Source organism: Arthrobacter sp. StoSoilB5 (genome assembly GCF_019977235.1).
Lineage (GTDB): Bacteria > Actinomycetota > Actinomycetes > Actinomycetales > Micrococcaceae > Arthrobacter.
The window spans coordinates 4,536,042-5,299,525 of sequence record NZ_AP024646.1 but is presented as its reverse complement, the minus strand read 5'-3'; the positions used below and the strand labels follow the sequence as shown (position 1 = coordinate 5,299,525).

Below are 763,484 nucleotides of genomic sequence, written 5' to 3'. Positions count from 1 at the left end.
CAATCAGTTCCTAAATACTTGCTTGCCGGCGTTGCTGGCAGCCGAAGAGTCTCCGACTGGCGATGTTTCCGGGGTTAATCCACAGAGTTATGCACAGCGGGTGGACAATGGGCTACTGAGCCACTCTAGGGGATGGAATCGCCAGAAGATAGCTGGGAAGTTGCTTGTGGATAATTACACCGTTGTGGTTCTGATTTGGGCCCTGTGAGCCACTTCATCCACAGGCTTCACCACACCCTTGGGCACAGCTGTGGATAGCTGTTGGGATGGCTCCCGGTTTGACTGAGGGTGCCTTTTTGCCCTAACGTTGTGAAGTCCTTTGTGTCCGCTTTTGAGATCAGCTGCATCACCGTACGTTTGACGTTCGGGAGGCAGCGGCGGCAGGCACATACAAAACTTAGCGTCGGCCAGTTCTTCCCCTTTTGATCGGGTGGGCGCACCTTTGATCCACTGGAGTAACTAACGTGAGCAAGCGGACTTTTCAGCCGAATAACCGCCGTCGGGCCAAGAAGCACGGCTTCCGCCTTCGTATGCGCACCCGTGCCGGCCGCGCCATCCTGGCTGCACGTCGCGGCAAGGGCCGCGTCGAACTGTCGGCGTAAATAACTGACTTGTCGGTCAGGGTCTTTTTGCGGGTTCGACGGTGCTAGCCACCCCTAACCGTCTGCGGACGTCTACCGACTTTTCAACAACTGTACGTTCCGGCGTCCGCAATGGACGCCGGAACTTAGTGTTATATACGGCCCCTATTGGGGCCGCGGAGCCGAGTCGAATCGGCTTCATTGTCTCCAAAGCCGTCGGGAACGCCGTGACCAGGAACCTCGTTAAGAGGAGACTGAGAGAAGCAGGCGCACTGTCCTTGCACACGCATGGAACGGGCCTGGCGGTAGTGGTCCGGGCATTGCCCGCAGCTGCATCTGCCAGCTGGGAGCAACTGCTCTCGGACTACAACGCCGCATTGGCAGTGACGACGAAGCGACTGGGTGGCTCAGCTCCACGCAGCGCTTCGCTGGACCACAACGGCACCACAAGGGAAGGGACACCGCGTGCATGACATAAGCACCGCCGTCGTTCCTTCCTCAGGTGACCCCTCCGGCATGGTTCCATCAAGGAATCTGCCGGCGGTGGTTGGCACATTCCTCTGGGAACTGCCCCGCAACATCCTTATTCTTTTGCTCAAGACGTACCGCAAGGTCATCTCGCCCCTGTACGGCCAGGTCTGCCGTTTCTTTCCTTCCTGCTCCGCGTACGCGCTGGAAGCAATAACGGTGCACGGCGCCGTGAAGGGTAGCTGGCTCGCAGCCAAAAGGCTCGCCAAATGCCATCCCTGGAACGCTGGTGGAGTGGACCATGTCCCCGCCGGTCACCGTCATTGGCCCGAAGGCCAGACGCCCACAATTGTTGTACTGAACAATCCGGACCAGTTCCTGGCTGCTCAGGCTGATGAAGAAGGCCGCACTGCGGCCTAACGAATAGGGATATCGTATGGACTTCTTTGGAACGATCATGTTTCCGTTCAAGTGGTTGGTGTCAATCATCATGGTTGGCTTCCACGACGGACTGAGCTTCATCGGCCTGCCAGCCGCCAATGGCTGGACGTGGACGCTGTCGATCATCGGCCTCGTGTTGGTGATCCGTGCCGCCCTGATCCCCGTGTTCGTGAAGCAGATCAAGGCCCAGCGCGGAATGCAACTGCTGCAGCCTGACTTGAAGAAGCTGCAGACCAAGTACAAGGGCAAGACCGATCAGCTCTCCCGCCAGGCCATGGCACAGGAGCAGATGGCCCTGTACAAGAAGCACGGCACCAACCCGTTCTCCGCATGTTTGCCCATGCTCATCCAGATGCCGTTCTTCTTCGCGCTGTTCCAGGTGCTCTCTGGTATTTCGACTGCCAAGAACGCTGGTGAAGGCATTGGTGCGCTGAGCCACGATCAGGTTGTTCAGTTCGATCAGTCGAGCATCTTCGGTGCGCCGTTGTCAGCATCTTTGCTTCACGGCGGTGCAGCTGGCAGCGAGGTTGCTGTCTGGACCCTCTCCATCGTCATGATCCTTGCCATGACAGCTTCGCAGTTCATCACGCAGAAGCAGATCATGGCCAAGAACATGTCCGAGGAAGCCTTGGCCAGCCCGTTCATGCGCCAGCAGAAGATGATGCTCTACATCCTGCCGCTCGTGTTCGGTATCGGTGGTATCAACTTCCCCATCGGTGTCCTCATCTACTGGACCACCACCAACCTCTGGACCATGGGCCAGCAATTCTTCGTTATCCGCCGCATGCCTACCCCGGGTTCCCCGGCAGCCAAGGCCTTGGAGGAGCGCCGCGCCGCGAAGGGCCTGCCGCCGTTGCTGGGTGGCAAGAAGAAGGACGACGACGCCGAGGCTGCGGCCGCTGCTGCTGCGGCTGAGATCAGGGCCCAGCGCGTCCAGCCACAACGTAAGAACAGGAAGAAGAAGTAATGTCTGCTGAGAGCACTGAAGATGTAACTGCCGCCGTGACTGAGGAACAGGACGACGTGCAGGAAGAGTCACTGTCCAAGACGGCCAGTCGTCTGGAAGAGGAAGGCGACATCGCTGCCGACTACCTCGAGGAACTCCTTGACATCGCTGATATCGATGGTGACATCGACATTGAGGTCCGGAACGGCCGCACGTACATCTCTATCGTCGCCGATGAAGAATCTGCGGCCCTGGACAGCCTGGTAGGTCGCGACGGTGAGGTCCTCGAAGCTCTGCAGGAGCTGACCCGGTTATCCGTTCTTTCGGCTACTGAAAGCCGTTCCCGCTTGGTGTTGGACATCAACGGTTACCGGAAGGAACGCGCCGGGGTTCTTCAGCAGATCGCCGAAGACGCCGTTGCCAAGGTCAAGGAAACCGGTGGAACTGTTGCCCTCGAGCCGATGAGCGCCTACGAGCGCAAGATCGTTCACGACGCCGTCGCTGACCTCGGATTCGTTTCCGAGTCCGAGGGCGAAGGCGCAGGTCGTCACATCGTAGTTTCGGCTGACTAGCGGCTCATGGTTGAAATCACCGCAACTGAACTGCAGGCGGCAGAGAAGATTTTTGGTGAGCGCTTGGATCTTGCCAAGCGCTATGTAGAGCATCTGGCTACGTCCGGAACCGAACGTGGCCTGATCGGTCCTCGTGAGATCCCGCGCTTGTGGAGCCGCCATGTCCTGAACTGTGCGGTCATCGAGTCGGCCATCCCCATGGACAGCCATGTGGCGGACGTTGGGTCCGGCGCAGGCCTTCCAGGGCTATGCCTTGCGATTGCCCGTCCCGACCTCGAATTGACTTTGATTGAACCTCTGGAGCGTCGCGTCATCTGGCTCCAGGAAGTCGTGGACGATCTTGGGCTGGACAACGTTACCGTCATGCGAACCCGCGCTGAACTGGCCGTGGGATTGGTGGACGCGGACGTAGTTACGGCACGCGCAGTTTCCGCTCTGTCCAACTTGGCTGGCCTGACCATCCCCCTGCTGAATGGCAAGGGCGAGGTTGTTGCCATCAAGGGACGAAGCGCAGCTGAAGAAATTGAGAAGGCCAAGAAAGTCATCCGCAAACTCGGTGGCGTGGAAACGTCCGTTGTGGTTTGTGGACAGGATCTTTTGGAGGAACCCACCACCGTGGTGAGGATCATCGTCAACAAGCCCGGAAAGACGGGCTAGTCACCGCTCGGTTTCCCGCGTGTCGGCGGCTGAGCAGTTAGGCTAGAGAACGGCAGCAAGCGCCGAATGAGAGTGAGAGTGTGACCAGTGGGCAGTAGCGAAACCTCCACGCAACGCATCCCCCCCTTTATGTCTTTGGGGTCCGCGCGGGCCATGGCCACACCCTCGGCGTCACTCCAGTCTGCGATTGTGCGCACTAATTCAGTTGATAATGCTGCCGTTTCACGTGAAACGCTGACGGATGAGGTTCACAACGTGATGGACTCCATCGATGATTCGAGCCCCATCGCCCGCCAACTGGCCAATGAGACGCGTCGACGTGAGCGTTTGATAGGACGCGAACTGCCTAAGCCTGATCGGACACGGATTTTTACTGTGTCCAACCAGAAGGGTGGCGTCGGCAAGACCACCACCACCGTCAACATTGCCGCCGCTTTGGCTTCCGCAGGACTGAATGTCCTGGTCATTGACATCGACCCCCAAGGCAATGCCTCTACAGCTCTGGGCATCGAGCACCACGCAGACGTGGACAGCATCTACGACGTCCTTATCAACGACCTTCCCTTGAAGGACGTCGTGGCTCCCTGCCCCGACATTCCCAACCTGATCTGCGCACCAGCCACCATCCACTTGGCCGGCGCCGAAATAGAGTTGGTTTCATTGGTGGCCCGCGAGCAGAGACTTCGCCGCGCCATTGACGTTTACTGCAAAGAGCGTGAGAAGAATGGTGAGGGACGTCTGGACTTCATCTTCATCGACTGCCCACCCAGCCTCGGCCTGTTGACTGTCAATGCGTTCTGCGCCGCCAGCGAGGTCCTCATTCCCATCCAGTGCGAGTACTACGCTCTGGAGGGGTTGAGCCAGCTCCTGAAGAACATCGAGATGATCCAGAAGCACCTCAATGCTGATCTGGTGGTTTCGACGATTCTCCTGACGATGTACGACGGCCGGACCAACCTCGCAGCACAGGTCGCCTCCGAGGTCCGCCAACACTTCCCACAGCAGGTTCTGAGCGCTGTGGTTCCCCGCTCGGTACGTATCTCTGAAGCCCCGAGCTACCAGCAGACCGTCATGACCTATGATCCTTCATCAAGCGGCGCGCTGTCCTACATGGAAGCCGCTGCCGAAATCGCTGAACGCTAGAATTCTTGAAACACTGCAACAGCCTGGGCCGGTCCGCGCTCGGCTATTCCATCGGAGGGATGAATCAATGAGCGAAAAGCGAAGGGGCCTCGGCAGGGGTCTTGGGGCTCTCATTCCTAGCTCGGCCGCGAGTTCCCAGGGAAACGGCGTCGCGCCCTCCCGACCAGTGGATCTGTTCTTTCCGGAAGCCCGTAAGACAGCAGAGCCAGTAGAGGCATCCATCGAGGATGCGGCTCCTGTTGGAACTGATGTCGATGCCGAGACCACGAGCATACCCAGTGGTTCTGACTCTGGCTCTGCGAAGGCACCCTCGAAATCTGCTGCTGCAAGCAAGTCCGTGGCAGCCAAGCCAGCCACCAAGCGTTCTTCATCTGCTCCCGCCAAGAATGCCGATCCAGATGAGACAGGTTCGACGCCGGTTGCCGCTCGTGCTGCTCGCACGTCGGCTACTCCGTCCGAGGTGGAATTGGTTGAGGTTCCGGGCGCCAGATTCGCCGAAATTCCCGTCACGGACATTCATCCCAACCGTAAACAGCCTCGATCTGTCTTCGATGAAGACGACATGGCCGAGCTCGTGCACTCCGTCAAGGAAATCGGCGTCCTCCAGCCAATTGTTGTACGTACTTCAACCGAAAAGGGTGGAGAACCGTATGAACTGGTAATGGGTGAGCGTCGATGGCGTGCCGTCCAAGCCGCTGGGCTGGAAACGATCCCGGCGATCGTGCGTGACACGACTGATGATGACCTACTTCGAGACGCTTTGCTGGAGAATCTGCACCGCAGCCAGCTGAATCCGTTGGAAGAGGCAGCTGCCTACCAGCAGCTTCTGGAGGACTTCGGAACAACCCATGAGCAGCTGGCCGACCGCATTGGTCGCTCCCGTCCCCAGGTGTCCAACACGCTGCGTCTGTTGAAGCTACCTCCGTTGGTGCAGCGCCGCGTCGCAGCCAGCGTCTTGTCAGCAGGCCATGCGCGTGCCCTCTTGGCGCTTCCTGATGCGGCAGCCATGGAGCGCCTTGCTCAGAAGATCGTCGCGGAAGGTATGTCGGTACGCGCCACCGAAGAGGCGGTGGCCTTGTACCAGGACCCCGCAGTGCCGGCCAAGAGCGCTATTCCGAAGCCTAATGCCAGGCACGAGCGTTTGGACTACTTGGCTTCCTCTCTTTCTGATCGTTTGGATACGAACGTGAAGATCACGCTGGGTGCCCGTAAGGGTCGCGTCAGCATCGAATTTGCCAGCGTGGAGGATCTCAACCGAATCATGGATGTTTTGGGGCCCGGCTCCGAAGACTAAATATTGTCCAAGCTAATGAATGGGGTTTGCCTGCGGGCAAGCCCCATTTTGTTGTGCTACTAGGTCTTGGATTTCGATGTTGCCGGCTCCTTTTTTGGCGCCAGGGTCGCAGGTGCCGCACTCCTGTGTCGACTAGTCCTGCGTGGTTTCACGTGAAACGTAGCGTCGTGCCGCCGAGAGAACCTGAGAACGCGTTGTTTCTCGTGATAGTCCCTAGGCAGCGTCCTATTCACATCTCTACCAGCTTTGCCGCCGTTTGGCCCCATGCAATAGGGTTCGTGGCTGCCGTAGTGTTGCAACTGCTGCCTCCATGTTGTCGCTTTCTGGCCAGTTTGCCCCTAACGCCATCCATGCACTGGGTCCACCGAGCTGGGAAGGGCTATCTTTAGGCCCTGAAGCCCTGGACGTGGCCTCCGTGTGCCGATCCGTCAACATGCCGGCTAGGGCCCCCGCCGATGCGCGTTAGTGGCATCTGGGGACTACTCGCACCTTTCGAGAGTGTGTCTCAGAAATATTATGGACGGTGCTTCCAACGCGTTCTCAGGGTTAGCGATTTCGACAATTCGAATGAGGGCACTGAGAACCCACCTGAGTTCAAGAGGGCTTTCATGCTGCGGCTCCCAAGGGATGCGTGCTTTCTGTTGCAGCCCATGCTTCCGTGCTCGATTGCTTCTTTGAACTCCAGATGTTTCACGTGAAACGGCAAGACTATCTGCGTCCTCTTCTCGTTTGACGCTCTATCACGCATTCTCCGCCTAATCTAAAGTGGCACTTTCCCTCTGCTTCGTTCCGAGGTCTGAAAGGTACTTCAAAGACGATGCTTCTTTGAGCAGGTGACCTAACCCCAGGAGATGAAATAGCGCTCCGGAAGCTAAGGACGTATTTTTCCTAGTTGCCGGCGACAAAAGCGATTGCCTGCCGGCTTCAACCATCGTTCAGATGCAGGCCGCTGGTGCTTGGCCCCAGGAGGGCGGAAGACCCCAGTCTTGCATCCTCGACCTGGGCTTCCGCTGATCCTCAGCAGTTCTTGTTCTGCGCCTTGGCTCATTAGATTCGGCTCACCATCGCTGTAGTGTGGCTAGCTCCTCTGATTCCGCGCACGCGACCTTGAAGTTTGGCGCTTGTTTCACGTGAAACATGTCGGACCCATTAGGAATTACATACCTGTTATTTGCTGGGCGTTCGAGACCGAGGCTGATGCCTGCCGCCAGGACTTGCGCGACCATCCCGTTCGAAGAATTGGCCTGATACGTTGGGCTGGAAGTAGAAGAGTCGGCCGACTGGCATGGTGGGCCAGTCAAGTCTGGAGCACTGCACTGGTTCGGCCGCTTCATGCGAGCCTCGGATGCCAGCTGCTCCGATACTGGCTGTACCTGTCGGAAGTGTATCCGTGGGCGATGCGTGGAATCGCCACGGAGGAGAGGTTCGACGTTTACCAATGGCCATTCGCCTCCGAATTGTACTGTGCGGACTGTTGGAGCGTCGCAAGGAGAGATCGTTCCTTCGGGAAACGCTGATGGTGAAGGTGCCAAGTCGGACGCTTCGCCCATCCCCCGTGGCGCCCCACAAATGGGCAGGACCTACAAGTTGCCTCTTCCAGGACGACGTCCTCCTTCGATAACAGCAACGGTGCAGTTCTCGCTGAACCTGATAGCCACTCCAGTAGGGACCCGTGGAGTATGACGTCCCGTATTGTCAGGATGTAGTAGGAGCGGATGTTGCCGTCTGGTTCGCGAGGGAAGGCTGACGCCGGGGCCCATTTCAAGCCTCCATTGTTGGACCTTCCCCGCGGACTGGTCTCCAAAGCGGATGGCGCCTCGAGCTTAGGCAGGTGACCGTCCCAGGTTCGTCGACCCCCGGCAATAGCCCTTCGCTCCGCTCTGGTTGAGTGGGAACATACCCCGCATCTTCAAGCTTCTATAGGGACAGCAATGACCTTTCGCGGCAGCGCGTCGCCATCGGATGGATGAGGAGGCTCCAGAGGATCGATTAGTTCAAGCTATGCATGGCGCCCAATACTGCTGATCGTCCTAGCCGCTTGTCTCTGGCCGGCAGTGTAGACGTAGCCGTCCGGGCAAAGCCCCGGGGGCTTGGTTCGACTCTGATGATACGCAGCAAGGACATCAGATGGGATTCGCTGCTCGATAGATCTGATGTTGTACGTCTCACTGCCATGCGTATTTCGGGTCTTCTACTTCGACTGCGGTCCCGCTCCGTTGAGGCGGACGTGGCAGCGTCCCGGGGTCAAGGGCTTTGCGCACGCTCACGGCCATCGTTCAGCCTCTTAGGAAAGCGTGTTCGTGTTTCACGTGAAACGTACAGTGGCGGCTAGGCGCTATTCACCAGGAGTGAAAGGCGAAAAAGTTTGGCTGTGAGTTTACACACTCGGCAGTGGATAACGCTGTGGATAACCTTGGGGATAAGTTTGTGGATATCGTAGGCGCTGAAGCTTCCCCTGAGTCGCGGATCTGACGTGTCCATCCATTTACACAGGGCGGCTGCGCCATGCTGGCATGATGCCCGTTTCACGTGAAACTTAGCCTCGTCAGAATTCGTGGATCTCTTGGCAAATGACCATGAAAGCCTTTGTTTTTTGGGATTTTTGGCCTTCGAAGGAGTGACCTTTCGCATGAGCCAAAGCGCCGTCCAGGTGTCCTCAGAACCCGTTCGAACCTGAGTGGCGGCGGACAGTCGAACAAGCCAGCAAGCCCCTCTGGTGTGTGCAAGAAATCGGCGGTGGAAAAGCCTGTGGATAACCATGTGCATAACGAGCTGGCTTGCCGTATCCATCATGACGTATCTGCTCTTGTCACAACGCCGTCGTGCTATCGACTCGCGCACCTATAGATGATTTTCCTGGATGTAATTGAGCCTGTGGGATCGGAAGTGAATCGCCGCGGCTGTCGTCGGTGGCCTTGGCTGGGCGTCCGTATCGGGCGCTCACCATGACGGGATTGCTGACGTCCGTCGAATACCGGGCCCAAGCGCAGCCAGAGTTAAGCAGTAACCCGAGGGACGTCTTCGTTTGATCGGATGTCTGCAGGTGTCCGGTAACAGGAAATTGGAGTTCGACAGAGGCAGGACTTCCCGGAACGACTTGTCCGCGGAGCTTTCATGGATCCGGATCAAAGAAGCCCTGAAGTAGATTCGGCCGCCTTGCGCAGTCTCTTGGTTCACGGCACTCTCCTTATGGTAGCCAGCATGGTTGAGCATCATCACCATGCTTAGGGAAGGTGTCTGCACCGCGGTTCGTCCGTGGAGTTGCAGGCTGGCAGGCCCTGAAACTTCCTGGGAATATTGATGACTGTTCCTATGCCGGGTTGGCCGCTTACAGCGGGTGCGGGTTCGTGGGAGAGAAACACAGGGCTCTTCAGGTTCAACAGTGCGCAGATGGAACCATGTGTGCGTTCCAGCATCGCATACAGCCGACGAGTGTTTCACGTGAAACATGTGCATCGCCGCGTTCTGGCACACTGCTATTGAACTTGAACGGAGCTCCCTCATTGAATGGCACGGGTGCAGAGGGTGCGCTTGCAATTTTGCCCCTTTGTTAGCGACGGAAGTGTGTCGCCTTCGGGAGGATGAAATTGTTGAGCGGGTCCCTCTCTCGTGCTCGAGTTGGGAATGGAGGTGTGTGGGAGGAATGTAGTTCAGAGTCGGCGACCGACTGTCGGCTGTTTCTCGACGCTGGACCGAATCGCCGTCCCCTCGGTATTCGTAAGTATGTGGCGCCCTAGAGGGCTGATCCGACGATTCGTTGAAAAGGCCACCGTTGCCCAAGGCAGCTGCCGTGGAGCAGAGATTCCCCGAGGAGTTCCCCGAGCGTATGTGGGCGCGTTTGGGCAGTAGCGGAGATTCCCGTCCTGGGCGCCATATCTGGGCTTCGGGGACCGGGGATGTCTCGCTGGTTAGCGGCTTGGCGAAAAGGGGTTCATGCCCAAATCCACAACCGGCTTCCCAAGCTCCTAGTGAGGCAAGGGCTTTCAGGAGGTGGGTTGTTCGAGGCGGGAAACGTGCGCTCAGTCCCGTGTTTCACGTGAAACGGACGGGACGGGATGGATGGTTGTCGAACAACGGATGCAACTGGATGTTGGGCTACAGGGGTGGTGCATTGAACGGGTGTATCGGCAGCGTCCCGAGCACGTACCTTGCGGAACCTCGTGAAGTACGAAGAGGCCTCCCGCCCTTGATGCTGACTGTTGTTAGAGCACGCCGTTGCAGAGCTGGTGTTCGCTGTCCCACACAAGACCCGGATGTGAGCGGCGTGAAGCTCCGAGCGCCACGTACAAGGGCTTTGAAGGCGCTAGGCGTTCTCGAGTAAGTGGAGGACTACCGGACACATGGTCGCACGGGTGGGGCTGTGCTGCCCTTTAGGAAGGCGCCATGGAGCGTGCTGGGTATTCCAGGACGGAAACGAATCACGCAGTCGGAGCAGCTCTCTATGAGACAGATTCGATGTTGGGTAACTCGTTCGAGGGACACGCACTCACACATGGAATCGTGTCAGGCGAACATCCCAGGATTGAACGTTCGCATCATCAACACTATTTTTCGAGGGCTGGTGCCGGTTGGATGTCAGATCCGGAGGCGGTTTTCCGTCAGCTTTGCAGATCCACGTAGTTGAGGTTGCTTGCTTGACCAGCAAGAACCACGGGAGGAATGTCACTGTAGAAATGCTACGAAGAATCTCGACAAAAGAGCCTCGAACGAGCTTTGCCGCGGAAGGGATACCTGTGGCCACTGCACTGAATTCGTAGAGCTATGCAGTTCTACGTGCCTTGGACCCGAGGACTCAGAATCTTCCGATCAAATATTCAGCCTCATGGCGGGCAGACTGTCCCCTGTTTCACGTGAAACAGGTACGAGGCGCTTCGGGCGTGACTTGGACGAGAAAGACTCTCGTCGAGCCTCAGACTTGAAGATCGTGAGGCGACCACGATTCTAACGACAGCCGGGCGATGTTTCACGTGAAACACGACTTGGTCCGCATCGGGCAGACGTAGACTACCCCTCGATGGTGTCGAGTCTTTCTCAATGCAGGGTGTCGACGCTGGAGCGTTGTTCAGGGTAAGCAGGGCCGACTGCAACCTTATCCCTGTTTGTGGGTTGATGTTTGCCAAGTCAATCGCCACATAGCCACCAGCATCGGGCAGCCGCATTCAGGGTAGAGCATAGGCGCGACGGCACGAGGACCCATTCGGCCGCGAATCCTAGAGCCAGCTGATGCCAGTGGCTACGAAGACTAACTGCGTGTGATTAGCGTACTTAGACCAGCAGAACACCTGGCAGACATGGCCGGATTGTACCTAGTGGGGAACGGGCGACTCGGCACCCAGAAAAACCGTCGTGAGAAGAGGGCGGCTTATAGGCCCAACTCTGCGCGCTGTAAAGCCAGCCGGTGGGATGCGAGAGAGGATCGGTGGAACGGGTCAGGATGTGAGTGAGGGTTTGGTGGAGCGGGTCAGGATGTGAGTGAGGGTTTGGTGGAACGGGTCAGGATGTGAGTGAGGGTTTGGTGGAACGGGTCAGGATGTGAGAGTGCCCCTATGTTTTTCGTCAAGCTGTTGATGGGTGTTTTGGTTGGTAGAGGGTGCTGTCGCGGAGCATGGCGTAGAGGGTGTCGCAGCGTCGTCGTGCGAGGGCGATGATGGCTTGGTTGTGGCGTTTGCCTTCGGCGCGTTTGCGTTCGTAGTAGGCGCGGGAGGGTGGGTCGTGGAGGGCGGCGAAGGCGGAGAGGAACAGGGTGCGTTTGAGGACTTTGTTGCCTTTTCTGGAAGCGTGCTCGCCCCGGATGGAGGACCCCGAGCGCCAGGTCACCGGTGCCAGACCTGGGTATGAGGCCAGGTGCGCGGCGGTAGGGAAATCTTTCCCGGCGACTTCGGTGAGGATTCGTGCAGCGGTCCTGATGCCCACGGCCGGCAGAGACATCAGGACCCGGTGAAGAGGGTGGGCCTCCACAAGGGCTTCAACCTGGGCGTAGACGGTCATCCGGGATTCATGAAGCCCGGAGAGCATCGCCGCGAGCTGCGGCAGGACGATGGTCGCAGCGTTCGTGCCCACGACAACAACTGATTGCTGGCCCAGGGCATCGATGATCTCATCAGCCAGGCGTTCGCCCAGCCGTGGGGCGAGTTTGGTCAGCCGGTTCCCGATCCGGCGCCGGCCGGCGTGACGGAGCGCTTCAGGGGTCGGCCAGGTCCGCAGCAGGTCCAGCACCGCAGGATGGCCCATGTAAGGTCCCAACACCCGTTCCAGAGCTGGGTGGATCTGGTTCAACAACCCGCGGATCCGGTTCGAAGTAGCCGTGGCCTGCTTGGCCAGATCATCATCGAAGCCGCAGAGCATGCTCAATTCCGCGAGTTGTTCATCGGCCAACCGGACCGAGCGCAGGGCATGAGGCATGGTCCTGGCGGCCTCGGCGATGATGAACGCGTCCCGGGCGTCGGTCTTCGCTTCTCCGGGATGCAGGTCCGCGATCCGGCGCATTGCCAGCCCCGGCAGATACCCGATCAGGACACCGGCAGCCTGGGCAACCGCTACCGGCAGCGCCCCGATCGTCGCGGGCTGGTCCACCACCAACAGGACCCGTCCCTTGCCCTCCAACCCGGCAAGGATTTCCCGGATCTTTGCTTCGTCGTTGGGCAGGGCCTTATCCAGCAGTTTCTTGCCGGCCTGGTCCAAGGCAACGGCGTGATGGACGCCTTTGCCAACATCCAGCCCGACGAATACGTCAGCGGTTTCATGATTCTCGATCACCCTTGGCACCTCCGGTCGTAGTCAGCTGCCTGTGCTGGCCTGTCCGCGGTGTCAGGGCCCGGCATCCACGTTACGCACGACGTTCCCGAACTGTCCTGCCCCTATTAGCGGTCTCCCCGGCACCTGCCAATCCCGGTGACAACACTCTCAAGATCATCGATCGACAGAGGGTTGAAATCATGCCGGGACCAGCAGGCCAGCACACCCACATCCTGCACCAGGAAACGGGCTACGAAAAACGTAACGAGGGTTTGGTGGAACGGGTCAGGATGTGGGAGAGGGGTTGGTGGAGCGGGTCAGGATGTGAGTGAGGGTTTGGTGGAGCGGGTCAGGATGTGAGCGAGGGATCGTTTTTGCCTACCCCAGGTAAGGTCAACACAGTTCGCTGGCTTCAGCGAACATTCAAGGCGTCTGGCACAATCAAACATCGAATAACAAACGCTATGGGGTGCAATTCGGCCAAACGCCAAAAAACCGGCGGCTGCCACTCCCTCAGGAATGGCAGCCGCCGACTTTTATTGACTAGCTAAGGAATTGAGCCTAGGACAAGACGTCCGCAAATTCCTTTTCGAAGAACTGCTTTGGCTTGGCGCCAATGACGGTGCTCTTCACTTCGCCCCCGCTGAACAGGTATACAGCCGGGATGGACGTGATGCCGTATTCGGCAGCGATGGCAGGATTGTCGTCGACGTTGAGTTTCACGACGTCAACCTTCTCGCCGTATTCCACGGAGATCTCGTCGAGGATGGGGCCGAGCTTGCGGCAGGGACCGCACCACTCCGCCCAGAAATCCACGATGACAGGCTTCTCGGAAGCCAGGACATCCGTGCTGAAGCTTGCGTCAGTTACGTCTTTAGCGTTGCTCATAACTTTTCCCTTCGTATGGTTGCTGGTCTGGTGAAGCTCAGGAGTGCAGGTCTGCGAGGTAGTGTTCGACGTCGAGGGCCGCCACGCAACCGGAGCCCGAAGCCGTAATGGCCTGGCGGTAGGTGGGATCGATGACGTCACCTGCGGCAAACACACCGCTGATGTTGGTCCGGGAAGTCCGGCCCTCAACGGCGATGGTTCCCTCGGGGGTCAGATCAACTTTGCCCTTCACGAGTTCCGTGCGGGGATCGTTGCCAATGGCTACGAAGACGCCGGTGACGTCGAGTTCGGATTCGGTACCGTCCACCAGGTTTTTGAGCTTGAGGCCCGTGACCTTGTCTCCGCCGAGGACGTCCTCCACAGCAGTGTTCCAAATGAAGTTGATCTTCTCGTGCGCCTGGGCACGGTCGCCCATAATCTTGGAAGCCTTCAGGGTGTCGCGCCGGTGGACCACTGTGACTGACTTTGCGAACTTGGTCAGGAAGAGAGCTTCTTCCATGGCGGAGTCGCCACCGCCGATAACGGCGATGTCCTGGTCCTTGAAGAAGAAACCGTCGCAGGTTGCACACCAGCTAACGCCGTGACCCGACAAGCGCTTCTCGTTCTCAAGTCCAAGTTCACGGTAGGCCGAACCGGTGGACAGGATGATGGCCTTCGCCTGGAAAGTCTCCCCCGTGCCGATGGTGACCGACTTGACGTCGCCGTCGAGGTCCAACTGGGTGACATCCTCGAAGAGAATCTCGGTGCCGAAGCGGGCTGCCTGCTTTTCGAAGTTTTCCATGAGGTCGGGACCCATGATGCCCTCGGGGAAACCCGGGTAGTTTTCCACGTCCGTGGTGTTCATCAATTCGCCACCAGCAGTGACGGAACCGGCAATGAGCAGAGGCTTCATGTTGGCGCGGGCGGTGTAAACGGCGGCTGTATAACCGGCAGGGCCTGAACCTACGATGATGACATCACGCACCTGCGATGCGCTGTTTTCTGCAATGCTCACGTGGCGTGAACCTCTTCCTTAGTCGATGCTGCGGCTTTCGGGGCAGCCACCTGACTCAACCCCTGTAACGGTCCAAATATTCCGTTGGATTTGGAGAGCCTAAAACCCACCATCATTCAGGGTACCGTCTGGAGGCTCGGCCAATCGAAGCGGGGACGCCGGATGACTGGGAGCCACATCAATCACAATGCCGGGTGCACATGCAAAAAAGTAGGTAGCCAATGTTGTGGGGCATATTGGCTACCTACTAAGCGGGCGGAGAACGAAACTACTGGACCGTGACCTCGGCCAAACGCAGGCCAAATCCGAACTGCGTCTTGGGAGCTGCAAGTTTAGGCAGTGTCTTGATGACCACAATGACGTACTGGGTTTGGGTAGGCGCAGCCAGCGGCATGGTCAGCTCCGGTGAGGTGAAGCTGTTGGTGCCGACGAGCTTGGCGCCGTCCATCGCAGGACGATCGTTGGTGTAAACGCTGATGCTTCCGCCCGAGCCACCCAGCTGGTTGAGCACCACAGACTTGACCTCTGCCGGCTGCTTGAGCTTCACCACCAAGGGCATCTCACCCGAGAGTCCACCCCAGTTGGCCGTAGCGAACTCCATGTCGGACCAGTAACTCGCCGGGTTGCCATCAAATGCTTTGGGAAGGTCTTTGTCGAACGATGCGGCGAAGGGGAAATCACCGAGGCGCGTAATCCCATCGATGGCCGGAGGCGTTGCTGGGGCTGCGGTCTCGCTGGGCGTCGGTTTTTCGGATTCGGAGCCCGTTGACGGCGTGGACGCGGCCGTTTTGTCCGAAGCTTTTGGCGCGCCGCTCGGCAGGAGGCTGCCCAGGTTGGTGACTGCCAGGACGAGTCCCACGATCAACACAGCCGCAAGCAGGCCGCCCACGAGCCAGCGCAGGGAACGCGGCTCGCGTTCAGGGGTTTCGTCCTCGTAGACCTCTTCGTCTTCGTAGTCTTCAGTAGCAGCGGCCGACGCCGGGAAGCTGGTGGGAGCACGATCGTAACCGGAGTCTGAGGTACCTCCACCGGTGGCTTGGGCGCCGCCCCCGGCGGCGAGGCCATAGTCCTCTTCGGACCACAGGGACACCTTTGGTTCTCCGGCAGGCTCGCGGCTCGGTGTGGGCTGCGAGGTCACCGGCTGCGAAGCCACGGGCTGCGAAGAGACGGCTTGGGTAGGCGGCTGAACCGGGGCAACAGGCGGCGTTTCAGCAGGTGACGCCCCGGACGACGGCGATGGTACAGCTTGTGTCCGCGGCTGGGTTCCCGTGGAAGCCCCACTCGCGGCAGCCCCGGCGTCGTGGTTCTTGGATCCGGCGTTCTTCAGCGCGGCAGCGGCGGCAACGCCGGCTGCCCCGGCACCAGCCGCAGCGGCAGCAAGTTTTCCAGCGAGGCCACTCTTGGCCGACGACGGGCTGGATGACGGCATAGGCGGAACGCTGCCGGCCGGCGCAGCTGGTGCCTCGTGGGCAGCATCCGAGTCCGATCGAACCGGATAGCCACTTTCGTCGTACTGGATGTACTCGGCCTCGTGCTCATCATCTTCGTAGAGGCCGTCATAAGTTTCTGGCTCATAAGTGCGCGGCTGGCCGAAGATCTCGCTGCCGAGGGTTTCCGTAAAGAACGGTTCCACATAGGGCGGATTCGTGGCGACCACGAGGTCCAGGAGGTCCGGTGCGGTGCTGTGGTTGGTGATCAGGTAAGTGGTGTTGTCGCTGACTCCGAGGTCCAGGATCTGGACATGTCCGGGGCGCTCCCCCGTGGCAACTTCGCGGGCGCTCTGTGCTACCTGCTCGGCATTTCCGGGACCGGCAACGAGGATGCTGACGGGGCGGTTGAGGACCTGGTCCACGCCGTCGAGCACCAGATCTTGGTCATGCGAGGTCAATACGGTGGCCGTGACCTTATAGCGGCCGCCAAGCACTGATCCGACGTCGATCGGGTGGGACACGTGTTCCTCCTAGGCTGTCCGGGAGCTGCGGGTCCTGCACGCGGTCAGCCCGGCGAGCCGGTTGTACCGCTTTTGCAACTACCTGTATTCATTTCTAGCCTAGCCGATTGCCGCCCGACGCCCACGTTGACGGCACCGGTTCACTTTCTCCGCTTCCGCCTTGTGTGCTGTGCAGCGTCCCGGGTGGCTGGAAAATACGGATTGTGCCCAGGGTCGCCTTGGTAGGTGCGCCGGCCTGGCAACGGGACCTGTGGCCGGAACTTCCCGCCTTGGGCCGTGCTGGGCACGTCCTCGTCGGGCAGGTAGGTCTTGGGAGCATCCTGCGCGTCCGGGGTGGGCGAAGGAGCACGCGTAGGCTCCACAGCCGGGCCGGCCCTGAACGAGGCAGCATCGAACTCGCCCGAGATGCGCGGAATCAAGCCTGTATCGTCCGAGACCGTGGCGCGTGCCGCCGTCGTGGGTTCGGCAGCGGCCCCCGCGACGGCAGGTGCGCCGCGGCCAAAGCGGCCCATCAGCGGACGCATGAGGTCGCGGAGCTCGGTGACGTGGAAGACGCGAAGCAGTAGCAGATAGGCCACCAGCATGACGGGTCCGACGACGACCACGGTCACCAGGGCGGCGGGCCGGCTGCTCCACGCAAAACCGTCGGCACGGTAGCTCCCCAGGAGCCAAAGCGCCAGGGCGCCCGCAATCGCCGAGCCGAGGCCCGCGTAGCCCATGCGGATGTACGAGTTGGCGATGCGTGGGCCGTCCAGATGTCCCAGCATCCTGCGGAGGAACCACACGCTGATGACTACGGAAAGTATGTTGCCCAAGGTATAGAGGACGGCGATCGCATAGATGATCTGGCCCACCGGCAGGAACTGGATGATGAACGCACCCACGACGTAAACCACGGCGAGCAGCAGCTGCACATAAAGGGGTGTGCGCGCGTCCTCGTTGGCGTAAAACACTCGGGACATCATGAAGTTCGCGCTCATGAAGGGAGTACTCAGAGCCAGGATCGTGAGCGTCTGGGCGAGCATAACGCCGTCCTGTGGCTTTCCACCGGAGAAGAACATGCCCAACGGACCGGCCAGCGCGAACAATGCCAGGGCGCCAAAAACTGTTGCGACAGCCATGGTGCGCAGGCCATGGGAGAGGGCGTCGCGCAGCTCGGCCTTGTTGCCGTCCTGCGACGCGCGCGTCATGCGGTTAAAGAGGACGGTAGCCAGCGACAGCGCGATGATCGAATGCGGCAGCAAGTACAGCTGGCTTGCGACTTCGAGCACTGCGTTACCGGGCAGCGTGGATGCCGCAGTGGTTTGCCCGGAGTTGTCCAGGCGGAGCCGCTCGGCGCCGGGAATGGTGGCGATCTTCATGACGTACAGGAATGCCAATTGCCCGACGGCGGCAGTCAGCAGCGTCCACACGCTCAACTTGGCTGCCTGGCCAAGTCCAACACCGCGCCAACCGAAGCGCGGCCGCAGGCCCAGCCGCAGCCTCATGACGGGGATCAGCAGGATGGCCGTTTGGGCAATCACACCGAACGTGGAGAACCCGGCAATCAGGAAGGTCTGTGTTGGTCCCCAATTATCCAGCGTGTGCGGGTTGGTGTAGTTGGCACCCAGGATCCAGATGAACATGCCCAGGCCGGCGATGGCCACCACGTTGTTGAGGATGGGAGCCCACATGGCGGGGCCAAAGGCACCGTGCGCATTCAGGACCTGTGTAAGAAGTGCGTAAAGGCCGTAGAAGAAGATCTGCGGGAGGCACCAGAATGCGAAAGTTACCGCCAGGGCCTTCTGCTGTTCCGAGTAGCCCTGGGTGGTGAGGTCGATAACTATGGGCGCGGCGAGTGTCACCAAGGCCGTCAACGCCAGTAGAACCAACACGGCCAAGGTCAGGAGTCGACTTATGTAATCGGCGCCGCTGTCCGCCCCCTTACTGGCCTTAATGATTTGCGGGACCAGGACGGCGTTAAACACGCCACCGGCCACCAACAGGAAGATCAGGTTGGGCAGGTTGTTCGCGTTGATGAACGTGTCATTGACCGTGGAACCAAGCCCGAGCGCGGCGCCGAGCATCCACGTTTTGGCGAAGCCAAGGAACCGGGAAACGAGCGTCCCTGCGGCCATGATGGCGCTGGAACGTGCTTCTCCGGATTGAACGGACTGAGTAGTTTTGGCTTCAGACATCGCCTTTATCGTCCCATGCACCCGGGTCAGAGGTGCTCGGGAAGCACCTCCCGCGCCAAATCGGCGATGCGGCGTTCATTCGGGAAAGACAATTTGCGGGCTAATTCCTGGATGGGAACCCATGCGGCGTCCACGGCCTCCTGGTCCGGATCATTCTCGATTGTGAGCTCGCCGCCGGTGGCCTGAAGCAGGAAATGGTGCACAGTCTTGTGGACCCGGTGGCCGCTCACAGTGAACCAGTAATCGATGCTCCCCAAAGGTGCAAGGATGCTTCCCTCGATGCCGGTTTCCTCGGCGATCTCACGGACGGCGGCTTCCTCGTTGTTCTCCCGGCCTTCCGGATGGCCTTTGGGCAGGCACCATTCAAGCCGGCCACCCCTATTAAGGCGGGCGATAATCGCAACCCGGAGTTCGCCGTCGGACGTGTCCACCACGACGCCGCCCGCCGAGACTTCCTCCACAGTGGGAAGCGAGGCCTGGACCGGGTGCTGCGGGGCAGGCGCGACGTGGGCGCCGATTGCCGACGGCAACGGTGCGTTCGTCCTCCTGCCAGGAGCGCTCGGGATCGGATTGGCCATGAAGTCCACTCTAACGACTCTTGCCCTCCAGTGATGACCGGGACATGGCCACAAGATGGACGGCAGGAGACACGCGTGACGGGTCCGCTGGTTTTCGGATGCAACTGTGGCCCAATGCTGCACAAAAATCTGCCAAGCTTAAGGAACTATGGCGCACGTATTGGACAGCTCTTCAGTTAACTTCACCATCGATCCGGTGGTGCTCGACCTCGGGCAGCGCTTTGTCGATGCCGGCTTCGAGCTGTCCTTGGTTGGTGGACCTGTGCGCGACCTTTTCCTGGGGAGGAACTCCCCGGACCTGGACTTCACCACCGACGCGACACCCGACCAGACGATCTCCGTCATCAAGAAATGGGCGGACAACTTCTGGGAAATTGGACGCGCCTTCGGCACAATCGGGATGAAGAAGAACGGCTTCCAGATCGAGGTCACCACCTACCGTGCCGAAGCATACGATCCCGATTCGCGTAAGCCCGTAGTCGCCTTTGGCAATTCATTGACCGAGGACCTGCTCCGCCGCGACTTCACCATCAACGCCATGGCCTTGCGCCTGCCGAGCCTGGAGCTGGTGGACCCGTTCGGTGGCGTCCGTGACCTCCACGCCTCCGAACTCGCCACACCCGGTGCGCCTGAGGCGTCCTTCTCTGATGACCCCCTGCGCATGATGCGTGCAGCGCGTTTCGCGTCCCAGCTTGGCGTGTCGGTTCACGACGACGTCCGGCTCGCCATGTCCCAGATGGCCGATCGCATCAAAATCATCTCAGCCGAGCGGGTCCGCGATGAACTGGTCAAGCTGATCAACGGTGCGCACCCGCGCGTGGGGATCGATCTCCTGGTGGACACAGGGCTGGCCGAATTTGTCCTTCCCGAGGTCTCCGCGCTTCGCCTCGAAGCCGATGAACACCACCGCCACAAGGACGTGTACCAGCACTCCCTGCAGGTCCTCGAACAGGCGGCCGCGCTGGAAACCGGCCCGGACGGTGCGGTTCCAGGCCCCGACTTTGTGCTTCGTTTCGCCGCTTTAATGCACGACGTCGGCAAGCCGGCTACGCGCCGGTTCGAACCGGGCGGCGCGGTGAGCTTCAGGCATCACGACGTTGTGGGTGCGAAGCTGACAGCCAAGCGAATGAAGGCCCTGAGGTTCGACAATGAGTCCATCAAGGCAGTGGCGCGACTCGTGGAGTTGCACATGCGGTTCTACGGTTACGGAGACGCCGGCTGGACCGATTCTGCCGTCCGCCGATACGTGACCGACGCCGGTCCGCTGCTGGAACGCCTGCACCGCCTGACACGATCCGACGTCACCACGCGTAACCAGCGCAAGGCCGACCGATTGTCCTTCGCCTACGATGACCTTGAGCATCGAATCTCTGCCCTCTTGGAACAGGAATCGTTGGCAGCTGTCCGGCCTGACCTTGACGGAGCGCAGATTATGGCGCTTCTGGGGCTAAAGCCGGGTCCCGTTGTCGGCCGGGCCTACAAGTTTCTTCTCGAGGAACGGATGGAACACGGACCGCTGTCTCCCGAGGAAGCCGAGAAGAAGCTCTTGGCGTGGTGGGAAGCGCAACCCGAGTCCGCCGTCGTCGATCCTTCAACCGAAACTGCCGCAGAAACCAAGGAGTCCTAATTGAACGCCGCGATCTCCCCGCGTCCGCAACTCTGGATCCTTCGCCACGGCGAGACGGAATGGTCCAAGAGCGGTCAGTACACAGGCTTGACCGACCTTCCCTTGACCGTTGAGGGCGAACAGCAGGCCGTTGAAGCACGCAAAGTCCTTGAAGGCATCGATTTTGACCTCGTTCTGACCTCTCCACTGCGTCGCGCCCGCCGCACGGCAGAACTGGCCGGCTTTCCCGACGCCGTACACGAGCCGCTGGCAGTCGAATGGAACTATGGCGATTATGAGGGCATCAGCTCCGACCTCATCCGCAAGGACAACCCGGACTACCTGATCTGGTTCGACGGCGTGCCCAACGGCGAAACGTTGGACGAAGTAGCTGCCCGCGCCGACAAGATCATTGGACGTGTCCTGGAGTCAGGAATGGACAATGTGTTGGTAGTGGCACATGGCCATTTCTCACGTATTCTCACGGCCCGTTGGTTGGAAATGGATGCAAAGGAAGGCCGCCACTTCATTCTTGGAACAGCCAAGGTGTGCACGCTTGGCTGGGATAAGCGGACGCCGGCGATTGTCCGCTGGGGTCTCTGAGAACGCGAATTTAGAAAAACTTTGGCTAAATAGCGAATTGTGCTGGCCAAACTCCAAGTTCATGCGGTAGCTTATATCTTGTTCCCAGAGCGACCCGCCGGGAACGAGGCGCGCATTACCCCGGTTAATCAGTCGGACATAATGCCACAGCAAAGAAGGAGGTTGGGAGAAATGATTACTTTGACTAGCGGATGGAATGTGACCGTTACCGCTACCCCGGCCTCCTGCGCTGATCGACGCCATTTTTCGAAGCACTGACCACTCCCTGAACCATCGGACCGGCTCCAACGCCGGCGATCTTCATGGCCACCCGTCCGGGGTGGCGTTCTGAGTAGCCAGTTGTAGGCGCAGACCCACGCAACAAGCCGCGGGTGCGCAGTTTCCCCAAAGTTCGGAACCAGCTTCTTGTTGGGGACGGCTGCAGGAAGCACACGCAATTGTGCACGATCATTCGTGCTTCGGCATCGGTCTGCTTACTCCCCCTATTAGCGTCGGCTATTTGTGTGCTCTTTTATGCCTTGATTTCTCCTGAATTCAATTGGCTTTATTTGCTGTGCCCAATTCCGGCAATTTTCTGCAATGAAAGGAGGTGAACCACATGCCAAAGCGCCCCAAGGACCTGCGCTTCTACAAGAGCAGCGATGCTCCCAAAGAACGCACGCTGTTCAACGACCAGCTGCTCAAGCAAGGTCGTGAAGACGTCTTCGTCGTCCTGCACCAGATGGGACTCATCCGTTGATGACCTTCAGCCCTTCCGAAGGAGTTTCCGGTGCCGCACATGCATGCTGAACCGTAGGAAGCCCACGCGGCTGCGCGTGGGCTTCCCCCCTTTTAAACTGGCTGGTCAGCGCCCTTGCTGCTTCGTCACCGCCACTTTGGTGGCGATACTCAAGCTGGCTGACTGTAAGCTCAATTCATGCAGGAGACGAAGCCGCACAGGCAGCGAAAACGTGCCCGCTTTGTGGTTCCAAGCCGCAGCGACTCCTTGCTTCGCAACTTCACGGAGATTGTGGGCGGACCCTTGGGCCGCCACTCGTCTCCAGGAAAGGTCTCCCCCGCGCCGTTCACTGTTGAACGGGTACTGGTTATCCTCACCGTGATAGCGGCCCTCCTGGCCGTGCTGGCAAAGGACTATTGCCGCGTCAACGGCTGGGAGACCCCAACACAGTTTTACGCCACGTGCTACTCCGACTTCCCCGAACTCTTCCGGAACCGCGGACTGGGCGATGGAGTCTTCCCCTTCTTCACGCAAGGAAGCTTGTTTGAGTACCCGGTCCTCATGGGGATCATCGCAGGCCTGACGGCTCTGCTCGTACCCGGCCAGGGCGTAAGCAACGAACGTATTCTGGGTTACTTCGACGTCAACGCGACGCTGATTGTGGCGGTATGGATTATTACCGTCCTCCTCACCGCCCGGATGAACAAGCGGCGCCCCTGGGATGCGGCGATGGTGGCCCTTGCCCCGGGAATCGTTCTTGCCGGGTTCATCAATTGGGACATGTGGGCGGTGGCACTGCTTGCGTTGGCCATGTACTTCTTCTCCCGCGACAAATTGGTCCTGGCGGGAGTCTGCATCGGACTGGGCACGGCCACCAAGCTCTATCCAGTCCTGATTCTCGGCGCTATTTTGGTGCTGGCACTGCGCAGCGGTCGTCTACGGGTGTTCTTCACGACTGCCGCCGCTGCCGCTGCCTCGTGGCTGGCGGTCAACCTCCCCATCGCCGCAATGAACCTTTCCGGCTGGCGCTACTTCTTCGAATTCACGCAGGACCGGCCCGCCGGATACAGCTCGCCCTGGTTCGCGTTCAACCTCGTGGCCGATCGGCTTCAATGGACCCAACTCAACGCTGCCACTATCAACTCGCTAGCGCTGAATCTGTTCGTCATTGCTTGTGTATTGATCGGCGCCCTGGCTTTGGTGGCTCCGCGGCGTCCGCGCATGGCCCAGCTGGCGTTCCTGATTGTGGCCGCATTCATCCTTACGAACAAGGTCTACTCCCCCCAGTTCGTTATCTGGCTCATCCCGCTCCTTGCCCTTGCACGGCCGCGCTGGAGGGACTTCCTGGTATGGCAGGCCGCCGAAGGACTGCACTGGGCTGCCATCTGGATGTACCTGGGGCAGGCGACCAGCGGTGGGCCCGTACAGCACAACATAGACATGTCCTACTACGTCCTGGCTGTGGGTCTGCACATGGTTGCAACGGCCTACCTGATGGCGAGGGTGGTGGCTGACATCTGGGACCCGTCGCAGGATCCCTTGCGTGCACTGGGTGAGGATGATCCCCATGGCGGGCCCTTCGAGGGCACCAAGGATTGGCTCAGGATCGATGTCCTCCATCCGTCCGCGTCAGTTCTCCCCTGGCGTTCAAAGGTTGAGCCTGCCGCGCCTACAGCACCCCGACACATGGAGGTTGGTAGCGATGGCTGATGTCGCCGTCGTCGGTTCTGGTCCCAACGGCCTTGCCGCCGCAGTGATCATGGCGCGCGCAGGCTTGGACGTGCACGTGTACGAGGCCGCCGAGGCCATTGGAGGCGGGACACGGACCAGCGAGCTGATCGAGCCGGGATATCTGCACGATGTATGCTCCGCGGTGCATCCAATGGCACTGGCGTCTCCCTTCTTCAAGGAATTCGACCTCGCGAGGCGCATTGAGCTGCGCCTGCCTGAAGTCCAGCACGGCACCCCCTTGGACGTGGGTGGAGCGGCTCTCGCATACCAGTCCTTGGAACGGACATCCATGGAACTCGGGGTGGACGGCCCTGCGTACCGTCGCCTGATGTCGCCCCTCCTTGCGCGCCTCAACGGGGTGGTGGACTTTACGTCGAACCAGTTGCTCCGCATGCCCAAGGATCCTCTGGCGGCTCTGCTATTTGGCCTCGCGACCCTTGATCAGGGAACACCGATCTGGGGTCGGCGCTTCCGGGAAGAGGCTGCTCCTGCACTGCTGACCGGCGTGATGTCGCACGCTTTGGGCTCACAGCCATCGCTCAGTTCGACAGGCGCCGGACTCTTGCTGGCGGTCCTGGCTCACGCGGGCGGATGGGTGGTGCCCGTTGGCGGATCGGCAGCTATCGCGCGTGCCATGGCAGACGACATCACAGCCCACGGCGGAACGATCCACACCGGTGTGCGTGTGGATTCCTTGGACCAGGTCAGGCCGGCAAAGGCTATCCTGCTGGACGTTGCGCCTCCGACGCTCGCCCGCCTGGGCGGTGCTGAGATTCCTGAAAACTATCGTCGGGCGCTGGATACATTCCGCTTTGGGAATGCGGCCTGCAAAGTGGACTACATCCTGTCCGAACCTGTTCCTTGGCTCGTACCCGGGCTGAAAAGGGCTGGGACGGTTCATGTGGGCGGTTCGCGTTTGGCGATGGCTGAGGCAGAGAATCTCGTAGCGCTTGGCAAGCATCCCTCGGAGCCCTATGTCCTGGTCTCCCAGCCCTCGCTGGTGGATGCTTCCCGTGCACCGGCTGGCAAGCACATTCTCTGGAGCTACTGCCATGTGCCCGCTGGATCAGACGTAGATATGGCCGAAGCCGTGACGGCACGGATTGAGCGGTACGCGCCCGGCTTCCGGGATGTTGTGGTGGCCTCAAAGACCACGACGGCGGCAGAACTGGCCGCGTACAACGAGAATTACGTGGGCGGTGACTTCAGCGCGGGCCTCTTGGATCTGCGGGGCTTGGTGCAGCGGCCAGTAGTGTCCAACGTGCCGTGGCGTACGCCCATGCCCGGGGTGTATTTGTGTTCTTCATCCACCCCGCCCGGCCCTGGTGTGACGGGGATGCCCGGGTACCATGCGGCGAAGCATGCCCTCAAGGACATATTCCATGTGCCGGTACCCGGGCTAGGCCTGACTGTCGGTTAGCTAGTTCGCAGCAGTGAAGCGCGCGCGGCGGTGAGCCGGGTTTTCGATCTCATCCAGCATGGCAACGGCGTAGTCCTGCGAGGAGATGCTGCTGCCGGCAGGCGAATCCTTGGCCACGATGTATTCGCCGGTACGCTCACCCGGCTGAATCACAGGGGCGGGCGCAAGTACAGTCCAGTCGACGTCCTCGGAGGTCTGCTTGACTGCTTCCAGTGCTTTCGCGGCGGTGGTGGCTTCCGCCTTGTATGCCTCGGGGAAGTCCGGCGAGTCGAGGAGCCGGACGCCGTCTACCTCGAGGGTGCCTGCACCGCCAACGATCATCAGGCGGGTTCCTTCGGCGTTGCTGTAAGCCGTGGCCATGGCATCGAGCCACTCTGCATGGTCGCCGCCGGTGCGGCTGGGACCCGTAGCCAGCACAACGACGTCGTGTTCCTTTGCAACGGAGGCGAAGGCCTGGGCATCCGCCAAATCGGCTGCTTGGGCGGTTGTACCGGCGATCTCGGCACCCTTGCGGGAGATTGCCGTGACTTCGTGGCCGCGGGTGATGGATTCGTTGACGATCTGGCTGCCGACCATGCCCGTTGCGCCGTAGACTGCGATTTTCATTGCTCTCCTATGGGTTGCTATCCTTGCAATGACCCAACGGTATCCATTGGATACTGATAGCTTCAAAGGAACTGAGTTACCTCGTGGATACCAATGCCTTACCAGGCAACATCCTGGACCCCAATTGCCCCTCCCGCGTCATCTTCCAAAGGATTGGCGACAAGTGGGCGTCGCTGGTCATTCAAGTGCTCGGTGACGGGCCGGTCCGCTTCTCGGAGCTGCGAAAGATGGTTCACGTTGTCACCCCGAAGGTCCTCACCCAGACGCTGCGTGCCTTGGAGCGCGATGGGCTCATCACCCGGACCGTCCACGCCCAGGTTCCACCGCGTGTGGACTACGGACTCACGCCGATGGGTGAATCCCTGTTGCAGCCGTTATCGCTGCTGCGCGAATGGGCCGAGAGTCACGTCCCCACCATCCTGGAAGCCCGCGACGCCTACGACGACGCGCAGGACGAAGCGCTCCTCAGCTCCCCCTAGTGGGGCTGGGCGGACGGGACTTGGGCGCGGCTGATTCGTCCGTCGCGCATGGTCGCCACGGAGTCTGTGAGGGGAAGGAATTCGGCATCGTGCGTGACCATGACCGTTGCAGTCCCGAACTCGTCTGTCACCCTCCGCAACAGCCGGACGATCGATTCGCTCCGTTCGTGGTCCAGGGCTGCGGTGGGCTCATCCACCAGGAGCACGGTGGGGCTGCCCATGAGCGCCCGAGCGATATTCACGCGCTGGCGCTGCCCGCCGGATAATTGGTGTGGCCGTTTGTGCGCAGATCCCGCCAGGCCGACGACGTCGAGTAACGCTTCGGCTTTCGGGCGGGCACTGCGGGCCGTTTGGCGGCGCAAATGCTCCCGGATGAGCAACTGCTCGACGGCGGTCAGTGCCGGCAGCAGGTTGGGTTGCTGGAAGATGATGCCCACCTTGTCCCGGCGCAGGGCTGTGCGCTCGGCCTCCTTCAGGGCGGAGACGTCCTGCCCGTCGATGATGACGATTCCGGCGGTGGGTTTCACGAGCGTGGCCGCCACGGCGAGCAAAGAGGATTTGCCGGAGCCGGACGGGCCCACGAGGGAGAGGAACTCACCCTTGGTGACTGCGAGATCCACGGAGTCCAGGGCTTTGAGGGTGGAACCGCCGTCTGGGTATTCGAGGGAGATGTTGACCAGGTTCAGTGCTTTACTCACGGTGTATGCCTTTCAAGGAATGTTATTAGTTGCCGCCGAGGGCCAGCAGGGGATCCACTGTGGTGACTTTGCGGACAGCCAGGACGGCGCCGCCCAGGCCAAGGATGACGATTCCCGCCACCGGCAGCAGCGTGGTCAGGGGAGTGATCAGGAAAGGCGCCGCTTGGGCAGCGAAGACTCCCCCGGCCAGGCCAATGGCACCACCCACGGCTGTGCCGGCCAGCAACACCAAGGCAGCTTGGGCCAATGCATCCCGCAGGACGTAGCCCGAGGAGGCACCCAGCGCTTTGAGCACGGCGATGTCGCGGGTGCGCTGCACGGTCCACACGGTCAGGAAGGCCACGATGACCAACGCCGAGATGCCGTAAAGAAATGCCTGCATGAGCATGAGCGAACCGTTCTCGCTCTTGTAAGAGCCCAATGCTTGGAATGAACCCACGGGATCCGTGCTGACCGTGCCAGCCGCGGCGTTGGCGACGTCGAGATCCACGGAAGTTCCGGCGTCGTGCGTTAAAGCGATGACGGTGGCGGTGCCGGGCGAGGCGTGGGCGATGGATCGCCAGGTATCCAGGGTTGTCCAGACCACGCCGGTGTGTGAGTACCACTGGTCCTCCACGATGGCCGAGACAGTCAGATCTGTCCCGCCCACACGGACGCTGCTGCCAGCCTCCAACGCCAGTTCCTTTGCCAGGGATTGCCCTACGACCACGGTCCCCCCATCCACAGCGGACGGAGCTAGCTTGCCGCCAAAGACTGCGACATTCGCCGTGCCGCTCGGAGTGCCACCGTCACCCAAGGACTGGAAACGGGTTTGGCTGATTCCGAGCGCCTGGGCGGAGGTGACGCCCGGCTGTTCCCGCCACGACTCAACCTGGGTTGTGGACACCTCTGACTCCGTGTACGACGCCTTGGGCTCACCGCCGGCAGGTGCGCCGAAGACAATCTGCTGGGCGGGCAGGGCTGCGATGGCCGACGTCGACTGGTTGCCCAGTCCCGCTGTTAGCCCGGACAGCATGACCAGCAGCAGCGTGATCAGGGCGACGACGCTGCCCATGAGCGCAAAGCGTCCCTTGGCGAAACGGATGTCGCGGATGGCAAGAAACATCACAATCCTTTGTTTGTAGGCGGGCTTGGTCCCGGTCCCATCAACTCTTCCGGCGATGGCCCGGCGGGACATCAGGAGCCGGATGGATTGGCAGGCGCCGTGCGGTTGATCGAGCGATCATCCGAATGGTTGATTCAGGCCTCAGTACGCCGATTCCGGGCGGTTCGGGAGATTGTCGCGGCTACGCTGGAAGGCATGCAGTCCCCCACCGGCGCCGCCACAATCCTTCGCGTGCTGCGCGTCTGCCTGCACGTGGGCTTCGCGGTGTTGCTGTTGGTGGCGATCGTGCGTTTGCTGACCGGTGTTGGATCCGCCGGGACGCCCTCTCCCGTGGCTGTGGTGGCTGGACTGGGATTGTCCGCTCTGTTGGCCCTCATCTATCTCTCCGGAACCATCCTGGAGAAACGCCACGCCGGTAATGCCTCCAGCTTCGATCCCACACCGTACTCAGGCTGGTGGCTCGGGACAGTGATGCTGCTGTGGCTGCTGCTCCTGCTGGTCAGCGGTGACTTTGCATGGGTGGCCTTCCCGCTGTTCTTTCTGCAATTGCACCTGCTCCCCCGGCGGCTGGCATTGCCCGCGATCGCAGCGAGCACTGCCCTGCTGGTGGGCGCCTTGTGGTTCCACGGCAGGGGACTATCCGACGGCGGCCTGCAGCTCGCCATGGTGCTGGGACCGGTGTTCGGGGCCGGTTTCGCCGTGGTGACGGGGCTGGCGTACCGGGCTTTGTTCGTCGAGGCGGAGAACCAGCGACTCGTGGCTGATGACCTGCGCCGAACCCGCGCCGAGCTCGCGCAAACCCAGCACGATGCCGGGGTCCTGGCTGAGCGCGAACGGTTGGCCCGGGAAATACACGACACCTTGGCACAGGGGTTCTCCAGCATTGTCCTCATGGGCAGGTCGGCGGAGAAAGCGCTGGAGGGCGGCGACGTGGCGGCCGTTAAGGAGCGGCTGAGGATTGTCCAGGACACGGCATCGGCCAACCTGGCGGAGGCCCGGAGTTTTGTACGGGGACTGCGTTCACCGGATCTTGAGCAGTCTGGACTGGTGGACACTCTGCGGCGGCTCTGCGAAAAGACCGAGACCGAGGCCGCTGCCCGGGGTACGGCCTTGCGTTGCCGCTTCGAGCTGGTGGGCACGCCTGTGGAGCTACCCAACACGTACCAGACCACCCTGCTCCGGGCCGCCCAGGCTTCCCTTGCGAACGTATGGGCGCACGCCCACGGGCGGTCCGCCGTCGTGACCTTGTCCTTCCTCGGCTCGGAGGTGACGTTGGACGTTTTCGACGACGGCATCGGTTTTGAGCCGTCGACGGCGGCCGATGCAGCGCGCGGCGACGGCACCGGCGTCGGACTTCAGAGCCTCCGTGAAAGGTTGGCCGCGCTGGACGGCAGCCTGGACGTTGAGTCAGCGCCTGGCGAAGGAACTGTGGTGGCCATTCGGGTGCCCCTGCCGGGTGGGTCGGAGTGAGCGACATCCGCGTCCTACTGGTGGACGACCATCCTGTGGTTAGGGCGGGGCTTCGCGCCATGCTCGCCGACTTCCCAGGTATCAGCGTCGTAGCCGAAGCCGCGGACGGCGATGCCGCGCTGTCCGAACTGCGAAAATTGCACGCACTGGGTGAACCCGTGGACTTGGTGCTCATGGACCTGCAAATGGGCAGCGGCATGGACGGCGTCACGGCCACGGAAAAGATCAAGGCCGGCGAGGCCGGAACTCCCCCGCCGCCTGTGCTCATCCTCACCACCTACGACACCGACGCCGATATTCTCGCCGCCGTTGAAGCCGGCGCGAGTGGCTACATGCTGAAGGACGCTCCACCGGAGCAGATTCGGCAGGCGGTGGTCTCCGCTGCTGCGGGCCAAACCGCGTTGGCGCCGGAGGTCGCGGCGCGTCTTATGGGCCGGATCCGGAACCCCTCGCCGGCTTTGAGCCCGCGGGAGATTGAGCTGCTGGAACTCCTGGCGACCGGACTCGGTAACCGGGCCATTGCACGGCAACTCTTCATCTCAGAGGCCACGGTGAAGACGCACTTGGTCCACATTTACTCGAAGCTTGGCGTGGATAACCGCACGGCAGCCATCGCCGTCGCGACGCAGCGAAGGATCATCCGCGGGCAGTAGTTGGGTGCCAATTTTGGTGAAACGGTTGACCTTTCGCCCGCGAGCAGTGACGATTGGTGCACGTTTCGTTATGAGTTAGATCACAAACTGTCACTCGTCGAAAGTTGGCCCCACATGTCCTCACCCTCCATGGGTCTATCCGGCGCTGCCCTGAACAGCTCCGGACGCACCAGAAAAGGCTCGCTAGCCAGGAAAGCCGCGTCCCTCGGCCTCGCCTCGCTGCTTCTCGCAGGCGGCATCCCCGCCCTGACCTTCGCAACGGCAGCAAATGCCGCTCCCGGAGATCCCGCCACCATCAAGACAGTCACCCCGGAAGTGCCTGTCGACGCAGCCGGAGTACCCCTCGGAGCGGTGACCGGATTCACCCAGTCCGGAAACGTCGTCGACCTCTCCACCGAGCAGGGCGCCATCCGCGTCACGTTCCTGGACGACGGCAACTTCCGGCTCGAAGCCGACCCCAGCGGCAAGTTCGCGGACCCCGCCAACACCGACCAAGGAGACCCGGCAAGAACCGCCAACATCGTGGTGGGCAAGGACAAGTTCGCCGGCTCCACCCCGAACATCACCGACGGTGACTGGCTGGTCCTGAAGACCGCCAGGATCACAGTCGAGATCAACAAGGCCACCACCCAACTTCGCGTGCTGAGGGCAGACGGTTCCCTGGTCCTGGAGGAGTCTGCCCCCATCACTTTCGGGTCGAATTCCGCCACGCAGCACCTTGCCCAGCAGGACGGCGAGCAGTTCATCGGCGGCGGCATGCAGAATGGCCGGTCCGTCCACACCGGCGCCCTGATCAACATCGCCCGGAACTTTGACTGGGATGACGATGGCTATCCCAACGCCGTTCCGTACTACATGTCCTCCAAGGGGTACGGCGTCCTTCGGGACACTTTCGCCCGCGGCTCCTACAACTTCGGCGGCCAGCCGACCACCACGCATGAGGAGAAGCGGTTCGACGCCTACTACTTCGTGGGCGACTACAAACAGTCCCTGAACGCTTACACCACGCTGACCGGCAAGCCGATAATGCCGCCGGTCTATGCCTTGGAATACGGCGACGCCGATTGCTACAACCGCTCCAACCCCGGCTATTCGTCGTCCGGCTTTGGCGATCCCGACGGCGCCAAGCAGCGTACGCCCGACGCCATCAAGACGGCACGGAAGTTCGTTGAGAACGATATGCCTGCCGGCTGGATGTTGGTCAATGACGGCTACGGCTGCGAATACCAGCAACTCCCGGAAACAGTGAACAACATCGAGGAAGAAACTGACCTCAAAGTTGGCCTCTGGACACAGCGTTCCCTCACCAACCAGGAGTACGAAGTTGGCGAGGCCGGAGTACGGCTGCGCAAGCTTGACGTCGCTTGGGTGGGCCAGGGTTACCGCCAGGCGCTTACCGGTTGCGAGGCCGCGCACGGTGGCATCGAACAGTATTCGAACGCCCGCGGCACTTCACTCATGGTTGAAGGCTGGGCCGGCTCCCAGCGTTGCGGCATGCAGTGGACGGGCGACCATTCAGGAAACCTCGACGCCGTTCGCTGGCAGGTCTCGGCCCTCACCGGTGCTGGAAACTCGGGATTGGCATTCACCACCGGCGATGTGGACGGCATCTTCGGCGGCTCGCCCGAGTCCTACGTCCGCGACCTTCAGTGGAAGGCCTTCGCTCCGGCGCTCTACTCAATGTCCGGCTGGGCGGCCACGGACAAGCGTCCGTGGCTCTACGGCGACCAGGCCACGGCTATCAACCGCCAGTACCTGCAACTCCGTCAGCAGCTTATGCCGTTCATCTACACACTCGCCCACAACGCCTCTGACACAGGCGTCTCTATGATGCGCTCCATGGCTCTGGAGTTCCCCGACCAGCAATGGTCCTACGGTGCCGAGGCGAACAACCAGTTCATGTTGGGCTCCGATTTCCTTGTGGCTCCGGTTTTCACCCAGACGGACGTCCGCAACGGGATCTTCCTCCCCGCTGGCGAGCAATGGGTGGATTACTGGACCGGCAAGCTCTACCAGGGCGGCCAGATCCTCAACGGCTACAACGCGCCACTGGACAAGCTGCCGGTCTTCGTCCGTGCCGGAGCAGTGGTGCCGCAGGGCATCGTGGCACGCAACGCCTCTTTGGTCCCGGAAGACTCCATGATCACCTTGGACGTCTTCGCACAGGGCAAGAGCGCCTTCACGCTCTACGAGGACGACAAAGTAACCCGCGAGTACAAGGACGGCAAGGCCTCCAGCCAGCTGTTCGAAGTGAATGCTCCGGGCAAGGGTGACAGCAGCGTCAAGGTGACCATCAATGAGCGGAAGGGCGACTACAACGGCAAGGCCACAGCTCGCCCCTACCAGCTCAAGGTCCACGCCGGGGCAGCGCCCAAGGATGTCATGATCGGCGGCACCAAGCTCGCTCAGCACAGCAACAAGGATGCCTATGATGCAGCATCAACCGGCTGGTACTTCGACGAGGCCAACAACGGCACCGTCTTCGTGAAGACCGGCTCCATCGCCTCCAACGCGTCTGCCACGATCCAGCTTCAGCAGGCCGGCGCGCTCGGTGGCAAGAGCCAGGAAGACACCGCTGCTGAAGTTCGCGTCACAACGGGACAGCAGGTATTCCAGGACCAGGAAACCACTGTTACGGCGGCGTTCGTCAACACCGGTAGCAAGGCCAAGACCAATGTCGTGATGTCAACGGTGCTGCCGGAGGGCTGGACCGTCGTTTCTTCCTCCGGAACCACTGCAGCCAAGGTCGAAGCAGGTGCGTCAGCCACCGCCACGTTCGTCATCTCACCCGGCTCCAGCGCTAAGGCGGGACAACAGACCGTGCGGGTCTCGGCGTCGTACGCTGCCTCTGACTCAAGCGAGCAGTCGGTGACGGGCGCTAACCAGATCTACGTCGCATACGGCTCGCTGGCGGCGGCATACAACACCGTTTCCGTCACTACTTTGGCCGGTAAGGCGCTCGGAAACTTCGACGGCGGAGGGGCCACCTTCGCTGCCGAGCAGCTGGCTGCCGCTCCCATTCCCGCAGGCGGCGTACGGCCTGGCAGTACTGTGACGGTGGAAGCGGGCACGCCCAAGCAGGTGGAGTACACCTGGCCAGCGGTGGGCCCGGATGTCCCCAACTCTGTAGCGCTCTCCGCACAGACGATCGCCGTCAAGGGCAAGGGAACGCACTTGGCCGTCCTCGGATCGGCCGCTGTGGGCAACGGGACCAGCCCGACCCTGACGCTGACATATACCGATGGAAGCATGGAAAAGCAGTCCATCTTCTTCCCCAACTGGTTGCAGCCATCGGTGCTCAACGGGGCCGTGGTGGCGGTGTCCGAACTAGGCCGCAACAACGCGAACGGTCCGTCCCCGGAATATACGCAGTACAAGTACCAGGCGTTCTCCAACACGGTCCGGCTCAACCCCACCAAGGAACTGGCGTCCGTCACGCTGCCCACGGACACTCGGGTGAAGTTCTTCGACTGGAAGGTGACATCGCAGCCGCTGCCTGACGTGCCGCACGGCACGGTGTACGCCTCCGAAACCCCGTGGGTCCAGGCCCTCAATGGCTACGGCGTGATAGGTAAGAATGTGGCTAACAAGGACTCGGCGTCGTCGCCTGACAAGCCTTTGGCCATCAACTACACCGACCCTGCCACAGGCAAACAGCCGGTCTTCGCCAAGGGCCTGGGTGTTCATGCCGCATCCAGGATCACGTACTACCTGGGCGGCAAATGCACGGCGTTCACCTCGCAGGTCGGTCTTGAGAGCGGCTTTGGCGGCAACATCATCTTCAAGGTCAATGCCGATGGAGTGAACAAGTACCAGTCGCGCACGTACACTCCGGGGTTCGCTCCGGAGTCGGTGTCCGTGGATCTGACTGGTGCGGCATATGTGGAGCTCGTTGTGGATCCGTCCGGTTCCATCAACGGCGCGCATGGCGTCTGGGGTGATGCCAAGTTCACCTGTGCCCCGTAATCGGACTCTCCAGAGCCCGCCCCGCCCCGCTCCATTGGGCGGGGCGGGTCCGGGTTGTGGTCGCGACGAGAAACTGTCGGGGGAACGGGGCATAATGTCGCAAATGGGGAAAATGAGAACACGGAATCTTGTCCTTGGCTTGGTAGCGCTGGTGATGACTGGTTCGCTGACGGCTTGCGATGACGGCCGCGCCGGTGCGGAAACTGCAGCGAAGCAGCTCGCCTCCTCCCTGGGCGCGCTCGACGTCGGTTCACTCACCGTCGAGGGCAAGGATGCCGCTGCGGCCAACGATGAACTCAAAGCGGTGTTTGAGGGACTCAACGCGAAGCCCTCGGTCCAGTCGGGTGAGGTGAAGCTCGACGGCGGGACAGCGACCTTCCCGTTGAACTACAGCTGGAACATCGGCTCGGCCAAATGGGAGTACAGCTCCCAGGCCACGTTGAAAAAGTCCGGTGACAAGTGGGCCGTTCGATGGAATCCCCAGCTCCTCGCGCCGGAGCTCTCGGATGGCGAGACCCTCTCCGTTAAGACGGTCCCTGCCCAGCGCGGACAGATCCTCGGCGCCGGGGATGCTCCGATTGTGGAAGACCGCCCTGTATTCCGCGTTGGAATCGACAAGACCAAGCTTCCCGCCGATCAGGCGGATACCTCCGCACGGGCAATGGCTGCTTTGCTCGGCCTTGATCCTGAAGAGTACGCCAAGCAGGTGGCAGCCTCGGGCCCGCAGGCTTTTGTTGAAGGCATCGTCCTCCGCGCATATACCCCTGAAATTACCGAAGCAAAGATTAATGCCATTCCGGGTGGGGTGAGCATCCTGGACTCCATGGCTTTGGCGCCGACACGCACGTTCGCCCGGGCCCTGTTGGGAAGTGTGGGTCAGGCAAGTGCCGAGCAGATCGAAAAGTCCAATGGCGCCTTGCGGGCCGGTGACACCACGGGAACCGGTGGCCTTCAGCAGAAATACGATTCGCTGTTGCGTGGCAAGGATGGTGTGGAGATAGTCGCTAAGCAGGAGGCGAAGTCCCAAGGCGAGACCCCTGCTACCAAAGTATTCTTCTCGTCGCTCCCCGCGCCCGGAACAACGCTCAAGACCACCCTTGACCTGAAGCTGCAGCAACTGGCCGAAGAAACGCTTGCCGGGGTAGAGCCGGCGTCAGCCATTGTTGCTCTCAAGCCCTCCACTGGAGCTGTCCTCGCGGCCGCATCCGGCCCTGGCAGCAACGGTTACAACACGGCGATGCTGGGGCAATACGCTCCGGGCTCGACGTTCAAGATCGTCGATTCCCTGGCGCTGTTCCGCAACGGCGCCACGCCTGATTCCAAGGTCGAATGCACCCCGACCCTGACTGTTGATGGCAGGACCTTCAAGAACGCCGAAGGCTACCCGGAGAGCTCCTTGGGCTCGGTGGCCCTGCGGGATGCTTTTGCACACTCCTGCAACACCGCGTTCATCAATGCCCGTGACACTGTTAGCCAGGACCAGCTTGAATCCGCGGCCATGGCACTGGGCATTGCCGTGGAAGCGCCCAAACTCGGGGCCGACGCCTTCCTCGGTTCCGTCCCCGGTGCAGCCGAAGGCACCGAACATGCAGCATCGATGATCGGCCAAGGGAAGGTGCTCTTCTCGCCATTATCTGCGGCCATCATGGCGGCCTCCGTCGCCAACGGCGCTCCGGTCTCGCCTCAACTGGTTTTGAACGCTGATGCGCAGAACTCCAGTGCTGGAGCGATGCCTACGGAAAGTGGCAGCGCACCGCCGTCGTCAGCTTCCGCCAGCACCGCGCCAGCCTCGCCGGCGTCTACCAAGCCAATTACCAAGGAGGAGGCCGCCGCGCTCTCCGACATGATGCGGGCAGTGGTGACCTCCGGACACGCAGGATTCCTCGCCCAGGTACCCGGTGCACCGGTCGGGGCAAAAACGGGAACCGCAGAGTTCGGCAATGACGATCCGCCCAAGACGCACGCATGGATCGTTGCGGTCCACGGAGACCTGGCGGTTGCGGTGTTCGTGGAAGACGGCGGCCTGGGTGCGACCACCAGCGGGCCGTTGTTGAAGTCGTTCCTCACCGCCGCCGGCTAACTCGGGAGAAGCTATGGACAGCAGCAAGCAGTGCGTTGTGGTTGGCGGAGGGCCGGCCGGGATTGTGCTTGGCTTGCTGCTGGCCCGTGCCGGCGTCGAAGTCACAGTGCTGGAGAAACACGCCGACTTCCTGCGGGATTTCCGCGGCGACACTGTGCACGCCTCCACCATTCGCCTCCTCGACGAACTGGGGTTGGGTGAAGGGTTCCGCCAGCTCCCCCAGAGCAAGCTCGGAAATTTCCGGCTGCCCGCACGGACCGGGGACTCTGTGGTCCTTGCCGATTTCGGGCTACTCAGGGCGCCCTACAACTACGTGGCCATGGTTCCCCAGTGGGACTTGCTGAACTTCCTTGTGGAAGCAGCCAGGCAGGAACCCACCTTCACGCTCCGGATGAACACCGAGGCCACAGAGCTTCTGCGTGAGGAGTCCGGGGTTGTTTCGGGCGTGGCGTACAGAACCCGGGATCCTTTGACTGGCGAGATTGTGGGGACGGGCGAACTGAAGGCTGCCTTGACGGTGGGATGTGACGGCCGTGGTTCCGTGCTTCGTGCGCGGGCCGGTCTGGTCCCGCGCGAGTTTCCGGTGCCGTTCGATACGTGGTGGTTCCGGCTTCCGAGGAACGCCGATGAGAGGGAACCCGTGGCGTCGATTTCGCCCAGTTTCGGGACTTCGGACGTTCTGTTGAGTTTGACGCGGAAGGATTTCCATCAGATCGCCTACCTTGCGGCGAAGGGCCTCGACCCCAAGCTGCGGGCGGAAGGCGTTGAGGCGTTCCGCACACGCGTTGCCAGGTTGCGGCCAGATCTTGCCGACCGCGTGGACAACATCCGATCCATGGATGATCTCCACCTGCTGGACGTGAAACTCAACCGTTTACCCCGATGGCATAAGCCGGGACTCCTACTGATTGGGGATGCGGCCCATGCGATGTCACCCGCCGGTGGTGTGGGGATCAACCTGGCGGTGCAGGATGCCGTCGCAGCGGCCCGGATCATTGCGTCACCGCTGCTGAGCAAAACACTCGACGACCATCACCTCGCCGCCGTCCAGAAGCGGCGGTGGCCGCCAACCCTGATCGTGCAGACATTTCAACGGGTGCTGCATCGCGTTGTCTTCGCACAGGTCATGGCGGGTAAGGAGCCCAAGCCGCCGAAGCTACTGCTCTTTGTAGTCCGTAAATTCCCAGCTTTCCGGAAGTTGCCTGCGCGGATGATTGCCTTCGGCCCACGCCCCGAGCACGCCCCGCAGTTTGCCCGGCGAAAGCCGGACGCTTAGCCCGCTTAGGCACCCGCGCCACGTTCCGCCGTCGAGCCTTAATACCTGGCCGTGGGAAGATTGGGCGGTGGCCCATATTGACGTTTCCGGCATCGACTACTTCCTCTCCGACGGCACCCAGCTGCTCAACGGCGTGACCTTCAAGGTGCCTGACGGCACCAAGACTGCGCTGATTGGACCCAACGGAACCGGCAAAACGACGCTGTTCAAGATCATTTCCGGCGATCTCACACCGGACGAGGGCGTTGTTGGCCGATCCGGGAACATGGGCATCATGCGGCAGTTCGTGGGCCAGGTCCGGGACGAATCAACCGTCCGGGATCTGCTGGTTTCCACGGCCCAAGCCGGCCTCGCGGCAGCTGCCAAGGCGGTTGAAGAGGCGGAACTCGCCATGATGGAGCACGACGACGAACCCACCCAAATGAAGTACGCCCAGGCGATCGTGGACTGGGGAGACGCCGGCGGTTACGACGTCGAGACCGTTTGGGACGAAGTCTGCATGGCGGCTTTGGGAATATCCTTCGACAAAGCACAGTTCCGCCGCGCCTCGACGCTGTCCGGTGGCGAGCAGAAACGCCTCGTGTTGGAAGCCCTGTTTGCGGGTCCGGATGAACTGCTGCTTCTGGACGAACCAGACAACTACCTTGACGTCCCCGGTAAGCGCTGGCTCGAATCCAAGCTCAACGAATCCAAGAAGACCGTGCTGTTCATCAGCCACGACCGCGAGCTGCTCAACAACGCCGCCGGACGAATCGTGACGCTTGAACCCGGCATCAATGGTGCCGGTGCGTGGATCCACGGTGGCGGTTTCGGCTCGTATGTAGAGGCGCGCGCCGACAGGAACGCCCGGTTCGAGGAACTCCGCAAGCGCTGGGACGAGGAGCATGTGAAGCTCAAAGAACTCGTCAACATGTACAAGAACAAGGCCGCGTTCCGGTCTGACATGGCCAACAGGTACCAGGCAGCGCAAACCCGTCTTGCAAAGTTCCTGGAGGCCGGACCACCCGAGGCCCTGCCCATTGAGCAGAATGTGAAAATGCGCCTCAAAGGTGGGCGAACCGCCAAGCGCGCAGTCGTGGCGGAGAAGCTTGAACTGACAGGCCTCATGAAGCCGTTCTCCACGGAGATCTGGTTCGGTGATCGTGTAGGCGTGTTGGGCTCCAACGGTTCCGGCAAGAGCCATTTCCTTCGCTTGCTCGCTACGGGTGGCACCGATCCCGAGCGGGAGCACTTGCCGGTATCGGACGTTGTCATAGCTGAAGTTCCGCATGAAGGAACTGTGAAATTGGGTGCCCGTATCCGGCCCGGCTTCTTCGCGCAGACACACGTTCGCCCTGATTTGCTGGGCCGGACCTTGTTGGAGATCCTGCACCGGGGAGACGAACACCGATCGGGCCTGCCGCGCGAAGCCGCCGCTGGCGCCTTGGACTCGTACGGATTGGCTGGGCAGTCGGAACAGAAGTACGAGTCATTGTCCGGTGGCCAGCAGGCGCGTTTTCAGATCCTGCTGCTGCAGCTTTCCGGAGCCACGTTGTTGCTCCTTGACGAGCCAACCGACAACCTGGATCTGCACTCCGGCGAGGCTTTGGAGCGGGCAATCGATGCTTTTGAGGGAACCGTCCTGGCTGTCACCCACGACCGTTGGTTCGCCAAGTCCTTTGACCGCTTCCTGATCTTCGGCTCCGACGGCAAGGTCTACGAGTCCGAGGAACCCGTATGGGATGAGAAACGAGTGGAGCGCGCCCGCTAATCCGCACGCTCTCTCACATCATGGCCCTTTACGCCCGATGCTCTCTCAGTTGATGAGAGAGCATTCGGGTTTAAGGGTTGGGATGTGAGAGAGCATTCGGGTTTAAGGGTTGGGATGTGAGAGAGCATTCGGGTTTAAGGGTTGGGATGTGAGAGAGCATCTGTGATCAAATGATCAGATTGAATGATCATCTGGGCATACGGTTGATACCTTTGAAGCATGGGAACTGCTGACCGCCACCGGCTCATTGGCGAGCTGCTGCGTAAACGCGAAGAAGCATCGGTGGACGAGCTGGTCGCCGCAACGGGAGCATCGGGCGCCACGATCCGTCGAGACCTTGAGATCCTCGCTGCCAATGGAGTGCTGAAGCGGGTGCACGGCGGCGCCCGCAGCCTGGTAGCGCGCGGCGACAACCCCGGCTATGGGCAGCGCGAACTGGAAGAACACGATGCGAAGCTCAAAATAGCAGCGGCTGTTGATGCGCTGCTGAAGGACCGCGAGCATGTGTGGCTGGACAGCGGATCCACCGCCACCGAGATCGCGCGTCGGCTGGGCCAGCGGGAACTTACAGTGATGCCGATGTCATTGCACGGCGTTGAGGCGCTAATGCACACCAAGGAAGGCCGCAGGCCGGAGCTCATTCTCCCCGGAGGCAGCCTCATTCCCGGCGAGAGGTCCTTCCGCGGACCCATGACCGAAGCGAACATCCGCTCGCTGCGGTTCGACACCGCCGTCGTCACGCCATGCGCGCTGAATCTTAAGGACGGACTGCTGGCCCACGACCTGGACGACGCCGCGGTGAAGCGCGCCGGCCTGGAATCGGCGTCGCGGGTGATAGTGGCCTGCTCCGGCAGCAAGTGGAATGCCAGCGCGGTGGCCTTGGTTGCCGACATGGAGGCTGTGGACGTCATCGTGACAGACCTGAAGCCATCCGTTGAAGATCTTGTCCGGCTCGACAAACTCTCCGTGGAAGTTGTGATTGCATGACCACCAGCACCAGAAGCACCACCAACGTCAACGCAGCGGCCATGGCGACGTTCTTGATCTTCGCCATGAACGGTTTGGTATTTGCCAGCTGGGCGGCACGCATTCCAGCCGTTACGGAGGCCCTCAGCCTGACCTCCGGTCAAATGGGCACGCTTTTGCTTTGCACCGCCGTCGGTTCATTGGTGGCTTTGCCGTCCGCTGGCTGGGTGGTGGGCAGGATCGGCACCGCGAATACGGTCCGTGTGGCCGGTATTGTGGCGGGCGCTGCCGGTGCGGCCATCGCGTTCTCCCTGATGGCCGCGTCCGTTCCAGCTACGGCCATGGCGCTCTTCCTCTTTGGCATCGGCATCGGCCTGTGGGACGTGGCCCAGAACATCGAAGGGGCCGACGTCGAACACCGGCTCCAGCGCACCATCATGCCGCAGTTCCATGCTGCGTTCAGCGGCGGTGCGTTTGTGGGCGCCTTGATTGGCGCAGGACTCTCGCAACTTGGTGTCGGCCTGCCGGAGCATTTGCTCGTGATCGCCGCCCTTGCTGTTGTCCTCGTGCTGACCGTACCGCGGTACTTCCTGCCGCACGAGGCTGCAGTGGTTGAAACGCTCGACGACGGTGCGCCGGCTCCCAAGGGACCCACCGCTTGGCGGGACGGCCGGACCATACTCATCGGTGTGGTGGTTTTGGGTGCGACGCTCACGGAAGGGGCCGGAAACGACTGGATTGCAAAGGCCGCCGTTGACGGCCTGGGTGCCTCCGAAGCGACCGGTGCACTGCTCTTTGCGCTCTTCGTTGCGGCTATGACCGGGATGCGGTTCCTCGGCGGCAAAGTCATTGACAGGTTCGGCCGAGTGGCAGTACTACGTGCCAGCATGGCCGCCGCAGCGCTGGGCCTGGGGTTGTTCGTCTTTGCCGGAAACGTGGTGCTGGCCGGCGTTGGTGCTGCACTCTGGGGCGTTGGTGCCGCGCTTGCGTTCCCCATGGGCATGTCCGCTGCAGCCGATGATCCGAAGCACGCGGCCGCCCGGGTTTCCGTGGTCTCCACCATTGGCTACGTCGCGTTCTTGGCCGGCCCGCCGCTTCTGGGTTACCTTGGCGACCTCACCGGGATCCACATGGCGCTGCTGGCCATCATTGCGCCTATTTTGGTTGCCTTGCTGCTTGCTGGCGTCGCAAAACCCTTGCGCGCCAAATAGTCTCCCCGCCAGCGGTTTCATTCTCTTGGATACATATATTGCGCATAGGCCACCACAAGAGGAGAACCACGCCGGCGGCAAGGCAAGCACCGCCCAGGACATCGCTTAACCAGTGGGCAGACAAGTATGTCCTGCTGACCATCATGGCGAGTATCCCAAGAACAGCCAGCACTTTCGCCCAGTGCCGGCCGATCAGCAAAGCCATGACAACGAGGAAGGCAGTGGTCGCAGAAACATGCCCCGACGGATATGAACCGGTATCTGTGAGCACCTTGGCGCCTTGGGGCCGATTCCGCCCAACAACGGCCTTAGCCAGTTGCGTGAGTGCAAGGGCAGAAAGACCGGCAAGTGCGGAGAAGGCGGCAGCCCTGGGGCGTCGCCAGATAAGTAGCGTGACCGCCAGAACTACGTGAAACACCAGCATGCCCACATAGCCAGCCCAGTTGAGCACCACGTTTACTGCATCCCAGAAAGGGGCGTGCAGTGTGAATGAATAGGCCTGCCACGTTGTATCAATTCTGTCGAAGGCGGGTTCCCCTTGACCGGCCACGAGGAAGGCGCCCGGAACTGCGAACCCGCATAGCAAAAGCAAGGCAGGCGTGATGATCTGCCAACTTGGCCGTTGGCGCGGGCGCAGGACGCGGATCATGCACTCATCGTAGCCATGGGCGGTCGCATGGGGTGTTTGTACGTCTCGGTACGCCGCCCGGGTCCTGCCGATGGGCGCGCGCTACTGTGGTGGAATGCGAGGTTTCCTGGGCAAGGGCCCCAAACACGTGGCAAGATTCGATCAGTTCCTGCTCAGGGCGGTTTCGCGCCAGCCGCAAGGCGAACATGATGATTTCTTCCGACGGCTCTCAGCAGCGGCCACCAAGGGAAAGCTGTGGTTCGGCATCGCGGGATTCATGGCCACGGTTCCAGGAAAACCGAGGAGAGCAGCCCTGCATGGACTGCTTGCGTTGGGCGTGGCTTCCGGGGTTACTAACCTCATTTTCAAAACGGCGCTCCCGCGGAGGCGGCCTTTGCCGGAACACCTGCCCATTTTCAGGTTCGTACACCCACAGCCGGTCAGTTCCTCCATGCCGTCCGGACACTCAGCTTCGGCCGTGGCTTTTGCGGTGGGAGCAGGGATGGTTTCGCCCGCCTTGGGCGCCGTCCTCGCGCCCATCGCAGCGGGCGTTGCCTACTCGCGTGTGCACACAGGGGCCCACTGGCCATCGGACGTTGTGTTTGGTTCTGCCCTTGGCGCGGGTGCTGCCCTGCTGACGCGCAAGTGGTGGCCGGCCAAGCCTGAAGAGCCCAAGCCCCGACGAACGCCGGCGGAAGCTCCAGCGATTTCCGACGGCGAGGGGCTGAGTATTGCGGTCAACGTCTTGGGCGGTTCCTACTCCCCCGAAACCAGCGAGCTTCTGAAAGCTGTATTCCCTAAGGCGCATATTCATGAAATTGCTGAGGGAGAGGAGGTAGCCGCTGAACTTGAAGCAGCAGCTACCCGGCCGGGCACCGTTGCGCTTGGCGTGTGGGGTGGTGACGGGACGGTTGGCTCAGCGGCGGCAACCGCCGTCGAGCATTCCCTGCCTTTGCTGGTTTTGCCCGGCGGCACCCTCAACCACTTTGCCCGTGACCTCGGAACGGGTTCGATTGACGACGCAATCGAGGCTGTCACCCAAGGACAGGCCGCCTTTGTGGATTTCGGGCATGTTGCCGTCCAGCGCGGCCTGCCTGACAACCCCGAGACCAGCGAGATTGCCATGCTGAATACGGCCAGCGTTGGAGTGTATCCGAACCTTGTGCGCCGCCGTGAGCGCCTGCAGCCCGCCATGGGTAAACCGTTGGCCAGCGTGGTGGCATCGCTACGAACGTTCGGCGTGAACTCACCCACCACGCTCTTGGTGAACGGCGTGAAACATAAGCTATGGATCCTGTATTTGGGGCGCGGAAGGTACTACCCAAGCGACCACGCTCCGCTTCGACGCCCTGTGTTGGACGATGGCCTCTTCGATCTCCGCATGATCACGGCGGACGAACCGTTTGCCCGCGCCCGCCTGCTCTGGGCGGTGGTCACAGGCACAGTTGCTGCTTCAAAAGTCACTCATTTGACCGAGGCAACCACCGTCACCGTTGAGGCGATTGGCCAACCTTTGGTCCTCGCCGTGGACGGTGAACCGAAGCCGGGCGTCCGGAGCGCCGTGTTCACTGTCAAGAGGCGTGAGCTCCGCGTGTACTCGCCACTGCCCGCGGACTAGGGACGCCAGGTTCACGGCGTCATCCGCGAGGACTACCCTGACTGAACCCTGAATCATCCCTGAGACAGGCGATTTCCGCTCCCTCCCTGACTAGCGTTGTCAGTACAGTCAAAAACTCATCTGCACTCACATGTGCTCCGAGGAGGGAACGCTTCCATGATCGAAGCAAAAGGCCTGACGAAGGTCTACGGCGAGAAGACCGCCGTGGGCGGTGTCAGTTTCACTGTCCAAGCCGGACGGGTGACGGGCTTCCTGGGCCCGAACGGAGCCGGCAAGTCCACCACGATGCGCATGATCATGGGGCTCGATACTCCCACTGCGGGGTCCGTGACCGTGAACGGAGAGCCGTTCGCCAAGCACGTTGCGCCATTGCGTGAAATCGGTGCCCTGTTGGACGCCAAGGCCGTCCATACGAGTCGAACGGCGTACAACCACCTGCTGGCGATGGCCGCGACGCACAGCATCCCCAAGAGCCGGGTGCGGGAGGTCATTGAGATGACCGGGCTGGGCGAGGTCGCCAAGAAGAAGGTCAAGGGTTTCTCGCTCGGAATGGGTCAGCGCCTCGGCATTGCCGCAGCGCTGCTGGGCGATCCGCAGACCATCATCCTGGACGAACCCGTCAACGGACTGGATCCGGAAGGCGTGGTCTGGGTTCGCAACCTGGTCAAGTACCTTGCTTCCGAGGGCCGCACTGTGTTCCTGTCCAGCCACCTCATGAGTGAGATGGCGTTGACGGCTGATCATTTGATCGTGATCGGACGCGGCAAGATTATCGCGGATGCACCCATCGCAGAGATCATCACCGGCAAAGGCCAGGCCCGCACCCGGGTCCGAACGGACCAGCCGGAGCGCCTCATGCAACTGCTCGCCGGAACGGGCGTCTCCGTGGAAGTCCACGAGCGGGAGTTGCTGGAAGTTTCGGGTTTGGATCCGCGCGGCATCGCCCGAACGGCCCTGGACAACCAGATCATGGTCTACGAGTTGACCCCGCTCCAGGCAAGCCTCGAAGAGGCATACATGGAGTTGACCAAGGATGAGGTCGAATACCACTCGCATATCACCGCCGGGGCCTCGGTTCCCGTTCAGGCCGGAGGGAAGTAGACATGAGCACCACCACTTTGGACCGCAGGTCCATGCGTAACTCCGTCGGTCCGGGACCGGCGTTCCACCGCGTACTGAACTCCGAGTTCATCAAGTTCCGCACGCTGTTGTCCACGCTGATTCTCCTGGCTTCCACCGGGCTGGTCATGGTTGGCTTCGCAGCACTTTCGGCCTGGGGAACGGGACAGTTCGCCGAACAGGCAGCGCGGGATCCTGAAGCGGCCGCAGCCATTGCTGCCCAGGGCGGAGACATCGCAGTTACTATTCCCACCTCCGGCATCGCATTCGCCCAGCTCATCCTCGGTTCATTGGGCGTCCTGCTGATGAGTTCCGAATTCACCACTGGAATGGCGCGCTCCACCTTCGCTGCCGTCCCGAAGCGACTCTCGCCGTTCCTGGCCAAGTTGATTGTGGTGATGGTCAGCGCCTTCCTTTTGACTGCGGTATCCACCTTCATTGCGGGCCTCGTGTCACTCCCGATCGTGGACAACTACGATCTCAAGCTGGATCTGGGTAGCTCGCAGTCCATCAAGCTTTTGCTGGTCAACAGCATCTACGTGGCAGCCGTGGCCGCAATTGGTATGGCGCTCGGAACCATTGTCCGCAACTCGGCCGGAGGCATCATGAGCCTGGTGGGCCTGTTCTTTGTGGCACCGATTGCCTTCCAGCTCATTCCTGGCGACTTCTTCGTGGAGGCGCGTAAGTACCTTCCGGGTAACACCATCAACCCGATGACCGCCGTCGAGCATGTTCCGGACACGCTGGAAGTCTGGCAGGCGGCCCTGGTTCTCGGCGCATGGGTGGTAGTGCCCGTGGCCTTGGCGATGGTCCTTTTGAACAAGCGGGATGTGTGAGCCGTCTAGGCTCAATCCATGAGTGAAGTTCCACAAGTGAAGGACGCGCCGGCTGCCACAGCGGACGCGTCCTTCGCTGAAATTGCCCAGCGCCGCCGGGGCCGTATCCGGCGGTACTTTTTTGAGCGTCCGCGTGCGATGGATGCTGTGGTGGTCCTCTGCTACGTGTTGTTGGCGTTGCCCACCATCATTGCCTCGATCATCGAGGGCAAGTGGCTCGTTGTCGGGCTCCTGCTTCTGATTGCGACTGTGCTGATATTCCGCCGTCGCTATCCGCTTCAGGTTGTTGCCGCCGTCGCGATTCTGGAAGTCCTGGCCACCGTCCTGAATCCGTGGGGCTCGAACGTTTCCGCGGGCTTGTGGTTTGCTCTTTACGCGGTCGCGACAACCCGGAAGCGGCCAATTTCGCTGGTGGTGTTTGGCGCTGCGAGCCTGCCGCTGAGCCTGTTGTACCTCTTCATGTGGACAAGTCCCAGCACGATGAACACTCTGCAGGACGTCCCGGAGAACTTCCACCTCATCAACAACATCGCCACAGCGGTGACCATCATGTTGTCCAACCTGCTGGCCACGGGCATAGGTATCTCGGTCAGGCAACGGCGTGAGCATGAGGCCGAGATCGCGGCATGGGCTGCCCGGACAACGCAATTGGGCAAAGTCACCGAGCGCAACAGGATTGCACGCGAAATGCACGACGTCGTGGCTCACTCGTTGACGGTGATGATCAGTTTGTCGGACGGTGCGGCAGTGGTGGTCAAGAAGGATCCCGACCGCGCCGGCGACGTACTGGGTGAGCTTTCCCGAACGGGCAGGGCTGCGCTTGCGGACATGCGCCGGGTCCTTGGAGTCCTCCGCGACGATTCCGGCCGACCGGCGCCCCTGACGCCGCTTGAGTCCGGGCTTAATCTGGCCAAGCTCCTGGACGGATTCCGCACGGCCGGCCTGCCGCTGCACTACGCGCACACGGGGCCCGCGCTCCCGGCAGACCCGGCATTCGAGCTCACCGTTTACAGGATCGTGCAGGAATCGCTCACCAATGTACTCCGTTATGGCCGCTCCCTCAGCCGAGTGGATGTGCAGGTGGCCCGCGAGGGTGATTTCGTCACCATTGACGTGCTCGACGACGGCCGGGGAACCCGGGAGGGTGGCGAGTCAGTGGACAGCCTGGGCACGCGGCAGGGCATAGCCGGAATGCGTGAACGGGCAGGAATCTATGCTGGAATCGTTAGTGCCGGTCCAAGCAAAAGGGGAGGCTGGGCGGTCCACGCCGAGCTGCACTGGAACGGCGAAAAGGGGGAATAGTGGTAGAGAACGGCGTCATCAAGATTCTGCTGGTGGATGACCAGCCACTGCTGAGGATGGGCTTTCGGCTGATCCTTGAAGGTGAAGAGAACTTCCGTGTGGTGGGCGAGGCATCGGACGGGAACGAAGCCGTCCGGCAGGTTCAGGAGCTGCAGCCGGATGTGGTGCTTATGGACGTCCGTATGCCCACCATGGATGGTATTGAAGCCACGCGCCGCATTTCGGACTCCGGCTCCGAAACGCGGGTCATCATCCTCACCACGTTTGACCTGGACGAATACGCCTTCTCGGGGCTGCAAGCGGGCGCTTCCGCTTTCCTGCTCAAGGATGTTGCCCCGGTGGAACTGGTGCACGCTGTTCGGCTCGTGGCCAGCGGGGATGCCGTTGTGGCTCCCCGGGTGACGCAGAGGCTGTTGGAGACGTATGTGCGCGGCACCGCCGTACCTGGCCAGTCTCCCGGCCCACACCGCGATCCGTTGTTGGACGATCTCACTCCACGCGAGACCGAGATCCTCACCACCATCGCCGAAGGGCTCTCCAACGCGGAGATAGCCCACAAGTTCTTCCTTTCCGAGGCCACTGTGAAGACCCATGTCCGCCGGATCCTCAGCAAGCTGCAACTGAGGGATCGTGTGCAGGTTGTGGTGTACGCGTACGAGACCGGACTTGTTGTGCCGAGCAACCCAGATTACTGAGGGACCTGTTTCTTCCATCGGGTCGCCATTGGTTCCGGCGAATACATAACGTGCAACATATGCATTAACAAATGTTTTTAATGACCATGCGCGGTGATTCTGTGTTACCTTCGTCACTACAGACGCCCTCCTTGGCACCCTCAGCTCGGATGTCCTCAGGCGTACCGTTCGCATCTGTCATTAACCGGAGACACCACATGGAACCCTCAGCACCTCTGCAACTGGACCATCTACCTGACGCCCCCACCTCTCCTGCCGAAACCGGGCTGCGCCGTACGATGGGTCCGCGGCACCTCATCATGATCGCGATGGGAGGTGTTATCGGATCGGGCTTATTCCTAAGTTCGGGCTACACGATTTCCCAGGCAGGCCCTCTCGGCGCCGTCATTGCCTACCTGGTGGGCGCATTCGTGGTCTATCTGGTGATGGCCTGCCTTGGAGAACTCGCGATCGCCTACCCGGTGTCAGGCGCATTCCACATTTATGCCGCACGATCCATCGGTCCGGCCACGGGGTTCACCACGGCTTGGCTCTATTGGCTTTGCTGGGCCGTCGCGATCGGCTCTGAGTTCACAGCGTCAGGCCTGCTCATGCAGCGATGGTTCCCTGATGTCGAAGTTTGGGTGTGGTGCGTCGTATTCGCAGCAGTCCTTTTCGGATTCAATGCCATATCCTCCCGGTTCTTCGGAGAATCTGAATTCTGGTTCTCCATCGTTAAGGTGGGGGCGATCATTGCGCTGATCGTCCTTGGCGGCGCTGCACTCTTTGGATTCCAGCCGCTCGCGGAATCCGGTAACCATCCGTTCCTCTTTGAGAACTTCAACACCTCAGGCGGGCTCTTTCCCAACGGCTTCTCCGGAGTCCTGGTTACAGCCCTGGCAGTCTTCTATGCCTTCTCCGGATCCGAACTCATCGGCGTTGCTGCCGGTGAAACCACCGATCCTGCGCGGAACATCCCCAAGGCCATGCGTAGCACCGTCGTCCGCCTCCTGATCTTCTTCGTCGGTGCCATTGCCGTCATCGCAGCGACTGTTCCCTACGATCAGGTGGGACTGGATGAGAGTCCGTTCGTCACGGTGTTCTCCTCAGTGGGCATCCCCTATGCGGCTGACATCATGAACTTCGTCATCATCACGGCACTGTTGTCCGCCGGAAACAGCGGGCTTTTCTCCTGTGCACGCATGCTTTACTCGCTGTCCGATGAGGGACACGCGCCAAAAGCCCTCAAGCGATTGACGCGGCGCGGGATTCCCCTTGTTGCTCTTTCCGTCAGCATGATTGGCGGGCTGGCCTCGCTGGTCAGCAGCGTGGTTGCCCCGGAAACGGTGTACCTGGCCCTCGTTTCCGTGGCCGGATTCGCGGTGGTAGGTGTATGGATGTCAATCACGGCATCACACTTCTTCCACCGCCGGGCCTTCGTCCGAAATGGCGGGCAGGTGGCCGACCTTGCTTACAAGGCCCCGTTCTTCCCGCTGGTTCCCATCCTGGCATTCACTCTTTGCCTGATCTCACTGGTTGGAATCGCGTTCGATCCAAATCAGGTTGCTGCTCTCTACTTCGGTATTCCGTTCGTGGCCGCCTGCTACATCTACTTCCACTTCAGGCACGGACGCCCGGCGGTTAGGCAACTCCCCTGATTAATCAGGCAAAGGGCTTCACGGGCCGGACTTTCAGAGAGTCCAGCCCGTGAAGCCTTCAGGGTCTCGACCAAGGGACCTGATTCTTACCGCTGACATGGGCGTGTGAGAATGGCGTGAGCGCTTGGTGGAAGGAGCGGGTTTCGTGGAATTGTCACCGGAGGCGTCGTCTTTGGCGCAGGGGCTTCGTCTCGTTCGGTTGGTTACTGACCGCGAAAAACAAGGCCGTCAGCTACTTGGCGTATCCCAGCTCGCGGCTGAGTTGGACATGGAGCAGAGCCGGGTTTCCCGATTGGCCCAGGAATTGTGCGATTTGGGGCTCCTTGAGCGGCTGGAGCGTGGACCATTCCGTGCGGGACCGCGGTTCTTCAGCCTGGCTGCCTCCCTCAATGTTGGCTGGGTCCATGATTCGCGGGCAGAACTGGAAGAGCTGGTCTCATCTTTGGGGCTAAGGTCCCGGCTGTCAGTGCGCGACGGCGTCCGGGTTCTGTTATTGCGCTCGTCCACTAACAACTCGGTCCTGGGCGGGTTCGCGAAGCCCGGAATGGTCACACCGGTTTGGTGTACGGGCTCCGGGAGGGCGCTGCTGTGGGACCATTCCCAGCGTGAACTGGAAGCCCTGCTCAGGGATGTCAACTTCATTGGTGTTGGCGGGCCCGCTGCAGCCCATTCCGAAGCGGAAGTCGCCGCCCTCATGGAGCGCGACAGGCCCCAGGGTTTTGTATTAGCGGCCGAGGAGTTCGAGCACGGTGTGTGGGAACTGGCCGTACCTGTTCGGGATCCCGCGGGCGGCATCCTTGCGGCGCTCAGTGTTTTGGGCACCCGCTCCGATCTTGAGAAGGCGGCGCCCCAGCTGGCCCCAGTTCTCCATTCGGCAGCGCACCGGCTCGGTTCCGCATCCGGTACTTAGGTTCAGGGCCTATTCAGGGGTTATGAAAGCCGTCCACCCACCATGGACTCAAGCCATGCCTGCCAGGAGTGGAGCGCAGTTGCGTATGTTTCGCGGTGGGGCTCGATCCGTGATTTGGGTCCAACAACCTGAAGGGCTGCGGCAACCTCCCCCTTGAAGTCGCGTATGGGGGCGGCCAGTGAGTAAAGTCCCGGCTCGGCTTCTTCATCCACGATCGAGTATCCCCGTGCGCGGGCATCATTGAGCCGCGCCAGGAAATCCTCCACGGAGGATGGCGTATTGGGTCCGTGTTTCACGAACTCAACAGACTCGAAGATCCTGCGGATTTCTCCGTCCGGGGCATCCCACAGAAGTGCTTGGCCGGCGTCGCTGCAATATGCGGGATAAGGACGTCCGAGCCACGATCCAACAAGGTTGGCACTGGCAGGCACTTGTTCGCCAATGGTGACAGTACTGTTTCCGCTGAGCACGCCAAGAAAGCATGCTTCATTGGTTTCGGATGCAAGGCCCTCCAGGGCGGTTAGACCGTCAGTCTTCAGCCGTTGTTCAGTGACCAGCTGCGCGTCCGTCAGGATGGTCCAACCCAGGCTGTATTTCCTGTGATCCCTGCGGGCCAGGAAACCCTCCTGCAAGGCGCCCTTGAGGCTTCGCGAGACTTGGCTGCGGTCCTTGTCCATGTCGGCCGCGACGTCGGCGACCGTCCCGCCGTCGTATCCTTGCGCGTGACGGGCCCCGACCGCAAGGATGGCCATCATGCCGCGGCCCATGCTTGAGGTCTTTGACATGGATTGATTCTAGCTATTGGCCGAAGGCCCCGGGACCCGCCCTGACGGCGGGCCCGGATGGGGGGTCCTAGTGGATGGCGAAAACCCTGGCCGGAAAACCGCTGCCTTCCAAGGGCTTGGCCCATGTAGCCACCAGGACGCCGCCTGCCTCGGGCACGTTGTCCAGGTTGGCAAGAAGTTCAATCTGCCATTTGTCGTGGGCCAGGACATAAGTTTCCAGGCTGAAGTCCTGTTGGGAAGTGGCGACGCCGGGATCAGTGTCCGTTTGTTCGTGGCCCACGGCAGCCACGGCTCGGTTCTCGATCAGATACTCCAGAACTTCCTGCGACCAGCCGGGGGTGTGGCTGACGCCGGCTTTGTCCCTGTTTGCCATTGCTTGGGCATCGGGCCAACGGTGGCTCCAGCCAGTGCGGAGCGCCACGAATGAACCTTCCGGGATGAAGCCGTTCCGCTCCTCCCACGCGAGAATGTCGGCGAGTGGGGGTGGCGTCTTCATCGAGGCGTACACGGTCACTGATATTCAGAACAACCAAGGGCAAGAGCATTTCTTCCACGGGTATCTGGTCGAGCGTTCGGCCACCCCGGACAAAATGCGACGGCGGATCCACATGGGTCCCCCATTGCCCGACTATCGAGTACCTGTGGGCAGTAAAGCCGTCCCCCTTTTCCATGTCGAAGAGGGCTTCACGGGACTCATCCGGAAAGGCCGCGAAGCGCGGTTGACCCGGGTGGAACGCATGCGTGAGATCGGTGTACGTCCTGCCTTTGAGCAGGGGCGCGAGCTGTTGCCATAACTGCGAATTCATCAAGCAACCCGGCTTTCCACTGCAGGAGCGTGGGCGCTGCTGGAGACACTCAGTGGTCCGGAGACTTCAATGACGGGCACTTCCCACGGGTGGATATCCACGATCTGCTGGACCAGCTGGTGAACCGCCTGGTCGGAGAGCGAATCATCGAAGTATGTGGTGAAGACGAATGTTGGCGAGATGGTTCTCTGCCCCACGCTGCCTAGTGTCGGGTTGGCGCCTTCGGCGACGGTGAAGCCCTCGAACCCTGCTGAGGACTCGAAGACGTGGTGGTAGTTTCCGAAGCCGCCCAGTTCCGGGGTTGCGGTAAGTGCTTGGAGTAGCGATGCGATGCCTGCGTCGGACTCCAAGGCGTCCAGGTCGCCGCTGGCCAGCTGGGTCATGGTCTCAAGCGGGATGGGCCAGTGGATGCGCAGCTTTCGGACGGCTTTCAGTTCAATGTTCATGGGGCAATGCCTTCCTGGGGTGTGCTTACTGGGAGCAATGGTGGCACAACGTGACGAGCATTACAAGCATATGAAAATGTTTATATTGCACACTTGAGGCTATGGACCGAGGAGCCACACTTTCATAGGCGCGCCACAGATTCAGCATGTACAAGGCACAGTGGGCGCGCGTTTGATGGATGCATGACTTCCCCTCAACAGCACCGGCCGACACCTGTTGGTTCAGAACAGCCGCACCCAAACCACGATCGCGGCCTCGAATTCGACCTCTCCACGCTCCTGAACCGCCGACGCACGTTGGGCGTCCTGTTCGGTGCCGGGACGGCAGCAGCACTGGCTGCCTGTATGCCGGGTGCGGGAGGCGGCCCTGCCCCGGCGTCGTCGTCTTCCAGTGCCACGGCCACCGCAACGGAAAGTACGACGGCGGCCGGAGCGCCTTCCCCCACAAGTACCGTGACGCGCGCACTCGCCGAATGCGGAGTCGAGATCCCGGAGGAAACGCTAGGCCCCTATCCCGGCGACGGTTCCAATGGACCGAATGTGCTCGAGGCATCAGGAGTGGTTCGAAAGGACATCACGTCCAGTTTCGGAAGCTCCACAACAAAGGCGACAGGCGTCCCGCTGACTTTCACCCTCACTCTCCTGGACAACGCCAACGGTTGCTCGCCGCTGGCAGGCGCGGCGGTCTATGCCTGGCACTGCGATCAGAACGGAAAGTATTCCCTATACGACTCGGGGCTGAAGAACGAGAACTATTTGCGCGGCGTCCAGGAGGCCGACAGCAACGGCCAAGTCTCGTTCAGCACCATTTACCCCGGTGCTTACAGCGGTCGATGGCCTCATATTCACTTTGAGGTATTTGAATCCATGAGCAACACTTCTGCCGCTGGCCAGGTGTTGGCAGTTTCCCAGATCGCCCTGGCTGAGGCCGCGTGCAAGGACGTCTACGGCTCGTCGGGATATGAGTCGAGTGCCCGCAACTTCGCGAAAAGCACCCTGGCAGGGGACAACGTCTTTGGTGACGATGGAGGCATATATCAGCTGGCCACGATGTCTGGCTCGGTCCAGGGAGGCTACACAGCCGCGCTGAACGTCACCGTCTGACACAAAGCGATCGAAGAGCGCAGCTAGACTCGGGGGCATGCCTTCGAATGCCCCCGCAGCAGTTGACCACATCCAGGACCTCGGCGCGTACGTTTCGGCTTCGCCGTCCAGCTTCCATGCAGTGCACGAGGCTGGCAGGCGGCTTGATGGCGCCGGCTTCACCGCACTGGATGAACTGCAGCCGTGGGAAGGTGGCGCGGGTAAGTTCTATGTCATCCGCGATGGCGCCCTGATCGCGTGGGTCATTCCCGAAAGTGCCGGACCAACCACGGGCTTCAACATCCTGGGTGCCCACACGGACTCCCCTTCTTTCAAACTGAAGCCAAAGCCCACCACAGGCAGGTTCGGGTGGCTGCAGGCCGGCGTCGAGGTGTACGGCGGGCCGCTCCTCAACTCCTGGTTGGACCGCGAGCTGCAACTGGCGGGGCGCTTGGTGTTACGCGACGGAACCCAGCACCTGACAGCCACAGGCCCGCTCCTGCGCTTCCCGCAATTGGCCATCCACTTGGATCGCGGGGTCAATGACAACGGCCTCCTCCTGTCCAAGCAGCAGCACATGAATCCTGTTTTCGGGCTCGGTGATCCCGCCAACGACGACCTTTTGGGCCTGCTTGCCGAGCGACTCGAGGGCATCACCGTTGATCCTGCAGACATCGGGGGTTACGACGTCGTGGTGGCGGACACGCAGGCACCTGCGGTTTTCGGCGCCAAGGGTGAGTTCTTCGCCTCCGGCCGCTTGGACAACCTTTCCTCCACGCACGCTGGCCTGATGGCGTTGATCGAGCATGCGAAAGCAGGGCCGAAAGATGGCCCCATCGCTGTCCTCGCCGCCTTCGACCATGAAGAGATCGGTTCCAACTCGCGCTCCGGTGCTTGCGGGCCCATCCTTGAGGACGTTCTGACTCGTATCTCCGATGGTCTTGGCGCCTCGGTGAGCCAACGGCGGCAGTCCCTGGCGGCGTCGTTCTGTGTTTCTGCGGATGCCGGCCACGCCGTCCACCCGAACTACGCCGAGAGGCATGATCCCGTAAATCGTCCCGTACTCAACGGTGGGCCGCTATTGAAGATCAACGCCAACCAGCGCTACGCCACCGACGCGACGGGAGCTGCGCTGTGGGCGCGGCTGTGCGGGGAAGTAAATGTGCCGTACCAGGAATATGTCTCCAACAATGACCTTCCGTGCGGTTCCACCATCGGTCCACTGACCGCGACGCGGCTGGGGATAAGGACAGTCGATGTCGGCATCCCCCTGCTGTCCATGCATTCGGCACGGGAGTTGTGTGGTGTCGAGGACCCGCTCCGTTTGGCTTCTGTGGCGGAGCTGTTCTACCGAACCGACGCCTGATTTTCCGAGGCACGCCGACAAGGCCTCAAAGAGTCATTTCAGGGGCGTTTCCAAAGTTTTCTATAGGAAACTTTGGATGCTTATAATCATACTTTTTGTGCATGCTTCCTTTTTTGAGCACGGCAAAATGTACTTCCGCACAAGATTTTGCCCTGCGCGGATGGCTAGTGTGGGAAAGCCATGTGGCCCGCTGCACATCAACCCGGGCCCTCTCCAAAGACACTAAGGACGGCGCCGACCCATGCACGCTGACCAACAACTTTCAAAGTCCCTGAAGCCACGACACCTCTCCATGATCGCTATCGCCGGCGTGATTGGTGCTGGGCTGTTTGTGGGCTCCGGCGCCGCTATCCAACAGGCTGGCCCGGGCATCCTCGTCGCCTACTTGGCCGCTGGACTGGTGGTTATCCTCGTCATGAGGATGCTTGGCGAGATGGCTGCGGCCAACCCGGAGACGGGCTCCTTCTCCACGTATGCAGACAAGGCCCTTGGCCGGTGGGCAGGCTTCAGCATCGGCTGGCTGTATGCCTGGTTCTGGATCATCGTCCTCGGCATCGAAGCCACAGCAGGCGCTGCCATCATGCACCGCTGGGTTCCGGGCGTCGATCAGTGGGTTTGGGCGCTGGTGCTCATGGTGCTCCTGACATTGACGAACCTAGGCTCTGTGAAGTCCTACGGTGAGTTCGAATTCTGGTTCGCGTCCATTAAGGTCGCTGCGATCGTCATCTTCCTGCTCGCCGGCATTGCCGCGATCCTTGGCTTGATCCCAGGCGTTTCCGCGCCTGGCGTCGCCAACCTCCTGGATCAGGGTGGCTTCATGCCCAACGGTCCGGGCGCGGTCCTGGCTGGCATCCTCGTGGTGGTCTTCTCGTTCTTTGGGGCAGAGATTGCCACCATCGCCGCGGGCGAGTCCGAAAACCCCGTGGACGCCGTCAAGAAGGCCGTGAAGTCCACTGTTTGGCGCATCTTGATCTTCTACATCGGCTCCATTGCCATTGTGGTCACGCTCCTGCCGTGGAACAGCGCTTCAGTTGCCAAGAGCCCGTACGTCGCCGTGATCGAGCTCTACGGAATCCCGGGCGCCGGCACCATCATGGACATCGTGGTCCTCACCTCGGTGCTGTCATGCCTGAACTCCGGTCTTTACACCGCCAGCCGCATGTTGTTCTCGCTCTCGCAGCGCGGCGACGCCCCCAAATCCTGGACCAAGATCTCCAAGCGTGGCGTTCCCGCCGCAGCGGTTCTTGCTTCCACCGTGGTCGGGTTCATCACCGTTGGCCTGAACTACGTGGCACCGGACACCGTGTTCCTGTTCCTCGTCAACACCTCTGGCGCCATCGCTTTGTTCGTGTGGCTGGTCATCGCCAGCTCACAGCTCATCCTCCGCCGCCGAATGGGCACCGCCGCCAAGGACCTCGACCTCAAGATGTGGTTCTTCCCGTACCTCACGTGGATCGCGATTGGAAGCATCGTCGCGCTCATCATCGGCATGGTGATACTTGAATCCACGCGCGAATCGCTTTTCCTCTCGCTGGCCCTGGCTGCGGTTGTCGTCGCCATCGGTGTGTTCCGGTATCGCAAGCGCGGCACCCCGTCCGCTCCGGTGGGTGACACGGATGCCGAGCCTGTGACGTTGGGTTCCGGTCCGGCGTCGTAAGCGTCCTTTTCGTTCGGGGCAGCCGCCGTCAGCGTTCGACGGCGGCTGCCCCTTTTCGTGATTAAGGCACCTCAACGGGGAGGTACTGGATGGGTCCGGGGCATTCTGCGCCAGTAGTGTTCGGAACACCCGGAATCGCAGGGATGTCGAAGACGGCGTCCCGCTGGCGTTTGCCTGACTCCTTGACCACAACGCGAACCTTGGCCAGCACGCTGGGCGGGGAGGTTGTCTGCTCGGCAGCGAGGTATGGAGGCTCCTGAGGAACGAGCCAGCGGCCATCCGTCTGCTGCTGGAGGGGCCGGGGCGTGCAGTTTTCTCCGAAACACGCCTGGACGCGGCTTGGCGCGGAGACTATCTTCAGCTCGATCGGTGTGGCGCTCCCAATGGCAGGGCACACGCGCGACTTGTCCACTGCGAACCACACCACGCCGCCGATCGCGGCCACCAGAATGATCGCGGCAACCCAAATCAGCCGGGGCTTCATGGCAAGTAGCCTACGCCTGGCACGCCACCGGGAACTGGGCTTCTTGGGCGGCGGTGTGGGCTACTGGGCCAAGCCAATAACGAGGTTGATGGTGACGGCCAGGATGACTGTGCCGAACAGGTACGAAAGAAGGCTGTGCTTTAGGGCCTCAAGCCGGATCTTGTGGTTGCCCAGATTGGTGTCTGAGACCTGGTACGTCATGCCCAGGCTGGTGGCGAGGTAGGCGAAGTCCGTGTACTGCGGTGGGCGATCCTGGTTAAAACTGATGCCGCCCACTTCACCACCGGCATCGGCTTCAGGGCTGTAGTAGAGCTCGGCATAGCGCAGGGTGAAGAGCGTTTGGACCAGCATCCAGGACAGGGCTACGCACGCCAGGGAGAGCGCGGCCGAGTAGAAGCGCGTGTCCGCTCCTTCAGTGTGCGAGTTGACGATCACCGCGGCAGCGGCGGCGATGCTGGCCAGGTTTGCGACGAGGATCAGCACGTCAGTGACCCCACGGGACGGGTCCTCGGACGTCGCGTGTTGCTGGGTCTCGGCTGGATCCATCCGCGCTATCACCAGCCACACCCATCCAACATAGATCAGTGCGGCCGTGGCCCAGCCGACGGCCGTTGCATCGACCCAGCTGCCTGCGATGCCCGTGGCCACGAAGGCTGCGGCGCCGGCTGCCACCATGACAACGAAACGCAAACGGCTGCGTCTGACTCTGACGTTGTTCATGGCCCCACCCTAGCCCGAGTTTCTCCTTTGATCCGGGGGATTGGGACGCAGGAATCCACGGAATGGGCATCCTCGTGTTAGTGTCTTTGTCGCTGTTACGGAGAAAAACGAAACACTCTTTCTCCGATCACCCTGCGCGGGTGGCGGAATGGCAGACGCGCTAGCTTGAGGTGCTAGTCCTCGAAAGGGGGTGGGGGTTCAAGTCCCCCTCCGCGCACAGGTGTGATGTAGCGGGACATCCTTTACGGATGTGTCGGGACATCATTGACACCCCCGGTCTTCGGACCGGGGGTGTTTTGTTTTTTCTGGTAGCCGCGGTCTGGGTTGATTGTGAACTCCGCGAGGACTTCACCGGTTCCGTGTTCGATGGTCAGGACGTGTTCTTCGTGGCCGAGCAGGATCACTCGTTTGTGCTTGTGGAGTCGACCGATGCCCAGGTGGCGGAGGCGTCCGGCGTAGCGGAGTGAGACTTTCCCATCGGCATCGACTCGGTCGGTGCGGGTCCGCCAGTGGTCGCCTTGGATGGCGAGCTTCGGGGCGGCTTTGGGGGCGGCGTTGTAGGCGGTGGCCGGTGTGCGCCGGTTCAGGGCACGGTGCGGGCGTTCGTGGTTGTAGATCTGCCTGAACTTCGCGAGCTGGTCGTTCAGGCCGTCGAGGGTGTGGGCGCGAGGCTGCCCGGCAAGCCATTTTTTCAGGGTCTGGTGGAATCGCTCGATTTTGCCTTGGGTTTGGGGATGGCCTGGGTGGCCGTTCTTCTGCGTGATGCCGAGCGAAGCTATGAGGGTTTCGAAGGCGTTCCGGCCGCCCTTCCCGCCAGCCAGGCGGGTGGTGTAGACCATGCCGTTATCGGTCAGGGTTGAGGCCGGGAGCCCGTGTTCGCTGCCTGCGTCGAGGAACGCGTTGACCACGATGGGGCCGGTAACCCGGCGGTGGGCGGTGCAGTGCAGCAGGTAGCGGGAGTGGTCATCGAGGAAGTTCAGGATCTCGGTGTCGGTTCCGTCGGCCAGGGCCCAGTGGGTGAAGTCGGATTGCCAGGTCTCGTTGGGCTGGTGCGCTTCGAAGCGCCGCAGCGAGGAGCGGGGGCGCTTGTGGGGTTCCGGGGTGACGGTTCCGGCCTGGCGCAGGATTCTATGAATGGTGCTCGAGGCCGGCGGCCTGCACCCTTCCAGTTCAAGATGGCTGGCGATGGTTTCCGCGCCTGCGTCAAGGCCCTCGGCGGCGAGGCGCTGCCGCAGGGCAAGTACGCGGTCCCGGATGGCAGGGCTGGTCGCCTGTGGGCTGCGGCGGGGGCGCCTGGACCGGGGCGAGAGGCCCGCTTCGCCGGCCTCGGCGTGGCGGCGAAGGAGTTCGTGCACCCATTGCCGGCTGACGCCGTAGCGGCGGGCGGTTTCGGTTTTGGACATTCCGCCCTCAAGGACGGCCAGGACGATGACCTTGTTCTTCGACATGGCCCAGCCCATCAGGGCATGTGTCGTCTATGTCCCGCGACATGCCGGCAGTGTCGACGATGTCCCGCCACAGGCACTGTCAAGGATGTCCCGCCACATGTGTAAACGATGTCCTGAAATCACACACCCCTCCGCGCACAGGAAACCCCTGGAAGGTCAATGATCTTCCAGGGGTTTTGTCGTTTGCGGCTCTCGGTGGGAGCAGGCACGTTCGCTCCCCGGCTCAGTTATCCACATACGGCGACTGGCAGGTTTCGGTCCAACACACCACCGAATAGCTTTGAGTGCAGGAGATGCACTAAGATATTGAAGTCTGTGTTGCGCCCTCCTTCCGAGTCTTCGGCGGGGGAGTGAGCCACAGCATCGCAAATGAACCTCCTGTTACGGAAATACCGTAACCGCTTAGCCCAAAGGAGGTGGGTTCACATATGCGTCCTTACGAATTGATGGTAATCATCGACCCCGAGGTCGAAGAGCGTACCGTAGAGCCGTCGCTTCAGAAGTTCCTCAATGTCATCACCACCGATGGTGGAACCATCGAAAAGGTTGACATCTGGGGCCGTCGCCGTCTGGCATACGACATCAAGAAGAAGTCCGAAGGTATCTACGCAGTGGTGAACTTCACCGCTGAGCCGGCTACCGCCAAGGAACTTGACCGCCAGCTGTCTCTTAACGAGACGATCATGCGCACCAAGATCATCCGCCCCGAAGACCAGAAGGTCGTTGCTGAGTAATCAGCCCCTTCCAGATCTTTACACCGCAGGAACGAACAAGGAGGCAGTAGATGGCAGGCGAAACCACTATTACGGTCATCGGTAATCTCACCAATGACCCGGAGCTGCGGTTCACCCCGTCTGGCTCAGCAGTAGCGAACTTCACCATCGCTTCTACTCCCCGGACCTTTGACCGTCAGTCGAATGAGTGGAAGGACGGGGAAACCCTGTTCCTCCGCGCTTCCGTCTGGCGCGAAGCTGCCGAGAACGTGGCCGAGTCCCTCACAAAGGGCATGCGCGTCATTGTTTCCGGCCGTTTGAAGAGCCGTTCCTACGAAACCAAGGAAGGCGAGAAGCGCACCGTTATCGAGCTCGAGGTCGATGAAATCGGTCCGAGCCTGCGTTACGCGAACGCCAAAGTCAACCGTACCCAGCGCTCCGGTGGCCAGTTCGGCGCCGGAAACGGTGGCCAGGGTGGCTTCGGTGGCGGTAACGCCGGTGGCTTTGGAGGAGGCGCTGCAGCTGGTGCAAGCCAGGGCGGCAACTCCGGTGGAAACTGGGGCGGCAACCAGCCCGCACAGCAGGATGACCCTTGGGCTACGCCCGGTGTCAGTAATGCAGGCGGCTGGGGCAACGGCCCGGATTCCGAACCTCCCTTCTAAACACAAAGAAAAAGTCCGACGCCGGAACCCGCCGGGACTGCCGCGAGGCACCCGGGCGACTACCGCCGTCGAACACCACCATCCCGTGGATCAATATCCACGGGCTCCATAGAAAAGGAGCTCCACGATGGCTAAGGCTGAACTCCGTAAGCCCAAACCAAAGTCCAACCCCTTGAAGGCCGCTGACATCACTGTCATCGACTACAAGGACGTAGCACTGCTGCGCAAGTTCATCTCCGACCGCGGAAAGATCCGCGCTCGTCGCGTTACTGGCGTTACCGTTCAGGAACAGCGCAAGATCGCCCAGGCAATCAAGAACGCCCGCGAAGTTGCTCTGCTGCCTTACTCCGGCGCTGGCCGCGGCTAAGGGAAGGGATTAACTAACATGGCAAAGCTCATTCTGACCCACGAAGTAACCGGTCTCGGTGCTGCTGGCGACGTTGTCGAGGTCAAGGACGGTTACGCACGTAACTTCCTGCTGCCCCGCGGCTTCGCTCTGACCTGGACCAAGGGTGGCGAGAAGCAGGTTGAGTCCATCAAGGCTGCCCGCGCTGCTCGTGCCCACGCTTCTGTTGAAGCTGCACAGGCACAGGCTCAGGCTCTGTCCTCCAAGAAGGTCAAGCTCGAGGTGAAGGCCGGCGAGTCTGGTCGTCTCTTCGGCACCGTCAAGCCTGCTGATGTCGCTGCTGCCGTTGAGGCCGCTGGCCTCGGTGCCATCGACAAGCGCAACGTTGAACTGCCGAACCACATCAAGTCTGTCGGTTCGTACCAGGCCAACGTTCGCCTGCACGAGGATGTTTCCGCTGTTATCGACCTCGAGGTCGTTGCAGGGAAGTAGTCTCTGACTGCTTAGAAGGACCCCCGTCACCGGTTTCCGGTGGTGGGGGTCCTTTGCTTAGGGGGACGGTGTGTGGAGCTCCGACATGACGTGTTGGTAGCCCGCCCGGATCATCTCTGCGAGAACCTCACGGTCCACGTCGTCCAGCCGGTTGATGTACAAACATGCGGCTCCGGTCTTGTGCTTGCCCAACTCGGGAAGCAGCCGATCGGCATCGGGGCCGTAGGTGAGGCCATAAAGTGCCAGGTTAGCCTTGCGCGGTGAGAAACCGACGGCGGCGGAGTCACCTTCGCGTCCACTCTCGTATTTGTAGTGGTAGCTGCCGAAACCCACGATCGTCGGCCCCCACATGACCCCTTCCTTACCAGTGATCTCCTGCATCATCCTCCGCAGCTCCAACCCATCGGCGCGCCGGCCAGGGGGCTCCACAGCGGACAGGAATTCATCCACGGACATGCCCGTGGGCTGGGTCTTGTTCTCTGCCATGCTCGTAGTTTCGCAGACACGCGGTTGGCCGACCACCCAGTGATAGCCTGCAGCGGTGACTTCAGAATCCTTGCGTATCCGACCGTTCCACCAGGTTGACGTCTTCTCTGCCCAGCCGTATGGCGGTAATCCCCTCGCAGTTGTGGTTGACGCAGAGGGCCTAAGCAGCGAGGCGATGCAGCACTTCGCCAACTGGACCAACCTCTCCGAGACCACTTTCCTTCTTCCTCCCACGGATCCGCGTGCCGATTACCGCGTGCGTATCTTCACGGGCAGCGAGGAGTTCCCGTTCGCTGGGCACCCAACCCTTGGTTCCGCTCACACCTGGCTGCAGGCCGGGGGAGAACCAAAGACGGACGGCGTGCTGGTGCAGGAATGCGGCGCAGGTTTGGTCCGGGTGAAGAACGACGCCGGCAGGCTGGCTTTTGCTGCACCACCACTGACCCGCTTCGAGGCCGTGGACGCTGCCGTTCGTTCCCAGCTGGCAGCCGGTCTTAGGCTTCCGGAGGACTCCTTGCTGGACGCATCATGGCTGGTAAATGGCCCGGAGTGGGTTGGTGTCCTACTCGAGTCTGCAGAACAGGTCCTGGCGATTGAACCGGATCTGGTGGCGATGGGTGACCTCAAGGTCGGGGTGATCGGCCCACACGAGCCAGGTTCCGACGTCGACTTTGAGGTGCGGACCTTCATTCCCGGCGACGCCATGGTGGAAGATCCCGTGACTGGCAGTTTCAACGCCGGTGCAGCGCAGTGGCTGATCGGCAGCGGCCGGGCGCCTGAACAATATATGGCGGCGCAGGGCACGGCCCTGGGCAGGGCGGGTCGGATCCATGTGAAGGCTGAGGACGGGGACATCTGGATCGGCGGGGCATCGGCTACTTGCATCCAGGGCACCGTGCTGCTGTAGCTCTAAACGGCCCGGGGATTGGCGTCACCTCCGGCGAGCGTTTAGCGTGAGACTTATGTCAGCATCCGATGCTTCCGCGAAGGCCAACGGCAACCCTCTGCTTGTCCTTGGCAAGATCACGTCCATCCTGGATGCTTTTTCCCTATCGAAACCGGTGCTGCAGCTGAGCGACATTCGCGAATACACGGGTATGCCCACATCCACCGTGCAACGTCTGGTCACCAACCTGACGTCGCAAGGATTCCTGGACCGGGAGGGCGATGCTTACCGCATCGGTATGCGGATGGCCTATTGGGCCGCTCCTGCCACGCGTGGCATGGAAGTGGTGGACATCCTGAGCCCGCTACTCAAGACGTTGCGGGACAACACCGGGGAAACGGCGTGCTTCTTCAAGGCAGAACAGCACTACCGGGTCTGTGTTGCCATGGCCGACACACGTCACGCGCTCCGTCGTGAGATGCACCTTGGCAAGATCATCCCGCTCCACGCAGGTTCGGCGGGCAGGGTCCTGCTCGCGTGGTCTCCTGAATTGATGGAGGCCGTCCTCCGCGACCCGTTGGAGCCCATTACCGACTACACGATTACCAGTTCGGAGGACTTGGAGATCGCAGTCAAGAAGACGCGGGCTGATGGCTTTGCTATCACCGTGGGGGAGCGGGAAGACGGAGCCTCCGGGCTCTCGGCGCCGGTGTTCGATTCAGCTGCTGCCCTGGTGGGCGCAGTCACCATCAGTGGCCCTACGCTGCGGATGCCACTGGAGACGTGCCAGGCGTGGGTGGAACCTTTGCTCGCGACAGCGGAACATATGACCAGACTCATTGGCGGGCGGTTCCCGGGGGAGTCGTAGGGGCTGGCAACGGTGAATGGGCAGTAACCAAAACGGGTGTACACACGAGGAGCACATTATGGATTCTGCACGGACTTTTGAAGCGATCACCATTATTTTCAATCCCAACAGCACGGGAAATGCGCCCGAGCTTGCTGAGAAATTGCAGGTAAAGCTGAAGGACACCCTCACTTACGCACCTGAGATTACGCTCCAGCCCACTGAACATGCTGGACATGCCGTGGAGTTGGCCCGGAAGGCTGCGGCAAGGGGAGGTGACGTTCTGGTTGTCTCTGTGAGCGGTGACGGCGGCTACAACGAGGTTGTCAACGGCGTTATGCAGGCGGGAAACCCGCAGGCGGTATGTGCAGTCATGGCTGCGGGCAACGCCAATGACCACCGACGGATCACGGGAACCAAGCCACTGGAAGAGGCTATTGTTGAGGGCCACGTCCGGAAGATTGACCTCCTGAGCATTCACACAGGTCAAAAGGAAGGCCAGCCGTTGGAGTACGCGCATTCCTATATCGGATTCGGCCTCACACCTGTTGTGGCCACCGAGCTAGAAAAAGGGAGCAAGGGAGCCCTGACTGAAATGGTCTCCGTCATCAAAACCTTCTCAAAATTCGAGCCATTCGCCATCCGCACATCCGATGGCAAACGCCGAAAATTCGACAGCCTGGTTTTCGCCAACATCCCCGAAATGGCCAAATACGCCACACTCAGTGAGGCCGACGATCACCCCTCTGACGGAAAATTCGAAGTTATCGTCTTTCCGCACATGCCCAAATGGCGCGTGCTGCTGACAGCCCTCCGCGCAACTACCCAGGGCCTGGGCGATCAGCCGAGCGTGAGCAGCTACGACTTCACTACGCTCAAACCCTTGCCGTACCAGATGGACGGTGAAGTGAAGACGGTGGAAGCCAATGTGAAAGTCAGGGTGGAATGCGCTCCGGCCGCTCTGGCTACAGTCGGCTAAGGAGCAGTTCTTCTCGGGGGTGCCGGAATCGGAGTTGCCAGCGCTACATCCCAGCCGACGCCCAAGCCCCAAGTAGCTGCGCATGCGCCCGCTGTCGTGTTAGGTGACGCCGCCTTCGAGAAGAATTCCGCTGGCCAAACGTATGGCCTTCCAACTGAGGTCGATGGGGTTTCCGTTGAACCGGACCTGATTCGGGCGTATGCAACCAACGATCGAATCGGGTATGTCAAGAACAACGAACGAAAAGTAGCAACTGGCGATCCATCGCTGTTCAAGTCGCCAGAAGAGGCATTGCATTGGCAGGCAAACCGGGCCAAGGGTCCGGTGAGTATCCCGGTTTTACGACCTCGACGGCGTCACCGTCATAGGTGAGTTCGTCTTCTCGGAGGGGACCGTCACGTCGAGTACTGAAAAATTGGAATACCCTAATGAGCGGCTCCGCCACAGGCCGCCGTCACGAAGTCGTAGATACGCCCACGCAACTCATTCGATGCTGCAACTTTCAGTACGCCTTCCCGTGCCCCCACCGAAATCCTTAATGGCAACAGTGTTCCCACTTTGTCCTCGGCCACCGCATGCGGGTCGCAACGCGCCGGACGGATCGTCAAGGGCACCTCTTTCGGGGCGGTGCCGGACGATATCGCGATGTCCCGCGGCCAGGGGTCCGATGGCGATTCGGCCAGCAGGGTGGTTCCGTCGATGGAGTTAATCGTTAGCTTTTGCGGTGACTCACCATGAGTGCCCGCAGGGGTAATGACAAGACGCACGACGGCGGTTCGACCATCTGGGGCCACCTCAAGATCGGGATCCAGGACGATGGCTGCTACGGCCGCAGCATCGGCTGCCAAGCACAGCTCGTCGGCGTTCCGGGGCAGGACGTTGAACGGGTCCCGTGACCCAACCGAGGTTTCTGCGGGTCCCTTAGCTGGCTCCGAGTAATAAACGATGGCCTTGAGGGGTTCAGTGGGCGACTGACTGCAACGTGGAGCGGGTAAGTCGGCGGGAAGGCTCTTGGGCTGTCGGGGCGGTAGTTCCAGGACACCGGTTGTTGGCTCCCAGACGATGTCCTTTTCAAACAACGGGGAATTCAGCCGCGCACCACTCACGGTAAGGGGAGTGTCTGTGTCGTTGGTGAGCTGTATGAGGATGGCTTGCTTGCCGTATTGGTCGCGCGACTGGTTAACCTCCACGGCGATGGGCTGTGCCTCAGAGGTGGTCGGCCGTCCTTGGCGGGGGAAGCCGTTACATGAGGCCAGTGGCAGGGTGGACAACAGGGCTACGCATGCCGCCCAATGACGCCACTCCCTGATGACCATGCCAACAGTGTAGGCGGCCTATGGCGGACAATTTATAAGCATGCTTAGCTTAGTCTCACCATAGATGCCGAAGGCACACAGAAGGGAACTCCATGTCCACCGTTACCCAGCTGTTCAAGTCGTCTGCCGCGGACGTCTGGAACGTCATCGCCGACGGTTGGCTGTACTCCGGGTGGGTTGTTGGCGCCTCAAGGATTCGCGCGGTGGATGACCAGTGGCCACAGGTCGGTTCCAAACTCCATCACTCCGTGGGAGCCTGGCCGCTTCTCCTCAACGACAGCACCAGCGTCACCGCCGTAGAACCTGGCCGGAGCCTGGAGCTCTTAGCCCGTGGCTGGCCCGTAGGTGAGGCAAAGGTCCGCATCACTTTGGAGGACCTGGGTGGCAATCAGTGCCGCGTCTCTATGGCCGAAGACGCGATCCGGGGCCCCGGAAAGGTGGTGCCAAAGGCACTCAGGGATCCTATGATCACCGTCCGCAACCGCGAGACTCTGCGGCGGCTGGAACTAATGGCGGCTGGCGGAGCGGGGAAGCCCAGCTAGAGCCCTGCAAGAGCGCGGTAGCCGGGCGCCGAGCCGCCGCCGTCGTGAATTCCTAATGCGATGGCAGACGCAACCTCAGCTGCCGTATACGTGCCCTTGAAACTGTCCGGGGCGACCAGAATGCTCATGCTCTGGCGAGCGGGCTGACCGGATGTGGCGGTAATCGATCCTCCGCGATAGCGATCGCGTTGAGGGCGCTGAGCCTGGCCATTTCGGCGCGGACGGGCACTGTTGCGCTGCCGACGTGCGGCAGGAGAACAGTGTTGGGGAGTTCAGCGAGGCCGGGGGACAGCGGTGGTTCGTCCTCGAACACATCCAGGCCCGCTCCGGCGATAATGCCGTTGCGCAGTGCGGATACCAGGGCAGCCTCATCCACCACGGGACCGCGGGCGGTGTTAATGAGGATGGCTTCGGGCTTCATACGTACCAGCACATCGGCGCTCACCAGATGCCTGGTCTGCTCGTTGAGCGGTACGTGTAAGGAGAGAAAGTCGCTGCGCTCTACCAGCTCGTCCCAAGGCGCTTGCCGGACCTTGCCCGCGAATTCCCCGAGCTCCTCGCCGCCGACCGGCCGGTCACTGGGTGGCCGCGGCGCGAAAAGCACCTCCATGCCAAAGCCCAAGGCTCGCCGAGCCACAGCGCGGGCGATCCTGCCGAATCCGGCAAGGCCAAGTACAGCGCCGGAAACGTCCCGGCCCAGCATGAACTCCGGCTCCCACCCGAGGAACTTTCCCTCCCGCACCAGCTTGTCCGCCTCCACAACCCGTCGGGCGGTTCCGAGAATGAGCAGCATGGCAATGTCCGCCGTCGCATCCGTGAGGACGCCCGGCGTATTTCCGACGAGGATGCCGTGCCGGGTGGCGGCATCGATGTCGATGTTGTTGTATCCGACCGCGAAATTGGAAACGCCCTTTACCCGCGCCTTGGCCAGCAGTGGCTCGTCGATGACGTCGCGTAACTGGGTGAGAACCACGTCGTAGTCTCCCGAAGCGCACAGGCTTGAAAGCGTCCCGTAATCCGGCGGCTCGGGAAGGACAGTGACCTGGCCGGCGTCGGAAAGCAATTGCAGCCCCGGGTCAGGGATGGCGGTAGTGACAAGGAAATGGTTCCCCACAGTTAGTTGCCCCCTGTGGAGGAAGGGATGACCCAGTCAAAGGCTGCCGCCCTGGAGCGCGCGCCCTGAGCAGCCTTTGAACGGTTGGGTTCGCCAAGCTCTGCCAGCAGCTTTTCGGACAGGACCACAAGTTCGCCAAAGACGTGCGGCGTGAGCCATTCGGGACGCGTGGCAAACAGGATGTCCTCGCTGGAGGTGTTGCCGCTGGCGCCGGGCGCGAACGGGCAACCACCCAGGCCGCCCAAAGCACCGTCCACCATTGCGGCCCCTGCTTGAATTGCAGCGAGCGTGTTGGCCACGCCCAGGCCCCAAGTGTCGTGACCGTGATAAACGATCCGCCGGGCAGGGGATTCATCCCGTACCCGCGTGATCAGGCTGGACACCTGGGCAGGAACGGCCTGCCCAAGGGTGTCGCAGATGACGATGTCCGTGGTGCCCTCGGCCCGGGGATCGTTGGCGATCAAAAGGATCCGCTCCTCTGGAACGTAGCCCTCGAACGGGCAAGTGAAGGATGTCGCAATGCACAACTGAATCTGGCCGTTCACTGTACGTGCATACTCAACGGCTTCAGGCAGAGCAGCAAGGCTCTCGTCCGTGGTCCGGCCGATGTTCGCCTTATTATGTGAATCCGACGCAGACAGGCAGTACTGGAAATTCCGCGCGCCTGCAGCTGCTGCCTTGGCAACATGGCCGGGTGTCGCTACCCAGATCCAGCACTTTTCGAGTTCCTCGGGAGTGAGGGCCTGGACAACTTCGAGAGTGTTGGCCATGGTGGGGACGAGGTCCGCGCGCGCCATGGATCCGAGCTCGATCGCCGGGACGCCCAGGCGCAGTAATTCGCGGACGGTTTCGATCTTTTGCTCTGTTGGCAGGAGTTTTCCGGTGAGCTGCAGCCCGTCCCGCAAGGTAACGTCCCTCAAGATGACACTGCCCAAGGGTGTGGCGTGCGTGCTTTCAAAACGGTTCATGGTCGGACAGCCTCCTCGCGGCCGGAAGCCGCATCGATTTGCGCAGCATCCAAGTGGAGGAGCCCGCCAAGGATTTCTTCAGTGTTTTCGCCAAGGTCCGGGCCAAGGTTCCGGATGGGCAGGGACTGGTCCCCGATCACGGGAACGATGCCCGGGAAACCGACTCCCGGCAGGATCTCTTCGCCCGTCGAAACGTCGAACTTTTGGATCATGTTGCGGGCCGCGTACTGGCTGTCCGTGCTGATGTCCGCGGCTGTGTAGATGGGACCAGCCGGAACCCCAGCTGCGTCCAGGGCTGCCAAAGCTTCGGGTGCTGTCAGTTGCGCGGACCACTCGCCGATGGCTTGGTCCAGTTCTTCGCGGCGTGCCCAGCGTCCGGCGTTGCTCTGCAGCTCCGGGTCCTCGGCGAGGTCCGCTCGGCCGATGGTCTCCATGTACCGCTGGTAAATGGAGTCCCCGTTTCCGGCCACCACAATGCTGGCACCGTCCTTACACACGTACGCGTTCGAGGGCGCAATGCCTTCCATACGGCCGCCAACGCGCTGACGGTCCACGCCATAGGCCTGGTAGTCCGGAATGAGCGATTCCATCATGGAGAACATCGCCTCATTCAGCGCGACGTCGATGATGCGCTCGGTGAGCGGCACAGCGCCAGCCGAGTCCCGGCGTCGTGCTTCACGCTGGTAGAGGCTCATCATGGAGCCGAAGGCGGCGTAAAGGCCCGCGATCGAGTCTCCGATGGAGACGCCCACGCGGACCGGCGCGCGGTCTGGATCGCCCACCAGGTTGCGGAACCCGCTATACGCCTCGGCGACGGCGGCAAATCCGGGCCGCTCAGACAGTGGCCCTGTCTGTCCAAAGGCAGAGATGCGGGTGACGATGAGGTCCGGGTTGGCCTGGTTGAGGACTTCGGGCCCGAGACCCCATTTCTCCAGCGTGCCCGGGCGGAAGTTTTCGAGCAGGATGTCCGACTTGGCAACCAAGGCCAGGACAGCCTGCTTGCCAGCCTCAGTGCGGAGATCCAGGACCACGGACTTCTTGTTGCGGTTCAGAGTGCGGTAGAGCATGGAAGTGTTGCCCTTGTGGAGGCGCCAGTTGCGGAGCTCGTCGCCGGTGCCTGGACGCTCGACCTTGATGACTTCGGCGCCGAAATCGGCAAGCAGCCTGCCAGCCGTGGGAGCGGCGATGTAATTGCCGAGTTCGAGGACTCGGACGCCGTCCAGCGGGGCGATTGTTTGGTGTGTCATGGTCTTCTCTCGTGCGTGCTTTTGTGATGGGACGGTCGGCGGGCGTTTAGAACAGCAGGCTCATGGGCAGGATCAGCAGGATCGCGACCACGGAGGCTACTGAAACTCCCACCATGACCGATTTCAATGCACCCCTCACACTCTGGCCCAAAAGGGACTGCAGGAGCCAGAACGTGTTGCTGGTGACGTGAACCATGAAGAGCGAGCCAGCGCCGGCGGCGAGGGCCAGCAGCACGGGATCAAGTCCAATGGCAGGTGCGATGGGTGCCAACAGCCCGGCGGCCGTAATGGCGGACAGGGTGACGGACCCGACGGCGATGTGCAGCACTGCGGCGATGGCCCAGACCACCAGCAAAGGGGCGACGGTGCTCGCCGAGAAAAAGCCACCAAGGATGTCACCGAGGCCCGCGGCCTTTACCGTGGCCGCGAGGGATCCGCCCACACCGGTGAGGATCAGGATCTGTCCGCTTTCCTTGAAGCCGACAGTGATGGCCTCCTCAACCTTCTTCTGCCCGATGGATGCGCGGGTGACCAGGCACGTACCAATGAGTCCGATGAGAAGGGCGATGACAGGTTCGCCAAGCAGCTGTAGCCAGGGGAGATCAATCTTGAAAATCTGCAGGATGGCTCCCGCGCCGATGAGGATCAGGGAAGTCAGGAGCGGTGCAAAGAGCATGATCAGCGGCTTCTCTTTGCTCTCGCGTTCGGCAACAGCCACTGCTGCGCCGATTGGCTTCGTGTTGGAGCCGGCTGGGGACTCGCTGGCGGTACTTGTTGCGGGGAGGGCACCGCTGGTCGGCTCCTCGCCCTCGCTGTCTTCCTCCGCCACGAAGGTGTGGTCCTCGTCCTTGGCTTCATTCCAGAATCCGCGGCGGAAGAGGAACGTCATGATGGCAATCGAAATGATGATGGTGGGAATAACCAGCAACAGGCCGAAGAGCAGCATCTTGCCGAGTGGAACGTTGAGGAGGCCAGCCAGGGCCAGCGACGCAACGCCCGGAACCGTAAAGACAATGCCGCATTCCAGGGCGATGGCCATGGCGGTTGCCATGCGGGCTGTGCCCAATTTTCCGATTTTCGGGGCGAGTTTGCGGGCCAGCGGGGCTGAGATGACGAGCAGGACGTCCAGGAAGATCGACTGAAGGAGCGTGCCTATTGCCAGGCCCATCGTGTAAGGCAGGCGTTTCGGGCCAAAGGTCTTGAGCAGATGCTCCACAAGGCGCCGGATGGCGCCGCTCTGATTGAGGATGGAGCCCATTAAGACGCCGAAGGCGATGAGTAGGCCGACGTCCACCATGATCTCGCCGAAGCCGGACGTAATGGTCTTCACGGTCTCTTCGACGCCGAGGCCGACGGCCAAACCCAGGTACACGGAGGCGATGACCAGGGAAATGACGGGGTTGACTCTGAAGCGGACGATCAGCACGACGGCGGCCAGGACCGCTACAGCTGTGTTGATCAGAACAGCAATGTCTGACATGGGGAATCCGATCGTTGGGCCTTCCACTCTGAAGGCTTGGAATTGATGCGCGCCGTGAGACAGGCCACATCACTGATCCCATATTATGAGTTTGAACTCATAATGCAAGCCTTCTCGGCAAAATGGACTGACCCAATGGCTTTCCCCAAGTGCAACCGGCAGTTCGAATCAGCGATCCGTGCCGCGATCAACGACGCTCGACTGCTGGTCTTGGTGGCTTCCATGACTACGGCGCCGGGACGCGGGCGATTTCAGTGCATGCCCTTCGCTATGTAGCTCCAGCGACCTAGCATGGTCCACAGGTACACCAACTGGGGGAGTGTGTAATGGGGCCATTGGAATCGTCTCAAGCCAACGTGACTAACAAGGCAACAGTCCGGACGGGTGCTGGAGGCGATTCCCCTATAGGTCCCGGCTCCCGTGCAGCTTTGCGGACCAGGCGCAGGCGGCCTTCGCGACTGAGGAAACTCGACCTGGCCATCATCCTCGTTCTGATCATCCTTCTCGCCCTTTCCGCTACTCCCTGGCCCTCCGCCATGTTGATTCGTAGCGTTTTTGAGCGCGGAGCGCAGTCCACCATTGACGAGATGGAGCCATACGTCCCCGACACTCCATTGCAGGAGCGCGCCGGTGTCGTTTACAAGCCCGGCTCTGCCTTTGACGTTTTCAGCCCTGCGGGCACGACTGCTCCACTCCCCACGATCGTGTGGATCCACGGCGGTGCCTGGATCTCCGGGGCTCAAGGCGATGTGGAACCCTATCTTCGGATTCTTGCCGCTGAGGGATACACGACCATTGGGATGAGCTACCCGATCGCGCCGGAGGCCGTCTATCCCACGGCCGTACGGGACATCAACGATGCCCTTGGCTATATCAAGGCCCACGCCACCGAATTGAATGTGGACACCACCCGGATTGTCCTGGCCGGTGATTCTGCAGGAGCGCAGTTGGCCAGCCAAATGACCACTCTCACTATTAACCCGGAGTATGCCAACCTGATGGGGATCGAACCCGCGCTCCAGAAATCGGACCTTGCCGCTACCATCCTGCATTGCGGTGTATATGATCTCCGGGCCATGGCTGACCTCAATGGCCTGGTTGCCTGGGGCTTCAAAACCTCCCTGTGGGCATACACGGGAACGAAGGATTGGTCCTCCACATATGCGGGCAGCACCATGTCCACCATTGATTTTGTGACCAAGGATTTCCCGCCGACCTTCATCAGTGGCGGCAACGGCGATGGTCTCACGTGGCTTCAGTCGGTTCCGTACGGCAATCGCCTGAAAGAAGCTGGCGTGCCCGTAACGGAGCTCTTTTGGGCTGCGGACCACAACCCCGAGCTTCCCCACGAGTACCAGTTCCACCTGAATTACACGGAGGCACGCGATGCCAGGGACAAGACTTTCGACTTCCTGTCCACGCACGCCGCCAGGGCGAAGTGAACTAAATGCGGGGAAGAGTGGAGTACGGGCGGCTCGGGAGGTGTCCGGCTGACCACGGCCGAACGGGAGGTTCCAGTGGAATCTCCCCGCGGCCGTCGCGGATCACCAACGCCACCGTGCCTATCGCCGCGGCAAGGGAAGCCGCACCCAACAGGACCAGGACCACAACCAAAGCCACAGACATCGCCATGCACCTCTAGCCCTAATTTTACCGTCGTTCGTCGGTCATCACTCGGATGCGCCGTGGCTCTTTCCGCGGTGCGTATGAATAGTCGCGGTCCGTGGGAATAATACTGTCCATGACCAGCAGGGAGAGCGGTAAGCGGGAAGCCTTGGACCCAGCAAGTGGCACCGCGGAACACACCGCTGCCGCCTTCCCGCTGCCCGAATCCATGACCGGCAGGGCCAGTCCCGCGAAAGCGGCGGTGGGCGACAAGCCCGTCTTCGCCTACATCGCCAGCCTTCCGCAGCCGCAGAGAGGCATCGCTGAAACGATCGATGACTTGGCGGCCAGGACGCTGCCGGAACTTCAGCGCTCCGTGAAGTGGGGCATGGCCTACTACGGTGTGGGCGATGGATGGTGCTTCAGCTCCGGAGGCTTTGCCGGCCACGTCAAGCTCATGTTCATCAACGGCGCCACCCTCGAGCCGGTACCACCGGTGACACCGGTCGGCATGGGCAAATCGACGCGGGGCGTGGAGCTCGAATCCGTGGCCGACATCGACGAAGACCAAATCGCAGCGTGGATGAAGCAAGTGACTGCAAAGCCCGGCGTTGGCGGCCCGAAGCACTGACCGTACCTTCGGGAATAGTTCGTGATGCTCCCTCGTTCACTCATTTAGATGCATATGCATGTAAGCTGGGAATGAACGAGCAACAGGAGAATGCCATGGAAACCCGCCGCATCACCGTCCTTTCCGCCGGACTCGGCGTCCCGTCATCGAGCCGACTGCTGGCCGACCAACTGGCCGCCTCTGCCGAGCGGCAGTTGCGCGCGGCAGGCTATGAGGTGAGGGTCGACGTCGTCGAGTTGCGAGACCTGGCAGTGGACATCGCGAATAACTTCGTGACCGGCTATGCCGCGCCGCGCCTCGCAGAGGTGATTGCCGGCGTCGAGGATTCAGACGGAATCATCGCCGTCAGCCCCGTTTTCAGCGCGTCCTATAGCGGCCTCTTCAAGTCCTTCATCGACGTCCTGGACCCCAAGTCCCTCGATGGCAAGGCCGTACTGCTTGGCGCCACAGGCGGCACCGACCGCCACCAGATGGTCCTGGACTACGCCATGCGGCCGCTGTTCAGCTACCTGAGGACCCGTACGGCTGCCACCGGCGTGTTCGCCGGACCCCAGGACTGGGGAAACGACGACGGCGGCTCGCCCCTTTCGGTGCGAGTGGACCGGGCGGCCGGTGAACTCGTGCAACTGCTCAGCGGCGCCCAGCCGGGGCGCAAGACCCCAGCCCTGGAGTCACTGCCATTCGAACAGCTGCTGGCCGGCATTTCAGCTGGCCGGTAGTCCGAACTTTTCATCGGGTCCGGTCGTTGGGCCAAGCATGAAGTGTCCTGTGGATTCCATTGACCTGGTGATGAGCGAACGAAGCGGCGTGGAGATTGACTACTGCCCGCAGTGCCGGGGTGTATGGCTGGACCGCGGTGAGCTGGACAAGATCATTGATCGCGTCGCCGCCGAAACCATGCCGGCCCCTGCGAGGCAGGCCCCCGCCCCGCCGCAGCCTCCGATCGCACCGCCGCCCGTCTACAACCCCTTTGAATCGCGGCCGAAACAACCCCGCTACGATGACCGCGGCGATCGCCGCGACTATGACCGCCGGGATTATGAGCGCAGGGGTGACTATGACCGCCGCGACGAGTATGGCCGTAAACGCAAGAAGAAGGAAGGCTTCCTGGGGGACCTGTTCGATTTCTAAACGAGGTTAGTCTTCCAGGAGTTCGATGAATTCACGCGCCTGTTTGATGGTGATGTCCGAGTGGCGTGTCAGTGCCAGTGCTGCGCCCTCCACATCACCGCTTTTTGCCAAGGTCCGGATTCGTCCATAGATCTCGTCGTTGAGCATGTTGCTGCTCACCTCGCGCGTCACATCGCCCTTGCTGACGATCGCCCGGTACCGGTACGGGAAGCGCTCGGGCCCGTCGTCGTCGTCCGACAAAAGATCCTTGGGCTGCGCCTCCGGCTTGAAGGGCTGGGGGTGCGCGGCCAGAGCGCCGACGGCGTCACGTGACGCCCGTAGGCCCTCACCAGTGGCCTGCAGATACAGCTTGATCGCTGCCATGCCCTGGCCCTGGGCAATAAGCGAGTAGAGCCGCCTGTGCTGTTCCTCGTTCAGCTTCGCCGCCGATTCTTTCGCCAGCTGGACAGGATCCTTGGGGGAGCTTGCCGCTGCTACACCGGCCTTTGTCTCCGCCGAACGCTTGCGGAAGGAACGCATAAGCAGCAATACGCCCGCAATGACCGCGATCAAAATTACGAGCGGGATAAACAAGGAATCCATGGCGTTGTCAGAGCCGATCTACATAGTTCTTAGCGGTGAGTAAGTCTGAATGGGTGGCCTGGCGGAAGACTTTGATGGCCTCGATCTTGCGCCCGCTGCGGACCAGGTTCTGCAAGTCGAAGGCGAGCTGGGGATTGAGTTGGCCATTGGGAAGCACCGCTGGCTGGTGCCCGGTTTGAGCGCCGGCCGTCCTGGCAGCTTGAGCCTGATGAGCAGCCCGGCTTTGTTCCGTCTGCTGGGTGTGCTGGGCCTCGTTCTGGCTTGGCTTGGTGGAAGCCTCGATTTTGGCGCGGGCAGCAAGGGCCGCCTGGACTTGGGAAGCTTGGTGCGCTGCGGAGCGAGCCGCAAGCTCGTGTTGATAGCGCTCGGCATCCGAAAGGCCTGTGTCGCGCGGTTTGAAGGCCGCTGAAAGCGCCCACAGCAGGCCCAGGAGGACAATTAGCGGAAGGGCAATCATCAGCACGTCACCAAAGTTCATCCCCATGCTTAGAGCTTATGCCAGAACTTGGTTATCCACAGCACATTCCATTCCCGGCATAGACTTCTGAGAGGACAGTGTCAAATTAAGGCCCTCTTTGTAAGATGCATCACATTTACGGCATGTTTAGCATGGATTTTGAGCTCGGACGACCATCCGGACCAGCTGGTTCTGTGGATGATTTTTCCCCAAAACTTTCTTTGCTCCACAGGCTGTGATGAACGTTTCCGCAGGTCAGAGCCTAGTTGCCGCAAAAAGAAATTCTCTATCCACAGGGTAACGCACAGACTGTGCACAACGTGGGGGCGGTATTCCACAGGTTATCCACATGTGCGCTTGACAGTGGACTTTGCACCCGGACCGCGCACCGCTAACGTGGCTCGGGTACCTGTTTCAGTATGGAAATTGCCCTCTCAGTGACCTCTAAGCAGCCGCGCGCAAACATGCTTGGGGAGACTTCTGTGGATAAGTTGTGGAAATTGGGGAAAGCCGAAAATTGTCGGACCTCTATGGATATAACAGGAGCACTCGGCTGGTCCGGAGGCTCGGGCAATCCATCCCAGGTACACCTGCGCTTTACGCACCACTGAGGGACTAACTCTCTGCAGCGGTACACAAATGGAGGACGGCTTTGTCAGTTACGCACTTGGACTCAATCGAGGGCGCACGCTCTTCGGACTCGAGCCGGAAACCTCCGCAGGACATCCCCGCCGAGCAGTCAGTCCTTGGCGGCATGATGTTGTCCAAGGACGCAATCGCCGACGTCGTCGAAATCGTCCGTGGCCACGACTTCTACCGTCCCGCCCACGAGACCATTTACGAGTCGATCATTGACCTCTACGGTCGCGGCGAACCTGCCGACGCCGTTACGGTCTCCGATGAGCTGACCAAGCGCGGAGAGATCAACAGGATCGGCGGACCGGCCTACCTGCACGAGCTCATCCAAACCGTTCCCACGGCCGCCAACGCAGGCTATTACGCCGAGATCGTCGCAGAGCGCGCAGTCTTGCGCCGACTCGTGAACGCCGGCACCAAGATTGTCCAGATGGGCTACGGCCAGGATGGCGAAGTGGAAGACCTCGTCAACCAGGCACAGGCCGAGGTCTACGCGGTTGCTGAAAAGCGCACTGCCGAAGACTACGTGGCGTTGAAGGACGTCATGGAGTCCACTGTGGACGAGATCGAGGCTTCCGGCCATCGCGGCGAAGGCATGGTTGGCGTTCCCACCGGTTTCTACGAGCTAGACGAACTGACCCACGGCCTCCACCCGGGGCAGATGATCGTTATCGCCGCCCGTCCTGCGGTCGGTAAGTCCACGTTCGCGTTGGACTTCGCCCGCTCCGCCGCAATCAAGAACAACCTGGCCACAGTCATGTTCTCCCTCGAAATGGGCCGGAACGAGATCGCGATGCGTCTGCTCTCAGCCGAAGCCACCATCGGGCTGCAGGACCTTCGCAAGGGCACTATCAAGGACGAGCAGTGGTCCAAGATCGCCACCACCATGGGCCGCATGAACGACGCCCCGCTCTTCATTGACGACAGCCCCAATATGTCGCTCATGGAAATCAGGGCAAAGTGCCGCCGACTGAAGCAGCAGCATGACCTCAAGCTCGTGATCCTCGACTACCTCCAGCTGATGAGCTCGGGCAAGAAAGTGGAGTCCCGCCAGCAGGAAGTCTCCGAGTTCTCGCGTGCCCTCAAGCTGCTCGCCAAGGAACTTCAGGTTCCCGTCATTGCGCTGTCGCAGCTGAACCGTGGTTCCGAACAGCGTCAGGACAAACGACCCATGGTGTCCGACCTCCGTGAATCCGGTTCCATCGAGCAGGATGCCGACATGGTCATCCTGCTCCACCGAGAAGACGTCTACGACAAAGAATCGCCACGTGCTGGCGAGGCCGACATCCTCATCGCCAAGCACCGTAACGGCCCCACCAAAGACATCGTCGTGGCGTTCCAAGGCCACTACTCGCGTTTCGCCAACATGGCTGGCGATGCCGGCGGTGGGGGCGGGTTCTAGATTCAGCCGCGGGGCCCGGCCTGCGGGAATGGGGGAGGGCCCACGATTTCGATGCCGCCATTCACACGTCCTGATTCCCTGATGCGGTCAAAATCCACCGCCTGAGCCTCGCCGTTGGTGCCGAGAGGTTCGCTTGCGCCGTCGTAAAAGGCCTGCGTGCTGCCTGGCGTGTGGAGGCATAAAACGCGGGTTCCGTCCTGAAGAACTTTGAAGGCGTGGGGGACGCCGCGCGGTGCGATGGTCACTCCGCCCGCGGCGACGCGATGCTCCTCACCGTCCATGTTCATCAGGATCTCTCCGGCCAATATGTACATGGTCTCGTCGGAATCGGGATGGGTATGCATGGGTGTGACTTTGTTGAGGGACATCTCGTCTTCAAACAGGAGGAACGCGCCTGCCGTCTCGTCTCCCGTCGCCTTCCATGTGTGCACCCCGCCGCCGAAGAACCAGCGCCTCGCGCCTTCGCCTGGCTGCCGGATGATTGCTGATGCCGCTTTCGTCGTCTCCATGATGCTCGCCTCGATGCGTGGTAGGAAGACTTATGAGACGTATGTCTCATAACAAGACTCATGTACCATGAGTGGTATGTCAAGAGCCTACGTTGACGTTGGTCGGACCGGTCAAAAGCGCCGTACGCTGGATACCCTCCTTGGGGCAGCACGTTCCCTGATCGCGTCCGGCGTCTCTCCCACAGTGGATGAAGCCGCCCAAGCGGCAGGGATCCCGCGGAGTACTGCCTACAGGTATTTCTCCGGGCAGAGGGAGCTACTGGCCGCCGCCCATCCTGAGACCGCGCGAACATCCCTCCTTCCGGAATCGCCGCCAGAGGGCGTGGCGGAGCGGCTGGACGCCGTAGTGGTCGAGTTCCTCAAGATCATTATTGAGACGGAAGCACAGCAACGAACCATGCTTCGGCTTTCCCTTGAAGAGACAATCGGTGAAGGCCGTAGCCTTCCGCTCCGGCAGGGCAGGGCCATAGCTTGGATCACCGAAGCGCTTGCCCCAATGCAAAAGACAATGACAGATCAGGACCTTCATCAGCTGGTACTGGCCATCCGAAGTGCCATAGGCATCGAGTCCCTGGTCTGGCTGACCGATGTTGGGGGCCTTAGCCGTGAGGACGCAGTGGCCTCGATGCGGTGGACAGCGAGGGCCTTGTTGTCCCATGCGGTCGCTAGCGGACTCCCAGGCGGCTCATAAACCGATCCCGCCGGGCCGTGCTATGAGCAGGGCACGGCGACCGGTTAGCGCCGGGGAAGCACCATCAGGTACCCGGTGGGGAGCGCGCTGCTCCAGCGTCGCGGCTCCCGGACCACGAATTGTGTCGCCAGCTGATCCGGGGTCAGCAGGCTGTTGGGGGCAGGTGATGGCCCCCATTGCCCACTCCCATAGGGGTACAGCGGATCCAGGACGCGTACTCCGGTAACCGGGATTTCCGGGAATTGGGCAGGATCGCCGAGTGACTCGAATCCGCTCATTACCCAGGCGTGGCGGCCACTCCACATGACCAGCCCAACGGGGCGGCCCGTACTGGCCATGGCGCGCGCCGCAGCCTGCAGGGCATCCTCGTAGTCGGCGATGCTGACAACTTCGTAGGGACCCATCCCAACGGCGGTCAGCACCGCTGCCCAACCGAAGGGGTTGGCGCCGTTGAATGAATCGGAGGACCTCATTCGCGCCATTTCCCACAGTTCGCTCTGCTGGGCGCGGCCGGCCCAGGTACCGCCGCCCGTGTCATCGATGAGGTTGTGCGTCATCTGTATGCTCGCCGCGACGCACCAGTCGAACGTGTACTGCGGTACGAAGTCGCCCTCTTGGTAGAGGTTAAGGGAGTACGGCTGAGGCGTTCCCACCGGTGCCGGGACTGGTACCGGCACCGAAGTTGGGCTGGGGGCAGCCTGCGGGGGTGCTTGAGTGGCGAGGGCGACTTCCCCGGCCACTGGATGCGCGGACTCGACTGGTTGCGGCTGGTTGGAGGCGGCCTCGTCCACGCCGGTCGCGGACGAACAGCCTGAAAGGAGGACGGCCAGGGCGAAGGACCAAGCCAGCAGACGGGCACGGGCACCGGTCATGGTCCAGTTTATCGCGAGGCAGGAGCGCCCCGAAGGCCTAGCAGCCCTCGAAGTCGCTGAGCACCTTGACCTTCGCGGCCGAGCCGGATTCGGGGTCGAACGCGTAGCCGATCCATTCCTTGGCTAGCCGGCGGGCCAGCTCCACGCCCACAACGCGCTGGCCCATGGTGAGGACCTGGCAGTCGTTGGACAGAATGGATCGCTCCACGGAGAAGGAATCGTGTGCAGCTGTAGCCCGGATGCCCGGAACCTTGTTTGCCGCGATGGCCACGCCGATCCCAGTCCCGCAGAACAGGATGGCCCGATCGGCTTTGCCCTCGCGGATCATTTCACCGGCTGCAATTCCCACATACGGGTAGGGCTTGGTGAAGTCCTCGTCCGCGCGGTTCACGCCGATGTCAATCACTTCGGTGATCCGCGAGTCCGCTGAGAGGTCGGCCAGGATCTGGTCTTTGTAATCAACGCCTGCTTCGTCGGCGCCCACAATGATACGCATGTGATCCTCCTAGTTGCTCGTTGCGAAGTTGCTTGCCGTGACAGGAACTGCGGCGAAATGCGGCCCGACGGCGGCAAACACCATGGCGAGCGACGTCGCCCCGGGATCCGGCGTACCGATGCTCTTCTCGGCCAGCGGCCTCGCTCGGCCCTTGAGGGGACGAAGTTCCGCGGTGGCTGCAGCGGCCTTGGCAGCGTCGGCCGCGGCAGCGGACCAAGCATCCTCGGGCGCAGTGCCAGCAGAGATAAGGGCCTCAAGCGAGGAAGCGAACGGCAGCAGCGCGTCCACCATTGTCTTGTCACCGATCTCGGCCTTGCCAAGGCTGGTGATGCGGTCCGCGAAGGCGCGAATAGACTCGGCGAGGACCACCGGCGTCGGGGTTTCTGCGTCTCCCAGCCGCTCGCCAAAGGCGCGCAGTCCGGCGCCCCACAGGACGCCCGACGTACCGCCGGCCTTATCGGCCCAGGCGTCACCGGCGGCGATCAACACGGAGCCGGCTCCGGCGCCGCGTTCGGACGCAACAGATGCCGCGGCGAGGGCTGCCGCGGATCCGCGGACCATGCCGCGGCCGTGGTCGCCGTCGCCGGCGATTGCGTCCATGTCGCCCAGTTTTGCTTCGGAGTCCCGCAACAGGTCGGCAGTAGCGTCCAGGGCGGAGAGGCATTGCGCAGCATATTCGCGCGATTCGCTTGTGGCGGAGTAGTCAACAGCGGCAGCGGCAGAAGCGTCGACCCCAGAGTCTTTGGCCGAAGCAACCTCGAAGCCAACAGCCCCACGACGGTACGCCGGCGTCAGCGCGGGAGCGGTCCAGTACTGCTCAAGCTCGTCATCCAGCCATGTGAGCGTCAGCGAAACGCCGGCCATGTCCAGGCTGGTCACCAGCTCGCCAACCTCCGGCATGACAAGCGTGTAGCCGGCCTCGCGGAGGAGGGGAGCCACCGTGCGCCACAGGACAAAGAGTTCTTCGTGCTTGGTGGAACCCAAACCGTTGAGGATCACGGCCAGCCGCGTTGAACCGGACTCCGGCGTCTCAGCCAGCACGCGTCGGACGAGTTCCTGGCCAAGCTCGACGGCGGACGGCAGCTCGGTATCGAACAGTCCAGGCTCGCCGTGGATACCCAGGCCCAGGCCCATCTGCCCCTCGGGAAGACGGAACAACGGCTGATCGGCCCCCGGGAAGGTACAACCACTGAATGCCGTGCCGATGGTCTTGGTAAGGCTGTTGGCCTTGCGTCCCACACGGACCACCGAGGCGAGGTCGAGCCCGGCCTCGGCCGCTGCACCCATGACTTTGAAGACCACGAAGTCCCCGGCAATCCCGCGACGCTTCTCGGCCTCGTGCGGGGCTGCGCTGGCGATGTCGTCCGTGACCAGCACGTTTTCTGCCGGGATACCCTCGGCGTTCAAGCGTTCGGTGGCCATGCCGAAGTTCATGACGTCGCCGGCGTAGTTGCCGTACGTGAGGACGACGCCGGCGCCGGAGTCGGCAGCCTTGGCCACGGAGTAGGCCTGCTGGGTGGAGGGCGAAGTGAAGATGTTGCCCACCACGGCACCGTCAGCGAAGCCCGGTCCGATGATGCCTGCGAAGGCCGGGTAGTGTCCGGAGCCGCCGCCGGTGATGACGGCGACCTTCGGAGTTGCCGGGCGGCTGCGGCGGACTGCGCCGCCTTCTACCTGGCGGACAAGGTCCGAGTGGGCGTCACAGAAACCGGCGAGGGCTTCGTCAGCGAAGTCGGCGGGATCGTTGAAGATTCTGGTCATAGTGGGTCCTGGGTTTCCTTCGAGCAGCTCGAATTAGTGGATGTGGCTGCCGCCGTTGATGTCGATGGTGGTGCCGGTCAGGTATGCGGAGTCCTCGGAGGAGAGGAACGTGATGACGGCGGCAACTTCCTCGGTGGTGGCGTTGCGGCCCAAGGGGATGCCTGCGTTGATGGCGGCTTCCTGTTCTTCGGTGCTGCCGACGCGGATGTTGGTGTCCACGGCGCCGGGGGTGATGGCATTGACGGTCACGCCGGTATCGCCGATTTCCCGGGCGAGTGCCTTGGTGAAGCCGAGGATGGCGGCCTTTGCTGCGGAGTAGGGGACCTTGCCGAACACGCCGCCGCCGCGCTGTGCGGAGACCGAGGACATGTTGACGATGCGGCCCCAGCCGTTGGCGATCATGTCCGGAAGGAAGGCCTTGGTGACCAGGTAAGTGCCGGTCGCGTTGACGTCCATGACCTTGTGCCACAGCTCAAGGGTGGTTTCCAGGAAAGGAACGGGGGACGTAATGCCGGCGATGTTGGCCAGGGCGCCGACGGGCGGGAGGTTTCCGGCGGCAACTTCCGCGGCCACGGCGGCCTGGGCTGCGGTGACGGAAGCTTCGTTGGCAACGTCGATTTCGTAGCCGAATGCAGGGACGTTGAACTCGTTGGCAATTTCGGCAGCAACCTTGGCGGACTTCTCGCCGTCGAGGTCCAGAATGGCAATGCCCCAGCCCTGGTTGGCATAGCGGCGGGCGGTGGTCAGGCCGATGCCGCGATCGGAGGTAGCTCCGGTGAGGACGGCGGTGCGCTGGATGTTGGTCATGGTGCTCCTTGAATGGTGGTTGTTGGAAAAGTTCAGATGAGGTCTGTGATGTAACTGGCCGCCTTGGCTGCGCCTGCCGGGCGTTCATCGTGGGTGACGTCCCGGGTTTCGAGCTCCAGGGAGAAGTGACCGGTGTAGCCAACTTCCCGCAGGGCTGCGAGTCCGGCAGCGAAGTCGGCCTTGCCATTGCCGATGCTGAGGTTGATGTTCCCCGGCTCGTTTTCTGTGGCCGAAACGGCGTCGCGTAGGTGGACGTGTTTGATGCTGGCGGAGAAGCGATCAACGAAGTCCACGGGGTCGCCTCCAGAGGCCACAATGTGGCTGAAGTCCATGACGATTCCGACGTCCGAACCGGCCAGGCGGTCTGCGAGCAGTTGCGCGCGTTCCGTGTTCCAGCACAGCCGGTAGTAGTGCAGGGATTCGGTCCACAGCTCGACGCCGACCTCTTTGGCGCGAGCAGACGCCTGGATCAATTGAGCTGCCACAGCGTCGATGTCCTCTTCCAAGCTCTTCACGGGGTCATGGTCGATCGCGCCGCACGGCAGGACCAGAGCGTTCGCACCCGTCTTGGCCGCCAAGGCGAGCAGCATCTCAAGGTGCCGATCGCGCGCTTCCTGCGCACCGGCGTCGAGCGTTGCGTTCAGGTCCCCAACATCGCCGTTTACCGAGCGGACGCGCAGGCCCGAGTAATTTACGACGGCGGCAACCGCCCCCACTGCCTCGGCGTCCAGTACGTAGGGCACATGGTCGCAAACGCCGGGCAACGCGCCAAGGTCGATTTCTTCGAAGCCGAGGCCACCCATTGTTTTCAGGGCCGTCTCCAAATCGTGGTGGCGGAAGCTGATGGAAGAACAGCCCAGTCGGTGATGGAACATCGTCGTTGATCCTCAAGTTGGGGCCCTCGCCAGAGAAGGCCTTAGTGATGGAGACCACGTTAGCCGGGTTGACTGTTGACAGTCAACCTTTGAAGTTGACTGTTGACATTGCTGGTGTCCTCGGTCACAGTTGACGTATTATGTTGACTGTCGACAGTGGGGTTGCCGAAGAAGCGCCTCACTCTTCGAAAGGGAAATACACAAATGAGCAATGAAGCTCTGACCATGCGTGGTCCGGTTCATGGAACCAAGGAAGCAAAGCGCGTCGCCGTCGGTTCGGGCGTTGGCGCAGTCATCGAAACCTACGATTTCATCGGTTTCGGCACAGCCGCTGCACTGTACTTCGGTACAGCGTTCTTCCCGGGCGCCGACCCGGTGACTGGCACCCTGGCCTCCTTCGCGACCCTCGGCGTCGGCTTCGCTGCCCGTCCGTTGGGCGGAATCATAGGTGGCCACCTCGGCGACAAGCTCGGCCGCAAGCCGGTCCTGGTGGCTTCGCTCATCCTGATGGGCCTGGCAACCTTCGCTATCGGCCTGCTGCCCACGTACCAGCAGGTGGGCCTCCTGGCTCCCGCGCTCCTGGTGATCGTACGAGTCATCCAAGGCCTGGCCTTCGGTGCCGAGTGGGGCGGCGCCATTCTCATGAGTTACGAGCACGCGCCATGGCGGAAGAAGGGCCAGTTCACGGGAATCGTGCAGGCCGGCTTCCCGGTTGGTCTGTTGCTTGCAAACCTCGTCTTCCTCAGCAGCGTCGGACTCGGCAGTGAATGGGCCTGGCGCGTACCGTTCCTCGCGAGCATCGTGCTGGTTGCCGTGGGCCTCATCATCCGCTCCAAGGTTCCCGAGTCGCCGGTCTTCGAGGACGTCAAATCCAAGGGCGACATCGTGAAGTCTCCCATTGTGGATGTCATCAAGACCGACTGGCGCAACATCGTCCGTGGCATCGGCCTCCGTATTGCTGAAACCGCCGGTTACGCAGTGTCCGTGACCTACATGATTTCCTACCTGCACACCAACAAGCTGGCGGACAAGACTGAAACCCTGGTGGCGCTCTGCGTTGCAGCCGGCATCGGTATCTTCGCCACATACTTCTGGGGAAAGCTCACAGACAAAGTTGGTCGCCGTCCCGTCTACATCTGGTCCACCGCCTTCGCCGTCGTCTTCGGCATCCCGATGTTCATGCTGGTCAACACTGGCTTGTTCCTGCTGATCATCGCGACCATCGTCGTCGCCTATGCCGTGTGCCAGAACTCCCTCGCCGGCGCCCAGGGCGCCTGGTTCCCGGAGTTGTTCCAAGCCAAGACCCGTTCATCCGGAGCTTCGCTGTCCTACCAGATCTCTGCCATGGTCTCCGGCTTCACCCCCTTCATCACCACCCTGCTGTTCGTCAGCATGGGCTGGATCGGACCGGCGCTGCTGTTCAGCTTCTACGCAGCCATCGGCCTGTGGGCAGCGCTGATCACCCGGGAAACCTGGGGCAAGCGTGAGCGTACGCTCGCCGAAGAAGCCGCCAGCAAAACTCCCCAGACGGTAAACGCCTAAGCAGCCATCGACGTCGGGCGCGTACTCCCCATCGGCACGCGCCCGACTCCGGAAGGAAACCAGTGACTCTCTCATCAGTTGAAACGGCTCCGGCCGCTCCCGCGGCCGAGCGGGTAGAGCGCATCAGTGCCGCCGCCTACCGCATCCGCCACCACGCCCTGACCATGGGCGAGGTCCAAGGCCAGGGTTACGTTGGCCAAGCCCTCGGCGCCGCTGACATGCTGGCTGCCGTCTACGCCGACCAGCTGACGTACCGTGCCGAAGACCCGCACTGGGAGGGACGCGACCGCTTCCTTCTCTCTACGGGCCACTACGCGATCGGCCATTACGCGGCGTTGGCCGAAGCCGGAATCGTGCCTGTAGCTGAGCTCGAAACGTACGGCTCCGACGATTCCCGCCTCCCGATGTCCGGCATGTCCACCTACACCCCGGGCATGGAGATCTCCGGCGGTTCGCTGGGCCACGGCCTGACGATCGCCGTCGGAATGGCTTTGGGCCTGCGTCTCCAAAGCTCCGCGTCCCGCGTGATTAACTTCCTCTCCGATGGTGAGCTGGATGAGGGATCCACGTGGGAGGCCGCCATGGGTGCGCACCACCACCAGCTCGGGAACCTCACTGCAATGGTGGACATCAACGCCCTCCAGGCCGACGGCGCCACGGATACCGTGCTGCGCACCGAACCGGTCACCGAGAAGTGGGAAGCGTTCGGTTGGTACACCCAGCGCGTGGACGGGAACGACGTCGGTGCGCTGCTGGCAGCGTTCGACAACATTGGTTCTCAGTCAGCGGCTACCGGGCGGCCATCCGTGATCCTCTGCGACACCAAAGTTGGACGCGGCGTGCCGCTCTTGGAAACCCGCGAAAAGGCGCACTTCATGCGCATCGAAGAACACGAATGGCAGATCTGCCGCGATCAGCTGACCGCAGGATACGAAGGGACGGCTTCAGCATGAGCACAGTTACGACGGCGGCGGGTTCGGCAGGTTCGGCGGCCAAGCCGAAGCTGAAAACCTCCGCCATGATCGCGTCCTTTGCGGACCCCGGCCAAAAGACGACTTCGGCGCCGTTTGGGCACGCGCTGGTCAAGGCTGCCGAGGCCGATTCGCGGATTGTTGGACTCACGGCGGACCTTGGCAAGTACACGGACATGCACATTTTCGCCAAGGCCTTCCCGGACCGGTACTTCCAGATGGGTATGGCCGAGCAGCTCCTCTTCGGAGCCGCAGCGGGCATGGCCGAGACGGGACTCATTCCGTTCGCGTCCACCTATTCGGTGTTCGCCGCTCGCCGTGCGTACGACTTCCTGTGCCTGGATATCGCCGAGCCGAACCTCAACGTCAACATTGTTGGCGGGCTTCCCGGCCTGACCACCGGCTACGGACCGAGCCACCAGGCCACCGAGGACATGGCGATCTTCCGCGGCATGCCCAACCTGACCATCGTGGATCCCTGCGACTCCGTGGACATCGAGCAGGCTGTTCCGCAGCTCGCGGCCTCGGATGGACCAACGTACCTGAGACTCCTGCGCGGCAACGTACCCACTGTCCTGGACGCGTACGACTACAAGTTCGAGCTCGGCAAGGCCAAGGTCCTGCGAGGCGGCAACGACGTCGTGTTCGTATCCTCAGGTCTGATGACCATGCGTGCCTTGCAGGCTGCAGATGCACTTGCCAAGCACAACGTGGATGTCGCCGTAGTGCACACGCCAACCATCAAGCCGTTCGACTCCGCAACCGTGCTGGCCGAAATCAACACTGACCGCTTGGCCGTCACGCTGGAAAACCACACGGTTGTTGGCGGTCTGTTCGAAACTGTAGCGTCCGCCGTCGTAACCGCCGGCCTGGGCAAGCGCGTGGTTCCCATCGCGCTTCCGGACCAGTTCCTCGACGCCGGCGCGTTGCCAACGCTGCACGAGCGATACGGCCTGTCAGTGGACCGGATCGTAGCCAAGGTGCTGGCTGAACTGGGCTGAATTATTGTTCCGACAGTGGTGCGGGACTGGCAGTTGCTGCCGGTCCCGCACCACTGCCCGTAGTATCAACAGTTAACACCAGACTGTTAGCAGTCGCCCATAGAATTTGAGGACACACCATGGCCGCCACCGCATCCCTGCTGGGACTGGAGAAGAAGAGCCTGCGCGAACAGGCACTCGCCGCTCTGCGTAGTGCGATCACCAGCGGTGAGCTGGAGCCTGGGCGGCACCTCGTGGAAACCGAACTGTCTGAAATGCTGCAGATCAGCCGAGGCACACTCCGGGAAGCCCTGCGCCAACTGGAGCAAGAAGGCCTGGTCTCCGCCGGTGCCCGGGGTCGGCTCTCCGTGCGGCACCTCGACGTCAAGGAGATCCGGGACATCTTCGCTGTCCGTGGAGTCCTTGAATCCCTGGCCGCCCGGACCCTTAGCGAGATGCCGGATAAGGAGACCGCGCTCGCGCAGTTGCGTGCCGCCGTCGACAATATGGACAAGGCCGCGAAGTCATCCTTGGAGGAACGGATCGAATCCGACCTCGAATTCCACCGCACCCTCTGCCGCCTCTCCGGGAATGAGACGCTGCTGCACTCGTGGGAATCCCTGGAGGGTTCCATCCGGATGTCCATCATGTTCGCCGGGCTGGAGCGCGCCACCCGGAACATGAGCGTGGGCCGGCATCACGACATTGTTGCTGCGATCGAAACCGGAAATGCCGCCAAGGCCCGCGAGACCATCATCTCGCACATGAATGGTGCGGCGGAGAACTTGGTGGGGTAGTACTGCCAGCCGTTCTTGTCAGGGCTGTCGCCTAGTGTGCGAGGCATGACTGAATCACGCGAGTTGGACCTTCCTGCCAGCTACACGGAGCTCTTGGACCGAGCTAGTTGCCCGCCGCCTTCAGCAGATGATCAGGCAGCCGGTTTCCCGGCGCCCGGCCGCGGATTTCCAGGAGCTCGCGCGCGTGAGCGTGCAGCTTCTTATCCTCGTCGGACACGGGAACCCACTCGGGAATGGGTACCGCCGTTCCCGTTTCATCCCGGGCCACCATGACGGTGAGGCAGTACGTGGTCAGGTTCATCTCGCGGGTTTTGGGATCACCGGAGCGGACGTGGACGGCAATGTGCATGCCCTTTGCACCGGTGTAAACGAGGCGCGCCTCTACTTCCACGACGTGTCCGATTAGCAGTGGCCGGTAGAAGCGAACGCCGCCCGAGAACACTGCCACGGTGTCCTTGCCGCAGTAGCGCGACGCACACACGTATGCCGCCTCGTCGATCCATTTCATGACGATGCCGCCGTGGACCTTTCCGCCCCAGTTCACGTCAGTGGGGGACGCCATGAACCGCAGGACGACGCGCTCGGCCGTACCGGCGTCGGTATATTCCTGGGCGTTCATCGCATTGACGATCTGTTCACGGACTTCAATGCGCGCAAGTGCGTGATCACGTTGTTCGATCTCCTCCGGAGTGGAGGGCTCGAACTGTGGCACAGGAATCGGCTTTCCGTCAGGCCCGACGGCCACGAAAATCACCATGCACTGGCTGTGCATCGTCTCCGGTCCCCCCTTGGGATCGCGGGAGCTGACCACCGTGTGGATGTGCATGGAGGAGCGGCCGGTGTAAACGATGGTGGACGTTACCTCCACCATGTCGCCGCTGTTCACCGGATCCGTGAAGTGGATATTGCCCACGTACGCCGTGACGCAATACGACTTCGCCCAGCCCACAGCCGCCGCATAAGCAGCCTTGTCCACCCACTCGAGGACTGTGCCGGCATCGACCGAACCACTGTGTCCGACGTCGGTAGGGGCCGCCAGGAAGCGGAGGGTCACAGAATTGGTGGCAGTCTCGCTCATGCTCGAAGTTTACTGTCGACGGGTTTCTGTTACGTGTCTTAAGAAGTGAAGCGCTGTCCGGGTGGCCGGACCGTCTGCCCCGCCGATTCGATGGTTCGCTGCGCACAGTGCCGGGCGAACCATCGAATGCGCAGCAAACCACCGAAATGGACAGACCGGCGGCGACGCATGCGGGTATCGACTTGATACATAAATGAGAATCAATATCATTTAACCCATGCCTCATCATTCCACCCATATTTCCCCCGCCCCAACCACCCCGAGACGTCGGTTCCCCGCAAAGCCGCTTGCCGCCGTCGGGCTTTCCGCCCTTCTGTTGACCGCTTGCGGAACTCCTGGTGGTCCAGCCGGTGCCGCCGAGCCGTCCGCTTCAAGCAGCGAAAAGTCCAGTCCGAAGGAGGCTGGCGCGCCGACTCCGCGGCTCGTGTACACGCACGACGCCGGCATTGGAGTTCTGGATGTAACAACCCTCAAGGCCGTTGGCGGCGCGGAATTGTCCGGGTTCAATCGACTGAATCCGGCTGGCGACGGGCGCCTCGTGCTGGTGTCCACGGGAGACTCGTTCCGCCTGTTCGACGCAGGTGCCTGGACTGAGCCGCACGGCGACCACAGCCATCACTACGTCGCCGAACCCAAGCTGACCGAGCTGGCGTTTGAAGCGGACAAGGCTGGGCATGTGGTTCGTCACGCAGGCAGGACCGTCCTGTTCTCTGACGGATCGGGCAAGGTTGAGAGCTTCAAGTCATCCTCGTTGGACGCCTCGATCGAGGATGGTGCCCTGCCCGCAACCGACGTCTATACGACGCCGGAAGCGCACCACGGTGTCGCCGTCGAACTCGAAGACGGCAAGCTGTTGGTGACCCTCGGCAACGAGGAAAGTCGTTCCGGAATTGCAGTGCTCTCAGCTGGTAAGGGGCAGGAGCGCAAGGAAATCCTCCGCAACGAGGACTGCCCCGGCGTCCATGGCGAGGCCGTTGCTGCTGGTGAAGCTGTGGTGGTCGGATGCGAGAACGGAATGCTGATCTACAAGGATGGCGTGATTACGAAGGTCGCCAGTCCGGATGCTTACGGACGTATGGGCAACCAGGCGGGTTCCGAGAAGTCGCCGGTGATCCTGGGGGATTACAAGGTGGACGAGGCGGTCGAACTCGAACGGCCAACCCGCATCTCGTTGGTTAACACCGAGACCGCAACCCTTCAGCTTGTGGATATTGGAACCAGCTACTCGTTCCGCTCGCTGGGCCGCGGCCCGGAGGGCGAAGCGCTGGTGCTCGGAACCGATGGTTCCTTGCGTGTTATCGACCCGGTTTCCGGTTCAGTGACCTCGACGATCCCGGTAGTCGCCGCCTGGGAAGAGTCCACCACCTGGCAGGACCCGCGCCCCACGCTGTTTGTCCAAGGCTCGACGGCGTTCGTCACCGAACCTGCGACGCGCACTATTCACGCCGTGGACTTGAAAACCGGCAAAGTGAAGAAGTCCGCGCAGCTTGAGCACGTCCCGAACGAGCTGACCGGCGTCGAAGGCTAGACGCTCGCTCACATCGTGACCTTTAAACGCCGACGCTCTCTCACATCGTGACCTTTAAACGCCGACGCTCGCTCACTTTCTTCGCGAGAGTGAGCGAGCGATCCGCTATTCGGGCTCGGATGTGAGAGAACGTCGGGGGTTGGGGCGTGCCTACGCGAGGACGCGGAGCTTGCTGCCGGAGCGGCCGGAGAGGGCGTTGTCGGCGGAGATCTTGCCTGCTCCAGCCAGGGCGAGGGCCAAGGCGGCGCCGGCGAAGAGGAGGACCAGCTCGTATCCTCCGTTGGCGACGAAGACGCCAGCCGGAGCGTGAACCAGGAACAGTGCACCCAGCATATCGACGGCGAGGAGGGCTGCGAACACCCGGGTCAGGAGCCCGAGGATCAAAGCGATGCCGCCCACAAGCTCAAGGGTTGCAACAACCGGGGCTACCGCGGAAGCGCCCGGCACGCCCATCTGCGCGAAGGACGCCTGGGTGCCGGCGATGGTGAATTCGTTGAACTTCTGCCAACCGTGCGCGGCGAAGAGAAAACCTGCAATAACGCGCAGGACGGTCAGGGCTGTGGTGCTCAAGCTGGACTTGTTCATGTCTTCAACCTTCCCGGAGATAAGTTGAAGAGTCAACTAATTAAGAAGTTCCGTGACTCATCCCACGTGGTTTTCGTTGCAGCCATGGCTGGAGGAGGCGAGTCGTGATCGGCAAGAAGATGTACGTCATCAGCGGCGTCAGGATGACGATGTTGAGCAGCACTTGGAACACCAGTGGCCAGCCCAGCGTCAAAGGGTGCAGCAGGAAATTGGCCAACAGACTAAGAGGGAAGAACGGTAGGAAGATGCTGATTGCCTGCTTCCAACGCGGTGGCACAACAGTTTCGGGAACAACCACGGAGGCATCGCCAGGCTGTGAAAACCAGCCCTCGATGCCAGTACGCCGTTCAACTCGCGTGGTCTCCATCATTTCCCGCGCGCTGTCGATCCACCAACGCCGCTCCTCAGATTGCTCCCATCCATGCAAAGTTTCAGCATCCGCGAAGCGGTACAGCATGTGCCATTCGTTCGAGTCGGCCCCGCTCCGGACCCATCCCGATCCGAGATATCCGGGCCACTCGCGCGCCAATTCCTGGCCGGCGTGTGCCCAGGCATTTGCTTGCCGGATGTACCCCGGAAGGATGGTGCGGGCTACGGAAACGGTAACGGGATGCTTGTGTGACACGGCCCCAAATTTACCCGCCCCCACGCGGACTAGGCTTGTTTAGTGCCTCAAACCACAACCATCACCCCTCGTTCCAATGCCCGCGAGATCCTGCGCCTGGCAGTACCCGCGTTCGGCGCGCTCATAGCGGAGCCACTGTTCCTGCTCGCTGACTCCGCCATCGTGGGTCACCTTGGCGTGGATCAGCTCGCCGGCGTTGGGCTGGCATCCACGCTTATGCACACCGCTGTGGGACTCATGGTCTTCCTGGCATATTCGACCACGCCGGCCGTCGCCCGGGCGATCGGCGACGGCAAGCTCGGCAAGGCTTTGGCAGCAGGGCGCGACGGCGTTTGGCTGGCTCTGATCCTCGGTGCGCTTCTCGCCGTCGTCGGTTTTATCGCTGCCGAACCCCTGGTGGGCCTGATGGGCGCGACTGGCGAGGTTCGCGGGTTCGCGGTGGATTACCTGCGCTGGTCAATGCCCGGGCTGGCCGCGATGTTGCTCATCTTCGCAGGGACGGGCGTGCTCCGCGGCCTTCAGGACACGCGGACACCCTTGGTGGTTGCCACGGCCGGATTTGCGCTGAACATCGCGTTGAACTGGTTCCTCGTCTACGGATTGGATCTGTCCGTTACTGGTTCGGCCATCGGTACGAGCATTGCCCAATGGGCCATGGCCGCCGTGTATCTGGTGATGGTTGGCCGGAACGCCCGGCAGCACGGAGTTTCCCTCCAGCCCGACTGGCATGGCATTCGGGCCATGACCAAGGTTGGGTCGTGGCTGATGCTGCGTACCCTTAGCCTCCGCCTCGCCATCCTCGCCACAGTCCTGGTAGTCACCGCCCAAGGCGCCGTGAACCTCGCAGCCCACCAGTTGGCCATGACCATTTTCTCGTTCCTCGCCTTCGCTTTGGATGCCCTGGCCATCGCGGCGCAGGCCTTGATCGGCAAGGAACTGGGCGCCAGAAATGCTGGCCGCGTCCGGGAACTGACCCGAACCATGATTCGCTGGGGCCTCGGGTTCGGAGTGATCACCGGCGTTCTGCTTGCCGTTGCCGCTCCATGGGCCGGCTACCTCTTCACGTCCGACGCCGGTGTCCGCGAGGCCTTGACCGTCGCCCTGTGGGTCCTCGCAGTCGGACAGCCTTTGGCTGGCTACGTCTTCGTCCTGGACGGCGTCCTCATTGGCGCCGGTGACGCGCGCTATCTGGCGATTGCCGGCGTCGTAAATCTGGCGGTCTACTTGCCACTGTTGGCGGCCGTCCACCTGACCAGGCCCGACGGCGCGGCGGGACTGGTATGGCTGTGGGTCGTTTTTGCGCTGGGCTACATGCTGGCCCGCGGTGTCACTTTGGGGCTGCGGGCGCGCACGGATAAATGGGTGGTGCTTGGTTCGCACTAAACTGGATGGGTGACTCTCCCCACGACTCCTTCCCAGACACCCCCCGCCATGGCCGAGCTCTGGAAACCAGTGCTGCTCCGGGCAGCCGTTGCGCTGGTGTTTGGCCTGGTCACGATCTTCTGGGGATCGCCTTCGGTGCAGGTGCTGGCTTGGGCTGTTGGCTTGTATCTGCTGGCAACAGCGGGTTCGTTGTGGGTCTCGCGCGTTTTGCCTGCGGCAGTTCCGGTGGTTGTCGCGATCGCCGGTGTGGGGGCATTGGTCACTCAGTCCGATGCCGGCGTCGCGCTTTCTGCGGCCGCAGCATTGCTGGTACTTGGCGTTCTTGAGGTGGTGCACGGCCTCCGGACGCGTGACTCATTGACCCGCGATTGGCTCATTTCCGGTGTAATCGCAGTGGGTACTGCTGCGGCGTTGCCGCTCTTCATTTCGCTCGGGGCGCACGCACTTCTGGGTGTTGCCGGTGGCGGAGCGATCCTTTCCGGAGTGCTGTGGATTCTCTCCGGGCTGACGCTCCGGCACGATGCTCACACGGGCAACCAGGCCATTGCGCCGGGCGCTTCCCCGGAGGCCGTAAACTAGTAGCTGGACGTTCTACTCGTTGTAGAACTATTGCAGACCGGCGGGGAGCCGAACAGGCCCGCCATCATTGGAGGAATGACCGTGGCAGACCAGACACCAGGAGAGCCGCGCAAGATGCGGACCTCGGTCAAGGGACCCCTCATGTTCTCCGCGTTCTTCGCAGTGCTGGCATTTGTTGCCGTGCTCATCTTCGCCTCGGGCGGCAGCGCACGCGCTCCACGGTTCGACCTCGCCTTCACCGGCGCTGGTATCGCGTTCATCGTGAGCCTTGTGGTGGCTGCGATGCTCTCCATGAGCCACAAGGAAAACGCCGAGCACCTAGGCAAGGGCTCCGGTGTAAACCTCAGTTCAAAGCGTCCCGGGCATGGTGGTTCCGCCGCTCCCGGTTCCGCTCCTGACGAGACAGAAACGCCCGACGGCGGCCACTAACCTTCCGGCGCTTCCTCACCACGGCGGGGGAGCGCTTTTTTGTGGAGCGGGGCAGCAGCGGCGCGGAGCAGCAGCGCCACCTTACATTTCCGGGGGGAGAGATTTACTCGCCCTCGGCCGCCTTCCGCGCCCGATACGCTGCGACGTGTGCGCGGTTGGCGCAGTTGCCTGTGTCGCAATAGAGCTTGGACCGGTTCCGGCTGAGGTCAAGGACCACGGCGTCGCAATCGTCTGCGGCACAAACGCGCATGCGATCCATTTCCTGGCTGCGGATGACGTCAATGATTGCCATGGCAGCTTCTGTGCCCATGCGGTCGGCCAGGGGTGCTTCGGGTGTAGTGGCGTGGAGATGCCAGTCCCAGTGGTCGTGCCTGACGAGTTGGGGGAGTGCCTTGGCGTCGATAAGGAGTTTGTTCACGGTCTTTGCGGCGGTGTCCTCATCGGCGGACCAGAGTGATGCCAGTTCGCTGCGCAGCCGCTTGATGCTCCGCAATTCAGCTTCGTCATGGGTTCTCGAGCCGGAGAATTCTTCGGCCTCCAGAAAGGCGTCGAGGTCCTGAACTGAAGCCAGGGAATCCTCGCCGTTGGCTGCCGTGTTGATGAGATTGACGACGCTGCGAAGTGCAATCTCGGTGTCAGGCGCAAAATGCACTTTGACTCCTTACATGTTTCGGGAGTACTGTCATGACCATAAGCCCACTTTACTCCTGACAGGAGGCTGCTGTGTCAGCTACAAAGGCGAAGGCTGATGCAAAAGGTTTCCTGGCCTCAGGACTCGGCATCGCTTTGTTTTCCTCCGCGGTTTTCGGTACCTCCGGCTCATTCGCCAAGTCCATGCTGGAAACAGGCTGGTCACCCGGCGCTGCTGTTGCCGTGCGACTCACCGGTGCTGCGCTGATCCTGGCGATTCCCGGCGTCGTGGTTCTTCGAGGCCGCTGGCACCAGCTCAAGGACAACTGGCTGACTATCCTGCTGTTTGGGCTCATCGGAGTCGCAGGTTGTCAGCTGTTCTACTTCAACGCTGTAGCCCGATTGTCCGTGGGTGTCGCGCTGCTGCTCGAATACCTTGCTCCGGTCATGATCGTGCTGTGGCTTTGGATCGCCAGCCGACGCCGCCCCCGGGCCCTCACAGCTGCCGGCGCACTGCTTTCGTTGGGCGGACTAGTCCTTGTCCTGGACCTGACCGGCGCTGTGAAGGTGGACTTCATCGGGGTTCTGTGGGGCATGGCTGCCGCCGTTTGCCTGGTGATCTACTTCTTCATCACAGCCAAGGAGAACGACACTCTTCCTCCTCTCGTCCTTGCCTCGGGCGGACTCCTGGTGGGCGCGCTGGTCATGTGGCTGGTGGGTGCCGTGGGATTGATCCCCATGACTTTCAGCACCGCTGATACGGCCCTGGGCCCCTGGACCATTCCTTGGTGGGTGTCAGCCGTGGGGCTCGTTATTCTCGCGACCGTCCTCGCCTACGTCTCCGGCATCATGGCGGCGCGCAGCCTGGGGTCCAAAGTGGCGTCTTTTGTGTCCCTGACAGAGGTGCTGTTCGCCGTGGTCTGGGCGTGGCTGCTGTTGGGAGAATTGCCGAGCACCATCCAGTTGCTGGGTGGGCTTCTGATTGTGGGCGGTGTGGTCCTGGTCCGCGTGGACGAATTGCGCGGTGACCGGAAGGCCGCCCGGACCGCTGAGGAGGCTGCCCGGGCCCGCGTCCTGGATCACGCGAACGACGTCGAGCCCGTCCCGTCGGGGCGCGTCGCCAAGGTCCCGCGGGACTAACGGTCAGCTACACGTTTCGGTCTTAAGAAGCGAAAACCCCGGACGCCGTTGCGTCCGGGGTTTTCCCAACTGTCTTAGTTGGAAGCCTGCTGCTGCTGCTCAGCGTTCTTCTGAGCGCGGTCGCCGGCTTCGCGAAGGGCGTCGGCAACCTTCTTCAGGTTGGAAGCGTGCTGGCTGTCCCACTCGCCGCGGAACTTGTCAGCGTCCGGGCCCTTCCAGTCGGTGCCGTCAAGGGCGCCCTTCAGCTGTGAACGCTGCTGCTCGATGTTCTCGGCACCAGCCTTCAGCTTGTTACCGAGCTGACGAAGCTGATCAACATCTGCACCCCAAATAGCCATGAGATTCTCCTTCATTTGTTCGGACCCGAGCTCTTCGGCATCCCCAGCGGCCTCCGGCTCATCCGGAAGATCCAATAGCTAAAACCTATCGCGGGATTCCAAAAGGCGTCGATGGGCACCCCTCCCCATGCAGCGCTGCCCATAGTTAGCATGGGGATATGTGCCGGAATATCAGGACTCTCCATAACTTTGAACCACACGCTACGTCGGCAGAAGTGGAGGCTGCCGCGCTGCAATACGTGCGCAAGATCAGCGGTTCCACCAAACCGTCCAAGGCCAACGAGGAAGCTTTCGCTGAGGCCGTGCACGAGATCGCCCACATCACTCAGCATTTGCTGGATTCGCTGGTGAGCCATGCCCCGGCGAAGAACCGTGATGAGGAAGCCGCGAAGGCAAAGGCCCGGGCTGCTGTCCGGTTCGGAACGGCCTAGCACGGCCCAAGTCCGCAAAGTACGTAGCAGCACATGACGTTATGAGAGCCTGGAACGTCATGTGCTGCTACGTGGCTGGCGTTACTTCCCGAACGAGCGGAGCCGCAGGGAGTTCGCCACAACGAGCACGGAACTCGCCGCCATCGCTGCGCCCGCGATCATTGGATTGAGTAGTCCGAGAGCTGCCACTGGGATGCCGATCGCGTTGTAGAAGAAGGCCCAGAACAGGTTGGTCTTGATGGTGGAGAGCGTCTTGCGGGAGAGCTCAATAGCCTGAACGAGCTGGCCCAGGTCGCTGCCCATCACAGTGAGGTCAGACGCTTCGATAGCAACGTCCGTGCCGGATCCCATCGCGATTCCCAGATCAGACTGGGCCAGGGCAGCGGCGTCATTCACTCCATCGCCGGCCATTGCCACCGTTGCGCCGGAAGCCTGGAGCTTCCGGACAGCGTCGACTTTGCCTTCCGGCAGGACCCCAGCGAACACGTCGTCATGGGAAATCCCGACGGCGGCAGCTACTTGGGCGGCCACGGCGGCGTTATCACCCGTCAAGAGCATCGGACGGATACCGAGATCCTTCAGTCGCTGGATCGCAGCGGCGGAGCCGGGCTTGATGGTATCGCTCAGGCTGATGATTCCCGCAGCTTGACCGTCCACAGCCACCCAAATTGCAGTTGCACCGCTGTTCTCCTGGGCTGCGAGTTCGTCCCGCTGGCTGGAATCGAGGGCAATGCCGTTCTTCTCAAGCCAGCCCGAGCGCCCAACGACAACCGTCTTTGTGGTGCCATTCAACGCCACGGTTCCGCGGACTCCCCCGCCAGGAGCGGAACTGAAGCCATCCACACCAGGGAGAGCACCGGCGTCGGGCATTGCTTCCTTGGCTGCTTCGGCAATCGCATGGGCGATGGGGTGTTCCGAAGCTGACTCGACCGCACCGGCAAGAGTCAGGACTGCTGCCCGAGAGTGTCCGTTGAGGGCGACCGTATGGTCCACGGCCAGCTTCCCGCTGGTCACGGTGCCGGTCTTGTCCAGCAGGATGGTGTCCACGTGGCGGGTGTCCTCAAGCACCTGCGGGCCCTTGATGAGAATGCCCAACTGAGCGCCTCGGCCCGTTCCGGTCAGCAGTCCGACGGGGGTTGCGAGCCCCAAGGCGCAGGGGCAAGCGATCACCAGGACGGCAACTGCAGCGGTGAACGCCGCGTTGAGGTCGCCCGAGAAGAATAGCCACAGAATGAAGGTCACCAATGCAAGCACCAGCACGATCGGCACGAACACTGCGCTTATCCTGTCCGCCAGCCGTGCGATCGGCGCCTTTCCAGTCTGCGCCTGACTGACTAAACGCCCCATCTGCGCGAGGGTGGTGTCAGAACCCACCCTCGTGGCACGGACCAGAAGGCGGCCCGACGTGTTGAGGGTCGCGCCAGTGACAGGGCTCCCCGGACCGACCTCGACCGGTACCGATTCGCCCGTAACAAGTGAGGCGTCGACGGCGGAGGCACCGTCAATCACCACACCATCCGTCGCGATCTTCTCACCAGGGCGGACCACGATGACGTCATCTACCAGGAGTTCTTCAGCAGGTATTTTCTGCTCCCGGCCGTCCACCAAAATCGTGGCATCCTTGGCGCCAAGATTCAGCAGGGCCTTCAAAGCGTCGCCAGCCTTGGCCTTCGCATTCGCTTCCAAGTACCGGCCCAAAAGCAGGAACGTGGTGACAACAGCGGCGACCTCGAAATACAGCCCACCACCGGACATGCTTTCCATGCCGGGATGCTCTGTCATCCGTGGATCCGCGAACAACTGCCACGCGGAGTAAAGGTAGGCCGCGATCACCCCGATGGAAACGAGGGTGTCCATGGTGGATGCGAGATGCCGGGCGTTGATAGCGGCAGCCCTGTGGAACGGCCACGCAGCCCAACTGACCACAGGCAGTGCCAGTGCACCCACAATCCAGCCCCAGTTGGTGAACTGCAGGGCAGGAACCATCGAAATCGCGAAGACGGGCACGGTCAATACCGCCGCCGTGATCAGCCGTGGGCGGAGTGCTGAGGCGGCGGGGCCGTGATCCATGTGGCTGTGTTCGCCATGCTCTGCGTGCTCGGCTGGCGCGGAACCGCCGGCGCCATGCTCTGCATGCTCGCTCGTGCCTCGCTTAGACGCATGCTGCCGCATGCCTCCGGCGGTTCCGCTGTGGTCATGCCCGGTTTCGGTATGCACAGCCAGCGTTGCCTGATCCGGCGCCATCCCGCCGTAATGGCTGGACGTATTCTGGTGGCCCTCGTGGGCCGAGTGGTTGGTGTGGTCCCCGGTGTCACTCTGCCGGGGGCGGGCGTGGGGGGCCGGAGCTTGGCGGACTGTGGCTTTGTAGCCTGTGGCGTTGACCGTGTCTACGATTTGCTGGTCAGTCACCGTAGCCGGAACCGTCACGTGGGCTGATTCCAAGGGGAGATTGACGCTGGCTTCAACACCTTCAAGCTTGCCGAGCTTCCGTTCAACTCGGTTGACGCATGAGGCGCAGGTCATGCCCTCAATGTCCAGTTCGATGACCCGGGTTTCGGGTTGATTGAAGGTCTCCTGGTTACTCAAGAGGACTCCTAGGCTTCGTTGGCTACCACCAAGTAGCCGGCTTCTGCGACTGCCTCACCTATTTCTGACGGCGAGAGCTCGCTGGTGGATGTGATGGTTACGGTGGAAAGCCCGCCAGGGTTGAGGTCCACGGAGACGTCTTCCACGCCGTTAAGAGCTTCGAGTTCCTCGCTCACGCTTGAAACACAGTGGCCGCAGGTCATGCCGGAAACGTTGACGTTTGTCTGGATGGTCTGGCTCATGATGCGCTCCTTGGTGGTGAGTTGAATGGTGTGATGTGTGCTGGCGGAGTTACCGCAGCAGGCGCCCGATGGCATCGGTGGCCTCCTTCACTTTGGCGTCGATCTGTTCGGCGCGGGCTTCTGGATTGGGCTCGGAAGCGGCGCCAACCACGCAGTGGCCGATGTGCTCTTCAACGAGTCCCAGGCTGACGGCGTGCAGGGCCTTGGTGGCAGCGGCGACCTGGGTGAGGATGTCGATGCAGTACTTGTCCTCTTCCACCATCCGCGCGATACCGCGGACCTGCCCCTCGATGCGTTTCAGGCGGCGCAGGTATGCATCCTTGTTGCTGGTGTACCCGTGTGGCGCGGCGTGCTCGAGGTCGACTTCGATGGTGGGGAAGTCACCGCCCGGTTGACTAATATGCAGGTCTGCATTGCTCATGCTTCGAATGTATACCCCATGGGGGTATCAAATCAAGTACCCCCCAGGGGTATATCCTTGGTTGTCGTCAGGAAAAAGGAAACCCCGCCAGGCGTGGCGTAGTGTTTGCCTTGGCGGAAGGAGAATGTCCGCTGAACCGCTTTATCAACGAAGGACCCCCGTGAAACCCTCACAGGCCGCTATAAAACTCGATCCCGCCGCCTATTTTCGCGCCAACCTGCAGTGCGAAATCGACGTCATGGAAGTGGCTGAGTCGGAGCCGGGACACTTGGTTGTGGTGGACACGCGCCGGCAGTCCTCATGGGACCACGGACATATTCCCGATGCGGTACATATTCCGACCGCTGACATTCCGGCCTTGGCTACTGGTCTGATCCCGGCAGGCTCGCAAGTCGTGGTCTACTCCTGGGGTCCCGGTTTCAACGGCAGCACCTTCGCGGCGCTCGCTTTCGCCGAACTGGGATACTCGGTGAAGGAAATGATTGGTGGCATCGAGTACTGGATCAGGAATGGCCTCCCAGTGGAGACGGCTTCCGGCATCAACACAGAGAAGCCCGATCCGCTGGTGACAGCGCACGCATGATGTCTCTGGAAACCGGGGTGGGGGCATGGCCGTTTTCGTGCTGATTCACGGTGGCGGTTCCACGGCGTGGGACTGGCATCTGGTTAGTCCCCTGCTTGAGGCATCGGGGCATGGCGTGGTGGCCGTGGACCTGCCCATCGAAGACGACGCTGCCGGGCTTGAGGATTACACGCAGGCAGTGACTGCAGCTGTCGGCGACGCTCAGGACACCATCGTCGTTGCCCACTCCTTGGGCGGCTTCACGGCACCATTGGTCTGCGAGGCCCTCCAGTCCGACGGACTGGTGTACCTCTCGGCAATGATTCCGATGCCGGGCGAGACGTTCGGCGACTGGTGGACCAATACAGGGCATGATCGCGAGACCATCCCGGAAGAAGCATTCTTCAACCTGGTCCCTGAGGATTTGGCACAGCAGGCCATCGACAAAGAGCGGGACCAGCAAGGTGCGTGGATGTCCGCGCCTTGGCCCGGCCAGCACCCAGGCGTGCCCACCTGGCGATTTTGTGCCGCGACGATCAGTTCTTTCCTCCGTCATTCATGAGGCGCCAAGTACGCGATCGGCTTGGAACCGAACCGTTGGAGATCCCGGGCGGTCACTACGCCAGCTTGAGCCATCCGGAAGCTGTAGCGGCCGCTCTCAACGACTTCGCCCATGAGATCAGTGAAAGCCGCTAAATATGGTTCCTCAGTCCTTCTTCAATTCCTGAGCAAGCATGACGAGGATTCCGCTGGGTCCGCGCAGATACGTGAGCTTATAGACGTCGCCGTAGGTGGCCACTCCACGTAGCGGAGTGCACCCGTGCTTCGCCGCTATCTCAAGGGCTTGATCGATATCGTCAACGGAGAAGGCCACCCGGTGCATTCCGATGTCGTTCGGACGGGTGGGGTGCGTCTCGATCGCATCAGGGTGGATGTACTCGAAGAGTTCGAGTTGACCCTGACCATCGGGGGTCTGCAGCACCGCAATCTTCGCGTGGTTGCCATCAAGCCCGACGGCGGTATCAGCCCACTCGCCGCTGACGGTGTCACGGCCAACCACCGTCAGACCGAGGTCGGTAAAAAAGGCGATGGTTTCTTCGATGTCCCGTACCGCAATGCCGACATTCTCAAGTTTGATGGCCATGCGTCGAAGCTACCAAGGTGGAGCGATTGGCTCCAGTGGCGAGGCGGCAGGAAACCAGAACCCGACGTCGGCACTCACCCGGGCGCCGTGGGCCCAGTTTCCTTAGATTCCGGGACGGACAGTCTTGGCCAGCAACTCCTCAAGCCTTTGAAGGTCGTCCTCTGAGAGTGATCGAAGCGGCGATTTCGCCTCAAAGCGATCGATCATTGTCTTTCGGGTCTTCAAGCCTGATTCGGTGAGGCGGAGAATCTTGGCCCTTCTGTCTGAAGGGTGCTGCTCCCTCGTGACAAGACCAGCTTTCTCAAGTTTGTCCACCACATAAGTGATGTTGGACGGATCACATTGCAAGGAATTGGCGATTTCACGCTGTGTGTGCGGAGTTGCGAGCTGCCTCAGGACCGCCGCTTGGGTGGTAGTCAAGTCGAGTTCGGCCACGGCGGAACGCACTTGGTCCGACAGTCCCTGGGAGAGCTCGGTGAGAAGCTCCCGTACGCGCCTTGTTCGATCATTGGCTGTTGACTGAGGGTCCTCGGGCATGTCCATAGTCTAGTCGAGTACGTACAAGCTTAAATTAATGAATGCTCCAATTGTTGCAGTTAACCTCTAGCTTGAAGTATCTTGGGCGCGGGGAAGCCTTTACAGCATTGGGGAAAAATCATGGACACATCTGTACGTAACGTCATCGACGACGTTCTCGGCCCGGCCGATGAGAGGTACTTCGGAAGCGGTTTCCGAAGGGTCGCTCACTGTATTGAGGACCTAAAACTAGAGATGGCCAGCCAGACTTCTCTAGGCGTTACGGGGGTTGCGGCGCTGTCATATCCGCGCGATTGGTCGCGAAAGGACCACCATCGCGGGTTGCGACCGCATCTCTCAACCGTGGATGCATTCGTCATAGCCGTTGAACTCGCAGAGGTGCTCCTTATTCGGGTGTTCTCCCTAGGGTCAAGGGAACGCACATCCGCGTGGATCCGCTCCGTCGAATTCCGTTCTGGAGCAGTGCCTCAGGAGAAACTGGAGGCCATAGACGTCAAGGCAGCGTTGGTGGCGACCAAGCCGAGTAGCCGATGTTTGAGTGCTCCATTTGAATCGCTCTTGGAGTGTTCCGTTGGGAGCATCAAGGTCCAGCTGCGGCTTGAGCACGAAATATGTTCCTTCAACCCGAAGATGGGTCCGATGCCCTCCCTGTCATCGGTGCTGGGCGAAGCAGAGGGGCGCTTCTATGGCGAAGGATTCAGGCACCGCTTCCACAAGATTGGGAACGTTCGGTTTACCGCCGACAACCAGCGCGTGGACGCGAGCGTTGCCATAAGTTCTGCCTCCGAGTCTGCGTTTCGAAATGACATCGGAGGCGATTATCGGCCGTCCGTCTCCATCCTGGACTGTGTCATCGCGCAGTCCCAAATGACGCAGGCACTGCTCTACCAGGTGGACGGGATCTCTCGTCATGAATCCAACACGCTTTGGATGAGGCGCGTCGTTATTGCGGCCGACACGCCCTATCGTCCGCTCAGTCACGCATTTGACGCTTCCTCCACCGTGGAGAAGTCCAGGCTCCTTAACGTAAACGGCCGCTTTTACCGGTCGACGGATTTCAGCGGAACATTCCTCGGTCTCGTCAACCGCTACTCACTGGCACACGAGCTTCCTGATCGTGTCCTGACCCAAATGGGTGATCCCGAATTGCAGACAACACACGAAGGAACCCTATGAGAATCGCCATCTCTGGCACCTACTCGTCCGGCAAGACCACCACGTCCATGGCCTTGGCGCATATGACAGGAATCCCTAGGACTCATGCAAAGACAATGCGAGAGATTCTCCCCGACGTATTGCCAGGAAAACGGCTTGAAGACTGCACGGCCCCTGAACTATTCCAGTTGGGCATGATCCGCTATGGCGAACGTGCCGTGCACGAGAGCCATCTTCCAGGGGGATTCATTTCCGACGGGTCCTCACTGCACGAATGGGTGTATGGCAAAATTCGTACCCACGTCGGAATCCACCCCGACAACCACGCGGCATCCATGGTTGAAACCTCAGCGGAAATGAAGTACTTCAGCGAGGTCATCGAGGCCATCGGCGCAGTCACGAAGCGGCATGCAAAGACGACCTACGACGTCTTCGTTCACCTGCCGATCGAATTCGACCTTGTCACTGACGGGCACCGGCCCGTCTCAGAGCGATTTCGACAGCTCTCAGACGATCTCCTCCTCTCCAGCCTCGAAGAACTTGCCATCCCTCACCACGTCATTGGCGGAACGCTAGCCGAGCGGCTAACTGGAATCGCAAAAGCTTTGAACCTTCCCCAATTGATGGACGTAGAGCGCGCGATCGCCCTCGCGTATGACGAGGCTGCTGGCATGAACACCACCGATGAGCTAAACCGCTGACCGAGAGAATCCCAAACATGACACGCATTCAACACTCAAGACCTCGACCTACGCTGATGGCTCCATTCGCCTACGGTTCCTTGTCGTTGCCCAACAGATTTGTCATGGCGCCGATGACGCGGAACTTCGCCCAGAACGGTGTTCCATCCCCTGGAACGGCGGAGTATTACGGACGCCGTGCTGCTGGCGGCGTCGGGCTGATCATTACTGAGGGAACCGTCGTTGGTCATCCTGCTTCGTCTCCGTCGCCTACCGTGCCCCGGTTTCATGGCGGGGACGCCCTCAGAGCGTGGCAGATGGTTGTCGAGGCCGTCCATGATGCCGGGGGAAAGATTGTCCCCCAACTTTGGCACGTGGGCCTTGACCGAAAGCCAAATGATTCCCCCCAACGGGATGTGGGGAATGTGGGCCCCTCCGACATTTTCGGCGAGATAAAGCACCCAGGCGCCACAATGACACGAAGGGACATCGACTCTGTTGTAGACGCTTTCGCTGCAGCGGCTGCCCATGCTCAGGCATGCGGATTTGATGGAGTCGAAATTCATGGGGGGCATGGTTACCTTGTTGACCAGTTCCTATGGTCTGCAACGAATAATCGGCTGGACTGTTACGGCGGCACGACCAGAAACAGATCTCGTTTCGCTGAAGAGATTGTCCAGGAGATTCGCCATCGAGTTGGACTTGATTTCCCCATAATCTTTCGGTTGTCCCAATGGAAGACCATTGATTTTGAGGCCCGCGCTTTTCCTGACCCACTGGCCTTGGAGTCTGCTCTCGCGCCGCTCGTCGATGCCGGCGTCGACATCTTCCATGCGTCCACCAGGCGCTTCTGGCTACCCGAGTTTGAAGGCTCGGACCTCAATCTCGCGGGTTGGGTAAAGAAGACCACGGGGCAGCCGACAATCACGGTGGGATCAGTCGGACTCGAGGACAGCGAGTTTGTAAGCGCGCTCCTGCATGGACAGGGTGCCGGGACTGCAGGATTCGAGCAGCTCGAGCAAATGCTTGCCCGTGGCGACTTCGACCTCGTAGCAATGGGGCGAGCCCTTATCTCCGACCCCGACCTCGTCAATCGCATGCGAGAAGGGCGGGCCGACACTCGCCTTCCCTTCGACGCGTCCGACCTAAACCACCTCAACTAGTCAAGGGATCCTGATGAAAGCTACAACCGCCATCCTCAGTGCGGCCTGCCTCGGGTACAGCATGGTTATCCTCGATACCACTGTGCTCAACGTCGCGCTGCCATCCATTGCGGCGGAGACCGGGGCTATCCCAGCCCAGCAGCAATGGATCGTGGATTCTTACGTCCTTGTCATGACCGCCCTCTTACTTGCAGGTGGCGGGCTCATCGACCGCTTCGGTGCCGCCAAGGTCTTCCGCGCTGGCGTCGTGCTCTTCACGGTTGCGTCCGTCCTCTGCGCCATGACGAACGTAGCTTCCGTGCTCATCGCAGCCCGGGTGTTGCAAGGCGTAGGCGGTGCCATGCTTATCCCAGCCACCCTGACCGTTGTGATGATGTCTTTTCCCGAAGTCTTGGAGCGCGGCCGGGCTATTGCCATCATTGCTACGGTGGCAGCTAGCCCACAGGCCTTCGGTCCGAGCCTGGGAGGGATACTTGTAGACACGCTCGGGTGGCGGAGCATCTTTTTGCTGAACGTCCCGATCGGTATCGCCACATTGTTGTTTGCCCGGCGCCTTCCTGTTGGTCAAGGAAACAAACGGCCTTTGGACATCACGGGAGTCGTCCTCATCGTGATCGCCTTGGGAGGGCTTACTTACGGCATCATTGAGTACGCCAATTCACAAGCGGGCGTTAAAGTCATTGGATCCCTCGCAGTGGCCGTTTTGGCAGGTGTCGCCTTCATTATGGTTGAAAAGCGAACGAGCACGCCCCTACTTCCAGGTCCTATCCTGAATGCCCGCGGCCTGCACCTGTATGTGCTGGCCGGACTCTTCATGTTCGTGCTGTTCTATGCAGCTCTTTTCGCAGCAAACCTCTATTTCCAGAAGGTTCTAGGCCTCTCTGCCCTGGACAGTGGTTTGCTGCTCTTGCCCGCAGGAGTGCCGGTCTTCGCCCTTCCGATCATGGTGAGCAAGCTGGCAGGGAAGAAGTGGAGTCCTGTAGCCCTCACCACTACCGGTACAGTCATCGCGACTACAGGTGCTGCCATGGGTCTGCTTTCTGGCGTCTCGCAATCACCGTTTGTCGTTTCAGCTTCCCTCCTCGTTCTTGGGATTGGGTTCGGTATCGCCTCTCCGCCACATTTGGCGCTCGCTACTTCCGTCGCCCCTCAAGGAACAGGTGGCGTCACCAGCGCCCTTGCCAACGCCGGGCGCCAGGCGGGTTACCTTTTCGGCGTAGCACTAGTCGGTATGGCAGGCCAGAGCACGTTCGGGTATCAGCAGGCCGTCTGGATAGCGATTGCGGGGGGTGTTCTCGCTTTGGTGGTGCTCGTAGTCGCGGCCACATACTCCCGGAGCCGGTCCGCGGAGGGAATATCGATAGAACCACTGACCACCAAAGCAGGGTAGGCAGGAAACCAGAACCCGACGTCGGCACTCACCCGGGTGCCGACGTCGGGCTCTCTATTCGGTCTCCGCTTCCTTCAGAACCAGAGCCGTCCCTTGGAACGCCCGGAGTTCGAGGAAGAAGCTGCCAAGATCATCCACTTGCCCCACGTTTTCGCCGCTGAAGAGATCGTGGACGCTGGCGCCGGGGACTAGATGCGAGGACTGGATGCTGCCTGCAATGTCCTGGTCGGAGAAGTTCAGGACCGTGACCTCAAGGTCGCCGCTGCCGAGTTGGTTGACCAGGACGAGCAGCCCGCGGTTGGAAACGTCGGGTACGTCCAGCAGGGTGCTCGTTGCGATCCCTGACTGTTCCCTTACTTTCAGGATCTGTTGGAGGCGCCGGGCGTAGGAGCTTGGGTCCTTGAGCTGTTCAGGTAGCGGCCCATAAAGGCTGGTGGCGCGTGGCATTCCGGCCAAGGACGTCTTGGCATCCGGACTTGTGCCCATCAGATCGTGCGCCCCGCGGTTGATCCAGCGGGTGTCGCCCTGCGAGGTGAGCTCCTGGACGGCGGCTCGGTCCAAGGCTGTGACACCGGTGAGGTCCCAGCCGGACAGGGCGAAGACCCCGGGCTGCAGCGCGTTGTACATGGACAAGAGCACATGGGCGTCAAGGACCTGGGCCTCTTGCTCCTTGGTGATGGAGGCGGGATCCTTGACGCCCAGGGCCGCCATGATGAAACTGACCGTGGTGCAGGCAATGCCATTGGTTGTGAAGACGGCGTTGTACGGCCCGTTCTCTCCAGTGAGCCGTTCCCGGAGGGTGTTCTGAACCTTTTCGGCAACCTCAGCGCCTGTCAGTTCCTCGCCGGCAAGCTCAAAGACGTCGTCCCTGTGGCCAGCGGCAAAGTGCAGCAGCTCGTAGGTCAGTTCATCATGGTTCTGCAGGGCATGCACAAGGGAGGCCTGGTCCACGCCGATGTCCATGGCAAGCCGAAGGGTCAGGCGCAGGAACTCGGTGTCACCCGTGACCAGCGCGTAGTGGTAGGCCGGCCTGGTGATGAAGTCGTAGGACAGATCCGGGCCAGACTCGGACTGCGCCTTGATGTCATCAATGGTGAGGTTGAGTTCCTGGAAGGAGAACCCGCCCACTTTGCGGATCATGGAGCCAATGAGCTGGTTGGCTGCCTCGGACAAGGGGTGGCCTTCTGACCAGCCCGGCTGTTCCTCCGCACTTTTCTCCACGCCGAGGAAGCCGTTGGCATCGAGCCGCAGGGCGCCGGTACCCAGGTCCAGGAGGGAATGCAGCGCATCGCCCACTACCAAGCGCATTCCAGCGAAGGTGGGGTCCAGCCAGTTAATGGACGGCTGTCCGGCCTTGAAGTAGTGCAGGTATACCCAGCGACGGGTTTTGCCTGTGGTATCCACGATCGGCCTCGTGGCGCTCCAGTTGGTTTCCTTGACCCCCGGCTCATAGAAGATCACCCGTTGGAGCCTGCCGATGATGTATCCGGCTTTTTGCAGGGCTTGTTCGGCGTCGGGACTGATGTTCACTGAATCTTCGCCCTCGGGAACATCAGGCAGCAGGTGCCAGTCTTCCTCGGGGATATCCACCATGTGATAGATGCCCGGGTAGTCGCGGAAGTTCATCTCGGCAAGACGGAAGTCGGCGCCTTTCCCGGTGTGCCCTGGGACGATGTCATCAATGACTGTCCCGTCATGATCGGCGGCGACTTCGCACATCCGGCGGAATTCTTCCTCCGTGCCGAAGGCCGGATCGATCGCCATGCTGATGCGGTCAAAATGACCATCGACGCTGGGTGTCTGCGACCAGCCGCTGATACCTCCGGCCAGCTTGACGGGGCCGGTGTGGAGTCCACGGATGCCGATCTCCCGGAACGCCTTCCAGAGGCCGGGATCTCCCAAGGCGGACAGGAATGACTGACCCTCGCGGGTGATGAAGGAGAGTGGATAAGCCGTGAACCAAACAGGTGCCCGCTCCACTGCCGCCCTGGGGTTGGGCCGGGCGTAGGCGTTCTGCCACATACTCGCCTGGCCCGAGAGTTGCCGTGCCATGGTGTTGGCGTCGCCGAGCATTGACTGGTTGCGGAGCCAGTCCACATAAGTTGGGTTGCGCCCGTCGAATTCCAAGGAGGGCCGGGCAGCAAAGAATTGCCGGCGTCGGGCGATCGGCCGTAGGGCTTTCGGGCGCGCTGGATAGAACTGTTCGTCAAATGTGATTTCCGCTGGCTCGGATGCTGCGCCGTCCGTGGGTTCCGCACCATTTGTGGGTTCCGCACCATTGGAGGGTTTCACGCCATTGGCCGGCGTATCCTGCCCCCCGGAATCTCCTGCGAGGCTCTGGTTCTCTGACAAGTTCCCGCTGGCTATTGGCTCCTGCACAGTTTTCTCCTTTACGCGGTCGCCGCTTTCGCGCCGACCTTCCGAGGGGTCGTTCAAGAGGTCACGTACTCCGGCTTGCCGGAGCCTTCATGCTAAGCACCGGAGCACACCATTTGTCGACCTATGACTGACAGGTGGCATGCGGAACCACGGTAAAAGGCTCGACGCCGGCCCTCAGGTGAGTGCCGTCGTCGAGCCTTAGCGGTTGCTTCGGTCAGCCCTGCTGCAGTGCTTCCTGCCGGCGCTGCTCCAGCGCATTGCGGACACGGTCCACATCCCGCGGGTAGCAGAAGTAGAGGGCAGTGAGGACCGCCGCGTTGACCAACATGAGGATCACCAAGGTCCAGAGAAACACTGCCTGGATTCCGAGGCTTGAGGCCAAGGCGCCCGCTCCAAGGGAGAAAACGGCCCAGCCGATGGTCTCGAAAACTGTCAGGAAGATGGCGAAGGCCTGGCCACGGAGTTCCGGCAGGACAACGGCTGCGACGATCGGACGGTTGGCGGGCGGATTGGCTCCTTGGGCGAAGCCGATCAGGGCCCAGAAGGCGCTGTAGATGCCGATGTTGTCGTAGTCGAATTGGGTGGCAAAGAATGCGACGGCCGCGAAGAGAACCTGCGCGCCCTGCAGGTAGGCCACCCGGCCCCGGTCAGGGAGGACCCGGTCCAGGAGTGCGACGAGCCAGCCGCCACCTGCCGTTCCAGCAAAGTAGCCGAGCCCAAAGGGAACAAGGACGATGGCCGCGACTGCGTTGGTGAAGCCCCGCTCCACCACGAGGAACTGGATACCGAAGATCGTGATGAGGAGGTGCCCGGAGAGCAGCCTTGAGAGCATCATGATGGAGAAGCTCGGAATCCGGAACAGCGAGGCCACTGAGCGGACGGTGACTTTCGGGGCGAGGCGCTCGCGGCCGCTGAGGTCTGCGAGCTGCTTCTCGGACGCTCCCACTCCGGGATCTTTCAGGAGCAATGCCACCAGCAGGCCGGCCAGGATGCAAATGCCACCGATGGTCCACATGCCGAAGCGCCAGCCGTCGGTAATGCCCGTGAACAAGGCGATGAGAGGGGCAATGAAGGAACTGATGAGGCTCATGAATCCGTAGAAGTAGCCCGCAGCCTTCCCGCGCTGGCTGTCATCGAAGGAGTCCGCGATGATGGCGTTGGCGATCGGGCTTCCACCGATGATAGACGCCGACATCAGCGTGTTGAGGATCAACAGTTGAACGAAGTCCTGGGAAAAACCTGCGGCTATGCCGAAGACACCACCGGCCAGGGTAGTGGCGATCAGCGCTTTCCGTCGGCCGATCTTCCCAGCAAGCCAGGCCCACGCCGGACCGGCCGGAACAGCGATGATTTTGCCGAGTGCGGCCAGCAAGCCGAGGTGGCTGCTTTGCAGTTTCAGGGCCGCCGCAATTGTCGGGAACAGGGTGGCACTGAGGCCGGCTTCCGTATTGTCCACGACCGTAACGCCGGTGAGGACAGCGAGGTTTCGCCAGCGGTGGGGAACTTTGCTGGCTTGGGCTGCTCCTTCTGCTGGAGCTTCCTTGGCGAGGGCAGGGCTGGGTTGGGTGGTCATGGGCTGAAAGTCCTGTCTACATTGTCAGGCCGGGTTGGGGATGTGTCACTGGCTTGGAGTTACGCCGTGGGGACGGCAGCCAGTTCCTCGGCAATGGACCCGAGGGCGCTCGAGGGAACCGGGATGACGGCTGCGAGCTGGTAGAGGCTGAGCTGGGCGGGGATGTTAACCAGTTCAGTGCTGATGAGATCGGGGAGGTGCTTCTCCACGGCTTCGCGGCCGCGGACGTCCTGGAGCAGTTCCAGTAGGGGCAGCGTTAGGGCCGTTCCGCCGTCGGCGAAGCTGTCGATCGGAGGCAGGGGTTCCAAAGCGAGCCGCGCCCTGTCCGCTTGCTGGGCGGCGAGCAGGTGCTGGGTTGTGGGTTCGGAATCGAAAGGAATCCCAAGCCGCTGGAACTGGCTTTCCGGTGCATCGTTTGCGTGCATGAGTTTGGCCAGCGTTCTCAGGAGGCGGAGTTCCAGCTCGTCGTCGATGATTGGACTCGTTTGGTTGGGGTCTTTTTCCAGGTCAAAAAGAAGGGTTCTGTGGCCCCAGGAGTTCATCATGGAGGTGGTCTGGAGTTGCATTGTCCGCAGTCCCTTGGTGAAGCTGAACGCTTCCGCAGGTTCCCATTGCGCGAGTTCGGCGGTGGAGAACCGCGACCGCATGTGGGTGGGCATCAGCGTGTAATCCTCCAGCGGAGCGTTGGAAGGTTCGACGGCGGCACGCATGTAGACGTAGCGGCCGTCAGTGACGTTGACGTGGCCACCGTGAATACCGAACAGGGCCGCCTCACGTACTTCGCTGTCGTCCTGCAGGACGGTGGCGAGGTCCTGGCCCTGCATGTCCTGCGTAGGTTCGACGCCGAAGAAACGCAGCATGGTGGGTGCGATGTCGATGGTCTGCGCGAGGGCTCCACGCCGGGTGTCCTTGCCGCCGGTGCGCGGGTCCCACAGGAACATGGGCAGGTGCACGAGCTCGTTGAACCACGGTTGAACAGACTTGGCCCACCAGCCGTGTTCGCCCAACAGGAAGCCGTGGTCCGTGTTCACCAAGAGGAGGGTGTCTTCCCACATGTTGTATTGGTCCATGGCATCCAGGACCCGTCCGAGCGACTTGTCGCACATCGAGACCAGCGCGGCATATTCGTAACGGGCATGCTCCACTTGGTCCTGTGGCTCGGTGACCTTCTGGTATCCCGGCCAGTCGAATTCGGGGCCGTCGTATTCATGCTCGTACAAAGCCTTGTATTTGCTGTGGGTGAAGAAGGGCTCATGCGGATCGAAAAGCTCGATCTGGAGCATCCACTTGTCCGCTTCATGGTTCGTATCGATGAAGTGCAGGCCGGCGTCCACGGTTTTGGTCTGGGAGTGATCTGCCTCGGTTGGCATGTAGCTGCGGTTGATGAGGTCCTGCCGCTTCATCCCCGCACGCCAGTCCTGGCTCCGGCCCGAAGGATTTACTACACCCTTCCACGGGTCGCCCTCCTGGCCACGGAAGAACTCCCAGGTTGTGTACCGCGGGTGGTACGTGGCGCCGCCGTCCTCCCAATAGTGCGGGTGGTCTGATACCAGATGCGTGTGCACTCCTGCTTTTCCCAGCATCTCCGGCATGGAATCGTCGAACGGTTCCAGCGGTCCCCAACTACGGTGCAGGAAATTGTGGCGGCCAGTGTGCATCTCCCGGCGTGCTGGCATGCAAGGCATCGAACCGGCATAGAAATTGTCGAACGTGGCCGTCTTTGCTGCGAGGCGGGCAAAGTTGGGGGCATCCACGAAGGTATCTGCCGCGTAGGGGGAGAGCATGTGCCTGTTGAGGCTATCGAACATGAGAATGATGGCCTTCATGGTCGCAGCTCCGCCGGTACAGCGGTGAGCGAGCGGGAAGTCAACTGCCCATCCAGGAGTTCCTTGCGCAGGCTGATCAGCCCAGCAACGTGGGCGTCGATGGCGCTCGCGCCCATGAGGTGCAAGCGTTCTCCCACAGATTCGGCCAGCTCGGTGTCGAAGGCGATGGTGGGAGCCCACTGTTCCCTGCGGTCGCGGTTGCGGTACCTGGCGATTTCGTCCTGGCGGGTCTGGATTTCGACGTCGAGAATCCGGAGGAGCTGCTCGGCGCTCATGAAGCCGGCAAAGGCCAATCGCGCACCAAGTTCGGGGTCCTGGAAACGGCTGGCCGGGTGGTACGGGCCTGTCAGCCAATCGAGGAAGACGGTGGCTCCTTCATCAGTGACGCGGTAAGTCTTTGCGTCCTGGGCACCGGGCCGGGGGTCCACGCTGTGGGTCACCCAGCCCTGGTTCTCCATGCTCCCCAGCGAGCGGTAAACCTGGCTCATCTGCGTATTGGAGCGTAGGAACCGGCCGTGGGTGTCGAGGAATTTCTTGATGTCGTAGCCCGTGCTCGGATGCTCCAGCAGGACTCCAAGAAGGATGTGTTCGAGCTTCATTGTTCTCTCCGTTGGCGGGTCTTTGCGTGACGCGGGTCACGCCTTCTGAGAAAACAATGACACAAGTGGAATGCTGAGTCAATGACACAAGTGGAATGCTTTTGGAACTCGACGGCTGCGCCTGGGCGGGTGCCGGCGTCGAACCTTAATGCCCAAGCCTGTGTACACATGGAGGCCGGGAGGCGAAGCTTAAGGAGCACGTGCACCCAGGGGGAATTCCGAAATGTACAAAGCGCCAAGCATGGGAGTGACTGACAGCCGACTCGACCACGCATTCTTCGTCCTGGGTGGAGCAGCTGCGGTGTGGCTGGCATTCCTGCTTGTGGGGGAGAGCTTTCACCTCGGGTGGGGCCAAGTGTGGTTCTCCGTGGTGTTCTGGGCTTTCCTTGCCTACCTGCTGTTGCCTCGCCTCCACCGGATCCTTACCACCATTTACGTTCCTGGCTACTTCATCGGCCGGGCCCGGACCAGTGATGGACTGCTGGGTGATCCGGTGAACGTGGCCCTCATGGGCACCGAGGCGCAGATCCACGCGATCATGCGTGCCGCCGGGTGGACCATCGCGGACGACGTGACCTTCGCCAGCAGCCGACGCATCGTGAGCTCTACTCTTTTGAGGCAGAGCTACACCCAAGCTCCCGTCAGCCCCCTTTACCTCTTTGACCGGCAACAGGACTTCGCCTACCAGCAGGAGGTGGACAGCAACCCCGGCAAACGCCACCATGTGCGCTTTTGGCGATGCCCCGAGGGCTGGATGCTGCCCGGTGGGCACAAGGTAGATTGGCTTGCCGCCGGCACTTACGATCGCAGCGTTGGCTTCTCACTGTTCACCCTCCAGATCACGCACAAGATCGAGCAGAATACCGACGTGGAGCGGGACCACATCGTGCGGACGGTGTCCGAGGCTGAGCCTGCCGTGACCGTCCGTGTCATCAAGGACTTTTCCACTGGGTATCACTCGCGAAATGGCGGCGGGGATTCGATCTCCACAGACGGCGATCTGCCCATCATCGACGCGTGCAGCGTACTCGTCCCCACTGACCAACCCGCCAGTCAGACGGACAGCCGCGATCGCCGGCCCGCGCCCACCATGACGGGTGCATTCCTCGTGGTCATCCGGGCCCTTGCTGCACTTGCTTTGGCCATCACTTTGCTGACCTCGGGCGGCACCGTCACCTTGGAGGACGCCAACCCTGACCCGCAAACCACGACGGCGGCAATCGTCACCGTGGCCGCGATCGTCCTGGTCTTCGGGCTCGGCGAAGTGTTCCTTGCCTGGCGGATATTTCTGGGCAGCAACGGCGCGCGCGTGATTGCGATGGGACTCAGCTCCATCTCGATCGTGGCCCAAGCCATCGACGCCTCCACTGGAACCACCAACCTCACGCTTGAGGCCGGCCTGTCCGGGCTGGCCACCGACATCCTTGTGCTCCTGGCTCTGTCCAGCCAACGAGCCCGGATCTATGCCAAGCGCCAGCGGGTTCCGGCCGTCCCGCCGTCGGTTGTGCGGCGCGTGGCTTCCTGACCTTCTTTGACGCGGTGAGCGCTGACGCCGCGCACATTCACTGGGGACGCAGAAACGGGCTGGCGACGCCTGAATATAGGTGTCGCCAGCCCGCAACTGTGGCGCAAACGAAAATGGGCGTCGCGGCCAGGCAGTGCTACGCAGTAACGGCCAGGGCGTCGATCTCCACCAGCATGACCTCGTGCGGGAGGTCAACAAACACGGTGGTGCGGCTCGGCAGCAAACCGCTGGGCACGTTCTCGCGGATGAACTCACCGTAGACCTCGTTCATGGCGGCGAAATCGTCGCGGGTGGTGAGGTAGACGCGGAACATCAGGACGTCTTCAACGGAGGAGCCGCCGGCTTCGAGGATGGCTTTGACGTTCTCCAGCGTGCGACGGGTCTGGACGCGGACGTCGCCCTCGCCGATGTACTGGTTGGTGGCGGGGTCCATGGGGCCCTGGCCGGAAACCTGGAACATGCCGCCCTTCTTGATGCCCTGGGAGAATACGTGCGCCGGGGCGGGGGCGTTTTCGGTCAGTACTACGGTCTTTTCACTCATGCTGAGTTCCTTTCGTGGCTGATCCAGCCAAGGTCTTTCGAGATGGCCTCGGTACTGGCTTTGAGGTCGGGCAGCAGCTCAAGCAAGCCTTCATAGCTGAGCATCACTACCGGTACCGAACAAGAGGCTGCGGCAACAACGGCACCTGAGGCGTCGCGGATGGGGGCCGCAATGCAGTGCACGAACGCTTCGTGCTCGGCGTTGTCGTGGGCCCAGCCCTGTTCCTTGACCTGCTCGAGTTCGGCCAGCAAGGCCTCCGGCGAGGTCAGGGTATTCTCGGTAACTTTCACGTAGTCCAGCCCCGCCGCGATCTTTTCCTGCCGGCTGCGCGGCATGTCGGCGAGGAGGACTTTCGACACAGCGGCCGAGTGCAGCGAAGCTGTCAGGCCGATGCGCGAGTACATGCGGACGGGGTGGTGCGACTCAAACTTGTCGATATACACCACCTCATTTCCTTCGAACGCAGCGAGGTGCACGGTGTGCCCGGTGCGGCCGTTCAGTTCGGCCAGGTGCGGGTGGGCGACCTTGCGAATGTCCCGTTGTTCGAGGGCGAGGGAGGACAGTTCGAACAGCTTGGAGCCGAGCATGAACCGCTGATCTTCGTCGCGCACCACAAGCCGCTTCTCCTCCATGGCGTGCAGGAGCCGCATCACGGTGGTTTTGTGTACGGATGCTTTGGACGAGAGCTCGTCAAGGGTGGCGGGCTTCGCTGCGAGTTCGGCGAGCAGGTCGATGGCCCGCATGAGGCTCTGGCTCAAGATGTCACGCTCCGGTTCTGGTGTTGAAATGTCCCTCTTCAACATGGATAGCAGCCCAGTCCTCATCCGAAGAATCGAGGATGACCGCGAGCTGCCCGGCGTCGGGCAGCGGGCCGCGATCGCCGTGGACGGTCAGCGTGCACGCAGCAGCAACATGGCCCCGCCGGAGGCTCGCCTTCTGGCCGAGCCCGAACAGCATGCCGCTGAGGTAGCCGGCGGCGAAAGAGTCACCCGCGCCAACAGGCTCGACGACGGCGACGGACAGTGCGGGGACCTCTTCCCGTGTGCCACTTGAGTCAGCCGTGCCACGCGTCAGGGAAATCGCGCTGATCGCCTCGTTCTTGATGACCAGCACCTCTGGGTCCGGCATCAAACGGCGGAGTTCGGCTTCATCGGTGGTGCCGAAGGCGTGCGCGGCTTCGTCTTTTCCAACAAGCACGACGTCGGCCAGGTTCGCCAAGCGCTGCAGGACAGAACGGTCTTGGCCTGCCCAAAGAGCGGCACGCCAGTTCACGTCGAAGCTGATGGTCCTGCCGTTCCGCGGCGCTGTGAGGATGGCTTCCAACAGATCGAGGCACCCGGGGGACAGGGCAGCGGTGATACCACTCAGGTGGATCAGCGCTGCGTTCTCCAGCAGCGAGGAAACAGCGGGATTGGAGAGCGTGCCGCGTCCCATGGCCGAGGCCGCAGAACCTTGCCGATAGTACAAAACTGAACTGCCGCCGTCGGGGTCTGTTTCCTGGGCGGGGACCTTCACGTAGAGGCCGGTTGGTCTGGACTCGTCCACCTCGACCCCGGAGACTCCCACTCCGTGCGCTCGAAGGTCCTCAAGAATGCGCCTGCCGAAGCCATCGTGGCCCACCCGGCTGACCCAGTGGGTGTCCAGGCCCATGGCCGCCAAGCCCATGGCAACGTTCGACTCTGCACCGCCGATCCCGCAGTGGAGCTCGGTGGCTTGGTGCAGGGGAACAGCTTGGGCAGGGGTAAGCATGGCCATCGTCTCGCCAACGCATACAGCTGACAGCATCGTTCTCCCACTTGTTGTGCGCTTCTCAGCGGTCTTGACTCTCAATCCGCCACCATGTTAGACATATCACCAACAGGTTTGCAACCAGCGTTGCAAAATACGCAACGCAGCTAGAACACTACCCAGAACAGCCCCACACCGCAGCTTCAAAAACGCAGCCCCGCGAAGGGAATGAACCCGTGAACACTTCCGAAGCCATTTCGGCACACGCCGTGGCCGGCCTCGCAGACCGTCAGCTCGATTGGCGGCACAAGGCCATTCCGGCAACCGCCAACGGGATCACGCACGCCGAATTCCTCGCCGCCAAGCACACCTTGGCCGACCTCCAGACGCCACTGCTGACACTCGATGCCTCTGCGCTCCAGGCAAACGCCGATCGCCTGGCCGAGTGGTGCGCGGAACACGGTGTGCTGCTGGCCCCGCATGGCAAAACCACCATGGCTCCGCAGCTCTGGACTGAGCAGCTCAACCGAGGCGCCTGGGGCATCACCCTGGCCAACTTCGCGCAGCTCCGGGTGGCACGCGAGTTCGGCGTGCGGAACCTGCAACTCGCCAACAGCCTCACGGATCCGCACGCCATCGAATGGGTGGCCGCCAACGCCACTGCCCAAGCGCCCATCCTTTCCTGGGTGGACTCCGTGGGAACCGTGGAACTGATCAACAACACCTTGTCCGGAGCGGACGCCGTGCTCGATGTCCTGGTGGAGCTCGGCGCTCACGGCGGGCGGACCGGCGCCCGGGGCGTCGACGCTGCCATGGACGTTGCCCGCGCGATCTCCGCCTCACCGAACCTGCGTTTGGTGGGCGTCAGCGGATATGAAGGCTCGCTCGCGCACACTGCGGACGACGCCGGATTGGGCGCTGTGCGGGGCTACCTCGGCCAGATGCGGCTGCTTCACGAGGAACTGCTCGCCGGAGACCTCTACGGCACCGGCTTTGTCATCATCACCGCGGGCGGCAGCGCCTACTTCGACGACGTAGTCACGGTCCTGTCTCCCTGCATCAGCACCGGTGCCGAAACTGGTGGCCCCAGTGTGGACCTCATGATCCGCAGTGGCGCGTACATCATCCACGACGACGGTTTCTACCGCGGAATCTCGCCGTTTTCCCGCGAAGGCAACCAGCCGTTCCGTGCCGCAATGCACGGCTGGGCACGCGTTGTTTCGCAGACAGAACCGGGCTTGGCCATCCTCGACGCCGGCAAGCGGGACCTCCCGTTCGATGAAGGGCTGCCGGAGCCGCAGCTCATCGGCCCTGTGCTGGGCGGAGCCATGGAACCGCTGGTCGGAGCCGAAATCACCTCCGTCAACGACCAGCACAGCTTCATGACCTTCGACGCCAACACCACCTCCGTTCGTCCTGGCGACGTCGTCCGGCTGGGCCTGTCCCATCCGTGCACCGCGTTCGACAAATGGACCATCATCCCGGTCCTGGCCGATACCGAGGCCAACGGTGACCAGACCGTCGTCGACCTCATCCATACCTTCTTCTAGGACGCACACCATGAAGACCCTCATCAGCAACGCCACCCTGGTGGACGGAACCGGAGCGGACCGCCGCCTCGCGGACGTCCTGCTGGACGGCGCGGTGATTGCCGCCGTCGTCGACGCCGGAACCCTCACCGCGGCCGAAACCGTGGCCGACCGCATCATCGATGCCACTGGACTGGTCCTGAGTCCTGGCTTCATCGATATGCACGCCCACTCTGACCTGCAGCTGCTTGTTAATAGGAAGCACTACGCCAAGCTCAGCCAAGGCGTCACCACGGAACTGCTGGGACAGGACGGCCTTTCCTATGCGCCCGTAGATGATGCCACGCTGGCCGGCGTCCGCGAGAAGATCGCCGGCTGGAACGACAACCCGGCAGGCTTCGACTGGAACTGGCGGACCGTGCGCGAGTACCTGGACCGGTTGGATTCCGAGGTCATCGATGAGGATGGCACTACAGGCCGGATCGCAACCAACGCCGCCTACCTTGTACCGCAGGGAACCGTCCGGGCCATGGTGATGGGCTTCGCCGAAGGCGACCCCACGCCGGAGCAACAGCAGCAGATGCAGGACGTCATTCGAACAGCAATGGATGAAGGCGCCGTGGGAATGTCCTCGGGCCTCACCTACACGCCGGGGATGTACGCGCAGACCGAGGAACTGGCCGGACTCTGCCGGACCGTGGGCGAACTGGGCGGTTTCTACGCACCGCACCACCGCTCCTACGGCAAAGGCGCGCTGGGTGCTTACGCTGAGATGATCGGGCTGAGCCGCGATACCGGCTGCGCCCTGCACCTCTCCCACGCCACGATGAATTTCGCGGAGAACAAGGGCCGTGCGGGCGAACTCCTGGACCTGATCGACGAAGCCCTGGATCAAGGCGTGGACATCACCCTGGACACTTACCCCTACCTCCCCGGGGCCACCACGCTCTCGGCGATCCTTCCCAGCTGGGCCTCTTCGGGCGGGACAGAGGCCACGCTCGCGCGGCTGGCAGACCCGGAAACCCGCGCACGGATCCGGGAAGCCGTGGAGATCTACGGATCCGACGGCTGCCATGGCGTAGTGGCCGAGTGGGACACGCTGGAAATCAGCGGCGTCCAGAACGTGGCGCTCGCCGGCTACGTCGGGAAAACCATCAAGGACATCGCCGCTGAGGGCAGCCAAGAGCCTTTCGATGTCTTCGTGCAGATCCTCACGGACGATCGCCTCGGCACCGGCATCCTGCAACATGTGGGTCACGAAGAAAACGTCCAGGCCATCATGAAACACCGCACGCACACCGGCGGCAGTGACGGACTCCTGGTCGGCGCCAAGCCACACCCGCGCGCTTGGGGCACGTTCCCGCGCTACCTCGGCCACTACTCCCGCGACCTTGGACTGCTGAGCCTTGAGGAGACCGTCCAGCACCTGACGGGCCGTCCCGCCGCACGACTCAAACTCCACAATAGGGGCCTGATCCGCGAAGGCTACGCGGCCGACGTCGTGCTGTTCGATCCGGAAACCATCCGGGACGAAGCCACTTTCGAGAATCCCCGCCAAGCCGCCACCGGCATCCACCACGTATTCGTCAACGGGACGGCAGCAATCGACGGCGGCCAGCCCACCGGCGCCCGCGCCGGCCGGGCCCTGCGCCGACACAGTGACGGACTCACCCGAGAAGGAAAAGGAAGCAGTACCACCCCATGACCCCTGAACAATTCCTCCAGCAGCTTGAAGCCGACCGCGCCTTGGCCGTGGTCCGCGCTCCGTCCATCACGGACGCCGCGGATCTCTGCAAGGCACTGTCCGACGGCGGCATCCGCAGCGTCGAACTGACGTTCACCACCCCGGATGCGCTCAAGCATGTCAAGCGGGCCGCCGAGACCGCGGCGGACCATGGTGCCGCCGTCGGAATTGGCACGGTCATGACCGCAGACCAAGCCCGCGCCGCGATCGACGCCGGTGCGCAGTTCCTGGTGACGCCCGGCCTCCGACCCGAAGTTGCCGCAGTGGCCGTGGCCGCTGGAATTCCCTTCAGCCTCGGAGCCATGACGCCCACCGAAGTAGCGCAAGCCCTGGACCTGGGGTCCGGCGTCGTCAAGATTTTCCCTGCCCGGCAGCTCGGCCCGGCATACCTAAAGGACCTGCAGGGCCCCTACCCGGGCATCCGCTTGTTGCCTTCGGGAGGCATCGACGCCTCCAACGCCAAGAGCTACCTCGACGCCGGTGCTGCCGCAGTCTGCTGTGGCACCAGCGTGGTCCCGCCCGCAGCTGTCGCTGCAGGCAACTGGGCAGACATCGCGGCCCGTGCCGCCGCATTTACCGGCACCCTCAAGTAGGACTTACCCAGAAAGAAACGCCCATGAATGAATTCCTCGAATGGCTGCGGCACGACACCGCCGGCCTGCTCCTCCTGGCAGGCGCGGGCATCGCCCTCCTGCTGTTCCTGATCATCAAGGTCAAGCTCGAACCGTTCATCGCCCTCGTGGGAACCGGCGTGATCGTGGCTTTGGTGGGTGGGGTCTCAGTGGAGGCGCTGGTCGGCTCGGCCACCAAGAGCAGTGACGCCCTGATTGAGAAGGGCTTCGCCGGCATCCTTGGCCACATCACAGTGATCATCGGCCTTGGTACGGTGCTCGGTGCCATCCTCGAACGCTCTGGTGGCGCGGAAGTGCTGCTCGGCAGGCTCGTGAAGATCTTCGGCGAAAAGGGCACTCCACTCGCCATGGGTATCACCGGCTTTGTGCTGGGTATCCCGGTGTTCTTCGATATCGGCATCTTCGTCCTGGCGCCGTTGGTTTACGTCGCTGCTGTTCGCGGCGGTAAGTCGCTGGCACTGTATGCACTTCCGTTGCTGGCTGGCCTGTCCGTGACGCACGCCTTCCTGCCTCCGCACCCCGGACCCGTTGCTGCCGCCGGCCTGTTCCATGTTGACCTTGGTTGGATCATCCTCATGGGCCTCATCTGCGGCATCCCGGCCTGGTTCGCTTCCGGTATTTTGTGGGGCACGTGGATCGGCAGGCGTGTCATGGTTACCGTGCCCGAGGACCGCATCGTTCCCGAGGCCGAGGAAGCCCGCGGCCACGAGCCGTCCATCGGACTGGTGCTGTTGGCCATCGGCCTGCCCATGATCCTCATCCTCGGTGGTACCTTCGGCAACATCTGTGCTCCTCCCGGTGTTTTCCGGGACATCCTCCAGTTCTTCGGTAACCCGGCCATTGCGCTGACCGTTGCCGTGCTGCTGGCCATGTGGCTCCTGGGTATCCGACGCGGCATGAGCTCCGCCGAACTCAGCGAAATCACTGGCTCCTCACTGCGTCCCGTGGGCATGATCCTGCTGGTTGTTGGCGCCGGTGCTTTCTTCGGCGCGGTGCTCTCGGCGACGGGTGTTGGCAAGGCTGTGGCGGACTCGCTGGCCCAGGCCGGCCTGCCGATCATCCTTTCCGCGTTCGTCATCAGTGCAGGCATGCGCATTGCGCAGGGCTCGGCAACAGTGGCGATCGTAACGACCGGCGGCATCCTGGCCCCGAGCCTGGCGTCCGGTTACTCCCAGCCGCAGCTCGCGTTGATCGTGGTGGCCATCTCCTCCGGCTCCATCATCGCCAGCCACGTGAACGACGGCGGCTTCTGGATCATCTCCAAGTACTTCAACATGTCCGTCAAGGACACCCTGAAGACCTGGACCGTGCTGGAAACGGTGCTGTCCATTGTGGGATTCGGTATGGCGGCGCTGCTCTACACGTTCGTGAGGTAGCGGGGGCAGCGGGTTAAACAAAGAGCTCCGGAGTGCGTTATTGGGGGATACGCACTCCGGAGCGGTCTTTAAGCAGGTGCTTTCGCCGTCCTGCAGTAATCACTCTACGTTGGGCGGGACGGCATTGCCACCACCTCGAATAAGTACTTTCGCTTTAGTTTTTACGGGCAGCTTCCTGCGGCTTTTTCTGCGGCACGATCAGCACGGGCCGCCGCTGGTGGTGGCTCAGCCATGCCGCAACCGATCCGTTCAAAGCCTCGGAAATACGGTGTCCCAGGCCAGGCTCCGGCGTACCGACAATGATCATCGAGGCATGGATGTCCTCGGCGAGCCGGCCCAAGGCGCGGGCGGGATCTCCAGCCAGCAAACGCAGAGTCCAATCCGTTGAGCCGCCGTCCATGGCCTCGCCGATGACTTTGCCCAGATCGCTTCGGACCGCCGCGAAATCCTCGTCGTCCTTCTCCGGATGCAGGGACATCCGGTGGGTCTCCCGGGCCGGATCCCATTCAACGAGGTAGCTTGCCTCGTCAACATACGCACAAACCAGCGGCACGCCGAGTTGTTCAGCCAGGGTCCGCGCCGTTTGCAGCACCTCCACATGCTGGTCGGGCAGGACGCCGACAACCAAAGGAATCCGTCCGCTGAAATTCTCCGCAGCCATACCTTATTGTTGCGCCGCGAGGTGTCCTTGAACAGGCTGTCTGCCCACCCGGGCTAGTTGGGATCGGCCGGCTTGTTCCACGTCAGCCGCACTTTGAAGTTCGACGCCGTGCTCGCCGACGCGATAAACGCCCCTGCCTCGGCGTGGAGATCTATGCCGAACTCCACGCTGACCTCGTCCGGCCGGTTCTCCAGGCTCAGCAGCTCGTCTATCACGCCCTGGACAGCGGGTCGAACATGTTCCAAGGCTCGCTGGAACGTCTGCTGGGCCCTCGCGAAGACGCCGGAATGATCCCCCGCATGATCGCCACCCCGGGTCACGATGCTCCCGGCGGTGCTCGCGACCTCCACAACTACCGTGCCGCCGTCGTCGGTGGCGAACTCAACCAAGTGGCTCATGATGATGTCCTTTCCGGCGAGGGCGTGCGCAGGCGGCGGGCCGCCACCAGCATCCCCGTCCCCGCGGCGCCCAGCACCAGAAGCTGGACCAGTGCGAAGTACGCCTGCGTCCGATACCAGGACTCCATGAAGGTTCCCTTGTCCTGGATCCAGACGAGGGGCACGGAGACAGTGGCGAGCAACAACAGCCATCCAAGGTTCCTGCCCGGCTGGGACCTAAGCGCCAGGACCCCCGCCCACAGGCCCACCCCGGCTACGGCGAAGCTTCCTGCCACCGCTGTTGCTTCCACTGCGTAATTCAGACCCGACAGGCCGAACACTGCATGGGAAACTACCAGCCCGGCCATGACCGTGCGGCCCAGGACGGTCCGCTCGGGCAATCCCGCCACAGCGAGCATGAGGTATCCGAACGGAGCGATCAGACCGTAGACGATCCGGAGGGAGCCATCTCCGCCGCTCTCGTACCAGTAGTTGTCGTCGATCCAGATGAAGTAGACCGCGAAGCATGCTCCGATCAGGCCCGCCAGGGTCAGCGCCGCCGCGCCCCACGTCAAGGGAACCCAGGCCGGTGGCCCGGCTGGAGACTTAGTGCCGTTTTTGGCGTTCGACGGCGGCCTTTCGGTCCGCGGGTTTGTGGCCTTGGGCGCGGCGTACGACGGCGACGGGCTGCTTGGTGCCGTGGGCTGGCCCGGGCCGGTGGCTTGGATCGCAGACATTCCGGGCTGGCGCGCGGGCTCCGGCGGAGGCTCGAAGGCAGTGTAGGACCCGTGGTGCTCCGTCGGCTGCTCTTCCGATGGTGGTTCTGCAGCGGGTGGTGGTTCCGGCGGGGTCGCCTTGGTTAGCTGGGCCCTGGCTGCCGTGGCGAGTCCGTCGGGGTCGGCGGCGCCGGGGTCCAGGGTGGCCAGCTCATTCGAGACGTCCACCACGGTTTCCCATGAGCCCAACGACGAGTGATAGCGGAGCTCGCCCTGCAGGTCCGCCACGCGTTGCCTGCGCTCGCAGTCCTTTCGACGGGCCGCGGCATCGGGGTAGGCGGGGTCGTCCTGGACGCGGGCGAAGCCATCTGCTGCGGCCAGCCAATCGCCGGCTTCTTCAGCGGCCAAAGCATCACGGTACGCTCCGGACAATTCCAAGCGTTCCTGGGCGTTGTCACGGAGTGCGGTGGCATCACGGTATTCGGGTTCCAGCATCAGGAGGTCGCTGAACAACTCAACAGCTTGCTCGTACCTTCGCGCCCTCAATTCGGCGGAGGCCTGCACATACAGGGCTCGCAATTGGGCGCGCTTCATGGCGTGTTCGGCGTTGGCCTGGGCTGCCCGGGCTGCGCCGGCGTCAACCTCGACCGGTCCCACGTTAACGCCTGGATCCCCTGCGGTGCCGGCGGCGCCCGAGGTGCGTCCCGGCGTCGTACTTTCGAGCGGCACGGAAGCGCGTGGCGTGCCTTTGAGCGTGAACAGTTGCGTGGTGCCGCCGCGAACGTAGAGGGCCGGGGTGACCCACTCCAAGGTGCCATCGGGACTCGCCATCACGGAGATCCGGCCGACGCGGGCGGCCTCGTCCACTGTCCGGCCGTTGGCGATCGCGGCGTAGAAGCCATGAGCGAAGGCGATTGCGGCGGAGTCGCTGATGGCGAACTGCATGGCCGCGACAGCGCCGATACCGCTCCTGACCAGCGCCGAAGCGGTGCCCGAGAAGAGATCCGATTGACCCATCTCCCCGGACGAGCACGAGTTCAGCACAACGAGGCGGGGGCGTGGTGCTGCGACACTCAGCAGGGCCATGAGCCGAACGGCGCGGACCATCGCTGCCCTGCCGTCGGGGCCAACCAGGGCGATCCTTCCCTCGTCGGTGCGGGAATCGTAATCGCCATGGCCCACAAAGTGGACCACGTGCCACGGGCCGGCGAGCAACATTGACTGGATGTCGTCCCAGGTTCCGCTCCTGGACCAGACAAGTTCCACCCGGCCTTCCGCGACGGGACCGGCCAGTGCCCTGCCCAAGTGTTCTTTCTCAGCTTGCACGTCCAGCGTCGGGAGGTCCCGTGGTGAGGCGACAATGCCCAGGATTCTCAAGGGAGGGGCGACGTCCAGGGGATTCTGGTTGTAATCGGGGGCAGGGATGTGCCTCAACAGGGGTTCTGTTTGGCACAAGTACGTTTCGGTTTCGGGGTCGAAGAGGGTTTCCCATGGCATGGTGGCAAGCTCTGGAGCCGCGAGCCTTAGGACTACCCTGAGTTGCTGGCCTGCATGCTGCGCGGCGCCGAGGCTGGCTCTGTACGTGCCGTAGACCTCGCGGGTAAAGAGAGCCTGGAACAATTGCTGGCCAACTTCGCGGACCGCTGCTTCGGCGACGGGCAGGGTTCTTCGGGCTGCGACAGCGGACGCAAGGACCGTGGCTTCGAGTTGGGGGAGCCGGTCCTGGATGTCGTCAACGTCCAAGGTGAACATTCCGGAAGCGTGGCCTCCCGCCGGTGCACGGACCACGTGCACCGTATATTCGCCGCGTGCAGAGCCGGTAGTGATTTCCAGCTCGATGTCACAGTCCATCGCGGATCCTTCTGTGGTTCCTGGCATAGCCGGGCCCTACGTACAGATTGGCCCTGCTCCGGCCCTCGCCACAAGGGTTGTTGGACGCGGACTCTTGTAGCAGCACCAGCCCGGGCCTACGGTTAATCCGAAGGAAGGTGGTCTGCGATGGAAATTTTCATGTGGTGGCTGGACCTGCACTTGGACAGCAAGGAATGGCTGCGTGAAAACCTGCGCGCAGAGGAACTTCCCTTGCAGGTGCTCCAGCATATTGCCGAGGCTGGCGGGCCCCATCCGGAAAAGGTCAGCGGCGTGCTGACGCCGGCCGACTGGGACTTCATCGAGACCCAGTCGGAGTTTGTGGACTAAGGCACGGCCCGAGGCGTCGCAGAAGGCCCGTTTACTTCTGCCCCGGTTATTTTCTGCTGTAGAGGTTCTTCGTGGAGAGCATTCTGGAATTGGCTGACCATTTCCTGGCGGAAGGCATCAAAGTCTCCTGCCAGAGCAAGCTCAGCTAATTTCTCGTGCTCAACAGCGATGTCGTGTAGGTCGCTATAAGTACGGTGATCGACCGCCAGATAGAGACGCAGCTTGTTCTCCCACCCGGTCCACATGTTTCGCAGCGCGGTGTTCCCCGAAAATTCGTAGAAGAGCCTGTGGAAACGAAGGTGGGCGTCAATGCTGGCGGGGATGTCGTTGGTGTCGGTGGCCCGGTACAGTTCCTCGATGGTTTGCTTGAGCCGGAGCCGCTCGGGACCCCGCAGGGTGGGCGCCGAGAGCTCGGCAGCATAGGGCTCGACGAGTACTCGGATCGACGCGATTTCTGCGACGTCGCGAGCACTGACTTCCACGACGAAGGACCCCCGGAAGGGGATCTTGACCACCAGCCCTTCCTCCTCAAGTTTGGTCAGCGCTTCACGCAGCGGGGACCGACTGATACCGAGGTCTGCGGCGATGTGCGTCTCGCGAAGTTGTTCCCCTGGAGGCACTGTTCCGTTCAGGATGGCGGTGCGGAGTACGCGGTAGACACCGTCCGGCGTCGTCATCCGCTGTTCCTGCCACGTGAACTTGCGGTCCATATTCCGCCTCCTTTGTCGATTGTCGATTATACCGGCGCTAGCTCGTCCTGAACCGTTCCGGGCGTACGAATTCCAGGCCGTCGAGCGAGTGTTTGCCGAGCGACTCGTACGCGGCGATGTGGCCGAAGCCCGTGGCGTTTTTGAATCCGCCTCCGGAGAAGCCTGTGGCGCAGTAGATCCTGCTTGACCCGCCGAGCCAGCCCAACAGCGGGTTCCGGTCCTCGGTGTAGAGGTCAGGGAAGGCGTCGGAGCGGACGATGCTGGGAACCAGGCCGGGGAGGAATTCGCTGACGGTTTCCAAAGTGTCGGCAATTTCGGCTGTTGTGAGCTCCCTGGGGAAAGCATCGGGGTCAGTTGTCACCGTGCCCCGGCCGTCCAGGGTGGCTTTGACTGTAACGCCGTCGACTGCGGGTGCCCCATACATGGAGCGGTCGTCGTACATCCGGCTGAAAGTGGGGAACTTTTCCGGTGTGAACTGGGCTGCGTCGCGGGCAACAAACCAGCTCAGGAAAACTCTGCGGGTTTCGGTGTGCGCCTTCAGGTAGTCAGGCATGAGCCGCTGGGACCAACCCCCTGAGGCGACGATGACGTTCTCGAAAGTCCAGGAGGTGTCCCCGGAGGTGACCACAACGCCGTCGCTGGTTTCCCGGATGCTGGTAACAGGAGTGTTACTAAGGACCGTTGCGTCGTTGGCCTGTGCAGCGGCAATTGCTGCAGTTACTGCCCGGTCGGTCCGTAGGACCCCGGCGTTGGGGTCGAACACCGCGGCGTCATCAGCCCGGAGGTTGTGCTGCGGGTAGCGTTCGGCCATTTCCTCTCGGCCCAGGATCTGGTGGGCAGCGCCGTTGATCCGGGCAGTCTCCAGAACGCTGTGCAGGTATGTCCCATCGGTGGTGCCGATGGAGAGACCGCCACAGCGGGTGAGGATGTCCTGTCCTGTTTCCGCTTCCAGCTCCGCCCAAAGATCGCGTGAGCGCTCCAGGATGGGGTAGTGCGCGGGGCTGCCTCGATAGATCATGCGGAACAGCCGGGTGTCCCCGCCTACGGCGCTGCGTCCATGGGCCGGGGTGTGTGCTTCGAAACCGACTACGGCATCGGAAAGCCGGGAGGCCTGCCAGAGTGCCATGCTTCCGATGCTGCCCAGGCCGATGACGGCGAGTTTTCCGTCGAAGCCCTTGCTTCTGTGACTGATGGTTTGCATGAGGGGAGTACGTCTCCTAGTTGAGCTTGGCATCGGTGATGGCACCGGATTCGAGGCCCCAATTCGAGAGGGACTTCTTGTACTCCGGGCTGTTCAGGACGGATTGGACGGCGGCCTGGAGGGCGGGGGTCAGGGAAGAGCCCTTCTTCAGTCCGATAGCCGTCAGGTCGCTGGAGCCGACGTTGATCTGGGGGGTCAGGATGGTAAACGATTTGGGCTGCTGCTTCTCGGCCCAAGCGAGGGAGGTTGTGTCGTAGAGGATGCCGTCGATGCGCTTGGACGCCAGCTGGGTCAGGGCGTCCTGGACGTTGGGCAGCGTCACGGCGTTGATCGCTGGCTGTCCCTTGGAGGTGCAGGTCTGCTCCGAGAGGGCGGGGAGGCGTTTGAGTTGGCCTGTGGAGCCGGCCGTAACGGCAATGTTCTTGCCGCACAGGGTTTCGTTGGTGAGTTTCAACGGATTTCCCGCGCTCACTGCCACGGAGTTGCCTGCCTTGAAGTAGTCGATCATGTCCAGGACCTTCAGGCGCTCCGGTGTTGGTGCCATGGTGGTGACGGTGAAGTCGTAGCGGCCACCGTCAATGCCCGGAATGATCGTGTCGAAGACGGTGTTCTCGAACTTCAGCTTCAGGCCGAGCTTCTTTGCTATCAGGCGGGCAATGTCCGGATTCAGGCCGATCGGCGTCGAGTTGTCTTCGGCGAGGAACGTCGTCGGCGGGTAGTGCAGGTCCATGGCGACCGTCAGTTCGCCCTTGTCCTTATAGGACGCCGGCAACAGGCTCACTGCCTTTTCGTCAGGCTGGACGCCCTCGGAGATGTCGGCCGTTTTCGGATCTGTTGGGGAGGTGCTTGTTGCCCCGCCACAGCCGGTGAGGGCCACCAGCATTGCAAACCCTGCGGCTGCAGCCTGGATCCTGCTTATGGTCTTCATGGTGTACCTCCGGGGCGTTTCAAATGAAGGTTTTGGATGGTGCATTATTCGTGAAGTCCGGCGAGCCTGCTGCCGAATCTGGCCAGGAGGGACGTCTTGCTGGAATCCTTGCGCTCTTCCCACTGATCAGCAAGACCAAAAAGCCTGTACATGCCGTGAACCCCCAGCCAGCGAATGGGTTCCGGTTCCCATTTCCGTGCGCGGTAGCCAACCCAGGGGAGTGCGGTTCGTTCCGTTTCCCGTTCGAAAGCCAATTCCGCGAGTGTTCGTCCGCCCACGTAGGCGGCTGTTATACCGTGTCCGGCGTAGCCGGTGGACGATCCGATTCCAGAGGCCTGGTCCCAGCGCACGCCACCGTTCCAGTCGCGGGTAACGCCCAGGACTCCGGACCAGGCATGGTCAACTTCGAACTGGACGCCAGGGAAGAAGGAGCGAAGCTTGGTGGAGATCAGGTCAACAGTGGACTGCGCTGTGGCACCGGCGCCGCCTGTGCCGGAGCCGTAGCGGTAGGGCCTTCCGCGGCCGCCAATGGCTATGCGGCCGTCCGCTGTCCGCTGCGAATAGATGAACGTGTGTGCGGAATCGCTAAGGCATTGAAGCCCGTTCCAGCCGATCTGCTGCCAGGCCTCCTCGGACAGCGGCTTGGTCACGATCATCGAGGAGTTGATCGGTATCAAGGACCTGCTGCCCAGCAGCTGTCCGGAGTAGCCCTCGGTGCATATGAATGTTTTGGCCGCCGTGACCTGTCCCTTGGCCAAGGTCAGGGTCTTGCCCTCGATACTGTTTATCCGGCTGTTTTCGTAGATCCCCACCCCCATGGACGTCAGGGTGTCCGCGAGGCCATAGACAAGTTTCGCCGGGTGAATGCGGGCGCAGGGCTTGTAGAAGAGCCCGCCGTGGACGGTGGATATGTTGATCTTGCTCTGGAACTCGGCACGGTCGAGCAAGTGGACATCGTCTTCAGTCAACCCATATTTCCAGTCGGCGTCACGCCTGGCTACCAGCCGGTCTAGCCCCGCCTTTGTATGGGCAGCGACTAGCGCGCCGCCCTTGTGCTGATCCGCGTCGATGCCCTCGGCTTGAAGGATGTTAAGGACGGAGTCGACGCCGGTCACGAACTCCTGCTGCAATGCCCGGCTTGCGTCCAGCCCTTCTCCGGATGCGCGGGCGAAGGTGGCCCGGTTTCCTGGGGGCATCGCCGAAAGCCAGCCGCCGTTTCGCCCGGAGGCTCCGTAGCCGATTTGTTCTGCCTCAAAAACCGCCACCGAGAGTGAGGGCTCGAGCTTCTTGGCGAAGTACGCAGCCCAAAGGCCTGTGTAGCCACCGCCTATGATTGCCAGATCCACGTACCCCTGGCCTGCGAAACGCGGGAACGTTGACCGGTTTTCCGCGAGTCCGGCCATCCAGAAGCCGAGGTCTCCGTTTCGGGGTGTTGCTGTGAGGGCTTTCATCTTTGTCCTACTTTGTGGGGGAGTCGGTGAGCCAGTGGAAGGCGTTGTGGTGCTAGAAAGCGGTGTAGCCGCCGTCGACGGGCAGTACAGCGCCGGTGATATAGGACGATTCCGGGGACGCCATGAAAAGTATGGCGTCGGCGATTTCTTCGGGAGTGGCCAGGCGCCGGAGCGGAATCTGGCCCGCGCGTTCTGCCCGGTAGGCCTGGGGATCGGGCCTGCGCTGGAACGAGGCCTCGATGACCGGAGTGACGGTCAGCCCCGGCGCGACCACGTTGACGCGGATATTGCGTTCGGCCCATTCGATCGCGGCGCCCTTCGCGAGCATGATGAGGCCGCCCTTGGCTGCGGAGTAAAGGACTTCATCAGGCTTGCCAACCATGCCCAGCCGTGAACTGACCAGGACGAACGAGCCTCCCGTGGCAGGCATCAATGGTGCAAAATGCTTCATCATCAGGAAGGCGCTGAGGAGGTTGCTGTGCAGCACGTTCTTGGCGTCCTCATACGCCATCTCCGTCAGCGGGCCGCTTACCTGCAGGCCATGGTTAAGGACGACGACGTCCACGGTGCCGAACGCTTCGGCGGCCTGGCGGGCGAGGCCTTCGACGAAAGCCTCGTCATTGAGATCTCCGGGGACGTACACGTCATCAGGTTCGACGCTGTCGAGGTGGTCCCTGCGGCCGGTGAGCAGCAGTCGAGCGCCTTCGCGCCGGAAGTGGGAGCTCACTGCTTCCCCGATTCCGCTGGTGGCACCGGTTATGACGGCAGTGGTCTTATCAAGTCTCATGGGGGTCAGTCCTTGTACGGTATGTTTCTTGGGTTTCGGGCTGGGGGCCGGACATGCCGTCCCCCACGAATCAGCTGAGGAATCCGCGGGCATCCACCCGCCACCGTTCCAGCGATGTGCCCGTGCTGTCAGTGACGATGTACTCCTCGAAATTGACCACAACCGGGCAAACGTGGTTCGGCACGATCGGGAGCACCGTGCCAACGCCCGGGTGGAAATCGCCGGCCGGCAGGGGGAGGAACCCGTGGTACTCGTTGAGCTTGGAGAGAACGGCCGACGTGCCGGGGACGGCGCCATAGCCGATCTGCGGGCTGCCTTCCCGGCTTAGAGCTTTGGTGCCTACATCGAGAATGACCTGATCCGGAACCCAGTCGCTGACCACGGTGCCAGCGACGAACAGGGCAATCTGATCTTCCGTGCAGGCCCCGAGTCGGGTGTTGTTCAAGTCATTGAACACGTATTCGCCTGGCCTGATCTCGGTGATCACTTTGCTCGTGGAGTACTCAATGGTGGGTGTTGAACCCGCGCTGACGACGTCTGCGCTGATGCCCACCGCGCTGAAGCTCCGCACCGCTGTGGTGAGCGCGGCTTCCTGGTCCATCGCAGCGCGCTGGCGGGCGTCCGGGCTGGAGCTTCCATGCCCTGGATAGGTGAAGACGCCCACCGGCACCAGTCCGCGCCTGCGGGCGGCGGCGGCGAGGTCCCCGGCAAACTCGGGTGGTGCACCGGAACGACGTGCTCCGCAGTCCACCTCAATCACAACCTGGAGCCGTTCGGCTTCAGATCCCATCGCATCAGCAAGGGCATCGATCGCCGCGAAATTGTCGACGCCGACCCGCAGCCGGGTGGTTACGGCAAGTTTGCGGATACGCAGGCCTTTCGTTCCCGAAGGCCAGATTGGGTAGGCGATGAAGATATCGTCGAAGCCCGCTGCGGCGAAGACTTCGGCCTCACCAACGTTGCCTGCGGTGATTCCCACAGCTCCGGCCTTGACCTGGCGACGACCGATTTCGACGCATTTATGCGTTTTTACATGCGGCCTAACGTCGAAGTCCTGCCGGGCGGCAAAGCCTTGCATGCGATCGATGTTGTCCTGCATAACGTCGACCAGCACGATCGGTGCCGGGGTGTCGAGCCGCTCGATCAGGGCGTTGAGTGCTCCTTGAATACGGTTCACGCTGTTCTCCTCATGAATTTGCCGCCAACATGTCCGCGACTAAACGGCTGTGCAGATCATCTGGATCTCTACAGGAGTGTTGGCCGGCAGCCCGGCGACGCCGATTGCGGTCCGGGCGTGCCGTCCGTTCTCACCCAACACTTCGATCAGCAGTTCGCTGGCAGCGTTGGCGACCCGGGATTGCAGGCCGAAGTCCGGCGTACTGGCCACGAACACCAGCATCTGCACGATCCGGACCCGGTCCAGGTCTCCAACCGCCTGCACAGCCGCCGCGAGGCAATTGAGCGCGGCATGGCGGGCGAGCTCCCGCGCTGTCTCCAGCCCCACGTCCCGGCCCACGATGCCTTGGCCCAGCAGCACACCGTCCTTGTAAGGCAGTTGGCCGGCGATGTAGATACTGGAACCCACGGCGCGGTGGTCCACGTAATAAGGGCTGTCAGCGAGGGTTGGAAGCTCCAGGCCAAGGGCCCGAAGCCGATCCAAAGCCGAGCCCGCCGTAGTGACGCTCATCTGTCATCAGGTCTTTCTTACGAAGCAGCAGGACGTGGCAGGCCGAAGAGGACGGGGAGCTCGGCGATGTCGGTGATCCGCTCGTAGCCGAGCCAGTGCTCGTCATGCTCGAAGCCACGGTCCACGTACACCTTGTTCTTGATGCCCATGGTGGCAGCGGACCGGTGGTCGTACATCGGGCTCGCAGAGACGTGCACAATTTCGTCGGGCGTGACGCCAAGCTTGTCGAACATGTACTCAAACGCTCCGAGCCGGGGCTTGTACATGCCCATCTGCTCGGCGCTGATGACGGTTGCGAACGGAGCTTGGAGGTTTTCCGACAGTCGCTCAGCATGGACGGTGTCGCTGTTGGTAATGATGACCAGGGGGACGGCCTCGGCCAGGCGGTTCAGTGCTTCGGTCACACCTGGGTACGGGCCCCACGTGGGGACGATTTCGTAAACCGCCCTTGCGTCGGCCTCGCGGTACTCAAGGCCGAGCCTGCGTGAGGCGCGTTCCATGGAGTTGGCGATGATTTGGTGGAAGGGCTTGTAATCGCCCATGCACTCATCGATCCGGTATGCCTTGGTGGCCTGCACGTATTCATCGGCGAGCTCTGCCGGCAGGCGCTCGCCCAGGACCGCACGGGTCGCATCGGCGATAGCGAACTTGATCAGTGTTCCGTTCATGTCGAACGTTACGAACTTCGGCTTGATGTCGAATGCCATTTTTTTCCTCCAGTTTGGATTGTCATCTTCGTCGATTGTCGACGAGACCTGCTCGAGAAGTATCCGTCGATTGTCGACAATACTCGGGTTGGTTGTAGATTGTCAACGATCTTTTTCAAGACCGCCAGGTTCAATCCATGGTTGCTACTGGGCTTCGAGCATGGATTCCCGCAGCTGGGAGTGGACCAAAGCCAGCCCCGCATGCGCCGCTCCTTGAGCCACCGAGAGTCCGACGACTTGCGGCACCACCGTGGTCCCAGGGACTACGGGAAGGCTTTGCGCCAGCCGCCGGCGTGCCTCAGGAAGGACTTCGTCCACGAGCGGACTCAGGCGCCCCACGAAATATACCGACTCGGGGTCAAGCGTCACGGCAACAGCGCCGACGGCGGCGACGACCGCCGTCGTAAATGCCTCCATCACTTCCGCGCGGGATGCCGCATCCTTCGGTTGTGACCAGAGCGCTTGGATGTCGTCCAGGTCCAGTCCCCGCCCACTGGCGAATTGGAGGAGTCCCTCTGTGCTTAACAGTCCCTCCAGTGTCTCGTTGCCGACACCGGAGAACAGAACCTCACCCAGGTGGCCGAAAGCCGAAGTCCGGCCCTTGGCGATTTCATGATCAGTGCAACTGGCGAAGCTCAGCTCCGTACTCAGCATGAAGAGAACAGCATTTCCAATGCTCGCGTCATCCTTCAGGATCCCCCGAAGGGACGCACTGGCATCGCTCTCCAGCACCACGGGAGCATTCAATCGATCTTCAAAGGTCTTCTGAAGAATTGCCGTACCCGTGCGGACACGGCCAGGAAGGGCGGCGACGATCTGGCGCAGTGGCCCCTCGGCGGAATCGCTGGCTTCCACAACCAGGTCCAGCAACCACTCGGCAGTGGCTTCCACATCGCCGCCTTCCAGGCTGGGAACAATCACGTGCCTGACCTCGCGGCCCCGCAGGTCCGTCACCAGGACGCATGTGGTCCGTGCTCCGAAAGAGATGCCCACAACATGCCCCGCCGTGCCCGGCACATCCAGATACGTGGAGGGCCGGCCACGGCGCGCGACGGCATTGATTCCCTGTTCGACGACGAAGCCGTCAAAACGAAGCTCATCCACCTTCCGGGACACCGTGGCCTGGCTCAATCGCGTCAATTCGATCAGCCTGGTCCGCGTCAAAGGTGCCTCTGAAAGGACAGCATCAAGAACCGAAGCTTTGGTGTAGTCCCTTGCGGTGGGGTTGGTACGCATAGCACAACCTTAATGAGATCTCAGGGCGAAGCCGGGACGTTACAGCGCAAGTGCTAGCGGATCTTGGCTTCAGTAATAGCTGATTCTCCCAGGCCCCAGTAGTCCAGGGACTTCTTGTATTCCGGGGATTCCAGAACGGACTGGATTGCTTTCTGGAGTGCCGGGGTCAGGGCTGATCCCTTTTTCAGGCCCATGGCGACATTCGTGTCCGTGCGGGTATCCATTCGCGGCTGCAAGGTGGTGAAGTGGTCGGGCTGCTGATCGTTGGCCCACGCCAGGGCACTGGCATCGTAAAAGACAGCGTCGATCCGCTTGGAGTCCAGTTGTGTCAGGGCTTCCTGGACGTTGGGCAGGGTGATGGCGTTGATGGCGGGCTTGCCCTGGGAAGTGCAGGTCCACTCCGAGACGTTGGGCAGATGCTTCAGTTGCTGTGTTGAGCCCTTGGTCACGCCCACGTTCTTGCCGCAGAGGGTTTCATTGGTCAGATTGAGTGGGTTGCCCTTCGCTACGGCTACGGCCGAGCCTCCCTTGAGGTAGTTGATCATGTCCAGCACCTTCAGCCGCTCGGCGGTAGCGGACATGGTCGTGGCGGTGAAGTCGTAGCGGCCGCCGTCGATGCCGGGAATGATCGTGTCGAACGCTGTGTTCTCGAACTTCAGCTTCAGGCCCAGCTTCTTTGCCACCAAGCGGGCAAGGTCCGGGTTTACGCCAATGGGGGTTTTGTTGTCCTCGGCGAGGAACGTCATCGGCGGGGAGCTCAGGTCCATCGCGACCGTCAGCTCGCCCTTGTCCTTGATGGCCTTCGGCAGCAACGCCACCGCGGCGGCCTCGGGTTGGACACCCTCTGAGATGTCACGGGTGTTCTGTGTCTTCGGAATCTCGGTCGCTTCAGTCCCTGCTGCGGCGCCACCACATGCAGTCAGGGCCAACAGGACGGCGAGCCCCGCGGCGGCTGTTTGGATCATATGTGTCGTCTTCATGGTGCAACCCTTCAAGTGATTTCGGTTGGTGTAATACACAGAGTGCTTTCACAGTGGAAGGCACAATCCCCAAGCATTTGGTGTCGGCACTAGGCCGGCCTGTTTGTTGTTGCGCCTTAGCGCAGTGCCTTGAAGGCACGGCCAATTCCTTCCAGCAGGCGATCGGCGTCGTCATTGGAAAAGGGCATTGGCGGACGGAGTTTCAGGACGTTGCCCTGGGCGCCGCAAGCCGAGATCAGGATCCGGTCCCGCCGGAGGGCATTGACGATGCTGGCGGCGGCGTCCCCGTTGGGTGTGAGGGTGGATCGATCGGTCACGAGGTCGACGCCGATGAAGAAGCCGCTTCCGCGTACTTCTGCCACCTGGTCCAGATTCTGGGTGAGGTCCTTCAGGCCTGTGAGGATCTTTCCGCCAACCTTCAAAGCGTTCTCTATGAGTGATTCCTCCCGGATGACGTCAAGGACGGCCTGGGCTGCCGCTATGGCTACTGAATTTCCGCCGAAGGTGTTGAAGTAGCGGATGTTCTTCCCGAACTCCTGCAGCAATTCGGGCTTGAAGATTGCTGCCGCGACGGGAATGCCGTTACCCATGGGTTTGCCGATGGTCACGATGTCGGGGACGATTCCGTGGCGCTGGAAGCCCCACCATTCCTCACCCGTACGGCCGAATCCTGGCTGTACCTCGTCGGCGATGTACAGGCCGCCTGCGGCATGGATCTCTTCGATGATGGGGCGAAGGAAGCCTGCGGGACCAGCGAAGACACCGTCGGAGGAGAAGATGCTGTCGGCTATGAAAGCCGCCACTCCGATACCGTGCCGGTGCAGGTCAGAGATGGCTGCACGCACCTGGTCCCGCAGGTGATCCTCAAACGAGCCTTGATCTGATGAATAGCGCAGGGCGTCCGGGGCGTCGATAACCCTGACATTCGCGCCCAGGGGCACGCCCTTGCCCAAGGACGGCGAGAAGGAAGAGACCTCGGCAGTCAACCCGTGATACGCGCCGGCCGTGACGATGATGCCCTGCTGTCCGGTCACATATTTTGCGACGCGCATAGCGAGGTCATTGGCTTCTGAACCAGTGCAAGTGAACATGACATGGCCAAGCTCGGCGGGGAACGTTGAAAGAAGCTGCTCTGAGTAGTCCAGGATGGACTCCTGGACGTAGCGGGTGTTGGTGTTCAGCGTCTGCATCTGCTGGTGGACAGCCTCAATCACGCGCGGGTGGCCGTGACCAACAGAGGGAACGTTGTTGTAAACGTCGAGGTATTCATTGCCGTCCCGGTCAAACAATGTGACGCCCTTGCCACGAACGATTTCCAGGGGCTCGTCGTAGAAGAGCCTGTAGCTGGGCCCCAGGCTCTTGTCCCGGCGTCGAATGCTCTTCTGCATCTGGTCCGGGAGCTCATCCAGGCGGCTGGGATCGAAGCCGTTAACCATGGCCTTGGACGGCTTGCGGATTGGGGAAGTACCCATGTTTTCTCCTCGAAGCTAAGGGGGTCGGGTTCATGCTGTGAAAGAAAGTTCTGGTGCCGGGGCTGCGGCAGTGGACGCGAGCCGGTCCCAGTCGGGCTTTGAGTGGGAGAGGAGATAATCTCGCCTTAGCGGTAACTGGCTTGCCCGCCACTGCGTTATCAAGGCCCGCAGGAGCAGGCGCGCCTGGGCTGAGACGATCAGAGCCTCCAACTCCTGCCCGACCACGGGGCGGATGCTTCGATAGCCGTTCATGACGTGCAGTGCGTGCTCCCAGGGGCTGGCCGGGTCTGTTCCCAGAAGGTTGGCCATGGTGACACTGATGTCGAAGATCACGGGGGTTCGTACGACGTCCCCGAAATCGATAATCCCGGTTACATAATCGGGCCTGCTGGGGTTGACGAGGACATTGAACGGACTGAAATCCCCATGGACAACCTGGGAGGTCAGCGTGTCGAGGAGCGGAACCACTTTGTGGTCGAACTGATCGAAAATATCTTCTGCGAGGGACCGTTTTTCCTTCTCATCCACATAGTCAAGAAGCGGGCGCATCCGGTGAAAATGCTTGAGGTCCCAGAGGAGCAAACGATCGGCGCGAGGATGATCGAAGTCCTTCAAAGCAATCCCCAGGCGGGCCAGGCTTGAGCCCACCAATCGAAGCTGGCCAGCCGACGCGTCGTGATTGGCCAGCAAATCGCCTGGCAGGAAGCGCATCACCCGCAGTACCCGATCAAAGGCTCCTGCAGGCTCCGGAATGAGGACTTGCGGCTCTCCGTCAAGGCTCCTGACAAGACGCTGGACTGGAAGTTCAGGGGCAGTCCGTTCCAAATGCTCCATGCAAGCCGTTTGAAGGTGGACGATCACTGGATCCTCATCCGAGGGTGAAATCTTCACCAGATACGTTTCGTCCCCGTCCCGGAGCCGGAAAGTCTCGTCCTTCTCGGTGGGAATCCGGACCAGCGTTCCCGCCAGGCCGTAGAACCGTTCGAGCAGCCCCCGGACGGCGGGGTCAGCGAGCTGCGGAGGCTCCGCCAGGAGTCCACTCTCTGATGCCACTGCTTGGATAAAGGCAGAATCGCTCATTTCACCCTTTCATCGACGCAGAGCCAGCAGCCGGTTTAGAGACCGAGGTGCTTGTTGATCTCGTCCAGCGACTTAACGCTGTTGTAGTCGTAGCCGCCGGTGATGGGGTCGTAGCCGCGGTCCAGAACCCAGAGGTTGCGGAAGCCCATGTCGTGCATCGGGTGCATGTCGTACCGGGTGTGCGAGGCGATGTGCAGGAAGTCTTCCGGCTTGGCGTTCAGGGTATCGAGCATGTACTCGAAGGCCTGGTAGCGGGGCTTGTAGGCCTGGGCCTGTTCTGCGGTCAGCACGGCGTGGAAGTCAGCGCCGAGCTTGGGAATGCTGATCTCCAGGAAGCTGTCGTCGGCGTTGGACAGAGCCACAAGCTTGTAGTTGTCGCCCATGAGCTTCAGCGGCGCCGGCACGTCATCGTGGGCGTCAAAGCCGCGAACAGCGTCAGCGAACTCTACCCCGGCACCCGGGGTTGGCCCAATGCCGAAAAACTTGCATACCCGGTCAAAGGAATTCTGAAGGATCTGCTCGTAGGGCTTGTAGTCGCCCAAGACTTCGTCGAAGCGGTAGCCGCGGAACACCTTCTTGAACGCAGGCCACTGCTCTTCAGGCAAACGGCCCGCGAGCAGGCGGCGGGTAGTGGAGTCAGTATCCCAGTTGATCAAGGTGCCGTAGATGTCAAAGGAGATGTACTTCGGGCGGGAGTCAGTTGTAGCCATGATGGGTCCCTTCAGTGGAGGTGTTAGGAGAGGGGCCTCGCTCGTCATAGGCGATGTGCCTTCCGATACGAGCGGGCGGAGGTTTTTGATTCACTATGAATCTAAATCGCCCACTGTAAATTGTCAACAATTTCCTTCGAGATTTGTTGAGGCTCCATCAGCGAACCGTTCGCCACCGAGCGTCACACAACCAGCCACATCCAAATCCAAAACCCGGCCAGCGCCGTCCGTCCGAACATTCTGCAGCTGAATGGCTTCTTCCGTCGTCCCCGACGGATCTGATGAGATCTGGTTCGTCGGCCGGTGTCCGCGCCTCCATTGCGGACCCGTAGGTCTCACCACGCGCGTTCTTGGGGAAGTCCACCTTGTCTCCTTGTTCAAATTGGATAGTAGGTGCCCAGCGTTTGCCGTCGTGATGGCAAACCCGACACCGCCGGTTGCAACACACCTTCACGAATATGTAGTGCGCGGAGTGCCAAAACGTCACGCGGGTCTCGTCTGTGGTCGGCTGCAAACCAGCACGCTTATCCACAAGCTCCAAGGAACCCGTTGCCACCCGTGCGCCCTGATGGTTCGATGGGACTCATGGCAACCGCAGATACCGCAGAAAGTTATGTCCTAGCGATCGGGACCAAGAAAGGTTTGTGGCTTGCAACCAGCCCGGACCGCAAAGAATGGTCCATCTCTGGCCCGCACTTCCTGATGAGCGAGATCCCCAGCATCGGGATAGACACCCGGGACGGCAAAACCAGAATCATGGTGGGGGTGCGTTCGGAGCACTGGGGACCCACGGTTGCCCATTCCGATGACGTCGGTGCAACGTGGACCGAGCCCGAGCAGGGCGCCATCAAATTCCCGGACGGCACGGACGCTGCGCTGGAACGCATCTGGCAGATCTACCCCGACACCGAGTCCCGCCCTGGCGTGGTTTGGGCCGGGTGCGAACCGATTTCAGTGTGGAAATCCACCGACGGCGGCGAGCACTTCGAGCTGAACCGCGGACTGTGGGACCACCCCCACCGCAGCGAGTGGGGTGCTGGCTACGGGGGAGCGGCCGCGCACTCCATCGTGGTGGATCCGTCCGGCGAGAAGGTCCACGTCGCCATGAGCACGGGCGGCGTTTACAGATCGCTCGACGCCGGTGCCTCCTGGGAGCCCCGCAACAAGGGAATCTCGGCCTACTTCATGCCCGATCCCAACCCCGAGTTCGGCCAGTGCGTCCACAAGATCGCCGCGGATGCCGCCGTCGAGGGCCGTTTGTACGCACAGAACCACCACGGCGTGTACCGCACGGACGATGACGGCGAGAACTGGAACTCCATCGCGGACGGGCTGCCCGCGGACTTTGGTTTCGTGATGCTGACCCATCCCCGGCGCGAGGGGACAGCTTGGGTCATCCCGCTGAAGGCCGACGGCGAACGCATCCCGCCGGACGGCAAGCTCAGCGTGCACCGCACTGAGGATGCCGGTGGAACGTGGAGAGAGCTTCACACTGGTTTGCCGGACCACGAATACAATGCTGTGCTTCGCGATGCTGCATCCGTGGACACCGCCGAACCGACTGGCGTGTACTTCGGAACCCGCGGCGGATCGGTGTACGCCAGCGCCGACGAGGGCGAGACCTTTACTGAAGTGGCCTCGCACTTGCCGGACGTGCTGTGCGTGCGTGCCGCCGTCGTGCTTGGCGTCCCGGCAGTCAGTGAAGCGGCAGCCAGCGCCCCGGTGCCTGGGTAGGCCCGTTGTGGCTGACTTTACGGTGGTGTTGCCGGGTGTCCTGCAGCCGCTCGTCGGCGGACAGTCCTATCTGACTGCGTCCGCCGACGGCGCTGTAACCGTTGGACAGTTGCTGGACTCGGTCACCGGCGAATATCCGGTGCTGGCCAGGCGTTTGCGTGATGAAACCGGTGCCCTCCGCCGTTTCGTGAATGTTTACGTGAACGGTGATGAGGTCCGGCGTCTGAAGGGTCTTGATACGGAGGTTGCGGCCGGTCAGGAGGTCTTGATTATCCAGTCCGTGGCCGGCGGCTGAGCGGGTGTTTGGGGTCAAGCCGGGGTTCAGGCGACGCGCCAAACGCTGCATTCATCGGTATTGATGGCTTTCCTCATCCCGGAGACGTGGTCCATGATCCAGACGACGCCGATTCCCGGCGCTGTTTCCTGGACCCGTCCGCGGCGGATGACCACGTCATCGTAGGCGGGGCCAACGGACATACGGGCCTCGATCTCGTCTCCGCGGTGGAGCTGGCTGATCGCGCGTATTCGTGTTGTGTGAGTGGTGACTTCCTTCAGCATGGTGTCCTCCTGAACTGGAGCTGGTGCCTGCACTTGCCGGCTATTCCAGTGTGGCGGGGCATTGTTGCCGGAGTATTTCGGCGTGGTTAGGGTCCGGTTAGCATTCCGGGATGCTTGCGTTTCGGCTAGTACCCGACGCCGGTACGCACCAGTTGCGGCAGGACTCGCCTTCGCTTTGTGGCTGCTTCCGCGGACCAGCGCGGGGGCGACGGTAACCTGAACTCGGTTCTTGAGACTCACAGGAACCACAGACTCCGTCCCCGGGAGAATCAATGGGTTTGTTGCGGCGTTCAATCGCGGTGTCCACGGGCCTGGTGGTATTTGCCACCGGCCTGTTTTTCGTCCAGGCGCCGGCATCGGCGGTGCCTGAACCAAAACCCGATAATCCGAACGTACGGTTCATCGAGGGAACGCCGCACTCGGAACATGTGTTCGAGACGCCGCCCGGACAGGCTCCCGCCCGCGGCGAGATCGCCGGCGTCGAGTCCCTCCCCGGCGACGGCGCAGCAGCAACCGGTCCGAACGGCGATATCCGCGTCCGTTTGGTCACGGCAAAGCTGGCGGACAACATGAACACCGTCTCCATGACTGGCGCCGAGCAGACAGTGGCGGCCACTAGCAGCTATTGGAAAGCGATGACGGACAACAAGTTGTCCATGACGGTCGCCAGCAAGGTCTCCGGGTTCCAATCCAAGGCCAAATCCACGGACAGCTACGGCACCATCATTTCCACCATTACCGCTGAGCTGAACTGGACGGCCAGCCCGTACACGGCGCTGGTGATCTTCATTCCCACGTCGACTCTCTCGGGAAACGCACTGGGCGCGGGTTACAGCAGCGGTAGCTACAGCGGGCGTGTGCTCATGCCGCAGCTCAGTAACTTCTCCAACAATGTGATGAGCCACGAATTCGGACACGTCATTGGCCTTATGCACGCGGACGCGCTGCAGTGCGGTAGCGGAGCTTCCGACGTCGGCGTGGACAGCACCGGGCGGTTCACGGACACCTCTTGCTATATCCGTGAATACGGCGACACCACGGACCTCATGGGCGCTGCGCAGTACGCCCAGCCGGTGGTGAGCTCCAGCTTCTGGGACTACGCAGGGCTGGGCCGCGGAGACGAAATCCGCGATGTCGGCGTGGCCACGGGCGTCAAGAGCTACACCCTCAAGCCATGGGGCGGCACGGAGGCACAACGCGCCATCAAGTTCACGGACCCAATCAGCAAAGAGGTCTACTACCTGGAACTCAGGCAGCCGGTAGGGTACGACAGCTACCTTGGGGAAGATGGCAGGCCCCCCGGCAATAGAGGAGTCAAGATCGTCCAGCGCGGCGGCGCCACCATCGCCTCGTCGCTGATCCTCATGCCATCCACCATCCCCTTCACTGAGCCTTGGTACGCCAAGAATCACGCGTGGCAGGCCGGCAGCACCTTCACCACCTACACGGGCACCCAGGTGACGATCAACTCCGTCTCCACAACCTCGGCCACCGTCACTATCAATGCAGATCCCAAACTCAAGGCACGCATGCGTTTCTCCGCGGGCGACTTCGACGGCGACAAACTGGCCGACGTCATTTCCCGCGAAGCCGATGGTACCCTGCTCCTCTTCAGCGGCCTCCCGGGAAACCGCCTGGATGATCCGGTGCAGATCGGCTCTGGCTGGGGCATTTTCAACGCCGTCCTGGGAACGTCGGACTTCAACGGTGACGGCTTTGCGGACATCCTTGCACGGACCAGCGATGGCGCACTGTGGCTCTATCCCGGCAATGGGAAAGGCGGCTTCCTTTCCCGGAGCCAGATCGGTTTTGGCTGGCAGGGCTTCACCCAGTTGGTCGCGGCGGGGGACTTCAACGCCGATGGCAGGAGCGACCTCATTGCCGCCGGCGCGGATGGCCGCTTGTGGCTGTATCCAGGCAACGGGACTGGTGGTTTCCTCGCCCAGACGCAGATCGGCCAAGGCTGGGATTCCTTCAACAGCCTGGCGGCCTCCGGTCCGTTCGGCGGCGGGGCTCCGGGTCTGCTGGCGCGGGCCGGCGATGGCACGCTCTATGTCTACCCGGGCGATGGCAAGGGAGGCTTCCTGCCGCGTGCCGCCGTCGGAACTGGTTGGAATGGAGTAGGTGACATTGTCGGCGGCCGGGACTTCACGGGTGACAAGCGCGTGGACGTCCTGACGGCAGCAGCCGGCGGATCCATGACCCTCTATCCGGGAGAAGGCACAGGCTTCGCGGATCGGCTGGCGATCGGGACCGGCTGGAACCAGTTCCGCCAGGTCTGGGAAGCCGGCGATTTCGACGGCGATGCTGTCGCCGACATCCTGGCACGCGGCACCGACGGCGCTTTGTGGCTTTACCCGGGTAACGGATCGGGCAGCTTCCTCCCGCGCGTTCAGGTCGGGTGGGGTTGGGGCCAGTTCACGTCGGTGTTGAGTGCCGGAGATTTCGACGGCGATTCGCATCCCGACCTTGTGGCCCGGGCTTCCGATGGGACGCTGTGGCTCTACCCGACAGATGGAACGGGACAGTTCCTGACACGCAAGCAGATTGGCACCGGATGGCAAGGCTTCGAACAGCTGCTGGCCCCGGGCGATTTCACGGGTGACGGAAAACCGGACATTGTGGCCGGGTCCGGCGATGGCGTGCTGTGGGTCTACCCTGGCAATGGCTCCGGGGGCTTCCTTGCCCGCAAGCAGATCGGCACCGGTTGGGATATGTTCAACCTGGTCCTGCAGGCCGGTGATTTCAATGGCGACGGCAGGGAAGACCTCCTTGGCCGAGCTGGCGATGGCGGGCTCTGGCTCTACCCGGGCAACGGCTCTGGCGGCTTCCTTGCGCGCTCCTACCTTGGGTCGGGATGGAACATGTTCTCCAGCATGGCTTCCCTCGGCAATGGGTTCACGGGTACTGGCGGCCCCTCTGTGGTGGGAGTCGCCGGGGACGGAACGCTGCTGCTGTACTCCGGGACGGGTGCGGGGAAGTTCATGCCAGTGGTGCTGAACCCGCGGTAGGTACTTCAGCGGAAAGCCCGGAATGTCAGAGGACATTCCGGGCTTTCCATTGCCTGGGCTGGCAGCTGCGGCGACTTACTTGTGCAGTCCGAGCTTCGCGGTGGGAACCTTGGCGGATTCGCGGGCCGTAAGGGCTGATACCGCTGCGATCGCACAGATGACTGCCGTGAAGATGGAGATCTGGACCCAGCCGCCAGGCTTGGTGCCACCGAGGGCGGTGACGATGGTCGGAGCAAAGCCTGCCATGAGGAAGCCGAGCTGCGTACCGATGGCCAGGCCGGAGAAGCGGACCTTGGTGCTGAACATTTCACCGTAGAAGGACGGCCACACGGCGTTGGCCGCAGCGTACCCGAAGGAGAAGAACACTACGGAGACCAGGAACATCAGCGGTACATTGCCGGATTCGAGGGTCAGCAGGAACACCGGAGTCATGATGGCGCTGGCCACAGCACCGTAGATGAAGACGGGCTTCCGGCCGATCTTGTCGGCGAGCATGCCAAAGAGCGGCTGGGTACCGAGGGCAACGATGTTGGCAACCACAACGAGCCACAAGGTGATGGTGCCGCTGACGTGGGCAACGTCCTGGGCGTACTTGATGGCCAAGGTTCCGAATACCGTGCTCACTGCGGCGATGAATGCACAGCACACCACGCGGAGGACGTCGCGCCAGTGAAGCTTCAAGAGGTCGGCAATGGGCAGTTTGGCGATTTGGTTGTTCTTCTTGGCCTCTGCAAATGCCGGAGGCTCATGCAGGGTACGGCGGATGAAGTAGGCCACGACCACCACTACTGCGCTGAGCCAGAACGGGATGCGCCAGCCGATGCCGTACTTGATCTCGTCAGGGAGCGCGAGAACTGGAATGAAGACAAGCGCCGCCAGGATCTGGCCGCCCTGGGTGCCGGTCAGCGTCCACGAGGTGAAGAACGAGCGGCGGTTGTCCGGAGCGTGCTCCAGCGTCATCGACGAGGCGCCGGCCTGCTCGCCGGCGGCCGAAAGACCTTGGGCAAGACGGGCAAGCACCAGCAGGACCGGAGCCCACCAGCCAATGGTCTTGAAGTCCGGGAGGCAGCCGATCACGAAGGTCGCGGCCCCCATCAGGACCAGTGTGAACATGAGTACCTTTTGCCGGCCGATCCTGTCGCCGAAGTGCCCGAGGATGACGGCGCCTACTGGGCGGGCAACGTAGGCGAAGCCGAAGGTTGCGAAGGACATGATGGCTGCGTTGGTGTCCGCGTCCGGGAAGAACACGTGGGGGAAGATCAAGGCGGCGGCGGAGCCGAAGATGAAGAAGTCGTAGTACTCCACTGCGCTTCCCAGGAAGCTGGCGAGGGCTGCTTTCTTGGGAGTTCCTGCGGGGGTGACTGTGCCTGGCGTCGCTGACGGCATTGTGTGGCTCATGGGTGTTCCTTCTGTGACGACGATGTCGCGGATCTAGCTTCTACGGGAAGACCAGAGCGAGGTGCGGCCTGACCATCCCCAAAGTAACCACATGGTGAGAGCTACTTGTGCAATACAGCAATAATGACTGTGAGTGGGGTCACTTGTCAAGAGAACTAGCCACCATCTAGAAATAGCTCTCACGATATGAGAGCATTTCACTATGAGTGTGAAAGAGGACACAAAAACAGACATGGTCGGAAAGGCCTTGAGCCTTCTGGTGCTGCTCGGCAATGAACCGAAGGGTGCCAGTGCTGCCGACCTGGCCCGGAGCGCCGGCCTGCCATTCAGTACGACGTATCGGCTCCTGGGCTCGCTGACGCGGGACGGCTTTGTCGACTACGAGCCGGATGGCCGCAGGTACCACCTGGGCCTGCGCGTGTTCCAGCTGGGGCAGCGCGTTTCCAACCACCACGGCTTTGCCGCCACTGCCTTGCCGGTCCTCCAGCGGGTTACGGAGCGGACCCATGAGGCCACTATCCTCTCAGTGCGGGACGGCAATCATCATTTGACGGTGAACAAGGTGGACGGCCCCAAGACCTTCCGCGTTACCAGCGATCCCGGCCACCTGGGAGCCCTGCACACGACATCTGTGGGCAAGGCCATTGTGGCTTTCGAAGAAGAGGTCGAGCGGAAACGGCTCCTCGAAGAACTGCCGTTGGACCCGCTCACGGAACACTCCATCACCGATCGCGACAAGTTCCGCGAGGAGATTGATCAGGTTCGCCGTCAGGGTTACGCCGTGATGGACGAAGAAAATGAGATCGGCATGCGTGCGGTAGCCGTGCCGGTGCTCAACTCGCAGGGTCACGCCTTCGCCTCGATCGCAACGGCAGTGCCGGTGTTCCGACTCACCATGGAGGAACTCATCGCGCACGTGCCAACACTTCAGGAAGCCGCGGCTGAACTCGCGGCCCGGCTGCCCCAGCGCTGACCCAACTGGGGGACAGCACCTGTCGGTATGAGCCCTCATTGGGACGTTATCTGTCCCCTAGTTGGGTTAGCTCTTCGCAAATGTTCGCGATAAGAACAAGCGTGCGGAATATGAACACTTGTAGTAATCTGAATATCACCCGGCCGGCGACGCCCCAGAAAAGCGCCAAACGCCGCGGTGCTGAAGTCAAAGGAGCTTTAGGATGAGCAACCGAGCCGAGTCCGTTCTGGTGGGCCTGATTGGCGAAGGCGTCATGCCGTCGCTGACTCCGCCCATGCACGAACGCGAAGCCGATGTGCAGGGCCTTCGCTTGCTGTACCGCCCCATCGACCTGCTGGAACTCGCGTTGCCGGCCACCGCCGTCGGGGAGCTCCTGGCCGCAGCCCAGCGCATGGGCTTCAACGGACTGAACATCACGCACCCGTGCAAACAGCTGGTCCTTGAGCACCTTGACGAAATTTCCGACGACGCCCGTCGCCTGGGCGCCGTCAACACAGTCCTCATTCAGGACGGCCGGTTCATCGGCCACAACACCGATTTCTCCGGCTTCGGCGCGGCACTCACCAACGGGCTGCCGGAGGCAAAGCTGGACCGCGTGGTCCAGTTGGGCGCGGGCGGCGCCGGTTCAGCCGTCGCATACGCCCTGCTCACCGCCGGCGTCACCACGCTGGACCTGGTGGACATGGACCCGGCCCGGGCCGCAGAGCGCGCCGCCGAACTTGGCGAACTCTTCCCGGCCGCCACGGTCACGCCGCGGAGCACGGACGAACTCCCGCAGATCATGCCCCTCGCCGATGGCTTGGTTCACTGCACCCCTATCGGCATGGCCGCCCACCCCGGGCTGCCGCTGGACATCGACCTCCTGGAACCGCGGCACTGGGTTGCGGACATCGTCTACCGCCCCATCGAGACGCAGTTGATCCGCGAAGCGCGCGCCAAGGGCTGCAAGGTTCTCGACGGCGGACGCATGGCGGTCGGTCAGGCCGCCGACGCCTTCCGGCTCTTCACGGGCCACGACGCCGATCGCGACCGCATGCGGGCCCACTTCCTGGAGCTGATCGCCGTCGAGGATGCGCTCGCCGCTACCGAATTGCCGGCTCTGGCAAAGGCGGCCCACTGATGCGCACCGGAATCGCCACGGTCTGCCTGTCCGGCACGCTGAAAGAGAAGATGCAGGCCTGCGCAATCGCGGGCTTCGACGGCATTGAGATCTTCGAGCAGGACCTCGTCACCTCGCCCTTGAGCCCCGAGGACGTGCGGAAAATGGCCGCTGATCTGGGTTTGGGCCTGGATCTCTACCAGCCGTTCCGGGATTTCGACGGCGTCACTCCGGACCTGCTGAAGGCCAACCTCAAACGTGCCGAGGCAAAGTTCAACCTGATGGAACGCCTGGGCATGGACACCATCTTGGTCTGCACCAACGTGGCCACGGCAACAATCGACGACGACGAACTTCGTGCCTCCCAGTTGGCAGAGCTTGCTGAGCTGGCCGGGGACCATGGAGTCAAGGTCGCCTACGAAGCCTTGGCCTGGGGAAAGTACGTCAACGACTACGAGCACGCGTATCGCCTGGTCGAGATGGTGGACCACCCCAACCTCGGAACCTGCCTGGACTCGTTCCACATCCTTTCACGCGACTGGGACACGGCGCCGATCGAGGACATCAACGCTGAGAAGATCTTCTTCGTCCAGGTTGCCGACGCCCCCAAGCTATCCATGGACGTGCTGTCCTGGAGCCGGCACTACCGTGTGTTCCCGGGTGAGGGCCAGTTCGAGCTCGCCAAGTTCATGGGCCACGTGGTCCGGGCTGGCTACACGGGCCCGGTTTCGCTCGAAGTCTTCAACGACGTCTTCCGCCAGTCAGACGTTGAGCGCACGGCCATCGATGCCATGCGTTCCCTGATCTGGCTGGAGGAGCAGAGCGCCAAGTGGCTGGCGAGCACCTCTGCGGAAGCCGGAACCGAAGCAGCAGCCGCCTCCCGCCGTCGTTATCCCATGGAACTGGCCACGCTGCCCAAGGTAAACGAACCGGCCGGCTTCAACTTCGCCGAGGTCAAGGCCGACGACACCGCCCAACTTGAGAAGCTCCTTGGCCAGCTTGGCTTCGAATTCGAGGGCCGGCACCGCACCAAGGATGTCCAGCTGTGGACCATGGGCCAGGCCCGCGTGATCATCAACGAGCAAGCCGCGCTGCACACGGAACCGGCTATCGCCGCTTTGGGGTTCGACGTCGACTCTCCAGTGATTGCCTCCGCTCGCGCCCAGCAACTCAAGGCGCCCGTGGTTGCCCGCAAGGTCCAAGCCGATGAGGAAGTGTTCCAAGGCATCTCCGCACCGGACTCCACCGAAATCTTCCTGTGCCAGGGCAGCCCGGACGGCACTGCGGCGTGGACGCACGAGTTCGGCGAGGGGCTTGAGCACGCTTCCAGCACTCAGAACGCTGTGATTGACCACGTGAACCTCGCCCAGCCGTGGCAGCACTTCGACGAAGCCGTCCTGTTCTACACCAGCGCCTTGGCCCTTGAACCGCAGCCGTTCGCCGAGGTTCCGAGCCCCAGCGGCCTGGTGCGCTCGCAGGTCATGGAGACCTCCGACGGCTCAGTCAGGCTGGTGCTGAATCTGGCACCGGCAAAGCAGGCGCAGACTGCACGCAAAACGTACCAGGAACACATCGCGTTCGCCGTGGACGACCTCGTGGGTGCAGCCCGCTCGGCCCGCGATCGTGGCCTGGAGTTCCTGCGGATCCCCGCCAACTATTACGAAGACCTGGACGCGCGGTTCGATCTTGAACCGGATTTCCTGGCCACCCTCAAGGAGCTCAATCTCCTGTATGACCGGGACGCCAATGGAGAATTCCTCCACTTCTACACCGCCACGGTTGGCAGCGTGTTCTTCGAAATGGTGGAACGCCGAGGCGACTACGACGGCTACGGAGCGCCCAATGCGCCGGTGCGCCACGCCGTCCAATACGACTCGCTGCACCGGGCATAAACCCTGAACCAACAATCCAACCCATCGAAAGGAGCCGGCTGTGCCACAAGAACAGACCGCGCAGGTCAACGCTGCACAAGTCAACTCTGCACAAGCGCTCGAATCCGAGGAACTTGTGCCTCCCGCTGAGCCGCACGCCGCGCATGATTCCAAGAAAGTGGAAACCCAAGCGGATCTCAGCGCTGAGATGAAGGGCATCGGGGATCGCTATGCGGAGGCTCTGAAGAACGGAAAGGCGCCAGAGACCATGCCGCGCCTGGACTACGCGCCGTACCGCAGCAGCATCCTGCGCCACCCCACCAAGAGCCTGCACCACGCGGACCCGGAGACGATCGAGCTCTACTCGCCCGCGTTCGGCAACCAGGATGTGCACGCGCTGGAATCGGACCTGACCATCCAGCACAACGGTGAGCCGCAGGGTGAACGCATTATTGTTGCCGGCCGCGTTCTCGATGGCGACGGCCGCCCGGTTGCCGGTCAGCTCGTGGAAATCTGGCAAGCCAACGCCGCCGGCCGCTACATTCACAAGCGCGACCAGCACCCAGCGCCGCTGGACCCGAACTTCACCGGCGTCGGCCGTTGCATCACTGGCGATGACGGCTCGTACAGCTTCACCACCATCAAGCCGGGCGCGTATCCGTGGAAGAACCACCTGAACGCCTGGCGCCCGGCCCACATCCACTTCTCCATGTTCGGTTCGGAATTCACGCAGCGCATCGTCACGCAGATGTACTTCCCGGGCGATCAGCTCTTCCCGCTGGACCCCATCTACCAGTCGATCGTGGACCAGGACGCCCGCGACCGCCTCGTGGCCCAGTACGACCACGAACTCACCAGCCCCGAATGGGCGCTCGGCTACAAGTGGGACATCATCCTGACCGGCTCAAAGCGGACCTGGACGGAAAACGAAGCATACGGCGACGCCGGGGACGAGGAGTAAGCACATGACCAAGCTGGCACCCACGCCGGGCCAAACCGTAGGCCCCTTCTATGGCTACGCCCTTCCCTTTAATAAGGACAACGAATTGCTCGCTCCGGGCAGCCCCGGCAGTATCCGCCTCCAAGGCACGGTCTACGACGGCGCCGGCAACACCATCCCCGACGCCATCCTTGAGATCTGGCAACCGGACTCCGAAGGCAACATCGTCCAGCGGACCGGCTCCTTGGTCCGTGACGGCTACACGTTCACCGGTTGGGGCCGCGGTTCTGTCGGCAACTCCGGCGTCTACACCTTCACCACGGTTAACCCCGGCCCAACCAAGCCCGGTGCTGCGGCGTTCATCTCCGTAGCCGTCTTCGCCCGTGGCCTCATGAACCGGCTGTTCACCCGCGTCTACCTGCCGGAAAACGAGGAAGCACTGGCCAATGACCCGCTGCTGAGCTCCTTGGACCCGGAGCGCCGCAAGACGCTGATCGCGCGCCGCGACCCCGATGGCGGCCTTACCTGGGACATCCGGCTGCAGGGTGGCGACGAGACCGTGTTCCTGGACTTCCAGCAGGACGGTTCGCTCGATCTGGTAACGGAAAACCAGCCATGATCGACGGCGACTTCGGCCTCCTCAGCCCTGTCTCGGCGTCGCCCGCTGTGGCGGCGCTGACGGGCGACCGTGCCGTGATCGCGGCAATCCTCGACGTCGAAGCCGCCTGGGCGGTTGTCCTTGAGGAGGCGGGACTCGTTCCCGCAGGATCCGGCGCAGTTGTGGCCGAAGCCGCCGAAGCCGGCTCCTACGACGTCGCTTCCGTGGCGGAGCGCGCCCAGGGCGGAGGCAACCCTGTGATCCCCTTGCTCGGCGACCTCCGGGCACGAGTGAAGTCCTTGGACCCGGGCGCGGCGTCGGCTGTTCACACCTCCCTCACCAGCCAGGACGTCCTCGACTCCGCCCTCATGCTGCTCGCCAGCCGCACTGTTTCTGTGTTGCTCACCGAGGTAAAACGCACGACGACGGCGCTCGCCACCTTGGCCGGGGCGCATGCGGAAACGCTGTGCGTGGGCAGGAGCCTGACGCAGCACGCGCTGCCGTATACGTTCGGGCTCAAGGCCGCGCAATGGTTCCAAGGCATGGCCGCTGCAGCTGCCCGGTTGGAAGGGCTCGAACTACCCATCCAGTTTGGCGGGGCTGGCGGGACCTTGGCCTCTGCAACCAAGCTGACTGCTTCCTCGCAGAGCACGCCTTTTGATTTGGCGGATTCTTTGGCCTCGCAGCTTGGCCTCGCAACGGCTCCTGCTCCTTGGCACACCAACCGCCTGGCCGTCACCTCCCTGGGTGATGGACTTGCTGCCCTGATTGACTCGTTCGGCAAGATCGCCGCGGACCTGCTGTTCCTGAGCCGTCCCGAAGTGGGCGAACTCGGCGAACCGCTCGCCGCCGGACGTGGTGTTTCCTCGGCCATGCCGCAGAAACAAAACCCGGTGCTGTCCGTGCTCGTCCGCAGCGCCGCGCTGCAGGCACCGGGCCTCGCATCGCAGCTGCACCTCGCGGCGGCCACATTCAACGATGAGCGCCCGGACGGCGCCTGGCACAGCGAATGGCCGGCCCTGCGCCAGCTCCTTGCCTTGGCTTTGGGATCCGCAGGTCACGTCCGCGAACTCGTGGAAGGTCTTCGTGTCTTTCCGGAAGCGATGCGCCGGAACCTCGAAATCTCCGGACCGCTGCTCCTCAGCGAAGGTGTGGTGGCCGCCGTCGCGCCTCTCCTGGGTACCGATGGAAAGCAGACGCTGCAGGCAGTCGTCGACGAAACGCTGAAGGCGCCGGCCGCCGAGCAGTCCCGTATCTACACCAAGCTGCTTCGCGAAACGGTCCCCGCGGACAAGCTCTCCGACGCCGAACTCGAAGCACTCATGGATCCCGCAAGCTACCTCGGCGAAGCCGCCGAAATCAGCCGCCGGATCCTCGCCGCCTACCCGGACTTCACTGGATCTTCATCGAAAGGAGCCACTCGTGGCTAAGCCAACTGTCAAGGCCGTGCTGCTCTCCCCGCAGCGCGGACTGGGAGCGAAGCCGCTCTTGGTTGTCGGCCCGTCGCTGGGCACGTCCACCGTGCTCTGGACCGAAACCGCTGCCCTCCTGGGCGACGAGTACGACGTCATCGCTTGGGACCTCCCCGGCCACGGCATCTCGCCAGCCGCCACGGAAGGTTTCGATATGGCGGAACTGGCTGACGCCGTCGTCGATCTTGTTGACTCTGTCAGCCCGGGCGCGAACTTCCACTACGCGGGCGTCTCGCTGGGCGGCGCCACCGGCCTGCAGCTCGGTATCAAGCACGGCGACCGACTCCGCAGCCTGTCCGTCCAGTGCACCGGCGCCAAGATCGGCACTCCCGAAGGCTGGCTGGAGCGGGCCGAAACCGTACGCGCGCAGGGAACACCGGTGATGATCCAGGGTTCGGCGCAGCGCTGGTTCGCTGCCGGATTCATGGATCGCCAACCCGAGGTCAGCAGCCGCCTCCTGCACGCCCTCCGCGACTCCGACCGCTTCAGCTACTCGTTCTGCTGCGAAGCCCTCGCCGGGTTCGACGTCCGCGAGCAGCTCGGCAGCATCACCGTTCCCACCCAGGCGATCGCCGGCGTCGAGGATTCGGTTGCGCCGCCGTCGTTCGCGGAGGAGGTCGCTGCCGGTGTTCGGTCCGGCGGTGGTTTCGCTGTGGTGGAAGCGCTCGACGGCGTCGCCCACCTTGCGCCCGCAGAGGCACCGGCCGTTGTGGCCGATTTGATGCGGACTTTCATGAAGGAGAACGGACGATGAGCTCTTTGTCTGCCGAACGGAATGGTGCCGTTCAGCCGGAAGCGACCGCGCAGGACATTTACGACGCCGGCATGGTGGTTCGACGCGAAGTGCTCGGCAATGAGCATGTGGACCGGGCGAACGCCAACAAGGATTCCTTTACCGAGGACTATCAGGACATGATCACCAGGATCGCCTGGGGTGGTATTTGGACTCGGCCCGGTCTTAGCCGGCAAATGCGCTCCGCTGTCACTCTCACGGCGCTGGTGGCACACGGTCACTGGGAGGAGCTCGCCATGCACGTCCGGGCGGCCCTCAACAACGGCCTGAGCAGGGACGAAATCAAGGAAATCCTGCTGCAGACCGCCATCTATTGCAGCGTGCCGTCGGCCAATTCGGCCTTCAAGACGGCCCAGAAAGTATTCGCCGAAATCGACGCCAACGAACCCAACTAGGTCGCATTTAAGCGCGTTTAGAAGGTCCAAAACGCGCACTATTGCGACCTAGTTGGGCAGTAGAAAAGAGAAACCCCATGAACCAGGCTTTTGTGTACGACGCCGTACGCACACCCTTTGGTAAGTTCGGCTCCGGCCTTGCCGCAGTCCGTCCCGATGATCTCGCAGCGCACGTGGTCCGCGAATCTGTTCGCAGGGCCCCGGAATTGGATGTTGAGCGGATCGACGAGGTGGTGTTCGGCAACGCCAACGGTGCCGGTGAGGAAAACCGCAACGTCGCCCGGATGGCTACCCTGCTGGCAGGCCTGCCCGTCTCCATCCCGGGCACAACTGTCAACCGTCTCTGTGGTTCGTCGTTGGACGCGGCAATCATCGCGTCCCGCCAGATCAACGCCGGGGATGCGGATGTGATCCTGGTGGGCGGCGCCGAGTCCATGAGCCGTGCGCCTTGGGTGCTTCCCAAGACCTCCAAGCCCTACCCCGCCGGTGACATGACCCTGGCCTCCACCACGCTGGGTTGGCGACTGGTGAACCCGTCCATGAACAAGGACTGGACCATCTCCCTGGGCGAGGCCACGGAACGGTTGCGCGAGAAATACGGCATCACGCGAGAGCGCCAGGACCAGTTCGCTGCAGACTCCCACAATCTGGCCGACGCCGCGTGGAACGAAGGCTTCTACGATTCGCTGGTTTCTGCGGTGCCGGGCACCGATCTGGTGCGGGATGAAGGCATCCGTGCGGGTTCTTCCGCGGAGAAGCTTGCTGGTTTGAAGACAGTCTTCCGTCCTGAAGCTGACGGGCCCGACGGCGGTACGGTCACCGCCGGGAATGCGTCGCCCTTGTCCGATGGTGCTTCGGCGGCGTGGATTGGCTCTGAGGCTGCTGCTGGGATTCTTGGCCTTGAGCCGTTGGCGCGGATCGCGGGCCGGGGTGCGCATGGCAACGATCCCCAGTTCTTCGGGTTCGCCCCGGTGGAGGCCGCGAACAAGGCCCTCGCGAAGGCAGGCATCGGCTGGGACCAGGTTGGCGCCGTCGAACTTAATGAAGCGTTCGCCGCGCAGTCGCTGGCGTGCGTTGACGCGTGGGGGATTGACCCGTCCATCGTGAACCGTCACGGCGGCGCGATCGCGATGGGCCACCCGCTCGGTGCCTCCGGTACCCGCATCCTCGGCACGCTGGCCCGGTCGCTGCAGGCTTCCGGCCAGCGGTGGGGTGTCGCGGCGATCTGCATCGGTGTTGGGCAGGGCCTGGCCGTGGTGCTCGAAAATGTAACCGCTTCGGTGAAGGGCTAAAGCTCATGTTGAATTTCATTGACACTGTTGGCGAAGCTGTCGCTGGCATCCAGGACGGTTCCACGGTGATGATCGGAGGGTTCGGCAACGCCGGGCAGCCGTTCGAACTGATCGATGCGCTGATGGATTGCGGCGCGAAGGACCTGACCGTGGTCAACAACAACGCCGGCCAAGGCGACCAAGGCCTCGCGTTGCTGATCAAGGAAGGCCGCGTCCGCAAAATGATCTGTTCCTTCCCGAGACAGTCCGATTCCTGGCACTTCGACGCCAAATACCACGCGGGCGAGATCGAGCTGGAACTCGTCCCGCAGGGCAACCTGGCCGAGCGCATCCGCGCCGCCGGTGCCGGAATCGGCGGGTTCTTCACGCCCACCGGCTACGGCACCACCTTGGCCGAAGGTAAAGAAACCCGTTTCCTGGACGGGAAGTGGCAGGTGTTCGAGACGCCCATCCATGCCGACGTCGCCCTCATCAAGGCACTCAAGGCGGACGGCAAGGGAAACCTCGTGTACCGCAAGACTGCCCGGAACTTCGGCCCCATCATGGCCGCCGCTGCCAAGCACACGATCGTCCAGGTCTCCGAGATCGTCCCTACGGGTTCTCTGGACCCGGAGAACGTGGTGACGCCGGGGATTTACGTCAACAGTGTGGTCCGCGTCGGCGGTTCCAGCGCAGAACAGGTGGCCTGATCATGAGCACCCAGACAAGCATCCAGACGTCCGAGAAGCCGCTTGGCCGCGACGAACTCGCCCAGTTGGTGGCCCGCGACATCGCCCCCGGTTCGTTCGTGAACCTGGGCATCGGCCAGCCCACTCTTGTGTCCAACTACCTCACCGAGGAACAGAACATCACGCTCCACACGGAGAACGGGATGCTCGGCATGGGCCCCGCCGCTGAGGGCGACCAGATCGACGGCGACCTGATCAACGCAGGCAAGATCCCTGTCACCGAACTGCCAGGGGCCTCCTACTTCCACCACGCTGACTCGTTCGCGATCATGCGCGGCGGGCACTTGGATATCTGCGTCCTCGGCGCGTTCCAGGTATCCGCCACCGGCGACCTCGCCAACTGGCACACCGGAGCCCCGGACGCCATCCCCGCCGTCGGTGGTGCGATGGACCTCGCCACCGGCGCCAAGGACGTGTTCGTGATGATGACCCTGTTGACGCGCGAGGGCGTGTCCAAGCTCGTGGACCAGTGCACCTACCCGCTCACCGGCGTCGGATGCGTGACCCGCGTGTACACCGACAAAGCCGTTTTCCTCACAGGACCCGACGGCGTCACAGTCCGCGAGACGTTCGGCTGCACCTTCGAGGAAATCCAGGAACTCGTACCCCTGCCCCTGAAGCCCGGCGCCTAACCCTCCTCCCGTTGTGGGGCCCGCTCTGCGTGGTTATTGCCCTAGCAGGGCCCACATCGCCCGGGTTCCCTGGCCGAGCTTGCGAGGTTAGGGAGGCGGTGGGGATGCAGAGTGGGCCCCGCAACGCACCCTAGGATTGGTAACCATGACCGATTCTGCAGTTACCCCGCAGGCCAGCGACCAGTACGTGCAGTCGTTGGCCAGGGGTCTGGCCGTGATCCGGGCGTTCGACGCGAACAACCCGGTCATGACCCTCAGCGAAGTCGCTGCCCGCACTGACCTGACCCGCGCCACGGCCCGGAGGTTCCTGCACACCCTTGTTGAGCTCGGCTACGTCCGCACGGATGGCAAGACCTTCGCGCTAACAGCCAAGGTTTTGCAGCTCGGGTACTCCTACCTTTCGGCGCTCTCCTTGCCGCAATTGGCCCAGCCGCATCTGGAGCAACTGAGCTTGAAATTGGGGGAGTCCACGTCCGCCGCGGTCCTGGACGGTCCGGACATCTTCTACGTGGCCCGCGTCGCCACCCGCAGGATCATGAACGTCGGGATCACCGTCGGCACCCGCTTCCCTGCGTACGCCACGTCCATGGGTCGCGTGCTGCTCGCCGGATTGCCGCAGGCCAAGCTTGAGGCATACCTGGCCAGCGTCGAACTCAAGCCCATCACGCCACGAACCGTAGCCAGCGCGTCAGACTTGAGGTCCGCCGTCGAGCGCGTCCGTGCGCAAGGCTGGTGCCTGCTGGACCAGGAACTGGAAATCGGGCTCATGTCCATCGCGGCGCCGGTGTGGAACCACAACAACGGCGACAACGTCGCCGCCATCAACGTGTCCCTGCAGGCCCAAGCGGTAGCGGCGCAACCAGACCCGGACAAGTATCTCGAGTCGGTCCGCGAAGCTGTAGTAACCACGGCCAACGCCATCTCCCAAGACGTCTCCGCCAAGCATTAACCCAAGTAAGTCGCAGATGAGGTCGTTTTGAGCGCTCAAAACGACCTCATCTGCGACCCAGTTGGGTAAGCGGGGCACCTACTTCCGGATCGCTGCCAGCCGCGTCTCAAGAATCCGCCGAACCATGGAGTCCGGAACAGGGTTGTCCGCCGAAAACCGCAATGTCCCGGGCGACCACGAATAGCCGCCCAGCTCCTCCGACATCTCCGGCAGGATCTGCCCGCTAAACGGGTACAGCGCAAGGTGGTTCTTGGTTTCGAGTACGCTCACGAAGCCCTTGCCGTCCACAAGCAAAGCAGGCATGCCGTAGCTGGTGCCTTCCTCGGCGTCCGGGGCAAGTTCACGCGCGATCGCTACAACCCGCTCCAGGATTTCGCGGTTGCCCTGGCTGACGTTCTCCAAGTATTCGGTGACGGTTCCCATAGGGACATCGTGCCCCAAAATCCGGCTATTTAGCGCTCCGGAATGACCGCGATGCCCTGGATTTCGATCATGGCTTCTTTCTGCCACAGCCGGGTGACACCGATTCCAGCCATCGCCGGGTACTGTGAACCAGCCATTTCGCGCCAGATCCGTCCGATCTCGCGGCCGTTCGCCATGTAATCGTCCACGTCCGTGAGGTAGATGGTCACGTTGACCAGGTCCTCGGGCTGTCCCCCGGCCTCGCGCAAGGTGGTGAGGACGTTGGAGAACGCCTGCGTGAACTGCTCCACGATGCCGCCCGGCACGATGTTCATGTTCTTGTCCAAGGCCGTCTGTCCACCCAGGAACACCGTGTTGCCGGCAAGCCTGCCGTGGGCAAAACCGGACGGCTTGGGGAGCGACTCAGGGTTGATTGTCTTGTGGCTCATGCTGTTCCTCCTTGTTGTGGCAACTGCAAAAACTTTTGAAATGCCTCTGTGCAGATCATTTCTGCCGTGCTACGTTGAGCATATGTGACGATCGTAAAAAAGTCGACACATTAGAACTCGAAGGAGCACAACCCATGAAACTTGCCACCCTGCGAACCTCCGGCGGAAGTACGACGGCGGCACTCGCCACGGGCGCGGACACGTACCTTGCGCTGCCGGCCACTGACGTCGGCGCGCTCCTGGCCCTGCCGGAGTGGCGGACGATCGTGCAGGAAGCGCAAGCATCCGAGGGCTCGGTCATCACCGGCGCTGACTTCGCACCGCTCCTGCCCCGCGCAGGCAAGGTCATTTGCTGCGGACTGAACTATGGGGACCACATCCAGGAAATGGGCCGAGAACTTCCTGAGTACCCCACCCTTTTCGCCAAGTACGCGGACACCCTGGTGGGCGCTACCGACCCCGTAGAAGTCCACGGCAGCGGCCGCGTCGACTGGGAAGCCGAGCTCGCCGTCGTCGTGGGTTCTGAACTGTCCCGCGCCGACGAAAACCAAGCCCGCGCGGCAATCGCCGGCTACACGGTTGCCAACGACGTCTCCATGCGCGACTGGCAGAACCGGACGCTGCAGTGGTTCCAGGGCAAGGCTTTTGACCGCACGACGCCGGTAGGCCCGGTGATGCTGACTGCGGACGAAGCAGGCCAGAGCTTTGAGGTCCGCGGCTACGTCAACGGCGAACTCGTCCAGCGCGGCAACACGAGCACCCTGGTGTTCGGCCCCGCGAAGCTCCTTTCCTACATTTCCCAGTTCACCACCCTGCGCCCCGGCGACCTCGTCCTCACGGGAACGCCCGGGGGAGTCGGGATGGGCATGACCCCACCGCGTTTCCTGATCGACGGAGACGTCCTCACCACCGAAATCGATGGCATCGGCCAGCTGGCAAACAAGTTCCGGATCCACGCCCCGGTCGCGCCGGTCCACGCCAACGCCTAAAACCCACCGCCAAAAGGAGAACCCCATGAGCCAGACCACCACCGAATACCGCCTCGAAGGCGACAACTCCATCTACGCCGGCGCTGACGGCAAGGTTGTCCCCGTGGTGACCCGCGCCGGTGCGGAAGACACCAACACCGCACAGTCGGGCGACTGCATCCGCGTCTCCGGCGTGAGCATCCAGCACACTCCGGCGACCAAGATCTGGTTCGGCCAGGTTTCCAACACCCCCGGATACCGTTCCCTCCCGCACCACCATGGCGAGGCCGAGACCGGCGGCTACGTGCTCCGCGGCCACGGCCGGATCTACTTCGGCGAGAACTACCAGGAGTTCATCGACATGAAGGCCGGCGACTGGGTATTCGTGCCACCGTTCATGCCGCACGTGGAAGCCAACATGTCCGTGACAGAAGAACTCGTCTGGCTCACGGCCCGCACGCCCGAGAACCTCGTGGTCAACCTCGAGGATGTCGCCGACGAGACCCTCGCCGACTACCGCAGGGCATAACCCCATGATCACTGGAACCTTGACCTCGGAGACCTTCCTCAGGGCTGTGGAGATGACAGCCGTTGAAGCCCAGGTTTTCGACGAAGCCTACGAAGCCACCACCCAATACGTGCCGTGGCCCAAGGCTTATGGCGGAGACATGGTGGCCCAGGCGGCAGCTGCGATGATGCTTTCGGTGGAGGCCGACAGGAACCTCCACTCGATGCACAGCTACTTCATGCGGCCCGTGGACATCGGCGCCCATGTTCGCTATGAAGTGGAGCGTTTGCGCGATGGCCGCGGCTACTCCACACGCACGGTTCGTGGCTTCCAGAATGGCAAGCCCGTATATGCCGCAATGGGGTCCTTCCAAGTTCCCGAAGATGGACCGGATTTCCAGCCTGAGGCTCCTGCCGCCGTCGAGCCGGAATCGCTTCGCTCCGCAGCGGAAGCACTGGAAGGCACAGAAAGCCCAGCCGCAGACTATTGGTCTACGGGCCGTAGTTTCGACATGCGGCATATTCCGGGGCCGGTATACATTGAGCTCGAGGGCGGGTCCACGCCGCAGCAGGCAATCTGGGTCAAGGCCTTCGATAGCCTCCCCGACGACGCCAACCTCCACCGCACTGCCCTCGCCTACGTTTGCGACTACACCATCTTGGAGCCGCTACTCCGGGTCAACGGACTCAACTGGTCCAGTCCAGGGCTAGCTACCGCCAGCCTTGACCACTCCATGTGGTTCCACCGCGATGGCCGCGCCGACGACTGGGTCCTCTATTCACAAGAGGCCATATCAGGCCAAAGCAACAGGGGCCTGGCCATGGGCCGCTTCTTCGACCGGCAAGGAAGGCTCCTCGCCACGGTCGCCCAAGAAGGCATGATCCGCGCCTGAACAGCTTTACCCCTCAACATCATCCCCAGCTTCACTAACGCACCACTGAAAGGAACGGCCATGAGCATGACGCCATCGGCCCATGTGGACACGTTCACTCGCGACCATTTGCCGCCTGCCGATAGCTGGCCGGCGCTTGAATTTACCCTGCCCGAACTTCACTACCCGGAGCGGCTGAATGCCGCGGCGGTGCTGATCGACGACGCTGTCGAGACTTATGGCCCGGACCGACCCGCCCTTCGCACGCCGGATGGCACGGTTTGGACCTACGGTGAGCTCCAGCAGCGGGCCAACCAAGTAGCCCAAGTCCTCACCGAAGACCTCGGAGTCGTGCCCGGCAACCGCGTCATGCTGCGCGGCCCCAACAACCCGTGGATTGTGGCCGCCTGGCTAGGCGTTCTAAAGGCTGGCGCGGTAGTGGTCACCACCATGCCCATGCTGCGGTCCGCCGAAGTCTCCACGCTGATCCAGCTCACCAAGCCGGTGGTTGCCATCTCGGACCACCGCTTCGTGGACGAGCTTGCCGTCGCGGCAGGCGACGAGGTCACTGTCCTCTCGTATGGTGGGTCCGACGACGGCGACCTGACCGCCCGCTGCGCCGCGAAGAGCGGCGAATTCACGGCTGTGGATACCTCGGCGGACGACGTCGCGCTGCTGGGTCCGACGTCGGGCACCACGGGTGTGCCGAAGGTGACCATGCATTTCCACCGGGACCTCCTGGCCAACGCAGATACGTTCGCCCGTTACATTCTGCAGCCCACTGCGGATGACGTGTTCGCCGGTTCGCCGCCCCTCGCATTCACCTTTGGGCTCGGTGGCCTGGTGGTCTTCCCGCTGCGGTTTGGAGCGTCATCGCTGCTGACCGAAAAGGCAGCGCCGGTGGACCTGGCCGAGAACGCAGCCACAGCCGGAGCGACGATCCTGTTCACTGCTCCTACTGCCTACCGCGCGATCCTCAAGGAGCAGCGCGGGGACCTGCTCCGGGGCCTTCGCGTGGCCGTTTCTGCCGGCGAGCACCTGTCCAAGGAAACGTGGCAGGCCGTCCAAGACGCCACGGGACTGCGCTTGGTCAATGGCATCGGCGCCACGGAGTTGCTGCATGTGTTCATTTCCGCCGCGGGCGATGACATCCGGCCCGGCACAACAGGCCGCGCCGTGCCCGGCTACCGTGCGACCATCCTGGACGACGCCGGCAAGGAACTCGGTCCCGGGCAGGCTGGCCGGTTGGCCGTCATCGGACCAACAGGATGCCGCTACCTGGACGACGCCCGCCAAACGAACTACGTCGTCAACGGCTGGAACGTCACCGGAGATACGTTCACCAAGGATGAGGACGGGTACTTCACGTACCAGGCCCGTTCGGACAACATGATCGTTTCCTCCGGATACAACATCGGCGCACCCGAGGTGGAGGCGGCCATCGACCAGCACCCGGATGTGGTAGAGAACGCCGTGATCGGCCGTCCTGACCCGGAGCGCGGCAGTGTTGTCTGCGCGTTCATCGTGCTGCGTGAAGGCGTCATAGGCGACGCCGCGAAGCGCAAGGAAATCCAGGACTTCGTGAAGCAGACCATCGCCCCGTACAAGTACCCGCGGGACGTCCGGTTCGTCACTGAATTGCCACGCAATCCCAGCGGCAAACTGCAGCACTTCAAGCTCCGCGACGGCCTCCTCCATGAAGGCACCTCCGCCAACGAGGGCAACCCGGGCGAAGCACAAACCGACCAACTTACCCCTGCCGGCCAGAGCCAGGCTTGAGAAGGAGCACAACCATGAAGATTGCAATTGTTGGAGGCGGCCCGGGCGGCCTGTACTTCGCAGCATTGATGAAGCAGCTGGACCCCTCCCACGACATCACCCTCTGGGAACGTAACGCTGCAAGCGATACCTTTGGCTTCGGCGTCGTGTTTTCCGATGAGACCCTCGGCGGGATCGGCAACGCCGATCCGGTGGTCGCGGAGTACATGAGCCGCCGCTTCGCGCGCTGGTCCGATATCGACATCCACTTCCGTGACCAGATGATCACCGTGGGCGGGCAGGGCTTCGCGGCGATGAGCCGGAAGGAACTGTTGGAGCTGCTGCAGCGCCGCTGCATCGAACTCGGCGTCGACGTTCGGTTCTCCACCATGGCCCCGCCTGTTGAGGAACTCGAAGCCGGTTACGATCTCGTGCTGGCCGCGGACGGCGTGAACTCCCAGATCCGCGCCAAGTATGCCGACGCGTTTGGCCCGGACCTGGACCCGCGGACCAACAAGTTCATGTGGCTCGGTACGGACCAGGTATTCGAGGCCTTCAAGTTCTTCGTCAAGGAGACCGAGTTCGGCGTCATGCAGATCCATGGCTACCCGTACTCCGACGAGGGCTCGACGTTCATCGTGGAAATGCACCAGGACGTCTGGCACGCGGCAGGGTTCGACGAAACCGCCAACGAGGTCTTCCCTCCCGGGGTCTCGGACGAGAAAGCGATCGCGAAGATCCGTGAGATTTTCGCCGAGGAACTGGACGGCTACGAGGTCCTGTCCAACAACTCCAAGTGGATCAACTTCACCACGGTGCGGAACCAGAGCTGGCGCAAGGGCAACGTTGTCCTGCTCGGCGACGCCGCCCACACCGCGCACTTCTCCATCGGCTCCGGCACGAAACTGGCCATGGAAGACTCCCTCGCGCTGGCCGCGTGCCTGCACGAACACCCGGACGTTGACTCCGCCCTTGCCGCGTACGAGGCCGAGCGCCGGCCCGTGGTCGCCTCCACCCAGCGCGCCGCGCAGGCCTCGCTGGAATGGTTCGAACGGATCGGCCAGTACAAGGACCAGGACCCCACCCAGTTCGCGTTCAACCTTCTCACCCGCAGCCGCCGCATCACCCAGGAAAACCTGCGCCTTCGCGACCCCGAATTCGCCGACGCCGTGGACCGCAACTTCGCCGCCTCCCAGGGCCTGGACCAGGTAGCCCCGGCAATGTTCCAGCCCTTCCGCATCGGTGAACTGGAGCTGAAGAACCGCATCATCGTCTCGCCGATGGACATGTACTCCGCCACCGACGGCATCCCGGGCGACTTCCACAAGGTCCACCTCGGCTCCAAGGCCCTGGGCGGCGCCGGCCTGGTCATGACCGAAATGGTCTGCGTTTCCGAAACCGGCCGCATCACCCCCGGCTGCAGCGGCCTCTACACCGACGAACAGCGCGATAGCTGGAAGGAAATCGTGGACTTCGTCCACGGCCGCTCCACCGCCAAGATCGGCGCCCAGCTAGGCCACTCCGGCCGCAAGGGCTCCACCAAACTCATGTGGGAAGGCATCGACCAGCCCCTCAACACCGGCAACTGGGGCACCGTTGGCCCGTCCGCGCTGCCGTACGGCCCGGAGAACCAGACCCCGGCCGAACTGGACCGCGCCGGCATGGACGCCATCAGGGACGAGTTCGTCGCCGCGACCCTCCGGGCCGAGCAGGCAGGCTTTGACCTCCTGGAGATCCACGCCGCCCACGGCTACCTGCTCTCCTCCTTCCTCTCGCCCGTTTCCAACCAACGCACCGACGAATACGGTGGCAGCCTGGAAAACCGGCTGCGGTTCCCGCTGGAAGTGTTCGACGCCGTTCGCGCGGCGTGGCCTGCCCACAAGCCCGTGACGGTACGCATCTCCGCGACCGACTGGATCGAAGGCGGCAACACCTCCGACGACTCGATCGAGATCGCCAAGGCGTTTGTGGAGCACGGTGCCGCGGGACTGGATGTTTCCACCGGCCAGGTAGCCAAGGAAGAGAAGCCCGCGTTCGGCCGCAGCTACCAGACTCCGTTCGCGGACCGCATCCGCCAGGAAGTCGCCGCCCCGGCAGGGGTGGCCGTGATCGCCGTCGGCGCCATCTCCAGCTACGACGACGTGAACTCCATTCTGCTCGCAGGCCGCGCCGACCTGATCGCCCTGGGCCGTACCCACCTCTACGACCCCCAGTGGACACTCCACGCCGCAGCGGAGCAGGAATACCACGGCCCCGGTGCCCAGTGGATCCCGCAGTTCCGCGCCGGCCGCCGCAAGCCGCCGAGCTCGCGTACCGACGCAGTCCGTCCCCGCCTGTCCCTGCTCAAGGAACCAGACACCGAGGAACTCAACACCCACCTGCGCTGGACCCCCGCATCCGCAGCAGCGTCGGTACTGGTGAAGTAGACGTGGCCACCTCAACCGTGAACGACTGGAAAGTGCCCACCCGGACTACCGGCTTGGTGTTGATTTGTTGCTGGCTCGCAATCCTCGCTGAGGGTTACGACGTCGGCGTCCTGGGAGCCGTGCTTCCTGCCCTTGCCGAGTACAAGGAATGGAGCCTGAGCCCGCTGGCCCTTGGTGGTCTGGGATCATATGCCTTGATCGGCATGCTTATTGGAGCCCTGTTCATCGGAACGCTCAGCGACCTTGTGGGCCGCAAGAAGATGCTGCTGGCGTCCATGGTGATCTTCACCCTCACCCAGGCCGGTGCAGCGTGGGCTCCTACACCTGAGCTGTTCGGACTCTTCCGGCTCATCGGCGGACTGGGCATGGGTGGCGTCATCCCTGTTGCCGCGGCCTTGACCATCGAGTACTCAGCTCCAAACAAGCGTTCCTACAACTATGGCCTCATGTATTCCGGCTACTCGCTGGGCATCGTTGCGGCCGCGCTTGCTGCGATGTTTGTGCTGCCGGTTGGCGGGTGGCGTGCCGTGATCGCTATTGGTGCCGCGCCCATTGTCCTGCTGCCGATCATTTGGAAGTTCCTCCCGGAATCGTTGGAGTACCTCGAGTCCAAGGGGCGTAAAGAGGAAGCCACTACCCTGGCTGCAAAGTTGGAGATCGCCGATTACCAGCCGGTTGCGGTGGTGGCACAGGCCGGTTCGCACAGCGCCGATCCGTGGTGGAAGACCATCACCACGATGTTCTCCCTGAAGTACCTCCGCTCCACCGTCTTCTTCTGGATCTCGCTGTTCTGCGGCCTGGTGCTCGTTTATGGGCTCAACACCTGGCTGCCGAGCATCATGAAGAAGGCCGGCTACGATCTCGGCTCTTCCCTGACGTTCCTGTTGGTCTTCAGCCTGGCTTCGGCTATCGGCGGCCTGCTCCTGGGCCGTGCGGCGGACAAGTACGGCAAGAAGCTCATCCTGGTGGTGTTCTACATTCTGGGTGGCTTAGGCATCATGCTGCTCGTCTTCCCCAACACCATGGTGGTCAACCTGCTGTTCGTGGCCTTTGCGGGGGTTGGGTCCATCTCCACTTCCCTGGTCCTCACCGGCTACATCGCTGACTACTACCCGGCGAAGGTTCGCGGTACCGCCACGGGTTGGGCTCTCAGCTTCGCCCGCTTGGGTGCCATCTCCGGACCTTTGATCGGCGGCTGGATTGCAGGTTCCAAGCTGCCCTTTGAGGCCAACTTCGCGATCTTCGCCGGCATCGCATTGGTGGCCGCAGCCGCCGTCGCAATGATTCCGAAGCCGCAATCAGAGGCGACGGTTATTCCGTCCAAGGCTGCAGCTGGAAGCACGGACCCGGACGACGAGACCGCCGCAGTCGGCACCCGCTAGGAGAATCATGGACGCGTTTCCTGAAGCGAGCGTTGAGCGGACGGTCGAGTGGGTGGACACCGATGCCTCCGGCCACCAACACAATTCGGCCATCCTCCGATGGGTGGAAGCCGCCGAGGCAGAACTCTTCCGCTCCCTGGAGCTGCCCGACTACTTCCCCAACGCTCCGCGCGTCCAGCAGGTGATCAATTACAAGGCGAAGCTGTGGTTCGGCCAGCGCGTCACCGCTACGGTGAAAATCCACGCACTCGGCCGAACCTCGCTGACCATGGCCTTCGAGGTCAGGGGCCACCCGCTTGAAGATGCTGTCCATGGAACGTCCGACGGCGTCACCCACCAAGGTGCCCCGTCGGACGGCAGCGATGTGGCCGCCTTCGGGACGGTCACCACGGTCCACGTCCCCAATGGCACCACCGCCGCGCAGCCCTGGCCGGAGCATTTCGTCCGGGCTGTGCGGTTTGCTGGCTAGCCCCCGCGAGATGGCATTTAAGGCCCATGTTGCAGCTCAACATGGGCCTTAAATGTCATCTCGGTGATCCATGGCGCACCTATGATGAACATGACTGGCGCCTCACCCAGGCGCGGAAATGAGGATCCTTCAATGTTCGCCGTCCCGGCACCCCCGGTGCGCCATCAGCAACTCCTGGTTACCATCTTCGGTCTCTACGGCAGGAACGCTGGGGATGCGTTGCCGGTCTCCGCGCTGGTTTCGATGCTCGGTACCCTCGGCTATGACGCGCCAGGTGTGAGGTCGTCGGTTTCCAGGCTTAAGGCCAAGGGTGTCCTGAAGAGCGTCCGCGAAGGCGGCATTGCCAAGTACAAGATCTCTGAATCGGTGAGCGACGTCTTCCGGGAAGGTGATCGGAGGATCTTCGCCCCGGAGCAGCCAGCGCCCGTGGATACGTGGGTGCTCGCCGTGTTCTCCGTCCCAGAGTCGATGCGGAACCGCCGTCACCAGCTGAGGTCCGCTTTATCCAGCCTGGGATTTGGATCGGTGGCGTCCGGTGTGTGGATCGCGCCGGCCCACAAACTGGAGCAAGCCCGGGAACGCCTCACAGCGGGCGGGCTCATCGAATTCGTAGATCTCTTCCGCAGCGACTACGTTTTCGATGGCCCCATGCGGCCCAAGATCTCCGAGTGGTGGGATCTCAAGGAACTCGATGAACAATTCACGGAGTTCCTTGAGATCTACCGGGGCGCCGAGCAGCAGTGGATTGGCCTGGTGGGCGATGACCCTGAGGCTGCCTTGGCTGATTCCACTGCAGAGGTGCGCCGCGATGCTTTCCGTTACTACATCCCGATGCTCACCTTGTGGCGAAAGTTTCCCTACCGCGACCCAAACCTGCCGGCGGACTACCTTCCGCCCGAATGGCACGGACCGGCAGTCCGCCGGACTTTCCAGGCAGTGCACCGCCTCGCGGCGCCCCTCGCTGCGGCGCACGCCCATGAGGTCATCAGCGAAGCCTTGGACCCTGTCCTTACCTAGTTGTTGGTTCCGGCTCAGTCCTTGGTCCGGGGCGTGCCGATGATGCCGAAGATTTCCCCCTGCGGTGCCTGCAGGATTGCCATCCTTCCCATCGGGCTGTCCGTGAGAGGCATCAACGCCGAAGAGCCGAGTTCCAAGGCCGTTGCGGCAGTTCGATCTACGTTGTCGCTGGCAAACCAGGCCAACCAGTGGTTCGGGACGCCCTCGGCAATTTCGGTGTCGTGATGAATGCCGCCCACTTCGCGGCCATCGGAAGGCCGCTTGAGGGTTGAGTAAATGAACCCATCCTGATCGACGTCGTGGTAGCTGAAGCCAAAGACATCCGCATAGAAGGACCGGGCCACCTCGTAATCGCGGGTGTGGAGTTCGTTCCAGCACAATGCACCGTGTTCATTGACGCGCTCCGCTCCGATATGGCTTCCCGCCTCCCAGATGCCAAAGACCGCGCCGACACTGTCCGCAGCAATTGCCATTCGCCCGGAATCCATCACATCAAAGGGGGGAGCAATGAGTTGGCCGCCAGCCGCTGCTACCTCTTTGGCCGTGGTGTCTACGTTGTCCGAGGCAAGATAGGTGGTCCAGACGGTCGGCATGTTGGGATCCTGTTTGGGGCCAAGTCCCGCAACTGCATGTCCGTCGAGTTGGGCCAGCAGGTAGCCCCCGGCCTCCTCGTCGCCGGAGAGGTAGTTCCAGCCAAACAGCTCCGTGTAGAAGGACTTCGCGGCAGGGAGATCATCGACGCCCAGATCCACCCATGTGGGTGTTCCTGCAGGCCATTTCTCTTTGTGGGTAGACATAGCAACTCCTCGGTTTTGGGGCTGATTAGGCGTGGCCGCCTCCTCGGATGCCCTATGCGCCGGGCTTCCGGGGAGGCAGCCACTCATAATGTGCGTGCAGCCTCCAATTCGTGCTGCGATTCGCGTCCCCAAATCTTGCTTGCCCTTCGTGGTGTGGAAGCGCCATAGCAGCACACATAAAGGAGGCGGCAGGCGTAAGCCGCCTGCCGCCGTCGTGCGTATTGCTTTAGATGGTGCGCGTCGCCTTGGCAAGGTTGTCACGGAGTTCGATGGCGGTCTGCCGGATAACGTAGGCGGGACGGTCGCGCTCAACCCGCCAGCTGTCCTCAAGTGGCCCGATGTTGACGGTATCGAAACCGAACTCGTCGTACAGCCTGGTCACGAGCTCAGCGGCCTCCGGGAAGTCGCTGGCTGTTGCCAGTGCGCGGCGGTTGGGCGTGCCGGCCGGTGTGCCATCGGTAGTGATGTCTTTTGCGAAGATGTGGTTGAAGCCCTTGGCTACCTTGGATGTGGGCAGGTGTTTCTGGAGCAGGCCCGAGGTGGTGGCCTCGCCGTTATCGAGCGCGGGAATGCGACCATCGCGCTCCCAGTAATAGTTGTTGGTGTCGATGACGATCTTGCCTTCGAGCGGCTCTGCCGGGATGTCCTGGTAGTTCTTCAGGGGAACGGTCACGACGGCGAAATCACCCGCCGCTGCTGCCTCGGCTGCCGTCGCGGCCCGGGCCCGCGGCCCGAGTTCTGTGACCAGTTCCGCGAGGGTCTCCGGCCCCCGTGAATTGCTGATCACGACGTCGTAGCCAAGTTCCACTGCCTTACGTGCCACTTGGCTGCCAATGTGTCCTGCACCGATGATTCCGATTGTTGTCATATTCAGGCCAACAAGATGTTGCAGACGCGTATTTCCGGCGTTACGGAATATGTCGGAGCCATGAGCCGGTTTCCGCGCAGGAGAACGGTAAGTAGACTTACTAAATGTCTACTCCGGCGAACCCCAGCTCCAAGAAACATGGTGTCCTCTTTGACGTCGATGGGACGTTGATCGACTCCAGCTACTTCCATGCCTTCGCCTGGTGGCAGGCGTTCAGGAGGGAGGGCTTGGATATCCAGATATCCGACATTCATCGCTGCGTAGGAATGGGTGGCGACAAGCTGGTTCAACATCTGGTTCCGGACTGCCCGGAAGACATGCAAGAGGAACTGAAATCCGCTCACGGGGCTGTGTTTTCGACGTTCTGGCCGTCACTGCGCGCCTTCGATTCCGCGCGCGACCTACTTGCGGCTTGCTCCGACTCCGGACTGGCGGTTGGGCTGGCATCGTCAGCCCAAGAGCGCGACCTTGATGTCAGCAGGCGGCTCCTCGACGCCGGAGGGTCCATCGACGCGTGGACCAGCTCGAATGACGCGAACGAAAGCAAGCCCGCCCCGGATATCCTCCTGGCGTGCTTGAAGAAGCTGGAACTCGAGCCAGCGGACGTCGTGTTTGTTGGCGATGCGGTCTGGGACGTAAAGGCTGCTGGAGCAATTGGCGTTCCCGCTATAGCCCTGACCTGCGGTGGCATCAGCGAGGCAGAACTCCGCGACGCAGGCGCCGCAGAGGTCTACGACAATCCGCGGCACCTGCTGGAGAATCTGGAAAGCAGCGCCATTGGACGGCTGACGGCGGGGACACTCCGCGCTTAGGAGGCACCACCGCCCGCCCCACAGTGTTGAGTAGCATTGCCCCCAATTGACCAGCAACGGAAGGAAGTCGCGTCATGCAGCAGTACGTCGTCCTGCAAGTGATCCTCAAGGAGAAACTGTTGGGAACCGGTTCGGGCAATCTGACCTCTCTGGAGAAGGCCATCAACGATCAGGCCGCGAAGGGCTACCGGCTCCACACCATAACCACGTCGAGCAGCGGGAGCAAGGGGCTCGGCGGCGGGGACCGGATCCAGGCAACGATGGTGTTCGAGCGCCTCGGATAAGTGGACTTTGAGAAACGAGCTGCCGCGTCTCGATGGCGGGGCGTCCGGTTCCAAGAAGTGGGACAACGAGCAAACGGTTGGTTGCGCCCGGTGTTTTTGAGGGTCTGCGGCAGGTAGGTGCGGGTCTCCGTGCGGGCTCAGGTGGGTGATGCCGTCATGGTGCGCTCAAGACTGAGGCCACGGCTTTGCCCAACTGTTCGGTGCTGGCATTACCGCCCATGTCGGGGGTGAGAGCGTCTGTTCCGCTGGCGAGGATGGTTTCCATGGCGGTGGTGATGGCGGCCGCGGCGTCTGGTTCTCCCAGGTGGTCGAGCATCATCGCGGCGCACCAGATCTGCCCGATGGGATTGGCGATGCCCTTGCCCGCGATGTCCGGGGCGGAGCCGTGGACGGGTTCGAACAGGCTGGGGAATTTGCGCTCGGGATTGATGTTGCCGCTGGGGGCGATGCCGATGGTCCCAGTGCAGGCAGGTCCGAGGTCGGAGAGGATGTCGCCGAACAGGTTGCTGGCAACGACGACGTCGAACCAGTCCGGGTGCATGACGAAGTTAGCGGCCAGAATGTCGATGTGGTACTTATCGACCTTCACGTCGCTGAACATCGCGGCCATTTCCTGGACGCGTTCATCCCAGTAGGGCATGGTGATGGAGATGCCGTTGCTCTTAGTAGCAGAAGTCAGGTGCTTTTTGGGCCGGCTCTGGGCCAGATCAAAGGCGTACTTCAGGATCCGGTCCACGCCGGTGCGGGTCATGACGGTTTCCTGGATGACCGTTTCGCGGTCTGTTCCCTCGAACATCTTCCCGCCGATGCTGGAATATTCACCCTCGGTGTTTTCGCGCACCACATAGAAGTCGACGTCACCGGGGACCCTGCCGGCCAAGGGGCTGGGCACGCCGGGCAGAAGCCTGACCGGGCGCAGGCTGACGTACTGGTCAAAGTGTCGCCGGAACTGCAGGAGGCTGCCCCAGAGCGAAACATGGTCAGGGACAACGTCGGGCCAGCCGACGGCACCGAAGAAGATGGAATCGAACTGGTTCAGGTCTTCAAACCATCCCTCTGGCAGCATTTTCCCGTGGCGGGTGTAGTAGTCAGCTGAGGCGTAGTCGAAGTGCTCGTATGTCAGGTTCAGATCGAAAGCTGAGGCTGCAGCGTCCAGGACGCGGAGCCCTTCGGGCACGACTTCGGTGCCGATTCCGTCGCCGGGAATGACTGCGATGCGGTGGGATTTCGACATCAGGATCCTTCTTCGTCGTTAGTGTGTGGTTAGCGGTCGACCGGGTGAGCCGGTTCACGGTTTTCGAGGACGTCGATCACGGCGTGAGCTGCGGCAAGACCCGCCCGCGTCCGGGCCTGGACTGTTTGTCCGGCGAGGTGGGAGGTGATGTACACGTTCTCCAGGCGGTGGAGGGGGCTGTCGGCCGGGAGGGGTTCATTGTCGAGAACGTCCAAGGCGGCGCCGGCTATGCTGCCATTGCAGACTGCCTTGGCCAGGGCCTCTTCGTCCACGAGTGAGCCGCGGGAGGTGTTGATCAGGACGGCGGTGGGTTTCATCGCTTGCAGCCGGGGTGCGTCGATGAGTTGACCTGTGCTGTGGCCTGCCCGGGTGTGAAGGGAGAGGTAGTCGGCGCTGCCGATGACGGTGTCGAGGTCGGTGAACCGGACGGCGGTGTTGTCGGGATCGGGGTGGCTGGTGCTGACCAGGACGGTCATGCCCAGGGCGATGCCGAGGTTTGCCGTGGCGCGTCCGCTGGGGCCGTAGCCGATGATGCCCAGGGTTGAGCCGCGCAGCTCGCGGCCTGCATCGCGTGGCCAGCGGCCTTCACGGACTGCGGTGGTGACTTCCAGGAGACGGCGGGCGGCCGTGATGATCAGCCCGATGGTTAGTTCAGCGACTGAATGGTGGTTTGTTCCGGGCGCGTTGCAGACCCTGATGCCGAGGGCGGAGGCGGCCTTGACGTCGATGGAGTCATACCCCACGCCACTGCGGGCAATGACTTGCAGGCAGTCCGCGCCGGCGAGCATGTCTGAGGTGACGGGTTCGCTGGCGAGGATGGCTCCGGAGATGCCCTCGAACAACGAGTTGCGTTCCATAACGGACCTGGGTCCTTGGGCTGGTGCGTAGACCGGGTCGAGTCCGTGCTCGCGCAGGAGATGGTCGACGGCGTCTCCCGGGCGGAGGTAGTCAGTGGTGATCAAGATGCGGACGGCCATGGCGCGGTATTTCCTATGGTGGTTGTTATGGATGCGCTGTGCCCAGCGGCAGGGAGGGCTTGGGGGTTCACGCGGCCAGGGCCGCCGCGGCGCGCGGCGGCCCTGGGATGTGCGGGTTAGTGGACGTCGATTTTGTCGGCTTCCACCGGTTCCAGTGTTTTTGATTCGAGCTTGTTCTTCTTCTGGCCTGAGGCGTGCAGGGCCTTGCGGGCCTGGACAGGGTCGAAGTCCTTTTCCCATTTGCCGACGACGACGGCTGCCATCGCGTTGCCGAGGACGTTGATGAAAACGCGGCCTTCGTTCAGGAGCCGGTCGATGCCGACGATCAGGGCGAGGGCGGCCAGCGGAATGCCGCCGACCGAGCTGAGGGTGCTGGCCAGGACGATGAATGCGCCGCCTGCGATGCCGGCTGTGCCCTTGCTGGTCAGCATCATGACACCGACCATGACCAGCTGCTGTTCCCAGGAAAGGTCCATGCCGACAGCCTGGGCCAGGAACACTGAAGCCATGGTCAGGTAGACGGCGGAACCGTCGAGGTTGAAGGAGAACCCGGAGGGAATGACGATGCCCACGGTCGACTTGCCTACGCCCATGGCTTCGAGCTTCTTAATCAGTTGCGGGAGGACAGCTTCGCTGGAGCAGGTGCTCAAGGCGATGAGCAGTTCAGCCTTGAAGTAGCGCATGACTGTGAAAATGTTCATCCCGCACGCTTTGGCGATGGCGCCCAGGACGACTACGACGTAGACGATGCAGGTGGCGGTGAACAACAGGACCAGGATGCCCAACTGCTGCAGGCTTTGGGTCCCGTAGTTGGCTGTCACCGCGGCGAGGGCGCCGAACGTGCCGATCGGGGCCAGTCGCATGACCCAGTTGACGATCTTGAAGATCACGGTGGAAAGGGCCTCGATGCCCTTGGTCAGGAACTGGCCGGATTCTCCGGAGACGTTCATGGCAGCTCCGAAGACGATGGAGACCATCAGCGCTGCAATGATGGTGTGCCCGGTCAGGGCACCGAGGAGTGACTCAGGGATGATGTTGTTGACGAATTCAAGACCGTCGAAGCCCTTGGACGCGGCGGCCGGAACCTTGCTCGAATCCAGCTTGGCGGGGTCGATGTTCATTCCGGCACCGGGCCGGAAGACGTTGGCCACGACCAAACCGATCAGCATGGATACCAGGGACAGTGCGATGAAATAGCCCAGCGCCTTGACCCCGATGCGACCGGCTTTCCGGAGACTGTCCATCGAAGCGATGCCCAGGGAGACGACGCAGAACACCACGGGGATGACGATCATCTTTACCAGGGCGATGAACCAGTCGCTCAGTGGTGTCAGTTGCTTGCCGACCGAGGGCAGCAGCAGCCCGACGGCGATGCCCAGGACGGCCCCCAGGACGACTTGGAACCAAAGTTCACGCATCAACCGGCCGAACCGGGAACGCTGCTTGGGTGCTGGGGACTGGGTGTTCTTAAGGGAGTGAGACGACATCTTGGGTGCTCCTTTGCACGTCAGACTGGGGGGAAGATGAGAGGTGCGGTCCCGGGCAGTTCCTGCCCGGGACCGGGCACGGTCAAGTGGTCTAGTCGTGCAGTGCGCGCAGAACCTTGTAGAACTCGGCCTTGCCTTCCAGGCCGATACCGGGCAGGTCGCCGGGGGCTACGCGGCTGTTGACGATCACAGCGTCGTCGGTGAAGCCGCCGGTGGGCTGGAACTCGCCCGGGTAAGACTCGTTGCCGCCAAGCTTCAGCGCAGCCGCGATGTGCAGGGAGAACTGGTGCCCGCCGTGGGGGATGCAGCGGCGGGAGGACCAGCCGTGCTGGGCCAGCATGTCCTGGATGCGGCGGTATTCGGTCAGGCCGTAGCTTAGCGCCGGGTCGACCTGGATGAAGTCGCGGTCCGGGCGCATGCCGCCATAGCGGATGAGGTTGCGGGCATCCTGGAGGGAGAAAAGGTTCTCGCCTGTCGCGATCGGGTTCTTGTAGTGCTCAGAGAGCGCAGCGTTGAGGGCGTAGTCCAGCGGGTCGCCGACTTCCTCGTACCAGAACAGTCCGTACTTATCGATGGCCTTGCCATATTCCAGTGCGGTGTCCAGGTCGAATTTGCCGTTCACATCCACCATCAACCGGGACGCGTCGCCGTCGAGGACCTCGATCACAGCGTCGATGCGGCGGAGGTCTTCGGCCAGATCGGCGCCGCCGATCTTCATCTTGACGATGTTGTAGCCCTGGGCCAGGAATCCACGCATTTCGTTCTGGAGGTCTTGCAGGGTCTTCCCGGGGGCGTAGTAGCCACCTGCGGCGTAAACGAAGACATCCTTGTCGGGGTTGCCATCGCCGTAGTGGTCCGAGATCCAGCGGTAGAGCGGGACGCCGGCGATCTTCGCGGCCAAGTCGTGCAGCGCCATGTCGGCGACACCGACGGCGACGGAGCGTTCGCCGTGGCCGCCTGGCTTTTCGTTGGACATCATGATGTCCCAGGCCTTCTGCGGCGAGAGCTGGCCGTCTTCATCCAGAAGGTCCTCTGCCGGGGCGTCGAGCAGGCGCGGAAGGATGCGGTCTTCCAAGATGCCGGTCGCGTTGTAACGGCCGTTGGAGTTGAATCCGTACCCCACCAAGGGCTTACCGTCGACGAACACGTCGCTGACAAGGGCGATGATGGTGCAGTCCATCTTGGTGAAGTCAATAAAGGCGTTCCGGATCGAGGAACTGATGGGGATGGTGCCTACGTGGGCGGAAACGATTTTCATCTTTGAACCTCTCCTGAGCTGGATTTTCTTATTTCTTATAAGACTCGATCCAAGGCCAGGCCGATGGCGGTCCGAAACAGAAGAACTTGGAACAAATATCTTATAAGAACTTGGGTCCAAGGCTAGCCCCGCGGTGACGGGGAGCACAAGTCCTGGAGGAAAATTCTTATAAGATGTTCACAACGGCCTATACTGTGCATGAGGGGCCCAGTACCCCGATGAGGGATTCGGAGCTTCAGATGAACACCACCAACGTCTTTTCCAGCAAGGGCAGCCTGGCGTACAACGAACTCCGTCAGTTGATCCTCTCCGGCGGTCTTGCCCCTGGCTCGCGGATCTCCCAGTACGAGCTGGCCGACAACATGCAAATGAGCATCACCCCTTTGCGTGAAGCGATCCGCCGGCTTTCAAGCGAGGGCCTGATCATCATGGACACCCACCGCGATTCCAAGGTGGCCACAATGAGCGCCTCCGAGGCGCGTGAACTCCTTGAAGTCCGCCTCTCACTTGAACCATCGGCAACGGAACTGGCAGCCTCACGCCGGACTGACGCTGATATTGCCGCGATGCGCTCGGCGGCCGAAAAGCTCCTGCCTGTTACCCGGGTCTGGGGCGAGGATGCGATCACCGTGCACAGGGAATTCCATCGGGCCGTCTACGCCGCCTCGCACAACGACGTCATGATCAAGCTCCTGGATGACCTGTGGGACAAGTCCGACCGCTATCGCCGCATCGGCCTCGAACTCCCCTCCGGGGACGAGCCCCGCACGATCGACTTGAACCAGCACCACCAGATCCTCGAGCTCATCATCGCCGGCGACGGCGCAGGCGCCGCCGAGCTCGCACGCACCCACATTGCCAACAGCCTCACAGCCTCGGTAACCGGAGCCCTGGAGGAACGCGAAAACGTCCAGTCGCCGTCCATGGAGAAAACCTCCTAGTATCCGCCGACTTCATTCTCGTTCCTGGGGCTCCGGTTCGTCTTAGAGTTGCTCGTCCCGCACTTCCTCGTTCCGGCCACGTCCACGAACCGCCCAGATGATCAGCGCAATGACGATGATCGCAGCAACAGCGGCCAGGATCCACGGCGTGACGTCGGTCCGGGTTTGTTCCTGGGGCTCGGACTCTCCGGTCCCCGGGTTGGCGGGTCCGCTGCTTGCCGGATTGGACGTGGTTTGCCCGCCGGATGAAGGAGCTGGGTTTGTGGGTGTTGCCGTTGACGGGCCGGAAGGGTTGCTGGGCGAGGCCGACGGCGTGGGAGTGGTGGCAGCTACGTGGCCTTGTAAGGCGGCCGGGTTTGCTGCGTTTGCTGCTGCCGCGGCGGATAGCAGGGACCCGGTGAAGAGGGCCAGGGCCAGGGTGGTCAGGGCTAGTCTACGAAGCATCGTTTCTCCTACGGGATAGGGCGTGTTCGCGAATCCTCATAGTAGTAAGCATACTGACCAATGAGAGGCTAGCGCGTGAGCTTGGCCGAATCAGGTTCCTTATCGCCGATATGGCCCGGAGCGTTGGCAGCGAGGACACGTTGCACGAACGCGCTGTATTCCGCCATATAGTGGCGCAGCAACCCGGCGGTTCCTTCGTCCTTAACCGAGCCGTCGTCGTCGTACGCGTCCGCGACGAAGCGGATGTAAGCCTCCGGTGCATTCAGCTGCGGCGCGTCGAGGAAGCTGAGGACGCTGCGCATCGAGGACTGCATCACCGCGGTTCCGATGCCTCCCGGCGATGCGCCGATGATGCCGGTGGGCTTCCGGGCGAAGGAGTTGGTGCCCCACGGCCGGGATCCCCAGTCGATGGCGTTCTTCAAAGCGCCTGGAATGGAGCGGTTGTACTCGGGGGAGACGAACAAGATGCCGTCCGATGCGGCGATCGCATCCTTCAATTCCCTGCCGGCAGGCGGAAAGTCGGAGTCGTAGTCGGAGCTGTACAACGGGAGGTCCCGAATGGCGATCTCATGGAATTCCAGTTCCGGAGGCGCCACGCTGATGAGCGCCTTGGAGAGGACCCGGTTGATGGAGGTACTTGAGAGGCTTCCGACGAAATAGCCGATCTTGAATGTGTCCATAGCGGCGTTCCTTCCCGACGGCACGGCCGGAACCGGCTCGTCGACGGTGTGGTGGCTGGTTGACCCAGCTTCCACCGACCCTAATGGACTTGTCCACATAGCGCACCCCCTACTCCCGTCCGGACCCTTGCGGCCATAGACTCGTGCCAACTGGTTTCTGGAGAGTTCCGGAAGAGGGGTGGCGGGTGAAAGCAGGCATAGCGCGCGAGGTGCTCGACGGTGAGCGCCGGGTCGCAGCCACGCCCGAAACTGTCAAGCAATTGACGGGTTTGGGCCTTGAAGTGGAGATCGAATCCGGTGCGGGGCTTGCCTCAGGGCACAGCGACGACGATTACCGGCAGGCCGGCGCTTCTGTTGTGCAGTCCTTGGATCTCGGATTGTTGGACGTTTACTGCCATGTGCGTCCCATGGAACCGTCGACGGCGGGAGCCCTCCGCCGGGGTTCAGTCACTGTTGGATTGGGGTCGCCGTCGTCGGAGTTGCCAACGGTCCGGGCGCTCGCCGCGGGTGGCATCACATCGTTTGCCCTGGAACTGGTTCCCCGGATCTCCCGGGCCCAGTCCATGGACGCCCTCACCTCACAGGCTCTCGTAGCCGGATACCGCTGTGTCCTTGAGGCCGCGACGCGACTGCCACGGTTCTTCCCCTTGTACATGACTGCGGCCGGGACCATTCCGCCGGCCCGTGTCCTGGTGCTGGGCGCAGGTGTGGCCGGGCTTCAGGCCATCGGGACCGCCAAGAGGCTTGGCGCGCGGGTTTCAGCCAACGACATCCGCCCGGCGTCGGCAGACGAAGTGGCTTCCATGGGCGGAACTTTCATTAAGCTGGACCTCGAAACAGCTGAGGCTTCAGGCGGGTATGCTCGCGAGCTCAGCGCAGACAGGGGCGCCCTGCAGCGCGCTCTCCTGACCCCCCACGTAGCGCAGGCAGATGTCCTCATTACGACGGCCGCCGTTCCCGGAAGGCGCGCACCGCTTCTTGTGAGCCGTGAAATGGTCCAAGGGATGCGCCCCGGATCCGTAGTGGTGGATCTGGCTGCCGAGTCGGGGGGAAACGTGGAAGGCAGCATCCCCGGGCAGGACATCCATATCCCCACCGCTGATGGGCAAGGTGAGGTGACCTTGGTAGGGCTCAAGGACCCGGCGTCTGCGATGCCGGCGGATGCCTCGCGCTTGTTTGCCAAGAATGTGGCCAACCTGATCGCACTAATGACCCGGGAGGGAGTGGTGGCCCCGGACTTTGAGGACGAGGTGGTGGCGGGTACCTGCCTCACCCACGACGGCGAGGTGCGGCACGCACCAACAGCTGAAGCACTCACGGCGCTGGCCGGCGAGACTGGCCCCTTTGGCAGTGCCCATTCAGCGGCCAACCTTGGCAGTGAAGGAGCGCATTGATGGATGGCATGAGCCTGCTGACGATCACCGTGCTGGCGGTTTTCGTGGGCTTCGAGGTGGTCTCCAAGGTGTCCAGTACCCTCCACACGCCCCTGATGTCCGGGGCAAACGCGATCCACGGAATCATCCTGGTGGGTGCCATCATCGTCGCTGGACAAGCCTCTGATCCGTGGGTATTGGCCGTCGCCCTGCTGGCCGTCGTCCTTGCCACGGCCAACCTCGTGGGCGGATTCGTGGTGACCGACCGCATGCTGGAGATGTTCCGTGGGAGGCAACGGCCGCCGTCGTCAGTTATCGCATCTGATGATGCGGCTAAGGAGCGCCGCCCGTGACTCTTCTGGATCCCACGTGGACGGCTCTCCTTTACCTTGCAGCGGCCGCATGTTTCATCCTTGCTTTGAAGGGACTCAATTCCCCGCGGACTGCACGGCGCGGAAACCTCATTGGGGCATTCGGTGCTTTGTTGGCCGTGGTTACTGTGTTCGTCTCGGTGAAGCTGGACAACGTTCCTTGGATTCTTGGGGCAATCGCCGTGGGCTCGGTGGTGGCCGCACCCGTGGCCCGGCGTGTTCAGATGACACAGATGCCCCAACTCGTGGCCCTGTTCAACGGTGTGGGTGGCGGTGCCGCCGCCCTGGTGGCCTTGCTGGAACTCTCGCATACAGGTGACGCGTGGGTTCGCTTGGCTATTGTGTTCACGCTGCTGGTCGGGGCGGTTTCCTTTGCGGGTTCTGGAGTCACCTTTGCCAAACTGCAAGGGCTGATGACCACCAGGCCGGTGACATTCCCGGGCCTGCCGGTGCTGATGGCCGTGGTGCTGCTGGCCGCAGTGGGCGCTGGGGTAGTGGTGATACTGAATGGTGCATTGTTGCTGGCGCTGGTGCTGCTGATCCTTGGTCTTGTGGCCGGTGTCCTGCTGGTGCTCCCGGTCGGCGGCGCCGACGTCCCCATTGTCATCTCGCTGCTCAACGCCTTCACTGGATTAGCCGTGGCGGCGTCCGGGTTGGTGCTTGGCAACGTACTCCTGGTGGTGGCCGGAACGCTTGTGGGAGCGTCAGGCACCATTCTCACCCGGGCCATGGCCGCCGCCATGGGCCGCAGCGTTGCGGGCATCATGTTCGGTGCCTTCAAGGGTGGCTCCACGGCTGGGTCCACCGCCGTGAGTGAGCGCCCGGTCAGATCCTCCAGCCCGGAAGATGTCGCGGTGCTGCTCGGCTACGCCCAGCGGGTGATTATCGTTCCCGGATATGGCTTGGCTGTGGCGCAAGGCCAGCACACAGCCGCTGAGTTGGCCTTGGCTTTGGAGGCCCGCGGGACCGAGGTGGACTTCGCCATCCATCCTGTGGCTGGACGCATGCCCGGGCACATGAACGTCCTCTTGGCCGAGGCCAACGTGCCCTATGAATCGCTGAAGGAAATGAGCGACATCAACCCGGAATTCAAGACTGCCGACGTCGCCTTGGTGGTGGGCGCCAACGACGTCGTGAACCCTGCAGCCAAGACCACATCAGGGTCTCCGATCTACGGAATGCCCATCCTGGAAGTAGCCGACGCCCGGCAGGTGGTATTCCTCAAGCGTTCCATGCGGCCTGGATTCGCGGGCATCGAAAACGAACTTCTCTATGAGCCTCAGACCACTTTGCTGTTCGGCGACGCAAAGGATTCGTTGACCAAGGTGTTGGGAGCAGTGAAGGGCCTGTAGGAGGCGCACCCCCAATTTCGGCGTGCATTTTCGCGTCATATCCGGGCTCGCAGAGCCACATCTTTTGTACAGAAGTCTGCCCAGACGGCGACTGCGGAAAGATGCATGGCGAGGAGTCAGCGATTGCACGACGATATGAAGTATTCGACCCCCGATTCCCGCTTCGACAAACCACAAAGCAAGAGGGTGACGGATTGGAGGCCACTCGTTGGCCAGGATGTGCAAATCTGGCGTGGCAACAAGATCGTGGACCAAGGCCGGGTGGAGGCCGTGACTGCCGACGGCAAAGTTCTATGGCTCAAACAACAGGGAGCAATAGAACGACGGCTGGTGATGAAGGAACCCGGAAGTGGGCTTCGGATACGGCTCATCCCCTGAATGCAATCCTTGGAGGGCGCCGGGCACTGGCTCTTCCCGGTCATCCGCCGCCGTCCTAAGCTGAACCGTACGAGTTACCCAACCCATGCCGAACCGCCACATCGAAGCGAGGTTGCGCCATGACCGTGAAACTCAACAAGAAAGCCTTCGACAACGCGAAGCACCTGATCCGTGACGGCAAGGTGGTCAAGGACGTCCGGGATGACTGGAGTGAGCACGCCCCGTCCACCAAGGACGAGAATGAGTTCCTGGAGAAGGATGGCCAGGCCGAGTACTCCAAGTGGTATCTCGGCGTGGACGACGACCATCCGGCCGATCAAAAGGGCCACTACAAATTCCCTATCGGCGACTTCAAGAAGATCCACAGATGCGCGGTCATCTCTGCCGAAAGTCGGGCAGCCCAGAACGACTACGACGATATCCGCGATGCCCTCGGCAAGCTGCTCGAACGCATCGATGAGGACAACAAAGACTAGGCCACGGCGTCAGCCAACAAGCGGCCCCATTTGGCGTCGAGCAGCGGTGCGCCAGCGAGTTTGAGCGCATGCCAGAGCGTCACCGCCACCGAGTCGAGCACGGGAACGCCGGTCCGGGCCTCCACCTCGGCCGTGATGTTGGCTCCGTAAAGATTCGTGCACAGGTAGACCAATGCATCCGGGTGGGCGGCGGCCAGTTCAAGGGAACCCGGCAGCATCTCCTCATCGGTGACTCGACCAAAGGATTCGTTATCCGTCAGGTCTAGGTGCCGGTGATCGATCGTCTTGATGCCTTCCCTGGCGTAGGACCCGATTACGGCCTCATTCACGTCTGCCGTATAGGGCGTGAACAATCCGATTCGCTCGGTGCCAAAGGTGGAAAACGCGTCCAAGTAGGCGAGCGTGGACGTGGTGGCCGGTATGCCGGTGGCGTCGGTGATCTCACTGACCAAGGCATGATCGTGGGCAGCGCCAAGCCAGGATCCGGAGGTGCCGTTCCAGGCAATGACGTCCACATTCGCTGTGGCCAGCAACTCGGCGGCGGCACGCATTACCGATGAATCAAATTGCTTGTCCGAGGAGTCGTCCAGGGCGATCCGCGTGACCGGTATGCGGGTTGAATGGATGGTTACATCCTGGCGATCGCCCAGGATCCGGTACGTCTGCGGCTCAAGGCAAGTGTTGGAGGACGGCACGATCATGCCGATGCGGATGGGGCGGTTGTTTGAAGGCATGGTTGCTCCTAGGCGCTGAGGGATTCGGCAGAGGGAATGATAGGAACAGAGAGTGCGTCGCGGTGTTCCGTGAAGCCATTGCGGGACACGAAGCGACCCACCGCACCGGGATCGTGGAAACCTGCTTCGTCAAGGACCACTCGTCCAGCGGAGATCACTGCTGCGGGCCAGCCATTGAGCGTCTTCCCCTCAAAAGGCGAGAAATCAGTCCCCATGTGCAGCGCACCGCCGTCGACGGTTTGCTGGAAGGCGGGATCAAAGATCACGAGGTCGGCGTCGAAGCCTTCCACGATCGCGCCCTTGCGCGGCACTGCGTTGATCCTGGCAGGGCCGGCGGAGAAGACCTCGACGAACTCCTCCACAGAACCGCCCGACTCGGTGACCAATGCAGTGAACGTCACGGGCATGCGCGTCTCGACGCCGGGGAGGCCGTGGGGCATGTAGCGGACGTCGTCCGTGCGCTCGCGTTTTTGCGAGAGGTCGTAGCAGGAGTGGTCCGAGGAAACGGCGTGGATGGCCCCGGCGGCGAGGCGTTCCTTGAGGGCGGCCACCGTCTCGGCGCTCCGCATCGGCGGGCAGCAGGCGTACCACTCGGGGAACGTGGAAGCGTAGACGGTGTCATCCAGGGTCAGGTAATGCGGGCATGTCTCGGAGTACGCTTCCTGACCGCGCTCGCGGGCCTCGGTGACCAGGTCCACCGCACCCGGAGTGGACTGATGGACGAAATAGACGGGCGCTCCGGTGTACTCAGCCATCGCCAGGGTTTCCTTGACCGAGATCTCCTCGGCAAGCTCAGGCCGCGTACGGTGCAGGTGCTCGATGCCGATGCGGCCATCCGCGACGTGCTGCTCTGTGCAGTCGGTGATGATGGGATCATGCTCTGCGTGGATGTAGGTGAGGCCATCCAAGCGCACCATTTCGCGCATCACCTTCAGGACGGTGTCGCCATCGGCCATGGTTGAACCGCGGTTGGTGGTGTACATCTTCACGGACCGGACACCCTCGGCCATGAGCTGCTCAAGCTGCCACGGGACCGTCTCATCCCACGTGACAACCGAGCCGTGCAAGGCAACATCGCAGCGGGACTCGGTGGCGAGCCGCTTCTTGTTCAGCACAGCTTCCAGCGGTGTCTCCTGGGCATCGCGGGGGATGCCGAAATCGATGATGGTGGTGGTACCGCCCCACAGCGCAGCCGTTGATGTGGTCCGGTAGTCATCCAGAGTGCGGAATCGGCCCGTCACTTGGGCAACATGGCAGTGGCCATCGATGCCACCGGGAATGACCAACTGGCCGTACGCTTCAATGGTCCGTGCTGCCGCGGGAATGGGTTCAGTAGCGTCAATGAGCTGGACGATGCGTCCGCTGTCCACTACTACGTGTGCCGCTTGCCGGCCGAAACTGTTGACCACGGTGCCGTTGGCAATGACGAGATCGGGGAATTGGGACATCGTTGTCCTCCTTGTTCTTGGAAGTTTTAGCGGGCGGGCTGGCCGGACGTTGCCGGAACCGTCGCCGTGGAGAGGTGCGCCGACTGCGCTACGGTCAGGGCGGCGTCGAGGTTTTCCGAGAGACCGTGCCGGCGCTTGACCGGCGGCGCCGCGAACGAACCGCCGCGGTGAACACCGGACTTCAACGCGACCACGGCTTCAGTCATCCGGATTCCTGCGGAAATTCCGTCGACCACGGGCACCGGGATCTGTCCCTCAAGCTCGCGGGCGAGTCCGGCGAGCGGCGCACCTGCAAGGATCACGACGTCGGCGCCGTCCTCTGCGACGGCCTGCCGGCTAAGTGCCAGAAGGGTTTCCTTGAAGTCGGCCTGCACGGAGCCAATGGAGTTCAGGCTCTGGTTGATGGATCGGATGGAGGCGAGGCGGCCGGCAAAACCGAAGCGTTCCACGCAGTCGAGGTACCAGGCCTGGATACGGTCCGAGATGGCGATGATGGAGAAACGCTGGCCTTGGAGTGCTGCCGCGCAAAGTGCGGCCTCCGTGATGCCGATGACCGGTACATCCACGAGTTCCTTCAGCGCAGGCATGCCGGGATCCCCGAAAGCAGCCACAACGACGCCGTCCACAGCGGCACCGCCGCGTTCCCGCCCAAGGCTGGCTCCGCCGTCGTGCGCGTATTCGGCGATCAGCTCGGCCACGGCGCCAGCGGCGATGAGCGACTCGAAGCGGGTTTCAATGTATTCCACGCCGTGCCCGGCGGTGCGCACGATCAGTTCGGTGTCCGGTCCTGCCGAACGCAGGGCCTCGGCCTCGATCAGTGCCGTGACGTCGTCACTGATGTTGGGGTTGATGACCAGGAGTTTCATGATTTTTTCCGTTGCAGCTTGGGCTCAGCGTCGCTGGACTCCGGGAACTGCTCGCGATACTTGCCGATGTGCGACGCCGATTGGGTAGCGGCGCGATCAGCGTCGCCGCTGGCGATTGCAGCGTAAAGGTCGCGGTGTTCCTGGATGAGTTCCGGGAGGTCGCTGACATGGCGGAACAGCCAGTGCATGCGTCCCTGGAGTGGTTCCAGCGCGGAGCGGAGAAAGTCGTTGTTGGCGATGGCCGTGATGGCATCGTGGAAATCGCTGTTGGCGCGGTGGGCTTCCAGGATGGAGCCCTTGGCCAGGCAGCGGTCGGCCTCGTCGAGCAGGCCAGCGAGGTGATGGAGGTCCTCGGTGGTGGCCCGCTTGGCTGCCAGCCGGCAGGCCAGGACTTCCAGGGATTGACGGACGTCGAAGAGGTCTTCAACGTCCTTGGGGCTTAGGCCACTGACCTCGGAACCGCGGCCAGAGCGATCGCGGATGAGTCCTTCCTGCCTCAGCATCCGGAGTGCTTCGCGGATGGGCAGGCGGGAAACGTTGAATTCGGCGGCGAGGTCCCGCTCCACCAGCCTGGTACCGGGCGCATAGTGCCCCTCAAAAATCCTGGAACGGAGCGTGTCACGCACTGACTCCCGGAGGGGGCGGTCAGTGATGTTCGTGTCTTCTGCGGCTAGCATTTCCAGCTCCATTTCTTGATGTGTGAGGCAGTGCGCCCGGCGACCAGGCGGGCTTCCGGCCGTCCGGCGGTTCAGGACCGTCCGGCCGGCCCGGTCAGGCGAGTTAGACCGGGAGTCGCTTGTTGTAATCCAAGGCCAGGACAGAGATGCCCATGATGACCGCGGATCCAACAAAGTAAAGCAGCGCCCAGGTGTAGGAGCCCGTGGCCCCGACAATCAGGCCTACCACAATCGGGGTGACGAATCCGGCAATGTTGCCGCTGAAGTTCATGGCGCCACCGAGCACACCGGCATTGGTTCGGCCGCCCAAGATAGACGGGATGGACCAGAACAGGCCAACCCAGCGCAGGAAGAACAGGACTACCGAGAGAAGAACGACGGCGGTGATCGGGTCAGCGACCACGGTGACGCCTACGAGGCCGCCCACCACTACGACGCTGGAGAAGCCCAGCAGGGTACGCATGACCCGGTTCGCCGAGGCGCCGGATGCCCGCCACTTGTCCGCGATGATCCCGCCGAGAATTTCGCCGACGAACCCGGCGCCGAAGATCACGAAAGTGGACCAGCCGATGGTCTTCAAATCGAAGCCCTTGGCTTGTGCCAGGTAAAGCGGGCCCCAGGTGAGAAGGCCGTAGAACACGCCATTGAAACCAAGCCAGCCAAAGCACATGGCCCAGAAGGAACGGAACTTGAGGTAGGGGAGCAGGGCGCGCTTGCCCTGGGCGCCTTCCTTGGCGGCCTCGGCGTCATCTTCGGCGTGTGAAGCCTCGATGTAGTCGGCTTCGGCGTCGTTGACGCCCTTGTGCTGGCGGGGATTGTCCCGGATGTACCACCAGACGGCCAAGCCCATGAGGACGGTGGCGGCGCCGGCGATGATGAAGGACATCCGCCAGCTGCCGGTGGAGGCAATCAGCCAGGTGATGAGGATACCGCCCAGGCCGGCACCCAAGGGAGCTCCGGCGTCGAGGATAGTGGCGCCGCGGCCACGTTCCTTCTTGTGCATCCAGATGGCGTTGAGCTTGCCACCGGCAGGCATGACGCCGGCCTCTGTAACACCGATGCCAAGGCGGGCGATGAACATGCTGAGGAATCCACCTGCGAAACCTGAGGCGGCAGTAGCGGCACCCCAACCAATGCAGGAAGCGGTAACGACTTTGCGTGGGCCAAACTTGTCGATCAGCAAACCAACCGGGATTTGCATGAGGGCATAGGTCCAGAAGAACGCCGACAACAGAAGCCCCACAAGCTCGGGCGGGAGGTTGAATTCTTTCTGGATGATGGGGAGGGCTACGGAGATTGAACCGCGATCGATGTAATTGACGGCGACCAGGACCAGGAGCAGGATGAAGAGCTTCCAGCGGACGTTCGTGCGTCGCTGCACACCGTCCTTGCCGGTTTTGGGCTCGTTATCTTGGTTTTCCTGGGTTGCCAGTTGGGTGTTTTGGGGAGACACAGCTTCTCCTTCAGAGGAGTCAACAGGGGTGGAATGTCTTCGGGGGGATGAGCCGGGCGTGATATCGCTGCAGCCGGACCCGTGCCGGCGGCAACTGTTGCGGTCCCTGCCCTTTTGGTGGCGGGGGCCGCAGCCGGTAGCGGGTCTGTTTGGGATCCCGTTTTGGGATCCCAAAATCTAAGTTAGATGTGACGGGCGGCACTGTCAAGAGTTTTGGTATACCCAATCTAAAAACGGAATGTGACCGTGTGGATGCGTGGGTGCGCACTTCCTCGCATTTACGCGTTGTTCTGGCGGGATAAGCCAGGCATTCTCTAGGCACACGCCGCGTTCGGGCGCTCGAGGGGAGGCTGCGGCGGTTAGGTTTGGTATGCCGAGTTTGGGGTTTGGCTAGGACTGTATGCCAGAATCTCGGCCAGCTCAGCCAACCTGTGTGCACGAGCGGACTCGGCTGGGGTAAACGGCTCGCCCGGACGGGAGAAAATCAAGGGGCCCTGCCACGCCGTCGGAATCTTGAGGATCTCAGCTGAAGGTCCGACGCCGGCACTCGTCTCCGGTGCCAGGTTCTCCGGATCGTTGGGGACTACTTTGGCTGAAAGCAGCTCGGCGACCGCGTGCGGAAGCTCCTGGGGGTTCCCGGCAATGCGGGTGGCAAGGCTCAACGCCTTGGTTTGGCCATCAGCCATGGCAAGCGCGGTGGTAGGCCAAACATGGGACTCACGCCCGCCGCCGTCGTCGAATGCTTTCAGCAGCTCATGCTCGGTGACCTCGCCCGGGGCGGAGAGGACGAACTCATCCATCACTACTTGTGCTGCGCCTTCCCGCCCCGGGCCGTCCATCGGGTGAACGTGGATACTGAGGATATTCGTCTGCAGCTTGGCCAAGGACTGGGTGACCTTTTGCAGCGAACCGGGCTGGTCCCGCAGCATGACCCGAGCACGCCACAAGGCCGGAGCAGCGTGCAGCTTGCGTCGCTGACGGAGGGCAGGGGCGTGCAACCATCGCCGGAGGACCTTCGCGGCCGACGGTTCGGCCACCCAGATAACCAGGACTGTGGCAGTCACGGTCAGCAGGAGGACCTTGGCCACGTAGGGGAGATGGGTTTCCACAACTGCGGCATGAACCAGCAGTTCAATGGGAAGCATCACCGCGATGTTGGCCAGGGTGAGCCGGGCCTTGGGCGGTTCGGGCAACTGGCCGCAGACATCGCAGCGGAGGTCCGCGGTGATGGGAGTGCTCGCTTTGGGCTTCATGGTTTCATGCTGCCCCGCGCCTGTTTCGAATCGGTTGCCTGCGCGTCACGTTCTGAGTACATGCGAAAGCCCGGCGTTCTCGGATGGGGAATGCCGGGCTCAGCTGTGTAACCGGGAAAAGCGCCTCGGTAATTTGTCCTAGCGGACGGAATCCGAATCGAGGTCAGAATCCCGCTCGATACCGCGCTGGGCGGCAGCTTCCTTAAGAAGGTCGCGGATTTCTGCCAGGAGGGCGGTGTCAGCCGGCAGCGGCTCTTCCTCGGGTTCCTCGGTGGAGAGGCGGTCCTTGACCAGGGAATTGATCTTGTTCATGGGCGCCACGAAGATGAAGTACACAACACCGGCAGTGATCACGAACGTCACAAGGGCCGTTAGCACGGCGCCGAAGTTGATGAACGTGGCGGGATTGTCCTGCCAGATCCGGAAGCCCAGGCCGTCGGCGTTCACTCCACCTGCAGCAGCGATGACCGGATTGATGATGTTCGTGGTGAAGGCCGCGACGAGTGCCGTGAAAGCACTGCCGATGACGACGGCAATAGCCAGTTCGATCACGTTGCCGCGAAGTATGAAGTCCTTGAAACCCTTAAGCATGGAAATGTCCTCCGGTTGGGTGTGGGTGTCTGGCTCAAGCAGAGATCAAACTACCACTCCGAGGTTTCAAGAGGGTGTCAAAGGATGTGAGCGAGGGATGCCGACAGGGGGTGTGGATGTGAGAGAGCATCGGTGGGAGGGGGGTGGGATGTGAGAGAGCATCGGGTTTCGCGGATGCTCACTCACATCCTCCCCGATCAGGCCAGGAGGGCCCGGGTGTGGTCGTTGAGGAACATGCCTCTGGGATCGAACTCGCGGCGGACCTGGATGAAGGTGTCAAGCTCCGGATATAGACGTTCCAGCCGGCTCCGGGTCATGAAGTGGATCTTCCCCCAATGCGCACGCGGCTCAAATTCCTGCAGCACGGCATCGGCATCCCGGAAGAACTGCCAGTAGTCGGTTCCGGGTTTGGTGGTCAGGGTGATGACGGTGCTGTCGCGGCCTTGGAACTGGGACATGTAGGCGTCGTCGGCCTTCACCCAGCGGACCTCTACCGGGTACTTCTGGTCCGGGTGCCGGCTACGGATGAGGTCCTGGATTGCCTCGACGGCGGCCAGGCCATCTTCGCTGCGAACGAAGTACTCAAGCTCGTGGAACTGCGTGGTGAAGCCGCCAGGGTAGATCCGGTACGAGCGGTCCAGCCGGGCACCTTCGACGTCCGAGATGTAGCTTTCGTCCGGGATCTGCGCCACGTTGTACCGCTTGGTGTAGCTGCGGCCACCCATGGCGTGCTCAGGAGATCCGGGCAAATCCAGGAGTTCGCACGAGTCATCCTCGGGGCACCACAGGAATGAGTAGTGCCTGTTGCTGTCGATGTCGGCCTGCCAGGTGGACGTGGTTTCCGCCCACGTGGGATAGGTGATCTGCTCCTGCAGGTAGTAGCTGTCCTCCACTGCCAGTTCCACTTCCAGGAAGATCCCGAGAGTGCCCAAAGCGACCTGGGCGGCGCGGAGTTCGCGGAGCTGGCCCTCTCCGATTTCCACGATCTCGCCGTAGCCATTGATCAGCTTCACCCAGCGAAGGTTGGAGGAGAAGCTGCCCAGGTTCTTGCCCGAGCCGTGCGTGCTGGTGGCGAGGGCGCCGGCGATCTGCTGCTTGTCGATGTCCCCCTGGTTCCCCAAAGCCAACCCTTGCTCCCACAAGGCATCGCCGAAAGCATTGATGGTGGTTCCCGCCAACGCCCTGGCCCGGCGCCCAACGGTGTCCGTGCCGGTGATCGCCGTGAGGCCGGACATATCCATCAGCACGCCGCCGGTCTGAACCAGAGGAGAGGACGAATGCCCTGAACCGACCGCCCGCACTGGCAACCCTTCGCGGATGGCGAAACGGACGGCGTCGAGCGCTTCCTGTTCGTTCCTGGGCCGAACCGTAAAGGCGGGCGTCGCGCTCTGGTTTCCGCCCCAGTTGGTCCAGGTGACGTCCGTTCCGAACGGGGCGGAAGGAGTGGCTGCCCCTGGCAAAGAGGCAGGCCGGGAAACATTGGTGGTCATCGTGAAAGCTCCGTTGCTTGTCTGGATGCTCATGCGCCGTGGTTGATCATCACGTGCTTGGTGCGGGAGTAATCGTCCAACGCGTAGAGCGAGAGGTCGCGGCCGTAGCCGGATCCCTTGAACCCGCCCCACGGTACCTCGCAGGCCAGGACAAGGTGCGCATTGACCCAGACGGTGCCGAAGTCGAGTTGCTTGGGAATTCGGAGAGACAGACTGGAGTCCTTGGTCCACACCGACGCGGACAACCCGTAGGGGCTCTCGTTGGCACGCGTCACGGCCTCTTCAGTGGAAGAGAAAGTCTCCACGGTGACCACTGGGCCGAAGATTTCGTGGGTGGCAATGTGGGCTCCGGCTGGAACGTTGGAGATGACTGTTGGTTCGATGAAGTAGCCGGGACCCTCCAGCGCCGAACCGCCAATGGCCACATGAAGTCCGGCGTCGCGGGCTTCGGCCAGGGATTCCTTGACGCGTTCAAAGTGTGGCCGGGAAATCATGGGGCCGATTTCCACGTCCTCGCCTGCTTCCGGAGCGCCGACTATCAGGGTGCCCACCTCACGCACCAAGTGCTGCGTGAATTCCTCGGCCACGGACTCGTGCACCAGCACGCGGCAGGCAGCGCCGCAGTCCTGGCCGGCATTCCAGAATCCTGCGTTGCGGACTCCAGCAGCGGCAGCACGGAGGTCGGCGTCAGGGAAGACAACAACAGGTGCCTTGCCGCCGAGTTCCAGGTGGACGCGCTTAACAGTCCTGGCGGCCGTTTCAGCCACGGCCTGCCCGCTGACCACGCTGCCGGTCAACGCCACGAGTGCGATGTCCGGGTGCTCCGAGAGCCGTTGTCCCACCGTTCGGCCTTGGCCGGTAACCACGTTGAGAATCCCATCCGGGATCCGTCCGGCGAGCAGTTCTGCCAACTTCAAGGTGGACAGTGGTGTTTGCTCGGACGGCTTGAGGACGATGCTGTTGCCAGCGGCAAGGATGGGCGCGATCTTCCAGGCGGCCATGAGCAGCGGGTAGTTCCACGGCGTGATGACACCCACCACGCCCACGGGTTCCCGGAGGATCACGGAGGTGTGGTCCGTGGCGTAGTCACCGCCGGCCATCGACGTCAGCGTGCGGGAGGCCCCGGCCATGAAGCGGAACGTATCGATGGTGCTGGTGACGTCGTCCTCGGCCACCGCCTGCGGTTTGCCGGTATTGGCGGACTCGATGAGCTCGAACGCCTGCCGGTTCTCTTCAATGATGTTGGCGATCAGGTTCAGGACATCCGCGCGCTCCTTGGGGGTGGTGGCACCCCAGGATTTTTGCGCGACGACGGCGGCCTGTACAGCGGCGTCGACATCATCCGCCGTGCCCGCCTGCACTGAGGCGATGACCTGCTCGGTGGTGGGGTCCACGACGTCGATCAGCTCACCGGTGGAACCCTGGACGAACGATCCGTTGATGAAGTGCCTGGCGGGAGGCAGAGGCAGCTGCAGGCTGCCAGCGTGGTCAGAGGTGGCGCGTCGAACGGTGAATTGGACGGTTTCCAGGTGGGACATGTCTGTGAGGGTCATGACGATTCGCTTTCAGATGAGGTCAGTTTGCGAGTGCAGGGGCTGGAAAGGGGGCGGCGTCCGTCTTTTTCCGGAACACGCGGGCCGCGAAGTAGTAGAGGGGAGCAACCACCACCAGGCCCACGATCCAGGAGATGTCGACGCCGCCCAACGCGGCGGCCAGCGGGCCTGTGTAGATTGCCGTTGCCGAGAAAGGAACCTGGATCAGGGCGCCTGCCACGTAGGAGCCGATGGCGACCCAATTGAACCGCCCGTACACGCCGCCGTCGCGCTTGAAGAAGTCTTCAACCCGGTAGTCGCCGTGCCGAAGAAGGTAGTAGTCCACCAGGTTGATGGCCGTCCAGGGAACCAGGACGTACATCAGGAAGGAGAGGAAGTTGGTGTAGAAGAGGATGAAGTTGTCGCGGGCGAACAAAGCGATGGAGACTGCGACGACGAACAGGATGACCGCCGCGATGCTGCGGGTCTTGGCGCGGGGCAACCAGGAGGGCCTGAACGTTTGGCCGATGGTCAAGGTGCACAGGACGCCGCAGTAGAGGTTCATGGCGTTCGATGCCGCGACACCCAGGCAGAAGATGCCCACGATGATCAGGGTCCACGGCTGCAGTAACGCACCCAGGCTGCCCACGATTTCGACGTTCTCGGCGCTCATGGTCATGGCAAGCGTACCCACCAAGGCGCCCAGGATCATGGGGAACAACGTTCCCAGGACGCAGCCGGAGTAGGAGGCCCAGAACGCCGGTGCTGAGCCCGTGCCCTGCGGCATGTAGCGGGAGTAATCGGAAACGTAGGGTGCGTAGGCAAGTTGCCACAGGGCGGAGACGGAGATGGTTCCCATGAAGCCAACCCAGTTGAAGTTGCCCTGCTCAAGGAAGCTGCCGGGCAGGCCGTGGACCATCAGGATCCAGCCAAAGGCCAGCAACAACGCAAGCCCCGCCGCAACGCTGAGGATGCGGGCATAGGCGTGAATGAGCCGGTAGCCGAAGATCGTGGCTATAACGCTGACCACGCCGATGATGATGATGCCGCCATCTACACTGATGCCGGGGCTGACGGCGGCCATCGCTTCTCCGCCAAAGACGAGGTTTGCGGCGAAGAAGCCGACGTACATGATGACAACGATCACCACGATCAACAGGGCGCCGAAGGAGCCGAACTGGCCGCGTGTCTGGATCATCTGGGCCACACCCAGTTGCGGGCCTTGGGCCGAGTGCAGCGCCATGAAGATGCCGCCCACCAGGTTGCCGATGATGATGCCCACAAGCGCCGGCACGAAACCGAGTCCGAACACCGTTGTGGCGAGTCCGCCGGTCACGATGGTCATGATCATGATGTTGGAGCCGAACCAGATGGTGAAGAGGTCCCTGGCCTTGCCGTGTCGCTCGTTCAACGGGATCGGCTGGATGGTTTTGTCCTCGAGGCGGGGGACCTCAGTCGAGGGCGCGTTCATGATGCGCTCCGGGAAGCCGAAGCCAATTCGCGGTCAGCGGTGGCCTTGCTGCGGTTCACCATCAAGCCAAGAAGGTCGAAAACAAGGGTGGCGGCAGCGACTGTTGTGATGTCCGCATGGTCGTAGGCCGGAGCGACTTCCACGACGTCGGCACCCACAATGTTGATGCCGTTCAGTCCGCGGAGCAGGGCTAGGAGTTCGCGGGAATGGAGCCCGCCCATCTCCGGCGTGCCGGTTCCGGGTGCGAAGGCCGGGTCCAGGACGTCGATGTCGATGGAAACGTAGACAGGGGTGTCGCCGAGCCTGTCCTTCACCTGCTGGATTGCAGCCGGGACACCGATGACGTCCAGGTCCGAGCAGCGGATGATCTGGAACCCGAACTCGTGGTCCCGCAGGAAGTCGTTGCGGTCATATACAGGGCCGCGGATGCCGACGTGCATTGACTTGTCCTCCACAAGGAGGCCTTCCTCGAACGCCCGGCGGAAGATGGTTCCGTGCGTGATCGGCTGGTCGAAGTAGGTGTCCCACGTATCCAAGTGGGCATCGAAGTGCAGCAAAGCCACGGGACCGTGGACCTTGTTCAGGGCCCTGAGCATCGGCAGGGCGATAGTGTGGTCGCCGCCGATCGAGATAAGCCGCTTATCCTCGCTGATCAGGGGGAGTGCCTGCTCTTCGATTTCACGGACAGCGCGGGTGATGTCGTACGGTGTGCAGGCGATGTCGCCTGCGTCCACTACCTGGACCTCGTCGACCGGCTCGACGTCGAGCTCCGGGTGGTAGCCCGGGCGCAGGAGACGCGAGGCCTCGCGGACCGCGGCAGGGCCGAAACGTGCGCCAGGCCGGAAGGAAGTTCCGCCGTCGAACGGAACGCCTACGATCGCGATGTCGTAGTCCGGGACGCGGTCAATTTGGGGGAGACGGGCGAAGGTGCCGAGGCCTGCATACCGGGGGACTTTGGTTGCGTCGACAGGGCCGATGGGCTTATGGATTGTCATTCCGGATCCTTGGGTTGAGGGGTTGCTCGCCGTTGAGCTGGAAGTGCGTACTTCAATTCTTGGTGACGCCGGTCACTGCGAATAGCGGTACATTGACTACAAATGGCCGAGCCACTTAGACATATGTCTAAACGCCCCGAAAAGCCGCCATCCTAGAGGAACAGGGGAGCCCAACCCATGGCAATTACCGTCGCCGAACTTGTGGCTGAACCGCAGCTGGGCCTGACGCTCCTGGCGGGGGCGGCAGGCCGCGATAACCGGATCATCTGGGCCCACACCTCAGACCTGCCGCGGCTCTGGGAATGGGTGACGGGCGGTGAGCTGATGATGACCAACGGGCTCTCCATTCCCGCGGACGCGGCAGGCCAGGTGGCGCTCGCCGAGGCGCTGATGGACTCCGGTGCCAGCGCCCTGGCCATCGGCGAGAAGATGCATGCACCGGAGCTGTTGCCGGAGTTCCTGGAAGCCTGCGACCGCCTGCCGTTGCCTCTCATCAACATCCCATACCCCTTGCCGTTCATCGCCATCGCCCGCTCGGTTGCCGAGGCATCACTGTTGGAGGAATCGCGTCGCCTGCGCCAAACCGCGCGGGTCTACGACCTTCTCCGGACGGCTGGGGCGTCCGAGGACCATTGGCAGAGCCTGGTCCAGCGGTTGGCCACCGAACTCGATTCGGAGCTCTTCGTGGTGGACCGGCGCTGCCTCCATCCCTGGCATCCTGAGGGCCGGCCGCTTCCGGTGTTCCTGGCAGACGAATGGGCGCCGCTGTCCGGACAGGTGTCCCTTGCTGGAAAGAACTTCCAGTGGCACAGGGTTCGGGGCAGGCATGTGCTGACCATGGACATTCCGACCCACGCCAACGCGCTCTTGGTGGTGTTGCCCAACAGCGAACCGCACCCGGACGCCGTCGTGCTTCTCCACGCCGCAACCGTGCTGGGACTGCAGCTTTCGCGCATCGTCCTGTCCCTTGAAGGGCGGCATCGGCTTGCGGGCGAGTTCCTGTTGCAGGCGATCGATGGCCGTTTGGGGACAGCGGAAATGGAAAGCAGGCTGGCGGCTTTCGATGTCCCAACACAGGATTTCCTGGTGGCCTCGGTTTCAGCGGACGACGGCGACCGGCTGGCGGGCGTCCACATCGAACTTTGGCGTCACGGAGTTTCGGCCGCCTCTCTGAGGCGCAACAACAGGCTTCACGTCGTGGTCCCCGCGGATGTGCCGGAGAATGTCCTGGTGCATTGTGCCGGTCCCGGCGCCGCGATCGGGGTCAGTGCTCCGGCCGCGGTTGCGGGTATTCAACGGGCCCTGCAGGAGTCCCTCTGGGCGCTCGGTTCCGCCCGGGCGAACAAGCTTGGCCTGTCCCGCTACGCTCAGGGACCTTCGTGGCTCGGACTGACGGGTTTCGAGGAAGGAACGGCGCTGGTCCGGCGCCTTCTCGGCCCGATTTTTGACTACGAGCAGAGCCAGGAAGGCGATCTCATCGTCACGCTGAGGACCTATTTGGACACGCAAAGGTCCTGGCAGAAGACAGCTGCGGCGCTCTTCGCGCACCGGCAGACCATCATCTACCGCATGCGGAAAATCGGTGAATTGACGGGGCTGGACATGGGCGAAACGTCCACGGTGGCGCAGCTCTGGTTCGCCCTGCAGATCCACGAGGCCATGAAAAAGTAGAGGCCGTGGTTGCGCGTTTCACGGGGAACCAGCTATGGTGTGAACCGTGTCACCCACGGGTGACGCAATGCTTTTGATCTGTGGCGGGAGAGTCCTGCCGGTACATCCAGTCAGGCGCCGTAGGAGCAAATCCTCCCCAGGAATCTCTCAGGCCCACGTACCGCCACGGCGAGGCAACTCTGGAAAGCAGTCCGGGTAACCGGGCTCACCGACGGTGCAAGCAGGCAACCATTCCTGCGGAATCTCTCAGGTCCAATACAGAGCGGGGAGGAACCCACATCATCGTGGCGCTCACTGGGCGCCTGAATCATGGAGTTCCTCTTGACTGTTCAATCAACCCCCACCGCCTTCGCGGACCGGCACATCGGCGCACGTCGCCAAGCCCACGTTGACACCATGCTCAAGGCCATCGGCTACGACTCGGTCGACGGCCTGGTAGACGTTGCTGTCCCCGATTCCATTCGCCAGGACACGGCGCTCAAGCTGCAGGATGCCCTCACCGAGGTGCAGGTCCTGGCCGAGCTTCGCAAGCTCGCGTCCAAGAACAAGACGGCCGTTCAGATGATCGGCCAGGGCTACTACGACACCGTGACGCCGCCGGTCATCCGCCGCAACATCCTCGAAGCCCCGGCCTGGTACACGGCCTACACGCCCTATCAGCCGGAAATTTCCCAGGGCCGCCTTGAAGCGCTCCTGAACTTCCAGACCATGGTGCAGGACCTCACGGGGCTTCCCGTGGCCAACGCTTCGCTGCTGGATGAAGCAACCGCTGTGGCCGAGGCGGTGCTGCTCATGCGTCGCGCCAACAAGTCCAAGACCGCCAAGGACGGCAAGACGGTCCTGGACGCCGACCTCCTCCCGCAGACCATCGCGATCGTGAAAGGCCGCGCCGAAGCGCTCGGCTTCGAGGTTGAGGTCGCTGACCTTTCTCTCGGACTGCCCGACGGCGACATCAACGGCGTCGTCCTGCAGCAACCCGGCGTTTCCGGCCGCGTCTTCGACCACTCCTCTGTGATCGCCGAGGCCAAGGAACGCGGTGCCCTGGTCACTGTGGCAGCAGACCTGCTGGCGCTCACCCTCATCACGCCCCCAGGCGAACAGGGTGCCGATATCGCCGTCGGAACTGCGCAGCGCTTTGGCGTTCCGCTGTTCTTCGGCGGCCCCCACGCAGCCTACATGGCCGTCCGCGAAGGCATGGAGCGCACGCTTCCGGGCCGCATCGTGGGAGTCTCCAAGGACAACGCCGGCGTACCCGCGTACCGCCTCGCCCTGCAGACTCGTGAGCAGCACATCCGCCGCGAGAAGGCCACGTCCAACATCTGCACGGCCCAGGCACTGCTCGCGATCGTGGCTTCGATGTACGCGGTTTACCACGGTCCGGAAGGCCTGAAGGCGATTGCTGAAACCGTCCACGGCCACGCCCGTGTTTTGGCTGCGACCCTGCAGAAGGCCGGCCGCGAACTCGTATCCGCATCCTTCTTCGACACCCTTACCGTTCGCGTCCCCGGCAAGGCAGACAAGGTCATCGCCGCCGCCGAAGCCCGCGGCATCAACCTGCGGCTCATCGACGCTGACACCGTGGGCGTCTCGGTTGATGAAACCACGACGCCGGAGGTCCTCTCCGCGGTGGCTGTTGCCTTTGGCGCCGGTCCGGTAGGGGACGCTTCCGGGTTCGAACTGCCCTCAGATGTGGTCCGAACCAGCGATTTCCTGCAGCACCCGGTGTTCAACACGCACCGTTCCGAAACGCAGCTGTTGCGCTACATCCGCAAGCTGTCCGACCGGGACCTCGCACTGGATCGCACCATGATCCCGCTGGGTTCGTGCACCATGAAGCTGAACGCCACGGCCGAGATGGAAGCCATTTCCTGGCCCGAGTTCGCCTCCATCCACCCGTTCGCTCCGGACTCCCAGACCGCGGGTTGGCGCGAACTGATTGAGGGTTTGGAAGCTGACCTCACCGAGATCACCGGCTACGACCAAGTTTCCATCCAGCCGAACGCCGGTTCCCAGGGCGAGCTCGCGGGCCTGCTCGCGATCCGCGGCTACCACCTGTCCCGTGGCGATGAGCAGCGCACTGTCTGCCTGATCCCGGCCTCGGCCCACGGCACCAACGCGGCCTCGGCTGTGCTGGCCGGAATGAAGGTTGTTGTGGTGGCAACGGCTGCCGACGGCACCATCGACCACGCGGACCTGACCGCCAAAATCGAAGCCAACAAGGACGTCCTGTCCTGCATCATGATCACCTACCCGTCAACCCACGGTGTCTACGACGCTGACGTGCGCGAGGTCTGCGACGCGATCCACGCAGCCGGCGGCCAGGTGTACGTGGACGGTGCCAACCTCAACGCGCTGGTTGGTTTGGCCCAGCCGGGCAAGTTCGGCGGCGACGTGTCCCACCTGAACCTGCACAAGACCTTCTGCATCCCGCACGGCGGCGGAGGACCCGGCGTTGGTCCGGTTGCTGCCAAGGCACACCTGGCGCCGTTCATGCCGGGGGATGCGAACAATGTTTCGTCCGAAGGAGGCGTGGCCATCTCGGCCTCGCGCTACGGTTCCGCTGGGGTACTGCCGATTTCCTGGGCGTACGTGAAGCTGATGGGTGGCCAGGGGCTGACGGAAGCCACCAAGTCTGCGCTGCTTGCCGCAAACTACGTTGCCTCCCGCTTGGATGAGCACTTCCCGGTTCTCTACACGGGTGAAGGTGGACTCGTTGCTCACGAGTGCATCCTGGACCTGCGCGAACTGACTGCCCGCACAGGCGTCACCGCTGAAGACGTGGCCAAGCGGCTGATCGACTTCGGTTTCCACGCTCCCACCCTGGCGTTCCCCGTTGCTGGCACTTTGATGGTGGAGCCCACGGAGTCCGAAGACCTGGCTGAGATCGACCGCTTCATCGAGGCCATGATCACCATCCGTGCCGAAATCGAGCAGGTCGCCGCCGGCGATTTCACTGTTGAGAACTCGCCGCTGCGCAACGCGCCTCACACGGCTGCCGCCGTCGTAAATTCCGACTGGGACCGCGACTACACACGTGAGCAGGCAGCGTTCCCGGTCCAAAGCCTGAAGCAGGACAAGTACTTCCCGCCGGTGGGTCGCATCGACGGCGCTGCGGGCGACCGGAACCTGGTTTGCTCCTGCCCGCCCCTCGAAGCGTTCGAAAACTAAAGGACCCCGACATGACTGAGAACTACACCGCTCTTTATGAGCAGCACAAAAAGGCCGGCGCGTCCTTCACGGATTTCGGCGGCTGGCAGATGCCCCTTAAATACGAGTCCGAACTCGCGGAGCACCACGCAGTCCGCAACGCAGCCGGCCTGTTCGATCTCTCCCACATGGGTGAAGTTTGGGTCAGCGGCCCGGACGCGGCCGCCTTCCTGGATTTCGCGCTCGTGGGCAAGTTGTCCGCGATCGCAGTGGGCAAGGCCAAGTACTCGCTGATCTGCAACGCCGACGGCGGCATCATCGACGACCTCATTTCTTACCGTCGCGCTGAAGACAAGTACCTCGTGGTCCCGAACGCGGGCAACGCCAAGGTAGTTGCGGCGGCTCTGCTGGAGCGGGCCGCGGGCTTCGACGTCGTCGTCCAGGACGCCTCTGCCGAGACTTCGCTTATCGCCGTACAGGGTCCGAACGCGGAGGCCATTCTGCTGACTTTGGTTCCCGCCGAGCAGCATGCCCTCGTGACCGAACTGAAGTACTACGCCGCTGTTGAGGTTGAGATTAACGGGCAGGACTTGTTGCTGGCCCGCACTGGTTACACCGGCGAAGACGGCTTCGAGATCTACATTCCGAACGTTGACGCAGCTGGCCTGTGGGAAGCCCTCCTCGAAGTCGGCGAAGGCCACGGCCTCATCCCCGCAGGGCTCGCAGCACGTGACTCCCTGCGCCTCGAAGCGGGTATGCCGCTCTACGGCAACGAACTGTCCCGCTACGTCAACGCCTACGCGGCCGGACTGGGACCGGTGGTCTCTCTGGCCAAGGAAAGCGACTTCATTGGCAAGGAAGCCCTGACTGCTATCAAGGCCGCGGGCGTCGGTTCCACCATCGGACAGAAGCTCGTCGGCCTCAAGGGAACCGGGCGACGTGCGGCCCGCGCCCACTACTCGGTCCTCAAGGACGGCTCACTCATCGGCGAAGTCACCTCCGGCCAGCCAAGCCCGACCCTCGGTTACCCGGTGGCGTTGGCGTATGTCGACGTCGAGCATTCAGAACCCGGCACGATCGTGGACGTCGACCTCCGCGGAAAAGCTGAGCCGTTCGAAGTGGTCGCGCTGCCGTTCTATAAGCGCGTCAAGTAGGTTAGCCGGGGTTTTCGTGCCCGACATCCTCCGCGTGCTCGGTCGCGAATACGCCCGCTGGGCGGACGTGACGCTCACTTAGACGCACGCTTCCGGATGTCGGGCACGAAGAACAGTACCGGGCATGAAGAGATCAAATACGACGATAGGAATTGGAATGAGCAAAGTAGTTGCCGAGCTGAAGTACTCGGCTGAGCACGAATGGGTTGCTTCGGATGGGTCCGGGCCTGTGGGGATTGGGATCTCTGCGGTGGCTGCGGATGCCTTGGGCGACATTGTCTACGTTGACCTTCCGGAGGTGGGCTCCACTGTGACCGCGGGTGAGACGTGTGGCGAAGTTGAGTCCACGAAGTCCGTGTCCGATCTGTACTCGCCTGTGACGGGTGAGGTGACCGAGATCAACGACGCCGTTGTCAGCGATCCCGCCCTCATCAACAACGATCCCTATGGTGCCGGCTGGCTGTTCAAGGTGGCCGCCACTGAAGAAGGGCCACTCATGTCTGCTGAGGAATACGCTGCAACGAACGGAGGAGAACTGTGAACCCGGCAGCCGTGACCGAATTCGAGCAGGTTATGTCGGCGTCGTTGGACGCCCAGCTGTCCGAGCTGGATCCTGAGATTGCCGCAAAGATCGACGACGAACTGGGTCGCCAGCGCGACGGCCTGGAAATGATCGCCTCAGAGAACCACACAGCGGTTGCTGTCATGCAGGCCCAGGGCTCCGTACTGACCAACAAGTACGCCGAGGGCTACCCGGGCAAGCGCTATTACGGTGGCTGCGAGCACGTGGACGTGATCGAGCAGCTCGCAATCGACCGGATCAAGTCCCTCTTCGGTGCCGAGTTCGCGAACGTCCAGCCGCACTCCGGTGCGCAGGCGAACGCGTCAGTGATGCACGCGCTGATCAAGCCGGGCGACACCATCATGGGCCTGAACCTGGCCCACGGCGGCCACCTGACGCACGGCATGCGGATCAACTTCTCCGGCAAGCTCTACAACGTGATCCCCTACGGCGTCCGCGAGGACACCCACACGGTGGACATGGCCGAGGTGGAGCGCCTGGCCCAGGAGCACAAACCGGCTCTTATCGTTGCCGGCTGGTCCGCTTACGCGCGGCAGCTGGATTTCGCTGAGTTCCGCCGGATTGCCGACTCCGTCGGTGCCTACCTCATGGTGGATATGGCACACTTCGCGGGCCTGGTTGCTGCGGGGCTGCACCCGTCGCCGGTGCCGCACGCCCACGTCACCACATCCACCACGCACAAGACCCTCGCCGGTCCGCGTGGCGGCATCATCCTCACCAACGACGCCGACATCGCCAAGAAGATCAACTCGGCTGTGTTCCCAGGCCAGCAAGGTGGGCCGCTGGAGCACGTCATCGCCGGGAAGGCCGTCGCCTTCAAGATCGCCGCTTCCGAAGAGTTCCGCGAGCGTCAGGAACGTGTTCTTGCCGGCGCCCGGATTCTTGCCGAACGCTTGGTCCAGCCCGACGTTGCAGCCAAGGGCATCTCCGTTGTGTCCGGCGGCACCGACGTGCACTTGGTGCTCGTCGACCTGCGCAACTGCGAACTCGACGGCCAGCAGGCCGAGGACCGCCTCGCCGCGATCGACATCACCGTCAACCGCAACGCCGTCCCGTTCGACCCGCGCCCGCCAATGGTCACCTCTGGCCTGCGGATCGGCACCCCGGCCCTCGCTACGCGGGGCTTCGGGGAAGCTGCCTTCCGCGAGGTTGCGGATATCATCGCCGAGGCGTTGACGGCCGACGCCGGTACGGACCTTTCGGGGTTGCGGCACCGCGTTGAGGCACTTGCCGCCGCGCACCCGCTCTACCCGGGTGTTGCGAACCTCGCCTGAGAACCCGTTGGGGCCGACATCCTCCGCGGGCTCGGTCGCTTGAGCGCCCGCTGAGCGGACGCGAAGCTCCCTTGGACGCCCGCTTCCGGATGCCGGCCCCAAAAGGGCAGCAGGGGGTTGGCGTTCCGGGGTCCGGGCTTGCGGTTCGTTTGTTTGAGAAATGGGTCTGGCTGCCGAGGGTGGGCATGTTTTGATCTCCCGGGTGTGGCATTTGCTGGGAACGAATGCCGCACACAAAAACCGGGTCTGGAGGTTCGCACTGGGACCTCCACGGGGGCCGGCGCCGCCTTGGCTCGGGATTGGGCACGGCCCCCACACTAAGTTTTGCTCGTTCTTTCTCCCCCGAAAGGGATTCAGCCATGGCTGTTGGTGTTTTCGATTTGTTCACTGTGGGTATTGGCCCGTCGAGTTCGCATACTGTGGGGCCGATGCGTGCTGCTGCGGTGTTCGCTGGCGAGCTCAAGGACGCCGGTGTCCTGGGCTCGGTCGCGTCGTTGCGGGTTGATTTGTATGGCTCTTTGGCTGCGACGGGCCGTGGGCACGGGACCATGACTGCGACCCTGTTGGGCCTTGAGGGTTACCACCCGGAGTTGATCCTGCCTGATGAGGTGGACGAGCGGCTCGCGACGATCGCTGAGACAGGTGTCCTGAACCTGGCTGGTGCCTCAGGAGAAGGCGTGGAGCTGCCGTATGCGGTGGAGGATATGGTGTTGCATCCGTTGACGGTGTTGCCGCGGCATACGAACGGGCTGAAGTTCGCTGTCTCTGATGCTGAGGGGAACACCTTGCGGGAGGCGACGTTCTTCTCTGTCGGTGGTGGGTTCATTGTCCGTGAGGGTGAGGAGGACGCGGCGCGGGCGGAGTTGGAGGAGACGAAGGCGGAGTTGCCGTTGCCGTTCCGTACGGCTGCTGAGTTGCTGGGCCGGTGTGCGTCGAAGGGTTTGGGGATCAGCGACATCATGTTCATCAATGAGCGGGCGTCCCGGTCGGAGGAGGAGATCCGGGAGGGTTTGTTGCATATCTGGCATGTGATGGAGGCTTGTGTTGAGGCGAGCCTGAAGCGTGAGGGTGTGTTGCCCGGGGGTCTACGGGTCCGTCGTCGTGCTCCTGACTGGCTGGAGCGGTTGTTGAAGGAGGACAAGGACCGCAACGATCCGAAGTATTGGCAGGAGTGGGTGAACCTGATCGCGTTGGCGGTCAATGAGGAGAACGCCACTGGTGGGCGGGTGGTCACGGCGCCGACGAATGGTGCGGCGGGGATTATCCCGGCGGTGTTGTATTACGCGTTGCATTATGCCCCGGGCATGGACAAGGCTACCCAGGCTGATAAGGACGATGTGGTGGTGAAGTTCCTGCTGGCTGCCGGTGCGGTGGGTGTGTTGTACAAGGAGCAGGCGTCGATTTCCGGTGCGGAGGTCGGGTGCCAGGGCGAGGTGGGTTCGGCGTCGTCGATGGCTGCTGCGGGGTTGGCCGAGGTGATGGGTGGTACGCCGGGGCAGGTGGAGAACGCGGCGGAGATCGCGATGGAACACAACCTGGGGTTGACGTGTGATCCGATTGGTGGGTTGGTGCAGATTCCGTGTATTGAGCGGAACGCGATCGCGGCGGCGAAGGCGATCAACGCGGCGAAGATGGCGCTCTGGGGGGATGGGACGCACCGGGTGTCGCTGGATGAGGTGATCGTGACCATGCGTGAGACGGGCAAGGACATGTCCTCCAAGTACAAGGAAACCGCGATGGGTGGCCTGGCCGTGAACGTCGTCGAATGCTGACACTTACCTGCGTTGTGGGCCTACTTTGCGCGATTGAACGTACTTGAAGGGCACAAATTGGGCCTGGCAACGGACAAATGAGACAACAAACAAGGAAGTAAACCCATGACCCTGGCACCTGAAGGCCGTAAGTTGCTGCGCGTTGAGCAGCGCAACTCGGCTGTCCCGGTTGAACGCAAGCCCGAGTGGATCAAGGCCAAGGTCCAGATGGGGCCGGAGTTCGTCGGGCTGAAGAACCTGGTGAAGAAGGAAGGCCTGCACACCGTGTGTGAGGAGGCCGGCTGCCCGAACATTTTCGAGTGCTGGGAAGACAAGGAAGCGACGTTCCTGATCGGCGGGTCCGAATGCACGCGGCGCTGTGATTTCTGCCAGATCGATACCGGCAAACCGTCCCCTGTGGACATGTTCGAACCCACCAAGGTGGCCCGGAGTGTCCAGGCCATGCAGCTGCGCTACGCCACGGTGACCGGGGTGGCCCGTGATGACCTCGCCGACGAGGGCGTGCGGCTGTACGCCGAAACGGTCCGCAAGATCCACGAACTGAACCCCGGCACCGGGGTGGAGCTGCTGATCCCGGACTTCTCCGGCAAACCCGAACACATCAAGGCGATCTGCGATTCCAAGCCCGAGGTGTTCGCGCACAACGTGGAGACCGTGCCGCGGATCTTCAAGCGGATCCGCCCGGCGTTCCGGTACGAACGTTCCCTGGATGTCATCACCCAGGGCCGGGACCTGGGCATGGTGACCAAGTCGAACCTGATCCTGGGCATGGGCGAAACCCGCGAGGAAATCTCCGAAGCGCTGCGGGACCTGCACGCCGCAGGGTGTGACCTGATCACGATCACCCAGTACCTGCGCCCGTCCGAACGGCACCTGCCCGTGGACCGGTGGGTCAAGCCGCAGGAGTTCGTGGACCTCCAGCACGAGGCCGAGGAGATCGGCTTCCTCGGCGTGATGTCCGGGCCTCTGGTCCGCTCCTCGTACCGTGCCGGGCGTTTGTGGGCCACCGCGATGCGCAAGAAGGGCTGGGAAATCCCCGCCGCCCTGGCCCACATCGAGTCCTCCGGCACCACCCGCCAGGAAGCCTCCACCATCCTCGCCGCACACGCCTAAGCCCACAGCAAAAGGACACCTCATGCTTCCCCTTCGTGTTGAGATCATCCCGTCCGAGGGAATCGTGGACGTTGTCAGCAAGACGTTGCCTACATCCACCGCGATCAGCGTTACCTGCCTGCCGAAGCATGGTGTGGGTGCCACACTTCGTGCTGCGGTCCAGCTGAGGGAACTCGGCTATACCGTGGTTCCCCATCTTGCTGCCAAGGCTCTTGAAAGCCGCGGCGAGTTGTCAGCCATACTGGGTGACTGCTCGGCGTCGGGCATCACCGAAGTCTTCGCCATCGGTGGCGACGGGCAGCCCTCGGGTTCGTATTCCACAGGTGGGGAATTGCTGCGCGATATTGCCCAGATAACCTCCGGTGCGATGGGTGTTGGAGTGGCTGGGTACCCCGAGGGGCATCCGGACATTACAAGCCTGCACTTGGTTGACGCTTTGCTGGAGAAGCAGGAGTACGCCACGAAAATCGTCACGCAGATGTGTTTCTCGGCGGACAAGATCCAGGATTACGTGGCCATGCTCCGGCGCGAGGGTCTGCACTTGCCAGTCTGGGCAGGCGTGGCGGGGGCTGTACCCAAGCAGCTTTACAGCTTCAATTCTTTGGGCGCACTCCCAACCCCGCAACCCATCGTTTAGGGCGCCGCCAAACCGGAGTTTGAGGTGCGGAATCCCCTGATTTTTCCGGGAAAAGTAGTAGCACACTTCATGGTTGGCAAGGTGGGGCGGAGGCTGTACGTTTGCCGTAAGAAGGTCACTTAGCAACTGCATCGCAGCGCAGGATAAATGGGGGGGTAAGTCGGCGCAGCGCGCTTAGACGCAAGAGGTGTAGGGCCGTGAGGGCAGGCGGGGAAGCTTTCGTTGATCCAGCAGGCGGCGGGGACATACTCAACGGCCGCTACCGGATTCTGGAGCTACTCGGGCACGGGGCGATGTCCACTGTCTGCAAGGCCCGGGATGAAGTCCTGCAGCGCGATGTTGCACTTAAGATCTTTTCCCCGGGCTCAGGCGACGAGGGCTTTGAAGAGCGCCAGCAGGCAGAGATGCGGTTGCTGGCAGGATTTGACCACCCTGGCTTGGTGCACATCTACGACGCCGGCGTGGACACCGGCACATCCGGTCCGCCGCAAGCCTTCCTCGTCATGGAACTGGTTTCCGGCCATAATCTGCGTTCGGTGCTTGCTGAGGGCCCACTCAGCCTCGCGGAAACAACGCACATTGGCCACGCCCTTGCGGGTGCCCTGGTGCAGGTTCACGGCCGGGGAGTGATTCATCGGGACATCAAGCCGGCCAACATCCTGGTTTCAGAGACTCCGGGACCCGATCGCATCGTCAAACTCGCCGACTTTGGCGTGGCCCGGATCTTGGAAGGCAGCCGCCTGACCGCCACCGGAATGACCGTGGGAACGGCCCAGTACCTCAGCCCGGAACAAGCGCTCGGCCGGCCCTTGACTCCTGCCAGCGATATCTACTCCCTCGGCCTGGTGCTTTTGGAATGCCTCACGGGCAGGGCGGAATATCCTGGGACGCCCATTGAATCGGCCGCAGCCCGTCTTCACCGTGCACCGGTCATCCCGGAGCAAATCCATCACCCCATAGCTGAGTTGCTGAAGTCCATGACGGACCTTGAGCCAGCCAACAGGTCCACCGCTGAGGAGATCGAAGAATTCCTCGGCCGCCCCTGGCAAGACGCTTACGCTCACGCACCTACCGCGCTGTTGCCACCTCTGCCTGCCAGGTCGCCCGCCGTGCCGGCAACCAGCCCAATGTCCATCCAGCATCACAAAGTTGGGGGAAGGGGCCAGCTCGGGGCATTGTTGATGGTGCTTCTTGCGACAGCGATAGCAATCCCCCTCGCGGTGGCGCTGTCCGGCCAGGACCGCCTGCCAGCAGACGTCACATCGCCCTCTCCGGTTACCCAGCAATCCGACCTCCCCTCCCCGGTTGGGACTCCAGCGCCGGTGGTGACAATTACCACCCCGGGGCCGGTGGAAACAGTTCTCATTCCGGGGCCGGTGCAAACCGTTCTGCTGCCCCCGGCCAACTCCGGCAACGGGCCAGGAGGCGCTCCATCGTCAGAGGTGAGCCAACAGGCCAGCCCAACCGAGGTTGCGCAGGAAACCGAATCACCGGCGGTCGTTGAGCCAGGGCACAGCACATCAGCGGGTGCGGGCCAAGGGGGCGGCCAATACGACGAAAAGGGCCGAGGAGACGAAAAGAAGGGCAAGGGCAAGGGCGGGAACTGAAAGGTCTCGGCGAGGCACTCTTTATTTGATGCACCCTTCATCCCCGAACACAGTCGAACACCAGCGCAGTTTTTGCTCAAGATGGGCACAATGTTGGCTCAGTGGGCGCTGAATTTCCTGAATGCCCGGCCGCAGCGACCTCCTCGGGTCAGGTACCGGGCCGCCTAAAACTGAGTACTCCTGATCCAACCGCTGCCAGCATACTCACAAACGCCGGAAGCCAAGTGCTGGCGGGACGAAGCGCGCCATCAAATCGGCACCCGAGCCCGTTCTACGCCGTAATGACGCAACGTCCAACCAAGTAGTCCCTCTCGGCTGACTGAGTACTCGCCGCCCGTTCAGCGTATTCCTGACCCCTTGGTCGGGCGGAAAAGAGGCGTACACCCAAGAGTAGCCGCGGGGCTTCGCTGGCCTGAACTATTGGGACATCGCTTCATCCGCCGGAAACGGTCGGATGCTGGGGGTTGCGATGCGGCTCCCCGGAAAAAGATCAACCAAGGAGTCATACCATGCGCAAGCTTTCCAAGAAGAGCCGGATCACCGCCACCGTCGCAGGCGTGGCATTGGTAGCCGTAGGTGGCGGAGCTGCCTACGCCTACTGGACCACTACCGGATCAGGCAGCGGCTCGGCCGCCAACTCAGCAGGTGGAGGAACCGTCACGCTGCACGCCACGTTCAATGCCGGCCTGGCGCCAGGCAACCAAACCGCAGTGGCCTACACCGCCGACAACTCGACCACATCCGGGACCGTAGTTGGCGCACTCACTGCGAACGTAACTACGAGCGACGCCGCCTGTCTCCCTTCCTGGTTTGAGGTCACCGCAGATACGAGCAACTCCCTCGTCGCCGCCAACTCGACTGGAACTTCGGTGGGCAGCGGAACCCTGAAGTTCAACGACAGCGCCACGGCCAACCAGGACGCCTGCAAGTCCGCGACTGTCACGGTCAACGTCTCCAGCCAGTAGCGTCAGGCTGCCGGGGACCACCTTGCGAGTGGTGGTCCCCGGCCTACGCATTCCTCCCGCTTGAAACGCTTCCGTCCGAAAAGAGCTTCCATGGACCACCGGCCAGAGCGCCCCGCGCCTTTCCGTCGAGCTGCCGTACCACTTCGGACGCTTTTTCTTGCGCTCGTCGTGGCCCTTGTTCCGGTGGCGGCTGTCGCTGCAAGCAGTGGGCAAAGCGCTACGCAAGGCAACCCGGCCAAGGTAGCCAAGGGGATTACGGTGGCGTTGTCGCCCTCGAACCGCAGTTTGGACCAAGGGCAGTCCACCACCTTTACGGTGTCAGCCACCTCCACGGGCGGCTTCACTGGACCCGTGACGTTCGCCGTTACGGGCCTTCCGGCTGGAGCGGCAACCGCGTGGTCGCCGTCGCCGGTGGTTCTGGGAGCCGGCAGCACCGAGCAGGTAACTTTAACGGTCGCAACCGCCACCACGACGACGGCAGGCAAGTTCGACTTCACCGTGAAGGGAGCCAGCGGCACAGGCCAGTCGAACGCGGTCCAGTCGAACGCAGCACCCGGGCAGTTGCAGGTCCAGGAAGTCAAACGGACCTTCGGCGTCACGGGCTCATTAAGTGGGCTGCTGGCGCCAGGGGTGTCCCAGGCAGTGGAGCTGCAGATTTCCAACCCCGAGAACAAGAGCATAGCCATCACCAACCTGACGGTTGCGATTGCGCAGGTGGTGCGCACGCCGGCAGCGGTGGCGGCCAACCTCCCCTGCAGCAGTGCTGACTACCAGGTCACCCAATACACCGGGAGCTACCCGCTAACAGCTCCCTCCGGGCCCAGCTCGCTGACCTCGCTGCACGTGCTCGAAAGCAAATGGCCCCGAGTGAGGATGCTGGACACGTTGCAGCTCCAGGATGGTTGCAAGGGCGCGACCCTCCAACTCACGTACTCCGGGACGGGACAGGCGAACTGACATGAAGACGCTCAACCGCAAGCCCCGTAGCGGACGGATCGCCCGCACCACTGCTGCCACTGTGGCCCTCTGCATCCTGGGCGGCGCAGGGACCGCCTATGCATATTGGGCCACCACTGGCGTCGGCAGTGGTTCGGCGACCAACGGAACCATGCAAACCGTGACTGTGGATGCGCTTGTCGCGGGGGATACCCTGCAGACAAGCCTGGTTCCCGGTGGAACAGCCGACGTCATTCTCCGGGCAACCAACCCCAATAGCCATGCCGTTACCGTCTATGGAATTGCGGCCAACGGTGCCGTGACCGCCGATGCCGGGCATTCCGGCTGCACCACCACCGGCGTGACGTTCACGCCCCCGCCGTCGCCGTTGGCCCAGCCCGTAACCATTCAGGCGAATACGTCTATCCTGCTGACTCTCCCGGGTGCGGCCAGTATGAGCGCGGCCTCACTTTCCGCCTGCCAAGGCGCCCAATTCAAAGTCCCTGTCACGCTGGAGGTACGGAAGTGAGCCCGCTGCGTCAGTCCGCTGCTTCAACGCCCCCAACGCGGGTGACCATGGGCGCATGGAACCGCGTCCTTGTGATCGTTCTTGGCATCTTCCTCGTCTCTTGGGGTGGCCCAGCCGCCAGTGCCTTCTGGAGTTCCGTCAGTAGCAACTTCGGCGCAGCCAAGGCTGACGCCGTCGCCCAGGGCGCCAAGCCCACTACCGCCGTTTCCGGAAGTAGCGTGACGGTCACTTGGGCTGCGAGCACGACGGCGGCAGGCAGGTCCGTGACCGGGTACAGCATCGTCCGCTACGCCTCGGCGACTGGCGGCACGGCGGTGGCGGCCACGGGAACCTGTGGAGGAACAGTGGTGGGGCTGAGCTGCGTGGACAGTGGGGTTGCCACCGGAAACTGGTATTACACAGTGACGCCGACACTCTCCCAGTGGCAGGGTGCTGAAAGCGCGCGAAGCACAGTTACCGCAGTGGATGCAACGCCGCCCCTCGCCCCGACCGTGACCGCACCAACGTATGTCCACAGCGGCAACGTGGCGAACGTTTCCGTCAGCGGAACGGCAGAGGCTTTGTCTTCGGTGGCCCTGACCGTGACGGGTTCAGGAGCTCAGCCCCTGAACCAGACCATCAACGCAAACAGCTCCGGCAACTGGGCTGCCGCCCCGATGAACCTGAGTGCTTTCAGCCCAGGAACCATCACCTACTCCGCACGGGCAACCGATGCGGCAGGTAACACCGGCCCGGCCGGGACCGCTACATCCACAAAGGACGTAAGCTCCCCAACGGTGACGGGTGTCCAGCTGAACAACGTTTCGGGCGGCACTCCCGGCAAGATCGAGAAGGGTGATTCGGTGACGATCACGTTCTCGGAACCCATCAACCCGGCAACCGTTTGTAGCATCTGGGCCAACAATTCCACCAGCGTCCAGACTCAAGCCGGCAACAATGCGGACCAGGTGATAGTCAACGTAAGCTCCACCAACACACTGACTGTCACCGGGGCTGGGTGCCCAACCCTGAGAGTCGGCAGTGTTGCACTTGGCGGCAACTACACGGGCTCTGCGCTCACCTATAGCGGGAATGGCGGGAACGCCTCCAGCCTGAGCTGGAATCCGACGGCCCGAACGCTGACCATCACCCTGGGCGCTGGAACCGCTGGCGGCAACACGGTTTCCACATCCCCCGCACCCATCCCCAGTTACACCCCGGCGTCCGGCGTGACGGATGTAGCCAGCAACCCGCTGGCGACCAACACAGTGGCAGGGGCGACCTCCCGCTTCTGACGCACAACCAAAGTAGCCCTTACGACGGCGGCCGGTCACCTAAGTGACCGGCCGCCGTCGAGTTTATGGGGCGAAAAAGGGTCGCCAAAATCAGTGATTGACATCACGGCACACATGCGCGACTCTTTAAGTGTTCCATAAAAAACAACAATGTTCCAGTATTAGCAACGAGGCAAATGATGGCAGATCCCCGGACACTCTCCACGGTGCAGCGCACCCTTGAGGTCTTGAAGTCCTTCTCGGCTGATCGTCCGGAGTGGGGAGTTACCGAACTGGCGGACAAGCTTGGCGTTCACAAATCCCAGGTCCACCGCGCACTGGCAACCCTTAGTGCAGAGGGATTCCTGGTTCCCAACCCAGTCAGCCGAAAATACCGTCTCGGCCCTGCCTTGGTTCGACTCGGTATGATTGCCGGCGAATCCGGCGGAGTTCCGCAACTCGTGCAGCCTGTGCTGGAACGACTCGCGATGCAGATGGGCGAAACCGTCGTCTTCAACCTCGCGGCCGAGGCGGAGTACGTGATGCGTGCGGCCGCTGACGGGCCAGGCGCAATCCGCTTTGCCCTGACTTTGAACCGCAGGTTCCCTTGGTACGGCGGCGCTTGCGGGCACGCCATCTTTGCTCATCGAAGCGAGGATGAAATCAACTCGCTTCTCAACGGTGGGTTCACCCACTCAACCCAGAGTGGTCCCCATACACGCGAGGACATATTGCGGAGGCACGCTGCTGTGCGTGAGCACGGGTTTGCCGTCTCCATTGGCGAGTACGACGAGAAGATCATGTCCGTTGCCGTCCCGGTACGGCTCGATTCCGATGTCATCGGATCAGTCGGAGTGGTAGGAGTGCCGGCACTTCTGGCGGGCAGGGAAACCCAGCTTGCGGAGGAGCTCATGGCTGCAACCGACATGCTGGCGGAGCAGCTCTCCTCAGGAACTCCGCTGCCCGTCGCATAACCTTCGCCCGCAGTCACTGGGCTGCCTCAGCTCGCGCAATACATCGCCTCAATGGTGAGGCCCCGCTCCTCGATTCTCCGCGCCCCGGCGCGTTTCCGTTCACATTCCCTCATAGAAATCAGCAGGAAATGGCACATCCCCTCAACGTCAAAGAAGACACCCAAGCACGCCATCCACGGGCCTTCGAGCCCTTGACCCTCGTAGTCACCGTAGTCCTGAGCGTTCTAGGCGCCGTGATCGGGCTTCACCTGATCACCACACTTGGTATTTCAGCAAACACATCGGTCATTGGCGCACTTATGGCAATGATCATCGGCCGCATTTCGTTCTTCGGCCTCAGCAAGATGCGCGATATCAACCGCCAGAATCTGGCCCAGAGCGCCATTTCCGGGGCAACCTTCGCAGCCGGTAACTCCCTGCTCACGCCCATCGCCGTTCCGTTCGCCTTTGGCCGTACCGATTTGGTTGGTCCCATGCTGATCGGCGCGTCCATGGGCCTGCTGATCGATGCCTGGATCCTCTACAAGAGCTTCGGTTCCAAGTTCCTGCCCGCTGACGCCGCCTGGCCTCCAGGCGTGGCCGCCGCTGAAACGATCATCGCGGGCGACAAAGGTGGAAAGCGGGCTCTACTCTTGGCCGCCGGTGGAGTGGTGGGATTTGGTGCGTCCTTCTTCGGGCTTCCAATGTCCGCAGCCGGCGTTGCACTGATCGGCAACGTTTGGGCACTTGGCATGTTTGGCATTGGACTGCTTTTGAGCCAGTACGCTCCGGCCATTCTGGGATTCACGCTCTCATCAATCTATGTTCCGCACGGTGTCATGATTGGTGCGGGGATCGTGGCGTTGATCCAGGCTGTTCGGATCCTGCTGGACAAGAAATCCAAAAAGGACATGGAGAAGGAACGCCTTCAGATTCAGGCGCGGGCTGCCGCGCCGGTTGATCCGTCCCTTGCGCCCACTGTCACGGCCTCTCGGCTACGCCGGACTTTCGCTTCGGGTTATGTCTTGTACGTGATCGGAGCCCTCGTCCTGGCAGTCCTGGGAGGGTTGTGGACCGAAATGTCCTGGCCAGCAGTCATTGGATGGATCCTCTTTGCGGCCGTGGCTGCGATTGTCCACGAAATCATTGTGGGCCTGGCGGCCATGCACGCCGGATGGTTCCCGGCCTTCGCTGTAACGCTGATCTTCCTCATTGCAGGGCTGCTGATGAACATGCCTGCTGTCCCGCTCGCGTTGCTGGTTGGCTACTGCGCCGCGACTGGTCCGGCTTTCGCAGACATGGGTTACGACCTGAAAGCCGGGTGGATACTGCGCCGGGACCGCAGGCCTTATACCGTGTACGAAATTGAAGGTCGCCGTCAGCAACTTCTCTCGGCGATGGTCGGCTTCACGGTGGCCATCGGGCTGGTAGCCCTCCTATGGAACAGCTATTTCACGGCCGGCAACCTGCCGCCTGCGGCAGTGGTGTATGCGGACACCATCAAGTCCGGCCTGGCCAACCCCGACGTTATCCGGAACCTCATCATCTGGGCAATCCCCGGAGCCCTTATCCAGCTGCTCGGTGGCTCCAAGCGCCAGATGGGCGTCCTGCTGGCCACCGGTCTGCTGATTGGCACGCCTAACGCCGGTTGGTTGGTTCTGGCAGCGCTTGTGTTCCGCTTCCTGTGGACCAAGTACCGGTCGAAGGATGGGGAATCCGAAGTTTCACTCATCGGTGCGGGCCTCATCGCCGGCGATTCCATCTACTCCGTAGGCCGGATCTTCAAGGGCTAAGCCCTACTCGTCACAAACTCTCAACACCAAGACCCAAAGGATTGAACCATGGAAGTTATCAGCAGAATCGAAGCCCGCAGCGAGTACCTGTCCTTCGAAGCGTCGCTCGGCGCCCGCAAGCTGATCGAAGAAGTAATGCTTGTGCGCAAGGGCGAGAGCGTGGTCATCACAGCGGACACGTCATCGGACCAGCGCGTAGTTGAGCTGACGGCGGCAGCTGCCTACGCCGTCGGGGCGTTCCCAACCATCGTCAGGTACGAGACCCGAACGATGTCCGCACTGGAGCCCTCACCACCAGTGGCAGCAGCAGTAGCCGCAGCGGACGTGTGGATTGAGTACCAGCTTGGCTACATCATGCACTCGGATGCGTTCCGGACCGCGCTGGCCAACGGCGCCCGCTACATCAACCTCACTGGCATGGATGTACAGATGCTGGTGGACACTGTGGCACGCGTGGATTACCAGGGTGTTACGGAGCTTGGCCACGTTTTGGTGGGTCTCCTCGAACAGGCGCAGGACATCAGAATCACGTCCACCGGTGGCACGGATATCAGGGGACGCCGCGGTGACCGGCCCATCAACCTCCGTGGACTTCCGGCCACCCAGCCGGGTCAATCCGTCATGCTTTCCGGCCAGATTTCATTCAACCCCCTGGAGGACACCCAGAACGGCGTCATTGTGTTCGACGGCGGCGCGTGGCCGCCTAATGAAATTGGCATCCTGAGGTCGCCGGTTAGGTTCGAGATCAAGAATGGCGTTGTTGTGGACATCAGCGGTGACGGTGCTGATGCCCGAACATACGCGGACTGGATGGCTTCGCTGAACGATCCCAACATGTATCGCGTGGCCCACTGGTCGCTGGGATTCAACCCTGGCGTCCGTAAAGTCACGGGACGCATTGTTGAGGACGAACGCGTGTTTGGCTGCGTGGAGTTCGGGTTCGGAACCAAGGGGTCTTGGATTGGTGGCGAGCACTGGGTGGCCGCGGCTCACACTGACGCAAGCTTGATTGCTCCATCCATTTACGCTGACGGAGAGGCGATCGAGGAAAACGGGCGATATGTCCACCCCAAGGTGGTCGAGATTTGCCGGCAGATGAACATCGAAGGCTACTGAGCGCGATGGTGGAAACGTCAAATCGCACTCATCGCGTGGCTCGGGACGGACTCATTTTCCTGGAGCACACATTTACCCTTCCGCTGGACCACCGTGCAACTTCCTCCAAAGGAACGATCGAGGTTTTCGCCCGGGAAGTAGTCGAGGCGGACGCCGAGCACGACGACCGTCCTTACCTGCTCTGGTTTCAAGGCGGTCCAGGCAATGCCGCCGACCGGCCGGGTCTTCCGGGAGGCTGGCTGAAGCGAGCGTTGGAGGAGTTCCGGGTGGTCCTGCTGGACCAGCGTGGAACGGGCAGGTCCTCAGCTATCACTTACCGGACTCTTCCTGGGGACACCGTGGAAGAACAGTCGGACTACCTCACCCATTTCCGTGCCGACTCGATCGTCATGGACGCGGAAGTCATCAGGCGCCAGTTGATTGGTGACAGGAAGTGGTCAGTTCTCGGTCAAAGCTTTGGTGGATTCTGCGCGCTCACCTACTTGTCAGTTGCTCCACACGGGCTGGAAAGTGTCATGATTACTGGCGGCGTTCCTGATATCGAAGGAGACATCCGGGATATCTACCGTGCCAACTATCGTCAGACCGCCCGCAGGAATGCGGAGTTCTTCACGACATATCCGATGGATCGGGATCGCGTCCTGGCCATCAAGAACCATTTGCTGGACCATGCAGAGTACCTGCCTACCGGTGAGCGACTGACGGCCGAGCGGTTCCTCAGCCTGGGCATACTGCTTGGCACGAAGAACGGTTTCGACCAACTGCACTATCTCCTGGAAAGCTCGTTTGCGCAGGTTGCGGCTCCGAAGCTGAGCGATGCCTTCCTCGCCGATGCGGGAGCGGCACTCTCCTTTGGCAAAAGACCGCTGTATGCAGTTCTCCACGAGGCCATATACGCGGACCATGCGAGCACCAATTGGGCCGCCCACTCGGTCCGGCAGGAGTTCCCTGACTTTGCCGACCACGCTGTCCATGCAAAGCAGGAGTCTCTCCTCACGGGAGAAATGATCTTCCCTTGGCAGTTCGAACAGGATCCGGCGCTGCGTCCGTTGAAGGACGTTGCATACCACCTGGCGCAGCGAAACGACTGGTCCAGCCTGTACAACCTGGAAGCGCTGGCCGCGAACCAGGTCCCAACGGCTGCCGTGATGTACACAGAGGACATGTTTGTCCCATTCGATTCGTCCAAGAGGACCGCTGCAAAGATCGGCAACTTCTTCCCGATACACACGGACAAGTACCAACACGACGGAATCCGCCAGGACGGCGCCGTTCTCGTGGATCAATTGCTGGAGAGAGTGAGGAACTGACATGAGTTGGAGTCATGTTGTTGCGGCGTTTGACGCGCTCGACACGCCGCATGCCAGCGGCGACGGTGTTGCAGCCTTGCTCGCCGGATACGGAACAGCCGATGTGACCATTACGCCCGTGCGGGGCGACGACGGCGAAACAGACTTCGTCAAAGTGCTGATTGCTGGAACACACGGAAAGACTGTGGGCGGCGATGCTCCCACGCTGGGCGTAGTTGGCCGACTTGGCGGTCTGGGTGCGCGGCCCGCCCGGACAGGTTTCGTGTCCGACGGTGACGGGGCGCTTACGGTGGTGGCTGCGGCAGCCAAGCTCATTGATATGGCGAGCCGCGGGGACCGGTTGAGGGGCGATGTCCTTATCACTACCCAGATTGATCCGGACGCTCCCACTGCACCTCACGAACCAGTGCCCTTCATGGGCTCGTCAGTGGCCATGTCTGTGGCCAATGAACATGAAGTCCTGGAGGCCATGGATGCGGTGCTTTCCGTGGACACCACCAAGGGCAACAGAATCTGCAACCACAGTGGGTTCGCCATCACACCCACCATCAAGAACGGTTGGATCCTGCGCGTTTCGGAAGACCTCCTGGACATTGTGGAGCGCACCAGCGGCCTGCTCCCTGTAGTTATGCCGATCACCATGCAGGACATCACGCCCTACGGGAACGGCATCTATCACGTGAACTCGCTGGTTCAGCCAGCCATCGCCACAAGTGCTCCAGTGGTTGGGGTTGCGATCACCACAGTGTCCGCTGTGGCTGGCTCCGCAACCGGCGCCACCAACCTGCACAGCGTGGAGTCCGCGGTTCGCTTCGTTATAGAGGCAGCGAAGGACTTCACGGCCGGACGCATCAGCTTTCTGGATGACGAGGAGTACCAGCGCATCGTCGGCCTCTACGGCTCGATGAGCATCCTGGTGCGTGATAAAGCGCACGATCTCTACGCAATAGCGGAGTAGTCCAGCGCCCGGAGCGTAGCCTTGAAGCGGACGCCAGCGCCGCCGTCGTACGTTTTGATCCTGCGACGAAAGGCGAGCCGCCCATTGAAGGCTGTAGCGGAAATGTTCACCATGGGTCCGGGAAACAAGGACCATCATCCGGCTCTCCGCTGCGCTGTTGGGGTATTTGTTCCGCTGATTACGCTGACCCTGATGGGGCGGTTGGACCTGGCCGTGTTTGCCTCGTTCGGTGCATTTACTGGCATCTATGGCCGCAACGAACCCCACAGCGTGCGCTTACGAAGCCAATTGCGTGCCGGCGGTTTCATGCTGCTGATCATCTTGTTGGCCACGCTCATGTCCCGTGCAGCGCAAGCATGGGGCATTGAAGGTGCCACGTATTCGTGGCTCCTTACTGCTGCAACCACCCTTGTTGCGGGCGGGTGCTCGGTGGTGGTCGCCGCTTGGAGGCTGCGGCCAGGCGGCTCCCTCTTTCACATCTTCGCCTTCGCTGCAATCGCATCCATCCCTGCGCAGCCGCCGCTGTGGGAGGCCATGCTGGTCGCAGTAGGGACCACTCTCTTCTGCCTGCTGATCGGCATGTCGTCCCGGGTGTTCAAGGGCCACAGGACCCCATGGAAGCGGCCGCCCCGCATCCGTCACACCGCGCTCGAACGCCGGGCAGCTTGGTTGGAGGGCGGCGGATACCTGATTGCCGCAGGCCTTGCGGGGACCATCGCGACGGTGGTGGGGGAGCGGCTCGGCTTCGGGCACACGTATTGGGCCATGGTTGCGGCAGTGGTTCCGTTGGTGGGGCATTCGACGCGCCACCGTGTAAGCCGTGGCGTCCAAAGAATCGCCGGAACGGTGATCGGATTGGTGCTGCTTGCCGGCATCCTGTGGCTCAATCCGGCGCCGTGGGCCATGGTCCTGGTGATCGCAGCTTGCCAGTTCGGCGCCGAGATGTTCATCGCCCGGCAGTATCTGGTGGCGCAAATCTTCGTGACGCCGCTTGCCCTGATTGCCACTTTGCTGGCCGCCCCTGTTGATCCCGGCCTGCTGCTGAGGGACCGCATCATCGAAACCGTAATCGGTGCCGCCGTCGGCGTTGCCGTGGTGATGGCTCCGGCCCTATGGCGGCGGGCGAGGGCAACTGCCCCGGCTGGTTGGACTTAAATCATCAGTACACATATAACTAGATAGCCAAGATAGTTACTAGGGAATGTGTGGAGAAGACGATGACAGTCGCGCTGAGTGAACCAAGGTCCACACCAGTGGCTGAGAACACCGTGGATGTTGCCGCGGAACCGCTACTCCCCATGGGGCCCGTACATTGCGGTTCACACATGGCGATCTCCGCAGGACCCGCCTACGACTCAATGCAGTGGATCACCGTTGAGCCGGTCTGGCCGGAATGGTCTTGCAGTTGCGGATTCAGAATGGACATCGACGCCATGGATCCCGTCAGCGGCGTCTGGTTGGCTGCTCTTCGCCGCCAAAGCCTTCAACATGAGCTGGCTATCTCCCAGAACACCCTCGCCTTGGCCTTCAAGAAGGCAGTTGACGCCGGAGTCGACCCCCGCGCCCTTGCCGAAGCAGCGGGGCTGCCGGCTGGAGAGATCGAATCCTTTCTGCAGTGACAGGGGGCTTAGGCCGCAGTGCTACCTACCCAGGCGCCTGACAGGGAGGCGGTCGGGATTGGCGCAGAGCACCGCAAGGTTGCTGATTGCCCGCGCCCTATCGCCGTGGTCAAGAACCTTCCAGGATTCATGGCTGGGGTCGGCGAGGGCGCGATTGAGTCCAAGGATCCGCGAGCGATCGCTCCCTCCCATATCAGCCGCAAGCTCCAAGGGGCCCGTTATGGTTGCCAACAGTGTGGCTGCGTCATCGAGATGGCGGCCTTTGTCCCGTGAATCCTCCTGATAAGCAGCGCCTTTGAGCACTAATGCCCCAAGCCTATTCGGGATGCTGATTGACACCGCATCCCCATGGTTCACGACGATTCTGCAGTTTACGGTTCGCCGGAGGGCTTGGGTCCCACCCGTGACCTGAAAGACTTTGCGCCCGCCAATACGCGGAACCAGCCTGGGCACAAGATGGTCAGCAACCATGACGTCGAGCTGCTCATTACCGCGAAGGAAGCGATGCGCGGGGCTATCGCCATTTATGGATTGCATGAGCACGTAGCCGAGCGAACGTAAGACTGAAGCGACGCGAGGCATAGTTGCGGCACCGGTTTCCATGTGGAGGACGATGTCGACGTCGGTCGTCGGCCGGGAAACGGTCAATCCTGCCACGGCTGAATGCAGCTGGACCATAAGTCCCCCGACCAGCGTCCACTGATCAGTAGGCAAGGCGCGGGCTAGTTCAGCGCACTGGGGCCACGGCCGGCCCCAGCCGCCCGGGGGCGAGGACGCCTCCCACAGCACTCGTGCCGTCACGCCGTGGTCATCGTCCACGGAAAAGCTCCCCAAGTACATGCTGTCCAGCGGTGCGCTCGCGGGTCGCCGGGGACTCCAACAGGTCCAAAGCAATTGCCGCCAGCGGAACTCCGTCTGTAAAGGCTTGGCTGGTGGCGACTTCCCGGATCATTACGTTGCCCTCCCGGTCCTCGATTAGTCCGTACGCTTCCTTAAGTGCATCGGCCTCGCCGGATATGACGTAACCATCCACGGTTCCCGCGCCGCCAGTGAGGCCAAAGCGCTCGGCAATGTTGTCCTCTGCCATGGCAGTGGCGCCGGTGGCAAGCACATGGTCCCTTAGCTGTCGGACGACATCCGCCGTTCCTCTGTGCCGATGCACGATCGCGCGTTGGCGCGCCAGGATCGGCAACTCCGATGGTTCCATCGTGCTCAGTTTGCGTCGGAGCCGGGACAGTTGGTGGGAATCGACCCAATCGACGCTTGTGGCGCCAGACAGCAGGAGGAGAGCTGCCCAGGCGTTCTCTTCGGACCATGGTCGGCCATGGCGGGTGCCGACTCGGGCCAATTGTTCTACAGAAGCGGCGTCCAACAAGATGGTCCGGCCGACGACGCCGACACTGACCAGTTGACCGGTCCGGATCAACTTACGGATGGCCACCTGCGTCACGCCTAGCCGCGCGGCGGCCTGTGCAGTGGTTACGTGACTCACACTCTAACGTTCCCTCGAGGAAACGTTAGAGTCAAGGGACCCACTCCGCCCGGTCCTCATCGGTCACAAATCCCCCGCAGCAACCGGAATGGGGCCAGCGTGGACAGCTCGGTTACGCTGCTCCGAGTTACACCACATCGCACGCTAAGGGTTATCAACGATGCTCACCTCAGCTGTCGACGACGCGCCCCGACGTCGGCCGGATCCCGCTGCCCGGAAGGCCGCACCTGAACGCGGGGCCTTCGGAACTGCTCTGGGCGCGTTCGCCGTCGTCACCATCGCAGGAATGCTCGCACTTGTCTTGCACGCGCTCGGTCAGCATTCGCCGCGGTTCGGCCCTGCGTTTGAAGGCTGGGCTGCCTCGACCGCCGACTCGCCCTTGGCGGCGGCCAGATGGTTCCTGGGCGACATGACCGAGCCCCAATTCTACAAATCAGAGCTGGCGGCATGCGGCTTGCTGGCAGGGGCCCTGTTGGCTTGGTGGGCTGTCTGGCGAGGCAAACACTGGGCCGGCCAGCTGACGTATGGCACCGGCCTGTGGCCGTGGGTGCTGACCTCGGGATCCCTTAGCCTGCTGCTGTCCAACGTGGTCTTCGGGCGGATGCTCGACGACGGATGGCAGCCCACGTTTGTGCCTTTCGTATGCGTGGCTCCCGCCGTGGTCCTGATGTATGGACCTGGTTGGCGGACCTGTGTGACCGGCGCCGTACTCGGGGCATTCACCATCACGCCGTTGGCGTTGCTGCTGATCCCAACGGTCGCCGTGCCGCTGGGACTTCCGACTGTAGTGGCGAACGTCCTTGCCATGTCCCTCGGATCAGGACTGGCTTTCCTCGTTGCCCGGAAATTGCCATGGCTTGAACTTCGCAAGCGGGCTCCACAGGCGCAACCCAGCCAGCCGCCGTCGGGCGGTAACCCTGTCCTTAAAGACGCCCTGTGGACAGCCAGAAGGGTCCTCTCCGACTTCACCGAGACCCAATTCTTCGCCAACGAGCTCGCCAGCGCTGGCGTGATCCTTGGCGTCGCAATGGCGTTCGTGCTGAATCCAGCGCTGCCGTCATATGGCTCCGCCCTGGTTCCGCATATCCTGTTCGCCCAGGCCCTCACTTCGGCGATCGGCGTGGTCCTTTGGCGGCGTTGGTACCGCAACGGTGGGTGGGCGGCCACTTACGCATCGCTCGTCTCGGTGGCACCAGCCGCCGTGCTCGCCTACGACGGCTCGTGGCAGGGCATCATCGGCGGCGCATTGCTCGGAGCCGTGCTTGCCCCTCCCATTGCCAGGGCGATTTCCGCCCGGCTGCCGGAGGGCTTCCATCCGGTCATCGGCAACACAGCGGCCATGGCAATTTCGACGGCGGCTACCCTCCCACTGCTGGGTCTACTGCCCCACTAGTTCAGTCTGCGACGAGCAGCGCCTGCGGCGCCGCCTGCTTCATCCGGGTTTGCAACCAGCTCAGCTGGATCCCGGTTTCTTTGTGACACTGTTCGACGACGGCGAGGAGCCCGGCGTCGCGGAGCGCGGATCCGGCTTGATTCACCACAGTCCACGTGACGTCCACCAAGCTTGCCAAGAGGTACAGGTCCTGCAGGTCGCGAAGGAGGCCGACAGGCCCGCTCCGGGTTTCTGACAAGCCGTCGGCGTGGAGCCTCTCGGGCTCGTTGTCGGATGTGTCCTTGCCGTATCGCTCCACTACGGGGAGGAGGAGTTCCCCGTGCTGCTCGCATTGCTTGGCCAAGGTCTGGCAGAGGAAATGTATGTCGGGTTCCGAGCCATGGCCATCGGAGACCTGCCGGAAGGACTCAGCCAGGGTGGCTTCGCCCTGATGCAGCAATCCCAGGTAGATGTTGAGGTTCATTGTTGTTGTCCTGCCTGCCGTGAGGCCGTGGTGTTGGGTGCCGGAGCGGGTCCGTCGCCGTCCCGGATTTTCTCCACTTTCACCGCGGCATTCTTGAAAAGCGGCTGCTTTGATACAGGATCCCACTCCGTGATGGTCAGCTCGTTGGCTGCAGTCCTCGGCGAATCCTGGCCGGGACCAGCAGGGCCGGATGGGCCTGCCGAGTCCCAGTATCCGTAGTGGAAGGGCGCAAAAACCGTTCCGGGCCGGACGCCACTGACTCGAGCAGGTGCTTCAATAAGGCCTCGCCGGGACGACACGCGGACGATGTCGCCCTCCCTGATCCCTAGGGCGGAAGCGTCTTCGACGGAGAGCTCCACCCACATCCGTGGCGCGGCCGCGTTGAGTGCCCGGGCACGTCCTGTCTTGGTCCTTGTGTGGAAGTGGTAGGCCGTTCGCCCAGTGGTGTACCGGAGCGGGTAGTCATCATCCGGTTCTTCGTGTGGAGGGTGGTACTTGGTTGTTTTGAGCCATGCGCGGCCCTCGGGCATCTTGGCTCGGTAGGGCTCCGGCTCCACCTCGGCGCCGGTCAGAAGATCGTGACCGTAGTTCTCGCAGTAGTCGGGGTCGCTGGGAAAAACCCCATCCGTATAGAGGCGCGTGGTGCCATCCGGGTTTTGCTCATTGCAGGGCCACGGGATCCCGCTGCCACCACGGAGTTTCCCGTAGCTCAGCCCGGTGTAGTCGCAGGGCCGTCCGCGCGAGCATTCCTTCCAGGCTTCGAAGGCGTCTTCCGGACTCTCCCATGCCAACAAGGGGCTTCCGTCCAGCTTGGTGAAGCCCATCCGTTTGGAGTAGTCCAGGAAAATATCCAGATCGCTGCGGGCGTCTCCTGGTGGGTCCACGGCTTTGTCAGAAAGATGGACGACGCGGGAAGCGTTGGTGAACGTCCCGGTTTTTTCGCCCCACGCTGCGGCGGGGAGAACAACGTCCGCCATCCGGGCCGTTTCGGTGAGATACAGATCCTGCACCACCAGGAAGAGTTCCGGCTTGGCCAGAATCTGCCGGATCCTGGGCAGCTCCGGCAGGGAAACCGCTGGGTTGGTGGCCGAGACCCACAGGAACTTGATGGATCCTTGCTCGGCATAGCGGAAGATCTGCATGGCGTGGGTTGGCGGTGCCCAGTGGGGGATGATCGCGGGATCCACGTTCCACAGTGACGCCAGTTCTTCGATGTGTTTCGGGTTGTGCCAGTTACGGAAGCCCGGAAGGTCGCCGTCGGCGCCACATTCCCTGTTGTTTTGTGCCGTCGGCTGCCCGTTCATCTGCAGGACGCCGGCTCCGGGCCGCCCGAGCATGCCGCGCAACAGGTGGAGATTATTGACTTGGCAGGAGGACGCTGTGGCCTGGGATGACTGGTAGAACCCCTGCAAAACGGTGGAAAGAACCCGCTCCGAGGTGCCGAAGATGTGTGCGGCCTTCCTGATGTCCTGGGCACTGACGCCGCAGACCTCGGCCGCGGCCTCGGGCGTCCATTCCTCCACAGTGGACTTCAGCTCTTCGTAGCCGATCGTGTGGTCCTGAATGTAGGCGGGGTCCTCACAGCCGTTCTGCAGCACTTCACGGATCAAGGCGTGCATGAGCGCGAGGTTGGTGCCTGGCCGCACTGCCAGATGGACGTCGGCATAGCGCGCGGCCTCAGTATTCCTCGGGTCGACACACACCAGTTTGGGCGGTGTGGATCCTGAAAGGCGGTCCAGGATGCGGGCCCAGAGGACGGTCTGCGTTTCGGGCATGTTGTGGCCGTAAAGAAAAATGGCATCGCAATTATCGATGTCCTCGTAGGCGCCTGGCTGTCCGTCTGCTCCGAAGGTTTCTTTGAGCGCGGACGCTGCTGTCGCGGTGCACAGGCGGGTGTTTCCGTCCATGTGGGGCGTCCCGATACCGGCCTTTCCGATCACGCCCAGGGCGTAGTACTCCTCAAGGAACAGTTGGCCGCTGGTGTAGAAACCATGGCTGAGCGGACCCTTCTCCTTCAAGAGTTCAGTGCTGCGTTCCACGATCCGATTCATGGCCGTGTCCCAGTCAGTCGCCACTAGTCCGCCGCCTTCACGGATCAACGGTTGCGTGAGCCGGTCCTCGTTCGAGACGCCTTGCCAGCTCGCGAAAAGTCCTTTTGGCCCGAGGCGTCCTTTGTTGATGCGGTCTTCCGCGCGGCCGCGAATGCCCACCATGACGCCGTCCTTCACGGCAATGTCGCAGCCGCAGCCATTGCTGCACAGCACGCAAGCGGACTGGACCCAGTGGTCAACATCGCCCTCTGTGAGGCCTTCCATGAGGGCGTAATCCACGCGGGAAGGCCACTCATCTTCCCGCTGGAACGGGGTCCTTGTGCCCCATATATCGGTAATGCGATCCGCCATGATGCCACCCCTTCGTTCCTGACCGGCCCTTCGTAACAGGATTATCAGGATGCTTATGATCAGTCCAGAGTGCCTGTGCCGTGGGGATAAGCAACAGGAATTCTTGATCTTTTCCTGAGCAAGTGTTGATGGATTGCAGGATTGGTTCTTGATCCGGGCCCGGCAAAGTATTTCTTGTCAGCCACTCAGGGCCGGCAAACGAAACGGCCGGCCGGTAGCGGTGGCCTCCCGAAAGGATATTGATTCCCATGGCCATCAGCCTCAAGACCACCTCCGGCAAAGTCCTCGCTTCCGTCGCATTGATCGGCACCGCAGCCGCCGTCGCCGGCATGGGAACCTACGGCGCGTTCACCTCCTCCACCTCAGCCAGCCAGCAAACCACCGCCGGCACCGTCACCATCGCGCTGGGCACCGGAGCGAACAACACCCTCAACGTCCCGGTGGCAGGACTCCTGCCCGGAGACAAGGTCGAAAAGCTCGTCACCCTGGCCAACACCGGCAACTCGGACCTGAACAACGTCACCCTCACCACCTCCGCCGGCGCCACCGCCTCACTGCTCACCACCGACACAACCAACGGCCTGCAGCTGACCATCGAGAACTGCTCGGTTGCCTGGACCGGCGCCGCAGCCCCCTACACCTGCTCCGGCACGAAGACCACCGTCATGGCCGCCGCCCCGGTAATCACCGCGAACAAAGTCCTGAACAACCTGACCGCCCTGACCGCAGCCAAGACCGACTACCTCAAAGTCACCACCGCATTCCCCACCACGGCGAATGACACCTTCCAGGGCGCCACCAGCACCATCGCCTTCGCCTTCACCGGCACCCAACGCACCGAAACCACCAGGTAACACCAGCCCCACAAAAGCCTCACCACCTAGCTTCAACTCACCCAGCTTCAAAACAGAGCCCCGCCGGGCCTGGTCGGGCGCCCCCCCCTGCCCGATCAGGTCCGCCGGTATTTCCTGAGCCAGACTTGAGGCTTTCCCGCAAGAAGCCTGAGCCAGATAGCCCAGACTCTCAATCAGAAGATTCCAACATCGGAAGGAACGCCAGGACCATGAGCGCATCGACCAGCATCAGCGGACCCGCACTCACTGGCCGGCGTTCAGCGGAGGCACTCAGGACGACAGCCGTCGAGACCCCCGAGGAAGCCGCCGCGACTCCAAGCGCGTTCCGTAGGCTTGCCGGCAAGACAATGAAATTCCTCGGTTTCGCCATGTTGGCTGTCGCAGCCTTGGTTTTCCTGTTCCTGGCGATCGGGCCGCGGGTACTGGGCTATCAGACCTCTACGATGCTGACCGGGTCGATGGCGCCCTTGATCAACCCGGGAGACGTCGTCGTCACCGTTCCGACGCCGATCACGGACGTCAAGGTGGGCGACATCATCACCTACCACATCCCGGTGGAAGACCAGCGGGTGGAGACCCATCGCATCACGGAGATGACCACCACCGCCGATGGTGGCGTGGCTGTGCAGACCAAGGGCGATGCGAATAATGGCATCGATCCCTGGATCGCCACCCTGCAGGGGAAAACGGTAGACAAGCAGATCGCCACAATCCCTTACGTCGGGAATGCAATCCGCGCCCTGCGCGAACCCCTCGTGATGAACATCCTGATGTACGGGGCGCCCGGGATTCTGGTCCTGGGGATGCTCGCCTCCATCTGGAGCAAGGACCCCAACAAGTCGACGCCGGAAGACGCCGGGCAGACACAAGCAGCCAGTGATGAGTGAAGAAGCAGAGCGTCAGATTCCGGCCCTCGAACCCTGCAGGCTGCAGGCTCTGGCCGATGAACTGGGAGACTCTACTCCGGCGTTGCGCTTCCTCTCCACCTACCTTTCGATGTTGCCGGGCAGGCTCCTGAGGATCTCCAACGGCCTCTGCGAACACGACGCAGACGCCAGCATGGATGCTGTGCTTAGCCTCAAGATCTCCTCGGCAATGGTGGGAGCGCTTGAAACCGAGGACCAATGCAGGGCGATCGAGTCCATGATCCGCGAGGACCACTTCGACTACGCTGTCCAGGCCCTTCCGGCGCTCCGGCAGTACACGGACCGTTGCTATGCGGCAGGGCCGCAGCTGTTGGGCAAGGCCCGCGAGTCGCTTCACCCGCAGCCCGGGAAGCTGGGCCCGCGCAACAGTTAGCGTCGTGCCGGGCGGTTATCGATCCAACGCCCGCACCCCTTCAGGACTTTTGACCTGATGCGGCACCAGGAACAGCGCCGCGACGGCCAGCACTCCCGCTGCGGCGAACACGTAGAAGCCGGCAGGGTAGGCAATGTTTGCAGCCACCAGGGTTCCCGTAACCGCCGGACCAACGATCGCGCCAAGGCGGCCCACGCCGGCAGCGAACCCAAGCGCCGTTCCGCGGAGCCTTGCTGGGAACAGCTGACTCACCCAGGCGTAAACCAGCACCTGCGAGCTGAAGACAAAGATACCCGTGACGAACACCGCGGCGTTGAGCAGGAACTCATTCTGGATCTTCACACTGAGGACGGCCAGGAAGACTGCCGAAAGCCCGAACCACAGCAGCACGATCTTCTTGGTCCCATGCCGGTCGGCAAGAATTCCGGCCAGAACCAGCCCGGCCACGGCGCCCAGGTTGAGGACCAGCAACAGCGTCAGGCCGGTGCTCACGGTGTAACCGGCAGCCGCCATCAACTGCGGCAGCCACGTGTTCAGGCCGTAAACCAGCAACAACCCCATGAACGACGCGATGCCGATTCCCGCGGCCACCAGCGGATACGGCTTCTGAATGAGGTCACGGAACCCGGTCTTTTGCTTACCGTCTGTGGAATGCACGACGCCGGGACCCGCCTTTGCCGGTTGGTCCGCCTGTGTCGGGACTGCTTCGGGAAGGGACTCCGGCAGTTTCGCCCACAGGAACGGCAGGAGCGCCAGCCCGGCAACGCCGCCAATGATGAACATGAGCCGCCAGTTGGGGACCACAAGGATTGCCAGGAACGCAGTCGCCACAGCGCCGACGTGGTAGCCAGTCATGGTCCGTGTGGTCGACTTTCCGGCTGATCCCGCCGGTGCGTAATCGTTCATGTACGCGAGTGCGGCGGGAAGGCAGGCGCCCAGCCCAAGGCCGGCCAGCAGGCGAAGCATCGAGAAAACCGCGACGTTGGGGGCGAAAGCCACTCCAATCGTGAACAGCGAGAAGCCGGCCACGCAGGCAATCAAGAGCTTCCGTCGGCCGAACTTATCGGACAGCGGGGCGATAAAGAGTGCCCCAAGCCCCACTCCTACCAAGGAGATAGTGGCAGCGAAGGTGGCTCCGACGGCGTCAAAGCCTATATCACCGGTCTTGATGAGCGTTGGGATGACGGTCCCCAGGACTACGAGGTCGAAGCCGTCCAAGACCATGGCTAGCCAACACAGCCAGACTGGCCATTGTGAGCGGCGGGCGGATGGCGTCGTTGGCATAGCGTCCTCGGGATTTCTTCTTTGAGAGTGGATGCGGCCAGCAGAACGGCCGGTCGGTTATGAGAGTTGTATCACCGTCAGGAGTAACCTGCAGCACGTTCTACCATTGAATGGAAGGCGTCGCCTTGGCGTCAGGTTGCAGACAGGTATCTAAGGAACACATCGTGGCCAACTCAGCATCGGGTGACTCAGTGGTAGATCGCGTAGTTCGGGTTATTGAGGCCTTTCCTGAAGGCGCGACCTCACTGCAACTGACCGAACTCGCCGACAGGTCCGGCCTCCCGTTGTCTTCCGCCCACCGGCTGGTCCGGCAACTCTCCGGGCACGGCCTACTGGAACTTGGTGCTGGCGGGACGGTTCGTCTTGGGCTGCGGCTGTGGGAGCTCGTCAATCGGAACTCGCCCACCTTGGCGCTCCGCCAGGCGGCCATGCCCTTTATGGAAGACATCCAGCAAGTCCTCAACCAGAACGTGAACCTCGCCGTGCTTGATGGATGGGAAGCCTTGTTCGTGGAGAGGCTTTCGCGCCGGGGCTCGGTTGCCAACCGCGCACGCATCGCCGGGCGCATGCCAGTCCACATTTCCTCCGCCGGGCTGGCGCTGATGGCACACCAGTCGCGCGAGTTGCAGGGGCAGTACCTCGAACAGTTCCAAGACCCGGCAGGAAAGGTGACTTCCGACGTCGTTCGGCACCTACTGGCGGAGGCCGCGCAGTTGGGCTATGCCCAGCTGGCGGGCGTCGTTGATCCTGACACCTGGGGCATTGCCGTGCCTGTGATGAACGGCAAGCGGCGCACAGTCGCGGCCCTCGGTGTGGTGGTGCCGTTGGCCGAGATGCGTCTGCAGGCCCTGGTTCCCGCGCTACAAACTGCTGCGCGGGGAATAGGCAGGCAACTGGGAGACTGAAGTCAGGATTCCGTTCAACGGAATTCATGTAACACCGGTCACGCAGCGCAGGCCACACTGATTTCAGACTCATCCTGTCCCCAGCGGGACCGCAACGAAGCGAGGAACACCATGGCACGCAATATCGTCACCACACAGGTCGCCATCATGGGTGCAGGACCCGCCGGCCTCATGCTCTCCCACCTGCTGGCAAAGCAAGGCATCGACTCAGTGGTGGTGGAGATTCGCAGCCGCGAGCAAATCCACCAAACTGTTCGCGCCGGCATCCTGGAGCACGGCACTGTAAACCTGCTGGTGGACTCCGGTGTCTCGGACCGGGTGCTGCGCGAAGGTGACCGGCACGATGGCATCGAGCTACGGTTTAACGGCGAAAGCCACCGCATCAACTTCAAAGAGCTGGTGGGCGAGTCTGTGTGGCTCTACCCGCAGACGGACGTTTTCGCCGACCTCGCCGCGCGTCGGGAGGCCGACGGCGGCGACGTCCGGTACAGCGTCACGGACACCACCGTTCACGATCTCGAGGGCAAGCCCAAAGTCTGGTTCACTGACTCCGACGGCCAGGAGTTCGAGATCCAGGCCGACTTCCTCGTTGGCGCCGATGGCTCACGCAGCCACTGCCGCTTCCAGATCCCCGAAGCCAACCGGAAGTGGTTTTTCCATGAGTACCCGTTCGCCTGGTTCGGCATCCTGGCCCAGGCACCGCGCAGCTCCGACGAGCTGATTTATGCCAACTCCGAGCACGGTTTCGCCCTGATCAGCCAGCGGACCGAGGCGGTGCAGCGCATGTACTTCCAGTGCGACCCCAAGGAAAACGTGGCCGATTGGGACGACGAACGCATCTGGTCCGAGTTCCGCAAACGCGTCAACGGCAACGGTTTCGAGCTCAACGAAGGCCCGGTCCTGGAAAAGATGGTCCTGCCGTTCCGGAGCTTCGTCCACACTCCCATGCGCTACGGCAACCTCTTCCTTGCTGGCGATGCCGCGCACACCGTCCCGCCTACCGGCGCGAAGGGCCTGAACCTGGCCATCCACGACGTCAAGGTGCTCTTCGAAGGCCTCGATTCTTTCTACTCCAACGGCTCAACCACATTGCTGGATTCCTACAGTGATCGCGCCTTGGACCGTGTGTGGAAGGCGCAGCACTTCTCCTACTGGATGACATCCATGCTGCACACCGTTCCAGGCGCCGACGATTTCGACCGGGCCCGCCAGCTCGGTGAGCTGCACTCCGTGGTTTCGTCCGAGCATGCCAAGGCGTACTTGGCTGAGTCGTACACGGGCTGGTCGACGTCGCGGTAGACCTGTTTGCTCTACTTCCTTTGACGGGTCTCCACTTCTTTGTGGGGTCTTTATGTTCTGAGGGGTGTGTGGTGGTGGTTGCGGCGTGGTGTTTGGTGGGGGTCGATGTGTGGTGGTGGGGTGAACCAGGGCACGCCGGTGTTGGTGGTGATGGTCCAGTGTTCTTTGTGGATGAGGTGGTGGTGGTGGCTGCAGAGCAGGGTGCCGTTTTCGGTTCCTGTGGTGCCGCCGTGTGACCAGTAGGTGATGTGGTGTGCTTCGCACCAGGGTGCTGGCATGGTGCAGTCGGGGAAGGCGCAGCCTTGGTCCCGGGCGGTGATGGCTTTGCGGATGTGGGGTGGGAAGATCCGGGTGGTGCGGCCGATGTCCAGGACCCTCGATTCGGTGCCGAGCAGGACCGGGATGATGTCGGCGTCGCAGGCGATTTTTCGGATGGTGTTGGGGTGGATCGGGCCGCTGAACGTGGCGGCGCCGGAGCTGGGCCGGGTTCGGGGCGGGCCGGGTTGATTCGTGGCGGCGCCGGAGCTGGGCCGGGTTCGGGTGTTGGCCGGGCGGGTCGGGGTGTTGGCCGTGTTCGTGAGTTCCTGGAGGACCGGGGTGTTGGCCGTGTTCGTGAGTTCCTGGCGGACCGGGGTGTTGGCCGTGTTCGTGAGTTCCTGGAGGAGGTCGTGGTGGTTGATGGTGACCATGACCTGAGGCCGGAGTCCGCCGTTGGCTGGCAGCTTGCCGGTGGTCAGGGCGACACCGCAGGCTCCGACGAGGCCGTCGAGGAGTTTCTGGGCGCGGGAGCGGCGGTCCAGGTCCGGGCTGGCTGATCCGTTCCGGCCATGACGCTGACCGGCAGGCTCACCAGCTTGGCCGCCACTGTTCGTGCCCGGCCCGCCCATGGTGTCGCCGTTGCCGGTGGTGAGGCGGGGGTTGGTGGCGGTGTTCATGGCGGTGGTGAGTGTTTCGTATTGTTCGGTGGTGGCGAAGATTTCCAGGTGGTGCAGTCCGTGGCGGGGTTTGCGGATGAGGGTGCCTTGGAGTTGGCGGAGGATTTCTTCGCTGGGTTCGGGCCCGTCCTGGTCGATCGAGTCGGTCCAGCGTTTGGCTATTTTGAGGACGAAGTCGGGATCGGATTCACGGGCGGTGGTGGTCAGGGCTTGTTCCATTCCGGCGAGGGTGTCCTCGTCGGTGAGGAGCTGTACTTTGTCCAGGGCGGCGCTGATGATGGTCGCTGAGCGGGTGGGTATCTGCGTGGATTCGAGGGCTTTGGCAAGGATTTCGCGGCGGGGCGGGATGTGTTGTCCGGCGATGCCGGCGCGGGGGAGCGCTTGGGCTGCGAGGGCGAGCCGGCGCCTGGCTTCGCCGATGCCGATCCTCAGGCGGGCGCGCAGGAATTCCGCGGCGTTGCGGTACCCATCATCCACCACCGCGGCAGCATCCGCCGACCCAACAGCAGCGGACCCAACAGCAGCAGGCCCAACAACGGCGGGCCGAACGGCGGCGGAGTCCGGGCCCGAGGTTGCGGTCCCGGCCCCGGGTTCGCGTTCAAGTTCGGTTGTGGTTTCCGTCCCGGGTTCGGTTGCGGTTCCGGGTTCGGTTGCGGTTTCGGTCCAGCCTGTCCGCCATCTGGTGCCCGCGGCGGAGGAGTGTGCCTGCTGGGCTTCCTGCCGGGTCCGTTCCACCGCCTGGGCCGCGACCACCTGAAGGTACTCCACGGTCCGGGCGATCTCCTCCACCCGCCCGGCGAAGTGTGATGCCTCAACAAACCCGAACAGCCGGGCTTCAGTGGCGGCCATCCCGCGTGGGCCATCCAAAGCAGAGACCAGGGTTTCCATGGCGCCGGCTAGTGAAGGCGGGGTGGGCTCGGAGTGCACGTGTCCATGGCCGGTGCCTGGTTGGGCCGGACTGGCGGTGGCATCCAGGGTTTCATCCGGGCCGGGTGGGGAATGCGGTGCACTCCTTATCGAATCGAGCCCGCGAAGCAGCTCAGCGCGCCTGGGATTATCCGCAGGCGTCAGTATCGACGTCGAACTCTTGTATGCCATGGCAAGCCGGGTAGGTGCTCCCATGCTCCGCATCCTGGCCCGGGAGAGGGCAGCACCGTCACCGGAGGCTACCGCCCCACGTGCCGCGAACTGCCCAACCCTTTCCATGAATCAACCCTCCCACCAGGGTCTGACAGTAATGATGGAATTGGCTTGTGTTGCGGTGTGACTCTGCCTCCGACTGACGCCCTTGTGGTTTGTCTTCAAAATGATCTGTCCGCCGTGACGCAGGCTGTAATAAGCGCGGCGGCCAGGTGGACATGACCTCATAGGAGCCTGCTCAAAGAATCCCATTACTGTCTTGTCTGACCACCCGGCCGGCGTGCCCTTCATGTTCCATTGCACGCAACAGAAGGTCAGGGCAGTTTCATCATGGCAAAACAACATCCGAAAGTCATCGCTGGGATCGACACGCATGCCGATACCCACCACGTCGCCGTCATCAGTGAAACAGGGCGGCATCTAGGGGACAAGGAGTTCCTTGCCGTCGGTTCCGGCTACCGGCAGATCGTGGAGTTCATCACCGGATTTGGCCCGGTCTCGTCCATCGGCGTGGAGGGCACAGGCAGTTACGGAGCGGAGCTCGCACGCGTCCTGAGTCGGGAGCACTTCTGGGTCCTGGAAGTGATGCGTCCAAACCGGCAAGAACGCCGGCTACGGGGCAAGTCTGATCCGTTGGATGCCTATCAGGCTGCGGAAGCTGCACTTGCCGGCAGCAGGGTTGCGACGCCAAAAGCCAGGGACGGGGCTGTGGAATCACTACGTGTTCTGCGCGCTGAACGAAACTCTGCCATGCGGGCAAGGGTCGCGGTCATGGCTCAGATCAAGAGCATCCTGGTCTCTGCTCCTGAGCCCATCCGGGCGAAGTACCGCGGCTTAAGCCGCGTTGCAATGATGAGCGCACTGGAGAAAAGCCGACCGATCGGTGACCCTGCCGAGCCTCCAAACGCCACCGCCATCGTTCTCAAGCGCTTGGCTGTCCGCTACCGGCACCTGAACACGGAAGTGGCCCTGATCGATACTGAACTCGACGCAATCCTCACCATTCACGCCCCTACGCTCAGGGACATTCAGGGTGTTGGCACTGACGTTGCAAGTCAGTTGCTGGTAACCGTAGGCGACAACTCCGAAAGGGTCACCTCGGAGGCAAGGTTCGCAGCCCTGGTCGGCGTTGCCCCCATCCCGGCCGCCTCAGGGAAAACCACCCGGCATCGACTTAGCCGTGGCGGAGACCGGCAAGCCAATAAAGCCATCCATCGCGTAGTGCTCGTACGGATGATGAGTGATAGCCGGACCAAAACCTACGTGGCCAGGCGCCGACAAGAAGGCAAAACCACCAAGGAAATCATGCGCTGCCTCAAACGCTACGTTGCACGTGAAATCTATGACCAGATCATGCACCCCCACCCAGCACCCTTCGCCGGGCAGCTCCGGGCCCTGCGGAAAGCCAAGAACATCACCCTCCAGGCCGCCGCTGATGACCTCCGCGTCTGGCCTACCGCACTATCCCGTCTCGAACGCGGACTCACCCGCGACGACAACTTCCACAAACGCTACGAAAGCTGGCTCAACGACCATTGACAGCAATAGGAGCATCATTTTTAGCGTCGTCGGACTTCGCGTGGCCGGTTCCGCCTGCAGGAATAGGTTTCGTTCGTCGACCAAGAGCCAGGCGGCTGCCTTCAGCTTCTACCGTCCTCCATATAATGCCGCCTCGAGTAGCCTGTCAAAGCTGGCAGTTCCACTGCTTACCGGGGCAACGGTAATAACCGCCAGCAGTTTTTCGGGGGCGTCGTCCTTGACACTTGCGACCCGTTTCACGTGCAGCTGCAAACCGGGCACCCCGTTGACCAACAGTGGAAGCGGCTCGCCGCTCTTGATCAATTTCCGAAGCTGCTTTGGGGAGATCTTGTCCGTGGAGGCGTCTGTCATCTCCGTGATGGTGTCGTTGATCCGTTTGGCCAGCCCGCGCAGCTGGCTCCTCTGCGCGGTTACGGTGGGAACGGTGAGAATCGTTGCGAAGACTGCCGTGAATATCGTGGCGAGGCCGAAGCTTCTCAGGCCAGGCATGAAGATCATCAGGATCAGCCACAGGATCACACCAAGGATGCTGAAGGTGGCGAATCTGACGATGGGGTTGTCGCCGGGTTTCCTCGCCCAGCGCACCACTTCAACTGTGTCCCCAGACGGGTGGCTGTGCGACGTGGTCCCCATGGTCAGGATCCCTTCACTTCGAGGAGTGCTTCGGCCAGAACAACTGCCTCGCGGGCTTCCTTAAGATCGTTTCGCAATCCAAGGTCGGGGATCTCGGCGGTGGCGCCACCGGTGCCAGCGAGTTCATAGAGGGCTTTGCTCAGGTTCTCGCGGTCCTGCGACAACTTCCGTGAGGTATCCAGTTTGGCTCTGCTGACTTCAAGCTCCAGTAGCGACCGCCCGATAGCGTCGCGGCGTCCTTGGATGTTTGCCAGCTTTTCCGTGATCCGAAGGATCTGCGCACTGTACATTGACTCCATTTGAACGGCGGTTCGGTGAAGCTCGTGGAGGGCTGCCGAGGTCTGAGGTTCCCCAGAGTGCCGGGCTAGTTCCTCGTTGACGCGGGCCAGTCGCCGTTCCCATGCCCGAAGGGCCCGCTGGTACCGTCCCAAAAGCAACGAGATGGCCGCCAGTGCCTTGTTCAGAGCCCGCGCCCGTGTGCTGAGGCTTGCCGTCGCCGCATCCAACCTCGCGATGAAACCGGCGTAGTTGTCTGGGGAAGGAACATTGCTGAGGGGATCCATGCGTCACCCGCGTCCGATGCTGTTCTGACCGGGTTTGGTGCGGCAAAACGCTCCCCAAACGTCCATGTCAAGAGAATAGAGGGTCCCTGCCCGTTGGCATAGGGCCGTAGTCATGGCCTGCGGTCAGTACTCGCCCTTGATCACGAAGTACGAGCCCCGGATGACGCCTGCCAGTTTGGATTTCTGGCGGGCGAACTTGAAGCGTGACGCCAGTTCTTCCGGCACGTCCATGCCTTCAGCGAGTTTGAATCCCACCGCCCGCTTCCCGCCGTCCTCGATGCTGTACATGACATTGATGGACAGTCCGGACTCGTAGAACACGTAATCCATCCGCAAACCCTCAACCTCGAAGGTGGTCGCCTCAAGGGGGCGGGAATCTATGACGATGTCGCGCTCTTCCTTCAGGATCCGGCTCACCCGATCCACGACTTCCGGGACCTCGCTTGCAGGGCTGACGGTGAAGGCATGGTCGTACTTGTTCTTGTAGTAGCGGGCCTCGTTGGCGCGCAACCCAGCAAGCGCTTCAGCGACCGGAGAGGACTCCAGGCCTTCAACAGAAACGTTCTTGAAGTCAACGATGTACGGCAATGGGCTCTCCTCGTCAGATGTGTTGGGACCAACCCTAGCGTTCCATCCCGAGGCCCGCGGTGCTTTGGCGGGGAAGCGGTGCTTTGGTGGGGGAAACGCACGACGGCGGGAGGTCGCCGTCGTGCGTTTATCCACTCGCGTGCGGCTACCGCAGAAGCCCTGGCGATGGGACGATTTCCTTATGGGCGAAGAAGAGAAGAAGGGCCCTGGCGTGCCCTCGGGCGCAGGGTCAGAGGAACGCGATCCGTGGCAGGAGACCGACGCTGGATCTCCGACCACGCAGCAGATGAGGACCATCGGCCAGCGTCGGCGGGAGGCCGAGCGGAAGCTTGATCAACATCTGGAAGAAGCCAAGCACAAAGCTGAACCCGCGGATCCGGACGATCAAAAAACGGAATCGTAACTGTGGTCTTTCACCGACTGGTCTCGCGGCGCTTTCGTGGCGCCGGATGAAGCGTGCCCGGTCCGCCTTCGGAGATGGCCTGTTGTGGGAGCTGGTCAGTTCCTTGTTCCGGGTGTTTCGGGCTACGCAGGGGCGTGTCACTGCTGTGGGCTTCGCCGTGATGGAGCTGAAGGGCGCAGTGGATCAGCGGAAAGTGGCTGAACGCTTGCGGGGTATTGCCCAGCTGTCGTTGGGTTTCGGGATCCCATTCCTCGCTGAGCAGCCCAACATCGTTTCGGAGCGTCAATAATCGCTCGAACAGTGCCGTAGCCTGCCCGGCATGGCCGATGCCCAGTAGCGCATCCACCAGCCAGAACGAGCACGCAAGGAAGACTCCCTCATGGCCGGGCAAGCCGTCGTGGCCGGACTCGGTTCGGTAGCGCAACACCAGGCCATCATCGGTGAGGCCTTCCTGGATGGCTTTAACCGTTCCCGCCACGCGGGGGTGCCGACGTCCCAGAAAGCCGACGCGGGGGATGAGGAGCAGGCTGGCGTCCAGCTCCTTGCTGTCGTAGGACTGTACAAAGCTGTTGAGTTTTTCATCGAACCCGTGCGTCATGACCTCTGAATGGATCTCGTTGCGCAGGGCCTCCCAACGGTCGTCGGGGCCGGGCAGTCCGGAAGTTCTTACGCCCTTGACCATGCGATCTGCAGCTACCCATGCCATCACCTTGGAATGCGTGAAATGCCGGCGGGGGCCGCGCATCTCCCACAGCCCATTGTCTGGCTGGTCCCAAGCCCCCTCCAGGAATTCCATCAAGGCCACTTGAATGTCCCAGGAGGTGTCCACGGTGCCGGCCGGGGATGCCGCCCGGGTCAGCGAGAGTCCGTCCAGTACCTCGCCCCAAACGTCCAGTTGCAACTGGGGGGCCGCAGCGTTTCCGATGCGGACCGGCAGGGAATTTTCGTAGCCCGAAAGCCACGGGATATCGGCTTCCGGTAGCCTGCGGGCACCGTCCAAGCCGTAAACGATCTGGAGTTCGGAAGGATCGCCGGCTATAGCGCGGAGTAGCCATTCCCTCCAAGCCCCTGCTTCTTCCGTGTATCCGGCGGCAAGCAAGGACTGCAGCGTCAGTGTTGCATCGCGCAGCCAGCAATAGCGGTAGTCCCAGTTGCGGGAGCCGCCCAGTTGCTCGGGAAGGGACGTTGTAGCAGCAGCAACGATGCCTCCCGTGGGGGCATAGGTCAAAGCCTTGAGGGTTATCAGGGATCGCTCCACCGGATCCTTGTACTTGCCCTCCATCTCGCTGCGGCCAATCCACTCGCGCCAGAACGATTCCGTGGCTTGAAATGCCTTGGCGGAGTCGATGCGTCGGGGCTCCGGCTCATGGCTTGGTGCCCAGCGAAGCACAAAGGGGACGCGTTCCCCGGCGCGGACGGTGAACTCGCTGATTGTGCGCCTGTCCTGGCCTTTCAGCGGAGCGGGCGTGGTGATATAGGCAGAATCGGGGCCGGCTACGGCACTGATTCCGTGCTTGCCGTGACGTACCCACGGCACGACGCGGCCGTAGTCGAAGCGGAGAATCAACTCCCCACGCATGGCGACTTCGCCGGATAGGCCTTCCACAATACGCACCAGATCCACGGCATCATCACGGACGGGCATGAAGTCGGTGACCCGGACTGCGCCGCCGTCTACTTCCCATTCCGTTTCCAGGATCAAGGTGTCCGGACGGTACCGGCGACGCGTGCAGTTCCCGCCGTTCCGGGCCGCTGCATTTGCGGGCGCCATGAGCCACCGCCCAGCTTCAGGGTTATGCAACAAGGCGGCGAAACATGCCGGCGAGTCGAAACGCGGCAGGCACATCCAGTCGATGGACCCATCCCGGGCCACCAAAGCCGCCGTGTTCAAGTCCCCGATGATTGCGTAGTCCTCAATTCTGGCCATGGCATCAGATCCTCAAATCAGACGGCGTCGAGTATGCCCTGACCGTACCCTTTTGCCTCAAGCACCTCAACGGATGCTGCGGCTATTCGGCTGCTGTACCTGCATCGCCCATCAGTCGGCTGAGGCCGTCAAGAATCAGGTTCAGTCCGAAGTCGAATTCGTCGCCGAAGTCGTAACCGGGTTTGAGGACGTGTTCGACGGCGATTTCCACCATGTGCGGGTACTCTCCGGTTGAGAATCGCTCCATAATGGGCGTGGTGATTTCGGCCGCAGTATCACGGCCTTCGAACGGCAGGGCTGCCTCCTGGAGGGCAAAACCGTAAATGTAGCTGTCCAGCGCTGCGTACGCGTGGGCGGTTAGTTGGACCGAAAATCCTGCTGATCTCAAGGTGGCCAGCGTCGCCTCATGGTGTCGGAGTGTTGCGGGGCCAGGGGAGGAGCGACTTTCCAACAGCCCTACTGCCCACGGATGCCGAGCGAGGGCGGCGCGCATGGCGTTGGCCCGGTTGTGCATTTCCTCCCGCCAGTTCCCGGAAGGCGCAGGCAGTTCAACTTCGCCGAAGACCATGTCCACAATGCCGTCCAGGATCTGGTCCTTGTTGGCCACGTAGTAGTACAGCGACATCGGCTTGGTGCCCATGCGTTGCGCGAGGGAGCGGATGGTCAGCGCGGATATTCCCGACTCGTCGGCCAGTTCGACGGCGCATGTGAGAACCCTTTCGCGACTGAGCGGAAGGCGGTCCGGGCTTGCAGAGGACACTGGATCTCCTTGGGTATTCCGTTTTGGTACATTGTACGATACGGTTTTTAGTACAGCGTACGAAAAAGTAGCTGAATCCCTGAAAGGAACGGCCATGACCGCTGGTCAGCAAGCCAAGGAAACGTCTGCTTCCAACGCCACGCCTACGTCGGGAGGCATCATGAAGGCGGTGGTACAGCATGCTTATGGCTCCGCCGACGTCCTTCGCTTGGCCCGGATCCCCAAGCCGGAGGTGGCGGGCAATGAGGTGCTGGTACGCGTCCACGCTGCGGGCCTGGACCGTGGGACCTGGCACCTCATGACCGGGAAGCCCTACGCGCTGCGTCTAGCTTTTGGATTCCGCAGGCCCAGGAATCCTGTTCCCGGGCTCGACCTCGCCGGGACCGTTGAAGCCGTGGGGCCTGGCGTAACCCGTTTCGCCGTTGGGGACTACGTCTTCGGCGTGGGGAAGGGCTCCTTCGCTGAGTATGCCGTTGCGGGGGAGGACCACCTCGCCCTCAAGCCCGCGAGCGTCAGCTTCGAACAAGCCGCAGTGGTTCCCGTTTCAGCCTGTACCGCCCTCCAGGCTCTTCGTGCAGGCGGGATAAACGCTGAACAAGCGAAGACGGACAAGAAGGTGCTGATCCTCGGCGCCTCGGGTGGAGTTGGCGGCTACGCCATGCAGTTCGCCAAGGCCGCGGGCGCTGAAGTTACCGGCGCATGCAGTGGCGGCAAGGTGGACCATGTGCGGTCCCTCGGTGCCGATCACGTGATCGACTACGCCCAGCGGGACTTCGCTGATGGCTCCGAACGGTATGACGTGATCATCGATCTCGCGGGAAATCCAAGCTTGAAGCGACTTCGCCGTGCGCTCACCCAACGAGGCGCGGCAGTCATCACTGGCGGCGAAGAGGGCGGGCCGTTGACTGGTGGCATGGACAGGCAGTTCCGGGCACTGGCACTTTCCCCCTTCATCAGCCAAAAGCTGACCATGATCGTCGGTACTGAGCGTTGGGAAGACCTTGAGCACCTCGCCGGCCTCCTCCAAGCCGGAATCATCGTCTCGGCTATCGATCGAAGCTATCCTCTTGACGAGGTTCCGGAAGCCATGCGCTATTTCGACGCCGGCAAAACGCGCGGGAAGATCGCCATCACCATGTAGCTCGCTGGTCACCGGCCGAGTCCGCCGGTGAGGTGGCCACAACGCACGACGGCGGAAGGTCGCCGTCGTGCGTTTGCGTGAAGGCTGGAATCAGCCCCGCGAGGCATGCTACGACTGTTCCTGGGAGCGAACCCGGTGAGTCCAAGGAGCAAACCATGGCTGAAGAAAAGCCTGTCCTCGTGGTCGGTGCCACCGGCTACCTTGGTAGTCAGGTGGTTGATGCACTTCTCAAGCGCGGCAAGAGCGTCCGCGCGCTTGTTCGGGCAAAATCCGACGCCGGCAAGCTCGAAGCCAAAGGTGTTGAGATAGCCCGTGGCGACATGCTTGACGTGGCGTCCTTGATCCATGCAATGACAGGTGTAGCCGGAGTTATTTCCACGGCTGCCGGGTATACGCGGAACGACAAGAACGCCAACGCAATCGATACCTTTGGCCAGAGCAACCTTGCGGTGGCGGCCAAGCAAACAGGCGTCCCGAGGTTTGTTCTCATCAGCATCCTCACCTGTGATCTGACACCCCAGGTGCCGCACTTCTGGCACAAGAAGCAAGCCGAGGATACTTTCGAACAGCTGGGCGTCCCTTTCGTCGCGCTTCGTCCGGGTGCATTCTTTGACCAGACTGCTGGGATGGGCGGCGACCCCCTGGCGAAGGGCCGTGTCATGTGGATCGGTTCCAAGGACACCCCACTGACCTTCGTCCTCACCAGCGACCTCGCGGGATACCTTGCGGATGCCGTTGATGCGGAGATAACTGATGGCGAACGCATCGATATCGGATGGACCCGCCCCGTCAGCATGTCCGAGGCGATGGATCTCCTGTCCAAGCACGGCGAGCCGGACGGCAAGGGCATCAAAATCATGGCCGTTCCAACGCCTGTGCTCAAGGGCCTGGGCAAAGTCACTGAACGCTTTGTACCGCTCGTAAGCGACATGGCCAGCATGTCTGCCTGGTTCGAGACGGGACGATACGTCGCCAATACGAGCCGGCAGGCCGAAGTTTTTGGTCCGCCGCCCACTCCGGAGGACGCAATTGCCCGATTCGCGGCGGGTTTCGGGCACTGATCCGCAGCCCACGTCTGCGCGACTGGCAGGGAACAATGGCGGGCACAATCTATCGCGCGTCGCAAATTGCGAAGTATGCTTACGATATCGACGCAGTTCCGTGATCACCCGTTCGCGGGCCGGTCGGAAGTGAGAGGAGCACGACATGAGAATAGGTTCTTCCATAGCACTGATCGCCATTGGAGCGATTCTGGCCTTTGCACTTGCCCCCGGACTCATCCCCTTCGTGGACCAAGTCCTGATCGGCTACATTCTGATGGCTGTGGGTGTCCTGGGCCTGATCATTTCCATCATCATGGCAAGCCGCACACGGCGTACGGACCATGTCGTGGAGCGTCGCGATGCTCCAGAGACCATCATTGACCGGCGTCCGCGTCCCGAAGTTTAGCTCTCTCCAACGCAGGCAGAAACGCACGACGGCGGGAGGCCGCCGTCGTGCGTTTTCTTGCGTGCGCCCCGCCTGGCCGGCGCACCGCTACCAGCGATGGTTAGTCGTGCCCCTCAGCCCAGCGGCGCTTCCCATACGAATCCATCCGGGTCGGTGAAGGTCCCTGCATCGCCGCTGATGAGGAGGCGATGCGAGCCGGTTCCGTCAGCTGATACGCCGGCGGTCTTGGCCAGGGCGGCGCGTTTGTTGAGCGTCAGCTTGATGGGGCCGGTATCGAACTCGACGTACCGGCTTCCAAAGCTCTTGGCCAGGGTGAGGCCTCGGTCGAGATAGAACTGCTTGCTGGCAGCCACATCCGCGACTCCCAGTTGGAGCACCATCGCATCAATTTGCAGATTGGCCGGACCGGTGTCTTTCTTTGACGAGGAGGCGACTGTCCAGATGGTGCCGTCTGGAGCCTGGAGGACTCCGCCGTACCCCCACAGGGATTTGGCGGCCTGCTTGATGACTGTCGCGCCGGCGTCGCGGGCGTTGTCCATAAGACTGTTTACGGTGGCCGGCTGGGAGACGACCAGCGACATCGTAAATCCCCGAAAGCCCGTGGCCGGCGCCTCGGATGGACGTACCTGAACTCTGTTGCCCATGCTGAAAACGTCAGTGTAGAAGGCCTCCGCCACCTGAGCGGTGGGGGCGACCTCGATAATTACAGATTCGATGGCTGCCAGGTCACTCATCCTAGTGAAGAACCACTGGCCGCGGCTGAATGGCACGTAGGCTGCTGCCATGGAGAAGTCATTCGATGTGGAACTCGTAAATCAGGATGAATACTTGGTGCGCTGGGCATCCGAAGGGCAGACCGGGGAATCCGTTATCCGGATAACCCCTGAATTCCTGGCCGAGGCTGGGTTGGACGGTCAGGATGGGCAGTTCGTTACTGAAGAGACGGCCAACTTTCTGGCCGAGCACCAGCCCGTGATCGACTTTCCCCAGACAATGGATCTGGAGGAGATTGCCGCAGCCTACCCCGACTTCACAGAGCAGCTGCGTTCCAGGCTTGAGTCCCGCTGACCCAAGCCGGTATTGGCTTGCTCAGCATTGGAACTGGACGTCAAAGTCTTCCGGCTTCCGCCCGCTGGAGGCGGTTGCGGCGTCGAGCACGGCCTGGGCCGCCTCTTCCAGCCGGGAAACGTGGAGCACGAGTCCAGGGTATTGACTGACGTGAAGTTCAAACCAGCCGTAAGTGGCCAGCGAAACTCTCGCGGTCAGTGTGATTGCGTTGGCGCGGCAGGCTTCGGTGGTCACCAGTCGGGAGCCAACAAGTGTGAGAGCCAAGCTGACCTCCAGGGCACCGGAGCGAATGGCGCCAACTGCTTGACTCTCTTGAGCATACAGAAACTGGCATGCCCAATGTCAATAAGATTCGCTGAGTTTCGCGGTTGTGTCAGCTGTCCACGTCGGCCGTCAGAAGCTCACCGTTGAAGTACTCCAACGTCCAGCCATCGGAGGCGTGGTGATGGGCGAGGTTCAGCACGGCATTGTGGACGCTGTCCAGCGTGCGCCCAATCGCGCGGCTAAGTGACAGCCGGATCAACGTTCCGTGGGTTACCGCCAGGACCCGCTGTCCTGAAAATTCCTGTGCCAGCTGTTCCAAGGCATCCATGCCCCGACGGGCTGCGTCATCATCGCTCTCGCCGCCGCGGAAACCGCCAGGGATGCGAAGTGCTTCGAGTTCCGGGCCGGCTTGCAGGCCTTCTGCAGGTCCGAAGCTTCGTTCAATAAGCTCGGGAACGCGCCGGGCGACGGCTAGGCCCAGGCCCTCTGCGATCAAGTCCGCGGTTTCTGCCGCGCGGCTCAACGGCGAGGAAACAATGGCGTCCCACTGGTAATTGGCCAAAGTGGCAACGGCTTCGCGCGCCTGTTCGCGGCCGACGTCGTTCAGTGGAATGTCGGTGGCCCCCTGCAGCCGGCGCTCCGCATTCCAGTCGGTCTGGCCATGGCGGACGAGGGCGAAGGTGGTAAGGGTCATGGCTTCCATTGTGCCTTCCCTGCCTCCGGACCGCAGTTCCGTGCGTCACGTAAGGAAAACGTCCGACGGCGGGAGGTCGCCGTCGGGCGCTTGTTGCGGTTGGTGTCAGGCTCGCTCGAGCGGGATGGGCTGGTTTCCCGAGCGGAGCAGTAGCCTGACTTGATGCGGCACGTTTCCCTTGGCGCGCAATACTAAGTATCCTGATGACTTGTCTGGTAAATCCGGATGATGCTGTTTGACGCAGGACTGCTCAAGCCGCAGCGGCTTCGCTGAACAGGGCGACCGCGTGGCTCTCGTGAAAGTTTGATCGGCGGCGTTACCAGGTAGCGGCGGACAGTGGTTGGGTCCGTAGCAGCCAGGTGGGCCTGAAGGGCGTGACAATTCGTGGGCAACAACGACGAGGCCGTGGAGTTCCACGCGACCGACTCCAGTGGAGATGCCATCGATGGCCGCTACCAGCTGGGACCCATCTTAGGTCGAGGAGCTATGTCTACCGTGTACCGGGCCACGGACCTGCTCCTTGGCCGGGACGTAGCTATCAAGATCTTCCTGCCCGGCTCTGGCGACGACTCGTTCAGGGCCCGTCAGGAAACCGAGATGCGGCTCCTCGCTGCCTTTGACCATCCAGGGCTGGTGGCCGCTTTCGATGCGGGCGTGGATACCCGCAATGACGAAGAACGCGCCTATCTCGTGATGGAACTCGCAGAGGGCCGTGATCTGAAAGCCGTGTTGTCCGACGGGCCTCTGTCACATCAGGAAACTACGCGGATCGGCGTGCGGCTGGCCGGAGCGCTGGCCCAGGTGCACGCTCAGGGCGTCATTCACCGCGACATCAAGCCAGCGAATATCCTGGTTTCCGAGGGTACCGAATCTGTGAAATTGGCGGATTTCGGAGTCGCCCTGGTCATGGACGACAACCGACTCACCGCAACGGGCTTCACCGTGGGCACAGCGCAGTACCTCAGCCCCGAGCAGGCACAAGGCCTGCACCTGACGCCGGCCAGCGACGTTTACTCGTTGGGTTTGGTGCTCCTGGAGTGCCTCACCGGCAAGCCCGAATACCCAGGAACCCCGGTAGAGACGGCGTCGGCGCGCCTTCACCGGGCACCCGGGATTCCAGAAGACCTCCCTAATGGGCTTCGCGGACTCCTCCAAGCGATGACGGACATGGATCCGGAACGACGCCCGACAGCGAGGGATGTTGAAGAAGTCCTGGCGGGCCGACGTCGAAAGCTGCCGCCCACGGCGACGGCAATCCTGCCGACAGTGCCAGTGGCGCCGGCTTTGCCGTCACGGCCGCCGCATACGGGGGCTTCCCGTCCGGGTGCGGTTGGGTCCACCCCGGCAAGGCGTGCTTCCACGACGGGCCCAAGAGCCCCTGGCAAGAAACGCCCAAAGCTTCTCGCCGGGCTGGCGGCGGCTGCCCTCGCAATCCCGGTGGGGCTGGCGTTGCTCGGCAACGGCGTCTTTTCGGCGGAGCCCTCAGCCGATCCAACGCGGCACGCGGACCCTGGGGTCTCCGTCATCGAACCCCAGCCGAGCGGACCGGCCGCTCCGATGAGGACGGAACCAGCGGTAAGCCCTGCGGTCGACGTTGTGGATGTGCAGGATCAGCCGGTTCCGTTGCCCGCCGGTCAAGCAACCGAGCCTGCCCAAGTTACTGAAAACACTGCGCCTCAAGGCCTCGCCGACCCCAAGAGCGGTGGAAAGAGCGATGCCAAGCCCGAAAAAGGCAAGGGGAACGGCCGAGGTTAACGCCTAAGACGGGAAATTCACGACGGCGGCGGGTTGCCTCCAGCAGTACACTGGAACGCATGACCGAGCAGGAACCGGCTGGGGTAACTGAAGTTATCGACCTCTCCCTGCGCACTCCGGCACAGCGATCCCGTACCTTCATGGGGATCCTGGTGAACACTGCCCTGGCAAATATCACCACAAGCTATCTCTGGTTCGCCCTGACGTTCTGGGTTTATCTCGAAACCCGCAACGTTATTGCCACAGGGGTCGTGGGGGGTGCCTACATGCTGCTGATTGCACTCTCCAGCATCAGCTTCGGCACGTTCGTGGACAGGTATCGCAAGCTTGCCATAATGCGCTTCGCTGCTGGGTTCACCCTGGTGATGTTCGTGCTGTCAGGAGTGTTGTTCCTCCTCACCCCTACGAGCCTTCTGCTGGACCTGACGCAGCCATGGTTCTGGATTTTCACCCTGATCATCCTTGTGGGTGCCGTCGTCGAGAATTTGCGCAACATTGCCCTCTCCACCACCGTCACCATCCTCATAGAGCCTGATCGCCGGGCCAATGCAAATGGAATGGTGGGGATGGTGCAGGGACTCATGTTTATTGTCACCTCGGTCCTCTCCGGACTATCAGTAGGCCTGCTCGGCATGGGCTGGACCATAGTGGCTTCACTGGTTTTCACCGCGCTGGCGTTCGCACACCTACTCACGTTGCGAATGCCCGAAGAGGTGCAGGCGGCCGCCACTGACGCGCATGGCGGATTCGATTTCCGTGGCTCGCTTGCGGCAGTGCTGGCTATTTCCGGGCTGTTCGCGCTGATTCTGTTTTCCACCTTTAACAACTTCATTGGCGGTGTGTACATGGCGTTGATGGATCCTTACGGACTGGAGATGTTCTCCGTGGAAATGTGGGGAACGTTCTTCGCCGTAGGCTCCACCGGATTCCTGGTTGGCGGTGCCCTGGTGGGAAAGTTTGGGCTCGGCTCCAATCCCTTGCGGACCATGCTCATCGTTGTCGCCATCATGGGGTTCCTGGGCGCAGTGTTCACCTTGCGTGAATGGGCATGGTTGTATGTAGTGGGGATCTGGCTGTATCTGACCTTGGTTCCCATCGTGGAAGCTGCCGAGCAGACGGTCATCCAACAGGTGGTTCCCCTGAACCGGCAGGGTAGGGTATTCGGATTCGCCATGGCCTTCGAGTCCGCCGCAGCGCCCATCACCGCGTTCCTCATCGCCCCGATCGCCCAGTTCTGGATCATCCCGTACGCCCGCTCCGCCGAGGGCGCCGCACAACTGGAGCCGCTGCTGGGCCGGGGCACGTCCCGCGGGATCGCCCTCGTGTTCCTGATTGCCGGCATCATTCTCATTGTCGCGGCACTCATCGCGTTCTTGACTCCTGTTTACCGCAGGGTCTCGGCGTCGTACGCGGAGAAGGCTGTGGCTGGAAACTCAGGAAGCGCATCTGCGTCTCCCGGGTGAGTGACGTACTAAGTGAGCCGGCTACATCATCCCCGCCAAGCCCTGAGTCTCGGCCACCACCCCGGAACGTTGCGCCGGTACTCAAGGTACTGCTCGCCGTATGTACCGGTGAGGGTCGGCTCCTCGTAACCCTTGACGAACGCCACCACCATCGCGAGCACCAGCCCGGCGTAGAGCACCAGCCACCAACTGCCGAAGAGCAGCGCTTGGCCGAGGATGATTGTGAGCACCGCAAGGTACATGGGATTGCGCACGAATCGATAAACCCCGGTCACGACGAGGGCCTGGGTCGGCGCAACGGGCGCAGGCGTTCCGCGGTGAAGAGCGAACAGTGCGAAGGCATGGAGCAGAAAAGCCACCCCCACGATGACGGCGATCCAGGCGATGGGCACCACTGCCCACGCCGCGCCGTCCCAGTCGTAAAGCCGCCAGCCCGAGATGAGCAAGGGGATGAGACCAGCAACGATGCCGGGCGCCAGGAACAGGAAGGCGACTGTCCCGATCCAATCACGTACGGGTGATCCTGCCTGATCCACGTTCGTCAGCCCGGTCCTCGGTCCAGCCGGCCGCCCGGTTCGCCCGGCTCAGGCAGCCAGGCCGGCCCCAGCCATCTCCGGCGCGGAGCGGGGCGGCAGCTCAACTATCCCAGGATCAGCCGGAACAGCATCAACTCGCACGGGCAGCTCATGGAGCATCGCGTAGCCCTGCAACTGCTCAAGCGCATCAGGTTCGATCAGCGCTCCGGTGAGATCCATCTCGACGTCGCGGCCGTCGGCCAGGCTGTTGGTGCGTTGAACGATTGGATACAGCGCGTGGAGGTTGGAGGTGGTCACGTGACCGGTTGCTGCGATCTGGATCTGCGTTCCCTCAAGGTCGACTCGAACAATTACAGAGAGCTTCTCGCTGGTCAATATGCTGCCTTTCATCCGTTCGCTGCCACGCTGCAGCCACCCCAGCGTAGGCATCAGATGTGATCTGCGCAACATTACGACGCGACCTCCTTGCGCTCGCAGCAGCGTGAAGCCGTTATGCCATGAACGCCAGATCCTCCGCCCTCACTGGAAACTGCAGCGGCTCACCTCTGGATAGCCGCAAAGCTTCGCCCACTGCACTTGCCGCCATCCGCTCCAATTCGTTACCCAGCGAGCCCGCAACGTGAGGAGTGAGCAACACATTGGGATGCGTGTAGAAGAGGGAACCAGAAGGCAGCACCCACGGTGTCGTCACGTCCAACACAGCGTACAAATCACCGCACTCAAGCCGTGCCAACAGGGCGTCCTGATCTACCAGCTCGCCGCGTGAGGTGTTGATGAAGGTGGCCCCAGGGCGCATCCGCTGGATGCGACCGGCGTCGATGAGGTTCTTTGTGGACGGTAACGACGGCGCGTGGAGGCTGACGATGTCGCTGCCCGCCACCAGCTCGTCCAGGCTTACAAGCTCGACGCCGAGAGCGCTCGCCTCAGCGGCCGAGAGGTACGGGTCGGCAACCACGATGTCCAGCTCGTACGGAGCAAGCAGCCGGATGACGTGCCTGCCGATCTTTGACGCCCCGATAATCCCGACGCGCTTGCGGTAGTTGCCCATGTCCGGAAACAGCTGTTCCGGCAGGACCTCCGTTCGGGTGCTGTGAAGGGCGCGCGCTATCTGCAGGATGCGTTTGTTGGCCAGGACGATCATGGCCACGGTGTATTCGGCCACGGGAATGGCGTTGGCGTCTGCGGCGGAACTCACCAACAAGCCCCGATCCCAACAGGTCTCACCGATGTGGTGTTTGACGCTCCCGGCGGCGTGCAGGACGTAACGTAGCCGTGGGGCAGCATCCAGGACGTCGTCGTCGATCATTGGGCAACCCCAACCCGTGATGAGGATGTCCGCTTCCGCCAGGAGTGCCCGGCCGGATGCTGAACCGAAGTCCTCGATCGGCTCCCGGCTGAGCAGCTTCAGAGCCGGCTCCAGCGGATCCAGGCTTCGGGAGGGAAACACGGCCCGGGCAGTGTTGAGAGGCATGGCCAAAGCAACGTTCAGGTTCACTTGACACTCCCCGCGGTCAGGCCGGACTTCCAGAATCGCTGGAGCATGATGAATGCGAGCAGCAACGGAATGATGGACAACAGCGATCCCGTGATAACCATCGGAGTGAACTCAGGCTGGGGGAGTGAGTATCCCTGCCAGATCGAAATGCCGACGCTGACTGGCAGCAGCTGCTGGTCCTGGAGCATTACCAACGGGAGCATGAAGTTGTTCCACACGCCAACAAACTGGAACAACGCAATGGTGATGTACCCCGGCATCATCATGGGCAGCCCCAACGAGAAGAAGGAGCGGATCGGTCCGGCCCCGTCCACGCGGGCCGCTTCCAGGGTTTCGGCCGGGACGTACGCCGCCGAATACACCCGGGCCAAATACACGCCGAATGGGTTGCAGAGGACGGGGATGAGGATGGCCCAGATGGTGTTGGTGATGCCAAACACCGAGGCCAGTAGATACATCGGCAGGACTGTGGCTGTGTTGGGAATCAGCACACCCACAAGGACCAGGCCGAAGAATGAGTCCTTGCCGCGGAACTGGAATTTATCGAACGCGTAGCCGGCCATGACGGAGATCAGTCCACCAAAAATGGCCCCAAACGTCGCGTAAAACATGGAGTTGGCCATCCAGCGGAAGAACACGCCACCATCCTGCCCAAGGACCGCGCCAACGTTCTCGAAAAAGGAAGGCTGCCCCAACGCATAAGCACCAGTGGAATAAAGGTCAGCGGCGTTCTTGGTGGAGGCAAAGAACAACCACAGGACAGGCAGCACCATGTAGGCACAACCCAGTACCAGCAGTGCGTTCACAGTGAACGCGCCCGCGAAGCCGCTGCGGGAGCGAGCCCGGCGCCGCTTCCCAAACGGCGCAACCGGACCGGTAACCCGCGGACGGGACAATGTTGAGGTGCTCATGCTTTGTTCATCCTTGAGCTAAAGCGGGTGACGGCCCAGGACAGCGCTGCGGCCATGAGCGCGATGATGATGGAGGCAGCAGCCGCCTGGTTGAGGTTGTGCCGGTTGAAGGCGGCATCGTAGGCCCACATGTTGGGAACCCAGGTGCTGGTGACGGACGCCGTGGCCTTGGAGATGATCGATGGCTCTGTGAACAACTGGAGGGTTCCGATCACCGTAAACAGCATGATGACGCTGAGTGCTGGCAGGATCAGGGGCAGCTTGATGCTGATGGCAGCACGGATTTCGCCGGCACCGTCCACGCGGGCGGCTTCCAGGGTCTCCCGCGGAACCGCCTGCAAAGCCGTGAACAGCACTATGACGTTATAGCCCGTCCACTCCCATACCGCGATGTTCACGATCGACGGCAGGATCATGTGGTTGTCCAGGAAGTTCAGCGAGATCCCGCCGGTTTCCAGGACCGAGACGATCGGGCTGACACCGGGCGTGTAGAGGTAAGCCCAGATCAGTGCGGCGATGACGCCGGGCACCGCGTGGGGGAGGAAGACGAGGAGCTGGAACAGTTTCCGGGCACGGGCTGCGGCAGCATCAAGCAGGAGTGCGAACGCCAACGCGCCTCCCACCATGCACGGGATGTAGAGCAGGCAGTACATGGCGAGGCGGCCTATGCCACCCACAAAACTCTCCGATTGCAGGACCTGCAAGTAGTTCTCAAGACCAACGAACGAGGTCTTGGCTTGGCCGAAGCCGAGCCCGGACTTCTGCTGGGCAAAGAAGCTGAGCACGATCGAGTAGATGACGGGTGCCACCATCGCCAGGGCGAACACCGCAAAGAACGGGGTCAGGAAGAGGGCGGCTGTACGGCCTCCGGTTCCGGACATCGTGCGCGGTTTGCCTTGGGAGGTGGCTGGTGCCTGGTTGGCCATGATTATTCTCCTCGCTGGTGGGGGCGGCTCCTCGAAAGGGCCACCCCCAACCGTGCGGGCCTACTCCTTGACGGAGAGACCGTTCTGCTTGAGTCCGGCTACGGTTGCGGCCTGGGCCGTATCAACGGCTTCCGCGACCTTGCCGCCGGTGGTCAACTTTCCGTACGCGTCCTTAAGGGCGGTGTTGGTGATGTCCCAGTTGGGGCCCCATTGCCATCCCGGGGTGATGGTGGAGTACGCGTTGTCGAAGACCTCATAGATGTCGTTACCGAAGTAGCTGGCATCGAATGCCTGCTGCGCAACGGGCGTCAGTCCCGGGAAGGCGAGGAAAGCCGAACCCGTGTTGCCACGGGCCTTGATCGCGTCCGGGCTGGTTGCGAGGAACTCGATGAACTTGGCCGCAGCGGCCGGATTCTTGCTGCCCTTGGTGATGTTGAAGCTGGAGCCGCCATAGAAAGCGTCTGCCGGAGTTCCCCAGTTAGGCACCTCCGCAGCGATCCATTGTCCCTTCTGGCCGCTGGCTTCCGTACGCTTCTGGATACCTGTGGCACTCCAGTTGGCGCCAAGAACACCCACGACGGCGCCGCTCGCCAAATCTGCGCTCCACTCGTCACTGAAGGACTGCTGGACCTTGACGATCTTTTCATCGATCAGCTTCTGCCAAAACGTTGCGACTTTTTGGGTGGGCTCATCGTTCACGCCCACCTTCCAGCTGTCGCCTTCGGTGCCGAACCATTTTGCTCCCGCCTGCCAGGACAGCGCGGCGGTCAGTGCGGCCTCGTTGGGGTTGAAGCTGGCCAGGTGTGCTTCCGGGGCTACTGCCTTGAGCTTCTTGCCGGCGTCCTCGAATTCGTCCCAGGTTTTGGGGACGCCGACGCCGGCCTTGTCCAGCATGTCCTTCCGGTACCACATGATCATCGGCGCGGCATCGTAGGGCAGCGCGTACGTCTCGCCGCCAAACTGCACCAGGGCTTTTGTCTCATCCGAGAGCTTGTCCACTGTTTCGGCCTTGTTGATCAACCCGTCCAGAGGCTGGAGCTGTCCGTTGCTGACAAATTGCGGAAGCTGGGGGTACTCGATCGTGGCAACATCGGGGCCGTTGCCTGCAGTGATCGCCGTGGACAACTTGGCGTAACCGCCGCTCGCTCCGTTGGGGACGGTTTCGAAGGTGACCTTGATTTTGTTCTGGCTCGCGTTGAAGGCGGCGGCTACCTTGTCCATCCCCGCCATCGAGGACCAGAACGTGATGGTCCCGGAGGGGTCCTCAGTGGGCATTGGCGTGGCTGCAGGGGTGCTGCCACAACCGGTGACGAGGGCAGCACTGGCAATGATGCTGGCTGCTCCGAGCAGAAGCTGGCGACGCTTCATTCTGTTCTCCTTTGAAGTTCACGATGCGAAGTCGTGGTGGGCGCTGGGGCACCTTGGACTAGGCACAATAAAAGCCACAAAAGTGAACATGGGCAATGAAATGAACAGAAGTAAACAGATGCCGGCTGGCTGAAGGAGTGCTTTCCTACACCTGCGTGGAGTCCCGCACCACCAGCGCTGGCGAGAGGTTCACGCGCTGCAGAGCGGACGTGCTCCCGCGTCGGGCCCCAATCCGGTTCAGGCACATCACCAATGCCTGGTGCCCGACGTCGTACTTCGGAGGTGCCACAGCGGTTAGGGGAACCGCCCCGAGGGCGGCGATTTCGTCGTCGTACGCAATGATCGCGAAGTCCTCCGGGATGCGCAGCTGCCGCTCCTGGCAGGCACTGGCGAACTGCAGCGCATCCTCATCGGTGTGGACAATCGCGGCCGTGACGTGGGTTTCGGCGCACCACGCGAGGATGCCGTCCACCACCAGGCGATGGGCCTGCGGATCGTTTTGTGCCCGGGACATCGTTCGGACCATCGAGTCCTCATGGGGGTGCCCGGCACGCTGCATGGCCCGGTGGTAGCCATCGATCAGCTGCGGCGCAGTGGGGCTGTTCTCGCGGAGGCACATGGCGATTTTGCGGTGCCCGAGGCCCAGAAGATGGTTCACGGCGATTTCCGCACCGCGCACGTGGTCACTCCGCACAGCTTCGAGCCTGCCGTGGTCCAGGGCGTCGTCAATGGAACGCTCGACCACCACCACCGGCACCTCCGCTTCGGCCAAGAGGTCCAGCGTTTCCGTGCCCGCCAACGACTGCTCACTCGGCGTGACCAGAATTCCGTCCACGCCATGTTCGTAAAGGCGGCGAAGCTGGCGCCGCTCCTCCTCGGCCGAGTAATTGGACACGCCCAGCACTAATCGCACGCCCGCTTCGTGGGCGGCGGCTTCAGCGCCGCGTATCACTCCCGGGAAGTAGTACGACGCCGACGGGACGATCATCCCGATCGTCGCCAAGGGTCGCCTCCCGCCCGGTCGCCAGGATGTTGCTTGCTGTACCGCAGTGCTGCTTCCAGCGCTGCGGCCGGTGGTGGGAACAGCGCCGCCGTGGACCCGCTCGAGCAAGCCCTGCCCGGCAAGTATTGCGAGGTCCCGCCGCACGGTCATGCCGGAAGTTCCAAGTTTGGCCGCGAACTCGGCGGCATTCAGGGAACCGTGAAGGGCCAATTCCCTCAGGATGAGCTGTTGACGATCCTCGGACAGCATGCAGGTCTCCGCCTATCAAGTTCACTTGTGTTCAGTTTGTTCAGTATGAACTATCCCGCACCCGGTCAAACATCCAAGAGATCGGTCCAACATCCGAGAGGTGCGTTCACTTTTGTTCAACTGGCCCCATCGGAGCGCCCAACGGCCTACGGTTAGGGCTCACAGAGTCAGCACGCCTGCAGGAGACCCATGGCCACCGGCTTCACCATGCCCGCCCCGGATTACGAGCTCAGCCCCATCACGGGTTGGACCCGGGAGCACTGGGTCGCGCTCGCGGACCAGCAGCTGCTCGCTGTGCGCCCCTACTTTTCCCCACGGAAGGCCCTGATCCGGCTGAACGGCCGCCCGTCGTCGTCGGGTGATTTATCCGACGCCATGGAGGGCTTCGCCAGGACGTTCATGCTGGCAGCGTTCCGGGTGGCGGGGGAGCAGGGCGACGATCCCCACGGCCACCTTGACCTTTATCGTGCGGGCCTCCTGGAGGGCACGCGGCCGGGTAGTCCTGAAGCGTGGCTACCCATTCGTGACCGCTCCCAGCCAATAGTGGAGGCTGCGTCCATTGTGCTGGGCCTGCAGCTGACCAAACCTTGGCTATGGGACACGCTGTCCGGGAAAGAGCAGGCCCAAGTGGCTGATTGGCTGCAGGGTTCCTCGAGGAGCGCCTGCGTAGACAACAATTGGGTGCTTTTCCAAGTGCTGATCGCCGAGTTCCTGGCTGGTGCCGGCCTGGAGCACAACGCGGCACAGATCGATCATGGCCTGAAGCGCCTTGAAGACTGGTACGTCGGCGATGGGTGGTACCGGGACGGTGATAACGATGGCACGGGCGATTTCTTCGACTATTACTGCGGCTGGGCCCTCCATCTCTATCCGGTTTTGTGGTCCGAGTTTGCAGCCCACCGGCACCCGGAAGCCGAGGCCAGGTCCGAGATCTACAGGGCCCGGCTCGCCGAGTTCCTGGACCACCATCCGAGCTTTTTCGGCGGGAACGGCGCTCCGGTTTTCCAGGGCCGCTCACTGATCTACCGCTACGCCGCCGTGGCTCCCGTTTTCCTCGGGGAGGCCATCTGCGCGACGCCCCTTAACCCCGGCCAGAGTCGCCGGATTGCCAGCGGTGCCGCAAAGTTCTTCCTCGACGGCGGAGCTTACGACGGCGGGCTTCCGTCACTTGGGTGGCTCGGCGCCTTTGACCCGATGACCCAGGAATACTCCGGCCCAGCGTCGCCGTACTGGACCTCCAAGGCGTTCGTGGGACTCCTCCTTCCGGCCGATCACCCGGTGTGGACGGCCGTCGAAGAGCCCTCGCCCTTGGAATCCATGGATGCCGTGCGGCACGCGGTTGGCCCCAATTACTTGCTCCACTCAACGGCTGCGGACGGCATCGCGCGCGTGCTCAACCACGGGAGCGACAAATACTACGCGCCCGGCCCAGACGACCCCCACTACCGTCGTCTCGCCTATTCGAGCCACACCGCGCCGCTCTTCACTGAGGACCCCGTGGACAACCACTTCGCAGTCCTCGATGCCACCGGGACGCCCAGCCGCCGCGCCAGGATCCACCGCCTCAAGGCCGGGCAAGGCCAGGCAGCCAGCTGGCACGCGCCGGTGTGGAACGACGCGGACGATCCCGCCGGTTCGCCGTGGCGTGTTGCAACCGGGACAGCTGCTGCCGCCGGATATGAGTTGAGGATTCACGTGGTTGAGGCGCCAGGCGCGCTCGGGCTGCGTGTACGCGACGGCGGCTATGCGCTCGCGGGGGCGCTGCCGCCCGGGCTTCATGATGGAGTGCTCAGCGTCGACGATCTCTTTGCCCGCATGTGGCCGCTGTACGGATACTCGGGCAGCGGGACTTACCGCGCCGAGGATGTGTCGCCGCTGGGCCGGCATGCCGCTTGTGGATATGTGGAGGGGCAGCTGACAGGCCGTCGCAGCATTTTCGCCTCCCTCGCGTACGTGGGAGGCAAGGCACCCGGGGCGGTTCCTGCCGCCGTCGTGATTGACGACGACGGAGGTCGCGTTAGCGGGCATGTCACGCTCTCGAGCGGGCAACAACTCCAAGTCACGTTCGCCTTCTGAACGCGGTTTTCCCACCCCCCTATTCCTGGGCCCGGGGGAATCTTGACTGAATCTTGAGATGACCCGGCGTCCTTCTTGAGGGCCCCGTCCCATGGTTGAACTATCAGCCAATGGAGCTGATGGGAACTTTCAGGAAGGACCACCGAAATGCCTGACCAGATCGCAGCCACGCCCCTGAATACCGGTGCTGCACATGTGAAGTCCGATCCCCTCGGCGGCTCCGCGGAGGCTGGCGCCCATGGAAGCGAAGTCCTCGGCCAGAACCGTGCGGTCACTACCGTACGCGAGCAGTTCAACCCTTTGGGTGTGGGGCTTCGGAGCATCTGGCCGCAGTCGGTGTGTGGTTTTTAGCAGCGTTCGAGTGGCACCATGGTGACAGGTCACAAAATAATAAGGAGGCTTGTCATCAAAGAGGAGATGAAGAAGGCCGCTGATGTGGCCGAGGATGCCTCGAACTCACGTGCCTTGGAACTGGTAGCCAGGGCCGGCTACGCCGTCAGTGGACTGCTGCACATACTCATCGGAGTCATTGCCTTTCAGCTTGCCTTAGGGCGGGGCGGCGAGGCCGACGTCAGTGGGGCCGTCGCCCAACTGGCGGCTCAACCCGTGGGGCCTATCCTGCTTTGGGCGTGCTTCTGCGCCTGTGCCGCCTTGGCTCTGTGGCAACTGGGCAACGCGATCCTGGGCTACCGCAAGGAATCGGACAACAAGCTTTCCAAACGGCTGTCAGCTGTGGCCCAGGCAATCGTATTTGCCGGCCTGGCGGCCACCATCCTGTCCTTCATCCAGGGCAAGGGGCAAAATAGTCGGGAATCTGCGAGCGATGTAACTGTCGCACTCTTGAAAGCGCCATTCGGGATAGTCCTGCTTATCGCAATTGGTGCGGGCATCATGATCACCGGCGTGGTGTTCGCCGTGCGCGGCTTTATGAGGACCTTCGAAAAGGACCTCGCGCTGTCCTTCAAGGAGCCGGTCCGCAAGTTCCAGTCCGGTGTCGGCATCGTGGGCTACATTGCCAAGGGCATCGCCCTGTTGCTCGTGGGCCTTTTGGTCATCATCGCCGCCGTTAGCGCCCAACCAGCGCAATCCACTGGCCTTGATGGGAGCTTGCGGGCCTTGAGCGAGCAGCCCTATGGGCTGTACCTTTTGGCAGCGGTTGCCGTGGGCCTGATCGCCTACGGACTGTTCCTCATGGTGAAGGCCAAAACCCTCCGGACCTAGCCTCCACTGCGCGTTTAGGGTCGGTAGTGCTTGGGTACAGCCAACGGTAGCGTCGAAAGCCGGAAATCAGACATCTGAGAAAGGCCAGAACCATGACTCAAACCGGTCCAAACCACAGCGAACAGCAAGCCAACGGGGAGCAGGGGGACCATCGCCTCACCTCCGCACCCAAGGATCCCCGCAGCGGATACCACTCCGATGAATTTCCCCAGCAGGAACAGGAACAGCCTGGCCTGACCAAGCCTTTGAATCCCCAGCCCGATCATGGCGAGTCCAGCTATGTAGGGCACGGCCGCCTCCAGGGCAAAAAGGCCCTGATCACGGGCGGTGATTCAGGCATCGGTGCTGCTGTAGCCATTGCGTATGCCCGCGAGGGAGCCGACGTCGCCATCAGCTACCTGCCGGAGGAAGAGGAAGACGCGAAGTCGACGGCGGAATGGATCCGTGAGTGCGGAGCGCAGGCAGTGTTGATGCCAGGCGATGCGCGCGACGAAAAGTTCGCGGCGGAGATCGTGGAGCGCACGGTGCAGGAGTTGGGCGGCCTTAACGTCGTCGTCCTGAACGCCGCGTACCAAAAGAACCGTGAGGGGTTGGAGACCATCCCCACCGAGGAATTCGACCGCGTCTTCAAAACCAACCTGTACTCGCTGATCTGGACAGCACAGGCCGCGATTCCGCATCTCCGCCCCGGAGCGTCGATCATTGTCACGGCGTCCATCCAGGCCTTTAATCCTTCTGCCCAACTTGTGGACTATGCCATGACGAAGGCTGCCCAAGTAGCCTTTACCAAAGCCATGGCCGAGGAACTCGGCCCGAAGGGAATCCGTGTTAACGCGGTGGCCCCAGGCCCGATTTGGACACCGTTGATCCCCGCCACGGAATGGCCCGACAAGCTTCCAACGTTCGGCCAGGACACGCCGCTGGGCCGTGCCGGGCAACCTGCGGAGCTGGCGCCCGCTTATGTGCTCCTCGCTTCTGATGAAGGCTCATACATTTCAGGCGCTGTGCTTCCCGTGACCGGCGGCAAGGGCCTCTGATCCAAGACAAGGGAGGGGTATGCGCATGATTGCCGTGCTGGTCATCGACATGCAGAACGCCTTTTTCGAAGAACCTGCCCTGAAACGTCGACAGGAAGAAGTAGTCGCGGCTTGCAACTCACTGACCAGCGCAGCGCGGGAGGCAGGGGCAAACGTCCTCTTGGTAGGTACCCAGCATGAGCGGGACAAGTCCACGTGGAGCCTGAACATGCTGGACGATGACCAGGGCTTCATCTTCAGGGAGAGTGAGCAGGCCGCGTTCGTTCCGGGCCTCGTTACGGCCGACTTTCCACAGATGGTGAAAACGCGGGACAGCGCCTTCATGGGCACCGACTTGGGGATGCGCCTCCGGAACTGGGGCGTGGACACCGTCATTCTGGCCGGAGTCTCTGCCCACAACTGCATTGCGCAGACAGCCGCTGATGCTTTCGCACATAACATCCGGGTGATTTACGCGGCCGATGCCATTGCAACAGAGAACCCGGAGGCTGCCGAAGCAGTCCTCCGGGTTCTTACCCGTGAATATCGTCAGCGGGTCTTGCCGCTTGACGAGGCGCTGAAGCTTCTCAAGGACCCCTAAGGATGGCCCGATCCGGAAGCTTCGTCATCCGGTTCGGACGAGAACGGCCTGTCTTCGGGGGTGTCTTCCGTGTTGCTTTCATCGAGCTCCGCGTCCGCGGACGGCACGGTCTTCTCGGCGTAGTCACCTGCGGTGTAGTCCCCGCCAGCATCTTTCTTCAGGGCATCAGGCGATGCGCCGGCGGCGCCATAGTCACCTTCTGAGTATTGGCCCTCGAGATCGTCCTGGTTGGTGTTGGGCGTGGTTTCGTCAGCCATGGTGGGTCCGGCGTCCTCCTGTGGCCAGGCCGTAAATCAGCAGGACGACAATGGATCCGCCGATGGCCAGGAGCCATGTCCGAATGGCGAAGAATTCTGTCAGTCCCTCGCCGAAGATCAGGCCGCCGATCCAGCCGCCCAAGAGGGCGCCAACGACGCCCAGCAGCAAGGTAACCAACCAGCCGCCTCCCTGGCGGCCCGGAAGAATAAGCTTTGCGATAGCACCAGCCAAAAGGCCGAGCAAAAGAAAACCAAAGAAACCCATTTTTGCTCCTACTTTCTTGTTGATGGAAATTCCATGAACTCGTGAAGCGGTTCAGTTCATCGGTTGTCAGTTCCAGCGGATAAGCGCTGCAACAGAACCACGTGAGGCCCAGCGGAATATGGGGCGGGACGTTTTTTGCAAACGTCGATTAAATTGTTAAATGCAGCCAAAAGCACTCCTGTCCGCACGCCTGTCCACCGGGCCGGACCGTGGTCCTACAACAGCAACGCTAGCGGGTCCCGGGAACAACAGCAAGTAACCTGACTATTTTGCCGGTTGTGGCCCTTGCCCCGCGAACTGAGGTGGTATGACGTTGAAATCCGCTACTTGTAGCTACTTGTCGTCGAAGGCGTCCTTCGCGGCGTCCTTAACTTTCTCGCCAGCCTGCTTCACGTTGGCCGACGCTTGCTCGCCCGCGCCCTCGGCCTGGAGGTCCCTGTCGCCGGTCGCTTCGCCGGTCTTTTCCTTGACCTTGCCGGCCGCTTCTTCCGCAGCATTCTTGATCTTGTCATCCAGTCCCATGGTTTTCACTCCTCGGGTTGCGATGTGGTTGCCGCCTGCGGGTTTTCCGCTGGTTGGCATTAAAGTTTAGTCCTCTTTTTCAATTCAGCAAATGATCGTTAACCGACCATCCCTGAATGTGCGCGTGACAGCGGGTGGTGGCCGGACTAGTGTCGTAGGAATAGCACCTCGAAAGGAGTTGATCCTGTGAAAGGGAAAGCATTGTTCGCCGCCGGCGTCGCTGTCGGCTATGTGTGGGGGTCCAAGTCCTGGCCGGAGGTGTACCGGCGCGTTCGCGGAGGCGCCCAAAAGGTCTGGAAGAACCCGGAAGTTCAAGAGAACGTCCATCAGGCCACCGAGGCCGTCCAGGAAACAGTCCCTGACATCCTGGATAACCTCTACGCTGCGGGCAGAAAGTTCCTGGAGAGGGCCGAAGCGATGTTTCCGGGCATTTTGGAGTCCAAGTCCGGGCCACATGGCGGCTCCAGCACCGGCTCCACTGCCTCTTCTTCTACCACTGGTTCCACCTCAACTGGTTCCACCTCAACGCCGCCAGTCAGGCCGGATGTAGTCTCCGATCCTGCGCTCGATGACACCACGGGAAGCGATTGGACGGACGAGGGCGGTGCCGCGCCAGAAGGGCCAGCGACCAACACGCCGCCCAAGCCCTGACCTCCGCAAGGTTCCTGCCCAACGGCAGGGCCGTCCGACGTCGAGCGTTAAGTGGCGCGCTCGACGACTGACAGGATGGCTTCGCCCAACTCATGTGGCTTGGTGAACTGCGGCCAATGTCCCGTGGGCAGGTCAACGTAATCGACGTCCCGGATGCGTGCGAGTTCCGCCGTGAACGGGTGCCCGGCGTCCATCCATTCCTGAAGCAGCGACGACGGGAACTGGCAGGTGATGATGGTGGCCGGGACGTCATAGCGCCGTACGTCGTGAAGATGTTGTTGGTCGAAGGCGACGCCTTTGGGTTCCGGGATGGCCCGTGCGCGGAAGGCTTCCTTGAGGTCATCGGTCAGGTCGATGAGGTCGGCGTCCTCGAAGCCTTCCCATGGGGGTAGCGGGATTTCGTCGCCGTCATCGGGCAGTTCATCATTGATCACGCCGCCCTCACCGAGTGGGCCGCTGTCCACATAGATGGCGCGGTCCACGCGGTCCGGCCGGGCGTCAACGACGCCGTGGATGATAGCGCCGCCGCCTGAGTGGCCTACCAGAACCACCTTGCCGGAGAGGGAATCCACCTTCTCCACCACGGCGTCGATGTGCGTGCGAAGGCCAATTCCGGCGCGTGGAGCGTCAACAGCCTCCAGGCCGGGAAGCGTGAGGGGGTGAACGGAGTGCCCAGCCGCCACAAGAGGCGGCGTCACCTCGTCCCACGATGAAGCGTCCAACCAGAAACCGGGTACCAGGATGATGTCCATGCGGGTACCCTACGGGAGTCCACGCGAAGGATGCACTCATTTTGAAACTTATTCCCGGCCCGTCAGTTTCTCCAGGGGGCGTGCCAGTGCCATGGCGCGCGATTCCGGCGGGCTGCATGTTGGCAAACCTGCACGCCCCTTCTGATTAACCCAACTAACTGTTGCGAGTCAGTTGGGTTGAAAAAGGGGGTTGACGTCTTTCTGATCGAAGGTCATAGTTATCGTATACGATTTCGTACTCGATAAATGTTCGATCAGGAGGAGGCGCCGTGACACTGGAGTTCCGGACCCAGGAAGTCAGCCAGGACATGCTGGCCCGCACCCGCAAAGTCATTGCCGTCCACATCAATTACCCCAGCCGCGCGGCCCAGCGCGGACGCACCCCGGAGCAGCCTTCGTACTTCCTGAAGCCTCCGTCTTCACTGGCACTTGGTTCCGCGGAGGCTCCCGGAACCGTTGAGCGCCCGGCTGGTTGCGAACTGCTCGGCTACGAAGGCGAGATCGCCCTGATCATCGGCAAGTCCGCCCGTCGCGTGGGTCTCGAAGACGCATGGAGCCACGTCGAATGGGTTACCGCGAGTAACGACCTCGGCGTCTACGATCTCCGCTACGCGGACAAGGGCTCCAACGTTCGGTCAAAGGGCGGCGACGGCTTCACGCCCGTTGGCCCCGCTTTGATCCCCGCTGACGCGGTTGATCCCGCAGCCCTGCGGATCCGCACGTGGCACAACAGCGACCTCGTCCAGGACGACACCACCGAGGACCTGCTCTTCCCCTTCGCGCAGCTTGTCGCGGACCTCTCCCAGCTGCTAACGCTCGAAGAGGGCGACATCATCCTCACCGGCACCCCGGCGGGCGCTTCCGTTGCCAAGCCGGGTGACGTCGTCGAAATTGAGGTCACCGGAGGCGACTTCAGCAGCGGCCGTCTGGCCACCAAAGTAACGGAAGGTACGACGCCGTTCGCGGACTTTGGTGCCCAGCCCAAGACTGATGACACCCAGCGGGAGGAGGCCTACGGATCGCGGGAAGCTGCTGGTTTGGCGCCTGCTGCGAGTGTGCTTTCGCCCGCGTTGAAAGCGAAGCTGGAAAGTGTCGCGACCGCTACCCTTTCTTCCCAGATGCGCAAGCGTGGACTGAACAACGTGAGCATCGACGGCCTGCAGGCCACCCGCCCGGACCGCAAAGTGGTGGGCCTCGCCCGCACCCTGCGTTACGTGCCTAATCGCGAGGATCTGTTCAAGACCCACGGTGGCGGGTTCAATGCACAGAAGCGCGCCATCGATTCCGTGAACGAGGGCGAAATCCTTGTCATGGAAGCCCGCGGCGAAAAGGGCACCGGCACGGTAGGCGACATCCTCGCGCTGCGTGCCCAGGTGCGCGGCGCTGCCGCCATCATCACCGACGGCGGCGTGCGCGACTACTCGGCCGTGGCCGACCTGGAGATGCCGACCTACTTCGCGAATCCACACCCGGCAGTGCTGGGCCGCCGGCACATTCCTTGGGACACGGACATCACTATCGCGTGCGGCGGCGCCACGGTTCAACCGGGGGACATCATCGTGGCCGACTCGGACGGCATCCTGGTGATCCCGCCAGCCATCGCCGAGGAACTCGTGGAGGACTGCATCCAGCAGGAAAAAGAAGAGACGTTCATCTTCCAGATGGTCCAGGAAGGCAACAGCGTCGACGGACTTTACCCGATGAACAAGGAATGGCAGGCCAAGTTTGCCGAGTGGCAGAGCCGGCAAGGAGCCCAAGGTGACTGAAACCGCCGTCGAAAGCGCCGCCGCCCAAAGCAAGTCCCAGCAGGCGTATGCCGCCGTGAAGGCGAGGATCGTGGAGGGCACGTACACGCCGGGTTACCGGCTGGTGCTTGCCAAAATCGCAGAGGACCTGGGCTTCAGCGTCGTTCCCGTGCGGGAAGCGATCCGCCGACTGGAAGCCGAAGGGCTGGTGAAGTTCGAGCGAAACGTGGGAGCCACGGTCTCCGGCATCGACCCCACCGAGTACCTCTACACGATGCAGACGCTGAGCATCGTGGAGGGTGCCGCCACGGCGCTGTCCGCTCCGCTGATCGATTCCGTGTCCATTGCCCGGGCCCGTGCGGTGAACGAGGAGATGCGCGAGTGCCTGGAGCACTTCGATCCCGTCCGCTTCACGGCGCTCAATCAGGACTTCCACAGCGTCCTGTTTGAACACTGCCCCAATCCGCACATTCTGGACCTCGTTCACCGGGGATGGAACCGGCTGGCGTCCCTGAGGTCCTCCACGTTCCGGTTCGTTCCCGGCCGCGCCCAGGAATCGGTGCGCGAACACGAGGCGCTGCTTCAGCTCATCGAGTCTGGAGCAGACGCCGACACGATCGAACACGCCGCCCGCCGGCACCGCGCTGCCACCCTCGACGCATACCTGGCACAAGCAAATCAGTAAGACAACACAGTTAGGACTTCAACGATGACGACCCCTGTAGAAACAACAGCAAAGCATTACGTACCTGAGAACCTGCCTACGCACATCCAGCACTTCATCAACGGTGAGTTCGTTGACTCGGTGTCGGGCAAGACCTTCGATGTCCTGGACCCCGTGTCCAACCAGAATTACGCCACTGCTGCGGCTGGCCAGAAGGAAGACATCGACCTCGCCGTCGCCGCCGCCCGCGAAGCGTTCGTCAACGGCCCGTGGCCGAAGATGAAGCCGCGCGAACGCGCCCGCGTGCTGAACAGAATCGCCGACGCCGTGGAGACGCAGGAGGAGCGCCTCGCGGAGCTGGAGACCTTTGATACGGGCCTGCCGATCACCCAGGCCAAGGGGCAGGCGTTGCGTTCAGCTGAGAACTTCCGCTTCTTCGCGGACCTGATCGTGGCACAGTTCGACGACGCCATGAAGGTCCCGGGGTCGCAGATCAATTACGTGAACCGCAAGCCGATCGGCGTCGCCGGCCTGATCACTCCGTGGAACACCCCGTTCATGCTCGAGTCCTGGAAGCTCGCCCCGGCCCTCGCCACCGGCAACACCGTGGTGCTCAAGCCTGCCGAGTTCACGCCGCTCTCTGCCTCGCTGTGGGCGACCATCTTCAAGGATGCCGGCCTGCCGGACGGTGTGTTCAACCTGGTCAACGGCCTGGGCGAGGAAGCCGGCGACGCACTTGTGAAGCACCCGGACGTGCCACTGATCTCCTTCACTGGCGAGACCACCACGGGCCAGACGATCTTCCGCAACGCCGCAGCCAACCTCAAGGGTCTGTCCATGGAACTCGGTGGTAAGTCCCCGTGTGTCGTGTTCGCTGACGCCGACCTGGATGCAGCGATCGACTCCGCCCTGTTCGGTGTGTTCTCGCTCAACGGCGAGCGCTGCACGGCTGGCTCCCGTATCCTCGTCGAGCGCGCTATCTACGACGAATTCTGCGAAAAGTACGCCGCCCGGGCCAAGAACATCGTGGTAGGTGACCCACACGATCCCAAAACCCAGGTCGGCGCGTTGGTCCACCCGGAGCACTACGAAAAGGTGGCATCGTACGTGGAGATCGGCAAGTCCGAAGGCCGGCTGCTGGCCGGTGGCGGCCGCCCGGAGCACCTCCCCGAAGGCAACTACATCGCACCCACGGTGTTTGCCGACGTCGCGCCTGACGCGCGCATCTTCCAGGAGGAAATCTTCGGTCCCGTCGTGGCCATCACCCCGTTCGAGAACGACGACGAAGCGCTCGCCTTGGCGAACAACACCAAGTACGGCCTGGCGGCCTACATCTGGACGCAGAACCTGACGCGGGCCCACAACTTCTCGCAGAACGTCGAGGCCGGCATGGTGTGGCTCAACAGCCACAACGTCCGCGACCTGCGTACGCCGTTCGGCGGCGTCAAGGCTTCTGGCCTTGGCCACGAGGGTGGCTACCGCTCGATCGACTTCTACACCGACCAGCAGGCCGTGCACATCACGCTCGGTTCAGTCCACACGCCCAAGTTCGGCGCCTAGTCCTACCCTTTCAACGAAGAGAGATCATCATGAGCAACCCATTCACCGGCCCCATCCCCACCCCAACAGTTCCCGCTCCGGACATCGTTCGCTGCGCCTACCTGGAACTGGTGGTCACGGACCTGGCCAAGTCCCGCGCGTTCTACGTAGACCTGCTCGGCCTGCATGTCACCGAAGAGGACGAGAACACCATCTACTTGCGCTCCTTCGAGGAGTTCATCCACCACAACCTCGTCCTGCGCAAGGGCCCGGTTGCCGCTGCTGCCGCCTTCGCGTACCGCGTGAAGTCCCCGGCAGAAGTGGACGCCGCCGAGGCGTACTACCGCGAACTGGGCTGCCGGGTTGAGCGCCGGAAGGAAGGCTTCACCAAGGGCGTGGGCGATTCCGTCCGCGTGGAGGATCCGCTGGGCTTCCCGTATGAGTTCTTCTACGAGGTGGATCACGTTGAGCGCCTGACTCAGCGCTATGACCTCTACTCCGCCGGAGAGCTGGTCCGCCTGGACCACTTCAACCAGGTCACCCCGGACGTCCCGCGTGGCCGCAAGTACCTGGAGGACCTCGGCTTCCGCGTCTCGGAGGACATCAAGGATTCCGACGGCGTCACCTACGCCGCGTGGATGCACCGGAAGCAGACCGTGCACGATACCGCCCTGACCGGCGGCAACGGCCCGCGCCTGCACCACATCGCCTTCTCCACGCACGAGAAGCACAACATCATCCAGATTTGCGACAAGATGGGTGCCCTGCGCATCTCCGACAGGATCGAACGTGGACCCGGGCGCCACGGCGTGTCCAACGCGTTCTACCTTTACATCCTGGATCCGGATGGCCACCGCGTGGAGATCTACACCCAGGACTACTACACCGGCGATCCCGACAACCCCACGGTCACCTGGGACGTCCACGACAACCAGCGCCGCGACTGGTGGGGCAACCCCGTGGTTCCCTCCTGGTACACGGAGGCCTCCCTGGTCCTGGACCTGGACGGCAACCCGCAGCCCGTGATCGAGCGGGAAGAGAAGTCCGAAATGGCCGTCACCGTGGGCGCCGACGGGTTCTCCTACACCCGCCCCGAAGGCGCCGCAGGCGTGGCCGCTGAAGGCTTCAAGTTGGGAGCCCAGGTCTAAACCATGTTGGACGCGAAGACGATCGAAGCCATTGCCGACGAACTGCTCGAGGCCGGCCGGAACCGCAAACCGGTGCCGCGGCTCACCGCCCGCTACCCCGATATGACGGTGGAGGATTCCTACGCCGTGCAGCAGTTGTGGCGGCGCCGGAACGAGGAAGCCGGGCGCACGTTGGTGGGGCGCAAGATCGGCCTCACGTCCAAAGCCATGCAGGCCGCCACGGGCATCACCGAGCCGGACTACGGTGCGATTTTCGACGACATGGTCCTCGAAACCGGGTGCTCAGTGCAGTGGGACAAGTACACGCACCCCCGGGTGGAGGTGGAGTTGGCCTTCGTGCTGAAGGACGGGCTCAAGGGTCCGGGCTGCACGATCTTCGATGTCCTCAACGCCACCGACTACGTGGTTCCGGCCCTCGAAATCCTGGACTCCAGGATCGAAATGGAGGGCCGGACCATCGTGGACACCATCTCGGACAACGCCGCGATGGGCGCCATGGTGGTGGGCGGCCGCCCGGTGCGGCCCGACGCCGTCGACCTCCGCTGGGTGTCCGCGATCCTGTACAAAAACCAGACCGTGGAAGAGACCGGAGTGGCCGCCGGAGTGCTGGATCACCCGGCCAACGGGGTGCACTGGCTGGCCAACAAAATCGCCGCGCACGGGGACTCGATGAAGGCTGGAGATATCATCCTGGCGGGCTCGTTTACCAGGCCCCTGTGGGTGTACAAAGGTGATACCGTACACGCGGACTACGGACCCTTGGGAGTCGTGACATGCAATTTCGACTGAGCCCCACCTTCTATTCGGCCTTATCGGAGGCTGGCCGTCCGTTAGCTGGCATGTGGGTTTGTTCCGGTAGTCCGCTGGTGGCTGAAGTCTGCGCGGGTTCCGGGCTGGACTGGCTATTGATCGACGCCGAGCACAGCCCCAATGGCCTCGAATCGATCCTTGCGCAGCTCCACGCCGTGAGTGGTTACCCCATTCAGGCCATGGTCCGGCCGCCGGTCAACGACACCGTGGTCATCAAGCAATACCTGGACCTTGGGGTGCAGAACCTCCTGATTCCCATGGTGAATTCCGCTTTCGAGGCCGCGTCCGCAGTGGCAGCCGTCCGCTATCCGCCGCTGGGCGTTCGTGGTGTGGGTTCCGCTCTGGCCAGGGCTTCGCGCTGGAACCGGGTTCCGGACTACCTGGCTGCCGCTTCGGAATCGATCAGCCTCACAGTGCAAATCGAATCCGAGGCAGCGGCTTCGGCAGTGGAGGAAATCCTGGCCGTCGACGGCGTGGACGGCATCTTCCTGGGCCCCTCGGACCTCGCAGCTTCCATGGGTTTGCTGGGACAGCAGGAAAATCCCTTGGTGAGGGCCGTCGTCGAGCATTGCCTCGAAGCCGCCAAAGCGGCGGGCAAGCCAGCCGGCGTCAACGCCTTCAACCCGGACACTGCCCGCGCCTATCTCGACGCCGGTGCCTCCTTTGTGCTGGTGGGCGCCGATGTCGCGGTTCTGGCCCGTGCGTCGGAAGGGTTCGCTTCGACGTTCATTCCCGTGTCCGAAACGGCGGAGCGCGACAGCTACTGACCCACCCAGCTGAGTCGCACTTAAGCGCGTTTACAGGCCTCAAAACGCGCTTAACTGCGACTTAGTTGGGTGCGGCGGGGGTGTCTTTCCGCTCCATGTACCACTCCGTGAATTCGCGGGCCCGGCCGTCCTCTGCGAAACGGATGACCCAGAGGTTGTCATAGGTGGGCTCGTCGTTGAGGTAGGTGGTCACGGCTTGGACGAAAGCCGTGTCCCCATCTTGGCCAAGGAGCGTCCACTCGAACGTCCAATCATCGGGTCTATCACCAGCGTCCGTCCATGCCTTCACGATTTCTTGGTGGCCGTTCCACGGTGATTCGCTGTTCGGCCGATCATGGTAGATGGCGTCCTCGGTGAACAATGCCCGGATGTCATCGGGATCGTTCGAGGTCCACGCGCGTATATATTGGCTCATCCAGGAGTTCACGTCGCTCATTCCTCCGTTCTACCCTCCACCACCCGTGGGTTCAACGATGTCCTGCGGGGTAAGTGGGAAGCCTTCTACGCTGACCGGGCGAGGCCACGGCTGGACCGGCGGATGTGGTCCTGTGTCAGTCCAGTCAGCGAGGCAAGTTCAAGGTCGTCGCAGGCCTGGGTTTGCAAAGCCATGACAATCAAAGCTTCGCGGCGTTCCGTGATCTGGTCGCGGTGCCTTTCTGCCGCCTTCAACTCCTCGCTCTTGGCCTTCAATGCGTCGAGTTGTGCGTTGCGGGGGAGCCCGCTCGCATGGAGGTCGTCATAAGCCAAGCCGATGGTCCGTACAGCCCGAACATTTTCACCTGTCACCGCCGAGACGGTTGCCAACGTGAGCCCATCCTCCAAGGCCTGGGCGATCATCTCGTTCCGGGCCGCGGTCAGTGTGCGGATCGCGCTGGACGCATGGGAGAGGAGTTGCCGGTGGGCGGCGAGGGCGCGCGTGATCCTGGCGTGCTCCCCCTTAACCGCAGCCTGTGGCCCCGCGGGTGTTCTGGCGCGATACGTGTACCGCCCGGTGCCTGACCGGCCTGAAACGGATACGGTTGTTGCTCGCATTGGCTCCCTTTCCGACGATTGGCGAACACTTCTGAGCTATGAATCTAGGCTGCGTTCACTGAGCCACGGAAATACCAAAACCGAGTGAACCCATAAGCAAAGTGCATGGAAGCAGGTCATAAGGGTCCCTTATTGATCCACGCACATTAGGTCTTATCCACAGCGCCCGCGGATCCCTAGTCTCGAAAAAGGGGATACGCGAATCCGCGCGTCCTGAGTTCCACATTCCTGGAGGAGACATGTCCGACTACATGCCGGCGTCGAGGGTCACCCGCATCAAGTCCTCAGCCAGCGTTGCGGCTGCTGCCCGCGTCCGCGAACTGAAAGCTGAAGGCATCCCGATCATCGACCTGACCGTCGGCGAGCCGGACTTCGACACCCCGGACCACATCAAGGCCGCAGCCATCGAGGCGATCAACGCCGGAGAGACCAAGTACACCTCGGTGACCGGTACGCCCGAGTTGCAGACCGCCATGCTGCGCAAGGTCGAAAGCCACAGTGGCCACCATTACGAGCGAAACCAGCTGACCATCGGCGGCGGCGCCAAGCAGGTCCTCTACGTTGCGCTCATGGCCTCGCTCAACGAAGGCGACGAAGTGATCGTTCCCGCGCCGTACTGGGTTTCCTACCCAGACATGGTCCTGGCCAACGATGGCACCCCGGTGATCGTTCCTTGCGGCGAAGATACAGGCTTCAAGCTGACCCCCGCTGCCCTGGATAAAGCCATCACGCCCAAGACCAAGTGGCTTATCCTCAACGCGCCGTCCAACCCGACAGGCGCCGTTTACTCCCGCGAGGAACTGCAGGCACTCGGAGCGGTCCTCGAGGAGCACCCGCACGTCTTCATCCTCACCGACGAGATCTACGACGAAATCCACTTCGGCGATGGCCGCGTCACCAGCCTGGTCACGGCAGCCCCGGCGCTCAAGGACCGCATCCTGCTGGTCAACGGTGTGTCCAAGGCGTACGCCATGACTGGCTGGCGCCTTGGCTACGGCGTCGGACCCGCGCCGCTTATCGCGGCCATGAACAAACTGCAGTCCCAGACGTCGTCGTGCCCCTCGTCGATTAGCCAGGCTGCAGCAACAGCGGCGCTGAATGGCGATCAGTCATTCGTCCGCGACAGTGTGGAGGTTTACCGCAAACGCCGGGACGCCGCCGTCGAAGGTCTCAACGCCATCAACGGACTGTCCGTCGCTCCAGCGGACGGTGCCTTCTACGCGTACGTGAACTGCTCGGGCGTCATCGGTAAGACCACGCCAAGCGGCAACGTCATCGAGAACGACCAGGACTTCACGCTCTACCTGCTGGACGCCGCTCGCGTGGCCGTCATCCAGGGCTCGGCCTACGGCCTGGGGCCCTACTTCCGGATCTCCTTCGCCACTTCGCTGGAGACCATCAACGCCGGCGTGGACTCGATCCGCGACGCCGTCAACGCACTGTCCTAAGCCCCACAGAAAGATCCCTCAAATGATCCACGTTAAGACCAAGTTCGAGCGGCCTGATGCAGACGTCGTCAGCCGCCTCGCTGCCTTTTCCTCAGCGACCATCCACGAAGCACAGGGCCGCCGCGGTGCCTTGAGCTCCAGGATCAAACCGATCGACCGCTCCATGTCCTTCTGCGGCCCGGCTGTTACGGTCTCTTGTGCCCCGCAGGACAACCTGATGCTCCAGGTTGCCATCCACTATGCACAGGCCGGCGACGTCGTCCTGGTCGGGGCGCAGGAAATGACCGAGGCCGGCACGTTCGGCGACGTCCTGGGCAACGCCATGAAGGCCAAGGGCATCGCCGCGATGGTCACCGATTCCGGCGTGCGCGATACCCAGGACCTGATCGAACTCGGCCTGCCTGTGTTCTCCGGCAGCGTCAGCATCAAAGGCACGGTCAAGGAAACCCTCGGCCCGATCAACCACCCCATCGTCTTCGGCGACGAAATCATCTACCCGGGCGATATCCTCCGCGGTGACGCCGACGGCGTGGTGGTTGTCCGTCGCGAGGAGGCCGAGGAAGTCATCGCACTGTCCCAGGCCCGTGACGACCACGAGCGAGAACTCATCAAGCTGTACCACGATGGCGGCAACACCATCGAGCTCTGCGGCCTGACGGAGAAGCTCAAGGAGAAGGGCCTCCTGGTCGAAGACTAACCATCCGCGAAGGGCCGGTCGCGCGCCTGAAAGGCGTTGCGGCCGGCCCTTTCCTGACTCCGCGCCCCGGGTTCTTGACTCCGCAATCGGACGGGCTCGGGCTGCGCTCGGGCGGCGCTCGGGCATGGGAAAGGCGCCTTGCCAGTGGCAGGGCGCCTTAGGGTGCTGCAGCTTTTGTTGGTGTACGACGGCGGCTGGCCGGGTTTCCCCGGCCTGACGCTCTAGTCGAGTCCGGAGTGTCCGGGACGGGTGTCCACCAGGTGCCATTCGATGCTGCTGCCGGCGTGGGCGGGCATCAGGCTTCCTTCGAAGACGAACAATGGTTCACCAATGCCACCGATCGGACGCCAAAAACCATTCCGTGGGCAGTGAAATCCGGTTCGTGCGCTGATCGTTCCGCGGGTTGGATTCGAAACCCATCCGGCTGTGCTGATCTTTTTCACCGTTTTTTCCTTTGAACTTGCCCGCGGAATCCGTGAGCTGCTTTCGAATTTCTTGCTAATTCGATATTAGGAAATTAAAGCGGCGTTGAATAAGACCAAAGTTGTCTGTCCAGATAAGGCTTTGTTATGGATGGGCTGGCAGCCGTACGGGGTCGGTTCCGTACTTGTTGATCAGTTGTTGGTGCAGCATCTCCTTGACCACCAGGAGCACGGCCGAGGCAGCTTCGGAGAGCGGCTCGTGGTCTGGAGTGCAGAGGGCGATCTTGCTCTGCAGGCCAGGCTCGATGATCCTCAACACCTTGAAATCCTGGTCCGGGAAGAGAGCATCGGCAGCAGATTTGGGCAGGACAGTGCCGCCCAGGTTCGCGCGGATAAGCCGGATCAGCGACGGCACAGACTCCACTTCCCCCACCAGGCGGAGCGGCAGGTCCTGGTCGGCCAAGCCCTTCTCAATGAGCTGGCGCAGAGTGTGGTTCTTCTCGGGAAGGAACAAGCCCACTGTGCTGGCTTCTGCCAGGGTGACGGTGTCCTTGCCGTGGTTGACGTCCACGTCCGGGTGCACCACCAGATGCAGGTCTTCAACGATCATGGTGGTGAACTGTACGCCGCGGATTTTGCCGGGCTCGTAGATGAGCGCCATGTCGAGGCGGCCGTTCTTGATGGCCTCGCTCAGCACGCCGCCGAAAATCTCCGTCAGGTGGACCACGACATCCGGGTAGCGTCGTCCGACTTCCCTGATGATCTGGGGCGTCAGGCTGGAGGCCATGCTGTATGGCGCGATCGCGATGGAAACCCTGCCGGAGGGTGCAGCTCCAGACGTGGCGACGTCCTGCCGGGCCTGTTCAACCAGGCGGAGGATGGACTGGGCATGGCGGTACAGCGTGTGCCCGGCTGCGGTGGGCTCAACACCTTGTTTGCTGCGGATCAGGAGCCGCTGTTTGAGGTCGTTCTCCAGCGCGGATACCTGCTGGCTGAGCGCAGGCTGGGCAACGTGCAAGGCGGCGGCGGCCTTGGTGATGCTTCCCGAATCCACGATCTGCACGAAGTATGAAAGCTTTCGTGTGTCCATGATTCTGCCTTCCTAGAGAGCCACGTCCCCGGGTGGCATGCCATAAGGAAATTCTATCCGGGCAGCACTGGGACCCATGCCACAGTACAGGGTGGTGCAGGTCATAACGGAGAGCTATCACGGGATAGCTATTAGGTCTTTGTGCAACGTGGTTGACCGGTGCGAGACTTCTAGAAAGAACTTCAGGCAACGCTTTGGAATCCACAAGCGTCCGACATTTACCGGGAATTCAACTAATCCTCGAGCGGATTATTCATGTCCTTCCCGGACCTGAATGCAAAACCACGGAAAGAGAACCACGTGAACCCGACAATTGATCTTGTAGCGGATCTTGGAGAGGGATTTGGCGCCTACACCATTGGCGACGATTCCGAGCTCCTGGAGATCGTAACAAGCGCCAATATCGCATGCGGGTTCCACGCCGGTGACCCGGACATCATGGCCTCCACGGTTGCTGAGTGCGTTCGCCGCGGCGTAGGCATCGGGGCCCACCCAAGCTTCCCGGACTTGCGTGGTTTCGGCCGGCGCGACATGGGCCTTACTGCCAGTGAAGTACAGAACGATGTGCTCTACCAGCTCGGCGCCTTAAACGGCTTTGCCGCCTTCCACGGCACCAAGATCACCCACATCGCTCCCCACGGCCGCCTGGGCAACCTCGTGGCTGTTCGCACCGACTACGCCCAAGCTGTTGCGGAGGCTGCAGCGCGGGTGGACAACGAGCTCATCGTGGTGGCGCAGGAAGGCGAACTGGCCAAGGCAGCGCGCAACGCGGGACTGGACGTGGCAATCGTGGGCATCGTGGACCGTGGTTATCAGGAAGACGGCACGCTGGTTCCCCGCAGCTGGCCCGGTGCCGTTTTGCACGATCCCGCAGAGATCGTGGAGCGGACCCTGCGCATGGTTGTCGAAGGCAAGATCCGCTGCGCCAACGGCGTGGACATGGATATCGACGTCGACACCGTCCTCCTGCACGGGGACAACCCCGGCGCCGTGGAACTGGCCCGCTTGATCCGCTCCGAGCTCGTGTCCGCAGGCGTCCACATCGCCCCGCTGGCCGAGGTAATGGACGCCAAGAGGAAGGCGGCCTGACATGTCCGTGCTCACAGCGGCCCCCACCGAAATCTACGAATCCGGAGACTCCGCACTGCGCGTCGTGGCGATCTCGGAGGCCAGCGAAGACAACTGGCTGACCGTCCACCGCCTGGCCGATTGGTTGGAAAGCTGCGGCGCCGAGGGCCTTCATGGTGCGGTTCCTACGTACGACTCCGTGCTGGTTGAGTTCGATCCCATTCTGGTTTCCGCCCGCCAAGTGCGCGCGTTCGTCAAGCTCGGCCTCATGGAGATCACTCATGCGGGCGGTTCGCTGAGGGCGCCCCGGGAGTTCAATGTTCCCGTGGTGTACGGCGGCGAATACGGCCCGGACCTGGGCCGTGTCGCCGAGTTTCAGGGAGTCGATCCCGAGGAAATCATCCGCCTCCACACTGAAAAGACGTACACCGTCCGCTGCTTGGGTGCACCTGCGGGCTCGCCCATGATGGACGGGCCCGCGTTCCCCAAGCCCGTTCCGCGTTTGAAGGATCCCCGGCTCAGCGTGCCGGCCGGCGCTGTGGCGGTGGCAGGTCGCCAGGCAGTCATCGCGCCTGCTGTTGCTCCCGGCGGCTGGTGTGTCATCGGCCAGACTCCGTTGTCCGTACTGAACATCCGCCGTGAACCGCTGGTCCCGTACAAGCCAGGCGACGTCCTCAGGTTCCGCCAGATCCACGCGGAGGACTTCCACACCTTCGCTGGCATGGAATTGGAGCCACTGGCGTTGGAGGTGCGGCGATGAGTGGGGAAATCCTGATCCTGCAGCCGGGCAACTCCGTGGTCACCGACCTCGGCAGGACCCGCGGACCGCGTTTCGGGCTTCCAGTCAACGGCGCCCTGGACCAGCACTCGGCCCGTGCCGCCAACATCCTGGCCGGCAACCTGGACAACGATCCCCTGGTGGAGATCACGGCCCTCGATTTTCGGGTGAAGGCCAACGCCGACATCCTTATCGCCGTCACCGGTGCCCCGCTCACGCTCACCATCGGTGGACGCCCGTGCCGCCAGTGGGAACCGGTGTCCGTCCGGGCAGGAGAAACAGTGTCCATCCGCGGAATCCACCGTGGGCTCCGCGCCTACCTGGCAATTCACGGCTCGCTGGAAGCCGAAACGCTGCTGGGCAGCTGCGCACCGGACACCGTGGTGGGCTTCGGACTTCAGCTTCGGGAAGGAACCACGCTCCCCACCCGTAGGAGCGTGGGCCCAGTACGCCAGCCGTACTTTGACCTTCCACTCTTCAGGCTGGGCCCTGAACGGCCCAGCATGGGAACAGATCTGTTGGTCGACGTGACCGACGGGCCGGACGTCGCCGAGTTTGGCGAATCCGGCGAGCTGCTCTTCACCTCGGAGTACGCCGTGAGCGGCCGCAGCAACCACATCGGCCTGCGGCTGGGCGGACAACTGCCGGAAAGAACCTCCAGCGGTGAGGTGCTTTCACGCGGAGTGCCAGTGGGCGCCGTCGAGGTTCCCTCGAGGGAAGAGCTGCTGGTACTGCATCGGGGACGAGGCGTCACGGCCGGGTATCCCGTTCTTGCAGTAGTAGCCAGCACCGGACTGGATGTCCTGGCCCAAGCAAGGCCAGGGGACAAAGTCCGTTTTCGGAAAACCACAGTGGCAGAAGCAACTGCCGCGCATCGACGCTCGCGGGCCCAACTGGAAACCCTCCGCGAATCCGTCAACACCGTCTTCGGACTCCTCGGCATCGGATGCCGTCCCCAATGGCAGGACCTACCAGTTGCGGCATGCAGCTAAAAACCCTGTCGTCATACCAGTAGGCGTTGCTACGCTCATCTCAGTAAGGAAAAGTCATGACCGCAAGCACCAACGCTGCGCCAGCGCAGCATGAGCGGCTCACGGGCCGCCAAACCCGCAAGGTTGTCACCGCAGGTTGTGTTGGCATCTTCGTGGAACTCTACGACAACGGCATTTTCGCCTTCATGGCGGGAACGCTGGCCCTGGTCTTCCTGGCCCCCGGCAACCCGGACAATGCACTGCTCTTCGTGTTCGCCGGTTACGCAGTCTCGTTCTTCGTTCGGCCCCTGGGCGCTGTTGTTTGTGGCTACCTCGGAGACCGGATCGGCAGGCAAAAGCTACTGGTCTTCGTGATCCTCCTGATCAGTGTTGCCACGGCCGGCATCGGGCTCTTGCCGCCATATGCGGCCATTGGCATTGCCGCGCCGATCCTCCTGGTGCTATTGCGTATGCTGCAGGGCTTCTCCGTTGGCGGCGAAGCTGCCGGCGCCATGACCTTCCTTGCCGAGCACGCCCCTGAAGGCAAGCGCGGTGTCATCACTTCCTACGCCCAGATTGCCTCCTTCGCAGCACTGCTCACCGGTACGCTTGTGGCGTTCTCCATGTCCCCGTGGCTCACCCAGGCAGCCATTGACGGCGGCGGCTTCGGTTCCTTCGCCTGGCGCATCCCGTTCCTCGTCGCCATCCCCATGGGCATCATCGGCTGGTACATCCGCAAGGCCATCGCCGATACCCCCAACTTCGTAAAGCTGAAGGAAGAGGGCGGACTTTCCAAGAATCCGCTCAAGGAAGCCTTCAAGTCCGCCGAGCACCGCCGTGCCATGCTCCTGGCCCTGTTCATCCCGCTCATGAACGGCTCCGGCTACTACGTGCTGTTCTCCTACATGCCCACGTTCCTCAAGGGCAAGCAGCTTAACTTCACTATCGGCCAAGCCCTTCTGGTCACTGCCTGCAGCCTGGTTGTCATCTGCATCGCCATCCCCTTCATGGGTGCCCTCTCGGACCGTGTTGGACGCAAGAAGGTCATCGCCGGCTCGGCGATTGCCATGGCTGTCCTCGGCATCCCTTCCTACGCCCTCATTGCAACCGGTGAAATGGGCCTGGCAATCCTCGGTGCCTGCATCATGGCAGTCGTCTTCGCCGGCCACACCGCCGTCATCCACATCCTGATCGTTGAACTGTTCCCCACCCGGGTCCGCTACTCCGCTTACGGCCTTGGCTACAACATCTCCTCCGCCCTGTTCGGCGGCACGGCTCCGTTGCTCATGACCTGGCTGATTTCGTCCACGGGGAACATCTACATGCCGGCCTTCTACGCAGTGATCACGGCCTTGGGCACGCTGATCGCCGTCAGCACGGTCAAGGACCGCGCCCACGAACCGCTGCGCGACGCCTAGCCACCAGAGCCCTACCGATTCCCCACCTTTTGGAGGACCAATGTCTTTTTCCGACTACACCACCGCCCTTGTCACCGGAGCTTCGACCGGTATGGGTGCAGCCATCGCTGAACGCCTCGCCAAGCGCGGCCTGACCGTCCACGCCGTGGCCCGCAACGAGGAACGCCTCGCCGAACTGGCCGACCGCACCGGGGCAGTCCCACACGTGGTGGACCTGACCGACACAGCCGCGCTGGCCGCCGTCGTGAGCGAACTCAAGGTGGACGTCCTGGTGAACTGCGCCGGAGTTTCCCGGCCGGGCAACATCCTGGACTCGTCCGAAGAGGACATCGACGAGCTCGTGGATGTGAATCTTCGCGGCCTGCTTCAGCTGACCCGTCTGGTGCTGCCGGGCATGGTGGAGCGGGACCTTGGCCACGTCATCAACATCAGCTCGATTGCCGGCGTCTACAACTTCTACGGCCACACCGTCTATCACGCCACCAAGGCGGCTGTGCACCAGATCTCCCGCCAGCTCCGAAACGACACCGTGGGTAAGCGCATCCGCGTCACCGAGATCTGCCCGGGACGGGTGGAAACCGAGATCTTCGGGCGCAACATGGGCGGCACACCCGAGGCCATGGAAGAAGCCTGGAAGACCTACTACGAGGGCTATGAGTCGCTGACCACCGACGACATCGTTAATGCCCTGGATTACGCGATCGAAACGCCGCGCCACGTCAACGTGGGCATGCTTGAGCTCATGCCGACGTTCCAGGTGCCCGGCGGCCTGACGTTCGACCGGCGCTAGCTTTTCGGCCAGGCGCCCCATAGGTTCCGGTGGCACTCACTCCCGTCGCCGGAAAACATAAGCTGGCGGCCGCGCTCTCGCGGCCGCCAGCACCCGTTTAACCGTGCGTTCTTTCCCGGATACCCCGGGCCATCCGCGGGATTCCGGGGCCTGCTTGGCGGGCATCTGGCGTGCCGGGCGCACTAACCGGGAAGGAGCGCCGCGACGGCTCTGTATAGCGCACGACGCCGGGTGGCTCAGTCCTCGTGCAGGGTCTCCGTGAGGTGGTGCGTGGGGATGCGGTCGCGATCGTAGGTGATTTCCGTGTAGCCGTGCGGCTGCGGGCGCCCATCCGCGCCGAGGTTCACGAACACGATCTCCTCGATGGTCAGGATGCTCTGCCGGGTGATCATGTTCCGGACCTCGGCGCGCATGGTCAACGACGTGCGGCCGAAGCGTTTCGCCGTCAGCCCCATCTCGATGAGGTCGCCCTGCACCGCTGAGCTCACGAAGTTGATCTCGGAGATGTACTTGGTGACGGCGCGTCCATTGCCCAACTGGAGGATGGCGTAGATCGCGGCCTCTTCATCGATCCACTTCAGCAGGCTGCCACCAAAGAGTGTGCCGTTGGCGTTGAGGTCCTCGGGCCGCACCCATTTGCGGGTGCGGAAGGTGATGTCTGCTTTTTCCATTTTCCGAGATTATCGAACTGCCGCCTCCGGTGCCGGATGTTGCGTGACAGTTGGCTGCTGCTGCGTGCCTGTGTTTTACGCCATCGCCGTGTGGGACGCGCTGTGGGAGTCGATCCGCTTGGAGTAGCAATACGATCCATTGATGCCGATGTAGGGTCCAAAGTTGGGGACTTCGGCGAACCCGGCGCTTACGTAGAAGCTCCGTCCGTCGGACTGGGCCGATCCTGCCTCAGCTGCGATCACGCTGAAGCCGTGGGAGTGGGCCTGGGCTTCGAGCGCCGCAAGGATGGAGCTCGCGACTCCTGATCCCCGTGCATAGGGAACCACGTACAGGCGCTTGATCTCGGCTGTCTTCTCGTCCAGCATTCGCAGGCCGCCACATCCGAGTGGTTGTCCCGAGCATTTCTCGTAAGCAACAACGAATACTGCTGTGTCAGCTTCGGAGGGTGGGGGACCGGCTTCGTGATCCGTGGTCCCGAACCGGGCATCCAGTTCTGCCTGTTGCGCGGCACGGAGGTCGGCGCCCACAGGGTTTGCCCAGGTGACCTGCCGGATGTTGAGCCGGGGATTGGTCTGCATCGATGCCTCATTTCGCTTGGTTTCGCTGAGGTGTTTATGCGTCTTAAGCCTAGGAAGCTGTGGTTACCGCGGTGTTTCCTGCGCGTAAGCTTCGGGAGAATTGCTCACTATTTGCCGTGGCACTTGCGTTGCGGGGCCCGCTTTGCGCCCTCTCGCGAGGTTTTTTCACGCAAAGCAGGCCCCACACCATGCTTAGAACGCCTCGCCCGTGGGGTCCTCGGCAGTTTGGTCTGCCAATGCCAGGCCCCCCACTGGAATCTGGTCCCAATGCAGCACCCGCCAGCCAGTTTCGGGATCCCCTTCGAGGGCCACGATTCCCGTGTTGGGCAACTGGTGCGTCTCGGCGAAGAGTGTGTCGATGTCTTCCGCCCTGCGCCCTGCCCAGCAGCGGATAGCGGCCCCGTGGCTGACGATTGCCGCCGTCGAGTGTCCTGCTGCCGCAACCTTTTCCACAGAGGCATCGAAGCGGGCAAAGAAGTCGTGTCCGTTGAAGGCGCCCGGCATCCGAACCTCGAGGTCGCCGTCGGACCAGGCGAAGACCGTGCTCATATAGCGCATATGCGACTCATGATCCGTCTTCTTCTCCAGCGAACCCGCCTCGATCTCGTGTACGCCGTCCAGGATTTCCGGTTCCAGCCCAGTTGCCGTGGCCAGTGGTATCGCCGTCCGCTGGGTCCGGAGCAACGTGGAGGTGTAGAGGGCCTGAATGGACTCATCTGCAAGAGCTTCGGGCAGGGCGGCCGCTTGCCGCTCGCCGAGTTCCGTGAGCCCTGGACCAGGAAAGGCCGTATCCAGTTGGCCCGCAACGTTGCCGGGGGTCTGTCCGTGCCTGATCAGTAGGAGCTTCATGGGTGCTCCGCTCCTCACGTCGTTGCCTTATCTGTTTTGCCCGCGCGTTCCTGCCCAGTTACTTCCAGCCAATCAGCGGTCAACGCAAGTGAACGCCCCGACACGCCGTGTCTCCGCACCTGGAAGGGCTTGCCCGCTGACGAAGTGGGCAGGAATGCGCCAGGTGTCCACTAGTTTAAACGCCGACGGCGGGCCGAGGGATCCAGCCCCGGCCCGCCGTCGGCGAGCGTTTGTTGCTACTTCAGGTGGTCCACCAATTTGTCGGCGATGCCGGTGTACTTGCCCGGGGTGAGGGCGAGCAGGCGCGCCTCGGCGTCGGCGGACAGGCCGAGCCCCTGGACGAACTCCTGCATCCGGGCGCCATCTACGCGCTGGCCCCGGGTGAGGTCCTTCAAGCGCTCGTACGGGTTTTCCATGCCTTCCACACCGGCAATGGCTTCAGCCCGCATGACCATCTGGATGGCTTCGCCCAGGACTTCCCAGTTGGTGTCGAGATCGCCCGCGAGGACTTCCTCGGCGACGTCGAGGGCCTTCAGGCCCTTGGCGACGTTGGAGATTGCCAGCAGGGAGTGACCAAAGGCGACGCCAATGTTGCGCTGCGAAGAGGAGTCCGTGAGGTCGCGCTGCCAGCGGGAAGTAACCAGCGTCGCGCCCAGGGTGTCCAGCAGGCCGTTGGAGATTTCCAGGTTGGCCTCGGCGTTTTCGAAGCGGATCGGGTTGACCTTGTGCGGCATGGTGGACGAGCCAGTGGCACCGGCAACGGGAATTTGGCGGAAGTAGCCGATGGAGATGTAGCTCCAGATGTCCGTGCACACGTTGTGCAGGATGCGGTTGAAGCGGGCGATGTCGGCGTAGAGCTCGGCCTGCCAATCGTGGCTTTCGATCTGCGTGGTGAGCGGGTTCCAGGTGAGGCCCAGTCCTTCGACGAAGGTCTTGGCGACGGCTTCCCAATCGGCAGTCGGAACCGAAGCAACATGGGCAGCGTACGTTCCGGTGGCGCCGTTGATCTTGCCCAGGTACTCGGTCTTGGCGATGCGTGCCAGCTGTCGGTTCAGGCGGTGCGCGATGACAGCCAGTTCCTTGCCGAGCGTGGTGGGGGTGGCGGGCTGGCCGTGCGTGCGGGACAGCATGGGCACAGAGCGGTTTGCCTCGGCCATGGCCTCGATCTGCTGCACCAGCGCGGTGGCGTTGGGGAGCCACACGTCCTCTACCGCGCCCTTGATGCCAACGGCGTAAGAGAGGTTGTTGATGTCCTCGGACGTGCAGCCGAAGTGAACCATGGCTGTCAGGTTTTCGATGCCAATGGCGGGCAGGCGGCGGCCGATGTAGTACTCAACTGCCTTGACGTCGTGGACCGTGACGGCCTCGATCTCGGCGAGTTCGTTGACCGACGCGGCATTGAACTCGCTGACGATGGCACGGAGCTGGGACACCTGCTCTTCGCTCAGGGGGCCGGCGCCAGGCAGCACGGACTGGCTGGTCAGGTGGATCAGCCACTCAACCTCAACGTGAACGCGATCGCGGTTCAATGCCGCCTCGGACAAGTAGTCAACAAGGGGCGCGACGGCGGCACGGTAGCGGCCGTCGAGGGCGCCAAGAGCGAGGGGTTCGGAAGCGAGGGACACGCGAGGGGATTCAGCCATGGGGCCTATTCTTTCATGTTCCGAGGAGGCACCCGAGTTGATGACTGCGCTATGTGGACAGCCGCCAGCGTTATCCACATAGCCGACAGCTGCGCTTCCGCCCGGTTCCCCCGCTCCGTAGCGTCATACCTACCGATCAGCAGAACAATCAATGGAGTACACGGACATGAGCGTCAGCTTGATGCCTGCAGCCAACCCACCTATTTTCGATCCCCTGGAGTGTGCCTCGCGCAGCCATGAAGTCCAGAGGCTCGCCTGGCGAATCAAGTCCTGTGTGGATCAAACGGACGTTGTCCTGGCAACTTTGCGGCGGACCCAGTTGGAAGAGTGGCAGTCTCCCGCCGGAAGTGCTTACAGGACAACCATCGCCCTTCATGCGTCTGCGTTAATGCGGGCACGCGAATCACTGGAAGACGCAGCCGCCTCGGTCCTCCGTCATTCCCAGAACGTCTCGGTCTCCGGTGGGAGGGGGCACTGATGGCTGATGTTGCTCCAATCGGCGCGGGTTCGGCCCCTCAACCCACAGCGCCAGCCCCGGATGGGATCCTCAGCATCCGTGGGGGAGTGGGAGGAGTGTCCTGCCAGTTGGAAGAGCTCCTGCGTGGAGCGGCACTGCTTGACGATTTGGTCCAGCAACTCATCGGGGTGGAATCAGAAGCCCGTGCCGTGCAGGCTGATCTGGGGCCTTACCTTTACGACTCGTACGCCTCAGGTTGTGCCGCTATCGACGCCGTTGCTGAAAGCAGGGGGGAGGTAGGCAGGGTGCGTCAGGAATTGGTCGGGATCAGTGCGAGCGTGCGTTCCAGTCATCACGATTACGTCCAAACAGAGGTCAAGAACCTTTTCCCGCGGATGTTGGCGCTTGATGAGATGAAGATGTCAGGTGCACCCTGGGTACCTGGCCGGGACATCACGCACAACGTGGTCACAAGCATCATTCCACCGGGGATGGGGGCGCGGGGCATCATGCGTGGACTGCTGCAGTCACCCCTTGTCCCCAGACTGAGGCCGCGCCCGGTAACCATCGAGAAGATCGACGAGTCGATCGAGCAAGTGGATCCATCCATGGCGCAGAGCATCCGGCGACTCGAAAGCCTCCATGCCCGGGGCGATGGCGAAATTGAGATCATCCAGCTGGACCGCGATGGCTCAGCCTCCTGGATGGTGTTGATTCCGGGAACACAACCCGATGCGCCGGATTCCAATCCTTTCGACATACCGGGAGTTGGCGAAGCGCTCGGCTACGACTCTGAAGAAGTGGTCCCGGCCATTGGCCAGGCGTTGAGGGAAGCCGGCGCTGAAGCCGGCGACCAAGTGGTGGCAGTCGGGCACAGTCAAGGAGGTGCACATGCCATGAACCTCAGTCAGAACAAGGCATTCCTGAGCGAATTCGACCTCAAGTACGTCCTGACGGCTGGGGCGCCCGTTGGCGGTATCAGCCCGGAACCCGGAATCAGTACGTTGCACTTGGAGCATATCCAGGACTTCGTCCCGGGAACCGATGGCCGGGTGAATCCTGATACGAAGGACAGGGTTACGGTAACGCTGAACAACGAAGTCAAAACGCCGGAAGGGGAAGACCCTGGCCTGGGGCCGGGTCACCGCTTGGAGAACTACGCCGCAGGCGCCGAACTGGTCACAGCGAGCCAGGATCCGTCACTTGCAGCTTCCAGTGCAGCCTTCGCGGGTGTTGTGGGTGTGGGAGGCACGGCCCGGGTGACGCACTTCAAGCTGGAACGGTCACCCTTGCCGGACAAAAGGCAGATCCTGCAGAATCCCCATCTTCCGGAGAGTAGATCTACGGCCGGCGCGCGGTGAGAGCAACTCTAGCGCTTGCGGGCACCTGGGATAAGGCCGGCCACCATGCTGATGATGCTGATGATGATCGAGGCGAGGATCGCTGTCCAGAAGAACGAGTCAATGGTGAGGTGCACCGGGGTGAAGCTGCTCAGCCAAGCGGTCAGGTACAGCATTGCCGCATTGATGATGATGGTGAACAGCCCCAGGGTCAGGATGGTTACGGGGAGGGACAGAATCTTGACCAGTGGCCGCACGAACGCGTTGACCACCCCAAAAATCAGGCCAATGAAGAGATAGGCCACGACGATGCCCGCTGCGTCGGCGCCTTGGGTGATCCCAGCGTTGGCTGCCGCTTTTTCTGTGGCAGACGAGGAGATCTCCAGACCCTCCAACAGCCAACTGGCGATCCACAGAGCTAGACCATTGATGAGGACGCGAACGATGAATGAACCCATGCGCCCATGGTTTCACACTCGTCTGTGGCCCAGCTGAGGCATCACTGGAGACAGGTAGCTCGATGAGGAGGAATGATGGATCTTGGTTGGCTCCCGAACACCCCAAACGCCGTAGGGGTGCAAGTAGGCTTGAAGTCATGACTACTACTGACAACGCACCGGAGGGGGTACTCCCTCGACCGGTCGTGGACAGGCTCCCCAAGTACGCGGCTGGTAAACCCCCCGCTGCGATTGAGGGCCTCACCAGCTACAAATTGTCGTCCAATGAAAACCCGCTGCCTCCGATCCCTGCAGTGTTGCAGGCCATCGCAGACCAGTCTGATATCAACCGCTACCCCGATCCCCTTGCAACCAAGCTGCGCAATGCCTTGGCCGATTTCCTGGATGTACCGGCTGACGACGTCGTCACGGGTGCAGGCAGCCTGGGTGCACTGAACCAAATTCTTGCCACCTTTGCTGGCCAGAACGATGACGGCAAGTCGGATGAAGTGATCTATGCCTGGCGCTCGTTCGAGGCTTACCCCATCTGTGTGGGCCTTGCAGGGGCCGCCAGCGTGCAAATCCCGTTGCTTCCGGACGGCCGTCACGACCTCGAAACGATGGCCGCGGCAGTCACGGTGCGCACCAAGGTGATCTTGCTCTGCACTCCGAACAACCCCACGGGGCCCATCCTTACCGCCGAGGAAACAGAGCGCTTCATTCAGTCGGTGCCGCCCAACGTGGTGGTGGTTATTGATGAGGCATACCAGGAGTTCGTCCGCGACCAAGCTGCCGTAGACGGAATCAAGCTCTACCGGAAATACCCCAATGTTGTGGTGCTGAGGACCTTCTCCAAAGCCCATGGCTTGGCCGGGCTGCGTGTTGGCTACAGTGTTTCCGGCCCCCAGCTCACCCAGCACCTTCGCGTCACAGCAACACCGTTCGCGGTATCGCAAATTGCAGAACGCGCCGCCATCACATCCATCGAGAATTTCGATCAGGTTGTGGAAAGGGTACAAAGCCTGGTGGATGAGAGGGACCGCGTCACTTCAGGTCTCCGTGATCTTGGGTGGTTCGTACCGGAAGCCCAGGGAAACTTCGTTTGGTTGAACCTGGGTGAAAACAGTGCCGAATTTGCGGCGTTGGCCGCCGAGCAAGCCTTGTCTGTCCGTGCCTTCGGAAATGAGGGGGTTCGGGTCAGTATCGGCGAAGTGGAAGCCAATACGCGCTTCCTCAAACTCTGTGCAGGTTATACAAAGGCTCCGCACGGTTCCTAGCGGTTAACAAATGCGCCTACGCTACTTACTGCCGATAAAGTAAGGACGAAAGCCAAAATATATGCCCATTCCGGAATGCATTCCGGAATGGGCATATATCCCAGCGACAGACATTGCCCAGGCACAAGCCGCGGCAAGCAAGGAGACGGAATGGGCTCGACACAACTGCCCCCCGGGACCGATGAAACTCTGGCGGCAACCTCAGCAGCAGTAGCTGCCTCAGGTGAACCCGTAGAGATGGTCCAGTTGCTCGGCCCTGACGGAAAGCTAGGCACCGATCCCGTCTTCTCTGACTATGCCAAGCGGATCGACCCCGAAAAGCTCCGCGTCTTCTATGCGGATATGGCCAGGATCCGGCGCTTTGACCAGGAAGCCACCGCCCTGCAGCGCCAAGGCGAACTCGCTTTGTGGGTGCCGCTGACCGGTCAAGAGGCGGCCCAGATCGGCTCGGCTCACGCCAGCCAGCCCCAGGATTACATTTTCCCCACGTACCGTGAGCACGGCGTCGCGCTGGTGCGCAACGTCGACCTTGCGGAATTGCTGAAGCAGTTCCGCGGAGTCTCCAACGGAGGGTGGGACCCGCGCGAGAACAACTTCCACCTCTACACGCTGGTCCTCGCCGCACAGACGCTGCACGCAGTGGGCTACGCCATGGGTATCCAGCGGGACCAGAAGCTGGCGCTCGCCAGCGATTCCAATGACCCCAAGGCTGCAGTCGTTGCCTACTTCGGTGACGGCGCCAGTTCCGAAGGCGACGTCCACGAATCAATGGTTTTCGCGGCCTCGTATGACGCTCCGGTCGTCTTCTTCTGCCAGAACAACCACTGGGCCATCTCCGTTCCCACCGAAGTCCAGACCAAGGTCCCGTTGGCCAACCGCGCCAAGGGCTACGGATTCCCGGGAATCCGTGTGGATGGCAACGACGTTATTGCCGTGCATGCCGTCACTGAATGGGCCCTTGAGCATGCCCGCGAGGGTCGGGGCCCTGTGCTTATTGAGGCTTACACCTATCGGGTTGGTGCACACACGACTGCTGACGACCCCACCAAGTACCGCGAACTGGCCGAAGAGGCCGCATGGCGGGAGAAGGACCCCCTGGACCGGCTGGAGAAGTACCTGAGGACGGAAGGGCTCGCCGATGAAGCCTTCTTCGAGCAGGTGCAGGCTGACGGCGACGAACTGGCAAAGTACGTCCGCAGCACCACGCACGGCCTCGAGGTGCCGGACATCCGCGATTCCTTCGCCAACGTTTACGCCGAAGCACACCCGCTGATTGCGGAGGAACAGGCGTGGTTCGAGGAATACTCGGCAGGCTTCGAAACGGACCAGGAGGCAGCCAACTGATGGCAACCATGACCATTGCAAAGGCCATCAACGAGGGTCTCCGCGCATCGCTGAAGAGTAACCCCAAGTCCCTCCTGATGGGCGAGGACATCGGGCACCTTGGCGGCGTTTATCGGGTGACGGATGGACTTATCAAGGAATTCGGGGCCGACCGCGTAGTCGACAGCCCGTTGGCAGAGTCCGGCATTGTTGGAACGGCAATTGGGCTGGCCTTGCGCGGCTATGCGCCGGTGTGCGAAATCCAGTTCGATGGGTTCGTATATCCGGCCTTCAACCAGATCACCACCCAGTTGGCCAAGATCCATGCCCGCAGCCACGGCCGCCTGACTGTGCCTGTGGTTATTCGGATCCCGTACGGCGGCGGCATCGGTTCCATCGAGCACCACTCCGAGTCGCCGGAGGCGTTATTCGCCCACACAGCCGGCCTGCGTATCATCTCGCCCTCCAACGCCCACGACGCTTACTGGATGATCCAGAAAGCCATTGAGTGCCAGGACCCCGTGATCTTCTTCGAGCCCAAGCGCCGTTACTGGCTCAAGGGCGAGGTGGATGTCGAGAACGCGGGTCTATCCGAGGGCCCATTCAAGGCTCATGTGGTCCGCGAAGGTACTGACGCCACGATTGTGGCTTACGGGCCGCTGGTTCCGGTTGCACTCGCTGCTGCAGACGCCGCCATCGAGGATGGACGTAGCATTGAGGTCATCGACCTCCGCTCGATCTCGCCTTTGGACTTTGACACGGTTGAGGCATCGGTCAAGAAGACCGGCCGTCTGATCGTCGCCCACGAAGCCCCCACCTTCGGCGGTATCGGTGGAGAGATTGCCGCCCGCATCAGCGAGCGGGCTTTCCTTCACCTTGAAGCCCCGGTGATCCGCGTTGGCGGTTTCCACATGCCGTATCCCGTGGCCAAGGTTGAAGAGGACTACTTGCCGGACATCGACAAGATCCTCGAAGCGCTCGACCGCTCCCTGGCTTACTAAACCGCCCTGATCCAGTCCAGCTTCACAGCCGGGCAGACGGAAATCGAGGACCACTGTGACTGTAAAGAAATTCAACTTGCCGGACGTCGGCGAAGGCCTGACCGAGGCCGAGGTAGTGGCTTGGAAGGTCAAGCCCGGCGACACCGTTGCCATCAACGATGTCCTGTGCGAGATCGAGACAGCCAAATCGCTCGTTGAGCTTCCTTCGCCCTTCGCCGGCACGGTAACCGAGTTGTTGGTCGAAGAAGGCATCACGGTGGAGGTCGGCACTGCCATTATTGCCGTTTCGGACAATCAGCCCGGGGATGCATCGCCCGCGTCCCAGGCTCCGACGGCTGCTCCCGCGGTCGAAGCTCCCCTCTACGGCAAGCTTCCTGTTGATACGGACAGCGGTGAGAATGGGCCGGCAGGCGGACCGCTCGTGGGCTCCGGCCCCAAGGCCGACGCCGTGAAGCGCCGCGCGCGTAAGCGTCCGACCGGCGCGGCGGTCGAGGCAGTTACGGTCGCCGAAAGTGCCGAAGGGACAGTTCAGGACCACCAAGCGGTTCTGGCCGCCCAGGCAGCCCAGACGCCGGGGCCTCACCGCCCGACGCCGGCACGCGCCGCCGTCGCGCCCGTCACCCAAACGCCGGTCACTGAAACGCCGGTCACCCAAACGCCGGAAGCAACAGCGCCGGGAGTTTCTGCGCCACAGAGCGCAGCATCGCGCGGTGCCGCGATCAGCGGTACCATCAGCGGCCTCGTCAACAAAGTCCTGGCGAAGCCGCCAGTGCGCAAGTTCGCCCGGGATCTCGGCATTGACCTTGCCGACGTCGTGGCCACGGGACAGCGCGGCGAGGTAACCCGCGAGGACCTGGTCAGCTACCAGGCGCAGCGGGATGCTGAACTTGACCAGGCGGAGTCTTTCTGGGGTGCTTCAAAGAAGCCGCAGGATCAGAGGATCGAGCGCGTTCCTGTGAAGGGAGTGCGTAAAGCAACTGCCAAGGCCATGGTGGAATCCGCGTTCACGGCACCGCACGTCAGCATCTTTGTTGATGTGGATGCGAGCCGGACCATGGAGTTCGTCAAGCGGCTGAAGGTTTCGCGGGACTTCGAGGGGATCAAGGTGTCCCCGCTGCTTATTTTGGCCAAGGCTGTCATCTGGGCTGCGGCGCGGAACCCCAGTGTCAACGCCACATGGGTGGACAACGCTGATGGCAATGGCGGTGCAGAGATCCAGATCAAGCACTTCATGAACCTGGGCATTGCGGCTGCGACACCGCGTGGCTTGATGGTGCCCAACATCAAGGACGCCCAGGACCTCTCCCTCAAGGAGTTGGCCCTTGCCCTGAACGATCTCGCCACCAAGGCCCGGGCGGGCAAGACGCAGCCGGCCGAGATGCAGGGCGGTAGCCTGACCATCACCAACGTCGGCGCCCTCGGCATTGACACGGGTACGCCCATCATTAATCCGGGCGAGGTTGCCATTATTGCGTTCGGAACCATCAAGCAGAAGCCCTGGGTCCTGGACGGGGAAGTGATTCCGCGGTGGATCACCACCTTGGGTGGTTCGTTTGACCACCGCGTCGTCGACGGCGACCTCTCGGCACGCTTCATGGCTGATGTCGCCGCCATTCTTGAAGAACCGGCATTGTTGCTTGACTGATCGGACGTCGACTGCCCGCCTGGCCGCAAGGCCGAACACCGACGTGGCGGCCGACAAACCCGGTCACGTGCCTGCCCGGATGTTGTCAGGACCTTGGCGCACGGTTGCCAGGGTTCTGACGGAGGCCTTCCAGCCGCCCATCGTAGTGACGGCACTGCTGTTAATCAGCCCGGCTATCGAACCCGGCTTTCCCGGGTCCATGGGCTTCGGGCTGCTGGGGGCACTGTTCGTCTGCATCCTGCCGTTGGCGTACGTGCTGGTGATGATAAAGCTGGGCAGGATCACGGATCATCATGTCAGCGACCGCCGGCAGCGGCCCGCGCTGCTGCTGCTTGCATTGATTTCTGTGCTGGCAGGCCTCGCGGTGCTGCAGCTGATCAAGGGTCCGGTGAGCGTTTCACTGATGATCATCGCCCTGATCGGAGGCATTGCCGTCCTGGCGGTGGTGAGCGCTTTTTGGAAAATGAGTGGTCACGCGTCGGCCATCGCCGCAGCTGCGGTCATTGTGGCGTTGATGTTCGGGCCGGCCTGGCTGCCTTTGCTGGTCATAGTGCCGGCGGTGGGATGGTCGCGGGTCGTGCTGCGCGCCCACACGCTCGGGCAGGTTGTTGCAGGTTCCTTGTTCGGCGGCATCTTCATCGCAGGCTTCTGGTGGCTGCTGCGGGAATGGATGCTCTGAGGGGCCGCTGTTTGGTGCCCTGCCTGGAACGGTTTGGTGCCCTGCCTGGAACGGTTTGGTGCCGGCCTGGAACGGTTTGCTGCCTTGCCTAGAACGCGGGGTAGTTAACCAGCAATGCCTGAAGTTCCGTGGTGGACATGTGGTTTGCCATCTCCACGCTGATGCCCATGGCCATGGCCGCGAAGGTGATCATTGCGACGCAGGCAAGGGAGAGGAAGCGCCAGTCCTTACGCATGATGCTTCCGAAAGTCTCCGGCATGTTCAGGCTCGGGGAAATCATATTGGGGGCGCTGTCCCAGGAGCCGTCGTCGAGCATCGCGATGATGCGGTCGTTGGCGCGGTCAAAACGCATCGTGCTGATGCTGTTGCCGTGGCGGGCAAGCAGGATGTCGTGTCCGACGCGCTGGCGCGGCTGCAAAGTAAGCAAGAGAAAGTCCCCTGAAGTCAGTTGATGGAGGATGGCTCACGCCATTGGGGGCATCTCAATTTTATAACGATGACTTCAGAGGGCAGGGCGAAATCACGCCAAATGCCGGGTGAGGCTCCCCACCCGGCGGCGTGATTCAGATCGCTTACGGTTGGTCGGTCTTGGCGATGTAGACATCGCAAGGAGCATTGTGGGCCACCGTGTTGGCAACGCTTCCGAGGACCCGGCCAAGGCCTTGCATCCGCCTGTTGCCCACCACGATCAGCCGGGCATCGAGCATTTCTGCTTCCTTGACCAAGGCTTCGCCGGGCTTGCCACGGGCGGCTGAGTACGTTACCTCCAGACGCTCGTCAGTCAGGCGCTCCGCCACGGTGCGGGCCACAGCCTCGGCTTCGGCGGCGTCGGACACGATCCATTTGTCCGTCCCGATCTCAACTACCTCGGTCTTGTTGCTATCGAAAGCGCTCACCACGCGAAGACTGGCGCCAATCCCGATGGCCAGTTGCTGGGCGGCCTTGGCCGCCCTCATCGCCGTCTCGCTGCCGTCTACTCCTACAATGACAACCCCGGTCATAGTGCTGCTCCTTCAGTGGTGGCTTTGATGGCCTCTGCCAGAACAGGGGCCAGACGGCGTACGCCTTCGGCAATCGTATCCGGCGGTACAGCGCTGAAGGCCAGGCGGAGCTTGTTGGAGGGTCCGTCTGCCGGCGAGAATGCGGCGCCGGGGATGAAGACAACCCCTGCGTCGATGGCCATTTTCAACAAGGGGTAGGTGTCCACGCCTTGGGGAAGCGTGACCCAGACGAAGAACCCACCCTCGGGGCGCGTCCACGAGAGCCCGGCTGGCATGTATTCGTCCAAGGCGGAGAGCAGGGCCTTGCAGCGTTCTTCGTAGAGGCCGCGATAGGTTTCAATTTGCCCCCGCCAGTCGTAGTCACGCAGATATGCGGATACAAGCATTTGGTTCAGAGGGGGTGGGCATAGCGTGACGGCTTCGGAGGCCAGGTAGAAACGACGCTGCAGATGGGCGGGCACCAGGGCCCAGCCGATGCGAAGACCCGGCGCGAAGATCTTGGAGAAGGACCCCAGGTAGATAACGTCGTCTGCATTCGCGGCCCGCATCGGCGCGATCGGATGGCCGTCAAACCGCAGTAGGCCGTAGGGATTGTCCTCAAGGACGATAATATTCGCATTGCGGCATATATCAACGATTCGTTGCCGGCGCGCTTCTGCCAGGGTGATGCCCGAGGGGTTGTTGAAGTTGGGGATCGTGTAGAGGAACTTGATGCTTTTGCCCTCTGCCTGAAGTGCGGCGATCCTGGCTTCGAGCAGCTCAGGTACCAGGCCGTCGTCGTCCATTTCAATGGGCTCCACCTGCACTTGGTAAGCCTCGAAAGTATTCAGGGCCCCAACGTAGGTGGGGTTTTCAACGAGGACCACATCGCCGGGATTGCAGAAGACTTTGGTGGCCACATCCTGTGCCGACTGGGAACCTGCCGTGATCACGATGTTCTCTGGCTGTGCGTCCGTGATGCCTTCGGCCGCCATGATCGTGCAGATCTGTTGGCGGAGTTCCGCGGTCCCCTGGCCTCCGCCGTATTGGAGTGCGGTCATGCCCTCCTCGGAAATGATCCTGGCCGCGGTCTGGCCAAGCTTTTCCAGTGGCAGCGACTGCAGGTAGGGGTTGCCGCCGGCGAGCGAGACAAGGCCGGGCCGCATCGAGATATCGAAGACGTCGCGTACAGCGGACTGTTTGATATTGGCGGCCCGCGCGGAGAACAATTCCTCGTGCGGGTGGGCGGCGGCCGTGGCGGCCCGCTCAATGGCGTCGATGGCTTCAGCGGGCAGCTTGGTGCCGGCATCCAATGTTTCGTGGGTCACAGAGACAGGATACTCCTGAAGGTTGCTAATGAGGCAACATATGTTTCCAAGAATGCCCGCGTTTGTCGGGTTTCCTTTACGCCGGGAACGCTAGGGGCTGGAATGTAGCTATGACACTGCACAGGGGATCCGTGACCAAAGCCGAACTCTTCCACAAGCTTCACGACGCCGGGCCCACACCGCTCGTCCTGGTGAACGTCTGGGATGCTGCTTCTGCCCGCGTTGTTCAAGAGGCTGGCGCAACGGCGATTGCCACCTCCAGTTCGGCGGTTTCCTGGAGCCTGGGCTTCCGGGACGGCGATCATGTGCCGTGGGGGCTGGCGATGGCGGCATTGGGGCGCGTGGCAGGGGCAACCACCCTGCCGGTGACCGCAGACATCGAAACGGGCTACGGGCGCACGGACGATGAACTCAGGGCAACCGTGCACGGAGTGCTGGATACAGGCGCGGTAGGAATCAATATCGAGGACTCGGCTGCTGAGCCACTGACGGAGATCAATGAACAGTCGCGGCGCATCGCCTTGATCCGCGCAGTGGCGGACGAGCGCGGGATCCCGTTGTTCATCAATGCCCGCACGGACACTTACCTGTCGGGACAGTATCCGGACGACGCCTACGACGAAACCCTGCGCCGTGCCGAGTCCTACCTCACGGCAGGCGCGGACGGCATCTTCGTTCCCGGAGTCCTGGACCTTCACGTCCTGCATGAACTCTCCAGCAAGATCCCTGCGCCCCTTAATGCACTAGCCGGGGTAGGCGCACCGTCCCCGCTCGAACTTCACGACGCCGGGATACGGCGGATCAGCATCGGTGGCAACACGGCGAAAGCTGCCTACGCGAAGGTGGCACGGGTGGCGAAGGAGATCCTGGGCGACGGCAACTGGGCAGGATTGGCGGGCACGCGCAGCCACGATGAGATGGACGCGCTCTTCGCGCAGGGACCCAAATACAGGCCGTGATGCCGCCCGGTTTGCGGACAGAATAAAGCGCACGACGGCGGAACCCGGCATTAATGTCTGACCTCGCCATTAGCTTGGAATCAGTAGCAAAGGGCCGCAAGTAGGGGAGGGCGGATGGCAAGACGCAGCGTGCAGTTCTGGCGCATTGAGCAACTTAATGGCGATGATCTGCGGCGCCCGTTTCCGGCGCGCCGGGTAGCCGAGGTACTCAAGAAGGCACAAGAGGCTGGGACCGACCGGCACTTCGTCAGCGTGGATGGCACGGTGTTGGTTGCTCAAAGTGCATCACTTTCGCCGCATCCGGTTATCCTCCTGGATCGGGTTCGCGATACCAACCTGCCCAGCGTGGGGGATGCGCTTGGACGCCGCAAGCCGCTGCCCTTGGCGCCGGGTGACCATCTTCTGGAAACCACCTACTTTGCCTTCCTGAAACGGAACGTCATCGCCGTGTTGACCAGCGGCAATGGCCCACGGGCTTCCAGGATGGCGGAGTACCTGGAGGGCATGTTGGGGCTTGGGCTGGGATTGGTTCCGGTGGTCCGCGAGGATATCGAGGAGATCCTTAATAGGCTTGAGGTGACTCGCTTCGAGTTCGCGCTTCCTGCTGAACGCCTCTCGGGGAAGCTGATGGAAGGCGAGTGGGCTGACGTCCTGGACAGCGCCTCGCGCCTCATGAACCAGGGAACGTTCCGGATTTCCCTCAGCGTGGGCCGTTCGGGAAGGGCCGAGGACAAGCAACGGATCCGGGACCGAATCCAGCAACTCATTGATCTGTTCCGCAGGGCGGGATCCGTTGAGCACTTCGACTACGTCGTGGCCGAGGGCAAAGATTCCCTGACCGGCGACCGCGAGGTTGTCGATCTCCTGAAGGAGCGTTTCATCTCGCACATCGAAGTAGACCCTGATGTGTTCAACGATCCCCGGAAGTCCACGGCTGAGGCCATCTCCATCCTCGGCAAACAGGCCAGGGATAACGAGGCCTTCTTCGCCCTGACACTCCCGGAAATCAAGGGCTCCGCGGACTCCGGCTCGGTGCCGGACATCGTCGCGGGAGGGGTGGCCGCGGTGCGGCAGGCCCTGGCGGCCGCAATAAAAGAGGAGCGTGGGGGCGGCAAGCCGACGGAGGAATCAGAAGGCAGCGCGGAACATGAGCTTGTACGAGGTTGACGTAGGGCGCACCGGTCGCCGCAGGCCGGTTTGGCGGTGGTTTCTGCTGCACCCGCCCGCAGATTACGCGTGGGCAGTTGTTGCCGTCTTGTTGTGGCTTGGCCTGGCATTGCTCTCAAGGCAGCCATTGATGCTGGAGGGCGTCGATTCAGGTGCCCGCCGAACACTGTTCCAGACCCTCGCCACGTTGGCTGGCGCTACAGCCGGCCTTACACTCACCAGCGTCTCCATGCTTATCAACGTGCTCGGCAAAAAGGCCGCGCCGGGGCAGCGCGAGCTTCCCTTGGAGAAGCTGACCGCCTCGCATCGTCGCCAAATTGGAGAGGTGTTCCTGTTCGCTATCCCGGGGCTTGCCCTGCTGGTGGTGGCTGCCCTCGTCACTGTTGTGCTGGAGGGCGATGGTCCCAGGGGGCTCTGGATCCCTGAGGCTGTTGTCCTCGTTCTCACCTTCGCGTCGGTGCTGGCGCTGCTCCGCGTGGCCTGGGCACTGCGGCGCGTACTGGCGATAGCGACGGCTTGAGTCCAAAACTGAGGCATCAGTCCCAAACGGGCTATCGCTGGCTCAGCGCCTCAGCCAGCGTCTTGCCATTGACGTAGATCTCGGCCCGGGATGCCCCGCTGGCGGAGACTATTGTGTGCGTCAGCTGCGCCTCGATGCGCGGGATATCGCACACTCCGCCGGGCCGCAGCGTCCCCTCCAGATTCACCACCACTGTTGCTCCGCTGACATAGCCGGATACGAAGCGCAGCGAGGAATTAGCCAGTGAATCGTAGAGGCCGGCGCTCGTGTCCAAAGGCATGCCAGCTTCCAGCAGGCGGCTCAGCGCTACCGTCAAAGGGTCACCGGGGGCCAAGGCGCCGCGGACAGGCACCAGGCTGTCGTTGCATCCGAATCGAACACCTCTGGCGCCGCCATCATCAACTGCCACGTAGTACACGGCCGGCCCCAGGTTCAGGGCCTCCTGGGGTACGGTCGCAGCCCGGGCCACGGGAGCAACGGGTGTGGGTGAAGGGTTTGGAGTTGCGCTGGGTAAAGGCTCGACGGCGTTACGTGGCTTAGGCGGTTCGGCCGACCCAATGCCAGGGGTACCCGTGGTAGAACTGCCAGAGCTACCAGCGCCCGAACCGGTGGAGGGCTGGGCTGGAGAATCTGGACGAGTCGCAGTGCTGCCCTCGGTTGACGGCGCAGCCGGAGAACCGGAAGATTCGTCCTCCGCAGCATTGTCTTCATTCACCGAACCTGATGGTCCCGCTGCAGGAACAGACGAAGCAGCCCCGGGCGATGGCAAAGGACCCGGGCCGGAAGTGCAGCCGGCCAGCAACAGGCTCAAAACGAGGCAGGCAGCCGGGATCGCCGTCGTACTTTCTGGTCTCCGCCCGGCACGCATGACAGCCCCACGCTCCTGTCCGTCCACCTGTAGTTCAACGGTAAGCCGGTGCGACCTACGGCAAAATGCCGCTACGGTGACGGTTCGGACAAGAGTTGATCACGCTGCGCCCCAGTACGCAGCGTTAACGCGGAGGCCCCCACCCCGCGCGGCGAATTCGCAGGCGCGGAGCGGGGGCAGGAATAGCGAAAAACTAGGCTGCTGCTTCTTCTTCCTGAACGGCAGTCAGGGGCTCGAAGATGGCCTTGATCTGCTCAACAACCTCGGCGTCATCCTTCGGGTGCAGTTCGGCGAAGCGGATCATGGAACCCGGGACAGCCAGCTTGACCTCGTCAAGGACCTTGGCGCCGGCGATGCCAACAGCCTTACGGGCCTCGTCCTGGGCCCAGACTCCGCCGAACTGGCCGAAAGCGGTTCCGACGACGGCGGTCGGCTTGCCGCTGAGGGCGCCTGCGCCGTACGGGCGGGACAGCCAGTCAATGGCGTTCTTCAGCGATGCGGGCATGGTGCCGTTGTGCTCGGGGGTGACGAGGAGAAGGGTGTCGGCGTTGGATGCAGCAGCGCGCAGGGCTGCAGCTTCGGCGGGAACCTGGCCTTCGACGTCGATGTCCTCGTTGTAGAACGGGATGGTGCCCAAGGAATCGTGGATCTGGACGTCTACGTTCTCCGGCGCGTTCAGCTGGATGGCTTCGGCGAGCTTCTTGTTGTGGGAATCAGCGCGGAGGCTGCCGACGAGGGCAAGAACGGTGCTCTTTGACATGGTGTCTCCTTTGTAAGCGTTTGGACCTTCACTGATACTAAACGGACCACGGTCCGCTTTCTATTCCCGGGTCTAGAATGTTTTTTGTGAGCTCGATCCCAATCCAGCCGGACGTGCCCTTCGGTCCGCCGCATGAGCGCAGCGACGCCGCCCGGAATCGCGAGCGGTTGATCTGCGCTGCCCGCGAGCTGGTTGACGAGTTCGGAGTGGAAGCACTCACTATGGACGCGCTTGCCTGCAAAGCCCACGTTGGCAAGGGAACCGTGTTCCGTCGCTTCGGGAGCAGGGCCGGCCTCATGATGACCCTCCTGAGCGACTCTGAATCTGAATTTCAGCGCGGCTTCATGTTTGGTCCGCCACCCCTGGGCCCGGGCGCGACACCGAGCGAACGCCTGAGGGCCTTCGGCGAGGGCCGCATTTACTTCGTCCTGGAAAACGGCGAGCTCCTGAAAGCGGCCGCTACCAATGCCCGCAATCGCTTTGACGTGCCGGCCACTGTCCTTGCACACCGACATATCGAGGTCCTGCTGCGTGAGGCAGGCATCGCAGATCCGTGGGTCATGGCGATGTCGTTGCTTTCCGCACTGGACCCGGAACGAATCGTCAACGACGTACGCGTCCACGGCATCTCACCGAAGAGGCTCACCGAATCCTGGGGCGAACTCGTCTCGCGCCTCATGCGATCTTCCTAGATCAAGTCCGTCCTCGTTAGGCCTTTGTAAGCGCCACAGTGCCTCCGACGTCGAAATCGTGACGCAGTCTACACATAACAATCTGGCTGCAGGCGTGAAACTGGACCAAACGGAGCGAAACGTGAAGCAGTTATTGTGGTAGTTTCCTCTTGAATGTGACCCAAGCCATACAAGGGCGGTGATCACTGGAGGGGTCTTGGGGGGCCATCACCCCTCATGCCAATTCGTAGCTGGCGCCGGCCACAGCCGGGAACCGCGGAAGGACGAGCATTGAGTTTTGCCACGATCCAGGGCAGCCGCCCGACATGCTGAAATATCTGACCAAGCGGTCGGGCATCTACCTGATCATGATCTTCCTGACCACGAGCGCGGGCTATTTCCTGGCAGTATCAACGCTCAAACCCGCCGTTCTGGAACAGGAGAAGATTCCGCGGCCATCCCCGGAACAGGTGGCAGCCTCGTTCCGCGGCCTTGGCCTGGACCCTGACGCCAGTCCTTGGGAACGCTACATCGGCTGGCTCGGCGGCATCATTACCCGCTGGGACTGGGGTCGCAGCCCGAACGGGGCTTTCGTCAACGCAGAATTTGCTGACCGGGTGCTTGTTTCCACCCGGCTGTTTATCGCCTCCATCATCCTTACGCTGATCATCGGCGTCGCGCTCGGCGTGTACTCAGCCGCCCGGCAATACAAGTACCAGGACCGCGTCATCACGTCCTACAGCTACCTGGTGCACATCCTTCCTGCCCCGATCGCTTACTTCCTGGTCCAGCTGGGCGCCATCAGCGTCAACGAGACCGTGGGCCAGCGCATCTTTTTCGTCACCGGAATCTCGACGCCGGGGATCGACCCGGGTTGGCCGGCTTTCGTTGACCTCGTAGCCCACTACGCCGTGCCCACGTTCGCGATGACCATCTTCGGTTGGGCCGGTTACCAGATCGCGCAGCGGCAGTATCTCCTGGACAACGTGAACGCAGACTTCGTCCGCACAGCCAGGGCAAAAGGGCTCACCCGTAACCAAGCCATCCGCCGGCACGCCCTGCGGGTGTCCTTCATTCCGGTGGCGCAGAGCATCGCCTTCACCATCCCCGCGATTTTTACCGGCGGCTTCTTTGCCGAAGCTATCTTCGCGTGGCCCGGAATCGGCCTGTGGAGTATCCAGGCAATCGGGCTTCAGGACGTCAACGTTGCCACGGCCACGCTGGCCTACGGCTCGGTAATCTTCGCGATCGGCGCCATCCTTGCCGATTTCGCCACGACGCTCGTCGATCCACGAGTGAGGGTCCAGTAATGACGAACATCATCGATCCCATTGCGGAACTGGACGAGGCCCGCGTTGCCGACCAGGACGTGGTCATCGGCAAGTCCCGCATAATCTTCCGCCGCTTCATGCGGAACCGTACCGCCGTCGCCGGTCTGTTCATCTTCCTGGCGCTGTTCCTCTTCTCCCTGTTCGGCGGGTTCCTGACGCCATGGGACAAGGACACCATCGATCCCCTTAATATCGGCATGGGACCATCGCCCGATCACTTCCTTGGGACGTCGCAAGCCGGCATCGACCTCATGGCCCTCATCGTTGAGGGCACCCGGATCTCGATCTTCATCGGCCTGATTGTAGGCGGCGTATCTGTCCTGTTTTCCGCTGTCTATGGCTGCACCATGGCGTTCTTCGGCGGCAAAGTGGATGCCGTCATGTTGTTCATCCTTGAAGCCCTCATCATGATGCCGGCCATCCTCGTGGTCGCAGTGGCCACCAGTGGAGGCGGCGGACTCAAGGACCTTCCCAGCTGGCTCCTGCTGATCATCGTTCTGCTGTTCTTCAGCTGGATGGGCACCGCCCGCCTGGTGCGCTCATTGTCGATGTCCCTCATGCAGCGGGACTACGTCAAAGCCGCCAAATACATGGGTGTTCCGTCCCGCAAGATTGTGTGGCGTCACCTCGTCCCGAACATCGGCTCGCTGTTGGTCCTCGATTTCACCCGCGGTATCACCGGTGCCGTGCTGGCCGAAGTGGCGTTCTCCTTTATCGGCATCGGCATCAAGCTCCCCGATGTCAGCCTGGGTGTGCTCATCGGCCAGGCCACCGGCCAGGTGTCCTCGTTCCCGTGGATGTTCTGGGTTCCGCTAACTGTCATGTTCCTCCTGACCGGTTCACTGGCCATGATGAACGACGGCCTCCGTGACGCGTTCGACCCCAGTTCCAGCTCCATCGGCCGGGCGAAGACCAAGACCGCAAAGAAGACCAACAAATGAGCACCAACATCTCCCACACACCCGCCGAGCGCCTCCGCGATGCCGGACTATATGCCCCCGGCGACGCCGTCCTCAGCGTCCGGGACCTGAACGTCCGCTTCAATTCTGAAAACGGCGTTGTCCACGCAGTGCGAGGTGTGGACTTCGACCTCATGCCCGGCAAGACCCTTGGCATCGTGGGTGAATCGGGCTCCGGAAAGTCCGTGACGTCCATGGCCATCATGGGACTCCTCCCCGAGACCGCGGACATCTCCGGTTCGGTGCGATACAAGGGCAAGGAACTCCTCGGCCTGAGCGACAAAGCCATGTGCAAGTACCGTGGCAGCGACATCGCCATGGTGTTCCAAGATCCGCTCTCCTCGCTGACCCCTGTTTACACCGTGGGAAACCAGATCATCGAGGCCCTGACCGTCCACAACCCCACCATGAGCAAGCAGGCCAAAGAAGCCCGCGCCGTCGAACTTTTGCGGATGGTAGGCATCCCCAGTCCCAAGGACCGGCTGAAAGCCTTCCCGCACGAATTTTCCGGCGGGATGCGCCAGCGCGTGATGATCGCCATCGCGATCGCCAATGATCCGCGGGTACTCATCGCGGATGAACCGACGACGGCGTTGGACGTCACCATCCAGGCGCAGGTGCTCGAAGTCCTGCACACAGCGCAAGAGGAGACCGGCGCCGCCGTCGTCATGATTACGCACGACCTCGGCGTCGTAGCGGGCATGGCCGACGACATCATGGTGATGTATGCAGGAAAGCCGGTGGAAACCGGGACTGTGGAGGACATCTACTACAACCCGCGGATGCCGTACACCATGGGTCTCCTCGGCGCCGTCCCGCGCGTTGACAGTGCCAACAAGCAGTCACTGGTTCCCATCGAAGGCACGCCGCCCAACCTCACCCTGCCTGTAACTGGCTGCTCGTTCGCGCCGCGCTGCCCCCTGGCCAGCGATGCCTGCCTACACGGTGAGCCCGGGCTTTTTTCGGTGCCGGGTTCCGAAGGCCACAGGGCCGCCTGCATCAAAACGGACCAACTATCGGGCGAAGCGGACGCGCACGAGATTTTCCAAGCACCACCCAAGCCCGTTTCAAAGTTCGACGGCGTCGCTCGCCTTGAGCGGGACGTGGTCCTTGAGCTCAAGGATGTGAAGAAACACTTCCCGCTCCTCAAGGGCGCGTTGATCAAGCGCCGCATAGGCACCGTCAAGGCCGTGGATGGGCTGAGCTTCGACATCCGCGAAGGCGAGTGCCTCTCGATCGTGGGCGAGTCCGGCTGCGGCAAGACCACCACGCTCCTGGAGATCATGGAATTCCACCCGGACCAAGTGGGTGAAGTGGTCATCAGCGGCGTGAGCAATAAGGTGGCCACCGACTCCAGAACCAAGATGGCCATGCGCAAGCAAATGCAGATGGTGTTCCAGGACCCCACGGGTGCACTGGATCCGCGCTTCACGGTGTACGAGGTCCTGGCAGAACCGCTGGAAAACCTGGGCATGCCCAAGGCCGCCGTCAGGAAGCGGATCATGGAGCTCATGCGGCTCGTAGGCCTGCAACCGGACCACGTCAACCGCTTCCCCAACCAGTTCTCCGGAGGCCAGCGCCAGCGCATCGGCATAGCCCGGGCGCTCGCCGTGAATCCGAAACTCGTGGTGCTGGACGAACCGGTCTCTGCGTTGGATGTCTCCATCCAAGCTGGTGTTATCAACCTCCTGGACCAGCTCCGCGCGGAATTGGGCCTGAGTTACCTGATGGTTGCCCACGATCTCTCTGTGGTCCGGCACATCTCGGATCGCGTGGCAGTGATGTACCTGGGCAAGATCGTGGAAACGGGCGATGTGGACGAGGTGTTCGACAACCCCCGCCACCCCTACACCAGGGCCCTGCTGTCAGCGATTCCTGTGCCCGACCCCAATCTTGAACGCACGCGTGAACGCATCATCCTGCAGGGCGACCTTCCCAGCCCGCTTGATGCGCCAAAGGGTTGCAATTTCGCAACGCGTTGTCCGGTATTCGCCGCACTACCTGCCGCCAAGCAGGAGAAGTGCCTTACTCTGGAGCCGCCACTTGCTTCAGAAGGTCAACAGGAGTTTGCATGCTTCTTCCCGGATGGGGAAATAGATGCCGACATGCTGGTGGTGCATGCCTGACGACAAATGACTCATTGATTGAACCCTGTATTCAATTCGTAACGATTTCCAGTCGTAAACATGAAGGGCAAACCATGAAGAAGTACACGACGATCGGCGGCGTAGCAGTTGCAGCAGCACTGATGCTCACCGCTTGCGGCGGGGGAACGCCGTCGGGTCCGGCCTCCCAAAAGGCCGAAGAAGCTGGCGGGGACATCAGCAAGCTGATCAGCGTCAACGCCAAGGAAGCGAAAGACCTTGAGCAGGGGGGCACTGTCACCCTTGCTGTAGGCAGTATTGGCCCCGACTTTAACGGCTTCTCCAATGTGGGCAACAGCGCGGACAACTCCGCGTTGATGACTCCGGTCAATACGGCCTCCATCAACAGCGGCGGCATCGGCGGCTGCTGGAAGCTGGACTTCAACGGCAAGGCAGAGCCAAACAAGGACTTCTGCGAAGAGGTCAAGAGTGAAGTCAAGGATGGCAAGCAGACCATCACCATCAAGGTGAACGACAAAGCGACCTGGAACGATGGAACGCCGATTGACGTCAAGACGTTCGAGAATACGTGGAAGATGCTGAAGGGCGAAGATAAGTCCATCGACATCGTTTCCGCCGGCGCTTACGCTTTCGTGGACTCGGTCAAGGCCGGCGCCAACGACAAAGAAGTCATTGTCACCACTACCCAGCCGGTCTTCCCGCTGGAGGGTCTCTTCTTCGGCCTGATCCACCCTGCAATCAACACTCCGGAAATCTTCAACACGGGCTTCGCCGGCAACATGCACCCCGAATGGATGGCTGGCCCGTTCAAGGTTGAAAACTACGACACCACTGCAAAAACGGTCACGATGGTTCCCAATGACAAGTGGTGGGGACAGAAGCCGGTCCTTGACAAGGTCGTATGGCGCCAAATGGAGCCGAGCGCTACGATCGCCGCTTTCAAGAATGGCGAAATCGATGCCGCCAATGGCCGTACGCTCGGCCGCTACAAGCAGCTTGAAGGTACCAAGGACGCCGATGTCCGCCGCGGCCAGCGCCTGTTCGCAGGTGGCCTCAACCTGAACGCCAAGCGACCGGCGCTCACCGACGTCGCCGTCCGCAAAGCGATCTTCACCGCAGTGGACCGCAAGGCCATCCGCGATGTCCGCTTCAACGGCCTGAACTGGTCGGAGGAAAGCTCGGGCTCCATGATGCTCATGCCGTTCTCCGAGTACTACCAGGACAACTACCCCGTGAAGGACACCGGCGCTGACGCAGCCAAGAAGGTCCTCACCGATGCTGGCTACGCCCCGAATGACAAGGGCATCATGGCGAAGGATGGCGTGCCCATTTCCTTCAAGATCACCAACTTCGGTGACGATCCCACGACTGCGGCAACGTCGCAGACCCTGCAGAACCAGCTGAAGGCAGCCGGCATGGATGTTGGAATCGACCAGCGCGGTGACGCCGACTTCGGCAAGGTCATCGGTGGCCGCGAGTTCGATGTCACCATTTCCGGTTACACCGTTGGCGCGGATGCCACCGACGCCGTGAAGCAGTTCTACGACTCCGAGACCAACGAGAACGGTCTGGGCGATGCGGAACTCGACGCCGAAATCAAGCGCCTGGCAACCATCGCAGATGACACCGAGCGCAACAAGGCGGCCATGGACGTTGAAAAGAAGCACATGGAGAAGTACTTCTCCATGGGAACTGTCCTCAACGGCCCGGAGATCCAGTTTGTCCGTAAGGGCCTGGCCAATTACGGTCCGTCCCTGTTCAAGAGCCTGTCCAACGTTCCGGACTGGACCACTCTCGGCTGGGAAAAGGGCGCCAAGAAGTAGCTCTCCCCAGGGATAAACACAAGAAGGCCGGCAACTTCCCCGAACCTATAAAGGGTCGAACCTATAAAGGGTTTGGGGAAGTTCCCGGCCTTTTCCCGATCTTCTCTCACATCCTGCGGCCTTTTCCCGATCCCTCTCTCACATCCTGATCTTCCGCAGCGCGCACCGTCGGGACGTTTACTGAATTAGCCTAGGGGCATGACTTCCAGGCCGATACGTACCGCCATCGCAGGTTTTGGTTTATCGGGCAGCGTGTTCCATGCGCCCTTCATTGCAAGCAACAATTCGTACGAGCTTGCCGTCATTGCCACATCCGACGCCCAAAGACAGGCAAAAGCGGCCGAACGATACCCGCAGGCAAAAGTAGTCAACACGCCGCAGGACATTCTGGCACTAGCTGACCAACTGGATCTCGTCGTCCTTGGCACACCGCCTGCGACCCACTATCCGCTGGCGAAAGCCGCGCTGGAAGCCGGGCTCGACGTCGTCGTCGATAAGCCGTTTGTTGTCCACAGCCCGCAAGGTGAGGAACTGATCCAACTCGCCGCGCAAGCGGGCCGTGTCCTCACGGTTTACCAAAACCGCCGCTGGGACGGCGACGCGCTCACGCTGAAGAAGCTGCTCGACGCCGGGACGCTGGGTACGGTGACCAGGTTTGAAGCGGGGATGGAGCGCTGGGCGCCGGAGATCGCCAAAGCCTGGAAGGCAAGCGCTACTGCCGAGGACGGCGGCGGCGTCCTGTTCGACCTCGGTGCACACGTGCTGGACTTGGCCGTCCAGTTCTTCGGGCCCGCGCGCGTCACCTATGCCGAGATCACTGCCCGACGTCCTCAGGAGAACGCCGATGACGACGTTTTCATGGCGCTCCAGCACCAATCCGGCGTCGTCAGCCACGTGACCTTGAACCTCAACAGCCATCTCCACGGACCGCGATTCCGCGTGCTGGGCACCAACGGCGGTTTCGTAAAATTCGGAACCGATCCGCAGGAGCCCTATATCCAGGGCGGTGGACTGCCTACGGACGCTGCGTACGGCGTCGAACCTGCCGAGAATTACGGGACTCTTGAATCGGCCGGCCAGCGCAGAACAATCGCTACCGAGCGCGGCGCCTACCCGGAGTTCTATCGCCTCCTCGCTGAGAAGATCGACGACGGCGGCAAGGCGTCCGCGCGTCCTGCACCTGTGGATCCGGCCGACTCAGTGGCGGTGCTGAAGCTGATCGAACAGGCCAGGGCACTGGCTTCCTGAAACGACTGGCTTCCTGAATCAGACGGCTAGTTCAGCCCTGCAGAGTTGACATCCGCACTCGCAACCAGCGAATAGATCGCCTTCAGGTCCTCGTTGCCTTCAAGGGGCTGGCAGCTGCCCGTCAACTGTACGACGTCGGTGGCGGACTCGTGGTGGAACACCGTCACGGCGGTGAACTGGGCCAGGGAACCGGCTTGAGGGTGCGTGTAGCGGGCCTCCCGCACATGCCAGTCCCGTCCGTTGATGACAACCGGTTCGGTGCCCAGGAGAACGGCGTCTGGCAGTCCGGCCATGAAAGCGTCCACGGAAGCAGCTATGTCCTGCAACTTGTAGCCCGGCAAGCGACGCGACACGGAGATCACCACATTGGGTGTGTAACCACCCTCGGAGGCCGGCCCCGTCAGCGCGCCGAGGGCGTCCGGGACCACTTGCTCCGTCCAATTGGCCGGCGTCGTGACGCTGATGGTGGGGTATGCGGGGAAGGCCTTGGACGGGAAAACCTGCTGGGATGTCATGGGGAGCCCTTTCGGCGCTGTTTGAGGAAAGCTCAGGGATTGAGGGGTTTACTTATTGAGGAAGTCGACGAATCCGGTGACGGATTCCACAAACCCGGAGGGGCTGAGGGTCACCTGGGCTCCGGCGCCGAGGCCCAGCTCTGCGGTGATCTTGGCCCCAACGCCGAGTGTGAGGCCGTCCTCATCAAGGGAGGCGTTGAAGAAGTGCCCCTCTCCGGCGCCCGCGGCAACGGTTGCTGATGTGGACAGTCTTTGACCGAGTACTTCAACGTATTGGGACGCAGTCAACTCGCCACCGACGCCTGCGCTGGCTGCGGCGCCTGTGACGTTTCCTGCCTTGTTAACGTTGATTTCGCCTTCTCCGGCGCTTGCCCAGGCGCCGCCGCGAACTTCGGTGCCCTGGCCAAAGCCGAACAGGCCGCCAGCCACCTCGGTCTCGTTGCCGAGGGTCACCTTTTGGCCCGCAAATACCTCGCCGCCGGGCGAGAAGAGGAACGGGCTTTCTCCTGTGACATGGGCGCTGGCTTCCGCGCCGGTCATGAATCTTGCCGTGCTGGTGGTGTTGGCCCAGCCATCGAAGAATTCGCTCTTTACCGTGGTGGTGTTCTCCACACCGACGAAAGCTTCACCGTCGGCTGAAAAGCGCGGGAGGCCCAGGCCAAAGGGAACGTTCGCTTCAAGCTTGCCATCCGCGCGCGCCCCAGCGAAGGTCTCGTTGGTAATAGTGGACTTGACCGGACCGCGTTCGCCCTCTGCGGTGAAAGTTACGGTGCCGCCCGCCGAGGCCTTACCAGAAGCGTCAAAGGAGATTCCGCCGGGACCCACGGAACCATGTGCCTCGCCAGTAGCTTCAGCGCCAACATTTCCAGAGCCCTCTACCGTTACCGGCCCATACGTGCGGGGACCGAGGGTGAATCCGGGCAGTCCGGTCGGCTCCTTGCCAACGCTTCCGGAAAGTCCCTGGGACGCCTGTTCCTGCTGCTCCGCGTTGAGGCGAAGTGCGCGGGCGTTGGTCTTCAAGCAAAGGGCTGCTGCTGCGAGCCTTCCATTGAGGTCAGTGTTCCATTGGTTGCGGAACTGTTCAGCATCGTTGCCCCGCCAATAGTGGCCGTTCTGAATCATCGTGCCAAGTTGCCGCTGCAGATTGGTGATCTTCTCTGCCTCGGAGTCCATCACGGCCGATAGCCGCCGGAGATCTCCGACGTCGGCGCCGACCAATCCTTGTCCCATAACGTTCCCCCTGTACGCCGTGGCGTGTTGATCGCCGACGGACATAAAGTGGTGCGCCGGGCGTCTCATGAGCATAATCGCCCGCCGCGGGAAGTGGCGATGGGGAGAACTATCGGCAGTGGAAATCCCATAGCCGTCTTGCTGCCCGGAAAACAATTTCGAGGAAGACGTAACCTCAGCGGCGCCCGGAACGATGTAAAGGGAGTGCGGGCCACGTCCGCACGCTGATCATCCGGCAGCGACCCAAACGCTGCCGGGGCAATCCCCACATCGTTTGTCGGAGGCTTTTATGTCCTTGTTCACTGTCCTTGCCACCAGCAAAGTCGCCGCGGGCGTCCTGGCTGCCGGAGCTGTAGCTGCCGGCGGAACCGGTGTCGCTGCCTTCAATGGCGCTCTTCCCACCGAAATCCAGCAGAGCGCCCACGACCTCGTCGGCGCACCTGCTCCCCTCGCCACGAAGGCGGCAGACGCGGCCGAAGCCGGCCAGGCCAAGGCGGCTGACGCCGTCGAGACCGCCCAGGCAAAGGCAACTGACGCTGCCGAGGCTGGCGAAGACAAGGCAACTGACGCTGTCGACGCTGCGAAGTCAAAGGCTGAAAAGGCAGTCGCCGCAACGCCTGAAGCATTCGGTCTTTGCACCGCTTTCATCAACGGTGGACTCAAGGCTGACACCAAGGTGCCGGGTTTCAAGTCCCTGGTTGTAGCCGCAGGCGGCGAAGCCAACGTCGAATCGCACTGCAAGGCCGTAGTCGAGGCCGGCAAGGCTGCCGGCCTGAAGGCTGACGGTTCGGTAAACGCCGACGTCGACGCTTCCGTTGAATCCAAGGTTCCTGCTGTTCCGGCCGTTCCTGCTGTTCCGGGAACCGACGGCGCGCCGGCTGTCCCTGCCGTACCTGCAACGCCCGCCGCCCCCGCGCTGCCGACGCAGGTCCCCACTGATGTTCCTGCCGCTCCCGGTGCAGGCCTCGATTCGGTCCGCTAAGCACCCAGCGGTTACGGTTTAAGGGTGGGGCTCCTTGGTTTAGAACAAGGAGCCCCGCCACTTTACCGACGGTGGCGTACGTAACAGACGGCAGTGGCCATGGATGCCCGGAGCCCGGAAAACAACCCGGGACGGTGGTCCGGAAAGGTCGCTGCGCTGCGCGGGATGGAGGCATCCACGGGTGCTAAACCCATTAGCTGATGAATATGTGCAGACGGACAAAGACGATCCCGCTCTGCTCTTCACCGATGCCTACAACCAGTTCTCGGGGCCGGTTTTCGGCTACCTCCGCGCCAGGGGCGTGGACGATCCCGAAGCCGTCACGCAGGACGTCTTCCTCGCCCTGTATCCGAAGCTGCCGGACCTGCAGGGCGGCCTCCAAGGTGCCAGGACTCTGCTGTTCTCGATCGCCCATGCGCGGATGGTTGACCATTACCGCAAGCGGGAACGGTCCCCGGATTCGTCACCCTATGAGGCAGAGTTGGATGCACGCCGCGCACCATCGGCAGAAGACCAGGCATTTGGCCGCGGGAGCCTGGGCGTTACGGAACTTCTGGAGGACCTCGCAACAGATCATCGCGAAGTCCTGGCACTGAGGGTGGTCGCGGACCTTTCCGTGGAAGAAACAGCGGCCATCATGGGCAAATCCCAAGGGGCCATAAAACAACTGCAGCGCAGGGCATTGAGTGCACTGAGGAAAAGTGCACTACGAAAGAATGGCACACCATGAGTGAACACATCACCCCGCCGGGACGACCAGGCGGTCACGTCGGCGAGAGCGCTGGCGAGCAGGCCATTGACCGCCTGTTGGCCGACGCCGGACTCGACGACGCCCGCGACATCCGTGCCGAACTTCTCGAGCTTCGATCCCTCGCCAGCACAGCTCCGCCGCCCTCTGCCGCCGTCCGGGCGTTGATGGTCAGCGACCCGGTTGTCAGCGCCGCCGTTGTCAGCAGCGGAAGCGACTCAACCCCCGGCTACCCAACGTCCACTGATGAACTCGCGGGCCGCCGTCGTCGTAAGCGCCGCGCTGCCATCGCGGGATTCGCCGTGGCTGTGTCATTGGCGGGCGGCGCTACGGCTGCGGCCGCTTCCGAGGGCGGCATCCCGGGAGCTTTCCAACACCTGGGCTCCACAATCGGCTCGGTAGTTTCGCAGCTTACGCCGGGATCAGGCAATGGAACGCGGCCGAATCCTGGCTCCCCCTCGGACCAGCAGCGTGGCCGTAATGTGACTCCGGCGACCCCGTACCCTTCCGGCCGCAACCCAGCCGGCAACGCCACATCGGGAAATGGCGCCAACCCAAGCCAGGAGCCACAAGGCGGCACCAACGGCGCGTCAGGGCACTCCGGCTCGTCCAAGGTTCCCAACGGTGGAACGCCCCAAGCACCCAAGCTCCCCGGGAACGGTCAGCCGGGCAACATCAACGTCCCGACGCCAACGACACCCATCACCCCGCCGGGCATCGAGGCGCCCACCGTGGGACCGTCGGACGTTCCGGTGCCCGTTCCTACGCACCTGATCCCCGAGGTCCCAAACAACCCCGCGAAATGACAATTGATCCCAATGTTCACGTAGAACATTGGGTGTGGAGTCTCATGACTTAATGGACACTTCTGTCTCAGGACATCGTGGACAGTGTGTCTCGGGACATCGTGGGCACTTGTGCGGGTTTTGCTCGTTCCATGAGCGAACTCAAACCCGATATGAAGGTCCGGTATCTTGTCGCCTCGTGGCCTGAGGAGAGTCCTCGAGGTGCCGTGGCAGCCTTCTGCCGCGAGCACAACGTCTCACGGTCTTGGTTCTATAAGGTCAGGGCCGCTGCGGTGTCGGGTGGGCCGGCACAAGCGATGGCTATGCGTTCGACCAAGCCACGTACCAGCCCTAACGCTACTCCCGCAGGGGTCACCGCGTTGGCTTTGCATGTGAGGGAAGCGTTGGAGGCCCAAGGCCATGACCATGGGCCTTTGAGCGTTCAGGCAAGGATGCGCCGGGACGGTGTGGAACCGCCGTCCCGGGCAACGCTTGCCCGGCTCTTTACCAAGGCCGGCATGGTGGTTCCGGAGCCGCGGAAGAAGCCTCGAAGCGCTTACCGCCGGTTCGTATATCCCGCACCGAACTGTTGCTGGCAGATCGACGCCACGGAATGGCAGCTGGAAAACGGGCGGAAGGTTGTGATTTTCCAGCTCATTGATGATCATTCACGCTTGGCCTTGGCGTCACTGGTTGCGGCCGGAGAAACGAGCGAAGCGGCCCTGCGGGTGGTCAAACATGCCATCAGTAAACACGGGGTTCCCCGGAAGTTTCTCTCCGACAACGGCATGGCCCTGAACCCCACACGCAGGGGACGAAGCGGGGCATTGGTGGACTACCTGAGATCTCTCGGAGTCGAACCGATCACGGGCAAGCCCTACAAGCCCACCACCCAGGGCAAGAACGAACGATTCCACCGCACACTGCACCGGTTTCTGCACAAGCAAAAACCGGCTTCAACGATCAAGGATCTTCAAGCCCAGGTCGACACCTTCGACCACTACTACAACACCGAGCGTGAACATCAGGCACTGCCGGCCCGAATGACTCCCCAACAGGCTTGGGAAGCCACCGAGAAAGTGCCCGCCCCCTCGGTCCCCGTGATCTCTGAGATCAAAACCCAGATCCGGCGAACCGTACGAAGAACCGTCAGCCGCCTGGGCGTCGTCACGGTCGTGGGCACGCACTTCCAAGTAGGCAGAGACCGCGCCGGAGAAACAATCCACATCCTCTACGACGCACAACGCATCATGTTCTTCGACGGGCACGGAACCGAAATCATTTCCCATCCGCGCCCGCCAAGAGGAACCAAATACATAGGCAACAACAAACCCCGCGGCTTCATGGCGAACCAAGTGTCCACGACGTCATGAGACATACAGTGTCCACGAAGTCCTGAGACTCGAAGTGTCCTCAATGTCCTGAGACATGACAACGTAGAACATTGGGATCAACTGTCATCTCGGCGGGGTCTTGCGCCGCTCTTCCTGGGTTAGGCGGTGACCAGGCTGTGCCAGTCGGCGACGAGGGGCAGGTTGTGCGCCTCCGAAACCGAGTGGTGTGCCACGTGGCCTGCAGCGATGTTGAGGCCGGCGGCCAGGGCGGGGTCGCGGTCGAATGCGGCCTTGACGCCCAGGTTGGCCAGTGCCACGGCGTAGCGCAGCGTGACGTTGGTCAGTGCGTACGTGGAGGTGTTCGGAACAGCGCCAGGCATGTTGGCAACGCAGTAGAAGATCGAGTTGTGGACCTTGTACGTCGGTTCCTGGTGGGTGGTGGGGTGCGTGTCCTCGAAGCAACCGCCCTGGTCCACGGCGATGTCCACCAGCACCGAGCCCGGCTTCATCCGGGACACGAGTTCGTTGGTGACCAGCTTGGGAGCCTTGGCCCCCGGGATCAGGACGGAGCCGATCACGAGATCTGCGTCGACTACTGACTTCTCGATCTCGTAGGCGTTGGAGGCGACGGTCTTCAGGCGGCCCTGGTAAAGGGCATCCAATTCGCGCAGCCGGTTGATGTTGATGTCCATGATGGTGACATCAGCACCGAGGCCCAGCGCCATGGCGGCGGCGTTGGTTCCGGCAACACCGGCACCGAGGACAACAACCTTGGCCGGGCGGACGCCCGGTACGCCGCCCAGGAGGATTCCCTTGCCGCCGGCTGGAGCCATGAGCGATGAAGCACCGACCACCACGGACAGGCGGCCTGCCACCTCGGACATCGGGGCGAGCAGCGGAAGGGTGCGGCCTTCCTGGACCGTTTCGTAGGCGATTGCCGTGACGCCGGAGTTGATGAGCTCGGCGGTGAGTTCGGGCTCTGCGGCGAGGTGCAGGTAGGTGAAGAGGATCAGGCCCTTGCGGAAGCGGTGGTATTCGGCCTTGATGGGTTCCTTGACCTTCATGACCATGTCGGCCCGGCCCCAGACGTCGTCCGCGTCTGCAACGATTTCTGCGCCCCCGATCGAGTATTCCTCATCCGTGATGCCCGAGCCGAGGCCTGCGCCGCGCTCAACCAGAACGGTGTGTCCGTGGGTGCGGAACTCGTGTACTCCCGCGGCCGTGATGGCAACGCGGAACTCGTTGTTCTTGATTTCTTTGGGGACGCCGATGATCATTTGCTGGCTCCATCGTTAGCGGCTTTTCGGCCGAATATTTGCTGCGGGCTGTGGTTCCAGAATAAATCCGGCTGTGAGGCAGGCGACATGGATCCTGGAGCGCGCTTGAATGGGAACCCCGGAAATTCAAGGAATTTCTGCCGCAATGATCGACATTTGTCGAGTGCTGTAGCGTCAGGTGTCGCCTGATGTTGGTACGCTTTCTGGATGCAGCAGGACGTGGAGCAAATCGTTGAACGCGTGGCGCTCAAGCTTGGGAGGGGGCTGTCCCTGGAGGACCTCGACGGCGTCCTCCTCGCCTACAGTTCCAACCAGTCGCACGCCGACCGCGTCCGCGTGAACTTCCTCCTCAGCAAACGCGTGCCCAGCGATGTCAGTGCCTGGCAGCTCTCGCACGGCATCGCGACGGCGGTGCGCCCGGTGGTTGTCCCCGCGAACGACGAACTGGGCATGCTGGGCCGCGTTTGCGTCCCGCTGCTGGTGCGCGGTTTCCGGGTGGGCTACTTGTGGGTGCAGCAGGATCTTGAGGAGCAGACCGCGACGGCGATACTCGCCGAGCTGCCCGGCGTGCGTGACGAACTGGACCTGTTGGCGGGCTTGTTGCTCGACTCAAACACCGCGGAATCGGAGTTCAGGCGGCGGCGGGAGCAGGAATTCCTGGCTGCATGCAGTGGCGAATCGAACGCAGTGGCAGCGGTGGCTGGTTGGAAGGAGATCCAAGGCCGGGGCCCATGGCAACTGGTAACCATCCTGGACGCGGATGGCGGCGGAACCGACGTCGACCCCATAGCGGCAACGCTAACGCACAGAACAGCAGCGCTGCAGTCCACCATTGGTGTGAACGCTGCGTTGTTCAGTGCCGGGACGGAGACACATTCCGTCGTCCTGTTCCGGGAATCCACTGGCCGGGCGGATCACGCCCAAGTTCTGGTGCACTATCAATTGGAGCTGGCCAAGCGGGCGGGCCGCGCGGTGGACCGGGTGATCCTGGGCATCAGTGAGCCGTTTCAGGTCATCCGCCAATTGGCTGGCGCGTACCGGCAATCGAAAGTTGCTGCACAGGCGGCAGCCGTCGATGCGCCCCTGGGGGAACTCGTGGACAGCCGTGCCGTGGGCGTCTACCAGCTCTTCGACCGTCTGCAGGCCCCCGGAGGTTGGGACGATGCCGGCTCAGTGCACTACCGGACCCTGGAGGACCACGACCGCAACGGCGAACTCCTGCCGGTGTTGGAACTGCTCTATGACAACGACGGCTCCGTCCAGGACGTCGCCACCAAACTCCATCTCCACAGGAGCAGCATCTACAACCGCCTCGGCCGGATCCGCCAACTCATCGGAGCTGATCCGTTGAGCGGCGCGATCCGGCTCGAGTTGCACGCCGCACTGAAGGCCCGGAGGTGGGCCTCTCGGCCCCGGATTTAGCGCGTTCCGGGCGGCTGGGTCGCCGAGTGCCGCACTCGGGGTCGACGCCCCTCTGGCACTCTTGTCACATGCAAGTGACACGCGGAACGAAAGAAGCAGGCACCGGGTAGGTGCCTGCCTCTCTTGTTGCAGTGATTCTTGTTGCCCTGATTCCTTAGGCGCGCCGCAACCGCTGGCAACTCCAGCGGCCCAACCGGCGGCGGAACGTGGCCGTCCGGCTGCTGCTGCAGTACCGGCCGTGCCACCCGACGTGCGTGCTGGTCCTGGGAAGTCGCGTGCTCACTTCAAAATCCCTGTGGCGCCGTCAAGTACGGCGTCCAGGTCCAGGGCTGAACCATTGGACGGCGTGGTGCTGGGACTGCCGGTCGGCTTTGGCTTTGGCGCCGGAGCCTGTGTTGGAGTAGGCGCCGGAGTGACAGTGGGGGTCGGCGTCGTCGTGGCAGGTGGGGTGGTAACCGTGTCCGACGGAACCGGGCTCGGGGCTGGCTGGGTTGGGACAGGAGTTGTCACGCCCGGCACAGGAACAACAGCCGACGGGACTGCCGAAGGAACCCAAACAGGATCCGCGAGTGAAACTTGCGGAGTCGGAAGGGACGACGGCGATCCCTGAGCGGGTGCCTCTTCTGACGACTGCGTTGCAACAGTTGCCGGCTGTCCGGCCTCGCTGGTGGCCGCCGAAGCAGCAGTGGAGTTGGACGAGCTGGGTGCGGGGGTGGCCGAGGTTGACTGCCTGCTGTCGCCACCGGTCTTTGCGTCACTGGCTTCCTGGGCCGGTGTTTCCTGCCCGAAGAAGGGAAGCTCGAAGGCCTGGCTCACGGTGCCAACGGTCAATACCAAGCCCAAAGCTCCGGCGACGACTGCCATGCGCTGGCCCATTGTCTTGACCGAGGCCGCCTTTGTGAGGACGGCGTGTGGTTCGTGGCTGAAGGACGATCCACCCACTGATGACCCGCCCAAGGATGAAGCTCCGAACGTAGGGGCACCGCCTGCCGAGGGCTGGGCTGCTCGCGTGCGGAGGGCCTTCCGGCTTGCGAGGCCAGCCGCAGCGGTGGCGGCTGCCGCCAGCTGGGCGGGGCTCTTCGCCTGTGCCGGGGATGCAGAGGGCATCGGTGAAGCAGCGGCCACCGTCGGTATGGCGGCAGTGGCGGGCTCCGGAGTGGATGAAGCGGCATCCACCGTCGGTATGGCGGCAGTGGTGGGCTCCGGAGTGGAAGCCGGTTCGGGGGCGATCGGTGCGGGAGCTTGAACAGTTGGAATCGCAGCCGTTGCCGGTTCCAACGGAGCAGAGTCCGCGGGCGTTGTTTCAGCAAGAGCGATGACCGCCTGGGCTGCCCGCTCACGCTCTGCGGCGCGAGCGGCCGCGCGCGTAGTGGGTGCCGCGGTGGTGGGATTAGAAGCAGCGGTGGGTTCCGGCGTCGTGCTTGTTGACGCTGCTTCTGCTGCTGGCGCACTGGTGGAGGATCCGCTGGGTTGGGCCCGACGGCGTCCGGTTGGCTGGGTACGCTCGCGCGCTATTTGGGCGCGGCGCGGCTGATCCATGGTTGGGGACATGGTGGTTGCCTCTCAACGCCTGCGAGGTTAGCTGTCGGGTTCGGACGAGGCCGTCCGGCCGCACATGGCGGCTTCACCCCAAGGGCCCATGGAGAATCAGGCCCGGGAACTCTGGGTCCCCCGTCTCTGCCGCGAGTCTGGCGGATTCCGGTTTGCGGCAGAGCTCGGCGTCAACCCGGAAGCGGCCCAGCGGAGATACGGGTCGCTCTTCGACGGTACATGAGCAGCAAACTAAAGTCACATTAATGTAACGGGCGGGACGTCTTCCAGAGCGAAGGTCGGTTAGGACTTAGGCTCCGGGGCCGGAGCCGGGGCGGGCAGCTCGTGCTGGATCCTTTGGACTTGGTGTGCGTAATGGGTCTCGGGTCGGAAAATTTCGTCCGCCACACCCAGCATCCCACCCGTGGCGCCGCGCCGGACTTTCCCCTTGCTGTTCTGGCGCGAGACCCAGAACCAAAGGGCCGCAATGAGGGCAGGTGCTGCCAGTACGGCCACAAGAACGGCCAAGATATCCATCGCCCAAGACTAGCTTTCGGCATGTACTGGCCGGTAGACATAGTCCTATGGACCTGCCTGTGATGCCGCCCGTTTCGCCCATGCTCGCCAAGTCCGTGCCCAACATTCCGGATGTGGGGCATTACGAGCCCAAGTGGGACGGGTTCAGGACCATTGTTTTCAAAGATGGTGACGAGATCATCCTGGGCAGCCGCAACGAACGCCCCATGACACGGTATTTCCCGGAACTGGTGGAAGCCCTCAAGAAGAACCTTCCGGACAAGTGCGTCATCGACGGCGAGATCGTCCTCATAGCGGACAACAGGCTCGACTTCGAAGGCCTTCAGCAGCGCATCCACCCCGCCGACAGTCGTGTGCGGATGCTGGCTGAAAAGACGCCGTCCTCCTTCATTGGATTCGACACCCTGGCGCTAGGAGATGAGGACCTCATGGACAAGCCGTTTTCCGAGCGTCGCGCTGCCCTGGAGAAGGCCCTGGCCAAGGCTGAGGCGCCCGTGTACGTAACGCCGGCGGTGACGGAACTGGACCAAGCGCAGGAGTGGTTCGTGCAGCTGGAAGGTGCTGGGCTGGACGGCATACTTTCCAAACCGCTCGGCGGGACATACCAGCCGAATAAGCGGGTCATGTTCAAAACCAAGCATGAACGCACCGCGGACTGCGTAGTGGCTGGATTTCGCTGGCATAAGACAGGAAAGGTTGTGGGGTCGATGCTGCTCGGGCTCTATAACGACGCCGGCCAGCTGCAGCACGTCGGGGTGGTGGCTTCATTTCCCATGGCCAAGCGCGAAAGCCTGGTGGCCGAACTCGAGCCATACCAGACCGAGTTCAGCGAACATCCTTGGGGCCAGTGGGCTGATCAAGGAGATGCAGCAACCACTGGCTCCCGCATGCCTGGCGCACAGAGCCGGTGGAGCGCTGGCAAGGACTTCTCCTTTGTTCCCCTCCGGCCAGAGCTCGTCATCGAGGTCGCCTACGACTACATGGAGGGCGAGCGGTTCCGGCACACCACCCAGTTTCGCCGGTGGCGGCCGGACCGGACTCCGGAGAGTTGCACCTATTCCCAGCTGGAGGAGCCGGCTGATTACGACCTCGGGGAGATCCTGAGGCTGCCGTAACCGGAGTCGGCCGCCGCTATTACGTCGTTGGGCCGCTGTTACGTTGTTGGGCCGCGACGAAACAGCGGCTGGGAGACGACCTACTCTTCGTGGCCTTGGTCGCCGCTCATGCTGCCCTCGCCCGGCGGGGTTTCTCCCGGGGGCACCCCGCCACCGGGCTCCAGTCCCGTGATGTTCCCGTCCGCAGGATCGGGGTTGGACGATGCCGCGGGGTCCTTGTCCTCTTCCTGGCGCATATCCGGATCGGCGTGGACATCGCCCGGGTCGCCCGCAGTGTCGCCGGCGGTGTCAACCGGCTCGGTTGCGCCCGAGGCCCCGAAGGTCCGCGGATCGTCTTCCGGGTCATAGCTGGTCATGGTGAAACCCCTTCCTAAGCAAACTTACTATTGAGCCTGCCCGGCCAGCCTAACCTCCCGGTCGCAAGCCCAACAAGGGGCACCCGGGCCCGGCTCCGCCGTCGTGCGTTAGTGCCTAACTCTGGCGCGAGGTGGCAGCGACAAAGCTCCTGATAGCGTCCGCAACAGCTTTCGGACGCATGTGCTGAGCCACGTGGCCCACTCCTGGAATCTCCACAAGCCGCCCTTGGGGGATTGCCCGCGAGAGGCGAAGCGCCCAGTCCGGTCCGGCCACGTGATCGCGGCTCCCGCGGAGCACCAGCACGGGAATTCGGAGTTTGGCCAGCTGCTTCTCGGTTGGGTACTTCATCATCACCCGCAGCTCCGTGAGGTACCAGCGCGGCCCGCATTGCAGGTAGTCGGTGATCACAATCCAGTTGGACGATGGGCTTTCGCGGAGAAGCCCGTCAAGGAATAGGGCCAGCGATTGCTGTGCCACGTTCTTGTGCCGGGAGTCCACCACGGGGCCCATGAGGACCAGGTTCCGGGCCCGTTCGGGCTCGTAAAGGGCCGCTTCGATGGCGAACTGCACGCCCATGGAGTGCCCTACCAGGATGTACGACTCGATGCCGCACACTTTCAGCGCCTCGGCAATGAACGCCCCATGCTCCTCAACGGACAGTTGCCCGCCCGGTTTCGGTGTGCCGGCAAAGCCCGGAAGATCCAGTGAATAGGTAGGCGCGCCCGCGGCGAGAATGGCGTGAAGGCGGGCAAGGTAGCGGTGCGAAACGCCGATGCCATGGATAAGGACGTAAGCGGGCTCCGCCTGGTCCCCGGTTTCGGCGGGCCCAGGTTTTGCATGGCTCCCCAGCTGCGGCGGTGCCGTTCCTTCCGTCCACAGAATCCGGCCAGTCAGCCCGCGGGCCTCGACGTCGGCAGATAGGAGCGTTGCCGGCTTTCCTGAAGTCAATGGCATACCGCTATTGAAACAGTCCCGGCGTGGGTTTGCCGGTGTCCGACCCGCCCCGGGGCCTAGTCGCGGGTGGCGTCATCGGACTCGGCGGGGTCGCCTGTTGGCTGCGAAGCATCAGGTGCGGCGGCAGCTTCAGCCGCTTCCCGGCGTCGGGCAATCTTGGATTCTGTCCACATGGCAACCGCCACGAACACTACGCAGGCAAACATGAAGGTGGCTACGAAGTTCAATCCCATGGCCGATCCCAAGGGTGCGGCAAGGGCCATTGCGGCCACCCCGGCCACGATATGCCACCCTTTGAAATTGCCCACCAAACAAGCGTAACCCCGGGCTAAACAGGTGCTGGCCCGTTGGCTGGGATCGTTGCTTGATCCTTATCACTCCGACGCTTTTAGTCGCCGTGCGCGTCATCTCCGGCGTCATTTGCCGCTTCATCTGCAATGGAGGCCTCGGCCTGCTTCCGCTTCTGCGTTTCAAGCCACGCGATGATGGCGGCCTGGCGGATCCGGCGGTGCGTTCCGCGGTATTCAACGGGGATCTCGCCGCGGTCGGTCATATTGCGCAGATACGTGTGCGAGATACCGGCGAGTTCCGCTGCCTGGGACGTGGTGAGCATTTCCTCCACGCTGCTGACCGTCACAGTTTCGCCGCGGCTGAGCCGGGCGAGGAGATCGACGACGGCGTCCCTCGCCTGATCGGGCAGGCGGTGGACAGTGCCGTCCACGAACACGGTGATGTCGTTGCTCTCGTGGAGGGAGCGTGCGAGATTCCGGGCGTCGTCGGCGGGGAGGCCGGCCGTGACGCGGGGAGCTATCAATGCCATGGCAGAAGCCTAACCTGCGCCCACTCCGGCCTGGGGGTGATCGCCCGTTTCGATGGTTCGCTGCGTACTCGCTGGTTCGTACGGCATAGTGCGCAGCGAGCCATCGAAATGGCGCAAAAGAAGCTGTTGACAGCAAACAGGTAACGCGCGTAACCTAAGTCACACGTTCCAAGTAACGCGCGTTACCAATCCACCGAGCAAAACCTCGACCCACCGAACAAAGACGCGGAGCATTCAATGGCGAAAAGCACCTCCCCCAACAAGGCCGCAGCTGTGCGGCAGCGGGGTGTCACCATGAATGACGTCGCCAAGCACGCCGGTGTATCAAGGACCGCAGTCTCGTTCGTGCTGAGCAACCGCGAAAACGCCAGCATCTCCGAGGAAACCCGCACCCGTATCAACGATGCCGTGCAGGCACTGGGCTACCGCCCGAACGCCGGAGCACGGGCCCTGGCATCCCAGCGCAGTGATTGGTACGGGCTTGTCACCGAGATCGTGACGGCACCGTTCGCCGTCGACATCATCAAAGGAGCCCAGGACCAAGCCTGGCTTGATCGTCGGTTCCTGCTCATCGCGCCCTCCGACCAGGCCGATGCCGTAGGACCCAACAAGGGCTTGGAAGATGCCGCCATTGAAAAGCTGCTGGAACAACGAGTGGAAGGACTTCTCTACGCAGCAACCTTTCACCGGGGCGTGCACGTTCCGCAGAGTGCCAACGAAGTACCAACCGTCTTGATCAACTGCTTCGACGCGGACGGAAACCTGCCCTCGATCGTCCCTGACGAGCGTGCGGGTGGCAGGGTCGCGGTCGAGCGCTTGCTTCAAGCCGGCCACACCCGGATCGGAATCATCAACCTTGACCCGGTCATTCCGGCAGCAGTCGGGCGATTGGACGGTGCCCGCGAAGCACTGGCCGTCGCAGGACTGGAGCTGGACCCGGAACTCGTGGTGTCCGGATACGCAACGGCCGACGGCGGCTACGAAGCCGCGTGCCGGATCCTGGACCACAAGAACAGGCCAACCGCACTGTTCTGCCTCAATGACCGCATGGCGATGGGTGCTTATGACGCCATCAAGGAACGGGGCCTGACCATCCCCGGAGACATCGCAGTGATCGGCTTCGATAACCAGGAGCTGATTGCGGCCTACCTGAGGCCAAAGCTGACCACCGTTGCCTTGCCGTTCCAAAAAATGGGAGCCCTGGGAGTCCAGACGCTCGCCGCTCTTACAGCAGGACAGCCGATCATTGCCGACCAGCAATTGGTCGACTGTCCGCTGCTAGAACGCTCTTCGGTCTGACCGCGAAATCAACTTCGAAGAGCAAACCCCTTACCCACCCCTTCACCTTGGACGATGAAGATAGGAAAGAGATAACCATCATGACACAACCCCGATTCCTGAGGTCTGCCCGCATCACGGCGGCCGGACTGGCGGTGGGCGCGATGCTGCTGACCGGCTGTGCCGCCACCGTCAATAAGACCGCCGGCACCGACGCCGCAGCAAACGCGAGTGCGTTCCTCACCATCCCGCGTGAGGACATGGGCACGTTCGTGCAGAACTTCAACCCGTTCGCGCCCACCGTCAACCCGATGGTCCAGCAGTCCATTTACGAGTCCTTGCTGATCTTCAACCCGGCAAAGGGAGACACTGTGCCGTGGCTCGCAACTGAGTGGAAGGCAGCCGACGACGGCAAATCGATCACCTTCACGTTGCGTGACGGAGTGAAGTGGTCCGACGGCAAGCCGCTGGTCGCTGACGACGTTGCTTACACGTTCGAGCTTCAGAAGAAGATCAAGGGTGGCTACGACTACCTGGACACGGTGACCGCCGAGGGAACCAACAAAGTCACGTTCAACTTCAATAAGCCATGGTCGCCGGCCCTTTACGACGTCGGACAGCTCAGCATCCTGCCCAAGCACATCTGGTCCGCGCTGGCGGACCCGGAGAAGGACGCCAACGCCAAGCCCGTGGGCACCGGCCCCTACACAGAAGTGGACAGCTTCCAGGCCCAGTCCTTCGTACTGAAGAAGAACCCCAACTACTGGCAGCCGGAAAAGCAGAAGATCGCCGGCATCAAGATGCTCGCTTTTGCAGGCAACGACGGCGCCAACCTCGCCGCTGCGAACGGGGACGTGGACTGGGCTCCACAGTACATCCCGAACATTGAAAAGACGTTCGTTTCCAAGGACAAGGAACACCGCCAGTACTGGTTCCCGGCAACCGGCGCCATGATCAACTGGCAGCTCAACACCACCAAAGCACCGTTCAACGATGTGGATGTCCGCAAGGCGCTGAGCATGGCCGTTGACCGCGACCAAGTCACCAAGATCGGCATGAGCGGCTACGCCAAGCCTGCCGACTGCACCGGCCTTTCCGGGAACTACGAGAAGTGGAAGAACTCCGAGGTCAAGGACAACTGCACCTGGACCAAGCTGGATGTGCAGAAGGCCAACGAGCTGCTGGACAAGGCCGGCTACGCCAAGGGTGCTGATGGCAAGCGCAAGCTGAAGGACGGCTCGCCGTTTGAATTCAAGATCTCCGTTGGCGCCTCGTCCTCCGACTGGCTTTCAGTAGCCAACGTGATCTCGCAGAACCTCGCCGAGGTCGGCGTCACGGCAAAGGTTGACTCCCCGGACTGGGCAGCCGTGGTTGCAGGTTACGAGACGGGCGACTTCGACTCCGGCATCGTGTGGAGCGCCAACGACCCCAGCCCGTACAAGTACTTCAACACCTCCATGGGGACTGCCACGGTGAAGCCGGTGGGTACCAAGACGTTCGACAACTACCACCGCTTCGGCGACGCCAAGGCCGACGCGCTGCTGGCCGACTTCGCCGCAGAGGCCGACGAGTCCAAGCAGAAGGACATCGCCAACAAGCTGCAGGAAGAGTACAACGACGTTGCGCCGCTGGTGCCGCTGTTCTCCGGCCCGGAATGGGGTGCCTTCAACGACACCCGCTTCACCGGCTGGCCCACCGAGGGCAACCCGTACGCAACCCTCTCGGTACGGTCACCCACCACGGTGCTGGTGCTGACCACGCTCGAACCGCGCAAGTAGCGTAGCCGGCCGCAACCGGCGGCCAGCCCGCACACTGCACGCCCGGCGGCGAACCGCCACCCGGTCAACCCCGCCGGGCGTGCCCCCAAACTTTCCGTAATTCCCGAATGGAGGGAAACCGTGCGCTTCATCCTGCGCCGCCTGGGTTTCTACCTGATCGCCTTCTGGGCATCCATCACCCTGAATTTCCTGCTCCCGCGCTTCATGCCCGGCGACCCCGTCTCCCGCATGTTTGCCCGCTCCCAGGACAGAATGCAGCCCGAACAGATCGAGGCCCTGCGCAAGCTTCTTGGCGTGGACGATCGGCCCATTTGGGAGCAATACGTCGACTACATGCACAACATCTTCACGGGCCAGATGGGCGTCTCCATCTCCCGTTTCCCAACACCGGTCACAGAGGTTATCTCCTCCCAGATCGGTTGGACCCTCCTGCTGGGCGGAACCGCGCTGGTGATTGCCGCCGTCGTGGGTAACCTGCTGGGCATCCTGGCCGCTTGGCGGCGGGGCGGCGCTATCGACTCGGCACTGCCTCCGGTGCTGGTGTTCATCGGCTCGTTCCCGTACTTCTGGCTCGCGATGGGTGCGCTGTACCTGTTCGGCGTAGTGCTGGGTTGGTTCCCGATCCGCCACGCGTTCACGGATGGTTTGGAACCCGGGTTTACGTGGGAGTTCATCGGCGACGTCGGTGCGCACCTCGCGCTGCCGGCACTGACGATCGTGCTGGTTTCCATTGGCGGCTGGATGCTGGGCATGCGCAACACCATGATCGCCACGAACTCGGAGGACTACATCACCATGGCCGAGGCCAAGGGGCTCCGTCCAGGCCGCATCATGCTCCGGTACGCAGCCCGGAATGCCATGCTGCCGTCCGTCACGAGCTTCGGCATGGGGCTGGGTTTCGTGGTAGGAGGTGCGCTGCTCACCGAGGTGGTGTTCGCGTATCCCGGCGTGGGCTACCAACTCCTCAACGCCGTCCAAGGCCTGGACTACCCCCTCATGCAGGGTCTGTTCCTGACTATCACCGCCGCCGTGCTGCTGGCGAATTTCCTGGTGGACATCCTCTACGTCCGCCTCGACCCGCGCGTGCGCAGCAACTAGAGGACTGATCATGACAACCGCACTTCTGAAGCAGCCAACTCCAACCCCGGCTGTCCGCAAGCCCAACCGCAGCTTCGTCCACGGACTCCTCACCAATAAGAAGGCCATGCTGGGCCTGACCGTGATGCTCGTGTTCATCGCACTTGCGTTGCTGGCGCCCGTGCTCTTCCCTGGCGACCCGTCGCGGATCACCGGGATGGCCTCGCTGGAACCCTCCGCCGAGCACTGGCTGGGCACCACCGCCAAGGGACAGGACGTGCTCGCGCTGACCGTCCACGGCTCACGGAGTTCCCTGTTCGTCGGGCTGACCGTAGGCTTCGCGTCCACGTTCGTCGGCATCCTGGTGGGCCTTGCTTCTGCCTACTTCGGCAAGTTCATCGACGAAGCACTCTCCTTGGTGACCAACGTCTTCCTGCTCCTTCCCGGCCTGCCGTTGCTGGTTATCCTGGCCGCGTTCCTGCCGCCGGGCCTGGGCACCGTAATCCTGGTACTCGTGGTCACAGGTTGGGCCGGTTCGGCCCGCGTGCTGCGCTCGCAGGCCTTGTCCATCCGTTCCAAGGACTTCGTGGCCGCCGCCGTGGTGTCGGGCGAACGGGCTGGCCGGATCATGTTCCGCGAGATCCTGCCGAACATGGCCTCGATCGTCATGGGCACCCTGCTGGCTTGCGTCATCTACGGCATCGGCGCGCAAGCAGGCCTGGAGTTCCTGGGCTTGGGCGATGTCAGCACGGTCTCGTGGGGCAACAACCTCTTCTGGGCTGGCAACGAGGGTGCCCTGCTCACCGGAAGTTGGTGGGTCTTTGTGCCCTCAGGCGTGTGCATAGCACTGGTCGCGTTCGCCCTTGCCCTCATCAACTACGCCGTGGACGAGGTTACTAATCCGCGGCTGCGAAAGATCAAGACCCCGAAAGACATCGAAACGAGCGCCGCAAAATGACCATCTCCCAAGTCTCCTTCGGCTCCCACGAACCCGTCCTGGACGTCAAGAACCTCACCGTGAAGTACGTGGGCGATACCCGCTCCACCACCGCCGTCGATCGCGTTTCCTTCAGCATCGGCACCGGCGAAGTGTTCGGCCTCGCGGGCGAGTCCGGCTGCGGCAAGTCCACTATCGCCAACTCGATCATGCGCCTGCTGAAGGATCCCGCCAAGATCTCCGGGGGCAGCATCTCCTTTGGCGGCAAGGACGTGATGGCCATGAGCCCGGAGGAACTGCGGCGCTTCCGTTGGCAAGACGTGGCCATGGTGTTCCAGTCGGCCATGAACTCGCTCAATCCGGTCCTGACCATCGGCGAGCAGATCGTGGACATCTTCACCACCCACGCCGGCTACTCCCGCAAGGAATCGCTCCGCCGGGCGGGCGAGTTGCTGGAACTCGTGAGGATCGATCCCGCGCGCCTGAAGTCCTACCCGCATCAGCTCTCGGGCGGCATGCGGCAGCGGGCGGTCATCGCCATGGCCGTCGCCCTCAAGCCGTCGCTGTTGATCCTGGACGAGCCCACCACCGCACTGGACGTGGTGGTGCAGCAGGAAATCATGGCGCAGATCAAGGAACTCCAGCGCGAACTGGGCTTCTCCGTCCTCTTCATAACGCACGACATGTCCCTCATGGTGGAGCTCTCGCACCGCATGGCCGTCATGTACGGCGGACGGATCGTGGAAACGGCCAAGGCCCAGGACATCTACGCCAACCCGCGCCACCCCTACACGCAGGCGCTCATGGGCGCCTTCCCGCCGCTCACCGGTCCGCGGGTTCCGCTGACGGGACTGCCCGACGGCGTGAAGTTCCAGAACATCCCAGACCTCGCCGAAGTGGCGCCCGGCCACCTCGTGGCACCGTTTGGTGCCGACGCTTTGGCGGTTGCCGGCACCACGGCCGTTGATCCCGCGATCCTGGAAGGAGTCGCACGATGAGCCACTCAGTACTTTCCCCCAATCCCGAAAGTGCCGCACGTCCTGCCGTTGCCAGCGACACGCCCGCCCTCGAAGTCCGCGGTCTGGGTAAGTCGTTTCCCATCGGCGGCCTCTTCTCCCGTCAGTCTGTCCGGGCCCTGCACGGCGTTGACCTGACCATTGGCCGCGGCGAAATCGTGGCACTCGTGGGGGAGTCCGGCTCCGGCAAGAGCACGCTGGCCCGCTGTGTTGCCCGGCTCGAAAAGCCGAGCACCGGCGCGATCCTGGTTGACGGCGTCGACGTCCTCAAGCGTGACCGGTTCCAAGCGTCCCGTGCTTTCCGGTCACAGCTGCAGATGGTCTTCCAAGACCCCTTCGGCTCGCTCAATCCAGCCCACAGGATCGAACACTTCCTGCGCCGGTCGCTGGCGATCCACGGGAAAGGCGGTTCGGAGTCCGACACCCAGCGGCGGCTCGAGGAACTCATGACCACCGTTGGCCTGCAGGCCGACATGCTGAACTCCTACCCCCACGAGCTCTCAGGCGGCCAGCGTCAGCGCGTCGCGATCGCCCGTGCGCTCGCTGTGGAGCCGCAGGTCATCCTGGCTGACGAGCCCACATCCATGCTGGATGTTTCAGTGCGGATCGGCGTGCTGAACCTGATGCGCAAGCTCCGCGACGAGCAGGGCATCTCCATGCTGTACATCACGCACGACCTCGCCTCGGCCCGCTATTTGGCAGACCGGACAGCGGTCATGTTCGCCGGTGAACTCGTGGAGGAGGGCGAGTCCCTTGACCTGCTGGCCAACCCGGCCCACCCGTACACCCAGCTGCTTGTGTCCGCTGTACCGGACCCGGCCCGCGCTGGCTCCTACGATCCCGTTCGCCGGGCCGAACTGCGCCAAGCCGTGATGGCTTCCCCGCACTGCGCATTCGACGGCGACCCTGACCAGGCCTGCTCGGACACCGAACCCGTACGCCACCAGGTTGGCGATCCCGCGAACCGCCACTGGGTCCGCTGCCACCTCTACCGGCCGCGGGCTGGAGCGGGCGGACATGCGCTGGCTAATGAACCCCTGGCGACCGAGAAGACAGACAAGAAGGCTTCCGCATGACTGAACTGACCCACCCGCTCGCCACCGTTCCGCGTGACGAGCTGGTTTCCCGCGCCGAGGCCGATCCCCTCCGGCCGCGATTCCACTTTGTTTCCCCGGCGGGCTGGCTCAACGATCCCAACGGCGTGAGCCAGTGGAACGGCGTGTACCACCTCTTCTATCAGTACAACCCGGAGGGCGCGTTCCACCACCGGATCCAGTGGGGCCATGCCACCAGCACCGACCTCGTCACCTGGACGGACCAGCCGGTGGCCTTGGAGCCGTCGGGGGGTCCGGACGCCGACGGTTGCTGGTCCGGTGTGTTGGTGAACGACGGCGGTACGCCCACCTTGGTGTACTCGGGACGACTCGACGAGCGTGAGCTGCCCTGCGTTGCCGTGGGATCTGCGGACCTCATGACCTGGACCAAAGTGCCCGAAAACCCGGTCATCGCAGCCCCTCCGGCGGGTGTGGACATCACCGCGTACAGGGACCACTGCGTGTGGCGCGAGGGCACCAAGTGGCGGCAGCTGGTGGGCTCGGGCATTCGTGGGCGCGGCGGCACGGCGTTCCTCTACGAGTCGGAGGACCTGCGCTCGTGGGACTACATCGGTCCATTGTTCATCGGCGACGCCTCGCAGGGAGATCCGGCAGACACCGACTGGACCGGCACCATGTGGGAGTGCGTGGACATGTTCCGCGCGGGCGGCGGTTCCCTGGGTTTGACCACCGAACTTTCTGCCGACGCCGATCCTGATGTGCTGGTTTTCTCCGCCTGGGACAACGGCGACACCCGCCACCCGCTGTACTGGACCGGTCGCTACGCGGGGGACACCTTCGAGCCTGCAGCCCTGCACCGGCTCGACTACGGCGGTCGGTTCTTCTACGCACCGCAGTCGTTCGAGGACGAGTCCGGGCGGCGTATCATGTTCGGCTGGATGCAGGAAGGACGCAGCGACGCCGCGATGGTGGAGGCCGGATGGTCGGGCGTGATGAGCCTGCCGCGCGTCACCACTCTGGCCGACGACGGAACCCTGGCTTTTGCGCCTGTCCCTGAAGTGGAGAAGCTCCGCCGGGATCACGTCAGCGTTCCGGGACAAGTCCTGGTGGGCTCCGGCAAGCCCCTGGATACGGGAGTGTCCGGTAACCAGTTGGACCTTGAGCTGGACGTGCAATTGGCACCGGGAGCTGTGCTGCAACTGGGCATCCTGGGGTCGGAGGATGGTGCTGAGGAGACGGTCATCGAACTCAGCCGCTTCCTTGAGGGCGAAAACGGCACCCTCCGACTCGACCGCACCCGGAGCAGCCTTGACCCTGACGTGGATGTGGAGGACAAGTCCGGCCCGCTCCCAATGCCTGACGGACGGGTGCGCCTGCGCGTCCTGGTGGACCGGTCCGCCGTCGAGATTTTCGCGAATGGCAAGCCGCTCACGGCCCGTGTGTACCCGACGCTGGGCGGGGAGCGCGTGACCCTCGCGGCAGCGGAGGGAACCGTCACCCTGGCGAGCTTCGACGCCTGGACCATGGCCGACTCCTGGAAAGGCCCGCGTCCCCTCTTCCCCTAACACCGATCCTCTCTCACATCCCAAGCGTTTTTCGCCGATCCTCTCTCAGATCATGGGAGGTTTTGGCGAACGCTCTCTCACCCCTGAGATCAAAGGCGATCTGAATGCACAAGAGAATAGTTGCCGGCCTCGCGGCCGCAGTCCTGGGTGTTGGTTTCGCGGGAACGGGGGTCACTGCTCCGGCGGTGGCCCTGGACCCCGCGCCAGTCACACTCAACAGCACCACCAGCCCCATTCCAGATGTCGTCGGAGTCAGTGGTTCCTGGACCCGGTCAGCGGAAGGCGGGTACACCGCCGTCGCGCCTTCCGGACAGAACATCGCTGCGGTCAGTGAACAGCGTGTGGCGGGCACCGCCCGCTACACGGTCGAAGTAAAGGTCGACGCCGGGAGTCCCTACGCTGTGGGCGCGCTCGTCTTCCGCGCGACTCCCGACGCCGGCGCCGGATACGCGGCGACGATCGACCCCAACCTGGACCGCGTGAGGCTGTTCGACCTCGCGACGGGCGAGGACATCGTAACCCCCGCAACCGTAGCCCTCACCGCGGGACAGTCCTACAGCGTGGACGTCCACGTGGACGGGCCCCGGATCTTCGTGGCAGTGGACGGGGTTGCCAGGATTGACGCCACGGACCGCCGTTACGAATCGGGCCGAGTGGGCCTGCACGCCTACAACGGAACCGTGGTCTTCGGCACGCCCGGTGTGCGGACCATCGACGCGAATGTCAGCGGCTGGGCAGTCACCGGTGCGGGCTGGTCAGCGACCGCCACAGGCTTCCGCGGCGCGGCCCCAGCCGGCACGAACATCCGCGCCATCGCTACCGGGGAGTCGCCCGCCGACGTCGATTTCTCCACTGACGTCCAGGTCACGGCTCAATACGGCGTGGGCACAGCCCTGTTTCGAACCAATGCATCGGGAACGTCCGGCTACGCCGCGGAGGTCGACCCCAACGCTGGCCGCTTGCGCCTGTACCGGGTCTCGGACAACGCCACGCTCGGCACGTTCACCACAGCCATCACGCTCAACAAGGTCTACCGCCTTCGGGTCACGGCGCTCGGAAACCAGTTGGCTGTCTACTGGCAGACCGATTTCCTTGACCCGAACGGCACCATGCCCGCCATCACTGCCACGGATGCCTCGCAAGCGTCCGGCCATGTGGGCCTCGGTTCCTACAACGGCACCGCCGCGTTCCAGAGCATGACGCTGCGCGGACTGGAGACGTCCCTGCAGGGTTGGCGGAGCTCCGCAGGTTCGTGGGAGCCCGACTCCAAGGGTCTCCGGGCTTCGGTGACTAGCGGCACCGCAGTGAGGTACATCCCGGCGGTGGCGTCCGACGTCGTAGCCTCCTTGGACCTGACCGTCACCTCACCGGCCACTGCCTCAGTGGTGGCCCGCAGCGGGGCGGACGGCACCGGCGGTACCGAACTCCGGATCGATCCCGGAGCGGGCACCGCGAAGCTGTACGACCGGGCCACTTCAGCGTTGCTGCACTCCGGAACCTTGCCTGCCACGAGCTTCAAGGCCGGGCAACTCAACCGCGTTCAGCTCACAGTTCGGGGGACCGAGGCCTCCGTGCTGATTAATGGCACGCCTGTGCTAAATGGCGCTGTGTCCGTGGCGACCGGCACGGGCTTCGCCCTGCTGGCCACAGGATCAGCCTGGTTCCAGAACGTTCGCGCGGACAGCGTGGACCAGTACATGAATGGGCTCTACCAGCCGGGCTACCACTACAGCCAGAACTCGGGCAGCAGTTCGGACCCCAACGGGCTGGTGTACTTCCAGGGGGAGTACCACCTGTTCCACCAGGACCGCGGACGCTGGGCGCACGCCGTCAGCTCCGACCTGCTGCACTGGAAGCAGCAACCCATCGCCCTGCCGCACATGGCAGCAGGGGAGTCGTGGTCCGGTTCGGCAGTGGTGGACGCCTCGGATGCGAGTGGATTGTTCGACGGCGGCTCCGGCCTGATCGCCTACTACACGAGCTTCAACCATGATGCCTGGAACGGAAACCAGTCCGTTCGCGCCGCCTACAGCAAGGACCAAGGCCGCACCTGGCAGATAGTCCAAGCCGCTCCTGTGGTGGAAAACCCGGGCGGTCCCGACGGCGGCTGGGACTTCCGCGACCCTAAGGTCACTTGGGACGCCGGGTCCAGCAAGTGGGTCATGGTGGTGGCAGCCGGCGACCATATCCGCTTCTACTCCTCCACAGACCTCATCCACTGGACCTTTCAAGGCAGCTTCGGCTACGGCGACTGGATCCGCGGCGGCGTCTGGGAGTGCCCGGACCTCTTCGAAATGCCCGTGGAAGGCCAGCCCGGCGTGAAGCGCTGGGTGCTGTGGTGGAGCACGGGAGCTGTCCGAGCCACGAACGGTTCAGCGGCACAGTATGTGACGGGCACGTGGAACGGCACGGTGTTTGCGCCGGACACTCCTGCCTCCCAGGTGCTTCAAGCGGATCACGGCAGGGACTACTACGCGGCCATGAGCTTCTTCGGTGCCCCGGACGGCCGACGGATCATGATCGGCTGGATGAGCAATTGGGACTACGCTTTCAGCCCTCCAACGGGCCGATGGAATGGCCAATTGTCCATCCCACGTGAGCTCAAGCTTGTTGACGTTCCCGGCGCCGGGCTCCGGCTGACGCAGGCTCCCGTTGTGGAGGAAGAGTCCCTGCGGACATCAACCTGGCAGGCCTCCGATGTGACTGTGACGCCGAGCTCCGCGAATGCGCTTGCGGGTGTTTCCGGTCGCTCCTTCGAGCTTGAGGCGGAGGTCGGGATTCCTTCTTCCGGAGGTGCCACGTCCTTCGCGTTCGGGCTAAGGAAAGGGACCGGATCAACGGGCGCTCAAGAAACAACAGTGAAGTACGACGCCGGTGCTGCCGCACTCACCGTGGACCGCGGCACGGCCGGTCGGGAGGACTTCACCCGGTACTTCGCGGGGTCTGAGGCGGACAATTCCTCGGCGCCATGGAGTTCCACCCTGGTAGGTTCCGAGCGCCGCGTGAAGCTCCGAATCCTGGTGGACGCATCCTCCGTGGAAGTCTTCGGCGGTGACGGCACGGCTGCCATCACTTCGCTGATCTTCCCGGACCCGTCCTCCACAGGTTTGTCCTTTTCGGCGGGCGGGGGGAATGCCCGGCTGGTGTCCGTCAAAGTACACCAGCTCAGCGACACTGCGCGCCTGACTACCGCGCCGCCGTCGGACGTTCTGCCGGCTTCGGGCGGGACGGCTCGACACAACCTCGGCACTTATTCAGTGGTCCCGGGCGGCAAATGGGAGAGCACGGGCGCAGGCCTGGCAGGTACGTTCGACAAAGACTCGACGGCCATGAGTCCGGCTGCCTTCACTGACGTCCGCGTGCAGGCAACCGTTCGTTTCGGTGGGGATCCCTTCGCTGGCGAGATGCTCAACCGGGACCTGGCTCCGGAGAAAGGGTACGGGGGCGCGGGCTCGGTGTTGCTCAGATCCTCCGCCGATGGATCCAGTGCCTATTACGTGAATCTGGACCCGAATCTCCGCGTGGTGCGGGTTTTCTCGCTGAACAACGGTGTCTTTACGGTGCTCGCGAGCGTTCCGGCGGCCTTGAGTCACGGGGTGAGCTATGCGCTGGACACTTCGGTTGTTGGCAACAGGATCACAGTGTCCGTGGATGGAACGCAACTGATCGACGTCACGGATTCTGCCCTTGTTTCCGGGAAGGTTGGCGTCAACGTGTTCGACGGCAGGGCGGCCTACCAGGATGTGGTGGTGACGGCACTGCCGTAGGCCTGGCATCCAAGCGGGTGAGCCCGATTCGATGACTCGCTGCATACCAGACGACTCCTACCGTCTAGTGCGCAGGGAACGGTCTAATCGGCGGGTTGCTGGATCCTGAGGTTCGTGGGCGCCCCGGGCGCGGAGGCCGGGGAGCCCGCGGAATTCGTCGGTTGGAAGCCCTGCCAGCCCGGCGTGATCGAACCAAGGATGCTGGCATGGCGTGCCCCCGTGCAGCTGGCTACCGTACCGGGGAAGTTGTTTACCGTCAGGTACCCCAGAATGGCGAATGCCGCGGCCTCCTTGGCGGAGGAAGGCAGGCCGAGCTCGTCGGACGTCAAAAGCTCGACGCCGGCTGCTCCGGAACGGCCGAGTTCCCCGCGCAGAGTGCCCATGAGCGTGGGATTCCGCGTTCCGCCGCCGGAGGCAATGACAGACGTTCCTCCTGCGACGGCCACGGCGTCCGCGACAGTGCGGGCGGTGAGCGCTACCAGCGTTGCCACGACATCCTCGATAGGCAGGCTCTTGGTTCCGGTAGCGTCCATGGCCCTTTCCAGGTAGGGCAAGTGGAACAGTTCCTTGCCGGTCGATTTGGGGGCCGGCAGGCGGTAGTACGGTTCGGCAAGCAACTCGTCGAGCAAAGCGGAGCTGACGCTGCCGCGGGCGCCGAGTTCGCCGTCGTGGTCGTATTGCTGCTGTCCTGCGGTCATGGACGTGACGGCAGCATCGATCAACGCGTTGGCCGGACCCGTGTCAAACGCCGTTGGCTCGCCGGAAGCCACCGTGATGTTGGCGATGCCTCCCAGATTCAGCGCCACGGGCGTTCCCGGCAGTCCCCGAAGCCACAGTGTGTCGAAGAGGCTGACCAAGGGTGCGCCTTGGCCGCCGGCGGCTACATCCCGCGTACGGAAGTTGGACACCACGGTGCAGCCCGTCGCTTCTGCGATCCAGGCCGGTTCGCCGAGCTGGAGTGTTCCCTTGACCCCGCCGGACTCCACCCAGTGGAACATGGTTTGGCCATGGGAGGCGATCAGTTCTGCCCGCCCCTTGCAGAGTTCGTCGTTGGCCCGGACAGCGAGCCTGGCGAAAGCCTGCCCAATCCGCGTATCGAGTTTGCAGACCTGTTCCATGGAGCTGGTTGCGGGCGGCAATTGTGCCGCCACTTCCGCCCGCAACTCGACCGGGTAGGACTCGCTGACAGTACCCAGGAGGGTCAGCACCAAGGCATCGCCGTCCCTGTCGACGTCGACGGCTACGGCGTCGATCGCATCGTAGGACGTTCCGGACATCATGCCGATGATACGCATGGCACTGCTCCCTTATCTGATTCTCTGTGTGGTCGGCTGGCGGCTGGAGGGCTTAGTCCCGCAGCGCCTTCTTGTGGGCGGAACCGCGCAGGGTGGCCAGCGCGAAGACACTGACAACGCAGGTGGCCATGACGTAGTAGGCCGGAATGTCCTTGTTGCCGGTGGAAGCGATGAGGCCGGTGATGATGAGCCCGGCGGATCCTGAGAACACGGCGTTGGACAGCGAGTATGCCAAGCCCAGACCGGTGTAACGGACGGTGGTGGGGAACATTTCCGAAAGCATGGCGGGTCCGGGACCGGCCAGCATGCCAACGATCGCTCCGGCAAGGAAAACTCCTGCGCCCATGAGCCATGGCGAACTCGTGGGGTCCTGCAGGACCTTCAGGAGCGGCAGCGCCAGCACGGCAATGAGGACTGCACCGGCGAGCATCACGGGCCGGCGTCCCCAACGGTCGCTGAGCATGCCGCTGGGAATGATGGAGGCGGCGAAACCGGCATTGGCCAGGACGGTGGCGATCAGCGCGGCTTGGAACGTGGCGTTCAGGCTGGTCTGCAGGTAGGACGGAAGGACCACCAGGAAGGTATAGCCGGCGGCCGACCAACCCATGAGACGACCGATTCCGAGCAGGATTGCCTTCGCGGTTTCAGCCTTGCTGGGGTGCACAACAACGACGGCGGAACCCGGGTTCCGCTCGGCGGCTACGGTCCGCTGGAAGTTGGGGGTCTCTTCGAGTTTCAGCCGCAGGTACAGTGCCACGAGGCCGAGGGGAAGTGCAAAGAGGAAGGGGAGGCGCCAGCCCCAGTCAGAGAGGTCCTTTGCGCTCATCGCCGAGGACAGGAGGGCAGCAACACCGGCACCGGCCAAGAGGCCCAATGCGACAGTGAATGACTGCCATGCTCCATAGATGCCGCGCTTGCCCGTGGGGGCGAACTCGGTCATGAGCGATACCGCCCCGCCGAACTCCCCGCCAGCCGAGAGCCCCTGGAGAATGCGCACCAAGGTCAGCAAGATGGGGGCCATGATGCCCAACGTTGCGTAATTGGGGAGGACGCCGATGAGCGTTGTGGCTCCGGTCATAAGCAACAGGACGATGATCAGGGTGGGACGCCTGCCGATCCTGTCTCCAATCCGGCCGAAGATCCAGGCGCCCACGGGACGGAAGAAGAACGCAATCGCAAAGGAAGCGTAGGTCTTGATGAGGGCCTCGAAGTCGGTGGCCCCTGCAGTGGTGAAGAAGTTAGCGGAAATAATGGTGGCGAACGATCCGTAGATACCGAACTCGTACCATTCGATGAAGTTGCCCACCGAACCGGCCACCAGGGCGCGCCGGGCTTGCTTGGCAGGTGGTTGCTTGACGAGCGTGGAATTACTCATGAGGGTCCTCTTTGGTGTGGTGGGGATTGTGGGAAGGCTGTCTTGGGGGGTTCTGGGTCCTGAAGTGCTTCGTCCAGGAGTTCCAGGATGTGCCGGTATTGATGGCCAGTAGCTTGGGTCATGCCTAGCTCGCAGGTCCGGTTGGTTGAGGCGTACGCGGTGTGTGGGCGTTGGTTTACTTCTCCGGCTTGAACGTTTGTTGCGGATGCCGTGAGTTCCGGATGCAGCAGTCCGCGGTCCCCGGCATAGGCGCAGCAGCCCCAGCTGGGAGGAACGAAGACGTCCTCCGCCAACGCAGCGGCAACTGCGGTGAGGGAATCGTTGATGCCGAGCCGAGTGGACGAACATGTCGGGTGCAGCGCAAGGGAGTCCATGCGCCGCGGTGTCCCGAGATGTGGCAGGAAGTGCTCCTGGACGAACTCGACGGCGTCGATGAACCGAAGCCGCGAGTACTCCCGGCGTGTGTCGCCCGATGCGGCCGCGTACCGGAAGGTCTCCAGCCCTTCCGTGCAGGACGAGGCATCGCAGACGATCGGCAGGCGCCCGTGATCGCTCGCTTCCCAGAGTGCCGGAAGGACCGTGTCCCGCATGGAGTTGTAACCGGAGGTGAACCCCTTGGACTTCCAAGGCGTTCCGCAGCAGAAGTCGCCGATTCCCTCCGGAATGACCACTTCGACGCCGGCCCGTCCTGCGAGGTTCATGAATGCCTTGGTGACGCCTTCCCCGGTGCCGCGTCCGCCGTCGTTGGCTGGACCAAACCCTGCCGGACCAAACCCTGCCGGACCAAACATCGCCCCGATGCAGGCGGGGAAGTAGACAGCCTCCGCCGTGGTCTTTCCTTGTGCGGACGGCTCATGGCTGGTTCGTTTGTGTCCGCCCTTGGGAAGTGCGCCGTTGTAGAGCGGCACGTTCTCCGCGCCCAAGACCAGTCGTCCGGCCTGGGTGACGGCTTTGACCAAGGGCTCTGGGAGTACCTGGGCGGCGCTGAGGCCCAGCGAACCGGCGGCGGAAACGCCGCCCCAATGCTTCGCGGCTACCGCCCACCCCTTGTCTGCGAGCCTGTTGCTGTTTTCAGCCCGGAGACGCCGCACGAGGTCTCCGGTATTGATGAGCACAGGGCAGGCACTTTGACACATACCGTCTGCCGCGCAGGTCTGGACGCCGTCGTACTCGTAGTCCTTGGTGAGCTTGCCTGCAAGCTCGTGGTCGCCACGCGCTTCCGCCGCAGCGATCTCCCGCCGGATCACGATGCGCTGCCGCGGGGTCATGGTCAGGTCCTTGCTGGGACAAACCGGCTCACAATAGCCGCACTCGACGCAGCGGTCCACCTCTTCCTCCACCACGGGCGCCGTCTTCAAATGATCCAGGTAGGAACGGTGGTCCTCGGACAGGACCACGCCAGGATTCAGCAGGCCGACGGGATCGGCCAGGCGCTTGACCGACTCCATGACCTCATACAGTTCGCGGCCGTATTGCCGCTCGACGAACGCCGCCATGATCCGGCCGGTCCCGTGTTCCGCCTTGAGTGTGCCCTGTCTGCGAAGGACCAGATCCACCATGTCTTCGGTGAAAGCTTCGTAGCGGGACAACTGGGACGCGTCGTCGAATCGCTCCGTGAGCATGAAGTGGATGTTGCCGTCCTTGGCATGGCCAAAGATCACGCTGTCCGGATAGCCGTGGACATCGAAAAGGCCCAGGAGTTCCTCGCAGGTATCGGCAAGTGCGGGGACAGGAACGGCGATGTCCTCCAGTAGCGCGTTAGTGCCGGCTGGGCGGCTGCCCGCGACGGCGGTATAGAGGCCCTTGCGGATGTGCCAGAGGGCCGAGCGCTCGGTGGGATTGCTGGACAGATTGAAGGGCGTGGCCAGGTCCAGGGAGTCGAAGAGCCCTTGGCTTTCGGCGCTCTTGCGGTCGAGTTCCGCGGCTGTGGCGGCTTGGTGCTCCACCAGCAGCGCCGCGTGGCGATGGACCTTCAGTGCGGCCAGGGATGCGGGCGTGCCGGCTTGGAGCTGGGCCACCCGCAACGACGCGGCGTCCAGCAGCTCCACTGTGGAAAGTCCCGAGGCAACGAGCTCCGGCAGTGCGGAGGCGGCAGCGTTCAGCGAAGGGAACATCATCAGGCCAGTGGCAGCGTGCTGCAGGGATGGGATGGTGCGGAACGTGGCTTGGGCGATGAAGCCCAGCGTCCCCTCGGAGCCGATCATGAGGTGCTCAAGGATCTTCACCGGCTCCTCGAAATCGAGGAAAGCATTGAGTCCGTAGCCCATGGTGTTTTTCATGGAGAACTGGTGCTCGATGATGCGGACCGAATCCGGGTTGGCCAGGATACGGCGCCGGAGACGAACGAGGCCTTCATGAAGCTCGGGTTCCTTGTCACGCAAGAGCTGATCTGCCGTGGTGTCCGCGGTGTCGATCAAAGTTCCCGAGGGCAGGACGAACACCAGGGATTCGAGCGTCTGGTACGTGTTGAACTCAGTGCCGCAGGACATGCCAGAGGAGTTGTTGGCAACCACCCCGCCGATCGTGCAGGCGCTCTCGCTCGCCGGATCAGGGCCGAGCTTGCGGCCATAAGCGGCCAATCGCGCATTCACGCTCCGCACTGTGGCGCCGGGTCCGACGCGAACCCGGGCACCGTCGTCGAGCACTTCCACTTTACGGAAGTGCCTGCGCACGTCCATCAGAAGGCCGTCTGTGATGCCCTGTCCACTCAACGACGTCCCACCGGACCTGAAAACCATAGGCATCCCGGACGCAGCGGCCGCGGCCATGATCCGTCCCACCTCGGACGGATCCATCGGCGCCACAATGGCCTGTGGCTCCAACAGGTAGTGGGAAGCGTCGTGCGCCAATGCCAGGCGATCCAACTCACGCGTGGAGTAGCCGCTGAATTCGCTCAGGGCCGGGTGCGTACTCTGCCCAAGGTGCTTTGTCCGTATTGACATTCTTGCTCAACGCGCTCGCTTGATGAGGGCAGCGGTGGCGCTGCGGACATTGCCGAAAGTAGCTTCCAAGGCATCGCGGGCCTCTGTTGTGACCGCACCAGAGAGCATGGCTGTGAGAGCAACCTTCAGCTCGCCGTCGGCTGATTGAAGAGCCTCGCGGCAGCGTTCTTCATTCTCGCCGGTGGCCTCCATGAGGATCCTGACCGTGCGGGAGCGTAACTTCTGGTTGGTGGCTACCATGGACACCATGAGGTTGGACCACGTGCGGCCGAGTTTGATCATGAGCGCAGTGGAGAATCCGTTGAGCATGAGCTTCTGGGCAGTCCCAGCCTTGAGCCGGGTGGAGCCGGCCAAAGCTTCGGGGCCAGTATCGGCGGCCAGCACGAAATCGGCGAGAGGACCGAGTTGGGGATCCGTGGCACAGGCGATCAGGGCAGTCACAGCCCCGCGCTCGCGGCCCGCCGTCAGTGCTCCGCCAACATAAGGCGTCCTTCCGGAGGCTGCGATGCCTACAACGATGTCCCCGCTTTGGACATCCGATGCCGCTTCGGCCCCGGCTTCCCACGAGTCTTCAACATTCTCGACGGCGCGGACCAGGGCGTCGGCGCCGCCTGCATGGTGGGCGATGACGATGTTGTCGGGCAGGTTGAATGTGGGTTTCAGTTCCGCTGCGTCCAGGACGCCCAGCCGCCCAGACGTTCCCGCGCCGAAGTAGTGGACGCGGCCGCCGTTCTGCACGGAATCGGCCGCCGCATCAACGAGCCCGGCCATGGTCTGCAGGATCCCGCGAACGGCTTCCGGCGCCAACCGGTCTTCATCGTTGAGGGCGGTGAGGATCTCCAACGTGGTGCGCTTGTCCAGGTCAAGGGTCCGTTCATTGCGTGCCTCGGTGCTGATTTCCAGCCAGGCAGAGTTCTCCTTGTGGCGCAGTTCCGTGCCCATCGTTGTCCTAACTGTCGTTCGGTGGTGCTGACTGTTCTGACTACGACGGTAGGACCCGGATCACATGTATGTCAATGATTTACACGAAGTCATCAACTTAGGTAAGATTTGTACATCCGGCGGGGGCCCGCCACCGGGTAGCGTGTTCCATGACGGTCCGCAGAAGGCGGGGCGCCAGAAGGAGGTCGTGTGGAAGGGCTCATGAACGAGGAATCGTCGCGGACCGTCCTGGTCAGGATCCGCGCGATCTTGCCCGCGTTGCGGCCCTCCGAGCGTGCCATCGCTGAAGTGGTGCTCGCAGAGCCATCGAAAGTTGCCACTATGTCCATTGGGGACCTGGCAGAACAGTGCGGGACGTCTACCACTTCCGTGGTGCGCTTCTATAAGAAGGTGGGCTACGCCGGATACTCGGAATTCCGCCTTGATTTGGCGCGGGAAGCAACGCGCGAGAGCGTGGTCAACAATGTTCCTGCTGACGTCTACGAGGACATCGACAAGTCGGATTCCCTGCAGGATGTGGTGTCCAAGATCGCCTTCAATGAGAGCATGTCCATCGCGGACACCGCACAACTTCTGGACGTCGGGAAGCTGGAAGAGGCGGTGGCCGCAATTTCCGGTGCGCGAAGGACCGAGGTGTTCGGTGTCGGCGCAGGCGCCCTCGTGGGCCAGGACCTGCAGCAGAAACTGCACAGGATCGGCAAAGTGGCCTTCAGTTGGTCCGAAGCGCATGCAGCCTGGACATCGGCGTCACTGCTCGATTCCACGTGTGTGGTGGTGGCTATCTCGCATTCCGGGACCACCATGGACACGGTTGAATTTCTGCGGATCGCCAAATCGGCCGGCGCAACCGCAATCGTCATCAGCAACCATGCTGATTCGCCATTGGGGCGGGAAGCTGACATCCTGCTCAGCACTGCCGCGCGGGAGACGCCCTTCCGACCCGGTGCGCTGGGCAGCCGCATCGCGCAGATGATGGTGATCGACGTCCTCTTCGTCGGCGTGGCGCAGCGTTCTTATGACGCATCCATCAGCGCACTCCGCAAGACGCACGCAGCCATTCAGTCCCGACGGCTGCCCCAAACGCCCCGGAAGTAGCGCTGAGTCACCCGATTCGATGACTCGCTGCAGACCAGACGGCTCCTACCGTCTAGTGTGCAGCGCATCATCGAGGCGGCCAGATCGGCCAGATCGGGCATCCAAGCCAGCCAAGCCAAGCCCGCCAGCAAGGACTACTCCGCGTCCAGATCCGTCTCCAGCAACGCCACCAGCGCGTCCAAGGCTGCATCCGCGCCGTCGCCCTCAGCCCTCAGCACGACGACGTCTCCCTTAGCGGCACCGAGTGTCATAAGCGAAAGGATGCTGGCGGCGTCGAGCGCGTCATCGGCGGGTTGGCCCTGCATGGCGATGGTGACCTCCACCGGCTGTTCTCCCGCGGCCTCTGCGAAGAGGGCGGCCGGACGGGCGTGCAGGCCGGAGCGGCTGGCGATGGTGGCGGTGCGTTCGGGCATGGGTTTCTCCTTATGAGTAGACGCAGTAAAAGGGGTTAGAGGCCGAGCTCTTCGAGCACGGGGAGTTTTGCCCGGACCCACTCGCGGGCCTCCGTTGCGCTCGGCGCGGTGAGCGCCAGCCGGGCGAGTTCCTGGGCCTGCTCCAGAGTGACGGTTTTCAGCACAGTCCCCACTGCGGCCAGCGAGCGGGCGGTCATGGACAGCGTGCTAACGCCGAGTCCGGTAAGTACGACGGCGAGGGCCGGGTCAGCGGCCGCCTCACCACACACGCCCACGGGTTTGGTGCTGCCCTCCCGGCCCGATCCTTCCAGAACGGAGCCTTCCACAGTGAGTTGCACGAGCCGCAGGACGGCGGGCTGCCACGGTGTATTGAGTTCAGCGAGGGGTCCGAGCTGACGGTCGGCGGCCATGGCGTACTGCGTGAGATCGTTGGTACCGAGAGAAGCGAAGCTAACTTCACGGAGCACTGAGGCGGCGGTCAAAGCAGCCGAGGGAACTTCCACCATGACGCCGGGCGTTTGGATGCCGGCAGCAGCACACATTGAGGCGAACCTGCCTGCCTCCGCAGCCGTGGAGATCATCGGGGCCATGACCCAGACGTCGGCCTCGGACTCGGAAGCAGCCCGGGCAATGGCCTCCAGTTGACGCTCCAAAACACCGGGCGTGGTGAAGTCCGTCCGGTAGCCGCGAACACCCAAAGCAGGGTTGGGTTCGGTGGCGTCCGTGAGGAAGGGGAGGGGCTTGTCGGCGCCGGCATCGAGCGTTCGCAGCACAACTTTCTTACCTGGGAACGCATCAAACACGGCCTTGTACGCGGCGGCCTGTTCGTCCACCGAGGGCTCGGTGTCGCGTTCCAGGAAGCAGAACTCTGTGCGGAAGAGGCCAACACCCTGTGCGCCCAGACCGGCAGCTGCCACGGCATCCTTGGCACCTCCGACGTTGGCGAGCAGCGGGACCAGGTGGCCATCCGCCGTCGTGCCGTTTCCGTCGAACTCAGCAAGCGTTGCCGAGGTTTCAGCCCAAGCGGTGGCAGCAGCGCGCTGCTCCTCCGACGGCGGGGAAGCCACGAATCCGGCAGCGCCGTCTACGTAAACCTCTGTGCCATCAGCAATGGAATCAACGCCGTGGGCGGCAACCACGGCGGGCAGTCCGAGCGAGCGCGCGATGATCGCGGTGTGTGACTGCGGCCCGCCACCAGAGGTCACAAGTGCCAGGACTTTGGAAGGATCCAGTGTTGCCGTGTCCGCAGGGGCGAGGTCCTCGGCCACCAGGATGAAGGGTGTGTCTGAGGAAGGGATGCCTGGGGCGGGAACGCCCCGCAGCTCAGCCACGATGCGGGCGCGGACGTCCAGCACGTCTGTAGCGCGCTCGGCCATGTAGCCGCCCAGGTTGTGCAGCATTTCGGAAACGGAGGCGCCGGCTTCCCAGATTGCGCGTTCCGCGGACGAGCCCGCGTTGATGAGTTTGGCCGCCGACTTCAGGAGCATGGTGTCTTTGGCCATGAGCGCGGTGGCCTCGAGGACGGCTTTGCCGTCGCCGGAGGCACTATCCGCGCGCCCCTTGAGCTCGTCGTGGACGGCTTGCGCTGCGGCTTTCAAGCCCGCGACGGCGTCCTCCGGACTGACGTCTGCGGCCAACCGCTCGCCCGACGGCGGTTCACTCACCGGTTTGGGCATCTGGCGGACGGAACCAATGATGCGGCCAGGGCTTACCCCTACTCCTTGGAAATTCTGCACTGAATCCTCTGTTCCTGCTGGTTGTTCAGACCCTGCGGCAACGGCACCCCAAGCCTGCGGAATGTAGCCTACAAAATTCTGCTGTGAGCCACTTCATATAGCAACGCTATAGGTGCTAGGGTAGCGGCTATGAGTTTCGATGACCAGCTTCCGCCAAAAATTCGGTTGCTCCGCGCAGCTGCTGAGTTGCTGGCAAATTCGGAGGGGTCAGCGGTCTCAACGCGCCAGATCACAGCGTTGGCCGGCGTTACGGCGCCAACGCTCTACCACCACTTTGGCGACAAAGAAGGACTGTTCGACGCCGTCGTTTCTGCCGGTTTTGAAGAGTACGTGGCGGGGGAGCGGGATTTTGCACCGTCCGGGGAACCGTTGGAAGACGTCCGGCGGATGTGGGACAACCACGTCCAGTTCGGGTTGACCCAGCCCCACCTTTATCTGGTGATGTTCGGCAATATCAGGCCGGAAAGCCGCCCAGCAATCGTGTCCGATGCTGAAGCGCTTCTGGAGGAAATGCTGAACAAGGCCGCTATCGCCGGTCAGATCAATGTGCCGCCCCGCGAAGCGGCACGAAGCATCCTCGCGGCCAACGTGGGTGTCACGCTCATGCTCATCGCCGAACCGGTGGAAGAACGGAACCTCGAGCTCTCAACGATGACCCGGGATTCCATGATTTTCGCCGTCTCCACGGATACCGCCCGTGGCGCCGCAGCGGAGGACTCCGGTAAGTCCTCCGTGGTTGTTGCGGCAATCGCCCTGAATGCGGCACTGCAGGCCTCGCATTCGGACCAACTTTCCAGCTCTGAATTGAAGCTCTTCCTTGAGTGGCTTCACCGTATTTCCAGCAGCTCCTAAGGCTGTTCTCTCTCGATCTATATCGACTGACCCCGCGCCGCCGCGGGACACACGTTAGGAATTCACATGGCAACAGAGACCGTTGCGAAGCCCCGCACCAGCCTGCGCGTTGGCGTCCAAAAGTTCGGAACATTCCTGTCCGGCATGATCATGCCCAACATTGGCGCCTTCATCGCCTGGGGCCTCATAACGGCCCTGTTCATCAAGGAAGGGTGGATTCCAGTCGCGGAACTTGGCGGTTTCGGGACCAACGCCGAGGGCGTTACCAACCCGGGCCTCGTTGGCCCCATGGTCAAGTACCTGCTGCCCCTGCTGATTGCCTATACCGGCGGCCGGATGGTCTACGACGTCCGTGGCGGCGTTGTGGGTGCCATTGCCACCATGGGTGTCATTGCGGGTACAACATCTCCGATGTTCATCGGCGCAATGATCATGGGTCCGCTGGGTGGCTGGACCATCAAGCAGCTTGATCGCCTCTGGGATGGCAAGATCCGTCCCGGCTTCGAGATGCTGGTGAACAACTTCTCCGCTGGCATCTGGGGTGCGGCATTGGCCTTGGGCGGCTTTTACGGCCTCTCATTCATTGTCAAAATCTTCACCGACGGCGCCGGAGCCGTGGTCCAGTTCCTCGTCAACAATGGCCTGCTTCCGCTGACCAGCATCTTCATTGAGCCTGCCAAGGTCCTGTTCCTCAACAACGCCATCAACCACGGTGTGCTTACCCCGCTTGGCATCCAGCAGTCCTTGGACCACGGCAAGTCCATCCTGTTCCTGCTCGAAGCCAACCCCGGCCCGGGCATGGGCATCCTGCTGGCATACATGTTCTTCGGCCGTGGCGCAGCAAAGGCTTCAGCGCCGGGCGCAGCGATCATCCACTTCTTCGGTGGAATCCACGAGATCTACTTCCCGTACGTCCTGATGAAGCCGATCCTGATCCTCGCTGCCATCGGTGGCGGCATGACGGGCATCGCGACCCTGGCCATCACCAACTCCGGCCTCGTGGCTCCTGCAGCCCCGGGTTCCATCCTTGCGGTCATAGCCCAGACGTCCCGTGACAGCTACGTCGGCGTGATTCTGGCCGTGGTCCTGGCAACCACCGTTTCCTTCCTCATTGCTTCTTTGATCCTTCGCACCTCCAAGAACAAGGGCGAGGACGATCTCACCGAAGCCACATCCCGCATGGAAGCCATGAAGGGCAAGAAGAGTTCCGTCTCCTCGGCCCTTGTGGGCGACCGGGCAGGCGAGCGCGGCGGCACCGTCCTCACCCGCCCTGTCCAGAACATCGTGTTCGCCTGCGACGCCGGCATGGGCTCCAGCGCCATGGGTGCCTCGGTGCTGCGCAACAAGATCAAGGCTGCCGGTTTCCCTGACGTCAAGGTCACCAACTCGGCAATCGCCAACCTGAGCGATTCCTACGATGTCGTGATCACCCATGAAGACCTCACCGAACGCGCCCAGCCGAGGACTGCCAGCGCGATGCACTTCTCGGTGGACAACTTCATGAACAGCCCCAGATACGACGAAATCGTGGAGCTGGTCAAGGCGAGCAACACCGAAAGCCCTGCCGGCGACACAGCCGCCCCCACAGCAGCCGCCACCCACGGTGCGCATGCCGCTGAGCCGGCGGCCGCCGTCGTGGGCAAGGGAGTCCTGCTCCCCGAAAGCGTTGTGCTGAACGGTACGGCCCAGGACCGCGATACTGCGATCGACGAAGCCGGGCAGCTCCTGCTGGACCGCGGTGCCGTGGATGTCAGCTACGTGCACGCCATGCACGAACGCGAGGAATCCGTGTCCACGTACATGGGCAGCTTCCTGGCGATCCCGCACGGCACCAACGATGCCAAGGAGCACATCCGGCACTCGGCAGTTTCCATCATTAGGTACCCCGAGGGCATCGACTGGGGTGGCAAGAAAGTTAAGTTCGTGGTCGGCGTGGCTGGCCTCAACAATGAGCACCTCCACATCCTGTCCTCGATCGCCAAGATCTTCACCGACAAGGCCCAGGTGGCCCAATTGGAGGAAGCGACCACGGTTGAGGAAGTGCTGGAACTGTTCGGAAAGGTCAACGCATAGTGAAGGCAGTCCATTTTGGGGCAGGCAACATCGGACGCGGCTTTGTGGGGCTGTTGCTCCATGAGGCCGGGTATGAGGTGGTGTTCGCGGATGTTGCGGACGCGCTGATCAGCCAACTCGCTTCTGCGGGCAGCTACAACGTCCATGAGGTGGGCGAGAACCCCGCGGTGAAAACCGTGGACGGGTTCCGTGCGCTGAACTCAAGCACGCAGGAAGCTGCCGTTGTTGAGGAAATCTCGACGGCGGATGTGGTCACCACTGCTGTAGGGCCGCATATCCTGAAATTCGTGGCACCCGTGATCGCTCGTGGGCTTGCAGCACGGGAGCCATCACTGCCGCCGCTGCAGGTTATGGCCTGCGAGAACGCCATCAACGCGACGCACCTACTGCAAGCAGAGGTCCGGGCAGCCTGGGATGACTCCGCCGCTGACTTGGACTCAGTGGCTGTCTTTGCCAACACCGCGGTGGATCGAATTGTCCCGAATCAGGAGCCCGGCCAAGGCCTGGATGTCACGGTGGAGACATTCTACGAGTGGGTCATCGACCGCACACCGTTTGGTGACCACGTCCCCGCTATTCCTGGAGCGACGTTCGTGGACGAACTTGGCCCGTACATCGAGCGCAAGCTGTTCACGGTGAACACCGGGCATGCTTCTGCTGCATACTTCGGCTATGCAGCGGGCTTCGAGAAGATCTCCGACGCCATGGCCGATCCGTCCGTGGCGGCAAAGGTCCGTGCTGTGCTGGAAGAGACCAAGGAATTGCTGGTGGCCAAGCACGGATTCGTGGAGGCCGAGCAGGAAGCGTACGTGCAGAAGATCCTGTCCCGCTTCACCAACCCGTACCTGCCCGATACTGTGGCCCGCGTCGGCCGGGCACCACTGCGGAAACTGGGCCGGCACGAGCGGTTCGTCGGCCCAGCGGCCGAACTCGCCGAGCGTGGCGTCACTCCCGTCGCGCTGCTGGAGGCCATGTCCGCCGCCCTTCGGTTCGACGACGGATCCGACGACGAAGCCGTGGAACTCGCAAACATGCTGTCCGAGCTGGACGCAGCTGCCGCCGTCGAGCGCATCACCGAACTTCCGCCGTCGCACCCGCTGTTCCCTGCGCTGCAGAAGCTCATAGAGGACCGCAAAGCCGAAGCTTAGTTCCTCTCTCACATCCTGCCGCTTTTTCGGCGATGTTCTCTCACATCCTGAGGCTTTCTATCGGATGTTCTCTCACATAACAAACGCCCGACGTCGGCACCCAGCCTTGGGTGCCGACGTCGAAGGCTTTCCGGGCAATCGGCCCAGCTGCGATGAACTCACCCAAACCCGTGGGGAGGTGAGAGAACATCGGCCAAAACCCCGCAGGAGGTGAGAGAACATCGGCCAAAACCCCGCAGGAGGTGAGAGAACATCGCCCCTAATCCCGTGGGATGTGAGAGAGGATGGGGAGGGGGTTAGCGCGCTGCCGCCGTTTCGGCTTCCGCCATCGCCTTCCACTCGGCCACGCGGGCCTGGTGCAGCGGCGACTTGCGAACAACCGCATAGGCGATGCCAAGGATCGCGAACCAGATAGGCGTCACCAGCAGTGCTGTGAGCGTGTCCGGCTGCGTGGTCAGCGCCCACACCAGGAACGCGAAGAACGCGAAGACCACCCACACCATCGGGATGCCACCAGGCATCTTGAACGGCGACGCCGCGTGCTGCTCCGGGCGGCGCTTCCGGAAGACGAGGTAGCTGGCCAGGATGATGGACCAGACGAACATGAAGCAGACGGCGGACACGGTGGTCACCATGTCGAACGCGGCGCCAACGTCCTTGCCCGCGTACAGAAGCACGACGCCGGCCAGCAGCAGAACGCAGGACAGGAACAGTGCGTTCTGGGGTACTTTGCGGCTGGAGAGCCGGCCGAAGACCTTGGGAGCGTCGCCGTCGTTGGCCAGGCCGAACACCATGCGGGACGTCGAGTAGATGCCCGAGTTGGCCGAAGACATGGCCGATGTGAGCACCACGAGGTTAACCACGGTTGCCGCCATGCCGAGGCCTGCCAGCGAGAACATGGCGATGAAGGGGCTGTGGCCTGCTTTGAATTCGGTCCACGGGGTGACGGACATGAGGATGATGAGTGCGCCTACGTAGAACAGCATGACGCGCAGGGGGATCGCGTTGATGGCGCGGGGCAGGTTGTGCTCAGGGTTTTTGGTTTCGGCTGCCGCCGTGCCCACGAGTTCGATGCCCACGAACGCGAAGACTGCGATCTGGAAGCCGGCGACGAAGCCCATGAATTCCTTGGGGAAGAATCCGCCATGGCTCCAGAGGTTGGTGAAGCTTGCGGTTCCGGCGTTGGACTGGAACCCGGTGAAAATCATCACCAGGCCCACCACGATCAGCGCCACGATGGCCACGATCTTGATAAGGGCGAACCAGAACTCCGTCTCGCCGAACGCCTTGACGGTGGGGAGGTTCAGAAGGAGCAGAATCACGATGGTTGCCAGGCCCGGGATCCACAGTTGGATTCCCGGCCACAGTTCATTGGCGTAGCCGGCGATCGCAATCACGTCGGCAACACCTGTGACCACCCAACAGAACCAGTAGGTCCAGCCGGTGAAGAAGCCGGCCCAGGGGCCCAGGAGGTCGCCCGCAAAATCGCTGAAGGACTTGTAGTTGAGGTTGGAGAGCAGGAGCTGGCCCATGGCCCGCATCACGAAGAACAGCATGAAGCCGATGATCATGTACACGAAGATCACGGAGGGTCCGGCCACGGAGATGGTCTTGCCGGAACCCATGAAGAGGCCCGTTCCGATGGCGCCGCCGATTGCCAGGAGCTGGATGTGGCGGTTGCTGAGCGAGCGTGACAGGTGGGGCTCGCTGTCCCTGCTGGAGGCGCGGAGCTGCCCCGTTGTTGTCTGATCGGACATTAGTTTCAAGAACCCTTCGGAAGACCCGTCACAATGGTGACGGCCGTTACAAATCTGTTCGATAAAGCTATAGCTAATGTCTGACCAATGGCCAATCGGTCTGCATGGCGAAAGCTCCCCGTCTTGGAGAGAGGGGAGCTTAGGCCGGTGTGCTCTTAGGCGATCTTCCGCCGGTACGCGGCCATGGCGAAGGCGTAGGCGAGAGCCAGGATGCCAAGGCACCATGCGAGGGCAACCCAGATGTCGCTGCCCACCGGCTGTTGTGCGAACAACGCGCGAATGGAGTTCACGATCGAGGTCACTGGCTGGTTCTCGGCGAACCAGGCCACCGGGCCCGGCATCGTCGCGGTCGGCACGAACGCTGAACTGATGAACGGCAGGAAGATCAGCGGGTAGCTGAACGCGCTGGCGCCGTCGACGGTTTTCGCGGAGAGCCCGGCGATCACGGCCAACCAGGTCAGGGCGAGCGTGAACAGGACCAGGATCCCGGCGATTGCAAGCCAGGCGCCCACGGATGCTCCGGTGCGGAACCCCATAAGAAGGGCCACGCCGACGACGATCGCGACCGAGACGAGGTTGGCCACCAGTGAGGTCAGCACGTGCGCCCAGAGCACGCTCGACCGCGCGATCGGCATGGACTGGAAGCGCTCGAAGATGCCGCCCTGCATGTCGAGGAACAGGCGATAGGCGGTGTAGGCGATGCCGGAGGCAATCGTGATCAGCAGGATGCCGGGGAGCATGTAGTTGATGTACGACTCGTCGGATCCGGTATTGATCGCGCCGCCAAGCACGTACACGAACAGCAGCATTAGCGCGATCGGCGTGACCGCGGTGGTGATGATCGTGTCGGGGCTGCGCAGGATGTGGCGCAGCGAGCGGCCGGTGAGGACGCGGGTATCGCTGAGGACGTGGGTGCTCATCGGGATGCCTCCTGTTCTTTCTGCTCTTCAGCCGTCTCGCCGACGAGCGCCAGGAAGACGTCTTCGAGTGAGGGCTGCTTCTCGACGTACTCGATCTCGGCCGGCGGCAGCAGCCGCTTGAGTTCGTCGAGCGTGCCGTTCTGGATAATCGTGCCCTTGTGGAGGATCGCGATGCGGTCGGCCAGATGTTCGGCCTCGTCGAGGTATTGGGTGGTGAGCAGCACTGTTGTGCCGTTCCGGGCGAGATCCTTCACGGTCTGCCACACTTCGACGCGCGCCTGCGGATCGAGCCCTGTGGTCGGCTCATCCAGGAAGATCACCTTCGGCTGCCCGATCAGGCTCATGGCGATGTCCAAGCGGCGGCGCATGCCTCCTGAGTAGGCCGCCACTTTCCGTGAGCCGGCGTCGGTGAGGCTGAACTGTGCCAGCAGCTCATCCGCGATCTTGCCAGGGTTCTTTAGGTGACGTAGTTTCGCCACCAGGATCAAGTTCTCCCTGCCGGTCAGCACCTCGTCCACTGCCGCGAACTGCCCGGTCAGGCTGATGGACTCCCGGACCTGCAGCGGTTCGGCTGCGATATCAAAACCCTCGACGGCGGCAGTGCCGGCATCCGCTTTGAGCAGGGTGGACAGGATCTTCACCATGGTGGTCTTGCCTGCCCCGTTGGAGCCGAGGAGGGCGAAGATGCTGCCCGACGCCACCTCGAAGTCCACGCCGCGCAGAACATGGAGATCCTTGTACGACTTCTCGATGCCCTCTACCCGGATTGCCGTTGCAGTCATGATTCAGCCTCCTTCGCTTTATCGACAGCCTTCGTGAGGCGCTCGCGTTCCTTATCAATCCAGCGCTTTCCGCCGTATGCCTGGGCAAACGCCTCGGCGAACTCGATGGGGTCCTCGCCGACGATCTCGCTCACGGGCGTACCGTCGATGGCGGCGCGTTCCCAAAGGTCGGCCAGGTCGGTGAACATCTGCACGATCGTGTCCCCCTCGGTGACCCCGCCGTAGTACATGAAGTACCGGTTGAAGGCGTTTGCCACGGAGGAGTAAGGCTCAGGCAGGGCATCCAGCCGCGCCTTGGCCTGCTTGTACTGCTTCTTTTGCTCGAGCGATCCAGTTACCAGTTCGATCCACTTCGCTGCCATGTTAATTTCCTCCCTTGCGGAGCTGTTCAAGCCGTTCGGACAAGAAGCTCCATGTGTTCCAAAATTCGTCCAGTTCTTTTTCGCCCTGTGGGTTGAGCGTGTACACCTTGCGGGGTGGCCCCTTTTCGGATGGCCGCTTTTCGACGTTCACCAGCCCCTTTTGTTCGATCCTGACCAGCAGTGCGTACACGGTGCCCTCAGCGATCTCGGTAAAGCCCTGCGCCCGGAGCAGCGTCGTGATTTCGTATCCATACGCCGCCTTTCCGGTGAGGAGGGCCAGAACAATGCCCTCCAATGTGCCTTTGAGCATCTCCGTCATTTGCTTGCCCATCGGACACCTCCCTCGCTACTCAGTACTACTAGCTACCACTACATAGTAGAACTAAGTACCGGTACCTAGCAATAATGAGTTCTGATCAAAAATGACATGCTGAGGTAATGACCCCAGACTCTGCCGCCGCGTCCGCCCTGCTGACTGTCGACGTCGGCTCCGGAACCTTCAGTCTTCGTCGCGCCACTAAAGCCGACCTGCCGCGCATCCTTGCCTTGCTGATTGATGACCAATTAGGCGCGACCCGCGAGAATCTGGATGACCTTGCGCCGTACGAGCGGGCTTTCGACGCGATCGACGGCGACCCGGCCCACCTCCTGGTGGTGGGCGAGCTCAACGGCGAGGTGGTGGCCACGTTCCAGCTCAGCTTCCTCCCGGGCCTGTCCCGCAAGGGATCCTGGCGGGCGCAGATCGAGGCCGTGCGGGTTTCCGAGGTGCTCCGCGGCCAAGGCGTGGGCGCGGTCATGATCCAGTGGGCCATCGACCAAGCGCGCGAGCGTGGCTGCTCGCTGGTGCAGCTCACCACGGACAAGTCGCGCGTCGCGGCGCACCGCTTCTACGAGCGGCTGGGCTTCGTTGCGAGCCATGAGGGCATGAAACTGAAGCTCTAATCCCGTCCGATACTCACTAAAGCTTGACTCTTAGGCGACCTAACTATTAGGCTACCTAAATATGACGAGCGCTTCGCCCTTCGACCCCCGACTACTGGACCTCGCCCAGGAATTCCGCGAGTCATTGCGCCTGGGCGTGTACATGTTCCGCCGCCTGGATCCGGAGGGCGAACTCACCGCTGCGCAGCTGAGCCTGCTGTCCATGATTTCCGACGGCGGCCTCCGCGTGGGCGATATCGCCAAGAACCTGGGGATCAAGGTCCCCAGCGCGACGGAGCAGATCATCAAGCTCGAACGTGCCGGCCTCGTCAGCCGGCAGCCTGATGTCAACGATTCCCGCGCCGTCCAGGTGGTCATCACCAAAGCCGGCAGTGCCGCCGTCGAGTCTGCCAACCAGCGGCGGAACGCGATGGTGGCCGAGCTGCTCCAAGAGCTGAGCAGCGACGAAGTCGAGCAACTCGCTGCGGCGCTCCCGATCATCAGCAAACTCAACAGCTCATTCCAGAACTAACCAGAACTAAACGCACCGACAAGGAGCCATTGAATGTCACGCCAGCTGGCTGACGCTTCAGAAAGCGCCGAGACAACTACCGAATCCACACTCGAAGCTGAAAAAGCTTCATTCCTCAAACAGCCGAAGGCCGTGTGGGCCACCGCGCTTGCTGCCGTATTCGCGTTCATGGGCATCGGGCTCGTAGACCCGATTCTTCCGGCGATTGCCAAGAACCTTGAGGCCTCCACCAGTGAAGTTTCCTTGCTTTTCACGAGCTACTTCCTGGTGACGGCGATTGCGATGTTGATCAGCGGCTTCGTGTCCTCGCGCATCGGCGGGAAGAAGACGCTACTGATCGGGCTGGCCGTGATCGTAGTGTTCGCATCGTTGTCCGGTTTGTCCGGCAGTGTTGAGCAGTTGGTGGGTTTCCGTGCTGGTTGGGGATTGGGTAACGCCCTCTTTGTCGCGACCGCCCTCGCCGTGATCGTTGGTGTGGCCAGTGGTGGGACCGGAGCGGCCATCATTCTCTACGAAGCAGCGCTCGGCCTGGGCATCTCACTCGGCCCGCTGCTCGGGGCATTGTTGGGCGGATGGCAGTGGCGCGCACCGTTCTTTGGAACTGCGGTTCTTATGGCCGCTGCTTTCATCGCGCTACTGGCGTTGCTCCCCAAAACACCAGCCCCCGCGAAGAAGTCACGCTTGCGGGATCCGCTCCTGGCGCTGGGACACAAAGGCCTCAGCACAACCGCGGCGAGCGCTCTCTTCTACAACTACGGCTTCTTCACCATCCTTGCTTTCACGCCTTTCATCCTCGGCATGGACGCATATGGCATCGGGGGAGTGTTCTTCGGTTGGGGCGTCGCGGTAGCCGTGTTCTCGGTGTTCGTGGCACCCGTGCTCCAGAAGCGCTTGGGCGCTGTAAAGGTCCTGACCGGCACGTTGTTCGCGCTCATGCTCGACCTCATTGGACTGGGACTTGCTGCGGGGCACTCGGTGACTGCCGTCGTCGTGCTTGTCATCGCGGCGGGCGCCCTGCTGGGAATCAACAATACGATCTACACGGAACTGGCCATGGGCGTCTCCGATTCGCCGCGACCCATCGCCTCGGCCGGCTACAACTTTGTGCGCTGGATGGGTGGTGCGCTGGCCCCGTTCGCGGCAGCCCAACTGGGTGAGCACTTTGGACCCCAGGTGCCCTTCTTCGCCGGTGCTGTTGCCATGGTGATCGCGATCATCATTGCCTTCGGCGGCCGCGGATATCTGAAGTCGCACGAACCGCACCTGGTGTAGATGCTCGTTATCTGGGCCCGTTGGACGTGACCGGTAATGGCGCCACCGGTGCGCCCTTGGGGATGAAAAGCGTCTCGGCCTGCTCCAGCGACATGCCGTTGGTCTCGGGAACCTTGAACATCACAAAGAAGAACGACGCCGAAGCGAACGCTGCGTACAAGGCGTACGTCAGTGGCAGCGAACCTGCCGCCATGATGGGGAAGCTGAGGGTGATGGCGAAGTTGGCGATCCATTGCGCGGCGGCGGCCAGTCCCAGCGCGCGGGCCCGGATACGGGACGGGAAGATCTCGCCCAGCAACACCCAGACGAGCGGACCCCATGAAGCACCAAAGCTGATCACGAAGACGTTGGCCGCAACAAGGGCAACGGGACCCCAAGCCCCGGGGAGGCTGATCTCGGAGCCGGTACCAACAGCCGAGGAGAACGCCAACGCCATGACGCCCAGGGATACGGCCATGCCGATTGAACCGGTGAGCAGGATGGGTCGGCGACCAATGCGGTCCACCAGTGCGATGGCTACGAGTGTCACCAGAATGTTGGTAACGGACGTGGCGACGGAGATGGTCAGGGAGTCCTTCTCCTGGAATCCAACCGCCTTCCACAGCGTGGTGGAGTAGTAGAAGATCACGTTGATGCCAACAAATTGCTGCAGCACGGACAGGATGATGCCAATCCACACCACTGCTTGCAGGCCGAATGAGTTGCCGCGCAGCGAGCCCTTCTTGGTGGACAGCTGGTCCTGCTGGATGGACTCGCGGATATCGCGAATGTGCCGTTCGGTGTCGTCGCCCGGGATGAGGGTGTCGAAGATCTTGCGGGCGGCATCTTCCTTGCCGTTGAGCACCAGGAAGTGCGGCGACTCAGGCAAACGGAATGCGATCCAGCCATACACAGCAGCGGGCACGGCACAAGCGATGAACATCCAGCGCCAGGCTTCCATGCCGAGCCACAAGGTGCTGCCGGCGCTGCCGGCTGAGTTGGCCAGGACGGCGTCGGACAACAGTGCCGCAAAGATACCCGTAGTGATGGCTAGCTGCTGAAGGGACGCCAAGCGACCACGCACGTGTCGGGGAGAAATCTCGGAAATGTAGGCAGGGGCGATGACCGAAGCAAGGCCGATGCCCAAGCCCCCTACCAAACGCCAGAAGATCAGGTCCCACACGCCAAAGGCCAGTCCTGTTCCGATGGAGCTCACTAGAAACAGGAGCGCGCCGATCTTCATGGCCGGGATGCGGCCGTAGCGGTCGGCCACCTTGCCCGCCAGGTAGGCTCCCAGTGCGCACCCCAGCAAGGCGACGGCGACAGCAAAGCCAGTGACGGCTTCGCTCATAAGGAACTCGTCCTTCATGGCATCCACGGCACCGTTGACCACGGAAGAATCGAAGCCGAACAGGAAGCCGCCCACCGCTCCAGCGACGGCCAAGCCGATCACTTTCCTGGATACTGGGGGCACGCCTTCGGTGCTGGGATTGGACATGGGTCTCCCTTGGGAATGGTGGTGTGGGATTCACGGTGCAGGACGTCGTCGGCTGTTCCGACGGGGACGCCGGTGCACACGCGCTACACAGTGTTGCACGCCATATCCGCCAACTTCCAGTCAAGGTGAGTCAGATGACGTGCATTCACTAAATTAACGCAGCGGTCCTGATTGGTGGCTGGGAGTGAGCTGTGGGCTGCTGATGCGCCCTGGGCGGGTCAAAGAAGGCGGCTTTGAACCAACTACTTGAACGCAAAGAACGACGGCGGCAGGTGCGTTGGGAGCGGAACGCACGTGCCGCCGTCGTTAGCTTTCATGCCCCAAGTGCGGGCGCTAGCTGCGGTACTCGATCGTCTTGCCGCTCCATTGGGGAATGAGGTGATTATGTTGACCAAGCTGAGGAGCGGGCCGTGGCGGCACGGACCCTGTTAGACGCAGTGGGGATGCCAGGGTAGCGAACCCGTCTTCTTCCATAGCAACCAGACCTCGTTCCCGTGCGTGCTCATTGGTCAAAGCATCGGTGACGGAACGGACCTCGGCGACGGGGACCTGATGGTGCTCCAGCAGGGCCACGGCTTGCTCGTTTGTCATGGCACTAAGCGCCTCCTCCAATTCAATGCGGAACTCCGATGAATGCTTGTTTCTCGTGGTCTGCAGGCGGAATCTAGGGTCGGACAGCCACCTGTCCCGGTCCAGAGCCGCTGATAGCCTGGGAAACAGTCGGTCGCCCGCAATAGCTATGGCGATTGATCCGTCCATCGTTTTATAGGTGCTGAATGGCGTGGACATGGCATGGTCATTTCCGCAGGCCGTGGGTTCTTCTCCGTGCAGGGCCCGCATACCCACGGACTCCAAAATGGACACCAGACTGTCCAACATCGCTAAGTCGATGTGTTGGCCTTTTCCGGTGGTGTGGCGCTCCTGAAGAGCGGCTAAGGCGGCAGTAGCCCCGTAGATTCCAGGGATGATGTCACCGAGGCTGACTCCTGCTCGGGTCGGTTCCCCGTTAGGCCAGCCGGTGACCGACATGAGACCGCTCATGGCTTGGGCGATCAGGTCGTAGGCCGGAGCGCCGCGAAGCTTGCTGGTTTGCCCGAATCCACTGATGCTCACCACGATGAGGCGCGGATTGATCTGCCGTAGTTTTCCTGCACTGATGCCGAGGCGTTCCATGACTCCCGGACGGAAGTTCTCAACGATGATGTCCGCTGTTTTTGCAAGATCGAGGAGCGTGCCACGATCGTCATCCTCTTTCAAGTTAAGCGTGATGCCATATTTGCTCCGGTTGAACAGCCGGTAATAGCCTGACTGGCCGTTGACAGTAGGGCCGAAGTGGCGGGAGTCGTCACCCTCAGGACTCTCAACTTTAATGACTTCGGCGCCAAGGTCGGCCAGAATCATTGCACAGAAGGGGCCAGCGAGCACACGGGAAAGATCCAGGACCCGGATGCCGTGGAGTGCGCCTTGAACCGGCGAAGCTGTGGCGTCATCGGGCTGGCCATCGAGCACGTGTTGAAGGCCGGAAGGGACTGTTTGGTTGGTGGTCATTTGCGTTCCTTAGGTTGACGGCTTTTCCTGTTTCCATCTCAACAGCACGCTGTTTTGGAATGAAGGGAAGGGCCCCCAAGTTGTCCGAGATACCGGACGATGCGAGGAGTATGCTTCGGAGATGAACGGAGCTTTGCCGAGGTCGAAAGCGCCCGCTGCGGCGCAGGTCCTTGCCGTGCTGAGATATGTTGCGGGTCAAGCAGGACCAGTGAGCGCTTCAGCGATTGCCAGGGATGTAGGGCTGCCTCGGTCCACCACCTATCAACTGATCTCTGCGTTAATTGATGATGGATTCCTGCTGCATCTTCCCGAGGAACGAAAATATGCGCTCGGAGTTACGGCCCACGAGTTGGGGACCGGCTATTCGCGGCAGGCCCCACTTCAGCGCATCGCACGCTTCCCGTTGGAGCGTCTGGTGGCCCGTACGAGGCGGACCGCCCACCTTGCGGTCATGCATGGAAGGGACGTCGTCTATGTCATTGAGGAGCGTGCTCCCCGGCAGCGCCCCCTTGTGACAGATACAGGGGTGAGGCTGCCGGCTCATTTGACCGCGAGCGGAAGGGCAATGATGTCACAGATGGACCGTGCCCAAGTGTCTGCACTCTTCCCCGGCCCGGAAGCCTTTTCGGTGCGGAACAGCAATGGTCCTCAATCGGTGCCTGCACTGGAGGACCTCTTGGCAAGAGCGCGTACCCTGGGCTATGCCTGGGAACAGGACGAGATTACGGAGGGTTTTTCCTCCGTGGCGGTTGCTGTCCTCGATAGGCAGCGATATCCGGTGGCAAGTGTGACGTTGACTGTTTCGAACCGGGCATTCCTACCAACTGAGAGGCGCCTTAGAAACGATGAGGAGTCGGCTGAGGAGAGGGCTTTAAGAATCGAAGATGTGGCCCGGACCTGGATCCCCGAGGTCAATCGATGTGCCCGGGAGATCTCACGGAGGCTTGGAACCCACAACTAACTAAAACGAGCAGTTGACCCCTTATGAAGGGGTCAACTGCTCGTTTGATGTATCTTCGCCGCGCTTTGTAGCGCGGGCTGCCGGCCTAGTGGTTTAAGGTTGTGCCCACGCCAGCCGGGATTGCGTCGACGGGATAGATCATTTCGGTCGGGGCGGTCGAATTCCGCTTAGCCAAGGGGAAATACAGGGCTGCTGTTACAACCAGTCCGACCAGCCAGGAGATGTCGGCTCCGCCCAGCAGTTCAGTCATCGGACCGGTGTAGAGGGTCTGGGCCAGGAACGGTATCTGGACGAGAATACCCGCAGCGTAGGAGACCAAAGCAGTCTTATTCCAACGGCCGTATCGTCCGTTGAGATCGTAGAGCGCCGGGATATCCACCTTTTCCTTGGACACCAGGTAGTAATCAACAAGATTGATCGAGCTCCACGGGATGAAGACCATCAGCAAGAGCAACACAAAGTTCTTGAAGTTTGCTATGAAGTCCGGTGAGGCTACGACTGCAATGACTACGGACAGTCCGATGAAGCCCACCACATACGCGAAACGGGTCCATGTGGCCACTTTGGTCTTTCGGGTGAACGCTGTGACGGACGTGAGCATCGTCATGTACCCGCCGTAGGCGTTGAGTGTGTTGACGGTTAGTTTGCCGATGACGATGACCAAGTAAATAACCAGTGCAATGGCACCTCCACCGCTGAGGCCTCCAAGGAATGCAACTTGTCCATCCAGGAACCTCGAGCCTTTCGGCAGGGCAAGGGAAGCGAAGAGCGCACCGAGAGTCATGGACCACTGCGAGCCGATAACCGTGCCCAAGTAGCAGGCCCAGAAAGTCTGGCGCACCGGCGTTTTTGATGGCAGGTAACGGGAGTAATCTGCCACGTAGGGACCGTATGTCAACTGCCAGCCAGCGCTGAGTGACACAGCTAAGAGGAATGTGGGGAATTGGAACTCAGCGGATCCGAGGAGCGCACCCACATCATGGCTGGTAAACAAGCGGATGCCCAGGTAGCCAAAGCCGAGGATACCGGCAACAGTCGCGATGCGGCCCATGAGGTGGATATACCGGTAGCCCAGCGTTGCTACGAGGACTGTTAGAGCACCAAAAATCACCATACCCACCGCGGGCGTGCCCGTCTGCAGGATCTGGTCTACCGCCTGTCCGGCAAGGACGGTACCGGTGGCGGCGAAGCCCAGATACATGATCACTACCAATATCAGGGGAATAACTGCGCCGAGGATGCCGAACTGTGCTCGGCTGGAAATCATCTGGGGCAGTCCCAGACGCGGTCCCTGGGCAGCGTGCAGCGCCATTACCGCAGCGCCCAGGAGATTGCCGATCAGGAGGCCGATGATGGCCCATAGAGCGTCTGCTCCGAAAAGTACCGCCAAGGCGCCGTCCACGATCGCGGTGATCTGCATGTTGGCCCCAAACCACAAAGTAAATTGCTGGGCCGGTGAACCATGGCGTTCGTTTTCGGGAACGAAGTCGATGGAACGGCGCTCCACCCGCGTCCCGCCTGCCCCTGTATTTGTTGCTGTCTGCATGGTGTTCCTTTGACTAAATGAACGGAGAGTCCAGGTCCCCCTACCTGCGATCCATCTGAGCATGATCCGTGTTTTGCATCACGAAAAGTAACTCACGTTCCGTCCGGTATTTCGGACGATGTCTGAAAAGCTGTGACCTGGGCCATTTCGCGGGTCCTTCGGCGTATACCTTCAGAAAGACCGCCGAACGCTGAAGCTGTCCGCGACCCTCCGTTCTGGCGGTCCATTCCAATCACCTTCCCGTAATACCTTCCATGGAGGACCGCATGAGTACCCAGTCTCTTCCCAACGTAGATCTCCCCTACTCCGATGGGGACTTCTTCCACTTTGAGTCGATGCTTCCCGCAAATGAATCTTGCCGCTTGGATGAGATCAGGGATTGGCTTGAGGCGGAAGTCCGTCCAGTAGCGGCTGACCACTGGAACCGTAGCGAGTTTCCTAAACACCTGATTCCCAAGGTTGCAGAACTGGACATCATCAGCCCTGTCCGCCGCCAGGGGCATTCCCATCTTTTTGCCGGGATGCTGACCGCGGCAATCCACAGGGTTGACGCATCCTTCGGCACTTTCTTCAGTGGCCACGATGGCCTGTTTACTGGCTCGATTGAGCTACTGGGTTCGGAGGAGCAGAAGGCTGACTGGCTACCGGACTTCTACTCCCTCAAAAAGACTGGCGTCTTTGCAATTACGGAGCCTTTGGCTGGTTCCGATGTTGCGGGCGGGACGCGTACGACGGCACGTCGGGACGGGGACAAGTGGATCCTTAACGGCGAAAAGCGATGGATTGGCAATTCGACGTTCTCGGACTATGTGATTGTCTGGGCAAAGGATACCGATGACGACCAAGTCAAGGGCTTCCTCGTGGACACCACAACGCCAGGGTTCAGGGCGACGCTTATTCCGAACCGAATAGCATTGCGTGCGGTGCAGAACGCCGACATCGTTCTGGAAGACGTCGTTGTGCCCGACAACATGAAGCTCGCGGGAGCGAATAGCTTCCGTGACACCAACAAGGTCCTGAAGAGCACGCGTGCCACCGTCGGTTGGCAGGCCGTGGGACTTCAGATGGCCGCCTTCGATGTGGCCCGCAAATATGCAGTAGAGCGCCACCAATTCGGCAAGCCCATCGCGAGCTTTCAGTTGATCCAGGAACAACTCGTCACCATGCTCTCCAACGCGCAAAGTTCCATGGGAATGATGGTCAGACTGGCTCAGCTCGAGGACCAAGGCAGGTCCAGGAACGAGCACTCAGCGATGGCTAAGGCATTCGTCACAAAACGCATGCGCGAATCGGTGGCCATGGGCCGCAGTGTCCTTGGCGGCAACGGGGTGGCCGTGGACTACGAAATGGCAAAAATCTTCTGCGATGCGGAGGCCATCTATACATACGAGGGGACGTATGAAATCAACACCTTGGTGGCCGGCCGGGCGATCACGGGAATGGCGGCGTTTGTCTAACGTCCCGCTATGCCATTCCAATGCGTTCGGCGCTTCATCATGTCTTCCATTGTCCGGTATTTCGGACAAGATGCTTGATTCCCCCCTCCCTGGACGCAGGAAAATCCGGCCTACTTGTATCAGCAGGTCCTGGGCATAAGGCGACTCATGCATGAAGGTCCGTTGTGCTCGCAAACAAACCAGGGATCAGACAGTCCATGGACATTTTACGAAGGAGTCATTATGGCACCCGCCGATTTCACTACTGGTGCCCGTCCGGTTAAGGCCGCGCGGGGTACTGAGCTTACTGCCAAGTCGTGGCAGACCGAGGCGCCGTTGCGTATGTTGATGAACAATTTGGATCCTGAGGTTGCTGAGCGTCCTGATGATCTGGTGGTTTATGGCGGTACGGGCCGTGCTGTGCGGTCCTGGGCTGCGTTTGATGCGATCACCCGGACCCTGGAGACGATGGAGAAGGACGAGACGCTGTTGGTCCAGTCGGGCAAGCCGGTGGGTGTGTTCCGCACCCATGAGTGGGCTCCCCGGGTGCTTTTGGCGAACTCGAACCTGGTGGGGGACTGGGCGACGTGGCCGGAGTTCCGCCGCCTGGAGGCCGAGGGCCTGATGATGTACGGGCAGATGACGGCAGGGTCCTGGATTTATATCGGCACGCAGGGCATCTTGCAGGGCACGTATGAGACGTTCGCCGCGGTGGGGAACAAGCTGGCCGCCGCCAGGCAGAACACCGCCGGTCACCCGGCCCCGGCCGCAGCTGGTTCCACCGAAGGCCCGCTGGCCGGGACCTTGACCCTGACGGGTGGTTGTGGCGGGATGGGCGGCGCCCAGCCGCTGGCCGTGACCCTGAACGACGGTGCGTGCCTGATTGTGGACGTGGACGAGACGCGCCTGCGCCGCCGGGCCGGGAAGCGGTACCTGGACGAGGTCGAAACGGACCTGGACGCCGCGATCGCGAAGGTCCAGGCCGCGAAGGCTGAGCGCCGTGGTTGGTCCGTGGGGTATGTGGGCAACGCTGCTGAGGTGTTCCCGGAGCTGCTGGCCCGGCACAAGGCCGGGGAGCTGAGCATTGATGTGGTCACGGACCAGACCAGTGCCCATGACCCGTTGTCCTACCTGCCCGAGGGCATCACCGTGGAGGAGTGGCACACCGAGGCCGAGGCGGACCCGGAAGGGTTCACGAAGAAGGCCCAGGCGTCCATGGCCAGGCATGTCCAGGCGATGGTGGAGTTCCAGGACGCCGGGGCCGAGGTGTTTGATTACGGCAACTCGATCCGGGACGAGGCACGCAAGGGCGGCTACGACCGGGCGTTCGAGTTCCCCGGCTTTGTCCCGGCCTATATCCGCCCGTTGTTCTGCGAGGGCCTGGGCCCGTTCCGCTGGGTGGCGCTCTCGGGTGATCCGGAGGACATCGCGGTGACGGACGCGGCGATCAAGGAGTTGTTCCCGGAGAACAAGCACCTGCACAAGTGGCTCGACGCCGCGGCGGAGCGGGTGGAGTTCGAGGGTTTGCCGGCCCGTATTTGCTGGCTCGGGTACGGTGAACGTGCCAAGGCCGGGTTGTTGTTCAACCAGCTCGTGAAGGAGGGCAAGGTCAAGGCCCCGATCGTGATCGGCCGTGACCACCTGGACTCCGGTTCCGTGGCGTCCCCGTACCGGGAGACCGAGGCCATGGCCGACGGGTCCGACGCGATTGCTGACTGGCCGTTGCTGAACGCGCTGATCAATACCTCTTCGGGTGCTACCTGGGTTTCGATCCATCACGGTGGCGGGGTCGGTATCGGCCGGTCCCTGCACGCCGGACAGGTTTCCGTCGCGGACGGCACCGATCTGGCCGCGGAGAAACTCGAACGTCTCCTGACCAACGACCCCGGCATGGGCGTCATCCGCCACGTCGACGCCGGCTACGACCGCGCCGTCGAAGTAGCCAACGAACGCGGCGTCCGCATCCCCATGAACGAAAAGTAGCTTCCAATCCCCAAAGAAACGGCAGGCAGTCCGAAGACTGCCTGCCGTTCTGGTTTTGGTTTTGGTTTTGGTTTTGGAGGAGCCTGTACCGCCTAGTGCGCCGGGACGGATTCCTTGGCTGCAGCCTTCGGGTCCATGAGCTTCTTGTTGGGCAACGCGAAGCTGATGAGGAATGCGATCAGCATCAGGCCAGCTGCCGTGAGCATGACCGCATCAATTGCTTGGGCGAAGCCCTCGGTGATGGGCCTCGTGAGCGTGCTGTTGGCTGCGTGCAGCCAGCTCGTGTCGTTCAGCGAATCGTTGGTGGCGCCATTCTTGAAGAAATCGAAGAGCTTGGCATTCGCGGGATCTGCCGCCACGGCCGGATCCTTCATGACAGCCTGGTAGTCCGGGGTGGATGCAGCGGTCTTCATGCCATCGGCGATCTTGTCCGCGGCCAGGCTGAACAGCATGGAGATGAACACGGCCGTGCCCACGGCTCCACCCATGGAACGGAAGAAAGCCGCGGTGGAGGTTCCGACGCCCATGTCCTTGGGCGGCACCGAGACCTGCATGGCGAGTGTCAGCGGCTGCATGCAGAAGCCCAAGCCGACGCCGAAGAACACGGCAATCAGTCCGGGGACCCAGAGGCCCGTATCCACGCCGAGCACCAGGCCCATGACGGTCGCGGCGCCAGTCAGGATTGCCGTTCCAAGGATGGGGAAGATCCTGTAAACGCCCGACGACGAGATGGTTCGCCCGGCGCTGATGGAACCGAACAGGATGCCCACGGTGAAGGTGATCATCATCAGACCTGCTTCGGTGGGGGTGAGGCCCTTCACCAGCTGCAAGTACATGGGCAGCATGGCGATGGCGCCGAACATGCCGATGCCGATGATGAAGTTCAGCAGGGATGACAACCCGAAAGTTGCGTTCTTAAAGAGACGCAAGGGGATCAGCGCATAGTCCCCGGCCCGCATCTCGGCGAACAGGAATGCCACTATGCCGATGACGCCAAGGCCGTAGCAGAGCCAGGATCCGCCCGATGACCAACCCCAGGACCTGCCCTGCTCGGCGACAAGAAGGAGCGGAACGATTGCCAGGGTGATGGCCGCCGCGCCCCAATAGTCGATCTTCTGCTTCACGTGCCGGGCAGGCAGGTGCAGGAACATGAAGACCACGGTGAGTGCGGCCAGGCCAATGGGAAGGTTGATGAAGAAGACCCAGCGCCAGCCGTCGAAGCCAAGGATGCTCGATGTGCCGGCAAAAGCGCCGCCGATGACTGGACCAAGGACGGACGAAATACCGAACACGGACATGAAGTAGCCCTGGTACTTTGCGCGGTCCTTCAAAGCAACGATGTCGCCAATGATGGTCAAAGCCAGCGCCAACAGGCCACCTGCGCCTAGGCCCTGGACGCCACGGGCGATAGCAAGCTCGGTCATCGAATGGACAGATCCCGCATAGAGGGATCCGGCCAGGAAGATCAGGATGGCGGCCAGGTACAGCGGCCGGCGTCCGAAGATGTCACTGAGCTTGCCGTAGAGCGGCGTACTCACAGTGGATGTGATGAGGTACGCGGTGGTGGCCCAGGCTTGGAGCGACAGGCCGTCGAGGTCGTTGGCGATGGTGTAGATGGACGTCGACACAATGGTCTGGTCCAGTGAGGACAGGAACATGCCGAGCATGAGTCCCACCATGACGGTGAGCGTCTGACGATGGGTCAAGACCTCGCCAGCGGCCCGGAGGGGCGCAGATTTGGACATATCTTCTCCAGAGGTGGCAGAAAAGTGGATTTTAAGCAGGATAGTTGCTTTCAGTAACTATCCTAATGCCTGTTTGATTCCCGGAAGAAGAATGTTTCTTGAACAACCCTCGTAAGTCGCCCAGTCCCTGGGGTCAGCGTTCCACGAGAATGCCATCCGGATCGCTGTAGATCATTACCCCGGGTTGGATCCTCACGCGATCAATCACCAACTGGACATCAACCTCGCCCACACCCGTTTTGGCACTCTTCTTCGGGTTGCTGCCCAGCGCCTTGATGCCCAGCGGCAGCCGCGCAAGAGCTTCACGATCCCTGATGGCACCGTTGATGATCACCCCTGCCCAGCCGTTTGCGACGGCACTTTCAGCAATCATGTCCCCCATGAGGGCAGTCCTGAGTGATCCCTGACCATCAACCACCAGAACGGCTCCTTCGCCTGGCGTTCCAAGGACTGTCTTTACCAGCGCATTGTCCTCGAAGCACCTGATGGTACGTACCTGTCCGCTGAAGTGCGTGTGACCGCCCAGGTTCTGGAATTGGACTGCAACGGATTCCAATTCCTCACCCCGGTCGTCATAGAGATCGGGCGTATTAATCTGCTCGCTCATGTCCTTCTCCTCCAAACGTTTGAGGCCACACTAACGCGTGCGCGGGGTGAGCGGCATGGCGCGTTGTGGGCTATGTGGATAACTGACGTGAACTTAGGTTCCAGACCCTTCACGCGCGTTAGTCTGAATCAAGACGTTGAAAACTAGGGGGAACCTGCCATGAGCCTGTCCGACCTGCCCGGTCCTGTGCCGGATCCCGCCGCTCTCCGCGGCGGCACGGCCACCGCTCTCGTTGAGCCACTGGACCGCGTCCGTACGCTATGGATTACGGGCGTCGTACTCATCAACGTGGGTATCAACGCGGCGTTCTTCGGCCCCATCCAGGTGTTGTTGGGCCAACAGGCGGCTCACTTCGATGAGGGACAAAAGGAAGCGATCCTCGCTTTGGTCACAGGCTGCGGCGCTGCTGTTTCTTTGGTGGCCAACCCCTTGTTTGGCGCATTCAGCGACCGGACCGTCTCACGCTTCGGACGTCGCGTTCCGTGGGTCCTCGTGGGAGCCATCCTCGGGGCAGTGGGGCTCGTGGGACTGGCAGGAGCGCCCAACGTTGCCGTTATGACGGTGCTGTGGTGCTTGGTGCAAGCCGGATGCAACGGCGCTTACGCAGCCATTACGGCCGCGATTCCAGACCGGGTTCCAGTGCCGCAACGCGGCACCGTGGGTGGCTTGGCAGCCATGGGACAGACCGTTGGCATCCTGGCAGGCGCGGTGATTGCCGCCGTCATGGCCGGAAACTTTGCTTCTGGCTACCTGGTGTGTGCAGCAGCGCTGCTGGCCGGCGTCGTGCTTTATCTGTTCAAGAATGACGACCAGCCGCTTCCACCTCAGGCGCGCCCACCCTTCAGTCTTGTCCGATTTTTCCAGGGCTTTTGGGTTTCGCCAACGCGGTACCCGGATTTCGCATGGGCTTGGCTGACGCGACTGTTGGTGAACATCGGGAACCACATGGTCACGCTCTATCTGCTGTTCTTCCTCAGCGATGCCGTGCATGTGAAGGAAACCGAGGGCATCGAACCTGCCTTCGGTGTCCTCATCCTGACCGGCCTGTATGCGGTCATGGTGATTATCACCAGCGTGATCGGCGGAACATTGAGTGACCGGATGGGCAAGCGGAAGCCTTTGGTGATCGCGTCGTCCGTGATCATCGCTATAGCGTCATTGATTCTCGGGTTTGCGCCGACGTGGGCCGGTGCCATCACAGGGGCACTGGTCCTGGGCCTCGGTTTTGGAGCCTACCTTGCCGTGGACTTCGCACTGATCACCCAGGTCCTGCCGACGGCACTGGACCGTGGCAGGGACCTGGGCGTGATCAATGTGGCAAACTCGCTCCCGCAAGTCATCGCCCCGCTCATCGCTTTCCCGTTCGTCACGTATTTGGGTGGCTACGTCTCGCTGTACGTAGCCGCCGCGGTCATCGGATTGCTGGGCGCCGTGTTCGTGGTGAAGATCAAGAGCGTGGCGTAGGCCTAGAAGACGGCGGTGAAGTTACCCCAGCCCCAGCCGACGACAGGGGAACCCTTCCACCGATAGCCGTAGATGCCGAAGTACCGTATACCCGAGGTGTCGCCCAGATACATCGTTAGTCGGCCGGCGTTGTCGATTCCGTAGACATCGGAGTCTCCGTCCCCGTTGAAGTCACCGGCAACCCCAAAACGAGAAACCGTCTCCCATCCCCAGCCTATGCTTCCTGCGTAGCTTCCAGGCGCGCCATAATCCTCAAACCAGCCGTTGCGATGCCCAGTGCGTACCATGAGATAACCTGTCCAGTCCCGTGACAGGACCACGAGGTCATGGTTGCCGAGGAAGTGTCCGGCGCCAGCCGACTCCAAGCCCTGCCAGCCCTGTCCAATGCGCGTCGGCGTCAGCCACCCGCCTACTCCATTCCCCGGGTAGAGGAATAGGTTTCCTGCGGCGTCCTTTGCGAGGATGTCGTTTGTGCCGTCCCCGTTGAAATCGCCGGGCGCCAGAAGTTCCTTAAATCCTTGCCAACCCTGGCCTACCTGCAGAGCCTTCTTCCACCCCCCAGAACCGTTGCCTTGGTAGAGGAAGAGGCGTCCTTGCCCATCACGGGCCAAAACATCGACAGCGCCGTCGCCGTCGAAATCGCCGGGCGATACCAGCAGGTTGAAGCCGTTCCAACCCCAGCCGATGACCTGTGGGGTCTGCCAATTGCCGTGTCCATCGGTGGGATACAGCAACAAACGGCCCGACGAGTCGCGGGCAAAGAGATCCAACGTGCCGTCTCCATTGAAACCACGCGAGCGTGCAGCTGCTGCCACTCGCAGCGGGTTTTCTGCTTCCACAGTCAGCTGTGAGTCGGCGTCGTAGGTGATGATGACGTTCGCCGCGATCACCCTTCCGAGGTCCGCAGCGGTTGGACGGTAAGTAGCACTTGTTGCGCCGGGAATCACCGCTCCGTCTCTCGTCCAGGAGTACGAAACGGCTGGGGAGCCGCCCTCAGGTAAGACGTAGGCAAAGGTCGACGAGATGTCTACCTTCATCAAGCCGCCAACTGTCGGGTCGCCGCCCAGCACGGGGGTCCCGTTGGTGTAAACGTAGCGGGTTGGCGCGGCAATTGCAGGTTCAGCAGCATCGGCCGGCAATGCCGGAGCCACAAGAAGACCCGCCACCAGTGACGCGGTCAGGACTGAAAGTAAGCGGCGCAGCCGTGGCGCGACGTCGGGCGAAGGAGTACAAGGCTCCAAGAAGTCCTCCAAGAGAGATGGGTTGGGTGAGATCCAACGGGCGGTAGTGAGGGTCATGCGGTACTGAAGCAGGGACCCCGCCGAATCAATCCGGTCGGGGCCCCTTTCAGTGGGATGGGGGAAGCCCTAGAAAACAGCGTTGAAGCCGCCCCAGCCCCAACCAACTACGGCGGAGCCCTTCCACCCGCCTGAGCCGTTGCCGTAGTACATGCGCATCTGACCCGAAGTGTCGATGCCCCAGACGTCGTTGGCGCCATCGCCGTCGAAGTCGCCGGCGCCGCCGAGCTTGGTGATGGCGTTCCAGCCCTGGCCGATCACACGGCTGGTGGTCCAGCCGCCATGGCCATTGCCACCATAGAAGACCAGGTTTCCGGCGCCGTCACGGGCCAGGACATCAGGCTTGTGGTCGCCGTCGAAATCACCGGGGGAGAACACGGAAGTCATGCCGCCCCATCCCCAGCCGATCGTCGAGGCAGCAAGGAAGCCGCCTTGGCCGTTGCCCGGGTACAGCATGAGCTCGCCGGAAGACTTACGGGCAAGGAGGTCGTTGTTGCCGTCTCCACTAAAGTCGCCCGCAGCGAAGATGGTGCTGAAGATCCCCCAGCCCCAACCGATCTGCTGTCTCGGGAACCAACCGCCATGCCAGCCAGCCGGGTAGAGGAAGAGCGAGCCGGAGCTGTCACGGGCGATCACGTCATTCTCGCCGTCGTTGTTGAAGTCGCCGGCAGCGAACATCGTGTTGAAGATGTTCCATCCCGAGCCGACTTCATATGCCTGCTGCCACGTGCCATTTCCACCGGTGGGGAACAAGCCGAGGCGGCCCCAGGAATCCCGGACATACAGGCTCATCGTGTACGAATCCCAGTACTCGGTGCGGTAGAAGCCGGACGTGTGGGGACGATCGATGTCTACGGGAGTCACGTAGTTGAAGTCCAAGGCGTCCAAGGCCACAGCGGCGGTTCCGGACGCGGGGAGGTTGCCGGGGTTGTGGATCAAGGAACCATCGCGCCAGTAACCGAGCTCGTGACCAGCTGCAGTTTGAATCTGCATGTACTGGGCAAGGTAGGTTCCCGGCGGAGTTCCCTGTGCAAAGAAGACGTCGAACGAGTACGTCGAATCTGCGGCGCTGTACGAGCCCTGCGTCATCGTCGTGTGGAGCTTGCCCGTTGCTGTATTCCGGAACAGGACGTAGACGTCGGTAATCGGACCTGAAGCCTGGAATGTAACGCGTGATGTTGCCTGCCCCCCGGCGCCGATCGCGTCTGGCGTCGTGGAGACCGCTACAGGTACCGGTGCGAAGGTGTCATCGGCATGCGCTGCGGGTGCCAAACCCAGTCCGCCGACCAAAATAACGCTGCCCACAAATGCGGCCAGCCAACTGCGCACGCGGCGCAGAGGAATGCTCCCCATGGTTCCCCCAAATCAGGCCGGTCCCAGATGGCCGGCGCGTGTAAGTGACTTGAGAGTACATGGGGGGAGCGACAGTCTGGGAATTTGCTGGCAAAAGTTCACGGGAAAGACAAGTCAAACCCAAAACGCAACCGAAATCGGCTTAGAAAACCGCCGTGAAACCGCCCCAGCCCCAGCCAACAACCCCGGCGCCTTTCCATCCGCCGATGCCGCTGCCGTAGTACATGTTCAGTTGGCCTGCGGCGTCGATGGCCCAAACGTCGTTGAAGCCGTCGCCGTTGAAGTCGCCAGCCCCACCAATGCGGGACATGACGTTCCAGCCAGTCCCAATGGACCGGGCAGTCGTCCATCCGCCGTTGCCGTTGCCGCCGTAGAGCCGCAGGTTTCCAGTGCCGTCGCGGCCCAGGACGTCAGGGTTGCCGTCGCCGTCGAAGTCGCCGGGCGAGAAGACCTGGCTGAGGGCATCCCAGCCTTGGCCGACGGCGCCGGGGGATCTGAAGCCGCCCGTCCCGTTGCCAGGGTAGAGCACCAAGGCGCCTGACGGGGTGCGGGCAAGGACGTCGTTGATGCCGTCCCCGGAGAAATCGCCGGCAGCAATGACCGAGTCGAAAACGTCCCAGCCCCAGCCGATCTGCTTGCGTGCAAACCAGCCGCCGGTTCCGTTGCCTGGGTACAGGAACAGCGATCCATCGTGGTCGCGGGCGATGACGTCATTGAAACCGTCTCCGTCAAAGTCGCCCGCGTTGAAGACGATATCGAACACGTCCCAACCGAAGCCGATGGTCCGCGGAGCTTGCCAATGGCCCGCGCCGTCAGTGGGGTACAGCAGCAGGTTCGCCGCAGTATTCCGCGCGAACAGGTCCATGGAGGCCCCGGCGTCGAAACCTGCTGTGTGCGGTTTGTTCCGAACCACGGTGCGGCCGAAAACCGTAAACGGCCGCGTGGCCGCCACCGGATTGCCTGCTTGGACTACTGCTCGGAAACCAACGACGGCGCCACGGTCCGCTGCCTGCAGGGTGTAAGTCTTGGTAGTGGCTCCGCCGATCACGGTACCGTTGCGCACCCATTCGTACCTGACGCTGACGGGCCCGCCGACTGTCCCACTGGAGACGCTGGCCTCGTTGAAGACGCCGGTGAGCTTCTGGCCGACGATCAGCTTGCCTTGGAGCGTGGGAGCGGTTGCTGTGATGGGTGACGTGGGGGTCAGCGGGAGCGATGATGCCGACACAGCCCGGTAGCCTGCCCGCGTGGCCGTGACCCGTACGGACAGCGTCTGGTCCAGGTCTGCTTCTGCGATGCGGTAATTGTTGAGCGTGGCTCCAGGGATCGGCTGGCCGTTGCGCAACCACTGGTAGGCGAAGCCCGTGGGCGTTTGTGTCCAAGAGCCATTGTCCGTGGTCAGCACTTGGTCGTAGCGTGCCACGCCTGTGATGGTTGGCGGCTTGACGTTTGGATTGTCCACCAGCGGGAAGTTGGGATTGTTGACGGCGAAGTCGACGCCGTCCAAGGCTCCCGGCCGCTGCGTTGGTGCTTCCAGTCCTTGCGAGAGGAAGAGAATGTTGCCGTCGCGGCCGTAGCGGACAACCCCCTGGCCCAAGGGGAGCATGATGTTGACGCTGAGGAGTTTGTAGCGCCCGGTTCGCTGGAAGGCGCTCCCGTCCACCGGCACTTTGGCTTGCGCGCTGTAGGGCCCAGGCAGCTGGCTGGTAGGTCCGTACAGGGTCGCCTGCTCCAAGGTGTCCTCATTGACGTAAGTGAAACCAACTTCCTTCGCCGGACCGCTCAGTGTGAAGGACAAGGAGATAACACTCCCGGGACCCACCGTGGCTGGCGATGTCCGCGTGACCACAGTGGGAAGCGGCACGCTTGGCCCTGCGGCCGTAGCGCGGGGAAGCGGGACTGCGATTGCCACAGCGGCGCACAGGAGAATGGCAAGAAGGATGTGCAAACCCGTCCGAACTGAACGCACAAAAGCTGAATGCACAAAAGCCGGTGGGCGCATGGAAGAAAAAGCTGTCATGGTATCCCCCAATCCCTAGAAGACTGCGTTAAACCCGCCCCAGCCCCAGCCGATGGCACCGGCACCGTTCCAGCCGCCGTCGCCGTCGCCGTAATAGGCGAGCAACTGGCCGGAGCTGTCCACTGCATAGACGTCCACATTGCCGTTGGCGTCGATGTCGCCGGCGGCGCCGATGGTGGTCATCGCGCCCCAGCCCTGTCCCACTACGGTCATTCCGTTCCAGCCACCGCTGCCGTTGCCCTTGTACAGGCGCAGGCTGCCGGCGGAGTCCCGGGCAAGGATGTCCACGTTGTAGTCGCCGTCGAAGTCGCCCGGCGTGATGATTTGGTTGACCACGTTCCAACCACTGCCAACCAATGAACGGTTCAGCCAGCCGCCGCTGCCGTTGCCGGGGTAGAGATAAAGGAGGCCGCCGGAATCACGGGCCAGGATGTCGTTATTGCCGTCGCCGTTGAAGTCGCCGGGAGAAACGATCGACGTAAAGCCGTTCCATCCGCTGCCCACTTGGCGTCCGGCGAGGAAGCCGCCGTCCCCAGTACCCGCATAAAGGAAAAGCCTTCCGGAGGAGTCCTTCGCAAGGATGTCGTTGGTGCCGTCGCCGTTGAAGTCGCCTGGGGAGAGGACCGTGCTGAACCCGTTCCAGCCCGGCCCCACTGTCCGGGCGTTTTCCCACGTGTTGTTGACGCGGGGATACATCATGAGGGTGCCGTCCGTGCGCCGGGCCAGCATCTCATAGGCGCCCCGACCGGTGAAGCCGTTGGCCCTGTTGGACGCTGAGATCGGCGCTGTTTCTTCGCTGGAGACTTCCTGCGGCTCACACCCGTTTTGGCTGGCAGCGACATGGGCAGCGATGGTCTTGCCGCGATCTGATTCATCGAGCGTGTACGTCCACCAAGCCCAGTGGTCCTCGGCTCGAACACCGTCGCGGGTCCAGTAGATCTGGTAGTCCGGGCCTGCCGCCGCGCCGCAGCCACGGTAGGAAGCAGGATCGATCTCAAGCGTGAGCGTTGAGCCAACAAACGGCGCACCATGAATCACCGGATTCGAGGGATCCATGGTTGCCATGGCGGGCGCAGGCGCGAAAGCTATTGCGGCAATGACTGCCGCTGCTATGCCAGCCACCACTCGGCGCACACCTGACGTAGGGCGTGTTGGTGCGTTCATGATGTCCTCCCCAGACTTATGCAGCCAATTCTACCGCGGCTGGGACTCTGCTAGAAGATTGCTGTGAACCCGCCCCAGCCACTGCCTACGGTTTCCGTCGTGCGCCATCCGGTCCGGCCATCACTGTAATAGATCACCAGCCGGCCCTGTTGGTCCACGCCGTATACGTCCTGGAAGCCATCCTTGTCGAAGTCACCAGCGGCACCGGCGGTTTTGAGTGCATTCCAGCCGACACCGATGAGCCACGACCGCGTCCAGCCGCCCGCCCCATTGCCGCCGTAGAAATACAGGTAGCCGCTGCGGTCTCGGGCCAGCACGTCCACCTTGCCGTCGCCGTTGAAATCGCCGGGCGTCAGCAAGGCGTCCATCACCTGCCAGCCCTGCCCGACGGCGGTCCTCGCCAACCAGCCTCCGGAACCATTTCCCGGGTACAAATAGAGGGCGCCCCCGGGTTCCCTGGCCAGGATGTCGTTGTTGCCGTCCCCGTTGAAGTCGCCCGGGCTGACGATTGAGTCGAAAATGTTCCAGCCTTTGCCGATGGTCTGGGCCGGTTTCCAGCCACCCGTTCCGTCGCCGGCGTAGAGATACAGCGTCCCTGCGGCATCGCGTGCGATCACGTCACCCTTGCCATCACCGGTGAAGTCGCCAGGGGAGAGGATGAGGTTGAAGACGTTCCATCCCCAGCCCACGGTGCGGGCGGCGTCCCACCCGGCGCCTGACCGACCGTAAAGCATCAATGATCCGTCACTGCCGCGCGTCAGGAGTTCGAAGCTGCGGCCCGTGAATCCGTTGGCCCGGTTGGGCGCGGCGACGGGCCCGGTCTCATCGCTGTGGAGGGTTTCACCCCCGCAGGCAGTCTTGCTGGCGGTCAGGTGCACGGCCATCCGTGCGCCCGTGTCGTCCTGTTCCAGGACGTAGTTGCGTCCGGTTTCACCGGCCACCAGGAAGCCGTCCCTTGTCCAGTAGACAGTGAAGTCTGGGCCCTTGCCGCCGCCGCAGCCATAGAAGGTGTATGGGCCGATTTCGGTTGTCAACGTCTTGCCTACGAACGCTTCGCCGTTGACTATGGGGTCCGGACCGCTGCTGGACGCGCCCGACGCCGGCAGAGGACTAAGTGCCACGGCCCCCACAGCGGCGGTCAGCAGCGCTGCTGCCATCCGACGTCGAAAATTCCCCATGCTGGTCTTCCTCCCGTAGCGCACCCAAATCTTCCTGCAGTGTATGTGTGGCGCTCGCGGTTTCCCGGGAGCGGCATGGGACGCGTTAGACAGGGCACTCTCAGGAAACGGTCATTTTGCTCCCGTATCATTGATGCGATCGGCCTGCCGCGGGTCCTGTGACCTGAGCCGGCCGTTTCCTTGCCAGCCTGCCAAGAGATCGCCGGAAATGCCCGAACCGTATTCCCTGGAACCGTACTCCCTTGATCTGACGACGGGGTTGCCCCGTATGGCTGCCGCACCGACCACCCCGCGGCAGCTTTTGCGCTATGCCCGCATCCTGAAGACGGCCTCGGGCTTTGCGCAACGTCAATTCGACACCTTGAGTTTGTCGGACGTTGCCGCGAAAGCGGACGTTCCGTTGGGCACCCTTTACCGCTACTTTCCGTCCACGGCGCACCTTATGTTGGCCGTCTACCGGCAGCAGTTGCGCGAGCTTCGCGATGGCGTGCGCCAGAGGAAGGGCAAGGGCCATGCGTTGTCAGGTTTGATGATGGAGATCTTCCACCTGCGGGTCATGCAGCCCGGGGTGGAGCACTGCCTCATCAGGCCAGCCGGCAAGGATAGCGATACTGCCCAGCTGCTGCGGGAAATTGATGCCTTGTCCGAAGAAGTCGTGGGTTCCTTGAGTAAGGAGCCAGGCAACGACGCCCCGAAAGCCAGGATTCTGTTGCATTTGGTCAGTGGTCTGGTCCAGGCCGTCCGGTGTCGTCGATTGTCCCTCTTTGAAGCCGAAAAGGACCTCAAGAAGGCGTGCAGCCTGCTGACCGGGGAATGACGATATGGGTCTTCCGGTCTAGACCACCCACCCCTAAGAATGCGGTTTTTTGCGTGAGCTGGGTCACTTTTGGATCTGCATAAACGTTTTACTCTCGAATCGTCTCTGTTGGTATTGAATCTTGTACCCTTGGCGCTTCCCTACGCTGGAAATACCGAAGCGGCTAGCAGCCCATACCTGCAGATGCACCTTCCGGGCCAGCCACCCTTGGTCCGAACCAGCAGTTCTGTTCCTGCCCGAACCATGCCGTGGGTCCACGGCTAGCCTGAGGAGACAAAGACGTGTCCATTGAGACAATCGCTACTGACAACGACGCATTGGTACTGAGCGAAGAAGAGATCTTCGCGGCCCACGAGGGCGGCAAGCTGACGATTTCCAGCACCGTTCCCCTGAACAACAAGCGTGACCTTTCGATCGCGTACACCCCGGGCGTCGCCCAGGTCAGCCGCGCCATCCATGCAAACCCCGAACTTGCCCGCACGCACACCTGGGCTGAGCGCCTGGTTGTTGTGGTTAGCGACGGCACCGCCGTCCTGGGCCTGGGCAACATTGGCCCCAGCGCTTCCCTCCCGGTCATGGAAGGCAAGTCCGCCCTGTTCAAGTCCTTCGGCGACCTCGACTCCATTCCGCTGGTGCTCAACACCACCAACGTGGACGAGATCATCGAAACCCTGGTCCGCCTCCGCCCGAGCTTTGGTGCGGTGAACCTCGAGGACATCTCCGCTCCCCGCTGCTTCGAACTCGAAGAGCGCCTCATCGAAGCCCTCGACTGCCCCGTCATGCACGATGACCAGCACGGCACGGCGGTCGTGGTTCTCGCTGCCCTGACCAACGCTGCCAAGGTGACCAAGCGCGAGCTCGAAGGCCTGAAGGTTGTTGTCTCGGGCGCAGGTGCCGCCGGCATTGCTATCGCCGAGATTCTTCTTGCTGTTGGCATCAAGGACGTCATCCTGCTCGACTCCAAGGGTGTAGTCAACGCTGAGCGCGCTGATCTTGTGGCCGATCCTGGCAGCGTCAAGGCCCGCATGGCCCAGCGCACCAACCCCCGCGGCGTCACAGGTGGTCCGGGCGAGGGGCTGACCGGCGCCGATGTCTTCGTGGGCGTCTCCTCCTCCAAGCTGGACGAAGAGCACCTGAAGCTCATGAACGATCAGTCGATCGTGTTCGCCCTGTCCAACCCGGACCCGGAAGTTCTCCCCGAGGTTGCCCAGAAGTACGCGGCGGTTGTCGCCACCGGGCGCAGCGACTTCCCGAACCAGATCAACAACGTGCTGGCCTTCCCGGGCATCTTCCGCGGCGCACTGGATGCCGGCGCCCGCCGCATCACGCCCGCCATGAAGATCGCCGCCGCCCGCGCCATCGCTGAACTGGCCGAGGAAGACCTCTCCGCCGACTACATTGTGCCGAGCCCGCTGGACGCCCGCGTGGCACCGGCAGTCACCGCGGCTGTTGCCGCAGCAGTGACCGAGTAGCGGTTACTCACGCAAGACCGACGACGGCGACGCCTCCCGTGCTGGGGAGCGTCGCCGTCGTTCTTGGGTTCGCCGTCGTTCTGGTCTAACGGCGATCCGGATTTCCTGGCCCGTCCAGTAGCCGCGCGTCCGTTACCAACGTGATCCCTGCGCCGGTAAAGCCATTTCTTCGATGGGTAGCGTTCACGGCCCATAGACTTGGGGCCATGAACGCCGAACTCGTTGTGACCATCCTGTGCGGCATGGCGATTGCGGTGGGCGTGGCCGGAACCATCATCCCGGTCCTTCCGGGAAGCATCCTTATTGGTGCGAGCCTGCTTGCGTGGGCCATTTGGGGTGGCGCGGGAACGCTGGGCTGGGTGGTCTTCGCCATCGGCATGGTGTTCGTGGTGGCGGGAATGGCCGCCAGTGCTGTGCTCACAGGGCGAAAGCTAAAGCAGCATGGGATTCCCAACAGGTCCGTGGTGATTGGGATACTTCTCGGCGTGGTCGGAATGTTCGTGATTCCGGTGGTCGGGCTCGTGGTGGGGTTCGCCGTCGGACTTTTGCTGAGCGAGGTCCAGCGGACCCGTGACTTCCGCACTGCTGTACGCTCGAGCGGTGCCGCGCTCAAGGCGACTGGCATCGGGATTCTCGTGGAGTTCGGGCTCGCCTGTGCCGCCGCGAGCACGTGGGTTATCGGCGTGTGGCTGTCCTAGTGCGCCGAGATGGCATTAGGTGACAATCCCAAGCTCGGACATTGTCATCTAATGCCATCTCGGCGGAGGCGGAGGGGTTACTGGAGGCTGGGTACCCGCACCTGGGCCGGGCGGAATGCTGCACCCGCTCCAGGGAACAAGGGGACATCGATCCGGGCGTGGGTATGGATTTCCTGCACCGTGGACTTGGTGTGCTGTGCGATCCCGGCAAGCGTGGTGACCCACATGCCCTCAAGGCCCTTGACCCGTTCGATCAGCTGCTCCAATGCGACAGCCCTGGACGGCCTGCCCGAGATGAATGGGTGGTTGGTGAGGACGAAGCAGCTGCCCTGGGCGTGGTGCGCCTGGGCCTCAAGCGTCCACATTTCCAAGGCCTTGGCCGGGCTTTCAATGACCCCGCTGCCGGTGACGCCCGGATAGAACGCGTACTGCTCCCAGTCGTCCAGCGCCCAGTCCACAGGAATCTCCACGATGTCCCGGGGATCGTCCTCGGCGACTGACATGCGGTAGGGGGCGTCGCCGTCGAGCAGGCTTGAATCGTAAAGGAAGCCGCGGTCCGCGAGCAGCGCGGGCGACTGCCAGTTCAACTCCCACCACGGAGCCCGGTAGCCCACGGGCCTAACACCGGCGACGTTGGCGAGTGCCTCCAAACCGCGGTCCAGGTAACTGGCTTCGGTTGCGGCGTCGATTCCCTGCATGGGCTCGTGAAGGTAGCCATGGTGGGCGATTTCGTGCCCACCATCAGCGATCCGGCGCACCACGTCCGGGTAGCTCTCCGCCGTGAAGCCAGGGATGAAGAACGTTCCCTTGATGTCCTGGCGATCCAGGATCTGGAGGAGTCGCGGGACTGCGATCTTTGGGCCATACGACTGGTGGCTCATGAGGGACATGCGCCGGGTGCTGGAGGGATCGTGGGCGATGGTGCAGGACTCGGCGTCGACGTCAAAGGTGAAGGACGCGGCGGCTTTGAAACCCTCTGGCCAAGTGATGGGATGGAGGGAGTCCGCGAAGGCGGGCTGGCTCATGCTGTGGTCCTTTCGGGAACTACGGGAGTAGCTGATGCGGCCGATGCTGAGACGTGGTTTTCGTCCGCGAGGACATACTTCCGGTGCGCCCGTGGGCCGAGGATTGCGTAGGCCGCCGCGCTGGTAAGTCCGCCTGCCAGCCACGAGAGATCCCAGCCACCAAGTGCCACGGCGATGGGGCCTTGCATGATGGGTATCAGCCCGTACATGAACAGCCACGTGCAGAAGATGCCAACCAACAGGGAGGCGATGCCGGCCCAGTTGATCACGGGGAGTCGGCGTGTGCCGATGCCGTCGAAGAGCCGGTCCACCTTGCCGGGCCAACGCTTCTCCAGCCAGAAATAGTGCACCAGCATGACGCCGCCCCAGGCTGCTACCCACGCCACCAGCCCGATCAGCCAGGCATCCAGTACGGAGGCGAAGTCCTCCTGGAAGATGAAGAACACCACGGCGAGCAGCGAGAAGACGCCCACGAACAGGTTGAGCTTACGACGGTTAATGTTGATGTCCAGGGCCTGCGTGGCCACGGAGAAGGTGTAGATGTTCAAGATGTTGGTGGCGATGGGGCCGTGCAACACCATGAGAAGGACGGGAAGGGCAAGGACTCCGAAGTTCTGGACGATCAGCTTGCCGGGGTCGATCTCGCCGCTGTTTGTCGCCAGGCTTGCGCCAAGGACGCCGAGCCAGACCACCGGGATGAACTGGCCAAGTACCGACGCCAAGTACACCTTGCGCTTGGGAACCGAGGTGCTGACGAAACGCGAATAGTCCGCGGCGTATGTGAACCATGTGATGCCCCAACCGATGCCGATGGCCGTCATGACCGCACTCATCGCGGCGATCCGCTCGGATCCTTCAAGGATGTTGCCAGCTGGACCTGCATAGCCCCAGTCAATCTTCATTCCGAACCACGCCACTGCGGACATGACGGCCAGGATGATGATGGTGGGTGGGACGGTCCACTTTTCGAAAGCGGCGATTGCCTTGTAGCCAAACCAGGCGATGGCTACCTGCGCGGACATGATGACGGTGGCCACGCCGATCTTCCAGGCGTAGTTCTGGGCGGTGGGGTCCACCCAACCCAACGTTCCGAACAGTGCCATGACCAGGTCCAGGATGATCCACGTATTGACCGCGCACCAACCGATGACCAGGAGAGCCTGGATGGCGGCGGGGAGATAGTTGCCGCGACGACCGAACGCGGCCCGGGCAAGCACCATGCCTGTGGCGCCGGTCTTCTGGCCAAGGAGAACGAAGCAGCCAAACAGCAGCATGCCGATCAGGTTGCCGAGGACAAGGACAAACACGGTATCGGCGAAGCCGAGGCCAAGGTGGATTCCGAGTGCGCCCAGAACCCAGTTGATAGGAGCCAGGTTGGCACCGGCCCAGATCCAGAACTGGCCTGAGACCTTGCGGGTGCGGTCGGACTCGGGGATGGGTTGCAGCCAGGCTTCGCTGTCATGGGCCGGCGCCGTTGCCGGACCTGACTGCGTTGAGCCTGGCTGCGGTGAGGCAGGGGAGAGGTTGTCTTGCATGGGGAGAGCCTCCGTGTGTGAAAGGGACTCTTTCAGCGTATGTGCCACAGATCACAGCAACAAGATACGATGTGTCTAAAGAAGATCAGATCCGCCATACGGAGTGTCATGTCAATTCTGTTGGGTGAGGCGTTGGAACGTGAAAGCCTCAAAGCAGCCGAGCCACGCCTGCTCAATTCAGTGGCGGACGCCCTGACCCGTCCCGTTCGTTGGGTCCACTCCAGCGAGGTTTTGGACATCGCTCCGCTCCTCAGCGGTGGTGAACTGCTCCTCAGCGGTGGCCAGGCGCTGGCCCTTGAGACAGGGGAGCGGCAAACGGAGTACGTCCGCGAGCTCGCGGCGCGGGGGATTGCGGCACTGGCTTTGGAGACTGGCCCGGCTTTGCCCGAGGTGCCGGCCGGCATGCTGCAAGCCGCTGAGGCGGCTGGCCTGCCCGTTATCGAACTCCGCCACGTGGTTCCGTTTGTCGCCGTTATGCAGGAGATCAATTCGCTGTTGGTCAGCGAGTCCGTGGAACAGCTTCAACGCGGCGATCAAACCAGCCACGCGATGGCCGCGGAACTCGCCCATGGCGGCGGACTTGACCAACTCCTGGCTGTCCTGGCGGAAAGGACGGGTGCCAGCGCCCGGTTGGTATCGCCGTCGGGCCTCACCCTGGGTTCGGCAGCGGGCTCGGCAGCGGGCTCGGCGCCGCCGGTGGACGGCGGCAGGCTCATGACGGTTGATGTGCCTGTCCGGGGCGTCCTCGCCGCCCGCTTGGAGCTGCACGTGCCCGACGGCGGCGATAGTGGCCTCGCGCAGGTGGCTGGCGAGCGGTCCGTGGACATTCTTGGCTTGGCACTCTTGCAGCGCATGCCGCCGGGATTGAGGGAATTGGCGGGCATCGAACTGATGCGTGCCATCAACTCCGGGAGCCAATCCTGGCAGCTCCAGCAGCTTGGGCCGGCGTCGGGCTTTCCCACAAACGGCCAGGTTGCTGCGCTGGTGATCCGCTCCACCGGCGCTGGGCACCTGCGCTCTGCCCTGGATGCCCTGCTTCGTGTGCACGTTCCGCACAGTGCCAGCTACGCAGACAACGCGGAGCTGATCGCGCTTGCTTCCGTTGGCGATGGCGCTGCCACCAGGACTGCCTTGATGGATGCGCTCCGTGCCTTGGAGATGCCGGCTGGCTCCGCCGTAGCCCTGGGCCCGGTGGGCAAGGGGATCGACGAAGCTCCATGGTCGCTGGCGCAGGCCCGCCGGACGCTGGACTTGGGCCTGGTGGGAGGTGGCGTGGTGGATGCTGAGGCCTTCGCCGTGGAACGGCTTGCCGAGGAACATCTGGACCCGGCCACGCGCGATGGTTTCGTACAGCGGCAGTTGGGGGCCGTCGTCGAGCATGACCAACTGCGCCGATCCGAGCTCTTGCGGACACTGACCGTGTGGCTGGACACCGGCTGCAACACGGCCCAAGCCGCACGCGAACTGCATTTGGAACGGCAGTCCATGCACCATAGGCTGCAGCGGATCTTCGAACTATGCGGGGGAGATCCGAGGGGAACGGGACGGCTCGCTGCACTGCATCTGGCAACGCGGCTGGCTCGTCTGTCTGCTCCTTAAAAGCCAAAACAACAGCTCCCTGCGCAGTAGACGGTTGGAACCATCGAGTGCGCAGGGAGCCATCGAAATGGGGCGGGCAAGGCCCTACTTCAGCACGATCGTCCTGTTCCCATTCAGGATGATCCGCCCCTCGCAGTGCCAACGAACGGCGTTGCTGAGGGCCTTGCACTCCGTGTCCCGACCGGCGGCTACGAGATCGTCCGGTCCGAACGTATGATCCACCTCAATCACCTGCTGCGAGATGATCGGGCCCTCGTCCAGCTCGCCGTTGACGTAGTGGGCGGTGGCGCCCACGGTCTTGACTCCGCGGGCGTAGGCCTGGTGGTAAGGCTTGGCACCTTTGAAGCTCGGCAGGAACGAGTGGTGGATGTTGATGGCCCGGCCGTCCAGCTTCCGGGCGAGCTCGTCACTGAGGACCTGCATGTACCTGGCAAGCACAATGAGTTCCACGTCCAACTCGTCGATGATTTCCAGCAGCCGGGCCTCGGCCGCGGGCTTGGTTGCCGCAGTGACGGGCACGTGGAAGAACGGAATCCCGTGCCACTCGGCGAGCCCCTGATGGTCCGTATGGTTGGACACGACGCCCACAACATCGATCGGCAGCTCACCGATCCGCGCACGGAACAGGAGGTCGTTCAGGCAGTGACCAAACTTCGACACCATGATCAGTACGCGCCGCTTGTAACCCTGACGTTCCAGTTGCCAGTTCATGTTGTACTTCTCGCCCACAGGGGAAAACGCAGCCCGCAGAGCGTCCACGGTGGATTCATCACCCGAGGAAGCGAAGTGCACCCGCATGAAGAAGTGTCCTTCAGCCCGGTCACCGAACTGCTTGTTGTCGATAATGTCGCAGCCATGCTCCAGCAGGAAGCCGGACACAGCGTGCACAATTCCGGGACCCTCGGGGCAGTCCAACGTCAGGACGTGCTCCACGGTGGTCGCGTTGGAGGAACCGGTAGAAGCTTCAGTTTGGATGGCAGTCATGGCTAGCACTCCACTACGTTGACGGCGAGACCTCCACGGGAGGTCTCCTTGTACTTGGATTTCATGTCGGCGCCTGTCTCGCGCATGGTCTTGATGGCTTTGTCCAGGGACACCTTGTGGCTACCATCGCCGTGCAGGGCAAGGCGGGCAGCGTTGATCGCCTTGACGCTGGCGATGGCATTGCGTTCGATGCAAGGGATCTGCACCAGCCCGCCCACGGGATCGCAGGTGAGGCCCAGGTTGTGCTCGATGCCTACTTCGGCGGCGTTCTCCACTTGCTCCGGCGTTCCGCCCAGGACTTCGCAAAGGCCAGCAGCGGCCATGGAGCAGGCGGAACCCACCTCGCCTTGGCAGCCGACTTCTGCGCCGGAGATGGACGCGTTGATCTTGAACAGAATTCCGACGGCGGCTGCCGCGAGCAGGAAGCGCACGACGCCGTCGTCGTTGGCCCCCGGAACAAACTTTGTGTAATAGTGCAGCACGGCAGGCACAATTCCGGCGGCACCATTGGTTGGCGCGGTGACAATCCTGCCGCCGGCCGCGTTTTCCTCGTTGACTGCCAACGCGAACAGGTTCACCCATTCCATGGCGAGGAGCGGGTCCGGGGGAATGGATGCAGCGGAGTCGGCCTTAGTGGCGGCGTCGGTCTCGGACAGCTTCTTAAACAACGACGGCGCCCGTCGCCTGACCTTCAGGCCTCCAGGCAGGATTCCCTCGGCAGAGCAGCCGTTGTCCACGCATTCGCGCATCACGGCCCAGATGCTGAGGAGGCGCTCGCGGAGCTCGTCCTCAGATCGCCACACCAGTTCGTTGGCCAGCATGACCTCGGAGATAGACATGCCCTCCCGTGAACAGATGGCCAGCAGCTCATCAGCCGTGGTGAAGGCGTAGGGCAGCACGGTGTCATCGGCTACCACTTTGTCCGTGCCCGTGGCATCCCCATCCACCACAAAGCCGCCACCGATTGAGTAGTAGCTGCGCTCACGCAGTACTGCGCCGGTGTGGTCAAGGGCCCGGAACGTCATGCCGTTGGGGTGTGCCGGAAGTGACTTGCGTCGGTGAAGAACCACGTCCTCGTCCCAATTGAAGTCCACCCGGTGCTCGCCGCCCAAGCGCAGTTCGGCGTCGAGTGCCGCTGCTGCAACTTGGTCATCAGCCGTTTTGGTGTCCACGGTTTCGGGTGAGTGGCCCTGCAGCCCCAGCACCACGGCCTTGTCGGAACCGTGGCCCCGGCCGGTGGCGCCCAGGGAGCCGAAGAGCTCAGCCTGGACGCGCACCGTGGCCGGAAGCTGGCCGGACGATTCAAGACCGTCCGTGAACTGCTTTGCCGCCCGCATCGGGCCGACCGTGTGTGACGACGACGGCCCGATGCCAACAGAAAACAGGTCAAGCACACTCAGTGCCATTAGGGGACCTCGGGTGAGGCATACTCCCGCATGGCGTCCAGGAGCCAGCGCCCCAGGAAGTCGGCAAACGAGGCCCGGGGAAAGATCCGGTAGGTCTCGTCCGAGGTCTTCCAAAGCATCACGGGAATGTGTGCGAGCTCCGTTGAGACGGCTGTGCCTGCCTTGAAGACGCGGGGGTGAAGGTCCAAAGAGCAGGTCTTTTCGAGCACAGCGCGGGCATGGCTGCCGGAGAGCTCGAACGTAGTGCGGTTGGCGGACAGGTCCACTACCTGGCCTTCATCGCTGCCGAGGGCCGTGGTCAGGTCGCTGACCAGGGAGCCGCCGAGCGAGTCGTGGGACTCCTCCGGAGCGACCACCAGGAACTCAGTCGGGCCAAGCCAGAGCGTATTCACGGAACCGGCCCCCGTAACTTCACCGCAAGCGGCAGGCAAGCCGCCGGTGATGGACGCAACGCGGGTACCGGCGTCGGACGTTCGCTCAACCCGGATGCCCACCATGGCCTGGTAGGGGATTTCCTTCAGCGTCACCGTGCCCGGCACGGAGCCGGAGGTGAAGGCGTCAGCCAAGTGCTCGGCCGGGCTGCGGCGGGCACCCCGTACGCGGTCGACGTGTGCGGTTTCTGCTGGTGTTGCTGTTTCAGCCATCTTTGCGGGTCCCTTCAGCATCGAAAAGTACGGTTTCGCCAACAACCACGTCCACCAATTGGTCTCCCACCGAGGCCACGAGGGTCTCGCCGATGCGGTTGCGGCCGTTTTGGATCAGTGCCAGGCCGAAGGAACGGCCCAGTGCGGCACTGTGGTAGCTGGAGGTCACGAAGCCCTCCATGGGGACGGGTCCGTAGGCCGGGTTGACCGGGATGCCCTTCTCAACCAGCTGCGTGCCTTCCGGCAGCCTCAGCGAGTGATCCACGGGAAGGACGCTCACCAGATGCTTGCGGTCCTCGCGGCTGGCGTCCTCACGGAGGTAGGAGCGCTTACCGATGAAGTCCTTGGCCTTGGAGACAATCCATTCCATGCCGGCGTCCTGCGGGGTGACCGTGCCGTCGGTGTCCTGCCCTACGATCGGGTAGCCCTTCTCAGCGCGGAGCACGTGCATGGTTTCCGTGCCGTACGGGGTGATGTTGAATTCGGCGCCCGCGGCAGCAACGGCTTCCCAGGTGTTGAGCCCGTACCAGGATGGGACGTTGATTTCGTAGGCCAGTTCGCCGGAGAAGGAGATACGGCAAACGCGTGCCTGCACTCCGGAGGCCAGCGTGGTCTCGCGGAACGTCATGAACGGGAAGGCTTCAGCGTCCAAGCCGCCGTTCTCGGCGAGCTGCGGAGCGACCTTTGCGATCACCGCACGGGACTTCGGGCCTACCACCGCGATGGTGCTCCACTGCTCCGTCACGGAGGTGAAGACCACATCGAGTTCCGGCCATTCGGTCTGGTGCCATTCTTCCAACCAGTCCAGCACCTTCGCGGCGCCGCCGGTGGTGGTGGTCATGAAGAAGCGGTCCTCGTCCAGGCGCAGGGTCACGCCGTCGTCGAAGATCATGCCATCCAGGGTGCACATGACGCCGTAGCGGGCGGATCCCGGAGCGAGCTTCTTGAACGCGTTGGTGTACACGCGGTTCAGGAATTCGCCGGCATCCTTGCCACGGATTTCGATCTTGCCGAGCGTGGTTGCGTCCATGAAGCCCACGGAATCGCGGACAGCTGCGCATTCACGCAGGACTGCCGTGTCCATGTCCTCGCCGGACTGCGGGTAGTACCAAGGGCGCTTCCACTGTCCGACATCTTCGAACAGCGCACCCTGGGCAACGTGCCACGGGTGGATGGAGGTCACGCGGGCGGGATCGAACAACTCGCCGCGCTGGCGGCCAGCCAGCGCGGCGAAAGCTACCGGCGTGAAGGGTGCGCGGTAAGCCGTGGTTCCGATCTCGCCGACGCCGGGAACGCTTTCCGCGCCGCCGAACTTCAGCGCCGCGGCGATGACGCCGATTGCGTTGACGCCGGACGTCTTGCCCTGGTCATTGGCCGTGCTGATGGAGGTGTACCGCTTGACGTGCTCCACCGAGCGCATGCCGGCTCCGGTGGAGCGGAGGACCTCAGCCACGGACTGGTCGCGCTGGAAATCAACGAAGTGGTGGTGCCATTCGCCAGGTTCGCCTTCCTGGCCGGGAACCAGCCACAGCTGGCGTGTCGGCGCGCTTGCCACGGGTGCCTGCAGTTCCGCGGGGGTTACGTCGGAGCTGAAACCTGCGGCGACGGACGCTGCAGCTCCGGCCGAGACGCCCTCTGCCAGGCAGTCCTGGAGTTCGTAGCTGCCGCGGCCGGCGCCAACAACCTGCTGGTCCCTGACCGGCTTGACGGGTACGAAAGCTGCGAGCTCGTCGTCCCAGCGCAGCTTGCCCTGGCGCTGGCTGTGGAGGTGGACCACCGGGGACCAGCCACCGGAAACCGCCAGCAGATCGGCAGCCAGCTGTTCGACGCCCGAGGTGAGTTCGCCGTCGTCGTTGATGCTGCGGATGGTGACGCCATTCAGGCGGCCATTCCCGTCTGCCGACGTGTCGGCCACGGCGCTGCCGATGAGTACCCGGATACCGGACTCGACGGCGGCTGCGGCCTTCGCGCTGATCTGCGGACGGGCATCGACGACGGCGGCAATCGCCACGCCTGCTGCCTTCAGGTCCGCTGCGAGCAAGTAGGCGGAGTCATTGGTGGTGCTGATGACGACGCGTGAACCTGCGGCCACGGCGTAGCGGTTGAGGTATGTGCGGACAGCCGAGGCGAGCATGATGCCCGGGCGGTCGTTGTTCTCGAAGACCAGCGGACGCTCGTGGGCGCCGGGTGCGAGCACAACCTGCTGTGCGCGGATGTGCCAGATGCGCTGGCGTGAAACGCCCGGCGCGGCCGGAACGGTCAGGTGATCCGTGCGGTTCTGCGCTGCGATGAAGTAGTTGGAATCGTAGGAACCGAAGGCAGTGGTGCGGTTCAGCACCGTGCATTCTTCGGCGGAGACCAGCTCGGCTTCAACGTCGGCAACCCATTCCAGGGCAGGCTTGCCCTCGATGGTTTCCTGCAGGCCCTCGGCGGTTGAGCCGGAGAGGATCGAACCGCCCAGTTCGGGCTGGTCGTCGATCAGGATGACGCGGGCCCCGGTGCGGACCGCTTCGCGGGCGGCTGCCAGGCCGGCAACGCCGCCGCCGACCACCAGGACGTCCGTGTGGACGTACTTCTTGTCGTACTCGGCCTTGTCCTCGGCAGGGTCAAGCTTGCCCAAGCCTGAGAGCAGCTCAACGTTCATGCCATCGACGAGTGAAACGGCGGTGGCGGGGAGCATGGATTCTGCAACGTGGCCCGGGAACCGGGGCGCGATCTTGACCAAGGCGTTGGACTCTTCAACACCGGCGGCCATGATGCCGCGGGGACGGTCCTCGTAAAGGGAGTTGCCTGCGTTGATGTGGCCATTGGCCAGCAGCGCCGAGGCGATGGTGTCGCCGGGGTGGCCGGTGAATTCCTGGCCGTCCACAGTGAAGCGCCAAGCGATGCTGCGGTCGATGCGTCCGCCGGTGGCGAGGCGTGCGTTCTTGCTGGTCACTTCTAGACTCCTTCCGAGGAGGTGGGTGCGGTTGCTGCGCCGGGCGCAAGGCCCGGTCCGCCGGACTGGCCGTAATCGCCGCTTGTGTCGGGGCGGGGCTGCCCCATCGCGTAGATGGAGTGGATGTCGTAGGTCACGGTGTCGCGCAGCATGTTGAACCACTGCCTGCAGCCAGTGCTGTGGACCCAACGTTCGGCGAAGGTGCCCTTGGTGTTCTCGCGGTAGAACAGGTACTCGGCCCATTCACGGTCCGTGAGGTCGTTCGGGTTTTCCGGGTAGGCAATGTGGGCCTGGCCACCGTAGTGGAATTCGGTTTCGTCGCGTGGCCCGCAGTTGGGGCATGAAATGAGAAGCATGTCTTTCCTGTCCTGTGCTGGTGGGCGCTTAGTGGGCCACGGCTGCGGCGCCGTGTTCGTCGATCAGGGCGCCGGTCTCGAAGCGTTCAAGCGCGAACGGCTTGTTCAGCTTGTGCGGAGTACCGGTCGCAATGGTGTGCGCGAAGGTCAAACCAGCCGCAGGAGTGCCCTTGAAGCCACCCGTTCCCCAACCGCAGTTGACGAACATGTTCTCCACGGGGGTGAGGCCAACAATCGGCGAGGCGTCCAGCGTGGTGTCCACGATGCCGCCCCAGGTCCGGAGCACATGCGCCCGGGCGAAGATCGGGAAGAGCTCCACGGCCGCCGCCATTTGTTCCTCGATCACGTGGAACGATCCGCGCTGGCCGTAGCCGTTGTAGGAGTCCACGCCAGCGCCCATCACCAATTCACCCTTGTGTGCCTGGGACACATACACGTGGACGTGGTTGGACATGACCACCGTGGGGTGGACCGGCTCGTGCAATTCAGACACAAGTGCCTGGAGCGGGTGCGACTGGATCGGGAGGCGGAAACCGGCCATCTCGGCGAGGACCGAGCTGTGGCCGGCGGCGCAGAGACCCACCTTTTCGGTGTTGATGTTGCCACGGCTTGTCTTGACGCCGGTAACCCGGTTTCCGTCCTTGATGAAGCCGGTGACTTCGCAGTTCTGGATGATATCGACGCCGAGTTCATCGCACTTGCGGGCGAAGGCCCAGGCCACGTGGTCGTGCTTGGCGATGCCAGCACGCGGCTGATACGTGGCGCCCATGACTGGGTATCGGATGTTGTCACTGGTGTTCAGGATGGGGCAGAGTTCCTTGACCTGCTGCGGGTCCAGCCACTCTGCGTCCACGCCGTTGAGCCTGTTGGCCCCGACACGACGCATGCTTTCGCGGACGTCGCCCAAGGTGTGGGCGAGGTTCATGACGCCACGCTGGCTGAACAGGAAGTCGTACTCCAGCTCCTCGGGGAGGATTTCCCAGAGCTTGAGGGCGTGCTCGTAAATTGCAGCGCTCTCGTCCCAGAGGTAGTTGGAACGGATGATGGTGGTGTTGCGGGCCATGTTGCCGCCGGCCAGCCAGCCCTTTTCAAGGATGGCGATGTTGGTCATGCCGTGGTTCTTCGCAAGGAAGTATGCGGTGGCCAGGCCGTGCCCGCCGCCGCCCACAATGACGGCGTCGTAGCTCTTCTTGGGTTCCGGGTTGCGCCAGAGGAAGTCGGGGTGTTCGGGGAGGTGGTCCGCGCTCACTGGGCTGCTCCAATCATTTCTTCGAGCTCAGTTGCGGCGTCGTTGCCGTTGCTGAGGTGTGGGTAAAGCGGGAACTTGTCGGCAAGTGCCGTGACGCGGTTGCGGAGTTCGACGGCGGTCGCATCGTCAAGGGCGACGTCACCACTGTTGCTGCCGCTGGATGCTGCGGTGATCAACGCCGTCGCAATGATGTCTGCGACTTCGGTGAATTCTTCGGCGCCGAAGCCGCGGGCCGCGAGGGCGGGGGTACCGATGCGCAGGCCGGAGGAGACCATCGGCGGGCGGGGGTCGAACGGGACGGCATTGCGGTTGACCGTGATGCCGATGTGGTGCAGCGTGTCCTCGGCCTGCTGGCCATTGAGTTCGGAATTGCGGAGGTCAACCAGGACCAGGTGAACATCCGTTCCACCGCTGACCACTGAGATGCCTGCCGCGGCAAGGTCGTCCTGCAGGAATCGGTCCGCGAGGATCTTGGCGCCCTCGAGTACGCGGATCTGGCGTTCCTGGAATTCGGGCTCAGCGGCCATCTTGAAGGCCACGGCCTTGGCTGCGATCACGTGCTCCAACGGACCACCCTGCTGGCCTGGGAAGACGGCAGAGTTAACCTTCTTGGCGATGTCGGCGTCGTTTGTCAGGATCACGCCACCACGGGGACCACCAAGGGTCTTGTGCGTTGTGCTCGTGACGATGTGTGCGTGCGGAACCGGGCTCGGGTGCAGTCCTGCTGCCACCAAGCCGGCGAAGTGGGCCATGTCCACCATCAGGTAGGCGCCTACGAGGTCCGCGATGCGGCGGAACTCTGCGAAGTCCAGGTGGCGGGAGTAGGCAGACCAGCCAGCAACGATCAGTTGCGGCTTGTTTTCAATGGCGAGGCGTTCCACCTCGGCCATGTCGATGGTGTGTGTGTCCTCCTGGACGCCGTACGGGACTACTTTGTAGAGCTTGCCGGAGAAGTTGATGCGCATGCCGTGGGTCAGGTGGCCGCCATGGGCAAGATTCAAACCAAGGATGGTGTCGCCGGGCTGGATCAGGGCGAACATCGCGGCCGCGTTGGCCTGCGCGCCGGAGTGGGGCTGCACGTTGGCGAACTCGGCGCCAAACAGGGACTTCAGGCGGTCGATGGCCAGCTGCTCGATCACATCAACGTGTTCGCAGCCACCGTAGTACCGCTTGCCCGGGTAGCCCTCCGCGTACTTGTTGGTCAGCACCGAGCCCTGGGCTTCCATGACAGCCGTGGGGGCAAAGTTCTCAGAGGCGATCATTTCCAGCGTGGACTGCTGGCGGATGAGTTCCTGGGCGATCGCCTGATCGACCTCCGGGTCCGCCTGTGCGAGCGAGCGGATCAGCGGTTCAACCATGGTGTTCTCCTTCTGAAGTACTTGTAGCGGCCATCTGTTAGGCAACTGATATATTAGAACTATTGCCATAGTATGTTGAAGGTCACATGGTCGTCAACAGGTCTGCGGCGATCCATCCAGCAAACTGGATTGGCGACAACGGGAGAGAGCAAATGAGCGCAGCACTGGAAGCACTGGAATCCGCTCCGCAGGGTTCGTCCCTCGCGGAGAACGCCTACCTGCTCCTTCGCGACAGGCTCATCATGCTGGACATCAAGCCCGGCGACCCCATCAACGATGGTCAGATTGCTGCGGAACTCGGTATTGGGCGCACCCCTGTCCGCGAGGCCATCAAGCGTCTCGAAAGCGACCACCTCGTGGTCTCCTACCCGCGGCGCGGGACATTTGCGACAGGCGTGGACATCACCCAGTTGGCCGAGGTCTCCGAGATCCGCGAACTGCTGGAACCGCTGGCCTCCAGGAAGGCCGCCCGCATGGCGAGCCCCGCCCTGCGTCTTGAAATCCGTGCAGTTGCTGAGGCGATCCGCGACCTTGAGGGCCAGGATGCCTCCTCCCAGGAACTCATGCGGTACGACATCCAGGTCCACCGGCTGATCTACAAGGCCTCCGCGAATGCGCACCTGGAAGACGTCCTGATCCGCTACGACAACCTCGCCACCCGCATCTGGTGCTACATGCTGGAAAAGATGCCCTCCGTCTCAGGCCACATCTCCGAGCATGCTGAACTGTTGACCGCCATTGCCGACGGCGACGAAGGCCGCGCCGCCGAGCTCGCCCTTCATCACGTGGTTAGCTTCGAAGAGACGATCCGCAAGGTCCTCTAGGCGTCGCAGGACCCTGGCTCGCTTCCTGCGGAGGCAGCCTGGGCCTCCGCCTGCCTCCGGCGGCAGGGTCATCCTCTCGCACTGCCGGATAACCCCGCCCCCTCCCGATGTTCTCTCACGTCCTGCTGCTTTCTGGCGGTTGCTCTCTCACATCCTGCGGTTTTTTGGTGGTTGCTCTCTCACGTCCTGCGGCTTTTTGGCGGTTGCTCTCTCACGTCCTGCTGCCGCGGCGGTATGGCCCCAACGCACTAGAGCCCGACGTCGGGCACTCACCGCGAGTCCCCGACGTCGGGCTTTCTTCGTGAAAGTGAGCGAGCGTTTCGCGATGGGCCGCTGGATGTGCGAGAGCATCCGCGGAAAAGGGTTGGGATGTGCGAGAGGATCGCTGGTTTTTGGGCGGTGACTGCAACGCGGTAGCGCTTCTTGCAACAACAGCGGCAAAGGCTCAAAATCGCCTAATGCCCAATGGGAGCCTCGCGAAGCTTCCTAAGACTTTTAAATAGACTCTTGACCGTGACGCGGAACACACATAATCTGGTGCAACAGCGTTGCTTCTAATGCAACCCCAAATATTCTTGGTGGACACATGAGTAATGAACTTTCCTCTGTGGCAGCCGTTCCGGGAGATCGGTCCAATGGCGGACGCGGCACCTCTCCCGAATCTGGCCCCAATCACACAGTCAGCAAGGACACGCGCCGACGCGTAGTCACTGCAAGCTTCATCGGCAACTTTGTCGAATGGTTCGACTACGCCGTCTATGGATACCTGGCCGGCATCATCTCGACCGTCTTCTTCCCGGAGTCGGACCGGCAGACAGCCCTGCTCGCGACCTTCGGTGTCTTCGCCGTCAGCTTCTTCGTAAGGCCGCTTGGCGGATTCATCTGGGGCCATATCGGAGACAGGCTGGGCCGGAAGCAGGCGTTGTCGCTCTCGATCGTCCTGATGTCGGTGGCCACGTTCTGCATCGCCTTGATTCCGGGGTACGCCACTATCGGCGTCATGGCCCCGATCCTGCTGTTGCTCGTAAGAGTCGTCCAAGGCTTCTCCGCTGCCGGGGAGTACGCCGGTGCGTCCGCCTTCCTGGTGGAGTACGCGCCGTCGAACCGCCGCGGACTCTATGCCGCCGTCGTGCCTGCCAGTACCGCAGCGGGACTGCTGCTGGGGTCCTTGCTGGCCGCCCTGCTGAGTTCAGTCCTGACCCCGGAGCAGCTCAACGAATGGGGTTGGCGCCTGCCATTCCTGCTGGCGGCTCCCATGGGCTTGATCGGCAGGTACATACGCACCAAGCTCGAGGACACCCCTGCGTTCCGTGAGCTCTCCGAGAAGGACACCGCAGTCAAGGCGCCGGCCCTGGCAATGTTCAAGACCTACCGGAAGCAGCTCATCATCGCCACGGGCGCAGTGCTGCTGAACGCCGTCGGCTTCTACGTAATCCTCAGCTACATGCCCACATACTTGTCCGTGGAATTGGGCTTCGGCGCGGCGGAGTCGTTCCTTGCCACCACCATCGCCCTGGCAAGTTACATCGGCTTCATCTTCCTGACCGGCATCGCGTCGGATAAGTTCGGCCGCAAGCGCATGCTCATCACCGCGTCTGTCCTGTTCGTGGTGCTGACCGTTCCGGCGTTCATGCTCCTTGATACCCGCAACTTCCTGGTGATCGTCCTTGTCCAGATCCTGCTGGGCGGAATGCTCACCCTCAACGACGGCACCCTGCCGAGCTTCCTGGCCGAACTCTTCCCGACGAAGGTGCGTTACACGGGCTTCGCTGTCAGCTTCAACCTCTCCAACGCGTTGTTCGGCGGCACTGCGCCGTTCATGGCAACGCTCCTCATCGGCATGACCCACAATCAACTGGCCCCAGGCTGGTACCTCGTGGCTGCCGCCCTGGTTTCCCTCATCGCAGTCCTGTTCGCCGCCGAGACTTCCAAGAAGCCACTGCAGCAGGACTGAAACCAACCCACCCATTGAAAGGAACCACCATGACCATCACCGAGAACGAGGCCATCAACGATGTGGCCAAGCTCGAACGGCTCAAGGTCCTCAACAACGGCGAGAAGGTCTCGCTGACCTTCTCCGACGCAGAGTTTGAGCGTCGCCTCGCCGGACTTCGCAGCATCATGGCCGAGAAAGACCTCGACGCCGTAGTCCTCACCAGCTACCACTCCATCAAGTACTACTCTGACTTCCTCTTCACCTACTTTGGCCGCTCCTACGGCATGGTGGTGACCAAGGATGACACCGTCACCATTACGGCAAATATCGACGCCGGTATGCCTTGGCGCCGCAGCTACGGCGACAACCTCGTGTACACGGACTGGCGTAGGGACAACTACATCCACGCCATCCAGGAAGTCCTGCGTACCCGGGGCATCAACCCGCGCCGCATCGGCGTCGAGGATGACTCCCTGCCGCTGGATAACCGCAACAAGATCCAGGCCGCGTTCCAGGAAGCCACCCTGGTGGACGTTGCCCAGGCTGCGATGCGCCAGCGCATGATCAAGTCGGACGAGGAAATCGCTGTCATCAAGCACGGCGCCCGCATCGGCGATCTTGGCGGCGAAGCCATCCGCAGTGCGATCACTGCCGGCATCACCGAGTACGAGGTCGCCCTGATCGGCACCGAAGCCATGGTGCACGAGATCGCCCGCACGTTCCCGGACTCCGAAATCCGTGACACCTGGGTCTGGTTCCAGTCCGGCATCAACACCGATGGCGCGCACAACTGGGCGACCACACGGAAGATCCAGGAACACGACATCCTGTCCCTGAACTGCTTCCCGATGACCAGCGGCTACTACACCGCATTGGAGCGCACCCTGTTCTACGGGGAACCGGACGCCCGCTCCTTGGAACTGTGGAACATCAACGTGGAGGTCCACAAGCGGGGCCTGGAACTCATCAAGCCCGGGGCCGTCTGCAAGGACATCGCCGCGGAGCTCAACGAGATCTATGTCGGCCACGGACTCCTGGCCAACCGCACGTTCGGCTATGGCCACTCGTTCGGTGTCTTGAGCCACTACTACGGTCGCGAGGCCGGCCTTGAGCTGCGAGAAGACATCGATACCGTGCTGGAACCAGGCATGGTGGTTTCCATGGAGCCGATGATTACGGTGTTGGACGGCCAGCCGGGTGCTGGCGGTTACCGCGAGCACGACATCCTGGTGGTGGGCGAGGATGGCGCGGAGAACATCACCAAGTTCCCGTTTGGCCCTGAGTACAACATCATCGGAGCCTAGGTGGACCGGCCGGTGTGCGCAGTGCACGGCGTCCACCGGCCCAACGCTGTCCCTGTCCCTGAGCTTCAGCCAAATATAGTGAACCCATGACTCCCACGGAATCCAACGACGTCTCAGGCAACGGCGAAGCCAAAGGTACCTCGGTCATTGTCAATGCCATCGCGGTCCTGCGGAGTTTCAGTGCCGACGAGCCGCTTTTGGGGGTCACTGAAATCGCAGGGCGCGTCGGCCTGCACAAGAGCACGGTTTCCCGCATCCTGGCTACGTTGGAGCAGGAGCATTTGGTGGAGCGCGACGTCGATTCGCGCAGGTTCCGCTTGGGGCTGGGCATGATCGCCATGGCGGGCCCGCTCCTGGCGGAACTCGAAGAGCGACGCGTGGCATATCCGGTGCTGCGGGAACTGACAGAACGCACGGGTGAGACAAGCGCGCTCATGGTCTGGAATGGAAGCGAATCCATGTGTGTGGAGCAGATCCCCAGCCGCCATCAGGTCAAGCACCTCGCCCCGCTGGGTGTCCGCTATAGCGAGGCGCTTAGCTCTTCAGTGCAGGTTTTCCTGGCCGCCGAGGACCAGGACCGCGTCCGGAATTTACTGCGGAGTGGTGCCATCACCCTTCCCGGCCTCGATGAGGAAGCTATGGAGGCGTACCTGCAGCGGTTGGAGGACTCCACAAAGCGTGGCTGGGCAGTGAACTTTGGAGAGACGTCCATTGAGGAAGTGGGCGTGGCCTCGCCGGTCTATGACCACAGGGGAAACATGGTGGCGTCCGTGCTCATCCCCGCACCAAAGTTTCGGGTCTCGCAAGATACGCTCAACAGCCTCGGTGAAGCCTGTGCCGATGCCGCGGCCAAGGTCACCACACGCCTGGGTGGCCGCGCTCCACGGTAACGCCCATCAAGCCGCAGCGAGTTGGCATTTGATGACAGTCCCGAGGCCTGGGATTGTCATCAAATGCCAACTCGGCGCGGAAGCAAAAGAACGGCGACCGTTCCCGCGAAGGGTCCGACCGCCGTCGTTGTTTGAGCTGGCGTACGCGAGGTATTACATCCTCCGCCGTGCCGCCGTTGTCTCGTCCATGGCATCCCTGCCCAGCCAAGCACCCAAACCGATCATGGCCACGCCGAGGATCAAGTGCAGCCAGTTGTCAGCGGTGTTGAACGGAACAAAGTTGGCGCCCGTTTCCTGATTGATGATCAAGCCGTAGATCCAAAGAACGATATAAACGGCGCCGCCGCCAATGAGGAACAGTCGAGCCATGCGTGCTGTCCTTGCCATGGCCAAACCGGCCACGCCAAACAGCAAGTGCACGATGTTGTGGAGAATGGACACTTGGAATACTCCAAGCAGCATGGCGCCGGATTCATGTCCCGCGAAGGTCATGGCGCCGTAATTGGTGGTAATACCTGGGATAAAGCCCAAGACACCGACCAGCAGAAAAACAATGCCAACGCCCATGGCGGTGTTGTGAAGAGTCAACCCCATCGCATGATGGTGTTCGGTGGGGTGCGAAGCGGTGGTCATGAAGTCCTCCCTTTCACGCTGTTACACGGCTCTTCTCATGGAGAGCCGTCCCGCGGCAAGGGGTGTCGGATAACCTTGCCGACGCCGCCATAATACTCCTGAAATGCCTCCAAATGCAGGGGATAGGGCCAGTTAGGTGCCAGTTAGCATGGGTTCATGAGCCAAGCTCCAAACGGGGATTTCCAGGCGATCTTCCATGACACGCGGGACCTCACTCCCTTCCGGGAAGGATACGTTCGCACGCCGGTCCGCGGGTTGGCCGACGGCGTGGGTGAGGTGCTGTCCGGCGTCCTGAGTGGCCGGGATCCTGCCCGCCTTTCCGTGGTGGGCGATGTTCCCCGGTTGAAGCGCTTGTCCACCAAGCCTGCCAAGGCTATGCACGAGGCTGTTTTCACTGCTACTGAGCCGGATCGGCTCATCTCGCTGGGGCGCCTTTACCCCGGGTGGGCGGGCTTGTGCTACGTGATGGCGGGATTGTTGGCGTACAAGCACGGTGGGTATCTGCGGGCATCGGAGTTGCTGCGGCGCGGCTTAACAACAAGGATCGACGACGACGCGAGCCAGTTCTCGGCGCTCTACCTTGGGCAGGTGGTTACCCGGGTGGAGGTGGCCGAACGCATCGAAGTCCCGGTTTTGTTCAGCGAAGAGTCCGTGTTCCTGGCGCTGGCGCATTGCCTTCGGGAGATGGGGATGATCGAGTCGGCGTTGGAAGCCGTGGTGGGTTTGCCGCCGTCGTTGCCTTCGGCCTTGGCCCGCTGCACCGCGGCGTTTGCGCTGGGCCGGCACCGGGACGTGGTGATGTGCACTGAGGGCTTGTTGAATACCGATGACCTCTCGGCGGCCTTGCTCCTGATCCGGGCTCGATCGCAACGGGCGCGTGGCGACTTCGAATCGGCCCAAGCGGCGCTGAAAGAGGTCCTTCGGCGGAGGAAGACCAGCCTGGCTCTGCGTAATGATGCCCTCACGGACCGCGCCCTTCTCGCATTGGACCAGGGTCGCCGGACCCTGACTCCCCGTTCCAAGCGCCCCGCCCCGCCGGCAGAGCTGGAGACACTGGAAGTGATCCGCAAGGATGCAGAGATGCGTCGGCTGTGGGAGAACGACTTCAGGCAACTCAGCGGCGAATAAAGACATTGTGCAGGCGCCGATGTAAGCGTAATCTTGTAATCAACCAAATGATTGATAAAGCATTTGGTTGATAACGAAAGGTCGCGCAGGGTTATGGATCCAGACGCTCTGGACAAGGCGTTCATGGCCCTTGCTGATCCCGTCAGGCGGGGAATTGTCGCCCGGCTGTCACGGGGGGAGGCAACAGTCAATGAACTGGCAGAGCCGTTCGCCATCACCAAGCAGGCTGTTTCAAAACACATCCAGGTCCTGGAACGTGCAGGGTTGGTGACCCGCTCGCGCGAAGCCCAACGCAGGCCCGTGCACCTGGACGCAGCCGCGCTCGAAGAGCTGACGGCATGGATAGACCAATATCGATTGATCGCCGAGCGTCGCTTCCGGCTACTCGACGAACTCCTGGCCGAAACGGGTCCTGATCCCGCAGGGATCCCAAGTAAAGAAGAAGAGGAACTGCAATGAGCAATCCAACAGCAATCACCGCTGATGACGGCGTTCCGTTCGTAGATACCGTCCGCGAATTCGATGCACCGGTCAGTGCAGTGTTCAAGGCGCACGTGGACCCGGACCTCCTGGCCAAATGGCTTGGTCCGCGGGACGCCAAGCTCAACGTCACCGAATACAACGCAACCACCGGCGGCAGTTGGCATTACGAAAGTGGTCACGAGACCGCCATGTACGGATTCCGCGGGGTCTTCCACACGGTAGACACAGACGCGCTGATCATCATGACCTTCGAATTCGACGGCGCCCCGGGCCAGGTGGGCATCAGTACCACCAGGTTCGAGGAAATCGATGGCCGAACCAAGATCGTCGTCCACGAGGTCTACCCATCGGTGGAAGCGCGCGACATGGCGCTGGCAACGGGCATGAACTATGGCGTGATCGAATGGTACGAGCGGCTGGACGAGGTTCTTGCCGCCTAGGCTGGGCTGGCCCTCGCTGCTACGCGCCCCGCACCACAAGGGGAAGGAGTTGCTCCGTCAACAGCACTGCTCCCAGCCCAATCATGATGATCCCGCTGGCCAGCGTCACCACCCGCGCGGCGCCCGGACGTGAAGCGAGCAGCTTCCGCGAGGTCAATGCGACCCCGGTGTACACCACGCCGGCGAGGATCACGAAGGTCAGCCCTAGCAGCCCCGACTGAACAGGAACAGGAAGTGCGGCTTCGGGGCTGACGAATTGCGGCACCAGCGCCACAAAGAACAACAGGCCTTTGGGGTTGATACCGCTGGTGCCCATGCCTTGGAAGAACGTCCGGAGCTGGTTGCCGGACTGCACGACGGCGCCTTCCGCACTGAAGGTGGCCCCTCGCCAGGAACGGATAGTCCCGAAGCCGAGCCACAACAAGTAGGCGGCGCCGGCGATCGTGAGCCAACCCAGCAGGCCGGGCACTCCCGCGAGCAGGGCTGCCAGGCCTGCCGTCATAAGCACGGTGTGAATCACATATCCGCTGCATAGCCCGGCGACGGCGGGCACGAAGCTGCGCTGGCGAAGTCCGGCCGAGATCGAGTAAGCCCAGTCGACGCCGGGAGTGCAGGCCAAGGACACTGCGACGAGCATGAAGGCGAGGAACAGCTGTGGATTCACGATCTCTCCAGGGGTGTAGTGGTAGGAAAACTCTAGGGAAAATCCGCCCATAAGTGTTCCCCGATTTATCCCTGAAACCGGTGATTTGGGTAAGATCATTGCGTGATTGACAGGATTGATAGAAGTATTTTGCGCCACCTCCAAGAGGATGGCCGAATGACTGCCACTGCCTTGGCATCAAAGGTGGGTTTGACGGTTGCTCCGTGCCATCGCCGGCTCCGGGATCTGGAGACTTCCGGAGTTATCCGGGGTTATCGCGCGGACGTTGATCCAGCAGCGGTGGGGCTCGGATTCGAGGCAATTGTTTTCGTCACGCTCCGGCAAGTGGAGCGCACCATCATGGCGGAGTTTGAGGAGCGTGTCACCGCAAGCCCCAACATCGTTGAGGCTCAGCGGCTGTTCGGCTCGCCGGACTACTTATTGAAGGTCATCGCGGCCGATCTCCCTGCCTATCAACGCTTCTATGACGACGAGCTTGCAGCCCTCCCGGCTGTTGAGCGTCTCACTTCCACATTGGTGATGAAGAACTTGAAGACCAACATCGGGCCGCCGGTCTGAGCGCTATTCCTTCAGCAGTCCGGTTGTCCGGTAGGGAATCACTTCGCGCAGGAACATGCTGGTGGATGTGCGCACGATTCCCGGGCAGAGCCTGATTTCTTCCGAGACGCGGTAGAGGTCATCCGGGCTCTTGGCTACCACCCTGATGATGAGGTCTGTGTCGCCGGCAGGGGCATGGCATTCGAGCACCTCCGGGATTTCCCGCAGGGCAGCGATGGCTTCATTGAGGTGGCTCTGGTCGAGTTCGGCGCTCACAGCAGCGGCCACACCCCGGCCGAGTGCCGAGGGCAGCACACGGCTGCTGTTGGCGCGCAATGCCCCCGATGCCGTCATCCGCTCCAGTCGCGACTGGACAGTGCCGCGCGCCAGGTGCAGTTTCTGGGCAAGGACCATGATGGGGACGCGGGGATCCTCATCAAGTGCGGCGATGATCCTGCGGTCCGTAGCGTCGAGTTCCTGCAAAGTGACCACTTCCTGTCTTCGAATTCAACTGTGATTAGTCAGATCGACCACTCAATGCCACGTCTGTTGCACCTACTGTATGCGTACTGCTGAAATAGTGACAACGAAGCAGGGCGAGGCTACCGCCGGATCCCGCAGGCAGCAGGCACCTGGAACACCACCCGGACCCCTGTACAGGTTTCCCGCAAGGAAGCAGCCGCTGATTGACTCTTGTTCACAGCATTGTCATTCCGCACCCGCCCGCCTGTCGGGCAGCACAGCAAGAGCCCCTGAGCCACCGGATCGTTGCGGTAGCTGAGGGGCTCTTGTGGTGTGTGCGGACGCATAGGCTTGGACCATGACGTCTGCAGGCCGCTTCGCCCCGAGCCCTTCCGGGGAACTGCATGTAGGCAATCTCCGCACGGCCATGCTCGCGTGGCTCTTCGCCAAATCGACTGGCCGCGACTTCTTGCTGCGCGTTGAGGACCTTGACCGGGTCCGGTCCGGCGCGGAGGCGGAGCAGCTGCGCGACCTGAAGGCTGTAGGCGTCAGCTGGGACGCCGCCGTCGTACGTCAGACTGAGCGCGGACGGCTGTACGAGGACGCAATTGGGCGCCTGACTGCCGAGGGCCGCACCTACGAGTGCTTCTGCACGCGCCGCGAAATCCAGGAAGCGCCGTCTGCGCCGCACTCTCCGCAAGGTGCCTATCCGGGTACCTGCCGCAGGTTGTCGGAGGCCGAGCGCGAGATACGGCGGGCGTCGCGTCCGGCGTCCATACGCCTGCGATCGGACGTCGATGAGTGGGCTGTTGAGGACCAGTTGCACGGCCACTACGTGGGTGTGGTTGACGACTTTGTGCTGCGGCGTAACGACCACGTGATGGCCTACAACCTGGCCGTCGTAGTAGACGATGCCGCCCAGGGAATCGACCAGGTGGTCAGGGGCGATGATCTCCTTCCGTCCACTCCGCGGCAGGCGTACTTGGCCACCCTTTTGGGGTTGCCAGTGCCGGAGTATGCCCACGTTCCGCTGGTGGTAAACCACGACGGCGTGAGGCTGGCAAAGCGCGACGGTGCGGTGACGCTGGGCGACCTTGCCGCCGTCGGAGTTTCAGCCGAGCGCGTACGCGACCTCCTCCTTGAGTCGTTGGGACTACCGGCTGGTTCCTTGCAGGATGCCGTCCCGGAATTCGACCCTGGGAGGCTGCCGAGGGAGCCTTGGGTGTGGAAAACGCCCATGGCCTGAGTGCGTGCCAAGTAGGCTGTCTGGATGCATTCACAGGTGATCGCCCCAGGTTTCGAATCCGTTGCTGAGCTCTTCGGCAGTTTCCTGGAACAGGACCCCGACTATTCTGCCCAGGTTGCCGCGTACCACCGCGGCGAGAAGGTGCTGGATCTCAGCTGCGGACCGCACGCCCGTCCTGATTCCGTCACCGGTGTTTTCTCGTGTTCCAAGGGCATGGCCGGGCTGGTCATGGCGCTGCTGGTCCAGGACGGCGAACTGGATCTCGACGCGGAAGTGGTCAAGTATTGGCCGGAGTTCGGTGTTGAAGGAAAGGCGTCCATCACCGTCTCCCAACTCCTTTCGCACCAGGCCGGATTGTTGGGCGTCGAGGGAGGCGTGAGCCTTGAAGAAGTCAATAATTCCGAACTCGCGGCCGCGAAGCTCGCCAAACTTCCGCCCCTATGGAAGCCCGGCGCGGCGTTCGGCTACCACGCCCTGACAATTGGCATTTTCATGGAAGAGCTGTGCCGGCGAATCACCGGTTCAACGCTCCAGGACGTCTTCGAACAGCGCATCCGGTCCGTGACGGGTGCCCACTTCTACCTTGGGCTACCGGAGGTTGAGGAAGAACGCTTCGCGCCTTTCCGCTGGGCGGCCGACCCCGCGTCGCCGTGGGTGGACCCGGCCAGCCACTTCGGTTTGGCGGCCAATGCTGCAGTGGGCGACATCCTGGATCTTCCGAACATCCGCGAGGTCCGCGCTGCGGGTATGAGCTCGGTAGCCGGTGTTTCCAGCGCCGAGGGCATGGCCAGGATCTACGCTGCGGCGGTGACAGGGTTGGCGACCGGCGGCCAAACCGCCGTCGCACCTCTTCTCACGGAGGAGACCATCCGCAGGGTTTCAGCTGAGCAGGTGTTCGGGATCGATCGCGTCTTCGGCGAGACCGGTTGCTTCGCCACGGTCTTCATGAAGTCGCACAGCCGGATGCCCTTCGGCAGCTACCGCGCGTTCGGGCACGACGGCGCCAGCGCGTCTTTGGGGTTCGCGGACCCTGCGTATGAACTTGGCTTTGGATACGTCCCGCAACAGGCCGAGCCCGGAGGAATTGGATGCAACAATCTCCTGCTCAGTTCGGCCGTCCGGGAGGCGATTGCAGGGCTTGCCTTGTAGTTTTCTTGCACCTTGGCAAATCACGAGCCGGTAGTTTGTGCGGGCTGTGCTGCTGGAACCCCGGCGGCCATGCCCGCCCACAGCGTGTCAGTGGTCGCAGCAACAACGTCCTCAACACTGTTGCCGTCCAGCTGCTTGGCTGCCGCCAGGAGCGCGGCGCCATGCAAGCTCACGAAGCACACCATGGCCAAGGTTTCTGTGTCGCCCGGGGCCAGGGCCCCGTCATCCTGTGCCTCTGCGATGAGGGCGCGGGCTAGGTGGATCCCTTGTTCGCCGATGTTCCGCAACTCAGTGCTGGATCCGGGGTGATGCTTGGTGGAGTACATGACGGTCAAGAGTGCCGGGTGGGAAACGGCGAAGTCCACATAGGCGGTGGCCACGCTTGCAAAGCGCTGACGAAGGTCGTCCCCGGCGTGGGCAGCCGCGAGTATGCGCTGGTTCATCAACTCAAAGCCAGCCAGCGCCAAGGCGTCGATGAGGGCTTGCTTGTCGCGGAAATGTTTGGCCGGCGCGCCGTGGCTGACGTTAAGGTCCCGGGCCAGCTGCCTCAAGGAGAGTCCGTCGACGCCCGCTTGCTCAATGGTTTCCATGGCGCGCTCCAGCAGCGCTTCACGCAGCTTGCCGTGGTGGTAGGGCTGGTCAGTCATGAAGATAGTTTAGCGGAGAAGTAGTCATTGACAACAATGTAGACACTGCCTACGATGTTGGCATTGACTACTTCGAGTCAGGCCGGCGTATCCGAAGCCGGAATTTACAGATTGGAACCGCCATGACCTATTCCGGTACCACCGCGCTGATCACAGGCGCCAGCTCCGGGCTCGGCGCAGAATTCGCAAGCCGCTTTGCCGCGCGTGGCTCCAACCTTGTCCTCGTGGCACGCCGCGCGGACCGCCTGGAAGAGCTGGCCAAGGAATTGCAAGCTGAACATGGCGTAGCCGTAACAGTGCTCCCGATGGATCTGGGCCGCGCTGGTGTTGGCCAGGAACTCGTGGCAGAAATGGCCAACCGCGCAATCACCGTGGATACCCTGGTCAACAATGCAGGGTTCGGAACCCGGGGTGCCTTGGTGGACGAAGACCCGGACGTCATCGCGTCCGAGATCGCACTCAACGTGGCTGCCCTGGTGGACATCACCCGGGCCTTCCTGCCGGGCATGCTCTCCTCCGGCAAGGGTGCTTTGGTCAATGTCGCCAGCACCGCCGCTTTCCAGCCCATCCCCGGCATGGCCGTCTACGGGGCCACCAAAGCGTTCGTCCTCAGCTTTACCGAGGCCGTTGCCCACGAAGCCAAGAGCGCCGGGCTGCGTGTCCTTGCCCTCTGCCCCGGTGCCACCCGCACGGAATTCTTCGAGGTCCTCGGCAGCGAATCCGCGGCAGTCGGACGCATGCAAACCTCAGCGCAAGTTGTGGAAACAGCACTGAAGGCACTGGACCGCCCCGGAACTCCGGCAAGCGTTGTGTCCGGCTGGGCCAACCGGATCGCAGCAGGTCTCGCGCAGCGCTTGCCCAGGGCGCTCGCCGTGGGCATCGCCGCCCGCGCTGTGCAGGAATAAGACCTGTCCAGGAATAGGACCTGTGCAGGAGTAGTGACTGGCCGCGATAGGCGCTGTGCGGAACTTTGCGGATAGCCTGAAGAAAGGTCCGATCCCTGTTCGGTGCCTATATCTATCCGGAGGCCAGTATGACCGAATCACGCTTCACCGTTGAGACGGCGAAGGTACTCGCCGAGGTGGCCCACAACCGCCAAAAGGACAAGCTCAAGCGCCCTTACCGGGAGCATGTCCTGGCAGTGGGGGACGCGCTCGCCGACTTCGACGAGGACATCCAGATTGCGGGCTACCTTCACGACATTGCCGAGGACACTCCCATCACGCGGCAAGCCCTGTTGGAAATGGGCGTCTCCGAGCGGGCCCTTGCCATCATCGAACGCGTCACGCGCCGCTTCCACGACGACCCCGACGACTATGAAGCAGGGATCCGGTTTGTGGCCGAGGACCACGACGCCACTTTGGTCAAGATTGCCGATAATGCCCACAATTCCTTGCCTGAACGGGTACAGGCGTTGGCAGAGAAATGGCCCGATAAGCCGCCCATGACCCGCTACGCCGACGCCCGCCCAGTGCTCTATTCGGCCGTGCCGCGGGAAGAAGTTGAGATGATCCTGCAGCGGATCAACCCGCATCTGCTCCGGGAGCTGGACGAGATCGTTCCCGATTAATCCCGGTGCGTCAGGCCTCCAGCAGGCGCCGACGATGCTTGAGTTCTTTCGTCCAATCTTTGGTTTGCCTCGCCGCGAAGGGCGAGGCACCGCCGTCGAGGTCGCTGATCAACGAGGCGGTGGCTTTGAGGGCGACGTCCACTGAATGTTGGGCCGCCCGCTCCGTCAGCCCGAGCTTCACGGCCCAAGCGAGGAAGTGCTTGCGGGAGATGCCGGTTTTCTTCCCACCGACGGCCAACGCCAGCGTCTTGTCTCCGTAAACCACTGTGGAGGGGATGTCGTAGACCGGGGCGATGGTGAATTCGCGTGCGCCAAGAACTCCGGGCGCCTCCACCATCGAGACGTTCTTGGCGTGGAGATCACCATTTCCCGTCAGCCAGGCAAACGCCAGTTGGATGACCAGATTCCGGAGTGCCGGGAGGCGGGCAGGGCAATGCCTGGCCAGCGCCGAACAGACTTCGCCGAAGGGAACGCTGTATTTGTCTGCAGGGTACAGCCCCAGGATCTGGGCTCCATCTTCCACGGCCAGCCGCAGCGGTGAGCCGTCGGCTGCGGTGACCCGATCAAAACGCTCCACCAGAAGGCCCGCCCGGCCGCCGACGTCGTGCACCAACTGCACGTTGCTCACAGGAATCCGCAGCCGACGCGCGTAACGGAACATCAGGAACTCGTTTTCCACAACGGAGGGGAACTCCGGGGCGTTGAGCTTAAGGATGTACCGCTTGCCCGCCTGCGCCACGGGGAGTGAAATCATTCCCGCAGACAACTTGTCCTGCACGCCCGCCAGGGCCACGGGATCGATCAGTCCGGAATCTCCCAGCAAGGCATCAAAGTCCAGCGGCAGTTTTGGGTCAAGCACGACGGCGGCGCCCCCTTCCGCCAGCGCCTCGCCGTGAGGGACCGTCTGGACATCGCCCACGGCGTCGCCGCCCGCTGCCATGAGGAGGGCGAGTTCGTCGTCCGCGCTCGCCTTGACGCTGCGCCGTAGCGAGTTGAGCCGCCGGCCCTCAGGCAGCAGGCCAGTGAAATAGGGCGGGACGGCACCGCTCGGCGTGAACACGGGCTCGGCGCTCACCGGCAGCGTCGTTGCCACGGCGGGTAGGCCGGCGTCGAGGTAGCGAGGGAGGTAGCTGAACTTGGTGCCGCCCTCATGCCGTTCGAGGCGCGCTGCCAGAATGCCCTGCTTGTAGACGTCGGCGATGCGGTGGAAGGTCATCTTGCTGTCTCAGAAGCCGCAGGCCTGCCTGCTTGGCGGAGGGAAAGTTCCAAGCCAAGGGTGTCAAGGACAGCCAAAAGGGGCTCAAGCTGGACCGTGCTCTTGCCCGTTTCCACGAATCGAACGAACCGTTCTGAAACGCCTGCGAGATCGGCGAGGTCCTGTTGGCTAAGGCTCAACGAGGCACGGCGGGCGCGCACTTCAGTGCCCAAAGTGGCCATGAGGTTAGTGGCGGCCATGAGATCCTCCCGCTGTGAATCGGCACGAACGTTCCGATTTCTTCAGTTTGCCTCCGTCAAGGCAAGGAAATCAAGCAGTGCCACAAGGAATCGGCACGAACGTACCGGATCATTGGGGGAGTTCAGCCCGCCGCCGCCTCCAAGCGCCGAAGCGCTGCAGCACGGCCTTTGTGCCCTCGGCGTTCGTCGAAAGCAATCGAGAGCCCCAGCACCACCATCATCTCCAGCATGCACAGAGGTACGGACGCGCCCGCGGCGGCCATGGCGATGCTTCCCGCCAGGGCGATCACCACCAGCATCGAGCTCCAGAGGAGCTCGCGGTCCGGGCCGAGCATGATGCTGTAGAGCGTGGTGAGCGAGACCTTGAAAAGAATGATCGGGATGGCGATGGAGGCCACTGCGCCGGCCGCCGGGATGTCTGCCTCATGATCGATGAAGTACGCGGCAACGTGGAGTCCGGCGCCGGTGGCAGCGATGGCTGCAAAAAGGGGGAGGTGCCCGTAGCCGAAGATCCACGAGCGGTGACGCTGTACGTGAAGGGCCGGGCCTGAAGGCAGGATGAAGTAAATCCACCACATGGCGAAGGCCAACCCTGTCCCGCTCAATCCAACCAAGGCAGCATCCAAGGTCCAACCGTGGAGGGCAACGATTGCGCGCAGCGTTTCAATGGCGCCGATCAGGCACTCGCCCAGGGCAATAATGGCCAGGAGACCGTAGCGTTCGGCGATGTGGTGGGCATGCCAAGGGGTGCGGATCTTCCGTTCTGCGAAGTATGGCGCCGCCATCTCCAAGATGAACAACGGGGTTGCCATGAGGAAAGTAGTGGCGACGCTCGCATCAATCACGAGGACCGCGACCCACCCCACTTGTACGAGTGCAACGTATTTTGCGTACCGCAAACACGTTTCACGGCGTGCAGGGTCCTGACGGGCAGCGCGCAGCCACTGGAAGATCAGGGCCACGCGCATGATGATGTAGCCGAGCAGGATAGCGACGTTGTCCACGTGCTTGCCTTCGATGATCGAGTGGAACATCGGCTCTATGCCCATGGCCAGGATGAGCACGCCCACCATTTGGACCATGGTGACCACCCGGAACACCCAGTCATCGGTGTCGTATGCGCTGGCGAACCATGTGAAGTTGATCCAGGCCCAGATCACGGCAAACATGGCGAAAGCGAACGCAAGGAGTCCTGCCCAGAAATGCGCCTCCGCCACTGCATGGGCGAACTGGCCGCCGGCAACCCCGAAGGCAATAACAAACGTCAGGTCGAAGAAGAGTTCCAGCGGGGTAGCTGTGCGGTGCTTTTCGTGGGGATCGCGGCCGCCCATGCGGGCAAGGGCATGGCGAAGGGGATTCGTGGACATGGGTCAAAGATTACCGGTGCAGCTGTTCCCGCGCCGAGATCGCCGGAGAGCGTCCGAATTCGCCGGAACGCTCCGGCGAACACGCAGCATTCCGGCGAGCTCGCGGATGGAGCCCCTAAACACGTCCCAGCACATCGATGTCTTCGAGGAACTCCTGGTACACCTCATCGCTCACCGTCGTGCGGGTATCGGCGATGGCGTCGAGGTAGTCCTGTGTGACCGGCCCCTTCCGTCCGTTCGATGAAACGGTGGACGTCGCACCCGAAGTAGCGGCGTCGTCGTACACGGCCTTTTCCAAGGCGCGCTGGGACGCGCTGCGCGCGGCGAACTCGATGTCCGCCGGCGAGAAGCCCTGGGTGCGTTCCACCAACTGGGCAATGTCGACGTCGTCCACAACGGTGGCAGGGATGAACCGCTGCCACATTGCCTCGCGGGCGTGGACGTCCGGCAGGCCGATGGGGATGACGTAGTCGAACCGGCCATGGCGCAGGAACGCGGTGTCCAGGGCGCGAATGAAGTTGGTGGCGCAGACCAGGAGACGGCCTGGCTGTTCGCGGAAAGCCGGGATGATCTTGAGGAGCTCGTTGGTGACGCCCTGCAGCGGCGACGGGGGATCGCCCGCGCGCTGCGAGGCGATCTCCTCCACTTCGTCAATGAACACCACGGCGTGTTCCAGCTCGGCGATTTCCAGGAACGTCTCACGCAGCGCCCCCGCGAGGCCCTTGGGATCAGATGCCAGGCGCGACGGGAACACCTCCACGAATGGCCACTCGAGCCGCGACGCAATAGCCTTGGCGAACGTGGTCTTGCCGGTGCCCGGAGGACCAAAAAGCACGACGGCGCGCGGCGGCACCACGCCGTACTCGTCGGCGAGGTCCGCCTCCGCCAACGGGAGAACCAGACGGCGTTCCAACAGTTCCTTCTCGCGCTTCATGCCCGCCACGTTTTCCCACAGGTCGCGGGCCAGGATCCGGCCACCCAACAGGCTCAGCGGCTCCAGCTCCTGGCGCTGCACGGGAATGGTCCGCTCGAAGTAGCGCAGGTTCTTCTTCACCACGAAGCCGCGGCCAAGGAACGCTTCAACGCGGGTCTCGGTTTCGGGCATGAGCGCGGACAGCTTGTTGAGGCCGTGCGGAGCCATGCGGTTCTCGACGGCGGACAGCAAAGAAGTGCCGATGCCCCTGCCACGGAACTCCGTCAGCGTGGCGAGGAAAACGACCCAGCCTTGGTCATGCGCCGCACGTCCAACAGCGGCGCCAACCACTTGGTCGCCCTGGACGGCCACCACTGCATGGTCCTTTTCGCACGAGGCAAGGACCTCAGAAAGTGCGTACACGGGCTCGACACCATCGGCCTTGAGTGACTCCCAGAGGTGCAGGATGCCGTCGAGATCGGACGAGTGGAAGTCCCTGATACGCCAGTTGGTCATGGGGTTTCTCCTGGGTGTGCTTGGTGGATCGCCGTTGATTCCTTGGAGTTGAGCATAGGCGAACCACCCGTCCGGTACGTTGCGGGCCCGTTGCGTTACGGCGAACCCACGACGGCGGCCTGTCGGCACCCGCTTTCGTCCCGGCGTCGCGCGTGCCATCTAGGATTGGCGCAACAGACCGGTTGTGGCGAACGTTGGCGAGGGGGAGCCGTGGGCTTGTTTTCCGGGAAGACGATCAGCGCGGCGTGCCTGATGGCTGCGTTGCTGGTGGGCACAACCTTGGCGCCGGCACACGCAGCGGACACGCAGGACGTGAAGGTCTATGGCCACCCGGTCGTGGGCGCTGTGCTGTCCGTGGAAGGCGCGCCGGCCTACTTCGCCAACTGCGGCGGGAACGGTGAGCCCAGCTATTCCATCCAGTGGCTAAGGGACGGCGAGCCCGTGGAACCGAGCCCACCGTATTCCGGCAATTTCTACGCCCTTGAAGCCGACGACGTCGGAGGCAGGCTCTCCGCGATTGTCACGGGGGCACCAACCAACTGCGCCGGTCAGGAAGTGATCACCGACGAATCGGCCGAGATCCGCAAAGAACCAATGCGGGCGGAGGGCTTCACGGGCCGGGGGGTCTTTGAGCTGATGGCGCGCCGCCGCGATGGAACGCTCATGATGTACCTGGGCAGGGACGATGTCCAGGGCTGGCAGGAAACCCGGCAAGTAGGACCCGGCTGGGACGTGTTCACCAGGATCTTTGCCGCGGGAGACTTCACCACGGACAGCATCAGCGACCTTATGGCCACAGATGGTTCCGGGACGCTGTACCGCTTCCAAGGGACGGGTGATGGCGGGTTCTATACCTTCCGCTATTCCGTGGGCTGGGGGTGGAACAGCATCGACAACGTGGTGGGTCCCGGCGATTTCAACGGAGATGGCCTCAACGATCTCCTGGGCAGCGAGGCGAACGGTGACCTCTACGTCTTCCCCTCGCATCCGTGGGGCGGTTGGAGTCCCAGGGTGAAGGTAGGCCACGGCTGGGACGTGATGGACCTCCTGATCGGACCGGGTGACTGGGACGGCGACGGCAACGTGGACGTGCTGGCCAAGGACAAGACGGGGAGATTGTATTTCTACGGCGGTGACGGCCACGGCGGCTGGACCACCGCTCGGCAGATCGGGCAGGGTTGGAATGCGCTGACGATGATTGGCAGCGCAGGAGACTTCAACCGGGACGGTTTCAATGACGTCCATGGCGTGAATGCCGCTGGCGATCTGGTGATGTACTACGGCGACGGACGCGGCGGTTGGAAGGGCGTCGAGACCGTCGGTTGGGGCTGGAACATTTTCAACGGGCTTTACTGACCGGGGGTGGAAGGTGTCGAGAAGGAAATCAACTGCTACGGCAGCGCTGCTGGCGCTGGCAATCGCCGTTTCGGCACTTGGACCGGCCTCCGCAGCAGATGCGCCGGACGTCAAAGTATCGGGCAGCCCGATCGTGGGCGCGGTGCTGATCGTCGACGGGGCCCAGGAGTACTTCGAAGGCTGCGGCGGAAACGGGGACCCTGGATACTCCATTCAGTGGTTTCGCGACGGGGACCCGGTTGCACCGGATCCCCGCTATACCCCATACCTCCATGTCGTGAACCTGGACGACCTCGGCGGACGGATCTCTGCGGTCGCCAGTGGTTCACCCACGAAGTGTGCCGGCCAGGTAGTGGTGACGCAGGAAACCGCAGTTGTAGAACGTGCCCCACTACGGGCTGCCGGGTTCACAGGCCGCGGAGTCTTCGAACTGCTGGGCCGAACCCATGACGGGACACTGATGCTTTACCTCGGCAAGGACACATCGAAGGGATGGAAGGAAAGCCGTCGGGTGGGCCCGGGATGGGGATTGTTTACCAGGGTCATTGCCGGGGGCGACCTAACCCACGACGGCATTGCCGATCTGATGGCCGAGAACACCTCGGAGACGCTCTATCGGTTCCCGGGAACAGGCGACGGCGGATTCCACACTGATAACGCCCAGGGCACCTGGGAGTGGAGCGCCATGGACAATGCGATTGGGCCCGGTGACTGGAACGGCGACGGACTCAACGATCTGCTGGCCAGCGACGCAACTGGCGATCTCTTCATCTTCCCGTCCCAGCCCTTTGGCAGTTGGAGTCCCCGGGTCAAGGTGGGCCAGGGCTGGGACGTGATGGACCTCCTGATCGGACCGGGTGACTGGGACGGTGACGGCAACGTGGACGTGTTGGCCAAGGACAAGACGGGCAGGCTGTATTTCTACGGCGGCGATGGCCACGGTAGCTGGACCACTGCTCGGCAGATCGGGCAGGGTTGGAATGCGCTGACGATGATTGGCAGTGCTGGCGACTTCAACCGGGATGGCTTCAACGACGTCCACGGCGTCAACAGTGCCGGTGACCTCGTCATGTACTACGGCGATGGACGCGGCGGTTGGAAGGGCGTCGAGACCGTCGGTTGGGGCTGGAACATTTTCAATGGGCTCTACTGAAACGCCCAACCAAAGCAGCCCCTACTGGACCGGCCGCAACCGCAATCCTTGCATGCCGCCGTCGACGGCCAGGGAGGTTCCCGACTTCGAGCGGGTCGCGAAGGTCCGTTCCACAGCGGTCTGCAGCGCTGATGCCTCGCCGCGGGTCCGCAAGTCCACGGGCCGTAATCCCTGCAGAGCAGGGAGGGGATCATCATTCACAGCGCGTCACAGACTCATCTATGTTTGTCAAGGCGTTGCCGTTGCTGAGGCATTGAGCGTGCGGTAGATCTGGCCAAGCAGTAAGAGCGGCCATAAAGCCAAAGATGGGACCGATATTCCGTGGACAGGTTATCGATAAAGCCGTGAAAACGGCCGCTCAACAGGATTCTGCGCTCAGCCACCTGTGGGTCTAGCGAGCAGGAGAATACGGTCCTGACTTCCACGATACTACGAGCACCTGGTGGGACGTTACGCCTCCGGGGCTGTTGGGGCCAGAACGTTAAGGCCTACTCCACTCCGTTCGGCAGCGGAATAGGCTTGTTTACACAATGACTTTGAAAGCACTGCAACAACAGGGGAAACCAGAAGACGGCCGCGCTTTGGCGGGGGAGGTGCTTCGGTTCCTCCACGGCACGCGAGACGACATGCCTGCGAGCGTTGGAATACACGATGGGCGGCATGACCTGAGGGGGCTGGCACTGCCCGGACCTACGCTTGGCCCTACTGTGGTCGCCGGTGGTAACACTGCGGCTGTTCTGCCAGGGCAGTAGATTCAGTCGTCGACGAAAACCCGGAAGAGCCGCCGCAGCACAGATTCGGGATCCTCATGCATGGTAAAGAGCCGTTCGCGGACTTGGTCGACGGTGGGCAGGTTGCCGTGACGAATTGAGAGCATATTAAATGGATGTCCTCCTAGCTGCATTGGTTCTCTGAGCAGCCAGGAGGACATCCCATATTTAGTTTGTACTAGCGAGCAAACACGTTTGCCCAGCTACCCCTTCCGGAGACGCCCACTTAGTCGAGGATCAGCTGCGCACCATCGGCGGCTGTGAGTACGGGCGGGAGCTCGTTGCTCGGGCTTGGAGGCATCAATTCTTCCTCTGAAACTGTGCCACGAGCTGCGTACGCTGGCCAGAAGTTCATGCTCGCTCCCCACTGACTCAAAAGAGTGTCTATGGGGATGTAGCAACCGAGAATGGAACCGTTGTAGTTAAGGGCGCCGACGTGCATGCCAACAGCTCGCAGACCTTGGCTGTCCTGTCGCCAAACGGGACCGCCGGAATCACCTCCGGCTCGGGCATAGTTGGCGCAGTAGACGTAAACTCCGTTCCAATCCAAAAAGCGGTATTGGATCGTTCCTTCAGTCCAGCCTGTTGTATTGCCCATCTTGCCGACCGTAGTGCCGAGAGTCTGATCAGCACTGGGCATCTTTCCCGTTACATGCCCGCTGCCAGGAGCATTCCCTGTCTTCGGATCAACAATGGTCTGGTACACGTCGACGCCGGCGTCGGGTCGAACGAGCCCGGAGTCACCGTCAGTGCCGTTGTACTTTCGGTACTCCAGCGTGCCGAACTGGGCGCCCGTGCCGGACACCCGTTCCCCCACAGAAGCTCAGTCCCTCCACTTGGGGTGGTCATCCCCCAAGTGCGACCGCCCCGCCGTGATGTGCGGCAAATCTCCCTGGCGCGACAGCTTAGGGAGCGAAGTCCACCACGGAGGTCCTCAGCGAGGTCCACGTCGTGACGGTCCCCGCGGGATATCCGGGATAGTCCTTGAGCAACACGGACTGTACCCCGATGACCAGACCTGAGGCAGGATCGATAACGATGTTCGCTCCCGTCACTCCGTCAGATGCAATACCGATGGCGATGCCTGTGCGGTCGTCGATCATTGCGTGCCTGTCAGTCACCGTAACGCCGGGAATCAGGGCAGCTGCCTTGTATAGCGCGGCGCGCAGGTCAGCCGGAACGACTCCTGTCCGCAGGCCGTCCGCGATTGCCGTGAAAGCCTCACCGTCGGGGGACTTCCCGGCGCCCTTGGTGCGTTCGTAGATCAAATCCAGCAGAGCCCGTGGATCCCTAGGCAGACTCGCGGCCTCCCTTAACGGCGTACCAACGATGACGGTCGGCTCACTCCCATAGAAGACGCCGCCCGGGGAACGCAGAATCCCGACGAACTCAGGTTGCCCATCCGACTCGGCTTCCTGAGCCTTACGGACCTCGTCTGGCAGGGCCTTGGCTTCCTCGCTCGGCGAGTCCAAAATCAGGCGAGGTTCCCGGTTCCAGACCCATACATCTGCCCTGTCGGCTGGCACGTACATCTGGCTGTTTGTGGTCTCTTCCCATCTCACGTCGCTTACATCGGCAGCCTGCCCGCCCGTTCCAAAGACCGACCTCGTTGCGATCTTCAGATACTGGCCGGGTCCCACCACAGGGTCGGACGTTTGAATGGTTGCAGCGGCGGCGTTGTTCAGCACCTCGGCCGCCTCTGCTGTGGTTCCCGGACCTCCAGGTCTGACGACATCGGCAATGACGATACCGCCGACCAACAGCGCGGCAGCGGCAGAAGCGAAAAGGGCACGTCGCCGGAACCAGATGGGTGTAACGGTGGGTTTCCGCTGAGGTGCTGAGGTGACGGACGCTTGCACTTTGGCCATGACTTTTTCCCTGCCCCGGGCCAACTTAGCAGGTGGTGCTGAGCCGACATCGCTACGCATCTCGCGGAGCAGCTGAAGGTCGTCCATAGTGGTTCTCCGTTTCGGTAGGTCTTTCAAGGTTGAGCTGGGCTCGAAGTGTTTGCCGCGCACGGTTCAAGCGGGAACGAACCGTCCCGATCGGAACGCCCATGGCCTGGGCAATGCCTTCGTAAGTCAGATCAGCCCATGCGTAGAGCAACAACGTTTCCCGGTCGATCGCAGCCATATCCCGGAGGGCTTGAGCAACTCTCCCGGTGGCTACCTTGGCGTCGACCTCAGCAACGATCCGGTCTGAATCGTCGGCAGTTTTCTCGCGCTCCGCGGACCTGGCGGCCGCCTTGAGGACATTGGCTTCAGCCCGGTGATGTTGTCGAAGCAAGTTGGTAGCGATGCCGAACAACCATGGCCGGGCGTCGTCCCGGCTCGTGTCGTATCTTTCCAGATGCTCCCAAGCGACCAAGAAGGTTTCAGAGGTGACGTCGTCTGCGGCGAATTCCCCGGCTCTTCTGGCCGCATACCTGTAAATGGCTGAGGCATGCCGATCGTACAGCTCCCCGAAAACTGCGGGGCTGTCCCGGGACCGCCTGATGATTTCGCTGTCTGTGCTCACACTATGTATTGACCGCTGGCCACAAAAGAGTTCACGCAGCGGCCCTTCTTCCTCCCTTGGACCTCGATCACAGACTATCCGTGCCTTCGGATCTCATCTGGGACGCCGCCTTACTCAAGCACTTTGACAAGGTGCAGTGACGAACCGTCCCACTTGGGTTCGTAGTAGGAACCGCGTGGGAGCGCATGCGGACCGGGGAGGGTTTGGACGAGTTTCGCAGGGCAACGGCAACTGGTGGTTGCAGTGCAGTGGGATGGAATCGGCCGCGGACCCTTCGTTTGGTTGCAAGGATTGTCCTCCGCTTTGCGCCGGCCTGTAAAGCACTTGGTTGCCTTACATGCGGCTGGGCTGTTGTCCGTACAAGGCCACTTGTCGCAGCCGCCTGGGGCCCACTCGGACACCCTTGGCCATCAGTCGGTCGCTGCCCAGCTGTTCCGGCCCGTCACTCGCCCGGCATCTGCCAGCAGACCGAGCAGACAGGGCGTCGCTCGCTACGCTCACCCGTGCCTGGCACAAAGCGACATGCCACACAAGCGACAACCGATGGGTACCCGGTAGGCTACACAGGAGGCCGCCCAAGTGGTAGTGAGCTTTTGCTCTCATCGGGACGATATCCAGCCTCCCATTGTCACTCGGTATCCAACCTCAAGCATGGACGAGGGGCACGACAGGATAACCACGCCGGGTCGGCGTGGACGGCTCGCAGTGGGCACAGCCAGCTTCAAGGCCAGGGGTTTCGGCGCCTGCCTAGGAAGGTTCGAAGTCCCACTGTCCATCTCTCTTCCTGACACAAGTGTCCCGCCTGGAATTGGGGGACCAGGCGGGACTTCCCCCGTACCAACCCAGCCTGACAGTTTCTGGGAGAACAGGTTTCCGCTCCGAGAACAAATCCCATTAGTGCGTGAAAAAACTGTACATCCGCGAACATCACCGCAGGTCAGCGGCCTGCCGCTCCGCGAGACCACAGCCCGTGAGCCAACTCAGGAGCCAGCCCCAACCAAAGCAGCCCCTACTGAACCGGCCGTAACCGCAATCCTTGCATGCCGCCGTCGACCGCCAGGGAGGTGCCCGACGTCGAACCGGACAGCGGACTGGCGAGGTAGGCGACGGCACCTGCGACCTCTGCCGGGTCCACCATCCGACCATGGGGCTGGCGGGCATTGAGGGCGGCGCGCTCAGCTGCAGGGTCCTCGGCGGAATCCAGGAGTCGGCCCACCCAGGGCGTGTCCACCGTGCCCGGGTTAACGCAGTTCACGCGGATGCCCTCGCGGACGTGGTCGGCAGCCATGGCAAGCGTCAAGGACAGCACCGCACCCTTGGACGCCGAGTACAGCGCCCGCTGGGGAAGTCCAGCGGTCGCGGCAATCGAGCACGTATTCACGATCGCCGCGGACGGCGACTCGCGCAGGTACGGCAGGGCAGCACGGCTGACGCGCGCAATTCCTACGACGTTGATGTTCAGGACCCGGAGCCACTCGTCGTCGTCGTTCGCGGCGATGTCGCCCTGGGCGCCGATGCCGGCGTTGTTGACCACGATGTCCAGGCGGCCGAACTGTCTTGCAACCGTCTCGACGGCGGAACGCACTGAGGCGTCATCGGCCACGTTGCATTCCACGCCGAAGTGCGGGCTGGTTTCCGGTGCCAGATCCAGGATGGCGACCTGCGCGCCACCGGCGGCGAGCCGGTCTGCGATGGCCGCACCAATGCCGGAGGCTCCGCCGGTCACGAGTGCTGCCAGGCCTTCGAATTCCTGGCCCATTGGGGATGCCATCAGGCGTTGATGTGGGCAGGGGCGGCGGAAACAGCCCCGGCCTGCGCGCGGTAGTATTCCTGCCGCTGGCGTCCCAGGCCGTCAATCTCGAGTTCCACCACGTCGCCGGGCTGGATGTACGGGAATCGACCGGAGAGGGCCACACCTTCGGGTGTGCCTGTGATGATGACGTCGCCGGGCTCGAGGACCATGTACTGGCTGAGGTGGTGGACGATCGTGGCAGGATCGAAAATCATGTCCGAGGTGTTTGAGTCCTGGCGGGCTTCGCCGTTCACCAGGGTCCTCAGGCGGAGGTTGCTGGCATCCACGTCAGCTGCGGGAACCAGCCATGGGCCCAGGGGAGTGGAGGCGGGAAGGGACTTTCCCTTGGTCCACTGTCCGGCGGCTCCGGGAATCTGGTAGTCGCGCTCGGAGAGATCATTGGCCACGGCGTAGCCCGCGATGCATGCTGCTGCTTCGCCCACCGAGGAAAGGTAGGACGCTTCCTTGCCGATCACGATTGCCAGTTCCACCTCCCAGTCATACTTTTCAGCCCCCGGCGGGATGGGTGCGGCGTCGAATGGGCCACTGATGGTGTTGGACGGCTTCAGGAAAACCACTGGAACTTCGGGCGGATTTGCGCCGGATTCGGCAGCGTGCGCGGTGTAGTTCAGGCCAATGGCAATCACGGCGCCGGGCCGGGCAATGGGAGCGCCGATACGCAGGCCCTCCGCGGAAATTTCCGAAAGTTCCCCGGATTTGAGGGCTTCCCGGGTGCGGGCGAAACCGTCCGAGGCGAGGAAACCGCCGTCGATGTCGTTGGTCAGCGGCGAGAGATCGAAGTACTTCTGTGTACCGTGGGCGTCTTGGGCGATGACTGCCGGTTGTTCGTTTCCGGCTGTACCGAGCCTGGCGAATTTCAAGGTCATGGCTTCCTCCGTGCGTTGGGACCAACATCCGAGCTCTAGTGTGCTGTTTCCGTCCATAATACGGAAATATGACCCATTGACAAGGTAGACATCGGATGTTTAGCTCTACCTAGATTAACGACCGGCTGCCAAGCAAGGAGCGCAATGAGCGTCATCACTGCAGTGGACACTTTCGATATCCGCTTTCCCACTTCACAGGACCTCGATGGCTCGGACGCCATGAATCCGGACCCCGACTATTCAGCGGCCTACCTGATTATTCGCACCGACGCCGAAGACGGGCATGAAGGCCACGGCTTTGTTTTCACGATCGGGCGCGGGAACGAGGTAGAGACGGCCGCCCTCGACGCGCTCCGGGAGCACATCCTGCGCCGCAACGTGGAGGATCTCCTGGACGACATGGGCGCTACCTGGAGGCTGATGGCGCACGATTCCCAACTCCGCTGGCTTGGCCCGGAGAAAGGTGTGATGCATATGGCGATCGGCGCGGTGGTGAACGCCCTCTGGGACCTAAAAGCCAAGCGGGCAGGACTGCCGCTCTGGGAGCTGCTTTCAAACATGGGCCCTGAGGAACTCGTGGCCTTGGTGGACTTCCGGTACCTCACCGATGCCCTCACTCCGGATGAAGCGCTGGCGATTCTTCACGCAGCGGAGCCGGGGAGGGAGGCACGTAAAGTGGCTCTTCGCGCTGAAGGCTACCCGGCCTACACCACGACGCCGGGCTGGCTGGGTTACAGCGACGAGAAACTGACGCGCCTGGCGAAGGAAGCCGTGGCCGAGGGGTTTGCGCAGATCAAGCTCAAGGTAGGTGCCTCCTTGGAGGACGATATCCGGCGCGTGGGAATTGCCCGTGAGGCGGTGGGGCCGGACATCAGGATCGCGGTGGACGCCAACCAGCGTTGGGATGTCCAGGAAGCCATCGATTGGATGGCCCACCTGGCTCCTTATGACATCGCCTGGATCGAGGAACCCACCAGCCCCGATGACGTCCTGGGGCACGCGGCCATCGCCCGAGGGGTGGACCCAGTCCCTGTAGCGACCGGGGAGCACGTCCAGAACCGGGTAATGTTCAAGCAAATGCTCCAGGCCGGTTCCCTCCAGGTCCTGCAGATTGATGCAGCCCGGGTGGCAGGGGTAAACGAGAACATCGCCATCCTGCTGCTGGCCGCCAAGTTCGGTGTGCCTGTCTGTCCTCATGCCGGTGGTGTGGGGCTATGCGAGGCCGTCCAGCACCTGTCCATGTTCGATTTCGTTGCCGTTTCAGGGACAAAAGAAGGCAGGATGATCGAGTTCGTGGATCATCTGCACCAGCACTTCATCACGCCCGTGGACGTCCGAAGCGGCGCGTACTGGCCGCCGTCGGCTCCCGGAGCGGGCTACGAAATGGTGCATGAAACACTGACCGAATATGCGTTCCCCGACGGCCCCGTCTGGAAGGTATCCCGTTGATCCAGCACGCACCTTGGTTCGAAGAAGCACGCTTTGGCATGTTCGTGCACTGGGGCCTCTACGCCCTGCCCGCCCGGCACGAGTGGGTGATGAACCGGGAGGAAACCACTGTGGAGGAGTATTCCAAGTACTTCCGCCGTTTCGACCCCGACCTCTACGATCCCCGCGAGTGGGCACGGGTCGCCCGCAGGGCCGGCATGAAATACGTGGTCCTCACTACAAAGCATCACGACGGCTTCTGCCTGTGGGACTCAGCCCTGACGGACTACAAAGCGACCAACACGCCAGCGGGCCGTGACCTGATCGCGTCCTACGTGGAAGCGCTGCGGGCTGAAGGGCTCAAAGTCGGTTTCTACCATTCGCTGATCGACTGGCACCACCCGGACTTCACCATCGACGGCGTGCACCCCCAACGCAACGCAGCCGACGTCGAAAACCTCAACGCCGGACGCGACATGGCGCGCTACCGAGAGTACCTGCACGGCCAAGTGCGCGAGCTCCTGGGTAACTACGGCAGCATCGACTACCTGTTCTTCGATTTCTCCTACGCGGGAACCGAACACGCAGAGTTCTGGGGTGGCAAGGGTGCCAAGGACTGGGACTCGGAAGCCTTGCTCGCCATGGTGCGGGAACTGCAGCCGGGGATAGTGGTCAACGACCGCCTGGGTATTCCCGGAGACTTCGTCACTCCGGAGCAGTACCAGCCGGCCGGGCCCATGATGGTGGACGGCGTCCCCGTCACCTGGGAGGCCTGCCAGACCCTGAACGGCAGTTGGGGTTACGACCGTGACAACCTCAACTACAAATCCGTGGACCTGCTCATCCGAATGCTGGTGGATGGCGTCTCCAAGGGCGGCAACCTCCTGCTTAATGTCGGTCCAACTGGCAGGGGCAGCATCGACCCCCGGGCGCTCGCCTCCCTGGAAGGGATCGGCGAGTGGATGAAGCTGCATTCCCGCTCGATTTACGGCGCGGGGACCTCGCAGTTCACGGCACCTCCGGATGCCCGCTACACCCAGCGCGGCAACAGGCTGTACGTGCACCTCTTCGCCTGGCCTTTTGAATACGTCCATCTCCCGGACCTGGCCGACAAAGTGGAGTATGCCCAACTCCTGAATGATGCGTCCGAGGTCTTCCTGGAAGAGGTGGATCCCGCACAGCAAGCCATGAACATGACTCCCGGAGGCCAACCGGCAGGTACCCTGACCATCAAGCTCCCCGTCCAGCGGCCCGATGTCGCTCTGCCCGTTCTTGAGCTGTTCCTGAAGCCCAGGGTCGCAGAGTGACTGAGAGCATCGCCCTCCATACGCGGCTCAAGCCTGGAACCGAAGAGGCATACGCTGACGCCCACGCGAACATTCCGCCCGAACTCGTTGAAGCCCTTAAAGGAGCCGGTGTACGGAATTGGAGGATCTGGCGCAGCGGGCTGGACCTTTTCCACGTGGTGGACGTCGAGAACTACCAAGCCATGCGCCATGCGCTCGCGGACCATCCAGCCAACGTTCCGTGGCAGGCTCGAATGGCAGAACTTCTTGAGGTTGAGGACGATTACTCCGGGAACGATTTGGGTATCCAGAAAGTATGGGAACTGCCATGAACTCTGAACCACTCAATCTCGGCAGGCTCGGATTCGGCGGTGCCGGCATCGGAAACCTGTACAAGGCCATCCCCGATGGCGAAGCCCTGGCCACTGTCTTGGCCGCCTGGGATTCAGGATTCTGTTACTTCGACACCGCTCCCCACTACGGCCTTGGCTTGTCCGAGCAGAGATTGGGCGCCGTCCTCCGGGACAAACCCCGTGAAGACTTCGTTATCTCCACCAAAGTGGGCCGCTTGCTGAAACCCAACGGCTCCGGTGGCCGTGACCCCGAGGGCTTCGATGTCCCCGCCACCAGCACGCGCGTGTGGGACTTCTCCGAAGCCGGAGTCCGACGCAGCCTGGAGGATTCCCTGGAGCGCCTGGGCTTGGACCACGTTGACATCGCCTACCTCCATGACCCCGACGTCCACGATCTCCAGGCAGGAATCGCGCATGCCTTGCCCGCTTTGGAGAAGCTGCGCGCCGAGGGCTTGGTCAAAGCCATCGGCGTCGGCACCAACTCCGCGGAGGCCGCCCTTGAGTGTGTCCAGGCCGCGGACCTGGACCTTGTCATGCTCGCCGGCCGGTACACGCTGCTCGAGCAGCCCAGCGTCCCGTTGCTGGACCGCTGCGTGGAGCGCCGCACCGGCGTCGTCAACGTCGGTGTGTACAACTCCGGGCTCCTCGCCCGTCCCGAAGTCCCTGAAGACGCGCACTACAACTACGACCGCGCCCCGCGTGCAGTGGTTGAGCGTGCGCGTGCACTTGCGGCCGTCTGCCAGGACTTCGGGGTGGAACTCCCGACGGCGGCACTCCAGTTCCCCTTGCGGCATCCGGCCGTGGTGAATGTGACAGTCGGGGCCAGTAGACCTGAACAGGTCACCTCGAACGCCCGCCGTATGCGGGAATCCGTGCCGGAAGAATTGTGGGACGCGTTGGAGGCGCTGGGGCGTGATTGACGCGCATCTGCACCTGTGGAATCTCGATACCTTCGTAACGGGAGGTGTCCGGCCCTACCCATGGCTGGGTCCGCAGCACGGCGCGCTGTTCCGCAGCTTCGGCGAGGATGAGGCCGGTGAGGTCCTGGCCGTAGCGGGAATCAGGGGAGCAGTGCTGGTCCAGGCGGACGATACGGTTGCTGACACTGAGAGCATGCTGGCCGTTGCCGCGAGGAATCCTTGGGTACTCGGCGTCGTGGGGTGGATCCAACTGGACTCTCCCGCGGAAGCCGCGTCCCAACTGGACCGCTTCGCCGCCCATTCCGTGTTCAGGGGCGTGCGGCACCTGGTGCACGATGATCCCCGGGATAACTTCCTTGACCTGCCCGAGGTCCGCGAATCACTGGCCTTGGTTGCTGCACGCGGCCTCGCCTTCGATGTCCCGGATGCCTTCCCGCGGCATCTCGGTGCCGCCGTCCGGCTTGCCCGCGATTTTCCGGAGCTGACTGTTGTTCTGGACCATCTAGGCAAGCCGCCCCTTGCCGACGCCGCTGCGATGGACGTCTGGCGCTCTGATTTTCGGGAGCTTGGGCGGCTGCCCAACACGGTGGCCAAAGTGTCCGGGTTGCACCTGCCCGGCATCGAGTACTCCGCTGATTCGTTGCGGCCCTTGTTCGACGAAGCACTGGAAGCCTTCGGTCCCGATCGCTTGATGATCGGCAGCGACTGGCCGGTCAGCACCTTGGGTGCGCCCTACGGCAGGACGTTGGATGTGTTGTTGGAGCTCATCTCTTCGCTGGGCGTCCCTGAACAGGATGCCGTGCTGGAGGCGACAGCGATCCGAACCTACGGACTGCCTGTCACACCCATTCCCCAGGATTAGGGTTCACAGGGTTTAGAGCGCCAGCCGCAGCCAGTTCTCCACGCCGCTGATGTGGACCGTCACGAGTGCCCGGACGAGTTCGGCATCGCGGCGTTCCAAGGCGTCGACGATGGCGCGGTGTTCTGCCAGTGTGTGGGCCACGGCTTTTTCCTGCGTCAGTCCACGCCAGATCCGGGCTCGGACTGTGCTGCTGGACAGGGCTTCCAAGAGGCTGCCAAGGTAGTCGTTTCCGGCGGCCCCGGTGATGATTCGGTGGAATTCGAGATCGTGGGCTACGAGTTCTTCGACGTCCGTATTTTCGTCGATCCCATCCATGGTGGCACGGAGGGCAGTGAGCTCATCCGGGCCGATCTTGCCGGCGGCAAGGTGGGCGGTGGCGGGTTCCAGGATTCGTCGGACCTCAAAAAGCTCCAGGATGGAACGGTCCTGATGAAGGTCAACCACAAAAGCTACGGCTTCGTTGAGGAGTTTGGCGTCGAGGCTGGTGACGTAGGTTCCATCGCCGCGGCGAACATCGAGCACGCGGATCAGCTCCAGGGCCTTTACTGCTTCACGCAGGGAACTCCGCGAAAGGCCGAGCCTTTCGCTCAGTTCCTTCTCTGGCGGCAAGCGGTCGCCGGCCTTGAGTTCGCCGCGGATCAGCATGTCCTTAATCTTGCCAATCGCCTCATCTGTGACAGCCATGGACCAATAGTAGTCGCCAATCATCGGATGTCTGGCTTAGGCGCGTTCCCACCCGACTAGGGGACAGCACATGTCGCATTAAGCAGTCGTAGCGACATCTGCTGTCCCCTAGTTGGGTTCGTTAACCAACGACGGCGGCACTTGCGTTCCGTTGTCACGGAACCCAGGTGCCGCCGTCGGGCGCAGTTTGGGGCTGTTGTTAGGATTCGCCGCCGCGCATGGGACGGTTCGCAACCACCGGGGCGCTGCCGGTGTAGCCGTCGCGGGTCGCAGCAAGCTCGTGGATCTGCTTGCGGCACAGGTACCAGCCCACCACCATGAGTGCACACGCGATGGCCGTGACCAGCATGGTGAGCGGGGAATCGATGAAGACCATCACCAAGACGCCCACCAGGAACAGGAGCGAGAGGTAGCCCGTGTAAGGCGCGCCGAACATCCGGAATGACGGGCGCTTGAGCCAGCCCTTGTCTGCCCAGCGTTTGAGCTGCATCTGGCACAGGACGATGGTGGCCCAGGTGACGATGATGCCAACGGAGGCAACATTCAGGACGATCTCGAACGCCTGTGACGGGACGAGGTAGTTCAGCGGAACGCCAAGCAGCGAGACGCCGGCAGTGATCGCAATGCCACCGTAGGGAACACCCGCCTTGTTCATGCGCTGGGCAAATTTCGGGGCCGAGCCGGCAACGGACATCGAGCGCAGGATACGGCCGGTGGAGTACAGGCCTGCGTTCAGCGAGGACAGTGCGGCCGTGAGGACCACGAGGTTCATGATCACGTCCACGCCCTGGATGCCGATGGAACCGAAGAACGTCACGAACGGGCTGACGCCCTTCTCGTACGAGGTGTACGGGAGCAGCAGAGCCAGGAGGATAACCGAGCCAACGTAGAACACTGCGATACGGAAGACCACGGAGTTGATGGCCTTGGGCATGATCTTCTCCGGGTTGGGAGTTTCACCGGCAGCGGTGCCGATGAGTTCGATCGATGCGTAGGCGAACAGCACACCCTGCATGAGGATGATCATGGGAAGAATGCCGTTGGGGAAGATGCCGCCATTGTCCGAGAGGAGGCTGAAGCCAACTTCCTGGCCATCGACGGGGGTGCCGAAGATGACGAAGTAGCTGCCTACCACCAGGAAGGCCACCAACGCAGCGACCTTGACCAGGGCGAACCAGAATTCAAGCTCGCCGAAGACCTTGACCGAAACCAGGTTCAAGCAGAGGACCACGACAAGTGCGATAAGCGCCCAGGCCCACTGCGGAACGACTCCGATCCAAGGGACATATTTGCCAAAGAAGTTCATGTACAGCGCCGCTGCTGTGATGTCCACAATGGTGGTGGTGGCCCAGTTGATCCAGTAGAACCAGCCAGAAACAAAGGCTGCCTTCTCACCGAAGAACTCACGGGCGTAAGAAACGAAGGATCCCGACGACGGGCGGTGGAGAACGAGTTCACCGAGCGCGCGGAGGATCAGGAAAGCGAAGAAGCCACAAACGGCATACGCGATGACGAGGGAAGGGCCAGCTGCGTTGAGGCGGCCACCAGCGCCGAGGAACAGGCCGGTGCCGATTGCACCGCCGATCGCGATCATCTGGATCTGGCGGGGCTTCAGATCCTTGTGGTAGCCCTTGTCCTCCGTGTGGAGGGCTTTCTCGCTGGCATGCGCCTGGGCCGGGACCGTGTGGTCCGTGATGGGTGGGTTGGTCATTGGAATCCTTAGGGGTGTCCTGTTGGGGGTGTCCTGAACGCGTCCGGTCGAGGGCCGGAGCGCAGGACAGGGCCTCGTGGGGTGTGCCGTATCGGGCGGGCTCTCTTGAGCCGCTGGGCTTACTGGCCGGTTTCGGCTTACTTGCTCAGGTTTGCCAGACGTTCCGGGCTGAGCAGTTCCTCAAGCTGGGCAGCGGTCAGCAGACCGTGCTCCAGGACGAGTTCTGCAACACCCTTGCCGGTAGCCAGCGCTTCTTGGGCGATGGCCGTGGCGGAGGCATAACCGATGTGGGGGTTCAATGCCGTGACGAGACCGATCGACTGCTCCACGGTAAGCCGTAGCCGTTCGGTGTTTGCGGTGATGCCCCGGACGCAGCGTGCCGTAAGGGTGCGGCACGCTGCTTCCAGGTGGGAGATGCTCTTGTGCAGGCTGTGCACAATGATCGGTTCGAAGGCGTTCAGCTGAAGCTGGCCCGCCTCCGCGGCCATGGTGACTGTGACATCGTTGCCGATGACCTCGTAAGCCACTTGGCTGACCACTTCCGGGATCACCGGATTGATCTTGCCGGGCATGATCGACGAGCCGGACTGTACAGCCGGCAGGTTGATCTCGCCCAAACCCGCACGCGGTCCGGAGGACAGCAGGCGGAGGTCGTTGCAAATCTTGGAGAGCTTAACTGCCACGCGCTTGAGCACGCCGGACAGGTGCACGAAGGCGCCGACGTCCTGCGTGGCCTCGATGAGGTCAGCCGACGTGAGGAGCGGAAGGCCAGTGATTTCTGCCAGGTGACGGCAGGCAGCATCTGCGTAACCGACCGGCGCGTTCAGGCCCGTGCCAATGGCGGTGGCTCCAAGGTTGATCTCATGGATCAGCATGTGGGACTCGTCCAGGCGCGCACGGTCCTCGCCGATGGTCACCGCGTATCCGCCGAATTCCTGGCCCAAGGTCATGGGAACGGCGTCCTGAAGCTGGGTGCGGCCCATCTTCACAACCGTGCGGAACTCGCGGCCCTTCTCGGCAAAAGCCAGCTCGAGTTCTTCCAGCGCGAGGAGGAGTTCCTTCACGGAGAAGATCGTGGCGAGGTTCACCGCGGTGGGGTAGACATCGTTGGTGGACTGGCTCAGGTTGACGTGGTCATTGGGGTGCAGCTTGGAGTAGTCGCCCTTGGGGTGGCCAAGGATTTCCAAGGCACGGTTGGCGATGACCTCGTTGGCGTTCATGTTGGAACTCGTACCCGCGCCGCCCTGGATCACATCCACCATGAACTGCTCCTGGAGCATGCCATCCATGACATCCTGGCAGGCCTGCTCAATGGCTCCGGCGCGTTCGGCATCGAGGAGGCCGAGCTCGTGGTTGGTACGTGCCGCCGCTTGTTTTACCGCGGCGAGGCCGCGGACCAGGTGGCGGTTGGTGGACAACGGCTGTCCTGTGATGGGGAAATTCTCGATTGCCCGGAGGGTGTGAACGCCCCAGTAGGCGTTCGCGGGAATATCGCGGTCCCCCAGGAGGTCGTGTTCGGAGCGGATGGGGATCGCCTGATCGACGGTGGTCATAGCTGTCCTTGGTTTAGTTCTTGCTGAAAAATTGCGCTGCGCGGAGCTCGCCGACCGGAAGGCCGCCGCCCAGCACCGGTGGGCTGTGAAGCGTGTCCAAGCTGCCGCCGTCGACCCCCAACTGGCGGAGAACCTCAACGGTGACGGGCATCCGCGCGCGGTCACCGCCGTCGGAGATCTTCACGGCGATGCCGCGGCCGTCCGGCAAGCCCACCAGCTGGAGGCCTTCAAAACCGTCCTTGGCAAGCAGCCCCGGGACGGCGCGCATCAGCGCGGTGACGTCGCGGCCTTCACCGGCGACCATCTCGGGGAAGCGGCGCATGGCGTGGGCAACTTTGCCCTCGTGGGTGCTTTGGTCAGCGGCGGCCAAGCGGCCATAAGCACGGGCCATGCCGTGCAGCGTGTGGGCAAACAGCGGTGTGCCGCAGCCATCGGTGCTCACAGCCGCCGCATCCTCGCCGGTCAGTTCGGTGATGGTGTCACGAACCAGGACCTGAAGCGGGTGCTCCGGGCTCAGGTATCCCTCCACAGGCCAGCCGTTGATGACGCACACGGCGGTCATGGACGCGTGCTTGCCTGAGCAGTTCTGCGCAAGTTGGGTGGGGCCGTTGCCGGCGCGGAGCCACTCTTCGCGCTCAGCGACGCCGTATGGCAGGTCCGTGCTGTTGCCCAGCACCGCTTCGGTCAGGCCATGAAGCGCCAGGATTTCGGCGGCGCCGTCGCGGTGCATTGCCGCGCCGGAATGGCTGGCGGCTGTGAGGGCGAGGAGGTTCTGGGGGATGTCCAAGCCGGCGCGGAGGAGTGCTACGGCCTGGAGCGGCTTAAGGGAGGAGCGCGGGTACATCGGCGCGTCCGGCTCGCCGGCTTCGATGGCACTGCTGCCATCGGCATTGAGGGCGATCAGCGATCCGTAGTGGATGCTCTCCACCAAGCCGTCGCGGGTCTGTTCGACGAGCGGGACGTGGCTTGGCGTTCTCTGTGCTGTTTGGGCCGCTGCTGCCGCGGTCACTTGGGGCATGGTGTCCTTTGGGTGGTTCATTTGCTGAGGATCGTGTCCAGTGCGACGCTGACGGCCTGAAGGTGATCGGCCATCGCTTTGCTCGCGGCTTCGGCGTCGCCTGCTTCGATTGCGTTCAGCACGGCAACATGTTCCTCGTCCGAGCGGTGTTGCCGGTCGGCGACGAGGTTGAGGGTTTCGGACTGGTGGGCCAAGGCGTCACGGATATCGGAGACGACGCTGGCGAACACCCGGTTGCCGCTGGCCCGGGCGACGGCGGAATGGAAGCTGGCGTCCAGGTTGACCCAGGCCTCGGGATCGTTCTCATTGAGCATTTCCCGGACGATGTCCTTCAGGTGCTCAAGTTCTTCTTCCGTGCGGCGCTGGGCTGCCAGTCCGGCTGCGGGAATCTCAATGTGTGGACGTGCTTCGTTCAGATCACGCGCACTGTACTGACCCAAGGTAAGGTCATTGGCAACCTTGTTGGCCACAATGAACGTGCCCTTGCCGGTCTTGGTCACGGTCAGCCCCAGCGTGTTGCAGGACCGCAGGGCTTCGCGGATGACCGAGCGGCTCACACCGTACTGGGCTGCGAGCGTTGCTTCAGAGCTCAGCTTGGTGCCGATATCGAACTGGCCGCCCTCGATGGCCCTCCTGAGTGCCGCGAAGACCGCCTCAGCCGCGGAAATGCGCGAGATCGGCGTATGCCCAGCGGAAGAGCCTTGGGGGGCTGGCTGTCCGGCTGTCCGGCTGTCTGACAGGTTCACGTTATCGAATATGGCACGGGTCACAAGGCCGTGTCAACGCTGAAAGGCTTGCTTCAGGCTTTGGTGGCTGGCGGCGGCAGTTGCCGTGGGTTTTCAGCTCACCTTCGCGTGGTTCTCAATGGAGCGGAGGATGCTGATCAGCTGCCCAATTTTTTCATCGCCGAACAGCACATCCGGCCCGGACGGGGCCAGCTCGTTGTACGGGGAATTGAACAAGGCCTTCGGGCTGACCTTTCCGTTTTCCATCAGGTGATTGGTCAGAACGTTAAGGAAGTTGAGCTGCTGGGCCGTGAGCGTAGTACCAGCCACAAACTCTGACAACGCGTCCTCGACGGCCTCGCGGTCCAAACCAACCAGGGAACGGACAAAGAGGCCGAGGCCATCGTTGGCGGCACGATTCAAGTCTTCAAGCGAACCCAAACCGCTTTCCAGAAGAATGCGTTCAAGCTCGGCAAGGTCCAACGCAGTCAGTTGCTTGTTACGCCGGAGCCGTTGAATGGTTGCATGCTCCTCGTATTGCGCCAGGTACGAACGCATTTTTTCTTTGTATCGAGGGAGGTCGACGAAGCCATTGGTTGTCCCGACCAGTTCAACTTCCTCAAGCACGCCGAGCTCGTCCTGGAAGTTTGTGTAGACCACTTTGCGTTTCCGCTTCTCGATGAGATGCACCAATCCCCGGAGCCGCTTGCGGATTTCCTCAAGCCATTCCAACGAAACGGATTCCCATTCGTCGTCGTGGAGAATGGTTTCCAGCAGGGGCAACTGGGCGGCGATGGCCGGGATGCTCTGCTGGTCCTGCAAGGCCGAGGCGACGGCTTGGATCTTTATCCGGAACGGACCAGCCGCCGATCCCTGCAGCGACGCCAACTCTGCCTGAAGCATCAGGTAGTCGAACCGCCTGGCCTCTTCTGTGTCCGCAGGCGCGCCGATGGTAGCGAGCCGGGCGATCTGGGTTTGCAAAGCTTGAAAGTCCTCAGCCGCCAACGATTTCCACGCTGCTTCTTCGGTGAACCTGTCCACCCATTTGCGTGCCGGTCTAACGAGGAAGTTGTCCAGCGGGAGCCGGTCAACTGTGTGTTTCAGGGTTTGCCGGAGGTCGGCAACAACGGGCGCTTGCGGGTCCCATTGAAGGTCAGTGAAAGTTTGCAGGAGCTGGACGCGCGCAGCGAACGTAGTCTCCGCGAGTGACTTACCCACAGAGCCTTCATTGCTGGGCATTCCCGCATTGAAGAACTCGGCATTGCGGCAGAGGTCGAAGATAAAGAAGTCCTTCTTGTCCTCGCCCGGCCCATACAGTTCCGGCCGGAGTCGCGTTCCGCGGCCCACCATCTGCCAGAACTTGGTCTTGGACCGAACCATCTTGAAGAAGACGAGGTTGACGACGTCCGGCACGTCAACGCCGGTGTCCAGCATGTCTACCGAAATAGCGATGTGGGGATCACTCTCGGTGGTCGAGAATTGGTCGATGAGAATCTGGGCGTAGTTCACCTGATAGGTGATGACGCGAGCAAACTGACCCTTGTACGCCGGGTAGTTCTTGTCAAAGCGTTCAGCAATGTACTCCGCGTGTCTGTTGTTCTTCGCAAAGATGATGGTCTTGCCCAGGCGATCCCCGCCGGCGACTTTGTGGCCGCGGGTCATAAGGACTTCCAGTGCCTTATCCACTGTGTCGGCGTTAAACAGCCAGGTATTGATAACGCTTGAATCGACCGAGTCCGGGATCTCGCCGTCTTCGTCCCATTCGAGCTCGTCCCACTGCTCTTTTTCAGCCTGTGGGAGGTCCTCGTACGAGATGCCTTGGTCAGGAAACTTCAGCGGAACCGGAACGACCCGCGGTGGCACAAGATATCCGGCCTCGATGGCCTCGCTGAGCTCATAGGCAAACGTTGGAACGTTGTCCTCGATGCCGAAAAGGCTGTAGGTGTTGCGGTCCACCTCTGACTGTGGCGTGGCTGTCAGCCCGATGAGGAGTGAATCGAAGTACTGGAAAATCGCCCTGTACTTTTGGTAGACCGACCGGTGGGCTTCATCGACGATGATGAGGTCATAGTGGCCAATGCCAAAGGTCCGCTGGCCAAGCTTTCCCTCGGTCCGGTTGATGAGGTTCATCATCGTCGGATATGTAGCCACATGGATGCGGCTGTCTGCTTCATCGCCCGAGCCCAGAATGACAGGGCTGGAACCGGGCAGGTGGGCCTTGAACGCGTTGGCCGCTTGCTTGACCAACGCAACCCGATCCGCGAGGAACAGAACGCGTTTGGCCCAGTTGGCTTCCTGCAGGAGCTTGGCGAGTGCGACGACGGTGCGCGTCTTGCCCGTGCCTGTCGCCATGACTACAAGCGCCTTGCGCTCGAAGTCCTTTTCGTAGGCTTCCGTTACGGCCCGGATGGCGTTGTGCTGGTAGGGGCGTTCGACGATGGAGTTGTCGATTGCCTGTTCAGCCAGAGGCTTTCGGCTCTGACGGCGGTTGATCAGCAGTTGAAGTTGATCCCTTGTGTGGAAGCCCTGCAACGAGCGCTCCGGGTACATGGTGTCGTCCCAGATCCATGTCTCGTAACCGGAGCTGTAGTAGATGATCGGTCGTCGACCATAGCGACGTTCCAGGCAGTCGGCGTACAGCTTGGCTTGTTGCTTCCCTATATGGGGATCCTTGGTTGTCCTTTTCGCCTCGACCACTGCGAGGGGCAGCCCGTCAGCGCCCCACAGCACGTAGTCCACGTAGCCCACTCCGCTGAGCGTGCCGTTCGCCGTGGGCATGGTGTCTACCTTGAACTCGCGGTCTTCTGTATTGGTGAGCGGCCAGCCTGCCTCGTTCAGCTCAAGATCGATGAGGTGCCTGCGGGTCAGGGCTTCGTCATAGTCGTGGTGGTCAGGGACGGTCTGGTTCTGTTTTTTGGCCTCCGCGACTTCAGCCTGCAGAATCTCCAGCTGGGCCTTAAGGTCCGCCGAATCGGCTGCTGCTTGTGCAAGGGCCTCGTTTTGGGCTTTGAGTTGGCTCTCGAGTGCCTGGAGTTCTTCGGGCGACTGCTGCTGTGCCGGCGTCTTCGGCTTTGGGGCCAGGATACTGGCGTCGAAGACCAACGACGGCGGCAGCTGGCTACCTGTTTTGGCGTAGTTCCTCGCGAGCCAATAGCAAACATGGTGCAGCTCGCGAAGGACGAGTTCAGCGCCTTGAACGGTGGGGCCGACGGAGTTGTGGACCGCGTTGTTGCCGGCTTTGCGAATGATGGTGAGCTTGTTTGCAATGGGGCCGCCCACAAGATTCTTAAAGGTGGGCTCGTTCAGTAACGCGTTGAGGTCATCTTTGTAGGGGGTCACCAACCCGGGCTCCACTTGGTAAAGCCACTCAACAATACGTTCGATGGTGTAACGGGCGTAGAACACGGAAGCGCGTGGATCGACCCGGGCGAATTGTTCGGCCCGGCGTGCTTGCTGGGCCAACTCGGGCCACTCGCCCAGCATGAACCCAAAGTTGCTGGTAACTACCCCCATGCAGCCGTCTCCGATCCGTTGCTCCGATGTCCTGAAGGTAGTCAATCATGGGACTGCGACCGTTTATGCCTTATTTCAGACCTGTAGCCTCGACGAGTGGCAGCAGTCGTACCTTCGCAATAGTGTCATCGGTGATTTTCGGCAGGGGTCCCAGCTGGGATTTCAGCTCTTCCCTGGCAGCTTCGAATGCTTCCACTATGCCGCGAGAATAGTGTTCGACCATTTCCCGGGCTGCTTCAGCATCAACGCCAAACTGAGTGCTTGTCGAGACCAGCATGTGCTTGCTGATCTTCTGAAGCCTGTATTCGGCTTTCACACTCATGGCCAAGTCGATACCTGAGTCCGCGTCCCAATACGGAGCATAGGTGGCGAGGTCGTAGAGGGGCGATAGCTGCGCTCTACTGCCGTTGAGGAGGAGGGAGTAGTTTTTGGCGTGCGCGTCGGTGCAACCGGCCACGGTGTTGAAAACAAAGGCCCGGTACAGCCCTGCTCCTGCTGCCCGGCGGTCCGCTTCAAAAGGAAGAGATCGGATAAGGGCGGCCATATCACTGGCGCCCGGCCCGCCGTCACGGTGCTGGTATTTCTTGGCTGGAGAAACGCTCAATGCCTGGCAAAAGTCTTCTTGATGGATGCGGCGCCAGGTTCCACCCACTTCCTGGCGGTCATAGCGACGTGTCACAAAGACGTCCCAGTCGCCGATGCGGCGGAGTTCGGACTTGGCCACCTCGAGCCCCAGAAAAGATGCTGCCCTCATGGTGAGCTGTTCCACAATATCCAAGCGACTGAATGTGCCAGCTGCCGGTTTGAGGATGTGCGTCGTGGGGGTAGCGTCTTCGGGTACCGCCCAGTCGCCGTTGGGAAGTTGGTGCAGGGCGATCTTTGGCTGAGCCCCGGCGAGGCTGAAGCGTCCTGCGGAGTCGTCGTAGGGCGTGCCGTCTTCGTACTCAGTCACGACGTGGTCCAGCATCTCGGCCACATCCCTGTCCGTAACTGGCTTCACCGCAGTTCTTGCGAGGGTGCCATCCGAGGATCCGGTGCCCGGCCGCATGAATTGGAGCGCACCCGCGACATCGGCACCGATATGTTCAAGGATGGCGAAGGGGTTGGACGGGGACACCCGGAACCGTCGGGCAATCGTCAGGAGGGCCCCTTCACTGTCAGGCAAGAGGCCCTGCAGAAAGGGCAGGACGTTGCGCTTCTTGTGGAGGGTGGCGGCCAAGGGCATGGACAGTGACAGCGGTGTCGCGTTGGGGGCTGCCTGGTATTCGGGGTAGTAGCGGAACGTCAGATTCCCCGACGACGACTGTTCAACCCGGCCGCAAAGTGTCCCGTCCATAAACACGTCAAGAGCGCGCGCACTCACCACCGAACTGCGCCCGTCTCGCTGTCGCGTATGGCGATCTCGAAACCAAGGGCTTGAAAGACATCCATGAACTTGGACGTTTCCACCGATGCTTTACCGGATTCGAGATCGATGACAAAGGTGCGTGAGACGCTGGCTCGCCGGGCCAGCTCTGCCTGTGACCACGCTCGCTCTTCCCTGAGTTCCCGGACCAAGGGCCCTGCCTCTCGGACTGTACGCAATAGCTGCTCCTGTCGCCGTGCGGCAACATTCACGAATGTCGCCGTACGCCGACTTTAGCATTTGTTGACGTACGGCGACAGGCCTGTCTGAGCGGTTGGCTGCTGCCTAAAGTTCGCCCTTGAACGCGCGGCTTTGGAGCGAAGCAAAGAGCGCGTCCAATTCCGCTAAGTGCTTGCGGTGGGTTTCCTTCAAACGCTCGACGGCGGCAATTCGGTTTGCGAAGGTCTGCTGCAGTTCGATGGGAGGACGCCTAAATTCGAACGATAGAAGCTTCGCTTGGGAAATGTTGCTGACACCCGCGGCACCACTCGACGCGTTGATGACGTATTCCCGGTAACCGGGTGACTTGGTTAGGAAACGAAAGTAGATCGGCAGTAGCAGGCTATTGTCGCCAATGTCTGCGCGCCACAATTTATCGGGTAGGTACGTGTGGTCTGACACCTTCTTGATCAGTGTTGCAACCCCAATCAAGTCCTTCGTGCCGCTGGCGCGAGTGACGACTAGATCACCTGTCCGCACCGCATGTTCGCTCGGTGGTGCGTAAGTGGCTGGCAGCGGCTTTGTGTGCTCGGGATCGAATTCACCCGACGAGACCGCACTAACCTTGAGGACTTTATTGACTGGATGAATATCCGCGCCGGAGCCGACTAGATTGCGTCCTCCAACAAACCGAAGCGACGCGTCCCGGAGGGTGATCAGAGGCCAAGTTTCGTCTCTAGACGTCGAGTGGAACATCGATTGGGCCAAGGCGTCGAGGTGGGCGATGGCTTGGCGGCGCTTGGCGCGGAGATCGTCGGCCTTATCCAATATCGCCGCAATCCGCCGCTGCTCCTTCAGCTCGGGAACTGGAACCTGAAGGCCTGCGGTTCGGTTGAGGTCAAGGTTCGAGATATTGGTCGTTTGGTTGGCGAAACTACGGACTACCGACTGAACTTGGCGGGATGAGAACCAACGGTACAGGTAACTGGCGTCCATAATCTCAACATTCGGGCGAAGGACAGTCACGAAGCCTCCGAAAGTAGTGGCTCGTTCAAGCTCCGGGACCCAACAGCACTTTCCGACCAAATTCCAACTGTTGGCACTGGAGATCAATACGTCGCCGCGTCGTAAGAACTGGTCGTCCTTCTTGACATGGCTTTTATCGATTGACCAAACGTCTGTAGTGTCCAAATGAGTTTGTACGTTCTTCGTCCGCATGCAGTCGATGTTGGAATCCGTCGCCCGCTGTACGTCTGTTCCTTTGAATGTGACCCCTCGAATGAACTTAGCGACTCCATCCAGCCGAGCTTCCTTCACTTCAGCAGCTCCCGCAGCTCGTTCATGCCCTCGGTGATTTCAGTCTCGAGCTGATCCAGTGCAGCCAGGATTTCCTCCGGGGCAGCGTGCTCGACCTCTTCGTACTCGATCTCCTTGTACCGGTTGAGCGACAGGTCGTAGTCGTTCGCCACGATCTCGGAAAGCGGAACACAGAAGGACTGTTCCGTGCGCGCCCGCTCGAGTTCCGCCGTCGTGCGCTGATTCCAACGCGAGAAAACGTCCTCAAGGTCGGACGACGCAAGCGGGGTGCGCTTGTCGTCAAGGCTGAAGCCGTCGGACTTTACGTCGTAGAACCAGACGTTGTCGGTGCCGCCGGAGTTCGTCTTTGTGAAGAAGAGGATGGCAGTGGAGACTCCGGCGTAGGGCTTGAAGACGCCGGACGGGAGTTTGACGACGGCGTCGAGCTTGTGGCCCTCGACCAGTGTCTTGCGGAGGGATTTGTGAGCGCCGGTGGAGCCGAAGAGGACGCCGTCGGGAACGATGACGGCCGCTCGCCCACCTGGCTTAAGCAGCTTGATGAAAAGTGCCAGGAAGAGGAGTTCGGTCTTCTTCGTCTTGACGACGTTCAGCAACTCTTTCGACACATTCTCGTAGTCCAAGCTGCCAGCGAACGGAGGATTGGCGAGGATGACGTTGTACTTCTCTTCCTCTACGGAGTGCAAGTCGGCAAGTGAATCGCGGTAGGAGACGTCAGGGTTCTCCACGCCGTGGAGCAGCATGTTCATCGAACCGATGCGAAGCATGGTGGAGTCGAAGTCGAAGCCATGGAACTGCTCGTGATGGAAGAACTTACTGGTCTCGTCATTGGTGAGGAGATTGCTGTTGTTCTTACGGAGGTATTCGCCGGCCTGAACCAGGAAGCCGCAGGTGCCCGCGGCCGGATCACAGATGGCTTCGAGTGGCTGGGGTGCTGTCATCGCGACCATGAGGTCGATGATGTGCCGCGGGGTTCGGAACTGTCCGTTGGTACCCGCCGATGCGAGCTTCGACAACATGTACTCGTAGAGATCGCCCTTGGTGTCGCGACCCTCCATGTTGATGGAGTCAATGACATCCACCACCTGCTTCAAGACACCCGCGTTCGGGATCTTGAACTGCGCATCCTTCATGTGGTGGCTATAAGTGGAGTCTTCGCCGTTGGACTGCTTGGTCAGCTCAGTTCGGAGGAACGGGAAGATGTTCTGCTGGAAGACCGTGAACATCTCAATCTGACCAAAGTCCTTGAAGTTCGACCAGCGGAGGTCCGAATAGGGGCGGCCCTGGGGGTCAACACCCTCGGGAAACACCGCGTTCTCGATCGGCTCGCCTAAGATGTTGGCCTGCTTCTCCGCCCGAGTCTGGTTCTCGTCCAGGCGCTTGAGGAACAGAAGGTACGTGATCTGCTCGATGACTTCCAGCGGGTTCGAGATACCGCCGCTCCAGAACGTATTCCAGACTTTGTCTACTTGGGACTTGATTTCACCTGTGATCACTCATGCGAGTTTAGTGCGTTCTCATGTGAGCCACGCCCATCGGTGAGAAGGCCTGGCATCCCCTAAGGGACTCCAGGCCTTCAGCCAAGCCGGTTGTCAGCAGGGACGCCAGGACTTGCCGCCGGGAGCGTAGCAGCGGGGGCCCGTGTACCCCGGGTAGGGATTCGATTGGGCCGGTGGCGCCGGCGGTACGTAATTCTGAGCTGGCGGAACATACGGCTGGACTGGCGGAACATAGGGAGCTGGTACGGGTAAGTTGCGTATCCGTTCAGCCTCGGCCGCCACCGCTGCTGCCCGAGCCTGTTCCGCCGCGGCGGCCTCATCGGCAGCCTTCTTTGCTGCCGCCTCTGCTTCCGCAGCAGCCTTTCGTTCTGCCTCCGCTCGCGCCACAGCGGCTACTCGTTCTTCCTCTGCCTTCTTCTCGGCCGCGGCAAGTGCCTTCTCTTGTTCCTTGAGCTGGTTGTGCGCAGACTCAGCCCGGGTTATTACTGCGGTCAGGGCGGTCAACTGGGCGGTTGATTCGCTGGCAGAGTACGCCGCCCAAAGGATGGAGTTCTCTGTTTCTCTCGCTGCGGACAGAAGGTCTTTTGCTGCCTTGGCAGTAACGATGGCCGTCGCCAGTCCAGTAGCCGATGCTCCCGCTCCGGCCGACGTCGTTGCCGGCGCCGCACTCTGTGCCGCTGTCAGTGCTTCGTTGGCAGCTGCCAGTTGCGCAGGGAGGGTGCATTCGATGCCCTCTGCGAAGAGCCCGGACTTGGCAGTACGCGCTTCCTCAAAGGCGGCTTCGACCGGCGGCAGGAACTTTCGGTTTTCTCCGATGACCATTGGAACCCCCAGTCCCCGGCGTGCGATCTCTGCGTTGACCAGCTGGTTGCTGGCATTGAAGACACCCGCCAAGGTGCGTCCGTATTTGTCGTGACGTTCGACGTCGAACTCCAACCTGACCTTGCTGCCCACCGGCAGTACTCCCTCAAGATGATCTGTCGCCTCCGGCCCAAGGCATTCGGTGGGCTTGTTCGGATCCTTAGTTTCCGGAGTATTGATGTTCAGCAGGCGAACAGTCTGATCGATGTTGTTGATGGATACGACTATGGTGTCGCCATCGATTACCCTGACGACGGTTCCACTGTCGGCATTGGCGGCAGCCGCCGCTACCAGGGAGCCAGTCACGATCGCGACTGCTGCCGTAGCTCCAATGATTAGCTTCCGCATGATGTCTGGCCTCCCACAACTGGGGCTTGAAGTGGAGGGTGGCTGTGGGACAGCCGGTTCTGGGTGCGCAAATAGTCCCCCTATTTATGCGAATGGAGTGATGAGTCGGCTGCTCAGCAGCCGTGAACACTTTAAGCTACAAGTGGTCATGGCGAGGCTTCGGGCCGGTGGTAGCGGGATGTGTGACGGGTGCTTGACACAATGGATCATGCTCTTCACCAAAAAGACCCTCACCGAGGACGGATTCACCGGATTCCGACCACTCGACGAACTCGATCCCATGCGGATCCCCCAAGGACCCGGGATATTCGTGGTCCTTCGCCCGGCTGGATTTGAACCGGTCTTTCTGAACAAGAGCACCGCCGGGACCTTCAAGAAGAAAGACCCATCATTGAAGCGCGAAGCACTTGCATCCGAGTGGCTTACAGACGCCTCAGTGCTTTACATTGGCAAAGCCAGCGCGGGCAGTCAGGGCAACCGGGGGCTACGCAAGCAAATCCAGGAGTTCATGGATTACGGCCGCGGGCGACCCACCGTCGTCTGGGATGCCCGGCTTATTTGGCAGCTGCGCGACGCCCTGGACCTGACCATTGCCTGGAAGGAACTGCCGCCGGAGGGGCTGAATGCCGCCGAAGCCGACTACCACGCCGCGTTCGTTGCCGCTCACGGACGCCTCCCGTTCGCCAATCTGGTCCAGGCGCGCGCCAGGAAATAGCCCAAGGAGGCCGACGGCGGGAGGTGCCTTCCGCCGTCGGCCTCCCGTTGGGTGGGTGATCGGCGGATAATGGCGTCCATGACGGCCGGCAGCCCCACTGCAAGCAACGCGGGTCAACCGCGCATCACGGTAGAGGTTCCTGTCCTTCGGATCGGTGGTGGGCAGGCCGATTACGAAGGTCTCATGCGATTCGTTGATTCGCTGCGCAAACCACAAGGGCTGCACATGACCCTGCTGCACATGGGGATCCTCGACGAACTCGCTGATGACATCGCCGCATGGACAAAGGGAAGGGCGACGCCGCAGAAGGTGCTGCCCGAAATCAGCAGCTGGCTGAAGGAACTGCCGGTGCTGCAGGGATTCCTGGGTAAGTCGGACAAAGTGGTCCCGCTGGGTGGCGGCCGGCTAATGGGGCTGGAGGTGGACGTACCCCAGGAAGTTCACGACTACCAAGCGCTTCTGGTGCAGGGCTTGCACGTGCTTCTTGATGATCTTGGCCTCGACAACATCGATGACTTCATCCTGGGCTCACCCGCTCTGGGCTACAGGTCGCCGCGCTGGTTGCCGCACATTGCCGTGGGAAGGGCGCGGTCGCGACACGAGCCGCCCGTGGAGATCGCTCCGGTGGCCATTGAATTCGGTGACTCACAAATCCGGAACAGGCAGGCGCTCCCTACCCAGGGTGATTCGGGAGGAGTCCGGCCACCACGGTAAATTGGAGGTGTCTCCCGATCTCAACCCGAGGACTTCCATGCAGCCCCGCACCCTGTTCCGAACCGTCGCTTTTGCCGAGGCCGTGACATGGACCCTGCTGTTGATCGGGCTGTTCCTGAAGTACGTCACGCAGACCACTGAACTGGGCGTGAGCATCGCCGGGGGCATCCACGGGTTCGTGTTCCTTTGCTACGCAGCGACGGCCGCCTTCACCTGGATCAACCAGAAATGGACGATGCGGACCGGCCTGCTCGCCATCGGCTCCGCTGTGATTCCCTATGCCACAATCCCGATGGAGAAGTCGCTGGATCGCCGCGGTCTTCTGGCCGGTGGTTGGCGTTTGGCCGCCGGGGGAGACAAGCCTGAGGGTGGCTTTGAGAAAGCCCAGGCGTGGGTTCTTCGCAATCCGATCCTTGCGGTTGTGGTGACCCTGGTTGCTGTGGGTGCAGTGTTCAGCTTCCTTCTGTTCATGGGCCCTCCGGGTACCTGGTTCTCCTAGATTCAGCCGACGGGAAGCATCGGTTCTTCGGAACTGGTGCTTTTCTCTTTAAGGCGCGATTCCTGCGTGGGCCTTCACCACCAACTCTGAAACCTGGACGGCCTGGACACGCCGTGTTGTGGGTGTGTTGCCGGGGCGTCGGTGGTCAAAGTGGGTGGTGGAAGTGAGGGGTTCTCGGCTGGCTATTGGGGTTCTGTTCCGAGGGTTGGTTCGGTGTCGGGGCAGCCCCAGGATTTGGGGTTTTCCTGGCAGGTGTCGGCGACGAGTGCTCGTTCTGTTTTCCAGACCTGGATGGTTTTGGGTGGGGTGGTTAGCTCCAGTGTTCCGTTGATGGGCAGTGGTGGGCCGTTGTTCACGGAGTAGGTGCCGGTGAAGCTGGTGGTGATGGTGGCAGGGTAGTTGCCTGTTTCTGTGTAGATGTGGCTGGTGCGGGTTTTGTTGAGGAGCCGGTCGGCTTCGGGGATGGCGTAGCCGGCTGCGGGGGTGGGGCCGAGGCTGGTGGTGTCGCCGAAGTTGTAGGTGAAGCTTGCCGGGGTGGCGGTCAGGTGGACGGCTTGGCCGAGGATGGTGACGTTGAAGGCTTGTTCGGTGGCGGTGGTGTAGAAGTTTGTAGGCCCGCCTTTGAGGGTGTGGGGGAAGGGTTGGGCTTCAAGGGTTCCTGGGTTGATCGGTAGTTGGCGGAAGTCGTTCAGGATCCGGGCTGCGATGTTCGCCAGGACGTTCTCGGGTTGGGCGTCGTACAGGCAGGTGGGTCCGCTGATCGCCGGATAATCTGTCCACTGTGGGTTCGCGATTGACTTCGGAGCTTGCCTCCAGATCACAGGTGTTCCTTCTTCACCACCAGGTGTTTTGGCAGGGCATTCCATCGCTAGGCATCCCCTGTCCGGAGTGTCTGTCCCTCCCGCACGGCAGTGAACGTCCGGCATGTACTGGTAGGGATCGTCAGATCCGGACGCACCGTCCAGCTTTGGAGTCAGAACGCCGGATACAGGGTTCCTGCTCCAATGTGTCGACGTCAGATTCAGCCCATTATCCACGTAGCCGATGTCAATCTTGGGCTCCTTCGCGATTGCGCTGCCACTGTGAACCACGAGAAGGATGGCCGTAGCAAGGATGAAGTTTACAAATCGAAGCGAAAGTTTCATCATCGTCAGGTCAGCGGATCAGTCCGAGATCGGCTAAGACCCATCGTTCATCTGCGAACTCCAGGGCGGCGCGACTAGCCGAGTTGGTTGCCGGCGTTGGATCTTGATAGAGAGATCCATCAGCATTTCTGATTTCGATAGCTTCTTGAATCACTTGAATGATGGCCATTTGGGAAGAGCTTTCGGAATTGAATTCTATTTCGACTGCTGCTGATCGGATGCCCGCCCCCGCCACCCATCGGCCCTCACTCCATCCGTCCTCGATACCGTCGCGAAGTGAGGTACACAAAGTACATGTAGGGGCACTGAGCGATTGAAGCGTGCCCGTTTCACCAGACTGGTAGCTATAGTTCAGTTGTTCGTACCAGTACCGGATAAACGCCGCCAGCCCCTCCTTTGTGTTCTCCTTCGCCACCTCGGGCATCACAGGCACCGGCACATTCTCTGCCTTGCCCTTCGCGTCGGCTGGCTTGTACACGCCTGGGGGAGCGGTAGTGGCCGAGGCCGAAGGACCTTGCGGCGAACCGCTCGAGGTGGGCGACGCCGTCGTCGTGCTTGTTTCGGAAGGTGCGCTGCCCGAGGTGCTGCCGCCCTGGCAACCAGTGAGAAGTAACGAGGCTGTCAGTCCGAAGACCGCTCCTCGAACAAGGGCACGTGAAGAATTGGCAGAAAGGCGTGACATGACAGGCTCCCCCAGCAGCTGTTTGGCGATGTGTCGGCCAGTCTAGGCGGGGCTGTATGTGGGATTCACGTCGAAGAGAACCGGTTGTGGATAACTATGGGCCGAAGCAGCGGAGAGACTGCTGGATCATTCGCCCAGGCAACCCGCCGATCCCAATTTTTCCGCGGTCTTGAATCCATGACCACCCCGATGATCCAGCAACAGCGCGCCGAATTCCCAAAGGCCCAGAAACAGCAACTACCCCCGCAATTTTTCCATGTCCCGCCGGTCCTTCTTGGTGGGTCGGCCGGCACCGCGGTCGCGCTGGGGAAGGCCGAGCTTTGGAGCCACCGGCCGCGGGGGAGTGTGGTCGGTGAAGCAGTGGGACGCAGCCTCGGCGCCGACACGTTTCGCGATCAGTCGCCGTACTTCGAGGATCCGTTCCCACCCGGATTCGCGCACGCGGATGGTGTCGCCAATGATCACAGTTTGCGACGCTTTGACAGGGTTGCCATTGATGCGAATGTGTCCCGCACGGCAAGCAGTTGTGGCCGCGGAACGGGTCTTGTAAGCGCGGATCGCCCACAGCCAAGCGTCGATGCGGACGGTTGCTGGGGAAGAAGTCGGGCTACTCATGATTGACACGAGTCTAGTCCCGGCGACAGTGCCAAGGGAGAACGCGGAAAGTGCGAGACCGGCGGAATGCTTCGAGATCGCAGGGAAAGGTCCGAGCGAACACGCAGCGTTCCAGCGTTTTCGAGGCAGGAGCCAATCTCGGTGGCCGGCCGCCCCGGGAAACCCCTACCGAACAGTCACCTCAACCCGTTGGGCCATATTGTTCCCGATGCCCTGGTAGTTCCACACCTGGTCGCTCGGCTGCAGCGCGCCCGAGGAATCCATGGCACGGCACCGCAACTCGTGTTCGCCCGGGCTCGCGACCCACACCATGGTCCACGAACGCCAGGCAAAATCACCAACGGCAGGTTCCAGGTGGGCCGGCATCCACTCGCCGTCGATCCCCACCTCCACCCGTTCCACTTCTCCGTGCCCTGACCACGCCCTGCCGTGCAGCATGACAGGACCAGCATCGACTACCCGGCGTCGGGTAAAGAAGTCAGGAATCCCTGGGGGCACCATCAGGGAGCGGACGCGGATATGCGTCACTGGCAAGCCTGGCCCATCGGGCCCCTGGAGATAGTGATACGCAACTGCCTGTTGGAATCCCATGAAACGTGAAGTCACTGCCTCAATGGACGTCAGCCACTTCACACTTGCCATCCCATACCAGCCGGGCACCAGGAGCCGCAGCGGGAAACCGTGCTGGATCGGTAGCGGGTTGCCGTTCATGGCGTAGACCAACATGACTTCAGGGTGCATCGCTTCGGCGATCGAAAGACTGCGGGCGTACGGCTCCTCGACCCCACCTTGGATACCGCTGTCGGCGCCCGTAAAGACAAGTTCGACGGCGTCACTCGCCAACCCTGCCTCCTCCAGCAGTGGTGCCAAAGGAGTTCCGGTCCATTCTGCTGTGCCTACGGCTCCCAGCACCCACGGTTGGCTGAGGGGGCGAGGCTGCAAGAGCGAACGTCCGTTGCCTGCGCATTCCAGGGTGACTGGCATGGTGACAGCTGGCCGCGCCTTGATGTCGTCGAGACTGAGTTCCAAGCTGTGATCAACCGCGCCACCGAGTCGCAGGCGCCATGCCTCAGCGGATACGTGCGGGATATCGAAGTGAATCAGCAGGTAGTGCAGCCCGGCCGGCGTGATGTCGTCGTGAAGGGCTTCGAGCGGCATTGAATGGTTGCGGCCGGAGAGCTGCAGCTCTTCGTGGGTCAGGGGACCTTCGGTCGGCTGTCCCGGGATGACGGCTTTCGCCGCATCTTGCTTGACATGGGGTTTGGACATGGGAGGCGGCGTTCTACTGGACCTGACGCTGCGGCGTGCCGCAGCACTTAGGACAAGGATCACGCCATGGTCCAATGCCGTCAATAGGCGATTGTGGGGCCTGCTTTGCGTGCTTGCGGAAGACTGAAGCGCGCAAAGGGGGCCTGGCAACGCAAAACCAGCTACCGGCGTCGAAGTTCCGGGTACTCGAGGTGGGGAGCAACCGTGCCGGCGTCCCGTTCAAGGAAGTTGACTGCGGGGGCCACGATGTCATCGATTTCATCCAAAACGGCTTCGCTGAGCACCACGTCGGCGGCCTTCAGGTAGTCCGTCAAATGCTCCTCGGTCCGCGGTCCAATGATCACGCTGGTGACGGCGGGATGATTCAGGGCGAAGCCCACAGCAAGCTGGATGAGGGTCAGCCCGTACCGGGCGGCCAGCTGTGCGAGTGCGTCCGCCGCGTGCAACTTGCCCTGATTGAAGGGAGCGCTCACGTCGAAGCGGCCCGGCACGGCGGCCGAACGCGAGCTTTCGGGCTGGCCCGCACCCACGCGGTAACCGCCAGCCAGCCACCCGCCGTCGAGCGGTCCGTAACTCAAAACCCCGACGCCGTACTGCTGGGTAATGGGGAAGACGTCGCGTTCGTTGGCGCGAACCAAAAGCGAATATGGGACCTGGTCCACAACCGGTGGCGTCAGGTGGTTGGTGTTCGCAATCCACTGTGCCTCCACCAGTTGCGCAGGGCTGAACACCGAGGTGCCGTAATAGAGGATCTTGCCCTGCCGGATGAGATCGTTCAGGGCAGTGATGGTCTCAAGGAGATCGGTGTTGTAGTCGGGGCGGTGCGCTTGGTAGAGGTCGATCCGGTCTGTGTTCAGCCGCCTCAAGCTATCCTCCACAGCCCGGACAATCCACCTTCGCGAGTTCCCCGCATGTGCTGGATTTGATCCCATTTGGCCATGGAATTTGGTGGCGAGGAAAACGTCGTCGCGCCTTCCATGGATTGCCTGGCCCACCACGACTTCGGCCTCGCCCTGCGAGTAGATATCGGCGGTGTCGATGCTGGTGATGCCACCGTCCAGTGCCGCCTGGATGATGCGGATGCTCTCCGCAGGGCCGGTGGGAGCCGTGCCCGTGCCGAAGTTCAAGGTACCCAGCGTGAGCGGGCTGATCAGGGCGCCAGTGCGTCCAAGCGTTCGTAGCTCGTTGAGGCTCATGTCGGCTTCCTGTGGTGGGTCAGTGGTTGGCAGTTGAGCGTCAGTTGTTGGGCCAACCTCATCAATGGGATGTTCAATCGAGGCTACACACGGCCGTGGGACGCCCAAATGCAAACGGTAGAACTTCTTCGTTTTTCGTCTTGCGGGGTAATGGAAGGGGCCTTACTTCGCGACATTTCTTGACACGCGGCAACACAAATGTCTTCCGAATCAACAAATATTGCCGTTCCCGGAAGCGGGTGAATTATGGGAAAGGAACTCAATCGACGCACGAAGGGGACAGCAAAATGACACAGACGACGGTAGAAGAAACGGCGGGCATCAAGGCTGCATTTGCGCAGTTCCCGTCTGGAGTCGCTGCCTTCAGTGCCATGGTGGATTTCACGCCGGAGGCCTTGGTGGCATCGTCCTTCACCGTGGGCGTGTCATTGGAACCGCCGCTGGTGATGTTCGCGGTGCAGAACTCCTCCACAACGTGGCCCAAGCTCCGCCAGGCAAGAAGGCTGGGCGTGTCCGTGCTGGCCGAGGGCCAGGAAGCGGCCTGCCTCCAGCTTTCCTCCAAGACCCGGGACCGCTTTGCCGGATTGTCCACCAGCGTCAGTGACTCAGGAGCAGTACTGATCGAGGGCGCCGTGCTGGGCTTCGAATGCGAGGTGGTCTCGGAGACGCCAGCCGGGGATCATGCGATCGTTGTCCTGGAGGTCAAGGCGACCACCATCAACCACGAATCCAAGCCACTGATCTACCACGGAGCAGCGTTCCGGCAGCTTGCTGCTTAGGAGTTGCGGCTGGCCCCGCTGAGCGAACCTTTACGGATCGGGCTCGAAGACTTTCCATTCTTGGAAGTGTTCGGGCCCGTTTTCTTAGGGCCGGCGTCCGGTGCCTTTGGGGCGGGTGGCTCGCCGTTGCTGGAGGGTGGTGTCGGCTCGCCCACCTCGCGGACGGTCACTTTGATGGCGGGTGGCTGCTCTGCTTTGGCCCGCGCGGCCGCCCTCTGTTCAGCTTCGGCAACGGCGTCGGCCCAGTCCTTTGCAAGCACGGGAGGTTCCTTGCTGGCGGCCACAAGCAATGGGTGGTGAGCGGCCTGCGTTTCAACCGCTTCTTTAACCTGGGTCGGCTTGAGCAACTTCCGGGGGCCGGCCTTCCACCCACCGTCCTTGAGGGCAGAAGAGGCGCCTGAGAGCCGGCGTCGAACATCCCCAAGGAGGTCCTTCCTGGGTTCCGCGGGGACGGCACTGGGTTCAGGAGTAGCAGCTACCTCGGGAGTGGGGCCGGTAGGAACGTAGGCAAGATCCTCCAAAGGCGACGCAACAGCATGGCTGGAGTAATCGACGTCGTCACTCGCGGGTGCCGGTACGTGTTCCGGAGCCGGGGGCAAGTGGACGATGGCGACTGTTTCCTTCTTGGGGAAGATCCCGACCATCGCCAAAAGAATCACCGACACAAGCCGTCCAACTCCGGCAACTACCAGAGTGATGATGACGATTATCCCGAGCCCAAAGAACATGAGGACAGCCATCCCCACTGTGCCCAAATACGTCAGGTTGATGGCGAGTGTTGTCGGATCCTCCACGTAGCCTCCCCTGGCTGTCGTTTTGTGATGCGCGCATTGCCCACCCAGCTTGCACATCTAGCCTACGGTCCAGCACTGAAGGAATCACGCCCCGCACCACGCTCTGGCAGGGTTGTTTCGAAGCTGTTATATGGCGTGGGAAAATATGTTGCCCAGCTCTCATTTTCAGCCTCGGATTGGGACCACATGACCCTAGATATCAGCCGACTCCGCAACGGAGTGTGCCCCTGCCTCTCCGGGGAGCAGTACGACGATTGTTGTGGGCGCTTCCACCGTGGGGACGCTGATGCGCCCACGGCCGAGCAGCTGATGCGCTCCCGGTATTCGGCGTTCGTCATCCTGGATCCGGAGTACCTCCTGCGGACGTGGCACGCGTCTACCCGCCCCGCGTCCCTGGATCTGGACGCCGACACGCAATGGCGCAGGCTCGACATCCTGGGTACGGCCAAGGGCGGGCCCCTGGACACCAGCGGGACCGTTGAGTTCGCCGCGCACTACAGGTCCGACGGCGAACGCGGCGTCCAGCGTGAACGCAGCCGCTTCGTGCGGGAAGGCAAACGCTGGTACTACGTGGACGGCGACGTCCTTTAGCGGGCTACCGATACTTACGGTGCAGGTTCTCCTTGCTTGAGGCGCCGGGGGACGCATCCGCGATCCACGGCCCGGTTCCCTCGGACTGGTCCAGGACCCCGGCTTCAAGCCAGGCGTAATCGCCGGCAAGAACCTTGCGCGAAAGGTGATGGTCGCCGTCGTCGGTGTTCCGCCAGAGCTGATCAAAGTATTCGTCCACCCGCACGCGGGCCTGTTCACAGTAGGCCTCGGCGAGTTCAAAGGCGGTAGCGCCGTGTTCCGGGTGGGTGCGCAGCAGCATTTCGGCGCGTGAGCAGCACGCGGCCATCGCGAACAGTTCGGCGCCGATGTCCACAATCCTGCCCAGGAACGCTTGCTTGTGCTCCAGCTTCGCCTGCCAGCGGCCCATGCCGTAGAAAGTCTGCCTGGCGAGCCGTCGCGAGGACCTTTCAACAAACCGCAAGTGCTTGCCCAGGCGCCCGAACTCACCGTAGGACCGCGGGTCCATGCCTGCCCCGGCCACGAGTTTCGGCAGCCAGCGGGCATAGAAACCAGAAGCCCCGACGGCGGCCCGCGCCTTGTCTTGCAGGCTGGCGTCCGCTGAGGCGAGGTCGCCCGCGGCGGCAAGGTGTGCGTCCACGGCTTCGCGTGCGATGAGGAGTTTCATGATCTCGCTGGAACCCTCGAAGATCCGGTTGATGCGTAGATCCCGGAGAAGTTGTTCGGCGGCCACGGCGCGTTCGCCCCGGGCTTCAAGGGACTCTGCGGTTTCAAAGCCACGGCCGCCGCGGATCTGAACCAGCTCATCGGCTATCCGGCAGCTCAGTTCCGTGGACCACAGCTTGGCCAGCGCGGCTTCGATGCGGACGTCCTTTTGGCCGGCGTCGGCCATCTCGGCCGATAGTTCAAACACAGCTTCCAATGCGAAGGTGGTGGCGGCGATGAATGCAATTTTCTTCCCCACGGCCTCATGCTTGCCCACAGGCCGGCCCCATTGTGTCCGCGCGTTGGACCATTCGCGGGCAATCTTCAGGCTCCACTTCCCAGCGGCAACGCACAGGCCGGGGATGGAAAGGCGTCCCGTGTTGAGCGTGGTGAGGGCGATTTTGAGACCCTGGCCCTCGCGACCCAGCCGGTTCTCCACCGGCACACGCACCTGGTGGAAACGGGTCACACCATTCTCAATCCCGCGCAGGCCCATGAAGGAGTTCCTGTTTTCCACGGTAATGCCGGGGGAGTCCATCTCCACGACGAACGCGGAGATGCCGCCCTTGTGGGTGGTACCGTCGGCGTCGGTGTGGGCCGGAACCCTCGCCATGACTACTACGAGCTCGGCGATCACCCCATTGGTGGTCCAGAGTTTCACGCCGTCCAAAAGGTAAGACCCGCCGTCGTCCGAAAGTACGGCAGTGGCGCCCATCCGGGCGGGGTCGCTGCCGACGTCGGGCTCCGTCAGGAGGAAAGCCGTGATGGCGCCCGCAGCGCAGCGCGGAAGGTATTCCTGCTTTTGCTCCGGCGTGCCGAATTCCTTCACGGGCTCCGGAACGCCAATGGACTGATGCGCCGAAATCAGCGCGCCAAGGCTCGGATGGACGGAGCCCACCAAAGCGAGTGCGCGGCCGTAGTAGACCAAGGACAGCCCCAGGCCGCCGTACTCGCGCGGGATTTTCATGCCGAAAACGCCAAGGTCCGCGAGGCCTGCAAGGTACTCGTCCGGGATCTTCGCGTCGCGTTCGATTACCCGTCCGGACATGGATCTGCAGAACGCCTCGAGCTTGGCCATGAACTCTTCGCCGCGCTCCACGTCCTCCGTTTTGGCTTGTGGCCACGGGTGGATCAGGCTGAGGTCGAAGCTGCCCAAGTAGAGGCCCTTGGCAAAGCTGGGCCGGTTCCATTCAGTTTCGCGGGCGGCCTCGGCGACGGCGCGGGCTTCTTCTGCTGTGGCGTTGACGCTTGCGGCGGTGAGACTGTTGTCAGTAGCGGACGTCATGGGATAACTCCTCTAGCCGGTTGTGCCGGATGGAGCCAGGGTCCGCCTCGGGTGGGGAACCCTTCAGCTGTCCCTCAATGCTACCCGCGAGTAGCTACCCGTGCTAGGGGAAACCTGGGGCTGGAAATCGGCCGGGATTTCCACTTGTCCTGCGTGATGGACCAGGCTGTCCCACGCAAAATTGATGCCGTGCACCAAGCCGCCCAAGACTGCCTTGACCGTGTACCAGGCCATGCCCATGGCGCCGATGAGCACGATAGTTGCTATGGCTGCTGCTGCGATAAACGCCACCAAAATGGCGGCGAAGGCCAGCGTTCCAATGAATACGTAGGTGGCTGTTTCAAGGGCGGTAAAGTCGAAATCCATGGTTCCCCCTATGCGACACTGCGTGGGTAGACGCGGCGTGGCTGCGTCGATGGATCTGACACTAGGGGTGGGCGTAGTTTTCGGCCAGCACAGAATCGCGTCGCAGGCGTGTCGATATGGGATCGAAATCGAACCGGGCGGTATGTTACGGAATGGTTGCGGCGAGTCGCTTCCGGAGCGTGCTTGGAAGGCTCGACGGCGGCCCATTCAGCACCCGCCCGACGCGGCGGGGATGCTCTGCGTTAACCTTGTACGGGGCAGTTTCCGCTGCCAGCCAGGTTTCGCAGCAGCTGAAGGAGAGTAGTTGTCCCGTTCAGCCATGTCCTCCGCCGACGCCATCAGTGCAAGGCTCCGCGACCTCGAGCAATTGACCAAGGGCCCGGCATGGGCGCTGACACGTTCGGCTCCATGGGTGATCGCGGTGCTTCAGGCTTCCTTTACCCGCACCCGGCCGCAGCTTCCGCTCGAAGAGTTCCATGCCGACGTCGACGCCTTCCTTGAGCAGCTACGCCGCCAGGAACCCGGGCTGGGCGGCCAGCAGAACGGCAAAGCCTTCGGCGATGAATGGACCCGCAAGCAGTTCCTGACACGCCGCAACCAGTCCGGCCAGATCGTCTACGAAGTTACCGAAGCCGCAGCCCGTGTGCTCGCCTTCCTGGACAGCCTCTCCAGCGAGCGTTCCACGCTCAACGGTTCCCGCTTGGGAACGCTGCTTGGAGATGTGGAGAAGCTCGCCAACGAGACCAACCCGGACCAAAGCGCACGTTTGGAGGCGCTGGAGGAAGAAATCCAGGAGCGCCAGCAACTCGTCGAGGACATCAGCTCCGGCCAGTTCGACGGTCTCCTGGACGACGAAGAAGCTGTTGAGGCCGCAGGCAACATCCTTGACCTCGCCGCCAGCCTTCCCGCTGACTACAAGAAAATGCGTGACCGCATCGAGGAACTGGTGGGCGAGCTCCGCAACCAGATCATCGAGGAATCGCTCAGCAAAGGCGCCACCATGGCCCAGGTTCTGGAAGCCGACAAGCGCCTGCGCCAGAGTCCTGAGGGCCGAACATTCCGCTCGTTCACGGCTTTCCTGGAGGACCCTCAGCAGCAGTTGCGTTTCCGTTCCGCCATCGGCGAGGTACTGAGCCGGCAGTTCGCGGACGAGCTCTCGCATGAGGACCGCGAAACACTGAAGAACCTCGTCGCCGAACTGCGCACGCAGCACAGCCAGATCCAGCGGATCTACGGCAAGCTCTCCGAAAGCCTCAACACCTACATCCAGAGCGACGACGTCCGCCAGTCGGTCAGCCTGCGGAAGGTCCTCGCCGAGGCCGAGCAAGCCATCCGATCCATGCCCTACGAACGTGACCGACCCGGCCTGGTGCGCGGACCCGTCCTGTACAACGCAGGGTTCGAGTCGCTGGCCATGGTCAAGCTCTTCGACCCCGACGAATTCGCCACCCCACCCCGCCTGGCAGATCCCATCGCCTTCAGCGATTCGGATCGCGTGCGGTCTGCCCGCACCGGAAAAGCGAGGCCCGACGTCGTCCGCGCCGCCATGGCGGGTTCGGCCACCTTGGGCGAGGCGTGGGAAAACCTACCCGCCGAGGAACGGCACATCAACACTGTCCGATCCCTGCTGTCCATGGCACTGCACAGCGGCGCCGGGTTCGACCGGGCCGCCTGGGAACACATCGACTTCGAACAAATCGACGGCAGTATCCGCACTGCGTACTTGCCCGTCGTCACGCTGAATGAGGATTCTGATGACTGAGGAAATCACGACGACGGAAGTCACCGGCGATGAGCACGGCACCGTTGAGGCGGCTGAAGTCCCGGCCGAAACCGCTGCTCACGTCAGCCACTCCGATCAGTTCCGGGTCACCCCGCGGGACACGTTCGTTGATGGCGCGGCCCTTTTCCCTGGCGACACGGGCGTGCTGCCAATGAAGGTCCGTCACGCGCTGGTCAAGTTGCTGAAAGGCCCCTACATCGACGGCGGCCGCGACGAGAAACTGTGGACCACGCTCCTGGACAACCAGCTGATCCTCCGCAGCCGACTCTCGGAGCTGTTCCTCTCATTGCAGTTGGACCATGACCGCAAGATCGCCGTCCTCCGTCCCGTTGACCCGGAGATCGTCGGCGCCAGCTCCCGGTCAAGCATCCTCCGGCAGCAGCGTGCACTGAGCCGTGTGGAAACCATCGTCCTGCTCCGCCTGCGCCTCCTCCTCGACCGCCACGTCACGGCCCAGACCGACCCCACCATCACCCGCGAAGAGATCTCGGACCTCGTGGCCAATTACACCCCCGCCGGCCAACAAGATGCCCTCCGCGACTCCGACGTCGTCACCCGCACCATCACCAAGCTCCTGGCCCGCCAACTCATCCTCCCCACCCCCCTGGACGACACGTACACGATCAGCAACGCCCTCCCGCTGGCCCTCCCGTTCGAAAACATCGGCGACATCCCAGCCCAAATCGAAGCCCTCGTGGCAGTAGCGGCTGACGAGTCGGGCACAGAGCCGTTATTGGACATCGACGCAGAGAACTCCGCATCAGACGAGGGCGACTCTGATGGTGGGGACGACGACGCCGAAGGGGCGAGGCCGGTATCCATCGCGCAGGCTTACGCAACTGACGCTGAAGGGACCACGAAGTGACTATCGCAAGCATGCTTCCGCTCGGCGAGCTGACGAACCCGGGCCAGATGCGTTTGGCTCTGGTACAGGTAGTCAACTGGGGCACCTTCCACGGGGCGCACACCATGCACGTGGACCGAAAAGGTACCCTGCTGACGGGCAATTCCGGCGTCGGCAAGTCCACGTTGTTCGACGCCATGCTGCGGGTGTTCGATGCCCGTCCACGCTCCAACGAGGCCGCTGCACAGCGTTCCGGTGGCGCAGTGGAGGACAAGAGGACCACGTTCACGTACATGCGCGGCAAGGTTGGTGATAAGGCCGTCGGTGATGGCTCGGCCAGTGCCTTCCAGCGCCCTGGTGCCACATGGTCCGCCGTCGCGCTGACGTTCGATAACGCCGCTGGCACGAAGGTGACGGTCTCCGCGCTGTTTGACCTGCCCAAGAACGGTACGGAGTCGAGCGTCGGCCGGTTCTACGTGATCGACAGCAAGCCCCTTGACCTGGAGGCCATCGAGGGGATTGCCCAAAAGCGTTTCACCAAGGGCGCGCTGGAATCGATCTTCCCGGACGGCCAGGTGTTCGATGTGCACAAGGCGTTTGCTGAGCGTTTCCGCCGGCTGCTGGGCATCAATTCTGACCAGGCGCTTCCGTTGCTCCGCGTGATCCAGGCCGGCAAGGGACTTGGCGGCAGCGTCAACACATTCTTCCGGGACCAGGTGCTTGATGCACCGGCCACGCTGGCTGCCGCGGATGATGTGGTGGAGGAATTCAGCAACCTCATGTCCATTCGGCAGCGGCTGGAGGACGTCCGGCAACAGCGCGATCAGCTGGCGCCGGTCCCTGGGCTGAACAAGGATTACGCGCAGGCGTTGCTGGACGCGAACCGCCTGCGTGAGCTGGCCGGCGAGGAATTCGAGGCGTACAAACAGCAGCTCGCTGTGACTGTGCACGCCAAAACGTTGGCGCGTTTCAAGGAGTTGGCGCAGTCCAAGGCGCAGGAACTCGCGGCTGAGCGCACGGTCCGGGACGCCTTGGCCAAAGAGCTCCGTGATCTTGAGCTGGACTACAACAACCGTGGCGGCAACGCGATATCGGCGATCGAGCAGTCGCTGGAAAACGCTCGCGTGGGCTTGAAGTTGCGGCAACAAGTGGAGGACTCAGCCAAGAAGGCGCTGGCCGACGCCGGACTGAACATTGAGTGGTCAGCCGAGGGCTGGGACCAGGCTCATGAGCAGGCTGCTACCCGTTCGGCAGAGTTGAAGGACGATTCGGAGGCCTTAAAGGAGCTCCGTTTCGAGGCCTTCGACGGCCATGCAACCAAGAAACGCGAGCTGGCTGCGGCTGAGCAGGAGCTGCGTTCGCTGCGGTCGCGCAAGTCCCTCTTGCCGCCGTCGAGCATTGAAAACCGTGCCGCGATCGCGGCGGCAACGGGCATCCCCGAGGAACGGATGCCGTTTGGCGGCGAGCTGATCGATCTCGCCGAAGGGCAGGAACAGTGGCGCCCGGCGGCCGAGCGTGCCCTGCGCAACCTGGCCACCACACTGCTGGTTCCGGGTGAACACTTCGCTGCGGTCACGCGGTACCTGAACGACAATACGGTGCGCGGCGCGCTGCGCGCGGTGGATGTGTCCAAGCCGCTGGCCGGTGGGGCGCTGGCCGTGGAAGACGTGTCCGACGGCGACCTCTTGACGAAGTTGAGCATTCTCACCTCGGGCGCCAATGCAGACGCCGGGGAATGGATCCGTGAGCGGATCGCGCTGGACTTCGCCTACCCGTGCGTTGAGGATCCCGACGAGTTGGCGTCGATGGACAAGGGCCTCAGCCTGGGTGGCGTGGTCAAGCGCAACCGGCACGCCGTGGAGAAGGACGATCGGTTCACGAGCCGTCAGGACTACGTGCTGGGGTTCGACAACGCGTCGAAGCTGGAACTTGTGGCCGCCCGCGTGGGCGAGCTGGAAAACGAAATGGCCAAGGCCGCAGAGCTGGCCCAGAGCCGTGAAGACTCCCACCAAGGCATGGCCCGGCAGTTGGAAGCCCTGCGCCGGGTGGCTGAGGACGAACGGCCGTGGGAGCAGGTTTCCGCAGCGGTAGCAGCAGATGAATTGGCCCGGATCGAGCAGCGCCTTGCCGATGCCTTGGCTGCGCAGGCGGATCTTGAACCGCTGCGCGCCAACATTGAGGCCGTTCGGGAAAAGCACCAGTCCTCCACAGGTGCCGCAGCTGTGCTGCAAAGCGAGTACAAAGCCCTCGACCACCAGATGACCACGGCTGACGGCCTGCTCGATGCGGCGAGGTTGAAGCTTGAGCAAGCACCGCCGTCGGGCTCTACCGTTGCCGCTTTGGAACCGTACTTCGCTGGCGCCGCCGACGTTACGCAGCTCTACGAGCTGGACAACCTCGCCAATAGCGTTCGCAACAAACTGCTCGATGAGTTGCACGCAGCGGAGTCGCGGAGCCAAGCGACCGCCGAGCGGCTTACGCGCATTTTCGAGGGCTTCGTGCGCGACTGGGGTAGCGCCATCAGTGCCGACCATGGCACGTCGATCGGGGCAGCCGGGGACTTCGAATCCCGGTACCACGCGATCGTGAGCGACGGTTTGCCGGCCCAAGAGGCCGAATTCCGGTTGTTCTTCAACCAGCGCACGCACGAGTCCTTCAGTACGCTCCTGCATCTGCTGGACGAGGAACGGCGCAGCATCACAAGCCGCATCCTGCCGCTCAATGGCATCCTCTCCGAGGTCAACTTCCACGAGGGCAGCTTCCTGGAACTGGACATCAAGCAAACGCTTCCGGCCACGGCCAAACAGTTCAAGGATGCGATCCAGAATGCGCTGAAAGCCAAGCACACGCGCCCGTCGCGCAGCGCTGCTGCCACGGCTTCAGACGTTGACGACGACGCCGAGCTCACCGCCCGCTACAAGTCGCTGGAAACCTTGGTGAAGAGGCTCGGATCGCAGACCCCGGAGGACCGCCGCTGGCGTGCCGAGGTGTTGGACGTCCGCGGGCACTTGTTTATCCAGTGCAAGGAGCACCGGGAGGTGGCCGCGAAGTCGGCGAAGACCGGCAAGGCGGGCAAGAAGAAGACCGAAGTCTTCATGCATGCCGATACCGGGTCCATGTCCGGTGGTGAGCGCCAGCGTTTCACAGCGTTCATCATGGCCGCCGCCTTGAGCTACCAGTTAGGCATCGCGGAGCAGGGCTTCACCACCTACGGCACCGTGATGATGGACGAGGCCTTCGTCCTGGCCTCCGAGGAATTCGCAGGTGCTGGCATCAAGGCGCTCCACGAGTTCGGATTCCAGTTGTTGCTCGCCGCGCCTGAAAACGTGATCGACCTGTCGCGGCACCTCGGCTCCGTCACGGAAATCCTTCGGGACAAGCGCACCAATCGATCGGGCGTCCTGACCGCTCCCGTCATTGCAGGCCCGGGAGAGCCTGGCGCGTGGCGGTCCGAGGCGAACCCCGTGGACATTGTCCTCCGATAAAGCAACGCGGGGTCACTTATGGTCCATGGTGGAGACCCTAATGGGCAATAAGTGCCCCCGCGTTGCCTTTAGCGGGTGGAGGTCCCGCGGACCCGGTCCAGGAACTGGGCAGTCCGTTCCTCCAGGCCGGCGATTTGCCGAACCACGACGACGGCCGGGTCCGGGTTGATCTCGTTGACCGGCGGTTCCTTGCGGACGTTGGAACTGCAACCAAACTCGGCGCAAATCAGTGTCCCTACGGTGTTGCCGTCCTTGCCGGACTGTCCGGCCTTTTTGGCAACCCACAGGTAGACGTCGTCCTTGGAGAAAACGTCCCGGCACAGTTCACAAAGGACCACGCGCTTCTTCCCCGAACCACCCTCAGGAGCCCGCAGCATGATTCCCGTGAGCTGTCCCCTGTGGGAGACCACCAGGTAACCGCGTTGCGGCATCTTCTCATCGCGCCAGCCGAGGAACTCCAGGTTGTCCCATTCGATGGTTTCAATATCGCGGGGAAGGTTGAGCTTGGCGGCCTCGGAGCGGCTGGCATTGATGAATGATGAACGGATTTGTTGGGCAGTGATTTTCTGCATGGCAAAGCTTCTTTCGGGGTTGATCGACGTCGCGCAAACAGTAGGGCGCGAAGTGGCAAGGAGCGTCGGTCATCCGTGAAGGCAGGCATAGCGAAGGAAACCCCTCGTGCTTGGGGTGCTTACCTGGAGTGCTTGTACCTAGAGTGATGCCGACGTGTGAGGAAGTGCCAAGCAGGCCAAAATGGCCACCTCGCCAACCATGGCTGCAGCAACTGATGCAGTGCGCACGCTCATCTCCTCGTCGTTCTCTTTGGAAGCGGTAGTCCGCTGCCGATATCTTAGCAATGCCGGCCGCGCAGGGATTACGTGACGCAAACGTTTCGTAATTCTTCGAAGGCTAGGCTAGCCTTACTTAGGTTCGCATCACTTACCCTAAGGAGTCCCGTGGCTTCCCTTCTTCCACGCCGCGCCCTGCTGAAGACTGCAGGCACCGCGACAGCCGCCCTGGCCGCCGTCGCCTTTTCCCTCACCGGCTGCTCCACCGGCCCCACAACGTCCACCCCGGCGTCCGAGCAAGCTGTAAGCGCCCAGTTCCCTGTGACCATCAAGCATGCTTTCGGTGAGACCACCATCAAGGAACAGCCCAAGCGTGTCGTCACCATCTCATGGGTCAACGACGACGTCGCGATCGCGCTGGGCGTTGTGCCCGTAGGCGTTCCGAAGAACGAGTGGGGCAACAACGACAAAAGCTCCACCCCGTGGAAGGATGCAGCGCTGGAGAAGCTCGGGGCCGGCTTCGGCACCGACAAGGCCCCGGTCCAGTTCTCCGAGGCCGATGGCATCAACTTCACCGAGATCGCAAAGCTCAACCCGGACGTCATCCTCGGCGCCTACTCCGGCCTCGAAGAAGCCGACTACAAGAAGCTTTCGGAGATCGCCCCCGTAGTGGCCTACCCGGAGCTGGCTTACGGAACGCCGTGGCAGGAAAGCACCACCATCATCGGCAAGGCCCTCGGCAAGGAGGCCGAAGCCAAGAAGCTGATTGAAGACACCGAGGCCACCATCAAGGACAAGGCATCCAAGTTCCCGCAGATCGCCGGAAAAACCTTCATCTATGGCAACGTCGATCCCGCAGAGCCTGCATCGAACGGCTTCTACACCGCCAACGACAACCGTCCGCGCTTCCTCTCCGAAATCGGCATGAAGCTCGCCCCGGTCGTAGAGAAAGCCTCAGGCGACTCGAAGGAATTCTTCGTCCCGTGGTCTGCCGAAAAGGCCAACGAGCTCGAAGCCGATGTCTTCGTAACCTGGGTCGCTGATGACGCCACAGCCGCAACCATCAAGGCCGACCCGCTCCTGGGCCAGATCCCGGCCATCAAGAAGGGCTCCTTCATTACCGACGCCGACCAAACCCTGACGCTGTCCCTCTCTGCCTCCTCGCCGATCAGCCTGCCGTGGGCGCTGGACACGTTCCTGCCGCGGTTGGCGAGCGCAGCGGACGCAGCCGCCGCAGCCGGTAAGTAACTGCAATGAAACTGAGTACGACGACGGCGGCTTCCGCAGGGCAGGATACCGGCACCTTGGTGCCGGGCAGCCAGCGAGGCATCAGCCCTCGGACCGACGCAGCCGGTGGGGGAACCGGCGCGCGAACAGCAGGCAAGCGCACCGCCTGGCTGCTGGTCGCCGTCGTCGTACTCGCATTAACCTGCGCCGCATCCCTGGCGATCGGCGCGCGCGGTCTTCCCCTGGCAACCATTTGGGAAGCCGTCACCAACTTCAATCCGCAAGACGGCAACCACGCCGTGGTCATTGCCCGAATTCCCCGCACAGTGCTTGGCTTGCTCGCGGGTGCTGCGCTTGGCTTGGCTGGCGCAGCGATGCAGGGCGTGGCCCGGAACCCGTTGGCCGACCCCGGCATCCTGGGCCTGAACGCCGGTGCGGCCCTCGCCGTGGTAACCGGCATCTATGTTTTTGGCGTCAGCTCGCTGACCGGCTACATCTGGTTCGCCTTCTTCGGTGCCGCAGCTGCCGCCGTCGTCGTCTATGCGGTCGCCTCAACGGGCCGTGACGGTGCGACGCCGGTCAAGCTCGCCCTCGCGGGGGCGGCACTGAGCGCTGGCCTGTTCTCGCTCATGAACGTCATCCTGGTCTCAAGTCAGGACACCCTGGACCGATTCCGGTTCTGGCAGGTAGGCAGCATCGGCGGCCGCGACTGGTCCGTCCTCCTGCCGGCACTGCCCTTCCTGGCGGTCGGCGCGGTGATCGTCCTTGCAGGCGGGCGTAGCCTTAACAGCCTTGCTCTGGGCGACGACATTGCGCGGGGCCTTGGCCAGAACGTCGCGCTGGCTCGGGGCATCACCGGGCTGGGCATCGTGCTGCTCTGCGGATCAGCCACCGCCCTGGCCGGGCCGATTGGGTTTGTTGGCCTGGTGATTCCGCACGCGGTCCGCTCCCTGATCGGGCCGGACTACCGCTGGATCCTGCCATTCTCCGTGATCTCTGCCCCCATCCTGCTCATTCTCGCCGACATGATCGGCCGGGTGGTCCTGCTTCCCGGAGAAGTTCCGGCCGGCATCATGACGGCGCTTGTTGGAGCACCTGTCTTCGTCTGGCTCATCCGCCGCGGAAAGGGGGCCGGACTGTGAGCGCCCTCGATTCCCGCGCCGAGATGGCAGTTAATACCAATGATTCCCGCAAACATCGGCATTATCTGCCATCTCGCGTGCTGAGCCCGACGCTTTTCCTGGGCCTGGCCGTCGTCGTCATGTTCGCGGTGTATGTGCTCCTGGGCAGCTACACCGTGACCATCCCGGACTTCTTCAAGATCGTCACCGCACACTTGACCGGCGGCGAGAAGATCCCCGGCGCCAGTTTCATCGTGATGGAGCACAAGCTGCCCCGCGCTGTTGTTGGCACTCTGATCGGCGTGGCATTCGGCCTGTCCGGGGCACTTTTCCAGACCATGCTCCGCAACCCGCTCGCGAGTCCGGACATCATCGGCATCAGCTATGGCGCCAGCGCGGCAGCCGTGACGGCAATCGTGATTTTCGGCGCTGGTGGAGCCGTGGTCTCGTGGGCCGCACTAGGTGGGGCACTCGGAGTTGCGGCCATCATCTATGCGATTTCGCGGGGAGGCCGGTCCGGCGGGGGAAACCGGGGCAACGCTGCGGGCAACCGCCTCATTCTTGCGGGTGTGGCCATTGCCGCCGCACTGACCGCGGTGGTCAACTTCCTCATGACCCGCGCGGACATCCGCACGGCCGCCGAAGCGCTCGTGTGGCTCAACGGTTCACTGAATTCGGCCAATTGGGAGCGCATCGCCGTGCTGGCTGCATCGTTGCTGGTCCTGGTGCCGGCCGCCATGGCCCTGGCCGGCCCGCTGCGCATCCTGGAACTCGGCGACGACGCCGCTGCGGGGCTTGGCATCAAGGTCGACGCCGCGCGGCTGGGACTGGTGCTGACCGCCGTCGGACTTGCCGCCGTCGCGACCGCCGCCGCCGGTCCGGTAGCGTTTGTCGCCTTCCTGGCGGGACCGATTGCCCACCGCATCGTGCGTAAACCAAGCCTCCCGGCGTCGGCCTTCACCGGTGCGTTAATCGTGCTCGCCGCAGACTTCTTTGCCTCCAACATTGCCCCCCTGATCCTCGACGGAACCGTCCTCCCGGTCGGCGTCATCACAGGCGCCCTGGGCGCGCCGTTCCTGCTGTGGCTGCTGGTCACGTCGAACCGAAAGGAAGCCTGACATGGCCGTCCTTAATGCCAAGGACCTGACGCTGCAATACGAGCAGCGCAGGGTTGTTGAAGGTCTCTCCGCCGAAATCCCGGAGGGCAAAGTGACCATGATCGTGGGCGCCAACGCCTGCGGCAAGTCCACGCTCCTGCGCGGATTGTCGCGACTGCTCAAGCCTGCCGGCGGTGCCGTTACACTCGACGGCAAGGACATCCACTCCCGTCCCGCCCGCGAACTCGCCCGTACGCTTGGCCTGCTGCCGCAGCACCCCACTGCGCCGGATGGGATCACAGTCCGCGACCTCGTGGGCCGGGGGCGGTACCCGCACCAAGGGTTTTTCCGGAGTTGGACCGCGGGTGACGACGCCGCGGTGCAGCGCGCGCTCGAAGCCACCGCAACGCTGGAGCTCGCTGAGCGAAGCGTCGACGAACTGTCCGGCGGTCAACGGCAGCGCGTCTGGATCGCGATGGCCTTGGCTCAGGAGACGGAAGTCCTCCTGCTGGACGAGCCCACCACCTACCTAGACCTCGCACACCAGGTGGAAGTCCTGGACCTCGTAACCGACCTCAACCGCAGCCGCGGCACCACCGTGGCGATCGTCCTCCACGACCTCAACCTGGCCGCCCGCTACGCAGACCACGTCATTGCCATGAAGGGCGGGTGCATCGTGGCCGAAGGCCCTGCTCCCGACGTAGTGACGGAGGAACTGGTCTACAACGTCTTTGGCCTGGAATCCCGCGTGGTTCCAGACCCTATTTCAGGCACGCCCCTCATCGTCCCGATCGGACGCCACCACGCACAGCCCGCTTCAACCAACGAACTGGAGATCGCCTCATGAGTGCACAGCCGACACGGGCCACAGCGACTACCGCAGTGGAGCCCATGACCCTGGCCTTCGACGTCACAGTGACCGCGGTGCAGGAGCTGGGGCCGAACTTCCGTCGGATCACGTTCGGTGGCTACTCCCTGCGCGGCTTCGGCGTGGCAGGTGACACCTTGGACCTCCGTGTGAAGTTGATGATTCCTTCCTTGGACGAGGCCGGCCAGCAGATCCCGCTGCCGGAATTCAAGATGGAAGAAGCCGGTTGGTACCAGGAGTGGCTGGCCATGGATGCTGCCGTGCGGGGAGCCATGCGCACCTACACCGTTCGTTCGGAACGCCTTGATGCCGTGTACCCGGAGATCGACATCGACTTCGTCATGCACTTCGAGGACGGCCACGGCGGCCCTGCCGCCAGCTGGGCGAAGGCGGCGAAGCCCGGTGACGCCCTCACCATCATCGGCCCCAACAACCGCGCAGCCCAGTGCACCACAGCCGGAGCCTACGGCGGCATCGAATGGCGGCCTGGCCTTGCACAGCGTGTACTGCTGGCCGGCGACGAAACCGCAGTCCCCGCCATCAGCGCGATCCTTGAAAGCCTGCCCGCCGACATGACCGGCCACGCGTTCCTCGAGGTACCCGAAGCCGGGGATTTCCAGGACATCAGCACCGCCGCCGACATCGAAATCACTTGGCTGGCCCGGGGTGCAGCCATCGGACGCTCCCGTCCCCACGGCGAACTCCTCAAGGAAGCCGTTGCAAAGGCCGTTCCCGTGCCGGGCTGGGTTGGCCTCAAGTGCACTGAAGCCGCTGCTGGACCCGAGCCTGAAGACGTCAATGTCGACCAGGAAATCCTCTGGGAAACCCCGCAACGCATGGACGCCGCAGCCATCGAAGCCAGCAAGAACCCCACCCTTCCCGACGGGGCGCTGCCGTTCTACGCGTGGATCGCGGGGGAGGCCTTCGTCATCAAGGAAATGCGGCGGTACCTGGTGCGGGACGTTGGTATCGACCGCAAGCAAGTGGCGTTCATGGGTTACTGGCGACGGGGCAAATCGGAGGGGTAAGCGTTCTGTTCCGCAGGGTCCGCCGCAGAGACGGTTTTGCCGTCGCCTTCCGATGCTCTCTCACTTCCTGTCGGTTTTTGACGGTTGCTCTCTCACGTCCTGTCCGTCCTGTTCACTTTGGGTTGGTGGGGGTGTAACCGCAGGGGGTTACCGTGGCCGGATGCGGGACGGTTACGCGGCTGGGAAAAACGGACGACGGCGGTATGTCGCCCTTGGAGATTCCTTCACCGAGGGTGTGGGGGACCCAAGTAAGGTCCTGCCCAATGGGGTCCGCGGCTGGGCCGACAGGGTGGCCGAGAAATTGGCGAAGGCGCAGCCGGGCTGGGAGTACGCGAATCTCGCCGTGCGCAGCAAGAGGCTCCGGCACATCATCGATGAACAACTCGAGCCGGCACTTGCCATGCAACCCACGCTCGTCACTCTCTACGCTGGCGGAAACGACATCCTCGATTTCGGCACGGACATGGACGAGCTCCTCAATAACTATGAAGAGCTGGTCGCCCGGCTCGCCGAAACCGGAGCCACGCTGGTCCTCTTCACTGGCTTTGACGTGAAGGTCTCAGCCGTCCTGGAACCGTTTAAGAAACGCAACACCTTGTACAACCAGCGGGTCCGCGACGTGGCCGCGAAATACGGGGCCATATTGGTGGATTACTGGTGCTTCGACGCCTACAAAGACTCACGGATGTGGGCATCGGACCGCCTTCACATGTCCAAAGCGGGCCACAAGTACCTGGCAGCCCAAGTCCTGGACCACTTGGGAGTCCCGCACAAGATTTCTCCGAAGGAGTGGGAACCGCCAACGCGCGTGGGACTCCGCGAATGGGAACGCAGGCAGCGCCGCTGGGTCCACGACTGGGTTCTGCCACTGTTTGGACGCAAACTACGCGGAGTCACCCTGGGAGACGCGCTGAGTCCGCGTTGGCCGCAACCGGTGAAAGTCCCACGCAAGGGTGGCCTGAAGAAGCTGATGGAAAAGCGGCAGGCTACGCAGTGAAGCTTCCAGCAAATCTCAGCTGTCCAGCAGGACTTCGTAGCCCTCGGCCACGCTGGTCGCCGTGAATTCGATGATCTCGAACTCGGCTACTCCGTTGCTGTAGAACGGATCCTTGGCCAGCGAGTCATCCAGCGTTGCCCGGTCCACCTTGGACAGCAACACACCTCCGGTGGCTGGAACGCGACGTCCCGACGCGAGGAACACACCGGCGTCGAACGCGTCCTTAAGCCAGGCCATGTGGCCTGGCCGGTGGAAGTCGACGATTTCGTCGGGAACTTTGTAGGTCAGGGAGACAACAAACATGCCGCCAGCCTATCGGTTGCGGCTGAAGCGGGGCCGGGCCAACCGGCTAATTCTCCTAAGATGGATCCATGACTGAACCCCGCTGGCTCAATGCCGACGAACGCCGTGCATGGTTGGCCCTCTTGAGTATCAACACCCTGCTCCCCTCGGCGTTGGATACGCAGCTTCAGTCTGCTGGAAAATTGTCGTTGTTCGACTACAACGTCTTGGCGATGCTCTCGGAAACCGAGGGCCGGTATCTGCCCATGAGCGAGCTCGCCGCGCGCACCAGTGCCTCGCTATCGCGCCTGTCGCATGTGGTCACCAAACTCCAGAAGCGCGGCTGGGTGGAACGCCAGGCACACCCTCGTGACGCCCGCGTCACTGTCGCCCACCTGACCGAGGCTGGCATGTCCACCATTGTGGCCCTCGCTCCAGGCCACGTTGAGTCCGTACGGGCGCTGATGCTCGATTCGCTCTCGCCCGACGACGTCGCGGACCTCGCGCGCATCGGCGAGAAAATCGTCTCCCGGCTGGACAATAACCACTGGATCCTGCGCGAGTCGTAGCTCTATCCGTGTTTTTACGCAGGGGTCGAGCTAGTGGCAGACTGACGGCATGGATTTTTCTGCCCGCTATGTTGCCTTGGGGGATTCCTTCACCGAGGGCGTCGGCGATGACGACCCCACCCGCCCCAACGGTGTCCGGGGGTGGGCAGACGTCGTTGCCCGGCAACTGGCCCACAGCAACGAGGACTTCGGCTATGCCAACCTCGCCATCCGCGGCAGGAAGCTCCGCCAAATCATGGCAGAACAAGTGGACGCCGCCGTCGCAATGAAACCCACGTTGGTGACGATGTACGCGGGAGCCAACGACATCCTGCGGCCCAAGGTCGATATTGACTCGCTTTTGGAGGATTACGGCGCCGGCATCGCCAAGTTAAGCGCGACCGGCGCCACCGTTGTGCTCTTCACGGGATTCGATGCCCGCGGTTCGAAGGTTTTTAGCACGATGCGGGGCCGGACCGCGATCTACAACGAGCTGCTCCGTGAAATTGCCGAGAACCATGGTGCCCTCCTGGTGGATTACTGGCGGTTCGATGAGTACTACGACGTCAGGATGTGGGCGCAGGACCGGATGCACATGTCGACCGCGGGCCACGTTAATATGGCAAAGCGGGTGCTGGACGTCCTGGAGCATGAGCACGTGCTTGAAGTCCCCGACCTCGCTCCGCTTCCCACATTGAACCGGTCCGAAGCTATCCGGGCGAACGCGCGCTGGGTCCGGGAATTCGCTGGCCCTTGGGTGATGCGCCGCGTGCGGGGTACGTCGTCGGGCGATGGACTGAGCCCGAAGTATCCGTCCCTGATCCGCCCGGTGTAGTTGAGGCCGGGCTCAGGCAGCGTTACGGAATCCTGGCGTGGCGAGCATGGTTCCGGTCCTGCCAACCGCGAGCACTTCGACGCCCCACTTCTCAACCGCTTGATCCAAAGTGGGCGGCCCGCCTGAGACGATCGCCGTGGCCAGGACATCAGCCGTGACAATGTCCTGCGCCGCCACGGAAACCTGAAGGAACTCCGGGCGCCCTGGGCCAACCGCCCAGATGTGTTCTCCCCGTTCAGCCGATCCTGACGTCGCCAGGGCTCTCATTCCGCCGTCGGCTGAGCCGCTTAGGCTGTACGTGCCCAGCAACGTCTGGCGGTCGAATGGATCCACAATGCCGGCCAGCCAGGGTTCACGAACCTCACGTGAGGCACTCGAAGGTCCTGGCGATCCACTCACCAGTACGTCCCCTCCGGCGTTGAGGCACCAGTCGCGCAGTCCAAGCGCAATCAAGGACAGCTCAGCCTCGCGCATGGCGTGGGCTTTCACGATCCCCGACAGGTCCAATGTGCCGTCCGGTCGTTCAGCAGTGAACGCACCGTTGGTGGCCAACCGCCATTCGGAGGCCTCTACATAACGGGCCTGCATTGACTCCGAGGCATACGCCAATGCCAGCTCGCCCCGCGCCAGACGGCTCGCTTCGGACCCCTCCCGGTAGAGGCTGAAAGTCAGGTCGAGCTGCGTGAATATCTCTTCCACGACGTCGACGGCGGACTCCAGTTCGTCGACAGCCGTCTGGGGCGAGGTGCCGCTCGCCACAGTCAAGCTCACCACGGTGCCCATGCTGCGGAACGTACGCGCCCGGAGCTGTTCGACGTTAAAAGTTGGCTGCATCGAGGGCCGCCTGGAGGGAGGTGAGATAGGCCTCGCTTGTGACCGTCGCGCCACCGACGGTTTGTACGTTCGCTGATTGGGCCTGCAGGACTTCGGAACGCAGTACCGGGGCAGCACGGCTGCTGATCTGTGCCGACTTCCGTTCGGCATCCGTGAGCTGCAGGGCAGTGACTTCGGTGATCTTTCCGTTCTGGATTGTCACCTGCACTTGGACCGGGCCGAAGCGGGTCTGGACCGACGCGCCGTCGTAGGTTGCCGCCGTCGAGCTGCCCGCGTTGTTGCCGCCCTTGGCAGGGGTGTTGCCGTTCGTGGCCGAACCGCCTGCCGTGGCGCTGCTGCTCAGGCTTGTGGTGGTGGATGTGCCTGTTTCGGCCACATGGGCTCCCGATTGCCAGCCTGCGAGCAGGATGCCCGCGGAGGCCAGGGCTGTTGCCATTGCTGCCCGGATTCTCACCAGTCGAACCTTTCGTAGTGGAGTTGTTCCGCAGGTAGACCCGCGGACTGTAGATCCTGGACCACGTTGCTGGCCCAGCTGGCCGGGCCGCAGACGTACACGTCGGCGTTGGCCACGTCAGGGACATAGGAACGGATCGTGAAACCGGCCTGGACAGCCGATTGGGGGAGCCATGAGCCGGGACCTGGGGAGCGCGGACCGGTGAGGTGGAAGAGGGTTGCACCCCGGGTTTGGCAAAGGGCCATGATTTCCTGCCCGAGGAAGAGCTCCGATTCGTCGTGTCCGCGCAGCAGGACCGTTGCGTTGCCTGGCTCGAACGGCGTGGATTCGAGCAGCGCGCGGAGGGGTGTAATGCCGATGCCTGCGCCGATGAGGACTACTTTGTTGCGGCTCCTCGCTGCCGTGCTGAAGATTCCGTATGGTCCTTCGATGGCAACTTTGGTACCTGGTTTGAGCCGTGCCAGGCGGGCTGAGCCGTCGCCGAGGTTCCGGACGGTGATGCGCAATTTTCCAGGCGCCGAAGCCGTGCCTGGGACGGGCTCGGCGGAGAGGCTGAACGGGTGCGGCTGCCACCAATAGCGCGGGGCCAGGAACCGCCAGAAGAAGAACCTGCCGCCGGAACCGGCCAGCTCGTTCAGGTGCAGTCCGGTCATTTCAATGCTGAAGACGTCGGATGAGACCCGAACGACGCGGCTCACCGTGAGTTGGTGCCGGAACGTCGCCGCGATGGGCTCGATGACCCGGTTGTAGAGCACGGCAGCGCCGGTCGCGATACAGATGGCCAACCAGTACCAACGTTGCCACGTACCTTCCGCGAATAGTCCACCCACGCTGAACTGGTGGGGTATGGCGGTGGCAACGGCCGCATACGTCAGCAGATGAACCACGTACCAGAACTCGTACGGGAAGCGCCGGCGCACTGCCACCAGCGACGTCACCACAACGGCGATAAACAACACCATCGAAACGAACGCCAACCACATGTCCGGTACGTTGACCCAGAGGGAGATTGACTCGCTGATCGGGTCCAGTCCTTCGGCCGCGCCGTACCCAATGGCTATGAAGATTCCGTGCGCGAGGAGCAGATACAGCGCGGGCTTGCCCAGTGATTTGTGGATCTCCACTGCGCGGTCATGGCCAAAAGTGTTGTCGATAAAGGGGATCCGGGCCGCGAGGAGCAGCATGAGGAGCACCAGGTCCATGCCAACCAATCCGGCCACGATTCCCAGGGCCGTTGCCGCTCCTGCGAGAGAGGAAAATCCGCTTGCACCGCCGTCGGCCAGCCACAAAGCCACTGCCGCCACCGGCGACAACCACCCAAGGAAACCGAGGATGTCGGCCCGGGCCCGCCGCCGTCGGGCTTGCATCCGAAAGAGTTCGACGGCGGCTGGTGCCGTCAATGGGCCCGGCGCCGCGGACTGGTCGGCACGCGAAACACGTGGGAGAAGCGATGTCATGATCCAAGACTCGCCAAGCATCCTTTCGTTCTGCTGTGAAAGGCCTTGGGGAGGCCTTATGATTCCTGATTGGTCTTAATTTGGCCTGACCCGTAGAATAGTTAGGCGCTAGGTAGTGCGGATCGTGTGCAATTGCTCCGGTTGGCGGTGAAGTCAGTCTGACTGACATCCCGATGGCCGGTAGTTAGGGGCTCAAGTTGCGTGCATTCCTGTATTCGCCCGGTATCCCAGGACTTCTTCCAGTGGTTTCCACTGCACGGTTCTGAGGCCCAACCTTCTTCGCCGCATTTGATGCGGAAACTACCGAAATGGTTTGGATCGGACGCGAACGCTGCCTGTCGCACGGTAACGCAGGAACATCTGCACGCCGTTACATTCAATCTTTGGAGGAGAGTCATGGCAGCACACTGCCAAGTGACCGGGGCCGAGCCGGGCTTTGGACACAGCATTTCGCACTCGCACCGCCGCAACAAGCGTCGGTTCGACCCGAATATTCAGAAGAAGCGCTACTGGGTTCCGTCCCTGCGCCGTAACGTCACGCTGACCCTGTCAGCCCGTGGCATCAAGACCATCGACGTACGCGGCATCGACTCTGTCGTCGCCGACATCCTGGCACGAGGAGTAAAGCTCTAATGGCAAAGGACAAGGACGTACGTCCGATCATCAAGCTGAAGTCCACCGCGGGCACGGGTTACACCTACGTAACGCGCAAGAACCGTCGTAACGACCCGGACCGTCTGGTCCTGAAGAAGTACGACCCCAAGATCCGCCAGCACGTCGAATTCCGAGAGGAGCGCTAAACACATGGCAAAGAAGTCCAAGATTGCTCGCAACGAGCAGCGCAAGGTCATTGTTGAGCGTTACGCTGCCAAGCGTCTCGAACTGAAGAAGACCCTGGTTGACCCCAACGCGACTGACGAAGCACGCGAAGCTGCACGCCTCGGCCTGCAGAAGCTGCCCCGCAACGCCTCCCCGATCCGTCTGCGTAACCGCGACCAGATCGACGGCCGTCCCCGCGGCACCTTCCAGAAGTTCGGTATCTCCCGTGTTCGCTTCCGCGACATGGCTCACCGCGGTGAGCTCCCGGGTATCACCAAGTCTTCCTGGTAATCACGAAGCTCTGAAAAGGCCGGCAACTGTTATGGTTGCCGGCCTTTTCTGCGTTTAAGCGTGCTTGTTGCTGAAGGAGGCTGGGTGGTTGCCGCGAAGGCGGGGTGGTTGGCGCGAAGGCGGACGGTTGGTGCGAAGGCGGCGGTCATCCTCTGCGCGTTCGCTCGTTCCTCGCGTGGACGCGCGCTGCCGGGTGACCGCCGCCTCCGGTTGTTCTCTCACGTCCTGAGGCGTTTTGGGGTTTGTTCTCTCACGTCCTGACGTTTTTTGGGCGTCGCTCTGTCACGTCCTGACGTTTTTTGGGCGTCGCTCTGTCACGTCCTGACGTTTTTTGGGCGTCGCTCTCTCGGGTAGTCGTGGTTTTTGGTGGGGTTGTTGGGGACGTTCGACGGCGGTAGTTGGCGTTAGTGCCTGGCGGCCTGGGTCGTGGGGCTTGACCCGTGTGACGGGCTTCACGGTAGTTGTTTTGGCGATTCCGGGCTGGTCGTAAGCCCTGGGTGGGGGTGTTTGGCGTGTGTTTGCGGGGTTTTTGGGTGGTGTTGGGGTGGATTTGTGTGGGGGCTTGTGGGCGTGTAATGTCTTCTGAGTCGCCGCGAGTGAGACAGCTTGGAGCTGGAAGCCGTGGGGGCCGACCCCCTTTGATAACAGCCTGGAATATGGTGCGCTTTTGGGCGTGCGGGTAGCCGGGTGGGGCCGAGGATCGGATCGGGAATCGCGGGAACGCTGATTTGCCAGGATGCGGTTGTTCGGGTAAGTTTGAAAAGTTGCTCCGGAGCGATCCAGTGGCCCGTGTGGGTTGGTGGTGGTGTCGGTAGTGTCTGTTGTTTGAGAACTCAATAGTGTGCCAAGTTTGTTGATGCCGATTGTTTTATTGATTGGTTGAAATTATGGCCGGATTGCTGCGCACCCCCGTGTGTGGTGGTCTGGTTTTCAGCTGGTTTCGAATTTTGTGCAGCCATGGTCCGTCGTTATTTCCGGTGGGTGTGGTTGTGTCTGTTTGATTTTTTGTTTTCAACGGAGAGTTTGATCCTGGCTCAGGATGAACGCTGGCGGCGTGCTTAACACATGCAAGTCGAACGATGAACTGGTGCTTGCACTGGGGATTAGTGGCGAACGGGTGAGTAACACGTGAGTAACCTGCCCTTGACTCTGGGATAAGCCTGGGAAACTGGGTCTAATACCGGATATGACTCCTCATCGCATGGTGGGGGGTGGAAAGCTTTTGTGGTTTTGGATGGACTCGCGGCCTATCAGCTTGTTGGTGGGGTAATGGCCTACCAAGGCGACGACGGGTAGCCGGCCTGAGAGGGTGACCGGCCACACTGGGACTGAGACACGGCCCAGACTCCTACGGGAGGCAGCAGTGGGGAATATTGCACAATGGGCGAAAGCCTGATGCAGCGACGCCGCGTGAGGGATGACGGCCTTCGGGTTGTAAACCTCTTTCAGTAGGGAAGAAGCGAAAGTGACGGTACCTGCAGAAGAAGCGCCGGCTAACTACGTGCCAGCAGCCGCGGTAATACGTAGGGCGCAAGCGTTATCCGGAATTATTGGGCGTAAAGAGCTCGTAGGCGGTTTGTCGCGTCTGCTGTGAAAGACCGGGGCTCAACTCCGGTTCTGCAGTGGGTACGGGCAGACTAGAGTGCAGTAGGGGAGACTGGAATTCCTGGTGTAGCGGTGAAATGCGCAGATATCAGGAGGAACACCGATGGCGAAGGCAGGTCTCTGGGCTGTAACTGACGCTGAGGAGCGAAAGCATGGGGAGCGAACAGGATTAGATACCCTGGTAGTCCATGCCGTAAACGTTGGGCACTAGGTGTGGGGGACATTCCACGTTTTCCGCGCCGTAGCTAACGCATTAAGTGCCCCGCCTGGGGAGTACGGCCGCAAGGCTAAAACTCAAAGGAATTGACGGGGGCCCGCACAAGCGGCGGAGCATGCGGATTAATTCGATGCAACGCGAAGAACCTTACCAAGGCTTGACATGAACCGGAAAGACCTGGAAACAGGTGCCCCGCTTGCGGTCGGTTTACAGGTGGTGCATGGTTGTCGTCAGCTCGTGTCGTGAGATGTTGGGTTAAGTCCCGCAACGAGCGCAACCCTCGTTCTATGTTGCCAGCGGTTCGGCCGGGGACTCATAGGAGACTGCCGGGGTCAACTCGGAGGAAGGTGGGGACGACGTCAAATCATCATGCCCCTTATGTCTTGGGCTTCACGCATGCTACAATGGCCGGTACAAAGGGTTGCGATACTGTGAGGTGGAGCTAATCCCAAAAAGCCGGTCTCAGTTCGGATTGGGGTCTGCAACTCGACCCCATGAAGTCGGAGTCGCTAGTAATCGCAGATCAGCAACGCTGCGGTGAATACGTTCCCGGGCCTTGTACACACCGCCCGTCAAGTCACGAAAGTTGGTAACACCCGAAGCCGGTGGCCTAACCCTTGTGGGGGGAGCCGTCGAAGGTGGGACCGGCGATTGGGACTAAGTCGTAACAAGGTAGCCGTACCGGAAGGTGCGGCTGGATCACCTCCTTTCTAAGGAGCTGCTAACAACTGCTGGTGTCCGTGTATGCGGGTGCGTGGTGGTTGTCAGTGTTGCCCATTGCGCAGGCGTCTGTTCTGCGGTGGGTGCTCATGGGTGGAATATCAACGAATCAAAGTTTTTTGGCATGGCCTTTACCGGTTGTGTCCTGGTGCCAGTACGGCAACGCCTTTTTCTGCTTTTGTGGTGGTGGGGTGTTGTCAGGAACGTGCCGGGGCGTGGATTGTGTGGGTTGTGTTTGGCGCACTGTTGGGTCCTGAGGCAACAGGACCTTTTTGCAGCAATGCAGGGGGGCACAGTTCTGGTGTTTCTTCTTGTTCCTGCTTCCGGTATTGCCGGTCACTGTTATCAGCCCGTTGTGGGTTGTGGTGTCCGGGGGTCTGGTTGATGGGGTTGTTGTTTGAGAACTACATAGTGGACGCGAGCATCTAGGACACACACACGTGTGTGTGTGTTCTTACAGCAATTTCTTATGAATGAACCTTGGGCCCAAGTGGCGCATGGTTCTCTCGAGTAAGTTTATTGATCTTGTGTGGTCAAGTTTTTAAGGGCACACGGTGGATGCCTTGGCATTAGGAGCCGAAGAAGGACGTAGGAATCTGCGATAAGCCTGGGGGAGTTGATAACCGAGCGTTGATCCCAGGATGTCCGAATGGGGAAACCCCGCACAACGCTGCAAGGTGATTGTGTGACCCGCATCTGAACACATAGGGTGCGTGGGGGGAACGCGGGGAAGTGAAACATCTCAGTACCCGCAGGAAGAGAAAACAAGAGTGATTCCGTTAGTAGTGGCGAGCGAACGCGGATCAGGCTAAACCGTTTCCATGTGTGATAGCCGGCGGGCGTTGCATGGGCGGGGTTGTGGGACTTTCCGTACTGGTTCTGCCGGACTGGTGGGGTGTGTAGTGCAGGCATAGGTGAACGGTCTTGAAAGGCCGGCCAGAGAGGGTGTGAGCCCCGTAACCGTAATGTTGTGTACCGCCTGGAGAGGATCCCAAGTAGCACGGGGCCCGAGAAATCCCGTGCGAATCTGTCAGGACCACCTGATAAGCCTAAATACTTCCTAATGACCGATAGCGGACCAGTACCGTGAGGGAAAGGTGAAAAGTACCCCGGGAGGGGAGTGAAACAGTACCTGAAACCGTGTGCTTACAATCCGTCGGAGCCAGTCTGATTCTGGTGACGGCGTGCCTTTTGAAGAATGAGCCTGCGAGTTAGTGTTACGTCGCGAGGTTAACCCGTGTGGGGTAGCCGTAGCGAAAGCGAGTCTGAACAGGGCGAGTGTAGTGGCGTGATCTAGACCCGAAGCGGAGTGATCTACCCATGGCCAGGTTGAAGCGACGGTAAGACGTCGTGGAGGACCGAACCCACTTCAGTTGAAAATGGAGGGGATGAGCTGTGGGTAGGGGTGAAAGGCCAATCAAACTCCGTGATAGCTGGTTCTCCCCGAAATGCATTTAGGTGCAGCGTTGCGTGTTTCTTGCCGGAGGTAGAGCTACTGGATGGCCGATGGGCCCTACAAGGTTACTGACGTCAGCCAAACTCCGAATGCCGGTAAGTGAGAGCGCAGCAGTGAGACTGTGGGGGATAAGCTTCATAGTCGAGAGGGAAACAGCCCAGACCACCAACTAAGGCCCCTAAGCGTGTGCTAAGTGGGAAAGGATGTGGAGTTGCGAAGACAACCAGGAGGTTGGCTTAGAAGCAGCCATCCTTGAAAGAGTGCGTAATAGCTCACTGGTCAAGTGATTCCGCGCCGACAATGTAGCGGGGCTCAAGTACACCGCCGAAGTTGTGGATTTCACACATTGCCCTAGCCTTCGTGGTTCAGGGGTGTGGAGTGGTAGGGGAGCGTCGTGTGGGCAGTGAAGTCGCGGTGGAAACCAGCGGTGGAGCCTACACGAGTGAGAATGCAGGCATGAGTAGCGAAAGACGGGTGAGAAACCCGTCCGCCGAATGATCAAGGGTTCCAGGGTCAAGCTAATCTGCCCTGGGTAAGTCGGGACCTAAGGCGAGGCCGACAGGCGTAGTCGATGGACAACGGGTTGATATTCCCGTACCGGCGAAAAACCGCCCATGCCAAGCGGGGGATACTAACCGCCCGGAGCCTGCCCTATCACCCTTGTGGTGTGTGGGTTTTGGCCGAGCGCGGGACCTGATCCCGGGAGGTAAGCGTATTAACAGGTGTGACGCAGGAAGGTAGCCGGGCCGGGCGATGGTTGCCCCGGTCCAAGGATGTAGGGTCAGGGATAGGCAAATCCGTTCCTGTGTGTTTCGAGCACGATCCTGAGATCTGATGGGACTCCCGTAAGGGGGGATCCGGTGATCCTATGCTGCCAAGAAAAGCATCGACGCGAGGTTTTAGCCGCCCGTACCCCAAACCGACACAGGTGATCAGGTAGAGAATACCAAGGCGATCGAGAGAATTATGGTTAAGGAACTCGGCAAAATGCCCCCGTAACTTCGGGAGAAGGGGGGCCTGCCCCGTGATACAGACTTGCTCTGTGGAGCGGGTGTGGGCCGCAGAGACCAGGGGGAAGCGACTGTTTACTAAAAACACAGGTCCGTGCGAAGTCGCAAGACGATGTATACGGACTGACTCCTGCCCGGTGCTGGAAGGTTAAGAGGACCGGTTAGCCACCTTGTGTGGCGAAGCTGAGAATTTAAGCCCCAGTAAACGGCGGTGGTAACTATAACCATCCTAAGGTAGCGAAATTCCTTGTCGGGTAAGTTCCGACCTGCACGAATGGAGTAACGACTTCCCCGCTGTCTCAACCATAAACTCGGCGAAATTGCAGTACGAGTAAAGATGCTCGTTACGCGCAGCAGGACGGAAAGACCCCGAGACCTTTACTATAGTTTGGTATTGGTGTTCGGAGTGGCTTGTGTAGGATAGGTGGGAGACGTTGAAACCCGGACGCCAGTTCGGGTGGAGTCATCGTTGAAATACCACTCTGGTCACTTTGGACATCTAACTTCGGCCCGTGATCCGGGTCAGGGACAGTGCCTGATGGGTAGTTTAACTGGGGCGGTTGCCTCCTAAAAAGTAACGGAGGCGCCCAAAGGTTCCCTCAGCCTGGTTGGCAATCAGGTGTCGAGTGTAAGTGCACAAGGGAGCTTGACTGTGAGAGAGACATCTCAAGCAGGGACGAAAGTCGGGACTAGTGATCCGGCGGTACATTGTGGAATGGCCGTCGCTCAACGGATAAAAGGTACCTCGGGGATAACAGGCTGATCTTGCCCAAGAGTCCATATCGACGGCATGGTTTGGCACCTCGATGTCGGCTCGTCGCATCCTGGGGCTGGAGTAGGTCCCAAGGGTTGGGCTGTTCGCCCATTAAAGCGGTACGCGAGCTGGGTTTAGAACGTCGTGAGACAGTTCGGTCCCTATCCGCTGCGCGCGCAGGAAATTTGAGAAGGGCTGTCCTTAGTACGAGAGGACCGGGACGGACGAACCTCTGGTGTGTCAGTTGTACTGCCAAGTGCACCGCTGATTAGCTACGTTCGGATGGGATAACCGCTGAAAGCATCTAAGCGGGAAGCTCGCTTCAAGATGAGATTTCCATACACAATTTGTGTGAGAGGCCCCCAGCCAGACCACTGGGTTGATAGGCCGGATGTGGAAGCGAGGACCAAAGACTCGTGAAGCTGACCGGTACTAATAGGCCAACAACTTACACCACACACAAACACTGCACGCGTCCACTATGTGGTTCCCGAACAACAACACCGTTGCTCACAGGAACAAACACAACTAAATAACAACACCACAATGTTGTAACCACAAAACTTCCCACCCCCAACCGGCACCAACCGGCAAAAAAAGCGGGGGACGGGTAACAAGGTTACGGCGGTCATAGCGTGGGGGAAACGCCCGGTCCCATTCCGAACCCGGAAGCTAAGACCCACAGCGCCGATGGTACTGCACCCGGGAGGGTGTGGGAGAGTAGGACACCGCCGGACACACATTAGGTCGAGACCCCCCAACCCACACCAGGTCGGGGGGTCTCCCACATTTAAACCAGGCAAGCCCCGACCCTCACGGCCGGGGCTTGCCCCATTTAACACCTCCTTCCCGCTGGCATCGGGAGGAGTCATCGCCATCACACTCCAACGACGTCGCCACGCGCCAAAGCGAAAGGCAGCCGATCGAAGATGATATTGATCTCGGCGATCTCATCGTTCTGTATGCGATACAGCTCTGCGCCCGGAGCGCTCGGAACTGCCAGATTGGCTGTGTCGTACATGAGCAGTGCTTCGTCGTCGGTGCCGTAAACCGCAAGAAGCTTGGAGTTTGTGAGTGAAGCAGCAAAGGGCTCCATGAATGCCCGGACAGCGCCCCTGCCGTTTATGGTGCCGGACGGCGCATGGCAGGTGACATCCTCGGCTAAGTGCTTGGCCGCCAAGTCCAGGTTGCCGGTTGTCCAAGCCCGATGGTAGGCCACCGCGATCTCGACGGCCCTGGCCTGTTTTTCAGACATGGTCTGGTTCCTTTCTTAGAGGGTTACGTTTGTATAGACACCACGGCTCAGCAGATCGGAACGCCCAAGTGTGTACGGGCCAAGATTGAACCGTGACGTCAGCGGAGTTGGAGGCCGCCCGGGCCGGCGATGAAGAGGCCTTCGCGTCTCTCGTTGCGCCCTTTCGCCGGGAACTTCATCTGCACTGCTACAGGATCACAGGGTCTGTTGATGATGCAGATGATGTACTGCAGGAGGTGTTGCTTGCCGCCTGGAAAGGGTTGCCTGGATTTGCCGGTCGATCGTCCTTGCGGACTTGGCTCTATCGGATTGCCACTACTCGTTCGCTCAACGCGCTAAGAGACCAAGGTCGCCGTCCTCGTCCCGCCCCTGCACCTCCCTTCGAGCCTCCGACACCGAACGACCGATTCGACCTACCGCATGTGCAGCCCTACCCCGATCTATTGGTCGACGAGCTTGATCCTGCTGCGCAGGCGGTTGCCCGCGAAAGCGTTGAGCTCGCATTTGTGGTTGCGCTTCAACGGATGCCGCCGCGCCAGGCTGCGGTGTTGATCCTCTGCGATGTGCTGGATTTCACCGTTGCCGAAGCTGCGGAGATGGTCGCGGTAGGCGCGACGGCGGCGAAGGGTCTTCTTCAGCGTGCCCGCTCCGCCAGATCCGCTGCAGGGTCACTCACGACCGGAGCAGACCACCATGATTTGGCCCGAAAGTTTGCGGATGCCTTCTCGCGGGACGACGTCGAGGCCGTCCTTGAGCTCCTCACCGATCAATGCTGGCTTGCCATGCCTCCGGCCAGCGAACTTTACGTGGGCCGGCACGCCGTCGGGAGTTTCCTTCGTGCCAGTGCGGCTGGGCGCCCTGGCGGCAACTACGCGCTGACCGCTGTCACTGCCGGTGGCAGGCCTGCGTTCGTCTGCTATCTGCAAGGCCGGGCCCGGGGGCTCCTGGTGATTGAGCCAACCCAGGTTGGAGACAAGATCGCGTCGATCATGCGATTCCTTGACGATGGCCTGCATCGACAGTTCGGGATGCCTGACTTTCTTGCGTGAAGAGACAGGGGCAATGGCTCATTGACGAGTCCGAAAGGAATGCCCGACGGCGGTTTGGCGGGGTTTGGGGGGTGTGTTTGGTGGTTGTTGGGGTGGATTTGCGTTGGGGTTGTGGGGCGTGTATTGTTTTCTGAGTCGCCGGGTGCGAAACGGAAAGCCGGAAGGTGTGTACGGTTCGGTAGGCGGCCAAAAATAACTCTTCTTTTCCAATGGCCTTGTTGGGTGCGCTGCTTTTGTGGTGCGCTGTGCGGGGTGATGTTTTGGGGGGTCTGTTGTTTGAGAACTCAATAGTGTGCCAAGTTTGTTGATGCCGATTGTTTTATTGATTGGTTGAAATTATGGCCGGATTGCTGCGCACCCCCGTGTGTGGTGGTCTGGTTTTCAGCTGGTTTCGAATTTTGTGCAGCCATGGTCCGTCGTTATTTCCGGTGGGTGTGGTTGTGTCTGTTTGATTTTTTGTTTTCAACGGAGAGTTTGATCCTGGCTCAGGATGAACGCTGGCGGCGTGCTTAACACATGCAAGTCGAACGATGAACTGGTGCTTGCACTGGGGATTAGTGGCGAACGGGTGAGTAACACGTGAGTAACCTGCCCTTGACTCTGGGATAAGCCTGGGAAACTGGGTCTAATACCGGATATGACTCCTCATCGCATGGTGGGGGGTGGAAAGCTTTTGTGGTTTTGGATGGACTCGCGGCCTATCAGCTTGTTGGTGGGGTAATGGCCTACCAAGGCGACGACGGGTAGCCGGCCTGAGAGGGTGACCGGCCACACTGGGACTGAGACACGGCCCAGACTCCTACGGGAGGCAGCAGTGGGGAATATTGCACAATGGGCGAAAGCCTGATGCAGCGACGCCGCGTGAGGGATGACGGCCTTCGGGTTGTAAACCTCTTTCAGTAGGGAAGAAGCGAAAGTGACGGTACCTGCAGAAGAAGCGCCGGCTAACTACGTGCCAGCAGCCGCGGTAATACGTAGGGCGCAAGCGTTATCCGGAATTATTGGGCGTAAAGAGCTCGTAGGCGGTTTGTCGCGTCTGCTGTGAAAGACCGGGGCTCAACTCCGGTTCTGCAGTGGGTACGGGCAGACTAGAGTGCAGTAGGGGAGACTGGAATTCCTGGTGTAGCGGTGAAATGCGCAGATATCAGGAGGAACACCGATGGCGAAGGCAGGTCTCTGGGCTGTAACTGACGCTGAGGAGCGAAAGCATGGGGAGCGAACAGGATTAGATACCCTGGTAGTCCATGCCGTAAACGTTGGGCACTAGGTGTGGGGGACATTCCACGTTTTCCGCGCCGTAGCTAACGCATTAAGTGCCCCGCCTGGGGAGTACGGCCGCAAGGCTAAAACTCAAAGGAATTGACGGGGGCCCGCACAAGCGGCGGAGCATGCGGATTAATTCGATGCAACGCGAAGAACCTTACCAAGGCTTGACATGAACCGGAAAGACCTGGAAACAGGTGCCCCGCTTGCGGTCGGTTTACAGGTGGTGCATGGTTGTCGTCAGCTCGTGTCGTGAGATGTTGGGTTAAGTCCCGCAACGAGCGCAACCCTCGTTCTATGTTGCCAGCGGTTCGGCCGGGGACTCATAGGAGACTGCCGGGGTCAACTCGGAGGAAGGTGGGGACGACGTCAAATCATCATGCCCCTTATGTCTTGGGCTTCACGCATGCTACAATGGCCGGTACAAAGGGTTGCGATACTGTGAGGTGGAGCTAATCCCAAAAAGCCGGTCTCAGTTCGGATTGGGGTCTGCAACTCGACCCCATGAAGTCGGAGTCGCTAGTAATCGCAGATCAGCAACGCTGCGGTGAATACGTTCCCGGGCCTTGTACACACCGCCCGTCAAGTCACGAAAGTTGGTAACACCCGAAGCCGGTGGCCTAACCCTTGTGGGGGGAGCCGTCGAAGGTGGGACCGGCGATTGGGACTAAGTCGTAACAAGGTAGCCGTACCGGAAGGTGCGGCTGGATCACCTCCTTTCTAAGGAGCTGCTAACAACTGCTGGTGTCCGTGTATGCGGGTGCGTGGTGGTTGTCAGTGTTGCCCATTGCGCAGGCGTCTGTTCTGCGGTGGGTGCTCATGGGTGGAATATCAACGAATCAAAGTTTTTTGGCATGGCCTTTACCGGTTGTGTCCTGGTGCCAGTACGGCAACGCCTTTTCTGCTTTTGTGGTGGTGGGGTGTTGTCAGGAACGTGCCGGGGCGTGGATTGTGTGGGTTGTGTTTGGCGCACTGTTGGGTCCTGAGGCAACAGGACCTTTTTGCAGCAATGCAGGGGGGCACAGTTCTGGTGTTTCTTCTTGTTCCTGCTTCCGGTATTGCCGGTCACTGTTATCAGCCCCGTTGTGGGTTGTGGTGTCCGGGGGTCTGGTTGATGGGGTTGTTGTTTGAGAACTACATAGTGGACGCGAGCATCTAGAACACACACGTGTGTGTGTTCTTACAGCAATTTCTTATGAATGAACCTTGGGCCCAAGTGGCGCATGGTTCTCTCGAGTAAGTTTATTGATCTTGTGTGGTCAAGTTTTTAAGGGCACACGGTGGATGCCTTGGCATTAGGAGCCGAAGAAGGACGTAGGAATCTGCGATAAGCCTGGGGGAGTTGATAACCGAGCGTTGATCCCAGGATGTCCGAATGGGGAAACCCCGCACAACGCTGCAAGGTGATTGTGTGACCCGCATCTGAACACATAGGGTGCGTGGGGGGAACGCGGGGAAGTGAAACATCTCAGTACCCGCAGGAAGAGAAAACAAGAGTGATTCCGTTAGTAGTGGCGAGCGAACGCGGATCAGGCTAAACCGTTTCCATGTGTGATAGCCGGCGGGCGTTGCATGGGCGGGGTTGTGGGACTTTCCGTACTGGTTCTGCCGGACTGGTGGGGTGTGTAGTGCAGGCATAGGTGAACGGTCTTGAAAGGCCGGCCAGAGAGGGTGTGAGCCCCGTAACCGTAATGTTGTGTACCGCCTGGAGAGGATCCCAAGTAGCACGGGGCCCGAGAAATCCCGTGCGAATCTGTCAGGACCACCTGATAAGCCTAAATACTTCCTAATGACCGATAGCGGACCAGTACCGTGAGGGAAAGGTGAAAAGTACCCCGGGAGGGGAGTGAAACAGTACCTGAAACCGTGTGCTTACAATCCGTCGGAGCCAGTCTGATTCTGGTGACGGCGTGCCTTTTGAAGAATGAGCCTGCGAGTTAGTGTTACGTCGCGAGGTTAACCCGTGTGGGGTAGCCGTAGCGAAAGCGAGTCTGAACAGGGCGAGTGTAGTGGCGTGATCTAGACCCGAAGCGGAGTGATCTACCCATGGCCAGGTTGAAGCGACGGTAAGACGTCGTGGAGGACCGAACCCACTTCAGTTGAAAATGGAGGGGATGAGCTGTGGGTAGGGGTGAAAGGCCAATCAAACTCCGTGATAGCTGGTTCTCCCCGAAATGCATTTAGGTGCAGCGTTGCGTGTTTCTTGCCGGAGGTAGAGCTACTGGATGGCCGATGGGCCCTACAAGGTTACTGACGTCAGCCAAACTCCGAATGCCGGTAAGTGAGAGCGCAGCAGTGAGACTGTGGGGGATAAGCTTCATAGTCGAGAGGGAAACAGCCCAGACCACCAACTAAGGCCCCTAAGCGTGTGCTAAGTGGGAAAGGATGTGGAGTTGCGAAGACAACCAGGAGGTTGGCTTAGAAGCAGCCATCCTTGAAAGAGTGCGTAATAGCTCACTGGTCAAGTGATTCCGCGCCGACAATGTAGCGGGGCTCAAGTACACCGCCGAAGTTGTGGATTTCACACATTGCCCTAGCCTTCGTGGTTCAGGGGTGTGGAGTGGTAGGGGAGCGTCGTGTGGGCAGTGAAGTCGCGGTGGAAACCAGCGGTGGAGCCTACACGAGTGAGAATGCAGGCATGAGTAGCGAAAGACGGGTGAGAAACCCGTCCGCCGAATGATCAAGGGTTCCAGGGTCAAGCTAATCTGCCCTGGGTAAGTCGGGACCTAAGGCGAGGCCGACAGGCGTAGTCGATGGACAACGGGTTGATATTCCCGTACCGGCGAAAAACCGCCCATGCCAAGCGGGGGATACTAACCGCCCGGAGCCTGCCCTATCACCCTTGTGGTGTGTGGGTTTTGGCCGAGCGCGGGACCTGATCCCGGGAGGTAAGCGTATTAACAGGTGTGACGCAGGAAGGTAGCCGGGCCGGGCGATGGTTGCCCCGGTCCAAGGATGTAGGGTCAGGGATAGGCAAATCCGTTCCTGTGTGTTTCGAGCACGATCCTGAGATCTGATGGGACTCCCGTAAGGGGGGATCCGGTGATCCTATGCTGCCAAGAAAAGCATCGACGCGAGGTTTTAGCCGCCCGTACCCCAAACCGACACAGGTGATCAGGTAGAGAATACCAAGGCGATCGAGAGAATTATGGTTAAGGAACTCGGCAAAATGCCCCCGTAACTTCGGGAGAAGGGGGGCCTGCCCCGTGATACAGACTTGCTCTGTGGAGCGGGTGTGGGCCGCAGAGACCAGGGGGAAGCGACTGTTTACTAAAAACACAGGTCCGTGCGAAGTCGCAAGACGATGTATACGGACTGACTCCTGCCCGGTGCTGGAAGGTTAAGAGGACCGGTTAGCCACCTTGTGTGGCGAAGCTGAGAATTTAAGCCCCAGTAAACGGCGGTGGTAACTATAACCATCCTAAGGTAGCGAAATTCCTTGTCGGGTAAGTTCCGACCTGCACGAATGGAGTAACGACTTCCCCGCTGTCTCAACCATAAACTCGGCGAAATTGCAGTACGAGTAAAGATGCTCGTTACGCGCAGCAGGACGGAAAGACCCCGAGACCTTTACTATAGTTTGGTATTGGTGTTCGGAGTGGCTTGTGTAGGATAGGTGGGAGACGTTGAAACCCGGACGCCAGTTCGGGTGGAGTCATCGTTGAAATACCACTCTGGTCACTTTGGACATCTAACTTCGGCCCGTGATCCGGGTCAGGGACAGTGCCTGATGGGTAGTTTAACTGGGGCGGTTGCCTCCTAAAAAGTAACGGAGGCGCCCAAAGGTTCCCTCAGCCTGGTTGGCAATCAGGTGTCGAGTGTAAGTGCACAAGGGAGCTTGACTGTGAGAGAGACATCTCAAGCAGGGACGAAAGTCGGGACTAGTGATCCGGCGGTACATTGTGGAATGGCCGTCGCTCAACGGATAAAAGGTACCTCGGGGATAACAGGCTGATCTTGCCCAAGAGTCCATATCGACGGCATGGTTTGGCACCTCGATGTCGGCTCGTCGCATCCTGGGGCTGGAGTAGGTCCCAAGGGTTGGGCTGTTCGCCCATTAAAGCGGTACGCGAGCTGGGTTTAGAACGTCGTGAGACAGTTCGGTCCCTATCCGCTGCGCGCGCAGGAAATTTGAGAAGGGCTGTCCTTAGTACGAGAGGACCGGGACGGACGAACCTCTGGTGTGTCAGTTGTACTGCCAAGTGCACCGCTGATTAGCTACGTTCGGATGGGATAACCGCTGAAAGCATCTAAGCGGGAAGCTCGCTTCAAGATGAGATTTCCATACACAATTTGTGTGAGAGGCCCCCAGCCAGACCACTGGGTTGATAGGCCGGATGTGGAAGCGAGGACCAAAGACTCGTGAAGCTGACCGGTACTAATAGGCCAACAACTTACACCACACACAAACACTGCACGCGTCCACTATGTGGTTCCCGAACAACAACACCGTTGCTCACAGGAACAAACACAACTAAATAACAACACCACAATGTTGTAACCACAAAACTTCCCACCCCCAACCGGCAAAAAAGGCGGGGGACGGGTAACAAGGTTACGGCGGTCATAGCGTGGGGGAAACGCCCGGTCCCATTCCGAACCCGGAAGCTAAGACCCACAGCGCCGATGGTACTGCACCCGGGAGGGTGTGGGAGAGTAGGACACCGCCGGACACACATTAACAGGCAAGCCCCGACCACGACGGTCGGGGCTTGCCCCATTTAACCCACCAAACAAAACGGCTAGAGTCGCAGGATGACTCTGACTCGAGACTTGGATGTCCCGTCCGGGAATGCCGTGAACGGGAATGTCCACCTTCGGATTTTGTCCTTGTCTGATGCGGGGCCCTTAGCAGCCGCGTATAGCCGGAACGCAGAGCACCTCGCGCCGTGGGAGCCAAGGCGCAGCGCCGCGTTCTATACAAGAGCCGGGCAAGAGGCCATCGTTCGGAGCAAACTGGATCAGTATGCGGCAGGCACTGAGCTGCCGTGGATAGTTCTGCATGATCGGGATGTCATAGGCATGATTACTTTGACGGGCATAGTCCGCGGTCCGTTCCTGAACGCCAACCTTGGCTATTGGGTGGACCACGCATTCACCGGCAAGGGCATTGCCACTTCCTCGGTGGAGGCAGTTCTCTCCATGGCGGGAGGGGAACTTGGTCTCCACCGTATCCAGGCCGCAGCCTTGCTGGACAACGTAGCCTCGCAGGCGGTTCTCAAGCGGTCTGGCTTCAAGCGGATCGGCATGGCACCCTCGTATCTCCACATCGCAGGCGAGTGGCAGGACCACGTCTTGTATCAGCGAATTCTCTTCTGATCCACACTTGTCGGATGCTCCGAAGCTGCGATGACTAGCGGCGCGCAGCTAGCCGTGGTGGCTGTTGGCGTCGTGAATTTCTACCTGTGACTGGTGGGCTGTTCGGCGCCGTAGGGTACGCCATTGGCGGTCCCGACCCCCAAAAACCTTGAAAAACCGGTGATTTTGGTCAAAAAAGCGCGGAAACACGCGGAATTTGCTGGCCATGCCGGTGCAAGCTGGTAAGTTTTCGAGCAGTGGCTTGCTCGCGTTCCGCTTGAAAGCTCAAAAAACGTATTAGTCCAGGAGGACGTAAATGGCTAAGAACCGTAGTGAACTCGTTGCAGAGGTAGCAGGCAAGGCTGGCACCAGCCAGGCAGCCGTCAACTCCGTGCTCGATGCACTGTTCGAAGTTTTCGAGACTTCTGTTGCCGCTGGCGAGAAGATCACCATCCCGGGCTGGCTCGCAGTTGAGCGCACTGACCGCGCAGCACGCACCGGCCGCAACCCGCAGACGGGCGAAACCATCCAGATCGCCGCCGGCCACAGCGTTAAGCTGACCGCAGGCTCCAAGCTGAAGGCTGCTGTCGCCAAGAAGAAGTAGTTCTCTTCGGCGAACGCCTGAAAGGGGGCGGCAACCAACTGGTTGCCGCCCCCTTTTGCTGTTTGGGGTGCCCATGCCCACTTCTCCTCCCCAAATGCTTCCCGATTCGCAGCCCGGCCACAGGTAACGGACAATGGATAGGTGCCATCAGCAAGAAGCTCCGCAACTGCCCCATCGCCTGTTCCCAAGCCGGGAGCGCGGGGAGGCAATGCCGTCGCGGGTATTTCCCTCCCGTGGCAGCTTGCGGGTCTGGCGGTGCTCTTCCTGACATTGGCCGCGGCCCTCATCTTCTCCGGGGCGTCAGCTGCCCGCCAGGTCTCGGACCCAGGGGTGTTGGTCCGGTGGGGCTTGCCCTTCGCGAAAGCTGTCCACAACGTTTCCGTGGCCACGGTTATTGGTGGCTTGGTCTTCGCAGTCGGAATCCTGCCCAAGAACCTCAAGGTATCGCGATCCCGTGAGAAGGATCTTGAGGAGCCGGAGCATCCAGCTTTCGCACGCGCCCTTGCCGTTGCCGCCGCGGCAGGCGCCGTATGGACGCTGTCCGCAGTAGCGGTCCTGGTACTGACCTACGCGGATGTAGCGGGTCAGGGACTTTCCGGCGACGCTGAATTCACCCGCTCACTGGTGTACTTCATGACGGACATTGAGACGGGTAAGGCCTGGCTGTCCATCACCATAGTTGCCGCGGTGGTCACCACAGCGCTGTTCGGCGTCCGTTCGTTGACCGGGCTCGCGTTCACGCTCCTGCTGGCCCTGATCGGCCTTGTTCCCACTGCGCTGATCGGTCACTCCTCCAGCTCCAGCGACCATGAAGGTGCCATCAACTCCTTGGGCCTGCACTTGGTGGGCGTCTCCACGTGGGTGGGCGGCATCATTATGCTCGCGGTCCTTTCGGGCTTACTCACTGGTTCCCGAACTTCTGGAACGGGCGATATCATCGAGCCGACCCTTCGACGATTCTCGGCCCTGGCAGGCTTCGCATTCGTCTTGGTATTCGCCTCCGGCGTGATCAACGCCGCCATCAGGGTGACCAACCCCGCTGATCTTTTCGGCTCCCCCTACGGCCAACTCATCGTTGCCAAAGCGCTTGCCACGCTGGTGCTGGGCGGCATCGGCTTTATGCACCGCCAGTGGGTCATTCCGCAGCTCGGCAAGAGCGGATCGATGTCTGCCCGCCGGGTGCTGTGGCAGCTGGTTTTGGTTGAGCTGCTGGTGATGGGCGCGACGTCGGGCCTCGCCGTTGCGCTGGGACGCTCGGCCCCGCCGCAGCCCACTACCTACGCGCCGGACGCCTCGCCGGCCTTTATCCTGTCCGGCTATGAGCTTCCTCCTGAACTTACGCCGGAGCGATGGCTTACCGAATGGCGTCCTGACTGGCTGTGGGTCGGAGTAGCGCTATTCGGCGCTGCCTCCTACATCCTGGGGATCATCAAGGTCCGCAAGCGCGGTGACACCTGGTCCTGGTTCAAAACAGTGAACTGGATTATCGGGCTTGTGATTCTCACATACATCACGTCGGGTCCACCAGCCGTCTATGGCAGGGTGCTGTTCTCTGCCCATATGGTGGATCACATGGCCTTGACCATGGTGGCACCGATCTTCCTAGTGCTTGGTTCACCGGTGACCCTTGCGCTGCGGGCACTCCCTTCCCGGGGTGAAGGTGCTCACGGTTCGCGCGGCCTTCGGGAGTGGTTGCTGCTGTTCGTGCATTCCAAGTTCTCCCAGGTGGTCACGCACCCGCTCTTCGCCGCTGCGAACTTCGCCGGATCCATCGTGCTGTTCTACTACTCGGACCTTTTCGGCCTTGCGATGCGGGAACACGTCGGCCACGAACTCATGAACCTGCACTTCCTGCTGACGGGTTACATTTTTGTACTGAGCATGATCGGCAGCGATCCTCTCCCGCGCCGGGCCCCGTACCCAATGCGCCTGCTGTTGCTGCTTGCAACCATGGGGTTCCACGCGTTCTTTGGAGTGGCCATCATGGGCGGTACCGGACTGCTGGCCGCCGACTACTTCGGAAACCTGGGCCGGACCTGGGGTGCATCGGCCATAGCAGACCAGCAAATGGGCGGTGCCGTGGCCTGGGGCATTGGCGAAGTGCCCACCTTGCTGGTGGCAATCGGCGTGGCCGTCATGTGGTCGCGCTCGGACGAACGGGAGACCCGCCGGGTGGATCGGGCGGCCGACAGGAATAACGACGCCGACCTCAGTGCTTATAACGATATGTTTGCCCGGCTCGCCGACCGCGATGCCAAGATGGCCGGCAGGACAGCCCAAGCCACCCGGACGGCTCCGGCCGAACACTCCGCAAAGGACAGCGCGCCGGAGCCGGACCGCGAAGTCCAACCGGACAGCACCACCGGGCAGACCGAACGAAACACCAAGCTGGAAGGACGCTGATGAGCGAAACCGTACGTACCCAACACCGGGTCCGGGCCTCCGAACTGGAGGGCCGCGGCTGGCTCAACACGGGCGGCAAATCCCTGGATCTCGAGTCCTTGCGCGGAAAGATCGTGCTGCTCGATTTCTGGACCTTCTGCTGCATCAACTGCCTGCACGTGCTGGACGAGCTGCGCCCACTGGAGGAAAAGTACTCGGACGTCCTGGTGACGGTCGGCGTGCATTCGCCCAAGTTCGAGCATGAGGCGGATCCCGTCGCTCTGGCCTCTGCCGTTGAACGCTACGAGATCCATCACCCGGTTCTGGACGACCCTGAGCTGGCCACGTGGAAGGCCTACACGGCCCGCGCATGGCCCACCTTGGTGGTTGTGGATCCCGAGGGCTACATCGTTGCCCACCTTTCCGGTGAGGGTCACGCAGATGGCCTCGCCGTGCTGCTCGAGGAACTTGTTGCCGAGCATGAAGCCAAGGGAACCCTTCACCGCGGCAACGGTCCCTACGTTGCTCCGGTGCCGACGTCGGGCACTTTGCGCTTCCCCGGAAAAGCGACGCAGCTCGCCAACGGCAATTACCTCGTGGTGGACTCCGGCCACCACCGCCTGGTGGAACTCCGCCCCGATTTGAAGACCGTGGAGCGCGTCATCGGCTCCGGTACGAAGGGGTACTTGGACGGGCAAGCGGAGATCGCGCAGTTCAACGAACCGCAGGGCGTGACTCTGCTGCCGTCGGAGCTCGCTTGGAAGCTGGGCTACGACGCCGTAGTCGCCGACACCGTCAACCACCGCCTGCGTGGAGTCACGCTGAGCTCGGGTTACGTGCAGACGCTCGCCGGAAATGGCGTGCAGCGACTGCTCGACGCCGGTCCGGCCCGCGTGACGGATGCCGGCGCCGGTACATGGTCTGAACACCACGACGGCGGTCCTGCCGACTTTGCGGCCGACGCCATCGATGTTGGGGTGCTTGGCCTTGGTACCGGGGTTTCCTTGTCCTCGCCATGGGACGTGGTCTGGAGCGAAAAGCTGCAGCGCGTTGTCATCGCCATGGCAGGAACCCACCAGATCTTCGCCTTCGACCCCCTGGCCAACGAGGTCTCCATCCTCGCCGGCTCCGGGCTTGAGGGCCTGCTTGATGGCAAGGCCGAGGAAGCCTGGTTTGCCCAGTCGTCCGGCCTGGCCATCGACGGCGAAGGCAACATCTGGGTGGCTGACTCGGAAACGTCGTCCTTGCGTCGCCTGATTGTCAGCGATACCGGTGTGACCGTGGAAACCGCCGTGGGCAAGGGCCTGTTCGATTTCGGGTTCCGTGACGGCGATGCGAGCGATGCCCGCTTGCAGCACCCCTTGGGCGTCACCGTACTGCCAGATAATTCAGTGGCCATCGCGGACACCTACAACGGTGCCGTTCGCCGGTACGACCCCGCTACTAAGTCTGTGTCCACCTTGGCGAGGGGCCTCGCTGAGCCCAGTGACGTCGTCGTGGTCCAGGTGGAAGGCAGCGATCCGCTGCTGATCGTGGTGGAGTCGAACAAGCACCAGCTTGTCCTGGTGCCGATCCCCAAGGAAGCCCAGCAGGTGGATGAGGGCGCGTCGCAGACGCATCGGCCCAAGAGTCCGGTCACGCCGGGGAACCTGGAGCTCGCAGTGCGTTTCAAGGCTCCTACCGGCCAGAAGCTGGATGACCGTTGGGGTGACCCCACGCAGCTGAAGATCTCCTCCACTCCGCCGGAACTGCTGCTCTCCGGAGGCGGAACGTCTGTGGGACTGTTACGCACTCTTGAGTTGTCTGCCGATGTTCCCGAGGGCATCCTTCACATCACTGCCCGCGCGGCGGCATGTGATGGACCCGAGACCACAGACGGTGAAATTCCGGACCACGCAGCCTGCCACCTGTACCAGCAGGACTGGGGCATTCCAGTGATCCTCCAGGCCGACGGTGAATCCGAGCTGGTGCTCGATCTGCGCGGCATGGACTAGGCCTGGCGAACTGGCCCGGGTTTGACCCTTGAGAGGGAGGACCCGGGCCTTCTTCATGCCCCCAGCCTCTCCGGAACTGGGCCAGTCTGCTGCGCCGACTTCTCCACATACGCCGGTTTGGGACTGCCGGCATTCCCAGCCTTGGCGGGAGGCTGTGTGGATGGAGGCAGAACTGGTACTGCGACAGCTGGGCGGCGTCGCCTTGAACAGGCAGGTGCAGGCACGCGGCGTCAGTGAGTCCGCGATTCGGGCGGCGCTGCGGGCAGGCTGTATCGAGCGCATAGAGCGGGGAGTGCTGGGTCGTCCTGGTGCGGATCCGGAGTTTGTTGCGGCAATCAAAGCGAGATCGCTACTGACGTGCGCGTCTGCTGCAGGCCGTTATGGCCTATGGCTGCTTCACCAACCAACCGAGCCCCACTATTGGCAAAGCAACGGTCGGCGAGCGATCGGATGCGTCAGCCACCGCCTGCCTCTGTCCCAGCCTCGGCACGAACCGTTCGTTGCACTGCCGGATGTCCTATTGCACGCGCTGCTTTGCCTGCCCGCGTTGGAATCACTTGTGATGGTCGAAAGTGCCTTCATCCGCGGCGACATCACAGCGGAATACCTGCGGCGACACCTGGTGGGCAACCGGTGTGGGCGGGCCCGTGAAGTCCTTGCCAAAGTTGATCGTGGGGCGGGTTCCTTGATCGAAACCTTGGCGCGTGTCCTGTTCAGGGATGTGGGGATCCGGACAGAGACCCAGGTCTGGATCGACGGCATAGGAACTGTGGACTTCCTCCTTGAGGGCTTCCTGATCATCGAAATCGACGGGCTGGCGTTCCATCTGAATCCGCGTCAGTTCAAGAAGGATCGTCGGAGGGACAACGAGGCGATCCGGCAGGGCTTGTTGGTGCTGAGGTTCTTCTACGACGATGTGGTCCACACGCCGGATGCGATGCTGTGGCACGTTCGTGAGGTCCTTCGCCGGGGCCGCTTGGTGTAACCAGCCCAGTTTTGGGCCGCTCCGTGCGGGCCCAAGCTTAGACTGCGCGCCTCAGGTGATGAAAGGTGGGCCAGCGCGACGCGGCCTAGAAAGTCAGCATCGGGGTGACTGTCACGGTGTTGTTGTCCGTGTCCAGCTGGGTGGTGAAGCTGAAATCGTGCTCCACGTTGAGGTCGTTGACCAGGCCCGTGAACAAGTTGACCTCGCGGGCGGACACCCTTGCCTTGCCGTTGAGCGGGGCTACGACCCACTTGCCACCGAAGGGTTCGATGGTGATCTTGGGGTACTCGGTAATTTCCCACTTGATGGTTCCGTCCACGACGCGCGCGTTGCTGGCGTGGTAGAACGGGCAATCAGGTTGGAGGCGCTGTTGCTCTGTGGCTTGGGCGGCACAGGTGTCCAGGAACTCCCGCACTTTAGCTGCGACGGCTTCGTTCATGGCTTTGGTTGACCGGGTCTGCAGGTTCAGGGGTGCCTGGCCGCCGTCGCGGCTTGAAACGAGGGCAGAGGCTGCGGGAGCCTCGAAGTAGGTGCCATTGAGGCTGGCTTCGTATTTGCCGGGGTAGAACACGGCAAAGGTGTTGCGGCCGTTGGGCATGTTCACGGGGACGCCGTTTAGCGCTGCCTCGCTGGAGTTGACCACCGTGACTTCAATGGTGGGCAACGTGATGGGAACAAACGCCCATTTGCCGAAGAACAACCACTGGGTTCCGGTGCGCTCCATCAGGAATTCGGTGTGGAGCCGGTTACCGTCCAAGGTGTAGTCCACGGGCACGGCAACACGGTCGGTGCCCCTGGACTCAGCATTTCCGAGTTTGATGTCCGAAAGCTTTGAGGCCGCCGTTTGCAGGGCCGTGCCGTCGAGCATGGCGGCATTTGCGCTGGGCACTTTTGCCCGCAACAGACCCAGGGCTTGCTCACCTTCGCCCTTCTGCAAGGCGTCTAAATACTCCCGGACAGGCTGTTGCGGACTGGCCACTGAGGAGCTCACCAGGTTGATGCAGACGATGGCTCCGGCGGCAGCAAGCATCAGACCGAGCAGCCATCCGGCTGCGGTCCTGACTATCGCTTGACTCAACTGCACGCCCTTTACGTTACCTGCCGCGGCAGACATCGCCGTGCAGGAATGCCTCGGAGCGACTTATATCCACCGTTTGGAGAAGGCCCGACGGCGGGTGGCAGCACGCGCTGCGGCCACCCGGCGTCGTGCTTCCGGCAGCTAAAGCGCCGTGCTTTCGGCGGCCAAGCGTCATGCTTCCGGCAGCAAATAAGGACTAGCGGCGGCGCCGCGTGGAGGTACCGAAAACGCCGCGCATGAGGTCGCGGCCAAGCTGGGTGCCGATCGACCTGGCCATGCTCTTGAGGCCACCGCCCAACGCCCCGCCAAGGACGCCGGCGAGGTCGCCCAGCATGCCGCTGTCCTGCTGGGGCGCTGGTGCCGGCGCCTGTGAAGGCGGGGCAGGCGCAGGGGCAGGGCGGGAGCTCGGGCGGCCGAGGATCTCCTCCTCGATGCGGCGAGCTTCGGCGTCGATGTCGTAGGGCGAGCCCCCGGAAGCGCCGGGACCGGACGAGCTGCCCGGAACCGGCGGCAACCCCGGTGCGGCGTCGCCCGTGGAGGGTACGGCGTTGCTGGTGAGCTTCTCGTAGGCGGAGATGTTGTCCAGGGCCGTACCGTACTTGACCAAGAGAGAGGACGAGGCAACCGTGCTGCGGATGAGGTCGTCGGCGCTGGGACCCATCACGGATTCGGGCGCACGAAGCCGGGTGAGGGCAACGGGTGTGGGCGCGCCTTTTTCGTTCATCACGGTGATGACGGCCTCACCAATGCCGGCGGAGGTGAGCGTCTCTTCGAGGTCGTAGTCGCTGACGGGAAACGTGGAGACAGTGGCCTTGAGTGCCTTGGCATCCTCCGGTGTGAACGCGCGAAGGGCATGTTGCACCCGGTTGGCGAGCTGGCCCAGGACATCGGCGGGGACGTCTTTGGGTGTCTGGGTGACGAAAAAGATGCCGACGCCCTTGGAACGGATGAGCCGGACCGTGGTGGTGATGGCCTCGAGGAAGGCCTTGGAGGCGCCGCTGAAGAGCAGGTGTGCCTCGTCCAGGAAGAACACCAGCTTGGGCTTGTCGAGGTCGCCGGCTTCGGGGAGGTCCTCGAACAGGTCGGCCAGGAGCCACATGAGGAACGTGGAGAACAGCAGGGGCTTGGTCTGCAAAGTGGGCAGCTCAAGGCAGCTGACCACGCCCCGGCCATCGGGCGCCGTGCGGAGGAGCTCTGCGGTATCGAACTCCGGTTCGCCGAAGAACCTTTCCATGCCCTGCGCCTCGAGCGTCACCAGCTCCCGCAGGATGACTCCGGCAGTGGCTTTGGAGAGTCCGCCAAGATCTTCCAGCTGTTCCTTGCCCTCGTCCGAAGTAAGGAACTGGATGACGGCACGGAGGTCTTTGAGGTCGATCAGTTCCAAGTTGTTCTTGTCCGCAAAGTGGAAGATCAGTTGAAGGCTGGACTCTTGAGTGTCGTTGAGGTCCATGATGCGCGAGAGCAGGATGGGCCCGAACGAGGTGATGGTGGCGCGGATCGGGATTCCGTTGCCGTCCCCGCCCAGGCTCAGGAATTCAACGGGGAAGTTCTTTCCCTGCCACTGCTGGCCCAGGGCCTCAGTGCGTGCGGTCAACTTTTCACTGCCGGTTGCCGCCGTTGCCAGTCCGGAAAGATCACCCTTGATGTCCGCGAGGAAAACCGGAACACCCGCCGTCGAGAGCTGTTCGGCGATCATGTGCAACGTGACCGTCTTGCCGGTACCGGTGGCGCCCGCCACGAGGCCGTGGCGGTTCATCATGGCGAGCGGGAGCCGGACCTGGGCCTCTTTGTGGATTTCACCATCCACGATCGCCGCACCCAGCTCGATGGTGGCACCTTGCAGGGCGTACCCCTGCTGGATGGTGGCAAGTTTTTCAGCAGTGGTTTTGTTGGCCATGCGCATAGCTTAGCCGGGCAGTGCAAGATCCTTGCTGAACGCCAAATGCTTGATTTCCTCCGGGTCTGCGGCGAGGTCAAAGAGTGCTTTGTAGCCTGTGGCCAGATACAGGTTCTTGGCCTCGGGCTGGCGCGGGCCGGTGGTGAGGTAGAGCTTCCTGTAGCCCCGGCGTCGTGCCTCGTTTTCCAACTCTGTGAGCACGCGCCGTGCCAGCCCGCGACGACGATGCGCAGAGTGGGTCCAGATTCTCTTCAGCTCCGCGGTGTGCTCGTCGTAACGCCGGAACGCACCGCCGGCAACGGACTCGCCGTTCTCCTGGATGATGATCAGGGCACCATGCGGCGCTGCGAATTCCTCGGCCGGGTACCGGCTCAACTCCTCTGCGGCGCCCCCGGTGCCGAACAGGGTCCCGTAGCGGGTGTCATATTCGACGGCGAGTTCGTCCAGGAGCGGACGCACGCGGGGATCGCGCATGGGCAGGCTAAGGACGGAATGGCCCGACGTCGGCAGGGTTGGCGTTCTGGTCATGTCAGGCCTTTCGTAGTTGGGCGGGCAGCAGCAACGGTGGTCAGGATCCTGCGGGCCAACGCGTCGTTTTCCCGGAAAGGCGCCGCATTGGTGTTGGGGCGGGCAAATGCTCCCGCGCCCCAGCCGGACGTCCACGGTCCCACCGCAAACAATGTGTCCTCTGCTGTACCAACAGGTGACAGGACCTGGTGATTCCCGGAGACCAGGAGTTTGCCCGTGGAGTGCGCACCCTCGGAGGTAAGCAGCCTCTGTTCGGTGCCCCGTCCGGCGTCGTGCAGGTCTGCCAGGGCGGGATTCGCCGAACGTTCCACGGACGCTGACGGCAATCGTGCCTCGATGTATGCGGAAGCATCCACCACCACAGGCGACTGGAATGAGCCCGCCACAAACCGGCCCGTTGATTCGTCGGTGCGTACCCACATGCCCGGCCCCAGGAACTTCAGGAACCCGGCCTGGTGCAGTGCGAGCATTTCACGCAGACGGTGTGACGGCGGCCCGGAATCCACGAAGCTAAAGAAGCCGTGCCACCAGCCGTGGATCGCCTGTTGGGAGCGTGCATTGAGCCGATCCTGCGGGACCAACCGGCCAAGGTCCATGTAGACGAACAACAACGCGGTGAAGAGTGCGAGTGTTTCGGAATGGTCAGCGCTGGTTCGGAGGTCTAGATCGTGTTGGATGTACGCGGCCACCGAGCGCTGCACAGCCTCGTGATCGGCGAAGGCGCAACCGCTGAGGGGGTGGTCCAGGGCTTCGAGGTCCAGGTGCAGCGCGGGATCAGGGACCGAGAACTCAACCAGCTCTTCCCGTGCGCTGCTGTACCAGTCCACAGCGTCGAACCTCGCCTCGAAGCTGGCCCACGTCCCCAAGACCCGCGACGGGTAGCCCGTGAAGATCTCGCGGTAGTAGGCATAGCCGGCATCCTTGGCAATCAATGGCCACAGTTGGGATCGGAAATCCAGTTCCTGGTGATTGGCCAACAACGCATCAACAGCCGCGGCCGTGAAGTACCGCGGCCGTGCGATCGGCTCACCGCGCAGCACTGAGGAAATCTTGGAGTGGTACGGCACGCCGCGTCGTGAACCTACCCAGAGACTCGGTTCGGCGCCGGAGGGCACGTAATTGAGTTCGCCGTCGGGCCTTTCCACGAATCGGCCGCCGCGGCCCTCGAACAACAGCACCAACAGATCGACGAACGCGAGCCCCATGCCGGACACGATCACGTCCTGGCCGGCTTCAATCCCCGAGTAGTCCACGTCCGTTGTGTACGACGGCGGCGCATGGAACCCACCGTGGCGGGCAGCAAATTCGCTGAAGCGGGCGGACTCGTCGTCCGGCAGCGAATCGGTATGGCCCAGGGCGTAAACCACGACGTCGGCCGTCACCTCTGCCCCGGAAGCCAATCGCACATGGTGCGCCCCGGCGTCGGACGAGCGCTCGACGGCGGTAGCCGTGTCCCGGTGGACCGTCACGGTGACCTCGGACCCCAGGGCGGTGACTGACCGACGGAAGAACCATTCGAGGTACTTGCTTTGCAGTTGCCGGGTGGGAAAGGACGCAGGAGTCAGGTCGCGAAGTTGCGCGAGAAGGTGCGGTTCCAACGCGGGCACGTCGCGGATGCTGCCGTCCAGCACACCTGCCGCCCACGTGGCGAGGCCTGGGCCATCGACGGGAGGACCATCGCACGCCACGGACGCATCGGTAAACATGGTGACGTCCGCGGCGGTGGAGTTCAGCAGCAGGCCCGGGCTCTGGTCATAGCGCCAGATCCTTCCGGAGCCCGGCTCATACGGCTCCACGATGTGAATGTGCAGCGGCCCATCGAATAATCCGGGCCGGCTCGCTGCCAGCCTTTCCAGGACGCCGGCCGTGCGCGGGCCGCCGCCGATGAAGGCGATGGCTGGAACTGGTGACGGCATGGAATCTCCTGAAAATACAGCGGGTGGTGCAGCCCAATCTAGGGAGGCGATGCCGCCCCGGTCGAGGAGCTGGTAACGGCCGTTCACTGCGCGTCATCCAGCGTTAACGGGCGCAAAATTCAGACTCATATGGCGTTGCGTGAAGTCCCGTGAACCTGCACTAAGTCCAGTGAAGAAGTGCAAATTTCCGCCTTGCTGGGCGTCCCTTGCGCCCCTAGATTGGCAGCCATCCGATAGTCAACAACCGATCTGAAACGAGGTGGCGCATGAGTGCAATCGCACCGCCTGCCACGGCGGAAACCGCACCGCCCACCGCGGACTACTCCGACTACCAACTGGTCCCTGCCCGTCATCCATGGCGCTGGGTGGGCACTGTCCTGGTGGCCGCTGGCGTCGCCGCCATCATTTGGTCCTTGGTCACCAACCCCCGCTGGGAGTGGGGCGTGGTGGCCGAGTGGTTCACTGCCCAGTCCGTGGTGAATGGCCTGGTGGAGACCTTGAAGCTCACGGCGATCTCAGGGGTATTGGGTTTCGTCCTGGGTTTCATCCTTGCCCTCATGCGCCTGTCCGCTTCGCCGCTGCTGGTTTCGGTGTCCTGGACGTTCTCGTGGATCTTCCGCTCCACGCCGCTGCTGGTCCAACTCCTGCTTTGGTACAACCTCGGCTACCTCTACGAGAAGATCAGCCTGGGCATCCCTTTCACGGACGTCCGCTTCTTCGAGGCCCAGACCACCACGCTTATCAGCCAGTTTGCAGCCGCGGTCCTGGGCCTTACCCTGAACCAGGCGGCCTACTCGGCGGAAATCATTCGAGGCGGCATCCTCTCGGTGGACCAAGGCCAGCTCGAGGCAGCTTCCGCACTGGGCATTCCCGCCTGGAAGCGCTCCACACGGATCGTGCTGCCGCAGGCCATGCGCGCCATCCTGCCCAACGCCTTCAACGAGATCATCGGCCTGGTCAAGGGCACGTCGATCGTCTACGTCCTGGCGTACTCGGAGCTCTTCTACACGGTCCAGGTCATTTACAACCGGACCCAGCAGGTGTTGCCGCTGCTGCTGGTCGCAACACTCTGGTACGTCGTCATTACGTCCGTGCTGAGTGTCTTCCAGTACTACATCGAACGCCACTTCTCGAAAGGCGCGGTACGCAACCTCCCGCTCACCCCGCTGCAGAAGGCCCGGAAGTTCTTCGCCACCCACGTAGCTGTTTCACCCACAAAGGACGTCCGATGAGCATCATCGCCGCACGCAAAGAATCCACGACGACGGGAAAGGTCGCAGACGAAACCAAGGCTGAAGCTCCCGCTGACGCTCCTGCCAGCACGACGACGGCGCAGCCCGCCGCTGCCACCCGTGGACAGGTGGATATCACCAACGTCCGAAAGTCCTTCGGCCCTACCGAAGTCCTCAAGGGTGTTTCCTTGTCCGTCCCGCCAGGCGGTGTCGCGGTGATCGTAGGACCGTCCGGCTCCGGAAAGTCCACACTGCTGCGCACCATCAACCACCTGGAGAAGGTGGATGGCGGCTTCATCACCATCGACAACGAGCTGGTGGGCTACCACGTCCGTGGGAACAAGCTCCATGAACTGCGTGAGAAGGACATCCTCAAGCAGCGCACCAACATCGGCATGGTTTTCCAGAGCTTCAATCTTTTCCCGCACCTCACCGCCCTGGAAAACGTCATCGAAGCGCCAATCGTCGCCCAGAAGCGATCCAAGGTTGAAGCCAGGAAGCGTGGCCTGGAACTCTTGGACCGGGTCGGCCTGAAGGACCGGGCCGATGCCTTCCCGCGGCAGCTCTCCGGTGGCCAGCAACAGCGGGTCGCGATTGCGCGGGCACTGGCACTGGACCCCAAGATCCTGCTCTTCGATGAGCCCACCTCGGCATTGGACCCCGAACTGGTCAATGAGGTTTTGGACGTCATCCGCGAACTCGCCAAGTCAGGCACCACGTTGATCATCGTGACCCACGAAATGGGTTTTGCCCGGGACGTCGCGGACACCGTGGTGTTCATGGACCAGGGCCAGATTGTTGAGTCCGGCACGCCCCAGGAAATCTTTGGCAACCCCCGTGAAGAACGCACCCGAAGTTTCTTCTCCAAGGTCATCGAACCAGCTTTCAACATCTAGGAAGAAGTCCTCCATGTTTCGCATCACCCAAAGCAAACTCCTGGCACTCGCTGTACTGCCCGCCGTCGTACTTCCTGCGCTCGCCGGGTGCTCCGATCCTGGTGCGTCGGCAGCCAAGCCGGAATCCGAAGCCGCGAAGAACGGCATCGTCTACAACACCTCGGTGGACCAGAACCGGATCCGCGCTGACAAAGATACAGCCGCTGCAGCCAACGTTCCCGCGCCAATCGCCAAGGACGGCATGCTGACGGTGGCCACCACCGCGGGTTCCATACCCCTGTCCTTCCACGCCACGGACGACAAGACGCCGATCGGAGTGGAGGTGGACATCGCCCAGCTCGTGGCGGACAAACTGGGCCTGGACCTGGACCTGCAGGTGACGTCGTGGGAGAACTGGCCGCTCAAGACACAGTCCGGCGATTTCGAGGCCGTGTTCTCCAACGTGGGCATCAACGCCGCCCGCGTGAAGTTGTTCGATTTCTCCACCTACCGCGCCGCGTACATGGGCTTTGAGGCGAAGAAGAGCTCCAACTATGACATCAAGGGCCCGGACGATATTTCCGGCTTGAAGATTTCCGTGGGCTCCGGCACCAACCAGGAGAAGATCCTCCTCGCTTGGAACAAGGAGCTGGAAGCCAAGGGCAAGGCGCCTGCCACGTTGCAGTACTACTCCTCCGACGCCGACACCATCCTGGCCCTGTCCTCCGGCCGGACTGACCTGAACCTGGCTCCGTACCCGTCTGTGACCTACCGCGAGAACACCCGCGACGACCTCAAGGTGGTGGGCAAGGTCAACGCAGGCTGGCCTTCCGAGACCCTGGTGGCTGCCACCACGCTCAAGGGCAACGGGCTGGCTCCGGCAATCACGGACGCCCTGAACTCCACCATCAAGGACGGCTCCTACGCCAAGGTCTTGGAACGCTGGGGCCTTTCCGAAGAAGCCTTGCCGGAATCCAAGACCGTCACTGAAACCACCTTCGGTACTTCCCCGGCAGCGACCGGCAAGTGAAATTCCAAGTCCTCGACATCAGCCAACATCACTGCAGACCACGCCTTTAAGAGGAGCGACTCCGAACATGTCTACGCACACTGAAACAGCACTCGAGGCCTTTGAAGAAGACTGGCAGGAATGGCACGCCGCCCACGAACGCCACCGTGCCGACCCCCACGGCTTTCTCGCCGTAACCCACCTGCACTGGCTCACCAACGAGGCAACCCCGCTGGAAGGCGTCCCGGGCATCTGGAGTGCGGAAGCCGACGTCGTACGGGTTGTTCTGGAGCCCGGCGAAAGCCTGCAGCAGGACGGGGTTGAACTGAACCCGGATGCGGGTAAATCGCTGGAGTTCGGTCCGATCGAGGAACGCGGCGGCATCAACCTGGTCTCCGGTGACACCGTGATCGAGGTAGCCAAGCGGGGCGGTGAGTACATCGTGCGGCCGCGGAACCCGGAAAACCAGCTGCTGCAGGACTACCAGGGCACACCTGCCTACACGCCCAACGCTGCGTTCGCCGTGGCCGGTACGTTCGTGCCGTTCGAGGCCCCGCGCCCCACAACCGTCGGTGCCGCCGTCGAGGGTATCCAGCACGTTTACGAGGCACCGGGTGAGATCCGGTTCAAACTCGCCGGACAGGAATTGGCTCTGACGGCATTCAACGGCCACGCGCCGGGCTCGCTGTCCGTGCTGTTCACGGACCAGACCTCGGGCAAGACCACGTATGCGGCCAACCGCTCGCTGTCCGTGGTTCCTGCAGCCGATGGCAGCGTGCAGCTCGATTTCAACCGCGCCGTCAACCTGCCGTGCGCCTACACAGATCTTGCCACGTGCCCGCTTCCACCCGCGGAGAACCGGCTGCCCGTGGCTATCGAAGCAGGCGAAAAGATTCCCTACGAACGACAGGACCAGAAATGAGCTCTACTGAAGAAAAAGCAGGCGGGTTTCTGGCTATCGAACTCGATGGCGCCGGTTATGAGAGCCTCGCCCGCGCTGTCCTCGCCGCCGAGTCAGCTGGCTTCCACGTGGCCACCTTCGCGGATGCACCGGCCCCAGGGAGGGTCAATGCTCTCCAGCGTGCAGCCTACGCCGGTCCCCTCACCAGGAACATCGCCCTGGTTCCGGAAGTGGACACCGTCTACACGGAGCCCTTCCACATTTCCACGCAGCTCGCGAGCCTGGATTACGTGTCCGGCGGCCGTGCCGGCTGGATCGCCACCGCAGCGAACTCGCCCGAGGCCGCTGCCGCCGTCGGGCGTTCCATCGTCGAAGGTGACGCGCTGGCTCAGGAAGCTGCTGCGTCCATCGAGGTTGGCCGCCGTTTGTGGGATTCCTGGGAGGACGACGCCGTCATCCGCGACGTCGCCACTGGCCGCTACATCGACGTCGACAAGCTTCACTACGTGGACTTCGAAACCCCCGCCGATTTCGCCGGCCCTGCATATTCTGTGAAGGGGCCGTCCATCATCCCCAGGCCGCTGCAGGGTCAGTTGCCGGTGCTCGCCGCTGCCTCCCTGGTGGGCGACGGTCTGGTTTCGGTGGATGCCGTGGACGCTGTGCTGGTGTCTGCTCCGACGCCCGAACTGCTGGCAGCCGAGGTCCGCGACGTGCGGGCCCGCCTCGGGGCCGTTGCGATTGTTGCAGAGCTCGACGTCGTCCTCGACTCGCGGGGGCAGGCTGCGGCTTCGCGCTTGGACACCTCGCAGGACGACGGCCGGGCGCGGTTTGTCGGCTCGGCGGCCGGTCTGATTGGGCTGCTCGACTCGCTGCTCAAGGAGGCCGACGGCGTCCGTCTCCACCCGGCTGTCCTGGACGTGGAACTGGAAGAACTGTCCCGGCTGGTGTTGCCCGAACTCCGCCGGCGCGGGTCTTTGCGTGCACCGATGCAGGATGGAACGTTCCGTGAGCTGCTGGGCGTGGGGCCAGCGGAGAACCGCTATTCGACGTCTGCCGCGGCCACTGCTGCCGCCGGAAAGTAAGGGATCACCATGACACAGCACAACCGTGCTATTTTCCAGCCGAGTGGGCAGATCCAGTTCGGGATCTTCTTCCAAGGCGTCAACTCCGGCACCATCTGGAAGGCCTCGGAATCGGGTTCGCAAACCGACTTCGAATCCTTCCGCCACATCGTCCAGACTGCCGAGCGCGGAAAGTTCGCCGCTTTCTTCCTCGGCGAAGGCCTGCGCCTCCGTGAACACCTCGGACGCCCACACGCTCTGGACGTGGTGGGCCGCCCTGACGCTCAGACCATGCTCGCCGCCCTTGCCGCGGTGACCACGAACATCGGGCTGGTTGCCACCCAAAACACCACGTACAACGATCCCGCGGACCTCGCGCATCGCTTGTCGTCGCTGGACCTGATTTCCGGTGGCCGCGCAGCGTGGAACGTGGTCACAACAGACAACGCGTGGACCGGAGCCAATTTCCGTCGTGGGGGATACCTCGACCACGCCGACCGCTACAAGCATGCCGAAGCGTTCGTCGAAACGGCCAAGCGGATTTGGGACTCGTGGGAGACATCATCCGGACCGGCTCGCCGGGTGCTTCACGAAGGCCAGCACTACACCGTGGACGTCAGCCCGCGCCTGCCGCGAAGCGCCCAGTACCGGCCCGTGCTGTTCCAAGCCGGCGACTCCCCGGAAGGCCGCGACTTTGCAGCCCGCCAGGCAGATGTGATTTTCTCGGCCCACCCCAAGTTCGACGACGCCGTGGAATTCCGACGCGACATCGTGGCGCGCTCGGTCGCTGCGGGCCGTGGGGCCAATGCCGTGCAGATCATGCCAGCGAGCGAGTTCATCCTTGCGGCCACCGATCAGGAAGCGCAGGAGAAAAAGGCCTGGGTTCGCAGCCTCCAGATTGGTCCGCAGCAAGCGATCGCATACCTGGAGCAGTTCTGGGGCCGCGAACTCACTGAGTACGATCCCGATGGTCCGCTCCCGGAGATTGACCCGGTGGTCGAGGAGACCTCGGAGACGCGCGGCAGCGGCTTCCATGGCGCGAAGGCACGCCAGCTTGCAGACCAGTGGCGGGCCGAGGCCAAGGACAAGGGCTTCTCAATCCGCCAGTTCGTCACCTCCCGCACCGCGCGGGTAGATGCCACGTTTACCGGTTCCTACACCGCCGTGGCCGATCACCTCGCCGAGTTCGCCCGCGTTGGCGCCGTGGACGGGTTCAACATCTCGCCGTGGCTCATCCCCACAGGCTTGGACGACATCGTGAACCACCTGGTGCCCGAACTTCAGGAACGCGGCGTCTACCCCACGGAATACCGCGGTACCACGCTTCGCGAAAACCTGGGGCTTGAGACCCCGGTGCGTTCTCCTGAGCGGGTGGGGGCCTGATGGGGGCTGCATTTTCTGCTGGATCATTCCTTCGGCGGGCTCGAAAACTCGCGGTTCTAAGCGGATCCCACCGTGTGGATCGTGGAATGATCCAGCAAAATCCTGCCGCAGAAGTTGAGGGGTGGCGTGCAACCATCAGCCTCCAACTGGCGGTGTGGGGACAGGCACTCTAGCCAGGCTAGAGGAGTTCCCTGAACACATTCCAGCCGTTGCCGATGGGTCCATACGGGCCCCAGAGGACTCCGGTGGATGCCCCTGCGGAATATGTGACCAAGTCGCCGTTCGCGTTGATGGCCGCAAGATCGTTGTACCGTGAATGGCTGAAGCTGCCCAGGCCTGCGATCTCAGTGAACGTGTTCCAGCCCCCACTGATCATGCCGGAGGATTCCCAGCCTCCTTCGCCATCAGTCCTGTAGATGTAGAGGTAGCCGCTTCTGTCCCGGGCGTAAACCTCTACGGGGCCGTCGCCGTTCATGTCCCCGGCCGTGATGATCTTGTCCATGACTTGCCAGCCTTGTCCAACCTTGGACCGGGCGAGCCAACCGCCTTCTCCGTCGCCTGGGTATAGGTAGAGGTTGCCGGCAGTGTCCCGGGCCAGGACATCGTTGGTGCCGTCGCCATTGAAGTCGCCGGGGCCGGCAAGTGCGTCGAAAATTTCCCACCCCTGACCTACTTGGAGGCGTTCAAGCCAACCACCCTCGCCGTCGCCCGGGTAAAGGAAGAGGCGGCCGGCAGCGTCCGTGGCAAGAAGATCATTGAACCCGTCGCCATCAAAATCACCCGGCGAGAAAACCTCGCCCATGGCATCCCATCCCTGGCCGACCTGCCTCGGTTCGTCCCATTCCCCAAAGTATCGGGGGCACGCGCCCTCGCAACTGCCCGGGACGTAGGTGTAGGTACGCGGATACAGGAGGAGCTTGCCGTCCTGGGTGCGTGCAAGGGGCTCGAAATTGCCGCGTCCCGTCCAGCCCATTGCCCTTGAGGATGCCTTGACGGGTGCCATGTCCGCGCTGACCCGGGTTTCGTCCGGGCAGTTGGCCTCTTCCGGTGTGGAAGGGTGGACCCTCAGGGAAATCCGGTGGTTCACGTCCACTGGCAGGACCCTTAGCGTTTCGCCCTGGCGTTCCGGCGGTAGCGACACCCCGTCCCGGAGCCACTCCACGGTGTAGCCGTTCGGCGTGGTGCCATCAGGGTTCTTGCAACCGGAATAGTCGTAATCGAACTGCTTGCGGAGTTCCGCCCCGACGTAGGGAACTCCATCGATAATCGCCGTTGGCCCCACCGATGGACTGACTGGGGCCGCTCCCAGCAGGCCCGCTCCGATGACGATTGTTGCTGCTGCGTAGATTGCCTTGCGCGTGCGAGTGATGATCCTCACTGTGTTCCCCCCGGAAGCTGGCGTCGATGTGATGACGTTACCGTAATTGGGGTGAGCTGGTCAGGGGTTGCCGGCCGCCAGCATGAAGACGTCGATCGGGTCCTCGGATTCCAGTACGAAACCATGCCGCTCATACAAGTGCCGTGCCGGACTTCCCTGCAGCACGTTCAAACGGAAGGGCCTCTCATCCACGGAGGCCGCCATGACGTGCCGGAGTACTGCACTGCCCAGCCCTTTGCCCTGATGGGCCGGAGCCACATAGAAGTGCTCAATCCACCGGGCCTCTGGCTCCTGGCGGACTGCGATTACCCCGGCATCCACGCCCGCAGTGTGGATCACGTACGTGTGTTCCGGCTGGAAGGCTTTCAGGAAGCGCTCCCGGACACGCACTGGATCCCAGCGACCCAGACGTTCGAGGTCCGGACGCATCACCACGGCACGAAGCTCGGCGATAAAGATGGCATCGGAACTGTAAGAGGGGCGCAAGGTGAACTCGGGAGGCACGTCTCCCAGCCTAGATGGTCCTGCGTAGGCCCTACTCCTGCACAGTGGCGTCTTCGCTGGCCTCTTCGCTAATCCGCTGGGTGACCACCCAACTGGCGAGCACCTTCAATGCGTCTTCCGAAGGTGTGCCGGGGTCTGCGGTGTACACGTTGATCCGCAGCCCGGGGTCCGCGGACAGCTCGAGGGATTCGAAGCTCAGGTCGAGGTCGCCGACGATCGGGTGGTGGAGCCGTTTACGGCCCGTGCGGTGGTACTTCACATCGTGCCGGGCCCACCTGATCCGGAATTCCTCACTACGTGTGGAGAGCTCCCCAATCAGATCAGTGAGGTCCTTGTCGTAAGGATTCTTCCCTGCGGTAGACCTCAGCACAGCAACAATATCGTCCGCGCTGCGCTCCCAGTCTGCGAAGAATTGGCGTGCCTTGGGATTGAGGAAGGTGAATCGTGCACTGTTGGGAGGGGTTGTTTCTTCGGCCATCAGGTCCATGTAAAGGGCTGCGCCAAGTTCGTTGGCAGCGAGGACATCGCCGCGGTCGTTCCGGACCCAGGCCGGCGCCGTCGTGATGGCATCAATGACCCGCTGCACGCTTGGCCGGACCGTCCTTGGGCTGTGCTTCCGCCTCACCCGTGGCGCGACGGCGGCTGCGCGTGCCAGGTCGAAGAGGTGGGCTGTCTCGGCGTCGTCGAGCTGCAGGGCGCGGGCGAGCGCCTCAAGGACACTGTCCGAGGCGCCGGAAAGGTTTCCGCGCTCAAGCCGTATGTAGTAGTCGATGCTCATGCCGGCCAGCATCGCTACTTCCTCGCGACGCAGTCCTGCAACGCGGCGGTTGCCGCCATAGGCCGGCAACCCCGCGGCGTCGGGCTTGATCCTTGCCCGCCGGGAGGTCAGGAACTTCCGTACGTCCTCGCTATGGCTCATGAGAGCAACGCTACGCCGTCGGCAATGGAGCGAGGGAGGGTCTGACATTACTTGGCACGCCCAAGGGGGTAATGACGGGCACTCCCACAGCTCGGCAAGCCTGAATAGCGTGAACATCATGACTATTGAACTAATCCTCAACAATGGCGTCACGATGCCGGCACTCGGCTTGGGCGTCTTCCAGAGCGCACCCGAGGAAACGACGGCCGCCGTCGAGACAGCCCTTGCCACGGGCTACCGGCACATCGACACCGCCGCTGCGTACGGCAACGAGCGGGAGGTAGGCCAGGGCATCCGTGAATCAGGCTTGCAGCGGGAGGAAGTTTTCATCGAGAGCAAGGTCTGGGTCAGTGACTACGGCTACGAGCAGACGCTGCATGCGTGGGACAAGGCAGCCGGCAAGCTCGGTGTCGATTACCTTGACCTGTTCATCCTGCACCAACCCGCCCCGGACCGGTTCGAGAAGACCATCGAGGCATACAAGGCGCTTGAGCGACTACTCGAGGACGGGCGCGTCCGCTCAATTGGTGTCAGCAACTTCATGCCGCACCACCTCAAGGAATTGCTCGCCTCAACCGACATCGTTCCTGCGGTAAACCAGATCGAGCTCCACCCTTACTTCACGCAGCCCGATGTCCAGAACGCGGATGCAGCAAACGGTATCCTCACCCAGGCCTGGTCACCGATTGGCGGAATCACTTTCTACCCGGGCTGGGGCGGGGAACGACGGAACGTGATGGAAGATCCCGCCATTGCAGCGATCGCGCGGACCCACGCCAAGACACCGGCCCAGGTGATGATCCGCTGGCACTTGCAGCAAGGCCGATCAGCGATTCCCAAGTCGACCAACCCACAACGCATCGCGGAGAACTTCGATGTCTTTGACTTCGAGCTCAGCACAGAAGAGCTCGCGGCCATCGACGCATTGGACCTCGGCGTGCGCAATGGGCCGGATCCAGACGTCGCCCGCCCGGAGCGCTTCGCCATGGTGATCCCCGAGGCCTGAGCGTCGAACTCCGAAACCCCCAGCACCACCGCAGTCCCAGCACCACTGTCCGAACCATAGGATGAAACGGACGAAAGGTGCAGCAAACGATGGTCACACGCGAAGAAGTAGAAGCAGCGTACTCACGGACGGCAGGCTGGGTACGCCACACACCAGTGGCCGAGAGCGGCAACCAGGAGCCGTACCACCTGTGGTTCAAGTGCGAGTACATGCAGCACACCGGAACGTTCAAAGCCCGCGGCGCCTTCAACCGGCTGCTCACGGCCCGGGAGAATGGCGAACTGAATCCGGAGATTGGCATTGTGGTGGCATCCGGGGGCAACGCTGGCCTGGCCAACGCCTACGCGGCGTCCAAGCTCGGAGTTCCTGCGACCGTGTTCGTCCCCGAGGCTGCGCCGGCCAACAAGGTCCACAAGTTGTTCGCCAGCGGTGCCCGGGTAGTCCAAGGGGGCACCGAATACGCCGAGGCCTACGCTGCAGCCGTCAAGTTCGCCGAGGAAACCGGCGCGATCTACTGCCACGCCTACGACCAACCCGAAATCGTGGCTGGCGCGGGCGGCGTTGGCCTTGAGCTGCTGGACGAACTGCCCGACGTCGATACCATCCTCGTTGCTGTGGGTGGCGGAGGTTTGATGGGTGGCATTGCCGCTGCGGTGGAAGGCCGGGCACATGTGGTGGGTGTTGAGCCTGAGACTGTTCCCACGCTGCACACTGCCTTGGCCAAGGGTGAGCCAGTGGATGTGGCAGTCTCCGGGATTGCCGCGGATTCCCTGGGCGCCAGGCGGGTTGGCGAGATCGGATTCGGTGTTGCCCGCCGCACGGGCGTGCAGAGCGTGCTGGTCAGTGACGAGGACATCGTCCAGGCGCGCCGCAAGCTGTGGGAGGAGCACCGCATGGTGGTGGAGCATGGAGCGGCGGCAGCTTACGCGGGGCTGCTCTCAGGAGCGTACGTGCCTAAGGACGGTGAGACTGTCGCCGTCATTCTTTGCGGCGCGAATACGGATCCAGCGCACTTTTAGGACGTCCCAGAGCGTCCAACGCAAGAATCCCCGCCGGTTGGTGTCCGGCGGGGATTCGACGTCGGCAGGTCTGCCCTGCCACAGCGGTTCCTACTTCTTGGGCAGGCCTGCCGGGTTCAGTTCGGACGCCGGGATGGCCTCGGACGAGAGTCCCCAACGGTCCAGGATCTTGGCGTAACTGCCGTCCTTGATGAGGTGGTTGATGGCAGCCTGCGCTGCGGCAGCAAGGCCGTTGTCCTTCTTGGTGGTGAACGCGATCTCGGCCTTCAGCGGCCAACCGCCGTTGAGCGTGCCCACTTCTTTGGTCTTGCCATCCTTGGCGGCCTTGTAGGCGGCGGAGGCGTTGGGCCCGAACGTCAGGTCCGCGCGGCCCGACTGGAGGGCGAGCTGGGAGGCAGAGTCGTCGTCGTAATACTGGAACTCAACCGGCTTCAAACCGTTCTTCTTGTTGTCCTCGTCCCAGCGCACCAAGATGGCTTCCTGGTTAGTGCCGGAGCCGACGATCACGCGCTTGCCAGCGACGTCCTTGGCCTCCTTGACCTCTGAAATGTCCGAGTCGGCCTTGGCATAGAAGCCCAGGAGGTCATTGCGGTAGGTCGCGAAATCGAATTTTTCCTTGCGTGCTTCCGTGACTGTGACGTTGGAGAGGACAGCCTCATACTTGCCGGACTCGACGCCGAGGGGCCAGTCGGCCCAGGCCACCGGCAGCACCTCAACCTTCAGGCCCAGGCTCTCACCGATTGCATACGCGAGGTCCACTTCGTTGCCGATCAGCGTCTTGTTGTCCGTGGCGAACAGGCTCAGCGGGGGCGTCCCGCCGGTAGAGACCACGGTCAGCTTGCCGTCCGCTTTGATGGCTTCGGGCACCAGCGCGGCGGCCGCGGAGTCCACCGCTACCTTGATGCGGTCCTGCTCTGGCGACAGGTTGAACTCCTTGGGAGCGCTGGAAGAAGCGTTCGACGACGGTGCTGTCGCCGCCGTCGCGCCCGGATCCGAGCAGGCGGCGAGCCCCAGAAGGGCCGTTGCGGCCAGCGCCGCGGTGAGGCCGGTCTTGCCTGCAAAACGTGCCATTGTGTCCCCTTATTTTCCCATTTTTCCCCTACAGGGGTGTCAGATGCGTACTTGTGGCTGCAACTATCCGGCAGGCCGGGAACGCGGTCAAAGCGCTCCGAAACGCAGGGATACAGGGGGTAACTGCGGTTAATCGGGAGTCGAACAGGGTCACAAACGTCGGAATAGCCTGCAGCGACGCAACTCACAGAAATAAGCCGGGGACCGCCGTCGTTGTCGCTAGAGTGCCCGTCAACCAACAGTGCGGGTGCCGCGAAACGTACCGAAAGGCATCCCCGTGACTGTTCCTCTTTCCATCCTCGATCTGGCAACCATCGGAAAGGGCCAGACGGTGGCGGAAAGCCTCGCGGGCAGCGTGGCCATGGCGCAGAAGGCAGAAGAGCTGGGCTATCGCCGGGTTTGGTATGCCGAGCACCACAACATGTCCGCCATCGCGTCGTCGGCCACGAGCGTCCTGATCGCCCATGTCGCCGCCCACACGAACACCATCCGGCTTGGGGCCGGTGGCGTCATGCTTCCCAACCACTCGCCGTTGACCATCGCTGAGCAGTTTGGCACCCTGGAGACGCTGCACCCCGGGCGGATCGACCTCGGCCTGGGACGGGCCCCCGGCAGCGACCAGAACACCATGCGTGCGCTTCGCCGCGACCATACGTCCTCGGATGCTTTCCCACAGGACGTGCTGGAACTGCAGGGCTACCTCACCGGCCCCACCCGCATCCAGGGAGTCGAAGCGACGCCGGGCAAGGGCACCAACGTACCGCTGTACATCCTGGGCTCCTCGCTGTTCGGAGCGCAGTTGGCTGCCCAGTTGGGCCTCCCGTACGCCTTCGCGTCGCACTTCGCGCCTGCCGCGTTGCAGGACGCAGTGGCCATCTACCGCAGGGATTTCAAGCCCTCGGAACAGCTGTCCGAACCGCACGTCATCGCCGGGGTCAACGTCACGGCAGCTGACAGCAATGCCGAGGCCCAGGCAATCCATCTCGCCGTGAAGCGTGCCCGTGTATCCCTGTTCTTCGGCGGCGGCCGACAGTTCACGGACGACGAAGCGGATATGGTGCTGGATTCCCCGCAGGGCCAGCACATTGCCCAAATGATGAAGTACTCCGCCGTCGGTACGCCGGACGTTGTGCGTGATTACCTTGACGGGTTCGCCAAGCACGCTGACGCGGACGAACTCATCGTTGCCCACCAGAGCATTGGCACCGAGGAACGCCTGCGGTCTGTGGAACTCGTGGCTGAAGTTGCAGGGCTTGTACCGGCCTAGGAACCGGCCCCGAATATAAATTCGAAAGCTTTACGCATTTGCAATGATTTAGGCATGACGCCGAAACTCCACAGGCGGAGACTATAGCTATCCGCTGTGGAAGGATCCGCCATGCCCACGCCCCTCAACCAGTCAGCCGCAGACTCTGCGCTGCTGATGAATTCGCTACCGCTTGGCCTGCTCCGGACCTTGCTCCGGACGGACGCACAGCAGGGCATCACACCGCAGTTGATGGTGGAGCTTAGGGCCATTGCCCGCGTCCCGGGTCTGCTGGTGGCGTGCAACTATGGCGGCACTCTCTGCGCAGCTGAAGGGGTCTCCACCGAGACTCTGCCGCTGGACAGTGCGGCTGTGGCTCTACGTGCGCTCGCAGCACTCCCCAATACGCATACGGCCATCATTTCCGGCCGGTCCTTACGCGACCTGGCTGCTGTGTCCAGATTGCCGGCAGAAGTTCATTTGGTGGGCTCGCACGGCGTTGAGTTCGACATGGGCTATGCGTACACACTGTCCTTGGCCACGGAAACTCTTCTCCAGCAAGTAGCAACGGCCTTGACCGAAGCGGTCGCGTTCGAGAAGGGCATCAGCATCGTCCGTAAGCCGGTTGGCGTTGCTGTCCACACGCGGCCCGCGACGCCTGAAGTAGTGGAGCGTGTCATCTTCCGCTCCCAGCAGATCGCCATTGAGTACGGGCTCTACTTCATCATCGATGGCTCCGTGTTGGACCTTACTGTGGAGGAACCGGCCAAGGGCCAGGCCTTGGAGCAGCTTCGCTCCCGCTTGGGGGTGAGCGCTGCGCTGTACGCGGGAGACGCAGCAAGCGATGAAAAGGCACTCGCCACCTTGCGGGGACCCGACCTTGGCCTTCACGTCGGTCCCGGGAGTACGACGGCGGCACACACTATTCCGGATCCGGAAGCCTTTGCGCGGGTGCTGGCTTTGTTGTTCGAACTGCGGCGGGCCTGGCTTTTCGGCGAGGACGCGGTGGGGCTCGAACGGCATTCGATGATCGGAAACGGCTCGTCGACGGCGTTGCTTACCCCTGACGCCAAGGTTTGCTGGATGACCCACCCCCTGCCGGATTCCGGGTCCCTCTTTGCACATATCCTGGGCGGAGAGCCGGCGGGCCACTTCAGCATCGAGCCGGTCAAGCCTTCGCAAGTATTGGCCCAGCGCTATATAGACAACACCATGATCGTGGAGACCCGCTGGGCCGACGTCACAGTGACGGACTACCTCGAGCCCGCACCTGAAGGCATCACCAGCCTGGTGCGCGTTCTGTCCGGCACGGGCACGGCCCGGATAGTGTTCGCGCCCCGGCCGGACTATGCCACTGCGCCGTTCAGCATGGAGATCCGTGGCGAAGAAGTCCACATCATGGGAACGTCGGATCCCATCATCCTCTCCGCGCCCGGGGTTGCCTTCCAGATCACCAGTGATGGCAGGTACGCCACAGCCACGGCGGACGTGCCGCTGCAGTATGGTCCCGTCGTGCTCAACCTGCGTTGCGGTGACACCGAGCCGCCGCCCGCGGACCCGACTGGAGAGCCGACCCGGCGTGCCGCCGTCGGGCAGTCTGCCCGGGAGTGGGTCAGGACGTTGCAGCTACCCACCATCAAGACTTCCCTGGTACGGCGCTCGGCCCTGGTGCTGAGGTCGCTGGTACACGAGCCCACCGGCGCTGTCCTGGCCGCTCCAACCACATCGCTGCCGGAGGGCATCGGCGGGACTCGCAACTGGGACTACAGGTACTGCTGGCTGCGCGACGGGTCCATGACCGTCAACTCGTTGGTGAGCTTGGGCTCCACGGACGAGGCCGATGGATTCCTCCGCTGGCTTGGCCGCATCCTGGAGACCGCGCCCGGGCCGGAGTGGCTCCACCCGCTTTACTCGGTGACCGGTGCTCCGCTGTCCACGGAAGCGATCGTGGAGAGCCTTCCGGGCTACGCCGGTTCGCGACCGGTGCGGATCGGAAACGCCGCGGACCACCAAGTGCAGTTGGACGTCTTCGGGCCGATTGCCGAGCTGATTCACGATCTTGGCGAGCGGCGCGGGTACTTGCCGGACGAACACTGGTTCCTGATGGAGCAGATGGCCCACGCAGTCATTGCCCGCTGGCACGAGCCCGACCACGGAATCTGGGAAGCCCGCCGACCGCCACGGCACCACGTTTACACCAAGGTCATGTGCTGGGTGACGCTGGACAGGGCCTTGCGGACTGCTGCCTTGCATGGCCGCGTGGCACACACGGATTGGGCGCCGACGGCCGCAAAGATCCGCAAGGAAGTCCTCCGGAAGGGGTGGGATGAGTCCGCGCAGTCCTACACTGTGGCCTACGACAGCCCGGACCTGGACGCCGCCGTGCTTCATATCGGGTTGTCCGGCCTGCTGGATGTGCAGGACCAGCGGTTCCTGGATACCGTGACGGCGGTCGAGCGCGAATTGCGTGTGGGTCCCACCGTCTTCAGGTACAGGTACGACGACGGCCTGCCGGGTTTGGAGGGCGGCTTCCACATCTGCACTACCTGGCTGATCGAGGCATACCTTGCTGTTGGGCGCTTGGATGATGCGCTGGAGTTGTTCAACCAGCTGGTGGCTCTGTTTGGTCCTACGGGCCTGCTCCCGGAGGAATACGATCCTGCCTCGGAAACGCACCTGGGTAATCACCCACAGGCATACTCGCACCTGGGCTTCATCCGGTGTGCACAGCTCCTGGACCATTACCTGGCCAGCGCAGATGTGGAGTAACCCAAGTAGGTCGCAGTTGAACGCGTTTTGACGCCTCTAAACGGCGTTAACTGCGACCTAGTTGGGCGGACGGCCTTTTAGGTGAGGAGCAGCGCCACGGCGATCATCGCAGGCACCGCGACGATTGTCGTGATGAGCACCGTGTCCTTCGCGACCGTGATGCCGGCGCGGTAGCGTGTGGCGGCGACAAACACGTTCTGGGCCGTCGGGAGCGCTGCCGTCACCACCACGGCGAACAAGGCGTGCCCGTCCATACCCAGGGCAAAACGGGAAAACACGTAGGCGATGGACGGGTGTATGAACAGCTTGAACCCGCTGGCCAGCAGCGTGTCCAAGCGGCGTCCGGCATCCTTTTGCAAAGGCCTTGATCCGTTCAGGCTCATGCCGAACGCCATCAACATGGCCGGAATCGCGGCGCCGCCAATCAGGTGGATCGGCTCCAGAATGAGCGTGGGCACCTGGAAACCAGTTCCTGCCACAAGAAGTCCAAGCCCCGAGCCCACGATCATCGGGTTCTTCACGATCATCAGCAGGAAACGCAGGGGAGTGGTGCGGTGGGTACTCGTGCTGGCGTCGAGGGCCATCAAGTACAGGGGTGTGAAGAACGCGAGTTGGAAGATCAGGAGCGGCGCAACGTAGCTCGCGTCACCCAGGACAAACACCGCAATCGGAATGCCCAGGTTCGCGGAGTTTGCCAGTGATGCACTCATTGATGACATCAGGGCCTCGGGCATGGTGCGCTTCAGCCAGAACTTCACGATCAGGAAGAACAGCAGGCCCGTGATGATGGCACCCACGGCGGTGACCAGCAGCGGAGCGGCAAACACCTCGTGCAGCTTCGCCTTGCTCAGAGTTTCAAAAAGCAGGGCCGGGCTTGCGACGAAGAACGTCAACGAGCTCAGGACGGAGCGGGCATTCTCGCCCAGGATCCCACGACGTCCCACGAACATGCCCACCAGGATGATGGCCCACACCACGAAAAACCCTGACAGGACGCCGATCATGAGGGCGTGCTGGCGGGGAGATGTTGGGTCACGAACAACAGCCTAGCCACATTCACGTGCTGAGTAAGCGTTTTCTGGCGAGAGTTCCGTCATGCGGACATTAAGCGAGCGACGTCGGCACTCACTTGAGTGCCGACGTCGGGCGTAGCTTTGGCCGGTTCAGCTGCTGAGGTGGGCCGCGTTGCTAAGGGCGTGCGGGGGCCGCATGAGCCCGGGGGTGTGGCCCTCGGCGGGGTCGTTGCCGAGCTGCAGGATCTTGTTGTCCCGTCCGACGTGGACAACCCTGGGCTCGTAAGCGCGGGCCTCCTCGGTGGTCATCTCGGCGTAGGTGATGAGGATGACGACATCCCCTACGTGAACCTGGTGGGCAGCAGCGCCGTTGATCCCGATGACGCCGGAACCGCGCTCGCCGGCGATGGTGTAGGTCTCCAGCCGGGCGCCGTTGGTCACATCTACGATGGAGACGAGTTCGCCCGGAAGGATGTCAGCCGCGTCAAGGAGGTCAAGGTCGACAGTGACCGAACCAACGTAATGAAGATCGGCATGGGTCACCGTTGCACGGTGGATCTTGGACTTGAACATTGTGCGGATCATAATGCGATCAGTTTAGCGCGGCACCCTCATCCGGCGCTGTGACGTACCAGACGTTCGGCGGCCGGCTCGTAGCGTTCCAGCCGGGTTCCCGCGGCCACGAGTTCGCGCAGCTCAGCCAGCCCACCTTCGACTACACCCGCAGCGCGGGCCTGCATCAGGACGTTGCCCAGTGCCGTTGCCTCAACGGGGCCGGCGACTACGGGTTTGCCTGTCGCATCTGCCGTGAGCTGGCACAGGAGCCGGTTCTGTGAACCGCCACCCACGATGTGCACCACGCTGGTGCTGCGTCCGGTGAGCCGTTCGGCGTCGGCCATTGTCCGGGCGTAACCGGCCGCGAGGCTGTCCATAATGCAACGCACGACGGCGGCGGGCCGGTCCGGGAGCAGTGCACCGGTGTTGCGCGCGGCTGAGCGGATGCGGTCCGGCATGTTGTCCGGCGCGGTGAAGACGGGATCGTCGGCGTTGATCTGCGGTCCGCCGGCGGGGAGTGCTGCCGCGGCGTCGAGCAATGAAGTCAGCGATTGGCTGAAGCCTTGGGCTGCCCACGAGCGTTGGCATTCACTCAGCAGCCAGAGCCCGCCGACGTTGCGAAGGTAGCGGATGGTGCCGTCCACGCCGCGCTCGTTGGTGAAGTTGGCCTTGCGGCTGGCTTCGGTCAGGACGGGATGGGGGAGTTCCACCCCCACGAGCGACCACGTACCGGAGGAGATATAGGCGAAGTCTTGGTCCTGCGCGGGCACAGCTGCTACGGCCGAAGCAGTGTCGTGCGAACCGACGGCCACCACCGTGGTATCGGCGTCCAGGCCCGTTTGCTCCAGGATCGCCGGCAGCAGCGCGCCCACGGTTTCGCCGGGCTGGATCAGGGGCGGGAAGATCTTCCGAGGCAGGCCCAATGCGTCCAGGAACTCTGTGGCCCACTCTCCCGCAACAGCGTCAAAGAGCCCCGTGGTGGAAGCGTTCGTGGCCTCGGTGCGACGCTCGCCCGTGAGCAGGAACGCGATCAGGTCCGGAATGAGCAGCGCCTGCAAGCCGTCCAGATTCGGTTCGGCCGCGAGTTGGTAAACGGTGTTGAACTGGAGGTACTGCAAGCCCGTGGTGGCGTAGAGACGGGCAGGGTCAATGACCGAATGCACTCGTTGCACGGTGCCGCGGCCGCGCTCGTCCCGGTAGCTGTAAGGAACAGAGACGAGTTCCCCGGCCTTATTGACCAAGCCGTAGTCGACGGCCCAGGTGTCGATGCCGATGCTCGCGATGCGCTCGCCGTTTTCCTGCGCTACAGCAGCGGCAGCGGCCAACCCCTTGAGTACCTCAACGAAGAGGGCGTCGAAGTCCCAGTGGAGGCCGCCGTCGAGCTCCACCACCCCGTTGGGGAAGCGGTGGATGGTCTCGAGGGAAACGCCGGAGCTGGGTGAGACGCGGCCGAGCATGACGCGGCCGGAGGAGGCCCCGATGTCGATGGCTGCGAACACGCTCTGAGAGGACACCGCCCCGGCGAGTGCCGGGGCGGTGTTCGTGGTGGTTCCGTTGGTCACTGTTGGTCCTAGCGGAGGAAGGCTGCTGCCACGCCAGCGTCCACGGGGATGTGGAGGCCGGTGGTGTGGGAGAGCTCGTTGCTGGTGAGCACGGACGCTGCGTTGGCGACGTGTTCGGGGAGGACTTCGCGCTTGAGGAGGGTTCGCTGGGCGTAGTACTTGCCCAGTTCCTGCTCGTCCACGCCGTAGACCGCGGCGCGCTTGGCGCCCCAGCCGCCGGCGAAGATACCGGAGCCGCGGACCACGCCGTCGGGGTTGATGCCGTTGACGCGGATGCCGTACTCACCCAGTTCCGCGGCGAGCAGGCGGACCTGGTGTGCCTGGTCTGCCTTGGTGGCGGAGTAGGCGATGTTGTTCGGACCGGCGAACACGGAGTTCTTGGAGGAGATGTAGATGATGTCTCCGCCCATGCCCTGATCGATCATGACCTTGGCCGCGGCCTTGGAGACCAGGAAGGAGCCCTTGGCCATGACGTTGTGCTGCAGGTCCCAGTCCTTCTCGGTGGTTTCCAGCAGCGGCTTGGAGATGGACAGGCCGGCGTTGTTGACCACCAGGTCCAAGCCACCGAACGCGAGTACAGCTTCCTGGATCGCGGCAGCGATCTGGGCTTCGTCGGTCACGTCGGCCTGGACACCGATGGCGACGTCGGAACCGCCCAGTTCCTCGGCTACCTTTTGCGCGTTCTCAAGGTTCAGGTCGGCAATCACTACACATGCGCCGTCGGACGCCAACCGGGTAGCGATCGCCTTGCCAATTCCCGACGCCGCACCGGTCACCAGCGCGATGCGCGTGGCGTGGGACTTTGGCTTGGGCATGCGGGCGAGCTTGGCTTCTTCCAAGGCCCAGTACTCGATGCGGAACTTCTCGGATTCCTCGATCGGGGCGTAGGTGGAGATGGCCTCGGCGCCGCGCATCACGTTGATGGCGTTGATGTAGAACTCGCCGGCCACGCGTGCGGTCTGCTTGTCCTTGCCGAACGAGAACATGCCCACGCCGGGGACCAGCACGATGGCCGGGTCCGCGCCACGGAGAGCAGGGCTGTTCTCGTCAGCATGACGGTCGTAGTACGCCTGGTAGTCCTCGCGGTACGCGGCGTGCAGTTCCTTGAGCCGGGCCACCGAGTCTTCGATCGAGGCATCGGCGGGCAGGTCCAGGACCAGGGGCTTGACCTTGGTGCGCAGGAAGTGGTCCGGGCAGGAGGTGCCCAGCGCGCCGAGCCGCGGGTGCTCCGCGGAGGCAAGGAATTCAAGTACGACGGGGTCATCGCTGAAGTGCCCCAGTTGCGGTTTGTCCGTGGAGGCCAAGCCGCGGATCACGGGAGCGAGGGCGGCTGCCTTGGCTTTGCGCTCAGCTTCCGGGAGGGCGCCGTAGCCCGGGAGCTTGGCACCGAAGGGCTCGGCCTTGCCGTTCTCCGCGATGAACTTCTCGGCCGTATCGATGATCCAGAGCGAGTTGGCCTCGGCCTCTTCGCTCGTGGCGCCCCACGCGGTGATGCCGTGGCCCCCAAGGATGGTGCCGATGGCCTGCGGGTTGGCTTCCTTGATCGCGGCGATGTCCAGGCCCAACTGGAAACCGGGACGACGCCACGGAACCCACACCACTTTGTCGCCGAACACCTTGGACGTCAGCGCTTCGCCGTCCACCGCCGTCGCAATCGCGATGCCCGAGTCCGGGTGCAGGTGGTCAACGTGGGCAGCGTCCACCAGCCCGTGCATGGCAGTATCGATCGACGGCGCGGCGCCGCCCTTGCCGTGCAGGCAGTAATCGAACGCGGCCACCATTTCGTCTTCGCGCTCGACGCCGGGGTAAACATCCTTCAGTGCCTGCAACCGGTCAAGCCGGAGGACAGCAAGGTTCTCGGCCTTGAGCGTGCCGAGGTCGCCGCCGGAGCCCTTGACCCAGAGGAGTTCGACGTCCTGGCCCGTGACGGGGTCCTTCTCGGTGCCTTTGGCGGAGGTGTTGCCGCCGGCGAAGTTGGTATTCCGCTTATCCGCGCCAAGGCGGTTGGAACGGGAAATCAGGTCTTCAACAGTCTTATTCGTGGTCATGCTCTTAAGCGCCCCATCCGGCTTGCTGGCCGCCTGCGCGGTCCTCGTTGATCTTCTTCTGGTAACCGCTGGCCTTGTAGGCAGCGATCGGGTCGGCGGGCAGGCCGCGGGATTCGCGCCACTCGGCCAGGACCGGGCGGACGTCGGTGTAGAAGGCATCGTTGAAGATGCCGTTGGCGGCCAGGACATCCCCGGCACGCTGCGCTTCGGACAATGCAGCGGTGTCCACGAGCAGGGCACGGGCCGTCATTTCCTGGACGTTCAGGACCGAGCGGATCTGGCCCGGGATTTTCTCTTCAAGGTTGTGGCACTGGTCCAGCATCAGTGCGACGCCGGAATCCTTACCGAAGCCGCCACCACGGATGACCTCATGCATAATCCGGAACAGCTGGAACGGATCAGCCGCGCCAACAATCAGGTCATCGTCGGCGTAGAAGCGGGAGTTGAAGTCGAAGGAACCCAGCTTGCCCAGGCGCAGCAGCTGCATCACGATGAACTCGATGTTGGTGCCCGGTGCGTGATGGCCGGTGTCCAGGCAAACGAACGCCTTCTGCCCTAAAGCCAGGGTCTGCGCGTAGGACGTCCCCCAGTCCGGAACATCGGTGTGATAGAAAGCCGGCTCGAAGAACTTGTACTCCAGCACCAGGCGCTGCTCGTCACCGAGGCCTGCGTAGATTTCCTGGAGGGACTCGGCCAGGCGGTCCTGGCGGCCGCGGATATCGTCCTGGCCCGGGTAGTTGGTGCCATCCGCCAGCCAGATCTTCAGGTCCTTGGACCCTGTGGCGTGCATGATCTCGATGCATTCCAGGTGGTGATCGATCGCGCGGCGGCGCACGGACTCGTTGGAGGATGTCAGCGAGCCGAACTTGTATTCGTCATCCTGGAACGTGTTGGAGTTGATGGTGCCCAGTCCAACGCCCAAGCGCGCGGCGTACTCGCGCAGGGCGGAGTAGTCGTCCACCTTGTCCCAAGGAATGTGGAGGGCAACAGTTGGAGCCAGACCGGTGAGCTCGTGGACCTTGGCGGCGTCGGCAATCTTTTCCTGGACGGTGCGCGGAGTACCCGGGGTGCCGAAGACCTTGAACCGGGTCCCGGAGTTTCCGTAGGCCCAGGACGGCACTTCAATGGCCAGTTCCCCGAGACGGCCCAGGGCCGATTCTGTGGTGTTCATGCTTGTTCCTTCTGGTAATCGTGGGCTGAGTCTTTGTTTATGTGTGCGGCGGCGGGGTCACCTATGACGACGCCCGCGGTGGCCAGTTGGTCCTCAAGGTTGAAAACTTCTTCGACGATTTCGAAGCCTTGGTCCGGCGGGAGCTCGCTGTTCGCGAACAGCGTGGCCATCTCGGCCTGCCAGCGGGCGTTGACGTCCGTCAGGGCCATCCGGGCTTGAGCGGCTTGGTAGTCGTCGCATTCCAGATAACCGATGAGTTGACCATCGGGAGCCAGGAACAACGAGTAGTTGTTCCAGCCCGCGTCCTTGAGGGCGCGCAGCATTTCCGGCCAGACGGCTGCATGGCGAAGCTTGTATTCGTCCATCAACTCCGGCTGGACGGAAGAGCGGAAACAGACCCTCATGTGCGGTTCTCCAGGTCACTCGTCTTTGAATCGTTTCATTTGTTACGATTCAAATTACCCTCGCACGAAGGGGGGTGTCAAGGCGTTTCCTGCAGATCGATCACAACAGCGGAGATTGGAAAGCATGTCCCAAACAGCGAGCATCAAAGACGTTGCCACCCACGCCCAAGTAGCCGTGGGAACTGTTTCCAACGTGCTGAACTACCCGGACAGGGTGTCCCAACGGACCAAGGAGCGCGTCCTCAAATCCATCGCTGAACTCGGCTTCGTGCGCAATGATGCTGCCCGCCAACTCAGGGCGGGACAGAGCCGGACAATCGGGCTGATCGTGCTGGACGTCGGGAACCCCTTCTTCTCCTCGGTGGCCCGCGCGGCCGAGGATGCCGCCACGGCCCTGGGCAGCGTGGTGTTGGTAGGGGACAGCGGCCAGGATGCTTCCCGCGAAGCGCACTACATGGACCTGTTCCAGGAACAGCGAGTCCAAGGACTGCTCATTTCGCCCGTTGGGGATGTTGGCGATCGGATCGACACCCTCCGCGAACGCGGCGTTCCCACTGTGCTCGTGGACGAACTTGCGGATACGGACCGCTGCAGCTCGGTCTCCGTGGATGACCAGGAAGGTGGCTATCTGGCTGCCAGGCACCTGCTGGACACGGGCCGCCGTCGTCTGGCTTTTGTCGGCACCCCATCAATTCGCCAGGTGGCCAACCGACTTACCGGCGCGCAGCGTGCCGTAGCAGAAGTAAAGGGTGCCACTATTGAGGTCCTCGACTCCGCCGGACAGACGGTCCTGGCGGGACGACAAGTGGGCAATGCTTTGGTGGAGCGCGAGCCGGAACTGAGGCCAGAGGCCGTCTTCTGCTCCAACGACCTCCTGGCACTGGGCGTCATGCAGTCGTTGACCATGTTGCGCACTGTGAAAATCCCCGAGGACATTGCCCTGATTGGCTACGACGACATCGACTTCGCGATTTCCGCCGTCGTGCCTTTGTCCTCCATCCGCCAGCCCACCGAGGCCCTTGGCCGCACGGCGATCGAGCTGCTCGCGGAGGAACAGGAGAGTGGCGGCACCAAACACCGTGCCGTGGTGTTCACGCCGGAGCTCGTGGTGCGCCAAAGCACGGCCGGCGCCCCCAAGTAGGTCGCAGTAGTGCGCGTTTTGACAGCTCAAAACGCGCGCTAGTGCTACTTAGTTGGGTGACTAGAGGGCGTAGATGCTCCACGCAGCAGTGTGCTCAGTGCCGGGTTCCAGCCGGATCAGGTCAGTGCCGCTGTTGAAGGCGTCGGGCGGGCAGGTCATCGGCTCCACCGCCAGGCCCAGCCGGCCCGGAATTGGTGCTGGCTTGTCTGCCGTATGGATCTGCAGCCACGAACAACTTTCGTCCCAGGACATCCCGACGCCGGTGCCCGCCGGGTCCCGCAGCGAGAGCCGCGCCAGCCCGCCGTCGAACGTTATGCCGGTGAAGGCGTGGTCGATTTCGGTGCTGCCGATGGGCCGCGGTGTGCGGAAGTCGAAGGCATGGCCTTCCACGCTCGCAACGTTCAGGGGAAGCAGCCTGTCCGGAGTGACCTCCAAGAATGAATCCGCAGCAAAATTCAGGATCCACTCATCCAACGGCGAGGAGCCGGCCACAAGGTACGGGTGCGGACACACTCCGTAGGGTGCCGCAGAGTCCCCTGCATTCCGTGCCGTCACCCGCGTGTGCAGCCCACCATCGTCCAGCACGAAGTGGGCGTCGAGCTCCAGCACAAACGGATAGCCCGCCGTGGGCCCCACCGTGCACGTCAAAGTGAGCGAACCGGCGTCGTGCTCTTTCAGCGACCAATCCAGCGGGAAGGCGAGGCCGTGCAGCGACGTTTGCCGCTCGGGTTCGTTGATCGGCAGGTGTTGCATCTTGCCGTCGAAACGGTAGGTGCCGTCCGCGATCCTGTTGGGCCACGGCGCTGCGATGATGCCGCGATAGTCCGGGATTGGTTCGCCGGCAGCGGAGGGAACCACGAGGTCGCGGCCCTCGAACGTGAGCCTCCGAAGGGCGGCCGCCCGGGCGGTGACGACCGCTTCGTAGCCGCCCGATCGGAGGATGAACTCGGTACTCACAGGCCGCCGGCCAGTTTGTAGTAGGCGGCGTTCCAGTTGAGTTCCTTCTTGAATTGTTTGATGGTGGTGTCCTCGTCGATGGTCAGGAGCTCAGTCCTGGCGATTTCGGCGAAGTCTTCGAACACCTCCAGGCCAACCTGCGTGGAGAGTACCGTGTGGTGCGCGGCGCCAGCGGTGAGCCACGCTGCGGCCGACGTAGCGAAATTGGGCTTGGGCTCCCACAAAGCGCGGGCCACCGGAAGGTTGGGCAGGGGCTGGTCGAGGTCCACGACGTCCACCACGTTCGCGACCAACCGGAACCGATCGCGCATGTCGGACAAAGCGACCACAATACCCGGGCCGGCGTCCGTGTCGAACACCATGCGGACGGGGTCTTCCTTGCCACCAATGCCCAGCGGGTGGATCTCGACGCGCGGCTTCTTCGCAGTCAGGGACGGGCAGACTTCGAGCATGTGCGCGCCCAGGATCTTCTCCGAGCCGGGCTCAAGGTGGTACGTGTAGTCCTCCATGAGCGAGGCGCCACCGGGCAGCCCGGCACCCATGACCTTGGCGGCGCGGACAAGAATGGCGGTCTTCCAGTCGCCCTCGGCGCCAAAGCCGTAGCCGTCAGCCATCAGGCGCTGGACTGCCATGCCGGGAAGTTGGCGCAGCTCGCCCAAGTCCTCGAACGACGTCGTAAACGCGGCCGAGCCGTTCGCCTCCAGGAAGCTGCGGAGACCGAGTTCGATCCGTGCGCTGTACCGCAGCGACTCGTGGCGGGCACCGCCTGCCTGCAGCTCCGGCACCACCTCGTAAAGGCGCTCGTATTCGGCAACCAGGGCGGCGACGTCGGACTCTGCGGCGCCGTGGACGGCGTCGGCGAGCTCATTGACGGACCAGGTGTTGACGGAGACGCCGAAACGCAGCTCGGCTTCGGTCTTGTCGCCTTCGGTGACTGCTACGTTGCGCATGTTGTCACCAAAGCGTGTCAGTTTCAGGGTCCTGACGGCGGCCCAACCGGCCGAAGCGCGCTGCCACGCGCCCACCTGGCGGGCGACCTCCGGGTTGGAGACATGCCCGACGACGGTCTTCCGCGGCACGCCGAGACGGGACTGGATGTACCCGAATTCGCGGTCGCCGTGGGCTGCCTGGTTGAGGTTCATGAAGTCGAAGTCGATGTCCGCCCAAGGCAGGTCACGGTTGGCCTGCGTGTGCAGGTGCAGCAGCGGTTTGCGCAACGCGTCCAGGCCCTGGATCCACATCTTGGCCGGGCTGAACGTGTGCATCCACGCGGTCACACCGATCACGGAATCGTCGGAGTTCGCCTCCAGTGCGGTGCGACGGATGGCGTCGGAATCGGTGAGGACCGGCTTCCAGACGAGCTTGACGGGTACGTCCGAGGATGCGTTGAGGACGTTGGCGATCTCCTGCGACTGCGCTGCGACCTGCTTGAGGACGTCCTCGCCGTAGAGGTGCTGGCTTCCCGTGAGGAACCAGACCTCGTAGTGCTCCAGGGAAGTGTTGTTGGCGGTGGGCATTTTCATGGCTCCTGAAAGTGTGGTGGACGTCCGCTTTAGCGGCCGTAGACGTTTTGGTAGCGGTTGTAGAGCGACTCGATCTTGGCCTGGTCAATGGGGAGCGGCTCGCCGAGTTGTCGGGAGACGTGGACCGTCTTTGCCACTTCCTCGCACATCACGGCAGCCTTCACCGCGGACCTGGCGTCCTTGCCGATGGTGAAGGGGCCGTGGTTCTGCATGAGCACTGCGGGGGAGTGGGAGTTCTTGAGGGTCTCCACGATGCCCTGTCCGATCGAATCGTCTCCGATCAGCGCGAAAGGGCCTACCGGGATCGGACCGCCGAACTCATCGCCCATCATGGTCAGCACGCACGGGATCTCCTCGCCACGGGCGGCCCAGGCAGTGGCATACGTGGAATGGGTGTGCACCACACCGCCGACCTCCGGCATGTGACGGTAGACGTAGGCATGTGCTGCAGTGTCCGATGATGGCGAGAGGTCCGGGTTCCCCCAGTCCACGGTCCCACCGCTTCCGATGTTGATGCCCCTGACGGGAGTCCCAAAGAGATCCGTGACCACCATTTGCTCAGGCGTCAGCTCGTCATAGGAGACGCCTGAGGGCTTGATGACCATGAGGTCGTAGCCGGGGATCCGGCCGGAGACGTTGCCCGCAGTCCAAACAACCAGCTTGTAGCGGGTCAGCTCGGCGTGCAGTTCGCAGACTTCGCGGCGGACTTTGGCGATGGTTTCCAGGAGGGTGCTCATGCGTTGACCCCTTCGGTGATGGTGGCATGTGCAGCACGCTGAATAGCCTTGAGGCGGTGCATGACGCTGTTGGTGCCGCGGCCGAAGTAGTCGTGCAGGGCCCGGTATTCCTGGAAGAGTTCCTCGTAGGCGGTGACGTTCTCCGGGATTGGCGTGTAGACAGCGCCCGGGGCCGCTGCCATGGATGCAGCAGCTTGGCGGATGTCCTTGTACTTTCCGGCCGCTACAGCTGCGTGGATTGCGGAGCCGAGTGCGGGTCCCTGCTCTGAGCCGATCGTAGAGAGCTGAAGTCCGGTGATGTCCGCATAGACCTGCATCAGGAACTTGTTCTTCAGGAGACCGCCGGCAACGATGAATTCCTTGACGGGCACACCCGAATCGCGGAACGCATCCACGATGGTGCGGGTACCGAAAGCAGTGGCCTCCAGCAGCGCCCTGTACGTGTCCTCGGGCTTTGTGGCCAGGGTTTGGCCCACCACGACGCCGGAAAGCTCGTGGTCCACCAACACCGAACGGTTTCCGGAGTGCCAGTCCAGGGCGATCAGGCCGTGCTCGCCAATGGCCTGCTTGCCAGCAAGTTCAGTGAGGTATTCGTGGATGCCGAGGCCCTCTTCGGCCGCGGCCTGGTGGTACTCGGGAGGGACGCCGTTCTTGGTGAACCAGCCGAAGATGTCCCCAACTCCGGACTGTCCCGCTTCGTAACCCCAGAGACCGTCAACAATGCCGCCGTCGACAACCCCACACATGCCAGGGACTTCGCGCAGGACGTCGCCGTTCATGACGTGGCAAGTGCTGGTGCCCATGATGGCCACGAGCTGCCCCGGCTCAACAGCGTTGGCAGCGGGTGCGGTGACGTGGGCGTCCACGTTGCCGACCGCCACTGCGATTCCGGCCGGGAGTCCGGTCCAGGCGGCAGCCTCTTCTGTGAGGTACCCGGCGGCATCGCCCAATCGGCCGATGGTGTGCTCCAGCTTTTCGGACACGAAGCCCTTGAAATCAGGATTGAGCGCGGCGAGGAAATCTTCCGACGGGTACTTGCCGTCCTGGTAGATGCCCTTGTAACCAGCGGTGCATGCGTTGCGTACGTAGCTGCCGCACAGCTGCCAGACGATCCAGTCGGCCGCTTCAACCCAATGGTCCATGGCGCCATAAACTTCGGGGTCCTCTTCAAGGAGCTGCAGGCCCTTGGCGAACTCCCATTCCGAAGAGATCAGGCCGCCATATCGGGGAAGCCAGGCCTCCCCGCGTTCCTCGGCGAGCTTGTTGATGCGGTCGGCCTGTGGTTGGGCCGCGTGGTGGCGCCACAGCTTTACGTAAGCGTGGGGACGGTCCGCGAAGCGTTCCAGTTCGTTCAGCGGCGTGCCGTCCGCCGTCGTCGGGACCATGGTGCAAGCGGTGAAGTCCGTAGCGATGCCCACCACGTTGGCGGGGTTGATCCCAGCATCGGCGACGGCGGCCGGTACTGCATTGCGCAGGACGTCGCGGTAGTCGTTGGGCACTTGGAGCGCCCAGTCGGCGGGGAGCCGCTGGCCAGTTGTGGGCAGCCGCTCGGATACGACAGCGTGCGGGTATTCGAACACGCCGTTGCCGAGTTCCGCACCGTCCGAGACACGCACAACGACGGCGCGACCGGACAGGGTGCCGTAGTCCACGCCGATGACGAACTGCTCGTCGAGCGGGAGATTTTCAGAGGTATTCATGGGGTCTCCATCCGGCTGGCCAAGGCCTCATTGCCGGGGGGTTGGGGTGGAAGAAACGAAGAAGGTCTGATGCAATTGTTAGCGCTCACAACTTTGATGTCAAGAGGATGGGCGTCATGTGGGACTGTTTCAGACACTCTGACCCAACTAGGTCGCAGTTGAGCGCGTTTTGCGTGCTCAAAACGCGCTCAGCTGCGACCTAGTTGGGTTAGGTGGTGACGGGGGGCGCTGTGGTGGCCCGGATGATCAGGCGGGGCTTCACTGTGGCGGGCGTACCGGTGTCGCCGGTCTCCAGACGATCCAGCAGCAAGCCGATGCAGCGCTGGCCGAGCTCCTCAAAGTCCTGCGCAACAGTAGTCAGCGGCGGAATGAAGTACGCGGACTCGGGTTGATCGTCGAAGCCCACCACGCTGATGTCCCCCGGGACCTGCACGCCGCCTTCGCTGAAAGCCCGGAGGACCCCCAGCGCCATCTGGTCGTTGGCTACGAACAGTGCGGTCACGGAACGCTCGGCGGCGATTTTCAGGCCTTCGCGGTAGCCGCATTCGGCGCTCCAGTCACCCTGGATCAGGGTGCCGGGTTCGAGCCCTGCCTCGGCGAGGGCATCGCGCCAGCCTTCTGTCCGGGCAGCGGCGTCGATCCAATCGGCAGGTCCAGACAGGTGGCCGATTCGCTTGTGCCCCAGCTCCAGGAGGTGTTGGACGGCAAGCCGCGCCCCTTCGCGTTGGTCCACCGTGGCCCCGGTGAGCATTTCGTCGCCAACGGAACCGACAGCAACCAAAGGCACCTGGGTGGTGATGTCCTTGAGGACGTCAAAGGTCCCAGGGTGCGGCACTGTCACAACGATGCCGTCCACGCCTTGGTCCATGAAGTGGGCCATTGCGTCCTTGATGGTTTCAGGCGTGACTTCCCGCAAACCGGCGACGCTGACAAAATAGCCTGCGTCCCTGGCCGCCTGCTGCACTCCGAGGAGGGTATGGGACGGGCCGTACTGCGCCAACTCGCTGCCCAGCACGCCGATGGTCTGGGAGCGTCGGGTCACCAGGCTGCGTGCAGCGGTGTTGCGGCGGTAGCCAAGTTCAGTGATTGCCTGCTCAACGCGCTCCCGGGTCTTTGAGCTCACGTTGGGGTGGTTGTTCAGAACACGGGACACAGTTTGGTGGGAAACGCCGGCAACGCGGGCGACGTCCTCCATGACAGGAGGCCTGTTTGGTGCGGATTGTTCAGTGCTCACCCTGTCACGATAGAGCACATACGCGGTGATCAGCCCATGGCTGCCTTGGTGGCGTAATGGCGGTACCTCGTCAAGAACTCCGGTGTGCCGGAGCCCTTGTGCGGAGCGACTTCGATTCCTTCAAGGGGCCAATCCGGCAGCTTGCCTGTCAGGACACCGGCGGCTTGCCGGGCCGCGCCGTCCGCCACGTATTCCCCCGGAGCAGGCACGAACACCGGCAACCCGAAGACCTCGGCGGCAACCTTCTGCACGGCTTCGGACTGGGCACCGCCGCCCACCAGGATGATGCGTCGGGCCGCCACGCCTTGCGCCCGCAGGGCGGCGAGGCCATCGGCCAGGGAGCACACAACACCTTCGACGGCGGCCCTGGCCAGGTTGGCCGCGGTGTAATTCGACACTGTGAGCCCATGGAGGGATCCTGTGGCGTCCGGAAGGTTGGGGGTACGTTCGCCCTCGAAATATGGCACAAGGGTCAGGCCGCCTGCGCCCTCAGGGGCTGACAGTGCCAGTTTGGCGAGTTGCTGCAAATCCACCCCGAGTAAAGCAGCGGTGGCATCAAAAATTCGAGTGGCGTTGAGTGTGCAGGCAAGGGGCAGGTAGTTCCCTGTGGCATCGGCAAATCCTGCTACCAGGCCACTCTGATCCCGGGACGGGACGTCGGAAACGGCGAACACAGTTCCTGACGTGCCGATGGAAATAACAACATCCCCGACGCCGGCGTTGACACCCAGCCCCGCCGCGGCGTTGTCACCTGCGCCTGGCCCGATCAAAGCGCCATTGGGCGTCTTGCCGGCAGTTTCCAAAGGCCCGACGACGGCCGGCAGCACCGGGACATGGCCCAGGGTGCTCTGCAGGACTTCCGGTAAGTACTCGCCACTGCTTGCAACGAAGTATCCGGTGCCCGAGGCGTCGGACCTATCAGTGCGGAGCAACTCCAAAGAGGATGGACCTGTGCCCGGCCCATGACCGGCCAAACGCCAGGAAAGCCAATCGTGTGGAAGGCAAACGGCTGCAGTGCGCCGGGCATTGTCCGGTTCGTGCCGGGCAAGCCACCGAAGTTTGCTGGCCGTCAGCGATGCCACAGGCACGGTCCCTGTGCTGGCGGCCCAATAAGCAGCTCCAGCCACGGCGTCACCTTGGCCAGCTTCAAGAATCAGCTCTTCCGCGTCCAGTGCGGACCGGGTGTCGTTCCACAGCAGTGCTGGGCGGACCACGTTTCCGGATTCATCCAGGCAGACCATCCCGTGCTGCTGGCCACCCACGGCGACGGAATCGACGTCGTCCAAGCCGCCCGCCTGGTTGATGGCTTCCTGAAGGGCGGTCCACCAATGATCCGGATGGACTTCGGTACCTTCTGGGTGTGAGGCTCGGCCCTGACGCACCAGGGCGCCAGTGTCTGAGTCCCTGATGACCACCTTGCAGGACTGGGTGGAGCTGTCGATCCCGGCTACGAGAGGCATGCTTTTGTTCCTTTGGGGGACCGTCGCCGGGACTGGCAGTCCGGTAAAACGAGGGACCTTGCCTGGCCCGGCGACGGAATTGCGATGGGTTGGTTCTTCTTACGGGGAGGTGCCTTTAGCGGGCCCCGAGAAGGTGCTCGATGGCCAACTGGTTGAGGCGGACGAAGGCGAACGAGCGCTCGGCGGCCTTGTCGGCGTTGAACGCTTCGAAGGCGCTGGCGTCAGCCAGCAGGTCCGCGGTGGTTTCGCCGGCGTTCAACGTGGGCTCGCCCAGCTCGAACACGCCCGAGGCAGTCAGCGCTTCCTGAACTTCCGGATCGGCGCGGAAGGCGAGGGCGCGTTCCTTCAGGAGCAGGTACATGGACATGTTGGCCTTTGCCGATTCCCACACGCCGTCGTAGCCGTCGGTGCGGGACGGCTTGTAGTCGAAGTGGCGGGGGCCGTCATACTTGGGTCCGCCGTTGGGGAAGCCGTTCTCCAGGAGGTCCACGGTGAAGAAGGCGCTGGTGAGGTCGCCATGGCCGAAGACGAGGTCTTGGTCGTACTTGATTCCACGCTGGCCATTGAGGTCGATGTGGAAGAGCTTGCCCGCCCACAGGGCCTGGGCAATGCCGTGGGTGAAGTTCAGGCCCGCCATTTGTTCGTGGCCGGTCTCCGGGTTAAGGCCCACGATGTCGCCGTGTTCCAGCTGGGCAATGAAGGCAAGGCCGTGGCCAACGGTGGGCAGGAAGATATCGCCACGAGGCTCGTTCGGCTTGGGTTCCAAGGCAATCCGCAGGCCGTAGCCCTTCTCCTTGATGTAGCCGGCGGCGGTGTCCACGCCTTCCTTCATGCGGTCCAGCGCTGCGGAGAGGTCCTTGGAACCGTCGTATTCGCTGCCTTCGCGGCCACCCCACATCACGAAGGTCTCTGCGCCAAGCTCAGCGGCGAGGTCGATGTTGCGCAGGATCTTGCTCAGGGCAAAGCGGCGGACGGAGCGGTCATTTGAGGTGAATCCGCCATCTTTGAAGACAGGGTGGCTGAAGAGGTTGGTGGTAACCATCGGCGTCTTCAGGCCGGTTTCGGCCAGGGCGGCCTTGAAGTTCTTGAGGATGAGGTCGCGCTCCGAGGCGCTGGCATCAAAGGGGACAAGGTCATTGTCATGGAAAGTGATGCCATACGCGCCAAGTTCACTGAGCTTGTGCACGGCTTCCACAGGGTCCAGGGCCGGCCGGGTCGCTACGCCGAACGGGTCGGCGCCAGTCCAGCCGACGGTCCAAAGGCCAAAGGTGAACCGGTCCTGGGGGGTTGGCTGCGGGGTCATTGTTGCTCCTTTGCAAAGCGGCGGGGAGGCCATGGATGTAAAGCACTCCAATTAGTTTCCAATCTGAACTATATGGGGGATGATGGATCATGGTCAATGGAAACCAGCGAAAAATCTTCCAAGCCCTGAGGAGGCTGCGCGAGTGAACGAACAAGCTGCCCCGGGGCGCGTGGGTGACGTGCGCCGTCGTAATCTTTCGCTCGTCCTGGACTCGATTGCCCGCACGGGCGATGCCAAGCCAAGCCGCGCGCAAGTGGCCGCTGGAACGGGGCTGACCAAAGCCGCTGTATCCAGTTTGGTGGCCGATCTGGTGGAGTCTGGCCTTGTGTCCGAGGTTGGCCTGTATCGCGATGGAGAGCGCGGGCGTCCTGGGCAAGGGCTCGAGCTAAGCTCCCGGCGAGGCGTTGTCGGTATGGAAATCAACGTCGACTACCTGGCCGTTGGCCTGGTGGACCTTGGCGGGAAGTTGCGCTTTAGCTCCACGGTGGAGTCCCGCAACCGAGGGCTCAAACCGGCTGCCGTCATGGAGCAGTTGGGTGAGCTGGCCAGCCAGGCCAAGGAAGCAGCAGCAGCTGCCGGCATCACCATCCTCGGAGGCGGACTTGCGGTTCCCGGCCTGGTGGATGACCAGCGAAATGTCGTGTTGTCCGCCCCAAACCTCCATTGGGAGCATCAACAATTGAATCCGCAGGCGTTGCTGGAAGGCGCGCCACTTGGTGTCCGGCTGTCCAACGAGGCAAACAGTGCTGCCCTCGGTGAGCTTTGGTACGGCGGTGGTCCGGCGGACTTCCTCTACGTTTCCGGCGAGGTTGGCGTTGGTGGCGGGGTCATCATCGGTTCGGAGCTCTATACGGGGCCTGGCGGTTCAGCGGGAGAATTGGGCCACATCGTGGTGCATCCCGAAGGGCCTGCGTGTTCCTGCGGAGGGGCCGGCTGCCTGGAAACGTTCGCTGGGCAGGAAGCCATTTTTGAGGCTGCCCATATCCCGGAGGGGTCCCTTGCGGAGCGAACCGGACTTCTGCTCGCGGCGTTGGCGGCGGATGAACCGCGCGCCACGAGTGCGGTTCACGACGCCGGGCGGTACTTGGGCGTCGCGCTCGCCTCTTCTGCGCGTCTCATGGACATCGAGGCCGTAGTGCTTGGTGGTCACTTTGCCGTGCTCGCCGATTGGCTGAGGCCAGCAGTGCTCTCGAGTTTGGAAAGGTATGCGCCCGGGCTGCTGGAGCCCGAAAACCTCACAGTCTCCCGATTGGAGCACTCCGGGACGCTGCTGGGCGCGGCGGGCCAGGTGATCCGCACTGTGATTGAGTCACCTTTCGAGTTCCTCCCGGCGGGCAAGCTCGCGTAGGGCATCTTTTCGCCGGGGAGTGCGTGGGTATTACCGGGGAATTGCGGGTTCCCCCAAGACTTCCATGGGAATCATCAGCATGCTTACTATTAATGGGTCAGTTTGTTCGCGCATGCCCTACCCACGAACAGGTGTCCCATGACTACTCAAGACTCGCCACACACCAGCACAGCGAAGGCAGATACCGCGCCCGCCCCTGAAGACGACCGCAAGCCGGACAGTCTCAAGGACCTGGGCAAGCCCACATGGATGTATATCGCCAAGAGGACGCTGCGGGAGTTCAGCAAGGATCAATGTCCTGATGCAGCCGCCGGCCTGACCTACTTTGCCGTGCTCTCCCTTTTCCCCGCGCTTTTGGCGCTGGTTTCCCTTATCGGCATCTTTGGCGACGCGGGGAAAACCACCGCGGCATTGCTGGACATCGTGCAGCAGTTCGCCCCCGGACCCGGCGTTGACGCCATGCGGCAGCCCATCGAGGAACTGACGCGCTCCAATGCGGCCGGCTTCGCACTGGTCTTTGGCATCCTGGTGGCTGTGTGGTCGGCCTCCGGCTACACCACAGCCTTCAGCAGGGCGATGAACCGCGTGTATGAAGTGGATGAAGGCCGCGGCTTCGTGAAACTGCGCGGCACCATGCTCGCCGTTACCGTCGTCGCACTCGTGGGCGCGGCACTCGCCGCCGCGATGCTCGTCCTGAGCGGTCCGGTAGCGGAGACAATCGGTAAGGCAATCGGCATGTCAGAAACATTCCTGACGGTGTGGAACATTGCCAAATGGCCGGTCCTGATTGTGTTGGTGGTCATTGTCATCGCCGTGCTGTACTACTTCACCCCCAACGTCAAGCAACCCAAGTTCCGTTGGATGAGCCCGGGTTCCCTTATCGCCCTGGTAATTTTTGCCCTGGCATCGCTGGGCTTCGGCTTCTACGTTTCGAATTTCAGCAATTACAACAAAACATATGGAACGCTGGCAGGCGTCATCATCATGCTGCTGTGGCTCTGGATCCTGAATATGTCGCTGCTTTTCGGTGCGGAATTTGACGCCGAGATGGAACGCGGGCGTGAATTGCAGGGAGGCATTGAAGCCGAAGAGAGCATCCAACTCCCGCCCCGCGATACCAAGCGCAGCGACAAGCAGCAGAAGCAGGAAGATGAAGTTATCCGCCGCGGGCAGGAACTACGGGAAAACCACGACGACGATGCCCGCTCCAACGAATCCCCGGAACGCACAGCAAATGCCGAAGACAGGAAGTGAACCTCAGCGCGTCGACGCGTCCGGCACCACGCGCAGGAAGCTCAAGACCGTTCGCGACGGCGACAGAGTGGAAATCCACGGTGAGGTTTTCCGGGTCAGTTCCGTCCAGCCCGAGGAGGGAACCCGGAACATCCGGGTGGAGTTACAGGCGAACGACGGCGGCACTCTCACCTTGATCGGTGTTCCCCGTGCCCAGGTCCACGTGCCAGTCACGCTGTAGCCAGTCACGCTGTAGCACGCCTCGAGCTGTAGGGCGGATTACGCCCCTGCAGGGAAGCCCTGGTCGGCATCATCCCACCAGCCCTCCCAGGCGCTGGACGACAGGCGCTCGGAGGCGAAGGCGGCTGCGGGTGAATTTTCTTCAGGGGAAGCGCCTGAGGATCCGCTGTGGCTGCTGCTGGCGTCCAGAAAAAAGTTGAGGGTCTTCAAGAGCATCATGGTGGTGTCCTTTCAGTGGTTTCGTGGACCTCTTTGTCCAGGTGAAACCAGCGTAAGTGGCCATTGTTTCCTCTCATCGACGCAATGTTTCAGCTGTGTACCACTTATCTAACATGGGCATTCCGCGTCTCCACGCTGAAACAAACAGGGTGTGCACGATGCAAGAAAGCGAGCCCCTGCCGTGACCGGGCAGGGGCTCGCTTGCTTTGGGGTGGTCCTCCTGCGGAGCTTAGGGCCTCCGCAGGAGGACCACGTTCTTAGGCGTACGGGAGGACGAGCTCCGCGTAGCGCTGCTTCATGGTCTCCAGGACCGTGTTTCCATCGGCGTCCCAGATCTCCTGGTTGAAGATTTCAACCTCGATGTCGCCCGTGTATCCGGCATCCCTGACCCAGGTGCCGATGGTCGCGAAGTCGATGACGCCGTCGCCCATCATTCCGCGGGACAGCAGCGCGTCCGCAGCGATCGGCAGGTTGAAATCGCAGACCTGGTAGGAGGCAATGCGGTTTTCGCGGCCCGCGCGTTCAATCTGCGCCTTCAGTTCCGGGTCCCACCAGACGTGGAAGGTGTCGACGGCGACGCCCACTGCCTTCGCGTCGTACGGCGCGGCCAGGTCCAGGGCCTGGCCGAGCGTGGAGATGAGGGCTCGGTCCGCGGCGTACATCGGGTGCAGCGGCTCGAGCACCAGGCGAACGCCATTTTCGGAAGCGAACGGAACCAGTTCCTCGAGCCGGTCCGCTACACGCTGACGGGCTGCGACCACGTCCTTTTCGCCGGGCGCGAGCCCGCCGACCACAAGGAACAACTCCTGGGTGTCCAACGCAGCCGCTTCACGGACGGCGTCGAAGTTGTCAGCCAGTGCAGCGGCCTGTCCTTCAGCGTCGGCAGCCGTGAGGAAGCCGCCGCGGCACAGCGAGGAAACGCGAAGGCCGGCGTCCTTGATGAGCTTGGCCGCTTTGTCCAGCCCTGCCTCGGCAACCCGGTCACGCCACGGGCCGATCGCGGGAACGCCTGCCCGGGCACAACCGTCCACTGCCTCGGCCAGGGTCCACTTCTTGGTGGTGGCGCTGTTCAGTGAAAGCCTCGAGAAGTCACTCATGCGCCCACTCCGTTGATCCTCAGGTAATCGGACATCCGGAAGGCTGCCAGCGAGGGGTCCTTCAGCAAGCCGGCCTGATCTGCCAGTTCGAAGGTCTTGGCCAGGTGCAGCACGGAGCGGCCAGAGTGCAAGCCACCGACCATCTGGAAGCCGGGCTGCTTGCCGTTGAGCCACGACATGAAGGCGATGCCTGTCTTGTAGTAGAACGTGGGTGCGCTGAAGATGTGCTTTCCGAGCTCACGGGTGGAGTCCAGGATGGCGCGCGCTTCTGCAGCGTTACCGGCGTCGTACTTCTGCAAGGCAACCGAAGCGGCGGGGTAGATGGCAGCGAAGATGCCCAACAGGGCGTCCGAGTGGTGGGTGCCGTCGCCGTCGATCAGCTCCGGATAGTTGAAGTCGTCGCCGGTGTAGAGGCGGACGCCTTCCGGAAGGTTGGCGCGGAGGGCGATCTCGTGGGAAGCGTCCAGCAGCGAAACCTTCACGCCGTCAACCTTGTCCGAGTGCTCGCGGATCAGGCTGAGGAACGTTTCGGTGGCCACGGAGACATCGTCGGAGCCCCAGTATCCGGCCAGCGCGGGGTCGAACATGGTGCCGAGCCAGTGCAGGATGACGGGCTGGTCGACTTCCCGCAGCAGCGTCGAGTAGACGTGCAGGTAGTCGTCGGCGCCGTTGGCCACCTTGGCCAGGGCGCGGGATGCCATGAGGATGACCTTGGGTCCAGCTTCGCTGACCACGGCGATCTGCTCGCGGTAGGCATCGATGACGGCTTTGATGCCGGCAGCGCCGTCCGGAACGGCGGTGATGTCCAGCTGGTCGGTTCCGGCACCGCAGGAAACGAGGTCCCGGACGGACTTGCCTGCAGTTGCCGCATTGCCTGCAGCCACCACTGAGGCGGCTTCGGCGCCGGTGCGCTTGATGAGCTGCTGGGTGGCTGCCCAGTCCAGGCCCATGCCACGCTGTGCAGTGTCCATGGCGTCGGCAACGCCCAGGCCGTAGGACCACAGTTCGTGCCGGTACGCCAGGGTGGCGTCCCAGTCGAGCTGAGCCGGAGCGCCGGGGGTGTTGTCAGCGGCGACTTCCGGGATGACGTGCGCTGCGGCGTAGGCGCGGCGAGCGGTCAGGGGAGCGCCCGGCTTGACCCAGGCAGTGGCGGGCTGAAGGCGGTACTCGCGGGTGCCGCCGTCGTTGGTGGGAAGAATCAGTGACGTCATTAGAGGGTGATCTCCGGGATGTCGATGGTGCGGCGCTCTGCCGAGGACTGCAGGCCGAGCTCGGCCAGCTGCACGCCGCGGGCAGCGGACAGCAGGCCGAAACGGTGCTCGCGGCCGGCGACGACGTCGCGCAGGAATTCTTCCCACTGCAGCTTGAAGCCGTTGTCCAGTTCAGCGTTGGCCGGGACTTCCTGCCACTGGCTTCGGAAGGATTCGGTGACGGGCAGGTCCGGGTTCCAGACCGGCTTGGGGGTGTGGGCGCGCTGTTGCGCAACGCACTTGTTCAAACCGGCGACGGCGGAACCGTGCGTGCCGTCGATCTGGAACTCGACCAGTTCGTCGCGGTAGACGCGGACGGCCCAGGAGGAGTTGATCTGGCCGATGACGTCGTCGCCACCCGGGGTAACGAGCTCGAAGATGCCGTAGGAGGCGTCGTCAGCGGTGGCCTTGTATTCCTTGCCGGCCTCGTCCCAGCGTGCGGGGATGTGGGTGGCGGTCTTGGCGTTGACGCTCTTGACCTTGCCGATGATGCCTTCGAGCACGTAGTTCCAGTGGCAGAACATGTCCGTGGTCATTCCGCCGCCATCTTCCTTGCGGTAGTTCCAAGACGGGCGCTGTGCTGCCTGGACGTCGCCTTCGAAGACCCAGTAGCCGAACTCGCCGCGGATGGAGAGAATGCGGCCGAAGAAGCCTTCATCCACCAGGCGGCGGAGCTTGACCAAGCCCGGGAGGTACAGCTTGTCGTGCACGACGCCTGCGGTGACGCCGGATTCCTTGCCGATCTGTGCGAGCTCGATTGCTTCTTCCAGCGTCTCGGCCGTCGGCTTCTCGGTGAAGATGTGCTTGCCGGCGCGCATTGCCTTCTTCAGGGTGGCGGCGCGGAGGCTGGTCATGGAGGCGTCAAACACGATGTCCACGGTGGGGTCCGCGATGACTGCGTCCAGGTCCGTGGACCACTCGGAAACCTTGTGGAGCTCCGCCAGCTCGCGGATCTTGGCTTCGTTGCGGCCAACGAGGATCGGTTCCACCTGAACCTTGGTGCCGTCTTCGAGGGTGAATCCACCGGCATCGCGGATGGGGAGGATGGACCGCAGCAAGTGCTGGCGGTAACCCATACGGCCAGTGATGCCGTTCATGGCGATGCGGATCGTCTTTGTTTCGTAGCCCATGTTTTCTCCAGGTCCTTGTGTGCCGGCCGCTGTGCGTTGCCGGTGTTTGCATTTCCAGATGTGGGAAAGCGCATTCCCGCTGCAATCGATCATGCACTACGCCGCGCCATTTTGGCAAGCGCTTTCCCAAAAATGGCTGGAGGCTGCCATAATTTCTTCTAGCGCCAGTCTCAATGGCTTGCAGAAAAGGAGGGCCTCGTGGCCGCCAGCACACTGAGTGAAGTTGCCCGTTTGGCAGGGGTTTCCCTGGCCACGGCGTCCCGCGTCCTCAATGGTTCCACCCGTAAGCCCGCAGAGGATATTGCGGAGCGCGTCCGCGACGCCGCCGAAAAGCTCGGCTACGTCCCCAATGCCCAGGCCCAGGCGCTCGCAAAGTCCAGCTCAGGATTGATCGGCTTGATTGTCCACGACATCGCCGATCCCTACTTCTCCGCCATTGCCCGCGGCGTCCAGGAAGCAGCCCGGCAGCAAAACCGCATGGTGCTGCTGGCCAGTACATCCGGCGCTCCATCGGATGAGCGGGAAGCTGTGGCAGCCTTCGCCGCACGCCGTGCCGATTCAATCGTCATTGCCGGTTCACGCTCAGCGCGACCCGAGGACAAACAAAGCAACGTGGAGCTCGCCGCCGAGTTGGACCGCTATTGCCGCAATGGAGGGCATGTAGGGGTGGTGGGGCACCCGATCGTTGGTTCCACTACCGAAGAGGGCTACCACGTGATTGAGGTGCCCAACGAAGACCTCGCGGCGAAGCTTGCTGATGAACTGGTTGCCTCGCATCAGGGCGCCTTCGTGATTATTGGCGGCCCCGAGGGACTCTTTACGTCCGACGACCGCATCCGCGGCTTTCAGCGCGGACTTTCCGACGCCGGCCGGCCCCCTGCCGAGGTCATCCGTACCGGCTTTGATCGTGCCGGGGGATACGATGCCGGGTTGGCGCTGGCCGAACGGATCAAGGCCTCGGACGAACGGCTCTGCATTTTCGCGGTCAATGACGTCATGGCCATCGGCGTCACCGCCGCATTGCGCGCAGAGGGTGTGTGGATTCCCCGCGATGCCAATATCGCTGGTTTTGACGACATTGAAACACTGCGCGATTTCCGTCCCGCCTTGTCCACCGTGTATCTGCCGCTGGAGGACATTGGGAGGCTTGCAGCAGGTGGCACCGAGGGCGGCTCGGTTGGTGGTTCCGTCAAGCTCCGCAGGAGCACGGAAGTCCCGGCTTAGAGCCCCGCATCGCCGCTGATCCCAGGAGTCCCGGAGCATGAACCGAGCAATTCAGGACGACGGCGGCCGCCCCGGATCTTTCCGTGCTGTGCTACCCGGTGATTTCCTTCATGGATTCGGCCCATAGGGGGTCGGTGGACAACTTAATCGGACCTGAGGGCGGTCCTGAGCTGCTTCGACGGCTATCCGCCGAGCTCCATGTCAGCGCTGCCACGCCTCCGGCGTTCCTATGGCACACTGCCGAGGACGAAGCCGTGCCTGTGAGTCACAGCCTGGCGTACACCGCGGCGCTGAGCCGTGCCGGCGTACCGGCGGAACTCCATGTTTTTCCGCAGGGCGTGCACGGGCTGGGCTTGGCTGGCGGGTCGCCGGGCGCCGACCAATGGCCAGCCTTGTGTACTGCTTGGCTCGGCCGGATGGGCTGGGTTGCTGGAGTTAGTCCTCGCCCAGCGTGATGGCGTGCAGGAAAGCGGCATCGTTGTGCACGTTCTCCGGCAGATCGTCTTCAACGAACTCCAGCATGATGTCCATGTCCCTTCCGTTGCCGCGAAGGACATCGGAGACGGTCTGCCAGAGGAGCTTGCGCGACCTCAGCGGATGGCGTTCTGCCTCTGGTCCCCAAGAGAAGCAATGCACGCCGACGACGTGAGGCAGCACTTGGTGAAGAGAATCCAGCGCCTGCTGGTCAGTGAGTCCGACGGCGGGCTGCCAGTAGGTGCCGACGTTTGCGTGATCGACGCGGCGCAGGAGCTCGAGGGTGGTTTCAGGGGAGTCGGTGAGTGTTCGACCGTGATATTCGAAAGCGATGCCGATCCCTCGGGCCGCGGCCAGATCGGCGATGCGTTGCGTGTCCGTAACCACCGCGTCCCAGTGCTCCGGGCTGGCGTCGGCTGAACCCAGCTCCCCGGCCCAGACCCGTATCCGCGGGGCACCGAGCGCGGCGGCGAGGTTGAGGACGGGCTCGAAATCGCCGAAAGCTCCCGCTCGGTAATAGGAACCGAGCGACAGGACGCTGAGGCCCGCAGCCTCGGTGGCCTCCTTGGCATGAGCAGCAGAGGCGGCGTCGCTGACGTGGACATCCGTACCCCACTCGATGCCGGCCAGACCTGCGCCCGAGGAAATTCGGACGACGTCGTCAATCCCCAGTTCGCGGAGAGTGACGGAACAAATTCCAGGCGTGAGGTCAGCCAGCGTCGTGATATCGATCATTGGTTCAGGATAGCGGGAATGCGCTTACCGTGCGGGTGTTGGCAGGAAGAGCCGAACTGGTGGTGGAACCCGCTCTCCTACGTCACCGACGAAGAGAAGGCCTACAAACTCACGCAGCACTTCTCCGTCGGCTCCCCTGTGCCCGGGTCAAAGCCCGACGCCTACTTCGATCCCAAGGCTGAAGACATCCTGTCCTCGGACTTCCTCGCGGCCACACTCGGGGATCGTCATGGGGATCCTGCAGTCCTGGTCCCAAGGCGTGGAGCTGTGGGGAGACGCGAACATGCGGAAAATCTGGTCAACGGCGAACGTGAAGGTCTACGGCGGCGGCGTGGCAGAAGAGGGCTTCCTCCGCGCACTCTCGGACCGGATCGGTGACTATAGCTACATCAACGTCTCCACGTCCTCAGGCAAGTCCGGTTCCAGCCGCTCCCGGCAAGAGGGCAAGGAACGCATCTTTGACGTTTCCAACCTTGCCGAACTCGACCGCGGCGGCGCCGTGGTCCTCGCCTCCGGCGCACCCGCCACGCTCGTCCGCACGATGCCCTGGTACACCGGACCCCACAAGGAAACGGTGGAGGCATCCATCAAGAAGTACAGCCCGCGCCCCGAAGAACCAGCCGTCCCGGTTCCAGCGGCACCTGTAGCCAATCCCTGGGTCACGAAGTAGGAAGGGTCTGCACTCATGACGAATGACTTTGACCTCTACGACACAGACACACCGGCCCCAGGCAAAGCTGACCAGAGTGCCGAGAAAGAACCGGAGCTCGTCTACGGCTCCGCCGAAGAATTCCTGCATGAGCAGCTGCTGCCCACGTACGTCCGCAGCGTCACGGGAAAGTCCGCGAAGTGGTGCATCGAGTGGTACTTCCACCCGGAAGCCGTCTCACGTGTGGCGGCTCTGTGGCGTTCATGGGAGCACCTGCGCCTGGATCCCGCTACCGGTATGAGCGTCTGGTGGCGGGACCATGCAGACCATCACATGAGAGTCCTCCTCGACCCCCAAGGTCCCTTCTACAACTGCGACATGAAAGAACACCGCGACCCCGAACATCTGGAACCCAAGAAGGCTCCGGCGGGCTGGTTCCCCGATGTACGAGCCTTCCAGGCGTGAACCCGGTCCGCCATCAGAGCCAGACTGACGACAAAGACCCCGCGAAAATCAAATGAGAGACAACTCCAAATAGCGCCACAGGCTGTGGCACATTTGCCGAAGACATGTCCAGGACCTGGGACAGGTGGGTACTACTGGGACATGGCAGCGACGTTGACGGCTTCCCCAGTGCAGAGCGACCGGCCGTAGCCGCGGTATCCAGGGGCCGTGCTAGAAGTTCTCCGTTTTCAAGTGTCCAGACACCGTCTGGACACTTGAGCCATGGTGTCAGTGGCGCACATTAGGGTGGACTGATGACCGACTCGCGTGACCTGGACCTTCCCGCTGGCTACCTGGACCTTCTCGAGGATCTGAAGGCAACAGTCAAAACGGCAAGGACCCGGGCGCTTCGGACCATCAACACACAGCTCATTGAGCTGTACTGGGCAATAGGCCAAGGAGTTCGGCAGCAACAGGAACAACAGGGCTGGGGGAGCGGAGTTATCAAGCGTTTGTCCTCGGACCTGCGTGCCGAGTTCCCTGAGATGAAGGGCCTGTGAACTAACCGAACTATCGAGCCGATATTGCGGCGTGTCGGTCTCCGTCGCACCCGCCAACTGGTGCGACTTTGGTGTGGTGGACGCAGCAGGTGATGCGGGAGCACATCAGCCGGTCGAGTCGGTATCGGTGGCCGAACTCGGCAGGGTTGTCGCGACATCGGCGGTTCCGGGTTATCGAATCCTGGAGCCGCTCGGCGAGGAGTTCGTTCCTGCAACTGAGTGGTTTCGGAATCTGATCGCGTGCGACCGTTCGCAGCTCACAATCCGGACCTACGCGAACAGTCTGTTGATCTATCTGCGGTTCCTCTGGAGCGTCGGCCGACCGTGGCTGGAAGCGTGCGAAAGGGATACCCAAGAGTTCGTGCTGTGGATGCGGAGCGCTGACAAGTTCCTCGGCTCGAAGCGGCCGCCCGAAAGTCGCCCAGGCATCAACGGCGTCACCGGCAAGTCCAACCTGGGCCCGAAGTATTCTGCCTCCGCTATCAATGGTGCGCTGACCGCTGGGCGTGGTTTCTATGAGTTCCACCGCCGCGGCAGTGGGCCAGTGCTGGTGAATCCGTTCCCCCGGTTGAATCCTCGGTTGAATGCCCACCACAATCCGCTGGAGCCATACAGGACCGGACCGCGTGACGCTTACCGGCAGAAGGCTGTCCGCCGGGTGCCGCGCGCTATCCCAGATTCCAAGTTCGAGGCATTGTTCCGCAGCCTGCACTGCAACCGTGACCGTGCTCTGCTTGCCTTCTACGTCACCAGTGGCGCTCGTGCGAGCGAGATCCTCGGGCTCAGAGGAGGAGACATCGATTGGGGTGATTCGCTGATCACAATCCGCGCCAAGGGCGGCATGGTGCGGCAGATCCCGGTCGGTGGGCACGCACTGATCTGGCTCCGCCTCTACCTGTTGGAACGCGGCCCCGCCGCGGTCGACGAAGGGCTGTGGGTGACTGAACGGGAACCACGTCAACCGCTGGGCTATGACGCGTTCCGTGCCGTCCTGCGACGGGCAAACGATGCACTCGGCAGCAACTGGACCCTGCACGACCTACGGCACACCTTTGCGATCCGCGCACTGGACGCCGGGATGATGCCGCACCACGTTCAGGAAATCCTGGGGCATGCCTCCCTTGAGACACTGACGGTCTATTCCAAACCGCGGATCGAGGACGTGCTTGCCGCACACCGCGCAATCCTCACGCCTCCGGCTTCCGACGCGACACCGGCTCAAGCCCTGCGATATGCGCAAGAAGACCTAGAAATCCTCTGGGGCCGCCGTGACGACTGAAGTCAGCCATCGACGGGCAACGCGCCGCGCGACGCCCTTACAGTTGCACGCAGTCGAAGACGCCCCCGCCGGCGAAGTGTCCTTCGGCGAGCTCGCAAGCGCACCGTCCGAGAAGATCATCGAGGCCATCTGTTCACACAATCAGGAGGCGAGGCCGGCGGCGGCTAAGCTGCTTGATTTCCTGGCCAGCCATGACGGCGAAACATGGCACGAGCGGTGGCTTAACGCGGTGGAGGAGTCTGGACCAACCGGGAGGAGCTGGCTATTCCCGATAGTGCACCGAGATCTGGAGCCGTGGGAGGCAGGCCGCTACCACGCTGCATTGCGCTGGCTGGTGTCGCTGGACCTGGTGCGGCCGTCGTATGTGTGGATGAACCGCCGGCGCCTGCAGTTCTGGCCAGCCATCGGCCGCGACCGAGACGACACCACTTGGGATCTGTTCGAAGCCCGCGTTGCTGCATTGGGTCTGGTTCCCCAAACTCATGCGCGGGCTTTGATCACAGGCGGGCAGTTGGTCGCTCATACAGGCAAGCCGATCCACCAGATCACCGCTGAAGACGTGCTCACCATGGCACGGGCATACAACGACGGCCGGACAGTGACGAGCAAACAGTTAGCCTCCGTCTGGCACGTCCTGCGCGGACTCGGCTGGCTGCGCAGCGATTCGGTCCGCTTCCCCGGTCGCGTCCATCGCGTGGGCCGCAAGACTTGCGAACAGCTCGTCGACCAGCACGGCATCGCCGAGCCGCAGCGAAGCGTCCTGATCCGATACCTCAAAGCGCGTCAGCCTTCGCTGGACTACACGAGCATGAACGGCGTGGCACAGTGCCTCGTGGCACTGTTTTGGGCGGACGTCGTGAACAGCTACGGCCAACCCGCCGGCTTCGATCTGACCCCCGAGCAGGGTGAGAACTGGAAAGAACGGATCAAGGTCCTTTCGGACGGCACGCCACGGCGGAATTACCGGAAAGTGATGAACACCGTCGCTGCGTTCTACTCGGATGTTGCCCTCTGGGCGCAGCAGGATGCGTACTGGGCCCAATGGGTCGCGCCTCAGTTCATCTACGATCGTGACACTGCCGGCGGGACCAAGGAACGGCGCCGAACGATCTCCGAGCAGCACCACAAGATCAGGCAGCTTGCCCCGGTCCTCCCTCAGCTCGTCACCGCCGCAGAAACCGAACTCGCACGGGCCCGTGACCAGCTCGCAGAAGCCGCAGCTCTCGGAAACGGCGCCTACCTGACTCTCGACGGACACGAATGGGAGATTGTCCAGGTAAGCCCACATTCGCCAATCCGGGTGCGCCGTCCTGGCCAGGAAAAGCACCTGACCGACAAGGAAGACGCCGCATTCTGGATCTGGGCGGCAGTGGAGGTCTTGCGGCATTCCGGCATCCGCATCGAGGAACTGCTGGAACTCACCCACCTGTCCCTGCAGCCCTACACCGTCCCGCAGACTGGGGAGGTCGTGCCGCTGCTGCACATCGCACCCAGCAAATCCGACGAGGAACGCCTCCTGGTCGCGGGGCCGGAACTGGCCCACGTGCTGGCCGAGGTGATCGCGAGAGTGCGTGGATCCGATGGCAGGGTTCCCCTGGTCCAGCGCTACGACCCCTACGAGAAGATCTGGTCTGACCCGCTTCCGTTTCTGTTCCAAGGTCGGCAAAGGGGCGGCGTGGCCAGAGTCACCAGTCCAGGGGCCATCCGCGCCCTACTGAACAACTTACTCAGCCGCGCCGACATTCAAGTCGCAGGGCGGCCGGTCCGGCTGACACCGCACGACTTCCGCCGGATCTTCGCCACCGACGCACTTGCCTCCGGTATGCCACCCCACATCATCCAGCAGCTCATGGGTCACAAGTCGATCGTCACGACCCAGGGCTATGCAGCGGTCTATCCGCAGCACGTGATCCGTGAGCACCGCAGTTTCATCGCCAGACGACGCCAAACAAGGCCGAGCGACGAATACCGCGAGCCAACCCCTGAGGAATGGGACGAATTCGAGCGTCACTTTGTCACCCGCCGGGTCGAGCTCGGGACCTGCGGCCGCGCCTACGGCAGCCCCTGCATTCACGAACACGCCTGCATTCGCTGCTCCCTGCTACGGCCGGACCCCGCACAGAAAGAACGACTAACCACAATCATCGGCAACCTCCACGACCGCATCAAAGAAGCCGAAACAAACGGCTGGCTCGGCGAGGTCGAAGGCCTCCAGACCAGTCTCGCCGCCGCGGAATCGAAGCTCGATCAGATGCACAAGATCGACACTCGAAGAGCAACCGCAACCCGGTTGCCTATGCCCACCACTCGGGTCGAAAACCGGTAACGCGGCGACGAAAAGGCCCGCTCCACGACCTAGTTAGTTCGGAAAATCTCGCCCAGAAACATTCAGTACATGACCACGTTCGCCGGAGCCTGGCAGGACGGTCCAATTGCGCAACAAGCTGTTGCGCAATTGCCGTGGGGCCACGTTACTGTCCTTCTGGACAAGGTGGGCGCACAGGAAAAACGTACTTCGTACGCAGCGGCAGCCGTCCAATACGGGTGGTCCAGGAATGTCCTGCTGAACATGATCATGAACCGAACTCTTGAAAGGACCGGCGCAGCTCCGTCCAACTTTGCGCAACAGCTTGTTGCGCAGGACTCCGAGCTTACCCAACAAATCGCGAAGGACCCCTACAACTTCGAGTTCCTGGGCTTGTCCGGGGAAGTCGCTGAACGCGAACTGGAACTGGCTTTAACCAGTCGGATCACCGAAACCCTGCGCGAACTGGGACCAGGCTTCGCTTTCGTCGGGCGGCAAGTCCACTTCGACGTCGACGGCGACGATTACTACGTCGACATGCTGTTCTTCCATATGGACCAGAACAGATACGTGGTCATCGAACTCAAGACAGGAAAGTTTCAGCCGGAGTTCGCCGGCAAACTAAACTTCTACGTCGCCCTCGTCGATGACATGCTCCGCCGCGAGCACCACAACGAAACCATCGGCATCCTCATTTGCGGCACCAAGAATGACCGCAGCGTCCGATACAGTCTCGGGCGCTCTACCTCGCCGATGGCCGTCGCGGCCTACACCTACGACAAACTCCCGGCAGACGAGAAGGTAGCACTGCCCAATGAGGGTCATGTTGTCGCCGCGTTGGAATGGGCTGAACCTGGGGCGGACCCAGAAGACTGAGCCTTCGGACCCGCTGACGCCGATAAGCACCCTTTCGTTAACCCGATTTGGGGGCGGGTCCGGCGGCGCACCGGGCAACAGCCTTGGCGTGTAAGCATCAACGGGCTCGAGGTACCGTGCAGGCAGATAATTCCGCTGGACTCCAAGGTTTCCCTGACCCGGATTCGCATTTGATGCATTCTGAGAGCATTTTTTTTGCAGACGTATCGGAGACGTCGTGGACCCCTTGGAGGGCCGGCTGAACAGGCTTCCGCTGTGTCAGGGAGCCTTTTCCGCGGACACGGTGTTTGAGGACATGCAGTCGAGGTGCGGCTGCGGGAGGACGACGCCGAATTTAACCAAGTGGGTTCTATCCCGCGCAGCACCGCGAGCAGCTGTGGGGTATCCGCAAGTGCATCATCCGTGACGGCAGTTTTGTAGTCCGCCGTCAGCGGTTCCTCATAATTGGCGAGAAGCCGGGCGGGAAGAGTCTTCGTGAGGGCTAGCCCATTCGCTTGCTGACCGCTAGTTCGATTTGCTCAGCGCCCTGCCCATGATTGCCTGCGTCAGGGCGTCGATGACCTCGGCGTTGGCCAGCGGGTTCCGGATCAAGGTGAAGTCGACGTCTCCCACGGGCGGGAGGTCGAAACGCTGGGTGATTACCTTCAGGTCTTCTGGTACAAGCGACGCCGGCATCACCGCCACTCCGATACCTGCGCGGACGGCGGCCAGGACGCCGCTGATCTGCTTGGTGCTGCACGTGATGCGCCATGTGCGGCCGGCGGCTTCCAGGGCGTCGATGGCCAACTTTCGGCTCAGGCTGGGGGCGGGGTATGCAATCAGCGGCACAGGTGCGCCCGGTTCCAGGACGGTTTGCTCAACGCCGACCCATGCGAAGTTGTCATGCCGGACCACAGTGCCTTCCTTGGCGCCAGCCACCCACTTGACGAACACCAGATCCAGTTGCCCGGCGTTGAGGCGCTTGTAGAGCTGGTCACTTTGGCTGACGGTCAGTTCCAGGTTGATCTGTGGATACAGCTGCCGGAACTCGCGCAGGATCCGCGGCAGGCCTGTGATGGCGAGGTCGTCCGCCGTGCCAAATCGGAGGCGGCCGCGCATCGCCGAACCGGAAAAGTAGCGTGCAGCGGAGTCGTGGGCTGCAAGGATGCTGCGGGCAAACCCGGCCATGGCATCACCATTGTCCGTCAGCCGGACTTCCCGGGTGTCGCGGGCAACGAGGACGCGCTTGGCTGCGGCTTCGAGCTTGCGGACGTGCTGGCTCACGGTTGGCTGTGCGAGTCCCAATCGCTCGGCCGCCTTGGTGAAACTCAGGGTTTCAGCGACAGCAAGGAAGGAGCGGAGCTGGACAGGTTCAAACACGGAACTCCTCAAGCGCTGGGTCGAATTACTGTGGAAGCGCAGGAGCCTCATTGCGATCCGCAATGCTAGTTATAGGCGCAATACGCTTCCATAATTGCTGCTGGCAACCATAGCGTTAAAGGCATCCCACCGAAACTCTCGATCCGAGGACTCCCTTTGGCACCCCCACCGCCATCAGCGGCAAATGTCAGCCAGCCCATCATCGATTCCCTGTCCGCGCCGCAGACGCCGGACACCGTCACCCAGCCACTCGCCGTCGTGAGTGAAAAGCTGCCCTGGCGGCACACCTTCATCTCCTTGAAGGTACCCAACTTCAGGATCTTCGCAATTGGCCATTTCATTGCCGTGATTGCGATCTGGATGCAGCGTATTGCCCAAGACTGGATGGTGCTCCAGCTCTCTGGTTCCGTCACCGCGGTCGGAATTACCGTGGCGCTGCAGTTCATGCCGTCGTTGTTCCTTGGCCCGTGGGGCGGCATGATGGCCGACCGCTTCGCCAAGCGAAAGATCCTCATCATCTGCCAGTCCGCGGCGGCCGTGCTTGCTGCCACCTTGGCGGCGCTCTCCCTCAGCCATCGCGTGGAAGTCTGGCATGTGTATGCAATCGCCCTGGTGCTGGGCTTTGTGACCGTCCTGGACCAGCCGGCGCGGCAGGTGTTCGTCAACGAACTCGTAGGTCCCAAGTACCTGCGCAATGCCATCAGCGTCAACTCAACAACCTTCCAGCTCGGTGGCCTGATCGGCCCGGCGCTGGCGGGATGGCTGCTCACGGCTGTGGGCGCCGGTTGGGCATTCGCCGCCAATGCCGTGGCGTGCTGCTCCACCGTTGCCATGCTCCTGATACTCCGCAAGGAACAGCTGCACCTTAGCCGGCCGACGCCCCGCAAGAAGGGCATGCTGCGCGAAGGCCTCCAGTACGCGCTGAGCAAGCCCACCATCTACTGGCCATGGTTGATGGCCGGATTCGTGGCGGTTTTCGCGATGAGCCTCCCGGTGCTGCTTGCCGCCTTTGCGGACCACGTGTACGACGCCGGGGCCGGAGGCTACGGCCTGCTGAACGCGATGGTTGCGCTCGGTGCGCTGGTGGGGGCGGTGACGTCCACACGACGTCGTCAGCTCCGGTTGCGGTCGGTGGTGCTCTCGGCGGGGCTATATGGCTTGATGCTCTGCCTATCATCCGTGATGCCGTCCATGGTCTGGTTCAGCGCCTCGATGGTCCTGGCTGGATTCTGGTGCCTCATGTTCCTCACCGCGGCAAACCAGATGGTGCAGACCAGTTCCAACATGAGCATTCGCGGCCGGGTAATGAGCCTCTACCTGGTGGTCCTCATCGGCGGACAGGCAATTGGTGGGCCCGTCATGGGTTGGCTGGCCGAACACCTTGGGCCGCACTTGGCCATCCTTGTGGCTGGTGGCGTGCCGGCAGCGGCGGCGGCTGTTGTCGCCGTCGTACTGGCACGGAAGGCATCCCTGCACATCAAGGTGGACCTGCGTGACCGGCGTCGAGTGCTACGGATCGTTGACCGGACGCAAGCTGCATAGCTGGGCGCACTGAAAGGCAGTGCGTGCGGCGGAACTGCATGCACTGCCTTTTGTCCCGGACGGGCCGTTAGGCTGCGGGCGCTTGTACCGCAGCCCGTACATGGGGGTATTCCGCCGAGCGTCCCTGGAACTCCAGCACATCCGGGTTTTGGATGACGCCCTCGCGAATCTCGATCGCACGGGAGATCGTCTCATTGGTGTCCCACGCGTCCGGACCTGCGGCCACAGTCTCCAGGAACGGCAACAAGGCCTCGCTGATCTCCCAGCTGGCCGAGTTCCACAGGTATGAAGGGCTGTGATCAACGGCGTAGTAGTTGACGTGCCCGCCCACCCGGAACATGGGCTCATCGAAGGTAGTTGAGCGTGCCCAACTGAATCCCATGCCGGGATCGCAGGAAACGTCCACGATCAGGCTGTCCGGCCGGAATTCTGCCAGGTCCTCAGTTCGCAGATACGTTAGCGGGGAGTTGGGGTCCTGCAGGGTGCAATTCACCACAATGTCTGCCGCAGCGAGGAACGGGGCCAAAGGCTTGCGACCACCATCGGTGATGACCTGGCTCAGGAATGGTGCGTTGTTGTCGTGGTCGAACTGCACGATCCGCACCGAGTGGATCGGGGATCCGACTGCGGCGACACCCCTGTTTGTCAGGACCTGGACATCATGGACGCCATGGGCGTTCAAGGCTGTGACGGCGCCCCGGGCCGTGGCGCCAAAACCGATGACCACTGCCGTCAGGCGACGACCGTAATCACCCGTGGAACCGGTCAAAGCCAACGCGTGCAACACGGAGCAGTAGCCGGCGAGCTCGTTGTTTTTGTGGAAGACGTGAAGTCCAAAGCCGCCGTCGGCAGCCCAGTGGTTCATGGCTTCGAACGCGATGAGCGTTAGTTTCTTATCGATCGCGAGCTGGGTGATCGCCTCGTCCTGAACGCAGTGTGGCCAGCCGCAAAGGGTCTGCCCGTCGCGGAGCTCGGCAAGATCCTCGGCCTGCGGCTTCGGCAGCAGAATGACGTCATTTTGGGCAATGAGCTCCCGCCTCGTGCCAAGCCCGCCGACAAGCCCGGCGAGTGTGCTGTCCGGGACACCAAAGCGTTCGCCGTAACCATATTCAAGGCGGAGCCGTTGGCGCAGTTCCGGAGCAATGCGCCCAAGATGCTGCGGGTGGATCGGTAGCCGTTGCTCGTTGGGCTTCAGCGAAGAACCCAGGACGCCAATGCTTAGCGGACTTTGCGCCCCACTCACTTTTTATTGCCGGTTGCGGGTTTCGCGGCCGCAGTGTCGGGCGACTCGGCAGCGCGTTTGTCCGCGCGCTTTTCCTTGATGGATTTACTGGACTTCTTCGATGCAGCTTGGCGCGGTGATTTGTCGCCCATGATCGCTCCCTAGAGCGGAGCCGAAATGGCTCCTGACTCCTGACGATACACCCAGCACCTGAGCGGCTGTGTATCGAGCTGACTCACTGTGCCGGCTCGACGGCCGGCCGGCCATGGGTTACCCGGTGGCTGACGCGGTCCGCGGTGTCATCAACGCGAACGAAGTGCTCCACAGGCTCCATGTAGAAGCGTGCACTGTTAATGACGCTCTCTTCCACGCCGAAAATGATGACGCCGGTGAGCTCATGCGGCGTGCCATCCCGCCACGAGCCCTGCATGTGCAGCTCTGTCCAGGCCTGGTTGCCGGCCACGCTATGGGACACCATTCGGACTCTGATGTTCGGCACCCCTGTAAAGAGCTGCTCCCAGTTGCTACGGATGGCGTCCCTGCCCGTGAAGCCCCTGGTGGGGTGGGCAGGCGTCTCATTGACGTAACCCGGCGCAAAACATTCGGCCAAGGCTTCCAGATCGTGCTTGTTCGTGGCTTCCAGCAGGCGGTGGATGACGGCGAGTGGACCCGCCTCAGCATCGTCGGTGAGAGTCATGGGGGACCTCCCGGATAGGTGGATGTATCTACGAGTTTAGGCTCAAGGGCCGCCCGGGTCGACGGGTGCGGGGCCTTATCTGGTGCGTGCGCGGGTCAGGACCATACGGCTTTCCAACAAGATGACCCCCTACCCGGAGGCAAGGGGTCATGATGGAGCGGGCGACGGGAATCGAACCCGCGTATCGAGCTTGGGAAGCTAGCGCTCTACCATTGAGCTACGCCCGCGTCGCTCCGGGTGTTCGCCGGAGCGAGTCCTAGCTTAGCGCAGTTGCGGGGCTCCTCATGACAGGCGCGCATGCCATGTCTATTTGAAGAGCTTCAGGCCGTTCCAGCCGGATCCAACCTGCGCGTAGGTGGTCCAGGAGGCCCTGCCGAGACCGTAGTTGTAGAGGTTGCCATCGGCGGTTTGGGCAGTGATGCCGCGCGTGCCGGCGCCCGTCAATCCGAAGCTCGGCAGCAGGACGCGCGTGTACTGCCAACCTGTGCCAACAGTTGTGGCCGGCCCGTAGAAGCCAGCCCAGCCGTCTCCCCGGTAGTTGATCAGGGACCCGGAAGTTGTCCTTGCAAGGATGTCGTTCGCGCCGTCGCCCTCCCAATCGGCCATGGTCAGTTCCAGGCCGTTCCAGCCCTTGCCGATGACCTGCGGAGCGCTCAGCGCCCCGCCGAATGTGTTGGGGTAATAGCGCAGCACACCGTCCGGGAAATATCCGACGACGCCGGGCCGGCCGTGAGCGTGCGTCCACTTGCCGACGGTGATGGTCATGCGATCCCAGCCGCCGTTGCCCACCACGACCTGTCCGGCGAAGCCGCCTCCGGGGAGGCCACGATAAACGCCCAGGACGCCGTTGTTCCACTGCGCAAGGATGTCGTAAATGCCGTCAATGTCCCAGTCCACCACGAAGCCTTGTTTCAAGCCGGTCCAACCCGAACCTATCTGGACGGGTGCCGCATAACCTCCTGCCGCCGTCGCGGGGTAACGCAGCATCCGGCCGGAAGAGTCTGCCGCTACGAGGTCGGCGCCGGACTTGATGCTGGCAGCGGCTGCCGGGTTTCCGGCGAAGTAATGCTCGAGCGTCGGGAATCCCCGCCGGTTCATGTCGGTGGCCAGCGCTACGCCAACGTAGCGCAAGTGCCAGGGCTCGTAGCTGTAGCCGGTGGTGCCCGTGTAGCCCTCGGGGTACCGGACGATGAAGCCGTACTTATGGGCGTTCGCTGCCACCCATTTGCCGGCCGCTGTATCTCCGAAGCACGTGCTCAGGCCACAGGAACCAGCAGCATTGCCGATGTCCATGGCGAGGCCGGTCTGGTGCTCGCTGTACCCGGGACGTGCCGAGATGGTGTCGGCATAGGCCTGGCCATAGATGCTGACGTAGTACGAATAGACCTGCTGTTGCTGGGCATAGGACCGGTATCCGCTCACGATCGACAGGCCCCCGGTCCCGGCGTCGGCCGCTCCCTGGAACAGGCCGTTGAGCCAGGCAGCGGCTTCGGCCCGCAGATACTGGCCCGAGCCGCGGGCATTGACGAGGTCGCCAGGGGCGTAGCTTGCGGGATTCAGGGGCCTGGATTTATTGACAAGGACCGAAAAGCTGGCAGGGTCCCCGATGGGGTCCACGCTTGGCAGCGGGTTCACCGTGGTGGGTGCTGCCACTTTGTTCGCGGATGAGGATGCCGCCGTAGATGCCGCAGCCGCGGGTACCGTTGTTGGCATTGCCGCCGCAGGCGCCGCGGTTATGACTCCGCCAGCCACCGCTAGTGCGAGGAAGGCGGCGCAAGCGGCCAGTCGTCGTCGTGCGTTCCCTCTGACAGAGTTCCCGCAGACAGACGGATGATTCAGTACTCGCATTACGCCCCCAATTTGGTTTTGCCAGCCGCACGAACTCTACCCGGCCCGGGACTATGTGTCAGCTGTGTCTCAGATACGCCGCCAGGTAACCATTCGGTCAAGGCTCGTTTGTCTTGTGTCGCAGGCAAGCGCGGCTGACTATTCTGAAGGTGTTAGCTGCAGTGTATGGGGAACCGGGCTACGACATTCGAACCGTACGCCGAAAGAGGTTTCCGTGGCATTTGCAGCTTATGAAGTGGTGATCAGCAGGGATGCCATGACCGTTTATGGATTCCTGATAGACGGCATGAACAACTCCCTCTGGCGCTCGGGCGTGCGCAGCATCTCGCTTAGATCCGGTGTCCGTGGCCAGAAGGGCGCGGTCTACCAGCAAACGCTCACCGGCCCGGGGGGACGGCCCATCGCTGCTGACTTCGAGATTACTGAGGCCCGGCCCGGCGCAGAAGTGCGCTTTGCGGTGGTGGCCGGACCCGCCCGGCCTACGGGCGGCTACTACCTCAGCACCGAGGGCAAGACTACGCGGCTCAGGTTCGCCCTGGAGTATCACCCCAAGGGCCTGCAAAAACTCATGAACGGCATGATCCAGAAAACGATGGAATCTGAAGTTGCCCAGTTGGAGCAACTCAAGACCGTCATTGAGTCCGACTCCGCGGCTTGATTGACTCCGCGGCTTGATTACTGTGCCAGCTTGAAGCCGCTCCATCCGCCGCCGACGATGACCGGCGTCGTGAGGCCGCCCGAGGTGAGGTCCCAGTACTCCAGCACTCCATTAGTGCCGAGTCCAGCAATGCCGGTGGTGTTTGCGCCCGTCACTCCTTGAAGTGAACGCAAACCGGCGTAGTCGGTCCACGCCGCACCCACCACAGGCCTGGCCTCCTGCTTTGGGAGGCCCAGTCCGCTGCCGCGGTACAACCTCAGGTACCCATTGGGCTCGACGGTGAGGAGGTCCTGGAAACCATCCGCGTTGTAATCAACCATGCTGAGCCGGACGGCCTTGTTGCCTGTTCCGATCGCTGCCTGGGTGCGGATGTATGTCATTCCGGAATTCTTATAGAACCAAAGCCCCCCGGATCCGTCCATCGCCACTATTTGTGGGAGCCGGTTGTTTGCGCACCAAGTGCCCACGGCTATATTGAGGGACTCCCACCCCTGGCCCAGGACTCCCGGGGATCCGAAGCCGCCTGACTGCATGCCCGGGTACACCAGGAGTGCACCGTCCAGGCGTTGGGCGATGAGGTCAAAGACGCCGTCACGGTCCCAATCCGATACGAACAGTTCTTTGAGTCCTGTGAAGCCGATTCCGATCTTGCGGGCGGAGCCATACTTGGCGTTGCCCAGGGACGGGTAGGAGTAGACCGTCCCATCCGAGCTGATGGAAACAAGGTCTGCGGCGCTGCGGATGGCCGCCGCGCCCAGGTCCACGGTAGGCGGCTGGTACTTGCCTCCGGGTTCGCACACACCCACTGGGTCTGTGGGCGGCACCACCGTCCCGCCTGGCCGCGTCGTAGTTCCGGCAGGCAACGTGGTGTAGCCGAAGAAGTTGACCACGCCCCACAGCGTGTAGCGGTTGGGGGTGGTTTGCCAGTTGCCGTCCGTATACGTGATCCCGATGCCCATCACATTGAAGCGGGGATCACGCAGCAGGGCGTCGTGGCCCGGGGAACCCTTCCACCACTCCACGAGTTGGGCAGCGTCACGATCCCACCGGACAGCAATGACCTCACCCGCGCCGTTGTTCGGGTTGAGCGCGCGAGGATCCGTCCAGAAATTGGCCCGGTGCTGGATCACTTCGCGGCTGGCGATGCTGTTCGACCATTCCTGGGCCAGGCTCGCCACTGTTGCGTGATACTTCACCGGGGCAAGGCCCAGAGACGCGCGGTAGCTGTTGATGGCGTTGAACACCGTCAGGATGGCCGCGGTGTTGTCGTCCGGGAGTAGCGCAAGGGCTCCGTTGTCCGGATCCGGATCGCTGCTTGGGGTCTTGCCGGGGAAGGGGGTGGGCGTGGGTGGGGCTGGCGTTGAAGATGGCGTGGGCGTGGGTGGGGCTGGCGTTGGTGACGCCTCGGAAGCCGTTTGTGACGGCGTAGATGTTTGAGTTGGTGAGGGTGTTGGCGACGGCGTCGTTGTTTGAGTTGGTGGCGCAGTTGGCGTCGGTGATTCCGACGGACCAGGTCCTGCGGCAGGTGCTGTTGGCATCGGGACGGATGTTGGGGAAGCGGCCGACGGCGGTGCCGGCGCGGCAGGAGGAGTGGGGGCTGCTGGCTCGCTGGCCTCTGGATTCCCGGAATGAATGCCGTCGGAGGAAGGATCGTCGGGGCCCCATAAGGGCCCGATGTTCGGCACCGGAGGGGGCGTCTCAACAGTCGGATCTACTGCGATCGGTCTAGTCGGCACACCGCTTTCGAAACCGGGACTCGTCCCCGGCGTAGGGTCGCCGCTGGCTTCTCCACTGGCCGCGGGAGCACCTTCCAAAGGTGCGGGGGCCGGCGTCGTGCGTGTCTCGGGGGCCGTGAGGCCGGAAGGGACGCTGCCCGAAGAAGTAGTGCCGCCGCCAGATACTGCCTCTGTAGCTGGCAGGATTTGGCTCGACGCGGCTACCAATACGGCCAGCGCGCCAGCCAGCACGATAGCCGCAGGCGCTGACAATTTCCCCACAATTACCCCGCGAATGCTCGTTGCCCCCAAGTACGGGCGCGGCTTTACATGTCCGGGAACTATAGTCCCATGGGGCGGCCCGGACAATGCATGGGGTATTTTTGATGCTGTGCTGATCTCTGACCGCGATATTCGTGCCGAAATAGACTCCCAACGGATTGTCCTTGAACCGTACGATCCCGCGATGGTTCAGCCGTCTTCCGTGGACGTACGGATTGACCGGTTTTTCCGGCTCTTCGACAACCACAAATATGCCCACATCGACCCCGCCGAGGAGCAGCCTGAGCTGACCCGGTTGGTGGAAGTGGAAGGCAATGAGCCATTCATCCTGCACCCGGGCGAATTCGTACTCGGCTCCACCTACGAGACAGTGAGCCTGCCCGACGACATCGCTGCCCGCCTCGAGGGTAAGTCTTCCCTCGGCCGGCTTGGTTTGCTGACGCACTCCACAGCGGGCTTCATCGACCCCGGCTTCTCCGGGCACGTCACTCTGGAGCTTTCCAACGTGGCCACGCTGCCCATCAAGCTGTGGCCGGGTATGAAGATCGGCCAGTTGTGCTTCTTCCGCCTGACATCCTCGGCGGAGCACCCCTACGGTTCCGGTGAATACGGCAACCGCTACCAAGGCCAGCGCGGACCCACCGCCAGCCGCAGCCACCAGAACTTCCACCGGACTGCCATCTAGCCGGAAACCGGCTGGGTGCCAGGCGCTGACCGTCAGGCGCCAACCGTCAGGCTGTGGCGCGCTCCGCGGCGCGCGGCGGTGTGCGGGGGCTCTTGCGGAGTGCCTTGACAACAGGCTCCACGAAGCGGGCTGCAAGCGGACCCAAGATGGCCATGATGAGGACGTAGGCCGTAGCCAGGGCGGCTACTTCGTCCGGCACGGCTCCCGACGCCACCGCCAGGCCAGCAATGACGATGGAGAACTCGCCACGCGCAATCAGGGCGGCTCCAGCGCGGAAGCGGCCGGGCATTGCGATGCCCGCACGTTTGGCTGCCCAGAATCCCGTGACCATTTTGGTGGCGGTTGTCAGCAGGGCGAGCAGCAGTGCCCACCCCAGGACGGGCGGGATGGACGTTGGGTCGGTGTTGAGGCCGAAGGCAACGAAGAAGATTGCCGCAAACAAGTCCCTCAGCGGCTCAAGGATGCGGGTGGCATTGTGGGCTGTAGCGCCGGAAATGGCGATGCCGAGCATGAATGCACCCACTGCCGCGGAGACCTGGAGTGCGGAGGCGATGCCGGCTACCAAGAGGGCCAAACCGAGCACGTTCAGCAGAAACACTTCAGAGTTCTCGCTGTGAACGGCTTGGGAGACACGGTGTCCATGCTTGAGCGCGATGATCAGTACCACCGTGACGACAGCCAGCGCGATGCCCACTGTCTGCAGGCCGCCCAGGAACCCGACGCCGGCAAGGATGGCAGTGAGGATGGGCAGGTAGATGGCCATGGCGAGGTCCTCGAAAACGAGGATGGAGAGCACCACGGGAGTTTCACGGTTACCGATCCGCCCGAGGTCCGTGATGACCTTGGCGGCGATTCCCGATGACGAGATATACGTAACGCCACCCATTACGATGGCGCCGACAAGACCCCAGCCCAGAAGAACTGCTATTCCGGCGCCGGGGATGAAATTCAGGATGAAGTCCAGGACACCGGCCTGCCACGAACGCCTGAGCCCGGTGACCAGTTCTGAGGCGGTGTATTCCAATCCGAGCATCAACAGCAGCAGGATGACGCCAATTTCTCCTGAAAGATGGGCAAACTCATGCATGCCATCAAGCCTGACGAAGCCGCCTGCACCGAAGGCCAAGCCACCCACAAGGTAAAGCGGAATGGGGGACATGCCGATCCGGCCCGCTAATCGAGCAAGGAGACCGAGGCAGAAGACGACGGCCCCCAGTTCAACGAGGGCTAGTGCGAGCGGATCCATGGCGGGTCAGCCGTTGCGGAGGATATCGGCCGCCGAGTCGAGGCCTTCCTGGGTGCCAACCGCAACGAGCAAATCACCCGTGTGAAGTACGACGTCGGGTGCGGGCGAGGGGACGACCTCGCCTTCGCGCATGATTGCAACGATCGAGACGCCACTGCGGGTACGGACCTGGGCTTTGCCCATGGGCTGGTTCACGAACGGGGAATCAGGGGTGATGGAGAACTGGCGGGTCACGATGCCAGGGATCTCGCGGTGGGCTTCTGCCAGGCGCATGGCGATGTGCTGCCCGCCGAGGAGGTTGCCCAGCGTTGCGGCTTCATCTGCCGTGAGGGGAATGGAAGCCTGGCACGTGTCTGGGTCATCCCAAGTGGACACGAAGAGTTCGGTCTCGCCTTCGCGAAGCTCCACGACACCGATGCGACGGCCCGAGGCCGTGACGAAATCCTTACGGACCCCAAGGCCCGGGAGTTCAGTCTCATCCACGTTCATATCTCCACCCTAACTCTGTTGGAACTGCACTGGTACGCCGTTCGCGCCCAGCTGTCGCAGTGAAGTCAGTGATCCGGCACCACGGCGATTTGGGTCTTGCTGGGCGGCTTCACCGGCAGGATCACCAGAAGGCCGGCAAGCAGGACAACCATGATGCCGAGGATGCCCCATCGCTGGGCTCCACCTTCTTCAACAATCGGAGCGGCAATTGTGATGCACAGGGTGAAGAGGGTGGGTGCAAGGAAGCTGACAGCCCGGCCTGTGGTGGCGTAGAGCCCGAAGAGCTCTCCGGACTCACCCTCCGGTGCGAGCCTGGCAAGGTATGCCCTTGACGAAGACTGGGCGGGGCCGACAAACAGGCACAGGAGCAGGCCGAAGATCCAGAAAGTGTTGGCGGCGGGCCAGCTGCTTCCGAAGAAGACATAGTTGCCGTTGCCAAGCACGAGGATGAATGTGCCCGCGATGAGCAATCCCACCAAGGAGAGCACGATGACTGCCTTCGGGCCGATTTTGTCGTCGAGGAAGCCGCCGATGATTGCGCCAACGGCTGCGACGACGTTGCCGAAAATTGCGAAGAAGATAACTTCTTTAAGTTCGAAACCGAACGTTCCGGCTGCGATTACTCCGCCGAACGTGAAGACCGCTGCGAGGCCGTCGCGGAAGATCGCGCTGGAGAGCAGGAAGTAAATGGTGTGGGGACTGGTGCGGTAGATGGCTGCGATGCGCCGGAACAGCAGTCTGTACGATGCGATGAAGCCCAGGGAAGCGGTGTCCTTCTTGACGGAAACTTCCGGAACGGCAATCAGCACGGGCAGGGCGAAGACGAAGAACCACAGGGCCGAGAAAATGGCCACGAGCCGGATGTTCAATGATTCTTCAGTGGACGCACCGAACCATTCGAAAGAAGGCTGGACGAAGAGTTGCAGCACCAGCAGCAACGCAACGATCCCACCGAGGTATCCCATGCCCCAACCAAAGCCGCTGACCTTGCCGATATTTTTGGGCGTGGAGATCTGGGCCAGCATTGCGTTGTAGTTCACGCCGGCAAACTCGAAGAAGATGTTGGCAAGTGCGATCAGGGAAACGCCCAGGAGGAGGAATCCTGGTTGCGGAAACACAAAGAAGCACAGGGCGGTGAGTACGGCCGTGGCTGCGGTGTTGACTCCGAGCCAGAGTTTGCGGCGTCCGCCGGCATCAGAACGTTGGCCTGTCACGGGTGCCAGCAACGCGATGGCCAGGCCCGCGACAGCCAAGGCAGCACCAAGCGCGGCAGACGCGGTGTCCTCCCCGCCGAAGGCATTTGAGGTCAAATAAACGGTGAAGACAAACGTGGTCATGATCGCGTTAAAGGCAGCCGAGCCCCAATCCCAGGATGCCCACGCGAGGATCTGGCCCTTCTTGGAAGAAGCAGGTCCGGAGGCAAGCTCGGATGCTGGGTGGGAGGCTTCGGGAACTGCGGCCGCGTTCATAGCCTGAATGCTATCGGGACTCTGACAGTGGCGGGCAGATGACAGACCGCTATGTGAATAACGCAGCGGGAATTCATTCGCAGCCCCATCGGCTCCGGCCAAAAACTGTCCGGCCCGCTTGATAAACTGGTCCAACTGAACCCAACGTATGACCGCCTGCTCCAACTTTTGACAATTCGTTCCTGACTTTGCGGAGAAACAGTGATCACAGTTCTCGCCATCACCTTTGTAGCGGCAACTGTGGCGCCCTTGATCTTCAGCAAACTTGGTCGGAATGCCTTCTATGTCCTGGCAGCAGTTCCCGCGGCCGCCTTCGTGTGGCTGGTTCTCCAATACGGGCCCGTATATTCCGGCGGCGGCATAGAAGAAGTATTCCCCTGGATCCCAGACCTGAAGCTTGAGTTTGCTTTCAGGATGGATGCGCTCGCATGGGTCATGTCAGTGCTCATTCTTGGCATTGGCTCGCTGGTCCTGGTCTATTGCGCCCGGTACTTCAAGAACAAGGATCCCGGGCTCGGCGGTTTCGGGGCCCAACTCCTGGCCTTTGCCGGTGCGATGTTTGGGTTGGTGACGTCCGATGACCTCCTGGTGTTGTTCATCTTCTGGGAGCTCACTACCGTCCTGTCATACCTGCTCATCGGTTACGCCCGGACCCGCCTGGCCGCGCGTCGATCGGCCCTCCAAGCGCTGATGGTCACCACGGCCGGCGGGTTGGCAATGCTCGTGGGCTTGATCATCCTGGGCCAAGCGGCCGGAACCTACCGGATCTCCGCCATTCTGGACAAAGCCGGGACGCTCGTGAACGGAACCACCAGTGGGATGGTGGGGGCCGCCGTCGTTCTCATCCTGGTAGGTGCCGTGACCAAATCGGCGCTGGTGCCCTTCCACTTCTGGCTTCCGGGTGCCATGGCAGCCCCAACCCCGGTGAGCGCCTACCTGCATGCCGCGGCCATGGTGAAGGCCGGTATCTACATCGTCGCGCGCCTGGCGCCGGGATTCGCGGACTCGCAATTCTGGCTGCCGATGGTCCTGGGCCTTGGCCTTGCCACCATGTTGGTTGGCGGGTACAGGGCCCTCCGGCAGACGGATATCAAGCTTATCCTCGCCTACGGGACGGTGAGCCAGCTCGGCTTCCTCACCATGGTGGTGGGGCTGGGCAGGGCTGACGCCGCCCTCGCGGGGCTTGGGCTTCTCCTGGCCCACGGCTTGTTCAAAGCCGCACTGTTCCTGGTGGTCGGGATCATCGACCACCAATCCGGGACCCGCGACATCCGTAAACTCTCTGGCGTCTTCCAGTCCTCGCGAGCCCTCGGGGTAGTGGCCGCGATCGCGGCCGCATCCATGGCAGGGGTGCCGCCGCTCGCGGGTTTCGTGGCCAAGGAGTCCGTGTTTGAAGCCTTCGTGCACTATGGGACGGGCCCCGACGCAACCGCTTGGGGCGTATGGATCCTTATCGGGCTCGTGATCGGTTCCATCCTCACCTTCGCGTACAGCGCGCGTTTCATGTGGGGTGCCTTTGCCGCCAAGTCCGGTGTGGAGCGCACACCGTTCAAAGCCATCAAGCCCGCCTTCCTTGCCGCGCCCGCGCTTCTGAGTTTCCTCAGCATTGTTTACGGGCTGTGGCCCGCGCCGGTGGACAGTTGGATCCAGCCGTACGCCAGCCTGTTCGCTGAAGGAGAGGGAGCGGCCGACGCCGGACACCTGGCTTTGTGGCATGGGCTCACTCCCGCTCTGGGACTGACCGCAATCACGTTTGTGGCTGGTGCCGCCATGTTCTATGGCCGCAACGTTGTTTCACGCGTGCAGGGCCTGGTTCCCGATTGGGTGGACGGCGACCGCGCGTACCAACATACGATTGGCGCATTGGATGACGTCGCGGTGTGGGTCACGGGCCGCACCCAGCGTGGTTCGCTGTACTTCTACCTGACCGTCATCCTCACAGTTGCCTTCGCAGTACCGCTCACGGCCCTGACCCTGAACAACAAACCTCTGCCGGACGGTGTCTATTTCATCGATCCGAACTCTCCGTTGCAGGTGATCGCGGGGGTGGGGATCGTGGTGGGTGCGCTGGCTGCCGTCCGCGCCAACAAGCGCTTCCTGGCGGTGCTCATGGTCTCTGTCACGGGTTATGGCATTGCACTCATGTTTGCCCTGCAGGGTGCGCCTGACCTCGCACTGACCCAGATGCTGGTGGAAACCATCGTGCTGGTGGCCTTTGTTTTGGCAATGCGCAGCCTGCCCGCCGAACTGCGCGACCGTACGGGGGGCCGCCTCCGGGTGATCCGCGTGATTGTTGGCGCCGCGTTCGGTATCACCATGATTTTCGTGGCCATCTACGCCATGGGTGCCCGCGTGGCTACGCCCGTCTCCCTTGAATTTCCGCGGCTGGCCTACGAAGGCGGCGGGGGCCTGAACGTGGTCAACGTGACCCTCGTGGACATCCGCGCGTGGGATACCTTCGGCGAAATTTCGGTCCTGGCAGTGGCCGCCACCGGCGTTGCCAGCCTGATTTTCGTGCGTAGCCGCGGCGATCGCATCAAAACCTCAGAGGCAGTGCCAGCGGGCAGCGTGGGGCGGCGCACCGGCGTCGACCGTGACTCCCGCGACGGTGCCCGGCTGGCAGTGGCGAGGAAGTTTACCGACGTGACCCGGGATGCCTGGCTCGTTGCCGGCAGGACGCTGGCCCCGGAGCGCAGGTCGATCATCTTTGAAGTGGTCACCCGGCTGATCTTCCACTCGATGATCGTCTTTTCCATCTACCTTCTCCTGGCCGGCCACAACCTTCCTGGCGGCGGCTTCGCAGGCGGCCTGACCGCCGGACTTGCCCTTACCATCCGATACCTTGCTGGCGGCCGGTTCGAGTTGAGCGAGGCAGCGACAGTAAGTGCGGGAACACTTTTGGGGACGGGGCTCGCGACGGCGGCGGCGTCCGGTTTCGTGCCGCTCTTCCTCGGTGGACAGGTGTTCCAGAGCGCGATCATCGAGTTCTGGCTGCCCGTGTTCGGCGACGTCAAGTTCGTCACTTCCACGATTTTCGATATCGGCGTCTACATCGTCGTGGTGGGACTGGTTCTTGATGTCCTTCGCAGCCTGGGCGCCGAGATCGACGAGCATTTTGAAGGGAAGGGCGCGAAAGCCGGAGAGATTAAGGTCGCCGAGCCTGAACCCGCTGAAACTGCCGCTTCGGCGAAAGGCAACCCATGAGCATCAACCTGACCCTGTTGATCGTCATGGGTGTCTTGTATGCCTGCGGCATCTACCTGATCCTGGAGCGCAGCCTGACGCGCGTCCTGCTGGGCCTGATGCTGCTCGCCAACGCGACCAACCTGCTGATCCTCAGTACGGGAGGGTACGCCGGACTCGCGCCGCTGTTCACCAAAGACACAGCGCCCGGCGAGTACAACGACCCCCTGCCTCAAGCGCTCATCCTGACATCCATCGTCATTTCGTTTGCCGTGACTGCCTTCATGCTTGGCATCATCTACCGGACATGGGCCTTGGCGCGGCAAGACGAGATCCAGGATGACATCGAAGACCGCCGGGTTGCCAGGACTCCGAGCTTCGACGCGGAAGACGACGCCATTGTCCCGCTGGAAACATCTGAGTTCGCGATAACTCCCGCAAGTCCCGAGGACCGTGCCAGGCCGGATGCGACCGAAACCCCCAACACCGCTCGAAGCCAGGAAGGAGGCAGCGCATGAACCTCGCAAACCTGTCGCCGCTAGCCGTCCTCCTTCCGATCCTCGGTGCAGCCCTCGCGTTCGTGCTGATCCGGCATACTGCTGCCCAACGGGTGGTCAGCATCGTGATCCTCAGCGCGACGCTCCTGCTCGAATGCCTGCTCCTGGCGTCCGTGTGGGACGGCGGAACAACCTCCGTGACGCTGGGTGGTTGGCTGCCGCCGTGGGGCGTGGTGTTGGTGGTGGATCAGTTCTCCTCACTCATGCTGGTGGTTTCCACCGTGGTAAGCCTCGCGGTCCTGATCTACGCCACCGGGCAAGGCATGGCTGACGGTGACCAGGAAGCACCGGTCTCGATCTTCCACCCCACGTACTTGATCCTGGTGGCTGGCGTGTCCAATGCCTTCCTGACAGGTGACCTTTTCAACTTGTACGTGGGCTTCGAAATCCTGCTGACGGCAAGCTATGTGCTGATGACCCTTGGCGGGACGGGGCCCCGTATCCGCGCTGGCGTCACCTACGTGGTGGTGTCCGTGGTGTCCTCAGTCCTGTTCCTCATTGCCATCGCCATGATTTACGGAGCTACGGGGACCATCACCATGGCGGACCTCGCCATCAAGCTGGCCGAACTGGATCCAGGCACGCAAAACCTGCTCCACGTGATGCTACTGGTGGCGTTCGGAATCAAGGCGGCCGTGTTCCCGCTGTCCTTCTGGCTTCCTGACTCCTATCCAACCGCACCTGCCCCCGTCACAGCCGTTTTCGCGGGCTTGCTGACGAAAGTGGGTGTCTATGCCATGGTCCGCACCGAGACACTCCTGTTCCCTGGCGATACCCTCAACGTGCCCCTCATGGTGGTGGCGCTGCTGACCATGGTGGTGGGCATCCTTGGTGCTTTGGCGCAGAGCGACATCAAGCGTCTCTTGTCGTTCACCCTTGTCAGCCACATCGGCTACATGGTGTTCGGCTTGGCAATGTCGTCCGTGACCGGCCTTGGCGCGGCAGTCTTCTACGTGGCACACCACATCACCGTGCAGACCAGCCTGTTCCTGGTGACGGGCCTCATCGAGCGGCGGGGCGGATCGTCATCGATTGACCGCTTGGGTGGCCTGGCCAAGCTCTCGCCACTCCTTGCCTTGCTGTTCTTCGTCCCGGCAATGAACCTCGCTGGCATCCCGCCCTTCTCCGGCTTCCTCGGTAAACTCGGGCTCCTTCAGGCGGGTGTGGCCTTGGGGACGCCGCTGGCCATCGTTTTGGTGGTGGGCGGCGTGGTCACCAGCCTCCTGACGTTGCTGGCAATAGCCCGTGTTTGGAACAGGGCATTTTGGCGCAAGCCGGAGGACGCAGAGTACCCCGACCCCGTGCTTCTGACGCCAGGCAACGTGGGAGTTCTCCCCCGGACAATGGTGGGCTCCACCGCGGGCCTTGTGGCCTTCGGTGTCGCGCTCACGGTCTTTGCCGGCCCACTCTTCCATTTGGCGGACGGCTCGGCGGAAATCATGCTGGACCGCACGGCCTACATCCACTCAGTCCTGGGAGACTCCGCGGAGGTACCACCCGTGGGTCAGCCGGGGGCCGCCAAGTGAGCCGTAAACCGATCTCCTTCCGCACTGAACTGCCGCTGCTGGTATGGCTGGTCATCGTCTGGGGCGCCCTGTGGCGGGACTTCAGCCCAGGCAACCTGCTGTTCGGCGCACTCATTGCCGTGCTGGTGGCCAAGTTCTTCTACCTTCCGCCGGTGGAGCTCAGCGGCAGGTTCAATGTGCTGCGCGCCCTTTCGTTCGCCCTGGTTTTCCTGGGCAAAGTGGCGGCAGCGAGCTTCCTGGTCCTCTACCTGGCCGTGGCAAAAGGGCCCAAAGTACGCAGCGCCGTCGTCGCTGTTCCGTTGCGCAGCCATTCGGACCTCATGGTGACGGCCACCGGCCACGTTATTTCCCTGATCCCGGGCTCGCTGGTGGTGGAAGTGGACCGCTCGACGTCCACGCTGTACCTGCACGCGCTCAATATTTACGAGGATGCTGATATCGACAAGATCCGCCGGGAAGTACAAGACATCGAGGCGGCGCTGATCCGGATCATGGGAACGCGCGAAGAACTCGATGCGCTCAAAGCCGAATCGCATCCGGGCATGGAAGGGGCAGCGTCGTGAAGGAACTCGTCCTTGTGGTCACTGCAGTGATCCTGAGCTTGGCCGCGGTGGGAGCGATCGTCCGCATCGCGATCGGCCCGTCCTTGTTGGACCGCGTTTTGGCGTCGGATGTCCTGCTGGCCATCCTTGGGGCCGCACTGGCAATCGACATGGCGATGAACCGGCATCTGAACAACCTGGTGTTGCTGGTGGCTCTCGCGGTGATCGGTTTCATAGGCTCTGTGACATTTGCCCGGTTCGTAGCGGATCGGAGGGATCACAGCAATGAGTCCTGAAGCGAGCGGTGTGGATGCCGTCATTGATGCTGTGACGGCTGTGTTCCTGGTGGTGGGTGCCCTGATGTCGCTCGGGGCAGCCGTTGGCCTTCTGCGGTTCCCCGACCTCATGAGCCGCATGCACGCGGCAACCAAGCCCCAGGTGCTGGGCTTGTTCCTGCTGCTGGCCGCGATCGGCCTCCAGATGCGAACCTGGTGGGTGTGGCCTGTCCTGCTTGTGGCCTGGATCTTCCAGCTGCTTACGGTTCCTGTCTCGGCGCACATGGTGGGCCGCTCCGGTTACCGCACCAAGCACGGGCACCGTGAACTGCTCACCAAGGATGAGCTTGAAGCAGTTGTCCAAAGGGCGGCAGGCGACGATTCTACCTAGACGATGTCGTGCGTCTTGGCGAACCGGGCGATTGCACGCTGGGTGCCACGGCTCGCGAAAACCTGGATGAGCGTACTGACGAAGGCCGAAATCAGAGCGAAGGACAAGGCTGAGCGGAGGCTCGTTTCCATGTCATCGTTGCCCTTGGGCGGCTTGTTGCCGGTGGCCTTTTCCCAACCCTTGTTGACCAATTTGGTGCCGACGAATCCGGCCCCCAGGCTTACTCCGGCACCCAGCAGCTTGAAAAAGAGGTTCATGCCCCCAGCCTAGCCTCAGATCCTGGCGGCTTGGGACTAGCGGCGGGTTTCCCGTTCCTTGAGGAAAGCTGCCATGGAACCTCGTGGGGCCAGGACAGGAACAACGGCGTGGTCGGCTGACCAGACAGCATCCACGGTTCCGAGACCGGCAATTTCCTTGAGCAGGTAATACGTGGGTGGCATCAGTTGCAAGTTACCGGCGGCCTCGGCTGTCAGAATCCCGTCCACGGGCATCCAGAGTGATTGCCACGCTTCAGTGGTCTGATGCTGGGGCTGTGCGTCCGGAGCAGGCTTGGCCACATAGAAGTACGTATCGAAGCGCTTGGGCATGTCCGTGGGCGTGACCCAGTTGGCCCAAGGGCGTAAGTCCGACGGCTCAAGGCCAAGTCCGGCCTCCTCCCAAACCTCGCGCAAAGCAGCGGTGAGAACCATGCCTGACTTTGCCGGGGCCTGTTCGGGATTGACGGCGATGGAGCTCAGGTGCCAGTCTGCGGCATGCCGTTGGAGCAATTCAGCCGGATAATCCCAGCCATCCTGGTCTGCGGCATCAACGCGACCTCCCGGAAAGACCACCATTCCGGCAGCGAAATCCATGGTGGCTACCCTGTGCTGGACGAAGGCCTCAAGCCCGCCCGGGGCATCGCGGAGCAGGATAACGCTCGCAGCCAGGCGGGGTTGGGGAACTTGCTTGTCCGTAATGGGAAGGTCGGTCATGAAATGCCCCTTTGCCGCGTCGATTCTGCTCGATCATTCTCTCAGGTCTGGTTGTGGGGCCTGGCGTGCGTGCCAAGGCGGGCGAATGGGGCGCAGAACGGGCCCCGCAACGCAGGAGTCGGGGAGCCAACCGCTTTATGACCAGCCCAAGGAGCCCCCGAACACCCACAGGTGTAAACTGAACCACGCCCATAAGGGCAGATTAATAACGACAGGGGAGCGCCGCCGTCGGACCTTGCAGAGATGCAGGAGACGCGAGGGCGCTGAGAGTGCGGACAGCCGCAGACCCTCGAACCTGATCCGGTTAGTACCGGCGCAAGGGAGTCGAGCTTCTCAGAGTGTCCGGATCCGGACGGCGAAAGCCGGCCGGGAGGTTCCGGGGAGCACTTTCCCCTCCTGTAACCTCAGGAGGCAGAAAAAATGACCACGGCAAGCGTGAAGAAGACCAGTTATAGCTGGCGTGTTGTAGACATCGTGGTGGCAGCATTGATTGCCATCGCCGGCGGCGTGATCTTCTGGGCCTGGTCCCAGGGCGCCGCAATCGTATCCATCCCCATGAACGCCACGTATCCGCCGCTCACCGGTTTGATCGCCGGTGGTTGGATGATCCCGGCTGTCCTGGGCATGCTCATCATCCGCAAACCGGGCGCAGCCCTGTTCTGCGAAGCCGTCGCCGCCACCGGTGAACTCATCATGGGTTCCCAGTACGGCACCACCGTCCTCATCTCCGGTGTCCTGCAGGGGCTCGGAGCGGAACTCGTCTTCGCCGCGTTCCGGTACAAGAAGTTCAACCTGTCCACGGCACTCCTTGCAGGCGCGGGCTCCGGACTCTTCTGCGGTCTCAACGATTCCTTCCTGCCCTGGGGCTGGAACATCGCCTACGAAGCAATCGACAAGTTGGCCTACATCGCCTTCACTACGCTGTCCGGTGCGATCATCGCCGGCGCACTGTCCTGGGTTGCCACGCGCGGGCTGGCCAAGACCGGCGTCCTAAGCTCCTTCGCGTCGCGCAAGGCTGCTTCGGAGCCAGTCTTCAACTAATGCCTGCGAAAGAAAGCAGCAACCAGGTCCGCCCTGCCGCCATTACCGCCCAAGGGTGGGGATGGCGGCATGCGGGCCGTTCCGCGCCCGCCATCCAGGACCTCGATCTCCGGATCGAGCCCGGCGAGCGTGTGCTGCTGCTGGGTCCTTCAGGCGCAGGCAAGTCGACGTTGCTGCATGCCCTTGCCGGCGTGTTGGGTGACGAGGAAGACGATTCAGACGAGTCCGGCTCGCTGTTGATCGACGGCGTTGTTCCCCGTGAACAACGTGGCCGCGCCGGTCTGATGCAGCAGGATCCGGAAACCCAAGTGGTGCTCTCCCGGGTGGGCGACGACGTCGCGTTCGGCGCCGAGAACCTGGCCGTCCCGCGCGGGGAGATATGGGCGCGCGTCCATGAAGCGCTCGACGACGTCGGGTTGCGCACCGCTGCTGGCGGCGGCCTGCCCCTGGACCATCCCACGGCAGCGCTCTCCGGGGGGCAGAAGCAGCGCCTTGCGTTGGCTGGCATCCTGGCGATGCGGCCCGGGCTGATCCTGCTGGACGAACCTACGGCCAACCTGGATCCTGCTGGAGTCCTTGAGGTTCGGGACGCCGTGCAGCGCTGCCTGGACAAGACCGGCGCCACGTTGGTTGTTGTGGAACACCGTGTGTCCGTTTGGAAGGACCTGGTGGACAGGATCGTAGTCCTCCAGCCCGGCTCGGCGGGAGGCGGCGTACTTCTGGATGGCCCACCGGATCAGGTTCTCTCCGAAGCCCGCACCATGTTGATGGCAGCGGGAGTGTGGGTGCCGGGATACGTTCCAGCCACTCGCGCCCGCAGGACCACAGCTCAGGAATTGGACGGCCATGAATCCACCGCGCAGCTCCTCCTCGTGGCACAGGACCTGGCTGTTTCCCGCGAGAAGCCCGGCCGTCGCGGCTTCAGAACCATCCGGCCCGTTCCCGTGCAGTCGGGCATCACTGCTCAAGTGAGGTCCGGCCAGGCGCTCACCATCACCGGGCCCAACGGTGCCGGCAAGTCCACCTTTGCGCTCACGTTGGCCGGCCTTTTGGCGCCCGTGGACGGCAAGGTGAGTGCCGCCGTCGAACTTTCCGAGGGAGCTGGAATCGATCCCTTCAAGTGGAAGGCGGATCAGCTGATTTCGCGCATTGGCACTGTGTTCCAGGAACCGGAGCACCAGTTCGTCACGGGCAATGTCCTGGATGAGCTGATGTTCGGGCCAAAACATCTGGGACATGGTGAAGAACGCGTGGATGAATTGCTGGAGCGTTTGCGGCTTACGCATTTGGTGGACGCGAACCCCTACACGTTGTCCGGCGGCGAGAAACGCCGGCTGTCCGTGGCCACGGTGCTTGCAGCCCACCCGAAAGTGCTGGTCCTGGACGAGCCAACGTTCGGCCAGGACGCCAATACCTGGGCCGAACTGGCATCGTTCCTGTCGGAACTCCTTGACGCCGGAACTGCCGTTGTCTCTGTGACTCACGATGAGGAATTCAGCGCGGTCCTTGGCGGTACGGAGCTGCGGCTGCATCCGGTGACGCAAGTGCTCCCGGACCCGCACGGCGAGGAAGCCCGCCAGGAAGCCGGTGCAGCATGAGGGACGCCCTGAACCTCCGCGGCAACCATGCCCTCCTCACCCGCGCCAACCCCTTGATTAAGTTCGTCTCCGTATTTCTTATTTCGCTGGTTCTGGCGTTGTCGATCGACTGGGTATCCGCTTCCACGGCACTCGTCGCCGAGCTGGCTCTGTTCCCCTTGGCTGGGCTCACGCTGCGGCTCCTGTGGCAACGGGCATGGCCTCTCATCATCGCGGCGGCGATTGGCGGTTGGAGTACCGCAATCGTGGCGGCTGACAGCGGGTCTGTACTGCTCGACGTCGGACTCTGGTCCATCAGCGAGGGTTCCCTTGAGCTGGGGCTGGGTTTCATGCTGCGCGGCTTGGCAATCGCACTGCCGGCGATCCTGCTGATGACCTGCACGGATCCCACCGATTTGGCTGATGCGCTGGCACAGAAGGCAAAGCTGCCACACCGCTTTGTCCTCGGGTCACTGGCTGCCATGCGCTTGGTGGGTTTGATGGCGGAGGAATGGCAGACAATCGGCATGGCCAGGCGGGCCCGCGGTGTGGGTTCGCAGGGCAGCCCGCTGCAACGGCTGAAGGCAACGCTTGGCCAGAGTTTCGGGCTGCTGGTTCAGGCAGTTCGGCGGGCCTCCCGGCTGGCCGTCACCATGGAAGCGCGTGGTTTCGGTGGCGGACAACGAACGTGGGCCCGGGAATCGACGTACTCGCTCCTGGATGTGTGGGTGCTCCTTGGCGGCCTCGTCATCGCTGCCGCTGCGGTACTGACCGCGATTGGCGCGGGCACCTGGAGTTTCGTCTGGCGTTAGGGCTTGAGCTGGGTCTTCTCGAGCCAGATATCGCACGATGCGGGTATGGTGTGAGGTTTCTCGCTGAATCGGCATTTTGCGCATCACTTCTAACTCACTTGTGATATTTCTTGTGTATGACGCAACCTACCGCCGAACATGTTGGCCTCCTGCTCCGCAACGCGCGAAGCGAAAAGGGCTGGACGCAGGGGCAGTTGGCTTCTGAGCTGGGAACCAGCCAGAGCGCTATCGCCCGAATGGAGCAGGGCAAGCAGAATCTCAGCCTCCGAATGATCGAACGGCTGGAGGCCATCTTCGGCCGCTCCATCGTCAAGGTCGGCAAACCGCAGATGACGCACCTCCGGGTGGAGGGCGGTCACACGCTCTCCGGCGAAGTGGATGTCAACAGCAGCAAGAACGCCGGTGTGGCCCTGTTGTGTGCCAGCCTGATCAACCGGGGCACCACCACGCTGCGTCGCTTGGCACGTATTGAAGAAGTCAACCGGATCGTTGAAGTGCTGACGTCCATCGGCGTCGAATGCACCTGGCTCAACGGCAGCGACCTCCGTATCCGCCGGCCCGAGGTCCTGGACCTTGAATCGATGGACGTGGAGGCGGCCCGCCGCACACGAAGCGTCATTATGCTGCTCGGCCCGCTCCTGGACGAGACTGCCGAATACCTGTTGCCCTACGCCGGTGGATGCGACCTGGGCACGCGAACTGTTGAGCCCCACATGCAGGCGTTGCGCCAGTTCGGGCTCACGGTTGGGGCAAAGTCGGGCTTCTACTCCGTGGTGGCGCCCCCCGCCGATGGGCTCGACCGTTCCTTCGTCCTGTCCGAACGCGGCGACACCGTCACCGAGAACGCGATCATGGCCGCCGCGCACCGCGAGGGCAGCACTGTGATCCGCAACGCGAGCCCCAACTACATGGTCCAGGATCTCTGCTTCTACTTGCAGGGTTTGGGTGTCACCATCGAGGGCGTCGGGACTACCACATTGAAGATCACCGGCCGGTCAGCCATAGACGTTGACATTGAGTACTTCCCATCCGAGGATCCCATAGAGGCCATGAGCCTGATCACCGCGGGCATCGTGACGAACTCCGAGGTCACCATCCGCAGGGTTCCCATCGAGTTCATGGAAATTGAACTCGCCACCCTGGAACAGATGGGCCAAAAGCTCGAAATCTCAGGTGAATACATGGCGCGCAACGGTCGGACGCGTTTGGTGGACGTCACCACCAAGCCCTCCGAGCTCCACGCACCGCAGGACAAGATCCACCCCATGCCGTTCCCGGGGCTCAATATCGACAACCTGCCCTTCTTCGCCGTGATCGCCGGCAACGCCGAGGGCCAGACCATGATCCACGACTGGGTCTACGAGAACCGTGCCATTTACCTGACGGAGCTCAACAAGCTGGGCGCCCAAGTGCAACTCCTGGACCCGCACCGGATCTACGTCAACGGACCCACCAAATGGCGCGCCGCGGAGATTGGCTGCCCGCCGGCCCTGCGTCCGGCAGCGTGCCTGCTCCTGGCTATGTTGGCGGCCCGTGGAACATCGGAGCTTCGGAATATCTACGTGATTGAACGTGGCTATGAGGATCTAGCTGAGCGCTTGAACACCATCGGCGCCAAGGTGGAGTACTTCCAGGACTAAGCATGCGGTTTCTCCGGCCGAATGAAGCAGAATGGTCCCATGCGGACTTTCGGGGTTGAGGAAGAGCTACTCATCGTCGATCCTGTGACGGGCGAGCCCCTGGCCCTCGCGGATGCGCTGCTGGCTGGCACGGAATCACCCCCTGAAACCGGGACGGGCCTGAGCCAGGAACTGAAGCTGGAACAGATCGAAACCCAGACCCGTCCTTGCCATAGCTACAGCGAGCTCCTGCAGCAGATCCGGCGTGGACGTGCGATGGCCAATGACGCTGCCAGGAAGCACGACGCCCGGGTGGCCGCGATTGCCACCTCGCCCCTGGCTAAGAACACCCATACGACTCCTGATCCCCGCTTCGCCGTGATGCTTGAACGCTTCGGTTTGACGGCCCACGAGCAACTGACCTGCGGCTTCCATGTGCACACCGCCGTGGAGTCGCCTGAAGAGGGCGTGGTCGTCCTGGATCATATCCGCGACAAACTCGCTGTGTTGACGGCCATCAGCGCCAATTCACCGTACTGGCGCGGGGTGCCCACGGGTTTCGAGAGCTACAGGATCCAGGCGTGGAACCGTTGGCCAACATCCGGCCCTTCCGCTGTGTTTGGCTCGTTGACTGCCTACCGGCGGATGGTCCAGCGCCTCCTGGAGACCGGGGTGCTCCTTGACGAGGGCATGATTTACTTTGACGCCCGCATCTCCCGCAACCATCCCACCGTGGAAGTCAGGGTGGCTGATGTGTGCCTCCGTTCGGAGGACGCAGCCCTGGTTGCGGTGTTGGTGAGGGCTTTAGTGGAGACCGCTTCCCTGGAAATGCTCGACGGCGTTGAGCCCGCCTCGGTGCCGACAGCCCTGCTCCGGATGGCGAGTTGGCAAGCGAGCAACTCTGGATTGCGCGGAGACCTCCTGGACTTTGGCGACTTCCGTCCCCAACCGGCAGCTGATGTGGTTTGGGCCTTGGTGGATTATCTGAGCCCTGTCCTGGACGACCAAGGTGAACTGGAGCTCGTGAAGGCCGGAGTCTCGGACATCCTCGAACGCGGGAACGGAGCCCAGGAGCAACGCGAAGCCGCAGAGCGTTTCAACAACAGGCAACGTGATTCACAAAATTTGCCGGGAAGTCCGCCCAGTGATGAGGCCTTGGGAGCGGTGGTGGGACATGCGGTGAAAGTGACGGTCCGTGGTGCTGCAGCAGATGCACGTAAGGACCCTGCCCTCAACCGAACCGCGCCCATCCTGACAAGGGTCCGCAGGCTCTAGGTTTCCGCTGGGTCAGTCCCATCCCACGTCATCAGGTACGCCCCCGCCAAGCCCTCGACGAGGTAGAACACGAACGGCGGGATGTCCTTCTTTGCCACAAGGATGGCGCCGTAGATGGGCGCGCTGGCTGCGGCCGTGACTCCGATCCACCGTTTGGTGGGCAACGAAAGAAGGCTTCCGCCGAGAGCAGCCAAAGCAAGAACGTGGAGCCCGGAATAGGCAAGGAACGGCGCATTCGATCCACGGCCATAGGCAAAGCGTTCCAGGTCCGAGGCGCGGCGGGACAAACTGGAGACAAAGAGCGGAGCACCTGCGAGTAAAGCGGCCGCGGCTGCAACAGCCCACCGCTTGGCCCGTCGGCCCGGAACACCACGGGCAAATGCTGCGAATCCAACGGGTACAGCGGCAGTTCCGGCCGCGGCGAGGTGCTGCCCGACCACCCAGCCACGCTGGCCGGCCTTGAGCATGCGAAGACGTTCGGCGGCGTCAGGGGTGACGTAAACACGCGATACCGGCGAGATACCCACAAACCACACCACCGTGCCGGCAACGATGACCGCTCCGGCACGGCGATAGGGGTGATTGCCGCTCATGGCAGCAAGGTTAGACCTGTTTGAGGGCCTTCTCCAGATCCAGGATGAGATCGTCTACATCTTCCAAGCCAACGGACAAACGGACCACGCCGTCACTCAGTCCAATGGCCGCACGACCTTCCGGCCCCATTGCCCGGTGGGTGGTGGTGGCCGGGTGCGTGATGAGGGACTTGGAGTCGCCGAGGTTGTTCGAGATGTCGATGACGCGCAGGCCGTCCAGCAATGCGAAGGCGGCGTCCTTGGCGGAACGCCCGGAAGAGGGCAGCAGCTCGAAGGTCAGTACGGTACCGCCGGCCTTCATCTGCTTGGCTGCAAGCTCGTACTGGGGGTGCGATTTCAGCAAGGGGTACTTGACCCAGCTGATGGCAGGTTGCTGCTCAAGCCATTCCGCGATTTTCAAAGCGGAGGCCGAGCTGTGGTTCACGCGCAAGCCGATGGTCTCCAGGCCCTTGGTCAACACCCAGGCGTTGAACGCGGAGAGTGAAGGTCCGGTGTGCCGCATCAACTGCTTGACCGGGCCATCGATGAATTCCTTGGTGCCCATGATTGCGCCGCCGAGGACACGTCCCTGGCCATCGATGTGCTTGGTGCCGGAATACACGATGACGTCTGCGCCCAAGTCACCGCAGCGCTGCAGCAGGGGAGTGGCAAAGACATTGTCGACGACGACAGTCGCCCCTGCGGCATGCGCCAGCTCGCTGACGGCGGCAATGTCCACGATTTCCTGCATGGGGTTCGAGGGCGATTCGAAGAAGACGGCGGTGGTCGGCTCGGAGAGGGCGGCACGCCACTGCTCGAGGTCCGGACCGTCGACGAACACTGTTTCAACGCCCCAGCGCGGCAGGATCTCGTTGAGGATGACGAAGCACGAGCCGAACAGGGAACGGGCGGCAACCACGCGGTCACCGGCAGCCAACAGGGCACCCAAAGCGGTGAAGACCGCGGACATGCCGGACGCGGTCGCAAAGCATGCCTCGGTGCCTTCGAGCAGGCGCAGCCGCTCCTGGAAGGTGGCCACGGACGGGTTGCCGTAGCGCGAGTAGACGAAGCGTTCGTCCTCGCCGGTGAAGGCGCGTTCGGCGGCGGCAGCGGATTCGTAGACGAAGCCGGAGTTCAGGAAAACGGGTTCGGACGTTTCCTGGAAGTTGGTACGGTCAAGGCCGCCGCGTACTGCCTGTGTGTCAGGGCTCCAACTGGCGGCATCAGGATTGAAAGTCACTTAGTCGGTCCCCAGGTTGGTCGGCAGGCCACGGTTCTTCCAGCCGTTGATGGTGCGTTCCCCGTAGCGGTCCGGGTCGCCTTCGAAGCCTTCGAGCACGTTGTAGGCGGTAAAGCCAGCCTGCGTCGCGGCGATGGCCGCGGAGATGGATCGCTGGCCTGAGCGGCAGATGAAAACGAGTTCCACGCCCTCGCCCTCGGGTGCCTGCTGCTGCAGTTCCTCAAGGAAGCGGGAGTTGGGGATGCCGCCGGCGAGGTTCCACTGGATGAACAGGGGATCGTTCTCCGTGGCCTTGGTGTCCGGGATCCCGATGTGGGCCCACTCGCCCTCGGTGCGGACGTCCACCAGGATGGCGCCTTCTTCCAGCTTTGCCCACGCGTCCTGCGGGGTCAGGTCACCTGCGTAACTCATGCGTGTCCCTCGAATGCTTCGTCGTCTTCGTAGTTCTCCAACTGGTCAACGGCATTCGCAACTGCGGCGTCTGCGCTGGCGATGGCAGTGGGCAGGACGACGGCCTGCGCCACGATGATATCCGTGCCATTGAAGGCGGCGGCCGGGCTGCCGTGGAGCACGTAGCCTTCGGCGAGGGCCGCTGTGATCCGCTCGCAGAATTCACGGGTATCCGGACCTGTGATCAGGCGGTAGGAGAGTTTTTCTTCAGTGGGTTCAGGCATTGGCTGGTGCTCCTCAGTCACGCTTGCAGTTCGAAGTGTCGATACGCCGAGTAGTCACCTGAGGCACCCCGCCGGAGAGAGGGTTGCCGACCAGCAAGTCAGGGCTTGGCGCTGGTGCTCATTACTCAAGAAAAACGTAACATCCCGCGGCTGCGGCCCGCACTTGCAAGCGGTTGCGCAGCCGTCATGTTGCGTAACCGGCTGGTGCTGGGGTAACAGCCCAAATGTGACGTCCCGGGAGCATAATTGACGCAGTACGACCCCCTGTAACTTCGCATGAAATCAGGTCGCGGTGAACGGACAAGACAGTTCTACACTCAAGCCCATGCTGCATTTTGGATGGTTCGTGGGGCACGGTTTCGGCGTCCAGGGCTGGGGCACTCCCGGATATAGCCTGGGCTACGACTGGAAGAAGCCGGCCCTGTATCAAGAGGCCGTCCGGGCCTTCGAACAATCCGGGCTTGACCTGTTCATCATCGAGGATTCCCTCACTGTTCCGGACACCTATGGCGGCACTGCCGAGGTTTCACTGGCGCATGCCTCCTTTGCGCCCAAGCATGATCCCTTGGCGCTGGTCCCGTACCTTCTTTCGGCAACCAAGCACCTGGGGATCGTGCCCACGGTCAGTGCATCGTTCTATCCTCCCTTCACGGCGGCCCGCCTCCTGGCTACGCTCCAGCATTTCTCCGAGGGGCAGCTGGGCTGGAACGTTGTTACCTCCGGCAGCGACCTTGCGGCGCAGAATTATGGGCTGGACCAGCAGATCGAGCACGACCTGCGATATGAGAAGGCGGAGGAATTCGTCGACGTCGTCCGGCGGCTCTGGCGGAGCTGGGAACCTGGCGCTGTGCTTGAGGACGTTGAGGCCGGCGTGTTCGCGGACCACACCAAAGTGCACCCCATCAACCATCAAGGTGACTTCTTCAAGGTCCGGGGCCCGTTGAATACCGCGCCCTTGCCGGAGGAGCCCGTGCTGGTGCAGGCCGGTGCTTCGCCACGCGGCAAAGCCTTCGCGGGTGGGCACGCGGATGTGGCGATCGCCTTGGCGCGGGGCGTTGACGGCATGAAGGCCTACCGGGATTCCATCCGTGCCGAGGCCGCCCAAGCTGGCAGGAACCCCGACGACGTCAAGGTACTCTTCGTGCTGAAGCCCACCATAGTCGGCTCACCAGCCGAGGCCGAGGAGTTGCGGGCGCGGCGCCGGGAGCTCACCCAGCGTGACATCGACAGCCAGCTCAACTCGATCTCCTACCTCTCGGTGATCGATTTCAAGCAATTCGACCTCGATGCGCCGTTGCCTGAACTGAGTACCAACAGCAACCAAGGCACGTTGGAACACTTCGCGAAGGCAGCGCCCCCGGGGTCTACCCTGCGCCAGATCCTGCAAGCACGCAGCGGTGGTGCCGGCGATTCGATCATCGGCACGGTTGGTGAAATCGCGGATTACCTTGAGGAGACCGGCGAGGCCGTGGGTGGCGACGGCTTCCTCTTCTCCGGCTTTGTGGACCCCGTGACCGTCCATGGCGTGTTGGACAAGCTCACTCCCGAACTGCGCCGCCGCGGCCTGTTGAGGAAGAGTTACGGCAACGGCGGCTTCCGCCAAAACCTCCTGGACTTCTGACGATGTCCTCCGAGCCCAGGACCCTGCTGATTGGGACGTCGCCTGTGGACGCCCGCAGCGTTGCCCTGGCCGCGCTGGATCCGGCGTTTCACGTGAAACTCAACCAAGATGCGTTGTCTTTGCTGGGTCGCTCACGGGAAGTGCTGGAGCGGGCTTCGACGTCCGGGGAGAGAATCTACGGCCTCAATACCCTCCTCGGATCCGGACGCGATACAGCTGTGGAGGAGAAGTCGGTCCTGGCGTACCAAATCCAAGTAGTCAGGTATCACAACAGTGGCGTTGGCGCTTACCTGGACCGGCCCTCGTCCCGGGCCGTGATCCTCGCCCGGCTCATCGGCTTCAGCCGCGGCGGATCCGGAGTGCGGCCGGAGACAGCCCAGTTCTATGCGGAACTGCTCAACCGTGGGGTTCTTCCCGCCATTCCGCGCGAAGGCTCAGTCGGCTCGTCGGACCTCACCCAGCTGGCCGCCGTCGCCGCCGTTGCAATAGGTGAGGGTGAAGCGTTCGACGCCGATGGCACTTTGGTGCCTGGGTCAAAAGCGCTCGCCGACGCCGGTCTCCAGCCCCTGCGGCTCGCGCCCGGTGAGGCCCTGGCCCTGGTCAGCGCCAACGCTTACTCGGTAGGCGCCGGGACCCTGGCATTGGTGCGCCTGCAGCACGTGGCGGAATTCGCCGACGTCGCGCTTTCCCTGTCGCTTGAGACCATCGCAAGGTACGACGGCGGGGGGAACCTCAGCCCGTTTTCGCCGGCTATCCAGGCGGCCAAAGCGGTGGACGGGCAGAAGGACTCGGCGGCGGCCGTACGTCACATGTTGCGCGGCGGGTGGTTGGAAGATGTTCGTCCGGAAGTCTCGGTGCAGGATGCCCTGTCATTCCGTGCTGCGCCCCAGATGCATGGAGCTTTTCGTTCCTTGGTTTCCCAGCTCGGCGATGCGTTGAACGTGGAGCTGAACGGGCGCGGCGACAACCCTTTGGTGGATATCGAAAGCGGGCAGATGGTGTCCGGCGGGAACTTTCAACCCATGCAGCTGGCGCTTTCCTTTGAGGGGCTGCGGCTGGCGTTGGCGCACGTTGGGATTTCCAGCGAGCGGCGCATCGCCAAGCTGTATCCGCCGCAACGGGTGATCCGGGCGAGGCACCTGGAGGCTGCGTCCTCTGACGCTGCGCTGTCTGTGTCCGGGCCGGCCGGAGGCCTTGCGCAGGAGGAGTTGCCCGGGCTGCTCTGGTATTCCGCCGCTGGGCTGCTGTCCGAACTGAAGTTCCTGGCAGCGCCGGCGACGCTCGGGGCACCCACCCTCTCGGCCGACGTCGAGGATCACTCCACCTTGGCCCCGTTGGCTTTGCAGCAACTCGAAAGCTCGTTGGAGGCCTTGGAGAAATTGCTTGCTATCGAGGCCTTGACGGGGTCATATCTGCTGCTCGAAGCAGGTGCCGCGCAGCCGCTCGGAAAGGGGACAGGCGCCGTCGTGGGTCGGCTGGCCGACGTGCTGGCGGACCGGCCGTCGGCTCCGGACCTGGTGGAGCGTGCGCGGCGTGAGTTGCGCGACGTGGTGGCGCAGGAATTGCCGGCTACGGGTGAAAAGGAGGGGACAACGTGAGTACAGCGATCCGCAAACATGGCATACACGCGGCGGCAGGTTTGCCGGACGGGCTGGATGCTTCCGTGCTGGACAAAGTGGGCAATACTCCGCTGGTGAAATTGGAAGCCCTGGGCCGTGGATTGGGCAGCACCATCCACATCAAGCTTGAGTCCGAGAACCCGGGCGGATCCATCAAGGACCGTACGGCGCTGAGCATGGTCCGGGCTGCCGAGCGCTCAGGGGAGTTGCAGCCGGGCGCAACCATTGTGGAGAGCACTTCCGGTAATACCGGGATCGGACTGGCGCTCATTGGGCGGCTGACCGGCCATCCCGTTGTAGTGGTCACGGGCGACACCATCTCCCAGGAGAAGCTCGCGGCGCTCCACAGCTACGGTGCGCGCGTGGTCCTGACGGACTGGAGCGCACCCTCCGAATCCCCCGAGAACGCCCGCGCCGTGGCGGCGCGAATCACTGCCGGGACTCCCGGCGCGTGGCGGCCCATGCAGTTCGACAACCCTGCCAATCCTGCCGCGCATTACCAAACCACGGGTCCGGAGATCTGGGAGCAGACCCACGGTTTGGTGACGCATTTCGTGGCTGGCATCGGAACTGGTGGGACCATCAGCGGCAACGGCCGGTTCCTGAAAGAAAAGGTTGCGGCCTCGCGGCCGGGCGGACACCTTGAAGTGGTGGGCGCTGACCCCTACGGCTCCGCCTACAGCGGTGGACATCCCGGGGAGATCCTGGTGGACGGCGTAGGTAATTCCTGGCCCGAGGCTGAATGGCCCAAGGCCTTTGACCGGTCCATTGTTGACCGTTTCCTGCGCATCCCCAACGACGAGGTCTACTCCACGGTGCATCAGCTCCTCGACGAAGAAGGGCTTGCGCTGGGTCCATCGTCCGGACTCGCGGTGGCTGCTGCCCTGCGTGTGGCCCGGGCCGCACCCCACGGTTCGGTAGTGGTGGCCATAGCGCCCGACGCCGGAACGAACTACCTGAGCAAGGCCTTCAACCCGGTGTGGCTGGCAGAGAACGGAATCCATCTGGCCCGCGACGCCGACTAGGATGCTCTCTCACTTCCAACGGCTTTTGGGCGGTTGCTCTCTCACTTCCAACGGCTTTTGGGCGGTTGCTCTCTCACTTCCCATCCCGCCCACAGGGTGCGCCCGCCAACGAACGGGCGCACCCGGGCGGCCCTTAGCCGGCTGCCAGCCTCCTGATCAACTCGGCCTGATCGGGGAACTGCGCCACGAGTGCCTCCACATCTTCGCTCGTGGGTTTCGCGGAATCCGTCGGTTCATAGCCGGGGGACAGGCTGCAGCTGACCAGGGCGAAACCGGCGCCAGCCAACTCAGCCCCAAACCACGTGGAATGCGGCGCTGCTCCATGCAGAATCTCACCAGCCTCCGGATCCGGGCCGAACACCGTTGACGAGTACCCCTCTGTCTGCGAAAAGACGTGCAGCCGGATTGGCGTGCCCAGATGGAAGAACCAGAGCTCGTCCTGCTTCAAGGTGTGCAATTGGAGGACTTCCCCCGCCTGCAGCAGGTACCAGTTGGAGCTGTACAGCGGATGGTCACTGCCAAAGCGCGGTGGCAACGCCGGGCCCGCGATCAGCTCGTCGCTCACCATTGCCGGCGCGAACCAGCCGCCAACGCCCGACGGCGTCATGTCCAACCGCTTGATCCATTCCTTCGCATCCGGGCTGGCTGAGTCCCGGCTGGCGGAGTGGATGCCCAGGCTCCCGCCTGCCAGATCCACGTCAGTCATTGGGTGGATCCGCCAGTGAGAAGCAGACAGTGATCCCGATGATTGCCCCCGTGTCCAGCGACCGAAGGAGCCCCTTTTGGGTAACGATGTCCACGTTCACCGTCCCGCCATCCTTCAACGGAACTTCGATCACCTCGTGGAAATTGAGCAAGGGCTTTCCACTGGCCATCACTTCCTTGTCGTGGGCAACATGGGCTGCCCGCGAGTCCTGATGCCCGATCAACTGGTCCTTGGTCATCCCCACAAGGTCGGCGAAGTTCTGGTTCACCCACAGAAAGACGGAGTTGGCGTCCTTGACCACCCAATAGACCCCATCCTGCCTGTCCAGAACGTCGGCGACTGTCATCGGCGGCAAAGTGGGCAGGACTGCCGGATCCAGGGCCGGAACCGCGGTCACAGCGCAACTCCCGTGCCGCCGTCGGCCTCCAACCGCTCGGCGAGGTCCTGCGTCAACGCGACCATGGTCATGGTTGGGTTCCAGGACCCACCGGTCGGCCACAGCGAACCGCCCGCGACATAGACATTTTCGACGCCGTTGAGGCGGTAGTCGGTGCCGACGGTGGAGTCCTCTTCGTCACCGATGGGAAGGCTGGAGCTCTCGTGCACGAGTCCCGGGACGCGGCGTTCGGGAATGCTGGGTCTGTCCGAACCCCAGGTTCCGGTGTCCGGGTCGCCGTGCCAATACTCCACGCGATCCGCGCCGTCGGGCGACAGTACGCGTTCCAACATTTGGAAAGTGCCCTCGTCCATGGTGTCCCACGTGGCATCGTCCGTGGAGTTGGCCAGCACCTGAAGAGTCACGTTGTTGGTGGGGTCCGCTCCGCCGGAGTAGCGCAGGTGGTTTTCCGCGTTATCGATGTCCAGTTCGCCCAGTACCGCGCATACGAACACCAAGTAGTCCTCTGAGGACTGCAATTGGGCCAGCGAGGCGGTGGCGACGACGTCCGGTGCATAACGCTCGGACTTCTGGGCGTTCTTGTCCGGGCTCCGATCCGAAAGCACTGAGAGCTGCACGTGGTACTGCATGCCAGCCGGACTCATGCCTGCCATGTAGATGGCTGCCAATTCCAACTCGCCCAGGGCCTCGCTGAACTCGAAGTCCTTGCGAGGGACCCTTGCCACGACAGACGTGATGAAGTGGGCGCTGAACTGCTCACCAACTCCGGGCACTTCCGGGAAGGAATTGAGGACCAGTGTGGCAGGTGGCAGCGTGCCCATGGCCAGCACCAGGTTTGCATCGCCAATATTCACCACGCCCCGGCTCGTATCGAGCGCTGTGGCCCGTCCATCCTGCTGGATGATGCTGTTCACAGTGCAGTCTGTAACGACTCGGAGCGGCGATCCCTTGCCTGCCGCTGCCAGGCGTTGCTGCCTGTCCGACAGTTCAAGGAGCACCGACGGCGTGGAGAACTTGGCAAAGTCAATGCCTGAGGTTGCGCCTGAAGCTGCAGCCAGCGGTGCCGGCATGGAGCGGGTGGCGGAGTCAATCTTGTGCAATCCGGTTGCCAGCCGGTCCTGAAGCGCCTTCTGCATTATCCCGTAGACCGGGCGTGTGTTGTTGATGAGATCCACGACGTCGGCAGACGCACCGGCGTCGATTTGGTCGGCGCTGACCACGTTCAGAAGATCCTCTGCCGTGGTGAAGTGCGCCTTTGCGGCGTCCATGACGGCACGTGGCCACCCACGCATCTCATCCTCCTCAGGGCGCGGACACCAGGCACTCCACATAATGGAGCGGCCACCATAGAAGGGAACCATGCCGTGCTGCCAAGAGATCTTGCCCGCAGGTTGGTTGGCCGTGGCGGCAGCCAGCGTCCACGGGAATGTTTCAGAAAGCCCGCCCAGGGTCTGGCGATAGGGCAACGGGAGGTTCTGGAAATGCTGCGGCAGGAAGAACGGGCCGCGCTCAATAACGAGGATCCGCGCTTGGGGGTTAATCGTCAGCGTCCTTTCTGCGAAGGCATAACCGCAGAACCCGCTGCCGATGACAATATGATCGAATTGTTCCGTCTCGCGGACGTCTTTCCATTCTTCCTGGCTGAGGAAAAATACGTGGTCCATCACCTTCTGCGGAGATGGGTCCTGGGGTCCGGGCGTGGGAAACCCGTGGTTGAAATTCTGGGACGAAGAAACTGCACTCACAATGATGCCCTCCATCAACATTTCTGCTTTCACGGCAGAGTGAAAACAGGGTGTCCTGCCGGACAGAGAGGGAGTTCTCCCGCCCCAGCAGGGATCACTGCGCCTCAGTGAACCACTGTTGGAATGGGCGCGCAATAGAAACTGCGAGCCGATTTATATGGGTGTTGGAAGGGGGATCCGTTGGCTGTGACTAGTAGTCAAGTACCATTTGTTGTGTTGTGGTGAATCGGTCATAAAAAGTCGATAATGCGCAATCTGCGGAAGCGTTTTCTTCTGCCAGGCCCGCGAACGCGAGGATGCGTCCAGGGAGCCTGCACTCAAGGCCGGTGCGCTAGGCTCCAAGCATGCCTGAACAGGAAACAAAAGCACGTCTCGCCGGCTATCTGGATAAGCAACAGCCCGAGCTCTACGCAACGCTGGGCCACTACGCCCAGCAGGTGATTGGGGAAGCCGACCGCACAGGTGTCCCGCGTCGGACCATAGAACTACTGAACTATCTTGCCTCGCAGATCAACGGCTGCGCGTTCTGCCTGGACCTGCACCATCGCCGGGCGTTGGGATACGGCGAAACAGAACAGCGGTTGTCCTTGGTGGCTGTCTATAAGGAAGTGGCACTCTTTGACCCGGCCGAGCGTGTCGCCATGGAAATCACTGAGCAGATCACCCGCATGAGTACTTCGCGGCCGAGCCCCGAACTCTTCGAGCGGGCCCGGCAACACTACAACGACGAGCAAATCAGTGTGTTGTGCATGGCGGCCATTGGGATCAATGCCTTCAACCGCTTGTCCATCCTGAGCGAGCACCCAGTGCGGGTGGCCAAACCCAAAGCCTGAACTCAGCAAGCCCTGCTGCTTCCTGACCCACTTTCAAACGACATCAGCCCCTAGGCAACCTGGAGTGGTTGCCTAGGGGCTGATTCGCTGCCAAAGAAGGTCAGGAAGGCACAGCTACTAGACGCCAACCGCCTTCTTGAGCGACCGGCGTCGTCCGTACTTGAAGTAGAAGAACGCGTAGCAGGCCCCTACGAACGGGATGCCGAACAGCAATGCCGCTACCTGGTTGGGGTCGAAAGCAATACCGATCAGGGACACAACGCACAGTGCGAACGCCAGGATCGGAACCAGCGGGAAGAACGGCGCCTTGTATGGGAGCGTGCTGAGGTCGCCGCCGTTCCTGACAAACGTGCGCCGGTACACGAAGTGCGAGGCCACGATGGACATCCACACGCCCACAGTTGCAAAGCCGGCGATGGAGACGAGAACCAGGTACACGGTTGCAGGCGCCACAATGCTGCTGATCAGCGAAGCAAGGCCACCGAGCATGCTTACGCACAGGGCAATCATCGGGATGCCACGCTTGGTGAGCTTCCTGAATGCCTTGGGTGCGTGTCCTTCGTCAGCCAGCGAGAAGAGCATGCGGGCACAGGAGTAAAGTCCGCAGTTTCCAGCCGACAACAACGCTGTGATGATCACGAAGTTCATGATGTCCGCAGCGAAAGGAATGCCCAGCATGGAAAAGACAGTGACGAACGGGCTTTCGTCCACGCTGACCTTCTCGTAGGGGATGGTCGCCGCGATAACGGTAATCGCGCCGACAAAGAAGATCATGAGACGGATGACCGTGGTCCGCATGGCTTTGGGAATGTTGGCGCCGGGATTGGATGTTTCGCCCGCGGCGACACCGATCAGTTCGGATCCTGAGAAGGCGTAGAACACTGCAAGGCAGGTGACGAAGACGCCCGTGAAGCCGTTGGGGAACAGCCCTTCGGGTGTGCTGAAGTTGCTCGTGAGCGACGGGTAGTCGCCCGCGGCGAGCGGATGGAAGCCCATCAAAGCGGCGCCGCCCAGAATAATCAGGCCGACGACGGCGGCAACCTTGATGAGCGCGAACCAGAACTCCGATTCACCAAAGACGCGCGATGAAATGGCGTTCAGCGTGAACAGGACGCTGGCGAAAATGAAACACCAGATCCAGACGTCGACGCCCGGGAACCAGCGTTGCATGAGCAGGCCAGCGGCGGTAAATTCCGAGCCCAACGCCACTGCCCAGCAAAGCCAGTAGAGCCAGGCTGTGGCGAAGCCCGTGGCGGGTCCGATGGTCCGGGCGGCGTAGATGTGGAAGGCACCTGAAACGGGGAACGCAACGGCGAGTTCCCCGAGGCATGCCATCACCAGGTAGACCACTACGGCTCCAATGAGGAACGCGAGAACGGCGCCCAAGGGGCCCGCAGTGGCGATGGTGTAACCCGAGCTGACGAACAGGCCTGAGCCGATGACGCCGCCCATGGCAATCATCACCAGGTGCCGGGCCTCCATGGACCGGCGGAGTCCTGTCTGTGAGGTGCCAGTCTGCGACTGCGCCTCGGGTGCCGATGCCTCGGCTGTTGTGGGGGAGCTGTGTCCCATATTCCCTCCGGGAAGTTAGCCAGCAAAGTTTGAAGTGGTGCCAGGTGGACGTGATCCAACTAACACGAGAACAAGATTCATCACATGACGGACGCCCATTTCAAGGAGGATAAGGAACGCGATTGAACCCTTGTGAAGGTCAATGCTGAGACCAAGAGTTCCTTATCAATGAGTCATGCGAGCAATTACTCTACTTGTCATCTGCTAAGTTCCAAGCGGAGCAGGGTGGGCCTCAGTCTGGCCGGCCGGAATTACTCGATCCCGGCAAACAGCTCATTCAGTTCGGCAGTGAGCTGCTTCCGGACAGCGGGGGTGCCGATCTCCTGGCCGTTGATGTGATTCACGGGCGCGATCAAGCGGATGCTCGAAATAAGCCAAACGGCATCCGCGTGAAACAGGTCCTGAGGTACCAGCGGTCCGTAGCCCAATTCCCAGCCGGCAGCCTTCGCGGCGGCGAACAGCGCGCCCTGCGAGGTGCCGGGGAGAATGCCGCTATCCAGTTGCGGCGTGATGAGGCGGCGAACAGTCCTGACGGAACCCCCGCCGTCGTCCACTGTCTCAAGGTGGGCCAGCAGCACAGTGGATGTCGGCCCCTCAAGAACGCGGCCATCCGTGGAGGTGAAGATTGCGTCATCGGCGCCCTGCTTGTGGGCGTAGCGCAGCGCAGCCATGTTGACGGCGTAGGAGAGCGTCTTGGCGCCCAGCAGCAGCCACGGTGCGCGCTCGCCGGCGTCGGTGTCGAAGCCGCGATCCAGGAGGACGACGTCGATGCCCGTCTCGCGCTGCCGGCGACTGCCAGCGGGTGAGGGCGAAGCCTGGACCCAGCACGTGGGGCCCGCAGCGCCTTCGACACCGCGGGTCACGATCAATTTGACGACAACTTCGTCCTCTTCGGGCGTCGGAGCGGGATGGACGGTGCGGAACTCCGTGATCGCCGTTTCAATTGCCCGCCGCCAAGCATCCTGCTCCGGGATCGCCAAGTCCAAGGCCGCCGCGGAAGTGCCCAGGCGGTTTAGGTGTGCCTGTACTTTGCGCGCCCTGCCCTGCACGGCCAGAAGGGACTCGAACACGCCGTCGCCACGGGTAGCGCCGAGGTCAGTAGCCATGAGCTGGGGCTGGCTGGAATCGGCAATGCGGCCGTTTTCGAAGGCTGGGTCCAAGAAAACGAGGACCGTGGGGGCAGGAGAAGTCATGTTCCCAGCTTAGTGCGGCCCTCCTGCAGGGCGGGCGGATAGGCTGTGGTCACCGTTAGTTCTTGGACCGTGGGGGTTGTGTAGTGCTTTTTCCGTTTCCGATTGGCCCGGAGTGGACCTGGCTTATAGGTGCTTGGGCCATTGCGGAAGTCATCATGCGCATCGTGCTACTGGGGATCATTCCCGGGAACCGTCGCCCCACTACGGCCATGGCCTGGCTTCTGGCTGTTTTCCTGGTCCCGACCGTTGGGTTCGTGCTCTTCCTGCTTTTTGGCAATTTCCGTTTGTCCAAGCGCCGGCGTGAGCAGCAGGAACAAGTGAACCATCGTGTTCGCGCTGTCACCTCTGACCTGGCCGACCCCGTAAGCAACTATCCTGGCCCGGAGTGGGTGAAGTCCGCCGGTGAGTTGAACCACCGCCTTGGCTCGCTGCCCATGGTCGATGGCAACAAGGTGGAGCTTATTCCTGGCTACGAAGAGTCCATCAAGGCCATGGCCGAGGCAGTCCGGGGCGCTACGGACTATGTCAACGCAGAGTTCTACATCATGAGCAGCGACTTCGTAACGGATGAGTTGCTCACTGAACTGGAAAAGGCCGCCGAGCGGGGTGTTACCGTCAGGCTGCTCTTCGACCACATCGGAACGCTGCGCATCAAGGGCTACCGCCGCTTGGTCCGCCGGCTCAAGGCAGGCAAGATCCAGTGGAAGCGGATGTTGCCGCTGCTGCCCATCCACGGCCAATGGCGCCGCCCGGATCTCAGGAACCACCGCAAGATCCTGGTCATCGACGGGATGCTGGCCTTCACGGGCTCGCAGAACCTGATCGAGCCCTCCTACAACAACCCGAAGCATCGCCGTGCGGGTCGTCAATGGGTTGAACTCATGGCCCGGCTTGAAGGGCCGATTGTGGCCACCCTCAACGTAGTTTTCGCGACCGACTGGCTCAGCGAAACCGATGAATCACTCGAGAGCCAGCTGCGCCTTCCCGCCCGACCCTCCCCGGGACAGGTCACGGCCCAGGTGGTCCCGAGCGGGCCAGGGTTCGCGACGGAGAACAACCTGCGCCTGTTCAACACGCTGATCTACTCGGCGCAGCACAGGATCTCCATCTGCAGCCCGTACTTCGTGCCTGATGACTCCCTGCTCTATGCCATCACTACCGCTGCCCAGCGCGGCGTGGATGTGGAGCTCTTCGTCTCCGAGAAGGGTGACCAGTTCCTTGTCCACCACGCCCAACAGTCCTACTACGAAGCACTGTTGGAAGCAGGTGTCCGCATCTATCTGTACCGTGCGCCGTACGTACTCCACGCCAAGCACTTCACTATTGACGACGAGGTTGCGGTTCTTGGTTCCAGCAATATGGACATGCGCTCCTTCTCCCTGAACATGGAGGTTTCGGTGATGCTCCTGGGCGCCGAAACCGTGAACCTCATGCGAGCCGTGGAGTCCACGTATCGCGAGGTATCCCGTGAGCTTACGTTGGATGACTGGATGGACAGACCCCCTTTGGCCAAGTATGTGGATAACGTCGCGAGGTTGACGGCGACGCTCCAATAGTCCTCAGCCGGGGAAGTCAGCGCCCAGGGTGGATAACACACCAAAAGCCTTGGTCCGGATCTCTTCATACTCGTCATCGGCCACCGAATCCGCGGTGATTGCCCCTCCGATGCCCAAGCTAAGCGTGCGCCTGCCGTCGCCGTCGGGATTCACCACCAAGGTACGGATCACGACGGCCAGGTCCGTGGCAGCGTTCAGCGAGAAGTAACCGATTGCGCCTGAATAGATGCCGCGCGGACCGGCCTCAAGCTGGTCAAGGATGTCCATGGTGCTGATCTTCGGCGCCCCGGTCATTGAGCCCGCCGGGAAAGCCGCAGCCAGGGCCTCTGCGCGCGGAGCCCCCGGGCGAAGGTGCGCGTCCACGGTGCTCACCATTTGATGGACTGTGGCGTAGCTTTCGATCGCGCACAACCGGCTGACCGTCACCGAGCCCGGAATGGCGAAGTGGCTCAGGTCATTGCGCAGCAGGTCCACGATCATGATGTTCTCCGCGCGGTCCTTCAGCGAGGTCTCCAGGTCGCGGCGCAGCTCGGCGTCCTCCGTGGGATCGGCGGAACGGCCACGCGTCCCCTTGATCGGTTCGGCCCGCATGCCGCCGTCGGAGAGAATCCGGAGGAAGCGTTCAGGCGAGGTGCTCGCGACAACCAGTTGGCCGAACCGAAGGTAGCTGGCGAAGGGTGCCGGATTGCGGCGGCGCAACGCCCGGTAGCTCTGCCACGGGTCGATCCCGCCGGCTTCGGCTTCGAGCATGGTGGTCAGGCAGACCTCGTATGAGTTGCCTTCGCTGATTTCATGCTGGGCGTCGGCGATCTTTCGCTTGTAGTCCGACGCGCTGTCACGGCAAGTAAATTCGGGAGCCGATCCGGAAGCGGGCTCGACGCCGGAAGCGGGCTCGACGCCGGAAGCCGGGGCGGCTGAAGCAGCCCCGACGGCGGCTCGAGCCTCGCGCAACCACTCATCGGCGTCGGGCGCGACCAAAGCGAGCAGCCACACTGTGTGCTCGCGATGATCCAGCACCACGGCCCGCCCAGCGAAGAGCAGGGCGGCGTCCGGGGTGTCGGCCTGGACGTCGTTGCCTCCGGTTTCACGTTTGAGCTCGTAGCCCAGGTAGCCCAGCCAGCCGAGCGCGAACTGGCAATCGTAGCCGCGCGGTGCGCGCACGGCCCGGCGTCCCCACACAGAATCGAGCCAGCGGAAGAACGGGCCGGAGGTTTCCACCGTGGCTGTTCCGGCGGTCACGTGGGTGGTTCCCCCACGGTGTTGGACGGACTGGCCGAACGTGCCGCCGTCGTCCGCCAGGATGCTGAAGCGGCTGCGGCCCGCAGCCTGGGATGTCCCTGAAACCGCGGACGCGTTGGAGGAGTCCAACCAGACAGCGTTGGTCGAGGAGCCGTAAAGGCTCTGAAACAGCGCTTCGGCGTCAGGAGCGGCGCTGATCTTTTCGGACCGGAGCTGCAGGCCTCGACGCGCGCTCAGTTCGGGCGAGAGGATCGCTGCCAGCGACGGCAGGTATCGCATGGCCTGCAGGACGTCGTCCGGGGCGTTGCCATCCGCGAGGTTTTGGACGCGGATGTCTGCGGCGCCCATGACAGGGTCCGAGTCCAGCCAGACGTCTTCCTGGGCAGCCCATGTGTCCCAGTATGGCTCGTAGGTGTCTCCGTCGCGCGCCAACGCCCGACGACGGCGATCGTCACCGGGGGATTCGACCCAAACGACGGCGTCCAGCATGGGGCGCGCGGCGTTTGCTGCTGCGCCAACACCCTCGACGATCACGATTTCGGCTGGCAGCGTTACATGCAGCGCGCCGTCGTAATGCTTTTCCCAATCCCAACTGACCCACTCCGCTGCTTCCCCTTGGCTCAAGGGCGTCAGCACCGTTGCGACGTACCTTTCGATGCCTGTTGCCAGGCCGTTCCACCCGGGATAGATGTCTTCAAGGTGGAAAAGGGAAACCTTGTGGTGCTCCCGAAGACGGGCCGCCAACTCGACGGCCAGCGTGGTCTTGCCCGCGCCGGACCGCCCGTCCACGGCGATGATCACGGGTGCAGGGGTCATGACATAGAGGTTACCTGCTGGTGCTCGGTGGCTTCGTTTCGGGCGTCGTTGGCGCTACGCCCGGAGTCTTCCGCAATCGCGGCTCCCACGTGCCGCACGATGCCGGGAACAGCGGCTTTGATGAGGGTCCAGGTGTTGTCGAAGTCTGTGTGGCCGCCGTACCAGGGATCCTCGATGCCCAAATCCAGGGAGCTGCGCCCGGCCATCATTGGATCGAAGCTGCGCAGCATCCGGACCTTGGCCAACGATTCACGATCCGGGGCACCCTCCTGGAGCCAGCCGAAATGATCGACGTCCAATGCCAGGATGAGATCCCGCTCAGCGAACCACTCGCGCCTCCACTGGCGGGCGACGTGGTCCTCGGAAGCGATGTGGTGGGCCGTCAGTTTGCGGGCCGCGCGGGGGTCGATGGGGTGCCCAACCTCGTACCCGGTGGTGCCCGCTGAGTCGACCACCACCAGCTTGCCGAGCCCTTCCGCTTCGAAGGCTTCGGTAAGCATGAGCGCTGCCATAGGCGAGCGGCAGATGTTTCCAGTGCAGACCGTGATGATGCGGTATGGGCTCGTCGTTGAGTACATGCAGCAAGCATGGTTGATGGCACCCCCTCTTGGCTAGGGGCGACTTCACAACAAAGTCACTTTTCCTGTCAAGGCTGTCACAGGGTGTATTGGGCGGGCTGCGAAAGGGCTACTGGAGCGCTGGAGTGGGCGCCGTGTCTGCGCTCGCGGCTTCGGCGGCCAGCGCGGAGGCAGCCAGGTAGACGGTGCGTACGACGGCGGCGCGTCGCCTTTCGAGGCGGCCGGGGTTGTTCCCTGCCATGAGTCCATCGAGTGCGGGCAGCACGGGGGCGGCATCGCAAAGACTCACGATGGTGATGAGGAGATCGCCGGCGTCTTCCTTGGATATTCCGGGCAGGGCTGCAATGGTGCTGTTGACCTTGGACGCGCAGTTGGCCATCCGTTTGGGCAGGCCCACAACTTCCGTGCCGCGTTCCAGGCCTTCCCAGAAGAGGAGGCGCGGCGCCGTCGCATCTTTTTGGTGGTGGTCAAAGAGACGGCCTGCGTAGTCAGCCATGGCCTCTGGACCCTTTCCCTGGATGGGAACTTGGTCCATGAGGGAGCTGAGAGCGGTCACGATAACCGCGTCAAAAAGGCCGTTCTTGTTGCCGAAGTACTGGTAGATGCGTTCTTTGTTGACCCCCGCCTCTGCGGCGATGCGATCAATGCGGGCCCCAGCAAGTCCGCGCGTGCAAAACTCGGACGTCGCAGCCTCAAGCAGCAGCGACTTGGTGCGCTCTGTGTCCCATGCCATAAGTACCAGATTACCATTTCCCAACTAGGTAGTTGTAATTGCTGGCGAGTGTGGTTATTGTGAGACAAAGCTAATTGCAACTATCTGGTTGGAGAATGCCATGGCAGCCCAAACAACGTCTGAAATCGCCGCCCAGTCCACATCACCCGCAGTCCCGGCCCGCCCGAAAGTGCCGTCCGTTCACACGAGGGCACTGATCACCTGGCTCGCGATCTTCCCGCTGGTCTCCCTCGGGATGTTGCTGCTCGGTCCCCTCATGGAGCCTTGGCATCCTGTCCTGCGGGCACTCCTGCTGACGGCGCTTGTGGTCCCGGCGGCGGTCTACGTTGTGGTCCCAAAGCTCATGGCCGGCCACGGCGCCCTCAGCCGCAAGGCGGTGGAGCGCTCGGCCCAACGCGCATCCCGTAAGTCCCGTTAACCCAACTAGGTCGCAGTTAAGCGCGTTTTGAGCCCGCAAAACGCGCTTAACTGCGACCTAGTTGGGTGCCGCGCCGGGTTAGGACGTGCGCGCAGCCTCGACTTCTTCACGGCTCGCGTAGGCGGCCTGGGTACCCTTCTTCGTGGCGGCCAGCGCGGCAGCCACTGAAGCAAACCCGGCGGCGTCGGCGAGGGATTCGCCCGCGGCCAGGCGGGCAGCCACGGCTCCCGTGAAAGCGTCACCGGCACCCGTGGTGTCCACGGCCGAGACGCGGGTAGGGGCGATGCGCGTGATCTGGTCCTGGGCACCCTGGGCCAGCGAATCCAACACGACAGAGCCGTGGGCGCCCAGGGTTACGAGTACGCGCTGCAAACCCCGGTCGGCAAACTGGCTCCGGACAGGCTCCCATGCTTCGGCCTCTGCGTCGGCGTCGGGAACGTCGGCTTCACTTCCCAGGAACAGTGAGGCCTCATGCGCATTGACCAGCAGCACATCGCTCAACTCCGCCAGAACCTCCGGCACCTCTGCGTAAGGCGAGAGGTTCAACACGACGGTAGCGCCGGCGTCGTGCCCCGCTTGCGCAGCGGCAATCACGGTGTCGATCCCCACCTCAAGGCAGAGGCAGACCACCGCAGCTTCTTCGAAGACGTCCGCCGCCGCACGCACGTCCGCCGGAGTCAGTGTGCCATTAGCCCCGGCCGAAATGATGATGCTGTTCTCACCGCTGGCATCCACCGAGATGACCGCTACGCCGGTGGCAGAGTCCGAGCGGCGGACCCGGGTGACGTCCACGCCTGCGCTGGCTGTCGAATCCAGGAGCATGCTGCCGTTGGGGTCGTCACCAACGGCACCGATCAGGCTGACCTGACCGCCGAGCTTACTGGCAGCCACCGCCTGGTTGGCGCTCTTCCCGCCCGGGTTCACGGCGAAACCGTTGCCGTGGACCGTCTCGCCGGGTTGGGGGAGGCGGTCGCAGTAGATGGTCAGGTCGGCGTTGAGGGAGCCGACGACGACGATCCCGGCCCTGGGCGCGCTGGTTTCCCTGCTCATGCGGGAACCTTCATTTCTGAGGCGTCGGTGACTTCGGCATCCACGGGCTTGGGAATCAGCAGCGAGGCTGCGAAGGCGGCCAGGGTGATAGCGAGGCCCACCGCGACAACGGTGAGGTAGGACCCCTTCGCGTCACCCAGTGTGGAGGTCGCAACGAGGACGGCAGGCAGGACCAGGAAGCTCAGGCCGGCGCCGAGGTTGAAAGCGCCCGCGTTCATTCCGGGGAGGAAGCCGGGGTTTCCCTGCGGCGAGAGGACCACGCCCAGTCCGTTCAGCATGATGTTGACGGTACCGGCGTACATGATGCCCAGCAAGGCCGTGCCCACGATCATCATGGGCAGGCTGTTGAGGCCGAAGAACGCGATGAGGGCCAGTGCCACGAGGCTGCCCACCAGGCCGATGCGAAGGACCTTCGTGTAGCCGAGGACAGGGGCGAGCCGGCCGCTGATGGGCCCGAAGACCCAGCCCAGCAGTGCGTACGGTGTCAAGATAATGAGCGACATCTCGGTGGGGCCCACGCCGAAGCCCGGATCAGCCGCCTGGACGTAAGCCGGGACGATCCCATTGATCACCGCGAAGATGCCGGTCATGGTGAGGGTAGTGGTCAGCAGCGGGGCCCAGGTGGAGCGCTGGCGCAGGTGCACCGTTTCCACCATGGGCTGCTTGGCGCGCTTCTCCACGGTCCAGAACGAAAAGAATGCGACGGCGGCAACCAGGATGAGGGCGACTGCGAGGGTCAAGGTGGCGGCGTCGAAGGCCGTGGCCAGCTTGGAGCCTTCGTTCAGTGCTGTCAGCAGTGCGCCCACGGCGATAACGATGAAGAAGACGCCCAGCCAGTCCATGGTGGTTCCGGCGGCGGGCTTGCTTTCGCCGGCCAGGACGGCGATCAGAACCGTAGCCACGAGCGCCAAGGCAACCATAAGCCAGAAGATGCTGCGGAAGCCGAAGTTCTCGGCAAAATAGCCACCCACGAACGAGTCGACTCCAGCCACGCCACCATTGACCGCCGTGATGAGGCCCATCAGGGTGCCGTACTTGCGGGGATTGCTCACTGCTGAGCGGAGCATGATGAGGCAGAGAGGGACGGTGGGTCCGCTGACGCCTTGGATGATCCGGCCCACGAAGAGCCAGGTGACATCCGGTGCGAGGGCGGCGATGACTGACCCAATAGCCATCAGGAGCATCATGCCTACGAGGATCTTCTTGCGGCCCACGATGTCGCTGAGGCGGGGGAGGAAGAGGGAGAACAGGGCTGCGGCCGTGAAGAACCAGGTCTGTGAGAGGCCGATGGTGGCTTGGTCCGTCTGGAGCTCATTGCCCATGGTGACCAAGGCGGGGCTGAGCATGGAAGCGTTGAGCTGGAAGGCAACGCAGGCTGCCAGCAGGGCGACCATGAGGGCCGTGACGTTGCCGCGCGTGGCTTTGGTTTCTGCGGGGATGGACATTACTTGGCCTCTCCTGCAGCGACGGTCTCGGTGGCGTTAGCGCCGGCGTCGTGCGTTGGTTCGCCGATCCGTTGGATCGCATCGGTGACCAGATTCCAGAACTTCTTGTGGTCAAGATCGACGGCCACCGAGGTGTGGCAGTCCTCCGGGGCGGGCACGCGGAAGTCGGCCACGGTCATGCCGAGGGTGAGCTTGCCTTGAAGTTCGATGTCGACCGGGACCTTGCGGGTGGTCATTACGCTGGGGTCGATGACGTAGGCCACCGCGCACGGATCGTGGACAGGCGGGTAGTCGAAGCCCTGGGCGTCCTTGTAGGTCTTCTTGAAGAATTCCATCAGTTCCAGGACGAACTTGGCCGGCTTGGTGCCGATGGCTGCGATCCGGTCCACAACCTCGTCCGTGGCCAATGCTTGGTGCGTGAGGTCCAGGCCAACCATCACAACAGGCCACTTTTCGTTGAAGACGATGTGGGCGGCCTCGGGGTCGATGATGATGTTGAACTCGGCAACGGCACTCCAGTTGCCCACGTGGTAGCCGCCGCCCATGAGGACAACTTCCTTGACGCGCTCAACGATCCGCGGCTCCTTGCGGGCGGCCATCGCGATGTTGGTGAGGCCCGCTGTGGGGACCAGGGTGACCGTTCCCGGCTCATGCGCCATGACAGTTTCAATGATGAGATCGACGGCGTGACGCGGGTCCAGCTCGATGGCGGACTCGGGCTGCTCGGGCCCGTCCATGCCCGAATCGCCGTGGATGCTCGGGGCAGTCTCGATGGTGCGGACCAAGGGGCGGTCACAGCCCGCTGCGAAGGGAACGCCGGTGATGCCAGCGATCGTGGCTACCGAGAGGGCGTTGCGCGTGACCTTTTCGAGGGTCTGGTTGCCCACCACGGTTGTCACTGCGAGGAGCTCGATGTCGGGGTTGCCGTGGGCCAGCAGCAACGCCACTGCGTCGTCATGGCCGGGGTCGCAGTCAAGAATGATCTTCTTGCGTGTTGTCATGGGATTGGGGTCCACGTTTTCTCTCCACGTCATTGGGGCCTGCCCGGTTCTTGCCCGCAGCAGGGCGGTAAGCATTCAGAGGAATTCTGGCACTGCTTTAAGGGTCACGTCAAACGCTTAACGTAAATAGCGTTAAGCGTTTGATGCCTTGGGGCAGTTGTTCGTGCTGCAACGACGCTACGATCGATGCATGGATACCTTGGATCGGCGGAACCCCCGCGCGCCCCGTGTGACCGCTGCGATGGTGGCGGCCCGGGCGGGGGTCTCTACTGCCACAGTGTCCTTGGTGGCCAACGGTAAGACGCAGGGGCGGGTATCCGAGGACAACATCTCGCGGGTCCGGTCCGCCATCGCCGAGCTTGGCTATGTGGTGGACAGCATCGGGAGTTCGCTGGCCCGCGGAGTCAGCTCAATCGTGATCCTGGTGACGCCCGATGTCTCCAACCCCTTCTTCGCCAATGTGATCGCGGGCGTTCGGGAATCCCTGGGGCCCGAGTATCAGTTGTTGCTTTCGGTGACGGACGCGGGCGAGTCGCCGCAGGCCGACGACGTCCGCAAGTTGTTGGCACTCCGCCCTGCCGGCCTGCTGGTAGGCGCCCCCAGCGCTGAGTTCCTGGAGGACCTGTCCGCGGCCGGACCGCTGGTGCTCCTTGACGCGCCGGGGCTGGATTCCTTCGCGCCGTCTGTAAACCTCGACGTCGCCCAAGGCGCGCGTGAGTTGGCCCGGCACCTCGCAGCGTCCGGACATACCTGCGCCGCCTACGTGGACGGCATTACCGGCACCACCACTTTCCACCTCCGCAGGGAAGCTTTCCTCGAGGAAGCCGCCGCGTGCGGGCTTTTGGTGGCCGATGGGCACGTCATCAGTACCGCGATCGACGTCGGTGCTGCCGCCGCCGCGTTCGCCGACGCATGGCCGCGGTGGCAGCGCGAGGGGGTGACCGCCGTCGTATGCGGTACCGACACCCACGCTTACGGCGTGCTCCAGGAAGCGCGCGTGGCGGGTGTCCGGATCCCGGCCGAATTGGCTGTGGCGGGCTTCGACGATCTCCCCTATTCGGCCACCAGCAATCCCAGCCTGACGAGCGTGCACCTGCCGGCGACCCCGCTGGGACTTAAGGCGGGGGAGCAGCTTCGCAGGCTCATGGAAGGCCTGGTGCTGGAGGAGCCCCATGTGACGCTGGAAAGCTCGCTGGTGGTTCGGGGATCTACGTCCCTGAGTTAGTGTCCCGGGGCTTTTTGGCTCGGTTAGTGGATGGTTGCGAGCAGGATGCCCACTAGGACAAACAAGCAGCCGAATACACGGTTAAGGACCTTCTGGCCACGCTCATCGTGGGTGAAGCGCTGGAATGAACGTGCTGCAAGAGCGAAGAAGAACCACATGACCATGATGTCGATGAACAGAATCGTGGCGGTCAGCACTGCATATTGCTGGAGCAGCGGCTCCTCTGGCCTGATGAATTGCGGCATGAAGGCAAGGAAGAACACGATCGCCTTGGGGTTCAGCAGGTTCACCCAGATGCCGCGCTGGAACATGGACAGGCCGGACTCGTTCTTCTTGCTGGCGACTTCCTCTTTGTCCAGATCGGGCTTGTGCAGGAACTGCCGGATGCCCAGGTACACGAGGTAGGCCGCGCCCGCGTACCTGATGATGTTGAAGATCACAGGCGAGTTGGAGACCAGCACGCCAACGCCGAGGGCCACGATCACAATGTGGATGACCAAGGCCACCTGCTGGCCGAGGATGCCCCAGATGGAGCGGCGGAAGCCTGAATTGAGCGAGTTGCTCATGGTGAAGATAGCGCCGGCGCCGGGAGTGAAACTGATCAGGGTGCCGGCGCCAACCAGGGCCAGCCAAAGTGAAAACTGCACCATCTCAGCTTATGCCGGTGAGGTGGGTGGTCCTGACCCGGGCCCTGGAGATGTGGCCCACGTACCTTCCCGACCCACTTTGGCCGCTCGAGGCCCGGAATGAGCCCGGAATGGGTTGATTTCCGCAGGGTCGGCGTCCAAAGAGAGTCAGGAAGCCACGGCTTAGGGCAAACTGGTCCCGTGAGCGGAATCCCGTGGGTGCTGCACGTTGATCTCGACCAGTTCATTGCGGCTGTCGAAGTACTCCGACGGCCTGAGCTCGCGGGCAAACCGATCATCGTGGGCGGCAGGGGAGATCCCACGGAACGGGCTGTGGTTTCCACGGCATCCTATGAAGCCAGGGCGTTCGGCGTGGGTTCTGGAATGCCCCTGCGCATCGCAGCGCGGAAAGTGCCAGATGCCATCATCCTGCCCGTGGCTCAAGAGGCTTACCTGGCAGCCTCGCACGTGGTGATGTCCACTCTGCGGGAGCAACCCGGCGGCACCGTGCAAGTGCTGGGCTGGGACGAAGCTTTTGTGGGCGTAGAAACCGATGACCCGGAGGACTACGCGAGGCGGGTTCAGGCTGCGGTCCTGGAACGAACCCGATTGCACTGCAGTGTGGGCATTGGCGACACCTTGGTCCGCGCAAAGAATGCGACGGATTTTGGCAAACCAGCCGGCATCTTTAGGCTCACTAAAGAGAACTGGCTCGATGTCATGGGCAGCAGGCCAACCAAGGAGCTGTGGGGCGTTGGACCCAAGGTGTCTGCCCGGCTGGCAAAACTAGGGATCACCACAGTCGCCGAGCTTGCCGCCGCCGATCCCCAGGATTTGGTCCCGGAGTTCGGTCCCAAGATGGGCCCTTGGTATGCACAGCTCGGACGGGGAGAGGGCGCCAACGAGGTGGACGACACCCCGTGGGTGGCCCGGGCACACGGACGTGAGACCACGTTCCAGCAGGACCTTACGGAACCCTCCCAGATCAGCGACGCCGTCAAGGATCTGACAGCCCGCGTCCTTGAAGACGTGGCAGCGGAGGGGCGCCCGGTTGTGGGGCTAACCCTCAAGGTCCGGTATGCCCCGTTCTTCACCAAGACGTATGCGAGGAAGATCCCAGAGACCTTCGACCGGGACGAAGTCCTCGCACAGGCCCTGGATGTGACGGCGCGGATCGAGCCGGACCGTCCGATCCGGCTTCTGGGACTCCGCGCCGAAATGGCGATGCCCGACGACGCCCGCAAGGGACACACCCCGACGCGCAGTGGTTGGTGACACGCCGTCGGGTTTCAAAGGCCCGACGTCGGGCGGCCGGTTACCAGCGCGGGTGGATCGCTTCGCGGAAGTAGCGGTCGTAGATGTCCCGTACGCCACTGGCGAGACCGGCGCCGACGTCCTGCATTGCTCCCGCCTCAGCGTTCGCATGGGCTTGTACTGAGGAACGTGCTCCCGGGATGACCGTGGTGACGCCGTCCTGGGCGATCACCCAGGCGAGGGCCGCTTGGGCGGTGCTGACGCCGTCGGGCACCAAGCCGCTGAACTCCTGGGCGGCCTTCACACCGGTGGCGAAATCAACGCCCGAGAAGGTCTCTCCGACGTCGAATGAGGACCCGTCGCGGTTGTAGTTGCGGTGGTCGTCCTCCGGGAACTCGGTATCCGGTGTGTACTTTCCCGACAGCAACCCGGAGGCCAGAGGAACCCTGGCGATGATGCCAACCCCGGCCTGCTTTGCTGCAGGAAGCACCTCATCGAGGGGCTTCAGCCGGAAGGCGTTCAAGATGATCTGCACGGATGACGTATTCCCGCGGTTGATGGCTTCAACAGCCTCGTCAGTCCGCTCGACGCTGACGCCATAATTGCGGATGGCACCTTCGGCGACGAGGGTGTCCAGTGCGTCGTACACCTCATTCCGGCTGTAGACAGCGGTGGGCGGGCAGTGCAATTGGACGAGGTCCAGTGTGTCCTGCTGCAGGTTCCGCCGCGAGCGGTCCGTCCACGCGCGGAAGTTGGTGAGGGTGTAGTTGTCGGGCACCTGGTCCACGCGGCGGCCCATCTTGGTGGCAACCATCAGGTCCAGCCCGGGATTGGCGCGCAGGAAGCGTCCGATCAACTGCTCACTTCGCCCATCGCCGTAGACGTCGGCTGTGTCGAAGAAGGTGACGCCGCCGTCAACCGAGGCCTCCAGGACGGCAAGGGCATCTTCCTCTGTGACGTCACCCCAGTCCGCACCGAGTTGCCACGTGCCTAGTCCAACGGTTGACACCGATCGGCCGGTCTTGCCAAGTATGCGTTGTTCCATGGTCTTGACTATATGGGGTCACACCTGGTCCATGCGCGACACTTTATCCATCAGGTAGCGGCGCTCCTGCAGGCTTCCCGTCTTCTTGGCCGCGGCAAGGTAAGCGGTTTTGGCCTCGGCATTAGAACCGGACAGCTCCAACAAATGTCCTCGAACGGCATCCAGACGGTGGGTCCGCCCGATCGACGAATCCAGCCCGGCCAGCAGCTCAAGCCCAGCGGCGGGCCCCTTCACCATGGCGACAGCCACGGCACGATTCAGCGTCACCACAGGACTGGGCGCTACGGCATCAAGGACTGTGTACAAGGCGAGAATCTGCGGCCAGTCCGTTTCGGCATCAGAGGGAGCTTCCGCGTGTACGGCAGCGATCGCTGCCTGAAGTTGGTACGGCCCGGCTGCGCCACGTCCGAGTACGGAAGACAGGAGAGCGATGCCTTCATCGATCTGACCGCGGTTCCACAAACTGCGGTCCTGTTCGGATAGCGGCACGGGCATCCCGTCAGCCAGGGCGCGGGCGGCACGGCGGGAGTCCGTCAGCAACATCAGCGCGAGCAAACCGGTGGCCTCGAGCTCGCCCGGCGCGGCGCTCACCAACAGGCGAGCCAACCGGATCGCTTCAGTGGTGAGGTCTTCGCGTTGCAGTGAGTCGCCCGAGCTTGCCGCGTAGCCTTCGTTGAAGATCAGGTACAAGACGTGAAGTACGACGCCGAGCCTCGCCTTCCGCTCGGACGCCGGCGGCATGTCGAAGCGGGCTCCGGCCTTCTGGATCGTCTGCTTCGCACGGCTGATTCGCTGGCCCATGGTCGCTTCGGGGACGAGGAAAGCAGAGGCGATTTCCGCCGTCGTGAGTCCTCCTACGGCACGGAGCGTCAAGGCGAGTTGCGATGGTGCGCTGATCGAAGGGTGGCAGCAGAGGAACATCAGCGTCAGGGTGTCGTCGGCGTCAGATGCGGCGGCTTCCTCGAAATTGGCCTCCATCGCGGCGACGCGTTCCTCGCGGGCGCGGCGGGCGCTTTCGCTGCGCCATGCGTCAACAAGCCGGCGCGATGCGACAGCCAGCAGCCATCCTTTGGGGTTGTTGGGCAGTTCCGATGGCCATTGCAGCGCAGCCTCGAGGAGGGCCTCCTGGACGGCATCCTCGCAGGCGTCGAACTGGCCGTGTTTGCGTGCCAGCACGCCGAGGACCTGCGGCGCCAACGTGCGCAGCAGGTCCTCGATGTCGCGTGGGGAAACGGTCAAACTAGACCTCCGGCGGACCGTCCGGGATGGCGCGGAGCTCAACCACCTGCGAGTACTTGACGATGCTCGAGCAGATTTCCACCGCGCGTTTCTCGCTGGCTACATCCACCACCCAGTACCCGATCAGCGATTCCTTAGACTCGGCGTACGGACCATCGGTGGTGATGACGCCGTCCGGGGTCTGTTTGACCAGCTTTGCCGTGCCGAGGTCGGCCAATCCCGCGTTGAAGACGAGCTCGCCGGACTGAGTCAGGTCCTTGTCGATCTGGATCATGAACCCGATCATTTCCTTGACCCACTCCGGGTCGGCGGTTTCCATCATGCCCTCGGCGGATCCGAACATCATGATCATGTATTTCATCTCAAACTCCTTATGAAGTGGCGCCCTGTTTGGGTGCTTTCACTCATGGGTCGGAACGGCGGGGCGCTTTTCTACAAGGTTCGGCAAAGTTTCTTTTTTGGGTCAGGAGGCCACGCGCTTACGCCCGGGCGATCACCTCGCCGTTGGGAATGAGGAAGTAGCCATCGTCCGTGGCTCCCCAACGGTGCCAACCCGCGGCGATCCGGGCGAGGTCGGCCTCGTTTGCGAACCCGTATTCGAGGGCCTGCTCGGCAAAGGCGGAGTGGAGGACACGCTCGCTCCACACCCGGGACTGCCATGCCCGTTGCTGGGCTGTGGCGTAGAGCCAGTTGCTGCTGCTGGGTGCCACCTGAGCGAAGCCTGCCTGCTGAGCCCACGAGACCAGCCGACGGCCGGCATCCGGTTCGGCACCATTGCGCCGGGCGATCTTCTGGTACAGCTCCATCCAGTCATCGAGCTCGGGGACTTCCGGGTACCAGCTCATGCCATGGAAATCGGCGTCGCGTACAGCCACGATCGCACCCGGCTTGGCCACGCGGCGCATCTCACGCAGGGCAGCTACTGGATCTGTCAGGTGCTGGAGGACTTGATGGGCATGGACGAGATCGAAGGACTCGTCCTCAAATTCAAGATCGTAGATGTTGCCGGTGCGGAACTCTACGTTTTCCACGCCGCGGTCCTTCGCCAGTTCCGTTGCTTGGGCGACGATGTCCGCCGAGCGATCCAGGCCGATGACCTGCGCCGGCGCAACCAGCCCCGCGAAATCGCAGGTGATGCTGCCAGGTCCGCACCCGACGTCGAGGACCGACGTCCCCGGGGTGAGATGCGGAATGACAAACGCGGCCGAATTCTCGGCCGTCCGCGAGGCGTGGGCCCGGACAACCGACTCGTGGTGCCCGTGGGTGTAGACATCTTCAGGCTGCTGCGCGTTCATAGGGAAACGCTAGCCCAACCGGGTCGCATTTGTGCGCGTTTTGAGCGGGCGAAACGCGCACAAATGCTACTCAGTTGGGCGCGGGGCGGGAGGCTTCCTCGCGTGCGGTAACTGTTGCTTCAACCATGTCGGTCATGAAGCGTCGGACGACATCCAGCTCGTCAGCGCTGTATGCGCCCATGGCCTTGCCCATGCGGAGGGCCAATGGCATGAACATGGCGCTTCCGTCCTGGTAGGCCTTGGGTGTCATTACCAGCTGGACCTGGCGCCGGTCCGTGCCGAGACGTTCGCGCAGCAAGTGTCCCGAAGCGTGGAGCCGATCCACCAGCGCCGTAGTGGCCGGAGAACTCAGGCGCAGTTCGGTGCGCAGGATGCCGGGTGTAACAACCCGGCCCGCGGCAGAATGGCGCATGATTACTGCCAGGGCGTTGAGGTCCGTCCGGTGCATGTCGTTCCTGCCGCCGGCGGCGTCTACATAGTGGTTGGCTTCCAGGGTGAAGTCCTGGAGGAGCCGCACCAGGTCTTGGGGCGCGCCCGCTTCGGGGCGTTCGCCAACGGGCCGCGGACCTGGATTCTCTGACATCCTTGCCTCCCGCCTGCGTTCGACCGTGATTAGTGCCGTGTCGGATATTACTCCCAGGGCAACAGGAACCGGGCATCTGTACTTGTTCACTCTTGGAATAGTTCCATGATAGAGATAATCTATGGTGGAATAAAGGCTCACTCAAGTCTCGGAAGAAGGACCCATGAACCGGCAGAAGATACCGTTCTGGCTACGCTGGCTGGCACCCGTTGTGCTCGTCATCACCTGGCTTGGCATCGCAGGCGTTGGCGGCCCAACGTTCGGGCGCCTGGACGAAGTCTCCTCCAACGATCAGGCTTCCTTCCTTCCCGCAGGAGCCGAAGCGACAGAAGCCAGCAACTGGCAAGCGAAGTTCCGGGACACTTCGGAGATCCCTGCAGTGGTCATTGTCGAGAACGAGGCCGCCTTCACCCCGGCCCAGCTGGGCGAAGCAGCCCAGCTGAAAGCCGGCATCGAGGCACTCAAGCTGGGGAGCGCCGTCGTCGGGCCTCTTCCCTCGGAGGATGGCAAAGCCGTCCAGTTCATCGTGCCGATAGCGTCCTCAGATGAGCTGCGCGGCAAAATCCAGGAGCTGCGTGACGTAGTTCAGCCAGGCGCGCCGGAGGGAACGCGCGCCTTCGTCACGGGCCCAGCCGGCCTGACCGCTGACCTGGTGAACGCGTTCGGAGGCATCGACGGCATTCTTCTGCTCGTCGCCCTGGGCGCCGTGTTTGTTATTTTGCTGCTCGTGTACCGCTCACTGGTGCTGCCTCTGGCTGTGCTCTTGACGTCAGTCTTTGCCCTCTGCGCAGCAATTCTCCTGGTGTTTGCCATGGCCAAACTGGGCTGGATCCAACTGAATGGCCAGAGCCAAGGCATCCTGTCCATCCTTGTCATTGGTGCAGCCACGGACTATGCGTTGCTTTACGTGGCTCGATTCCGCGAGGCCCTGACCCACACCACCAACCGTACGAAGGCAGTGCTCACGGCATGGAAGGCCTCGTTCGAACCGATCCTGGCCTCCGGCGCGACCGTCATCATCGCGCTGCTCTGCCTGCTCTTCTCCGACCTGAACTCCAATAAGGCGCTGGGCCCTGTGGCCGCCGCCGGAATCCTTTGCTCGCTGTTCGCAGCGCTCACGCTCCTTCCGGCGCTCATGGCGTTGTTGGGTCGCGCCGCCTTTTGGCCTTTCCGTCCCAAGCTCCTGCCCGACGACGAACGCGAACCCGAGCTGGTTACCGGACTTGAGGGGCAAAAGGGTCTGTGGCGCGCCACTGCTTCCCTCGTTTCCCGCCGGCCCCGGGCCGTATGGGTGGCTTCGGTCCTGCTCCTCTTGGTGGCCTCGGCGGGCGTCCTGCAATTGAAGGCCAACGGCGTTCCCCAAACGGACGTCATCCTCTCGGCTTCAGACGCCGTGGACGGCCAGGACGCGTTGGCGCGGCACTTCGACGCCGGCAGCGGCAGCCCCGCCGTCGTGGTCGCCTCCGCAGATGCCGCGCAAGAAGTCCTTGACAAGGTCAAAACGGCCGATGGCGTGGGCGACGCCTACCTCCTGGCCGACGGAAATGTACCCATCACGGGCGCGCCCGGCACTTCCACGGTACCCGCTGTCCGCGACGGCAAGGTGCTGATCAATGCAACGCTCGGCTCTGCTGCTGACTCGATAGAGGCGGAGGAGGCAGTGAAGTCGCTGCGTGTGGCCGTGAAAGAGGTCGACGCCGGCGCTTTGGTTGGCGGAGTCACTGCCACGGCGTTGGACACCAACACCACCGCGCAACGCGACTTGGTGGTCATCATCCCAATCGTCCTGGTGGTCATCCTCTTCATCCTGATGCTCCTGCTGCGCTCCATTGTGGCGCCTGTGCTGCTGGTGTTGTCCGTGGTGCTGTCCTATGCGGCCGCCATGGGCGTCTCTGCGTGGGTCTTCAACGGAGTCTTCGGATTCTCAGGTGCTGATGCCACTGTTCCGCTCTTCGGGTTCGTCTTCCTTGTGGCCTTGGGTGTGGACTACAACATCTTCCTGATGAGCAGGGTTCGCGAGGAATCGCTGAAACACGGGACACGGCCAGGAATCCTGCGTGGCTTGGGCGTTACGGGCGGCGTGATTACGTCGGCGGGTGTGGTGCTGGCTGCTACTTTTGCCGCCCTGGGAGTCATTCCCATCATGTTCCTGGTGCAGCTGGCGTTCATCGTGGCCTTCGGTGTGTTGCTGGATACCATTCTGGTCCGTTCACTGCTTGTTCCAGCACTCGCTTACGACATTGGAAGCCGGATTTGGTGGCCAGGGAAGCCCGGCCGCTACGCTGGCGCGGCGGCGCTTCCCCGTGAGGAGCAACGGACGCCGGTGGTTCGGTAAATTCGTCATTCGGCCGGAACGACGTAGCCGGCGCCTCCATCAACGGTGACCCGTTGGCCCGTCCTAAGCTGCCGGGTTGCGTTGCCGGTTCCGACGACAGCGGGTATTCCGTATTCGCGAGCAATGAGCGATGCGTGGGCGGCGAGGGTTCCGCCGTCGGTGACCACAGCAGCAGCCCGCGCGAAAAGGGGTGTCCAGGCTGGCGCGGTGGATCGCGCTACGAGTATCTCGCCTTCAAGGAAGCTGTCGAATTCGTCCAGCCCTGACATGACGCGCACCGTGCCCGTGGCGCGTCCGGTGCTGGCAGGGTGACCGACAATGGCACCCGCGGGAAGCTCGTGGGTGGTCCTGGCGGCGTCAACTGCGCTCGCTATGGGATCGCCTCCGAACCTGCCGGGTTGGCCAATGATGAGTGGTGCGTCCAGGCGCCGTTGCATCTGCCAGGCCGTACGGCGGGTCCCTACCCTTTCCCTGTAATTGGCTGAACCGTTCAGCACTTCATTGAGATGGAGGAAATGGACGTCCTGCGGGTCCTGGATGGCTCCTGCGGCAGCGAGGTTTTCTCCCAGCCGTTTGGCGCAACGGCGCAAGACCGGCCATCCCAGAGTTAGGTAAAGGGACTGTTCTTCCCGTAGGGCTGCGTAGTACTGGGCCATGGTCACGAGGGAATCAAAGCGGGTGAGGACCCCGGGAGCATCAAGCAGCACTTCTCTCGCCGCGGCTTCGGCTGCTTTTCGCTGTGCGTCAAGCCCCTCCTGGCCTCCGGCGGATGAATCCGCTTCCTGCCTTCGGATGCCGGCCTCGCCGAAGGTGCGGTGGTACCAGTCGAGCGAGTAAACGGCCGATTCCGATGGTGTCGCAGTGCTGCCCTTGCTGCCCGTGAGGCCGCGGAGGAGTGCCTGATGGCCGAGCCGCCCTGCTGGCGTGTCACTCAGGGGACCAGCCAAGTGCTTTTGCCAGAACCGGGCCAGGGCCGCTTCCATTTTCCAGGCAGATCCGCCCACAACGGCCAAGGACCACAGGTAGATTCCCGCCTGCCGGACGACGCCATCCACAAGTTCGATGAGCCGTGCCGGGGATGCTGCATCTACTTCTTGCTCGGCACTGCGCACGAGGTCCCGGTAGTCGGGCAGCAGCTGGTGTCGCCATTTCATCTCCAGCCCATGGAGAACAGCGCGGTGTGCCGCAGCCGGATTGCGGGAGACCCGGAGGAGGACGTTGAAAAGGAACCACGGCAGACGACCGCGGCTTCGAACTATCAACGGCGCCACAATCCTTGGGGACGGAATCGGCGGGGCGTTGTAGTACCAGCCATTGACGGAGCCGTAACGAAACGGCACCCGCACCTGAATATCATCCTCCATGCCGTCGAGGTACCCGGCCTCGATCCGGGGCAGAAGCCAGTCCTCGAACAGCGGCGTCATGGGATCTGGAAGCCATTCACCGAGCCTGAAGTTCCGTGCCCATAGGCCTTCGCCCGGAGCTGTCCAAACTACTGGCGTGGGAAGCGCCGTCATCGGGCGGGCCTGAAGAAGGAATAGTGCGCCGTCCTGGTCCAACGCCCACTCGATGTCTTGAGGCACACCCGCACGTTCGTGGAGCCGACGGGCCAGCGCCGCTACTTGCCGTGCTTGGTCCGAGGTGAGGATGCTACCGCCCCGGTTGCACGTTGTTTCGCTGCCGTTCACGGTCCATTGCTCTCCAATTGCCTCACCGGACACAAGTGATTCCCCAAGACCGGCAACGGCCGTGACGATGGTTTGGTCGGAGTCTCCAGTCAAGGGGTTGGCGGTAAAGGCAACACCTGCGGCCTGGGGCTGGACCATCTGCTGAACGAGTACTGCCATTGTGGGGCTCGCCGCGTCGCCGCGGACAGCAGCTCCGCGTGCAGCCTCATACGCGGCGACTCTTTGCTCCCCGGACGAAGCCAGGCAATGCCTAACCGAATGCTCCAAGTCATTGAGCTCAACGTTCAGCAGGGTCTCATAGAGTCCTGCATAGGAAGCGCCCGCGAGGTCCTCAGCGGTGGAAGAAGACCTGACAGCGTACGGCCCCGGGCCTATCCTGGCGGCAGCAACTTTCAGCGCGCCCGCGAGGCTATTGCCGAGTTGCCCCACCACTTCTGACGTGACGACGAACCCCGCTGGCACCTTGAAACCCTCTGCCGTGAGCTCGGAAAGAGTGGCTGCTTTGCTGCCCAACACCGCCCGGTCCGCGCTCACCGAGCCAAGCTGCGGAAGCTCACTGATAGCCATGGCCCTCCCTCGTCGCAGACACTTCCGGTTCAGACAGTGGCGGAGCGTCTTTCGATCATGATCGTGTCCCGCCATTGTCCCGCCAGTGGGCCAAGAGGCATCCGGGCAATTCGATTCCGTCGGCCGACAACCGTAAAGCCCTCCGCGACATGGAGCCGGAGGCTCGCTTCATTCTCGGGAAAGACGCTGGCCTGGATCGTCCAGATTCCTGCTTCTTCCGTGGACGTGACCAGCGCACGGAGAAGGACCTTGCCTACGCCCAAACCACGGGCCTCCCCAGCCACGTAGATGGAGTGCTCCACGACACCCGCATACGCTGCACGCGAGGAGACGGCGGATACGGCTGCCCAGCCGAGGATCCGGCCTCCTGCTTCAGCGACGAGCCGGTGATCCTTGAGCCTTGTAGCGTCGAATTGCTCCCACCCAGGAGCAGCGGGCTCGAACGTGGCGTTCCCGGACTCGATGCCTTCAGTGAAGATCTCCCTGACCACCGGCCAATCGGGCGGGGTCATTTTGCGGATCCGGACCTCGGTGTCGGCCAATGACGGGGCGGTGGGTGTTGTTCCTGCAGTCTCTGTTGTCATAAGGTCTCCAGGAGGCCGGAAGTCCGCTCAATGGCCCCCGGCACCAAGGAATAGTACGCCCAGGTGCCCCGCTTTTCGCGGTGCAGAAGGCCGGCGTCCACCAGGATCTTCAAGTGGTGTGAGACCGTCGGTTGACCGAGGTCCAGGGGTTCAGTGAGATCGCAGACGCAAGCTTCGCCGCCGTCTGCGCTTTTGACGATGGACAACAGACGGAGCCGATTGGGATCGGCCAGCGCCTTAAACACGGATGCGCGGAGCTGAGCCTCATAGGCATCGAGGGACCCTGTTGATGGTGGACAGCAGTCCTTGTCCGTAGCCGGTTCGAGAAGTGGCAGCGAGGTCATCTATCCATTATGCCGCAACATTGATATTCATCAATGTATGGCTCCGCGGTGCCCGCCAGCCTAGCGGTCCGCGCCTTCGGCCGTATGCGGGATGACAACCTCGCTGGCGGCACGCCCGGCCGCTGGGAAGAGCAGGAGCAGAAGCGCCACACCCAAGGCTGCCCCAACGAGCTGCGCGACGATGAACGGAGGCGCGGATCCCGGTGCGATGCCGGCGAACGTGTCGCTGAAAACCCGGCCGAGTGTGACGGCTGGGTTGGCAAATGAAGTTGAGGACGTGAACCAGTACGCGGCGCCGATGTAGATGCCCACAGCCGGGGCTGCCAGGACACCCCTTTTCGTGGCGGCGAGGGCGAAAATCAAGAGGATCAGCACTGCGGTGGCAACGATCTCGGCCAGAAGGTGTCCGGGTGTTGCGCGTTCCTTGCTGGAAATGGTTGTTCCGACCTCGAACATGGCGTTCGCCAGGGCGCTGCCACCGATCGCCCCGACCACTTGGGCTGGTATGTACGCGCCGAGGTCCGGAAGGGTCAGTCCGGAGCCATTCCGCCGCCCAAGGAACCAGTCCGTCAAGGACACTACGGGGTTGAAGTGAGCGCCACTGACAGGCCCGAACACCAGGATCAGCACTGTCAGTCCGAGTACTGTTGCCGTGCTGTTTTCCAGCAGCTGCAGGCCGATGTCAGCGGGCGACAGCTGTTGAGCTGCGATCCCGGACCCAACAACGATGGCAACCAGCAGGGCGGTACCCAGTAGTTCGGCGATGGCACGACGCCACAGGGGTGGCTGGGGTGAAGTCATGGGAATAGCTTGACGCAAGGAATTACCTCAGTCAAAATTGAATCAATGAATATTGAAGCAGTTGACATCTTTCAGGCGCGGGTAGCCAGGCATGCTGCCCTCGCCGATCCAGCGCGTCTGCGCATAGTGGACCTGCTTACCTTGGGGGACTTCTCTCCAACGGAATTGCAGGCTGAATTGGGCATGCCCTCCAACCTGCTCTCCCATCACCTGCGCACCCTTGAGGAGGCGGGCTTGGCCACCCGCCACCGTTCGGAGGCGGACAAGCGCCGCAGCTACCTCCGCCTCGCCGCCGACGCTTTCGAGGGCCTCGTACCCGGCATCGCCCATGACGCACGTCGAGTCGTGTTCGTCTGCACCCGCAACAGTGCCCGCTCTCAACTGGCCGCTGCCCTTTGGCGGCAGGCCAGCACCGTACCCTCGGCCTCGGCTGGAACGCACCCCGCTGACAGCATCGCCCGTGGAGCCATCGAGGCAGCTCAGCGCCATGGCTTGGATCTGCCCGACCTTGCTCCCCGCGCGCTTGATGAAGTGGCGGATGCCACCGACTTCATCGTGACGGTCTGCGACAACGCCCACGAAGAGCTGATCGGCCTCGACGGAATCCACTGGTCTGTCTCGGACCCCTTGAGGGAGGGTACCGCGGCAGCTTTCGACAAGGCTTTCGAAGATATAGCCCACCGCGTCAATGAGCTCGCGCCCCGCGTCGTCGCCGCTTAGGATCGGCGCCCTGGAACCCAAACATTGACAATCATCAATCTATCGCCCGATACTTCTCTATATCGATCACCATCAATATCCCTCCGTCGATATGTCTATTAGAGCTTTACGGTTAGGGCGCATGACTCCACACCGCACCAATCACTCGTTCACACAACACATTCCAGGAGAAAGCCCCGTGAGTACCGAAACCGCCAAGAAGCCGTCCGTCCTGTTCGTCTGCGTACACAATGCCGGCCGGTCCCAGATGGCTGCCGCGTTCTTGACCACTCTCGCCAAGGGCGGGATCGAGGTCCGCTCCGCCGGTTCCCAGCCCGCCGACAAGGTCAACCCGGCCGCCGTCGAGGCCATGGCCGAACTGGGCATCGACATGTCCGCCGAAATCCCCAAGGTACTCACCACCGAAGCCGTCAAGGAATCCGACGTCGTCATCACCATGGGGTGCGGTGACGAGTGCCCGTACTTCCCCGGGAAGCGGTACGAAGACTGGGTTCTTGAAGACCCGGCCGGCCAGGGTGTTGACGCGGTGCGGCCTATTCGGGATGAAATAAAGACCCGCATCGAGGGCCTGATCGACTCCCTCATCCCTGCCTCCAAGTAATCCGGCTTCCCGCATAGGAGTGATTCTCGTGAGTAATGACGTCAGTGCCGAACAACTGATCATCATCGGCTCGGGCCCGGCCGGCTACACCGCGGCCATCTATGCCGCCCGCGCTGGGCTGAACCCCTTGGTCCTCGCGGGATCGGTTACTGCAGGTGGTGCTTTGATGAATACCACCGAGGTCGAAAACTTCCCCGGCTTCCCTGGTGGCATCCAAGGCCCCGAGTTGATGGACGGACTCCAGGAACAGGCTGAGAAGTTCGGTGCCCGCATCGTGTTCGACGACGTCACTGAGGTCGATCTCAAAGGTCACCTCAAGCGCGTGGTCACTGGCGCGGGGGAGACACATGAAGCATCCGCCGTCATCCTCGCCACAGGCTCGGCCTATAAGGAACTCGGCCTTCCCGAAGAGAAAAAGCTCAGCGGACACGGCGTCTCATGGTGCGCCACCTGCGACGGATTCTTCTTCCGTGAACAGGACATCATCGTGGTGGGCGGTGGGGACTCCGCCATGGAAGAGGCCACGTTCCTGACACGTTTCGGCAAGTCCGTAACTGTGGTGGTCCGCAAGGGTGAACTCCGCGCGTCGCGCATCATGGCCCAGCGGGCCAAGGACAATCCCAAGATCACATTCGCCTGGAACTCAGCCGTAACCAGGATTCACGGAGACACGAAGGTTACCGGCGTGACCCTGACGGACACCCGCACTGGCGAAACCCGGGAGCAGGCCGCCACAGGGATCTTCGTAGCCATCGGGCACCTGCCACGGACCGAACTGGTGGAGGGGCAAGTGGACCTTGACGCCGAGGGGTACATCAAGGTGGACTCACCCACCACCTGCACCAACATCTCTGGCGTCTTCGCGTGCGGCGATGCGGTGGATCACCGGTACCGCCAGGCCATCACTGCCGCCGGCACTGGCTGCGCCGCCGCGCTCGACGCCGAACGATTTCTGGCGGCGCTTGAGGATGCCCACAGTATAGCTACGGCACTGGTGGAAGAACCCACCCACGCCTGAGCGGATCTTTAGAATGAAAGAGGACACCATGGATTCAGCGAAGAACCTTGCCGTTGCGGTGATCGGCGCCGGCCCTGTGGGACTGGCCGCAGCAGCGCACTTGCTCGAACGCGGCCTCGAGCCTGTCATCTTTGAAGCTGGACCCTCTGCAGGTGCGGCCATTGAACAATGGCGCCACATCCGGCTCTTCTCGCCCTGGCGGTTCAACATCGACGCCGCTGCCGTCCGCCTCCTCAAAGCATCCGACTGGGAATCACCACGCCCCACGGCACTCCCTTACGGCGGGGAACTCATCGACAACTACCTCACCCCGCTGGCAGGCATGTCGGCCATCGCCTCCCGGCTGCAGACCGGTGCCCGCGTGATCGCGGTGACCCGTCTTGGACTGGACAAGACGCACGTCCGTGACCGCGACACCACTCCCTTCCTCGTCAGGGTTGAACACGCAGACGGCGAAACCCGCGATCACATTGTCGGTGCCGTCATCGACGCCTCCGGCACGTGGTCAACCCGCAACCCACTGGGCACCTCAGGCTTGCCGGCCATTGGCGAAGACACTGCGGCGGACCGGATCTCCTCGCCCCTGCCGGACGTTATGGGCCGGGACCGCGCCGCCTTTGCCGGTCGCCGCGTCCTCGTCGTGGGCGCAGGACACTCGGCCGCTAACACCCTGATCAACTTGGCGGACCTTGCCAAGGAAGAGCCCAACACGCGGATCATGTGGGCCGTGCGAGGCGGCTCCGCGGAGAAGGTCTACGGCGGCGGAGACGCGGATGGACTGCCGGCCCGCGGCCAGCTCGGCTCCCGGCTGCGCCGGCTCGTCGAGGCCGGCAGCATCGAACTGTACACAGGCTTCGGCATCGCCAGCCTGAAGACTCTCGACTCCGGGCTGAGCGTTGAATCCATTGACGGGCGCACGCTGGACACAGATGTCATCGTTCCCTGCACCGGCTTCCGCCCTGACTTGGAGGTGCTGCGCGAACTCCGTCTCAACCTGGACCCCGCTGTTGAAGCACCCATCGAGCTTGGCCCGCTGATCGACCCCGAGTTCCACTCCTGCGGCACAGTTCCGCCTCACGGGGCCAAGGTTCTCTCCCACCCCGAGAAGAACTTCTACATCGTGGGTATGAAGTCCTATGGCCGTGCCCCGACCTTCCTGCTGGCCACGGGCTATGAGCAGGTCCGTTCCGTCGCCGCCGCCCTGGCTGGTGACCACAAAGCAGCGGACACGGTCCACCTGAAACTGCCCGAAACCGGGGTTTGCTCCACCGACGCCGGGACCAGCTGCGACGTTCCCGCCACCGCTGTCAACGAAGAAGCGAAGACGGGCTGCTGTGCGACACCCGAACCCGCGTTCATCGGCTTCCCGACCGGACTTGAGCACGGCCGATCCGGGAACTAGTCGCTAGGCGTTGACGGTGTTACGTGCGCGATAGCCGTCGGCGGCGTAGACGCCCAGAATCCGCACCTCCGTGGTGAAGAATTCCAGCTCTTCAAGCGCACGGCGGAGGCGTGCGTCCGCAGGGTGCCCTTCGACGTCGGAGATAAACATGGTGGCTGCGAACTCGTTACCCACCATGTAGCTCTCAAGCCTGGTCATGTTCAGGCCGTTGGTCGCAAAACCGCCGAGTGCTTTGTAGAGAGCTGAAGGGACGTTGCGGACACGGAATACGAAGCTCGTGATTGCGGGGCCCGGGAGCTCCTCTTTGGTGGGGATTTCGCGTTCCCGCGCCAGGACTACAAAGCGTGTGGTGTTGGTGGGGTCGTCCTCGACGCCGGATGCCAGCACCTCCAGGCCATACAAGCCTGCGGCCAGTGGGGGAGCGAGGGAAAGCTTGCGGGGATCGTTCCAGTCGCGGACTTCCCTGGCTGATCCGGCAGTGTCTCCGGCGATAACTGGCTTGAGGCCCGCTTCCCGGATGATCTTGCGGCACTGGCCCAAAGCATGGATATGGCTGTGAACCTCTGTTGCGCCTTCAATGGTGCTGCCAGGAATGCCCAACAGGTCGAAGCGAATCGGCAAGAAGTACTCGCCCACGATTTGCAGCTTGGACTGGGGAAGCAGCACGTGAATGTCAGCCACACGTCCAGCGATGGAATTCTCAATCGGGATCATCGCCAGCTCGACTTCGCCCGTGGAAACCAGTTCAAACGCGTCCTCAAAGCTGGCGCACGGCACGCTTTCGAGTTCGGGGAACATTTCCTTGCACGCGAGATCCGAATTGGCTCCCGGCTCACCTTGATACGCAATCTTCTGGGCCATGGTGCCCATGCTTTCACGCGCGGCGCCGGGCCACCCAACTGAGTCGCAGTTGATGCCGTTTTGAAGGTTCAAAACGCGCTCAACTGCGACTCAGTTGGGTGGGCACAAGAGGTGTTAGCCGTTGATGATCTGCGGGACGCCCAGGGCTTTGAGGCCTTCGGCGCCGAACTCGAGGCCGTAGCCGGACTGCTTTGCGCCACCGAAGGGGATGCGGGGATCCACGGCGCCGTGCTTGTTGATCCACACCGTCCCGGCCTGGATGCGGGAGGCGACCTCTCGCGCCGCAGCCACGTCCGAAGACCAGACGGAGGCGCCCAGTCCGACGTCGAGCGCGTTCGCCTTGGCGACCGCCTCATCAACGCTGCTGTACTTGATGATCGGCAGCGCGGGTCCGAACTGTTCCTCGGCAACGAGCGGGTTGTCGTTGTCGATGTCGGCAACCAGCGTGGTGGGGTAGAAGTTACCGGGCTGGTTGGCGTCGGGGTTGCCACCGAGCAGAATGCGGGCACCGGATGCGCGAGCAGCCTCCACCAGGCGGGCCACGATGTCGTACTGCTGGCGGTTCTGCAGCGGGCCAAGGACGTTATTCTCGTCCAAGCCATTGCCCATCGGCATCGCTTGGGCAACCGCCACGAGCTCGGAACATACGGCGTCGTACTGGGACTCGTGGACGTACAGGCGCTTCAGGGCGGCGCAGGTCTGGCCGGTGTTGATGAAGGCGCCCCAGAACAAACCCTCAGCAATTGCTTTGGGGTCCGCGTCGGGTAGGACGATGCCGGCGTCGTTGCCGCCCAGTTCAAGGGTGAGGCGTTTGACGGTGTCAGCGGAGGAGCGAATGATCGCCTTGCCCGTGGCGGTGGAGCCGGTGAACATGACCTTGCCGATGGCGTCGTGCGCGGCCAGCGCTTCGCCGACGTCGCGGCCGCCGGATACCACGGTGAGCAGGCCTTCGGGCAGTTCCTGGTTGATGATCGAAGCCAACGCCAGCACGGACAAGGGCGTGTATTCGGAGGGTTTGACCACCACGGCGTTGCCCATGCGCAGGGCGGGGGCGATCTGCCAGATGGTGATCATCATGGGCCAGTTCCACGGGCCGATGGCACCGACGACGCCGATGGGCCGGTAGTGCAGCTCGGCGTGGGTTTCGCCGTCGTCCACTACGGTTTCGGGGTCCAGTGGCGTGGCGGCGGTCGCGCGGAGCCAGGCGGCGCAGGCGCCGACTTCGAAGCGGGCGTTCGGGCCGTTGAGCGGTTTGCCCTGCTCGCGGGAGAGCAGTTGGGCGAGTTCTTCTGCAGAGCGTTCGACGGCGTCGGCGGCCCTCATGAGCGCGGCGGACCGGGCGTCGTGGCCCAAGGCAGCCCAGGCAGGCTGGGTGGCACGGGCAGCGTCAATGGCGGCCTCAAGGTCTTCGACAGAATGAACCGGTGCTTCGCCGACGGCCTCTCCCGTGGCAGGGTCAAAGATGGTGCGGCTGTTCTGGCCCGGGGCCGGGGTGATCGAGGCCAGCAGGGCGTCGTAAGTCTCCATTGGTACTCCGCTCAGGTAGTAAGTCTTGGCGGCCAGTGAGGCGCGCGGCGATGTCTCCAGTGTGGTTGGCGTCACGTGGAAGGGTCTTGTCGATGCACGAACAGCCCTTGACGGGAAGCGAACGCTTTCCAGCGAACCCCTCCATGCCGGATAATTTGGCGGGTGACTCTTGCTTCCCTCGCTGCCTTTGCATGCCTCTGCCTGGTCCTGTCCGTAACGCCGGGTCCGGACACCTTTCTGGTCCTCCGCATTGCGTTGAACCGTCCCAGCGCCGGAATTGCTGCGGCGGCGGGTTCTGCCGTGGGCGCGATTGTTTGGGCTGGACTGGTGGGCATTGGCCTCGCTGCCATCCTGGAGCAGTCCGCGGAACTGTTCCGCTGGGTCAAGATCGCAGGTGGCCTGTACTTGCTGTACCTGGGCGTTTCTTCGTTCATCAAGTCCAGGAAAGCGGCCAGGGCAGCCAAAGCAGGCGGCGAGGCAGAGGGCTCCAACGCGCCTCTCCCATACAGCCGGCTCTCGGCCTTGGGAGCTGGGGCATTGTCCACTCTCCTGAACCCCAAGGTTGGCCTGTTCTACTTGGCCGTGGTCCCGCAGTTTATCCCGCACGGCGGAGACACTATGGGTACCTCGCTCATTCTGGGCATCGTGGTTGCAGTCATTGCCTTCGCGTACCTGTCGATGATCGCGGTGGTGGCGTTCAAGGCGATGCGGTGGCTCAAGCGCCCCAAGGTGAGTACCGCCGTCGAGCGTGTCAGCAGCGGTGTGATCGCGGGACTGGGCGTCGGTGTTGTGGCGTCGGGGGCCACCACTTAGCTAGCCCGCCAGCAGCGTCAGATAATTCTCCAGCTGCCCTGCAAGGTCCTGGGAAAAATGTTCTGCAGGGGAGAGTGCTGCCACGATTTGGGCACCAAGCATCATGTTGAGCAGGTGATCGGCGACGGCGGCGTCCCCAATGGGGGCGTTGATCTCACCGGCCGCTCGGGCTGCTGCCGTATGGACCGTGATGGTGTTGTGCCACTGCTTCATGGACTCGGAGTGCAGGGCCGCCATGTCTGCATCGTTGAGGGCCTTCTGCCAAAAGGGGATCACGATGCGGGCCTCATTGACCCGTTCTTCGTCCAGCGGCAGGACTTCGGCGCAGAACGCGCGGAGGGCTGCTATGCCAGCCAAACCGGAGGTCATGGTGGCGATGCGCTGGTTGGTCCGGTTGAAAACGTGGCCAAACGCAGACGTCAGCAGCAGATCCTTCGTGGGAAAGTAGGGCTTCAGGGCGCCGTTGGCAAAGCCGGCTTCCTCGGCAATTTCCCGCATGGTGGCGCCTTCAATGCCCAATCTCGCAATGATCCGCCAGGTTGCGTCCACCAGCTCGAGGCGTCGCTGATCATGGTCCACAATCTTTGGCACTAAGCGGGCTCCCTGAAAATTTTTGACGGACAGGTCTTGTGACCCATCTTACGTTTTGGTTATTCTCTACACCTATAGAAAATAAATCCTGACCCCATCATAGGTCCCGGACAAGAGGCAGCCATGACGCCCACAGCAACTGAGACAGCCAATGACGCAGCCGTTGAGGAAACCGAGTACCGCCTTGCCACGGGCTCGGAAATATCCCTGGTACAGGGGATCCTGCAGGCCGGCGGACACCTCGGCGCCGAGAAGCGCATCGCTTACCTTGGGCTCGTGGACCCCGCCCGCGGCCAGGCAAAGGAAGATCGCCGCTTCCGCGTTTTCATTCACGACATTTCCGGCGGTGCTCCGACGGACGTCCTGGTGTCGGTGACACACGGTGAGATCCTGTCCGCAACAGAACTGGACACCAAAGTCTCCGGCGAACTCCCCGTCCTGGAGGAAGAGTTCGAGGTTGTGGAGACGCTCCTCGCCACAGACGAGCGCTGGCTCGCCGCCCTTGCTGCACGCGAACTGGACGTGGAAAAGGTTCGCGTGGCCCCCTTGTCCGCGGGCGTCTTTGAATACGACGAGGAACGCGGCCGCCGCATCCTTCGTGGCCTCGCCTTTGTTCAGGACTTCCCGGAGGACAGTGCTTGGGCCCACCCTGTGGACGGGCTCGTGGCGTACGTAGACGTGGTCAACAAGGAAGTCACCCAGGTGATCGACCTCGGCGTCATGCCGATCCCGGCCGAGCATGGAAACTACACAGATCCTGAGCTGACCGGACCCCTGCGGACCTCCCAGAAGCCCATCAGCATCACGCAGCCAGAAGGCCCGAGCTTCACTGTCACGGGTGGCAACCACGTGGAGTGGGAAAAGTGGAGCGTGGACGTCGGCTTCGACGTCCGGGAAGGAGTTGTCCTCCACAACCTCGCTTTCCAGGACGGCCACAAGAAGCGCCCTATCATCAACCGTGCGTCCATCGCCGAAATGGTGGTTCCCTACGGCGATCCCTCACCCATCCGGTCCTGGCAGAACTACTTCGACACCGGCGAATACCTCGTGGGCCAGTACGCCAACTCCCTGGAACTCGGCTGCGATTGCCTTGGCGACATCACCTACCTCAGCCCGGTCATCAGCGACGCCTTCGGCAACCCCCGCGAAATCCGCAACGGTATCTGCATGCACGAGGAAGACTGGGGCATTCTGTCCAAGCACTCCGACCTCTGGACCGGAATCAACTACACTCGCCGCAACCGCCGCCTGGTGATCTCCTTCTTCACCACCATCGGCAACTACGACTACGGCTTCTACTGGTACCTGTATCTGGACGGCACCATCGAGTTCGAAGCCAAGGCCACCGGCATCGTGTTCACCAGTGCCTTCCCTGAAGGCGGCTCGGACAACATCTCCCAGCTCGCGCCCGGCCTCGGTGCTCCGTTCCACCAGCACCTCTTCAGCGCCCGTTTGGATATGGCCATTGACGGTTTCACCAACCGCGTGGAAGAAGAGGATGTGGTCCGCCAGGCCATCGGCGAAGGCAATGAGCGCGGCAACGCATTCTCCCGCAAGCGCACAGTCCTGACCCGCGAGTCGGAAGGCGTCCGGGAGGCCGACGCACGCGCAGGCCGGACCTGGATCATCTCCAATCCCGAGTCCCTCAACCGCTTGGGCGAGCCGGTCGGCTACAAGCTTCACGCCGAGAATCAGCCCACGCTGCTGGCCGATCCCGCGTCCTCGATCGCGCGCCGCGCAGCCTTCGCCACCAAGGACCTCTGGGTCACCCGATACGCCGACGAGGAGCGCTACCCCACGGGCGACTTCGTCAACCAGCACTCCGGCGGAGCAGGTTTGCCAGCCTACGTCGCCCAGGACCGCGAGATCGACGGCCAGGACATCGTGGTTTGGCACACCTTCGGCCTCACGCACTTCCCGCGTGTGGAGGACTGGCCGATCATGCCCGTGGACACCGTCGGCTTCAAGCTGCGCCCTGAAGGCTTCTTCGACCGCAGCCCGGTGTTGGATGTGCCAGCCAACGCCGCTGGCGCAGCCTCGTGCCACAGCTCCGCTTCTGGCTCCGATGCTGGTTCCGTCCATGGCGACCCGCACGGCGAGCCCGCTGGACATTGCCACTAGAAGCGCCCGGGGCAAACGCCATGATGACGACGGAGGGACGGGTCCGGTCAGCCGGGCCCGTCCTCCATCCCCGGATCTGCGCAGTCCTCACGGCTGTGTCATGCGCGTTGCACCTCTGGCTCGCAGCCTCGGGACACCACGGCGCATGGCTCGGCATTCTCATGATCGGACTGGCAGCCGTGTGTGTCCCGTGCGCAGTGCACATTTGGCGGCACAGCCGCGTCGGAGCACTCCACCAGGTCACCATCTCGGCCGTGGCGATGATCGGCCTCCATGCCGTCCTACTGCTGGGAGCGGGCGGCGCCGGCCACGCCCACGGTGAGCGTCCGACGTCGAACGCTGTTGATACTTCCGGCGCCGCCGGACTGTTGCTGGTGATCGGACTGGAAATCACGACGGCGTTGCTCGCGGCCACGCTGGTAGCGCGGCTCCGGCGTCGGGCGCAGATAGCTGTTGCTTCCTGACCGGAAGCGCCAGCCCCGCAAGAATTCGGCAGGATATTGTCCCGAGCAGGCAGTTTTCCTGCTTGTTGCACCCGACCCGAACACTGTTCAGTAGAAGTGTGAATAGAGCTGTCAGTAATTCGGGCAAAACGGGCCTTGGGTTGTTCAGGGCAACCGGGATTTATGTAGGTGCCATTCTGGGCTCGGGCGTGCTGGTTCTGCCCGCTATCGCCGCCCAGGTTGCCGGGCCGGCGTCGTTATTGGCGTGGGCGTTGCTGCTGGTCTTCTGCACCCCGGTGGCTTTCAGTTTTGCCGAAATGTCCAGGCAGCAGCCCGACGCCGGTGGGATCGCCACGTTCGTGACCCGCGCTTTCGGGCAGCGTGCCTCAGTTGTGGCCGGCTACCTCTTTTACTTCGCCATTCCGTTTGGGGCGCCCGCAACCGCGGTGATCGGCGGGGAGTACATCGCGCATGCCATGGGCGGTGGGCGGGAGGCAGCCCTGATCGCGGCCGGGTTCATCCTGGCGGCAGGTTTCCTGAGCAACGCGGTGGGGATCCGGGTCTCCAGCAAACTTCAACTCCTCCTCATGGTCCTGCTCGTGGCGTTGCTTGCGCTCGCCGTAGCCGTAGCGGCGCCCTACGCCAAGGCAGAAAACTTCGTGCCCTTCGCCCCGAACGGTTACTGGGCCGTGGGAGGCGCAGCGAGCCTGCTTTTCTTCTGCTTCGCAGGGTGGGAAGCAGTGACGCATCTTGCCGGCGAGTTCCGCCACCCCGAACGCGACCTCAAGCGGGCCACCTGGCTGACGCTCGTCGTCGTGGGTGTCGTCTATATCGGCTTGGTGGCAGCGTGTGTCGCCGTCCTCGGTCCCGGACTCGCGGGTAGCAGCGTCCCGGTGGCCGAACTTTTGGCGAAAGGATTGGGACCCGCTGCAGCTCCGGTGACGGCCGTAGCGGCAGCCGTTTTGACGTTCGGACCACTGAATACTTTCGTGGCGGGGGCCAGCAAGCTTGGTGCCAGGTTGGCGTCCGACGGCGTGCTGCCGCGGCCTTTGGCGCGTGGCGTGGCTGCCGGGGAGGTGCCCTCTGTGAGCCTCGGCGTGCTGGCTGCCATGACGTCGCTTTCCTTTGCCTTGGCCGCTGGAGGGCTCCTCAGCATGGAATTCCAGATCGGCGCCGCATCGGCGTGCTTCACAGCTGTGACTGCTTTTGGCCTGGCCGCAGGCGTGCTCCTGTTGCCCCGTGGAACCGCGGCCTGGTTCGGCGTGATCGTCGCCGCCGTCGTGATGCTCGTGGTCCTGCTGTTCAGCGGCTGGGCGTTGCTGGTGCCGGCCGGACTTGGTGCTGCGGCATTGATGGTGGGGCGCTTGTATTTGAAACCCCCGGTGCCACAATTGAGCCATGGCCGCAGCGTGGTCAATTCGTGAAGGGTTCCGCAGCGGGCCTGACCCTGATGCCCTGCGCCGTCCCTTCTTTATTGCGGCCGTCGTTGTCTCTGCCCTGGTAGTCCTGGCTGAGGTGGGCATGTCGCTGTTGCTGGGGCAGACCGCCGTCGACCCCGTCTCGGCAAGCGATGCCAACAACCTGGGCGTCCCGCTGGATGTCTTCCTCAAGACCCAGCGGGCCGACGCCGAACCGCCAGGTGCGGGCATTGGATTCCTCGCGTTCCTGGATGGCTTGCTGCTGTTCACCGTGGTGATGCTCGGGCTCAGCCTGATCATCGATCTTCGAACATATGGCCGGATCCAGGGCGTCACGACGTTCATCGTGACGCTGCTGTGGGTCATCGCCGCGTTCTTCACGGCAATGTTGGCGCTGGCGAAACTGTTCCTGATGATCGGGTTATTTGTGGCAACCCCGTTTGGAACCATTGCGTACCTGGCCCTCTGGGGAAGCTTTCCTGAAGGGCAGGCAGCGGCAATTCTCGGTCTCTTGCTGGTGCTGAAAATCGTGTTCGCGGTGCTGTTGATCCTGAGCCAGCCCAAGTTCCTCAAAGTCACAGGGCTGGTGGTGCTGCTGGTGGTTTCGGTGCTGCTTCAGGTGATCCTCGGGCTCATCCACGGGTTCCTACCTGGGCCACTTGTGTCCATCGGGGATCAGTTCTGGGCGTTGATCACTGTGGTGGTGGCTCTCGTGTGGGCGCTGATCATGCTGATTGCGTCGATTCCGGCAATCATCAACGCCCTGCGCGTGAGCGGTTCGGCGGGGGACTGAGTCGGCCCTACGGCCCGTCCAGCGAAATCCGGGTCAGCTTGTCCGGGTTGGCAAGCTGGCGGAGCTCCCGGACGCTCCCGTCGAGGCCGGCGTCGATGAACAGGACATCGCAGCGGCCCTGATGCCTTAGCAACACGGCAGCTTCGCCGTTGACCTCGATGATCCGGGACCGGACCGGCTGTACCGGATCGAATGCGGCTGCTTTGCCGAGGATGCCCGCGAAGAACCGCCCGATCCGCTCCGCCCCGAACACGGGATTCATGGCGCTCTTGACCTTGCCACCACCGTCGGCCCATAGCACGGCGTCCCGGTCGAGCATTGCCACTACAGTGTCAATGTCACCCTGCTCGATGGCTCGTACCAGCTTCTCCAAGGCCGCGCGGTCCTTGGTCCTGGGGGCGGGAGCGTCCGGGTCGATGTCCAAGCGGCGCTCGGCCCTGGAGATCATTTGGCGTACGGCGGTTGGGGTCTTTTCCAGGATGTCCGCGATTTCCGGCGCGGACATCCCAAAAGCGCGGTGGAGCACCAGAGCAGCCCTCGCCTCCGGAGCCAGCTGCTCAGCCAAGTGAAGCAAGGTCAAGGACAGCAGCTCGCGGTTGGCCACGGTTTCTTCCGGAAGCCTGGAAGTGTCTACCGGTTCCGGCAACCAAGGGCCGGTGTAGTCCTCGCGCACAGCGGCGAGCTGGCGCACCCGGTCAACCGAGCGCCGTACGCACACTGTGGTCAACCACGCGGGCCAGGATTCCACGCCGTGGCCGTCCGCCTTGCGTTCCTGCCGGACGGCATCGATGGCAACCTCGGAGACGACGTCCTCGGCATGGCCGAAATCTCCCAACATCCGGTAGGCGATTCCCAGCAAACGATTCCGTTCGCTCTGCCACGCAGCAGTGGCCGATACCGCAAGACTCATGCCCTCCACGCTACCCCTCAGACGATCGGGTTCTTCTCGTCTACCGGCGGCTCCATCTGCGTGCTCACGGCAATCCTGTTCCACACGTTGATCGTGGAGATGGCAAGGACCAATCCGCCCATCTGGCTGTCGTCGAAATGGGTGGCGGCCGCATTCCAGATCTCGTCGGTAACGGTGTCAGGCCCCAGCTGGGTTATGGCGTCGGTCAAGGCCAGCACGGCCTGCTCGCGGGCATCGAAGAACACCTTCGAATGCTGCCACGCCGCCACGGCATGCAGCTTGCGGGCAGGAATCCCGCGCTTCCTGCCGTCCGTGGCATGCATGTCCACGCAGAAACCGCAGCCGTTCAAGATGGAGGCGCGGAGCTTGATGATTTCGTACAAGTCGGGATCGACCGACTTTCGGGCGTAGCCTTCCAGCCCGATGACAGCGGCGTAGCCGAGTTTGTTGCTGTGGCCGATACTGATGCGGGTCATGCTGTTTCCCTTCTGTGGTGGTGCCTTACATCAGGGTTGTCGTAAGCGAGGACCGAAGTGTGACAGCTTTCAGGACCTTGTTAGAGTCGGTGCGTGCGAGCTCGATCTTCTGGGCAGCCATGGCATGGCTGCAATTGATGACCCAGGCATGATGGCGCTCTAGTCCACCGGGCGGTTCCTGTACGCGGCGAGGAAATGCTCAATCCTGCGCACAGCCTCCTCGATGTCCTCCACGGTTGGCAGGATCACGAAGCGGAAGTGGTCCGGCGTGGGCCAGTTGAAGGCCGTGCCGTGCGAGACAAGGATCTTCTGTTCCTGCAGAAGCTGGAGGACGAACTTCTCGTCGCTCTCGATCGGGTAGATCTCCGGGTCCAACCGGGGGAACAGGTACATTGCGCCAGCCGCGGGGACGCATGAAACGCCCGGGATTGCCGTCAACAACTTCCACGCCAGATCCCGTTGCTCACGCAGGCGGCCGCCGGGACGGATCAGTGCCTCGATGCTCTGGTACCCGCCCAGGCAGGTTTGGATTGCGTGCTGGGCGGGAACGTTGGAGCACAGCCTCAGCGACGCCAGCAGCTCCAAGGATTCCCGATACGCAGCGGTTGCAGTCAATGGTCCCGTCACGGCAACCCAACCTGCGCGGTAGCCGGGCATGCGGTAGGCCTTGGAAAGTCCGCTGAACGTCAGAACCGGGATGTCGTCCGCTACTGCGGCGGTATGAATGTGCGGTGCGTCGACGTAGCGGATCTTCTCGTAAATCTCATCGGAAAACAGGACGAGATCATGCTTCCGCGCCAGCGCCGCGAATTGCTCAAGGATGTGCCGGGGGTACACGGCACCCGTGGGGTTGTTGGGGTTGATAATCACGATCCCGCGTGTGCGCGGGGTGATCTTCGCTTCGACGTCGGACATGTCCGGCCACCAATTCTCGTCCTCATCGCAGAGGTAGTGCACGGCGTTGCCGCCGGTGAGCGTCACCGCCGCTGTCCAGAGGGGGTAGTCGGGAGCCGGTACGAGGATCTCGTCACCGTTTTCCATGAACGCCTGCAGGGTCATGGAAATGAGTTCGCTGACGCCGTTGCCGATGAACACATCCTCGACGCCGATCGTCATCAGTCCGCGCGTCTGGTAGTACTGCGAGATCGCGGTCCGTGCGGAGAAAATACCCTTGGAATCGCTGTACCCCTGGGCCCCGCGGATGTGGTGGATCATGTCCACCACCACGGACTCCGGCGCTTCCAGCCCGAACGGCGCTGTGTCCCCAAGGTTCATCTTGAGGATGCGGTGCCCCTCGGCTTCCATGGCCTTGGCCGCCTGGAGGATGGGACCACGGAGTTCGTAGCGGACATTCTGGAGTTTGCTGGAGTGCTGCATCGGACGCATGGTTGATCTTTTCATGGCAGCTGCCCGGCAAGGCAAACTCGTCCCGAAATAGTCATGGGTTCAGCCGTACCTCGCACAGTTGGGGGTTGCTCACGCAAATGTTTACTGGATCAAGGATGATGCTGGACCTCAACTCAGTCCGCACCAAAACAAGAGCATTGACGTTGACTTTGGTGCCGACGTCGGGGTTGACGCCCACCACAACGCACCTCATCAGGGAAAGGGGAGGAGAGGTTTGGCACGCGGAACCCTGGGTGAAGTCCAGTTGAAGTTGTGCGGCCTGGAAGGCGTTGCGGGCTGTTTCGATCCGTGATCCCAGGACACTGGGCACGGTGGCCTTTACGGGCACCGCAATTTCCAGGTTGACCGTGCTGCCGCGGCCCACCTTCTCACCGCCCGCGGGACTCTGGTTGACTACCGTACCTTCGGGCGAGGCGCTCTCGATCTCGCTCGTGGCTGCTTTGAAGCCGGCGTCCGTGATGATCTGGACCGCTTCAGCCTGTGGCTTGGTTTTCACGTCCGGAACGTTGGCGTCCTTGAACATGAAATACAGGATTACGCCGATAACGGCCAGCAGCACCACACCCCCGATGATGACCCACAACCAGGGGAATCCCGGCGTCGGCTTTGGCTGTACGGCTGCGGGAACCGTCAAGGTGACCACGTGCGCCTGGTCCGCATAGTCTTCCGGCGCGTCGTCGGCGGAGTAGGCGATCAGCTTCACGGGGTAGTTGCCCTCGGAAGCCCCCGCGGTGTCGAAATTGACCACGTACTGTTCGGTGGCCCCGGCGGCGATGGTCCGCAATGGGTTGGGAATGGTGGTGTACGTTTTCGACGGCGGATTGGTCACCTGCCCGGGGAACGCGCCGAGCACCACGCGCTCGGAAGTGGTGGAGCCGTTGGTGACGGAAGCTGTCAGCGAACCCTTCCCCTCTTTAAGGACGACATCCGGGGAGCTCAACGTCATGGTGATGGCGGTCATGGCACAACAACTCCTGGGATTGCGGTTTGTAGTTTCGGTGCACAGCAGCTCATCTCAGCCTCCAGCCTTCTGGATTAGCAACACACAAGTCCCCAGGCCGGGACACACGATGCCCAGCTGTCCGCCCGAGGTTCCGAAGGTCAGGTCCACGGTCTTCCCTGGACCTGAGTTCTGCTCAGCCCGCGTGCCCTGCACAAACAGCGAGACGACCACTGCCTGCTGTGGTGCGAGCCTTGCCCGCTTGGTGGGAGGCCCGAAAGGGAACGGGCCCCCGCCGAACTCCTTCACATCGAACACACACGATCCGGTAACTACCAGTTGCGTGTCCGACGCCGAACACGAACCGCCTTGCACGGACAGGTCTGCCGACGTGAGTTGCGCGCCGGCGGCGGCATTGGCGAAACCGCCCTGCCAGTCCCGCGCCGCATCGTTGTTTCCGCCACCGCAACTGACGCCGAACACCAGCACCAAAAGCGCGATCACTCCACAGGCAACCACCACAAGAATCGGCGTGCGGTTCTCCCTATTCATGCGCCGTCACCGTTCATCCCCCCGCACCTCAACCTCATCCGTCACATGCGCGGGCTTCATGCCTCTGACGATTCTGCGGATCAACTCCAGCTGCCCACCCGCTTCCGCAGGCACCAGCACCCGGATATGGAAGGCGCCGGGGACGGACTCGACGTCGAACCCCGGCACCCCCGTGGCCAGGTGCAGGAAGCGGGTGAGCCCGTCCACTGTGCCCCGACGCGCAGAGAGCTGCGCGGCGGCCGCGATGAGTTCCCGCTGCCGGGAAATAGGAATGGCACCGGTCCCTGGAATGACGCCGGATCCAGCGCCGCCCTCCGGCCCGGGCAGCGTCAACCAGTCCAGGTCCACCCAACGCGAGAGAAAAGGAATCAACGACGACGGCGCGCGGCCAGGATCGGGAACGGTATGGATGCGGTCCAAGACCTGCCGGACGGGCTCATGCATGTCCTCGGCCACGGCAAGCAGGGCCTGCAGGGGAGAGCTGGTATCGGCGGCCACCTGGAAAACCTCCGGCAGGACCTTCAGCAGCTTGGACTCGGATGGCCCCCTGGGCTCAGCCATTGCCATGGACCACCTCGATCCTGTGGTCACCCGAGCAGAAAAGCCAGGTGTCGGGCAGCGTCACGACGTCGTCCACAATGCGCCGTGTGCAGCTCTCCCATTGACCAGCGTTGTCCCTGCTGCGATACACGCCTTTGGGACCGGCAGCGAGGACCAGGGACTTTCCGTCGGCAAGGATCGCGCCGGATACCGACCGAACCGGCTCGAAGCGGGTGCGGTCCCGAAGCGGCAGATCGCAGTTAACGTCCGGCACGCTCCACTGCGCCGACGCCTGGCCAAGTTGCAGCCGGAGCACACCGCCGCTCTGGGTAGCGGCGTAGGCAGCATCGCCCATCACGTGCACACCCCAGCAGCTTCCCCCGGTCCAGCCAGTGCTGAACTGCTCCCACGAATCCATGAACGTGTCATCGAAATCGGTACGGCCCAGCTCATCGATCTTCAGCCGCAAGCATCCCGTCCCGGTCCCTTCCGGCACTGCGCGGCCGAGCCAGACATAGCTCGCGCCGCCGTCGTACTGGATGGTCATGCAGCGGATGTCCTCGCCGGCCGCCTTGACCTGCTTGAAGCTGCCCGCGGTACCGGCGTCGGGAGAGAGCCAGACGCCAGCGGACGCCTCGGCAGCTACCACAACACCGGTCCGCCCGCGGACGTCAACCAAGGCGTCCACGGCGTAGAAACCGCGATCCGGCTGCGACGTATCCACCACGTTCTGCACGGGAATGGCCCCTTGGCTCATGGAAAGTTCGTATAGTCCGCGCTCGCCGGCAAGCAACAGCAGCGGCTCGCCTTGGCGGTCCACCCAACACAAATCGGCGACGACGAACCCCAGCTCGGCTGCTTTGCGCCAGGATTCGCCGAGGTCCTCGCTGATATAAATGCGGGAACCAGTGCCGGACACCGTGCTGACGGCCACCATGCCCGGATGCCGCTCTGGACCCACCCGGCCAGGTGCGGGAGAACGGAAGGGAGCGATGGCGCGGACGGTTTCTTCGGCACCGTCATCGGAGGCATCTTCAAACTCCGCGCAAGCTTCCCAACCGTCGGTGGCGTTGGTTGTGCGGAACAACGTACCGCGCTGGGCCACGAACCACGTTTTGTCCTGGCCTTCAGCCTGTACCAGGGACACGGCATCACTGTCCGGAACTTTGTCCACTTCCAGCCTGACCCGGTCCACATACTGAACGCCCGGCTCGGCCTCCTCCATAGCGCGATACAGATTGGAGACGCGCAGTGGCTTGCCGAAACCGGATCCATAACTGGAGGGGTCCGGGCTCAGCGGACTGATCCCTTCAGACAGGCGGCCCACGATCCTGGACTTCACGGCCTCGGCATCCTCATCGGGACGGACAACGATCCGCGCATCCACCAGCACTTGTTTGTAGAGGCCCCAGCGCACTACAGGCTCAGCGCCAACCGTGGACCGCCTGCGGAGATATTGTTCCACCTCCGTGCGCACATCGTCGCGTGCGTGTGACATAAGGTCCGCTGCCCGTAACGGTTTGACCGCCCCTGCCCTGCTGCCTGGAACGAACGGTACCAGCACAATTTCCACTTCCCCCGGCCGTGCAAACGCCCACAGGTCCTTGCGCGTGAACGCCCTCGCACGGCCCACCCCGCCGTGGCGACGTGCCAGGACCTCGTAGTCCCGGACAGTGACTGCGCGGTCGCGGGCTTGGAAATCCTGGGGCGCGCGCCTAAGGGCGTTCTCCAAAGACTCGCCATCGCGGCCCCCGGTAGCTGGTTCAGGATTAGTGACCTTGGCACCCGGAACAGGGGAACGCAACACCGTGAGCTGACCCGCGCCCACGTTGCCGCCCGCACCGCCACCGCTGCGGTACCAAGCGCGAACCTCGGCGCCCGCCCCTGGTACCAAGGGGCCCTGCCCGGTTTCCGTCCGCCCCTTGGACTCATCGTCCCACCAAGCGAACATGGCGACGCCGGCACTTCGATCAATCCGCACCGGCATCTCGCCCGGCCTTGCGTCGGCGAACGCCTCCACTTCCTTGCAATACCGGAACGGCTTTCCGTCTACAAGAACAGCCTCGCCACTGCTCAGCCGCGTCCCTGCCGGAACTTCGACGGCGATCGCAAGCCCCGCGCCCGAGACGATCGGTGCGTTGGGGATCACGAAGCTCTGGCCTGGCCTGCCGGTCCCCGTACCAATCGGTACCGCGTCATACATGGTGACATCGGCTGCAGGGACCATCACACTCGTCATGCCGGGCGCCAAAGTGGCTGCCGCCGTCGTCGTAAATAGTGGCTGGGGTGAGCCGGGAACGCCGGGCGGGCAGCTGACCTGTGTGCCCCTGGGGATACGGATTTCCTGATCCGTGGTTGTGCCTGTGGCGGATGAGCGACTGAATTCCAGCATCGTTTCCGCCGTGCTCGGCGGGTACAGGGACGTGCCCAGGAGATTCAAGTAGACGGCGTAGAGCTTGTCCGGCACGCGGTTGAGCCGGTACATGAGGGTGTCCGTAAGGTATGCGAAGGCCTCGACGATGGTGATGCCGGGATCGTGGACGGAGAGGTCCGTCCATTCGGGGGCGATCTGCTGGATCCGTTCCCGGGCACCGGCCACGAGGTCCGCGAAGCTCCGGTCGTCCAGGTTGGGCACGGGAAGACTCATGCGGCACCTCCGGATTCCACGGGCAGGGCAATGGCGATCTCGTCCTCACGTTGCGTGGTGCGGACTCGATACTTCAACCGGACCTCAAGGACTTCGGGGTCCTCCGGCGACCGTGACGCGTCAAGGGACAGGACGGTGATGCGCCGCTCCCACTGCTCCACGGCCCGGGCTACGTAGTGGATAGCCAGGCCTGCCGTGGTGTCGTCGGCCGGAGCAAACGCCAAGCGGAACAAGTGGCAGCCGTACGTCGGGCGGTTCACCCGCTCGCCGGGTCTGGTGCTCAGCAAGAGGAGCAGGGCTTGGCGGATGGAGGCCGCGTCCGTAACAGTCGCCATCCTTCCTGCCGGCGTGATGCGCAGGCCCGGGACGCCTGCGGTGGCGTCGAAGTCCGGATGGACGAAAGCAATCGACGTGTAGCGTGGGGCGCTCATGCCAGTGCCTTTTTCATGAACCCGACCCCACCAACGTTTGGCCGGGCCGGCGCACGTTGTACTTAACTGCGCCAGGAGGTGTGCCGTCGGTGAAGCCCTCCACAGTGTCCAGGCAGACGGCCTTGCCCCCGATCCTGATAAAGGTTGAGTAGCCCTTGGTGACCGGCAACGTCTTATTGCACGGCTTGATGTTGATGCCGATATGCGGGCACATGCTGATGTCCCGGCCTTGGGGATCCGTTGCCACCAGGATGGGTGACTGTTTGATGCGGACCCACTCCTGCGAGGGCACGTTCTCCACTTTGCCGTCGTGCCCGCACCGCAGTATGGCTTCCTTGACCAGAATCTTCACAGCTTAGGCCTCCTCGAAGTCGACTGATTTCGCGCGGATTTTCATGGCTTTACCCGGAGCTTCCAGCACCAGGTCCGTGGCAGCGGTGATGCGGAGCTTGTCCGGCCCCAGCTCCACAGACGAGCCGTGTCCGTCCGTGAAGCTCAAGGTGCGGGCACCGCCGTCGAGCATTATTTGTTGGCCGTCCGCACCCCGGAATGTGTATCTGCTTTCGCGGGGTGTATTGACGTTGTTGTCCGGCGTCTGCTCGCTGCCATACAGGCCGCCGAGGATGATGGCCTGGGCCGGATCCGTGGCAGGAAGGAGGACCAAAACGTGGTCACCAGGTGCAGGCGGGGTGACCATGCCCTTTCCAGGACCGGCCGCTGACATGAGCACGGGAGCCCACCCGGTGTGGAGGTCGGGATACGCCGGTAGCTGCACGCGGGCACGTCCCCGGGCCTCGGGATCATCCACGTCTACTACCGTGCCCAAGGTGAAGACATCCGGCTGCCTCTCGGGGACCGGGACCGGTGGGCGTGTGGTGAGGGTGGTCTCATAGCCTGAGCCGTCCAAACGGTGCGAGGCGCTCGCGATCAGGTACGTTCCCTCAATGGACGGCGCAACCCCCTTGATCCTGACGCGCCCACCCGCCCTAAGCCGGGGGTTACCCTCGGCCACGAACACCGCCGTGACCTGCCCGGCCATCCGGACGTCGAGCTCGGACTGCGCCAATCCGTTCGCCTCATCGGTTGACTCGAGCAGTTCGTTGTCTCTCCGGAGGTTGCCGCCTGCGCCCACGCTGGACAACGTTGGGTCCGCTGTGACGCCGGCTTTGGCGTCACTGCTGCTGGTTTCGGCTTGTTGGACTGAGGCGTCCTCCGCACGCCAGCCGGTGATGGTTGCGGCCGCATACGCTGGTTCCTGGCTGAGCTCAATCTCTGCCGAATGAAGCGATACCCCCAGCGTGAGCTCCAAAGGTTCGCCCTCGCCGTCTAGTCCCGTGAGCCTGAGGGCGCCGTCATGCACAACAGGGTAGGCGCCCACCCGGGCGCTCTGTTCCACCAGGAGACTCAGGTCGGTGCGGGCGCACTGGTACACCTGGCCGAGCTTCGCCCCGCCGCCCACTACGTCCAGTCCGGTGCCTTCGCAAAGTTTCCGTGCCAAGCCTGCGAGATCCACGTCCTCGTGCAGCCTGGTGAATTGGCGCTTCCTCAGACGGTGCAGGGCATCATAGGCCCGGATGCGGATTTCTTGTCCGAGGTTGGCCCCGTAGCTGAACTCCACCACGGTCACCTCACCCACGAAGAGTGGGGTTCGATGGCCACCGAGCTCCACCCTGAGGGCATCACCGGGCGCGGGATCCACGCCACCCCTCGCCGCAGCAGTCCTGCCCGGACCGGGTCGCCAGCTGATGAGGCACTGGGCTGGCCTTGCCAAAGAACCCAGCACCTGGACTGAAACGATGGCCGCTGTTTCTGCGGTTGTCAGTCTTCGTCTACCCAAGCTGACGATGAGTTCGGGAAGGCCCTGGACTTGCCTCATGGTGTTTCACCCACCGGCGGGACGGCAAGTGGCCCGCTGAAGTGCGCGGGATCGTCGATGTTGTTGTACTCCAGGAGCAGCTTCCATAGCAGTGGTGTCCCGAAGGCTTCTACGGAAAGTCGGCCCAGCTCCGCCGGCGGCACCTCGGGAAGGAGCACGCCGCCGTCGGGCACTGCTGCGTTCCTGTCCGTGCTGCCATCTCCGGTGACCGCCAGCGTGTCCACGGGTGGGGCCGTTAGATCCACGGCCGGGAGGCGCTGGGCGAGCTCGTAATTCTCCCCGCCTTCCTCGTCGGCAGACTGGCCCACGCGCACGAAGACCATCCGCATCCAGGACCTGAGCGGTGAACCGTCCGGGGCGAAACGGTCGAAGCGTTCCGCCACCTCGGTCACGATTCCGGGCACATTCCACGCGCGGCCCCAGACAAACCGGACCGACGGCGGCCTCCGTTGGCGCTCCACCTCCGCGCTGTTCTCTGCGAGCGCCCAAATAGGCCGGGTCATTTGCCGCACATCCTGCACATGGAACGACGCCGGCGCGAGGTCGACGTCGAAGAGCAGGTCCAGCCTCAGCTCCGTGTGGCCGCCTCCCGTGAAGAGCAGGGGGTCATCAGCCAATCCGCTGCCGCTGAGTTTGCCGCCCGCACTTCTCCGGGGCTCCACACCGGCCGAGCGCTGCATCACCACCGTTTCCGGGTTCAGCAGGCAGCCAAGGTGTTCCCCGGTGTCCTCGATCAGGAAGGCGACGCGTTCCATGTCAGACCGCCAACTGTTCGTCGGTGAGGCGGGCTTGGCGGGCTAATGCTTCCGTTAGAGGGGTTGTTGCTGGGTTTGTCGTGCTTGCTGAGGGCATGGGTCGCTGGGCGAGCTCCGGCCAATTCCCCTTCAGGGCCGGCGCGGGGGTGTGGCTCTCGGTTCTGCTGGGCTTGCCCTGGGGTTCTGGGGTGTGCGCTGGGTGCTGTGTGTGTTGTGCGTGTTGTGCGTGTTGTGCGCGTTGTGGGGCCTGCTCTGCGCTCTCTGTTGGCCGCGAAGCGCGCAAACCGGGCCCCGCAACGGGCGGTGCTTCGGTTCGACTGGTGCGAAGGCGCAGCGAGGGCGTGCGTTGTGGGGCTTGCTCTGCGCTCGCTGTTGGCCGCGAAGCGCGCATATCGGGCCCCGCAACGGGTGGTGCTTCGGTTCGACTGGTGCGAAGGAGCAGCGAGGGCGTGCGTTGTGGGGCCTGCTCCGCGTCCCATGTTGGCCGCGTAGCGCGCAAACCGGGCCCCGCAACGGGTGGTGTTTCGGTTCGGGTGGTGCGAGGGCGCAGCGAGGGCGTGCGTTGTGGGGCCTGCTTTGCGTCCCAAGGTGGCGTCGAAGCGCGCATATCGGGCCCCGCAACGTGTGGTGTGGTGCTGAGGGTGTGTTGTGGGGCCTGCTCTGCGTCCCATGTTGGCGTGGAAGCGTGCATATCGGGCCCCGCAACCAGGGGCGTGGTGCCGGGGGTGTGTTGTGGGGCCTGCTTTGCGCGCCAAGAGCGCCCCAAGGCACGCAGAGTGGGCCTCGCAACGGGAGGGGTGTTGGTCGGGGCGGCGGGAGGAACCAACCCGGCGTCGCGCAGTAACTGGACCCAGTGCTCCGGTGCGCCTTCCACGTTCAGGCCGCGCACCGCCGTCGAACTTTCCACCGAAACAGGCTCCGAAGCCGAAGCCGACGCCCAAACCGAAGCCGAAGCCGACGCCTCGGAAGTACCCGGACGCGCGTCCGAGCCCCGAGCCGGCCCACGATCCAGCCACGCGGCCACGACCCGCAACCGGTTCGCAGCCGCACGCCGCCAGGAAAACCCGGACTCAGGCGACGGGAGCGCGGGCATCGTCGAGCTCCAGGCGGTCGTACGCGATGCTGAGCGATTCGATGGCGAGGTCCTTGCCCAGGGCGTCAAGGGGTGCGCCGAACCAGTCGCATGGCCAGGCCCCGAGCAAGTTCCAGCGCCGGACTTCCACCGAGCCGGCGTCGTTGAGCATGGCGATGGAGACGTTGCGCCGCTCGACTTTGCCGTCCACTGCTTTGAAGAGCCATTGCAGCATTTCGGTGGAGTCCGTGAGCCCATACTTCAAAGTCACCGGCGTGTATTCCACCTGTCCTGGAATGACCCGCACTGTGCTGTTTTCGCCGCCGGAGCGGTAGAGGATGCGGTCGATCTTCAGCCCGAGGCCCTCCACTTTGGTGAAGTGCCCCTGGACCACGCCTTGGATAACGAGTTTGAAGTTGTAGGCCCGGTACGGGTCCACCACGTTGCCGGGCTGGGCGGCAGGCGTTGGGGTTGTCATGTCAGGCTCCTGCGCTCTCTGTCTCACTGGTGTTGTCCGCCGATTGCATGAGCTTGAAGATCACGAACTCGGCCGGTTTCACGGGTGCGATCCCGATCAGCGTGACCACTTGCCCGGCATCGCGGACCTCTGGAGGGTTGGTTTCTTCGTCACACTTCACGAAGAAAGCTTGTTGAGGAGTAGTCCCCAGCAGGGCGCCATCCCGCCACACGTTGGTCAGGAATGCGCCGATGTCGCGCCGGATCGACTTCCACAGCGTGTGGTCGTTGGGCTCGAACACCACCCAGCGTGTCCCGTCCGCCACCGACTCCTTGATCATGTTGGTCAGGCGCCGCACGTTCACGTATCGGTATTCACTGGCCTCGGGAGCCTTGGTCCGGGCGCCCCAAATCCGGATGCCCTCGCCCGGGAAGTACCGGATGCAGTTCACGCCGGCAGGGTTCAGGACCTCCTGCTCGCCCCGGCTGACCCGCCGCACGAGGTCGATCGCGCCCTGGATGGGCTCGTTGGCTGGCGCCTTGTGGACGCCGCGGGTGGAGTCAACGCGCGCCCACACCCCCGCGATATGGCCCGACGGCGGCTGCGTCACCTTTTTGCCGGAGACGGGATCGATCATCACGATCCACGGGAAATAAAGGGCCGTGTAGCCGCCGGGGGATTGCGGGGCGCCGAGGTCTTGCTGCTCGCCTGCCTCCGTATCCGCATCAGCCGAGCGGCTCGCCGGGGGCCGGGTTGAATCGGGCCAGTCGGGTACGTCCGAGGATACCGGGGAGCCAGAGGAAGCCGACGACGGCGGGCTGTCGCCGGCGTCCGCTGCCTCCGGTGCGTCTGCCGAGCCAGAGTCACCCGAGTCGCGGTCCGCCGTCGTGCCTTCTTCCCCGGCGTCCGTATCCCGCGCACCCACCGGAACGCCCGACGTCGCGGCCCTCGTGAGCGCCCCGACGTCGTCTACTTTCTCCACGGTGTCCATGATGGCCATGCGGTCCTGGCGGAGCGGGTGCTCCACGTGCGCCTGGAGCGCCGCGTAGGATTCCGCATCTGCGAATCCAGGAGCTGCCACCATGGAGATGTCGTCCACTGCCTCGAACAACGTGAGGCCAGTGGGCTTCGCCGCTGTACCCGTCAGACTGCCATTCGCCCCAATGTTCACCACATAACAACGGCTCCCTCCGTTTGAGAAGAAGCCGTAAACAGCGTTGGAGAGCGGTGTGCCCGCGCTCGCTTTGCCGACATATTGGTCCACGAACTGCGTCCAGTTGTCCAGCACACGGAGCTCATCCACCAAGGCGTCCTGGTCCGGAGCCACGCCTACGAATGCTGCGATGCTGGTGTTGACCTGCCCGATGGCGCGTGCGCCGCTGGGCACTTCCTGAACATAAACGCCTGGCGCCTGATAGTTCGCCATGGCGCGCCCCCTTTCATGCCCGCGGTTGGCCGCGGATTCACACCCACCGGATGATGACCGGCAGGCTGCTGGTGCTGGCCGAAACTTCCCTTTCCGTGCCCCGTACTGCTACGGCAAAGTGCTGGAGTTCATCCGCCGAGGCCAGGACCTCGAAGTGGCCGGTCGCATCGCTGACGACTGCCGTGGCGGAGGAATGGGCGTGGATGTAAGCGTCGGGGATACCTTTGTTGTGGACATCCACGAGCCGTCCGTGGATACGGCGGGCAACGCCGGTCTTGGCAATGAGTGGCTCAAGGACAGGAGGTCCGGAGGGCTCTTCGAAGCGAAGGGCGACGGGGATGCGGACCAGGAATCCCAGTCCTTGCCGGATAGCTCCGGAGTATTCCTCAGGCCGGAATTCTCCCATGGACACAACCGAATACTGGCTGTGACGTTCCACGGCCAGGAGCAGTTGCTCCATGTTGTCCAGCTGTTCGGGGCCGTGGCATTCCACCGCCACCCGCAGTTCAAGGTCCAGGACCGGGCCGTCGCGACGGGACCTTCCCACACGGTTGAGCGTGACCGCATGGACGGTGACCGGAGCATCCGGTGAGGGACCGGCGGCGTCGGGTGAGCCGTCGTCGAATCTTACGCGCTGGGGAGTGACGGCGTCGGAAAGTACCCCCAGTAGGTCGGTCAACGACGAACGCACATAGCCCACGGCAGAACCCAGAACTCGAAGGGAGACCAGAAATGCAACTGGGACTAGGTTACTCCCGCTGTTGCGCGTAGTCACTGGGGAAACAGGGGTAACTCCATTCGATTGAGGCAACCCAACTGAGTCGCAGCAGATGCCCTTTTGGGCGCTCAAAAGGGCATCTGCTGCGACTTACTTGGGCGACGCCGTTCGGTGCTGACCGCAAGAAGTGCTGGAGCGCATCGGGACGTAAGCCCCTATACGGCAGCCGGCGTTGGCACGATGCTGAGCGCATGCCAGTCGAAGATGTCAGATCAAGACGTCGTATCCCTGTCGCGCGGGTGCTGGCGGTCGTCGGGACCGTGCTGGTAGGAATTCCCCTAGCCGCACCTATCTGTCTTGCGGCGTTCTTCCTCGTAACTGCCGGTGGCCTTCATCTCGACTTTCTCATGCCCGGCGAACTTTTCGTGCTCGTCTGTGGAGGAGGCGTGGTCCTGTTCGCGGCCAGCCTGGTTTCGCGACGACGACGTCGCCTCACGGGGTGGCTGGTATTGGTGGTGGGGCTTCTCTTCGCCGCCAATGTCGTTCTGGCGATGGCCACGGGCCTGGCCTCGGGAGAAACCTCCCCGGAGGGCTGGCCGCTTGCCATCGTGCTTGGATCGTACGGACTCTACGTAGTAGGAGTGGTCGCCCTCTTCGCCGTAGGTGTGGGGCTGTGCCGTGAGCTGTTCGCTGCGGTTCCTGCCGTGATGTGACAGTTCGGAGCTGACTGATGCGGGCGGATTAGAGTTCGAAGGCCAACAGGCTGCTCCGCAGGGTCATCCGGGCAGGTCAGTCCTGTGGTGTTCCCGGCGGAACTTGCTCGGCGAAGACCCGGTCTTCTTGGTGAAGAGCCGGCTGAAATAGGCGGGGTCGTCGTAACCGGACAGCGAAGCGATCCTCTGAACGGGAAGGTCTGTATCAGCCAGGAGTGACTGGGCCCGCGACATCCGAACCTGGATGATGAGCTCCTTGGGTCCTACACCGGTGGCGGTTTGCACTGAATGCCGGAGATCGGGAACCGAGACGTTGAGCGAGGTAGCCAACTGGGACAAGGTGAGCGGCAAGTGAGCTGCCTCGCGAAGTGCGGAGAGTAGTTTGTTGTCGCCTGAGCGGGGTTCGCTGGGGGCCGGGCTCCGCCGCATACCCGCTTCGATCAGCACCCGCTGGCAGAGCACGGAGGCGTCAAGATCACCGTGCGGTCCGCCCGTTGAGAGAGCTGCGCGGAGGGCCGGGAAAAGTCCAAGAGCCGATTTCAAGGCAACCTCCGAGGAACCACTTAGAGGCACCAAGGGGTGACTCCGCGCGAAGCACCCCAGCTCCTCCATTGCTCTTGCCGCTGGCCCCGTGAACAGCAACCAGTGTTCGTTCCACCCTTGGGATCCGGGGCCGTAGCCGTGGGTGACTCCGGGGAATAGCCAAATGAGCGCAGGGGCTTGCACCGCCAAACGCCTGCCATTCTGGGTGAAATGACCCGTTCCTCCGGACACGATGACCAGGGCATGACTGCTGAGCATGCGCCCGGAGAAGGAAGGCAGCGGACCGCTTTGCTCCCCGGCGCCCAAACAGGCGAGGCCCAGGTCGCGGAGCGGGAACGCCGGATGCCGGTACGTCGACCAATCGTCCATGGGCCAATGCTGCCCTTGCCAAAGCCTCAAGACAAGCCGGACAAAAGTCCAAGTCTTTCTGACTCAGAGTCCATTCACTTGGCTGTCCGCCACTGACAAGGTGGGAACCATGTTGACTTCGAATGGCTATGCTCTGGACGAATCGAATTCCCGGTTGGGTGAGCTGGAACAGGTGCCGGATTCCGAGCGAGGGGACCGGGACGCATTGTGGGCGAGGCTCCGCAGGGACGGATACCTGTACCTGAAAGGACAACTGAACAGGGGGCAGCTCCTGGATTTCAGGGAGTTCTACTTCGGCTCGTTGCGCGGAGCCAACGTGTACGCGGAGGGCACGGATCCACGTGAGGGCATAGCAGCCCCGGGAGACGTGGATCGGGAGGCATTGCGCCGCGGCCTCTTCGACGTCATCGTTCCGGGACCGGAGTACCAGGCCCTGTGCACGGCAGAGGGCATCGCTGACTGGTTTGCATGGTTCCTGGCGGACGAGGTGCATTTACATCGACGGAAGATCATCCGACATACCAAGCCTGGTGACAGCGGCATAGGAACGGCCACCCAGGCTCACTACGATTTGGTGTATCTCCGTGAAGGCAGCGATCGTGTGCTCTCCATGTGGATTCCGCTGGGCGATTGCCCCCGTGAGCGGGGTGGCCTGACGTATCTGGAGGGGAGCCATCATTGGGTGATGGCCGGCGAAAGGGAAGGGACGCTGAAGATGCCGGCCGCATCAATCACTGCGGATCTTCCCGGCTTGGCGGAAGAGCGCGACGCAAGGTGGCTTGTGACTGACTACGAGGTTGGCGACGTCGTGGTCCATTCAGCGCACATTGTTCACGCTGCGTTGGACAACGTGGACCGCAGCGGGACCATGCGCCTGTCCACGGACATCCGCTACCAGCGGCTCCGCGAACCTATCGATTGGCGCTGGCAGGAGCACTGGAACTACGACGACGGCCTCTAACCCTGCGCACGCTGCAGCTACTTGGCCTGCGGAACAGCATCCCGCCACCACGCCACAGTCGCTGCTGCCGCTTCCGGCAGGGGCGTTGGCTCAAAGCCCAGGAGTTCTTGGCTGCGCGATGAATCCATGATGAACGGCCGCTCGAACTGGTACAGCATCTCGGCAAGCTCGCGCATGTCCGTCGAGAACACGCCCAGGGTTCGCAGCACCCAGCCAGGCAGGACGCTCATCTTTGGAATGGCCACACCCGCGGCCATTGCGTGCGTGCTGGCAAGCTCCCGCTGCGTCAAGGCCGGGCCCGTGGGTGCGTGCAGCACGGTGTTCCAAAGCTTCGGATTCCGGGCTGACGCGATCATGGCTGCTGCGAGATCGGGCACGTAGGTAAAGGAGTGCGGCTGGTCAGCGCTCCCCATGACCTGAACCGTTTTCCCCGCCAGAACCAATGGCACCATCCGCTCGCCGGCATGTGCCATCCTCACGCGGGGACCGAAGAAGTCACCGGCCACGACGCTCACCGTATTCGCTTCGTGAGCAGTGCGCGCCCTCAGCAGCTGGGTCCGGACGCCGCGCTTGCCCCCTGGGGCCTCCCGCGGTCCCGCCTCGGTCAGCACGCTGTCCGGCTCGCTGTAAGAGTAGAGGCTTTCGGGAAAGACGACGACGGCGCCCGCGGCTGCCGCTGCATCCATCACCGCTTGCTCGGCTTGGGGAAGCTCGGCAGCCCAGGCTGCGGCACGGTAGGTCGATCCATGGATGCAGTGGAAAACAGCGGCGGCGCCGCTAACCGCTTGGCTGAGTTGGGCGGGATCGGAGGCGTCCACGCGCATCCTTTCAATGCGGGAATGATCGGGCCCGCTTCCCGAGCGGGTCAGAAGACGGACTTCGTGTCCTTGGTCGGCGAGTTGTTCGGCGACGGTCCAACCTACGGGGCCTGCTCCTGTGACGACGTACATGGTGGGCGCTCTTCCTATGTGATGGCTAAAGCGAGAGCACTGCTCTCAAAATCCAGAATGATCGCAAACTTCTCTAAAGTCAAGAGCACTGCTCTCGTTTGTTGACGGCGCTCTCGTTTGTGGCAAGCTGGAGCCGTGAACGCCGCCGATCGAACCTTGAAGAAGACACCCAAGCCACCAACTCCCCGCGAGCGGGCACGTGCTCAAACCATCGCCGATATTGTGCGCCTGGGCCGCGAGCATTTGGCGGTCCATGGCGCGGCTGCCCTCTCGCTGCGGGCCGTGGCACGGGACCTTGGCGTGGTCTCGTCCGCTGTCTACCGCTACGTCGAGAACCGCGATGAGCTGCTAACGCTCCTGCTCATCGACTGCTACAACGAGCTCGGCGACGAAGTGGATGCAGCCGTAGCGGCGGTCCCTGAGGATGATTTTGCCAGCCAGTTCCGTGCCCTGGGTAAGGCGGTTCGTGCGTGGGCGTTGCGCGAACCGGCCAGCTACGCACTGCTGTTCGGAAGTCCCGTGCCCGGATATCAAGCGCCGGGGGAGCGCACCACGGGACCGGGAACGCGGGTAATCCTTCGCTTGGTGGGCATTTTCGACGCCGCGTACACGGCTGGTGCGCTGAACGCAGAGGTGACTCCCGCCGTCGTCATCCCACCAGCTTTGGCAGCAGACATGGCGAACATCCGGACTGAACTGGGCCTCACAGTGCCGGACGCCGCGCTCGCGCGGGGCGTGCTGGCGTGGACGTCGGTGTTCGGGGCTGTCAGCTTCGAAGTGTTTGGCCAGTATGGGGCCGATACGTTTGCTGCGCGCGACGAACTGTTCGAACATCAGCTGCTCGTACTCCAGGGCATGGCGGGGCTGTGACCAGCGGGTCTGTGACCAGATGCAGACGATAAAGTATCAAGATGGGTGGAGGGCTTGCTGACATCGGCGCGGAGGGCATACTGCTCGCCGGTGCCGGGCGTGCCATCCTCCTCCAGGTCGCGGATCCCAGGGTTGGTCACGGCGTCGCCGATCACAGCGACTTTGCCCAAAGGCCGCAGGATCGCCTCCGGGCCACGCTGACTTACGTTTACGCGATTGTTTACGGAACAGACGAGCAAGTTGCCGCGGTTCGCCGCGCCGTTAACCGCGCCCATGCTCCGGTGCGGCGGAACCCTGATGATGCCACAAAGGGCTACAACGCGTTCGATCCCGAATCTCAGCTGTGGGTTGTGGCCACCCTGTACGACACCGCCGTCACCGTGTACGAGCAGGTGCACGGACAGCTCGACGACGATACCGCCGACCGCATGTACCTCGACTACGCGCGTATCGGGACGGCTCTGCAGCTTCCAGCGGATATGTGGCCCGCCGATCGTGCGGCCTTCGCTGAATACTGGTCGGCGCACGTGGATCGGCTGCGACCAGATGAAAAAGCCCGCAAGGTAGCCGAGGACCTGCTGTATCCGGCAGGTGGGCCGGCACTCATACGCCTGGCCATGCCCCTTGCCCGCTTCCTGACCGCTGGCCTGCTTCCTGATCACCTCCGCGAAGGCTTCGGCTTGGAGTGGACTCCCCGTGATGACCGCCGCTTCGAGCGGACAATGCGGTGGCTCGGTCGCGTCTATCCCCGGCTTCCGCAGCGGATACGGCACTGGCCCAGGGACTACTACCTGAGCCGTCTGGAGACCACTCCGGCCAAGAGCAGTGGCAGGGCTGGCAATGCGTAATTCGACCTCGGTGGAACAAGCCATCGATGACCTTGCGCACCGTTATCTGCAGCATGCCCGCGGGGGCCCGCTCCGCGTGCGACTGACCGAGTTCGTGGTGTTCGGACTGAAGCAGGCATGGGCCTGCGTGTTCGGTGCAGCGTTGCTCGCGGTAATCATCGCAGTCCGCCTCTGGTACCCGCACGACGCCAGCCTGGCCAGAAACGACTTCCTGACCATCGCCGCCGTCGTCATCCAAATCCTGATGATCAGTTTCAAGCTGGAGACGCTGCGCGAATTGCGGGTGATACTGCTGTTCCATGCGGTGGGGACCGTCATGGAGCTGTTCAAGACGGACGTGGGCTCGTGGTCCTACGAGGCCGAGGGCTTCCTCCGGATCGGTGGTGTTCCGCTGTTCAGTGGCTTCATGTATGCGGCCGTGGGCTCCTACATGGTTCGTGTCTTCCGGCTCTTTGACCTCCACTTCGACCGCTATCCGTGGCGATGGATCACAGCTATCGTGGCGGCCGGGATCTACGTCAATTTCTTCTCGCACCACTACATCCTTGACGCGCGCTGGGTGCTGCTTGCCGCCGTCGTGCTCGTCTACGGCCGCTGCGTTATGCACTTCCGCGTGTTCCGTAAGCGCTTCCGGATGCCCATCCTGGTGTCTTTCCTGCTGGTGGCACTGTTCATTTGGTTCGCCGAGAACATCGGCACGTGGTCCCACGCGTGGCTGTACCCGAACCAGTTGAAAGGCTGGCAGGCGGTCTCGATCGACAAGCTCCTTGCATGGTTCCTGCTGATGATCATCTCCGTGGTGCTCGTGGCGTGGGTGTACAAACCCGAGCCGCCCTTGGGCCGGTCCCCTGACGACACCCAAACACCTGACGCCACCCAAATTCGCGGGGGACACGCGGATATCAGTGTCGCCCGCCCGCCGGAGTGACGCTTACCCTTTTGCTCGGTGAGCCCCTCCGTCGTTGGCAACCAGGACATAGAGGGCTCGTCGGGATTCCATCCCCGTCTTGCGGAAAGCGTTGTAGATGTGATTTTGGACCGTTCTGGGGCTGATTCCCAACTGCTCTGCGATTTCAATGTTGGTCTGAAGACCAGCCATGGAAGCGATACGGGTCTCCCGCTCCGTAAGGGTCCCGAACGTTCGCCCTTGCGAATTTTCAGTCACAGGGGTTGCGACGTTCTGACCGGGATCACCCGTGGGGAGGCTGCTTGTCTGCGACGGATGCGCCAAGGGGGCGATCGAGCCTCGGAGTGCTCGTATTTCCCTAAGAGTGGCGTCTCGTCGGAAGAAATCGACTATGACTTGCGGACTAATTGCAGCCTGCGGGTTGACGCTGTGGCCATCGACTGTTCGGAGGAAGCCGCGCCGTTCCAATTCGTCAAGAATGTGGTTGTCAACCACGGTTTCCAGTACGTCCATCGGCACATTTCCGATAATTGCGGCCGTTCGAAGACCGCTGTACTCCTCAGGTTCGAGGTCCTTCAGTAGCCCCTCAACCGTTCCGCGCAAGTGTTGGTTCCAAAGTGAATCGCCGGCGATGTGCCATTGTCCTCGTCGGAGGACAAGGAGACCGCTTAGTCGGGCAGTGTCGGCAACGCGCATCGCAACTTTCGGGTAGCCGCCGGACATGGCGAGAATCCTGGTAGTGGTTTCGTTGGCGGGTGCGGCTCCCAGCATTTGTTCAAGAAACGCGTGCACTTGTTCGAACTGCATTGGCGCGATTTGGACGATTGCTTCCGTACCTATATCGAAGAGCGCAGATTGACCTCCTGAAACTCGTTCGCCCTCCAACGCTGTGGCAATCAGCAGGCATCCGTATTTTTGTCGCGTTGCCTGCAGGAATGCCATCGACTGACCGTCAAGATGGCCGATGTCGTCAACTATCAAAACTTGGTTACAAGAGGTTTCCAGAACGCTTGCGGCGCTTGTGAGGTCACTGCGGAGTCCATGCTGAGGATCCAATCCGAAGTGCAACGGAGAGGAGTGCGGGCGGCCCCCATGCGGCGCCACCGCGCCTATGACGTGGGCTCTTGCGCCGGACTTCTTCAGTGCTGACGCGGCATGATGGGCGACCGTGGTTCGGCCGCTGCCCGGTTGCCCGACGATCCGCACACTGACGTTTCGCTCGATGTACGCCAGAACGGTGGCGATCGTCTGTGAGAACGCAAGGTCAGACGGCGCGGGCTGCCTCCTGCAGAGATCTGCCGCCTGGACACGTGGTTCCTGAGGTTCTGCCATCTCATCTACTTTCCGCGCTGCGCTCGGGTCCGCCGGGACCCTGACGAGGTTGCTCTTTAGTTGCAGCCCTTTACGAAATAGGTGCATTTACTGAGCACTTCGTGACGGGAAGCCGAAAAACCAGATGCTGAACACTCGGATAGTCGCGTCGGTCTGCCCGTTCACCGTAGGCGAAACCAGCCTTTCCATTCGCGTGATTCCGGCATTCTTCCAACCGTGAAACTCAAAGTTGAGCGTACTGGACTCAACTTTGGATTGACTTTGAAGCAAGGCTGAGTACAGTTGAGTGCAGAACGCTCAACTAGCCGATTGTTGAGTGGGCTCCCGATAATCCAGCCGCCCAGCGGACCGGTGCCGGGAGGCAATCTCGAACATCGGCCATTGAAAGGAAACAAGATATGTCACGTGCAGTAGGTATCGACCTCGGAACCACTAACTCCGTGGTCTCTGTCCTTGAAGGTGGCGAGCCCACCGTCATCGCCAACGCAGAAGGCGGCCGCACCACGCCGTCGGTCGTTGCGTTCTCCAAGTCCGGCGAAGTCCTGGTCGGCGAAATCGCAAAGCGCCAGGCAGTCAACAACATCGATCGCACCATCGCTTCCGTCAAGCGCCACATGGGCACTGACTGGTCTGTCGCCATCGATGACAAGAAGTACACGCCGCAGGAAATCTCCGCGCGTATCCTCATGAAGCTCAAGAACGACGCCGAGAGCTACTTGGGCGAAAAGGTCACCGACGCCGTGATCACCGTTCCGGCATACTTCAACGACGCCGAGCGCCAGTCCACCAAGGAAGCCGGCGAAATTGCAGGCCTCAACGTCCTCCGCATCGTCAACGAGCCCACCGCGGCTGCACTGGCCTACGGTCTGGACAAGGGCAAGGAAGACGAACTCATCCTGGTCTTCGACCTCGGTGGCGGTACCTTCGACGTCTCCCTCCTCGAGGTTGGCAAGGACGAAGACAACTTCTCCACCATCCAGGTCCGCGCAACCGCAGGTGACAACCGCCTCGGTGGCGACGACTGGGACAACCGCGTGGTTGAGTGGCTGCTGAGCCAGCTCAAGATCAAGGGCATCGACCTCTCCAAGGACAAGATCGCCCTCCAGCGCCTCCGCGAAGCTGCAGAGCAGGCAAAGAAGGAACTCTCCTCCTCCACCAGCACCAACATCTCCCTCCAGTACCTGTCCGTCACCCCCGACGGCCCGGTCCACCTGGACGAGCAGCTGACCCGTGCCAAGTTCCAGGACCTCACCAAGGACCTGCTGGACCGCACCAAGAAGCCGTTCCACGACGTCATCGCTGAAGCCGGCATCAAGGTCTCCGACATCGATCACATCGTGCTCGTCGGTGGCTCCACGCGTATGCCCGCCGTCTCCGAGCTCGTCAAGGAACTTGCTGGCGGCAAGGAGCCCAACAAGGGCGTCAACCCGGACGAAGTTGTAGCCGTCGGTGCTGCACTCCAGGCCGGTGTCCTGAAGGGCGAGCGCAAGGACGTCCTCCTCATCGACGTCACGCCGCTGTCCCTCGGCATCGAAACCAAGGGTGGCGTCATGACGCACCTCATCGAGCGCAACACGGCTATCCCCACCAAGCGTTCCGAGACCTTCACCACCGCAGACGACAACCAGCCGTCCGTGGCCATCCAGGTCTTCCAGGGCGAGCGTGAATTCACCCGCGACAACAAGCCGCTGGGCACGTTCGAACTGACCGGCATCGCTCCGGCACCCCGTGGCGTTCCGCAGGTCGAGGTCACCTTCGACATCGACGCCAACGGCATCGTCCACGTCTCCGCCAAGGACAAGGGCACGGGCAAGGAACAGTCCATGACCATCACCGGCGGCACGGCACTGTCCAAGGAAGACATCGACCGCATGGTCCGTGAAGCCGAGGAGCACGCCGCAGAGGACAAGGCCCGCCGCGAAGCTACGGACACCCGTAACTCCGCTGAGCAGCTCGCCTACTCGGTGGACAAGCTGATCGCCGACAACGACGACAAGCTGCCGGAAGAGGTCAAGACCGAGGTCAAGGCCGACGTCGACGCCCTCAAGTCCGCGCTGGAAGGCACCGACGACGCCGCCGTCAAGACTGCGTTCGAGAAGCTGCAGGCTTCCCAGACCAAGCTCGGCGAGGCCATCTACTCGCAGGCAGCGGCAGCTGACGCTCCGGGTGCCGGTGCTGAAGGCGCTCCGGCCGACGAGAAGACAGCTTCCGACGAAGACATCGTCGACGCTGAAATCATCGACGAAGACGAAGCGAAGAAGTAGCCATGCCCCACCACGGCAACGAAGCAGAGCACTCTGAAGGAAACGAGCCGCGCAAGCCCGTAATCCGGGACAACCGCAAGGTTGACCCGGAAACCGGGGCTGCCCGGCACCCCGAAGGCGAAGCTGCTGCTCCCACCGAAGGCAACGCCGCCCCCACGGAAGGCGACGCTCTGTCCCAGGCTGAGGAAATCCTCAACGGGGTAGAGGTCCCGGCCGAGGAGTCGGTAGCCTCCGGCGCCGCGGCTGAAGCCCAGGCAGCGGAGCTCCGCAACGACCTCCTTCGCCTTCAGGCTGAGTACGTCAACTACCGCAAGCGTGTCGAACGCGACCGCGCCGTAGCAGGGGAAATGGCCGTTATCGGCGTCCTGAACTCCCTGCTCCCGGTGCTGGACGACGTCGACGCCGCCCGCCAGCACGGTGACCTCGAAGACGGCCCCTTCGCCGCCATCGCCACCAAGCTGGAGAACGCGCTGAAGACGTACGGACTGGAACGCATCGCGGAAACGGGTGTCGAGTTCGACCCCACCATCCACGAGGCACTCATCCAGCAGCCCGGCGAAGACATCGAGGTTGACACGGTCAGCCAAGTGCTGCGCTCCGGATACCGCTCCGGCGAGCGGGTCCTGCGTGCGGCCCAGGTCATCGTCGCGGTTCCGGCCTAGTACCCCTCTCGAGATGGCAGTTTGTGACAGTGTTTGAGTAAAACATTGGCACGAACTGCCATCTCGTTCCCCAACGAAAGGAAACGCTCTTGGCCAGCCAGGACTGGGTTGAAAAGGATTTTTACGCGATCCTTGGTATCGCCAAGGACGCGTCCGACGCGGATATCAAGAAGGCTTACCGCAAGCTGGCGCGGCAGTATCACCCGGATACCAACTCCGGGAATGCTGCTGCTGAGAAGAAGTTCAAGGACATTTCCGAGGCTTATTCTGTCTTGTCGAGTCCTGAGGACCGGCAGCAGTATGACGCCATCCGTGCAATGGGTGGTGCCCGGTTCGCTCCCGGTGCGGGGGCCGGGCGTGGTGGTGCCGGGGCCAACGGCGGGTTCGAGGACCTGTTCGGTGGTTTGTTTGGTGGTGGCGCGCGTCAGCCTTCGGGTGCGGGCGGTATTCCTCCGGAGTTTGCTGACCTGTTTGGTGGCGGCTTTGGTGGAGGCCAGACCGGGTTCCAGCGGGCACCGCAGAAGGGCTCGGATCGCACTGCGACGACGTCCATCTCGTTTGCCGGTTCCATCAAGGGCACCACGGTGAGCTTGCGGGAAAGCAACGGCCACGTGATCGACGTCAAGATCCCTGCGGGCATCAAAGACGGGCAGAAGGTCCGGCAACGCGGCAAGGGCAACGTTGGTCCGGCAGGCAACGGCGATCTCATCATCACGGTGAACGTGAAGCCGCACGAGTTTTTCCAGCGCGACGGCGACAACATCCGCATCCACGTTCCCGTCACGTTCGCCGAAGCTGCGCTGGGCGCCACCATCGAGGTTCCAACGCTCGACGGCGACACCGTCAAGGTTCGCGTCCCGGCCGGGACACCGTCGGGTCGCACCCTCCGGGTCAAGGGCCGCGGCGTGAAGACGTCCAAGGCCACCGGTGACCTTCTGGTGACTATCGACGTCGCCGTTCCCCAGAACCTGAACAAGGAAGCGGAGGAGGCCGTGAAGGCATTTGCTGCCGCGACCACCGATGCCAACCCGCGTCACGACCTGGCCGCGAAGGCCCGGTTGTAAGGAGACGGTCATGGCAATCGACGTCAACCAGCCGATCTTTGTCATCTCCGTCGCCGCGGAGCTTGCCGACATGCATCCGCAGACGTTGCGCCAGTACGACCGCTTGGGCATCGTCTCGCCCAGCCGCGCGCCTGGGAAGTCCCGGCGGTACTCCCAGAACGACGTCGACAAGCTGCGGGAGGTTCAGCGCCTCTCGCAGTCCGGCGTCTCGCTGGAAGGCATCAAGCGCATTTTGGACCTTGAAAACCAAGTAGCTGCGTTGCAATTCCGGGTAGCCGAGTTGACAGAAGAGCTGACCCGGCGCCGGAGCCCCTTGGACACCCGCATTTTCGCAGCGGGAGCAGCCGGCGACGTCGTCAGCCTGGCCCGCGGTCAGCGCCCGCGTGGGCGGTCGCAAGCCGTTGTGGTGTGGAGGCCGCGGCCTGAGCAATAAGGCCCCTACCCCGTCACGGTGTCGGCGTGCCGGTGCACCACCTTCCACCCGCCGTCCTCGCGGCGATAAACCTGCGTGGCTCGTAAGACATATGTTCGCGGTTCACCGTTGACGGACGCCGAGGTGTGCTCCAGGCCTACGGTGTAGGCCATATCTCCCACGACGTCGTATGACTGCAATTCGAACTCATATGAGAGGCAGTCGGAGAAGCTCTTCCCAAGGCCGGTGAAGAGGTCGTTCAGGGCATGCTGCCCCAACGCGTTGCGCCACGCACCCAGCACACTGACCGGTTCGTTGCGGGACCAAATCGCCCGGCGTGGCGCCGGGTCGCCGTTGTGGAGGGCCAGTTCCGCGTGTCGCAGATCGGACGTGACCCATGCAAGGAAATCTTCGCGGTCGCTCATACCCCCAGTATGCTCCGGCGCTTACCCGCACGGGACCCCACTGCGGGCGAGGGAGGTACTCCCGGAACCTGTAACAGGGGACACTCCCGCGCCGCCACCAAAAGGAGTGTCATTGATAGGTGACCTCAACCAGCAATACCAGCCAAATCGCCGCTTCGCCCCCGTAAGACACCCATCTCCGGACGGTTCGCCCTCGCCGTATCCATGTGCGCTGGCCCAGGCCCGTGGCCGGCAATGACATCGCCTAATGATTCAATGAAAGAGAGGCCCACGATGGCACCCAGCGAAACCGCACAACGCAATCACGACGAACTCTTCCCCGGTCAGCTGCCCGCCTTGGCTGTTACCGACCCCGAGCTCGTGGAGGTTTTCAACAACTTCGCCTTCGACGAGGTTTTGAGTCACGGAAAACTGGAAACCAGGACGAGGCTCATGGTTCAGCTCGCCTCTCTTATCGCGTCGCAAGGACTGGGAGAGTACTGCGCGTTGCTAGGCGCCGCCCTTACGGTGGGGGTGACCCCGGTAGAGGTGAAGGAACTTGTCTACCAAGCAGTCCCGTATGTCGGCATGGGCAGAGTTTCCGATTTCTTGCACGCCACCAACGAAATCCTCAAGGAGTACGGGGTGGAGCTGCCGGTGACGGGCCAGTCCACCACCACGCCGAAAGACCGGGGGGAGAAAGGCCTGGCTATCCAGAGGGAGATCGCAGGCGCAGAACGCATCGATGACATGCGTGCCGCTGCTTCCGCTGATGAGATGCACTTCCAGGACTACCTGGCGGGAAACTGCTTCGGTGATTTTCTGACACGTACCGGCATCGACGTTCCCACGCGTGAACTCCTCACACTGTCCATGCTCATTTCCCTTGGCGGCTGCGAGCCACAGGTCAAGGGGCACGTTATGGCCAATCTGAACGTAGGAAACAGCCGCGGGGTGATGCTCGACGTCATCACGCAATTGCTGCCCTATATCGGGTACCCCCGTACGCTCAACGCGCTGCGCGTACTCAACGAGACGGCCCCGGCACCCAAAGCCGGGTAGGTCTGTTCAGGCTGGCTTCAGCTGTGGATAGTGGCCACAAAAGGACGATAATAAAGTCATAGCACGGCAAGAAGGGCACGTGCTGGTGGTTGGCGTGTAGGCGCTGGAAAGCGTCCCATGCTCGTGTAGTGAGGGAAGATTCCGATGTCGTTGTCGGATGAAGAACGCAGGAGTTTGGAAGAGCTTGAGAGGGATCTCGCTTCATCGGATCCTGACTTGGACCTTCAGCTGAAGTCGGGGCGCCCGCGCGGTGCGGTGGCGCGCTCAGTTTTTGGTGTCCTGACAGTTTTGGCCGGTTTCGCGATGGTCATTGCCGGCATCATCACGCAACTCGTCATTGTGGGTGTGGTCGGATTCCTGCTGGCAGGAGCAGGCGCCTACTTACTGTTCAGCCGGATGGTCCTCAGGAGAAGGACACGGCGACACGAAGACGGCAAGCCGGACTAATACGGCAGAGATCCGGCAGCTTCAGTACGTCTCCGGGGGCACTTCCGTAGACGACGCAGCGGGGTCGCCCTGGGTGGAAGCGGTCGTCTGCGTCGCTGGCTTGGCAGGGACGGGCTCGCCGGGAGGCACCATCATCCGCCATGCGAGCACCAGGCCCGCCCCGACGCCAGCCGCAGCAAGGGCAACCAGCCATCCGCCACGGCGTGAACTCCGCTGACTGGTTCGCCGACTCAAAGTCTGCGTTGTCCTCTTTACGGCTCTGGCAGCTGTACGCTGAGCCCTTTTTGCGGCCTTACGGTTTCCAGTCAGCGTGAGCATGACGCCGTGCACCACTGACGGGACATCGGCATGATTGATCCGGGACAACGCCCATCCCACAACTGCATCCGCTTGTGACGACGTGCCCTCAGCAGCATGCTTCACCCACTCGCCGGCGAGGTCCTGGACTGCGGGAATGATGTTTTGTGCTTTGTACATGTGAACCCTTCACAGAGTAGATGGCCCCGTTGCCAGACTACGCCGAGGGCTGCTGGACCAACAGGTGCCCCAACACAATGCCCTTTAGGCGCGGTGCCCCTTTAGGAATGCACGAGGGCTGCCAGCTCCACCGGGTTCTCCAGACCGGCCCACTTGCCGGTGAGGATCAACTCGCTGTGGACCTCAGCGGCGACATCCACAACCCGGGCAACCTTCAAGCGAAGCTCACCTGCGTCAATGATGGTCACGCCACTGCCCGATACCGGGGCCGAGGCACTTAAGGCGGGAACACCGGCGTCGAGCGTTCCGCTTCCCTTCACGTTAACCGTGCTGGGCCGGGGCTCACGCTCGCCGTCGACGATCAGTGCGGCTTCTTCCTGGCCCGTGAGGATTGCCGTGGCGAGGGCTTTGACATAAACGGGATCGGCGCAGGCGTCATAGACCCACCTCTTGCCGAGGACGGAGTGTTCCATGGTGCCGATGAGCCATTCTTGAGCGCCGGCCAGTTCATAACCCCTGTAGCTCAGGGGGACCTGGTAGATACGTTCTCCCGCGGCGACGACATGCGTCTCGAGTCCGACCTCGCCAGCGGGGTCGTCAAAACGGTAAGCCCCAACGAGCTCCGGGGCGCCATCCTGGATGAACCAGGGCTGCGTCGGCAGGTAACCAGCGATGAGTTCGAGCTTGGACGGGGACAGGGTTGCCTTGTGAATGATCGCCATGTTCTCCAGCCTAGGCCAGGGAGGGGTGCTGTTCGATACGGGTCCCAATGCGCGGCCTCGCCCTTGCTCTGTTTACAATCGAAGGGACGCGCCGACTATTGAGGGAATCATGAAGAAACTCACCACTGTCCTGATCGCTGCCGGGCTGCTTGCCACGGCATCAGCTTGCTCCTCGCCGCAGCTGACCACCGCCGAAACGTGTGACCGGGTGGGTGTCGCCGTTGCCAGCCTCCCGAGCAACGCCAGCAAGACCGCGACCATTCGCGTCGCAAACGCCATCCGCCCCATTGAATCCGTTGCCTCCAACGAGATGAAGCCCGTGGTCACGGCCATCCTTGAATACTCGGATGAACTCGTGAAGGAAGAGCCGACGGACGCCAAGGCGAAGGAAGACCGCGAGAACAAGATGGGCGAGCTCTCTGCCGCTTACCAGGAAGCCGGCACCAAGTATGGCGAGCTCTGCCGCGGCTAACGACGCCCGCGGCCCAGCAGCCCATGAATGCGACGAAGGGGACCAGTTGAACTGGTCCCCTTTTTGCGTCTGGAACCGGACGGATGTGAGCGAGCATCCGGGAAATGGCGTCAGGATGTGAGCGAGCATTCGGGAAATGGCGTCAGGATGTGAGCGAGCATCCGATTGGGGACGGCAACCCGGATGTTCTCTCAGATCAGAGCCCCAAAACCCGGATGTTCTCTCAGATCCAACCCTCTAGGGAAGGATCTGCGCGCCTCATGCACGGAGATTTGGAACGCGTTTCCTCACGGTGTATAGATGTATACAAGTACACATTTCTAGCCCAAGGACGCCCCCATGGCCCATCAACAACCACGGAACACCGGGGCACACGTCGTCTACAGCGAGCTGAAACGCCGGATTCTCAGCCTGGAGCTCAAACCAGGTGAGCGCGTTTACGAGCCCGCCATGGCTACCGCGCTGCAAGTCAGCCGTACCCCGCTGAGGGAAGCTATCCGGCGCTTGATTTCGGAGAGCCTCCTGGAGCAGCAAGCCACCGGGGGAGTGGTGGTTCCGGCGCTGGATGAGACGGCGATTGCCGAACTGTACGACGTTCGGGCAGCACTGGAATCGTTGATGGCCCGCGAAGCGTGTGCCAAGGCGACGGCGGACGATATCGAAAAGCTGCAGGGCATCCTTGAACGAAATGCGGCCATGGTGGGATTCGCTGATGAAGCCATGAAATACGGGGTGACACTGCACGCCACCATCGCAGGTATCGCCGGGAATTCGTGGGCACAACGCTTCCATGACCAGATCTCCAGCCAGGTTGAGAGATACCGGCATTTCACCAACAATTCCGGTGAGCGCCGGGAACAGGCTCTTGCCGATCACCGCGTACTCGTGGAAGCCATCGCATCAAAGGAGCCAGACAAGGCGGCGAAGATCGCGTTCGAGCACGTCATCGCCGCCCGTGACGAGACGATGCGTGCCATTTCAGGCGCGGGCCTTGTGGTCGAATGATCGGCGAACTCGGACGACGCTCGTCCACGGCACTCCTGATCCACTCGGCCCTCATCCAGGCCGTCACCTTCCTGGTACGGCCAGCCACCAGCTACCGGGCCCTGGAACTCGATGTCCCCGGGTTTGCACTCGGTCTTCTCGCTGCCAGTTACGCAGTCTTCCCACTACTCCTCGCGCTGCCGATTGGCGGACTGGTGGATCGCCTCGGTGAGCGTCGGCTCATGGCGATCGGGTCCGCCGTCGTGCTGGGTTGTTCCGCTTTTCTGCTGTTCTTCGGAACGTCCGTTCCCGCGTTGGTGGCCGGAACTGCGCTTCTTGGCGCCGGGCAGTTGGCTTGCGTGGTGGGGCAGCAGGCGGTGGTTGCGAACAATGCGAACTCCACCCGGCTCGATTCGGCCTTCGGGTACCTGACGTTCGCAGCCTCGCTGGGCCAGGCCCTTGGTCCGCTGGCCATTTCGCTGGTAGGCGGCGCTTCTGTGCGGCCTAATACGCAGGCCATCTTCATACTGTCCGTCGGCATGGGCCTGGTGCTGTTCCTGACCACGTTCGTTATCTCCGGCCGAGTCAGTGGCCGGAGGAGCAAGGCCAAGACAGCGGACAGCCCTAAGGGTGGCGCCATGTCCTTGTTGAGAACGCCGGGCGTGGTCCGGGCATTGGCAACGAGCGCCACGGTGCTGGCAGTGGTGGACCTTACGGTGGTCTACCTGCCTGCGCTTGGCGCTGAACGGGGCCTGACTGCGGCCACAGTCGGTCTCATGTTGACTGTTCGCGCCGGGTTCTCGATGGTCTCCCGAATTGGGCTTGGCAACATGTCCCGGAAGTTGGGACGGATGAGGTTGCTGGTCCTGAGCCTTGCGGTTTCCACGGCCTCGCTGGCGGTAGCGGCCATTCCGATGCCCGTATGGCTGCTGTTCATTGTCATGGCATTCCTGGGCCTCGGGCTGGGAATCGGACAACCGCTGACCATGTCCTGGCTCTCAGCCCAAGCGCCCGAAGGGCAACGGGGACGCGCGCTGGCCTTGAGGCTCGCCGGGAACAGAGTGGGCCAAGTTGTCCTGCCGAGCGTCATCGGTGTTGTGGCGGTAGGTCTCGGTGCGGCGGGAGTTTTCCTTGCCTCAGCCGTCGCAGTGGGCGGAACGATGCTGTTGCTGCGCGGGGTGCGGTTGGACGACTGACCGGCATTAGTGCTTGCAATGAGGGCTCATAGAACCACTAATGCGAGCTAGTTGGGGGATTACTCCGCGAACAGCGCCGCCAGGTCCTCCGCCGTCAACGAGCCACCAGCCAGGGCGTCGCCTTCCATCACATCCGCGAACAGCTGCGACTTCTTGGCCTTCAGCGCCATGACCTTCTCTTCGATGGTGTCCTTCGCAACCAACCGGTAGACCATAACGTTCCGGGCCTGCCCGATGCGGTGCGTGCGGTCCACGGCCTGTGCCTCGGACGCCGGGTTCCACCACGGATCCAGCAGGAACACATAGTCAGCCTCGGTCAGGTTGAGTCCGAAGCCACCGGCCTTCAGCGAGATCAGGAACACGGGAGCGGCACCGTTCTTGAACTCGCTCACCACATCCCCGCGGTTCCGTGTGCTGCCATCGAGGTAGCAGTACTCCACGCCCTCGGCATCCAAACGCTCACGCACCTTGCCCAGGAATCCCGTGAACTGGCTGAAGATCAGCGCCCTGTGGCCCTCGGAGATCAGGTCTTCCAGCTGTTCGAACAGCACATCGAGCTTGGACGACCGCACTCCAGACAACGAAGAATCCACCAGCGAAGCATCCAAACTGAGCTGCCTGAGCAATGTCAACGACTGGAAGATCGTGAAGCGGTTCTTGTTGACGTCGTCGATCAGCCCGAGGATCTTCTGCCGCTCACGCTGCAGATGTGTCTGGTAAACCTTCTGGTGCCGCGGGTTGAGCACGACCTCAAGGACCTGCTCCTGCTTGGGCGGCAGATCCTTGATGACCTGCTCTTTGGTGCGGCGCATCATCAGCGGACGGACACGACGCCGGAGCTTGCCCAACTGCGCTGAATCACCGTTCTTTTCAACGGGCTTTTGGTAGTTTTCCGCGAACCGTTTAGGGCTAGGGAACAGCCCGGGCGCCACAATAGACGTCAGCGCCCAGAACTCCATGAGGTTGTTCTCCAGCGGCGTGCCCGTGATGGCGAGCTTGAACCGTGCCGGAAGCTTGCGCGCACACTGGTATGCCTTGGATTGGTGGTTCTTCACGAACTGCGCCTCGTCCAGCATGAGACCGGCCCATTGGAATGATGCGTAAGCATCGTAATCTATGCGGAACAGGGCATACGAAGTAATAACGACGTCGGCGCCCGCCAATGCGTCGATGGGTGAAAGGCCGCTCTTGGCGAAGGTTTCACCGACGGTCCGCACCACGAGTCCGGGAGCGAACCGTTGCGCTTCGGCGGCCCAGTTGCTCACCACACTGGTGGGGGCCACCACCAGGAAAGGAGCACGGGTCTCGGCACCATCAGCCTTATTAACAGCAGCAGCCATCTCCTTGGCCGCACAGATCAGCGCGATCGCCTGAACGGTCTTACCCAAGCCCATGTCATCCGCCAGCACACCGCCAAGGCTGTGCTTGAACAGGAAGCTGAGCCAGTTGAAACCTTCAAGCTGATACGGACGCAGCTCAGCGTTGAGGCCTGCCGGCAGCGGAAGTCCGGTCACGCCGTCGTCGAGCAGTCCGCCAACAGCTTCGCGCCACGCCGCGGCCTGTTCGTCAACGATGCCGAGCTGCGCGAGTTCGTCCCAGAGCCCGGCCTGGAAGCGGCTGATCTGCAGGGTGCCGTCCTTGTTGTCCGGGTTGTCCTGCAGGGAGCGGGCTTCGTCGATCAACGCACGGAGCTGGTGCAGTTCAGGCAGATCCAGGGAGAAGTAGGCGCCGCTGGGCAACAGCATCCGGCTCATCCCGGCAGCCAAGGCTGAGAACACGGCAGCAAACGAGACCGGTTCGCCTTCGAGCGTGATCACGATGCCGAGATCGAACCAGTCGCCGCTCGCCGTTTCCTTCGTGGAAATGGAGACGACGGGAGCTTCGGCGGCCTCGCGGTAATCAGCGATGTCGCCGGAGGTCTCAACCACCACATCGGGCAGGTCCTTGAGCGTTGGCAGGACCTCCTCGGTGAAGGCCAGCGTGTCCAGTCCGGAAAGCTCAGCCGAAGCCGCGAGCCGCGGAGCGCCCCAGCCACCCGTGGCCGATTCCGCCAGGGCAGGAACCACGTCCCACGGCCGCCCGAGCGACTCCAGGATCCGGGCTTCCTCCGGGTCATCGCGGTAGCCGCGATCTTCGGGGTGCCGCCACAGCGGCTGAGCGGTGACCAACGTGCCGGACTTGTAATGCCACTCCCAGTGCAGCCGGACCTTATGGTCGGTGCCGTAATTGGCGAGCAGGGAGAGCGTGGGGACCGCCAGAGTTGGGAGTTCAACCGATTCATCCGCTGCCTTGACAGGCGTTGACTGCCGCAGCTTCGGGTAGAACGAGGTCAGGAACCGGCTCTCGTCCTCAGCCGGAATCAAGAGCGTCTCGCCCTCGGTGACAAACTCGAGCAGTTCGTCACTGACGCCGCCCTCAATCGGGGCGAGCGTGATCAGGTTGTTCTGCTGCGGCACCCCGGGCAGGGTTTCGGCACCCGAATGCGTGAAGAAGATCCCGTACGCTGGCTTGCCCAGGAAGCCCACAGTTCCGGCGTCGATCTGCTCGCCGCCTACCGTCACCGACGGCGCAAGCTGCAGGCCGCCGTCGGGCGTTTGCTTGTGGTCCTTGGCGCCGGGCGCTTCAAGGCGCGCCAAACTAAGCCCGACGACGGCGGGTTGGGTCTCGACGTGGACAGGCTCACTACCAGCGGCGTGAATCAGCGGAATGCCGGCTTTTGAGGCGTCGGCGAGAAGCGCCCAAAGGTTCTTGGCGGCAAAATCGTTCAGGCTCAACCACATGGCGCCGGACGGTTGCTGGCGCCCATTACTTGAGCCGTGCGCAGCCAGGAAAGTCTGAAGCCACTCGACGTGTGCCTCGTTGAATTCGCGGCGGAAACTGACGTAGCTGAGGTTGTTCCAGGAGACGTCGCCGCGGATCCATTTGCCCTTGGCTCCCATCATGACGGGGCGGGCCTTGAGTTGCCGGACGCTGCGCATGGGGTCGCGGCGGCCTGTGTAGGAGAAGTGGGCGGCCGGTTCCTCAACCTCGAACTGCAGGGCCAACGGAATTCCGGCAGTGCTGGGCGCAGTGCCTGGCTTCGCGATCAGCCTGTTGAGGGCTTGCTCCCATGCCGGCCGGGCGGAACCGCCCTGCTCGGAGGAACCAAGGCGCGAGGTCTGGATTCCGGGTGCTTGCGACAACAGCTGGGCGCGGATGGTCGGGTGGTCCTCAGCCGTGAAAAGCAACGCGGCCACATGCTTGCAATCCTTGCGGACAGGGCAGCTGCAAATACCTACTGTGCAGCTCCAGCCACTGGGCTTGCGAACCAGCTTTGCCGACGTCGAATACGGTTGCGGACCGGTGCCGCGGACCTTGCCAAGCAAGAGGCCGGTGGCCGAATCGAAAGAAATTCCGCTCACGCGGCTGCCCATGGCATAGGCCAACCCGGCCGCCAAGGAGCGGTCGTTAATGGCAGGAGTCTGTATGGCCAGTTCCCAGGTTTCGTCTGTGTGGGACGGCATGCGTCGGGCTACTTTCGGCAGGAGGTTATCTGCTCAATCTTAGTCAGCAGAAAACGGCTCCCAAACTTCGCCCGCTGTTAACCTCTACCTCGATTGCGGCGCTGCTCCCACGCGTACGTTGAAAGGGTCCGGAGCACCAACAGCTTTCAGCAGTGAGGATTTCCCATGACTACCAACGAGTACCCCGTCGTCCTGAACAAGACCAGCTTCGAAGCCGGCAATGCAGACGTAGTGGATTCCAACGTCAACGTCGTGAACCAGATGTACCAGGAGCTCCTCAACAGCGACGAAATCGCGCCCGCTGCGCTCAACAGCTACTTTGTTGACTTCTACCTGACCCAGGCATTGGCCGGTGGATTCGCGCAGTACGTGTTCACCGCTCCCGAGCGTGAAGAGCTGGACGCCTATGTGCGGGCCGGTTTGGAAGGCATGGGTGCCACACGGCACCTGGACCTGTTCAACCGTACAGCTGCAGCCTTTGATGAGTTGAGCGAGGGCGAGGCCGAGGCCTACCTCGACGGCGACCTGGACGAGTCCGAAACCCCTCTCGCGGCTGTTGTTGTGCTGGATGAGCTGGACGGCGAATTCGAGGCATTGCTGGAAGAGGAAGACATCATCGAACTCAACGCCGCTTACCTCCGGAACCAGTCCGGGTTGTTGGTTCTTTCCGACGGGGAGTTGGAAGCACACATTGCCGGGCGAGTTGCCCTGATTCCAGACCTTGCCGAGCGCCAGGCTGAAGCAGACGAAGAAGCCCTCGCCAACGCGCCCGAGTTCGAGGTCATCATCCGGGAACTGTGCGACGTCGCCGGCTACGCGCTCCAGAAGATCACCATGGGGGACCCCAACTACGAGCACGACGGCGTGAAGACCCTCGCCTGGCACTTCGCCACCGACCACGGCGACTACATCATGGTGGAGGACGACGAGGAAGCCTTCATGATCCACCCGGAGACGAAGGAAATCATCGCTGCCGTGGAGTTCGAGGAGTCCGAGGAGCTCACGGACGCGTAAACCTCACCTCGCCTCGCCTCGCCTCGCCGAGATCGCCGGAACGCTGCGGGATCGCCGTAGCGTTCCGGCGATCCTGGCGCGTTCCCACGACGTCCCGCAGCATGAAATCGGCGTAGCCCGGGGATCTGACCCATGACCCGATGGTAGCCCGAGCGCGTCGTGTACTGTGGGCGAACTTCGCTGGAACACTGCGGCCACGCAGGCAAACCTTCCGCGTTCTCGCACCGTTTCAGCGGTATCGGCGCTCCGTTATCCACATAACGTGCCACGGTGCTTCTGCGATCCCATGTGAGCTCGCCATGCTGAATCGATGGATCCAACACCTACTGAAACCGCCGTCCTGAAAGCCCGTTCACTACCCGAGCGCGGGAACATGTGGCGAACCGACGAGTTGCTCCGCCTTGGTCTCAACAGTCGAGGCATCAAGGCGCTGGTGGACTCCGGTGAGGTGCGTCGTTTGAGGTACGGCTGTTATGTCAGGGCGAGCAGGTGGAACGCCCTGGGTGCGAGAGGACAAGCCAAGGCACGGATTGTGGCGCACGCTCATGGAACCCTGACAACGTCAACGCGTGGCTTCGTCTACAGCCATCTTTCGGCGGCACGACTCCATGGTCTCTTCGTATGGGGTGTTGATGACAAGGTTCATGTTCTCCACCCGGTCAGGCCCTCATCCGATCGTTGGGGCAAGGATGTTCGAGGACATACAGAAAGCTACCGTGAGGACGACGTCGTGGAGGTTCAAGGGCTGCGTGCGACGAGCCTTGAGCGAACCATTTCCGACTGTGCCAGGATGCTTAGTTATCCCAAAGCGCTGGTGATCATGGATCATGGGCTGAGACTGGGGGCCGACATCAGCACACTTTCAAACATGGCTGCGGCGTCTGCCGGAAGGCGGGGAATTCGTACGCTGCGCAAGGCCTTGGACAACGCGGATACCCGCTCCGAGTCTGCGGGCGAAACGCTGACCCGTGAGTTGCTGCAAAGGCTGCGGATTAAGCCACCACAGCCACAATTCGAAGTTCAGTCCCGCTTAGGGCGCCATCGCATGGATTTCGCATGGGACGAGGAAAAGCTGGCCTTGGAGTTCGACGGACGAACCAAATACTTCGACTACAAACCTACGGATGAGGTCATCTTCCAGGAGCGGCGACGGGAGAAGGCACTTGTTGAGGAGGGCTGGCGGTTTATTCGTGTCGAATGGCAGGACCTCTTTCAAGAGCGCGCCTTTAAGGAGCGCATACTTCGGGCGTTCAGGTGATGGTGCCGGGCGTGAGTTCGCTGGAAACCTGCGCGCTCGCAGGGAAGGTTCCGGCTATACGGAAGGGTTCCCGCGAACTCGGCGGCGGAACCAAGAACCTCAGTAACCCGACGCAGCCCCCTTGATCATCTCCCCACTCGGGCTGACCAGGTACCAGACACTTTGGACGCCTTGGCCGGTGACATCGCCCGGTGCTTTGTCCTTGGCGTAGTAGTACAGCGGCATGCCATTGAGGGTGACCTGCTTCTTCCCGTCAGGGGTAGCTATGGTTCCCACGGTGCCACTGACGCCTTCAACGGCTGGCTTATCCGACGTCGTCGTGAATACCGGCCAAGCCGTCAGGCAGGCGCCGGTGCAGGCGCTGGTTCCTGAGTCCTTGACGTCCTTGGTGAAGAAGTACAGGCTCATGCCCTTGCTGTCCACCACGATCTGCCCTGCGCTGGATGACGCAACCTTCATTTCTGCACCCGCGGTGGCGGGACTGGAGGTAGGCGACACGGTGGTGGGCGCCGTCGAGGACGTGGCGGTGGTTGGAGCGGCAGAGGACGTAGTGCTCGTCCCCGGGCTTCCCGCGCAACCGGCAAGAGCCACGGCGAAAACCACTGCGCCGATTCCAACGCTGAGTCTATTTCTCATCTTTAGCTCCTTTGACGGGGCCGGCCGGGATGGGTCGGCGCTAACCCCTACGACGCCAGCGGGGGAAGAATGGTTCAAGTAGCTGAACCTTTTTCCCGCGCGCGGCGTCGTATGAGGGTAGGGCAGCAGGACACTGTGCGAAGGAGGTGGCTATGCCGTTGGACGAGGACGTGGTGGCGGCAATCTACCGCGATCACGGCACCGCCTTGAAGCGCTTTGTGCTCAGTTGCACTTCGGACACGCACCTGGCCGACGACGTCGTGCAGGAAACCATCCTCAAGGTCTGGCAGCATGCCCCGCAGATCACGGGCAGCCTCCGCAGCTACCTTTTCCGGACGGCCCGCAACGTCATCATCGACAACTACCGGAAGGCCCAGAGGCGCCCTGTCGAGGCAGGCGAGCACGACCTTCCAGACCATGTTGCGACCGAACGCGTTGATGAACTCCTGAACCGCGTCCTCATGGAAGAGGCGCTCCTGCGGCTCAGTCACGAACACCGCGAGGTCCTTGTGGCCCTGCACTACCAGCGGTTCACCGTCAGCGAGGCAGCACTGCAGCTGAACATCCCTGCCGGCACCGTGAAATCCCGGGCTTTCTATGCTGTGAAAGCCCTCCGAACAATCCTTGATGAAATGGGGGTGGAACGATGAACGGCAACTCCGTCCACCAATTGCTGGGCGCATACCTGCTGGGCGGGTTGGACCCCGAGGAAGCCCGCACCTTTGAAGAGCACCTCGCTGGATGTGCCCAGTGCCGGCGCGAACTCGAGCAGTTGGAAAGCCTCCCCGCGCTGCTGGACGCCGTTCCTGCCTCCGACGCCATCGCACTCACCCTCACGGGTACCGCTGGCGCGCTCTCACCCTTGGAACCGGGCCGGGAAGCTCTGCCGCAGAAAATCCTGATTGATCTTTCGGCACGTAGGAGAAAATCACGACGGCGGTGGGTGGCTTTCGTGGGGGCAGTCGCCGCTGCGTGCCTGGCACTTGGTTTCCTTGCGGGTCCGCTGCTGAACCAGCCACCAAAACCGGATGCCAGTTACTCGGTACAGTCCGAAACGGGGCTGCAGCTGACAGTAGGCATGGTGAAGAAGGCCTGGGGCACGGAGCTTGAGGTTGAAGGCAGGAGCATGCCGCTTGAAGGAACGCTTTACCTGTGGGTGAAGGGCCGGGATGGAGCGGAAGAGCGCACCTGCGGTTGGACAGCAACGCCGAGTGGTCGCATCAAGATCACTGGGGCTACGCCCGTGCAGCTTGGCGGCATAGCCGGTGTTGAGCTCCGGGATGAAGCCGAAAAGACAGTGGCCTCAATTTCGGTGCCGTAGATTTCAGTACCGTAGATTCGCCCGCAACTCGGCTACAAGTGCGGGGTCTTCGCAGGCGCGTGCAAATGCTTCGATCCGGCGTTCAATTTCGCGGCCCAACAACCAGCTTCCGATTCTCTCTGCCATGGGCTTCAGCCAGGCCGGGCGGCAGGAAAAGGTGTACTTCCAGACTGCCCGGGTGCCGCCGTCGTCGGGGGTGAACCGCCAGCCACCGCCGAAGTTCCCGAAGAACCAAGGCCCGGACACCATGGTCATCCCTACATTTCGGGGCGGGGTGTAGGAGACGTACTCGCTGACCATTTTCAGTCCCATGCGGGACACGGTTCGTGTACGCACGCCCTTGCCTGCTGCCTTGGCTCCGTCCACGAAGCTTTGGGCCGAAATGAACGGATCCCATCTGAGCCTGAATTCACCAGTGGTCTGCGAGAGTGCGAAAGCTGTTTCGGGATCCAAACGGATGAACCGCTCGGCGCGGACCTGTGGCATTCAGGACCCCTGCCCTGAACCAAGCACCAGGAGCACCATGAAGGCAACACCAAAAACGTTGAGAGCCATGATCGCCAGTCCGATGATCCCTGTAATGCGTCCGGCGTTCATGCGCCCAGCCCGAAATACGGCGATGAGCCCACTGACGACGGACACAACGGCAAGAACCACCGCAATCACTGCCAGAATAAGCGCACTGAACCACCAGACGTCGTTGCCCGGGTTGTAGCGGCTCATCGCCGAAGCGACAGCTGCCACGCCCAAGGGAATGCTGACCACTGCGGCGACGGGCGAAAGCACTGCCGCGACGATGCTCGTGATGCCCGCACCCAACCCGGGTGTCCTGGACCGTTGAGGCTGCTGGTAGTGGTCAATCGATGGCTGATAGCTCATATTTCCCCCAAAGTACGTTGGCTAGATCTTGCGATACGTGAGGTCGAAGATCATGCGCCCGGCCTCGTGGGCTTTGTTCTCAAAGCTCGTGCGGATACGGCCCTCGAACCGGGGAGCCCAGCCGCCTTCCTCGTCCACGCCCTCGTTCGGGCCCGTGTGCTCCGTGCTGACAGGTGCCCGGCCTTCCCGCACGGGCGCCCCTCCAACAACGGACTCGACGCCGGACTTCCACACTTGCGTCAGCGGGCTCTCCTCACCACTGCGCTCGCCTTCGTGCATGTTCTCGAATTCCGTCGAGTCTGCCAGGACATCGCGGACGTGTACGGCGTAGTTGGACCAGTCGGTGGCAATGCGCCAGTAACCACCCTTCTCCAATGCCTTGGCAGCCACGGAAGCGAAAGCCGGCTGGATGAGGCGGCGCTTGTGATGCCGTGCTTTGTGCCAGGGATCGGGGAAGAACACCCAGAGCTCGCTGACTGAACCAGCGGGAAGCATCGACTCCAAAACCTCGGGAGCATTGGCTTCCACCACCCGGACGTTGGTCAGGCCACGGCTGTTGATCTTGATGATGGTGTTGGCCAACCCGGGCGTGTAAACCTCCACGGCCAAAAAGTCCTTGTCCGGATTCTGTTCGGCAGCATGGACCACTGCATCACCCAGACCCGAGCCGATCTCGACGATCAGGGGAGCTTTGCGCCCAAACACGGCCTCGGCGTCGAACGTGTAATCGGGGTGCACCGACGTGTTGGCGACGTGGCGCGGAACCTGGACGGCCCAGCGCTCGGCGTGCTCCTCCCACGCGGCCTGCCTGCGTCCCTGCAAACGGGTACCGCGGCGCACGAAGCTGACCGGCCGGCCACCGTAGGTTCCGAAGGAAGCCTGGCTACCGGGTGTGACTGGTCGGGGGGAATCTGGGGTTTCACTCATCGTTTCCAGAATACTTCGGTTCGGTCGGGGCAGCTGGCTGGCTCAGACGAGGCTGGATCCGTGCTCCGGCGTCAAAACAGGATCATGATGCGGTGCGTGGTAGAAATCCAGGCAGCAACAATTGCAACGTCCAGCCCGAGAACGCCCAGCCCGGCAATTCCTGTGAACCACGCCTTGGTGTGCCGCCCGGTTGGCGTGGGTCGTCGAGCCAGCGCCACCGATGCCGTGCCGAGTACCAAAGAAACAAAGCTAATCCGGCGTATGTGGACAATCTTGCCGGCCTTCAACCCCGGTCACCTCACGCCCATAGGCAGCAGATCGGACACGGCTGACAGAATAGGACGTGTGACCTCCTCGAAGACTCCCGGCTACGCAGAGAAACCAGTCCTCCCCGAAATCGCAGTTGACGCCGAGATCGACGACGTCCCGCCGGCACCCCCTACGCAGCTGCGCTCCAAGAGGGGACTCGTCTACCTGGGCATCTGCTTGGTGCTGATCGGTTTGAACCTGCGGACAGTCTTCTCGAGCTTCTCAGCTGTCCTTCCGGAAATAACGTCCGACGCCGGCCTGCCGGGCTGGGCGGTGGTGGTCCTGACTACCGTGCCCGTGACGTTGCTGGGTGTCTTCGCACCTCTCGCCCCGATCCTGGCTCGCCGTTTCGGTGCAGAACGGGTGCTGCTGGGAGCAATGGCTGTCCTTACAGCAGGATTGCTTCTACGGCCCGTGGACGTCCCGGGAGTGGGCCACCTGCCCACGCTTCTCGTAGGAACTGCAGCTTGCGGAGCGGCGATCGCGCTCTGCAACGTACTCCTGCCGGGCGTGGTTAAAAGGGATTTCCCGCACCGGCTTGGGCTTATGGGTGGCCTGTACACCACGGCGATCTGCGCCTCCGCAGCCCTTGGTGCAGGCTTCACGTATCCGGTTTTTGCGGCAACCGGCCAGTGGACTTCGGCGCTGTGGTCCTGGGCGCTGCCTGCCGCCGTCGTGCTTTTGCTCTTCCTTCCGCTGGCCGTCCGCCAGCACCCCGTACGGCACCACGCTGTGAGCGGCGGAGTCAACGTGTGGAGGTCCGCGGTGGCGTGGCAGGTGACTTTGTTCATGGTGCTGCAGGCCATGATGTCGTTCAGCGTGTTCGCTTGGCTGGCGCCGATCTTGAGGGACCGCGGCGTTGATGGCGGAACCGCGGGATTGATTGTTTCGGTGTCGATCGTCCTGCAGATGCTCGGTTCACTCTTCGCCCCTGCCTTGGCCACGCGGTTCAGTGACCAGCGGGTCATCAACACCGTAGTGGCCCTGATGACCGGCGGCGGCTTCGCCCTCAGCATCTTCGGTCCCACTGGGCTGATCTGGATCTGGACCGGACTGCTGGGCCTCGGCCAGGGATCGCTCACCGCGGTTGCCCTCACCATGATCATGGTCCGCACACGCGATGCCCATACCGCTGCGCACCTGTCCGGGATGATGCAGGGTGTTGGCTACGGAGTGGGATCGGTGGGAACGCTGCTCGTGGGACAACTGCACCAAGCCACGGGCGGATTCGCGGCGGCGGGAATCCTGTTCCTTGTGGTCGGAGCGCTGGCTGCCTTCTTCGGCTATCGGGCAGGCCGCAACAAGTTCGTCTAACCAACTAGGGGACAGCACATGTCGTAATGAGGGCTCATAGCGACGTGTGCTGTCCCCTAGTTGGGAAGCTGGGAGAAGCTAGTGCGTCAGGTCCTTGCCCTTGGTCTCGGGGATCGAGAAGGCGAACGCGATGCCGATCACCAGCAGGATCACTGCGTACACGTTGAACAGGTAACCCTGGCCAATGCTGGCGAGCCAGGTCTGGAGGTACGGAGCCGTGCCACCGAAGGCAGCGACGCAGATGGAGTACGGGACACCGACGCCAACGGTGCGGATGTGCGTCGGGAACAGCTCGGCGTAGACGGCCGGGACAATGGACGCGCTGCCAGCGATGAAGAACAGCATCACGGACATGGACACGGTCAGCTGCCACGGCGAATCCTTGAGCAGCCACGTCATGGGGAAGTGCATGAGCATGGCACCGATGGACGAACCTATCAGCACAGGCTTGCGGCCAATACGGTCGGACAGCTTGCCCCAGAACGGGAGTGCGGCGATGAATACGACATTGGCGATCACGCCGGCCCAGAGTGCCGCGCCGCGGTCCATCTTCAACGTGGTGGCTGCATAGCTCGGTGCCACGACGCCCCAGATGTAGTAGACCACCGTGAGGCCAACCGTGAGGCCGATGACCTGCAGTGCCTGCTTGCGGTACTTCACGATCTGCGGCCACATCGGCAAGCGCTTTTCCTTGGGTGTCTCGGCCTCGAAGGCATGGGTTTCCTTCATTTTGGCCCGCATGAACAGGGCGTAGATGCCCAGCGCCCCACCGATGAGGAACGGAATACGCCAACCCCAGGCGCTCATGTCGTCCTTGGACAGGACAGCGGTGAGAATCGCGCCAAGCAGGGTTCCTGCGAGAATGCCGGCGGTGCCGGACGTGTAGATGAGCGTCGCCCAGAAGCCGCGCTTTTCCTTGGGTGCCATCTCGGACAGGTACGTTTGCGACGACGGCAGCTCACCACCGTGGGCAAGGCCCTGGATGAGCCTGGCAAGCAGGAGCATCACAGATGCGAACGCGCCCACAGCCTGGAACGTCGGAGCGATGCCGATGAGGAGGCTGCCGAGAGCGCCGAGGGCAACCGCTACCGTCATGGACGTCTTGCGGCCGATGCGGTCGCCGATCCAGCCGAATACGAAACCGCCGAACGGCCGGGCAACAAACCCGACGGCGAAGATCGCCAAAGTGGACAGCACAGCTGATGTGGGGTCGGCCTGGCTGAACAAGGCACTCGCGATGAACGGCGAGAACGTAGCGTAGATAGCCCAGTCGTACCATTCAACGGCGTTGCCGATGCCGGTTCCCACGAGCGTGCGCAGGTGGGATTTGTGGACCTTGACTTCGGTGGACGTTCCAACGGTGGCGGTCATGTGTTTCTCCAAGGTGGGATAGGGCAGGGAGTTAGTTGGCGGCGGCGAGGGCGGCGATGCGGGATACGGCGAGTTCGGCGTACAGGGCGGCGCCGTCGGTGAGGACGCCGTCGTCGAACGTCGCGTAAGGCGAGTGGTTGAAGGGCGACGTCGCGTGGTCGGTGCCGGGGGCAGCGGCACTGAGCCCGACGAAGGTTCCCGGGACTTCGGCCAGCACACGGGAGAAGTCCTCGGAACCACTCAAGGGAGTAGCCATCCGCGTCAGCCGGGACTCGCCGAACATGCCGGCGATGACCTTTTCCGCGGTGTTCGTCTCGTCCTCATCGTTGATAGTGAGGGGGTATTCCTGTTGGTAGTCCACATCAACCTCCAGGCCGTGGGCTGCAGCGATGCCTTGGAGCAGCTTGGGTACTACATCCATCATCTTCTGCCGTGACGCTTCGGAGAAGGTCCTGATGGTGGCTTCGATACGGGCGGTCTCCGGGATCACGTTCCGCTTGGTTCCGGCGTGGAGCACGCCGACGGTGAGGACAACGGGGTCGAACATGTTGAACTGGCGGGTCACCATGACCTGGAGGGCCGTGACCATTTCTGCGGCAGCGGTCACGGGGTCCTTGGCCGAATGGGGTGCCGAGCCGTGACCGCCTGCGCCAAGCACGGTCACCACGAGCCCGTCCGAGGAACTGAGCATCACACCGTTCTTGGTGACGAACTGGCCGTGCGGTTCCAGCGAGGAAAACACATGCATTGCGTAGGCCGTGTCAGCGCGGCGACCGGCAGCGTCCAGGACGCCTTCGTTGATCATGTAGCTCGCGCCGTCGTAGCCTTCTTCGCCGGGCTGGAACATGAGGACGACGTCGCCGGCCAGCTGATCGCGACGCTCAGCCAGCAGGGTGGCGGCTCCGGCGAGCATGGACGTGTGGAGGTCGTGACCGCAGGCGTGCATGGCGCCATCGATCCTGGAGGTGTAGTCAACTCCGGTGGTCTCCTGGACTGGAAGGCCGTCCATGTCTGCGCGCAACAACACCACGGGCTTCTCCGCCGACGCGTAAGCCGCGCCACCGCGGAGGACTGCGGTGACCGACGTCGTGTCCTTGCCCAGGGTGATCTCGTACGGGAGTCCATCCAGCGCCTTCAGCACCTTTTCCTGCGTGCGGGGGAGCTGCAGGCCGATCTCCGGTTCGCGATGGAGGTCGTGGCGGAGGCGGACAATGTCGTTCTGCAGTTCCTTGGCGTCGGCCGCGATGGTCATGTGTTCTCCTGGTGTGCTCGGCTACAGGTCCTTATTGCAATTCTGTGGTGACTTGACTCACAATCTCGAAAACATCTATAAAAATGCATGAATCTCTCAAGAACGCAGGATTCATGCATCGTTTGCGAGAATGAACTCATGGAACTCAGTGAAGAGGATTTGCGCCTCATCAATGCCCTGCAGATTTCGCCCCGCATCAGCTGGTCCGACGCCGGCGAAGTCCTGGGCGTCCACGCCACAACCTTGGCCGCGCGGTGGGACCGGCTGAAGGCTGCCGGTGCGGCCTGGACTACGGCGCATCTCATGGGCGATCCGAAGAACATGTGCCTTGCCATGGTGGACATCGACTGCGAAATGGATCTCCGGCCGCAGGTCACGGCAGCCCTGGCAGAACTCGCCGAAGTCATCACTGTGGAAGAAGCGGCCAGTAACCGCGACCTCACGCTCACGGTCATCACCCAGGACCTCGATCAGTTCAGCACCAGCCTGCTGCCAAGACTCAAGGAAGTCCGGGGGCTTACGAAGTACCACACGTCGCTGTGTACCCGCATCCACACCAGCGGCTATGCGTGGCGGCTGAATGTGCTCACCAAAGGGGAACAGCAGGCGCTCCGGGCGATGGCGGGGCCCGAATCGGCCAACCCATCCGCTCCGGACGCCATCGTCGTGCCGCTGCCCGAGAGTCATCTGGCGCTCATCCCGTTCCTCGCACGCGATGGCCGCGCTTCTGCCGCTGAGATCGCCCGGGCCTTGGGGCGGCATCCTGCTACCGTGCAACGCCAGTTGGGGCGGGTGCTAAGCAGCAGGATGCTCTCCTTCCGCTGCGAGATCGCCCAGAAATTTTCCGGTTATCCCATTACCGTCCAATGGTTCGCGAACGTTCCCGCCGGCCAGCACGAAGCCGCAGCAACGGAACTGCGTTCTGTCAGGAATGTCAGGTTCTCCGCATCCACCACCGGCCGCACCAACTTCACCATGATCATGTGGCTGCGCTCGCTGGCGGAGGTCATGGAAATGGAACTTGCCATCCAGCAGCGCATCCCGGGCATCGAACTCGTTGAGAGCGTGGTCATGTTAAATACGGCCAAACGGGTTGGCTGGATGCTGAACCCGGACTCGACGGCCACGGGGACAGTGGTGGCGCCCTATGGGGAACTGCTGCCGGAAACAGCCTGACTGGTTGCCTGGGGCTTGGTTGGTTGCGGAGGTTAACGACGACGGCGAGGCCGCCTGGGTGCCGTTGCCCGCCGTAGCGGCCGCGCTAGAGAAGCCGTGTCAGAGAAGCCGTGTTAGAGAAGCCGCGTCAGAGATGCTTCGTCGCCCTGAGTACAGTGTCCAAGATCGTGGCCGTCTCGCCGTCCGGACCCGTGATGGTGCGTTCCCGCGAAGTCAGAACGTTGACGAACCACGGCTCGCGGTCCAGGCGGAGCGCGCCAGCCAACTGTTCCGGCGTGAAGAACATGCCCGTCTCGTGGTGGTGGCCCCATGGAGCGAGTCCATGGGGGTGATGGCCGACCACCAGCAACGTGCCGCCCGGGGCCACCGCCGCTGCTGCTGATGCCGCGGAGTCACGCCACGGCAGGAGAGGGGAGTGGAGGAACTGTGCGGAAACGAGGTCGAAGACGGGCTCCGGCTTCCATTCGGCAAGGTCCTGCTGCTGCCAGGTGATCCGGTGGGCGTAGCCGGATTCCGCTGCATGGGCAGCCGCACGTTCAAGCGCGACGGCGGACACATCCATTCCGGTGACCGTCCAGCCCTGCACGGCGAGCCAGATAGCGTCTGCACCCTCGCCGCAGCCAAGGTCCAGGGCGGTTCCAGCGCGGAGACCGGCGGCTTCGGCGACCAATTGTGGATTAGGGTTCCCGCTCCAGATCTTCGGGCGCTCGCGGTACATCCCGTCCCACATATCCACGGCGTTGTCGGCATCTTCGTGCAAGTTCAAGTGTCCTTGCTGGTCGCCGCGCTGGTGGGTGTCCTGGTGCGCGCTGCCTGAGGCGCGGTGAGTGCCGCCGTCGTGAGTGTGTTCAGCCATAACCCAAGCGTGCCGTGAGCTGCCTGCTTAGGCAACGCCTGTTGCTGTTTCGGCAAAACCACACATACGAACACTAAGATCTGGTTTTTCCATTTGATGGTGACTAGCCTTTGATCCAAGCGCCGGACTCAAGTCAGTGGCGCATGAAACCGGGGGGATTCATGATGTTACGGACGCCTGCTTTCCGTGCGCGTGCCGTTTTTGTGGCGTTCGTAGCGGCCTTTACACTCATGGCTTCAGGGCTGCCCGCCCAGGCCAATCCGCTAAACCCCGACGCCGTTGCCACAGTCGCTGCACCGTCCATCGCTGCACCAACCGTCACCGCGCCGATGCCAACTTTCGGGACGCCGTCGAAGATCGAGGTCCCCAGCCCGCACTTCGTCGAGGTGAGCCCCGATGGCAGCAAGCTGTTCACAGTGTCCGCATCCGGCGCGTTCACATCGATTGATGTTGCCACCGACACAGTGACAGCGGGCATGGATGTCCGGGATGTTACGGCCATGGAGGTCAGCCCCGACGGCGCCAAGGTGTTCCTCGCAACCAGCGAGCTCCAGGAGCATTTCCTGACCGTGGTGGACACCGCCTCCATGGTGGTGGCGGACATACCCGTGGACGGCCCGGTCTTCAGCCTGGCATTTAACCCTGACTCATCCAGTGTTTACGCGGCTGTGTACGGCACTCCGGCGGACACAGGTTCGACGCCGGGAACCGTTGCGGTCATCGATGTGGCGGCGGCGTCCGTGGTTTCCTCCATTCCCGTTGGCCGTGAGCCAACGCAGATTCTTGTGACGCCGAACGGGGCCACGGCCTTCGCCCTGAACCTCTTGGACCAGTCGGTCTCCGCCATTGAGACGTCTACAAACACCGTGACCAGCACCATTCCGCTCGGGGGAACGTCAACCGGAGGGTCCATGTCCCCGGACGGATCAAGGCTGTATTACCCCAAGCTCGAAGGCGGCATCGCCATCGTAAGCGTCACCACGAATACCGTGATCGGGGAAGTGCAAACTCAAGCCGTGGCCACGGCGCCAAGCTTCACTCCAGATGGGTCGCGGGCGTTCGTCGTGGACCAGGTTTCCAATGACAATTACGTGGCTGAAGTCGATCTGCAGGGGAATTCACTGACGCGGGTCAGCCTCGGTGACGGCCCGGTCATGAACATGGGATCCCTCTCTGTCCAGGTCAGTCCGGACGGTGGGCGGCTCTATGTGCTGGGCCACGACATCAACGTGCTCAGCCTGCCGACGCTCAAACCGGCAGGCGTAATTCTGTTGGAAGATGGGTTGCTTCCCCGCCAGTTCGTCATGCTCCCGGACGGCTCCAAGGGGTACGTCGTTCCGGGAAACCAAGGCGATTACCTCTTGGCTGTCACCACGGCAGGGCCGGAGAACGTGTGGAAGGACTACAACTCCGACGGCGCTACGGACGTTCTGGCACGGGACTCAGCCGGCGCCCTGTGGCTGTATCCCGGAAACGGCAACAAGGGCTGGCTGCCCCGCTCACAGGTTGGTTCGGGTTGGAACATCATGAACCTGTTGATGGCATCAGGCGACTTTGACGGAGACACCAAACCGGACGTCCTGGCCCGCGACGAGGCTGGCGATTTGTGGCTGTATCCGGGCGACGGCAATTCTGATTGGCTGCCCCGCTCCAAAGTCGGCATCGGCTGGAACGCGATGACCGCCGTCGTGGCCCCTGGCGATTTTGATGATGATGGCAAAGCCGATGTCCTTGCCAGGGATAGTGCCGGTGACCTCTGGCTGTATCCGGGGAACGGCTCGGGTGGGTGGCTGCCGAGATCGAAGGTGGGTACGAACTGGAACGTGATGACGGCCATTATGGGCCCGGGGAACCTCCGCTACCCGGGTCGCGACATCCTTGCCCGCGACACCTGGGGCACGCTGTTTCTCTACGAACCCGACGGCTTGGGTGGTTGGTACCCACCCTTGCTGGTTGGCATCGAGTGGAATGTTATGTCGGCAATCGTCACCCCAGGCGACTTCGACAGCGACGACATGCCGGACATCCTTGCCCGCGACGCCAGCGGCACTCTGTGGCTCTACCCGGGGCAGGACTTCGGGGGGTATTCGCCGCGGGTACAGGTGGGAGTGGGCTGGAATGTCATGACGGCGATCATCTAATGGGATTATCCGGACTGGTTCCAACGTTGCGCTCCCGCTCCGGCGGCCCCGAGTTCGTCGGCAGGGTTCTGAAGCGTGCACGACTTCAGGCTCAGGCAACCACAGCCGATGCATCCGTCCAGATCATTCCGCAGGTGTTGCAGCGCGGCAATCCGTTGGTCGAGTTCCTTGCGCCACCGCGACGATAATCGTGTCCAGTCCCGTTTGGTGGGCGTCCGCCCGTTCGGCAGGGAATCCAGCGCCTCGCGGATGTCCTTCAGGGGAAGGCCGACTCTTTGAGAAGTCTTGATGAAAGCCACCCGCCGCAGCGTTTCGCGCCGGTACCGCCGCTGGTTGCCGGCCGTGCGCTCAGCTGCGATGAGCCCGTTGCGTTCGTAGAAGTGCAGGGCCGACGGCGATACTCCGCTCCGCTCGGAAAGCTCACCAATGCTGAGGGGACGGTGGGCGCTGCCTGGAACTTGCGGCATGGCTGGTCCTCCAGTGGTGGGCGTGGTGGATTGACCTCAACATTAGTTGAGGTTCTAGGGTAACGTCCATGACCTCTGACTCCTCAACGGCCGGAATACTCCGCCGCCCCTACCTACTGGCTACCGTCGGTGCTTGCGCGCTCGTCTTCCTCAGCGCCTTCGAGTCCTTGGCGGTTACCACCATCATGCCGCTCGTCAGCCGGGACCTGGACGGAGCCAGTCTTTATGCGCTGGCCTTCGCCGGCCCGCTGGCAACTGGCGTGATGGGCATGGTGGCGGCAGGCAACTGGTCCGATCGTCGGGGGCCGGCGGCACCGCTATACGGGTCGGTGGCGCTCTTCGTTGCCGGCCTGCTGATCGCTGGAACGGCCGGGAGCATGGAGGTCCTGGTGCTTGGGCGGCTCGTGCAGGGACTTGGGGGCGGTGCCATGACCGTGGCCTTGTACGTGCTGGTAGCCCGCGTCTACCCGCCGGTGCTGCATCCCAAGATCTTTGCCGCGTTTGCTGCTTCCTGGGTCATCCCTTCCCTGGTGGGTCCGTTCGCTGCAGGCATCGTGGCACAGCTCAGCAGTTGGCACTGGGTATTCCTTGGCGTGGTGGGGCTGGTTGTTCCGGCGCTGCTGATGGTGGTGCCAGCCGTGCGGGGGATGGCTCCCGACGCCGAAACAGATAAACAGCCTGTCCCGTGGGCTTTCGGACGCATGGGGTGGGCGGCGCTGGCTGCCCTGACCGTCCTCGCACTGAACCTTTCAGCGGAGGTTCCGGGCGTGGGCGGGGTGATTGCCGTCGTCGCGCTTGTACTTGCTGTGGTGGCGGTACGGCCGTTGGTCCCGCGCGGAACACTGCTTGCCCGGCGAGGTCTTCCCAGCGTGATCCTCACCCGCGGGTTGGCGTCGGCGGCGTTTTTCGGCGCGGAGGTTTACCTGCCGTACCTGCTGACCGAACAGTATGCTTTCACGCCGACATTTGCCGGGCTCACGCTGACCGGTGCTGCGCTCGCCTGGGCAGGGGCGTCCGCTCTCCAGGGCCGGTTGGGTTCCAAGCTGGCTGATGCCCTCGCCGTGAAGATTGGGGCCGCACTGGTGCTGGTGGCCATAGTTCTGGCCCTGGTGACAGCGGCGTTGGCGCTGCCGGCGGCCATTGCCATTGGCGGCTGGATCCTGGCAGGCGGCGGCATGGGGCTCATGTACCCGCGGCTGAGCGTCATGACATTGGCTCTCTCGACCCCCGATAACCAAGGCTTCAACAGCGCAGCGATGTCCATCTCCGATTCCCTGGGCGGCGCCTTGGCCCTCGCCGCCACGGGACTCGTCTTCGCGGCATTTACGACGACGAACCCGTTTGCGGGGGTCTTCGCGCTGACGGCGGTGATCGCCGTCGTCGGGGTTCTTGTAGCGCCACGCGTCGCCGCTCATGCCACCGCATCCGCATCCCGGGACGCCGCACCGGAACTCTCACTCACACACCCCAACTAGGTCGCATTTAAGCGCGTTTTGAGGGCTCATAACGCGCTTAATTGCGACCTAGTTGGGCGGGCGGACGCGAACGTGACCAGCCCCGATGCAAGGCTCCACCCTGATCACTGCTAGACTGGGAACACTTGATGTGCGGTGACGCCCTGAAGCAGGTGGCCCAACAGGCTACGCAGCGGGGCATTTTTCATGTGAGAGGCACATCCTGCGTCGATGAACGCTTCCATTTGGTCCCGGCCAACGCAATAGCTGCGAACCGGTAGACCACCTGACTTTTCCTCGGCGAACCCCTGGCCCAACCGGCGTCGGGGGCCGATGTCCGCAACTGGACACCGCCCGAAAGACATAAGTACATGACTACTTTTGCTGCCCTTGGCACGCCCAAGGCCATTGCTGATTCCCTCGCCGCAGACGGCATCGAAGAGGCATTCCCCATCCAGGTGAAGACCCTCCCGGATACCCTCGCAGGCCGTGACGTCCTGGGCCGTGGCCGCACCGGCTCCGGCAAGACCATTGCTTTCGCTATCCCGCTTGTGGCCCGCTTGGCCGAGCGTGAAGCCAAGCACTTCCGCAAGCCGGGCCGCCCCATGGGCCTCGTCCTTGCGCCGACCCGCGAGCTCGCAACCCAGATCAACGCCACCATCGAGCCGTTGGCCAAGGCCATGGGCCTGAACACCACGGTCATCTACGGCGGCATCTCCCAGGCGCGCCAGGAAAAGGCGCTGCGTGCCGGCGTCGACATCGTCATCGCCTGCCCGGGCCGCCTCGAAGACCTGATCCGCCAGCGCATCCTGACCCTCGAAGCCGTTGAGGTTACCGTGCTGGACGAGGCCGACCATATGGCTGACCTCGGCTTCCTCCCGGTAGTCAAGAAGCTCATGGACATGACCCCCACCCAGGGTCAGCGCCTGCTCTTCTCAGCGACGTTGGACAACGGTGTTGACAAGCTGGTCAACCGTTACCTCTCCAACCCGCTGACGCACTCCGTGGACGATCCCCAGGCCGCTGTCACCACCATGGAACACCACGTGCTGGTGGTCAACGATCAAACCGTCAAGAAGCAGCTCATCGTCGAACTGGCCTCCGGCGCCGGCCGCCGCGTCCTCTTCATGCGGACCAAGCACCACGCCCGCAAGCTTGCCAAGACCCTCACCGACGCCGGCATCCCAGCGGTCGACCTTCACGGCAACTTGTCGCAGAACGCCCGCGACCGCAACCTTGCCGAGTTCTCCAACGGTGACGTTCGCGTCCTGGTGGCTACCGACGTCGCAGCCCGTGGCGTGCACGTTGACGACGTCGAACTCGTCATCCACGTGGACCCGCCCACGGAGCACAAGGCGTACCTGCACCGCTCAGGCCGTACGGCCCGCGCAGGTTCCGATGGAACCGTTGTCACCCTGACGCTCCCTGAGCAGCAGAGCGACGTCAAGAAGCTCATGAAGGCCGCCGGCGTGGACGTATCGTTCGAGCGCGTCACGGCCAACTCCCCGCTGGTCGCCGAGCTCGTGGGCGACATCGCGGACAAGGTTGATCCCCGCACCCGTGCAGCCCTCCTCGCGGCGAAAGCCCCGCAGGGTGGCGGCACCTCCACGGGCGCCAATGCCCAGCGAAAGCGCGCACGCCGTACCGGCGGCCAGGCGGCCCCCACCGCGGGTGGCCGTGGCGGTCGCGGCGGACGCGGCAAGGTCGCAGCTGAGCCGGTTCGCACCGACATCAACCGCGCCGATCGTCGCGCAGCAATGAACGACGACGTCGCCCGCAGCTCACGCGGTCGCGGCAAGGCTGGTGCCACTCACCGCAACGACGTTCCCGGCTCGCAGGGCCAGGGCGGCCGTAGCGGTCGTCCTGCTTCGGGCCAGCGTGCTGCTACCGGTGGCCAGCGCTCAGCTTCGGCTCCGCGTACGGCTTCCACCACAAGCACCCGCACCGGTGGAAACAAGGCCGTATGGTCTTCCGCAACGGGCGCTACCTCCGGTGGATCCTATGGTTCAGGAGCTTCCGGTAACTCCGGTCGCGGCGGCTCGGGCGCTGGCCGTCCGGCACGCAGTGGCCCGCGCCGCGCGTCGGCTCCCGCGTCGAATGAGCGTCGCGGTCGCTAGCCTCAAGTTGTGAGGCCCGCTCTGCATCCGCGTAAGTCACCAGCCCCGGGCGCGCCACTCCTCAAGGTGGGGCCGCTCGGCGCCGAGGGTCGTGGGCAATCCATGGCCCGGGTGGACCACGGTGTCATCCGGATAGGTGTCGAACAGCCGCTCTTTCACGTCGTTCAACAGTGAAGTGAAACGTGAAGGATCGTTCTGTGTGTTGCCGACGCCGCCCGGAAACAACGAGTCCCCGCTGAAAATGTGGGCAGGCCCGTCGGGATCCTGGTAAACGAAAGCGATCGAGCCGGGGGTGTGTCCACGCAGGTGGATCGCCGTGATCTCGAAGTCGCCGAACCGCTCGACGTCGCCGTGACCAAGCCGGACATCCACCGGAACGGGCAACGCATCGGCGTCGTCCGCTCCTGCCGAAGTGGTTGCACCGGTAAGTGACACCAACTCGCCCAAGGCACGGATGTGGTCCCAATGCTGGTGGGTGGTGGCGATCCTGACGAGCTTCGGCGCTGCGGAAGTATCCGGAGCGCTGTCGTTGAGAAGTTGCTCAATGGCTGGAAGGTCATCGGCGGCGTCGATCAACAGTTGCACACCTGTGGACTTCGAGGTCAACAGGTACACATTGTTGTTCATCTCGCTGACCGAGATGCTCCGGATGGTGACGTCGCGCGATGAGTGAATAAGCGAATCCATCGGCTCAGTCTATGCAGTTGCCGGGTTGGCTTCGCGGCCCTGCGACACCCAGTTGGGGTCGGCGGAACGTGAACCCACGACGGCGTCCGCGGCCAGATCGAGCACCTCAAGTTGCGCTGTTCCCAGTTGCAGGGACAGCGCCCCAAGGTTCTCGTCGATCCGGTGCGTTTTCCGCGTACCGGGGATGGGGACCACCGAAAGCCCAAGGCGCTTGCCCTGGGCCAACAGCCAAGCGAGAGCTACCTGGGCAGGAGTTGCTCCCAGGGCATCGGCCACCTTGCGAACCGCGTCCACGACGGCCTGGTTTGCATCAAGGGCCTCGCCACCAAAGCGGGGAATCTTGTGGCGGAAGTCGTTCTCGCCCAAGTCGCTCGCGCTAACGGTTCCCGTGAGGAACCCACGGCCGAGCGGCGAATAAGGCACAAAGCCAACACCGAGTTCCTTCGCTGCGGGAACAACGTATTGCTCAACATCCCTGCTCCAGATTGACCATTCACTCTGGACCGCGGCAATGGGATGGACGGCGTTGGCCTGCCTGAGCTCCTCGGCTGTCACCTCAGACAGTCCGAGGTGCCGAACCTTGCCCTCACGGACCAGCTCCGCCATGGCCTCCACGGTTTCCACTATCGGAACGCGGAGGTCACGGCGGTGCAGGTAGTAGAGGTCAATCACGTCAGTGTCCAGACGCCGGAGGCTCGCTTCCGCCGCTTGCCTGACGTAGGGCGCATCCCCGCGGACTCCCGTGTATCCGTTCGCGGGGTTGCCCTCGATCCCGAACTTCGTGGCCAATTGGACCTCGTCGCGCCGGCCTTTCAGGAGCTTGCCAACAAGTTCCTCGTTGCTGCCGGCGCCGTAAACATCCGCGGTATCGATGAACGTGATGCCCGCATCCACGGCATGCCTCAGTGTTTGCAGGACTTCCTCGGGGTCGATTCCCCCGTACACCGGTGTCAGGGCCATACCCCCAAAGCCGAGGGGGCTGACATTGAGGCCATCGCCGAGTTGAACTGCAGTCATGAACTTCTCCCATGCGTGTTGGTGTTCCAAAGTGCCCTTTGTTGGCGTGAACTCCATGGACGCGATGGGTATTCCTGCAGGAGCGATGGAGATGGAGTGAGCCTGGCTGGTGGGATGCCCAGTTCGACGGCTCGCTGCGTATTCGATGGTAGGACGGTATGTGTCAGGCTGTTGTGCAGCGGTCCGTCGAAATGGAGAGCCACGGAGTGGTAGCTACTCTGCCTTGGCTACAGGTTTCTCAGCAGGTAGGGCCTTCAAACCGGCAGCACAGCCTACGATTCCCGCGATGAAGAGCAGCTTCAATGGGCTCGCAGGCTCGACCCCGGTGACCATGGCCCAGCCGACGGTCAGCGCCGCACCGATTCCCACCCATACTGCGTAGGCTGTGCCCAGGGGAATGCGCTTCACCGCGATGCCCAGCCCGAGCATGCTCAGGGTTGCCGTGACCGCGAAGACCAACGTGGGAATGAGTTGCGTGAATCCGTCGGAAAGTCCCAGCGCCGTGGCCCATACAGCCTCCAGAATGGCCGAGGCGAGGAGAACCAGCCAGAAAACGCCGTTCTTTGCTGTGTTCCTGGTAGTGGTTGTTGTTGCAGCCATGGCTACGCCACCACCTTCAGGCCGACCACGCACGCGCCGATACCTGCGAGCAACAGCAGCCGGGCCGTCGTCGCGCGTTCCACCTTGGTGACCATGGCGTAAGCCGACGTTAGTACCACGCCGACACCCACCCACACCGCGTACGCCGTGCCGGTAGGAATGGATTGCATGGCGATCGCAAGGCCGCCGGTGCTGGCGATGACGGACACCAGGAAAACCACTGTGGGTATGGGTTTGCGGAAGCCCTTGGAGCGGTGCAGGGCGGCAGCCCAGACGGCCTCAAGCGCGCCGGAAAGAATGAGAATTAACCACGACATGACAGATCCTTTGGCCAGTCTTGTCGCGTGCCGGGTACTGAACCGTCGTCCGGAGGTTCCAGAGCGGAACCTTCATTTCAGGCTAGCAACTCCCGCGTAGGGTGGCCACTTCTGGTGGCCAAAGTCACCTGATTAGGCGCTTGCCGGCTCCACTTTGTCGATGGAGATCACTGCAATGAAACCCCGGCCCGAAATCTCGGGGCTCCGCTTTTCCGAGCCCACCACGGCGTCGTAGCGGTGCAGCTCAACCGGTTCGGCCGCGCTGGGAGCTGGTTGGCCGCCGTCGGGCCCGTCCCCTACAGGGGTGCCTTCCTCCGGATCGGCGCCACGCGCAACCGTCGCCTTGCCTTCCAGGAGGATGGCCAACTGGCCCTCGAAAACGGGGTGTGCGCGCTTCTTGGAGATCTCGACAATGGAGGTGTACCCCTTGAACGCGCTGGCTCGGGCGATGACGTTGAGGTCGCGGATGTCCCCAGTGGGCAGTGTGGCGGACGACGCTGCCTCGCCGGAGAAACGGAACGGACGATACTTCTCCAGCGGGTGCTCTTCGCCGTCGACGGTCAGCAGCAGCAATTCGCCGTCGATGATGGTGATCACGCGTTCCATGCCGGGGAACGTGGAGAAGTCGCCAGCCTTGGAGACATCGGCAATGCTGACGCGCCAGTCCCATGCCCCGTCCTGGGCTGAAGCGACCTTCGGGTGGCTGGCGAGTTCGCGCGTCACCCCGCCTCCGTTGCGCCACGGTTCGGGGTGGATGTCGGCAAAGCGGATGATCTCCATCCGACCAGCCTAGTGGTGGACACCGGTTCTCCGTTGCCGGCATGGCTTGCTAACGTCATATGGAGGTTTGGTTGTTGGTTAGGGCTGGAGGCGCGGGATGTTCGTCAAAGTGTGTGGATTGAGCACGCCTGAATCCGTGCGCTCCGCCGTGGATGCCGGCGCGGACGCCGTCGGTTTCGTACTGACGTCCAGCCCGCGTGAAGTCAGTCCTGACCAGGTGCGTATCCTGTTGCCACTGGTACCGGCAGGTGTTCACGCCGTGGCTGTGTTCCGGCATGAGCCTGCCGAGGATGCCATTTCTGTTGCGCGCGCCGCAGGACTCACCTGGGTTCAACTGCACGGCACCCGCACTGCCGACGACGTCAAGACAGTGCACGACGCCGGGATGCGGCTTATCCGGGCCGTCACCATGGGTGCCAACCCGGACGAGTTCAGTGATCTGGGCGAGGAACTGCTCTTGATTGATGCGGCCGTGCCGGGGTCGGGGGAGTCCTGGGACTACGCGTCCGTGCGGGCCAAGGGACTCGACGGCCGTGAGTGGTTGCTCGCGGGTGGGCTCGAACCCGGCAACGTCGCCTTCGCTGCTGCTGCGGCGGGTGCTTGGGGGGTAGACGTTTCTTCGGGGGTGGAGTCATCCCGGGGAGTGAAGGACCTGGCCAAGATCCGCGCGTTCGTGGAAGCAGCCAAGGCGTAAACCTTCTCTCACGTCCTGCGGCTTTTCGGGCGTTCCTCTCTCACGTCCTGCGGCTTTTCGGGCGTTCCTCTCTCACGTCCGGCCACCGCACACCCCCGACAGTTCATGATGTGAGAGAACGTTGGGCAATTCGGGTGATGATGTGAGAGAACATCGGGGCGTGCCACTTGCGCACCTAGACTCGCTCATGACGACAAGATTCACTGAAAGACACCACTCACCTAAAAACACCACTCACCTAAAAACACGGCCCACACTGAACCAGGAGTCACGCAATGAGCACGGAACAGTACACCCTGACCATGACCCGCGAGTTTGACGCCCCGCGTGAGCGGATTTTCGACGCCTGGATGGACCCCGACCAGCTCACCAAGTGGTTCGGTCCTGTGGAGGTGGATGCTCCCCGCGACAAGATCATCGTGGAACCGCGCGTAGGCGGCATCTGGCAGGTGGTCATGGCATGGACGGACGAGGAGGGGGATCAGGAAGCACCCATCGAAGCTGTCATCACAGAGCTGGACGCGCCAGCCCTTTTGGTGGCAAGAGCGAAGGCTGCTCCCGATGCCGACCATGAGTACGAGGAAATGCACCTCGAATTCGAAGACCTCAACGGGCGTACCCGGATGCATCTCACCCAAGGGCCGTTCGCGTCGGAAGAGTGGGTGGAAATGACACGGGACGGCTGGGGCACCTCGTTCGACAAGCTCGATGCGTTGCTGGATTGAGATGCTTCCAACCCCTCGATAAAAGTCAGGGCCGATTCAGGGCAGACCCCTAGGCTTAATGTCAGTCCGGCAAGGGAGAATTGAGACTATGAAAACGTTGCTCAACATCATTTGGCTGGTCTTCGGTGGTTTCTGGTTGGCATTGGGCTATTTCGCGGCCGGCATCATTTGCTGCGTGCTCATTGTGACCATTCCCTGGGGCATCGCTTCGTTCCGGATCGGTGCTTACTGCTTGTGGCCGTTTGGCCGGATGGTGGTGGAGAAGCCCGGCGGAACGGGTGTCTTCGCACTTCTGGGCAACGTGATTTGGCTGCTGGTGGCGGGTATCTGGATTGCGATCGGCCACGTGGTGACTGCTTTTGCCATGGCCATCACCATCATCGGCATTCCGCTTGCAATCGCCAACCTGAAGCTGATCCCGGTCTCGCTCATGCCTCTTGGTAAGCAGATTGTGCCGACCAACCAGCCGTTCGTCAGCACCTATCGCTAGGTTGATGGCGGCCTAATCGGTGGAACTGACGCCCTGAAAAGCTCCATCCGTCAGTAGGGCAACCGCAGAGCTGCCATCCAACTCGGCGGCGATTGCCACGTCGTCAGCGAAGCCAGCATCGATGAGTTCCCGCCCACTGGAGCAGCCGCGCAGCATTGCTGCCAGCTTGGGTTCGGCGGCGTCGAAGGCTGCCGCTGCGGACTCGGCTTCGGGCGAAAAATTACGGCGCCCGGATCCCGCCAGGCCGGCGATGAAAGCGCCTGCTCCGAGCTCGTCCTCCAAAGCTGGTCGCAACGATCCATGGGTCCACCTTTCACCTGCGGCGATCACGGCTATTACGGCGTCCTCCGGCAGGTCCGCGTGAACCCAATCGGCTGTCGCCGCGGCATTGCGTAAGCAGACAGCCACTACTTGCCGGGCTGAGCTGGCCAGCTCATGACTCAGCGCCGAGCCGTTGGGCGATGGCAGGACCACGCGTTCCAGGTGCTTTGCATGACGCAAGCTCGATGGCGACAAGCTCAAACCCTCCCCGCCACGAGGCCCGGCCAGTGCAGCGCGATGATGAGCGGCAAACTCACTCGCCGCGGCATCGCTCATTGGGTATGGAAAAACGGCCGCTCCCCGGTCCACGGCGACGCTCACGCACGTGGTGAACGACAGGACATCAATCACCACTGCAAGGTCGGCCCGAGGCACTATGGCCCGGGCGCCGTCGAGCCCCCACTCAAAACGGACCGAGAACGGCAACTGCCGCTGCGGCGCTCCGGCTTCGCTCATGCGAGTTCGGCAGTGAGGTTGCGGCGGGCAGCGTCGAGCCAGAGCGCCTTGGCCCGTTCACTATGGAAGAGGGGGTCCAGCGACAGCAGATGACGCACGACGGCGGCACGCCCCTTGGCGAAGTCGTCGTCGCTGACGTGGGCGTAGTCTTCCCGGACGGCGGCCAGGTAGCGCGCGTAGGACTGTTCGTCGCCTCCGAGCACGGAGAGATCGGCGTCGCAGAGAAGGGCGCCGGCATGATCGCCCGGTTTGGGGTTGTGTTCGGCGGTGAGCCGGACCAGTCGGGCGACCTCGGCGACGTCGTCGGGGGCCAGCCGTGCCGCGGTCAGCCGGTCCGTGGCAAGGAGCGCGGATTCTTCCTCGTCCCGCCCCGCCACACCTTCATAGACGGCATCGTGGAACCAGGCCGCCAGGGCAACCGTGCGGGCAGGGAGTGCGGGGTCCGTCAAAATGTCCAGGGCTTCCAGGACGGCGAGCAAGTGGGTGCGGCTATGATACTTCCGGCTGTCCTCGCCCCACCGTTCCAGTAGTTCCAAGCCGAGCTCCTCGTGGCCCGGATAGGTGCTGTTCCAGCGTTCCATCAGGGGAACGGTGAGTGCCTTGCTGCGTCCGCGGGCTGGAATGCGAAGGCCGCTCGCGATGAGTTTCCGCACCAGAACCCTTGCTTCCACGGGAATTGCGCCAGCAGCGACGAGGTCGTCGTAACGGCGTTCCGGGACGTCGTAGTGGTCGCCGTCGAACGCCCTTTCAGGGACTCCCGCGGCCGCGGCGAAAGCGTGAAGCTCGTCCAAGGACTTGTCCGATATGAGATGCGAAAACACGGTGCCGTGGGCGGGCCAGAGGGGCGGATCGACATATACGGCCATGGCCAAAGTGTAAGCCAAACGATCCTTCCCAGTTACCGGCCATCGGAGCGGCTACCGCCGAGCGTCCGCCCCGGAAACACAGGCTTCACTGCCTGTAGGGGGCGCAGCAACTGGGAAGGAGCGTAGGAGTTCCTTTGCATCAGGGTACGGGTCCGGCTCCGTCCGGGCTAGAGCACTGCGCGAGCTATGTGTCAGTCGGTTATCCCAACATGGCCGCAGCCCTGGCTGAGGCCTCATGACGGATCCCGGATCCTCCCCTGCGGCCTGTGTGGCTACCAAAACCGAGTTATAGGCCAGGCCCGTGGCCCGCATGTAATCGTTGGCGTTGGCGGAGACGGCCGTGATGCCCTCCCCTGTGCAGCCGCCAGCCAGCATGCCCGTTCCGCTTGAGGACTGAACCATGTTCTGTTCCTGGGGTTCGCCACCGTGCAGGGCCTTCTGGAAGGCAGGATCCGCGAACAGCTTGCCCAAGTCGGAATCGGGGGCCGGCTCTCACCTGGCCCAGCCGGCCAAACCCGAGGCTGCCGCTGCGGCCGCGGGCAGCGGTCAGCGCTGAGGCTCCCGCCAACCAAGTGTTGCGAAGAAGAGGAGAGGCGGGCGAGGTGCTGACTTGAATACTTACGACGCCGGTAGGCACCAGTTCGCCGGCGCGATGCCGCCTGCGGGCAGCGTGTCATATTCGGTTTTGCGGATGAACCCCCTAACACGAACCGCATCTGCGGAACTAGACTCATTCCATGCCGCAAATACGGATTTCCGAAGCAGCCCGCTTCCTTGGCGTCAGCGACGACACGGTGAGGCGCTGGACCGAGAATGGAACCCTCACTGCCCGGAAGGACGCTGCAGGCCGGCTCGCCGTGGACGGGCTGGAACTCGCCAAGGTTGCCCGCGATCAATCCCACCTGCCGGACGATCCCGCCCGTGCCGGCAGTTCAGCCCGGAACCGGTTCGTCGGACTGGTCACGGGCATTACCGCGGACAAGGTCATGGCGCAGGTCGAGCTTCAATGTGGGCCGTTCCGTGTGGTGTCGCTCATGAGCAGCGAAGCTGTGCGCGAGCTGGGCCTGGAGCTGGGATCAGTGGCAACAGCCGTGGTCAAGGCGACGACTGTCATCATCGAGACGCCGCAGGGAAAGGGCATCGCATGAGCAACACACGCAAGAACGTCACCGCGCTCTTTGTTGCGGCCGCTTTGACGGCAAGCCTGGCCGGCTGTGCTTCCAACGCCGCAGGCCCAAACGGGACGGCAAGCGGGAGCAACCAGTTGAGCGGAACCATCACGGTTTTCGCCGCAGCGTCCCTCAAAGCAACCTTCACCCAGCTGGCCGAGGACTTCCAAGCCAAAAACCCGGGGACCACTATAAACCTCAGCTTCGCCGGGTCCTCGGACTTGGCAACGCAAATTACCCAAGGTGCGCCAGCGGATGTGTTTGCTTCCGCTGACGCCAGGAACATGGCCAAACTGGCGGACGCGAAGCTCATTGACGGTGCCCCACAAAACTTCGCCACGAACGTTCTGGAGATCGCAGTCCCGCCCGGCAACCCGGCGTCGATCTCTTCCTTCGCGGACCTGTCAAAGCCCGGCATCAAAGTGGTGGTCTGCGCCAGCCAGGTTCCTTGCGGTGCTGCCGCGGACACGATAGAGAAGGCCGCAGGAACCACCCTGAGCCCCGTCAGCGAGGAATCATCTGTCAGCGATGTGCTGGGTAAGGTCACCTCGCAGGAAGCGGACGCCGGACTGGTATATGTCACGGACGTCAAGGGGGCCGAAGGCAAGGTCAAGGGCATCCCCTTCCCGGAGTCCGGCAACGCCGTCAATACGTATCCGATCGCCACGGTTGGCACCAGCAAGAACAAGGAACTCGCCCACGCCTTTATTGCCATGGTCGCCGGCAGTCAAGGTCAGAAGGTCCTCGGCGACGCCGGCTTCGGTCCTTCGTAGGACCGGCCATGCGAAAACATACCTCCGGCTACCAGGGCATCCCGCGATGGATCCATGCGATCGCCGTTGTGGGCGGACTATTGGTGATACTCCCCCTGCTCGCGATGCTGGTGCGGGTTAATTGGGCCCAGTTCTTTCCGCTCATCACGTCGGAATCGTCGCTGGATGCGTTGGGCCTGAGCCTGAGGACGTCGGCAGCGAGCACCTTGCTGTGCGTAGTGCTTGGTGTGCCGTTGGCCCTTGTCCTGGCCCGCGGCGAGTTCCCCGGGCAGAGGCTGTTGCGCTCCTTTGTGCTGTTGCCGCTCGTGCTGCCGCCGGTAGTCGGAGGCATCGCACTGCTGTATACCTTCGGGCGGCAAGGCCTGCTGGGGAAGTCGCTCGAAGCGGCCGGAATTCAGATCGCGTTCTCCACTACTGCCGTGGTGCTTGCACAAACATTCGTTGCCTTGCCTTTCCTCGTTGTGAGCCTCGAAGGCGCTCTGAGGACTGCAGGAAGCAAGTACGAGGCCGTGGCGGCGACCCTCGGCGCGCGGCCAACCACCGTCCTGCGCCGTGTCACAGTTCCTTTGGTCCTGCCTGGGCTGGCGTCTGGCGCTGTTTTGTCCTTTGCGCGCAGTCTCGGCGAGTTTGGCGCTACCTTGACCTTCGCCGGCAGCTTGCAAGGAGTGACGCGCACCCTGCCGCTGGAGATTTACCTTCAGCGCGAAACTGACGCCGAGGCCGCCGTCGCCTTGTCGCTGGTATTGGTGGCCGTCGCCGCGGCAGTCGTGGGCCTCAGTTATGGTCGACGCCCCAGCAGCACTAAAGCAGGCGCCAGTGTGGACGTCCAGCTATGACGTTTGAACTGACCGCGAGTCTTCCATCCCGCAACTTCGAAATGTCGCTCAGGCTCTCCGACGGTGAAACGGTAGCCATTCTGGGTCCCAACGGCGCGGGCAAATCCACGCTGCTTGCGATGATCGCGGGCTTGTTGCGGCCGGATTCGGGGTGGGCCCGCATCGGGGACCGGCAGCTTTTTAACCTCGACGGCGGCACGCACCGGTGGAGCGCCCCGCACGTGCGCGGCACGGCGCTGCTCGCTCAGGAGGCACTGCTGTTTCCGCACCTGACCGTACTGGACAACGTCGCCTTCGGGCCGCGCAGCAAGGGCGCATCCAAACCCGCCGCCCGTGAAACAGCCCGGCTTTGGCTGACCGAAGTGGACGCCCTTCACCTCGAATCCCGCAAACCAGCAGAGTTATCCGGTGGCCAGGCGCAGCGGGTGGCCGTTGCCCGGGCGCTCGCCGCCGATCCTGAGTTGCTGCTCCTCGACGAGCCGATGTCAGCCCTCGATATCCATGCCGCACCCCTGCTGCGCCGGGTACTCAAACGGGTCCTGGCCGGACGCAAGGCCATCATCATCACCCATGACGTCCTCGACGCCTACATGCTCGCCGATCGGGTCATCGTCATGGAGAACGGGCGCATTTCCGAGCAGGGCCATACCCGACAAGTCCTGGAACGCCCCCGGAGCCACTTCGCGGCCGGACTGGCAGGACTCAACCTCGTCAGCGGAAGCATCACGGGGCAGGGAATCACGACGCCGGATGGCCGGCTTTTCGCAGGCCAGCACGATCCCGAGTGGTCACCTGCGCCCGGACAGGCAGGCGTGGCGGCCTTTCCGCCGTCGGCCGTTTCCGTTTTCCTCGGCGACGTGCACGGAAGCCCACGAAACTCGTTTCCCGTCACCATCCGTGATTTGGAGCCGCATGGCGACCAGATCCGGGTGAAGGCGACCGCGCCGGGCTTGGGGGAGCGCAGCACGTTATCCGCCGACATCACTCCTGCGGCATCGGCCGATCTCGGCCTGGCTCCGGGGATGGACGTGCGGTTCGTTGTGAAGTCGGCCCTGGTCTCGATCTATCCTGCGTAGGGTTTCCGCAAGGTGGATGCCCTGTTATTCACATATCCCCGTTTATGTCTGGACAGTTGTTTCGCCGTCGGCAAACATGGAACACATGGGCCACAACGGAAAGTTGAGCGTAGTAGACTCAACTTTGAAAGTATTGGTCTTACTCCAGAAAGGGAGCTCTCTTTGGACGTCAAATTCACTACCAAGAGCCAGGAGGCCCTTTCTGCGGCCGCCATGAATGCCTCTACTGCCGGCAACCCGCAATTGGAACCGCCGCACCTTCTGAAGGCCCTCATGGACCAGCGCGAGGGCGTTGCTGTTGCTCTCCTGCGCGCCACAGGGGCTGATCCGGACGCCGTGAGTGTCCAAGCCAGTTCGGCTATTAAGTCGCTGCCATCCTCATCGGGCAGCTCAGTCCAGCAAGCCCAGCTCTCCCGGCAGTCCATGCAGGCAATCCAGGCCGCCCAGAACGAGGCCGACAAACTCGGCGACTCCTTTGTCTCCACCGAGCACCTGCTGTTGGGGCTTTCGGCTGGCAGCGACGCTGTCGGAAAGTTATTGCGCGACGCCGGCGCCTCCCACGAAGCGCTGCTTGCTGCCCTGCCGGGCGTCCGGGGCGATCGAAAGGTCAACTCGCCGGATCCCGAAAATACGTTCCAGGCCCTGGAGAAGTTCGGCACGGACCTCACCGCCATTGCCCGCTCAGGGAAGCTGGATCCGGTCATCGGGCGTGACAGCGAGATCCGTCGCGTGGTTCAGGTCCTGAGCCGGCGAACCAAGAACAACCCTGTGCTGATTGGTGAGCCTGGCGTTGGAAAAACGGCCGTGGTCGAGGGCCTCGCGCAACGAATAGTTGCCGGCGACGTTCCGGAGAGCCTGCGGGGCAAGTCACTCATCGCCCTGGACCTTGCTTCCATGGTGGCCGGTGCTAAATACCGCGGTGAATTCGAGGAGCGGCTTAAGGCGGTTCTGGAGGAGATCAAGAACTCCAACGGCCAGATCGTGACGTTCATCGACGAAATCCACACCGTTGTTGGCGCTGGTGCAACCGGAGAGAGCGCCATGGATGCGGGCAATATGCTCAAGCCGATGCTGGCCCGCGGCGAGCTGCGCCTCATTGGTGCCACTACCTTGGATGAATACCGCGAAAACATCGAGAAGGACCCCGCCTTGGAACGTCGCTTCCAGCAGGTCTACGTGGGCGAGCCCAGCGTCGAGGACACCATCGGCATTCTGCGCGGCCTCAAGGAACGGTACGAAGCCCACCACAAGGTGGCAATCGCCGATTCCGCCTTGGTGGCAGCAGCAACGCTGTCCAACCGCTACATCTCGGGCCGTCAGCTCCCGGACAAAGCGATCGACCTCGTAGATGAGGCCGCGTCACGGCTTCGGATGGAGATTGACTCAGCGCCGGAGGAGATCGATCAGCTCCGCCGTTCCGTCGACCGCCTGACCATGGAAGAACTGGCGCTTCAAGGCGAGACTGATCCTGCGTCCGTTGAGCGGCTGGCTGCCCTCCGCGCCGATATGGCTGACAAGAAGGAAGCACTAAGGGCCCTGAACGCCCGTTGGGAAGCCGAGAAGGCCGGACTCAACCGGGTGGGTGACCTTAAGGCGAAGATCGACGAGCTGCGATCTGCCGCCGAAAAGTACCAGCGCGAAGGCGACCTCGAGTCGGCATCGCGGATACTTTATGGCGAGCTGCCTGCCCTCGAACGTGAGCTCAACGCGGCTGCCGAGGAGGAGTCGGCCCGCGGCGACGCAAAGCCCGAGCTCATGGTCGCAGAGGATGTGACAGCAGACGACATCGCGGAGGTCATCTCGGCGTGGACCGGCATCCCGGCTGGGCGCATGCTGCAGGGTGAATCCCAAAAGCTGCTGCACATGGAAGAGGAACTCGGTAAGCGCCTGATCGGCCAAACCAAGGCTGTCCAGGCAGTTTCGGACGCCGTCCGCCGTGCACGGGCGGGCATCAGCGACCCCAACCGCCCCACAGGCTCGTTCCTGTTCCTTGGCCCCACCGGCGTCGGCAAGACCGAGCTGGCAAAGGCTTTGGCCGACTTCCTCTTTGACGACGAACGCGCCATGATTCGGATCGATATGTCCGAGTACGGAGAGAAGCACTCTGTTGCGCGTCTGGTCGGTGCCCCTCCGGGATACGTCGGCTACGAAGAAGGCGGCCAGCTGACGGAAGCCGTTCGTCGTCGCCCGTACTCCGTTGTGCTGCTCGACGAAGTGGAAAAGGCTCATCCAGAGGTCTTCGACATCCTCCTGCAGGTTCTCGACGATGGCCGCCTCACAGACGGCCAAGGACGGACAGTCGACTTCCGCAATACGATCCTGGTATTGACGTCCAACTCCGGAAGCCAGTTCCTGGTTGACCCGTCGCTGGATGCCAAGGCAAAGCGTGATGCCGTCATGGCGGTGGTCCAGGCCTCGTTCAAGCCGGAGTTCCTGAACCGTTTGGACGAGATCGTGCTGTTCGATCCCCTGTCCGTCGAGGAGCTTGCCAGGATCGTGGAGCTCCACGTTGCCGAACTCACCAAGCGTCTGCGCGATCGCCGGTTGACCCTTGAGGTAACTGATGGAGCCCGCGCCTGGCTCGCGATGTCCGGTTACGACTCCGCGTACGGCGCGCGTCCTCTGCGACGCCTCGTCCAGCGCGAAATCGGGGACCGCCTGGCCAAAGAGATCCTTGCCGGCGAGATCAGCGACGGCGATACCGTCCTGGTTGATACTGCAGCCGACCTCGACGAACTCACCATTCAGGGATTCGAGGTGCCGACAGGTCCCGACGGCAGACCGTCGGCCGGAACTGGGCTCCTGGTTCGAAAGAAGTAGGTTTGGGGGCTACTTATTGAGGAGGTCTTCCTTGATGGTGTTGCCCGAATCCACAACGATGAAGCAATCAACGCGGCGGTCGCCCCGGTCCCAACTGGTGGTGCTCGGGTAGACGTTCTGCTGAAGCAGCACGTACTTATCGGCCGCCGCGTTATTCAGCTTTACCTGGCCGCAGACCTCACGGCCTTTGTCCTTCAGGGCGTTGGTGCCGGGGAAAGAATCCTCCGCCGGGTACACGTGGACGGCCCCGAGTTGGGCTGAATGCTCCGTGTCACACGCTACGGCCCTGGCCTTGGGGGCATTGGGATCGAAGTCGGCAAAGCAATCACCTACCTGGAAATCCTTGGCTTCGGTGTCCCGGGGGAGTGGGCCAAGGCTTGCTGTGGGACTCGGCGTAGTGACCACAGCTTGGGGCCGGGTACCCAGCAGGTTCAACAACACCCAGATGACGACGCCGATTAGCACGAGGACACCCACCACGATTCCGCCGATGACAAGCCGCTGGCGTCTCACCGGGTCCCCGTGCGGAGCCGGATGAGGCTCCTGGGGTGGATCCCCTGGCTGGCCGGAGTAGTCAGGCTGGGCGGGATCAGGCTGGTCGCTGGCGTTGGGTACGAAGTCCGGGTCAAGGTCCGGCGCAGGGTCCGGCTGAAGGCCAGAAGCCTCGGGCAGTGTTCCGGCGGGTTGCTTCGGCTGCTCTCCTGCGGCCTGTGGCGGCTCTCCCGGGGCCTGCGGCGGCGCGGGCGGTACTTTGGGCGCGGGTGGCACCCCGGCCTCGCCTTGATCGCGGGGTGAACCTTCGCGTGGTGGGGTGTTGTCCTCGCTCATATCCCGGTGTCTGCCTTCCTGCTCTGGGGCCGCATTGAGGCAGACTCTACCCAATTTTTAGGTGTATTGGAGGTGCTTGGGACCGCTTTCGGCTGTGGGTGTCCCTGACGCAGGTCTGTGTTGGCACGCAGGCACCCCCGAAAGCATGTAATCTAGACATACGACAAATTGACCAAACATTCCGGGGCCTCACCGATAGCCAAGGTGACCACCTCCGGTCCAAGTACAAAAGGGGGTCACGCCATGGGGCGCGGCCGTCAAAAGGCAAAAGCTACCAAGCAGGCTCGGGACATCAAGTACTACTCCCCGAACACTGACTATTCGGCACTTGAGCGTGAGCTCACGGGCCCATCCAGTCGTGTAAAGAGCCACTTCCCCGAAGATCCTCCGGAGCCGGACTACTCGGCTTATGAGGACAAGTACGCGGAAGACGATGACGACGAGGTAGACACCCGCCGTATCGGATAGCTGTCGCAAACTATCGGTGCTTCCGGCACTGAGTTGCGTACCGCCGTCGTACATTAAGGTCGTCGCGCATCTTCGGATGTCGAATATCTCTGAAAAAGGCCCGTAGGGCACGCCATTCATTGGCGTACCCTGCGGGCCTTTTTTGCGTCTGGAAATCTGGTATACCAAAATCGTCAAAACCATTGCGCAAGTCCCGTCCCGGGTCTACAGTCTCAACCAAGGTATCGACTCTTTGTGACGGTCATAAAGAATTCGAAACACCCAGGCTGCGGCCGGTAGGAGGCATAAGTGGAACGGACGCCACAAATGGAGGGCAGGCTGCCCGATGTCATCTTTCATAATGGAAACGTACTGGCGGACCCATCGAGCCCCAACGGGCTGGTGTCGGCTATTGCGATAGCTGGCCAATGGATACTGTATGCAGGCAATGACGCAGAGGCACTGGGCCTCGCCGGACCTGAAACGAAGAAAGTGGACCTACGCGGCCGGTTCGTCTGTCCAGGTTTCCACGACTCCCACAACCACATGTTGTCCACAGGTATGGGAATGCTGCTGCCTTCCCTGGCCCGCGCCAGTACTGTCGCGGAGCTCATGGACGTTGTTCAAGGGCAAGCAGAAGCCGCTGAAAACGGAGCGTGGGTAGTAACCGCAAGTGACTGGCACGAAAGCGGCTTGGCTGAGGGCAGGATGCCAACGCGGACCGAGCTTGATGCCGTGGCCCCCGACAATCCCGTGGTCCTCCGCAGGGGAGGACACAACATTGTGCTGAATTCCCTTGCCATGTCGCTGTTCGGCATAGGGGACGACAGTCATGCTCCTGAGGGCGCGAGCTACCTTCGTAACAACGGGAAACTTACCGGCCAGATCGTAGGGAGCGGATACGTTGCAGGCTTGCTGAGCCAGCTACCCAAACCCAGCATTGACCACTACCGTGCGGCGCTGGAGGAGGTCCAGAAACGGTATGCCGCGGCGGGCATCACTTCAGTCATCGACCCCGGACTGACCTTGGATGAAATGGCTGCCTACAGAGTTATCTACGGGGGCGGACCACAGAAGGTCCGGGTATCCATGATGTGGAAGTTGCCGACGCCAGCCGGTACAGCGGAGGAGGCAGTGGAACTTCTCGATTCCGGTGCGGTAGCAGCACAGCTCGACGACGTCTGGCTTCGTACCCTGGGCGTGAAAGTTTGCGTAGATGGCGGTGTGGAGACCGGCTTCTACCGGGATTCTTATGAACGGCAGGACGATCCCGACTTCCCGTGTGGCAAATCGTTCCAATCGGCGGCTGAGCTGGAAGCCATTTGTGTGGCAGCGAACCGTGCGAACCTTCCCGTAGGCGCGCACTGCGTTGGCGATGCTGGCATTGATATTGCCCTTGACGCCTTTGAGGCAGCTCATGCGTGGAACCCCATCTCCGATGCCCGATGGACCCTCATTCACATGCTGTACCCCAACGAAGAACACTGGGACAGGTTGAATGCCATGGGTGTAGGGGTGGCTGCGCAGGAACCGCTCCACTTTGCCTTGGGTGGTGGATTCGTCGAGTATCTGGGTCGGGAAAGAGCGGCAAATATCGCGCCCTTGTCGCAGTATCTTTCCCGCGTGGAGGTGCCCGTGGGTGGAGGTTCGGATAGCCCGGTGGCACCTTTCCAGCCTCTTCGCGGCATGTCGAGTTCCGTCACCCGGCGTAGCCGCTCAGCAGGGGTGCTGGGCCTCGAATGGGGCGTCAGCGCAGCAGAGGCCTTGGCCATGTACACCAATGGCAGTGCTTGGTGCGCAGCCGATGAGCATCGAACGGGAACGATCCGTGCGGGAATGCTCGCGGACCTCGTTGTGCTCTCGGAAGACCCGCGCGCTGTGGAACCCGAGGAAATCCCAGACATTGAGGTGGAGCTGACCATGGCGGCCGGCGTTATCACCCACGGTTCACTGGCTTACTAGTCCACAACCAACTCGTCCCCCCGCTGCCAGACATCCGTAAGGCGGCCGATCTTCCGCGCCCTCGAAAGGAATCATCATGCTTGAATCCAGTACCCCCGCTGGAAAGCCCGTTCCGCCAGTGGCCACAGCCATAGGTCTGTCACGCTGGCTAGTCATTATCCTCGCTTTCCTGGCCGTGCTGCTCGACGGTTTCGACACAGCGTCCTTGGGCCTGGCGGTGCCTAGCTTGGCCAAGAACTGGTCCCTGTCGCCCGCAGCCTTCGCTGCCCCACTGATTGCCACAAACGCAGGAGTGGTGGCGGGCTATATGGTCTCTGGGCGCCTATCCGTTCGGTTTGGGCTCCGTCGGATGCTGCTGGCGGGTGTGGTGGCCTTTGCCCTGGGCTCCGCCCTGACTGCAATGTCTTCAGGGATCCCCTTTATGACGATTGCCCGCTTCTTGACCGGAATCGGATTGGGGGCGGTCCTGCCGTCGGCTATTTCCCTCGCAACGGCAGGCAGGGACGGAGGTCAGCGCGAACGGATTGCCGTTTTCGTGACCATGGGCCTGTCTGCGGGATCTTTGGCGGCTGGTTTGAGCGGAGGAAAGTTGATCAGCGACCTGGGCTGGCAGTCCATCTTCTGGCTCGGGGCAGTTCTTCCTATCATCCTGCTGCCTGTCATGTGGTTCGGAATCAGCGAGGCGGATGCGCCCAGGCCGTCGCGGAAGGCGGGCCAAGAGACTGTCCAAAGCCTCTTCCGGCGTGGTTTGGCGTTGCCCACTGTGCTTCTCTGGCTCTTTGCGTTCTTGATCTTTGCCACGTTCTACGCGTTCTCGTCGTGGCTTCCAACCCTGCTCACTAACTTCGGCCTGGATCTGACCATGGCTCCCCTCGGGGCAGCAGCACTTGGTATTGGCGGAATCCTGGGGGCCCTCTTACTCATGATCTTTTCGGTGCGATTCAAGACCAGTTGGATGTTGGTCGTTGCCGCTTGTGTAGCCATTTGCTTCTTGCTCACGATTGCCTTGGGGCACCCCGGACAATGGCAACTCTTACTGCTGTTCGCGGGGGTGGGCATGGGGCTGGCCAGCAGCATGGTGGGACAGGCTGCGGTGGCGGTGTCCGTCTATCCGGCCACGTCGCGCACCTCCGGGGTCGCATGGGCGGCTGCGCTGGGCCGTTTGGGCTCGATCGCCGGACCCGCGTTGGGCGGTGTCCTACTGTCGTCAGGGCAATCACCGCAGAACATCGTACTTGCGGTCTGCGTCCCAGTTTTGCTGGCCGTGGTGGTTATGGTGGTGCTGTCCCGGCGCCTTTCGCGCCAGACCACGGAAGACGCGGTCGAACCTGTTCGGCTGCCGGGGTAATCAGGCGCACGGCTAGCGCTGGCAGTGGAAGCGCCATAGCGTTGTCCCCAGGACTCCAACGCGGGGTCACTTAAGGCCCCATCATGGGCCATATTTGACCCCGCGTTGCTAGGAAAGGGAACGTCATGCCGGTGGTCGAGAGTTACAAGCAGGGGACACCATGTTGGGTGGACCTGTCCTCCACCGCCATCGAAGTCTCCAAGAAGTTTTACAGCGAGCTTTTTGGCTGGGAGTTGGATCCCATGGACGCCGGTAATGGCATGACCTACTACATGGCTATGCTTCACGGACGGAAAGTAGCCGGCATGATGCAGCAACTGCCGGATGCGCCGGAGGGAATGCCTTCCTATTGGGCCAACTACATTGCCGTGGACTCCGCCGACGAGGCTGCAGAACGGGCTGTGGCCGCCGGCGGATCCATCCTCTTCGCCCCTGACGACGTGCCGAACGGCAGCGGGCGGATGTTCTTCGCAATAGACCCCACAGGGGCACAAATCGGCTTCTGGGAAGCCGGCACCCATCCTGGATCCGGCTTGGTCAATGAGCCAGGGACCATGATTTGGAATGAATTGCAGACCGACGACGTCCCTAAGGCTATGAAGTTCTATGAGGCCGTGACGGGCTGCACCAGTGAAACCACACCCGCAGGTGATCTTCAGGAGTACACCAGCCTGCTGGTGGACGGGAAGAGGATTGCCGGTGCCCTTAAGCTGCCCATTGAAGGACTTTCGCCGTTCTGGATGACGTACTTCAGCGTCGAAGACGTGGATGCGGGGGTTGAGCATGCCGTCCAGTTGGGAAGCCATGTGATCGCACCGGCTTTCGATGTTCCCGGCGTCGGGCGAATGGCCGTACTCATGGACCCCGCAGGCGCCGCATTCAGCATCATGACAGGACTTGCCGCATGACTTCCCGGACTCATTATTCAACTGGTGAACCTTGCTGGGCTGACCTGCAGACGCAGGACGTTTCGGCAGCCAAGGACTTCTACGGAAAGCTGTTCGACTGGACGTTCACGGACCTGCCCACACCTGACGGCCGCAGCTACGCGCAGGCGTTTGTTGGCAAGGAGCTGGTTGCGGTCATCGCTCCGCAGAACCCCATGCAGGAGGCGGCGGGCAAGCACGGCCAATGGAACATTTACCTCGCGGCCACGGATGCTGAGGAGATAGCAGACGTCGCCGTCCATGCCGGCGGGAATCTCGCGTTTGGCCCCGAGCAGGTGGCCGATACCGGCGTCCTGGCTTTCATCGAGCCGCCGGGCGGCGGGACCACGGGGATCTGGCAGGCGGGTACCCACATTGGAAGCCATCTGTTCAATGAGGCTGGCGCCTTGGCATGGGCCGAGCTGCTGACTCCTGAACCGCAGGCAGCCATCGCGTTTTTCCAGCAGCTCTTCGGGCATGAAGTCACTGAATATCCCCAGGACGACGGCGGCAGCTACAGCACGCTGATGGTCAACGGCGACGAAGTGGCCGGGATTGTCCCTGCCGAAGAAGGCGAAGAGGCGGCTTGGCAGGTCTACTTCGGTGTGGCCGACGTTCGAAAAGCGGCTGAAGCTGCGGTTGCTGCCGGCGGAGCCGTACTTGTGGAACCGGAAGAAAAGCCCGAAACAGGATCTTTGGCGACCATCCAGGATCCGCAGGGCGGGGTTCTCAGCTTGATCCAGATCTGACCGTCCGGGCGTTGGCGGCCTGAACTTGGGTGTCGGCACCCCGTTGCCGAGGACTCTTTTGAGTCGCTACGGCGCAAACAAGAAACGCAAAAGCGGGCGGGCAGTTGAGGTCAACTGCCCGCCCGCTTTCTACTCAGGCAACAACCGCCTAGGCGTAGGCGTTCACCAAACGTACGGCACCGCCGTCGACGCCCTTGGCACCCTGGACGTAGTCCGGGCCGGTCTTGTCGATCGAGTCAGAATCCGCAGTAACGGTGCCCATGATCCAGGACGGCAATCCGCGCTCGTTGAGGCGTGCCACGGCGGCGTCAGCGGCCTCCGGGGACACGATTGCCACCATGCCGACGCCGAGGTTCAGCGTGCGCTCGAGATCGGCCAGGGGCACGTTGCCAAGCTCGGAAACCAGCTTGAAGATAGCGGGAAGTTCCCACGTGTTGCGGTCAACCGTGGCAACCAGGCCCTGCGGAAGGACACGCGCGAGGTTGGCTGCCAGGCCGCCACCGGTGACGTGGCTGAAGCCATGGACGGCTGCGCCGGCTGAGACCGGGAACGTACGGGCAAGGTCCAGGCAGTCGGCTGCGTAGACGCGCGTCGGTTCCAGCAGCTCTTCGCCAAGTGTGCGGCCGAGTTCGGAAACCTGGCGGTCCAGAGCCCAGCCGGCGTGGTTGATGACGCGGCGGACCAAGGAGTAGCCGTTGGAGTGCAGGCCTGAGGAAGCCATGCCGATCACGACGTCTCCGGCGCGGACGCGGTCCGGGCCGAGCAGGGCGTCGGCTTCGACAACACCGGTAGCGGCACCCGCGACGTCGTACTCGTGCTCACCCAGCAGGCCCGGGTGCTCAGCGGTTTCGCCGCCAACCAGGGCGGTACCGGCAACCGAGCAAGCAGCTGCGATACCGCGGACGATGTCCGCAATACGCTCCGGGACAACCTTGCCGCAAGCGATGTAGTCCGTCATGTAGAGGGGCTCAGCGCCAACAACCACGATGTCGTCCACAACCATGCCGACGAGGTCGAAACCGATGGTGTCGTGGATGTCCATTGCCTGCGCAATGGCAACCTTGGTCCCCACGCCGTCGGTGGAAGTAGCCAGCAACGGCTTCTTGTAGGTGAGCAGCTTCGAGACGTCGTACAGGCCAGCGAAACCGCCGACGCCGCCAATCACCGAGGTGTTGTGGGTTGCCTTCACGGCGTCCTTCATGAGCTCGACTGCGCGGTCTCCCGCTTCGACGTCGACACCCGCGGAGGCGTAGGTGATACCGGCGTTATTCTCAGCGGCTGGGGATGCGGAGGTCATACGGACTCTTTCTTGTCGGCGTCGGTCAAACGATCAGCGTCGGTCAGCAGGTTATCGAATTCGGCGTCGGGCCCGGGGTCGCAGCCCGTGGCGCCCGGCTTGTCGGCTGGATCCTCGGTGTCATCGGGGGACTCAGCAGCAGGGGGCAAACCGCCAAGGTCCGTGCGCTCCAGCAGGTTCTTGCCCAGCTTGTCAGCGCCCGGGAGTTCAATCGGGTACTGGCCGGTGAAGCACGCCGTGCAGAGGCGCTCGCGCGGCTGCTGGGTTGCACCGATCATGCCGTCCTCGGAAATGTAGGCCAGCGAGTCAGCGCCGATTGCCTGGGAGATTTCCTCGATGGTGGCGCCGTTGGCGATCAGCTCTGCCCGGGAGGCGAAGTCGATGCCGTAGAAGCAAGGCCACTGGACCGGCGGGGAAGAGATCTTGATGTGGACCTCTTTTGCCCCGGCCTCGCGGAGCATCCGCACAATGGCCCGCTGCGTGTTGCCGCGGACGATCGAGTCATCCACCACAACAACGCGCTTGCCCCGGATCACGGATTCAAGGGCGTTGAGTTTGAGGCGGATGCCGAGCTGGCGCAGGGTCTGCGACGGCTGGATGAACGTGCGGCCAACGTAGGCGTTCTTGACGAAGCCGTGCGCGAAAGGGATGCCGGACTGCTCGGCGTAACCGACTGCCGCCGGGGTACCGGATTCGGGAACCGGAATCACGATGTCGGCCTCATGCGTGTTTTCGCGGGCCAATTGGCGGCCCATCTCAACACGGGCTTCGTATACGGAGCGGCCTGCAATGGCGGCGTCCGGACGGGCGAGGTAGACATACTCGAAGACACAGCCGGCGGGTGTAGCCTCGGCGAAGCGCTGTGAGCGGACCCCGTCCTCATCAATGGCAATGAACTCGCCGGGCTCGATTTCGCGGATGAAGCTTGCACCAACGGTGGCGAGGCCGGCCTGCTCGGAAGCGACAACCCAACCGCGGTCCAGCCTGCCTAGACACAGCGGGCGGATGCCGTAGGTGTCGCGGGCGGCGTAGAGGGTTCCTTCATCCATGAAGACGAAGCAGAAGCCACCCTTGATCTTGGGCAGCAGCTCCAATGCGGTCTGCTCCAGCGTCTTGCCCTCTTCACCCTCCAGGAGGGCGGTCACGAGGGCTGTGTCAGAGGTGTTGCCCTGCTTCATTTCACCGGTCAGCTGGCCATCGTTGCGCTCAAGGATCATCTCCCGGAGCTCCGCAGTGTTGGTCAGGTTGCCATTGTGGGCCAAGGCAACCGTGCCTGTTGCGGTCGCGCCCAAGGTGGGCTGAGCATTGGCCCAGTGGCTGGCACCGGTGGTGGAGTACCGGCAGTGGCCAACGGCCAGGTGCCCGGTAAGGGTATTCAGGGTTGTCTCATCGAAGACCTGGGACACGAGGCCCATGTCCTTGTAGACATTGATGCGCTTGCCGTCACTGGTAGCAATACCAGCCGATTCTTGTCCGCGGTGCTGCAGCGCATACAGCCCGTAATAGGTGAGTTTTGCTACTTCTTCACCGGGAGCCCAGACCCCAAAGACGCCACAAGCGTCCTGAGGGCCTTTTTCGCCGGGGAGAAGATCATGAGAAAGTTTTCCGTCGCCACGTGCCACTGGTCGATTGTCTCATGTTGTGGCCGTGGTAAGTTCCCGCTCCGGCTTTGTGACCCCGTGAACAGGCTCGATTCCGCCAAAATGCGGCGTGTCTCACAGCGGCACCCCCGAAAGAGGCGAGTTGGGGTGCCTACTTAGCGGCCGCCGTCGTTCTCTGGACCTTCATCCGGAACTGAATCCGGAACGGCCTCCACAACTGCCCGCTTGGTCCGTTTGACGCTGATGCGGTCCAGTACCAGGGCCAGGATCGAGAACAGGATCACGCCTCCTGAAACGCAGGCCACCAGGAAGAAGCCGAAGACTGTGCTGGCATCGAAGGCGGGGTCGGCTGGACGACCGTAGGCGATGAAGGCGGCGACGATTGCACCCACAATGGCGCCGAGAATCATGAACGGAACGAACTTAGGTGCCCGGCGAACCGTAATCTCGCGGCGGGCAGTGCCATTTCCAGGGTGGGCGTTGGTGTCCTCAGAAGCCATGCCTTCCAGCCTACCGTTCCTCGCCCAAGTGACAGATAATGCCAATGTTCGGCAGGAACATTGGCATTATCTGGCAACTCGGCGGGCGGGTCAGCTGCCGCGGTAGGTCGAAAACGCGAACGGGCTCAACAGCAGCGGCACGTGATAGTGCTCGCCGGCGTCCGAAACTGTGAAGTTCAGGTCCACTTCCGGGAAGAACGTTTCCGTGCCGAGGCCCTCGTAGTAGGCGCCGGTGGCGAAGTTCAGGCGGTAGGCGCCGCCGGGAATCCGTTCCGGGCCGAGGTCCTTGATGCGGCCGTCGGCATCAGTCTCGCCCTTTGCGATCAGGGTCCAGCTGTCACCTTCGCGGACGTAAAGTACGACGGCGACCCCCGCCGCCGGGCGCCCGGAGCCGGTATCCAGGATGTGCGTGGTTACCTGTGAAACACTCATGCATTTTCTCCTTCGCTGATCACGCCTGAGAGACGCAGCAAGGCGATCTCCCGCAGCTGGCCAGCCACAACTTCGTCTTCTTCTTCGGGTGTGTGCGTGAGGCGCTCCTGGAGGGAACCGAGGATCTCCTGGGCGCTGCGTCCTGCGGCGCGAATGAGGAAGACCCTGCCGAATTTCTCCTCGTAGGCGCGGTTTCCCTCCGCGAGGGCGGCGGCCGTGCCGTCGTCGCTGGGATCCACGCCGGACTGTTCCGAACGCGACATGGCCGCCTCGGTGGTTTGGGCCTTGGGCCGTTCGCCGATCCGGGGGTGGTGGGCGAGCGCGGACTCCACCTCTTCGGGTGTGAACGGGTGGGCGGCCTGGCGGGCCTGCCCCAGCAGTTCGTCGACGCTGGTGAAGGGGCGCGCATCGGCGATGTCCTCAACCCAGCGGCTGATATCCAGGCAGGGAGTTAGGGTCCTGATGGCCTCGTCCCGGTCAACATTGTTGAATACTGCAAGCTCCATGCTTGTGTCATCCTCGTGCAAATGCTGGCATCCATGGTGTGGGCTATGCGGAACTCCTGCTTTCCAGCTGGAGGAAGCTTGCTTCTAATGCTTCCGCATCATGGAACTGTTATTTCAGCATACGTAAATAGTTAAGCCGAGCCCGTGGGCTGGTGTCAAGAGAGTACCGCGCCCGAGCGCCGTGTTCTCACAGTGAGGTAGAGGCGGTGCGCCGTAATAACCAAGGCAAGCCACGCAATGCCGAGAGCCCACGCGGCCAGGACGTCGGTGAGCCAGTGGTGTCCAAGGTAGACCCTGCTCAAGCCCATGGTTGCAGCGAACGCTGAGGCCGCCAATACCGTGATGATCCTGGCTCTGGCCGTTTTGAGGCGAAGAATGATCAAGTAGGCCACGATTCCGGCGATCACGATCGAATTCAGGGAGTGGCCACTGGGGAATGACGGCGAGTGCTCGTAGGGCGGAACGGCGTCCGCGAGGTCCGGACGGGTGCGGCCGAAGAGGGGCTTGCCTGCGACGGTCATCAGGAGCGAACCAAGTCCTGCTGTCAGCATCAGGATGACAGGAGTCCACGAGCGGCGCTTTGTGGCCAGTGCGATCATGATCCCCACCGCGATGATGGGCATGCCAACCGTGCCGCCAATATCGGTGTAGGCAGTAACGGCGAGGTCCAGTGCCGGTGATCGAACGGCCTTGGCGGCATCAAGGACGGGGTGGTCCAACCCCGCGACCCCGTCGGCTTCGGTGACCGACTCGTACACCTCGCCAAAAGCGACGGCGAGGGAGACGGCTACCACAAGCCCCACCGCCAAGGTGATGATCAATGCTGCATAAGGGCCCAGAAGCCTGGTGATCCGCTGTGCAGCCCCTGCCAAGACGCGGCCTACCGGGGACTTCCACCGGGTAAGGTCCTGCCCTGCGACGAACCGGTCCTGGGTTACCTCGCCGTGGACGCCCTGCTCCGGCTGCTCTTTTCCTTCAGTCGTCACCCTTGTCCCCTTACCGTGGCGGCTGTCCCCTCGGCGTGGCGGCCTCCGTATTGGTGAGTAACCTTAGCAGTTTGGGCTTGGGGCAGTTGATGTGGCTCGCCCCGGCCACCGCGCTGGGGCAGAATGACGAGGACCAGCTGAAGGAGTTTCGCACATGCCAGACATACTGACGTCCAGGTTCCTGTTCGGCCCCGGCCCGAGCAATTGCTACCCCGAAGCCATGGCCGCGATGGCATATCCAGTGCTCGGCCATTTGGATCCGGTCTTCATTCAACGCCTGGACCGGACGTGCCAGGGGCTACGGACGGTCTGGGGTACTGCGAACGCGCGCACGCTCCCCCTGAGTGCCACAGGTTCGGGCGGCATGGAGGCCGCTTTCGTGAACACCGTGTCCGACGGCGACGTGGCAGTGATCGCTGTCAACGGACTATTTGGGGCGCGCATGTGCGAGGTGGCGCGGCGTTGCGGGGCCACTGTGGTTCGGGTGGATCACGAATGGGGCAAGCCCGTTGACGCAGAGCGTGTGCTGGCTGCGCATCCCAACCCGAAAGTGATCGCGGCGGTCCATGCCGAGACCTCCGTTGGCGTTCTCTCTGACATCGCTGCGCTGGGCGCAGGCAAGGGCGACGCCCTGCTGATCACCGACGCCGTGACGTCCATCGGCGGACTGGAACTCCGGGCAGACGACTGGGGGATCGACGTCGGATATGCCGGAACGCAAAAGTGCCTGGGCGTTCCGCCGGGGCTTTCGCCGTTCACTGTCTCGGACCGCGCCTTTGAGCGGCGCATCAAGGATCCGCGCTCCTGGTACCTGGATATCGGCCTGCTCGGCGGCTACGTCGGCGCTGCCAGTGGCGCCCGCACTTACCACCACACCGCGCCGGTCACCATGATCGCCGGTCTCGAAGCGGCGCTCGACCGCATCCTCGCCGAGGGGCTCGACGTCGTCCAAGCCCGCCACCGCGCTGCCGGAGCTGCGCTGCAGAGTGGCCTGCAGGAGATGGGGCTTGAGCTGTTCGCCGCCGAAGGAGCCCGACTGCCGAGCCTCACCACCGTGAAAGTGCCCGACGGCGTCAACTCGGCCGCGGTCCGCGCTTACCTCCTGGAGAACTTCAGTATGGAGATCGGCTCCGGCGTGGGAGAGTACGCGGATACGGTGTGGCGCATCGGAATGATGGGCCCAAACGCGAACAGAGCCTCGGTGACTTTGGTATTGGGTGCGCTGAAAGAGGCAATCGACAAGGCGTAAGTGAGAGAAAATCGCCGGGAAACCCGTTGGATGTGAGAGAACATCGGTGGTAGTTGGATGTTCTCTCACATCCTGACCGGTTTCAGCCGATGTTCTCTCACGTCCTGACCGGTTTCAGCCGTTGTTCTCTCACCTCCATGTGGGAGAGGATCGTCCTAGAGGGCGTTGGATGTGGGAGAGGATCGCCCAAAAGGGCGTTGGAAGTGGGAGAGGGTTAGGTTTCGCGGGTCAGGATCCAGGTGTTGGTGCCGTCCTGGCGTTCGAACGTCACCGTCGTCACCAAGGCCTCGATGAGCGCAAGGCCCCGCCCGGATTCGGCGTCCTCGTCCGGCATGTGGGGCTGCATGTCCTCAGCGAAGGGCTCGCGGGCGTTGAAGGCACTGACCCTCGCCACCAGGCGGGCGGGCCGGACGCTGATGTCCACACCGATCTCCACGGGCTTCTCCGCCACGGGAAGGGCGTGTTGCACGATGTTGGCCGCGGCCTCGATGACGGCGGTGGTGAAGGTCATGCGGTCCATGTCCGGAACGAAGGAGGCGTCGTCCCACAAAGCATCGATCTCGCCATGGATGGCCTCGATTGCTTCCTCGTTGGACGGCCCGTGGTAGCCCCTGCGTGCGATGACCTCAGTCATTTCCGAACGCCTCCTCGGCTGTTGAGTACGCGGTCAGAACGCGGTCCATATTGGTCAGTTCAAGGACCATTTTGACTTGGGGCTGCACTCCCGAGATCCGCAAATCCCCACCAGCCTGACGGGCCGCTTTGAGGCAACCGATGAGGGCTCCGAGGCCGGAAGAATCCATGAAGTCGGTTTCTGCAAGGTTCACCACCACGCGGCTGGATCCACCGGCCACAACCTCGGCCACGACTTCGCGCAGCTTCGGAGCAGCCACCATGTTCAACCGGCCGACGCTCTTCACCTCTGCGTAGGAGTCTTTGACCTCGTAGCTAAACTGCATCAGCATTCCTCTCTTCGGGGCGTCCAGGACCTTCCGGACCCGCCAATTCCTCAGGGACAAAACCCTTATACAAAACTGCCTTGACCAGGACGCTCAGGACCACGAGGTCGAAGGTTACCCACGCTACATTCACCAGGGTTCCGAGGGGCTCCGACAGGCCAGAAAGAAGCCGCGCCAGCCCGACAACCATGGCAACGGCGAGCAACACCGCAACGACGATCTGCGGACGAATCAGGCTCCAACTGGGTCCGCCACTCTGCCTGGCCTTCGGGGTGACGGCGAACCCCAGGGGACGGCCGAACCAGACGTTACGTGCCGCCGTCGTGCAGGCCTTGATCCAGGTGGGGAACAGCGCGAGGCTGTATTGCTGCCCTCGCCAGGTGGGGATCCCGTGACCGGCGATCACAAACAGCAACTGGTTCACCACCATGAACGGGATGAATCTGATGAAGAAATCCAAGCTCAGGCTGCTGACGGGAAGGATGCCGAGCGTCAGGTAGATAATCGGAGCGGCGAAGTACACCACCGCCGCGAAGCCGCTCAGGTAGCTCCACATGGTGGAGAAGTACATGAGTCGCTGGCCCCACGTGAGGCGGCGTTGGACCAATGGGTTCTCGCGGAGCATCACCTGCATGGTGCCCTGGGCCCAGCGAAGGCGTTGGGTCAGCATGGTCTTGATGTCCTCGGGAGCCAGACCGTTGGCGAGGATTTCGTGGTGGTACACGCTCTTCCAGCCAAGGCCGTGGATCCGCATCGCCGTTGCCATGTCCTCCGTGACGGAGATGGTGGCCAGCGGCATGATGGGCTGGGCTTCGTCGGTGCGTTCCACGGAGATGGCGTCCAGCACGGCGTGGACCGACTCGAGCGCGCCCAAAGGCGACCAGTCGCGTCCGGACATCCGATCGACGGCGTCACTGGCCACCGTGGTGACACCGGTTTCGCCCACGTGGGCGAGTTCCATGGCGGCGATCTCTTCGAGGTCGGCTTGCAGCGCCGAGAAGTCGGCGGCTACGAGGGTACGCACCGCCTCATCGACCTTCCGGCGCACGCGGTACGTGATCTCGCTGAGCGGTGCCCGGGCCTCAAGTTCCTGCTGGGCTGCATTGGTTGCGGCCTCAACTTCGTTGAGCATCTGCTCCACCAGCGGGTTCTGCGCCTCTGCGGACCGCCGGGACTTCTTGATGGCAGACCGTGATGCGGCCAGGGCACGGCGAACGCTCTGTTCCGTGGCTTTGACGTAGCCCACCAGGCCCAGTTGCATGAGGGCTTCCCTGCGCAGGATGGCGTTGGAGCCGCAGAAGAACGCAGCGTTCCAGCCGTCCTTGCCCTGCTGGATGGGCCCATAGAAGAGGGGAGCCTGGCTGCCCAAGGGATCGTCGTCGGGGACGTTGACGAAGTACTGGGGCGTCTGGACCAACGCCACGCGGTCATCGTTGAAGTAGCCCAGGGTCTTATCCAGGATGTCCGGTTCGGGAATCTGGTCGGCGTCGAGAATTAACAGGTATTCGCCCGAGGTGACCATCAGTGCGTTGTTCAGGTTGCCGGCCTTGGCGTGCCGCGGCATGTCCGGCGTCCAATCGGGTCCGCGCGTCACGTAGCCGATCCCGTTGGCCTCCGCGAGCTCGCGCAGCTCCGGCCGGTTGCCGTCATCCAGGATCCAGGTGCTGTGCGGCCAGCGGATGTCCATGGCGGCCAAGGCCGTGGTCATCACCAGGTCCAAGGGCTCGTTGTACGTGGTGATGAAAACGTCCACCGTTGCGGTATCCGGCGCTGCGGGCGGTGGCTTGCGGATCTTGAGGTTCCACACCGTCAGGCCGAAAAGCATCACGTCAATGAGGCTGTACGTCTCGGCAATCACCAGCGGAACAGCGATCCACCAGGCTTCCCAGTTCAGCGAAGCCAGCCAACGCCACGCCACGTAGTTCACGCCCAGAATGACGGTGAGGACAACGAAAAGCCGAGTCCAGAATCGCGTCACGTTCCCCCCTTTTGTGGCTAGTGCTGGATTGTATGAGCTACTCCGCTGCGATTGGCTTCCAGCCCTGCATCCGGTTTACGTCCAACATCCCGTTGACGGTGAACCACGACGGCGGTCACGTCATCTTCCGCTGTGGCCGCCGGTGCCAGCTCCAGGAGGGCCGCGCAAACGTCGTCCGAGTTGCCGCCGCTCCGAGCGGCCTTCTCCACGTTCCGGACGAAGTCTTCCAGGGAATCGTGCGCGTCAAGCACGCCGTCGCTGACGATCACCAGCGAATCGCCCGGTTCCAGCTGCAGTTCCGCGGCAGGCCATTGCTGCCCGTCCAGGATCCCGACAGGCGGCCCGGCGGAAACCAGCCTCCGTGCGGCCCCCTCGGCAGGGACGTGCAGGCCAAGTCCGTGGCCGGCGTCGACATAGCTGAGCTTGCCCGAAGCACTGTCCAAGCGCGCATGGAACATGGTCACGAAGGAACCTGACTGGTCCAGATCGGAGGTGAGTGTGGCGCTGGCGGAGTCGAAGGCGTCAGAGATTGCCGGGGTGTCTGCCACGGACCTCATGACGGCACGCACGGTGGCTGCTATCAACGCTGCGCCCATGCCCTTGCCCATGGCGTCGGCGAACGTCAGGTGCATGCCGTCGCTGGTCTGGTACCAGTCGTAGAAGTCCCCACCCACGCTGCGCGATGGGCGGAAGGCGCCCGCGACGTCGTAGTCTTTCAGCCGCACTGTTTCCTGCGGGAGGAGGCTTTTCTGCACAACCGCGGCGCGGGCGAGTTCGTCAGTCTGGCGGGTGTCCTCGGCGGGGGCGGCGGGCGTCCGGGCCCGGCGGAACAGGGCACGGATGCGGGCCTGCAATTCCTTGGGGCTGAATGGCTTGTTGATGTAGTCATCCGCGCCGGTGTCCAAGCCGGTGAGCCGGTCAATCTCGTCCGCGCGGGCGGTGAGCATCATGATGTAGGCATCCGAGAATTCCCGCAGGCGCCTGCAAACTTCCATGCCGTCGATGTCCGGGAGGTTGATGTCCAGCGTCACCAGTTCGGCGTTGGTGTTACGGACAGCCTCGACGCCGGAAAGACCGTCGGGCGCTTCCGTGACCACGAAATCGAGCTGCTCAAGAACCAAAACGAGGAGGCCGCGGATGTCTGCGTCATCTTCGACGACGACAGCGTGGCGCGGGGACGCGGTTGAGACCATGGCTCCATTAACTACTGCCGCAGGGGTTTTGTCACGTTTAGTAAAGAGACGTGTAACGCCCGCTCACAATAGTGGGCGGGCGTTACAAAATTTGTTCAGTTATGTGAGAGAACGATTGCCTTAAAGCGGCGGGATGTGAGAGAGCGTTAGACGCCCAGCTCTTCCTTCAGGGCCTGGACGTGGCCCTGGGCGCTGACCTGGTACTGGGTGAGCTTGACGGTGCCTTCGCCATCGAGCACAACGGTGGAGCGGACCAGGCCTTCGACGATTTCGCCGTCAACAAGCTTCTCGCCCCAGGCGCCGTAAGCAAGGGCCACGGAGTGGTCCTCATCGGAGAGCAGCGGGAAGGTCAGCGCGAACTCACCAGTGAACTTGGCGAGGGCCTCAGGTGCGTCCGGGGAGATCCCGATGACGTCGTAACCGTTGCCCTGCAGGCTTGCGAGGTTGTCGCGGAAATCGCAGGCCTCGGTGGTGCAGCCCGGAGTGGCTGCCTTGGGGTAGAAGTAAACAATGACGTTGCGTCCGCGGTAGTCGGACAGCGAGACCTTGGTGCCGTCGGCGTCGAGCAGCGCGAAGTCAGGTGCTTGCGTTCCGACGAGGAGTTTCTGGGTCATGGCGATCCTTTGCGTTTCACCGGCTTGCAGCCGGCATTGGTCATTCTAAAAACGGATTGTCTAAGGACAGAACAGCGAAGTCAGATGCTGTATTCCGCAGGTCCGCGCACTGTGGCATAAGGGCCTGGCACGAACTGGTAGCCACCACCACGGACGGTGGCGACAGTGTGGCGGGCGCTTCCGAGCTTCCGCCTCACCCTTCCAACATAAACGTCAATCGAGCGAAATGCCGCGCCGGGGAGGTCAAATGACTCCAGGAAGCGTTGCAATTCTTCACGACTAATGGCCCTGGAGCAGTTCACCACAAGGTAGCGCAACAGCTTGTATTCCATGCCAGTAAAGGCAACCGGGACGCCGTCGAGCAGTACTACTTCAGCCGCGAGGTCGATTGCAAGTTGACTACGGCGCCCGGCCAACATGACGGGCTCGACGGCGGTGCTGCCGCCTCCGGTCCGACCCCGGCTAACGGACACATCACCCTCGCGTGCGGAGGTGATTCGTCCGTTTGAGGGGGAATTTCCGTCAGCCAGAGCGTCGGCGAGGGAGAGGGAAGGGTGGGTACCGGCGTCGGCGGCTTCCTGCGGAGTGCCGCCCCAGGAAGTATCGCCGACGCCGGAGTGTTCTGCCCCGATGGCGGGCCAGATGCGGACTTCCGCCTCCGGGGCAAGTTTCATGGCCCGGGCCAGCACCATGCGTGCTGCCCGATCCCAGACTGCTGGATCAATCTCGTCGCCCTCGGCCGGGTTGACCCAAAGAGCAAGGCCACGCGCGCTCAGGCCGGGCCGCCGACCCATGGCCCGCGCTGCGGGATCACGGGAAGGCGGCGGCCCGTAGGCATTGACTGCCATGGCGGTGGACCCTAAACGTTGCCGCGGCGGAGCAATTTGCCGCCGGGGTTCTGGCCGTCGATCGCGGTGCCGCGCAGGTAGGTCTTGCGGACGACGCCGGCCAGGGGACGGCCGTCGTACGGCGTGATCGGGTTCTTGTGCTTGAGCTTGGTGACGTCCACGACGAAGGCCTCGTCCGGAGCGAAGATGGAGAAGTCGGCGTCATAACCCAGGGCGAGCTGGCCCTTGTTGTGCAGGCGGGCCAGGGCAGCGGGCTTCTCGGCCATCCAGGACACGACCTGTTCCAGCGGGATGCCGCGGTGCCGGGCTTCGGTCCATATCAGGGACAGGCCCAGCTGGAGCGAGGAAACGCCGCCCCATGCCACTGCGAAGTCGCCGTTTTCCAGGTCCTTGAGGTCAAGGGTGGAGGGGGAGTGGTCCGAGACGATGCAGTCGATGGTGCCGTCCTGCAGGCCCTTCCAGAGGAGCTCGCGGTTGGAGGCTTCACGGATGGGCGGGCAGCACTTGTAGGCCGTGGCGCCGTCGGGGATTTCTTCAGCCATGAGCGTCAGGTAGTGCGGGCACGTCTCAACGGTGAGGTTGACGCCGTCGCGCTTTGCCGAGGCGATCATGGGAAGCGCATCGGAGGAGGAGAGGTGCAGGATGTGGGCGCGGGCGCCGGTCCAGCGGGCGCGCTCGATGACCTCGGCGATGGCCTTGTTCTCCGCGCCGCGGGGGCGGGATGCAAGGAAGGTCTCGTAGTGGTCGCCGCCCGGGTGCGGGGCACGGTCGATCGCGTGCGAGTCCTCGGCGTGCACGATCATGAGGGAGTCGAAGGACTTGAGTTCCTTCATGTCCTCTTCCATCTCGTCCGCGTCCAGGTGCGGGAACTCGTCCACGCCGGAGTGCAGGAGGAAGCACTTGAAGCCGAACACGCCTTCGTCGTGGAGCGGGCGGAGGTCGCTCTTGTTGCCCGGGATGGCACCGCCCCAGAATCCGACGTCAACAAACGCCTGGTCCTTGGCGACCACGCGCTTCTGCTCCAGGCCGTCCACAGTGGTGGTGGGCGGAATGCTGTTCAGCGGCATGTCAATGATGGTGGTTACACCACCGGCAGCAGCGGCACGGGTGGCGGAGGCGAAGCCTTCCCACTCGGTGCGGCCGGGCTCGTTGACGTGGACGTGCGTGTCCACCAGGCCGGGGATGAGGGTTTCGTCGTCTGCGAGTTCGATGACCTCGTTGCCTGTGAGGCCGTTGCCCAAGGGTTCGATAGCGACGATGATGCCGTCGCGGATACCAACTTCGCGTGCTGCGAGGCCGGCAGTGGTCAGGATGCGCTGGCCCCGGATAACGAGGTCATAGGCGCCGATTGCTTCAGACATTGAGGTACTCCTTGTTGTCGGGGTTGCCGGTCCGTTCCGCCAGGTACACGCCTATGTGCTTACCTAATTGTTCAAGCAACGGACCTGCTTCAGCGATACATTTCTGGACATCGGATTCCATGTCGGTCAAAGCGTGGACCGTGTGGAAACCGGCATCCGTGAGTTGTTCCCGGCTCAGGGTACTCCGGCCGCAGACTGCGATCACGGGAACCCCGGCCTTCTGCGCCGCCCGCGAGATGCCCATGGGGGTCTTACCGAGCAGGCTTTGTTCGTCCAGGCTGCCTTCTCCGGTGATCACCAGATCGGCGCCCTTTAGTCTCTGTTCGAGGTCAGTGAATTCAAGCACGACGTCGATGCCCGGCCGCCGCTCTGCCTTCAGTGCCGCTATGGCAATGTAGCCAACGCCGCCTGCTGCTCCGGCGCCTTCTGCTTTGGCTGCGTATTTGGCATGTTGCCCGGTGGTTGCTGCGAGCACGTCAACGAAGTGGCTCAGCGCCGCGTCGAGCGAGGTGACGTCGTCCGGCGTCGCGCCCTTCTGCGGACCGAAGATGGCTGGGGCTCCGCTGGCCCCCAAAAGGGGATTGTCGACGTCGGACGCCAGCACGAATTCCGTGGCTTCGATGCGGACGTCGAAGTTGGAGAAGTCGATGCTGTTCAGCTGTGCCACGGCGGCACCGCCGCCGGGAAGCTCGTTGCCGTTCTCGTCCAGGAAGACGGCGCCGAGGCCCTGCAGGACTCCAGCGCCGGCGTCGGTGTTGGCGCTGCCGCCCACGCCCAGGATGATCTTGCGGCAGCCGAGATCCAGCGCGGCGCGGATGAGTTCGCCGGTTCCGATGCTGGTTGCGGTTTTAGCCGTCTGGGACGTGGGGCCGTCCGGCAGGAGGGCGAGACCGGAAGCCGCCGCCATTTCGATGACAGCTTCCTGGTCCCGCACCGCGAAGTCGGCCTTCACCGGTTCGCCCAGCGGGCCGGTGACGGTGGTGGTCCGGCGGGTGAAGCCGGAGCCGATGGCGGCATCGATGGTTCCTTCGCCGCCGTCGGCCACCGGAATGCGTGTTGCCTCAAGGCCTGTTTGGCCGAAGCCTGCCAGCAATCCTGTTGCGAGATGCCTGGCGACGTCGGGCGCGGACAGAGAGCCCTTGAATTTGTCCGGGGCGATGACCACACGCATTCCGGTGCCTCCTTTCTGTTTCTCTTTAGGCTTTGGTCAGAATCGCGGTGGGTGCATCCGCCGCGGTTTCTGCCAGCTCTTCGAACTCGTTCACCGCGTTGATCTCAACGCCCATGGAGATGTTGGTGATCTTTTCCAGGATCACTTCAACAACCACGGGAACCTTGAACTCGCCCATCAGGGCCTTGGCCTTGTCGAAAGCGGCAGGCAGGTCGTTCGGGTCCTCAACGCGGATGGCCTTGACGCCCAGACCTTCAGCAACCTTGATGTGGTCCACGCCGTAGCCGTTGGTCTCCGGGCTGTTGATGTTCTCGAAGGCCAGGGAAACGTTCTGTTCCATGTTGAAGCCGCGCTGGCTCTGACGGATCAGGCCCAGGTAGCTGTTGTTCACCACAACGTGGATGTACGGCAGGTTGAACTGTGCGCCAACGGCCAGTTCTTCGATCATGAACTGGAAGTCGTAGTCACCGGACAGGGCCACAACGGTGGCGTCCGGGGTGCCCCTGACTACACCGAGTGCTGCCGGAGCGGTCCAACCCAGCGGGCCGGCCTGGCCTGCGTTGATCCACTTGCGGGCGCCGAACACGTGCAGCATCTGTGCGCCGGCGATCTGCGACAGGCCAATGGTGGACACGTAGGTGGTGTCGCGGCCGAAGGCCTTGTTCATCTCCTGGTATACGCGCTGCGGCTTGATCGGCACGTTGTCGAAGTTGGTCTTGCGGTGCAGGGAGCCCTTGCGCTCCTGGCACTCGGCAACCCAACCGGAGTAGTCCGGCAGGGTCTTGGCTGCCTGGCGCTCGCGTGCCAGCTCCAACAGACCGTCCAGCGCCGCACCGGCGTCGGACGCGATGCCCAAGTCCGGCGAGAAAACGCGACCGATCTGCGTCGGCTCGATGTCGATGTGCACGAACTTGCGGCCGGCCGTGTAGGTGTCCAGGCCGCCGGTGTGGCGGTTGGCCCAACGGTTGCCGATGCCGATCACGAAGTCGCTCTGCAGGAACGTCTCGTTGCCGTAGCGGTGTGAGGTCTGCAGGCCAACCATGCCGGCCATCAGCTGGTGGTCGTCGGGGATGGCGCCCCAGCCCATCAGGGTGGGGATCACCGGAACGTTCAGGATCTCAGCCAGCTCAACCAGCTGGGCCGAAGCCCCGGCGTTGATGATGCCGCCACCGGCAACGATCAGCGGGTGCTTGGCAGCGGTCAGCAGGTCCAAAGCCTTTTCCAGCTGCTTGCGGGAAGCCTTGGGCTTCTCGATGGGCAGGGGCTCGTAGGCATCGATGTCGAACTCGATCTCGGCCATCTGAACGTCGATGGGCAGGTCCAACAGAACCGGGCCCGGACGACCCGAGCGCATCAGCTGGAACGCCTTCTGGAAGGCGCCGGGAACCTGGCCCGGCTCCAGGATGGTCATGGCGAACTTGGTCAACGGCTTGGCGATGGACTCGATGTCCACGGCCTGGAAGTCTTCCTTGTGTAGCTTGGCAACGGGTGCCTGGCCGGTGATGCAGAGCATGGGGATAGAATCGGCCTGGGCTGCGTACAGGCCAGTGATCATGTCCGTGCCAGCGGGGCCCGACGTGCCGATGCAGATGCCGATGTTGCCATCAGCTGCGCGGCTGTAGCCGTCGGCCATGTGGCTGGCGCCTTCAACGTGGCGGGCCAGCGTGTGGCGGATGCCGCCGTGGGCACGCATTGCTGAGTAGAAGGGGTTGATCGCTGCGCCTGGCAGGCCGAAAGCCTCGGTGGCGCCTTCCTTTTCCAGGATGGCGACTGCCGCATCAACGGTGCGCATCTTAGCCATGGTGTACTCCTTGTTTTTTGCCCTTTCGGGCGAAGTCTGTGGTGTTTTTGGGTGTGGTGAGGGAGCCGCCGTCGTTTAAGTACGACGGCGGGTTCCCTGCTGTTTGTTTCTTTGGCGCTTTAGCGCTGGGCTGCTACTTGCGGCCGCTGAGCTGGAGGACCTGCTTGAAAAGGCCCGAGTGGTCGAGGCCGCCGTCGCCCTGGTTGACGGTTGCGGCGACGAGCTGGGCGACGACTGCGCCGAGCGGGACAGCGACGTTGGCTTCGCGGGCTGCGGAGGTGACGATGCCGAGGTCCTTGTGGTGGAGGGCCAGGCGGAAGCCGGGGTCGAAGTTGCGGTCGAGCATCTTCTGACCCTTCTGGTCGAGGACCTTGGAGCCGGCCAAGCCGCCGCCCAGGACCTTCAGTGCTGCGTCGGTGTCTACGCCGTAGGCCTCGAGGAAGGCGATGGCCTCGCCGAGGACCTGGATGTTGACGGCCACGATCAGCTGGTTGGCTGCCTTGACGGTCTGGCCGGAGCCGGACGGGCCGACGTGGACGATGGTCTTGCCCACAGCGTTGAGGACATCCTGTGCTGCCTCGAAGTCAGCTGCTTCGCCGCCGACCATGATGGACAGGACGGCGTCGATTGCGCCCTGTTCGCCACCGGATACGGGAGCGTCGAGCGGGCGGATGCCTGCTTCTTTGGCGTCTGTTGCGAGGCGGGCGGCGACATCCGGGCGGATGCTGGAAGCGTCGATCCAGAGTGCGCCCTTCTTCGCGTTGGCGAAGACGCCGTCCTTGCCGCTGACAACACCCTCAACATCGGGGGAGTCCGGGACCATGGTGATGATGACGTCGGCGTCCTTGACTGCGTCCGCGATGCTGGTGGCACCCTTGCCGCCTTCGGAGACGAGCTTGTCGATCTTGTCCTGGCTGCGGTTGAAACCGGTGACCGTGTGGCCGGCCTTGACGAGGTTGATGGCCATGGGGAGGCCCATGATTCCGAGGCCGATGACTGCAACGTTGCTCATTGTGGTTCTCTTTCTGGGGAAGTCTGTGTGTGTGTCTTTTAACTCGAGTGCGCTAAATCAGGTGTGCTTACCCAACTAGGTCGCATTAGTGCGCGTTTTGAGGGTTCTAAACGCGCTCTGCTGCTACTTAGTTGGGCGCACGGTGCTTAGTTGGCGTTGGCGCGCTGGCGGATTGCCCAGCTGAAGGCCGTTTCCTGCGGTTCCTTGTATTCCAAACCGATGTAGCCTGCGTAGCCGAGTTCGCGGCTGCGGGCGATCCATTCGCCGAGGGGGAGCGTGCCGGTTCCGGGAGCGCCGCGGCCGGGGTTGTCGGCGATCTGGATGTGGCCGAAGTCCTTGGCGTGGTTCTCGATGACGGATTCGACGTCGTCCCCGTTGACTGCAAGGTGGTAGAAGTCGGCGAGGAGCTTGACGTTGTCGACGCCGGATTCGGCCCTGACGCGGGCGATGACCTTGAGTGCGTCTTCGGCGGTGAGGAGCGGGTACTTGGGTGCGCCGCTGACCGGCTCGAGGAGGACGGTGCCGCCGATGCGGGCGACGCCGGCCGCTGCGGTTGCGAGGTTTTCGGCACCAATGGCGTCCTGCTTCTCGGCCGATTCGCCGTCGATGCGGTTGCCGTAGAGGGCGTTGAAGGCCTTGCAGCCGAGGCGCTCACCGATGCCTGCGACAACGTCGATGTTGTCCTGGAACTCGGTGGAGCGTGCCGGCCAGGAGACGAGGCCGCGGTCGCCGCCGGGCATGTTGCCGGCGTTGAAGTTCAGGCCCGTGAGCTGAACGCCGGCGTCCTTGATGGCGGTTTCGAACTCGGTTACTTGGGCGTCGCTGGGGACGGACGTTTCGAAGGGCCACCAGAACTCGACGGCGTCAAAACCGGCTGCCTTCGCGGCGGCGGGGCGCTCGAGCAAGGGCAGCTCCGTCAGGAGGATGGAACAGTTCACTGTGTACGTCATCGTAGGTCCTTCCGAGGAGGGGCTTTGATCTATCTTCCTGCTGCTTGACTGCTGCCTCGGTGCTTGGCCTCAGTTTCCGCTTTGTGGAATTTAGATTCTGCTTTATGAAAAGTCTAGGGAAGGTAGGGGTGGGAGTCAAGGGGGTGGGTGGGGGAGTGGGGGTACTCAGTCAAACGGTTAGGGTGGCTTTTCCCTAACGCCGAAACATCGCGGAACAGGGGTGCTTGTCGAAACTCAGTACGACTCGCCAATCGCGATGAAGGGCGCATCTGGGCTTGCTGACCGGAGGTCAGCGTAAGTTCATCCCATACATGAAGTGCACCCCACCGGGCAGCGCGCTTGATTCCTGGGGTTAACCCCAGCGCTGTACTTAGTCGAATGAATGAACGGATCGGTGGCTTGTGCAGCGAGGGTCAGATCCTAGGCCGCTTCAAGCTGCGACGGTTGCCCATGAGTGCAGCCCGTACCTGTCAGTGATTGGGCGGGTCTCTTTTGCCAATCGCGGGGCCGCGGGCAGCACGGTTTTACTTCGGCGATGCTAGTTTTATGTACGACCAGACCGGACGCATGCCAGGGAGCTCAGACTTGTCACTTTGGAACGATTTAGGCTTCACGGACAACCCCTTCGATTCGCGTTCCTTGGCAGCGAACTCGGAAGGGTTGACCTTACTTGTCGGTCGTGAACGTGAAAAGCGCGAGCTGATGAGCAAGCTCACGAGCTCAACCCTTCATGCATCCCTGGAAGGCGATAACGGCGTCGGCAAGACCAGCCTCGTCCTGGTTACCGTCTACGAAGCAATTCAGAAGCGATTTGCGGGAACGTTGGGGCAGACATTGGTTCCGGTCGATGGTGTGCTCCAGCTTGGAACCGACGCCAACGTCTTTCACAGAGAGGCCTTGCTTGCAATAGCCCAGTCTCTGATTAAGCATGAGGGCCACTTTAAAGACCTTAGGCTTACAACGCCGAACCTGTCTGAGTTGAAGCGGTGGATGAACGAACCCATCGTGTCATCGGGTGGTGGCGGAGTGCAGATACTTGGTATCGGCGCCGAAGGACAAAAGACTGATGAAGTCAACACTTCGGTTGGTTTCGAAAATTCAGGACTGGAAAGGCTCGTACGGGATGCCTTGAAAAAGGTTTTCCCGACCCAATCAGCGGGTGGTCTTGTTGCCATTATTGACAATGTCGAACTCCTTGGCCGTAGCAGTGAGGCTGGTCGGGTTTTGGAAAAGATCCGCGATACTACCCTGAGTCTTCCAGGCGTCCGTTGGGTTCTTTGTGGCGCAAAAGGTATTATTCGTGCCTCGGTCAGTTCCCCTAGGTTGAACGGCAGAATTTCACGACCCATAGAGGTTACCCCAATCGCTGACTCCCGCATTGAAGAGTTGATTGGTGCTCGGCTCAATCACTTTGCTGCGCGTGACGGCGCTGTGTGCCCCGTCGGCGCTACGGAGTTCCTCTATCTTTATGAAATGTGTCACGCCAATTTGCGTGACGCGTTTCGGTACGCGCAAGACTTCTGCAGCTGGCTTGAAATCGAAGACAAGCTTCACCTACCTCAAGTCGAATATCTTCCGACGCTGAAGCAGTGGCTCGCTTTGGAAGCGCAGGAAATCACAGCGTCGATCAGGCTCCAACCTCGTATGTGGCAGTTGTTTGACGACTTGGCCGCGCTGGGCGGAGTATGCTCTCCGAGCGATCATGAGGCCTTGGGGTTCAACTCACCCCAACGGATGAGGTCAAATTTCGCCGAGGTTCAGCGGGTTGGCCTCATCGACGCTGAGATCGACGAGGATGACACTCGTCGTAGGACCGTGACCTTGACGGCGAAGGGCTGGCTCGTCCACCACGCTCGCAAAGTTGCCGGTGAAACCGTGGAAGTTCACTGAGCGGGCGGTGGCACCGCTGGCCTTTAGCGAGTGCCCACGCGGCATGCTTTGGTGCGCTTTGACCGCGAAGGAAATCATGATCGGCGAAAAACAGACGAAGACAGCGTTTTTCATAATGGACTTTGACTGACTAAGCGGAGTATCTCGCAGGGCTCAGGATGGTTTGGAAATCATTTTGGGCGGAACTCGGTCTCTGCGCCGGTGCATGGTCCTATCTATTCGTTTATCCAAGTGCTGCGGCATCACGTGTTGCGCTCGGGGATGCCGGCGCTCGGTCGGGATGCCAAACGGGCCCGCTCGATGGTGGCTGGTTGTTAGGGCCGTGTGCTGGGGATCTTTTTCCAATCTTCTGACGCTAGCGAGTGGGATACGGCTTCTTCGTCTGCTGCATCGACGCCTTCGTGGGATTTACCGATGAATGTTCCGCTCCCGTGTGATCTTTGCCGAGTTGTGCAACGGATGTCACTCTCGGAACAAGCTTCAGTAAGGGCGACCGTTATGAGTGCTCACCTAGCTGGTCTTTTACCTTGGTATACAGGACCTTGCGGGGGATTTCTTCAGACTGTCGGCCAATCAAGCCCGCCGATTTTCACATGAATCATTTAGAGCTGTAGGCTTCCGGCGACTTTCAAATGGACTGAATCGCGTATCCTTTGACACCGTAACCGGCGAACTCACAGCACGTTGCTACGTGCGAACATAGAGTTGACCGCATAGCTCAAGGAGACTGACTGTTGCTTATATCGTCTGAAGTTGCATCCATCCTGCCGTTCGACGCTGCCGCTGAGAAGACGGTCAGCACGTCATTGACTCTCATGCCTCACCTGGTATCGGAGCGTTCGTTGGCGGGTGCCACCAAAGAGCTGGCCCAGTCTACAAAAGCCAGATTTACCACAGGCCATGTGCCCGTGATGGAAACTGTTGCAATGCCTAAGCAGGGACTCGGTCCACGTCCCATAGGGCTGCTTTCCCCGGAAGCTCGCACCCTGTATGAAGGATTAGTGGAGAGCCTCAAGTCAGGTCTTCCGTCTCCATCTCGGGATAGAGACATGGATGCCCACAACGAATTCGGTATTGATCGCGGGGAAGCTGATGACGTCCTCTTGGTGGACTTTGACATTGCAGCTTGCTATGAGTACATCAATCACGAAGTTCTCACGAATGAACTGCTTCTTCAAACACTGAATGAGAAGCCAATCTCTGCCTTGGGTAGCTTGCTTGGTGACGTATTTCCGCGAGGAGTCGGTATACCGCAGGCCATGGAATGCAGCCACCTCCTGGCGGACGCCTATCTCAATCAGCTTGAACGAGGGTTGGTCCGTGCGGGATATCAAGTAGATAGATATGCCGATGACTTTAGGGTTATTAGTGCTTCTTGGGGTGAAGCACATGAAGCCATTGAGCGAGCCGTCGAAATCGCTCGCGGAATAGGTTTAGTGCTTGCGGATGGTAAAACAAAGATACGTTCCGCGCGTCAGGTTCGTCGCGAGAAAATTGATAGAGAGTCGGCGTTCCAAAGATATAGGGATAGCGCGGCTGATGAGCTGAGTTCGATTGAGCATGTCAGGGTAGGGTACGACGACTTTGATGTCGTACTCACGGAGGCGGATGATGATGACGTGGACTTTGCCGCCCTGTCTGAGGTTGTAAAGGACTGGGCAGTCAAGGAATCTGGTGAGCGAGGGATCTACACCTTCTATGGAACCCGCGCTCTGAAAGTGCTTACTTCGGCCCCAAACCGTATTAATGACGACTGGTTGTCTGCAATTGCTCAACGCGAGCCGATACGGCTTTTCAATATCGCAAAATATGTGACAGGTCGTGATGAGGTCGATGAGAATTGGTCGACACTGGCGCAATTGACGCTAATGCCGCGCCAAAGCCCGTGGGCGCGGCTTTGGATGCTTAATTTGGGCAATTCCTTCGAGTCGGGGTGGACATCTGCCGAGTCGACAGTTATCGAGTGGGCCGTAGGATTACTCGACGACCGTTTTGAATCGGTCCGCGCTGAGGCCGCTTGGTTCCTGGCAATGCGACAACGGTTGACATCGGACCGCCTTGGGGAACTCTATGTGGCCGCCACCGATGTTACGCGTATTGGCCTTGCGGCCTGTGCAGGGAAGTTAGATGCGGCTAAACCCACTAATGTGGGCAAGGCTTTGCGGGCCGACTCTGCCCTCACGAAACCTGCGTTCGAGTGGGGTGCCTCATTTGCGGGTTGATGCCAAGGTACTTCCAGCCAGCGAGGATTCCCTCCGGTCTTTGTTCAACCTGCGTTCGACCGAGGTGGGCGGGGTCAACGCCCAGATAGTTACGTCGGTAACTCTCGTAGAAGCTTTGGTGGACCACTTTTTGGATGAATTCATTGGAAAGTCTTATGTTTTGACGACATCTTTCGGTCGGCAGCTTGTCCAGCGGAACGCAAACTCATTTCATCAATCATGGGATGAGCGGAACTTATGGTTAGATAAAGGTTTCGGCATTGCCTTGAGTCAATTTTCCGAAGCTAAGAGTCTCACCACGATTGTCGAGGTCCGAAATGCAATTGTGCATGGCAACAATCAACTGACTGATCGCCAGGCCAAGAGTCTCTTCAAAGTCCTTGAACTTAAGAAGAGGCTGAGCTTGGATTTGCAATCTGAGCTTCAGGGGCGAGTTATAGTGCTTAAAGCAAATGCCGGTCAGCTGGCCATTGAGATAGCGGCAAACTTTGTAGTTTCATTAGATGAAGCCGTCGCAAAGGTTTTGGAAGATTAGGTGTAGGGGGTAGGGTGCTAACGCGGGTCGTCCGTATAATCTGTGTTCCCTAGTCGTGATGTACTGTACTCAGGTTAGTTATCCCCAAAATGCTGTGGATTGACGGTGAATGCGCCGGGACCATCGTCACTGCTCGCGGAAGGACAAATCGAATGGCTCGAGCGACAGTTCAAGACGTCGCCAGGACTGCGGGTGTCTCCGTGGGGACGGTGTCGCGCGTTTTGAACGGGAGCCCGGCCGTCAGCGAGGCAGCCAAGGAGAAGGTCAACGCCGCAATCCGTCAGCTCAGCTACCGTCCTCTCGCTTCAGCAAGAGACCTAAGAAGAGACCGCACCATGCGTGTCCTGGCCCTCGCCAAGAACCTGGACTCATTGGTGATCAGCGAAGTCTTCCGCGGAGTCGGCGACGCTGCAGCGGACTCCGGCTACGTCAGCCTCATCGCTGCCACCGACGGGGACCTCGATCGCGAACAGCAACTCGTGGACATGCTGCGGAACGGCTCAGTGGACGGGCTCGTGATCTTTTCGCCAACAATGTCTGACGAGGACGTCAACACAGTCGCTGAGCAAATGAGCGTGGTCCAGGTCTGTGAAATCGTCGACGCCGAGGCGGCATTCGGTGTGTCCATCGACGACCGCCAAGCCGCCTACGACATCACCAAACACCTGATCAACACCGGCGCCAAGAAGCTGGCCATGCTCGCCCATAGGGGAGCCCGCTCAGGCCGGCTGCGGGAAGAGGGCTTCCGCCAAGCGCTCACGGAGCAAGGATTGGAACCGGACCAGATCCTGTTCGGTGAAGGCAATTTCGGATTCCACGCTGGCCGCAGGCTCACGAAGAAGCTCCTGGAAGCAAAAGAGCTTCCGGACGCAGTCTTCTGCGGAACCGACGTAGTCGCAGCCGGTTGCGTCCGTGAACTCACCGACGCCGGACTACGAGTTCCCGATGACATCGCCGTGGCAGGCTTCGACGACTCTGCCCAAGCAGAAATGTGCGTCCCGGAGCTGACCACAGTCCGCCAGCCAGCCTACGAAATGGGCCGCGTAGCCTTCGCTGAACTCCTGGAGCGGATGACCGTCGAGGGCTCACATCGCAAGGGAAGAACCTTCCTCCCGCACGAACTCGTCATCCGGGACTCCACGAAATAAAAGGGTTGACAGCCCCGAGCAACCACTGTCAAACTACTTTGGAATCGATTCCACGGCCGAAAGGCCGATTCTTTTGGAAACATTTGGAATCGATTCCAAAAACCAAAAAGAACCACCGGCAAAGAAGCCACCCTCAGCACGCGGGACAGCCAAAACGCGCACTGAACGCCACTCGCCCACAGCCACCAAAGGAGCCACTTGTGGACTTGAACCGACCTGCTCTACCGCTCCAGAACAAAGCCACAAACCGCAAAGCCCTAGCAGCGACCGCAATAGCCGCAGCCCTCCTCCTCAGCGCGTGCGGCGGGGGAGCCTCACCCCAAGGTGCGGAACAAGCGGCAGCTGCCGATCCGGCGTCGGGCGCTAATGCCAGCGGTGCCGTGAACATCTGCGGCGTCAAGGACGCGAGCGGCATCTACAAGGGCACGGCAGAGGCGTTCACCAAGGCGAACGGCAAGGTCACGGCCAAGTACACCGAGATCGGCGCCACCACGGACGAAGCCCGCACGCAGATTGTGCAGCGGCTCGAAGGCAAGTCCACCGAGTGCGACCTCTTCCTCACGGACGTCATCTGGACCTCCGAGTTCGCCTCCCAGGGCTGGCTGCTGGACCAGACCAAGCTGGTCGAGGCCAACAAGGACAGGCTCATTCCCTCCACTGTGGAAACCACCAAGTACCAAGACAAGTACTGGGCCTCGCCGTTCTTCACCAACGCCGGATTGATCTACTACCAGAAGGACAAGGTGGCCAAGCCCGAGTCCTGGCAGCAGCTCTACGCGGAAGCCGCCAAGGCTCCCGGCAACGGATACGTCTACCAGGGCAAGCAGTACGAGGGCCTCACGGTGAACTTCCTCGAAATGCTCTACAGCGCAGGCGGCGAAGTCCTCAACGACCAAGGCGACGTCAAAATCGACTCCAAGGAAACCCGCGACGTCCTCAACTTCATGAGCGACGGCCTCAAGAACGGCTCAGCCGACCGCGCCGTCCTCACCTACAACGAAGACCCCGCCCGACTCGCCTACGAGTCCGGAGACTTCGGATACCAGCGCAACTGGCCGCACGTCTACCGCCTGCTCAACGCGACACCGCTGGCGTCCAGCTTCGGCGTCGCGCCCCTGCCGGCATGGGAGGGCGGCAAAGCCTCGGGCGTGCTCGGCGGCTGGAACCTGGCGATCTCGGCCCACTCCACCAACCAGGCCGGAGCTGTCGCATTTATAGACTTCGCCACCACCCCGGACTGGCAGAAGCACGTGGCGATGGACTACTCACAGGCCCCGGTCAACGAAGCTGCCTACTCTGACCCGGCGGTTCTCCAGAAGATGCCGTTCGCCACGGAACTCCTCGCCTCCGTGAAGGGTGCCAAGCCGCGCCCGATCTCCCCTGTCTACCCGCAGATCTCGCAGGCGATCTACAAGAACGTCTACGCGGTCCTCTCCGGCACCACCTCCACCGAGGATGCCGTGAAGAAGATGGCCGAGGAAATCACCACCGCCAAGGCGAGCTTCTAGTTATGGCCATCAAGACACTCCTACCGGGCCGCAGCCCAAGGGGCGCGCCAAACCGCGGCGCACCCACACGGACAGCAAAAACGACAAGCGGCCGCGACCGTGCCGAGCGCAAGCTCGCGTTCCGCATGACCGCGCCGTCGCTGGTCATCATGGCGCTGGTTGCGGCGGTCCCGATCGGCTACGCGATCTGGCTCTCGTTGAACCAGTACAGCGTTCGGACCGCCGGTCTGTCCCGGTTCGTCGGCCTGGAAAACTACATCAACGCCCTCGCAAGCCATGAATGGTGGACCGCCTTCGGCCAGACCTTCCTCTTCGCGGGCCTGTCTGTCAGCCTGGAACTCATCCTCGGCACGGCCATGGCATTGCTGCTCAACCTCGCGTTCAAGGGCCGCGCCGTCCTGCGCACCGTGGTTCTGCTGCCCTACGCGATCATCACCGTGGTCAGCGCCATCACCTGGCAAACGATGTTCCAGCCCAAGATGGGCCTGGTCACTAACGTTCTTTCCACGCTGGGACTGCCGGGCGGCGATGTGGTCTGGCTCGGCGAGCACGGCTACGCGATGGCCGTCATCGTCATGGCCGACGTCTGGAAGACCACGCCTTTCGCCGCGCTCATCATCCTGGCCGGCCTGCAGGTCATCTCGGCCGAAACGTACGAGGCCGCGGAGCTCGACGGCGCCAGCAAATGGCAGACGTTCGTGAATATCACCCTGCCGCTGCTCCGTCCGGCGATCGTCCTCGCGGCCATCTTCCGCACCATGGACGCCCTCCGCGTCTTCGACCTGCCGTTCGTCCTCACCCGCGGCGCCAACGGCACCGAATCCATGTCCATGCTCGCCTACACGCAACTGCGCGAAAACCGGCTGGTTGGCGAAGGTTCGGCGCTGTCCATCCTGACCTTCCTCACCGTCATGGTGGTCTCGGTCATCTACGTCCGCTTCGCCGGCGGCAACATCCGCGACGTCGCGAAGGAGGAGCAATGAGCACGCTGACTGCAGAACGCCCGACGGCGGAACTCGCCACGCGCCCCAAGGCGCCAAAGCGTCGGTTGCGTGGGGAATCGAAACTGCATCCCTTGGTGTGGGTGTTCGTGGTGGCCGTCATGGCTTTCTCGCTCATCCCGTTCTACTGGCTGGTGAACACCTCCCTTAAGAAGGGTGCGAGCCTGGCCCAAGGCGAGCTCTTCCCGAGCCAGCCGACCCTGGAGAACTATCTGGTGGTCTTCCAGAACCCCGAGTTCCTCCTGGCCTTGCGCAACTCGGTGATTATCGCCGTCGTAACTACAACAGTGGCGCTGGTTTTCGCGTCCTTTGCCGCCTATGCGCTGGCCCGGTTGAAGATGCGCCGCAAGGCGATGATCCTGACGTTGATCCTCTCGGTCACCACGTTCCCGGCCATCGCCATCGCGGCCCCGATGTTCTCCATCTGGCGCGACATCGGCCTGTACGACACTCTGCTCGGCCTCATCATCCCGAAGCTGACGTTCGCGTTGCCGCTGGCGATCTACACGCTGACGTCTTTCTTCAAGGAGATCCCGCGTGAGCTTGAGGAATCTGCGTACATGGATGGCGCCACGCCGTTTGTCGCCTTCCGCAAGGTCATCCTGCCGCTGGCGGTCCCCGGCCTGGCGACCACGGCGATCCTGGTGTTCATCTCGGTCTGGAACGAATTCCTCCTGGCCGTCACCTTGACCACCTCGCCAGAGGCGCGGCCTGTTCCGGTGGCGATCGCGTTCTTCAGCGGCACCAGCGAGTTCGACCAACCCCTCGGCACCATCAGCGCCGCGTCGGTGATCATCACCGTCCCGCTCGTGATCCTCGTGCTGCTGTGCCAGAAGCGCATCGTTTCCGGCATGACGGCCGGTGCGGTCAAGGGCTAAACGCCTTTCAAAACCACAACTAGTAACCCAGAAAGAACAGGAACAACGTGAGCATTCAGCAGCAGGCCCCGTCCACAACCCTCAAGGTGGGAGTTGTGGGCATCGGTTGGGCCGGCCGGCAGCACCTCAAGGCGTACAGCAACATCGACGGCGTCGAGATTGTCGCCGTCGCGGGCATGGAAGCTGACCTTCTTGCCCAGCTGAAGGAGGAATACAGCTTTCCGCACGCGTTCGCCCGTTGGGAGGACATGATCGAGCTCGAAGATCTCGACGCCGTCAGCGTCGCCGTGCCGACGTTCCTGCACGCACCGATCGCCATTGCCTCGCTCGAGCGGGGACTGCACGTGCTGAGCGAAAAGCCGTTGGCGCGTAACGCCGTCGAGGGTCAACAGATGGTGGACGCCGCCCGCAAGGCCGGCCGTGTCCTGGACGTCGCGTTCAACCACCGTCGCCGCGGCGACATCCAGGCACTCAAGGAAGTGATCGACGCCGGGACGTTGGGTCGCCCGTACTACGCCAAGGCATCCTGGCTCCGGCGCCAAGGCATCCCGATGCTGGGCAGCTGGTTCACCAACCCGGAACTGGCCGGCGGCGGTCCGCTCGCTGACATCGGGGTGCACGTCCTGGACTACTCCCTGCACCTGCTGGGCGAACCCAAGGTGTTGGCCGTCTCGGCGTCGACCCATTCCGAACTCGGCCCGCGCGGCCTCGGCGGCAACGCCCGCTACACAGCTTCGAACTCGAGTCATAAGTTTGAAGTGGAAGACTTCGCATCGGCGTTCATCCGGCTGGAAGGCGGGGGTACCTTGATCCTGGAAGCGGGATGGGCCACTTACCGCGACGAGCGGGACCTGATGGACTTCACCGTTTACGGGACCGACGGCGGAGCGGACTTGCGCTCGGTCGGCGCCTCCGAGAACCCGGTAGCGGACGTTCACGTCTTCACCGAGAAGGACGGCGAGAACGCTGACTTCGAGGTGGTGGCTGAACCTGGACGAGCGCACCAGGCCGTCGTCGACGACTTCATCGCCGCCGTGCGCGGCGGCGAGACCGTGTGGGGAAGCCACGACGGTTCGCTTGCCCTCACCCGAGCCCTGATACTCGATGCCTGCTACAGGTCCGCCCTCGAACAACGTGAAGTGGTGCTCTGAAATGTCTGATTCGAAACTCAAGATTGTCGTCTGGAACGAGGCCGTCCACGAGGCCCGCAACGAGCCTGCAACCATCGGCGAGATGTACCCGGAGGGGATCCACGGCGCCATCGCCGCCGGACTGCGCGGTTTTTACCCCGACTCCGAAATCACGACGGCGACGCTCGCCGATCCCGAACACGGCCTCTCCGAAGAAGTGCTGGAGCAGACCGACGTGTTGCTGTGGTGGGGGCACATTGCGCATGGGGAAGTTGCTGAAGAGGTGGTGGAACGCGTGCAGCGCCACGTGCTCGGCGGCATGGGTCTGGTGGTTCTGCACTCGGGGCACTTCGCCAAGATATTCACCCGCTTGCTTGGGACCACCTGCTCCCTGAAGTGGCGCAACGAGGGGGAGCGGGAACTCGTGTGGACGGTCAAGCCGTCGCACCCGATCGCGGCTGGTATCGAGAGTCCCATCGTCATCCCCAAGCAGGAAATGTACGGCGAACTGTTCGACATCCCCGAGCCCGATGATCTGATCTTCATCAGCTCCTTTGAAGGTGGAGAGGTGTTCCGCTCCGGCGTGACATTCTCCCGAGGCAAGGGCAGGATCTTCTACTTTAGCCCGGGCGATCAGGAATACCCGGTGTACCACCAGCCGCAGATTCAGAAGGTCATCGCCAACGGTGTTGGTTGGGTGGCCCAGCCCGGTGTCTTCCGGGAGTCACCCGAGGTTTCCAACCCTTCGCGGGGCTGGTTCGAGGCCTAAGCCTTCCCATTTCACTTCAAGGAGCATCAGCATGACCACTTCTCCTCCTCCCGCTGGCCGTCCCCTGGGCGTGGCCGCCATTGGCTACGCCTTCATGGGCAAGGCCCATTCGAACGCGTGGCGGAGCGTGGCCAGTTTCTTCGACGTTCCGGCCTTCGAGCAGAAGGTACTCGTTGGCCGGGACGCCTCCCTGGTGGCCGAAGCCGCCGCCAAGTATGGTTGGGCGGAATCCGCCACTGATTGGCGCTCCGTGATCTCGCGGGACGACATCGACATCGTGGATATCTGCGCTCCAGGCTGGATGCATGCGGAGATCGCTCTGGAAGCTCTGGCTGCCGGGAAGCATGTGCTTGTGGAGAAGCCGCTGGCCAACACTCTGGAAGAGGCCGAGTTGATGGCGGGAGCGGCTGCTTCGGCTCGTGCCCGGGGCGTGCAGTCGATGATCGGCTTCAACTACCGCCGCGTCCCTGCACTCGCATTGGCCCGCGAACTGATTGCCGAAGGACGTCTCGGAACTGTGCGGCACGTCCGTGCCGCGTACCTGCAGGACTGGCTGTCCGACGTCGAAACCCCCATGAGCTGGCGGCTCCGCAAGGAGACGGCCGGCTCCGGAGCGCTGGGCGACATTGCCTCCCACGCCATCGACCAGGTCCAGCATCTGACGGGTCAAACCGTCACTGAAGTGACGGGAACGTTGAGGACTTTTGTTGCCAAACGCCCCGGCCCTGACGGTTTGGAGAAAGTAACGGTCGACGACGCCGCGTGGGCCACCTTGGGCCTGACCGGCGGCCTCAGCGCGTCGGTAGAAGCGTCGCGGGTGGCCACAGGGCAGAAGAACTCGCTCAAGATCGAAATCTATGGCTCACGCGGGTCGCTGACTTTCGACCTGGAGAACCTGAACGAGCTCGGCTTTATGGACGCTACGCTTCCGGTGCGGGAGCAGGGCTTTCGGCGGATCCTCGTGAATGAGCCCGAGCACCCGTACGCCGCTGCGTGGTGGCCGCAGGGGCACATCATCGGCTGGGAGCACACGTTCACACACCAAGTTCGCGACTTCCTACTTGCCATTCGCGACGGAAGCCAACCGTCGCCGTCGTTCGCTGACGGGCTTCAGATCCAGCGGGTCCTGGCCGCGATCGAAGAGTCGGCGCGGAACAGGAGTGTGGTGACGGAGGTTGCCGAGTCACCCTCGGCGGCCGAGAACGCGTCAGGAAGACTCCTGGGCACGATTGTTCCGTGCTAGAGTTTGATCATCACGATCAGCCCGCTCGCCTCACGGCTCGGGCTGATTTTCTTTAACTAGGGGGGTCGTGGCTGACTATAGGAAGCAGTGGCTTTCAGTCGAGGAGCAGATCCAAAAGTTGGCTTCGCGGGGTGTGGCGATTCCAAACGACGGGAGCGGTGTGCAGCTTCTTCGCGCCATCGGCTATTACCGGCTAACCGGGTATCTCTACCCCTTCCGGAATTCAGAGTTTTACCTTGATCAGTACGGTCGCAGGCGATTGCGCGTTCTTAACAACTATCGAGATGGCACCTCGCTTGAGGACGCAGCTGCAATCATCGACTTTGACCGTAAGCTGCGGATGTTGATTCTCGACGGAATTGAGAGGATAGAAGTCTCTCTCCGCATGCAGATTGGCTATACGTTGGGTTGTCGTTCTGCCTTTGCTCATCTGGAACCGGTCACGTTCGTCAGCGCCTTTACGAATCCCCCGATCGACGACTGCACTGGTCAGGTTGGCCCAAGCAAACATGAGCTTTGGATCGCTCGTATGCGAGAACGCCAGAACGCTTCTGACGAGGCGTTCGTTGCCCATTTTCGTGACAACTACGACGGTCGCATGCCGATTTGGGCAGCTACCGAGATTATGGAGATGGGACACCTCAGCCGCCTATACAGCGGCTTGGTGAGTTCGATAGCTACCGAGATTGCACTGGCGTATGGTGCACCTTCCAAACGCGTTATGAATAGCTGGATTGCGAGTCTGAACTATGTCAGGAATGTGGCTGCTCATCATGCCCGCATCTTCAATCGAAAGCTCGTAACAGCCCCCAAACGTCCGGGCAAAGGCACGGTTCCGATTCTTGATCACCTTCTTGACGAGACATCCTCGAAGCAAGTCTTTGGCCTCTATAACGCGTTGGCGGTCATGGCGTACCTACTTAGGGCGATCGATGAAGACGCTGATTGGACGCGTCGCGTTGTCGAACTGGTGAAGGCCTTCCCAACCGCCGGACATCTAACCGAAGAATCCATGGGCATGCCCGAGGGGTGGGCCGGCCTAGAGTTATGGAAGGCGTGATCGCTGGAATATAGGAAGAGGAAGAGCAGTCCCTTACTTACCCATGCCCGCCCGCCTCAAGCCCCGCGCCCACAGCCTCAACGAACGCGTCCGTCTCAGCTGACCTCCGGCTCTTCAACCACAACGCCGAAGTCCGCCAGGCCAAGGGGTCACCCACAATGGGCCTCCACACCACACCGGAGGGCAACGGAGTCCACGGCTCCTCATTGAAGTGCACCCCGCGGCCGGCGAGGATCAGTCCGTGCGTGAAGTGTTGGTTCCTCGCGTGCACGATCGCCGCCGGCAGGTACCCCGCGTCCCGGCACGTGTGCAGGAATGAGTCGTACAGAGTAGGGGCCATATGCCGCGGGAAGATGATCAACGGGTTGCCGGCCAAATCGCCCAGGGGCACAGAAGAAGCAGCAGCCAACGGATGCGCAGCATTCATCACCACTCCTAGCGCCCGCGAATACACTGGCCCCGACTCGAAACCTACGCTGCTCAAAGGGTGACGAACCACCGCAACGTCCAGTTCGCCGTCGCGCAGTCGTTCAACCTGCTCCACCGTGGTGAGCTCGTGCAGGTTCAGCAGGACGTCAGGGGCAAGCGAACTAAACGACGACACCATAGTGGACAGGGCAACGGGGTTTGTGTCCGGCGGCACCGCCACTTGCAGGATGCCCGAAGCGCCAGGCCGTATCCGCCGCATCGACTCCTGCGCCATGGCCACGTGATCCAGCACCCCACGCGCGTGCTCCAGCAGCAGAGCCCCTGCCTCGGAGAGCTCCACACCGGTGCGTCGGCGGTGGAACAGCTGCACCCCGAGTTCTTTCTCCAGGTCCTTGATCCGCTGCGACAGCGGCGGCTGGGCCATGTGCAGACGTTGCGCAGCACGGCCGAAATGAAGCTCTTCGGAGAGCACCACGAAGTACTTGAGATGGTGGAGGTCCATCGCCGCACCATATCAGTTTGGTATCAAGGCGAGTAGATATTGATGTTAGACGGGTCACATTCACCGATGGTCAGATGGGAATCAAGAAGCCCCAACGAACCAAAGGAAACTTCCCAATGTCTCAGGATGTCCTCTTCGAACAGACCGGCCCCACCGCCATCATCACCCTCAACCGCCCGGACAAGCTCAACGCGTGGACCGAGGCAATGCGCAGCGAACTCATCGCCCACCTTGAAGGCCTCAAGGGCAACGAGGAAGTCCGCACCGTCATCCTCACCGGCAGCGGCCGCGCGTTCTGCGCCGGGCAGGACCTGGCCGAGACCGCGTCCATGAACCCTGAGGATCACGAATCCGCGGAAGCTTGGATCGATGGGTTCGATCGCCTCTACCGCGCTGTCCGCAACCTCGACCAGATCACCATCGCGGCAGTCAACGGCGTCGCCGCAGGTTCCGGGTTCCAGTACTCGCTCCTCGCCGACCTCCGCGTCGGCGACTCCAAAGTCCGCATGGGCCAGCCCGAAGTCCTCTCCGGCATCCCCAGCATCACCGGAATTTGGGCCATGTGGAGCATCCTCGGCAAGGCCAAAACCTCACAGTTCGTCCTCACGGGCGAACTGGTGGACGCTGCGGAGGCTCAGCGCCTCGGCCTCCTTAACTACTTGGCGGACGACGGCGGCGTGCTGGCTTACGCGAAAGACCTTGCCGCCCGCTTGAGCCTCCTTCCCCCGGGCGCAGTCCGGTTGACCAAGAACCGCCTGCGCAGCCTGGAAGATGACGACCTCGCCGACGCCATGGCAGAAGCAAAGCGCGTCCACCGCGAGGCGTATGGCACCGGCGAACCGCAGCGCGAGATGGCCCGCTTCCTCGCCGGCCGCCGCTGAGCCAGGAACCACGAGGAGGCAAACCCATGACAACTACATCAACCCAAGACCGGTACACCGAACTGCGAAACAACCACCGCTGGGAGGTGCCGGAGCTCTACAACATGGCCGTCGACGTCGCCGACCGGCACCCGAGGGAAAAGCGGGCACTCATCCTGGAGTCCGCCGTCGAAGGTCAACGCGAGGTGAGCTGGGGCGAAATCCAGGACCGCTCCCGGCAGATCGCCGCCACCCTGCAAGCCGCGGGCATCAAGAAGGGCGACCGCGTTGCCGTCCTCCTCCCGCAGCGCGCGGACACGCCGGCCGCCTACCTCGGCGTGCTCAGGACCGGTGCCATCCTGGTCACGATGTCCCTGCTCTGGGCCGCGGAACCCATCCGCTTCAGACTTGAGGACAGTGGCGCGTCAGTGATCATCGCCGAGGAGTCCGCGAAGCATCTGTTCAAGGACTACGAAGGCACCTTCATCGACATCGATGGTTCGGCCATCAAAGAAGCGCCCACGGAGTTCCAGGATGTCGAAACCAAAGCCGACGACCCCGCGCTCATCTTCTACACCTCGGGCACCACCGGCCGGGCGAAGGGAATCGTCCACGCGCACCGGACCTTGCTGGGCCACAATGAGTTCGAGTACTGCCACCAGATCGGCGACGGCGACGTGTTCTACGGTGCGGGGGACTGGGCGTGGTCGCTCGCCAAACTCATGGGACCGCTTCGACTCGGCGCCACACACTTGGTCTTCCGTCCTACCGGCGGCTTCGACCCCGCGGCGCTGCTGGACAGCATGAGCCGCCACCGCGTCACCAGCGCACTGGTCAACCCGACGTTCCTGCGCAAGATGCGCGAAGACGTGCCCGACGCCGGTACTCGGTTCCCGCTGCACGTGCGGACGGTTTGTTCGTCCAATGAGCCGCTGACGCCGGACTTGATCGCTTGGTTCCAGGCGCAGTACGGCGTGACGTTGCTCGATTACTACGGTTCTACCGAGTCGTACCCTCTGCTCGGCAACTACCCGGATGTCCCAGTGAAGCCCGGGTCCATGGGGCGTCCACTTCCTGGATGGGAAGTGCGCCTACTGGACAAAAACGAGCAGGAAGTCCCGATCGGTGAGACCGGCGAGATCTGCCTCCGTGCACGCTCCAACCCGCAATTTCCCTTGGGATACTGGAAGATGCCGGAGGCGTCAGCCGCCGCGTTCGGAGGCGGTTGGTACCACACGAAGGATCAGGCCTACGCGGACGAGGACGGCTACTTCTGGTTCCTGGGGAGGACCGACGACGTCATCAAAACGTCCGGCTACCGTGTGGGGCCGTATGAGCTGGAGGCAGTCATTCGCGAACTCGATCCCGTGCGGGACGTGTCCGTGACTGGCGTGCCCGACGAGCTGCGCGGCCAGTCCATCAAGGCCTGGATCGAACTGATGCCCGGTCACATTGGGGGAGCGGACCTGAGCGAAACCATCGTGGCGCATGTGAAGGAGAACTTCTCCCGCTTCGCTTACCCGCGATTCATTGAGTACGTATCCGACCTGCCGAAATCGGCCACCGGAAAAGTCCAGCGGGCCCAGCTCCGCGAACTCCCACACGTTGTAGCCTCTCCCCACCTCGAAGGACAACAATCATGAATACGATGACCGAGAAAGTTGCTGAAACTGAGTCTTCCCCCCGGCGCAGCCTGAAGCGCGTCGCTGCGGCAGCCGCCGTCGGAAATTTCGTCGAATGGTTCGACTCCGCGGCTTATGCGGTCATGTCCGTCACCATCGCGAAGCTCTTCTTCCCCGATTACTCCACGACGGCGTCACTTCTGGCCGTGTGGGCGATCTTCGCCGGCGGCTTCATCGCCAGGCCGCTCGGGGCGGCGTTCTTTGGACGCTACGGTGACCGGATTGGCCGCAACAAGATGCTCGGCCTGTGCGTGCTGATCATGAGCGCGGCGACATTCTGCATCGGTATACTGCCGACTTTCGCTGTGATCGGCGTGTGGGCTCCGATCCTGCTGTTCTTGTTCCGCGCCGTGCAGGGCTTCACCACCGGTGGTGAGTACACGGGGTCGTCGGCGTTCATCGTCGAATACGCTCCGGAAGGCAAGCGGGCGACCTACGCCAGCATCATCCCGGCCACTGTTGGTCTGGCTTCCGTAGCGGGTGCGCTGCTGGGAGCAGCCATTACCGCGACTTTGAGCACCGCCGACCTTCAGGCCTGGGGATGGCGCATTCCGTTCCTGCTCGCTGCGCCGTTGGGTCTGATCGGCCTCTACATCCGGTCCAGGGTGGACGACACTCCCGTTTTCCGTGGTCTGGAGAAGAAGGGCAACGTGGCGAAGAAGCCCCTGGGCGATGCCATTCGCCTCTGCGCCCGGCAGATCTTCACTCTCTTTGGATACAGCATCACAAACGCCATCGCTTACTACCTGATGAGCAGCTACATGATTGCGTACATGACCTCAAGCCTCCACTACTCCAGTACGGAATCAATGATCACTAGTGTGATAACGATGCTCGTGTATACGGGCGTCTGCCCTCTTGCCGCACGCGCCAGCGACCGCTACGGACGCAAGCGGATGCTGCTGGTGGCATGTGTGGGATTCGTCGTCATGACGATTCCGGCCTTCTCGATCATGCCGCTGGGACTTGGTTTCGCAATCCTGGGCACGAGCATCCTGGGTGCTTTGGTGGCGGTAATTGGTACCTCCAACGTGCCAGCTTTGGTGGAGATGTTCCCTTCGTCTGTACGTGCCTCCGGGTCCGCTATTGGTTACACGCTGGCCTACGTTCTATTCGGTGGAACCGCTCCGTTCGTTGCTACGGGATTGGTGGCTGGCTTTGGGACGCCGCTGGCTCCGGCCTTCTACCTGATGGGCATGGCTCTAGTGTCCGCCGTGGTTGTTGTTCTCGCCTTCCGGGAGACGAAGGATCTGTCGCTTTCGCGGACGACCGTTTTGTAGATCTTCATGGGCCAAGGCCCCCGCCGCTCAGTTTACTGGCTGACGGCGGGGTCTTTTGCACATTCTGCCAAGGCCAACTTCGTGGATTCGGCTTCAGTAATTCTTTGGTGCTCAACAGATGGGGTTTGCATGTGCGAACGCGCAGGCTTCTCAGACCCAAGACTTCTCCGCCACGGCATGGAGGCCAAATGCTAATGCACCGGCTGCAAGGACGACGAACCCGACCCATCTTACGTAGTGAAGTTTGCTGCTACCCAGAGACATGACAGTGACTAGGAGCCAAGCCACGGATGCGCTCCAGATTCCAGCAAAAAAGGTGTAAACAGCCCATATGCCAGTGAACCCTGGATTTAGGTTTAAGGCAGCATCGGCGATCGCGACCGGAACGGCCGTTGCCGCGCCGGAAGTCATCATCGCAGGGAGTTGCAGCGCCAACCGCAGCTTTCCAGAAATAAATCTGTAGGTCGGAAACCAAATCAGAACCGCAGCCACGAGGGCAACTATCGAACCTTGGAATCCCGCGACAGCAACCTCCATGAGGACTTCATGCCCACTCGTGGATGCCCCCCGTGAAGCGGAAGAACCGGTGACGACTACTAGGGCACCGAGAAAAGTCCCAATGATCACGGCACCCAAGAATGACAGCAACTTGACCTGCTCTTTGCCCATATCCACCTTAATCGTCGCCGTCACTGGGCTCGACTAGTACGAACGAGCGTAGTTGATGGTCTGAGTGCCGCAAAGGCCGACTAGGCAGTGGAAGCCCGTGTTGCCGAGTTTGAACACATTCAACCACTGCTCAGTACCTGCCGTGGTATTGAACCTTGCCCAACCTTCATGTGCTGGCGCCTGCTGCCTGTTGCCGACTACCTCGACTAGTCCGGAACGATAGAACCGTACGATTACGCTGTAGGAGATTGAGCCCCCGTAGTTGACATCCCAGAGCTTGCAGTGCGGGTTGGAGGCGTCGTGCTTAAATCTTACCTGCGCGTAGGAACCAGCGGACTGGCCGTTTTGGAAGAGCATGTTTGAAGTGCTGGCGTATGATGTGGCGACAACCTCATTGTCCTTGTAGGTTACGCTTTTTCCAACATTCTTCGCAAGAACGAGCTTCTGACCGTCAGGGTTTTGCCAGTTCACATTTGCCCACATCATCGTCCGGTAATCAGGAGAATCGTATGGTGCGTTTATTGGGGGAGACCGAAACCCGCGGTTGTCACCTCCGAATGTGTAACGCGAATCTGCATAGTTGCACATAGAAGCATCGACTCTCGCTGGCGGGATGAATGTTTTGTATTGAAATGCTGTCCCATATGCCTGGTAAGTCATCGGCGTAATTGCTTGACCATCCTTCGATAGCGTTCTAAGTGTAAAAGTCTTACGCGATTCCTCCCCATTACGGTCGTCAACAGGTGTCACGACAGTGAATGTGTAGTCCGTCAATGGTCTCAAATTGTTCGTGGAAAACTTTCCCCGGCTCACGTACTGCAAGAACTTGCCGTTGAGATAGACGTCGGACTTGGTCGCCTCGTTCGGTGTCTCCCATGCAAGGCTCGCGGTAGTCGGAGTTACAGCCCAAGCCGAGACGGGCCTCATAGTTGAGGTGTCAAATTTGAGTTCCGATGCACTCAGAGTGTCTACTTCAACCTCAGGTGCATCACTGAGCTGACGGTCCTCGCCTAGTTTGGGTTTCCCGTTGATGCCAACCATGGAACCTACCCTTGCATCTGCCGGATCCATTGGAGGAGCTTTTTGGATGACAATCTTGACGGGCGTTTTCTGTCTGGTTGTGCCCAGAATTACTCGCTCACCTTCATCGGCATCATCGGAGACGACATCGATCTTCTTCTTGTTCAGATCTGTGAAATGAGAAGTTTGCTTTAGATCCAGCAAGATTCCCGGCTCTAATTCATCGGCAGCTGCCGGACCAATCGAAAGCAAGCAGCCTCCAGCCGTTATCAATACTGCCCAAATGGAAGTCCACTTCCTGAGCATACTTTGCTTGGAGCTCCTCATTGCTCATTCCCCATTTCGTTGTTGACCAAGGTGGTCTGTGGCCGTCGACCATCTGCGACGTCTGGCGCCGCTAGTAGTTCTGCTGCGGTTTAGGACAAAAACCCTATATATGACCTCATCCGCCGAAGGGTGTCGACTCCAGAATGCAACACGATTCCAGCACTAGGTGCTGAAATCGGGAGAAGTGAGTGCTGAATCGCGAGAAATGAGTGCTGACGACAGCCTTCTAGGTACTTAATTGGGCCCGAAATAGGTGTTGCTGGGCGTCTCTTAGGTGTTGCTGACCCTTATAGAGCACCACGCATGAGCTGCGGCGTTACGCAAATCGTCGACTAAGCGCTCGATCGCTGCCAAGACCTCAGCTTGTGCCATTTGCGAAGCCTTCGGGATCTGCAAAGAGTGTCGGTTCCGGCCACCTCGAAAAGTATCCCGCCACTCCTATAATTTGAATCCGGTGGACATCGCCCCAGGTGGAAGCATTCTGGATGGCGGTTGCCTCGACATGATCGGGCATTGATTCCCACCACCTAGACCACCTTTCCCCACCACCTAGACAGCCCCACGCAGCACTTATCTTTGGGGCATTCCACCACCTAGTTTCGATTTCCTCCTCTGTGGCACCTTCTCCAGCCCATAGCTTCGTTTCCAAGAACGAGGGAACTATTGGGGGTTGGGGAATTGACGTTAAGTCAGCAACAGACCATTGCCGCAGCTGTGGATCAGTGGATTACCGGCATACCGGGGCGCATCGCAGGCCACGTCGTCTTCGTGGAGAATCCCGAGCACATCGACTACGCGAAGACGTTGGCCGGTGAGGGCTCAGTCATCCTTGCGCTCAATGGCGACAGAGACGACGAAGCCATCACGACGGTGTCCGGCTCGTTCGATTCCGCTGGAGAAGAACTCTTGGTGGACGGCACACTCAGCCTGGAAATCCAGGACTACGTGGCAATCCCTTTTGTCAATCTGGTGGGCTTGACAGTAGTCAGGATGACCACCAATGAGGACTGGCAGGCCTTCTTTGACGATGCCGAAGAAGCCCGGCGTTCGGGACACTTCGTCCGGCAGTTAACGGAAGTGAATGCTGTTCTGGCCGAGCGTGCCTTGCTCACAGGGATAGAACAGAAGAGCATGTCCTTGGCCAGGCTTCACATCACGTGGGATGGAAGAATCCTCAGCGGCCCCTATGGAGCACAGATTGGCCGGATCGGCGATGCAATTGAAGACTTGCGTGCCAATGCAATTGCCCTGAGTCCCGCATCAGCGATGTCCGCGGCCAATTCCACCGTAGACATTGAGGCACTCAGAGCCAACCCCTGGATTCCTCGCTACCTTGCCGCCTTGGATGCATGGAAGTTCATTCCACGGGAAGCCCGCGACACCACCAGCCTGGTGGGCTTCGGAGCCAGCCTCTACGGCACAGCACCGGGAGTCCCTTCGGCTTCGGCCCCTTTCATTATCAAAAGGGCAGGGGAGTACACGCTGCTGGACACCAAGTCCGGCCGCGTGTTCAAGGTCGGGATTGACGCAGCTACCATCATCGAGGCCATCTCCAACTTGCAGGACGCCAGCGCTGCTGCCGCGCTCGTAGCGCCAGCCCTCAACGTCTCAGGGGCCGTGGCCGCAGGATCCGTGACGGCAGTCTTGAAGCAGTTTGAGCAGCTCGGCATTGACCTCATCGGCATCAAACGATGACCCCACCCTTGAAATCCAGAACGCAGCTCCCGCTTTGGGTCCCACTCATAAGCCAGCACGATTTCGAGGCAGCAAGCTATACGGCGGTCAGCGCCCAAGGCGTCCACGTAGCCTTCGAGGACGGGCAACGACGACTCTGCGCGAAGAGCGGCCTGTGGAACACGAACCTTGGCTATGGGAATGCACAGATTGCCGAGTCAATAGCCAAAGAGCTCGAAACAGCGTCCTACCTGCCACTTTTCCGGACTGCGCACGGCAAAGCCATCGAGGCATCCAAAGCCCTCCTTGAATTGCCCAAGCACCAATTCGAGCGCGTTCTCTTCTCTACGTCCGGAGGTGCCGCCAACGACGCCGTTATGAAGCTCGCCCGCCATTACTTTGTCCTGGACAAACAACCCGAACGCAAACTCGTCATCGGGCTAAGCGGCAGCTACCACGGGCTTACGTTCGGGAGCCAGGCACTCAGCGGCGACGACCTCGGCCAGGCCGTCTATGGCGTCGACAGGCGCAACATCCGGCATATCCGGTTCGACGACGGGGGCGTGGAGTTGGCCCAACTGATGCGAAGGGAGGGGCACCGCGTCGCATTGGTGGTCGTCGAGCCCGTCCTTGGTTCGGGGGCGGAAGTTGTACCGGATGCTTTCGTGGCTGCCCTCCTCAAACACCGGGATGAGCATGGCTTCCTTGTTGTTGCTGACGAAGTCGCCACCGGGTTCGGCCGTATCGGAGGGTGGTTCGCTTCAGATGAGTGGCGGGAAGCCCCGGACGTCGTTGTCACTTCCAAGGGACTTACCAACGGCACCAGCGCATGTGCCGCCCTCCTCATCGGCCAGCGCATAACCCAGCTCTTCGATAACAACGAGGCCGTCTTTGTCCACGGTGAAACCCAAGCCGGAACTCCAGCTACCTGTGCTGCGATTCTCGCCACGATTTCCGAGATGGAAAGGCTGGATCACAACACTCTGACTCAGCGGGTGTCCGAAGGCCTCGACGAGCTCATTACCAAGCTCCAAGGCGTTCCGAGGGTTGGCGAGTCCTCAGGACGGGGCTGTATGAGGGGCATCCTGCTGCGAACCAAAAGTGGATCATCCCCTTCTCCGAACGGTGTCCTGGCCGTCGTCCGGCGGATCCATCAAGCCGGGGCAATCGTGCAGCCTGGGCCGGGCCGGATCCAACTGCTGCCAGCACTGACCTATACACAGGAGAACTTCGAGGAACTCCACGCGGCCATGGTCGATGGGCTGGCCAGAGCAGAACGCGACGGAGTTTTCGCATGATCGCGGATCGCACGTGGAACACGCGTTGCGTCGTCCTGGATCCGGGGATGGCACCCAACTACATCGGCGAACTTACCCGAGGCCGGACCGGACTCGTGGTGGATAACGCACTCGCGGGACAGAGGGATGCCCTCTTGGCCGGTGACTTAAAGGGAGCGCCAACCTTGGAGTTAAACGCTACCCCGGTCAACGTTGAGACCCTGCGGCTTGTGGGCAGCTTCATTCGCAAACACGGACTCCAGTCGGTTGTGGGTCTTGGCGGAGGTTCGGTGATGGACGCCGTAAAACTGGCGGCGTTGTTCACTGCGGACCCGAGCCTCACGATCTTCGTCGAACGCCATGCCAAACGCTCGGGACTCATCGTTCTGCCTCCAGTCGCATATCCAAACGAGCGCCCCCGCACTGTCCTCATGCCGTCAACCGTGGGGACCGGCGCCGAAGTTAGCGCCGTAGCGTGCCTGGACACCGCCGTCGGGCGCCGTTTGATCGCCTCACGTCACCTGTCAGGTGACGTGGCCGTGCTCGACGCCGACAATCTCGCCACCCTGTCCACGCGGCTGCTTTTCGAAGGGTTGCTTGAGGCGTTCCTCCGGGTGGCGGGGACCATGGTTGGCAGCAGCTCCAACGTTTTCGACGACGACGGTTACTCACTTTTGGCGCGGATCGTCAGGCTCGGGAATCGAGTGACTCGGGAGGATTCGCCCGAGCTGAGACTGACGGCGGCCCACCTCAGCATGGAGACACACACTGGCTGGGCCCTGATAGGTCGTGATCCGTACGGAGCGAAGCACTGGTATGTCGCCAACGAACTCGCCCATGTCACGGGGGCCCGAAAGATGACCGCCACGGCCTCGGTGATCGGTCCCATCTGGGAGGAGATCGCCAACGGATCCGCAGCCTGGGGTGATCGTGGACTACTCCTGAAGCTCTGGTCGGCGGTTCTGGTTGCGGATCCTTCATTGGACCCCAACCCAGCCAAAGGCATCAACCAATTGATGTGGCGGTGGGGCATCGCGGGTCTAGAGGTCATCGGCGAGCACGCCCTAATGAAGACTTCCGAGGCTGCTCTCCAGAACTGGGGCGGCGGGCTGCCGATGTTGCGGGGCCTTGATGCCGTGCAGATCCAGCATGTCCTCTCCAAGGCAGGGCTGGAACAACAAATCTTGCCAGGCCCAGTGGGCGAGCTACGAGCGGCAAGGGAAAGGGGGTGAGCACTTGAGCAGCACTCTTGCACCCAGGACTTTGGACCTCACCGTCCAGGAACTGGAAACCATCGACGTCCCTGACGACTGGAGCGAACGCATCCACGGCATCACCGTGGGCCTCGCATTAATCGGGATCGCCGTCAGCATCACCTGACGAACACGCGCAGTCCTTCAACCCGCGCGAAGGGAGGTGAACGCAAATGCAGAAACAGCTCAACATCTCCATCCAGGAGATCGAGTCGCTGGACACCCCGGACTTCAACAACTGGTTCATCGGAGTGTCCCAGGGAGTTGCCATCGGCATTATCGCCGTCAGCATCACCTGACAGTCCGGGAAACGGAACGGGCCAACAACAAAAGGCCCAACAACAAATAGAAAGGAGAACGGAATGATCGCAAACTCGAACCTTCAGCTGACCATCGAAGAACTGGAGAACCTCGACACCCCGGACGATACGCCGTGGTACATCCGCGTTGGTGACGTCATCATCATCGCCGGCATCTTTGTCGGAATCGCCGCCACCTAGCTGGTGCACGCGGGTGGCGCGACCTTTTGCTGTCGCCCGCGTGTAACCCGGACACCTACCAACTCCCGGAGAACACGAGCTGATGAATACCCCACCCGACAAGTCCGCCGATGCCATCCTGCGCGTCCTTGGCCATATGGATCCACCCGAGGATTTGTACAGCGTTTCAGGGTCACGCCTTTACGATCAGATCACTGCTGGCGACCTGACTGAACTTCCCGAGATCCTGGCTGCGGCACGAAAAACCACCGGCCCCATTCTTGAACTGGCTGCGGGATCCGGCCGGATCACCCGCCCCCTCCTTGCCCTCGGACGTCCGCTGACCGCCGTCGATTCCTCGCCGGAAATGCTTGCGATGCTGGCGGAAAGGATCGCAACCATGGCGTTCAATCCCCGCAGAGTAGCGGTGGAATTGGTTGAAGCGGACATGTCCCGATTTGAGGTCGACGGCGGCTACGGTTGCATCGTTCTCGGCGCCAGTTCCATCACGCTCCTGGACCCTCACGGCAGGAGGGAATTGTTCGGCCGCGTCCGTGACTGCTTGACCCCTGACGGCCGCTTCCTTTTGACAGTACTCAACGCGGACAGTCACCAGGCATCGGAAGGACACGACGGCGGCACAACAGTTTCGGCGCTGGGCGAGGATGCATTCCTCATCACCGTGGAAAGTCGTGATCCGGTGAACGGGGCCCGGCACGTGACCATGATCCACGTTGGCTTCAATGAAGGAGGAACGTACCGATCGTCCGCGTATTCGAGCGACATCGCCTTCGTCAGCAACAGCCTCATCGAGGAGGAGGTGCTGGCAGAGGGCCTCACTATCCTCGAGCGGCGGCCGGTCCGCATCGCCACTCCGGTGCCGGGCCTGAATGACATCGAGTTATGGGTGTGTGGCCGATGAGCATCGATCCTGTACTTACCCTTGATCCGTCGTTGGGACTGGTGTCCGCGGCGACGGTCTACCTGCCCAACGACGTTGGGCTCTGGCGAACCGTAGCTTCGCTGGCAAATGGGCGGCCGGATCGGAAAGGGTTCGCAACCGCTGTCGGAGCTTTTGACGTGAAGAAGCGGTCCTCCATGACGCGGGGCGCGGGCGAGGCCGTGGAGCGTTTCGCGTTAGCGCCCGGCACCGCTGACGTCGAACACCTTCTTGCCGGGAGGGACGGAACGGATAAGCGCATCGACTTTGTCACCGCAGAGTTGGGCCGGGCATCTGCCCTCGCCTTCGACTTCCCTTGGTACCGGGCAACGGACTTGCGGACGGGCCAAGAATCACACGTGCCAGCTGCTGTGGTGGACTACACCGCCGGCGGCTCCACTTATCCGGATCCATGGAGCCGCTTCTTTGATCCTTCGCCGAACGGCGCAGCTTCCGGTCCGTCAGAACGCTTTGCGCAAGTATCCGGCATCGGCGAAGTCATTGAGCGGGATGCCTTCCTTTCCGCATGGCGCCAAAGGGTTCCGCTCAACGAGTTTGTGGCCGGGGAGATGCCGGCAGACGTGCTCGACGCGCCCTCGACACGGAATTTCCTCCTGCTCGTGACGGCTGCACGCGCTGCAGGCATTGAGCCCACCCTCGCGTTCATCCCGCACGATGACAGTCCCTTGCATATAGCGGTCTGCGTCATCACCGGCCACCGGGAGCATGGGCAGTTCGGTGCCGTTGGCCTCAAGGCAGCCGCCGATCCCGTCATCGCACTGACGGGAGCCCTCCAGGAAGGCCTGCAGATCCGTGAACTCTTCCTGTCGCGCACGCCCTCAGCAGTTTCATCACTGGAAGTGACAGACGACGAATCCCGTGCTGACTTCTGGACCACCGGGCAAGCCTTGGCTGAATTGCATGTGTGGGTTCGAACGTTCAGGCCGGCCCACTTTCCGGCAGTCAAACCCATACCGAACGTAGATGACCTGGTGAAGTATTTGGCCGGGCGTGACATTCAATCGCACTGGGTCAGCCTCACCCACCGCCTCCCAGCGGCAATTCAGGAGCTCGGTTGGGTAGCAGGCAAGGCGATTTGTCCAGGCGCGGTTCCCTTGACGATGGATGAAACCAAAGGACTGGTCCGTGTGCCCTCAGGATCTGTCGGTGACCCTTCCGGGTTGTCCGCAACACCGCACCCACTGATATGAGAAAGCTCTCCATGTCAGGATTGCCCAAGGTTCCGGCACCCGCCCAGTGGCCGGTACGGCTTGCGCCGTCGGCGTCCATTGATCAACCGTTATTGGACGGCGGCCCCTGGATTGTTGCCATAAACAGTGTTCCAAAAGCTCGAGTCTCAGCAGATGTAGCTGCTGTTCTCAGGACAATTGACGGCGAGAGAAACCCTGCCCAGGTTGCCCAACGCCTTGGGTCGCCTTGGACTGCTGCCGACGTCATGGGAATCGTTCGCCAGTTGACGCACACCGGCATCTTCGACGGCGGTGCGCACCCACCGAGGGACCGTCGGGTTCAGTTCCGGGCACCATTAACGGTGCAGTTCACCTTGTTCAACCCGGCGCCAGTCCTGATGATATTCCGGCCTGCGGTTGCTGCCATGGCGCGGCCAATTGCTGCGTTGCCCGTTGCCTTGCTCCTCATGGGCGGCATCCTGGGCTCCCTGGCGGCTGGGCCGAGCATCTGGAGGGTCTTGGCGACGCCGCTGCCCCTTGAGGTATATCTCTATGTTGCAGGTGCCATGTTTGCCTCCACGTTGCTGCACGAACTCGGCCATGGAATGGCCCTCAGCTACTTTGGCGGTACGCCTCGGCGCATTGGCATCATGCTGTTCTACTTGTCTCCTGCATTCTTCTGCGACGTAACCGACGGCTGGCGGTTGGGCTCCCGGAAGCAGCGGGTGGTGATTGCCCTGGCCGGGCCCCTGGTGCATCTTGGCTTAGGGAGCATTGCGCTGGCAGCGCAGACAATCCTCCCGGCATCGTCGGTGAAGGATGCGGCGCTGCTCTATGGCGTCATTTGTTGGGCCGTCGCCATTTTGAATCTATTCCCGTTCATCAAGCTGGACGGCTACGTTGCCTTGATGTCCGCTGTGGACGTTCCCCACCTTCGCCAGAAATCCATCAAGGCACTGGCCGACGTCCTTGGTTCCAGTTTTCTTGGAGCCCGCGCCACCTTTCGCGGTAATGGTTGGCTTCCGTGGTTCGGATTGGCGAGTTCCATTTCAGGCGTCGGCTTCATGATCATTGGCTTCCAACGCATCGTGCCGATCTTCCTGCAGCTCGGTTATGCAGGGCACATCGCGGTGTTTGCCGTCCTTTGCCTGCTCATCGTGGTGGCTTGCAGGAGCGTGGTTCAGTTTTTCCGTGCGGCCGCGCAGAACGGCAGCCCAGTGTGGAGGCGTGCCCTCATCATGCTCCTGGGAACTCTTACCATCGGGGCGCTTCTCGTCGTAATCCCTGTACGTCCTGTGACTACTGCGGGTTACACCTATGTGAATGGTCAGCTGCTCATCGTGACCTCCAACCAAGCTGCCGATCAATCGCTGGAACCGGGCGACAGCGTCACCTTGCAATCGCAGGGAATGATCATCCACCAAAACCTGGGCCGGGCCACCATCGGCGACCACGCGCCGTCGTCAACCATGGCACCGGTGGACACCATCGTCCCGATAGCGCTCGCAGACACCACCCTGCCCGTGTTGGCCTACGTGGGCCAGGTGGAAGGAAGCCCCACCCTCCCCGCATCGGGGCGGGCGGAAGTAACCAGCGGACGCCAGACAAATGTGGGGGAGTGGCTCTGGCATGCCATTTCACATTCGCCGTTATGGCCCGGACAACCCGAACCCGACGACTCCACGAGAGGGCACTCATGACAATCCACGCCAGCTTCGAGGGATTCAGTAAGAGACGGGGCCAACGGCTTGCCGTCGACGATCTGACGTTTGATGTGCCTGCCGGGCGGGTTGTGGGACTGATCGGCCCCAACGGTGCCGGAAAGAGTACGGCACTAGCCGGGCTGACGGGTCTAGTGGAGGCGACGTCGGGGCACGCAAAGGTCTTCGGAATGGACTACCGCTCGTTAAAGAGGCCCGCCACCAACGTCGGAGTGAACTTGGATGGGATGGAAGTAGAACCCGGGTTGACCGGGCGGCGTCACCTTCAGATTTGTCAGTTGGCAGCAGGCGTGAGTAGGGAAAACGTCGAGCGGGTTCTGGAACAAGTGGACCTTGCGGCCCACGCGGACAGGAAGGTCCGGGACTACTCGCTGGGGATGAAACAACGGCTGGGGATTGCATCCGCCATCATCGGAAACCCTCGCCTCCTTGTCTTGGACGAGCCTGCCAACGGTCTCGACCCGGAAGGCATCCAGTGGCTGCGAGGCTTTCTGCGCGGGTTCGCCGAGTCCGGCGGGAGTGCCTTGGTCTCAAGCCACCAGCTATTGGAGCTCGAACAAGTGGCCCACGACGTCCTCATTCTGAAGCAGCGGACGCTGTTCCACGGGACCCTTGAGGAGGCGAAGATTCTTGGTGGCGGCAGCCTCGAATCGGCGTATTTCAAGATCCTGGAGGGTGCCCGGTGACGGGGCATCCGAACTCCAACTGGGCCTGTGGACTAGGTGCAGAGCTGCTGAGGCACTTCAGCGGATATTCGGTTCTGGGCATCCTCGCCTTCAGCGCTTTGGTTCCGTGGTTCGTGGCCAACTTCCTGGGGTGGCCGGATACTGCAGATCAGCTGTCCGCGACGGAAAACATCAAAGCGTTTTGGGCTTTGGCCACCAGCATTGCGATCGTGGCTACGTTTGCCGGGAGCTACCTTGTGACCCGCGAGTCCTACTACGGGACGCTCCGGCGCAGCGTAGTGATGTCCGGGCTCGTACACCTTGTGGCGGTCAAGTACGCTGCGGCGCTTGTGGTCGGCCTCGCCACTTTGGCAGCGGGGATCCTGGCTTGGGGAGCCAGCGTCGCCTTCACCCTGCCACCCGAATTGCGCGTGGAACTCCTCACTCCGGAATCCTGGCGGGCCTTGCCCGGAGTCGTGCTCTCGTCCGCTGTTGGTTCCCTGTGGGGTTGCTCGCTCGGGTGGATCATTCGGCACTACTACGCGACGACGATCGTCACCATGCTTATTCCGCTGGCAATCGAACTGCCGGTCCTGGCAAACGATCCCGAAATAGGGCGTTGGCTGCCGTCCGGTGCGTTGGCAGGCATTGCCTCTCTTCCCTTTGAGGGCCTTCTTCAACCAGGCCCAGCGTTCCTGGTCTCGCTGGCGTGGCTCCTCGCAGCAAGCGCCGGGGTGGTCGGCGTGCTCAAACGGAAGGAGTTCTAAATGGTGTCCGCACTTCTTGCGGATCTTCGCCGCCCTTGGCTGTGGAAAGGCTCAGGGATTGCGTCCGTGCTGGTAATCGGACTACTGGGCACGCTCCTGGTGGCAGCCAATCTCGAATCCACCACGGGCGATCCGGGTCTCGAAGGAGCTCTCCGAGGGGCAGGGCTGTCGCTCATGCTCACGGGTGCGGGCGTGATGGGTTCCTGTTCATTCACGGCCGATTTCCGGGCAGGGTGCCTTACACGCCGGGTCCTGTTGTTCCAAAGGATCCCGGCGTTCATTGCTCGAGCCCTGACAACAGCTCTTGCAGCAATCCTGGGCGGTGTGATCGTCGGCATCTCTTTCGGCTTATCCGGCACATTTATTGCAGACGGATGGCAGCTCAGTCCACATGGGGTGCTGGCCTTCGCTGGAATGGCAGCAATGGGATCCGCCTGGGGATTCGCGATCGGTTCCTTCATTCGCAGCCATCTTGTGAGCCTCTTCGCGGTTCCTCTCAGTTTGGTGCTTCCGCAGATCCTGCCCTTGGGCGATGCCGAGCCGTACCTCTTTCCGTTCCAAGCTGCCGACTGGGCGAATCAAGCGGCAGTCCACATACCGCCGTCGGAGTCTTTCTTCGGAGCTCTTGCATGGCCGTTAATCGTCTTGGGGGCGGCGTGCGCCGTGTTCTCCAAGCGTGACTTGGCCTGATAACTACCAATAAATCAAGGAACTCATTGTGAATCGTAAACCGTTGGTATGGCTGCTTCTCGCCCTCACCATGGCGTCCTACGCCATCTATATTTTCCTCTCAAGCGGCAGCGAATCTGTTTGGTCCCTTATTTCCGGAATCATCATCGCGGCAGCTTCGTTGGTGATGTTGTGGAGATTCTGCCGGGAACTCAAGACCAACCGCCCAGAGTGAACAATTCGGACGAATTGTGGCGAAAACTCTGGACTACGCGTGCATACAAAGGTTTTGTCACCATCAATCAGGACACCTACCTGGAAGCTGACGGCTCAGTTTCAACCTGGGATGTCATTGCGAGCCCGGACTCCGCAGCGGTTCTCGCCTTCACGGAGGGCGGAACGGATGTGGTGCTGTTTGAGCAGTTCCGCGTCGGGCCAGGGAAGACTTTGCTGGAACTTCCCGGGGGATACCTGAACGAGAATGAAACTCCGGTAGATGCGGCCCAACGCGAGTTGGCGGAGGAAACAGGCTATGGATCGTCCGCTGTGTATTACGCAGGATCCGAGTGGTGGTCCGCCAACTCAACCAGGCGAAAACACCTGGTCATCGCGGCAGAAGCCCGCCTCAGCAGCGACCCATCGTGGGACGCGTCCGAGGCGGGCTTCGTGCGGCTACTGCCAAGTGACGAACTGATGGACTACCTGCTAGGCGGTGAGCTGACAGACGCAGGGCTTGCCTGCCGCGGACTCATGAAGTTCGCTGCCAGCACCCAACACGGCCCGGGATTGGAGAAGCTGCAGGCAACAGTCAGAGGCCTGTTTCGGGGCTGATACATCAATCATGGACTGTTGCTTGGTTTCAACACCATCGCAGACCCACCTCCACGACGCGTCGGCTCAGCTGCGGCCGTGAGCTTTCCGCCCTCCCCGAACTCAATCGCCGTGGCCGCACCGATCTCTGCTGCCGAGGTGAAAGCATCACCGGCTGGGACCAGATCGTGCCCCAACGATTCCAGCGCAGGACCGTACGCATCAATGAACGCCGGTTCGGAACTCACGGTGAGCCCGTTTCGAGGAGCTGCACGCGGAGCGGCGATGGCCTCGGAGATGTCCATCCCCAGGTCAACACGGTTCAGGATGGTCTGCAACACCGTGGTGATGATGGTCGATCCACCGGGGGAGCCGAGGGCCAGGAAGGGGTCGCCGTCCTGCAGAATAATGGTTGGCGACATCGACGAACGTGGACGCTTGCCTGGCTGGATCCTGTTGGGATCAGTCGAGTTGTACACGGTGCTGAAATCGGTCAGCTCATTGTTCAACAGGAATCCGCGGCCTGGCACGACGATTCCGGATCCGCCTGTCTGTTCAATGGTCAGGGTGTACTCCACCACGTTGCCCCATTTGTCGGCGACCGTCAGGTTCGTGGTGGAAATGTTCTCAGTGTCCGTCTCGTCGGCGAGCGGTGCAGCGGAACCCGGGCACGCGCCGTCGTATGTTGTGATGTTACCGGGGTCCACCGGTTTGGGCGCTGCCGCCGTCGGATCAATCTCGCAAGCGCGTTCTTTACCGAAAACCGGATTGGTGAGGACAGCAGTGGGCACGTCAACGAATTTCGGATCTCCCACATAGGCGCCACGGTCAGCGAACGCCAGCGAGCTGGCCTCGAAATAGTGGTGCAGCGCGTCCACCGGCTGCATGTCCTTCAGATCGAAGTTTTCAAGAATGTTGAGCGACTCGCCAACCGTGGTGCCGCCGCTGCTGGACGGCGCCATGCCATAAACGTCATAGCCGCGGTATTTCACGTGCGTCGGAGCCTGGTCAATCGCCTTGTATTCAGCCAGATCGTCGGTGGTCATGAACCCGATTGGCACGGGAAGATCAGTCTCGCCCGATTTCGGCGGCGCTTTTACTGCGGACACGATCTCTTCTGCGAGCGGGCCCGTGTAGAACGCGCTGGTGCCCTGCTTCGCCAGCAGGCGGTACGTCTCGGCAAGCTCGGGGTTCTTGAAGACACTCCCGACGGCGGGAGCGTCACCACCGGGAAGGAACAGGTCCTGCGTGGAGGTGAAGGTGTTGAACCGGAACTTGTTATCCAGAGTCTGGTTTCGGAACGTCTCGTCCACCACGAAGCCGCGGTTGGCTACCTTGATAGCGGGCTTGAGTGCCTCGCCCAAGTCCAAAGTTCCCCAACGCTCAAGGGCGCGCTCCCAAGTGGCCGGGGTGCCGGGGACGCCGACGGAGACCCCGCTGGTCGGCAGTTCGGGCCTTTTGGTGGTGAAGAGATAGGGCTGTCCTGTGGCGGGGTTGATGAACGCATCGTTTGGTATGGCTGCCGGCGCCGTTTCGCGGCCATCAATAGTGCTGACTTCCTTGGTCTTGGCATCGTAGAACACGAAGTAACCGCCGCCTCCGATGCCGGCGCTATACGGTTCTGTGACGCCAAGGGTGGCGGCTGCAGCGACAGCGGCATCGGCCGCGTTGCCACCCTTGCGCAGGACCTCGATGGCGGCCGCTGAAGCTTCCGGATCCACGGTGCTCACGGCACCGCCGTACCCGGTGGCAGTGGGGTTCTTGTCGGTTTCGCGAGGATCTGCGAAGGCAGGACTTGCCACCGCTCCGCTTGTCACGCTTAGTGCCAGGGCTGCGGTGACCGCAGCCAATTGGCGTCTCACATGTGTCATGGTTCTCCCAGAATTTTCCCAGACGATGATGTGGTTGGACGGTCCGGCCACCCTACTCCGGGGCTTTGGGGAGTTTCAAGGTTGTAATTCTGAGTGTGGAAGGGCTAAGGCACGGCCAGGGAGCCCGGCAGGCTCTTCCCAATCTCCCGCCCGATCCGCTGCAATAACTCCGCTGACAGCAACGGGTCATTGGAAGAATCCTCATCCGTGTAGTCAGCCAACGCGTACACGCGGGACAATGACATCTCGGACCATTGCTCTGGTTCCAGCAGCGATCGGCCGGCGACGGCGATGATTGGCCGGGCGCCGGATCGGCGGGCGACTGCGGCAGGAAGCTTCCCCGCCAACGTTTGTTCGTCGATGCTGCCCTCCCCGGTGATGACAATGTCGCAGGTGTCCTTACGGGCGTCGAAGTCCAGGAGGTCCAGGAAGTAGTCGGCGCCGGACACTTGCTTGGCGCCCAAAGCCAGGCAAGCGAAGCCGATGCCGCCGGCGCTGCCCGCGCCTGGCGATTCAGCCAACCCAGGGTCTGCAAGCCCTGCGTCAACGAGCACTGAGACAAACTGCGCCAGACCGGCGTCGAGCGTAGAAACATCGGTGGGGGAACACCCCTTCTGCGGGCCAAACACCGGCGCTGCCCCGTTTGGCCCGCAGAGTGGGTTGTGGACGTCGGTGGCGAGGATAAGTTCCACGCCTGCCAAGCCAGGGAAAACGGAGCCGGTCACTGAATGAGCGAGCGAAAGCGACTGCCCGGAGCCCTGCAAGGGACCTCCCGAAGAATCCAGGAATCGCAGGCCCAGGGCACTGAGCATTCCCATTCCACCATCGGTGCTTGAACTGCCGCCAAGCGCCAACACCATTCGCCTCGGCTTGAGGCTGAGGGCAAACAGCACGGCCTCTCCAAAGCCTCGGCTCGATGCTTCCAGCGGCGCGAGTCTGGCGTTGGGCAGGACGGCCAAACCGCAAGTGTTCGCGACCTCCACGACTGCAGTGACGCCGTCGAACGCGATATCCGCCTGGACGGGCTGTCCGATGGGTCCGATGACGGTGCAGTTGTAGCGGCCGAAGCCGGAGGCGACGGCGGCATCAACGCTGCCGTCACCTCCGTCGGCGAGTGGAAGGAGCTCGCAGTGGACCGCCGCGGACGTGTCGGCGGCAGCGCGAAGGCCAGCTGCCAAGGCGTCCGCAACCTCGCTGGCCGTGAGGCTGCCCTTGAATTTGTCGGGAGCGATGAGCACAGTCTTCGGGGCGGTGGTGTTGGTCATGTCAGATGGATTCCGAGTAGGCGGGACGGCGGTCGGCTGATGCGGCCGGTCCCGGAGGTACGACGGCGGCCGCGGGCTTGGGTGCGTCGTCGGACCCGGTGTGTTCCTCAACAGGCATGAGAACAGCATCCTCAGCGGGAATTGGTTCCACGGTCTCGCCGGCAAAGACGCGGCGGGCGCGGTCGGTGTCCAGGGTGCGGTCCCAGCGGGCGATGACCAACGTGGCTACAGCGTTGCCAGTGAAGTTCACCAAGGCGCGGCATTCGGACATGAACTTGTCGATGCCAAAGATAAGCATGATGCCGGCCGCGGGAATGGTGCCGAGGGTGGTGAGCGTCGCCGTGAGGGCGATGAAACCACCGCCAGCAACACCGGCCGCGCCCTTGGAGGTCAGGAGCATTACGGCGAGCAGGCCAAGCTGCTGGCCAATGGTCAGGTCCGTGTTGGTGGCCTGCGCGATGTAGAGCGCCGCGAGCGACAGGTAGATGGCCGCGCCATCAAGATTGAAGCTATAGCCCGTGGGAACAACCAGACCAACGGTTTCCTTCTTCACCCCGGCATGTTCAAGTTTCCGCATCAAGCCGGGGAGTGCCGGTTCTGCGGTGGAGGTGCCCAGGATGAGCATGTACTCCTCTTTTAGGTGGCGGATCATCGTGAAGATGTTTAGCCGGAGGAAAACCATCACGGAGCCAAGGACAATCACTACGAAGAGGATCGAGGTGCCGTAGAACAGGGCAATCAGTCCGCCCATGCTGGTCAGGGAAGATACGCCATACTTGCCCACCGCGAAGGCCATGGCCCCGAAAGCGCCCAAAGGGGCGGCCTTCATGATGAAGCCAAGGATCTTGAACATCACGCCAGTGAGGCGTTGCACCCCATCAAGAACCGGAGCGCCAACCTTGCCCATCGCGTTTAGTGCTATGCCGAAGACAACGGCGATGAAGATGATCTGGAGGATGTCGCCTTCAACGAACGGTCCCGCGATGCTGTTGGGAATGATGTGCGTCAGGAACTGCCACCATTCCTGATGCTGGCCGGCGTCGATCAGTTTCGCTGCCGAGTCTGAGGTCTTGATGGTGCTGGCGTCCGCGTTGACGCCGTCACCGAGGCGGAAGACATTGATGGCAACAAGGCCGAAGACCATGGCGCAGATGGTGCCGATCTGGAAGTAGGTGAGGGCCTTCAGGCCCGTCATCCCAACCTTCTTGAGATCGGCGACGCTGGCGATACCACCCACGATGGTCAAGAACACGATGGGGCCGATGAGCATCTTCATCGCATTCACGAACGTGGTGCCAATTGGTTCCATGGCGATGCCCGCAGTCGGAGCGAGCCAGCCCAGGAGGATGCCGACCAAGATCGCGGTGAGCACCCAAAAGTACAACTGCTTGTACCAACGGGTCTTGGGTGCCGGTTTTGGTCCGGCGGTGGTGATTTGTTCCATGATTCCTACCTCATTGTGGAATGTCTCTGGAGAAGCTGATGGGGAGGTTGGACGGCGGCCGGCTGACCGCCGTCGAACGTTCGCTCTGTTGGATTAGACAGCCGCGAGAGTGTGGCTAAGGGCTTGGATGATGGCCTCGGTGACGTCGTCCGTGGTGGCGTCACCGCCAACGTCACGGGTCAGGTGGCCGGAACCTGTGGCCTGTTCGATTGCTGCTTCGACGCGGCGGGCTTCCTCATGGAGGCCGAAGTGGTCCAACATGAGGGCGGCACTGGCGATGGCACCGATCGGGTTGCTGATGCCTTTGCCTGCGATGTCCGGTGCGGAACCGTGGACCGGCTCGAACATGGAAGGAAAGCGGCGCTCCGGGTTCAGGTTGGCGCTCGCGGCCAGGCCCAGGCTGCCCGCCAGGGCGGAACCGAGATCGGACAGAATGTCGGCGTTCAAGTTGGACGCGACCACCACCGACAGATCCTCGGGGTGCAGGATGAACTTCGCGCTCATCGCATCAACCAGCACGCTCTCGGTCTGCACGTCAGGGTAATCCAAGGCGACGCGCTGGAAGGTTTCGTCCCAAAGGACCATGCCGTACTGCTGGGCGTTGGACTTGGTGACGGATGAAACTTTCTTGACCGCGCGGGTGCGGGCTAGATCAAATGCGAAACGCATAATGCGCTCGCAGCCCTTTTCCGTGAAGAGCGCTGTCTGGAGAGCGACCTCGTTGCCTGGGCCGCGGCCACTCAGGTTGCGGCCGCCAAGACCGGCGTATTCGCCTTCACTGTTTTCGCGGACAACGATCCAGTCGAGTTCGGTGTCGTCGGCTTTGCGAAGCGGGGATTTGATGCCGGGGAGGAACTTGACCGGGCGGATGTTAGCCCATTGGTCGAAGTTCTGCGTGATGTTCAGGCGCAGGCCCCAGAGGCTGATGTGGTCCGGGACGTTCTCCCAGCCGACGGCTCCGAAGTAGATAGCGTCGAAGTCCTTGAGGGCGTCCAGGCCTTTGGGGTCCATCATCTGGCCGGTCTTTTCGTAATAGCCGCAGCCCCACGGGAACTCAGTCCATTCGAAGGCGAACTTGCCGTTGGAGTTCTCTGCCAAGGCATCCAGGACGCGGCGTCCGGCGGAAACAACTTCCTTGCCCACACCGTCTGCGGGAATCGATGCGATGCTGAATTTCTGAGTGGCGCTCATGCCTACCTCCTCGTTGAGTTTGTTAGCAGTGAGCCTGTTAGCGGGGTCACACTGTTCTTCCTCTTCAAGTAGACGGTTCGGCGTCGGTTGGCGTCCAAGACTTAGTTTCGATACGGCTGATAGGTAGCGCCTATCATTATCCATGGCCGCCATGAATGCTGGCCACGTCCAAGAACGCTCTGGCAGCGGGTGTCAGGTTTTCCTTCCGGCTCAGCACTGCGACATCCAGATAATTGACCGGCTCGATCAGCAGTGTCCTGAGCCCGGCTTTGTGCGCGGTGGGGGCCCATGACGACGGCATCACCGCGTGACCAACGCCTGCCAGCACTAGCGGAAGGATGGACGTTCTGTGCGCGACTTCCACCACGATCTCCACCTCCACGCCGTGCGCCAAGGCATCGTCCACCAGCCAACGCATCAGGGATCCGCGCTGGCTGGCGATGAGGCGATGGCCGCCGAGGTCCTCGCGTTGGATAGCAGTGTCCTTGGGCGAGAACGTGTCCGCTTGCGGATTGACGATCAAGATCAGGGGTTGGCGCTCAAGTTCCAGGACTTCGACACCGGGCACCTTGATTTTGGTCGGCGAACCGGCCAAGCCGATCTCGCTGCTACCACTGCGAACGGATTCGATCACCTCTTCGGGAGTGAAGGCAGCGCCCACGTTAAGCCGGACCCACGGATGGAGCTTTGTGAAGGCGGCGATCATCGAGGTCAAAGGTTCGATGCCGGGAGAGGGCATCGTGATGATGTCCAGTCGGCCGCTACGCATTCCCCTCAAGGATTGGACGGCAGACTGGGCGGCGTCGAGGTCCCGCATCACCAAGCGGGCCGGCCCCACGAGTTCCTTGCCGGCTTCACTGAGGACTGCGCGCCTGCCAATCCGGTGGAACAGGGGAACGCCGAGCTCTTTCTCAAGGCTCGCAATGGTTTGGGACAGTGATGGCTGGGCGATCAGAAGATGCTCGGCCGCGCGGTTGAACCCGTCGTGATCCACGACGGCGAGGAAGTACTTGAGCTTTCGCGTGTCCACGGGCTGGAGTCCTTTGGGCATGTGTGGGGAGGTTTGCAGGGCATCGATAGTTTATGCCTATCAATTACTTGCAAGCCGGAGGCTCCTTCCCGTGCTTGAATGCCGGGGCTTCAAACCCGGACGCACTCCTTCGCCGCGATCACCCGGTTCAGCTGGGCGAACACGTCGTCGGGTGTTCCGTTGGCGTCAATCTCCATGAAGTCGGGGAACTCGGGAAGCGAGCGGTAGGCGGCCCGGAAAGCTTCCAGCTCAGCCAGCTCTTCCTGGTCGGTGCCGCGTGCCATGACCCTTTCGTAAGCACGCGGCGGGTCAACGTCGAAGTGGATCAAGAGGTCCGGATCGGGGAGCCTTTCCACCAGCCATGGGAGCAACCAGCCCCGTCTTAATCCAGCCGCGCGGCGCAGGGCAAGTTGGCAGTACAGATGCCTGTCCATTACCACCAAACCGTTGAACTGCCGGGCTCGCACATGCGAAATAAGGACGTTCGCCACGCGGATGCTGGTCTCTACAAAATCCGCAGCGCGTGGCGGCAGCTTCCACCCGAATCTCTCCGAAAGGCGCGACATCCGTCGGCGTGCAGCATGGTTGCTGAGGAGCAGCGCGTTCCGCCCCTCAGCGCGAGCCGAATCCACCAAGGCGCGGGCCGCCGTCGTCTTTCCTGAACCGTCTATTCCTGTCAGAACAATGAGCATTTGGCCTCCCGTCGTCTCTCTTCCAACGGAGGAAAGGCCAGCCTTGTCCCTGATTGAGGCATAGATCACGTCTCGGGCAAGCCCTGTTCACCCAAGAGGCCGCCACGTAAACCGGGGTTGCTCGCGGTTCAGGAACGCGCTGATGCCGATCTCCATGTCAGGACTGTCCGGCATGGCGGACCAGGCAGCGGCCCACTCCTGATCCATGTCAGGCTGTCCGGCGTCCGAAGCATCCAGGTCCACTAACCGCTTCATGGAGTGCACCGAGAAACGCGAACGGCTCCGCAGCGAACCAAGAAGCGCTCCGCACTGTTGCTCAAAGGATGCGGAAGGAACGACGTCGGCCACCAAACCCAGCGCTTGGGCTTGCGATGCGCTAAATGTTTGCCCGGTAAGGAGGATGTATTTCGCGTTGGCGTGCCCCACCAGCCGGACCAGCCGTTCAATGCCCGGGCGTGGGTAGATGATGCCGATCTTGGCAGGGGTCAGCCCGAAGACGGCGCGCTCGTTGGCAATGATGAAGTCGCATGCCGAGGCGATCTGCCACCCTCCACCCATGCAGGCACCGTCAATCATGGCAACCGTGGGTTTGGAGAGCGATGCAATGGCGTGATCGGCCAGGCTGAGCTGGTCAACAACCGAACCGTCCGGCTGGGGGTCCAACAGCACTGAGGAGAGTTCGCTGATGGAAGCCCCGGCGCAGAAGGTGTCGCCCGCACCGCGCAGAGCTACCACGGCAATATCGGGATCGGCATCGAGCCGGGGCATCAGCTCCTGGATTTCCAGGCACATGGCCCGCGTTAGCGCATTGCGTTGCGCAGGATTGCAGATCTCCACGGTTGCAATACCCCCGGCGACCGACACGGCTATCCGGCCCACAAGGCCCTCATGGGAGACACGGGATGCCTGGGAAACTGTACTCATCGCCCTGCTCCAATCTTTGTCGAAGTGGACGCCGGCCGGCACAGAACGCGGCCCTTGCGCTCAAGCCGGGTGACGTCGTCGTAGGTCATTCCCAGCTCCATGAGTACTTCGGTGGTGTGTTCGCCCAGCAGCGGCGGGGGTGACATGATTTCGCTGGGTTCCCCGTCCAGGCTCAGCGGTCCGCGTAGGAGTGGAAGCTCAGAGCCGTCCCGCCGCTGGCTGTGCTGGACAAGGCCCAGCGCGGCAACCTGGTCGGAGGCCAGGGCCTGTGTGTAGTTGTAGATGGGGCCGCAGGGGATGCCTTCCTGGCTGATCAGTGGCACCCATTCGTCAGCCGGTTTGGCCACCAAGGAAGCTTCAATGAGTTCGGTTAGCTGCTGCCTGTTGGCCGAGCGGTCCGCCCCGGTGATAAAGCGGGGATCCTCCACCGCCGTGGGAATACCCAGCAGGCCACAGAATGCCGTCCATTGTTTGTCGCTGCCCACCGCGATATTGATGGATTCGGTGGCGGTGGCGAACATCCCGTAAGGGGCGATGACTGGGTGGTTGTTCCCTTGTGGAGTGGGCGCTTCATTAAGGCTGAGCGCCTTTTGTCCCTGAAATGCGGACAGGTTCAGCGCCGTCTCCAGAAGGGAGGTGGACACCTTGCTAACGCGCTCACCACTGCGGACTCCGAGCAGCGCTGCGACGATCCCAAACGCGCACACCATTCCGGAGGTGATATCTACGATCGGTATCCCCACACGGTAGGTTTCGCCGGCGCCGGAGTGGGCGCCTGGCCCGGTGACGGACATCAGCCCGGACATCCCCTGGATGACCTGATCCAGGCCGGCGTCGTCTTTGAGAGGCCCGGTGTTGCCGAACCCGGTGACGGACCCCACCACAAGCCCGGAATTGAGTTCTTCCAACCGTGAAGCGGTGAACCCCATTTTCTCCAGGGTGCCGGGTTTGAAGTTCTCCACCAGGACGTCGGCTCCGGCTATCAGCGTGGAGAGAATGTCGCGTCCCTCGGATGAGTAGAAATCAACGCAAACGGAGGCCTTGTTCCGGTTCACGGAATCGAAGTAGAGGCTGTGGCCATCCTGGAAGGGGGGCCATTGGCGGGCGGTATCGCCGCCATTAATGCTTTCCACCTTGATGATCCGGGCGCCCATGTCGGCCAGGAGTGCGGTGCAGTAGGGGCCGGCGAGGGCGCGGCTGAGATCGACCACGGTGATTCCGTGGAGTGGTTTGAGCATGGTGGGCACCTTTCGTGCGTAGGAAAACTTGAGTGCGTGGGACTGCGTAGGAAGCTAGAGGCTCGACGGAAGCACCAGCGCACCGACCAGCAAGAGGGGTCCCACCACCACCATGGACAGGCCCCAACGTGTGAGGAGCCTGGTGACGCGGGGCCGCTCATCTGCATCGACCGTGGCCACAAAGGTTGCGCCGACGGTAGAGAACGGCGAGACGTCCACGATCGAGGAACACACGCCCAGTGCTGCAATGACGGCCCACCCGGCAATGTCTCCGGACGCTACTAGCGGCAGGGCGAGGGGAACCAGCGCTGCGAGCATTCCGGTGGTGGAGGCGAACGCGGAGATGAGTCCACCGATTGCGCAGATCACCAGCGCCGCCAGGAGGGGAGTCCCGACGGCGCCCGCTGCTTCGCCGAGCAGAGCAACAGCTCCCATGGTCTGAAGGACTCCGACGAACGTGATGATTCCACCCACCAGCAGCACTGTGGACCAGTCGATCTTGGCCACTGCCGATTTGCCGGATTGCGGATCGCAGAGCGTGAGGATCGAGGCAAACGCGAAGCAGAGAACGCCGATGTCAGGGTTTGAGCCCAGGACGGACATGAGGATGACAGTGACAACCAGCCCCGCCATGCACAGCACCGTGATGACCTGGTTGCGGTTGAGCTTTGGGGCCGACGCCGGTACCTCCTCGCGCGCCGCACTTGGGTCAAGGACCTGGACGGCTGCTTGCTTGCCCCGTGCGATGTTGCCTTCGCGCTCGAAGGGGTGCGACGGCGTCGGGCGGCTTGCGCTGAAGGACGGCAACTGGGTGCCGAAGCCGTCAGCGGTGCGCGTGTTGAGCAGCTTGAATCCACCAAACATGACATAAGCGCCAGCGAGCAGCAGGAGGTTTGTTCCCAGGGCCACGCTGAACAAGACCAGCGGATCAAGGTCGATTCCTGCTGCCCGGGCGGTGCCGTACGTGACAATGCCGAACAGGCTGGTTGGCGCGAAGCCACCTGCGCTGAGGCCGGACCCAATGGCGATACCCATCAGCATGCGGTCGATGCCATAGCGTTTGGCGAGCGGCATGCCGATGGGGGCCATGACCAAGCCTGCCAAGGGGGAACCCATGGCGGAGATGCCGATGGTGAGCGCGAAGAATGCGATGGGAAGAAAGAAGGCGCGGTCACCTACTTTGGTGATTGCCATCTCGATGATGCGGTCTATGGTTCCGTTGGCCTGCGCGATGGAGAAGAAGTAGGTGACGCCCACCAACAGGACCAGGATCCCGATGGGGAAGCCCGCCACTACTTTGTCGATCGACATCCCTGCCATCCATATCCCAACCCCGGCGGCCGCTGCGAACATGAGTACGCCGATGTGCACCTTGCGCAGGGTCGCCAGGACAAAGACACCTACAAAGATCGCGAGGGCAGCTATTTGTTGTTCCAAGACCCGTTCTCCAATCAAACGTCGTCGGTTCACTGGATGAACCATTGGTTCATTTTGGGAATTCGCCTGTACCGTAGGTCATAAGAAGTGAGTGGTCAAGCGGGAGGGTGAATGAGTACGCAGAGTGTGGTCACGGCGATCAGGGTTCTTGAAGCCGTATCGGACAACCAGCCGGCAGGCCTGTCTGAGCTGAGCCGTGAGGTGGACGTCCCTAAGGCCACGGTCCTTCGGATGTTGAGGACCCTGGCCGAACTGGGTTGGGTTGCTCAATCTGAAGCCCAGTCGGGAAAGTGGGTTTTGACCAACCATGCTTTTGCCGTGGCCAGCCGGGGCAGCAGCGGATCTGTCATCCGCGACGCCGCCATGGGCCCGCTGAACGCATTGCAGTTGGACACCACGGAAACTGTCCACCTTGCTGTCCCTGACCGCGGGTACATGCTCATCATCGAGCGCCTGGACACGCCCCATGTCCTGAGGGCCTTCCTTCCGTTGGGATCCCGGCTGCCGATGCATGCGTCCTCCACCGGGATTGCCTACTTGTCCGCCGCTGATGACGCAATCGTGGATGAATATCTGGCCACACCCCTTGAAGCCCTGACGCCGCAAACCGTGGTTGACCCCGCGCAACTCCGGGCGATGATTGGAGAAACCCGTGCCCGCGGCTATTCCATCAACGAACAAGGCCTCAGCACGGGAATTACCTCAATTGGAGTTCCCTTGTTGGGCCCGGGCGGCGTAGCAGCAGGATCAATCTCCATCTCCGGGCCGTCAAGCAGGATTGTGCCCGCCAAATACCAGGAATATGGCGAGGCCGCAGCGGGTACGGCGCGGGAGATCAGCCAGGCCCTCGGAGCGTTTTCCGCGAAGAGGTACTAAGTTTCCTGAGGAACTACTTCGCCGGGACAGAAAGCGCGCCTATCATGATGCTGTGCACGTGCTTCGGAAGGCAGGGTTCTGTTTGAACTGTTGTCATTTGGGGTAAGTACGGAATAAGGAGATCATTTCTCCGTTCGGTGCCCGTTGCTTTGGGGTGGAGCTCCAATTGGAGTCCCAGCGGACGCCTTCCTAACTGGACAAATTTGTTTGAAGGGATGCGTAGCTTACATGAACACACTATTGGTGATTGCCGGCGTCATTGCGATCATACTGCTGCTTGTTGGCGGGTTTAACCAGGCCCTGAGTTTCCTCCTGTGGGTAGGAATTATCTTGCTGGTCCTGGCGCTCATCGGCTGGGTTCTTGGCCGGGGCCGGTCACGCGTATGACAACTGATCCAACCGAAGTTGCCGGCTTCAGCCAGGTGCACGATGGGATCACGACACCGGGTTATCCGATCCCCCGTGATCTTGGGGCTCCCGCCTCCAGTGATCAGGTACCTGTTGGCGACGCATCCGGGGATGGTTCGGAAGATGCCGCGGATGCCGGAGGAAGCGAATCGGCAAATCCACCTGGGCCGGCAGAAGAGAAGGATGAGCGGACCGGGGATGACCGCGGTTTAACTACTGAAACTAATCCGACGGATTGACATGGGGTTTTGCGGTCGGGGTCAGGGAAGGGATCCCGGCCCCGACCGCGCCCTTCGGCCACCCAGCAGGTACTAATAGCTGGGCGTATTTCCCGTTTATCGATTGGGGAAGAAATGCGAATCGGTTCAATTATTGGGCTGTTCGTAGTTGTATGGCTCGTCATTGGAGCAATAGCGGCTGGCCAGCGCGGCTATTACAACGCCCCGCCCGCGCAGTGTTCGCAGTTCGCGACGATCGCCCTCAATATCCTCGCCGGGCCCCTTAATTACACAGGGATGGATCCACAAGCCGGTTGCCAGATTCCGCAGCCATCGTGAGTCCGCATGCCAGACGCCCCGCGGCGATCCTCCTGACTCTGGCGATCCTCGCCGGAGCTATGACCGCATGCTCACCTCATCCTTCCCCGGACACGCTTGAAGGACCAGCAAAAGAGGTATTCTCCGCCGTCCAAGCTGCCACGCTGGCTGTAGACCTCAGGATTAAAAAGAGCACCACGGCGGCAGCCGGGGCCACTACGGCAGATGACATGTTGGGCGAGGTTGAGTCGGCTACGGATGAAGTTGAAGGATTCACGGCCCCCACCCAGGAGGAAAAGTCGCTCCGAGATGACATGCTGGCCTCCTTCGCTGCAATCTCGCGCGCAATACTGCATGCCCGTGATGCGTTGACCGCTCCCGACAATGGCACGGAGAAAGGGCAAGCGGGATCAGGGGAGCACGGCCTTCCCGACGTTCTGCGTGAGCTGCGCAGCGCCACGGATCAGCTCGAAGCCCTCATGACCAAGGCCGGCATCCAGTGAAACGGCTCCTCGGTGTTGCACTTGGCATCCTGACGGCGATCGGGGGCTTTGTTGACATCGGGGATTTGGTGACCAACGCCGTGGTGGGTTCCCGCTTTGGGCTGTCCTTGGCGTGGGTGGTGGTGGTCGGCGTCGTCGGAATCTGCCTCTTTGCCAATATGTCCGGCAGGGTGGCGGCCGTATCCGGCAGGGCTACCTTCGAGGTGATTCGTGAACGCATGGGCCCGCGCGCCGGGCTGGCCAACCTTGGCGCTTCCTTCCTGATCAACCTGATGACGGTTACGGCTGAGATCGGCGGCATCGCGTTGGCCCTTCAGTTGGCCAGCGGCGTGGGTTACTTGCTCTGGGTCCCAGTCGCGCTGCTGGCTGTCTGGCTTGTGATTTGGCGCGTGAAGTTCAAGATCATGGAGAACGTCACCGGGCTCCTGGGACTCTCCCTGGTGGTATTTGCGGTGGCGCTTTTCCTGCTCAAGCCCGATTGGGGTGTCCTGGCCAGCCAGGCGTTCACGCCCTCGGTACCGCAGGAGGAGGGCTCCGGCGTGTACTGGTATTACGCCATCGCGCTGTTCGGAGCAGCCATGACACCCTACGAGGTCTTCTTCTTCTCTTCTGGCGCTGTGGAGGAACACTGGAGCGTCAAGGACTTACTGCAGACCCGTATGAACGTCCTTCTCGGTTTCCCGCTCGGCGGGTTCCTTTCCGTGGCGATCGCCGCCTGCGCCGCCGTCGTTCTGCTGCCTGCGGAGATCAGCGTCACCACGCTCTCGCAAGTGGTTTTACCGGTCGCCCAGGCCGGAGGCCAGCTTGCCTTGGCAGTGCTGATTGTGGGCCTTGTGGCCGCCACATTCGGCGCGGCGCTGGAGACCACGCTTTCCAGCGGCTACACCTTGGCACAGTTCTTCGGATGGTCCTGGGGCAAGTTCCGGCGCCCGGCGCAGGCCGCCAGGTTCCATCTGTCCATGATCGTGGTCCTGCTGGCGGGCGTCGCAGTCCTCGCCACCGGCGTAGACCCCATCCTGGTGACGGAATACTCGGTGGTGTTCTCCGCGATCGCCTTGCCCCTCACGTATTTGCCGATCCTGATCGTCGCCAACGATCCGCAATATATGGGCAAGCACGTCAACAACCGTGCCGTGAACATCGCTGGACTGGTGTATTTGGTGATCATTCTTGCCGCGTCCCTGGCCGCAATTCCGCTCATGATCGCGACAGGGGCAGGCGCATGAGTGCCACAAAACGCAGAAGGATCCAGCCAAACAAGATCAAGCCTGCGCCGCGCCCGGCCGGGTTGGTCCTCGACGCCCAGCTCCACTTGCTGGACCGGCAGGTGTTGGACGTCGACGGCGTACCCGTCACCACCGTGGACGATCTCGAATTGAGTGGTCCCGCACCTGATGAGCCCATCGCCGAAGATGCTGCACCTCCAACCATTACCGCGTTGCTGACAGGTCCGGTACTTGGGACGCGTATCTTCGGCGGCAGGCCGCCGTCGAACAGGCTGATCCGTATTCCATGGGACGCTGTGTCCGGAGTGGACACCGTCATCACGGTGGGGGTGCGTTCTGACTCGCTCGATGCCTCGTGGGTGGAGCGGTGGCTTAGGACCCACGTGATCGGGCGGATCCCGGGAGGCAGCCATGATCCTGACTGACATGCTGGGCCGTGATGTGGTGGATAGCAGTGGCGACCGGCTTGGAGAGGTTTCAGACGTCCGCTTCGCGCTGGACTCTGCGCCAACCCAGCTTCTGAGCCAGGCCCGCGTGGTGGGCATCATTGTGAGTCCGCGGACGGCGACTTCTTTCCTCGGGTATGAGCGGCAAGGTATGACGCAGCCATGGCCCGTGGCGCAGCTGTTGCGTTGGTGGCACCGAGGATCGTTCCTGGTGCTGTGGGGGGACATCGCGATGATGGGCTCACGGGAGGTGGTGCTTCGTCCGGACTTCGTGGCCTACGAATCGGGGTTGCCACGATAGTGCCTCAGGCATGAAATTGCTAAGTTTGCTGACTAATTTCTTCAAAGCATGGACACGTCGCCAACCGTCCTTATAGGTTCGAAGTGTTCCATTAACACGTTCCACCGCATGGAAAGGACAGGTCACATGGACAAGCACAACGCCACGCCTGAAGAGGAAACGGGAGGCTACGGTATCCCCACCGCGGAGCAGGAAGCGGGCGGATCGCAGGCACAGCCCCGCGTTGAAGAGGATCTCAGCGAAGCTGGCCTGAGCGAAGACAGCCCTGACGGCGAAACTTACGCAAGCGGCGCACCAAATCTCAGCCATCTGGATCCCGAGGACTCGGACAGCGCAGGCGAACCGGGGGCAGGCCGCTTTGGCGGCATCGATGACCAGTCCCAGGCCGAGCAGAACCTGGACCAGCCTGCTGACTCCCTTGCCGATGGCAGCGGCAATGATCTGCCCCGGGACCAGTCGCCCAAGGACGACGAGGAAGAGAATTTCGACGCAGGTTAGGCCGTAACACCGGCGCGCCCACAAGACAGGTGCGCCACCGGTTATGCAGCCAGCCGGCTGGCGCGCCGCCCAGCACTGCCCGGCGCGAAGAGCCCGATTCACGCAGCACAGCACGCAAACATGCAGTACAACACAGAGAACATTGAAGGAGCAACACCTATGGCTACCGTCAATAAAACGATCGAAGTAGATGTACCCGTGTCCGTTGCCTACAACCAGTGGACGCAGTTCGAGACTTTTCCCGAGTTCATGAACGGGGTGGAGTCCGTGGAGCAAATCGATGATACGGCGCTCCACTTCGCAACCAACGTGGGTGGCGTGAAGCGCGAATACAACGCCCAAATCATCGAGCAGGTGCCTGATTCCCTGGTCAGCTGGGCCAGCGTGGACGGCCCGCGCAACGCAGGAACGGTCACTTTTGAACCATTGGACGCCGGGCACACCCGCGTCAACGTGGAGATCGAATGGGAGCCGGACACCCTGGCCGAAAAAGCCGGCTCGGCAGTCGGAGCCGACAGTTTGCGCGTCGGCGCTGACCTGGACAAGTTCAAGAAGTTCATCGAGGCCCAAGGACATGAGACCGGAGCCTGGCGTGGCACCGTATCCGGTGGCGATGTGGACGAAGCCGGAGGAGCATTGGCTTAAAGGTTTTCGCGTAAACCCCTTACCGGTGGAGGTCGGCCAGCGAACGGGTCGGCCTCCACGGGTGCCACGAAAGAAGGCTCCAGTGAGGAGAAGTGATGGCAACGTCCAGCAACCTAGAGGCAGAGCGGAAGTTCGACGTCGATCCTTCCACGCCGCTTCCCACGCTGGAAAAGATCGACGGCGTGGCCCGGGTGGGAGAGCCAGCCACTCATAGCCTGGAAGCTGTCTATTTCGACACCGGTGATCTCGCGCTTGCTGCACGCGGAATCACGTTGCGGCGACGCACGGGAGGTCCCGACGCCGGCTGGCACCTCAAGCTTCCCCACAGTCCCGGACGTCGCACCGAAATCCACGCGCCCTTGGGCCAGGCCGATACCGCGCCTGTGGAACTGATGGATCGGATTCTTGCCTACACTCGCGGACACGCAGTCATTGCAGTTGCCACCCTCAAGACCGAACGCACCAGCTACCCCCTCTATCAAGACGACGGCGGCCGGGTGGCGGAGTTCGTGGATGACCACGTGCGGGCACTTGTTTCCCTGGGGGATTCCAGTGAACAGCAGTGGCGCGAATGGGAAGTGGAACTCAACGGTAGCGGGCACGCGGACAACGGCGATGACATCCTGGAGGCCGTTGCGGCCCAGCTCACACAGACCGGGGCAAGCCCCAGCGAACGGACTTCCAAACTGGCAACAGCCTTGGGAGACTCCTGGCCGCGGGCAAAGGGGAGTGGCCGCGAGGTCCCCAGCCGCAAAGGCCCGGCCGTGGTTCCCGTACTGAACTACCTCGACGCCCAGGTGGCCAAGTTGATCCTGCAGGACGCGCATGTACGAATGAACCGGGATGATGCCGTCCACAAGATGCGCTCATTGACACGGCGGATCCGCTCCGTGCTCCACAGCTACCGCAAGCTTCTCAAGGGTTCCCCGGTTCAGGAACTTGAGCTCGAACTGAAATCATTGGCCAAGACGCTCGGACGCTACAGGGACGTGGAGGTCCTTCATGAGCGGCTCCGCAACGACGTGGACGAGCTGCCTTTGAAGCTCGTTATGGGTCCTCTTCATGCTGAGCTCGATGAGCGAATGAAGGTTCGGGCGGACACCGCCATGGCGGCTATCAGGACACGGCTCAACAGCCCCCGCTATTTCCGGCTCCTTGACGAGCTCGAAGCCTTCCTGGACTCTCCCGCTATTGCGCCGCGAGGAACGGGGCCGGCCCGCAAGACCACTGCGAAACTGGTCAACAAAGCGGTCAAACGCCTCGCCAAACGCCACGACGCAGCGGTGGGTGCCGGCGTCGGGCCTTCACGTGACTCGGCTTTTCACGAGGTCCGCAAAACCGCCAAGAAGCTGCGCTTCGCCGCGGCCACCGCTGAAAGTGTCCACGGGAAGCGCGCCGCAAAGCTCGCGGATGCCGCCCATGATGTCCAGACCACTTTGGGTGAGCATCAGGACAGCGCCATGGCCCGCGCCGAGCTTTTGATGCTGGGGTCTGCCTCCGGTGCCGGTAACAGCGCCTTCACCTACGGCCTGCTTCATGCTGCCGAACGCGCAAAGGCCGACGCCGCGCAGCAGGAGTATCTGCGTAGCGGCAAGAAAGCCCGGAAGCTTCGCCTCAAGAAGTAGGAGTTTGTGCACAGCAGGTGCCCTGAAATGGGTCGCGTAGAGGGCCCTGCTGTGCACAAACTCCTGGGTGGCCCTATTTCTTGAGGAAGTCCAGCAAGGCTTGGTTGATCTCGGCGCCGTGGGTCCACAACAGACCGTGGGGTGCGCCCTCGATCTCCTGGTACTCGGCGCTGGGCAGCGCATCCTTGAAGCGGCGGCCCGTGACGTCGATGGGGAGGATGTTGTCCGCGGTGCCGTGGACGATCAGCGCTGGAACATCGATCTTGGGGATGTCCGCGCGGAAGTCCGTCAGCCACGTGGGCTGGGCGGCCACGGAAGCAAAAGCGCCCGACTGGCTGGCAAGGTTCCAGCTGGCGTCCACGGATTCCTGGCTGAGGCGCTCTGTGCCCAGGAAAGTATCGCTGTTATAGAAGTTCTTGAAGAAGTCGGTAAAGAAGGCATAGCGGTCGGCCTTGGCGGCCTGGTACAGGCCATCGAAGACATCCTGGGGAACGCCGTCCGGGTTGTCATCGGTCTTCAGCATGAACGGCTCCAACGAACCCAGGAAGACGGCCTTCGCCACGCGCGAGGAGCCGTAGGTGCTGATGTAGCGTGCAACCTCGCCGGTGCCCATGGAGAAGCCAACCAACACGGCATCGTTCAGGTCCAGGGTTTCCAGGAGGGTCTTGAGGTCCGCGGCAAAGGTGTCATAGTCGTAGCCCACCGTGGGCTTGCTGGATTTACCGAAGCCTCGGCGGTCATAGGTAATGACACGGTAGCCGGCATCGAGAAGGGCGGCAGTTTGCTTCTCCCAGGATGAACCGTCCAGCGGATACCCGTGGATAAGGACCACTGGCTGGCCCGTCCCATGGTCCTCGTAATAAAGCTCGATCTCAGTGCTGTTTTCGTTTCCGACGGTGATGTAAGCCAAAACTCAAGTCCCTTCGATGCGGTTCTACACGAACGTTCCCAGCCTACTGTCCGCCGATAACACGGAATGCCCCAGGCACGCCCCGGCATCACCCCTCAAGGCGGCCGCACACCAAGGGTGGTGTTCCCGCCACCACCATCCACGGACACTGGTTGCCGGCGGCCGCGTGGTGGATTCTAGGTTCACCGCCGATGACGATCCTAGGAATATCCATGCCTCTTGCCCTGCGCTCCAGCACCCACAGTTACGCCTCCATCGACGAACTCCTGGGCGATGGTCGCGGTCGGTTCTTCAGCCACGGCTACAAGACCACCAACCCAAGGCTGCGGGAACTCCACGTGAACCATACGGTCTCCGAATCCACGCTCACGGCCCGCGCCGCTCTTGGCGTTGAAGGTACGTGGTCCATCAAGGGGAACTCGGAGCAAACCCCACACCTTGGCACCACGGATGTCCTTGTTTTGGCTGCCAGGATGGCGGAGGCTTTGTTGGCCAGCCGGTATTCTCCCGAACTGCTGCCTGCGGCCTACGTGGCGTCGGTGACCATCTCGGGTGGCAGCGAGCCTGTGGAAGGTTCGCTGGGCGATCTCGAATGCCGGGCGACGCTGCAGGATCTGGGACACGCTTCGGTTCTTCGGTGCTCTGTTGCGTCCATGACCGCGGTACTGGAAGTAGCCCACGAGCACGCCGAGCTCGGGCTCGCGTCAGTCCAGTCGCCGTCCGAGGAAGCTTTGGTGGGTGACGCCGGCACACGTCTCTACGGTGGGCTGTGGGCAGAACGGCAGGTCTCGCTGCTGGACGTCGTCCTGGATCCCGGTGAAGGAACCGCCCACGCGCAGCTCTCATTCCGCCAGCAGCCCTCTCTGAGCCGACGCCTGGATGACCGCCGCGGGCTGGAGGCCGCCTACCCGCAGGCGCTGTCCGCCGTCGAGTACTTTGTTGCCTCGCTGCAGCTGGGACAGGTTCTCCTGTACCGGCTCGATTCCATGAACCGCGCGGACAGCAACACATTGTGGATGCGCAAAACCCGCATCACACTCAGCGGCTCCTGCCCGAAGAATGGGGGCGGGCAGGAGACCGGCCTGGCGGCGCGGCTGCAGAAGAGCCGGTTGATCGAAAAGGACGGCGGATGGTGGCGCTGCGCTGACGTCGTAGGAACGTTCGACGGCGGCGAAGTAGTTTGCAGCGTTGCTCACCAACTGCCATCCCGGGTTGCGGCAGTGAGCGCTTCCGTGGGGGAAAAGAAATGAGTGCCGCATCTGCCGTTGTCCGGGGACTGGGTGGCGCACTGCCCAGGAAGGTGGTCACCAACGAGCACCTGTCTGCTGTCATGGACACCTCCGACGAATGGATCAGGCGCAGGACGGGGATCGAGGAACGCCGCCACTCGGACGAAACGGAAAGCACCAGCGTCCTGGCCACCACGGCCGGGCGGCGCGCCTTGGCCAGTGCCGGCGTCGATTCGGCTGGACTCTTAATTGTTGCGACCTCGACGCCGGACAAGGTCTGCCCAGCCACCGCACCCAAGGTGGCGGCGAACCTGGGGTTGAACGGCGTCGCCGCATTCGACGTGTCCGCAGTTTGCTCAGGGTTTGTCTATGCGTTGACTACCGCCACGTGGGCAATCCGTTCGGGATCCGTGGACTCGGCACTCGTAATCGGCGCGGACACCTTTACCCGACTGCTCGATCCGACGGACCGGACCACCTCGGTGATATTCGGAGACGGAGCGGGCGCGGCTTATCTGTCGGCCGGAACAGCAGACGACCCCGGGGCCATCAAGGCGTCAACGCTCCACTCCGATGGCAAGGGCGAAACGCTCATCCAAGTGCCGGAAGGTCCGGGTTCATTCTTTGAGATGCAGGGCAAGGAGGTTTTCACGCAGGCGGTCGCAGCGATGTCCGGTTCCGTGCACACCGTGCTCGCCAGCGCTGGCTGGGCTGCCGATGACGTGGATTCCTTGATTGCACACCAAGCGAACCTTCGGATCCTGAACACCGTTTCTTCCGTGACCGGCATCCCAGCATCCCGGGCCGAGGTCCACCTGGACAGGGTAGGCAATACGTCAGCCGCGTCCATTCCGTTGGCCATGACCGACGCCGGAACCAAAGGCCACAGGAGCCCCGGAGACAAGGTGGTCCTGACTGCCTTTGGCGGAGGAACCACCTGGGGAGCCATTGCCATGACATGGCCATCGATCTCGGTTGTCGACCCGCACTAGGGCCGGACACCGATTCCTGCAGGCCGGGGTGCCGTGCAGGACCACTGTGGCACCGGCTAACCCGGGCCACTTGTAAAAGGGGGAAGCAATGGAAATTACAGCTATGGACGTCGTAGGGGCGATTGGGTCCACCATGGACGAGCTCGGCCACATGGGACCGGACGACTCGTTCTCTGACCTTGACATCGATTCACTGTCACTTGTTGAAGCCGCCGTGATCCTTAGCAACAAATTCGGTGTTCGCGTGGATGAATTCGAGCTCACCGAGGCGGGCAGCGCCCGCGCCGCAGCCAGCATGGTCACCGAAAAGCTGGCCCTGCAGCCCGCTATCTAGTCACACCATCACAAGAAGACGCAGAGACCACACAGTACAAACAGTAAGGACACCCATGGCCACTCCGGCGATTGCAGTTGTTTATTATTCAGGCTCGGGCCACACCAGGATCCTGGCAGACGCAGTGGTTTCCGCTGCCGCCGCCACCGGAACCACAACGGCTCTCCTGCGCGTGGATGAGCTGACCCAGGAATCCTGGGATTTCATCGACCAGGCAGACGCCATCATTTTCGGAGCCCCAACGTACATGGGAACCGCGCCGTCGGCATTCCATGCGTTCGCCGAGAAGACCGCAGGCCGCTGGGCGGTGCAGAAATGGCACAACAAGCTGGGTGCCGGCTTTACCAATGCCGCCTGCAAGGCTGGTGACAAGAATTCCACCCTGGACTACTTCTCCACTTTCGCAGCCCAGCACGGCATGAACTGGATCAACCTGGGCCTGCTCCCGGGATGGAAGAGCACCAAGGGCACCGAAAACGATCTCAACCGCTTTGGCTACTTCAATGGTGCCGCCGCCCAGACATTCTCGGACGTCGGTGTGGACGGCGTGCACCCCGCAGACATCGCTACCGCCGAGCATCTGGGGCGGCGGGTTGCGGAAATGACCGCTATATTCGCCGCCGGCAAGACCGCCCTTGACCGCGAACTGGTCAGCGCGGGAGCCTAGGCCGTCTCGTTTCAGGGCCACTGAAAAAGCCTGGCGACGCCCATATCGGGGCGTCGCCAGGCGTTTTCCATGGCGCCGAAGTGTTTGCGTGTCACAACCCCGGTTCAGGTGTCACAACGGGGCATGCATGTCATAGCTGGCGTCGGCGGACAGAGTGGCTGCCACGATTGCCCTGACCTTCGGGTTGCCGATATGGAACAGATGGCCCCCGGCCGCGACATCGATCAATCGTGGCTTCTGCGCGCACCAGTCCGCCCAGCGCCGCGACTCCGAAGCCGTAACCACAGGATCATCAGAGCTGTAGAGAACTGTGGCCGGCACCTTCAACTGGCGGGCGGGCAGCCTGCCGGGATAGCTCTCCAACAATGCCAGATCCTCAAGCAGCACTTCCCGGGCCCGCTCGGACAGGGCGGTCGTGCTGAGCACGTGCTCGGAAAGGGAGGTTACGGACTGCGGAGTCCCGGACCGGGCGCCGGAAGCGGCTGCCGCGGCAGCACCGGCGTCGTACATTCCCGACGGCGGCCGCGCGGCTGCGAGGAAGACGTGCAGCACCCGCCCACTGTCCTGAAGCCGAAGGGCGGCCTCGAAGGCGAGCACCGCCCCCATGCTGTGGCCACAGAGCGCCAGCTGGCCCGCCTGCGAGCCTGCGATGTGTTTCGCCATGAGGGCGGCCGCGGCGCCAACGGAACGGAAATCCCTGCCGCGGTATCCCAGCTTGGTGACATGCACGCCGTCAAACCGCCAGCCAGCAAAACTGGCTGTGGTTCCGCCGGCGTGGTGCAGGCAAAACAGGTGGATGCCGGCATCCACGCGCTAGTTGAAAGCGAGCCGGTGGCGGTCGTGTTCCATGCGGGACGCGGCGACGTCGTCCATGTGTTCCTCGGCCCACTCCTTCATCTCGAAGATGATCCGCAGCAGCGAATGTCCGCGCGGAGTGAGCTCGTAGTCGGTTCGCACGGGGACGGAGACTGTCACATGCCGTAAGACCAGTCCATCCCGTTCAAGCGAGCGGAGCGTGGAGGTCAACATTTTCTGGCTTGCGCCGGGTATCCGTTTGCGGAGGTCGCTGTGGCGCTGCTGCCCGTCCTCCAAGGCGAGCATCACCAACGTGACCCACTTGCTGCTGATGGCCTCAAGCAGTTGGCGTGCCGGGCAAAGATCCAGGGAAGCGTTGTAGTGCTTCCGGGCCTTCATGCGTTTCTGTTCAGCCGTGAGAGTCATATCCCCAATACTTTCCTCATCAAATGGACTGCTTGCCACAGCATACTTGGGGGTCGTTGCAGGTGGGGAACCGGTGACTCAAACCTTCACTGCGGCAGCGGGTACCAGGTCCGAAGCCGGTACGGGGTCCGGAGCGTTCTGAGCCGCCGGGGTGACCAGCAGGGATTCCCCGGCCAACGCCATGAACGGAAGATCTGAACTGTGGTCCCCATAGGCGAAGCTGCGTGACAGGTCCACCGAGAACCGGGCAGCGTGCGCTGCCACGGCCCTCGCCTTGGCGTCACCTACCAAGGCCTCCTCGATGTCGCCGGTATAGATGCCATTCGCAGCAGTAGGGAACGTGCACAGCAGCTCAAGGTGCGGCCACCGCCGTCGAACCCGTACTAAAGCTGGCTCGAACGACGCACTGACGGCCACGATGCGCCGCCCCGCCGCGGTGTGCTTGTCCAGAAGGGAAGCCACGGGTTCCAGGAAGGCCCAGCTGTCCGGTGACGCGGCCTGGAAATCTGCCCAGCGCTCGCCGAGTTCCCGGACCTCGCTGACGCTGCGACCCCGCCACCAACTGAAGTAGCGGGCGTTCGTCACGGATCGCGGGACGCCACTTCGGGCTGCGGCCCGCAGGCCCTCAAGGAAACCCTCCGCCTCGGCTTTGCGGAAGTGGCCGGCATCGAAGCGGAGGAACGCGAAGATGGTGTTGTAGGCAGTGACGGTACCGTCGATGTCGGTGTAGGCGGCCTGGGACGGGCCACGGCATGAGCCGCCGCTGATGCCCTGCAAGGGGTTTCCGGATTCTTCCACAGGAAGAATCCTATGGACCGCTGCGGCAATTTGAAGCCTTCCAAGGGAGGGCACTTTCAGGTGCCCTAGGCACAAAAAAGTGCGCTCTTACGCGCTGGTCCGATGTCCGTGAGGATCGAATGCGGGGCACAAAGCGTCCCCGCAGCAAAGCCTCGAAAGGAAGCCAATGCCTACTATCCTCCACATCAATGCCTCTCCCCGCTACGCCAACAGCGACTCCCTGCGGTTGGCCCGGCACTTCATCGACTCCGTGCAGGCTGCCGGTCCGGAGAGCTTTGAGCTGGAGACCTTGAACTTGTTCGACGACGGTGCCTTGCCTGTTTTCGGTCGGATCGCGGCCGCCGCCAAGATGGCTGTCTTCACCGGACAGGACCAGACGCCGGAGCAGGTTGCCGCTTGGGAGTCCGCCCGCGCTGTCTTCGATCAGTTCGCTGCAGCCGATGCATACGTCTTCAACATCCCCATGTGGAACTCGGGCGTCCCCTACGTGCTGAAGCAGTGGATCGACATCATCACCCAGCCCGGCTGGAGCTTCGGCTTTGACCCGGAGCAGGGCTACCGCGGACTCATGGAAGGCAAGCAGGCCCTTGCGATCCACACCAGCGGGGTTTACGCTCCGGGTGTTCCGGCCGCTTTCGGCTCCGACTTCAGCAGCACCTTCTTCGCTGACTGGCTGGACTTTGTGGGCATCGAGGACGCAACGCACGTCCGCTTCGCTCCCACGGTCCTCAATGGCGACGTCGATGGCACGCGCCAGGTTGCAGAAGCGGACCTGAGCGATGCTGCAATCGAGTTCGCAGGCAAGCTCAGCGCCGCGGGTACCCTCCAGCTCGTCAACGACTAGGAGCTCCTTGTGCGCATCGGCATTTCGGGTACCTATTCCTCGGGCAAGACGTTCACGTCCATGGCCTTGTCCCACTACACGGGGTTGCCCCGCACCAAGGCCAGGACCATGCGGGAAATCCTGCCCGAAGCCGCACCTGGCAAAACCCTCGAGGAATGCACCGCCGCGGAGCTCATCCAGATGATCGTGACCCGTCACGTGGAGCGTGCAGTGTACGAGGACAAGCTCTCGGCCGGTTTCATCTCCGACGGTTCATCGCTGCAGGAATGGATCTACGGGTCCGTGCGGGTTTCCCTCGGGCTGAACCCCAGTGCATCAGCACACCTGGCGGCGGGGGAGAGCGTGGAGAAGACTCCGGAACTGGCATTCTTCGAAGAGGTGATGACCAGTCTGGGCAACAGTTTCAAGACGCACGTAAAGAACTCATTCGATGTGTTCGTGCACCTGAAGAACGAGCTTCCGCTTTCTGCTGATGGACACCGCCCGGTCAACGATCAATTCCGGAACATGTCGGATGAGATCCTGCAGCAAACCATGGACGAGTTGGGGATCCCCTTCCATGTTGTGTCCGGTTCCGTGCAGGAGCGTCTGGTCCAGATTGCTTCCCTGTTCAACCTTGAGCCGCGGATGAGTCCCCAGGACGCCACACGCCTGGCAGCAGAGGAATACGCGCAGCTGGACGTCCGCTCCGAACGTGAGCGGGTCCTGCAGTAACAGGAAACATCCGCCTGGATCCTGCTCACCGGTTCGTCCGGCCAACCGCTGCGCCGTAGCTGCACAGCGGTTGGCCGGACGCTCGTCTTTTCACTGGAGACCACATTGCCAACCGACCAGCCCCTTTTCAATCAAGCCCGCTCCAACCACGCCCGCCTCGGCGAGTTCTTCCGCACGCGCCGGGAGCAGACCCGTCCGGAAGATGTCGGGTTACCAGTCAGCCCACGACGCCGGACGCCCGGACTCAGGCGCGAAGAGGTGGCCGTCCTGGCCAATGTTGGTGTCTCCTGGTACACGTGGCTGGAGCAGGGGCGGGCCATCGGCGCCTCGGAGGAAATCCTCGATGCCATTTCGAACGCACTGCTGCTTAGCCATGAGGACCGGACCTACGTACGACGCCTTGCGTCCGGGCGCCGTTCGGGCCCTGCCGGCAACGCGGTCAGCACGGCTGGCGGTCCGACGTTGGGCCATGCCGCCGGTCACAACTTCGACGTCGACGACGCCCAGCTCGCCCTGCTGCAGCAGCTGGTGGATGCCATAGCGAATCCCAGCTACATCGCTGACCCTTTCTGGACAGTCGTGGCCATGAATTCCGCCGCCGCGGAAACCTTCGATACCCGTGTGGGCGAGAGCTGCCTCCAACGCTTTTTTACCGATCCGGAGCTTGCCCGCCCACACGTGCACAAGGAGATGATGGCCCGCTCTATGGTGGCCCAGTTCCGGGCGCAATCGGCCAACTTCCCGGATGATCACCGTTTCGATGCCATGGCACGCGGCCTATGCCAGGTCTCGGAAGCCTTCCGGGAATTATGGCAACGGCAAGTGGTTGGCGATTCGTACCATGTGGATGTTGTGTATGACCACCCGGCGGTAGGCCGCCTCAGCTTTGCTCCCATGGTGCTGGGTGTCCCGCAGTTCCGTGCCCTCCGCCTTTTCACGTACCTGCCTAAAAGCGGAACCGGAACGCAGGCTGCCCTGCAAGGTTTGAACAGGAAAGCAGTGGTCTGAGATTCCCTCTAGTTGCCCACAGCAACCAGACGTAAACTGGCCTTCGGTTCACTACCTTGGTTCGGAGTGCGCATGCTTTGGAAGGTTCTAATCCGGTTCCTGAAACCGCACCAGCGGTTGCTGATCGCCGTCGTCGTTTTTCAATTGGCGCAATCCATCGCCTCGCTTTACCTGCCTACGCTCAACGCCGACATCATCGATAACGGCGTCGCTACCGGCGATACCGACTACATCCTGCGCATGGGCGGCCTCATGCTGCTGATCACCCTGCTGCAGATCGCGTGTGCAGTGGTGGCCGTGTACTTTGGCGCGAAGGCAGCCATGGGAATGGGCCGCGACCTGAGGGACGCCATCTTTGGCAGGGTAGGGGAGTTCTCCGAGCAGGAGGTCACAAAGTTCGGGGCGCCGTCCCTGATTACCCGATCCACCAACGATGTCCAACAAGTGCAGCAACTGGTCCTCATGTCCTGCACGCTGATGGTTGCGGCCCCCATGCTCAGCATCGGCGGCGTGATCATGGCCGTGCGCCAGGACGCCCAACTGTCCTGGCTGATCGCCGTGTGCGTGCCCGTTTTGCTCGTGGCCGTCGGGCTGATCGTGACCCGGATGGTGCCGTTGTTCCGCAAAATGCAGGTCCGGATCGACGCCGTCAACCGTGTCCTGCGCGAGCAACTCACAGGCATCCGGGTGGTCCGGGCGTTCGTCCGGGAGGATATGGAGACCTCCCGGTTTGGCCGGGCGAACGACGACGTCACTGACGTCGCGCTGCGTGCAGGCCGTTTGATGGCGCTCATGTTCCCCGTGGTCATGTTGGTCATGAACATCTCCAGTGTGGCGGTGATCTGGTTCGGCTCCTTCCGGATCGAGGACGGTTCCATGCAGGTAGGCACGCTGATCGCTTTCCTCAGCTACCTCATGCAAATCCTGATGTCCGTCATGATGGCCACTTTCATGGCCGTGATGATCCCGCGCGCGTCCGTTTCTGCTGACAGGATCGGGGAGGTGCTGGAGACCGCCTCCAGCGTCCAGCCGCCGTCGAATCCTGTTACCGGTGGTATCCGCCGAGGCGAACTGGAGATGCGCGACGTCGGATTCGCCTACCCGGGTGCCGAGCAGCCGGTGCTCAGCGGCGTCACCTTCACAGCCCAGGCCGGCCAGACCACGGCGATCATTGGCAGCACCGGCGCAGGTAAGACCACCTTGGTGAACCTCATGCCGCGGCTGTTCGACGCCACCGCAGGAGCGGTTCGCATGGATGGCGTGGACATCCGCGAGCTGCATCCGGACTTGCTGTGGGGGCACATTGGCCTGGTGCCCCAACGGCCCTATCTCTTCTCAGGCACCGTTCGCAGCAACCTCCAGTACGGCAAACCCGATGCCAGCGATGACGAACTGTGGCAGGCCCTTTCAGTGGCCCAGGCACGGGACTTTGTTGAAGAGATGGAAGGTGGACTGGATGCACCCATCTCGCAGGGCGGCACCAATGTTTCCGGCGGGCAGCGACAACGCCTGGCCATCGCCCGGGCACTGGTGAAACAGCCGGAGCTCTACATTTTCGACGATTCGTTTTCCTCCCTGGACACTGCCACCGACGCCCGCCTCCGGCAGGCCCTCAAGCACCACACCAACGGCGCAACGCTGGTAATCATCGCCCAGCGCGTCTCCAGCATCGCGGACGCGGACCAGATACTAGTGCTCGACGACGGCAGGATCGTCGGGCAGGGAACGCACGATGAGCTGTTGGAGACTTCCGAAACTTACAGGGAAATCGTGTCCTCCCAGCTTGCGGCGGAGGAAGCGGCATGAGCGCCATGGCAGCGGGTCAACGCGGACCACAGCGCCCGCCGATGGGGCCCGGACGCGGTGGTCCGTTCGCGGGCATGAGCATTCCGGCCGAGAAGGCCTCCAACTTTGGTG

Annotated in this window: 719 protein-coding genes, 2 tRNA genes, 6 rRNA genes, 2 pseudogenes and 5 riboswitches (1 of these 734 only partly in view); of the genes and pseudogenes, 386 read left to right on the top strand and 343 right to left on the bottom strand. The window is 62.3% G+C overall.

Annotated elements, in window-relative coordinates; genetic code table 11:
• The first annotated feature begins 464 nt into the window (after positions 1–464).
• The 8 genes from rpmH (at position 465) to LDN75_RS24075 (ending at position 6,102) form a co-directional block, all read left to right on the top strand.
• Positions 465–602, top strand: coding sequence for a 50S ribosomal protein L34 (gene rpmH, locus LDN75_RS24110; protein WP_011776797.1), 138 nt, complete (start codon positions 465–467; stop codon positions 600–602).
• Between the two features lie 41 nt (positions 603–643).
• Positions 644–1,054 carry a ribonuclease P protein component gene (gene rnpA, locus LDN75_RS24105; protein WP_223935180.1) on the top strand — a complete coding sequence of 137 codons (411 nt, stop codon included), beginning with the start codon at positions 644–646 and terminating at the stop codon, positions 1,052–1,054.
• Positions 1,055–1,097: 43 nt separating this feature from the next.
• Entirely contained in the window at positions 1,098–1,469 is a 372-nt protein-coding gene (gene yidD, locus LDN75_RS24100) for a membrane protein insertion efficiency factor YidD (protein WP_223937679.1), read from the top strand.
• Between the two features lie 16 nt (positions 1,470–1,485).
• A complete protein-coding gene (gene yidC, locus LDN75_RS24095; RefSeq protein ID WP_223935179.1) occupies positions 1,486–2,457 on the top strand; it encodes a membrane protein insertase YidC in 972 nt (323 codons plus the stop codon).
• Entirely contained in the window at positions 2,457–3,008 is a 552-nt protein-coding gene (locus tag LDN75_RS24090; RefSeq protein WP_223935178.1) for a R3H domain-containing nucleic acid-binding protein, read from the top strand. Before yidC ends, LDN75_RS24090 begins: the two co-directional genes overlap by 1 nt.
• A gap of 6 nt (positions 3,009–3,014) precedes the next feature.
• Positions 3,015–3,665: a 16S rRNA (guanine(527)-N(7))-methyltransferase RsmG gene (rsmG, locus tag LDN75_RS24085; RefSeq protein ID WP_223935177.1), complete on the top strand. Its 651-nt coding sequence runs from the start codon at positions 3,015–3,017 to the stop codon at positions 3,663–3,665.
• An 87-nt stretch (positions 3,666–3,752) separates the two neighbouring features.
• Entirely contained in the window at positions 3,753–4,808 is a 1,056-nt protein-coding gene (locus tag LDN75_RS24080) for a ParA family protein (protein WP_223935176.1), read from the top strand.
• Between the two features lie 67 nt (positions 4,809–4,875).
• Positions 4,876–6,102, top strand: a complete 1,227-nt coding sequence (locus LDN75_RS24075) for a ParB/RepB/Spo0J family partition protein (protein ID WP_223935175.1) — start codon at positions 4,876–4,878, stop codon at positions 6,100–6,102.
• A 5,556-nt stretch (positions 6,103–11,658) separates the two neighbouring features.
• Here LDN75_RS24075 and LDN75_RS24070 read toward each other — a convergent pair.
• The 6 genes and pseudogenes from LDN75_RS24070 to LDN75_RS24045 form a co-directional block, all read right to left on the bottom strand.
• Positions 11,659–12,923: pseudogene (locus LDN75_RS24070) on the bottom strand (IS110 family transposase).
• 475 nt (positions 12,924–13,398) lie between these two features.
• Positions 13,399–13,725, bottom strand: a complete 327-nt coding sequence (gene trxA, locus LDN75_RS24065) for a thioredoxin (RefSeq protein ID WP_216924410.1) — start codon at positions 13,723–13,725, stop codon at positions 13,399–13,401.
• A gap of 37 nt (positions 13,726–13,762) precedes the next feature.
• Positions 13,763–14,719 (bottom strand): thioredoxin-disulfide reductase, encoded by a 957-nt coding sequence (gene trxB, locus LDN75_RS24060; protein ID WP_223935174.1) that lies wholly within the window; start codon positions 14,717–14,719, stop codon positions 13,763–13,765.
• A 268-nt stretch (positions 14,720–14,987) separates the two neighbouring features.
• Complete coding sequence (locus LDN75_RS24055; RefSeq protein WP_223935173.1) at positions 14,988–16,670, bottom strand: ABC transporter substrate-binding protein; 1,683 nt, start codon at positions 16,668–16,670, stop codon at positions 14,988–14,990.
• Between the two features lie 140 nt (positions 16,671–16,810).
• Positions 16,811–18,847 (bottom strand): murein biosynthesis integral membrane protein MurJ, encoded by a 2,037-nt coding sequence (murJ, locus tag LDN75_RS24050; protein WP_223935172.1) that lies wholly within the window; start codon positions 18,845–18,847, stop codon positions 16,811–16,813.
• Positions 18,848–18,873: 26 nt separating this feature from the next.
• Complete coding sequence (locus LDN75_RS24045) at positions 18,874–19,377, bottom strand: NUDIX hydrolase (protein WP_090822121.1); 504 nt, start codon at positions 19,375–19,377, stop codon at positions 18,874–18,876.
• Positions 19,378–19,573: 196 nt separating this feature from the next.
• Here LDN75_RS24045 and LDN75_RS24040 point away from each other — a divergent pair, with 196 nt between their 5' ends.
• The 5 genes from LDN75_RS24040 (at position 19,574) to LDN75_RS24020 (ending at position 25,503) form a co-directional block, all read left to right on the top strand.
• Positions 19,574–21,052, top strand: coding sequence for a CCA tRNA nucleotidyltransferase (locus LDN75_RS24040; protein WP_223935171.1), 1,479 nt, complete (start codon positions 19,574–19,576; stop codon positions 21,050–21,052).
• Positions 21,053–21,634, top strand: a complete 582-nt coding sequence (locus LDN75_RS24035; RefSeq protein ID WP_223935170.1) for a histidine phosphatase family protein — start codon at positions 21,053–21,055, stop codon at positions 21,632–21,634. It abuts the gene before it with no gap.
• A gap of 598 nt (positions 21,635–22,232) precedes the next feature.
• The gene (locus LDN75_RS24030) at positions 22,233–22,373 is read left to right on the top strand and encodes a hypothetical protein (protein ID WP_223935169.1); all 141 of its coding nucleotides are present in this window, start codon (positions 22,233–22,235) and stop codon (positions 22,371–22,373) included.
• Positions 22,374–22,550: 177 nt separating this feature from the next.
• A complete protein-coding gene (locus LDN75_RS24025; protein WP_223935168.1) occupies positions 22,551–24,062 on the top strand; it encodes a glycosyltransferase 87 family protein in 1,512 nt (503 codons plus the stop codon).
• Complete coding sequence (locus LDN75_RS24020; RefSeq protein WP_223935167.1) at positions 24,055–25,503, top strand: NAD(P)/FAD-dependent oxidoreductase; 1,449 nt, start codon at positions 24,055–24,057, stop codon at positions 25,501–25,503. Before LDN75_RS24025 ends, LDN75_RS24020 begins: the two co-directional genes overlap by 8 nt.
• Here LDN75_RS24020 and LDN75_RS24015 read toward each other — a convergent pair whose 3' ends face one another.
• Positions 25,504–26,109 (bottom strand): NAD(P)H-binding protein, encoded by a 606-nt coding sequence (locus LDN75_RS24015; protein WP_223935166.1) that lies wholly within the window; start codon positions 26,107–26,109, stop codon positions 25,504–25,506.
• A gap of 83 nt (positions 26,110–26,192) precedes the next feature.
• Here LDN75_RS24015 and LDN75_RS24010 point away from each other — a divergent pair, with 83 nt between their 5' ends.
• Positions 26,193–26,588, top strand: a complete 396-nt coding sequence (locus LDN75_RS24010) for a helix-turn-helix domain-containing protein (RefSeq protein WP_223935165.1) — start codon at positions 26,193–26,195, stop codon at positions 26,586–26,588.
• On the opposite strand, the gene LDN75_RS24005 is transcribed toward LDN75_RS24010, so the two are convergent.
• A complete protein-coding gene (locus tag LDN75_RS24005) occupies positions 26,585–27,286 on the bottom strand; it encodes an ABC transporter ATP-binding protein (protein WP_223935164.1) in 702 nt (233 codons plus the stop codon). The genes LDN75_RS24010 and LDN75_RS24005 overlap by 4 nt on opposite strands.
• Positions 27,287–27,311: 25 nt before the next feature.
• Positions 27,312–28,391, bottom strand: a complete 1,080-nt coding sequence (locus LDN75_RS24000) for an ABC transporter permease (protein WP_223935163.1) — start codon at positions 28,389–28,391, stop codon at positions 27,312–27,314.
• Between the two features lie 195 nt (positions 28,392–28,586).
• On the opposite strand from LDN75_RS24000, the gene LDN75_RS23995 reads away from it, so the two are divergent.
• The 8 genes from LDN75_RS23995 to LDN75_RS23960 all read left to right on the top strand — a co-directional run bounded on the left by LDN75_RS23995 (position 28,587) and on the right by LDN75_RS23960 (position 41,763).
• Positions 28,587–29,861 carry a sensor histidine kinase gene (locus LDN75_RS23995; protein WP_223937678.1) on the top strand — a complete coding sequence of 425 codons (1,275 nt, stop codon included), beginning with the start codon at positions 28,587–28,589 and terminating at the stop codon, positions 29,859–29,861.
• Positions 29,858–30,514 (top strand): response regulator transcription factor, encoded by a 657-nt coding sequence (locus tag LDN75_RS23990; RefSeq protein WP_223935162.1) that lies wholly within the window; start codon positions 29,858–29,860, stop codon positions 30,512–30,514. Before LDN75_RS23995 ends, LDN75_RS23990 begins: the two co-directional genes overlap by 4 nt.
• A 114-nt stretch (positions 30,515–30,628) precedes the next feature.
• Positions 30,629–34,480 (top strand): NPCBM/NEW2 domain-containing protein, encoded by a 3,852-nt coding sequence (locus LDN75_RS23985; RefSeq protein WP_223935161.1) that lies wholly within the window; start codon positions 30,629–30,631, stop codon positions 34,478–34,480.
• Positions 34,481–34,583: 103 nt separating this feature from the next.
• Complete coding sequence (locus LDN75_RS23980; RefSeq protein WP_223935160.1) at positions 34,584–36,560, top strand: penicillin-binding transpeptidase domain-containing protein; 1,977 nt, start codon at positions 34,584–34,586, stop codon at positions 36,558–36,560.
• A gap of 13 nt (positions 36,561–36,573) precedes the next feature.
• Positions 36,574–37,836 carry an FAD-dependent oxidoreductase gene (locus LDN75_RS23975; RefSeq protein WP_223935159.1) on the top strand — a complete coding sequence of 421 codons (1,263 nt, stop codon included), beginning with the start codon at positions 36,574–36,576 and terminating at the stop codon, positions 37,834–37,836.
• A gap of 67 nt (positions 37,837–37,903) precedes the next feature.
• The gene (locus LDN75_RS23970; protein WP_223935158.1) at positions 37,904–39,586 is read left to right on the top strand and encodes an ATP-binding cassette domain-containing protein; all 1,683 of its coding nucleotides are present in this window, start codon (positions 37,904–37,906) and stop codon (positions 39,584–39,586) included.
• Positions 39,587–39,805: 219 nt separating this feature from the next.
• Positions 39,806–40,573: a DeoR/GlpR family DNA-binding transcription regulator gene (locus tag LDN75_RS23965; protein WP_223935157.1), complete on the top strand. Its 768-nt coding sequence runs from the start codon at positions 39,806–39,808 to the stop codon at positions 40,571–40,573.
• Positions 40,570–41,763 (top strand): MFS transporter, encoded by a 1,194-nt coding sequence (locus tag LDN75_RS23960; RefSeq protein ID WP_223935156.1) that lies wholly within the window; start codon positions 40,570–40,572, stop codon positions 41,761–41,763. Before LDN75_RS23965 ends, LDN75_RS23960 begins: the two co-directional genes overlap by 4 nt.
• Here the strand turns inward: LDN75_RS23960 and LDN75_RS23955 are convergent.
• Positions 41,708–42,412 carry a phosphatase PAP2 family protein gene (locus LDN75_RS23955; RefSeq protein ID WP_223935155.1) on the bottom strand — a complete coding sequence of 235 codons (705 nt, stop codon included), beginning with the start codon at positions 42,410–42,412 and terminating at the stop codon, positions 41,708–41,710. The two genes, LDN75_RS23960 and LDN75_RS23955, sit on opposite strands and share 56 nt — an antisense overlap.
• A gap of 94 nt (positions 42,413–42,506) precedes the next feature.
• Here LDN75_RS23955 and LDN75_RS23950 point away from each other — a divergent pair, with 94 nt between their 5' ends.
• The 7 genes from LDN75_RS23950 to LDN75_RS23920 all read left to right on the top strand — a co-directional run bounded on the left by LDN75_RS23950 (position 42,507) and on the right by LDN75_RS23920 (position 50,508).
• On the top strand, positions 42,507–44,009 hold the full coding sequence (locus LDN75_RS23950) for a bifunctional phosphatase PAP2/diacylglycerol kinase family protein (protein WP_223935154.1): 1,503 nt from the start codon (positions 42,507–42,509) through the stop codon (positions 44,007–44,009).
• Positions 44,010–44,165: 156 nt separating this feature from the next.
• Positions 44,166–45,110 carry an ATP-binding cassette domain-containing protein gene (locus tag LDN75_RS23945; protein ID WP_223935153.1) on the top strand — a complete coding sequence of 315 codons (945 nt, stop codon included), beginning with the start codon at positions 44,166–44,168 and terminating at the stop codon, positions 45,108–45,110.
• A 2-nt stretch (positions 45,111–45,112) separates the two neighbouring features.
• A complete protein-coding gene (locus LDN75_RS23940; RefSeq protein WP_223935152.1) occupies positions 45,113–45,964 on the top strand; it encodes an ABC transporter permease in 852 nt (283 codons plus the stop codon).
• 18 nt (positions 45,965–45,982) lie between these two features.
• Positions 45,983–47,266 (top strand): histidine kinase, encoded by a 1,284-nt coding sequence (locus LDN75_RS23935; protein WP_223935151.1) that lies wholly within the window; start codon positions 45,983–45,985, stop codon positions 47,264–47,266.
• Positions 47,266–47,961 carry a response regulator transcription factor gene (locus LDN75_RS23930; protein WP_223935150.1) on the top strand — a complete coding sequence of 232 codons (696 nt, stop codon included), beginning with the start codon at positions 47,266–47,268 and terminating at the stop codon, positions 47,959–47,961. Before LDN75_RS23935 ends, LDN75_RS23930 begins: the two co-directional genes overlap by 1 nt.
• Positions 47,962–48,158: 197 nt before the next feature.
• Positions 48,159–49,598, top strand: coding sequence for an amino acid permease (locus LDN75_RS23925; protein ID WP_223935149.1), 1,440 nt, complete (start codon positions 48,159–48,161; stop codon positions 49,596–49,598).
• Positions 49,599–49,743: 145 nt separating this feature from the next.
• The gene (locus tag LDN75_RS23920; RefSeq protein WP_223935148.1) at positions 49,744–50,508 is read left to right on the top strand and encodes an IclR family transcriptional regulator C-terminal domain-containing protein; all 765 of its coding nucleotides are present in this window, start codon (positions 49,744–49,746) and stop codon (positions 50,506–50,508) included.
• Positions 50,509–50,528: 20 nt separating this feature from the next.
• Here the strand turns inward: LDN75_RS23920 and LDN75_RS23915 are convergent, their stop codons facing one another.
• The 3 genes and pseudogenes from LDN75_RS23915 to LDN75_RS23905 all read right to left on the bottom strand — a co-directional run bounded on the left by LDN75_RS23915 (position 50,529) and on the right by LDN75_RS23905 (position 52,545).
• Positions 50,529–51,293 (bottom strand): IclR family transcriptional regulator, encoded by a 765-nt coding sequence (locus tag LDN75_RS23915; protein ID WP_223935147.1) that lies wholly within the window; start codon positions 51,291–51,293, stop codon positions 50,529–50,531.
• 67 nt (positions 51,294–51,360) lie between these two features.
• A pseudogene (locus LDN75_RS23910) lies at positions 51,361–52,099 on the bottom strand (cyclase family protein).
• Positions 52,099–52,545, bottom strand: coding sequence for a hypothetical protein (locus tag LDN75_RS23905; protein ID WP_223935146.1), 447 nt, complete (start codon positions 52,543–52,545; stop codon positions 52,099–52,101). The pseudogene LDN75_RS23910 and the gene LDN75_RS23905 overlap by 1 nt, the downstream one beginning before the upstream one ends.
• Positions 52,546–52,728: 183 nt before the next feature.
• On the opposite strand from LDN75_RS23905, the gene LDN75_RS23900 reads away from it, so the two are divergent.
• From LDN75_RS23900 to LDN75_RS23890, 3 genes are all read left to right on the top strand, one after another.
• The gene (locus LDN75_RS23900; RefSeq protein WP_223935145.1) at positions 52,729–53,649 is read left to right on the top strand and encodes an intradiol ring-cleavage dioxygenase; all 921 of its coding nucleotides are present in this window, start codon (positions 52,729–52,731) and stop codon (positions 53,647–53,649) included.
• 37 nt (positions 53,650–53,686) lie between these two features.
• Positions 53,687–54,994 (top strand): M18 family aminopeptidase, encoded by a 1,308-nt coding sequence (locus LDN75_RS23895; RefSeq protein WP_223935144.1) that lies wholly within the window; start codon positions 53,687–53,689, stop codon positions 54,992–54,994.
• 241 nt (positions 54,995–55,235) lie between these two features.
• Positions 55,236–56,651, top strand: coding sequence for an amino acid permease (locus LDN75_RS23890; RefSeq protein WP_223935143.1), 1,416 nt, complete (start codon positions 55,236–55,238; stop codon positions 56,649–56,651).
• A gap of 61 nt (positions 56,652–56,712) precedes the next feature.
• On the opposite strand, the gene LDN75_RS23885 is transcribed toward LDN75_RS23890, so the two are convergent.
• Positions 56,713–57,135 carry a hypothetical protein gene (locus LDN75_RS23885; protein WP_223935142.1) on the bottom strand — a complete coding sequence of 141 codons (423 nt, stop codon included), beginning with the start codon at positions 57,133–57,135 and terminating at the stop codon, positions 56,713–56,715.
• A gap of 60 nt (positions 57,136–57,195) precedes the next feature.
• Positions 57,196–57,855 carry a DUF1345 domain-containing protein gene (locus LDN75_RS23880; RefSeq protein ID WP_223935141.1) on the bottom strand — a complete coding sequence of 220 codons (660 nt, stop codon included), beginning with the start codon at positions 57,853–57,855 and terminating at the stop codon, positions 57,196–57,198.
• 134 nt (positions 57,856–57,989) lie between these two features.
• On the opposite strand from LDN75_RS23880, the gene LDN75_RS23875 reads away from it, so the two are divergent.
• Positions 57,990–58,072, top strand: a tRNA-Leu gene (locus tag LDN75_RS23875).
• A 25-nt stretch (positions 58,073–58,097) separates the two neighbouring features.
• Here the strand turns inward: LDN75_RS23875 and LDN75_RS23870 are convergent.
• The gene (locus tag LDN75_RS23870; protein WP_223935140.1) at positions 58,098–59,303 is read right to left on the bottom strand and encodes an IS481 family transposase; all 1,206 of its coding nucleotides are present in this window, start codon (positions 59,301–59,303) and stop codon (positions 58,098–58,100) included.
• Between the two features lie 428 nt (positions 59,304–59,731).
• Between LDN75_RS23870 and rpsF the strand changes: the two genes are divergently transcribed.
• The 4 genes from rpsF to rplI all read left to right on the top strand — a co-directional run bounded on the left by rpsF (position 59,732) and on the right by rplI (position 61,516).
• A complete protein-coding gene (rpsF, locus tag LDN75_RS23865) occupies positions 59,732–60,037 on the top strand; it encodes a 30S ribosomal protein S6 (RefSeq protein ID WP_021473324.1) in 306 nt (101 codons plus the stop codon).
• 50 nt (positions 60,038–60,087) lie between these two features.
• Positions 60,088–60,678, top strand: a complete 591-nt coding sequence (locus LDN75_RS23860; RefSeq protein ID WP_216924481.1) for a single-stranded DNA-binding protein — start codon at positions 60,088–60,090, stop codon at positions 60,676–60,678.
• A gap of 127 nt (positions 60,679–60,805) precedes the next feature.
• Entirely contained in the window at positions 60,806–61,045 is a 240-nt protein-coding gene (gene rpsR / locus LDN75_RS23855) for a 30S ribosomal protein S18 (RefSeq protein ID WP_003800144.1), read from the top strand.
• Positions 61,046–61,063: 18 nt separating this feature from the next.
• Positions 61,064–61,516 carry a 50S ribosomal protein L9 gene (gene rplI, locus LDN75_RS23850; RefSeq protein ID WP_223935139.1) on the top strand — a complete coding sequence of 151 codons (453 nt, stop codon included), beginning with the start codon at positions 61,064–61,066 and terminating at the stop codon, positions 61,514–61,516.
• 57 nt (positions 61,517–61,573) lie between these two features.
• On the opposite strand, the gene LDN75_RS23845 is transcribed toward rplI, so the two are convergent.
• Positions 61,574–62,002 carry a DUF1801 domain-containing protein gene (locus tag LDN75_RS23845; protein ID WP_223935138.1) on the bottom strand — a complete coding sequence of 143 codons (429 nt, stop codon included), beginning with the start codon at positions 62,000–62,002 and terminating at the stop codon, positions 61,574–61,576.
• 55 nt (positions 62,003–62,057) lie between these two features.
• Here LDN75_RS23845 and LDN75_RS23840 point away from each other — a divergent pair, with 55 nt between their 5' ends.
• Genes LDN75_RS23840 through LDN75_RS23830 form a run of 3 tightly spaced genes read left to right on the top strand, consistent with a single transcriptional unit; the run spans position 62,058 to position 64,714 of the window.
• On the top strand, positions 62,058–62,909 hold the full coding sequence (locus LDN75_RS23840) for a PhzF family phenazine biosynthesis protein (RefSeq protein WP_223935137.1): 852 nt from the start codon (positions 62,058–62,060) through the stop codon (positions 62,907–62,909).
• A 55-nt stretch (positions 62,910–62,964) separates the two neighbouring features.
• Positions 62,965–63,756, top strand: a complete 792-nt coding sequence (locus tag LDN75_RS23835) for an IclR family transcriptional regulator (protein WP_223935136.1) — start codon at positions 62,965–62,967, stop codon at positions 63,754–63,756.
• 58 nt (positions 63,757–63,814) lie between these two features.
• Entirely contained in the window at positions 63,815–64,714 is a 900-nt protein-coding gene (locus LDN75_RS23830) for a diacylglycerol kinase family protein (RefSeq protein WP_223935135.1), read from the top strand.
• A 425-nt stretch (positions 64,715–65,139) separates the two neighbouring features.
• Here the strand turns inward: LDN75_RS23830 and LDN75_RS23825 are convergent, their stop codons facing one another.
• Positions 65,140–66,030: a hypothetical protein gene (locus tag LDN75_RS23825; protein WP_223935134.1), complete on the bottom strand. Its 891-nt coding sequence runs from the start codon at positions 66,028–66,030 to the stop codon at positions 65,140–65,142.
• A 92-nt stretch (positions 66,031–66,122) separates the two neighbouring features.
• On the opposite strand from LDN75_RS23825, the gene LDN75_RS23820 reads away from it, so the two are divergent.
• Positions 66,123–66,572 (top strand): SRPBCC family protein, encoded by a 450-nt coding sequence (locus tag LDN75_RS23820; protein WP_223935133.1) that lies wholly within the window; start codon positions 66,123–66,125, stop codon positions 66,570–66,572.
• Here the strand turns inward: LDN75_RS23820 and LDN75_RS23815 are convergent.
• From LDN75_RS23815 to LDN75_RS23795, 5 genes are read right to left on the bottom strand one after another with little or no spacing between them, the layout of a single operon-like run.
• Complete coding sequence (locus LDN75_RS23815) at positions 66,569–66,700, bottom strand: glycerate kinase (protein ID WP_223935132.1); 132 nt, start codon at positions 66,698–66,700, stop codon at positions 66,569–66,571. The genes LDN75_RS23820 and LDN75_RS23815 overlap by 4 nt on opposite strands.
• The gene (locus tag LDN75_RS23810) at positions 66,697–67,686 is read right to left on the bottom strand and encodes a D-glycerate dehydrogenase (protein WP_223935131.1); all 990 of its coding nucleotides are present in this window, start codon (positions 67,684–67,686) and stop codon (positions 66,697–66,699) included. Before LDN75_RS23810 ends, LDN75_RS23815 begins: the two co-directional genes overlap by 4 nt.
• A gap of 2 nt (positions 67,687–67,688) precedes the next feature.
• Entirely contained in the window at positions 67,689–68,654 is a 966-nt protein-coding gene (locus LDN75_RS23805) for a hydroxymethylglutaryl-CoA lyase (protein ID WP_223935130.1), read from the bottom strand.
• Complete coding sequence (locus LDN75_RS23800) at positions 68,651–69,901, bottom strand: CaiB/BaiF CoA-transferase family protein (protein ID WP_223935129.1); 1,251 nt, start codon at positions 69,899–69,901, stop codon at positions 68,651–68,653. Before LDN75_RS23800 ends, LDN75_RS23805 begins: the two co-directional genes overlap by 4 nt.
• A gap of 46 nt (positions 69,902–69,947) precedes the next feature.
• A complete protein-coding gene (locus LDN75_RS23795; RefSeq protein ID WP_223935128.1) occupies positions 69,948–71,381 on the bottom strand; it encodes an SLC13 family permease in 1,434 nt (477 codons plus the stop codon).
• 356 nt (positions 71,382–71,737) lie between these two features.
• Here LDN75_RS23795 and LDN75_RS23790 point away from each other — a divergent pair, with 356 nt between their 5' ends.
• Positions 71,738–72,823: an alpha/beta hydrolase gene (locus LDN75_RS23790; RefSeq protein ID WP_223935127.1), complete on the top strand. Its 1,086-nt coding sequence runs from the start codon at positions 71,738–71,740 to the stop codon at positions 72,821–72,823.
• 1 nt (position 72,824) lies between these two features.
• Here LDN75_RS23790 and LDN75_RS23785 read toward each other — a convergent pair whose 3' ends face one another.
• Positions 72,825–73,007, bottom strand: a complete 183-nt coding sequence (locus tag LDN75_RS23785; protein ID WP_223935126.1) for a hypothetical protein — start codon at positions 73,005–73,007, stop codon at positions 72,825–72,827.
• A 115-nt stretch (positions 73,008–73,122) separates the two neighbouring features.
• Between LDN75_RS23785 and LDN75_RS23780 the strand changes: the two genes are divergently transcribed.
• From LDN75_RS23780 to LDN75_RS23770, 3 genes are all read left to right on the top strand, one after another.
• A complete protein-coding gene (locus LDN75_RS23780) occupies positions 73,123–73,617 on the top strand; it encodes a DUF1801 domain-containing protein (protein ID WP_223935125.1) in 495 nt (164 codons plus the stop codon).
• Positions 73,618–73,712: 95 nt separating this feature from the next.
• Positions 73,713–74,336: an FMN reductase gene (locus LDN75_RS23775; protein ID WP_223937677.1), complete on the top strand. Its 624-nt coding sequence runs from the start codon at positions 73,713–73,715 to the stop codon at positions 74,334–74,336.
• A 49-nt stretch (positions 74,337–74,385) separates the two neighbouring features.
• Complete coding sequence (locus LDN75_RS23770) at positions 74,386–74,748, top strand: zf-TFIIB domain-containing protein (RefSeq protein ID WP_263422342.1); 363 nt, start codon at positions 74,386–74,388, stop codon at positions 74,746–74,748.
• Positions 74,749–74,754: 6 nt separating this feature from the next.
• Here LDN75_RS23770 and LDN75_RS23765 read toward each other — a convergent pair whose 3' ends face one another.
• Both LDN75_RS23765 and LDN75_RS23760 read right to left on the bottom strand, forming a co-directional pair.
• Positions 74,755–75,330 (bottom strand): hypothetical protein, encoded by a 576-nt coding sequence (locus LDN75_RS23765; RefSeq protein ID WP_223935123.1) that lies wholly within the window; start codon positions 75,328–75,330, stop codon positions 74,755–74,757.
• A gap of 7 nt (positions 75,331–75,337) precedes the next feature.
• Positions 75,338–75,808: a hypothetical protein gene (locus LDN75_RS23760; protein WP_223935122.1), complete on the bottom strand. Its 471-nt coding sequence runs from the start codon at positions 75,806–75,808 to the stop codon at positions 75,338–75,340.
• 631 nt (positions 75,809–76,439) lie between these two features.
• On the opposite strand from LDN75_RS23760, the gene dnaB reads away from it, so the two are divergent.
• Entirely contained in the window at positions 76,440–77,825 is a 1,386-nt protein-coding gene (dnaB, locus tag LDN75_RS23755; RefSeq protein ID WP_223935121.1) for a replicative DNA helicase, read from the top strand.
• A gap of 2 nt (positions 77,826–77,827) precedes the next feature.
• Here dnaB and LDN75_RS23750 read toward each other — a convergent pair whose 3' ends face one another.
• Positions 77,828–78,334, bottom strand: coding sequence for a cupin domain-containing protein (locus LDN75_RS23750; protein WP_223935120.1), 507 nt, complete (start codon positions 78,332–78,334; stop codon positions 77,828–77,830).
• A gap of 67 nt (positions 78,335–78,401) precedes the next feature.
• Between LDN75_RS23750 and LDN75_RS23745 the strand changes: the two genes are divergently transcribed.
• Positions 78,402–79,025, top strand: a complete 624-nt coding sequence (locus tag LDN75_RS23745) for a TetR/AcrR family transcriptional regulator (RefSeq protein WP_223935119.1) — start codon at positions 78,402–78,404, stop codon at positions 79,023–79,025.
• A 44-nt stretch (positions 79,026–79,069) separates the two neighbouring features.
• Here the strand turns inward: LDN75_RS23745 and LDN75_RS23740 are convergent, their stop codons facing one another.
• Genes LDN75_RS23740 through LDN75_RS23720 form a run of 5 tightly spaced genes read right to left on the bottom strand, consistent with a single transcriptional unit; the run spans position 79,070 to position 83,836 of the window.
• Positions 79,070–79,897: a hypothetical protein gene (locus tag LDN75_RS23740; protein ID WP_223935118.1), complete on the bottom strand. Its 828-nt coding sequence runs from the start codon at positions 79,895–79,897 to the stop codon at positions 79,070–79,072.
• A gap of 37 nt (positions 79,898–79,934) precedes the next feature.
• Positions 79,935–80,393 (bottom strand): ribose-5-phosphate isomerase, encoded by a 459-nt coding sequence (locus LDN75_RS23735; RefSeq protein WP_223935117.1) that lies wholly within the window; start codon positions 80,391–80,393, stop codon positions 79,935–79,937.
• A gap of 9 nt (positions 80,394–80,402) precedes the next feature.
• Complete coding sequence (locus LDN75_RS23730; RefSeq protein ID WP_223935116.1) at positions 80,403–82,154, bottom strand: dihydroxyacetone kinase family protein; 1,752 nt, start codon at positions 82,152–82,154, stop codon at positions 80,403–80,405.
• Between the two features lie 33 nt (positions 82,155–82,187).
• The gene (locus LDN75_RS23725; protein ID WP_223935115.1) at positions 82,188–82,961 is read right to left on the bottom strand and encodes an SDR family NAD(P)-dependent oxidoreductase; all 774 of its coding nucleotides are present in this window, start codon (positions 82,959–82,961) and stop codon (positions 82,188–82,190) included.
• 32 nt (positions 82,962–82,993) lie between these two features.
• A complete protein-coding gene (locus tag LDN75_RS23720) occupies positions 82,994–83,836 on the bottom strand; it encodes a sugar phosphate isomerase/epimerase (RefSeq protein ID WP_223935114.1) in 843 nt (280 codons plus the stop codon).
• 204 nt (positions 83,837–84,040) lie between these two features.
• Between LDN75_RS23720 and LDN75_RS23715 the strand changes: the two genes are divergently transcribed.
• The 4 genes from LDN75_RS23715 to LDN75_RS23700 all read left to right on the top strand — a co-directional run bounded on the left by LDN75_RS23715 (position 84,041) and on the right by LDN75_RS23700 (position 88,126).
• A complete protein-coding gene (locus LDN75_RS23715; RefSeq protein ID WP_223935113.1) occupies positions 84,041–85,378 on the top strand; it encodes an MFS transporter in 1,338 nt (445 codons plus the stop codon).
• 62 nt (positions 85,379–85,440) lie between these two features.
• Complete coding sequence (locus LDN75_RS23710; RefSeq protein ID WP_223935112.1) at positions 85,441–86,331, top strand: transketolase; 891 nt, start codon at positions 85,441–85,443, stop codon at positions 86,329–86,331.
• Complete coding sequence (locus LDN75_RS23705) at positions 86,328–87,350, top strand: transketolase C-terminal domain-containing protein (protein WP_223935111.1); 1,023 nt, start codon at positions 86,328–86,330, stop codon at positions 87,348–87,350. The genes LDN75_RS23710 and LDN75_RS23705 overlap by 4 nt, the downstream gene beginning before the upstream one ends.
• Before the next feature lie 119 nt (positions 87,351–87,469).
• Positions 87,470–88,126 (top strand): GntR family transcriptional regulator, encoded by a 657-nt coding sequence (locus LDN75_RS23700; RefSeq protein WP_223935110.1) that lies wholly within the window; start codon positions 87,470–87,472, stop codon positions 88,124–88,126.
• Positions 88,127–88,229: 103 nt separating this feature from the next.
• Here LDN75_RS23700 and LDN75_RS23695 read toward each other — a convergent pair whose 3' ends face one another.
• Positions 88,230–89,204: an acyl-CoA thioesterase gene (locus tag LDN75_RS23695; RefSeq protein ID WP_223935109.1), complete on the bottom strand. Its 975-nt coding sequence runs from the start codon at positions 89,202–89,204 to the stop codon at positions 88,230–88,232.
• 217 nt (positions 89,205–89,421) lie between these two features.
• On the opposite strand from LDN75_RS23695, the gene aztD reads away from it, so the two are divergent.
• A complete protein-coding gene (aztD, locus tag LDN75_RS23690; RefSeq protein WP_223935108.1) occupies positions 89,422–90,732 on the top strand; it encodes a zinc metallochaperone AztD in 1,311 nt (436 codons plus the stop codon).
• Positions 90,733–90,882: 150 nt separating this feature from the next.
• Here aztD and LDN75_RS23685 read toward each other — a convergent pair whose 3' ends face one another.
• The gene (locus tag LDN75_RS23685) at positions 90,883–91,317 is read right to left on the bottom strand and encodes a DoxX family protein (protein WP_223935107.1); all 435 of its coding nucleotides are present in this window, start codon (positions 91,315–91,317) and stop codon (positions 90,883–90,885) included.
• 40 nt (positions 91,318–91,357) lie between these two features.
• The gene (locus LDN75_RS23680) at positions 91,358–91,942 is read right to left on the bottom strand and encodes an antibiotic biosynthesis monooxygenase (protein WP_223935106.1); all 585 of its coding nucleotides are present in this window, start codon (positions 91,940–91,942) and stop codon (positions 91,358–91,360) included.
• Between the two features lie 42 nt (positions 91,943–91,984).
• Between LDN75_RS23680 and LDN75_RS23675 the strand changes: the two genes are divergently transcribed.
• From LDN75_RS23675 to LDN75_RS23665, 3 genes are all read left to right on the top strand, one after another.
• On the top strand, positions 91,985–93,325 hold the full coding sequence (locus LDN75_RS23675) for an MATE family efflux transporter (protein WP_223935105.1): 1,341 nt from the start codon (positions 91,985–91,987) through the stop codon (positions 93,323–93,325).
• A gap of 9 nt (positions 93,326–93,334) precedes the next feature.
• Positions 93,335–93,904, top strand: a complete 570-nt coding sequence (locus LDN75_RS23670) for a DUF308 domain-containing protein (protein ID WP_223935104.1) — start codon at positions 93,335–93,337, stop codon at positions 93,902–93,904.
• Positions 93,905–93,979: 75 nt separating this feature from the next.
• Positions 93,980–94,333: a hypothetical protein gene (locus LDN75_RS23665; RefSeq protein ID WP_223935103.1), complete on the top strand. Its 354-nt coding sequence runs from the start codon at positions 93,980–93,982 to the stop codon at positions 94,331–94,333.
• 103 nt (positions 94,334–94,436) lie between these two features.
• Here LDN75_RS23665 and LDN75_RS23660 read toward each other — a convergent pair whose 3' ends face one another.
• On the bottom strand, positions 94,437–94,985 hold the full coding sequence (locus tag LDN75_RS23660) for a CGNR zinc finger domain-containing protein (protein ID WP_223935102.1): 549 nt from the start codon (positions 94,983–94,985) through the stop codon (positions 94,437–94,439).
• 71 nt (positions 94,986–95,056) lie between these two features.
• Between LDN75_RS23660 and LDN75_RS23655 the strand changes: the two genes are divergently transcribed.
• Positions 95,057–96,103, top strand: coding sequence for an EamA family transporter (locus LDN75_RS23655; RefSeq protein ID WP_223935101.1), 1,047 nt, complete (start codon positions 95,057–95,059; stop codon positions 96,101–96,103).
• Positions 96,104–96,177: 74 nt separating this feature from the next.
• On the opposite strand, the gene LDN75_RS23650 is transcribed toward LDN75_RS23655, so the two are convergent.
• The gene (locus tag LDN75_RS23650; RefSeq protein ID WP_011776688.1) at positions 96,178–96,441 is read right to left on the bottom strand and encodes a WXG100 family type VII secretion target; all 264 of its coding nucleotides are present in this window, start codon (positions 96,439–96,441) and stop codon (positions 96,178–96,180) included.
• Positions 96,442–96,599: 158 nt separating this feature from the next.
• Between LDN75_RS23650 and LDN75_RS23645 the strand changes: the two genes are divergently transcribed.
• Positions 96,600–96,872 carry a DUF2277 domain-containing protein gene (locus LDN75_RS23645; protein WP_216924537.1) on the top strand — a complete coding sequence of 91 codons (273 nt, stop codon included), beginning with the start codon at positions 96,600–96,602 and terminating at the stop codon, positions 96,870–96,872.
• An 81-nt stretch (positions 96,873–96,953) separates the two neighbouring features.
• On the opposite strand, the gene LDN75_RS23640 is transcribed toward LDN75_RS23645, so the two are convergent.
• From LDN75_RS23640 to LDN75_RS23630, 3 genes are read right to left on the bottom strand one after another with little or no spacing between them, the layout of a single operon-like run.
• Positions 96,954–99,458 (bottom strand): heavy metal translocating P-type ATPase, encoded by a 2,505-nt coding sequence (locus LDN75_RS23640; RefSeq protein WP_223935100.1) that lies wholly within the window; start codon positions 99,456–99,458, stop codon positions 96,954–96,956.
• A gap of 8 nt (positions 99,459–99,466) precedes the next feature.
• Positions 99,467–99,700 (bottom strand): heavy metal-associated domain-containing protein, encoded by a 234-nt coding sequence (locus LDN75_RS23635; RefSeq protein ID WP_223935099.1) that lies wholly within the window; start codon positions 99,698–99,700, stop codon positions 99,467–99,469.
• A 49-nt stretch (positions 99,701–99,749) separates the two neighbouring features.
• Positions 99,750–100,121 carry a metal-sensitive transcriptional regulator gene (locus LDN75_RS23630; RefSeq protein WP_223935098.1) on the bottom strand — a complete coding sequence of 124 codons (372 nt, stop codon included), beginning with the start codon at positions 100,119–100,121 and terminating at the stop codon, positions 99,750–99,752.
• A 160-nt stretch (positions 100,122–100,281) separates the two neighbouring features.
• On the opposite strand from LDN75_RS23630, the gene LDN75_RS23625 reads away from it, so the two are divergent.
• Positions 100,282–100,704, top strand: coding sequence for a rhodanese-like domain-containing protein (locus LDN75_RS23625; protein WP_346347154.1), 423 nt, complete (start codon positions 100,282–100,284; stop codon positions 100,702–100,704).
• A gap of 25 nt (positions 100,705–100,729) precedes the next feature.
• The gene (locus LDN75_RS23620) at positions 100,730–101,245 is read left to right on the top strand and encodes an alpha/beta fold hydrolase (RefSeq protein ID WP_223935097.1); all 516 of its coding nucleotides are present in this window, start codon (positions 100,730–100,732) and stop codon (positions 101,243–101,245) included.
• A gap of 144 nt (positions 101,246–101,389) precedes the next feature.
• On the opposite strand, the gene LDN75_RS23615 is transcribed toward LDN75_RS23620, so the two are convergent.
• Positions 101,390–101,827 (bottom strand): VOC family protein, encoded by a 438-nt coding sequence (locus tag LDN75_RS23615; protein ID WP_223935096.1) that lies wholly within the window; start codon positions 101,825–101,827, stop codon positions 101,390–101,392.
• Positions 101,828–101,929: 102 nt separating this feature from the next.
• Positions 101,930–102,364: a MarR family transcriptional regulator gene (locus tag LDN75_RS23610; protein ID WP_223935095.1), complete on the bottom strand. Its 435-nt coding sequence runs from the start codon at positions 102,362–102,364 to the stop codon at positions 101,930–101,932.
• 120 nt (positions 102,365–102,484) lie between these two features.
• Between LDN75_RS23610 and LDN75_RS23605 the strand changes: the two genes are divergently transcribed.
• From LDN75_RS23605 to LDN75_RS23590, 4 genes are read left to right on the top strand one after another with little or no spacing between them, the layout of a single operon-like run.
• Positions 102,485–103,540 carry an AvrD family protein gene (locus LDN75_RS23605; protein WP_223935094.1) on the top strand — a complete coding sequence of 352 codons (1,056 nt, stop codon included), beginning with the start codon at positions 102,485–102,487 and terminating at the stop codon, positions 103,538–103,540.
• The gene (locus LDN75_RS23600; protein ID WP_223935093.1) at positions 103,537–104,220 is read left to right on the top strand and encodes an AAA family ATPase; all 684 of its coding nucleotides are present in this window, start codon (positions 103,537–103,539) and stop codon (positions 104,218–104,220) included. Before LDN75_RS23605 ends, LDN75_RS23600 begins: the two co-directional genes overlap by 4 nt.
• Positions 104,221–104,237: 17 nt before the next feature.
• Positions 104,238–105,362 (top strand): NADH:flavin oxidoreductase, encoded by a 1,125-nt coding sequence (locus LDN75_RS23595; protein WP_223935092.1) that lies wholly within the window; start codon positions 104,238–104,240, stop codon positions 105,360–105,362.
• A 13-nt stretch (positions 105,363–105,375) separates the two neighbouring features.
• Positions 105,376–106,752 carry an MFS transporter gene (locus tag LDN75_RS23590; protein WP_223935091.1) on the top strand — a complete coding sequence of 459 codons (1,377 nt, stop codon included), beginning with the start codon at positions 105,376–105,378 and terminating at the stop codon, positions 106,750–106,752.
• Between the two features lie 54 nt (positions 106,753–106,806).
• Here the strand turns inward: LDN75_RS23590 and treS are convergent, their stop codons facing one another.
• The 4 genes from treS to LDN75_RS23570 all read right to left on the bottom strand — a co-directional run bounded on the left by treS (position 106,807) and on the right by LDN75_RS23570 (position 113,129).
• Positions 106,807–108,969 carry a maltose alpha-D-glucosyltransferase gene (treS, locus tag LDN75_RS23585; RefSeq protein WP_223937675.1) on the bottom strand — a complete coding sequence of 721 codons (2,163 nt, stop codon included), beginning with the start codon at positions 108,967–108,969 and terminating at the stop codon, positions 106,807–106,809.
• Positions 108,970–109,345: 376 nt separating this feature from the next.
• A complete protein-coding gene (locus LDN75_RS23580; protein WP_223935090.1) occupies positions 109,346–110,704 on the bottom strand; it encodes an MFS transporter in 1,359 nt (452 codons plus the stop codon).
• A 59-nt stretch (positions 110,705–110,763) separates the two neighbouring features.
• Complete coding sequence (locus tag LDN75_RS23575) at positions 110,764–112,530, bottom strand: sulfatase (protein WP_223935089.1); 1,767 nt, start codon at positions 112,528–112,530, stop codon at positions 110,764–110,766.
• Positions 112,527–113,129 (bottom strand): PadR family transcriptional regulator, encoded by a 603-nt coding sequence (locus LDN75_RS23570; RefSeq protein WP_223935088.1) that lies wholly within the window; start codon positions 113,127–113,129, stop codon positions 112,527–112,529. Before LDN75_RS23570 ends, LDN75_RS23575 begins: the two co-directional genes overlap by 4 nt.
• A gap of 223 nt (positions 113,130–113,352) precedes the next feature.
• On the opposite strand from LDN75_RS23570, the gene LDN75_RS23565 reads away from it, so the two are divergent.
• Positions 113,353–114,654 carry an LssY C-terminal domain-containing protein gene (locus LDN75_RS23565; RefSeq protein ID WP_223935087.1) on the top strand — a complete coding sequence of 434 codons (1,302 nt, stop codon included), beginning with the start codon at positions 113,353–113,355 and terminating at the stop codon, positions 114,652–114,654.
• 136 nt (positions 114,655–114,790) lie between these two features.
• Here LDN75_RS23565 and LDN75_RS23560 read toward each other — a convergent pair whose 3' ends face one another.
• Genes LDN75_RS23560 through LDN75_RS23550 form a run of 3 tightly spaced genes read right to left on the bottom strand, consistent with a single transcriptional unit; the run spans position 114,791 to position 116,980 of the window.
• Entirely contained in the window at positions 114,791–115,195 is a 405-nt protein-coding gene (locus LDN75_RS23560; protein ID WP_024818727.1) for a Rid family hydrolase, read from the bottom strand.
• Positions 115,192–115,998 (bottom strand): IclR family transcriptional regulator, encoded by an 807-nt coding sequence (locus LDN75_RS23555; RefSeq protein WP_346347153.1) that lies wholly within the window; start codon positions 115,996–115,998, stop codon positions 115,192–115,194. The genes LDN75_RS23560 and LDN75_RS23555 overlap by 4 nt, the downstream gene beginning before the upstream one ends.
• Complete coding sequence (locus LDN75_RS23550; protein WP_223935085.1) at positions 115,958–116,980, bottom strand: sugar kinase; 1,023 nt, start codon at positions 116,978–116,980, stop codon at positions 115,958–115,960. The genes LDN75_RS23555 and LDN75_RS23550 overlap by 41 nt, the downstream gene beginning before the upstream one ends.
• Positions 116,981–117,159: 179 nt before the next feature.
• Between LDN75_RS23550 and LDN75_RS23545 the strand changes: the two genes are divergently transcribed.
• Genes LDN75_RS23545 through LDN75_RS23530 form a run of 4 tightly spaced genes read left to right on the top strand, consistent with a single transcriptional unit; the run spans position 117,160 to position 122,204 of the window.
• Entirely contained in the window at positions 117,160–118,473 is a 1,314-nt protein-coding gene (locus LDN75_RS23545; RefSeq protein ID WP_223935084.1) for an alanine racemase, read from the top strand.
• 10 nt (positions 118,474–118,483) lie between these two features.
• On the top strand, positions 118,484–120,157 hold the full coding sequence (locus LDN75_RS23540) for a D-aminoacylase (protein ID WP_223935083.1): 1,674 nt from the start codon (positions 118,484–118,486) through the stop codon (positions 120,155–120,157).
• Positions 120,154–120,789: a bifunctional 4-hydroxy-2-oxoglutarate aldolase/2-dehydro-3-deoxy-phosphogluconate aldolase gene (locus LDN75_RS23535; protein WP_223935082.1), complete on the top strand. Its 636-nt coding sequence runs from the start codon at positions 120,154–120,156 to the stop codon at positions 120,787–120,789. Before LDN75_RS23540 ends, LDN75_RS23535 begins: the two co-directional genes overlap by 4 nt.
• 23 nt (positions 120,790–120,812) lie before the next feature.
• Positions 120,813–122,204: a gluconate:H+ symporter gene (locus LDN75_RS23530; RefSeq protein ID WP_223935081.1), complete on the top strand. Its 1,392-nt coding sequence runs from the start codon at positions 120,813–120,815 to the stop codon at positions 122,202–122,204.
• Between the two features lie 154 nt (positions 122,205–122,358).
• On the opposite strand, the gene LDN75_RS23525 is transcribed toward LDN75_RS23530, so the two are convergent.
• The 3 genes from LDN75_RS23525 to LDN75_RS23515 are packed head-to-tail and all read right to left on the bottom strand — an operon-like array spanning position 122,359 to position 125,809.
• Positions 122,359–122,865, bottom strand: coding sequence for a universal stress protein (locus LDN75_RS23525; RefSeq protein WP_223935080.1), 507 nt, complete (start codon positions 122,863–122,865; stop codon positions 122,359–122,361).
• Positions 122,866–122,918: 53 nt separating this feature from the next.
• Positions 122,919–123,263, bottom strand: coding sequence for a CU044_2847 family protein (locus LDN75_RS23520; RefSeq protein WP_223935079.1), 345 nt, complete (start codon positions 123,261–123,263; stop codon positions 122,919–122,921).
• Positions 123,260–125,809, bottom strand: coding sequence for a CHAT domain-containing protein (locus LDN75_RS23515; RefSeq protein ID WP_223935078.1), 2,550 nt, complete (start codon positions 125,807–125,809; stop codon positions 123,260–123,262). The genes LDN75_RS23520 and LDN75_RS23515 overlap by 4 nt, the downstream gene beginning before the upstream one ends.
• A 147-nt stretch (positions 125,810–125,956) precedes the next feature.
• On the opposite strand from LDN75_RS23515, the gene LDN75_RS23510 reads away from it, so the two are divergent.
• On the top strand, positions 125,957–126,157 hold the full coding sequence (locus tag LDN75_RS23510; RefSeq protein WP_223935077.1) for a hypothetical protein: 201 nt from the start codon (positions 125,957–125,959) through the stop codon (positions 126,155–126,157).
• Here LDN75_RS23510 and LDN75_RS23505 read toward each other — a convergent pair.
• The 13 genes from LDN75_RS23505 to LDN75_RS23445 form a co-directional block, all read right to left on the bottom strand.
• Complete coding sequence (locus tag LDN75_RS23505; protein WP_223935076.1) at positions 126,154–126,867, bottom strand: GntR family transcriptional regulator; 714 nt, start codon at positions 126,865–126,867, stop codon at positions 126,154–126,156. The genes LDN75_RS23510 and LDN75_RS23505 overlap by 4 nt on opposite strands.
• Positions 126,868–126,904: 37 nt before the next feature.
• A complete protein-coding gene (locus LDN75_RS23500) occupies positions 126,905–128,068 on the bottom strand; it encodes an FAD-dependent oxidoreductase (RefSeq protein WP_223935075.1) in 1,164 nt (387 codons plus the stop codon).
• Between the two features lie 16 nt (positions 128,069–128,084).
• On the bottom strand, positions 128,085–128,996 hold the full coding sequence (locus LDN75_RS23495; RefSeq protein WP_223935074.1) for an ABC transporter substrate-binding protein: 912 nt from the start codon (positions 128,994–128,996) through the stop codon (positions 128,085–128,087).
• 44 nt (positions 128,997–129,040) lie between these two features.
• Positions 129,041–130,447 (bottom strand): FAD-dependent oxidoreductase, encoded by a 1,407-nt coding sequence (locus LDN75_RS23490; RefSeq protein WP_223935073.1) that lies wholly within the window; start codon positions 130,445–130,447, stop codon positions 129,041–129,043.
• A 52-nt stretch (positions 130,448–130,499) separates the two neighbouring features.
• Positions 130,500–131,234: an SDR family oxidoreductase gene (locus LDN75_RS23485; protein ID WP_223935072.1), complete on the bottom strand. Its 735-nt coding sequence runs from the start codon at positions 131,232–131,234 to the stop codon at positions 130,500–130,502.
• A gap of 70 nt (positions 131,235–131,304) precedes the next feature.
• Positions 131,305–132,411 (bottom strand): alanine racemase, encoded by a 1,107-nt coding sequence (locus LDN75_RS23480; RefSeq protein WP_223935071.1) that lies wholly within the window; start codon positions 132,409–132,411, stop codon positions 131,305–131,307.
• Between the two features lie 39 nt (positions 132,412–132,450).
• On the bottom strand, positions 132,451–132,921 hold the full coding sequence (locus LDN75_RS23475; protein WP_223935070.1) for a RidA family protein: 471 nt from the start codon (positions 132,919–132,921) through the stop codon (positions 132,451–132,453).
• A gap of 17 nt (positions 132,922–132,938) precedes the next feature.
• Positions 132,939–133,628 (bottom strand): haloacid dehalogenase type II, encoded by a 690-nt coding sequence (locus LDN75_RS23470; protein ID WP_223935069.1) that lies wholly within the window; start codon positions 133,626–133,628, stop codon positions 132,939–132,941.
• Positions 133,629–133,772: 144 nt separating this feature from the next.
• Complete coding sequence (locus tag LDN75_RS23465) at positions 133,773–134,864, bottom strand: ROK family protein (RefSeq protein WP_223935068.1); 1,092 nt, start codon at positions 134,862–134,864, stop codon at positions 133,773–133,775.
• A gap of 53 nt (positions 134,865–134,917) precedes the next feature.
• Complete coding sequence (locus LDN75_RS23460) at positions 134,918–135,844, bottom strand: ABC transporter substrate-binding protein (protein WP_223935067.1); 927 nt, start codon at positions 135,842–135,844, stop codon at positions 134,918–134,920.
• A 116-nt stretch (positions 135,845–135,960) separates the two neighbouring features.
• The gene (locus LDN75_RS23455) at positions 135,961–137,316 is read right to left on the bottom strand and encodes an aspartate aminotransferase family protein (RefSeq protein ID WP_223935066.1); all 1,356 of its coding nucleotides are present in this window, start codon (positions 137,314–137,316) and stop codon (positions 135,961–135,963) included.
• Positions 137,317–137,346: 30 nt separating this feature from the next.
• On the bottom strand, positions 137,347–138,396 hold the full coding sequence (locus tag LDN75_RS23450; protein WP_223935065.1) for a phosphotransferase: 1,050 nt from the start codon (positions 138,394–138,396) through the stop codon (positions 137,347–137,349).
• A 35-nt stretch (positions 138,397–138,431) separates the two neighbouring features.
• A complete protein-coding gene (locus LDN75_RS23445) occupies positions 138,432–139,106 on the bottom strand; it encodes a haloacid dehalogenase type II (protein ID WP_223935064.1) in 675 nt (224 codons plus the stop codon).
• A 576-nt stretch (positions 139,107–139,682) separates the two neighbouring features.
• Here LDN75_RS23445 and LDN75_RS23440 point away from each other — a divergent pair.
• Positions 139,683–140,840 (top strand): glycoside hydrolase, encoded by a 1,158-nt coding sequence (locus LDN75_RS23440; RefSeq protein ID WP_223937674.1) that lies wholly within the window; start codon positions 139,683–139,685, stop codon positions 140,838–140,840.
• A 7-nt stretch (positions 140,841–140,847) separates the two neighbouring features.
• On the top strand, positions 140,848–141,135 hold the full coding sequence (locus LDN75_RS23435; RefSeq protein ID WP_223935063.1) for a MoaD/ThiS family protein: 288 nt from the start codon (positions 140,848–140,850) through the stop codon (positions 141,133–141,135).
• 26 nt (positions 141,136–141,161) lie between these two features.
• Here the strand turns inward: LDN75_RS23435 and LDN75_RS23430 are convergent, their stop codons facing one another.
• Positions 141,162–141,398 (bottom strand): hypothetical protein, encoded by a 237-nt coding sequence (locus LDN75_RS23430; RefSeq protein ID WP_216924635.1) that lies wholly within the window; start codon positions 141,396–141,398, stop codon positions 141,162–141,164.
• A gap of 272 nt (positions 141,399–141,670) precedes the next feature.
• On the opposite strand from LDN75_RS23430, the gene LDN75_RS23425 reads away from it, so the two are divergent.
• On the top strand, positions 141,671–144,409 hold the full coding sequence (locus LDN75_RS23425) for a VCBS repeat-containing protein (protein WP_223935062.1): 2,739 nt from the start codon (positions 141,671–141,673) through the stop codon (positions 144,407–144,409).
• Between the two features lie 75 nt (positions 144,410–144,484).
• On the opposite strand, the gene LDN75_RS23420 is transcribed toward LDN75_RS23425, so the two are convergent.
• Positions 144,485–145,807, bottom strand: coding sequence for an MFS transporter (locus LDN75_RS23420; protein ID WP_223935061.1), 1,323 nt, complete (start codon positions 145,805–145,807; stop codon positions 144,485–144,487).
• A 202-nt stretch (positions 145,808–146,009) separates the two neighbouring features.
• Here LDN75_RS23420 and LDN75_RS23415 point away from each other — a divergent pair, with 202 nt between their 5' ends.
• The 12 genes from LDN75_RS23415 to LDN75_RS23360 all read left to right on the top strand — a co-directional run bounded on the left by LDN75_RS23415 (position 146,010) and on the right by LDN75_RS23360 (position 157,549).
• Positions 146,010–146,780: an IclR family transcriptional regulator gene (locus LDN75_RS23415; RefSeq protein WP_223935060.1), complete on the top strand. Its 771-nt coding sequence runs from the start codon at positions 146,010–146,012 to the stop codon at positions 146,778–146,780.
• 202 nt (positions 146,781–146,982) lie between these two features.
• A complete protein-coding gene (locus tag LDN75_RS23410) occupies positions 146,983–147,900 on the top strand; it encodes a shikimate dehydrogenase (RefSeq protein ID WP_223935059.1) in 918 nt (305 codons plus the stop codon).
• Positions 147,900–149,771 carry a sugar phosphate isomerase/epimerase and 4-hydroxyphenylpyruvate domain-containing protein gene (locus LDN75_RS23405; protein WP_223935058.1) on the top strand — a complete coding sequence of 624 codons (1,872 nt, stop codon included), beginning with the start codon at positions 147,900–147,902 and terminating at the stop codon, positions 149,769–149,771. Before LDN75_RS23410 ends, LDN75_RS23405 begins: the two co-directional genes overlap by 1 nt.
• Before the next feature lie 115 nt (positions 149,772–149,886).
• Positions 149,887–150,711 (top strand): protocatechuate 3,4-dioxygenase subunit beta, encoded by an 825-nt coding sequence (gene pcaH, locus LDN75_RS23400; RefSeq protein WP_223937673.1) that lies wholly within the window; start codon positions 149,887–149,889, stop codon positions 150,709–150,711.
• A gap of 4 nt (positions 150,712–150,715) precedes the next feature.
• Positions 150,716–151,309: a protocatechuate 3,4-dioxygenase subunit alpha gene (gene pcaG / locus LDN75_RS23395; RefSeq protein ID WP_223935057.1), complete on the top strand. Its 594-nt coding sequence runs from the start codon at positions 150,716–150,718 to the stop codon at positions 151,307–151,309.
• A complete protein-coding gene (locus tag LDN75_RS23390; protein WP_223935056.1) occupies positions 151,306–152,718 on the top strand; it encodes an adenylosuccinate lyase family protein in 1,413 nt (470 codons plus the stop codon). The genes pcaG and LDN75_RS23390 overlap by 4 nt, the downstream gene beginning before the upstream one ends.
• The gene (locus tag LDN75_RS23385) at positions 152,711–153,514 is read left to right on the top strand and encodes an alpha/beta fold hydrolase (RefSeq protein WP_223935055.1); all 804 of its coding nucleotides are present in this window, start codon (positions 152,711–152,713) and stop codon (positions 153,512–153,514) included. Before LDN75_RS23390 ends, LDN75_RS23385 begins: the two co-directional genes overlap by 8 nt.
• Entirely contained in the window at positions 153,511–153,948 is a 438-nt protein-coding gene (gene pcaC / locus LDN75_RS23380) for a 4-carboxymuconolactone decarboxylase (RefSeq protein ID WP_223935054.1), read from the top strand. The genes LDN75_RS23385 and pcaC overlap by 4 nt, the downstream gene beginning before the upstream one ends.
• 77 nt (positions 153,949–154,025) lie before the next feature.
• Positions 154,026–155,240: a thiolase family protein gene (locus LDN75_RS23375; RefSeq protein WP_223935053.1), complete on the top strand. Its 1,215-nt coding sequence runs from the start codon at positions 154,026–154,028 to the stop codon at positions 155,238–155,240.
• A 5-nt stretch (positions 155,241–155,245) separates the two neighbouring features.
• On the top strand, positions 155,246–155,929 hold the full coding sequence (locus LDN75_RS23370) for a 3-oxoacid CoA-transferase subunit A (RefSeq protein ID WP_223935052.1): 684 nt from the start codon (positions 155,246–155,248) through the stop codon (positions 155,927–155,929).
• Positions 155,930–155,931: 2 nt separating this feature from the next.
• Complete coding sequence (locus tag LDN75_RS23365; protein WP_223935051.1) at positions 155,932–156,600, top strand: 3-oxoacid CoA-transferase subunit B; 669 nt, start codon at positions 155,932–155,934, stop codon at positions 156,598–156,600.
• Between the two features lie 145 nt (positions 156,601–156,745).
• A complete protein-coding gene (locus LDN75_RS23360) occupies positions 156,746–157,549 on the top strand; it encodes an IclR family transcriptional regulator C-terminal domain-containing protein (RefSeq protein ID WP_223935050.1) in 804 nt (267 codons plus the stop codon).
• A 78-nt stretch (positions 157,550–157,627) separates the two neighbouring features.
• On the opposite strand, the gene LDN75_RS23355 is transcribed toward LDN75_RS23360, so the two are convergent.
• Positions 157,628–157,972: a DUF1801 domain-containing protein gene (locus tag LDN75_RS23355; protein WP_223935049.1), complete on the bottom strand. Its 345-nt coding sequence runs from the start codon at positions 157,970–157,972 to the stop codon at positions 157,628–157,630.
• Between the two features lie 29 nt (positions 157,973–158,001).
• A complete protein-coding gene (locus tag LDN75_RS23350) occupies positions 158,002–158,400 on the bottom strand; it encodes a RidA family protein (RefSeq protein WP_223935048.1) in 399 nt (132 codons plus the stop codon).
• A gap of 134 nt (positions 158,401–158,534) precedes the next feature.
• On the opposite strand from LDN75_RS23350, the gene LDN75_RS23345 reads away from it, so the two are divergent.
• The 8 genes from LDN75_RS23345 to LDN75_RS23310 all read left to right on the top strand — a co-directional run bounded on the left by LDN75_RS23345 (position 158,535) and on the right by LDN75_RS23310 (position 167,799).
• A complete protein-coding gene (locus tag LDN75_RS23345; RefSeq protein WP_223935047.1) occupies positions 158,535–159,389 on the top strand; it encodes a fumarylacetoacetate hydrolase family protein in 855 nt (284 codons plus the stop codon).
• Between the two features lie 25 nt (positions 159,390–159,414).
• A complete protein-coding gene (locus LDN75_RS23340; protein ID WP_223935046.1) occupies positions 159,415–159,897 on the top strand; it encodes a cupin domain-containing protein in 483 nt (160 codons plus the stop codon).
• A 4-nt stretch (positions 159,898–159,901) separates the two neighbouring features.
• On the top strand, positions 159,902–160,768 hold the full coding sequence (locus tag LDN75_RS23335; protein ID WP_223935045.1) for an acyl-CoA thioesterase domain-containing protein: 867 nt from the start codon (positions 159,902–159,904) through the stop codon (positions 160,766–160,768).
• A gap of 60 nt (positions 160,769–160,828) precedes the next feature.
• Positions 160,829–162,526 (top strand): AMP-binding protein, encoded by a 1,698-nt coding sequence (locus LDN75_RS23330; protein ID WP_223935044.1) that lies wholly within the window; start codon positions 160,829–160,831, stop codon positions 162,524–162,526.
• Between the two features lie 14 nt (positions 162,527–162,540).
• Entirely contained in the window at positions 162,541–164,931 is a 2,391-nt protein-coding gene (locus LDN75_RS23325) for a bifunctional salicylyl-CoA 5-hydroxylase/oxidoreductase (RefSeq protein WP_223935043.1), read from the top strand.
• Between the two features lie 2 nt (positions 164,932–164,933).
• Positions 164,934–166,313: an MFS transporter gene (locus LDN75_RS23320; protein ID WP_223935042.1), complete on the top strand. Its 1,380-nt coding sequence runs from the start codon at positions 164,934–164,936 to the stop codon at positions 166,311–166,313.
• Positions 166,314–166,320: 7 nt separating this feature from the next.
• On the top strand, positions 166,321–166,782 hold the full coding sequence (locus tag LDN75_RS23315) for a thioesterase family protein (RefSeq protein ID WP_223935041.1): 462 nt from the start codon (positions 166,321–166,323) through the stop codon (positions 166,780–166,782).
• An 81-nt stretch (positions 166,783–166,863) separates the two neighbouring features.
• Positions 166,864–167,799 (top strand): PaaX family transcriptional regulator C-terminal domain-containing protein, encoded by a 936-nt coding sequence (locus LDN75_RS23310; RefSeq protein ID WP_223935040.1) that lies wholly within the window; start codon positions 166,864–166,866, stop codon positions 167,797–167,799.
• A gap of 14 nt (positions 167,800–167,813) precedes the next feature.
• Here LDN75_RS23310 and LDN75_RS23305 read toward each other — a convergent pair whose 3' ends face one another.
• Together LDN75_RS23305 and LDN75_RS23300 are read right to left on the bottom strand one after the other, a co-directional pair.
• Positions 167,814–168,596 (bottom strand): VOC family protein, encoded by a 783-nt coding sequence (locus LDN75_RS23305; RefSeq protein WP_223935039.1) that lies wholly within the window; start codon positions 168,594–168,596, stop codon positions 167,814–167,816.
• A 226-nt stretch (positions 168,597–168,822) separates the two neighbouring features.
• Positions 168,823–169,464: an NAD(P)-binding domain-containing protein gene (locus LDN75_RS23300; RefSeq protein WP_223935038.1), complete on the bottom strand. Its 642-nt coding sequence runs from the start codon at positions 169,462–169,464 to the stop codon at positions 168,823–168,825.
• Between the two features lie 104 nt (positions 169,465–169,568).
• Between LDN75_RS23300 and LDN75_RS23295 the strand changes: the two genes are divergently transcribed.
• Together LDN75_RS23295 and LDN75_RS23290 are read left to right on the top strand one after the other, a co-directional pair.
• The gene (locus LDN75_RS23295) at positions 169,569–170,276 is read left to right on the top strand and encodes an HAD family hydrolase (protein WP_223935037.1); all 708 of its coding nucleotides are present in this window, start codon (positions 169,569–169,571) and stop codon (positions 170,274–170,276) included.
• Between the two features lie 74 nt (positions 170,277–170,350).
• Positions 170,351–170,560, top strand: coding sequence for a DUF4177 domain-containing protein (locus LDN75_RS23290; protein WP_223935036.1), 210 nt, complete (start codon positions 170,351–170,353; stop codon positions 170,558–170,560).
• Positions 170,561–170,714: 154 nt separating this feature from the next.
• Here the strand turns inward: LDN75_RS23290 and LDN75_RS23285 are convergent, their stop codons facing one another.
• The 4 genes from LDN75_RS23285 to LDN75_RS23270 all read right to left on the bottom strand — a co-directional run bounded on the left by LDN75_RS23285 (position 170,715) and on the right by LDN75_RS23270 (position 175,516).
• Positions 170,715–171,794, bottom strand: coding sequence for a tartrate dehydrogenase (locus LDN75_RS23285; RefSeq protein ID WP_223935035.1), 1,080 nt, complete (start codon positions 171,792–171,794; stop codon positions 170,715–170,717).
• Positions 171,795–171,823: 29 nt separating this feature from the next.
• Positions 171,824–172,771, bottom strand: a complete 948-nt coding sequence (locus LDN75_RS23280; protein WP_223935034.1) for a phosphoglycerate dehydrogenase — start codon at positions 172,769–172,771, stop codon at positions 171,824–171,826.
• A gap of 116 nt (positions 172,772–172,887) precedes the next feature.
• Complete coding sequence (locus tag LDN75_RS23275; protein ID WP_223935033.1) at positions 172,888–174,258, bottom strand: cation:dicarboxylase symporter family transporter; 1,371 nt, start codon at positions 174,256–174,258, stop codon at positions 172,888–172,890.
• 91 nt (positions 174,259–174,349) lie between these two features.
• Complete coding sequence (locus LDN75_RS23270; protein ID WP_223935032.1) at positions 174,350–175,516, bottom strand: mandelate racemase/muconate lactonizing enzyme family protein; 1,167 nt, start codon at positions 175,514–175,516, stop codon at positions 174,350–174,352.
• A gap of 239 nt (positions 175,517–175,755) precedes the next feature.
• On the opposite strand from LDN75_RS23270, the gene LDN75_RS23265 reads away from it, so the two are divergent.
• Entirely contained in the window at positions 175,756–176,457 is a 702-nt protein-coding gene (locus LDN75_RS23265; protein WP_223935031.1) for a GntR family transcriptional regulator, read from the top strand.
• Between the two features lie 42 nt (positions 176,458–176,499).
• On the opposite strand, the gene LDN75_RS23260 is transcribed toward LDN75_RS23265, so the two are convergent.
• A complete protein-coding gene (locus tag LDN75_RS23260) occupies positions 176,500–176,901 on the bottom strand; it encodes a DUF1180 domain-containing protein (protein WP_223935030.1) in 402 nt (133 codons plus the stop codon).
• A 68-nt stretch (positions 176,902–176,969) separates the two neighbouring features.
• Positions 176,970–177,581 carry an NADPH-dependent FMN reductase gene (locus tag LDN75_RS23255; protein ID WP_223935029.1) on the bottom strand — a complete coding sequence of 204 codons (612 nt, stop codon included), beginning with the start codon at positions 177,579–177,581 and terminating at the stop codon, positions 176,970–176,972.
• A gap of 185 nt (positions 177,582–177,766) precedes the next feature.
• Here LDN75_RS23255 and LDN75_RS23250 point away from each other — a divergent pair, with 185 nt between their 5' ends.
• The 5 genes from LDN75_RS23250 to LDN75_RS23230 all read left to right on the top strand — a co-directional run bounded on the left by LDN75_RS23250 (position 177,767) and on the right by LDN75_RS23230 (position 181,531).
• Positions 177,767–178,975, top strand: a complete 1,209-nt coding sequence (locus tag LDN75_RS23250; RefSeq protein ID WP_223935028.1) for a Re/Si-specific NAD(P)(+) transhydrogenase subunit alpha — start codon at positions 177,767–177,769, stop codon at positions 178,973–178,975.
• Positions 178,975–179,307 (top strand): NAD(P) transhydrogenase subunit alpha, encoded by a 333-nt coding sequence (locus LDN75_RS23245; protein WP_223935027.1) that lies wholly within the window; start codon positions 178,975–178,977, stop codon positions 179,305–179,307. The genes LDN75_RS23250 and LDN75_RS23245 overlap by 1 nt, the downstream gene beginning before the upstream one ends.
• Positions 179,304–180,677 carry an NAD(P)(+) transhydrogenase (Re/Si-specific) subunit beta gene (locus LDN75_RS23240; RefSeq protein WP_223935026.1) on the top strand — a complete coding sequence of 458 codons (1,374 nt, stop codon included), beginning with the start codon at positions 179,304–179,306 and terminating at the stop codon, positions 180,675–180,677. The genes LDN75_RS23245 and LDN75_RS23240 overlap by 4 nt, the downstream gene beginning before the upstream one ends.
• 123 nt (positions 180,678–180,800) lie before the next feature.
• Positions 180,801–181,055, top strand: a complete 255-nt coding sequence (locus LDN75_RS23235) for a hypothetical protein (protein WP_223935025.1) — start codon at positions 180,801–180,803, stop codon at positions 181,053–181,055.
• A gap of 119 nt (positions 181,056–181,174) precedes the next feature.
• Positions 181,175–181,531 carry a hypothetical protein gene (locus LDN75_RS23230; protein ID WP_223935024.1) on the top strand — a complete coding sequence of 119 codons (357 nt, stop codon included), beginning with the start codon at positions 181,175–181,177 and terminating at the stop codon, positions 181,529–181,531.
• On the opposite strand, the gene LDN75_RS23225 is transcribed toward LDN75_RS23230, so the two are convergent.
• The 11 genes from LDN75_RS23225 to speB all read right to left on the bottom strand — a co-directional run bounded on the left by LDN75_RS23225 (position 181,528) and on the right by speB (position 194,041).
• Positions 181,528–182,265 carry an aspartate/glutamate racemase family protein gene (locus LDN75_RS23225; RefSeq protein WP_223935023.1) on the bottom strand — a complete coding sequence of 246 codons (738 nt, stop codon included), beginning with the start codon at positions 182,263–182,265 and terminating at the stop codon, positions 181,528–181,530. The genes LDN75_RS23230 and LDN75_RS23225 overlap by 4 nt on opposite strands.
• Positions 182,266–182,273: 8 nt before the next feature.
• Complete coding sequence (locus tag LDN75_RS23220) at positions 182,274–183,713, bottom strand: amidohydrolase family protein (RefSeq protein ID WP_223935022.1); 1,440 nt, start codon at positions 183,711–183,713, stop codon at positions 182,274–182,276.
• 26 nt (positions 183,714–183,739) lie between these two features.
• Entirely contained in the window at positions 183,740–184,579 is an 840-nt protein-coding gene (locus LDN75_RS23215; RefSeq protein WP_223935021.1) for an aspartate/glutamate racemase family protein, read from the bottom strand.
• On the bottom strand, positions 184,576–185,256 hold the full coding sequence (locus tag LDN75_RS23210; RefSeq protein WP_223935020.1) for a GntR family transcriptional regulator: 681 nt from the start codon (positions 185,254–185,256) through the stop codon (positions 184,576–184,578). The genes LDN75_RS23215 and LDN75_RS23210 overlap by 4 nt, the downstream gene beginning before the upstream one ends.
• 103 nt (positions 185,257–185,359) lie before the next feature.
• Complete coding sequence (locus LDN75_RS23205) at positions 185,360–186,709, bottom strand: MFS transporter (RefSeq protein ID WP_223935019.1); 1,350 nt, start codon at positions 186,707–186,709, stop codon at positions 185,360–185,362.
• A 359-nt stretch (positions 186,710–187,068) separates the two neighbouring features.
• Positions 187,069–187,962, bottom strand: a complete 894-nt coding sequence (locus tag LDN75_RS23200; RefSeq protein WP_223935018.1) for an amino acid-binding protein — start codon at positions 187,960–187,962, stop codon at positions 187,069–187,071.
• Between the two features lie 138 nt (positions 187,963–188,100).
• The gene (gene mscL, locus LDN75_RS23195) at positions 188,101–188,553 is read right to left on the bottom strand and encodes a large conductance mechanosensitive channel protein MscL (protein WP_223935017.1); all 453 of its coding nucleotides are present in this window, start codon (positions 188,551–188,553) and stop codon (positions 188,101–188,103) included.
• A gap of 197 nt (positions 188,554–188,750) precedes the next feature.
• Positions 188,751–190,076 carry a D-arabinono-1,4-lactone oxidase gene (locus LDN75_RS23190; RefSeq protein ID WP_223935016.1) on the bottom strand — a complete coding sequence of 442 codons (1,326 nt, stop codon included), beginning with the start codon at positions 190,074–190,076 and terminating at the stop codon, positions 188,751–188,753.
• A complete protein-coding gene (locus LDN75_RS23185; RefSeq protein ID WP_346347180.1) occupies positions 190,073–191,506 on the bottom strand; it encodes an aminobutyraldehyde dehydrogenase in 1,434 nt (477 codons plus the stop codon). The genes LDN75_RS23190 and LDN75_RS23185 overlap by 4 nt, the downstream gene beginning before the upstream one ends.
• A 112-nt stretch (positions 191,507–191,618) precedes the next feature.
• The gene (locus tag LDN75_RS23180) at positions 191,619–193,046 is read right to left on the bottom strand and encodes a cytosine permease (RefSeq protein ID WP_223935014.1); all 1,428 of its coding nucleotides are present in this window, start codon (positions 193,044–193,046) and stop codon (positions 191,619–191,621) included.
• Complete coding sequence (gene speB / locus LDN75_RS23175) at positions 193,043–194,041, bottom strand: agmatinase (protein WP_223935013.1); 999 nt, start codon at positions 194,039–194,041, stop codon at positions 193,043–193,045. The genes LDN75_RS23180 and speB overlap by 4 nt, the downstream gene beginning before the upstream one ends.
• Before the next feature lie 177 nt (positions 194,042–194,218).
• Here speB and LDN75_RS23170 point away from each other — a divergent pair, with 177 nt between their 5' ends.
• From LDN75_RS23170 to LDN75_RS23075, 20 genes are all read left to right on the top strand, one after another.
• Complete coding sequence (locus tag LDN75_RS23170; RefSeq protein ID WP_223935012.1) at positions 194,219–195,712, top strand: PucR family transcriptional regulator; 1,494 nt, start codon at positions 194,219–194,221, stop codon at positions 195,710–195,712.
• Between the two features lie 74 nt (positions 195,713–195,786).
• A riboswitch (glycine riboswitch) is annotated at positions 195,787–195,885 on the top strand.
• A gap of 148 nt (positions 195,886–196,033) precedes the next feature.
• Positions 196,034–198,880 carry an aminomethyl-transferring glycine dehydrogenase gene (gcvP, locus tag LDN75_RS23165; RefSeq protein WP_223935011.1) on the top strand — a complete coding sequence of 949 codons (2,847 nt, stop codon included), beginning with the start codon at positions 196,034–196,036 and terminating at the stop codon, positions 198,878–198,880.
• Positions 198,881–198,891: 11 nt separating this feature from the next.
• Entirely contained in the window at positions 198,892–200,013 is a 1,122-nt protein-coding gene (gene gcvT, locus LDN75_RS23160) for a glycine cleavage system aminomethyltransferase GcvT (RefSeq protein WP_223935010.1), read from the top strand.
• A 157-nt stretch (positions 200,014–200,170) separates the two neighbouring features.
• A complete protein-coding gene (gene gcvH / locus LDN75_RS23155; protein ID WP_223935009.1) occupies positions 200,171–200,554 on the top strand; it encodes a glycine cleavage system protein GcvH in 384 nt (127 codons plus the stop codon).
• Complete coding sequence (glyA, locus tag LDN75_RS23150; protein WP_275959796.1) at positions 200,551–201,870, top strand: serine hydroxymethyltransferase; 1,320 nt, start codon at positions 200,551–200,553, stop codon at positions 201,868–201,870. Before gcvH ends, glyA (LDN75_RS23150) begins: the two co-directional genes overlap by 4 nt.
• 359 nt (positions 201,871–202,229) lie before the next feature.
• Complete coding sequence (locus LDN75_RS23145) at positions 202,230–203,642, top strand: L-serine ammonia-lyase (RefSeq protein WP_223935008.1); 1,413 nt, start codon at positions 202,230–202,232, stop codon at positions 203,640–203,642.
• Positions 203,643–203,747: 105 nt separating this feature from the next.
• The gene (gene lipA, locus LDN75_RS23140; protein ID WP_223935007.1) at positions 203,748–204,755 is read left to right on the top strand and encodes a lipoyl synthase; all 1,008 of its coding nucleotides are present in this window, start codon (positions 203,748–203,750) and stop codon (positions 204,753–204,755) included.
• Positions 204,756–204,777: 22 nt separating this feature from the next.
• Complete coding sequence (locus tag LDN75_RS23135) at positions 204,778–205,392, top strand: methylenetetrahydrofolate reductase (RefSeq protein WP_223935006.1); 615 nt, start codon at positions 204,778–204,780, stop codon at positions 205,390–205,392.
• A 197-nt stretch (positions 205,393–205,589) separates the two neighbouring features.
• Positions 205,590–206,999, top strand: a complete 1,410-nt coding sequence (locus LDN75_RS23130; protein WP_223935005.1) for a serine/threonine-protein kinase — start codon at positions 205,590–205,592, stop codon at positions 206,997–206,999.
• Between the two features lie 509 nt (positions 207,000–207,508).
• Positions 207,509–207,964, top strand: a complete 456-nt coding sequence (locus LDN75_RS23125; protein WP_223935004.1) for a hypothetical protein — start codon at positions 207,509–207,511, stop codon at positions 207,962–207,964.
• A gap of 90 nt (positions 207,965–208,054) precedes the next feature.
• A complete protein-coding gene (locus LDN75_RS23120; RefSeq protein ID WP_223935003.1) occupies positions 208,055–208,921 on the top strand; it encodes a hypothetical protein in 867 nt (288 codons plus the stop codon).
• Between the two features lies 1 nt (position 208,922).
• Entirely contained in the window at positions 208,923–209,429 is a 507-nt protein-coding gene (locus LDN75_RS23115; protein WP_223935002.1) for a hypothetical protein, read from the top strand.
• Entirely contained in the window at positions 209,426–210,703 is a 1,278-nt protein-coding gene (locus LDN75_RS23110) for a hypothetical protein (protein ID WP_223935001.1), read from the top strand. The genes LDN75_RS23115 and LDN75_RS23110 overlap by 4 nt, the downstream gene beginning before the upstream one ends.
• A gap of 176 nt (positions 210,704–210,879) precedes the next feature.
• The gene (locus tag LDN75_RS23105; protein WP_223935000.1) at positions 210,880–211,656 is read left to right on the top strand and encodes an IclR family transcriptional regulator; all 777 of its coding nucleotides are present in this window, start codon (positions 210,880–210,882) and stop codon (positions 211,654–211,656) included.
• Between the two features lie 128 nt (positions 211,657–211,784).
• Positions 211,785–213,428 (top strand): OPT/YSL family transporter, encoded by a 1,644-nt coding sequence (locus tag LDN75_RS23100; RefSeq protein ID WP_223934999.1) that lies wholly within the window; start codon positions 211,785–211,787, stop codon positions 213,426–213,428.
• Positions 213,429–213,476: 48 nt separating this feature from the next.
• A complete protein-coding gene (locus LDN75_RS23095; RefSeq protein ID WP_223934998.1) occupies positions 213,477–214,544 on the top strand; it encodes a hypothetical protein in 1,068 nt (355 codons plus the stop codon).
• A 5-nt stretch (positions 214,545–214,549) separates the two neighbouring features.
• Positions 214,550–215,854, top strand: a complete 1,305-nt coding sequence (locus LDN75_RS23090) for an alpha/beta fold hydrolase (protein ID WP_223934997.1) — start codon at positions 214,550–214,552, stop codon at positions 215,852–215,854.
• 1 nt (position 215,855) lies between these two features.
• Positions 215,856–216,812, top strand: coding sequence for a DUF1177 domain-containing protein (locus LDN75_RS23085; RefSeq protein WP_223934996.1), 957 nt, complete (start codon positions 215,856–215,858; stop codon positions 216,810–216,812).
• Between the two features lie 84 nt (positions 216,813–216,896).
• Positions 216,897–217,967 (top strand): FUSC family protein, encoded by a 1,071-nt coding sequence (locus LDN75_RS23080; RefSeq protein WP_223934995.1) that lies wholly within the window; start codon positions 216,897–216,899, stop codon positions 217,965–217,967.
• Positions 217,968–218,065: 98 nt separating this feature from the next.
• On the top strand, positions 218,066–218,431 hold the full coding sequence (locus tag LDN75_RS23075) for a hypothetical protein (protein ID WP_223934994.1): 366 nt from the start codon (positions 218,066–218,068) through the stop codon (positions 218,429–218,431).
• A gap of 21 nt (positions 218,432–218,452) precedes the next feature.
• Here the strand turns inward: LDN75_RS23075 and LDN75_RS23070 are convergent, their stop codons facing one another.
• Together LDN75_RS23070 and LDN75_RS23065 are read right to left on the bottom strand one after the other, a co-directional pair.
• Positions 218,453–219,250, bottom strand: coding sequence for a hypothetical protein (locus LDN75_RS23070; protein ID WP_223934993.1), 798 nt, complete (start codon positions 219,248–219,250; stop codon positions 218,453–218,455).
• On the bottom strand, positions 219,240–219,923 hold the full coding sequence (locus LDN75_RS23065) for a helix-turn-helix domain-containing protein (RefSeq protein ID WP_223934992.1): 684 nt from the start codon (positions 219,921–219,923) through the stop codon (positions 219,240–219,242). The genes LDN75_RS23070 and LDN75_RS23065 overlap by 11 nt, the downstream gene beginning before the upstream one ends.
• Before the next feature lie 160 nt (positions 219,924–220,083).
• Here LDN75_RS23065 and LDN75_RS23060 point away from each other — a divergent pair, with 160 nt between their 5' ends.
• A complete protein-coding gene (locus LDN75_RS23060; RefSeq protein WP_223934991.1) occupies positions 220,084–221,316 on the top strand; it encodes a hypothetical protein in 1,233 nt (410 codons plus the stop codon).
• A 1-nt stretch (position 221,317) separates the two neighbouring features.
• On the opposite strand, the gene LDN75_RS23055 is transcribed toward LDN75_RS23060, so the two are convergent.
• A complete protein-coding gene (locus LDN75_RS23055) occupies positions 221,318–221,779 on the bottom strand; it encodes a hypothetical protein (RefSeq protein WP_223934990.1) in 462 nt (153 codons plus the stop codon).
• Entirely contained in the window at positions 221,776–224,181 is a 2,406-nt protein-coding gene (locus tag LDN75_RS23050; protein WP_223934989.1) for a nitrate reductase, read from the bottom strand. Before LDN75_RS23050 ends, LDN75_RS23055 begins: the two co-directional genes overlap by 4 nt.
• A 248-nt stretch (positions 224,182–224,429) precedes the next feature.
• Here LDN75_RS23050 and LDN75_RS23045 point away from each other — a divergent pair, with 248 nt between their 5' ends.
• The 3 genes from LDN75_RS23045 (at position 224,430) to LDN75_RS23035 (ending at position 226,334) form a co-directional block, all read left to right on the top strand.
• Positions 224,430–225,035 (top strand): TasA family protein, encoded by a 606-nt coding sequence (locus LDN75_RS23045; RefSeq protein WP_223934988.1) that lies wholly within the window; start codon positions 224,430–224,432, stop codon positions 225,033–225,035.
• Positions 225,036–225,244: 209 nt separating this feature from the next.
• Positions 225,245–225,922 carry a signal peptidase I gene (locus LDN75_RS23040; RefSeq protein ID WP_223934987.1) on the top strand — a complete coding sequence of 226 codons (678 nt, stop codon included), beginning with the start codon at positions 225,245–225,247 and terminating at the stop codon, positions 225,920–225,922.
• The gene (locus LDN75_RS23035; protein WP_223934986.1) at positions 225,915–226,334 is read left to right on the top strand and encodes an Hpt domain-containing protein; all 420 of its coding nucleotides are present in this window, start codon (positions 225,915–225,917) and stop codon (positions 226,332–226,334) included. Before LDN75_RS23040 ends, LDN75_RS23035 begins: the two co-directional genes overlap by 8 nt.
• 15 nt (positions 226,335–226,349) lie before the next feature.
• Here LDN75_RS23035 and LDN75_RS23030 read toward each other — a convergent pair whose 3' ends face one another.
• Positions 226,350–227,618, bottom strand: coding sequence for an aromatic acid/H+ symport family MFS transporter (locus LDN75_RS23030; RefSeq protein WP_223934985.1), 1,269 nt, complete (start codon positions 227,616–227,618; stop codon positions 226,350–226,352).
• 164 nt (positions 227,619–227,782) lie between these two features.
• Here LDN75_RS23030 and LDN75_RS23025 point away from each other — a divergent pair, with 164 nt between their 5' ends.
• Positions 227,783–228,523, top strand: coding sequence for an IclR family transcriptional regulator (locus LDN75_RS23025; RefSeq protein ID WP_223934984.1), 741 nt, complete (start codon positions 227,783–227,785; stop codon positions 228,521–228,523).
• Between the two features lie 111 nt (positions 228,524–228,634).
• The gene (locus LDN75_RS23020) at positions 228,635–229,822 is read left to right on the top strand and encodes a 4-hydroxybenzoate 3-monooxygenase (RefSeq protein WP_223934983.1); all 1,188 of its coding nucleotides are present in this window, start codon (positions 228,635–228,637) and stop codon (positions 229,820–229,822) included.
• A 50-nt stretch (positions 229,823–229,872) separates the two neighbouring features.
• On the opposite strand, the gene LDN75_RS23015 is transcribed toward LDN75_RS23020, so the two are convergent.
• On the bottom strand, positions 229,873–231,963 hold the full coding sequence (locus LDN75_RS23015) for a DUF222 domain-containing protein (protein WP_223934982.1): 2,091 nt from the start codon (positions 231,961–231,963) through the stop codon (positions 229,873–229,875).
• A gap of 264 nt (positions 231,964–232,227) precedes the next feature.
• Here LDN75_RS23015 and LDN75_RS23010 point away from each other — a divergent pair, with 264 nt between their 5' ends.
• A complete protein-coding gene (locus LDN75_RS23010; RefSeq protein WP_223932928.1) occupies positions 232,228–233,436 on the top strand; it encodes an IS110 family transposase in 1,209 nt (402 codons plus the stop codon).
• 108 nt (positions 233,437–233,544) lie between these two features.
• Here LDN75_RS23010 and LDN75_RS23005 read toward each other — a convergent pair whose 3' ends face one another.
• From LDN75_RS23005 to LDN75_RS22995, 3 genes are all read right to left on the bottom strand, one after another.
• Complete coding sequence (locus LDN75_RS23005; RefSeq protein WP_223934981.1) at positions 233,545–234,069, bottom strand: hypothetical protein; 525 nt, start codon at positions 234,067–234,069, stop codon at positions 233,545–233,547.
• Between the two features lie 2 nt (positions 234,070–234,071).
• Positions 234,072–234,632, bottom strand: coding sequence for a hypothetical protein (locus tag LDN75_RS23000; RefSeq protein WP_223934980.1), 561 nt, complete (start codon positions 234,630–234,632; stop codon positions 234,072–234,074).
• Positions 234,633–234,755: 123 nt separating this feature from the next.
• On the bottom strand, positions 234,756–235,220 hold the full coding sequence (locus tag LDN75_RS22995) for a phage tail protein (protein WP_223934979.1): 465 nt from the start codon (positions 235,218–235,220) through the stop codon (positions 234,756–234,758).
• A gap of 121 nt (positions 235,221–235,341) precedes the next feature.
• Here LDN75_RS22995 and LDN75_RS22990 point away from each other — a divergent pair, with 121 nt between their 5' ends.
• Positions 235,342–235,623: a hypothetical protein gene (locus LDN75_RS22990; RefSeq protein ID WP_223934978.1), complete on the top strand. Its 282-nt coding sequence runs from the start codon at positions 235,342–235,344 to the stop codon at positions 235,621–235,623.
• Between the two features lie 10 nt (positions 235,624–235,633).
• Here the strand turns inward: LDN75_RS22990 and LDN75_RS22985 are convergent, their stop codons facing one another.
• The gene (locus LDN75_RS22985; protein WP_223934977.1) at positions 235,634–237,550 is read right to left on the bottom strand and encodes a glycoside hydrolase family 15 protein; all 1,917 of its coding nucleotides are present in this window, start codon (positions 237,548–237,550) and stop codon (positions 235,634–235,636) included.
• Between the two features lie 82 nt (positions 237,551–237,632).
• The gene (locus tag LDN75_RS22980) at positions 237,633–238,310 is read right to left on the bottom strand and encodes a TetR/AcrR family transcriptional regulator C-terminal domain-containing protein (RefSeq protein ID WP_223934976.1); all 678 of its coding nucleotides are present in this window, start codon (positions 238,308–238,310) and stop codon (positions 237,633–237,635) included.
• 94 nt (positions 238,311–238,404) lie between these two features.
• On the opposite strand from LDN75_RS22980, the gene LDN75_RS22975 reads away from it, so the two are divergent.
• The 3 genes from LDN75_RS22975 to LDN75_RS22965 all read left to right on the top strand — a co-directional run bounded on the left by LDN75_RS22975 (position 238,405) and on the right by LDN75_RS22965 (position 240,900).
• Positions 238,405–239,451, top strand: a complete 1,047-nt coding sequence (locus LDN75_RS22975) for an NAD(P)-dependent alcohol dehydrogenase (RefSeq protein WP_223934975.1) — start codon at positions 238,405–238,407, stop codon at positions 239,449–239,451.
• A 155-nt stretch (positions 239,452–239,606) separates the two neighbouring features.
• Complete coding sequence (locus LDN75_RS22970; RefSeq protein WP_223934974.1) at positions 239,607–240,512, top strand: SDR family oxidoreductase; 906 nt, start codon at positions 239,607–239,609, stop codon at positions 240,510–240,512.
• 145 nt (positions 240,513–240,657) lie between these two features.
• Positions 240,658–240,900, top strand: a complete 243-nt coding sequence (locus LDN75_RS22965) for a DUF6458 family protein (RefSeq protein ID WP_223934973.1) — start codon at positions 240,658–240,660, stop codon at positions 240,898–240,900.
• Between the two features lie 113 nt (positions 240,901–241,013).
• Here LDN75_RS22965 and LDN75_RS22960 read toward each other — a convergent pair whose 3' ends face one another.
• Complete coding sequence (locus tag LDN75_RS22960) at positions 241,014–241,685, bottom strand: glyoxalase (RefSeq protein WP_223934972.1); 672 nt, start codon at positions 241,683–241,685, stop codon at positions 241,014–241,016.
• Here LDN75_RS22960 and LDN75_RS22955 point away from each other — a divergent pair.
• Positions 241,684–241,968: a hypothetical protein gene (locus LDN75_RS22955; protein ID WP_223934971.1), complete on the top strand. Its 285-nt coding sequence runs from the start codon at positions 241,684–241,686 to the stop codon at positions 241,966–241,968. The two genes, LDN75_RS22960 and LDN75_RS22955, sit on opposite strands and share 2 nt — an antisense overlap.
• Before the next feature lie 21 nt (positions 241,969–241,989).
• Here the strand turns inward: LDN75_RS22955 and LDN75_RS22950 are convergent, their stop codons facing one another.
• Together LDN75_RS22950 and LDN75_RS22945 are read right to left on the bottom strand one after the other, a co-directional pair.
• Positions 241,990–242,232: a hypothetical protein gene (locus LDN75_RS22950; protein WP_223934970.1), complete on the bottom strand. Its 243-nt coding sequence runs from the start codon at positions 242,230–242,232 to the stop codon at positions 241,990–241,992.
• Positions 242,233–242,341: 109 nt separating this feature from the next.
• Positions 242,342–242,935, bottom strand: a complete 594-nt coding sequence (locus LDN75_RS22945; RefSeq protein ID WP_223934969.1) for a histidine phosphatase family protein — start codon at positions 242,933–242,935, stop codon at positions 242,342–242,344.
• Positions 242,936–243,412: 477 nt separating this feature from the next.
• Between LDN75_RS22945 and LDN75_RS22940 the strand changes: the two genes are divergently transcribed.
• Both LDN75_RS22940 and LDN75_RS22935 read left to right on the top strand, forming a co-directional pair.
• On the top strand, positions 243,413–244,681 hold the full coding sequence (locus LDN75_RS22940; RefSeq protein WP_263422341.1) for a serine/threonine-protein kinase: 1,269 nt from the start codon (positions 243,413–243,415) through the stop codon (positions 244,679–244,681).
• A 59-nt stretch (positions 244,682–244,740) separates the two neighbouring features.
• The gene (locus LDN75_RS22935) at positions 244,741–246,144 is read left to right on the top strand and encodes an MFS transporter (RefSeq protein ID WP_223934967.1); all 1,404 of its coding nucleotides are present in this window, start codon (positions 244,741–244,743) and stop codon (positions 246,142–246,144) included.
• A gap of 26 nt (positions 246,145–246,170) precedes the next feature.
• On the opposite strand, the gene LDN75_RS22930 is transcribed toward LDN75_RS22935, so the two are convergent.
• The 7 genes from LDN75_RS22930 to LDN75_RS22900 all read right to left on the bottom strand — a co-directional run bounded on the left by LDN75_RS22930 (position 246,171) and on the right by LDN75_RS22900 (position 252,632).
• Positions 246,171–246,680, bottom strand: coding sequence for an isoprenylcysteine carboxylmethyltransferase family protein (locus tag LDN75_RS22930; protein ID WP_223934966.1), 510 nt, complete (start codon positions 246,678–246,680; stop codon positions 246,171–246,173).
• Positions 246,681–246,728: 48 nt separating this feature from the next.
• Positions 246,729–247,130, bottom strand: coding sequence for a hypothetical protein (locus LDN75_RS22925; RefSeq protein ID WP_223934965.1), 402 nt, complete (start codon positions 247,128–247,130; stop codon positions 246,729–246,731).
• 40 nt (positions 247,131–247,170) lie between these two features.
• Positions 247,171–248,175: a hydroxyacid dehydrogenase gene (locus tag LDN75_RS22920; RefSeq protein WP_223934964.1), complete on the bottom strand. Its 1,005-nt coding sequence runs from the start codon at positions 248,173–248,175 to the stop codon at positions 247,171–247,173.
• Complete coding sequence (locus LDN75_RS22915) at positions 248,172–249,086, bottom strand: carbohydrate ABC transporter permease (RefSeq protein WP_223934963.1); 915 nt, start codon at positions 249,084–249,086, stop codon at positions 248,172–248,174. The genes LDN75_RS22920 and LDN75_RS22915 overlap by 4 nt, the downstream gene beginning before the upstream one ends.
• On the bottom strand, positions 249,083–250,012 hold the full coding sequence (locus tag LDN75_RS22910; RefSeq protein WP_223934962.1) for a sugar ABC transporter permease: 930 nt from the start codon (positions 250,010–250,012) through the stop codon (positions 249,083–249,085). The genes LDN75_RS22915 and LDN75_RS22910 overlap by 4 nt, the downstream gene beginning before the upstream one ends.
• Positions 250,013–250,072: 60 nt before the next feature.
• Positions 250,073–251,380: a sugar ABC transporter substrate-binding protein gene (locus LDN75_RS22905; protein ID WP_223934961.1), complete on the bottom strand. Its 1,308-nt coding sequence runs from the start codon at positions 251,378–251,380 to the stop codon at positions 250,073–250,075.
• Between the two features lie 145 nt (positions 251,381–251,525).
• Positions 251,526–252,632 carry a substrate-binding domain-containing protein gene (locus LDN75_RS22900; RefSeq protein WP_223934960.1) on the bottom strand — a complete coding sequence of 369 codons (1,107 nt, stop codon included), beginning with the start codon at positions 252,630–252,632 and terminating at the stop codon, positions 251,526–251,528.
• Between the two features lie 189 nt (positions 252,633–252,821).
• Here LDN75_RS22900 and LDN75_RS22895 point away from each other — a divergent pair, with 189 nt between their 5' ends.
• The 5 genes from LDN75_RS22895 to LDN75_RS22875 all read left to right on the top strand — a co-directional run bounded on the left by LDN75_RS22895 (position 252,822) and on the right by LDN75_RS22875 (position 257,546).
• Complete coding sequence (locus LDN75_RS22895) at positions 252,822–254,708, top strand: DUF2264 domain-containing protein (protein WP_223934959.1); 1,887 nt, start codon at positions 252,822–252,824, stop codon at positions 254,706–254,708.
• Positions 254,709–254,855: 147 nt separating this feature from the next.
• The gene (locus tag LDN75_RS22890) at positions 254,856–255,059 is read left to right on the top strand and encodes a hypothetical protein (protein ID WP_223934958.1); all 204 of its coding nucleotides are present in this window, start codon (positions 254,856–254,858) and stop codon (positions 255,057–255,059) included.
• Between the two features lie 66 nt (positions 255,060–255,125).
• Positions 255,126–255,929, top strand: a complete 804-nt coding sequence (locus LDN75_RS22885; protein WP_223934957.1) for a DUF1206 domain-containing protein — start codon at positions 255,126–255,128, stop codon at positions 255,927–255,929.
• A gap of 92 nt (positions 255,930–256,021) precedes the next feature.
• On the top strand, positions 256,022–256,966 hold the full coding sequence (locus tag LDN75_RS22880) for an SDR family oxidoreductase (protein ID WP_223934956.1): 945 nt from the start codon (positions 256,022–256,024) through the stop codon (positions 256,964–256,966).
• 25 nt (positions 256,967–256,991) lie between these two features.
• Complete coding sequence (locus tag LDN75_RS22875; RefSeq protein WP_223937671.1) at positions 256,992–257,546, top strand: isochorismatase family cysteine hydrolase; 555 nt, start codon at positions 256,992–256,994, stop codon at positions 257,544–257,546.
• On the opposite strand, the gene LDN75_RS22870 is transcribed toward LDN75_RS22875, so the two are convergent.
• The 3 genes from LDN75_RS22870 to LDN75_RS22860 all read right to left on the bottom strand — a co-directional run bounded on the left by LDN75_RS22870 (position 257,543) and on the right by LDN75_RS22860 (position 258,590).
• Positions 257,543–257,803, bottom strand: a complete 261-nt coding sequence (locus LDN75_RS22870) for a hypothetical protein (protein WP_223934955.1) — start codon at positions 257,801–257,803, stop codon at positions 257,543–257,545. The two genes, LDN75_RS22875 and LDN75_RS22870, sit on opposite strands and share 4 nt — an antisense overlap.
• Complete coding sequence (locus LDN75_RS22865) at positions 257,796–258,068, bottom strand: GlsB/YeaQ/YmgE family stress response membrane protein (RefSeq protein ID WP_223934954.1); 273 nt, start codon at positions 258,066–258,068, stop codon at positions 257,796–257,798. The genes LDN75_RS22870 and LDN75_RS22865 overlap by 8 nt, the downstream gene beginning before the upstream one ends.
• A gap of 333 nt (positions 258,069–258,401) precedes the next feature.
• The gene (locus LDN75_RS22860) at positions 258,402–258,590 is read right to left on the bottom strand and encodes a CsbD family protein (RefSeq protein WP_223937670.1); all 189 of its coding nucleotides are present in this window, start codon (positions 258,588–258,590) and stop codon (positions 258,402–258,404) included.
• A 186-nt stretch (positions 258,591–258,776) separates the two neighbouring features.
• On the opposite strand from LDN75_RS22860, the gene LDN75_RS22855 reads away from it, so the two are divergent.
• Positions 258,777–259,241 carry a hypothetical protein gene (locus LDN75_RS22855; protein WP_223934953.1) on the top strand — a complete coding sequence of 155 codons (465 nt, stop codon included), beginning with the start codon at positions 258,777–258,779 and terminating at the stop codon, positions 259,239–259,241.
• 47 nt (positions 259,242–259,288) lie between these two features.
• Here LDN75_RS22855 and LDN75_RS22850 read toward each other — a convergent pair whose 3' ends face one another.
• Positions 259,289–259,993, bottom strand: a complete 705-nt coding sequence (locus LDN75_RS22850; RefSeq protein ID WP_223934952.1) for an alpha/beta hydrolase — start codon at positions 259,991–259,993, stop codon at positions 259,289–259,291.
• Between the two features lie 308 nt (positions 259,994–260,301).
• On the opposite strand from LDN75_RS22850, the gene LDN75_RS22845 reads away from it, so the two are divergent.
• Genes LDN75_RS22845 through LDN75_RS22820 form a run of 6 tightly spaced genes read left to right on the top strand, consistent with a single transcriptional unit; the run spans position 260,302 to position 266,666 of the window.
• On the top strand, positions 260,302–261,759 hold the full coding sequence (locus LDN75_RS22845; protein ID WP_263422408.1) for a fumarylacetoacetate hydrolase family protein: 1,458 nt from the start codon (positions 260,302–260,304) through the stop codon (positions 261,757–261,759).
• Positions 261,752–262,423, top strand: a complete 672-nt coding sequence (locus LDN75_RS22840) for a GntR family transcriptional regulator (RefSeq protein ID WP_223934950.1) — start codon at positions 261,752–261,754, stop codon at positions 262,421–262,423. Before LDN75_RS22845 ends, LDN75_RS22840 begins: the two co-directional genes overlap by 8 nt.
• A 24-nt stretch (positions 262,424–262,447) precedes the next feature.
• Positions 262,448–263,962 carry a 5-carboxymethyl-2-hydroxymuconate semialdehyde dehydrogenase gene (gene hpaE / locus LDN75_RS22835; RefSeq protein ID WP_223934949.1) on the top strand — a complete coding sequence of 505 codons (1,515 nt, stop codon included), beginning with the start codon at positions 262,448–262,450 and terminating at the stop codon, positions 263,960–263,962.
• A 29-nt stretch (positions 263,963–263,991) separates the two neighbouring features.
• Positions 263,992–265,089 carry a 3,4-dihydroxyphenylacetate 2,3-dioxygenase gene (gene hpaD / locus LDN75_RS22830; RefSeq protein WP_223934948.1) on the top strand — a complete coding sequence of 366 codons (1,098 nt, stop codon included), beginning with the start codon at positions 263,992–263,994 and terminating at the stop codon, positions 265,087–265,089.
• 3 nt (positions 265,090–265,092) lie between these two features.
• Complete coding sequence (hpaH, locus tag LDN75_RS22825) at positions 265,093–265,878, top strand: 2-oxo-hept-4-ene-1,7-dioate hydratase (protein WP_223934947.1); 786 nt, start codon at positions 265,093–265,095, stop codon at positions 265,876–265,878.
• The gene (locus tag LDN75_RS22820; RefSeq protein ID WP_223934946.1) at positions 265,863–266,666 is read left to right on the top strand and encodes an HpcH/HpaI aldolase/citrate lyase family protein; all 804 of its coding nucleotides are present in this window, start codon (positions 265,863–265,865) and stop codon (positions 266,664–266,666) included. The genes hpaH and LDN75_RS22820 overlap by 16 nt, the downstream gene beginning before the upstream one ends.
• Positions 266,667–266,727: 61 nt before the next feature.
• Here the strand turns inward: LDN75_RS22820 and LDN75_RS22815 are convergent, their stop codons facing one another.
• Positions 266,728–267,102: a nuclear transport factor 2 family protein gene (locus LDN75_RS22815; RefSeq protein WP_223934945.1), complete on the bottom strand. Its 375-nt coding sequence runs from the start codon at positions 267,100–267,102 to the stop codon at positions 266,728–266,730.
• A 65-nt stretch (positions 267,103–267,167) separates the two neighbouring features.
• Positions 267,168–267,698 (bottom strand): hypothetical protein, encoded by a 531-nt coding sequence (locus LDN75_RS22810; protein WP_223934944.1) that lies wholly within the window; start codon positions 267,696–267,698, stop codon positions 267,168–267,170.
• A 239-nt stretch (positions 267,699–267,937) separates the two neighbouring features.
• Between LDN75_RS22810 and LDN75_RS22805 the strand changes: the two genes are divergently transcribed.
• Together LDN75_RS22805 and LDN75_RS22800 are read left to right on the top strand one after the other, a co-directional pair.
• The gene (locus LDN75_RS22805) at positions 267,938–269,146 is read left to right on the top strand and encodes an aspartate transaminase (protein WP_223934943.1); all 1,209 of its coding nucleotides are present in this window, start codon (positions 267,938–267,940) and stop codon (positions 269,144–269,146) included.
• Positions 269,147–269,168: 22 nt separating this feature from the next.
• On the top strand, positions 269,169–269,843 hold the full coding sequence (locus tag LDN75_RS22800; RefSeq protein WP_223934942.1) for a 4-carboxy-4-hydroxy-2-oxoadipate aldolase/oxaloacetate decarboxylase: 675 nt from the start codon (positions 269,169–269,171) through the stop codon (positions 269,841–269,843).
• A 221-nt stretch (positions 269,844–270,064) separates the two neighbouring features.
• On the opposite strand, the gene LDN75_RS22795 is transcribed toward LDN75_RS22800, so the two are convergent.
• Positions 270,065–270,286, bottom strand: coding sequence for a hypothetical protein (locus LDN75_RS22795; protein ID WP_081589161.1), 222 nt, complete (start codon positions 270,284–270,286; stop codon positions 270,065–270,067).
• Between the two features lie 124 nt (positions 270,287–270,410).
• Positions 270,411–271,355, bottom strand: a complete 945-nt coding sequence (locus LDN75_RS22790) for a LysR substrate-binding domain-containing protein (protein ID WP_223934941.1) — start codon at positions 271,353–271,355, stop codon at positions 270,411–270,413.
• Between the two features lie 300 nt (positions 271,356–271,655).
• Between LDN75_RS22790 and LDN75_RS22785 the strand changes: the two genes are divergently transcribed.
• Genes LDN75_RS22785 through LDN75_RS22765 form a run of 5 tightly spaced genes read left to right on the top strand, consistent with a single transcriptional unit; the run spans position 271,656 to position 276,380 of the window.
• Positions 271,656–272,444 (top strand): 5-oxoprolinase subunit PxpA, encoded by a 789-nt coding sequence (locus LDN75_RS22785; protein WP_223934940.1) that lies wholly within the window; start codon positions 271,656–271,658, stop codon positions 272,442–272,444.
• Position 272,445: 1 nt separating this feature from the next.
• A complete protein-coding gene (locus LDN75_RS22780) occupies positions 272,446–273,183 on the top strand; it encodes a carboxyltransferase domain-containing protein (protein ID WP_223934939.1) in 738 nt (245 codons plus the stop codon).
• Entirely contained in the window at positions 273,180–274,193 is a 1,014-nt protein-coding gene (locus tag LDN75_RS22775; RefSeq protein ID WP_223934938.1) for a biotin-dependent carboxyltransferase family protein, read from the top strand. Before LDN75_RS22780 ends, LDN75_RS22775 begins: the two co-directional genes overlap by 4 nt.
• Before the next feature lie 56 nt (positions 274,194–274,249).
• Positions 274,250–275,590, top strand: a complete 1,341-nt coding sequence (locus tag LDN75_RS22770; protein WP_223934937.1) for an MFS transporter — start codon at positions 274,250–274,252, stop codon at positions 275,588–275,590.
• A 40-nt stretch (positions 275,591–275,630) separates the two neighbouring features.
• A complete protein-coding gene (locus LDN75_RS22765; RefSeq protein WP_223934936.1) occupies positions 275,631–276,380 on the top strand; it encodes an SDR family oxidoreductase in 750 nt (249 codons plus the stop codon).
• 236 nt (positions 276,381–276,616) lie between these two features.
• On the opposite strand, the gene LDN75_RS22760 is transcribed toward LDN75_RS22765, so the two are convergent.
• The 4 genes from LDN75_RS22760 to purB form a co-directional block, all read right to left on the bottom strand.
• Complete coding sequence (locus LDN75_RS22760) at positions 276,617–277,051, bottom strand: hotdog domain-containing protein (RefSeq protein WP_216926238.1); 435 nt, start codon at positions 277,049–277,051, stop codon at positions 276,617–276,619.
• 75 nt (positions 277,052–277,126) lie between these two features.
• The gene (locus tag LDN75_RS22755; protein WP_223934935.1) at positions 277,127–277,630 is read right to left on the bottom strand and encodes a GNAT family N-acetyltransferase; all 504 of its coding nucleotides are present in this window, start codon (positions 277,628–277,630) and stop codon (positions 277,127–277,129) included.
• Positions 277,631–277,822: 192 nt separating this feature from the next.
• Positions 277,823–278,479: a histidine phosphatase family protein gene (locus LDN75_RS22750; RefSeq protein ID WP_223934934.1), complete on the bottom strand. Its 657-nt coding sequence runs from the start codon at positions 278,477–278,479 to the stop codon at positions 277,823–277,825.
• 236 nt (positions 278,480–278,715) lie between these two features.
• The gene (gene purB / locus LDN75_RS22745) at positions 278,716–280,122 is read right to left on the bottom strand and encodes an adenylosuccinate lyase (protein ID WP_223934933.1); all 1,407 of its coding nucleotides are present in this window, start codon (positions 280,120–280,122) and stop codon (positions 278,716–278,718) included.
• Between the two features lie 166 nt (positions 280,123–280,288).
• On the opposite strand from purB, the gene LDN75_RS22740 reads away from it, so the two are divergent.
• Together LDN75_RS22740 and LDN75_RS22735 are read left to right on the top strand one after the other, a co-directional pair.
• Positions 280,289–280,600, top strand: a complete 312-nt coding sequence (locus LDN75_RS22740) for a hypothetical protein (RefSeq protein ID WP_223934932.1) — start codon at positions 280,289–280,291, stop codon at positions 280,598–280,600.
• Positions 280,600–281,940 carry a hypothetical protein gene (locus LDN75_RS22735; protein WP_223934931.1) on the top strand — a complete coding sequence of 447 codons (1,341 nt, stop codon included), beginning with the start codon at positions 280,600–280,602 and terminating at the stop codon, positions 281,938–281,940. Before LDN75_RS22740 ends, LDN75_RS22735 begins: the two co-directional genes overlap by 1 nt.
• 8 nt (positions 281,941–281,948) lie before the next feature.
• Here the strand turns inward: LDN75_RS22735 and LDN75_RS22730 are convergent, their stop codons facing one another.
• Entirely contained in the window at positions 281,949–282,377 is a 429-nt protein-coding gene (locus LDN75_RS22730) for a phage holin family protein (protein ID WP_223934930.1), read from the bottom strand.
• Between the two features lie 137 nt (positions 282,378–282,514).
• Here LDN75_RS22730 and LDN75_RS22725 point away from each other — a divergent pair, with 137 nt between their 5' ends.
• The 5 genes from LDN75_RS22725 (at position 282,515) to LDN75_RS22705 (ending at position 288,281) form a co-directional block, all read left to right on the top strand.
• On the top strand, positions 282,515–283,633 hold the full coding sequence (locus LDN75_RS22725; RefSeq protein WP_223934929.1) for a histidinol-phosphate transaminase: 1,119 nt from the start codon (positions 282,515–282,517) through the stop codon (positions 283,631–283,633).
• A gap of 150 nt (positions 283,634–283,783) precedes the next feature.
• Entirely contained in the window at positions 283,784–284,977 is a 1,194-nt protein-coding gene (gene pdhA / locus LDN75_RS22720) for a pyruvate dehydrogenase (acetyl-transferring) E1 component subunit alpha (RefSeq protein WP_223934928.1), read from the top strand.
• A complete protein-coding gene (locus LDN75_RS22715; RefSeq protein ID WP_223934927.1) occupies positions 284,977–285,957 on the top strand; it encodes an alpha-ketoacid dehydrogenase subunit beta in 981 nt (326 codons plus the stop codon). Before pdhA ends, LDN75_RS22715 begins: the two co-directional genes overlap by 1 nt.
• 55 nt (positions 285,958–286,012) lie before the next feature.
• Positions 286,013–287,602 carry a dihydrolipoamide acetyltransferase family protein gene (locus LDN75_RS22710; RefSeq protein ID WP_223934926.1) on the top strand — a complete coding sequence of 530 codons (1,590 nt, stop codon included), beginning with the start codon at positions 286,013–286,015 and terminating at the stop codon, positions 287,600–287,602.
• Positions 287,603–287,684: 82 nt separating this feature from the next.
• Positions 287,685–288,281 (top strand): phosphatase PAP2 family protein, encoded by a 597-nt coding sequence (locus tag LDN75_RS22705; RefSeq protein WP_223937669.1) that lies wholly within the window; start codon positions 287,685–287,687, stop codon positions 288,279–288,281.
• Positions 288,282–288,369: 88 nt separating this feature from the next.
• Here LDN75_RS22705 and LDN75_RS22700 read toward each other — a convergent pair whose 3' ends face one another.
• The 3 genes from LDN75_RS22700 to LDN75_RS22690 form a co-directional block, all read right to left on the bottom strand.
• On the bottom strand, positions 288,370–288,708 hold the full coding sequence (locus tag LDN75_RS22700) for a hypothetical protein (RefSeq protein ID WP_223934925.1): 339 nt from the start codon (positions 288,706–288,708) through the stop codon (positions 288,370–288,372).
• 145 nt (positions 288,709–288,853) lie between these two features.
• Positions 288,854–289,282 (bottom strand): universal stress protein, encoded by a 429-nt coding sequence (locus LDN75_RS22695; protein WP_223934924.1) that lies wholly within the window; start codon positions 289,280–289,282, stop codon positions 288,854–288,856.
• Positions 289,279–290,589 carry a PLP-dependent aminotransferase family protein gene (locus tag LDN75_RS22690; RefSeq protein ID WP_223934923.1) on the bottom strand — a complete coding sequence of 437 codons (1,311 nt, stop codon included), beginning with the start codon at positions 290,587–290,589 and terminating at the stop codon, positions 289,279–289,281. The genes LDN75_RS22695 and LDN75_RS22690 overlap by 4 nt, the downstream gene beginning before the upstream one ends.
• Positions 290,590–290,699: 110 nt before the next feature.
• On the opposite strand from LDN75_RS22690, the gene LDN75_RS22685 reads away from it, so the two are divergent.
• From LDN75_RS22685 to LDN75_RS22675, 3 genes are all read left to right on the top strand, one after another.
• Complete coding sequence (locus tag LDN75_RS22685; RefSeq protein WP_223934922.1) at positions 290,700–291,548, top strand: isocitrate lyase/phosphoenolpyruvate mutase family protein; 849 nt, start codon at positions 290,700–290,702, stop codon at positions 291,546–291,548.
• Between the two features lie 114 nt (positions 291,549–291,662).
• Entirely contained in the window at positions 291,663–292,715 is a 1,053-nt protein-coding gene (locus tag LDN75_RS22680; protein ID WP_223934921.1) for a hypothetical protein, read from the top strand.
• Entirely contained in the window at positions 292,696–293,235 is a 540-nt protein-coding gene (locus LDN75_RS22675) for a hypothetical protein (protein WP_223934920.1), read from the top strand. The genes LDN75_RS22680 and LDN75_RS22675 overlap by 20 nt, the downstream gene beginning before the upstream one ends.
• A gap of 31 nt (positions 293,236–293,266) precedes the next feature.
• On the opposite strand, the gene LDN75_RS22670 is transcribed toward LDN75_RS22675, so the two are convergent.
• Together LDN75_RS22670 and LDN75_RS22665 are read right to left on the bottom strand one after the other, a co-directional pair.
• The gene (locus LDN75_RS22670; RefSeq protein ID WP_223934919.1) at positions 293,267–293,950 is read right to left on the bottom strand and encodes a GerMN domain-containing protein; all 684 of its coding nucleotides are present in this window, start codon (positions 293,948–293,950) and stop codon (positions 293,267–293,269) included.
• A 346-nt stretch (positions 293,951–294,296) separates the two neighbouring features.
• Complete coding sequence (locus LDN75_RS22665) at positions 294,297–294,863, bottom strand: NAD(P)H-dependent oxidoreductase (protein WP_223934918.1); 567 nt, start codon at positions 294,861–294,863, stop codon at positions 294,297–294,299.
• 86 nt (positions 294,864–294,949) lie between these two features.
• Between LDN75_RS22665 and LDN75_RS22660 the strand changes: the two genes are divergently transcribed.
• The 6 genes from LDN75_RS22660 to LDN75_RS22635 all read left to right on the top strand — a co-directional run bounded on the left by LDN75_RS22660 (position 294,950) and on the right by LDN75_RS22635 (position 303,000).
• On the top strand, positions 294,950–295,555 hold the full coding sequence (locus tag LDN75_RS22660; protein ID WP_223934917.1) for a TetR/AcrR family transcriptional regulator: 606 nt from the start codon (positions 294,950–294,952) through the stop codon (positions 295,553–295,555).
• A 305-nt stretch (positions 295,556–295,860) separates the two neighbouring features.
• Positions 295,861–296,844, top strand: coding sequence for an ABC transporter permease (locus LDN75_RS22655; protein WP_223934916.1), 984 nt, complete (start codon positions 295,861–295,863; stop codon positions 296,842–296,844).
• A complete protein-coding gene (locus LDN75_RS22650; protein ID WP_223934915.1) occupies positions 296,844–297,806 on the top strand; it encodes an ABC transporter permease in 963 nt (320 codons plus the stop codon). The genes LDN75_RS22655 and LDN75_RS22650 overlap by 1 nt, the downstream gene beginning before the upstream one ends.
• A complete protein-coding gene (locus tag LDN75_RS22645; RefSeq protein ID WP_223934914.1) occupies positions 297,803–299,950 on the top strand; it encodes an ABC transporter ATP-binding protein in 2,148 nt (715 codons plus the stop codon). The genes LDN75_RS22650 and LDN75_RS22645 overlap by 4 nt, the downstream gene beginning before the upstream one ends.
• Positions 299,951–300,024: 74 nt before the next feature.
• Positions 300,025–301,752, top strand: coding sequence for an ABC transporter family substrate-binding protein (locus LDN75_RS22640; protein ID WP_223934913.1), 1,728 nt, complete (start codon positions 300,025–300,027; stop codon positions 301,750–301,752).
• A gap of 198 nt (positions 301,753–301,950) precedes the next feature.
• Complete coding sequence (locus tag LDN75_RS22635) at positions 301,951–303,000, top strand: Gfo/Idh/MocA family oxidoreductase (RefSeq protein ID WP_223934912.1); 1,050 nt, start codon at positions 301,951–301,953, stop codon at positions 302,998–303,000.
• 26 nt (positions 303,001–303,026) lie between these two features.
• Here the strand turns inward: LDN75_RS22635 and LDN75_RS22630 are convergent, their stop codons facing one another.
• Positions 303,027–303,515: a hypothetical protein gene (locus LDN75_RS22630; protein ID WP_223934911.1), complete on the bottom strand. Its 489-nt coding sequence runs from the start codon at positions 303,513–303,515 to the stop codon at positions 303,027–303,029.
• Between the two features lie 48 nt (positions 303,516–303,563).
• Positions 303,564–304,745 (bottom strand): hypothetical protein, encoded by a 1,182-nt coding sequence (locus tag LDN75_RS22625; RefSeq protein ID WP_223934910.1) that lies wholly within the window; start codon positions 304,743–304,745, stop codon positions 303,564–303,566.
• 289 nt (positions 304,746–305,034) lie between these two features.
• On the opposite strand from LDN75_RS22625, the gene LDN75_RS22620 reads away from it, so the two are divergent.
• The 4 genes from LDN75_RS22620 to LDN75_RS22605 all read left to right on the top strand — a co-directional run bounded on the left by LDN75_RS22620 (position 305,035) and on the right by LDN75_RS22605 (position 308,633).
• Complete coding sequence (locus LDN75_RS22620; RefSeq protein ID WP_223934909.1) at positions 305,035–305,727, top strand: hypothetical protein; 693 nt, start codon at positions 305,035–305,037, stop codon at positions 305,725–305,727.
• Between the two features lie 181 nt (positions 305,728–305,908).
• Positions 305,909–306,457: a sigma-70 family RNA polymerase sigma factor gene (locus tag LDN75_RS22615; RefSeq protein WP_223934908.1), complete on the top strand. Its 549-nt coding sequence runs from the start codon at positions 305,909–305,911 to the stop codon at positions 306,455–306,457.
• Positions 306,454–307,281, top strand: coding sequence for a hypothetical protein (locus LDN75_RS22610; protein WP_223934907.1), 828 nt, complete (start codon positions 306,454–306,456; stop codon positions 307,279–307,281). The genes LDN75_RS22615 and LDN75_RS22610 overlap by 4 nt, the downstream gene beginning before the upstream one ends.
• 131 nt (positions 307,282–307,412) lie before the next feature.
• Entirely contained in the window at positions 307,413–308,633 is a 1,221-nt protein-coding gene (locus LDN75_RS22605; protein WP_223933130.1) for a DDE-type integrase/transposase/recombinase, read from the top strand.
• Between the two features lie 119 nt (positions 308,634–308,752).
• Here LDN75_RS22605 and ald read toward each other — a convergent pair whose 3' ends face one another.
• Positions 308,753–309,871, bottom strand: a complete 1,119-nt coding sequence (gene ald, locus LDN75_RS22600) for an alanine dehydrogenase (RefSeq protein WP_223934906.1) — start codon at positions 309,869–309,871, stop codon at positions 308,753–308,755.
• Positions 309,872–310,078: 207 nt separating this feature from the next.
• On the opposite strand from ald, the gene LDN75_RS22595 reads away from it, so the two are divergent.
• Positions 310,079–311,293, top strand: coding sequence for a helix-turn-helix domain-containing protein (locus tag LDN75_RS22595; RefSeq protein ID WP_223934905.1), 1,215 nt, complete (start codon positions 310,079–310,081; stop codon positions 311,291–311,293).
• 279 nt (positions 311,294–311,572) lie between these two features.
• On the opposite strand, the gene LDN75_RS22590 is transcribed toward LDN75_RS22595, so the two are convergent.
• A complete protein-coding gene (locus LDN75_RS22590; protein ID WP_223934904.1) occupies positions 311,573–312,844 on the bottom strand; it encodes a hypothetical protein in 1,272 nt (423 codons plus the stop codon).
• A gap of 2 nt (positions 312,845–312,846) precedes the next feature.
• Positions 312,847–312,997: riboswitch (cyclic di-AMP (ydaO/yuaA leader) on the bottom strand.
• Positions 312,998–313,126: 129 nt separating this feature from the next.
• A complete protein-coding gene (locus tag LDN75_RS22585; protein ID WP_223934903.1) occupies positions 313,127–313,360 on the bottom strand; it encodes a hypothetical protein in 234 nt (77 codons plus the stop codon).
• 47 nt (positions 313,361–313,407) lie between these two features.
• Here LDN75_RS22585 and LDN75_RS22580 point away from each other — a divergent pair, with 47 nt between their 5' ends.
• On the top strand, positions 313,408–314,475 hold the full coding sequence (locus LDN75_RS22580) for an ATP-dependent DNA ligase (RefSeq protein WP_223934902.1): 1,068 nt from the start codon (positions 313,408–313,410) through the stop codon (positions 314,473–314,475).
• Between the two features lie 80 nt (positions 314,476–314,555).
• On the opposite strand, the gene LDN75_RS22575 is transcribed toward LDN75_RS22580, so the two are convergent.
• From LDN75_RS22575 to LDN75_RS22560, 4 genes are all read right to left on the bottom strand, one after another.
• Positions 314,556–314,831, bottom strand: coding sequence for a DUF6480 family protein (locus LDN75_RS22575; protein WP_223934901.1), 276 nt, complete (start codon positions 314,829–314,831; stop codon positions 314,556–314,558).
• Positions 314,832–314,946: 115 nt separating this feature from the next.
• Positions 314,947–315,780, bottom strand: coding sequence for an alpha/beta hydrolase (locus LDN75_RS22570; RefSeq protein ID WP_223934900.1), 834 nt, complete (start codon positions 315,778–315,780; stop codon positions 314,947–314,949).
• Between the two features lie 62 nt (positions 315,781–315,842).
• The gene (locus LDN75_RS22565) at positions 315,843–316,094 is read right to left on the bottom strand and encodes a hypothetical protein (RefSeq protein WP_223934899.1); all 252 of its coding nucleotides are present in this window, start codon (positions 316,092–316,094) and stop codon (positions 315,843–315,845) included.
• Between the two features lie 80 nt (positions 316,095–316,174).
• On the bottom strand, positions 316,175–316,606 hold the full coding sequence (locus tag LDN75_RS22560) for a helix-turn-helix domain-containing protein (RefSeq protein WP_223934898.1): 432 nt from the start codon (positions 316,604–316,606) through the stop codon (positions 316,175–316,177).
• Positions 316,607–316,843: 237 nt separating this feature from the next.
• On the opposite strand from LDN75_RS22560, the gene LDN75_RS22555 reads away from it, so the two are divergent.
• From LDN75_RS22555 to LDN75_RS22520, 8 genes are all read left to right on the top strand, one after another.
• A complete protein-coding gene (locus LDN75_RS22555) occupies positions 316,844–317,905 on the top strand; it encodes a LacI family DNA-binding transcriptional regulator (protein ID WP_223934897.1) in 1,062 nt (353 codons plus the stop codon).
• A gap of 80 nt (positions 317,906–317,985) precedes the next feature.
• On the top strand, positions 317,986–319,662 hold the full coding sequence (locus LDN75_RS22550; protein WP_223934896.1) for an ABC transporter substrate-binding protein: 1,677 nt from the start codon (positions 317,986–317,988) through the stop codon (positions 319,660–319,662).
• A 120-nt stretch (positions 319,663–319,782) separates the two neighbouring features.
• Positions 319,783–320,760 carry an ABC transporter permease gene (locus LDN75_RS22545; RefSeq protein WP_223934895.1) on the top strand — a complete coding sequence of 326 codons (978 nt, stop codon included), beginning with the start codon at positions 319,783–319,785 and terminating at the stop codon, positions 320,758–320,760.
• A 10-nt stretch (positions 320,761–320,770) separates the two neighbouring features.
• Entirely contained in the window at positions 320,771–321,697 is a 927-nt protein-coding gene (locus LDN75_RS22540; RefSeq protein WP_223934894.1) for an ABC transporter permease, read from the top strand.
• On the top strand, positions 321,694–322,674 hold the full coding sequence (locus LDN75_RS22535; protein ID WP_223934893.1) for an ABC transporter ATP-binding protein: 981 nt from the start codon (positions 321,694–321,696) through the stop codon (positions 322,672–322,674). Before LDN75_RS22540 ends, LDN75_RS22535 begins: the two co-directional genes overlap by 4 nt.
• Positions 322,671–323,768 carry an ABC transporter ATP-binding protein gene (locus tag LDN75_RS22530; RefSeq protein ID WP_223934892.1) on the top strand — a complete coding sequence of 366 codons (1,098 nt, stop codon included), beginning with the start codon at positions 322,671–322,673 and terminating at the stop codon, positions 323,766–323,768. Before LDN75_RS22535 ends, LDN75_RS22530 begins: the two co-directional genes overlap by 4 nt.
• Positions 323,765–325,312 (top strand): glycoside hydrolase family 32 protein, encoded by a 1,548-nt coding sequence (locus LDN75_RS22525; RefSeq protein ID WP_223934891.1) that lies wholly within the window; start codon positions 323,765–323,767, stop codon positions 325,310–325,312. Before LDN75_RS22530 ends, LDN75_RS22525 begins: the two co-directional genes overlap by 4 nt.
• A gap of 104 nt (positions 325,313–325,416) precedes the next feature.
• The gene (locus LDN75_RS22520) at positions 325,417–329,079 is read left to right on the top strand and encodes a glycoside hydrolase family 32 protein (RefSeq protein WP_223934890.1); all 3,663 of its coding nucleotides are present in this window, start codon (positions 325,417–325,419) and stop codon (positions 329,077–329,079) included.
• Positions 329,080–329,162: 83 nt separating this feature from the next.
• Here the strand turns inward: LDN75_RS22520 and LDN75_RS22515 are convergent, their stop codons facing one another.
• The 4 genes from LDN75_RS22515 to LDN75_RS22500 are packed head-to-tail and all read right to left on the bottom strand — an operon-like array spanning position 329,163 to position 335,633.
• On the bottom strand, positions 329,163–330,374 hold the full coding sequence (locus LDN75_RS22515) for an anhydro-N-acetylmuramic acid kinase (protein WP_223934889.1): 1,212 nt from the start codon (positions 330,372–330,374) through the stop codon (positions 329,163–329,165).
• Positions 330,375–330,426: 52 nt separating this feature from the next.
• Entirely contained in the window at positions 330,427–331,749 is a 1,323-nt protein-coding gene (locus LDN75_RS22510; protein WP_223934888.1) for an MFS transporter, read from the bottom strand.
• Positions 331,746–334,691, bottom strand: a complete 2,946-nt coding sequence (locus tag LDN75_RS22505) for an FAD-binding and (Fe-S)-binding domain-containing protein (RefSeq protein WP_223934887.1) — start codon at positions 334,689–334,691, stop codon at positions 331,746–331,748. Before LDN75_RS22505 ends, LDN75_RS22510 begins: the two co-directional genes overlap by 4 nt.
• 6 nt (positions 334,692–334,697) lie before the next feature.
• A complete protein-coding gene (locus LDN75_RS22500) occupies positions 334,698–335,633 on the bottom strand; it encodes an N-acetylmuramic acid 6-phosphate etherase (RefSeq protein WP_223934886.1) in 936 nt (311 codons plus the stop codon).
• A gap of 201 nt (positions 335,634–335,834) precedes the next feature.
• Between LDN75_RS22500 and LDN75_RS22495 the strand changes: the two genes are divergently transcribed.
• Entirely contained in the window at positions 335,835–336,728 is an 894-nt protein-coding gene (locus LDN75_RS22495; protein WP_223934885.1) for a MurR/RpiR family transcriptional regulator, read from the top strand.
• 134 nt (positions 336,729–336,862) lie between these two features.
• Here the strand turns inward: LDN75_RS22495 and LDN75_RS22490 are convergent, their stop codons facing one another.
• A complete protein-coding gene (locus LDN75_RS22490) occupies positions 336,863–337,141 on the bottom strand; it encodes an HPr family phosphocarrier protein (RefSeq protein WP_223934884.1) in 279 nt (92 codons plus the stop codon).
• 35 nt (positions 337,142–337,176) lie between these two features.
• Positions 337,177–338,877, bottom strand: coding sequence for a phosphoenolpyruvate--protein phosphotransferase (ptsP, locus tag LDN75_RS22485; RefSeq protein WP_223934883.1), 1,701 nt, complete (start codon positions 338,875–338,877; stop codon positions 337,177–337,179).
• Positions 338,878–339,006: 129 nt separating this feature from the next.
• Here ptsP and LDN75_RS22480 point away from each other — a divergent pair, with 129 nt between their 5' ends.
• From LDN75_RS22480 to LDN75_RS22470, 3 genes are all read left to right on the top strand, one after another.
• Positions 339,007–339,729, top strand: a complete 723-nt coding sequence (locus tag LDN75_RS22480) for a TetR/AcrR family transcriptional regulator (RefSeq protein ID WP_223934882.1) — start codon at positions 339,007–339,009, stop codon at positions 339,727–339,729.
• A gap of 66 nt (positions 339,730–339,795) precedes the next feature.
• Entirely contained in the window at positions 339,796–341,802 is a 2,007-nt protein-coding gene (locus tag LDN75_RS22475) for a PTS mannitol transporter subunit IICBA (protein WP_223934881.1), read from the top strand.
• Positions 341,802–342,950: a mannitol-1-phosphate 5-dehydrogenase gene (locus LDN75_RS22470; RefSeq protein ID WP_223934880.1), complete on the top strand. Its 1,149-nt coding sequence runs from the start codon at positions 341,802–341,804 to the stop codon at positions 342,948–342,950. Before LDN75_RS22475 ends, LDN75_RS22470 begins: the two co-directional genes overlap by 1 nt.
• Before the next feature lie 296 nt (positions 342,951–343,246).
• On the opposite strand, the gene cycA is transcribed toward LDN75_RS22470, so the two are convergent.
• The 5 genes from cycA to LDN75_RS22445 all read right to left on the bottom strand — a co-directional run bounded on the left by cycA (position 343,247) and on the right by LDN75_RS22445 (position 347,102).
• Positions 343,247–344,707 (bottom strand): D-serine/D-alanine/glycine transporter, encoded by a 1,461-nt coding sequence (cycA, locus tag LDN75_RS22465; protein WP_223934879.1) that lies wholly within the window; start codon positions 344,705–344,707, stop codon positions 343,247–343,249.
• Positions 344,708–344,862: 155 nt separating this feature from the next.
• Complete coding sequence (locus LDN75_RS22460; RefSeq protein ID WP_223934878.1) at positions 344,863–345,627, bottom strand: ABC transporter permease; 765 nt, start codon at positions 345,625–345,627, stop codon at positions 344,863–344,865.
• Complete coding sequence (locus tag LDN75_RS22455) at positions 345,624–346,409, bottom strand: ATP-binding cassette domain-containing protein (protein ID WP_223934877.1); 786 nt, start codon at positions 346,407–346,409, stop codon at positions 345,624–345,626. Before LDN75_RS22455 ends, LDN75_RS22460 begins: the two co-directional genes overlap by 4 nt.
• A complete protein-coding gene (locus tag LDN75_RS22450; protein WP_223934876.1) occupies positions 346,406–346,771 on the bottom strand; it encodes a DUF1048 domain-containing protein in 366 nt (121 codons plus the stop codon). The genes LDN75_RS22455 and LDN75_RS22450 overlap by 4 nt, the downstream gene beginning before the upstream one ends.
• 1 nt (position 346,772) lies before the next feature.
• Positions 346,773–347,102: a PadR family transcriptional regulator gene (locus LDN75_RS22445; RefSeq protein ID WP_223934875.1), complete on the bottom strand. Its 330-nt coding sequence runs from the start codon at positions 347,100–347,102 to the stop codon at positions 346,773–346,775.
• A gap of 107 nt (positions 347,103–347,209) precedes the next feature.
• Here LDN75_RS22445 and LDN75_RS22440 point away from each other — a divergent pair, with 107 nt between their 5' ends.
• The 3 genes from LDN75_RS22440 to LDN75_RS22430 all read left to right on the top strand — a co-directional run bounded on the left by LDN75_RS22440 (position 347,210) and on the right by LDN75_RS22430 (position 349,496).
• Positions 347,210–347,713, top strand: a complete 504-nt coding sequence (locus LDN75_RS22440; protein WP_223934874.1) for a GNAT family N-acetyltransferase — start codon at positions 347,210–347,212, stop codon at positions 347,711–347,713.
• Between the two features lie 61 nt (positions 347,714–347,774).
• Complete coding sequence (locus LDN75_RS22435; RefSeq protein ID WP_223934873.1) at positions 347,775–348,224, top strand: MarR family transcriptional regulator; 450 nt, start codon at positions 347,775–347,777, stop codon at positions 348,222–348,224.
• A gap of 33 nt (positions 348,225–348,257) precedes the next feature.
• Complete coding sequence (locus tag LDN75_RS22430; protein WP_223934872.1) at positions 348,258–349,496, top strand: MFS transporter; 1,239 nt, start codon at positions 348,258–348,260, stop codon at positions 349,494–349,496.
• Between the two features lie 7 nt (positions 349,497–349,503).
• Here the strand turns inward: LDN75_RS22430 and LDN75_RS22425 are convergent, their stop codons facing one another.
• Both LDN75_RS22425 and LDN75_RS22420 read right to left on the bottom strand, forming a co-directional pair.
• Positions 349,504–350,973: a sugar porter family MFS transporter gene (locus LDN75_RS22425; protein ID WP_223934871.1), complete on the bottom strand. Its 1,470-nt coding sequence runs from the start codon at positions 350,971–350,973 to the stop codon at positions 349,504–349,506.
• A gap of 333 nt (positions 350,974–351,306) precedes the next feature.
• Positions 351,307–352,521 carry a CoA transferase gene (locus LDN75_RS22420; protein WP_223934870.1) on the bottom strand — a complete coding sequence of 405 codons (1,215 nt, stop codon included), beginning with the start codon at positions 352,519–352,521 and terminating at the stop codon, positions 351,307–351,309.
• Between the two features lie 208 nt (positions 352,522–352,729).
• On the opposite strand from LDN75_RS22420, the gene LDN75_RS22415 reads away from it, so the two are divergent.
• Positions 352,730–353,482 carry an IclR family transcriptional regulator gene (locus LDN75_RS22415; RefSeq protein ID WP_263422340.1) on the top strand — a complete coding sequence of 251 codons (753 nt, stop codon included), beginning with the start codon at positions 352,730–352,732 and terminating at the stop codon, positions 353,480–353,482.
• An 85-nt stretch (positions 353,483–353,567) separates the two neighbouring features.
• Here the strand turns inward: LDN75_RS22415 and LDN75_RS22410 are convergent, their stop codons facing one another.
• Positions 353,568–355,028 (bottom strand): cytosine permease, encoded by a 1,461-nt coding sequence (locus tag LDN75_RS22410; protein WP_223934868.1) that lies wholly within the window; start codon positions 355,026–355,028, stop codon positions 353,568–353,570.
• Positions 355,029–355,294: 266 nt separating this feature from the next.
• Here LDN75_RS22410 and LDN75_RS22405 point away from each other — a divergent pair, with 266 nt between their 5' ends.
• Positions 355,295–356,485, top strand: coding sequence for an acyl-CoA dehydrogenase family protein (locus tag LDN75_RS22405; protein ID WP_223934867.1), 1,191 nt, complete (start codon positions 355,295–355,297; stop codon positions 356,483–356,485).
• Between the two features lie 222 nt (positions 356,486–356,707).
• Positions 356,708–358,447, top strand: coding sequence for a urocanate hydratase (locus LDN75_RS22400; protein ID WP_223934866.1), 1,740 nt, complete (start codon positions 356,708–356,710; stop codon positions 358,445–358,447).
• A 92-nt stretch (positions 358,448–358,539) separates the two neighbouring features.
• Here LDN75_RS22400 and LDN75_RS22395 read toward each other — a convergent pair whose 3' ends face one another.
• Both LDN75_RS22395 and rraA read right to left on the bottom strand, forming a co-directional pair.
• On the bottom strand, positions 358,540–360,192 hold the full coding sequence (locus LDN75_RS22395) for an MDR family MFS transporter (RefSeq protein ID WP_223934865.1): 1,653 nt from the start codon (positions 360,190–360,192) through the stop codon (positions 358,540–358,542).
• A gap of 133 nt (positions 360,193–360,325) precedes the next feature.
• Entirely contained in the window at positions 360,326–360,799 is a 474-nt protein-coding gene (rraA, locus tag LDN75_RS22390; protein WP_223934864.1) for a ribonuclease E activity regulator RraA, read from the bottom strand.
• A 159-nt stretch (positions 360,800–360,958) separates the two neighbouring features.
• Here rraA and LDN75_RS22385 point away from each other — a divergent pair, with 159 nt between their 5' ends.
• On the top strand, positions 360,959–362,263 hold the full coding sequence (locus LDN75_RS22385) for an MFS transporter (RefSeq protein WP_223934863.1): 1,305 nt from the start codon (positions 360,959–360,961) through the stop codon (positions 362,261–362,263).
• A 2-nt stretch (positions 362,264–362,265) separates the two neighbouring features.
• Here LDN75_RS22385 and LDN75_RS22380 read toward each other — a convergent pair whose 3' ends face one another.
• The 5 genes from LDN75_RS22380 to LDN75_RS22360 form a co-directional block, all read right to left on the bottom strand.
• Entirely contained in the window at positions 362,266–363,561 is a 1,296-nt protein-coding gene (locus LDN75_RS22380; RefSeq protein WP_223934862.1) for an FG-GAP-like repeat-containing protein, read from the bottom strand.
• 69 nt (positions 363,562–363,630) lie between these two features.
• A complete protein-coding gene (locus tag LDN75_RS22375) occupies positions 363,631–364,914 on the bottom strand; it encodes a VCBS repeat-containing protein (RefSeq protein ID WP_223934861.1) in 1,284 nt (427 codons plus the stop codon).
• 142 nt (positions 364,915–365,056) lie between these two features.
• Positions 365,057–366,934, bottom strand: a complete 1,878-nt coding sequence (locus LDN75_RS22370; protein WP_223934860.1) for an FG-GAP-like repeat-containing protein — start codon at positions 366,932–366,934, stop codon at positions 365,057–365,059.
• Positions 366,935–366,949: 15 nt separating this feature from the next.
• On the bottom strand, positions 366,950–368,098 hold the full coding sequence (locus tag LDN75_RS22365; protein ID WP_223934859.1) for an FG-GAP-like repeat-containing protein: 1,149 nt from the start codon (positions 368,096–368,098) through the stop codon (positions 366,950–366,952).
• 50 nt (positions 368,099–368,148) lie between these two features.
• The gene (locus tag LDN75_RS22360; protein WP_223934858.1) at positions 368,149–369,276 is read right to left on the bottom strand and encodes a VCBS repeat-containing protein; all 1,128 of its coding nucleotides are present in this window, start codon (positions 369,274–369,276) and stop codon (positions 368,149–368,151) included.
• A 208-nt stretch (positions 369,277–369,484) separates the two neighbouring features.
• Here LDN75_RS22360 and LDN75_RS22355 point away from each other — a divergent pair, with 208 nt between their 5' ends.
• From LDN75_RS22355 to LDN75_RS22345, 3 genes are all read left to right on the top strand, one after another.
• On the top strand, positions 369,485–370,093 hold the full coding sequence (locus LDN75_RS22355; protein WP_223934857.1) for a TetR/AcrR family transcriptional regulator: 609 nt from the start codon (positions 369,485–369,487) through the stop codon (positions 370,091–370,093).
• Between the two features lie 281 nt (positions 370,094–370,374).
• A complete protein-coding gene (locus LDN75_RS22350; RefSeq protein ID WP_223934856.1) occupies positions 370,375–371,565 on the top strand; it encodes an NADP-dependent malic enzyme in 1,191 nt (396 codons plus the stop codon).
• Between the two features lie 206 nt (positions 371,566–371,771).
• Positions 371,772–372,263, top strand: a complete 492-nt coding sequence (locus LDN75_RS22345) for a DUF456 domain-containing protein (protein WP_223934855.1) — start codon at positions 371,772–371,774, stop codon at positions 372,261–372,263.
• Between the two features lie 77 nt (positions 372,264–372,340).
• On the opposite strand, the gene LDN75_RS22340 is transcribed toward LDN75_RS22345, so the two are convergent.
• Both LDN75_RS22340 and LDN75_RS22335 read right to left on the bottom strand, forming a co-directional pair.
• The gene (locus LDN75_RS22340) at positions 372,341–373,288 is read right to left on the bottom strand and encodes a polysaccharide deacetylase (RefSeq protein WP_223934854.1); all 948 of its coding nucleotides are present in this window, start codon (positions 373,286–373,288) and stop codon (positions 372,341–372,343) included.
• Positions 373,285–374,823, bottom strand: a complete 1,539-nt coding sequence (locus LDN75_RS22335; protein WP_223934853.1) for a cytosine permease — start codon at positions 374,821–374,823, stop codon at positions 373,285–373,287. Before LDN75_RS22335 ends, LDN75_RS22340 begins: the two co-directional genes overlap by 4 nt.
• A gap of 108 nt (positions 374,824–374,931) precedes the next feature.
• Between LDN75_RS22335 and LDN75_RS22330 the strand changes: the two genes are divergently transcribed.
• Positions 374,932–376,422, top strand: a complete 1,491-nt coding sequence (locus tag LDN75_RS22330; RefSeq protein ID WP_223934852.1) for a PucR family transcriptional regulator — start codon at positions 374,932–374,934, stop codon at positions 376,420–376,422.
• An 84-nt stretch (positions 376,423–376,506) separates the two neighbouring features.
• On the opposite strand, the gene purU is transcribed toward LDN75_RS22330, so the two are convergent.
• Genes purU through glyA (LDN75_RS22295) form a run of 7 tightly spaced genes read right to left on the bottom strand, consistent with a single transcriptional unit; the run spans position 376,507 to position 385,357 of the window.
• Positions 376,507–377,406, bottom strand: a complete 900-nt coding sequence (gene purU / locus LDN75_RS22325; RefSeq protein WP_223934851.1) for a formyltetrahydrofolate deformylase — start codon at positions 377,404–377,406, stop codon at positions 376,507–376,509.
• Between the two features lie 2 nt (positions 377,407–377,408).
• Positions 377,409–378,812 carry an L-serine ammonia-lyase gene (locus LDN75_RS22320; protein ID WP_223934850.1) on the bottom strand — a complete coding sequence of 468 codons (1,404 nt, stop codon included), beginning with the start codon at positions 378,810–378,812 and terminating at the stop codon, positions 377,409–377,411.
• Positions 378,812–379,456, bottom strand: a complete 645-nt coding sequence (locus LDN75_RS22315; protein WP_223934849.1) for a sarcosine oxidase subunit gamma family protein — start codon at positions 379,454–379,456, stop codon at positions 378,812–378,814. The genes LDN75_RS22320 and LDN75_RS22315 overlap by 1 nt, the downstream gene beginning before the upstream one ends.
• The gene (locus LDN75_RS22310) at positions 379,449–382,394 is read right to left on the bottom strand and encodes a 2Fe-2S iron-sulfur cluster-binding protein (protein ID WP_223934848.1); all 2,946 of its coding nucleotides are present in this window, start codon (positions 382,392–382,394) and stop codon (positions 379,449–379,451) included. Before LDN75_RS22310 ends, LDN75_RS22315 begins: the two co-directional genes overlap by 8 nt.
• Before the next feature lie 2 nt (positions 382,395–382,396).
• Entirely contained in the window at positions 382,397–382,750 is a 354-nt protein-coding gene (locus tag LDN75_RS22305; RefSeq protein ID WP_223934847.1) for a sarcosine oxidase subunit delta, read from the bottom strand.
• Positions 382,751–382,778: 28 nt separating this feature from the next.
• Complete coding sequence (locus tag LDN75_RS22300) at positions 382,779–383,999, bottom strand: sarcosine oxidase subunit beta family protein (RefSeq protein ID WP_223934846.1); 1,221 nt, start codon at positions 383,997–383,999, stop codon at positions 382,779–382,781.
• Positions 383,996–385,357 (bottom strand): serine hydroxymethyltransferase, encoded by a 1,362-nt coding sequence (glyA, locus tag LDN75_RS22295; protein WP_223934845.1) that lies wholly within the window; start codon positions 385,355–385,357, stop codon positions 383,996–383,998. Before glyA (LDN75_RS22295) ends, LDN75_RS22300 begins: the two co-directional genes overlap by 4 nt.
• Before the next feature lie 152 nt (positions 385,358–385,509).
• Between glyA (LDN75_RS22295) and LDN75_RS22290 the strand changes: the two genes are divergently transcribed.
• The 4 genes from LDN75_RS22290 (at position 385,510) to LDN75_RS22275 (ending at position 390,311) form a co-directional block, all read left to right on the top strand.
• Positions 385,510–386,181, top strand: a complete 672-nt coding sequence (locus LDN75_RS22290; protein WP_223934844.1) for a GntR family transcriptional regulator — start codon at positions 385,510–385,512, stop codon at positions 386,179–386,181.
• 586 nt (positions 386,182–386,767) lie between these two features.
• Positions 386,768–388,135 (top strand): MFS transporter, encoded by a 1,368-nt coding sequence (locus LDN75_RS22285; protein WP_223934843.1) that lies wholly within the window; start codon positions 386,768–386,770, stop codon positions 388,133–388,135.
• Between the two features lie 29 nt (positions 388,136–388,164).
• Entirely contained in the window at positions 388,165–389,421 is a 1,257-nt protein-coding gene (locus LDN75_RS22280; protein ID WP_223934842.1) for an aminopeptidase P family protein, read from the top strand.
• Between the two features lie 86 nt (positions 389,422–389,507).
• Positions 389,508–390,311 (top strand): IclR family transcriptional regulator, encoded by an 804-nt coding sequence (locus tag LDN75_RS22275; protein ID WP_223934841.1) that lies wholly within the window; start codon positions 389,508–389,510, stop codon positions 390,309–390,311.
• 153 nt (positions 390,312–390,464) lie between these two features.
• Here LDN75_RS22275 and LDN75_RS22270 read toward each other — a convergent pair whose 3' ends face one another.
• Positions 390,465–390,944 carry a DUF4383 domain-containing protein gene (locus tag LDN75_RS22270; RefSeq protein ID WP_223934840.1) on the bottom strand — a complete coding sequence of 160 codons (480 nt, stop codon included), beginning with the start codon at positions 390,942–390,944 and terminating at the stop codon, positions 390,465–390,467.
• Between the two features lie 156 nt (positions 390,945–391,100).
• Here LDN75_RS22270 and LDN75_RS22265 point away from each other — a divergent pair, with 156 nt between their 5' ends.
• The 3 genes from LDN75_RS22265 (at position 391,101) to LDN75_RS22255 (ending at position 392,995) form a co-directional block, all read left to right on the top strand.
• On the top strand, positions 391,101–392,072 hold the full coding sequence (locus LDN75_RS22265; protein WP_223934839.1) for a hypothetical protein: 972 nt from the start codon (positions 391,101–391,103) through the stop codon (positions 392,070–392,072).
• Positions 392,073–392,165: 93 nt separating this feature from the next.
• Entirely contained in the window at positions 392,166–392,531 is a 366-nt protein-coding gene (locus tag LDN75_RS22260; RefSeq protein WP_223934838.1) for a metalloregulator ArsR/SmtB family transcription factor, read from the top strand.
• The gene (locus LDN75_RS22255) at positions 392,528–392,995 is read left to right on the top strand and encodes an SRPBCC family protein (RefSeq protein WP_223934837.1); all 468 of its coding nucleotides are present in this window, start codon (positions 392,528–392,530) and stop codon (positions 392,993–392,995) included. Before LDN75_RS22260 ends, LDN75_RS22255 begins: the two co-directional genes overlap by 4 nt.
• 19 nt (positions 392,996–393,014) lie before the next feature.
• Here LDN75_RS22255 and LDN75_RS22250 read toward each other — a convergent pair whose 3' ends face one another.
• On the bottom strand, positions 393,015–393,659 hold the full coding sequence (locus LDN75_RS22250) for a LysE family translocator (protein ID WP_223934836.1): 645 nt from the start codon (positions 393,657–393,659) through the stop codon (positions 393,015–393,017).
• 102 nt (positions 393,660–393,761) lie between these two features.
• Here LDN75_RS22250 and LDN75_RS22245 point away from each other — a divergent pair, with 102 nt between their 5' ends.
• Entirely contained in the window at positions 393,762–394,217 is a 456-nt protein-coding gene (locus LDN75_RS22245; protein ID WP_223934835.1) for an Lrp/AsnC family transcriptional regulator, read from the top strand.
• A gap of 3 nt (positions 394,218–394,220) precedes the next feature.
• Here the strand turns inward: LDN75_RS22245 and LDN75_RS22240 are convergent, their stop codons facing one another.
• Entirely contained in the window at positions 394,221–394,679 is a 459-nt protein-coding gene (locus LDN75_RS22240) for an Lrp/AsnC family transcriptional regulator (RefSeq protein WP_223937668.1), read from the bottom strand.
• Positions 394,680–395,016: 337 nt separating this feature from the next.
• Here LDN75_RS22240 and gluQRS point away from each other — a divergent pair, with 337 nt between their 5' ends.
• Both gluQRS and LDN75_RS22230 read left to right on the top strand, forming a co-directional pair.
• Positions 395,017–395,904, top strand: coding sequence for a tRNA glutamyl-Q(34) synthetase GluQRS (gene gluQRS / locus LDN75_RS22235; protein ID WP_223934834.1), 888 nt, complete (start codon positions 395,017–395,019; stop codon positions 395,902–395,904).
• 24 nt (positions 395,905–395,928) lie between these two features.
• Positions 395,929–397,053: a serine hydrolase domain-containing protein gene (locus tag LDN75_RS22230; protein WP_223934833.1), complete on the top strand. Its 1,125-nt coding sequence runs from the start codon at positions 395,929–395,931 to the stop codon at positions 397,051–397,053.
• A 20-nt stretch (positions 397,054–397,073) separates the two neighbouring features.
• Here LDN75_RS22230 and LDN75_RS22225 read toward each other — a convergent pair whose 3' ends face one another.
• On the bottom strand, positions 397,074–397,700 hold the full coding sequence (locus LDN75_RS22225; protein WP_223934832.1) for a WHG domain-containing protein: 627 nt from the start codon (positions 397,698–397,700) through the stop codon (positions 397,074–397,076).
• 122 nt (positions 397,701–397,822) lie between these two features.
• Between LDN75_RS22225 and LDN75_RS22220 the strand changes: the two genes are divergently transcribed.
• On the top strand, positions 397,823–398,605 hold the full coding sequence (locus tag LDN75_RS22220; protein ID WP_223934831.1) for an SDR family oxidoreductase: 783 nt from the start codon (positions 397,823–397,825) through the stop codon (positions 398,603–398,605).
• Positions 398,606–398,733: 128 nt separating this feature from the next.
• Positions 398,734–399,270, top strand: a complete 537-nt coding sequence (locus LDN75_RS22215; protein WP_223934830.1) for a phosphohydrolase — start codon at positions 398,734–398,736, stop codon at positions 399,268–399,270.
• Positions 399,271–399,280: 10 nt separating this feature from the next.
• Here LDN75_RS22215 and LDN75_RS22210 read toward each other — a convergent pair whose 3' ends face one another.
• The 4 genes from LDN75_RS22210 to LDN75_RS22195 form a co-directional block, all read right to left on the bottom strand.
• Positions 399,281–400,486, bottom strand: coding sequence for a HipA domain-containing protein (locus LDN75_RS22210; RefSeq protein ID WP_223934829.1), 1,206 nt, complete (start codon positions 400,484–400,486; stop codon positions 399,281–399,283).
• Positions 400,483–400,725 carry a helix-turn-helix transcriptional regulator gene (locus LDN75_RS22205; RefSeq protein WP_223934828.1) on the bottom strand — a complete coding sequence of 81 codons (243 nt, stop codon included), beginning with the start codon at positions 400,723–400,725 and terminating at the stop codon, positions 400,483–400,485. Before LDN75_RS22205 ends, LDN75_RS22210 begins: the two co-directional genes overlap by 4 nt.
• Before the next feature lie 122 nt (positions 400,726–400,847).
• Entirely contained in the window at positions 400,848–402,092 is a 1,245-nt protein-coding gene (locus tag LDN75_RS22200) for a low temperature requirement protein A (protein ID WP_223934827.1), read from the bottom strand.
• A 115-nt stretch (positions 402,093–402,207) separates the two neighbouring features.
• Positions 402,208–403,521, bottom strand: a complete 1,314-nt coding sequence (locus LDN75_RS22195; RefSeq protein WP_223934826.1) for a GNAT family N-acetyltransferase — start codon at positions 403,519–403,521, stop codon at positions 402,208–402,210.
• A 210-nt stretch (positions 403,522–403,731) separates the two neighbouring features.
• Between LDN75_RS22195 and LDN75_RS22190 the strand changes: the two genes are divergently transcribed.
• Together LDN75_RS22190 and LDN75_RS22185 are read left to right on the top strand one after the other, a co-directional pair.
• Entirely contained in the window at positions 403,732–404,877 is a 1,146-nt protein-coding gene (locus LDN75_RS22190) for an FG-GAP-like repeat-containing protein (RefSeq protein ID WP_223934825.1), read from the top strand.
• A 13-nt stretch (positions 404,878–404,890) separates the two neighbouring features.
• Entirely contained in the window at positions 404,891–406,030 is a 1,140-nt protein-coding gene (locus LDN75_RS22185) for a VCBS repeat-containing protein (protein ID WP_223934824.1), read from the top strand.
• A gap of 21 nt (positions 406,031–406,051) precedes the next feature.
• Here the strand turns inward: LDN75_RS22185 and LDN75_RS22180 are convergent, their stop codons facing one another.
• The 7 genes from LDN75_RS22180 to LDN75_RS22155 all read right to left on the bottom strand — a co-directional run bounded on the left by LDN75_RS22180 (position 406,052) and on the right by LDN75_RS22155 (position 411,996).
• Positions 406,052–406,189, bottom strand: coding sequence for a hypothetical protein (locus LDN75_RS22180; protein WP_223934823.1), 138 nt, complete (start codon positions 406,187–406,189; stop codon positions 406,052–406,054).
• 595 nt (positions 406,190–406,784) lie between these two features.
• Positions 406,785–406,907: a hypothetical protein gene (locus LDN75_RS24220; RefSeq protein ID WP_263422339.1), complete on the bottom strand. Its 123-nt coding sequence runs from the start codon at positions 406,905–406,907 to the stop codon at positions 406,785–406,787.
• Positions 406,908–407,026: 119 nt separating this feature from the next.
• The gene (locus tag LDN75_RS22175) at positions 407,027–407,605 is read right to left on the bottom strand and encodes a S1 family peptidase (protein ID WP_223934822.1); all 579 of its coding nucleotides are present in this window, start codon (positions 407,603–407,605) and stop codon (positions 407,027–407,029) included.
• Between the two features lie 100 nt (positions 407,606–407,705).
• Positions 407,706–408,668 carry a CU044_5270 family protein gene (locus LDN75_RS22170; protein WP_263422338.1) on the bottom strand — a complete coding sequence of 321 codons (963 nt, stop codon included), beginning with the start codon at positions 408,666–408,668 and terminating at the stop codon, positions 407,706–407,708.
• Positions 408,669–408,720: 52 nt separating this feature from the next.
• Positions 408,721–409,317, bottom strand: a complete 597-nt coding sequence (locus tag LDN75_RS22165) for an RNA polymerase sigma factor (RefSeq protein ID WP_223934821.1) — start codon at positions 409,315–409,317, stop codon at positions 408,721–408,723.
• Positions 409,318–410,326: 1,009 nt separating this feature from the next.
• A complete protein-coding gene (locus LDN75_RS22160; protein WP_223934820.1) occupies positions 410,327–411,088 on the bottom strand; it encodes an SDR family oxidoreductase in 762 nt (253 codons plus the stop codon).
• Positions 411,088–411,996 carry a fumarylacetoacetate hydrolase family protein gene (locus LDN75_RS22155; protein WP_223934819.1) on the bottom strand — a complete coding sequence of 303 codons (909 nt, stop codon included), beginning with the start codon at positions 411,994–411,996 and terminating at the stop codon, positions 411,088–411,090. The genes LDN75_RS22160 and LDN75_RS22155 overlap by 1 nt, the downstream gene beginning before the upstream one ends.
• Positions 411,997–412,140: 144 nt before the next feature.
• Between LDN75_RS22155 and LDN75_RS22150 the strand changes: the two genes are divergently transcribed.
• Genes LDN75_RS22150 through LDN75_RS22130 form a run of 5 tightly spaced genes read left to right on the top strand, consistent with a single transcriptional unit; the run spans position 412,141 to position 416,845 of the window.
• A complete protein-coding gene (locus LDN75_RS22150; RefSeq protein WP_223934818.1) occupies positions 412,141–413,445 on the top strand; it encodes an L-fuconate dehydratase in 1,305 nt (434 codons plus the stop codon).
• Positions 413,442–414,731 (top strand): alpha-L-fucosidase, encoded by a 1,290-nt coding sequence (locus LDN75_RS22145; RefSeq protein ID WP_223934817.1) that lies wholly within the window; start codon positions 413,442–413,444, stop codon positions 414,729–414,731. The genes LDN75_RS22150 and LDN75_RS22145 overlap by 4 nt, the downstream gene beginning before the upstream one ends.
• Positions 414,728–415,042, top strand: a complete 315-nt coding sequence (locus tag LDN75_RS22140) for an L-rhamnose mutarotase (RefSeq protein ID WP_223934816.1) — start codon at positions 414,728–414,730, stop codon at positions 415,040–415,042. The genes LDN75_RS22145 and LDN75_RS22140 overlap by 4 nt, the downstream gene beginning before the upstream one ends.
• The gene (locus LDN75_RS22135; protein WP_223934815.1) at positions 415,039–415,983 is read left to right on the top strand and encodes an aldo/keto reductase; all 945 of its coding nucleotides are present in this window, start codon (positions 415,039–415,041) and stop codon (positions 415,981–415,983) included. The genes LDN75_RS22140 and LDN75_RS22135 overlap by 4 nt, the downstream gene beginning before the upstream one ends.
• Positions 415,976–416,845 carry an amidohydrolase family protein gene (locus LDN75_RS22130; RefSeq protein ID WP_223934814.1) on the top strand — a complete coding sequence of 290 codons (870 nt, stop codon included), beginning with the start codon at positions 415,976–415,978 and terminating at the stop codon, positions 416,843–416,845. Before LDN75_RS22135 ends, LDN75_RS22130 begins: the two co-directional genes overlap by 8 nt.
• Positions 416,846–416,857: 12 nt before the next feature.
• On the opposite strand, the gene LDN75_RS22125 is transcribed toward LDN75_RS22130, so the two are convergent.
• The 11 genes from LDN75_RS22125 to LDN75_RS22075 all read right to left on the bottom strand — a co-directional run bounded on the left by LDN75_RS22125 (position 416,858) and on the right by LDN75_RS22075 (position 431,635).
• Positions 416,858–417,529: a FadR/GntR family transcriptional regulator gene (locus tag LDN75_RS22125; protein ID WP_223934813.1), complete on the bottom strand. Its 672-nt coding sequence runs from the start codon at positions 417,527–417,529 to the stop codon at positions 416,858–416,860.
• 199 nt (positions 417,530–417,728) lie between these two features.
• On the bottom strand, positions 417,729–419,240 hold the full coding sequence (locus LDN75_RS22120; RefSeq protein WP_223934812.1) for an amino acid permease: 1,512 nt from the start codon (positions 419,238–419,240) through the stop codon (positions 417,729–417,731).
• A 137-nt stretch (positions 419,241–419,377) separates the two neighbouring features.
• Positions 419,378–420,793 (bottom strand): aspartate ammonia-lyase, encoded by a 1,416-nt coding sequence (locus LDN75_RS22115; RefSeq protein WP_223934811.1) that lies wholly within the window; start codon positions 420,791–420,793, stop codon positions 419,378–419,380.
• Between the two features lie 13 nt (positions 420,794–420,806).
• A complete protein-coding gene (locus tag LDN75_RS22110) occupies positions 420,807–421,811 on the bottom strand; it encodes an asparaginase (protein ID WP_223934810.1) in 1,005 nt (334 codons plus the stop codon).
• 17 nt (positions 421,812–421,828) lie between these two features.
• Complete coding sequence (locus LDN75_RS22105; protein ID WP_223937666.1) at positions 421,829–422,557, bottom strand: FadR/GntR family transcriptional regulator; 729 nt, start codon at positions 422,555–422,557, stop codon at positions 421,829–421,831.
• A gap of 93 nt (positions 422,558–422,650) precedes the next feature.
• Positions 422,651–426,049 (bottom strand): DEAD/DEAH box helicase family protein, encoded by a 3,399-nt coding sequence (locus tag LDN75_RS22100; protein WP_223934809.1) that lies wholly within the window; start codon positions 426,047–426,049, stop codon positions 422,651–422,653.
• Positions 426,050–426,119: 70 nt separating this feature from the next.
• Positions 426,120–427,385 (bottom strand): HipA domain-containing protein, encoded by a 1,266-nt coding sequence (locus LDN75_RS22095; RefSeq protein WP_223934808.1) that lies wholly within the window; start codon positions 427,383–427,385, stop codon positions 426,120–426,122.
• A 23-nt stretch (positions 427,386–427,408) separates the two neighbouring features.
• Positions 427,409–427,633: a helix-turn-helix domain-containing protein gene (locus tag LDN75_RS22090; RefSeq protein ID WP_167510528.1), complete on the bottom strand. Its 225-nt coding sequence runs from the start codon at positions 427,631–427,633 to the stop codon at positions 427,409–427,411.
• Positions 427,634–427,739: 106 nt separating this feature from the next.
• A complete protein-coding gene (locus LDN75_RS22085) occupies positions 427,740–428,930 on the bottom strand; it encodes a restriction endonuclease subunit S (RefSeq protein WP_223934807.1) in 1,191 nt (396 codons plus the stop codon).
• Positions 428,927–430,423, bottom strand: a complete 1,497-nt coding sequence (locus tag LDN75_RS22080) for a class I SAM-dependent DNA methyltransferase (RefSeq protein WP_223934806.1) — start codon at positions 430,421–430,423, stop codon at positions 428,927–428,929. The genes LDN75_RS22085 and LDN75_RS22080 overlap by 4 nt, the downstream gene beginning before the upstream one ends.
• Positions 430,424–430,519: 96 nt before the next feature.
• Entirely contained in the window at positions 430,520–431,635 is a 1,116-nt protein-coding gene (locus tag LDN75_RS22075; protein WP_223934805.1) for a thermonuclease family protein, read from the bottom strand.
• A gap of 208 nt (positions 431,636–431,843) precedes the next feature.
• Between LDN75_RS22075 and LDN75_RS22070 the strand changes: the two genes are divergently transcribed.
• From LDN75_RS22070 to LDN75_RS22060, 3 genes are all read left to right on the top strand, one after another.
• Positions 431,844–432,350, top strand: a complete 507-nt coding sequence (locus LDN75_RS22070) for a hypothetical protein (RefSeq protein ID WP_223934804.1) — start codon at positions 431,844–431,846, stop codon at positions 432,348–432,350.
• Between the two features lie 69 nt (positions 432,351–432,419).
• Positions 432,420–433,064 carry a hypothetical protein gene (locus LDN75_RS22065; protein WP_223934803.1) on the top strand — a complete coding sequence of 215 codons (645 nt, stop codon included), beginning with the start codon at positions 432,420–432,422 and terminating at the stop codon, positions 433,062–433,064.
• A gap of 37 nt (positions 433,065–433,101) precedes the next feature.
• Positions 433,102–433,563: a DUF3817 domain-containing protein gene (locus LDN75_RS22060; RefSeq protein WP_223934802.1), complete on the top strand. Its 462-nt coding sequence runs from the start codon at positions 433,102–433,104 to the stop codon at positions 433,561–433,563.
• Positions 433,564–433,745: 182 nt separating this feature from the next.
• Here the strand turns inward: LDN75_RS22060 and LDN75_RS22055 are convergent, their stop codons facing one another.
• The 5 genes from LDN75_RS22055 to LDN75_RS22035 all read right to left on the bottom strand — a co-directional run bounded on the left by LDN75_RS22055 (position 433,746) and on the right by LDN75_RS22035 (position 438,470).
• Positions 433,746–434,384 (bottom strand): hypothetical protein, encoded by a 639-nt coding sequence (locus LDN75_RS22055; protein ID WP_223934801.1) that lies wholly within the window; start codon positions 434,382–434,384, stop codon positions 433,746–433,748.
• A gap of 334 nt (positions 434,385–434,718) precedes the next feature.
• Positions 434,719–435,390 (bottom strand): DUF6318 family protein, encoded by a 672-nt coding sequence (locus tag LDN75_RS22050; RefSeq protein ID WP_223934800.1) that lies wholly within the window; start codon positions 435,388–435,390, stop codon positions 434,719–434,721.
• Positions 435,391–435,627: 237 nt separating this feature from the next.
• Positions 435,628–436,005 (bottom strand): RNA-binding S4 domain-containing protein, encoded by a 378-nt coding sequence (locus tag LDN75_RS22045; RefSeq protein WP_223934799.1) that lies wholly within the window; start codon positions 436,003–436,005, stop codon positions 435,628–435,630.
• A 165-nt stretch (positions 436,006–436,170) separates the two neighbouring features.
• Positions 436,171–437,274: a sulfite oxidase gene (locus LDN75_RS22040; protein ID WP_223934798.1), complete on the bottom strand. Its 1,104-nt coding sequence runs from the start codon at positions 437,272–437,274 to the stop codon at positions 436,171–436,173.
• A 161-nt stretch (positions 437,275–437,435) separates the two neighbouring features.
• Positions 437,436–438,470 (bottom strand): aldo/keto reductase, encoded by a 1,035-nt coding sequence (locus LDN75_RS22035; protein ID WP_223934797.1) that lies wholly within the window; start codon positions 438,468–438,470, stop codon positions 437,436–437,438.
• A 287-nt stretch (positions 438,471–438,757) separates the two neighbouring features.
• Here LDN75_RS22035 and LDN75_RS22030 point away from each other — a divergent pair, with 287 nt between their 5' ends.
• The gene (locus LDN75_RS22030; protein ID WP_223934796.1) at positions 438,758–439,249 is read left to right on the top strand and encodes a flavin reductase family protein; all 492 of its coding nucleotides are present in this window, start codon (positions 438,758–438,760) and stop codon (positions 439,247–439,249) included.
• On the opposite strand, the gene LDN75_RS22025 is transcribed toward LDN75_RS22030, so the two are convergent.
• Positions 439,246–440,043, bottom strand: coding sequence for a hypothetical protein (locus LDN75_RS22025; protein WP_223934795.1), 798 nt, complete (start codon positions 440,041–440,043; stop codon positions 439,246–439,248). The genes LDN75_RS22030 and LDN75_RS22025 overlap by 4 nt on opposite strands.
• Positions 440,044–440,229: 186 nt before the next feature.
• Between LDN75_RS22025 and LDN75_RS22020 the strand changes: the two genes are divergently transcribed.
• Positions 440,230–440,634 carry a YchJ family protein gene (locus LDN75_RS22020; protein WP_223934794.1) on the top strand — a complete coding sequence of 135 codons (405 nt, stop codon included), beginning with the start codon at positions 440,230–440,232 and terminating at the stop codon, positions 440,632–440,634.
• 4 nt (positions 440,635–440,638) lie between these two features.
• On the opposite strand, the gene LDN75_RS22015 is transcribed toward LDN75_RS22020, so the two are convergent.
• Complete coding sequence (locus LDN75_RS22015) at positions 440,639–442,603, bottom strand: acyl-CoA dehydrogenase family protein (RefSeq protein ID WP_223934793.1); 1,965 nt, start codon at positions 442,601–442,603, stop codon at positions 440,639–440,641.
• Between the two features lie 63 nt (positions 442,604–442,666).
• Positions 442,667–442,969, bottom strand: a complete 303-nt coding sequence (locus tag LDN75_RS22010) for a hypothetical protein (protein WP_223934792.1) — start codon at positions 442,967–442,969, stop codon at positions 442,667–442,669.
• Positions 442,970–443,273: 304 nt separating this feature from the next.
• On the opposite strand from LDN75_RS22010, the gene LDN75_RS22005 reads away from it, so the two are divergent.
• The 3 genes from LDN75_RS22005 to LDN75_RS21995 are packed head-to-tail and all read left to right on the top strand — an operon-like array spanning position 443,274 to position 449,081.
• Positions 443,274–444,731, top strand: coding sequence for a DUF3375 family protein (locus tag LDN75_RS22005; RefSeq protein WP_223934791.1), 1,458 nt, complete (start codon positions 443,274–443,276; stop codon positions 444,729–444,731).
• Positions 444,724–445,617: a DUF4194 domain-containing protein gene (locus LDN75_RS22000; protein ID WP_223934790.1), complete on the top strand. Its 894-nt coding sequence runs from the start codon at positions 444,724–444,726 to the stop codon at positions 445,615–445,617. The genes LDN75_RS22005 and LDN75_RS22000 overlap by 8 nt, the downstream gene beginning before the upstream one ends.
• Positions 445,614–449,081, top strand: a complete 3,468-nt coding sequence (locus tag LDN75_RS21995) for an ATP-binding protein (RefSeq protein WP_223934789.1) — start codon at positions 445,614–445,616, stop codon at positions 449,079–449,081. The genes LDN75_RS22000 and LDN75_RS21995 overlap by 4 nt, the downstream gene beginning before the upstream one ends.
• 68 nt (positions 449,082–449,149) lie before the next feature.
• Here the strand turns inward: LDN75_RS21995 and LDN75_RS21990 are convergent, their stop codons facing one another.
• Complete coding sequence (locus LDN75_RS21990) at positions 449,150–449,653, bottom strand: FBP domain-containing protein (protein WP_223934788.1); 504 nt, start codon at positions 449,651–449,653, stop codon at positions 449,150–449,152.
• Between the two features lie 384 nt (positions 449,654–450,037).
• Here LDN75_RS21990 and LDN75_RS21985 point away from each other — a divergent pair, with 384 nt between their 5' ends.
• The 6 genes from LDN75_RS21985 to LDN75_RS21960 all read left to right on the top strand — a co-directional run bounded on the left by LDN75_RS21985 (position 450,038) and on the right by LDN75_RS21960 (position 456,207).
• Complete coding sequence (locus LDN75_RS21985) at positions 450,038–451,117, top strand: iron-siderophore ABC transporter substrate-binding protein (protein ID WP_223934787.1); 1,080 nt, start codon at positions 450,038–450,040, stop codon at positions 451,115–451,117.
• A gap of 5 nt (positions 451,118–451,122) precedes the next feature.
• Positions 451,123–452,238 carry an iron chelate uptake ABC transporter family permease subunit gene (locus LDN75_RS21980; protein ID WP_223934786.1) on the top strand — a complete coding sequence of 372 codons (1,116 nt, stop codon included), beginning with the start codon at positions 451,123–451,125 and terminating at the stop codon, positions 452,236–452,238.
• Positions 452,239–452,261: 23 nt separating this feature from the next.
• Positions 452,262–453,335, top strand: a complete 1,074-nt coding sequence (locus LDN75_RS21975) for an iron chelate uptake ABC transporter family permease subunit (RefSeq protein WP_223937665.1) — start codon at positions 452,262–452,264, stop codon at positions 453,333–453,335.
• 1 nt (position 453,336) lies between these two features.
• Complete coding sequence (locus tag LDN75_RS21970; RefSeq protein ID WP_223934785.1) at positions 453,337–454,161, top strand: ABC transporter ATP-binding protein; 825 nt, start codon at positions 453,337–453,339, stop codon at positions 454,159–454,161.
• Complete coding sequence (locus LDN75_RS21965; protein WP_223934784.1) at positions 454,158–455,210, top strand: siderophore-interacting protein; 1,053 nt, start codon at positions 454,158–454,160, stop codon at positions 455,208–455,210. Before LDN75_RS21970 ends, LDN75_RS21965 begins: the two co-directional genes overlap by 4 nt.
• Positions 455,211–455,370: 160 nt before the next feature.
• A complete protein-coding gene (locus LDN75_RS21960) occupies positions 455,371–456,207 on the top strand; it encodes an SGNH/GDSL hydrolase family protein (RefSeq protein ID WP_223934783.1) in 837 nt (278 codons plus the stop codon).
• Between the two features lie 15 nt (positions 456,208–456,222).
• Here LDN75_RS21960 and LDN75_RS21955 read toward each other — a convergent pair whose 3' ends face one another.
• Positions 456,223–456,510 (bottom strand): YciI family protein, encoded by a 288-nt coding sequence (locus LDN75_RS21955; protein ID WP_223934782.1) that lies wholly within the window; start codon positions 456,508–456,510, stop codon positions 456,223–456,225.
• A 68-nt stretch (positions 456,511–456,578) separates the two neighbouring features.
• On the opposite strand from LDN75_RS21955, the gene LDN75_RS21950 reads away from it, so the two are divergent.
• Positions 456,579–457,058: a MarR family transcriptional regulator gene (locus tag LDN75_RS21950; protein ID WP_223934781.1), complete on the top strand. Its 480-nt coding sequence runs from the start codon at positions 456,579–456,581 to the stop codon at positions 457,056–457,058.
• A 49-nt stretch (positions 457,059–457,107) separates the two neighbouring features.
• On the top strand, positions 457,108–457,872 hold the full coding sequence (locus LDN75_RS21945; RefSeq protein ID WP_223934780.1) for an SGNH/GDSL hydrolase family protein: 765 nt from the start codon (positions 457,108–457,110) through the stop codon (positions 457,870–457,872).
• 12 nt (positions 457,873–457,884) lie between these two features.
• Here LDN75_RS21945 and LDN75_RS21940 read toward each other — a convergent pair whose 3' ends face one another.
• From LDN75_RS21940 to LDN75_RS21930, 3 genes are read right to left on the bottom strand one after another with little or no spacing between them, the layout of a single operon-like run.
• Positions 457,885–458,706: an FAD:protein FMN transferase gene (locus LDN75_RS21940; protein ID WP_223934779.1), complete on the bottom strand. Its 822-nt coding sequence runs from the start codon at positions 458,704–458,706 to the stop codon at positions 457,885–457,887.
• Positions 458,690–459,142, bottom strand: a complete 453-nt coding sequence (locus LDN75_RS21935) for an FMN-binding protein (protein ID WP_223934778.1) — start codon at positions 459,140–459,142, stop codon at positions 458,690–458,692. The genes LDN75_RS21940 and LDN75_RS21935 overlap by 17 nt, the downstream gene beginning before the upstream one ends.
• Before the next feature lie 14 nt (positions 459,143–459,156).
• Positions 459,157–460,617 carry a ferredoxin reductase family protein gene (locus LDN75_RS21930; RefSeq protein ID WP_223934777.1) on the bottom strand — a complete coding sequence of 487 codons (1,461 nt, stop codon included), beginning with the start codon at positions 460,615–460,617 and terminating at the stop codon, positions 459,157–459,159.
• Positions 460,618–461,013: 396 nt separating this feature from the next.
• Between LDN75_RS21930 and rpmB the strand changes: the two genes are divergently transcribed.
• The 6 genes from rpmB to rrf (LDN75_RS21900) all read left to right on the top strand — a co-directional run bounded on the left by rpmB (position 461,014) and on the right by rrf (LDN75_RS21900) (position 468,226).
• Entirely contained in the window at positions 461,014–461,250 is a 237-nt protein-coding gene (gene rpmB, locus LDN75_RS21925) for a 50S ribosomal protein L28 (RefSeq protein WP_011776361.1), read from the top strand.
• Positions 461,250–461,417 (top strand): 50S ribosomal protein L33, encoded by a 168-nt coding sequence (rpmG, locus tag LDN75_RS21920; protein ID WP_003798558.1) that lies wholly within the window; start codon positions 461,250–461,252, stop codon positions 461,415–461,417. The genes rpmB and rpmG overlap by 1 nt, the downstream gene beginning before the upstream one ends.
• Positions 461,418–461,421: 4 nt before the next feature.
• Positions 461,422–461,727 carry a 30S ribosomal protein S14 gene (gene rpsN / locus LDN75_RS21915; RefSeq protein WP_216927432.1) on the top strand — a complete coding sequence of 102 codons (306 nt, stop codon included), beginning with the start codon at positions 461,422–461,424 and terminating at the stop codon, positions 461,725–461,727.
• Between the two features lie 1,011 nt (positions 461,728–462,738).
• Positions 462,739–464,259, top strand: a 16S ribosomal RNA gene (locus tag LDN75_RS21910).
• A gap of 541 nt (positions 464,260–464,800) precedes the next feature.
• Positions 464,801–467,946 (top strand): 23S ribosomal RNA (locus LDN75_RS21905).
• Between the two features lie 163 nt (positions 467,947–468,109).
• Positions 468,110–468,226 (top strand): 5S ribosomal RNA (gene rrf / locus LDN75_RS21900).
• The 16S, 23S and 5S rRNA genes sit together here, the layout of an rRNA operon.
• A gap of 140 nt (positions 468,227–468,366) precedes the next feature.
• Here the strand turns inward: rrf (LDN75_RS21900) and LDN75_RS21895 are convergent.
• Positions 468,367–468,744: a nuclear transport factor 2 family protein gene (locus LDN75_RS21895; RefSeq protein WP_223934776.1), complete on the bottom strand. Its 378-nt coding sequence runs from the start codon at positions 468,742–468,744 to the stop codon at positions 468,367–468,369.
• A 92-nt stretch (positions 468,745–468,836) separates the two neighbouring features.
• Between LDN75_RS21895 and LDN75_RS21890 the strand changes: the two genes are divergently transcribed.
• The 9 genes from LDN75_RS21890 (at position 468,837) to LDN75_RS21850 (ending at position 482,319) form a co-directional block, all read left to right on the top strand.
• A complete protein-coding gene (locus LDN75_RS21890) occupies positions 468,837–469,793 on the top strand; it encodes an RNA polymerase subunit sigma-70 (protein ID WP_223934775.1) in 957 nt (318 codons plus the stop codon).
• A 462-nt stretch (positions 469,794–470,255) separates the two neighbouring features.
• Positions 470,256–471,776: ribosomal RNA gene (locus LDN75_RS21885) — 16S ribosomal RNA — on the top strand.
• Between the two features lie 537 nt (positions 471,777–472,313).
• Positions 472,314–475,459 (top strand): 23S ribosomal RNA (locus tag LDN75_RS21880).
• 153 nt (positions 475,460–475,612) lie between these two features.
• Positions 475,613–475,729: ribosomal RNA gene (gene rrf, locus LDN75_RS21875) — 5S ribosomal RNA — on the top strand.
• Between the two features lie 82 nt (positions 475,730–475,811).
• The gene (locus LDN75_RS21870; protein ID WP_223934774.1) at positions 475,812–476,375 is read left to right on the top strand and encodes a GNAT family protein; all 564 of its coding nucleotides are present in this window, start codon (positions 475,812–475,814) and stop codon (positions 476,373–476,375) included.
• 295 nt (positions 476,376–476,670) lie between these two features.
• Complete coding sequence (locus LDN75_RS21865; protein ID WP_011776355.1) at positions 476,671–476,958, top strand: HU family DNA-binding protein; 288 nt, start codon at positions 476,671–476,673, stop codon at positions 476,956–476,958.
• Between the two features lie 222 nt (positions 476,959–477,180).
• Positions 477,181–479,361: a cytochrome c oxidase assembly protein gene (locus LDN75_RS21860; protein WP_223937664.1), complete on the top strand. Its 2,181-nt coding sequence runs from the start codon at positions 477,181–477,183 to the stop codon at positions 479,359–479,361.
• A complete protein-coding gene (locus tag LDN75_RS21855) occupies positions 479,361–481,334 on the top strand; it encodes an NHL domain-containing thioredoxin family protein (RefSeq protein ID WP_223934773.1) in 1,974 nt (657 codons plus the stop codon). Before LDN75_RS21860 ends, LDN75_RS21855 begins: the two co-directional genes overlap by 1 nt.
• Positions 481,335–481,494: 160 nt before the next feature.
• A complete protein-coding gene (locus tag LDN75_RS21850) occupies positions 481,495–482,319 on the top strand; it encodes a DUF559 domain-containing protein (RefSeq protein ID WP_223934772.1) in 825 nt (274 codons plus the stop codon).
• Positions 482,320–482,404: 85 nt separating this feature from the next.
• Here the strand turns inward: LDN75_RS21850 and LDN75_RS21845 are convergent, their stop codons facing one another.
• The 4 genes from LDN75_RS21845 to LDN75_RS21830 form a co-directional block, all read right to left on the bottom strand.
• Positions 482,405–483,433, bottom strand: coding sequence for a hypothetical protein (locus tag LDN75_RS21845; protein WP_223934771.1), 1,029 nt, complete (start codon positions 483,431–483,433; stop codon positions 482,405–482,407).
• A gap of 160 nt (positions 483,434–483,593) precedes the next feature.
• Positions 483,594–485,294, bottom strand: coding sequence for a helicase HerA-like domain-containing protein (locus tag LDN75_RS21840; protein WP_223934770.1), 1,701 nt, complete (start codon positions 485,292–485,294; stop codon positions 483,594–483,596).
• Between the two features lie 9 nt (positions 485,295–485,303).
• Entirely contained in the window at positions 485,304–485,822 is a 519-nt protein-coding gene (locus tag LDN75_RS21835) for a GNAT family N-acetyltransferase (RefSeq protein WP_223934769.1), read from the bottom strand.
• Positions 485,819–487,738 (bottom strand): FAD/NAD(P)-binding protein, encoded by a 1,920-nt coding sequence (locus tag LDN75_RS21830; protein WP_223934768.1) that lies wholly within the window; start codon positions 487,736–487,738, stop codon positions 485,819–485,821. The genes LDN75_RS21835 and LDN75_RS21830 overlap by 4 nt, the downstream gene beginning before the upstream one ends.
• Positions 487,739–488,004: 266 nt before the next feature.
• Here LDN75_RS21830 and LDN75_RS21825 point away from each other — a divergent pair, with 266 nt between their 5' ends.
• From LDN75_RS21825 to LDN75_RS21800, 6 genes are all read left to right on the top strand, one after another.
• Positions 488,005–488,970: an amino acid ABC transporter permease gene (locus LDN75_RS21825; RefSeq protein WP_223934767.1), complete on the top strand. Its 966-nt coding sequence runs from the start codon at positions 488,005–488,007 to the stop codon at positions 488,968–488,970.
• Positions 488,967–489,866 carry an amino acid ABC transporter ATP-binding protein gene (locus tag LDN75_RS21820; protein ID WP_223934766.1) on the top strand — a complete coding sequence of 300 codons (900 nt, stop codon included), beginning with the start codon at positions 488,967–488,969 and terminating at the stop codon, positions 489,864–489,866. Before LDN75_RS21825 ends, LDN75_RS21820 begins: the two co-directional genes overlap by 4 nt.
• 13 nt (positions 489,867–489,879) lie before the next feature.
• A complete protein-coding gene (locus LDN75_RS21815) occupies positions 489,880–490,875 on the top strand; it encodes an ABC transporter substrate-binding protein (protein WP_223934765.1) in 996 nt (331 codons plus the stop codon).
• A 67-nt stretch (positions 490,876–490,942) separates the two neighbouring features.
• Positions 490,943–491,776, top strand: coding sequence for a DUF1684 domain-containing protein (locus LDN75_RS21810; protein WP_223934764.1), 834 nt, complete (start codon positions 490,943–490,945; stop codon positions 491,774–491,776).
• Positions 491,773–492,837 carry an LLM class flavin-dependent oxidoreductase gene (locus LDN75_RS21805; RefSeq protein ID WP_223934763.1) on the top strand — a complete coding sequence of 355 codons (1,065 nt, stop codon included), beginning with the start codon at positions 491,773–491,775 and terminating at the stop codon, positions 492,835–492,837. The genes LDN75_RS21810 and LDN75_RS21805 overlap by 4 nt, the downstream gene beginning before the upstream one ends.
• 9 nt (positions 492,838–492,846) lie before the next feature.
• On the top strand, positions 492,847–494,199 hold the full coding sequence (locus LDN75_RS21800) for an NtaA/DmoA family FMN-dependent monooxygenase (RefSeq protein ID WP_223934762.1): 1,353 nt from the start codon (positions 492,847–492,849) through the stop codon (positions 494,197–494,199).
• 178 nt (positions 494,200–494,377) lie between these two features.
• Here the strand turns inward: LDN75_RS21800 and LDN75_RS21795 are convergent, their stop codons facing one another.
• The 3 genes from LDN75_RS21795 to LDN75_RS21785 are packed head-to-tail and all read right to left on the bottom strand — an operon-like array spanning position 494,378 to position 497,000.
• Positions 494,378–495,577 (bottom strand): VCBS repeat-containing protein, encoded by a 1,200-nt coding sequence (locus tag LDN75_RS21795; protein WP_223934761.1) that lies wholly within the window; start codon positions 495,575–495,577, stop codon positions 494,378–494,380.
• Positions 495,578–495,637: 60 nt separating this feature from the next.
• Positions 495,638–496,081 carry a GNAT family N-acetyltransferase gene (locus tag LDN75_RS21790; RefSeq protein WP_223934760.1) on the bottom strand — a complete coding sequence of 148 codons (444 nt, stop codon included), beginning with the start codon at positions 496,079–496,081 and terminating at the stop codon, positions 495,638–495,640.
• 31 nt (positions 496,082–496,112) lie between these two features.
• A complete protein-coding gene (locus LDN75_RS21785) occupies positions 496,113–497,000 on the bottom strand; it encodes a helix-turn-helix transcriptional regulator (RefSeq protein WP_223934759.1) in 888 nt (295 codons plus the stop codon).
• Between the two features lie 118 nt (positions 497,001–497,118).
• On the opposite strand from LDN75_RS21785, the gene LDN75_RS21780 reads away from it, so the two are divergent.
• Together LDN75_RS21780 and LDN75_RS21775 are read left to right on the top strand one after the other, a co-directional pair.
• Complete coding sequence (locus LDN75_RS21780; protein ID WP_223934758.1) at positions 497,119–498,006, top strand: aldo/keto reductase; 888 nt, start codon at positions 497,119–497,121, stop codon at positions 498,004–498,006.
• Positions 498,007–498,095: 89 nt separating this feature from the next.
• Positions 498,096–499,025 carry a threonine/serine dehydratase gene (locus LDN75_RS21775; protein ID WP_223934757.1) on the top strand — a complete coding sequence of 310 codons (930 nt, stop codon included), beginning with the start codon at positions 498,096–498,098 and terminating at the stop codon, positions 499,023–499,025.
• Positions 499,026–499,115: 90 nt separating this feature from the next.
• On the opposite strand, the gene LDN75_RS21770 is transcribed toward LDN75_RS21775, so the two are convergent.
• Positions 499,116–500,096 (bottom strand): ABC transporter substrate-binding protein, encoded by a 981-nt coding sequence (locus tag LDN75_RS21770; RefSeq protein WP_223934756.1) that lies wholly within the window; start codon positions 500,094–500,096, stop codon positions 499,116–499,118.
• 277 nt (positions 500,097–500,373) lie between these two features.
• On the opposite strand from LDN75_RS21770, the gene LDN75_RS21765 reads away from it, so the two are divergent.
• Both LDN75_RS21765 and LDN75_RS21760 read left to right on the top strand, forming a co-directional pair.
• Positions 500,374–501,363, top strand: coding sequence for an LLM class flavin-dependent oxidoreductase (locus tag LDN75_RS21765; protein WP_223934755.1), 990 nt, complete (start codon positions 500,374–500,376; stop codon positions 501,361–501,363).
• A gap of 111 nt (positions 501,364–501,474) precedes the next feature.
• The gene (locus LDN75_RS21760) at positions 501,475–504,111 is read left to right on the top strand and encodes a trehalase-like domain-containing protein (protein WP_223934754.1); all 2,637 of its coding nucleotides are present in this window, start codon (positions 501,475–501,477) and stop codon (positions 504,109–504,111) included.
• Positions 504,112–504,188: 77 nt separating this feature from the next.
• On the opposite strand, the gene LDN75_RS21755 is transcribed toward LDN75_RS21760, so the two are convergent.
• From LDN75_RS21755 to LDN75_RS21730, 6 genes are all read right to left on the bottom strand, one after another.
• Entirely contained in the window at positions 504,189–505,115 is a 927-nt protein-coding gene (locus tag LDN75_RS21755) for an AEC family transporter (protein WP_223934753.1), read from the bottom strand.
• Positions 505,116–505,274: 159 nt separating this feature from the next.
• Complete coding sequence (gene panD / locus LDN75_RS21750; RefSeq protein ID WP_223934752.1) at positions 505,275–505,709, bottom strand: aspartate 1-decarboxylase; 435 nt, start codon at positions 505,707–505,709, stop codon at positions 505,275–505,277.
• Positions 505,710–505,735: 26 nt separating this feature from the next.
• Positions 505,736–507,241 carry a rhamnulokinase family protein gene (locus LDN75_RS21745; protein WP_223934751.1) on the bottom strand — a complete coding sequence of 502 codons (1,506 nt, stop codon included), beginning with the start codon at positions 507,239–507,241 and terminating at the stop codon, positions 505,736–505,738.
• A gap of 8 nt (positions 507,242–507,249) precedes the next feature.
• Positions 507,250–509,289, bottom strand: coding sequence for a bifunctional aldolase/short-chain dehydrogenase (locus LDN75_RS21740; RefSeq protein ID WP_223934750.1), 2,040 nt, complete (start codon positions 509,287–509,289; stop codon positions 507,250–507,252).
• Between the two features lie 4 nt (positions 509,290–509,293).
• On the bottom strand, positions 509,294–510,460 hold the full coding sequence (rhaI, locus tag LDN75_RS21735) for an L-rhamnose isomerase (RefSeq protein ID WP_223934749.1): 1,167 nt from the start codon (positions 510,458–510,460) through the stop codon (positions 509,294–509,296).
• Positions 510,457–510,864: an L-rhamnose mutarotase gene (locus LDN75_RS21730; RefSeq protein WP_223934748.1), complete on the bottom strand. Its 408-nt coding sequence runs from the start codon at positions 510,862–510,864 to the stop codon at positions 510,457–510,459. Before LDN75_RS21730 ends, rhaI begins: the two co-directional genes overlap by 4 nt.
• A gap of 124 nt (positions 510,865–510,988) precedes the next feature.
• Here LDN75_RS21730 and LDN75_RS21725 point away from each other — a divergent pair, with 124 nt between their 5' ends.
• Positions 510,989–512,005, top strand: coding sequence for a LacI family DNA-binding transcriptional regulator (locus tag LDN75_RS21725; protein ID WP_223934747.1), 1,017 nt, complete (start codon positions 510,989–510,991; stop codon positions 512,003–512,005).
• 60 nt (positions 512,006–512,065) lie between these two features.
• Here the strand turns inward: LDN75_RS21725 and LDN75_RS21720 are convergent, their stop codons facing one another.
• The 7 genes from LDN75_RS21720 to xylA all read right to left on the bottom strand — a co-directional run bounded on the left by LDN75_RS21720 (position 512,066) and on the right by xylA (position 520,919).
• A complete protein-coding gene (locus tag LDN75_RS21720; RefSeq protein WP_223934746.1) occupies positions 512,066–512,962 on the bottom strand; it encodes an aldose 1-epimerase family protein in 897 nt (298 codons plus the stop codon).
• Positions 512,959–514,479, bottom strand: coding sequence for an L-arabinose isomerase (gene araA, locus LDN75_RS21715; protein ID WP_223937663.1), 1,521 nt, complete (start codon positions 514,477–514,479; stop codon positions 512,959–512,961). The genes LDN75_RS21720 and araA overlap by 4 nt, the downstream gene beginning before the upstream one ends.
• Before the next feature lie 35 nt (positions 514,480–514,514).
• Positions 514,515–515,222 (bottom strand): L-ribulose-5-phosphate 4-epimerase, encoded by a 708-nt coding sequence (locus LDN75_RS21710; RefSeq protein ID WP_223934745.1) that lies wholly within the window; start codon positions 515,220–515,222, stop codon positions 514,515–514,517.
• A complete protein-coding gene (gene araB / locus LDN75_RS21705) occupies positions 515,219–516,922 on the bottom strand; it encodes a ribulokinase (RefSeq protein WP_223934744.1) in 1,704 nt (567 codons plus the stop codon). The genes LDN75_RS21710 and araB overlap by 4 nt, the downstream gene beginning before the upstream one ends.
• 208 nt (positions 516,923–517,130) lie before the next feature.
• A complete protein-coding gene (locus tag LDN75_RS21700; protein WP_223934743.1) occupies positions 517,131–518,117 on the bottom strand; it encodes a LacI family DNA-binding transcriptional regulator in 987 nt (328 codons plus the stop codon).
• Positions 518,118–518,185: 68 nt separating this feature from the next.
• Positions 518,186–519,616, bottom strand: coding sequence for a xylulokinase (xylB, locus tag LDN75_RS21695; protein ID WP_223934742.1), 1,431 nt, complete (start codon positions 519,614–519,616; stop codon positions 518,186–518,188).
• 115 nt (positions 519,617–519,731) lie between these two features.
• Positions 519,732–520,919: a xylose isomerase gene (xylA, locus tag LDN75_RS21690; RefSeq protein WP_223934741.1), complete on the bottom strand. Its 1,188-nt coding sequence runs from the start codon at positions 520,917–520,919 to the stop codon at positions 519,732–519,734.
• A gap of 142 nt (positions 520,920–521,061) precedes the next feature.
• On the opposite strand from xylA, the gene LDN75_RS21685 reads away from it, so the two are divergent.
• The 3 genes from LDN75_RS21685 (at position 521,062) to LDN75_RS21675 (ending at position 523,741) form a co-directional block, all read left to right on the top strand.
• Positions 521,062–522,267: an ROK family transcriptional regulator gene (locus LDN75_RS21685; protein WP_223934740.1), complete on the top strand. Its 1,206-nt coding sequence runs from the start codon at positions 521,062–521,064 to the stop codon at positions 522,265–522,267.
• Positions 522,268–522,405: 138 nt separating this feature from the next.
• Complete coding sequence (locus tag LDN75_RS21680; RefSeq protein WP_223934739.1) at positions 522,406–523,521, top strand: YihY/virulence factor BrkB family protein; 1,116 nt, start codon at positions 522,406–522,408, stop codon at positions 523,519–523,521.
• Positions 523,502–523,741, top strand: a complete 240-nt coding sequence (locus LDN75_RS21675; protein ID WP_223934738.1) for a hypothetical protein — start codon at positions 523,502–523,504, stop codon at positions 523,739–523,741. Before LDN75_RS21680 ends, LDN75_RS21675 begins: the two co-directional genes overlap by 20 nt.
• 38 nt (positions 523,742–523,779) lie before the next feature.
• On the opposite strand, the gene LDN75_RS21670 is transcribed toward LDN75_RS21675, so the two are convergent.
• From LDN75_RS21670 to LDN75_RS21655, 4 genes are all read right to left on the bottom strand, one after another.
• On the bottom strand, positions 523,780–523,959 hold the full coding sequence (locus tag LDN75_RS21670) for a hypothetical protein (protein WP_223934737.1): 180 nt from the start codon (positions 523,957–523,959) through the stop codon (positions 523,780–523,782).
• Between the two features lie 257 nt (positions 523,960–524,216).
• Positions 524,217–525,056, bottom strand: coding sequence for a sugar phosphate isomerase/epimerase family protein (locus tag LDN75_RS21665; RefSeq protein WP_223934736.1), 840 nt, complete (start codon positions 525,054–525,056; stop codon positions 524,217–524,219).
• Positions 525,053–526,267: a dihydrodipicolinate synthase family protein gene (locus tag LDN75_RS21660; protein WP_223934735.1), complete on the bottom strand. Its 1,215-nt coding sequence runs from the start codon at positions 526,265–526,267 to the stop codon at positions 525,053–525,055. The genes LDN75_RS21665 and LDN75_RS21660 overlap by 4 nt, the downstream gene beginning before the upstream one ends.
• Positions 526,267–527,436 carry a Gfo/Idh/MocA family oxidoreductase gene (locus LDN75_RS21655; protein ID WP_223934734.1) on the bottom strand — a complete coding sequence of 390 codons (1,170 nt, stop codon included), beginning with the start codon at positions 527,434–527,436 and terminating at the stop codon, positions 526,267–526,269. Before LDN75_RS21655 ends, LDN75_RS21660 begins: the two co-directional genes overlap by 1 nt.
• Positions 527,437–527,634: 198 nt before the next feature.
• On the opposite strand from LDN75_RS21655, the gene LDN75_RS21650 reads away from it, so the two are divergent.
• Together LDN75_RS21650 and LDN75_RS21645 are read left to right on the top strand one after the other, a co-directional pair.
• Positions 527,635–528,660, top strand: a complete 1,026-nt coding sequence (locus tag LDN75_RS21650) for a LacI family DNA-binding transcriptional regulator (RefSeq protein WP_223934733.1) — start codon at positions 527,635–527,637, stop codon at positions 528,658–528,660.
• Between the two features lie 134 nt (positions 528,661–528,794).
• Positions 528,795–529,115: a prolyl oligopeptidase family serine peptidase gene (locus LDN75_RS21645; RefSeq protein WP_346347152.1), complete on the top strand. Its 321-nt coding sequence runs from the start codon at positions 528,795–528,797 to the stop codon at positions 529,113–529,115.
• Here the strand turns inward: LDN75_RS21645 and LDN75_RS21640 are convergent.
• Positions 529,096–529,869: a sugar phosphate isomerase/epimerase gene (locus tag LDN75_RS21640; RefSeq protein WP_223934732.1), complete on the bottom strand. Its 774-nt coding sequence runs from the start codon at positions 529,867–529,869 to the stop codon at positions 529,096–529,098. The genes LDN75_RS21645 and LDN75_RS21640 overlap by 20 nt on opposite strands.
• Positions 529,870–530,098: 229 nt before the next feature.
• Between LDN75_RS21640 and LDN75_RS21635 the strand changes: the two genes are divergently transcribed.
• The 6 genes from LDN75_RS21635 (at position 530,099) to LDN75_RS21610 (ending at position 535,982) form a co-directional block, all read left to right on the top strand.
• Positions 530,099–530,539 carry a TraM recognition domain-containing protein gene (locus LDN75_RS21635; RefSeq protein WP_223934731.1) on the top strand — a complete coding sequence of 147 codons (441 nt, stop codon included), beginning with the start codon at positions 530,099–530,101 and terminating at the stop codon, positions 530,537–530,539.
• A 15-nt stretch (positions 530,540–530,554) separates the two neighbouring features.
• Complete coding sequence (locus LDN75_RS21630) at positions 530,555–530,983, top strand: DUF4913 domain-containing protein (RefSeq protein ID WP_223934730.1); 429 nt, start codon at positions 530,555–530,557, stop codon at positions 530,981–530,983.
• 293 nt (positions 530,984–531,276) lie between these two features.
• On the top strand, positions 531,277–531,522 hold the full coding sequence (locus tag LDN75_RS21625; RefSeq protein ID WP_223934729.1) for a DUF1016 N-terminal domain-containing protein: 246 nt from the start codon (positions 531,277–531,279) through the stop codon (positions 531,520–531,522).
• A 31-nt stretch (positions 531,523–531,553) separates the two neighbouring features.
• Entirely contained in the window at positions 531,554–532,801 is a 1,248-nt protein-coding gene (locus tag LDN75_RS21620) for a tyrosine-type recombinase/integrase (protein WP_223934728.1), read from the top strand.
• Positions 532,791–535,127: a site-specific integrase gene (locus LDN75_RS21615; RefSeq protein ID WP_223934727.1), complete on the top strand. Its 2,337-nt coding sequence runs from the start codon at positions 532,791–532,793 to the stop codon at positions 535,125–535,127. Before LDN75_RS21620 ends, LDN75_RS21615 begins: the two co-directional genes overlap by 11 nt.
• 69 nt (positions 535,128–535,196) lie before the next feature.
• The gene (locus tag LDN75_RS21610) at positions 535,197–535,982 is read left to right on the top strand and encodes a PDDEXK nuclease domain-containing protein (RefSeq protein WP_346347151.1); all 786 of its coding nucleotides are present in this window, start codon (positions 535,197–535,199) and stop codon (positions 535,980–535,982) included.
• Positions 535,983–536,486: 504 nt separating this feature from the next.
• On the opposite strand, the gene LDN75_RS21605 is transcribed toward LDN75_RS21610, so the two are convergent.
• Positions 536,487–537,341 (bottom strand): LysR substrate-binding domain-containing protein, encoded by an 855-nt coding sequence (locus LDN75_RS21605; RefSeq protein WP_223934726.1) that lies wholly within the window; start codon positions 537,339–537,341, stop codon positions 536,487–536,489.
• A gap of 156 nt (positions 537,342–537,497) precedes the next feature.
• Here LDN75_RS21605 and LDN75_RS21600 point away from each other — a divergent pair, with 156 nt between their 5' ends.
• Positions 537,498–538,883 (top strand): MFS transporter, encoded by a 1,386-nt coding sequence (locus tag LDN75_RS21600; protein WP_223934725.1) that lies wholly within the window; start codon positions 537,498–537,500, stop codon positions 538,881–538,883.
• A gap of 67 nt (positions 538,884–538,950) precedes the next feature.
• Here LDN75_RS21600 and LDN75_RS21595 read toward each other — a convergent pair whose 3' ends face one another.
• The 5 genes from LDN75_RS21595 to LDN75_RS21580 all read right to left on the bottom strand — a co-directional run bounded on the left by LDN75_RS21595 (position 538,951) and on the right by LDN75_RS21580 (position 542,515).
• A complete protein-coding gene (locus LDN75_RS21595; protein ID WP_223934724.1) occupies positions 538,951–540,126 on the bottom strand; it encodes a N(5)-(carboxyethyl)ornithine synthase in 1,176 nt (391 codons plus the stop codon).
• Entirely contained in the window at positions 540,123–540,257 is a 135-nt protein-coding gene (locus tag LDN75_RS24215; protein ID WP_263422337.1) for a hypothetical protein, read from the bottom strand. Before LDN75_RS24215 ends, LDN75_RS21595 begins: the two co-directional genes overlap by 4 nt.
• An 83-nt stretch (positions 540,258–540,340) precedes the next feature.
• Positions 540,341–540,802, bottom strand: a complete 462-nt coding sequence (locus LDN75_RS21590; protein ID WP_223934723.1) for a nuclear transport factor 2 family protein — start codon at positions 540,800–540,802, stop codon at positions 540,341–540,343.
• Positions 540,803–540,955: 153 nt separating this feature from the next.
• Positions 540,956–541,029 (bottom strand) — tRNA-Gly (locus LDN75_RS21585).
• A gap of 79 nt (positions 541,030–541,108) precedes the next feature.
• Positions 541,109–542,515, bottom strand: a complete 1,407-nt coding sequence (locus LDN75_RS21580; protein ID WP_223934722.1) for a M15 family metallopeptidase — start codon at positions 542,513–542,515, stop codon at positions 541,109–541,111.
• Positions 542,516–542,864: 349 nt separating this feature from the next.
• Between LDN75_RS21580 and LDN75_RS21575 the strand changes: the two genes are divergently transcribed.
• The gene (locus LDN75_RS21575; RefSeq protein WP_223934721.1) at positions 542,865–543,308 is read left to right on the top strand and encodes an SRPBCC family protein; all 444 of its coding nucleotides are present in this window, start codon (positions 542,865–542,867) and stop codon (positions 543,306–543,308) included.
• 17 nt (positions 543,309–543,325) lie between these two features.
• Here the strand turns inward: LDN75_RS21575 and LDN75_RS21570 are convergent, their stop codons facing one another.
• A complete protein-coding gene (locus tag LDN75_RS21570) occupies positions 543,326–544,846 on the bottom strand; it encodes a CAP domain-containing protein (protein ID WP_223934720.1) in 1,521 nt (506 codons plus the stop codon).
• Between the two features lie 568 nt (positions 544,847–545,414).
• Between LDN75_RS21570 and dcd the strand changes: the two genes are divergently transcribed.
• Positions 545,415–545,990 (top strand): dCTP deaminase, encoded by a 576-nt coding sequence (dcd, locus tag LDN75_RS21565; RefSeq protein WP_216927188.1) that lies wholly within the window; start codon positions 545,415–545,417, stop codon positions 545,988–545,990.
• Positions 545,991–546,036: 46 nt separating this feature from the next.
• Here the strand turns inward: dcd and LDN75_RS21560 are convergent, their stop codons facing one another.
• The 3 genes from LDN75_RS21560 to LDN75_RS21550 all read right to left on the bottom strand — a co-directional run bounded on the left by LDN75_RS21560 (position 546,037) and on the right by LDN75_RS21550 (position 549,194).
• Positions 546,037–547,236, bottom strand: a complete 1,200-nt coding sequence (locus tag LDN75_RS21560; protein WP_223934719.1) for a cation:proton antiporter — start codon at positions 547,234–547,236, stop codon at positions 546,037–546,039.
• Positions 547,237–547,242: 6 nt separating this feature from the next.
• A complete protein-coding gene (locus LDN75_RS21555) occupies positions 547,243–547,725 on the bottom strand; it encodes a cation:proton antiporter regulatory subunit (protein WP_216927152.1) in 483 nt (160 codons plus the stop codon).
• A 65-nt stretch (positions 547,726–547,790) separates the two neighbouring features.
• Positions 547,791–549,194 carry an MFS transporter gene (locus tag LDN75_RS21550; protein WP_223934718.1) on the bottom strand — a complete coding sequence of 468 codons (1,404 nt, stop codon included), beginning with the start codon at positions 549,192–549,194 and terminating at the stop codon, positions 547,791–547,793.
• A gap of 201 nt (positions 549,195–549,395) precedes the next feature.
• Between LDN75_RS21550 and LDN75_RS21545 the strand changes: the two genes are divergently transcribed.
• The 6 genes from LDN75_RS21545 to mnhG are packed head-to-tail and all read left to right on the top strand — an operon-like array spanning position 549,396 to position 555,668.
• Positions 549,396–552,398, top strand: a complete 3,003-nt coding sequence (locus LDN75_RS21545; RefSeq protein ID WP_223934717.1) for a Na+/H+ antiporter subunit A — start codon at positions 549,396–549,398, stop codon at positions 552,396–552,398.
• Entirely contained in the window at positions 552,395–552,895 is a 501-nt protein-coding gene (locus tag LDN75_RS21540) for a Na(+)/H(+) antiporter subunit C (protein WP_223934716.1), read from the top strand. The genes LDN75_RS21545 and LDN75_RS21540 overlap by 4 nt, the downstream gene beginning before the upstream one ends.
• The gene (locus LDN75_RS21535) at positions 552,892–554,460 is read left to right on the top strand and encodes a Na+/H+ antiporter subunit D (protein ID WP_223934715.1); all 1,569 of its coding nucleotides are present in this window, start codon (positions 552,892–552,894) and stop codon (positions 554,458–554,460) included. The genes LDN75_RS21540 and LDN75_RS21535 overlap by 4 nt, the downstream gene beginning before the upstream one ends.
• Entirely contained in the window at positions 554,457–555,023 is a 567-nt protein-coding gene (locus LDN75_RS21530; RefSeq protein ID WP_223934714.1) for a Na+/H+ antiporter subunit E, read from the top strand. Before LDN75_RS21535 ends, LDN75_RS21530 begins: the two co-directional genes overlap by 4 nt.
• Positions 555,020–555,298: a monovalent cation/H+ antiporter complex subunit F gene (locus LDN75_RS21525; protein WP_223934713.1), complete on the top strand. Its 279-nt coding sequence runs from the start codon at positions 555,020–555,022 to the stop codon at positions 555,296–555,298. Before LDN75_RS21530 ends, LDN75_RS21525 begins: the two co-directional genes overlap by 4 nt.
• Entirely contained in the window at positions 555,288–555,668 is a 381-nt protein-coding gene (gene mnhG / locus LDN75_RS21520) for a monovalent cation/H(+) antiporter subunit G (protein ID WP_223934712.1), read from the top strand. Before LDN75_RS21525 ends, mnhG begins: the two co-directional genes overlap by 11 nt.
• Here mnhG and LDN75_RS21515 read toward each other — a convergent pair.
• Together LDN75_RS21515 and LDN75_RS21510 are read right to left on the bottom strand one after the other, a co-directional pair.
• On the bottom strand, positions 555,665–555,925 hold the full coding sequence (locus LDN75_RS21515; RefSeq protein ID WP_223934711.1) for a DUF4235 domain-containing protein: 261 nt from the start codon (positions 555,923–555,925) through the stop codon (positions 555,665–555,667). The two genes, mnhG and LDN75_RS21515, sit on opposite strands and share 4 nt — an antisense overlap.
• 36 nt (positions 555,926–555,961) lie before the next feature.
• Positions 555,962–556,639 carry an NUDIX domain-containing protein gene (locus tag LDN75_RS21510; RefSeq protein WP_223934710.1) on the bottom strand — a complete coding sequence of 226 codons (678 nt, stop codon included), beginning with the start codon at positions 556,637–556,639 and terminating at the stop codon, positions 555,962–555,964.
• A gap of 203 nt (positions 556,640–556,842) precedes the next feature.
• Positions 556,843–556,979: riboswitch (TPP riboswitch) on the top strand.
• 80 nt (positions 556,980–557,059) lie between these two features.
• On the opposite strand from LDN75_RS21510, the gene LDN75_RS21505 reads away from it, so the two are divergent.
• From LDN75_RS21505 to LDN75_RS21485, 5 genes are all read left to right on the top strand, one after another.
• Positions 557,060–557,680: an ECF transporter S component gene (locus LDN75_RS21505; RefSeq protein WP_223934709.1), complete on the top strand. Its 621-nt coding sequence runs from the start codon at positions 557,060–557,062 to the stop codon at positions 557,678–557,680.
• On the top strand, positions 557,680–559,278 hold the full coding sequence (locus LDN75_RS21500) for an ABC transporter ATP-binding protein (protein ID WP_223934708.1): 1,599 nt from the start codon (positions 557,680–557,682) through the stop codon (positions 559,276–559,278). Before LDN75_RS21505 ends, LDN75_RS21500 begins: the two co-directional genes overlap by 1 nt.
• On the top strand, positions 559,275–560,069 hold the full coding sequence (locus tag LDN75_RS21495) for an energy-coupling factor transporter transmembrane component T (RefSeq protein ID WP_223934707.1): 795 nt from the start codon (positions 559,275–559,277) through the stop codon (positions 560,067–560,069). Before LDN75_RS21500 ends, LDN75_RS21495 begins: the two co-directional genes overlap by 4 nt.
• Positions 560,070–560,185: 116 nt before the next feature.
• A complete protein-coding gene (locus LDN75_RS21490; RefSeq protein ID WP_223934706.1) occupies positions 560,186–561,709 on the top strand; it encodes a UDP-N-acetylglucosamine 1-carboxyvinyltransferase in 1,524 nt (507 codons plus the stop codon).
• A 39-nt stretch (positions 561,710–561,748) separates the two neighbouring features.
• Positions 561,749–562,963 carry a glutamate--cysteine ligase gene (locus tag LDN75_RS21485; protein ID WP_223934705.1) on the top strand — a complete coding sequence of 405 codons (1,215 nt, stop codon included), beginning with the start codon at positions 561,749–561,751 and terminating at the stop codon, positions 562,961–562,963.
• Here the strand turns inward: LDN75_RS21485 and LDN75_RS21480 are convergent.
• Genes LDN75_RS21480 through LDN75_RS21465 form a run of 4 tightly spaced genes read right to left on the bottom strand, consistent with a single transcriptional unit; the run spans position 562,960 to position 565,449 of the window.
• On the bottom strand, positions 562,960–563,556 hold the full coding sequence (locus LDN75_RS21480; RefSeq protein ID WP_223934704.1) for a hypothetical protein: 597 nt from the start codon (positions 563,554–563,556) through the stop codon (positions 562,960–562,962). The two genes, LDN75_RS21485 and LDN75_RS21480, sit on opposite strands and share 4 nt — an antisense overlap.
• A gap of 10 nt (positions 563,557–563,566) precedes the next feature.
• Positions 563,567–564,775 carry an O-succinylhomoserine sulfhydrylase gene (locus LDN75_RS21475; protein ID WP_223934703.1) on the bottom strand — a complete coding sequence of 403 codons (1,209 nt, stop codon included), beginning with the start codon at positions 564,773–564,775 and terminating at the stop codon, positions 563,567–563,569.
• Positions 564,776–565,186 (bottom strand): rhodanese-like domain-containing protein, encoded by a 411-nt coding sequence (locus LDN75_RS21470; protein WP_223934702.1) that lies wholly within the window; start codon positions 565,184–565,186, stop codon positions 564,776–564,778.
• Positions 565,183–565,449, bottom strand: a complete 267-nt coding sequence (locus LDN75_RS21465; protein ID WP_223934701.1) for a DUF1737 domain-containing protein — start codon at positions 565,447–565,449, stop codon at positions 565,183–565,185. The genes LDN75_RS21470 and LDN75_RS21465 overlap by 4 nt, the downstream gene beginning before the upstream one ends.
• Positions 565,450–565,463: 14 nt before the next feature.
• A riboswitch (SAM riboswitch) is annotated at positions 565,464–565,575 on the bottom strand.
• Between the two features lie 166 nt (positions 565,576–565,741).
• Here LDN75_RS21465 and LDN75_RS21460 point away from each other — a divergent pair.
• Genes LDN75_RS21460 through LDN75_RS21450 form a run of 3 tightly spaced genes read left to right on the top strand, consistent with a single transcriptional unit; the run spans position 565,742 to position 569,714 of the window.
• Positions 565,742–567,070 (top strand): NtaA/DmoA family FMN-dependent monooxygenase, encoded by a 1,329-nt coding sequence (locus tag LDN75_RS21460; protein WP_346347150.1) that lies wholly within the window; start codon positions 565,742–565,744, stop codon positions 567,068–567,070.
• Positions 567,071–567,072: 2 nt separating this feature from the next.
• Positions 567,073–568,668 (top strand): aromatic amino acid ammonia-lyase, encoded by a 1,596-nt coding sequence (locus LDN75_RS21455; RefSeq protein WP_223934699.1) that lies wholly within the window; start codon positions 567,073–567,075, stop codon positions 568,666–568,668.
• Positions 568,665–569,714 carry a cysteine synthase family protein gene (locus LDN75_RS21450; protein WP_223934698.1) on the top strand — a complete coding sequence of 350 codons (1,050 nt, stop codon included), beginning with the start codon at positions 568,665–568,667 and terminating at the stop codon, positions 569,712–569,714. The genes LDN75_RS21455 and LDN75_RS21450 overlap by 4 nt, the downstream gene beginning before the upstream one ends.
• Positions 569,715–569,847: 133 nt before the next feature.
• Here the strand turns inward: LDN75_RS21450 and LDN75_RS21445 are convergent, their stop codons facing one another.
• Genes LDN75_RS21445 through LDN75_RS21435 form a run of 3 tightly spaced genes read right to left on the bottom strand, consistent with a single transcriptional unit; the run spans position 569,848 to position 572,577 of the window.
• Positions 569,848–570,420: a cupin domain-containing protein gene (locus LDN75_RS21445; protein ID WP_223934697.1), complete on the bottom strand. Its 573-nt coding sequence runs from the start codon at positions 570,418–570,420 to the stop codon at positions 569,848–569,850.
• Entirely contained in the window at positions 570,413–570,817 is a 405-nt protein-coding gene (locus tag LDN75_RS21440) for a PAS domain-containing protein (RefSeq protein WP_223934696.1), read from the bottom strand. The genes LDN75_RS21445 and LDN75_RS21440 overlap by 8 nt, the downstream gene beginning before the upstream one ends.
• A complete protein-coding gene (locus LDN75_RS21435; protein ID WP_223934695.1) occupies positions 570,814–572,577 on the bottom strand; it encodes a GMC oxidoreductase in 1,764 nt (587 codons plus the stop codon). Before LDN75_RS21435 ends, LDN75_RS21440 begins: the two co-directional genes overlap by 4 nt.
• 329 nt (positions 572,578–572,906) lie before the next feature.
• On the opposite strand from LDN75_RS21435, the gene LDN75_RS21430 reads away from it, so the two are divergent.
• A complete protein-coding gene (locus LDN75_RS21430) occupies positions 572,907–573,395 on the top strand; it encodes a carboxymuconolactone decarboxylase family protein (RefSeq protein ID WP_223934694.1) in 489 nt (162 codons plus the stop codon).
• A gap of 117 nt (positions 573,396–573,512) precedes the next feature.
• Here the strand turns inward: LDN75_RS21430 and LDN75_RS21425 are convergent, their stop codons facing one another.
• A complete protein-coding gene (locus LDN75_RS21425) occupies positions 573,513–574,967 on the bottom strand; it encodes an amino acid permease (RefSeq protein ID WP_223934693.1) in 1,455 nt (484 codons plus the stop codon).
• A 251-nt stretch (positions 574,968–575,218) separates the two neighbouring features.
• Entirely contained in the window at positions 575,219–576,160 is a 942-nt protein-coding gene (locus LDN75_RS21420; RefSeq protein WP_223934692.1) for an aminodeoxychorismate lyase, read from the bottom strand.
• Between the two features lie 83 nt (positions 576,161–576,243).
• Between LDN75_RS21420 and cls the strand changes: the two genes are divergently transcribed.
• Positions 576,244–577,716, top strand: coding sequence for a cardiolipin synthase (cls, locus tag LDN75_RS21415; protein ID WP_223934691.1), 1,473 nt, complete (start codon positions 576,244–576,246; stop codon positions 577,714–577,716).
• A 3-nt stretch (positions 577,717–577,719) separates the two neighbouring features.
• Here the strand turns inward: cls and pabB are convergent, their stop codons facing one another.
• The 3 genes from pabB to LDN75_RS21400 all read right to left on the bottom strand — a co-directional run bounded on the left by pabB (position 577,720) and on the right by LDN75_RS21400 (position 581,082).
• A complete protein-coding gene (pabB, locus tag LDN75_RS21410; protein WP_223934690.1) occupies positions 577,720–579,771 on the bottom strand; it encodes an aminodeoxychorismate synthase component I in 2,052 nt (683 codons plus the stop codon).
• Positions 579,768–580,271 carry a low molecular weight phosphotyrosine protein phosphatase gene (locus LDN75_RS21405; RefSeq protein WP_263422336.1) on the bottom strand — a complete coding sequence of 168 codons (504 nt, stop codon included), beginning with the start codon at positions 580,269–580,271 and terminating at the stop codon, positions 579,768–579,770. Before LDN75_RS21405 ends, pabB begins: the two co-directional genes overlap by 4 nt.
• A gap of 187 nt (positions 580,272–580,458) precedes the next feature.
• The gene (locus LDN75_RS21400; protein ID WP_223934689.1) at positions 580,459–581,082 is read right to left on the bottom strand and encodes a TetR/AcrR family transcriptional regulator; all 624 of its coding nucleotides are present in this window, start codon (positions 581,080–581,082) and stop codon (positions 580,459–580,461) included.
• A gap of 100 nt (positions 581,083–581,182) precedes the next feature.
• Between LDN75_RS21400 and LDN75_RS21395 the strand changes: the two genes are divergently transcribed.
• The gene (locus LDN75_RS21395; RefSeq protein WP_223934688.1) at positions 581,183–581,500 is read left to right on the top strand and encodes a hypothetical protein; all 318 of its coding nucleotides are present in this window, start codon (positions 581,183–581,185) and stop codon (positions 581,498–581,500) included.
• A gap of 78 nt (positions 581,501–581,578) precedes the next feature.
• Here the strand turns inward: LDN75_RS21395 and LDN75_RS21390 are convergent, their stop codons facing one another.
• The 3 genes from LDN75_RS21390 to LDN75_RS21380 are packed head-to-tail and all read right to left on the bottom strand — an operon-like array spanning position 581,579 to position 585,029.
• Complete coding sequence (locus LDN75_RS21390) at positions 581,579–582,550, bottom strand: ribokinase (RefSeq protein WP_223934687.1); 972 nt, start codon at positions 582,548–582,550, stop codon at positions 581,579–581,581.
• Complete coding sequence (locus tag LDN75_RS21385) at positions 582,547–583,995, bottom strand: MFS transporter (protein WP_223934686.1); 1,449 nt, start codon at positions 583,993–583,995, stop codon at positions 582,547–582,549. Before LDN75_RS21385 ends, LDN75_RS21390 begins: the two co-directional genes overlap by 4 nt.
• Entirely contained in the window at positions 583,995–585,029 is a 1,035-nt protein-coding gene (locus tag LDN75_RS21380; protein ID WP_223934685.1) for a nucleoside hydrolase, read from the bottom strand. Before LDN75_RS21380 ends, LDN75_RS21385 begins: the two co-directional genes overlap by 1 nt.
• Positions 585,030–585,186: 157 nt before the next feature.
• Between LDN75_RS21380 and LDN75_RS21375 the strand changes: the two genes are divergently transcribed.
• Complete coding sequence (locus tag LDN75_RS21375; RefSeq protein ID WP_223934684.1) at positions 585,187–586,221, top strand: LacI family DNA-binding transcriptional regulator; 1,035 nt, start codon at positions 585,187–585,189, stop codon at positions 586,219–586,221.
• 23 nt (positions 586,222–586,244) lie between these two features.
• Here LDN75_RS21375 and LDN75_RS21370 read toward each other — a convergent pair whose 3' ends face one another.
• Entirely contained in the window at positions 586,245–586,871 is a 627-nt protein-coding gene (locus LDN75_RS21370; RefSeq protein ID WP_223934683.1) for a LysE family transporter, read from the bottom strand.
• Between the two features lie 195 nt (positions 586,872–587,066).
• Here LDN75_RS21370 and LDN75_RS21365 point away from each other — a divergent pair, with 195 nt between their 5' ends.
• Complete coding sequence (locus LDN75_RS21365) at positions 587,067–588,122, top strand: DNA polymerase IV (RefSeq protein ID WP_223937661.1); 1,056 nt, start codon at positions 587,067–587,069, stop codon at positions 588,120–588,122.
• Between the two features lie 40 nt (positions 588,123–588,162).
• Here LDN75_RS21365 and LDN75_RS21360 read toward each other — a convergent pair whose 3' ends face one another.
• From LDN75_RS21360 to LDN75_RS21340, 5 genes are all read right to left on the bottom strand, one after another.
• Positions 588,163–589,146, bottom strand: a complete 984-nt coding sequence (locus LDN75_RS21360; RefSeq protein WP_223934682.1) for an aldo/keto reductase — start codon at positions 589,144–589,146, stop codon at positions 588,163–588,165.
• A gap of 18 nt (positions 589,147–589,164) precedes the next feature.
• Complete coding sequence (locus tag LDN75_RS21355; protein WP_223934681.1) at positions 589,165–590,385, bottom strand: DUF6596 domain-containing protein; 1,221 nt, start codon at positions 590,383–590,385, stop codon at positions 589,165–589,167.
• A 1-nt stretch (position 590,386) separates the two neighbouring features.
• Entirely contained in the window at positions 590,387–590,746 is a 360-nt protein-coding gene (locus LDN75_RS21350) for a YciI family protein (RefSeq protein ID WP_223934680.1), read from the bottom strand.
• Positions 590,747–590,864: 118 nt separating this feature from the next.
• Positions 590,865–591,680, bottom strand: coding sequence for a class I SAM-dependent methyltransferase (locus tag LDN75_RS21345; RefSeq protein WP_223934679.1), 816 nt, complete (start codon positions 591,678–591,680; stop codon positions 590,865–590,867).
• Positions 591,681–591,750: 70 nt separating this feature from the next.
• Entirely contained in the window at positions 591,751–592,263 is a 513-nt protein-coding gene (locus LDN75_RS21340; RefSeq protein WP_223934678.1) for a helix-turn-helix domain-containing protein, read from the bottom strand.
• A gap of 163 nt (positions 592,264–592,426) precedes the next feature.
• Between LDN75_RS21340 and LDN75_RS21335 the strand changes: the two genes are divergently transcribed.
• Positions 592,427–594,598 (top strand): efflux RND transporter permease subunit, encoded by a 2,172-nt coding sequence (locus tag LDN75_RS21335; RefSeq protein ID WP_223934677.1) that lies wholly within the window; start codon positions 592,427–592,429, stop codon positions 594,596–594,598.
• A 5-nt stretch (positions 594,599–594,603) separates the two neighbouring features.
• On the opposite strand, the gene LDN75_RS21330 is transcribed toward LDN75_RS21335, so the two are convergent.
• The 4 genes from LDN75_RS21330 to LDN75_RS21315 are packed head-to-tail and all read right to left on the bottom strand — an operon-like array spanning position 594,604 to position 598,582.
• Positions 594,604–596,853, bottom strand: a complete 2,250-nt coding sequence (locus tag LDN75_RS21330; RefSeq protein WP_223934676.1) for a PEP/pyruvate-binding domain-containing protein — start codon at positions 596,851–596,853, stop codon at positions 594,604–594,606.
• A 29-nt stretch (positions 596,854–596,882) separates the two neighbouring features.
• On the bottom strand, positions 596,883–597,437 hold the full coding sequence (locus LDN75_RS21325) for a GNAT family N-acetyltransferase (protein WP_223934675.1): 555 nt from the start codon (positions 597,435–597,437) through the stop codon (positions 596,883–596,885).
• A complete protein-coding gene (locus LDN75_RS21320) occupies positions 597,434–597,781 on the bottom strand; it encodes a metalloregulator ArsR/SmtB family transcription factor (RefSeq protein WP_223934674.1) in 348 nt (115 codons plus the stop codon). The genes LDN75_RS21325 and LDN75_RS21320 overlap by 4 nt, the downstream gene beginning before the upstream one ends.
• Positions 597,782–597,841: 60 nt before the next feature.
• Entirely contained in the window at positions 597,842–598,582 is a 741-nt protein-coding gene (locus LDN75_RS21315) for an MIP/aquaporin family protein (protein WP_223934673.1), read from the bottom strand.
• A gap of 45 nt (positions 598,583–598,627) precedes the next feature.
• Between LDN75_RS21315 and LDN75_RS21310 the strand changes: the two genes are divergently transcribed.
• The 4 genes from LDN75_RS21310 (at position 598,628) to LDN75_RS21295 (ending at position 602,323) form a co-directional block, all read left to right on the top strand.
• Positions 598,628–599,302, top strand: a complete 675-nt coding sequence (locus LDN75_RS21310; protein WP_223934672.1) for a helix-turn-helix domain-containing protein — start codon at positions 598,628–598,630, stop codon at positions 599,300–599,302.
• A gap of 178 nt (positions 599,303–599,480) precedes the next feature.
• Complete coding sequence (locus LDN75_RS21305; protein ID WP_223934671.1) at positions 599,481–599,903, top strand: arsenate reductase ArsC; 423 nt, start codon at positions 599,481–599,483, stop codon at positions 599,901–599,903.
• Between the two features lie 28 nt (positions 599,904–599,931).
• Positions 599,932–600,921: a thioredoxin-disulfide reductase gene (gene trxB / locus LDN75_RS21300; RefSeq protein ID WP_223934670.1), complete on the top strand. Its 990-nt coding sequence runs from the start codon at positions 599,932–599,934 to the stop codon at positions 600,919–600,921.
• A 28-nt stretch (positions 600,922–600,949) separates the two neighbouring features.
• Positions 600,950–602,323 carry an FAD-dependent oxidoreductase gene (locus LDN75_RS21295; RefSeq protein WP_223934669.1) on the top strand — a complete coding sequence of 458 codons (1,374 nt, stop codon included), beginning with the start codon at positions 600,950–600,952 and terminating at the stop codon, positions 602,321–602,323.
• A gap of 3 nt (positions 602,324–602,326) precedes the next feature.
• On the opposite strand, the gene LDN75_RS21290 is transcribed toward LDN75_RS21295, so the two are convergent.
• The gene (locus tag LDN75_RS21290; protein ID WP_223934668.1) at positions 602,327–603,184 is read right to left on the bottom strand and encodes a prephenate dehydratase; all 858 of its coding nucleotides are present in this window, start codon (positions 603,182–603,184) and stop codon (positions 602,327–602,329) included.
• Positions 603,185–603,298: 114 nt separating this feature from the next.
• Entirely contained in the window at positions 603,299–604,711 is a 1,413-nt protein-coding gene (locus tag LDN75_RS21285) for an aldehyde dehydrogenase family protein (protein ID WP_223937660.1), read from the bottom strand.
• A 162-nt stretch (positions 604,712–604,873) separates the two neighbouring features.
• Between LDN75_RS21285 and LDN75_RS21280 the strand changes: the two genes are divergently transcribed.
• A complete protein-coding gene (locus tag LDN75_RS21280; RefSeq protein WP_223934667.1) occupies positions 604,874–605,524 on the top strand; it encodes a LysE family translocator in 651 nt (216 codons plus the stop codon).
• Here LDN75_RS21280 and LDN75_RS21275 read toward each other — a convergent pair whose 3' ends face one another.
• Positions 605,525–606,115, bottom strand: a complete 591-nt coding sequence (locus LDN75_RS21275; RefSeq protein WP_223934666.1) for a TetR/AcrR family transcriptional regulator — start codon at positions 606,113–606,115, stop codon at positions 605,525–605,527.
• A 123-nt stretch (positions 606,116–606,238) separates the two neighbouring features.
• Between LDN75_RS21275 and LDN75_RS21270 the strand changes: the two genes are divergently transcribed.
• The 4 genes from LDN75_RS21270 (at position 606,239) to LDN75_RS21255 (ending at position 610,890) form a co-directional block, all read left to right on the top strand.
• The gene (locus tag LDN75_RS21270; protein WP_223934665.1) at positions 606,239–608,236 is read left to right on the top strand and encodes a primary-amine oxidase; all 1,998 of its coding nucleotides are present in this window, start codon (positions 606,239–606,241) and stop codon (positions 608,234–608,236) included.
• Between the two features lie 20 nt (positions 608,237–608,256).
• Positions 608,257–608,700 carry a hypothetical protein gene (locus tag LDN75_RS21265; protein ID WP_223934664.1) on the top strand — a complete coding sequence of 148 codons (444 nt, stop codon included), beginning with the start codon at positions 608,257–608,259 and terminating at the stop codon, positions 608,698–608,700.
• Between the two features lie 98 nt (positions 608,701–608,798).
• Positions 608,799–610,103, top strand: coding sequence for an amino acid permease (locus LDN75_RS21260; RefSeq protein WP_223934663.1), 1,305 nt, complete (start codon positions 608,799–608,801; stop codon positions 610,101–610,103).
• On the top strand, positions 610,078–610,890 hold the full coding sequence (locus LDN75_RS21255) for a hypothetical protein (RefSeq protein WP_223934662.1): 813 nt from the start codon (positions 610,078–610,080) through the stop codon (positions 610,888–610,890). Before LDN75_RS21260 ends, LDN75_RS21255 begins: the two co-directional genes overlap by 26 nt.
• Before the next feature lie 7 nt (positions 610,891–610,897).
• Here LDN75_RS21255 and LDN75_RS21250 read toward each other — a convergent pair whose 3' ends face one another.
• The 14 genes from LDN75_RS21250 to LDN75_RS21185 all read right to left on the bottom strand — a co-directional run bounded on the left by LDN75_RS21250 (position 610,898) and on the right by LDN75_RS21185 (position 625,058).
• Positions 610,898–611,800 carry a sigma-70 family RNA polymerase sigma factor gene (locus tag LDN75_RS21250; protein WP_223934661.1) on the bottom strand — a complete coding sequence of 301 codons (903 nt, stop codon included), beginning with the start codon at positions 611,798–611,800 and terminating at the stop codon, positions 610,898–610,900.
• A 17-nt stretch (positions 611,801–611,817) separates the two neighbouring features.
• The gene (locus LDN75_RS21245) at positions 611,818–612,276 is read right to left on the bottom strand and encodes a carboxymuconolactone decarboxylase family protein (RefSeq protein WP_223934660.1); all 459 of its coding nucleotides are present in this window, start codon (positions 612,274–612,276) and stop codon (positions 611,818–611,820) included.
• A gap of 159 nt (positions 612,277–612,435) precedes the next feature.
• Positions 612,436–613,662 (bottom strand): pyridoxal phosphate-dependent aminotransferase, encoded by a 1,227-nt coding sequence (locus tag LDN75_RS21240; RefSeq protein WP_223934659.1) that lies wholly within the window; start codon positions 613,660–613,662, stop codon positions 612,436–612,438.
• Between the two features lie 52 nt (positions 613,663–613,714).
• Complete coding sequence (locus tag LDN75_RS21235; RefSeq protein ID WP_223934658.1) at positions 613,715–614,644, bottom strand: PASTA domain-containing protein; 930 nt, start codon at positions 614,642–614,644, stop codon at positions 613,715–613,717.
• 54 nt (positions 614,645–614,698) lie between these two features.
• Positions 614,699–615,175 carry a hypothetical protein gene (locus LDN75_RS21230; protein WP_223934657.1) on the bottom strand — a complete coding sequence of 159 codons (477 nt, stop codon included), beginning with the start codon at positions 615,173–615,175 and terminating at the stop codon, positions 614,699–614,701.
• A gap of 6 nt (positions 615,176–615,181) precedes the next feature.
• On the bottom strand, positions 615,182–615,736 hold the full coding sequence (locus tag LDN75_RS21225) for a phage tail protein (protein ID WP_223934656.1): 555 nt from the start codon (positions 615,734–615,736) through the stop codon (positions 615,182–615,184).
• Positions 615,729–618,362, bottom strand: coding sequence for a baseplate J/gp47 family protein (locus LDN75_RS21220; protein WP_223934655.1), 2,634 nt, complete (start codon positions 618,360–618,362; stop codon positions 615,729–615,731). The genes LDN75_RS21225 and LDN75_RS21220 overlap by 8 nt, the downstream gene beginning before the upstream one ends.
• On the bottom strand, positions 618,359–618,793 hold the full coding sequence (locus tag LDN75_RS21215) for a GPW/gp25 family protein (RefSeq protein ID WP_223934654.1): 435 nt from the start codon (positions 618,791–618,793) through the stop codon (positions 618,359–618,361). The genes LDN75_RS21220 and LDN75_RS21215 overlap by 4 nt, the downstream gene beginning before the upstream one ends.
• A gap of 13 nt (positions 618,794–618,806) precedes the next feature.
• On the bottom strand, positions 618,807–619,145 hold the full coding sequence (locus LDN75_RS21210) for a hypothetical protein (RefSeq protein ID WP_223934653.1): 339 nt from the start codon (positions 619,143–619,145) through the stop codon (positions 618,807–618,809).
• 3 nt (positions 619,146–619,148) lie between these two features.
• Positions 619,149–620,669, bottom strand: coding sequence for a phage baseplate assembly protein V (locus LDN75_RS21205; RefSeq protein WP_223934652.1), 1,521 nt, complete (start codon positions 620,667–620,669; stop codon positions 619,149–619,151).
• Complete coding sequence (locus LDN75_RS21200; protein ID WP_223934651.1) at positions 620,666–621,424, bottom strand: hypothetical protein; 759 nt, start codon at positions 621,422–621,424, stop codon at positions 620,666–620,668. The genes LDN75_RS21205 and LDN75_RS21200 overlap by 4 nt, the downstream gene beginning before the upstream one ends.
• Before the next feature lie 1,070 nt (positions 621,425–622,494).
• Entirely contained in the window at positions 622,495–622,974 is a 480-nt protein-coding gene (locus LDN75_RS21195; protein WP_159708998.1) for a phage tail protein, read from the bottom strand.
• Between the two features lies 1 nt (position 622,975).
• Positions 622,976–624,379: a phage tail sheath subtilisin-like domain-containing protein gene (locus tag LDN75_RS21190; protein WP_223934650.1), complete on the bottom strand. Its 1,404-nt coding sequence runs from the start codon at positions 624,377–624,379 to the stop codon at positions 622,976–622,978.
• Between the two features lie 37 nt (positions 624,380–624,416).
• Positions 624,417–625,058: a hypothetical protein gene (locus LDN75_RS21185; RefSeq protein ID WP_223934649.1), complete on the bottom strand. Its 642-nt coding sequence runs from the start codon at positions 625,056–625,058 to the stop codon at positions 624,417–624,419.
• A gap of 290 nt (positions 625,059–625,348) precedes the next feature.
• On the opposite strand from LDN75_RS21185, the gene LDN75_RS21180 reads away from it, so the two are divergent.
• A complete protein-coding gene (locus LDN75_RS21180; protein ID WP_223934648.1) occupies positions 625,349–625,810 on the top strand; it encodes a hypothetical protein in 462 nt (153 codons plus the stop codon).
• A gap of 63 nt (positions 625,811–625,873) precedes the next feature.
• On the opposite strand, the gene LDN75_RS21175 is transcribed toward LDN75_RS21180, so the two are convergent.
• Complete coding sequence (locus tag LDN75_RS21175) at positions 625,874–626,722, bottom strand: AraC family transcriptional regulator (RefSeq protein ID WP_223934647.1); 849 nt, start codon at positions 626,720–626,722, stop codon at positions 625,874–625,876.
• Positions 626,723–626,831: 109 nt separating this feature from the next.
• On the opposite strand from LDN75_RS21175, the gene LDN75_RS21170 reads away from it, so the two are divergent.
• Positions 626,832–627,683, top strand: a complete 852-nt coding sequence (locus LDN75_RS21170) for a phytanoyl-CoA dioxygenase family protein (RefSeq protein ID WP_223934646.1) — start codon at positions 626,832–626,834, stop codon at positions 627,681–627,683.
• A 17-nt stretch (positions 627,684–627,700) separates the two neighbouring features.
• Here the strand turns inward: LDN75_RS21170 and LDN75_RS21165 are convergent, their stop codons facing one another.
• Positions 627,701–628,633, bottom strand: a complete 933-nt coding sequence (locus LDN75_RS21165; RefSeq protein ID WP_223934645.1) for an NAD-dependent epimerase/dehydratase family protein — start codon at positions 628,631–628,633, stop codon at positions 627,701–627,703.
• A 135-nt stretch (positions 628,634–628,768) separates the two neighbouring features.
• On the opposite strand from LDN75_RS21165, the gene LDN75_RS21160 reads away from it, so the two are divergent.
• The 3 genes from LDN75_RS21160 to LDN75_RS21150 are packed head-to-tail and all read left to right on the top strand — an operon-like array spanning position 628,769 to position 631,279.
• Complete coding sequence (locus LDN75_RS21160; protein ID WP_223934644.1) at positions 628,769–629,503, top strand: TetR/AcrR family transcriptional regulator; 735 nt, start codon at positions 628,769–628,771, stop codon at positions 629,501–629,503.
• Positions 629,504–629,544: 41 nt separating this feature from the next.
• On the top strand, positions 629,545–630,351 hold the full coding sequence (locus tag LDN75_RS21155) for an oxygenase MpaB family protein (RefSeq protein WP_223934643.1): 807 nt from the start codon (positions 629,545–629,547) through the stop codon (positions 630,349–630,351).
• Positions 630,344–631,279: a DUF817 domain-containing protein gene (locus tag LDN75_RS21150; RefSeq protein ID WP_223934642.1), complete on the top strand. Its 936-nt coding sequence runs from the start codon at positions 630,344–630,346 to the stop codon at positions 631,277–631,279. Before LDN75_RS21155 ends, LDN75_RS21150 begins: the two co-directional genes overlap by 8 nt.
• Positions 631,280–631,282: 3 nt before the next feature.
• Here LDN75_RS21150 and LDN75_RS21145 read toward each other — a convergent pair whose 3' ends face one another.
• Positions 631,283–632,590, bottom strand: a complete 1,308-nt coding sequence (locus LDN75_RS21145) for a LuxR C-terminal-related transcriptional regulator (RefSeq protein ID WP_223934641.1) — start codon at positions 632,588–632,590, stop codon at positions 631,283–631,285.
• 398 nt (positions 632,591–632,988) lie between these two features.
• Between LDN75_RS21145 and dnaK the strand changes: the two genes are divergently transcribed.
• The 4 genes from dnaK to LDN75_RS21125 all read left to right on the top strand — a co-directional run bounded on the left by dnaK (position 632,989) and on the right by LDN75_RS21125 (position 637,013).
• Positions 632,989–634,854 carry a molecular chaperone DnaK gene (gene dnaK / locus LDN75_RS21140; protein WP_223934640.1) on the top strand — a complete coding sequence of 622 codons (1,866 nt, stop codon included), beginning with the start codon at positions 632,989–632,991 and terminating at the stop codon, positions 634,852–634,854.
• A gap of 2 nt (positions 634,855–634,856) precedes the next feature.
• Positions 634,857–635,516, top strand: coding sequence for a nucleotide exchange factor GrpE (locus LDN75_RS21135; RefSeq protein WP_223934639.1), 660 nt, complete (start codon positions 634,857–634,859; stop codon positions 635,514–635,516).
• Positions 635,517–635,605: 89 nt separating this feature from the next.
• A complete protein-coding gene (locus LDN75_RS21130; RefSeq protein ID WP_223934638.1) occupies positions 635,606–636,580 on the top strand; it encodes a DnaJ C-terminal domain-containing protein in 975 nt (324 codons plus the stop codon).
• A gap of 10 nt (positions 636,581–636,590) precedes the next feature.
• Complete coding sequence (locus LDN75_RS21125; protein WP_223934637.1) at positions 636,591–637,013, top strand: helix-turn-helix transcriptional regulator; 423 nt, start codon at positions 636,591–636,593, stop codon at positions 637,011–637,013.
• A gap of 5 nt (positions 637,014–637,018) precedes the next feature.
• Here the strand turns inward: LDN75_RS21125 and LDN75_RS21120 are convergent, their stop codons facing one another.
• Complete coding sequence (locus LDN75_RS21120) at positions 637,019–637,417, bottom strand: nuclear transport factor 2 family protein (protein WP_223934636.1); 399 nt, start codon at positions 637,415–637,417, stop codon at positions 637,019–637,021.
• A gap of 273 nt (positions 637,418–637,690) precedes the next feature.
• Between LDN75_RS21120 and LDN75_RS21115 the strand changes: the two genes are divergently transcribed.
• Both LDN75_RS21115 and LDN75_RS21110 read left to right on the top strand, forming a co-directional pair.
• Positions 637,691–638,458: a carboxymuconolactone decarboxylase family protein gene (locus tag LDN75_RS21115; protein ID WP_223934635.1), complete on the top strand. Its 768-nt coding sequence runs from the start codon at positions 637,691–637,693 to the stop codon at positions 638,456–638,458.
• A 144-nt stretch (positions 638,459–638,602) separates the two neighbouring features.
• Complete coding sequence (locus LDN75_RS21110; protein ID WP_223934634.1) at positions 638,603–638,905, top strand: DUF3040 domain-containing protein; 303 nt, start codon at positions 638,603–638,605, stop codon at positions 638,903–638,905.
• Positions 638,906–638,926: 21 nt separating this feature from the next.
• Here the strand turns inward: LDN75_RS21110 and LDN75_RS21105 are convergent, their stop codons facing one another.
• Positions 638,927–639,382, bottom strand: coding sequence for a hypothetical protein (locus tag LDN75_RS21105; RefSeq protein WP_223934633.1), 456 nt, complete (start codon positions 639,380–639,382; stop codon positions 638,927–638,929).
• Positions 639,383–639,483: 101 nt separating this feature from the next.
• Positions 639,484–640,104, bottom strand: a complete 621-nt coding sequence (locus LDN75_RS21100) for a hypothetical protein (RefSeq protein ID WP_223934632.1) — start codon at positions 640,102–640,104, stop codon at positions 639,484–639,486.
• A gap of 109 nt (positions 640,105–640,213) precedes the next feature.
• Between LDN75_RS21100 and LDN75_RS21095 the strand changes: the two genes are divergently transcribed.
• From LDN75_RS21095 to LDN75_RS21085, 3 genes are all read left to right on the top strand, one after another.
• Positions 640,214–640,576 carry a hypothetical protein gene (locus tag LDN75_RS21095; protein ID WP_223934631.1) on the top strand — a complete coding sequence of 121 codons (363 nt, stop codon included), beginning with the start codon at positions 640,214–640,216 and terminating at the stop codon, positions 640,574–640,576.
• Positions 640,577–640,915: 339 nt separating this feature from the next.
• Positions 640,916–641,581 carry a GntR family transcriptional regulator gene (locus tag LDN75_RS21090; protein ID WP_223934630.1) on the top strand — a complete coding sequence of 222 codons (666 nt, stop codon included), beginning with the start codon at positions 640,916–640,918 and terminating at the stop codon, positions 641,579–641,581.
• Positions 641,578–642,756, top strand: coding sequence for an MFS transporter (locus LDN75_RS21085; RefSeq protein WP_223934629.1), 1,179 nt, complete (start codon positions 641,578–641,580; stop codon positions 642,754–642,756). The genes LDN75_RS21090 and LDN75_RS21085 overlap by 4 nt, the downstream gene beginning before the upstream one ends.
• Positions 642,757–642,815: 59 nt before the next feature.
• Here LDN75_RS21085 and LDN75_RS21080 read toward each other — a convergent pair whose 3' ends face one another.
• Positions 642,816–646,259 (bottom strand): DEAD/DEAH box helicase, encoded by a 3,444-nt coding sequence (locus tag LDN75_RS21080; RefSeq protein WP_223934628.1) that lies wholly within the window; start codon positions 646,257–646,259, stop codon positions 642,816–642,818.
• Between the two features lie 165 nt (positions 646,260–646,424).
• On the opposite strand from LDN75_RS21080, the gene LDN75_RS21075 reads away from it, so the two are divergent.
• Positions 646,425–647,273 carry a hypothetical protein gene (locus tag LDN75_RS21075; RefSeq protein WP_223934627.1) on the top strand — a complete coding sequence of 283 codons (849 nt, stop codon included), beginning with the start codon at positions 646,425–646,427 and terminating at the stop codon, positions 647,271–647,273.
• A 310-nt stretch (positions 647,274–647,583) separates the two neighbouring features.
• Positions 647,584–648,531, top strand: coding sequence for a hypothetical protein (locus tag LDN75_RS21070; RefSeq protein WP_223934626.1), 948 nt, complete (start codon positions 647,584–647,586; stop codon positions 648,529–648,531).
• 99 nt (positions 648,532–648,630) lie between these two features.
• Here LDN75_RS21070 and LDN75_RS21065 read toward each other — a convergent pair whose 3' ends face one another.
• Positions 648,631–649,167, bottom strand: a complete 537-nt coding sequence (locus LDN75_RS21065) for a hypothetical protein (protein ID WP_223934625.1) — start codon at positions 649,165–649,167, stop codon at positions 648,631–648,633.
• Between the two features lie 152 nt (positions 649,168–649,319).
• Here LDN75_RS21065 and LDN75_RS21060 point away from each other — a divergent pair, with 152 nt between their 5' ends.
• Both LDN75_RS21060 and LDN75_RS21055 read left to right on the top strand, forming a co-directional pair.
• Positions 649,320–649,817 (top strand): sigma-70 family RNA polymerase sigma factor, encoded by a 498-nt coding sequence (locus tag LDN75_RS21060; protein WP_223934624.1) that lies wholly within the window; start codon positions 649,320–649,322, stop codon positions 649,815–649,817.
• Positions 649,814–650,488 carry a zf-HC2 domain-containing protein gene (locus tag LDN75_RS21055; RefSeq protein ID WP_223934623.1) on the top strand — a complete coding sequence of 225 codons (675 nt, stop codon included), beginning with the start codon at positions 649,814–649,816 and terminating at the stop codon, positions 650,486–650,488. The genes LDN75_RS21060 and LDN75_RS21055 overlap by 4 nt, the downstream gene beginning before the upstream one ends.
• A 3-nt stretch (positions 650,489–650,491) precedes the next feature.
• On the opposite strand, the gene LDN75_RS21050 is transcribed toward LDN75_RS21055, so the two are convergent.
• The 4 genes from LDN75_RS21050 to LDN75_RS21035 form a co-directional block, all read right to left on the bottom strand.
• Positions 650,492–650,974, bottom strand: a complete 483-nt coding sequence (locus LDN75_RS21050) for an SRPBCC family protein (RefSeq protein ID WP_223934622.1) — start codon at positions 650,972–650,974, stop codon at positions 650,492–650,494.
• Positions 650,975–651,367, bottom strand: a complete 393-nt coding sequence (locus LDN75_RS21045) for a hypothetical protein (protein WP_223934621.1) — start codon at positions 651,365–651,367, stop codon at positions 650,975–650,977.
• A gap of 21 nt (positions 651,368–651,388) precedes the next feature.
• Positions 651,389–652,294 carry a tRNA (guanosine(46)-N7)-methyltransferase TrmB gene (trmB, locus tag LDN75_RS21040; RefSeq protein ID WP_223934620.1) on the bottom strand — a complete coding sequence of 302 codons (906 nt, stop codon included), beginning with the start codon at positions 652,292–652,294 and terminating at the stop codon, positions 651,389–651,391.
• A gap of 71 nt (positions 652,295–652,365) precedes the next feature.
• Positions 652,366–652,581, bottom strand: coding sequence for a hypothetical protein (locus tag LDN75_RS21035; protein WP_223934619.1), 216 nt, complete (start codon positions 652,579–652,581; stop codon positions 652,366–652,368).
• A gap of 58 nt (positions 652,582–652,639) precedes the next feature.
• On the opposite strand from LDN75_RS21035, the gene LDN75_RS21030 reads away from it, so the two are divergent.
• On the top strand, positions 652,640–653,917 hold the full coding sequence (locus tag LDN75_RS21030; RefSeq protein WP_223934618.1) for an MFS transporter: 1,278 nt from the start codon (positions 652,640–652,642) through the stop codon (positions 653,915–653,917).
• Positions 653,918–653,995: 78 nt separating this feature from the next.
• Here the strand turns inward: LDN75_RS21030 and LDN75_RS21025 are convergent, their stop codons facing one another.
• Complete coding sequence (locus tag LDN75_RS21025; protein ID WP_223934617.1) at positions 653,996–655,288, bottom strand: MFS transporter; 1,293 nt, start codon at positions 655,286–655,288, stop codon at positions 653,996–653,998.
• A gap of 31 nt (positions 655,289–655,319) precedes the next feature.
• The gene (locus tag LDN75_RS21020) at positions 655,320–656,540 is read right to left on the bottom strand and encodes a M20 family metallopeptidase (RefSeq protein ID WP_223934616.1); all 1,221 of its coding nucleotides are present in this window, start codon (positions 656,538–656,540) and stop codon (positions 655,320–655,322) included.
• 138 nt (positions 656,541–656,678) lie between these two features.
• On the opposite strand from LDN75_RS21020, the gene LDN75_RS21015 reads away from it, so the two are divergent.
• Positions 656,679–657,716 (top strand): Lrp/AsnC family transcriptional regulator, encoded by a 1,038-nt coding sequence (locus LDN75_RS21015; protein WP_223934615.1) that lies wholly within the window; start codon positions 656,679–656,681, stop codon positions 657,714–657,716.
• A 127-nt stretch (positions 657,717–657,843) separates the two neighbouring features.
• Here LDN75_RS21015 and LDN75_RS21010 read toward each other — a convergent pair whose 3' ends face one another.
• Positions 657,844–658,572: a class I SAM-dependent methyltransferase gene (locus tag LDN75_RS21010; protein ID WP_223934614.1), complete on the bottom strand. Its 729-nt coding sequence runs from the start codon at positions 658,570–658,572 to the stop codon at positions 657,844–657,846.
• A gap of 161 nt (positions 658,573–658,733) precedes the next feature.
• Between LDN75_RS21010 and LDN75_RS21005 the strand changes: the two genes are divergently transcribed.
• Positions 658,734–660,713: an FG-GAP-like repeat-containing protein gene (locus LDN75_RS21005; protein WP_223934613.1), complete on the top strand. Its 1,980-nt coding sequence runs from the start codon at positions 658,734–658,736 to the stop codon at positions 660,711–660,713.
• A 5-nt stretch (positions 660,714–660,718) separates the two neighbouring features.
• Here LDN75_RS21005 and soxR read toward each other — a convergent pair whose 3' ends face one another.
• Complete coding sequence (gene soxR / locus LDN75_RS21000; RefSeq protein WP_223934612.1) at positions 660,719–661,180, bottom strand: redox-sensitive transcriptional activator SoxR; 462 nt, start codon at positions 661,178–661,180, stop codon at positions 660,719–660,721.
• A gap of 68 nt (positions 661,181–661,248) precedes the next feature.
• Between soxR and LDN75_RS20995 the strand changes: the two genes are divergently transcribed.
• Both LDN75_RS20995 and LDN75_RS20990 read left to right on the top strand, forming a co-directional pair.
• On the top strand, positions 661,249–662,655 hold the full coding sequence (locus LDN75_RS20995) for an MFS transporter (RefSeq protein ID WP_223934611.1): 1,407 nt from the start codon (positions 661,249–661,251) through the stop codon (positions 662,653–662,655).
• A 350-nt stretch (positions 662,656–663,005) separates the two neighbouring features.
• Positions 663,006–664,751, top strand: coding sequence for a DEAD/DEAH box helicase (locus tag LDN75_RS20990; RefSeq protein WP_223934610.1), 1,746 nt, complete (start codon positions 663,006–663,008; stop codon positions 664,749–664,751).
• A 36-nt stretch (positions 664,752–664,787) separates the two neighbouring features.
• On the opposite strand, the gene LDN75_RS20985 is transcribed toward LDN75_RS20990, so the two are convergent.
• From LDN75_RS20985 to LDN75_RS20965, 5 genes are all read right to left on the bottom strand, one after another.
• Positions 664,788–665,438, bottom strand: a complete 651-nt coding sequence (locus LDN75_RS20985) for an MBL fold metallo-hydrolase (RefSeq protein WP_223934609.1) — start codon at positions 665,436–665,438, stop codon at positions 664,788–664,790.
• A 9-nt stretch (positions 665,439–665,447) separates the two neighbouring features.
• Entirely contained in the window at positions 665,448–666,455 is a 1,008-nt protein-coding gene (locus LDN75_RS20980) for an aldo/keto reductase (RefSeq protein WP_223934608.1), read from the bottom strand.
• A 213-nt stretch (positions 666,456–666,668) separates the two neighbouring features.
• Positions 666,669–667,055 carry a multidrug efflux SMR transporter gene (locus tag LDN75_RS20975; RefSeq protein WP_223934607.1) on the bottom strand — a complete coding sequence of 129 codons (387 nt, stop codon included), beginning with the start codon at positions 667,053–667,055 and terminating at the stop codon, positions 666,669–666,671.
• A gap of 2 nt (positions 667,056–667,057) precedes the next feature.
• On the bottom strand, positions 667,058–667,372 hold the full coding sequence (locus tag LDN75_RS20970; RefSeq protein WP_223934606.1) for a multidrug efflux SMR transporter: 315 nt from the start codon (positions 667,370–667,372) through the stop codon (positions 667,058–667,060).
• A 9-nt stretch (positions 667,373–667,381) separates the two neighbouring features.
• Positions 667,382–667,447, bottom strand: a riboswitch (guanidine-III (ykkC-III) riboswitch).
• Between the two features lie 57 nt (positions 667,448–667,504).
• Positions 667,505–668,152, bottom strand: coding sequence for a HutD family protein (locus LDN75_RS20965; RefSeq protein WP_223934605.1), 648 nt, complete (start codon positions 668,150–668,152; stop codon positions 667,505–667,507).
• 97 nt (positions 668,153–668,249) lie between these two features.
• On the opposite strand from LDN75_RS20965, the gene LDN75_RS20960 reads away from it, so the two are divergent.
• From LDN75_RS20960 to LDN75_RS20950, 3 genes are all read left to right on the top strand, one after another.
• Complete coding sequence (locus tag LDN75_RS20960) at positions 668,250–668,846, top strand: phosphoribosylanthranilate isomerase (RefSeq protein ID WP_223934604.1); 597 nt, start codon at positions 668,250–668,252, stop codon at positions 668,844–668,846.
• A 275-nt stretch (positions 668,847–669,121) separates the two neighbouring features.
• Complete coding sequence (locus LDN75_RS20955; RefSeq protein WP_223934603.1) at positions 669,122–669,571, top strand: SRPBCC domain-containing protein; 450 nt, start codon at positions 669,122–669,124, stop codon at positions 669,569–669,571.
• Between the two features lie 88 nt (positions 669,572–669,659).
• The gene (locus LDN75_RS20950) at positions 669,660–670,061 is read left to right on the top strand and encodes a YccF domain-containing protein (RefSeq protein ID WP_216926600.1); all 402 of its coding nucleotides are present in this window, start codon (positions 669,660–669,662) and stop codon (positions 670,059–670,061) included.
• A 12-nt stretch (positions 670,062–670,073) separates the two neighbouring features.
• Here LDN75_RS20950 and LDN75_RS20945 read toward each other — a convergent pair whose 3' ends face one another.
• Together LDN75_RS20945 and LDN75_RS20940 are read right to left on the bottom strand one after the other, a co-directional pair.
• Positions 670,074–670,838 (bottom strand): 2-phosphosulfolactate phosphatase, encoded by a 765-nt coding sequence (locus LDN75_RS20945; protein WP_223934602.1) that lies wholly within the window; start codon positions 670,836–670,838, stop codon positions 670,074–670,076.
• Positions 670,835–671,704: a DUF4031 domain-containing protein gene (locus LDN75_RS20940; protein WP_223937659.1), complete on the bottom strand. Its 870-nt coding sequence runs from the start codon at positions 671,702–671,704 to the stop codon at positions 670,835–670,837. The genes LDN75_RS20945 and LDN75_RS20940 overlap by 4 nt, the downstream gene beginning before the upstream one ends.
• Positions 671,705–672,441: 737 nt before the next feature.
• Here LDN75_RS20940 and LDN75_RS20935 point away from each other — a divergent pair.
• The 5 genes from LDN75_RS20935 (at position 672,442) to clpB (ending at position 678,378) form a co-directional block, all read left to right on the top strand.
• Positions 672,442–672,852 (top strand): TOBE domain-containing protein, encoded by a 411-nt coding sequence (locus tag LDN75_RS20935; RefSeq protein WP_223934601.1) that lies wholly within the window; start codon positions 672,442–672,444, stop codon positions 672,850–672,852.
• Complete coding sequence (gene modA, locus LDN75_RS20930; RefSeq protein WP_223934600.1) at positions 672,849–673,646, top strand: molybdate ABC transporter substrate-binding protein; 798 nt, start codon at positions 672,849–672,851, stop codon at positions 673,644–673,646. Before LDN75_RS20935 ends, modA begins: the two co-directional genes overlap by 4 nt.
• An 8-nt stretch (positions 673,647–673,654) precedes the next feature.
• On the top strand, positions 673,655–674,482 hold the full coding sequence (locus LDN75_RS20925) for an ABC transporter permease (protein WP_223934599.1): 828 nt from the start codon (positions 673,655–673,657) through the stop codon (positions 674,480–674,482).
• The gene (locus LDN75_RS20920; protein WP_223934598.1) at positions 674,479–675,558 is read left to right on the top strand and encodes an ATP-binding cassette domain-containing protein; all 1,080 of its coding nucleotides are present in this window, start codon (positions 674,479–674,481) and stop codon (positions 675,556–675,558) included. The genes LDN75_RS20925 and LDN75_RS20920 overlap by 4 nt, the downstream gene beginning before the upstream one ends.
• Before the next feature lie 162 nt (positions 675,559–675,720).
• A complete protein-coding gene (gene clpB / locus LDN75_RS20915) occupies positions 675,721–678,378 on the top strand; it encodes an ATP-dependent chaperone ClpB (protein WP_223934597.1) in 2,658 nt (885 codons plus the stop codon).
• A 9-nt stretch (positions 678,379–678,387) separates the two neighbouring features.
• On the opposite strand, the gene LDN75_RS20910 is transcribed toward clpB, so the two are convergent.
• Positions 678,388–679,206, bottom strand: coding sequence for a septum formation family protein (locus tag LDN75_RS20910; protein WP_223934596.1), 819 nt, complete (start codon positions 679,204–679,206; stop codon positions 678,388–678,390).
• 243 nt (positions 679,207–679,449) lie between these two features.
• On the opposite strand from LDN75_RS20910, the gene LDN75_RS20905 reads away from it, so the two are divergent.
• The 5 genes from LDN75_RS20905 to LDN75_RS20885 all read left to right on the top strand — a co-directional run bounded on the left by LDN75_RS20905 (position 679,450) and on the right by LDN75_RS20885 (position 684,638).
• Positions 679,450–679,674: a DUF3073 domain-containing protein gene (locus LDN75_RS20905; protein WP_024818182.1), complete on the top strand. Its 225-nt coding sequence runs from the start codon at positions 679,450–679,452 to the stop codon at positions 679,672–679,674.
• A 288-nt stretch (positions 679,675–679,962) separates the two neighbouring features.
• The gene (locus LDN75_RS20900) at positions 679,963–681,615 is read left to right on the top strand and encodes an amidohydrolase (protein ID WP_223934595.1); all 1,653 of its coding nucleotides are present in this window, start codon (positions 679,963–679,965) and stop codon (positions 681,613–681,615) included.
• A gap of 76 nt (positions 681,616–681,691) precedes the next feature.
• A complete protein-coding gene (locus LDN75_RS20895) occupies positions 681,692–682,963 on the top strand; it encodes an MFS transporter (protein ID WP_223934594.1) in 1,272 nt (423 codons plus the stop codon).
• 125 nt (positions 682,964–683,088) lie between these two features.
• Positions 683,089–683,871: a VOC family protein gene (locus tag LDN75_RS20890; protein ID WP_223934593.1), complete on the top strand. Its 783-nt coding sequence runs from the start codon at positions 683,089–683,091 to the stop codon at positions 683,869–683,871.
• Positions 683,868–684,638 (top strand): VOC family protein, encoded by a 771-nt coding sequence (locus tag LDN75_RS20885; protein WP_223934592.1) that lies wholly within the window; start codon positions 683,868–683,870, stop codon positions 684,636–684,638. Before LDN75_RS20890 ends, LDN75_RS20885 begins: the two co-directional genes overlap by 4 nt.
• Before the next feature lie 148 nt (positions 684,639–684,786).
• On the opposite strand, the gene purM is transcribed toward LDN75_RS20885, so the two are convergent.
• The 6 genes from purM to LDN75_RS20855 form a co-directional block, all read right to left on the bottom strand.
• A complete protein-coding gene (purM, locus tag LDN75_RS20880) occupies positions 684,787–685,935 on the bottom strand; it encodes a phosphoribosylformylglycinamidine cyclo-ligase (protein ID WP_223934591.1) in 1,149 nt (382 codons plus the stop codon).
• Complete coding sequence (gene purF / locus LDN75_RS20875) at positions 685,932–687,557, bottom strand: amidophosphoribosyltransferase (RefSeq protein WP_223934590.1); 1,626 nt, start codon at positions 687,555–687,557, stop codon at positions 685,932–685,934. The genes purM and purF overlap by 4 nt, the downstream gene beginning before the upstream one ends.
• Positions 687,558–687,691: 134 nt before the next feature.
• A complete protein-coding gene (locus tag LDN75_RS20870; protein WP_223934589.1) occupies positions 687,692–688,036 on the bottom strand; it encodes a hypothetical protein in 345 nt (114 codons plus the stop codon).
• Positions 688,037–688,126: 90 nt separating this feature from the next.
• Positions 688,127–688,468 (bottom strand): hydroxyisourate hydrolase, encoded by a 342-nt coding sequence (gene uraH / locus LDN75_RS20865; protein WP_223934588.1) that lies wholly within the window; start codon positions 688,466–688,468, stop codon positions 688,127–688,129.
• A complete protein-coding gene (uraD, locus tag LDN75_RS20860; RefSeq protein WP_223934587.1) occupies positions 688,465–688,974 on the bottom strand; it encodes a 2-oxo-4-hydroxy-4-carboxy-5-ureidoimidazoline decarboxylase in 510 nt (169 codons plus the stop codon). Before uraD ends, uraH begins: the two co-directional genes overlap by 4 nt.
• A 155-nt stretch (positions 688,975–689,129) precedes the next feature.
• Positions 689,130–689,960, bottom strand: coding sequence for a phosphatase PAP2 family protein (locus tag LDN75_RS20855; RefSeq protein ID WP_223934586.1), 831 nt, complete (start codon positions 689,958–689,960; stop codon positions 689,130–689,132).
• A 154-nt stretch (positions 689,961–690,114) separates the two neighbouring features.
• On the opposite strand from LDN75_RS20855, the gene LDN75_RS20850 reads away from it, so the two are divergent.
• A complete protein-coding gene (locus LDN75_RS20850; RefSeq protein ID WP_223934585.1) occupies positions 690,115–691,209 on the top strand; it encodes an alanine--glyoxylate aminotransferase family protein in 1,095 nt (364 codons plus the stop codon).
• A gap of 214 nt (positions 691,210–691,423) precedes the next feature.
• Here the strand turns inward: LDN75_RS20850 and LDN75_RS20845 are convergent, their stop codons facing one another.
• The 11 genes from LDN75_RS20845 to LDN75_RS20795 form a co-directional block, all read right to left on the bottom strand.
• Complete coding sequence (locus LDN75_RS20845) at positions 691,424–691,843, bottom strand: ATP-binding protein (RefSeq protein ID WP_223934584.1); 420 nt, start codon at positions 691,841–691,843, stop codon at positions 691,424–691,426.
• On the bottom strand, positions 691,836–692,168 hold the full coding sequence (locus LDN75_RS20840; protein ID WP_223934583.1) for an STAS domain-containing protein: 333 nt from the start codon (positions 692,166–692,168) through the stop codon (positions 691,836–691,838). Before LDN75_RS20840 ends, LDN75_RS20845 begins: the two co-directional genes overlap by 8 nt.
• Entirely contained in the window at positions 692,158–694,146 is a 1,989-nt protein-coding gene (locus LDN75_RS20835) for a glycosyltransferase family 2 protein (RefSeq protein ID WP_223934582.1), read from the bottom strand. The genes LDN75_RS20840 and LDN75_RS20835 overlap by 11 nt, the downstream gene beginning before the upstream one ends.
• 17 nt (positions 694,147–694,163) lie before the next feature.
• Positions 694,164–695,339 carry a SpoIIE family protein phosphatase gene (locus tag LDN75_RS20830; RefSeq protein ID WP_223934581.1) on the bottom strand — a complete coding sequence of 392 codons (1,176 nt, stop codon included), beginning with the start codon at positions 695,337–695,339 and terminating at the stop codon, positions 694,164–694,166.
• 146 nt (positions 695,340–695,485) lie between these two features.
• Complete coding sequence (gene bcp, locus LDN75_RS20825) at positions 695,486–695,953, bottom strand: thioredoxin-dependent thiol peroxidase (RefSeq protein WP_216926569.1); 468 nt, start codon at positions 695,951–695,953, stop codon at positions 695,486–695,488.
• 80 nt (positions 695,954–696,033) lie between these two features.
• Positions 696,034–696,801 (bottom strand): winged helix-turn-helix domain-containing protein, encoded by a 768-nt coding sequence (locus LDN75_RS20820; protein WP_223934580.1) that lies wholly within the window; start codon positions 696,799–696,801, stop codon positions 696,034–696,036.
• A gap of 11 nt (positions 696,802–696,812) precedes the next feature.
• Positions 696,813–698,162 carry an allantoinase AllB gene (gene allB, locus LDN75_RS20815; protein ID WP_223934579.1) on the bottom strand — a complete coding sequence of 450 codons (1,350 nt, stop codon included), beginning with the start codon at positions 698,160–698,162 and terminating at the stop codon, positions 696,813–696,815.
• Positions 698,155–699,333, bottom strand: a complete 1,179-nt coding sequence (locus LDN75_RS20810) for a glycerate kinase (RefSeq protein WP_223934578.1) — start codon at positions 699,331–699,333, stop codon at positions 698,155–698,157. The genes allB and LDN75_RS20810 overlap by 8 nt, the downstream gene beginning before the upstream one ends.
• 25 nt (positions 699,334–699,358) lie before the next feature.
• Positions 699,359–701,134 (bottom strand): glyoxylate carboligase, encoded by a 1,776-nt coding sequence (gcl, locus tag LDN75_RS20805; RefSeq protein ID WP_223934577.1) that lies wholly within the window; start codon positions 701,132–701,134, stop codon positions 699,359–699,361.
• Positions 701,135–701,267: 133 nt separating this feature from the next.
• On the bottom strand, positions 701,268–702,146 hold the full coding sequence (locus LDN75_RS20800; RefSeq protein WP_223934576.1) for a 2-hydroxy-3-oxopropionate reductase: 879 nt from the start codon (positions 702,144–702,146) through the stop codon (positions 701,268–701,270).
• A 146-nt stretch (positions 702,147–702,292) separates the two neighbouring features.
• The gene (locus LDN75_RS20795; protein WP_223934575.1) at positions 702,293–703,096 is read right to left on the bottom strand and encodes a TIM barrel protein; all 804 of its coding nucleotides are present in this window, start codon (positions 703,094–703,096) and stop codon (positions 702,293–702,295) included.
• Positions 703,097–703,681: 585 nt separating this feature from the next.
• Here LDN75_RS20795 and LDN75_RS20790 point away from each other — a divergent pair.
• The 11 genes from LDN75_RS20790 (at position 703,682) to LDN75_RS20740 (ending at position 716,480) form a co-directional block, all read left to right on the top strand.
• Complete coding sequence (locus LDN75_RS20790) at positions 703,682–704,986, top strand: hypothetical protein (protein WP_223934574.1); 1,305 nt, start codon at positions 703,682–703,684, stop codon at positions 704,984–704,986.
• Positions 704,987–705,801: 815 nt separating this feature from the next.
• A complete protein-coding gene (locus LDN75_RS20785; protein ID WP_346347179.1) occupies positions 705,802–707,208 on the top strand; it encodes an RNA-directed DNA polymerase in 1,407 nt (468 codons plus the stop codon).
• Between the two features lie 118 nt (positions 707,209–707,326).
• Positions 707,327–707,743: a HEPN domain-containing protein gene (locus tag LDN75_RS20780; protein ID WP_223934573.1), complete on the top strand. Its 417-nt coding sequence runs from the start codon at positions 707,327–707,329 to the stop codon at positions 707,741–707,743.
• A gap of 152 nt (positions 707,744–707,895) precedes the next feature.
• Entirely contained in the window at positions 707,896–708,891 is a 996-nt protein-coding gene (locus LDN75_RS20775) for a LacI family DNA-binding transcriptional regulator (protein ID WP_223934572.1), read from the top strand.
• A gap of 200 nt (positions 708,892–709,091) precedes the next feature.
• Positions 709,092–710,399, top strand: a complete 1,308-nt coding sequence (locus LDN75_RS20770) for an ABC transporter substrate-binding protein (RefSeq protein WP_223934571.1) — start codon at positions 709,092–709,094, stop codon at positions 710,397–710,399.
• A gap of 2 nt (positions 710,400–710,401) precedes the next feature.
• Positions 710,402–711,382 (top strand): sugar ABC transporter permease, encoded by a 981-nt coding sequence (locus LDN75_RS20765; protein ID WP_223934570.1) that lies wholly within the window; start codon positions 710,402–710,404, stop codon positions 711,380–711,382.
• Positions 711,379–712,278: a carbohydrate ABC transporter permease gene (locus LDN75_RS20760; protein WP_223934569.1), complete on the top strand. Its 900-nt coding sequence runs from the start codon at positions 711,379–711,381 to the stop codon at positions 712,276–712,278. Before LDN75_RS20765 ends, LDN75_RS20760 begins: the two co-directional genes overlap by 4 nt.
• Positions 712,279–712,325: 47 nt before the next feature.
• The gene (locus LDN75_RS20755; RefSeq protein ID WP_223934568.1) at positions 712,326–713,429 is read left to right on the top strand and encodes a Gfo/Idh/MocA family oxidoreductase; all 1,104 of its coding nucleotides are present in this window, start codon (positions 712,326–712,328) and stop codon (positions 713,427–713,429) included.
• Position 713,430: 1 nt separating this feature from the next.
• Complete coding sequence (locus LDN75_RS20750; protein WP_223934567.1) at positions 713,431–714,177, top strand: ThuA domain-containing protein; 747 nt, start codon at positions 713,431–713,433, stop codon at positions 714,175–714,177.
• A 31-nt stretch (positions 714,178–714,208) separates the two neighbouring features.
• Entirely contained in the window at positions 714,209–715,420 is a 1,212-nt protein-coding gene (locus LDN75_RS20745) for a Gfo/Idh/MocA family oxidoreductase (RefSeq protein WP_223934566.1), read from the top strand.
• Between the two features lie 67 nt (positions 715,421–715,487).
• On the top strand, positions 715,488–716,480 hold the full coding sequence (locus LDN75_RS20740; RefSeq protein WP_223934565.1) for an Abi family protein: 993 nt from the start codon (positions 715,488–715,490) through the stop codon (positions 716,478–716,480).
• Between the two features lie 37 nt (positions 716,481–716,517).
• On the opposite strand, the gene LDN75_RS20735 is transcribed toward LDN75_RS20740, so the two are convergent.
• Positions 716,518–717,411 carry a LysR substrate-binding domain-containing protein gene (locus LDN75_RS20735; protein ID WP_223934564.1) on the bottom strand — a complete coding sequence of 298 codons (894 nt, stop codon included), beginning with the start codon at positions 717,409–717,411 and terminating at the stop codon, positions 716,518–716,520.
• A gap of 116 nt (positions 717,412–717,527) precedes the next feature.
• On the opposite strand from LDN75_RS20735, the gene LDN75_RS20730 reads away from it, so the two are divergent.
• Genes LDN75_RS20730 through LDN75_RS20720 form a run of 3 tightly spaced genes read left to right on the top strand, consistent with a single transcriptional unit; the run spans position 717,528 to position 721,233 of the window.
• Positions 717,528–718,292, top strand: coding sequence for an enoyl-CoA hydratase/isomerase family protein (locus LDN75_RS20730; protein WP_223934563.1), 765 nt, complete (start codon positions 717,528–717,530; stop codon positions 718,290–718,292).
• A 26-nt stretch (positions 718,293–718,318) separates the two neighbouring features.
• Positions 718,319–719,914: an AMP-binding protein gene (locus LDN75_RS20725; protein ID WP_223934562.1), complete on the top strand. Its 1,596-nt coding sequence runs from the start codon at positions 718,319–718,321 to the stop codon at positions 719,912–719,914.
• A complete protein-coding gene (locus tag LDN75_RS20720) occupies positions 719,911–721,233 on the top strand; it encodes an MFS transporter (RefSeq protein WP_223934561.1) in 1,323 nt (440 codons plus the stop codon). The genes LDN75_RS20725 and LDN75_RS20720 overlap by 4 nt, the downstream gene beginning before the upstream one ends.
• A gap of 150 nt (positions 721,234–721,383) precedes the next feature.
• On the opposite strand, the gene LDN75_RS20715 is transcribed toward LDN75_RS20720, so the two are convergent.
• Complete coding sequence (locus LDN75_RS20715) at positions 721,384–721,926, bottom strand: hypothetical protein (protein WP_223934560.1); 543 nt, start codon at positions 721,924–721,926, stop codon at positions 721,384–721,386.
• A 9-nt stretch (positions 721,927–721,935) separates the two neighbouring features.
• Positions 721,936–723,249 (bottom strand): fibronectin type III domain-containing protein, encoded by a 1,314-nt coding sequence (locus LDN75_RS20710; RefSeq protein ID WP_223934559.1) that lies wholly within the window; start codon positions 723,247–723,249, stop codon positions 721,936–721,938.
• Positions 723,250–723,927: 678 nt separating this feature from the next.
• Here LDN75_RS20710 and mpaB point away from each other — a divergent pair.
• The 14 genes from mpaB to LDN75_RS20645 all read left to right on the top strand — a co-directional run bounded on the left by mpaB (position 723,928) and on the right by LDN75_RS20645 (position 734,715).
• Positions 723,928–724,944, top strand: a complete 1,017-nt coding sequence (gene mpaB, locus LDN75_RS20705) for a daptide biosynthesis RiPP recognition protein (protein WP_223934558.1) — start codon at positions 723,928–723,930, stop codon at positions 724,942–724,944.
• A gap of 8 nt (positions 724,945–724,952) precedes the next feature.
• Positions 724,953–726,221 carry a daptide-type RiPP biosynthesis aminotransferase gene (gene mpaD / locus LDN75_RS20700; RefSeq protein WP_223934557.1) on the top strand — a complete coding sequence of 423 codons (1,269 nt, stop codon included), beginning with the start codon at positions 724,953–724,955 and terminating at the stop codon, positions 726,219–726,221.
• Positions 726,218–727,432: a daptide-type RiPP biosynthesis dehydogenase gene (gene mpaC / locus LDN75_RS20695; RefSeq protein WP_223934556.1), complete on the top strand. Its 1,215-nt coding sequence runs from the start codon at positions 726,218–726,220 to the stop codon at positions 727,430–727,432. The genes mpaD and mpaC overlap by 4 nt, the downstream gene beginning before the upstream one ends.
• Positions 727,433–727,436: 4 nt before the next feature.
• Positions 727,437–727,580, top strand: coding sequence for a daptide-type RiPP (locus tag LDN75_RS20690; RefSeq protein ID WP_223934555.1), 144 nt, complete (start codon positions 727,437–727,439; stop codon positions 727,578–727,580).
• 46 nt (positions 727,581–727,626) lie between these two features.
• On the top strand, positions 727,627–727,752 hold the full coding sequence (locus LDN75_RS24210; RefSeq protein ID WP_263422335.1) for a daptide-type RiPP: 126 nt from the start codon (positions 727,627–727,629) through the stop codon (positions 727,750–727,752).
• 63 nt (positions 727,753–727,815) lie between these two features.
• Positions 727,816–727,953, top strand: a complete 138-nt coding sequence (locus LDN75_RS20685) for a daptide-type RiPP (RefSeq protein ID WP_223934554.1) — start codon at positions 727,816–727,818, stop codon at positions 727,951–727,953.
• Positions 727,954–728,035: 82 nt separating this feature from the next.
• Positions 728,036–728,854 carry a daptide-type RiPP biosynthesis methyltransferase gene (gene mpaM / locus LDN75_RS20680; protein WP_223934553.1) on the top strand — a complete coding sequence of 273 codons (819 nt, stop codon included), beginning with the start codon at positions 728,036–728,038 and terminating at the stop codon, positions 728,852–728,854.
• Positions 728,851–730,083, top strand: a complete 1,233-nt coding sequence (locus LDN75_RS20675) for a YcaO-like family protein (protein WP_223934552.1) — start codon at positions 728,851–728,853, stop codon at positions 730,081–730,083. Before mpaM ends, LDN75_RS20675 begins: the two co-directional genes overlap by 4 nt.
• A gap of 11 nt (positions 730,084–730,094) precedes the next feature.
• Positions 730,095–731,762 (top strand): daptide biosynthesis intramembrane metalloprotease, encoded by a 1,668-nt coding sequence (gene mpaP / locus LDN75_RS20670; RefSeq protein WP_223934551.1) that lies wholly within the window; start codon positions 730,095–730,097, stop codon positions 731,760–731,762.
• Positions 731,759–732,469: an ATP-binding cassette domain-containing protein gene (locus LDN75_RS20665; protein ID WP_223934550.1), complete on the top strand. Its 711-nt coding sequence runs from the start codon at positions 731,759–731,761 to the stop codon at positions 732,467–732,469. Before mpaP ends, LDN75_RS20665 begins: the two co-directional genes overlap by 4 nt.
• Complete coding sequence (locus tag LDN75_RS20660) at positions 732,466–733,215, top strand: hypothetical protein (protein WP_223934549.1); 750 nt, start codon at positions 732,466–732,468, stop codon at positions 733,213–733,215. The genes LDN75_RS20665 and LDN75_RS20660 overlap by 4 nt, the downstream gene beginning before the upstream one ends.
• Positions 733,216–733,905, top strand: a complete 690-nt coding sequence (locus LDN75_RS20655) for a hypothetical protein (protein ID WP_223934548.1) — start codon at positions 733,216–733,218, stop codon at positions 733,903–733,905.
• A 28-nt stretch (positions 733,906–733,933) separates the two neighbouring features.
• Entirely contained in the window at positions 733,934–734,119 is a 186-nt protein-coding gene (locus tag LDN75_RS20650; protein ID WP_223934547.1) for a hypothetical protein, read from the top strand.
• On the top strand, positions 734,116–734,715 hold the full coding sequence (locus tag LDN75_RS20645) for an NUDIX hydrolase (protein ID WP_223934546.1): 600 nt from the start codon (positions 734,116–734,118) through the stop codon (positions 734,713–734,715). The genes LDN75_RS20650 and LDN75_RS20645 overlap by 4 nt, the downstream gene beginning before the upstream one ends.
• A gap of 8 nt (positions 734,716–734,723) precedes the next feature.
• Here LDN75_RS20645 and ggt read toward each other — a convergent pair whose 3' ends face one another.
• The 9 genes from ggt to LDN75_RS20600 form a co-directional block, all read right to left on the bottom strand.
• Positions 734,724–736,565 (bottom strand): gamma-glutamyltransferase, encoded by a 1,842-nt coding sequence (gene ggt, locus LDN75_RS20640; protein WP_223934545.1) that lies wholly within the window; start codon positions 736,563–736,565, stop codon positions 734,724–734,726.
• 104 nt (positions 736,566–736,669) lie between these two features.
• On the bottom strand, positions 736,670–737,830 hold the full coding sequence (locus tag LDN75_RS20635; RefSeq protein ID WP_223934544.1) for a glycerate kinase: 1,161 nt from the start codon (positions 737,828–737,830) through the stop codon (positions 736,670–736,672).
• Between the two features lies 1 nt (position 737,831).
• Positions 737,832–739,274 carry a C4-dicarboxylate transporter DctA gene (gene dctA, locus LDN75_RS20630; RefSeq protein WP_223934543.1) on the bottom strand — a complete coding sequence of 481 codons (1,443 nt, stop codon included), beginning with the start codon at positions 739,272–739,274 and terminating at the stop codon, positions 737,832–737,834.
• 93 nt (positions 739,275–739,367) lie between these two features.
• Positions 739,368–740,465, bottom strand: a complete 1,098-nt coding sequence (locus tag LDN75_RS20625) for a tartrate dehydrogenase (protein WP_223934542.1) — start codon at positions 740,463–740,465, stop codon at positions 739,368–739,370.
• Between the two features lie 136 nt (positions 740,466–740,601).
• On the bottom strand, positions 740,602–741,495 hold the full coding sequence (locus LDN75_RS20620; RefSeq protein ID WP_223934541.1) for a LysR family transcriptional regulator: 894 nt from the start codon (positions 741,493–741,495) through the stop codon (positions 740,602–740,604).
• Between the two features lie 110 nt (positions 741,496–741,605).
• The gene (locus LDN75_RS20615) at positions 741,606–742,187 is read right to left on the bottom strand and encodes an AAA family ATPase (RefSeq protein WP_223934540.1); all 582 of its coding nucleotides are present in this window, start codon (positions 742,185–742,187) and stop codon (positions 741,606–741,608) included.
• Positions 742,188–742,274: 87 nt separating this feature from the next.
• Entirely contained in the window at positions 742,275–743,111 is an 837-nt protein-coding gene (locus LDN75_RS20610; RefSeq protein WP_223934539.1) for an enoyl-CoA hydratase/isomerase family protein, read from the bottom strand.
• Positions 743,108–744,349, bottom strand: a complete 1,242-nt coding sequence (locus tag LDN75_RS20605) for a CoA transferase (RefSeq protein ID WP_223934538.1) — start codon at positions 744,347–744,349, stop codon at positions 743,108–743,110. The genes LDN75_RS20610 and LDN75_RS20605 overlap by 4 nt, the downstream gene beginning before the upstream one ends.
• A gap of 54 nt (positions 744,350–744,403) precedes the next feature.
• Positions 744,404–745,786, bottom strand: coding sequence for an SLC13 family permease (locus tag LDN75_RS20600; RefSeq protein WP_223934537.1), 1,383 nt, complete (start codon positions 745,784–745,786; stop codon positions 744,404–744,406).
• A 111-nt stretch (positions 745,787–745,897) separates the two neighbouring features.
• On the opposite strand from LDN75_RS20600, the gene LDN75_RS20595 reads away from it, so the two are divergent.
• From LDN75_RS20595 to LDN75_RS20550, 10 genes are all read left to right on the top strand, one after another.
• Positions 745,898–746,662, top strand: coding sequence for an IclR family transcriptional regulator (locus LDN75_RS20595; RefSeq protein ID WP_223934536.1), 765 nt, complete (start codon positions 745,898–745,900; stop codon positions 746,660–746,662).
• A 228-nt stretch (positions 746,663–746,890) separates the two neighbouring features.
• Complete coding sequence (locus LDN75_RS20590; RefSeq protein WP_223934535.1) at positions 746,891–747,049, top strand: hypothetical protein; 159 nt, start codon at positions 746,891–746,893, stop codon at positions 747,047–747,049.
• Positions 747,050–747,423: 374 nt separating this feature from the next.
• The gene (locus tag LDN75_RS20585; protein WP_223934534.1) at positions 747,424–747,627 is read left to right on the top strand and encodes a hypothetical protein; all 204 of its coding nucleotides are present in this window, start codon (positions 747,424–747,426) and stop codon (positions 747,625–747,627) included.
• Complete coding sequence (locus LDN75_RS20580) at positions 747,603–748,109, top strand: hypothetical protein (protein ID WP_223934533.1); 507 nt, start codon at positions 747,603–747,605, stop codon at positions 748,107–748,109. The genes LDN75_RS20585 and LDN75_RS20580 overlap by 25 nt, the downstream gene beginning before the upstream one ends.
• On the top strand, positions 748,106–749,335 hold the full coding sequence (locus tag LDN75_RS20575; protein WP_223934532.1) for an Nramp family divalent metal transporter: 1,230 nt from the start codon (positions 748,106–748,108) through the stop codon (positions 749,333–749,335). Before LDN75_RS20580 ends, LDN75_RS20575 begins: the two co-directional genes overlap by 4 nt.
• The gene (locus LDN75_RS20570) at positions 749,332–749,760 is read left to right on the top strand and encodes a hypothetical protein (protein WP_223934531.1); all 429 of its coding nucleotides are present in this window, start codon (positions 749,332–749,334) and stop codon (positions 749,758–749,760) included. The genes LDN75_RS20575 and LDN75_RS20570 overlap by 4 nt, the downstream gene beginning before the upstream one ends.
• On the top strand, positions 749,747–750,082 hold the full coding sequence (locus LDN75_RS20565; RefSeq protein WP_223934530.1) for a PRC-barrel domain containing protein: 336 nt from the start codon (positions 749,747–749,749) through the stop codon (positions 750,080–750,082). Before LDN75_RS20570 ends, LDN75_RS20565 begins: the two co-directional genes overlap by 14 nt.
• Before the next feature lie 126 nt (positions 750,083–750,208).
• Positions 750,209–750,580 (top strand): hypothetical protein, encoded by a 372-nt coding sequence (locus LDN75_RS20560; protein ID WP_223934529.1) that lies wholly within the window; start codon positions 750,209–750,211, stop codon positions 750,578–750,580.
• 159 nt (positions 750,581–750,739) lie between these two features.
• On the top strand, positions 750,740–751,225 hold the full coding sequence (locus LDN75_RS20555) for an SRPBCC family protein (RefSeq protein ID WP_223934528.1): 486 nt from the start codon (positions 750,740–750,742) through the stop codon (positions 751,223–751,225).
• 95 nt (positions 751,226–751,320) lie between these two features.
• Positions 751,321–752,850, top strand: a complete 1,530-nt coding sequence (locus LDN75_RS20550; protein ID WP_223934527.1) for a CYTH and CHAD domain-containing protein — start codon at positions 751,321–751,323, stop codon at positions 752,848–752,850.
• A gap of 73 nt (positions 752,851–752,923) precedes the next feature.
• On the opposite strand, the gene LDN75_RS20545 is transcribed toward LDN75_RS20550, so the two are convergent.
• Entirely contained in the window at positions 752,924–753,760 is an 837-nt protein-coding gene (locus LDN75_RS20545) for an alpha/beta hydrolase (protein ID WP_223934526.1), read from the bottom strand.
• Between the two features lie 212 nt (positions 753,761–753,972).
• Between LDN75_RS20545 and LDN75_RS20540 the strand changes: the two genes are divergently transcribed.
• The 4 genes from LDN75_RS20540 (at position 753,973) to LDN75_RS20525 (ending at position 756,982) form a co-directional block, all read left to right on the top strand.
• Positions 753,973–755,010, top strand: a complete 1,038-nt coding sequence (locus tag LDN75_RS20540) for an AvrD family protein (protein ID WP_223934525.1) — start codon at positions 753,973–753,975, stop codon at positions 755,008–755,010.
• Positions 755,007–755,981, top strand: coding sequence for a beta-ketoacyl-ACP synthase III (locus LDN75_RS20535; protein ID WP_223934524.1), 975 nt, complete (start codon positions 755,007–755,009; stop codon positions 755,979–755,981). The genes LDN75_RS20540 and LDN75_RS20535 overlap by 4 nt, the downstream gene beginning before the upstream one ends.
• An 88-nt stretch (positions 755,982–756,069) precedes the next feature.
• Positions 756,070–756,315 carry an acyl carrier protein gene (locus LDN75_RS20530; RefSeq protein ID WP_223934523.1) on the top strand — a complete coding sequence of 82 codons (246 nt, stop codon included), beginning with the start codon at positions 756,070–756,072 and terminating at the stop codon, positions 756,313–756,315.
• A 55-nt stretch (positions 756,316–756,370) separates the two neighbouring features.
• Entirely contained in the window at positions 756,371–756,982 is a 612-nt protein-coding gene (locus LDN75_RS20525; RefSeq protein WP_223934522.1) for a flavodoxin family protein, read from the top strand.
• A gap of 111 nt (positions 756,983–757,093) precedes the next feature.
• On the opposite strand, the gene LDN75_RS20520 is transcribed toward LDN75_RS20525, so the two are convergent.
• The 3 genes from LDN75_RS20520 to LDN75_RS20510 form a co-directional block, all read right to left on the bottom strand.
• Complete coding sequence (locus LDN75_RS20520) at positions 757,094–757,792, bottom strand: alpha/beta fold hydrolase (RefSeq protein WP_223934521.1); 699 nt, start codon at positions 757,790–757,792, stop codon at positions 757,094–757,096.
• Between the two features lie 3 nt (positions 757,793–757,795).
• On the bottom strand, positions 757,796–758,203 hold the full coding sequence (locus tag LDN75_RS20515) for a helix-turn-helix domain-containing protein (RefSeq protein WP_223934520.1): 408 nt from the start codon (positions 758,201–758,203) through the stop codon (positions 757,796–757,798).
• Positions 758,204–758,281: 78 nt separating this feature from the next.
• Positions 758,282–759,001: an HAD-IB family hydrolase gene (locus LDN75_RS20510; RefSeq protein WP_223934519.1), complete on the bottom strand. Its 720-nt coding sequence runs from the start codon at positions 758,999–759,001 to the stop codon at positions 758,282–758,284.
• A gap of 166 nt (positions 759,002–759,167) precedes the next feature.
• Here LDN75_RS20510 and LDN75_RS20505 point away from each other — a divergent pair, with 166 nt between their 5' ends.
• The 5 genes from LDN75_RS20505 to LDN75_RS20485 form a co-directional block, all read left to right on the top strand.
• A complete protein-coding gene (locus tag LDN75_RS20505; RefSeq protein WP_223934518.1) occupies positions 759,168–759,845 on the top strand; it encodes an NAD(P)H-dependent oxidoreductase in 678 nt (225 codons plus the stop codon).
• Between the two features lie 9 nt (positions 759,846–759,854).
• Positions 759,855–760,559, top strand: a complete 705-nt coding sequence (locus LDN75_RS20500) for an AAA family ATPase (protein ID WP_223934517.1) — start codon at positions 759,855–759,857, stop codon at positions 760,557–760,559.
• Between the two features lie 105 nt (positions 760,560–760,664).
• On the top strand, positions 760,665–761,567 hold the full coding sequence (locus LDN75_RS20495; protein WP_223934516.1) for a helix-turn-helix transcriptional regulator: 903 nt from the start codon (positions 760,665–760,667) through the stop codon (positions 761,565–761,567).
• A 72-nt stretch (positions 761,568–761,639) separates the two neighbouring features.
• Entirely contained in the window at positions 761,640–763,373 is a 1,734-nt protein-coding gene (locus LDN75_RS20490; RefSeq protein ID WP_223934515.1) for an ABC transporter ATP-binding protein, read from the top strand.
• On the top strand, positions 763,370–763,484 hold the start of the coding sequence (locus LDN75_RS20485) for an ABC transporter ATP-binding protein (protein WP_275959794.1). Its footprint extends 1,859 nt past the window's final position; 115 of the gene's 1,974 nt are visible here — the first part of the coding sequence; its start codon is at positions 763,370–763,372; the stop codon falls past the right edge of the window. Before LDN75_RS20490 ends, LDN75_RS20485 begins: the two co-directional genes overlap by 4 nt.

What these genes read in the sequence shown, in the direction of transcription:
- rpsN (WP_216927432.1), top strand. Translation starts at nt 461,422, where the DNA reads ATGGCAAAGAAGTCCAAGATTGCTCGCAACGAGCAGCGCAAGGTCATT.
- LDN75_RS24040 (WP_223935171.1), top strand. Translation starts at nt 19,574, where the DNA reads ATGGCGCACGTATTGGACAGCTCTTCAGTTAACTTCACCATCGATCCG.
- LDN75_RS23360 (WP_223935050.1), top strand. Translation starts at nt 156,746, where the DNA reads ATGACCGATTCTGCAGTTACCCCGCAGGCCAGCGACCAGTACGTGCAG.
- LDN75_RS22505 (WP_223934887.1), bottom strand. Translation starts at nt 334,691, where the DNA reads ATGTCAATACGGACAAAGCACCTTGGGCAGAGTACGCACCCGGCCCTG.
- LDN75_RS23405 (WP_223935058.1), top strand. Translation starts at nt 147,900, where the DNA reads ATGCGCACCGGAATCGCCACGGTCTGCCTGTCCGGCACGCTGAAAGAG.
- LDN75_RS22580 (WP_223934902.1), top strand. Translation starts at nt 313,408, where the DNA reads ATGGACCTGCCTGTGATGCCGCCCGTTTCGCCCATGCTCGCCAAGTCC.
- LDN75_RS22170 (WP_263422338.1), bottom strand. Translation starts at nt 408,668, where the DNA reads ATGGCCAAAGTGCAAGCGTCCGTCACCTCAGCACCTCAGCGGAAACCC.
- LDN75_RS20925 (WP_223934599.1), top strand. Translation starts at nt 673,655, where the DNA reads ATGCGAAAACATACCTCCGGCTACCAGGGCATCCCGCGATGGATCCAT.
- LDN75_RS20565 (WP_223934530.1), top strand. Translation starts at nt 749,747, where the DNA reads ATGATCCTGACTGACATGCTGGGCCGTGATGTGGTGGATAGCAGTGGC.
- LDN75_RS21380 (WP_223934685.1), bottom strand. Translation starts at nt 585,029, where the DNA reads ATGACGTGGAGAGAAAACGTGGACCCCAATCCCATGACAACACGCAAG.
- hpaE (WP_223934949.1), top strand. Translation starts at nt 262,448, where the DNA reads ATGACGACCCCTGTAGAAACAACAGCAAAGCATTACGTACCTGAGAAC.
- LDN75_RS23540 (WP_223935083.1), top strand. Translation starts at nt 118,484, where the DNA reads ATGAAGACCCTCATCAGCAACGCCACCCTGGTGGACGGAACCGGAGCG.
- LDN75_RS22740 (WP_223934932.1), top strand. Translation starts at nt 280,289, where the DNA reads ATGAGCGTCAGCTTGATGCCTGCAGCCAACCCACCTATTTTCGATCCC.
- LDN75_RS23995 (WP_223937678.1), top strand. Translation starts at nt 28,587, where the DNA reads ATGCAGTCCCCCACCGGCGCCGCCACAATCCTTCGCGTGCTGCGCGTC.
- LDN75_RS21580 (WP_223934722.1), bottom strand. Translation starts at nt 542,515, where the DNA reads ATGCCAACAACGGTACCCGCGGCTGCGGCATCTACGGCGGCATCCTCA.
- LDN75_RS22215 (WP_223934830.1), top strand. Translation starts at nt 398,734, where the DNA reads ATGACCGAATCACGCTTCACCGTTGAGACGGCGAAGGTACTCGCCGAG.
- LDN75_RS23040 (WP_223934987.1), top strand. Translation starts at nt 225,245, where the DNA reads ATGAGCGCATCGACCAGCATCAGCGGACCCGCACTCACTGGCCGGCGT.
- LDN75_RS20655 (WP_223934548.1), top strand. Translation starts at nt 733,216, where the DNA reads ATGGTGTCCGCACTTCTTGCGGATCTTCGCCGCCCTTGGCTGTGGAAA.
- LDN75_RS20845 (WP_223934584.1), bottom strand. Translation starts at nt 691,843, where the DNA reads ATGACTGAGGTCATCGCACGCAGGGGCTACCACGGGCCGTCCAACGAG.
- LDN75_RS23060 (WP_223934991.1), top strand. Translation starts at nt 220,084, where the DNA reads ATGCTCACCTCAGCTGTCGACGACGCGCCCCGACGTCGGCCGGATCCC.
- LDN75_RS23120 (WP_223935003.1), top strand. Translation starts at nt 208,055, where the DNA reads ATGGACCACCGGCCAGAGCGCCCCGCGCCTTTCCGTCGAGCTGCCGTA.
- rplI (WP_223935139.1), top strand. Translation starts at nt 61,064, where the DNA reads ATGGCAAAGCTCATTCTGACCCACGAAGTAACCGGTCTCGGTGCTGCT.
- LDN75_RS23460 (WP_223935067.1), bottom strand. Translation starts at nt 135,844, where the DNA reads ATGAAGACGACACATATGATCCAAACAGCCGCCGCGGGGCTCGCCGTC.
- LDN75_RS21135 (WP_223934639.1), top strand. Translation starts at nt 634,857, where the DNA reads ATGCCCCACCACGGCAACGAAGCAGAGCACTCTGAAGGAAACGAGCCG.
- LDN75_RS21590 (WP_223934723.1), bottom strand. Translation starts at nt 540,802, where the DNA reads ATGACTCTCACCGACGATGCTGAGGCGGGTCCACTCGCCGTCATCCAC.
- LDN75_RS23050 (WP_223934989.1), bottom strand. Translation starts at nt 224,181, where the DNA reads ATGGCGGATCGCATTACCGATATATGGGGCACAAGGACCCCGTTCCAG.
- LDN75_RS21625 (WP_223934729.1), top strand. Translation starts at nt 531,277, where the DNA reads ATGACCGACTCGCGTGACCTGGACCTTCCCGCTGGCTACCTGGACCTT.
- LDN75_RS23315 (WP_223935041.1), top strand. Translation starts at nt 166,321, where the DNA reads ATGGACGCGTTTCCTGAAGCGAGCGTTGAGCGGACGGTCGAGTGGGTG.
- LDN75_RS21435 (WP_223934695.1), bottom strand. Translation starts at nt 572,577, where the DNA reads ATGGAGGGCATCATTGTGAGTGCAGTTTCTTCGTCCCAGAATTTCAAC.
- LDN75_RS23415 (WP_223935060.1), top strand. Translation starts at nt 146,010, where the DNA reads ATGAGTGTGAAAGAGGACACAAAAACAGACATGGTCGGAAAGGCCTTG.
- LDN75_RS20895 (WP_223934594.1), top strand. Translation starts at nt 681,692, where the DNA reads ATGCTTGAATCCAGTACCCCCGCTGGAAAGCCCGTTCCGCCAGTGGCC.
- LDN75_RS23975 (WP_223935159.1), top strand. Translation starts at nt 36,574, where the DNA reads ATGGACAGCAGCAAGCAGTGCGTTGTGGTTGGCGGAGGGCCGGCCGGG.
- LDN75_RS21535 (WP_223934715.1), top strand. Translation starts at nt 552,892, where the DNA reads ATGAACCTCGCAAACCTGTCGCCGCTAGCCGTCCTCCTTCCGATCCTC.
- LDN75_RS21070 (WP_223934626.1), top strand. Translation starts at nt 647,584, where the DNA reads ATGGATCCAACACCTACTGAAACCGCCGTCCTGAAAGCCCGTTCACTA.
- LDN75_RS23600 (WP_223935093.1), top strand. Translation starts at nt 103,537, where the DNA reads ATGAGAATCGCCATCTCTGGCACCTACTCGTCCGGCAAGACCACCACG.
- LDN75_RS21485 (WP_223934705.1), top strand. Translation starts at nt 561,749, where the DNA reads ATGCGGACTTTCGGGGTTGAGGAAGAGCTACTCATCGTCGATCCTGTG.
- LDN75_RS23520 (WP_223935079.1), bottom strand. Translation starts at nt 123,263, where the DNA reads ATGAGCCACTTGGTTGAGTTCGCCACCGACGACGGCGGCACGGTAGTT.
- LDN75_RS23615 (WP_223935096.1), bottom strand. Translation starts at nt 101,827, where the DNA reads ATGGCCATCAAACTTGAGAATGTCGGCATTGCGGTACGGGACATCGAA.
- LDN75_RS22575 (WP_223934901.1), bottom strand. Translation starts at nt 314,831, where the DNA reads ATGACCAGCTATGACCCGGAAGACGATCCGCGGACCTTCGGGGCCTCG.
- LDN75_RS21830 (WP_223934768.1), bottom strand. Translation starts at nt 487,738, where the DNA reads ATGCCGTCACCAGTTCCAGCCATCGCCTTCATCGGCGGCGGCCCGCGC.
- LDN75_RS21175 (WP_223934647.1), bottom strand. Translation starts at nt 626,722, where the DNA reads ATGGACGATTGGTCGACGTACCGGCATCCGGCGTTCCCGCTCCGCGAC.
- LDN75_RS21935 (WP_223934778.1), bottom strand. Translation starts at nt 459,142, where the DNA reads ATGGCAACAGCCCTGGCCTCCGCGGGCATCCTGCTCGCAGGCTGGCAA.
- LDN75_RS22790 (WP_223934941.1), bottom strand. Translation starts at nt 271,355, where the DNA reads ATGGACACACGAAAGCTTTCATACTTCGTGCAGATCGTGGATTCGGGA.
- LDN75_RS22820 (WP_223934946.1), top strand. Translation starts at nt 265,863, where the DNA reads ATGCAATTTCGACTGAGCCCCACCTTCTATTCGGCCTTATCGGAGGCT.
- LDN75_RS21225 (WP_223934656.1), bottom strand. Translation starts at nt 615,736, where the DNA reads ATGGCTGAGCCCAGGGGGCCATCCGAGTCCAAGCTGCTGAAGGTCCTG.
- mpaM (WP_223934553.1), top strand. Translation starts at nt 728,036, where the DNA reads ATGAATACCCCACCCGACAAGTCCGCCGATGCCATCCTGCGCGTCCTT.
- LDN75_RS21835 (WP_223934769.1), bottom strand. Translation starts at nt 485,822, where the DNA reads ATGACCAGAACGCCAACCCTGCCGACGTCGGGCCATTCCGTCCTTAGC.
- LDN75_RS22050 (WP_223934800.1), bottom strand. Translation starts at nt 435,390, where the DNA reads ATGTCACGCCTTTCTGCCAATTCTTCACGTGCCCTTGTTCGAGGAGCG.
- LDN75_RS23440 (WP_223937674.1), top strand. Translation starts at nt 139,683, where the DNA reads ATGGGACTCATGGCAACCGCAGATACCGCAGAAAGTTATGTCCTAGCG.
- LDN75_RS23555 (WP_346347153.1), bottom strand. Translation starts at nt 115,998, where the DNA reads ATGTTGAAGAGGGACATTTCAACACCAGAACCGGAGCGTGACATCTTG.
- LDN75_RS23475 (WP_223935070.1), bottom strand. Translation starts at nt 132,921, where the DNA reads ATGAGCGTCACTACGGCGGGCTCGGCTTTGGATCGGCTTCGGGCCCTT.
- LDN75_RS23925 (WP_223935149.1), top strand. Translation starts at nt 48,159, where the DNA reads ATGGAACCCTCAGCACCTCTGCAACTGGACCATCTACCTGACGCCCCC.
- LDN75_RS21775 (WP_223934757.1), top strand. Translation starts at nt 498,096, where the DNA reads ATGGTCACACGCGAAGAAGTAGAAGCAGCGTACTCACGGACGGCAGGC.
- LDN75_RS22665 (WP_223934918.1), bottom strand. Translation starts at nt 294,863, where the DNA reads ATGTCAAAGAGCACCGTTCTTGCCCTCGTCGGCAGCCTCCGCGCTGAT.
- LDN75_RS22530 (WP_223934892.1), top strand. Translation starts at nt 322,671, where the DNA reads ATGAGCCACTCAGTACTTTCCCCCAATCCCGAAAGTGCCGCACGTCCT.
- LDN75_RS21080 (WP_223934628.1), bottom strand. Translation starts at nt 646,259, where the DNA reads ATGCCGTCCCACACAGACGAAACCTGGGAACTGGCCATACAGACTCCT.
- LDN75_RS22525 (WP_223934891.1), top strand. Translation starts at nt 323,765, where the DNA reads ATGACTGAACTGACCCACCCGCTCGCCACCGTTCCGCGTGACGAGCTG.
- LDN75_RS21020 (WP_223934616.1), bottom strand. Translation starts at nt 656,540, where the DNA reads ATGACCATCGCGGCCGACGCCAAGGAACTGCAGAACGACATTGTCCGC.
- LDN75_RS21760 (WP_223934754.1), top strand. Translation starts at nt 501,475, where the DNA reads ATGCCCACGCCCCTCAACCAGTCAGCCGCAGACTCTGCGCTGCTGATG.
- LDN75_RS21515 (WP_223934711.1), bottom strand. Translation starts at nt 555,925, where the DNA reads ATGAACCTCTTTTTCAAGCTGCTGGGTGCCGGAGTAAGCCTGGGGGCC.
- LDN75_RS20945 (WP_223934602.1), bottom strand. Translation starts at nt 670,838, where the DNA reads ATGAGCGAAGCCGGAGCGCCGCAGCGGCAGTTGCCGTTCTCGGTCCGT.
- LDN75_RS23420 (WP_223935061.1), bottom strand. Translation starts at nt 145,807, where the DNA reads ATGAGCCACACAATGCCGTCAGCGACGCCAGGCACAGTCACCCCCGCA.
- LDN75_RS23895 (WP_223935144.1), top strand. Translation starts at nt 53,687, where the DNA reads ATGCCTTCGAATGCCCCCGCAGCAGTTGACCACATCCAGGACCTCGGC.
- LDN75_RS21190 (WP_223934650.1), bottom strand. Translation starts at nt 624,379, where the DNA reads ATGGCGAACTATCAGGCGCCAGGCGTTTATGTTCAGGAAGTGCCCAGC.
- LDN75_RS20970 (WP_223934606.1), bottom strand. Translation starts at nt 667,372, where the DNA reads ATGTCGTGGTTAATTCTCATTCTTTCCGGCGCGCTTGAGGCCGTCTGG.
- LDN75_RS22420 (WP_223934870.1), bottom strand. Translation starts at nt 352,521, where the DNA reads ATGACCACCAACCAAACAGTCCCTTCCGGCCTTCAACACGTGCTCGAT.
- LDN75_RS22595 (WP_223934905.1), top strand. Translation starts at nt 310,079, where the DNA reads ATGCAGCAGGACGTGGAGCAAATCGTTGAACGCGTGGCGCTCAAGCTT.
- LDN75_RS21145 (WP_223934641.1), bottom strand. Translation starts at nt 632,590, where the DNA reads ATGGCAGAACCTCAGGAACCACGTGTCCAGGCGGCAGATCTCTGCAGG.
- LDN75_RS21065 (WP_223934625.1), bottom strand. Translation starts at nt 649,167, where the DNA reads ATGAGAAATAGACTCAGCGTTGGAATCGGCGCAGTGGTTTTCGCCGTG.
- lipA (WP_223935007.1), top strand. Translation starts at nt 203,748, where the DNA reads ATGACCCTGGCACCTGAAGGCCGTAAGTTGCTGCGCGTTGAGCAGCGC.
- LDN75_RS22760 (WP_216926238.1), bottom strand. Translation starts at nt 277,051, where the DNA reads ATGGAAAAAGCAGACATCACCTTCCGCACCCGCAAATGGGTGCGGCCC.
- LDN75_RS23795 (WP_223935128.1), bottom strand. Translation starts at nt 71,381, where the DNA reads ATGTCAGACATTGCTGTTCTGATCAACACAGCTGTAGCGGTCCTGGCC.
- purU (WP_223934851.1), bottom strand. Translation starts at nt 377,406, where the DNA reads ATGACTGCCATCCAAACTGAAGCTTCTACCGGTTCCTCCAACGCGACC.
- LDN75_RS23145 (WP_223935008.1), top strand. Translation starts at nt 202,230, where the DNA reads ATGGCTGTTGGTGTTTTCGATTTGTTCACTGTGGGTATTGGCCCGTCG.
- LDN75_RS24215 (WP_263422337.1), bottom strand. Translation starts at nt 540,257, where the DNA reads ATGGGCGACAAATCACCGCGCCAAGCTGCATCGAAGAAGTCCAGTAAA.
- murJ (WP_223935172.1), bottom strand. Translation starts at nt 18,847, where the DNA reads ATGTCTGAAGCCAAAACTACTCAGTCCGTTCAATCCGGAGAAGCACGT.
- LDN75_RS21635 (WP_223934731.1), top strand. Translation starts at nt 530,099, where the DNA reads ATGGGGATCCTGCAGTCCTGGTCCCAAGGCGTGGAGCTGTGGGGAGAC.
- LDN75_RS21655 (WP_223934734.1), bottom strand. Translation starts at nt 527,436, where the DNA reads ATGGGCTACGAAACAAAGACGATCCGCATCGCCATGAACGGCATCACT.
- LDN75_RS23005 (WP_223934981.1), bottom strand. Translation starts at nt 234,069, where the DNA reads ATGGGGACCACGTCGCACAGCCACCCGTCTGGGGACACAGTTGAAGTG.
- LDN75_RS21840 (WP_223934770.1), bottom strand. Translation starts at nt 485,294, where the DNA reads ATGGCCAACAAAACCACTGCTGAAAAACTTGCCACCATCCAGCAGGGG.
- LDN75_RS20720 (WP_223934561.1), top strand. Translation starts at nt 719,911, where the DNA reads ATGAATACGATGACCGAGAAAGTTGCTGAAACTGAGTCTTCCCCCCGG.
- purB (WP_223934933.1), bottom strand. Translation starts at nt 280,122, where the DNA reads ATGGCTGAATCCCCTCGCGTGTCCCTCGCTTCCGAACCCCTCGCTCTT.
- LDN75_RS21700 (WP_223934743.1), bottom strand. Translation starts at nt 518,117, where the DNA reads ATGGAGGACGTCGCCCGCGTTGCCGGCGTTTCCCACCAAACTGTGTCC.
- LDN75_RS20595 (WP_223934536.1), top strand. Translation starts at nt 745,898, where the DNA reads ATGAGTACGCAGAGTGTGGTCACGGCGATCAGGGTTCTTGAAGCCGTA.
- LDN75_RS22195 (WP_223934826.1), bottom strand. Translation starts at nt 403,521, where the DNA reads ATGACCAACTGGCGTATCAGGGACTTCCACTCGTCCGATCTCGACGGC.
- LDN75_RS22495 (WP_223934885.1), top strand. Translation starts at nt 335,835, where the DNA reads ATGAACGAGGAATCGTCGCGGACCGTCCTGGTCAGGATCCGCGCGATC.
- rpsF (WP_021473324.1), top strand. Translation starts at nt 59,732, where the DNA reads ATGCGTCCTTACGAATTGATGGTAATCATCGACCCCGAGGTCGAAGAG.
- LDN75_RS21120 (WP_223934636.1), bottom strand. Translation starts at nt 637,417, where the DNA reads ATGAGCGACCGCGAAGATTTCCTTGCATGGGTCACGTCCGATCTGCGA.
- LDN75_RS21975 (WP_223937665.1), top strand. Translation starts at nt 452,262, where the DNA reads ATGGCAGTTAATACCAATGATTCCCGCAAACATCGGCATTATCTGCCA.
- LDN75_RS22520 (WP_223934890.1), top strand. Translation starts at nt 325,417, where the DNA reads ATGCACAAGAGAATAGTTGCCGGCCTCGCGGCCGCAGTCCTGGGTGTT.
- LDN75_RS23565 (WP_223935087.1), top strand. Translation starts at nt 113,353, where the DNA reads ATGTACAAAGCGCCAAGCATGGGAGTGACTGACAGCCGACTCGACCAC.
- mpaC (WP_223934556.1), top strand. Translation starts at nt 726,218, where the DNA reads ATGATCGCGGATCGCACGTGGAACACGCGTTGCGTCGTCCTGGATCCG.
- LDN75_RS20775 (WP_223934572.1), top strand. Translation starts at nt 707,896, where the DNA reads ATGGCTCGAGCGACAGTTCAAGACGTCGCCAGGACTGCGGGTGTCTCC.
- LDN75_RS22845 (WP_263422408.1), top strand. Translation starts at nt 260,302, where the DNA reads ATGCTGGCCCGCACCCGCAAAGTCATTGCCGTCCACATCAATTACCCC.
- LDN75_RS20975 (WP_223934607.1), bottom strand. Translation starts at nt 667,055, where the DNA reads ATGGCTGCAACAACAACCACTACCAGGAACACAGCAAAGAACGGCGTT.
- LDN75_RS23345 (WP_223935047.1), top strand. Translation starts at nt 158,535, where the DNA reads ATGAAACTTGCCACCCTGCGAACCTCCGGCGGAAGTACGACGGCGGCA.
- LDN75_RS20710 (WP_223934559.1), bottom strand. Translation starts at nt 723,249, where the DNA reads ATGAGGAGCTCCAAGCAAAGTATGCTCAGGAAGTGGACTTCCATTTGG.
- araB (WP_223934744.1), bottom strand. Translation starts at nt 516,922, where the DNA reads ATGAATACCTCTGAAAATCTCCCGCTCGACGAGCAGTTCGTCATCGGC.
- LDN75_RS22115 (WP_223934811.1), bottom strand. Translation starts at nt 420,793, where the DNA reads ATGACCACCGTCGATCAGGCGATCCCCATCCGCTCCGAACACGACCTC.
- LDN75_RS23605 (WP_223935094.1), top strand. Translation starts at nt 102,485, where the DNA reads ATGGACACATCTGTACGTAACGTCATCGACGACGTTCTCGGCCCGGCC.
- LDN75_RS22550 (WP_223934896.1), top strand. Translation starts at nt 317,986, where the DNA reads ATGACACAACCCCGATTCCTGAGGTCTGCCCGCATCACGGCGGCCGGA.
- LDN75_RS22715 (WP_223934927.1), top strand. Translation starts at nt 284,977, where the DNA reads ATGGCAACCATGACCATTGCAAAGGCCATCAACGAGGGTCTCCGCGCA.
- LDN75_RS23825 (WP_223935134.1), bottom strand. Translation starts at nt 66,030, where the DNA reads ATGGTCATCAGGGAGTGGCGTCATTGGGCGGCATGCGTAGCCCTGTTG.
- LDN75_RS22865 (WP_223934954.1), bottom strand. Translation starts at nt 258,068, where the DNA reads ATGGGTTTCTTTGGTTTTCTTTTGCTCGGCCTTTTGGCTGGTGCTATC.
- LDN75_RS20490 (WP_223934515.1), top strand. Translation starts at nt 761,640, where the DNA reads ATGCTTTGGAAGGTTCTAATCCGGTTCCTGAAACCGCACCAGCGGTTG.
- LDN75_RS23705 (WP_223935111.1), top strand. Translation starts at nt 86,328, where the DNA reads ATGAGCACAGTTACGACGGCGGCGGGTTCGGCAGGTTCGGCGGCCAAG.
- LDN75_RS22935 (WP_223934967.1), top strand. Translation starts at nt 244,741, where the DNA reads ATGACCGAGCAGGAACCGGCTGGGGTAACTGAAGTTATCGACCTCTCC.
- LDN75_RS23135 (WP_223935006.1), top strand. Translation starts at nt 204,778, where the DNA reads ATGCTTCCCCTTCGTGTTGAGATCATCCCGTCCGAGGGAATCGTGGAC.
- LDN75_RS23595 (WP_223935092.1), top strand. Translation starts at nt 104,238, where the DNA reads ATGACACGCATTCAACACTCAAGACCTCGACCTACGCTGATGGCTCCA.
- LDN75_RS21955 (WP_223934782.1), bottom strand. Translation starts at nt 456,510, where the DNA reads ATGTTTGTTGTCTCCCTGACCTACAAAGTTCCCGACGAAATCGTCGAC.
- LDN75_RS22870 (WP_223934955.1), bottom strand. Translation starts at nt 257,803, where the DNA reads ATGGCTGACGAAACCACGCCCAACACCAACCAGGACGATCTCGAGGGC.
- LDN75_RS23775 (WP_223937677.1), top strand. Translation starts at nt 73,713, where the DNA reads ATGGAAACCCGCCGCATCACCGTCCTTTCCGCCGGACTCGGCGTCCCG.
- LDN75_RS23015 (WP_223934982.1), bottom strand. Translation starts at nt 231,963, where the DNA reads ATGGAAAGGGTTGGGCAGTTCGCGGCACGTGGGGCGGTAGCCTCCGGT.
- LDN75_RS22395 (WP_223934865.1), bottom strand. Translation starts at nt 360,192, where the DNA reads ATGTCCAAATCTGCGCCCCTCCGGGCCGCTGGCGAGGTCTTGACCCAT.
- LDN75_RS21505 (WP_223934709.1), top strand. Translation starts at nt 557,060, where the DNA reads ATGACCACGGCAAGCGTGAAGAAGACCAGTTATAGCTGGCGTGTTGTA.
- LDN75_RS23935 (WP_223935151.1), top strand. Translation starts at nt 45,983, where the DNA reads ATGAGTGAAGTTCCACAAGTGAAGGACGCGCCGGCTGCCACAGCGGAC.
- LDN75_RS20980 (WP_223934608.1), bottom strand. Translation starts at nt 666,455, where the DNA reads ATGACTGCAGTTCAACTCGGCGATGGCCTCAATGTCAGCCCCCTCGGC.
- LDN75_RS21945 (WP_223934780.1), top strand. Translation starts at nt 457,108, where the DNA reads ATGGATTTTTCTGCCCGCTATGTTGCCTTGGGGGATTCCTTCACCGAG.
- LDN75_RS22955 (WP_223934971.1), top strand. Translation starts at nt 241,684, where the DNA reads ATGGAGAAGTCATTCGATGTGGAACTCGTAAATCAGGATGAATACTTG.
- LDN75_RS21245 (WP_223934660.1), bottom strand. Translation starts at nt 612,276, where the DNA reads ATGACCCGCATCAGTATCGGCCACAGCAACAAACTCGGCTACGCCGCT.
- LDN75_RS23035 (WP_223934986.1), top strand. Translation starts at nt 225,915, where the DNA reads ATGAGTGAAGAAGCAGAGCGTCAGATTCCGGCCCTCGAACCCTGCAGG.
- LDN75_RS20540 (WP_223934525.1), top strand. Translation starts at nt 753,973, where the DNA reads ATGCCTCTTGCCCTGCGCTCCAGCACCCACAGTTACGCCTCCATCGAC.
- LDN75_RS22335 (WP_223934853.1), bottom strand. Translation starts at nt 374,823, where the DNA reads ATGCAAGACAACCTCTCCCCTGCCTCACCGCAGCCAGGCTCAACGCAG.
- LDN75_RS20685 (WP_223934554.1), top strand. Translation starts at nt 727,816, where the DNA reads ATGATCGCAAACTCGAACCTTCAGCTGACCATCGAAGAACTGGAGAAC.
- LDN75_RS23260 (WP_223935030.1), bottom strand. Translation starts at nt 176,901, where the DNA reads ATGCTTCGTAGACTAGCCCTGACCACCCTGGCCCTGGCCCTCTTCACC.
- LDN75_RS21240 (WP_223934659.1), bottom strand. Translation starts at nt 613,662, where the DNA reads ATGCGTCCGATGCAGCACTCCAGCAAACTCCAGAATGTCCGCTACGAA.
- LDN75_RS22975 (WP_223934975.1), top strand. Translation starts at nt 238,405, where the DNA reads ATGACCGCTGGTCAGCAAGCCAAGGAAACGTCTGCTTCCAACGCCACG.
- soxR (WP_223934612.1), bottom strand. Translation starts at nt 661,180, where the DNA reads ATGCCGCAAGTTCCAGGCAGCGCCCACCGTCCCCTCAGCATTGGTGAG.
- LDN75_RS23505 (WP_223935076.1), bottom strand. Translation starts at nt 126,867, where the DNA reads ATGGACCGCAAGTTCACGTGGCAGGAACAGCGGATGACGACGCCGGAC.
- LDN75_RS22275 (WP_223934841.1), top strand. Translation starts at nt 389,508, where the DNA reads ATGACTCCCACGGAATCCAACGACGTCTCAGGCAACGGCGAAGCCAAA.
- LDN75_RS23245 (WP_223935027.1), top strand. Translation starts at nt 178,975, where the DNA reads ATGGATGGCATGAGCCTGCTGACGATCACCGTGCTGGCGGTTTTCGTG.
- LDN75_RS22340 (WP_223934854.1), bottom strand. Translation starts at nt 373,288, where the DNA reads ATGAGCCAGCCCGCCTTCGCGGACTCCCTCCATCCCATCACTTGGCCA.
- LDN75_RS23375 (WP_223935053.1), top strand. Translation starts at nt 154,026, where the DNA reads ATGAACCAGGCTTTTGTGTACGACGCCGTACGCACACCCTTTGGTAAG.
- mscL (WP_223935017.1), bottom strand. Translation starts at nt 188,553, where the DNA reads ATGCTTAAGGGTTTCAAGGACTTCATACTTCGCGGCAACGTGATCGAA.
- LDN75_RS22445 (WP_223934875.1), bottom strand. Translation starts at nt 347,102, where the DNA reads ATGGGCAAGCAAATGACGGAGATGCTCAAAGGCACATTGGAGGGCATT.
- LDN75_RS22895 (WP_223934959.1), top strand. Translation starts at nt 252,822, where the DNA reads ATGGCCACCGGCTTCACCATGCCCGCCCCGGATTACGAGCTCAGCCCC.
- mnhG (WP_223934712.1), top strand. Translation starts at nt 555,288, where the DNA reads ATGAGTCCTGAAGCGAGCGGTGTGGATGCCGTCATTGATGCTGTGACG.
- LDN75_RS20665 (WP_223934550.1), top strand. Translation starts at nt 731,759, where the DNA reads ATGACAATCCACGCCAGCTTCGAGGGATTCAGTAAGAGACGGGGCCAA.
- LDN75_RS22780 (WP_223934939.1), top strand. Translation starts at nt 272,446, where the DNA reads ATGTCCGTGCTCACAGCGGCCCCCACCGAAATCTACGAATCCGGAGAC.
- LDN75_RS24220 (WP_263422339.1), bottom strand. Translation starts at nt 406,907, where the DNA reads ATGCTCTCAATTCGTCACGGCAACCTGCCCACCGTCGACCAAGTCCGC.
- bcp (WP_216926569.1), bottom strand. Translation starts at nt 695,953, where the DNA reads ATGACCCAGAAACTCCTCGTCGGAACGCAAGCACCTGACTTCGCGCTG.
- LDN75_RS24090 (WP_223935178.1), top strand. Translation starts at nt 2,457, where the DNA reads ATGTCTGCTGAGAGCACTGAAGATGTAACTGCCGCCGTGACTGAGGAA.
- LDN75_RS22000 (WP_223934790.1), top strand. Translation starts at nt 444,724, where the DNA reads ATGACTGAGGAAATCACGACGACGGAAGTCACCGGCGATGAGCACGGC.
- LDN75_RS21570 (WP_223934720.1), bottom strand. Translation starts at nt 544,846, where the DNA reads ATGCCAACAGCACCTGCCGCAGGACCTGGTCCGTCGGAATCACCGACG.
- LDN75_RS20550 (WP_223934527.1), top strand. Translation starts at nt 751,321, where the DNA reads ATGGCAACGTCCAGCAACCTAGAGGCAGAGCGGAAGTTCGACGTCGAT.
- LDN75_RS21125 (WP_223934637.1), top strand. Translation starts at nt 636,591, where the DNA reads ATGGCAATCGACGTCAACCAGCCGATCTTTGTCATCTCCGTCGCCGCG.
- LDN75_RS23485 (WP_223935072.1), bottom strand. Translation starts at nt 131,234, where the DNA reads ATGAGACTTGATAAGACCACTGCCGTCATAACCGGTGCCACCAGCGGA.
- LDN75_RS21050 (WP_223934622.1), bottom strand. Translation starts at nt 650,974, where the DNA reads ATGCCACAGGTCCGCGCCGAGCGGTTCATCCGTTTGGATCCCGAAACA.
- trxA (WP_216924410.1), bottom strand. Translation starts at nt 13,725, where the DNA reads ATGAGCAACGCTAAAGACGTAACTGACGCAAGCTTCAGCACGGATGTC.
- LDN75_RS21170 (WP_223934646.1), top strand. Translation starts at nt 626,832, where the DNA reads ATGTTGACTTCGAATGGCTATGCTCTGGACGAATCGAATTCCCGGTTG.
- LDN75_RS23020 (WP_223934983.1), top strand. Translation starts at nt 228,635, where the DNA reads ATGGCACGCAATATCGTCACCACACAGGTCGCCATCATGGGTGCAGGA.
- LDN75_RS23890 (WP_223935143.1), top strand. Translation starts at nt 55,236, where the DNA reads ATGCACGCTGACCAACAACTTTCAAAGTCCCTGAAGCCACGACACCTC.
- LDN75_RS21235 (WP_223934658.1), bottom strand. Translation starts at nt 614,644, where the DNA reads ATGACCGCCATCACCATGACGTTGAGCTCCCCGGATGTCGTCCTTAAA.
- LDN75_RS22370 (WP_223934860.1), bottom strand. Translation starts at nt 366,934, where the DNA reads ATGACAGCTTTTTCTTCCATGCGCCCACCGGCTTTTGTGCATTCAGCT.
- LDN75_RS21730 (WP_223934748.1), bottom strand. Translation starts at nt 510,864, where the DNA reads ATGAGGGTCTGTTTCCGCTCTTCCGTCCAGCCGGAGTTGATGGACGAA.
- LDN75_RS22605 (WP_223933130.1), top strand. Translation starts at nt 307,413, where the DNA reads ATGAGCGAACTCAAACCCGATATGAAGGTCCGGTATCTTGTCGCCTCG.
- gcvH (WP_223935009.1), top strand. Translation starts at nt 200,171, where the DNA reads ATGAGCAAAGTAGTTGCCGAGCTGAAGTACTCGGCTGAGCACGAATGG.
- LDN75_RS23900 (WP_223935145.1), top strand. Translation starts at nt 52,729, where the DNA reads ATGACTTCCCCTCAACAGCACCGGCCGACACCTGTTGGTTCAGAACAG.
- LDN75_RS24000 (WP_223935163.1), bottom strand. Translation starts at nt 28,391, where the DNA reads ATGTTTCTTGCCATCCGCGACATCCGTTTCGCCAAGGGACGCTTTGCG.
- LDN75_RS23490 (WP_223935073.1), bottom strand. Translation starts at nt 130,447, where the DNA reads ATGAAAGCCCTCACAGCAACACCCCGAAACGGAGACCTCGGCTTCTGG.
- LDN75_RS23740 (WP_223935118.1), bottom strand. Translation starts at nt 79,897, where the DNA reads ATGACCGGTGCCCGTGCCCGTCTGCTGGCTTGGTCCTTCGCCCTGGCC.
- LDN75_RS21010 (WP_223934614.1), bottom strand. Translation starts at nt 658,572, where the DNA reads ATGGCTGAACACACTCACGACGGCGGCACTCACCGCGCCTCAGGCAGC.
- LDN75_RS21270 (WP_223934665.1), top strand. Translation starts at nt 606,239, where the DNA reads ATGACGCCCACAGCAACTGAGACAGCCAATGACGCAGCCGTTGAGGAA.
- LDN75_RS21320 (WP_223934674.1), bottom strand. Translation starts at nt 597,781, where the DNA reads ATGACCTCGCTGCCACTTCTCGAACCGGCTACGGACAAGGACTGCTGT.
- LDN75_RS23575 (WP_223935089.1), bottom strand. Translation starts at nt 112,530, where the DNA reads ATGAAGGCCATCATTCTCATGTTCGATAGCCTCAACAGGCACATGCTC.
- LDN75_RS21205 (WP_223934652.1), bottom strand. Translation starts at nt 620,669, where the DNA reads ATGAGGCAAGTCCAGGGCCTTCCCGAACTCATCGTCAGCTTGGGTAGA.
- LDN75_RS23370 (WP_223935052.1), top strand. Translation starts at nt 155,246, where the DNA reads ATGTTGAATTTCATTGACACTGTTGGCGAAGCTGTCGCTGGCATCCAG.
- LDN75_RS21115 (WP_223934635.1), top strand. Translation starts at nt 637,691, where the DNA reads ATGGCACCCAGCGAAACCGCACAACGCAATCACGACGAACTCTTCCCC.
- LDN75_RS22060 (WP_223934802.1), top strand. Translation starts at nt 433,102, where the DNA reads ATGCAGCCCCGCACCCTGTTCCGAACCGTCGCTTTTGCCGAGGCCGTG.
- LDN75_RS23980 (WP_223935160.1), top strand. Translation starts at nt 34,584, where the DNA reads ATGGGGAAAATGAGAACACGGAATCTTGTCCTTGGCTTGGTAGCGCTG.
- LDN75_RS21805 (WP_223934763.1), top strand. Translation starts at nt 491,773, where the DNA reads ATGAGCTCTACTGAAGAAAAAGCAGGCGGGTTTCTGGCTATCGAACTC.
- LDN75_RS21295 (WP_223934669.1), top strand. Translation starts at nt 600,950, where the DNA reads ATGGATTCAGCGAAGAACCTTGCCGTTGCGGTGATCGGCGCCGGCCCT.
- LDN75_RS21665 (WP_223934736.1), bottom strand. Translation starts at nt 525,056, where the DNA reads ATGAGTGACTTCTCGAGGCTTTCACTGAACAGCGCCACCACCAAGAAG.
- LDN75_RS21820 (WP_223934766.1), top strand. Translation starts at nt 488,967, where the DNA reads ATGAGCATCATCGCCGCACGCAAAGAATCCACGACGACGGGAAAGGTC.
- LDN75_RS23390 (WP_223935056.1), top strand. Translation starts at nt 151,306, where the DNA reads ATGATCGACGGCGACTTCGGCCTCCTCAGCCCTGTCTCGGCGTCGCCC.
- LDN75_RS22770 (WP_223934937.1), top strand. Translation starts at nt 274,250, where the DNA reads ATGACCGCAAGCACCAACGCTGCGCCAGCGCAGCATGAGCGGCTCACG.
- rhaI (WP_223934749.1), bottom strand. Translation starts at nt 510,460, where the DNA reads ATGAACACCACAGAATCGGCCCTGGGCCGTCTCGGGGAACTGGCCATT.
- LDN75_RS23300 (WP_223935038.1), bottom strand. Translation starts at nt 169,464, where the DNA reads ATGACAACAATCGGAATCATCGGTGCAGGACACATTGGCAGCCAAGTG.
- LDN75_RS23500 (WP_223935075.1), bottom strand. Translation starts at nt 128,068, where the DNA reads ATGCAAACCATCAGTCACAGAAGCAAGGGCTTCGACGGAAAACTCGCC.
- LDN75_RS20750 (WP_223934567.1), top strand. Translation starts at nt 713,431, where the DNA reads ATGTCTGATTCGAAACTCAAGATTGTCGTCTGGAACGAGGCCGTCCAC.
- LDN75_RS23730 (WP_223935116.1), bottom strand. Translation starts at nt 82,154, where the DNA reads ATGACCAGAATCTTCAACGATCCCGCCGACTTCGCTGACGAAGCCCTC.
- LDN75_RS22040 (WP_223934798.1), bottom strand. Translation starts at nt 437,274, where the DNA reads ATGTCCAAACCCCATGTCAAGCAAGATGCGGCGAAAGCCGTCATCCCG.
- LDN75_RS21290 (WP_223934668.1), bottom strand. Translation starts at nt 603,184, where the DNA reads ATGGCCCAGAAGATTGCGTATCAAGGTGAGCCGGGAGCCAATTCGGAT.
- LDN75_RS21680 (WP_223934739.1), top strand. Translation starts at nt 522,406, where the DNA reads ATGACTACTCAAGACTCGCCACACACCAGCACAGCGAAGGCAGATACC.
- LDN75_RS23275 (WP_223935033.1), bottom strand. Translation starts at nt 174,258, where the DNA reads ATGTCGTCTCACTCCCTTAAGAACACCCAGTCCCCAGCACCCAAGCAG.
- LDN75_RS22205 (WP_223934828.1), bottom strand. Translation starts at nt 400,725, where the DNA reads ATGGCCGCCACTAACCTCATGGCCACTTTGGGCACTGAAGTGCGCGCC.
- LDN75_RS20735 (WP_223934564.1), bottom strand. Translation starts at nt 717,411, where the DNA reads ATGGACCTCCACCATCTCAAGTACTTCGTGGTGCTCTCCGAAGAGCTT.
- LDN75_RS20525 (WP_223934522.1), top strand. Translation starts at nt 756,371, where the DNA reads ATGGCCACTCCGGCGATTGCAGTTGTTTATTATTCAGGCTCGGGCCAC.
- yidD (WP_223937679.1), top strand. Translation starts at nt 1,098, where the DNA reads ATGGTTCCATCAAGGAATCTGCCGGCGGTGGTTGGCACATTCCTCTGG.
- modA (WP_223934600.1), top strand. Translation starts at nt 672,849, where the DNA reads ATGAGCAACACACGCAAGAACGTCACCGCGCTCTTTGTTGCGGCCGCT.
- LDN75_RS22925 (WP_223934965.1), bottom strand. Translation starts at nt 247,130, where the DNA reads ATGTTGCGCAGATCACATCTGATGCCTACGCTGGGGTGGCTGCAGCGT.
- LDN75_RS21660 (WP_223934735.1), bottom strand. Translation starts at nt 526,267, where the DNA reads ATGACGTCACTGATTCTTCCCACCAACGACGGCGGCACCCGCGAGTAC.
- LDN75_RS23030 (WP_223934985.1), bottom strand. Translation starts at nt 227,618, where the DNA reads ATGCCAACGACGCCATCCGCCCGCCGCTCACAATGGCCAGTCTGGCTG.
- LDN75_RS23880 (WP_223935141.1), bottom strand. Translation starts at nt 57,855, where the DNA reads ATGAACAACGTCAGAGTCAGACGCAGCCGTTTGCGTTTCGTTGTCATG.
- LDN75_RS22590 (WP_223934904.1), bottom strand. Translation starts at nt 312,844, where the DNA reads ATGTCCCCAACCATGGATCAGCCGCGCCGCGCCCAAATAGCGCGCGAG.
- LDN75_RS21670 (WP_223934737.1), bottom strand. Translation starts at nt 523,959, where the DNA reads ATGATGCTCTTGAAGACCCTCAACTTTTTTCTGGACGCCAGCAGCAGC.
- LDN75_RS22610 (WP_223934907.1), top strand. Translation starts at nt 306,454, where the DNA reads ATGAGTGAACACATCACCCCGCCGGGACGACCAGGCGGTCACGTCGGC.
- LDN75_RS23515 (WP_223935078.1), bottom strand. Translation starts at nt 125,809, where the DNA reads ATGGACTGTGACATCGAGCTGGAAATCACTACCGGCTCTGCACGCGGC.
- uraD (WP_223934587.1), bottom strand. Translation starts at nt 688,974, where the DNA reads ATGGAGCTTGCAGTATTCAACAATGTTGACCGGGACGAGGCCATCAGG.
- LDN75_RS20515 (WP_223934520.1), bottom strand. Translation starts at nt 758,203, where the DNA reads ATGACTCTCACGGCTGAACAGAAACGCATGAAGGCCCGGAAGCACTAC.
- LDN75_RS21265 (WP_223934664.1), top strand. Translation starts at nt 608,257, where the DNA reads ATGATGACGACGGAGGGACGGGTCCGGTCAGCCGGGCCCGTCCTCCAT.
- LDN75_RS22150 (WP_223934818.1), top strand. Translation starts at nt 412,141, where the DNA reads ATGAGCGTCATCACTGCAGTGGACACTTTCGATATCCGCTTTCCCACT.
- LDN75_RS23105 (WP_223935000.1), top strand. Translation starts at nt 210,880, where the DNA reads ATGATGGCAGATCCCCGGACACTCTCCACGGTGCAGCGCACCCTTGAG.
- LDN75_RS23965 (WP_223935157.1), top strand. Translation starts at nt 39,806, where the DNA reads ATGGGAACTGCTGACCGCCACCGGCTCATTGGCGAGCTGCTGCGTAAA.
- LDN75_RS21560 (WP_223934719.1), bottom strand. Translation starts at nt 547,236, where the DNA reads ATGGATCCGCTCGCACTAGCCCTCGTTGAACTGGGGGCCGTCGTCTTC.
- LDN75_RS22070 (WP_223934804.1), top strand. Translation starts at nt 431,844, where the DNA reads ATGCTCTTCACCAAAAAGACCCTCACCGAGGACGGATTCACCGGATTC.
- LDN75_RS22010 (WP_223934792.1), bottom strand. Translation starts at nt 442,969, where the DNA reads ATGGATTTCGACTTTACCGCCCTTGAAACAGCCACCTACGTATTCATT.
- LDN75_RS22800 (WP_223934942.1), top strand. Translation starts at nt 269,169, where the DNA reads ATGATCCACGTTAAGACCAAGTTCGAGCGGCCTGATGCAGACGTCGTC.
- LDN75_RS21250 (WP_223934661.1), bottom strand. Translation starts at nt 611,800, where the DNA reads ATGAGTCTTGCGGTATCGGCCACTGCTGCGTGGCAGAGCGAACGGAAT.
- LDN75_RS22020 (WP_223934794.1), top strand. Translation starts at nt 440,230, where the DNA reads ATGACCCTAGATATCAGCCGACTCCGCAACGGAGTGTGCCCCTGCCTC.
- LDN75_RS23765 (WP_223935123.1), bottom strand. Translation starts at nt 75,330, where the DNA reads ATGGATTCCTTGTTTATCCCGCTCGTAATTTTGATCGCGGTCATTGCG.
- LDN75_RS21495 (WP_223934707.1), top strand. Translation starts at nt 559,275, where the DNA reads ATGAGGGACGCCCTGAACCTCCGCGGCAACCATGCCCTCCTCACCCGC.
- LDN75_RS21335 (WP_223934677.1), top strand. Translation starts at nt 592,427, where the DNA reads ATGAACCGGCAGAAGATACCGTTCTGGCTACGCTGGCTGGCACCCGTT.
- rpmB (WP_011776361.1), top strand. Translation starts at nt 461,014, where the DNA reads ATGGCAGCACACTGCCAAGTGACCGGGGCCGAGCCGGGCTTTGGACAC.
- LDN75_RS20505 (WP_223934518.1), top strand. Translation starts at nt 759,168, where the DNA reads ATGCCTACTATCCTCCACATCAATGCCTCTCCCCGCTACGCCAACAGC.
- yidC (WP_223935179.1), top strand. Translation starts at nt 1,486, where the DNA reads ATGGACTTCTTTGGAACGATCATGTTTCCGTTCAAGTGGTTGGTGTCA.
- LDN75_RS23200 (WP_223935018.1), bottom strand. Translation starts at nt 187,962, where the DNA reads ATGAAGCCCAAAGCGAGCACTCCCATCACCGCGGACCTCCGCTGCGAT.
- LDN75_RS22960 (WP_223934972.1), bottom strand. Translation starts at nt 241,685, where the DNA reads ATGGCAGCAGCCTACGTGCCATTCAGCCGCGGCCAGTGGTTCTTCACT.
- LDN75_RS23085 (WP_223934996.1), top strand. Translation starts at nt 215,856, where the DNA reads ATGAGTTGGAGTCATGTTGTTGCGGCGTTTGACGCGCTCGACACGCCG.
- LDN75_RS24030 (WP_223935169.1), top strand. Translation starts at nt 22,233, where the DNA reads ATGCCAAAGCGCCCCAAGGACCTGCGCTTCTACAAGAGCAGCGATGCT.
- LDN75_RS20910 (WP_223934596.1), bottom strand. Translation starts at nt 679,206, where the DNA reads ATGAGCGAGGACAACACCCCACCACGCGAAGGTTCACCCCGCGATCAA.
- LDN75_RS22435 (WP_223934873.1), top strand. Translation starts at nt 347,775, where the DNA reads ATGACGAGCGCTTCGCCCTTCGACCCCCGACTACTGGACCTCGCCCAG.
- gluQRS (WP_223934834.1), top strand. Translation starts at nt 395,017, where the DNA reads ATGACGTCTGCAGGCCGCTTCGCCCCGAGCCCTTCCGGGGAACTGCAT.
- LDN75_RS20610 (WP_223934539.1), bottom strand. Translation starts at nt 743,111, where the DNA reads ATGAGTACAGTTTCCCAGGCATCCCGTGTCTCCCATGAGGGCCTTGTG.
- LDN75_RS22230 (WP_223934833.1), top strand. Translation starts at nt 395,929, where the DNA reads ATGCATTCACAGGTGATCGCCCCAGGTTTCGAATCCGTTGCTGAGCTC.
- LDN75_RS22585 (WP_223934903.1), bottom strand. Translation starts at nt 313,360, where the DNA reads ATGGATATCTTGGCCGTTCTTGTGGCCGTACTGGCAGCACCTGCCCTC.
- LDN75_RS22290 (WP_223934844.1), top strand. Translation starts at nt 385,510, where the DNA reads ATGAGCGCAGCACTGGAAGCACTGGAATCCGCTCCGCAGGGTTCGTCC.
- LDN75_RS21390 (WP_223934687.1), bottom strand. Translation starts at nt 582,550, where the DNA reads ATGAGCAGGGAAACCAGCGCGCCCAGGGCCGGGATCGTCGTCGTCGGC.
- LDN75_RS20560 (WP_223934529.1), top strand. Translation starts at nt 750,209, where the DNA reads ATGGACAAGCACAACGCCACGCCTGAAGAGGAAACGGGAGGCTACGGT.
- LDN75_RS20840 (WP_223934583.1), bottom strand. Translation starts at nt 692,168, where the DNA reads ATGCAGTTTAGCTACGAGGTCAAAGACTCCTACGCAGAGGTGAAGAGC.
- LDN75_RS22850 (WP_223934952.1), bottom strand. Translation starts at nt 259,993, where the DNA reads ATGGACATCATCCTGGTACCCGGTTTCTGGTTGGACGCTTCATCGTGG.
- LDN75_RS23985 (WP_223935161.1), top strand. Translation starts at nt 30,629, where the DNA reads ATGTCCTCACCCTCCATGGGTCTATCCGGCGCTGCCCTGAACAGCTCC.
- LDN75_RS22065 (WP_223934803.1), top strand. Translation starts at nt 432,420, where the DNA reads ATGGCGTCCATGACGGCCGGCAGCCCCACTGCAAGCAACGCGGGTCAA.
- LDN75_RS22750 (WP_223934934.1), bottom strand. Translation starts at nt 278,479, where the DNA reads ATGAAGCTCCTACTGATCAGGCACGGACAGACCCCCGGCAACGTTGCG.
- LDN75_RS23835 (WP_223935136.1), top strand. Translation starts at nt 62,965, where the DNA reads ATGTCAGCATCCGATGCTTCCGCGAAGGCCAACGGCAACCCTCTGCTT.
- LDN75_RS21640 (WP_223934732.1), bottom strand. Translation starts at nt 529,869, where the DNA reads ATGATCGATATCACGACGCTGGCTGACCTCACGCCTGGAATTTGTTCC.
- LDN75_RS20570 (WP_223934531.1), top strand. Translation starts at nt 749,332, where the DNA reads ATGAGTGCCACAAAACGCAGAAGGATCCAGCCAAACAAGATCAAGCCT.
- rsmG (WP_223935177.1), top strand. Translation starts at nt 3,015, where the DNA reads ATGGTTGAAATCACCGCAACTGAACTGCAGGCGGCAGAGAAGATTTTT.
- LDN75_RS21385 (WP_223934686.1), bottom strand. Translation starts at nt 583,995, where the DNA reads ATGTCCATCCCCGCAGAAACCAAAGCCACGCGCGGCAACGTCACGGCC.
- LDN75_RS23230 (WP_223935024.1), top strand. Translation starts at nt 181,175, where the DNA reads ATGACCGTGAAACTCAACAAGAAAGCCTTCGACAACGCGAAGCACCTG.
- LDN75_RS23365 (WP_223935051.1), top strand. Translation starts at nt 155,932, where the DNA reads ATGAGCACCCAGACAAGCATCCAGACGTCCGAGAAGCCGCTTGGCCGC.
- LDN75_RS22450 (WP_223934876.1), bottom strand. Translation starts at nt 346,771, where the DNA reads ATGGCAGCGAAGTGGATCGAACTGGTAACTGGATCGCTCGAGCAAAAG.
- LDN75_RS21675 (WP_223934738.1), top strand. Translation starts at nt 523,502, where the DNA reads ATGCCGAAGACAGGAAGTGAACCTCAGCGCGTCGACGCGTCCGGCACC.
- LDN75_RS22425 (WP_223934871.1), bottom strand. Translation starts at nt 350,973, where the DNA reads ATGTCCAATCCCAGCACCGAAGGCGTGCCCCCAGTATCCAGGAAAGTG.
- LDN75_RS20800 (WP_223934576.1), bottom strand. Translation starts at nt 702,146, where the DNA reads ATGAGCAACGTTGCAGTCATCGGCCTCGGAATCATGGGCCTCCCCATG.
- LDN75_RS22320 (WP_223934850.1), bottom strand. Translation starts at nt 378,812, where the DNA reads ATGGCACTGAGTGTGCTTGACCTGTTTTCTGTTGGCATCGGGCCGTCG.
- LDN75_RS21340 (WP_223934678.1), bottom strand. Translation starts at nt 592,263, where the DNA reads ATGTCAGAGAATCCAGGTCCGCGGCCCGTTGGCGAACGCCCCGAAGCG.
- LDN75_RS23455 (WP_223935066.1), bottom strand. Translation starts at nt 137,316, where the DNA reads ATGGGTACTTCCCCAATCCGCAAGCCGTCCAAGGCCATGGTTAACGGC.
- LDN75_RS20950 (WP_216926600.1), top strand. Translation starts at nt 669,660, where the DNA reads ATGAAAACGTTGCTCAACATCATTTGGCTGGTCTTCGGTGGTTTCTGG.
- LDN75_RS20965 (WP_223934605.1), bottom strand. Translation starts at nt 668,152, where the DNA reads ATGGAGATCATCCGCTTTGCCGACATCCACCCCGAACCGTGGCGCAAC.
- LDN75_RS21780 (WP_223934758.1), top strand. Translation starts at nt 497,119, where the DNA reads ATGACTATTGAACTAATCCTCAACAATGGCGTCACGATGCCGGCACTC.
- LDN75_RS21315 (WP_223934673.1), bottom strand. Translation starts at nt 598,582, where the DNA reads ATGACTTCACCCCAGCCACCCCTGTGGCGTCGTGCCATCGCCGAACTA.
- cycA (WP_223934879.1), bottom strand. Translation starts at nt 344,707, where the DNA reads ATGTCCGATCAGACAACAACGGGGCAGCTCCGCGCCTCCAGCAGGGAC.
- LDN75_RS22125 (WP_223934813.1), bottom strand. Translation starts at nt 417,529, where the DNA reads ATGGCTGTCACAGATGAGGCGATTGGCAAGATTAAGGACATGCTGATC.
- LDN75_RS21325 (WP_223934675.1), bottom strand. Translation starts at nt 597,437, where the DNA reads ATGACAACAGAGACTGCAGGAACAACACCCACCGCCCCGTCATTGGCC.
- LDN75_RS23760 (WP_223935122.1), bottom strand. Translation starts at nt 75,808, where the DNA reads ATGAACTTTGGTGACGTGCTGATGATTGCCCTTCCGCTAATTGTCCTC.
- LDN75_RS22630 (WP_223934911.1), bottom strand. Translation starts at nt 303,515, where the DNA reads ATGACATCCCAGCAGGTTTTCCCGTCCAAGGCCTTCCCCGCATACCCC.
- LDN75_RS23295 (WP_223935037.1), top strand. Translation starts at nt 169,569, where the DNA reads ATGTCTACTCCGGCGAACCCCAGCTCCAAGAAACATGGTGTCCTCTTT.
- LDN75_RS23495 (WP_223935074.1), bottom strand. Translation starts at nt 128,996, where the DNA reads ATGAAGACCATAAGCAGGATCCAGGCTGCAGCCGCAGGGTTTGCAATG.
- LDN75_RS23750 (WP_223935120.1), bottom strand. Translation starts at nt 78,334, where the DNA reads ATGGAGACGACGAAAGCGGCATCAGCAATCATCCGGCAGCCAGGCGAA.
- ggt (WP_223934545.1), bottom strand. Translation starts at nt 736,565, where the DNA reads ATGACACATGTGAGACGCCAATTGGCTGCGGTCACCGCAGCCCTGGCA.
- LDN75_RS23465 (WP_223935068.1), bottom strand. Translation starts at nt 134,864, where the DNA reads ATGCGTACCAACCCCACCGCAAGGGACTACACCAAAGCTTCGGTTCTT.
- LDN75_RS23355 (WP_223935049.1), bottom strand. Translation starts at nt 157,972, where the DNA reads ATGGGAACCGTCACCGAATACTTGGAGAACGTCAGCCAGGGCAACCGC.
- LDN75_RS22555 (WP_223934897.1), top strand. Translation starts at nt 316,844, where the DNA reads ATGGCGAAAAGCACCTCCCCCAACAAGGCCGCAGCTGTGCGGCAGCGG.
- dnaK (WP_223934640.1), top strand. Translation starts at nt 632,989, where the DNA reads ATGTCACGTGCAGTAGGTATCGACCTCGGAACCACTAACTCCGTGGTC.
- LDN75_RS22640 (WP_223934913.1), top strand. Translation starts at nt 300,025, where the DNA reads ATGAAGAAGTACACGACGATCGGCGGCGTAGCAGTTGCAGCAGCACTG.
- glyA (WP_223934845.1), bottom strand. Translation starts at nt 385,357, where the DNA reads ATGGTTGAACCGCTGATCCGCTCGCTCGCACAGGCGGACCCGGAGGTC.
- LDN75_RS23905 (WP_223935146.1), bottom strand. Translation starts at nt 52,545, where the DNA reads ATGAACATTGAACTGAAAGCCGTCCGAAAGCTGCGCATCCACTGGCCC.
- LDN75_RS24210 (WP_263422335.1), top strand. Translation starts at nt 727,627, where the DNA reads ATGCAGAAACAGCTCAACATCTCCATCCAGGAGATCGAGTCGCTGGAC.
- LDN75_RS23630 (WP_223935098.1), bottom strand. Translation starts at nt 100,121, where the DNA reads ATGAGCAATGCAGACCTGCATATTAGTCAACCGGGCGGTGACTTCCCC.
- LDN75_RS22915 (WP_223934963.1), bottom strand. Translation starts at nt 249,086, where the DNA reads ATGAGCACCTCAACATTGTCCCGTCCGCGGGTTACCGGTCCGGTTGCG.
- LDN75_RS23695 (WP_223935109.1), bottom strand. Translation starts at nt 89,204, where the DNA reads ATGAGCGAGACTGCCACCAATTCTGTGACCCTCCGCTTCCTGGCGGCC.
- xylB (WP_223934742.1), bottom strand. Translation starts at nt 519,616, where the DNA reads ATGCCTCTCGTAGCCGGGATCGACAGCTCCACCCAGTCCTGCAAGGTG.
- LDN75_RS22015 (WP_223934793.1), bottom strand. Translation starts at nt 442,603, where the DNA reads ATGACGTCCGCTACTGACAACAGTCTCACCGCCGCAAGCGTCAACGCC.
- LDN75_RS23940 (WP_223935152.1), top strand. Translation starts at nt 45,113, where the DNA reads ATGAGCACCACCACTTTGGACCGCAGGTCCATGCGTAACTCCGTCGGT.
- LDN75_RS23860 (WP_216924481.1), top strand. Translation starts at nt 60,088, where the DNA reads ATGGCAGGCGAAACCACTATTACGGTCATCGGTAATCTCACCAATGAC.
- LDN75_RS21105 (WP_223934633.1), bottom strand. Translation starts at nt 639,382, where the DNA reads ATGTACAAAGCACAAAACATCATTCCCGCAGTCCAGGACCTCGCCGGC.
- LDN75_RS22400 (WP_223934866.1), top strand. Translation starts at nt 356,708, where the DNA reads ATGGCACCCGCCGATTTCACTACTGGTGCCCGTCCGGTTAAGGCCGCG.
- LDN75_RS21725 (WP_223934747.1), top strand. Translation starts at nt 510,989, where the DNA reads ATGTCCCAAACAGCGAGCATCAAAGACGTTGCCACCCACGCCCAAGTA.
- LDN75_RS20585 (WP_223934534.1), top strand. Translation starts at nt 747,424, where the DNA reads ATGCGAATCGGTTCAATTATTGGGCTGTTCGTAGTTGTATGGCTCGTC.
- LDN75_RS21345 (WP_223934679.1), bottom strand. Translation starts at nt 591,680, where the DNA reads ATGAACGCGCAGCAGCCTGAAGATGTCTACACCCACGGGCACCACGAG.
- LDN75_RS22410 (WP_223934868.1), bottom strand. Translation starts at nt 355,028, where the DNA reads ATGCAGACAGCAACAAATACAGGGGCAGGCGGGACGCGGGTGGAGCGC.
- LDN75_RS21785 (WP_223934759.1), bottom strand. Translation starts at nt 497,000, where the DNA reads ATGAGCCATAGCGAGGACGTACGGAAGTTCCTGACCTCCCGGCGGGCA.
- LDN75_RS22675 (WP_223934920.1), top strand. Translation starts at nt 292,696, where the DNA reads ATGAGCTTGTACGAGGTTGACGTAGGGCGCACCGGTCGCCGCAGGCCG.
- LDN75_RS21940 (WP_223934779.1), bottom strand. Translation starts at nt 458,706, where the DNA reads ATGCAGCCAACTTTTAACGTCGAACAGCTCCGGGCGCGTACGTTCCGC.
- LDN75_RS21200 (WP_223934651.1), bottom strand. Translation starts at nt 621,424, where the DNA reads ATGGAACGCGTCGCCTTCCTGATCGAGGACACCGGGGAACACCTTGGC.
- LDN75_RS23225 (WP_223935023.1), bottom strand. Translation starts at nt 182,265, where the DNA reads ATGCCTTCAAACAACCGCCCCATCCGCATCGGCATGATCGTGCCGTCC.
- LDN75_RS21220 (WP_223934655.1), bottom strand. Translation starts at nt 618,362, where the DNA reads ATGAGTCTTCCCGTGCCCAACCTGGACGACCGGAGCTTCGCGGACCTC.
- LDN75_RS24020 (WP_223935167.1), top strand. Translation starts at nt 24,055, where the DNA reads ATGGCTGATGTCGCCGTCGTCGGTTCTGGTCCCAACGGCCTTGCCGCC.
- LDN75_RS22210 (WP_223934829.1), bottom strand. Translation starts at nt 400,486, where the DNA reads ATGACCTTCCACCGCATCGCCGACGTCTACAAGCAGGGCATTCTGGCA.
- LDN75_RS21430 (WP_223934694.1), top strand. Translation starts at nt 572,907, where the DNA reads ATGCCTGAACAGGAAACAAAAGCACGTCTCGCCGGCTATCTGGATAAG.
- LDN75_RS21005 (WP_223934613.1), top strand. Translation starts at nt 658,734, where the DNA reads ATGATGTTACGGACGCCTGCTTTCCGTGCGCGTGCCGTTTTTGTGGCG.
- LDN75_RS20810 (WP_223934578.1), bottom strand. Translation starts at nt 699,333, where the DNA reads ATGCGTGTGGTCATCGCCCCGGACAAATTCAAGGGCTCTCTGTCCGCG.
- LDN75_RS23580 (WP_223935090.1), bottom strand. Translation starts at nt 110,704, where the DNA reads ATGACCACCCAACCCAGCCCTGCCCTCGCCAAGGAAGCTCCAGCAGAA.
- LDN75_RS23805 (WP_223935130.1), bottom strand. Translation starts at nt 68,654, where the DNA reads ATGAACCGTTTTGAAAGCACGCACGCCACACCCTTGGGCAGTGTCATC.
- LDN75_RS22560 (WP_223934898.1), bottom strand. Translation starts at nt 316,606, where the DNA reads ATGGCATTGATAGCTCCCCGCGTCACGGCCGGCCTCCCCGCCGACGAC.
- LDN75_RS21980 (WP_223934786.1), top strand. Translation starts at nt 451,123, where the DNA reads ATGAAACTGAGTACGACGACGGCGGCTTCCGCAGGGCAGGATACCGGC.
- LDN75_RS23125 (WP_223935004.1), top strand. Translation starts at nt 207,509, where the DNA reads ATGCGCAAGCTTTCCAAGAAGAGCCGGATCACCGCCACCGTCGCAGGC.
- LDN75_RS21425 (WP_223934693.1), bottom strand. Translation starts at nt 574,967, where the DNA reads ATGGGACACAGCTCCCCCACAACAGCCGAGGCATCGGCACCCGAGGCG.
- LDN75_RS22360 (WP_223934858.1), bottom strand. Translation starts at nt 369,276, where the DNA reads ATGGGGAATTTTCGACGTCGGATGGCAGCAGCGCTGCTGACCGCCGCT.
- LDN75_RS23560 (WP_024818727.1), bottom strand. Translation starts at nt 115,195, where the DNA reads ATGAGTGAAAAGACCGTAGTACTGACCGAAAACGCCCCCGCCCCGGCG.
- mpaP (WP_223934551.1), top strand. Translation starts at nt 730,095, where the DNA reads ATGTCAGGATTGCCCAAGGTTCCGGCACCCGCCCAGTGGCCGGTACGG.
- LDN75_RS22035 (WP_223934797.1), bottom strand. Translation starts at nt 438,470, where the DNA reads ATGAGCCTCAACGAGCTACGAACGCTTGGACGCACTGGCGCCCTGATC.
- LDN75_RS23055 (WP_223934990.1), bottom strand. Translation starts at nt 221,779, where the DNA reads ATGAACCTCAACATCTACCTGGGATTGCTGCATCAGGGCGAAGCCACC.
- LDN75_RS21865 (WP_011776355.1), top strand. Translation starts at nt 476,671, where the DNA reads ATGGCTAAGAACCGTAGTGAACTCGTTGCAGAGGTAGCAGGCAAGGCT.
- LDN75_RS20985 (WP_223934609.1), bottom strand. Translation starts at nt 665,438, where the DNA reads ATGGATTCGCTTATTCACTCATCGCGCGACGTCACCATCCGGAGCATC.
- LDN75_RS21330 (WP_223934676.1), bottom strand. Translation starts at nt 596,853, where the DNA reads ATGGCTATCAGTGAGCTTCCGCAGCTTGGCTCGGTGAGCGCGGACCGG.
- LDN75_RS20920 (WP_223934598.1), top strand. Translation starts at nt 674,479, where the DNA reads ATGACGTTTGAACTGACCGCGAGTCTTCCATCCCGCAACTTCGAAATG.
- LDN75_RS21930 (WP_223934777.1), bottom strand. Translation starts at nt 460,617, where the DNA reads ATGACATCGCTTCTCCCACGTGTTTCGCGTGCCGACCAGTCCGCGGCG.
- LDN75_RS23010 (WP_223932928.1), top strand. Translation starts at nt 232,228, where the DNA reads ATGGCAAAACAACATCCGAAAGTCATCGCTGGGATCGACACGCATGCC.
- LDN75_RS20955 (WP_223934603.1), top strand. Translation starts at nt 669,122, where the DNA reads ATGAGCACGGAACAGTACACCCTGACCATGACCCGCGAGTTTGACGCC.
- LDN75_RS23325 (WP_223935043.1), top strand. Translation starts at nt 162,541, where the DNA reads ATGAAGATTGCAATTGTTGGAGGCGGCCCGGGCGGCCTGTACTTCGCA.
- LDN75_RS20605 (WP_223934538.1), bottom strand. Translation starts at nt 744,349, where the DNA reads ATGCTCAAACCACTCCACGGAATCACCGTGGTCGATCTCAGCCGCGCC.
- LDN75_RS21180 (WP_223934648.1), top strand. Translation starts at nt 625,349, where the DNA reads ATGCCAGTCGAAGATGTCAGATCAAGACGTCGTATCCCTGTCGCGCGG.
- LDN75_RS23255 (WP_223935029.1), bottom strand. Translation starts at nt 177,581, where the DNA reads ATGGACACATTCAAGATCGGCTATTTCGTCGGAAGCCTCTCAAGTACC.
- LDN75_RS21455 (WP_223934699.1), top strand. Translation starts at nt 567,073, where the DNA reads ATGTCCTCCGAGCCCAGGACCCTGCTGATTGGGACGTCGCCTGTGGAC.
- LDN75_RS21165 (WP_223934645.1), bottom strand. Translation starts at nt 628,633, where the DNA reads ATGTACGTCGTCACAGGAGCAGGCCCCGTAGGTTGGACCGTCGCCGAA.
- LDN75_RS21085 (WP_223934629.1), top strand. Translation starts at nt 641,578, where the DNA reads ATGATCGGCGAACTCGGACGACGCTCGTCCACGGCACTCCTGATCCAC.
- rraA (WP_223934864.1), bottom strand. Translation starts at nt 360,799, where the DNA reads ATGAGCGAGCAGATTAATACGCCCGATCTCTATGACGACCGGGGTGAG.
- LDN75_RS20635 (WP_223934544.1), bottom strand. Translation starts at nt 737,830, where the DNA reads ATGACCAACACCACCGCCCCGAAGACTGTGCTCATCGCTCCCGACAAA.
- LDN75_RS21015 (WP_223934615.1), top strand. Translation starts at nt 656,679, where the DNA reads ATGGAACTCAGTGAAGAGGATTTGCGCCTCATCAATGCCCTGCAGATT.
- gcl (WP_223934577.1), bottom strand. Translation starts at nt 701,134, where the DNA reads ATGGCTAAGATGCGCACCGTTGATGCGGCAGTCGCCATCCTGGAAAAG.
- LDN75_RS21480 (WP_223934704.1), bottom strand. Translation starts at nt 563,556, where the DNA reads ATGAGCGGCAATCACCCCTATCGCCGTGCCGGAGCGGTCATCGTTGCC.
- LDN75_RS22135 (WP_223934815.1), top strand. Translation starts at nt 415,039, where the DNA reads ATGAACTCTGAACCACTCAATCTCGGCAGGCTCGGATTCGGCGGTGCC.
- panD (WP_223934752.1), bottom strand. Translation starts at nt 505,709, where the DNA reads ATGATCCGCACAATGTTCAAGTCCAAGATCCACCGTGCAACGGTGACC.
- LDN75_RS22910 (WP_223934962.1), bottom strand. Translation starts at nt 250,012, where the DNA reads ATGGCCAACCAGGCACCAGCCACCTCCCAAGGCAAACCGCGCACGATG.
- LDN75_RS21285 (WP_223937660.1), bottom strand. Translation starts at nt 604,711, where the DNA reads ATGGAGACTTACGACGCCCTGCTGGCCTCGATCACCCCGGCCCCGGGC.
- pcaC (WP_223935054.1), top strand. Translation starts at nt 153,511, where the DNA reads ATGAGCTCTTTGTCTGCCGAACGGAATGGTGCCGTTCAGCCGGAAGCG.
- LDN75_RS23610 (WP_223935095.1), bottom strand. Translation starts at nt 102,364, where the DNA reads ATGCCCGAGGACCCTCAGTCAACAGCCAATGATCGAACAAGGCGCGTA.
- LDN75_RS20725 (WP_223934562.1), top strand. Translation starts at nt 718,319, where the DNA reads ATGACAACTACATCAACCCAAGACCGGTACACCGAACTGCGAAACAAC.
- LDN75_RS21360 (WP_223934682.1), bottom strand. Translation starts at nt 589,146, where the DNA reads ATGGAACAACGCATACTTGGCAAGACCGGCCGATCGGTGTCAACCGTT.
- LDN75_RS23915 (WP_223935147.1), bottom strand. Translation starts at nt 51,293, where the DNA reads ATGTCAAAGACCTCAAGCATGGGCCGCGGCATGATGGCCATCCTTGCG.
- LDN75_RS21370 (WP_223934683.1), bottom strand. Translation starts at nt 586,871, where the DNA reads ATGGTGCAGTTTTCACTTTGGCTGGCCCTGGTTGGCGCCGGCACCCTG.
- LDN75_RS21870 (WP_223934774.1), top strand. Translation starts at nt 475,812, where the DNA reads ATGACTCTGACTCGAGACTTGGATGTCCCGTCCGGGAATGCCGTGAAC.
- LDN75_RS21445 (WP_223934697.1), bottom strand. Translation starts at nt 570,420, where the DNA reads ATGACTGACGTGGATCTGGCAGGCGGGAGCCTGGGCATCCACTCCGCC.
- LDN75_RS21960 (WP_223934783.1), top strand. Translation starts at nt 455,371, where the DNA reads ATGCGGGACGGTTACGCGGCTGGGAAAAACGGACGACGGCGGTATGTC.
- LDN75_RS22515 (WP_223934889.1), bottom strand. Translation starts at nt 330,374, where the DNA reads ATGCGTATCATCGGCATGATGTCCGGAACGTCCTACGATGCGATCGAC.
- LDN75_RS22685 (WP_223934922.1), top strand. Translation starts at nt 290,700, where the DNA reads ATGACACTGCACAGGGGATCCGTGACCAAAGCCGAACTCTTCCACAAG.
- LDN75_RS22260 (WP_223934838.1), top strand. Translation starts at nt 392,166, where the DNA reads ATGGATCCAGACGCTCTGGACAAGGCGTTCATGGCCCTTGCTGATCCC.
- xylA (WP_223934741.1), bottom strand. Translation starts at nt 520,919, where the DNA reads ATGACCCCGCAGCCAACCCCCCAGGACCGGTTCACCTTTGGCCTTTGG.
- LDN75_RS22305 (WP_223934847.1), bottom strand. Translation starts at nt 382,750, where the DNA reads ATGCTTCTCATTTCATGCCCCAACTGCGGGCCACGCGACGAAACCGAA.
- LDN75_RS20615 (WP_223934540.1), bottom strand. Translation starts at nt 742,187, where the DNA reads ATGCTCATTGTTCTGACAGGAATAGACGGTTCAGGAAAGACGACGGCG.
- LDN75_RS20530 (WP_223934523.1), top strand. Translation starts at nt 756,070, where the DNA reads ATGGAAATTACAGCTATGGACGTCGTAGGGGCGATTGGGTCCACCATG.
- rpsR (WP_003800144.1), top strand. Translation starts at nt 60,806, where the DNA reads ATGGCTAAGGCTGAACTCCGTAAGCCCAAACCAAAGTCCAACCCCTTG.
- LDN75_RS23330 (WP_223935044.1), top strand. Translation starts at nt 160,829, where the DNA reads ATGAGCATGACGCCATCGGCCCATGTGGACACGTTCACTCGCGACCAT.
- LDN75_RS23785 (WP_223935126.1), bottom strand. Translation starts at nt 73,007, where the DNA reads ATGTCTGTGGCTTTGGTTGTGGTCCTGGTCCTGTTGGGTGCGGCTTCC.
- LDN75_RS21950 (WP_223934781.1), top strand. Translation starts at nt 456,579, where the DNA reads ATGACTGAACCCCGCTGGCTCAATGCCGACGAACGCCGTGCATGGTTG.
- LDN75_RS22880 (WP_223934956.1), top strand. Translation starts at nt 256,022, where the DNA reads ATGACTCAAACCGGTCCAAACCACAGCGAACAGCAAGCCAACGGGGAG.
- LDN75_RS22030 (WP_223934796.1), top strand. Translation starts at nt 438,758, where the DNA reads ATGACACAGACGACGGTAGAAGAAACGGCGGGCATCAAGGCTGCATTT.
- LDN75_RS23885 (WP_223935142.1), bottom strand. Translation starts at nt 57,135, where the DNA reads ATGAAGCCCCGGCTGATTTGGGTTGCCGCGATCATTCTGGTGGCCGCG.
- LDN75_RS20995 (WP_223934611.1), top strand. Translation starts at nt 661,249, where the DNA reads ATGACCTCTGACTCCTCAACGGCCGGAATACTCCGCCGCCCCTACCTA.
- LDN75_RS20555 (WP_223934528.1), top strand. Translation starts at nt 750,740, where the DNA reads ATGGCTACCGTCAATAAAACGATCGAAGTAGATGTACCCGTGTCCGTT.
- uraH (WP_223934588.1), bottom strand. Translation starts at nt 688,468, where the DNA reads ATGAGTGTTTCACAGGTAACCACGCACATCCTGGATACCGGCTCCGGG.
- LDN75_RS22160 (WP_223934820.1), bottom strand. Translation starts at nt 411,088, where the DNA reads ATGGCATCCCCAATGGGCCAGGAATTCGAAGGCCTGGCAGCACTCGTG.
- LDN75_RS22330 (WP_223934852.1), top strand. Translation starts at nt 374,932, where the DNA reads ATGTCAATTCTGTTGGGTGAGGCGTTGGAACGTGAAAGCCTCAAAGCA.
- LDN75_RS20820 (WP_223934580.1), bottom strand. Translation starts at nt 696,801, where the DNA reads ATGGCAGTCAATGCCTACGGGCCGCCGCCTTCCCGTGATCCCGCAGCG.
- LDN75_RS21400 (WP_223934689.1), bottom strand. Translation starts at nt 581,082, where the DNA reads ATGGCATGGGACACAGAGCGCACCAAGTCGCTGCTGCTTGAGGCTGCG.
- LDN75_RS22765 (WP_223934936.1), top strand. Translation starts at nt 275,631, where the DNA reads ATGTCTTTTTCCGACTACACCACCGCCCTTGTCACCGGAGCTTCGACC.
- LDN75_RS21395 (WP_223934688.1), top strand. Translation starts at nt 581,183, where the DNA reads ATGGCAGCCCAAACAACGTCTGAAATCGCCGCCCAGTCCACATCACCC.
- ald (WP_223934906.1), bottom strand. Translation starts at nt 309,871, where the DNA reads ATGATCATCGGCGTCCCCAAAGAAATCAAGAACAACGAGTTCCGCGTT.
- LDN75_RS23430 (WP_216924635.1), bottom strand. Translation starts at nt 141,398, where the DNA reads ATGCTGAAGGAAGTCACCACTCACACAACACGAATACGCGCGATCAGC.
- LDN75_RS23535 (WP_223935082.1), top strand. Translation starts at nt 120,154, where the DNA reads ATGACCCCTGAACAATTCCTCCAGCAGCTTGAAGCCGACCGCGCCTTG.
- rpmG (WP_003798558.1), top strand. Translation starts at nt 461,250, where the DNA reads ATGGCAAAGGACAAGGACGTACGTCCGATCATCAAGCTGAAGTCCACC.
- LDN75_RS22985 (WP_223934977.1), bottom strand. Translation starts at nt 237,550, where the DNA reads ATGGCCAGAATTGAGGACTACGCAATCATCGGGGACTTGAACACGGCG.
- LDN75_RS21075 (WP_223934627.1), top strand. Translation starts at nt 646,425, where the DNA reads ATGACTACCAACGAGTACCCCGTCGTCCTGAACAAGACCAGCTTCGAA.
- LDN75_RS22455 (WP_223934877.1), bottom strand. Translation starts at nt 346,409, where the DNA reads ATGACTGCAACGGCAATCCGGGTAGAGGGCATCGAGAAGTCGTACAAG.
- LDN75_RS21405 (WP_263422336.1), bottom strand. Translation starts at nt 580,271, where the DNA reads ATGCTTACCGAAGCCTTCGAAGCGGAAGGGCTCGGCAAGCTGGTGGTG.
- LDN75_RS22280 (WP_223934842.1), top strand. Translation starts at nt 388,165, where the DNA reads ATGACCATCACCGAGAACGAGGCCATCAACGATGTGGCCAAGCTCGAA.
- LDN75_RS20850 (WP_223934585.1), top strand. Translation starts at nt 690,115, where the DNA reads ATGCCAGACATACTGACGTCCAGGTTCCTGTTCGGCCCCGGCCCGAGC.
- LDN75_RS21375 (WP_223934684.1), top strand. Translation starts at nt 585,187, where the DNA reads ATGGATACCTTGGATCGGCGGAACCCCCGCGCGCCCCGTGTGACCGCT.
- LDN75_RS23620 (WP_223935097.1), top strand. Translation starts at nt 100,730, where the DNA reads ATGGCCGTTTTCGTGCTGATTCACGGTGGCGGTTCCACGGCGTGGGAC.
- LDN75_RS22355 (WP_223934857.1), top strand. Translation starts at nt 369,485, where the DNA reads ATGCCCGAACCGTATTCCCTGGAACCGTACTCCCTTGATCTGACGACG.
- LDN75_RS22510 (WP_223934888.1), bottom strand. Translation starts at nt 331,749, where the DNA reads ATGAGTAATTCCACGCTCGTCAAGCAACCACCTGCCAAGCAAGCCCGG.
- LDN75_RS20940 (WP_223937659.1), bottom strand. Translation starts at nt 671,704, where the DNA reads ATGGCCGTATATGTCGATCCGCCCCTCTGGCCCGCCCACGGCACCGTG.
- LDN75_RS22095 (WP_223934808.1), bottom strand. Translation starts at nt 427,385, where the DNA reads ATGGACGGGACACTTTGCGGCCGGGTTGAACAGTCGTCGTCGGGGAAT.
- LDN75_RS22540 (WP_223934894.1), top strand. Translation starts at nt 320,771, where the DNA reads ATGACAACCGCACTTCTGAAGCAGCCAACTCCAACCCCGGCTGTCCGC.
- LDN75_RS21710 (WP_223934745.1), bottom strand. Translation starts at nt 515,222, where the DNA reads ATGAGCACCCTCCTGGAAACCATCGCCAAAGTCCGCCGCGAAGTCTGC.
- LDN75_RS23745 (WP_223935119.1), top strand. Translation starts at nt 78,402, where the DNA reads ATGAGTGGTATGTCAAGAGCCTACGTTGACGTTGGTCGGACCGGTCAA.
- LDN75_RS20870 (WP_223934589.1), bottom strand. Translation starts at nt 688,036, where the DNA reads ATGGCTTCTGAGGACACCAACGCCCACCCTGGAAATGGCACTGCCCGC.
- LDN75_RS22945 (WP_223934969.1), bottom strand. Translation starts at nt 242,935, where the DNA reads ATGGAAGCCATGACCCTTACCACCTTCGCCCTCGTCCGCCATGGCCAG.
- LDN75_RS22480 (WP_223934882.1), top strand. Translation starts at nt 339,007, where the DNA reads ATGAGTTTCGATGACCAGCTTCCGCCAAAAATTCGGTTGCTCCGCGCA.
- LDN75_RS23950 (WP_223935154.1), top strand. Translation starts at nt 42,507, where the DNA reads ATGCGAGGTTTCCTGGGCAAGGGCCCCAAACACGTGGCAAGATTCGAT.
- LDN75_RS20765 (WP_223934570.1), top strand. Translation starts at nt 710,402, where the DNA reads ATGGCCATCAAGACACTCCTACCGGGCCGCAGCCCAAGGGGCGCGCCA.
- LDN75_RS21195 (WP_159708998.1), bottom strand. Translation starts at nt 622,974, where the DNA reads ATGACAACCCCAACGCCTGCCGCCCAGCCCGGCAACGTGGTGGACCCG.
- LDN75_RS21155 (WP_223934643.1), top strand. Translation starts at nt 629,545, where the DNA reads ATGGGTGGAGGGCTTGCTGACATCGGCGCGGAGGGCATACTGCTCGCC.
- LDN75_RS22730 (WP_223934930.1), bottom strand. Translation starts at nt 282,377, where the DNA reads ATGGGTTCATTCATCGTTCGCGTCCTCATCAATGGTCTAGCTCTGTGG.
- LDN75_RS23090 (WP_223934997.1), top strand. Translation starts at nt 214,550, where the DNA reads ATGGTGGAAACGTCAAATCGCACTCATCGCGTGGCTCGGGACGGACTC.
- LDN75_RS21045 (WP_223934621.1), bottom strand. Translation starts at nt 651,367, where the DNA reads ATGAGCTATCAGCCATCGATTGACCACTACCAGCAGCCTCAACGGTCC.
- LDN75_RS22315 (WP_223934849.1), bottom strand. Translation starts at nt 379,456, where the DNA reads ATGGCTGAAACAGCAACACCAGCAGAAACCGCACACGTCGACCGCGTA.
- LDN75_RS23780 (WP_223935125.1), top strand. Translation starts at nt 73,123, where the DNA reads ATGACCAGCAGGGAGAGCGGTAAGCGGGAAGCCTTGGACCCAGCAAGT.
- LDN75_RS21800 (WP_223934762.1), top strand. Translation starts at nt 492,847, where the DNA reads ATGACACAGCACAACCGTGCTATTTTCCAGCCGAGTGGGCAGATCCAG.
- LDN75_RS22225 (WP_223934832.1), bottom strand. Translation starts at nt 397,700, where the DNA reads ATGACTGACCAGCCCTACCACCACGGCAAGCTGCGTGAAGCGCTGCTG.
- aztD (WP_223935108.1), top strand. Translation starts at nt 89,422, where the DNA reads ATGCCTCATCATTCCACCCATATTTCCCCCGCCCCAACCACCCCGAGA.
- LDN75_RS21990 (WP_223934788.1), bottom strand. Translation starts at nt 449,653, where the DNA reads ATGCAGAAAATCACTGCCCAACAAATCCGTTCATCATTCATCAATGCC.
- LDN75_RS22900 (WP_223934960.1), bottom strand. Translation starts at nt 252,632, where the DNA reads ATGCTGTCCGAGGATCGTCAACAGCTCATCCTGAGGGAATTGGCCCTT.
- LDN75_RS23735 (WP_223935117.1), bottom strand. Translation starts at nt 80,393, where the DNA reads ATGCGTATCATTGTGGGCGCCGACGAAGCAGGCGTTGATTACAAAGAC.
- LDN75_RS20745 (WP_223934566.1), top strand. Translation starts at nt 714,209, where the DNA reads ATGACCACTTCTCCTCCTCCCGCTGGCCGTCCCCTGGGCGTGGCCGCC.
- LDN75_RS22940 (WP_263422341.1), top strand. Translation starts at nt 243,413, where the DNA reads ATGTCTACCGTGTACCGGGCCACGGACCTGCTCCTTGGCCGGGACGTA.
- LDN75_RS22625 (WP_223934910.1), bottom strand. Translation starts at nt 304,745, where the DNA reads ATGGGACAAGGATTGGTCGGCGCCGACGTCGGAGATCTCCGGCGGCTA.
- LDN75_RS22725 (WP_223934929.1), top strand. Translation starts at nt 282,515, where the DNA reads ATGACTACTACTGACAACGCACCGGAGGGGGTACTCCCTCGACCGGTC.
- LDN75_RS22885 (WP_223934957.1), top strand. Translation starts at nt 255,126, where the DNA reads ATGAAGAAGGCCGCTGATGTGGCCGAGGATGCCTCGAACTCACGTGCC.
- LDN75_RS21825 (WP_223934767.1), top strand. Translation starts at nt 488,005, where the DNA reads ATGAGTGCAATCGCACCGCCTGCCACGGCGGAAACCGCACCGCCCACC.
- LDN75_RS22365 (WP_223934859.1), bottom strand. Translation starts at nt 368,098, where the DNA reads ATGAACGCACCAACACGCCCTACGTCAGGTGTGCGCCGAGTGGTGGCT.
- LDN75_RS23115 (WP_223935002.1), top strand. Translation starts at nt 208,923, where the DNA reads ATGAAGACGCTCAACCGCAAGCCCCGTAGCGGACGGATCGCCCGCACC.
- LDN75_RS23525 (WP_223935080.1), bottom strand. Translation starts at nt 122,865, where the DNA reads ATGGCTGCGGAGAATTTCAGCGGACGGATTCCTTTGGTTGTCGGCGTC.
- LDN75_RS23215 (WP_223935021.1), bottom strand. Translation starts at nt 184,579, where the DNA reads ATGAAACTCCTGGTCATCAACCCCAACATCAGTGACGACGTCACGGCA.
- LDN75_RS23715 (WP_223935113.1), top strand. Translation starts at nt 84,041, where the DNA reads ATGAGCAATGAAGCTCTGACCATGCGTGGTCCGGTTCATGGAACCAAG.
- LDN75_RS21540 (WP_223934716.1), top strand. Translation starts at nt 552,395, where the DNA reads ATGAGCATCAACCTGACCCTGTTGATCGTCATGGGTGTCTTGTATGCC.
- LDN75_RS21970 (WP_223934785.1), top strand. Translation starts at nt 453,337, where the DNA reads ATGGCCGTCCTTAATGCCAAGGACCTGACGCTGCAATACGAGCAGCGC.
- LDN75_RS23830 (WP_223935135.1), top strand. Translation starts at nt 63,815, where the DNA reads ATGGATTCTGCACGGACTTTTGAAGCGATCACCATTATTTTCAATCCC.
- LDN75_RS22255 (WP_223934837.1), top strand. Translation starts at nt 392,528, where the DNA reads ATGAGCAATCCAACAGCAATCACCGCTGATGACGGCGTTCCGTTCGTA.
- LDN75_RS23190 (WP_223935016.1), bottom strand. Translation starts at nt 190,076, where the DNA reads ATGAGCATCCAGACAAGCAACGGAGCTTTCACGATGACCACCAATGTT.
- LDN75_RS22815 (WP_223934945.1), bottom strand. Translation starts at nt 267,102, where the DNA reads ATGAGCGACGTGAACTCCTGGATGAGCCAATATATACGCGCGTGGACC.
- LDN75_RS22500 (WP_223934886.1), bottom strand. Translation starts at nt 335,633, where the DNA reads ATGGGCACGGAACTGCGCCACAAGGAGAACTCTGCCTGGCTGGAAATC.
- LDN75_RS21420 (WP_223934692.1), bottom strand. Translation starts at nt 576,160, where the DNA reads ATGACTTCTCCTGCCCCCACGGTCCTCGTTTTCTTGGACCCAGCCTTC.
- LDN75_RS23350 (WP_223935048.1), bottom strand. Translation starts at nt 158,400, where the DNA reads ATGAGCCACAAGACAATCAACCCTGAGTCGCTCCCCAAGCCGTCCGGT.
- LDN75_RS20905 (WP_024818182.1), top strand. Translation starts at nt 679,450, where the DNA reads ATGGGGCGCGGCCGTCAAAAGGCAAAAGCTACCAAGCAGGCTCGGGAC.
- LDN75_RS22265 (WP_223934839.1), top strand. Translation starts at nt 391,101, where the DNA reads ATGAGCCAAGCTCCAAACGGGGATTTCCAGGCGATCTTCCATGACACG.
- LDN75_RS22270 (WP_223934840.1), bottom strand. Translation starts at nt 390,944, where the DNA reads ATGACCACCGCTTCGCACCCCACCGAACACCATCATGCGATGGGGTTG.
- LDN75_RS22200 (WP_223934827.1), bottom strand. Translation starts at nt 402,092, where the DNA reads ATGTCCACGAATCCCCTTCGCCATGCCCTTGCCCGCATGGGCGGCCGC.
- LDN75_RS23720 (WP_223935114.1), bottom strand. Translation starts at nt 83,836, where the DNA reads ATGTTCCATCACCGACTGGGCTGTTCTTCCATCAGCTTCCGCCACCAC.
- LDN75_RS22045 (WP_223934799.1), bottom strand. Translation starts at nt 436,005, where the DNA reads ATGAGTAGCCCGACTTCTTCCCCAGCAACCGTCCGCATCGACGCTTGG.
- LDN75_RS21110 (WP_223934634.1), top strand. Translation starts at nt 638,603, where the DNA reads ATGTCGTTGTCGGATGAAGAACGCAGGAGTTTGGAAGAGCTTGAGAGG.
- LDN75_RS22650 (WP_223934915.1), top strand. Translation starts at nt 296,844, where the DNA reads ATGACGAACATCATCGATCCCATTGCGGAACTGGACGAGGCCCGCGTT.
- LDN75_RS22110 (WP_223934810.1), bottom strand. Translation starts at nt 421,811, where the DNA reads ATGCCCCAAGTGACCGCGGCAGCAGCGGCCCAAACAGCACAGAGAACG.
- LDN75_RS23265 (WP_223935031.1), top strand. Translation starts at nt 175,756, where the DNA reads ATGAACACCACCAACGTCTTTTCCAGCAAGGGCAGCCTGGCGTACAAC.
- LDN75_RS22375 (WP_223934861.1), bottom strand. Translation starts at nt 364,914, where the DNA reads ATGGGGAGCATTCCTCTGCGCCGCGTGCGCAGTTGGCTGGCCGCATTT.
- LDN75_RS22970 (WP_223934974.1), top strand. Translation starts at nt 239,607, where the DNA reads ATGGCTGAAGAAAAGCCTGTCCTCGTGGTCGGTGCCACCGGCTACCTT.
- LDN75_RS22155 (WP_223934819.1), bottom strand. Translation starts at nt 411,996, where the DNA reads ATGACCTTGAAATTCGCCAGGCTCGGTACAGCCGGAAACGAACAACCG.
- LDN75_RS22635 (WP_223934912.1), top strand. Translation starts at nt 301,951, where the DNA reads ATGACTTCCAGGCCGATACGTACCGCCATCGCAGGTTTTGGTTTATCG.
- LDN75_RS21465 (WP_223934701.1), bottom strand. Translation starts at nt 565,449, where the DNA reads ATGCCTGAACCCACTGAAGAAAAACTCTCCTACCGCCTGATCACAGGT.
- LDN75_RS21855 (WP_223934773.1), top strand. Translation starts at nt 479,361, where the DNA reads ATGAGCGAAACCGTACGTACCCAACACCGGGTCCGGGCCTCCGAACTG.
- LDN75_RS21310 (WP_223934672.1), top strand. Translation starts at nt 598,628, where the DNA reads ATGAATATTGAAGCAGTTGACATCTTTCAGGCGCGGGTAGCCAGGCAT.
- LDN75_RS24075 (WP_223935175.1), top strand. Translation starts at nt 4,876, where the DNA reads ATGAGCGAAAAGCGAAGGGGCCTCGGCAGGGGTCTTGGGGCTCTCATT.
- LDN75_RS21230 (WP_223934657.1), bottom strand. Translation starts at nt 615,175, where the DNA reads ATGAATAGGGAGAACCGCACGCCGATTCTTGTGGTGGTTGCCTGTGGA.
- LDN75_RS23800 (WP_223935129.1), bottom strand. Translation starts at nt 69,901, where the DNA reads ATGACACACCAAACAATCGCCCCGCTGGACGGCGTCCGAGTCCTCGAA.
- LDN75_RS23955 (WP_223935155.1), bottom strand. Translation starts at nt 42,412, where the DNA reads ATGATCCGCGTCCTGCGCCCGCGCCAACGGCCAAGTTGGCAGATCATC.
- LDN75_RS23645 (WP_216924537.1), top strand. Translation starts at nt 96,600, where the DNA reads ATGTGCCGGAATATCAGGACTCTCCATAACTTTGAACCACACGCTACG.
- LDN75_RS23220 (WP_223935022.1), bottom strand. Translation starts at nt 183,713, where the DNA reads ATGTCCCAATTCCCCGATCTCGTCATTGCCAACGGCACCGTGGTCAAC.
- LDN75_RS23045 (WP_223934988.1), top strand. Translation starts at nt 224,430, where the DNA reads ATGGCCATCAGCCTCAAGACCACCTCCGGCAAAGTCCTCGCTTCCGTC.
- LDN75_RS22075 (WP_223934805.1), bottom strand. Translation starts at nt 431,635, where the DNA reads ATGCGGAAGCTAATCATTGGAGCTACGGCAGCAGTCGCGATCGTGACT.
- LDN75_RS21850 (WP_223934772.1), top strand. Translation starts at nt 481,495, where the DNA reads ATGGAGGCAGAACTGGTACTGCGACAGCTGGGCGGCGTCGCCTTGAAC.
- pcaG (WP_223935057.1), top strand. Translation starts at nt 150,716, where the DNA reads ATGACCAAGCTGGCACCCACGCCGGGCCAAACCGTAGGCCCCTTCTAT.
- LDN75_RS22620 (WP_223934909.1), top strand. Translation starts at nt 305,035, where the DNA reads ATGTCCTTGTTCACTGTCCTTGCCACCAGCAAAGTCGCCGCGGGCGTC.
- LDN75_RS23285 (WP_223935035.1), bottom strand. Translation starts at nt 171,794, where the DNA reads ATGTCGAAATCCCACCGCATCGCAGTCATTCCCGGCGACGGAATCGGC.
- LDN75_RS20625 (WP_223934542.1), bottom strand. Translation starts at nt 740,465, where the DNA reads ATGAGCGCCACTCAGAAATTCAGCATCGCATCGATTCCCGCAGACGGT.
- LDN75_RS22120 (WP_223934812.1), bottom strand. Translation starts at nt 419,240, where the DNA reads ATGACCAACCCACCCATCACGGACCACACGGTCCCGGCCCAGGCGCAT.
- LDN75_RS22655 (WP_223934916.1), top strand. Translation starts at nt 295,861, where the DNA reads ATGCTGAAATATCTGACCAAGCGGTCGGGCATCTACCTGATCATGATC.
- LDN75_RS23550 (WP_223935085.1), bottom strand. Translation starts at nt 116,980, where the DNA reads ATGCTGTCAGCTGTATGCGTTGGCGAGACGATGGCCATGCTTACCCCT.
- LDN75_RS23815 (WP_223935132.1), bottom strand. Translation starts at nt 66,700, where the DNA reads ATGAGCATTCTGGTCGCCCCGGACAGTTTCAAGGGCACGTATACGGCA.
- LDN75_RS22810 (WP_223934944.1), bottom strand. Translation starts at nt 267,698, where the DNA reads ATGCGAGCAACAACCGTATCCGTTTCAGGCCGGTCAGGCACCGGGCGG.
- LDN75_RS22890 (WP_223934958.1), top strand. Translation starts at nt 254,856, where the DNA reads ATGCCTGACCAGATCGCAGCCACGCCCCTGAATACCGGTGCTGCACAT.
- LDN75_RS20890 (WP_223934593.1), top strand. Translation starts at nt 683,089, where the DNA reads ATGCCGGTGGTCGAGAGTTACAAGCAGGGGACACCATGTTGGGTGGAC.
- LDN75_RS20885 (WP_223934592.1), top strand. Translation starts at nt 683,868, where the DNA reads ATGACTTCCCGGACTCATTATTCAACTGGTGAACCTTGCTGGGCTGAC.
- LDN75_RS24025 (WP_223935168.1), top strand. Translation starts at nt 22,551, where the DNA reads ATGCAGGAGACGAAGCCGCACAGGCAGCGAAAACGTGCCCGCTTTGTG.
- LDN75_RS22100 (WP_223934809.1), bottom strand. Translation starts at nt 426,049, where the DNA reads ATGGGGGTAGTTACCAGCAACTTTGGGTTCATGCTGGGCGAGTGGCCC.
- LDN75_RS20675 (WP_223934552.1), top strand. Translation starts at nt 728,851, where the DNA reads ATGAGCATCGATCCTGTACTTACCCTTGATCCGTCGTTGGGACTGGTG.
- LDN75_RS22285 (WP_223934843.1), top strand. Translation starts at nt 386,768, where the DNA reads ATGAGTAATGAACTTTCCTCTGTGGCAGCCGTTCCGGGAGATCGGTCC.
- LDN75_RS23425 (WP_223935062.1), top strand. Translation starts at nt 141,671, where the DNA reads ATGGGTTTGTTGCGGCGTTCAATCGCGGTGTCCACGGGCCTGGTGGTA.
- LDN75_RS23000 (WP_223934980.1), bottom strand. Translation starts at nt 234,632, where the DNA reads ATGGATCCCCTCAGCAATGTTCCTTCCCCAGACAACTACGCCGGTTTC.
- LDN75_RS24015 (WP_223935166.1), bottom strand. Translation starts at nt 26,109, where the DNA reads ATGAAAATCGCAGTCTACGGCGCAACGGGCATGGTCGGCAGCCAGATC.
- LDN75_RS21755 (WP_223934753.1), bottom strand. Translation starts at nt 505,115, where the DNA reads ATGATCGGCGTCCTGTCAGGGTTTTTCGTGGTGTGGGCCATCATCCTG.
- LDN75_RS21550 (WP_223934718.1), bottom strand. Translation starts at nt 549,194, where the DNA reads ATGAACGCGGCCGCAGTTCCCGAAGCCTCCCACCCAGCATCCGAGCTT.
- LDN75_RS21470 (WP_223934702.1), bottom strand. Translation starts at nt 565,186, where the DNA reads ATGAGTTACGCAGGTGACCTGACCCCGCAGGACGCGTGGGCAAAGCTG.
- LDN75_RS23210 (WP_223935020.1), bottom strand. Translation starts at nt 185,256, where the DNA reads ATGCTAGCCGCAGAAGACACGAACATCACTGACCGCCCCCTCCGGGAG.
- hpaD (WP_223934948.1), top strand. Translation starts at nt 263,992, where the DNA reads ATGAGCAACCCATTCACCGGCCCCATCCCCACCCCAACAGTTCCCGCT.
- LDN75_RS22805 (WP_223934943.1), top strand. Translation starts at nt 267,938, where the DNA reads ATGTCCGACTACATGCCGGCGTCGAGGGTCACCCGCATCAAGTCCTCA.
- LDN75_RS23945 (WP_223935153.1), top strand. Translation starts at nt 44,166, where the DNA reads ATGATCGAAGCAAAAGGCCTGACGAAGGTCTACGGCGAGAAGACCGCC.
- LDN75_RS21060 (WP_223934624.1), top strand. Translation starts at nt 649,320, where the DNA reads ATGCCGTTGGACGAGGACGTGGTGGCGGCAATCTACCGCGATCACGGC.
- LDN75_RS21025 (WP_223934617.1), bottom strand. Translation starts at nt 655,288, where the DNA reads ATGACCGCCACCGTTGGAACGTCCACCGAAGTCAAGGTCCACAAATCC.
- LDN75_RS21490 (WP_223934706.1), top strand. Translation starts at nt 560,186, where the DNA reads ATGACGCAACCTACCGCCGAACATGTTGGCCTCCTGCTCCGCAACGCG.
- trmB (WP_223934620.1), bottom strand. Translation starts at nt 652,294, where the DNA reads ATGAGTGAAACCCCAGATTCCCCCCGACCAGTCACACCCGGTAGCCAG.
- LDN75_RS23445 (WP_223935064.1), bottom strand. Translation starts at nt 139,106, where the DNA reads ATGGCTACAACTGACTCCCGCCCGAAGTACATCTCCTTTGACATCTAC.
- speB (WP_223935013.1), bottom strand. Translation starts at nt 194,041, where the DNA reads ATGACAATCCATAAGCCCATCGGCCCTGTCGACGCAACCAAAGTCCCC.
- LDN75_RS21510 (WP_223934710.1), bottom strand. Translation starts at nt 556,639, where the DNA reads ATGACCGACCTTCCCATTACGGACAAGCAAGTTCCCCAACCCCGCCTG.
- LDN75_RS21630 (WP_223934730.1), top strand. Translation starts at nt 530,555, where the DNA reads ATGACGAATGACTTTGACCTCTACGACACAGACACACCGGCCCCAGGC.
- LDN75_RS22220 (WP_223934831.1), top strand. Translation starts at nt 397,823, where the DNA reads ATGACCTATTCCGGTACCACCGCGCTGATCACAGGCGCCAGCTCCGGG.
- LDN75_RS23310 (WP_223935040.1), top strand. Translation starts at nt 166,864, where the DNA reads ATGATGAACATGACTGGCGCCTCACCCAGGCGCGGAAATGAGGATCCT.
- araA (WP_223937663.1), bottom strand. Translation starts at nt 514,479, where the DNA reads ATGCCCACCGCCAACAACACTTCCCTGGAGCACTACGAGGTCTGGTTC.
- LDN75_RS20535 (WP_223934524.1), top strand. Translation starts at nt 755,007, where the DNA reads ATGAGTGCCGCATCTGCCGTTGTCCGGGGACTGGGTGGCGCACTGCCC.
- LDN75_RS20990 (WP_223934610.1), top strand. Translation starts at nt 663,006, where the DNA reads ATGACTACTTTTGCTGCCCTTGGCACGCCCAAGGCCATTGCTGATTCC.
- LDN75_RS21770 (WP_223934756.1), bottom strand. Translation starts at nt 500,096, where the DNA reads ATGGCACGTTTTGCAGGCAAGACCGGCCTCACCGCGGCGCTGGCCGCA.
- LDN75_RS21100 (WP_223934632.1), bottom strand. Translation starts at nt 640,104, where the DNA reads ATGGCGATCATTCACAAGGCAACCCTGTCCCCGTCCAAGCTCGAACTC.
- LDN75_RS22490 (WP_223934884.1), bottom strand. Translation starts at nt 337,141, where the DNA reads ATGCCCGAACGCACCGCCACCATCGCCAGCCGCTCCGGCCTGCACGCC.
- LDN75_RS22755 (WP_223934935.1), bottom strand. Translation starts at nt 277,630, where the DNA reads ATGCAGACCAATCCCCGGCTCAACATCCGGCAGGTCACCTGGGCAAAC.
- pabB (WP_223934690.1), bottom strand. Translation starts at nt 579,771, where the DNA reads ATGACCCCTGCACCCGTGATCATCGCCGTGGACGGGCGGTCCGGCGCG.
- purM (WP_223934591.1), bottom strand. Translation starts at nt 685,935, where the DNA reads ATGACCTCCGCATCCCCAGCCGCTGAGAATAACGCCGGTATCACCTAC.
- LDN75_RS20960 (WP_223934604.1), top strand. Translation starts at nt 668,250, where the DNA reads ATGTTCGTCAAAGTGTGTGGATTGAGCACGCCTGAATCCGTGCGCTCC.
- LDN75_RS23305 (WP_223935039.1), bottom strand. Translation starts at nt 168,596, where the DNA reads ATGTCTACCCACAAAGAGAAATGGCCTGCAGGAACACCCACATGGGTG.
- LDN75_RS21845 (WP_223934771.1), bottom strand. Translation starts at nt 483,433, where the DNA reads ATGTCTGCCGCGGCAGGTAACGTAAAGGGCGTGCAGTTGAGTCAAGCG.
- LDN75_RS20795 (WP_223934575.1), bottom strand. Translation starts at nt 703,096, where the DNA reads ATGACGTACACAGTGAACTGTTCCATCCTCCTGACGGAGCTGCCCTTG.
- LDN75_RS21500 (WP_223934708.1), top strand. Translation starts at nt 557,680, where the DNA reads ATGCCTGCGAAAGAAAGCAGCAACCAGGTCCGCCCTGCCGCCATTACC.
- LDN75_RS22460 (WP_223934878.1), bottom strand. Translation starts at nt 345,627, where the DNA reads ATGAGCACCCACGTCCTCAGCGATACCCGCGTCCTCACCGGCCGCTCG.
- pdhA (WP_223934928.1), top strand. Translation starts at nt 283,784, where the DNA reads ATGGGCTCGACACAACTGCCCCCCGGGACCGATGAAACTCTGGCGGCA.
- LDN75_RS23280 (WP_223935034.1), bottom strand. Translation starts at nt 172,771, where the DNA reads ATGGCCGTCCGCATCTTGATCACCACTGACTACCTCCGCCCGGGAGAC.
- LDN75_RS21815 (WP_223934765.1), top strand. Translation starts at nt 489,880, where the DNA reads ATGTTTCGCATCACCCAAAGCAAACTCCTGGCACTCGCTGTACTGCCC.
- LDN75_RS23725 (WP_223935115.1), bottom strand. Translation starts at nt 82,961, where the DNA reads ATGACCAACATCCAGCGCACCGCCGTCCTCACCGGAGCTACCTCCGAT.
- LDN75_RS23095 (WP_223934998.1), top strand. Translation starts at nt 213,477, where the DNA reads ATGGAAGTTATCAGCAGAATCGAAGCCCGCAGCGAGTACCTGTCCTTC.
- LDN75_RS23700 (WP_223935110.1), top strand. Translation starts at nt 87,470, where the DNA reads ATGGCCGCCACCGCATCCCTGCTGGGACTGGAGAAGAAGAGCCTGCGC.
- LDN75_RS22695 (WP_223934924.1), bottom strand. Translation starts at nt 289,282, where the DNA reads ATGACCGGGGTTGTCATTGTAGGAGTAGACGGCAGCGAGACGGCGATG.
- LDN75_RS23820 (WP_223935133.1), top strand. Translation starts at nt 66,123, where the DNA reads ATGTCCACCGTTACCCAGCTGTTCAAGTCGTCTGCCGCGGACGTCTGG.
- LDN75_RS21150 (WP_223934642.1), top strand. Translation starts at nt 630,344, where the DNA reads ATGCGTAATTCGACCTCGGTGGAACAAGCCATCGATGACCTTGCGCAC.
- LDN75_RS20830 (WP_223934581.1), bottom strand. Translation starts at nt 695,339, where the DNA reads ATGGTCTCAACCGCGTCCCCGCGCCACGCTGTCGTCGTCGAAGATGAC.
- LDN75_RS23530 (WP_223935081.1), top strand. Translation starts at nt 120,813, where the DNA reads ATGAATGAATTCCTCGAATGGCTGCGGCACGACACCGCCGGCCTGCTC.
- LDN75_RS23180 (WP_223935014.1), bottom strand. Translation starts at nt 193,046, where the DNA reads ATGAACGCGCCCTCGACTGAGGTCCCCCGCCTCGAGGACAAAACCATC.
- LDN75_RS21095 (WP_223934631.1), top strand. Translation starts at nt 640,214, where the DNA reads ATGAAGAAACTCACCACTGTCCTGATCGCTGCCGGGCTGCTTGCCACG.
- LDN75_RS23665 (WP_223935103.1), top strand. Translation starts at nt 93,980, where the DNA reads ATGACCGTGGCAGACCAGACACCAGGAGAGCCGCGCAAGATGCGGACC.
- gcvT (WP_223935010.1), top strand. Translation starts at nt 198,892, where the DNA reads ATGACTGAGAACTACACCGCTCTTTATGAGCAGCACAAAAAGGCCGGC.
- hpaH (WP_223934947.1), top strand. Translation starts at nt 265,093, where the DNA reads ATGTTGGACGCGAAGACGATCGAAGCCATTGCCGACGAACTGCTCGAG.
- LDN75_RS21350 (WP_223934680.1), bottom strand. Translation starts at nt 590,746, where the DNA reads ATGAAATACATGATCATGATGTTCGGATCCGCCGAGGGCATGATGGAA.
- LDN75_RS21255 (WP_223934662.1), top strand. Translation starts at nt 610,078, where the DNA reads ATGGCCGCAGCGTGGTCAATTCGTGAAGGGTTCCGCAGCGGGCCTGAC.
- LDN75_RS22775 (WP_223934938.1), top strand. Translation starts at nt 273,180, where the DNA reads ATGAGTGGGGAAATCCTGATCCTGCAGCCGGGCAACTCCGTGGTCACC.
- LDN75_RS22380 (WP_223934862.1), bottom strand. Translation starts at nt 363,561, where the DNA reads ATGACCCTCACTACCGCCCGTTGGATCTCACCCAACCCATCTCTCTTG.
- LDN75_RS21215 (WP_223934654.1), bottom strand. Translation starts at nt 618,793, where the DNA reads ATGAGCGCCCCACGCTACACGTCGATTGCTTTCGTCCATCCGGACTTC.
- LDN75_RS23100 (WP_223934999.1), top strand. Translation starts at nt 211,785, where the DNA reads ATGGCACATCCCCTCAACGTCAAAGAAGACACCCAAGCACGCCATCCA.
- LDN75_RS21895 (WP_223934776.1), bottom strand. Translation starts at nt 468,744, where the DNA reads ATGTCTGAAAAACAGGCCAGGGCCGTCGAGATCGCGGTGGCCTACCAT.
- dctA (WP_223934543.1), bottom strand. Translation starts at nt 739,274, where the DNA reads ATGGAACAAATCACCACCGCCGGACCAAAACCGGCACCCAAGACCCGT.
- LDN75_RS23635 (WP_223935099.1), bottom strand. Translation starts at nt 99,700, where the DNA reads ATGAGCCAGACCATCCAGACAAACGTCAACGTTTCCGGCATGACCTGC.
- LDN75_RS21055 (WP_223934623.1), top strand. Translation starts at nt 649,814, where the DNA reads ATGAACGGCAACTCCGTCCACCAATTGCTGGGCGCATACCTGCTGGGC.
- LDN75_RS23290 (WP_223935036.1), top strand. Translation starts at nt 170,351, where the DNA reads ATGCAGCAGTACGTCGTCCTGCAAGTGATCCTCAAGGAGAAACTGTTG.
- LDN75_RS23845 (WP_223935138.1), bottom strand. Translation starts at nt 62,002, where the DNA reads ATGGCAGAGAACAAGACCCAGCCCACGGGCATGTCCGTGGATGAATTC.
- LDN75_RS22645 (WP_223934914.1), top strand. Translation starts at nt 297,803, where the DNA reads ATGAGCACCAACATCTCCCACACACCCGCCGAGCGCCTCCGCGATGCC.
- LDN75_RS21090 (WP_223934630.1), top strand. Translation starts at nt 640,916, where the DNA reads ATGGCCCATCAACAACCACGGAACACCGGGGCACACGTCGTCTACAGC.
- LDN75_RS23685 (WP_223935107.1), bottom strand. Translation starts at nt 91,317, where the DNA reads ATGAACAAGTCCAGCTTGAGCACCACAGCCCTGACCGTCCTGCGCGTT.
- allB (WP_223934579.1), bottom strand. Translation starts at nt 698,162, where the DNA reads ATGTCTGAAGCAATCGGCGCCTATGACCTCGTTATCCGGGGCCAGCGC.
- LDN75_RS20760 (WP_223934569.1), top strand. Translation starts at nt 711,379, where the DNA reads ATGAGCACGCTGACTGCAGAACGCCCGACGGCGGAACTCGCCACGCGC.
- LDN75_RS22535 (WP_223934893.1), top strand. Translation starts at nt 321,694, where the DNA reads ATGACCATCTCCCAAGTCTCCTTCGGCTCCCACGAACCCGTCCTGGAC.
- LDN75_RS22965 (WP_223934973.1), top strand. Translation starts at nt 240,658, where the DNA reads ATGAGAATAGGTTCTTCCATAGCACTGATCGCCATTGGAGCGATTCTG.
- LDN75_RS23450 (WP_223935065.1), bottom strand. Translation starts at nt 138,396, where the DNA reads ATGAGCGATTCTGCCTTTATCCAAGCAGTGGCATCAGAGAGTGGACTC.
- LDN75_RS20785 (WP_346347179.1), top strand. Translation starts at nt 705,802, where the DNA reads ATGCCTCACCTGGTATCGGAGCGTTCGTTGGCGGGTGCCACCAAAGAG.
- LDN75_RS23570 (WP_223935088.1), bottom strand. Translation starts at nt 113,129, where the DNA reads ATGAAGCTCGAACACATCCTTCTTGGAGTCCTGCTGGAGCATCCGAGC.
- LDN75_RS22385 (WP_223934863.1), top strand. Translation starts at nt 360,959, where the DNA reads ATGAGCCTGTCCGACCTGCCCGGTCCTGTGCCGGATCCCGCCGCTCTC.
- LDN75_RS20935 (WP_223934601.1), top strand. Translation starts at nt 672,442, where the DNA reads ATGCCGCAAATACGGATTTCCGAAGCAGCCCGCTTCCTTGGCGTCAGC.
- LDN75_RS20590 (WP_223934535.1), top strand. Translation starts at nt 746,891, where the DNA reads ATGAACACACTATTGGTGATTGCCGGCGTCATTGCGATCATACTGCTG.
- LDN75_RS22440 (WP_223934874.1), top strand. Translation starts at nt 347,210, where the DNA reads ATGACCCCAGACTCTGCCGCCGCGTCCGCCCTGCTGACTGTCGACGTC.
- LDN75_RS23870 (WP_223935140.1), bottom strand. Translation starts at nt 59,303, where the DNA reads ATGTCGAAGAACAAGGTCATCGTCCTGGCCGTCCTTGAGGGCGGAATG.
- LDN75_RS22735 (WP_223934931.1), top strand. Translation starts at nt 280,600, where the DNA reads ATGGCTGATGTTGCTCCAATCGGCGCGGGTTCGGCCCCTCAACCCACA.
- LDN75_RS21810 (WP_223934764.1), top strand. Translation starts at nt 490,943, where the DNA reads ATGTCTACGCACACTGAAACAGCACTCGAGGCCTTTGAAGAAGACTGG.
- LDN75_RS22405 (WP_223934867.1), top strand. Translation starts at nt 355,295, where the DNA reads ATGAGTACCCAGTCTCTTCCCAACGTAGATCTCCCCTACTCCGATGGG.
- LDN75_RS23510 (WP_223935077.1), top strand. Translation starts at nt 125,957, where the DNA reads ATGGAAATTTTCATGTGGTGGCTGGACCTGCACTTGGACAGCAAGGAA.
- LDN75_RS22875 (WP_223937671.1), top strand. Translation starts at nt 256,992, where the DNA reads ATGATTGCCGTGCTGGTCATCGACATGCAGAACGCCTTTTTCGAAGAA.
- LDN75_RS21555 (WP_216927152.1), bottom strand. Translation starts at nt 547,725, where the DNA reads ATGAACGTGGATGAGACTGAACTCCCGGGCCTTGGGGTCCGTAAGGAT.
- LDN75_RS23270 (WP_223935032.1), bottom strand. Translation starts at nt 175,516, where the DNA reads ATGAAAATCGTTTCCGCCCACGTAGGCACCATCCCCATCAGTTCCTCG.
- LDN75_RS23170 (WP_223935012.1), top strand. Translation starts at nt 194,219, where the DNA reads ATGGCAATTACCGTCGCCGAACTTGTGGCTGAACCGCAGCTGGGCCTG.
- LDN75_RS23410 (WP_223935059.1), top strand. Translation starts at nt 146,983, where the DNA reads ATGAGCAACCGAGCCGAGTCCGTTCTGGTGGGCCTGATTGGCGAAGGC.
- LDN75_RS23335 (WP_223935045.1), top strand. Translation starts at nt 159,902, where the DNA reads ATGATCACTGGAACCTTGACCTCGGAGACCTTCCTCAGGGCTGTGGAG.
- LDN75_RS23340 (WP_223935046.1), top strand. Translation starts at nt 159,415, where the DNA reads ATGAGCCAGACCACCACCGAATACCGCCTCGAAGGCGACAACTCCATC.
- LDN75_RS22430 (WP_223934872.1), top strand. Translation starts at nt 348,258, where the DNA reads ATGTCACGCCAGCTGGCTGACGCTTCAGAAAGCGCCGAGACAACTACC.
- LDN75_RS21610 (WP_346347151.1), top strand. Translation starts at nt 535,197, where the DNA reads ATGACCACGTTCGCCGGAGCCTGGCAGGACGGTCCAATTGCGCAACAA.
- LDN75_RS22345 (WP_223934855.1), top strand. Translation starts at nt 371,772, where the DNA reads ATGAACGCCGAACTCGTTGTGACCATCCTGTGCGGCATGGCGATTGCG.
- LDN75_RS23470 (WP_223935069.1), bottom strand. Translation starts at nt 133,628, where the DNA reads ATGGCATTCGACATCAAGCCGAAGTTCGTAACGTTCGACATGAACGGA.
- LDN75_RS22680 (WP_223934921.1), top strand. Translation starts at nt 291,663, where the DNA reads ATGGCAAGACGCAGCGTGCAGTTCTGGCGCATTGAGCAACTTAATGGC.
- LDN75_RS22860 (WP_223937670.1), bottom strand. Translation starts at nt 258,590, where the DNA reads ATGGGACTGGATGACAAGATCAAGAATGCTGCGGAAGAAGCGGCCGGC.
- LDN75_RS23590 (WP_223935091.1), top strand. Translation starts at nt 105,376, where the DNA reads ATGAAAGCTACAACCGCCATCCTCAGTGCGGCCTGCCTCGGGTACAGC.
- LDN75_RS22475 (WP_223934881.1), top strand. Translation starts at nt 339,796, where the DNA reads ATGGCAACAGAGACCGTTGCGAAGCCCCGCACCAGCCTGCGCGTTGGC.
- LDN75_RS21740 (WP_223934750.1), bottom strand. Translation starts at nt 509,289, where the DNA reads ATGACCACGAATAAGACTGTTGAAGACCTGATTTCCCGTTCCAACCGC.
- LDN75_RS21965 (WP_223934784.1), top strand. Translation starts at nt 454,158, where the DNA reads ATGAGTGCACAGCCGACACGGGCCACAGCGACTACCGCAGTGGAGCCC.
- LDN75_RS22905 (WP_223934961.1), bottom strand. Translation starts at nt 251,380, where the DNA reads ATGAAGCGTCGCCAGCTTCTGCTCGGAGCAGCCAGCATCATTGCCAGT.
- LDN75_RS20730 (WP_223934563.1), top strand. Translation starts at nt 717,528, where the DNA reads ATGTCTCAGGATGTCCTCTTCGAACAGACCGGCCCCACCGCCATCATC.
- LDN75_RS23960 (WP_223935156.1), top strand. Translation starts at nt 40,570, where the DNA reads ATGACCACCAGCACCAGAAGCACCACCAACGTCAACGCAGCGGCCATG.
- LDN75_RS23650 (WP_011776688.1), bottom strand. Translation starts at nt 96,441, where the DNA reads ATGGCTATTTGGGGTGCAGATGTTGATCAGCTTCGTCAGCTCGGTAAC.